Annotated in this window: 799 protein-coding genes, 5 tRNA genes, 3 rRNA genes, 7 pseudogenes, 2 riboswitches and 4 other annotated features (1 of these 820 cut by a window edge); of the genes and pseudogenes, 644 read left to right on the top strand and 170 right to left on the bottom strand. The window is 36.1% G+C overall.

From position 1 onward, the window contains the following. The coding region (locus tag ATZ35_RS04565; protein ID WP_208929697.1) for a helix-turn-helix domain-containing protein at positions 1-868 on the bottom strand (868 nt) is incomplete at its 3' end. A gap of 490 nt (positions 869-1,358) precedes the next feature. Here ATZ35_RS04565 and ATZ35_RS04560 point away from each other — a divergent pair. The 22 genes from ATZ35_RS04560 (at position 1,359) to nagA (ending at position 27,581) form a co-directional block, all read left to right on the top strand. Further along, positions 1,359-2,468, top strand: coding sequence for a tyrosine-type recombinase/integrase (locus ATZ35_RS04560; protein WP_208929696.1), 1,110 nt, complete (start codon positions 1,359-1,361; stop codon positions 2,466-2,468). 184 nt (positions 2,469-2,652) lie between these two features. Next, the gene (locus tag ATZ35_RS04555) at positions 2,653-3,345 is read left to right on the top strand and encodes a winged helix-turn-helix domain-containing protein (protein ID WP_208929695.1); all 693 of its coding nucleotides are present in this window, start codon (positions 2,653-2,655) and stop codon (positions 3,343-3,345) included. Between the two features lie 98 nt (positions 3,346-3,443). Continuing rightward, on the top strand, positions 3,444-6,320 hold the full coding sequence (locus ATZ35_RS04550; RefSeq protein ID WP_208929694.1) for an L-type lectin-domain containing protein: 2,877 nt from the start codon (positions 3,444-3,446) through the stop codon (positions 6,318-6,320). 157 nt (positions 6,321-6,477) lie between these two features. Further along, on the top strand, positions 6,478-10,128 hold the full coding sequence (locus ATZ35_RS04545) for a hypothetical protein (RefSeq protein WP_208929693.1): 3,651 nt from the start codon (positions 6,478-6,480) through the stop codon (positions 10,126-10,128). A gap of 15 nt (positions 10,129-10,143) precedes the next feature. Then, positions 10,144-10,542 carry an EF2685/EF0750 family sortase-dependent surface protein gene (locus tag ATZ35_RS04540; protein WP_208929692.1) on the top strand — a complete coding sequence of 133 codons (399 nt, stop codon included), beginning with the start codon at positions 10,144-10,146 and terminating at the stop codon, positions 10,540-10,542. Between the two features lie 6 nt (positions 10,543-10,548). Then, the gene (locus ATZ35_RS04535; RefSeq protein WP_208929691.1) at positions 10,549-11,358 is read left to right on the top strand and encodes a WxL domain-containing protein; all 810 of its coding nucleotides are present in this window, start codon (positions 10,549-10,551) and stop codon (positions 11,356-11,358) included. Positions 11,359-11,386: 28 nt separating this feature from the next. Beyond that, positions 11,387-12,154 carry a WxL domain-containing protein gene (locus tag ATZ35_RS04530; protein ID WP_208929690.1) on the top strand — a complete coding sequence of 256 codons (768 nt, stop codon included), beginning with the start codon at positions 11,387-11,389 and terminating at the stop codon, positions 12,152-12,154. Between the two features lie 71 nt (positions 12,155-12,225). Continuing rightward, complete coding sequence (locus tag ATZ35_RS04525) at positions 12,226-13,302, top strand: WxLIP family cell surface protein (RefSeq protein WP_208929689.1); 1,077 nt, start codon at positions 12,226-12,228, stop codon at positions 13,300-13,302. 125 nt (positions 13,303-13,427) lie between these two features. Continuing rightward, a complete protein-coding gene (locus ATZ35_RS04520; protein ID WP_244148213.1) occupies positions 13,428-13,988 on the top strand; it encodes a YccF domain-containing protein in 561 nt (186 codons plus the stop codon). A 22-nt stretch (positions 13,989-14,010) separates the two neighbouring features. After that, on the top strand, positions 14,011-14,709 hold the full coding sequence (lepB, locus tag ATZ35_RS04515; RefSeq protein ID WP_208929687.1) for a signal peptidase I: 699 nt from the start codon (positions 14,011-14,013) through the stop codon (positions 14,707-14,709). Between the two features lie 26 nt (positions 14,710-14,735). Beyond that, on the top strand, positions 14,736-15,344 hold the full coding sequence (lepB, locus tag ATZ35_RS04510; protein WP_208929686.1) for a signal peptidase I: 609 nt from the start codon (positions 14,736-14,738) through the stop codon (positions 15,342-15,344). A gap of 18 nt (positions 15,345-15,362) precedes the next feature. After that, positions 15,363-17,963, top strand: coding sequence for a YfhO family protein (locus ATZ35_RS04505; protein ID WP_208929685.1), 2,601 nt, complete (start codon positions 15,363-15,365; stop codon positions 17,961-17,963). Next, positions 17,960-18,934: a DUF5067 domain-containing protein gene (locus ATZ35_RS04500; protein ID WP_208929684.1), complete on the top strand. Its 975-nt coding sequence runs from the start codon at positions 17,960-17,962 to the stop codon at positions 18,932-18,934. The genes ATZ35_RS04505 and ATZ35_RS04500 overlap by 4 nt, the downstream gene beginning before the upstream one ends. After that, entirely contained in the window at positions 18,931-19,674 is a 744-nt protein-coding gene (locus tag ATZ35_RS04495; RefSeq protein WP_208929683.1) for a hypothetical protein, read from the top strand. Before ATZ35_RS04500 ends, ATZ35_RS04495 begins: the two co-directional genes overlap by 4 nt. Before the next feature lie 242 nt (positions 19,675-19,916). Then, on the top strand, positions 19,917-20,180 hold the full coding sequence (locus ATZ35_RS04490; protein ID WP_208929682.1) for a hypothetical protein: 264 nt from the start codon (positions 19,917-19,919) through the stop codon (positions 20,178-20,180). Between the two features lie 185 nt (positions 20,181-20,365). After that, a complete protein-coding gene (locus ATZ35_RS04485) occupies positions 20,366-21,568 on the top strand; it encodes an MFS transporter (protein ID WP_208929681.1) in 1,203 nt (400 codons plus the stop codon). After that, positions 21,568-22,227, top strand: coding sequence for an L-serine ammonia-lyase, iron-sulfur-dependent subunit beta (sdaAB, locus tag ATZ35_RS04480; RefSeq protein ID WP_208929680.1), 660 nt, complete (start codon positions 21,568-21,570; stop codon positions 22,225-22,227). The genes ATZ35_RS04485 and sdaAB (ATZ35_RS04480) overlap by 1 nt, the downstream gene beginning before the upstream one ends. 19 nt (positions 22,228-22,246) lie before the next feature. After that, positions 22,247-23,122 (top strand): L-serine ammonia-lyase, iron-sulfur-dependent, subunit alpha, encoded by an 876-nt coding sequence (gene sdaAA, locus ATZ35_RS04475; RefSeq protein WP_208929679.1) that lies wholly within the window; start codon positions 22,247-22,249, stop codon positions 23,120-23,122. A gap of 47 nt (positions 23,123-23,169) precedes the next feature. Further along, the gene (locus ATZ35_RS04470; RefSeq protein WP_208929678.1) at positions 23,170-24,600 is read left to right on the top strand and encodes an amidohydrolase; all 1,431 of its coding nucleotides are present in this window, start codon (positions 23,170-23,172) and stop codon (positions 24,598-24,600) included. Positions 24,601-24,741: 141 nt separating this feature from the next. Continuing rightward, positions 24,742-25,314 (top strand): hypothetical protein, encoded by a 573-nt coding sequence (locus tag ATZ35_RS04465; RefSeq protein WP_208929677.1) that lies wholly within the window; start codon positions 24,742-24,744, stop codon positions 25,312-25,314. A gap of 354 nt (positions 25,315-25,668) precedes the next feature. Continuing rightward, positions 25,669-26,439, top strand: coding sequence for a DeoR/GlpR family DNA-binding transcription regulator (locus tag ATZ35_RS04460; protein ID WP_208929676.1), 771 nt, complete (start codon positions 25,669-25,671; stop codon positions 26,437-26,439). Further along, positions 26,436-27,581 carry an N-acetylglucosamine-6-phosphate deacetylase gene (nagA, locus tag ATZ35_RS04455; RefSeq protein WP_208929675.1) on the top strand — a complete coding sequence of 382 codons (1,146 nt, stop codon included), beginning with the start codon at positions 26,436-26,438 and terminating at the stop codon, positions 27,579-27,581. The genes ATZ35_RS04460 and nagA overlap by 4 nt, the downstream gene beginning before the upstream one ends. A gap of 403 nt (positions 27,582-27,984) precedes the next feature. Here the strand turns inward: nagA and ATZ35_RS04450 are convergent, their stop codons facing one another. After that, positions 27,985-28,794 carry a MerR family transcriptional regulator gene (locus tag ATZ35_RS04450; RefSeq protein ID WP_208929674.1) on the bottom strand — a complete coding sequence of 270 codons (810 nt, stop codon included), beginning with the start codon at positions 28,792-28,794 and terminating at the stop codon, positions 27,985-27,987. Positions 28,795-28,925: 131 nt separating this feature from the next. Between ATZ35_RS04450 and ATZ35_RS04445 the strand changes: the two genes are divergently transcribed. Then, positions 28,926-29,444: a ClbS/DfsB family four-helix bundle protein gene (locus tag ATZ35_RS04445; RefSeq protein WP_208929673.1), complete on the top strand. Its 519-nt coding sequence runs from the start codon at positions 28,926-28,928 to the stop codon at positions 29,442-29,444. Between the two features lie 46 nt (positions 29,445-29,490). Here the strand turns inward: ATZ35_RS04445 and pgmB are convergent, their stop codons facing one another. Beyond that, positions 29,491-30,141 carry a beta-phosphoglucomutase gene (gene pgmB / locus ATZ35_RS04440; RefSeq protein WP_208929672.1) on the bottom strand — a complete coding sequence of 217 codons (651 nt, stop codon included), beginning with the start codon at positions 30,139-30,141 and terminating at the stop codon, positions 29,491-29,493. A 21-nt stretch (positions 30,142-30,162) separates the two neighbouring features. Then, entirely contained in the window at positions 30,163-32,871 is a 2,709-nt protein-coding gene (locus ATZ35_RS04435; protein WP_208929671.1) for a glycoside hydrolase family 65 protein, read from the bottom strand. A 206-nt stretch (positions 32,872-33,077) separates the two neighbouring features. On the opposite strand from ATZ35_RS04435, the gene treR reads away from it, so the two are divergent. From treR to ATZ35_RS04420, 3 genes are read left to right on the top strand one after another with little or no spacing between them, the layout of a single operon-like run. Then, positions 33,078-33,791, top strand: a complete 714-nt coding sequence (treR, locus tag ATZ35_RS04430; protein ID WP_208929670.1) for a trehalose operon repressor — start codon at positions 33,078-33,080, stop codon at positions 33,789-33,791. A 34-nt stretch (positions 33,792-33,825) separates the two neighbouring features. Continuing rightward, complete coding sequence (locus ATZ35_RS04425) at positions 33,826-34,611, top strand: sulfite exporter TauE/SafE family protein (protein ID WP_208929669.1); 786 nt, start codon at positions 33,826-33,828, stop codon at positions 34,609-34,611. Positions 34,612-34,627: 16 nt separating this feature from the next. Continuing rightward, entirely contained in the window at positions 34,628-35,059 is a 432-nt protein-coding gene (locus tag ATZ35_RS04420) for a GNAT family N-acetyltransferase (protein ID WP_208929668.1), read from the top strand. 221 nt (positions 35,060-35,280) lie between these two features. On the opposite strand, the gene mscL is transcribed toward ATZ35_RS04420, so the two are convergent. Beyond that, positions 35,281-35,733 (bottom strand): large conductance mechanosensitive channel protein MscL, encoded by a 453-nt coding sequence (gene mscL / locus ATZ35_RS04415; protein WP_208929667.1) that lies wholly within the window; start codon positions 35,731-35,733, stop codon positions 35,281-35,283. A gap of 204 nt (positions 35,734-35,937) precedes the next feature. Between mscL and yfmF the strand changes: the two genes are divergently transcribed. The 5 genes from yfmF to ATZ35_RS04390 all read left to right on the top strand — a co-directional run bounded on the left by yfmF (position 35,938) and on the right by ATZ35_RS04390 (position 41,520). Continuing rightward, positions 35,938-37,206, top strand: a complete 1,269-nt coding sequence (yfmF, locus tag ATZ35_RS04410; protein ID WP_208930425.1) for an EF-P 5-aminopentanol modification-associated protein YfmF — start codon at positions 35,938-35,940, stop codon at positions 37,204-37,206. Next, entirely contained in the window at positions 37,199-38,491 is a 1,293-nt protein-coding gene (yfmH, locus tag ATZ35_RS04405) for an EF-P 5-aminopentanol modification-associated protein YfmH (protein ID WP_208929666.1), read from the top strand. The genes yfmF and yfmH overlap by 8 nt, the downstream gene beginning before the upstream one ends. Positions 38,492-38,855: 364 nt before the next feature. Then, complete coding sequence (locus ATZ35_RS04400) at positions 38,856-39,797, top strand: helix-turn-helix domain-containing protein (RefSeq protein ID WP_208929665.1); 942 nt, start codon at positions 38,856-38,858, stop codon at positions 39,795-39,797. Positions 39,798-39,992: 195 nt separating this feature from the next. Then, positions 39,993-40,571, top strand: coding sequence for a CDP-diacylglycerol--glycerol-3-phosphate 3-phosphatidyltransferase (pgsA, locus tag ATZ35_RS04395; RefSeq protein ID WP_208930424.1), 579 nt, complete (start codon positions 39,993-39,995; stop codon positions 40,569-40,571). A gap of 286 nt (positions 40,572-40,857) precedes the next feature. After that, a complete protein-coding gene (locus ATZ35_RS04390) occupies positions 40,858-41,520 on the top strand; it encodes a hypothetical protein (protein ID WP_208929664.1) in 663 nt (220 codons plus the stop codon). A gap of 364 nt (positions 41,521-41,884) precedes the next feature. On the opposite strand, the gene ATZ35_RS04385 is transcribed toward ATZ35_RS04390, so the two are convergent. After that, complete coding sequence (locus ATZ35_RS04385; protein ID WP_208929663.1) at positions 41,885-43,309, bottom strand: DUF1958 domain-containing protein; 1,425 nt, start codon at positions 43,307-43,309, stop codon at positions 41,885-41,887. 451 nt (positions 43,310-43,760) lie between these two features. On the opposite strand from ATZ35_RS04385, the gene ATZ35_RS04380 reads away from it, so the two are divergent. The 4 genes from ATZ35_RS04380 to ATZ35_RS04365 all read left to right on the top strand — a co-directional run bounded on the left by ATZ35_RS04380 (position 43,761) and on the right by ATZ35_RS04365 (position 46,932). Next, entirely contained in the window at positions 43,761-45,455 is a 1,695-nt protein-coding gene (locus ATZ35_RS04380) for a patatin-like phospholipase family protein (RefSeq protein WP_208929662.1), read from the top strand. Further along, positions 45,455-45,673 carry a YdbC family protein gene (locus ATZ35_RS04375; RefSeq protein ID WP_086277929.1) on the top strand — a complete coding sequence of 73 codons (219 nt, stop codon included), beginning with the start codon at positions 45,455-45,457 and terminating at the stop codon, positions 45,671-45,673. Before ATZ35_RS04380 ends, ATZ35_RS04375 begins: the two co-directional genes overlap by 1 nt. A 16-nt stretch (positions 45,674-45,689) precedes the next feature. Continuing rightward, positions 45,690-46,574, top strand: a complete 885-nt coding sequence (locus tag ATZ35_RS04370; RefSeq protein ID WP_208929661.1) for a YicC/YloC family endoribonuclease — start codon at positions 45,690-45,692, stop codon at positions 46,572-46,574. Positions 46,575-46,644: 70 nt separating this feature from the next. Continuing rightward, the gene (locus tag ATZ35_RS04365) at positions 46,645-46,932 is read left to right on the top strand and encodes a hypothetical protein (RefSeq protein WP_208929660.1); all 288 of its coding nucleotides are present in this window, start codon (positions 46,645-46,647) and stop codon (positions 46,930-46,932) included. Positions 46,933-46,986: 54 nt separating this feature from the next. On the opposite strand, the gene ATZ35_RS04360 is transcribed toward ATZ35_RS04365, so the two are convergent. Beyond that, positions 46,987-48,435 (bottom strand): DUF1958 domain-containing protein, encoded by a 1,449-nt coding sequence (locus ATZ35_RS04360; RefSeq protein ID WP_208929659.1) that lies wholly within the window; start codon positions 48,433-48,435, stop codon positions 46,987-46,989. Between the two features lie 596 nt (positions 48,436-49,031). Between ATZ35_RS04360 and gmk the strand changes: the two genes are divergently transcribed. The 11 genes from gmk (at position 49,032) to ATZ35_RS04305 (ending at position 60,967) form a co-directional block, all read left to right on the top strand. Further along, complete coding sequence (gmk, locus tag ATZ35_RS04355) at positions 49,032-49,646, top strand: guanylate kinase (protein ID WP_208929658.1); 615 nt, start codon at positions 49,032-49,034, stop codon at positions 49,644-49,646. A 4-nt stretch (positions 49,647-49,650) separates the two neighbouring features. After that, positions 49,651-49,956, top strand: coding sequence for a DNA-directed RNA polymerase subunit omega (rpoZ, locus tag ATZ35_RS04350; protein ID WP_010766464.1), 306 nt, complete (start codon positions 49,651-49,653; stop codon positions 49,954-49,956). 422 nt (positions 49,957-50,378) lie between these two features. Further along, the gene (gene priA / locus ATZ35_RS04345) at positions 50,379-52,811 is read left to right on the top strand and encodes a primosomal protein N' (RefSeq protein ID WP_208929657.1); all 2,433 of its coding nucleotides are present in this window, start codon (positions 50,379-50,381) and stop codon (positions 52,809-52,811) included. Positions 52,812-52,881: 70 nt separating this feature from the next. Next, complete coding sequence (def, locus tag ATZ35_RS04340; RefSeq protein WP_208929656.1) at positions 52,882-53,376, top strand: peptide deformylase; 495 nt, start codon at positions 52,882-52,884, stop codon at positions 53,374-53,376. Further along, a complete protein-coding gene (gene fmt, locus ATZ35_RS04335) occupies positions 53,369-54,310 on the top strand; it encodes a methionyl-tRNA formyltransferase (RefSeq protein ID WP_208929655.1) in 942 nt (313 codons plus the stop codon). The genes def (ATZ35_RS04340) and fmt overlap by 8 nt, the downstream gene beginning before the upstream one ends. A 5-nt stretch (positions 54,311-54,315) precedes the next feature. Continuing rightward, complete coding sequence (rsmB, locus tag ATZ35_RS04330; protein WP_208929654.1) at positions 54,316-55,680, top strand: 16S rRNA (cytosine(967)-C(5))-methyltransferase RsmB; 1,365 nt, start codon at positions 54,316-54,318, stop codon at positions 55,678-55,680. A gap of 15 nt (positions 55,681-55,695) precedes the next feature. Further along, positions 55,696-56,445 carry a Stp1/IreP family PP2C-type Ser/Thr phosphatase gene (locus tag ATZ35_RS04325; protein ID WP_208929653.1) on the top strand — a complete coding sequence of 250 codons (750 nt, stop codon included), beginning with the start codon at positions 55,696-55,698 and terminating at the stop codon, positions 56,443-56,445. Beyond that, a complete protein-coding gene (gene pknB / locus ATZ35_RS04320; RefSeq protein WP_208929652.1) occupies positions 56,442-58,634 on the top strand; it encodes a Stk1 family PASTA domain-containing Ser/Thr kinase in 2,193 nt (730 codons plus the stop codon). Before ATZ35_RS04325 ends, pknB begins: the two co-directional genes overlap by 4 nt. A gap of 129 nt (positions 58,635-58,763) precedes the next feature. Next, positions 58,764-59,663, top strand: a complete 900-nt coding sequence (gene rsgA / locus ATZ35_RS04315; protein WP_208929651.1) for a ribosome small subunit-dependent GTPase A — start codon at positions 58,764-58,766, stop codon at positions 59,661-59,663. Between the two features lie 12 nt (positions 59,664-59,675). Continuing rightward, a complete protein-coding gene (gene rpe, locus ATZ35_RS04310; protein WP_208929650.1) occupies positions 59,676-60,326 on the top strand; it encodes a ribulose-phosphate 3-epimerase in 651 nt (216 codons plus the stop codon). Continuing rightward, positions 60,326-60,967, top strand: coding sequence for a thiamine diphosphokinase (locus ATZ35_RS04305; RefSeq protein ID WP_208929649.1), 642 nt, complete (start codon positions 60,326-60,328; stop codon positions 60,965-60,967). The genes rpe and ATZ35_RS04305 overlap by 1 nt, the downstream gene beginning before the upstream one ends. 60 nt (positions 60,968-61,027) lie before the next feature. On the opposite strand, the gene ATZ35_RS04300 is transcribed toward ATZ35_RS04305, so the two are convergent. Genes ATZ35_RS04300 through ATZ35_RS04285 form a run of 4 tightly spaced genes read right to left on the bottom strand, consistent with a single transcriptional unit; the run spans position 61,028 to position 66,880 of the window. After that, positions 61,028-61,789 carry a flavodoxin family protein gene (locus ATZ35_RS04300; protein WP_208929648.1) on the bottom strand — a complete coding sequence of 254 codons (762 nt, stop codon included), beginning with the start codon at positions 61,787-61,789 and terminating at the stop codon, positions 61,028-61,030. Between the two features lie 4 nt (positions 61,790-61,793). Beyond that, positions 61,794-63,929: a peptidase domain-containing ABC transporter gene (locus ATZ35_RS04295; protein ID WP_208929647.1), complete on the bottom strand. Its 2,136-nt coding sequence runs from the start codon at positions 63,927-63,929 to the stop codon at positions 61,794-61,796. Positions 63,930-63,940: 11 nt separating this feature from the next. Beyond that, positions 63,941-66,646: a type 2 lanthipeptide synthetase LanM gene (gene lanM / locus ATZ35_RS04290; RefSeq protein ID WP_208929646.1), complete on the bottom strand. Its 2,706-nt coding sequence runs from the start codon at positions 66,644-66,646 to the stop codon at positions 63,941-63,943. Between the two features lie 51 nt (positions 66,647-66,697). Beyond that, entirely contained in the window at positions 66,698-66,880 is a 183-nt protein-coding gene (locus ATZ35_RS04285) for a hypothetical protein (protein WP_208929645.1), read from the bottom strand. 429 nt (positions 66,881-67,309) lie between these two features. Between ATZ35_RS04285 and ATZ35_RS04280 the strand changes: the two genes are divergently transcribed. From ATZ35_RS04280 to ATZ35_RS04270, 3 genes are all read left to right on the top strand, one after another. Beyond that, a complete protein-coding gene (locus tag ATZ35_RS04280; protein WP_208929644.1) occupies positions 67,310-67,672 on the top strand; it encodes a DUF6483 family protein in 363 nt (120 codons plus the stop codon). A 254-nt stretch (positions 67,673-67,926) separates the two neighbouring features. Further along, complete coding sequence (locus tag ATZ35_RS04275) at positions 67,927-68,823, top strand: ABC transporter ATP-binding protein (protein WP_208929643.1); 897 nt, start codon at positions 67,927-67,929, stop codon at positions 68,821-68,823. Further along, on the top strand, positions 68,820-70,046 hold the full coding sequence (locus tag ATZ35_RS04270) for an ABC transporter permease (RefSeq protein ID WP_208929642.1): 1,227 nt from the start codon (positions 68,820-68,822) through the stop codon (positions 70,044-70,046). Before ATZ35_RS04275 ends, ATZ35_RS04270 begins: the two co-directional genes overlap by 4 nt. A 227-nt stretch (positions 70,047-70,273) precedes the next feature. Here the strand turns inward: ATZ35_RS04270 and rpmB are convergent, their stop codons facing one another. Beyond that, positions 70,274-70,462, bottom strand: a complete 189-nt coding sequence (gene rpmB, locus ATZ35_RS04265) for a 50S ribosomal protein L28 (protein WP_010761898.1) — start codon at positions 70,460-70,462, stop codon at positions 70,274-70,276. A gap of 266 nt (positions 70,463-70,728) precedes the next feature. Between rpmB and ATZ35_RS04260 the strand changes: the two genes are divergently transcribed. The 16 genes from ATZ35_RS04260 (at position 70,729) to ftsY (ending at position 91,674) form a co-directional block, all read left to right on the top strand. Then, positions 70,729-71,091: an Asp23/Gls24 family envelope stress response protein gene (locus tag ATZ35_RS04260; protein ID WP_010761897.1), complete on the top strand. Its 363-nt coding sequence runs from the start codon at positions 70,729-70,731 to the stop codon at positions 71,089-71,091. Positions 71,092-71,155: 64 nt separating this feature from the next. Further along, positions 71,156-72,829 (top strand): DAK2 domain-containing protein, encoded by a 1,674-nt coding sequence (locus tag ATZ35_RS04255; RefSeq protein WP_208929641.1) that lies wholly within the window; start codon positions 71,156-71,158, stop codon positions 72,827-72,829. 104 nt (positions 72,830-72,933) lie between these two features. Next, positions 72,934-74,970 carry an ATP-dependent DNA helicase RecG gene (recG, locus tag ATZ35_RS04250; RefSeq protein WP_208929640.1) on the top strand — a complete coding sequence of 679 codons (2,037 nt, stop codon included), beginning with the start codon at positions 72,934-72,936 and terminating at the stop codon, positions 74,968-74,970. Positions 74,971-75,502: 532 nt separating this feature from the next. Continuing rightward, the gene (plsX, locus tag ATZ35_RS04245) at positions 75,503-76,501 is read left to right on the top strand and encodes a phosphate acyltransferase PlsX (RefSeq protein ID WP_208929639.1); all 999 of its coding nucleotides are present in this window, start codon (positions 75,503-75,505) and stop codon (positions 76,499-76,501) included. Between the two features lie 143 nt (positions 76,502-76,644). Beyond that, positions 76,645-76,884, top strand: a complete 240-nt coding sequence (acpP, locus tag ATZ35_RS04240; protein ID WP_010761893.1) for an acyl carrier protein — start codon at positions 76,645-76,647, stop codon at positions 76,882-76,884. A gap of 261 nt (positions 76,885-77,145) precedes the next feature. After that, positions 77,146-78,153, top strand: coding sequence for an ABC transporter ATP-binding protein (locus ATZ35_RS04235; protein WP_244148212.1), 1,008 nt, complete (start codon positions 77,146-77,148; stop codon positions 78,151-78,153). Beyond that, on the top strand, positions 78,153-79,097 hold the full coding sequence (locus ATZ35_RS04230) for an ATP-binding cassette domain-containing protein (protein ID WP_208929637.1): 945 nt from the start codon (positions 78,153-78,155) through the stop codon (positions 79,095-79,097). Before ATZ35_RS04235 ends, ATZ35_RS04230 begins: the two co-directional genes overlap by 1 nt. Further along, positions 79,097-80,059, top strand: a complete 963-nt coding sequence (gene opp4B, locus ATZ35_RS04225) for an oligopeptide ABC transporter permease (RefSeq protein ID WP_086443619.1) — start codon at positions 79,097-79,099, stop codon at positions 80,057-80,059. Before ATZ35_RS04230 ends, opp4B begins: the two co-directional genes overlap by 1 nt. A gap of 31 nt (positions 80,060-80,090) precedes the next feature. Further along, on the top strand, positions 80,091-80,996 hold the full coding sequence (locus tag ATZ35_RS04220) for an ABC transporter permease (protein WP_010761889.1): 906 nt from the start codon (positions 80,091-80,093) through the stop codon (positions 80,994-80,996). Between the two features lie 17 nt (positions 80,997-81,013). Further along, positions 81,014-82,792, top strand: coding sequence for an oligopeptide ABC transporter substrate-binding protein (locus ATZ35_RS04215; RefSeq protein WP_208929636.1), 1,779 nt, complete (start codon positions 81,014-81,016; stop codon positions 82,790-82,792). 238 nt (positions 82,793-83,030) lie between these two features. After that, on the top strand, positions 83,031-84,227 hold the full coding sequence (locus ATZ35_RS04210; RefSeq protein WP_208929635.1) for an MFS transporter: 1,197 nt from the start codon (positions 83,031-83,033) through the stop codon (positions 84,225-84,227). Positions 84,228-84,617: 390 nt separating this feature from the next. Then, entirely contained in the window at positions 84,618-85,019 is a 402-nt protein-coding gene (ndk, locus tag ATZ35_RS04205; RefSeq protein WP_010766443.1) for a nucleoside-diphosphate kinase, read from the top strand. Between the two features lie 240 nt (positions 85,020-85,259). Next, positions 85,260-85,952: a ribonuclease III gene (rnc, locus tag ATZ35_RS04200; protein WP_208929634.1), complete on the top strand. Its 693-nt coding sequence runs from the start codon at positions 85,260-85,262 to the stop codon at positions 85,950-85,952. 23 nt (positions 85,953-85,975) lie between these two features. Next, a complete protein-coding gene (gene smc, locus ATZ35_RS04195) occupies positions 85,976-89,554 on the top strand; it encodes a chromosome segregation protein SMC (protein ID WP_208929633.1) in 3,579 nt (1,192 codons plus the stop codon). Between the two features lie 56 nt (positions 89,555-89,610). Then, a complete protein-coding gene (locus ATZ35_RS04190; protein WP_208929632.1) occupies positions 89,611-90,438 on the top strand; it encodes a Cof-type HAD-IIB family hydrolase in 828 nt (275 codons plus the stop codon). Next, entirely contained in the window at positions 90,439-91,674 is a 1,236-nt protein-coding gene (gene ftsY, locus ATZ35_RS04185) for a signal recognition particle-docking protein FtsY (RefSeq protein WP_208929631.1), read from the top strand. Positions 91,675-91,998: 324 nt separating this feature from the next. On the opposite strand, the gene ATZ35_RS04180 is transcribed toward ftsY, so the two are convergent. After that, positions 91,999-92,877, bottom strand: a complete 879-nt coding sequence (locus ATZ35_RS04180) for a YitT family protein (protein ID WP_425250080.1) — start codon at positions 92,875-92,877, stop codon at positions 91,999-92,001. Positions 92,878-93,062: 185 nt separating this feature from the next. Then, positions 93,063-93,560, bottom strand: a complete 498-nt coding sequence (locus ATZ35_RS04175) for a cysteine hydrolase family protein (RefSeq protein WP_208929630.1) — start codon at positions 93,558-93,560, stop codon at positions 93,063-93,065. Between the two features lie 225 nt (positions 93,561-93,785). Between ATZ35_RS04175 and gshAB the strand changes: the two genes are divergently transcribed. The 5 genes from gshAB (at position 93,786) to ATZ35_RS04150 (ending at position 100,784) form a co-directional block, all read left to right on the top strand. After that, on the top strand, positions 93,786-96,056 hold the full coding sequence (gene gshAB / locus ATZ35_RS04170) for a bifunctional glutamate--cysteine ligase/glutathione synthetase (RefSeq protein ID WP_208929629.1): 2,271 nt from the start codon (positions 93,786-93,788) through the stop codon (positions 96,054-96,056). Positions 96,057-96,219: 163 nt separating this feature from the next. After that, positions 96,220-96,897 (top strand): response regulator transcription factor, encoded by a 678-nt coding sequence (locus ATZ35_RS04165; protein WP_208929628.1) that lies wholly within the window; start codon positions 96,220-96,222, stop codon positions 96,895-96,897. 5 nt (positions 96,898-96,902) lie between these two features. Then, positions 96,903-97,895, top strand: coding sequence for a sensor histidine kinase (locus ATZ35_RS04160; RefSeq protein ID WP_208929627.1), 993 nt, complete (start codon positions 96,903-96,905; stop codon positions 97,893-97,895). A gap of 120 nt (positions 97,896-98,015) precedes the next feature. Continuing rightward, on the top strand, positions 98,016-98,774 hold the full coding sequence (locus tag ATZ35_RS04155; RefSeq protein WP_208929626.1) for an ABC transporter ATP-binding protein: 759 nt from the start codon (positions 98,016-98,018) through the stop codon (positions 98,772-98,774). Between the two features lie 3 nt (positions 98,775-98,777). Continuing rightward, positions 98,778-100,784: an ABC transporter permease gene (locus ATZ35_RS04150; RefSeq protein ID WP_208929625.1), complete on the top strand. Its 2,007-nt coding sequence runs from the start codon at positions 98,778-98,780 to the stop codon at positions 100,782-100,784. Between the two features lie 65 nt (positions 100,785-100,849). Here the strand turns inward: ATZ35_RS04150 and ATZ35_RS04145 are convergent, their stop codons facing one another. Both ATZ35_RS04145 and ATZ35_RS04140 read right to left on the bottom strand, forming a co-directional pair. Further along, positions 100,850-101,257 carry a hypothetical protein gene (locus tag ATZ35_RS04145; protein WP_208930422.1) on the bottom strand — a complete coding sequence of 136 codons (408 nt, stop codon included), beginning with the start codon at positions 101,255-101,257 and terminating at the stop codon, positions 100,850-100,852. A 15-nt stretch (positions 101,258-101,272) separates the two neighbouring features. Further along, entirely contained in the window at positions 101,273-101,722 is a 450-nt protein-coding gene (locus tag ATZ35_RS04140; protein ID WP_208929624.1) for a YueI family protein, read from the bottom strand. A 248-nt stretch (positions 101,723-101,970) separates the two neighbouring features. Between ATZ35_RS04140 and fitA the strand changes: the two genes are divergently transcribed. The 4 genes from fitA (at position 101,971) to fitD (ending at position 105,916) form a co-directional block, all read left to right on the top strand. Continuing rightward, positions 101,971-102,918 carry an iron chelate ABC transporter permease FitA gene (fitA, locus tag ATZ35_RS04135; RefSeq protein WP_208929623.1) on the top strand — a complete coding sequence of 316 codons (948 nt, stop codon included), beginning with the start codon at positions 101,971-101,973 and terminating at the stop codon, positions 102,916-102,918. Beyond that, a complete protein-coding gene (fitB, locus tag ATZ35_RS04130) occupies positions 102,915-103,883 on the top strand; it encodes an iron chelate uptake ABC transporter family permease subunit FitB (protein ID WP_208929622.1) in 969 nt (322 codons plus the stop codon). The genes fitA and fitB overlap by 4 nt, the downstream gene beginning before the upstream one ends. Next, positions 103,880-104,638: an iron chelate ABC transporter ATP-binding protein FitD gene (gene fitC / locus ATZ35_RS04125; RefSeq protein ID WP_208929621.1), complete on the top strand. Its 759-nt coding sequence runs from the start codon at positions 103,880-103,882 to the stop codon at positions 104,636-104,638. The genes fitB and fitC overlap by 4 nt, the downstream gene beginning before the upstream one ends. A gap of 315 nt (positions 104,639-104,953) precedes the next feature. Beyond that, positions 104,954-105,916, top strand: coding sequence for an iron chelate ABC transporter substrate-binding protein FitD (gene fitD / locus ATZ35_RS04120; protein ID WP_208929620.1), 963 nt, complete (start codon positions 104,954-104,956; stop codon positions 105,914-105,916). A gap of 78 nt (positions 105,917-105,994) precedes the next feature. Here fitD and ATZ35_RS04115 read toward each other — a convergent pair whose 3' ends face one another. After that, the gene (locus ATZ35_RS04115; RefSeq protein ID WP_208929619.1) at positions 105,995-107,248 is read right to left on the bottom strand and encodes a MucBP domain-containing protein; all 1,254 of its coding nucleotides are present in this window, start codon (positions 107,246-107,248) and stop codon (positions 105,995-105,997) included. A 298-nt stretch (positions 107,249-107,546) separates the two neighbouring features. Further along, positions 107,547-107,782: a binding site (T-box leader), on the top strand. 471 nt (positions 107,783-108,253) lie between these two features. Between ATZ35_RS04115 and ATZ35_RS04110 the strand changes: the two genes are divergently transcribed. The 11 genes from ATZ35_RS04110 (at position 108,254) to ATZ35_RS04060 (ending at position 119,760) form a co-directional block, all read left to right on the top strand. Further along, the gene (locus tag ATZ35_RS04110) at positions 108,254-109,900 is read left to right on the top strand and encodes a peptide ABC transporter substrate-binding protein (protein ID WP_208929618.1); all 1,647 of its coding nucleotides are present in this window, start codon (positions 108,254-108,256) and stop codon (positions 109,898-109,900) included. 4 nt (positions 109,901-109,904) lie between these two features. Next, complete coding sequence (pepT, locus tag ATZ35_RS04105) at positions 109,905-111,140, top strand: peptidase T (protein ID WP_208929617.1); 1,236 nt, start codon at positions 109,905-109,907, stop codon at positions 111,138-111,140. A 70-nt stretch (positions 111,141-111,210) separates the two neighbouring features. Beyond that, positions 111,211-111,438: a binding site (T-box leader), on the top strand. A gap of 528 nt (positions 111,439-111,966) precedes the next feature. After that, a complete protein-coding gene (gene trpE, locus ATZ35_RS04100) occupies positions 111,967-113,331 on the top strand; it encodes an anthranilate synthase component I (protein ID WP_208929616.1) in 1,365 nt (454 codons plus the stop codon). Beyond that, positions 113,328-113,903 carry an anthranilate synthase component II gene (locus ATZ35_RS04095; RefSeq protein WP_208929615.1) on the top strand — a complete coding sequence of 192 codons (576 nt, stop codon included), beginning with the start codon at positions 113,328-113,330 and terminating at the stop codon, positions 113,901-113,903. The genes trpE and ATZ35_RS04095 overlap by 4 nt, the downstream gene beginning before the upstream one ends. Before the next feature lies 1 nt (position 113,904). After that, the gene (trpD, locus tag ATZ35_RS04090; RefSeq protein WP_208929614.1) at positions 113,905-114,918 is read left to right on the top strand and encodes an anthranilate phosphoribosyltransferase; all 1,014 of its coding nucleotides are present in this window, start codon (positions 113,905-113,907) and stop codon (positions 114,916-114,918) included. Then, positions 114,919-115,677, top strand: a complete 759-nt coding sequence (gene trpC, locus ATZ35_RS04085; RefSeq protein ID WP_208929613.1) for an indole-3-glycerol phosphate synthase TrpC — start codon at positions 114,919-114,921, stop codon at positions 115,675-115,677. Then, positions 115,674-116,264 carry a phosphoribosylanthranilate isomerase gene (locus ATZ35_RS04080; RefSeq protein ID WP_208929612.1) on the top strand — a complete coding sequence of 197 codons (591 nt, stop codon included), beginning with the start codon at positions 115,674-115,676 and terminating at the stop codon, positions 116,262-116,264. The genes trpC and ATZ35_RS04080 overlap by 4 nt, the downstream gene beginning before the upstream one ends. Before the next feature lie 253 nt (positions 116,265-116,517). Further along, complete coding sequence (trpB, locus tag ATZ35_RS04075) at positions 116,518-117,711, top strand: tryptophan synthase subunit beta (protein WP_244148211.1); 1,194 nt, start codon at positions 116,518-116,520, stop codon at positions 117,709-117,711. Then, on the top strand, positions 117,708-118,475 hold the full coding sequence (gene trpA, locus ATZ35_RS04070) for a tryptophan synthase subunit alpha (RefSeq protein WP_208929611.1): 768 nt from the start codon (positions 117,708-117,710) through the stop codon (positions 118,473-118,475). Before trpB ends, trpA begins: the two co-directional genes overlap by 4 nt. Positions 118,476-118,543: 68 nt before the next feature. After that, a complete protein-coding gene (locus tag ATZ35_RS04065) occupies positions 118,544-119,113 on the top strand; it encodes a GNAT family N-acetyltransferase (protein WP_208929610.1) in 570 nt (189 codons plus the stop codon). A gap of 32 nt (positions 119,114-119,145) precedes the next feature. Next, positions 119,146-119,760, top strand: coding sequence for a DUF1054 domain-containing protein (locus ATZ35_RS04060; protein WP_208929609.1), 615 nt, complete (start codon positions 119,146-119,148; stop codon positions 119,758-119,760). Positions 119,761-119,803: 43 nt separating this feature from the next. Here the strand turns inward: ATZ35_RS04060 and lepB (ATZ35_RS04055) are convergent, their stop codons facing one another. Continuing rightward, entirely contained in the window at positions 119,804-120,349 is a 546-nt protein-coding gene (gene lepB / locus ATZ35_RS04055; protein ID WP_208929608.1) for a signal peptidase I, read from the bottom strand. Between the two features lie 183 nt (positions 120,350-120,532). On the opposite strand from lepB (ATZ35_RS04055), the gene ATZ35_RS04050 reads away from it, so the two are divergent. Both ATZ35_RS04050 and ATZ35_RS04045 read left to right on the top strand, forming a co-directional pair. Next, the gene (locus tag ATZ35_RS04050; RefSeq protein ID WP_208929607.1) at positions 120,533-121,618 is read left to right on the top strand and encodes an ABC transporter permease; all 1,086 of its coding nucleotides are present in this window, start codon (positions 120,533-120,535) and stop codon (positions 121,616-121,618) included. A 17-nt stretch (positions 121,619-121,635) separates the two neighbouring features. Beyond that, positions 121,636-122,310 carry an ABC transporter ATP-binding protein gene (locus ATZ35_RS04045; RefSeq protein WP_208929606.1) on the top strand — a complete coding sequence of 225 codons (675 nt, stop codon included), beginning with the start codon at positions 121,636-121,638 and terminating at the stop codon, positions 122,308-122,310. Positions 122,311-122,472: 162 nt separating this feature from the next. Here the strand turns inward: ATZ35_RS04045 and rpsD are convergent, their stop codons facing one another. Both rpsD and ATZ35_RS04035 read right to left on the bottom strand, forming a co-directional pair. Continuing rightward, positions 122,473-123,084: a 30S ribosomal protein S4 gene (gene rpsD, locus ATZ35_RS04040; RefSeq protein WP_025870165.1), complete on the bottom strand. Its 612-nt coding sequence runs from the start codon at positions 123,082-123,084 to the stop codon at positions 122,473-122,475. A 284-nt stretch (positions 123,085-123,368) separates the two neighbouring features. Continuing rightward, positions 123,369-124,709 carry a TPM domain-containing protein gene (locus tag ATZ35_RS04035; RefSeq protein ID WP_208929605.1) on the bottom strand — a complete coding sequence of 447 codons (1,341 nt, stop codon included), beginning with the start codon at positions 124,707-124,709 and terminating at the stop codon, positions 123,369-123,371. Positions 124,710-125,012: 303 nt separating this feature from the next. Here ATZ35_RS04035 and ATZ35_RS04030 point away from each other — a divergent pair, with 303 nt between their 5' ends. From ATZ35_RS04030 to ATZ35_RS04020, 3 genes are all read left to right on the top strand, one after another. Continuing rightward, positions 125,013-125,810 (top strand): formate/nitrite transporter family protein, encoded by a 798-nt coding sequence (locus ATZ35_RS04030; RefSeq protein ID WP_208929604.1) that lies wholly within the window; start codon positions 125,013-125,015, stop codon positions 125,808-125,810. 101 nt (positions 125,811-125,911) lie between these two features. Next, the gene (locus tag ATZ35_RS04025; RefSeq protein WP_208929603.1) at positions 125,912-126,559 is read left to right on the top strand and encodes a DNA alkylation repair protein; all 648 of its coding nucleotides are present in this window, start codon (positions 125,912-125,914) and stop codon (positions 126,557-126,559) included. 22 nt (positions 126,560-126,581) lie between these two features. Further along, positions 126,582-127,358 (top strand): Cof-type HAD-IIB family hydrolase, encoded by a 777-nt coding sequence (locus ATZ35_RS04020; protein ID WP_208929602.1) that lies wholly within the window; start codon positions 126,582-126,584, stop codon positions 127,356-127,358. A gap of 59 nt (positions 127,359-127,417) precedes the next feature. Here the strand turns inward: ATZ35_RS04020 and def (ATZ35_RS04015) are convergent, their stop codons facing one another. Next, the gene (gene def, locus ATZ35_RS04015) at positions 127,418-127,981 is read right to left on the bottom strand and encodes a peptide deformylase (protein WP_208929601.1); all 564 of its coding nucleotides are present in this window, start codon (positions 127,979-127,981) and stop codon (positions 127,418-127,420) included. A 283-nt stretch (positions 127,982-128,264) separates the two neighbouring features. On the opposite strand from def (ATZ35_RS04015), the gene rpsO reads away from it, so the two are divergent. From rpsO to ATZ35_RS03985, 6 genes are all read left to right on the top strand, one after another. Next, the gene (gene rpsO, locus ATZ35_RS04010; protein WP_010770485.1) at positions 128,265-128,534 is read left to right on the top strand and encodes a 30S ribosomal protein S15; all 270 of its coding nucleotides are present in this window, start codon (positions 128,265-128,267) and stop codon (positions 128,532-128,534) included. Between the two features lie 213 nt (positions 128,535-128,747). Beyond that, entirely contained in the window at positions 128,748-130,862 is a 2,115-nt protein-coding gene (gene pnp, locus ATZ35_RS04005) for a polyribonucleotide nucleotidyltransferase (protein ID WP_208929600.1), read from the top strand. 561 nt (positions 130,863-131,423) lie between these two features. After that, positions 131,424-132,284, top strand: a complete 861-nt coding sequence (gene mreC / locus ATZ35_RS04000) for a rod shape-determining protein MreC (protein WP_208929599.1) — start codon at positions 131,424-131,426, stop codon at positions 132,282-132,284. 7 nt (positions 132,285-132,291) lie between these two features. Then, entirely contained in the window at positions 132,292-132,801 is a 510-nt protein-coding gene (gene mreD, locus ATZ35_RS03995; protein ID WP_208929598.1) for a rod shape-determining protein MreD, read from the top strand. A gap of 246 nt (positions 132,802-133,047) precedes the next feature. Beyond that, positions 133,048-134,385: a coiled-coil domain-containing protein gene (locus ATZ35_RS03990; protein WP_244148210.1), complete on the top strand. Its 1,338-nt coding sequence runs from the start codon at positions 133,048-133,050 to the stop codon at positions 134,383-134,385. 365 nt (positions 134,386-134,750) lie between these two features. Continuing rightward, a complete protein-coding gene (locus ATZ35_RS03985; RefSeq protein ID WP_208929597.1) occupies positions 134,751-136,070 on the top strand; it encodes a C40 family peptidase in 1,320 nt (439 codons plus the stop codon). Positions 136,071-136,187: 117 nt separating this feature from the next. Here ATZ35_RS03985 and ATZ35_RS03980 read toward each other — a convergent pair whose 3' ends face one another. Further along, positions 136,188-137,993, bottom strand: a complete 1,806-nt coding sequence (locus tag ATZ35_RS03980) for a M3 family oligoendopeptidase (protein WP_208929596.1) — start codon at positions 137,991-137,993, stop codon at positions 136,188-136,190. Between the two features lie 115 nt (positions 137,994-138,108). On the opposite strand from ATZ35_RS03980, the gene ATZ35_RS03975 reads away from it, so the two are divergent. From ATZ35_RS03975 to ATZ35_RS03950, 6 genes are all read left to right on the top strand, one after another. Further along, the gene (locus ATZ35_RS03975; RefSeq protein ID WP_208929595.1) at positions 138,109-138,612 is read left to right on the top strand and encodes a VanZ family protein; all 504 of its coding nucleotides are present in this window, start codon (positions 138,109-138,111) and stop codon (positions 138,610-138,612) included. Positions 138,613-138,764: 152 nt separating this feature from the next. Beyond that, positions 138,765-139,157, top strand: a complete 393-nt coding sequence (locus tag ATZ35_RS03970) for a YxeA family protein (RefSeq protein ID WP_208929594.1) — start codon at positions 138,765-138,767, stop codon at positions 139,155-139,157. A gap of 80 nt (positions 139,158-139,237) precedes the next feature. After that, positions 139,238-139,447 (top strand): hypothetical protein, encoded by a 210-nt coding sequence (locus ATZ35_RS03965; protein ID WP_208929593.1) that lies wholly within the window; start codon positions 139,238-139,240, stop codon positions 139,445-139,447. 826 nt (positions 139,448-140,273) lie between these two features. Continuing rightward, positions 140,274-140,999, top strand: coding sequence for a YebC/PmpR family DNA-binding transcriptional regulator (locus ATZ35_RS03960; RefSeq protein WP_208929592.1), 726 nt, complete (start codon positions 140,274-140,276; stop codon positions 140,997-140,999). Between the two features lie 75 nt (positions 141,000-141,074). Next, a complete protein-coding gene (locus tag ATZ35_RS03955; protein WP_208929591.1) occupies positions 141,075-141,602 on the top strand; it encodes a GyrI-like domain-containing protein in 528 nt (175 codons plus the stop codon). Between the two features lie 22 nt (positions 141,603-141,624). Further along, on the top strand, positions 141,625-142,023 hold the full coding sequence (locus ATZ35_RS03950; RefSeq protein ID WP_208929590.1) for a DUF1801 domain-containing protein: 399 nt from the start codon (positions 141,625-141,627) through the stop codon (positions 142,021-142,023). 68 nt (positions 142,024-142,091) lie between these two features. On the opposite strand, the gene ATZ35_RS03945 is transcribed toward ATZ35_RS03950, so the two are convergent. Further along, positions 142,092-143,018 carry a LacI family DNA-binding transcriptional regulator gene (locus ATZ35_RS03945; RefSeq protein ID WP_208929589.1) on the bottom strand — a complete coding sequence of 309 codons (927 nt, stop codon included), beginning with the start codon at positions 143,016-143,018 and terminating at the stop codon, positions 142,092-142,094. Positions 143,019-143,036: 18 nt separating this feature from the next. After that, a complete protein-coding gene (locus ATZ35_RS03940; protein WP_208929588.1) occupies positions 143,037-143,327 on the bottom strand; it encodes a hypothetical protein in 291 nt (96 codons plus the stop codon). A gap of 284 nt (positions 143,328-143,611) precedes the next feature. Between ATZ35_RS03940 and lacD (ATZ35_RS03935) the strand changes: the two genes are divergently transcribed. The 23 genes from lacD (ATZ35_RS03935) to ATZ35_RS16765 all read left to right on the top strand — a co-directional run bounded on the left by lacD (ATZ35_RS03935) (position 143,612) and on the right by ATZ35_RS16765 (position 171,093). Further along, positions 143,612-144,601, top strand: coding sequence for a tagatose-bisphosphate aldolase (gene lacD, locus ATZ35_RS03935; RefSeq protein WP_208929587.1), 990 nt, complete (start codon positions 143,612-143,614; stop codon positions 144,599-144,601). Between the two features lie 186 nt (positions 144,602-144,787). Then, positions 144,788-145,900 (top strand): alanine dehydrogenase, encoded by a 1,113-nt coding sequence (gene ald, locus ATZ35_RS03930; RefSeq protein ID WP_208929586.1) that lies wholly within the window; start codon positions 144,788-144,790, stop codon positions 145,898-145,900. A gap of 33 nt (positions 145,901-145,933) precedes the next feature. Continuing rightward, entirely contained in the window at positions 145,934-147,010 is a 1,077-nt protein-coding gene (locus ATZ35_RS03925) for a M42 family metallopeptidase (RefSeq protein WP_208929585.1), read from the top strand. 38 nt (positions 147,011-147,048) lie between these two features. After that, on the top strand, positions 147,049-148,674 hold the full coding sequence (locus ATZ35_RS03920; RefSeq protein ID WP_208930419.1) for a peptide ABC transporter substrate-binding protein: 1,626 nt from the start codon (positions 147,049-147,051) through the stop codon (positions 148,672-148,674). Positions 148,675-148,918: 244 nt separating this feature from the next. Beyond that, on the top strand, positions 148,919-149,413 hold the full coding sequence (locus ATZ35_RS03915; RefSeq protein WP_208929584.1) for a YehS family protein: 495 nt from the start codon (positions 148,919-148,921) through the stop codon (positions 149,411-149,413). Positions 149,414-149,532: 119 nt separating this feature from the next. Beyond that, positions 149,533-150,453 carry a helix-turn-helix transcriptional regulator gene (locus ATZ35_RS03910; protein ID WP_208929583.1) on the top strand — a complete coding sequence of 307 codons (921 nt, stop codon included), beginning with the start codon at positions 149,533-149,535 and terminating at the stop codon, positions 150,451-150,453. Between the two features lie 579 nt (positions 150,454-151,032). Then, complete coding sequence (locus ATZ35_RS03905) at positions 151,033-152,133, top strand: tyrosine-type recombinase/integrase (protein WP_208929582.1); 1,101 nt, start codon at positions 151,033-151,035, stop codon at positions 152,131-152,133. 374 nt (positions 152,134-152,507) lie between these two features. After that, positions 152,508-153,227 (top strand): winged helix-turn-helix transcriptional regulator, encoded by a 720-nt coding sequence (locus ATZ35_RS03900; protein WP_208929581.1) that lies wholly within the window; start codon positions 152,508-152,510, stop codon positions 153,225-153,227. 205 nt (positions 153,228-153,432) lie between these two features. Then, entirely contained in the window at positions 153,433-157,272 is a 3,840-nt protein-coding gene (locus ATZ35_RS03895) for a pectate lyase-like adhesive domain-containing protein (protein ID WP_208929580.1), read from the top strand. A gap of 18 nt (positions 157,273-157,290) precedes the next feature. Then, positions 157,291-157,638, top strand: coding sequence for an EF2685/EF0750 family sortase-dependent surface protein (locus tag ATZ35_RS03890; protein ID WP_208929579.1), 348 nt, complete (start codon positions 157,291-157,293; stop codon positions 157,636-157,638). Then, positions 157,635-158,447 (top strand): WxL domain-containing protein, encoded by an 813-nt coding sequence (locus ATZ35_RS03885; protein WP_208929578.1) that lies wholly within the window; start codon positions 157,635-157,637, stop codon positions 158,445-158,447. The genes ATZ35_RS03890 and ATZ35_RS03885 overlap by 4 nt, the downstream gene beginning before the upstream one ends. Before the next feature lie 29 nt (positions 158,448-158,476). Continuing rightward, positions 158,477-159,241: a WxL domain-containing protein gene (locus ATZ35_RS03880; protein WP_208929577.1), complete on the top strand. Its 765-nt coding sequence runs from the start codon at positions 158,477-158,479 to the stop codon at positions 159,239-159,241. A gap of 94 nt (positions 159,242-159,335) precedes the next feature. After that, positions 159,336-160,415, top strand: a complete 1,080-nt coding sequence (locus tag ATZ35_RS03875) for a WxLIP family cell surface protein (RefSeq protein WP_208929576.1) — start codon at positions 159,336-159,338, stop codon at positions 160,413-160,415. A gap of 22 nt (positions 160,416-160,437) precedes the next feature. After that, complete coding sequence (locus tag ATZ35_RS03870; RefSeq protein ID WP_208929575.1) at positions 160,438-161,103, top strand: hypothetical protein; 666 nt, start codon at positions 160,438-160,440, stop codon at positions 161,101-161,103. Positions 161,104-161,126: 23 nt separating this feature from the next. Continuing rightward, complete coding sequence (lepB, locus tag ATZ35_RS03865; RefSeq protein WP_208929574.1) at positions 161,127-161,843, top strand: signal peptidase I; 717 nt, start codon at positions 161,127-161,129, stop codon at positions 161,841-161,843. 21 nt (positions 161,844-161,864) lie between these two features. Continuing rightward, entirely contained in the window at positions 161,865-162,503 is a 639-nt protein-coding gene (lepB, locus tag ATZ35_RS03860; RefSeq protein ID WP_279614919.1) for a signal peptidase I, read from the top strand. Between the two features lie 45 nt (positions 162,504-162,548). Then, positions 162,549-165,161, top strand: a complete 2,613-nt coding sequence (locus ATZ35_RS03855) for a YfhO family protein (protein WP_208929572.1) — start codon at positions 162,549-162,551, stop codon at positions 165,159-165,161. Positions 165,162-165,204: 43 nt separating this feature from the next. Next, positions 165,205-166,866 (top strand): putative glycosyltransferase family protein, encoded by a 1,662-nt coding sequence (locus ATZ35_RS03850; protein ID WP_208929571.1) that lies wholly within the window; start codon positions 165,205-165,207, stop codon positions 166,864-166,866. Positions 166,867-166,893: 27 nt separating this feature from the next. Then, the gene (locus ATZ35_RS03845; protein WP_208929570.1) at positions 166,894-167,628 is read left to right on the top strand and encodes a hypothetical protein; all 735 of its coding nucleotides are present in this window, start codon (positions 166,894-166,896) and stop codon (positions 167,626-167,628) included. A gap of 272 nt (positions 167,629-167,900) precedes the next feature. Further along, entirely contained in the window at positions 167,901-169,220 is a 1,320-nt protein-coding gene (locus ATZ35_RS03840; protein ID WP_208929569.1) for a carbohydrate-binding domain-containing protein, read from the top strand. 370 nt (positions 169,221-169,590) lie between these two features. Continuing rightward, positions 169,591-170,343 carry a helix-turn-helix domain-containing protein gene (locus ATZ35_RS16775; RefSeq protein WP_244148209.1) on the top strand — a complete coding sequence of 251 codons (753 nt, stop codon included), beginning with the start codon at positions 169,591-169,593 and terminating at the stop codon, positions 170,341-170,343. Beyond that, positions 170,279-170,686 (top strand): hypothetical protein, encoded by a 408-nt coding sequence (locus ATZ35_RS16770; RefSeq protein WP_244148208.1) that lies wholly within the window; start codon positions 170,279-170,281, stop codon positions 170,684-170,686. Before ATZ35_RS16775 ends, ATZ35_RS16770 begins: the two co-directional genes overlap by 65 nt. Continuing rightward, positions 170,668-171,093, top strand: a complete 426-nt coding sequence (locus tag ATZ35_RS16765; protein WP_244148207.1) for a hypothetical protein — start codon at positions 170,668-170,670, stop codon at positions 171,091-171,093. Before ATZ35_RS16770 ends, ATZ35_RS16765 begins: the two co-directional genes overlap by 19 nt. Before the next feature lie 30 nt (positions 171,094-171,123). Here the strand turns inward: ATZ35_RS16765 and ATZ35_RS03830 are convergent, their stop codons facing one another. Beyond that, positions 171,124-172,614, bottom strand: coding sequence for a helix-turn-helix domain-containing protein (locus tag ATZ35_RS03830; RefSeq protein ID WP_244148206.1), 1,491 nt, complete (start codon positions 172,612-172,614; stop codon positions 171,124-171,126). Between the two features lie 1,081 nt (positions 172,615-173,695). On the opposite strand from ATZ35_RS03830, the gene ATZ35_RS03825 reads away from it, so the two are divergent. The 5 genes from ATZ35_RS03825 (at position 173,696) to ATZ35_RS03805 (ending at position 177,005) form a co-directional block, all read left to right on the top strand. Next, positions 173,696-174,211: a YdeI/OmpD-associated family protein gene (locus ATZ35_RS03825; RefSeq protein ID WP_208929568.1), complete on the top strand. Its 516-nt coding sequence runs from the start codon at positions 173,696-173,698 to the stop codon at positions 174,209-174,211. A 291-nt stretch (positions 174,212-174,502) separates the two neighbouring features. Beyond that, positions 174,503-175,081, top strand: coding sequence for a histidine phosphatase family protein (locus tag ATZ35_RS03820; RefSeq protein ID WP_208930417.1), 579 nt, complete (start codon positions 174,503-174,505; stop codon positions 175,079-175,081). A 22-nt stretch (positions 175,082-175,103) separates the two neighbouring features. Continuing rightward, positions 175,104-175,517, top strand: a complete 414-nt coding sequence (locus tag ATZ35_RS03815; protein ID WP_208929567.1) for a MerR family transcriptional regulator — start codon at positions 175,104-175,106, stop codon at positions 175,515-175,517. A gap of 36 nt (positions 175,518-175,553) precedes the next feature. Continuing rightward, entirely contained in the window at positions 175,554-175,742 is a 189-nt protein-coding gene (locus ATZ35_RS16760) for an aldo/keto reductase (RefSeq protein ID WP_244148234.1), read from the top strand. A gap of 516 nt (positions 175,743-176,258) precedes the next feature. Further along, the gene (locus tag ATZ35_RS03805; RefSeq protein WP_208929566.1) at positions 176,259-177,005 is read left to right on the top strand and encodes a helix-turn-helix domain-containing protein; all 747 of its coding nucleotides are present in this window, start codon (positions 176,259-176,261) and stop codon (positions 177,003-177,005) included. A gap of 68 nt (positions 177,006-177,073) precedes the next feature. Here the strand turns inward: ATZ35_RS03805 and ATZ35_RS03800 are convergent, their stop codons facing one another. After that, positions 177,074-178,072, bottom strand: a complete 999-nt coding sequence (locus ATZ35_RS03800; protein ID WP_208929565.1) for a linear amide C-N hydrolase — start codon at positions 178,070-178,072, stop codon at positions 177,074-177,076. A gap of 445 nt (positions 178,073-178,517) precedes the next feature. Here ATZ35_RS03800 and ATZ35_RS03795 point away from each other — a divergent pair, with 445 nt between their 5' ends. The 3 genes from ATZ35_RS03795 (at position 178,518) to ATZ35_RS03785 (ending at position 182,060) form a co-directional block, all read left to right on the top strand. Beyond that, positions 178,518-180,299 (top strand): collagen binding domain-containing protein, encoded by a 1,782-nt coding sequence (locus ATZ35_RS03795; protein ID WP_208929564.1) that lies wholly within the window; start codon positions 178,518-178,520, stop codon positions 180,297-180,299. 181 nt (positions 180,300-180,480) lie between these two features. Next, entirely contained in the window at positions 180,481-180,996 is a 516-nt protein-coding gene (locus ATZ35_RS03790; RefSeq protein ID WP_244148205.1) for an RNA polymerase sigma factor, read from the top strand. Further along, the gene (locus ATZ35_RS03785; RefSeq protein ID WP_208929562.1) at positions 180,996-182,060 is read left to right on the top strand and encodes a hypothetical protein; all 1,065 of its coding nucleotides are present in this window, start codon (positions 180,996-180,998) and stop codon (positions 182,058-182,060) included. The genes ATZ35_RS03790 and ATZ35_RS03785 overlap by 1 nt, the downstream gene beginning before the upstream one ends. Positions 182,061-182,167: 107 nt before the next feature. Here the strand turns inward: ATZ35_RS03785 and ATZ35_RS03780 are convergent, their stop codons facing one another. From ATZ35_RS03780 to licT (ATZ35_RS03765), 4 genes are all read right to left on the bottom strand, one after another. Further along, the gene (locus tag ATZ35_RS03780; protein ID WP_208929561.1) at positions 182,168-182,554 is read right to left on the bottom strand and encodes a VOC family protein; all 387 of its coding nucleotides are present in this window, start codon (positions 182,552-182,554) and stop codon (positions 182,168-182,170) included. Between the two features lie 150 nt (positions 182,555-182,704). Beyond that, positions 182,705-184,129 (bottom strand): glycoside hydrolase family 1 protein, encoded by a 1,425-nt coding sequence (locus ATZ35_RS03775; RefSeq protein ID WP_208929560.1) that lies wholly within the window; start codon positions 184,127-184,129, stop codon positions 182,705-182,707. Between the two features lie 45 nt (positions 184,130-184,174). Next, positions 184,175-186,073, bottom strand: coding sequence for a beta-glucoside-specific PTS transporter subunit IIABC (locus ATZ35_RS03770; RefSeq protein WP_208929559.1), 1,899 nt, complete (start codon positions 186,071-186,073; stop codon positions 184,175-184,177). Between the two features lie 142 nt (positions 186,074-186,215). Beyond that, a complete protein-coding gene (licT, locus tag ATZ35_RS03765; protein ID WP_208929558.1) occupies positions 186,216-187,064 on the bottom strand; it encodes a BglG family transcription antiterminator LicT in 849 nt (282 codons plus the stop codon). Positions 187,065-187,988: 924 nt separating this feature from the next. On the opposite strand from licT (ATZ35_RS03765), the gene ATZ35_RS03760 reads away from it, so the two are divergent. Both ATZ35_RS03760 and ATZ35_RS03755 read left to right on the top strand, forming a co-directional pair. Beyond that, entirely contained in the window at positions 187,989-189,155 is a 1,167-nt protein-coding gene (locus ATZ35_RS03760; protein WP_208929557.1) for an immunoglobulin-like domain-containing protein, read from the top strand. A 153-nt stretch (positions 189,156-189,308) separates the two neighbouring features. Further along, entirely contained in the window at positions 189,309-190,769 is a 1,461-nt protein-coding gene (locus tag ATZ35_RS03755) for an AcpB/EbpR/MafR family transcriptional regulator (RefSeq protein ID WP_208929556.1), read from the top strand. A gap of 446 nt (positions 190,770-191,215) precedes the next feature. Here ATZ35_RS03755 and ATZ35_RS03750 read toward each other — a convergent pair whose 3' ends face one another. Then, on the bottom strand, positions 191,216-191,905 hold the full coding sequence (locus ATZ35_RS03750) for a YoaK family protein (RefSeq protein WP_208929555.1): 690 nt from the start codon (positions 191,903-191,905) through the stop codon (positions 191,216-191,218). Between the two features lie 673 nt (positions 191,906-192,578). On the opposite strand from ATZ35_RS03750, the pseudogene ATZ35_RS16755 reads away from it, so the two are divergent. Together ATZ35_RS16755 and ATZ35_RS03740 are read left to right on the top strand one after the other, a co-directional pair. Then, positions 192,579-192,725, top strand: a pseudogene (locus ATZ35_RS16755) (IS110 family transposase); the annotation flags it as partial. Positions 192,726-192,844: 119 nt separating this feature from the next. Beyond that, complete coding sequence (locus ATZ35_RS03740; protein ID WP_208929553.1) at positions 192,845-193,552, top strand: GntR family transcriptional regulator; 708 nt, start codon at positions 192,845-192,847, stop codon at positions 193,550-193,552. A gap of 74 nt (positions 193,553-193,626) precedes the next feature. Here ATZ35_RS03740 and ATZ35_RS03735 read toward each other — a convergent pair whose 3' ends face one another. Further along, on the bottom strand, positions 193,627-194,826 hold the full coding sequence (locus ATZ35_RS03735) for an enolase C-terminal domain-like protein (RefSeq protein ID WP_208929552.1): 1,200 nt from the start codon (positions 194,824-194,826) through the stop codon (positions 193,627-193,629). Between the two features lie 303 nt (positions 194,827-195,129). On the opposite strand from ATZ35_RS03735, the gene ATZ35_RS03730 reads away from it, so the two are divergent. The 3 genes from ATZ35_RS03730 to ATZ35_RS03720 are packed head-to-tail and all read left to right on the top strand — an operon-like array spanning position 195,130 to position 198,626. Beyond that, positions 195,130-196,956 carry a glucose PTS transporter subunit IIA gene (locus ATZ35_RS03730; RefSeq protein ID WP_208929551.1) on the top strand — a complete coding sequence of 609 codons (1,827 nt, stop codon included), beginning with the start codon at positions 195,130-195,132 and terminating at the stop codon, positions 196,954-196,956. A 22-nt stretch (positions 196,957-196,978) separates the two neighbouring features. Next, a complete protein-coding gene (locus ATZ35_RS03725) occupies positions 196,979-197,632 on the top strand; it encodes a bifunctional 4-hydroxy-2-oxoglutarate aldolase/2-dehydro-3-deoxy-phosphogluconate aldolase (protein WP_208930416.1) in 654 nt (217 codons plus the stop codon). Then, positions 197,625-198,626 carry a sugar kinase gene (locus ATZ35_RS03720; protein ID WP_208929550.1) on the top strand — a complete coding sequence of 334 codons (1,002 nt, stop codon included), beginning with the start codon at positions 197,625-197,627 and terminating at the stop codon, positions 198,624-198,626. The genes ATZ35_RS03725 and ATZ35_RS03720 overlap by 8 nt, the downstream gene beginning before the upstream one ends. A 95-nt stretch (positions 198,627-198,721) precedes the next feature. Here the strand turns inward: ATZ35_RS03720 and ATZ35_RS03715 are convergent, their stop codons facing one another. Further along, the gene (locus ATZ35_RS03715) at positions 198,722-199,330 is read right to left on the bottom strand and encodes a hypothetical protein (RefSeq protein ID WP_208929549.1); all 609 of its coding nucleotides are present in this window, start codon (positions 199,328-199,330) and stop codon (positions 198,722-198,724) included. A gap of 94 nt (positions 199,331-199,424) precedes the next feature. Further along, a complete protein-coding gene (locus ATZ35_RS03710; protein WP_208929548.1) occupies positions 199,425-199,748 on the bottom strand; it encodes a winged helix-turn-helix transcriptional regulator in 324 nt (107 codons plus the stop codon). A gap of 355 nt (positions 199,749-200,103) precedes the next feature. On the opposite strand from ATZ35_RS03710, the gene ATZ35_RS03705 reads away from it, so the two are divergent. From ATZ35_RS03705 to ATZ35_RS03695, 3 genes are all read left to right on the top strand, one after another. Then, entirely contained in the window at positions 200,104-201,372 is a 1,269-nt protein-coding gene (locus tag ATZ35_RS03705) for a RidA family protein (protein ID WP_208929547.1), read from the top strand. A 103-nt stretch (positions 201,373-201,475) separates the two neighbouring features. Beyond that, complete coding sequence (locus tag ATZ35_RS03700; protein ID WP_208929546.1) at positions 201,476-201,799, top strand: hypothetical protein; 324 nt, start codon at positions 201,476-201,478, stop codon at positions 201,797-201,799. Between the two features lie 98 nt (positions 201,800-201,897). After that, positions 201,898-203,406: a DUF1846 domain-containing protein gene (locus tag ATZ35_RS03695; RefSeq protein ID WP_208929545.1), complete on the top strand. Its 1,509-nt coding sequence runs from the start codon at positions 201,898-201,900 to the stop codon at positions 203,404-203,406. 226 nt (positions 203,407-203,632) lie between these two features. On the opposite strand, the gene ATZ35_RS03690 is transcribed toward ATZ35_RS03695, so the two are convergent. Continuing rightward, positions 203,633-204,355, bottom strand: coding sequence for a LytR/AlgR family response regulator transcription factor (locus ATZ35_RS03690; RefSeq protein WP_208929544.1), 723 nt, complete (start codon positions 204,353-204,355; stop codon positions 203,633-203,635). Between the two features lie 11 nt (positions 204,356-204,366). Further along, positions 204,367-205,659, bottom strand: coding sequence for a sensor histidine kinase (locus ATZ35_RS03685; RefSeq protein ID WP_208929543.1), 1,293 nt, complete (start codon positions 205,657-205,659; stop codon positions 204,367-204,369). A gap of 207 nt (positions 205,660-205,866) precedes the next feature. Here ATZ35_RS03685 and ATZ35_RS03680 point away from each other — a divergent pair, with 207 nt between their 5' ends. The 16 genes from ATZ35_RS03680 (at position 205,867) to ATZ35_RS03605 (ending at position 217,530) form a co-directional block, all read left to right on the top strand. Further along, positions 205,867-206,451 carry an accessory gene regulator B family protein gene (locus ATZ35_RS03680; RefSeq protein WP_208929542.1) on the top strand — a complete coding sequence of 195 codons (585 nt, stop codon included), beginning with the start codon at positions 205,867-205,869 and terminating at the stop codon, positions 206,449-206,451. Between the two features lie 19 nt (positions 206,452-206,470). Beyond that, entirely contained in the window at positions 206,471-206,581 is a 111-nt protein-coding gene (locus tag ATZ35_RS03675) for a cyclic lactone autoinducer peptide (RefSeq protein ID WP_010766318.1), read from the top strand. Positions 206,582-206,584: 3 nt separating this feature from the next. Next, positions 206,585-206,655: transfer RNA gene (locus ATZ35_RS03670), tRNA-Cys, on the top strand. Positions 206,656-206,726: 71 nt separating this feature from the next. Then, the gene (locus tag ATZ35_RS03665; RefSeq protein WP_010766317.1) at positions 206,727-206,837 is read left to right on the top strand and encodes a cyclic lactone autoinducer peptide; all 111 of its coding nucleotides are present in this window, start codon (positions 206,727-206,729) and stop codon (positions 206,835-206,837) included. Positions 206,838-206,840: 3 nt separating this feature from the next. Next, positions 206,841-206,911, top strand: a tRNA-Cys gene (locus ATZ35_RS03660). Positions 206,912-207,901: 990 nt separating this feature from the next. After that, on the top strand, positions 207,902-210,937 hold the full coding sequence (locus tag ATZ35_RS03655) for a lantibiotic dehydratase (protein WP_208929541.1): 3,036 nt from the start codon (positions 207,902-207,904) through the stop codon (positions 210,935-210,937). Between the two features lie 98 nt (positions 210,938-211,035). After that, complete coding sequence (locus ATZ35_RS03650) at positions 211,036-212,715, top strand: ABC transporter ATP-binding protein (protein WP_244148204.1); 1,680 nt, start codon at positions 211,036-211,038, stop codon at positions 212,713-212,715. Then, a complete protein-coding gene (locus ATZ35_RS03645) occupies positions 212,693-213,982 on the top strand; it encodes a lanthionine synthetase C family protein (protein WP_208929539.1) in 1,290 nt (429 codons plus the stop codon). Before ATZ35_RS03650 ends, ATZ35_RS03645 begins: the two co-directional genes overlap by 23 nt. 105 nt (positions 213,983-214,087) lie before the next feature. Then, positions 214,088-214,264, top strand: coding sequence for a gallidermin/nisin family lantibiotic (locus tag ATZ35_RS03640; protein ID WP_016249978.1), 177 nt, complete (start codon positions 214,088-214,090; stop codon positions 214,262-214,264). Positions 214,265-214,286: 22 nt separating this feature from the next. Then, entirely contained in the window at positions 214,287-214,463 is a 177-nt protein-coding gene (locus ATZ35_RS03635; RefSeq protein WP_016249978.1) for a gallidermin/nisin family lantibiotic, read from the top strand. Positions 214,464-214,486: 23 nt separating this feature from the next. After that, positions 214,487-214,663, top strand: a complete 177-nt coding sequence (locus ATZ35_RS03630) for a gallidermin/nisin family lantibiotic (RefSeq protein WP_016249978.1) — start codon at positions 214,487-214,489, stop codon at positions 214,661-214,663. 16 nt (positions 214,664-214,679) lie between these two features. Continuing rightward, complete coding sequence (locus ATZ35_RS03625; protein WP_016249977.1) at positions 214,680-214,826, top strand: gallidermin/nisin family lantibiotic; 147 nt, start codon at positions 214,680-214,682, stop codon at positions 214,824-214,826. A gap of 118 nt (positions 214,827-214,944) precedes the next feature. Continuing rightward, entirely contained in the window at positions 214,945-215,625 is a 681-nt protein-coding gene (locus ATZ35_RS03620) for an ATP-binding cassette domain-containing protein (protein ID WP_208929538.1), read from the top strand. Positions 215,626-215,629: 4 nt separating this feature from the next. Continuing rightward, a complete protein-coding gene (locus ATZ35_RS03615) occupies positions 215,630-216,409 on the top strand; it encodes a lantibiotic immunity ABC transporter MutE/EpiE family permease subunit (protein WP_208929537.1) in 780 nt (259 codons plus the stop codon). Positions 216,410-216,530: 121 nt separating this feature from the next. Next, the gene (locus tag ATZ35_RS03610) at positions 216,531-217,067 is read left to right on the top strand and encodes an ABC-2 family transporter permease (RefSeq protein WP_208929536.1); all 537 of its coding nucleotides are present in this window, start codon (positions 216,531-216,533) and stop codon (positions 217,065-217,067) included. 25 nt (positions 217,068-217,092) lie between these two features. Next, positions 217,093-217,530, top strand: coding sequence for a hypothetical protein (locus ATZ35_RS03605; RefSeq protein ID WP_208929535.1), 438 nt, complete (start codon positions 217,093-217,095; stop codon positions 217,528-217,530). Between the two features lie 379 nt (positions 217,531-217,909). Here the strand turns inward: ATZ35_RS03605 and ATZ35_RS03600 are convergent, their stop codons facing one another. Then, the gene (locus tag ATZ35_RS03600) at positions 217,910-218,491 is read right to left on the bottom strand and encodes a helix-turn-helix domain-containing protein (RefSeq protein WP_208929534.1); all 582 of its coding nucleotides are present in this window, start codon (positions 218,489-218,491) and stop codon (positions 217,910-217,912) included. A gap of 294 nt (positions 218,492-218,785) precedes the next feature. On the opposite strand from ATZ35_RS03600, the gene ATZ35_RS03595 reads away from it, so the two are divergent. Then, positions 218,786-219,469, top strand: a complete 684-nt coding sequence (locus ATZ35_RS03595; RefSeq protein WP_208929533.1) for a class I SAM-dependent methyltransferase — start codon at positions 218,786-218,788, stop codon at positions 219,467-219,469. A 91-nt stretch (positions 219,470-219,560) separates the two neighbouring features. Here ATZ35_RS03595 and ATZ35_RS16900 read toward each other — a convergent pair. From ATZ35_RS16900 to ATZ35_RS03575, 4 genes and pseudogenes are all read right to left on the bottom strand, one after another. Continuing rightward, positions 219,561-219,734 (bottom strand): annotated as a pseudogene (locus ATZ35_RS16900) (type II toxin-antitoxin system YafQ family toxin); the annotation flags it as partial. 100 nt (positions 219,735-219,834) lie between these two features. Further along, positions 219,835-220,089 carry a type II toxin-antitoxin system RelB/DinJ family antitoxin gene (locus ATZ35_RS03585; RefSeq protein ID WP_208929532.1) on the bottom strand — a complete coding sequence of 85 codons (255 nt, stop codon included), beginning with the start codon at positions 220,087-220,089 and terminating at the stop codon, positions 219,835-219,837. 343 nt (positions 220,090-220,432) lie between these two features. Then, positions 220,433-220,789 (bottom strand): VOC family protein, encoded by a 357-nt coding sequence (locus ATZ35_RS03580; protein ID WP_208929531.1) that lies wholly within the window; start codon positions 220,787-220,789, stop codon positions 220,433-220,435. Between the two features lie 64 nt (positions 220,790-220,853). Further along, positions 220,854-221,627, bottom strand: coding sequence for a helix-turn-helix domain-containing protein (locus ATZ35_RS03575; protein ID WP_208929530.1), 774 nt, complete (start codon positions 221,625-221,627; stop codon positions 220,854-220,856). 295 nt (positions 221,628-221,922) lie between these two features. On the opposite strand from ATZ35_RS03575, the gene ATZ35_RS03570 reads away from it, so the two are divergent. The 6 genes from ATZ35_RS03570 (at position 221,923) to ATZ35_RS03545 (ending at position 225,394) form a co-directional block, all read left to right on the top strand. Further along, positions 221,923-222,189, top strand: coding sequence for a DUF3130 family protein (locus tag ATZ35_RS03570; RefSeq protein ID WP_069641118.1), 267 nt, complete (start codon positions 221,923-221,925; stop codon positions 222,187-222,189). 7 nt (positions 222,190-222,196) lie between these two features. Next, entirely contained in the window at positions 222,197-222,559 is a 363-nt protein-coding gene (locus ATZ35_RS03565) for a hypothetical protein (protein ID WP_208929529.1), read from the top strand. Continuing rightward, positions 222,552-224,006, top strand: coding sequence for a T7SS effector LXG polymorphic toxin (locus ATZ35_RS03560; RefSeq protein ID WP_208929528.1), 1,455 nt, complete (start codon positions 222,552-222,554; stop codon positions 224,004-224,006). Before ATZ35_RS03565 ends, ATZ35_RS03560 begins: the two co-directional genes overlap by 8 nt. Beyond that, positions 224,007-224,507, top strand: coding sequence for a hypothetical protein (locus tag ATZ35_RS03555; RefSeq protein WP_208929527.1), 501 nt, complete (start codon positions 224,007-224,009; stop codon positions 224,505-224,507). It abuts the gene before it with no gap. A gap of 103 nt (positions 224,508-224,610) precedes the next feature. Beyond that, entirely contained in the window at positions 224,611-225,027 is a 417-nt protein-coding gene (locus ATZ35_RS03550; RefSeq protein ID WP_208929526.1) for a hypothetical protein, read from the top strand. Positions 225,028-225,088: 61 nt separating this feature from the next. Further along, positions 225,089-225,394 carry an immunity protein CdiI family protein gene (locus tag ATZ35_RS03545; RefSeq protein WP_208929525.1) on the top strand — a complete coding sequence of 102 codons (306 nt, stop codon included), beginning with the start codon at positions 225,089-225,091 and terminating at the stop codon, positions 225,392-225,394. A gap of 235 nt (positions 225,395-225,629) precedes the next feature. Here the strand turns inward: ATZ35_RS03545 and ATZ35_RS03540 are convergent, their stop codons facing one another. Beyond that, complete coding sequence (locus ATZ35_RS03540; RefSeq protein ID WP_208929524.1) at positions 225,630-225,857, bottom strand: hypothetical protein; 228 nt, start codon at positions 225,855-225,857, stop codon at positions 225,630-225,632. Positions 225,858-226,011: 154 nt separating this feature from the next. Between ATZ35_RS03540 and ATZ35_RS03535 the strand changes: the two genes are divergently transcribed. Continuing rightward, complete coding sequence (locus tag ATZ35_RS03535; protein ID WP_208929523.1) at positions 226,012-226,233, top strand: helix-turn-helix domain-containing protein; 222 nt, start codon at positions 226,012-226,014, stop codon at positions 226,231-226,233. A 282-nt stretch (positions 226,234-226,515) separates the two neighbouring features. Continuing rightward, positions 226,516-226,737, top strand: a complete 222-nt coding sequence (locus ATZ35_RS03530) for a helix-turn-helix domain-containing protein (RefSeq protein ID WP_208929522.1) — start codon at positions 226,516-226,518, stop codon at positions 226,735-226,737. 221 nt (positions 226,738-226,958) lie between these two features. Here the strand turns inward: ATZ35_RS03530 and ATZ35_RS03525 are convergent, their stop codons facing one another. The 9 genes from ATZ35_RS03525 to ATZ35_RS03485 all read right to left on the bottom strand — a co-directional run bounded on the left by ATZ35_RS03525 (position 226,959) and on the right by ATZ35_RS03485 (position 236,221). After that, positions 226,959-227,054, bottom strand: a complete 96-nt coding sequence (locus ATZ35_RS03525) for a type I toxin-antitoxin system Fst family toxin (RefSeq protein ID WP_185365235.1) — start codon at positions 227,052-227,054, stop codon at positions 226,959-226,961. A 71-nt stretch (positions 227,055-227,125) separates the two neighbouring features. Continuing rightward, positions 227,126-228,073 carry a helix-turn-helix domain-containing protein gene (locus ATZ35_RS03520; RefSeq protein WP_208929521.1) on the bottom strand — a complete coding sequence of 316 codons (948 nt, stop codon included), beginning with the start codon at positions 228,071-228,073 and terminating at the stop codon, positions 227,126-227,128. Between the two features lie 636 nt (positions 228,074-228,709). Then, a complete protein-coding gene (locus ATZ35_RS03515; protein WP_208929520.1) occupies positions 228,710-229,834 on the bottom strand; it encodes a YecA family protein in 1,125 nt (374 codons plus the stop codon). Between the two features lie 190 nt (positions 229,835-230,024). Then, a complete protein-coding gene (locus tag ATZ35_RS03510) occupies positions 230,025-230,894 on the bottom strand; it encodes a reverse transcriptase family protein (protein ID WP_208929519.1) in 870 nt (289 codons plus the stop codon). Further along, the gene (locus tag ATZ35_RS03505; protein WP_208929518.1) at positions 230,866-231,213 is read right to left on the bottom strand and encodes a hypothetical protein; all 348 of its coding nucleotides are present in this window, start codon (positions 231,211-231,213) and stop codon (positions 230,866-230,868) included. The genes ATZ35_RS03510 and ATZ35_RS03505 overlap by 29 nt, the downstream gene beginning before the upstream one ends. 537 nt (positions 231,214-231,750) lie before the next feature. Then, a complete protein-coding gene (guaA, locus tag ATZ35_RS03500) occupies positions 231,751-233,307 on the bottom strand; it encodes a glutamine-hydrolyzing GMP synthase (RefSeq protein WP_069654085.1) in 1,557 nt (518 codons plus the stop codon). Between the two features lie 106 nt (positions 233,308-233,413). Next, positions 233,414-234,337: a type I pantothenate kinase gene (coaA, locus tag ATZ35_RS03495; RefSeq protein ID WP_208929517.1), complete on the bottom strand. Its 924-nt coding sequence runs from the start codon at positions 234,335-234,337 to the stop codon at positions 233,414-233,416. Positions 234,338-234,443: 106 nt separating this feature from the next. Beyond that, positions 234,444-235,535 (bottom strand): hypothetical protein, encoded by a 1,092-nt coding sequence (locus tag ATZ35_RS03490; protein ID WP_208929516.1) that lies wholly within the window; start codon positions 235,533-235,535, stop codon positions 234,444-234,446. A 2-nt stretch (positions 235,536-235,537) separates the two neighbouring features. Beyond that, positions 235,538-236,221 (bottom strand): YiiX/YebB-like N1pC/P60 family cysteine hydrolase, encoded by a 684-nt coding sequence (locus ATZ35_RS03485; protein ID WP_244148203.1) that lies wholly within the window; start codon positions 236,219-236,221, stop codon positions 235,538-235,540. A 278-nt stretch (positions 236,222-236,499) separates the two neighbouring features. Here ATZ35_RS03485 and ATZ35_RS03480 point away from each other — a divergent pair, with 278 nt between their 5' ends. Continuing rightward, a complete protein-coding gene (locus tag ATZ35_RS03480; protein WP_208929515.1) occupies positions 236,500-237,090 on the top strand; it encodes a GDSL-type esterase/lipase family protein in 591 nt (196 codons plus the stop codon). Between the two features lie 10 nt (positions 237,091-237,100). Then, positions 237,101-237,706: a class I SAM-dependent methyltransferase gene (locus ATZ35_RS03475; protein ID WP_208929514.1), complete on the top strand. Its 606-nt coding sequence runs from the start codon at positions 237,101-237,103 to the stop codon at positions 237,704-237,706. Positions 237,707-237,873: 167 nt separating this feature from the next. Here the strand turns inward: ATZ35_RS03475 and ATZ35_RS03470 are convergent, their stop codons facing one another. Next, positions 237,874-241,074: a BspA family leucine-rich repeat surface protein gene (locus tag ATZ35_RS03470; protein ID WP_208929513.1), complete on the bottom strand. Its 3,201-nt coding sequence runs from the start codon at positions 241,072-241,074 to the stop codon at positions 237,874-237,876. A 371-nt stretch (positions 241,075-241,445) separates the two neighbouring features. On the opposite strand from ATZ35_RS03470, the gene ATZ35_RS03465 reads away from it, so the two are divergent. The 6 genes from ATZ35_RS03465 (at position 241,446) to ATZ35_RS03440 (ending at position 248,885) form a co-directional block, all read left to right on the top strand. Beyond that, complete coding sequence (locus ATZ35_RS03465) at positions 241,446-242,393, top strand: ABC transporter permease (protein WP_208929512.1); 948 nt, start codon at positions 241,446-241,448, stop codon at positions 242,391-242,393. Positions 242,394-242,408: 15 nt separating this feature from the next. Continuing rightward, the gene (locus tag ATZ35_RS03460; protein ID WP_208929511.1) at positions 242,409-243,329 is read left to right on the top strand and encodes a carbohydrate ABC transporter permease; all 921 of its coding nucleotides are present in this window, start codon (positions 242,409-242,411) and stop codon (positions 243,327-243,329) included. A 27-nt stretch (positions 243,330-243,356) separates the two neighbouring features. After that, complete coding sequence (locus ATZ35_RS03455) at positions 243,357-244,823, top strand: ABC transporter substrate-binding protein (RefSeq protein ID WP_208929510.1); 1,467 nt, start codon at positions 243,357-243,359, stop codon at positions 244,821-244,823. A 179-nt stretch (positions 244,824-245,002) separates the two neighbouring features. After that, positions 245,003-245,617: a YesL family protein gene (locus tag ATZ35_RS03450; RefSeq protein ID WP_208929509.1), complete on the top strand. Its 615-nt coding sequence runs from the start codon at positions 245,003-245,005 to the stop codon at positions 245,615-245,617. Then, positions 245,610-247,376: a sensor histidine kinase gene (locus tag ATZ35_RS03445; protein WP_208929508.1), complete on the top strand. Its 1,767-nt coding sequence runs from the start codon at positions 245,610-245,612 to the stop codon at positions 247,374-247,376. The genes ATZ35_RS03450 and ATZ35_RS03445 overlap by 8 nt, the downstream gene beginning before the upstream one ends. 12 nt (positions 247,377-247,388) lie before the next feature. Further along, positions 247,389-248,885, top strand: a complete 1,497-nt coding sequence (locus tag ATZ35_RS03440) for a response regulator transcription factor (RefSeq protein ID WP_208929507.1) — start codon at positions 247,389-247,391, stop codon at positions 248,883-248,885. A 47-nt stretch (positions 248,886-248,932) separates the two neighbouring features. On the opposite strand, the gene ATZ35_RS03435 is transcribed toward ATZ35_RS03440, so the two are convergent. Further along, positions 248,933-251,074 (bottom strand): GH92 family glycosyl hydrolase, encoded by a 2,142-nt coding sequence (locus ATZ35_RS03435; protein WP_208929506.1) that lies wholly within the window; start codon positions 251,072-251,074, stop codon positions 248,933-248,935. A 4-nt stretch (positions 251,075-251,078) separates the two neighbouring features. Continuing rightward, a complete protein-coding gene (locus ATZ35_RS03430) occupies positions 251,079-252,113 on the bottom strand; it encodes a GntR family transcriptional regulator (RefSeq protein ID WP_208929505.1) in 1,035 nt (344 codons plus the stop codon). A gap of 160 nt (positions 252,114-252,273) precedes the next feature. On the opposite strand from ATZ35_RS03430, the gene ATZ35_RS03425 reads away from it, so the two are divergent. From ATZ35_RS03425 to ATZ35_RS03405, 5 genes are all read left to right on the top strand, one after another. Further along, positions 252,274-253,563: a glycoside hydrolase family 125 protein gene (locus ATZ35_RS03425; protein ID WP_208929504.1), complete on the top strand. Its 1,290-nt coding sequence runs from the start codon at positions 252,274-252,276 to the stop codon at positions 253,561-253,563. Between the two features lie 21 nt (positions 253,564-253,584). Next, entirely contained in the window at positions 253,585-256,275 is a 2,691-nt protein-coding gene (locus tag ATZ35_RS03420) for an alpha-mannosidase (protein ID WP_208929503.1), read from the top strand. Between the two features lie 18 nt (positions 256,276-256,293). After that, complete coding sequence (locus ATZ35_RS03415; RefSeq protein WP_208929502.1) at positions 256,294-257,157, top strand: ROK family protein; 864 nt, start codon at positions 256,294-256,296, stop codon at positions 257,155-257,157. Between the two features lies 1 nt (position 257,158). Next, entirely contained in the window at positions 257,159-258,454 is a 1,296-nt protein-coding gene (locus ATZ35_RS03410) for a beta-N-acetylhexosaminidase (RefSeq protein WP_208929501.1), read from the top strand. A gap of 199 nt (positions 258,455-258,653) precedes the next feature. Then, positions 258,654-261,392, top strand: coding sequence for an endo-beta-N-acetylglucosaminidase (locus ATZ35_RS03405; RefSeq protein WP_208929500.1), 2,739 nt, complete (start codon positions 258,654-258,656; stop codon positions 261,390-261,392). Positions 261,393-261,522: 130 nt separating this feature from the next. On the opposite strand, the gene add is transcribed toward ATZ35_RS03405, so the two are convergent. Continuing rightward, positions 261,523-262,530 carry an adenosine deaminase gene (add, locus tag ATZ35_RS03400; protein WP_208929499.1) on the bottom strand — a complete coding sequence of 336 codons (1,008 nt, stop codon included), beginning with the start codon at positions 262,528-262,530 and terminating at the stop codon, positions 261,523-261,525. Between the two features lie 181 nt (positions 262,531-262,711). Here add and ATZ35_RS03395 point away from each other — a divergent pair, with 181 nt between their 5' ends. The 14 genes from ATZ35_RS03395 (at position 262,712) to ATZ35_RS03330 (ending at position 276,640) form a co-directional block, all read left to right on the top strand. Further along, entirely contained in the window at positions 262,712-263,197 is a 486-nt protein-coding gene (locus ATZ35_RS03395; protein ID WP_208929498.1) for an AmiS/UreI family transporter, read from the top strand. A gap of 202 nt (positions 263,198-263,399) precedes the next feature. Continuing rightward, positions 263,400-264,428, top strand: a complete 1,029-nt coding sequence (locus tag ATZ35_RS03390; protein WP_208929497.1) for a LacI family DNA-binding transcriptional regulator — start codon at positions 263,400-263,402, stop codon at positions 264,426-264,428. A 123-nt stretch (positions 264,429-264,551) separates the two neighbouring features. Further along, entirely contained in the window at positions 264,552-265,853 is a 1,302-nt protein-coding gene (locus ATZ35_RS03385) for a pyrimidine-nucleoside phosphorylase (protein WP_208929496.1), read from the top strand. Positions 265,854-265,871: 18 nt separating this feature from the next. Beyond that, positions 265,872-266,534 carry a deoxyribose-phosphate aldolase gene (gene deoC / locus ATZ35_RS03380; protein WP_208929495.1) on the top strand — a complete coding sequence of 221 codons (663 nt, stop codon included), beginning with the start codon at positions 265,872-265,874 and terminating at the stop codon, positions 266,532-266,534. Positions 266,535-266,558: 24 nt separating this feature from the next. After that, positions 266,559-266,954 carry a cytidine deaminase gene (locus ATZ35_RS03375; RefSeq protein ID WP_208929494.1) on the top strand — a complete coding sequence of 132 codons (396 nt, stop codon included), beginning with the start codon at positions 266,559-266,561 and terminating at the stop codon, positions 266,952-266,954. Between the two features lie 185 nt (positions 266,955-267,139). Continuing rightward, on the top strand, positions 267,140-268,237 hold the full coding sequence (locus ATZ35_RS03370; protein WP_208929493.1) for a BMP family lipoprotein: 1,098 nt from the start codon (positions 267,140-267,142) through the stop codon (positions 268,235-268,237). 187 nt (positions 268,238-268,424) lie between these two features. Continuing rightward, positions 268,425-269,990 (top strand): ABC transporter ATP-binding protein, encoded by a 1,566-nt coding sequence (locus tag ATZ35_RS03365; RefSeq protein WP_208929492.1) that lies wholly within the window; start codon positions 268,425-268,427, stop codon positions 269,988-269,990. Next, positions 269,983-271,116 (top strand): ABC transporter permease, encoded by a 1,134-nt coding sequence (locus ATZ35_RS03360; RefSeq protein ID WP_208929491.1) that lies wholly within the window; start codon positions 269,983-269,985, stop codon positions 271,114-271,116. Before ATZ35_RS03365 ends, ATZ35_RS03360 begins: the two co-directional genes overlap by 8 nt. Next, positions 271,116-272,078: an ABC transporter permease gene (locus ATZ35_RS03355; RefSeq protein WP_010770607.1), complete on the top strand. Its 963-nt coding sequence runs from the start codon at positions 271,116-271,118 to the stop codon at positions 272,076-272,078. Before ATZ35_RS03360 ends, ATZ35_RS03355 begins: the two co-directional genes overlap by 1 nt. A gap of 132 nt (positions 272,079-272,210) precedes the next feature. Then, positions 272,211-273,377 (top strand): phosphopentomutase, encoded by a 1,167-nt coding sequence (gene deoB, locus ATZ35_RS03350; RefSeq protein WP_208929490.1) that lies wholly within the window; start codon positions 272,211-272,213, stop codon positions 273,375-273,377. Between the two features lie 10 nt (positions 273,378-273,387). Beyond that, positions 273,388-274,206: a purine-nucleoside phosphorylase gene (locus ATZ35_RS03345; protein WP_208930414.1), complete on the top strand. Its 819-nt coding sequence runs from the start codon at positions 273,388-273,390 to the stop codon at positions 274,204-274,206. Between the two features lie 25 nt (positions 274,207-274,231). Continuing rightward, positions 274,232-274,939, top strand: a complete 708-nt coding sequence (gene deoD / locus ATZ35_RS03340; RefSeq protein ID WP_208929489.1) for a purine-nucleoside phosphorylase — start codon at positions 274,232-274,234, stop codon at positions 274,937-274,939. Between the two features lie 143 nt (positions 274,940-275,082). Further along, on the top strand, positions 275,083-276,273 hold the full coding sequence (locus ATZ35_RS03335) for an iron-containing alcohol dehydrogenase (protein WP_208929488.1): 1,191 nt from the start codon (positions 275,083-275,085) through the stop codon (positions 276,271-276,273). A gap of 31 nt (positions 276,274-276,304) precedes the next feature. Then, the gene (locus tag ATZ35_RS03330) at positions 276,305-276,640 is read left to right on the top strand and encodes a hypothetical protein (protein WP_208929487.1); all 336 of its coding nucleotides are present in this window, start codon (positions 276,305-276,307) and stop codon (positions 276,638-276,640) included. 46 nt (positions 276,641-276,686) lie between these two features. On the opposite strand, the gene gpmA is transcribed toward ATZ35_RS03330, so the two are convergent. The 3 genes from gpmA to rpiA form a co-directional block, all read right to left on the bottom strand. Next, positions 276,687-277,373, bottom strand: a complete 687-nt coding sequence (gpmA, locus tag ATZ35_RS03325) for a 2,3-diphosphoglycerate-dependent phosphoglycerate mutase (RefSeq protein ID WP_086278219.1) — start codon at positions 277,371-277,373, stop codon at positions 276,687-276,689. A 206-nt stretch (positions 277,374-277,579) separates the two neighbouring features. After that, positions 277,580-278,164 (bottom strand): recombinase family protein, encoded by a 585-nt coding sequence (locus tag ATZ35_RS03320; protein WP_208929486.1) that lies wholly within the window; start codon positions 278,162-278,164, stop codon positions 277,580-277,582. Positions 278,165-278,296: 132 nt separating this feature from the next. Continuing rightward, positions 278,297-278,974 (bottom strand): ribose-5-phosphate isomerase RpiA, encoded by a 678-nt coding sequence (rpiA, locus tag ATZ35_RS03315; protein WP_208929485.1) that lies wholly within the window; start codon positions 278,972-278,974, stop codon positions 278,297-278,299. 353 nt (positions 278,975-279,327) lie between these two features. On the opposite strand from rpiA, the gene rpsL reads away from it, so the two are divergent. The 6 genes from rpsL to ATZ35_RS03285 all read left to right on the top strand — a co-directional run bounded on the left by rpsL (position 279,328) and on the right by ATZ35_RS03285 (position 284,875). Further along, positions 279,328-279,747 carry a 30S ribosomal protein S12 gene (rpsL, locus tag ATZ35_RS03310; protein WP_069641179.1) on the top strand — a complete coding sequence of 140 codons (420 nt, stop codon included), beginning with the start codon at positions 279,328-279,330 and terminating at the stop codon, positions 279,745-279,747. A gap of 56 nt (positions 279,748-279,803) precedes the next feature. Then, positions 279,804-280,274, top strand: coding sequence for a 30S ribosomal protein S7 (rpsG, locus tag ATZ35_RS03305; protein ID WP_010761695.1), 471 nt, complete (start codon positions 279,804-279,806; stop codon positions 280,272-280,274). Between the two features lie 82 nt (positions 280,275-280,356). Next, the gene (gene fusA, locus ATZ35_RS03300) at positions 280,357-282,444 is read left to right on the top strand and encodes an elongation factor G (protein WP_010766236.1); all 2,088 of its coding nucleotides are present in this window, start codon (positions 280,357-280,359) and stop codon (positions 282,442-282,444) included. Between the two features lie 140 nt (positions 282,445-282,584). After that, complete coding sequence (gene tuf / locus ATZ35_RS03295) at positions 282,585-283,772, top strand: elongation factor Tu (protein ID WP_010761693.1); 1,188 nt, start codon at positions 282,585-282,587, stop codon at positions 283,770-283,772. Positions 283,773-284,004: 232 nt separating this feature from the next. Next, complete coding sequence (locus ATZ35_RS03290) at positions 284,005-284,331, top strand: PadR family transcriptional regulator (protein ID WP_010766235.1); 327 nt, start codon at positions 284,005-284,007, stop codon at positions 284,329-284,331. Continuing rightward, the gene (locus tag ATZ35_RS03285; RefSeq protein WP_208929484.1) at positions 284,321-284,875 is read left to right on the top strand and encodes a DUF2812 domain-containing protein; all 555 of its coding nucleotides are present in this window, start codon (positions 284,321-284,323) and stop codon (positions 284,873-284,875) included. Before ATZ35_RS03290 ends, ATZ35_RS03285 begins: the two co-directional genes overlap by 11 nt. 96 nt (positions 284,876-284,971) lie before the next feature. Here ATZ35_RS03285 and ATZ35_RS03280 read toward each other — a convergent pair whose 3' ends face one another. Beyond that, positions 284,972-285,364, bottom strand: coding sequence for a tautomerase family protein (locus tag ATZ35_RS03280; protein ID WP_208929483.1), 393 nt, complete (start codon positions 285,362-285,364; stop codon positions 284,972-284,974). Between the two features lie 22 nt (positions 285,365-285,386). Beyond that, entirely contained in the window at positions 285,387-286,142 is a 756-nt protein-coding gene (locus tag ATZ35_RS03275) for a DeoR/GlpR family DNA-binding transcription regulator (RefSeq protein ID WP_208929482.1), read from the bottom strand. 285 nt (positions 286,143-286,427) lie between these two features. Here ATZ35_RS03275 and ATZ35_RS03270 point away from each other — a divergent pair, with 285 nt between their 5' ends. The 59 genes from ATZ35_RS03270 (at position 286,428) to ATZ35_RS02980 (ending at position 331,224) form a co-directional block, all read left to right on the top strand. After that, positions 286,428-287,888: a CoA-acylating methylmalonate-semialdehyde dehydrogenase gene (locus ATZ35_RS03270; protein WP_208929481.1), complete on the top strand. Its 1,461-nt coding sequence runs from the start codon at positions 286,428-286,430 to the stop codon at positions 287,886-287,888. 16 nt (positions 287,889-287,904) lie between these two features. Next, positions 287,905-288,726 (top strand): 5-deoxy-glucuronate isomerase, encoded by an 822-nt coding sequence (gene iolB / locus ATZ35_RS03265; RefSeq protein WP_244148201.1) that lies wholly within the window; start codon positions 287,905-287,907, stop codon positions 288,724-288,726. 14 nt (positions 288,727-288,740) lie between these two features. After that, positions 288,741-289,700 carry a 5-dehydro-2-deoxygluconokinase gene (iolC, locus tag ATZ35_RS03260; RefSeq protein WP_208929480.1) on the top strand — a complete coding sequence of 320 codons (960 nt, stop codon included), beginning with the start codon at positions 288,741-288,743 and terminating at the stop codon, positions 289,698-289,700. Positions 289,701-289,721: 21 nt separating this feature from the next. Next, a complete protein-coding gene (iolD, locus tag ATZ35_RS03255; RefSeq protein ID WP_208929479.1) occupies positions 289,722-291,635 on the top strand; it encodes a 3D-(3,5/4)-trihydroxycyclohexane-1,2-dione acylhydrolase (decyclizing) in 1,914 nt (637 codons plus the stop codon). A 124-nt stretch (positions 291,636-291,759) separates the two neighbouring features. Beyond that, positions 291,760-292,764 (top strand): Gfo/Idh/MocA family protein, encoded by a 1,005-nt coding sequence (locus tag ATZ35_RS03250; RefSeq protein ID WP_208929478.1) that lies wholly within the window; start codon positions 291,760-291,762, stop codon positions 292,762-292,764. Positions 292,765-293,010: 246 nt separating this feature from the next. After that, the gene (gene iolG / locus ATZ35_RS03245; protein WP_208929477.1) at positions 293,011-294,039 is read left to right on the top strand and encodes an inositol 2-dehydrogenase; all 1,029 of its coding nucleotides are present in this window, start codon (positions 293,011-293,013) and stop codon (positions 294,037-294,039) included. Between the two features lie 29 nt (positions 294,040-294,068). Then, positions 294,069-294,962, top strand: coding sequence for a myo-inosose-2 dehydratase (iolE, locus tag ATZ35_RS03240; RefSeq protein ID WP_208929476.1), 894 nt, complete (start codon positions 294,069-294,071; stop codon positions 294,960-294,962). A gap of 24 nt (positions 294,963-294,986) precedes the next feature. After that, positions 294,987-296,588: a solute:sodium symporter family transporter gene (locus tag ATZ35_RS03235; protein ID WP_208929475.1), complete on the top strand. Its 1,602-nt coding sequence runs from the start codon at positions 294,987-294,989 to the stop codon at positions 296,586-296,588. A gap of 53 nt (positions 296,589-296,641) precedes the next feature. Then, complete coding sequence (locus ATZ35_RS03230) at positions 296,642-296,947, top strand: PTS sugar transporter subunit IIB (protein ID WP_208929474.1); 306 nt, start codon at positions 296,642-296,644, stop codon at positions 296,945-296,947. 411 nt (positions 296,948-297,358) lie between these two features. After that, positions 297,359-297,667 (top strand): 30S ribosomal protein S10, encoded by a 309-nt coding sequence (rpsJ, locus tag ATZ35_RS03225; RefSeq protein ID WP_002389727.1) that lies wholly within the window; start codon positions 297,359-297,361, stop codon positions 297,665-297,667. Between the two features lie 24 nt (positions 297,668-297,691). Continuing rightward, positions 297,692-298,321: a 50S ribosomal protein L3 gene (gene rplC / locus ATZ35_RS03220; RefSeq protein ID WP_010766222.1), complete on the top strand. Its 630-nt coding sequence runs from the start codon at positions 297,692-297,694 to the stop codon at positions 298,319-298,321. 25 nt (positions 298,322-298,346) lie between these two features. Next, positions 298,347-298,970, top strand: a complete 624-nt coding sequence (rplD, locus tag ATZ35_RS03215) for a 50S ribosomal protein L4 (RefSeq protein ID WP_208929473.1) — start codon at positions 298,347-298,349, stop codon at positions 298,968-298,970. After that, a complete protein-coding gene (gene rplW, locus ATZ35_RS03210; protein WP_010761688.1) occupies positions 298,970-299,260 on the top strand; it encodes a 50S ribosomal protein L23 in 291 nt (96 codons plus the stop codon). Before rplD ends, rplW begins: the two co-directional genes overlap by 1 nt. Before the next feature lie 38 nt (positions 299,261-299,298). Further along, entirely contained in the window at positions 299,299-300,129 is an 831-nt protein-coding gene (rplB, locus tag ATZ35_RS03205; protein ID WP_086278229.1) for a 50S ribosomal protein L2, read from the top strand. Positions 300,130-300,171: 42 nt separating this feature from the next. Beyond that, positions 300,172-300,450 (top strand): 30S ribosomal protein S19, encoded by a 279-nt coding sequence (gene rpsS / locus ATZ35_RS03200; protein ID WP_010761686.1) that lies wholly within the window; start codon positions 300,172-300,174, stop codon positions 300,448-300,450. A gap of 21 nt (positions 300,451-300,471) precedes the next feature. Further along, a complete protein-coding gene (gene rplV, locus ATZ35_RS03195; RefSeq protein WP_010761685.1) occupies positions 300,472-300,819 on the top strand; it encodes a 50S ribosomal protein L22 in 348 nt (115 codons plus the stop codon). Positions 300,820-301,031: 212 nt separating this feature from the next. Further along, complete coding sequence (gene rpsC / locus ATZ35_RS03190; protein WP_010766221.1) at positions 301,032-301,688, top strand: 30S ribosomal protein S3; 657 nt, start codon at positions 301,032-301,034, stop codon at positions 301,686-301,688. A 2-nt stretch (positions 301,689-301,690) separates the two neighbouring features. Next, positions 301,691-302,125, top strand: a complete 435-nt coding sequence (gene rplP / locus ATZ35_RS03185) for a 50S ribosomal protein L16 (RefSeq protein WP_002356208.1) — start codon at positions 301,691-301,693, stop codon at positions 302,123-302,125. Then, the gene (gene rpmC / locus ATZ35_RS03180) at positions 302,115-302,303 is read left to right on the top strand and encodes a 50S ribosomal protein L29 (protein WP_010761682.1); all 189 of its coding nucleotides are present in this window, start codon (positions 302,115-302,117) and stop codon (positions 302,301-302,303) included. The genes rplP and rpmC overlap by 11 nt, the downstream gene beginning before the upstream one ends. Before the next feature lie 23 nt (positions 302,304-302,326). Further along, the gene (rpsQ, locus tag ATZ35_RS03175) at positions 302,327-302,593 is read left to right on the top strand and encodes a 30S ribosomal protein S17 (RefSeq protein ID WP_010766219.1); all 267 of its coding nucleotides are present in this window, start codon (positions 302,327-302,329) and stop codon (positions 302,591-302,593) included. Positions 302,594-302,652: 59 nt separating this feature from the next. Next, positions 302,653-303,021 (top strand): 50S ribosomal protein L14, encoded by a 369-nt coding sequence (rplN, locus tag ATZ35_RS03170; RefSeq protein WP_010766218.1) that lies wholly within the window; start codon positions 302,653-302,655, stop codon positions 303,019-303,021. Positions 303,022-303,055: 34 nt separating this feature from the next. After that, a complete protein-coding gene (gene rplX, locus ATZ35_RS03165; protein WP_010761679.1) occupies positions 303,056-303,364 on the top strand; it encodes a 50S ribosomal protein L24 in 309 nt (102 codons plus the stop codon). A gap of 26 nt (positions 303,365-303,390) precedes the next feature. After that, positions 303,391-303,930, top strand: a complete 540-nt coding sequence (gene rplE / locus ATZ35_RS03160) for a 50S ribosomal protein L5 (protein WP_010770625.1) — start codon at positions 303,391-303,393, stop codon at positions 303,928-303,930. An 18-nt stretch (positions 303,931-303,948) separates the two neighbouring features. Further along, on the top strand, positions 303,949-304,134 hold the full coding sequence (locus ATZ35_RS03155; RefSeq protein WP_002356214.1) for a type Z 30S ribosomal protein S14: 186 nt from the start codon (positions 303,949-303,951) through the stop codon (positions 304,132-304,134). 35 nt (positions 304,135-304,169) lie between these two features. Further along, a complete protein-coding gene (rpsH, locus tag ATZ35_RS03150; protein ID WP_010761677.1) occupies positions 304,170-304,568 on the top strand; it encodes a 30S ribosomal protein S8 in 399 nt (132 codons plus the stop codon). A gap of 31 nt (positions 304,569-304,599) precedes the next feature. Continuing rightward, positions 304,600-305,136 (top strand): 50S ribosomal protein L6, encoded by a 537-nt coding sequence (gene rplF / locus ATZ35_RS03145; protein ID WP_025869795.1) that lies wholly within the window; start codon positions 304,600-304,602, stop codon positions 305,134-305,136. A gap of 96 nt (positions 305,137-305,232) precedes the next feature. Beyond that, positions 305,233-305,589, top strand: a complete 357-nt coding sequence (rplR, locus tag ATZ35_RS03140; RefSeq protein WP_010761675.1) for a 50S ribosomal protein L18 — start codon at positions 305,233-305,235, stop codon at positions 305,587-305,589. A gap of 20 nt (positions 305,590-305,609) precedes the next feature. Then, positions 305,610-306,110, top strand: coding sequence for a 30S ribosomal protein S5 (rpsE, locus tag ATZ35_RS03135; protein ID WP_010761674.1), 501 nt, complete (start codon positions 305,610-305,612; stop codon positions 306,108-306,110). 13 nt (positions 306,111-306,123) lie between these two features. Next, positions 306,124-306,303, top strand: a complete 180-nt coding sequence (gene rpmD / locus ATZ35_RS03130) for a 50S ribosomal protein L30 (RefSeq protein ID WP_010770629.1) — start codon at positions 306,124-306,126, stop codon at positions 306,301-306,303. 36 nt (positions 306,304-306,339) lie between these two features. Next, the gene (rplO, locus tag ATZ35_RS03125) at positions 306,340-306,783 is read left to right on the top strand and encodes a 50S ribosomal protein L15 (RefSeq protein ID WP_069635452.1); all 444 of its coding nucleotides are present in this window, start codon (positions 306,340-306,342) and stop codon (positions 306,781-306,783) included. Continuing rightward, entirely contained in the window at positions 306,783-308,081 is a 1,299-nt protein-coding gene (secY, locus tag ATZ35_RS03120; RefSeq protein WP_208929472.1) for a preprotein translocase subunit SecY, read from the top strand. Before rplO ends, secY begins: the two co-directional genes overlap by 1 nt. A 200-nt stretch (positions 308,082-308,281) precedes the next feature. Next, positions 308,282-308,932: an adenylate kinase gene (locus ATZ35_RS03115; RefSeq protein WP_010766212.1), complete on the top strand. Its 651-nt coding sequence runs from the start codon at positions 308,282-308,284 to the stop codon at positions 308,930-308,932. 194 nt (positions 308,933-309,126) lie between these two features. After that, on the top strand, positions 309,127-309,345 hold the full coding sequence (gene infA / locus ATZ35_RS03110) for a translation initiation factor IF-1 (RefSeq protein WP_002356224.1): 219 nt from the start codon (positions 309,127-309,129) through the stop codon (positions 309,343-309,345). Positions 309,346-309,377: 32 nt separating this feature from the next. Next, entirely contained in the window at positions 309,378-309,494 is a 117-nt protein-coding gene (rpmJ, locus tag ATZ35_RS03105; protein ID WP_002288710.1) for a 50S ribosomal protein L36, read from the top strand. An 18-nt stretch (positions 309,495-309,512) separates the two neighbouring features. Further along, positions 309,513-309,878, top strand: coding sequence for a 30S ribosomal protein S13 (rpsM, locus tag ATZ35_RS03100; protein WP_010766211.1), 366 nt, complete (start codon positions 309,513-309,515; stop codon positions 309,876-309,878). A gap of 27 nt (positions 309,879-309,905) precedes the next feature. Continuing rightward, positions 309,906-310,295 carry a 30S ribosomal protein S11 gene (rpsK, locus tag ATZ35_RS03095; protein WP_010761668.1) on the top strand — a complete coding sequence of 130 codons (390 nt, stop codon included), beginning with the start codon at positions 309,906-309,908 and terminating at the stop codon, positions 310,293-310,295. An 80-nt stretch (positions 310,296-310,375) separates the two neighbouring features. After that, positions 310,376-311,314, top strand: a complete 939-nt coding sequence (locus tag ATZ35_RS03090; RefSeq protein ID WP_010761667.1) for a DNA-directed RNA polymerase subunit alpha — start codon at positions 310,376-310,378, stop codon at positions 311,312-311,314. A gap of 27 nt (positions 311,315-311,341) precedes the next feature. Then, positions 311,342-311,725 carry a 50S ribosomal protein L17 gene (gene rplQ / locus ATZ35_RS03085; protein WP_010761666.1) on the top strand — a complete coding sequence of 128 codons (384 nt, stop codon included), beginning with the start codon at positions 311,342-311,344 and terminating at the stop codon, positions 311,723-311,725. Between the two features lie 355 nt (positions 311,726-312,080). Then, entirely contained in the window at positions 312,081-313,283 is a 1,203-nt protein-coding gene (locus ATZ35_RS03080) for a hypothetical protein (protein WP_208929471.1), read from the top strand. 15 nt (positions 313,284-313,298) lie between these two features. Next, entirely contained in the window at positions 313,299-314,468 is a 1,170-nt protein-coding gene (locus ATZ35_RS03075) for a M20 family metallopeptidase (protein ID WP_208929470.1), read from the top strand. Between the two features lie 240 nt (positions 314,469-314,708). Beyond that, positions 314,709-315,548 (top strand): energy-coupling factor ABC transporter ATP-binding protein, encoded by an 840-nt coding sequence (locus ATZ35_RS03070; RefSeq protein WP_208929469.1) that lies wholly within the window; start codon positions 314,709-314,711, stop codon positions 315,546-315,548. Further along, a complete protein-coding gene (locus tag ATZ35_RS03065) occupies positions 315,524-316,393 on the top strand; it encodes an energy-coupling factor ABC transporter ATP-binding protein (RefSeq protein WP_207120428.1) in 870 nt (289 codons plus the stop codon). The genes ATZ35_RS03070 and ATZ35_RS03065 overlap by 25 nt, the downstream gene beginning before the upstream one ends. Continuing rightward, the gene (locus ATZ35_RS03060) at positions 316,390-317,187 is read left to right on the top strand and encodes an energy-coupling factor transporter transmembrane component T family protein (protein WP_208929468.1); all 798 of its coding nucleotides are present in this window, start codon (positions 316,390-316,392) and stop codon (positions 317,185-317,187) included. The genes ATZ35_RS03065 and ATZ35_RS03060 overlap by 4 nt, the downstream gene beginning before the upstream one ends. Positions 317,188-317,206: 19 nt before the next feature. Next, positions 317,207-317,953 carry a tRNA pseudouridine(38-40) synthase TruA gene (gene truA / locus ATZ35_RS03055; protein WP_069641205.1) on the top strand — a complete coding sequence of 249 codons (747 nt, stop codon included), beginning with the start codon at positions 317,207-317,209 and terminating at the stop codon, positions 317,951-317,953. A 450-nt stretch (positions 317,954-318,403) separates the two neighbouring features. Beyond that, the gene (locus ATZ35_RS03050; RefSeq protein ID WP_069641206.1) at positions 318,404-318,922 is read left to right on the top strand and encodes an AmiS/UreI family transporter; all 519 of its coding nucleotides are present in this window, start codon (positions 318,404-318,406) and stop codon (positions 318,920-318,922) included. A 21-nt stretch (positions 318,923-318,943) separates the two neighbouring features. Further along, a complete protein-coding gene (locus ATZ35_RS03045; protein ID WP_069641207.1) occupies positions 318,944-319,246 on the top strand; it encodes an urease subunit gamma in 303 nt (100 codons plus the stop codon). Positions 319,247-319,281: 35 nt separating this feature from the next. Then, complete coding sequence (locus ATZ35_RS03040) at positions 319,282-319,608, top strand: urease subunit beta (protein ID WP_069641208.1); 327 nt, start codon at positions 319,282-319,284, stop codon at positions 319,606-319,608. 18 nt (positions 319,609-319,626) lie between these two features. Continuing rightward, positions 319,627-321,348: an urease subunit alpha gene (gene ureC, locus ATZ35_RS03035; protein ID WP_069641209.1), complete on the top strand. Its 1,722-nt coding sequence runs from the start codon at positions 319,627-319,629 to the stop codon at positions 321,346-321,348. 133 nt (positions 321,349-321,481) lie between these two features. Continuing rightward, positions 321,482-321,937, top strand: coding sequence for an urease accessory protein UreE (locus ATZ35_RS03030; protein WP_069641210.1), 456 nt, complete (start codon positions 321,482-321,484; stop codon positions 321,935-321,937). Then, positions 321,927-322,631, top strand: a complete 705-nt coding sequence (locus tag ATZ35_RS03025; RefSeq protein WP_069654046.1) for an urease accessory protein UreF — start codon at positions 321,927-321,929, stop codon at positions 322,629-322,631. Before ATZ35_RS03030 ends, ATZ35_RS03025 begins: the two co-directional genes overlap by 11 nt. Before the next feature lie 14 nt (positions 322,632-322,645). Then, complete coding sequence (gene ureG, locus ATZ35_RS03020; RefSeq protein ID WP_069641212.1) at positions 322,646-323,257, top strand: urease accessory protein UreG; 612 nt, start codon at positions 322,646-322,648, stop codon at positions 323,255-323,257. A 1-nt stretch (position 323,258) separates the two neighbouring features. Beyond that, positions 323,259-324,107, top strand: a complete 849-nt coding sequence (locus ATZ35_RS03015) for an urease accessory protein UreD (protein WP_208929467.1) — start codon at positions 323,259-323,261, stop codon at positions 324,105-324,107. A 91-nt stretch (positions 324,108-324,198) separates the two neighbouring features. Continuing rightward, entirely contained in the window at positions 324,199-324,963 is a 765-nt protein-coding gene (locus tag ATZ35_RS03010; RefSeq protein WP_069641249.1) for a class I SAM-dependent methyltransferase, read from the top strand. Positions 324,964-324,983: 20 nt separating this feature from the next. Next, positions 324,984-326,579: a nickel ABC transporter substrate-binding protein gene (gene nikA, locus ATZ35_RS03005; RefSeq protein ID WP_208929466.1), complete on the top strand. Its 1,596-nt coding sequence runs from the start codon at positions 324,984-324,986 to the stop codon at positions 326,577-326,579. Between the two features lie 20 nt (positions 326,580-326,599). Further along, complete coding sequence (locus tag ATZ35_RS03000) at positions 326,600-327,532, top strand: ABC transporter permease (RefSeq protein ID WP_244148233.1); 933 nt, start codon at positions 326,600-326,602, stop codon at positions 327,530-327,532. 8 nt (positions 327,533-327,540) lie between these two features. After that, positions 327,541-328,359: an ABC transporter permease gene (locus ATZ35_RS02995; RefSeq protein ID WP_208929464.1), complete on the top strand. Its 819-nt coding sequence runs from the start codon at positions 327,541-327,543 to the stop codon at positions 328,357-328,359. A gap of 14 nt (positions 328,360-328,373) precedes the next feature. Further along, entirely contained in the window at positions 328,374-329,204 is an 831-nt protein-coding gene (locus tag ATZ35_RS02990; RefSeq protein WP_208929463.1) for an ABC transporter ATP-binding protein, read from the top strand. Next, the gene (locus tag ATZ35_RS02985; protein ID WP_069641217.1) at positions 329,182-329,928 is read left to right on the top strand and encodes an ABC transporter ATP-binding protein; all 747 of its coding nucleotides are present in this window, start codon (positions 329,182-329,184) and stop codon (positions 329,926-329,928) included. Before ATZ35_RS02990 ends, ATZ35_RS02985 begins: the two co-directional genes overlap by 23 nt. Positions 329,929-330,009: 81 nt before the next feature. After that, positions 330,010-331,224: an ammonium transporter gene (locus ATZ35_RS02980; RefSeq protein WP_208929462.1), complete on the top strand. Its 1,215-nt coding sequence runs from the start codon at positions 330,010-330,012 to the stop codon at positions 331,222-331,224. 259 nt (positions 331,225-331,483) lie between these two features. Here the strand turns inward: ATZ35_RS02980 and ATZ35_RS02975 are convergent, their stop codons facing one another. From ATZ35_RS02975 to ATZ35_RS02960, 4 genes are all read right to left on the bottom strand, one after another. Then, positions 331,484-332,992 (bottom strand): helix-turn-helix domain-containing protein, encoded by a 1,509-nt coding sequence (locus ATZ35_RS02975; RefSeq protein ID WP_207120434.1) that lies wholly within the window; start codon positions 332,990-332,992, stop codon positions 331,484-331,486. Positions 332,993-333,275: 283 nt separating this feature from the next. Continuing rightward, the gene (brnQ, locus tag ATZ35_RS02970; RefSeq protein WP_069641220.1) at positions 333,276-334,628 is read right to left on the bottom strand and encodes a branched-chain amino acid transport system II carrier protein; all 1,353 of its coding nucleotides are present in this window, start codon (positions 334,626-334,628) and stop codon (positions 333,276-333,278) included. A gap of 115 nt (positions 334,629-334,743) precedes the next feature. Continuing rightward, complete coding sequence (locus ATZ35_RS02965) at positions 334,744-335,232, bottom strand: GNAT family N-acetyltransferase (RefSeq protein WP_208929461.1); 489 nt, start codon at positions 335,230-335,232, stop codon at positions 334,744-334,746. After that, the gene (locus ATZ35_RS02960; RefSeq protein ID WP_208929460.1) at positions 335,229-335,573 is read right to left on the bottom strand and encodes a MazG nucleotide pyrophosphohydrolase domain-containing protein; all 345 of its coding nucleotides are present in this window, start codon (positions 335,571-335,573) and stop codon (positions 335,229-335,231) included. Before ATZ35_RS02960 ends, ATZ35_RS02965 begins: the two co-directional genes overlap by 4 nt. Before the next feature lie 167 nt (positions 335,574-335,740). On the opposite strand from ATZ35_RS02960, the gene ATZ35_RS02955 reads away from it, so the two are divergent. Beyond that, positions 335,741-336,379, top strand: a complete 639-nt coding sequence (locus ATZ35_RS02955; protein ID WP_207121806.1) for a histidine phosphatase family protein — start codon at positions 335,741-335,743, stop codon at positions 336,377-336,379. A gap of 60 nt (positions 336,380-336,439) precedes the next feature. Then, positions 336,440-336,997, top strand: a complete 558-nt coding sequence (locus ATZ35_RS02950; protein WP_204638571.1) for an LOG family protein — start codon at positions 336,440-336,442, stop codon at positions 336,995-336,997. A gap of 50 nt (positions 336,998-337,047) precedes the next feature. Here the strand turns inward: ATZ35_RS02950 and ATZ35_RS02945 are convergent, their stop codons facing one another. The 3 genes from ATZ35_RS02945 to ATZ35_RS02935 form a co-directional block, all read right to left on the bottom strand. After that, positions 337,048-337,788 carry an amino acid ABC transporter ATP-binding protein gene (locus tag ATZ35_RS02945; RefSeq protein WP_069641224.1) on the bottom strand — a complete coding sequence of 247 codons (741 nt, stop codon included), beginning with the start codon at positions 337,786-337,788 and terminating at the stop codon, positions 337,048-337,050. A 28-nt stretch (positions 337,789-337,816) separates the two neighbouring features. Then, complete coding sequence (locus ATZ35_RS02940) at positions 337,817-339,409, bottom strand: ABC transporter permease subunit (protein ID WP_069641225.1); 1,593 nt, start codon at positions 339,407-339,409, stop codon at positions 337,817-337,819. Positions 339,410-339,560: 151 nt separating this feature from the next. Further along, a riboswitch (Lysine riboswitch) is annotated at positions 339,561-339,732 on the bottom strand. A gap of 223 nt (positions 339,733-339,955) precedes the next feature. Continuing rightward, positions 339,956-341,575, bottom strand: coding sequence for an Ig-like domain-containing protein (locus ATZ35_RS02935; RefSeq protein WP_208929459.1), 1,620 nt, complete (start codon positions 341,573-341,575; stop codon positions 339,956-339,958). 225 nt (positions 341,576-341,800) lie between these two features. On the opposite strand from ATZ35_RS02935, the gene ATZ35_RS02930 reads away from it, so the two are divergent. Beyond that, the gene (locus ATZ35_RS02930) at positions 341,801-341,938 is read left to right on the top strand and encodes a tetracycline resistance protein (RefSeq protein ID WP_208929458.1); all 138 of its coding nucleotides are present in this window, start codon (positions 341,801-341,803) and stop codon (positions 341,936-341,938) included. Between the two features lie 136 nt (positions 341,939-342,074). On the opposite strand, the gene ATZ35_RS02925 is transcribed toward ATZ35_RS02930, so the two are convergent. Continuing rightward, on the bottom strand, positions 342,075-343,850 hold the full coding sequence (locus tag ATZ35_RS02925; RefSeq protein WP_208930412.1) for an ABC transporter ATP-binding protein: 1,776 nt from the start codon (positions 343,848-343,850) through the stop codon (positions 342,075-342,077). Beyond that, positions 343,850-345,592, bottom strand: a complete 1,743-nt coding sequence (locus tag ATZ35_RS02920; protein ID WP_208929457.1) for an ABC transporter ATP-binding protein — start codon at positions 345,590-345,592, stop codon at positions 343,850-343,852. Before ATZ35_RS02920 ends, ATZ35_RS02925 begins: the two co-directional genes overlap by 1 nt. Before the next feature lie 98 nt (positions 345,593-345,690). Here ATZ35_RS02920 and ATZ35_RS02915 point away from each other — a divergent pair, with 98 nt between their 5' ends. The 7 genes from ATZ35_RS02915 (at position 345,691) to ATZ35_RS02885 (ending at position 353,641) form a co-directional block, all read left to right on the top strand. Then, the gene (locus tag ATZ35_RS02915; RefSeq protein ID WP_208929456.1) at positions 345,691-346,458 is read left to right on the top strand and encodes a MerR family transcriptional regulator; all 768 of its coding nucleotides are present in this window, start codon (positions 345,691-345,693) and stop codon (positions 346,456-346,458) included. Positions 346,459-346,532: 74 nt separating this feature from the next. Beyond that, complete coding sequence (locus tag ATZ35_RS02910; RefSeq protein ID WP_208929455.1) at positions 346,533-346,868, top strand: thioredoxin family protein; 336 nt, start codon at positions 346,533-346,535, stop codon at positions 346,866-346,868. 198 nt (positions 346,869-347,066) lie between these two features. Next, positions 347,067-347,903, top strand: a complete 837-nt coding sequence (licT, locus tag ATZ35_RS02905) for a BglG family transcription antiterminator LicT (protein WP_208929454.1) — start codon at positions 347,067-347,069, stop codon at positions 347,901-347,903. 110 nt (positions 347,904-348,013) lie between these two features. Next, positions 348,014-349,894 carry a beta-glucoside-specific PTS transporter subunit IIABC gene (locus ATZ35_RS02900; protein ID WP_208929453.1) on the top strand — a complete coding sequence of 627 codons (1,881 nt, stop codon included), beginning with the start codon at positions 348,014-348,016 and terminating at the stop codon, positions 349,892-349,894. Then, positions 349,891-351,315 (top strand): 6-phospho-beta-glucosidase, encoded by a 1,425-nt coding sequence (locus ATZ35_RS02895; RefSeq protein WP_208929452.1) that lies wholly within the window; start codon positions 349,891-349,893, stop codon positions 351,313-351,315. The genes ATZ35_RS02900 and ATZ35_RS02895 overlap by 4 nt, the downstream gene beginning before the upstream one ends. A gap of 110 nt (positions 351,316-351,425) precedes the next feature. Beyond that, positions 351,426-352,766, top strand: coding sequence for a metallophosphoesterase (locus tag ATZ35_RS02890; RefSeq protein ID WP_208929451.1), 1,341 nt, complete (start codon positions 351,426-351,428; stop codon positions 352,764-352,766). Between the two features lie 266 nt (positions 352,767-353,032). Beyond that, on the top strand, positions 353,033-353,641 hold the full coding sequence (locus ATZ35_RS02885) for a DUF2057 domain-containing protein (protein WP_208929450.1): 609 nt from the start codon (positions 353,033-353,035) through the stop codon (positions 353,639-353,641). A gap of 86 nt (positions 353,642-353,727) precedes the next feature. Here ATZ35_RS02885 and ATZ35_RS16915 read toward each other — a convergent pair whose 3' ends face one another. Continuing rightward, complete coding sequence (locus ATZ35_RS16915) at positions 353,728-354,009, bottom strand: Mu transposase C-terminal domain-containing protein (protein ID WP_354017226.1); 282 nt, start codon at positions 354,007-354,009, stop codon at positions 353,728-353,730. A 663-nt stretch (positions 354,010-354,672) separates the two neighbouring features. Here ATZ35_RS16915 and ATZ35_RS02880 point away from each other — a divergent pair. The 19 genes from ATZ35_RS02880 (at position 354,673) to ATZ35_RS02790 (ending at position 379,601) form a co-directional block, all read left to right on the top strand. Beyond that, positions 354,673-355,404, top strand: coding sequence for a GntR family transcriptional regulator (locus ATZ35_RS02880; RefSeq protein WP_086278287.1), 732 nt, complete (start codon positions 354,673-354,675; stop codon positions 355,402-355,404). Positions 355,405-355,415: 11 nt separating this feature from the next. Continuing rightward, entirely contained in the window at positions 355,416-356,588 is a 1,173-nt protein-coding gene (locus ATZ35_RS02875; RefSeq protein ID WP_208929449.1) for an AgaS family sugar isomerase, read from the top strand. 22 nt (positions 356,589-356,610) lie between these two features. Then, positions 356,611-357,606: a tagatose-bisphosphate aldolase gene (gene lacD, locus ATZ35_RS02870; RefSeq protein WP_208929448.1), complete on the top strand. Its 996-nt coding sequence runs from the start codon at positions 356,611-356,613 to the stop codon at positions 357,604-357,606. A gap of 15 nt (positions 357,607-357,621) precedes the next feature. Further along, entirely contained in the window at positions 357,622-358,569 is a 948-nt protein-coding gene (lacC, locus tag ATZ35_RS02865) for a tagatose-6-phosphate kinase (protein WP_208929447.1), read from the top strand. Positions 358,570-358,693: 124 nt separating this feature from the next. Further along, complete coding sequence (locus ATZ35_RS02860; protein WP_502496020.1) at positions 358,694-360,478, top strand: glycoside hydrolase family 35 protein; 1,785 nt, start codon at positions 358,694-358,696, stop codon at positions 360,476-360,478. Further along, complete coding sequence (locus ATZ35_RS02855; RefSeq protein ID WP_208929445.1) at positions 360,475-360,954, top strand: PTS sugar transporter subunit IIB; 480 nt, start codon at positions 360,475-360,477, stop codon at positions 360,952-360,954. Before ATZ35_RS02860 ends, ATZ35_RS02855 begins: the two co-directional genes overlap by 4 nt. 13 nt (positions 360,955-360,967) lie before the next feature. Beyond that, on the top strand, positions 360,968-361,867 hold the full coding sequence (locus tag ATZ35_RS02850) for a PTS mannose/fructose/sorbose/N-acetylgalactosamine transporter subunit IIC (protein WP_208929444.1): 900 nt from the start codon (positions 360,968-360,970) through the stop codon (positions 361,865-361,867). Beyond that, complete coding sequence (locus ATZ35_RS02845) at positions 361,854-362,663, top strand: PTS system mannose/fructose/sorbose family transporter subunit IID (RefSeq protein ID WP_208929443.1); 810 nt, start codon at positions 361,854-361,856, stop codon at positions 362,661-362,663. The genes ATZ35_RS02850 and ATZ35_RS02845 overlap by 14 nt, the downstream gene beginning before the upstream one ends. Before the next feature lie 19 nt (positions 362,664-362,682). Beyond that, positions 362,683-363,090 carry a PTS sugar transporter subunit IIA gene (locus tag ATZ35_RS02840; protein WP_208929442.1) on the top strand — a complete coding sequence of 136 codons (408 nt, stop codon included), beginning with the start codon at positions 362,683-362,685 and terminating at the stop codon, positions 363,088-363,090. A gap of 150 nt (positions 363,091-363,240) precedes the next feature. Then, entirely contained in the window at positions 363,241-367,215 is a 3,975-nt protein-coding gene (locus ATZ35_RS02835) for an endo-alpha-N-acetylgalactosaminidase family protein (RefSeq protein WP_208929441.1), read from the top strand. 768 nt (positions 367,216-367,983) lie between these two features. After that, positions 367,984-368,361, top strand: coding sequence for an OsmC family protein (locus ATZ35_RS02830; RefSeq protein WP_208929440.1), 378 nt, complete (start codon positions 367,984-367,986; stop codon positions 368,359-368,361). A gap of 39 nt (positions 368,362-368,400) precedes the next feature. Continuing rightward, a complete protein-coding gene (locus ATZ35_RS02825; protein ID WP_208929439.1) occupies positions 368,401-370,041 on the top strand; it encodes a peptide ABC transporter substrate-binding protein in 1,641 nt (546 codons plus the stop codon). A 187-nt stretch (positions 370,042-370,228) separates the two neighbouring features. Beyond that, positions 370,229-372,193, top strand: a complete 1,965-nt coding sequence (locus ATZ35_RS02820) for a heavy metal translocating P-type ATPase (RefSeq protein ID WP_208929438.1) — start codon at positions 370,229-370,231, stop codon at positions 372,191-372,193. Positions 372,194-373,207: 1,014 nt separating this feature from the next. Then, positions 373,208-374,359: a coiled-coil domain-containing protein gene (locus tag ATZ35_RS02815; RefSeq protein WP_208929437.1), complete on the top strand. Its 1,152-nt coding sequence runs from the start codon at positions 373,208-373,210 to the stop codon at positions 374,357-374,359. A 19-nt stretch (positions 374,360-374,378) separates the two neighbouring features. Then, positions 374,379-376,178: a glucosaminidase domain-containing protein gene (locus ATZ35_RS02810; RefSeq protein WP_208929436.1), complete on the top strand. Its 1,800-nt coding sequence runs from the start codon at positions 374,379-374,381 to the stop codon at positions 376,176-376,178. A 24-nt stretch (positions 376,179-376,202) separates the two neighbouring features. Continuing rightward, positions 376,203-377,438 carry a hypothetical protein gene (locus ATZ35_RS02805; protein ID WP_208929435.1) on the top strand — a complete coding sequence of 412 codons (1,236 nt, stop codon included), beginning with the start codon at positions 376,203-376,205 and terminating at the stop codon, positions 377,436-377,438. A 390-nt stretch (positions 377,439-377,828) separates the two neighbouring features. Continuing rightward, a complete protein-coding gene (gene apf / locus ATZ35_RS02800) occupies positions 377,829-378,413 on the top strand; it encodes an aggregation-promoting factor (RefSeq protein WP_208929434.1) in 585 nt (194 codons plus the stop codon). A 162-nt stretch (positions 378,414-378,575) separates the two neighbouring features. Then, positions 378,576-378,788: a hypothetical protein gene (locus ATZ35_RS02795; RefSeq protein ID WP_208929433.1), complete on the top strand. Its 213-nt coding sequence runs from the start codon at positions 378,576-378,578 to the stop codon at positions 378,786-378,788. Positions 378,789-378,809: 21 nt separating this feature from the next. Continuing rightward, positions 378,810-379,601, top strand: coding sequence for an LssY C-terminal domain-containing protein (locus ATZ35_RS02790; protein WP_208929432.1), 792 nt, complete (start codon positions 378,810-378,812; stop codon positions 379,599-379,601). A 56-nt stretch (positions 379,602-379,657) separates the two neighbouring features. Here the strand turns inward: ATZ35_RS02790 and ATZ35_RS02785 are convergent, their stop codons facing one another. Beyond that, positions 379,658-380,284: a DUF6198 family protein gene (locus ATZ35_RS02785; protein ID WP_208929431.1), complete on the bottom strand. Its 627-nt coding sequence runs from the start codon at positions 380,282-380,284 to the stop codon at positions 379,658-379,660. 96 nt (positions 380,285-380,380) lie between these two features. On the opposite strand from ATZ35_RS02785, the gene yeiL reads away from it, so the two are divergent. The 3 genes from yeiL to ATZ35_RS02770 all read left to right on the top strand — a co-directional run bounded on the left by yeiL (position 380,381) and on the right by ATZ35_RS02770 (position 384,749). After that, positions 380,381-381,055 (top strand): transcriptional regulator YeiL, encoded by a 675-nt coding sequence (yeiL, locus tag ATZ35_RS02780; protein ID WP_208929430.1) that lies wholly within the window; start codon positions 380,381-380,383, stop codon positions 381,053-381,055. Positions 381,056-381,428: 373 nt separating this feature from the next. Then, positions 381,429-382,127 (top strand): winged helix-turn-helix domain-containing protein, encoded by a 699-nt coding sequence (locus tag ATZ35_RS02775; protein ID WP_208929429.1) that lies wholly within the window; start codon positions 381,429-381,431, stop codon positions 382,125-382,127. Positions 382,128-382,463: 336 nt separating this feature from the next. Beyond that, on the top strand, positions 382,464-384,749 hold the full coding sequence (locus ATZ35_RS02770; RefSeq protein WP_208929428.1) for a glycosyl hydrolase family 18 protein: 2,286 nt from the start codon (positions 382,464-382,466) through the stop codon (positions 384,747-384,749). Between the two features lie 55 nt (positions 384,750-384,804). On the opposite strand, the gene ATZ35_RS02765 is transcribed toward ATZ35_RS02770, so the two are convergent. After that, positions 384,805-385,407: a hypothetical protein gene (locus ATZ35_RS02765; protein WP_208929427.1), complete on the bottom strand. Its 603-nt coding sequence runs from the start codon at positions 385,405-385,407 to the stop codon at positions 384,805-384,807. A 36-nt stretch (positions 385,408-385,443) separates the two neighbouring features. After that, a complete protein-coding gene (locus ATZ35_RS02760) occupies positions 385,444-386,235 on the bottom strand; it encodes a MurR/RpiR family transcriptional regulator (protein ID WP_208929426.1) in 792 nt (263 codons plus the stop codon). A 161-nt stretch (positions 386,236-386,396) separates the two neighbouring features. On the opposite strand from ATZ35_RS02760, the gene ATZ35_RS02755 reads away from it, so the two are divergent. From ATZ35_RS02755 to ATZ35_RS02720, 8 genes are all read left to right on the top strand, one after another. After that, entirely contained in the window at positions 386,397-387,845 is a 1,449-nt protein-coding gene (locus tag ATZ35_RS02755; protein ID WP_208929425.1) for a glycoside hydrolase family 1 protein, read from the top strand. A 203-nt stretch (positions 387,846-388,048) separates the two neighbouring features. After that, a complete protein-coding gene (locus ATZ35_RS02750) occupies positions 388,049-388,897 on the top strand; it encodes a PRD domain-containing protein (RefSeq protein ID WP_208929424.1) in 849 nt (282 codons plus the stop codon). Positions 388,898-388,901: 4 nt separating this feature from the next. Beyond that, positions 388,902-390,761, top strand: coding sequence for a beta-glucoside-specific PTS transporter subunit IIABC (locus tag ATZ35_RS02745; protein WP_208929423.1), 1,860 nt, complete (start codon positions 388,902-388,904; stop codon positions 390,759-390,761). Positions 390,762-390,915: 154 nt separating this feature from the next. Then, positions 390,916-392,337, top strand: a complete 1,422-nt coding sequence (locus ATZ35_RS02740; RefSeq protein ID WP_208929422.1) for a family 1 glycosylhydrolase — start codon at positions 390,916-390,918, stop codon at positions 392,335-392,337. 341 nt (positions 392,338-392,678) lie between these two features. Further along, positions 392,679-393,692, top strand: coding sequence for a lipoate--protein ligase (lplA, locus tag ATZ35_RS02735; protein WP_208929421.1), 1,014 nt, complete (start codon positions 392,679-392,681; stop codon positions 393,690-393,692). Positions 393,693-393,707: 15 nt separating this feature from the next. Next, positions 393,708-394,439: a methionine ABC transporter ATP-binding protein gene (locus tag ATZ35_RS02730; RefSeq protein ID WP_208929420.1), complete on the top strand. Its 732-nt coding sequence runs from the start codon at positions 393,708-393,710 to the stop codon at positions 394,437-394,439. After that, the gene (locus tag ATZ35_RS02725; protein WP_208929419.1) at positions 394,436-395,110 is read left to right on the top strand and encodes a methionine ABC transporter permease; all 675 of its coding nucleotides are present in this window, start codon (positions 394,436-394,438) and stop codon (positions 395,108-395,110) included. The genes ATZ35_RS02730 and ATZ35_RS02725 overlap by 4 nt, the downstream gene beginning before the upstream one ends. A gap of 17 nt (positions 395,111-395,127) precedes the next feature. Beyond that, positions 395,128-395,949, top strand: a complete 822-nt coding sequence (locus tag ATZ35_RS02720) for a MetQ/NlpA family ABC transporter substrate-binding protein (RefSeq protein WP_208929418.1) — start codon at positions 395,128-395,130, stop codon at positions 395,947-395,949. 64 nt (positions 395,950-396,013) lie between these two features. On the opposite strand, the gene ATZ35_RS02715 is transcribed toward ATZ35_RS02720, so the two are convergent. The 3 genes from ATZ35_RS02715 to ATZ35_RS02705 form a co-directional block, all read right to left on the bottom strand. Beyond that, positions 396,014-397,510: a helix-turn-helix domain-containing protein gene (locus ATZ35_RS02715; RefSeq protein ID WP_208929417.1), complete on the bottom strand. Its 1,497-nt coding sequence runs from the start codon at positions 397,508-397,510 to the stop codon at positions 396,014-396,016. Positions 397,511-397,740: 230 nt separating this feature from the next. Continuing rightward, positions 397,741-397,923, bottom strand: a complete 183-nt coding sequence (locus ATZ35_RS02710) for a hypothetical protein (RefSeq protein ID WP_208929416.1) — start codon at positions 397,921-397,923, stop codon at positions 397,741-397,743. Between the two features lie 28 nt (positions 397,924-397,951). Beyond that, positions 397,952-399,157, bottom strand: a complete 1,206-nt coding sequence (locus ATZ35_RS02705; RefSeq protein ID WP_208929415.1) for an MFS transporter — start codon at positions 399,155-399,157, stop codon at positions 397,952-397,954. Between the two features lie 258 nt (positions 399,158-399,415). Between ATZ35_RS02705 and ATZ35_RS02700 the strand changes: the two genes are divergently transcribed. The 5 genes from ATZ35_RS02700 to ATZ35_RS02680 all read left to right on the top strand — a co-directional run bounded on the left by ATZ35_RS02700 (position 399,416) and on the right by ATZ35_RS02680 (position 402,746). After that, the gene (locus ATZ35_RS02700) at positions 399,416-400,072 is read left to right on the top strand and encodes a Crp/Fnr family transcriptional regulator (RefSeq protein ID WP_208929414.1); all 657 of its coding nucleotides are present in this window, start codon (positions 399,416-399,418) and stop codon (positions 400,070-400,072) included. Between the two features lie 171 nt (positions 400,073-400,243). Further along, entirely contained in the window at positions 400,244-401,179 is a 936-nt protein-coding gene (locus tag ATZ35_RS02695; protein ID WP_208929413.1) for a helix-turn-helix transcriptional regulator, read from the top strand. A gap of 308 nt (positions 401,180-401,487) precedes the next feature. Beyond that, the gene (locus ATZ35_RS02690) at positions 401,488-402,108 is read left to right on the top strand and encodes a type 1 glutamine amidotransferase family protein (RefSeq protein WP_208929412.1); all 621 of its coding nucleotides are present in this window, start codon (positions 401,488-401,490) and stop codon (positions 402,106-402,108) included. Positions 402,109-402,252: 144 nt separating this feature from the next. Then, the gene (gene relB / locus ATZ35_RS02685; RefSeq protein WP_111248472.1) at positions 402,253-402,474 is read left to right on the top strand and encodes a type II toxin-antitoxin system RelB family antitoxin; all 222 of its coding nucleotides are present in this window, start codon (positions 402,253-402,255) and stop codon (positions 402,472-402,474) included. Further along, complete coding sequence (locus tag ATZ35_RS02680) at positions 402,471-402,746, top strand: type II toxin-antitoxin system RelE family toxin (protein ID WP_208929411.1); 276 nt, start codon at positions 402,471-402,473, stop codon at positions 402,744-402,746. The genes relB and ATZ35_RS02680 overlap by 4 nt, the downstream gene beginning before the upstream one ends. Positions 402,747-402,800: 54 nt before the next feature. Here ATZ35_RS02680 and ATZ35_RS02675 read toward each other — a convergent pair whose 3' ends face one another. The 3 genes from ATZ35_RS02675 to ATZ35_RS02665 form a co-directional block, all read right to left on the bottom strand. Then, entirely contained in the window at positions 402,801-403,154 is a 354-nt protein-coding gene (locus ATZ35_RS02675) for a type II toxin-antitoxin system PemK/MazF family toxin (RefSeq protein ID WP_208929410.1), read from the bottom strand. Then, a complete protein-coding gene (mazE, locus tag ATZ35_RS02670; RefSeq protein ID WP_111248475.1) occupies positions 403,138-403,371 on the bottom strand; it encodes a type II toxin-antitoxin system PemI/MazE family antitoxin in 234 nt (77 codons plus the stop codon). Before mazE (ATZ35_RS02670) ends, ATZ35_RS02675 begins: the two co-directional genes overlap by 17 nt. A 132-nt stretch (positions 403,372-403,503) precedes the next feature. After that, positions 403,504-403,776: a hypothetical protein gene (locus ATZ35_RS02665; RefSeq protein WP_208929409.1), complete on the bottom strand. Its 273-nt coding sequence runs from the start codon at positions 403,774-403,776 to the stop codon at positions 403,504-403,506. An 830-nt stretch (positions 403,777-404,606) separates the two neighbouring features. On the opposite strand from ATZ35_RS02665, the gene ATZ35_RS02660 reads away from it, so the two are divergent. After that, the gene (locus tag ATZ35_RS02660; protein ID WP_206848569.1) at positions 404,607-404,705 is read left to right on the top strand and encodes a type I toxin-antitoxin system Fst family toxin; all 99 of its coding nucleotides are present in this window, start codon (positions 404,607-404,609) and stop codon (positions 404,703-404,705) included. Positions 404,706-405,018: 313 nt separating this feature from the next. Here the strand turns inward: ATZ35_RS02660 and ATZ35_RS02655 are convergent. Together ATZ35_RS02655 and mazE (ATZ35_RS02650) are read right to left on the bottom strand one after the other, a co-directional pair. After that, positions 405,019-405,360: pseudogene (locus tag ATZ35_RS02655) on the bottom strand (type II toxin-antitoxin system PemK/MazF family toxin). After that, positions 405,360-405,590, bottom strand: a complete 231-nt coding sequence (mazE, locus tag ATZ35_RS02650; RefSeq protein ID WP_208929408.1) for a type II toxin-antitoxin system PemI/MazE family antitoxin — start codon at positions 405,588-405,590, stop codon at positions 405,360-405,362. Before mazE (ATZ35_RS02650) ends, ATZ35_RS02655 begins: the two are co-directional and overlap by 1 nt. Positions 405,591-405,894: 304 nt before the next feature. On the opposite strand from mazE (ATZ35_RS02650), the gene ATZ35_RS02645 reads away from it, so the two are divergent. Beyond that, the gene (locus ATZ35_RS02645) at positions 405,895-406,431 is read left to right on the top strand and encodes an HdeD family acid-resistance protein (RefSeq protein WP_208929407.1); all 537 of its coding nucleotides are present in this window, start codon (positions 405,895-405,897) and stop codon (positions 406,429-406,431) included. Between the two features lie 32 nt (positions 406,432-406,463). Here ATZ35_RS02645 and ATZ35_RS02640 read toward each other — a convergent pair whose 3' ends face one another. After that, on the bottom strand, positions 406,464-406,829 hold the full coding sequence (locus tag ATZ35_RS02640) for a hypothetical protein (RefSeq protein ID WP_208929406.1): 366 nt from the start codon (positions 406,827-406,829) through the stop codon (positions 406,464-406,466). Between the two features lie 238 nt (positions 406,830-407,067). On the opposite strand from ATZ35_RS02640, the gene ATZ35_RS02635 reads away from it, so the two are divergent. The 16 genes from ATZ35_RS02635 (at position 407,068) to ATZ35_RS02560 (ending at position 425,053) form a co-directional block, all read left to right on the top strand. Further along, positions 407,068-407,778 carry a response regulator transcription factor gene (locus ATZ35_RS02635; RefSeq protein ID WP_208929405.1) on the top strand — a complete coding sequence of 237 codons (711 nt, stop codon included), beginning with the start codon at positions 407,068-407,070 and terminating at the stop codon, positions 407,776-407,778. Continuing rightward, positions 407,765-409,141 (top strand): sensor histidine kinase, encoded by a 1,377-nt coding sequence (locus ATZ35_RS02630; protein WP_208929404.1) that lies wholly within the window; start codon positions 407,765-407,767, stop codon positions 409,139-409,141. The genes ATZ35_RS02635 and ATZ35_RS02630 overlap by 14 nt, the downstream gene beginning before the upstream one ends. A 109-nt stretch (positions 409,142-409,250) precedes the next feature. Then, positions 409,251-409,874 carry a PepSY domain-containing protein gene (locus ATZ35_RS02625; RefSeq protein ID WP_244148200.1) on the top strand — a complete coding sequence of 208 codons (624 nt, stop codon included), beginning with the start codon at positions 409,251-409,253 and terminating at the stop codon, positions 409,872-409,874. A 201-nt stretch (positions 409,875-410,075) separates the two neighbouring features. Continuing rightward, positions 410,076-410,903 (top strand): AraC family transcriptional regulator, encoded by an 828-nt coding sequence (locus tag ATZ35_RS02620; protein WP_208929402.1) that lies wholly within the window; start codon positions 410,076-410,078, stop codon positions 410,901-410,903. A gap of 113 nt (positions 410,904-411,016) precedes the next feature. After that, positions 411,017-412,285 (top strand): PTS sugar transporter subunit IIC, encoded by a 1,269-nt coding sequence (locus tag ATZ35_RS02615; RefSeq protein ID WP_208929401.1) that lies wholly within the window; start codon positions 411,017-411,019, stop codon positions 412,283-412,285. A gap of 2 nt (positions 412,286-412,287) precedes the next feature. Continuing rightward, on the top strand, positions 412,288-414,504 hold the full coding sequence (bglX, locus tag ATZ35_RS02610) for a beta-glucosidase BglX (protein WP_208929400.1): 2,217 nt from the start codon (positions 412,288-412,290) through the stop codon (positions 414,502-414,504). Positions 414,505-414,772: 268 nt separating this feature from the next. After that, a complete protein-coding gene (locus ATZ35_RS02605) occupies positions 414,773-415,399 on the top strand; it encodes a nitroreductase family protein (protein WP_208929399.1) in 627 nt (208 codons plus the stop codon). Between the two features lie 31 nt (positions 415,400-415,430). Then, positions 415,431-416,522 carry a FecCD family ABC transporter permease gene (locus ATZ35_RS02600; protein ID WP_208929398.1) on the top strand — a complete coding sequence of 364 codons (1,092 nt, stop codon included), beginning with the start codon at positions 415,431-415,433 and terminating at the stop codon, positions 416,520-416,522. A gap of 2 nt (positions 416,523-416,524) precedes the next feature. Next, entirely contained in the window at positions 416,525-417,289 is a 765-nt protein-coding gene (locus ATZ35_RS02595; RefSeq protein ID WP_208929396.1) for an ABC transporter ATP-binding protein, read from the top strand. Between the two features lie 37 nt (positions 417,290-417,326). Further along, positions 417,327-418,334, top strand: coding sequence for an ABC transporter substrate-binding protein (locus ATZ35_RS02590; RefSeq protein WP_208929394.1), 1,008 nt, complete (start codon positions 417,327-417,329; stop codon positions 418,332-418,334). 474 nt (positions 418,335-418,808) lie between these two features. Next, positions 418,809-419,747 (top strand): phosphate/phosphite/phosphonate ABC transporter substrate-binding protein, encoded by a 939-nt coding sequence (locus ATZ35_RS02585; RefSeq protein WP_425250085.1) that lies wholly within the window; start codon positions 418,809-418,811, stop codon positions 419,745-419,747. A gap of 83 nt (positions 419,748-419,830) precedes the next feature. Next, positions 419,831-420,595: a phosphonate ABC transporter ATP-binding protein gene (gene phnC / locus ATZ35_RS02580; RefSeq protein WP_208929390.1), complete on the top strand. Its 765-nt coding sequence runs from the start codon at positions 419,831-419,833 to the stop codon at positions 420,593-420,595. Next, entirely contained in the window at positions 420,595-421,374 is a 780-nt protein-coding gene (phnE, locus tag ATZ35_RS02575; RefSeq protein WP_208929388.1) for a phosphonate ABC transporter, permease protein PhnE, read from the top strand. Before phnC ends, phnE (ATZ35_RS02575) begins: the two co-directional genes overlap by 1 nt. After that, the gene (phnE, locus tag ATZ35_RS02570; RefSeq protein WP_208929386.1) at positions 421,374-422,153 is read left to right on the top strand and encodes a phosphonate ABC transporter, permease protein PhnE; all 780 of its coding nucleotides are present in this window, start codon (positions 421,374-421,376) and stop codon (positions 422,151-422,153) included. Before phnE (ATZ35_RS02575) ends, phnE (ATZ35_RS02570) begins: the two co-directional genes overlap by 1 nt. A 148-nt stretch (positions 422,154-422,301) precedes the next feature. Continuing rightward, complete coding sequence (locus ATZ35_RS02565) at positions 422,302-423,504, top strand: bifunctional metallophosphatase/5'-nucleotidase (RefSeq protein WP_208929385.1); 1,203 nt, start codon at positions 422,302-422,304, stop codon at positions 423,502-423,504. A gap of 22 nt (positions 423,505-423,526) precedes the next feature. Next, positions 423,527-425,053: a bifunctional metallophosphatase/5'-nucleotidase gene (locus ATZ35_RS02560; RefSeq protein ID WP_208929383.1), complete on the top strand. Its 1,527-nt coding sequence runs from the start codon at positions 423,527-423,529 to the stop codon at positions 425,051-425,053. Positions 425,054-425,159: 106 nt separating this feature from the next. Here the strand turns inward: ATZ35_RS02560 and ATZ35_RS02555 are convergent, their stop codons facing one another. Beyond that, a complete protein-coding gene (locus ATZ35_RS02555) occupies positions 425,160-425,684 on the bottom strand; it encodes a LysM peptidoglycan-binding domain-containing protein (protein WP_208929381.1) in 525 nt (174 codons plus the stop codon). A gap of 642 nt (positions 425,685-426,326) precedes the next feature. Between ATZ35_RS02555 and ATZ35_RS02550 the strand changes: the two genes are divergently transcribed. The 3 genes from ATZ35_RS02550 (at position 426,327) to ATZ35_RS02540 (ending at position 430,555) form a co-directional block, all read left to right on the top strand. Then, complete coding sequence (locus tag ATZ35_RS02550) at positions 426,327-427,763, top strand: glycoside hydrolase family 1 protein (protein ID WP_208929379.1); 1,437 nt, start codon at positions 426,327-426,329, stop codon at positions 427,761-427,763. Between the two features lie 351 nt (positions 427,764-428,114). Beyond that, positions 428,115-428,990 (top strand): hypothetical protein, encoded by an 876-nt coding sequence (locus tag ATZ35_RS02545; RefSeq protein WP_208929377.1) that lies wholly within the window; start codon positions 428,115-428,117, stop codon positions 428,988-428,990. Between the two features lie 233 nt (positions 428,991-429,223). Beyond that, entirely contained in the window at positions 429,224-430,555 is a 1,332-nt protein-coding gene (locus ATZ35_RS02540; RefSeq protein ID WP_208929375.1) for a dihydrolipoyl dehydrogenase family protein, read from the top strand. A 108-nt stretch (positions 430,556-430,663) separates the two neighbouring features. Here the strand turns inward: ATZ35_RS02540 and ATZ35_RS16745 are convergent. The 5 genes and pseudogenes from ATZ35_RS16745 to ATZ35_RS02520 form a co-directional block, all read right to left on the bottom strand. Further along, positions 430,664-430,897 (bottom strand): annotated as a pseudogene (locus ATZ35_RS16745) (transposase); the annotation flags it as partial. A 502-nt stretch (positions 430,898-431,399) separates the two neighbouring features. Then, positions 431,400-432,170 carry an ABC transporter permease gene (locus ATZ35_RS02535; protein ID WP_208929373.1) on the bottom strand — a complete coding sequence of 257 codons (771 nt, stop codon included), beginning with the start codon at positions 432,168-432,170 and terminating at the stop codon, positions 431,400-431,402. Then, positions 432,167-432,913 (bottom strand): ABC transporter permease, encoded by a 747-nt coding sequence (locus ATZ35_RS02530; RefSeq protein ID WP_208929371.1) that lies wholly within the window; start codon positions 432,911-432,913, stop codon positions 432,167-432,169. Before ATZ35_RS02530 ends, ATZ35_RS02535 begins: the two co-directional genes overlap by 4 nt. 174 nt (positions 432,914-433,087) lie before the next feature. Continuing rightward, a complete protein-coding gene (locus tag ATZ35_RS02525) occupies positions 433,088-434,041 on the bottom strand; it encodes an ABC transporter ATP-binding protein (RefSeq protein ID WP_208929369.1) in 954 nt (317 codons plus the stop codon). 11 nt (positions 434,042-434,052) lie between these two features. After that, positions 434,053-435,471: a class I adenylate-forming enzyme family protein gene (locus ATZ35_RS02520; RefSeq protein WP_208929367.1), complete on the bottom strand. Its 1,419-nt coding sequence runs from the start codon at positions 435,469-435,471 to the stop codon at positions 434,053-434,055. A 493-nt stretch (positions 435,472-435,964) separates the two neighbouring features. Here ATZ35_RS02520 and ATZ35_RS02515 point away from each other — a divergent pair, with 493 nt between their 5' ends. Beyond that, positions 435,965-437,095, top strand: coding sequence for a nucleotidyltransferase family protein (locus tag ATZ35_RS02515; protein ID WP_208929365.1), 1,131 nt, complete (start codon positions 435,965-435,967; stop codon positions 437,093-437,095). Beyond that, positions 437,082-437,312 carry a phosphopantetheine-binding protein gene (locus tag ATZ35_RS02510; RefSeq protein ID WP_208929363.1) on the top strand — a complete coding sequence of 77 codons (231 nt, stop codon included), beginning with the start codon at positions 437,082-437,084 and terminating at the stop codon, positions 437,310-437,312. The genes ATZ35_RS02515 and ATZ35_RS02510 overlap by 14 nt, the downstream gene beginning before the upstream one ends. 138 nt (positions 437,313-437,450) lie before the next feature. Here the strand turns inward: ATZ35_RS02510 and ATZ35_RS02505 are convergent, their stop codons facing one another. Further along, positions 437,451-438,419: a helix-turn-helix domain-containing protein gene (locus ATZ35_RS02505; protein WP_208929361.1), complete on the bottom strand. Its 969-nt coding sequence runs from the start codon at positions 438,417-438,419 to the stop codon at positions 437,451-437,453. A gap of 142 nt (positions 438,420-438,561) precedes the next feature. Here ATZ35_RS02505 and ATZ35_RS02500 point away from each other — a divergent pair, with 142 nt between their 5' ends. The 12 genes from ATZ35_RS02500 to ATZ35_RS02445 all read left to right on the top strand — a co-directional run bounded on the left by ATZ35_RS02500 (position 438,562) and on the right by ATZ35_RS02445 (position 450,610). Continuing rightward, a complete protein-coding gene (locus ATZ35_RS02500) occupies positions 438,562-439,782 on the top strand; it encodes a type III PLP-dependent enzyme domain-containing protein (protein ID WP_208929359.1) in 1,221 nt (406 codons plus the stop codon). Next, entirely contained in the window at positions 439,782-440,330 is a 549-nt protein-coding gene (locus ATZ35_RS02495; RefSeq protein WP_208929357.1) for a hypothetical protein, read from the top strand. The genes ATZ35_RS02500 and ATZ35_RS02495 overlap by 1 nt, the downstream gene beginning before the upstream one ends. A 12-nt stretch (positions 440,331-440,342) precedes the next feature. Next, a complete protein-coding gene (locus tag ATZ35_RS02490; protein WP_208929355.1) occupies positions 440,343-441,293 on the top strand; it encodes a DUF6005 family protein in 951 nt (316 codons plus the stop codon). 24 nt (positions 441,294-441,317) lie between these two features. Beyond that, complete coding sequence (locus tag ATZ35_RS02485) at positions 441,318-442,649, top strand: protein kinase family protein (RefSeq protein WP_208929353.1); 1,332 nt, start codon at positions 441,318-441,320, stop codon at positions 442,647-442,649. After that, positions 442,642-443,082, top strand: coding sequence for a nucleoside-diphosphate kinase (locus ATZ35_RS16910; RefSeq protein WP_208930411.1), 441 nt, complete (start codon positions 442,642-442,644; stop codon positions 443,080-443,082). Before ATZ35_RS02485 ends, ATZ35_RS16910 begins: the two co-directional genes overlap by 8 nt. A 625-nt stretch (positions 443,083-443,707) precedes the next feature. Continuing rightward, a complete protein-coding gene (locus ATZ35_RS02475) occupies positions 443,708-444,859 on the top strand; it encodes a glycosyltransferase family 4 protein (protein WP_208929351.1) in 1,152 nt (383 codons plus the stop codon). A gap of 23 nt (positions 444,860-444,882) precedes the next feature. Continuing rightward, positions 444,883-445,518, top strand: a complete 636-nt coding sequence (locus ATZ35_RS02470) for a dTMP kinase (protein WP_208929349.1) — start codon at positions 444,883-444,885, stop codon at positions 445,516-445,518. 6 nt (positions 445,519-445,524) lie between these two features. Next, on the top strand, positions 445,525-446,256 hold the full coding sequence (locus ATZ35_RS02465) for a class-II aminoacyl-tRNA synthetase family protein (RefSeq protein ID WP_208929347.1): 732 nt from the start codon (positions 445,525-445,527) through the stop codon (positions 446,254-446,256). A gap of 213 nt (positions 446,257-446,469) precedes the next feature. Next, complete coding sequence (locus tag ATZ35_RS02460) at positions 446,470-447,501, top strand: nucleotidyltransferase family protein (RefSeq protein WP_208929345.1); 1,032 nt, start codon at positions 446,470-446,472, stop codon at positions 447,499-447,501. A gap of 8 nt (positions 447,502-447,509) precedes the next feature. Continuing rightward, positions 447,510-448,442, top strand: coding sequence for a DNA methyltransferase (locus ATZ35_RS02455; RefSeq protein ID WP_208929343.1), 933 nt, complete (start codon positions 447,510-447,512; stop codon positions 448,440-448,442). Then, positions 448,432-448,941, top strand: a complete 510-nt coding sequence (locus ATZ35_RS02450; protein ID WP_208929341.1) for an NUDIX hydrolase — start codon at positions 448,432-448,434, stop codon at positions 448,939-448,941. The genes ATZ35_RS02455 and ATZ35_RS02450 overlap by 11 nt, the downstream gene beginning before the upstream one ends. 406 nt (positions 448,942-449,347) lie before the next feature. Next, positions 449,348-450,610 carry an MFS transporter gene (locus ATZ35_RS02445; RefSeq protein WP_208929339.1) on the top strand — a complete coding sequence of 421 codons (1,263 nt, stop codon included), beginning with the start codon at positions 449,348-449,350 and terminating at the stop codon, positions 450,608-450,610. A 65-nt stretch (positions 450,611-450,675) separates the two neighbouring features. Here ATZ35_RS02445 and ATZ35_RS02440 read toward each other — a convergent pair whose 3' ends face one another. Genes ATZ35_RS02440 through ATZ35_RS02425 form a run of 4 tightly spaced genes read right to left on the bottom strand, consistent with a single transcriptional unit; the run spans position 450,676 to position 454,099 of the window. After that, a complete protein-coding gene (locus ATZ35_RS02440) occupies positions 450,676-451,845 on the bottom strand; it encodes a hypothetical protein (protein ID WP_208929337.1) in 1,170 nt (389 codons plus the stop codon). Positions 451,846-451,879: 34 nt separating this feature from the next. Further along, a complete protein-coding gene (locus ATZ35_RS02435; RefSeq protein WP_208929334.1) occupies positions 451,880-452,725 on the bottom strand; it encodes a YitT family protein in 846 nt (281 codons plus the stop codon). Continuing rightward, on the bottom strand, positions 452,722-453,861 hold the full coding sequence (locus ATZ35_RS02430; RefSeq protein ID WP_208929331.1) for a M20/M25/M40 family metallo-hydrolase: 1,140 nt from the start codon (positions 453,859-453,861) through the stop codon (positions 452,722-452,724). The genes ATZ35_RS02435 and ATZ35_RS02430 overlap by 4 nt, the downstream gene beginning before the upstream one ends. Before the next feature lie 28 nt (positions 453,862-453,889). Continuing rightward, positions 453,890-454,099 carry a hypothetical protein gene (locus ATZ35_RS02425; RefSeq protein WP_208929328.1) on the bottom strand — a complete coding sequence of 70 codons (210 nt, stop codon included), beginning with the start codon at positions 454,097-454,099 and terminating at the stop codon, positions 453,890-453,892. 766 nt (positions 454,100-454,865) lie between these two features. Here ATZ35_RS02425 and cls point away from each other — a divergent pair. Next, positions 454,866-456,365 carry a cardiolipin synthase gene (gene cls, locus ATZ35_RS02420; RefSeq protein WP_208929325.1) on the top strand — a complete coding sequence of 500 codons (1,500 nt, stop codon included), beginning with the start codon at positions 454,866-454,868 and terminating at the stop codon, positions 456,363-456,365. Positions 456,366-456,463: 98 nt separating this feature from the next. After that, positions 456,464-457,945 carry an AcpB/EbpR/MafR family transcriptional regulator gene (locus ATZ35_RS02415; RefSeq protein WP_208929322.1) on the top strand — a complete coding sequence of 494 codons (1,482 nt, stop codon included), beginning with the start codon at positions 456,464-456,466 and terminating at the stop codon, positions 457,943-457,945. A gap of 56 nt (positions 457,946-458,001) precedes the next feature. Here the strand turns inward: ATZ35_RS02415 and ATZ35_RS02410 are convergent, their stop codons facing one another. From ATZ35_RS02410 to ATZ35_RS02400, 3 genes are read right to left on the bottom strand one after another with little or no spacing between them, the layout of a single operon-like run. Then, a complete protein-coding gene (locus ATZ35_RS02410; RefSeq protein WP_208929320.1) occupies positions 458,002-459,147 on the bottom strand; it encodes an ArgE/DapE family deacylase in 1,146 nt (381 codons plus the stop codon). 15 nt (positions 459,148-459,162) lie between these two features. Further along, a complete protein-coding gene (locus ATZ35_RS02405) occupies positions 459,163-460,560 on the bottom strand; it encodes an MFS transporter (RefSeq protein ID WP_208929317.1) in 1,398 nt (465 codons plus the stop codon). A gap of 2 nt (positions 460,561-460,562) precedes the next feature. Beyond that, positions 460,563-461,759: a M20 family metallopeptidase gene (locus tag ATZ35_RS02400; protein WP_208929314.1), complete on the bottom strand. Its 1,197-nt coding sequence runs from the start codon at positions 461,757-461,759 to the stop codon at positions 460,563-460,565. Between the two features lie 188 nt (positions 461,760-461,947). Between ATZ35_RS02400 and ATZ35_RS02395 the strand changes: the two genes are divergently transcribed. Continuing rightward, on the top strand, positions 461,948-464,287 hold the full coding sequence (locus ATZ35_RS02395) for a helix-turn-helix domain-containing protein (RefSeq protein ID WP_208929311.1): 2,340 nt from the start codon (positions 461,948-461,950) through the stop codon (positions 464,285-464,287). 80 nt (positions 464,288-464,367) lie between these two features. Further along, complete coding sequence (locus tag ATZ35_RS02390) at positions 464,368-464,841, top strand: glutathione peroxidase (RefSeq protein WP_208929308.1); 474 nt, start codon at positions 464,368-464,370, stop codon at positions 464,839-464,841. Between the two features lie 133 nt (positions 464,842-464,974). Here the strand turns inward: ATZ35_RS02390 and ATZ35_RS16960 are convergent, their stop codons facing one another. Beyond that, positions 464,975-465,061 carry a type I toxin-antitoxin system Fst family toxin gene (locus tag ATZ35_RS16960; protein ID WP_431606200.1) on the bottom strand — a complete coding sequence of 29 codons (87 nt, stop codon included), beginning with the start codon at positions 465,059-465,061 and terminating at the stop codon, positions 464,975-464,977. A gap of 293 nt (positions 465,062-465,354) precedes the next feature. Here ATZ35_RS16960 and kdpA point away from each other — a divergent pair, with 293 nt between their 5' ends. The 9 genes from kdpA (at position 465,355) to ATZ35_RS02345 (ending at position 477,591) form a co-directional block, all read left to right on the top strand. Continuing rightward, positions 465,355-467,037, top strand: coding sequence for a potassium-transporting ATPase subunit KdpA (gene kdpA, locus ATZ35_RS02385; protein ID WP_208929305.1), 1,683 nt, complete (start codon positions 465,355-465,357; stop codon positions 467,035-467,037). A gap of 19 nt (positions 467,038-467,056) precedes the next feature. After that, on the top strand, positions 467,057-469,117 hold the full coding sequence (gene kdpB, locus ATZ35_RS02380) for a potassium-transporting ATPase subunit KdpB (protein WP_208929302.1): 2,061 nt from the start codon (positions 467,057-467,059) through the stop codon (positions 469,115-469,117). 38 nt (positions 469,118-469,155) lie between these two features. After that, a complete protein-coding gene (locus tag ATZ35_RS02375; protein WP_208929299.1) occupies positions 469,156-469,686 on the top strand; it encodes a potassium-transporting ATPase subunit C in 531 nt (176 codons plus the stop codon). A 15-nt stretch (positions 469,687-469,701) separates the two neighbouring features. Then, positions 469,702-472,362, top strand: a complete 2,661-nt coding sequence (locus ATZ35_RS02370; RefSeq protein WP_208929296.1) for a DUF4118 domain-containing protein — start codon at positions 469,702-469,704, stop codon at positions 472,360-472,362. Further along, positions 472,362-473,048, top strand: coding sequence for a response regulator transcription factor (locus ATZ35_RS02365; protein WP_208929293.1), 687 nt, complete (start codon positions 472,362-472,364; stop codon positions 473,046-473,048). The genes ATZ35_RS02370 and ATZ35_RS02365 overlap by 1 nt, the downstream gene beginning before the upstream one ends. A gap of 120 nt (positions 473,049-473,168) precedes the next feature. Beyond that, on the top strand, positions 473,169-474,290 hold the full coding sequence (locus tag ATZ35_RS02360) for a glycerate kinase (RefSeq protein ID WP_208929290.1): 1,122 nt from the start codon (positions 473,169-473,171) through the stop codon (positions 474,288-474,290). A 267-nt stretch (positions 474,291-474,557) separates the two neighbouring features. Continuing rightward, positions 474,558-475,238 (top strand): ABC transporter ATP-binding protein, encoded by a 681-nt coding sequence (locus ATZ35_RS02355; protein WP_208929287.1) that lies wholly within the window; start codon positions 474,558-474,560, stop codon positions 475,236-475,238. Continuing rightward, the gene (locus tag ATZ35_RS02350; protein ID WP_086443823.1) at positions 475,239-476,522 is read left to right on the top strand and encodes an ABC transporter permease; all 1,284 of its coding nucleotides are present in this window, start codon (positions 475,239-475,241) and stop codon (positions 476,520-476,522) included. A gap of 127 nt (positions 476,523-476,649) precedes the next feature. Next, positions 476,650-477,591 carry an NADP-dependent oxidoreductase gene (locus ATZ35_RS02345; RefSeq protein ID WP_208929284.1) on the top strand — a complete coding sequence of 314 codons (942 nt, stop codon included), beginning with the start codon at positions 476,650-476,652 and terminating at the stop codon, positions 477,589-477,591. A gap of 42 nt (positions 477,592-477,633) precedes the next feature. On the opposite strand, the gene ATZ35_RS02340 is transcribed toward ATZ35_RS02345, so the two are convergent. Then, positions 477,634-477,933, bottom strand: coding sequence for an ArsR/SmtB family transcription factor (locus tag ATZ35_RS02340; RefSeq protein WP_244148199.1), 300 nt, complete (start codon positions 477,931-477,933; stop codon positions 477,634-477,636). A 115-nt stretch (positions 477,934-478,048) separates the two neighbouring features. On the opposite strand from ATZ35_RS02340, the gene ATZ35_RS02335 reads away from it, so the two are divergent. From ATZ35_RS02335 to ATZ35_RS02255, 17 genes are all read left to right on the top strand, one after another. Then, entirely contained in the window at positions 478,049-478,687 is a 639-nt protein-coding gene (locus ATZ35_RS02335; RefSeq protein WP_208929279.1) for a nitroreductase family protein, read from the top strand. 12 nt (positions 478,688-478,699) lie between these two features. Beyond that, complete coding sequence (locus ATZ35_RS02330; protein ID WP_208929276.1) at positions 478,700-479,065, top strand: DUF1304 domain-containing protein; 366 nt, start codon at positions 478,700-478,702, stop codon at positions 479,063-479,065. A gap of 165 nt (positions 479,066-479,230) precedes the next feature. Next, entirely contained in the window at positions 479,231-479,827 is a 597-nt protein-coding gene (locus tag ATZ35_RS02325; protein ID WP_208929274.1) for a nitroreductase family protein, read from the top strand. A gap of 25 nt (positions 479,828-479,852) precedes the next feature. After that, complete coding sequence (locus ATZ35_RS02320) at positions 479,853-480,698, top strand: VOC family protein (protein ID WP_208929272.1); 846 nt, start codon at positions 479,853-479,855, stop codon at positions 480,696-480,698. A gap of 816 nt (positions 480,699-481,514) precedes the next feature. Then, positions 481,515-483,962, top strand: a complete 2,448-nt coding sequence (locus ATZ35_RS02315; RefSeq protein WP_208929259.1) for a lectin-like domain-containing protein — start codon at positions 481,515-481,517, stop codon at positions 483,960-483,962. Between the two features lie 16 nt (positions 483,963-483,978). Continuing rightward, complete coding sequence (locus ATZ35_RS02310) at positions 483,979-484,317, top strand: LPXTG cell wall anchor domain-containing protein (protein ID WP_010766090.1); 339 nt, start codon at positions 483,979-483,981, stop codon at positions 484,315-484,317. A 1-nt stretch (position 484,318) separates the two neighbouring features. Next, on the top strand, positions 484,319-485,107 hold the full coding sequence (locus ATZ35_RS02305) for a WxL domain-containing protein (protein WP_010766089.1): 789 nt from the start codon (positions 484,319-484,321) through the stop codon (positions 485,105-485,107). 28 nt (positions 485,108-485,135) lie between these two features. After that, positions 485,136-485,909, top strand: coding sequence for a WxL domain-containing protein (locus ATZ35_RS02300; RefSeq protein WP_208929256.1), 774 nt, complete (start codon positions 485,136-485,138; stop codon positions 485,907-485,909). Positions 485,910-486,002: 93 nt separating this feature from the next. Next, entirely contained in the window at positions 486,003-487,067 is a 1,065-nt protein-coding gene (locus ATZ35_RS02295; RefSeq protein ID WP_208929253.1) for a WxLIP family cell surface protein, read from the top strand. A 104-nt stretch (positions 487,068-487,171) separates the two neighbouring features. Next, complete coding sequence (locus tag ATZ35_RS02290; protein WP_208929250.1) at positions 487,172-487,837, top strand: hypothetical protein; 666 nt, start codon at positions 487,172-487,174, stop codon at positions 487,835-487,837. A gap of 28 nt (positions 487,838-487,865) precedes the next feature. Continuing rightward, complete coding sequence (gene lepB / locus ATZ35_RS02285; RefSeq protein ID WP_010766085.1) at positions 487,866-488,474, top strand: signal peptidase I; 609 nt, start codon at positions 487,866-487,868, stop codon at positions 488,472-488,474. Between the two features lie 45 nt (positions 488,475-488,519). After that, positions 488,520-489,206 carry a winged helix-turn-helix domain-containing protein gene (locus tag ATZ35_RS02280; protein WP_010766084.1) on the top strand — a complete coding sequence of 229 codons (687 nt, stop codon included), beginning with the start codon at positions 488,520-488,522 and terminating at the stop codon, positions 489,204-489,206. Positions 489,207-489,861: 655 nt separating this feature from the next. Further along, a complete protein-coding gene (locus ATZ35_RS02275) occupies positions 489,862-491,379 on the top strand; it encodes an AcpB/EbpR/MafR family transcriptional regulator (protein WP_208929247.1) in 1,518 nt (505 codons plus the stop codon). 378 nt (positions 491,380-491,757) lie between these two features. Continuing rightward, positions 491,758-492,402, top strand: coding sequence for a DNA alkylation repair protein (locus ATZ35_RS02270; RefSeq protein ID WP_208929244.1), 645 nt, complete (start codon positions 491,758-491,760; stop codon positions 492,400-492,402). Positions 492,403-492,408: 6 nt separating this feature from the next. Next, the gene (locus ATZ35_RS02265) at positions 492,409-493,050 is read left to right on the top strand and encodes an ABC transporter ATP-binding protein (protein ID WP_208929241.1); all 642 of its coding nucleotides are present in this window, start codon (positions 492,409-492,411) and stop codon (positions 493,048-493,050) included. Next, positions 493,047-493,805 (top strand): ABC transporter permease, encoded by a 759-nt coding sequence (locus tag ATZ35_RS02260; RefSeq protein ID WP_208929238.1) that lies wholly within the window; start codon positions 493,047-493,049, stop codon positions 493,803-493,805. The genes ATZ35_RS02265 and ATZ35_RS02260 overlap by 4 nt, the downstream gene beginning before the upstream one ends. 147 nt (positions 493,806-493,952) lie before the next feature. After that, entirely contained in the window at positions 493,953-495,353 is a 1,401-nt protein-coding gene (locus tag ATZ35_RS02255; protein WP_208930410.1) for a glycoside hydrolase family 1 protein, read from the top strand. 53 nt (positions 495,354-495,406) lie between these two features. Here the strand turns inward: ATZ35_RS02255 and ATZ35_RS02250 are convergent, their stop codons facing one another. The 4 genes from ATZ35_RS02250 to ATZ35_RS02235 all read right to left on the bottom strand — a co-directional run bounded on the left by ATZ35_RS02250 (position 495,407) and on the right by ATZ35_RS02235 (position 499,115). Next, complete coding sequence (locus ATZ35_RS02250; RefSeq protein WP_208929235.1) at positions 495,407-496,129, bottom strand: GntR family transcriptional regulator; 723 nt, start codon at positions 496,127-496,129, stop codon at positions 495,407-495,409. Positions 496,130-496,245: 116 nt separating this feature from the next. After that, a complete protein-coding gene (gene celB, locus ATZ35_RS02245) occupies positions 496,246-497,514 on the bottom strand; it encodes a PTS cellobiose transporter subunit IIC (RefSeq protein ID WP_208929232.1) in 1,269 nt (422 codons plus the stop codon). Positions 497,515-497,699: 185 nt separating this feature from the next. After that, complete coding sequence (locus tag ATZ35_RS02240) at positions 497,700-498,509, bottom strand: TPM domain-containing protein (protein ID WP_208929229.1); 810 nt, start codon at positions 498,507-498,509, stop codon at positions 497,700-497,702. A 6-nt stretch (positions 498,510-498,515) separates the two neighbouring features. Next, positions 498,516-499,115, bottom strand: a complete 600-nt coding sequence (locus ATZ35_RS02235; RefSeq protein ID WP_208929226.1) for a LemA family protein — start codon at positions 499,113-499,115, stop codon at positions 498,516-498,518. Positions 499,116-499,418: 303 nt separating this feature from the next. On the opposite strand from ATZ35_RS02235, the gene ATZ35_RS02230 reads away from it, so the two are divergent. The 8 genes from ATZ35_RS02230 to ATZ35_RS02195 all read left to right on the top strand — a co-directional run bounded on the left by ATZ35_RS02230 (position 499,419) and on the right by ATZ35_RS02195 (position 507,072). Further along, positions 499,419-500,306: an SDR family oxidoreductase gene (locus ATZ35_RS02230; protein ID WP_208929223.1), complete on the top strand. Its 888-nt coding sequence runs from the start codon at positions 499,419-499,421 to the stop codon at positions 500,304-500,306. A gap of 31 nt (positions 500,307-500,337) precedes the next feature. After that, positions 500,338-500,772, top strand: a complete 435-nt coding sequence (locus ATZ35_RS02225) for a DUF2188 domain-containing protein (RefSeq protein ID WP_208929220.1) — start codon at positions 500,338-500,340, stop codon at positions 500,770-500,772. 188 nt (positions 500,773-500,960) lie between these two features. After that, on the top strand, positions 500,961-503,012 hold the full coding sequence (locus ATZ35_RS02220; RefSeq protein WP_208929217.1) for a BglG family transcription antiterminator: 2,052 nt from the start codon (positions 500,961-500,963) through the stop codon (positions 503,010-503,012). Beyond that, complete coding sequence (locus ATZ35_RS02215) at positions 503,009-503,290, top strand: PTS sugar transporter subunit IIB (RefSeq protein WP_208929215.1); 282 nt, start codon at positions 503,009-503,011, stop codon at positions 503,288-503,290. The genes ATZ35_RS02220 and ATZ35_RS02215 overlap by 4 nt, the downstream gene beginning before the upstream one ends. Positions 503,291-503,315: 25 nt before the next feature. After that, positions 503,316-504,683, top strand: a complete 1,368-nt coding sequence (ulaA, locus tag ATZ35_RS02210) for a PTS ascorbate transporter subunit IIC (RefSeq protein WP_208929212.1) — start codon at positions 503,316-503,318, stop codon at positions 504,681-504,683. Next, entirely contained in the window at positions 504,683-505,516 is an 834-nt protein-coding gene (locus ATZ35_RS02205; protein ID WP_208929209.1) for a transketolase, read from the top strand. Before ulaA ends, ATZ35_RS02205 begins: the two co-directional genes overlap by 1 nt. After that, positions 505,513-506,436, top strand: a complete 924-nt coding sequence (locus ATZ35_RS02200) for a transketolase family protein (protein ID WP_208929206.1) — start codon at positions 505,513-505,515, stop codon at positions 506,434-506,436. The genes ATZ35_RS02205 and ATZ35_RS02200 overlap by 4 nt, the downstream gene beginning before the upstream one ends. A gap of 102 nt (positions 506,437-506,538) precedes the next feature. Next, on the top strand, positions 506,539-507,072 hold the full coding sequence (locus ATZ35_RS02195; RefSeq protein ID WP_208929203.1) for a DNA-3-methyladenine glycosylase I: 534 nt from the start codon (positions 506,539-506,541) through the stop codon (positions 507,070-507,072). A 188-nt stretch (positions 507,073-507,260) separates the two neighbouring features. Here ATZ35_RS02195 and ATZ35_RS02190 read toward each other — a convergent pair whose 3' ends face one another. Then, positions 507,261-507,509 (bottom strand): hypothetical protein, encoded by a 249-nt coding sequence (locus tag ATZ35_RS02190; RefSeq protein ID WP_208929200.1) that lies wholly within the window; start codon positions 507,507-507,509, stop codon positions 507,261-507,263. Between the two features lie 802 nt (positions 507,510-508,311). Between ATZ35_RS02190 and ATZ35_RS02185 the strand changes: the two genes are divergently transcribed. From ATZ35_RS02185 to ATZ35_RS02165, 5 genes are all read left to right on the top strand, one after another. Beyond that, a complete protein-coding gene (locus ATZ35_RS02185; protein WP_208929197.1) occupies positions 508,312-508,599 on the top strand; it encodes a TIGR04197 family type VII secretion effector in 288 nt (95 codons plus the stop codon). Positions 508,600-508,636: 37 nt separating this feature from the next. Continuing rightward, the gene (locus ATZ35_RS02180; protein ID WP_208929195.1) at positions 508,637-509,002 is read left to right on the top strand and encodes a hypothetical protein; all 366 of its coding nucleotides are present in this window, start codon (positions 508,637-508,639) and stop codon (positions 509,000-509,002) included. Next, positions 508,974-510,347 carry an LXG domain-containing protein gene (locus ATZ35_RS02175; RefSeq protein WP_208929192.1) on the top strand — a complete coding sequence of 458 codons (1,374 nt, stop codon included), beginning with the start codon at positions 508,974-508,976 and terminating at the stop codon, positions 510,345-510,347. The genes ATZ35_RS02180 and ATZ35_RS02175 overlap by 29 nt, the downstream gene beginning before the upstream one ends. A gap of 17 nt (positions 510,348-510,364) precedes the next feature. Continuing rightward, complete coding sequence (locus ATZ35_RS02170) at positions 510,365-510,712, top strand: hypothetical protein (protein ID WP_208929189.1); 348 nt, start codon at positions 510,365-510,367, stop codon at positions 510,710-510,712. A gap of 88 nt (positions 510,713-510,800) precedes the next feature. Further along, the gene (locus ATZ35_RS02165) at positions 510,801-511,322 is read left to right on the top strand and encodes a PM0498 family protein (protein ID WP_208929186.1); all 522 of its coding nucleotides are present in this window, start codon (positions 510,801-510,803) and stop codon (positions 511,320-511,322) included. Between the two features lie 124 nt (positions 511,323-511,446). Here the strand turns inward: ATZ35_RS02165 and ATZ35_RS02160 are convergent, their stop codons facing one another. The 5 genes from ATZ35_RS02160 to ATZ35_RS02140 form a co-directional block, all read right to left on the bottom strand. Then, entirely contained in the window at positions 511,447-512,877 is a 1,431-nt protein-coding gene (locus tag ATZ35_RS02160; RefSeq protein ID WP_208929183.1) for a 6-phospho-beta-glucosidase, read from the bottom strand. A gap of 129 nt (positions 512,878-513,006) precedes the next feature. Continuing rightward, positions 513,007-514,338 (bottom strand): PTS sugar transporter subunit IIC, encoded by a 1,332-nt coding sequence (locus ATZ35_RS02155; RefSeq protein WP_010762764.1) that lies wholly within the window; start codon positions 514,336-514,338, stop codon positions 513,007-513,009. 340 nt (positions 514,339-514,678) lie between these two features. Beyond that, the gene (locus tag ATZ35_RS02150; RefSeq protein ID WP_208929180.1) at positions 514,679-515,098 is read right to left on the bottom strand and encodes an effector binding domain-containing protein; all 420 of its coding nucleotides are present in this window, start codon (positions 515,096-515,098) and stop codon (positions 514,679-514,681) included. A 124-nt stretch (positions 515,099-515,222) separates the two neighbouring features. Further along, positions 515,223-515,996, bottom strand: coding sequence for a MurR/RpiR family transcriptional regulator (locus ATZ35_RS02145; protein WP_208929177.1), 774 nt, complete (start codon positions 515,994-515,996; stop codon positions 515,223-515,225). Positions 515,997-516,111: 115 nt separating this feature from the next. After that, positions 516,112-517,620: an amino acid permease gene (locus ATZ35_RS02140; RefSeq protein ID WP_208929174.1), complete on the bottom strand. Its 1,509-nt coding sequence runs from the start codon at positions 517,618-517,620 to the stop codon at positions 516,112-516,114. 102 nt (positions 517,621-517,722) lie between these two features. Between ATZ35_RS02140 and ATZ35_RS02135 the strand changes: the two genes are divergently transcribed. The 22 genes from ATZ35_RS02135 (at position 517,723) to ATZ35_RS02030 (ending at position 536,157) form a co-directional block, all read left to right on the top strand. After that, the gene (locus ATZ35_RS02135; protein WP_208929171.1) at positions 517,723-518,151 is read left to right on the top strand and encodes a GAF domain-containing protein; all 429 of its coding nucleotides are present in this window, start codon (positions 517,723-517,725) and stop codon (positions 518,149-518,151) included. 9 nt (positions 518,152-518,160) lie between these two features. Further along, positions 518,161-519,165 (top strand): sensor histidine kinase, encoded by a 1,005-nt coding sequence (locus ATZ35_RS02130; RefSeq protein ID WP_208929168.1) that lies wholly within the window; start codon positions 518,161-518,163, stop codon positions 519,163-519,165. Positions 519,166-519,176: 11 nt separating this feature from the next. Then, positions 519,177-519,824 (top strand): response regulator transcription factor, encoded by a 648-nt coding sequence (locus ATZ35_RS02125; RefSeq protein WP_208929166.1) that lies wholly within the window; start codon positions 519,177-519,179, stop codon positions 519,822-519,824. A gap of 11 nt (positions 519,825-519,835) precedes the next feature. Then, on the top strand, positions 519,836-520,573 hold the full coding sequence (locus tag ATZ35_RS02120) for a sirohydrochlorin chelatase (RefSeq protein WP_208929164.1): 738 nt from the start codon (positions 519,836-519,838) through the stop codon (positions 520,571-520,573). Then, entirely contained in the window at positions 520,561-520,995 is a 435-nt protein-coding gene (locus ATZ35_RS02115) for a precorrin-2 dehydrogenase/sirohydrochlorin ferrochelatase family protein (RefSeq protein WP_208929161.1), read from the top strand. Before ATZ35_RS02120 ends, ATZ35_RS02115 begins: the two co-directional genes overlap by 13 nt. 120 nt (positions 520,996-521,115) lie before the next feature. After that, complete coding sequence (locus tag ATZ35_RS02110; RefSeq protein WP_208929158.1) at positions 521,116-521,553, top strand: MerR family transcriptional regulator; 438 nt, start codon at positions 521,116-521,118, stop codon at positions 521,551-521,553. Then, a complete protein-coding gene (locus ATZ35_RS02105; protein WP_208929155.1) occupies positions 521,553-522,110 on the top strand; it encodes an NAD(P)H-dependent oxidoreductase in 558 nt (185 codons plus the stop codon). The genes ATZ35_RS02110 and ATZ35_RS02105 overlap by 1 nt, the downstream gene beginning before the upstream one ends. 241 nt (positions 522,111-522,351) lie before the next feature. Further along, a complete protein-coding gene (gene nirB, locus ATZ35_RS02100; RefSeq protein WP_208929152.1) occupies positions 522,352-524,754 on the top strand; it encodes a nitrite reductase large subunit NirB in 2,403 nt (800 codons plus the stop codon). A gap of 1 nt (position 524,755) precedes the next feature. After that, complete coding sequence (gene nirD, locus ATZ35_RS02095) at positions 524,756-525,061, top strand: nitrite reductase small subunit NirD (RefSeq protein ID WP_208929149.1); 306 nt, start codon at positions 524,756-524,758, stop codon at positions 525,059-525,061. Between the two features lie 2 nt (positions 525,062-525,063). Further along, on the top strand, positions 525,064-526,035 hold the full coding sequence (gene cobA / locus ATZ35_RS02090; protein WP_244148198.1) for a uroporphyrinogen-III C-methyltransferase: 972 nt from the start codon (positions 525,064-525,066) through the stop codon (positions 526,033-526,035). A 256-nt stretch (positions 526,036-526,291) separates the two neighbouring features. Continuing rightward, on the top strand, positions 526,292-527,077 hold the full coding sequence (locus tag ATZ35_RS02085) for a formate/nitrite transporter family protein (protein WP_208929129.1): 786 nt from the start codon (positions 526,292-526,294) through the stop codon (positions 527,075-527,077). Positions 527,078-527,124: 47 nt separating this feature from the next. Then, entirely contained in the window at positions 527,125-528,033 is a 909-nt protein-coding gene (gene hemC, locus ATZ35_RS02080; protein ID WP_208929126.1) for a hydroxymethylbilane synthase, read from the top strand. Next, positions 528,030-528,710 carry a uroporphyrinogen-III synthase gene (locus ATZ35_RS02075; protein WP_208929123.1) on the top strand — a complete coding sequence of 227 codons (681 nt, stop codon included), beginning with the start codon at positions 528,030-528,032 and terminating at the stop codon, positions 528,708-528,710. Before hemC ends, ATZ35_RS02075 begins: the two co-directional genes overlap by 4 nt. Before the next feature lie 163 nt (positions 528,711-528,873). Further along, the gene (locus ATZ35_RS02070) at positions 528,874-529,407 is read left to right on the top strand and encodes a dihydrofolate reductase family protein (RefSeq protein WP_208929121.1); all 534 of its coding nucleotides are present in this window, start codon (positions 528,874-528,876) and stop codon (positions 529,405-529,407) included. A 170-nt stretch (positions 529,408-529,577) separates the two neighbouring features. Beyond that, entirely contained in the window at positions 529,578-530,024 is a 447-nt protein-coding gene (locus ATZ35_RS02065; protein ID WP_208929118.1) for a CopY/TcrY family copper transport repressor, read from the top strand. A 38-nt stretch (positions 530,025-530,062) separates the two neighbouring features. Further along, entirely contained in the window at positions 530,063-530,263 is a 201-nt protein-coding gene (locus ATZ35_RS02060) for a heavy-metal-associated domain-containing protein (protein ID WP_010766022.1), read from the top strand. Between the two features lie 216 nt (positions 530,264-530,479). After that, on the top strand, positions 530,480-532,579 hold the full coding sequence (locus tag ATZ35_RS02055; RefSeq protein ID WP_208929115.1) for a BglG family transcription antiterminator: 2,100 nt from the start codon (positions 530,480-530,482) through the stop codon (positions 532,577-532,579). A 21-nt stretch (positions 532,580-532,600) separates the two neighbouring features. Continuing rightward, a complete protein-coding gene (locus tag ATZ35_RS02050; RefSeq protein ID WP_034701942.1) occupies positions 532,601-532,906 on the top strand; it encodes a PTS sugar transporter subunit IIB in 306 nt (101 codons plus the stop codon). Between the two features lie 31 nt (positions 532,907-532,937). After that, positions 532,938-534,227, top strand: a complete 1,290-nt coding sequence (locus ATZ35_RS02045) for a PTS sugar transporter subunit IIC (protein ID WP_208929112.1) — start codon at positions 532,938-532,940, stop codon at positions 534,225-534,227. A gap of 15 nt (positions 534,228-534,242) precedes the next feature. Continuing rightward, positions 534,243-534,644, top strand: coding sequence for a tetratricopeptide repeat protein (locus ATZ35_RS02040; RefSeq protein WP_208929109.1), 402 nt, complete (start codon positions 534,243-534,245; stop codon positions 534,642-534,644). A 25-nt stretch (positions 534,645-534,669) separates the two neighbouring features. After that, on the top strand, positions 534,670-535,533 hold the full coding sequence (locus ATZ35_RS02035) for a class II fructose-bisphosphate aldolase (RefSeq protein WP_208929106.1): 864 nt from the start codon (positions 534,670-534,672) through the stop codon (positions 535,531-535,533). Between the two features lie 6 nt (positions 535,534-535,539). Further along, positions 535,540-536,157 carry a P-loop nucleotide/nucleoside kinase family protein gene (locus ATZ35_RS02030; protein WP_208929104.1) on the top strand — a complete coding sequence of 206 codons (618 nt, stop codon included), beginning with the start codon at positions 535,540-535,542 and terminating at the stop codon, positions 536,155-536,157. Positions 536,158-536,250: 93 nt separating this feature from the next. On the opposite strand, the gene ATZ35_RS02025 is transcribed toward ATZ35_RS02030, so the two are convergent. Next, on the bottom strand, positions 536,251-536,730 hold the full coding sequence (locus tag ATZ35_RS02025) for a GNAT family N-acetyltransferase (protein ID WP_086278548.1): 480 nt from the start codon (positions 536,728-536,730) through the stop codon (positions 536,251-536,253). 163 nt (positions 536,731-536,893) lie between these two features. On the opposite strand from ATZ35_RS02025, the gene ATZ35_RS02020 reads away from it, so the two are divergent. Beyond that, positions 536,894-537,238, top strand: coding sequence for a hypothetical protein (locus ATZ35_RS02020; RefSeq protein WP_208929101.1), 345 nt, complete (start codon positions 536,894-536,896; stop codon positions 537,236-537,238). A gap of 75 nt (positions 537,239-537,313) precedes the next feature. On the opposite strand, the gene ATZ35_RS02015 is transcribed toward ATZ35_RS02020, so the two are convergent. Both ATZ35_RS02015 and ATZ35_RS02010 read right to left on the bottom strand, forming a co-directional pair. Beyond that, positions 537,314-538,696 (bottom strand): DUF5808 domain-containing protein, encoded by a 1,383-nt coding sequence (locus ATZ35_RS02015; RefSeq protein ID WP_208929098.1) that lies wholly within the window; start codon positions 538,694-538,696, stop codon positions 537,314-537,316. A 14-nt stretch (positions 538,697-538,710) separates the two neighbouring features. Next, a complete protein-coding gene (locus ATZ35_RS02010) occupies positions 538,711-539,085 on the bottom strand; it encodes a GntR family transcriptional regulator (protein WP_208929096.1) in 375 nt (124 codons plus the stop codon). Positions 539,086-539,236: 151 nt separating this feature from the next. On the opposite strand from ATZ35_RS02010, the gene ATZ35_RS02005 reads away from it, so the two are divergent. From ATZ35_RS02005 to ATZ35_RS01995, 3 genes are all read left to right on the top strand, one after another. Further along, entirely contained in the window at positions 539,237-540,565 is a 1,329-nt protein-coding gene (locus tag ATZ35_RS02005) for a C1 family peptidase (RefSeq protein ID WP_208929094.1), read from the top strand. Positions 540,566-541,247: 682 nt separating this feature from the next. Continuing rightward, positions 541,248-541,583, top strand: coding sequence for a DMT family transporter (locus ATZ35_RS02000; RefSeq protein ID WP_208929092.1), 336 nt, complete (start codon positions 541,248-541,250; stop codon positions 541,581-541,583). Next, positions 541,580-541,894: a DMT family transporter gene (locus ATZ35_RS01995; protein ID WP_208929090.1), complete on the top strand. Its 315-nt coding sequence runs from the start codon at positions 541,580-541,582 to the stop codon at positions 541,892-541,894. The genes ATZ35_RS02000 and ATZ35_RS01995 overlap by 4 nt, the downstream gene beginning before the upstream one ends. A gap of 149 nt (positions 541,895-542,043) precedes the next feature. On the opposite strand, the gene ATZ35_RS01990 is transcribed toward ATZ35_RS01995, so the two are convergent. Both ATZ35_RS01990 and ATZ35_RS01985 read right to left on the bottom strand, forming a co-directional pair. Then, the gene (locus ATZ35_RS01990; protein ID WP_208929088.1) at positions 542,044-543,360 is read right to left on the bottom strand and encodes a peptidoglycan amidohydrolase family protein; all 1,317 of its coding nucleotides are present in this window, start codon (positions 543,358-543,360) and stop codon (positions 542,044-542,046) included. Positions 543,361-543,577: 217 nt separating this feature from the next. Continuing rightward, positions 543,578-544,147 carry a recombinase family protein gene (locus ATZ35_RS01985; RefSeq protein ID WP_208929086.1) on the bottom strand — a complete coding sequence of 190 codons (570 nt, stop codon included), beginning with the start codon at positions 544,145-544,147 and terminating at the stop codon, positions 543,578-543,580. Between the two features lie 472 nt (positions 544,148-544,619). On the opposite strand from ATZ35_RS01985, the gene ATZ35_RS01980 reads away from it, so the two are divergent. The 7 genes from ATZ35_RS01980 (at position 544,620) to ATZ35_RS01950 (ending at position 551,964) form a co-directional block, all read left to right on the top strand. Then, positions 544,620-545,363: a signal peptidase I gene (locus ATZ35_RS01980; RefSeq protein ID WP_208929062.1), complete on the top strand. Its 744-nt coding sequence runs from the start codon at positions 544,620-544,622 to the stop codon at positions 545,361-545,363. A gap of 89 nt (positions 545,364-545,452) precedes the next feature. Continuing rightward, a complete protein-coding gene (locus tag ATZ35_RS01975) occupies positions 545,453-546,499 on the top strand; it encodes a BsaA family SipW-dependent biofilm matrix protein (protein ID WP_208929059.1) in 1,047 nt (348 codons plus the stop codon). 35 nt (positions 546,500-546,534) lie between these two features. After that, a complete protein-coding gene (locus tag ATZ35_RS01970) occupies positions 546,535-547,296 on the top strand; it encodes a hypothetical protein (RefSeq protein WP_208929056.1) in 762 nt (253 codons plus the stop codon). A gap of 42 nt (positions 547,297-547,338) precedes the next feature. Further along, entirely contained in the window at positions 547,339-548,211 is an 873-nt protein-coding gene (locus ATZ35_RS01965; protein WP_208929053.1) for a BsaA family SipW-dependent biofilm matrix protein, read from the top strand. A gap of 45 nt (positions 548,212-548,256) precedes the next feature. Continuing rightward, positions 548,257-548,922 (top strand): winged helix-turn-helix domain-containing protein, encoded by a 666-nt coding sequence (locus ATZ35_RS01960; RefSeq protein WP_208929050.1) that lies wholly within the window; start codon positions 548,257-548,259, stop codon positions 548,920-548,922. Between the two features lie 108 nt (positions 548,923-549,030). Continuing rightward, entirely contained in the window at positions 549,031-549,690 is a 660-nt protein-coding gene (locus ATZ35_RS01955; protein WP_208929047.1) for a hypothetical protein, read from the top strand. A 36-nt stretch (positions 549,691-549,726) separates the two neighbouring features. Beyond that, complete coding sequence (locus ATZ35_RS01950) at positions 549,727-551,964, top strand: vWA domain-containing protein (protein ID WP_208929043.1); 2,238 nt, start codon at positions 549,727-549,729, stop codon at positions 551,962-551,964. Positions 551,965-551,984: 20 nt separating this feature from the next. On the opposite strand, the gene ATZ35_RS01945 is transcribed toward ATZ35_RS01950, so the two are convergent. Next, positions 551,985-552,860, bottom strand: a complete 876-nt coding sequence (locus ATZ35_RS01945; protein ID WP_208929041.1) for a helix-turn-helix domain-containing protein — start codon at positions 552,858-552,860, stop codon at positions 551,985-551,987. Between the two features lie 256 nt (positions 552,861-553,116). On the opposite strand from ATZ35_RS01945, the gene ATZ35_RS01940 reads away from it, so the two are divergent. From ATZ35_RS01940 to ATZ35_RS01920, 5 genes are all read left to right on the top strand, one after another. Continuing rightward, positions 553,117-555,591: a SpaA isopeptide-forming pilin-related protein gene (locus tag ATZ35_RS01940; protein WP_208929038.1), complete on the top strand. Its 2,475-nt coding sequence runs from the start codon at positions 553,117-553,119 to the stop codon at positions 555,589-555,591. A gap of 123 nt (positions 555,592-555,714) precedes the next feature. Further along, positions 555,715-555,900 carry a mersacidin family lantibiotic gene (locus tag ATZ35_RS01935; protein WP_208929036.1) on the top strand — a complete coding sequence of 62 codons (186 nt, stop codon included), beginning with the start codon at positions 555,715-555,717 and terminating at the stop codon, positions 555,898-555,900. Between the two features lie 109 nt (positions 555,901-556,009). Then, on the top strand, positions 556,010-559,120 hold the full coding sequence (gene lanM, locus ATZ35_RS01930) for a type 2 lanthipeptide synthetase LanM (protein ID WP_208929034.1): 3,111 nt from the start codon (positions 556,010-556,012) through the stop codon (positions 559,118-559,120). Between the two features lie 15 nt (positions 559,121-559,135). Then, positions 559,136-561,277, top strand: coding sequence for a peptidase domain-containing ABC transporter (locus tag ATZ35_RS01925; protein ID WP_208929032.1), 2,142 nt, complete (start codon positions 559,136-559,138; stop codon positions 561,275-561,277). Between the two features lie 45 nt (positions 561,278-561,322). Then, positions 561,323-561,949, top strand: a complete 627-nt coding sequence (locus ATZ35_RS01920; protein ID WP_208929030.1) for a DUF7317 family protein — start codon at positions 561,323-561,325, stop codon at positions 561,947-561,949. Positions 561,950-562,059: 110 nt separating this feature from the next. On the opposite strand, the gene ATZ35_RS01915 is transcribed toward ATZ35_RS01920, so the two are convergent. The 3 genes from ATZ35_RS01915 to ATZ35_RS01905 form a co-directional block, all read right to left on the bottom strand. Beyond that, positions 562,060-563,109, bottom strand: a complete 1,050-nt coding sequence (locus ATZ35_RS01915) for a chitinase (RefSeq protein ID WP_208929028.1) — start codon at positions 563,107-563,109, stop codon at positions 562,060-562,062. Between the two features lie 30 nt (positions 563,110-563,139). Beyond that, a complete protein-coding gene (locus ATZ35_RS01910; protein ID WP_208929026.1) occupies positions 563,140-563,724 on the bottom strand; it encodes a lytic polysaccharide monooxygenase in 585 nt (194 codons plus the stop codon). A gap of 220 nt (positions 563,725-563,944) precedes the next feature. Beyond that, positions 563,945-564,790, bottom strand: coding sequence for a helix-turn-helix domain-containing protein (locus tag ATZ35_RS01905; protein ID WP_208929024.1), 846 nt, complete (start codon positions 564,788-564,790; stop codon positions 563,945-563,947). 574 nt (positions 564,791-565,364) lie between these two features. Here ATZ35_RS01905 and ATZ35_RS01900 point away from each other — a divergent pair. The 4 genes from ATZ35_RS01900 to ATZ35_RS01885 all read left to right on the top strand — a co-directional run bounded on the left by ATZ35_RS01900 (position 565,365) and on the right by ATZ35_RS01885 (position 568,519). After that, positions 565,365-566,105, top strand: coding sequence for an acyl-ACP thioesterase domain-containing protein (locus tag ATZ35_RS01900; RefSeq protein WP_208929022.1), 741 nt, complete (start codon positions 565,365-565,367; stop codon positions 566,103-566,105). Between the two features lie 141 nt (positions 566,106-566,246). Continuing rightward, a complete protein-coding gene (locus ATZ35_RS01895) occupies positions 566,247-567,080 on the top strand; it encodes a DUF72 domain-containing protein (protein WP_208929020.1) in 834 nt (277 codons plus the stop codon). A gap of 37 nt (positions 567,081-567,117) precedes the next feature. Beyond that, a complete protein-coding gene (locus ATZ35_RS01890; RefSeq protein ID WP_208929017.1) occupies positions 567,118-567,957 on the top strand; it encodes a Cof-type HAD-IIB family hydrolase in 840 nt (279 codons plus the stop codon). 40 nt (positions 567,958-567,997) lie between these two features. Then, the gene (locus ATZ35_RS01885; protein WP_208929015.1) at positions 567,998-568,519 is read left to right on the top strand and encodes a pyrophosphohydrolase domain-containing protein; all 522 of its coding nucleotides are present in this window, start codon (positions 567,998-568,000) and stop codon (positions 568,517-568,519) included. A 71-nt stretch (positions 568,520-568,590) separates the two neighbouring features. Here ATZ35_RS01885 and ATZ35_RS01880 read toward each other — a convergent pair whose 3' ends face one another. Further along, positions 568,591-570,174, bottom strand: a complete 1,584-nt coding sequence (locus ATZ35_RS01880; protein ID WP_208929013.1) for an ABC transporter — start codon at positions 570,172-570,174, stop codon at positions 568,591-568,593. Next, entirely contained in the window at positions 570,167-570,931 is a 765-nt protein-coding gene (locus ATZ35_RS01875) for an ABC transporter ATP-binding protein (protein ID WP_208929011.1), read from the bottom strand. Before ATZ35_RS01875 ends, ATZ35_RS01880 begins: the two co-directional genes overlap by 8 nt. A gap of 303 nt (positions 570,932-571,234) precedes the next feature. On the opposite strand from ATZ35_RS01875, the gene ATZ35_RS01870 reads away from it, so the two are divergent. Further along, a complete protein-coding gene (locus ATZ35_RS01870; RefSeq protein ID WP_208929010.1) occupies positions 571,235-571,675 on the top strand; it encodes a GNAT family N-acetyltransferase in 441 nt (146 codons plus the stop codon). Positions 571,676-571,814: 139 nt separating this feature from the next. Here the strand turns inward: ATZ35_RS01870 and ATZ35_RS01865 are convergent, their stop codons facing one another. Next, positions 571,815-573,170, bottom strand: a complete 1,356-nt coding sequence (locus ATZ35_RS01865; RefSeq protein WP_208929008.1) for an aspartate kinase — start codon at positions 573,168-573,170, stop codon at positions 571,815-571,817. 195 nt (positions 573,171-573,365) lie between these two features. On the opposite strand from ATZ35_RS01865, the gene ATZ35_RS01860 reads away from it, so the two are divergent. From ATZ35_RS01860 to ATZ35_RS01805, 12 genes are all read left to right on the top strand, one after another. Then, the gene (locus ATZ35_RS01860; RefSeq protein ID WP_208929006.1) at positions 573,366-574,031 is read left to right on the top strand and encodes an HAD family hydrolase; all 666 of its coding nucleotides are present in this window, start codon (positions 573,366-573,368) and stop codon (positions 574,029-574,031) included. A gap of 229 nt (positions 574,032-574,260) precedes the next feature. Then, positions 574,261-575,982: a septation ring formation regulator EzrA gene (ezrA, locus tag ATZ35_RS01855; protein WP_208929004.1), complete on the top strand. Its 1,722-nt coding sequence runs from the start codon at positions 574,261-574,263 to the stop codon at positions 575,980-575,982. Between the two features lie 108 nt (positions 575,983-576,090). Further along, complete coding sequence (locus ATZ35_RS01850; protein WP_208929002.1) at positions 576,091-577,239, top strand: cysteine desulfurase family protein; 1,149 nt, start codon at positions 576,091-576,093, stop codon at positions 577,237-577,239. Positions 577,240-577,343: 104 nt separating this feature from the next. Further along, entirely contained in the window at positions 577,344-578,549 is a 1,206-nt protein-coding gene (thiI, locus tag ATZ35_RS01845) for a tRNA uracil 4-sulfurtransferase ThiI (RefSeq protein WP_244148197.1), read from the top strand. Positions 578,550-578,704: 155 nt separating this feature from the next. Continuing rightward, positions 578,705-579,358, top strand: coding sequence for a redox-sensing transcriptional repressor Rex (locus ATZ35_RS01840; RefSeq protein WP_208929000.1), 654 nt, complete (start codon positions 578,705-578,707; stop codon positions 579,356-579,358). 194 nt (positions 579,359-579,552) lie between these two features. Further along, the gene (gene tpx / locus ATZ35_RS01835; protein ID WP_208928998.1) at positions 579,553-580,044 is read left to right on the top strand and encodes a thiol peroxidase; all 492 of its coding nucleotides are present in this window, start codon (positions 579,553-579,555) and stop codon (positions 580,042-580,044) included. 281 nt (positions 580,045-580,325) lie between these two features. Next, positions 580,326-582,056 (top strand): hypothetical protein, encoded by a 1,731-nt coding sequence (locus ATZ35_RS01830; protein WP_208928996.1) that lies wholly within the window; start codon positions 580,326-580,328, stop codon positions 582,054-582,056. Positions 582,057-582,261: 205 nt separating this feature from the next. Then, the gene (locus ATZ35_RS01825) at positions 582,262-582,702 is read left to right on the top strand and encodes a hypothetical protein (protein ID WP_208928993.1); all 441 of its coding nucleotides are present in this window, start codon (positions 582,262-582,264) and stop codon (positions 582,700-582,702) included. A gap of 13 nt (positions 582,703-582,715) precedes the next feature. After that, positions 582,716-584,290, top strand: coding sequence for an AAA family ATPase (locus tag ATZ35_RS01820; protein WP_208928991.1), 1,575 nt, complete (start codon positions 582,716-582,718; stop codon positions 584,288-584,290). A gap of 15 nt (positions 584,291-584,305) precedes the next feature. After that, on the top strand, positions 584,306-584,788 hold the full coding sequence (locus ATZ35_RS01815; protein ID WP_208928989.1) for a hypothetical protein: 483 nt from the start codon (positions 584,306-584,308) through the stop codon (positions 584,786-584,788). Positions 584,789-584,859: 71 nt separating this feature from the next. Continuing rightward, entirely contained in the window at positions 584,860-585,612 is a 753-nt protein-coding gene (locus ATZ35_RS01810; RefSeq protein WP_208928987.1) for a class I SAM-dependent methyltransferase, read from the top strand. Between the two features lies 1 nt (position 585,613). Then, entirely contained in the window at positions 585,614-586,636 is a 1,023-nt protein-coding gene (locus tag ATZ35_RS01805) for a D-alanine--D-alanine ligase family protein (protein ID WP_208928985.1), read from the top strand. On the opposite strand, the gene ATZ35_RS01800 is transcribed toward ATZ35_RS01805, so the two are convergent. Both ATZ35_RS01800 and ATZ35_RS01795 read right to left on the bottom strand, forming a co-directional pair. Continuing rightward, entirely contained in the window at positions 586,623-589,133 is a 2,511-nt protein-coding gene (locus ATZ35_RS01800) for an ATP-binding protein (protein ID WP_208928983.1), read from the bottom strand. The genes ATZ35_RS01805 and ATZ35_RS01800 overlap by 14 nt on opposite strands. A gap of 85 nt (positions 589,134-589,218) precedes the next feature. After that, entirely contained in the window at positions 589,219-590,148 is a 930-nt protein-coding gene (locus tag ATZ35_RS01795) for a tyrosine-type recombinase/integrase (protein WP_208928981.1), read from the bottom strand. Between the two features lie 133 nt (positions 590,149-590,281). Beyond that, positions 590,282-590,504, top strand: a binding site (T-box leader). Between the two features lie 151 nt (positions 590,505-590,655). Between ATZ35_RS01795 and ATZ35_RS01790 the strand changes: the two genes are divergently transcribed. Continuing rightward, a complete protein-coding gene (locus ATZ35_RS01790) occupies positions 590,656-593,301 on the top strand; it encodes a valine--tRNA ligase (RefSeq protein ID WP_208928979.1) in 2,646 nt (881 codons plus the stop codon). A 96-nt stretch (positions 593,302-593,397) separates the two neighbouring features. Here the strand turns inward: ATZ35_RS01790 and ATZ35_RS01785 are convergent, their stop codons facing one another. Then, positions 593,398-593,991, bottom strand: coding sequence for a TVP38/TMEM64 family protein (locus ATZ35_RS01785; protein WP_208928977.1), 594 nt, complete (start codon positions 593,989-593,991; stop codon positions 593,398-593,400). A gap of 21 nt (positions 593,992-594,012) precedes the next feature. Further along, positions 594,013-596,580: a YfhO family protein gene (locus tag ATZ35_RS01780; protein ID WP_208928974.1), complete on the bottom strand. Its 2,568-nt coding sequence runs from the start codon at positions 596,578-596,580 to the stop codon at positions 594,013-594,015. 382 nt (positions 596,581-596,962) lie between these two features. Between ATZ35_RS01780 and ATZ35_RS01775 the strand changes: the two genes are divergently transcribed. The 5 genes from ATZ35_RS01775 to ATZ35_RS01755 all read left to right on the top strand — a co-directional run bounded on the left by ATZ35_RS01775 (position 596,963) and on the right by ATZ35_RS01755 (position 601,024). Beyond that, entirely contained in the window at positions 596,963-598,282 is a 1,320-nt protein-coding gene (locus tag ATZ35_RS01775) for a bifunctional folylpolyglutamate synthase/dihydrofolate synthase (RefSeq protein ID WP_208928972.1), read from the top strand. Positions 598,283-598,914: 632 nt separating this feature from the next. Further along, positions 598,915-599,574: an HAD family hydrolase gene (locus ATZ35_RS01770; protein ID WP_208928965.1), complete on the top strand. Its 660-nt coding sequence runs from the start codon at positions 598,915-598,917 to the stop codon at positions 599,572-599,574. 87 nt (positions 599,575-599,661) lie between these two features. Beyond that, positions 599,662-600,330 (top strand): RadC family protein, encoded by a 669-nt coding sequence (gene radC, locus ATZ35_RS01765; protein WP_208930408.1) that lies wholly within the window; start codon positions 599,662-599,664, stop codon positions 600,328-600,330. A 148-nt stretch (positions 600,331-600,478) separates the two neighbouring features. Beyond that, the gene (locus ATZ35_RS01760) at positions 600,479-600,679 is read left to right on the top strand and encodes a cold-shock protein (RefSeq protein WP_010760372.1); all 201 of its coding nucleotides are present in this window, start codon (positions 600,479-600,481) and stop codon (positions 600,677-600,679) included. A 156-nt stretch (positions 600,680-600,835) separates the two neighbouring features. Further along, positions 600,836-601,024 (top strand): hypothetical protein, encoded by a 189-nt coding sequence (locus ATZ35_RS01755; RefSeq protein WP_208928963.1) that lies wholly within the window; start codon positions 600,836-600,838, stop codon positions 601,022-601,024. Positions 601,025-601,157: 133 nt separating this feature from the next. Here the strand turns inward: ATZ35_RS01755 and ATZ35_RS01750 are convergent, their stop codons facing one another. Next, a complete protein-coding gene (locus ATZ35_RS01750) occupies positions 601,158-601,307 on the bottom strand; it encodes a hypothetical protein (RefSeq protein WP_010760373.1) in 150 nt (49 codons plus the stop codon). Between the two features lie 178 nt (positions 601,308-601,485). Between ATZ35_RS01750 and ATZ35_RS01745 the strand changes: the two genes are divergently transcribed. The 3 genes from ATZ35_RS01745 to ATZ35_RS01735 all read left to right on the top strand — a co-directional run bounded on the left by ATZ35_RS01745 (position 601,486) and on the right by ATZ35_RS01735 (position 603,706). Next, positions 601,486-601,935: a universal stress protein gene (locus ATZ35_RS01745; RefSeq protein ID WP_208928961.1), complete on the top strand. Its 450-nt coding sequence runs from the start codon at positions 601,486-601,488 to the stop codon at positions 601,933-601,935. A 116-nt stretch (positions 601,936-602,051) separates the two neighbouring features. Continuing rightward, the gene (locus ATZ35_RS01740) at positions 602,052-602,489 is read left to right on the top strand and encodes a MerR family transcriptional regulator (protein WP_208928959.1); all 438 of its coding nucleotides are present in this window, start codon (positions 602,052-602,054) and stop codon (positions 602,487-602,489) included. Next, a complete protein-coding gene (locus ATZ35_RS01735) occupies positions 602,486-603,706 on the top strand; it encodes a glycosyltransferase (RefSeq protein ID WP_208928957.1) in 1,221 nt (406 codons plus the stop codon). Before ATZ35_RS01740 ends, ATZ35_RS01735 begins: the two co-directional genes overlap by 4 nt. Before the next feature lie 58 nt (positions 603,707-603,764). On the opposite strand, the gene rnjA is transcribed toward ATZ35_RS01735, so the two are convergent. The 3 genes from rnjA to ATZ35_RS01720 all read right to left on the bottom strand — a co-directional run bounded on the left by rnjA (position 603,765) and on the right by ATZ35_RS01720 (position 606,329). Then, a complete protein-coding gene (gene rnjA, locus ATZ35_RS01730) occupies positions 603,765-605,435 on the bottom strand; it encodes a ribonuclease J1 (protein WP_086278596.1) in 1,671 nt (556 codons plus the stop codon). Position 605,436: 1 nt separating this feature from the next. Next, positions 605,437-605,649, bottom strand: a complete 213-nt coding sequence (locus ATZ35_RS01725) for a DNA-directed RNA polymerase subunit epsilon (RefSeq protein WP_208928954.1) — start codon at positions 605,647-605,649, stop codon at positions 605,437-605,439. 290 nt (positions 605,650-605,939) lie between these two features. After that, positions 605,940-606,329: a YbaN family protein gene (locus ATZ35_RS01720; protein WP_086278598.1), complete on the bottom strand. Its 390-nt coding sequence runs from the start codon at positions 606,327-606,329 to the stop codon at positions 605,940-605,942. Positions 606,330-606,523: 194 nt separating this feature from the next. Here ATZ35_RS01720 and ATZ35_RS01715 point away from each other — a divergent pair, with 194 nt between their 5' ends. From ATZ35_RS01715 to ATZ35_RS01695, 5 genes are all read left to right on the top strand, one after another. Continuing rightward, a complete protein-coding gene (locus ATZ35_RS01715; protein WP_208928952.1) occupies positions 606,524-608,254 on the top strand; it encodes an ABC transporter ATP-binding protein in 1,731 nt (576 codons plus the stop codon). Beyond that, positions 608,251-610,017, top strand: coding sequence for a multidrug efflux ABC transporter subunit EfrB (gene efrB, locus ATZ35_RS01710; protein WP_208928949.1), 1,767 nt, complete (start codon positions 608,251-608,253; stop codon positions 610,015-610,017). The genes ATZ35_RS01715 and efrB overlap by 4 nt, the downstream gene beginning before the upstream one ends. Positions 610,018-610,140: 123 nt before the next feature. After that, on the top strand, positions 610,141-610,632 hold the full coding sequence (locus tag ATZ35_RS01705; RefSeq protein WP_208928947.1) for a gamma carbonic anhydrase family protein: 492 nt from the start codon (positions 610,141-610,143) through the stop codon (positions 610,630-610,632). Positions 610,633-610,812: 180 nt separating this feature from the next. Beyond that, positions 610,813-611,022 carry a hypothetical protein gene (locus tag ATZ35_RS01700; protein WP_208928945.1) on the top strand — a complete coding sequence of 70 codons (210 nt, stop codon included), beginning with the start codon at positions 610,813-610,815 and terminating at the stop codon, positions 611,020-611,022. 72 nt (positions 611,023-611,094) lie between these two features. Beyond that, complete coding sequence (locus tag ATZ35_RS01695) at positions 611,095-611,448, top strand: iron-sulfur cluster biosynthesis family protein (protein ID WP_208928943.1); 354 nt, start codon at positions 611,095-611,097, stop codon at positions 611,446-611,448. A gap of 63 nt (positions 611,449-611,511) precedes the next feature. Here the strand turns inward: ATZ35_RS01695 and ATZ35_RS01690 are convergent, their stop codons facing one another. Both ATZ35_RS01690 and ATZ35_RS01685 read right to left on the bottom strand, forming a co-directional pair. Next, complete coding sequence (locus ATZ35_RS01690) at positions 611,512-612,132, bottom strand: flavin reductase family protein (protein ID WP_208928941.1); 621 nt, start codon at positions 612,130-612,132, stop codon at positions 611,512-611,514. Between the two features lie 24 nt (positions 612,133-612,156). Beyond that, positions 612,157-613,128: a ring-cleaving dioxygenase gene (locus ATZ35_RS01685; protein WP_208928939.1), complete on the bottom strand. Its 972-nt coding sequence runs from the start codon at positions 613,126-613,128 to the stop codon at positions 612,157-612,159. 168 nt (positions 613,129-613,296) lie between these two features. Here ATZ35_RS01685 and ATZ35_RS01680 point away from each other — a divergent pair, with 168 nt between their 5' ends. Together ATZ35_RS01680 and ATZ35_RS01675 are read left to right on the top strand one after the other, a co-directional pair. Continuing rightward, a complete protein-coding gene (locus tag ATZ35_RS01680) occupies positions 613,297-614,166 on the top strand; it encodes an SPFH domain-containing protein (RefSeq protein ID WP_208928937.1) in 870 nt (289 codons plus the stop codon). 22 nt (positions 614,167-614,188) lie between these two features. After that, complete coding sequence (locus ATZ35_RS01675; RefSeq protein WP_208928935.1) at positions 614,189-614,839, top strand: HAD family hydrolase; 651 nt, start codon at positions 614,189-614,191, stop codon at positions 614,837-614,839. 44 nt (positions 614,840-614,883) lie between these two features. On the opposite strand, the gene ATZ35_RS01670 is transcribed toward ATZ35_RS01675, so the two are convergent. Continuing rightward, positions 614,884-615,387: a cupin domain-containing protein gene (locus tag ATZ35_RS01670; RefSeq protein WP_208928933.1), complete on the bottom strand. Its 504-nt coding sequence runs from the start codon at positions 615,385-615,387 to the stop codon at positions 614,884-614,886. A gap of 252 nt (positions 615,388-615,639) precedes the next feature. Here ATZ35_RS01670 and nox point away from each other — a divergent pair, with 252 nt between their 5' ends. The 8 genes from nox (at position 615,640) to ATZ35_RS01630 (ending at position 623,262) form a co-directional block, all read left to right on the top strand. Continuing rightward, a complete protein-coding gene (gene nox, locus ATZ35_RS01665) occupies positions 615,640-616,977 on the top strand; it encodes a H2O-forming NADH oxidase (protein WP_208928930.1) in 1,338 nt (445 codons plus the stop codon). Between the two features lie 172 nt (positions 616,978-617,149). Then, positions 617,150-618,592, top strand: coding sequence for an endolytic transglycosylase MltG (gene mltG / locus ATZ35_RS01660; RefSeq protein ID WP_208928927.1), 1,443 nt, complete (start codon positions 617,150-617,152; stop codon positions 618,590-618,592). A 257-nt stretch (positions 618,593-618,849) separates the two neighbouring features. Continuing rightward, positions 618,850-619,323, top strand: coding sequence for a transcription elongation factor GreA (greA, locus tag ATZ35_RS01655; RefSeq protein WP_086278610.1), 474 nt, complete (start codon positions 618,850-618,852; stop codon positions 619,321-619,323). 200 nt (positions 619,324-619,523) lie between these two features. Further along, positions 619,524-620,255 carry a cell wall-active antibiotics response protein LiaF gene (gene liaF, locus ATZ35_RS01650; RefSeq protein ID WP_086278611.1) on the top strand — a complete coding sequence of 244 codons (732 nt, stop codon included), beginning with the start codon at positions 619,524-619,526 and terminating at the stop codon, positions 620,253-620,255. Then, on the top strand, positions 620,252-621,355 hold the full coding sequence (locus ATZ35_RS01645; protein ID WP_208928924.1) for a sensor histidine kinase: 1,104 nt from the start codon (positions 620,252-620,254) through the stop codon (positions 621,353-621,355). The genes liaF and ATZ35_RS01645 overlap by 4 nt, the downstream gene beginning before the upstream one ends. Continuing rightward, the gene (locus ATZ35_RS01640; RefSeq protein ID WP_069639069.1) at positions 621,330-621,962 is read left to right on the top strand and encodes a response regulator; all 633 of its coding nucleotides are present in this window, start codon (positions 621,330-621,332) and stop codon (positions 621,960-621,962) included. The genes ATZ35_RS01645 and ATZ35_RS01640 overlap by 26 nt, the downstream gene beginning before the upstream one ends. 169 nt (positions 621,963-622,131) lie before the next feature. Further along, entirely contained in the window at positions 622,132-622,797 is a 666-nt protein-coding gene (locus tag ATZ35_RS01635) for a potassium channel family protein (RefSeq protein WP_069639070.1), read from the top strand. A 153-nt stretch (positions 622,798-622,950) separates the two neighbouring features. Next, positions 622,951-623,262, top strand: coding sequence for a HesB/YadR/YfhF family protein (locus ATZ35_RS01630; protein ID WP_086278613.1), 312 nt, complete (start codon positions 622,951-622,953; stop codon positions 623,260-623,262). Positions 623,263-623,443: 181 nt separating this feature from the next. Here the strand turns inward: ATZ35_RS01630 and ATZ35_RS01625 are convergent, their stop codons facing one another. After that, positions 623,444-624,931: a helix-turn-helix domain-containing protein gene (locus ATZ35_RS01625; RefSeq protein WP_208928922.1), complete on the bottom strand. Its 1,488-nt coding sequence runs from the start codon at positions 624,929-624,931 to the stop codon at positions 623,444-623,446. Positions 624,932-625,328: 397 nt separating this feature from the next. On the opposite strand from ATZ35_RS01625, the gene ATZ35_RS01620 reads away from it, so the two are divergent. Next, positions 625,329-626,267: a glycosyltransferase family 2 protein gene (locus tag ATZ35_RS01620; protein WP_208928920.1), complete on the top strand. Its 939-nt coding sequence runs from the start codon at positions 625,329-625,331 to the stop codon at positions 626,265-626,267. A 58-nt stretch (positions 626,268-626,325) separates the two neighbouring features. Here the strand turns inward: ATZ35_RS01620 and ATZ35_RS01615 are convergent, their stop codons facing one another. The 3 genes from ATZ35_RS01615 to ATZ35_RS01605 form a co-directional block, all read right to left on the bottom strand. Beyond that, complete coding sequence (locus tag ATZ35_RS01615; protein WP_208928918.1) at positions 626,326-627,288, bottom strand: phosphoglycerate dehydrogenase; 963 nt, start codon at positions 627,286-627,288, stop codon at positions 626,326-626,328. Positions 627,289-627,384: 96 nt separating this feature from the next. After that, positions 627,385-628,476 (bottom strand): flavodoxin-dependent (E)-4-hydroxy-3-methylbut-2-enyl-diphosphate synthase, encoded by a 1,092-nt coding sequence (gene ispG / locus ATZ35_RS01610; protein ID WP_208928916.1) that lies wholly within the window; start codon positions 628,474-628,476, stop codon positions 627,385-627,387. 146 nt (positions 628,477-628,622) lie between these two features. Beyond that, positions 628,623-629,435 (bottom strand): DUF1189 domain-containing protein, encoded by an 813-nt coding sequence (locus tag ATZ35_RS01605; protein WP_208928914.1) that lies wholly within the window; start codon positions 629,433-629,435, stop codon positions 628,623-628,625. Positions 629,436-629,601: 166 nt separating this feature from the next. On the opposite strand from ATZ35_RS01605, the gene ATZ35_RS01600 reads away from it, so the two are divergent. From ATZ35_RS01600 to ATZ35_RS01510, 19 genes are all read left to right on the top strand, one after another. Next, positions 629,602-630,210: a superoxide dismutase gene (locus tag ATZ35_RS01600; protein WP_208928912.1), complete on the top strand. Its 609-nt coding sequence runs from the start codon at positions 629,602-629,604 to the stop codon at positions 630,208-630,210. 133 nt (positions 630,211-630,343) lie between these two features. After that, positions 630,344-631,318: a diaminopimelate epimerase gene (gene dapF / locus ATZ35_RS01595; protein WP_208928910.1), complete on the top strand. Its 975-nt coding sequence runs from the start codon at positions 630,344-630,346 to the stop codon at positions 631,316-631,318. A gap of 80 nt (positions 631,319-631,398) precedes the next feature. Further along, positions 631,399-632,235 carry a hypothetical protein gene (locus ATZ35_RS01590; RefSeq protein WP_208928908.1) on the top strand — a complete coding sequence of 279 codons (837 nt, stop codon included), beginning with the start codon at positions 631,399-631,401 and terminating at the stop codon, positions 632,233-632,235. Positions 632,236-632,381: 146 nt separating this feature from the next. Then, complete coding sequence (locus tag ATZ35_RS01585) at positions 632,382-633,218, top strand: YveK family protein (protein ID WP_208928905.1); 837 nt, start codon at positions 632,382-632,384, stop codon at positions 633,216-633,218. An 11-nt stretch (positions 633,219-633,229) separates the two neighbouring features. After that, complete coding sequence (locus tag ATZ35_RS01580; protein WP_208928902.1) at positions 633,230-633,931, top strand: CpsD/CapB family tyrosine-protein kinase; 702 nt, start codon at positions 633,230-633,232, stop codon at positions 633,929-633,931. 25 nt (positions 633,932-633,956) lie between these two features. Continuing rightward, a complete protein-coding gene (locus ATZ35_RS01575; RefSeq protein ID WP_208928899.1) occupies positions 633,957-634,721 on the top strand; it encodes a tyrosine-protein phosphatase in 765 nt (254 codons plus the stop codon). 121 nt (positions 634,722-634,842) lie between these two features. After that, on the top strand, positions 634,843-635,559 hold the full coding sequence (locus ATZ35_RS01570; RefSeq protein WP_208928896.1) for a sugar transferase: 717 nt from the start codon (positions 634,843-634,845) through the stop codon (positions 635,557-635,559). A gap of 187 nt (positions 635,560-635,746) precedes the next feature. After that, positions 635,747-637,606: an asparagine synthetase B family protein gene (locus ATZ35_RS01565; protein WP_208928893.1), complete on the top strand. Its 1,860-nt coding sequence runs from the start codon at positions 635,747-635,749 to the stop codon at positions 637,604-637,606. After that, complete coding sequence (locus ATZ35_RS01560) at positions 637,596-638,861, top strand: oligosaccharide flippase family protein (protein WP_208928890.1); 1,266 nt, start codon at positions 637,596-637,598, stop codon at positions 638,859-638,861. The genes ATZ35_RS01565 and ATZ35_RS01560 overlap by 11 nt, the downstream gene beginning before the upstream one ends. 1 nt (position 638,862) lies before the next feature. Next, the gene (locus tag ATZ35_RS01555; protein WP_208928887.1) at positions 638,863-640,014 is read left to right on the top strand and encodes a glycosyltransferase family 4 protein; all 1,152 of its coding nucleotides are present in this window, start codon (positions 638,863-638,865) and stop codon (positions 640,012-640,014) included. 26 nt (positions 640,015-640,040) lie between these two features. Continuing rightward, entirely contained in the window at positions 640,041-641,348 is a 1,308-nt protein-coding gene (locus ATZ35_RS01550; RefSeq protein WP_208928884.1) for an O-antigen ligase family protein, read from the top strand. Then, the gene (locus ATZ35_RS01545) at positions 641,345-642,409 is read left to right on the top strand and encodes a glycosyltransferase (protein ID WP_208928881.1); all 1,065 of its coding nucleotides are present in this window, start codon (positions 641,345-641,347) and stop codon (positions 642,407-642,409) included. Before ATZ35_RS01550 ends, ATZ35_RS01545 begins: the two co-directional genes overlap by 4 nt. A gap of 105 nt (positions 642,410-642,514) precedes the next feature. After that, positions 642,515-643,861 carry a glycosyltransferase gene (locus ATZ35_RS01540; protein WP_208928878.1) on the top strand — a complete coding sequence of 449 codons (1,347 nt, stop codon included), beginning with the start codon at positions 642,515-642,517 and terminating at the stop codon, positions 643,859-643,861. After that, positions 643,858-645,018 (top strand): beta 1-4 rhamnosyltransferase Cps2T, encoded by a 1,161-nt coding sequence (gene cps2T / locus ATZ35_RS01535; RefSeq protein ID WP_208928875.1) that lies wholly within the window; start codon positions 643,858-643,860, stop codon positions 645,016-645,018. The genes ATZ35_RS01540 and cps2T overlap by 4 nt, the downstream gene beginning before the upstream one ends. A gap of 7 nt (positions 645,019-645,025) precedes the next feature. Then, positions 645,026-646,240, top strand: a complete 1,215-nt coding sequence (locus ATZ35_RS01530; protein ID WP_208928872.1) for a nucleotide sugar dehydrogenase — start codon at positions 645,026-645,028, stop codon at positions 646,238-646,240. Positions 646,241-646,261: 21 nt separating this feature from the next. Beyond that, a complete protein-coding gene (wecB, locus tag ATZ35_RS01525) occupies positions 646,262-647,380 on the top strand; it encodes a non-hydrolyzing UDP-N-acetylglucosamine 2-epimerase (RefSeq protein WP_279614916.1) in 1,119 nt (372 codons plus the stop codon). 231 nt (positions 647,381-647,611) lie between these two features. Continuing rightward, positions 647,612-648,742 (top strand): LCP family glycopolymer transferase, encoded by a 1,131-nt coding sequence (locus tag ATZ35_RS01520; RefSeq protein ID WP_208928869.1) that lies wholly within the window; start codon positions 647,612-647,614, stop codon positions 648,740-648,742. Positions 648,743-648,870: 128 nt separating this feature from the next. Further along, complete coding sequence (gene nagB / locus ATZ35_RS01515; protein ID WP_086443936.1) at positions 648,871-649,572, top strand: glucosamine-6-phosphate deaminase; 702 nt, start codon at positions 648,871-648,873, stop codon at positions 649,570-649,572. Between the two features lie 133 nt (positions 649,573-649,705). Continuing rightward, complete coding sequence (locus ATZ35_RS01510) at positions 649,706-650,413, top strand: MgtC/SapB family protein (protein WP_208928866.1); 708 nt, start codon at positions 649,706-649,708, stop codon at positions 650,411-650,413. A gap of 73 nt (positions 650,414-650,486) precedes the next feature. On the opposite strand, the gene ATZ35_RS01505 is transcribed toward ATZ35_RS01510, so the two are convergent. Beyond that, complete coding sequence (locus ATZ35_RS01505; protein WP_208928863.1) at positions 650,487-651,308, bottom strand: DUF92 domain-containing protein; 822 nt, start codon at positions 651,306-651,308, stop codon at positions 650,487-650,489. A 177-nt stretch (positions 651,309-651,485) separates the two neighbouring features. On the opposite strand from ATZ35_RS01505, the gene ATZ35_RS01500 reads away from it, so the two are divergent. Further along, the gene (locus tag ATZ35_RS01500; RefSeq protein ID WP_208928860.1) at positions 651,486-652,586 is read left to right on the top strand and encodes an AI-2E family transporter; all 1,101 of its coding nucleotides are present in this window, start codon (positions 651,486-651,488) and stop codon (positions 652,584-652,586) included. Positions 652,587-652,686: 100 nt separating this feature from the next. Here ATZ35_RS01500 and nrdF read toward each other — a convergent pair whose 3' ends face one another. From nrdF to nrdH, 4 genes are all read right to left on the bottom strand, one after another. Continuing rightward, on the bottom strand, positions 652,687-653,649 hold the full coding sequence (nrdF, locus tag ATZ35_RS01495; RefSeq protein WP_208928857.1) for a class 1b ribonucleoside-diphosphate reductase subunit beta: 963 nt from the start codon (positions 653,647-653,649) through the stop codon (positions 652,687-652,689). A gap of 441 nt (positions 653,650-654,090) precedes the next feature. Next, positions 654,091-656,250 carry a class 1b ribonucleoside-diphosphate reductase subunit alpha gene (gene nrdE / locus ATZ35_RS01490; RefSeq protein WP_208928855.1) on the bottom strand — a complete coding sequence of 720 codons (2,160 nt, stop codon included), beginning with the start codon at positions 656,248-656,250 and terminating at the stop codon, positions 654,091-654,093. Continuing rightward, on the bottom strand, positions 656,231-656,608 hold the full coding sequence (gene nrdI, locus ATZ35_RS01485; protein ID WP_208928852.1) for a class Ib ribonucleoside-diphosphate reductase assembly flavoprotein NrdI: 378 nt from the start codon (positions 656,606-656,608) through the stop codon (positions 656,231-656,233). Before nrdI ends, nrdE begins: the two co-directional genes overlap by 20 nt. A gap of 1 nt (position 656,609) precedes the next feature. Then, positions 656,610-656,834, bottom strand: coding sequence for a glutaredoxin-like protein NrdH (gene nrdH, locus ATZ35_RS01480; protein WP_010760423.1), 225 nt, complete (start codon positions 656,832-656,834; stop codon positions 656,610-656,612). 493 nt (positions 656,835-657,327) lie between these two features. On the opposite strand from nrdH, the gene ATZ35_RS01475 reads away from it, so the two are divergent. From ATZ35_RS01475 to ATZ35_RS01455, 5 genes are all read left to right on the top strand, one after another. Continuing rightward, the gene (locus tag ATZ35_RS01475) at positions 657,328-657,798 is read left to right on the top strand and encodes a FeoA family protein (protein WP_208928850.1); all 471 of its coding nucleotides are present in this window, start codon (positions 657,328-657,330) and stop codon (positions 657,796-657,798) included. Between the two features lies 1 nt (position 657,799). Next, positions 657,800-659,953 carry a ferrous iron transport protein B gene (feoB, locus tag ATZ35_RS01470; RefSeq protein ID WP_208928847.1) on the top strand — a complete coding sequence of 718 codons (2,154 nt, stop codon included), beginning with the start codon at positions 657,800-657,802 and terminating at the stop codon, positions 659,951-659,953. 4 nt (positions 659,954-659,957) lie between these two features. Then, the gene (locus ATZ35_RS01465; RefSeq protein WP_208928844.1) at positions 659,958-660,089 is read left to right on the top strand and encodes a FeoB-associated Cys-rich membrane protein; all 132 of its coding nucleotides are present in this window, start codon (positions 659,958-659,960) and stop codon (positions 660,087-660,089) included. 111 nt (positions 660,090-660,200) lie between these two features. Then, positions 660,201-660,273, top strand: a tRNA-Lys gene (locus ATZ35_RS01460). A 177-nt stretch (positions 660,274-660,450) separates the two neighbouring features. After that, positions 660,451-661,329, top strand: coding sequence for a hypothetical protein (locus tag ATZ35_RS01455; protein ID WP_208928841.1), 879 nt, complete (start codon positions 660,451-660,453; stop codon positions 661,327-661,329). 443 nt (positions 661,330-661,772) lie between these two features. On the opposite strand, the gene ATZ35_RS01450 is transcribed toward ATZ35_RS01455, so the two are convergent. After that, positions 661,773-662,234: a phosphatidylglycerophosphatase A family protein gene (locus ATZ35_RS01450; RefSeq protein WP_208928838.1), complete on the bottom strand. Its 462-nt coding sequence runs from the start codon at positions 662,232-662,234 to the stop codon at positions 661,773-661,775. A 335-nt stretch (positions 662,235-662,569) separates the two neighbouring features. Here ATZ35_RS01450 and ATZ35_RS01445 point away from each other — a divergent pair. The 5 genes from ATZ35_RS01445 (at position 662,570) to ATZ35_RS01425 (ending at position 667,988) form a co-directional block, all read left to right on the top strand. After that, positions 662,570-664,130: ribosomal RNA gene (locus ATZ35_RS01445) — 16S ribosomal RNA — on the top strand. A gap of 83 nt (positions 664,131-664,213) precedes the next feature. Beyond that, a tRNA-Ala gene (locus tag ATZ35_RS01440) sits at positions 664,214-664,286 on the top strand. Positions 664,287-664,475: 189 nt separating this feature from the next. Then, positions 664,476-667,387, top strand: a 23S ribosomal RNA gene (locus tag ATZ35_RS01435). Positions 667,388-667,484: 97 nt separating this feature from the next. After that, a 5S ribosomal RNA gene (gene rrf, locus ATZ35_RS01430) occupies positions 667,485-667,600 on the top strand. Together the 16S, 23S and 5S rRNA genes with 1 tRNA gene alongside form the textbook arrangement of a ribosomal RNA operon. A 145-nt stretch (positions 667,601-667,745) precedes the next feature. After that, positions 667,746-667,988, top strand: a complete 243-nt coding sequence (locus ATZ35_RS01425) for a DUF1450 domain-containing protein (protein WP_208928836.1) — start codon at positions 667,746-667,748, stop codon at positions 667,986-667,988. Positions 667,989-668,030: 42 nt separating this feature from the next. On the opposite strand, the gene ATZ35_RS01420 is transcribed toward ATZ35_RS01425, so the two are convergent. Then, on the bottom strand, positions 668,031-669,044 hold the full coding sequence (locus ATZ35_RS01420) for an NAD(P)/FAD-dependent oxidoreductase (protein WP_208928834.1): 1,014 nt from the start codon (positions 669,042-669,044) through the stop codon (positions 668,031-668,033). 226 nt (positions 669,045-669,270) lie between these two features. On the opposite strand from ATZ35_RS01420, the gene ATZ35_RS01415 reads away from it, so the two are divergent. Further along, on the top strand, positions 669,271-669,858 hold the full coding sequence (locus ATZ35_RS01415) for a peptidylprolyl isomerase (protein ID WP_086278649.1): 588 nt from the start codon (positions 669,271-669,273) through the stop codon (positions 669,856-669,858). A 68-nt stretch (positions 669,859-669,926) separates the two neighbouring features. On the opposite strand, the gene ATZ35_RS01410 is transcribed toward ATZ35_RS01415, so the two are convergent. Further along, positions 669,927-671,093 carry a MalY/PatB family protein gene (locus ATZ35_RS01410; RefSeq protein ID WP_208928832.1) on the bottom strand — a complete coding sequence of 389 codons (1,167 nt, stop codon included), beginning with the start codon at positions 671,091-671,093 and terminating at the stop codon, positions 669,927-669,929. Positions 671,094-671,289: 196 nt separating this feature from the next. On the opposite strand from ATZ35_RS01410, the gene ATZ35_RS01405 reads away from it, so the two are divergent. The 20 genes from ATZ35_RS01405 to ATZ35_RS01310 all read left to right on the top strand — a co-directional run bounded on the left by ATZ35_RS01405 (position 671,290) and on the right by ATZ35_RS01310 (position 687,470). After that, positions 671,290-671,658 (top strand): CvfD/Ygs/GSP13 family RNA-binding post-transcriptional regulator, encoded by a 369-nt coding sequence (locus tag ATZ35_RS01405; RefSeq protein ID WP_208928817.1) that lies wholly within the window; start codon positions 671,290-671,292, stop codon positions 671,656-671,658. 64 nt (positions 671,659-671,722) lie between these two features. Beyond that, a complete protein-coding gene (locus ATZ35_RS01400; protein ID WP_176271402.1) occupies positions 671,723-672,094 on the top strand; it encodes a hypothetical protein in 372 nt (123 codons plus the stop codon). A gap of 125 nt (positions 672,095-672,219) precedes the next feature. Further along, positions 672,220-672,738 carry a GNAT family N-acetyltransferase gene (locus ATZ35_RS01395; RefSeq protein WP_208928814.1) on the top strand — a complete coding sequence of 173 codons (519 nt, stop codon included), beginning with the start codon at positions 672,220-672,222 and terminating at the stop codon, positions 672,736-672,738. Between the two features lie 199 nt (positions 672,739-672,937). Further along, positions 672,938-673,005: transfer RNA gene (locus ATZ35_RS01390), tRNA-Ser, on the top strand. A gap of 291 nt (positions 673,006-673,296) precedes the next feature. After that, a complete protein-coding gene (locus ATZ35_RS01385) occupies positions 673,297-674,343 on the top strand; it encodes an LTA glycolipid anchor biosynthesis glycosyltransferase, IagA/BgsA family (protein ID WP_208928811.1) in 1,047 nt (348 codons plus the stop codon). A gap of 21 nt (positions 674,344-674,364) precedes the next feature. Then, positions 674,365-675,588, top strand: coding sequence for a glycosyltransferase family 4 protein (locus tag ATZ35_RS01380; RefSeq protein WP_208928808.1), 1,224 nt, complete (start codon positions 674,365-674,367; stop codon positions 675,586-675,588). Positions 675,589-675,665: 77 nt separating this feature from the next. Beyond that, positions 675,666-676,556, top strand: coding sequence for an NAD(P)-dependent oxidoreductase (locus tag ATZ35_RS01375; RefSeq protein WP_208928805.1), 891 nt, complete (start codon positions 675,666-675,668; stop codon positions 676,554-676,556). Between the two features lie 100 nt (positions 676,557-676,656). Further along, positions 676,657-676,887: a YkuJ family protein gene (locus tag ATZ35_RS01370; protein WP_010773374.1), complete on the top strand. Its 231-nt coding sequence runs from the start codon at positions 676,657-676,659 to the stop codon at positions 676,885-676,887. 465 nt (positions 676,888-677,352) lie between these two features. Then, complete coding sequence (gene fabT / locus ATZ35_RS01365) at positions 677,353-677,793, top strand: fatty acid biosynthesis transcriptional regulator FabT (RefSeq protein WP_086278657.1); 441 nt, start codon at positions 677,353-677,355, stop codon at positions 677,791-677,793. Positions 677,794-677,808: 15 nt separating this feature from the next. Next, positions 677,809-678,768 carry a beta-ketoacyl-ACP synthase III gene (locus ATZ35_RS01360; protein WP_208928803.1) on the top strand — a complete coding sequence of 320 codons (960 nt, stop codon included), beginning with the start codon at positions 677,809-677,811 and terminating at the stop codon, positions 678,766-678,768. A 50-nt stretch (positions 678,769-678,818) separates the two neighbouring features. Next, the gene (locus ATZ35_RS01355; protein ID WP_010760445.1) at positions 678,819-679,043 is read left to right on the top strand and encodes an acyl carrier protein; all 225 of its coding nucleotides are present in this window, start codon (positions 678,819-678,821) and stop codon (positions 679,041-679,043) included. A gap of 184 nt (positions 679,044-679,227) precedes the next feature. Beyond that, positions 679,228-680,184 carry an enoyl-[acyl-carrier-protein] reductase FabK gene (fabK, locus tag ATZ35_RS01350; protein WP_208928802.1) on the top strand — a complete coding sequence of 319 codons (957 nt, stop codon included), beginning with the start codon at positions 679,228-679,230 and terminating at the stop codon, positions 680,182-680,184. A 381-nt stretch (positions 680,185-680,565) separates the two neighbouring features. Continuing rightward, positions 680,566-681,495: an ACP S-malonyltransferase gene (gene fabD / locus ATZ35_RS01345; RefSeq protein WP_208928800.1), complete on the top strand. Its 930-nt coding sequence runs from the start codon at positions 680,566-680,568 to the stop codon at positions 681,493-681,495. A 3-nt stretch (positions 681,496-681,498) separates the two neighbouring features. Then, the gene (gene fabG, locus ATZ35_RS01340; protein WP_208928798.1) at positions 681,499-682,236 is read left to right on the top strand and encodes a 3-oxoacyl-[acyl-carrier-protein] reductase; all 738 of its coding nucleotides are present in this window, start codon (positions 681,499-681,501) and stop codon (positions 682,234-682,236) included. 26 nt (positions 682,237-682,262) lie between these two features. Continuing rightward, positions 682,263-683,498, top strand: coding sequence for a beta-ketoacyl-ACP synthase II (gene fabF / locus ATZ35_RS01335; protein ID WP_208928796.1), 1,236 nt, complete (start codon positions 682,263-682,265; stop codon positions 683,496-683,498). A gap of 1 nt (position 683,499) precedes the next feature. Next, positions 683,500-683,994: an acetyl-CoA carboxylase biotin carboxyl carrier protein gene (accB, locus tag ATZ35_RS01330; protein ID WP_208928788.1), complete on the top strand. Its 495-nt coding sequence runs from the start codon at positions 683,500-683,502 to the stop codon at positions 683,992-683,994. A gap of 9 nt (positions 683,995-684,003) precedes the next feature. After that, positions 684,004-684,423, top strand: coding sequence for a 3-hydroxyacyl-ACP dehydratase FabZ (gene fabZ / locus ATZ35_RS01325; protein WP_176271463.1), 420 nt, complete (start codon positions 684,004-684,006; stop codon positions 684,421-684,423). 7 nt (positions 684,424-684,430) lie between these two features. Next, positions 684,431-685,801 (top strand): acetyl-CoA carboxylase biotin carboxylase subunit, encoded by a 1,371-nt coding sequence (locus ATZ35_RS01320; protein WP_208928786.1) that lies wholly within the window; start codon positions 684,431-684,433, stop codon positions 685,799-685,801. 14 nt (positions 685,802-685,815) lie between these two features. After that, positions 685,816-686,682 (top strand): acetyl-CoA carboxylase, carboxyltransferase subunit beta, encoded by an 867-nt coding sequence (gene accD / locus ATZ35_RS01315; RefSeq protein ID WP_208928784.1) that lies wholly within the window; start codon positions 685,816-685,818, stop codon positions 686,680-686,682. A 2-nt stretch (positions 686,683-686,684) separates the two neighbouring features. Then, the gene (locus tag ATZ35_RS01310; RefSeq protein ID WP_208928781.1) at positions 686,685-687,470 is read left to right on the top strand and encodes an acetyl-CoA carboxylase carboxyl transferase subunit alpha; all 786 of its coding nucleotides are present in this window, start codon (positions 686,685-686,687) and stop codon (positions 687,468-687,470) included. Positions 687,471-687,720: 250 nt separating this feature from the next. Here ATZ35_RS01310 and ATZ35_RS01305 read toward each other — a convergent pair whose 3' ends face one another. Next, positions 687,721-688,113, bottom strand: a complete 393-nt coding sequence (locus ATZ35_RS01305; RefSeq protein WP_208928779.1) for a VOC family protein — start codon at positions 688,111-688,113, stop codon at positions 687,721-687,723. 225 nt (positions 688,114-688,338) lie between these two features. Between ATZ35_RS01305 and ATZ35_RS01300 the strand changes: the two genes are divergently transcribed. The 15 genes from ATZ35_RS01300 (at position 688,339) to ATZ35_RS01230 (ending at position 702,805) form a co-directional block, all read left to right on the top strand. Further along, a complete protein-coding gene (locus tag ATZ35_RS01300) occupies positions 688,339-688,866 on the top strand; it encodes a YqeG family HAD IIIA-type phosphatase (RefSeq protein WP_208928777.1) in 528 nt (175 codons plus the stop codon). Beyond that, entirely contained in the window at positions 688,863-689,978 is a 1,116-nt protein-coding gene (yqeH, locus tag ATZ35_RS01295; RefSeq protein ID WP_208928775.1) for a ribosome biogenesis GTPase YqeH, read from the top strand. Before ATZ35_RS01300 ends, yqeH begins: the two co-directional genes overlap by 4 nt. A gap of 31 nt (positions 689,979-690,009) precedes the next feature. Continuing rightward, positions 690,010-690,321 (top strand): ribosome assembly RNA-binding protein YhbY, encoded by a 312-nt coding sequence (yhbY, locus tag ATZ35_RS01290; RefSeq protein ID WP_086278671.1) that lies wholly within the window; start codon positions 690,010-690,012, stop codon positions 690,319-690,321. 18 nt (positions 690,322-690,339) lie between these two features. Then, on the top strand, positions 690,340-690,984 hold the full coding sequence (locus ATZ35_RS01285; RefSeq protein WP_208928773.1) for a nicotinate-nucleotide adenylyltransferase: 645 nt from the start codon (positions 690,340-690,342) through the stop codon (positions 690,982-690,984). Further along, entirely contained in the window at positions 690,974-691,576 is a 603-nt protein-coding gene (yqeK, locus tag ATZ35_RS01280) for a bis(5'-nucleosyl)-tetraphosphatase (symmetrical) YqeK (protein ID WP_208928771.1), read from the top strand. Before ATZ35_RS01285 ends, yqeK begins: the two co-directional genes overlap by 11 nt. A 276-nt stretch (positions 691,577-691,852) precedes the next feature. Beyond that, a complete protein-coding gene (gene rsfS / locus ATZ35_RS01275; RefSeq protein WP_034701966.1) occupies positions 691,853-692,191 on the top strand; it encodes a ribosome silencing factor in 339 nt (112 codons plus the stop codon). A 1-nt stretch (position 692,192) separates the two neighbouring features. Continuing rightward, positions 692,193-692,930, top strand: a complete 738-nt coding sequence (locus ATZ35_RS01270; protein ID WP_208928769.1) for a class I SAM-dependent DNA methyltransferase — start codon at positions 692,193-692,195, stop codon at positions 692,928-692,930. 126 nt (positions 692,931-693,056) lie between these two features. Continuing rightward, positions 693,057-694,226, top strand: a complete 1,170-nt coding sequence (locus ATZ35_RS01265) for a nucleotidyltransferase (protein WP_208928766.1) — start codon at positions 693,057-693,059, stop codon at positions 694,224-694,226. A 95-nt stretch (positions 694,227-694,321) separates the two neighbouring features. Next, positions 694,322-695,038: a YebC/PmpR family DNA-binding transcriptional regulator gene (locus ATZ35_RS01260; RefSeq protein ID WP_208928763.1), complete on the top strand. Its 717-nt coding sequence runs from the start codon at positions 694,322-694,324 to the stop codon at positions 695,036-695,038. Between the two features lie 168 nt (positions 695,039-695,206). Then, positions 695,207-696,184 carry a LacI family DNA-binding transcriptional regulator gene (locus tag ATZ35_RS01255; protein WP_208928761.1) on the top strand — a complete coding sequence of 326 codons (978 nt, stop codon included), beginning with the start codon at positions 695,207-695,209 and terminating at the stop codon, positions 696,182-696,184. 223 nt (positions 696,185-696,407) lie between these two features. Continuing rightward, positions 696,408-697,727, top strand: coding sequence for an ABC transporter substrate-binding protein (locus ATZ35_RS01250; protein WP_208928759.1), 1,320 nt, complete (start codon positions 696,408-696,410; stop codon positions 697,725-697,727). Positions 697,728-697,742: 15 nt separating this feature from the next. After that, positions 697,743-698,627 carry a carbohydrate ABC transporter permease gene (locus tag ATZ35_RS01245; protein ID WP_208928757.1) on the top strand — a complete coding sequence of 295 codons (885 nt, stop codon included), beginning with the start codon at positions 697,743-697,745 and terminating at the stop codon, positions 698,625-698,627. Next, positions 698,624-699,472, top strand: a complete 849-nt coding sequence (locus ATZ35_RS01240) for a carbohydrate ABC transporter permease (protein WP_208928755.1) — start codon at positions 698,624-698,626, stop codon at positions 699,470-699,472. Before ATZ35_RS01245 ends, ATZ35_RS01240 begins: the two co-directional genes overlap by 4 nt. A 10-nt stretch (positions 699,473-699,482) precedes the next feature. Next, positions 699,483-700,958 carry a glycoside hydrolase family 32 protein gene (locus ATZ35_RS01235; RefSeq protein ID WP_354017408.1) on the top strand — a complete coding sequence of 492 codons (1,476 nt, stop codon included), beginning with the start codon at positions 699,483-699,485 and terminating at the stop codon, positions 700,956-700,958. 599 nt (positions 700,959-701,557) lie between these two features. Beyond that, positions 701,558-702,805: a hypothetical protein gene (locus tag ATZ35_RS01230; protein WP_244148196.1), complete on the top strand. Its 1,248-nt coding sequence runs from the start codon at positions 701,558-701,560 to the stop codon at positions 702,803-702,805. A 172-nt stretch (positions 702,806-702,977) separates the two neighbouring features. On the opposite strand, the gene ATZ35_RS01225 is transcribed toward ATZ35_RS01230, so the two are convergent. After that, positions 702,978-703,559, bottom strand: a complete 582-nt coding sequence (locus tag ATZ35_RS01225; protein ID WP_208928751.1) for a YdcF family protein — start codon at positions 703,557-703,559, stop codon at positions 702,978-702,980. 156 nt (positions 703,560-703,715) lie between these two features. On the opposite strand from ATZ35_RS01225, the gene ATZ35_RS01220 reads away from it, so the two are divergent. The 7 genes from ATZ35_RS01220 to rpmG (ATZ35_RS01190) all read left to right on the top strand — a co-directional run bounded on the left by ATZ35_RS01220 (position 703,716) and on the right by rpmG (ATZ35_RS01190) (position 712,309). Beyond that, a complete protein-coding gene (locus ATZ35_RS01220) occupies positions 703,716-704,567 on the top strand; it encodes an aminoglycoside 6-adenylyltransferase (protein WP_208928749.1) in 852 nt (283 codons plus the stop codon). A 436-nt stretch (positions 704,568-705,003) separates the two neighbouring features. Further along, positions 705,004-706,476 carry a L,D-transpeptidase family protein gene (locus tag ATZ35_RS01215; RefSeq protein WP_208928746.1) on the top strand — a complete coding sequence of 491 codons (1,473 nt, stop codon included), beginning with the start codon at positions 705,004-705,006 and terminating at the stop codon, positions 706,474-706,476. A gap of 80 nt (positions 706,477-706,556) precedes the next feature. Next, positions 706,557-707,150: a class I SAM-dependent methyltransferase gene (locus ATZ35_RS01210; protein WP_208928743.1), complete on the top strand. Its 594-nt coding sequence runs from the start codon at positions 706,557-706,559 to the stop codon at positions 707,148-707,150. A 67-nt stretch (positions 707,151-707,217) separates the two neighbouring features. After that, positions 707,218-707,397, top strand: a complete 180-nt coding sequence (thmT, locus tag ATZ35_RS01205; RefSeq protein ID WP_208928727.1) for a 2-hydroxymuconate tautomerase — start codon at positions 707,218-707,220, stop codon at positions 707,395-707,397. A 428-nt stretch (positions 707,398-707,825) separates the two neighbouring features. Next, positions 707,826-709,766 carry a threonine--tRNA ligase gene (thrS, locus tag ATZ35_RS01200; protein ID WP_208928724.1) on the top strand — a complete coding sequence of 647 codons (1,941 nt, stop codon included), beginning with the start codon at positions 707,826-707,828 and terminating at the stop codon, positions 709,764-709,766. 148 nt (positions 709,767-709,914) lie between these two features. Then, entirely contained in the window at positions 709,915-712,032 is a 2,118-nt protein-coding gene (locus tag ATZ35_RS01195) for a peptidoglycan D,D-transpeptidase FtsI family protein (protein ID WP_208928721.1), read from the top strand. A gap of 127 nt (positions 712,033-712,159) precedes the next feature. Further along, positions 712,160-712,309 carry a 50S ribosomal protein L33 gene (gene rpmG, locus ATZ35_RS01190; protein WP_002296119.1) on the top strand — a complete coding sequence of 50 codons (150 nt, stop codon included), beginning with the start codon at positions 712,160-712,162 and terminating at the stop codon, positions 712,307-712,309. Between the two features lie 105 nt (positions 712,310-712,414). Here the strand turns inward: rpmG (ATZ35_RS01190) and ATZ35_RS01185 are convergent. After that, positions 712,415-712,609, bottom strand: a pseudogene (locus ATZ35_RS01185) (tyrosine-type recombinase/integrase); the annotation flags it as partial. Positions 712,610-712,724: 115 nt separating this feature from the next. On the opposite strand from ATZ35_RS01185, the gene ATZ35_RS01180 reads away from it, so the two are divergent. The 11 genes and pseudogenes from ATZ35_RS01180 to ATZ35_RS01130 all read left to right on the top strand — a co-directional run bounded on the left by ATZ35_RS01180 (position 712,725) and on the right by ATZ35_RS01130 (position 720,409). Further along, positions 712,725-713,174 (top strand): hypothetical protein, encoded by a 450-nt coding sequence (locus ATZ35_RS01180; protein ID WP_208928718.1) that lies wholly within the window; start codon positions 712,725-712,727, stop codon positions 713,172-713,174. Positions 713,175-713,183: 9 nt separating this feature from the next. Further along, complete coding sequence (locus ATZ35_RS01175; protein WP_208928715.1) at positions 713,184-713,432, top strand: hypothetical protein; 249 nt, start codon at positions 713,184-713,186, stop codon at positions 713,430-713,432. 14 nt (positions 713,433-713,446) lie between these two features. After that, the gene (locus tag ATZ35_RS01170; protein WP_208928712.1) at positions 713,447-713,746 is read left to right on the top strand and encodes a hypothetical protein; all 300 of its coding nucleotides are present in this window, start codon (positions 713,447-713,449) and stop codon (positions 713,744-713,746) included. A 133-nt stretch (positions 713,747-713,879) separates the two neighbouring features. Then, positions 713,880-714,851, top strand: coding sequence for a peptidoglycan DD-metalloendopeptidase family protein (locus ATZ35_RS01165; protein WP_208928709.1), 972 nt, complete (start codon positions 713,880-713,882; stop codon positions 714,849-714,851). Between the two features lie 15 nt (positions 714,852-714,866). Further along, entirely contained in the window at positions 714,867-715,049 is a 183-nt protein-coding gene (locus tag ATZ35_RS01160; RefSeq protein ID WP_208928706.1) for a hypothetical protein, read from the top strand. 105 nt (positions 715,050-715,154) lie between these two features. Then, positions 715,155-715,700, top strand: coding sequence for a hypothetical protein (locus ATZ35_RS01155; RefSeq protein WP_208928703.1), 546 nt, complete (start codon positions 715,155-715,157; stop codon positions 715,698-715,700). Further along, on the top strand, positions 715,697-716,038 hold the full coding sequence (locus tag ATZ35_RS01150) for an arsenic metallochaperone ArsD family protein (RefSeq protein ID WP_208928700.1): 342 nt from the start codon (positions 715,697-715,699) through the stop codon (positions 716,036-716,038). Before ATZ35_RS01155 ends, ATZ35_RS01150 begins: the two co-directional genes overlap by 4 nt. A 416-nt stretch (positions 716,039-716,454) precedes the next feature. After that, positions 716,455-716,928, top strand: a pseudogene (gene tnpA / locus ATZ35_RS01145) (IS200/IS605 family transposase). A gap of 366 nt (positions 716,929-717,294) precedes the next feature. Beyond that, positions 717,295-718,209, top strand: coding sequence for a hypothetical protein (locus ATZ35_RS01140; RefSeq protein WP_208928697.1), 915 nt, complete (start codon positions 717,295-717,297; stop codon positions 718,207-718,209). A 151-nt stretch (positions 718,210-718,360) separates the two neighbouring features. Further along, positions 718,361-719,623, top strand: coding sequence for an HdeD family acid-resistance protein (locus tag ATZ35_RS01135; RefSeq protein ID WP_208928694.1), 1,263 nt, complete (start codon positions 718,361-718,363; stop codon positions 719,621-719,623). Positions 719,624-719,647: 24 nt separating this feature from the next. After that, positions 719,648-720,409, top strand: a complete 762-nt coding sequence (locus ATZ35_RS01130) for an alpha/beta fold hydrolase (protein WP_208928691.1) — start codon at positions 719,648-719,650, stop codon at positions 720,407-720,409. Positions 720,410-720,564: 155 nt separating this feature from the next. Here ATZ35_RS01130 and ATZ35_RS01125 read toward each other — a convergent pair whose 3' ends face one another. Continuing rightward, positions 720,565-721,245 carry a hypothetical protein gene (locus tag ATZ35_RS01125; protein ID WP_208928689.1) on the bottom strand — a complete coding sequence of 227 codons (681 nt, stop codon included), beginning with the start codon at positions 721,243-721,245 and terminating at the stop codon, positions 720,565-720,567. A gap of 437 nt (positions 721,246-721,682) precedes the next feature. Further along, a complete protein-coding gene (locus ATZ35_RS01120) occupies positions 721,683-722,222 on the bottom strand; it encodes a DUF924 family protein (protein ID WP_208928686.1) in 540 nt (179 codons plus the stop codon). Between the two features lie 460 nt (positions 722,223-722,682). On the opposite strand from ATZ35_RS01120, the gene ATZ35_RS01115 reads away from it, so the two are divergent. The 3 genes from ATZ35_RS01115 (at position 722,683) to ATZ35_RS01105 (ending at position 726,653) form a co-directional block, all read left to right on the top strand. Next, positions 722,683-724,881, top strand: coding sequence for an adhesive domain-containing protein (locus tag ATZ35_RS01115; RefSeq protein WP_208928684.1), 2,199 nt, complete (start codon positions 722,683-722,685; stop codon positions 724,879-724,881). 35 nt (positions 724,882-724,916) lie between these two features. Next, complete coding sequence (locus ATZ35_RS01110) at positions 724,917-725,519, top strand: WxL domain-containing protein (RefSeq protein ID WP_208928681.1); 603 nt, start codon at positions 724,917-724,919, stop codon at positions 725,517-725,519. Positions 725,520-725,603: 84 nt separating this feature from the next. Then, positions 725,604-726,653 (top strand): WxLIP family cell surface protein, encoded by a 1,050-nt coding sequence (locus tag ATZ35_RS01105; RefSeq protein ID WP_208928677.1) that lies wholly within the window; start codon positions 725,604-725,606, stop codon positions 726,651-726,653. A gap of 68 nt (positions 726,654-726,721) precedes the next feature. Here the strand turns inward: ATZ35_RS01105 and ATZ35_RS01100 are convergent, their stop codons facing one another. After that, positions 726,722-727,540 carry a YusW family protein gene (locus tag ATZ35_RS01100; protein WP_208928676.1) on the bottom strand — a complete coding sequence of 273 codons (819 nt, stop codon included), beginning with the start codon at positions 727,538-727,540 and terminating at the stop codon, positions 726,722-726,724. 234 nt (positions 727,541-727,774) lie between these two features. Here ATZ35_RS01100 and ATZ35_RS01095 point away from each other — a divergent pair, with 234 nt between their 5' ends. Beyond that, the gene (locus ATZ35_RS01095; protein ID WP_244148195.1) at positions 727,775-728,170 is read left to right on the top strand and encodes a DUF4809 family protein; all 396 of its coding nucleotides are present in this window, start codon (positions 727,775-727,777) and stop codon (positions 728,168-728,170) included. Between the two features lie 77 nt (positions 728,171-728,247). Here ATZ35_RS01095 and ATZ35_RS01090 read toward each other — a convergent pair whose 3' ends face one another. Then, a complete protein-coding gene (locus tag ATZ35_RS01090; protein ID WP_208928673.1) occupies positions 728,248-728,745 on the bottom strand; it encodes a DUF4303 domain-containing protein in 498 nt (165 codons plus the stop codon). A gap of 244 nt (positions 728,746-728,989) precedes the next feature. After that, positions 728,990-729,158: riboswitch (M-box (ykoK) riboswitch) on the top strand. Positions 729,159-729,289: 131 nt separating this feature from the next. On the opposite strand from ATZ35_RS01090, the gene ATZ35_RS01085 reads away from it, so the two are divergent. The 8 genes from ATZ35_RS01085 to ATZ35_RS01050 all read left to right on the top strand — a co-directional run bounded on the left by ATZ35_RS01085 (position 729,290) and on the right by ATZ35_RS01050 (position 741,573). Continuing rightward, positions 729,290-730,204, top strand: a complete 915-nt coding sequence (locus ATZ35_RS01085; RefSeq protein ID WP_208928670.1) for an LCP family protein — start codon at positions 729,290-729,292, stop codon at positions 730,202-730,204. A 154-nt stretch (positions 730,205-730,358) separates the two neighbouring features. Continuing rightward, positions 730,359-732,017 carry an IS1182 family transposase gene (locus ATZ35_RS01080; RefSeq protein ID WP_208928667.1) on the top strand — a complete coding sequence of 553 codons (1,659 nt, stop codon included), beginning with the start codon at positions 730,359-730,361 and terminating at the stop codon, positions 732,015-732,017. A gap of 120 nt (positions 732,018-732,137) precedes the next feature. Next, entirely contained in the window at positions 732,138-733,472 is a 1,335-nt protein-coding gene (locus tag ATZ35_RS01075) for an FAD-dependent oxidoreductase (RefSeq protein ID WP_208928665.1), read from the top strand. After that, on the top strand, positions 733,462-734,934 hold the full coding sequence (locus tag ATZ35_RS01070; RefSeq protein ID WP_208928663.1) for a helix-turn-helix domain-containing protein: 1,473 nt from the start codon (positions 733,462-733,464) through the stop codon (positions 734,932-734,934). The genes ATZ35_RS01075 and ATZ35_RS01070 overlap by 11 nt, the downstream gene beginning before the upstream one ends. A 395-nt stretch (positions 734,935-735,329) precedes the next feature. Next, positions 735,330-736,838: a glycerol kinase GlpK gene (glpK, locus tag ATZ35_RS01065; protein WP_208928661.1), complete on the top strand. Its 1,509-nt coding sequence runs from the start codon at positions 735,330-735,332 to the stop codon at positions 736,836-736,838. 17 nt (positions 736,839-736,855) lie between these two features. Further along, positions 736,856-738,691 carry a type 1 glycerol-3-phosphate oxidase gene (gene glpO / locus ATZ35_RS01060; RefSeq protein ID WP_208928650.1) on the top strand — a complete coding sequence of 612 codons (1,836 nt, stop codon included), beginning with the start codon at positions 736,856-736,858 and terminating at the stop codon, positions 738,689-738,691. A 1-nt stretch (position 738,692) separates the two neighbouring features. Continuing rightward, complete coding sequence (locus tag ATZ35_RS01055; RefSeq protein ID WP_208928647.1) at positions 738,693-739,412, top strand: MIP/aquaporin family protein; 720 nt, start codon at positions 738,693-738,695, stop codon at positions 739,410-739,412. Positions 739,413-739,839: 427 nt separating this feature from the next. Further along, the gene (locus ATZ35_RS01050) at positions 739,840-741,573 is read left to right on the top strand and encodes a Na/Pi cotransporter family protein (protein WP_208928644.1); all 1,734 of its coding nucleotides are present in this window, start codon (positions 739,840-739,842) and stop codon (positions 741,571-741,573) included. A 30-nt stretch (positions 741,574-741,603) separates the two neighbouring features. Here the strand turns inward: ATZ35_RS01050 and ATZ35_RS01045 are convergent, their stop codons facing one another. Beyond that, entirely contained in the window at positions 741,604-742,149 is a 546-nt protein-coding gene (locus ATZ35_RS01045) for an AAA family ATPase (RefSeq protein ID WP_208928641.1), read from the bottom strand. Positions 742,150-742,252: 103 nt separating this feature from the next. Between ATZ35_RS01045 and ATZ35_RS01040 the strand changes: the two genes are divergently transcribed. From ATZ35_RS01040 to ATZ35_RS01005, 8 genes are all read left to right on the top strand, one after another. Beyond that, positions 742,253-743,185 carry an alpha/beta fold hydrolase gene (locus tag ATZ35_RS01040; protein WP_208928638.1) on the top strand — a complete coding sequence of 311 codons (933 nt, stop codon included), beginning with the start codon at positions 742,253-742,255 and terminating at the stop codon, positions 743,183-743,185. Between the two features lie 108 nt (positions 743,186-743,293). Beyond that, complete coding sequence (locus tag ATZ35_RS01035) at positions 743,294-743,833, top strand: 5-formyltetrahydrofolate cyclo-ligase (RefSeq protein ID WP_208928635.1); 540 nt, start codon at positions 743,294-743,296, stop codon at positions 743,831-743,833. A gap of 9 nt (positions 743,834-743,842) precedes the next feature. Continuing rightward, positions 743,843-744,553, top strand: a complete 711-nt coding sequence (locus ATZ35_RS01030) for a rhomboid family intramembrane serine protease (RefSeq protein WP_208928632.1) — start codon at positions 743,843-743,845, stop codon at positions 744,551-744,553. Positions 744,554-744,568: 15 nt separating this feature from the next. Continuing rightward, positions 744,569-744,787 carry a YqgQ family protein gene (locus ATZ35_RS01025; protein ID WP_010760500.1) on the top strand — a complete coding sequence of 73 codons (219 nt, stop codon included), beginning with the start codon at positions 744,569-744,571 and terminating at the stop codon, positions 744,785-744,787. Then, a complete protein-coding gene (locus tag ATZ35_RS01020) occupies positions 744,788-745,759 on the top strand; it encodes an ROK family glucokinase (protein ID WP_208928629.1) in 972 nt (323 codons plus the stop codon). It abuts the gene before it with no gap. A gap of 15 nt (positions 745,760-745,774) precedes the next feature. Next, positions 745,775-746,173, top strand: coding sequence for a rhodanese-like domain-containing protein (locus tag ATZ35_RS01015; RefSeq protein ID WP_208928626.1), 399 nt, complete (start codon positions 745,775-745,777; stop codon positions 746,171-746,173). A gap of 135 nt (positions 746,174-746,308) precedes the next feature. Further along, positions 746,309-746,665 carry a DUF488 domain-containing protein gene (locus tag ATZ35_RS01010; protein WP_208928623.1) on the top strand — a complete coding sequence of 119 codons (357 nt, stop codon included), beginning with the start codon at positions 746,309-746,311 and terminating at the stop codon, positions 746,663-746,665. A 40-nt stretch (positions 746,666-746,705) separates the two neighbouring features. Further along, entirely contained in the window at positions 746,706-748,559 is a 1,854-nt protein-coding gene (locus ATZ35_RS01005) for an FAD/NAD(P)-binding protein (RefSeq protein WP_208928620.1), read from the top strand. Between the two features lie 175 nt (positions 748,560-748,734). On the opposite strand, the gene ATZ35_RS01000 is transcribed toward ATZ35_RS01005, so the two are convergent. Continuing rightward, positions 748,735-748,902, bottom strand: a complete 168-nt coding sequence (locus ATZ35_RS01000) for a DUF3042 family protein (RefSeq protein ID WP_010760505.1) — start codon at positions 748,900-748,902, stop codon at positions 748,735-748,737. Positions 748,903-749,104: 202 nt separating this feature from the next. Between ATZ35_RS01000 and ATZ35_RS00995 the strand changes: the two genes are divergently transcribed. From ATZ35_RS00995 to ATZ35_RS00980, 4 genes are all read left to right on the top strand, one after another. Further along, entirely contained in the window at positions 749,105-750,265 is a 1,161-nt protein-coding gene (locus ATZ35_RS00995) for a galactokinase (RefSeq protein ID WP_244148194.1), read from the top strand. A gap of 58 nt (positions 750,266-750,323) precedes the next feature. After that, a complete protein-coding gene (gene galE, locus ATZ35_RS00990) occupies positions 750,324-751,310 on the top strand; it encodes a UDP-glucose 4-epimerase GalE (RefSeq protein WP_208928614.1) in 987 nt (328 codons plus the stop codon). A gap of 699 nt (positions 751,311-752,009) precedes the next feature. Next, a complete protein-coding gene (gene galT, locus ATZ35_RS00985; RefSeq protein WP_208928611.1) occupies positions 752,010-753,491 on the top strand; it encodes a UDP-glucose--hexose-1-phosphate uridylyltransferase in 1,482 nt (493 codons plus the stop codon). Positions 753,492-753,509: 18 nt separating this feature from the next. Beyond that, complete coding sequence (locus tag ATZ35_RS00980; protein WP_208928609.1) at positions 753,510-754,496, top strand: LacI family DNA-binding transcriptional regulator; 987 nt, start codon at positions 753,510-753,512, stop codon at positions 754,494-754,496. Between the two features lie 21 nt (positions 754,497-754,517). Here ATZ35_RS00980 and ATZ35_RS00975 read toward each other — a convergent pair whose 3' ends face one another. Next, the gene (locus tag ATZ35_RS00975; protein ID WP_208928607.1) at positions 754,518-755,546 is read right to left on the bottom strand and encodes an immunoglobulin-like domain-containing protein; all 1,029 of its coding nucleotides are present in this window, start codon (positions 755,544-755,546) and stop codon (positions 754,518-754,520) included. Positions 755,547-755,785: 239 nt separating this feature from the next. Here ATZ35_RS00975 and ATZ35_RS00970 point away from each other — a divergent pair, with 239 nt between their 5' ends. The 8 genes and pseudogenes from ATZ35_RS00970 to recR all read left to right on the top strand — a co-directional run bounded on the left by ATZ35_RS00970 (position 755,786) and on the right by recR (position 764,408). Then, the gene (locus ATZ35_RS00970; RefSeq protein ID WP_208928604.1) at positions 755,786-757,279 is read left to right on the top strand and encodes an AcpB/EbpR/MafR family transcriptional regulator; all 1,494 of its coding nucleotides are present in this window, start codon (positions 755,786-755,788) and stop codon (positions 757,277-757,279) included. A gap of 120 nt (positions 757,280-757,399) precedes the next feature. Beyond that, positions 757,400-757,678, top strand: a complete 279-nt coding sequence (locus ATZ35_RS00965) for a YiaA/YiaB family inner membrane protein (protein ID WP_208928601.1) — start codon at positions 757,400-757,402, stop codon at positions 757,676-757,678. Between the two features lie 135 nt (positions 757,679-757,813). After that, the gene (gene dnaX, locus ATZ35_RS00960) at positions 757,814-759,568 is read left to right on the top strand and encodes a DNA polymerase III subunit gamma/tau (protein ID WP_208928598.1); all 1,755 of its coding nucleotides are present in this window, start codon (positions 757,814-757,816) and stop codon (positions 759,566-759,568) included. A gap of 15 nt (positions 759,569-759,583) precedes the next feature. Next, on the top strand, positions 759,584-759,898 hold the full coding sequence (locus ATZ35_RS00955) for a YbaB/EbfC family nucleoid-associated protein (RefSeq protein WP_208928595.1): 315 nt from the start codon (positions 759,584-759,586) through the stop codon (positions 759,896-759,898). A gap of 829 nt (positions 759,899-760,727) precedes the next feature. Next, complete coding sequence (locus tag ATZ35_RS00950) at positions 760,728-761,453, top strand: DUF6973 domain-containing protein (protein ID WP_208928592.1); 726 nt, start codon at positions 760,728-760,730, stop codon at positions 761,451-761,453. Positions 761,454-761,465: 12 nt separating this feature from the next. Then, the gene (locus ATZ35_RS00945) at positions 761,466-761,897 is read left to right on the top strand and encodes a hypothetical protein (protein ID WP_208928590.1); all 432 of its coding nucleotides are present in this window, start codon (positions 761,466-761,468) and stop codon (positions 761,895-761,897) included. Between the two features lie 294 nt (positions 761,898-762,191). Beyond that, positions 762,192-763,576 (top strand): annotated as a pseudogene (locus ATZ35_RS00940) (IS3 family transposase); the annotation flags it as partial. Positions 763,577-763,811: 235 nt separating this feature from the next. Then, positions 763,812-764,408 (top strand): recombination mediator RecR, encoded by a 597-nt coding sequence (gene recR, locus ATZ35_RS00935; RefSeq protein ID WP_086278733.1) that lies wholly within the window; start codon positions 763,812-763,814, stop codon positions 764,406-764,408. A 61-nt stretch (positions 764,409-764,469) separates the two neighbouring features. Here the strand turns inward: recR and ATZ35_RS00930 are convergent, their stop codons facing one another. After that, entirely contained in the window at positions 764,470-765,144 is a 675-nt protein-coding gene (locus tag ATZ35_RS00930) for an O-methyltransferase (RefSeq protein WP_244148193.1), read from the bottom strand. Between the two features lie 269 nt (positions 765,145-765,413). Between ATZ35_RS00930 and ATZ35_RS00925 the strand changes: the two genes are divergently transcribed. The 12 genes from ATZ35_RS00925 (at position 765,414) to ATZ35_RS00870 (ending at position 777,026) form a co-directional block, all read left to right on the top strand. Beyond that, complete coding sequence (locus ATZ35_RS00925) at positions 765,414-767,156, top strand: SpaA isopeptide-forming pilin-related protein (RefSeq protein WP_208928584.1); 1,743 nt, start codon at positions 765,414-765,416, stop codon at positions 767,154-767,156. 165 nt (positions 767,157-767,321) lie between these two features. Continuing rightward, positions 767,322-767,966, top strand: coding sequence for a dTMP kinase (tmk, locus tag ATZ35_RS00920; RefSeq protein ID WP_208928581.1), 645 nt, complete (start codon positions 767,322-767,324; stop codon positions 767,964-767,966). A 14-nt stretch (positions 767,967-767,980) separates the two neighbouring features. Next, positions 767,981-768,310 carry a cyclic di-AMP receptor DarA gene (gene darA / locus ATZ35_RS00915; RefSeq protein WP_010760520.1) on the top strand — a complete coding sequence of 110 codons (330 nt, stop codon included), beginning with the start codon at positions 767,981-767,983 and terminating at the stop codon, positions 768,308-768,310. A gap of 1 nt (position 768,311) precedes the next feature. Next, positions 768,312-769,262 carry a DNA polymerase III subunit delta' gene (gene holB, locus ATZ35_RS00910; RefSeq protein ID WP_208930405.1) on the top strand — a complete coding sequence of 317 codons (951 nt, stop codon included), beginning with the start codon at positions 768,312-768,314 and terminating at the stop codon, positions 769,260-769,262. A 14-nt stretch (positions 769,263-769,276) separates the two neighbouring features. Then, positions 769,277-770,116: a PSP1 domain-containing protein gene (locus ATZ35_RS00905; protein WP_208928567.1), complete on the top strand. Its 840-nt coding sequence runs from the start codon at positions 769,277-769,279 to the stop codon at positions 770,114-770,116. Beyond that, positions 770,109-770,456, top strand: coding sequence for a DNA replication initiation control protein YabA (locus ATZ35_RS00900; protein WP_010773302.1), 348 nt, complete (start codon positions 770,109-770,111; stop codon positions 770,454-770,456). Before ATZ35_RS00905 ends, ATZ35_RS00900 begins: the two co-directional genes overlap by 8 nt. An 84-nt stretch (positions 770,457-770,540) precedes the next feature. Then, a complete protein-coding gene (gene rsmI, locus ATZ35_RS00895) occupies positions 770,541-771,407 on the top strand; it encodes a 16S rRNA (cytidine(1402)-2'-O)-methyltransferase (protein WP_208928565.1) in 867 nt (288 codons plus the stop codon). Positions 771,408-771,655: 248 nt separating this feature from the next. Continuing rightward, positions 771,656-772,873 carry an ammonium transporter gene (locus ATZ35_RS00890; RefSeq protein WP_208928563.1) on the top strand — a complete coding sequence of 406 codons (1,218 nt, stop codon included), beginning with the start codon at positions 771,656-771,658 and terminating at the stop codon, positions 772,871-772,873. Between the two features lie 11 nt (positions 772,874-772,884). Further along, positions 772,885-773,226 (top strand): P-II family nitrogen regulator, encoded by a 342-nt coding sequence (locus ATZ35_RS00885; protein ID WP_086278740.1) that lies wholly within the window; start codon positions 772,885-772,887, stop codon positions 773,224-773,226. Between the two features lie 129 nt (positions 773,227-773,355). After that, positions 773,356-774,333: an HD domain-containing protein gene (locus ATZ35_RS00880; RefSeq protein ID WP_208928561.1), complete on the top strand. Its 978-nt coding sequence runs from the start codon at positions 773,356-773,358 to the stop codon at positions 774,331-774,333. Between the two features lie 45 nt (positions 774,334-774,378). Next, complete coding sequence (gene dinB / locus ATZ35_RS00875) at positions 774,379-775,524, top strand: DNA polymerase IV (RefSeq protein WP_086278742.1); 1,146 nt, start codon at positions 774,379-774,381, stop codon at positions 775,522-775,524. A gap of 83 nt (positions 775,525-775,607) precedes the next feature. Continuing rightward, complete coding sequence (locus ATZ35_RS00870; RefSeq protein ID WP_208928560.1) at positions 775,608-777,026, top strand: cryptochrome/photolyase family protein; 1,419 nt, start codon at positions 775,608-775,610, stop codon at positions 777,024-777,026. 64 nt (positions 777,027-777,090) lie between these two features. Here ATZ35_RS00870 and ATZ35_RS00865 read toward each other — a convergent pair whose 3' ends face one another. The 3 genes from ATZ35_RS00865 to nrdD form a co-directional block, all read right to left on the bottom strand. After that, positions 777,091-777,876: an SDR family oxidoreductase gene (locus tag ATZ35_RS00865; RefSeq protein WP_086278744.1), complete on the bottom strand. Its 786-nt coding sequence runs from the start codon at positions 777,874-777,876 to the stop codon at positions 777,091-777,093. Positions 777,877-778,026: 150 nt separating this feature from the next. After that, positions 778,027-778,629 carry an anaerobic ribonucleoside-triphosphate reductase activating protein gene (gene nrdG, locus ATZ35_RS00860; RefSeq protein WP_208928558.1) on the bottom strand — a complete coding sequence of 201 codons (603 nt, stop codon included), beginning with the start codon at positions 778,627-778,629 and terminating at the stop codon, positions 778,027-778,029. Positions 778,630-779,020: 391 nt separating this feature from the next. Beyond that, positions 779,021-781,213, bottom strand: a complete 2,193-nt coding sequence (gene nrdD / locus ATZ35_RS00855) for an anaerobic ribonucleoside-triphosphate reductase (RefSeq protein WP_208928556.1) — start codon at positions 781,211-781,213, stop codon at positions 779,021-779,023. A 310-nt stretch (positions 781,214-781,523) separates the two neighbouring features. Between nrdD and ATZ35_RS00850 the strand changes: the two genes are divergently transcribed. The 20 genes from ATZ35_RS00850 (at position 781,524) to ATZ35_RS00755 (ending at position 806,738) form a co-directional block, all read left to right on the top strand. Further along, complete coding sequence (locus ATZ35_RS00850; RefSeq protein ID WP_208928554.1) at positions 781,524-782,291, top strand: ABC transporter ATP-binding protein; 768 nt, start codon at positions 781,524-781,526, stop codon at positions 782,289-782,291. Then, the gene (locus ATZ35_RS00845; protein WP_208928552.1) at positions 782,281-784,368 is read left to right on the top strand and encodes an ABC transporter permease; all 2,088 of its coding nucleotides are present in this window, start codon (positions 782,281-782,283) and stop codon (positions 784,366-784,368) included. The genes ATZ35_RS00850 and ATZ35_RS00845 overlap by 11 nt, the downstream gene beginning before the upstream one ends. Positions 784,369-784,631: 263 nt before the next feature. Then, a complete protein-coding gene (locus tag ATZ35_RS00840; RefSeq protein WP_086278750.1) occupies positions 784,632-784,781 on the top strand; it encodes a teichoic acid D-Ala incorporation-associated protein DltX in 150 nt (49 codons plus the stop codon). 14 nt (positions 784,782-784,795) lie between these two features. Further along, positions 784,796-786,310 (top strand): D-alanine--poly(phosphoribitol) ligase subunit DltA, encoded by a 1,515-nt coding sequence (gene dltA / locus ATZ35_RS00835; protein WP_208928549.1) that lies wholly within the window; start codon positions 784,796-784,798, stop codon positions 786,308-786,310. Next, complete coding sequence (dltB, locus tag ATZ35_RS00830; RefSeq protein WP_208928546.1) at positions 786,307-787,512, top strand: D-alanyl-lipoteichoic acid biosynthesis protein DltB; 1,206 nt, start codon at positions 786,307-786,309, stop codon at positions 787,510-787,512. The genes dltA and dltB overlap by 4 nt, the downstream gene beginning before the upstream one ends. Before the next feature lie 69 nt (positions 787,513-787,581). Beyond that, positions 787,582-787,818, top strand: coding sequence for a D-alanine--poly(phosphoribitol) ligase subunit DltC (dltC, locus tag ATZ35_RS00825; protein WP_010773288.1), 237 nt, complete (start codon positions 787,582-787,584; stop codon positions 787,816-787,818). After that, on the top strand, positions 787,818-789,086 hold the full coding sequence (gene dltD, locus ATZ35_RS00820; protein ID WP_208928537.1) for a D-alanyl-lipoteichoic acid biosynthesis protein DltD: 1,269 nt from the start codon (positions 787,818-787,820) through the stop codon (positions 789,084-789,086). Before dltC ends, dltD begins: the two co-directional genes overlap by 1 nt. 158 nt (positions 789,087-789,244) lie before the next feature. Then, positions 789,245-793,582, top strand: coding sequence for a SpaA isopeptide-forming pilin-related protein (locus tag ATZ35_RS00815; protein ID WP_244148192.1), 4,338 nt, complete (start codon positions 789,245-789,247; stop codon positions 793,580-793,582). Positions 793,583-794,144: 562 nt separating this feature from the next. Then, positions 794,145-795,227: a M42 family metallopeptidase gene (locus tag ATZ35_RS00810; RefSeq protein WP_208928534.1), complete on the top strand. Its 1,083-nt coding sequence runs from the start codon at positions 794,145-794,147 to the stop codon at positions 795,225-795,227. Positions 795,228-795,246: 19 nt separating this feature from the next. Further along, positions 795,247-796,044, top strand: a complete 798-nt coding sequence (locus tag ATZ35_RS00805) for a DUF975 family protein (RefSeq protein ID WP_208928531.1) — start codon at positions 795,247-795,249, stop codon at positions 796,042-796,044. Positions 796,045-796,173: 129 nt separating this feature from the next. Beyond that, entirely contained in the window at positions 796,174-796,914 is a 741-nt protein-coding gene (locus ATZ35_RS00800) for an MBL fold metallo-hydrolase (RefSeq protein WP_208928528.1), read from the top strand. A gap of 13 nt (positions 796,915-796,927) precedes the next feature. Further along, positions 796,928-797,932 (top strand): lipoate--protein ligase, encoded by a 1,005-nt coding sequence (gene lplA / locus ATZ35_RS00795; RefSeq protein WP_208928525.1) that lies wholly within the window; start codon positions 796,928-796,930, stop codon positions 797,930-797,932. 146 nt (positions 797,933-798,078) lie between these two features. Beyond that, the gene (locus ATZ35_RS00790; protein ID WP_069653390.1) at positions 798,079-799,575 is read left to right on the top strand and encodes a phytoene desaturase family protein; all 1,497 of its coding nucleotides are present in this window, start codon (positions 798,079-798,081) and stop codon (positions 799,573-799,575) included. Further along, the gene (locus ATZ35_RS00785; protein WP_208928522.1) at positions 799,556-800,434 is read left to right on the top strand and encodes a phytoene/squalene synthase family protein; all 879 of its coding nucleotides are present in this window, start codon (positions 799,556-799,558) and stop codon (positions 800,432-800,434) included. Before ATZ35_RS00790 ends, ATZ35_RS00785 begins: the two co-directional genes overlap by 20 nt. Positions 800,435-800,644: 210 nt before the next feature. Next, the gene (locus tag ATZ35_RS00780) at positions 800,645-801,325 is read left to right on the top strand and encodes an O-methyltransferase (protein WP_206838233.1); all 681 of its coding nucleotides are present in this window, start codon (positions 800,645-800,647) and stop codon (positions 801,323-801,325) included. Between the two features lie 76 nt (positions 801,326-801,401). Further along, positions 801,402-802,028: an endonuclease III domain-containing protein gene (locus ATZ35_RS00775; protein ID WP_208928519.1), complete on the top strand. Its 627-nt coding sequence runs from the start codon at positions 801,402-801,404 to the stop codon at positions 802,026-802,028. 83 nt (positions 802,029-802,111) lie between these two features. Next, positions 802,112-802,957 (top strand): alpha/beta hydrolase, encoded by an 846-nt coding sequence (locus ATZ35_RS00770; protein ID WP_208928515.1) that lies wholly within the window; start codon positions 802,112-802,114, stop codon positions 802,955-802,957. A gap of 272 nt (positions 802,958-803,229) precedes the next feature. Then, positions 803,230-803,793, top strand: coding sequence for an alkyl hydroperoxide reductase subunit C (ahpC, locus tag ATZ35_RS00765; RefSeq protein WP_069645415.1), 564 nt, complete (start codon positions 803,230-803,232; stop codon positions 803,791-803,793). Between the two features lie 95 nt (positions 803,794-803,888). Beyond that, on the top strand, positions 803,889-805,571 hold the full coding sequence (locus ATZ35_RS00760; protein ID WP_208928512.1) for an FAD-dependent oxidoreductase: 1,683 nt from the start codon (positions 803,889-803,891) through the stop codon (positions 805,569-805,571). A 141-nt stretch (positions 805,572-805,712) separates the two neighbouring features. Beyond that, entirely contained in the window at positions 805,713-806,738 is a 1,026-nt protein-coding gene (locus ATZ35_RS00755; protein ID WP_208928509.1) for an acyltransferase, read from the top strand. 242 nt (positions 806,739-806,980) lie between these two features. Here the strand turns inward: ATZ35_RS00755 and ATZ35_RS00750 are convergent, their stop codons facing one another. Together ATZ35_RS00750 and ATZ35_RS00745 are read right to left on the bottom strand one after the other, a co-directional pair. Beyond that, positions 806,981-807,514: a 3'-5' exonuclease gene (locus ATZ35_RS00750; RefSeq protein WP_208928508.1), complete on the bottom strand. Its 534-nt coding sequence runs from the start codon at positions 807,512-807,514 to the stop codon at positions 806,981-806,983. Positions 807,515-807,642: 128 nt separating this feature from the next. Further along, entirely contained in the window at positions 807,643-808,401 is a 759-nt protein-coding gene (locus tag ATZ35_RS00745) for an exodeoxyribonuclease III (RefSeq protein WP_208928506.1), read from the bottom strand. 264 nt (positions 808,402-808,665) lie between these two features. On the opposite strand from ATZ35_RS00745, the gene ATZ35_RS00740 reads away from it, so the two are divergent. The 3 genes from ATZ35_RS00740 to murB all read left to right on the top strand — a co-directional run bounded on the left by ATZ35_RS00740 (position 808,666) and on the right by murB (position 811,824). After that, the gene (locus ATZ35_RS00740; RefSeq protein ID WP_244148191.1) at positions 808,666-809,889 is read left to right on the top strand and encodes a chloride channel protein; all 1,224 of its coding nucleotides are present in this window, start codon (positions 808,666-808,668) and stop codon (positions 809,887-809,889) included. 46 nt (positions 809,890-809,935) lie between these two features. Next, entirely contained in the window at positions 809,936-810,850 is a 915-nt protein-coding gene (locus ATZ35_RS00735) for a Gfo/Idh/MocA family protein (RefSeq protein ID WP_208928502.1), read from the top strand. Positions 810,851-810,921: 71 nt separating this feature from the next. Then, entirely contained in the window at positions 810,922-811,824 is a 903-nt protein-coding gene (gene murB, locus ATZ35_RS00730; protein WP_208928500.1) for a UDP-N-acetylmuramate dehydrogenase, read from the top strand. A 44-nt stretch (positions 811,825-811,868) separates the two neighbouring features. Here the strand turns inward: murB and cbpA are convergent, their stop codons facing one another. Then, on the bottom strand, positions 811,869-812,513 hold the full coding sequence (cbpA, locus tag ATZ35_RS00725; protein ID WP_208928487.1) for a cyclic di-AMP binding protein CbpA: 645 nt from the start codon (positions 812,511-812,513) through the stop codon (positions 811,869-811,871). A gap of 148 nt (positions 812,514-812,661) precedes the next feature. Here cbpA and rpmG (ATZ35_RS00720) point away from each other — a divergent pair, with 148 nt between their 5' ends. The 11 genes from rpmG (ATZ35_RS00720) to ATZ35_RS00670 all read left to right on the top strand — a co-directional run bounded on the left by rpmG (ATZ35_RS00720) (position 812,662) and on the right by ATZ35_RS00670 (position 821,209). Continuing rightward, positions 812,662-812,814: a 50S ribosomal protein L33 gene (gene rpmG, locus ATZ35_RS00720; RefSeq protein WP_010760564.1), complete on the top strand. Its 153-nt coding sequence runs from the start codon at positions 812,662-812,664 to the stop codon at positions 812,812-812,814. Positions 812,815-812,831: 17 nt separating this feature from the next. Next, on the top strand, positions 812,832-813,002 hold the full coding sequence (secE, locus tag ATZ35_RS00715) for a preprotein translocase subunit SecE (protein ID WP_086278771.1): 171 nt from the start codon (positions 812,832-812,834) through the stop codon (positions 813,000-813,002). A gap of 175 nt (positions 813,003-813,177) precedes the next feature. After that, positions 813,178-813,720 carry a transcription termination/antitermination protein NusG gene (gene nusG, locus ATZ35_RS00710; RefSeq protein ID WP_010773265.1) on the top strand — a complete coding sequence of 181 codons (543 nt, stop codon included), beginning with the start codon at positions 813,178-813,180 and terminating at the stop codon, positions 813,718-813,720. Between the two features lie 112 nt (positions 813,721-813,832). Beyond that, complete coding sequence (locus tag ATZ35_RS00705; protein WP_208928486.1) at positions 813,833-814,699, top strand: alpha/beta fold hydrolase; 867 nt, start codon at positions 813,833-813,835, stop codon at positions 814,697-814,699. Positions 814,700-814,775: 76 nt separating this feature from the next. Next, positions 814,776-815,792, top strand: a complete 1,017-nt coding sequence (locus tag ATZ35_RS00700; protein ID WP_208928484.1) for a LacI family DNA-binding transcriptional regulator — start codon at positions 814,776-814,778, stop codon at positions 815,790-815,792. Between the two features lie 144 nt (positions 815,793-815,936). Beyond that, entirely contained in the window at positions 815,937-816,857 is a 921-nt protein-coding gene (gene rihC / locus ATZ35_RS00695; protein ID WP_208928482.1) for a ribonucleoside hydrolase RihC, read from the top strand. A 15-nt stretch (positions 816,858-816,872) separates the two neighbouring features. Continuing rightward, entirely contained in the window at positions 816,873-818,246 is a 1,374-nt protein-coding gene (gene dcuC / locus ATZ35_RS00690; protein ID WP_208928480.1) for a C4-dicarboxylate transporter DcuC, read from the top strand. A gap of 46 nt (positions 818,247-818,292) precedes the next feature. Then, positions 818,293-818,760 (top strand): GNAT family N-acetyltransferase, encoded by a 468-nt coding sequence (locus ATZ35_RS00685; protein WP_208928478.1) that lies wholly within the window; start codon positions 818,293-818,295, stop codon positions 818,758-818,760. Positions 818,761-818,776: 16 nt separating this feature from the next. Further along, positions 818,777-819,676, top strand: a complete 900-nt coding sequence (gene rbsK, locus ATZ35_RS00680; protein ID WP_208928476.1) for a ribokinase — start codon at positions 818,777-818,779, stop codon at positions 819,674-819,676. A gap of 152 nt (positions 819,677-819,828) precedes the next feature. Further along, positions 819,829-820,689 (top strand): sigma-70 family RNA polymerase sigma factor, encoded by an 861-nt coding sequence (locus ATZ35_RS00675; RefSeq protein WP_208928474.1) that lies wholly within the window; start codon positions 819,829-819,831, stop codon positions 820,687-820,689. A gap of 73 nt (positions 820,690-820,762) precedes the next feature. Continuing rightward, positions 820,763-821,209, top strand: a complete 447-nt coding sequence (locus tag ATZ35_RS00670) for a carboxymuconolactone decarboxylase family protein (RefSeq protein ID WP_208928471.1) — start codon at positions 820,763-820,765, stop codon at positions 821,207-821,209. Between the two features lie 48 nt (positions 821,210-821,257). Here ATZ35_RS00670 and sdaAA (ATZ35_RS00665) read toward each other — a convergent pair whose 3' ends face one another. Further along, entirely contained in the window at positions 821,258-822,145 is an 888-nt protein-coding gene (gene sdaAA, locus ATZ35_RS00665) for an L-serine ammonia-lyase, iron-sulfur-dependent, subunit alpha (RefSeq protein WP_208928468.1), read from the bottom strand. Between the two features lie 25 nt (positions 822,146-822,170). Next, the gene (gene sdaAB / locus ATZ35_RS00660) at positions 822,171-822,839 is read right to left on the bottom strand and encodes an L-serine ammonia-lyase, iron-sulfur-dependent subunit beta (RefSeq protein WP_086278781.1); all 669 of its coding nucleotides are present in this window, start codon (positions 822,837-822,839) and stop codon (positions 822,171-822,173) included. 302 nt (positions 822,840-823,141) lie between these two features. On the opposite strand from sdaAB (ATZ35_RS00660), the gene rplK reads away from it, so the two are divergent. The 5 genes from rplK to ATZ35_RS00635 all read left to right on the top strand — a co-directional run bounded on the left by rplK (position 823,142) and on the right by ATZ35_RS00635 (position 826,274). Then, the gene (rplK, locus tag ATZ35_RS00655) at positions 823,142-823,564 is read left to right on the top strand and encodes a 50S ribosomal protein L11 (protein WP_010765779.1); all 423 of its coding nucleotides are present in this window, start codon (positions 823,142-823,144) and stop codon (positions 823,562-823,564) included. Positions 823,565-823,675: 111 nt separating this feature from the next. Continuing rightward, positions 823,676-824,365: a 50S ribosomal protein L1 gene (rplA, locus tag ATZ35_RS00650; RefSeq protein ID WP_086278782.1), complete on the top strand. Its 690-nt coding sequence runs from the start codon at positions 823,676-823,678 to the stop codon at positions 824,363-824,365. 173 nt (positions 824,366-824,538) lie between these two features. Further along, positions 824,539-824,666, top strand: a sequence feature (ribosomal protein L10 leader region). 139 nt (positions 824,667-824,805) lie between these two features. Next, a complete protein-coding gene (rplJ, locus tag ATZ35_RS00645) occupies positions 824,806-825,306 on the top strand; it encodes a 50S ribosomal protein L10 (RefSeq protein ID WP_208928462.1) in 501 nt (166 codons plus the stop codon). A gap of 60 nt (positions 825,307-825,366) precedes the next feature. Further along, positions 825,367-825,732 (top strand): 50S ribosomal protein L7/L12, encoded by a 366-nt coding sequence (gene rplL, locus ATZ35_RS00640; RefSeq protein ID WP_086278784.1) that lies wholly within the window; start codon positions 825,367-825,369, stop codon positions 825,730-825,732. Between the two features lie 299 nt (positions 825,733-826,031). Continuing rightward, positions 826,032-826,274, top strand: coding sequence for a GlsB/YeaQ/YmgE family stress response membrane protein (locus ATZ35_RS00635; RefSeq protein ID WP_176271410.1), 243 nt, complete (start codon positions 826,032-826,034; stop codon positions 826,272-826,274). Positions 826,275-826,364: 90 nt separating this feature from the next. On the opposite strand, the gene ATZ35_RS00630 is transcribed toward ATZ35_RS00635, so the two are convergent. Then, entirely contained in the window at positions 826,365-828,263 is a 1,899-nt protein-coding gene (locus ATZ35_RS00630; RefSeq protein WP_208928459.1) for a BglG family transcription antiterminator, read from the bottom strand. Positions 828,264-828,768: 505 nt separating this feature from the next. Between ATZ35_RS00630 and ATZ35_RS00625 the strand changes: the two genes are divergently transcribed. Genes ATZ35_RS00625 through ATZ35_RS00610 form a run of 4 tightly spaced genes read left to right on the top strand, consistent with a single transcriptional unit; the run spans position 828,769 to position 832,156 of the window. Then, the gene (locus ATZ35_RS00625; protein ID WP_208928456.1) at positions 828,769-829,092 is read left to right on the top strand and encodes a PTS sugar transporter subunit IIB; all 324 of its coding nucleotides are present in this window, start codon (positions 828,769-828,771) and stop codon (positions 829,090-829,092) included. 19 nt (positions 829,093-829,111) lie between these two features. Continuing rightward, complete coding sequence (locus ATZ35_RS00620) at positions 829,112-830,365, top strand: PTS sugar transporter subunit IIC (RefSeq protein ID WP_208928453.1); 1,254 nt, start codon at positions 829,112-829,114, stop codon at positions 830,363-830,365. A gap of 3 nt (positions 830,366-830,368) precedes the next feature. Next, complete coding sequence (locus ATZ35_RS00615; RefSeq protein WP_208928450.1) at positions 830,369-830,713, top strand: PTS lactose/cellobiose transporter subunit IIA; 345 nt, start codon at positions 830,369-830,371, stop codon at positions 830,711-830,713. Positions 830,714-830,731: 18 nt separating this feature from the next. Continuing rightward, complete coding sequence (locus ATZ35_RS00610; protein WP_208928448.1) at positions 830,732-832,156, top strand: glycoside hydrolase family 1 protein; 1,425 nt, start codon at positions 830,732-830,734, stop codon at positions 832,154-832,156. Between the two features lie 203 nt (positions 832,157-832,359). Here ATZ35_RS00610 and ATZ35_RS00605 read toward each other — a convergent pair whose 3' ends face one another. Further along, complete coding sequence (locus ATZ35_RS00605) at positions 832,360-834,156, bottom strand: immunoglobulin-like domain-containing protein (protein WP_208928445.1); 1,797 nt, start codon at positions 834,154-834,156, stop codon at positions 832,360-832,362. A 213-nt stretch (positions 834,157-834,369) separates the two neighbouring features. Continuing rightward, positions 834,370-835,740 (bottom strand): 23S rRNA (uracil(1939)-C(5))-methyltransferase RlmD, encoded by a 1,371-nt coding sequence (gene rlmD / locus ATZ35_RS00600; RefSeq protein ID WP_208928442.1) that lies wholly within the window; start codon positions 835,738-835,740, stop codon positions 834,370-834,372. Positions 835,741-835,877: 137 nt separating this feature from the next. Between rlmD and recX the strand changes: the two genes are divergently transcribed. From recX to bph, 3 genes are all read left to right on the top strand, one after another. After that, on the top strand, positions 835,878-836,678 hold the full coding sequence (recX, locus tag ATZ35_RS00595; RefSeq protein WP_208928439.1) for a recombination regulator RecX: 801 nt from the start codon (positions 835,878-835,880) through the stop codon (positions 836,676-836,678). Continuing rightward, positions 836,668-837,843, top strand: coding sequence for an A/G-specific adenine glycosylase (mutY, locus tag ATZ35_RS00590; RefSeq protein WP_208928436.1), 1,176 nt, complete (start codon positions 836,668-836,670; stop codon positions 837,841-837,843). Before recX ends, mutY begins: the two co-directional genes overlap by 11 nt. Positions 837,844-838,514: 671 nt before the next feature. Continuing rightward, positions 838,515-839,048 (top strand): biofilm phosphatase Bph, encoded by a 534-nt coding sequence (gene bph / locus ATZ35_RS00585; protein ID WP_086278795.1) that lies wholly within the window; start codon positions 838,515-838,517, stop codon positions 839,046-839,048. 87 nt (positions 839,049-839,135) lie between these two features. Here the strand turns inward: bph and ATZ35_RS00580 are convergent, their stop codons facing one another. Continuing rightward, a complete protein-coding gene (locus ATZ35_RS00580) occupies positions 839,136-839,570 on the bottom strand; it encodes a GNAT family N-acetyltransferase (RefSeq protein WP_208928433.1) in 435 nt (144 codons plus the stop codon). A 196-nt stretch (positions 839,571-839,766) separates the two neighbouring features. Then, positions 839,767-841,548 (bottom strand): C40 family peptidase, encoded by a 1,782-nt coding sequence (locus ATZ35_RS00575; RefSeq protein WP_208928430.1) that lies wholly within the window; start codon positions 841,546-841,548, stop codon positions 839,767-839,769. Positions 841,549-841,768: 220 nt separating this feature from the next. Here ATZ35_RS00575 and ATZ35_RS00570 point away from each other — a divergent pair, with 220 nt between their 5' ends. The 3 genes from ATZ35_RS00570 (at position 841,769) to ATZ35_RS00560 (ending at position 844,906) form a co-directional block, all read left to right on the top strand. Next, entirely contained in the window at positions 841,769-841,957 is a 189-nt protein-coding gene (locus ATZ35_RS00570; protein WP_208928428.1) for a hypothetical protein, read from the top strand. Between the two features lie 182 nt (positions 841,958-842,139). After that, positions 842,140-843,285: an AI-2E family transporter gene (locus ATZ35_RS00565; RefSeq protein ID WP_208928426.1), complete on the top strand. Its 1,146-nt coding sequence runs from the start codon at positions 842,140-842,142 to the stop codon at positions 843,283-843,285. Positions 843,286-843,526: 241 nt separating this feature from the next. After that, positions 843,527-844,906, top strand: coding sequence for a hemolysin family protein (locus tag ATZ35_RS00560; RefSeq protein WP_208928424.1), 1,380 nt, complete (start codon positions 843,527-843,529; stop codon positions 844,904-844,906). 51 nt (positions 844,907-844,957) lie between these two features. Here the strand turns inward: ATZ35_RS00560 and ATZ35_RS00555 are convergent, their stop codons facing one another. After that, positions 844,958-846,451, bottom strand: coding sequence for a helix-turn-helix domain-containing protein (locus tag ATZ35_RS00555; protein WP_208928422.1), 1,494 nt, complete (start codon positions 846,449-846,451; stop codon positions 844,958-844,960). 510 nt (positions 846,452-846,961) lie between these two features. Here ATZ35_RS00555 and ATZ35_RS00550 point away from each other — a divergent pair. From ATZ35_RS00550 to ATZ35_RS00535, 4 genes are all read left to right on the top strand, one after another. After that, complete coding sequence (locus ATZ35_RS00550; protein WP_086279675.1) at positions 846,962-848,539, top strand: peptide chain release factor 3; 1,578 nt, start codon at positions 846,962-846,964, stop codon at positions 848,537-848,539. Positions 848,540-848,648: 109 nt separating this feature from the next. Beyond that, entirely contained in the window at positions 848,649-849,713 is a 1,065-nt protein-coding gene (locus tag ATZ35_RS00545; RefSeq protein ID WP_208928420.1) for a hypothetical protein, read from the top strand. A 211-nt stretch (positions 849,714-849,924) separates the two neighbouring features. Further along, positions 849,925-850,584, top strand: a complete 660-nt coding sequence (locus ATZ35_RS00540) for a CatB-related O-acetyltransferase (RefSeq protein WP_208928418.1) — start codon at positions 849,925-849,927, stop codon at positions 850,582-850,584. A gap of 277 nt (positions 850,585-850,861) precedes the next feature. Then, positions 850,862-852,127 carry an MFS transporter gene (locus ATZ35_RS00535; protein WP_208928415.1) on the top strand — a complete coding sequence of 422 codons (1,266 nt, stop codon included), beginning with the start codon at positions 850,862-850,864 and terminating at the stop codon, positions 852,125-852,127. An 86-nt stretch (positions 852,128-852,213) separates the two neighbouring features. Here the strand turns inward: ATZ35_RS00535 and ATZ35_RS00530 are convergent, their stop codons facing one another. After that, positions 852,214-852,528, bottom strand: a complete 315-nt coding sequence (locus tag ATZ35_RS00530; RefSeq protein ID WP_208928412.1) for a DUF1827 family protein — start codon at positions 852,526-852,528, stop codon at positions 852,214-852,216. A gap of 202 nt (positions 852,529-852,730) precedes the next feature. Continuing rightward, a protein-coding gene (locus tag ATZ35_RS00525) for an ATP-dependent Clp protease ATP-binding subunit (RefSeq protein ID WP_208928409.1) crosses the window boundary here: on the bottom strand, positions 852,731-853,550 show its final stretch. It continues 1,436 nt past the right edge of the window; only the last 820 of its 2,256 coding nucleotides appear in the window; its start codon lies beyond the right edge, outside the window; the stop codon is at positions 852,731-852,733.

Raw genomic sequence — 853,550 nt, 5'->3', positions numbered from 1 at the left:
ACTCAAAATAGTTGACTAAATAATCATCAGGAATAGGCAAATTTACATAAGCACTCGAATAATTTGAAATAACTAGAAATGCTAAGTATTCGTTCTCATGAGCATACTCCTCTTCATTTTGCACAAGATCTCTCAACCAGGAAGTTTGTGTGGAAAGTAAAAATCTTACTTCCGGTGAAATCAAATTATGTAAAATCTGACAATCGAATATATGATTGTTTTTAATTCGAATAACCGTAGTCACTAAACGGAAAAGGATTTGATCCTTTTCTGCATTTGATACAGTGATGTGCGCATTTTCTAAGAAGGGATCTAAAATGACTTCAATCGTTTTCTTTTCAATCGTTTTGAAAGGCCAAGTGATTGTTTTAAATGATTCCCAATAAAAATGATAATAAAATTCTCTAACGTATATATCATTAAATGAGCGGATACGAAAATTTTTTGTATCGATCGTTACTTTATTTAATGCTAATAAGACATCAAGTTCTTTTTTCTTTGTATAAAAAGTAGCCATAGATATAAAATGTGCTTCACAAAATTCTTGAGCAGAAGAATAATGTTCATTGAATAGTGAATCTAATAATATATAATTTAAATTATTTTTTAAATAATCGCGCTTGATCTGTAAATACGTATCTTGCATCGGATCAAGTTCAACAAATTGAACCCCTAATTGTTTGTTTTTGACTAATAAAATGTCATCAGGGTAGGTCTCAGCTAATTTGTTAATAATACGCCAAACGTTGCTGACTGAAGAACCTATTAATTCACTCAAACTAGTCGTTGAAATAAAACCATCAGAATTCAAGACGAAACGAAACAATTCTAACTCCTTGCGTTCCCCAGCACTTAGTAATTCTTCCATAAAAAACCTCCTAAGTTTAGTTTGATTATCTTAATTCAAAATAAAGCAAAATGCAAAAAAAAAGATTCCATTTTCTAGTGAAAATGGAAATTATCTGTTTTTTTTCAGAAACAATTTTGTTTATGAACATGTTAATATAAAAAAGTTGTTAAATGAACAAAAAATTTAAATGAAATTATAAATAATTATATTTTTCGTTAATTGTATTTGAATTTTAAGATATCTAGAATCTAACGAATTCCAGACAAGAAAAATACCATTTAAATCTCTTTTTTATTTATTTTAGATCACTTTTATGATAAAGTCCACAGGAAATTTTATTTTTGTTCTAAAAAAAAAGAAAATATAGCTGAAATTTATCATCATATTTTCATTTTCATTGTACCAAAGAGAAGGATCAGAGGAGTAAAGCCCCCCTTTTTTTTTAAACCATACGTATAACCGTCAATAAACCGTCAAATAGATACCGGGAATAGAGAGGAGTTTGGTTATGTCCAGAAGAGGAGAAAATATCTACAAAAGAAGAGATGGTCGTTGGGAAGGGCGATACAAGAAAGGAAGAAACGACCAAGGCAACATTATTTATGGGTATGTATATGGCAAGAAGTATAACGATGTAAAGTTAGCGTTAGTCAATAAGCAGGCTCGCTATCCATTCTTGGAAAATACACTGGACATTTATTCTGGAACGTTACAGGAATGGATGACCTATTGGCTGGATGTCTTACTAAAAGAACAAATTAAACTATCTACCTATTCGATTTACAAAAAAAGAATGACGAAATATATTTTCCCGTACTTTAAAAACAAAAAAATGAAAGACATAAAGCGTTCAGATATCAGTTACTTTTTAGCGTTGCTGATGCAAACAAACTTATCATCAAATACGATTAAGAGTATTATGTCAATTCTAAATAATTCGCTGAATCGTGCAGTAAGTGACAATCATCTTTTGAATAATCCAGCAGTTCATTGTAGTATTCCAAATTTTACTAAAAAAACAATCAAGAGCATGAGCCGAGAAGAACAAGCACAATTGGAGAAACTATTGATACAAAAAAAAGAATGCTGTGCAGAAATTATTGCTTTATATACTGGCATGAGAATCGGCGAAATTAGCGGATTAATGTGGCAGGACATAGATTTCACCAACAATATTATTCATATAAAACGAACAATTTCGAGAATACCTATTGAAAGTACGTCTAGTAAAACGATGATTTACATAGGCAAGCCCAAAACAAAGAGCAGTGAACGAAATATTCCTTTGTCAAAAAACCTAAAAAACTATTTATTGTCAAAACGGACAAGCCAAATAGAAGATTACGTCATATCATGCCGCAAAAGCTTCACTGAACCGAGAATCATCACGCATCATTTTAAAAAACATCTCAAAGAAGCACAGATTGATGAAATAAATTTCCATTCATTAAGGCATACTTTTGCCACTCGGTGTGTCGAAAAAGGTGTGGATATTTCTTCTTTGAGCAAAATACTAGGTCACACATCAACAAGAATGACACTCGATGTTTATACAGATTCATCATGGGAAAATCAAGAAATGGCCATGGGGAAAATGGATGAGCAGTTGAAACTTTAATAAAACACATCCAATATATTCGCCGTCAAAATCCTCGTCAAGCTTGATTGGAAGAGTGTATACATCAAAAGAATACGTTAGAAATCTGGAATTCGTTAGATTCTAGATGGATAGTTATATTGTAATACGAAACATAGAATACTACTAGTAATAGCATAAATATATATATATAAGGAGAACTGTAATGGAAAAGAACATAGTTTTAATTTGTAAAGAAGTAGAACAAAGTCAAGAACTTATCGACTATTTGACTCTTCAAGGAATACATATAGATGTATCGAATTATTCTGATTTTGATTTCAGTAATGAAATCAAAAACTATGATGCAATGATTTTAAACGGCGTAGGAACAGAAATAGATCAATTATTCGAAAAAATCTTGAAAATCAATCAGGATCATCCAATATTAACGTTTGTTATTAAAGATATCCCATCAAATACAATGAGGATTGCGTTTCTGAAATTTGGTATAGATATCATATATCCAGAGTCATTTAAAATAGACGAACTGTATATTCAAATGGAAAATATATTCAAAAAGTGTAATCCTCCAAAAAAATATACGATAAAAGAAAGAACCAACGATCTTGAATTAAATCCAGATAATAGAAGTATCATATTCAATAAAAACGAATGTATGTTGACAATGTTAGAGTACAATCTTATGAATCTATTATCGGAAAATGAGAACAAAGCTCTTACGTATGAAGATATTTACAGCCATTTGTGGAACGCAAACAGCGGAGTTCATAAATATAGAATAAGTAATCTGATTTTTCACCTAAGAAAAAAAATTAAGACAATCAGTGGAGATAATCATTATCTTAAAACAGTAAATTCAACAGGTTATATGTTAGTTAATAAAAATGGTATCTAATCTGTTAGTCAAGTCAAAGATATTATTAGTATTAGGTCTGCTTGAAATTGTCGTTATTTTAATTATGAATATGAGTTTTAATAGAGGAGGAGTAGAAAGTGAGATTTAAAAAATTATTGTTTAATTGTTTGGTTTTGTTGGGACTAGCATCAATCATTGCTGTACATAAAGCGGCTCTACCAATAAAGGCACATACGGAAAATTTGTTACAAATAAGCAAGTTAGCTAACAATCTTGAGCCACAAGGCGTGCCACTAGATGGAATATTCCAAATTACAAAAGGGTCGAACAGTAATATTGAAGGAAATACGGTTGTTATTACAAAGAAACGTGCTAGCCAAAAAGGAAGTATATATTCGACTGAAAAAAATAAACTAGATTTAACAAAAGATTTCAAATCAGTGATGTACTTAAAAATAGATGGAACCGCAGATGGTATTGCATTTGCTTTGCATAATGAAGTTGGAAAAACAACGTCTTATCTAGGAGAACAAGGAGGGGGGTTAGGTGTTTATTCTGGAAAGTTTTTAAGAAATTCGAATGGATATTATATGAATAATCCACTTAAAAATAGCTTTGTTATCGAATTTGACACTTACAAGAATGGTGACGGCTATGATTCAAAAGTAAGTGCATCAAAGGACGGCGATAAGGGGCATGTGGCTTATTCTTTTCCTGGACAGCAAGGTAATTATATTATTAGTACTTATTATGGAGGAACTATTACAGAACAAAAGCATTATGGTCTTCAGTATCCTAAAGATTATGGATTTTCTTTGGGGGACAATCAATGGAGAAGATTTACTGTTGATTGGAAGGCTTTCGACAAATCTAATAATGGTCAAATTGAATATCAATTAGAAGGTATGCCTCCGGTATCAGCAACAGTTCCTAAATCGACATTTGGGGTTACTTCAGTATATTGGGGATTTGCTGGGTCTACAGGTGGATTATCGGAAGAAGCTGTTGTGAAATTTAAGTCAGTACCAGGACTAGTCAATTATGAAGACGCTTTGAATGTAAAATATGATGAAGGTAACTTAGTAGATAGCGGAAGTATTGTTTCTGGAGACTCAGAATTACTTGTTTCATATTCAGGTACTTATAAAAGTGGAAAGCAGGATATGAAAAATCCAGCCTACGAATTTACATTAAATAACAACATTGAATATATAGAAGATTCTTTTACAATAAATGGTCAAAAAGTTAAACCAGATTATAAAAATAATGTACTCTCAGGAAAGTTTTCAGATTTATCAGATACGAACCAAAGTGTAGAAATTAAGTACAAAGTAAAAAATTTGGAAGCTCCAGAAAAATATTCTGTAACAATAGGTTCAATGATAAATTCGGACAATTACTTCCAAGATGAACCAACTACTATTTCTTATGAGGTACAGCCCACACCATTTGTTATGTCTGCTGACTTTGATAACCAAAAATGGCTAATTAATCAAATAAATCAACAACTATCTCCTTTAGAAATAGATAAAACTCTACATCAATCAGCTCTTAAAGCTATTAAGATAATTGATACAGATGCAGAAGGCGTGTTCGAAGGACAGCATATCCCTGCTAATATATACTGGCTTACTAATCTAGAGACACTTCGTTTAAAAAATAAAAAGTTAATTAATACAATTCCAGTAGAAATAGGAAAATTGACGAAATTGAAAGAATTAATCATAAATGAAAATAACTTAACTGGAGGGCTTCCGGAAAGTTTAGGGGACCTGACAAATTTAGAAACTTTAGATTTAAGTAATAATCAGTTGAGTGGAAGTATACCTGAGTCGATGACAAAATTAACTAAATTGCAACTACTAAATTTGTCTAAGAACAAATTTATAGAACAACTTCCTAATTTCAGTACAGGTATCAAAGCCATTAACTTTGAAGAAACACAGATAACTTATAATTCAAATGTGGTGCCTGATTTTTTAACAGATAATAAAAATAAAACATATAATCAGACATTTGTGGATCAAAATGATGCTTCTCGACTATATCTAGAGGGGAATGACGAACTTAAAATTCCTGCGACCACGACAATAATAAAACCTTTTGATTCTTCAGATGTAGGGTATTTTAATTTAAAAGCGGTGATAGGATCAACTGGCAATAAGCAGGAACTGTATGAAGGACATTCTTATAGTATCTACGATGATGATGCAGATCAGCTACTATATACAGGGACTGCAAAAAAAGAAACAACTATCGAATACTCAGTCGGAAAGAATTATCGAGTCGTGCTTGATGGTGCGGAGGATAATCCTAATAATGTTTTTAAGATAAGTCCTATAGCAACTACTCAGTTAGTTGTTCGCTATTTGGATGAGAATAAAAATCCTTTAGCAGATGAGTATAAAGAAACAGTGAATGTTGGTTCAACAATTAAGACTTCAGAAATCGAATCAGTTGACACAACTTTAAATCTTATTATTAACAAAAACTATTTACTGCCTAATCGGCCTGAAAACGAAACATTAAAAATTGATGCACAAGAAAAAAACAACGTGGTGACATATAACCTTGTGGGCACATTAGCTATCGTCTCAATACCAGAAACATTTGAATTTGGGGAACAAACACACTCTTTAACAAGGCAAAAATATCGTTCGAAAACTACGAAACCATTAGTTATTGCGGATACACGTTCGGATTCGAATGGCTGGAAATTGAATGCTAAGATTACAGTTCCATTAACGAGTAAAGAAAAAGAAAATGGACAAACAGCAATTTTAGCGAATGCAATTAAATATAAAAGTAATAATGATGAAATTTTATTAACAGATGAAAATAAAGAAATACTAAAACATAAAAATAATTCTCCAGGAAACTATAATATCACAGAGAAAAAAAATTGGAATAAAGATTCAGGAGATGGATTTTTGTTAGATATTAAAGCAGGTCAGGTATCGCTTTTAGGGAAATATCATGGAGAAGTTACTATTACCATAGAAAGTGTAAAGTAGAGAAGTAAAAAGCAAGAAAAAGATTTCTACACCTCATTTTGAAGTAGAAATTAAAAGAAAAAAGGGACACATCTGATTATTGATGGCTAAAATTCAAATCATTGCTTCAATGAATAGACTTTTAATGAAAAGTAGTAAGAAAGGAGATGGAAATAAAATGGCAAAAAAAAGTTGGTTAAAAGTAATTTTTACTTTAATGGGTTTAATAGTAGTAGGTATTTCGAATAAAAAGTTTGATCCTATTATTGCACAAACTTATCAAGCAAATACTATCAATAATTTGGCAATTAGAGCACTAGATCCAGTAAAAAATGATGCAGGATTACAAGCAACATCAAAACCACTGATTTTGAAAAAAAAAGCTGCATTTCCTGATTTAAATACGGAAATAGATAGAAATTTACTTTTTTCTGAACTAATTATCCCAACTCCACAAGAAGGGGCTTTGTATGAATATGTGAATTCAGACAGCGAAAAAATCAGTCCTAGTAGTGCGGAAACAGGTTTTCAACTAATATACGTAAAAGTGACAGAAAATCATGGACAGACAAGTATTCTTGTTCCTATTCCAGTATCTATTACAGACACAGATACTACATTATTATTAAATAATCGAGTAGCTGTCCAAACAAGTACGACAGATGGAAAAATTATTATGTATCCGAGTGACATCCAGAATAAAACAACAGAGCAGTTGCAAGAATCAGTGAAAGCTAGTGCAAAAATTAAAACTTGGGATACACAAACTGGAGAAGATATCCCATTGAGTGTGGCTAGTACAACGATCAATACGAATTCGATAGGTCTGTACAAAGCAATTTTTGAAATAACAGTAGAATCTGGGGGAGAGAAACAACAAACAACGTTTCAAAAAGATGTTTTAGTGTTTGGAGCAAATATAAAAACAACTAATTACTTTACAGTTGCTCAAAATAAAGAATTGACCATGGGGACAAATGCAACGACCTTTTTCTCAACCTATCAAACAGTTAGTTCAACAACCGCAAGTGATGCGACTTACGAATGGGTAGCCGATCAAGCGGGTAATTCAACAGAGCCCGCTAATAAGTATGATTCTAGTAATCCAGGGTTAAAGTGGGGCTTTATAAAAATGACGGATAAGACAAATCCAACTGTGTCAACAGTTATTCCTATACCTATTACAGTAACTGCTGAGAATCAAGTTTTGATATTAAGCTCGAAGGTGGGGCTAGGCTACAGTTTACCAGTTTTGAATGTTAGTGAAATAAAAGGCAAAACGCCCAATCAAATCACGGAGATAGTAACACAAAAATTAGCAATTAATGCTTGGGATTTAATGACGGGAGAGGCAATAACGGCAGATGTTGCAAATTCTACGATTGATCAGAATAGCCGTGGTACTAAAGATATAACGATTACGATTCGTAAATTGGAAGAAGCCCTGACATATAAATTAAGTATCTGGATTGTACCAGATGAAGTTTTCGATAATGATTCTTCAGAAGGATGGCAAGATATCCCACTAAATTCCACAAACGGAGTTATTACTAACCCTATTAACGGCTCTAAAATGGGCTTTCCAAATAGAGGTTTGATAGATTATATATGGAATAAAACGAATACGGGTTTTATAATCGTTGATAAAAATAATCAAGGGTACACAGCGAATAACGATCGAGTAGTAGATCTTCCTTATGTCAATTATAGAAAACTTTATCAAGGTGGGAATAGCAATATAACTAACGGACTTGGAGCATATGGACCTGAGGACAATTTTAAAAATAAGATTTATTTACGTAAAGGAAATAGCTTAAAACAAATTATATATGACGAAACAAATCAAATTGTATATGTATACAAGTTATCTTTAAAACGAAACCTTAATTTCTCAGTTGTGTTGGAGATGTACAATCTTTCTACTGAAACTAAGACTTTTGGAATGCTAGAAATGGCTAAGACCAATTACTACAGCGACATCTTATCTTTTTATGCGTTGGGTAATGCTAGAGGATTTTATTCTATACCTCAAAAAAATTACAGACTTACGTTTAAATTCAAAGATTATATGGGAAACTGGCTATCTGATTTAAGGATGTTCGGTACGCCAGCTTATCGGGGAATGATTACCCAGAATGGTTATAATACGTTTGGTGATAATATGAAAAACATAGGAGTTACTAACACAGAAAAAGGGAAATCATTGAATAGTTATTGGGAAAGTAAGATGTATCAACTAGGAGCCCCGCATAAACAGATTGCTCAAGATAATTCTTTGAAAGTAGGCTACGAAATTTTTGTAGGTGAGGATATACCCTATATGAATATTCTAGCTAATCCAGAAATTCTGGATGTATATTCAGATGATGAAGTAATAGTGGACTACAAACTAAGTAAAATCCCTAGTACCAATGATCATGGAACTGTCTATATGACATACCCTAATGGTGAGGAAGTAAAGCAGCCATTCGTCGCAAATGAATTAAAAGAATTTAATGGAGTTTTTACTATTCCAAAAAGTAAATTACCTGATTTACAAAGTAATGATGGAGTATCTCCGTTAGAATACACAGCATCTTTAATAGCTGTAAGTGAAACTGACGGACCGATGAAATCATTATCTTCACAAGAAGATTATACATTCAAAGTCAGAATGTATAAATTTGGTGGGGAGCCCATTGCACAGATAGTAAAAAAAGATAGCGTATGGAGTAAAACGGCGGATGCGTTAATCAAAGATCCAGTCGTATTACCTGGTCATACACCTAAATTTGAATATGTAAATAAAGAGAAACCTATTGACACTTCGAAAGTTGGCTTTCAGTATACTGATGTTCGGATGACTGATGAGAATGATCCGACGAGGACAACAATCATAAAAGTTCCTGTAATGATTGTTAAAGGAGCCATCCCTACGACAGGTCTTTTGTTAGGGGCATATGACATTGCAACTCCAAAAAGTGAGGTTGCTGATTTGACTGATACTGAGTTAAACGAATTCATTCTGAAAAAATCAGAGGCCGTTGCATGGGATGTTACAACAGGTCTTAGCAAAGATGTCGAATTATCAGTAATTGAGTCTTCACTGGTAAACGATCCAGAGATATCCAAAACATATATTGCAAAAATTCAAGCGAAAAAAGGAACACTTGTAACAACAGCAACAATTGAAATCAACTTTGGGGCAAAATTAACCGTTAACTTTTTAGATGAAAATGGAAATGCTCTCAAAGCCGCTTACACCGGCTTTGAGGGGATTGGTGAATCAGTTGATTTATCTAAAATGACGGAAATCACAGATATCTTGACAAAGCTTAAAAATGATAATTATGAGTTAGTTAAAAAACCAGAAGAAAGTTTCACGATGCTTAAAGATGATAAGTCTGTTGCTTATCAATTCAACGGAGCTTTAACGCTTCTCTCAGCGCCAAGTTCGTTAGAATTTGAAACGAAAAAGGCAACAATCGATGCAGTAAAATTCACAGATCCTAAACTTATAGGTAAACCATTAGTGGTATCTGATACTCGAGCAGACAAGTTGAAATGGGTACTTAAAGCGAAAATCGATCAGCCATTGACTAGCTTAGAAGACGAACGAGTGAAAATGCCTAATTCTGTCAAGTATCAATATAACGAGGACGAATTAACCCTAACAGATGAGAATGTCATTATCTTCGAGCACTTGAATACTGCATCTGGGAATATTGATGTTACAAAAGAACATTGGTCTAGAGGGGATGGATTCATCTTAGACTTAGCACCAGGAGCAATTAAAGCACTTGGGAAATACCAAGCAAAAATAACGATTACTCTAGAGAATGCCAAATAGAAGGGAGGTAAAAAAATGAAAAAAGAAAAAAGCATATATTTCATATTTGCGATCTTTTTACTATATTTTTTCTTGGGAATAAAAGTAGAAATTGCTGCAGCAGTTGAAGGAGCAGAAGTGCCAACAGAAGGAGAAATTGTGTTATATGACGAGACTTTACCTAGTAGTGAAGAACCGAAATTATCAAGTTCGTCTAGCAGTCTCTCTCAAACAACTAAATCATCCACGACTCCTAGTAGTCAATTAACAAAATCATCAGCTTCATCAGAAATGGTCGCAAAACCGAAAGGACGACTACCTTCTACAGGTGAGCTAGTAAAGAAGAGTGCCCTCATTAGCGGTGTAGCATTGATTGGAGCGATGTTGTTCTTCTATGGTTTAAATAGGTATCGCAAAAATAAAGAGAAGGAGTAATGAAGTATGAAAAATAAATTTTTAATTCTTATATTGCTACTGCTCAATAGTGCTGTGTTAGATACCCTGATACCTGTTACTGTCGAAGCGACAAGTCAAGCTAAGGGTGAGATGGGGATTTCATTCAAAGGGCTTGTTGATCCAGGGTATGGGGTATTGGATCCAGAAAATCCAGTTAAAGAAGTAGAGCCTGTGGGTGATTATGGTAAAACAACAGGTCCATTAAGGATTGATTATGTACCGAATATTAATTTTAACAGCAATAAAATTACGTTGGATAATGTCAGCTATGCAGCTGATTCAGTCCAATTTAAAGGGATGATTGCGCCACGTGGGAATTTTATTCAAGTTTCCGATTATCGGGGAAAGCAAGTAGGCTGGAGCTTGCAAGTACGTCAAGAGATGCAATTTACCAATAAGGAAGATAAAAAATTACAACTCGATGGGGCAACCCTATCTTTAGATAAAGCTTCTGTTAATACGAATAATGGGGATTTAGGCCAAGCCCCAGTAGTTTCAAAAGAAGTGATTAGTATCACCAATATAGGCGAGACCTATACCTTGGCAAAAGCGCCTAAGGGCACAGGTGGGGGCACTTGGAGTATTATTCTGGGAACAGAAGAAGACAAAACCATTGATAATACCTCCACGTTAAAACCTCGAGTAGATGAAAATGGTAAGCCCATTATTTCTACTGAAAGTGAGCAAGCCATCTATTTGAATAACGCAATCTCATTACTTGTTCCTGGTAGATCAAAAAAGAAACCAGGAACCTACACAACGGTGTTAACTTGGATTATTTCCGAGCTACCATAAATAAAAAACAAACTAGGAGGCAACAAAAATGAAATTGACACACAAATTATGCAGTGCTGCACTATTAGCAGCTGTAGGAGTTTCAGTCGCACTACCAGGAATCACGAAGGCGGATGATACAACAGCTAAAGGGGATATGGACATCCAATTTACGCGTAACACGGAAGATGATACAAACACATCAAGACCAACATTTAGCGATTCAGATATCCAATCGGGTACGGTGACTCGTCCACTTAAACCAGCTGTCTTTGGCATTCAAGATGTAACACCATTAAGCTTTGGTGAAAATGCTGTAGTTACAGATGGAAATGACCGTGTTTTCTGGGCAAAAAACTATGAGGAAAAAGATGGCATAATGGCTAATAACGTAGCGATTAAAGATGTTCGTAGCACATTGAACCACAACTACACTCTGACTGCTCAAATCACAAAACCAATGACAACCACTGTAACAGAGGGCGCTGAAAGCGTAGAACGTAAATTAAATGGTGCAACTTTAACATACAGAAACATCGCTCGTAAAACAAATGTTGCAGAAGAAATTGCTTTACCAGAAAGTGCAGTAGCCTCTCAAATGGAGGTAAAAGAATCAGCTCCAGCTACGATTGTAAATAATAATGGAGAAAATAAAGACCAAGGTCAAGGTCAAACATATATTCACTTTGGTAAATTAACTGCTACAGGTGAAGAAGCATCTGATAAATCTGTGAAATTAACAGTTGGGAAAGAACAATCAATCTTTGAAGGCGACTACAAAGGTGAAGTAACGTGGGTATTGACTGCCGCTAAATAAAGTCATAAACAATGGATGCTTGCCGATCTTTATAGATCGGTAATGCATCTGTAAAAAGAAGGAGAAATATCATGAATCAAATGCTAAAAAACAGTTTATTTTTTTTATTATACATAAGTTTTGTATTACTCTTTATTCCACAAAATACATACGCTCAAGAAGGAGATTCGGGAATAGGATATAGCTATAAAATTATCAAGCCAGAAAATCAAATAGGCAATGCTGGTTATTTTGATTTACGCATGACGCCAGAACAAAAACAAACGGTTGATATTGAATTATACAATATGACAGATCAAGAAATTTCAGTAGATTTGTCCGTGAATAGCGCTAAAACCAATAGTAATGGTGTGATTGAATATGGACCGACAAAACTTGAAACTGATCCATCTTTGAAGTATGACTTGAAAAATCTTGTGAAAGTACAAGAAAAAGTAACGCTAGCACCAAAAGCTACTCAAAAAGTACCTGTAGAAATTACCATGCCAAAGGAAAAATACGATGGAACGATTTCAGGTGGAATTTATTTACAAAAATCGGAAACTGAGGCAGAAAAAAAAGCAGATAATAGTATGAAAGGTGTAGTAAATAAATATGCTTTTATTGTTGGGATGCTTTTAACTGAATCTGATACAAAAATTCAGCCTGATTTAACATTCAATAAAATTTATGCAGGATTAACCAATTATCGCAATACATTCTTAGTCAATTTCTCTAACACGCAAGCAACTTATGTTGAAGGGATGACGGTTGATGCTCAAATTTTCAAAAAAGGTTCTGATGATGTTCTGTACGAATCTAAAAAAGAAAATTATCGTATGGCTCCAAACTCTGCAATGACGTTTCCAATCAATTTAAATGGAGAAGCAATTGCTGCTGGAGAGTATGAAGGACATATTCTAGTAACTGCTGGTGATAAAAAGTGGGAGTGGCGAGAAGCATTTACCGTCACTCAAAAAGATGCAGACAAATATAATGCAGAAGATGTTTCTTTGATACAAGATAGAGGAATCAATTGGCAAATGATTGCTCTAACTGCAGGCGGCATTCTCCTTCTATTTTTAAGTATATATTTAGTAACACATATGGTATCAAAACGGAAGAAAAACAATAATAAGAAGAAAAAGAACAAAAAAAGAACAGAGTGACTAAGGGGAGGAGTTAGAAGATGACGATACTGAGTTGGGTTTTTATAGGTTGTCTATCAGCCTTCTTCATCGCTTTTTGTGTAGGTATCTTTTCCTTCGTACTATTTTTTGTATCTAAGAGAGACATGAACACATTAAAAAAAAAACGTCCGAAAAAGAAAATTATTAAGAAACGTTGGATGCGAGCAAAACGTTTATTGGAAAAAAAGAAAAAACAACAACGAGTAAGAGGCTTCGTTTTAATAATTCTAAGCATTCTTTTCTTGGTCAGTGGATTTTATACAAGATATTATGAAATGACAAATCTCTCGTCTTCGGATGGAAATATTATTGTACAAAGTTATTTTGTAACAGATGAAGTGAACAAAAATTTAAATAATCTTCAAAATGGATCAAATGTAGAAGATACTAAAAAAAAGCTTATGGAATTAAGCTCATTGCTGGCTTCTTACGGAAGTTCAACACCTTCGAATAGCTTGTCAAAAAAGGGCCAACAAACATTAAATCGCTATTATGTTCAGATCCGTGATTATGGCACAAATTTATATTCACTGACGGCTTTGCAATTGAATAATCAAGAAACGATTTCTAAGTATTTAGATGATATGACTCGTATCAACCAAAGTCAAAAAAAGCTTTTTAAAGAATTTAGTATAAATGAAGCGGCACTAAAACAGAAAAAATAAGTGGCAGGTAAGGAGGTTTTTAATGAGTGGGGAAAAAATCAATGTCCGCTCACGCCCTGCAAAAAAAAGAGTAAATAAAAAGCCGAATCAAATAGTTCTAGATGGCAACTGGGCTCAAGAGCGTAATCGGACAAAGACATCGCTAGCGAAAAAAAAACATACTACTAAGCGAATCCAAAGAAAAAAGAGGCAACGTATAAAAAGTATGTTTCTAGAAATTGGGATTAGTTTAGTAATAGTAAGTCTTTGTTTGTCACTCTTATCACTCTTCACCTTCTCTTTTACCAAGGTCAAAGGCTATTCAATGATACCCACTCTGAATAATGATGAGTGGGTGTTTGTCAACAAACTGGCTAAACCAAAACGATTCAAACTGATAGTATATAAAGATTCTAAAAGCAAAGAAACATCTGTTAGAAGAGTGATCGGTTTTCCGAATGAAACAATCTATTATAAAGAAGATCAACTCTATGTCAATGATCAAGAGATTTATGAACGTTTTATAGATTCAGAGGTGCAACGAGCTAAAAATGCCAAAAGTCTATTTACAGAAGATTGGAGGCCTAAAATAACAATGATTCCTACTGGCAAATATCTCATTTTAGGAGATAACCGACCTTATGCATCAGATAGTCGTGATTATGGCTACATCGATGAAAAAGAAATTGTTGGCATAGTTGAAATGAGAATATTGCCTATCCACCAAATCAAGCAATTTTAAATAGACTGAACAAGAATGAAAGAAGGATGGTTAAGATAAACGTCAAAAAATCAAGAAAAAAAACGTTTCTATCTAAGAGAAAAGTCGGATCGGTATTGAAAAACAGCTGTTTTCTTCTGATAATCTTCGTCGGAGTCCTTTTTTTAGTAAAAATAAAAACCCATATAGTCAGTGGTCAATCAATGCTACCGACTCTACATAATAAGGATCGACTATTTATCGTGAAAAATGCAGAACCAAAGCGTTATTCAATTATCACTTTTCAACCGAAAAATAAAAAGAATGAGTCATACGTTAAGAGAGTATTAGGGCTGCCAGGAGATCGTATTTGGTTGGATCAAAATACGGTTTATCTGAATTACCAAATGGCAGAAAATAATCCAACACCACCAAATGACGAAAACCTATCAGGAAAAGAGTTGCCAGATGGAACATTGAAGGTTCGCGTTACTTGGGAAGTAGCTGCTCAGTTAGAAGGACTTTCAACCATTCCTAAAGATCAATTTTTTGTTTTAGGAGACAATAGAAGGCATTCGGCTGACAGTCGAGAACTAGGGTTAGTCGATAAAAATGCTATTGAGGGAGTCGTCACGTTTAGATATTATCCATTGGATCGACTTGGTTTGATTGAGTAAAGAAAAGTGAGGTAACAAATGAAGCAACGAATTAGAATAGTAATTTTTAACAAAAAAAGTGTGTCAATTGCTCTTAGTTTTTTAATACCAGTATTAATCATGGCTGTGAATTATTATCGTCTAGGTATCTATCCGACAAGTGATCGGACGATTTTGGCTAGTGATGCCTTTGGTCAGTTAGTAAATTTTTATTCTGGCTTTAATAATTTTCTCCATGGCGAACAGTCGTTTTTTTATACATGGAATGGGTCTTTAGGATTAAACTTTGTTTCTTTGATGAGTTATTATACCAATAGTTTATTTAGTTTTTTAGTGTTCTTTTTTGATAATATCAATATGCCAGATGCAATGTATGTTATTTTATTAACGAAAATCGGTACGATGGGGATAACCTTTTGGATTTTTGCCCAACAAACATTTCGGCTCCCTCAATGGGGGAAAGTTTCTTTGAGTGTTTGTTATGCTTTGATGAGTTTCACTGTAGCTTATTCAATCATGTTGATGTGGATGGATGCATTGATTTATCTTCCCTTAGTTTTACTTGGAATCCAGAGATTGATGGACAAACAAAAACCAGTTTTATTATTTGTGGTGTATTTTTTGTTATTTGTTTCAAACTATTATATGGCGTTTATGGTTGGACTATTTAGTTTGTTGTACTTTTTAGTACGATTATTGACCGAATGGAACAGGTATAAACAATCGATTCTGCCTTACTTTGTTACGTCATTGTTAGCTGGCGGCGCTTCTATGATCATTATTTTGCCTTCTGTAATTGATTTACGGACAAATGGAGAAAAAATAGATACAATTACGACTTTGTTCACAAAAGATCTAGGACCTTGGGATTTTATTGTAAAAAGCATGTCTGGTGTTTATGATACATCAAAGTTTGGCAGTGGCCCTTTTATTTCAATAGGTCTATTACCGCTACTCTTTTTTATCTTTTATTTCGTAAGTAGAAAAATTCCCTTAAAGAACAAGCTGCTATATGGAGGTTTAGTCATATTTATGATTATCAGCGTCTACATTCAGCCGCTGAATTTATTTTGGCAAGGATTACATTCACCGAACATGTTTTTGTTCCGTTTTAGTTTTTTATATTCCACTCTGGTATTGATATTAGCTGGATTTGGTTTGGAGAAATTTGAAAAAAAAGATCTGAATATTCTTTTGAATATCGTGTTGTCTCTTGTAGGAATTTTTATCCTTGTAGCAATTGTATCCAATAAAAAAAGATATGGGTACATCACGCAAGAATCGTTGATTTTAACAGTATTTTTAGTGAGTGTTTATATTCTGTTATTTGCGCTGAAAGAAAAAGGAATAAAATATGTATGGTTAGTGCCAAGCTTGATTGTTATCTGTATTTGCACCGAGTTATTTTTTAATACCCAACAAATTATGATAGGAATCAATAAAGAGTGGGGATATACGAATAGAAAACAATATACCAATGGTTATAAACAAATTAAGCCATTAGTGGAAAAGGCACAATCAAGAAATGATAGTTTCTTTCGTTTGGAAAATATAGATGCAGTGAGTCGGACAGACAGTTTTAATTACAATTACTCAGGCGTCACTATGTTTTCTTCAATTCGGAACCGTCACTCTTCCCAGTATCTTGATCGCTTAGGTTATCGTTCGCCAGATACCAATTTAATTATACAGTACCCGAATAATACAATTCTAATGGATGATTTATTAGGAATAAAATATAACATTGCCAAGAATGATCCAAAAAAATATGGGTTTAAAAAAATCGCAGCTCAAGGAGAATATGGTCTCTATGAAAATGAACATACATTGCCTTTAGGAATGCTAACAGATAAAGGGATTTTTCAATCTAAAAACAACAGGAACCAAACCGCATTGATACGTTATCTTTCAGGACAAGAAGAGCCGATATTCCAATTTACTGGATTGAATGAAGTGTCTCGAAAAAACATGTCTCTTCGAGAAGAAGGAGATTTTACTTATTTTTCAGAAGAAGCGAATACTAATGGAGAAAAGAGTATCACTTGGGAAGTCAGCATTCCTGAAAAGACACAAGGATACATAACATTAGATACTAGATATTCCAATGGATTAGATGATGGTTCAGTAGAAGTAACGGTTTCAGATTATAAAAAGACTAGTGCGCTTTCTTCAACAGGTTCTTATTACAATATCGGCTACTACGAAAAGGCAGAAAAAGTACAAGTAACTGCAAAATTTACAGGTAGTTCTGTTATAAAATTAATTCGACCGTCGGTACTTGTTTTAAAAACAGAAACACTTGATCAAGGAATCGCAGCAATTAAGGATAAAGAAGTTGCTTTTAATGTAAAAGGAAATAAAGTCAATGCAGAAGTAGCGACTGAAAAAGAACAAGTGATTTTCACGACCATTCCTTATGATGAAGGGTGGCAGGCTAAAGTAGATGGAAAACCTGTAGCAATAAAAGCGGTTCAAGATGCATTGATTACAATCAAAATACCAAAAGGTAAACATAGTGTTCAACTGACCTATTATCCTAAAGGAATAAAGCTAGGTAGTGTGTTATTTATTAGTTGTGTTTCAATATTTGCGGTTTTTGTTTATTGGCATAAAAGAAAGGAAGGGCAAAATAATTCGTGAAAAAAATCAGTAGTGTACTTCTAATTATAGTGATAGGCGGTCTGTCCTTAATAGGCTGCACACAACAATTGGATCAAAAGAAACAGTCTTTTAGTGATAACGGTGTTTCCTATGAATTCCAACTACCCGGTGGTTGGAAAGCAGATCAAGAAGCCAACAAAGAGTATGGACTGCAAACGTCATTTAGCGCAGAAGATACTAAAAGCAATTCGTATGTATTTGTTACCACAACTTTGGTAACAAACATTGAGCAAAAAAAATTTGGTGAACAAACCAGAGAAAAGCTGAAAGAACGATACCGCTATAAAAATGTAAAAGATATTTACATGAAAAAAATTACTGTAGGGAATGCTCCAGCTTATAAGTATACTTTAAACACAGTATTTAAAGAGAAAAGTGTATGGGCTCATTTTTATTACATCTGGACAGAACATGGTTTTGTTCAATTAACATTTTATTCTGCTGATGACAATTCATATAAGAAACGTTCAGAGCAAATCGATGCTTCTATAGAAACATTTAAAGAAACGTCTTTTGACAAAAATGAAGCAAAAAAAGAGCAAGAAGCCCAGCAGAAAGAAGAAGGCGACATTGTTACGATCGAAAATAAAGAAATAAAATTTGAAACAACTGCTGTACGGCAGCTAACCGAAGTAGACGGAAAAAAAATGTTGGCTATTCGTTATACGTTTACCAATTTAACACTGGAAAAAGCACAGCCTTCTGTTTGGAAAGACGTCGTGACCGTAACGCAAAACGGTAAAAAACTTTCATTAGGGAAATTACCAGAAACAAGTGATTTTATAGATGTAAAAGAACTTGATGCAACCCAAACGAAAGTCTTAAAACAGGGAGAGCAGGTAGAAAGTGTTGTTCTATATGAGTTGTTAGATAAAAGTACGGTTGAGCTGAATTTCTCGCAAAACGTTTTCCCAGGAAAAGAATCTGTTCGAGTGGTGGTGCCAGAATGAGAGCTAAAGAGCAGCTATTAAGACTAATAATTCTTGTTGCGTTGTTGAGTATTACTGGCTGTGGCAAAGCAGATCGTTATGCCTCTTTTTCAAAAATGGATCAAACGCTTAGCTGGTTCAATGAACGAAATCGATCATTTGGTGATGCCGATTATTCAACGATAAATGAAGAAGAGGATGCCTTTAAAATACTTCAGGAAAAATACAAAGTAGAGATTCCAAGCTATTATGAAAGAACCAAAAAGATATTAGGAAAAGAGTTGACCTCTCATTCAGTACAACGAGGAACAACAAAATATGCCGTTTTTTCGAGAGATAAAGAATTGGAATTTCGTACGATCTATCCATTTTATCGAGGAGAAGAATTGCAAGTTTTTTCAGAAGTTGTTTTAACCTATGCTTATTCTGTAGATCAAAAACTGGCTTACTTAAAATCCCAGGTCGTTACCGTTAAAATTTCTCCAGTTAAAGGAAACCTGCCAAACAATAATTTAAAAGAATTGCTAGAAGCAATCGGTAGGAACATGAAAATTCCAGAAAACCAAATCACTTCTGGAATAGCTGGTTATGAAAAAAAAGTCAAAGAAACGGAAATGCCGATCACAGATGATTACTTACCCATTGTGTCAAATGTGGGTGGTTTAGATAAAGAGACGGAATTTTTAAAAGAAATCGCAGCTGTTTATGATGAAGCAGGAACATTTAGGGAACTTTATGCGGAAATATCAGATCAGATGTAAATTTACACAATTTGATTATTTAAGGCAACGCAAGGATGGATTATGTTACGAGGATAGCTCTTTTCTTAAGAGCAATTTAATTCTAATTTATTTATATTTTGAAAAAAATCGTAGCATTTGTAAAGTTTAGTAATAGTATCACCATTAAAAATGACGTATAATGAAAGTAGCGAGAGTAGTAAATAAATATGTTGTCGAATATATTTACATTAGAATTTATATAGCCGTAAAGGGAGAGTGACTTGAAAATAATTGATAGAATTTCAGATTTTTTTGATGATCGTCGACGAGCAAAACAAAAGCGAATCAGAGAAAAAAATGATAAGTTGCGAGCAGCAGGGAAAACGCCTACTAAAAAAGGCTGGGGAACAATGGTAAACACTGGAACTGGGGGGATTAATCACGATCCTACTACAAGAGTCTACGATGTTGCTCAACAACAAAAAAACATCTCTGAAGAAGATGAAATTAAAGAACGTCGCTCAGGTGAGATTAAAAGGAAATAAACAACGCAAATTAATGTAGGGAAAGCAAAAAAGACTACTCTTTTTTTGCTTTCCCTTTTTATTTCTCTCCATATTTAAAATATTAACACTATATCAAGCAATTAAAGTAATTTCTATTTGTGAATTGTTTCGTATAATGAATCCATGGAAAACGTTTTCTTATATTTGAACAATGGAGGAATAAAATGGAAACACAAGTTGAAAAAACAGTAACGAACAAAAGTAGTGCTGGGTTGATCTTTGCACTAATGGCTGGGTACTCGATGATTTACATGGATAAGAGCATGATTTCTACAGCCGTTTTACCGATCGCCAAAGAGTTTCATTTGGATGCCGGACAAACAGGTATGATCATGTCATTCTTCTTCCTAGGCTATTCACTAATGCAAATACCTGGTGGTTGGTTAGCGGATAAAATCGGTGCCAAAAAAGTATTAATGTTGTCACTTGCAATTATTTCAATTTTTTCATTCGCATTTGGGGCAGTTAGTAGTTTGATGTTATTCATGGTCATTCGCTTTTTTGCGGGTCTTGGGCACGGCGGTTATCCACCTAGTTGTTCAAAATCGATTGCCGATAATTTTCCACAAGAACGCAGAACGTTTATTCAATCATTGATTCTTTCAACATCTGGGATTGGTGGAATTTTAGCCTTTACCTTAGGAACGAACTTGATCAATGCCAATTGGCGTTATGGGTATTTAGCATTGGGGACAATGTTTGCAGTAGCGTTGGTACTTGTTGCAATTTTTGTACCGAGTAAAGCTGTTAGTACCAATGCTGGAAAAGGCAATAAGCCAGCAATCAAATTTAGTCAAGTTATCACCAATCGCAATGTCTTGGTATTGTTTGTTGCAATGTTGTTATTGAACTTCCTATTATATGGAAATATGTCTTGGTTACCAAGTTTCTTAGCACAAAAATTTGCTCTAGATATTAAAACAATTGGTTATTTACTAGCGGTAAATGCTATCTTCCAAACCGCCGCAACAATGTTTGCAGGGGCATTATTATCTAAACTGTTTTTAGGAAAAGAGCGCATGTTTATTCTTAGTGCTACAGTCTTAGCAGCGATTCTAGTGGCAGCGTTTGTCGCTTCAAATAATTTAGTATTATCAATGATCTGTTTGATTGCAGTAAGTATGGTTTCAGTTAGTGCCTTTACAGCGATCTTCACATGGCCACACAAAATCATGGATCCATCGATCATTGGTTCTTCTATCGGTATCATCAACACTGGTGGAACCTTAGGCGGTTTCTTAGCACCGATGATTTTAGGACAACTGATTAAAGCTGCAGGCGGTTCATTTACGTTAGCATTCGGCTTTATGGCAGTAGCCAGTCTGCTATGCGGACTTTGTGTATTAGGAGTGAAAAAAGAAGCGTAATGTCAGACAAAAAATTTAAATACAAAAGTGCCTTTGATATTATCGGTCCAATCATGGTCGGTCCCTCCAGCTCTCACACCGCTGGAGCGGTCAGGATCGGAAATATGGCAAGAGAGCTATATAAACACACACCCAAAAAATTGATCGTAACATTTTTTGGCTCATTTGCTGAAACGTATAAAGGACATGGTACGGCTGTTGCGATTGTTGCAGGTGTTTTAGGCTTTGAAACCCATGATAAGCGTATCCCAGATGCAATCGAAATTGCGGAAAAACAAGGGGTTGTGATTGAATTTTTAGTTAGCACCAAGGAAACAGCGCATGCCAATACGGTCAATTTAGAGCTGATCGATGAACAAGAAAAATTGAATTTGACGGCTATTTCAATTGGTGGGGGCAGTATCCAATTAACTGAAATCAATCATTATTCCACTTTGCTGAATCAAGATCAAGGGAATGGCTTAGTCTTTACCATCAATCAAAAGTCAGCCCTTCCATGTGTGGAGGATGCTTTAGAAAGTCCTGCTTTTGTAGAAGTTCAGCAATTAAATAAAGAAACAGTTTTCTTTGTTGAAACACTTAGTGATATCAGTCAAAAGTTAGTAGCAAAAATTAGAGAAATACCGGGAATAACAGCAGTAATGCCTACGACCGGCTAAAATAGAGGACGTGAATTTTTTGTTTGAATCAATTGAAGAGCTCGTACAAAGAGCACAAGACAATCAGTGCACCATATCTGAAATCATGATCGCTCAGGAAATAGAAACATCTGGCCGAACTAGAACGGAGATCATGAATCAGATGAGGTTGAACTTAGAAACAATGGAAGCTGCTAGTGTTAAGGGAATTCAAGGGGTTCGTTCACATTCCGGTTTAACAGGTTACGATGCAAAAAAACTACAAGCATATATAGAGAAGAAAAATGTGTTGACCGATGATATTTTTGTTAAAGCGTTATGTTATGCTGTGGCGACCAATGAAGTAAATGCGGCAATGGGGATGATTTGTGCCACGCCCACAGCAGGTTCAGCAGGCGTTGTTCCTGGTGTTTTACTAGCTTTTAGTGAGAAATTTGGCTCGACACGTGAAGAAATGCTGCACTTTTTATTTACAGCTGCGGCTTTTGGTTTTGTGACAGCTAATAATGCGATGATTTCAGGTGCGGAAGGTGGTTGTCAGGCTGAGATCGGTTCGGCCTCAGGGATGGCTGCTGCGGCTTTAGTCGAAATGGCTGGCGGCACTCCTGAACAGGCCAGTCAAGCCTTTGCTATTGCGTTGAACAATCTGATTGGGTTGGCTTGCGATCCTGTTGCAGGTTTAGTCGAAATCCCCTGTATCAAACGAAATGCTGGTGGCACTTCTAATGCAATCAGTGCAGCAGAAATGGCATTGGCAGGGATCGTAAGTGAAATTCCAGCAGATGAAGTAGTTGAAACAATGTATCGCGTTGGTCGCAGTATGCCAGCTGATATTCGAGAAACTGGTATTGGCGGGCTAGCAGGAACTAAAACAGGGAAACGCATCGCGAAAGAATTATTTGGAATCGATCGCTAATTAAAATAATAAAAATCAATGAAAACAAAGAAAGGAAGAACATAAGAATGGATGCAAAACAACAAATTTCACAATTAATCGATGCAAAGAAAGACCAATTTATCACAGCGGCAGATCAGATTTGGGGCACACCGGAGACGAGATTTGCGACAACTGAATCTGTAAAACCCTTTTTGGAAATTTTAGAAAAAGAAGGCTTTTCAATTGAGAAAGGCGTTGCCAATATGGAACATTCTTTTGTTGCAACGTATGGCAGTGGCAATCCTGTTATTGGGATTCTAGCAGAATATGATGCGCTAGGAAATCTAAGTCAAGTCGCTGATCTAGGTGAACAAAAGGCTGAAAATGACGGGGGCAATGGCCATGGCTGTGGTCATAATTTATTAGGGACAGGTGCTTTAGCGGGGGCTGTCGGTGTTAAAGATTTGATGGAACAAGAAAAATTAACGGGAACAATTAAATTATTTGGTTGTCCAGCTGAAGAAAGTGGCTACGGTAAAGCGTTCATGGCTCGAGATGGCGTATTTGATTGTTTGGACGTTGCTCTTTCATGGCATCCAATGGATACAAGTATGGCTTGGGGCTTGAGTAGTTTAGCTGTTTATCAAATCTATTATAACTTTAAAGGGATATCTGCTCATGCAGCAGCCGCTCCTGAACAAGGCCGCAGCGCATTAGATGCAGCAGAATTGATGAATATTGGCGTACAATTTTTACGTGAACATATCATTGATGAAGGTCGTGTTCACTACGCATTTATGGATGCTGGCGGTGAGTCTGCCAATGTGGTTCAGCCAACTTCAAGCTTATACTACTTTATCCGCGCACCAAAAATAGAACAAGCAGAAGAAATCTACAAACGTGTGAATAAAATTGCCGAAGGTGCAGCTTTAATGACAGAAACAGAGCTTGAGATCGTATTTGATTCAGCTTGTGCCAACTATTTACCAAATCAAGCAGTAACAACTGCTATGTATGAAAACTTAATAGAATTCGGAAATATGAATTTAACACAAGAAGATCAAGAATATAGCCAAAGATATTACGATAGCTTGAATGATGCAACCAAAGCAGGTTTAGTAGCTAGAGCGAGACAAAGTAATCCAACAGCTAGCGAAGAAGAGATCGAACGTCTTGGAACGATGCCAGTCTTGGATCAAATCGCACCATTGTTCTTTACAGATGCGACTTCTGGTTCTACAGATGTGGGTGATGTTAGCTGGGTTTGTCCAACAGCTCAAGTGTTGATTGGATGTGAACCTCAAGGAACACCGCCTCATTCATGGCAATGGGTGGCAAATGGCAAATCATCAGTAGCACATAAAGGATTGTTAGCAGCCGGTAAAACGATTGCTACAACTGCGTATGACTTGTTGACTAATCCAGAACTAGTTGCAAAAGCAAAAGCAGAACACTTTGCCACTGTTGGCGGTAAAAAGTATCAATCAGCGATTCCGGCTGATGTAATGCCAAAATAAAAATACCTGGTTAGATAGATTAGAGGAGAAATTCATCAATGGATGTATTTTTTCTTTAATCTTTTTGTCGTTCCATTGCCATTTTTTATTGCAAAATATAGTATACTGTGTTTATAAATTGTCACAGACAGGAGCAACCACATGACGAAAATGGAACGTCCAGATGAACGTAAAGCGCTGGAGATTCTTAGAGAAGCAGACCCTGAAAAATACCAAGCAGCAATTCTTTTAGATAAACCAGATATTCAAAATCCCAAGCAAAACATTGGTGTAGAAGTTACTCAATCATTAAAAGAAAGTGTTTTGAAAGCATTAGATCTTAATGGAATCAATGTACATAATGATGGACAAATCCTTGAAAGTATTAAAGAAAGATATGGAAATGATGTCCTTAGAATCAATTTGCCATTACCAGATAGTGCTAAAAAAGCAATCGCTATTTCAATCGCAAATTGGCACTCATTGTTCAACTTGATCGAAGCTTACGATAATAAAGTGGAAAAACTGCAAAGTGGCAACTATAAGCTATATCAAGAAAATAACTTATTTATTTTTGTATTTGGGGAAGATGAAAAAAGTATCGAGCAACTCGCAAAACATATCTATCGAAATCAGACGGGTAGACAATATGATTTTGTGTATGTTTACAGTCAACCCAATTTTTATAGGATCGATCGTCAAATGAATATAGAGATGAAAAGACTGTCTATTTAGAAGTCTTTTTTATTTACGCTTATAAAAACTTAAAAAATGTCAGTGAAAAACTTGTTAATATGCAAAAATGATTTTATTTGCTATACTCAAAATAAAGTTATTCAGCTTTGCGAGCCAACTCTTCGGAAAAAAGATAAATTCTAAATGAGGCAAAAAGCACCTCAGTTAGAATTTCCTATTTTTCTGTCAGAGTTGAACGAGCCCGCTGTGCTTTTAAAGTTATCTAGCTCCGCGGGCTAACTCTTCGGAAAAAAGATAAATTCTAAATGAGGCAAAAAGCACCTCAGTTAGAATTTCCTATTTTTCTGTCAGAGTTGAACGAGCCCGCTACGCTTTTAAATTAGGAGGTAGCTTATGAATCAAAAAGAACGTATCGCTAAAATTTTAGAGTTACTGCAAGAAAAAGAAAAGTTAGATGCAACTGAACTAGCCGATTATTTCCAAATCTCTAAAGATAGTATTCGCCGAGATATCTTATTGATTGTCAATGATGGGTTAGCAGAAAGATATCGTGGCGGTATTACATTGCCAATTATCAAAACAAAAATCGAAGATTATTCTAAGCGTTTAGTGATCAATAGCCAAGAAAAACAACTAATTGCTCATGAAGCAGTCCAGCAAATTTCGACAGATCAAACGATTTGGTTAGATGTTTCAACGACGGTGCAATTTATTGCAAAAGAGCTCACCAAAGAAAATGTGCTAATCGTTACAAATTCGATCGACAATGCGATATCGGCAACGCAAGTAAATGCTCAACAAGAGGTTTATTTGCTTGGAGGTTATTTCAATGCTAACTCTCATTTACTGCATGGAACATCGCTCATTACGCAATTAGCTAATTTCTACTTTGACATTGCGTTTATTGGCGCATCCGGCATCAATGAAACGGGACTATTTTATTCGGAATTAGAAGATATTGAATTAAAACAAACTATCATCAAAAATGCCAAACGGACGTGTGTTTTGCTCGACAGTTCTAAAGTTAGAAATACATCCAACTTTAAATTAGATTTCTCAGATATCGATTTGATCATTACAGACAAACCACTACCAGAAACGATCACCGCGCAGCTAAGTGAAGCTGATGTCAAAATTATGCTTGTAAAGGGTGGAAAAAAATGAAAACAGTAATCCAAAATGTAACGATAAGCAATGAAACAGGCCTAGAAGTTGTTGATATTCTAATTGAAAATGAAACAATTGCAAGGATCGAACTCTCTGACAAACAAGTCTTTGCTAAAGAAGCCACAGAGCAACAGTTGGATGGACAACGTCAGCTATTGATTCCAGGTATGATCGATGTCCATATTCATGGTGCGAATAATTTTGATATGATGGATGGCACGACAAAAAGTATTCAAGAAGTATCGAAAAAATGCTTAGAAACAGGTTGTACAGGCTTTTTAGTCACTTCAGTCACGTCTTCTTTAGAAGCCTTGTTGACCATGATCGATCGTACGAAAGAAGTGATCGGACATGAAGCAGGGGCAAAAATTTTAGGGATTCACTTAGAAGGTCCGTATTTAAATGTGAAAAGAAAAGGGATGCAAGATCCTAAGTATTTGAGAAATCCTGATTTAAACGAAATGGCGACTATTCTTGAACGGGCGGGCGACTTGATCAAAATGGTTACAGTGGCACCAGAGTTACCCGGTTGTTTGGAACTGATCACTTACTTAAAAAAGAAAAATGTTGTCATTGCGATTGCTCACTCTGATGCAACCTATGAAGAAGCGCAAACGGCTTTTCAACATGGTGCGACACACATTACTCACTGCTTCAACGCAATGCCGCCGATTCATCATCGTGCCCCTGGGGTGGTTACTGCAGCACTTGAAAATGATAGTGTGAGTGTTCAAGCAATTGTTGACGGAATTCATTTACATCCTGGCATTGTCCGTTTAGTACACAAAATAAAAGGAGCAGATGCTATGGTGTTGATTACAGATGCTTTGCAAGCTATGGGTGTTGGCGATGGCGCATATGAATTTGGCGGGCATTATGTTACTGTTGAAAAGGGCGTTGCACGCTTAAAGGATGGCACGTTAGCATCCAGCACAGTCACAATGAATGAAGCACTTAAACTAAGTGTAGAAATGGGTATTCCGTTAGACGATGCCATTAAAATGGGCGCAACGACGCCTGCTGTTATTTTAGGAGAGAAGAAAATAGGTAAAATTGCGGTAGGGTACGATGCTGATTTGATTCTTTTGGATGAAGAATTTAAAGTAGTCAAAACAGTCTTAAAGGGACTGGTAAAGTAGTAGCTGATTTTTATAGAAAAAAAGCGCATGAGAATTAGTTTCTCATGTGCTTTTACTCCGTTTTTATCCAGCTGATTTATTTTATGTTTTAATGTAGCTAGTTCTTTTTTTAGTCGATTGATTGAAAGGATACAATAAAGAACGAGACCTGCTAAAAGCGGGTCTAATAGTACATAGAGAATGTTCATAAATGTCTGATAAACGAGTCGAATCTGCTCTACCATTTTTTATCCCTCCCATAGATATGCCTTAAGTCTGCTGGAAGTATCATTAGACCAACATGCCACTTTTTATTCCATTATTCCAAGTTTATTTTCCTCCATTTGTTTATCCATATTAACTATCACTATATATTGATTACAAACTGAAAATAGTAAAATATAAACAAAAAGAAAGATAAATATTAGTGTTGGTTGAATGGTTTTTCGATGGGATAACAAACCTCTGTAATATAATATTCTTCCCGATCCTCATTTGCAGGGCTAGAGTGATAAATGTTAAAGACATTGCCAGAAAGTGCGTACTCATTCACTTTCAGCCAGTTGTCCATATCGGCATGAATAATCGGCATAGAAGCGTAAGAGCCGTTTGTTACAACAGAAGCAATCAATCCTGGAGAGAAGGTTTTAGTGTCTGGATAGATGTGTTTAAGCGATTCTGGAATACTAACCATAACTTCGATGTCAATATTCTTCGAAGTAGCCTGATGAAAAACGGCGATTGATTGACCTAGTGTAGACAGATCCTCACTTCGTATAGTAGTAAAAAGTTGTTGCCAAAGTTGCTCTTCTTCATAGTAAGAAGTTACGTTTTGCCGATAAGTAAGAACGAGCAGGTCGTTCATTTTTTTTGTTTCGATGGGATAATTCATTCCTGTTTTCTCTGGAGACTTCTTTTTTTCTTCCAGCCAGTTTAGGTAAGCAAGTTGCAGCTTTTTTTCCGCTAATTCAGTTTCAAGTCGTTTTCGATGATTGGCTAAGTAATTTGTTTGGTCGTGCTTATTCTCTAAAAGTGTTTTGATTTCTTTTAGCGGGATGCCAACGTTTTTAAGTGAAAGGATTCGATTCGCTTGATTGATTTGTTCTGCTGTATAATAACGATAATTATTGTCTTGGTGGACGATCTCGGGTTTTAACAAATCCAGTTTGTCATAATGTCTGAGCATACGTGGACTGATGTTTGTTAGTTGAGAGAATTCGCTGATTTTAAACATAGTTTTGCTCCTTAAAAGAGTGCGTCAGTTTTTATTAGTATACTATTTTTTATGTGCGTCTGCATGCTTGACTTTAACATTATGGTAAGGTTTAAAATAGAATCAGAGGATGACATGAAAGGAGTGCAATTATGCGTACATACAAAAATAAACAGGAATTGATCGCTGAAATTAAAAAAAGATATGAGAAATATGATGCGGAGTTTGAACAAGTCTCTGAAACGTTAAAAGATAAACGAATTGAAGAGGTAGATAAGACACCTTCTGAAAATTTATCTTATCAGCTTGGTTGGGTGAATTTGATTTTGCAATGGGAAAAAGAGGAACAGGCTGGCAAAACAGTAGAGACACCCGCACCAGGTTATAAATGGAATAATCTTGGTGGGTTGTATCAGTCTTTCTATGAAAAATATGGTCAGTATAGTATTGCTGAACAAAGAGTCATGCTGAGTGAGTCTGTCAATGAGCTTTACATATGGTTAGAGTCACTTTCTGATGAGGAGTTATTTGAGCCAGGTCAACGAAATTGGGCGACAACAAAAGCCATGTGGCCAGTTTATAAATGGGTCCATATCAATACAGTGGCACCATTTACCAACTTTCGGACAAAGATTCGCAAATGGAAAAAAGTGGTTTTAACAGCATCATAAAAAACAGGAAACAGCGAATGTTTTTATCGCCGTTTCCTGTTTCCTTTTATTGGTTAATCAATTGTTCTACATCTAATTCAGTCATTGAAGCAACTTGCAAATCAGCACCAATTAAAGTTTCTGTCGCAGAAAGTCCAACTGCATACATTCCGGCAGCTTTGATTCCTTCAATACCTGCTTGGGCGTCTTCAAAACCTATAGCATCTTTCGGTTCGACACCGATACTTTTAGCAGCCTTGATAAATATTTCCGGATCAGGTTTTCCTTTTGTCAGTGTTTCGGGGTCAACAATATGTCCGAAGAACTCAAGAACACCTAATTTATCTAAAATCATAGGAGCATTTTTTGAGGCTGATGCAATCGAGCAAGGAATAGTCTGTTCTTTTGCTTGGACTAGAAAATCGTGAACACCTGGCAGTAAGTCTGCTTCAGAAAGATCGGCCAAAAGTTTAACATACTCATCGTTTTTCTTTTGAGCCAATGTTTCTTTCTCTGTAGTAGTAAATGCATTTTCCTTGTGTCCATAAGCTAAAATTTTATCCAAAGAATCCATTCGGCTGATGCCTTTTAAAGTTTCGTTGAAGGTTTCATCGATCGTGATACCTAATGTTGCGGCTAAGTTTTTCCAAGCAATATAGTGGAATTTTGCAGTATCTGTAATAACACCATCTAAGTCAAAAATAAATCCTTTTTTCATGTGTATGCTCCTGTCTGATCGTTAATAAGTAATCACTTTTTCTTCATCTGCTGTTAATTGGTAAGGGTGATTTTTAACCATTACCGTTGTGTCCTGTGAAGAACAAATTTGAACGGTGTTTTTTGAAATAGTTAACTGATAGTGAACCCCTTTGTGGTCAAGATTAAAGCGCATGTCAGTCCATTTTTTTGGTAAGTTAGGTTGGATCGTTAGTTGTTGCTTCTTAATATCGACCCCAGCATAAGTCGTTAAGGTAACATAAATTGTAGCAGCCATTACACCAGTATGGATCCCTTCAGCTGTTGTCCCTCCTTGAATATCTTGATAATCAGAGTATAAAGCTTCTTGATACAATTTCCAAGATAGATCATGAAAGGCAACTTCTTCGGCTAATTGCGCATGGACGATTCTGGATAAGGTTGAACCATGAGACGTTCTGTTTAAATAGTATAATAGATTTTTTTCAAGATAATCTTCAGGTAAATCGTACCCAAGTTCCTCTAATATCTCATCGATTTTTTCTTTATTTAAATTATAAAACAGCATTAACGTATCTGCTTGTTTAGAAACTTTGTAATCATCGGGCGATTGACCTTCAGCTTTTAAGATACGATCCATGCGATAAATATTGCCGTACTTTTCTTTCGCTTGTTCCCAGTCGATTTCTTTTAGATCAAAATACCCTTCGTATTGGGCGATGATGCCTTCATCGTTGACTTCAATCGATAGTCGTTTGCGAATGTCATTCATTTGTTTCAAAATTTCTTGCGTGATTCCTGTTTTAGAAAATAATTCTGTTTTTTCTTGCGTATTTAATAGTGAAAGGATGTTTTCCAATTCTTCAAATAACCAAACAACCATCAAGTTTGTATAAGCGTTGTTTTTTAAGCCGCTTTCAGTGCTGTTAGGATACGCTTCATGAAATTCATCTGGACCCATGACGTTAGCGATTGAGTACCGTTGTGTTGTTTCATCCCAAGTTGCTGCACTACGCCAGAAATTAGCGATCTCTAACAACATTTCTGCACCATACTCTTTGATAAAGCAATCATCACCAGAATTATTCCAGTACATCCAGACATTGTAAGCAATTGCTAATGAGACGTGACGTTGAAGAACACTATGATCTTCACCCCATTCACCATTTAACGGATTCAAGTGTAGTTTTTGTGTATCCTCACTACCATCCAAGCCAGACTGCCAAGGATACATAGCTCCTTCATAATGATTGTCACGAGCATTTTCTTTCGCTTTCCCTAACCGGTTATAGCGATACATTAAAAGCTGCTTCGCTGTTTCTGGGAAATGAAGGATATAAAAGGGCAAGATAAAAATCTCATCCCAGAAGATATGACCGCGATAAGCTTCGCCGTGCAAGCCACGAGCTGTTACAGAAACATCTAAATCATTGTTATTAAACGGAGAGGCAGAGACTAATAAATGATAGGCGTGGATTCGCAATAATTTTTGTGACATTAGATCCTCTGAAATTTGAATATCTGATTTTTTCCATAAGGTTTCCCAAGCACTCTTACTTTCAGCAAATTCTCTGTCAAAAGAAGTCACCAGTGAAGGGGGATTTTCCCAACTTTGTTCGGCTATTGAAGCTGTGACCTGAACATGCTTTTCAAGCGTGTAGATGTTATTTTCTTTGGCAGTAAAAGGAATCGTTTGCTCGATGCTTTCTTTACAAATAGTATTTTTGATAGCAGCTGTATCAAAAAAATCACCTGTAATAGTAGCAATTTGTCGAACGTTTATTTTTGATTGATTGGTTTCGATCTCAATCATTGATTTATTTTTTTCTGCAAGTAACTGTGTAATGTGGAAGTGCTTTGCAGTTAAATTACGATAGCGTTCTACGTTGTAATTGTAGACTGAGCCATCAGTTGTTGTTTTGACTATGATTTTTTTAGAAAAGTTCAATGGTTGAATCGAATAGCGGATACTATAATGATTTTTTTGCGCCATATTGACAATTTTCTGTGCAGTAATTTTTAATTGATGTTGATGTGAGTCTTCAATAATCATGTGAGAAGTGAACAAACCTGTTTTTAGGTCTAAATTTCGATGTAAATAGTGCAAAGTGGCAGTTTCTAAATGTAGCCATTCATCTGTTCCAGCTACCTGAATACTAAAATATTGATTATTCGGTGTGTTGACAAAATCTTCATTTTCAACGATTTGACCTGCGACTTCGGACGTTTCTTCATTATAGAGTCCTGCGACGTAAGTAGCGGGATAATGGTCTTTGGATAGAGTCATTTCAGGTATTGTGCCGCGTAAACCCATAAAACCATTGCCGATAGTCAATAATGATTCAACAGAATATTCTTCTTTGCCTGGTGTATAACCAAAATAATCTAGATTCCAGGTTAAATAATCGGCTTTCTTTTTGAATGCTGCGACTAAATCAGTCTCTTGGCTCACTTGTGAGGCTGTTAGGATCGGGATATTTAATAATTCTGAAAACTGTTTAGTAAGATTCTCAAGGCCAGCATTTAATGATGATACTTGTTTGTTTTCAGTATAAAATTCAGGAGTGATAGCATTAAAAATAGCTCCTGCCACAGTTGGAAATTTTTCTTTGATTTGTGCAGCTAGGACTTCTCCCGTTTGGGGAAATTTAAAATCAGAAAAGGCGAGTGTTTGCTCTAAGAGTGAATGCTGCTGATCTTTTGCTTGAACATGTAAAGCGTTTGGCTTAAGTGTAAGGGATAAAAAATTCATTTTAATACTCCTAACTAAAATTTATTTCAACTTGTATAGACATGTTTGTGTTTTCGTTTACATTATAGTATGGATTGCTTGTAAATACAAGTGTTGAGGTCAAAAAGAATTGGTGTGGATTCAATGCTTACTTATTGAGAATGCTATTTTTTTAGGCGAGAATATGCTATCATTTTCTTTGAGTATCCTAGGGTGGAGGGATGGACATGAATAAGTTTCATGATATATTTTTAGAGCTTGAAAAAGGGATTTTAGAAGGTAAATATCAACCAGGAACATTACTTCCAAGTGAAAATCAATTGGTTGAACAATATTCAGTTTCGCGTGAAACTATACGTAAAGCCTTAAATTTACTGATCAATGCTGGTTATATTCAAAAGAAACAAGGCAAAGGTTCGATTGTTTTGAATGTTCGTAAGTTTGATTTGCCGATTTCTGGTGTGATCAGCTATAAAGAATTACAAAGTGCACAGCAAATCCATAGTGTAACGAGAGTTGTGGAACTACAAGAAGCGCAGGTCAGTGAAGCTTTAGCACGTTTGACAGGTTGGAAAAAAGGCGCTGCTGTTTGGCGATTAGTTAGACAACGAGAGATCGATGGAGAAGTGGTTATTATTGATATCGATTATTTATTAAAAGAAATCATCGAAGTCTTGCCTAAAGAGCGTGCGGCTGATTCAATTTATGATTATTTTGAAAACGATTTAGGTTTAGCAATCAGCTATGCTCAAAAAGAGATTACAGTCGAAGCTGTGACAGAAGCTGACCAAAATTTGATGGACATCCAAGGGGATACCCATGTAGTGGTTGTACGTAGTGTGGTAAGTTTAGAAGATACACGTTGTTTTGAATACACAGAATCCAGACATAGATTAGATAAATTTAAATTTGTCGATTTTGCTAGACGAAGAAAAGCTTAAGGAAAAATTGATTATTTCTAGGAGATGAAAAACTGTGTATATCGGAATCATTTATTTTATTGTCATTATTTTAGCGAATACGGTTGGCGCAATTTCTGGAATGGGCGGTGGCGTCATCATCAAGCCTGTGTTGGATACACTACATTTTCATTCGCTGGCAGCGATTTCCTTTTATTCCAGTGTGGCTGTTTTTACGATGTCAATTGTTTCAACGATGAGGCAGCTGAAAAATGGATTGAAGTTGCAAATTCCAATTGCGGTATTTGTATCTTTAGGTTCTGTAGTTGGTGGGATTTCAGGAAATACAGTGTTTGAGTCATTATTGCGGCTCTTTTCTGATGAAAAATATGTTCAGTTAGTTCAAATCATACTGACGATTGTGACGTTGTTGTTTGCTTATTTCTATACAAAAATCGGTAATGAACGGTCATTAGAGCTATCACACCCTGTTTGGTATGTGATAGTTGGGTTGTTTTTAGGATTTACTTCCACTTTATTAGGAATCGGTGGCGGACCGATCAATGTGGCTTTATTGATGCTGTGTTTTGGCATCCCGATCAAAGAAGCCACTGTTTATTCGATCGTAACGATTTTCTTTTCACAGGCAGCAAAATTAGTAACGATCGCACAAGTTACTGGTTTTGAGCGCTTTGATCTATCGATTTTATTGTATGTGATACCTGCGGCTATTGTGGGCGGTTTTGTGGGGGCGTTGATCAGTGGGAAAATTTCATCTGAACGTGTAACGCAAGTTTACCAAGTAGTGATTCTACTAGTATTGTTATTAAATTTATGGAATGGGATCCAATTATTCGTTTAATCAGGGAGGTTACGGGATGGATTATCACGCGAAAAAGTTTACAGAACTAACGACGAAAGAATTTTTTGAAATAGTCAAACTGAGAATTGCTGTTTTTGTAGTTGAACAAAATTGTCCTTATCAAGAGGTGGATGATGCGGATGAACAAGCATGGCATACTTGGTTACAAGAAGGATCAGAAATTGTTGGTTATACCCGAATCATTGATAAAGGTGATACAGTGACCTTTGGCAGAGTATTGATCAATCCAGTTTATCGTGGGAAAAAATTAGGGAATAAGCTTCTGGAAGAAACATTAAAAGTAATAAAAGATAATTATCCAGAGCGACCAATAATCATTGGGGCTCAAGCGCACCTTACAGATTTTTATGGTGCTTTTGGGTTTGAAGAGATTTCTGAAGTGTACCTAGAAGATAATATCCCTCATGTAGATATGAGGAAAAGCTAAATAAAAAAAGTTGATTTTCAATTTTATGAAGATCAACTTTTTTTATTAAAATAGCAACTAAAACTGTGGATTATTAAACTCAGTTACATATAAATATCCAAGCCAAAGTACGCCTAATAAAAAGATAACTCGAGCGAATTAACTTACCTTTAAATTCAATTGCAACCGCAAAATGCGAGAGCACTTATAGAAAAAGTTAAGTTTGTTTGTATTGATCAACGTTACTCTTTATTGTTTTCAGTAGTTTCTTTCATGACACCAGTTGCTTTCGTAGTATTTTGCGCCGCTAACAAATCACGGATTTGTTCTAATAAGTCATCTGTTGTAGGACCACTGACTTCTTCTTCTTCTGCAGCTTCTGGTGTTTTCTTCATTTTGTTAACAGCTTTGACAATCAGGAACAAAACAAAAGCGGTAATTAAAAATGTAATAAGTGCACTAATGACATCGCCAATGTTGAACGCTACGCCTTTCACATGAAAAACTAATGCACCGAGTGCATCGTCTGCGCTTTTTTCTCCAGTAGTCAATACGAAGACTAAGCTAACGAGTGGTGTAATCAAACCATTAACGATTTGTGTCACGATCGCTGTAAAAGCAGAACCAATCACAACCCCAACTGCTAAATCAAGCACATTTCCACGCATAATAAATTCTTTAAATTCTTTGATCATAAGTCTAACCTCCCTTTCTCAAATCCAGTATACAGAAAAAATAAAAAAAATTGAAATGAAAGACTCTTACCACAAGGAAAGACAGTTGAGCTGTGCTATAATTAAATGGATGTAGAAAATCTTAAAAAAACATTTAAAAATGGCCGGATGATTGTATTTTATATCAGGCTTTATTATGATGAAGAGCAAAGAGGAGCTGACAAGATGCCGATCACATTAGCACAAGGAGTCAACTTACATGTTGTTCCAACAGAAAAATATAAAACGGTGCGTATTTTAGTTCGTTTTAATACGCGTTTGAATAAAGAAACGATTACGAAACGGACGCTTTTGTCCAGTTTACTGGAAACAAATAGCTTAAATTACCCAGATCAAGTGAAGCTTAGTGAAAAATTAGCTGAATTGTACGGAGCTAGCTTTGGGATCAATGTCAACAAAAAAGGCAATTTACACTGGTTGAACCTTTCAATGAACTTGGTCAATGATAAGTATTTAGACAACAGTCATGTTTTAGCAGACGCTGCTGACTTTGTGAAAGAAATCCTATTTTACCCTAATATTATTGACGGGAAGTTTGAAGCAGAAACGTTTCAACGGGAGAAAGAAAATTTAAAAGCTTACTATGAAAGTATTTCAGAGGATAAGCAAGTCTATTCTTCATTAGCTTTACAAAATCTATATTTTGGTCGTTCTGACGATCAAAAAATCCCGAGTTTCGGAATTATTGCTGATTTAGAAGCTGAAACGGCTGAAACGATCGCTGCTTATCATCAACAAATGCTACAAGAAGATCAAGTGGATATTTTTGTTCTTGGTGATGTGGATGAAGCACAAGTTACAGCATTATTCAGCAAGTTACCATTTGAGGACCGTGCTGCTGGTATTGCAGATATTTTCTATACGCAGCCATCACGAAATGTGATCGAAGAACGTTCAGAACAAGAAACGTTAGCGCAGTCCAAATTAAACTTAGGCTATCATACCGACGTGTATTATGGGGATGAAAACTATTTTGCCTTGCAGATCTTCAATGGTGTGTTTGGTGGATTCCCTCATTCTAAATTATTTATGAATGTCCGTGAAAAAGAAAATTTAGCTTATTATGCATCAAGCAGTATTGACACTTTCCGAGGGTTTTTAAGTGTTCAAACAGGTATTGACGGCAAAAATCGTAACCAAGTTTTACGCTTGATTTCTGTAGAACTAGAAAATATCCGTCAAGGAAACGTGACTGATTTAGAGATTGAACAAACGAAAGCTATGCTGAAAAATCAATATTTACTGTCTTTAGATAATGCGGGAGCTGTTTTAGAGAATGAATATTTGAACGATTTGATTCCGCACCTTCGTTTAAAAGATGATGAATGGATCCGCCGGATGGAAGCTGTCACATTAGCTGATGTTCAGCGAGTTGCTAAGTTAGTGCAATTACAAGCCATTTTCTTTTTGGAAGGAGAAAAAGCCGATGCATAAAAAAGAATATCCGCAAATCAACGAAGTCCTATATACAGAAGTCCTAGAAAACGGCTTAACTGTTTATTTGTTGCCTAAAGCAGAATACAACAAAACGTATGGCTTGTTTACGACTAATTATGGCTCGATCGACAATGAATTTGTGCCGATCGGTGAAAAAGATTTCGTAAAAGTACCAGATGGGATCGCCCATTTTTTAGAACATAAAATGTTTGAAAAAGAAGATGGTGATGTTTTCCAACAATTTGGTCGCCAAGGAGCTTCGGCGAACGCTTTTACAAGTTTTACGAAGACAAGCTACTTATTTTCAACGACTGACCAAGTAGAAAAAAACTTGGAAACTTTGATTAATTTTGTTCAAGAACCTTACTTTACCAAAGAAACAGTAGATAAAGAAAAAGGAATCATCGGACAAGAGATCCAAATGTATTTAGATGATTCTAACTGGCGCTTATTTTTTGGGACACTAGGCAATCTTTATCCAAAACATCCGTTGCATATTGATATTGCGGGAACGGTGGAAAGTATTGGTGAAATCACTGCAAAAGATTTGTATACTTGCTACAATACCTTCTACCACCCTAGTAACATGACGTTATTTGTTGTCGGCAAGATGGATCCGGAAGCTATGATGACTTTTATCCGTGATAATCAAGCAGCTAAAACCTTTACGAAAGCTGAACCGATCAAACGTCATTTTCCTAAAGAAACAGCTGCAGATATCATTAAAGAAAGCTCTTTGGAAATGACCATCAGCCGTTCTAAAGTCATTGTAGGTTTAAAAGGCTTGGATGAAGTTCCAACAGATGGAAAAGAATTACTAAAATATAAAACAACAGCTAATTTATTGTTCCAATTGTTATTTGGCAATACGTCACAAAATTACTTGAATTTGTATAACGAAGGCTTATTGGATGATAGTTTCGGCTATGAATTTAATTTGGACCGTAGTTTCCACTTTGCGGATTTTGGTGGCGATAGTGATCAACCAGAAGTGTTAGCTGAACGGATCGAAGAGATTTTATTGACAGCTAATGAGAGTTTGGAAGTAACCGAAGAAAACTTGTCATTATTGAAGAAAAAGATGATTGGAAAATATTTCCAATCGTTAAATTCACTAGAATATATCGCAAATCAATTTTCACAATCGCTTTATGGAGAAACAACCTTGTTTGACACACCAGAAGTGATTGAAAGTGTCCAATTATCTGATGTGAAAAATTTGGCACAAACGTTGATTAATCAAGATGGGTTAAGCCGCTTTTTTATGTATCCTAAAAAGTAGATTGAATAGTATGTGAGAGCAAGTAGTTGAATGATTAGTCCTAAGTTTTAGCTAAGGATTCAGGACTTGCTCAAGCTACTATTATCAGAATCAAAAAAAGTCCGATATTTAGTGACAAACTTTCAAAAATGTTATCCTCAGCGGGAATTTTTTATGGTATGCTTAGATAAGTTAAGTAAAGTAAATCTTCCAGCATTTTGAGCAATTGACTATTAGAAGATCGGTTATTTTTTACTCAAAGGTTTTACATAAACTAATGATAGCTAAAGAAAACTAGATTAAGAGAGAAACATGATTACTGTAATAACAGCTTGATTCAATCAAGCTAAACTGATAAATTAGAAAGACTGGAGAAGATGGACGAGTGGCCAGCGTAAATATTGGAAAAAAATTAAGAGATGCACGACTGCAACGTAATATGTCATTAGACGAATTGCAGCAAATTACTAAAACACAAAAGCGCTATTTAATAGCCATCGAAGAGAATGATTTTGATTCTATGCCAGGAACATTTTATGTACGTGCGTTTATTCGTCAATATGCAAGCGCAGTTGGATTAGACGGCAACGAGTTAGTAGAGATTTATGATGGAATAGAAGAACCAGAAGACATAGAAACAGCGATTCAATATCAAACCTTGGATGAATCAAGAACCCAAATGTACGATGAAAATAGCCAAACTAAACGTTTTATGCGTAGTTTGCCTGCGATTATTTTTTCTTTGATTGGATTAGCAATTGCAATTGTTGTTTTTTATATTACATGGCAAGATCGGCAAACAAGCCCGATGATTCAGCCGCCAGCTTCTGAAATCATTAGAGAATCTGAGTCAACATCGAGTTCTGCGTCAAGCCAAGCTCCTGCATCAAGTACAACGGAGTCTTCAAGCTCAAGTTCTTCATCAGAACCGAAAGCACCTGCAGAAGTCAGTTTTGTTAGTGAGTCTGGTCCAACGGTGAATATGAATGCGACTAATTTAGCTTCTCCTGCTAAGCTTGAATTTAATGCTTTGACGGGACCTTGTTGGGTGGGTGTTTATATTGCAACAGCCGCTAATAATGATAACGGCTATTTTTATCAAGAAACGATTCAGCCTGGACAACCTAAATCTGTTGAAATTCCAGCAGGAACGGCGCAAGTTGTTGTTAGCTTAGGTGCTTCTGAATATATGGAATTCAAATTAGATGGACAAAAAGCAGAGTTCAACCCGAACAATACAGGAATTGGACTAAGAAATATCAATATGACTCTGGCTTATGCACAATCACAACCAGAACAATCCGCACAGTCACAACAACCGCAATAAAACGATTTTATAGATAGAAATGAGTGAGAAAAATAGGTGATGAACAATGAATGATCATTTCCTGTGTTTTTCTCACTTATTTATTGAGAGTTTCTTTCATTTACTTAAACATTAAATAAGGGGAAAAAACCTTTTTTCGTGACACCTTCTATGAGATAACGTAAAATGAGTAGGAAAAGAGAGGGGCAACAGGCATTGAACTTACCAAATAAATTAACCGTTATTCGAATATTCATGATCCCGATTTTTATTGCTGTTGTTAGCATTCCAATGGACTGGGGCACACTAACCATAGCAGGGACATCACTAGCAGTCACTCAACTAGTTGGCGCAATTATTTTCGCAGTTGCAAGTCTTACTGACTGGTTAGATGGAAAAATCGCTCGTGCACGAGGGCTAGTGACAAACTTCGGTAAATTCGCCGATCCATTAGCAGATAAAATGCTAGTAATGACAGCATTTATCGTTTTAGTAGGGCAACAAAAAGCGCCAACTTGGGTAGTGGCAATCATTGTATGTAGAGAGCTTGCTGTTACTGGTTTGCGTTTACTATTAGTTGAAGGCGGCGAAGTAATGGCCGCAGCTTGGCCAGGTAAAGTCAAGACAGCAACACAAATGGTTGCGATCATTCTATTATTTATCAATAATATTCCGTTTGCAGCGATTGGTTTTCCTGTAGATCAAATTATGCTTTATATTTGTTTACTATTTACAATTTATTCAGGCGTCGACTATTTTGTGAAAAATGCTGATGTATTTAAAGGATCAATGTAAAGAGTAATTAGACAAATTTTATAGAAAAAATCTAATTTTTCTACTCGATTATGAGTGAAAAAGTTAGATTTTTTTTCTTTTCTATAAAATATTTTTGAGAAAATAGGCGGCTGTACCCCTTGATAAATCACCCTTTTTCATAAATTTCGATAAGTATAAAAAATTTTGATACTACTATTTATAAAATAATAGTTTACTTTTTAGAGAACTGTGGGTATAATTTGTGTATCGGAACTATTATTATATGAACAGTAGTATTCGAACAAAAAAATTGGAGGAATTTATAATGAACAAATTTGTAAAAGGTGCAGTAGTTGCTGGTTTAGCTTTATCAATCGGAGGAACAGGATTTTTAGCAACCGCTACTCAAGTACATGCGAACTCGGCTCAACTTGTAGATAACACTGCAAAAATCAACGCATTGATCCAAGAAAAACAAGAAGTGATCAACAAGAAAAAAGTATCTCGCGATAAAAATGAACAAAAAGCGTTAGGCATCCGTATCGGCGAAATCGAACGCGAAATCCAAGCATTGAAAAAAGGTGGCTCAACAGGTGGTTCAACTGGCAACACAACAACACCAGCAACTCCAGGTGAAGATACAGCATCAAAAATCGCTGCATTGATCCAAGAAAAACAAGAAGTAATCAACAAGAAAAAAGTTAGCCGTGACCCACAAGAACAAAAAGCGTTAGGCATTCGTCTTGGCGAAATCGAACGTGAAATCCAAGCGTTGAAAAATGGTTCAACAAGTGGTTCAACAGGCAATACAACAACACCATCTACACCAGTGGAAGACAATGCAGCGAAAATCAATGCATTGATCCAAGAAAAACAAGAATTGATCAACAAGAAAAAAGTATCTCGCGACAAAAATGAACAAAAAGCTTTAGGTAAACAAATCGATCAAATCGAAAAAGAAATCAAACAACTAAAGAAAAATAAATAATTACCCAAAATACTAAAGACTAATACTAAATTTTCTTACCCAAATTTGTGTGAACTTCATAAAAATATACTTTTTACCAAGTCATGATGGTAAAAAAATAAAGGCCAGTCAATCAGAATTGCACCCACAATTCTGATTGACTGGCTTTTTGAACGATTCAGTCCTTAAATATCTAACTGATCTTCTTCTTTTAAAATCTCAGCTAATGTTGTTTTAAAAGCAGTAATTTTTGATAAGACCTTACTTTATCTGTATGTCCAATCAAGCTTTTTTTACTCAAAGAATTAACCACAAAAAGTTGTGCGGGGGGCGAGTCAAAAAAACAGCCGCCTGCAAGCAGGGGCTGTTTTGCTTTAGTATTCAATTAAAACCAAGGACCGATGACGATTGTATAGGTGCTTAAAGCAATTCCTGCAAGAATCAGCAAAATACCTAAAGCTAAAATAGGGCTGAATTTGGTCGTTCCGGCCGTTTCTTTTTTAAATAATTTGGATAAGGCCATGACTAAAAGACCTAAAATAATCAGTAAACCATTAACGAAAAAGGTTGATAAACTGTTCTTCTTCTTAGTATTTTTAAGAAAAGTCCCATTTTGTAGAGCTTTTAATTTTTGGGCATATTTAAATGAAACACTTGGTGCTTTGATGGTTGGAGAAACTTGAGAAAGACCTGTATCCATCGTTACTTTGTCGGCGGTTAGTTTAAACGCTGGCGTAGTATTTCGTTGAATTACACCATAAAAGTCTTGGTCTAGAATCACTTCTTCTTTATTTATCGTGTTGTTCCCTTTAGTAAGGAGTTGTTTGTATTCATAAGTAGCGAAAGCTTGGTCAAAAATTGCGTTACCAAAAGCATGACGCTGTAACTCACCTTCTTGATCTTCCCAATCACCAACACCTAAGACAATTTCAATCAAGCGTGTATCTTCACGCTTGGCAGTTGCAGCATAGTTGAAGCCGCCAGTTGGACTTGAACCAGTTTTCAAACCATCTGCACCCTCATAACCATAAGCAAGACCTGGCAAGGAATAATTATGGTTTTCTAGGACTTCAGCATAAGGCGTATTTTCCATGATCGTGATTTGGACGGGACTTGTATACTTCACGGTATCCGGATAGTTTTTCAATAAATGATAAGATAAAATAGCTAAATCACGAGCAGTGGTTACGTTGTCTGCACTTTGGTCGATTCCTTCTGGTTTATAATAGCCGTTAAAAGCGCCAGTTTCAGCTCCGCTACAATTATAAAAGGTTGAGTTGGTCATGCCGAGTTCTTTAGCTTTGTCATTCATCATATGAATAAACTTGGCCTCATCATGAGCAGTTACAAGGTTCGCTAGCATGACGGTGGCAACATTTGATGACTGGACAAGTGTTGCATAAAGTAGGTCGCGAACGGGATAAGCGATACCTGAAACGATTGAATTGTTACTTAACTCATAAATCTGTGAAATCGCTTGGTCGTTATCTGTTGCTTTGACCGTTGTATCTAACGTAAATTTACCTTGTTCGATTGCTTCAAAAACAAGATAAACAGACATCAGTTTAGCGATACTAGCTGGGTTCCATTTTAAATCAGGATTGTCCTCCCAAAGAACTTGACCTGTTTGTGCTTCAATGACGATCGAAGCTTTGGGCTTATAAAATTCATTTGTTTGATAGCCGGCATTTTGGGTGATTGTTAGAATATCTTCTGCAGCATAAGCGTCAGTTGCAGTTAGGATACCTGAAAAGTAGCCCGTAACTAATATGAACGAGCAAATTTTCAGTAAAATAGTTCTTGTTTTCATATAAACATCCTTTGTCATTAATCTCACTGTGTAGGTTTTTCGAATAAACGTTAATCATGTTAACCTTGAATGATTCCTAAGATTTTATTTTGGGTGGCTTTATTGGATATAATGTTTTGGAGACGCGTATAGCCAATTTATTTTCTATAACTACTTTCATATTTTCTGAAAGGTAGTCAGTGTATTCTAACAGATTTTAGTAATTTTTGTCAGAAAAGAGAGATTTTGTTAGAAAACTCTAGTGGGATTTTCTAGGTTTGTTAAGATTTGATCGCTGTAATTGCTTGATTTTATTTTAAACAAGGATTTATTATTATCGATCAATCTATAAAAAGTATACTACATCTATTTTACGTGAAAAGTGAATAAAAAGGTACGCTTTTTGTATATTTTTAATAAAAAGTAATTTTCGAAAAATTTTGGTATACTTGAACAGATGGAGGTGTTTGTAATGAGAAGTGAAGAAATGATTGCTTCAGAGTGGTCGGATTTTTCTAAACAAGTATCTAATAGTATTCAATTATTCCCTTTTTATGAGACACACACATTAGCAAGGCAAGTTTTTAGAAAAAAAGTACGTGACAATGAAAGTACAGCTTATGTGATCTATAAAGGTAAGAATCCATATTTATTTTTAACAGTTGAAATAGGAAAAGTGACGAATCTGTTGATTCTAGAAACCGGAAAAATCACTTGGAGATCATTTTTTTTAGCGATTGATCTATTTTTTAAACAGACTTTTCAGTTGAATAGTACATTTGTTTTTCCACAATCATTGCCCCTATATTTACAAGAAGTGTTTATAAAATACGGGTATACGGTGACAGAAAATAAAGTAGCTAGTAAAGATTTTTCCTATCGAACGGCCTTGGTTTTAGGTGGCGGTGGTGCTAGAGGTGCCTATCAAATCGGTGTTTGGCAAGCATTGAAAGAATTAGCTATTCCAATCAAGATTATTACAGGGACATCAGTTGGTGCACTGAATGGCGCGCTGGTTCTACAAGATGATTTTGAGGCAGCTAAAGATATGTGGGAGAAGATTGATACACAAAAAATTCTGTCTTTCCCAGTATCAACAGCATCTGGTGATACATTCGGAGGAATGATGAGTCAAATTGGCTCATTTACTGTGAATGCGATCCAATCAAATGGTGTTTCAACAGAGCCATTGCAAAAACTGATCCACGACACTTTTTCACAAGAAAAAATGCAGCAGGTCACAGCTGATTTTTATTTGGTTACAACAGAGCTGCCTAATATGATGGAAAAAAACATTCATTTTAATACCTGTCCGAGTGATCAATGGCAAAAGTGGTTGTTGGCTTCGGCTTCCTTTTTTCCAGCTATGGCGGCAACGAAAATTGCTGACAAATACTATGTCGACGGTGGCTATCGTAATAATATTCCCGTTGACATTGCGTTGCGTAGTGATGCAACTGAGTGCATTATTGTGGATGTGAAAGGACCAGGCATCACCAAACCAGTAAAAATACCAGCAACAACTAGTTGTTTGACGCTACAGACACCATGGAGTATGGGAGCTGTGCTATTATTTGATGGTGCTCGTTCAACAAAAAATATTCAATTAGGCTATTTAGAAACAATGAAGGCTATCGGGAGAAAATATCTTGGTTATTGGTATACATTTGATGAGACAATCAGTAGTTTAGAGGTATTTCAACAAGCCTTTTTTACCTTTATTAAACAGACGTATCAAATTGAACTATGGCATTCAGCCGAGCGGAAAAATAAAATCTGTAAAAAACTGCGTAGAATATATAGAGACAGGGTGTATACCGAAAATGTCGGGATGGTTTTAGTTGAGCTGTTAGCAAAGACTCAGGAAATTTCAGCTTCTAGACTATATACGATGCAAGAATTAGTGGCGCTTTTACAACAAAGTAACCATGTCAGAACTAATTTAGTAGAGAACATTGGGATGATTTCTGTTCAAGAATGGTTGAAGAAATACTATGAAGATTACTTTTTACTTTCTGATAAACAACAGTTAGCATTAATGAACAATTTGCTGGATTCAGATGAAAAAGAGAAACCGCAACGTATCGCTTTTTTACTGGATAAATTACCAGCTCAGGCGCTACAAATTTTAATGAAAGAATTTATATTACAAGGAGTGGATCAATAATGGCACAAGATTTTTCATATGAAATCGTAGAAGAAATCGCAGTTTTATCGGAAAATACTCAAGGGTGGCGTAAGGAATTTAATTTAGTTAGTTGGAATGGGCGTCCGCCAAAATTTGATTTAAGAGACTGGTCGGCCGATCATGAAAAGATGGGCAAAGGGATCACCTTAACAAACGAAGAATTTGAGATATTATCTAAAGCAATAAAATCAATGTAGAAAGGACACCCTGTCAATGAAAAGTATGACTGGTTTTGGAAAAGAAACATTTTTAAATGATACGTATCAAATCGATGTCGAGATCAAAAGTGTCAATCAGCGCTTTTTAGATATCCAATTACGAATGCCTAAAGAAGTTAATCCGTATGAAATGGCTATCCGTCAATTGATGAAAGAAACGCTACAACGTGGTCGGATCGAAGCCTACATCAATATCAAGCAAACGGGCAGTGGCAACAAGGAAGTGCAAGTACATTGGGAGCTGATCCATCAATTATTGAGTGAGATCAAGCAAGAGATGGCAGCTAATTATCCTCAATCAGAATTTAATCCTGAGCAAAATATCAACCAACTACTGAATAATTCAGATTATGTTGAAGTGACTGAGAAACAAGAAGCTGATGAAACCTTTGGTGACCTTATTTTAGATTCTGTCAGAAAAGCGGTTGAACGAATTGATGCTAGCCGTCTGCAGGAAGGTCAAAAAATCCAGCAAGTTTTGACTGGATATAGTCAAGAGTTCATCGATCTGGTTCATGAATTAGCCGGATTTGTGGAAATCTATGAAAAGGATTACCGTGAAAAATTTGAAGCAAAGATAAATGATTGGTTAGGTGAACAAGTAGACGAAGCTCGTTTGCTGACAGAACTTGCGATTTTACTGGAAAAAGGCGATATCCATGAAGAATTAGATCGTTTAGCAATTCATGTGGACAAACTACAAGAATTATTGTATCAATCAGAACCTGTTGGTCGAGAATTAGATTTTCTGATGCAGGAAATGAATCGTGAAGTTAATACGATCGGATCAAAATCTAGCCCAATCGAAATCAAAAATATTGTGGTTCAAATGAAAACGATCCTAGAAAAAATCCGTGAGCAAATCCAAAATGTCGAATAATGGGAAATAGTTTGTGATTCTATTTTTTACCGTTATAATGAAAGAGAAGAAAGTAAAGAGGTGACTATTTATGTCAAAGTATTATGATGTAACGTTCCATGAACTAAGTGGGAAGTCAGTAGTAAAAAGAGAGATTATTTCTGATAAAGACCCATTTAAAGTGTGGGAAGATGCTTGTGTGTCATTTACAAATGATGTTTTTAATATTCGAGTGAATGAAGAGGACTTTGTAACATTGAACCGTCGTTTTGTTGTGCGAGTGGATGTTCAAGAAGTAGATGGTCCTGTGGATAAAAAAATCAAACGCCATGATGAAATCATGGGTGTTGTGAATACTTTATCGAATATGGGCTTTTAAAAGATAGTTTAAAAGGAGAGAGAAGCGGAACACTGCTTCTCTCTCCTTTGTTTTTTATAAAAATAGGAATGCGCCAACTGCTGAAAGTATTGATAGAGCGCCTAATGTAAAGAATAAACGAGTTGTCGGTGTGGCTATTGTGTGACTACCACGTTTAACTCCAGCAATTCGTTTTCTAAATAGTCTTGAACAAATCAAGAATAATAGACCTAGACCTGCTAGAAGACTACTGATTAAATAATTATGTTCTTTTTTTGGTGTTTCTGCTGATTGACTAGTTTTTTGGGCGTTTGTTTTATCTGAATTATTATTACCTGTTTGTGTCTCAGAATCTTGATAGCTGACACTTTTAGCTGGAATATTTGGTGAAACTTGACCGAGATCGCTCTTCAAAGAAAGTTGACCATCTGCTAGAGTGAAGCTAGGCTCGCTGTTCTTATTGACAAAGCCATAGAGATCCTGTTCAAGGTTGATCTCTTTTTGCTCGATCTTATTTGATCCTTTAGAAAGTAATTTTTTATATTCATAAGTAGAAAAAGCATGGTCTAAGATCGCATTTCCGGCTAGATGACGCTCATATTCGCCTTCTTGATCAGACCAAGAACCTACGCCTAAAATGACTTCGATTAGTCGGAGATCCCCTTTTTTAGCTGTCGCAATATAATTAAAACCACCAAGCGGGCTTGATCCGGTTTTTAAGCCATCTACGCCGTCATAACCATATTTCGCACCAGGTAAGGAATAATTATAGGTTTCAAACGTTTCTTCATAGGGAGTATTTTCCATCGTTTTAACTACGGGTTTACTAGTGAATTGTAAAACATCTGGATATTTTTTTAGTAGGTTGTAGGTTAAAATAGCTAAATCTCTAGCGGTTGATTTGTTTTCGCCGTTAGGGTCGATACCTTCAGCTTGATATAAGCCCTCAAAAGAACCGATTTGCGCACCGCTACAGTTAAAGTAAGTGGTATTGTTCATGCCTAATTCAGCCGCTTTATCGTTCATTTTGCGAATAAAACTGGCACCATCATTATCAGAAACAAGATTTGCCAACATTAGCGTGGCAACATTTGATGAAGGAACTGCAACCATGGAAAAGATATCACGAATAGGGTAATCGACACCTAAGGCGATTTTGTTATTGCTTAATGCATAGATTTGTGAGACTTTGACATCTTTTTCAGTCGCTGTGATCGTCGTATCTAAATCAAATTTACCTTGCTCCATCGCTTCAAATGCTAAATACATTGTCATGACTTTGGCGATACTGGCAGGACTCCAAGCTAAATCTGGCTGATCTTCCCACAAAATCTGACCTGAATCAGCATCAATAACAATAGAGGCTTTTGGGCGATAGGCTTCTTTAACGGGAAAGCCTGTTTTTTCTGCAAATTCCATCAAATCCTCTTGTGCATAACTTGTTTGAGCAAAACTTCCAAGTAAAATACAAGCAATCAGTAGCAAGCTGCTGATTGTTTTCAAAAGTGTTATTCGTGTGAACATAGAGTTAAATCCCTTCGTTTTTTTAATTCTTTCACATAATTAACTAGGTTAGTTCTTTCTTTGTGAAAATAAGTAATAACTTTATTCTACTTGAAAAACTAGGGTGCTGTATACTCTTTTTAGAAATTTTCCTTAAAAGAATTGCTCAAACCGTATTTCAAAGTTAGAATGAATCATTCACTGAATAAACAGGAGATTAGATTGCTAAAAGTTAGAATTAAATGGATATTCGCTTTTTTCTAAAATTTTATGGGTAAAGCCTTGAAAATTACTGAAAAAAAGTGCATTATAGAACTAATACTTTATTGATATTTAGCTACATTGGTAGCTTATTTTTAAAATTGTTTAGCTTCATGAACCAGTTCTTCGGAAAAAAGATGAAAGCTGCTAGTGCCAAAAAACGGCACGATCATCTTTCCCTATTTTTCAGTCAGAACTAAAAGGGTTCATTCAGCTTTAAAATGTCTAGCTTTACAGGCTAGTCTCTCGGGAAAAAGATAAAATTTGATTGTGGCAAAAAGCGCCACCCTCATCTTTTCCAATTTTCCAGTCGAGACTGAATGAGCCTGTTCAGCTTTTAATGAAAGGAAGTCATCATGTCAGAGCGTGGGTTATTAATTGTACTATCGGGTCCTTCTGGGGTTGGTAAAGGAACGGTGCGCAAAGCAATTTTTGATAGTGAAGAGAATGATTTTCAGTATTCGATTTCTATGACTACCCGTAAAATGCGGGAAGGGGAAGTAGAAGGGGTAGATTATTACTTCCGCACAAAAGAAGAATTTGAAGCAATGATTGAAGCTGGCGAGATGCTAGAATATGCACAGTACGTAGGGAATTACTACGGAACGCCGCTTTCTTATGTCAACAAAACGCTTGATGAAGGAAAAGATGTCTTTTTAGAAATCGAAGTCCAAGGTGCTGAGCAAGTAAAAGAACAAGTACCGGATGGGGTCTTTATTTTTCTAACACCACCAGATTTAGCTGAACTTAAGTCACGGATCGTTGGTCGTGGTACCGATGCTCATGAAGTGATTGAAGAGCGAATGCGTGTGGCTCGCGCAGAAATCGAAATGATGGCATTATATGATTATGCGGTTGTGAACGATGAAGTTCCATTAGCTGTAAAACGAATCAAAGAAATTATCGCGAGTGAACATTTTCGCGTTGATCGAGTAATTGGCAACTATATTAAAATGTTGAAGGAGATGTAGCCTTATGATGCTAAAACCATCTATTGACTCATTATTAAAAGAAGTACCATCAAAATATTCACTTGTGATCTTAGCAAGTAAACGTGCTCACGAATTAGACGAAGGTGCACAACCAACACTAGAAAGCTTTGAATCTGTAAAAAGCGTAGGTCAAGCATTAGAAGAAATCGATGCTGCAACAGTGATCAATGATCCTCGTCCAGAAGAAAAACGTGAAAGAATGCGTATGGCAAAAGAAGAACAAAAAATGAGACATGAACAAGAACAAAAAGAACTTGAAAATCGCATCCGCGAAGAAAAAAGTTTATAAAATAGCTGAAACTGGGATGAAACCATGAAAAGTTTTCATCTCAGTTTTTATATGTTTAGAAAAAAATAAGAATAAGCCCTTTAATTTTTAGTAACAGAAATCAGAGGAACAAGACAAATGCCTGATTCTTTAGTACAATAGTCAAAGAAAAGCTGAACAAACCCGTTTAACTCTGACAGAAAAATAGGGAAATCTGAACGTGCCGATTTTTGGCACTAGCAGAGAGCATCTTTTTTCCGAAGAGTTGGTTTGGGAGGCTAGATCAAAGAAAAGCTGAACAAACCCGTTTAACTCTGACAGAAAAATAGGGAAATCTGATCGTGCCGATTTTTGGCATTAGCAGAGAGCATCTTTTTTCCGAAGAGTTGGTTTGGGAGGCTAGATCAAAGAAAAGCTGAGCAAAATAGAATGGAGGAATAATTATGAGAAAAGCGGCACAAGTGATTGTTGACGTACCTACGATGCAGACAGACCAACCGTTTACTTATTTGATTCCTTTTAACTTAGAACAACAATTAACCATTGGTATGCGGGTAGAAGTTCCATTTGGTAATGGAAACCGTCATTTACAAGGGTTTGTTTTAGCGATAGATGAAGTCTCTGACGAAGTAATAGCGGCGCAAAAGTTTGAATGGAAAGAAATACTATCTGTTCTAGATTTAAAACCTGTCCTTAATACGGAATTACTGGAATTAGCTGACTATATGAAAGAGAAAACATTTGCCTTTAAAATCACCTGTTTACAAACGATGTTGCCAAGCGTAATGCGTGCAGATTATAGTAAATACATATATTTAACGGATGAATTAGAAGAAACAATGCAAGATGAGTTATTTTATGGCTTAGATGAAATTGCTTGGGAAGATGCTGTAGCACGGAATATTTTACCGCAATTGTTGCAACTTAGAAAACAGCAAAAAGTCGATATTCGCTACGAAGTGAATACTCGAAATAGAGTCAAAATAATCCGCTATGTTCAAGCGTTAAAAAACGTTGAACAATTGGAAGAAGCACGAATGGAACTTAGAAAAGGCTCACAGAAAAAAGAGCAATTGATCAACTACTTACAGCAAGTAGGCCTAGAAAAAATGACCACGGTCAAAGAGATGAAAGAACTAGGATTTAGCACAGCTGTTTTAAATGACGGAGCCAATAGACAGTGGCTGACCTTTATCGAAGCTGAAGCCTATCGTGATCCATTTGCTGATCATACATTTGAAAAAACGACAGCATTAGCCTTGAATGACGAACAACAAAATGCTGTAAACAATATTCTGGATTCAGTCAACCAAGCGGTAAGTCAAACCTATTTACTAGAAGGAATCACTGGTAGCGGGAAGACTGAAGTCTATCTCCAAGTGATCGCGGAAGTCTTGAATCAAGGAAAAACCGCTATGATGTTAGTACCTGAAATTTCATTGACACCACAAATGGTCCATCGGTTTAAAAGTCGGTTTGGTGAACAAGTCGCAGTGATGCACAGCGCCTTATCTCAAGGAGAGAAATATGATGAGTGGCGTAAAATCGAACGTGGTGAAGCACAAGTTGTAGTAGGCGTACGTTCGGCAATTTTCTCTCCTTTAGAAAATCTTGGAGTAGTTATCATTGATGAGGAGCATGAAGCCAGTTATAAACAAGAAGAAACGCCACGTTATCATGCGCGGGATCTTGCCATTTGGCGAGCTGCCTATCACAATTGTCCAGTGGTCTTAGGCAGTGCAACACCTTCACTAGAAACACGAGCTCGAGCACAAAAAAATGTCTATAAACGCTTAGTACTATCAAAAAGAGCCAATCAAACAGCCACGTTACCCACAATTGACGTTGTGGATATGCGTGAAGAAATTCAAAATAAAAATACGTCGTCCTTTTCAATAGCACTACAAGAAAAGATCCAAGATCGTTTAGCTAAAAAAGAACAAAGTGTTCTGCTGTTGAATCGTCGAGGCTATTCTTCTTTTGTAATGTGCCGAGATTGCGGCTATGTATTACCTTGTCCAAACTGTGACATTTCGCTAACACTGCACATGGATACGAAAACGATGAAATGCCATTACTGTGGTCATGAAGAACGTATTCCTTATCATTGTCCCAACTGTAGCGGGGATAAAATCCGTTATTATGGAACTGGAACGCAAAAAGTGGAAGAAGAACTTAAAGCATTATTCCCTGAAAGTCGTGTTTTACGGATGGATGTTGATACTACAAGACGAAAAGGTGCGCATGAGAAAATTTTAACAGCCTTCGGTAATCATGAAGCGGATATTCTGCTTGGGACACAAATGATTGCTAAAGGATTAGATTTTCCAAATGTAACCTTAGTCGGTGTCTTGAATGCTGATACGGCACTGAATTTGCCAGATTTTCGTTCGAGTGAACGGACATTTCAATTGTTGACCCAAGTCAGTGGTCGGGCAGGACGTGCTGAGAAGCCGGGGGAAGTGATCATTCAATCTTTTAATCCTGAACATTACGCAATTCAGTTAGCGAAGGCTCAAGATTATGAAGACTTTTACCAAAAAGAAATGTACGTCCGCCATCGTGGCGATTACCCACCATTTTATTTTACGGTGCAAATCACCGCGAGCCATCCTGAAGAAAATCAAGCGGCCAAGCAGATGTTTGAAATAGTCAAAGAATTAAAAGCAGGCTTGTCTGACCAAAGTATTTTATTGGGACCAACACCAAATGCTATTATGCGTGTGAATAATCGTTATTTTTACCAAGTAATCATTAAATATAAAAACGAACCGAATTTGCAAAATATCTTAAAAAAAATACTGACCGACACTCAAAGAGCAACAGCACACGGTTTAAAGTTATCAATCGATGCTGAGCCAATGAATTTTATCTGATTCATATGACCTGTCAAGAATCACAGTGAGCAATAGAACTGGGAGGATTGATTTCAAGAAAGGAAACTCTATGCGCTATCCTATAGTGATACACCCTAATGAACGCCTAAAACAAAAAGCAAAACCAGTAACAATGATCACAGATGAAACAGTGAAGCTTCTAGAAGATATGTACGAAACGATGATCGCCCACGATGGGATTGGTCTAGCAGCTCCACAAATTGGGAAAAACCTGCAATTAGCAGTAATCGAAGTGGATGATGAAACTGGTTTATTTGAGTTGATCAATCCTGAAATCGTTGAGCGAAAAGGCACAGATATCGATGTGGAAGGCTGCTTAAGTATTCCAGAAACCTATGGCACTGTTGAACGAGCAGATGAAGTAACCGTTCGTTACTTTGACCGTGAAGGAGACGAGATCGAAGTGACCGCCTATGGCTATCTCGCTAGAGCATTTCAACATGAAATCGATCATCTAAATGGTGAATTATTTATCGATAAAATCATTGATCCAATCAAGCCAGAAGATTTAGATGCATATATGGAGGAACATTTAGATGACTAAATTAATTTTTATGGGAACACCCACATTTTCAGTCCCGATTTTAGAAGGATTGATCGAAAATGGTTATGAGATTCAAGCAGTTGTGACGCAGCCGGATCGCCCTGTTGGACGTAAAAAAGTTATCACGCCAACACCTGTGAAAGAAGCGGCAGTCAAACATGGATTACTTGTCTTACAACCAGAAAAAATCTCAGGTTCACCTGAAATGGAAAAAATTATCGAACTTGCGCCTGATCTTATTGTGACAGCCGCTTTTGGCCAATTTTTACCAGATAAAATTTTAACTGCACCAAAATTTGGAGCAGTCAATGTTCATGCGTCATTGTTGCCAAAATATCGTGGCGGAGCGCCTGTTCATTATTCGATCATCGAGGGAGAAAAAGAAACTGGTGTCACGATTATGGAGATGGTGAAGAAAATGGATGCTGGAGATATCCTTTCTCAAAAAGCGATTCCAATCACTAAAACAGATGATGTTGGGACGATGTTTGATAAATTAAGTCTTGTGGGGAAAGAATTATTGCTGGAAACATTGCCTAAAATTTTAGCTGGTGAAATCACGCCACAACCTCAAGATGAAAATGAAGTAACGTTTTCTCCGAATATCACGAGAGAACAAGAACAAATCGATTGGCATAAAACAGCGGAGCAAGTCGACAATCAGGTACGTGGTATGCGTCCGTGGCCGACAGCTTTTACTACCTATAATGGAATCAATTGGAAATTATGGGATGTTACCCCTTTGGATGAAACGACAAATGACGTTCCAGGGACGATCATCAAACGTAGCAAAAAGGAATTATGGATCGCTTGTGGAGAAGGGACAGTTCTTTCTGTAAACACAATTCAGCCATCGGGCAAAGGAAAATTATTTATCCAAGACTTCTTAAATGGTGTCGGTAAAACAGTCGCAGAATCAGATAAGGTGGGCTAGTCAATATGGGAAAGAAAATACCAGCAAGAGTAAAAAGTTCTGTCCGCTATGTGGCATTAAGAACGATTGAGCGCGTTGATAATGGCGGTGCGTATTCAAATTTATTATTAAATGAAATGATCAATAAGTCTGCTTTAGGAGAAAAAGATAGTCGTCTATTCACAGAACTTGTGTATGGCACGATCAGCCGAAAATTGTTATTAGAATATTATCTAACGCCATTTATTACCAACCCTAAAAAAGTCGATAGTTGGGTGAAAAATTTACTGAGTTTATCAATCTATCAATTAGTCTTTTTAGATAAAATTCCTGATCACGCCATCATCAATGAAGCTGTTGAAATCGGGAAACACCGAGGCAATGTTGGCATCGGTAAATTTGTGAACGGTGTACTTCGGGCATTTCAACGAGAAGGAGCACCAAGTTTAGACAATATCAAAGATCCTGTCGAACGCCTATCAGTAGAAATCAGCATGCCCAAATGGCTGACAGAAAAGTTAATCAAACAAATGGGATTGGAAGAAACAAGAAAATTAGGGTTATCGCTTTTTGAAAAAAGTCATGTTAGTGGCCGTGTGGATACACGTGAAATCAGCATTGAAGATGCGTTGAAGGTTTTACAAGAAGACCATATCGAAGCCCAAGCTAGTCAAGTTTCCCCTTATGGTGTGGTTGCGGATAAAGGCTTTTTAGCCGGGAATTACTTGTTTGATGCAGGGAAATTGACGATCCAAGATGAAAGCTCGATGCTTGTTGCCCCAGCCATGCAAATCGAAAAAAATCATGTGGTTTTAGATGCTTGTGCGGCGCCTGGTGGTAAAACGACACATATCGCAACATTCCTTGATGCAGCGCAAGGCGGTCGCGTGAAATCGTTAGATATTCACGATCATAAAATCAAGTTGATCAAGCAAAACGCTGATCGTCTCCATGTAAAAGACGTCGTAGACACTGAAAAATTAGATGCACGCAAAGTTGGAGAAGAATTTCCAGCAGAATATTTTGATCGGATTTTAGTAGATGCACCTTGCTCTGGATTAGGGTTGATGCGTCGTAAACCAGATATTAAATACAATAAATCAGCACAAGATTTTGATCAATTACCTAAAATTCAATTAGAAATTCTTGAAAGTGTTGCCCCAACGTTAAAACAATGCGGTATAATGGTCTATAGCACATGTACGATTGCCGAAGAAGAAAATCAAGAAGTTGTTGCAGCATTTTTACAAAAACATCCAGAATTTAAAAAAATAGATGTCAGTGTTAGCGAGGCTGTAGAGCCTTCTGTGCATGAGCAAATGCTCACGCTATACCCGCATCAATTAGGCACGGATGGATTCTTTATTTGCTGTATGCAGAAAGTTTGTTAAACGAGGTGAAGCATAGTGGAAATCAATTTTCAATCAGATGTCGGACGGAAACGGAATACCAATCAGGATTATGCTGGTTTATTTGAGAACCAATCAGGAGTGTCTCTAGCTATTTTAGCAGATGGAATGGGCGGTCATCAGGCAGGAGATGTGGCTAGCCAGATGGCGGTCAATAATCTTGGTGAACGCTGGCAGGAAAGCCTAATCGATACATCAGAAAAAGCTGCAAAGTGGCTGATCAAAGAAATTCAAGATGAGAATGAAATGATTTATGAAAAAGGTCAATCTCGCCCAGAATATTTAGGAATGGGGACGACGATTGTTAGCGCCGTTTTACTTGATCAATCATTTGTGTTGGCGAATATTGGTGATAGCCGAGCTTATTTAGTTCGTAATGGTGAAATGCGCCAACTAACAGAAGACCATTCTTTAGTAAATGAACTAGTAAAATCTGGCGAAATCACTCGCGAAATGGCAGCCAATCATCCACGTAAAAATGTTTTAACACGTTCATTAGGCATGCCGCGGATGGTAGAAGTCGATGTTGCTAACCATCTTTGGGTACCAAATGACTATATTTTGCTATGCTCAGATGGACTGACAAACATGGTTTCAGAAGAGGATATTCTGGCTACTTTACTTTCAGATAAAACGTTAAATGAAAAAGTTGAAACACTGATTGCAACTGCTAACGAAGCAGGTGGGGCGGACAACATCACTGTCTTAGTGATCCATTTTGACGAACAGAAGGAGGAAAACCAATGATCGAAATCGGCAGAAAATTGAATGGTCGATATCATATTATTGGCAATATCGGCAGTGGCGGTATGGCAAATGTGTTTTTAGCACATGACTTGATTTTAGATCGTGACGTAGCGGTTAAAGTGTTACGTTTTGACTTTCAAAATGATCAAGCAGCAATTCGCCGCTTTCAAAGAGAAGCTCTAGCCGCTACCGAATTGGTTCATCCAAATATCGTCAGTGTCTATGATGTAGGCGAAGAAGATGGGTTGCAATACTTAGTAATGGAGTATGTGAAAGGGATGGATCTAAAACGATTTATTCAAACACAATACCCGATTCCATATGCAAAAATTGTTGATATCATGGAACAAATTTTATCAGCAGTTTCACTAGCGCACGAACATAGAATTATTCATAGAGATTTAAAGCCACAAAATATTTTGATGGATGAAAGTGGAGTTGTTAAGATCACCGATTTTGGGATCGCCATTGCCTTAACGGAAACATCTATCACTCAAACCAATACAATGCTAGGATCTGTGCATTATTTATCTCCTGAGCAAGCTCGCGGCAGCATGGCGACTAATCAGTCGGATGTTTATGCAGTTGGGATCATCCTATACGAGATGCTAACAGGTAACGTGCCATTTGATGGAGAGTCAGCTGTAACGATCGCCTTGAAACATTTCCAAGAAGAGATGCCTTCAGTCAAAACAGTTGATCCTAATATCCCTCAATCTTTGGAAAATGTGGTATTACATGCAACAGCTAAAGACCCGGCTGACCGTTATAAAACAGCTGAAGAAATGTCACGTGATTTATATACTGTATTGGCTGCCAACCGTTTGAATGAACCTAAATGGCAACCAACAGGATTGATAGGTGAAACCAAGATCCTAACGCCAATCACAGACGAAATGGCGATGCCCTCTTCATTCAATACAATGGAAACACCTCCAGAAGAGCGAAATGAGCATGAAGAGATCGAAGAACAAGAAGCTGCTGCAAAAAAGAAAAGAAAGAAGAAGAAGCGTGTGGTCATCATAATGATTTTATTGGCATTAACGTTGATTATTGGCGGATTATTCTATTTTGCAGGACGCGGCAGCAGCGAAGTTAAAGTTCCCAATGTTGAAGACAAAACTGAAACACAGGCACGCAGTATGTTAGAAGATGCGGGTCTGAAAGTGAAAGACGATGTAAAACAGATACAAAGTGATAACATCGAAGAAGGAAAAGTAGTCAAAACAGATCCTGAGATAGGCTCTACCGTTAAGAAAAATCGTGAAGTCGAATTGTATATCAGCTCAGGAAATAAAAAAATCAAGTTAGCTGATGTTACAGGCGACAGCTATAAAGACGCCATTGAAAAACTCGGTGAACAAGGGTTTAAAGAAAGCCAAATCAAAATCGAAAAAGAGACAGACTCTAAAGTAGATGAAGACAAAGTCATCAGTCAGACACCGAAAAAAGGGGAAGAAGTTGACCCGAAAACGGATGAAATCACATTGGTTGTCAGCAAAGGGCCAGACGATATCTATTTAGCTGACTATGCAAGCTTAGGCTATAGCTATAATAATGCGGTAACGGAATTGTTGAGTTATGGGATCAAAGAAAGCCAAATCACTCGAGTAGATCGACCAAGTGACACAGTCGCCAAAGATTTAGTCATGGAACAAAACCCAGCAGCGGGTAATCCATTTAATCCTAAAAAAGGGAAAATCACATTGACTGTTAGCTCTGGACCAGATAAAACAACAACGACTAGTTCTGAATCAAGTACAGTAGTTTTAGGAAGTTATGCTGAAAGTTACACATATGATAACGCAGTCAATGCTTTGACTAGTTTAGGAATTAAACAAAACCAAATTTCAAGAGTTGATGAAGCAAGTGACTTACCTAAGGGAACGGTTATCTCACAAGATCCAGGTGCAGGTGCGACCTTTGATCTTAAAAATGGCAAAATTACATTAAAAGTGAGTTCTGGCCCAAGTAATGTTAGCGTTCCAAACGTCATGGGACTCTCGCAAACGGAAGCTAAGGCGCAAATAGAAAGTAGCGGTTTGAAGTATGTAGACGGTTCTGGTGATACTGCAAAAGGAAAAGTGATTAGCATATCGCCAAGCGTTGGTGACAGTGTTGCCAAAGGGACCTCTATTACAGTCAATTTCTCAAGCGGAACTGACTCAACAGGCAACAATAATAGTTAGAAAATAAGTTAAAGTGATCAAGACAAAATCTGTCTTGGTCACTTTTTTCATAAAGAACATTGATTTATCTAGCCCTGCGTTTAGCTTTTCTTCAACCTATGGTAAAATGAAACCAATAGAGACGAGGAGGTGGCATTTCTGAAAGGTCAAATCAGAAAAGCATTAAGCGGTTTTTACTACATTTATGCAGACGGTGCAACGTTTCAAACTAGAGCACGTGGGAATTTTCGGAATCGAAATATCACACCGTTAGTGGGTGATGAAGTGATGTTTGAAAGTGATAATCCAACGGATGGTTATTTGCTTGAAGTTTTCCCGAGACATAATGAATTAGTGCGTCCACCAGTCGCAAATGTGGATCAAGGTGTGGTCGTTATGAGTATGGTCGAACCTAATTTTTCTTATAACTTGTTGGATCGCTTTTTAGTTACATTAGAAGATAAAGGAATCGCTCCGATCATTTATTTAACAAAAGTTGATTTACTGAACGATACAGAGAAGGTCAGTGTCGCAGATGTTCAACATGTCTATGAAAAAATCGGTTATCCTGTAATTGCTGCAACAAAAACGAATGACGACGAAGCAGTTCGGGCTTTGGAGCAGTATTTTCCTGAACGTTTGACTGTTTTTATGGGTCAATCTGGTGCAGGGAAGTCAACCTTACTAAACAAAATATCGCCCGATCTACAGCTAGCTACTGATGAAATTTCTGAATCATTAGGCCGTGGGAAACATACTACACGCCATGTGGAACTGTTGCCGTTGTATGATGGATTAGTCGCAGATACACCTGGATTTAGCTCGATCGACTTTTTAGAGATGGAAGCAACGGAATTACCTAAACAGTTTCCCGAATTTGTAGAAGCTTCAGTATCATGCAAGTTTCGTGAATGCATGCACCGCAAAGAACCTAATTGTGAAGTGAAAAAACGCGTAGAAGCTGGAACCATTGCCCAAACACGTTATGATAATTATCTGCAGTTTTTACTAGAAATCGAAAATCGCAGACCGATTTATAAGAAAAAATAAGGAGTGACTTTAATGAAACTAGCACCATCGATTTTAAGTGCCGATTTTGCAAATTTAGAAAGAGATATTCAATTAGTCGAAAAACTAGGAGCTGATTATATTCATGTGGATGTTATGGATGGTCAGTTCGTACCGAATATTACCTTAGGACCTAATGTGGTTTCAGCAATTCGACCGGTGACAAAATTACCGTTGGATGTTCATTTAATGATCGTTCAGCCGGAAAATTATATTGAAGCGTTTGCTAAAGCCGGAGCCGATATTATCACCGTTCATGAAGAATCAACACCACATATCCATCGTGCTATTCAAATGATCAAAGCCTCAGGTGTGAAAGCAGGCGTTGTAATCAATCCTGGCACGCCGTTGTCAGCGATTGAATATGTGCTGGATTTAGTCGATCAAGTCTTGATCATGACGGTCAATCCCGGATTTGGTGGACAATCGTTTATTGAAAGTTCATTAGATAAAATTGCTCAATTAAAAGAGTGGAAAGAAACGAAAGGCTATACGTATGATATCGAAGTGGATGGTGGTATTGTGCCAGAAACAGCCAAGCTTTGTAAAGAAGCAGGTGCCAATGTCTTTGTGGCAGGTTCTTATATTTATGATTCAGAAAGCCCCAAAGATCGAATTGATGCATTGAGAGCTGTGCTGAATTAATGAATATTCTGCTTGTGGCTGGCGGTTCGCCGGATGAGTGGCCGCAGTTTGACCCGAAAGAGTTTGACTATTTCGTGGGTATTGATCGAGGCAGTTTATATATCGTAGAACATGGCTGGGTGTTGAACTTAGCAGTGGGCGATTTTGATTCATTAACACAGGATGAGCAAAAACGAATCCAAAAACAAGCGCAAAAATTGGTGCAAGCACAAGCGGAAAAAGATGATACTGATACTCAATTGGCTTTGGCCTTGACGGTTAAATCATTTCCAAAAGCTGACATAACGATTATTGGCGCAACGGGTGGTCGTCTAGATCATTTTCTAGCTAATCTATGGTTGCCCTTGGAACCACGTTTTCAAGCATTTGCGGGTCAAATAAAGATAAAAGATCGGCAAAATAGTATTGCTTACTATCTTCCTGGTAGCTATATCGTGAAGCAAGAATCGGGAATGGATTATTTAGCTTACTGTTGTTTAACACCAGTTAAGAATCTGACGTTAACCGAAAGTAAGTATACATTGGATCACGTAGACGTAGAAATTCCAACTTCTTATGCAAGTAATGAGTTCGTGGGAGCAACTGCTGGAGTGTCATTTGATGCTGGAATGATAGCAGTGATCCAAAGCCGCGATAAATAAAAAAAGCTGAACGGCATGCCGTTCAGCTAAAACTGCAGATGATAAAATTTATAATTTTACTTATTCTGATAAAAAATGTTCTAATGAAAAAGGTTGTTCCATTGGAACATTTTTATCTAAATTATATTGATTATTAAAGGCGTCAGAATAAGTGTTAAAATAACATAAATTACTTCTCCAATAGTTATGCTCCGCTTCAGATCCGCCAAGTCCTTCCAAATAAACTTTCTTAAATGAGTGAAAAGATTCTTCTTGATTTTGTGACACACTCCAATTTTTGTTTTTTATACGAGTTACAATATCGCTTACTTTTTTTCGAAGAATACTGTCTATTCCCTCGTTTGACAGTATGCCAGTTTTTATTTCGATACTTCCCACTACTACCATACCAAGGTACTCTGCATAACGTTGAAGTTCCATAGATACATAGTTGTTTCCATTGGTATCGGAAATGCTAAGTATTATGCAGAGTTTCCCTCTTAAATGAAATAAATGTGTCCAATGGGCTATTCGATCAAAGAATGTTTTCATAACTCCTGGAATTCCATGAGCATAGACTGGAGCACTAAATATAATAATATCAGCTTCTTCCATTTTCTTTTTTATTAGTTCCATATCATCTCTAATTGAACATTTCCCTCTTCTAAAGCATGTAGTTGCTCCTACACAATCGGATATTAAATTTTTCTTTGGATCAAATTGAGAAGAAGTTAAAGAAGTTTTAAATGCAGTTCTTAAGGTTTCAATTACTCTATCAACGCAATATGAAGATAATGATTTTTTTCCTCTATAGCTACCAGTTATTGAGACTACGTTTATCATTTTCTCACCTCATTTCTACTTGCTTACAAAGATTTGAATAGTAACCATGTTTGTTGAGTAGTTCTTTATGATTTCCTGTCTCAATTACTCTGCCATGTTCTAAACAAATTATTTTGTCTGAATCTTTTACTGTTGATAATCTATGAGAAATTGTCAATAGTGAAATTTTTTTCTTTTTTAAATTTAAAAAAATTTTATTCTCATTTTCTGTATCTAAAGAACTGGTTGCTTCATCAAGAATTAATAATTGTGGATTTCTGACTAATGCCCTTGCAATAGAAAGTCTTTGTAATTGTCCACCAGAAAAGTTCCCACCTTGCCCAGAAATAATTGTGTGAATTCCCATAGGTAACGATATGACTTCGTTTAGTAAATTAGCAGTTTCTAAAGCGCTTAAAACATCTACTTCATTTATAGTGTCATCATCGAGTGTAATGTTTTTATAAATACTTTTGTTAAAGTATACGGAGTTTTGCGGGACAACACTGACTATGTCTTTAAAACTATCGCTATTGATTGCATTGTTATCTATTCCGTTAAATATGATTTTTCCACTTTCAGGTCTGTACAAGTTGGCTAGTAATTTTACTAATGTAGTTTTACCACTGCCGGAAGAACCTACTATGGAAACTTTTTCACCTTTGTTTACATTTATATTTATAGCAACCAATGCTGGTTCACTAGTATCATTGTACTTAAAGGAAACATCCTGCATTGTTAAACTTTCAAACTCATTTATTCTTTGAGTAATAATTTTTTCAGGTCCATACTCATCTAGTAAATCGTTTAAATAAAACAATGATGCTTTCATTACTTTTATTGACATAATGTCTGTAGTAGCTGAGAATACTTGAGTAAAAAGAGTGGTACTAATGCTGTATAATGCAAATAGAGTCCCAATACTAAGTTGGTAAGGTGAAAATGGTGATATTAAAAATAATACAAAGTATATGGGGAGAAACATAACCAGAGCATTAACTACAGTGTTTGAATTTTGAATTTTTCTTTGAGATTTTTTATACTCGTTTATAAAGGAAAAGAAGCCTGCAATATAATTTTTCTGAAAGTATGATTCCAAATTTAAGCATCTAATTTGAAACATATTATTGACAATCTCATTTAAAAGACTATCGAGTTTATCCTTTTCTCCTAGCTCCTTTTCCTTCTGAATTAAAATTTTTTGGCTTCTTTTGTACGAAGCTAAACCTATAATAAAAATAATAATCAGTAGCAAAGGAAGAATACTATGGTAGTTTAGGACTAAATAACTTAGTATTACAAAAATTGAGGTAAATGATACAACAAGTTTTGTCATACTTTCAGATATTACATCTTGAATGTTTGTCAACAAGCTCAAGCGAAACATTATGTTTCCAGGCGATCTATTGTCAAAAAAAGAATAATTTATCTTAAATAAGTGATGTATTACTTTATAGGATATATTTGTATATAATTTTTCTTGGAGTAAAATAGATATTTTGTTTTTGATTAGTGAAATAATTAGAAAAAATAGTGTTAGTGCAAACACCGTGAAACTGATCTCTCCAAAATGTATGATTCGACTTGAAAATAAATTATCTATTGTGGTTCTTAAAATTAGAGGTATAAATACTGACACCAAGTAAGCTATAAGAGAAAATCCCGTTACCAAAAGCAACAAAGGCAATAGAGACAGCACTATTTTATTTATATGTCTAAATTCTCGAATCTTCTTTGAAGTTTTGTTAAACTCTGGGGTGGGGATTCCTGTGAGTGCAATTCCTGCAAATTCAGCGTTTAAGTCATATAATGACATTAGTCGTAGTCCTTTAGCAGGATCATAAACATCTATTTTTCTTCCCTTTTTTTTCTTATTAAAAATAGCTACAACAAAGTGATTATTTTTCATATAAAGTATAAAAGGTTCTCTTTGTTCAGGCAAGTCAATGAGATTTTTAGTTTGATAGGCTTTAGGCTCAATTCCAATAGTTTTGATTACACGAAACAAATCAGCTAAGGTCATTCCATCTCTTCCTGTGTTAAACAAGTTTCGATAATAGCTTAGAGGTTCTTCCTTTTTATAGTACGTTGCAAGCATACTAATGCAACATAACCCACATTCGTTTTCAGCAGTTTGTTTAGATAATTTAATCTTTTTCATAAAAGCACCTCTCAAATTTCTAAATTCATAATTGATGGAAGATCATTGTGTAAATATCTTAAATAAGTGTATGCTACACCGCCGCTTCCAAGCATAAATGATTCAAAATCTGCATCACTATCCTTAACAAACCTGAAATTTCGAAGATTATTAATGTATAATTGACTAATAACACTAGAAATTTTTGAATTAACATCAATAAATCTATTAACAGTTAGCAAAGCATCAAGAAAGCCATAACTTCCGTGACATAAACTGATATCCTCGAAATCATCAACTACTAGAACTATAAACGATTGAAAATATTCAATTATTTTATGATAAAGGGAATCATTTTGTTTTAAGTCTTTAGCGACAAAAGCAAGTATGGTAATCAAGCCAGAATTACCGTTACACCACCCATACTTTTTTAAGTTCTGCTCTGTATTGCTAAGGATTTCAAAAACTTTATTTTTTAGAATTAAATCAACTTTTGGATCGTGGAGTACTCTATTTATTGCTATTTTTCCAACTAGGTAGCCTAACTCTCCATGTGCTAAAGAACTGTTTTCAATATCTGTTACATTAAAGTCACGTTGACTAACAATTTTCATGAATTGTTGAATCAAATTATTAACTTCATAATCTATGTTTAATTTATACAAGTTACTGAGTAACAGGCATATGCCAGATAATCCATTAAAAAATTCATTTTCCATTTTTTTTATGGACTCAAAATTATTAATATAATTAATGATTTTTTTAGTATGTTGTAAATAATCTATATTCTTTGTTAATTGGTAGAGTGAGATGTTTAAAAATAATAACCCAGAAATTCCGTTGTACACTGAATAATTAACTGGTGCATCTTCACGTTCTTGAGTCAATCGCTCGAAATCTTCATTTAAAGTCAAAGTGTATTTTTCAGATAACGCCAAAAAGGTTTCATCATATTTATTCCCATAATAGGCCATTGCTAAAATCGTGCCAATAGAATGATAGAAATCAAAGCCGACTCTTTTCAATTTGAATTTGTTTCCATCTAATAATGATATTCCGTACATGGTAGCTCCAACATCATTAATGTATACAGTGTTCCTTTCCAGATTAAGAAAATAATCCTGTAAATTAGATACAATCGAGTTTCTATTTATTCTATTTTTCGACCCTTCACAAAGTACGTTTAAGTTATCTTCAGGATTTAATATTGTAGCAATTGACATCCTAATAAATCTGATTTGATAGTCAATATCTACTTCAGAAAAACTCTGGATTTTATTAAAAACTTGTTCAGATGGTGGGGCGATAAAATAATTCTCACAGATTATCTTATCAGAGCTATATAAATGTCTCGTATTAAAAGTGCCATAAAAATATGGAACATTACCGTTTTTTAAATCTTCTACTTCTTTTTCGACCCTTAAATAACCAGATTCACTTGGAATGAAATTCTGAACTAATATATCAAATACAGCATTATAGGCTTGTTTGCTTTGCATCACTTTTGGATGTTTGACAGAATCTAAAAACTTACCATATATGTATGTTGGTCTAACAACTTGCCTAAATTTATTATTTTTATAGGTATACTTGTTTAATAAATCTGTAAAATCTTTCTTATTTTGTAATATACTTTTACATCCTGTCGAAAATCCTACTATCAAATTGTTAGCATACTTAGCCGAATTTTCTAATTTACCATTCAACACTACCAAATTTTTTTCAGGAGAAAAACTATAATTAACTTTTCTGAATACAAAATCTAATGTAGGATGGTTAATGATTTCGTATGTTTGCATTTTTTTTGAAGGTGTAGTCTCAGTAAAGAGAGCACTTACATTAACATCTAACCCGTCATCACCATCTGTGATGGGTAATAACGACGTTGCTAAAACACTGTCCGCAATATCTTTGTTGCCTACTGCTTTATATCTGTCAGACCGCTGTCCAGTGAAAATCGTTTCCATATCAATAAAATAGGGATTATTTCCTTTAGAGATCATATTTTCAAAATGCAAGTCGCTCGTTCCAAGGATATAAAAAATAGATAAAGCGATTCCACACTTTTCATAGAATGTCTCTACATCTTGAACTGAGTGACAATGGGAATGTTGTATAAATTCATGCCAAGAGTAGTTTTCTCTAGAGAGAACTAACGTTGTCTCTATTTTGTTAGCTACGTCTTTATTTACTAAATTAGTGATTTCTTTAAATAATAGATCTGTTTCTCCATCCCTAGGCTTAAATATAAGCTTATCCCCACTTTTAAACATCACTATAGCTACAGATTTGTCTTGATGTTTGTCTCCCATAGATAATTCAATGTTTGAGATGTCATCGAATTTTCCTACAAAGTGTTCATGAATAAATAGTTTGTCTTTTTGAAAATAGTTATAGATTTCCTCAATGTAACATAAATAAAGGTCCAGTTCATTTATAATACGTTCATGTAAAACTGTATATTTTTTGAAAAAAAATGCTATATTTTGAAAATCATCAAAATATGTAAGGAATTCTTCACACCTATGTTCAATGGTCTCTCCATGGAGTTTCCCCAAGGCGTTTAATTCTTGATATTCATTTATAATACATTCTAAACCTTGTTCCAATATAATGTTTTTTAGAGAATTTTTAACATATGGATATTCAGTTTGTATATCCATAGAATTTGTGGTAGCAATATTGTCAAGCAATTTCTTCGCAACGTTATTAAAAAAAACTATTTTTGACTGTAACATATTTAACAACCTCCTGAAAAAGCAAGGACGCTTGGCATCCTTGCTCAAGTTTTAACAAAGACCAGCAGCAGTCATTGTACGACCAATTGTATAAAGTATTACTGTGACAGAAATGACAATAGCGCCGCCTGCACCGTATGTTTCAGCACTTGCGTCTTGACCACCAACTGCTGAAAGTTTAGATAGCTCATCTAAATTCAATTCTTTGCACATTTCATAGCTTGTGTTCTCCATGTTAGGCACCTCCTTTAAAGATGATTTTGTCCCTAAATTTATTTAAACAAAATGTCGGAACTAATTTCATGATATCATAATGTGATTTTGATGTAAACGTTTTTTTGAGGTGTTTATCAATCAAAAAAATATATTAATTAGTCTTTTGCTAAATTAAATCATACTGATTCTGTTTTTGCAGGTTTAATTAATTTCTAATTTTTAAGAAAAAATTGATTGACTTTATGTTAGTTAATGATTACGATTATGTTTGATAGAGATTTAGCTATGAGTTAAAATAATAGCAACGTTAACTTGTTCAAGGAAGTCTTATAATATTTATAGTGAGAATAAACGCTGCTTACTGGAACCAGTAGAGAGGTATTCACTTTATTGCTAAGTTATGATGTAGATGCTTTTAATACTAGTGGATAATGAAAGGAGATTTTGATGAATAATTACAATGACTTTATTTCGTACCAATTGAAAGGGCTTGCTCAAGGAGTTAATAAATTATTAGGACAAAATGAAAGTGAAAATACTGAATTAGTAAAAGAAGATGTGTATACCACTTCTTTATCTAGTTCAAAAAAGGAAATAGAAAGCTATATACTGATATCTGACTTTGCTAAAGCGGAAGCTATACTTTACAATTTATTTGAAAGCGAGGATAGAGAAGAGGTATATTCGCTGGGGGAATGGTTTTTTGATAGACTTATGCATTTATCGGATACAAACTTAGCTAAAGGTGGACTTTCGGTATTAGATGTTGCTATGAAAAAGTATAATTTTTTTGATCAAAATCATAAGTAACGAATTTAGAATTATATTCTAAATTCGAATAAATGGCGAGACAAAAGTAGCTCCTCTAAAAATAAGCTGACATTCACAAAAAATTGAAAAGTAATTTTCGTGAATTCCTTCTTATTTTCTCGTTGCTGAATGCTTTTGTCTTGGTATCTTCCACACTTCTGTTCTTATTTTTTTGGTTTTAGCGAAGTGATTTACAAGAATAAATAATTGCAGGCTGTAGAAACAAAATTGTCTAGCAGAAAGGAGTACAGTGAATGAGTTTAGCAATTAGACATTTAAAGAAATCAATGAATGAATATCAAATATTAAAAGGGATTGATTTAACCATTCCAGAAGGTGCGATTTATGGGATGTTAGGTACTAATGGCGCAGGGAAAACGACAATATTCCGACATATTATAGGCATATATACACCTGATGAAGGAACTATTATGTGGAAAGGGAGTTTAATTAATCAGTTTGATCCTACCATAGTGGGATATCTTCCGGAAGAGAGAGGGCTTTATCCAAAAAGAACAGTCAAGCAACAATTATTTTTTTTCGGAAAATTACATAAAATGAGCAAAAAAGAAGTGACAAAGAGTATTGAATTTTGGTTGGATTTTTTTGAAATTAGAGAAAACTTGAATCGAAAAATCAGTGAACTGTCAAAAGGTAATCAACAAAAAATTCAGTTTATTGCTTCAGTAATTCATAATCCAGAATTGATTATACTAGATGAACCATTTTCTGGTCTAGACCCTATAAATACTAGTCAATTGAAAAAAGCTATTCTTTTTTTAAAAGGAAGCGGATCAACAATTATCTTCAGCTCTCACCAAATGACAAATGTAGAAGAACTTTGCGAAAATATTTGCATGATAAAAAAAGGAGAAGTTATTCTTAGTGGCAATTTGGGGGATATCAAGGATGGTATAAAGAAAAGGAAAGTTACGATTCAGGCAGATTTTGAAAGAGAGAACTTAAAGAGAAAGTTTGGTATTGAGTCTTATCAGGAAAAAGATAATATTATTACTTTTTACACGAAAGATAAATATATTGCAAAAAAAATTCAGAAATTTATTTTCCAATCTGAAAATATTCAACAATTTAAAATTGAAGCAGTCTCTCTCAATGAGATATTTTTAGAAAAGATGGGTGAAAAAACATGAGTAATATGTTAACGATTGCTCTTGAAACCTACAAACAAAAAGTAGAGTCAAAGGTATTTATTATTATGCTATTGGTGATATTTTTTGGAACTTTTTTTGGGATGAATTATGAAGCGGTTTTCAAAAAGTCTACAAATAAAGAGAATGTTATCGTTGTATCAAAAGACCAGCAAATTATTCCCATGCTACAAAACGTTGGAAGTGAATCTGATGTTAATTTTATCAAAAGTGGCAATACGTTAGGAGAAGCAAAAAAAGAGATGAAACATGTTGATAGTAAAACAATCTTAACTATTGACAAAAATAATGTTGGACTATACCAAGGTAAAATTTATTATCAAGGGGTTGCCGTGTATGGTATCTCTGAACAGTTACAGAAATTAGTTACATTTTTAAATCAAGAAATTAAAGTAGAAAAATTGAATTTAGATGAGAAGCAAAAGCAATTTTTAAAAGAAAGGGATGTTTTACCGTTAGAATCATTAGATAGAGATTCCAGTAGTTTTAATCAGACAGTCTACTTAGTTTATATTGTTGGATTAATCCTTTATATAGCAGTTATGCTATATTCTACAATGGTTGCTCAAGACATTGCTGTAGAGAAAAGTTCAAGAGTGATGGAAATTTTATTGACAACGATTACTCCTGTTCAGCATTTAGTAGGAAAGATTGTGGGGATTGGTTTACTAGGATTAACGCAAGGTGCAGTACTTGGAATTTCCGCCTATGCTTCCTATAAAGTTTTCAGAGATAGTAGTGGAATATTCAAGTTTTTAAGTGAGGGTAAAAATAACCAAGCAGTCATTTTAGCTATTATTTGCTTCATATTAGGGTACTTAATTTATTCCGTATCAGCGGCGATTCTAGGTTCATTGGTGTCTTCAGTACAGGAAGTTCAGCAACTGATGTATATTTTAATTATCCCTCTATTTATTGCCCTATTTATGGTAGTTATTATGATGACTGGAGATGAGAACAATCAAGTGATCGTAATTTCATCTTATTTACCATTTCTATCCCCGATTATTATGTATGCAAGATACATATTAGGAGATGTAACAATGGTTGCATTTGTTATTGCCATGCTAATTAATGTTGGATTTACAGTGATTCTAGCGTTATTAGGTAAGAGTGTGTACCAGGGTGGTGTATTTATGTACAATGGAGATAAGTCTATAAATACTTTAAAAAAGGCATTTAAATCAGGAAAACACTATTCTTGAATTTAAAAAACTAGTTTCGTTACTAAATTTGATAGATGTTGCTCAGCGTAAGTAGAATGTTTTATCTGTTATTTTTCTGTGTTGGAATGAGCTCCATAACTAAAGCTTTGGTTTAGCGTCAGTAAGAGAGTATACAAGAAAAACTGTATCAACTGGGTATTTAACAACTCAGTTGATACAGTTTTTACAATATTGAGGCAAAATTGCCAAATTATTTCATTATTCTATTAAACACGCTCGATTTTACCAGATTTCAAAGCACGAGTTGACACCCAAACTTTTTTAGGTTTACCGTCTATTAATACACGAACTTTTTGCAAGTTAGGTTTAACAGTACGTTTAGTAGCGTTCATTGCATGTGAGCGGTTGTTGCCGCTGCTTGTCTTACGACCAGTAAAATAACATACTTTTGCCATTTTTAGTTTCCTCCTTTGCTTTGATCTCGGAGCGATAGTTTTCAGCTCATACTAACTTAATTTATCATAGAAAGCAGTTTTTTGCAAGAAGATTTTCAAATCAGTTTGACATTTTCACACAAACGATGTAAATTATACAATTATTGGTAAAATAGATGAGACGCTCTATAATTATCTAGATAAGTTCCTTTTCATTGAGGTACGGCTATGTTAAAATATTATAGAAGAAAATAGGGCAATTGTGCTCTTTAAGGAGGCTTTCATCAATGGCTGTAAAAATCAAAACACCAGCAGGCACCATTGAGATTACCAATGAGGTTATTGCCACGGTCGTTGGCGGTGCTGCGACAGATATCTACGGAATCGTCGGTATGGCTAGTAAAAACCAAATCAAAGATAATTTAAATGGCATTTTGCGTAAAGAAAATTATTCTAAAGGTGTTGTCGTACGTCAAGAAGAAAATGGCGTTGCGGTCGACGTATATACTATTGTAAGTTATGGAACAAAAATTTCTGAAGTTTCTCGTAATGTACAAGAAAAAGTAAAATATAACCTTGAAACACTACTTGGCGTAACTGCTAATTCGGTCAACGTATTTGTGCAAGGTGTTCGTGTGTTGCCTGACTAGGTAGCCAGCTGTTAAATAGATGACTATCATCTATTTGCAGGAATCTCAAAGGAGGATTTTTTAGGTGAATGTAACAGAAATCAGTGCAAGTCAGTTCCAAGAGATGGTTCAGGCAGGTGCGAGTCGTTTGCATGTAAATGCAGAGTATGTCAACTCATTGAACGTTTTCCCTGTACCCGATGGTGATACAGGAACAAATATGAACTTATCTATGACGAGCGGAGCGAAAGCTGTGGCCGATTCTCGTTCTGAGAAAGTCGGAGAATTAACAACGATTCTTTCAAAAGGATTATTGATGGGCGCTAGAGGAAATTCTGGTGTTATCTTATCACAATTATTCCGTGGTTTTTCTAAACAAATTCCAGATGTTGTGACGTTAAACGCAAAAGATTTAGCCGCAGCATTTACTCATGGTGTTGAGACTGCCTATAAAGCAGTAATGAAACCAGTAGAAGGAACAATTTTGACTGTTTCCCGTGAAGCTGCTCGTTCGGGTGAACGTAAAGCGAAAGAAACCGATGACTGTATTGAAGTGATGGAAGCCGTTGTGAAAGGTGCTAAACGTGCTTTAGCCAAAACGCCTGATCTTTTACCTGTCTTAAAAGAAGTCGGCGTGGTCGATAGTGGCGGTCAAGGCTTGTTATTTATCTATGAAGGCTTCTTAGAAGCTTTGTCGGGTGAATTTTTAGCAACAGAAGTTTATGAGCCAAGTCCTGGCGAAATGGATGAAATGGTCAATGCTGAACATCATCGTGGTGTGAGTGGACATGTTGCAACTGAAGATATCAAATTCGGTTATTGTACAGAAATTATGGTTCAAATCGGTGAAGGTCCAACTGTAGACAGCGACTTCGATTATGAAACATTCAGAAACTATTTAAATGAATTAGGGGATTCTCTACTGGTTGTAAATGACGATGAAATCATTAAAGTTCACGTCCATACAGAACATCCAGGTGAAGTGATGAACTACGGACAAAAATTCGGTTCATTAGTGAAAATCAAAGTTGATAACATGCGTTTACAGCATGAAACATTAGTTGAACACGATGCCAAAGCAGCGGTTGCTCAAAAACCACGTGTGCCATTTGCAGTGATTGCAATTGCAGCGGGTGAAGGTGTGCAAGCATTATTCCGTAGTCTTGGCGCAAGCTACATCATCAGCGGTGGGCAAACAATGAATCCTAGTACTGAAGATATTTTGAAAGCTGTTAAAGAAGTCAATGCTGATCAAGTTATTATCTTACCTAACAATAAAAATATCTTCATGGCAGCTGATCAAGCAGCAGAAGTAGCAGACATTCCAGTAGCGGTTGTACCAACAAAAACAATCTCTCAAGGAATGACAGCAATGCTTGCTTTCAATGATCAACAAACTCTAGAAGAAAATAAAACAACGATGACAGAAATGATCGAAAGTGTAGTCAGCGGGCAGGTAACAACAGCTGTACGTGATACAACGATCGATAATGTTGAAATCAAAAAAGACGACTATCTAGGAATGATCGACGGTAAAATCGTCGTTTCTGAACCAGATATGTTTAAAGCATCATTGGATACTCTAAAACGCATGATTGATGAAGAGACAGAAATCGTCACGATCATTGTGGGTGAAGAAGGTACAATGAAAGAAGCTGAAAAATTTGTAGAAGCATTGACTGCTGAATATGAAGATCTAGAAACAGAACTTCATGAAGGTGGGCAACCAGTTTACCCATACCTATTTTCAGCTGAATAATAGATGACTTATCGAAGCCAGACACTAGTTGTTTGGCTTTTTCTATATAAAATAAAAAAAATACCAATAATAGTTGTATTTAACAGATGAGAGGAGGGAAATCGATGGACTTGTCAGATGACATTGGTGTGTTACCAGGAGTTGGTCCAAAACGTGCAGAGAACTTAAAAGAACTAGGTATCCAAACAATAGAAGACTTATTGTCGTATTATCCGTTTCGCTATGATGACATCCAAGAAAAAGAATTAAATGAAATTCAAGACCAAGAGAAAGTCACTCTAAAAGGATTGGTAGTATCAGAACCGGTTGTGAGTCGCTATGGCTACAAAAAAAGTCGAATGATGTTTCGGATGATGCAAGACCATGCTGTGATTAACGTTTCCTTCTTTAACCAGCCTTATTTAAAAGATAAAATCGTGATGTCCGAAGAAATTGCAGTATATGGTAAATGGGATGCTAAACGAAAATCATTGAACGGCATGAAAATCTTAGCCGCTAAAAATGATGGAGAAGACTTTGCGCCAATTTATCATGTAAATAAAAAAGTCCGGCAAAGTAGTTTGATTCAGTTGATTCGTGTGGGATTTGAAAAATATGGCGACCTTATTCAAGAAATTCTACCAAAAGAGTTATTGGAGAAATATCGTTTAATGCCAAGAAAAGAAGCGATGTTTGCTATGCATTTTCCAAGTGATCCCGAAGAAAGTCATCAAGCAAAACGACGAGTAGTTTTTGAAGAGTTCTTCCTGTTCCAATTAAAAATGCAAGGGTTGAAAAGACAGGAAAAAGCGGAACAAAATGGTCTCGCCATCCAATATGATGTGGATCGTCTAAAATCATTTACTCAGAAATTGCCGTTTGAATTGACCTCAGCCCAAAAAAAAGTAACGAATGAAATTTGTCGGGATTTAATGAGTCTAAATCATATGCAGCGTTTACTACAAGGGGATGTCGGAAGTGGTAAAACAGTTGTAGCAGCTATAGCGTTGTATGCCACGATGACAGCTGGGTTTCAAGGGGCTTTAATGGTGCCAACAGAAATTTTAGCGCAACAACATATGGAAAGCTTACAACAACTCTATGATCCCTTAGAAGTCCGGACAGCGCTTTTGACAGGCTCGACAAAAACTAAAGAGCGTCGAGAGATCCTTGAACAATTAGCAACAGGTGAGATCGATATTATCATTGGTACTCACGCATTGATCCAAGAAGACGTTTTATTTCATCGCTTAGGCTTAGTGATCACCGATGAACAACATCGATTCGGGGTGAATCAACGTCGGATCCTAAGAGAAAAAGGCATGAAACCAGATGTGTTATTTATGACAGCAACACCGATTCCGAGAACGTTAGCTATCACAGCTTTTGGTGAGATGGATGTCTCGATCATTGATGAAATGCCTGCTGGTCGGATTCCGATAGAAACTCGTTGGATTCGTCCGCCACAATTAGATACGGTTTTAGAATGGATGGAAAAAGAATTGGCTCGTGGGCATCAAGCATATGTAATCTGTCCGCTGATTGAAGAGTCTGAAGCACTAGATGTTAAAAATGCCACAGAAATTTTTGAACATATGTCTGCTTTTTTCAATCCTACTTATCAAGTTGGTTTACTTCATGGTAAAATGAAAAACCAAGAAAAAGAAGCAATCATGCAGGAGTTTAAAGAAAATAATCTTCAGCTCTTAGTTTCGACAACTGTAATTGAAGTTGGGGTTAATGTTCCTAATGCCACGGTGATGCTAATCATGGATGCTGATCGTTTTGGGTTAGCCCAATTACATCAACTTCGTGGACGTGTTGGCCGGGGATCAGATGCGTCATATTGTATTTTAGTTGCTAACCCTAAAAATGAAATGGGCGTAGAGCGGATGAAAATCATGACAGAAACGAATAACGGCTTTGTGTTAAGTGAAAAAGATTTGGAATTAAGAGGGCCAGGAGAAGTATTCGGCGCTAGACAATCTGGTGTTCCACAATTTGCTGTGGGAGATATTGTGACGGACTTCAATATTCTTGAAGTTGCTCGTCAAGAAGCTAGTGTTATTTGGAAAAAGGAGCAGTGGTGGATTTTGCCAGAGTATCGAGGGGTTGCTGAGAAGATCAAGCCAGATGATGGCGAGCAGCAGTTTTTTGATTGATAAGTTGTTGGGAATCAGGCTTTGCTTTTCGTTCAAATTTTCTGCCAGAGCTAAGCGACTTATTCCGCTTTTCGTGATCTAGCTGCATGAGTCAGCTCTTCGGAAAAAAGATGAAGTCTATTAGTGACAAAAAGCGCCACGAATAGACTTCCCTATTTTTCTGTCAGAGCTAAGCGACTCATTCCGCTTTTCGATGATCCAGCTGCACAAAGCAACTCTCAAGGAAAATAGACAATCTGACTATGAAACAAAAAGCGTTTCTTAGTCAGATTCCTAATTGCCTTGACACACAATGAATGAAAATGAATTGATGTAGAAAGGTACCTACTCGGTTTCATGAGAGTTAAACGCTTTGTTCCGCTTTTCACTGATCCAGCTGTACGAACCAGACCTCTCAACAAATAGATAAAATGATGTAAAGATAAAGAGCATCTTTTCATCATTTTCCTAATTTGTTCGAGGTCTAACCGGTTCGTTCCGCTTTTCGATATGTTATACTACTTATTGTAATTTACCTAGGAGGGACTATGTTATGAAGATTGCAGTAGATGCAATGGGTGGCGATCATGCGCCGCAGGCTATTGTTGAAGGCGTGATGTTGGCCAAACAGGATTTTCCAGATATTGAGTTTTTACTTTATGGAAAAGAGCCTGAAATTAAAAAATATGTAACAGATGAAACAAACATTACGATTATCCATACGGATGAGAAAATCGATAGCGATGATGAGCCAGTTAAAGCGATTCGTCGTAAGAAGACAGCTTCAATGGTATTAGCTGCGCAAGCAGTAAAAAATGGGGAAGCGGATGCGATTTTTTCTGCAGGTAACACGGGTGCGTTACTAGCTGCTGGGTTATTTATCGTTGGACGAATCAAAAACGTAGAGCGTCCAGGATTGATGTCAACATTGCCAGTGATCGGTCAACCAGATGGTGGATTTGATATGTTAGATTTAGGAGCAAATGCCGATAACAAACCTGAACACTTGGTTCAATATGCTGTATTGGGTTCTTTTTATGCCGAAAAAGTTAGAAACATCAACAAACCTCGTGTAGCACTTTTAAATAACGGCTCTGAGGAAACAAAAGGCAGTGAGCTAACGAAGAAAGCCTTTGAACTACTTTCAGAAGAAGAAAGCATCCATTTTATTGGTAATGTAGAAGCACGAGATTTATTAAGCGGAGCAGCCGATGTGGTTGTGACAGATGGTTTTACAGGGAATGCGGTATTGAAATCGATTGAAGGTACTGCTTTAAATATGATGGGTCTTTTAAAATCATCGATCCTTGCAGAAGGGTTTAAAGGAAAAATGGGTGCCTTGCTTTTAAAAAATGCATTGCGCGGTATGAAAGATGAAATGGATTACTCGAAACATGGCGGAGCAGTTCTTTTTGGCTTGAAAGCACCGGTCGTTAAAACCCATGGATCGACAGGTCCAGAGGCTGTTCGATATACGATCCGCCAAATTCATACAATGTTGAAAACAGAAGTTGTACCCCAACTAGTCAGCTATTATGAAACGAAAGAATAAGCCGTTTCGCAACCTATTTGCAACCGCATTGTAATGCTATTGCAAAAAAAGATGGACAAATCGATCAATTGTGAGTACAATGTATCATAGCGTTTAACTCAATCGTGAGGAGCGCTTTTCAAAAGCAGTGGAGGTGAATACAGTTGACTCGTGAAGAAGTACTTGAAAAAGTAGCGAAGATTATCTCAAACCACTTTGATATTGAAGCTGAGAAAGTGACAGATCAATTAAACATTAAAGATGACTTGAATGCAGATTCGATTAGTGTAATGGAATTTGTTTTAGAGCTTGAAGATGAGTTTGGTACAGAAATTTCTGATGAAGACGCAGAACAAATTGAAACAGTAGGTGCCGCTGTAGATTATATTATGAACAACTTATAAGGTGAAATGAAAAAAGTGAAACAAAACAAATCCTGTTTTGTTCCACTTTTTTGTTTATTCAGAAAAATTTACATTACCAAAATGTTGCAATTTTTACAAATTTTATATACAATTGCTTAAATATGAGTACAATGAGAATATGGGTTTATTAAAAACGATTACAATGAGGAGAGGAAGAATAATTATTAAAAAATGACGTTTTTTTAATAAGTTTTCCTGTTGTGATAAGTTATTTAACCGAATATGGAGGAGTGTTTTAAAGTGAGTGACGGTAATCAATTGTTAGACGTTCAGCATCTGCATACAGGTTTTCGTATCAAAGACGAGTTCTATGATGCAGTTGATGATGTGTCATTTGAATTAGGAAAAAATGAAATCTTAGCGATCGTTGGGGAATCAGGTTGTGGGAAGAGTACATTAGCTACAACGATCATTGGTCTCCATGATGCCAATAATACCCGTGTAACTGGGGAAATTCTTTATAAGGATTTAAATTTAACAACGTTTAACGAGCAATTATATAATAAAATTCGTGGTAATGATATCGGCATGATCTTTCAAGATCCATTGTCAGCCTTGAATCCTTTGATGCGTATTGAAGATCAGATCAAAGAAAGCTTGACCTATCATACAGATATGAATGCGGAGCAAAAACAAGCGCGCGTGATCGAACTATTGACCCAAGTGGGGATTCCTAATCCTGAGCGAGTAGGGAAGCAATATCCTCATGAGTTATCTGGAGGAATGCGACAACGTGTGATCATTGCAATCGCTATTGCGTGTAAACCAGCGATTATTATTGCGGATGAACCGACAACCGCATTGGATGTAACGATTCAAGCACAAATTTTGGACTTACTTAAAGACTTACAAGAAGAAACTGGTTCAGGGATCATTTTGATTACCCATGATTTAGGTGTGGTAGCTGAAATGGCTGATAAGGTAGCAGTGATGTATGCTGGGCAATTTGTAGAAGTTGCGACAGCTGAAGAATTATTCAATAATCCCAAACATCCATACACGCGCTCGCTGTTACAGTCTATTCCGCAAGAAGATTCAGATGACAGTCAGTTACATGTGATCGAAGGGGTCGTTCCTTCATTGAGTAAATTACCAAGAGAAGGTTGTCGCTTTGCGCCGAGAATTCCTTGGATATCAGAAGATGCCCATGAAGCAGAGCCAACTTTACATGAAGTATCAGAGGGACATTTTGTCCGCTGTACATGTTATCAGCATTTCCATTTTAGAGACGATCAGGAGGAAGTATAATGGCAGAAATCATTCAGATCAAAGACTTGAAAGTTCATTATCCTATCCGTAGTGGTTTCTTTAATAGAGTAACGGATCATGTGCTGGCAGTGGATGGTGTTGATTTTATTATCGAAAAGGGTAAAACATATGGTTTAGTTGGTGAATCTGGTTCAGGGAAATCGACCACAGGTAAAGCCATCATTGGGCTAGAGAAAGTGACTAGCGGTAGTATTTTATATCAAGACCAAGATGTGACGAAAGCTCATAATCGCAAAGCGATGAAATACAATAAAGATGTTCAAATGATTTTTCAAGATTCGATGTCTAGCTTGAATCCAAAGAAACGAGTATTGGATATTATTGCTGAACCGATTCGCAACTTTGAACGATTAAGCGATCAAGAAGAGAAGAAAAAAGTCAAAGGGCTTTTAGATATTGTCGGGATGCCAGAAGATGCATTGTACAAATACCCTCATGAATTTTCAGGCGGACAGCGTCAACGTTTAGGTGTTGCTAGAGCGGTGGCAACTAGTCCTAAGCTGATCATTGCAGATGAACCAGTTTCTGCTTTGGATCTATCCGTTCAAGCACAAGTATTGAACTTTATGAAAAATATTCAAGAAGAATACGGCTTGAGCTATCTATTTATTTCCCATGACTTAGGCGTAGTAAAACATATGTGTGACAATATTGCGATCATGTATAAAGGTCGCTTTGTTGAAATTGGCACGCGCCAAGATATCTATACAGATCCAAAACATATTTATACCAAACGCTTATTATCAGCGATTCCTAAAATTGACGTTGCGCATCGTGAAGAGCATAAAGCACAGCGTCGCCAAGTAGAAAAAGAATATATTGAGAATCAAAAAGACTATTACGATCAAAATGGTCGTGTGTATGACTTGCGTACAATCAGCGATACACATCAAGTAGCGTTAAAAGATGGAGGTGCAATCTAATGTGGAAGACGATTTTACGACGTGTACTCTTTATGATTCCTCAAATCTTGATTTTAAGCGTCTTGATTTTCATGTTAGCTAAAATGATGCCAGGGGATCCCTTTACAGGATTGATCAATCCGAATACAGATCCAGCCGTTATTGAGAAAATGCGTGAGTCAGCTGGGCTGAATGATCCGTGGACAACACAATATGTTCGTTGGATCGTAAACGTTTTTCACGGTGATTTTGGTGAGAGTTTCATTTTCAAATTACCTGTATCAACATTGATCGGCAGTCGTGCTGTAAATACGATTCTTCTGTCACTCGTAACCGTAGTAATCATGTACGCTATTGCGTTACCGTTAGGTGTTTTATCAGGACGCTACCAAAATTCTATTTTAGATAAATTTGTAGTGATCTATAATTTCTTTAGTTTTGCGGTACCGCCATTTATTTTTGCACTCGTTATGCTATTCATTTTTGGTTACCGTTTAGATTGGTTCCCTACAACTGGGTCGATTTCCAGTGGTGTCGAGCCAGGGACAGGTGCTTATATTTGGGATCGATTCTATCATTTAATCTTACCAGCACTCTCTCAAGCACTTCTTGGAACAGCGATCACGATTCAATATTTACGAAATGAGGTCATTGATTCTCAGTCATTGGATTATGTTCGGACTGCTCGCTCAAAAGGGGTACCAACCAATAAAGTTTATACGCGACATATTTTCAGAAATGCTTCTTTACCAATTGTTTCTCAATTAAGCTACGAAATCACAGCGTTGATCAGTGGCTCAGTCGTTATTGAAAAAATCTTTGGTTACCCAGGTATTGGGAAATTATTTATCGACTCGATCGGACAACGTGATTATGCAGTAATCACAGCCTTAGTATTGATTTTAGGAGTTGCAACACTTGTCGGAAATCTGATTTCAGATATTGTGATGAGTCTTGTAGATCCAAGGATTCGGGTTCAATAGAAAATCAATTTTAAGGAGAGGAAGAGACGAGATGGATAAAAATAAAGAAAATGCAGCAGTTGCTGTACCAGAAACGATCCCTCCAATGGGATTTAGAATGATCGCAAGAGAATTCAAAAAAGATAAATTAGCGATTTTCTCACTAGTGTTGCTAGTAGCCATTTTATTGGTTGTTTTTATCGGGGCTTTATTGACCGATCAAGACAAAGTAATGACTGTTAGTATTTTAGATAAATATGCCGAACCTGGTGGGAACTTTATACTAGGTGCTGATGAAGGTGGACGTGATGTATTGGGGCAACTGATTATTGGTGCCCGTAATTCTGTTGTGATTGGGTTTGCCATCACTATTCTGACTTCGATCATCGGTGTAGGTATTGGTATTGTTTCAGGTTATTATGGTGGAATGTTTGATAATGCAGTGATGCGTGTGGTTGACTTTATCATGATCTTACCGATTATGATGATCATCATTGTGTTTGTTACGATCATTCCTAATTATAATGTTTGGTCTTTTGTGGGAATCATGAGTGCCTTTTACTGGGTCGCAAAAGCGCGGCTATTTAGAAGTAAAACGCTATCTGAAGTTCGCAGAGATTATGTCAGTGCTTCAAAAACGTTAGGAACAAGTGATTTTAAAATCATGTTTCGTGAAATCATGCCGAATCTAAGTTCATTGATCATCACCAACTTAACAATCAACTTTGCGGCAAATATTGGGATCGAAACAACACTGACGTTCTTAGGTTTTGGTTTGCCGACAAATGTACCGAGTCTTGGAACATTGATCGGATATGCCAGCAATGGCGATGTTTTAGCAAATAAAACATGGATCTGGGTACCTGCATCAGTACTGATTTTAGTCATGATGTTATGTATAAATTATATTGGCCAAGCGTTTAAACGTTCAGCAGATGCTAGACAACGTTTAGGTTAAGAAGAGGAGGAAGTAGTGTGAAGAGCAAAAAACTTTTGGGTTTAATTACACTGACAGCAGTGGTAGCTGTAACATTGGCTGCATGTGGTGGAGGTAAGAAGTCAGATTCGGGTAACAAGAATGTAGAGACTGAGGATATCAGCAAATTTACAATGAAGGTTAAAAATGACAAAGAAGCAATCAAAGGCGGGACTTTGGATGTTGCAGTTGCGTCAGATACTCAGTTTAAAGGATTGTTTTCAGAAGTCTATTACCAAGATGCATATGATAATTATTACATGCGTCCATCTCATGAAGGACTGTTCTCATATGATGAAGATTTTGTGATTACAGATGACGGAGTTGCTAAATTAGATTTAGACGTTGACAATAAAAAAGCAACGATCACATTGAAAAAAGATGTTAAGTGGTCAGATGGTGAACCTGTAACAGCAGATGATCTGATTTATCCTTATGAAGTCATTGGGAATAAAGACTATACTGGAATTCGTTATGATGACGACTTTACGAATATTGTGGGTATGGATGAATACCATGATGGAAAAGCCGATGCTATTTCTGGTATCAAAAAAGTAGATGATCAAACGATCGAAGTAACATATAAAGAAATGAATCCAGGCATGTTACAGTTAAGCGGTGGTGTTTATCAATATGGAATGCCAAAACATGTCTTTAAAGATATTCCAATCAAAGACCAAGAAAAAAGTGATGCAGTCCGCAAAAATCCTGTAACATTTGGTCCTTACTACATGAGTAAGATCGTAACAGGAGAGTCAGTGGAATACTTGCCGAATGAGCACTACTACCAAGGCAAACCTAAGCTAGATAAAATCGTATTTACAAATGTACCAACAGCCTCAATCGTTGAAGCTGTAAAAGCGAAAAAATATGATATGGTTTACTCAATGCCAACAGATAACTATCCAACATACAAAGATTCAGAAGGATATCAAATGCTAGGACGTGAAGAATTAGCATACACATATGTTGGATTTAAATTAGGAACGTTTGACAAAGAAAAAGGCGAAGTTGTTATGAATCCAGATGCAAAAATGGCTGACGTGAAATTACGTCAAGCAATGGGCTACGCGATGGATAACGATGCAATTGGTCAAAAATTCTATAATGGTCTACGTACTGGAGCAACAACATTGATTCCACCAATCTTTAAAACTTTACATGATACTGAGGTAAAAGGTTACCAATATGATCTAGATAAAGCGAAGAAACTTTTGGATGATGCAGGCTATAAAGATACAGATGGTGATGGACTAAGAGAAAATCCTAAAGGTGAAAAATTAACCATCAACTTTGCTTCAATGGCAGGTGGCGAAACAGCTCAGCCATTAGCTGATTACTATCTACAACAATGGAAAGAAATTGGTTTAGATGTGAAATTGGCAACTGGTCGTTTAATCGATTTCCAAGCATTCTATGATAAGATTAAAAATGATGATCCTGAAATTGATGTTTTCCAAGCTGCTTGGGGTGTCAACAGTGCGCCATCTCCAGCTGGTTTATATGGACGTAATGCAGCATTCAACTATTCTCGTTTTGCTTCAGAAGAAAATGACAAACTGTTGAAAGCAATTGATTCAAAAGCTTCATTTGACGATAAAAAACGTAAAGAAGCATATGATGCATGGCAAAAATACATGTTTGAAGAAGCACCAGTTATTCCAACATTGTATCGTAATGAAATCATGCCTATTAACGATCGAGTGAAATCATTTACTTGGAATTATGAAGAAACAAAAGACTTTTATGACATTGAATTAACATCAGAAAAACGTTAATTTATTGAGAAAAAAGACACTTCCAGTATTTCTTGGAGGTGTCTTTTTTCTTTGAGAGGTTGAACTAAATGTATTAATATGAGAAAATGATTATAAAAGTTGGTGCGAATAAAAGAATATACTAACTTTTATTAAATCTGGAGGAAATCACTTATGAATATTTAAAATACTTCACTTGGTCAAGAACGAAAAAAATGAAGAACGAAATTTTCGTTTCTTCTAAGTGAAGGTGAGAAAAATGAATAAAAATAAAGCGTTCGATAAACTTATTATAGGTCAGATGATTGCCAATATTGGAGACACTATTTATACGATTGCGATCGTTAGCTCTGTATTTACATTAACGAACTCTGCATTAGCGGCTTCTATTGTACCAGTTATTATCACAGGAAGTATGGTTTTATCAGGACTGTTAACACCATTGATTGTTGTAAGAGTATCACTGTCAAAAATTTTACAGATAAGCCAGTTGTGTAAGACATTGATTTTAGCGGGATTAGCGGTCTATTTGCAAGTGGCCATCGAGCATCTTGACTTAACTATTTTGTATGTATTTATCGCAGGGATTGCTTTTTTAGACGGATGTGCTGAACCAGTTAGCACAGCTTTAATTCCTTATTATGTGGCGGAGTATTACTTGATTCGTGCAAATAGTATATTTAGTACGATGCTGCAAGTTGTTAGTATAGGTAGTTGGGCGATTGGTTCATCATTGTTGATTATTTTTTCTGTGACGAATCTTGTGTGGTTGGATGTAGGGTTATTTTTGCTATCAGCTATTATTTTATGGCTGTTGCCGCAGGTTGCTAAGCGCGTGGAACCTAAGAAAAATGAATGGGAAAATTTTATTATGGGTTGGCAAGGGATTCGCAAGCGTTCTCTGGTTCGGGTTGTTGTCGGAATGGATATTCTTGAAACCATTGCCAATACAGCTTGGGTTTCAGCGATTGTTTTGGTTTATGTGAAAGAAGTGTTACATGTCTCTGAAAGTTGGTGGGGGTATATAAATGCTACTTATTTTGTTGGTGCGATGCTTGGAAGTATTATTGTGATGCGGCATTCAGATTGGATCAATCAACATAAATCGAAAGCTGTGATTGTAGGCTCGTTGTTCGGCGCCATGATAACCTTTTTAGTGGCTCCAGGATGGAATCCTGTTTTTATTTTGATTTGTTCGGTCTTTGTGGGGATCTTTTCTCAAATCAAAAATATTCCTCAAGCAACCGCTATACAACAAACGATCCCAAAAGACATGCTTGCTCCGATCTATGCTGCAATGAATGTACTTTATACAGGTACATTTGCATTGTCTTCGGTATCGATGGGATTGATTTCAGAGTCTTTTGGTGTGCAAACAGTATTTGGGGTATCGGGAACATTGTTGTTTATAGTAGCAATGATAGCGAAGAAAAAAAGGGCATTATTCGATGAGTAATTTCTAGTTAAAAGGATTAAATAAGATAAACAATAAAGAAGATATTTTTGATTTCAGGTGGCTGGGGGTGTAACTCATATAGTTATGTCCAGTCACTTTGGTTTATTTCTGTTGAGGTTTACCAGATCAAGTCAGTAATTGGCATGATATCCATTAGATGTACTACTCAACGCTTTTATCAAAGTATGGGAAAAAACTTACAGACAGTACTCAGTTAGAATGTGTATATTTTAAGAAGCTTGGCTAATATTTAACAAGTGACAAAGGGAAAACTTTTTTTGTCACTTGTACACTAGACAGAATTTTTGAATCGTGATAACCTTCTTGTTAAGCGCTTCCAAAAAGTGCGGTCCAAATCAAACGATAAACAAGAGCAAGGGGAGAAATCAAATGGAACAAACACTAGTCATTATCAAGCCTGATGGCGTTTCACGTAAATTGGTTGGAGAAATCCTTCAGCGATTTGAGAAAAAACAACTGAAGCTTAGTCAATTAAAAGTTGCTAAGATGTCTCGTGAATTAGCAGAAGAACATTATGCACATGTTAAAAAATTTGATTTCTTTGAAGATATGATGACCTACATGACTTCATCAGAAGTGGTTTATCTTGTTTTAGAAGGAACAAGCGTCATCAAAACAGTCCGAAAAATGATTGGGGCAACTAACTGCTTAGAAGCAGAACCCGGCACGATTCGAGGTGATTATGGCGCTAATAGTTATGAAAATATTATCCATGCGTCAGATTCACCAGAAGCAGCAGCGGTTGAAATTAAACGATTTTTTACTGAATAAAATTAAATCAAAAGCGTATCAAGATTTTCTCTGATCTTGAACGCTTTTTGTCTTTTCAAACTGAAAGAATGCGAGAAATTTTACAGTTTATGATAAAAATACCCTAAAATCATTAGGAAACTCTTCAAATACGATGAATTCAGCTGTCATTTTAGGGCAATTACCCCCTAACCATTTAAAAATCACGCAAAAAAAAGTATAATAGAGAAGGTTGTAAATAAACTTAAAGGAATGTAGCAAATGGACAATCAGTTAACTACCGAATTGAAAGAACGTTACGGCATTGTTTTCCATGATGTCAACCTATTAGAACAGGCTTTTACCCATTCATCCTATGTGAATGAGCATCGATACTTAAAACTATCTGACAATGAACGATTAGAATTTTTAGGAGATGCCGTTTTAGAATTATTGGTTTCTCAATATTTGTATAAACAATTTCCAGAGCTGCCAGAAGGCAAACTAACAAAAATGCGGGCGGCGATCGTTCGTGAAGATAGTTTATCCAAATTTGCGAAAGAATGTCATTTCGATCAATATATTCTTCTTGGCAAAGGTGAAGAAAATTCAGGTGGACGCACACGTCCAGCATTACTTTGTGATTTATTTGAAGCATTTTTAGGTGCTTTGTTCTTAGATCAAAAAGTCGATGCAGTCAAGAAATTCATTGCAGAAGTCATTTTTCCGAAAATCGATGCCGGTGCTTTTTCACATGAGATGGATCATAAAACCCATTTACAAGAAGTATTACAACGACAAGGGGACGTCAACATCGACTACCGTTTAGTCAATGAAGAAGGCCCAGCTCATGACCGGATCTTTTTTGTTGAGGTATATGTCAACGACAAAATGATCGGTACAGGTCAGGGGAAATCGAAGAAATTAGCAGAACAGGATGCCGCTGAACGAGCGTTGAAACAAAATCCTGAGTAAGCTTGGAAGGAGCCGTTTTATTCGTGTATTTAAAACGAATTGAGATCGCAGGATTTAAATCCTTTGCGGATCGAACCGTTATAGAGTTTGAAAATGGTGTTACGGCTGTCGTTGGACCTAACGGCAGCGGGAAAAGTAATATCACCGAGGCGATTCGCTGGGTCTTAGGCGAGCAATCTGCTAAAAGTCTTCGTGGTGGTAAGATGCCAGATATTATTTTTGCGGGTTCAGAAGGTCGAAAAGCCTTGAATATCGCTGAAGTAACGGTTGTATTGGATAATAGTGATCATTTCTTACCATTAGACTTTACTGAAATCAGTGTAACACGTCGTTATCGTCGAACAGGTGAAAGTGATTTTTATATCAATAAACAGGCGTGCCGCTTAAAAGACATTCATGATTTATTTATGGATTCTGGGTTGGGCAAAGAATCATTTTCCATTATTTCTCAAGGGAAAGTCGAAGCTATTTTTAATAGTAAACCAGAAGATCGTCGTGGTATTTTTGAAGAAGCGGCCGGTGTCTTGAAGTACAAGCAACGCAAGAAAAAAGCAGAACAAAAACTATTTGAAACAGAAGACAATTTAAGTCGTGTGCAGGATATCATCTATGAATTAGAAGATCAATTGACTCCTTTAGCTGCACAAAGTGAAGCAGCCAAGGAGTTTTTGAAACTTAAAGAAAGTTTGACGGAGATCGACGTTAGTTTGACTGTAACAGAAATCGAAACTGCCAAAGAAGTTTGGGAAATCAAAGCGGCTGAACTGACTACGATTGAAGAAAAATTACAGATAGCCAGCAAAAAAATCCGTGATTCAGAAGATGAACTTTTCCAACTACGTGGTAAACGAAACAAATTGGATGAGCAAATCGAAACAGAACAGCAACAACTATTACAAATCACAGAAGCATTAAAACAAACCGAAGGACAAAAAAATGTTTTAGTCGAACGGTCAAAACATACAATGCAAACGACGAGTGAATATCAACAATCGTTAGCAGAGAATGCTGAAAAAATTACTCGTTATCGTGAAGAAGTCCAAGACTTACAAGCGAAAGTAACAGAGAAAAAAGCGCAACGTGAATCACTCGTTGAAGCAATCAAAGCATCAGAATTAGAAGTTGAAAAATACAGCAAGTCTTCAAAAGAATTATTGGAAGAATTAAGAAGCCAATATGTTGAAGTCATGCAAGAACAAGCAAATACGACAAACGATCTTAAATATTTAGAACGTCAATATCAACAAGAAACAGCGAAGAATCAACAATCGATTCAAAAGCATGAAGCCTTAGAAGAACAAATGGCAGATGCCTTAACTGAGAAGGAACAACTAGAAACAAGCGTCGCTGCCTCTGAACAATCATTAATGGACCAAAGAGAACAATATACGCAGCTAAAACAACAATTGGATCAAAAGCAAGGACAGTTAGCGGTAAAGCAAAAACAAATGTACCAAGCAATGAATCAAGTACAGCAAGCGAAAGCTCGCCAAAAAAGTCTGCAAGAAATCCAAGAGAATTATTCAGGGTTCTATCAAGGGGTTCGAGCAGTCTTAAAACATAAAGAGCAATTAACTGGAATTGTTGGAGCAGTGGCTGAACTGATCGATGTACCAAAAGAGTATACCTTGGCGATCGAAACAGCTTTAGGCGGCGCAGCCCAACATGTCGTTGTAGAAACTGAAAAAGATGGTCGAGCTGGAATCACGTTCTTAAAACAACAACACAGCGGCCGTGCGACTTTTTTACCTTTGACTACAATCAAACCGAGAACTGTTTCTAGTGCCGTCCGTGACCGTGTTCGTACTATTTCAGGATTTCTAGGCGTTGCCAGTGACTTAGTCCACTTTTCAGAGGATGTCAGCAATGTGATCCAAAATCTTTTAGGTGTGACGTTACTAGCGGAGACCTTGGAAAGCGCCAATCAATTGGCAAAAGCGGTTAACTACCAATATCGTGTTGTTTCATTAGATGGCGATGTCATGAACTCTGGTGGTTCAATGACGGGTGGTGCTAATAAACGAGGCAATCAAGGTAGCTTATTTTCTCAAACCCAAGAACTACAAACGTTGACTGAACAAATGGAGCGTGTCGAAAAACAATTAACGCTCAACGAAAAAGAGGTCCAAAAACTAACAGACGAAGTCAAAGAACTAAATGAAAAACTGGAACAATTACGTTCGACTGGTGAAACAAGCCGTTTAAAACAACAAGAATTACAAAACAAACTAGCGAATCAAGAAGAAAACATCACTCGTTTGACGAAAGAACAACGTCTGTTTGAATTTGAAGCTCGTGAATTACATCAATTCTTAACGGAATATCAAACTAGAAAAGAAGAACTAACCCAACAACAGCAAGAACTGAACGAAACCAAAGACCGTTTGGATCGTGAAATGAAGCAAGTGGATCAAGAAGCTAGCCAAATGGAAACCTTGCGAGCAGAGGCCTTTGAACGCTTCAATCAAGTACAAGCGGATCAAGCTGTTGCAGTTGAACAATTGGCTCATTTAACCGAGCAAGCAGCAGAAAAACAAAGCCAACTAGATGAATTCTTAGCAAGAGAAACCGCTTTGCGTCAGCAATTACAACAATTGAATGACAACTCAACGGATCATCAAGTGACAGAAGAAAGTTTGGCCGTTCAATTAGAACAACTAGCAGAGAAAAAAGCACAACTGCAAACAAGCATTCAAGAAGCCAAAACCGCTCGTCAGCAATTACAAGAGCAAGTGGATCAAATCGATACTGGTTTAGCGGAAGAAAATAAACAGCAACAACATTTATTAACAGAACAAACGAAAATCGAAGTTGAAAAAAATCGCGCAGAAATCAAATTGGACAATTCCTTGCAATATTTACAAGAGGAATACAGTTTGACCTTTGAACGTGCCAATGAAGATTATGAACTAACAATCGACAAAGAGCAGGCAAAAATCGAGGTTAAACGCTTAAAACGTGATATCGAGCGCTTAGGTCCAGTCAATCTCAACGCGATTGAACAATACGAACAAGTCAATGAACGACATGAGTTTTTAGTCTCTCAACGTGATGATCTATTAGATGCTAAAGAACAATTGTTTGAGACAATGGGAGAAATGGATGAAGAAGTTAAGGCTCGTTTTAGTGAAGTCTTCGAAGCGATTCGAGCTCAATTTAAAGTCGTATTTCCTAACATGTTCGGTGGTGGTCGAGCTGAGTTGATTTTAACCAATCCAGAAGATTTATTGAATACTGGGGTAGAAATCGAAGCACAACCACCAGGTAAAAAACTACAAAACTTAAGCTTACTTTCTGGTGGCGAACGAGCATTAACGGCAATTGCGTTATTGTTCTCGATCATTCGCGTTAGACCTGTTCCATTCTGTGTTTTGGACGAGGTTGAAGCTGCATTAGATGATGCCAATGTCTCTCGTTTTGGTCATTATTTAAGTGAATTTGAAGATGATACGCAATTTATCGTGGTAACACACCGTAAAGGAACGATGGAAGCCGCTGATGTCTTGTATGGTGTCACGATGCAAGAATCGGGTGTGTCGAAAATCGTATCTGTTCGCTTGGAAGAAGTAAAAGAGGGCGGGGCGATCGTCGCTGAAAGCTAAAGGATAATGCCATTAGCTTCAGAGGCAAGCTCCAACTGAAAAAAGGAGGAATCGGGTTGATCAAATTAGTCGCTATCGATTTAGATGGTACACTTTTAGATAGTAACAAGAAGATCTCTACAAGAAACAAAACGGCTTTAGCACAAGCAAAAGCGAAAGGCGTTAAAATTGTGATTTGTACAGGTCGACCGTTGGCTGCAATCGAACTCTATTTAGAAACATTAGGGTTATGTGATAATGGTGATTACAGTATTACCTTTAACGGTGGCTTAGTTCAAAAAAATGATACGGGTGAAATCATCGAAAAAGCATTGATGCCATTAGAAGATGTGCATGACTTATATCAATTAGCTACCTCATTGAATGTACCGTTGGATATTTTATCCGATGGACTTGTGATGCAACTACCTGCTTCACAAGAGCACATTTCTTTGTACAGCCAATTAAATAATCTGTTGACGTTTGAATCCTATGAATTAGCGCAACTTACAGCAGATCATATTTTTAACAAAGCAGTTGTGGCAATCGATGAAACCTATTTAGATGAACAAATTCAAAAAATACCTGCACCATTTTATGAACGCTATGAAATCATCAAAACGAGAAGTAATCTACTAGAATTTATGCCAAAAGGAATTACCAAAGCCTATGGTATTTCGCTATTAGCTAGAGATTTAGGAATCAAACAAGAAGAGATCATGACGATCGGTGATGAGGAAAATGACTTACCGATGATCGAATATGCAGGACTTGGTGTGGCAATGGAAAATGCTGTCGCGAAAGTCAAAGACATGGCAGACGTGATCACAGATACCAATGATAATGATGGTGTGGCACAAGCTGTAGAGAAATTTGTGTTAGAACCATTGAAAGGAGGGAATTAAATGGGATTTTTCGATAAAATAAAAAAAGCGTTTATGAACGAAAAAGAAACACCGCCTGCTGAAATCAAAACAACAGAGGAAGAGGTTGTTGAATCCGTTCAAGAAGAAGTGATTCCGGAAGAACAACAAACAACAACTGAAATCTTGGAGCAAGTACAACCAGATTCTCTTGAAACAATAGAAGAACCTGAAAAAGCAATAGAGCCTGAAATCGATCCTCTGATTACCATTGATCCAGCTACGCAAGCTGAAGAACTAGTTGATCCTGAAATCATTGAAGAACAAAAAGAAGAGCTCGTTGTTCAAGAAAAGTATGAAAAAGGATTAGAAAAAACACGTAAAACGTTCGGTGAACGCCTGAATGAATTGTTCGCTAATTTCCGTTCAGTAGATGAAGACTTTTTCGAAGAATTAGAAGAAACCTTGATTGGTGCGGATGTAGGCTTTGATACAGCCATAAAAATCACTGAATCTCTACGTCAAGAAGTCAAACTACGTAACGTGAAAAAGCCAGCGGCAGTTCAAAATACAATTATTGAAAAAATGGTTGATTTATACGAAGCAGAAGGCATTGAAGAAAATAACGCGTTGAATATCCAAACAAACGGATTAACTGTCATGCTATTTGTTGGTGTAAATGGTGTTGGAAAGACAACTAGCATCGGGAAATTAGCACATGAGTTTAAACGAGATGGCAAAAAGGTCTTGCTAGCTGCTGCAGATACGTTTAGGGCAGGAGCAATCGATCAATTAGTTGTCTGGGGCGAACGTGCAGGTGTTGAGGTTGTTCGAGGCAATGCAGGAGGAGATCCAGCAGCCGTTGTTTTTGATGCAGTAGAACGTGCTAAAGTTGAAAATGCAGATATCTTGTTAGTAGATACAGCTGGCCGTTTACAAAATAAGGTCAATTTGATGAACGAGTTGGAAAAAATTAAACGTGTAATCCAACGCGAATTGCCAGATGCACCACATGAAGTATTACTTGTAGTGGATGCAACAACAGGCCAAAATGCTATGTCACAAGCCAAACAATTCAAAGAAACGACCGATGTTACTGGCTTAGTTTTAACGAAATTAGATGGTACCGCAAAAGGCGGGATCGTTTTGGCGATCCGTAATGAGCTGCATTTACCAGTGAAATTAGTGGGACTTGGCGAAGGAATCGATGATTTAGAACCATTCGATGCAAATGATTTTGCGATTGGTTTGTTTAAAGGTTTGTTGAAAGAAGAATAATTGAGGATCTAGAGGTTGGAACTGAAGTGTTTAACTCCGATAAATAAGAAGGAGTTGTTTCTGTTGCCACCACTTATTCAGTTGCTAAGAGCCTATGATATAACTCTTTGAGTTATATCATAGGCTCGATTTTTTTGTAATTGGGAACGATTTTTTTAATTCTAATCGTTTTAAGTACGTTAATTTTAGTTTCCTTCAAATGACGTTTTATATTCGTATTGTTCTTTGTCAATTTATTGTTGTTAAAACGTTACCGTTTTGTGGGCAAATATCTAAGCATTAACCTGTTATTATAATTTCTACACCTAATACTGTTTGAACTATTTACAAATTATTCGATTCAATCCCGTAATCTTCCGCTATTTTCTTTAAACTAAACCCGCGACCAAAAACTTCACTGGCATTCATCGATACCACAAAGGCTTCTTCGTCAATAGCTAAGACACTTTCTTTAATTCTAGAGAAATCTTTTTCGCTTACGACAGTCATCATTAACATACTTGGATTTTTTTGGTACCCACCTTCGATGGGGATCATTGTCAATCCTTTGTCCATATCGACCAAAATTTTCTCTTTGATTTCCGCATATTTTGGTGAGATGATCATCACATTTTTCGAACGAACAAAACCAACTTGTACCATATCTACCACACGTCCAATAAGGTATAAGCAAATCAGAGAAAATAGGACGGTATCTGTATTAAAAACAAATAGTGCCGATAAAATCACGATGCCATCAACAAACAAAATCGAAACACCTAATGAAATTTTAAAATACTTATTAACGATTTGTGAAATGATTGCAGTTCCCCCAGTTGAGGCATTTCCACGAAATTCTAAACCTAAACCGATACCAGTCAAAATACCGCCAAAAATCGTCGCCAGAAAGATATTATGAGTCAATACCGGTAAATGAGTTGTGATTCCGACAAAGAAAGGGTAAATCAAACTACCGTAAATCGTTTTGATCCCAACCTCTTTTCCAAGTAATAAAAAGCAAAGAACTAATAATGGCAAATTGATTGCATATAAAACGATGGCTGGATTAAGACCAAAAAGATAGTTGATGACAACACTAATTCCGTTGGCACCACCTGCGACGATTTTATTCGGTAATAATACTGAATTGATTGAGATTGCTAAAATAAGTGAACCAATCGTCACATATAACGTATCTTGAATTTGTTGTTTTGTAAATTTCATTTCTATTTACTTCCTCCGTTTCTAAAAATGGTGAGATGTCATTACTGAATGATAAATAAATGCACAAAATAATATCCCTTAGTCATACTATCATGAAAGGCTAACAGATATCATGAGATATTTTTAATTTTTTATTCGCTGAGTATGGTAAAATTATAGAGAATAGAAAAACAGAACCTATTTAATCAAATAAAGGTTAAAAAACGTTTGTCCCATAAATGTTCATGGTGCTGGATAATGGTTTGTGCACCTAAAAGATCGTTATTCAAGGTGGTACTTAGACCTCGTTTCATGAAACAAGTATATCCTAAACCGTGTGCCATACGGATCGTTGTATCAACGCAATATTCTGTTTGGGCGCCACAAAATTCAAGTTCAGAGACGGATAAGGAATCTAACAGCTCTTTTAGATTTGTTTGGTAAAAAGAGTTGGCATGTGTTTTTCTAACATAGAAGTCTTCCGTTTGAGCATCTAGTTGCGTAAATAATTGCCAATCCTGACTGCCAGCTACTAGTTCAGCATCCTCATGCTGAATAAATACAATCGGTAGGTGATTAGTTCGATAATCTGCAATACGCTGGTTTACACCAGAGAGTACGTCAGTTAGCCGGAACAAGCCCGTTCCAACAGTTTCTAGACCATTTTGAAGATCGATAACAATCAAGGCTTTATTAGGATGCATAATGTTCTCCTCTGAGTTGACTTATTTTTCTTTAGTATACAATGAAGTTGTATGGCTGAAAAGGATATGAGGGAATAATGGAGTATGGACAGGTCGAGATATTTTTACCCAATTAAGGAAGTTTAGTTCCTTTTTGACAAAATTTAAGCTAAAATATTCTTTTTGCTGCCCTTTTTCTATATAATGGTGAGTAATGGAATAATAACGGGGAAGAAAGGCGACAGTATGAAATTTAAAGAGTTGTTACAACAAAAAAGTGTTCGTCCATATGTAATGGCCGCACGATTTGGCTTAGAAAAAGAAAGCCAGCGCACAACGTTTGATGGTCAATTAGCAACGACGGATCATCCAGAAGTGTTAGGGAATCGTTCCTACCATCCATATATTCAAACAGATTTTAGTGAGTCACAGATGGAATTGATTACACCTGTGGCAAATTCTATTCATGAAATGTTGCGTTATCTAGCTGCAATTCATGATGTAGCATTACGTTCGATGAATAAACATGAAATGCTTTGGCCGCTAAGTATGCCGCCAAAATTACCGCTAAAAGATGAAGATATAAAGATTGCCAAACTGGATCAGTTTGAAGGGATTCTTTATCGTCGTTATTTAGCAAGAGAATACGGCAAACGCAAGCAAATGGTTAGTGGTATCCATTTTAATTTTGAATATGATATCGAATTAGTTCAACTGCTTTTTTCAGAGCAATCAGAATACGAAACGATCGAAGAATTTAAAAATATTCTTTATATGAAAGTTTCACGTAATTATTTACGTTACCGCTGGCTGATCACGTACCTATTTGGTGCTTCGCCAGTTAGTGAAGCAGGCTATTTTACAGAACGAGAAGAGCGTCCAAAAGGGCCTGTAAGAAGCTTACGCAATAGTTCGTTTGGCTATAAAAATAATGAAGATGTCAAAGTATCGTATGAATCATTGCAACAATACATCAACGATATTCACCGAATGGTTGAAAATGGCATTTTATCTGAAGAAAAAGAATTTTATTCTGCTGTCAGATTACGTGGTGGTAAACAGATGGCTGATTTACCGAAAACAGGGATTCGCTATATCGAATTAAGGAATCTCGATTTAAATCCATTTGCTCCATTAGGTGTAGACGAAGAAACACTCGAATTCATTCACTTATTTATGCTGTATTTATTATGGACTGATGAAAAAGAAGCGCCGAATGATTGGGTAGCTACAGGGGATTTCTTGAATGAACAAGTGGCATTGGGGCATCCATTCGCTCAAGTAAAACTTTTGGCAGAAGGTGACCGTATTTTTGCTGAAATGGATGAAATGATCGAAGCGTTAGGACTGTTTAGAACGAAGAAATCATTAGAGATTCATCGAGCACAGCTAAGAACGCCTGATTTAACGATTGCTGGAAAAATGTGGACGATCATTGAAAGTAATTCTAATCATGAATTGGGGATTGTTTTTGGGAAAGAATACCAAGGTATGGCTTTTGAACGTCCTTATCAACTGGCCGGTTTTAGAAATATGGAGCTATCCACTCAACTATTTTTATTTGATATTATTCAAAAAGGTGTGGAAGTTGAACTATTAGATGAACAGGAACAATTTTTAAAACTTAAACACAAAGATCATATCGAATATGTTAAAAATGCGAATATGACCAGTAAAGATAGCTACATTGTACCATTGATCATGGAGAATAAAACGGTGACTAAAAAAGTCTTAGCCGAAGCTGGTTTCACAGTGCCAGCTGGAGATGAGTTTGATACGATCGAGAGAGCTGAACAAGCCTATATCAAATATTCAGAAAAAGCCTTTGTGATTAAACCCAAAACAACGAATTATGGTCTAGGGATCACGATTTTTAAAGAAGGAGCATCTCTAGCTGACTTTACAGAAGCGTTGAAGTTAGCATTCAAAGAGGATTCTGCTGTTTTGATCGAAGAGTTCTTGCCGGGAACAGAGTATCGTTTCTTTGTTTTAGATGACCAAGTGCGAGCGATCATGTTGCGTGTACCTGCTAATGTTGTAGGCGACGGAGTTCGTTCCGTTGAAGCATTGGTGGCGGAAAAAAATCTTGATCCATTGAGAGGAACCCATCATCGTTCACCATTAGAGTTGATTCAATTAGGGGATGTAGAACGCTTGATGTTAAAAGAGCAAAACCTATTAACGACCTCAGTTCCAGAAAAAGATCAAATCGTTTACCTAAGAGAAAATTCTAACGTCAGCACAGGCGGTGATTCGATCGATGTGACAGATGATTTTGACGAAAGTTACAAACAGATTGCGGTCGACGCCGTGAAAACATTAGGCGCAAAAATTTGCGGAATCGATTTGATTGTTCCAGACAAATCGATCACAGGAACTAAAAATAGCCGAACCTATGGGATTATAGAAGCTAATTTTAATCCGGCAATGCATATGCATGCGTATCCACATTCAGGTAAAGGACGCCATTTAACGATGGATGTACTCGAAATGCTTTATCCAGAAGTCTTTAGCTAATATGAAAAATGATGAGCCCCCTAAAGTTAGCATACACTAACTTAGGAGGGCTCATTATTTTGTCTGACACCTTTATTTTTTATTGAAAAAATAAATTGACAAATCGGTGATTGATTCCCACAATAAAAGGAAGAGGTTTAAAGCTGAAAAACTGGAGGATAAAATGAAAAAAATTTACATAGTAGAAGATGATAGACAAATTACGCAAACCGTTGCTACGTTTCTGAAAAAATGGTCCTTTGATGTTCAAGCAGCCACTGATTTCCAAAATGTAGTAGAAGCTATTTTACAGTATCAACCAGATTTAGTTCTGATGGATATTTCTTTGCCTTTATATAATGGGTTTCATTGGTGTAGTGAGCTAAGAAAACAGTCAGATGTACCGATTGTTTTCTTGTCCTCAGCGAATGATAATATGAATATTTTAATGGCGATGAATATGGGGGCAGATGATTTTATTGCCAAACCCTTCGATTTACAAATCCTAGTTGCAAAAATTCAAGCGATCTTACGCCGAAGTGAAATGTTACCGACGAATCATAGGTTAAACTATCAAGGATTTACGCTGGATTTAGAAGCATTTGAAGTGGTTTTGAAAGAACAAGCTGTGGCATTAACTATCAATGAATCAAAGATCTTAGGGATGCTTTTTCAACAACCAGAAAAATTGATTCCAAAAGAAAAAATCATGGAAAAACTATGGGAAAGCGAAGAATTTATCGATGCAAATACGTTGTCAGTCAATATGACTCGCCTGCGAAAAAAAGTAGCTGAGATTGGACTAGATAAACAAATCTATACAGAAAAAGGTAAGGGGTATCGTTTAGGAAAAGGAGTGTAGGGTGGATGAAGGTATTTTTTCGTTATTTACTAGATAAGCGTTTTGCGATCATAACCTATGTCGGAATCGTCGGATTGTTTGCTATGACCTTTTTTCTCTATGAGATTCCGTTTATTGTTTATTCAGACGCGATCCTTTTTTCAGGATTGTTGATTGTTGGCGTAATGAGTATTCAATTTAGTTTATATTTCAGAAAACACCGACAGTTGCAAGAAGGGATTCAAGCACCCAGATTATATCCTTCCCAGAAAAAGAATAGTCGTTCTTTAGTGGAAACAGAATATGAACAACTTCTGACTGGGCTAGAAAAAGAGTATCGAGCAGAAATTGGCAACCTTGAGGCAGCTAATCAGCAATTGATGGATTATTACAGTATGTGGAGTCATCAAATCAAAACGCCAATTGCTGTATTAAATTTAAAAATGCAAGAAAATGAATTAGACCAAGATATTTTGAAGCAAGAATTATTTAAAGTGGATCAGTATTTGAACATGATGCTGCAGTATTTACGAATGAACCATACAGAAACTGATTTTGTTTTTGAAGAAATCGATTTGGATCCGCTTATTAAAGAGACTGTAAAAAAATATGCGGTCTTTTTTATTCATAAAAATCTTTCGTTTTCATTGATACCGACAAATACAAAAATTATCAGTGATAAAAAATGGTTGCAGTTTGTCTTGGAACAAGTGATGTTTAATGCGATCAAATATACAAATCAAGGAGGGATTAAGGTGTATCTGGATAGCATAAACCAACTTGAATTGGTCATTGAAGATTCTGGTATAGGTATTTTGCCAGAAGATGCGAGTAGAGTATTTGAACGCGGCTATACAGGCTTTAATGGAAGAACGTATCAAAAAGCATCTGGTTTAGGATTATTTATGTGCAAAGAAATTTTGACTAAATTAGGCCATCAAATCGATCTTACCTCAGAAGTAGGGAGTGGCACGAAGGTCAAACTAAAACTCACTCAAATCGTTTTTGAACTCGAATAGTTGATAGTTTATATTTGATCCTTACCTCATTGTAAGGATGGCAGGCGAAGTGTAAGTGTTCTTTGGCTGCTTTTTTCTTTATAGTGAGTTTATAGATTTTTATAGACGGGAGCGAATGTAATGGCGATGTTAGAAGTCAATCATATTCAAAAAATTTACCAAACAAGGTTTAGTGGAAATCAAGTAACAGCCTTAAAAGATGTTTCTTTTCAAGTGGAAGAAGGGGAATATATCGCAATTATGGGAGAATCTGGTTCGGGTAAAAGTACATTATTGAATATTTTAGCAACCTTGGATATGCCGACGAATGGAACCGTGTTACTAAATGGAAAAAATATTACAGAGATACCAGAAGGGAAATTAGCTGCATTTCGCCGTGAGAACTTGGGTTTTGTATTCCAGGATTTTAATTTATTGGATAATTTTTCCGTTAAAGACAATATATTTTTACCATTAGTGTTATCTAAAATCGACATAGCTGAAATGACTAAGCGAATAATACCATTAGCTAAAACATTAGGGATCGACCAATTGCTGGAAAAATATCCATATGAGATTTCAGGCGGACAAAAACAACGAGTAGCTGCTGCGCGAGCACTCATCACAAGACCGCAATTAGTTTTGGCGGATGAACCGACGGGGGCTTTAGATTCAAGAAGTTCTGAAAATTTACTGCAATTATTTCAAGAAGTCAACCAACAAAACCAAACGATCATAATGGTTACTCATAGTGCGATTGCAGCTAGTCATGCGAATCGGATTTTATTCATTAAAGATGGACAAGTTTTTCATCAACTGTATAAAGGTCAAAAAACACACGATGAATTGTTGAGTGATATTTCAAAAACAATGACGACCTTGTTGACGAAAGGGGTCTAAAGTATGTTATATCTACGTTTGGCTTACAGTAACATCAAGAAAAATCACGCAGTGTATGTTCCCTTTTGTTTAGCAACGATCTTTACAGTGATTTTGAACATGGTCATGCAGATCATGAGTAATAATCAAGGTCTAGATACGCTAAAAGGAGCTTCCTCACTTAAAGTGATGTTTGGTTTAGGTGGTAAGATCATTATGATTTTTACCATTATTTTTACGTTTTATACCCACAGCTTTTTGATGAAGCGACGTAAAAAGGAACTAGGGCTATACAATATTTTAGGGATGGATAAGAAAAACTTAACTGTGATGATGTTGATTGAAAATCTGATGACATTATTCATTACGTTAACTGTCGGATTACTTTCAGGTGCAGTATTATCTAAACTAATGTTTCTCGTTTTGAAGCGTTTGACAGGTTTTGGAGATGGTTTTGTCTATGAATTTTCTGTAGCATCGTTAGGACAGGTTTCATTACTATTTTTAGGGATTTTTATGGGCACATTTTTATATGATACTTGGGAAGTCAGGAAGACGAAACCAATCGAGCTATTGGGACAAGCGAGTTCGGGAGAAAAAGAACCTAAGTCAAAATGGTTGTTTACTCTAATAGGAATTGTTTGTCTAAGTGCTGGGTATGGTATTTCATTAACAATCGATTCACCAGTAAAGGCCTTGACTCAATTTTTTATTGCCGTCATTTTGGTGATTATCGGGACATATAGTATTTTTATCGCAGGAAGCGTCACGCTGTTGAAACTGTTGAAAAAAAATAAACAATTCTACTATCGACCGAATAATTTCATCTCGATTTCCAGCATGATTTTTCGGATGAAACAAAATGGGGCTGGACTCGCAACGATTTCCATTTTATGTACGATGGCATTAGTAACAATCTCATCCACTGTTTGTTTGTATATCGGACAGGAAAAAATCATTCAAAGTAGAAATCCATTTGAAAATTCTGTAGAGGTTGCTTTGCCAATGGACGAAACGAAACAAACGATAAACGATGTAGTAAAAAATCAAGGGTCAGCAATTGAAGAAGTCAAGTATGCTAAGCTTTCAAGTCCTCTGATCACGTTGAAAGAAAATGACGATTCGTTTACCCAATTAAAAGAAGCCTTTTCAAATTATAGCAATATTGTTGGAATTCGCTTCATATCTTTAAGTGAGTATAATCGTATTGAAAGGGAAAAGCTGACTTTAGCAAATAATGAGGTTTATGTTTACCCTGTTTCTGGTGAGTATAAGGAAAAAAGAATCACTATTAGCAATCAAGTATTTGAAGTGAAAGATACACTTAAACAGTTTATATTTGCACCGAAAGAAGAAGATGCAGTTTTAGGCTCTTTGATTCTGGTGATTCCTGATAAAGTAGCGAGTACAACATTTTTCGAAGGAATAGCTGAGAACTTCAAAGAATCAGTCTTTCCGTTTACGCCAACCCCTGTTTCAATTGTCAGCTTTAAATTAGCAGGCTCTATGACTAAAAGAATGGAAATTGCAGAGGCGCTGCAGGAAAGATTTCAAGCGATCGCAGCCGTGAGCGGGAATGAAGAATTAGAGCGTTCGTTGACAGTAACTTCGATCGATAAAGATCGGGAAGAAATGCGGTTATTATATGGCGGCTTTTTCTTCTTAGGGATTATCTTTGGAATCAGCTTTTTAATGGCCACAACCTTGATCATTTACTACAAACAAGTTTCAGAAGGTAGTGACGATCGAGAACGGTTTATCATCATGCAAAAAGTTGGCCTAAGTCATAAAGAAGTGAAAAAAACGATTCAGCAACAAATTTTGCTAGTATTCTTTTTACCGATCATTGTTGCAGTGATCCATTTAAGTTTTGCTTTTCCGATCATAAGAAAATTAATGACATTGTTTGAACTGAACAATTCTTACTTATTGATTGTAACAACGATTATATGTGTGCTGATTTTTTCTTTGGCCTATTTTGTCATTTATTGGCGTACGTCAAAAGTGTATTATCAGTTAGTCGAAAGATAATAAAAAGAGAGATTTCGCCTGAAAAAGGACGAATCTCTCTTTTTATTTTGTCTGATGAAATAACTCTAATAGTCCAATTCCTTAATCAAAATGGTCTGCTTCGTCTCCTCAATAGCCAATCCAGTCTTCTCTTCCCACCATTGCTTCATCTCGCATTCATACGTTGTCGGAAACACTTCAACGACCTCTTTCATCGTCTTCCCTTGCAACCGAGCATATGGATAATTCAAAATCAAATTATACTTAAGTTCTGTCAACAAACTATAATACTGAAACATCATATAATTCAACGCTTCATTATCCTGTCCTAGCAACACTTTAGGCGATCGGTCCAACATAAAACCAAAGCTACGCATCATAAACGTAAAGGCATCCATATGATCCACTTCGATTTGTTCTACTTCACGCAACAATTTAATATGAGCATTTAATGCGTCAGCTAAATCTTGTTTCAATAAATCTGGGTTTACCATCATAGTTCCTCCTATTTAATGAAATAATTTATGCCAGAACCCTTTTTTAGGTTGTTCTGTTTTGGACAGTTCAGAGGTTTGTTTAGGATATTTTTGCTCAATATCGATTATTTCTTCATTTACAGCTTTAGTTGCCGTTAAAACTAACCCCAAAGCATCAGGTGTATTTTCAACAAAATCATTGACGACTGTAAATTTTGTTTGTCGCTCATTGATCAATTTAATATAAGCAGACTGTAAATCGATAGCCATTGCACCATTTAAAAGAACGGTAGCGTCGGGGTGTTGTGCTAGTTCTTTCAAAAAATTCGCTTTGTCTTCTGTCTTTTTCATCTGCTCAATTGTCATCGTGAGATAACATCTTTCACGGAAAGTGCCCATATACTTGCGCTGTTCATCGGGTTTCAGCAACGGGGTGCCATACATTGCATTGTCTAAATGTTTCTGTAAGTCATCTTGTGCCATTAATTATCTAACCTGCTTCCATATAGTCTTACTTCAAATTATAGCATAGATCAAGTCTGAAACGTTTGGAGAAGTTGAAACTCGGCTCTAATTGAGAAGGGATAAAAGCTAAAAAAGTATTGCTTTTATCACGAATTTCGCATAGACTAATAAGTAAGAATGAAAATCATTCTCAATTAGAAAGGCCGAACAAGCTCTTTTAGTGTTTGAGAATTTTATTCTAGCAAGTAGAAAAATGGAGCAAGTATATGAAAAAAATAGGCCTATTTGTTCTCTTACTCCTTTTGATTGTAGCATCGATTTTTGTTGGAGTGAAAGATATTTCTCTAACACAATTGTTTCAATGGGATTCACAGCAACAATTAGTATTGTTAACAACAAGGATACCTCGAACGATCAGTTTAGTGATCGCTGGAAGTACTATTAGTATTTCTGGATTGATCATGCAACATTTAACACAGAATAAATTTGTTTCACCTAGCACAGCAGGTACGATGGATAGTGCGCGATTAGGTATTTTGGTTGTGATGATCTTTTTCCCTAGTGCACCGTTATTATTTCGCTCATTCATCGCATTCTTGTTTGCTTTTGTTGGAACGTTGATTTTTATTTATTTAACACGGTTTCTACCTGCAAAAAATCAAGTGATGATTCCGTTGATTGGTGTGATGTTTGGTAATATCATTGGATCAGTGGCAACTTTTTTTGCGTATCAATTTCAGTTAGTTCAAAATATGTCTTCTTGGCTGCAGGGAAATTTTTCCACAGTGATGAAAGGCAATTATGAACTGCTTTATCTAACGATTCCTTTATTGATTATCACCTATCTTTTTGCTTATCGATTCACAGTAGTCGGTATGGGGGAAGATATGGCAACCAATTTGGGATTGAATTATCAGCGTATCCAATTATTTGGCTTAGGCATCGTAGCACTATCTAGCGCTGTGGTTTTGATTATGGTAGGAAATATCCCCTTTTTAGGTGTGATCGTTCCCAACTTGGTATCGATGCGTTATGGAGATCATATGAAGAACACATTGGCAATTACGGCGGTCGGAGGCAGTATCTTTTTACTGGCATGTGATGTTTTGGCTCGAGTTGTGATAGCGCCTTATGAAGTGCCTGTCAGTGTTGTAGTCGGTGTGCTAGGCAGCTTTATCTTTATCGCATTACTGATGAGGAGGAAAACAGCATGAAGAAATTCTTCCAGTCATCAGCGGTAAAAGTTATTTTATTGTTGATCGCCGTGATTGCGGTTTGTGCTTTATACCTGTCGTATAAAACGTATGGGAATTGGGCCTTTGCCTTAGAGCTTAGAGGAAAAAAATTATTAGCATTTGTTTTTGTCGGGATTGCAGCAACATTTTCGACGATCAGTTTTCAGACTATGACACAAAATCACTTTTTAACGCCAAATATTTTAGGACTGGATTCACTATATGTTTTTATCCAGACCTTACTGTTTTTCTTTTTAGGTGGACAGCAGTTGTTAGGTAATGAAACGATCGCCACATTTTTATTGAATGTTTTGTTAATGGTGAGTGCTAGCATTATGTTATCTCATTTTTTGTTGAAAAAAGGTGGGAATGATCTATTTCTATTATTGATGATCGGGATTATTTTAGGGACTTTTTTCAATAGTATTAGTACTTTCTTACAAGTTGTAATGGATCCAAATGAGTATGATCTGTTGCAAGGAAAATTATTTGCTAGTTTTGGAAATGTGAATAGTCAGCATTTGTTGATAGCTGGGATTTTAATTACGTTTTTAGTTGGTTTTTTGTGGTTGAAAAGTCATGCGCTAGATGTTCTGCATCTAGGGAACGAACAAGCGACGAGTTTAGGAATTAATGTTCCGAGATTTCAGTTTGTACTCTTAACGGTAATCAGTGCTTTGATTGGATTATCCACAGCATTAGTCGGGCCAGTCACGTTTCTTGGGTTCATTGTCGCCAATATGAGTTATCAATTGATGGGAACTTATAAGCATCGTGAGTTATTTTTAGGTGGAAGTTTGTTGTCCATTCTACTGCTTGTATTTGGTCAATTTCTTGTAGAACAAGTTTTTCAGCTGAATACAACATTAAGTATTGTGATTGAATTTGGCGGTGGTGTCTATTTTGTTGGAAAAATCATTAGTGAAAGGAAGCAGCGCAGATGATTGAAATCAAAAATGTATCAAAACGATATGGTGAAAAGATTGTTGTTTCAGAAGTTCAATTGCCCATTACGGAGCAAAAATTGACTGCTTTTATTGGTCCGAATGGGGCAGGGAAAAGTACGCTGCTTTCAATGATGAGTCGCTTGATCCCTAAAGATACTGGTGAAATTTATTTAGATCACAACGAAGTGAAAACTTGGAAACAAAGTGAATTATCTAAAAAACTATCGATTTTAAAGCAAACAAACGGCATCAATCTAAAAATTACAGTTAGAGAGTTAGTCAATTTTGGCCGTTTTCCTTATAGTAAAGGTCGTTTAAAGAAAGAAGATCATGAAAAAGTCGAAGAAGCAATGGAAAACCTTGGGCTATTAAATCTTGCCGATGAATTGATCGATACATTATCAGGTGGCCAATTACAAAGAGTATATATTGCCATGGTTTTGGCGCAGGATACAGATTATATTTTACTGGATGAGCCATTAAATAATTTGGATATGAACTTTGCGGTTCAAATGATGCAGACGTTACGGCGCTTGGTAGATGAATTTGGAAAAACAGTCATTATCGTCCTTCACGATATCAATTTTGCAGCGAGCTATGCTGATGAGATCGTAGCAATGAAAGACGGTCGACTATTTACCCATGGTAGCACAGATGACATTATTCAATCCGAAGTTTTGAATAAACTTTATGATATGAACATCCGAATTTGTGAAATTGAAGGAAAAAGATTCTGTATGTATTTTAATTAGAAAAGCGTAACGCACTCGTTTAGCTCTGACAGAAAAATAGGGAATAATGATTGTGGCGATTTTTGCCACTAGCAGTATTCATCTTTTTTCCGAAGAGCTAGTAAGTGAAGCTAGATCACGAGAAAAGCGTAACACATTGGTTCAGCCTTTGAGCAGTATAATAATAATAATTTTAACAGAGTGTTTTTCTCTGTGAATTATTATTTGTTACTGCCGATAAGGCTAATGTGTGAAGCTAGATCATAAGAAAAGCGTAACGCACTCGTTTAGCTTTTGAGCAGTATAAAAAACATTAATTAAATTGGGGGAAATGAAATGAAAAAGAAATTCTTAGCAGTTGCAACAATCTCAATGATTGCCTTACTTACTTTAGGTGCATGTGGAAATAATGATAAAAAAACGACAAATGGCTCAGCATCAAAAGATTCTAGTAAAGAAGCAACAACAATCACAGTAAAAGATTCAAATGGTTCTGTTGAAGTTCCTAAAAATCCTAAAAAAGTTGTTGTTTTTGATAACGGCTCATTGGATACGATGGATGCCTTAGGTGTCGGGGATACAGTTGTCGGTGCGCCAACAAAGAACCTACCAGCCTATTTAGCTGATTATAAAAAAGTAGAATCTGCAGGCGGGATCAAAGAACCAGATCTAGAAAAAATCAATCAATTAAAACCAGACATGATCATTATTTCTGGACGTCAACAAGATTTTCAAGATAAACTAAGTAAAATTGCACCAACAATTTATTTATCAGTAGATGCCAAAGATACATGGAACTCTACAAAGAAAAATATTGAAACCTTAGCTGAAATCTTCGACAAAAAAGATGAAGCAAAAACAAAAATTGCAGATTTAGAAAAAGAAATTACAGATGTTAAAGAAAAAGCACAAGCTAGCGATGAAAAAGCATTAGTTGTTTTGGTAAATGAAGGCCAACTTTCAGCATATGGTACAGGGTCTCGTTTTGGCATCGTTCATGATACCTTTGGGTTCAAACAAGCAGATGATGCTATCGAAGCTTCTACGCATGGTCAAAGTGTTTCATATGAATATGTGTTAGAAAAGAATCCAGACATCTTATTTGTAGTTGATCGTACGAAGGCAATCGGCGGGGATGATACGAATGATAATGTTGAAAATAACGAATTAGTTAAGCAAACAAATGCAGGTAAAAACGGTAAAGTGATTACTTTACAGCCTGATGTTTGGTACTTGAGTGGTGGCGGTTTAGAGTCTACTCATTTGATGATTGAAGATGTGCAAAAAGCGTTGAAGTAAAACTTGAATCAGTGATAAAAGAGAGTATAAGTCAGCGTGGCTGAGTTATACTCTCTTTTTATATACTATTTAAGTTGATTATAAACTAAATTCATCTTCACGTTTTTTCTTAGTGAAGTAAACTGCTGCAATGATAGTCAAGCCAAGTGAAGCAACGAAAGAACTTGTTTCAGTTTCGCCTGTTTCAGGTAAAGTTTTATGTTCTTTTTTTACAAGATCTGTTTTGATTGGTGCTGGTAATAGAGATGGTATTGTTGTTTTTTGGATTCCTGGTGTTGGAGCTGTCGGTGCAGTAGGAATCGTAGGAACATCTACAATTTTTCTATAAGTAGCAACAAAGCTTTGATCTTCCAATCCATATGTTCCTTCAAAGGTCATAGAAGGGTTTGCTGAATAGGCTGCTTGAGAAATACCAAGATATTCATAACCAGGTACTTCAGGTGCTGTAATAGTGAAGGCATCTTCAAATTTACCAACTTCGGATACAACATTTCCTAGTGGTACGCCATTCTCATCTACACAAACGACACTAACGGTTGTTTGAACACGATCATAGCGATAAATAACTTCTTGTTCAGTGTCTGTAAACTCGCCAACACTATTAGCTGGTGTATTTACTAAGATATAACCAGGGATATTTCTTGGTTCAGTTGTGTAAGACTCACCAATGAAACCGCCTAGAATTGTGATAGCCTGAGTTAACTCAAGACCGCGATCATCAATATGAGCAACATAAACGTTTCCACCAACGATACCAGCAAGTTTCTTAACAGTTACAGAAACAATCTGATTGGTATCTGGGAAAGTTAATTGTAGACCTAAATTGCCAGCAGCATCCGCAATAGGAATTGCCATTCCATTTGAAGTAGAAACAAACGTATAAGCTCCTGGTGTTAAATCTAGGGACACATTTTGAGTTGTACCTGCTTCACCTGTAAAAGAAAGTGTATGAATCGGGCCAGCGTCTTGATCAACGATGTTAACGATCACTGTAACGTTTGTATCAGCTTTTTCTTTTTTAGGTGTTTCTGTTTTTTCAGCTTCTTTTTCAGCCTCTGGTGTAGCTTCAGGTTTCGCTTCTTCTTTTGGTGTTTCTTGTTCCGGTTTGCTTTCAGGTTTCGTTTCTTCCTGAGGCACTTCCTTTTCAGCTTCAGGCTGTGTTTCAACGTCAACCTCTTTTTCAGCTTCAGGCTGTTTCTCTTCAGGAACAACCTCTTGTTGCTCAACTGGTGCAGATTGTGTATCTTCTGCGAACGCAAGTTGGGCATTCAACAATGTTGGTGCTAGTAGCGTAACCAAAGCTAGGCTAGCAAATTTTTTGTTTGTTTTCATTTTTACCGCTTCCTCCTTTTAGTATTAAAATATTTTAATACTATTTAAATTATATCATTTACAAGATAAACGAATTTATCAAAAAAACGATATTTTTTGTAAGAAATAGAGAATGAAGTAAAGCGTGTTTTTTAAAATGTATAATAAAATTCACTATCTTACTTAATTTAAAATAACGTTTACAGATCATGATATAATGGGAAATGTAGAACGGTTAAGGGAAATAAAATGTTTAGAAGTTTATTGACGTTCACTATTTTACTATGCTACAATCTTTGTAATACATTATCTATTAAAATTAAATGTGAAGATGAGGAAAGTATTTTCCAGATAACTTAAAGAGAGTCTCGGTAGGTGGAAAGAGGCAGTGAATATGGAAAAGAAAATGGCCTTTGAACAAATTGATCGAACACGTTGAGATCACTTCAGGTGCGCCTGTTATAGCGCCTCAGTATGTTTGTACTGATAGAGTGGGCTTATTATATAAGCTAATTGAAGGTGGTACCGCGAAAGTTTAGAACTCTCGTCCTTTACAGGATGAGAGTTTTTTGTTGTGAATCACTACGATTGGCTCCGCCAGAGTAGATGATGAACAATACTTGGCGACCAGAGGGAGAGAAGTAACCTAACTAGTGAATCACTACGCTGCGCTTCGATCGCATTGTTGTAAATCACGAAGAACGAAGTGATTCGATGATGCACAATACAAGGTATCGGAAAGCTACGTTGCTTCCTTTGTTTTCTAAGAGCTAAAGCTCTAAGAATTGAAGGACTACGATTGGCTCCGCCAGAGTAGATGATGAACAATACTTGGCGACTAGAGGGAGAGAAGTAACCTAACTAGTGAATCACTGCGTTTCAATCTCATTGTTGTACATCATAAAGAACGAGGAGACTTGATGATGTACAATCCAAGCAGTAGCAAGGACAAAAACACCTCATTTTCATATTCACATAATAAGGTAGGAGTAGCTAATGTATACAGATACTGAAGGGGGAAACAAAATGAAGACAAAATTATTAGTCGTAAGCGCTGTAGTAACGGGATTATTACTAACAGCATGTGGGGGCAATGACAAAAAAGAAACAACAAAAAGTGAAGATGGGGCAATTGCAACAACTCAAAAAATTGAAATTAGCTCACCTGCTCCGCTCTCAACCTTAGATACAACACAAACAATGGATAAAAACACCTTTACAATCGTTCAACATCTTTTTGAAGGATTATATCGCTTCGATGATGATAGTACACCAATTCCAGGATTAGCTGAAAAAGTGGATATTAGTGAAGATGGTTTATCTTATAAATTTACCCTAAGAGACGATATCAAGTGGAGCGATGGTGAACCGATTACTGCACAGGATTTCCTTTATTCATGGAAAAAATTAGTAACACCTGCAACGATTGGTCCAAACGCATACTTGCTAGACAATGTAAAAAATAGCAAAGCAATCCGTAATGGTGAAAAAGCAATTGATGAAATTGGTCTATCTGCACCAAGTGAAAAAGAGTTTGAGGTGACGTTAGAACAAGCACAACCATCATTTTTAACAGTCGCATCAATTGGTTGGTTAGCACCACAAAATCAAGCATATGTTGAAAAACAAGGCAAAGACTATGCAACAGATAGTGATCATTTACTTTATAGTGGTCCATTTATCTTAACGGATTGGGATGCATCATCAGATACATGGACATTAAAGAAAAATCCGGAGTATTATGATGCAGATAAAGTGAAACTAGAAGAAGTGAATGTCAATACGATCAAAGAAGAAAATACAGGTATCAATTTGTACCAATCAAACGAGTTGGATCTAACTCGGATCAGTGGTCAGTACGTTCAACAATACAGTGATGATAAGGGCTATGTTACTCATTCGGATGTTGCCAATTACTACCTAGATTTCAATAAAAAAGCAGATACGGCGCCAGATAATCTTCATTTACGCAAAGCAATTGCACAAGCGATCGACAAAGATGCATTGACGAAAAGTGTACTAAACGATGGTTCAAAACCATTGAACGGTTTAATTCCAAGTGGGCTATATAAAAATCCTGAAACATCTGAAGACTTCAGAAAGTTCAGTGGGGATCATTCAGTTTATGATGTGAAAAAAGCGCAAGCTGAGTGGGAGAAAGCCAAAGCGGATTTAGGGGATAAAATCAAACTATCACTTTTAGTTTCTGATGACGATAATGGTAAAAAAATCTCTGAGTACGTTCAAAGTCAATTACAAGAAAACTTAAAAGGGTTAGAAATCACGATCAATGCACAACCAAAAAATAATGTTCTACAAACGCGTAAAGATAAAAACTATGAGCTATCATTGTCTGGCTGGATTGCTGGAAGCAGTGATTTAGATTCTTATTTCAATTTGTACGCTGGAGACTCTGCCTATAACTATGGTTCATATAAAAATGCTGATTACGATAAACTGATTACAAATGCCCGTACGGTCAATGCTAATACACCAGACAAACAGTTTGATGATTACAAAGAAGCGGAAGCTATTTTATTAGATCAAGATGCAGCCCAAGTGCCACTTTACCAAAGTGCTTCTAACTACTTGATCAATCCGAAAATCAAAGGGATCAGTTATCACTTATACGGTGATTACTTCAACCTTAGAACAGCTTACTTAGAGGAGTAGAAAAATGAGCCGATTATTAGAACGATTTATCCGTTATGTTAAAGTCAATACACGCTCTGATGCAGCCAGTCAGACAGTTCCGACGACAAGAGGACAAGTAGAGTTTGCTAGAATCATTGAAAAGGAATTAGCTGAAATCGGACTTTCTGAGATTCATTACAATGAAAAAAATGGCTTTTTAACAGCAACGCTACCTGCAACAACACGTGAGGATGTACCGGTAATCGGGTTTATTGCTCATTTGGATACAGCAGATTATAATGCTGACAATATTCAGCCAAAGGTTTTCCAAAACTATGACGGCCAAGATGTGGTGTTGAATGAAAAATTAGGGATTATCATGGCAACAGAAGAATTTCCCAATTTAAAAGAGTATACAGGACAAACGTTGATTACAACGGATGGCACAACATTATTGGGTGCTGATGATAAAGCGGGAATCGTTGAAATTTTAGATGCGGTGGAATATTTACTGGCGCATCCTGAGATTCCTCATGGTGAAGTCTTACTGGCATTTGGACCAGATGAAGAAATCGGCCGTGGAGCAGACGGTTTTGATGCAGCAAATTTTCCAGCAAAATTTGCGTATACAATAGATAGCGGCAGAGTCGGTTGTTTTGAGTATGAAACGTTTAATGCGGCACAAGCTGTGATTAAAATCGAAGGGACAAGCGTACATCCTGGAACAGCCTATGGTGTCATGATCAATGCCATTAAATTGGGTGAGAAGATCGATGCCCAACTGCCTAAAGAAGAAGTTCCCGAAAAAACACGAGGGTACGAAGGCTTTTACTTGCTGACAAAATTTATTGGAAGTTTAGATCACGCCGAATTGACGTATATTATCCGTGATCATGATAAAGAACTTTTTCAAAATAGAAAAAACACACTAGCTGAAATAATCTCTAAATTAAATGGCACTTTGGACAAAGAGCGCGTAACTATAGAGTTTTTAGACCAATATTACAATATGGGAGAAATTATCGAAAAAGATATGACACCTGTAAAGCTTGCAGTCAAAGCAATGGAAAACTTAAACATCAAACCAGATATTCAACCTTTTCGTGGTGGAACGGATGGTTCGAAAATTTCATTTATGGGGATCCCAACACCTAATTTATTCACCGGTGGCGAAAATTTCCATGGACAATATGAATTTATTACGCTTGAGTCAATGGAATTAACCGCAAAAACGATAGTCGAAATTATCAAAGAAAACCTTGCTAAATCAAAGGTCTGAAAGTGGAAAATGAAAAATAGATAAAAAATCGTTGACAAGATTAGAATTTTCTAATATGATTATCCTCAATAGCAAAGCTTTGAGAAAGAGGAGTAACAACACTGGAACTTTTCAGAGAGCTGATGGGACTGCGAATCAGTAAGGGATGGGTTGTGAATGGACTTTCGAGCAAAATGTTGAACTATAGTAGGCATTTTCGGGAACTCCCGTTATAGAGTAAGGTCGTTGATAGACGACTGATAAGAGGAAAGAATTTCTTTCAAACTTGAGGTGGCACCGTGAATAGTTCGCCCTCAAACCACAGATTTTTGTGTGGTTTGGGGGCTTTTGTTGTAAACTGCTGTGGCTGGATCCGCCAGAACAGATGACGAACAATACAAGGCGTGCCAAGGGAAAGAAGTAACCTTACTAGGAATCACCAAACGCTCTGATCCAATAAAAGATTAGTAGTGAACAACAACTCCCTAGTAAACGAAAATAACTTTATAACATTCACGTTATCATCGCTGATATAGTATAAAGTTACTAAAGGTTACTAAAAAAGAAATACCCTTTTCATTGAGGTGGTACCGTGGATACTATTATTCGCCCTCACAAAACAGCTAGTGGTCTGTTTTGTGAGGGCTTTTTGCTGTGAATCACTACACTGAATTTCGATCTCATCAATTTCTAAGAGCTGAAGCTCTTAGAAATTGAAGGACTACGATTGGCTTCGCCAGAGTAGATAATGAACGGTACTTGGCGAGCGAAATGAGAGATGTTTTATTACTAGAGAATCACATATTCTATCAAAATCTGAAATAAAAAATAGAAAAGAGGGAATCTCATGCAACGAATCAAAGAAATCCAAGCAGACTATCTAACTGCGATATCAGCCTTTTTAAGAATCAAAGGAACGAACAAATGTCTTTTGGAAAGTATTCCCAGAGATAAAAGCAAAGGACGCTATTCGATTATTGCGTGGGATGCCGTTTCTGAAATCACTTGTTTCGGTCATCAGTTCACGATCGATGGTCAAACAAGAACGGTAAAAGATCCATTAAAGGAAATCGAAAAATACGTCTTGAAACAAGAAGAAGTCTCAGCAGAGTTACCTTTTCAAGGTGGGGCGATCGGTTATGTTGGCTATGATGTGATTGCTTGCTACGAAGATTTAGGGCAACAGCCATTTGACGAATTGAACGTTCCAGATATTCATTTTTACTTATTTGATTCGTACTTAATATTTGATCATGTTAGTGAAAAAATAGTTTTAGTCGAAGCGAATACTTACTCGAAACGTGGAGAAGAAGAGCTAGCTGAAGCGATCATACAAAAAATAAAAGAACTTCAAACACCAAACCAAGAAGAACAAAAAGTTATCCATTTGAAGAAACTGCATTACAAAAGTAATTTTAGTAAGCCACAATTTGAAGCAGTCGTTACCAAAATAAAAGAATATATCAAACAAGGTGATATGTTCCAAATGGTACCATCACAACGTTTAACTGCTGATTTTGAAGAAGCTCCATTTGATTATTATCGTAGGTTACGGGTGACCAATCCCTCCACCTACTTATATTTTCTAGACTTTGGTGAAACTTATGTGATCGGTTCTTCTCCGGAAAGTCTAGTGAGCGTGAAAAATCAACTTGTCACGACAAACCCAATTGCTGGAACACGAAAACGAGGACAGACAGCTGAACAAGACTTGGTGTTGGAACGAGAGTTGATTACTGATGAAAAAGAACGAGCAGAGCATTTGATGTTGATTGATCTTGGCCGCAATGATATAGGGAAAGTAAGTGAAATCGGTTCTGTTGAAGTGCCAGTTTATATGATCGTTGAAAAGTATCGGTTCGTTATGCACTTAGTCTCTGTAGTAACTGGAAAGCTGAAACAGGACTTGACCGCAATGGATGCCTTGAAAGCAACTTTACCGGCAGGGACAGTTAGTGGGGCACCGAAAATTAGAGCGATGCAACGGATTTATGAGATCGAACCAGTTAAACGAAACATTTATGCTGGAGCCGTGGGCTATCTGTCGAAAAATGATCAGGCTGATTTTGCTATTGCCATCCGAACGATGGTTGTTCATAAAAATAAAGCGTATGTTCAAGCCGGTGCAGGCATTGTTTACGATTCTGATCCTGCAAAAGAGTATGAAGAAACATTGCATAAAGCAAAAGCACTGTTGGAGGTGGGAGAATGATTTTACTCATTGATAATTATGATTCATTTACACATAATCTAGCTCAATTGATTGGTGCAGACCAAGAAGTTGTGATTACTCGAAATGATTCAGATACTATTTTTCAGCTGGCAGATCAGGCTAAGGCAATCATTATTTCTCCTGGACCTGGAACGCCAGAAGAGACTGGGCATGTAAAAGAACTGATCCAGCAGTTTTACCAAAAGAAGCCAATACTAGGTATTTGCTTAGGCCATCAAACAATTGGGGAAGTATTCGGAGCCAAAGTTATACTGGCTAAGAAAATTCGTCACGGTAAGCAGTCACTTATTAAAACGAATAAAGACAGTCAGCTTTTTAAAGGGATAGCTCAAGAAGATTCAGTGATGCGGTATCACTCACTTGTGATTGATCGTCAAACGTTGCCATCAGAATTTCTAGTTACTGCAATAGCAACGGATGATCAAGAGATTATGGCAATTGAACATCAAAAATATCCAGTGTTCGGCCTTCAATTTCATCCAGAATCGATCGGCACTTCAAGCGGTGCAGCAATTATCAAAAATTTTATCCAAGTAATGGAGGAACAATGAGATGAAAGAACTCTTTGAAAAAGTTTTTAGTAATCAACATTTGACACGTTTGGAAACACAACAAGTAGCGGAAAAAATCTTTGAAGGACAACTAACAGATAGTCAAATTGCAGCTTTTCTAACAGCATTAAAATGCAAAGGAGAAACGGCGGAAGAAATGGCCGGAATTGCAGAAACGATCCAACGTAAAGCAGTCATAATCGATTGTCAAAAAGAGAATGTTATGGATAATTGTGGAACTGGTGGGGATCGATCAGGCAGTTTCAATATTAGCACAACAGCTGCCTTTGTTTTAGCAGCCGGTGGTGTAACGGTTGCCAAACATGGTAATCGCAGTATTTCCAGTAAATCAGGCAGTGCTGATCTTTTTGAATGTTTAGGGGTTGATATTACACTGTCGCCGGATAAACTAAGTACGGTATTGAATGAAGTTGGTCTAGCTTTTCTTTTTGCACCTCACATGCACCCGAACATGAAATATGTGATGAATGTCCGCAAAGAGCTGGGGACACCAACAATTTTAAACTTGATTGGTCCGTTAACGAATCCAGTAAGATTGGACTCACAGCTAATGGGCACTTATCGGCGGGATCTATTGGAAGAAACAGCGAAGACGCTAGGTGAATTAGGACGTAAGCGAGCGGTAGTTGTTAATGGTTCAGGTAACTTAGATGAAGCAACGTTGGCTGGAACAACCCATTTTGCTTTATTAGAAGAGCAACGGATCACCATGCATACGATCGAACCAGAAGAGTTTGGGTTTGCGCGTCTCCCAATAGAGGCGATTCAGGGTGGGAAGGCTGAACAAAATACAGAAATCCTGTTATCAATTTTAAAAAATCAGGCGAGCCCATATTTGGATACTGTTTTATTAAATGCTGGATTAGGATTTTTCAGCAATGGTAAAGTGTCCAGCGTTCAAGCAGGAATTCTGTTGGCGAAAGAGTGTGTTGCAAGCGGTGAGGCTTTTGATAAACTGCAGCAGTTGATCAAAGTACAAAAGGAGGTAGCTTAAATGGATTTTTTAGAAACAATTATTCATGAAAAGAAACAAGAAGTACAGGCAATGCCTTTAGAGAAGGTTCAACCCTTAAGGAAAACAGATTCATTTTATCAGCAAGTCAAAGCGCATCCGGAGAAAATGCATATCATCGGAGAAGTTAAACGAGCTTCGCCATCTAAAGGTGCTATTAATCTAGCTGTCAACGTAATCGAACAAGCGCAAGCATATGAACAAGCCGGTGTTACAGCTATTTCTGTATTAACGGATGAAGTCTTCTTCAAAGGCTCAATTGAAGATTTACGAACAGTTGCTTCACAGGTAGCGATTTCAGTTTTATGTAAAGATTTTATCATCGATGACAAACAGTTGATTCGTGCAAGAAATGCTGGAGCGACGATGGTGTTATTGATTGTTTCGGCTTTATCTAAACAGAAACTAGCAGAGTTATACACCAAAGCAGTCGCCTTGGAGTTAGAGGTTTTAGTAGAAGTCCATGATGAACAAGAACTTGCAATAGCAGAAGGATTATCGGCTCAACTAATCGGTGTGAATAATCGGAATCTGAAGACCTTTGATGTGTCGATCGAAGTCAGCCAACAACTAGGGAAAAAACAAACAAGAGATGCTGTTTATATCAGTGAATCAGGTTTTTCAACGGGTCAACAAGTTGCTCTTGTAAAAGAAAATTATCAAGTGGTTTTAGTTGGTGAAGGGTTGATGCGGGAAAATGATCCTAAAGCAAAAGTCAAAGAATTGCAGGTCTTACGATGAAAGTTAAAATTTGCGGATTGAAAACGGAAGAACATGTAAATACAGCAGTTGCACATGGGGCAGAGTATCTTGGTTTTGTTTTTGCGGAAAGCAAACGTCAGATTAGCCCAGAAAAAGTCAAAGAGATCACGAAAGCTGTCCCTAAACGAGTCAAAAAAGTGGGCGTATTTGTTTCTCCGAGCCGATCAGAAGTTGAATGGATCGTTCGACAAGCTCGCTTAGATATGGTGCAAATTCATGGGTTATTAAAAGCAGAAACCTTTTCAGTTCCACTGATTCGCGCCATCCCTGTTGAGGGTTCAACCCAAGAAAAGCTTATCCAAGAGACCTCAACAGAATATGTGTTATTCGATGCACCACCACAGCGATTTGTTGGGGGAAATGGTCAAGTATTTGATTGGTCTAGGTTAGATACGAATTCGATTAAAAACAAGAAAATCATCATTGCTGGCGGCCTAACATCAGAAAATGTCCAACAAGCAAAACAACTATTTGACCCGTATGCAGTCGATGTATCAAGTGGCGTTGAGACAAATGGAGAAAAAGATCTGAATAAAATAATTGCTTTTCTAAAAAAAGCACGTTAGCTTTGCGGGCTAGGTTCATGAAACAGCATCTCGGAAAAAAGATAAAACCTGAATGCGGTAAAGAACACCACTTTCATGTTTTCCTATTTCTCTGTCGATGCTAAACGGTCCATTCAGCTTTAATGTTATCTAGCTTTGCGGGCTAGCCTTTCGGAAAAAAGATAAAATCTGCCTGTGACAAAAAATGTCACAAACATATTTTTCTGTCAAGGCTAAACGAGCCCGCTACACTTTAATTGCAAGGAGGAAAATCATGTATAATCAACCAAATCAAGGGTTTTACGGAGAATTCGGGGGGCAATTTGTCCCTGAAACATTAATGTATGCAGTGAAAGAATTAGAAGAAGTTTATGAAGCGTCTAAGAAAGATGAGGCATTTCAAACAGAGCTGAATTATTACTTGAAACAATATGTAGGGCGAGAAAATCCTTTGTATTTTGCCGAGCGTTTAACAGATTATGCGGGTGGGGCCAAAATTTATCTGAAAAGAGAAGATTTAAACCATACGGGTGCGCATAAAATCAATAATACGATTGGGCAAATTTTGTTGGCGAAAAAGATGGGCAAGAAAAAAATTGTCGCAGAAACAGGTGCAGGCCAACATGGTGTAGCAACAGCGACTGTTGCTGCTTTGTTTGGAATGGAGTGTACGGTTTTTATGGGAGCTGTTGATGTTGCTCGCCAGTCCTTGAATGTTTTTCGGATGGAATTATTAGGTACGAAAGTTGAAAGTGTTACTTCTGGAAGCAAGACATTAAAAGATGCAGTTAATGAAGCGTTACGATTTTGGGTTGCCAATGTTGAAGATACTCATTATGTGATGGGCTCTGTCCTAGGACCGCATCCATTTCCTGAAATTGTTCGAGATTATCAAAGCATCATCGGAATTGAAGCTAGACGGCAATTTTTAGAAGTAGAAAATAAATTGCCAGATGCAGTGGTTGCATGTGTTGGTGGTGGGAGTAATGCAATGGGAATTTTCTATCCATTTATCAATGATGATGTAGCGCTAATCGGTGTTGAGGCAGCTGGATTAGGTTTGGATACAGAGGCACATGCAGCATCGATCAACAAAGGCAAAACGGGTGTTCTTCACGGTGCTATGATGAAGTTGCTTCAAGATGATGACGGACAAATTTTAGAAGCGTTCTCGATTTCGGCTGGATTAGATTACCCTGGCCTTGGCCCAGAACACTGTCATTTAAACGAGACAAAGCGAGCAAGTTATGAATCGGTAACGGATCAAGAAGCACTAACTGCTTTTAAGATTTTATGCCAAACAGAAGGGATCATCCCCGCGTTAGAAAGTGCACATGCCGTTAGTCATGCAATAAAAATCGCAAAAGAACTTGGCCCAGATAAGCAAATCGTTGTTTGTCTTTCAGGTCGTGGTGATAAAGATGTCCAACAAATCAAAGCATTATTGGAAGAGGAGGGGAACCAATGAAACCATTAACAAAGCAATTGAAGGAAAAACAAGAGGCCAACGAAACGATTTTCGTTCCATATATTATGGCTGGAGCACAAGGTCTAGAACAATTAGCAGATGAAATTCATTTATTAACAGAGGCCGGTGCAAGTGCGATTGAATTAGGGATTCCATTTTCTGATCCAGTAGCAGATGGTCCTGTGATCCAAGCAGCAGGACTGCGAGCATTGGAAAATAAAGTGACGCTACGAAAAATAATTAAACAGCTAAAACAAGTCAAAACCCCAACGCCATTAGTCATCATGACGTATTTCAATCCGATTTTTAGTTATGGTCTAGAAGCATTTGTACAAGATTTAGCTGAGACGAATGTCTTAGGATTGATTATTCCAGATTTACCTTATGAGCATCAAGAACGATTAGCACCGTTTTTAAAAGACAGTGATATTTCGTTGATTCCATTAGTGGCGTTAACGACGCCAAAAGAACGGATTCCAGAGTTAGTCGAAGCGGGCGACGGCTTTATTTATGCAGTAGCAGTCAATGGTGTAACAGGCATTGGTCGAAATTATGAAGAAACAGTAGACGAACATTTAGCTTATATTCAACAAGTCAGTAATAAACCAGTTTTAGCCGGGTTTGGTGTTTCTTCTAGGGAACATGTTGATCGTTTTAGAAAAAGTTGTGCAGGAGTGATCGTAGGAAGCAAAATCGTACAACTGCTGAGTGAAGGGAAACACAGCGAAGTCAAAGCCTTTATTGAAGCAGCAGTAAGAAACTAGTTTTTTCATTTTTCCCCTTGCCACTGAGCCTGAATTTCTGTAAAGTAGTATGAAAAGCAGGTGAAGTTATGGAAATTGTCATCAATCGAAATTTGATTTTTGCAGAAAATCAATCTCTAAAAACAGAACGCTTAACGTTGCGGCCCGTAACGCTAAGTGATGTTCATGATATGTATGAATATGCATCTGACGAAGAAACCTGTAGATATGTTTTTCCAAGGCATCAAACGATAAAAGAGACCAAAGAAAGCATTGCTAATTATTTTATGTGTGCACCTTTCGGAAAATACGGAATTGAATTAAATACAACGGGAAAACTCATTGGAACGATCGATTTACGTATCGAGAGTCAACATCATATAGCAGAAATCGGTTATGCGCTGAATAAAGATTTTTGGGGTAATGGCTATGTACCAGAGGCAGCAAATGAACTGCTCCGTTTAGGCTTTGAAGAACTAAAGTTGATGCGAATTTTTGCAACATATGATATTGATAATCCTAAATCTGGGCGTGTAATGGAAAAAATTGGGATGAAAATAGAAGGGAATATCCCGAATGCTCGCATGTGGAAAGGGAAAGTCGTTACAGATGTCATGCGTGGAATTACGTTAGAGGAATGGCAGCAACTACACAACTAAATAACAGAACAGCTCAGAGGAGAAATGAAGACATGCTGATGTTTACTGAAAAAGATTTTGATGTTTTTACAATAGCAGGGTTAGACCCAAGAATGGCTGGGATTCGTTCAACGATCCAACCAAAATTTCAAGAATTAGATGAGTATTTTGCTGAAAAATTAGGCGAGAAACTCGAAACAGAATTTTTTGTTCACATTGCTCAACACCGTCGGAGAACGGTTTATCCGCCAGAAAATACTTGGTCAGCTTTGAGTCAGAAAAAACGTGGTTATAAAATGGAAGCACATTTCCAACTAGGTATTTGGCCGGATTATCTTTTTATGTGGTTATCACTAATTGATAATCCTAAAAATGAAAAAGCAATTGCTCAAGCTTTTTTGGATAATCAAGAACTATTTAAACAATTGGATGATGATTTTTATCTGTCGATCGATCACACACAACCTGAGATCGAACGTTTGAATGAAGCGGATTTGGAAAAGTATTTGACTCGTTTTCGCGATGTAAAAAAAGGAGAATTCCAAATTGGTCGAATTATTAGGAAGACAGATAATTTGCTGAATGATCCTGAAAAAGCTCGTGCCTATATGTTGAAAACGTATGAAGAGTTATTGTCTTTATATGAACTAGCAAGTAAACAACAATAAAAAAACAAGTAGTCACTTCAACATAGAAGTGGCTACTTATTTTTTATTGTACACCGATCTTATTCAATGGATAATACCGAAAATAAACCACACCGACAATATCCTCTTTATCCACAAAACCAAAGTAACGGCTATCATCGGCTTTGCGACGATTATCCCCTAATACAAAATACTTTCCTTCTGGAACAACCGTTGCGGGCCCAGCAGCTGTACTCGCCAAAGTGAAATCAGCCGTTAAGGGTTGTCCGTCTGTTAAAGTTTCTTTAAATTCATCTAAATAAGGCTCATCATATTTTTTATCATTGATATATAATTGATCATTTTCCATCCGGATTGTATCACCAGGCAAGCCGACAACACGTTTCACGATTCGTTTTCCATCTCGTGGGCTCGGAAAAGTTGCTACATCAAAACGTTTTGGACTGACCAAAGAGGTTTGCCACAGGCGATCAGATTCATGATAAGTTGGCTCCATTGAAATGCCGATAACTTCCACAGGTGTTAAAACAAACTTCCTAAGGAAAAGCGCAAATAGCAAAATCATTGAAAATTGGATTACTGTATAAAGTGTGCTGTGTTTCTTTTTCATAGATAAACTCCTTTTTACTTATTGTTTCTTTTAGTATATCAGAATAATAGGCAGAAATAAGAAGAAAGGTAGACAAATTTGTGGCTTTTTTTAGAGGAGGTAAAAGCAAATATTTTGTTGTAAACTCTAAATTTTGCTATACTTTTTTCAGAACTTATCAAACGATAAGGAGGAGGAAGAAGAATGTTTTTAGCTTGGAATGAAATAACCCGTTCAAAATTACGCTATGCATTGATCATTAGTGTGATGTTTTTGATTTCGTATTTAGTCTTTTTTTTAACAGGTCTAGCATATGGTTTGGCGGAAGATAATCGCACGGCTGTGGATAAGTGGCAGGCAGATGGTATTGTGTTGTCGGATGAATCAAATACGAATATTAACATGTCGATGATTCCGATCAAATCAATGGATCAGGTCGAGGCAAAAGAAAAAGCTGTACTTGGTCAAACAGCAGCCGTAATTCAATTAGATAAAAAGAACGCTGAAAAAATCAATGCTAGTTTTTTTGGTATCAATAGAGACGAGTTTTTAATGCCAACTATTGTCGAAGGAGAAGCGTTTAAGAATGAAAATGAAACGGTCGTGGATGAGAGTCTGAAAAAAGAAAATAATGTTCAGTTGGGCGATACGATAAAACTGGCAGGAAACGATAAAAAGCTAAAAGTAGTGGGATTTACAAACAATGCCAAATTTAATGTTGCTCCTGTTTTGTATGTCTCAACAGCCGCTTTTCAACAAATTCGCTTTGAAAAAACAGATACTTCAGAAAATGGCAGAGTAAACGCAATTGTGTTTCGAGCAAAAGATGGGGCAGTAAAAAATGTTCATGTAAAAGATGATGGCCTAACTCGTTATAGTATTGGCACATTTATTAATAAATTGCCTGGGTATAGTGCCCAAGTACTGACGTTTGGTTTCATGATCGGATTTTTGATCGTCATTGCAGCAATCGTGATTGGAATTTTCATTTATGTATTGACCATGCAAAAAGCAACAATTTTTGGGATCATGAAAGCACAAGGGATTTCTGGATTTTATATCGCTGTCTCTGTGATTGTCCAAACCTTTGTTTTAGCCGTGTTGGGGATAACTTTTGGGTTACTAGGTACGCTTGGAACCTCATTTGTATTGCCGACAGCAGTTCCGTTTCAAACAAATTGGTTATTCTTCTTGTCAATTGGCGGAATCATGTTGGTGATTGCTGTATTAGGTGCATTATTTTCTGTCCGGACGATCATAAAAATTGATCCACTGAAGGCAATAGGTTAGAAGGGAGTTCGTTTAACATGAAAGCAATCGAATTTTTATCTGTGGATAAACAGTTTTTAGATGGAGATACGACAATCGAAGCATTGAAATCCACAGATTTTTCTGTGGAAAAAGGCAAATTTGTGGCTGTGATTGGCCCAAGTGGTTCGGGGAAAAGTACGTTTTTAACATTAGCTGGTGGCTTGCAAACGCCAACGAATGGCGAGGTTAAGATAAATAGTGAAGCATTCAGTAAAGAAAATGAGAAAATACGCTCTAAAATACGCTTCTCTGAAATTGGTTTTATTTTACAAGCATCAAATTTGGTTCCATTTCTAACTGTGGAAAAGCAACTGCGGTTGGTGGATAAAGTGAAAAAAGAAAAGACCGATATGGAGAAAGTCAATAAGTTATTAACAGAGCTGGGAATTGAGAAGTTGAAGAAAAAATATCCTGATGAAATTTCTGGTGGTGAACGTCAACGAGTAGCAATTGCTCGGGCCTTGTATAATGATCCGTCTATTATCTTAGCGGACGAACCTACAGCAAGCTTAGATTCAGATCGGGCTTTTGAAGTTGTAAAAATATTAGCGAGAGAAACAAAGGAAAAAAATAAAGCAACGATCATGGTCACTCACGATCAACGTTTGATTGAGCATTGCGATGAAGTATATGTGATGAAAGATGGCGTGTTGCAAAAACAAAAAACTTAGAAAAAGCAAATGAGATAACATGTTTATTTGGTTTTAAAGGGTGAGGCAAAAGTATTTTTACTTTTGTCTCGCTCTCATTTTTTATATAAAAAAACCTTGTACAGAAAAACTGTACAAGGTTTTTTCGAGAAAGATCCATAATGCAATAATAGCAAGAGAATCTTAAAGTTTTTGGTTGTAGTATTCAACGACAAGAGCTTCGTCGATATCAGGGTATAATTCATCACGTTCTGGTAAACGAGTGAAGCTACCTTCTAATTTTTCAGTGTCAAAGCTTACGAATGCTGGACGTCCAACAGTTGCTTCAACAGCTTCTTTGATTGTTACTACGTTTTGAGATTTTTCACGAACAGAAATCACTTGACCAACTTCAACGTGGTATGAAGGGATATCTACGCGTTTGCCATCTACAGTAACGTGACCGTGGTTTACTAATTGACGTGCTTGACGACGAGTAGTAGCAAGGCCTAAACGGTAAACGACGTTATCTAAACGTTGTTCTAGTAAGATCATGAAGTTAACACCGTGTTTACCTTCTTTGATCTTGCTTGCTTTAATAAACAAGTTAACGAATTGACGTTCGTTCATACCGTACATATGACGTAATTTTTGTTTTTCAGTTAATTGCATACCGTATTCAGAAACTTTACCACGGCTGTTTGGTCCGTGTTGTCCTGGTTTGTATGGGCGACGTGCTAGTTCTTTACCAGTTCCTGATAGAGAGATACCTAGACGACGAGAGATTTTCCATGATGGTCCTGTATAACGTGACATTAAAAATTCCTCCAATAAAATAATTTTTTGGAGTAAAATAATCTTCTGAAAAATTCATATTCGTTCAATTCATTCTTCAACCTTCGCCCTTTGCAGCCGTGGTTACGCAGTTGAACCTGAAAAGAATAGCCGATAAGATGATTAAACCTTAGAAGCTAGACATCAATCAAGGCAATGAATTGTTGACGAGCCTATTATTTTTCTGCTGCATTATTTTACACAAAGATTAGTATAACGTAAAAAAAGTGATAACTCAAGTTTTTTCTTGAGTTATCACAGATAAACTACCAGCCTCCAGAAGCGCCACCACCACCAGATGAACCCCCACCGAAAGAGCCCCATGAAGAGCCACCATTGCCGCTGCCAGAAGAATCATTGTCTGACCAATTAGTAGCATTGTAATTAGATGTCAGATAGGCAGTCGTTAAAATGTCTCCATTACCTGAATAAAGAGTATCGCCAATTAAAATACGGCCAAAAGCTTTTGGTTGAGCAGTTGGATTTTTTAATAGTCTACCTCTAGCTCGTGCACGCCGTATACCTCTTCTTGAAGAAATCAGAAAAGCTCCGCTGAGCATGATATAGTAAAGGTCTGTTTGTTTTATTTTTTCAAGAAGTAATTGAGAATCAGATTGATGAATTTCATTGGTACTGCTGGACACTTGTTCTTGATATGCATCATAGCTTAGTTTTAAAGACATTCTTGCACGTACGAGTCTGGTGATCAAGACTAGGCCAACGACTATGATGCTTAACAACAAGATGAATAACCCCCAATGAGCAAACTTAGCTGAGCTTCTTTGCTGTTCAACTTGATTGATTTTAGAATCGACCAAGGCTGTTTTTGTGTTCATTAAAGCGAAAACGTTATCCACGACTTGGGTTACAGCAACAGTGTAATTTTCTTCTTTAAACTGATCGACAACCGTATCGTCATTGATAATAGTGTCTGCTAGGCCATCAGGAATCAACCCTTCCAATCCATAACCCACCTCTAAGCGGAATTCTCTTTCATCTAAAGCAACTAAATATAAGACACCGTTATTTTCATTTTTGCTACCGATCCCTAGCTGATTGAAAATTTTATTGGCATAAGATTCAATATCTTCACCACGGGGCAATTTACTGACGGTTACGACTTCTAACTGAGCACCGTTGGTACTGGCAGCTAGTTGTTTGTTCAGATCATAGATTTTTTTCTTTACGGCAGCATCTAACATGTTTGCGTTATCTGAAACAAATATATTATTTTTGTTGATTACTAGATTACTGTCGGTTCCGTCAATAACAACAGAATAATTATTTTCCTGTTGAGGATACTCTTTTAAATTATCTAGGTTTTCTTGCAAAACAGTATCAAACGATTTTGTTGCTGTATCTATGTTACCAGCTAGAATGTCTGTACGTTCTTGTTCAAGTTTGAGCAATTGTCGGTCATAGGAATCTATTTTGGCAGGATAATGATTTTCTGTTATAAAAAATAAGGTGAAAAAGAAACCGCAAGATAGAATGATCCACAATAAAATGACCATAAAAATGTCGTTTCTTCGTTTTAAAGAACGATAGTGAGAAATAACTTTTTGATTTAACTGTTGTGGCTGATTGTTTTGAATGGATCTATACATGATGTTCGTCCCCCCTAACTTCAAGCTAATACCAAATCTTCTTTTTCATTTTTATGGAGAAAGTAAGTGTTGATACTACTATTTTACCATTAGCTTAAATAATGTCATCCTACTTCAGATGGATTTTTTTGTTTTTAGACTAATATAGATTTATTTGGAATTTTCCCCTTCAATTTGTTATGCTATGAAAAAAAGTATTACTTTGTATGAAAAAGAACTAGACAAAACACCCGCTGGTCTTTAAAATGATAAAGGACGTTTTTGAAAATATTAGATGAAAACAAATTGAAAAGGAGAAACACAATGAAACCTGTATCGCCATTGTTTGAGCAGATCGACAAATCAATTAGTAAAAAAATGAACTTATTCCAAAGCAGTTTTATGCGTTACGCTTTTCGCGCTATCCTTGCTTGCATGTTTTTAACATTAGGAACAGCGGTTGCTTTTGCGATTGCAATCAAAGGTGAAGGAATGGTCCACGGCTTAGGCAAGATCCTTTATGCCTTCATGTTCAGCTGGTCACTTGTTATGATTCTTTATATGAATGCGGAACTGGGGACATCGAACATGTTATATATGACAGTTGGAGTTTACCGTAAAAAAATCAACTTCTCTTTTGCTGCAAAAATTTTATTTACCTGTATTTTCTTTAATTTAGTTGGTGGGGTTCTTTTTGGTTACTTGATTTCTTTGACCGTTCCTTTCCAGGACTTACCGGCTGACAGCTTTTTCTTCACGTCGATTGCAGGTAAATTAGATAAAACAACAACACAAATTTTAGTTGAAGCAATTTTTGCTAATATTGTGGTAAATACAGCAGTGCTAGTGAGTATGCGTATGAAAGATGATGCAGGTAAAGTTGCGGCTATCGTTTTTATCATTTTCATCTTTGCTTTCTTAGGGTACGAGCACGTTATCGCCAACTTCCCAGCTTTTAGTTTAGCGTATTTCGCTTCTCACGGAACATTGGCGGCAATGACAGCTAGCAGCGTAGCACACAATCTATTCTTTGCTTTGATCGGTAACTTTATCGGTGGTGGCTTAGTAATGGGCTTAGGTTATGCTTGGTTGAACAATGCTGATACAAATTATTTAGACTAATGAAATGAAAAGCTGAGATGGACCTATTTCCATTTCAGCTTTTTTTGCTGTCTGGGCTGATTTGAAGTAAGATAGAGGAAAGAAGTAAAAGGAGCAAAAGGATGAATGAAATTGTGTTTCCCAAAAATAAAGAAAAAGCACAGCAAATGGCCGCTTACATGAAAAATTTATTTCCTTTTGCAGGTGTTGCAGCACCAGAACGTGCGGTGTTAGAGAAAGAGCTATTGAAAGTTAGTAAAAAAATGCCAGTCACAGAATTGTTTGACTTAATATGTTTCTATTACCAGAAATCTGAACGGGAGTACCAGTATTTGGCAATCGATTTGGCAACGGTCAATGTCAAGCGCTTCTCTTTTGAAGACATGATACACTTCAAACCATTTGTGATCGAAAAAGCTTGGTGGGACAGTGTTGATGCTTGGCGTAAGTTTTTTGGACTGTGGGGCGCTCAACATTTTGAAGAAATGCCGCAGTTATTTGATGCCTTTTTTGGTGAAGAGGATTTTTGGCACAGACGGATTGCCATCAATTTGCAACTGTTATATAAAGAAAAAACAAACACTGTGTTATTGAAAAAAGCCATCATTTATGATAAAACTACAGATGAGTTCTTTATTCAAAAAGCAATCGGCTGGTCTTTGCGTCAATATAGTAAAACGGAGCCAAATTGGGTCCAAACATTGATGGAGGAAACTGATTTAAGCCCATTAGCCGTTAGAGAAGGCAGTAAGTATTTGCCAAAACCATAGAAAGCGAGCGAGTTATTACGCCATGAGAAGAAAACTTTTTGCATTTGATATTGATGGAACATTACTGGGAACAGACAGACAACCACTAGAGAGCACCCGAGAAGCATTAAAGATGTTACGCCAACAAGGGCACCTTGTAACGATTGCTACGGGACGCAGCCGATTTATGGCGCAAGATATTATCTTAGATCTAGATTTTTCTAATTATGTTCTTTGTAACGGTGCCGCAGCATTTTTAGATCATGAACAATATTTTCAAAATTTATTAGATCAAGATGAATTGCATCGTTTTGCTTCAGAGGTAGAAAAAAGAGAAATCGGCTTGGCCTATGTCGGGCTGGATGACGTGAAGAAAAACAATCATCATCGCCGTCTCCAAATGGCTGAAGCGATGGGATCAATCGATTTTGAAGCACCGGAATATGATGTGAACTTCCAAAAGGAAAATGATGTCTATCAAGCATTAGCGTTTTATGATGATTCGGCAGATGGGATGTTTGATCGTGAATTTTCAAAATTCCGTTTTATCCGCTGGCATTCTGAAAGTGTCGATATTGTGCCTAAGAATGGTTCAAAAGCATCAACCTTGTTGAACTTAGCAGATCGTGTGGGGATTGCTCGTGAAGATATCATTACATTTGGCGATGGTGAAAATGATCGTGAAATGTTACGTGAAGCAGGTATTGGTGTAGCGATGGGTAATGCGTTACCGCATATCCAAAAAGAAGCAAAAATCGTGACAGACACCAACGATAATGACGGTATTTGGAAAGCGTTAAAAGAATTAAAAGCAATTTAAATAGAATAAAAAAGTGAAACAGGACAAACATGTTGCGTTTGTCCTGTTTCACTTTTACTTTATTCGATCACCAAAACGCCATCTTTCAATGCGTAGGGATTTTCTGGATTAATGTGATCATAGAACATGACCCCGTTCAAGTGATCGATTTCATGTTGAACTACGATAGCTTCATAATTTTTTAAACGAATTTTTTGTTTGACGCCATCTGTATCTATATAAGAAAGCGTGATTTTGTTATGACGTACCACATAGCCCGGAACTTCACGGTCAACAGATAAACACCCTTCGCCTTCGCCTAAACAAGCATCTTGAACTGAATGGCTTAAAATTTTAGGGTTGTACATCACGGCACTCAATGTCGGTTCAGGGTTTTCCAGATCGCCATTCGGGACATGAACGGCAATGATTCGTTTTGAGATATCAAGCTGAGGTGCGGCCAAACCAACACCGCCTCGTAAGCCTAATTCTTCTGCTTTGACAGGATCTTGACTATTTTTCAAGAATTCCATCATGTCTTGTCCTAATTTGATATCTTCATCAGAAAGCGGTACGGTAACTTCATGTGCCACTTCTCTTAGTGTGGGGTTTCCTTCACGGATAATATCCTCCATGGTGATCATGGGATAATTCCTCCTTTATAGTTAAAAGTCTAGCCCAGTCTCGACTGGAAACTAGGATCTTTTCGTTAATGTATTTATTCGCCTATACAGTTTATCATAAAACCATTAAGAATGGGGATAAATTGTTCAAAAAAACACTGCTAAGAGTTAGCTTGGTCTTGCATTTTTAACAATTTTCCTGTAAAGTGTACCTGTATGGAAACATACCGTCTTTTACTTGGTTGTGCGAATCACCAACGCATTACTCAGTAGGAAGATGACTATTAAAGAAGAGGTGAAAAACATGGCAATGTCAAAAGAAAAGAAAAACGAAATCATTAGCGAATACGCTCGTCATGAAGGAGATACTGGTTCACCAGAAGTACAGATCGCTGTATTAACTGCTGATATCAATCACTTGAATGAACACGCTCGCGTTCACAAAAAAGATCATCATTCTTACCGTGGACTAATGAAAAAAATTGGTCACCGTCGTAACTTGTTAGCTTACTTACGTAAGACTGACATCCAACGTTACCGCGTATTGATCGAACGTTTAGGATTACGTCGTTAATCAAAAAAGGAAAAGCGAGATTCTTAACGAACCTCGCTTTTTAGCTTATTCAAAAACGACAAAGGTAAAGTAGCCTTAAATTACTAAAAAATAAGTTTCTTTGGAAAGTTTGAAGCGAATCTACTAACCAAATAAAAGGACTCAACTTTTTTGAATCTTTTCATTTGTTTAGTAGTAGTCTGACTTTTCCGAAGAACAAAGGAGAACAAAGACATGACAGAAAAACAAGTGTTTAAAACAACTTGGGGCGGACGTCCCTTACAAGTTGAGATCGGTCAATTAGCCAAACAAGCGAATGGTGCAGTATTGGTTCGCTATGGGGATACTGTAGTATTAACTGCTGCAGTTGCTTCAAAAGATGCGAGAGATTTTGATTTCTTTCCATTGACTGTTAACTATGAAGAAAAAATGTACTCAGTAGGGAAAATTCCTGGTGGATTTATTAAACGTGAAGGTCGTCCGAGTGAACGTGCAACACTAACAGCTCGTTTGATCGACCGTCCGATCCGTCCAATGTTTGCAGAAGGGTTCCGTAATGAAGTTCAAATCACCAATACAGTAATGAGCGTGGAACAAGATTGCACACCAGAAATGGCTGCAATGTTTGGTTCATCTTTAGCTTTAGCGATTTCAGATATCCCATTTGACGGACCAATCGCAGGTGTTGATGTTGGTCGTGTAGACGGAGAATACGTATTAAACCCAACTGTTGAACAGTCTGAAAAAACAGATATCGAATTAACAGTTGCTGGAACGAAAAAAGCAATCAATATGGTTGAAAGTGGTGCTAAAGAAGTATCAGAAGAAGATATGCTTGGTGCGTTACTTTTCGGCTTTGACGCTATTAAAGAACTAGTTGCTTTCCAAGAAGAAATCGTTGCCGCTGTCGGTAAAGAAAAAATGGAAATCAAATTATTACAAGTCGATGCTGACTTGAAAAAAGAAATCTTCGCAGCTTATTATGCTCCAATGAAAGAAGCTGTTATGACAGAAGAAAAATTAGCTCGGGAAGTCAATATCGATGCAATCAAAGATCAACTAAAAGAAGCGTATGCTGAAAAATTTGCTGGTCATGAAGAGGAAGCGCAAGTAGCCAAAGAAGTGAAACAAATTGCAGAGGACCTAGAAAAAGATGTTGTTCGTGAATTGATCACGATCGATAAAATCCGTCCTGATGGCCGTAAATTAGACGAAATCCGTCCATTGGCTTCAGAAGTTGGCATTTTACCACGTGTTCATGGTTCCGGTTTATTCACTCGTGGACAAACACAAGCATTGTCAGTTGTGACATTAGCACCACTTGGTGAACATCAAATCATTGATGGACTAGGCGTTGAAGATAGCAAACGTTTCATTCATCATTATAACTTCCCGCAATTCTCTGTTGGTTCAACAGGTCGTGCAGGCTCCCCAGGTCGTCGTGAAATCGGTCATGGTGCCTTAGGTGAACGTGCAATGGCACAAGTTATTCCAAGTGAAGCGGATTTCCCTTACATGATCCGTGTAGTATCAGAAGTTTTAGAATCAAATGGTTCTTCTTCACAAGCAAGTATCTGTGCGGGTATCTTAGCATTGATGGATGCTGGTGTGCCAATCAAAGCACCAGTTGCCGGAATTGCGATGGGACTTGTCAGCGATGGCGAAAACTATACGATTTTAACAGATATTCAAGGTTTAGAAGATCACTTAGGCGACATGGACTTTAAAGTTGCTGGTACAAAAGATGGTATCACAGCCCTTCAAATGGATATCAAAATCCAAGGTATTACGGAACAAATCCTAACAGAAGCATTGACTCAAGCGAAAAAAGCTCGTATGGAAATTCTTGCTGAATTGACATCAACATTAGCTGAACCTCGTCCAGAGTTAAGTAAATATGCACCTAAGATCGAAATGATCCAAATCGCTCCAGCCAAAATCAAAGATGTAATCGGTAAAGGCGGAGAAACAATCAATGGCATTATCGATGAAACAGGCGTTAAGATTGATATCGATCAAGAAGGTAATGTAAGTATTGCTTCTGCTGATGCAGATATGATCAAAAAAGCGATCAAGATCATTGAAGAGTTGACAAAAGAAGTTGAAGTTGGACAAGTTTACTTAGGTAAAGTCGTTCGTATCGAAAAATTCGGTGCATTTGTTAACTTGATCAAAGGGAAAGATGGCCTAGTTCACATTTCTCAATTAGCCAATGAACGTGTCAACAATGTCGAAGATGTTGTGAAACTTGGCGATGAAGTACTTGTAAAAGTTATGGAAATCGATAAACAAGGCCGTGTGAATGTTTCACGTAAAGCGTTGTTGACAGAAGAAAATAAAGAAAAATAAGCAATCGATTTTTGCTTTAGTTTACATGTTTTAAGAGGTTAGGACAGAAGCGTCTAGGCCCGAGAACCAAGTAGGTACTGTGTAACATCAGCTCGTACCTCGCTGTGTTTTACAGCAATAAGCCAGCATTCACGGAAATTGTTCTCCAAATTTTTGTGAATGCTGGCTTATTGTTTCCGAAGCCTTCAAATCTTAGTGCTTTAGCGCTTAGAAAACAAAGGAAGCAACGTAGCTTTCCGATACCTTGTATTGTGCATCATCGAATCACTTCATTCTTCGTGATTTACAACAATGTGATCGAAGCGTAGCGTAGTGGCTGCTTCTGCATCTACGGTTCTCGTTTCACTCCGATCCTCGAAGCATGGAGGACCGTTTGCTCCCAACGTTTATTTGGGATTAACGTGTTTAACAAAAAGAGAACCAACTTTTGTTCCACACTCTTTTTTGTAAAAATGATTTTATTTAATAAAATTAAGTAAAGAGACACCACAGCTCTTTTGTTTGCTTCTAATTAGTGGTAAAATTATTGCTATCAGTCTAAAGATTATTCGGGGTGTCGATGTGAAAAAATTTAATCCAAATAAAAATATAATTATCACGTTAATCGTAGTGATCATCGTGGTTACTATCATCAGTTTGACCGCAGCTCATAGAGCAAACGATGGGAAGAGCAATCTAGGTCAATCTGCAGTCAACGACAGTGTAAGTTTTGTCGATAAGGTCATTTCATTTCCAGCGAATGTGATCGGCAGTGGCATCTCATCGATCAGTACATTATTTAACACGTATGATGAAAATGTGCGCTTAAAAGAGCGGATCGATGGTTATGGTGAGTTATCGATTCAAAATGATAATTTAAAAAAAGAAAATGAAACGTTGAAGAAAGAATTAGCGTTAAACGAGACGTTAGGCAATTATGAAAAAGTGACGGCAACCGTTGTGTCACGTTCTCCTGATATGTGGCAAGATCTCCTGATTGTTGATCGTGGATCAAATGACGGGATCGAGCCGAATATGGCCGTGATGGCGCAAAAAGGGTTGATTGGACGTGTCGTTGAAGTCAATGCGACGTCATCGAAAGTAGAATTGTTAACATCTAAAAATCAAAATTCAAATCATTTCCCAGTCCAAATCAATTCTGAAAAAGGGGATTCTTATGGACTATTGAAGAATTACGATGATAAGGAAAACACATTGATCATCAGTCAATTAGTAGGAGATATGGATATCAAAGAAGGCGATATCGTTCAAACATCTGGGTTGGGTCAAAACTCTCCAGCAAACTTACCAGTTGGTGTGGTTCAAAAAGTTAAACCAGATAGCTATGGCCTAGACCGTGAAGTGTATGTTAAACCTTATGCTGATATGTATGGGATTCCCGTTGTGACGATCATCAAGCGACTAGCTGGAGCGGGGGAATGATGAATAAATGATACGTAAAGAAAATGTTAAATACTATGCGCCTGTGGTTTTCTTTTTGCTTATGCTGATTGATGGTCAATTGACTCAGGCTGCCATAAATTTAACGGATAACGTCTATTTTGCGAATGCGCATCTTATGTTATTAGCATTTTTGATGGCGGTTCCCAATTTATCGAAACGTTATCTGTTGATTACGACGTTAGTCTTAGGCATGGTCTGCGATAGTTATTATATTGGCATTATAGGGATTTATACAGTAGCACTAGTAGCAACTGTTATGATGATGTATCGTTTCCAGAGAGTAGTCCATACGAATTTGCTAACAGCGTTTTTCGGAATGATTATTTTTGTAACGACGTATGAATTGATTGCAGTGGGACTTCAAATCATTTTCCATCTATCAAACGTTGCGCCACTATTATTTATCACAAAAGTTTTAGGGCCAACCTTACTTTTTAATATGTTGATATTTGTTATTTTTTCTTATCCATTAAAAAGATTATTCGCGAATGAATAGTCTTTTTTCTATAGCTGGAGTTAGAGTGTAATATTACAGTCTTTACTAGTGAAACCTATAGTTAAACCGGATTGGTACTAGTTACAAGCGTTATTTAATTAGCTTGCATGAAACAATTTTGTAATATCCTGTTTATCTGTATGTCATACTGCTATGGTACAATTAGCTCGTTGTCAATGAAACTATGACTGAAACAATACTCAGCAATTATAAAATACATAAAAGTAAACACCGGAGGACTTAAGCGTGAAAAAAAGTATATTATCAGCATTGATGGTCTGTTCGATTACTCTTAGCACAGCTGCTTTGCCAATAGCTGCAGTGGCAGATGACTATGATACAAAGATCGAACAACAAGACGAAATCATCAACGGACTAAAAACGAAAGAATCAGAAGCTGCAACTAAACTAGCCGCAATCGAAGCTGACATGTTGAGTACAGCAACAAAAATCGATGAATTGACCGATAAGAAAAAAACACTTAAAGATGAAATCACAACATTATATGGTGAAATTTCTGATTTAAATGTTCGTATTCAAAAAAGAGAAGTTCAAATGCGTAACCAAGCTCGCGATGTTCAAGTTAGTGGAACGAGTACTAGTTATTTAGACGTTATTCTTAATTCTGAATCAATTTCAGATGCAATTAGCCGTGTACAAGGAATTTCTACATTGGTTAAAGCCAATAATGATTTATTAGAGCAACAAAACTCTGATAAAAAAGAAGTAGAGAAAAAGACTAAAACCGTTGAAACACAAATTTCTGTTCTAGAAACTTCAACAAAAGAATTAACAGATAAGCAAGCTTCATTAGATACTTTAAAAATTGAGCAAGAGATTGCAAAAAATGATTTAGAAGCACAACGTTCAACAGAAGAAGGCAAGAAATCTGAGTATGTTGAACAAAAAGCAGCCGCTCAAAAGAAATTAGAAGAAGAGCAAGCGAAACAAGCAAAACAAGCAGAAGCGCAAAGAAAAGCAGAAGCTGAAGCCGCTGTAAAACTTGCAGAAGCACAAGCGTCAAATCCAGGTCTTGCTAAAACAAATGTTGTAGAAGAAAATGGAACAACGAATACAACACCTGTTGCACCAACACCTGAAAAACCAGTAGAAAAACCTAGCGATAATAACACTGGCGGCGGTAGCAGTATTGGGACCGGCGGCGTGTCAGAAGCGAAGAAAAGAGCAGCTCAAATTGCCTTGAATGCTGTTGGTCAGACAAACCCAACAGGTTGGGGACAAAGTGGTGAATGTATCGTAGCAGTACAAAATTGGCTAAATGCAGCCGGTGTTAGATTCTCACCAGGTGGCCCGCATAGTGGGTATACACAATCAGGAGCAGTTCAAGTATCATGGTCTGATGTTCAAGTTGGAGATGTGGTTCAATACGAGAACGCACTTAGTCCAGATGCATGGCTAGATGGTGTTCATACAGTTCTAGTCGTTGGTGTTAACGGCAGTTCAGTTCAAATCGTGGAATCAAATAACCCAGCAGGATCAGGTTATGTATCGACAACTACAGGTTGGACACCAAGTCCATATGCTGCAAACTTTAGAGCAGTTGTATGGCGTTTCCCAGGATAAATCAATTAAAAAACATCCTCATCGACAAAACCATTTTTAGTTTTGTCGATGAGGATTATTTGTATTATATTGTCTAATAAAGTAAGGTATAAGAATCGGTGTAGTTGTTCATGTCTTTTTTGATCACAGATCGTTGAATCAATCAGAAATAGAGTTGAAAGAATTGTTTTAGTAAGTACATAAGGTATAAATAGCCTCTATTTCAGTCGTCATGTTTAACTTTCAAAAATGAAATACTCCTGTAACATTATTTTTATATGTATGACATGTGATTATGATACAATGATTTCGTTGTCAATATTAGAATGAAAATTACTCAAAAGATGAACCATTATATGATAAGTAAAAAGTCGGAGGAATGAATAGTGAAAAAAAGTATATTGCCATTATTAATGACTTGCTCATTAGTTCTTACATCTGTAGCATTACCAGCAATCGCATCAGCAGATGAAGTGGATTCAAAAATTCAACAAAAAGACCAAGCAATTTCAGGATTGAAATCTAAAGAAGCTGACGCTCAAAGTCAAGTGGCTGCGGTGCAAGATCAAGTAGCTTCTATTAATGAAAAAGCAGAAACTTTATTAGCTGAACAAGGCAAATTAAGAACAACATCGACTAACTTAGAAAAAGAAATTACACAATTAACAAAACGTATTGAAAAACGTGAAGTTGCTATCCAAAATCAAGCACGTGACGTACAAGTTAATGGCGGTAGCTCAAGCTACATGGATGCATTATTGAACGCAAAATCAGTATCTGATGCTATTACTCGTGTAACAGCTATGTCTACGATTGTTAATGCAAACAATAACTTAGTGAAACAACAACAAGAAGATAAAAAAGCAGTAGAAACAAAGAAAACTGAAAACGAAGAAAAATTACAAGAATTACAAGATAATCAAGTAGAACTTGAAGCTCAAAAAGGCGATCTTGTTAAAGCAGAAGCTGATTTGAATGTATTACAAACAACATTAGCTGCTGAAAGAGCAACTGCTGAAGATCAAAAAGCTAGCTTAGTAAAAGAAAAAGATGCTGCAATTGCAGAACAAGCACGTATTGCAGAACAAGAAAAAGTAGTAGCAGCAAATGCTAAAAAAGCTGCAGAAGAAGCTGCAGCTGCTAAAGCAACAAAACCAAGTACTACAACTGCTTCATCAACTGAAGAATCAGCAACTACTGGTAGCTCAACAAATAATAGTAACAATACTGAAGTGGTAACACCTCCTGTTAATAATAACGGTGGAGGCGGCGGAACAGTTGATCCAACTCCGACACCAACTCCAGGTCCTGTTAAAACAGATCCAATTCCAGACCCAGATCCACTACCAGAATCAACTGGCGGTTCTGCAATTTCTATCGCAGCAGCACAAGTTGGTAAACCATATGTATGGGGTGCTAAAGGTCCAAATAGCTTTGACTGTTCTGGTTTAGTATATTATGCATTCATGCAATCAACTGGACGTAATGTCGGTGGATACACAGGTGCACAAGAAAGTGCTGGTACACGTATCTCTGTAGCGGAAGCTCAAGCTGGAGATTTATACTTCTGGGGTAGCCCAGGTGCTTCTTACCACGTAGCGATTGCTACAGGTGGCGGCGGTTATATCCACGCTGGTAACGAAAGTACAGGCGTTGAATACAGCAATGTTGGTTCATTCACACCAAGTTTCGCTGTACGTATGTAATCAAATTAAATCTAATAATTTAAGAATCAGACTGTTGTCTGGTTCTTTTTTTGTAAAAAGAAATAGAAAGAACTCGATTCAAAGTATTTTCTACCTTGAACTGAGTTCTTTCTATTTTTATTTAATATAATCCTCAGTTAACTCTAAAAATTCATTTACATCTTTAATTACTTGATCGATCCCAGCTTGCCAAAAATCAGGTTTTGTTAGGTCTACATCTAAATGTTTTTTAGCCAAATCTTCAGAAGTCATGGATGCTGTATCTCGAAGTAACGCGATATATTGATCTTCAAAACCACTACCTTGTTGATTTGCATAAGCATAGATCCCCATACTAAACAAATAGCCAAATGTATAAGGGAAATTATAAAATGGAACATCATCAATAAAGAAATGAAGTTTACTTGCCCAAAAATGAGGATGGTAAGTGCCCAAACTATCTTGATAACTTTCTTTTTGTGCTTCTAGCATTAGTTCAGTGATTTCATCTTCACTTAAAAGTCCCTTTTGACGTGCTTCATAAAAATTATTTTCAAAAATAAAACGAGAATGGATATTCATAAACATGGCAATGGCATTTTGCATTTTCGTATCCAATAAATTGATTTTTTCTTCTGGTGTTTCTGCTTTTTTCAATGTGGCATCTGCAACGATCAATTCTGCAAACGTACTTGCTGTTTCAGCAACGTTCATTGCGTATTCTCGATCAAGTGCTGGAAGGTCCCACATCACGCTACTATGGAAGGCATGGCCTAATTCATGTGCTAAGGTTGCAACTTCATTGATAGAATTTCCAAATGTCATAAAAATTCTAGATTCCTTTGTTTCAGGAAGTTCTGTACAATAGCCTCCTGGGCGTTTATCTGGGCGATCTTCGGCTTCAATCCAACTCTTTTCAAAAGCACCTTTCGCAAAAGTTGCCATGGCTGGACTGAATTTTTCAAAATTTTCTAAGATAAACGCTGCGGCTTCATCAAAACTGTAGTTTTTTTCTTTTAAGTCACCTAAGATGATCGGGGCATCTTGATCTTGCCAATCCATCTTCTCTTTGCCAAACAACTGGGCTTTACGTGTTAAGAAATCGATAAATGGTTGTTTATTTTTTTGAATCGTATCCCACATTACATCGAGTGTTTCTTTTTGCATGCGGTTATAGTTTAATGGCTTTTCCAAGAAATCAGTTACACCATGTAATTTATAATCACTCAAGCGAAAACCATCCAAGTGATTCAATGTGTCTGCTAATAAAGGTGCTTTATCACTCCAGGCCTTTTCCCATTCAACAAATAATTTTTCGCGTACGTCAGAGTTAGGATCGCTCATCATACGGTTAAACGCTTGTCCAGCAGAAAGAAGTGTTGTTTGATCTCCTTCTTCGAATGGAATAGAAATACTGGCTACAATCGTGTCATAGTGGCTACTCCAAGCATTTAAGCCATCTAAAGACAAGGTGTTGATGATATTTTCTTCTTGTTCTGATAATAACTGCATCCCATCACGGCGGATTTCACTTAAGCGAAATGCAATGGATTCAAAAATAGGTAATGCAATCAATTCTTGCCATTTTTCTTCAGAAATTTCTGTCAATTTTTTTGTAAAAATAGTTTCTGCTAACTGAATTGCAGGTAATAATGAAAAAAGATCTCCAGATAAAATTTTGGCTTTCTTATCTTTTGTATCCGCAGATGCTAGTGCATTGATAAAACTACTACATTGTGAAAAACCGTCTGAGATATTTCCTTGTAGCGCTAAAATTTGTTCTAAACTTTGATACTGATCATCATTTTCTGGTGTCCATTGTTCGATCAAGTCATGGTACTCCTGACTTTGATCTTTCAATTTTGTTAAGCGTTGCTCTAGTTGTACCGATTGGCTGCCGCCAGGGAAAATACTATCTAGATCCCAAACAAGCGAGTAAGTCATATCTGATTCCTTCTTTCTTAAATTCATTTCTTCTAGTATATCATAAGAAAAAAGATTGAGTGATTGTTTATTTTATTTAAAAAAGCGATTATAATATAGGGAAAGAGGTGACAAATTGAAAAAACAGTTAAAAAATAGTAATTTTTATATTATCGTAGCATTTTTGATTATGGCAGTTTTATTTTATAGCTCTTCTCAGACCTATGAACAACAATCCCAAGTCGGATTACTGGATAAGCTATTGAGCAATCATCCATTTGAAGAACAGTTAAAAGGAATTTCATTTAGCTATGCTGGCAGTGAGGTTAGTATTCACGCCAAAGGCTATGCTAAATTTGTAGAGTTCTTTATTCGTAAAGGGGCTCATTTTGGGACGTATTTTTTATTAGGTGGTAGTTGGTTTATCGGATTAAATATGAAAATCAAACAACCACTTTTGATTGGCATTGTGGCTTGGCTTACAGCGACGGGCTATGCTGGTTTGGATGAATATCATCAAATGTTAACAGGCGGACGGACACCATTGTTTCAGGATGTAATGTTAGATTCTATCGGTGCGTTGACTGCAGTGGTACTTTGCTTACTTGTAATAGGTATTAAAAAACTAAAGAAAAAATAGGAGGCGACGCTTTGGACATCAGAGCGTTGCTTTTTCTATTTATATCATTTAATTCTAAAAATCAGTCTCAAGCTGGATGTAAATCAATACAAAAAATTTTATGATGAATAGAATGAGTAAAGCTACTGATAAAAGAAGTGGGAGAAAAAAGCATGAAATGTTTCTGTAAATCGATTGTCGCAACGATTATTATGATTGTGATCTGTATTGTCGGTCTTAGAATATATACATATAATAATACATCGACTGCAGCTGCAGTGGTCGATCGGTTAAATCCACTGGTTAAAGCTGATGTATTATATACGAAGACAACAGAGAAATATGACTCTAAATACCCAGATTCGGTTAGCAAAATAGATAATTTTACGTATGTTCAAACTTGTTATAGCAGAATAGGAAAACCTAGAAAAATGGCTTATATTTCGTTTGGAAAGCAGTTGTCACCTGGGAAATTTCTTAAATTAACAGTGAAAGGGCAAAATGTCATGTACTGGGAAGAAATTAAGCGAGAAGAACTACCTGAACTCGTTGTTCCTTTGTTATAAGCGTATGAAAAAAATCTTATAAAACAACTAGGTTATTTCATAAGAAACTCTTCTATAATAATAGTGAGGAGTGATTGAGCATGGAACATATAACCATCAGAAAAAATAAAACGAGAGATACTGCTACGCTAGAGAGTCTAGGAATGTTAGCTTATCGGATTTTTCCAGATACAGAATGTATCAATATCCAACTGTTAAGTGGTGCTCAGGAAGAGTGTACGATTCCATTCAAAAATGGAGAAGTCTTTATACTACGTGGTGTTGAGCTTTGTCTAGATATTATTGATTAACAAAATAAAGCGAGGGAAAACAGGTCTTGAAAAGACATTGTTTTCCCTTATTTCATTTAGATAGTTTTTTTAAATAAAATACTCTTTCTTAATTGTTGTAGACCTTCATGTAATTTTTGCTTAGAGCAACTACTATTAAGACGTAGAAATGGTTCTGCTAATTCTTAATAATGCAGGCCAAAATTGACTGTTTTATGTAACTTAGTTTTTTTGAAAATCAAAAAATTTACTTATGAGATTGCTTCAGCTTTCATATTGTATTCGCTATAGCAAATCGATAGAGCAAGAATAGCTATTGCAACTATTTAGAAGCATAGTAAAATAGAAGATAGCAAACTAAATGCCAAGATAAAAGAAACCGTTACGCTTTTGCTTTATCTAACTGCACAAATCAATCCTTAGGAAAATAAATAAATTGTCAGTGAAACAAAGAACGTTTCAATGTCAATTTCCTCATTTTCTACAGGATTAACCGATTTATTCCGCTTTTGCTTTGAAACACAGTAAATGAAAAGAACTGATGTTGAAAAGTACAAGGTGAAGCGAAGCGGAACGGAACGTTGTCACCATATCTAGCTACACGGGCTAGCCTCTCGGGAAAAAGATAAATTATGAATGAGGTAAAAAGCACCACAGTCATAATTTCCTATTTTCCTGTCGAGGCTGGACGAGCCCGCTACGCTTTTAGTATTATCTAGCTTCAAGAGCTAGCCTTTCGGGAAAAAGATAAAAATGGAATGTGACTAAGAGCATCACAGTCAATTTGTCCTATTTTCCTGTCAAGGCTGACCAAGCTCTTTCAGCTTTTAAATTAGGAGGAGAAATAATGGCAGGTCACAGTAAATGGAAGAATATTCAAGGTCGGAAAAATGCACAGGATACTAAACGGGGGAAGATTTTCCAAAAGTTATCAAGAGAGATTTATATGGCAGCTAAGGCAGGAGGAGCTGATCCTGCAACGAATGCTGCTTTAAGATTAGTGATGGATAAAGCAAAGGCTGCTAATATGCCTAATGACAATATCGATCGTGCGATCAAAAAGGCTAGCAGTGCGGGTGAAAATGAGCATTATGATGAGATTACGTATGAAGGTTATGGACCAGCTGGTGTGGCGATTTTAGTCTATGCCCTGACAGATAATCGCAATCGGACTGGAACAAATGTCCGAGTCGCATTTACTAGAAATGGTGGTTCTTTAGGAGAAACAGGTTCTGTCAGCTATATGTTCGACCGTAAAGGCTATATTGCAATTGAACGTTCAGGTCTTTCTGTGGATGAAGATACAATGTTTGAAAATGTGTTGGAAGCAGGAGCGGAGGATTTAGAAACCTCCGAAGAAGTATTTGAAATTTATACAGCACCGGAAGATTTTACTGCAGTTCGCGATGTTTTGGAAAAAGACGGATATAGTTTAGCTCAAGCGGAATTAACAATGGTTCCACAAACACTGGTCGAACTTGAGGCTGAGCAACAAGAGCAACTTCAAATGTTGATCGATAAACTAGAAGAAGATGATGACGTATCAGAAGTTTTTACTTCAGCAGATCTGTGATTTAAGAAATGATGACATAAAGTTGTCATCATTCTCATGTTAATTTATAGTCATCACATAAATGGAGATGAAACTATGAATTATAAAATCGAAGAAAAAGCAGCTTTTGCAGTTGGTGGATATTTACAAGAAATGCCGAAAATCGAAAAAAATGAAAATTTTTATGAAATATCACAATTCTGGTCAAATTTAACAGAAAACAACATTAATCAGTTGATGTCTGTAGCAGATGGTACTGTACATGGTATTCTAGGAGTTTCTAATAGTAATAAAAATCAACAAGACTCGTTTAACTATATGATTGGGACGAGTGCACAACCTCAGAAAATCAATGAGGAGAGTTTGGAGCGTATTCAATTTCCAAAATCTGATTGGGTAGTGTTTGAATGTATTGGTGCAATTTCAGCTGGTGTCACAGCAATCGATGAAACACAACCATTTGAACCGAATAACTTGATGAAACTGAAACTACAAACAAGTGCTCCATGGAGTGAGAATTCAGTGATTGAGAATACTGAACTATCAAGAGTAGAATGCTATCCGCTAGGCGATATGGAAGCTGAGGAGTATCGGTGCGAATTATGGATTCCTATAAAAAAATAATAGTTCTAAAAGAGGGATTAGAATGGAAAAAATTATTGACATAAACGTAGCAAATGTCTTTGAGCAATATCCGATGGATTATCGTCAACCGCTGTTACAGATAAGAGAGTTGATTTTTAATACAGCTGCAGGACTAACAATCGTAGGTGAGTTAGAAGAAAGTTTGAAATGGAATCAGCCATCTTATGCGACAAAAGCCAGTAAATCAGGCAGCCCAATTCGGATCGACCGTTTTGGCGATAAAAAAATCGCATTGTTCTTTCATTGCCAAACAACCTTAGTAGAAGAGTTTAGAGCATTATTTAGTGATATCTTTGAATTTTCTAAGAATCGAGCAATTGTTCTTGATCCTGATGAAGAACTGCCAATAAATGAGCTATGCTTCTGTATTGAACAAGCACTAACGTATCATAAAAGATAATAATAAAAACGATAAAATACAATGTGTACTCGTTGTGTTTTATCGTTTTTTTTATTATGGTTAAACCATTATGTGCGTTGAATAAAAGTGTAAGGAATGGTAACACTTTTAGTTGATGTTGAAAAAAGTAGATGAAAAGCTGCTTCTCCACATTGATCTAAATGATGATCTATAGTGGAAAAACCAAGAAGTCGGCTAGATAATAAATTTTCCTCACCGATAACGGTGATCTGAGCCTTTTCAATGTACTGTAAAATACCAGCTGCAACATCATCACCATTGGTTACGATCACATCAAGTTCTTTTACGTTGGAAAAATGAATTCCAGCTTGTAGTCCGTCTTCAAAAGAACGACAATTTCTCACAATCATCGTATCGTCCAATATCCCAAAAATCGTTTGATAGGCTTCAAGGACTAAGGCAGTGCTAGCGCTAATAGTTTCTGATCTTCCAACCGTCAACCCAATTTTTGAATGACCTTGCATTTTCAAGCGTTCAAATAGGTGAATATAAGATTCTTCACGTTTGATAGATACACAAGCAATCGGAAAATCCCCAGTATCTTCACAACAAACGATGGGTGCATATTTTAAATAACCGGCAATCATTTCAAAAGAAATTTTTTTCGAAGTGATGATCATACCATCCCACGCTTTTGCGGCTAAGTCATCTAAATATTGTTTTTCAATCTTAGGATCATAATTTGTGGGTAATAGAGTCACTTTGTATCCTTCATCAAAGGCTGCGCTTAAAATACCACTGACGATTTTATCAGAATAAGGATGATTCGCATACGGGATCATAACAGCGATATGCTTTGATTTTCCCTTACTTAAATCACGAGCTTTAGCGTTTGGAATGTAGTCAAGCTCTTGCATGATTTTAAGTATCTTTTCACGTTTTTCTTCCGCTACATAAGGATGATCATTCAGTACACGAGAAACGGTTGCCACTGAATAGCCCGATAATTTGGCAATATCACGAATAGTTGGCATAAGTGACTCCTTTCAAAACTAGTGACTAACGCTTACAGGACTCAGAATATCGCTTAAAAAAGGCACTAAGTGATTACCATAATCAATAAAGTGATAATGTTCTTTTTCATAATCAAAACAAATAAAATCAAGCTCGCCTTCTGTTCCAAACGTCAATCCTTCTATTTCAGCCAATTCTACTGTTTTATCGATCGGTTTGCAATAGTTATTCAAACTACGAATAATAAGTGTTTCATTATTGGTGACTAGAGAAACAAAATAATAATCGAGTCCTAGACGATCAGTTAGTTCAAGCATACCATTCATCATAACGAATTCCCCCTGTCTTTTGTTCAACTATAAAGTATGAAACGCGTATCAGGTCAAGAGGAATGAACTGATTTTATTAAAAGGATGTGACAATAATATTTTTTCTTGGTGAACAATATCAACTTGTTTCATTTCAGGGAACCAGTTTAGCACATTAGCTGTTGCTTTTAACTTATCCCTTATTTTAGATTTTTAAAGACCATCTTCTTTGTCTTTCTAAATAGCAGCGAGTATACTCAAAAGTAAGAGAGGTTTTCCTCAAAAAGAGCAAAGGAGTCGTTACTATGATCAAAATTAGTCAAGCAAAAATGGATGCATTGAATCGTCTGTCAAATGAAAAAGGACTGATCGAAGCATTAGCGATCGATCAACGGGGGTCTTTAAAAAAAATGATAGCAGATGCCAGCACGATAGCTACTGGTGAAGAAATTGTAGACTTTAAAAAAGTGGCTTCCCAAGAGCTTACGCCATATGCTTCAGCAATTTTACTCGATCCAGAGTATGGTTTGCCTGCAACAAAAGTACGTGACAAGAATTGTGGCTTATTATTAGCTTATGAAAAAACGGGTTATGATACTTCAACGCCAGGTAGAATGCCAGATTTACTAGAAACATGGTCTGTCTCACGTCTGAAAGAAGCAGGAGCCGACGCAATCAAGTTTTTACTTTATTATGATCCAGATGAACCAGCGTCGATCAATAAATTAAAACATGTTTTTGTAGAGCGTTTAGGTAGTGAGTGCTTAGGGGAAGATATTCCTCTTTTTGTGGAAATCGTTACGTATGACACGGAAATCACTGATGCTAGCTCAGCAGCATTTGCCAGAGTTAAACCTCACAAAGTGTTGGAATCTATGATTGAATTTTCTAAACCTCAGTATCATATCGATGTGTTAAAAATGGAAGTTCCAGTAAATATGAATTATGTAGAAGGTTTCGCTGAAAATGAAGTGGTATATAGTAAAAAAGAGGCTCTAGGTTATTTTAAAAAACAGAGTGAACTAACAGAACTACCATTTATCTTTCTTAGTGCAGGTGTTTCAACGAAATTATTCCAAGAAACGTTGGAGTTTGCGAAAGAAGCTGGCTCTAAATTCAGTGGTGTCCTCTGCGGACGAGCAACATGGCGTGAAGGAGTTAAGCCCTTTGCTGCAAAAGGTGAAGCGGCAGGTCGTGATTGGTTTGCTACTCAAGGAAAAGAAAATATTGAAACATTAAATGAAATCGTTGATCGTTGCGGCACTTCTTGGCGATCAAAAGTTGAAGTTGGATAGCAAAAAACGTCTGAAATAAATCTTTTATCGATTTATTTCAGACGTTTTTTTGAATAGACGATTAAAAAAGAAAGAGAAAATTAAATTTTTTTCTATGTATTGCGGATGAACTTTCATTAAACTATAATCTAGTAAGTAGCTTATTAAAGAAAAAGATAAGCAATGAGGTAGAGAGGGTCCTGAATAATGAAAATAGGTATTCCAAAAGAAATCAAAAATGGTGAAAATCGCGTAGCATTACCAGCTTCTGGAGTTTTAGATATCATTAAGCATGGTCATACGGTTTTTGTTGAAACGAATGCGGGCTTAGGAGCGTCGATCCATGATGAAGAATATAGCGCAGTTGGCGCTACAATTGTCGCATCTGCTCAAGAAGCTTGGGCGCAAGAATTAGTTTTAAAAGTAAAAGAACCATTAAAAGAAGAGTATCAATATTTAAGAGAAGATTTGGTTTTATTCACTTATCTTCATTTAGCAGCTAATAAGCCATTAGCCGAAGAGTTGATGAGACGTAAAACAAAAACAATCGCATATGAGAGCGTTCAATTAACAAATAAAGAATTACCACTGCTAGCACCAATGAGTGAAATTGCTGGACGCCTAGCAGCACAAATTGGTGCTCAGTTCTTAGAAAAAGTTCCCGAAGGAAAAGGGATTTTACTAGGTGGTGTGCCAGGGGTAAAAAAAGGAAAAGTAACAATTATTGGTGGAGGAATCTCAGGTTGTAATGCAGCTAAAATAGCCTTAGGTTTAGGTGCAGATGTCACAATTTTAGATGTAAACATCAAGAAGCTGCAAGAAATCGATAATCAGTTCAATGGAGCGGTTAAAACGCTTGTTTCAAATCACTTCAATATCCAAGAATCAGTAAAAGATGCGGATCTTGTGATTGGGGCTGTCTTGATTCCAGGACGTAAGGCGCCAGTTTTGGTGACAGAAGAGATGGTGGTTTCAATGCCGGAACACTCTGTAATTATTGATATTGCGATCGATCAGGGCGGAATTTTTGAAACGATCGACGAAGTGACCACGCATCAACAGCCGACTTACGTTAAACATGGTGTAGTTCATTATGCTGTAGCAAATATGCCAGGGGCAGTTCCTCAAACAGCGACTTTTGCTTTAGCTAATGCGACATTACAGTACGTACTTGAGCTAGCGAATAAAGGATTTGAACAAGCAGTAGAACAAAATTCAGCATTATTAGCAGGTGTTAATACGTTAAACGGTGCGATGACGAACCCTGCAGTTGCTACTGATTTGAATTTGCCTTTTTCTTCAGTTCAGTCAGTATTATAAATAGTTAAATTTATTAGGAGGATATGCACTGCCATGACAAAAAAAGACTCGTTACATTTAATTGAACGTTTATCAAATGCTTCTGGCGTCTCAGGTTTTGAAGACGATGTAGTAGCAATTGCCAAAGAATTTTCAGCTCCGTTTGCTGAAGTTAGTGAAGATCATATTCGTAATGTTTATATGCGTGTTGGTGAGCACAAAGCGGATAAACCAACGATTGTATTTGATGCTCATAGCGATGAAGTTGGCTTTATCATTCAGGCAATCAAACCCAATGGCACATTACGCTTTTTACCTTTAGGCGGTTGGGTGGCCAATACAGTACCTGCTCATCGAGTAAGAATTAAAACATCTGATGGCAACGAAGTGCCAGGAATCATCGCCAGTAAACCACCACACTTTATGACAGATGAACAACGGAAAGAAGTCCAAACGATTGATGATATGGTGATCGATGTAGGCTGTACTAGTGCTGAAGAGGTTGCAAACAAACTAAATATTGCAATTGGTGATCCAGTAATTCCAGATGTCTCTTTTGAATACCTCCAAACAACGGATGTGATGTTAGGGAAAGCATTTGATTGCCGTATCGGTTGTGCTTGCTTACTTGAAACACTCAAGGAACTATCAGAAAAAGAGTCGAAATTCAATCTGATCGGTACGATGACAGCCCAAGAAGAAGTTGGTGAGCGTGGTGCAACGGTAGCAATGAATAATGTTAAACCTGATTTAGCGATCGTGTTTGAGGGTTGCCCAGCGGATGATACATTTTCAGAAGAATATATGATTCAATCTGGTTTAAAACGTGGACCAATGCTCCGAAACTTTGACGTTTCAATGATCACGAATCCACGCTTTCAGCGCTTTGCCAAAGAGACTGCCGAAAAATATGGTTTACCAATGCAAAGTTCAGTCAGAAAAGGCGGAGGTACTAATGGCGCTATTATCAATTTGACCAACAAAGGGGTACCAGCTATTGTGATCGGAGTGCCAGTTCGTTATGCACATACTCATTATGGATATGTCGCTTATGAAGATTATGAAGCCGCACGTCAATTAGCTGTCGCTATTATCAATGATTTAACAGAAGCTATAATCGAAAGGTTTTAATGCTAAAAAAAGAAATTGGGGGAATGATTAAAATGAACATGAAAAAGTGGGCGTTAACAACAATCGCTACAAGTGCATTAGTTGTATCATTGGCTGCTTGTAGTACAGGGAGCAAAAAAGAAGAAGCAACTGGAGATAAAAAACAAGTTTTAAAAGTATTGGAAAGCGCAGAATTGCCAACGATGGATATTTCTCAAGCAACAGATGTTGTCAGTTTTTCAGCAATCAGCCAAGTAATGGAAGGGTTGTATGAGTTTGCGGATGACAGTACTTCGGCACCAGCGATTGCAAAAGAAGTCGTTGCACCAACAAATGATGGAAAAAAATATACCATTGAATTACGTGATGATGCAAAATGGAGCAATGGAGACCCAGTAACTGCAAAGGATTTTGTGTACTCATGGAAACGTACAGTAGATCCAAAAACAGGTTCAGAATACGCTTATTTATTTGATGGATTTGAAAACTACAAAGCTATTTCTAAAGGAGAAAAGCCTGCTGCTGATTTAGGCGTCAAAGCAGTAGATGATCATACTCTAGAAATCAATTTAGAATATCCAATTCCATATCTATCATCACTTTTGGCAAAACCAACATTTTATCCATTGAATGAAAAATTTGTTGAAGAAAAAGGCAAAGATTATGGTACAAACAGTGATAACATGATCTATAATGGTCCCTTTACTCTTGCTGATTGGGATGGAACTAGCATCACATGGAATTATATGAAGAATGATAAATATAGAGCAGCCGACAAAGTTAAATTGGACGAGGTCAATGTTCAAGTAAGTAAGGAAATCGGCACAAATGTCAACTTGTTTAAGGCTGGCGAAACAGATATTGCGCCAATCAAAGGGGAATATGTCGATCAAGAAAAAGAAAATCCAGAATTGGTGACACGCATTTATCCATCAACTTCTTATTTACAATACAACACTGAAAATAAAGTTTTTGCGAATAAAAATGCAAGAAATGCAATCACAAAATTGATCAATTCAGATCAAATTGCTAAAAACATTTTAAAAGATGGTTCAATGGCAATTGAAGCATTTGTTCCTAAAGGGATTGCTAACCAAGAGACAGGGAAAGATTTCGCTGAAGAAGCAGGTGCTTTGATGAAAACGGATATCGAAGGCGGAAAAAAACTTTGGGAAGATGCGAAGAAAGAATTAGGTGTGGACTCAGCATCCATCACGTTATTAACGTCGGATACAGACTCAGCGAAAAAATTATCTGAGTACGTTCAAGGGTTGTTGACAGAAAATTTAAGCGGCTTAAAAGTAACCATTTCAAGCGTACCATTTAAAAACCGTTTAGATCAAATGAGTAAAGGCGACTTTGATGTAGTTTTAGCAGGATGGGCAGCAACATATGCTGATCCATACGACTTCTTACAATTGTTTAGAACTGGCGGCGAACAAAACTACGGCAAGTTCAGCAATGAAGAATTCGATAAATTATTGACAGAATCAGCAACCACTTACGCTACAGAAAACGAAAAACGCTGGAATACGTTATTAGATGCTCAAAAAGTCTTGATGGAGAATTCACCCGTTACCCCACTTTACCAAGCATCAGAAGCTTTCTTAGTGAATGATCGTGTCGAAGGATTGGTTTATCGCGCAATTGGCGCTCCTTATTATAAGAATGTGTCTTTAAAATAAAAAGTAAAGAAATGTTGAAGAGCTAGTGAAAGACTGCTGTTCAACATTTTTTTGTTCGTGTTCTAGAATATATAATTTAAGTGCAACACTAAAAAATGAAGGGGAAAAAGTCTAGTTATAATTTTGAAGCAGTCTATCACGGAGCGTAGTAAAGAATAGACTAGTTAAATTCAAACAAATAGATGCATTCTCTGAAAGAAAGCTTTATACTAAGACATAATGATATATTTTCTGGAGGAGAAAGATGAATAACAACGATATATTGATTCGCTTACGCTATGCGTTAGATATCAAAGATACAGATATGATCAAAATTTTTGAATTAGGTGATTTAGAAATCACAAGAGATGAGTTACGTGTTTTATTAACAAAACAAAATGAAGATGACGAACTACCACGGGATGCGGTTTGTGATAATCGTACATTAGAGGCCTTTTTAAATGGATTGATTACATTCAAAAGAGGAAAACCGCCTGTAAAAAATGGTGTGGAGCCTAAGCCAACATTTTTGATTACTAGCCAAAGTAACGTGAACAATGTGTTGCTTAAAAAAGTGAAAATTGCTTTAACACTTACAAGTGATGATATGCTGGATGTTTTGAGACTTGCTGGTGTTTACGCTTCAGATAGCGAATTAAGTGCAATTTTAAGAAAAGAAGGGCACCGAAACTACAAAGAATGTGGCGATCGCTATGCAAGAAATTTTCTAAAAGGGTTAGCGATCAAATATCGGGAATAATTTTTATCATGAAAATTATTTCGAATGAAGAATTGTGGGATGGAACTAGACGCTACGACACTAGTTTCATCCCTTTTAATCATACTGTGTAAAAAGACAATGTTTAAGGAGACTTCCGCATGAAAAAAATCGAGCGTATATTAGCAATGATCGTTCTACTTTTAGATAGTGAGGTTGTGTCAGCAGCTCAATTAGCCCAGCGATTTGAAGTGACGAAAAGAACGATCTTTAGAGATATTGAAACAATTGAATTCGCTGGGTTCCCAATTGTTTCACATCCAGGACGTCATGGAGGCTTTTCTCTAGTCAATTCTTTTAAATTGAGAACACATACATATAGTAATGAAGAAAGACAAGAGCTCATTAATGCTCTTAATGTTAACGAAGGATTATTTGGAATAGCTGATCAACAAAATATGATCAAAGAAAAAATCGAGTTATTACAAGGTGATTCACTGAAAGAAAAACGAAAGCACTTTATTTTGGAATCCCCAACGATGCATCGCCCTGAAATTGAAGCGCAGACTAAGAAGAAGATCAATTACATCAATCTTGCATTGAAACAAAATAAAAAGTTACTGATTGATTATGTGGATAACAAAGGTGAGCATACAAAACGATTAATTCATCCGTATGAAATGATGTTGATGAACGGTAGTTGGTACATCCATTCTTACTGTGAGGAACGAGAAGCGTTTAGATACTTTAAAATTACGAGAATACGTCAACTAAAGATACAGAAAACAACTTTTACGCCATCGGACTATAGGAATCAAATGATTGAGGAAGCAGATGGAAGTAAGATTCGATTAAGATTTAGAAAAGAAGATTTAGGGAAATTATATGACTATTACACAGATGATGAGATTCAAGTTACGGATACACATGTAGAGGTCACTATCTACGCTAATCAGCAAAAAACGCTGTTACCATTTTTATTGATGTTCGGTAATGGTGTCCAAGTTATCTCACCGATTGACTTACAAGAAAAACATAAGCAAGAGATAGTGAAGCTATGTGAGACGTACCGAAAAGAGTAACCATTTAGTAGTTATTAAGAGAATGGGGTAAAGCGTTTATGCGCACTTAGAGGATGAGACAAAGGTAAGTTTTACTTTTGTTTCATCCTCTTTTTGTGAGGAAAATTTCAGCCTGTAAAGAGTATCCTTAGTTTGAAGTAAAGCTAAATTAACCTATTATTGAATCGTTGGATAGCATAGGTTAAAGTGGGGGGCTGAAAGAATGGTATACAAATTATTTTATTTAGCAAAAATATCGATGTGAAAAAGATAAAAAACAAAAGATATAAAATAGTATAAATATAGTGTTGATATTAAAAAATCATTTCTTGTTTTTCGGTAAAACAAGAAATGATTGATAAAAATTTAAAATTAATTTGATATCTGAATCTATTCTATGGGTTTGGATATGATAAATCAATAGCGAAAGCGATAAAAAAACGATATAAATTTTCAATTTTTAAGAGAATATTTAAAAAAAATGAGAATTTCGAAGAAATAGTTTACTTTTTCAGAATAAATTTAATGACGGGTCACATATGGACTGTTTTTATGCGCCGTCAAAATCGCCGTCAATAATATAGGAAGGAATTGGTTATTTTGGCTAGAGGAGAAAATATTTATAAACGAAAGGATGGACGCTGGGAAGGGCGTTATCCTAAAGCACGAAAAATAGATGGGACAATTCATTATGGGTATATTTATGCACGATCATATCGAGCAGTAAAGGAACAGTTATTAGACAAGAAAGCACAGAAACCGCTCATTTATAGTGGAGCAGCCAAAGAATTTTACGGCACATTTGGAGAGTGGTCGAACCTTTGGCTGACAGAAATCATGGCTCCAACACTAAAGGAAAGCACTTATGCTAGCTATAGTAAAAAACTTCAATTATACGTTTTACCTATTTTGGGGAAAAGACCTCTAAAAAAAATCACTGCTTTTGATATGGATAAATTGATTAGTCGATTAACAGAAACGTTAGCGGCTAGTTCTATTCATATTGTTTTCCGAATTATAAAAAGCTGTTTTGAAGCGGCAAAAGAAAGAGGCTACGTGTACTTAAATCCTTGTGAACGGACAATTCTACCTAAAATTGAAAAACGGAAAGTTTTAGCTTTAACTAGAGTACAACAAAAAGCAGTGGAAACTGAAAGCGTGAAGGATATAAAAGGGTTGCCTATCTTATTAGCTTTGGAAACAGGGATGCGTATTGGTGAAATTTGCGCACTAAAATGGGAGGATATCGACTTTGAATCATCTATAATAAAAGTTCAACGAACAAAACAACGAATTGCCTTACCAAGTGCAACTGGACAACGGACAAAAATTATTGAAACTATACCAAAAACCACTAATGCTAACCGGATCATTCCGCTTTCTAAGAAAGTAAAGAGTGCATTGTTGCACTGTAAAAAACAATCACACTCTGAATACGTCATAACAAATGAAGGACATTCTGTAGAACCTAGAACAATCAGCTATCGTTTTGAACGAATCAAGCAGAAAATAGGATTAATGAATGTTTCTTTCCATGCGCTCCGCCATACGTTTGCAACACGTTGCGTTGAGTTGGGTGTTAATATTGCGGCAATAAGTTCTTTGTTAGGGCATTCATCTATCAAGCTAACATTAGACACGTACACAAATTCATTTATAGAAGAACAGCGCGCAGCAATAAAAAAACTAGCACTTATCTAACTAAGCCCAAGTTGATTTTAAACCAATTTAAGGGAATAGCACTCCCTTTTTTTCTTTTTTTTATAACGGTTGTTACTTATTTTTCTTTTTCAAATCATTATTTTATGCTTCTGACTTTCGTTTTTTTGGAAAGTTAGAGCTTTTTTTCTTTTTTCATCGCCGTCAACATCGCCGTCAGCGGAACGTCAAAACCTATCCAAACGAGGAATAGCCTTTGTTTATTCTTGTTTTACCGAAAAAACAGAATGAAGAATAGTCATCTAAATACTGATTTTATCTAGTATAAAAAGTATTTATGAATACTGCAAATATAAAGACTAATAATAGGGAAAAATGAATAAAAACATAGACCATAAAATATGGAGGAGAGAAAGATGTACAACATTGGAATTATTTCTTCGAGCACCAAAACGAACCAAGATACATACATAGACGCATTGGAAGAATCAAAATACAATATTTCTTATTTAGATGACAAGTCCAAGTTGGATCTTATGACAGATGAATTAGATGCTTTGATTATTGAAGAAACTGAGACAAAGAATCAAATGAGTGTGATTTGCGAGTCGATTATTAAAGTTCGTGAGCAAAGTTCTGCTTTAGTGTGGATACTATCTGAGAATACAGATAAGTCCACGAGAATTGTATACATGAAATTAGGAGCAGACGGCATTATTAATACATCGATTGATTCGGACGAACTGGTCTTGTTTATTCAAGGGAATTTGAAGCGATACTCTAAAAAAAGTCAAAAAAGCCAGGATTCTTACGAGGAAAAACGCCTCATGGAAACTACTCCAACAAAAAAGCGAGTTGAATTAGTTCCTTCAAATTTTAGTGTCTTGCTAAATGGAAAGCAGGAAGTAAGTTTGACTAAGCTTGAATTTCGAACAATCGAGCTACTAAGTAATCATGTAGGGCAAGCACTGACTTACGAAGAAATTTACAAAAATGTTTGGAACGGCGGAGATGAAGATAAGCAGTATCGGGTAGCGAATATTATATATCATTTACGCAGGAAGCTTGAGGTAGAAGAAAGTGACGAAGAGTATATCAAGACGATTCGTTCGAAAGGGTATATGTTGAATGGCTAAATATATAAGTTAAAGTCTGGGGACTTATTAAAAGTGTAGCAATATTTGATGATTGATTTGTTGTCTAAGTATCAAAGAGGAGTTTAGTATAACTCATTCAATTTGTTTTCTCTTTTCTAGTTAACCTAGTAGATTCTCTAGGTAGGTGGAAAATTGAAATATATATAATTTATTAACACTCATTTTTGAGGAAAGGAGGAAAAGTATGAAAATTAGCAGAAAGATAAAAATCTGTTTGTTGGCGGTAGTATTGATCTCAGTTGTTACGTTTATGGGATTAAAAAAGACAGCTCCTATAAAAGCAAATGAAGAGAGTTATAGTTTGCAAGTAGTAGATACGGACTATAAAGGCACTGGATTTTTAAAAGTTGACTTGGTTATTCCAACGATGCATAAAGAAATACTTCGTTTAACTGCTGAAGGAACAATGCCGATCGGAGATGAAAACTTATTTGATGGGGTACCGACGGAATATGAGAATAAAGTTCTTGTAAAGCAGCCTAAAGATTTAAACAGTGTGGATTTCGATTTTAAAGAAAATGGTGGTAAGTTTGTTACTACATTATTGGTTCAAGTGGATCCAGATACTAAGCTAGATAAAGGCAGTTTCTCGTTAAAAAATGCTGATGGACAAGTCTTAACGTCAACTTCATTTGATGTACCAAAAGTTAGTGATGCTGTAACGTCAGAAACAGAAGTAAATTCAAATACCTTAGTAGAACGTTCATTGATTCAAGCTGTGAACTATGCAGTTTCTCCTTTGAGTGTAGACGTACCAACTCCGAGTAATCCAGTCGATGTAAGTACATGGGAGCAATTTAAAGCAGCTGTAACTGATGGATCTGTTGATTGGATTAATTTGAAAGCCGATTTTTCTGCAACGTCTGCAGGACCAACTGCAACAAGATCTAAAGTTATTAATGGAAAAGATGGCAACGTTACACACTCTATTGATTTTCTGGCTAGATATATCACATTAGGGACAGCTTCACCAGGGAGCTTCATGGCGCTTTTAGATATGAATTATAGTGGTAGTGCTACACCGATATTTCGTAGTAATACTGCAAGCAACAGTGCTAACTGGGAATTGAGAGTAAACAATCTAGCTACTTTGACTGGAAATGCATCAAGTTTAACTAGCTTGGTAAACGGTAGTGTAGTTATCAGTGGTGAAAATAATTTTGTAAGTACAGCAGCTGATTCATTTATAGCCTCTAAAAATTTGAAAATTTCAGATCATGCAAATGTAACCGCAGATTTGGTGCGAGGATTTTATACGACAAGTATTTCTGGTTCATCATTATTAGTTAATGAAGGCTCGAAGGTAAATCTAAAAAGTACTGGTAACTATAATGTAGTTCAAGCAATGAATGTCGCAAATTTTGAAATATCAGGAGCAGACACTGAACTTAATGTGGTCGGCTACGCAACAGGTGGAGCTTCGAGTGATGGGATTTTTCTGGTGAATTCAACTTCTTCAGTTTCAAATGTAAATATCTTAGCTGGAGCTAAACTAGCTATAAAATCATTAGCGCCAACAAGTGGGTCTCCAGCATTCTTTATGAGAAGTCTTGGAGGGAAGTTAATTGTTGATGATAACAGTACTTTAGATATTGAAGCAGAAAGTGCAGATGGAAATAATCTAGTTGCTGCAGTTCGTTTCTATGATGAAGGGAATAACAGTTTCGAAGTCTCCAATAATTCGAAAGTAAATATTCTGAAGAAATCAACGAATAATTCAGGCGTTCGAATGTTTAGTAATAATAATTCAATCATCGTTTCAGGTGGATCAGATTTTCTTTTAAAAAATAAAGGGGACGGTACTCCGAGAAATCCAGGAGCTAATGGTCGCAATCAAGGGATTCAATTTAGGCTGGGAAGCTCTAGAGAGACTAGTTACTTTAAAGCATTAGGAGAAGACTCGAATGTGCTGATTGAAGCGGATTATGGAGCAGCTATTGATTGTAATAGCCAAATGCTTGACGTTGAACAAACCGAGGGTGCTTACTTTGTAGTACGTGGAAAAACGGCTGGATCAAACTATGGAATATTCAGTTCACCAAGTAATACAACAACGTTTAATATGACGAAACCAAAATATTTTGATTTTAGAAATGATTCTTCAGGAGGCGGCTTGATTTTCCAAAATGGTGCTTCTTCGACATTTGTTTTAAATGGATCAGACTTATCTGTTTGGAAGAACGGTCAAAATCTTGATGGAAATCCTAGTTTATCTTGGACTGTTTTGAACGCAAGTTTAAGCGGTAGTGGATTTAGCAATATTGTTTCTACAGATAATCCTGATTTTCAAGGGAAATTTGCTGGAGCAGATGCATATTCAAGGATGACAGCCAATAATCAAAATGCTGTGGTTGACGAATTAAGAGTTCCTACTAATGCAGATAAATATATCTGGGGTCATGCTAGTGTACCTGAAGGTAAAAGTGAAGAAAATCGAGACGCCTATACAGATGAAGTCCATGTACGTGTAAAGGTATATAAAGCGGATGGAACATTAGATTTTGAACAAATAGGAAGTTCTATTGGTGATGAGAACGGAAACGGTGGAGAATCGGTTTATGGCGATGCACCTAGGGCGGGGATTATAAAAATTCAAGTACCCGAGGGAAAGTTTCTAACGAAAGAGCACACAATCAAAGTAGTGGGTGCTTGGCGTGGGTCTAAGAGTGGTGAAGGGACGGAAAGTGTTCACACGAGTAAGCCTGATGAACTGCAAGCACCAGAACGCTCTATTTTAGATGTAACACCACCAGAACCTGCAAAATTGACTGATGTTAACTTAAACAATGCAACAAAGGTTTTAGCTGGAGATGGTTCAGAAGTTGGTGCCACAGTCTATGTATACTATGACAATGGTGATAAGGATACAGGAAACTTGTTAGGTACCACGAGAGTCCAACCAGATGGTAAATGGGTATTTAATTTACCAGCGTATGTTGATAAAGAAAAAGAACTAAGTATCTATCTTGAAGATACAGCCGGAAAACAGTCATATGATTCAAATGGATTGATCAAACCGCCTGTAACAAACACAGATAAAGGCAACATTAATCCGTATCAAGATTATACTTATCATGATGCAGTGTTCAAAGGTGTAGCAAAATATGAAGTAAAAGATATTTTACCGGATACCAATAAAATTGTTAAAGAGTTTACTACAAGTGGACATGGGAATACGTCGGTAGGTGATACATTAACCTATACATTGAATGTAAATAATGCCAAAAGTGCTTCTTATGCCACTACTTTAAGAGATGCATGGATCACTGATCAATTAGCAGAAGGTTTAAAGTTTGATCCAGCAAATGCTGAGGTGAAAATTAATGGAGAGCTTGCTACATCAGCTCAGTTCTCTTATGTAGCAGATACTCGTACGCTTACTGTGAAAATCGGCGATCTCAAATCAACAGAAAGTGCCAAAGTAACGTTTAAAGTAACTGTTCAACAGTCAGCAGTCGATCAGGATATTAAAAACACAGCATATGCGCATGGGTATTCGCCAAGAGAAACAAGTGAATCCTTTGTACCTGGAATCAATGCCAATCCTGAGTATGATATTTATGACGCTAAATCTAATGAAGTTAGTACAGGGGCTGTATTTGGAACATTATCAATCACTTCTGCACCAACTGTAATCGACTTTAAGACACATGTTGCGGGTATGAAAGATACAAGAGTTGAAAATCCTGAGTTAGATAAACCATTGGTTGTTTCTGACAATCGTGGAACATTAAAGCAATGGACATTAACAGCTGCTCTAACAAAAGAAATGAGAAATGTTGATGATAATAGTAAAGTGTTGAGCGAAGCCGTTCGCTACAATACTGGGACAAAAGAGTTTCCACTAACTGGGGAGTCTTTAGGAGTCTTGACGCAGACACATGCAACAGCTGGAGACTATGTTGTTAGCTCTGGATGGGGTCCGGGACATGCGGGCTTGAAACTTGAGGTTCCAGCGGGGAATGTTCAAAAACTTGGACAGTATCAAGGAGAAATAACTTGGAAGTTAGGTCTTACACCATAGAAAGAGGGAGAAGAAAACATGAAAAAAAATATCATACGTTTTACTCGCCTTCTTGTGGGTGTGACAATTCTACTGAGTGTTTCGGCTATGCCTGTTCAGGCAGCAGATAACGGCGGAGCAGTCCAAACTGATGGCGTTGTTGATTTTTATGAAGAAACAATCATCAGTACTACGGAAAGCGACGTACCTAAGACAAAAAATAGCTCTGTAGCACCAAGTCCGACTAAACCGCGTGGCAGGTATCCTTCAACAGGTGAATTGGTGAAGAAAAGTTTAGGAATCAGTGGCTTCGCCCTTATAGTCTTTGTTCTTTTCTACTTTCTTTTGAAAAAGAGAAAAGGTAAAGAAGGAGGGACGCCAGAATGAAAGTGAAACAATTGTTAGTAACTTCCATTTTCTGTTTTTCAATTATAGGGACGAGCCTGATGGTAACCGCATTAGATACACCTACGTATGCACAAGAAAGTCATACTGATGTAGGGGAAATTGTATTTGACGGAGAGTATGAAGCAGGTATTTTTGACCCGGAAAAGCCAGGAAATAAGGTTGATCCCGGTCCGACGCCAAATACAACTGGTGATTTACGTATTGATTTTGTTCCAAAACTATCATTTGGGAAAAATAAAATTTCGAAAAAAGATACAGTTTATCCTGCTAATGCACAATTATTTTTAGGAGACACAGGACCTAGAGGGAATTTTATTCAGGTCTCTGATTATCGCCCAAATAGAAGTGGCTGGAGCTTGCAAGTGCGCCAAGAAACACAATTTAAAAATAATAATACGCTAAACAACGAATTAAAAGGTGCGATGATTTCCTTTGATAAATCATGGGTCAATTCAACTCGTGATTTATCTCAGGCGCCGAGTGTTTCGAAAGATATTATCAAAATTGATAATATTGGTGAAACATATAATTTGGCGGAAGCAAAAAATAATATGGGAAAAGGGACATGGTCGATTGAATTCGGTGCATCGGAAGAGAATTCCAATGCTATGCCGAATACATTAAGTCCAGCCATAGGTCCGGATGGAAAACCATTATTGGATCCAAATTTTGAAAATAAACCCATCTATCAAAACAGTGCAGTAACGTTGTCTATACCGGGGGCAACTAAAATTGATCCGGTACCATACCAAACGGTGTTAACTTGGATAATTTCCGAGTTGCCATAAATAATGAAAAATTTTAGGAGGAAATACAAATGAAAAACACACACAAAATTTGTGGAGCAGCTTTACTAGCTGTAATCGGCTTAGGATTGGCTCTACCAGGGGCAACAAAAGCAGCAGAAAGTGACTCTTTTGCAGGAGAAGGAAATGTAGAATTTCAAAAAGATACAACACCAGATACAATTACACCGCCAGATACTGATGGACCAGTTTTACCTTACCCACCAGTAAATCCAAGTACAGCGGATATGAAAATCGTTGGTATCACACCATTAGACTTTGAAAAACATGATATTTTAACTGATGGTTCATCACCAACGTATGAAGCAAAACCATTTAATGACGCTACTTTTGGTGATATGGAAAACTTTGTAGATTTTAAAGATGTACGTTCAACTACAGACCACACTTACAAAATCTATGGTAAATTATCAACGCAATTTGCACATGCAAACGGAAGCCAATTAAAAGGTGCGTTTATTACTTTTGCTAATACTCGTGTAGCATCTAATGGTACAGCTAATGCGGAAGCTTTAAAACCAGTTGGAGCAGTTACTACTCCTGTTAAATTAGAACCAGCGGCAGATGGATTGGCTGCTGGAGAAAACACATTATTCCTTGACAATACAGATGCGACTAAAGGTTTTGGTCAATACAAACTTGCTTTTGGTAACAGAGCAACAAGTGTTGAAAATATCAGAGAATCTGTAAAACTAACTGTACCTGGTGACAACATGCTTTCAGTAGGTAAATATACGGCTGAGATTACTTGGACTATTAGTGATACTCCGTTATAAAAACGATAAGAATAATTGAATAATTCTGGGAATGAGTTCATCGATGTCATGCATCGATGACTCATTTCTAATTGATTGAAAGAAGGTATGTTCATTGAAGAAACGCGTATTTGCACTTTTAGTTTTATTATACATATTCCTAACAGCTATACTGGCAGGCAATGCTTATGCTGAAGATGCTAATTCCAAAAAAGATATGGGAGGCTTTAACTTTGAGGTGATTCATCCAGAGAATCAAGTTGATAAAAAAACTGGCTACTTTGATTTGAAAATGACACCAGGTCAAAAACAAGTAGTTCAAATCAAATTGACCAATCCTTCAGACATAGAAACAACAATCAGTGTTAAATTAAATGGCGCTAAATCAAATAGTAATGGTGTCATCGAATATGGACCAACCGTGATTGAGAACGATGCATCCTTAAAATATGATTTTGTTGATATCGTGAAAGGTCCCGACGAAGTCAAAATACCTCCAAAAGGAGAAAAAACGATTGACCTAGATATTACGATGCCAGAATCATCTTATGATGGCATTATTACTGGTGGGATTGAAATGCAGAACATCACAAATGAAGAACAAAAACCTCAAAGCGGCTCAATCCTTAACAAATATGCCTATTTAGTAGGAATGATTTTAAAAGAGACCGATACAGAAGTAAAGCCAGAACTATCTTTAAATAAGGTTTATGCAAATCAAAAAAATTATCGCAATACAGTCTTTGTCAATTTTTCTAATACTCAGGCCACTTTCATTGAAGATATGACTGTTGATGTTCAAGTGAGTGGGAAAGGATCAGATCAAGTATTATATGACACTAAAAAGGCAGCTATGAGAATGGCACCTAATTCAATGTTAGATTTTCCAGTTTCGATGCAAGGTGAGCGAATGGTTGCTGGTGATTATTCTGCACATATTATTGTTACGGCTGGAGCAGATCGCTGGGAATGGGATCAAGATTTCACGATTACAGATGAAGAAGCAGACAAATTTAATGCTGAAGATGTCAGTTTATTGCAAGAAAGCAAAATAAACTGGACGTTTATTGCTGGAATCGTTGGTGGATTATTTGTTTTAGTTATAGTGATTTTCTTTATTGTTAGGAAAGTCGGGAAAAAGACTAAAAAGAAAAAGAGAAAGAAACAACCTGGTACAAAGCCATCAAGAAAATAGCAAGGAATCGGAGGATAGATAAGTGAGTATTTTAGATTGGATATTTATAGGTTTGTTTTCGTTCGCTATCCTCTTTTTCTTATTTTCAATCCTATTGCTTTTTTCTCTTTTTTCAACAAAGAAAAAAATTCGCTTTTTAAGCGGAATCAGAAAAAAGAATAAACGAAAAAGGATCAAATTGAAACGAGAACGACGTAGATTAGAAGGAGTATATAAGCGTCAGCTGATTAATGTGATTGTCTTATTAGTTCTTGCTTTTATTTGTGGTGGTGGTTCATTTTATTCAAGGTACTACCAAGCAAATAGCCTAAGTGAGCGCGATTCTGATGCGATTGTACAAGGCTATTATCTTATAGAACAAATAGATCTACAGTTGAAAGAAGCTGAAAATAATGATAATAAAACGAAAATTGCTAATAACATAAAAGAGTTGTCTGGACGTTTGTCCAGTTATGGGAATAGGTTGGCCAATCAACGTTTGACGGTTGAAGGACAAGGGATTTTGAATAAGCAATTTAAAATTATGATGGAATTAGGAATCAATTTAGCAGCACAACAAGAAGATTTTTTGAAAAATCCTGAGAAAATGTCAGAGTTCAACGAAGATCTTGAAAAAGCTAAACTACAGCAAAAGAAAGTATTCGAACACTTTAATATCAATGAAGCAGCATTAAAAAAGAAAAATTAGCTTTAGGTTTAGAGGATTAAAAGATGAACACGAAAATACCTAAAAAAAAATCAGCAAAACCACTTTTGGATTCGAAACGAAAAAGAACCAAAAAAGTTGGGAAAAAGCGAAAAAAGAACCAAATTATTGCGAAGAACCAAAATAGCAGCTTGCATAAAAAGAAGAAGCAAAGGCGAAAGAAAAAAGCCACTTTTGTAAAGATGCTACGAACAACTCTTTTACAATTGATTATTGCGATAATTATTGTTGGACTGATTGTCTATGCCTTGTCTTTTTTTCTATTTTCAGTGCCAAAAGTGTCTGGTTATGCCATGATGCCGGAATTAGCAAATGGAGATCGACTATTTGTAAATAAATTGGAAACGATTAAGCGCTTTGATTTAGTGGTGTTGAAAGCAAACAAACAACGTGATTTATCCGTAAGAAGAGTAATAGGTATGCCAGATGAAGATATCTACTATAAAAATGACCAACTATACATAGATGATACATTTCAAGTAGAACGTTATTTAGAAAAACCACTAAAAGATGCCCACCAAGATTCAATGTTATTGACAGGTGATTTTACCTTGAATCAAATTTCTGGAGCAAAAAAAATTCCTGAAAAAAAGTATCTTGTACTGGGAGATAATCGCCGATATTCAACGGATAGTCGAAATTATGGTTTAGTCGAGGACACAGACATTATTGGCGTAGTGCGTATGAGATGGTTACCGTTGCAGTCTATGAAAAGTTTTTAATGCTAAGTTTGATGTGGGGATATGCACTTGAAAAATGAAAGACTACCTAAGCAAAAAATAAATAAAAGAAAAAAATCTTCTAAGCAAAAATTGAATAAGCGTAAAAAAAGATGGGGTAAAAATGTGGTAGCTAATCTATTCTTTGTATTTTTTACAGTACTTTGCTTGATTATGCTGTCTACAACCCGTACTCATTTAGTTGATGGAAATTCCATGCTACCAACTTTTGAAAATCGAGATCGAATGATTGTTTCGAAGACCACTAGAATTGAGCGTTATGATGTAGTCACGTTCGAACCGAAAGACCAAAGGAGTAAATCCTATGTGAAACGTATTATTGGTCTGCCTGGTGATGCCATTTGGTTAGATGGAACCAACTTGTATTTGAATCATCAATTGCGTGAACCTGTGAACAGTAGTGGAAAAACAGTTAATCAGACAGATATCCCAGATGGCACTCTTAAAATCAAACTATCGCAAGGTATTGCGCGTTCTTTAGAAGGGTTAGCGAGGATTCCAGAAAAGAAATATTTTGTTTTAGGCGATAATCGCAATAATTCTCGAGACAGTCGTACTATAGGATTGATTGATGCGGATCAAATAGAAGGCGTTGCAGTATATCGTTATTATCCATTTACACGAATGGGGAGGATTCATTAAATTAGGTGAATCAACAATGTTTTGACATTTTTAAAAGGAGAAGATATGAAAAAGAAGATACAGTCTATTTTTAAGGCGAATGGTATAATGGTCGTTTTGAGTTTTGTTTTGCCAATAGTGCTGATGGGAGCAGTTTATTTATCCATTGGAATTTATCCAGGGAGTGAAAGAAGTGTGATGGCTAGTGATTCTTTCACTCAGTTATCGAATTTTTTTGCTAGTTACAATACAGCTGTAAAAGGAAACGAAAGCATCTTTTATACGTGGTATGCTTCATTTGGATTGAATTATTGGACATTCATTTCATATTACCTAGGTGGTATTTTTACGCCATTGATTTTACTATTTAATAATCAACAAATTCCAGATGCCTTATACATTTTGACCTTATTCAAGATTGGTTGTTCTGGAACTGCCTTTTATTTTTTTAGCAGTCAGACGTTCAAAATCCCGAAATGGGGTCATTTATTATTTAGTATTTCATATGCGATGATGAGCTTTACAATCGCTTTTTCAGAGATGTTGATGTGGCTGGATACATTTATTTACCTGCCGTTGGTTATTTTGGGCATACATCGTTTGATGGATCAGCGTAAACCGAGTCTTTTATTTATCAGCTATTTTCTGCTGTTCATTACCAACTTTTATATGGCATTTATCGTAGGATTTTTTTCATTCTTATATTATTTTGTCCGTTTATTTACGAATAAAGCAGAGTATGGTAGAACATTTTTTTCCTACTTACTAACGTCTTTATTAGCTGGTGGTGCGTCAATGGTAGTCATTCTTCCAACAATTATTGATTTGAAGAATAATGGGGAAGCCTTGACAACATTAGAGGAATTAAACACGCAAGGGACGGGCTCGTTTGATATGATCATTAAGAGTTTTGTCGGAGTATACGATACCACTATGACTAACGGTACACCCTTTGTTTTCGTAGGATTGTGGTCATTACTTCTATGCTTATATTATTTTACGACAAAAAAAGTCTCCGTCAGAGACAAAATCTGTTATGGCCTGTTGTTTGTTTTTGTCATACTAAGTTTTTATTTTGAACCGTTCAATTTATTTTGGCAAGGAATGCATGCACCAAACATGTTTCCTTTTAGGTATAGTTTTGTTTTATCTTTTCTGATCTTGTTAGTTGCAGGATATGCATGGGAAAAAGTAGATAGTAGTACGTTTGATTCTTTTTTGAATGTTGCAATTAGTTTGATCGTGGTATTTACTTTAGCAAAGGTTGTTACCTCTTATGAAGAGGCTTACTATTATCTAACGATTATTTCGTTTGTGGTTACTTTAGCGTTGATTTTTCTTTATTTGGGGTATGTTTACATGATTAAAAAAGGCCATTCATCCATGCTTTGGTTGGGAATATTCATGGTTTTGGCAGTGTCTAGTGAGTCGTTTTTTAATGCACATCAAATTGTTCATGGAATTTCCAAAGAATGGACGTACTCAAATAAAAGCAAATACACAGGTCCTTATCCACACATTAAAGAATTGGTCGATTCAACCAAAAAAACAAACAGCAGTTTTTATCGGATAGAGTCGTTGGATCCTGTTACAAAAAATGATAGCTTAACATATGGTTATAGTAGTGTTTCTATGTTTTCTTCGATGCGAAACAGGCACTCTTTATCTTATTTACATGATTTAGGCTATCGTTCATGGGGAACTAACTTACAAATTTCTTATGCGAACAATACGATTTTAATGGATACGATTTCTGGGGTCAAATACAATTTAGCAAAGGACGACCCGATGAAATTTGGATTTCATAAAGTAGGTGACAGCGGAGAGTTTACTCTTTATGAAAATGAGTATGCAATGCCGATGGGTGTGATGACGAATGACCGTTTATACGAAGAAGGAGTGGTCAAAAGTCAAACTTCGTTATTTAACCAACTGTCTGATAAAGAAGAAAACTATTTTTCTTTTATAAAGCCAACGATACTTTCAAAAGAAAATGTTGAGATTGAAACTGAAGGTGAGAAGGTTCGGTATTCAGAAGAGTTAAAAGATGAAAAAAAACCTAAGCAGATAAAATGGGGAGCGAATATCCCAGCAGGATATCAAGCATACTTTAGCTTGAATCCAATAAACTATAAAGAAATAGCTACTGCAACGACAACTCTAACAGTTAATGGGATCAGTCGGACGACAAAAATTAATTCTACAGGACAGTATTATAATCTAGGTTATTTTGAAAAGGATACTGAGATTGAATTTTCAACAAGTTTCAGTGGATCGCAGGCCGTGGAGTTTTTTGAGCCAGACATTGTGTTATTAGATAGTCAAGTTTTTGAAAAAGCTGCTAGAGCCATTCAGAATAAAGGTGTTGATTTTAATGTAATCGGGCGTAAGGCAAGTACCATTGTTGACTTGGAAGAAGCGGGTGTTTTATTTACAACTATTCCATACGACAAAGGTTGGAAAGCATATGTGGATGGAGTGAAAGTCGAAATACCTCGTTTTAAAGAGGCTTTTCTAACTGTGCCACTTGCAGTTGGTGAGCATGAAGTTGAATTTGTGTTTTTGCCTGCCGGTTTATTGACAGGGGCAGGGGTGACCTGTTTCAGCTTTGTTGGATTTAGTGTGTATTTATATTTATTAAAAAGAAGAGGTAAGGATCCTTTTTATAACAAACAATAAGTAGCAAAGAATTAATGGGACTGGGTTTTATGAAGGAGTACTTATGGAACAAGAAAGCTTGATTGAAATTAAAAAATCGAAAATAAGTAAATATCAAACCTGGCTATATATAAGTATTTTTTTATTGCTGAGTATCTTTATGATTTATTCATCTCATATTCATCAAAACGTGTTGTATTCTGGTGATGATATTCAATTTCATTTAAGTAGAATAGAGGGCTTAGCTGAAAACCTACTTCATCAAAAATGGTTTCCCAAAATCAATTTCTTTTTTCTATATGGTATGGGCTATGCATCGCCATTATTCTATTGTGAGTTGTTTTTATACCCAGCAGCTTTTTTTAGACTGATTGGTATATCTGTTACCCAGAGCTATATCTTATATCTGATACTTATTAACTTTTGTACTTTTTTAATCGCATATTTTAGTTTTAAAAAGGTAGATTCTGTTCGGTGGAAGGCTTTCTTATTTGCCTTTTTGTATGGGATGTCATCTTATAGATTGAGTGATTTAACAGAGCGAGCTGCTCTTGGAGAATTATTAGCCTTGATGTTTTTACCAGTAGCATTTTTGGGGATTTATCAAATCGTGAAATGTGAGCGAGGACAGTGGATTTGGTTATCAGTAGGGATGAGTGGCTTGATTTTGACGCATGTTTTAACAGGGCTTATTTTCTCTATTTTTATTGTTTGTTATCTTTTATTAAATGTTGAATCATTAAAAAAAAGATCTGAAAAATTAATAAGTTTGTTTAAAGCAGCGGGATTAACAATTTTTCTCACATCTTTTTTTATTTTTCCGTTGTTAGAGCAAGTGATGAATCAGCGCTTCATGTTTCAAGAAAAGCCAGTTACTTATTTGAGCGACAATGCAAGTACTGTTTTAAATTATTTAGGAATTGCATTTAGAAATAATGGTTATAATAATTTAGGTTTATTCGTGATAGTGGCACTTGTTTTTTTAGGAAGTATGTATAAAAAGTTAGAACAAGTAAATCGACAATTGATTCTTATCGCAGCTGGCTTTGCTTTTCTAAGTACAGATTTTTTTCCGCATAAAATATTTGACCAAAGTATTTTTAATGCATTGCAGTTTCCCTGGAGGTTCTTCTTAGTGGTTACTTTATGCGTTTGTTGGGTTTTTGCTTCAAGTTGTGATCAATTTTTTTCGGGAAAAATGACTATCTTTCGATTTGTCAGTGGTGTGATTATCGGTGTTTGTGTACTGACAGCTGCTCATGGTGTATTTCTTCCAGAAGAACAACGTGAAGTTTCTTATGATCGTTTAGAAAATATACAGTCTAATCATTTAGGTTGGGGGCAAGAATATGTACCCAGTAAGCTACAGTTGAGCCAAGTAATTGCCGAACCTAGAAAAATAAGAGGCCAAGCAGATATCGCGTTGACTGATGTTAACTGGGGCTATGGTGAGGTGCAATTTGATTATGAAACTACCAAAGAGTCAAGTTTAGTTTTACCTTATCTTTATTATAAAGGATATCATGCTGTCGACAGAGTGCAAGATAGAGAAATTCGAGTAAATAGTAGTTCTACATTTCCTGGATTAGTAGAAATTCAATTAAATGGACGTGGTAAAATCCATTTCTTTTATAAAGAGACTGCGATTCAAACCGTATCCCTAATAGTGTCAATTGTGGTTTGGATTAGTTTCGTTACTTGGTTTGTTTTAATGAAAAGAAGCTAGCTGGTAATTGTAAAATGGAGGTAGGTTATGAAAAGAAAAGTAGTGCTTTTATTTATTTTAGTTTTACTTTTTTCAGGATGCTCGAAAGGTAAAAGTGAAACAAAGGCTAAACCATTATCGAATGAAGATATAAGTTTGATAACTTCTGTTAAACAAAAAGGGGCGTTAAGTCAGATGAACTTACCGAACCTTACAGAAGAAGAAGCGAAGAATACATTGGAAGATAAATATAGTCTTGAAATGAATGCATTTCTGACGAAAGCTATGACAAGTGTTGATGATCTAGTTAAAGCAGAAAAAATACAGGACAAGGACCGTAATTATACTATTTTAGCTGAAGAAAATAAATTGACGATTTATGCTGCCCAATACTATGACTTGAAAGGTAATGGTCAAATTCTTCTAGGGCAAGCTGAGGCAACTTATAAGTATGATAAACTCTCACAAAAAATTCATTCTCTAAAACAAAGTATTTTGATTAATTGTACTAGTTTTGAATCAAACGAAGGAAAAAGGTTGGAAGTTTTAGTAAAAAACCTTGCAGAAGCAATGGTACTAACAGAGTCAGATCAAGTAATGAAGCAATTTTCTGTAGAAATAAAAAAATCGGCTGATGAGTTATCAAAAAAAGTTATCTCTATTTATGATGATTCAAAAGAAGCTGAGAAAAAAGCTGGTATAGGTCGTTTAATTAACCTCTCGTTTGATCGAGAAGGAAGATTAGAAGAAGTGTATGCTCAAGTAATGGATTATAGTGATTAGAGAAATCAACACTATAATCATTACTGGATTTTGTTTTAAAAATGGATAGTCGTTTTATAATAAGGTGTTATTTTACTGTTATTTAATTTATTTTTTAAAATTATAAAAAAATGACAGTTTATTTGGTTTTGCCCGCATTTAAAAGGGTTTTTGGTGGTTTTTTTATCAAAAAATTTATTTGATTTATAAAAAAATGGTAAATATATCGTTATTTTATGTGTTAGAATGAAGGTGCTGGAAACGGCAAATACAAAAAAGGAAGAGGTAAAAAAATGGTTAAAATTAAAAATGTTGCTGGAGTTTTATTTTTTGGTTTGTCAGCAGGTTTATTAGCGGTAGCTGGTGGTCAAAAAGCATTTGCTGCTGAACTACTAACAGCAAATACTGACTTAAATGGTTATGCTGCAACGGTAACAACTAAGGCAGACGGGACAAACGTATTGACGACGAAAAAAGGGGAGTATCTTTTAAATGAGAATGCTTCGTTGTATAGTTCAAAAATCATTACGATTACCTTGAACAATACAAAACCAGTTAATATGGGTGCAATCAATGCTAAAAGAACACTTGAATTTCGTGGGAACGGTGAACTGAACGTTAACACAAATCAAGAAGTTGGGATTAACGTTGGTGATCATTTGAAAGCATTCAAATTCACAAAATATGGAAAAGGTCATGTAACGGCAAAGGCTGCTGGTACTGGTATCTTCGTTCATAATGAAATTCAAATGGATGGCGGAACTGTAGAAGGTGTTGGTACTAATTATGGTGTTTATAGTGAAAATGATATTAAACCATACAATGATGCTGTATTAAAAGGAACAAGTAGCGAAGGTACTGGGATTTATGCGTATCGTGATATTTATGCGTGGAAAGGTGCAACGGTTGTAGGTGAAGGAAAAGTTTCTGGCGCTCGTTCAATTATTGCACATATCCAAGCAGAAGGTGCTGGAAGTTCCATCACTGGTATCTCTACTGATATCAATAGTTCTTTATCTGCATTACATGCGGATAAACAAATGCTGCGTGCTTATAGTGGAGCAGTTGTTCGTGAAGAATACAGAAAACCTACATTTGAAATTACAGAAGATGTTCCAGTATTTGTAACAGACTTTGCAAGCGTTGCTCGTAATATGAAAGATATGAAAAATTACACATGGGTTTCTGAACCTGATAATGTCTTTTTAAATGGACAAGGTGGTTTATTGGGAGACATCTCTAAAGGCACTCCTAAGGAAGTTAAAATCATTGGTTCACGTCAAGAAAGCAAATTGCACAATAAAAATGAAGTAAGTCAAATAAAAACAAATGGTAAACATGAAGTGATTTTTTCAGAAGCACCAACAGGATTTACAATTCCAGTAACTACAAAATATTGGATTCATAATGAAGAAACAAATGAATTTGTTTTATATGATGAAATTGAAAGACAAATCGATATAAATACGATGTTCAAAGTAAATGATTATCCATATACATTTGGACCAGATGATGAAGTCAGTTTGGAAAAAATCGATAAAGATGATTTCTTAGTTATTAAAAGTGATGATGAATATGTGGTGAATTATTACTACAGAGTCGACTTTGCTTAAGTGGCATAGCGCCTTAAAACGTTAGATCAAATATTGGAAATCCTAGAGGGGATGAAACCTTCTAGGATTTTTTTGTATTTTCTGAAGCAGATATAGGGGCTAAATTATAAAAAAAGTATATAAAAATAACGATATCGCTAAAGATAAGAATGGTAGGGAGGATTCCACTTTTTTGTCGAAAAAATCGTCTTAAATAAATAAAAAAAATATAAAAAATAATTTAATATAAATAGTTGTGATTTCATAAATGTTTGAAGGGGAGGAAGTGAAAGAAAAACAAGTGCACATTAAACAGGTATGATATTTACGATATAAATTTTATTTATAAAATAAAATGAAAAAGATAAAAAGATAAAAAGATGGTGAAATCATGCGGATTTTTTTAGATGAAGTATACGACAGAAGGATCAATGTCCTAAGTTTTGTAGCTAACAGGAGAAAGGAAGTAAGTTTATCAGAAATAGCAGAAGCAACCAACTTTTCAAAGAAAACAGTTTCACTTATTATTAAACAATTCGAGCAAGAGTTAACTGTTTCTAAAGAACGGTTTGAAGTATCCTACATACATAATACGGTACAAGGCGTATATGCGAGTAATATTGATTTAGTCAGTATTAGTAATAAATACTTAAAGACCTCCATTCTCTATAAAATGATCAAGCATATTTTTCTGATGGAACGAATCGATGCGATAACATTTTGTGATTTAGAATTTATCAGTCCAGCAACTTTCTCACGTAATCGAAGTAAACTTCAAAAAATATTAAATCAATGTGGGTTAAGTTTGACACGAATAAATGAGATCAAAGGAAGCGAGTTACGAATTCGAAATTTCTTTTTTCTGTTCTTTTTCAATGCGTCAAACACATGGGACTTTGATCAAGCTAGTTATAGTGAAATGAAGGCTTATTTTAGTGAGAGAATACAAGGCTGGGAAAGCTTAAATTGTATAAGAAAAAGACAAGTATGTTTATTACTCTTTATTTGCAACGTTCGTATCAGTCAAAAAAAAGTGGTGAAAAAATCTATCTTGACGTCTTTATCTGAACGATTTCAGGATGGAATGTACACAAAAGTATTTTCACCTAAAGAAAAATCGTCCAGAAAAACTATCTTGGGATGAAACAAGCGCTGCTTTACTATTGCTGTATAAAGAACGTTTAGTGGATGGAGAAGTATTTGTAATCGAAGAACATCAGAAATTTTTCAATGAGGAAAATTTCAAATTAGTGAAATATAGCCATCTGTTAGCTGAAAAACTGATCGAGACGTTCTTTCACGGCAATAGCACTCCGATGGTTTATTGGAAACTTAGAAAAGAGCTCGATATGATGCACTTGTTGATGGAGACGTGTTTCATTGATCCAAAGCTGTTTTACTATATTTATGATGAAAAAAACTTCTTTTATGCAGATCCAACAGAAAAAAAATCCAACAGAATATTCAGATGGTCATTGAAAAACTAATCACGAAAACAGAATATGGTTCTTTTTTTAAAGCAATCAAAAAATATACATCACAAGAAACATTGACCGATTATATTTACCTCGTGACATATACAATTTTAGTGAAATTTATGCAAGTTGATTTCCCTAAAGTACGTATTCTAATTCAAAATTCCAAAGTATTCGTAGGTCCAATCATATCGCAGAAAATTGAATTACTGTTTAGTGACAAGATAGAATTTGTCAAAAACCAACAGGGTTCTCCAGATATTATCGTGACAGATATCGAGCTAACAGAAAAGAACAGTAAAGCCAAAGAAATATTCATCTCTTCTTTTTCAAACAGTTCAGATTTGGAATTGTTATTGGAAGAGATTGGGAAAAAAATCATTGAACACTACGATGATCGACACCTGTATTTAGGATAGAGTAGTGATAGTTTCAATCACGATAGTTGCTCAAGCATTATGCAATGTATAGATCTTTCCACTAATAAAAAGAATTAACTCTCTCCAAGAGATTTGGTCATGAGAATGTTCAAAATGAAATGTTCGTTCATTAGAACGCTCTCCTTCAAAAGCATCTGAAATAATCACATCGGCCTCCTCTACATCAAAAGTAAATTCTAACGTTGTATCACCAAAAATGGTGAGTAAATTATTCTTAACAAAATCATAAATAAAATGATTGTTAGAATGTTGAATGAAAATTCGTAACTTAGCCTCTCTTTCTCCACTTTTCAAAATAGAGTTGAAAAATTTTGCCATAAAAGAGACAAGACCAGCGTTCAGATGTTTGCGTACTAAAGGCTCTTTGCCAAGAGTCTCTTTTACGAAAGAACGATAAGACGATTCATCAGAAGAAAACCAGTTCGCTTTAGAAACCGTTGTGTCGTCAACAAGAAATTTTCTGAAATTGATCCCAATAAAACGGATATAAATTAAGCAAATAATTAATAAATAGTAGTTTTCCAGATAACTATCAGGGGATAGTTTCACTTTAAACGTAGTTAAAAGCTTGTCTAAAGTTCGTGTGGTCAGCTCAGCTAATGGTAACTTTGACTGGACAAGTGATTGGGTAATCACTTGTCTTTCTTCAACTGAATCAATATTTGCAATAAGAAATCTTGATAGAAAGCCAAAAAAGTAGGCTTCATCTTTCAGATTGATTTGTTCAAGGTCTATATTTTCTAAAGTTGAAAATAATTTCGTAGGTGCTACGGATTCAAAGTGGACAAGATAATCCTTAAACTCTTGCGATAGTGTTAAACTTTCTTTTCTATATATCGTACGCCAGTAGGTAACATTTTGAAAATATCTAAGTCTAGTTTGTTGTGAAGGCGAAAGTCTTTGTTCATTCACAGCTGAAGGAAGTGTCTTGTAAGAATTTGGTGTTTTCGCGAAAGGCCATTCTAACCCTTTAAAAACATTCCAAAACAATACAAATCCTAAAGTACGGATATTTAGTTCAGCTCCTTGAAAATTTGTTTTATAAATAGAGGAAGAGAAAGAAATTTTCAATTCAAAAGGACGTAGGATCTTATTAAGAAACGTTAAATTCGAGTAAACATGAGAGGGACTTAAATTTAGATCCTGCGCTAATGCTTCAACAGAAATATAATGTCTTTTTAAGACGGCTTCAAGAATTGAAAATTTTTGTGAGATTCTTATGTAATAAAGCCTCATAGAGTCGAGAACATAACTAAATGTCAGTGAAGGTGCTAGTTCAATGACATAAAGGAGTTTTTTCTTCTGGATCGTAACGTCACCTTGTGGGAATACAGTATTTAAATCATCACTGAGTTGTTTTTTGTAACGATAAAACGTTTTACTTGAGAGCGCGAACAAATCCATCATTTGTTGGGAAGTTGCGCCAGATTTTGCATATAGAAGTTGCTTTAATAGCTCGAAACGAAGGGTTTCATTTTTCTTCATAAAAATAGTTTCCATGTTGTTTGAACAACTCCTTTTAAAATCTTGAGACTATCATAACATGGATAGTTTCTAAGCGTATATTATTAGCATTTATTTAAAAAATATAATGATATTTCAATAACTTATCAGGGGAGAAACGATATTGGAAACAAAATAAAATGAAATAATATAATATTATTTTAGTTAGATATAAAAAATATAGTACATAGAAAAAGCAACAGAGAATGAAAATGTGTAACATAAGGATGCTTTCTTTAGGAGAAGCCAAAGAAAACAGTATCAACACAGATGAAATCAAACAAACACATAAAATCATTGACGTAACAATGTATTGCTGGAAGGTATTATAGAAAACGACTCAAACAAATTAGAATTTCAATTGACTGGTAACTATGAAAAATTAAAAGTTAACATGATTTTGAAAAACAGTAATCGACTACCAAAGTCTGCCCCCATACCAGAATTAAAAATCTATTTAATAAAGCCATTCAAGGGACCAAGAAAAGAACAGTATGAATTGATAAAATCTCCTAGTTCAAAATTTTCCATTCCAATTGAACTCGAGTGCATTTCGGTATTCTATAAGTTTAAAGGTAAATAGTTTATTGAATCGTTTCCATCAAGTTTAAGCTTTGGTGAAATTTATTTAACGCATCCTTTTATTAAAGAAGATCAACCTGTATATGATATCCCATTGATTATTTGGGATACTCGAAATAGTAAAACTTTTTGGACTTTGACTGTAACATTAGAGCAGCCTTTGACAAGTGAAGAGAATCCGAGTGAAATTCTATCAAGGCCAATTTTGTATAAAGTAAATGATTTAACGAAGTACCTTTATACAAAGGTGAGGCATAACCAATTAAAGTTGGAACAGTCTCTGGATCAGGAGAGTATAATATCAGTCAAGAGTGGGATTCAAATCATATGGGGTACAATTAAATGTATTTTTTAATGAACTTGTTCAAAAGGGAAAATATAAAGCTGTGATTTTATGGTAAGTAGCTGTAACGCCATAATAAGAGAGTGAGTATTTTCATTTTTTAGTTGGATTATTGTATAGTATTTTTAATTAACTAAGAGGAGTTGTACTAAAGTGGAAATAGATAATCTACTACCCATAACGACCAGACAAGAATTACGAAACTGGTTAGAAGCCAACAGCACAACCAAAAAATACTGCTGGATCATCGTTAGCATCAAACCAGAACTCAATAAAATACAATACCTAGATGCGGTAGAAGAAATTCTTTGCTTCGGCTGGATCGATGGCATCAAGAAGAAAGTCTCTGATACACAAACTGCTCAACGACTTTCGCCTAGAGCCAAAAAAAGTCCCTGGACGGAGCTGAATAAAGAACGCTCCCGCCGTATGGAAAGATTAGGCTTGATGACCGATCAAGGTAGAAACGTTTTACCTGATATGTCAGAAGAGTCTTTTGAAATTGACGAAATCATAGCAGAGAAACTAAAAGCAGACATGGAAATTTATGAAAAATTCTTGACCTTCCCAGAATTATATCGGCGTATCCGTATTGACACGATCCAAAATTATAAACATCAGCCAGAGTTACTTGAGAAGCGACTGGATAAATTTCTGAAAAATACATAGGCTGCAAAAATGTAGGGTGTTTGGCATGATGAAGGCCGATTACTTGACTAATCGTAGGAAAGTGCGTGGGACAAAACTAAAGATCAGATTCGTTTCGTGCTCTAAATCCGAATAAACGGCGAGAAAAAAGCAGCTACTACGTTATACTTCGATCACATCAAATTCTAAGTGCTAAAGCACTAAGAGTTGAAGGCTTCGAAAATAAGCTTTTGTCTAGGCCTCTTTTTGCTTGCCTTGGAGTTCACTTCATGGTTTATGATAAACTCAACGAATAGAAATGAGGGCAAGATGATGACCAAAACATTATATTTGATGAGACACGGGGAAACGTTATTCAATCAGCAGAAAAAAATCCAAGGCTGGTGTGATTCGCCACTGACCGAAAAGGGGATTAGACAAGCTCAAATTGCAGGGAATTACTTCAAGAAGCATAACATCGTATTTGACGATGCGTACGCTTCAACGTCTGAACGAGCAAGCGATACGTTAGAACAAGTCACGGACATGCCTTATAAAAGAGTAAAAGGGTTAAAAGAATGGAATTTTGGGCGATTTGAGTCGGAAAGTGAATCATTGAATCCGCCATTACCATATGGGGATTTCTTTGCTGGATATGGTGGGGAAGAGGAGTTTCAATTTAGAGAACGTGTATCTGAAACCCTAATGAACATCATGAAAGAAGCAGGTACAACTGTTTTAGCAGTCTCCCATGGTGCAGCGTGTCGACAGTTTATGCGAAACTGGGCGCATACTAGTGAAGTCGATCAAAAAGATAGATTAGGCAATTGTTGCATTTTGAAGTTTGAATTTAAGCATGATACGTTTAAGCTACTAGAAATCATCAATCATGATTTTTCAAGTTTAGAGTAAATGCTCAAAGGAGGAAACTAAAATGAACAGTAAAGAAGCAGCAGAAATGTTTGGTCTAACGACAGATACCGTTCGTTATTATGAACGAGTGGGTGTGATCCCACCGATCGAACGGGATAAAAATGGTTATCGGGTTTACACAACAAGAGATCTGAATTGGATATATCTAGCTAAAAGTTTACGTCACGCAGGAGTATCGATCGAATCTTTGATTGAATTTGCAACACTTTCTCAACTTGGAAAAGATGTTGAACAAGCTCAAAAACAAATCTTAAAAGATCAACTAGAAGAAATCGATGTGAAATTAAAACAAATGACTGAAACACGTAATCTACTTCAGTATAAAATCGATACGTATGATGACCACATCGCTCAATTTAAATCAGGCGAAGTCACAGCTGATAATGTTGAGAAGCTTTGGAAGAGGAACCAATAAAATAAAGTATCAATCTTTGGCTTTGGTACGTATTAAATCACCGATCCTAAAGATGCGGAAAAAGCAGTAGGACGTGGACTCGGAGCTTTTGGTGTACCACGTGAAGCATTATTTGTTACGACAAAAATATGGGTAGAAAATGGTTCTGACGATGGCTTAAAGACTTCATTTCAGCGTTCACTTGACCGTTTAGGACTAGGCTATGTTTGCCGTGGACCGAACTGAGTTCAATAAAGTTACTCCTCAAATCAATCAAATCGAGATCACTCCTTTTAATCAGCAGACAAAAAGTATCATAAATCAGTCGCTCAAGTCATTGTTCGCTGGTTGATAGAACAAGAGATTATTGTTCTGGCAAAATCAGTTAACCCAGAACGCATGGCTGAAAATCTAGCTGTTTTGATTTTACGTTATCTGAAGAAGACAAAATAGCGATTGCTACATTGAATGAAGGCGAAAGCCAATTGTTCTCTCATGCCGACCCTGAGATGAGCAAATGGTTGGTGAGTAGAAAAATGAATGTGTGATATGCTTGTATAGTATAGAAATGACTAGATTTTTTCTTTTCTAAAGACAATAAATCATGAAGATTTTTGTTATAATGTTTAAGTATGGATTCCTAGAAACCTTGATGAATCAACATGATACGAATTGTATCAACGCAAAATCCAAGAATGGTATAAAAAGTGGCTATCCTTTAATAGCAGTTATCAAGATAATAAAAGAGAAAGAGGTGATACCATGAACATCGGCGATAAAATCAAAGAACAACGATTAAAAAAAGAACTGACGCAAGAACAATTAAGTGAGTTATTAAATGTTTCACGCTCTACTGTTTCCAGTTGGGAAGTGGGTAGAAACTATCCGGATTTAGAAACGATTGTCGCAATCAGCGATTTGTTTGGTATCTCTCTTGATAACTTATTGCGGGAGGATGCGGAAATGACAAAAGATTTATCCAAAAAAATGAAATGGAACAAGTATTACAAACGGATATTATTTGGGATTGGCGTACTGGCTTTGATCTATGTCGGCTTTAATACCAAACTAAGACTGGATGAAAAGCATTATTTAAAGAATCTGGCTACCTATTCATGGAAGCAAGATGATTATCGATACTCAGGGAGTTATGCTTTAGAAGAGGATGACGTTTTGTATGCAACCTATATTATGGAAACAGGCTTCAATCCTATTCCCCTAAAAGAACATAGGCCATGGGTCATAGCTCGCAAAGACAAATTAGTGGTTAAAGTTAAAGAAGATGATAAACGATATGTAGTGATTTCAAAAGCCAATGATCCAAAAGTAAAATACGATGCAACTGTCGAAGTAGATGAGTTTAGTAATTTAATAAAAAGCGATCCAAGTTGGTCAGATGAAAAAGAACAGTCTTTGAACGTTTATCTGAAAAAATACCAAAAAGAATATATAGAACTATTGAAACAAACGCTTAATAAAAGACAAGAAATCGTTGGGCAAAGAATATAGGCAGAAACATAAAGAGAGCAACAACCTATCAAAAAACGGTTGTTGCTCTCTTTAGCCTGTTTAACGGATTATTTTTTACGATTTCGATACAATATATCTTCCGAATCACCACTAGACCAGATTTTACCAGAAGTCGCATCAAAATCTTCATTTTCTAATTGGATACAGCGGATACGCTGATTATTGTATGTCTTATAATAATAATTCAATGAACTATTTACCATAACAGAAGTATATTGAGTATAATCATAAGCTTGCGTTGTTTTTACAACACCTTTAGGGATATCGACATTAGCAAGCACATGAAACATAGACGTAACACCGTCTAACTCCGTTTGAACATCTTGTAAGCAAGCTTTCAAGAAGGCTGCTCTGACAAATCTTGATGGTGGAGTAAAATCACCTGGAAGACCAAATGCACCAGCACCTTCACCAAAAGGTTTCATCACCATATCTTTTAAATGAACTTCTGTTTTCTGTTCGGGTTGAAGCCCAATGTAATTTCTTAAATTTGTTGTGTGCCACTTGTAATCAGGGCTATTTGTCATAACGCCAATCGTGTTTTCATGAATGTGCAACGTTTGTTCCGTAAATTCAACGACAATGCTTTTCCCAGTTTTATCTGTGATGACCCAATGAAGCGGTAGGACGATTCCTAAGAAATCTAGCGCTGTATTTTCAACCTGCGCATTTTCCATTGTACGTGTTACTTCTTCAATAGTTGAACAAGTGGAAAGCAAAAATGGGGCAACATCATGTGGAGCTAAAGTATATTTTTTAGAAGTATCTTGACTATTGTAGTCAGCATAACCTGAAAAGTAGAGGGCTGCGCAGGAAAGTCCTTTTTCATTTAAGCCATCGGCAAAAACAAAGTGTCCGTTATCTACTTGTCGCGCCATTCCTACAAAGGCATAGTCATTTTTACGATCATCATTTTCGTCATTAACAAATGCAAATTTATTCCGTGGAATAAACGTTGGTTCGGCTTCTAGAACAACTGCAAAGTCCATTGTTCTTGCCAATAAAACATGTTGATCTTTCGTTGTCATTGTAATACTTGTACACATCGGTTATCGCTCCCTCTTTTTATGAAATAAAAGATATATATATAATAATTTAAGCTAAAGTGAACTTTCTAAAAGTTTAACGTAGTTTAAAATTATAATCAAATAAAAGAATGGAGATTCTGATGGATACATTTTTATAAAAGGGTATCAGTACTGACTTGTTGACTATAGTACTATGATAGATTTATATTTATTCAATGATTTATGTAAGGAGGAGTTATGATAGAATAGGTTGGGATTTTTTTAATAAAAATCCTTTGGAATTGCTCAGTTGATTATTTTATTTCAAAAATTATAAAAAACAATCGTTATAATTAAATCTAAAGTGTATATTCTTTGACACAGATTTACTTTTTGTTTAACATCAGAAAAGTTGCTATTTATAAAAGTAATAAAGAATACATATTGGTCTATATCAATCAGAGGAAGAGATGATGTATAAAAGATGTTAAAAAAATTATCATGGTGTGTAGTAATGTTTGTAGGGTTTTTAGGATTCCTTGGTTTTAGTGAGCAGTCATTGGCAGCGGAACTAAGTAGTGGAGGATTTGTTGACTCGATTCATTTTGATAAAACAGAATTATCAGATGGTGAACTTACCTCTATTCGAGTAAATTTTAGTGAAAAATCTGGTACAACGTTAAAGGCTGGAGATACATTGACTTTAGCATTGCCAAAAGAGCTCGAAGGTCTCGCAGACTCTGATAGCGCACCACGTGAAATTGATTTAAATGGATTAGGGATAGTCCGTGTCTATAAAGATAAAGTAATTGCTACATTCAACGAGAAAGTGGATCAACTTAATCATGTCCGTGGTGAGTTTACTTTTGGTGTACGTGTAAAAAATGTGGCAGAAAATACAGTGAACGAGGTACCAGCAAATCTTGGCACGTCAATCACCGTACCAAATATTGTGATCAAAGGCCATACAGGTGGTGGTGTGGAAGGCGAGAAACCTTTCTTTTATAAAACAGGAGACTTACTAGGGAAATCCGGTCAAATCCGTTGGTTTTTAAATGCGAATTTGAATAAAAGCGAACTAGGTAATGATATTGTTTTGACAGATAAATCTGGTGGAGGTCAAGTGTTAAATAAAGATAGTTTTATCTTTACTATTGATAATTACTTAGGTCGGTCAACGTTAAGCTTGGAAGAATTTGAAAATCAACGATACGGTACAGTGGAATTTGGTGCAGATAATGCTTTTGTAATTCGTCTTTATCGCGAAAAAGCACGTTTGGCTTCATTTTCAATCATGTACACTGCAACTATAACGGAAGCAGGCAAAAAACAACCAAACTTTACCAACGATTGCCAAATCAATTACCAACTGTATTATGAAAAAGCGGCGTATGAGACAGCGACGCATAAAGTGAAAAATATCTTTTTAGATGGCAATGCCACAGGTGATGAAAGCGAACGAGTAAAAGAGCCTGTTGAACATGAAGAAATCATCGAAGATGAATCAGGTCAGTTGGAAGAAATCACGCCGCTTGATCCTGAACATCCGACAGAAACGAAAGAAGAAGAATTAAATAAAGCAAAAGAAGAACAACCCGAAATCCACGTTGGTGAACAAACTGAAATCATCGAAGATGAATCAGGAGAATTAGGCGAGATCCAACCAATCGAGGAAGAAAAGGCGAAAGAAAGCCAAGAAGAAGAATTAAATAAAGCAAAAGAAGAACAACCCGAAATCCATGTTGGTGAACAGACTGAAATCATCGAAGATGAATCAGGGGAATTAGGCGAGATCCAACCGATCGAGGAAGAAAAGGCGAAAGAAAGTCAAGAAGACGAACTAAACAAAGCGAAAGAAGAACAGCCTGAAATCTATGTTGATGAGCAGGTCGAAACCATCGAAGACGAATCAACTAAATTAGAAGAAATCAACCCAATTGAACCAGAGAGTGTTGAGGTAACAGAAGTTCCATCCCTAGAACCGCCAGTTTCCGGCAAAGAGGTAGAAGTGCGCCAAGATAAGCCTATAAAAGAAGAAATCAAAACAAACGGTCATGCAGAAGGTGAGTTAATACCTGTCAAAGAAGCAACGAAAGAACCACAAGCAAAAAAAGTTCTTTTAAATGCTTCAAAACGCAATGCTGCAAACCCAAAAGAACAATTGCCAAAAGCAGGAAGTAAAGATAGTTATGTAGCTCTCGTTGCCGGCTTGGCAATAATCGCTTTGGCTTTAATCGGAGCCTATGTGTTAAAGAGAAAAAAATAGGAAAGAGGATAAAGTATGTAGGATAGACTACTTACTTTATCCTTTTTTTGTGCGTATAAAAAATAAGACTATCTATAAGAATATTGCTGTTTTATAATTTTGATGCAACCATTTACCTTTTTCTAGGCTCTAATAAGTAGAAGAGTTAAAAGAAGTGTTGGAGATGAAGGGAGTATTTTACTTGGCAAACGATGTATTTTTAGTTAAAAAGGCTCAAAAAGGGGATCAAGAAGCCTTTATTCACTTGGTTAAAGAGTATGAAACGGTACTTTACAATATGGCTAGACGTTTTTTAGCAAATGAACAAGATATAGCAGATGTGCTGCAAGAAACAGTGATCACTGCTTATCAAAAACTGAATCAACTTAAAAATCCGAACTATTTTAACACATGGCTTTGCCGAATAATGATCAATCAATGCAAAAAAATAGTGAACACTGAATCCTATTCAGACATAGAGGACTATCAATTTTCAATGAACGCTCATGAGACCGAACGCTTAACCATGAATGACTTATTGAACGGATTAAATCCAATTTATCGGATTCCTCTTGTTTTGTATTACTACAATGGATTTTCAGTGAAGGAAATTAGCGAGATTTTAAAAGAGCCTACTGGAACAATTAAATCTCGTCTGGCGCGAGGTCGAGCGTTATTGCAAAAAGAATACAATAAATCAGAAGGAGGATTGGTTTAATGAAAGACTTCGAAGAAAAGTTGAAGGATACGATGCAAGAAACGCAAATGATGTCACAAGAAGCCCGTCAAGCTTTTGATCTAGCCTATCAAAAAATCGCTCAAGAGCAAAAGCGAGTACAGCACAAGAAGAAAAAGTTCATCCCGTTCGTTGTTCTTGCAGCGCTAGTATTGTTGGGCCTTTCGTTAGCCTTTACACCAATCGGCAAAGCCGTGACCAACTTCTTGCATCTTGGGCGATTCACCTCAGAGACACTTCAAAAAAAGGGGTTTGTTACACAACAAAGTACGAAGGCGACAAATGAAAATATTGAGATTAAGCTAACTGAAGTTTATGCAGGTCAAAATGAAATCGGTCTACACTTTCTGATTCAATTCCCGAAACACTCAAAATTCACGGATGAAACACTTGATTTTTATGGTATAGCATTTGCGCTTAAAAATGGAGATGGTCGCTATTTAGTGGATTTAAAGAGCGGGTTGTCGGAGAATCATGAAAACTTGAATCTATTTGCGTCGATTACACCGGATTTTCATTTTGACCGCAGTACGAATCAATTAGAATTAACGTATCGTCTTCAAGCTAGTAACGATGAAGTACCGCCTTTAGAAAACGCAGTTATTGAAATCAATCGTGTAACCGCCATGTATCCCATAGATGATACACCAGGATATCACGAGGGAAAAGAAGGAGAGACATTTGAACAACTTAAAGGCTTCTGGGAATTGCCGATAGACACGTCAAAAATCAAATCGTTTGATGCGCTTGATTTTGTTCCGACCGATCCTGTATGGTCACAGACTGTTTCAGGCGTGGTTTATCCAAATTCGTTTGTACTAACAACGAGTGACAAGACATTTAACGAACTCATTGATCCAGATGATATCTGGCTTCAGGCTGTTATCAACGACCAAGAAACGCGTTACTTACCTAGGGTTCTTAGCACGGATGAAAAAGATGGAGAAATGTACTATCAGATCGTTTTTGATTATTCAGGATATGATCAAGCAGAATTGATAATGGTTCATTATGGTGAGACTGAAGTTGAATTTAAGCGGCAGTAGAGGTGTGTAAAAAGAAAAAAGCCAATGTTTGAAACACTGGCTTTAGAGTAGACTTAGTATTGAATATTGCTGCTACCTTGTATTTGCTAAGCAAGGTAGTAGCCTGTTTAGTTTCCAGCAAATACTAGCTGCCAAGTAATACCGAACTTATCTGTCAGCCAAGTGACTTTTTGAAAAATTCCAGCAGGTTCAGGCCCCATCATAACAAAGCCATCCGCAGCTAATGCTGAAAAGATGTGGTCAAACTCTGCTTCGCTATCCATTTCAACATACAAAGAAAGATTCCAACCAGGTGCTACTGGATTTTCTGGTCCCATTTCTAAAAAGTAGAGTGGCGTTCCGTTTAAATCTAGTTGTCCATTTAAAACGCGCTCAGGATATTCATTATAATAAATGACGGATTGAATCGTGGTATTTGGGAAAACATCGGCGTAGAAATCCATTTGGACTTTTGCATGTTCTGCTACTGAAATAAAGGTTATTGGTTGTTTCATCTCGCTCACGCTCCTTTTGATTTTACGATAACAGATTTAGGCTGAATTACAATTGATGTGCTCAAAAAAATCCGTGTAAGCAGTCCATCTTTGTGAGCTGTTTACACAGATTTTAAGTTTACGAAGAGATTAAAAGAAAAACGATTCTAATCAAGAAAGATTTTCGCCATTTGATTCAATCACTTGTTTATACCAGTGAAATGATTTCTTGCGGCTTCTTTCAAGTGTTCCGTTACCTTCGTCATCACGATCGACGTAGATAAACCCATAGCGCTTACTCATTTCACCTGTTCCGGCACTAATTAAGTCAATACAGCCCCACGGTGTATACCCAATCAAATCAACACCATCATCAATCGCTTTCTCCATTTCGATGATATGGCGTTTGAAGTAATCGATCCGATAATCATCATTGATTGAACCATCTGATTCCACTTCGTCAAAGGCTCCAAGACCATTTTCAACAACCATTAACGGCACTTCATAGCGAGAGTAGATTTGATTCAATGTATAACGTAATCCAACAGGATCAATTTGCCAGCCCCAATCACTTGTTTCAAGATACTCATTAGAGACACCGCCAAATAGGTTTCCTCCTGTTTTATCATCGCGATTTTCTAAATCATCTGTAATACAAGTGGTCATGTAATAGCTAAATGTATAATAATCGACAGTTCCTGCTTGTAATAATGCCTTATCCTCATCTGTAATGTCGACTTGAATGTTATTCTTAGCAAAATAACGTTTCATAAAATAAGGATATTTCCCTTTGACTTGAACATCACCACAGAAGAAGTTGAATTTTTCATTGATTTGCTGTGTTTTTAAAACATCTTCTGGACGGCATGTTTTAGGATACATCGTAATGTAAGCCAACATACAACCGATTTTAAAATCGGGATTGATTTTATGTCCAGCAACAACTGCTTTTGCTGAAGCTAGAAAAACATTGTGGAGTGCTTGGTATTGCTCGGTTTCAGTATAATCACGATTGAACAACCCACTAATGCGTTTGCCATGATCCATTGTACCAAAATTGATTTCATTGAATGTCAGCCAGTATTTCACTTTATTTTTGTAGCGTTCAAACAGGGTTGTTGCATAGTTTTCGTAAAATCCGATGGTCCGTTTATCTAAAAAGCCATCATATTTTTTACCCAAATGGAAAGGCATTTCAAAGTGTGAAATCGTAACAAGTGGTTCGATCCCATATTTCGCTAATTCATCAAAAACATTGTCATAAAATTGTAAACCAGCTTCGTTTGGCACTGATTCATCCCCGTTCGGGAAAATTCGAGACCAAGCAATCGACATTCGATAAACCTTAAAACCCATTTCTGCAAATAAAGCGATATCTTCTTTATAGTGATGATAAGAATCAATAGCTGTGTGGCTAGGATAGTAATACCGTTCTGTGTCGATTTCTAAATCGAACGTGCGGTGAGTATTCGATGTGCGACTTCCTGCACGATTGTGATCGCAAATCGAATCGCCTTTGCCATCTTGATTCCAGGCTCCTTCACATTGATTGGCAGCCGTTGCACCGCCCCATAAAAAATTCTTTGGAAAACTCATTGATTTGTACTCCCTTATAAATAAATTTTGTATTGGGTCAAATGATTAATTTGCGATGATTGCAGTAATCAAAACATCTCCTTGTTTAGTCGAGGTTTCAGAAGTTGCAATCACATCAGCGTAGTCAGGGGTATTTGTAACGATAATCGGCACTTGTGTGCTGTAACCTGCTTCTTCGATCGCACTAATATCGAAGGTCACTAATTTGTCCCCTTTTTTGACTTTCGCATTTTGTTCGACGAAGGCCTCAAAGCCTTCACCATCTAGCTGAACGGTGTCGATACCGATATGGATCAAAAGCTCAGTTCCATTGTCCGAAATCAATCCAATGGCATGTTTTGTCGGGAAAAGAGTCATCACGGTACCATCAAATGGTGCCACGATTTCCCCAACAGTTGGTTCGATTACAACCCCTTTGCCCATGATGCCTTCAGAAAATGCTGCGTCTCTTGCTTCGCTCAAAGGTAGGACTTTGCCTTCCGCTGGAGAGAAAACTTCCTCTTTTGTTAGTTTCTTTTTTTGCCCAGTTGCGGCTAATTTTGCTTCTTCTTTTGATAATTGAATCGTTGGTTCATCATCTTTAAATCCTAAAGCCCAAGCTACTGCAAAACCAGCTGCAAGAGCACACACATCCAAAATCATTGCGTAAATCGCAAACTTAACATCGCCATCTGGTGAGATAGAACTTGGATAGCGGAATATTCCGAGGCCACCCATTTGATAGCCTTGCATACCTAATCCCATAGCGATGGCACCAGTAACACCCCCAACAATACAAGATGCCCAGAAAGGTTTTTTTCTAGGTAAAGTGATACCGTAAATAGCCGGTTCAGTTACACCGAAGATACCTGAAATAAAAGCAGGGATCGATAATTCTTTTAATTTCGCATTTTTAGTTTTCAACATGACCGCTAATACTGCACCAGTTTGAGCAAAACTCACACTACCTGATGGTGTTAATAATGATGTTGGATCCCCTTGAGATAACGCGATAATGGCAAATGGAATAAGTGCCCAATGTAGACCGAACATAACAAGAATTTGCCAAGAGAAACCAAGAATAGCACCGAATAAGATTGGGCTGAAACTTTGAATAGAAAGTAAGCCATTTCCTAAAGCATCAGAAACAGTATTCATGATTGGTCCGATAACTAAGAATGTTAATGGAATCGTTACAAGCGCTGTTAAAAATGGAACAATAAACAATTTAATAACGTCAGGAATAACTTTTCGTAATTGCTTTTCTAAAAAGGCAGCAAAAGCAACCGCTGCAATAATCGGCATAACCGTAGAACCATAACCTGCAGGCGGAATAGAGAATGGAATACCAAAGAAATTAAGCCCTCCCGATTCAGCAAACTGTGCAGTAGCCGCACCTTCTAAAAATCCAGGATAGACTAAACTTGATGCGATCAACATCCCAAGGAAGGGTGAGCCGCCAAATTTTTTCATTGCTGTGTACCCAATAAAGATTGGCAAGAATTTGAATAATCCGTCACCCATTGCATTAAAAATAGCTGATGTTGAAGACTCCGCAAAGCTAGAGCCTAGAGCGAAAATTAAAATGGCATTAACCCCTTTTAACATACCAGCTGCAGACAGTGGCGCTAAAATCGGTTGGAAAATAGAGGAAATCATATCAACGAATTGATCAAATAAATTTCCTTTTGGCCCAGATTCAGTTGGAGCTTCCAGAACGCCTAAAACAGCATCAACGTCTTTTCTGACATCTGGAACGTGATTACCAATCACAACTTGATATTGACCACCAGCCTGCATGACCGTCACAACACCATCCATATTTTTTAAAACTTCAGTATTTGCTTTACTTTCGTCTTTCAATTTAAATCGAAGGCGTGTGATACAGTTTGTTAAAGAATTGACATTTTCTTTGCCTCCAACTTCTTTTACAATATTTTTTGCAAGTTCTTCGTATTTACCCATTTTTGTTCCTCCAAATGTTAAGTTATTTTTTATTCAGAGGTCTCGCCAACTTAATGTCACGATCCAGCGCCTCTCCACAGGCAAGTAGTTTCCTACGCTCCTTTTTAGAAAAATATTTTAGATAAAGAGAATTATTCTCCAGCTAACTAGTTTTATCGATGATTCGAGCTAAATGAATGGTGATATAGACTTGTTCGTCCTTTGACATCGTATAATTGCGTCGGTTTTTTAATAGCTCAGCAACTTTTTTTGTTGCCTCAAATGCTGCGGGATATTGTGTGGTGACTAACAAAAACAACTCGTTTTCCACTTGATCTTCAGGTAGTTTATCGGTTTTATTTTGTAATACTTTTTCAGTGAAAAATTTTAAATGTGTAATAAAACGCTGGAAGTAAATATCATTTTCAGCGAAACTAATTCGCAGTGTATACTTGATAACGGTCAGGATTTCTTCAATTAATTGAGTCAGGCTGATAGCATCTTCGTGACGGCTATCGATTTGAGCATTCGTGATATGTAGAGCTAGAAAACCTGCTTCATCATCGGTCAGTGTTACATGTAATTGCTGATTGACCATTTGAATCGCGCTTCGAGCAATCTCTAATTCCGTTGGGAAAAATCGTTTGATGTCCCATAATAGGAAATTTTTCACTTGAATATTCTTTTTCGCCCGTTGGATCGAGGAATATAAGTGGTCTGCAATGGCTATAAAAGACGATTCATTCAATTCTTTATTTAACGTATCTTTAGCATGAGATAGAATTTTATAAGAAATATCGATGATCTCCTCAGGAATTTCCGCAAAAAGTTGTTCGATCTGTTCAGATTCCACTTGGTTTTCAAGTTTAAAAACCTTTTCGATTTTTGCAGCATCTACTTCCAAACCTGCTTTCATCTGGAAGCCTAAACCATTCCCCATAAGAATCACTTCTTCATTTTCTTCATTTAAAACAATGACGACATTATTATTTAAAATTTTTAGAATTTCCAAAATAGCCGACCTCCTTTTCACGTGATGAAAGAGATTGAGAATAGAAAAAAACCTAAACAAGAGCCAATACGGGCATTGTTTAGGTTTAGCTTAACTTAATAATCACTATCCATTTAACAAAGCAAATATACACTATAAAGAAAGCGCTGTCAATATCTTTTGGGGAAATTGGTAGAGAATAGTACTGTTGCACAGAAAAAAGTCAATGCCGGTACAATGACTTTTTAGTCAAGAGGATAAATGAGTTTACCATTCCAAAAGACCAAACCAAGTTGATCAACGAGGAAAATAAAGATTCTAAAGTTGAGAGTAGAGTTCCATTTTTGGCTGGTTAAATGGATCATTATGTTGGCTCAATCCTATATTTTTAGGGAAGAAATAGTATAATAACATCAGTCCGTCATTTCTTCTATGATCATACTTTTCGTGAAAATAAATTTTTTAATATGAAAAGACTATTCAGTATAATTATACTCGTTAAAATAATAGTTAATACTATTAATGAACTGTTTTTTAAACCCAAAATTATAAGTAATAGCAAGCATAAACTATTAACAATCAATTGGAATATCATTTTTTTATTCATAATGTCTCCTTTATGCATAGTTCATTTCTGTATAAACTAACAGTAATGCTTTTTCCCTGTGTTTACAAGAATTTTTTGATTTAAATACAGATGAGTCTAATCTAAAATCCTTTAATTTGAAAAAAATTATGATAATTGGGAAATAAATTATTTAGTTGAAGTAAAACCAATAGTTGAGTATACCAATTTCAAAAATAATAATAAATTATAAATAATTGAAATACATTGATGTATATGAGTTTTTCTTTACTTTTATACTATTTACCAAACAAATAAATAGAATATTTAAACAATAAGGATTATCATAATTATCAATTCAAAAAGAAAGAGTTGATACTATGAAAAATATTGTTTTGAAAGGTTCCATTTTGGTGTATACCATTTTTGTTTTAACTGTAACTATGATACTGTTTATCATATCTGATCAAACAGAAAATTTTGCCGAAAATAAAAAAAATGACGTTATAAAATCGGATTTGCCGTTTGGAACGAAATATCAAACAATCGAATATGGTGAAAGATTTTCAATTGAAGAGATATTTGATATCACAGAAAAGCAGATGGAGGAATTAGAAGTAGAGGTAATAAATTTTGATTCTAAAAAAATCGGGTCAACAAATGTAATGGTCACCTTTAAGAAAAATGATGAAATTTCTCAAGGAAATGTTTTTTTGACAATTATAGATAAAGACAATCCTATAATTACTACAACTAATTCTACTATATATACTGGAGAAGAATTTGATCCTTTAACAGAAGTTAGTGCAAAAGATAATGTAGATGGCGATCTTAGTAGCAAAATCGAGGTTTCTGGAATAGTAGACACGTCAAATGAAGGAACATACAAAGTAGAATATACTGTATCAGATTTCAGTAATAATCAAACGTCAAAAATTAGAGAAGTTAGTGTTATAGCTGATCCAAATGCTACTCCCGTCGCATCTAACCTGCAAGTGGTATCAGAGAGTCAAAATAGTGAGGAGTCAAACCTTGCTGAAGTGAGGGATCAACAACAAAGTTCTGAAATAGCAACGCAAGCCAATGGAGCAGTTACGAGAATACCTTTGATAGAAAAGGATTCTCATGAAAATCAACCGAATATATTAGTAATCAATGGTATAACAATTCCTTATCAAAATGGAGGGCAGGGTTCAGGGCAATCAGTGATTGACAGCGATCCTAGTGGTAGTGCATCAACATGGGGGGGCATACCAATACAATCAGGAGATGATGGTCTAAATACACACTTCATCGGTCATAATCCTGGAATATTTTCTGTTTTATTTAATGTAGGTTTAGGACAAACGATTAGTGTAAATGACACCAATGGAAAAACAACCAATTATTATGTGAATAATATTTTACATCTAGATGATTTTGGTAAAGATTTATCTACAGGCGTAGATTACTGGGATCAAACTATTGGACCAACAGGTGGAGAACGAATAACTTTGCAGACCTGTATTTCGGATACTGAGAATTTAATGGTGCTTGCATCGAAATAGTAATCTAAGAATATAAAACACACTTTAAGTGTGTTTTTTGTATATATTTATATCCATATATCATGCTAATTACTATGTTTTTGTTTGCTATTATCGTATTATTAAGGTGTTTAAAGTCTGGATTATTTTTCATTCATAGAAGGGGGAATTAAGATGGAACGTCTCATCCAAAATACGATGATTAGGAGAGTTAGGTTATTAGATATTTTAATTCATTCAAATCAATGGGTACCCATAAAAGAGTTGACAAAACGTCTAAACTGTTCGCAACAAACATTATTATCAGACTGTGACTATTTTGAGAACGAATGGCTAGACTATGTTGTTATAGAGATCTCAAAGAAACTTGGTATCCGTATCTATATGCATAAAAATCATTCTGTTAGCGAACTGTATAAAAAAATGATGAAGAATTCTAGTGATCTATCATTGCTTGAATCGTTTTTCTTTTATCCAAATAGAGATACATCTTTTCACACAAAACGATTGTATATTAGTGAATCAAGTTTATATAGAAGTTATAAAAAATTAAATCTTGTCTTAAGTGATCGAAATATGGATATCACTCACAATCAGGATAAGTATGTCTTGGTTGGAGAAAATGAATTACAAATTCGTTTATTTCTAATACTATATTTTTGTGAAGCGTATGAAGAAAGCGAGTGGCCATTTCCTATTAATAAGTATTTTATTTATGAACTTACTAATGATGCAATAAAAATATTTCCATTTAAGGTTACTCTTGATTCAATAAAATTTTTGATGTACTCAATGGCGATTTCTATTATACGTGAAGAACAAGGATTCACATTCTCTGTTAATCACAACTTTGAGAAAACGAGCGACAAAAATAGAATTATTTTTGAAAAGATTAAAGAAATCTTACATTCTAAATACCCAAAAATTAATTACGAAAAGTTTTGTCAATCCATATTTTGGTGGAATTACATTTTGGTAGACTATGAAGAAAAAAGTACTATTGAAACCTTGAGCAATAAATATATAGAACTGCTTTGTTCCTCTTTAAATATAAGAATTGCTGAAAAAAACAGAGTAGCACTTAGCAATTGGATTCAATTCATTTATGTCAGACATAGGATTTATCCGTTTCAAGAGTACATTATACATAATCGTTTTGCACAATCCTGTGTTTCTATAAGAAAAAATTATCCTGTATATACTCAAGAAGTTAAGGATATATTAATTTCACTTGAAAAGCAGACTCAGTTCCCTTGGTATTCTGATTATTATGAAGAGTTAGTACATGAAACTTTTTTTCATTGGAATGAACTTTATAAGCAATTAGATAAAAAGTATTCCAAATTAGTAGTGGTAGTGTATAGCGATTTAGGAGAAGAACATGAAATTTTTTTAGCCTATTTATTGAATAATAAATTTCCGGACAGAGTTGATGTTCATTGTGCAAGGAAAGTGAAGCTCTCAAATGTTCATCAGTGTGAAATTACCTGTGATTTGTGTATTTCTAATTACACACTCAAAAACGTTGATCCTCAAAATTTTCTTGTGGTGGAAGATATTCCTTCAACAAAAAATTGGATTGATATTTCATATTGTATAAATCAGAAAGTAACCATAAAAGCGAGCAGAAAATGACTAGAGAATTAGGAGAGGTTATTTTTTTGTAATTGAGTCAAGCTTTATCACAACGAACTATTCCTAAATTTCATGTGTAAGTTAAAGTATCAATGCTAATGCAAACTAAAAAATATTGAGTTTATTAATTATTGCTTTATAAGTTAATTTTATCTAGATCGTCATAACGTCTTTGCTCCTATCTCAATTATGGTATAATCTTCAGAAATCTTCGGACCTAATTTTTCTATTAGTAGTTAAGGAACAGCAATCTGTTACTAATATTGTCTACTATTGAAAGAACGAAGAAGATATTCTTCAGATATTACCATCTCAATAGAGTCCAGAGTTAATTGAGAAGGCTTGCTGATATAATTTTCGATTACTAAGAATCTAAATGATTTAGTCTCTGGCTTTTTTGATTAAAAAGTTCGTTTTTAGCGAACTACAATAAGACAATCATTCTATCATACATCTGAAATATTTTTGGCATGAAAAATTTCAATAAAAAAAGAAAACAAAAATGTAAATGCAGGCAAAAAGATAGAATACTTTCCTAGAAAAATATTAATAAATGCTAATAAGAAGGCTCCAACTAGAAACGCTAAGACCACAATTGTATAATTTTCTGCATTGCGTCTAGCTTTGAGAGCTTTACCTTTTGACGTAATATATAAGTACCACTCATTAAGCATTTTACGATAATTTCCTGATGTCATCATTATTGTGTAAGAGTTATCTTCAATTTTACTTCCAGTGAAAGTTAACATAATTAATCCGGATCCAAAAGCTAAAAATCCTATTTTGATCAAATCAAATTGTTCTGAGAAGAATGGTACTAGAGAACTAGTCACTATAACAGGTAGCATTGTGAAACTCCGCCAGTAAACACTCAAATTACTTTGTTTAATCCAAATACACATTAAAAAACCAATTGTAAATGTAAAGATAGAAAGAATTTTTGGGACTGATAGATACCATTCTTTTTGAGATGCATTTGATGCCAATAATACGATATTTCCTGTTTGAGTTGCTACTAAGCCGTGGAAGTAGGTATGAGAATATACATCAATAGCTCCACCAGAGAACGCCATTAGACTGGCAAATAATCTACTATCATTAGTAATAAGAGGTTTATTATAATGAAATTTGTACATATAAAAACTCCTTTGTAAAGTCAATACTACTTATTATAGTTTAGGGTGTATAAAATATCTATACCTATGATTTTTTTAGTGTTAAATACTATGAATTTACTTTGATAACAAAATAGAAAATTGTTAACGTACATTATGGATATACTTTGTGTTTGATCGTATTAATTAATTTAGTTTAAACACTATCAAAATTTAAAAGTATCAATCAAATAAAATACGGACACAAGAATCAAGCTAGTAGGCTATCGAAAGTTACAATTATATAGAATAGAAGTGTCTGAGACATAACTCTGCGAGTCATATCCTAGACACCTGAAATCCGGATAAATGGCGGGAGCAGAAGTAAATACGTCTGTCCAATGCTCCTTGTATATTATATTTAAGGTTTTAATCTTCCGATTTTAGTGGATAACCTTATGAACCATTGTTATTTTTCATTAGGTATTAACTCAATAAATTTGAGATAATATAATTACTGGATTGAGAGGCTATGTCGTTTTCTCCTTGAGTCTATGAGCTCGTCATCGAAAGACTGACACCTCTCTCTGTTTAGCTGTTTACGAATGAGTTAGATGTTGAAAGCCTTCTGGCTTTACTCCGTATCTAGAACAAGGTAGTAACGCTTTTCAGTTGAGTGGATTTCAATCCAAATCCTTATGAAGGCGGTATAATTATGTTCTACATTGGAATTGATATTGGGAAACGTTCCCATGTTGCTTCAATCATGAATGATGAAGGAAAGGTTGTTCTTAAAGGATTTTCTTTTCCGAATACCATTGAAGGTGGAGAAAAATTACTTGGAAAAATTCATGATTTTTCTTCTTTCTTAAATATGCTTTTCCCAAAAAACGTCTTTTATAAGAAACTCAATTTATCCATTAACTTCTTAAGAAAATAAAGGTATAGTTAAGAGAGAATAATCGAGCGAAGGAGAGACTCATGAAAAAACGGGAATTCATTGTTCAGGATTTGCTGAGTAAAATCTATCAAGAAGAATTTAAAGAGGGCAAGTTACCCAATCAAAGAAAGCTTGCAGAAATTTATGGTGTCTCACGTTTTACGATTCAACAAGCTGTAAAAAACTTGGAAGAAATCGGCATCGTCAGAGTGATTCAAGGCTCTGGAATTTTCGTTCATGAAAAATGGCGAAATAATCCGTTGATTTTTAATTCACTGACCAGAACACCCTATGATCGAATCGGATCAAAAATGATTGACTTGAAAAAAGCACCCGCTACTTTAGAAGAACAAAAGATTTTTCAAGTTAACGAACTGGAAGAGATTTGGACCTTTGAGCGGATACGGATCGTAAACTATAAAATTGAGCAGCTAGAGATTTCTAAGCTGCCAGTGTCGATGTTTCCTGACTTAAACCAGCAAGTAGTGGAGCATTCCATTCAGAATTATGTGGAAAGGAAAGGCTATCGTATTTCTCACTATATTACTAGCTATGATCCAATTACTATCTCGAAAGAGCAGTCTCAGCTATTGTTGTGTAAAAGAGGGACACCTGCAATGCAGATTACCAATCGTGCAATATTAGAAGATGGCCAAGTGTTTGAATACAGCAGTATTATTGCAATTGATTATTCGGTGACCTATATTCGACCATTCGATCGAGAAATCCATCGCTCTAGAATAGATTAAATAAAAAACGACTAATATTCTTTCGTTCAGCAAGCGATTTGCGGAACGAAGGAAGCTAGTCGTTTTTATCATAGTTATGGTGTAACGATCGTACCATCTGGGGTACGACTTTGTGTCCATTCATGCGGACGGTAAACAACAGGGTAGTCTTTTGCACGTTCTTCATCAAAAGTAACGCCAATCCCACTTTGCTCGATCGGATAAAAGAAGCCTTTTTCTGGTACTGGGATATTGCCAAAAAGTGTTTTTGTATTCTTTGGAATATCGATATTTTCTTGAATTGCGGCATTATGCAAGTGAATATTTAAATGTGTGTTTACTGCAAGACCAACAGGCGTAATATCCGAAGGGGTATGCCAAGCGATACGAATGCCCATTGCTTCACAGAAGTGTGCAAGTTTTAAGGCTGGCGTGATCCCACCAATTTGGGAAACATGAGCCCGCATAAAATCAATTTGTCGATTGCGAACGAGTTCTTTCCATTCCATAGGATTATTGAATAATTCACCAGTAGCAATCGGTGTTGCTGATTGATTACGCAATTGTGCTAACCATTCATTTTGATTAGGAGGTAAAATGTCCTCTAAAAAGAAAAGGTTATATTTTTCTGTGGCTTTTGCAAATTGAATGGCTTGATTTGGATGCAGACGTTCATGGACATCGTGAAGCATTTGAAAACGACTACCATATTTATTTTTAACACTTTCGAACATACGTAAGGTGGTTTGCATATAGTCTTCCTGATCAAAATAAGAACCAGCGATCGGTTGATTTGGTGTTTGCAGATTTTCAGGATTCCCACCATAAAAGCCTAATTGACACCGAATGTATCGGTAGCCCTCATCAATAAATTTGTCGATTTCACGAAATAAATCGTCTAAATTATCAGCTACTGCATGAGTATAAGCTGGTATGGCAGTCCGAGCCTTGCCGCCTAATAATTGATAGAGAGGCATATCCGCAAGCTTCCCTTTAATATCCCATAATGCCATGTCTACACCGGATATGGCATTATTAGTGATTGGACCATTGCGCCAGTAAGAATTTACATTCATCACTTGCCAAATATCCTCGATTTGATTGGCATCTCTTCCTATCAAAAGTGGTTTTAGATATTCATCAACTACTGTTTGTACAGCTAGAGGACGAAACTGAAAGGTTCCACAGCCAATACCAGAAACACCTTTGTCGGTCTCAACTTTGACCACGAGTAAATTATGTCGGTCTGGTTTAATCGCAAAACTTTTTATATCGGTAATGATTGTTGGTGTCATTTTTTTCACTCCAATTTCTATTGATACAGATTGATTCTACGTTTATTGAAACATGTTAATAGAGCAGTGTCAATTTGGTTTGAAAAAAATGGTTTAAACGATATAAAACCAGTCCAATTTTTGTTTAAATGATTGTGAAATGTTGATGTAAAGCTGTTCTTATTCATTTTTATAATAAAAGGACTGGTTTTACAAGGTGGGTTTTCCATGCTACTATGTTGGTGAAAACGGAAACAAGAATTCTTATTCTGCTAATTCAATTAAATGAGTAGAAGGACATATTCCGAACAGGGAGGATAAAAAATGAAGCACGAAGAAATAGCAAAGCAAATTATTGAAGATGTTGGCGGAGCAGGAAATATTAATAATGTTTGGCATTGTATGACGAGATTACGGTTTAATTTGAAAGACGAAAAGAAGGTGGATTATTCAGCACTTGAAAAACTTTCTAAGGTTGTGGGGACGAAGTATCAGAGTGACCAATTACAGGTTGTCATTGGAACAGACGTTGCAGAGTATTTTACACCGATTGCTAAAGAATTAGGCTTAGACGAAAACAATCAACAAGGGGAAACAGAGAAAAAAGGACTTGTTTCAGTCTTTATGGATACTGTTTCAGGTGTTTTTGGTCCCATCGTTCCAGCAATTGCTGGAGCAGGAATGATCAAAGGACTGATGGCAGGTTTAGTTGCACTGAATGTCATTTCGAACCAAACGGATACGTATTCGATCATTGACATGGTAGCCAGCGGAGTATTTACGTTTCTGCCATTTTTCGTAGCAGCATCGGCGGCACGAATTTTTAAAACGAATCAGTATCTAGCTATTGCAATAGCAGCGATTTTACAATTTCCAACAATGACCGCAGCTGTAGCAGAAGGTAAGCTTTCTGCATTTCAGTTGTTTGGTGTTGTGCCAGTTCCCGTCTTTAATTATGCGGGTACGGTTATTCCCATCATCTTTGCTGTGTTAGCGTTGAGCTACATTTACCGTTGGGTGGATAACGTATTACCACAAATATTACGGACCGTTTTCACCCCGACTATTTCATTGTTTGTTGCAGGATTACTGACGTTGACTGTGATTGGTCCAATTAGTATTCATTTAGGAAATCTTTTGGCAGCTGGTGTTGCTTGGCTATTCTCGATTTCACCCGTTTTAGCAGGAATCGTTGTGGGAGCGATCCGTCCGATTGCAATCTTTACAGGCTTGCATCATGCGATGACGCCGATTGCATTGCAAAACTTTGCCAATCAAGGCTATGACATGTTGATGCCTATGATGTTTATGGCGAATATGGCAATCACTGGAGCAACAGCGGCTATTTATACAAAAGTAAAAACCAAGGAAGAAAAATCTTTGGTATTGTCTTCAGCTGTCTCTGGACTTTTAGGTATCACAGAGCCTGCACTTTTCGGTATTTTGTCAAAATATAAAAAAGCCTTTATTGCTGCGACGATCGGTAGTTCTGTAGCGTCAGCTTTTATTAGTTTCTTCGGCGTTCGGATTTATGGGTATATCTTATCTAGTATTTTTAGTTTGCCAGCCTATATTGGTCAGTATTTCATTTTTGCGGTTTTAGGAATTCTAATTGCACTGATTCTTTCATTTACTATCTGTTATTTTATGGTACCAAAACAAGAAGAGGAAGACGAAGTATTCACGAATGAAGTAGATCTTCATGCGACGGCTAAAGGAAGTTATATTCCATTAGAAAATGTGCCTGATGAAGTGTTCTCAACAAAAATGATGGGGGATGGATTTGCCATTGATTCAGTTGATGGAACTGTTTTTTCCCCTGTTAGTGGCACGGTCACAACAATCTTCCCCTCAAAACATGCAATTGGAATCAAAACAGCGAACGGGATCGAAGTCCTTGTTCATATGGGAATTGATACGGTTGCTTTGGCTGGAAAAGGGTTTGAGCTTTTTGTAAAGGTTGGGGATAAAGTGTCCACAGATAGTAAAATTGCTCAAATGGATCTTGCTTATATTCGTAGTCAAGGGAAAGAAACGATGATTATTGTGGTGATTACGAATATGGATCGTATAGCAACATTATCAGGTTTAAAAGATTTAGAAGGTCAGCATCAAGCAGGAGCATTACTTGAACGAGCACACCTTAGCTAATGAAAAAGGACGGGATGATCAAATGAAACGAATGGATATTTTAAGACGCATAGAGAATGCTGGGGTAATTGCAGTAGTTCGCGGAAAGGACCAAGAAGAAGCGGTAAATGCCAGTCAAGCAATCATTGAGGGTGGACTAAAAGGAATCGAAGTGACGTTTACCGTACCGAATGCCCAAGTCGTAATTGAAGAGTTGCTGAAAGCTTATCAAGGGCAAGATGTCGTGATAGGGGCAGGAACAGTGTTGGATGCTATGACTGCCCGTTTGGCGATCATGGCAGGCGCTGAGTTTGTGGTCAGCCCAAGCTTTGATCAAGAAACAGCTGAACTATGTAATATGTATCAAATTCCTTATTTACCTGGATGTATGACGATCACAGAGATGCAAACAGCTTTAAAAAGTGGCGCAGATATCATTAAATTATTTCCGGGAAATAGTAGCGGTCCTAGTATGGTGTCCGCAGTTAAAGCCCCTTTGCCGCACATTAACTTAATGCCGACAGGTGGCGTTAGTTTAGAAAATATGGCTACTTGGTTTAAAGCCGGTGTTATAGCCGTTGGGGTTGGCGGCAATCTACTTGCTCCAGCAGCAGAAGGGAACTTTGCAAAAGTCACGGAAATTGCTAAACAGTACGCTGCAAAGTTGGCTGAAATCAGAGGCCTTGAAAATGGCTAGAGTTGTTTGTTTAGGTGAAATCATGATGCGCTTATCAACTAATCCGGGAACGCGACTGGATCGTACGAACCAGTTAGAGGTTTATTATGGGGGTGGTGAAGCGAATGTGGCCATCTCGCTGGCTAATTATGGTCATCAAGTCCAATTTGCCAGTAAGGTTCCAAACAATAGGTTGGGACAAGCGATTGCACAACACCTGCACAGTTATGGTGTGTTCACTAGTCATTTATTGGAAAACCAAGGACGTATCGGAACCTATTACGTGGAACAAGGAATTGGATTACAGGCTACAAATGTGATTTATGATCGGCAAGGTTCGGTGTTTGCTGATATGCAAGAGCTGGACTGGAATGTTTCGGAGTTGTTTGAAGGAGCAGACATTTTCCATATATCTGGCATTACACCAGCCTTATCGAAACAGTGGCAGGTATTTACGATCAAGCTAGTGAAAGCAGCTAAAAATCAAGGGTGTAAAGTTAGTTTTGATTGTAATTATCGGCAGAACCTTTGGAGTCAAAAAGAAGCGGGCGATTTTTTAGTAGAAATTTTGGCACATGTTGATTATTGTTCAGCAGGTAAATTAGATGCAATTCATTTGCTTGGAATTCCAGAAGAGTCAATAGACACAGATATCCGTCACTACTACCAAGAAATGAATGCAAGGTTTCCAACTATTAAAGCCTTTTATTCGACACATCGAACGGTCCATTCAACAAGCTGTAACGAGCTCCAAGGAACGTTATGGATAGAGGGACAGTATTATAGTTCAAAAAAATACAAGATCGATCCAATCGTTGACCGGATTGGTGGTGGTGATGCATACAGTGGTGGGATGATCCATGGATTGCTAGCACAAAAATCCCCCCAAGAAACAGTTGAGTTTGCCACAGCGGCCTCAGTTTTAAAGCATATGATTAAAGGAGATTGTAATCAATTTTGTGAAGCTGAAGTAATCAAATTTCTTAGCCAAGATTCAGCGAAGATCAATCGATGATTGTATACAATAAATATATGACGAAATAGACAGGCGAGCGGAACAAAACTAAAGATCAGTTTTGTTCCGCTCGCCCTCTTTCCTATTTCGCTTTTTCAATCTGTTGCGGTAATCTTCAAATCCTTGAAGAAGGCTTCTGTACCAATATCCACAAAGAAACCAATAGCGCCTCTAGCGTCAGCACCGTGTTTCATATTGTCTACCACTAAGACTGGTTCTTCATTATCATTTAAATAAAATGACCCTTTGGCACCATGAATGACTGCTTTTAAACTGATCCATTCATCAAGTCCAATATCAGCTGGTCCTTCAAAATCAGTAATACCAAGATTTCTAAAATAGTCAAAGGTATATTTAGGGTAAGAAAAATATTGAACACCACGATTTTTTCTGATTGGATCATCAATCCGCCCATTCGTTGGTCTAACATAAAAGGATTCAAATTGTGTGTCGTCTTCATTGATTCGAAAGGCAATACCAATAAAACCACGAGCAAAATCTGGGGCATCTGGTAATAGCCGACTCAACATTTTCACTTCGATTGTTCCATTGTGGAATGATGAGTCGATAAGTTTAGCATAAGTATTTTCGTCAAATTCCATTAATTTCTCTTTTTTTACCACTCTTAAAACAGGCTCACCATTTAAAGTAGTGTACTCACTCGAGATATTGACTGCCTCGACGGGCGTTGTTTCAAAGTTCATGTTGATTTCCTCCTCAATAGCTGTTTATCATTCTAATGAAAGTATAAATAACTTTTGGGAAAATGTTAAGTAGGCACAAATTTGTAACTATCAATCAACGTTGTTGTTTATAAAATTGCCCCCATTGTCTCATGGACTCAATCACAGGGAGTAACGTTTCTCCGAGCGGTGTTAATTGATATTCAACATGAGGCGGAACGGTTTGGAAGTCTATTCGCTCCACAATGCCGTCTACTATCATAGAATTAAGACTTTCCGTCAATACTTTTTGAGATATGCCTGCTAATGAGCGTTTTAGTTCAGAATTTCGTTTTGGTCCTGTTATCAAGTCTCGTATAATCAATGTTTTCCATTTGCTGCCGATCAATTGAACGGTAGTTGCCACGTCACAAAGCGGCATTTCTTCTTTTTTTATCATGTATCAGTTACTCCTAACATTGAGAATGAGCCAGCTCTTTGAAGGCTCTTATCTAGCAAAATTGTGACATGTTTACAGCTGAAAATCAACTAGGAATGTAAAAAATTGCCTATGTTCGTTTTATGAACTTTAAAATAGGTTATTGAAATGTTAGCGCTATTATTGTAGACTGAAATAAGTGATATAATTTTTGTCAATTTGTCATGATCTCCATATTAACAGCAGGATAGTAAAAAAATGATGGACGCATAAAAGAACAGTTTTTAATAGAGCACCACGTTGGAAGCGTTAACATTTTTGCGTAGTTGATTATTTGTTTATTTGAATGTATGAAAAAGAAAAGAGGAATAGAACTATGAGCAATGATAACGCAGTATTAGCAAGAAACACCGAACACGCACCACAAAATCTACAATCGTCACAAACCGTCGCTTTTTCTCATTACAATAACGTTTCAGCCCAGTTGCCAATCGATCCTGTAACTGGACAACTAATTACCGGTGGTATCAAAGAACAAGCAGAGCAATGTTTTAAAAATATCAAAGCAATTCTAGAGAGCATCGATCATGTCATGAGTGATATTGTGAGAATCACTCTCTTTGTTAAAGATATCAAAGACCTGGATGCAGTTGATGACGTATACGCATCATTTTTCGCAAGCTATCATCCTTCAAGAACGGTGGTTGCAGTCGATGCCTTACCGATGGATGCTTTAGTACAGGTTGAAGCCCTAGTTTCAAATGGTGAAGGTACGATTCCTAACGCACCACAAGCAGGTGATCTAATCAAACTTACAAATAATACACTAAATGCGCCAAGTGACTCACTTTCAACGCAAACTGTTTCATTTTCTCACTACAATAATCTTTCAGCGCAATTACCGATCGATCCTAAAACAGGTAGAGTAGTAGCTGGCTGTGTGAAAAGACAAACAAGTCAATGTTTACAAAATATCAAAGCAATTTTAGAAAGTATTGATGTGCCATTTGATGATATCGTGAAAATGACTATTTTTCTGAAAGATCTTTCTAAAATCGAAGCTGTAAACAAAGTTTATCGCACATTTTTCCCTGATTCGGCGATTGCTCGAGCAGTAGGATATGTTCCTGCGCGGACAATTGTAGAGGTAGCAGATTTACCGATGGGTGCTGCAGTCCAAATCGAAGCAGTCGTTTCACATGGAGATGGTACACCGCCACAAGCAATTGAAGATCGTCATGGCTTGATCATCGAAGCGAATAATACGGAAAAAGCACCAAAATGCCCATTCTCAACGCAAACTGTTGCTTTTTCACATTACAATAATATTTCTGCGCAATTACCGATTGATCCAAAAACGAATACCATCGTTACAGGTGGCATAAAAGAGCAAACTGAGCAGTGCTTAGCCAATATCAAAGCAATCATCGAAAGTGTGGATCATGTATTAGCTGATGTAGTGAAAGTGAATATATTTGTGAAAAATATTGCAGATATGGCTGTCGTAGATGAAGTTTATGGATCATTTTTCCCAGGTGGCTTACCGGCTAGAAGAGTAGTGGGCGTAGGGACATTGCCGAAAGACGCGTTGATTCAAATGGATGCGATAGTTGGAAATGCGGAAGGAACTCCGCCAATTGTATAGTATGGAATGAAGTATATAAAATAAACCTTTGTCACCTTTGCTGTTGGAGGAACATAGGTTTATTTTGCTGTATAATAATGTATGTAGTTAAAGGAGGTTCAAGATGGACAGTCTATTTTCTTCAAAGGACCAAGTCTTACTATTTTTAATTGTATTTAGTTTGGTAGTTCTGTTGTTTGGGATACTTATTGAGAAGTCAAATGGGTTATTTTTAGCAAGAAATCCGCTAGATACGATGAGGTATGAAAGCTCTCCAGAAAATAAGACAGAGAGACACGCAGGTAAGTTATTTGTTAAGTGGGTTTATTATGGAGTCAGCGTGGTGATTCCAGTTTGTTTGTTTTTGTATAGTGGTGTTGGATCTAAGATATTGGCCATCTTGTTTATATCGGGAACTTTTACATATCGAAAGTATCTAACAAGATAAGGGGCTTTTTTTTTAAATTAAAATGAAGTTCCTTATCGTAATCATCCGTAAATAAGTTTATAATAGATGGCAGTATACAAATATCGGAGGGTTCTTACGTGAAAAAACGAGGTTTTGATCCACAAAAGTACATCGAAGAGCAATCAAAATATATCCTTGAAAGAGTTGACCATTATGACAAGCTCTACTTGGAATTTGGTGGGAAATTGATTGGCGATATGCATGCGAAACGTGTTCTGCCAGGATTTGATGCGGACGCTAAAATTAAACTTTTACAAAAATTAAAAGATCAAGCGGAGATTTTGATTTGTGTTTATGCAGGGGATATTGAGCGTAATAAAATTCGTGGCGATTATGGAATCACCTACGATATGGATATTTTGCGCCAAATCGATGAATTAAGAGAGTATGGCTTAGCAGTCAACAGTGTGGTGATTACCCGCTACAGTGGACAACCTTCTACAAAAATGTTTATCAACAAACTGGAAAGAAGAGATATCAAAGTCTATAAACATGCGGCGATCGAAGATTATCCATCCAACCTTGAAAAAATTGTCAGCGAAGAAGGCTTTGGGAAAAATGACTATATTCCAACGACAAAACCAATCGTAGTCGTGACAGCACCTGGTCCAGGTAGTGGGAAATTGGCAACTTGTTTAAATCAACTGTACCATGAGAGCCGTAACGGCAAGACTGCTGGTTATTCAAAATTTGAAACCTTCCCAGTTTGGAATGTTCCCTTGAAGCATCCTTTAAATATTGCCTATGAAGCAGCGACTGTTGATTTGAAAGATGTGAATATGATCGATTCATTTCATTTTGATAAGTACCAAAAAGTTGCTGTTAATTACAATCGTGATGTTGAGACATTCCCAGTAATCAAACGAATCATTGAAAAAATTACCGGAGAAGAATCCGTTTATCAATCCCCAACAGATATGGGTGTGAACCGTGTTGGTTTTGGGATCATCGATGATGATGTGGTGAAAGAAGCCTCTAAACAAGAAATCATCCGTCGCTGTTTTGCTACAGAATGTGACTTTAAAAAAGGCTTGATCGATGAAGAGACTGTCAATCGCATTAAGCTGATCATGGAAGAAGTCGAGCTGAAAAAAGAAGACCGCAAAGCGGTACTTCCTGCTAGAGAATATTCAGAGCAATTAAGAGAGCAAACCCAAAGTAATGATACGCCTGCTGTTATTGCGTTTGAGTTACAAGATGGTCGAATTGTAACAGGAAGAACCAGTAGCTTGATGGATTCATGTTCATCTGCTATTTTGAATTCTATTAAAACATTAGCTAATATTTCAGATGAAATTTTATTATTATCTCCAGTGATTCTTGAAACCATTCAAACGATGAAGCGAAAAGATCTTCACAGTAAAATTACGGCTTTAAAAGCCAACGAAATCTTGATTGCGCTAGCGATCAGTGCTGTTACGAACCCGACAGCACAATTGGCGTATGATAAATTATCTGAATTGAATGGTGTCCAAGCGCATTCTACGGTGATGTTGAGTAAGAATGATGAGCAAACGTTAAGAGAATTAGGTTTGGATATTACGAGTGATGCGGTTTATCCGTCGGAGAATTTGTATTATATTTAAGCTGGTTGAGTGACAAGTAAAAAGATTTTTAAAGTTGATAGCTAACTTTAAAAATCTTTTTTTGATTCACTTGACAGAGGCATACTCAAAGAACTGCCTAAAATGACATTCGTTTTGTTCAAACGATACGGACTATAAACCATTGAAACGGTAATTGAGAGAAGCTTTTTCAAAGTATGTTTTACTAGTTTTTCATTTAGTATTATTTGAATAGTAAATGAAAAACTTAGAGTAAGCCCTTCATAAATCTGGTTGAAATAAAACAGGTTTCACCGTTGCTTAATTCAATTTCTCTGTTTTTTTTGTCTATATGTTTTATATTTTTTTTATTTACTACAAATGATTTATGACAACGATAAAAATTTCCAGCTATTTGTGGGATATCTTTGATGGACCCGTAGTATTCTAGTTGAGAATCATCTAAATGAACGACCAGTTTATGTGGAACTGGTGAAGTTTCAAAAAACATTATATCGTCGTAATCCAACACATGGAGTTTATCACCTACTTTGATTTTTAGGATATTTTTTTTCTCTTGGTTATCATTTTTGTATCTTTTAAATGCGGTGTGCACACATTCTTGTACTCTGCTTCGAATATTTTCGGGATTATCTTTAATAATGTAATCCATAGCCTCTACTTTATAAGTAAAAGTAAGATAGGATAATTCAGCGTGGGTTGTAACAAAAACAATTTTTCCAAAATCATCAATTTCTCGTAATTCAGAAGCCAATGCAATTCCTGACATCTCTTGACCTAAATCAACATCTAAAAAATATAAACCAGTTTCTTTAGGATTTGCTTTGACATAATCTAGTACTTCCATAGGGCTATCTGTTGAAAGAACTAATTCCATATCATATTCTTCGATCATAATGGTTTTCTTTACGTAATCCTCGATATTTTGACGTTGTTCTCTTTCATCTTCGCAAATAAATACTGATAGCATACTAATTCTCCTTAATCGTTTAGAATTGTGATGGTTTGGCTAAAGCTGGTGTTTTCTATTTTTGTTATTAATGTACTGTTTGAAGAGGAGTTTATTAGCTCTTGTAGATTACTTAAACCAAGTCCTCTATCTGGTCCTTTTGTAGAATAGCCTTCTTTTTTTAAGACGTGAAGCTTAGGTAAATCATCCAAACATGTATTTTCAACAACGATATGTATCGAATTTTTATTTTTTATAAAAGCAATAGAGAGTCTTTTATTTTCTATTGTCTCAGTAGCTTCAATAGCATTATCAAGAATTATTCCAAGGGCTCTAATTAACGTAACGCTAGAAATATTAATAAAATCTATAGGTTCAGTCACTTCAATAACAACCTTGATATTTTTTTCTTGTGCTACGGAGGCCTTAGCAGCAATTAGACTTTTAATATCTTCTAACTTCATTTTAGACAAATCCTTTAAAACAAAATTATTCTGTTGAATTTGTTTGCCTGTAGGTTTGATATTTTCAAAAAAATAATTCTCTAAGTTCGTATAATCTTTTTTTAAAATATATCCTTCTAATGAAGTGAGAATATTCTGATAATCATGTCTGAACTTTCTAATTTCAGAATACTGTTGCTCCAGATTATTCGTGTACGTTCTCATCATTTCAAACTCTAATTTTTGTTGTTCTGTTTCATAAGTTCGTCTGATCGACTGTATGTATGAAGCAATGGTGATACCTGAAACAAGTAAGATGATTGCAAAAAATAATAAATTAAGCTCAACGATGTTTTTTTGATTACCAGAGACTAACTCGAAAACGACATTCAAATAAAATACAAACCAAATCGATACTGTGGCGAGCGTGAATGGTTTCCGTCCTTTTTTTGAGGTTAAGAATTGCGCATTACTTTCAAAAAATTTTCTTGTGAGGACGATTATTCCTAAAGCGAAAATAAAGGAAAGTAATAAGTAAAACATGATATCGCTAGTCATTGATTCTAAGATATGGATTTGGAACATCAGCGATAATATAAATGTTGCGATATGATCAGCAAGAATATTGACAATCATTACAATGGAAACAGTTGATAACGCATACATCCATTCTTTATTTCTAGTATATACGATACAAAATAGTAGGAGTATATTCGTTAATAAAGCAATATTTCCTAGATACTGCATAACAAATACATTGTTTAACACTAATAATAGAAAAAATAGACTTTCTATCAGAGTTAAACCTTTAGTTTTTGTGAAAATCTTTAGCGTAATAAAAAAGATGATAGCTTGTAAAAGCAAAGTCAACGAATAGATCATAACCAAAGCGCCTCCTAATAATGCTATTATAGCATTTCTTTTGATTTTGGGCACCACTTTATAACGAATTATAACCGAATTGCGTGATTTAGCTAACTTGTTTTTTGAGATAGAAGCTGTTGCGGTTTTGATAAAAAAATACTCTGTTAGGATAAAAGATTCTAAAGTTGCTTATAGCGACTATACTAATGGTGTGAGGTGAATGAAATGGAACGAATTGAAAGAAAAAATCTTGTGGAAGAATTGTCAGTTGTTTTATTGAGGAAGCTAAAGATTGATAAAACAGATACTATCTACTATCTAAAATGTAAACTAGGACTGGAGTTCTTTTTAGTTAATTTTTATAAACTAGTAATAATTTATATAGTAGCGTGGATTTTAAACATTATTTTCCCAGTATTTGTTTTCCATTTTTTCTTTTTATTTATACGCGGTAACGCTCAAGGAGCACATGCTAGTTCTGATTTTAAATGCGCTATTCTCTCTTTGGTGCTACTAGTTGGCGTCCCTTGGCTGAATTCAATAGGTTTTTTGTTTTCAGAAAAATTGTTGTTTGTTCTCTTTTTGTTAGGTTTTATCATCACATATCTATATGCTCCATCAGATTCAAAGAAGAATCCAATTTATAATAAAACCAAAAGAAAGAAGTTAAGAAAAAAAGCATTGATAGCACAAGGTGTAGTAACCTTAAACTTCATAATACCGTTAACATTACTTTCAATGAATTTAATTGTTTTAGGCGCGTTCACAGCATCTGTCTTGTTGCTACCTAAGTTACATGAGGCACTTTAAATTAAAGGAGGACTAAAAAATGATTGGACAATTGTTAGAAAGATTAGGTACCTTGAACATAGAATATTTTTGTATTGGGTTGTGCTATGAGCCAAAGATCCCAAAAGAATTAATGGACGTAGAAGAATAAAATGGTGATATAGCCAAGAGGAAAGGCACAGGTCTGCAAAACCTTGATCACCGGTTCAAATCCGGTTATCACCTTTAAGTTGATAGTAGAAAACAAATTGCTGCTACTTTCAAAATATAAATGACAATTAATAGGAGGAGTAAAAATGATTGGACAAGTATTGGTAAAGTTAGGAATGTTGAATATGGAGAACTTTTGTATTGGGTTGTGTTATGAACCAAAAATCCCAAAAGAATTGATGGACTTAAAAGAATAAAATGGTGATATAGCCAAGAGGAAAGGCGCAGGTCTGCAAAACCTTGATCACCGGTTCAAATCCGGTTATCACCTTGATAAAGCATGGGAAATACCATGCTTTTTTTCTATCTAAATACAGGCAATTAAGAGGGGGAAAGAAGTGTTTAGCACAGTCCTTCAATTCTTGGTACCTTTGATACATAGAGATTGATGAGATCGAAATAACGTGAAGTAGGTACTTTGTAACATCAATTCGTTGCTTCTGCATCTACGGTTCTCGTTTCACTCCGATCCTCGAAGCATGGAGGACCTTTTGCTCCCTGCATTTATCTGGATTCCTTAAGGGTGTGGTGTGACTCTACGAGTCATACCACACCCTTTTTTGTGTAGATTTTGGACCAGCCTTCTGCGGTTAAAACAACGTCGTAAATGAAGAGCTACTAGCAGGCGAGTCTGTAAAGTGAAGGGAATTCATTTCTATAGATAATAGTTTAATGAAATGCCCACTTAACGATTTTGATATCACAACTGTATAAGCCTAGTTACAAAAAAAGCAGTTCTGATAATAATTATCTGTCTTCAGAGTAAACAAAGCATTGTTGCTATGAGGAGATATACTGTATATGTAGCAAGGATAGTAACGCTCACAAGGAAGAAAAATCATTCTGATATAAAAATCAGCATTGATCTCTTTAATAGTATAACCGTCACGGTTTTGACATCATCACTGCAAAAAAGTAATCGTTAAAAATACAGTTTTGATCAAAGAGGAGCATCTCCAGAGTGAAGCAGTATTGTTTATAAAAATGACCGTATACTTAATATGTAGCAAGGAGGTAATGAGTTGAAAAATCAAGAACAGACTATTGATCATGAAAGAAAACGCGTGTTTATCTACGGGACGGATAGATTGCAGAATAGTTAATATTAAAAAAGAGTTCCTAGCGCTAAATTCAGTAGAAAAAGGTAAAAGTACTTTTTCTGTTGTTTTACATTATATGAAAATAAGATTATCCAATAGGGTTTATATTCCGATTGGACATCAAGAAAAGAACAATTAGTAAAATAAGGAGGAATGAAAGTATGAAAAAACTTTATGAAGTAAACGAGGAAGTAATGGTTAGATTACCTACCGTTTCTGAAAAAGAAAAGAATACAGATGTTAAAGAGTTGTTTAACGATCCAGTATTTAGAGAACAGGTCTTGATTTCTAGCAAATCGATTTATGATCAAGCGACGGAGTATTTAGTCAATGGGAAAACACTATCGAATAAGAAAAAAAGGAATTTAGAGCAGTCGTTATTGAAGTATGCTTTGAGAAGAAATACAAGAACAACTCCATTTGGTCTCTATTCAGCAGTCGGTATAGCAAAAACTTCAACAAATAAAGAAAACTTTGCATTTGATGAAAAGAACTTTGAACACGTTGCTAGAGCTGATTTAAGTTGGATCTTCAATGTAATCAAAAAAGAAGAGTTAAATGGATATCAACATTTGGAATTTAAAATCAACCCAGCTGTTTACACAAAAGGAAATCGTGCCTACGTGCTATACAATACTGAAACAGCAAGTTCTACTGAGAGTATTCAGCTATCAATGCCATTTAAGTTGTTGATGGATCAAGGTCAAAATCTAGTAGCATTTGAAAATTTATTAGCTACGCTTAGACAAGCGTATCCTAAGCAAAATGAAGATAAGTTGAGTTCTTTCTTATATAAATTGATAAAAAACGAATTTCTGATTTCGAATTTAAGGCCGCCGATGACTGTGAGTAATCAGTTGGAGTACTTAATCACTGAGTTGAATAAAAATGCGTATTTTTCTGAACGAGCTATTCAACTGCAAAAAGTTGATGATCAAATTAAACAATACAACAAGATGAAACTTGGAACAGGAGAACAAACCTATTTAACGTTGTATAAAGAAATGAACACTCTTTATCGAAGTACATCACCTCTTCAAGTTGATAGTCTTTTAAACAATGATTCGATTTCTATTCCTCAAAACTTAGTTGAGGAAATAAACGAGGCAGTTAGCTTTTTAACATTGTTAGCATCAGAAAATAATCCAGCTTTTGCGCACATACAACTGTATCAAGATGAGTTTTTAGACAAGTATGGATTTAGTCAAGAAGTTCCGCTAACGGATTTATTTGATACGGGTAATGGATTGGGAGCACCATTTTCCTATGATAAGCCTGAAAATGATTTTATTTCCAGAGCGCCTGTGATACCTGATTATAATTTACGCTTGAGAAACTATTTTCTTTCGAAGATAAATGTGGCAGAGAAAAAAGGGGCTGCGATTGATCTTAGAGAAAAGGATGTCAAAAAATTACTAGGCGATTCCCAGTTTGAAGACACTAAATTATTAAAGTCCTTAGAAGCATTCTTTCTATTGAAAAAATCAGGAGAAAAATATCTAGCATATCTCAGCCCAGGGGGAGGATCTCAAGGCGCTGGCAAAACGTTTGGAAGATTTGGTCATTTAAGTAACCATTTTGGGGAAACAATTAAAACGATTCAAGATAAAGAAACAACTAAAAGAAATAAGTATGTGAAAACATGTGAAATCAGCTATGTTCCTAGTAATATTCGCAATGGTAATGTTTCAATAAATCCTCATTTTAAAGAATATGAACTCTCTTTATTTACAAATAATTCTTTGGAAGTGAGTCGAGAGATAACGATTAAAGATATTTTGATTGGTATTGATAACTACGGTTTTTATGCTAGAAATAGAAAAAACGGAGATCTACTTGAATTTCAGGCAACGAATATGCTGAACGCAGGTATTTCACATAATATGTTGCGTTTTTTACATGAGATTTCGATATACAGGAAACGTTCGTGGAGTGAATTCCCTTGGCATAGGATCTATTCTGATTTCGATCATATACCTGAATTAAGATATAAAAGTATCGTTTTGTCGCCAGAAAGATGGTTCATTTCTACAGAGAGTCTTATGCCTGAAATGATTAATGATTTTGAGTTATTTAAAAAGAAATTCAGTGAATACAAAGAGGCATTTGCGCTTCCAAACAGGTTCTATTTAACTGACTATGATAATCGTATTCCAATCCATTTTAGCAATGATTCTGAACTAGAGATTTTATTTGCAGAGTACAAAAAAAATTCTAAGGCACAAATGCGGATACAACTGCAAGCCTGCGAAGAAGGAGAGAATGTGTTTGTTGACCAAAACGACGAGAGTTATACTGCTGAGATTGTAGTGCCAATGTTTTCTGTTGAAAAAGAGACGGATGAAACTATTTTACCGAAATCAATTGTAACGAGCGATTTTGAAACAAGCACAAAACTTCCTTATGATGACTGGCTCTATTTTAAACTTTATACGACAAGAAAGAAGGAGTTGGATTTAATTACACTTTGTATTAAAGAGTTTTGCTCGAAACTTGAAGAAGAAACAGGAATTCACTATTTCTTTATGAGATATATAGACACACATCCGCATATTCGCTTGCGCTTCAATGCATCAGAAGAGAAACTTCAAAAGTATACAACTCGAATCTTTGACTGGTTAAAAACGTTGTTGTCGCAGGAGATGATCGCTAGGTATACGATCGATTCCTATGAACGAGAAGTAGAACGTTATGGTGGGAAAGAATTGATTTCGTTAGCTGAAAAGGTATTTATGGCGGATAGCAAGGTTGTTGAAAATATTTTATATAGTAACAGGTTGGGAACACTGGATATTCCGTTTGAATTATCAGGAGTATTAACGGTTGTTGACTTTATTGACCAATTGAGTTTGGAAGATTCTGAAATCAAAGCTCTTGTGCATACGTATGAGAAACGTCAAGATAGCAGTTTGTATTTCCGTGAGAATAAAAAGGAAATACTAGATGAATTTAGACGTACGGATAGCCAAATGAAGAAATGGGCGACTTTAAGGAAAGAATCAGTAGAAGATTATTTGGAAGTATACAAACGTATGGACTTTTCTTTAGAAGAAAAGATAAATATTTTTTCTAGTTTCATTCATCTGCATTGTAATCGATTATTTGGTGTTGATCAAAATCAAGAGGCGTTTGTGATGGCTGTTGTAGGTCAAGTGTTTAATTACTTGATCCACACCAGAACAAGGGAGGCAGCTTAATCATGAAGAATCTATATTCCAATACAAAAAAGACTTTAAAACTTATCTATGATTTAGAAAAGAAAAATCTGATTGTTATTTTATTATTGAGTCTGTTAGTGTCAGTTGTACCATTACTTACAACATATTTATCACAAGAACTACTAAATAGTATAGTAGCTCATCAAGTACTTAATCGAGTGATGGTTTTGCTGATTGCGTTTGTTAGCTTTACAGTGGGGAGTGAGATAGTCGGACAAATTTCGGCTATCTTTGAACAAAAGCTGCAGGTGAATTTGGTGTACAAACTAAATAAAATCATTATGAATGCTTGTGGTGACATGAAATTAAAAGATTTTGAAAATTCAGAAACATATAATCAAATTGAACGTATCAATGGTCAAATAGCTTTTAAACCTTCTCAAAGTTTGGATATGACTATTAATTTGATGAAGACAATGATTACGTTGATTGGTTCAATTATTTTCTTATCAATGTGGAGTTGGAAAATGGCACTATTGCTAACATTAGTTCCATTGACTTCCATTTACTATTATATACAGATTGGTAAGCGGGAATTTAATATACAATATCAGCGTATGGAAGATGAACGTGAGTCTTGGTATTTAAATTATATATTAACTCATGATTTTTCATTTAAGGAAGTCAAGTTTTACGATTTGAAAGAGTATATCATAAATAAATTTTCCAGAATAAAAGAAAATTTTATCAAACAGGATATGGATCTCTTATATCAAAAATCGAAATTAAGTATTCTTTTTGAAGTGGGGGTTCAAATTATTGGGGCGATTGTGCTATTTGTAGCAATTACTGCTGCTTATTCTGGAACTATTTTGGTCGGAAATGTTGTAAGTATCATCAAAGTAACCTCGATGATTCAATCTAGTTCAAAAGGTGTGATGACGAGTATTTATGCTCTATATAACAATAATCTGTATATGGAAAAACTTTTCGAATTTATAGAAGAATTTGTTCAGGTTGAAAATGAAGAAGTCTTGATACCAGATAATACAGAGATCACAGATATTCATGATATTGAGTTTAAAAAGGTTTCTTATCACTACCCAGAGACACAAAGTTTAGCCTTGAAGAAAGTAGACTTGACGTTACATGCTGGGGAAAGAGTTGCTATTGTAGGACCGAATGGATCAGGAAAATCGACTCTGATTAAAGTCTTGACTAAACTTTATGAAAATTCAGAAGGAGAAATTTTAGTAGATGGAGTGCCACTTAGGGAAATTGAAGAAACTAGATATAAGCAACAATTGTCGGTGCTTTTTCAAGATTTTGTGAAATATGAATTACCTCTTCAAGAAAATATTGGCTTTGGTGATATTCAAAATATTTCAGATACAGAAATAATGAAAACGTGTATGCGTGAATTGAATATTGATTTTTTAGATGAAGAAGACTTAAATCAACAATTGGGAATTTGGTTTGAAAATGGAAGGCAGCTTTCCGGTGGACAATGGCAAAAGGTTGCACTTGCGAGATCATTCTTTAAGAAAGCATCCGTATATATATTGGATGAACCTAGTTCTGCTTTAGATCCAATTTCAGAAAAAGAAGTGTTTGATTCTTTTTATGAAAAAACAAAAGGAAAGATTGGAATATTTATTTCGCATAGAATTTTAGCAGCACAAAATGCGGATAAGATTATCGTAATGGATAAAGGAGAAATTGTTGATATAGGTACACATGCACATTTAATGAAGAATTGTCGACTATATCAAGAGATGGAAAGGGCTGAATCATATGAAGAATACTTTGCAGCTTAAAACAAAATTTGATTTAAAAAAATGCGCTGAAAATCATGCGGATCATCACAAAATTGATGAACTCATCAATTCGGAAGAGAACATTGTGATTATTGATGGGACTAAATACTCAAATTGGCACCCGTTAGCATTAAGCCATGGATTTCCTTCTCTGTGTTTATTATTTGGAGAGCTATCTAGTCTTTTTCCAAAAGAATCGTGGGAAGAATACGGTCATAACTATTTACAACAGATTGTTTTATCAATAAAAACGTATGGTATCAAAAATCCATCGATGTTTTCGGGAATTTCTGGAATATTACTTGGAATTGACGGTCTTGATCCCGATCACTTGAAATATCCCAAATTAAAAGGAAACTTGAAAAAAGTTTTATTACGATCCGTAGAGGAAAAACTAAATTTACTTGCAGATAAAGAAGTCGAAATGACGGACTACGATATTATTGAAGGCCTGTCAGGAACAAGTCTCTACTTATTGACACAAGACGATGATGAAAGTTTACACTGGCTCACTAGAATATTAAACTATTTGGTTAGCCTAACAGATGAACGGTTTGGATATCCTAATTTTCATATTAGTTCTCGTAATCAATTTACTGAAGAAGAAGCAAAACTATATCCTGATGGAAATTTTAATTTAGGTATGGCACATGGTATTGCAGGGATTCTATTAGTTCTGAGTAAAAGTATGCTAAAAGGGATCACTGTGCCAGGGCAAGCTATAGCGATAGAGTATATTGTTGATTTTCTAATAAAAAATAGTATAGTGAAAAATCAAAAAATTATTTGGCCAGCAATGTTGACGTTAGAAAATTATTTAACAAATACTAAAACAGATGTTGTGGAAAATCGTGATGCTTGGTGTTATGGTACTCCAGGAGTTGCAGTTGCGTTACTGTATGCAGGAAAAGCATTAGAAAGGGAAGATATTATCGATTTTTCAAGTCAATCAATTAGAAGTATTTATTCCAAAGAAGAAGGATTGTTTTCAGCAACTATTTGTCATGGCTATAGCGGATTATTGAATACGTTATTGACGTTTAAAAAGGAACTTGGAACGTCAGATTTTGATGAGTATATCAAAGTGGTTAAAGAAGAGATACTTCGTTTTTATGATGAGAAGAATCATTTTGGCTTTACCAGTATTGAATTTGGAAAGTCAGTAACAGATATTGGTTTATTGGGTGGGAGTTCAGGTGTGTTGCTTACGTTATTAAGGGAGCGATATGGAAATAGAAGTTCTTGGATTGAAGCATTAGGTTATTAGCAGTTTTGAATAAAAAACGAGCTGTTGAGACGTTTTCATTCAAAATGAACGATCCACCTTATAATTAAGGTGTAATAAAAATTAAGAAAAAAGGAGGAAACAGAAATGACACAATTTGATGATTTTGATTTAGACGTAGCACAAACAACAAACGGGGTAAAACCAGAACCACGGATTACAAGTAAAAGTTTATGTACCCCCGGATGTGTAACAGGAGTATTGATGGGCTGTGCATTAAAAACGATCACATGTAATTGTTCAGTAGGTATTGGGAAAAAATAAAAAATAAGAGGAGGAAACAGAAATGACACAATTTGATGATTTTGATTTAGACGTAGCGCAAACAACGAACGGGGTAAAACCAGAACCACGGATTACAAGTAAAAGTTTATGTACCCCCGGATGTGTAACAGGAGTATTGATGGGCTGTGCATTAAAAACGATCACATGTAACTGTTCAGTAGGTATTGGGAAAAAATAAAAAAATAAGAGGAGGAAACAGAAATGACACAATTTGATGATTTTGATTTAGACGTAGCACAAACAACAAACGGGGTAAAACCAGAACCACGGATTACAAGTAAAAGTTTATGTACCCCCGGATGTGTAACAGGAGTATTGATGGGCTGTGCATTAAAAACGATCACATGTAACTGTTCAGTTGGTATTGGGAAAAAATAAAAGGAGAACAGCTAGAATGACACAATTTGATGATTTTGATTTAGATGTAGCACAAACAATAAACGGAGTAAAACCAGAACCAAGAATCACAAGTGTTAGTTTATGTACTATGGGATGTCAAGGAAGTAAACTTCAAACAGTAATCTGTAATTGGGTAAAATAAGCAAAGAACCTAATGTTCAGATGATGAGGTGAGCCAAAATGATGGAGAAGGTATTAAAATATTTTTTCTCGCTAGTAATAGTGATTACTGGTGAGAAAATCTTATAGGAGGTTATCACATGAGTATCGCGCTAGAAGTAGCTAACATAAAGAAAAGCTACAAAAAAAATGTTATTTTAAATGGCGTTTCCCTAAATGTTGAAAAAAATACAATCTATGGACTCTTAGGATTGAATGGTGCTGGAAAATCAACTTTATTGAAAATTATTTCTCAGATTATTTCTTTTGATGGAGGAAGGATTGATTTTTTAGGAATAGACAGTGATTCTATTGGTTTTTTAATAGAACAGCCAGCTGTGTATGGGAACTTAACCGCTCGTGAAAATTTGAAGGTTCAAACGCTACGGTATAATTTATCTGAGCAAAAAATTTCAGAAGTTTTAGTAACAGTTGGGTTGATTGATGATTCAAAAAAAGTAAAAGATTACTCCGTTGGAATGAAACAGCGTTTGGGTATTGCATTAGCTATCTTAAATGATCCTCAATTGCTTATACTAGATGAACCAACAAACGGATTGGATCCTGTAGGCGTAATTGAGTTTAGAGATTTACTTCAGCAGCTAAAAAAAATGGGCATGACGATTATTGTATCGAGCCATAGCTTAACAGAAATTCAGCATGTAGCGGACAAAGTTGGAATTATTAAAAATGGCGTTATTCAATACGAAGAAACGATTGAAAATATAAAGGATTTAGAGAATACATTCTTGAAAGTACTAGCCAATGAAGGAGGTATATAGAATTATGTTTAGATATGTTCAGTCTGAATGGTTAAAAACAAAATCATTAGGAATCATGAGACAAAATTTATTATTCTTATTTTTTGCTGGGATCATCACGATAGGGTTCTCTTTTACATCGTTGAATAACAATGCTGTTGCAAGTTTATTTAATTGGTTGAGCTTTCTACTTATCAATCTGTTAATCCCTATTATAGTCCATACTATTTACAACCATGAAAAACGATCAACTGATTTTAAAAATTTGCAAATACCTAAAAATAATAGAAGTTATGAATGGTTTTCAAAAATGCTTGTGATTACATTTTATTATGCTAGCTTTTTAATTTTATTTAGTGGACTAGCATTGGGTATCAATCTATTATTTCCTTATACTTCAGGAGTTGTTATTTGTTTATCAACAATGCTGATTTTTGTGACAAGTTTGTGGCAGGTTCCATTTGTTTTATTTTTAGAAAGAAAAAGCAATTTTCTAATTACACTAATCATAAATTTTATTTTTGGAACACTTTTGACTGTGTTTTTTGGGGATGGTGACCTGTACAAAGTAATTCCGTGGACTTGGCCTAGTAGAGCAATCATGCCAACTCTAAATGTAAGTATTAGCGGTTCAATTATCGATCAGAATGATCCAATGATAGTGAGTACAAATAGTAGTTATTTGGTTATCGCAGCAGTGATATTGGGAATTGTACTGAGCTTGCTTTTTATAGATAGAAAGGGTGTTAAGCATGAAAAAAAGTATCCAACTAATGAGGGCAGAAAATTTTTTACTAAAGCATGATAGTCTATTTAACATAAGTCTTGTATTCCCAACGCTCTTAACGATTCTTATAAATAGTTATTTTTACTACAGAGGTCTTACTTTTTATGAATCATTACGGTATTTTACTGAAGTCTATTTTATGTGCTTACCACTATTTGTTAGTCTTTCAGTCAGTTTTTCGATGAAAGGAGAAGAGGCTATTGACTATCAATATCTATTATCCAACGTTTTTTCTAAGAAGAAAAAGTTAGTGACTAAGTCTGTTGCTATCATTATCAAACTTTTTATATCAGCTTTAATTTCTATTATTCCTTTATTTTTGTTGAATGTAATTCTTGGTGAATTGCAGATTATGGTTTACTTGGTTTTATTGTTATCTATTTTGTTGAGTATTTCAGCCTATGTCCAAATTTTTCTCTTTTCAACGATTTATTTGAACAGCACAGCAACGATTATGTTTGGCGGGTTATCCTTATTGATCACAGCAATCGCCTCAATGATCATTGGCAATTACTTATTCTTAGCGATTCCTTGGGTTTGGGGGACTAGCTTGGTGGGATTATTATTGCAGGGAGCAAATTTTAAAAGTTTAGCTATTTTAATCGTATTATGTACGGGAGTATGTCTATTTTTAACATATATCAGTATCACTTTAATAGAAAAAAAAGAATGTTAAACAGCCGGAAAAGAGGTTTTGTATTATGGTAGCTGTGATGAAGCCGTTAGCGAAAATTGAATTTACTTTTTTAGAAAAACAAAAGGATGTTCAAAATTGGGATAATACTTTTTATGAGTTATTTTCAATGTTTCATGAAATGGAGTCGCAATTCTCTCCACCAAATTCAGATGTGAATGATCGGTTTATTATGTTGACAAGTACCAACATATACGTAAAAAAGTATCAAGAAAAAAAAATTCAAGTGTATCATAATATGAGTGGGAAATATAAAAATATCGCACAGCTTTACTTGTTTTCAGCCTATGAAAGAGAAGAAACTAGCTTACTTATTCAGCTGATCGAAGAGATCCAAAGCCACTTAGAAAATAGCGACAAAAAGTATACCATTCAAAATGAGAGACACACGTCTCTAGATTTATTTTCTGACGCAAAACCATATTTATCATTAGAAATTACATAAATCTAATCAAAAAGACAAGTTCATATATTGTTTTTTGTTGTATAGCTAAGAAATAAAGTAAGAGGGAAGCTCCTCGTGCTCATTGGTTAAAATCCAATTACCATATTCTAAAAAATAGTAAGTTAATTTAAAGAGAATTATTGTGAATACAAGGTGTATATATGGGATTGTATATAAAATTGAATGAAAAGTTCTAGCAAGAAAAAAAACTTGTTTGTGCTTTTTTTGTTCAATTTTGTTAATTTAGACGGCCAATAAGGTGTGGGACAGAAGCATTTATTTCCGAAGGAGTTGCTTCTGATCCCACCGTTTATCCGGATATGACTCACAGAGTTATGTCTCAGTCACGTTGTCCTTTCTATAAATTTTCTAAAGCATATTACGAAAGCCAAACCCATAGAAACGAACTAATCGCAGCAAGTACACCAGCTACTAATGAAAAGCCCAAAACGATTTTTGTTTTATTCCAGCGATCCCTTTTTTTATCTCGTTTGGCTCTGGCGGCTTCAAGATCTTCCCCATCTATAAAAGCAACAATTTCACTATAGGTTTGAACATCTCTTTCCTTTTTGATTTTCTCGATTTTTAAAGCTGCAATCATAGAAATTCCCCAAAGAACAAAAGAAATACCCAATCCGTACCAATCCCAAAGTAACATAACAGGACCAATAGATAGAACTGTTAGGACAATAAATACAATCATAACCCAAGAGAGTCGATTCATTTTTTCCGCTTCGATGTGTTGATTGTTTTTCATAATTGCTACATCTCCTTTGACTAATTCATCTAAAGTGACATCAAAAAGAGTGCTTAATGCAATCAAATTATGAATATCAGGATAAGTATGATCGTTCTCCCATTTAGAAATTGTTTGCCGTGTGACATAGATTTTTTCTGCAAGTTCTTCTTGAGAGTAACCATCTCTTTCACGATAAAGTTTTAATTGCTTATTAAAGTTCATTTTGCTGTCTCCTTTGAGTCTAAGATAATATAGAAGGGGATATTTTGTCTGTCTATTAGAGTGTACTTTACTAGAAATATAGGTGTATACAGGTGTTTACATAGATGCAAACGTTGATATAACAGGATTTTCAGAAATAAGATCCAAGTCAATAAGTAACGGTTCAAAAATAATTATGGCACAGCTTATCAATTAATTACAGCAAAAATAAAGAATTTGAGGCAAGTACGAGTAGCTAATAGGATATACTTATAGTACATAGCAAATGGAAATCTAAAGAAAAAGGGGAAGAATATGGCAGATTGGAATACACTATTTTATGATCAAAAAAACATAGAATTAGCACCTGAACCTGAAGCCGCTAAATTCATAGAACTCTTAGCAAAAGAATTTCCAAATCAGCAAGAGCAACGGGTTTGGGATCTAGGTTGCGGTGGAGGACGTCACAGTGTGGTGATGGGGAAAATGGGCTGTGAGGTTTTTATTAGCGATAATTCTAGTAAAGCAATAGAACTGACAACGAAAAAATTAGAAGAGAATCACATTGACTATGTTGAAGCCTTGACCTCGATGGAAAACTATCCGTGGAGCAAGAAAGAGTTCTTGCATGGTGTTTTTAGTTGGGCGGTGCTTCAGCATAATACTTTGGATAAAATAATTGAAGCGATTGATTGCATTTACGATTCGCTTATAACAGGTGGCTATTTTTTAGGGACGATCAAATCGACAAAAGCGGATTTGTATGGCAAGGGAGAAGAAATCGAAAAAGATACATTTGTATTAGAGGTGGGAATAGAAGAAGGCGTGCCTCACCATTATTTTGACGAAGATGGAATCAAGCAGCTTTTTCCTGATGATAAGTGGGAAATGATCATTCTTGCGGAGCAAGTCGTGAATTATATTGAAAAAGCTGAGGAATTTTGGTCATTTAATCCATTTAGATACACTACGTGGTGTGTACTTGTGAAAAAGCGATAGAGAGTTATAGGGATTAAAGTGTTACTATAACTGATTTTTCTTGGTCTTAATAGATAAAAACAGTACCCTTTGGAAACTCAAAAGGTACTGCTTAAGTATTTCTGAAAACCTGATCATGTGAACCTGTTGCAAGTAACCATAATTCTAAACAGTCATTATCAATTCTATAAACAAGTAACCAATCATTTTCAATATGCAATTCTCGTAATCCTTTTTTATTTCCTTTTAAGGCGTGGTCTTTATATTTATGCACCAGTTGTTCAGTATCTTGACTAAGTAACTAGTCAAGAACCACTTCGAATTTATTCATATCATAATGTTTTTTCTTTAAAGCTTTGTAGTTCCGTTCAAATGTGGGAGCTGTTTTAATCTTCATTGTTTAACTCTTTCATTAGCTCTTGTTTATTATTAAACGTCTTGTAATGACCACTTTCAATTTCTTTCAGTGCTTGAGATAGATCATCTTGACCTAGAGAAAGTGTGAATGGAATCGCTTGTTCCTTAACAACCTTAGTTAAATAAATTTTGATTCCTGTAGAGAGATCCATGCCAATTTCATTAAAAAACTTAGCAGATTCTTCCTTTAACTCATCGTCTATTCGTAAGTTTAACTGTGCCATATTCTCATCCCCTTCCTTGTAATGATCATATCATTTTGTATATACGTTGTAAAGCGTTGTGTTTCGTTGCGAGTGGATGTGTATTAACTTTTTTAGTGAATATAGGTAGTTATCAACCAAGTAAAACGAATAATGATACGCTACCCATCAAATGGATTAACAGTTAAGTATAGAGAAAAGGTAAAAATGACAGTGATAAAAAATGAACGTATTTCATATAACATAGAGAATCAAGTCAAGGTTATATTTTACGCCACTTAAGCATTATTTCTAAAATAAAAAAACGACGAATCATCTATCCGTCGTTTTAGCGTTATATTCATTATATAAGCACTATTTATATCTATTCTTGAGGGTATAACCATAAGAAAGATAATTTATTGCCATCTGGATCAGAGAAATCAACGTATCGAAGGACACCTGGTACATCCTCAATCACTTCATCAGTTATTACTCCAAGTGTTTTTAAACGTTCAAAGTCTGCGTCTAAATCTTCCACTTCAAAACGTAAACCGTTCTCTGAAACATTAATTTTTTCTTCATATAGTTGAATCCAAACAGAACCAATTTGATATTCAATAATACCTTCAACAGGGGTGATTTTCTCGTCACTCATAAGAAGTTTTTCATACCAATTTGCAGCTTCCTCCAAATTACTTACTGGTAAACCTATAGTGACACTCTTTACATTTAAACTCATAACTATTTCCTCCATTCCATCAACTTACGACTAGTTTATCATTTCACGGTCGAATAATATTATTCTAGATTGTGTTCTTTAAACGAGAGATCAAAAGTTTTCCCACATTCACTAATATTGGTGGGTCTTCTGGTATCGGTTCTCTCAGTTTAATCGTGTAATGATTGCCAGAACAGTTTGGGAAAGATAGACGCTCATCTTCTTTCCCTCTCAAGCTGTTGCCTAAGTTAAAGTAAGATAGAACATTAGTGGAACGGCTTATGCCACAAGCTAATAAATAATAGTCTCCATTTGGAATATTTTTCAATGGATTTCCGATTAAATTTTTAGTCGCTAATCCAGATATAGGCATATGATTCGGGATAAGTGTCCGGAAAAGTCCAATAAATAGGATCCCCATCTCAAATCCAGCCGGTACTTCAATCGTTACGGTGCAAAAAGACTGACTCTTTTCTTCAAAATGCGCTATCGACTGATCCTTATCATCCGTTTCAAACCGTTTCATATCATCAAAAAGTTCACTCATTTTCGTTTTGTACTCTTTAGGTGAACTACCTGTATATTTTTTAAACGTATTCGTGAAACTACCGCTGCTTTCAAAACCTGAACGCTCTTGTAGGTCGAGTATTCGCTTTTCTTCATCAAGTTCAAAGATCGCCTTTTCAACTTTTAAACTAGAGAGAAATTCAGCAATACTGAATCCATTTATCTCTTTAAATTTCCGACTAAAGTGATGTTTATCATAACCAAAGTGAACGGCAATGTCCTCACTGGTCATTTTTCTACTAACAGCTTCTTCTGAAATGAAAGAAAGAATTTCAGGCATTTTGGTTTTCATTTTTGTTCCTCCTTCTCAGAGCGCTATTTTCTAAAAGTCTTATCAATAAATAAGCTATATCAATTACTTATTTTGCACGAAAAGAAAGAGTTTTTCAATAAAATTTAAACGATTCAATGGTTTATCAAAAAGTTACAAGTACACTGAATAAGTTGATAAAGTTTATAGTTTTCAATATGGTATTCTTATCTTACATAATATTTTTAAAACTAATTATATGGTTGGGCAATTTAGTTAAAAAGATGACTATTATGTAGAGGATAAAATCAACTAATCGATCAAAGGAGACATTCAGATGGCAGATAAAATCAGTACTGATGCAGCAACCGTAAATTCCTTAACAAGTAAATTTACAAGCAGCCTCTCATCCCTATCATTCAAACCGAAACAAGCAAGTAGCATGAGTTTTTCTGAAAGTAGCGCCGCTAGTGCAATGAAAAGCAGTGTTTCTTCGCTTAGTACCATCGTGTCAACGTTTAAAAGCAACGCGTCTAAAGACATTGGAAACTTACAAAAAATACATCAAGCCATCAAACAGGCTGAAAAAAATGCAGTAAAGTAGGTGCTTTATGGAAGAAAAACAACTACAGGTGAAAATCGAAGAATATGAAGGTCGAAAAATAGAGTTAAAGAAAAAAGATACTGAAAGTGATTTTCTACTCAATGATCTACAACGTGTTTACCAACAACAAGCAGAGATATTAGAAGAATTTCTCTATTACAGCAAAGGAACAGAAGCAGAACGTTCAGCTAGAATAGATTTAGAAATGCTAGAAGATGAACGAACAGAAGCGTTCAGAACCTTTGATGCGGGCAAAGAAGAGTTAACAGAATTAGTAAGTGAAACAGAACGTAAAAAAATCCAAGCAGAAGACGACCTCCTATGGCTGCAAAAAAAGCAACAAGCACAAAAGGAGGAGGAAGATGCCTAAATTTAGATATACTGAATGGCAAAATGTTGCCAGTGAAGTGCAAAATTTACGTTTAACTGTATTAGATCAACTAAATTCCTTTAAAGAGGCGCAACAAGCGTTTCAAAGTGCAGGGAAATTATCTGGTACAGGGTGGGATTCTACTAAAAGTTATTTTGATGCCTACTCAGAAGTATCAACCACAGTGGGCAATGCCTTAAATACCCTTGATGATGCAATCACCTCTTATTTGAGCGCCTTTACCTCAGAAGTTGGACCAGCAGAAAATGATCTAGATACCGCAAAAATGGAAGGGCTAAAAGCTGAGTTACGTCGTTTACAAGCAGAAAATGATGTGATCATGGAAGCTTTGGCAAAAGCCTTTGAAGATGTGCCATTTGTGAATCAATTTTTTAATAAACAAAGCATGCTGGGAACCGCCAAGAAAATTGAAATTCTCGAAAAATATAGCGCCTTTGAAGCAGCGCATGGCAGTGATTTCTCAGACGTCCAAACAGTTATTGCTTCGATTGCCGAAGGATTAGCCTTCCTAGGCAGTGCTGGGAATTTTTCAGGCGGTAAAGATGGTTATAAAACCATTGATTTTAAAAATCAAAAATGGTATAAAGCACTAAAGGACTTTAACAAGGCACAGCCGAAAGACCGAATCGATGTGGTCATCAAAGAATTATCGAATGGCGTCGAATATCAGATTTATCGCAATGGAAAATTGGATGTTCAGAAAACAAAAGAGTTACATGAACTGTTTCGTGTTCATAATGTTGAATTGTTTAAAGAGTATGGACCAGAGATTTTTAAAATCCTTACCAATATTGATGATATTGAGATCCTGCTTGCGAAAGATTCTACGACGATGCAACGCTCATCTTCAGGTGTTTTCTTGTTATTAGCTGTGTTACCGATTGATCGAGTGAAAGATATTTTGAAGTCAGCTAAGTTGCTGAGAAATGGTGATTATTCGCTGGATGCGATTAAGTTGACTGCTAAAGAGTGGGAAGCGTTGAAAGAGTTTGAGAAGTCGGCAGGGGTTGTTAAGACGGTTGATAGAGGGAAAGATGTTGGGAAAGTTAGTGGGGTTGGAAACCTAAAAAGTCCAGAGCTAGGAAATAAACTTGATTACTTGTTTGGAAAAGCTAAAGGAAATAAGCATAACATCCAAAGATCACAAACTATGCAAAGTGAGTTAAGTAAGATTGGAATTTATGATACACCGAATAGCAGAGAATTCCTAAATAATCATTTAAAAGATGCTATTAATGATTCTTCCAATATTTTAAAAACAGAAACAAGAAGCTATGTGGCTAAAGAGTTACCAGGTCTGCCAACCGTAAATTATACAACTACTGTAAGAGAAAGCTTTTTAAAAGGTCCAAGTGGGGGCGTAAAAATAGAATCTGTTTGGGATGGAGACAGATTACTAACAATAATTGTTAAAGGTGGGAAATAAATGGATTCTTGGGAAATAGAGTATTATGAGTCAGCAATTGAATTAGAGAAAAACTTAGGTAAGAATTCTTTCTTATTCAGTGAAGAAGTGTCTGAAAGTAACAAGTTTATAAAATTTAGTAACAATTTATCTGAGGTAGGATTTATTTATTATGATATTGGTTTGGAACCACAAATAAAATTATTACCTCAATCAAATAAGGTGTTTTTAGGGATAAATAGTATTTTTGCGTGTATAGACTATACTACTAAATCTGTGCTGTTTGAAGAAAAACTACCTTCCGTATTATATGATATATTAATAGATTCTGATTCAAACTATATTATATATGTTTGTGAGTTAGATATATTTGTTTATAAAAACGATGGTTCTTTTCTATGGAAAATGGGATTTAGAGATATAATTGAAGAATATTATTTAGAGGGAAATGATTCTATTAGTATTGAGTGTAGTGATGGAGACAATACAACGTTTTCTTTAGTTTCAGGGAAAGTGAGATAAAAAAGTATTCTATCAGTGGAGGGAGTAAAAAGATAGATACTAACGGATGTCGTTTCGCCATATAGAGAAATATTTTGACTAACTATGGTCCAATGGAGAAAATATGAGCAACATTAAAATAGGAAAAAATTGGGAAGATTCAAGTTTATTAGAAATAAAAGTTAGCGCTAAATCGAAATATATTTCAGCTTATCAATTATGCTATATTGAGAATACAGACTTAGAAATTATTGGAAACAGAATTAAGGAATTTTCTTTTAAATTTAATGATAGTTGTTATGTAGAGTTTGGAAAAAAAGAAGGAGATTTCACGCCAGCTTTTTCGCTGAATTTTTCTCCAGCAGATGCAACAGGAAAAATAGAAATAGAAGTAGACATGGAAATAGATGATAACGATGAACGTAAACATAGATGCTGTTTTTATCTATACAGTGAAATTGGTCTTATAGAGCAATTTGCTAATGGATTGATTCAGATGTCTACACAAAATAATATAGAAGAAATAAATTTAAATATTTAAGGAAAAATAGAAATGAATCAATCAGTTTAGTTAATGTACCATTTAATTTAGGCGTACAGCTATGAAAAAAATAAAACTATATTTGGAGTATCAATGTTTTCCTATATGGATATATGAAGATGGGCATTTTCTATATAACGATATACCTAAAGAGTTAGTGGAAGATAAGGAATTAGAAAGAAAATTAGTTTCCTTACAGGAAAAATATAATAACCTATTTATTGATACAGATATTAGTTTCAAGTACATTGGGTTTAACTCAGATATAGAAAAAGAATTGTTTCTTGATGAGGTTAATCAAATAACAAAGTATCTACAAGAAGCACTTGGAGAAGAATATGCAATAGAGAATGAGATTAAAATCTAATTTATATAGTAGTAGTGAGCTCTAGGGGATTTCCTCTAGGCTTTTTTGCGTTGCGCTGGTTACTAGAGAAAAATAATAATCGGTCTAAATATCGTGAATATTCTCATTCTACTGCTGATATGTAATCAAAAAAACAAGTAGCCGGTTATCCAACTACTTGTTTGAATCTATCGTTCATCAGTATCAGTTCGGCTAATACTGATGAACTTTAAAATCCCATTTTGCGGCTAGGATTTTAAATCAAAGTGTTTTTCAGTTTTTCTTTGGTTTTAAGTTTTTGTGTTTCTTGAGTTATTGTTTTTAGTATTCTTTCATGCTCATAAAAGAGATTATCGGGAATAGAGTGATTATGGATGTTGTTTTTTAGTGAACTGAATGTTTCGTGCCAGTTCTTTAATTGTTGGATTGAATGATTTAGTTTATGTAGATCTTGATAGGTGATCATTTTTACTGGGTGAGCCATGTTGAACCTCCTAAGTTATAACTTTATTTTTCAAAGAAAAAAATTTGTCTCATTTCCTAACTCCATTAATTTCGGGTGTTTGCCTATATCAGCAAAGGGTTTGAACTCATTATATATTATCATGCCTATATAAGCAATAGAGGGGGAGCATTTTATGAAAGAAAAAGTATTGGAAATAAAAATTCACGATTTGATAAATAGGCATAATATTTCTTTGAGCGAGCTTTCTAGATTATCTGATATAGAAGTAGCAAGATTGAGTGAACTAGCTAACGGTAAAAGACAAAGAATACAAATTAATCATTTAATTAGAATTGCAGAAGCTTTGGATATAGATGACATTGGCGAGATTATTCAATTAAAGAATATTGAGTAAGTTATCGAACTTATAGATATTTATAATGTCATAATAGGCCTAACTTCATTTCTTGGTATATGATTTTGTTGATACTCGAGGAACTTACAAAATAGCAATTGGAATTATTCAAAGATTTTAACTTTTCTTTTTTTATTAATTGATCAAATTGTGTTTCTAAAAACGGTCAATACAGTTTGAAAAATCAGTCATGAATACACCGAAAATTGAGATAAAGATTAGTAATCTCTCTCTCAATTTTTTTGTCTAGTAGTAATTTTCTGTTAACTGTGGGGAACTAAGATGTATAAAAGAATAGGTGATCTAAGAGAAGATAATGATTTAACTCAAAATGAGAGAACTGCCGAAGCCTTGTATGTCAGCCAAAGAGTTTATAGCAACTACGAATGTGGCGATGTAAGTATTCCTGTAAAATCTCTTATTAAATTAGTAAAGTACGACAACACAAGTACTGATTATATTCTTGGGTTGCCTGATATAAAAAATACTTATCCTACAAAGTAGATAGAAGGTAAGAAAATAAAGCTTAGTGCCCTTTTGATTCTATTAAATTAGACTGCTTTCTATAGCCAATATTTGCTTTTTTGATGTATTTTTGGTACTATGATTGTGCGAAGCGATATTAATTTTTACCAATGGAACACAAAAACCACTCTACTGTGAATAGAGTGGTTTTTTTTACATTCGTTGCGACTTCGAATGTGCGGGTTAGAAGCAACTTGCTTTTAGTCATTGTCTTTCTCATCTAACCAGTGAGAAAAAAGTTTAATAACAATACCTACAAAAATAGGCGCAATGACTAGCGATATTAATTTTTCCATTGGAACCACCCCCCTTTGGGGGCAAGTTGCCGAGACTAGTATAGCATAGAGAAACGCTAAAAGAAATGCTGTTATAGCCATTCCCATTGCCGCTTAATATCTTTTTCGAGTTTTTCTTTTGGGATAATTTCAGAATTTAATGGTTTGATAAATTTTTTTGTATCATGATTAAAATATATATTTTTCTCTGAAAATATAGAAATACGTTTTTGTTCTTTTTCAAAAAAGGTTAGATGGTTTAAACAGTCTACATAATTGTTTATCTTCTCTTTTTCATATTTTCTTTTTTGTTGGGAATCATTATAGCTATGTTCTATGTAACCTAATTGCTTAATGATCGATGTTTTAATTAATTCATTTTCTCTATTAGAATATTTGTATTTATTTATCAGTAAATTTAAATCTTTTAAATTTACTTTTCGGGGCTCTAATTGCATTTTTAAATTTTTATCAAAATAAGAATTGATGTTTATAACAATTTGGGTGAATCCTAAAGTTAACGCATAATGTTCTAGTTGGATAATGAAATCTTTATAAAAATCATAGAAATCATCAAAATGAAAATTTTCACTTTTCCTATATAAATCGAAATCTGTTATTTCAAATGTTAGTCCGTATAAACTAGTATTAATTCGCATATTTCCTGAAAAAGAAAACTTTTTAAAATAGTTTTTGGAATAAATATTTAAACACTGCTTTGATGAATAAGGATGGTATTTGCATGAAATATGAAGATTTTTAGAAAATAGAGATTCTAGTAGATTCAAGTTTTTTTGATTAAAACCTCTATTTGGTAGTAATGCTTGCAAGCATTCTTCACGAGTATATATTGTCCCAAATTCGTTAAAAGGCATGTCAAAATATTCTAATAGCTCAGTCAATACATTAACTGAAATATCATGAAATTCATTGTTTTTAATTTTACTAATGGCTTGACGAGATATTGAAGTTTCTTTTGCCAACCTGTGATTACTGATATTTCTTTCTAACATTAATTCTTTAAGTTTATTTTTATACATGTCTATCACCTCGAATTGAGTTTATCAAAAAAGTAAACAATTTTAAATGGTAACTTGAGTAGGCAAAACATTAAAAAATTGATTAAATAGTTATGATTTCTTATTCTTTATTATTGGAAAGAGTAATATTATCTTAGAGAATTTAAACATATGGCTGAGTATGGTTCCAATAAAAGTTGAACGTTCAAATATCGAAGATGATGATTTACATTCTAAGATGAAATTTATATTCGTTGTAAAATGGTTATAATAAATATAAAAGGACCGTAAAACCTTTCAATATCAAAAGGTTCACGGTCTTTTTAATTATTCCTACTCTAATCTATTTGCAGAGCTAAAAAACAAGAAAGTGATAGTTTTAATTTTTCATCATATTTATTGAATCACATCTAGGACTACAAAAAGAGACTATATAAAAATTATAACTCATTCAAGATTCAGTTTCATATGTTCGATTGAAATTTGTAGTACAGAGCATGTTTCTACAAAAAATTGTTACTTCACTAAATGGATTTTTCTCAGTTCGTCAATAAGAGACATTAATTGAGCTAAAAAGATTGGCTTATAATTAATCTATCGAGAAAAAGAGGATTAAATATGATAAAAAAATATAGTGTCAATTTCCAACAGTGTATATTATAGTTTGTATTTAAATAAATCTAATTTAAATGTGCTCATCATGCTTTTGAATCTCAATTCTTGATTTGGGCTAACACATCCTAAAAAAGCAGTTGAAATTAGTTCTTTTTCACTACTAGTTAATATTTTATCAACTAGTAGTGGAGAAAAATAGACGTTTTCACTGTATTCTGCTAAACAATAAGTTAAGAAAGAGAAAATCTTTTTATCATCTTTGCAAGAATTTAAAGATTTGATGAAATTCTCATAGCATTCATCTTCTTTAAATCTGGAAATTATAATAATAGTTTCAGTTTCTTTTGGTATTACAGATAAATAGATACTTGGAACAAATACGGATTCATCATAATTATAAATATCTGCAGCAGCCTTTCCCTCTATATCAACACATACAGCAATAGCTGTTGTAGCTGTAAATGCAACCTTGAAAGGTAGAACTTTAACAAAACTTTCTAATTTATCAAAATCATGAGATTCAAAGATACATTTAAAACGATTATAATCAACTTCCATATCTCTTATAGTTAATTCGTTTCCTCTATAATTATTCGATAATTGTTTGTTTCTTGTGGCTTCAGGTGATTTCTTAAAAAAAGAAGAATAACTTTTTTTAAGTCTGTATTTTCTGTGAGCTTCAAAACAATGTGCTCTGAAAGCGAACCAATAATTTTGTTCAGAATTTCCCTCAAAAGGAACATCCTCTATTATTTTGAAGTATTCTTCGTCATGATATTTACAAAAACCATTAAAGACACTTGCTTGCTTTTTTCCAATTTTCTTAAATTCTAATTTCGGAGTTAAAGAATTTACTTGATAGTTTATCTCTAACATATAGACATGATTTTCAGCAGCAATTAGATTTAAGACACCATTATTCTGCAAAGAATGAGCACCTATATAACCGTGATTACAATTAGTATCAAATCCAAAGCAAGTTTTGAAATCGGTTTCTTTGAAATGCTTATGAGCTTCTGAATTGAGTCTTTTTGCATTATAGTTTTGATTATTATTAGACATAACTTTACTTTTAGCGAAGCAACAAAATTTGTATTTTTTCCCGCTTTCACAAGGGCAAGGCTCATAGGGCTTAAACACATAAGGTGTAATTGTGTATGGGTTCATACTTTTCCTCATTTCATATTAATGATATATACTTTTATTGTACATTGAAAATTTTTTTAAACAAATCTTGTAATGATAGTATCAAGAATAGAAAGCATTAAAATAATAACAAGTAGAAAAGACACTGATAGCTTGGAAACCTACAAAGTTTTTGCTATCAAATGATACTCTTTTCAGTAGTCTATAGCTTCTATAAGAGTTTCTTTATTTCTTTCACTTTATTTGAATAAAAAGATAAATCTCTTTCACTATGACCACTTTGTTTATCAATAGATTTCATGGAAGCTATGCAGCCTTGAACTTTATTGCAAAGTGTAATAATGGTTTCTTTATCAATTTGGGTTTCTGAAAAAATACTTTTCATTAGTAAGTCAAAGTTTTGAATCATCTGTAATTGTATTTTACCTGGTATTTCAAGTCCATCAGGTAATACAATAACTCCAGTAAGTTTACTACCGCGATTGAATAATGCTCGTGTTTTATTTTCATTTACTTTCAAATTGTAGGAAGAAATTATTTTTTTGATTTGTCGTAATACAGATTTATCAATGTACTTGTTTGATGACAAAGTTAAATCATCATAATAACATGAATAATTAAGGTTATTCAAACTAGCTATTTTTGCAATTTTGCTAAACATATCAATATAAGAAAAAAGGCTAATTAGTGGACTGGTGGGATAACCTTGAGGAATAAATCTATTTTTTGATGAGCTAAATTTTTCAGTTACAATAAGAGTTAAAATTTTTGCAACATCTGTAGACATGGCTAACTTATTTTTGAAAAAATTATAGACATAAAAATCATTTGTAGAAGGAAAAAAGTCTTTTATATCAATCAATAAGAGAGAACTTTGTGATCTATGGACTTTTGCATTGTCAATATAGCTTCTTTCTTTAATCCCACCGTATGCATAGGAAGGAGCTTCTATTTGCTGCAAATAATGGTTAATTCGGTTGAGTACTTTTCGTTGAGTTATATCTGGGTTAAAAAAGGTTCTCGTTTTTTCATTTTTAGTTTTTGTAAAGGAGTCAGCACAAAAAAGAGGTTCTATATTCATTAGAACCTTTTGATCTATTTTTAATATGTAGGACAAATGTTTTTTTGTAGTTATTCCATATAATTTTGTAGTTGTATAATCCATAAGTAGTACGCTCTTTCAAATAATAGAGATTAGAATAAAGTGTTTCAATTAAGTCAGTAATGACTAACACTATAAAATCAGAAAACTTCAAAATAGTGAGTGAAAGAGCTACTCCTCCTTTCAGAAGTGTATAACCTTTTATTATTTTCAAAAACAATTTAAAGGCACGTTGGTATTTTTCTGATTTTCTGCGCTCTATACGAGTTTTAAAGGTCTTTTTAGATCGTTTATCCATAAAAGAATCCTCCTTCCTTATATATTAGGATGGTAAACATCCCCCCTGCTTACTATAAGGAATTATCAGAAATAGAGAGCTTATTCTAATCTCCGCTAAAAAACCCTGTTTTTGTTATAACACGCCCTATAGGGTACCAGTTTATTGCTACTAAACAATATCATACTTCTATCGCAAATTACTGTATAGGAGAACACGTATTAAAGAAATAACGCATACATATGAACATGAATACGCTTGGCAAAAATAGCTATGGGTTTCAAATTACATACGTTGAATAATTAATATCCAACAAAAAAATTCAGGGAAATTCTGATTGAATCTCGTGCATTAATTATATCAAATTTTTGATTTAATAACAATATTTGAGTAAATGACTAATTTCAATAAAATATTTTCTCTCACAACAAAAAATCCCACCAAAATTCTTGGCGGAATTTTGGCGGGAAACTATATCAATTCATTACATTTCGATCCATTTTATAATCTGTCAAATCCTGTTAAATAAACGTTTACACATCAAGTGATATATTTACTTTACTCCCACTCAACAGTAGCAGGTGGCTTACTCGTAATATCATAAACAATCCGATTCACATGATCCACTTCATTCACGATTCTCACAGAAATCTTCTGCAACACATCCCAAGGAATTCTAGCAAAGTCCGCTGTCATCCCATCAATCGAAGTTACTGCACGAATACCCACAGTATAATCATACGTACGACCATCACCCATAACACCCACACTACGGATGCCAGGTAACACAGTAAAGTACTGCCAAATATCACGATCTAAACCAGCATTGGCGATCTCTTCACGTAAAATCGCATCAGAATCACGCACGATTTCTAATTTTTCTTCAGTAATTTCACCAAGCACACGAATCCCTAAACCAGGACCAGGGAATGGTTGGCGCCAAACTAACGCTTCTGGCATGCCTAATTCGATACCTAATGCACGAACTTCATCTTTAAATAACGTATTCAACGGTTCAATCAATTCAAATTGCATATCTTCCGGCAATCCGCCCACGTTATGGTGAGATTTGATCGTTTGCGCTGTTTCAGTTCCGCTTTCTACGATATCTGTATAAAGAGTTCCTTGTGCTAGGAAGTCGATGCCATCAAGTTTTGTCGCTTCATCATCGAAAAGATAAACGAATTCGTTCCCAATGATTTTACGTTTTTTCTCTGGATCAGAAACACCAGCTAATTTATCTAAGAAACGATCTTTCGCATCTACTTTAATGATGTTTAAGCCAAATTTCCCACCTAAACTATCCATTACTTGTTCTGCTTCACCTTTGCGCAATAAACCATGATCTACAAAGATACATGTCAATTGGTCGCCGATGGCTTTTTGTAACAGCACACCAACAACGCTTGAATCTACGCCGCCTGAAAGGCCAAGAAGGACTTTTTTATCGCCGACTTGTTCGCGGATTTTGTTGATTTCCATTTCGATGAAGTTGCCCATTGTCCAGTCGCCTTCGCAATGACAAATATCAAACGTAAAGTGACGCAATAAGTCGTTACCATATTCAGAATGACGTACTTCTGGATGGAATTGCACACCGTAAAGGTTGCGGTCTGTATTTTGAACTGCTGCAAACGGACAATCTGCGCTAGTTGCCACCGTTTCAAAGCTATCAGGGATAGCAGCGACTAGGTCACCATGACTCATCCAAGCGATTTGTTTTTCAGGTGTTCCTTTAAAAATAGGTGAATCAGGAATCAAAAGTGATAGCTCTGACTTACCATATTCACGGTTACCAGCAGGCTCAACTTTTCCGCCTAAATTATGCATCATCAGTTGCATACCGTAACAAATCCCTAGAATTGGAATGCCTAATTCATAAATTTCAGGATCGATACTAAACGCATTTTCATCATAAACACTATTTGGGCCACCAGAGAAAATAATTCCCTTTGGTGCCATTTCGCGAATTTCATCCGCTGTGATTCGGTGGCTCAATAATTCTGAGAACACGCCAAATTCACGAATACGTCGAGTAATCAATTGGTTATATTGACTACCAAAGTCTAAAACAATAATTTTTTCGACAGTTGTCAAATCGGCAACATTGGTCACATTTATTACCCCTATCCATTTAGATTTATCTAATAAAAGGTCAAAAAGAAATTTTTGACCTTTTTAGAATCAAGTTAAGTGTTGTTTTGAGATCTAGCTTCACGAATTAATACTTCCGCATAAATATCTCATCAATAATATGATTTTCAGTCTTATGAAGTATAATATCCGCTCTGCCTCGAGTTGGCAAGATATATTCCTCTAAGTTTTTCAAGTTCACCGTTTTCCAAACTTCTTTTGCCATCGCAAAGGCATCGTCACGATTTCCGATCGCATATTGATAATAATAGTTATCTGGATCAAGAAAGGCCGTATCGAGTAAGGCGCCAAATCGTTCAAGGTACCATTTTTCGATCAGCTTCGGTTCTGCATCTACAAAGACTGAAAAGTCAAAGAAGTCGCTGACGTAAATCTGCTGATTGGCTGGTAATTGCAGTGTATTGATTCCTTCAACGATCAGAATATCTGGTTGTTGGATTACTTCATATTCGCCTTCAATAATATCATAGACACTATGAGAATAAAGTGGTGCTTTGATTTCTTCTTGGCTATTTTTGACTTGGTTTAAAAAATCGATCAACTTTTCCATGTCATAGCTTTCTGGAAATCCCTTCCGATCCATAATGCCTTTGGCTTCTAAAACCTTATTCGGATACAAAAAGCCGTCCGTCGTGATCAGTTGGACATTGCGGCGTTTAAAGGTTCTGGATAAAATCAGCTGCAGTAAGCGAGCGGTGGTACTTTTCCCAACAGCCACACTACCAGCGATCCCGATGATAAAAGGCGGAACAGGCACATATTCATGCAAAAACAGCCCTTTGCTAACAGTTAAAGACTCAAATTCTTTCATATATAAATGAATCAGATGGGTCAGTGGCACGTAAATGTCCTGCACATCCTGCAATGAAATTTGATCATTAAAGCCTTTGATATCTTCTAATTCTTCTTCTGTCAGCGGCGCTTTGCCGTTATGATAGAAGCCCTGCCATTCCTTCCGCGAAATGGGGTAATAATTCATTTTATCGTCCATCGGTTCCTCCACCAAAGCCAACATTTATTTCTGTGCTTATTATAGCATCTTTCATAAAACAACAAAACCCTACTGAGTGGTTAAAGTAGAGTTTTGGTGTGTATTCTTATTTATTCATAATCAAAGCACTTGTATCTTCAAAGTCATAAGCTGATAAGTCTAGTTTGATCGGTGTATTCGTTTTAGGATCATATTTGGTGAGTTGATCATCGAACATAAAATAGTAATAACCACTATCCTGAGTGAAAAATGGAGGATTTATATGTTTTTCTTGTTCCAACTTTTCGTATTCAGGGAAATGAATGAACGATTCTGTTTGGTCTTTCAAGTTATAAACGGTCCATGTATAGCTTTTTACATAGAGCTCATAGTGACGAATGATTAGGTTTTCGTTTGGCTCGTCTACATATATTTCCATCGGATAAGGATAAGTCAAAGTGAGATACGCTTTATTTTTTGTTGCTAGGTCATATACAAGTACACGATTTGCTTCTCCTGGTTCACCAGTTGCACTCACACTAGTATTGGCTTCTGTAATATAAAGTTTATTTTGAAAATGAACCATTCTCATGTATGCACTTGTTTCATCACCTAAATTTGTTTCTTCGATCACTTCAAATTCCTTTGTCATTTTCACTAACATATTTTTGCTTGATCCGTCATCAGGGTTAGTGTAGCCACATAAAACGTAGAGATACTCTCCTAGAGGGATCAACTGATTGGTTAGGATACTTTCTTTTTTGCGGAGTTCCTTTTTCAACTGTAGTTTCAGGTTCTTATCATATTTATAAAATTCAGTTCGATCACTAAAACAGGCGGTAGTATAAAAAAATTCTCCGTCTACATTTGAAGTATAGGCATCATTTCCTTCTGCTTTGACAAGGTCAATGGATAAGTCACGACCAATTTTTGCTAAGGATACTTCAAGTTTGGGATTTTCAGAGGTTTTTGTGTAGTAATGATCATCCATTTTCCAAAAATTATTACGCCAAAAATTTAGATTTCCATCTGTTCGTTTAAGTTGTTCCACTTTTTCTAGTTTATCGTCTTTTTCAAGAAAGGTTGTGATGTTTTTTGAATCAATAATAGCTAGATCATACTCTTCTGTTTTTAGTGCAGTTGTCTTTTGGCATCCGCCAAGCGTAAGTAAGAAAAATAGGGAGGTTAGCCCTATTTTTCTTAAAACATTTTTATTCATATTTATTTCTTCCTATAAATCAAAGTTGTTTTGTCTGTTTGGTGAAGTTCAAACGGATGTACAGCAGATGCATAGCGCCATGTGTCTAAGTCAACGTTAGCTGTGTCTTTATATGCTGCCCAAACTAGCTGAGAGCAATAGAAAGTACTTCTGGTACCTCTATTCAAAAAATTGTTATTGTATTTTTTTCCAACCTGTTTTTCTGCCCATAAGGCAGCTTTTTTATCTTGTGCAACTGATGTACTTTTTACGCCAACTTGCCATACTTGACCGCCGAAACGAGAAGGCCAATCACCGCTTTTAAATTGTACTCCGTCATTAGGGTTGGCTTCAACTGTTGTATACCAGCGACTAGCACCCATGATTCCCGCATGACCGTTATTAAAAAGGGGACTAGAAGCATATGAATCTGTTATACAAATGACACCGTCGCGCCATGACCATGATCCTGCTCTAGCGCGTCCAACAGCCTTTGGATCTATTTCAACTGGAGCGTTATTTGCTTCATTTTTCATATCCTCTTCCCATTGTTCGCTTTCTGGAAAAATCGAATTCAAATCATTTAAATTATTCACTTCTGAAGTTGTACTGATTTCAGAATCTTCAACTGCAAGGACTTGTGTAGCAGAAAAAATGTGTGTAGAAAGTATAACGGTACCAACAAATAACCAATTTCTTTTTTTCATATCTTAACCACCTATTATATTTTTTACTAATCGCGAATTAGTTGAATTTGATTATATAATAATGTGAATGTTATGTCAAATCAATTAGTTGTTTTTAATTTGTTTTTTGTCTGAAATACAAACCTTTAAGGTCTGTTTTTTTATTCTACTAAACATAAATAGAATTAAGAATTCTCATTTAAAGTGGAACTACTCTGAAATAATTCTTTGCCTCGGCAAAACAGCCTTTTCAATGGTATGATAAATAAAGAAAACAAGTTGAGAAAGGAAAATACCTAATGAAAAAAATTGTTTTATTTGGAGATAGTATCACAGCAGGATATGGCGAAGAAGTCATCACGCCGATTTTACAAAATCTGATCACAGAAGATCTGGCGGCTCAACATTATGAAGAAGTGATGATCGTAAATGCTGGGATGCCAGGAGATACCACGCAAGACGCAATGAAACGTTTAGAAAAAGAAGTCTTAGTAGAAAAAGCTGATATCGTAACGATCTTTTTCGGGGCGAATGACACGAATAGTGACAATCTAGTGCCTTTAGAAAAATATGCAGAAAACATCGAAGCAATGATCGCTAAAATTGGCAAAGAAAAAGTCATTTTACTCACACCGCCCTATGTAGATTGTGCTAGAAAACCAACGCGAGATGATGACCGGATTCGTGAATATGTAGAACGAGTAAAAGTAATCGGGGCGAGATACGAAATTCCTGTCATCGATGTATATAAAGCAATGGTGGTTTACCCTGGCACAGATGAATTTTTACAAGCAGATGGACTACATTTTTCTAGAACGGGTTATGACTTACTCGCTGCCTTGATTGTTCGAGAAATAAAAGGTAGACTGATGACAAAAGAAAATAGTTAGGAAGAAGAAAATGAATAATCATTATTATACAGAAAATCCAGATTTGCCTCATGATTTAGAGCAGTGGTCGTTTGAATTAAGAGGGAAGAAGTTTCAGTTTTTAACCGATAGTGGTGTGTTTTCCCGTAATACAGTGGACTTTGGTTCCCGTGTGTTGATCGATGCTTTTGAGTGGGAAAATCTTCCAGAAGGCAAGTTGCTAGATGTCGGTTGCGGTTACGGCCCAATTGGCTTAACATTGGCTTCGTTAAGTGGCAGAACGGTAGAAATGATCGATGTTAATCAGCGAGCGGTGGCTTTAGCGCAAGAAAATGCGAAGAAAAATCATGTTGAAAATGTCGATATCCACACATCAAATATCTACGCTGATACCCATGAACAGCAATACGCTGCAATCATTAGCAATCCGCCGATTCGAGCGGGGAAAAAAGTGGTGCATGAAATTTTAAGTGAAGCGTATCCTAGACTACTTGTCGATGGAACATTAACTGTCGTGATCCAAAAGAAACAAGGTGCGCCAAGTGCTGAGAAAAAAATGACTGAAGTCTTTGGCAATGTGGAAATCGTGACAAAAGACAAAGGCTACTATATTTTGAAAAGCGTAAAAGAAGCATGAAACCTGTTTAATAGTAAAAGAAAGAGTAGAGGAAGGCTAAGCTAGCTTTCCTCTACTAAAGAGACTGAGGTAGATGTAATACCCCAAAAAAGATAGTTTTTTTAGGGGCATTATATCTTATTCAGTCTTTTTTTATTGATTTTAGATGAGTTCTTCTGATTTCCTTTTTACTTAACGATTTCGCGTGTATAAGTTCCATAAGTAGAGCCATCATAGTTTGTTTGAAACTCTTTCGAATTTAGATAGCTATGCTGCCCATTTTCGTGAATCCAGCGTCCTGTATATTGCCGGTTTTGTTTTTCGGGTAGACGAGTATCTTTGAAACGAAATGCTTCATTTAGCGTTAATGTATCTAGTGAGTCGGTGCCATAAAACATAGCGTTCATAATATTATTGTTGCGCGTGTCCCAATTTGATAGATCCAAACTCTTTAATGAACGATTGTCTCTAAACATGCCGCCCATATTTTTTACATTACTAGTATTCCAGTTAGCAACATCTATTTGCTCCAAAGCATAATTTTCATGGAACATCTGAGCCATGTCATTCACTTTGCTAGTATCCCAATTTGTTACACCAACAGATTTTAATGCGGACATTCGAGAAAACATATTGCGCATAGTGGTCACATTTTTAGTATTCCAGTTGGAAAGCTCCAATGAGGTTAAAGAATTTGAACCTAAAAACATTTCGTGCATACTTGTGACATTTTCTGTATTCCAATTTGCGATATCTAAGCTTTCAAGTGCTTGCAGACCAGAAAATACTTGCGCCATATTGGTTACACTTTTGGTGTTCCAATTCGCTAATTTGACTTGTTGTAGTAATGTGGATGAAAGGAAAAGCCCATTCATATCCACTACATTTTCAACGTTCCAGCTAGATAGATCTAAGCTTTTCAATTTTGTAAGGCTAAACATACGTGACATGTTTGTTACTTTATCCGTTTTAAGATGCTGTGTTCCTTCGATTTCTTCTAGTTCAGACAAACCTTCAAATAAAAAGGCTGAGACCTTAGCTAAGGTCACATCTTGTTTGAAGTTGATTTTTTTAATTTTTTTGCCGTTCAAAGCAGCGTTCCATTCTACTTGTCGCTGGATGTTATAGCCCCAGCTAGATTCTGGAAATTCGCCAGATTTAAATGTAACGGTTTGAGTTGGTTCATCCCATGTCCAAGAAACTGTACCAAAGCGTTTTAACTCGCCTTTTTCCCGTGTGTATGTTCCAGCATGACTACCATCATAGGTTGTTTCCAAGTCTTTAGAGCTCAAATAATATTTTTGTCCATTTTCATGAACCCATTTACCAGAATGAGGGGCATCTTTCTTTTCCAGTAACCCTGTTTTATGAAGCCGAGTTGACTGACCTAGTGTCAAGGTATCTAAATTTTTTGTCCCTTTGAACATGTAACCCATAATCCTATTGTTGCGAGTATCCCAATTGGACAGATCCAAACTCTTTAATGAACGATTATCACTAAACATACTGCCCGTATTTTCCACATTTTTAGTATCCCATTTGGAAACATCTATTTGTTCTAACGCATAATTTTCATTAAACATCACTGCCATATCGTTAACCTTGCTAGTATCCCAATTTGCTACACCAACAGATTTTAATGCAGACATTCGAGCAAACATACCGCGCATAGTGGTTACGTTTTTAGTATTCCAGTTGGAAAGTTCCAAGGATGTTAAAGAATTTGAATATGCAAACATTTCGTTCATACTCGTGACATTTTCTGTATTCCAATTTGCGATATCTAAGCTCTCAAGTACCTGCATAGAATAAAATACTTGATCCATATTTTTCACATTTTTGGTGTTCCAATTGGCTAATTTAACTTGTTTTAGTGAATCGGTTGACCGGAAAAGGCCGTTCATATCTCCTACATTTTCAACATTCCAGCTAGATAGATCTAAGCTTTTCAATTTTGTACGGCTAAACATACGTGACATATTTGTTACTTTATCCGTTTTAAGATGCTGTGTTCCTTCGATTTCTTCTAGTTCAGACAAACTTTCAAATAAGAATGCTGAGACACTGGATAAGGTCACATCTTGGCTGAAGTTGATTTTTTTGATTTTTTTGCCTTTCAATAAGCTGTGGTTTTCAATATGTCTTTGAATATTGTTATTCCAGCCAGTTTCTGGAAATTCTCCTGCACTAAAAGTCAGCGTTTGTGTATCCTCATCCCACGTCCATGGTGCAGTTCCGTAGGTTCCTTTTACTTGCTCAACTTCGTATTTTTTAGTTAAATCATACAACTTTGTCTGATATTGGTAACTAGATTTTGTTCCAGTTAAACCATCGACCTTAACCGTGAAAGAATCACCTTCTTGATAGTTGATGTCTTTCGGAGCAAAAATAACTGAGTTATACCCCCAAATACTGGTTACGGTGTATTCTCCATCACTTTGTTGATCTGTGAATGTCCAGGTTTTTCCACTATTATCTTGAGTCAATGTCACCTTTAACTGCTCACGATTGAATCCATAGCCTTCGTTGTAAAAATGCAGAGACCAGCGGAAGTCGTTCCCTACGTACTGCAATGGAAAGGTTTGGTTAGTAGGCCATGTCGCAATATGGTCCTTAGTAACGGTGTTACTACCATCGCCTTGTGCATATAGTGCTTCTGAGAATTCTACTGTCTTTTCTTGTGGAATTTTTAATTCGGCAAAGCCAAACCCGACCGTTTGATAATAAGGGTTCAAAATAACAGTACGATGTCCTACTTGGAAATTTCCTGCTCCGGGTTCATACATATAAGCATCTGTCACAGTATTCAATGGTAAGGATGGTACAGAGTCGATATCATCTCTTCGAAATCCATACTTTCCTAGATTACTATATCGTGCTGCTGAAACAGCATTTTGCCAAAAATCATCCGTCATTCCTTTAGGTTTTTCAAATTGATCTAAATTGTGTGTTAACTGGCGTGTTCCAGCAACACCAACAGCTCCATATTGAGCAATCTCTACACGCTCTTTTGTCCATTTGACTGGGACCATTCCTGCCGATTTACGAAGAAGATTCACATAAGCCGTAGCATTATCCAGCGTATTTGGATTAAATTCTCCCAGTGTGTATTGATCGGGTCCAATGATAGGTGCAACCTTAAATTTTCCTGCAGTGACATCATTGTTACGAATTGCCCAATACTCATCTTGAAAGGCTTGGAGCTTTTGTATTTCTTCTTTTGTAAACAAAGATGATTTACCGACATTATCCGTACGTAGCTGAGGTTTAGCTAACACCTCTTGTTTCAAGGTGTCAACAGTTCCTTCAATAGGAATTTGCGGCTCCTCTGCATAACTTGTTAGTGGAAATAATAATACTAAACCTAACAACCAACCTCTTTTTTTCATATTCTCCTCCTAGAAATAATTTTATTTCAACCTATTTGTAAGATAGATTGGAATTTAATTATATCATATTGAATGTTAGTAATCTTTGAAAAATTTAATTTATTTATCTTTTTTTTGATATAAATAAATATAAATATCGTTTTTAAATATATGAATAATCTCTTTTTTGAATTTTATACAGATGAAATCGTAACGATTACACAGAGGAGTTAAAAGGGACAATTTTCACTGATTTAAGTAACGATGATTTATGATCGAAATTGGCCAATATCTATATTTTTTATAAGAATATCTATATTTTGTTTATTCTCATTCTTTTTTGGAAGCGCTACAATTCTATTGTAGACAATTTGATGAAAGGAGTTGAGTAGATGAAGAAAAAGTCAAAGAGTGCGCTGTTTTTTAACAATGTTTGGCGGTATAAAGCGTTGATTTTGATGGCGATTCCGGCGATGGTTTGGATGATTTTTTTCTTTTATATTCCAGTATTGACCAATGTGGTGGCGTTTAAAGACTTCCATATTTCACCAGACGGGTTTATTGCTAGCTTAAAGGAGAGTCCGTGGGTTGGCTTAGAGAATTTCAAGTTTTTGTTTTCTTCTAATGATGCATTTCTGATTACGAAAAATACAGTGTTGTACAACGTGACCTTTATTGTTTTGAACCTTGTCATTTCTGTATTTTTTGCAATCGTGATGAGTGAACTGCGGAATAAGCGTTTGGTAAAAGTCTATCAAACGATGTCTCTATTACCTTATTTCTTATCTTGGGTTATTATAGGATATTTTGTTTATGCCTTTTTAAGCCCAGATAAAGGGATTTTTAATCAATGGATTTCAAGTCGTGGCGGCACGCCAATCAATTGGTATAGTGAACCGAAGTTTTGGCCGTTCATTTTAGTCTTTATCGGAACGTGGAAAGGGATTGGCTATAATAGTATTATTTATTTTGCTTCTGTTATGGGGATCGATCCAACGTATTATGAGGCCGCAATGGTTGATGGCGCCAGCAAATGGCAACAAATCAAGAATGTTACGATTCCGCAATTATTACCTTTGATGACGATCATGACGATTTTAGCAGTGGGAAATATTTTTAGAGCGGACTTTGGTTTGTTCTATAATGTGCCGCGTAATTCTGGTTCGTTGTACCAAGTTACGTCAGTTTTAGATACGTATATCTTTAATGGTTTGACTGCGACAGGGGACATCGGAATGACGGCAGCAGCTGGATTGTATCAGTCAACAGTTGGATTTGTTCTGTTGATGGTGACAAATGGGATCGTTCGTCGTTTTGACAATGATTCGGCATTATTCTAAGGAGGAGTGAAAACATTGAGGAAAAAGCCAGTTTCAAAAGTAGAAATTCGTTCGTTTAATAAACCAGTCAATTTATTTTTTAATGTGCTGATCGCTGTTTTTGCTCTCTCTTGTGTGTTGCCGTTTTTATTTGTTGTGGCGATCTCACTTAGTAATGAAACAGCACTAGCCGCTCATGGATATAGTTTTTGGCCTAAGGAGCTTAGTATCTTTGGCTACACTTATTTATTTGATCAAATGCAGGATAAAATTTTTCAAGCATTATTTGTGACGGTCTTGGTTACCTTGGTCGGCACACTGATCAATAGTACAGCCACATCCTTGTATGCCTATGTGATTTCTAGATCTAATTTTCCGTTTCGTCGGTTTTTCACGGTATTTTGTTTGATCACGATGTTATTTTCTCCAGGGATGGTCGCAAACTACTTGGTGATGACGAATTTACTTCAATTAAAAGATACGATTTGGGCGTTGATTTTGCCAATGGCAGTTAGTCCGTTTAATATTATTGTGATGCGGACATTTTTTAAACGCTCAGTGTCTGAGTCGATCATCGAGTCGGCTCGGATCGACGGGGCTTCAGAGATGCGGATTTTTATTCAAATCGTATTGCCGCTCGCGGTACCTGGTATCGCAACAATCAGTTTATTTGCTGCTTTAGGGTATTGGAACGACTGGTTCAACGCACTCTTATACATTCAAAAAGATAGTTTAGTTCCATTGCAATATTTATTGATGAAGATTCAAAATAATATTCAATATCTGACACAAAATGCTGGCGCCAGCAGTCAATTGTCTGGTGGGATGGCAGCAATACCAGGAGAATCTGCGCGAATGGCAATCGTGGTTATTTCAACCTTACCGATTGCGATCAGCTATCCGTTTTTCCAAAAATATTTTGTTAAAGGGTTAACGATTGGCGGAGTTAAGGAATAATATATAGAAAATGGAGATGAACAGAAAATGAAGACGTGGAAAAAAGTAGTCGGTTTAAGTACAGCAGTTGTTCTTTTAGGGGCGTTGACAGCATGTGGCGGAGGTAGTAAAGAAAAAACTGACGGGAGCAGCAAAAAAGCGGATGAAAATACGTTATTGATGTATCAAATCGGAGATAAACCAGATAATTATGATGCATTGATGGAAGTTGCCAATAAGAGAATTGAAGAGAAAACAGGCGCTAAACTAAATATTCAGTATATTGGGTGGGGCGATTACAAGAAAAAGATGAGTGTTATTGTATCATCAGGTGAAAATTATGATATTGCATTTGCAGATAGTTATGTACCAAATGCACAAAAAGGAGCCTTTGCGGATTTAACTGAACTAGCACCTAAGTTTGCGAAAGATGCCTATGATCAATTAGACGAAGCCTATATCAAAGGGAATTTAGTAGACGGTAAACTATATGCCTTTCCAGTCAATGGCAATGTCTATTCGCAACAAGTGTTGACGTTTAACAAGCAATATTTAGATAAATATAATTTATCGATCGATGATATCAAAACCTATAAAGATGCGGAAAGTGTGTTAAAAACATTCCATGAAAAAGAACCGAACATCGCAGCATTTGCGATTGGTCAAGGGTTTAAAGCGCAAGGGGACTTTGATTTCCCAATTGGAAATGACTATCCATTTGCTGTCGATCTAAATGGCGATACTAAAAAGATTATCAACCAATACGAAAACAAAGACTTTATGGATGTACTGAAAACAATGCATAAATGGTATCAAGCAGGGTATATTCCATCCGATGCGGCAACAAGTAATACGGAGTTTCCATTAGAAGGAAATACATGGTTCATTCGTCAAGAAACACAAGGTCCTTACGATTATGGTGATACGATTTTAAGTAATGCTGCTGGTCAAGAATTAGTATCTAAAGCATTTACGACACCATTAAAATCAAGTGATCAAGCAAGAATGGCTAACTTTGTTGTATCAAACACATCTAAAAACAAAGAAAAAGCTGTGGAAGTGCTAGGCCAAATCAATAGTGATCCAGAATTACTGAATGGGTTAGTTTGGGGAATCGAAGGCGAAGCTTGGGAAAAAATCCCTAATAAAGATGGGAAAATCAAGTTGCTAGATGGCTACAAACCAAATACGCACTTACCTGCATGGAATACTGGAAATAACAAAATCTTATACACGCAAGATACGATTACTGATGAAATGATCAAAGAGCGTGATGAATCAATCGCTAAAGCAGAAACATCTCCAATCTTAGGTTTTAACTTTGTAACGTCGAATGTGAAAACAGAAATGAGTAATATCGCCAACGTTATGAGTCAATATTTAGATGGTTTAAACACAGGAACAGTGGATCCAGAAGAGACAGTTCCTAAATTAAAAGAAGCACTTGATAATGCTGGTTATGACAAAGTCTTGACTGAAATGCAAAAACAATACGATGAATTTTTGAAAAAATAAATCAGATATAGACCTTGGAACCAAGTGAATCGATACTACATCGTTTTTGCTTGGTTCTTTTATAAAAAAATAATATTCTGACTAAACTGCGTAGTTATATTATAAGCAGCAGTTTTTTTATTTGGCATATCAGCCATAGTTATTTATTATACTAATTAGAGAGAGAAAGGAAGAGTTAGATGGTTGGAAAAGCGTTAGAAACGTTATTCATTAAAGTTTGGGTCATCGTAAAATTGAATCTATTCTTTTGGCTGTTCAGCTGTTGCGGTTTGATTGTCGCAGGCGTAGGTCCAGCCTTGAAAACAGTCAACGAATTATTTGTCAGTCACGAATTCAATTATAAAGAAATCACGTTGAAGGATGGCTGGAACACGTTTAAAAAGAACTTTGTAAGAGGAAATCTGCTTTTTTATGGATTGGGATTGTTATTAAGCATATTGGCGTACAATTTATTTTTATCTGTACAAATTCAGGGAATGGCTTTTTTAATGATCGATTTTCTGTTAGTTTTTGCAATGATTTATGGGATCGTTACGTATCAATACACATTGTTATTAGATAGCTATTATGAAATCGGTTTAAAAAATTTGTTGAAACTGGCGTTTATTTCGACATTATCTAATTTTACGAATTTATTGAAAATAGCGATTGGCGTAAGTTTGATTGTATTTATTACGTGGAAATTCAAAGGATTGATTCTATTCGGTACGGTTTCTATGATCCAAATATGGAGCTTTACAGCGACAAAATCATGGCGCCAAACGATCGATCAACGTTTGGAACTTCATGCGTAAAAAGAAACCTTCTTCCTTTAATGAAAAAACATTACTAAACCGATTACTGAAAAATTATGCGTTGATTTTGGTTACACTGATCCTGATTGGTATGGTCAGCATTGGGATGAATACCTATTGGCAATCGATGGGAAGAGGGGAAATCACAGCGCAAGAAGCTGTCGATACGATTGCTCGCTCGATCAATGATAAAAATATTCAAGGGAAGACGATGTTAAATGGGTTGACTGATAATCAAGAGAAGATCAACAATTTGAATCGTTATATGGACGAGCCAATTTCCAATTATTTGAATTATTCTTACGATCAACAACTAGCAACGGGCAACTATTTATTTTTACCAGGTCAAGTGAAGAATTTTTACACGATGTATGACAATATAGAATCGATCATTATGGTGTTGAATAATTATAATGATTACTATCTTTCTACCGCAGATGATAAGAGTGGTAAAAAAATCAGCGGAACCCCTCGCTTAAACAACAAATTTTATTTATCTTATCCTATTACAAATCCAGTAACTTTAGAAGTTCTGGGCAGTTTTTATGTCGAATTTTCTCAAAAAGATATTATTGATAGTTTGACTCATTTAACGACGTTTGATGGCTTGTCAGCCTATGTTTTTTCAAGTACGGGCTACCAATTATTAACTTATACAGAAAAAAATAACACCTTAGACCAGCAGTTGATCCAACAAAAAATGAAAGAAATTTCACTATTACCGATTCAAACGTTGGCCCAAACTAATCTGTTGGAACATATACAAACAACGAGCGGTTTTGATATCTTGGTAACTGTATCTAAGCAGCAGATCCTCACACATGTCTTTTTTGATTTGCGCATTCTAATGATAGGCGGCTTAGGCTTGATTTTTTTATTGCTGTATTTGTTGTATCGAACCTTTACGAAGTATTCACAGCAAGTTGATATTATCATGGACTCAATGGCACTTGTCACTAAAGGCGATCTAAATACGCGAATCAATGAACAGGAGACACAGTTTGAACTGAGAGAGCTCTCAAAGGGGATCAATACGATGTTGGATAATATTGAGCAATATATCGCCGACATTTATAAATTAGAGATCAAACAGCAAGATGCGCATATGCGAGCGCTACAATCTCAAATCAGCCCACATTTTTTATACAACACCTTAGAGTATATTCGCATGTATGCATTAAGTGAAGGCAGTGAAGAATTAGCGGATGTAGTCTATGCTTTTTCAACCTTACTGCGTAATAATACGGATCAAGCTAAAACGACAACTCTGGAAAAAGAGCTAAGTTTCTGTGAGAAATATGTATATCTGTATCAAATGAGATATCCAGACCGAATCGCTTATCATTTTGAAATCGATGACGCATTGAAGAAACTAGTTTTACCTAAATTTTCCATACAACCATTGATTGAAAATTATTTTGTCCATGGTATCGATTTTTCGCGAAATGACAATGCAATCAGTGTTAAAGCACATTTAAGTAATGATCAAGTGAAGATTTTGATTCGTGATAACGGGAAGGGGATCTCACCTCAAAAACTAGCTTTGATTGAAACGAAATTGCAAAGTGAACAAATCGAATTACATGGCTCGATCGGGTTACAAAATGTGAATGAACGCCTGCGTGCTTACTTTGGGCCAAGTTTTTTGATGACAATTAGGCCAAATGAAACCAAAGGAATCGCTATTGAACTTTCATTTGACGATTCCTTTCCTAAAACCGAAATCGGGTATAACAATAGTCAGACTAGTTCACAATAAAGGAGCGAGAAAATGAAGTATAATGTTTTGCTAGTTGATGATGAATATATGATCGTTAATGGGTTGAAAAAGATTATTTCATGGGAAGAGGAAGGTTTTACCATCAAAGGGACAGCTCGAAATGCTAAAGAAGCATTGACCACGATGGAACTGGAATCGATTGATCTTGTGATAACGGATATTACGATGCCGGAAATGACAGGACTAGAGTTTATTGAAGCTGCTCAAAAAGAAGCTAGACAGTTTGAATTTATGATTCTTTCTGGTTACCAGAAATTTGATTTTTTAAAGGGCGGATTACAGCTCGGGGCTATTAATTATTTGATGAAACCAGTAGATAAACTAGAGCTTTTAAAAAGTGTCCGGAAAGCAAAAAAACGTCTAGACAATCGGAATCAACAAGAAACTAGGAATGGTTTATACAGCGAAATTTTATTGTCACAATGGGTAAATGGTGAAATCGATAAAGATAACTTTGAAGAACTTGATCAGCTAATCAACACTGCGGAAAAATCGGATTGGACAGTCTTATTAGTAGAGGTCACACGCGAGAAAAAAGCGCAAGTCGTAAAATGGCTGGAAGGACAGCAACAATCCTTATTTTTTTCACGAAATTTAGGCGATAAAAGTTTGCTTGTACATATCTTTAAAGGTGGCAAATATCACTTAAACCAACTTCTAGCAGCAAATCCGCTGCAAACTGAAGAAGATGACAGCTGGCTGATCAGTGTAGGGGAAACGGTCAGTGATTGGGAAGATGTTCCAGACAGTTATGAAAAGGCGAACCAAACATTGCAGCGTTATAAATTTTATGAAGCAGGCGGTAAAAATTTACTCTATTCAGTTTTTTCAGATGACTTTGATCTTTCGGCAGATATTATTAATTTTAATAAGACCTTGATGGTAGGGGATTTCACTACGATCGAGTCAACCATCGCTGAGATTTTTTCTAAAACTCAAAAAATCGGTGCGCGACCAGAAGATGTCCGACACATTACCTTTATGCTGTTCATGGATATTTATCGGCGTTTTAATCATTTGGATGAAGGGGAATATCAACAGATACTGGATGATATCAATCATTCCTCAAATGTGGATAAACTACGTGAAATCCTATCGAATACAGTCAAACAAATCACCCGGGAAAAGATTGCCTATGATTATTCTGAAAATGTCCAAAATGTGATCGATAAAATTCGTTCGGATTATACAAGTGAGTTGACATTGAAATGTGTAGCGCAATCGTTGCATCTTAATGTGATGTACTTAGGGCAACTATTTAAGAAAGAAACAAAAAAGAGCTTTTCTCAATATTTGAATCAATATCGTATGAAAAAAGCCCAAAATCTATTGTTATATACGGATGATAATGTGAATGAAATTGCTGATAAAATTGGCTTTAATAATAGCACGTACTTCTCGCAGATCTTTAAAAAGATGAATGATTTGACACCTAAAGAGTTTCGAGAAAAATATAAGCATCATTATGATTCAGTAGGAGAAGAATGAAAAAGCGGACTGGCTGTTTAGTTGCAGCCAATCTGCTTTTTTAGTGATCAAATACTAAATGGAAGCTGATCAGCTTCATAATGTTTCGGTCTAGGTACAATTCCCAACGTAAAGTCGATCAGTCCACCTTCCATCAATGATTTGTGATCAAAAACTAAACGCTTATGAAGAGCGCCGTTATAACGAATCTGGTCGACAAATTGCTGTTGCTCATGGTTTGGACTGGCCGTAACGGTCAATGTTTCACCATTCGACAAATGAATAATGGCTTTATCGAATAGCGGCATTCCAATCACATATTCTCCAGAACCAGGACAAACAGGATAAAACCCTAATGAACTAAAAATATACCAACTGGCCATACTGCCATTATCTTCATCGCCAGGGAACCCAGTTTGGCTGTCATTGAATTCTTGGATCATTAATTGCTTTAACAAGGGTTGAGCAAATTCCGGTTTGCCAAGATAACTAAACAGATAAGGCAAATGGAAACTTGGTTGATTTGAAATCGCCAGTTGCCCAAATTCAGTAGCAGCCATTTCACTCATTTCATGAATTTCAAATCCATACCCGTCTACATTGAATGTGGGCGGTTGGTTACAAAGACTGATCAATTGTTCTTGAAATTTTTCTGGACCACCAAAAGCTGTGATCAACCCTTTAAAATCATGATAAACAGCAAAACTACTTTGCCAAGCGCTGCCTTCAGCATAATCGCCACCCCAGCGATGGCTGTTAAATGGTTCTTTGAAGGTACCGTCCGTCAATTTAGCACGCATGAAACCTGTGGCAGGATCAAAAATAGTTAGATAGTTTTTAGCTTGTTTCACATAATGTTCTGTTGCACTCGTTTCTTTCAATGTCTTAGCGACTTGACTGATACAAAAGTCACTGTAGCAATAATCTAAGGTATGATTGACAGACTCATGATAAGTAGCAGGGACGTAGCCGTATCTCAAATAATCTTTCGTTCCTTGTCTACCATAATTAGAATTCTCACTTTGGATCGTTGCGCCTTTGATCATGGCGTCTAAGAACTCTGGCATCAAATCAGGATGAATCTTTTTAACTGCGGCATCAGCAATCACTGCATCGATCAGTGTCCCAGGCATCAAGCCTCGTTCATCAGGTGAAAGCCATTTAGGCAAATAGCCACTTTCTCGATAACTATTTAAAAAACCTTCTAGCATTTCAGCATATTTGTCCTGTGCAATCAAGGAATACAAAGGATAAACGGTTTTATAAGTATCCCAAAAACCATTATTTGTATAGAGAAATCCCGGTTTTACTTCTTTAGCTAAAGTATCATAATGGATAATTTGGTTATCAGAATCCTTTTCATAAAATGTTTGTGGGAATAAAAACGAACGATATAGATTATGGTAAAAAGTTGAACGACGTTGTTGGTTTTTATCCTGAATGTCGATTTTATTTAGGTAGTGTGCCCATTGATCTTCTGATTGTGTAAGGTAATCTTCTGGCTGCCAATCTAATTCACGAGATAAATTTAACTTGGCTTGCTCTAAACTTATAAAAGAAGTACCAAACTGAATCATTTGTTCCTGAATATCACCAAATGAAAAAGCAAGACACTCATTTTCCCCATTCTTTTCAAAAGGCTCTTCAAAAGTGAAGGGTTGTTTAAAACGCATCGTGAAATAGAAAGAAAAGTCTTTGTCCTCACAGTCTGCATAGTTTATGATCGTGCCGGAGACGGAATGATCGTTTTCAACTATAAGCTGATATTTTCCTGGTAACGAAAGCAAAAGACGGGCATCTGCTTGAGTATACTTCGTTGTTAAAATGCCGCCATACATACTCGGGATCAAACGGGACGTTGATTGATAACGTTGTGCCGTGATTTTTAAGTGACTTGGATTAAAAACGCTTTCATCTGGTCGGTAAGAAGACTGTGCATGAAAAACAGTTGCTTCTTTTAATGTGCCGTTAAAAGGCTGCATCACTAAATAACTAAAGTCACCCATCCAAGGGCTTGGTTGATGAGTCAAACGGAAACCTTGAAAAACTCGGTCGCGAGGATTGAACCACCAGCTACCGTTATCTCCGTTCGTTTGCGGAGCAAAATAGTTCATGCCAAATGGCACACCAGTATAAGGTAAACAATTCCCATTTGAAAAAGAATGTTGGTTATCAGTACCATGTCTAGTGTCGATTAGTGTTGGTTTCACTTAATTAATTCTCCTTTGTTGAGTGTCGAATGATTTGTTTTACAGGGATTTGTTGATCTGTTGGGATCACAAGGTTTTCGATCCATTCAATCAGCATCGTACCAGCAAGCTTACCCATACCCTTGAAATCTTGGGCAATTGTTGTAAGTGTTGGATCGATTAGTGAAGCTGCTTGAATATTATCAAATCCAATTACGGATAACTGATTTGGTATATCAATCGTTGCACGTTTAGCTTGATTGATCAACGAAATCGCAACTAGATCATTTTCGCAGACGACGCCTGTAATCTCATTTTCTTTGAGATAAGCAATCACATCTGCATTTAAAAAAGCTTGTTTATCTGTTAATGCTGTATGAAAAGATAAGTGCTGTTCTTTTGTGGCATGGATGTAGCCTAAATAGCGTTGTCGTACAGATTGTGGCAAGGTTGGTTCGCCAAAAATATAAGCGATTCGCTGATGACCTTGGGCAGCCAAATAATTGGTTGCCATAGCTCCACCTGAAAAGTTATCTGACTGAACTGTTGGATAAGGTAAGTCATGGATTTTTTTATCTAAAATAATGACTGGAAATTGCTGAATGGACAGTTCAAATAGTGTATCTAAAAAGTCTTCAGTATTGTGTGCATAGTAGATCATGCCGTCAAAGTCCTCAATGATATCAGCTGCTTGTTTATTGATCAAAAACGCCGCAGAAGACATGATGACCTCGTAATGATGTTCACTTGTCACAGGTGCTAGCCCTTCATTAAAATTTCCAAGAGAAAGGTCATTTACAAAAGGGATCAAAAATAAGATACGAGAAACTTTTTTCTTTCTAGGTTTACGTTTTTGCACATAGCTGCCTTTACCTTGAATTCGATAAATCAACCCTTGGTTTTCCAATTCTGTCAAAGCACGTTTCGAGGTGATGCGGCTGACATTGTAGGTTTGAGAGAGTTCCTTTTCGGTCGGGAGTTGTGCATTTTCTGCTAACTGACCTGTTTCAATTGCATGTAATAAATCATCGGTAATTTTTTTATATAGTGGTTTGGACATTAGAATTCTCCTAAGTGTGAAATGATATATCATTAAGGCTAGTTTACCACAGAAGGAAAAAGAGTTCAATTTTAAAATATTACTAAAAACAGTAGACAAAACGCTTTCATTAGCATATACTTTCGTTGTGAAATGATATATCAACTATTAGGAGGCAACTATGACTTATACTAAAATACCTACTTCTGTCCAAGCGTTTATGGATAAAATCACGCAATTGTGTGGAGAAGAGCATGCTGGCTGGGCGGAGAATTTTAACGCAGCGTTTGCCAATACCCTAACAACGACTGTTAAAAAACAAGCAGATGGCACCACATTTTTACTGACGGGCGATATTCCTGCCATGTGGTTGAGAGATTCGACCGCACAAGTTCGTCCATATTTAGTGATTGCAAAAGAAGATGAAGAACTTAGGAACATGATTTGCGGGTTGGTTCAACGCCAATTTTTCTATATCACGATGGATCCTTATGCCAATGCCTTTAATGAAACACCGAATGACGCAGGACACCAAACAGATCACACGACAATGACTCCGTGGATCTGGGAGCGGAAGTATGAAATCGATTCATTGTGTTATCCTGTTCAGCTAGCGTATTTACTATTTAAAAACACTGGTTGCCAAAAACAGTTTGATGAACATTTTGTTGCAGGTGTCAAAAAAATACTAGCCGTTTTTACAACAGAGCAGGAACATCAACTTTCACCCTATACATTTGAACGAGAGACAACACGTTTAGAAGATACACTTCCAAATAATGGTCGCGGTAGTGAGGTCGGAAAAACGGGCATGACTTGGTCTGGTTTCCGTCCCAGTGATGATGCCTGTCGATACGGTTATTTAGTTCCGTCGAATATGTTTGCAGTAGTCGTTTTAGGCTATATCGAAGAGATTTTCAGTGAGGTGCTTTCTGATCCAGAATTAGTCAAACAGGCCTCAGCCCTTAGAAAAGAAATCGATGCGGGCATTCAAAGCTACGGAAAAACGGCTAATCAAGTTGGCGAATCTGTCTATGCATATGAAGCAGACGGCTTAGGAAACAGTAGTATTATGGACGATAGCAATATTCCTAATTTACTTTCAGCACCATATCTTGGTTATACAACAGTCGATGATGGAACGTACCAAGCGACACGTAAAACCATTTTAAGTAAAGAAAATCCTTATTTTTACGAAGGAAAATACGCTAAAGGGATTGGTAGCTCTCATACCCCGGAAAATTATATTTGGCCGATTGCTCTGGCGATGGAAGGGATGACGACGGAGGATAAGACAGAAAAAGAACGAATTTTGAATTCTTTGGTTGCAAATGATGGCGGAACCCATTTAATGCATGAAGGATTTGATGTCGATGATCCGTCAAACTACACACGCGAGTGGTTTTCTTGGGCAAACATGATGTTTTGCGAGTTGGTTATGGATTATTTTGATATCCGTGTAGAACGATAAAAGGAAATGGAGTGTAAAATCATGAAGAAAAAAGTTTATATCATCTCGCATTCTCACTGGGATCGTGAATGGTACATGCCTTATGAACAACATCATATGCGTTTGGTTGAATTGTTGGATGATATATTAGAATTAGCTGAAACGGATCCAGATTTTAATAGCTTTCATTTAGACGGACAAACGATTATTTTAGATGATTACTTGCAAGTTAGACCAGAAAAAAAATCAGCTGTCCAAAAAGCGATCACCGATGGAAAATTGCGGATTGGTCCGTTTTATATCTTGCAAGATGATTTTTTGATCAGTTCTGAATCCAATGTTCGCAACATGCTAATTGGCAAAAAAGACAGCGAAAAATGGGGACCAGCAGTTAAACTAGGCTATTTCCCTGATACGTTTGGAAACATGGGACAAACACCGCAAATGATGCAACAAGCAGGGCTGGATGCAGCGGCTTTTGGCCGTGGAGTAAAACCAGTTGGCTTTAACAATGAAGTGCTTGAGGATGAAAATTATACCTCTCAATATTCAGAAATGTGGTGGCAAGGACCAGACGGTAGTACCGTGTTAGGCTTACTGTTTGCGAATTGGTACAGTAATGGCAATGAGATACCCGCTGAAAAAGAAGCAGCACTAGCCTTTTGGACGCAAAAATTAGCGGAAGCTGAGAAATTTGCCTCGACGGATCACTTACTGATGATGAATGGTGTGGATCATCAACCTGTTCAAAAAGATGTGACAAAGGCGATCGCGTTAGCGAATGAGCTGTTTCCAGAATATGAATTTATTCATTCAAACTTTGATGAGTATTTACAACAGATGCGTCAGGATTTACCAGAAAAAGTTGGGACGGTTCATGGAGAACTAACTAGCCAAGAAACAGATGGTTGGTTTACATTAGCAAATACGGCTTCTGCAAGAGTTTATTTAAAACAATGGAATACCAAAGTAGAACGACAATTAGAAAATGTAACAGAACCTTTGGCTGCTATGGCCTATGAGTTGACACAAGATTATCCTCATGATCAGCTAGAATACGCTTGGAAATTACTATTACAAAATCATCCTCACGATAGTATTTGTGGCTGTTCGGTAGATGAAGTGCATCGGGAAATGATGCCGAGATTTGAAAAAGCCAATGAAGTTGGAAAATTTATAGCTGAAGAGGCGTTGACGCATTTAGTTGAAGCCGTTGATACAGGAGAGTTCGCTGAAACCAGTCATCCATTTGTCGTGTTTAATACGTCTGGCTATGAAAAATCGGACATTGTAAAAGTCAAAGTGGAAATCGAGCGAAAAATGTTCAAAGAGGGAATTCCCCATGAATTGTGGGAAAGTCTTGCTGAAAGCGACACACCAATGTTTGAAGTGATTGATATACAAGGAGAAATTATTCCAGCTGTGATCTCGCAACCAGAAGTGAGCTTTGGTTATGATTTACCAAGAGACCGTTTTAGAGTTCCTTATATGGCAAAATATGTCGAAATCGAGCTACCGATCACGAAGATGCCAGCTTTTTCTTGGAATACTTTTGCGCTTCAGGAAACGACAACACAAGTCAAAGAAGTTGGATCGATGATTAAGAAGTTAGAAAATCTTCAACTGGAAAATAGCTGTTTGACTGTAACGATCAATCAAGATGGTACATTGGACGTGTTAGACAAAGCAACGGGTAAAAACTATAGCAAGTTATTGACGATTGAGAATGTCGGGGATATTGGGAATGAGTATATTTTTAAACAACCAGAAGGAACGGGTGCGATTTTATCTAGTGGATGCCCCGCTGAGATTTCGGTTATAAAAGATGAATCCTTCATGACTCAAATCAAAATCAGCCAACGTATGATGATTCCGCAATCAGCAGACGAGCTATTAGAAAAAGAACAAAAAGCTGTTGTTGATTTTCGTTACCGAAAAGCAGGACGTTCAGCCATTTTAAAAGAGTTAACGATCGAAACTATAGTGACGATGGAAAAAGATTCTGCTCATTTACGTTTTGAAACAACGCTGGATAATCAAATGAAAGACCACCGTCTACGGATGCTGTTTCCGACTGATATCAAAACGGAGACCCACGAAGCGGATAGTATTTACGAAGTCGTGACACGACCAAATCAAGTGAGCAAAAGCTGGGAAAACCCAACTAATCCTCAACACCAGCATGCTTTTGTCAATCTTCATGATGAACTATCTGGAGTGACGGTTTCTAATTTTGGATTGAATGAGTATGAAATTTTACCTGAAGCCAATACGATTGCCTTAACGCTTATACGCGCTGTAGGAGAAATGGGAGATTGGGGCTACTTCCCGACACCAGAAGCACAGTGTTTAGGTCTGCATACATTTGAATATGGTATTGATTTTCATGGAGCAAAAGCGCAAAGATATGCAACGTATCAACGAGCTTATGCAGCACAAATTCCTTTTAGTGTGAAACAAACCACTAAACATTCAGGTGAGCTAAAAGCCAAAGATACTTATTTAACGGTTAAAGGCACGACATTTGCTGTTACAGCAGTGAAGAATAGTGAAGACAATCAAATGCTAGTTGTTAGAGGATTCAATATGAGCGGGAAAATGGCTGAAGTGAGCATCAATAAAACAGGTAGTGATGCACCAATCGTATTGAATTTGCTAGAAGAAAAACAAAATGAACCTGTAGTGCAGGAGTTAAAGGCTTATGAAATACGTACGATAGGTTTTGACCGATAAGAAGGAGAAGTGATTGAAATGGCGTATTATGGATCAATCGAAGCGGGCGGTACAAAATTTGTTTGTGCGATAGCAGATGAGGAACTGAAAATCATTGAACGAATCAGTCTGCCCACAACACTACCAGAAGCGACCTTAGAACAAGTTTTTACCTTTTTTGATTCCTACGACCTAACAGCTTTAGGTGTAGGCTCGTTTGGACCAATTGATGTCAACCGTAAATCAAGCACGTATGGCTATATTACTTCAACACCGAAACCCGGTTGGCGAAATATCGATCTTTTAGGTGCATTAAAAGCACGTTACGATATTCCGATTGCTTGGACTACAGATGTTAATGCGGCAGCTTATGGTGAAATGCATTTAGGCGCTGGTAAAGACACTCAAAGTTGTATCTATTTAACCGTCGGTACAGGTGTTGGTGGCGGTGCTGTGGTCAATGGAGTCGTCTTGCAAGGATTTAGTCATCCTGAGATGGGGCATATTTCAGTCCAACGTTACCCGAATGATACAGTAGAAAGTACCTGTCCGTACCATGATAATTGCTTAGAAGGACTTGCTGCAGGTCCTGCTTTAGAAAAAAGAACAGGGATCAAAGGGCAATCATTAGCATTTGATCATGACGTTTGGGCGATTGAAGCGTTCTACTTAGCTCAAGCGTTGATGAACTATACATTAGTCCTTTCGCCAGAAAAAATTATTTTAGGTGGAGGCGTAATGAAACAAGCGCAACTCTTTCCGATGATTCGTGAGTCCTTGAAGCAACAGCTAGGGGACTATGTAGCGTTACCTCCGCTAGAAGACTATATTGTTGGCTGTGATCTAGAAGACAATAGTGGAACGATGGGTTGCTTATTATTAGCAAAAGAACAGTGTGCATGATATGAACAGAAGCGAAAATTTAATCTGGTTTGATGGACAAGAAATTTACGTGTTTTTTGACAACGCTTTTGTTGGAGAAAAAGAAAGAGTTGCTTATCTATACGAGAAGCTGCTGGTTAAACAAATTTATTTTGTCGATGCACCAGAACAAGCAACAGTGGTTGTGAACTATTCGGCAGAATTAAAAGATAGCTTTGTGATTAAAATAGCTGAGACGATTGTAGTTTCAGCTAATAATCCATTGCTGGCTTTTCGTGGCATGATGTATTTAGCACAGCAAGTAAAAGCAGGTCTTAAACTTAAATCAGGAAAATTTCATGATTGTTTACCTGAACGAATCATCATGTTGGATATTGGTAGAAAGTATTTTTCAGTTGCAGGGTTGCGCCTGCTTTTAGAGCACATGGCGTTACATGGTTTTAATTTCTTACAGCTACATTTTTCCGAAAATACAGGATTTCGGATCGAATCAGAAAAATATCCTCAACTTGTTTCAGAAAAATTTCTGACAAAAAATGAAATAAAAGAATTGATCCACTATGCTGCCTATTTATCGATCGAGATTATTCCGGATATTGATACACCTGGGCATATGGAGCATTTATTGAAAGGCCGTCCAGAGTGGCAATTAACGAGAGTTGAACCACAAAAGGAAATAAGCAAAGTTCCTTCTGCACTGGATATTACAAATGAAGAAGCAGTAGCATTTGCGCTTTCTTTGTACGATGAATATATGACACTTTTTGCTGATAGTCGTTACTTTCATATTGGGGCGGATGAATTTATTGATTTTGATCAAATGGAACAATATCCAGCCTTGGCTGATTCAGGGATTACAAGAGTTGAAACATACGTCAACACTGTTGCAACTTTTGTTAAAGCACGCGGCTTTATCCCAAGGGTCTGGAACGATGCATTCTTTAGAAATAGCCAAACATCCTCGTTGACCAAAGACGTCGAGATTACTTATTGGACAAAGTGGCAAAAAGAAATGGCTCCACTGCAAACTTTTTTAGATGAAGGATATTCTGTGGTTAATTTCAATGATAATTATCTTTATTATGTACTGGGAGAAAATGCTGGTTATACTTATCCGACGGCAGCGAAAATAAAGCAACAATGGCAGCCAAACCTATTTTCTTCAGAACAACTGGTTCCGTTGGAAAATCAAAAACAAGTCAAAGGTGCTGCTCTAGCTGTTTGGTGTGATAAACCTAGAGCACAAACTGAAAAAGAAGTTATCGTAGAATTAATTAAGCTAATGGAGGGATTTTCTTTTCATTTTCATAAAAACTAAATAGAAAGACAGCTGAAATAAAATGTGTAAAGCAGACTATTTCAGCTGTCCTTTTTTTCCGTTTCGCAAAGAAAACCTATACTTTTTGATATAAATGCTATAGTTTCTCTATTTATAAGTTCTAAAGAAAGCGTTAACATTTTTGTGTAAGAATGAAAAATGCCGGAATTCTGGGCAAATGACTAAGGAGGTTCATTCGTTGAAAAGAAAAACTTGGAAAAGTGTACTTTACTGCTGCACGGCAATGACTATTACGTTAGGGACAAATTTGTTGTTTACGCCAACTGTTTCCGCAGAGCCATCAAAAGTCAGTCAAGAAACTAGTATCCCTTTATTTGATCAAGTGCCAGAATCAACAGCTTTATTTCCTGAAACATTGTTAAAATGGAGTCCTCAAAGCGATCCTGATGCGCCGTTTAATCTGTCTAAAGTGCCTTTAGTTACTCGGGTACAAGGAAAGAAAACAAATGCTGATCAAAGTACAGAAGCTAAAGTGTTGTCGATCGCAATTGTCAATCGTCACACAAAAGGAACACCGTCCCAAGGCGGAACAGATAAAGCAGTCTACAACTTTACTAATTGGCAATATATCGACACTCTTGTTGCGTGGGCAGGATCCTCAGGTGAAGGGATCATCGTGCCACCAAGTGGGGATGTTACTGATTCTGCGCATCGAAATGGTGTACCAGTTGTCGGGACAGTTTTCTTTCCGCCAGAAGCCTATGGTGGGAAAAGTGAATGGGTAACTCAATTTGTCCAAAAGGATCAACAAGGTAGATTTCCAATGGCAGACAAATTAATAGAAATGTCTACGGTTTATGGTTTTGATGGCTGGTTTATCAATCAAGAAACCAATGTTGATGCACAAACGGCCACTGCCATGAAAGAATTTATGAGTTATTTGCAGACTCATAAACCGAAAAATCAGCAAGTTATTTGGTATGATTCCATGCTTCCGACTGGCAAGGTCGACTGGCAAGGAGCCTTAAACGAGCAAAATCAAGGGTATTTCCAAGATGGAAAAAAACGTGTTTCCGATAAACTGTTTATTGATTTTCGTTGGCAAGGACTCGCTGGATCACGGGAAAAAGCGATGCAGTTGGAACGTGACCCTTACGACCTTTTTGCTGGGATCGATGTTCAGGCAAATGGCGTCAATAGTAGACGGAAGCCAAGCAGTATTTTAGGTGAAAACGGTCAGCCACTGGTTTCTTTAGGGCTGTATTGTCCTGATTGGACGTTGCGGGATGGCGGACAATATAACATTGATCGTTATTGGGAAAATGAAAAGCTACTTTGGATAAATCCTCAAGGAGATCCTCGGTCTGTAGCGAGCTCCAGTAATGAATGGCAAGGTGTTTCTCGTTATTATGTAGAAAAAACACCCGTAACTAGTTTGCCATTTTTGACGAATTTTAATGTGGGAAATGGCGATGCTTTTTATCAAAACGGAAGCAAAGTCAAAGAAGGAAACTTTAACAATCGTAGTATTCAAGATGTTTTGCCGACCTATCGCTGGGTCATCGATAACGGAGAGGGCAATCAACTTGAAGCCGCAATTAGTTATGAAGATGCTTTTAATGGTGGTTCATCGATCAAGTTATCTGGCGCAATGGCAGCTGGAACCTCAAGTTTCATCAAATTATACGCATCTCAAGTTAAGGTTGATGCAGCAGACACCGCAACTGTAGTGACAAAAGGAGCAAATGAGGCTGCGCTAGTTTTAGAACTAAAAGGCAAAGAACAACCGTTAACGATCCAAGGAAACCAACAAGCTTTAGCAAATGGTTGGGTTCAAACAACGTATTCCCTCAAGCCTGCAAATTATCAAACTGTGACAGCTGTTGGGTTGAATTTAAAAAATACTGAGAGTGGTCCAGCAACGATTTATTTAGGTCAATTAAAACTTGGAAATGAAAAAATAACACCAGTCAGTGCTGTCAGTCAAGTTACTTTTTCTGGGAAAACAGTAGTGGATGACTTAACTGAAAGTATTCGGATGAATTGGGATTCCAAAGGGGAAAATACGGCTTCTTATCGTATTTATCGGGAAGTGGCTGGTCAATTGCAATTTGAAGGTGAAACAGCTAACCAAGCATATACCTTATTAAATCAAACACGTTCAACAGAAAATAATAGCTATCACGTGGTTCCGGTCGATCATTATGGTCGAGAAGATCAAAAGAAAGGAGCGTCAGCAGTCTACACATTTGAAGCGTTGAAAAAACCAGAGATTGCCATTAATGCGAGTAGTACACTGATTGCACCTGGGGAAACACTTACGTTATCTGCAACTGTTTCTAAATCGACAGAAACGGTCAATTGGGAAGTGCTCGGTGCAACACCGCAAACAGCTTCTGGGAAAGAAGTGTCACTCTCTTTTGATCAAGCGGGCGTTTATACCGTAAAAGCAACGGCAGTGAATGCGTCAGGTGAAACAGAAGTGATTAAAGAAAACTATCTCCATGTTTACGATCCAAGCACGGGCATCAAAATAGAAAATCTCTCTACGTTGCCAACAACAACAGCGACTCAAGGGTCAGGTTATACAAATAACAGTGAAAGCTATCGCTTTGCGTTAGACGGCAACGTAAAAACGAAATGGTGTGATAACAGCAGTGATCAGCCGTGGATGATCGCTGATTTAGGAGCGGTAAAAACAATTGCTGGTTTTGAACTATTTCATGCAGGAGCAGGTGGTGAAAGTCCAGAATGGAATACAAGAGACTATGATATTTCTGTAAGCAGTGATGGAAATAATTGGACAACCGTTGTTCAGCATCGTGGCAATACTGAAAATAGTAGCCGTGATGCAATCGGTCTAGTTGAAGCTAGATATGTGAAACTTTCGCTAGAAAAAGCAGAACAAAACGGTAAAACGGCTAGAATTTATGATTGGCAGATCATTGGTGTTGATCAAACAGGAATCATCAAGTGACTAGGCATAAGACTATAAGTTTCACCCTAGCCACAAAGTATTTGGAAAAAGGGTAAGACCTCAACCACGAAATAAAAAAGGCAGGGTGAACGTTTCGCACGTTCATCCTACCTTTTTTTATGGGGACCAATCAATAACTCTTCGTCAATTGATCATGAAGAAGCTGTTTTTCACTTTCAGAAATAAAGGCACCATTCACAGCGTTGTGATTCAATTGTTCCATGTCGGCATAAGTAATACCGTACCATTCATGAAGTTTCATAAACTCATCTGTTAATGTTGTATCCGAAACTGTCCGATTATCTGTATTGATGCAAATGTTGATCCCTGCTTCTAGAAACGTTTGGAAAGGATAGTCGGCTAGACGAGTAACGGTTTTTGTTTGGAAATTACTAGTGGGGCACATTTCAATTAAGATGTTTTCTTTTTGCAGTAAAGAGAAATATTCTGGAGTGTCTTTTAAGGCAATCCCATGTCCAATCCGTTTGGCACCAAGGTGAATAGCATCGGCAACATTTTTACCGCAGCCGCATTCACCAGCGTGAAGCGTTAGTGGAATAGATAGTTGATTGACTAGATCTAGCGTCTCTTCAAAGGTGTACGGTGGAAAATCAATCTCGTTCCCTGCAAGATCGAAACCGACAACCCCACTTGTTTTATACACTTCTGCTAGCTGGACGATTTTTTCGATTTCTTTTAGTTCTTCGTGACGCATGCCGCATAATAAAGCATTACTTTTTACACCAAATTGTTGCTGTCCTTGTTCAAGACCGGCTAAAACCGCCGTGATCACTTTTGGCAAGGAGAGGCCTTTTTCAGTATGCTGCGACGGTGCAAAACGAACTTCGATATACTGGATATTTTCTTCAGCTGCTTGGCTGATAACATCGATTGCCGCTGCTGTTAACGCTGCTTCAGTTTGAAGGCAAGTCAAAACTAAATCAAAACGCTCTAAATAATCATTTAAATTTTGACAATCCTTAGGTGCGATTAATAGCTCCTTTAACTGTGCGTGATCGTTGGGTAGAGCAATGCCTTGTGCGTCTGCTATCTCTCGTAATGTTTCTGGTCGGATCGATCCATCTAAATGACAGTGTAGCTCGATTTTAGGTAGATTTTTGACATGTTCGCGTTTCACGGTATCATCCTCTCTATTTTGGTAACGTTCAATAAGTATTTTGAAGACTTTAACATGTGTTGCGATCTCTGTCAATAAGAGATAAGGAATCTGTAAAAGGAGGTAGTTTTTTCCGCCGTTTTAAAGTAAAATAGTCCAGTAGTAAACGATCTTTTTTTGAAAAGTTATTGGAGGGATTATCGTGTTAGGAGTAGGATTATTATTTGTAGCAATCACGTTGATCAGCAATGGTTATTGCGGATTAGCTGGAGTGGATAAAAAATCGACTGGTCTGATCAATTTGATGACTGGAAGTTTATCTTTTATTATCAATACGATTTATTTGTTTAAAGGTGCTTATTATGATGCTGGAACAGGCTACTTGTTTGCATTTACTTACTTGATGGTTGGGCTGATCTATGTCTTTGATTTGGATATGCGTATTTATGGAATATTCGCCTTTTTTGTTGCGGTAAATACAATTCCAGCGGCTTATATTTCGTATACGGTCGATGGGGACTGGCGTTTTGCCCTGATTTGGTTATCGTGGGGAATTTTATGGCTGACAGGATTTATTGAGTATGTATTGAAAAAAGAAATTGGAAAACCTGTTTTATATTTTGCGATTTTTGAAGGAGTGGTCACTTGCTGGATACCAGGTCTTTTGATGCTGACGAATAACTGGTAGCAGTGGTTTAGACGGTGTTTGGATAACAGCTGATCAAGAGGTGGAAAAGATGTGCTCGGTCAGCTATTTTGGTTTTAGTCAGTCGTTTTTTCTGGTTAAGCTATTCTATTCTAGAAAATTCTGCTAAACTGTAGTCATTCGAAATTAATTTTGAAAACGTTGACATGGTTGGTAGGGCTTGTCGACAAAGGGAGAATGGACTATGAAATTGACCATTAAAGAAATTGCGGATATGGCTGGTGTATCAGTAACAACAGTTTCGCAGATCATCAATGACAAAGGGAGTCGCTTTAGTGAAAGAACGCGAAATAAGGTTTTAGCTGTGGTGGAAGAATATGATTACAAACCAGATTATTTTGCGTCAAACATCATTACTCGTCATTCGAAAACGATTGGGATGGTGGTTCCAGATGTAACGGATTTTTTCTTTGCTAAAGTGATCGAAGGTGTGGAAACGTATTTGAACTCTTTAGGCTACATGATTTTGTTATGCAATTCTAAACATGATGAAGATAAGGCAACGCAATACGTTACGGAGCTAGTTCATCGTTCAGTGGATGGGATCATTTTTGCAACACCTAATATTTTGCCGGTGGATCATATTTTGCGAAATAAGAAAAAACGAAAGGTTCCAGTGATCTTAGTCGATCGCGGTATCAACCCTCGAGAAAATGGCCGTTTGATCGTAAAAGAATATGAGGGCGCTTACCAAGCGGTCTGCTCGTTGATCGAACAAGGTCACAGACACATTGGGATGTTGACAGAAAACGATGGGTATTATCAATTGACTGAACGAGTGACAGCGTACCAGCATGCACTAAAAGATCACGGTATTCCAGTTAGAGAAGAATACATGAGTAATGGCGATTTGAATTTAGGTGGCGGTTATACGGCGGCTAAAAATGTATTGAAGAATTCAGAACTCACTGCTATTTTTTGCGGAAATGATGAAATGGCGATGGGCGCATATCAGGCAATAGAAGGATGCGGTAAAAAAATTCCCGAGGATATTTCTGTCATTGGATTTGATGGATTGGAAATTTCGGAATATTTAGTTCCAGGGTTAACCACTGTTTATCAACCTAGCTTTGATATTGGTTTTTATGCCGCACAGTTCTTGGTGGAATCAATCAATGATCCAGAGAAAAAAATACCAAATAAAATTTTTGATACAACATTTATTTTAAGAAATAGCACGAAATCGATTGACAATCGGGTCGATTTGATTTAATGTTCGTGTTATAAGCGTTTTCAATTTATGGAAGCGTTAGTAAACTGTTTTACTAAAAGGTTTTAACCTGAACAATTTTAGTGTATAATACATCCTTGGGGATTGATTCGGAGGAAAAAAAGCATGAGAATGGTAGATTTGATCGAGAAAAAACGGGATGGACAGGTCTTGACGGACCAAGAAATTCAATTCATTATTTCCGGCTATACGAAAGGTGATATTCCGGATTACCAGATGAGCGCATTTTTGATGACTGTTTTTTACAAAGATATGACAGATGAGGAAATTACGACCCTGACATTAGCGATGGCAAATTCAGGTGAGATGATCGATCTTTCATCAATTCAAGGAATCAAAGTAGATAAGCATTCTACTGGTGGCGTCGGTGATACAACCACCTTGATTTTAGCACCGCTTGTTGCCAGCGTTGGCGCTAGTGTGGCTAAAATGTCCGGTAGAGGGCTCGGATATACAGGCGGTACGCTTGATAAGCTAGAAGCAATACCAGGATTTCATGTAGAAATCCCAGATGAAGAGTTTATTCGTTTAGTAAATGAAAGTCACGTAGCAGTTATAGGACAGTCAGGTGATCTTGCGCCAGCAGATAAAAAATTATATGCCTTACGTGATGTGACAGCAACAGTTAATTCGATTCCACTGATCGCAAGCTCGATCATGAGTAAAAAAATTGCAGCAGGAGCAGATGCAATCGTATTGGATGTGACAACGGGTGAAGGTGCTTTTATGAAAAATATCGATGAAGCACGTCGCTTAGCTGAAACAATGGTTCGCATTGGTCGCTTAGCCAATCGTCAGACGATGGCTGTGATCTCCGACATGTCTCAACCGCTCGGTGAAGCAATTGGCAATAGTTTAGAAGTTGTCGAAGCGATCGAAACGCTTCAAGGCAAAGGACCAGAAGATCTCATGGAGATGTGCTATATCTTAGGCAGTCAAATGGTTGTTTTAGCCAAAAAAGCTGAAACGTTAGACGAAGCCAGAGCTATGTTGAAAGAGGCCTTGGAATCAGGCAAAGCACTAGATAAATTCCGAGAAATGATCCGTAATCAAGGTGGAGATGATAGTATCATTGATGCACCAGAACGTTTACTGACAGCAAAATACCAAATAGAATTACCAGCAAAATCAGCTGGTGTCGTGCAAAAGCTAGTGGCAAATGAGATTGGGATCGCGGCAATGCTTTTAGGCGCAGGACGTGCAACGAAAGAAGATTCAATCGATCATGCTGTAGGCATCAAGCTTCATAAAAAAGTCGGTATGCCAGTTGAATCAGGTGAATCATTGCTAACTATTTATGCCAATTCAGACTCAATCGAAAACGTAAAAGAACTTTTATATAAAAATATCGAAATCGGCAGTTCTGGTACTGAACCTGAGCTGATTCATGATATAATAACAGCATAAAGGATGTGTAAAAAAATAATGGAATTAAATCAAATGATTGACCACACTATTTTAAAAGCAGATGCGAAGGAAGAGGATGTTTTACGGATTATTGAAGAAGCCAAAAAATACGAATTCTTCTCAGTATGTATCAATCCTTGCTGGGTTGCGCTAGCAAAAGAACACTTAGCAGGAACATCAGTTGATGTTTGTACAGTAATTGGTTTTCCTTTAGGAGCCAACACGTCAGAAGTAAAAGCATATGAAGCAACAGATGCGATCAACAATGGTGCAACAGAAGTTGACATGGTCATCAATGTAGGTGCGTTGAAATCTAAGCAGTATAAAAAAGTGTTGAAAGATATTCAAGCAGTTGTCGAAGCGGCCAAAGGGAAAGCTTTAGTGAAAGTGATCATTGAGACAGCTTTACTAACCGACGAAGAAAAAATCAAAGTATGTGAATTAGCGAAAGAATCAGGAGCTGATTTTGTTAAAACATCGACAGGTTTTTCAACTGGTGGAGCAACGGTTGCAGATGTTACATTAATGCGCAAAACGGTGGGACCAGATATGGGTGTTAAAGCTTCAGGCGGTATTCATAACGAAGCTGAGGCCAAAGCGATGATCGATGCTGGCGCTACACGTATTGGGACAAGTGCTGGGGTTGCTATCATGGAAGGCTCAACTGGAGCAGGCTATTAATCTAAAGCAGAAAGTGGCGGACAAATGACAGCAAAACAAGAGTGGTTAGCTATCGCAGATACTGCGTTAACAAAAGCTTATGTACCATACTCTCACTTTCCAGTGGGAGCATGTCTAGTTACTAAAGAAGGAAAAGCCTATCAAGGTGTCAATATCGAAAATGCTTCATATGGATTGACAAATTGTGCAGAACGGACAGCTATATTCAAAGCTGTTTCGGAAGGTGAACGTGAATTCCAACATCTAGTAATTGCAGGAAATACACCTGAGCCAATCTCTCCATGCGGCGCATGCCGACAAGTGATGGCTGAATTTTGCGCGCCTGAAATGCCAGTTACCTTGGTGGGCGTTCATGGTGTGACGAAAGAGACAACGGTGGGCGACTTATTGCCATACGCCTTTACTGAAAAAGATCTATAATACGCTACAGTGTTCTACATGTGGCTTTTAAGATCTAGCTATATGAAACGAATCTCTCAAAAAATCGTTACTTTGATGTTGAAAAGTACAAGACGACCGAAGAGAGAGTTGTTTCACTATTATCTTGTTTCATTCAGTCATCCGGCTGTTGAAAATATAAAACTATTTTAGGGGGCTTTACAGAGATGAAAAAAGCAAAATTATTTGGTTTTGGCTTGACTGCACTAGCGTTAACAGTTGCCTTAGCGGCATGTGGTGGAGGTAAAAAAGATTCAACAGATGGAAAATCAGCAGGTGGGGACGCTGATCACAGCGTTGTGATCGTTACTGATATCGGCGGGGTAGATGATCGTTCATTTAACCAATCAGCTTGGGAAGGTTTGCAAGCTTGGGGGAAAGAGCATGATCTTAAAAAAGGAGCAGATGGCTTTGATTACATTCAATCAAACGATGCTTCAGAATACGTAACAAATATTGATACAGCTGTTTCTAATGGATTTAAAACAGTTTTTGGTATCGGCTACTTATTAGCTGATTCGATTGGTACAGCAGCAGATGCAAACCCAGATACACAATTTGGTATCATTGATAGTGTTATTGAAGGCAAAGACAACGTAGTTTCTGCAACATTTAAAGACCAAGAAGCTTCTTACTTAGCTGGTGTTGCTGCGGCACACACAACAAAAACAAACACTGTTGGCTTTATCGGTGGTGAAGAAGGCGCGGTTATTGACCGTTTTGAAGCTGGTTTCCACCAAGGTGTGATCGACACTGCCAAAGCGTTGAACAAAGATATCAAAGTTGAAATCGAATACGCTGCTTCATTTGGAGATCCTGCTAAAGGGAAAGCCTTAGCAGCATCTATGTACCAAAAAGGCGCAGACATCATCTTCCACGCTTCAGGTGGTACAGGACAAGGTGTCTTCCAAGAAGCAAAAGATTTAAACGAAACTGGCTCAAAAGACAAAGTTTGGGTTATTGGCGTAGATAGTGACCAAGATAAAGAAGGTAAATACAAAACTAAAGACGGTAAAGAAGATAACTTCACTTTAACATCAACACTTAAAGGTGTAGGTGCAGCAGTACAAGATATTTCTAACCGTGCCTTAGAAGATAAATTCCCTGGCGGCGAACACTTAGTGTATGGTTTGAAAGACGGCGGTGTTGATTTAACAAAAGGCTATTTATCAGAAGAAGCACAAAAAGCTGTTGATAAAGCAAAAGAAGAAATCATCGCTGAAAAAATCACTGTTCCTGAAGTACCAAAAGATGTAAAAGAATAGAACTTTCTGCTTAGCGCTGCATTCGTAGCAGCGCTAAGATTTTATTAAGCCTTTAAAGAAAGAAAACGAATGAAAAGACAACTCATTTTCTTTCTTTAAGAGCCTAAAAGCTACTTTATTTTTTTAGAAGTACCGTATTAATAGAGGATGTAAGTGTAAGTGATTAAATCGTTAGGAAGTGAAAAATGTGGCTCAGGAAAACTATGTAATTGAGATGCGTAATATCACTAAGCAGTTTGGAACATTTAAGGCCAATGATAATATCAACTTAACTGTTCGGCCTGGAGAAATTCATGCATTGCTTGGGGAAAATGGTGCGGGTAAATCTACCTTGATGAATATTTTGTCTGGTTTGTTAGAACCAACATCAGGTGAAATTTTTATGAATGGTTCAAAAGTTACGATCAATGGACCGACTGCAGCGAATCGTTTAGGAATTGGGATGGTTCATCAACATTTTATGTTGGTAGATGCATTCACCGTGACAGAAAATATTGTTCTTGGAAGTGAACCAACACATGCTGGTATTTTAGACCGTAAAAAGGCAACAGCAGAAATCAAACGTGTTTCAGAACAGTACGGGTTATCAGTAGACCCAGGTGCCTATATTCGTGATATCTCTGTGGGTGCTCAACAACGTGTGGAAATTTTGAAAACGTTGTATCGTGGTGCAGATGTATTGATTTTTGACGAACCGACCGCTGTTTTAACGCCGCAAGAAATTGATGAGTTGATTGAAATCATGCGTGGACTTGTTCAAGAAGGTAAATCTATTATCTTGATTACACATAAATTAGATGAAATCAAAAAAGTAGCGGATCGTTGTACGGTTATCCGTCGTGGTCAAAGTATTGATACAGTCAATGTTAAGGATGTCTCTTCACAACAATTAGCCGATATGATGGTGGGGCGTTCTGTTTCATTTAAAACAGAAAAAAAAGCTGCCGAGCCAAAAGAAGTCGTTCTTTCGATTAAAGATTTAGTGGTAAAGGAAAGTCGCGGCTTAGAAGCAGTTAAAGGTTTAAGCTTAGATGTACGTGCTGGTGAAGTAGTCGGGATCGCAGGGATCGATGGCAATGGTCAGACTGAATTGATTCAAGCACTAACAGGGTTACGTAAAGCTGAAAGTGGCTCAGTTGAGCTTAGAGGAGAAGCAATCACAAATAAAAATCCTCGAGCAATTACAGAAGCTGGTGTTGGTCACGTACCAGAAGATCGACACAAGTATGGGTTGATCTTGGATATGACGCTAGCAGAGAATATTGCATTGCAAACCTACTATAAAAAACCATTAAGTAACAACGGTGTTTTAAATTACAACCAAATCAATTCTTATGCGCGCAAGTTAATAGAAGAATATGATGTACGTACAGTAAACGAATTAGTTCCAGCTAAAGCATTATCAGGTGGGAATCAACAAAAAGCAATTATCGCTCGTGAGGTCGATCGCGATCCAGATTTGCTAATTGTTTCTCAACCGACTCGTGGTTTGGATGTTGGTGCTATCGAGTACATTCATAAGCGGTTGATCGAACAACGGGATAAAGATAAAGCGGTATTAGTCGTTAGTTTTGAACTGGAAGAAATCTTAAATGTTTCTGATCGAATTGCTGTCATTCATGCAGGGAAAATCGTTGGGATCGTTGATCCAAAAGAAACCAGTGAAAATGAATTAGGGCTCTTAATGGCAGGTTACTCATTGGAAGAAGCTAGAGCCGAATTGAATCAAAAGGCAGGTGAGGCAGTTGAATAATCGGTCAGAAAAACTACGGAATATTTTAGTTCCTATATTATCAGTGTTGATGGGATTTATTCTTGGCGCAATTATTATGCTTATTTCAGGTCAAGATCCGATTGCAGGCTATCAAGCGATGCTTAAGACTGCTTTTCAAAGTCCAAAAAGTATCGGTGAGATTTTTGTAACAGCGGGTCCGTTGATTTTTACAGCTTTAGGATTTGCGGTAGCAAACTCTGCTGGATTCTTTAATATCGGGCTTTCAGGGCAAGCGTTGTGTGGTTGGGTAACAAGTATTTGGGTAGCTCTAGCAATGCCGGACGCACCACGTTTAGTAGTATTGCCAACAGCGATCTTGGCAGGTGCTTTAGCAGGAGCGGCAGCCGCTGCAATTCCTGGTTTATTACGTGCATTTTTCGGCACAAGTGAAGTAATCGTTACGATCATGTTGAACTATGTTTTCCTTTATACAAGCACGCATATTGTGAATAATGTGATGTCAAAAGATTACATGAGCAACAAAGGTGTGACCAAAGTAATTGGAGAAAACGCGAGTTTACGTACAGGCTTTTTGAAAGAGCTGAGTAGTGGTTCCCGTTTGAATATCGGAATTATTATGGCACTTATTTTCTTAGTCTTGATTTGGTTCCTGATGAAGAAAACAACTTTGGGCTATGAAATTCGTTCAGTTGGATTGAACCCATTTGCGTCAGAATATGCTGGAATGAGCAGTAAACGAACTATTGTAATGTCTATGGTCATTTCAGGGACTTTAGCTGGTCTTGGTGGTGTGGTTCTTGGATTAGGTACATTTGGGAACTTCTTTGTTCAAGGTTCTTCATTGAGTATCGGTTTTGATGGAATGGCGATCTCCTTACTAGGAGCAGGTAGTTCGGTGGGGATCTTCCTGTCGGCGATCCTCTTCAGTGTACTGAAACTTGGCGGTCAAGGGATGCCTTTACGTGCTGGTGTTCCGATCGAATTAGTCGATGTCGTAATTGCTGCGATCATTTTCTTTGTCGCAATCAGCTATTTGATTCGCTTCTTATTGGCAAAAGCTTCAGGTAACAAAAAAGAAGTAGCCGTGGTTGAAGAATTAGTTGGAAAATCAGATCCGACAAGTCAAGAAGGAGGAAAAATCTAATGAATATTGCATTAATCGCTGTATTAGCGCCGATTATTACACAAACGTTGGTTTATTCCACTCCTTTGGTCTTTACGGCTTTGGGCGGGACATTTTCTGAACGTAGTGGTATTGTAAACGTAGGTCTTGAAGGTATTATGGTTATGGGTGCTTTCAGTTCGGTGGTATTTAACTTAACATTTGCTGAAACGTTTGGTGCAGCAACACCTTGGCTTGCTTGTTTAGTTGGTGGTGTAGTCGGGATGTTATTCTCGCTATTGCATGCAGTTGCAACGATCAATCTAAGAGCCGATCATATCATCAGCGGAACCGTAGTCAATTTGATGGCTCCGGCTTTAGGGATTTTCTTGATCAAAGTGATTTACGGAAAAGGTCAAACGGATACAATTACAGAATCATTTGGGTACTTTTCATTCCCTATTTTGAAAGATATTCCGATTCTAGGTGATCTATTCTTTAAACAAACGACCTTGCCAGCTTTTGTGGCAATCTTAGTCGCAATTTTGTCTTGGTTTGTGTTGTTCAAAACGCGCTTTGGTTTGCGTCTTCGTTCAGTCGGTGAAAATCCACAAGCAGCAGATACTCTTGGAATTAATGTTTATCTAATGCGTTATGCTGGCGTTTTGATTTCTGGATTTTTAGGTGGAATCGGGGGAGCCGTTTTTGCTCAAACAATTGCTGGACGTTTTGCCGTTACAACGATTGCTGGACAAGGATTTATTTCGATGGCAGCGATGATTTTTGGTAAATGGAATCCACTAGGTGCGATGGGCGCGGCATTATTCTTCGGCTTTGCTCAGAATATTAGTATTGCTGGCTCAAACTTACCAGTGATTTCATCAATCCCAGCCGTTTATTTACAAGCGGCACCTTATGTGTTGACCATTATCGTATTGGTCGTTTTCTTAGGAAAAGCATCTGGTCCAAAAGCTATTGGGAAGAATTATATCAAATCAAAATAAATAAATTAAGTATAAAAGGGCGGGCTATGGGAAGTTATCTTAAGTCATGCCCTTTTTATAATAATTACCAGACTAGTTTTACAGAATGAACAGGTAAAGCTTTAAACCAAAATAAAAGAAAGAAGGATGGTTATGTTTAAACGTGTGCATTTAGTAGTAATGGATTCAGTTGGGATCGGGGAAGCGCCTGATGCTGAAAAATTTGGTGATGTCGGTAGCGATACGTTAGGTCATATCGCAAAAGAAGCCGGTTTGACGATTCCAAATTTAGAAAATCTAGGTCTAGGAACGATCGCGCCTTTGCATAATGTAGAAGCTGTTGCGGATCACAAAGGCTACGCAACAAAATTAGAAGAAATTTCAGTAGGGAAAGATACGATGACAGGGCACTGGGAGATCATGGGTTTGAATATTCAAAAACCTTTCCGTGTATTTCCAGATGGATTTCCAGAAGAATTATTAAAACAAATCGAAGAATTTTCAGGTCGTAAAATTGTTTGTAATAAACCATACAGCGGAACAGCCGTGATCGACGATTTTGGTCCACATCAAATGGAAACAGGTGATTTGATTGTTTACACATCAGCTGATCCAGTCTTGCAAATCGCAGCTCACGAAGAGATCATTCCTTTGGAAGAATTGTATCGTATTTGTCAGTATGTTCGTGATATTACCAAAGACGAGCCTTATATGATTGGCCGTATTATTGCTCGTCCTTATCTTGGCGAACCAGGTAATTTTACTAGAACAAGTAATCGCCATGATTATGCCCTAGATCCATTTGGTCAAACAGTCCTAGATTCCTTGAAAGATAATGGGAAAGAAGTGATTGCTGTTGGAAAAATCAATGATATTTTCAACGGTCAAGGGATCACAGACTCTGTTCGTACGAAAAGTAATATGGACGGTGTCGATCAATTGCTTAACGTAATGAAACGCGATTTTGAAGGCTTGAGTTTTACAAACTTAGTTGATTTTGATGCGTTATATGGTCATCGCCGTGATGTAGTAGGATACGCCCATGCAATCGAAGCATTTGATTTAAGACTTCCTGAAATCATTGATGCAATGGAAGAAGACGATTTATTAATGATTACAGCTGACCACGGAAACGATCCAACATTCCCTGGGACTGACCACACTAGAGAGTATGTTCCATTATTAGTTTACAGCAAGAAAATGAATGGCCAAGGAAGCTTACCCCAAGGTCATTATGCAGATATCTCAGCAACGGTGGCTGAAAACTTTGCTGTTCCAAAAACTGAAAATGGCGAAAGCTTCTTAAATAAACTGGTATAGGAGAAAAATGATGACAAAACTAAGTGAAATGTTAAAAGAGACAACTAGTTTTTTAAAAGAAAAAGGAATTAAGGAAGTAGAATTTGGTTTGATCTTAGGTTCAGGATTAGGCGAATTAGCAGATGAAATAGAAGATGCGATTGCTATCCCGTTTTCTGAAATTCCCCATTTTGCTGTTTCTGCCGTTGTTGGCCATGCAGGTAAACTAGTTTATGGTACACTTTCAGGAAAAAAAGTGTTAGCAATGCAAGGGCGTTTCCACTATTATGAAGGTCATTCAATGCAAACTGTGACGTATCCAGTCCGTATGATGGCAGCGATCGGAGCGCATTCTATTATTGTAACAAACGCTGCTGGTGGAGTGAATGAGAACTTTACACCAGGGAATTTGATGTTGATTACAGATCATATCAACTTTACTTTCGATAATCCGTTGATTGGTGAAAATGAGGATGAAATGGGTCCGCGTTTCCCAGATATGAGTCATGCCTATACACCAGAGTATGCTGAGGTAGCAAGAAAAGTAGCGAAAGCGCAAAATGTACCATTGCAGGAAGGTGTCTATATGGGTTTTTCTGGACCAACTTACGAAACACCTGCTGAAATTCGTATGTCTCGTGTAATGGGAGCAGATGCGGTGGGGATGTCGACCGTTTCAGAAGTTATTGTTGCGGCTCATAGTGGGCTGAAAGTTCTGGGAATCTCATGTATTACTAACTTAGCTGCGGGTATGCAAAGTAGTTTGAATCATGCTGAGGTTGTGGAGACGACAGAGCGTGTGAAGGGGCAATTTAAAGAATTAGTTAAAGCGGCATTAGCGGCATTATAAACTGTATGATTAAAGGAGAAAAAGTATGAGTGTTCATATCGAAGCAAAACCAGGTGAAATCGCAGATAAAATTTTACTGCCAGGAGATCCATTACGCGCAAAATATATTGCCGAAACATTTTTAGAAAATCCGGTTTGCTACAATCAGGTCAGAGGAATGTTAGGTTACACAGGGACCTATAAAGGTGAACGAGTTTCTGTTCAAGGAACAGGAATGGGGATGCCTTCAGCGACTATTTATGCGCATGAATTGATCAATTCATATGATGTGAAAAAATTGATTCGTGTGGGTACCTGTGGTTCGATTTCTGAGAAAGTGAAAGTTAGAGATTTGGTGATTGCACAAGCAGCCGCAACGCCGTCATCAATGATCCGTAATGATTTTCCTAAGTACGATTTCCCGCAAATCGCTGATTTTGATTTGCTGTTGAAATCATATACAACAGCGAAAGAAAAAGGCTTTGTTACGCATGTAGGAAACGTGTTGTCAGATGATGTTTTCTACAAAGATAGCATGGATGGTGTATTTGAATTAGGTAAATTAGGTGTTTTAGCAATTGAAATGGAAGCTGCAGCCTTATATTACTTAGCAGCTAAATTTGATGTGCAAGCCTTAGCAATCATGACCGTTAGTGATAGTTTGGTAACGGGTGAAGAAACAACTGCTGAAGAACGCCAAACAACCTTTAACGATATGATCGAAGTTGGTCTTGAAACAGCAATCAACAGTTAATGATAATAATTAGTAAAACAGCTCCTGATTCTAGACGGAGCTGTTTTTATACCCCAATTTAATCGAGTGACTGTATTTCTTGACACTCCTTTTTGATGGACTATCATAGAGTAAGAACCCTAAATTGAATGGAGGAAGAACTATTGGATAATTTCAGATTTTACGTACCGACAGATATTCGTTTTGGAAAAGATCGTTTAACAACAGAATTAACAGATGTGTTGAATGTTTATGGCAAAAATGTATTGTTAGTTTATGGTGGCGGAAGTATTAAAAGAAACGGGTTGTACGATCAAGTAATCGGTTTGCTTGGGCAAAATCAAAATAAAGTTGTGGAATTAAGTGGCGTTGAACCAAATCCTCGTATCGAAACGGTTCGTCATGGCGTGGCATTATGTCGTGAACATGATGTAGATGTGATCTTAGCTGTTGGTGGTGGGTCAACCATCGATTGTGCCAAAGTAGTTGCGGCAGGTTTTTATAGTGAAGAAGACCCGTGGACAGTCATTGCTGGACGAAAAGGGTTTCAAGGGGATGCCTTACCGCTCGTTACGATTTTAACATTAGCTGCGACAGGTAGTGAGATGAACGTTGGGGCAGTGATCACAAATTTAGCAACGAATCAAAAATTAGGTGTTGGTGGCCCTGCGATGATGCCAAAAGTTTCTTTCTTAGATCCAACAACAACCTTTACGGTACCAGCGTATCAAACAGCAGCTGGTTCTGCGGATATCTTAAGTCATTTGTTTGAAAGTTACTTTAATGTAACAGAAGGCACCGACGTTCAAGATTTTGTTTCAGAAGGCTTGATGCGTGCGGTGATTAAAAATTGTCCAATTGCACTTGTTACACCTGATGATTATGACGCCCGTGCTAATTTGATGTGGTCAAGCAGCTTAGCGTTGAATGGTTTGACAAGAAACGGGAAACATGGTGTTTGGTCCTGTCATGCAATGGAGCATGAGCTAAGTGCTTTTTATGATATTACTCATGGAATCGGTTTGGCTATTTTAACTCCGCGTTGGATGAATTATGTACTTTCGGAACAAACAGTCGCTAAATTTGCTCAGTTTGCCCATAATGTATGGGGAATTATTGAGAAGGATCCGATGCTTGCAGCGAAAAAAGGAATTCAAGCAACCTATGATTTCTTCAAAGCGTGTGACATTCCGATGACATTGCCAGCAGTTGGGATCGATGAGGAAAAATTTGAAGAAATGGCGAAACAAGCAGTGGCACACAGTACGATCAAAACAGATGCGTTTGTTCCGTTAACTGAATCAGATGTTGAAGCGATCTACCGTGACTGTTTGACAGAATCTAGTTTTGTTTAACAAAAAATGACTTGAGAAGAGGAAAAATCCTATGAAGCAGTTATTTGATGAAACATATTCCGAAAACCGGACACTTTGGTACGCTTATTTTAAGAATATAGAACAAAAGGATTTAATAGAAACAATCTGTCGAATTGTTCAAACTGATTTAAAGGGATCTACTGATGTTCAAGCAACAAGTTGGATATTTTACCGTGAAGAGTTACAAAAAGATGCGCTAGAGGAGGAAGTAAGATCTTCGATCATGGTGCGTTTTGTAGACGGACGATATTATGTTCACTATAATATGTCTGATTTTGAATTTGTAACACAGCGTGAAATGATTGAGAAATGGCTTGGACGTTTAAAAGAACGTTTAGAAAATTAAATAAAAAGACCACTGAAACTGCATGATTTCAGTGGTCTTACTTTTTTTATAAGTAGTATTTTTTCGCTACTGTTAGGTCATCGTTTAATTCATAAACAAGTGGTTGACCTGTTGGAATTTCAAGATCCATAATATCTTCATCTGAAATACCCTCGATATGTTTTGCTAAAGCACGTAAAGAGTTACCGTGAGCTGCTACTAAGACAGTTTTGTTGTCTAATAAAGCAGGAGCGATTTGATCTTGCCAGAATGGTAATGCACGTTCTAGAGTCACTTTTAAGTTTTCTCCACCAGGAACATCACGTTGATCTAGCATTGCATAACGACGATCGTTTGCAGCTGATCCTTCATCATTTGCATCCATCAATGGAGGTAATGTATCGTAAGAACGGCGCCAAATGTGTACTTGGTCATCTCCATACTTTTCAGCAGTTTCTTTTTTGTTTAAACCTTGTAATTTACCATAATGACGTTCGTTTAAACGCCAAGATTTGATTTGAGGAACCCATAACTGATCTGAATGTTCTAAAAGTAAGTTACATGTTTTGATAGCACGAGTTAATACAGAAGTGTAGGCTACATCAAATTCAATTCCAGCTTCTTTGATTTTGCGTCCGCCTTCGATTGCTTCTTCAACACCTTCTGGTGCTAAATCTACGTCAGCCCATCCAGTAAATTGATTCAATGCATTCCATTCACTAAGTCCATGACGAGAAAATACTAATTTTGGCATGTATAGCTCTCCTTTGAGTTGTAGTTTCTGAAACTTTCATTTCCTTTTCTATTGTACACCGTTTTAAAATAGATTTCCATTGTAAATTAGTGAAATGAGTAATTATCTAAAGTAAGCTAGCGCTATAGGAAAGGATATAAATAAAAGAGACTGCGGCATTTTTTGCTACAGTCTCTTAGTTATTCACTACCATCATATTTTGGGTACTACTGAGAAAGCTTGGCAAGTTCCGTTTCGGATAAATTGATGTACTTGTAGCAAGTTCCCACAGAAACATTACATTTTGAAGAAATAAACTGAATCGTTTCTTTCTTTTCATGATACAAATGACGGATTTTTTTAATAGTACGTGCATCTATTTTTGGGCGTCCGCCGATTTTCCCGTTTTTTCGAGCATTATCTAAGCCAATTAAGGTTCGTTCTTTGATTAAATCACATTCCATCGCAGCTAAACCGTTCATCAACTTGAAATAAATTTCGCCCATCGGATCACGAGTATCGATTTCCTCATCAATGCTGACTAAATGAATACCTGATCCTTTGAATGTTTGGGTTAACTCTGTGAGTTGTCGAGTTGAACGACCTAAACGGTTCAATCGGCAAATGACTAAAGTATCACCAGCAGCCAAACTGTTGAGAACAGTCTCTAGCTCGGAAATAACGTGAGTGTCATTTGTGACGTCAAAAGATTCTTGATAGATGTCATCGCAGCCGTAATCAGACAGCACTTTGATTTGAGTATCAAGATCGTCGTCAGTAATTGTTGTACGCGCATAACCAATTATTTTCATCGTTCGTCCTTTCTAGTACAAAAGTAAAGTTGAATACTAAAAATGTAGCATAAAAACGGACGAAATGATAGTTGTTTTTTTATCTAATTTTAATCTTTTTGTTCTTTTTCAAATCAGATTCAAATGTTTTTTTTATTTTGGGACATGGATTGTATTCGGACCAGCCTCGCCACCTACAATCACAGTTGAAACAATTTGAAGAAATAAACCATGCTCAACGACGCCGACTAACTGATCTAAATAAGCTCCAAGAGCAATAGGGTCATCGATTTCTTCTAAATGAAGATCAATGATGTAATGACCGCCATCTGTAATTAGCGTTTCACCATCAGTTGTTGTGCGTAAAATGGGTGAATAGCCTTTTTCTTCAAATAAACGTACTAATTGTTGGCTGCCGTATGGAACGACTTCAACAGGTAGAGGGAATTTGCCAAGTTTTTTTACAAGTTTTGATTCATCAACAATCCAAATGCATTTTTTTGAGTAGGTTGCCACAATCTTTTCAAATAGTAAAGCTGCACCGCCGCCTTTGATTCCTTGGAAATCTTCACTGATCTCATCAGCGCCATCGATTGTTAGGTCAACATAAGGAACCTCATCGATCCCTTTTAAAGGGATACCTAGTGCTTGCGCTTGACGCTCAGTTTCTTTTGATGTCGTGACACCTACGATCGATAAGCCTTCCTCTTTTACACGTCGCCCGATTTCATCCACCATGAATTTTGCCGTAGACCCGGTACCAAGGCCGACGATCATACCATCTTCTACATATTTTGCTGCTTCGATTCCTGCCATTTGCTTAAGATTCATCCGTTTGTTTGCCCCTTTCAAATAATCAAAGATATTGTACCGTTAAACGAAAAAAAAAGATAGAATGATTTATGGAATTACCGATTTTCTTCTATATAAGTGCCAACTTAAATAAAGAAGTAAAAAAAATACTCATTTTACTAGAAAAAAGCTGACAAGTGGTTGACAGACCCATATTATCGTGCTATCCTAGCAAAGGTGCTTTATCTACAGGTCTCTCGTTAGAGACGTGCTGACTGTCTATCGAAGCATATTTGATAATGAGTGCAGAGATTGCATTATTTTTTATCGCTAAAAAAGAACCACCTGGATGTGTGGAACTAGATGCGAAATGAGGAAGGAGGAAACAAGGAATGCCTACAATTAATCAATTAGTACGTAAACCTCGTAAATCAAAGGTGGAGAAATCTAATTCACCAGCGTTGAACAAAGGATATAATAGTTTTAAGAAAGCCCAAACAAACGTAAACTCACCACAAAAGCGTGGGGTTTGTACTCGTGTGGGAACAATGACACCTAAAAAACCTAACTCGGCTTTACGTAAATATGCCCGTGTTCGTTTGTCTAACTTAATCGAAGTAACAGCTTATATCCCAGGTATTGGTCATAACTTACAAGAACATAGCGTGGTACTATTACGCGGTGGACGTGTAAAAGATTTACCAGGGGTACGTTATCATATCGTACGTGGTGCGCTTGATACAGCCGGTGTTACAGATCGTAAACAAAGCCGCTCTAAATATGGTACTAAAATGCCTAAAGCAGCTAAATAATTTGACAATCACTAAGGTATTATACAATAAAGAATTTTCGGAAGGAGGAGTTACGGATGCCACGTAAAGGTCCTGTTACAAAACGCGATGTTTTACCAGATCCAATTTATAACTCAAAATTAGTAACTCGCTTGATTAACCGTGTAATGGTTGATGGAAAACGCGGGATTGCTGCTAATATTATCTATAATTCATTTGATATCATCAAAGAATCTACAGGTAACGATCCATTGGAAGTTTTCGAACAAGCAATGAAAAACGTTATGCCTGTCTTAGAAGTAAAAGCTCGCCGTGTTGGGGGTTCTAACTACCAAGTACCAGTTGAAGTTCGTCCAGAACGTCGTACAACTTTAGGCTTGCGTTGGGTTGTTAACTATGCTCGCCTACGCGGTGAACATACAATGGAACAACGTCTAGCGAAAGAAATCATGGATGCAGCCAATAACACTGGCGCTTCAGTTAAAAAACGTGAAGACACTCACAAAATGGCTGACGCTAACCGTGCGTTTGCACATTATCGTTGGTAAAATCCTCTCTGTATGTAAGTTAACTTTACGACAGACAGTCACTTTACAATCGATTTAAATAAAGAGAGGAGAACACCCTAGAATGGCAAGAGAATTTTCGTTAGAAAACACTCGTAATATCGGTATTATGGCTCACGTTGATGCGGGTAAAACAACAACAACAGAGCGTATTTTATACTACACTGGTAAAATCCATAAAATTGGTGAAACGCACGAAGGTGCATCACAAATGGACTGGATGGAACAAGAACAAGAACGTGGTATTACCATCACATCAGCTGCAACAACTGCTGAGTGGAAAGGTTACCGTGTAAACATTATCGATACACCAGGACACGTGGATTTCACTATTGAAGTTCAACGTTCACTACGTGTATTGGATGGTGCTGTAACCGTTCTTGATTCACAATCAGGTGTGGAACCTCAAACTGAAACAGTTTGGCGTCAAGCAACTGATTATAAAGTTCCACGTATTGTTTTCTGTAATAAAATGGATAAAATCGGTGCGGATTTCTTATACTCTGTAAACTCATTACATGATCGTTTACAAGCGAATGCTCATCCAATCCAATTACCAATTGGTTCAGAAGATAACTTTACAGGGATCATCGATTTAATTACGATGAAAGCTGAAATTTATACAAATGACTTAGGTACAGACATTCAAGAAACTGAAATTCCAGAAGAATACATGGATCAAGCAGTTGAGTGGCGTGAAAAATTAGTTGAAGCAGTAGCTGAAACTGATGAAGACCTAATGATGAAATATCTTGACGGTGAAGAAATTACTATCGAAGAATTAAAAGCGGGTATCCGCCAAGCAACGATCAACGTTGAATTCTTCCCAGTAATGTGTGGGTCTGCCTTTAAAAATAAAGGTGTTCAAATAATGCTTGATGCAGTACTTGATTACTTACCATCACCACTTGATATTGATGCAATCAAAGGTATCGACGTTAAAACAGACGAAGAAACAACTCGTCCTGCAGATGACGAAGCTCCTTTTGCTTCATTAGCATTTAAAGTTATGACTGACCCATTCGTAGGTCGTCTAACATTCTTCCGAGTTTATTCTGGTGTCCTTGAAAGTGGTTCATACGTATTGAACGCTTCTAAAGACAAAAAAGAACGTATCGGTCGTATTCTACAAATGCATGCAAATACTCGTAAAGAAATCGATAAAGTCTTCTCAGGCGATATCGCAGCGGCTGTTGGATTGAAAGATACAACAACTGGTGATACTTTATGTGCGATGGATGCGCCAGTTATTCTTGAATCAATCGAGTTCCCAGAACCGGTTATCCAAGTAGCTGTTGAACCTAAATCAAAAGCCGACCAAGATAAAATGGGGATTGCTTTGCAAAAACTTGCAGAAGAAGATCCATCATTCCGCGTTGAAACAAACGTTGAAACTGGTGAAACAGTTATCTCTGGTATGGGTGAATTGCACTTAGACGTATTAGTAGACCGTATGAGACGTGAGTTCAAGGTTGAAGCAAACGTTGGTGCTCCACAAGTATCATACCGTGAAACTTTCCGTGCGCCTTTAACTCAGGCAGAAGGTAAGTTTGTACGTCAGTCTGGTGGTAAAGGTCAATACGGACATGTCTGGGTTGAATTTACACCAAACGAAGAAGGAAAAGGTTTTGAATTTGAAAATGCCATCGTCGGTGGTGTGGTTCCTCGTGAATACATCCCAGCGGTTGAAAAAGGCTTGGCAGAATCTATGAACAACGGTGTTCTTGCTGGATATCCATTAGTGGATATTAAAGCAAAACTTTACGATGGTTCATACCATGATGTCGATTCAAATGAAACAGCCTTCCGTGTAGCTGCTTCTATGGCACTACGTGCGGCTGCTAAGAAAGCTAATCCAGTTATCTTAGAACCAATGATGAAAGTAACGATCACTGTACCAGAAGATTACTTAGGTGATATCATGGGACACGTTACAAGTCGTCGTGGACGTGTTGAAGGTATGGAAGCACACGGTAACTCACAAATCGTTAACGCGATGGTGCCTCTAGCTGAAATGTTCGGCTACGCTACAACATTACGTTCAGCAACACAAGGTCGCGGTACGTTTATGATGGTCTTTGACCACTATGAAGATGTACCAAAATCTGTACAAGAAGAAATTATCAAGAAAAATGGCGGAAACAACGCATAATAGTTAAGAAATTTGCGCAAGCTTATTTATGACTAGGATTTTCTGTGGATTTCGGTTAAACTAATTAAAGATGATCAGGTAGCTGTAAAACTATCTATCAAATAAAATAAAATTCATATATTTTAGGAGGAACATTTAAAATGGCTAAAGAAAAATTTGACCGTTCTAAACCCCATGTAAACATTGGTACTATTGGACACGTTGACCATGGTAAAACTACATTAACTGCTGCAATCGCAACTGTGTTAGCTAAACACGGTGGCGGTGAAGCTCAAAACTATGCTGATATCGATAACGCTCCAGAAGAAAAAGAACGTGGTATCACGATCAACACTTCTCACATCGAGTATGAAACTGATGCTCGTCACTACGCACACGTGGATTGCCCAGGACACGCGGATTACGTTAAAAACATGATCACTGGTGCTGCACAAATGGATGGAGCTATCTTAGTAGTATCTGCTGCTGATGGTCCTATGCCTCAAACTCGTGAGCACATCTTGTTATCACGTAACGTTGGTGTACCATACATCGTTGTTTTCTTAAACAAAATGGATATGGTAGATGACGAAGAATTATTAGAATTAGTAGAAATGGAAGTTCGTGATTTATTATCTGAATATGACTTCCCAGGTGACGACACTCCTGTTATCGCTGGTTCTGCTTTGAAAGCATTAGAAGGCGACGCTTCATACGAAGAAAAAATCATGGAATTAATGGCTGCAGTTGATGAGTATATCCCAACTCCAACTCGTGATACTGACAAACCATTCATGATGCCAGTCGAAGACGTATTCTCAATCACTGGACGTGGTACAGTTGCTACTGGCCGTGTTGAACGTGGAGAAGTTCGCGTTGGTGACGAAATCGAAATCGTTGGTATTAAAGAAGATACAGCTAAAACAACAGTTACTGGTGTTGAAATGTTCCGTAAATTGTTAGACTACGCTGAAGCTGGCGATAACATCGGTGCTTTATTACGTGGTGTTGCACGTGAAGATATCGAACGTGGACAAGTATTGGCAAAACCTGCTTCAATCACTCCACACACAAAATTTAAAGCTGAAGTTTATGTTTTATCAAAAGAAGAAGGCGGACGTCACACTCCATTCTTCACAAACTACCGTCCTCAGTTCTACTTCCGTACAACTGACGTAACTGGTGTAGTTGAATTACCAGAAGGCGTTGAAATGGTAATGCCTGGTGATAACGTTGCAATGGACGTTGAATTAATCCACCCAATCGCTATCGAAGACGGAACTCGTTTCTCTATTCGTGAAGGCGGACGTACTGTTGGTTCAGGCGTTGTTTCTGAAATTACTAAATAATTGCAGATTAATATAAAGTAACAAAACCGACTTAAAACATCGGCGTACTCGGACGTAAGTCGAAGGGATTTCCCTTCGGCTTTTTTTTTGTTTCGGATAGTTTATACATAAAATGAGATTCAAAGGTAGATTGTTTTTTTTGAAAAATATATTGACATATATCGAGGTTCGATATAATATAGTAATACGATATATCGAACCTCGATATATAATTGAGAGGGATGAGCTGCTAATGGAAGATAAACTGAAAAGAATTTACATACCAATGACCGAAACGGGTTTCTATATTTTATTTGCTCTTAAAGAAGAACGTCATGGTTATAACATCATCCAATATGTAAAAGAGTTAACGAATCAAGAAATTATTATTAGTGCAGGAACAATGTATGGAAGCCTTGGTAAGATGGAAAAAGACGGTTTGATTCAAGTGGTGAAAGAAGAAGATAGGCGAAAAAGTTATTTGATTACATCGTTGGGGGAAGAAGTACTCAATCATGAAATCAATAGAATTAAAAGGTTGTATAAAAATAGTATTGGGGAGAGACTAGATGAAAACTAAAAAAATAAGGAAAAGGTTTGAGTTGGCTGATTATTTAGAGGAAGAAAAATTTTTACAAGTGCAACATAAAAAAGGCTGGAGAATGGTAAATTTGAAGTTAGGATTTAGTACCTATATTTTTGAAGAGTGTGAACCAGATGATTATGCATATCAACTAGATTTCAAACAACAAGAAAAAGATCTTGAAGAGTATCTACAACTCTTTGAAGATTGTGGCTGGGAGCACTTTTATAAATTGGGCAACTGGTATTATTTTAGGAAGAAAAAATCTGAAATACCAGAAGAAAATGTGATTTTTAATGATGCTCCAACGCGCGCTGAAATGGCGAAAAAAGTTGTAAGGTTTCAAGGGATGATTTCTTTCATTGCGTTGTTCCCGTTGTTTTATATAGTTCCTATATTGCTGAATAGAGGGGAGGGGAGAAGCAATGTTCTGCTTGCTTTGTTATCAATCTATGGTGTGATAATGGTTGTTTTGACTGGTAGTCAGTTAAGAAATTTTTGGAAGCTCAATCAGATCATCAAGAGAGAAGAGCAGATATAAAGAGCCAGGATCGTTATCTTTTTGCGCTTGCTGTTTTCTCATGTCTAAAGACCGAAACAAAACTGATTATTGGTTTTGTTTCGGTCTTTTTATATTTTAGAGTTCGCCTGTTAAAAATTGTGCTTTCCCAAAACCAAAACTCCAATCAGCATCATTATTGATGACGAAAGAAATAAGTAAGTTTTCAGGTGTAATGCCGCACAGCTCATCTAGCTGTTGCGCTAGTAGTCGATAAAATTTTTCCTTTTGAGCGGTTGTTCGTTCCCGGCTAATAACGGTTAGTGAAATCATCTTAGTAGGATCTCTTTTAAACCCTAATCCTGTATCTTCCATCACCATTTCAAAAGGTTTGTGTTGTGTAACAATTTGATATCTATCACCTGTTGGGACGTCAAAGGAAGCTAGGACTACGGAATGAGTGACGTCGAGTATCGTTTGTATTTCTTCTTTGCTGAGACCTTCGACTAAATCGAATTTTAATAGTGGCAAGTTGAGTCCTCCTTTTTCATGTTTAGTTGCTATATAAAAGTTCGACTGAATGTGAATCGCAAAACTCTACATACTTTTCGGGTATCTCTCTTGTTGTGACAATTCCTTTAATGCTTTCTAAAGGAGAGTAGGTGAGCAAAGTAGAATGGTCGAATTTTGAACGATCTGCGAGTAGGTAAATATCTTTGGTTCTTTGAACGATCATTTTTTTAATCCGATATTCCATCAAATCTGAATTGGTCAAACCGCTTGTGACTGAGACGCCAGTTGCCGCCATAAAGGCCTTGTTTATATTGTATCTTGTTACAACGGCTTCATCCTCAATTCCCACAAAAGAACGTGTTTTCCTTTTGTAGCTATTCCCAATAAGAATAAGTTGGACGTTTTTCATTGCAGCCGCAAGATTGATAATATCAAGATTGTTTGTTAATAAGGTAAATGGCAATTCTGGATCAATGTGATTTAAAATTTGACTAGTGGTTGTTCCAGAATCAATGTAGATTAAATCGTCTTCATCGATCAATGCGGCAGCTCTTTTACCAATCTGCTCCTTCTCCTTTTGATTATGGATAGTCCGATTTTCAAAAGAAACTAAGCTATTCTCTACATAAACCACCCCGCCGTATACTTTTTTCAAGGTTCCTCTTTTTTCCAATTCATTGATATCGCGACGAATCGTATTTTTAGAGACGTTGAAAACGCGACATAGTTCATCAAGAGAAATGCTGCCTTGTTGTTGTATGTAATTTTCAATTTGCTGAATTCGTTGTAATTTCATCTATCTGTGGCCTTTCCACTTCGTGTAATTAGGTTTACTATAACATATGCCCTGAATGTAATCAACATGTAACCAATTTTATATGGATTTTACTCTGTATTTTTCAAGTTACGTTCTTCTAAAATAGAAACTTTAGCAAAAAGTAATCAAAAAAAGGAATATTTTACCAAAAATAGGTTGACTATCGGAAATTGGAATTGTACAATGTAATCAAAAGTTGACCAAACATTATCAGAATATGACCATTGAGTTGATTTTTAATAGAAAACAAGGAGGACGATATAGATGATAGCGGTACGAAAGTTAAAAAATTATATTGGTGGAAAATGGGTAGCCAGTCGTACAGAAAAATACGAAACGGTTTTTAATCCAGCTACGAAAGAAGAATTGTGTAAAGTGCCACTTTCTACGAAAGAAGATTTGGAAGAAGCGGTCACTGTTGCTAAAGAGGCTTTCGAAACTTGGAAAGAAATGGCTGTTCCGAGACGTGCGAGAATTCTATTCAATTATCAACAACTCCTACTCAAACATAAAGCAGAATTGGCTCGTTTGATTACATTAGAGAATGGAAAAAATCTAAACGAAGCTTTAGGAGAAGTTCAACGAGGAATTGAAAATGTAGAGTTTGCTGCAGGAACACCGACGTTGATGATGGGCGATTCATTAGCTTCGATTGCAACAGATGTAGAAGTTGCGAACTATCGTTACCCAATTGGAGTTGTGGCGGGAATCTCACCTTTTAACTTTCCGATGATGGTTCCTTGTTGGATGTTTCCAATGGCGATTTCTTGTGGGAACAGTTTTGTTTTAAAACCATCGGAAAGAACGCCATTGTTGACTGAACGGTTGGCTGAATTGTTTACAGAAGCTGGCTTGCCTGCTGGTGTTTTTAATATTGTTTATGGTGCACATGATGTTGTTAATGGGATTTTAGAACACCCAGAAGTGAAAGCGATTTCCTTTGTTGGCTCGAAACCTGTCGGCGAGTATGTTTACACTGAAGGTAGTAAACATTTGAAGCGAGTGCAAGCATTGACAGGGGCGAAAAATCATTCAATTGTTTTAAAAGACGCAGATCTAGATGATGCTGTAACTAATATTGTGTCAGCAGCTTTTGGTTCAGCCGGTGAGCGTTGTATGGCGTGTGCGGTAGTAACCGTTGAAAATGAAATAGCAGATGCATTTATCAATAAATTACAAGAAAAAGCATCCGGTATCAAAGTAGGGAATGGCTTAGACGATGGTGTCTTTTTGGGACCAGTCATTCGAGCAGAAAATCAAAAAAGAACACTCGCTTATATTGAAAAAGGGGTCGAAGAAGGAGCGCACTTGATTACAGATGGTAGGAAAAATCGTCCAGATAATGGTTATTTTGTTGGTCCGACCATTTTTGATGGTGTGACAACAGATATGAGGATCTGGCGGGATGAAATTTTTGCCCCAGTATTGTCGATCATTAGAGTAGAAAACTTGAAAGAAGCGATTATGACAGCTAATCAGTCTGAATTTGCAAATGGTGCTTGTCTTTTCACGAATAATGCCTCAGCGATTCGTTACTTTAGAGAACATATTGATGCAGGCATGTTAGGCATCAATTTGGGTGTACCAGCACCTATGGCATTCTTTCCGTTTTCTGGTTGGAAGTCTTCCTTTTATGGCACACTTCATGCGAATGGCAAAGACAGCGTAGAGTTTTACACGCGTAAAAAAGTAGTGACAGCACGATATCCTAAAGCGAATATTTAATGTGAAAGAAGGAGTAATGATGGCTCATTTAAAGTATAAACCTGTCCCACGAAAGTTATCAAAAGACATTACGCTGCTTCAACATATTAATAATGGAAATACAGCGTTGCAGTACATTGAATTAAAAGTAATCAAAATGACTAGTGGAGCTGTATTCCAAGAAAAATTAGGGAAGCAAGAAGTCTGTATCGTTGCCCTGGCGGGGAAAATTACCGTAACAGATGGAGAACAAACCTTTGAAGAAATCGGAACACGAGAAAATGTCTTTGAGAAAATACCGACTGACAGTGTTTATATCTCAATAGAACAGACGTTTGAAATCACAGCGATATCCGAAGCAACGGTTATTCTTTGTTACTCACCATCTGAAAAGAAAAAAGCAACCGCTCTGATCAAGGCGTCGGATAACACCATTGAACAAAGGGGAAAATATCAGAATAAACGGTTAGTTCATAATATTTTACCAGATACTAGTCCAATTGCAGATCGTTTGTTAGTTGTGGAAGTGTTCACTGATGGCGGTAACTGGTCTAGTTACCCACCGCATAAGCACGATCAAGATAACTTACCGTTGGAATCTAAATTAGAAGAAACCTATTATCATGAAATGAATCCAAGGCAAGGTTTTGTGTTTCAGCGGGTGTATACAGATGATCGTTTACTTGATGAAACGATGACTGTGGAAAATGGCGATGTGGTTGTTGTTCCTAAAGGCTATCATCCAGTAGGAGTGCCGGATGGTTATGATTCTTATTACTTGAACGTAATGGCTGGTCCAACTAGAAAATGGCAGTTTCACAACGATCTTGCCCACGAATGGATTTTAACTAGAGAATAGAAGGAGTGACAAGGATGACGAAAAAATTTGATATGATCGCTCTTGGTCGAGCTTGTATTGATTTGAATGCAGTGGAGTATGATCGACCGATGGAAGAGACGATGACCTTTAAAAAATATGTAGGTGGTTCACCAGCAAATATCGCAATTGGCAGTGCAAAGTTAGGCGTAAAAGTTGGTTTTATTGGGAAAATTTCAGATGACCAGCATGGACGTTTCATCAAAGAATACATGAGCAAAGCTGGAATCGATACGAGCCAAATGTTCACTGATCAAAAAGGACACAAAGCAGGATTGGCTTTTACGGAAATCAAAAGTCCAGAAGAATGTAGTATTTTGATGTATCGAGATCAAGTGGCAGACCTGTACCTAGCACCAGAAGAAATCGATGAAGACTATATCAAACAAACAGATCTTTTGTTAGTATCTGGAACGGCTCTTGCACAAAGTCCTTCTAGAGAGGCGGTACTTAAAGCGATTGCTTATGCTAGAAACAATCAGGTGAAAGTTGCATTTGAACTAGATTATCGTCCTTACACATGGCAATCACCAGAAGATGTTTCTGTTTATTATTCAATTGTTGCTGAAAATGCTGACATTGTGATCGGTACAAGAGATGAATATGATGAAATGGAAGGCAAAAAAGGTGGAACCAATCAAGCTACCATAGACTATCTATTTCAGCATCAACCAGAGCTGATCGTAATCAAGCATGGTGTAAAAGGTTCCTATGCCTATACCAAAAAGGGGGAAACCTATCAAGCAGGATCTTATAAGACACAGGTGTTGAAAACGTTTGGTGCAGGCGACTCTTATGCAGCAGCCTTTTTATATGCACTGAATACAGGGAAAGACATAGAAACTGCATTAAAATATGGTAGCGCATCGGCAGCTATTGTTGTCAGTAAGCATAGTTCATCCGAAGCGATGCCGACAGCTAACGAAATCGAGCAATTAATTGCAGAACAATCTTGATAAAAATAAGGTGGGGAAGTAATGGTTAAAAAAATTCGATTAACCACAGCACAAGCACTGATTAAATTTTTGAATCAACAATATATACAAGTTGATGGTGAAGAATTTCCTTATGTTGAAGGGATTTTCAATGTCTTTGGTCACGGTAACGTTTTAGGAATCGGTCAAGCGCTTGAAGAAAATCCAGGACATTTGAAAGTAATCCAAGGTAAAAATGAACAGGGGATGACGCATGCGGCAGTGGCGTATAGTCGGCAGAAATTAAGACAGAAAATTTTTGCTGTTACAGCATCAGCTGGTCCAGGCTCAGCCAATATGGTCACTGCGGCGGCAACGGCGTTTGCCAATAACATTCCAGTACTGATCATACCAGCAGATACATTTGCTACACGGCAGCCGGATCCAGTTTTACAGCAATTAGAACACGAAACAAGTGCAGCGATCACGACGAATGATGCGTTTAAAGCAGTTTCCAAATATTGGGATCGTATTCAACGACCAGAACAGCTGATGAGTAGTTTGCTAAGAGCGTTTGAAGTCATGACAAATCCTGCGACATGCGGCCCAGCAACGATTTGTATTGCACAAGATACAGAGGCTGAAGCGTATGATTACGATGAAGACTTCTTTAAAAAGAGAGTCCATTATATAGATCGGCAAGTTCCGACAGAACGGGAACTAAAGGGAGCGACAAAGCGAATCGCAGCAAGTAAGAAACCAGTAATCATCGTTGGAGGGGGAGCAAAGTATTCCGAAGCGCGTGAAGCTTTGATTCGTTTATCTTTACAATGTGGGATTCCGTTAGTTGAAACACCTGCGGGAAAATCCACTGTAGAAGCAGATTTTAAGAATAACTTAGGTGGTACTGGAGTTCTAGGGACATTAGCAGCCAATAAAGCAATTCGACAAGCTGATTTGATTATTGGAATTGGAACGAGGTATACAGATTTTACAACTTCTTCTAAAACTGCGTTTGATTATGAACAAGCAAAATTTTTGAACATCAATGTCAGCCGCATGCAGGCCTATAAGTTTGATGCTTTTCAGCTCGTTGGTGATGCAAGAGAGACGTTAGAGAGACTGATACCAATGTTGGCAGAATATCAAACAACATTTGGCGGAAGTATTCAACAGCTGAAAGAAGAGTGGCTGGTTGAAAGAAGTCGTCTAGGAGAGATTTCTTTTTCAAGGGAAAACTTTTCACCAGAGATCAAAGACCAATTCACTCAAGATATTCTAAATGAGTATGCGGATGCGTTACAGACTGAACTGACTCAAACCAGTGCATTTCTTACAATCAATCATACTGTAGCTAAGGAAAGTATTGTCATTGCATCGGCTGGATCTTTACCTGGCGACATGCAACGCTTATGGAATCCACTCGTGCCAAATACCTATCATCTGGAATATGGTTATTCTTGTATGGGCTATGAAATCAGCGGTGCTTTGGGGGTGAAGTTGGCCAGTCCGACACAAGAAGTATACGCCATGGTAGGTGATGGTAGTTTCTTGATGCTTCACTCAGAGCTGATTACAGCGCTACAATATGGGCAAAAGATCAATATTTTGCTATTTGATAATTCTGGATTTGGCTGTATCAATAATTTGCAAATGGGAAATGGTAGCGGTAGCTATAAATGCGAATTTAGAAATCAAAATGATCAAATCATGAATATCGATTATGCAAAAGTTGCGGAAGGCTACGGTGCTATAGCTTATCGTGCTAATACGAAAGAAGAACTTATTGCTGCGCTGGAAGATGCTAAGAAACAAGAAAAATCTACGCTGATTGAAATGAAGGTCTTACCGAAAACGATGTCAGACGGTTATGATAGCTGGTGGCATGTTGGGGTTGCTGAAGTTTCAAAAAGTCTAGATGTCCAAGAGGCATACGAGCGTAGTCAAAAAATGTTGAAAAAAGCCAAAGAGTATTAAGGGGACAAGCCCGCTTTTTTGAAAAAGCGGGTAAGTAATTGAATTGTTTTGAAAGCGCATACGCATTAGTGGAGTTGAGAGAGCTGTCCGGTAGGTTTGTAAAAAAGAAAATGGAGGCAAAATAATGGATTTAAAAGTTGGCGTCATTGGAACAGGTGCAATCGGAATCGAACATATCAAACGAATCAATGAAAAAGTACAAGGGGCTTATGTTACTGCAGTTTCTGATATCAATGTGGAACAAGCAAAAAGTTTAGCGAATCAGATCAGCGCTGTTTTTTTTGAAACAGGAGAAGAACTGATTGCTTCAACCCAAGTGGATATTATTGTAGTCACGTCTTGGGATCCAACCCATGAAAAATATGTATTAGAAGCAATCAAACATGGAAAATACGTTTTCTGCGAAAAACCTTTAGCCACAGATAGCGCAGGTTGCAAACGAATCGTTGATGCTGAAATTAAAGCTGGAAAAAAATTAGTCCAAGTCGGTTTTATGAGAAGATACGATCGTGGCTATATCGAGTTGAAAGAAGCAATCGAAACTAAGGAATTTGGGGAACCTTTGATGCTTCATTGTGCGCATAGAAATCCGACTGCAGATGAAAACTACCTAACGCCAATGGCAATCATTAATACAGGAATCCATGAAATCGATGCTCTGCGTTGGTTGCTTCAAGAAGATTACGCTTCAGCTCAGATGATTTTGCCTAAGCAAACAAGTTTTACACATGAAAAACTACATGATCCGCAAATGCTGATTTTAGAAACAACTTCTGGAATTCATATTGATTTAGAGATTTTCGTTAATTGTCAGTTTGGCTATGATATCAAATGTGATGTTGTCTGTGAAACGGGGGAGATTGGGTTAGAAGATCCAGCATACACTCATGTGAAGGCGAAAGGTAAAAACTATACTAAAATCGCACCAGATTGGCAAACTCGTTTTGTTGAAGCATATGACTATGAGTTTGAGTTGTGGATCCGTTCAATTCAAACTGGCAATCTAACAGGACCGACTGCTTGGGATGGTTATGCTGCAGCGGTTACGATGGATGCCTGTGGTAAAGCTAGAGATACTGGCGAGCGAACATTGATTCAATTACCAGAATGTCCAGCATTATATAAATGAAGCAAGAGGCTGGGACCTTACTCTATGAGTCATAGCTCAGCTTCAAAGAGTCTCACTAAACGGTGAGGGCAGATACGCCTATTATTTAGCTGAAAGAGCTAGCCTTTCGGGAAAAAGTGAAAAATGAATGGGACAAAACAGTACAGTCGTTTTTTCTTTTTCCTATCAAGGTTGAACGAGCAGTTACGCTGGGTGAGATCCAGTTGCGTGAGTTCGCTAAACTTTTATACGAGGAGGATATACGGAATGGAAAACATCAAAGTTGGAATTGTCGGTTTAGGCCGCTTAGGGAAAGTTCACGCTAAAAACTTAGCTGAGAATGTTCAGGGATGCCAATTAGTTGCTGCTTGCAGCTTTGTTCAAGAGGAATTAGATTATGCTGTCACAGAATTAGGTGTACAAGAAACATACAAAAACTACGAGGAAATGGTAAAAAGTCCAACGATCGATGCAGTTTTTATTGTTTCTCCGTCTGGTTTTCATTGTGAGCAAATTCAATTGGCAATGGAACATGGTAAACATGTCTTCAGTGAAAAACCGATTGGCTTGGATTTGGCTGAAATACAGGAAACTGAGCGAGTGATCCAAAGTCGGCCAGATCAGATTTTTATGCTAGGATTTATGCGCCGTTATGATGATTCATATCGCTATGCTAAACGGTTAGTAGATGCAGGTGAATTGGGGGAGCTGACTCTGATACGGTGTTATAGCATTGATCCTAGTTCAGGCATGGAAAGTTTTGTGAAGTTTGCTGGTGCTAGCGATAGTGGCGGGATTTTCATGGATATGTCGATTCATGATATTGATTTAGTCCGCTGGTTTACAAAAAAAGAAGTAAGTAAAGTTTGGGCGATAGGCAAAAATGCGGCTTATCCTGAATTAGATAAAGTAGGGGAATTGGAAACAGGAGCAGCGATGGTGCAGTTGGAAAATCAAGCGATGGCGATCTTGGTCGCGGGTCGAAATTGTCATCACGGATATCATGTAGAAACAGAGCTGATCGGAACCAAAGGGATGCTCAGAGTAGCGGCAGCACCAGAGAAAAATTTAGTCACGATAATGGATGAAACAGGCGTTGTACGAGCTTGTTCACAAGATTTTCCAGAAAGATTTCGTGAAGCATTCGTCAATGAAGCGAAAGAGTTTATTGCTTGCATAAAAGAGAAACGTCAGCCACAAGTTTCAGCTTATGATGGATTGCAGTCGACAAAAGTAGCATTAGCGTGTAGAAAATCGTTTGAAACAAATGAATTGATTGAAATTGACAATGGATAAGCAACATTCCTTAGAAAGGGGAGAAAAAAATGAATGATTCAAAAATTCGTTTAGGGATTGCACCGATTGCCTGGACAAATGATGATATGCCGGAGTTAGGTAAAGAAAATACATTTGAGCAGTGCATTAGCGAAATGGCTTTATCAGGATTTGTGGGGACCGAGATTGGAAATAAGTATCCCAAAGATCCAGAGATATTACGGCCTTATCTTGATATTCGAGGATTGTCGGTAGCAAGCGCCTGGTTTAGTGCCTTTTTAACAACGAAGCCTTATGAGGAGACAGAACAAGCTTTTATTGAACATATGAATTTTTTGCACGCTATGGGGGCTAAAGTGATCGTTGTTTCGGAACAAGGTCATAGTATTCAAGGGCAGATGGAGCTGGCTATTTTTAAAGAAAAGCCTGTATTTTCAGAATCGGATTGGCAAGTATTGGCAACGGGTTTGGAGCGTTTAGGCGAGTTAGCAAATGCTAAGGGGATGGCTATTGTTTATCATCATCATATGGGAACCGGTGTGCAGACGACCGAAGAAATCAATCGTTTGATGGAACTGACTGATCCTAAGAAAGTTTCTTTATTGTTTGATACTGGACACTTAGTTTTCTCAGGTGAAGATCCAATTGAAATTTATCAAAAATATCAAGACCGTATCAAGCACATCCATTTTAAAGATATTCGAAAGGATGTAGCAGGACAAGTAAGCACTACAGATCAAAGTTTTTTAAATGCAGTTAAAGCAGGTGTGTTTACTGTTCCAGGAGACGGAATGATCGATTTTGCACCTATTTGGGAAGCAATCAAGACTAGTGGGTATGCAGGCTGGATCGTGGTTGAAGCAGAACAAGATCCAGCGAAGGCGAATCCTTTTGAATATGCCGTGAAAGCGAGAAATTATATTCGTAAAATCACGAGTATTTAAAATCCAAAAAAGGAGCGGAATTCTATGAATCTATTTTCACTTATTAGTTTTGTCGTAATCGTAGCGTGTGTCTGGATTTTTGCGTACAGTCGTGCTAAAGGTGTGGATACTTCTGGCTCAGAAGGATTTTTTATGGGTGGGAGAAGCCTGACTGCTTTGCCGATCGCAGGTTCCATCATCATGACCAACTTATCAACAGAACAAATCGTTGGTCAAAATGGACAAAGCTATCACGCGGGGATGGAAGTTATGGCGTGGGAAGTAACAGCTGCGATAGCAATCGTTGCATTGGCGGTTGTCTTTTTGCCAAAATATTTTAAGTATGGCATCAATACCGTTTCAGATTTTATTGAAATTCGCTATGATACAGTGACCAAGCGGATTATTTCGATTTTATTTATCGTAACGTACATGATTTCTTTTTTACCTGTTGTTTTATATTCAGGTTCACTCGTTTTTAATAAAATTTTCCATATAGATGAACTGCTAGGTGTTCGACCGATCGTCGCAATTATTTTGGTTGCTTTGATCATTGGTGTGATCGGTATTCTTTATTTATTGATCGGCGGCCTATCATTGAGCGCCAATAGCGATACAGTCTATGGTGTTGGGTTGCTGATTTGCGGTCTGCTGATTCCAATCTTAGGTGTGATGAAATTGGGCGAGGGCAACTTTATTGGTGGAATTGATTATATTGTCGACCATACGCCATGGCTTTTGAATTCTGTTGGCGCGATCGATTCAGCGATTGTGCCGTGGCCAACGCTGATCACAGGAATGTTGTTTAACAATTTATATTTTTGGTGTACCAATCAAATGATCGTACAAAAAGCGTTGTCAGGGAAAAATCTAGCAGAAGCGCAAAAAGGGACATTTATCGTAGGTCTTTTCAAAGTGTTTGGGGCATTGTTCTTAGTCTTTCCAGGAATCGTTGCACGCAATATCTTTGGAGATGCATTGATGAATAATCCTGATAATGCCTATCCATATCTTGTGACGGAAGTGTTGCCGCAAGCCTTGTTTGGTGTATTTGCCGCTGTGATTTTTGGGGCGATCTTGTCATCCTTTGCTGGAGCCCTAAATGCGACAGCAACTCTGTTTTCGTTAGATTTCTACAAACCTGTACTTAATAAGCAAGCAGATGATAAGCAAATAGCTCGAGCTGGGAAAATTGTTACTATAGTAGTAGGGGTGATCTCTGTGATTGTAGCACCATTCATTTCCTTCGCTCCGGCGGGACTGTATCAATTTGTGCAAGAATTCAATGGATTATATAATATGCCGTTGCTAGTGATTATATTGTTTGCCTTTTATTCCAAAAAAGCTACTGCTATTGCAGCGAAATCGACAATTGCTATCCATATTGTTTTGTATGCGTTATCAAAAGTCTTTTTGAAAGACATCCATTTCTTGTATGTGCTAAGTCTGCTATTTTTCTTAGATGTTTTAATCATGCTACTTATTTCTAAGTGGAAGCCAGATGGGAATTTTGTGTTGGAGTCATTTGATACGAAAGTAGATATTAAACCTTGGCGTTATACCAAAGTTGTTTCTGTTGTATTGGTTGTCATCGTCATTTTGACGTATGTTGCATTTTCTCCGATAGGTTTAGCGAGTTTGCAATAAGGTGAAAATAGGATGATCGGAAAAAGTATGTATCGATTAACAGGAGGTCTAATATGGAAAAAAACATTTTGATTATCTGTGAGGCTGGAATCAGTGCTTCATTATTGGTTTCAAAAATTCTTGAATCGCTTAGAGAAAAAGAGTTAGAGTACGCAATCGATTATGCACCTATCAGTCGTGTTCAGGAGAAACTAACATTTAAAAATTACGATGTATTGCTTTTAACCCCTCAAGTTGCACGGTATGAGGATAAAATACAAACAATCGTTGATCAGGAAAAATGTACATCTAAAATCATCTTTATAAAACCGGAAGATTTTCAGTATATGAATGTGGAGCGAATGATTAGTCAACTGTAAATATAAAGGGATAGGACGAAACGAAACATGTTTTGTCTTATTTTTTTTTCGTGAAAATATAGCTTATTTGTTAGAGGTGCGTTAGCACATAATTCATTTTTTCTTCTATTATAAAGTTGTTAAATTGTTCATTGGATTCATTATGCATAAAGAAATAAAAATTCAAGAAAATGCTTGCAATAAAAAAATGCCTTTTTTCTGAAAAAAACCTTGCTATTACTATGTTTCTATAATATAATTACAAAGGTGCTGTTTACAGAAGTGTAAAAGCATTGGTAAATCAAGCTTTTGATCTACCGGCTAAGAAACGAGAGGTTGCGACACGCCCGGACGCTTTGCCACGAACGAGCGTGACGGAAAAATTTTCGTGGAGCTATGTCTACTTTCAAAATAGGCGAAGGAGGGAACAAGATGGCAAAACAAAAAATTCGTATCCGTTTAAAAGCGTATGAACACCGTATTTTAGATCAATCAGCGGATAAAATTGTGGAAACAGCAAAAAGAACTGGAGCTGACGTGTCAGGACCAATTCCATTACCAACAGAACGCTCGCTTTACACAGTTATTCGTGCGACTCATAAATACAAAGATTCACGCGAACAATTCGAAATGCGTACGCACAAACGTCTAATCGACATTGTGAACCCAACACCAAAAACAGTTGATGCTTTAATGAAGCTTGACTTACCATCTGGTGTGAATATTGAAATCAAACTATAAAATCAAGATGATGGAGGTGTACTCATGACCAAAGGAATCTTAGGAAAAAAAGTGGGAATGACACAAATCTTTACTGAGTCTGGTGAATTAATTCCAGTAACAGTAGTTGAAGCTACGCCAAACGTAGTTTTACAAGTAAAAACTGTTGAGACTGACGGATACGAAGCTATCCAAATCGGTTACCAAGACAAACGTGAAGTATTAGCGAACAAACCTGCGAAAGGTCATGTTGCAAAAGCAAACACGGCTCCTAAGCGCTTCATTAAGGAATTCAAAAATGTTGAGCTAGGAGAATATGAAGTAGGTAAAGAAATTAAGGTAGATGTTTTCCAAGCAGGAGACATTATTGATGTTACAGGAACTTCGAAAGGTAAAGGATTCCAAGGCGTTATCAAACGCCACGGACAAAGCCGCGGACCAATGAGTCACGGATCTCGTTACCACCGTCGTCCTGGGTCAATGGGTCCAGTTGCACCTAACCGTGTATTTAAAAATAAAAAACTTGCCGGCCGTATGGGTGGTAACCGCGTAACAATTCAAAATCTTGAAATTGTTAAAGTGGACGCTGAAAGAAATGTAATCATGATCAAAGGAAACATTCCTGGAGCGAAAAAATCATTAATCACAATCAAATCAGCTGTGAAAGCTAAATAAGCGTAGGGAAAGGAGGAACTAAGGAATGCCGAATGTAGCATTATTTAAACAAGATGGAACTCAAAATGGTGAAATCACTTTAAACGAAGAGATTTTCGGAATCGAACCAAATGAAACTGTTGTCTACGATGCAATCATCATGCAACGTGCTTCATTAAGACAAGGTACACACTCAGTAAAACACCGCGGAGAAGTTCGTGGCGGCGGCCGTAAACCATGGCGTCAAAAAGGAACTGGTCGTGCTCGTCAAGGTTCAATTCGTTCACCACAATGGCGTGGAGGTGGCGTAGTCTTCGGACCAACACCGCGTTCTTACAGCTACAAACTTCCTAAAAAAGTTCGTCGTTTAGCAATGAAATCTGTATTGTCAGAAAAAGTTGCTGAAAACAACTTGGTAGCAGTTGAAGCGTTAGGCTTTGATGCACCAAAAACAAAAGAATTCAAACAAGTTTTAACAAACTTATCTATTGATGCGAAAGTATTAGTTGTTTTAGAAACAGGAAATGATTTTGCAGCATTGTCTGCACGTAATCTACCAAACGTTTCTGTAGTAACTTCTGATAACGTAAGTGTTTTAGATATCGTTTCTAATACTAAAGTATTGGCAACACAAACTGCTCTTACTCAAATTGAGGAGGTGCTTGCATAATGAACTTACTAGACGTAATCAAACGCCCAGTGATCACTGAAAAATCCATGCTTGCTATGGACGAAAAGAAATACACTTTCGAAGTGGACACTCGCGCAAACAAAACTTTAGTAAAACAAGCTGTTGTAGCAGCATTTGATGTTAAAGTTAAAAACGTAAACATCATTAACGTGCGCCCTAAATTTAAACGTATGGGCAAACACGCTGGTTACACAAAAAAACGTCGCAAAGCTGTTGTGACTTTAACAGATGATTCAAAAGAAATTCAAATTTTCGATGCTGCTGAATAAGCAGTCCATGTTAACTATTAAATGGGAGGGAAAAAGACGTGGCGATTAAAAAGTATAAACCTACCACAAATGGCCGTCGTAATATGACAGCATCTGATTTTGCTGAAATCACGACATCAACACCTGAAAAATCGTTGTTGGCGCCATTAAAAAACCATGCCGGTCGTAACAACAACGGTCGTATTACAGTTCGTCATCAAGGTGGCGGTCACAAACGTCAATACCGTATGATCGACTTCAAACGTAATAAAGATAACGTTGTAGCGGTTGTCAAAACTATCGAGTATGATCCAAACCGTTCTGCTAACATCGCGTTAGTACATTACGAAGATGGAATCAAAGCATACATTCTAGCACCAAAAGGATTGGAAGTAGGCATGCGCCTTGTTTCCGGTACTGAAGCAGATATTAAAGTAGGGAACGCATTACCATTGGAAAATATTCCAGTAGGTACTGTTGTCCACAATATTGAAATGAAACCTGGTAAAGGCGGTCAATTGATCCGTTCTGCTGGAACAAGTGCACAAGTACTTGGTAAAGAAGGCAAATACGTATTAATCCGTTTGAACTCTGGTGAAGTTCGTATGATCTTAGCAACTTGCCGTGCAACAATCGGTGCTGTTGGTAACGAACAACACGAATTAATCAACATTGGTAAAGCTGGCCGCTCTCGTTGGATGCGTAAACGCCCAACAGTTCGTGGTAGCGTAATGAACCCGAACGATCACCCACACGGTGGTGGTGAAGGGAAACAACCGATCGGACGTAAAGCTCCAGTATCACCTTGGGGTCAACCAGCAATCGGCTTGAAAACTCGTAATAAAAAAGCTAAATCAGACAAACTTATTGTTCGTCGTCGTACTAAATAATTTTTTTGACCATGTGTCGTACATTTTGAGAGGAGGTTCACCATGGGTCGTAGTTTGAAAAAAGGACCTTTCGCTGATGAGCATTTAATGAAAAAAGTAGAAGCTCAACAAGGTGCCGAAAAGAAGAAAGTAATTAAAACTTGGTCTCGCCGTTCTACAATTTTTCCAACATTCGTTGGATTTACAATTGCCGTATATGATGGACGTAAACACGTTCCTGTATACATCCAAGAAGACATGGTAGGACATAAATTAGGTGAATTTGCACCAACTAGAACTTATCGTGGCCACGGAGCCGACGATAAGAAAACTAGACGTTAATTTTGAGGGGAGGAAATGCAAATGTCAGAACAAATTACATCAGCTAAGGCAACTGCAAAAACAGTTCGCACTTCACCTCGTAAAGCCCGTTTAGTAATCGATCTTATCAGAGGTAAAAGCGTTGCGGATGCAATTTCTATCTTGAAATTCATGCCAAACAAATCTGCTGGAATCATTGAAAAAGTTTTAATGTCAGCAGTTGCTAACGCAGAAAATAACTTTGACTTAGACGTTGAAAACTTAGTAGTATCTGAAGCATTTGTCAACGAAGGACCAACAATGAAACGCTTCCGTCCACGTGCAAAAGGTTCAGCATCACCAATTAACAAACGTACAAGTCATCTTACAGTAGTCGTATCAGAAAAATAATCTGTTTTAAACAGATGTCACTTGATAAGAGGAGGAACCGTTATTCTTAATGCTTTGGCATTTTGAAATAATGGCTGCCAAACCTTAAAAGATTAAGAGGAGGACCATTATTTTTAGTGCTTTAGCACTTAGAGTTAATGGATACCGAACCTCAAGATGAAACCTATTTATTTTAATAAATAGGTGTCAAAAGATAAGAGGAGGGACAATCAGTGGGTCAAAAAGTACATCCAATTGGAATGCGTGTAGGCATCATCCGCGACTGGGATGCAAAATGGTATGCTGAAAAAGAGTATGCTGAGTTCTTACACGAAGATTTAAGAATCCGTAAATTTATCGCGACAAAACTTGCTGATGCCGCTGTGTCTACAATTGAGATCGAGCGCGCTGCAAATCGTGTGAACATTTCAATCCACACAGCTAAACCAGGTATGGTTATCGGTAAAGGCGGATCTGAAGTCGAAAACCTAAGAAAATCATTAAATTCACTAACTGGCAAAAGAGTTCATATCAACATCATTGAAATCAAAAAACCAGATTTAGATGCAAAATTAGTAGGCGAAGGAATTGCACGTCAATTAGAAAACCGTGTTGCTTTCCGTCGTGCTCAAAAACAAGCGATCCAACGCACTATGCGTTCAGGCGCTAAAGGAATCAAAACACAAGTATCAGGTCGTTTAAACGGTGCTGATATCGCTCGTTCAGAAGGTTACTCTGAAGGTACAGTTCCACTTCACACTTTGCGTGCTGATATTGATTACGCATGGGAAGAAGCAGACACAACTTACGGAAAATTAGGAGTTAAAGTGTGGATTTACCGTGGAGAAATTCTTCCAACGAAAAAAAACACTGAGAAAGGAGGGAAATAATCATGTTAGTACCTAAACGTGTAAAACACCGTCGTGAATTTAGAGGTAAAATGCGTGGTGAAGCCAAAGGCGGAAAAGAAGTAGCATTTGGTGAATGGGGTTTACAAGCAACTGAATCTCACTGGATTACTAACCGTCAAATCGAAGCTGCCCGTATTGCTATGACTCGTTATATGAAACGTGGCGGGAAAGTATGGATTAAAATTTTCCCTCACAAATCATACACAAGTAAAGCAATTGGTGTTCGTATGGGTAAAGGTAAAGGGGCTCCTGAAGGCTGGGTTTCACCAGTTAAACGTGGCAAGATCATGTTTGAAATCGCAGGCGTACCTGAAGAAGTAGCTCGTGAAGCACTTCGCCTTGCATCCCACAAATTACCGGTGAAAACCAAAATTGTAAAACGTGAGGAAATGGGTGGTGAATCGAATGAAGGTTAAAGAAATCAGAGAATTAACCACTGCCGAAATGCTTGAAAAAGAAAAGCAATTCAAAGAAGAATTATTTAATCTTAGATTCCAACTAGCAACAGGTCAATTAGAAAACACTGCACGTATTCAAGAAGTACGTCAATCGATTGCACGCATCAAAACAGTATTGCGTGAACAAGCTAACTAATAGTGGAAGGAGGCCAAACGCGTATGACTGAAGAAAGAAATCAACGCAAAGTTTACCAAGGTCGTGTTGTTTCAGATAAGATGGATAAAACTATCACTGTTGTCGTAGAAACAAAGAAAAACCATCCTATTTACGGTAAACGTATGAAATATTCTAAGAAATACAAAGCTCATGATGAAAACAACACTGCAAAAGTTGGAGACATCGTAAGAATCATGGAAACTCGTCCATTATCAGCTACAAAACGTTTCCGTTTACTAGAGGTAGTCGAAGAAGCAGTTGTCATCTAATAAAAACGAGATTTTCCTATATAGATTGAAACATAAAATCTGAAAGGGGGATACACATCGTGATCCAACAAGAAAGCCGATTAAAAGTCGCAGATAACTCAGGTGCTCGTGAAATCTTAACGATTAAAGTACTAGGTGGTTCTGGACGTAAAACTGCTAACATTGGTGACGTGATTGTTGCTACGGTTAAACAAGCAACGCCAGGTGGGGTTGTCAAAAAAGGTGAAGTCGTAAAAGCCGTTATCGTTCGTACTAAATCAGGAGCTCGTCGTACAGACGGTTCATACATTAAATTTGATGAAAATGCTGCTGTAATTATTCGTGATGATAAGAGCCCGCGTGGAACTCGTATCTTCGGTCCTGTTGCACGTGAATTACGTGAAAACAACTTCATGAAGATCGTTTCTCTAGCACCAGAAGTATTATAATCAGGACACGTATCAAAGGAGGTGCGAAACAGTAATGTTTGTTAAAAAAGGCGATAAAGTGAAAATTATCACTGGCAAAGACAAGAATAAAGAAGGCGTTGTATTAGCAGCGTTTCCTAAAAAAGACAAAGTCATCGTTGAAGGTGTTAACATCATGAAAAAACACCAAAAACCAAATCAAGCAGCGCCGCAAGGCGGAATCCTAGAAGTCGAAGCGCCGATTCATGTTTCTAATGTAATGGTGATTGACGGAACAGGTGTAGCTGGTCGTGTAGGTTACAAAGAAGTCGATGGTAAAAAAGTCCGTGTTTCTAAAAAAACCGGTGAAGTCTTAGATAAATAGATTAAAAGGAAGGAGGGGCTTACTAAATGAACCGCCTGAAAGAAAAATATATTAAAGAAATTACTCCAGCATTAGTGGAAAAATTTAATTATAGTTCAGTTATGCAAACACCAAAAGTTGATAAGATCGTTATTAACATGGGTGTGGGCGATGCTGTTTCAAACGCAAAAAATTTAGATAAAGCAGTTGAAGAATTAGCATTGATCACAGGTCAAAAACCATTGATCACGAAAGCTAAGAAATCAATCGCTGGTTTCCGTTTACGTGAAGGCATGCCAATCGGTGCGAAAGTTACTTTACGCGGAGAAAGAATGTACGAATTTTTAGATAAATTAGTATCTGTTTCTCTACCTCGTGTACGTGACTTCCACGGAGTAAGCAAAAAAGCTTTTGATGGACGTGGTAACTATACTTTAGGTGTTAAAGAACAATTAATCTTCCCAGAAGTTGATTATGATTTAGTAGATAAAGTACGCGGTATGGACATCGTTATTGTAACTACAGCAAACACAGATGAAGAATCTCGTGAATTGTTGACACAATTAGGTATGCCATTCCAAAAATAATAAAAGGAGGCGAACTACGTGGCTAAAAAATCAATGATTGCTAAAAACAAACGCCCTGCCAAACATTCAACACAAGCGTATACTCGTTGTGAACGTTGCGGACGTCCACATTCAGTTTATCGTAAATTTCATCTTTGCCGTATTTGCTTCCGCGAACTTGCCTATAAAGGTCAAATTCCCGGCGTGAAGAAAGCTAGCTGGTAAACAAGTAAACTCGCATAAAGGAGGTAAATAGTTCAATGGTCATGACAGATCCAATTGCAGATTTTCTAACGCGCATTCGTAATGCAAACATGGTTAAACATGAAAGCTTAGAAGTGCCTGCGTCAAAAATCAAACGTGATATCGCTGAAATCTTGAAACGTGAAGGTTTTGTACGCGATGTAGAATATATCGAAGATGACAAACAAGGCGTGATTCGTGTTTTCCTTAAATACGGTAAAAACGAAGAACGTGTTATCACAAACTTAAAACGTATCTCTAAACCAGGTCTACGTGCTTATGTCAAATCTGACGAAGTACCTAAAGTATTGAATGGTCTAGGAATCGCGATTATCTCTACTTCTGAAGGTGTTGTAACTGATAAAGAAGCAAGAGCTAAAAACATCGGCGGCGAAGTAATCGCCTACGTATGGTAATTTAAAAAAACACACAAGGAGGTGTCTCTAAGTGAGCCGTATTGGTAATAAAATCGTTGTACTTCCTGCTGGCGTCGAAGTCAAACAAGAAGGAAACAACATTACTGTAAAAGGACCTAAAGGTGAATTAACACGTGAATTTTCTGCTGATATCACAATGAATATCGAAGGAAATGAAGTAACATTCACTCGTCCAAATGATAGCAAAGACATGAAAACAATCCACGGAACAACTCGTGCGAACTTCAACAACATGGTTGTTGGTGTAAGTACAGGCTTTGAAAAAGGTCTTGAACTTATCGGGGTTGGGTACCGTGCTCAAATGCAAGGGACTACATTAGTTCTTAACGTTGGGTATTCTCATCCAGTAGAAATTACACCACCAGCTGGTGTAACTGTAGAAGTACCTTCGAATACACAAGTAGTTGTAAAAGGCGCTAACAAAGAACACGTTGGTGAATTAGCAGCAAATATTCGTGGTACTCGTCCTCCAGAACCTTATAAAGGCAAAGGAATCCGTTATGTTGGCGAATTCGTACGTCGTAAAGAAGGTAAAACTGGTAAATAATAGCAGCTTGAGAGTTATTTTTCAACTTCGTTTGAAAAATAACGATCCGTTGTCTATCGCAGCTTAAGAGCTAGCAAATACAAAGAGGTGACAATTGTGATTACAAAACCAGATAAAAACAAAACACGCCAAAAGAGACATCGTCGTGTACGTAACAAAATCTCTGGTACTGCTGAGTGCCCACGCTTGAACGTATTCCGTTCTAACAAAAACATCTACGCGCAAATCATTGATGACGTAGCGGGTGTAACGCTAGCAAGTGCCTCTGCCTTAGATAAAGAAATTTCAGGTGGAAACAAAACAGAAACAGCCGCAGCTGTTGGTAAATTAATCGCTGAACGTGCCGCTGAAAAAGGCGTTAAAGTAGTAGTCTTTGACCGTGGTGGATACCTTTACCATGGCCGCGTGCAAGCTTTAGCTGAAGCAGCGCGTGAAAATGGACTAGAATTTTAGGAGAAGGAGGAACACCATTCATGGTTTATATTGATCCAAAACACTTGGAATTAGAAGACCGCGTGGTTTCTATCAACCGTGTAACGAAAGTTGTTAAAGGTGGACGTCGTCTACGCTTTGCAGCATTAGTTGTTGTGGGAGATAAAAACGGTCACGTTGGCTTTGGGACTGGTAAAGCACAAGAAGTGCCAGAAGCAATCCGTAAAGCAATCGAAGACGCGAAGAAAAACTTAGTTGAAGTGCCTATGGTTGGTTCTAGTATCCCTCACGAAGTGATTGGGGTATTCGGTGGTGGCCGTATCCTTATGAAACCTGCAGTAGAAGGTTCTGGGGTAGCCGCTGGTGGACCAGTTCGTGCCGTATTGGAATTAGCTGGTGTAGCAGATATTACATCAAAATCATTAGGTTCAAACACACCAATCAACGTTGTTCGCGCAACAGTTGAAGGGTTAAAACAATTAAAACGTGCCGAAGAAGTGGCAGCACTTCGTGGTAAATCTGTAGAAGAAATCTTAGGATAAGGAGGACAAAATAATGGCTGAATTAAAAGTTACATTAAAACGCAGCGTTATCGGACGTCCTCAAAACCAAAAAGATACAGTTAAAGCATTAGGTTTAGGTAAACTAAACAGCTCTGTTGTGAAACCTGCTAACGAAGCAGTTAAAGGTATGATCAACACTGTGTCACATTTAGTGGACGTTGAAGAAGTTTAATTTACAATAGTACATTGTTAAGGAGGTGCCAAACCAATGAAACTTCATGAATTGAAACCTGCTGAAGGTTCACGCCAAGTACGTAACCGTGTTGGACGTGGTACTTCATCTGGTAATGGTAAAACTGCCGGCCGTGGACAAAAAGGGCAAAAAGCTCGTTCAGGCGGTGGTGTTAGACTAGGATTTGAAGGGGGTCAAACTCCATTATTCCGTCGTTTACCAAAACGCGGCTTCACGAACATCAACCGTAAAGATTATGCAGTCATCAACTTAGATGTCTTAAATCGTTTCGAAGATGGAACTGAAGTTACACCTGCAGGCTTGATCGAAGCTGGAATCGTGAAAAACGAAAAAGCTGGAATCAAAGTTCTTGCTAACGGTGAATTGACAACTAAAAAATTAACTGTGAAAGCAGCTAAATTCTCTAAAGCAGCAGAAGAAGCAATTGTTGCAGCTGGTGGAACAATCGAGGTGATCTAATGTTTAAACTATTAAAAGATGCTTTTAAAGTCAAAGACATTAGATCAAAAATTTTGTTTACTGTATTCATTCTTTTTGTATTTCGTTTAGGTGCGCATATAACTGTACCTGGCGTAAATGCAAAAGGTTTGCAAGACTTAAGCAATTTACCATTTTTAAATATGTTGAATATGGTCAGCGGTAGTGCTATGCAAAACTTCTCCATCTTTTCGATGGGGGTTTCGCCATATATTACTGCATCCATCATCATTCAACTATTACAAATGGATATCGTTCCAAAATTTGTAGAATGGTCGAAGCAAGGTGAAGTCGGACGTAAGAAATTGAATCAAGCAACAAGATATCTAACGATTTTCTTGGGTATTGCTCAATCTATTGGGATTACTGCTGGATTTCAAAGTCTAAGTAGTGCTGGGATCGTAAAAAATCCTAACATGAGCACGTTTGTGATGATCGCTGTGATTTTAACTGGTGGAACAATGTTTGTTACATGGTTGGGAGAGCAAATTACTGAAAAAGGAATTGGAAATGGGGTTTCAATGATTATCTTTGCGGGGATTATTTCTCGTGTACCAGAAGGTATCAAAGAAATCATTGATGATTACTTTATCAATATTGAATCTTCTAGAATTTGGCAATCTGTGATTTTTATTGTGATCTTGATTATTGCAATTTTAGCTGTTGTTACATTAGTAACATTTTTCCAGCAAGCAGAACGAAAAATTCCGATCCAATATACAAAACGCGTTTCTGGTGCACCAACAAGTAGTTATTTACCGTTAAAAGTGAATGCTGCCGGTGTTATCCCAGTTATCTTTGCTAGTTCATTGATCGCAACGCCGAATGCCGTTTTACAAGCCTTCTCTAAGAGCTATTCTGGTGAAGGTTGGTATGATATAATGACACAAATTTTTAGTTACAATACCGTTCCAGGTGCGATTATTTATACTGTACTGATCGTCGCTTTCACATTCTTCTATGCGTTTGTTCAAGTTAACCCTGAGAAATTAGCGGAAAACTTGCAAAAACAAGGAAGTTATATTCCAAGCGTTCGACCAGGTAAAGGGACAGAAGAATATATTTCTGGAATGTTAATGAGACTAAGTGTTGTCGGTTCTATATTCCTAGGTTTAGTTGCATTACTACCAATCATTGCACAAATGATTTGGAAGTTACCGCAATCTATCGGTCTAGGAGGAACAAGCTTACTGATTGTGATTGGTGTTGCTTTAGAAACAGCGAAACAATTAGAAGGTTTAATGTTGAAACGTCAATATGTTGGCTTTATCAATAAGTAAGAGTCGTGTGTTGAGGATTTATCCCTCAGCACATAAACGGCGGGACAGAAGCAGCTCCTTCGGAAATAATCTGAAGTTCACTAAAATTTTCAATTTTTGTGAATTCCCTCTTATTTCTCGGAGCTAGACACTTCCGTCGCGACCTTAACTCTCGCTAGGCTAGCTTCAAAAGCCAGCCTTTAAAATTAGGAGGAAATGAAATGAACCTCATTTTAATGGGATTGCCTGGAGCAGGCAAAGGAACTCAAGCAGAACAGATTGTGGATACTTATGGTATTCCTCATATTTCTACAGGAGATATGTTCCGTGCTGCAATGAAAAACGAAACTGCTCTTGGCTTAGAAGCGAAATCTTATATCGATAAAGGTGCTTTGGTTCCAGACGATGTAACAAATGGAATTGTCAAAGAACGTTTGGCAGAACCTGATACTGATAAAGGTTTTTTATTAGATGGTTTTCCACGGACTTTGGATCAAGCAGAAGCATTAGATAAAATGTTAACAGAATTAAATAAAAAAATTGATGCTGTCATCGACATCCATGTTGAAGAAGAAATTTTGGTTGAACGCTTAGCTGGTCGGTTTATCTGCCGCTCATGTGGTGCAACTTATCATAAAATCTTCAATCCTCCTACCGTAGAAGGAACATGTGATCGTTGCGGCGGACATGAATTTTATCAAAGAGAAGATGACAAGCCTGAAACGGTCAAAAACCGTCTGGCAGTCAACATCAAAAGCAGTGCACCGATTTTAGACTTTTATAAGGCTAAAAACGTATTGCATACAATAGATGGGAATCGCGAGATCGATACTGTTTTTTCAGAAGTGAAAGAAATCATTGAAAAAAAATAGTTTTCTGATTAGCCGCAAGCTTACCATTTGTGTTTGATTCAGATTCTCTTGCCAAATAGAATAGTTTATGATAGAATATATCAGTCCGACTTCTACCTTTTTGTAGAGGTTTAATTGAAAATTCTAGGTGGGGGCTGAAGTTTCCGCCATTTTATCGTGTGAAAATGCGAAACAAGTACAAGGAGGTACTGTGCGTGGCTAAAGAAGATATGATTGAAGTCGAAGGTACAGTCGTCGAAACTTTGCCGAATGCAATGTTTAAAGTTGAACTAGAAAATGGACACCAAGTTCTTGCTACTGTTTCCGGTAAGATCCGTATGCACTACATTCGAATTTTACCTGGAGATAAAGTAACTGTAGAGTTATCTCCATATGATTTAACTCGTGGTCGAATCACTTATCGCTTTAAATAATTGTACTCCGTAAAATTCAGGGAGGTATTATCATGAAAGTAAGACCATCAGTAAAACCAATGTGTGAGCATTGTAAAGTAATTCGCCGTAAAGGACGTGTTATGGTCATTTGCCCAGCAAATCCAAAACATAAACAACGTCAAGGATAATAGGAGGTGTAACGTAGAATGGCTCGTATTGCAGGAGTAGACATCCCTCGTGATAAACGTGTAGTAATTTCCCTTACTTATATTTTTGGTATTGGTAACACTACTGCTAAAAAAGTTTTAGCAAACGTTGGCGTATCTGAAGATATTCGTGTTCGTGACTTAACAAACGAACAAACAGATGCTATCCGTGCGGAAATCGATAAGTTAAAAATTGAAGGAGATCTTCGTCGTGAAGTGAACTTGAACATCAAACGCCTGATGGAAATCGGTTCATACCGTGGTATCCGTCACCGTCGTGGATTACCAACTCGTGGACAAAACACGAAAAATAATGCACGTACTCGTAAAGGCCCAGCTCGTACTGTAGCAGGCAAGAAAAAATAATTCCTAAGTGAAGGAGGTTAGATCTTCATGGCAGCAAAAAAAGTTAGTCGTAAACGCCGTGTGAAAAAGAATATAGAAACTGGGATTGCACATATCCATTCTACATTCAATAATACAATTGTAATGATCACTGACAGTCATGGTAATGCTTTAGCATGGTCATCTGCAGGTTCATTAGGTTTCAAAGGAAGCAAAAAATCAACACCGTTTGCAGCTCAAATGGCCGCAGAAGCTGCAACTAAAGCAGCACAAGAACATGGACTTAAAACTGTTGATGTAACAGTTAAAGGACCTGGTTCTGGACGTGAAGCAGCGATTCGTTCATTGCAAGCAACAGGTTTAGAAGTGACTGCAATTCGTGACGTGACTCCAGTTCCTCATAATGGATGCCGCCCTCCAAAACGCCGTCGTGTTTAATGAGTGCCACTCATTCTGAGTTTGAATTAAGAACGTCATTGAACAAGACACTTTTCGTTTTGAAAGGGGTATAGATAAGAATGATTGAATTTGAAAAACCAAGAATCGAAAAAATTGATGAGAATAGAGATTATGGCAAGTTCGTCGTTGAACCACTGGAAAGAGGTTACGGGACTACTTTAGGCAATTCTCTACGTCGTATTTTATTATCTTCTCTACCAGGAGCTGCTATTACCAATATTCAAATCGATGGTGTGTTGCATGAATTCTCTACTATTAAAGGTGTAAGAGAAGACGTAACTCAAATTATTTTGAATATCAAAGGCTTAGCATTAAAGCTTTATGCAGAAGAAGAAAAAACCCTTGAGATCGATATTACAGGACCTGCTACAGTAACTGCTGGCGATATCATCGTCGACAGCGATGTTGAGATCTTGAATAAAGATTTAATTATCTGTAGTGTCTCTGAAGGAGCTACTTTCCATGCTCGCTTAACAGTGAAACCTGGTCGTGGCTATGTTCAAGCAGACGAAAACAAAAAGGAAGATATGCCAATCGGTGTTCTCCCTGTTGACTCCATCTATACACCAGTTCGTCGTGTGAACTACCAAGTAGAAAACACTCGTGTTGGTCGTCGTGATGATTTTGACAAATTAACAATGGAAATATGGACTGATGGTTCAATCATTCCTCAAGAAGCCCTTAGCTTAGCTGCTAAGATTATGACGGAGCATTTAGACATCTTTGTTAACCTTACTGATGAAGCGAAAAACGCTGAAATCATGGTTGAAAAAGAAGAAACACAAAAAGAAAAAATGCTAGAAATGACCATCGAAGAACTAGACTTGTCTGTTCGTTCATATAACTGTTTAAAACGTGCAGGTATTAACACTGTACAAGAACTTACAAATAAATCTGAACCAGAAATGATCAAAGTACGTAATTTAGGTCGTAAATCTCTTGAAGAGGTTAAACTAAAACTACATGATTTAGGTTTAGGCTTACGTAAAGACGATTAATACTTTTTACGAAGGAGGAAAACCAACGTGGGTTATCGTAAATTAGGACGCACATCAAGCCAACGTAAGGCAATGTTGCGTGACTTAACTACTGATTTAATTATCAATGAACGCATCGTTACGACTGAAGCTCGTGCGAAAGAAATTCGTTCGACTACAGAAAAAATGATTACTTTAGGCAAACGTGGAGATCTTCATGCTCGTCGTCAAGCAGCTACTTTTGTACGTAATGAAGTTGCTAGCGTTCGTGAAGAAGACGAAAAAATCGTTGTTGAATCAGCTTTACAAAAGTTATTCAATGACCTTGCACCTCGTTACGCTGAACGCCAAGGTGGTTACACTCGTATCTTGAAGACAGAACCAAGACGCGGAGATGCAGCACCAATGGTAATTATCGAATTTGTTAAATAATCAAACTATACCGTCACTTTATAGATGATTCTTTTAGAGTGTTATGATGTTGGAGGCGACTCCTAGTCTAGCTCAACGCTTTCCCTGTCAAACTTGGTTTGACAGGGAAGCACTCATCATATTTTAAAGTGTATTTTTTTGTCTTACAACATATTTTGTTGTAAGTTTTTTTGTATCTAAATAGATTTAGTAGCATTGTTTTATCCTTTACATAAATTTGAGTAAAAATAGGTAAAGAAGGAAACTTTTAACTATTACTCTTTTTTGTTATCTTATTGCATCTGAGTGTAATCTTTAGTATACTTTCATTAGTCGGAATTTTCTGATAAATAAAAAATTATAAAGGGGGAGTATTATGGCGCAAATGACTGCCTTTACGTTGTTGATGGCTATTTTATATATTGGAGATGCAGTATCTAGCAAGACCAAAGCATGGATCTCATCTGTTTTTGTTTGTGCGGTATTATTTATTATTGGTTATTGGACTTTTTTTCCAGAGAATATTGTTGAAATTGCGGGAATTCCACCAGTAGTTGCAACCTTGTTGATGTACTTGTTGATTACGAATATGGGGACGTTATTATCAATCAAAGAGTTAACCAACCAATGGAAAACAATTGTCATTACTCTTTCAGGTATTTTGGGGATTGTGGTCTTATTATTAACGGTAGGCTCACTGATTTTTGATCTTAAAACCGTTTTAGTAGCAGTTCCACCATTAGTTGGCGGTGTGGTATCATCGCTGATCATGTCTGAGGCAGCTCAAACAGCTGGACTTACCTCATTGTCGGTCTTAGCCATTTTGATCTACGTGATGCAAGGCTTTGCGGGGTATCCGTTAACGTCGATCATGTTGAAAAAAGAAGGGAAGCGGATGCTTGAAAAGTACCGTAGCGGAGAATGGGTCCCAGTTCATGAACAAGAAGACCAACAGACAGCAGGAATTGATGAAGATATACCTCAATTATTTAAAAAGATTCCAAAGAAATACCATACTGATTTTTCGAGAATCTTTCGGTTAGCACTCGTAGCTTTAGCGGCTTATTATGTTTCAGTTTGGTGCGCACCATTTGTATCCATTAGTCCTTTTGTACTTTGCTTATTCTTTGGTGTTGTTGCCTCTTCACTGGGGTTTCTAGAGAAACAGCCACTAAAAAAAGCCAATAGTTTTGGCTTCGCAATTTTAGGGTTGATGTTATTTATTTTTGATGGCTTAAAAAAAGCCACACCTGAAATGCTGGAAGAACTACTTTTGCCGATGGTTGGTATTATTGTGATTGGTGTTATCGGCATGTATGTCTTTTCAGCTGTTGTTGGAAGAATATTAGGCGTTAGTAAGGAAATGGCTTTTGCTGTTTCATTAACAGCATTATATGGCTTTCCTGCTGACTATATCATTACTAATGAAGTCATTCAGTCGTTGACAGAAGATGAGAAAGAGAAAGAAGCTCTAACAAGTCATATGATGCCACCGATGTTAGTTGCTGGCTTTATAACCGTTACCATTGTGTCTGTTATCCTAGCTGGAATATTTTCAAGTATTTTATTGAGTTTATAGAAATGAGGGAATAAAATGAAAGAATTAAAAACGTTGGTTCAAAAGTATAAAGCGGAAATGATTGATTTTAGAAGAGATTTACATCAACATCCCGAATTACAATTTGAAGAATTCAGAACAACAGAGAAAGTTGCTGAAGTCTTAGATCAGTTGGAAATTCCGTATCGAAAAACAGAACCGACAGGAATAATCGCTGAGTTGGTTGGGGCAAATCCAGGTAAGACAGTTGCATTACGTGCGGATATGGATGCCTTACCTGTGCAAGAATTGACAGAGGATATTCCTTATAAATCATTGGAAGACGGTAAAATGCATGCCTGTGGACACGATGCGCATACAGCGATGTTGTTGACGGCAGCTAAAGCGTTGAAAGAAGTGCAAGCACAACTTAAAGGAACGGTTCGTTTTATTTTTCAACCGTCAGAAGAAAATGCACAAGGAGCCAAAGCAATGGTTGCTCAAGGTGCTGTCGATGGAGTAGATGATGTTTTTGGCATTCATATTTGGTCGCAAATGCTTTCTGGAACAGCCTCTTGTGTAGTTGGATCATCATTTGCATCTGCAGATATTTTTTCGATTGATTTTAAAGGGCGTGGCGGTCATGGTGCAATGCCTGATGCTTGTGTAGATGCAGCTGTGATGGCTTCAGCATTTGTCATGAATGTTCAAAGTGTGGTCTCTAGAGAAACGAATCCATTAGATCCAGTGGTGGTGACAGTTGGTAAAATGGATGTGGGAACTCGTTTTAATGTTATTGCTGAAAATGCGCGATTAGAAGGGACTGTCCGCTGCTTTAGCCTTGAGACACGTGATCGTGTAGAAAAAGCGCTAAAACGTTATGCAGAGCAAACTGCGCTGATGTATGGCGGTACTGCAACGCTAGAGTATAATTATGGAACGGTTCCGGTGATCAATGATGAAGAAGATGCTTTGTTTGCTCAAGAGATCATTAAAGAAAACTTTGGTGAGGCGGCACTTATTCAGGAACCGCCAACAACTGGTGGAGAAGATTTTAGCTATTTTACTGAGCATACATCTGGTTGCTTTGCTTTAGTAGGATGTGGAAATCCGGAAAAAGATACACAATGGGCGCACCATCATGGTCGTTTCAATGTGGATGAAGATGCAATGGAAATTGGTGCAGAATTATATGCGCAATATGCGTTTGAGTATTTGAATAAATAAAAATGTCGAACTATAAAAGGATGCAAGAAAACTAGTGATTAGTTTTCTTGCATCCTTTTCTCTTTATTTGAGAGATAATGGAATTATATCAAAAAAACTTCCTGTCTTGACAGATAAGAATTCACATATTAGGTTATATTTTGTTATAATAGAGATTAGTGTAAAGATAAGAAGAGATGATTGAAAAAACACTGATTTTTTGTTAGTGTTAGGAAGACTAAATAATTGAGGGAGTACGCGATGCAACCGATAATTGAATTAAAAAATATCGATTTTAACTATCAACCTGAAGATGCTTCTCCCGCTTTGAAAGATGTATCTTTTTCCATCCAACAAGGTGAGTGGATTGCCATTATTGGCCATAATGGCTCAGGTAAATCGACGTTAGCAAAAACAATCAATGGATTATTATTACCAGCGTCTGGCACGATTGCCGTCGGCGGTAAAGAATTAAATGAAACCAATGTTTGGGATATCCGTAAAATGGTGGGGATGGTCTTTCAAAACCCCGATAACCAGTTTGTGGGTTCGACTGTGGAAGATGATGTTGCCTTTGGCTTAGAGAATCAAGGCATTCCTCGTGAGGAAATGCTCGTAAGAGTCAAAGATGCTTTAGAAAAAGTACGCATGGCCTCTTTTGCGACACGTGAACCTGCTAGGTTATCAGGAGGACAAAAGCAACGTGTAGCAATTGCAGGTGTAGTTGCTTTACGTCCTGATATTATTATTCTAGATGAAGCGACTAGTATGTTGGATCCTGAAGGTCGTGATGAAGTGATAGCGACGATCAAAAAAATCAAAGAAGAAAGTAATTTGACTGTGATTTCAATTACGCATGATATTGATGAAGCAGCTAATGCTAATCGAATTTTAGTAATGAAACAAGGAAAGTTAGTCAGCGAAGGGACACCTGAGAAGATTTTCTCTGCTGGAACTGAATTGATCCAGATGGGCTTAGACCTACCATTTCCAGAAAAATTAAAAATTGCCTTAAAGCAACGTGGAGTCGATGTACCAAACGAATACTTGACTGAAGAAAGGATGGTGGATTGGTTATGGACATCCGTTTTGAACAAGTAGATTTTACCTACCAATCTAACACACCCTTCGAACAGCGAGCATTATTCGATTTAAATTTAACAATAGAAGACGGTTCTTATACTGCAATCGTAGGGCATACTGGTAGTGGAAAATCAACCTTACTACAGCATTTAAATGCCTTGGTAAAACCGACAAAAGGGACTGTGACGATCGGTGATCGAACGATTGTACCTGAGACAAATAATAAAAATTTAAAACCGATACGTAAAAAAGTCGGTATTGTTTTTCAGTTTCCAGAAGCTCAATTATTCGAAGAAACAGTGGCGAAAGATATCGCTTTTGGGCCTAAGAATTTTGGTGTGGCAGGAGAAGAAGCTGCAAGATTAGCGGCTGAAATGCTTGATTTAGTTGGACTGGACGCTAGTTTTTTAGACCGTTCTCCTTTTGAACTTTCTGGTGGTCAGATGCGACGTGTGGCAATTGCTGGTGTTTTAGCGATGGAGCCAGAAGTACTCGTTTTGGATGAACCGACAGCTGGACTTGATCCGCAAGGACGTAAAGAAATGATGGAGATGTTTCAGCGTTTGCATGAAGAACGTGGCATGACAATCGTTTTAGTGACGCATTTAATGGATGATGTAGCTAACTACGCAGACCATGTATTAGTATTAGAAAAAGGCAGAATCGTGAAGGCAGGTGCACCTCAAGAGGTCTTTCAAGATATCGACTGGTTGAAAGAAAAACAATTAGGCGTACCAACAGCTGCAACTTTTGCAGAGAAATTAATTGCCAAAGGGCTCTCTTTTGAAGACTTACCTCTGACGGCAGAAACACTGGCTGATGATTTATTAAAGGGCATGAAAAAGGCTGGTGAAGACGGATGATGAATAAATTGATTTTTGGTCGCTATATTCCAGGAGATTCTTTTATTCATAGGATGGACCCACGCGCAAAATTGATTGCTAGCTTTTATTTTATTGGGATCATCTTTTTGGCGAACAATTGGCAGACATATGGTATTTTAGCTATTTTTACATTATTTGCAATTTTTCTATCCAAAGTGAATATCCGTTTCTTTATTCGAGGAATCAAACCGCTGATTTGGTTGATTCTGTTCACGGTTGCGTTACAGATGTTGTTTACCCAAGGCGGAGAAGTTTACTTTAAGTGGGGAATTTTTACAATCACTGAATTTGGTGTGATCAACGGATTATTTATTTTCTGTCGGTTTGTGTTGATTATCTTTATGTCTACATTACTTACATTGACAACACCGCCTCTGGACCTCTCAGATGCAATCGAATATTTATTGCGTCCATTAAAGGTAGTTCGTTTTCCTGTGCATGAAGTGTCATTGATGTTATCGATCGCGTTGCGTTTTGTGCCAACTTTGATGGATGAAACAGAGAAGATCATGAATGCACAACGGGCTCGTGGAGTGGATTTTGGCGAAGGGAACCTGATTCAAAAAATGAAAGCTGTGGTACCGCTGTTGATTCCGTTATTTGTGAGTAGTTTTAATCGAGCAGAAGATTTAGCAACTGCGATGGAAGCACGTGGCTACCAAGGTGGGGACGGCCGGACAAAATATCGGATTCTTCATTGGCAGGTAACAGATACAGCTGTTATGTTGGTATTTGCAGTCTTAACTGTAATGCTGATTTTTATGAGAAGTTAGAAGTAAAGGTGGAAAAGAAATGCCACGCTATAAAGCAATAATTGCGTATGACGGAACAAATTTTAATGGTTTTCAAGCTCAACCAAATGGACGTACTGTCCAAGAAGAGCTTGAAAAGACATTGAGAAAAATGAATAACGGCAAAACGATCACGATTTTTGGTTCTGGTCGGACAGATGCAGGGGTTCACGCCGCTGGACAAGTGATTCATTTTGATTATCCACAGACGAGAGATTTGGAAAAAATGCGTTATGCTCTAGATACTCAAACACCTGAAGATATCGCTGTTAAAAGTGTAGAAATCGTACCAGATGATTTCCATGCTCGTTATCATGTTGTTGAGAAGATTTATCAATTTCGGGTAGATATCGGGAAACCAAGAAGTCCGTTTAAACGATTCTACGCTAGCTACTTTCCTTATGAAGTGGATATTAAAAAGATTCGAAGAGCATTGACTGATTTAGTTGGAACGCATGATTTTACGTCATTTTGTGCTTCTGGTACCGAGATTGAGGACAAAGTTCGAACGATTCATGAAGCAAGACTTGAGATCAATGAAGCGGGAGACGAACTGGTTTTTACATTTCGTGGAGATGGTTTTTTGTATAAGATGATCCGAATATTGGTAGGAACACTTCTTAAAATGGGAAATGGTCGAATGGATGAAACAAGAATTCCTGAAATCATTGCCGCTAAAGATCGGAATTTAGCTGGACCAACTGCACATCCAGAAGGGCTGTATTTGGTTGAAGTGAAATATGAATGAATAAGTTTTTTATGAGTAAAATAACCAAACGTTTTATAAAAAAGTAGAGTAGTTATAACTCAAGAAGTTGTAGCAACTCTACTTTTTTATTTTATATTAATTCTTAAAAAAATTTAAAAACGTGAAAAATATTTGTATATTTCAGTATACAGGAGTAAGATATAATTCATAAAATCGATTGGGAATGAATGATCGATGGAGCAGAATAATTCCCTTTTTTTAGGGCTAAATGCTTGTGTACCAAGCTAGTTTAATTTTTGTAGAATATAATAAATCGTTATAAAGTTATTTTTAAGTCAGCAAATTTAGTTGGGGTTTATCGGAAAATTACTCATTTTGATAGATTACTCATTTCAAAGCTTCCATAAAACAATCTTTTATACGTATATTGTATAGAAATAGTATATAAATTAATAAATAACGTATTTGAATGAAGATAGGAGGATAAAAATGCTTGGTGTTATTTTATTGTATGTAGGAATGGTGTTAATAAGCAATGGTCTTTACCGATTACAAGGAACACAAGATAAATCAGTCGTGGTGATGAATCTATTTACAGGTGGATTAAGTTTACTTTTAAACCTGGTAGCTCTTTCTTACGGGATAGTAGCGAATAAAGATTCATCGTGGTTTTATGCCAGTGCGACTGGTTTATTATTTGCGTTTACGTATCTCTATACAGCAATTAATTCAATGTTTGATTTAGATCAGAAGCTTTATGGCTGGTTCAGTTTATTTGTAGCAATCAACGCGATTCCAGCAGGAATATTATGTTTTTATGGGTATGGCGGAAATACGTTATACGGAATAATTTGGTTTCTCTGGGGAATTCTTTGGTTTACAGGATTTCTTGAAAATACACTCGGAAAAAATCTGGGGAAATTTGTGGGTTATCTATCGGTAGGGGAAGGAATCATTACTGCTTGGATTCCTGGATTCTTAATGCTACTTGATTTATGGCCAAAATAAAATGAGAAGGGAGCATTTATTATGCAATTAACAACAAGAGAACAAGAAAAAATGATGATCAGCTTGGCAGCAATGATTGCCCAACGCAGAAAAGACAAAAAAATAAAGTTGAATCATCCAGAAAGTGTCGCTTTGATTACGGATTTGATTTTAGAAGGCGCACGTGAAGGAAAAACAGTTTCTGAATTAATGAACGAGGGTAGAAATCTTTTAACAAAAGAAGATGTCATGGAAGGTATTTCAGAAATGATTCCAATGATTCAAGTAGAAGCAACATTTCCAGATGGAACAAAGTTAGTTACCGTTCATGATCCAATCCAATAAATTCATTTTAATGATTCGATGAAGGAGGAAAAGTTATGATTCCAGGAGAATATAAGTTAGCAAAAGAGCCAGTTGTATGTAATGAAGGGTATGATGCCATCACTTTAGAGGTGAAAAATGTTGGTGATCGAGCTGTTCAGGTGGGGTCACATTTTCACTTCTATGAAGCAAACGAAGAAGGCTTGAAATTTGATCGTGAAAAAGCAAGAGGCAAACGTCTAGATATACCTGCAGGTACTGCAATCCGTTTTGAACCAGGTGAAACCCGTAAAGTGAATTTGATTGACGTAGGTGGAAAACGCCGTATTTATGGTTTCAATGATAAAATAAATGGTTTTTTAGATGATGACCGCACAAAATAGCTGAAAAGAGGGAAAAATATGAGCTTTAAAATGGATAGAAGTAAATACGCGCAAATGTTTGGCCCAATAGTCGGGGATAGTGTTCGATTAGGAGATACGGATTTATTTGCCGCAATTGAAAAGGATTATACGATTCACGGTGAAGAAAGCAAGTTTGGTGGAGGAAAAGTTTTGAGAGATGGCATGGGGCAAAGCGCTACAGAAACTCGTGCAGCAAATCCACTGGTTGTAGATACAATTATCACCAATGCAACAATCATTGACTATACAGGAATTATTAAAGCGGATATAGGGATCCGCGATGGTAAGATCATCGCCATTGGTAAAGGCGGAAATCCAGATAATATGGATGACATAGACTTTGTCGTTGGTGCTAGTACGGAAGCAATTTCTGCTGAGGGTCTAATCGTAACAGCGGGTGGATTGGATATTCATGTTCATTTTATTTCACCAGGTTTAGCACAAGCGGGACTTGATAATGGTATTACAACATTATTCGGTGGGGGAACAGGTCCAGCTGATGGAACAAATTCAGCGACTACATCACCTGGTAAATGGCATATCGAACGAATGCTTCAGTCAGCCGAAAACTTACCGATCAACATTGGTGTTATGGCAAAAGGTGCGGGTGCTGTACCTGAAACGATTGCAGAACAAATTGAAGCGGGTGCCATGGCGATAAAAAACCATGAAGATTGGGGCGCAACTGCTGCTGGAATTGATAATTCACTGAAAGCTGCTGATCAATACGATGTTCAATTTGCGGTTCATACTGATTCGCTTAATGAAGGGGGATTCGTTCAAAATACGTTAGATGCTTTTCAAGGACGAACAGTGCATACATTCCATACTGAAGGTGCAGGTGGTGGACACGCACCAGATATCATGGTAGTAGCGGGGCACGATAATGTGTTGCCTTCATCAACGAATCCAACAAATCCTTATACGATCAATGAAATCAGTGAACTATTTGATATGGTCATGGTTTGTCATAACTTGGATCCGAAATTACCAGAAGACGTGTCATTTGCAGAATCTCGTGTACGTAAACAAACGATTGCAGCAGAAGATGTTTTACATGATATGGGTGCACTAAGTATTATGACTTCTGATGCAATGGCTATGGGACGTGTTGGTGAAGTTGCAATGCGTTGTTGGCAGTTGGCAGATAAAATGAAAAAACAACGTGGACCTTTAGATGGTGATAGTGAATTTAACGATAATAATCGGATCAAACGATATATTGCGAAATACACAATAAATCCAGCCATCACAAACGGTGTATCAGATTATATCGGATCCGTTGAAGTAGGCAAATATGCTGATTTAGTCATTTGGGAACCAGCGAAGTTTGGAGCAAAACCCAAAATGGTTTTAAAAATGGGCATGATTAGTTATGGTGTGATGGGAGATGCAAGTTCAAGTCTACCTACACCACAACCTCGTCTAATGAGAGATCTCTTTGGGGCATGCGGCAAGGCTGTGACTGCCACAAATATTACATTCGTTTCACAGTTTGCATACGATCATGGAATCAAGGAAAACATTGGACTTGAAAAAGTAGTTTTACCTGTTCATAATACAAGAAATTTAACCAAGCGAGACATGAAATTAAATAATTTCAGTCCAAAAACGATTACCGTTGACCCTCATACATTTGATGTGAAGATTGATGACGAATTGATTACTTGTGATCCCGTCGACACTGTGGCGTTAAGCCAAAGATATTACCTATTCTAAACAGAAAAATGCTGGGACAAAAGTGGCAAGCTATCAAAAATTCTTTTAAAAAAATGATATCTATATACATTTAGAAGAAATTTTAAGGAAGCTAATGCCACTTTTGTTCTGTTAAATTTACAGGAGGAAGAATATGATTTTGACAGCTATTGATTCAAATCTTGATGAAATCGATGATATTACGAAATATCATGTTGAAACTGTTAGATTAAACAGTGATGATTTAAACAAAAGAATTTTAAGGGTAACCACAGATCATGGCAACGATTATGGGATTCGATTAACAAGTGAAAGTGAAGCGTTGCGTAATGGTTCTATCTTTTTTGTCGATGACCATAACATTTTAGTCATTGCGGTACGCTCTGAAGAAATGATTATCATTAAACCGTCAACGATGGATGAAATGGGTGAAATTGCTCACTTACTTGGAAATACACATAAACCTGTTGTTGTAGAAGACGGGAAAATTGTTTTAGAAGTAGATCCAACTGTAGTTGATCTTTTAAATAAAAAGGACATAGACTACGAGATTAAAAAAATCAAGTTGAAAAAAGCTTTGAAACATGTGGACTTGTCGCATGAACATTAATGTAAAAAGGTTTGAAAATTTTTTAGATGTTGTACAAGTCTGCGATTCCACTTTTCCTATTGGGACATTCAATCATTCCTTTGGTATGGAAAATTATTTGAGAACAGATAAAATAACGAATGCAGATGATTTTGAAATTTGGTTAGATACGTATCTAAAAACACAATTTAAATACGGTGAAGGGTTACTTATAAATCTTTGTTTTAAAGCTTTGGAAGAAGAAAAAATAGAAGTAATTTGGGAATACGATAAAATCATTACATGTTCCTCACAAGCAGCTGAAACAAGAAATGGGACAAAAATGATTGCGAAGCAAATGATTGACCTAGTTCAAACTTTACATGATATTCCATTACTAGATGATTATAAGCAACAAATCAAAAAGGCTACTGTTTATGGAAATCCAGCGATTGTTTTTGCTATTTTTGCTCATTATAAAGGACTGGACGCAGATGAAGCAATCTTACTTTATGGCTATAGTATAAATTCTACGATGATTCAAAATGCTGTCAGAGCAGTCCCTCTAGGGCAAAAAAGCGGACAATTAATTCTACAAAGAACAATCCCACTTCTAGAAGAGATAGTAGCAGAAATGAAGCAATTGGACGCATCTTATTTAGGAGCCAATGTACCTGGAATCGAATTGTCACAAATTAACCATGAAACACAAGTATTCAGACTTTTTATGTCATAGGGAGGAAATAACAGATGAAAAAAACAGTAATAATTGGTGTCGGTGGACCCGTTGGATCAGGGAAAACATTACTTATTGAACGTTTAGTTAGACAAATGAATGAGGATTTGAACGTTGCAGTAATAACCAATGATATCTATACAAAAGAAGATGCAAAATTCTTATGTGATAACTCTGTTTTAAGTGAAGATCGTATTATCGGTGTAGAAACTGGAGGATGTCCACACACAGCAATTCGTGAAGATGCATCAATGAATTTTGCAGCTATTGAACAATTAGAAGAACGATTTGAAGATTTAGATGTAATTTTTTTGGAAAGTGGTGGGGATAATTTAGCCGCAACGTTTAGTCCAGAATTAGTCGATTCCTCTATTTATATTATTGATGTGGCCCAAGGAGAAAAAATTCCTAGAAAAGCAGGTCAAGGAATGATCAAGAGTGATTTATTTATCATCAATAAAATCGATCTGGCTCCGTATGTTGGTGCTGATTTAGATGTCATGAAAAAAGACACCGAAGTTTTTCGAGAAGATAATACTTTTTTATTTACTAACTTAAAGGATCAAGAAGGGGTAGCAGCCGTAAATGAATGGATCCGTAAAAATGTTTTACTAGAAGGATTATAATATGAGGCAAGATACAGACGGACTTATTGAAATGGCATTTACCAATCGTAATAACCGAACCATTGCGTCTAGAATTTATCATGAGGGCAATTCTCGCGTGTCCTCGAATATTCCATTAGCGAATGAGAAAACACCATATTACTTCTTTATTAGTACGGGTGGGGGTTTCCTTGAGGGAGAGAAATATGAACTGGATGTTACGGTAGCCAAAGAAGCGCATGCTATCGTGACAACTCAAGCACCAACTTACGTATACAAATGTGATAATAAAATACAAACAACACAAAAAACACAGCTTGTTTTAGAAGAACATAGCACATTTGAATATATAACAGATGAAGTAATTCCTTATAAAAATTCAATTTACAAACAAGAAACAAACGTTCAGATGAAAGAAAATGCAACGCTAATTTTAATGGATGGTGTAACAGCGGGCTGGTCTGCTGATGAGCAACCGTTTCAATACGCTGAATTACAGATGAAAACAAGTATATATATGGATGAAGAATTAATCTACAATGACCATTTACTATCAGAGCCATTGAAAAATGATATGTCTGCACTAGGTTATTTTGAAGACGGCTTGAATTATAATACGTTGATAATTATCAGTCCTTCTTGTACAAAAGAGGTTATTGAAACAATTAGAAAGAAATTAAATGAAATTGAAACAACTGTCAATTTTGGCATTTCAAGTTTAGAAAAACCTGGTTTTGTGCTTCGAGCGCTGGGGAAAAGTGGAGAAGAAAATCGCTATATCCTGATGCAAGCACTCAATCATTTTCGAATAGAACAGCTTCATTATCCTGAATTGATTCTTAGTAAAAATGACAACTACATCCAGAATTAATGGACAAGATGAAGATTTTTTACGAACTTTTTAGTAAGAAATGGCGAGGCATTGTTCTGTTATGTAGTAAAAAGGGGAAATTAGTGTGGAAATGGCTAAGAAGACATTTAAAAATGAAATTATTGATTACTGGTCAAAGAGATCTGAAACCTATGGACAACAGCATCATGAAGAATTACTGGGAGAACCAAAAGCATTATGGCAGAATGTCATCCTTAGTGCTTTTAATGCAAACGAAAACCCAGTTAAAAAAATTCTTGATATAGGTACTGGTCCTGGTTTTCTCTCCATATTGCTTGCTGAAAAAGGCTTTGAAGTGACGTCAATCGATATGACAGAAGAAATGTTGATTCAAGCAAAGTTGAATGCGGGTGATCTCGTTGAAAAAATCGAATGGACATTGATGGATGCCCATAAGTTGACATTTGATACAGCACACTTCGATGCAATTGTCACAAGAAATGTCACTTGGAATCTAGAAAATCCAAAGGAAGCATATAAAGAATGGTATCGAGTATTAAAACCAGGAGGAATCTTACTAAATTTTGATTCAAATTGGTACAAATATCTTTACGATGAAACGCTTCGGGAGAAATATGAAAAAAATCGAGAATTGACGCAAGAGATGGCTGTTAAAGATTATTATGAAGGGACAGACATTGATTGGATGGAAGACTTAGCTAAAGAAATGCCTTTATCAAAAATTACCCGTCCTATATGGGATAAGAAGGTATTGAAAGAGTGTGGATTCCAATCTATTACAATTCATGAGAATATGAATGATCAATTACTAAGTGATATTCAAAAAATTAATTTCTTGTTTTCCCCTATATTCCTAATAGAAGCAACAAAATAAATAGCAAAGGAGATGAGTTGTTGGCAAAGAAAAGAAAATGGATGCCAGTCTTCTTTTTTACTATCTCTATGATGCTACTAATTTTAGCAGGCTGTAATTCATCAAAAAAAGAGAGCCGATCTTCTAATCAAATAAATTACGGTAGTACAAAAGATATACGAGATATTAATCCGCATTTATATAACGGAGAAATGGCTGCGCAAAATATGGTTTTCGAAGGATTGACCAAAAATGAAGAGGGAAAAGTCAAACCTGCGTTAGCAAAAAGCTGGGCTATTTCTGATGATGGTAAAGAATATACCTTTTCTTTACAAACTAATGTGAAATTTACGGATGGTACGGCATTCAATGCAGATGCTGTGAAGCAAAATTTTGATGCAGTTTTGGCTAATAAGGAACGTCATGCTTGGTTAGATATGGTGAATGAAATCGAGTCGACACAAGTAGTAGATGATGAGACTTTCAAATTAACCTTAAAACATCCCTATTACCCAACCTTGATTGAACTCGGGTTGACTAGGCCATTTCGTTTTATCTCGCCTAAAAGTTTTATTGAGGGGGGATCTAAAACGGGTGTGTCAAGCTATGTGGGAACTGGGCCGTATAAACTGGAAACGCACAAGGACAATCAATATGCGCACTTTGTAGTGAATGAAGATTATTGGGGTGAAAAACCAAAAGTTTCAGAGGTGGATTGGAAAGTAATTCCAGATTCACAAGCATTATTACTTGCTCTAAAAAAAGGAGAAATTGATCTTATTTATGGTGCAGATGGCGACCAATTAAATATGGATGCCTATAACGCAATGAAAGCTGACAAGGCTGCTTTTACAGCCGTATCTAGCCAACCAGTAGCCTCTCGTGCAATACTATTAAATAGTAAACGAGAAAATCTGAGTTCATTAAAGGTTAGACAAGCGTTAACTTACGCAGTCAACAAAGAGAATATTATTAAAGGTGTACTAAACAATTCAGAAGACAAAGCAAATACGCTATTGCCAAAAACGGCTCCTTATTGTGATATTGAATTAAAAAGCTATAATCACAACGTGGAAAAAGCAAATCAATTACTAGATGAAGCAGGATGGAAAGTAGGGGAAAATGGAATACGGATGAAGGATGATAAACCTTTAGCACTAACTTTTTCCTATAATTCACAAAATGCACAAGAAGGAACAATCGCTCAATCGATTCAAGCGGATCTTAAAGAGGTAGGGGTGGACCTAGCCATTATTTCTGAGGAAAAACAGAATTTTCTTGATCGTCAAAAAGATGGAGAGTTCGATTTACAGTATTCGTTGTCGTGGGGAACGCCTTACGATCCGCAATCTTATCTTTCTTCTTGGCGAATACCGGCACATGGAGATTATCAAGCACAATTAGGCTTGGATAAAAAAGCATGGTTGGATGATAAAATCACACAAGTGATGATTGAGCCAGATGAAAAACAGAGACAAACAGATTATAGCGAAATTTTGACGTACATCAACGAGCAATGTGTATATATCCCAATTTCGTATTCGAAAACGAAAGCAATTGGTAAAGCTAACCTTAAAAATATCACGTTTAATGATTCGCAATATGAAATACCATTTGAAAAAATGTTCTTTGAATAAGGATAGAAAGTTGGGTGACAATGATTAAATCTATTATTAAAAATTGTGGAAAAATCCTACTTCTTCTTTTTTTAATAACATTTATTCCTTTTTTCCTATTGACGTATCTATCCAATGATCCAGCTGAAGTAGCACTAAGAGTCCAGGCAATCACACCAACTGAACAAAATGTGCGTCAGATGCGTTCAGAATTGGGGTTAGATCAACCTTTTTTTGCAAGATATATTGATTGGGTTCAACAGGCTCTAAAAGGGGATTTAGGTAAAAGCTATGCTACTGGTAAATCGATTGCTGGTATGATCAGTGAGGCTTTTCCATATACAGTATTTTTGACTCTAGTGACACTGATCATCATTATTGTAACCTGTTTAGTACTGGGAATTTTGGCTGCTAATTATCAAAATCATTGGACTGAAAAAGTCTTAAGATTGATCACCTTTGTCTTAAATGCAATTCCATCATTTTGGCTAGGGTTGTTACTGATCTTTTTGTTCTCTATCAAGCTAAATTGGTTACCAACGGGAGGGGCCGAAAGGCTATTATCAGTTTTCTTGCCGGCATTGACACTTTCTTTGGCCTACTCTAGTTCGTATATTCGGTTGATTCGCAATGATTTATTGCAAAATAAACAGTTGCCATATGTCGACTATTATTTTACAAGAGGATTTTCAAAAAAATCGATCACGAAACATTTATTGAAAAATTCTTTGCGTTCTTCTGTTGTTTCGATTGGCGTGAGTATTCCCAAACTGATTGCTGGTAGCATCATTATAGAAAGTGTTTTTGCATGGCCTGGTATGGGGCTTCTCTGTATTAATGCAATCAGAAACCGCGATTTACCTGTTTTGCAAGCCTATATTGTGATTATGTCATTGTTCTTTATTAGCAGTAGTTTGTTGATTGATTCCTTAAACAAAAGGATTGATCCCAGACTAAGAGAGCGAGGCAGCTGATGGATGTAATGAAAAAAATAGTCAAGGATAGAATAGTTCTTGTTTCTATTCTCTTTTTAAGTCTTTTAATTTTAGGTATTATTTTTGCGAATGTCTTGTCACCGTATGATCCAAACAAACAAGATATTATGAATAAATTGGCTCATCCAAGTAGTGAACATTTTTTTGGAACAGACATGTTAGGTCGAGATATCTTTTCGAGGATATTATATGGCGGTAGAGTGACGTTACTTCTCTCCTTTTTAATTGTTTTCTTGATTCTTTTGATCGGGCTCATTTTTGGTGGAATTTCTGGGATGTTTGGTGGTTGGATCGATGCCTCAATGATGCGATTTTGTGACCTGATGCTTTCTTTACCGAATGAAATGATGTCTTTATGTATTATTGGGATTTTAGGCCCTAGTTTACTGACGATTATTTTAGCACTGACAATAGTACGATTTCCGTGGTACGTTAAAATGATCAGGACAGAAGTCCTTAATTATAAAACAAAAAATTATGTTGTCTTCTCCCTAAGTTCTGGAAAGTCTAAAGGATGGGTATTTAAAGAACACATTTTTCCCCCGATTATTCGGGCAATCATTGTTTACTCTACATTAGATATTAGTGCAGTGATTATGAGTATTAGTGCGCTATCTTTTCTCGGGGTTGGGATTCAGCCACCAACAGCTGAGTGGGGTAGAATGTTAAACGAATCCAGAGAAATCGCTGTAGTTGAGCCTTGGCAGATGATTCCTGCTGGGATCACACTATTTCTTGTGATAGCGATGCTCAATTATATCGGAGACGCAGTTGCGGAAGGAATCAACGAAGCGAATAGCGAGTAACGAGGGAGAAAGTAATGGAAAATACACTAATTTTGGTAGTGGAAGAGTTGAGCGTAAATGAACTCAAAACAAATAAAAGAGTCCTTGATAACCTAACTTTTCAAGTAGAAAGAAATGAGTTTTTAGGTATTCTGGCACCAAGTGGAAGTGGGAAAACAACACTTCTTAAAACGATTATGAGAATCTGTCCAAAATCACTTCATTCAAGTGGATTAATTACCTATTTTCCGGATACTAAAAATAAAATCGTTATTCAGGAGAAAACCAATGTTTATTCTTCGGCGGTATTAAGTCGCGAATTAACATACATCCCTCAAAATGCTTCAGAAGCATTTGATCCTATTGAAAAAATGGGTGTGCAATTGAAAGAAACATTGACAGAAAATCGATTTTCTGTAAGTGAAAGAACAAATATGATTCAAGAGTTATTGGAAAGTATGGACTTACCAGAAAGTATCTTAAACAAATACCCCTTTCAATTATCTGGTGGAACGTTACAGCGCTGTGCAATTGGGTTAGCACTTATTTTGAAACCCAAAGTGATTATTGCAGATGAGCCGACGAGTGCATTGGACACGATAAATAGAAAGAGAATTCTAGATAGTTTCTTGCAGCTAAAAAAACGAAATGAGACGACTCTACTTTTGGCGACACATGATATTGCTATTGTAGATTACTTATGTGATACGGCACTGGTTTTAGAAGCAGGTAGAAAAATTGAACACAAAAAAATAGATAAAATGGACACTGATTCAACCTCATATTTGGTAAAAATGCGTAGAATAAAAAATAAAATAGGTTCGACATTTTGGAGATTAAAAGATGGAAAATTGGTTAGTTCTTGAGCAATTATCAAAGACGTATTACAAAGAGCGGTTATTCATGCCAAGAGAAAAAATGGACGGTGGACTAAAGCCATTTTCACTTTGTATTTCAGAAGAGATTATTGGTATTTTAGGAGAAAGTGGTAGTGGGAAAACAACATTAGCTAAACTAATAGCTGGTATTGAAAAACCAGATAAAGGGTCAGGGGAAATCATATTTAGACTAAATGAGCCACTCAAACAAAAGAACCCAGTGAGCATGATATTTCAAGAGTACACCTCTGCAATCAATCCGGACTTTACTGTAGAAAAAGCATTAGTAGAATCAGTTAGTAAAAACAATAAAACACAAGAAACAAAAGAAAAAATAATTACTGTTTTAAATAAAGTGGGATTATCTGAAGAACTCTTAGACAAGAAACCAAGAAACTTAAGTGGTGGCCAGATTCAGCGTGTTTGTATTGCGAGAAGCATCTTAACGGAAGCAAAGGTATTGATTTTGGATGAAGCCTTTAGTTCGTTAGACTTATTTAATGTGGAGCGTATGCTTGAGTTGTTACTTGCTTTAAAAAAAGAATTTAACTTGTATTATATAGTCGTTACTCATAATTTAGAATTGGCTACCTATTTTTGTGACAAACTTATTTTTTTAAAAGAGGGACATTTAGAAGAAGTGATAGAAACGAGTCAATTGATGCATGCGAAATCTGCTTATGTCCAAGCTTTGATTGATGCTCAAATTTGAGCGCCAAATAGTATAATTTGCTAGTAGTGTAGCAAAATGAATTACTATATTGAAATAGATTCAAAGAAAGGAATGGAATTCATGTCAAATTCAATTAATACAGGCGATACAGCATTTATGATTTTATGTACAGCAATGGTGTGTTTAATGACACCAGGTTTAGCTTTTTTCTATGGAGGTTTGGCACGTAAAAATAATATATTAATCATTATGGGACAATCATTTGTTTCAGTTGGAGTAACAACGTTAATGTGGATTTTTGGAGGGTTTGGGCTAGCATTTGGTACAGATTTTCATGGTATTATCGGAAATCCAGCTGATTTCTTCTTGATGAAAAATGTAGGCACATTAGCGAACCTTTTACATGGGGCAACGATTCCCTTTTTAATGTTTTTTGCTTTTCAATTGATGTTTTGTGTGATCACCGTCCCTCTTATGACAGGGGCTTTTGCGGATCGTTTGACGATGAAAGGGTATATTTTACTGTTGATCGGCTGGAATTTATTGATTTATTTCCCTGTCTGCCATTGGGTTTGGGGTGGTGGATTCTTAAGTAATTTTAACTTTAAAGACTTTGCTGGCGGTACAGTTATTCATACGACAGCCGGATTTGGTTCTCTAGCAACGATCTTGTACTTAGGACAAAGAAAGTTGACGGAACAACAAAAAAGCCAACACAATAATTTGATGATTGCTGCAATCGGAACTGGACTTTTATGGTTTGGTTGGTTTGGGTTTAATTCTGGTGGTGCATTACGTGCAGATATTCAAGCAGTGAATGCATTTGTTTCAACGTTTGTTGCACTTGCTACATCTTTAACTGTATGGATTTTATTTGCCAAATTTAAGAAGGGGTACTATGATTTTGTGGATATTTTGACTGGGTCAGTTGCAGGATTAGCAACGATAACCCCTTGCGCAGGATATGTAAAACCAACAGAAGCAATTGCTATTGGTGCCATCGCAGCAATTATTTGTAACCTTGCTGTTGATTTTCGTAAGAAAAAAGGTTGGGATGATGCATTGGATGTATGGGGTGTCCATGGCATTGGTGGATTCACTGGAACTATTTTAATTGGTATCTTCGGAACAGGTGCTTCATTAGTAACTACTAGCGGCTTAAATGCACTGCTCGTTCAAATTTTAGGTGTCTGCTTCGTCGCAGCGTATGCATTCATCATAACAAGACTTATTCTAATTGTTTCATCAAAAATAACAAGAATAGAGACAACTGAAGAAGAACAAGAAAAAGGATTAGATATGGAATTTTTCCATCAGTCTACTTATGATGAATAACTTTCATCTAATTAAATTGGCCAAAGTGAAAGAGTCAAGAGCGAAGACGGCCAAATCTTCACTCTTGACTCTTTCGTTTTTTAAATATTAATAAAATTACAAGTCAAGTTCATGTTCAACTTTTAACGAGTATCCGTGCTATAAACTAGCTTATTAGCCAGGCTTTTTTTGGGGGAGAATCAGTAAAACTATTTTCAGGACATTGTACATAGTAACGGGTTTAATAAGTCTTACCTTCGTTCATGAAATCTTACTTTAATTATTCTTGAATAATATTCTTCTTCTCAAAAAGCTGTTGCACTGTTCGATACAAATCAGCTAATTCTTCCTCGTCATAAGATAAATCCCAAAAATAAAGGGGTAATTCTGGATACTTTTTCCTCGGCAATAAAGAAGAACTGATCACTAAATCATATTGTTCATTCAGATCCTCCTGATAAGGTGCAGAATCTACAAAACCTAGATCATTTAAAAATTGGTAAATTCTTCTAACTAAAAGGAAATTATGCTCAAAAGCAACACCAATCATTAAATGTTCAGAATGCTTTGGCTTATCATAAGCCGGCAGTAAGACACTTTTGATGGCATTGACCAAGGGCTTTTTGATCGTATAAATAAACTTATATTCCTTTTCTTTTGCCTTTGTATCAAAAAAAGCTTGGATCTTTGTTTCAAGAAGTTCATCAGCTTTTTTCTTTTTACGTGGTAATTCTACTAACTTTTGAAGGTTAGGAAATGGTTGGCGTAACACATAAAAGGTAAACGTAATATTTAATAGATTTCCAATGATCATTGGTTTAGCAACAACATCAGGTTCCTTTTTGAAAATATTGATTTTAGCATAGGCAAGAAATTCTTGAACTAATTCATACACAGGATTTGGCCGCGACGAAAAATCATGCAATGTTTGAAATAGTGAAGGGTCATCATCTAGAGTATAAAAAGGAGCGTAATGAGCTAAGAAAAAAATAAAACTGCTTTCTCCCTTGCTGTGCTTAGGTGGTAGTGCTTGAATCGGTCCAAGTTCCTGGTTGAGACGCTCAAAATCATAGTACGGATTGTCCATCATTAAAAAATCATACCGGTCGTCATAACAAACAAAAATTTTCTTTCGCATTCGACAGAGAAAAATCGCTGCAAAATAGGTCAATTCTTTGGCACCTAAGTAAGTTCTAGATAAGGGGAAATATTCAGAAAATGCAACAACAAGCCTTTCAGCATCTTCAAAGGCAACACTTTTAAATGGCCAAACCGTCCCACGGGTTCCAAGCCACAATACATCAAAAAGTGCTACTCGAACAGCACGTTCATCCCCAGTCAAATTTGCTTCAGTATATGTAAATCGCAGATTAAATTGCTTTACGTGTTTTTTCAAAGGCAGCATCTTTCTAGAGACTGTCGAACGACTCACGTAATAGCGTTGACAAAAATCATCTATGTTAGGAAAATCTTGGTTTAAAAAATAAAGAATAAATTGAAAAGGCACCGATTTTTTCAAGAGAAAATAACGGTATTCATCAATGGTCACGAGTAACTTGGTACTATCGATTTTTCCTGCTTTTTGTAAAATGGATGGATGGTTGGAAATCACTTTAACTAAATCATGATTGATTTCATTTAAGATAATAAATGTCTGTTGATAATTCAACGATAGCTCATCAGATAATTGAGTAATTGAGATCTCTGATTGATTGATTTGTGTGATTCGTTTGAAAAGTTTAAACTTTGTCAGCATTCCGGAATCCATCATCAATTCTTCATATAGCATGCTAATCACTTCCTTGCCCCTATTCTACTGTATTATATAGGCACTTGTCAGCTAAGACGATAAGCTGTAGACAGCTAGTGACACATCCTTAACAAAAAGGCAAGATTTCGCTCGAAATAAAAAATATGTAGTATGATAGGTAAGATTTCGAGAAAAAAGAGTCTGAGACATCATAACTCTACGAGTTATCTCTCAGACTCAAGGAATTCGTATAAACGGTGCGAGCAGAAGCAATCCCTTCTTATTTCTCGGGATTAAACACTCCTGTCCCAACCTCTTTTTTTTATTTAAGATCAGTGTCTTTTTTCAGATTGATCCAAACCAAGCCGATTATAAAACCAAGAACAGATGGAACGACCCAACCCATACCAATCGTAAATAATGGTAAGTAGTTCTCAGCAGTAGTCAAAATAGTTGTAACGCCTGAATTGCTCTTAATAAATTCAGGAGCATTATTCAAAGCATCAAGTAAAGCTGCCACAAGAGTGACATAAGTTGTTGTACGATAGACTTCTTTACGATGACCAAATAACGGACTGATAATCACTAGAATCATTAAAATCATAGCCAAAGGATAAAGAAACATCAATACAGGAATAGAAAATTGAATAATATTCGTCAAGCCAACATTTGCAAATAAACAAGGTAAAATACTAGCTGCGGCAATGTAAAAAGCATAAGACCCTTTTGGAAATAGCTCACTGAATGTTTCAGAACAGGCAGTAATTAAACCAATGGCTGTTTTTAAGCACGCTAGAATGACGATAAAGGCTAATAAAACACTTCCTAAGCTACCCAAATAATGATTGGCAATCTGAGCTAAGGCAATTCCACCATTTTCACTGAGAGGGAATTTCCCCACACTCATTGTACCCATGTAAGACAATAATGTATAAATAATCCCCATCAAAACAACACTGATTGCACCAGATTTTATGGTATCCTTTGCAATGTCATTTGGTTTTTCTACTCCCATACCTCGAATCGTCGACACAATAATGATCCCAAAAGCTAAAGAAGCAAGAGCATCTAGTGTATTATAGCCTTCAGTAAACCCTTTAAAAAATGGATTTGCAACATATGACTCTGCAATAGGCGCTGAAGTGATCGAACCCAAGGGTGTAATAAAAGCAAATAAAATTAAAATAGCTAACAAAAATAAAAATAATGGATTCAAAAACTTTCCTACATAACCTAGTAGCTTAGATGGTTTACGTGAAAATGCCCAAGCAATAAAAAAGAATAGGGCTGAAAATAGTGCTAAAACTAATTTATGCTGATCACTTGGCAAAAAAGGGGCCAAACCAATCTCAAAAGATGTCGTAGCGAGACGAGGCAATGCGAAGAATGGACCAATCGTCAAGTATAGTAATACTGTAAAAGCAACAGCATAGCGCCGATTAACACGAGTTGCTAAATCAAAGACCCCATTACTTTTTGAAATACCAATAGCAATCACACCTAAAAAGGGTAACCCGATCCCTGTAATCAAAAAGCCTAAGTTTGCTAAAAAAATACTTGCTCCAGCTTCTTGCCCCATATGAACAGGAAAAATCAAATTTCCAGCTCCAAAAAATAAGCCAAATAGCATAGAACCTACATAAAGGTAGTCACGCCATGATAATTTTTTTGTCACACATCAACACTCCTTAAACGTTATTCTTAACTAAAATAACAGAATAAAGAGACCACAGCAAGCGAATTTCAGAAAGAGATACAGGTTTTTCTGAAAACATTAAAACCTGCTGAGATTAGCTTGTGAAATAAGCAAATTGATAATCATCACAAAACTGACCATTGATAAAAAATTCATCTTTAAATAAAGCTTCTTGTATAAACCCATTTTTTCGATAAAATTGAATGGCTTTAGTATTAGACCCCATAACGCGTAAAGAAATTTTATGAATCCCTTCTTTAGTAGCGACCTCCTTTAAATAATCCAATAATTGCCGACCAATCCCAAAAGATTGGCTGTCTGGATGAACACCGATCCCAAACATCCATTGCTTTTGATGGGCGTTCAAAGGCGTGGGATGATGAACGTCTATAAAACCATGAACTTTGTCAGCCTCAACAGCAACAAAAATAATGCGTCCAGCTGTTTTTTCCTTATACTCGTCAACGGAATGATAATAATGTAGGACAGGAGAATTTTCATTCGTCCAAATCGTATTTTCTATCTCAAATAGCTGTTGGAAATCGAGCTCTTCCACTGGTCGAATGGTGATCTGCTTGTTCATTTAATGCCTTCTTTCTGACTGTCGATCTCATTAAAGCGTTCTTCTAACTTTTGCTTATGGGTGCTTAAAATATCTTCGAAACGAATATCGTATTTATCAGCTAGGATAAAAATATTATCTAGCACGTCACCGAGTTCTTCAGTCAAGTCTTGAACTAAATGTTCTGGGGCTTTTGATTTTTCATCTGGACGGTCACGCCCAATTTCTAAAGCACGCACCGCACGCGCAACTTCTCCTGTTTCTTCAGCTAAAAAACTGACGCGGATAAAAGAGTTGAGCGCATACCAACCTCTTTTTTTATAAAAATGACTGATCCATTGTTGATACTGTTGAAGCTCCACACAAATCCCTCCATTCTTCTTACTATGTTAGCATATAGAATAGAAAAAATAAAAATGAGTGTCATTTATTCAAAAGAGGATAGTCGCTATTTTTAACAAAGCAAAAATAGTCTATTTGTAGTATCATAATCAAGAGGAAGGCACAGTCAAAAATGGAGGGAAAAGAGATGACCACATTTTATTTTGTGAGACATGGAAAAACAGAACTGAATTTGAGTTTGAGATTTCAAGGAGGAAAAATCGATTCGCCGTTGTTACCGATCGGTATCGAACAAGCAATCCAAGCGGGACGTTATCTTTGCGATACATCATTTGATGCAGTTGCTGTCAGTACTCAAAAAAGAGCGATGGATACGGCGAATTACCTTCTTAAAGAAAATAATTATTTAGATGGATTAACCGTGAATTATTATGACAGCCTAAGAGAAATCAAATTTGGTAAACGTGAAGGCATTGAAATCGATCATACAGATGAGCAAACAAAGAACTTACGTCAACGACCAGACCTGTATGATCCCACAGCTTTTGGTGGTGAAACGATCGACTCTTTAGTAAAACGATCTACTGAAACAATAGAACAAATCAGTAAAAAATACCCAGATGGAAAAGTACTAATTGTAGCACATGGTGTGCTGTTGATTACGTTGATCAATTCCTTGATCGGAAAAGAAAAATCACAATGGCGTGAAGGTGGTCCCTTAGCGAATACGAGTATTACAATTTTAGAAAAAGAAAATGATTTACAGAATTACACGCTAAAAACATTTAATGATGTTTCTTATCAATCACAGAATGAAGAAGCATAAAAATCAAATCAAATGACAATCTGTTAGTCAGTTAGAATAGGTGGGAATTAGTTGAAGAGAATGGCCGTTTATTGCGGGGCAAGTGTAGGAAATAAAGCAATTTATCAGGAACAAACAAAAGTGTTAGGCCAATGGATGACCAATAATAAGTATGACCTTGTCTATGGGGGAGGCAATGTTGGTTTGATGGGAATTCTTGCCGATACAGTTATTGACAATGGTGGCAAAGCAATCGGAGTGATGCCAAAATTTCTAATGGAGCGTGAATTAGCACATCAAGCGATTACTGAAATGCATATTGTTACTGACATGCATGAGCGTAAACGTAAAATGATCGATTTGGCAGATTGCTATTTAGCTTTGCCTGGTGGACCTGGAACGTTGGAAGAAATATCAGAAGTTGTTTCTTGGGGAAGGGTTGGTGAACATCAAAATCCCTGTGTCTTTTTTAATGTAGAGGGCTATTATGATTTATTAGCCGAATTTTTTGATAAAATGGTTCGCGATGGATTTTTAACGGAAGCAGACCGAGCAAAGATTTTCTTTTCTGAAGATTTAGATGCGATTCAAGCATTTATCGCTACCTTTACACCACCAACGATTAGACAATATAAATAAATCAACACTCGTTTGAACAGTGACTGCTCAAGCGAGTGTTGATTTATTTTTTAAGGTTTTGATAAAATTCGATGTAAAAACTCTTTCGTCCGTTCTTCTTTTGGATGAACAAAGATATCGTCAGAAGTTCCTTCTTCTGCAATCACACCTTTATCCATAAAAATCACACGGTCAGAAACTTCTTTAGCAAATTCCATTTCATGAGTGACGATGATCATCGTTAATCCTGTATGGGCTAAATCCTTCATAGTCTTCAGTACTTCTCCGACCATTTCAGGATCAAGAGCTGAAGTTGGTTCATCGAATAACATCACATCAGGATTCATCGATAAGGCACGAGCGATGGCGACACGCTGTTTTTGTCCACCGGAAAGTTGGGCTGGTTTTGCATCAATAAAGCGTTCCATACCAACTTTTTCAAGATTTTCTAACGCAATTTTCTTTGCTTCTTCTTTATTACGCTTTAAAACAGTAAGCTGTCCTGAGGTACAATTTTCTAAAACATTCATATTATTAAATAGGTTAAATGATTGGAACACCATCCCTAAATGAGTACGGTATTTTGGCAGATTGTACCCACGCTCTAAGACATTTTCACCATTATAGATGATTTTGCCTCCAGTTGGTTTTTCGAGTAAGTTGATACAACGTAACAGGGTTGATTTACCTGAACCAGAAGAGCCAATGATTGTGACAACTTCTCCTTTCGTGACGTTTACATTGATATCTTTTAACACTTCGTTATCACCAAAGCTTTTTCTTAAATGTTCGACTTCAATAATTGCGCTCATATTATTTCCTCCTAAATTTGAAAGCTCTTTAGCTTTCTTTTACGTTTTCTAGTTCTTCAACTTTGACATAAGCAGAAGGGCCGTCCATTTTCTTCTCGACTACACGTAAAACTCGTGTGATAGCATAGGTCATGATCAAGTACATGATCCCTACGATCGTAAATGTTTGGAAGAACTGGAAGTTTGCACCAGAGGCAGAATTTCCTTGGAAAAATAGATCAGCAACACCGATAACACTCAAAACGGCTGTATCTTTGATATTGATTACAAATTCATTCCCAGTAGCGGGTAAAATATTACGTAAAACTTGCGGCACAATGACTTTACGCATAGTTTGCCCATGTGTCATTCCAATGGCTTGTGCTGCTTCAAATTGTCCAGAATCAACAGCAAAAATCCCACCACGGACGATTTCCGACATGTAAGCTCCTGTATTGATGGAAACAATGAATAATGCCGCAACCGTTCGGTCTAAAGAAATGCCAAAAGCTAAAGCTAGACCATAGAAGATGACCATTGCCTGCACCATCATAGGTGTTCCGCGGAACACCTCAATATAAATTGAAAGCAAACCATTGCCTAATTTTTGGAAGAACCGTTTCACTTTGTTATCGGATTCTGGAATCGTACGAACGACTCCAATCAATAAACCTAAAGCTGTTCCGACAAAGGTACCAATCAATGCGATAAACAAGGTTAAACCTGCACCGCGTAAGAACATGCCGCCGTATTGATCCCAGATATTTTTAAAATCAGCTAGAACGCCAGTTTTTTCACTATCACTTGTTTCAGCCGCGGGTTGATCTTTCACTGCTTGATCCATGATTTTTGTGCGTTCTTCTGAAGAAATACCGGATAAAATTTGATTCACTTTAGCAATGGTTGGGTCTGCTTTACGCATACCAACTGCGATTTGAACATCTTCAGCATTGGTTTGGAAGCCATTTTCTTTAGAGAATTCGAGCATTTCCAACTCTTTATTCACACTTGTAGCGGTCACACCTTCAGGCCGTTCACTCACATAGCCATCGATCATACCAGAAGCCAATGCCGTTCTCATTGCTGAAAAGTTATCCATTGCTTGTTGTTTATTCACACCTGGAATTTGATCGATCACGCTATAATGGAAGGTATTTAACTGTGCTGTAACTTTAGCACCAGATAGATCCTTTAAGTTTTTAGCATCTGCAAATTTGCTTTTCTTCTGAACAACTACAACTAATTGTGATTCATAATAAGGATCAGTAAAATCAATTTCTTTGCGTCGTTCAGCCGTTGGGCTCATACCAGCAATAATCGCATCGATTTTTCCAGATTGCAGAGCAGGGGCTAGACCATCCCATTTTGTTTGAACGATCACGAGTTTTTTATCTAAGCCGGCAGCAATTTTTTTAGCGATTTGTACATCGTAGCCCCCTGCATAAGAAGAATTTCCTTGAATTGGTACAGCACCGTGTGCATCTGTTTTTTGGGACCAGTTAAACGGGGCGTAACCAGCCTCCATTCCAACACGGAATTCTCCGTTAGCCTCTGTTCCTTCTGCTTGACTAAAGACTGGAGCACAGAAAATAACTAAAATAAATGCAAATAACAAGCCAAGTGAAAATGATTTTTTGTTCATAATTGTCTTCCTTTCTTATACATCCTTGAATTTGTTTTACTATAATTCAGTTTAAAGAGTTTTGAAGAATACATTGAAACAGCTTCTTCTTTCACACAAAAAAACAACTATGCAAAATGCATAGCTGCCTACTATCGTCAGGTACTCTCAACAAAAACATAGCGCAACTTAGCATCACTACTAAGACAGTCCGCAAGTTGTTCGCTTGCGTCCCAACACATAACAGGGAGGCTGTTATGCATTTCGGCGATTGTTCCTAGACTTGCTTCAATGTGTCCTCTCACTCCACAAGCTTAATAAAAATCGCAACCTCTACCTCGATTTGAGGTACTATTTAATTATTAGATTCAAGTACAAAGTGTACGTTAAGTGAGCGGAAAAGTCAATATTTTGCTTGGAAAGACTAGTGCTTTCTAACTGTTTTACAATAGTTCGTTAAAAAATAAAAAGAGCGAGGCAAAACTAATGATCTGTTTTGCTTCGCTTCGCTCTCTAAATTCAAATAACTATTTTGTCTCAAGCACTTAAAAATTTTATGTTAAAGTTTTATCTTTTTTCAACGAAGAAATAATCCTTTACGATTTTTGGATTTTTCTTGTCGACATACATTATAACGATTTTACTATCCGGTAATTGTCTGTCAATATCGATAGTGTAATAAAATTGTGTGAATGGTTTTCCTAGTGTAATGGCTTGGACATTATAAACGCCAGTCCCGCCGTTGAAATCAAATTCACCGATTTTTAAATCGTATAAAGCATTAGGTTTTTTTAGATGGAATAGAATATGAGTGAGTTTGTCAGTATTAGAGACTACTTCACGAGTTTCTTTCATTTCTTGTTTAGAAAAATGCGAACCGATTCTAGCTGGGAAAGTTAAGTCCGCTGGTTTTAATTTTTCTTTGACTGTAACCGTAATGCGTTTTTCGATATCACCAAAATTAGTTACAGAAAGAATCTTAATTTCAGTTGCTCCGACTTTTTTACCTGTGATTGTGCCATTATCATCAACGTCAGCGATAGAGGCATCATCTGAGATCCAGAATAGTTCTTTATCAGTTGCATTGGCTGGTAAAACAGAAGCGTTCAGTGTCATTGATTCACCTAGGAATAACGCTACATTTTCTTGATCAACAACGATTTCTTCAGGAGCAACTTCGTTTACATCAACATCAATATATTTTGTGATTTTTCCGTCAGCCGTTGTTACTGAAACCCATGCAGAACCTGGGCTTATAGCTGTGATATTCCCATTGTTATCAACAGTCACAATCTCTTCAGTGGCAGTTTCCCAGTGTAATTGCTTGTTGGTTGTATTCTCTGGTAAAACAGAAGCTTTAAGGGTCATAGAGTCCCCAGCATTTAGTTCGACAGCGTCTTTTTCAATGACAATTTCTTTAGGCGCTATCTCAATAGGAGTGCTTGCTTCACCAATATGTTCTAAAATGAAATCAATTTTTTCTGAATTTAATTTGACACCCACATTTCGATTACCACCGCCAGCAGAATGGACAGCGATTATTTGATGCTTGTCATTAAATACGGAAGAACCAGATTGACCGCCGAAAGTATCAAAGTCGTAATCGATTAGGCTAGCTGTTTGTTTTCCAATGATTTTACCTTTCGCTTCCCATTGGGTTCCCCATGTTTTATCCCCTGGATAACCTGTACTCGATACATTGTCTCCAATCGTTACTGTATCTGTTAAGATAATTGGATTTTGTTTAACAATATCGCCAATTCCCTTACCATCATTTGGTTCCAAAGTAAGGACTGCTACATCATCACTTGTACTTGAAGTCGTTAAATATTTTTCAAAGATATGAACCTCTTTAATTTTGAATTTTCCATAAGGAAGAGTTGCACCGTTTCTTCCGGGAATAACATAGTTAGAATCTGTATTTGGATTGTCTTTGATACCAGATACAACATGAGCAGCTGTTAGTACAGTGTTTTTTTCGATAACAGAGCCCGAACCGAGAGCGCCATTTGCACCAATAAAGACAGTGCTTTGATAAGGCACGGCTGTAGTGTCAGTGATTTGAACACGATCATCGTTACCAATGACGGAACGAGATTCTACTGCGGATACAGATTCAGGAGCTAGACCAACCAACATTGCTCCCAGTAAAAAAATACCAATTAAACCTAATTTTAAATTTTTCAAGATAGTAATTCCTTTCCTTTTTTGAGTTCGAAGTCTACTGTTCATAAAACAGTAGCTGTGGAAAGTATAGTATAAGTTTTGAAAAATAGCAATAAAGAAATATATTTGTTATAAAAATGATATTTAAAGAGTGGTTATTATGATTGTTGAGATAAAAAATATAATTTATAGGAGAAAGCCAATAGAACATGAACGAAAAAGAGTAAACAGGTAGGAATCGCAAACTTGAGTGTAGGAACAGTTATTGGCGGACAGCGTTATATAACCATTGGATCTGCTGCGCCAGCGTTTATGGGAATATTGTTGATCGCGATCTCAATAGTTGTCTTGAGTAAAATGAAGGACAACTATGTAGACTATTAAGTCGACTCAACTAACTTTTTTCTTATAATGATGGGATAGATTAAAACAATCAATTAGGAAGTGAGACTCTTTTATTTCGTAACTAAAAAAGGCTATCTCAAATAAATCAGATAGCCTTTTTTCTGTATAAACTTATTTAAGTCTGTTGAAACTGACTATTATATAAATCAGCATACAACGAAGGTTTTGCCAACAATTCTTGATGATTCCCTTTTTCCACGATATCTCCGTCTTTCATCACTAAAATCAAATCCGCACTTTCAATCGTAGACAAACGGTGTGCAATCACAAAACTGGTTCGGTTATTCGTCACTTCATCCATCGCTTTTTGGATGTGAGCTTCTGTTCTAGTATCCACACTAGATGTTGCTTCATCCAAAATAACTACAGGAGGATTTGCTAAAATGATCCTAGCAATCGTCAACAGTTGTTGCTGACCTTGTGACAGCGAGCCATTCTCGCTTGAAATAATCGAATCATAACCATTTGGCAGAGTCCGAATAAAGTGATCACATTGGGCAATTTTAGCCGATTCGATGACTTCTTCTCGTGTTGCGTCCATACGTCCATACGCAATATTCTCCGCAATAGTTCCTTCAAATAACCACGTATTTTGTAAAACCATTCCAAACATTGCGCGTAAATTTGTTCTTGAAAGATCTGTAATATCCACGCCATCAAAGGTGATACGACCATTATTTAACTCATAAAAGCGCATCAGTAAATTTACTAATGTCGTTTTACCTGCACCAGTTGGTCCGACGATTGCCACCATTTGTTTTGGTTTAACCATGAAATCAACTTGCTTCATCAATATTTTTTCTTTTGTATAACCAAACTGAACGTTATCAAAAGCAATTGCACCAGATGGTTGATCGATGATTTGTAAGGTCTTTTTTTCTGGAATGTCATCTTCTGCATCTAAAATCTCAAAGATGCGATCAACAGCTGCTAATGCTGCTTGAATGGAGTTGATAACATATGATGCTGTGGAAATTGGTTCAGAAACTTGATTGATATATTGCAGATAAGCTTGCAGTAAACCGATTGTGATCCCACCTTGTAAAACTAAGAATGCTCCGATGATCGCACTGACGATAAACGCTAATTGATTGATCAAACGAATTGCTGGATAAATCGCAAAGTTCATAAATTGAGCACTTAAAAAGGCTTTGTAGTGCTTTTGATTTGTTTGAGAGATGACGTCTTTTGCATGATTTTGTTGATTGAAGGTTTTCGTCACTAAATTCCCAGATAAAAACTCTTCAGTTTTGTTATTCAAAATCCCAAGTTCAGCCTGACTTGCTTCAGCCAGTTTCTTATTTTTATTAGCAATTTTACCTGTTAAGAATGAGCTTCCAGCAATTAGGACAATGACAATCAAGGTTAGTTTGACATCGATATAAAATAACATGATCCCAGCGAAAACAATTGTTGAGATCGATGTAAAGAATTGATTAATCCCAGTTAGGAAAACTTGTGACAATTGATTTAAACTAGTTGTTGTTCGGCTTAGAATATCCCCAACTTGGTGTTGGTCAAAAAAGGCCATTGGTAATGATTTGAATTTTTTTGTGACTTCTTTTCTGACTCTTAAGGTAATCCGTTCGCTTAAAGAAGCCATCACACGTTCTTGAATGTAAGAAATCAAACTACTGATGATTGAAAAGACAATCAGAATCAAAACAGGTGTCAATAAAGCGTCTTGAACTAGGGAAAATGTAATATGACCGACTCCATGAGTTTTAATCAATGTAAGCAAATCATCAATAGCAATCCCCATAATGAAAGGCATAGCAATAACTAAGGCATTGCCGACTAAACTACACAGAATCAAGCCGAGAAATATCGGGCGTTCAGGTCGAATCAATTGAAAGAATCGTTTCAGTGTTTGTTTATTTAATTTTTCCATCATGACTGTGCTCCTTCCATAATAATCCCTTGTGAGCGGGCAAACTCTTGGTACGTTTTATTTTGTTGTAACAGTTGGCTATGTGTTCCTTGACCTACAATTTTTCCTTCATCTAAAACGATAATCGTATCAGCTTGTTGGATCGTACTCAATCTTTGAGCGACGATCAGCAAGGTTTTATCGGACATTTCTTCTTTTAATGCGAGTCTTAATGCAGCATCTGTTTTATAATCAAGCGCTGAAAAACTATCGTCAAAAATATAAATATCCGCAGGTTTGATCAAGGCACGGGCAATACACAAACGTTGTCTTTGACCACCAGAGAAGTTGGTTCCCCCTTGAGCCACAAATGAATCATAACCATCTTCTAATGTAGCGAGGTAAGAAGAAAGCTGAGAAATTTTAGCTGCGCGATCCATATCCTCTTTTGTTGCTTCAGGATAGCCCATCAATAAATTGCTCTTAATGGTTCCGCTAAATAGAAAGGCTTTTTGCGGAACATAGCTGATTTTAGAGCGTAACTCTTCTTGTGTAACATTTCTGATATCAATACCATCAAATAAAATAGCTCCCTCAGAGACATCGCTAAGTCTTAACAGTAATTTGGCAACTGTACTCTTACCAGAGCCTGTTCCACCAACGATTGCGGTCGTTTTCCCTTTTGGAATACTGAAATGGATATCCTCTAAAACGGGTTCATCCGCTTGATCATAACTGAATGTCACATGGTTTAAATCGATCAAGGGATCTTGCGGTTCCGTTTCTTCAAGTAAAACAGGTTGATCAGTATCAAGAATTTGGTCTTGGGTATTTAAAATTTCTTCAATTCTTTTTACTGAAGCAAGGGATCTAGGTAACATTACTAATACCATTGCTGCGATCATCAAGTAAGCAAGTGTTAGTAAAGAGTATTCAACGACGGCAGAAACCGTCCCAATTTGCAAGGTACCAAGTGCTACGAAGTTTCCACCAAACCATAAGATAGAAGAGAACACCACACCCATTAACAAGAAGGCAACTGGTGTAATAAACGCGAAAATACTATTGACTCTGATCATGCCGTTTGCATAATCAGAAAATGTTTTATTTGTTCGTTCTTCTTCATATTCTTGATTGTTAAAGGCTCGAATCATATTGATCCCGGTGAAAAATTCCCGCAACGTCACAATGATCTTGTCCATTTTAGGTTGGATCAATAATGAAAGTGGCGTTCCTTTTTTCATCAAAATATAGACGATCAACCCAAAAGCTGCGATTGCAATAAGTGGCACTAAAGCCAATGTGGCTGAATAAGTGAACGTCATATAAAGTGAGAACACTGCAATGATCGGTGCTGGTAAAATCAGTTGCAGAAACAATACGATCATTTGTTGAATATTATCAACGTCATTTGTCATTCGCGTTAACAGGGAACCTGTCCCGAAATTATCTGCATCTTTAATAGAAAATGTTTGGAGTTTAGCAAAAAACATTTCCCGAGTTTCCAACCCAAATTTTGCAGCTACTTTAGCAGAAAGATAACTTCCAGCAATCGCTGAAAGCGCGCCAAATAAAGCCATTGCGAGCATTTTAAGCCCAATTATTTTAATGGATTGTTCATCGCCGCTGGCAATCCCAACGTCGATTAATTGTGCTACGAGTAACGGTACACCAAGTGTTCCGATAATTTGTAAACATAAACAAAGAACTGTCGCTAAAATAAGTGTCAGATTCTTTTTAATGAAAAATTGAATGATTTTCATTTAAATTCCTCCTTTTCAAGACTCAAAGGGAATTCTACACCTTCAAGCTACTTGAATGTCAACGTTTTTCGTTTATAATTAAAATCAGAGGTGATTTGATGGAAAAAGAGAAGTTATTAACGGTAGGACAAGTAGCTGAAATCATGAATTTACCAAAGTCGAAGATTCGTTATTGGGACGATATGAACCTACTGACATCCTCTAGAAATAGACAAAACGGCTATCGGCTATTTGATATGGAGGATATTTTGACGATTAGTGATATTGATTTTTACCGCAGACTCGACATCCCCATTAATAAAATGACCAATCTTTATCGAAAATCACCAGAAGAGTTATGGACGATATTAGATGAAACAGAAACACGCGTTGCCGCAGAATTAGCGGAACTAGAGAAAAAACAGCAAGGGATCAAGCATAGGAAAGATCAACTGTTGAGTTTGATAGAACTAAAAGAAAAAGAATTTCTTGATGAACCATTAGATGTAGAACGAATTATTCCAATCGATTTAAAGGACCCCAATGAATTGCAGACTTATATTGATAATCCTTCTAGTTTAGTTGTTTATATCAAGGAGGGGCATGAAAAAGAAATCATTTATGGTTTTGCTGTTACGGCCAAAGAATTTGTAGAAGAGGTCACGATTTGGCAACAATCAGACCAGCCAAAAGATTCATATAAACAATTTTTGCTTACAATCAAATCAGACAATCCTTTAGAAAATAATTTCCAAGTTATCAAAGAAAAATTGGATAAACAAGGCTATCAAACTGGAACGATGATAGGACGTTATATCATGACAGCGGAAGATCAAGATGGTTTTTACAGAGATTATTATAAGGCTTGGGTTGAAGTAAATAAGTAAAGGTTGGGCATAAAAATCGTAATCTTGATCAGATGGTGCTATGATTTAGCCAATTACAAAAGGATGATCAGTCTATGAAAAAATTACAAACAATACAAGCGGTATTAACTTTTATCAATAATCATCATCTTGCTTTTTTATATGTTTCACAAGAAGATTGTTCAGTGTGTCATGCGCTTAGACCTAAAATGACCGAACTATTAAAAAACTATCCTAAAATTGAACTAAGAGAAGTGGAAGCTGATCAAGTCAAAGAAATTTCTGCTGAATATTTGATATTTTCAGCACCCACTTTACTTTTTTTCGTTGATGGAAAAGAGTATCTTCGAGAAGGAAAATTTGTTCAGTTTAGAAAACTAGCACATACCATTGAACAAGTGTATTCTTTTGAAGAAAGCCAGTTGAAATAAGTATTAGAGTGATGTGTAAGGTTGCTTCTATTTAAAATGTAAGCGTACTATTGACAAAGAAAACAAGTCGTTGTATACTTTGGTCAACGGATCGTTACTGGTTAAGCAGGCGTGACCTCTCACATTACTTTTTTTGGTGATGTTTGATATGGTCAGGTCTTTTTTCGTTTTTCAAGACAAGAACAGGAGATAATTTCAATGAAAATACTGAAAGTTTTTAATAATAATGTTTCTTTGGTTTTGAATGATGACAACATCGAAGAAATCATTATGGGCAAAGGCGTTGGCTTTAACAAGCGTGAAGGTGACGTGATCGATTCTGCCCGGATTGAAAAAAGATTTGTTCTTGAAGGTAATAATTCCGTTAGTAACTTAGATAATCTGCTTGGACGAATCGATATTGAAGATATTGAACTGGCCAGTGATATTATTCAATTAGGTGAAGCAGAATTAGAGCAATCGATCGATGATTCCATTTTGCTGACATTGTCCGATCATATCGGGTTTGTCTTAAATCGAGCCGCAGAAGGATTACAAATGCGCTCGCCATTAGAATGGGACATTAAACAAATTTATACAAAAGAATATGCATTTGCGTTGAAAGCCGTTCAAATGATGCGGGAGAAAACAGGTATTGCTATTCCAGATCAAGAAGCAGCTTTTATTACCCTTCATTTTGTGAATGCCTATAATTCTACTAGCAATATGAACGAAACCATGCTGACAACGAAAATCATTCAAAGCATTATCGATATTATTAAATATCATTATGGCAAAGAATACGATGAAACTTCTTATGATTTTACTCGTTTCATTACCCATATTCGTTACTTTGTCAAAAGACAGCTAGATAAAGAAGTTTCCTCAAATGAGGATTCGTCCTTGATCAATTTGATCGCTGTCAAATATGAGCAAGATTATCAGTGTGCAGTTAAAATCAAAACATTTTTGGAACAACAATATGATTGGACGATTTCAAATGATGAATTGATGTACTTAACACTTCACTTAAATCGCTTATCGAGCAATCAATAGGATCGTTACTGGTTAAGCAGGCGTGACCTAAGAAAAACACTTCATGTATAAGTGTTTCTTCTTGGGTCACTTTTTTTCTAAAAAATGAAACAAAGAGAGGAATTACTATCATGCGTTATGAAGAAGAAAGTAAAAAAATCATCGAGCTTGTCGGTGGCAAATCGAATATCAATAGTTTAGTTCATTGTGCGACACGTTTAAGATTCAGCTTGAAAAATACGAAAAAAGCGGACAAAGAATCATTAGAGAAGTTGCCCTATGTGATGTCCGTTGTGAATAGCGGTGGACAATATCAAGTTGTGATCGGTAGTAAAGTACCAGATTATTATGCGGCAATTCAATCGCTCGCTGATTTAAACGAAGATGCACCTAAGACAGAGAAAAAACTAAGCTTCAATTATGTGTTCGAAGTGATTTCTGGGGCCTTTTCACCGCTGATTCCAGCAATGGCAGGATCAGGCATGATCAAAGCTGTTTTAACAATTTTAGTTGAAATGAAACTTTTAGCGGATACTAGCTCAACTTATATGGTATTGAGTGCGGCTAGTAATGCAATTTTTTACTTCTTACCTGTTTTCTTGGGGATCACCTTAACGAAAAAAATCGGTGGGAATATGTATGTAGGGGGAGTAATCGGTGCGGCGCTATTGGAGCCATCCTTTACCGGGATGATCGGTCAAGAAAAACTTGATTTTCTAGGAATCAATTTAAACGTTGTCGATTACGCAACAACGATTTTCCCGATTTTTGTAGCAATTTTCATTTATTCATTCGTGGATAAATTCTTACGTAAAATTATTTTTAGAGACCTTCAATTATTCGCCGTTCCAATGTTTAGTTTGATGATCATGGTTCCCTTAACAGCGTTGCTTTTCGGTCCATTTGGAACGGTCATTGGCGATGCGTTATCCCAAGGTGTCATGTGGTTGATTGGGAAAAGTGCCTTACTTTCAGGAATCGTTTTAGGTGGCGGAATGCCGTTTATGGTGATGTTTGGCTTGCATTGGGGCTTTTCACCGATCACACTGGAAAACTTGACAGTGATGGGTGGCGATCCAATCGAAGGTATGGCTGTTGCAGCTGTATTTGCACAAATCGGGATCGCAATTGGATTCTATTTAAAATCTAAAAAACATTCTAAAATGAAAGCTTTAGCTGGACCATTGGCGTTGACAGGTTTATTTGCAGGTGTAACAGAACCAATTGTATATGGTTTGATTTTAAGATATAAACGCTTATTACCGATCGTTGCGATTTCAGGAGCGATTGGTGGCGCAATTTGTGGAGTGACCGGTGTGACCATGAATGCCTATGTATTCCATAATATTTTCTCTATTCCAGTTTATACACCAAAAATCGGCTATTTCATTGGTGTCGGTTCTGCTTTGATTGCAGGAGCTGTATTAACGTATTTCTTCGGTGTTAAAGAAGACGAAATGACTGATTTCTTGCCTGAAACAGATCAAGGAGAAGATGATTTTCAAGAAACAGTAACAGAGGTACAAGAAAATCCAGAAACAACTGTTTATGCGCCGCTTGCAGGGACTGTGATTCCTTTGAAAGAAGTAGATGATGATGTATTTTCTAGTGAAATTGCTGGGAAAGGTGTGGCGATTATCCCGACTGATAATAAAGTCGTGGCACCATTCGATGGAACAGTTGTCGCCATTTTCCCATCAAAACATGCGATTGGGTTAAAATCAACTGGTGGTAGCGAGTTATTGATTCATATCGGAATTAATACAGTGAACTTAAATGGCGAACATTTTGAAACGAAAGTTGCAATGGGAGATACGATCACACGTGGCCAAACATTATTAGTTTTCGATCGTGAAAAGATCGAACAAGCAGGTTATGCGATGACATCGCCAGTTATTTTAACAGACGCACCAAGTATGGAATCATTGAATATTATCAATGATAGCGATAAAGTGACACCAGAAACAAAATTATTTGTTGTTGGAACGAGCAAGGAGGCTGACGGTCAATGAGAAACGATTTCCTATGGGGCGGCGCAGTTGCGGCTCATCAAGTAGAAGGCGGTTTTAATCAAGGCGGCAAAGGAATCAGTATTGCAGATGTAATGACGGCGGGTTCAAAAGATCATGCTAGAGAAATTACTGATGGAATTATTGAAGGAAAGTTTTATCCTAACCATGAAGCAATCGATTTTTATGGGAACTATAAAGCAGATGTCCAACTCTTTGCAGAAATGGGCTTTAAATGTTTAAGAACCAGTATTGCTTGGACAAGAATTTTTCCAAATGGTGATGAGCAAGAACCAAATGAAGCTGGTTTAGCTTTTTATGATGACTTGTTTGATGAATTATTGAAGCATGGAATCGAACCTGTGATCACCTTGTCTCACTTTGAAATGCCGTATCATCTTGTGAAGCAATATGGCGGTTGGCGTAGTCGAGAACTGATTGGTTTTTTCACTAATTTTGCTATAACTGTTATGAAACGTTATAAGGATAAAGTAACGTACTGGATGACGTTCAATGAAATCAATAACCAACGAATCTTAGAAAATCCGATTTATTCATTTACCAACTCAGGTATTCTTTATCAAGAAGGCGAAGACAAATTAAAAACGATGTATCAAGCTGCACATTATCAATTTGTAGCAGGAGCGATAACGGTTGCTGAAGGAAAGAAAATCAATCCTGATTTCCAAATTGGCTGTATGTTGGCGGCAACACCAAATTACCCTTTAACGAGTGATCCAAAAGATATCATCGCAGCACAACAAGAGGATGAAAAACAACTATTTTTCACTGATGTACAAGTGAGAGGCAATTACCCTCGCTGGGCTCTCAAAGAGTGGGAAAGAAATGGCTATCAACTTGATATTACGAATGAAGATCTAGAACTCTTGAAAAATGGCACAGTCGATTATATCGGTATCAGCTACTATTTAAGTAATACGATCTCAACACGTCCTGAAGCCGTTCGTTTGGAAGATGACTTACTTGGAGACAGCTCTCTTGTAGAAAACCCTTATGTAAGTATGACAGAGTGGGGTTGGTCGATCGATCCAGCCGGATTGCGCCACTATTTAAATCTTTTAAGTAATCGGTATGAACGTCCAATTTTTATTGTGGAAAATGGATTTGGTTATGCAGATAAACTGGTAGAAGATCAAATCCATGATGTGGAACGAATCGACTTTCTCAGCCAGCATATCAAAGAAATGAAAAAAGCCATCGAGATAGATGGTGTAGATGTCTTAGGCTACACTGTTTGGGGCTGTATTGATCCTATTTCATTCACCACTGGGGAAATGCGAAAACGTTACGGTTTTATTTATGTGGATCGTGACAATCAAGGAAACGGTTCACTAAAACGCATTAAAAAAGATTCTTTTGAATGGTATAAACACTTGATTCAGACAAATGGAGCCGAAATATAAAAAAATAACAGCATCTCTCATCGTATTTTAGTAAAATAGATACGATGAGAGCTTTTTTGCCTAGAAAAGCATAGAATAGACTGGAATGGATTAGAATGGGGAATGGAACAATGAAAAAAGTAATCGGTTTGATTATTGGTGCTGTCGTGGTGATAGCGCTAGCCTTAAATTATTTTGGTGAGAGTAAAGAAAAAACAGTGAAACCATTAATGGAAAAAGAAACTATTGAATTTTGGGTCGTGAGTGATCCGCATTATCTCGATAAAAGTTTGACTGATTCGGGTTCTGCCTATCAAAATATCAAGCAGACTGCAGCAGGTAAAGAGTTGGATTATCAAGAAGAGAGCTGGCAAGCATTTATCGACAAAGCGATAGAACAAAAACCTGATATGCTGATCATTACTGGTGATTTGACCTTAAATGGGGAAAAAGCTAGCGCAGAAAAACTGGCAGAATTACTTAAACAATTAACCGATAAAGGGATCAACGCTTTTGTCATCCCAGGCAATCATGATATCAATGATGGATGGGCAAGAAAATTCGTTGGCGCTAAACAAGAGAAAACAGAAGCCATATCAATTGCTGATTTTAAAGAAATATTTGCAGAAAATGGCTATCAAAATGCAACGAGTTATGATAAACACTCATTGAGTTATTCTGTAGCCGTGAATCCAGCGTATAATTTTCTGTTTCTTGATTCTAATATTTATCCTGACGATAACCAACCTCAAACAAGACCTGCAACAGGGGGAACGATTCGTGGCAAAACGATGAGTTGGGTCAAACAACAATTAGCAGAAGCAAAGCAAACAAATAAAAAGACGCTTGTCTTTTTACACCATAATATTTATGCTCATAACAAATTATTATCCAGCGGCTTTGTCCTTAATAATGCGGACGAGTTCAAACAACTCTTGGCAGAATATCAAGTACCCGTTGTCTTTTCAGGACACATCCATGCACAAGATATCATGACAGAAACGGTCGAGAATGACCGCTTGACTGAAATTGTCTCTGGTTCATTTTCAATCACACCGCAAAGCTATGGTATAGTCAAATTGAGTAAAGATTCATTCGAGTATCGAAAGAAAGAAAATGACGTAGATACATGGGCACGAGAAAAAAATATCACAACCCCGCAAGTTAGAAACTACCAAGAATATATCAAAAATATTTTTATGGAGGATGGCGAACGGCTAGCCTATGCTCAACTAATCGATAGTGGTATGACGAATGAAGCACAAATGGATATAGCGGCTGAGTTTGTGGGAACAGTAAATATCCGCTTCTTCTCTGGAAATGATTACAGTTCAGAGGAAGAAGTTGAAAAACTTAAGCAAGAAAAAGGCTATCAGATCATTGCAGAGAATAGCAAGTTTTTGAAAGAATACATTGATTCGATCATTCAAGATACAAATGAAGAGGACAATCGATTGAATAAATCTTTTTAAATAATCTAGAAGAGGGCAAGATAAAAGTGTTTAGATTCGAGAACCAAGTCCTTCTATTCTAAGTGTCTTCAGCACCTAGAGATTGATGAAATCGGAACGTAGTGTAGTGGGCACTGTGTAATATCGACTCGGACCTCGCTATGTTTTATAGCAATAAGAAGGAGTTGCTTTTTCTTCGCCGTTTATTCGAAGTTAGAGAGGTAAGCGCTGGCTAAGCTTAATATTATAAATAGAGAATATATACGATTTAAGGAGGAATAGCTATATTGAAAATACAAAAGTATATTTTTATGGTATGTACTATTGTTTTTTTTGTAATAACAGGATGTAGTGATCAGAGACAGTTGGAAGAATATAGAACTAAACTATCTAGTGTAGAGGAGGAAATAAAAAAAGAACAGCTAGTAGAAAACCACGATTTGGCTACAGAAAAAAAAGAATATGGTATTAATGAACAAGTTGTCATAACAAAAGCCAATCAGCCATTAGTTGCATTTACTATTACAAAAGCAAGTAGTAGTTTGGGTAACCTTAGAAAAGATGTAACATATTCTGATGAAGTTAAACATGCAGTAATGATTAGTGTGAAATATGAAAATATAAATTATCCTGATACCTATGATATGAGCTGGACTCTTCTGAGTAACTCAAAAATAACCGACAGTAACAAGGATGTAGTAAATTCAGGGGGGATAGAAAACGATAAAGATATAAATAAAGGTGAAACAAATACTATGACATTTTCTGTCAAAACTAAAGAGCTAGCAAGTAAAGTTGATTATCTTACATTTAAGTACTACTATCCTCAAAGCTTATTGAGAGGAAACTATTCTGAAAAAGATTTTTTAATAATCAAGGTACCAGTTGAACATTGATTGAAAAATCATTTGGTTAGAAATTGTTATTTGCTCACTCGTTTAAATAAATAGAAATGAATTAAAATTGAACAGTATGATAGACTTCAGTAAAAAATGGATCTATCTGGAGAAGGTAGTAGTTTTCTAGCGTCAATTTTGAATGAAAAGCTATTGTAGACTATAATAAATATAGGCCTAGTGTCTGACTTTAAAAGCACGAAAAGTATCATGATGACAATCATGATACTTTTTCGTTTTTCCATCGTTTCTCCGAAAAATGCAGCTAAATTGGATTGGATATACTTCAAGCCAAATAAATGAATTCCGTCAGAATGTAGAACACGTTCCTTTTCGAATTCTAATAGTAGTAAGTCAAGATTTTCCATAGAATCTCGCATATTTGGTAAAAAATCTAGTCTGTTCCACATGTCAATTGGATTTTATGTGGTTGTTCCATGAATTCTGTAATGGTAAGTATTCAGCAACCAATCATTAGATGCTATCAGGGGGGACATTTGGATTTCAATCCACAGTGACTGCGTTTCATTTCTACATCTAATTGCGCATGATCAGCATTATAAATCAAATTTTAAGGAACTCGTTGCAACGCAAGATAAATTGTTGGATGGCTAACCCCTATTTTATCGCCTATTTCCTGAATACTCATGTTGTCATAAACCACCGTCACTATACACTTTCGAGTATCTCATTTAAGTTTCTTATGTGAACCCATCAAAATCAATCCTAGTAGTTTGCTATCCTAAACTCATTTTACTAGAAAATTTTGATGGGTTCATTGTTGCAATTACTATTACAACTCAGCATATAAATAAGCTAACTGGTATTACATTTAAGGGAGTTTTTTTACAAAAAATGGTTTCTAAATTAAAAAAAGTTATTTTTTTTTTAAGTGTCAAGGTCTATAAATGTTGTTATGACAAAGATAAATAGATATGGAAATATTTCTTATTCCTTTTTATTGACAAACAAAAAAAAACCACCGTAATATTGGCTTGTGGTTATAACCAGTTAAAATAAAGGAGAAACTTATGGAAAATGCCTTTAAAAACAAAGCTTTGTATCATCAACTTGTTGATTTACTGCAGGAACGAATCGAAACAGTCATGATTCCCCATGACAAGTTGCCCTCTGAACGTGAATTAACTGCGCAATATGGGGTAAGTCGGACGACGGTCCGGTTAGCGCTACAAGAACTAGAAAATAGAGGTTCCATCTATCGTCGTCATGGCAAAGGAACATTTGTTTCAGATATAAAAAAAGAGGCCGCTGATTTAGCTGGCGCATATAGTTTTACAGAACAAATGAAGAGTCTTGGTCGAAAACCACACACTCGCATCTTATCGTTTGAAAAATTGGAAGCGGATAAATTTATTTGTCAGCATCTCAACCTTTCGTTAGGAGAAGCAGTATTTAAATTAAGTCGATTACGGATTGCTGATAGAGAGCCTTTAATGGTAGAAGACACTTATTTGCCAGTGAAATTTTTCTTATCACTCACAGATCAATTATTGCGTAGCAAACCATTATATGACCTGTTTTCGGAAGATTTTAATCAAACCATTCGTTTAGCAGATGAAGAGTTATACGCGAGTATCGCTTCGAAAGAAGATGCGAAACTATTGATGATTCCAGAAGGAGCACCAGTACTCCATTTAGCACGACAGACGTATAACATGAAAAATGAAATTATTGAATTTACCTTGAGTGTGGCGCGAGCAGATCAGTTTCATTATCAGATACGCCATATTCGGAATAGTTAGGAGAGTTAAGTATGTTTACAGCAGAAAAAGAAGAACTAGAACAGCTAGGAGCGGAAATTACTACCCGTGAAATTCGTCAGCAACCAGAGCTTTGGCAAGAGACCGTGACACTTTATCGTAAAAATCAAGTCATTTTGGAAAACTTTTTAAAAGAAGTCCAATCCAAAGCAGAAGGAAAACGTACAAGAGTCATTTTTACAGGAGCAGGAACTTCCCAATATGTAGGCGATACCGTTGTTCCTTATTTACGAGCACATGGGAACACACAGGCGTTTACATTTGAAAGTATCGGGACAACAGATATTGTTTCCAAACCAGAAGATTATCTGATTAAAGAAGAACCAACGTTGTTAGTTTCGCTTGCTAGAAGTGGGAATAGTCCTGAAAGCTTAACTGCAGTGGAAGTAGCAAATCAAGTAGTTGAGACGATTCATCATTTAGCCATTACTTGCGCAGAAGAAGGACTATTGGCACAACGGAGTCAAAAAGAAGATAATAGCTTTTTATTCTTAATGCCGACACGTTCAAATGATGGTGGTTTTGCGATGACTGGTAGTTTTTCTTGCATGACCTTGGGTACATTACTACTCTTTGATCAAACAGCCTTCGAACAAAAACAAGAATATGTAAGCGTTTTGATGGAATTGGGTGAAGAAGTTTTATCCCGTGAAGAAGAGTTGAACAAAATTGTTAATCTTGGTTTTGAGCGAATTGTTTATGTTGGTTCTGGAAGTTTAGCTGGTTTGGCAAGAGAAGCTCAACTGAAAATTTTAGAATTAACGGCAGGAAAAGTCGCAACAATTTTTGACTCATCAATGGGCTTCCGTCATGGTCCGAAATCATTTATTAATGAAAAAACAGTTATGTTTGGTTTTGTTAATAATGCGCCTTACACAAGAGATTATGATTTGGACATTTTAGAAGAAGTTCACAGTGACGAAATAGTGGCTGGCGTCTTTGCGATTGCTCAACCTGGAAAACGTAATTTCTCAGGTTCAACCATTGAATATTCAGCGGAAACAGTTTTATTACCAGATGGCTATTTAGCATTAGCAGATATCGTGGTAGCACAAACAGTCGCACTTTTAACATCTATTAAAGTGGGAAATAAACCGGATACCCCTTCACCGACAGGTACAGTGAATCGTGTGGTTAAAGGAGTAACGATTTATGACTATAAATGATAAGACATTTGGAGGAGAAACTATGCTTACGTTAACGGCTGGAAAAAAAGCGGCAATGGATAGTTTATCAACGCAGGAAGGAATCATTAGCGCGTTAGCCATTGATCAACGAGGTGCCTTGAAAAAAATGCTCAAAGCACTCGATGTAGAGCCAACAGATGCACAAATTGAAACGTTTAAAGAATTAGTCTCGAAAGAATTGACACCTTATGCGTCCGCAATTTTATTGGATCCAGAATATGGGTTGCCTGCTGCAAAAGCACGCGATACCGAGGCTGGATTGTTACTCGCTTACGAAAAAACGGGATATGATGCAACGACTCCGGGACGGTTGCCCGATTTACTAGCAGACTGGTCTGTTCTACGCTTGAAAGAAGAAGGCGCAGATGCTATTAAGTTTCTACTATACTATGACGTGGATGAGGATCCAGAAATTAATCATCAAAAACACGTGTTTATTGAACGCTTAGGTAGTGAATGTGCAGAAGAAGACCTACCATTTTACTTGGAATTACTTTCTTATGATGCACAAATAGCAGAAGCTACTTCTTTAGAATATGCAAAAGTTAAGCCGCATAAAGTGAATGAAATGATGAAAGAATTTTCCAAACCACAATATAAAGTAGATGTATTGAAAGTGGAAGTTCCAGTTAATATGAATTTTGTAGAAGGTTTTGCGACGGGTGAAACAGCATATACAAAAGAGGAAGCGGCTAATTATTTCTTAGAACAAAGTCAAGCCACTCATTTACCATTTATTTTTTTAAGTGCCGGTGTTTCAACTGCTTTATTCCAAGAAACACTACGTTTTGCTAAAGAAGCAGGTTCAACATTTAATGGTGTTTTATGTGGCCGTGCAACTTGGAAAAATGGGGTGAAACCTTTTGTTGGAGCAGGTGAAACCGCAGCGTGTGATTGGTTGAAAACAGAAGGAAGAGAAAACATTGAAAGCTTAAATGAAGTCATCGCAGCAACCGCCAGCTCTTGGCATGCGAAAGTTCAAGTAAACGAAAGGTAATTGGGAGGAATAGCTGTGATAGTAACAGTAACGATGAATCCGTCAATTGACATCTCCTACCTATTAGATCATCTAAATCTTGATACCGTTAACCGGACCAGTCAGGTAACGAAAACACCTGGTGGTAAAGGATTAAATGTCACTCGTGTCATTCATGATTTGGGTGGAGATGTAACAGCTACTGGTGTTCTCGGTGGTTTTCATGGGGCTTTTATTGCTAGCGAATTAAAGAAAGCAAACATCCCCCAAGCATTTACATCAATCAAAGAAGAAACGCGTGATTCAATTGCTATTTTACATGAGGGCAATCAAACTGAAATTTTAGAAGCTGGGCCGACTGTTTCCCAAGAAGAAATAACCGCCTTCCTTGAAAATTTCGATCAATTAATTAAGCAAGCAGAAATTGTCACAATTTCTGGAAGTTTAGCCAAAGGATTACCACAACATTTTTATCAAGAATTAGTTCAAAAAGCACAAACACAAGAGGTTAGAGTGTTACTAGATACGTCTGGTGAAAGTTTAAGGCAAGTTCTTCAAGGTCCATGGAAACCGTATCTGATTAAACCCAACTTAGAGGAACTCGAAGGATTGCTAGAGCAAAATTTTTCAGAAAATCCATTAACAGCTGTGCAAAAGGCCTTAACAAACCCAATGTTTGCTGGAATTGAATGGATTGTCGTGTCTTTAGGAAAAGAAGGGGCAATTGCCAAACATCACGATCAGTTTTACCGTGTAAAAATTCCGACGATTCAAGCAATGAACCCTGTTGGTTCAGGAGATGCAACCATTGCTGGTTTCGCATATGGCCTGGCCAACAATGCATCAGCCTCTGAACTCTTAAAATGGGGGATGGCTGCTGGAATGGCCAATGCCCAAGAAAGAATGACAGGGCATGTGAACGTAGAGAACGTGAGCAAACATATTATGAACATACAAGTAGTCGAAATTGAGGCTGGGACATAACTCTACGAGTTACATCCAATCCTCAAGGAATCCGAATAAACGGTGGGATCCGAAGGAGTTAAACACTTCTGTCCCAACCTCAATTAACCAACAATTGAAAGCGTTTGCCAGAAAGGGTGGGAATGTGGACAGATTTGAAATTAAAGAGGAGTTTCTTTTAAATGGTCAACCGTTCAAAATTTTATCAGGAGCTATTCATTATTTTCGTGTAGCCCCCTCAGATTGGTATCATTCACTTTATAACTTGAAAGCTTTGGGCTTCAATACAGTTGAGACATATGTACCATGGAATTTACATGAACCGCAAAAAGGGATATTTCATTTTGACGGAATATTAGATTTGGAGCGCTTTTTAAACCTAGCACAAGACCTTGGGCTATATGCGATTGTGCGGCCTTCTCCTTATATTTGTGCAGAATGGGAATTTGGTGGTTTTCCAGCATGGTTATTAAATGAATCAGGAAGGATGCGTTCGAATAATCCAACCTATCTGAAGCATGTTGCAGAGTATTATGATGTTTTAATGGAAAAAATTGTTCCTCATCAACTTGCTAACGGTGGCAATATTCTAATGATTCAAATCGAAAACGAATACGGTTCATTTGGCGAAGAAAAAGCGTATTTACGGGCGGTTCGTGATTTGATGATTGCGCGTGGAGTGACAGCACCATTTTTCACTTCTGATGGGCCGTGGCGCGCAACACTGCGAGCCGGCAGCATGATTGAAGATGATATTTTAGTAACAGGGAATTTTGGCTCAAAAGCCAAAGAAAACTTTTGCATGATGCAAGCATTTTTTGAAGAACATGGCAAAAAATGGCCGTTAATGTGTATGGAATTTTGGGATGGCTGGTTTAATCGTTGGAAAGAGCCAATTATTAAACGAGATCCGCAAGAACTAGCTGAATCGGTTAGAGAAGCGTTAGCATTAGGCAGCATCAACTTGTATATGTTTCATGGGGGGACCAATTTTGGCTTTATGAATGGTTGCTCCGCACGGGGAACAATTGATTTACCGCAAATCACTTCCTATGACTATGATGCACCACTTGATGAACAAGGGAATCCAACAGAAAAGTATTTTGCGTTACAAAAAATGCTTCACGAGGAATACCCCACATTGCTACAAGCTGAGCCATTAGTTAAAGAATCTTTTGAGCAAAAGTCAATTCCTTTAACAAACAAAGTGAATTTGTTTGCAACCTTAGAAACGATTAGTCAGCCAGTAGTCAGCGTTTATCCGCAAACAATGGAACAACTAGGACAAAATACCGGCTATCTTCTTTACCGAACAAGCATTGAAAAAGATGCCGCAGAAGAAAAGTTAAGAGTGATTGATGGTCGTGATCGTCTACAATTATTTGTCAATCAGACACTTCAAGCAACGCAATATCAAACGGAAATCGGCGAAGATATTTACGTCACACTTCCGCAAGAGCGTAATCAAATCGATGTTTTAATGGAAAATATGGGTCGCGTCAATTACGGACATAAACTATTTGCAGATACTCAGAAAAAAGGGATTCGAACAGGTGTCATGGCGGATTTACATTTTATTACTCAATGGCAGCAGTATTGTTTACCCATGACAAGCTGTGAACAGGTGGATTACTCAAAAGAATGGCAACCTGATCAACCGAGTTTTTACCAATATCATGTGGAGTTAGCAGAAATCAAAGATACATTTATTGATGTTTCTAAATTCGGCAAAGGGATTGTTTTTGTTAACCAAACCAATCTTGGTCGTTTCTGGAATGTTGGCCCAACGCTTTCCTTATATATTCCCAAAGGATTATTAAAAGAAGGAAAAAATGAGATCGTCATTTTTGAAACAGAAGGAACATACCAACCAGAAATTCAGTTAGTAAAAGAACCGCTATATAAAGAAATGAAAGAGGGATTACAATGAGTATTATTGGTGTAAGAATTGATGGACGTTTGATTCATGGACAAGTAGCAAATTTATGGACGACAAAATTGAATATTTCCAGAATTATGGTCGTTGATGATGAGGTTGCAGGGAATGCAATTGAAAAAAGTGGGTTAAAATTAGCAACACCTGCTGGCGTGAAATTAAGCGTGCTACCAGTTGAAAAAGCTGCTCAAAATATTTTAGCAGGAAAATATGATTCACAACGTTTACTAATTGTGGTGCGTAAACCAGATCGTTTATTAAAACTAGTAGAACTTGGAGCACCAATTAAAGAAATCAATGTTGGTAACATGTCTCAAACAAACGAAACACGGTCGATTACTAAGTCGATCAATGTGGTCGATCAAGATATTGAGGTCTTTAAAGAGTTAAATGATAAAGGCGTCCATCTGATTGCTCAAATGGTGCCAAGTGACAAAGCGGAAGACTTTATGAGTTTGATAACAAAATAGGAGGAAACAAAAAATGAATATCTTATGGTGGCAGATCTTATTATTAACATTATACGCAGGATACCAAATTTTAGATGAATTACAAATTTATTCTTCATTAAGTGCGCCAGTGTTTGCAGGTCTATTTGCAGGATTAGTGATGGGGGATATTAAAGCAGGACTTATTATTGGTGGAAGTATGCAATTAACCGTTTTGGGAGTTGGAACTTTCGGAGGTGCTTCAAAAATTGATGCCAACTCAGGAACTATTCTTGCCACAGCATTTTCCATTTCTTTAGGAATGAATCCAGAACAAGCAATTGCTGCTATTGCAGTACCAGTTGCTAGTTTAATGATTCAATTAGATATTTTGGCTCGTTTTGCGAATACCTACTTTGCACATCGAATTGATAAAATGGTCGAAGATATGAACTACAAAGGGATTGAACGTAACTTCTTAATGGGTGCGTTACCATGGTCTCTTTCTCGGATGATTCCTGTCTTCTTAGCACTTGCTTTTGGCGGTGGCTTAGTAGAAAAAGTCGTATCTGTCTTAAATGGCGATTTAAAATGGTTAGGTGATGGTTTGTCTGTTGCAGGGGCGGTCTTACCAGCTGTTGGTTTTGCGATTTTACTACGTTACTTACCAGTGAAAAAACATTTCCCTTATTTAATTCTTGGTTTCATTGTAACTGCTTTACTAGGAACAGTCTTTACAAACATGCAACTTTTGGGAACGTCTGTTGCTAGTGTTGTGAAAGACTTCAGTGGTGTATTTAACGCACTACCAATGTTAGCAGTCGCTTTAATTGGTTTCGCTTTAGCCGCAATTAGCTACAAAAATGGTCAAATGATTCCGAGTGGACCAGCGGCCAAAAAAGAAAATACAGCGAATAATTCAGACGAAGGAGAGATTGAAGATGACGAAATCTAATTATAAATTGACGAAAGAAGATTTTAAACAAATTAATCGCAGAAGCTTGTTTACTTTCCAATTAGGTTGGAACTACGAAAGAATGCAAGGATCAGGATACTTGTACACGATTTTGCCACAATTACGTAAAATTTATGGGGATGATACGCCTGAATTAAAAGAAGTTATGAACACACACACGCAATTTTTCAATACCTCAAACTTCTTTAATACGATTATCACAGGGATCGATTTGGCTATTGAAGAAAAAGAAGGGATTGCTGGAAAACAAACAGTTTCAGGTTTGAAAACTGGTTTAATGGGACCATTTGCGGCAATTGGCGATTCAATTTTTGCGGCGTTAATTCCAACAATTTTTGGAGCCTTAGCTGCTAATATGGCAATTAACGGTAACCCAACCGGAATCTTTATCTGGATTGTTGCACAAATTGCTGTCATGGTCTTCCGTTGGAAACAATTGGAATTTGCGTATCGAGAAGGAATTTCTTTAGTAACAACCATGCAACATCGTTTAACTGCCTTAACAGATGCGGCAACTTTACTGGGTGTCTTCATGGTTGGAGCTTTAGTGGCAACTATGGTTAATGTGAAATTTTCATGGGCACCAAGTATTGGGGACGTAACACTTAACATGCAAAATAACTTGGATATGATTTTACCACGTCTACTTCCAGCAGGAATTGTCGGTGGCGTTTATTGGATGTTAGGCAAAAAGAATATGACGTCAACTAAAGCAATTTTTATTGTATTAATTGTCTGTGTCGCATTCTCTGCTTTAGGTGTTATTTCAAAATAATTAAAACAGGAGAAAATCGATGAGTGAATATTTAGTTTTAGTAAGTCATGGTCGTTTTTGTGAAGAATTAAAAAAAAGTGCGGAAATGATTATGGGACCGCAAGAAACAATTACCACAGTTGCTTTATTACCGGAAGAAGGAGAAGCCGACTTTTTAGAAAAATTTGAAGCGATTACGGAATCGTTGGAGAATTTTGTTGTCTTTGCTGATCTATTAGGGGGAACACCTTGTAATATTTTATCAAAAAAAATCATGCAAGGTGCTTCGTTTGACTTATATACTGGGATGAATTTACCGATGGTTATCAGCTATGTGAATGCAAATTTATTAGCAATAGAAGGTGACTATATCAAGGAATCAGCGGAAAGTATTGTGAAAGTCAACGAGTTGCTGCTAAATACCTCAGTAGATGATGAAGATGAATAATTCTGATTTGTAGTCACAATTTATCAATTTTTTTAGAGAATGGTCTAGAGACGGGCATTCAAAAAATAAAAGAATTTATTTTTTGAACGCCCCTTTGATTGTTATGATTAAAAGCGTGTTCAAAAAAATGCTAGGGGGCCGATTTATCTGATGAAACATGGAAAAGTGAAACGATTTAGTATATTGACACTATTGGCAAGCGCAACGATTTTAGTACCATTAAGTACATCTGCAGAAGAAACAACAAGCAGTAGCACTGAAACGACAACATCGATGGTTGAACCTGCCGCAACAGAAGAGAAATTGTGGCAATCTGATTTTCCAGGTGGGAAAATTGGGAAGTGGCAAGACGTGATTGGCAAAATAAATCGGCAATTAGCTGGAAAGTCATTGGCGATTTCACGAGATGCTGCAGCAGGCAATAATGCTGTATCCTTAAATTTAGATTCACCTAAATTAGCTGATGGGGAAGTAGAGACAAGGTTTAAATACACTGCTGGAAGTGGTCGGACCGGTGTGATTATTCGTGGGAATGCCAAGGATAGCTGGGTCTTTGTAGGCTATAATGATAACGGCAAATGGTTGGTTGAAAGTCCTAATTCATGGAATGATTCGATCTCTGGACCAACGTTGAATGAGGATACGAATTATTTGTTAAAAGTGCGCTATGTCGGTGAAAAAATTACTATCTGGCTAAATACCACGTTGGTTTACGAAGGAGAACCCGTTTTGGCAAATGGTGCGAAGATTCCAACAGAAGCCGGACATATGGGTGTCCGCTTATGGTATGACAAAAAAATTGTCAATTATGACTATTTTAAAAATGGACCTGTGGATAGTATTCCAGAAATTGTGCCAGAAGTGACGCAAATTGCTCCAGTCAAAGTTTTTACAAAAACTGGTGTCGCACCAAAATTACCTAAACAAGTTAAAGTGACCTATAACACAGGCAAAGAAACCAATGAAGCAGTAAGTTGGGACGACATCAATCCTGATGCATACAAAGAACCAGGGACTTTTGAAGTCGATGGCACTGTGGAAAGCACGAGCGTGAAAGCAAAAGCCAGCGTTGTTGTTGCTAAAGACAATGAAGCAGAAAAAGGTGATAAAATCTCTTCTGCAGATTTAACAGCAGTGGTTGATCCACAATTTCCACGAATTATTCGATACGAAGACCCTCAGGATAATCAAGTAATTTTTCATGGACAGCACAAGCAAATTGACCAAGTGATGATTGATGGCAAAGCGTATAAAGCTACTGCTAAAAAACAAAAGAGTGAAGCGGATCAAGCAATTTATGACGTTGCAGTACCAGAAATTGGTCTGCGTTTTACGACGACATTAACCGTTTCAGATGGACAAGAATTGGCTATGAAACTATCAGATATTCGTGAAGAAGGAACAAAAATACACACAATTTCTATTCCAAATCATGGCTTGGTTTCTGTTAATAGTACGGATGAAGGAGCGACATTTGCTGGTGTCGTGATGAATACTGGGACAAACGAAAATAATGGAAATAAAAATGGTGATACCATTCAAGATTTAACTACGGCAAGTCAAGAAGAAACGAAAAAATATATGTATGGTTTCTTAAATACAGCGAACTATGCTGCAAGTTTCTGGACAAACGCTTATGGAGATGGGTCTGTCGATGGTAGCGACAACAATCGAATCCATAAACAAACAAAAGAATCGGAGTCTGGCTATGTAACAACCTTGTCAAGTGGTGCATGGACTTACCGACCATTTGATGCGCCAGAGGATTACACGACTGGAGAAACGCCAGAAGTGAAAGTTAAATTCTCGAAAGATAGCAACGACGACAGTCAAGTGGATTGGCAAGATGCGGCGATTGGTTTTCGTTCGATTATGAATAATCCAATTGGTGCTGAAAAAGTACCTGAGTTAGTCAATCAGCGTATTCCTTTTAACTTTGCCAGTCAGGCTACAAATCCATTCTTGGTGACGTTAGACGAATCAAAACGCATTTACAACTTAACAGATGGATTAGGACAAATGAATTTACTAAAAGGGTATCAAAATGAAGGGCACGATTCTGCACATCCAGATTACGGAGCTATTGGACAGCGACCTGGTGGGGAACAAGCGTTGAATCAATTAATTGATGAAGGCCATAAATTAAATGCAGTTTTCGGTGTGCATATTAATGACACAGAATCTTATCCAGAAGCAAAAGCATTTAATGAAGAATTAGTTGATCCGACGAAACGTGGCTGGGATTGGTTGGATCCATCCTACTTTATTAAACAAAGACCAGATGCATTGAGTGGTCGTCGGTATGATCGCTTTAAAGAATTAAAACAAAAAGCACCGAATCTAGATTACATTTATGTCGATGTCTGGGGGAATCAAGGCGAATCAGGTTGGGCGAGTCGTCAACTAAGTAAAGAAATTAATTCTCTAGGTTGGTTTACAACCAATGAATTTCCAAGTTCTATAGAGTATGATTCAGTTTGGAACCATTGGTCTGCAGAAAAAGATTATGGTGGTACAACTACGAAAGGATTTAACAGTACTATCGTTCGCTTTATTCGGAATCACCAAAAAGATACTTGGATCATTTCCGACAACCCCTTATTAGGCGGTGCCGAATTTGAAGCCTATGAAGGTTGGGTGGGTAAAACCAATTTTAATTCCTATCGCCAAAAAACTTTTGCAATTAATGTCCCAACTAAGTTCTTACAACACTACCAAATTACCAACTGGGAAACAACAACAGCAGAAGATGGGCAAATCTATGGCACAATTAAATTGGCGAACGGTGCTGAAAAAGTCACCGTTACTCAAGCAGATGCCAATTCACCAAGAAGCATTACGTTAAATGATACAGAAGTGCTAAAAGGTGATGCGTATCTACTGCCTTGGAATGTCAATGGTCAAGACAAACTGTATCATTGGAATCCAAAAGGTGGTATCAGCACTTGGTCATTAGATAATAAAATGCGAGGGAAAGCGAATTTACATTTATATGAATTAACTGATCAAGGTCGTATCGATAAAGGCGCAATTACAACTACGAATAACCAAGTCACCATCCAAGCAGAGGCCAATACACCGTATGTGATTGCTGAACCTGATAGTATTGAACCGATGACATTTGGGACAGGAACACCATTTAAAGATCCTGGATTTAATGAAGCCAATACCTTGAAAAATAACTGGAAAGTTTTCCGAGGCGATGGTGTGGTTGTGAAAGATGCAAACGGTGATTATGTCTTTAGTTCAGAAAAAGAAAGAACAGAAATCAAACAAGACATCAACATTCCTAAACCAGGAAAATATAGTTTGTATCTAAAAACAGAAACACATGATCGAAAAGCCACAGTAACTGTTAAAATTGGTGGTAAGAAATATACGCGGACAGTTGACGATTCAGTTGCCCGAAACTATATTCAGGCAGATATTAACCACACAAGTAGTAAAAATCCGCAGTATATGCAAAATATGCGAATTGATTTCGAAATTCCAGATAATGCCAAAAAAGGGTCGGTTACATTAGCGGTTGACAAAGGCAATTCCGTTACAAAATTTGATGATTTACGGATTGTTGAGCGTCAAACCGATATCATGAACCCAGACAAAAAAACAGTAATTAAGCAAGATTTTGAAGACACACAAGCAGTCGGTTTATATCCGTTTGTTAAAGGTTCAGCTGGTGGTGTAGAAGATCCACGGATTCATTTGTCAGAAAGAAATGAACCTTACACACAATATGGCTGGAATGGGAATCTTGTATCAGATGTATTAGAAGGCAATTGGTCATTGAAAGCCCACAAACAAGGTGCGGGCTTAATGCTTCAAACAATTCCGCAAAATATTAAATTTGAACCTAACAAGAAATATACGGTTCAATTCGATTATCAAACAGATGCTGATAATGTCTTTTCTGCCGGAACGATTAACGGTGAATTTAAAAACAATAACGACTTCAAACCAATCGGTAAGTTGACTTCTACGGTAGCAGATGGTCAAACCAAGCATTATGAAGCAGAAATAATCGGGGATGCTTCAGGAAATACCACATTCGGTATTTTTACAACAGGCGCTGCTAAAGATTTCATTATGGATGACTTTACTGTAACCGTTGAATCGAAAAAATAAGTCAACCTGATTTTGATCCTAGTAATTTGATAAAAATCAACATAAGGAACTTGGACTATAAGTAGTTTTGGCTTATAGTCCAAGTTTTTAGGTTCTTTGTATAGTGAGCTGTCAATTTCTTTTTAAATGGTGTTTTTTTTTTACCCTGATAAATGGCAGATAGGGAAATCACTCATTATTTAGCTTGAATTAAGTGTACAGAAAATAACTATTTTCTATACACTTCTTTTTTCTGCACTCTTCTCCACGATTTTTGGCTGTTCAATAGAGTCGCTGATAATATAAATTTAGAATAGAGGCTTTATCAGTCCTATTTTGTTCAACAGAATTCATTCGTTAAGTGAATATTTAGAATCTGATACAAGCACGTTGAGTCAGACGCTCTTAAACATACGATTCCCAAAAGCCATCCTTTTTGGGAATCTATTACCTTCCTCATCCCACGCATGATCATACCTTCCGATGATACGTGCATAATTTGATAAATGAGAATTATGTGAGACATAACGGTAACACGTAACATCATCACAAGCTATTGCGTCACTTGATTCGTCAGCTGACGTATAAACAAGTGTTTCTTCTTCATTTTTACAAATATAGAAAATGATTAAGTCGTTTGTTTTATCTATTTTTCTTCATCTTATTGATAGCTTTTCGCTATCATACCCACTATTTAACTATTATCAGTTTGCTAGGTTTTGTACTATCATAGTAAGATAAAGAAAACGCTATAAAATAGAGAAACAAATAAGCAAAGGAGTAGAGAAAATGGAATTGATTTCAAGTGAAAAGGGCTTTGAATTAGTGCATCAAAATGGAAATTGGTTATTAAAAAAAGAACTGGGTTTTTCACCAGTTGAAATGTTAGTCGCATCGATTGGGGCATGTGGTGCGTATGTTTATGAAAAAATATTGACCAATTCGCACATCGATTTCACGATCGAGCAGGTCGAAATTTCTTATGAACGAGCAGAAGAAAAACAAGCGAAACCTTTAAGCCGTGTTGACATCACTTTTTCAATTCAAGTAGCTGAAGAAGCCCAAGGCAAGGCAGAACGAGCGCTTAAATTGATTGGGAAAAATTGTCCAGTCATGCAATCGCTAGATCCAGCAATAGCTGTTGTTGAAAAGGTTATCTTTGTTTAGTTACTGTTGTTTCTTACGTCTTTTATCAGGAGGAATAGGATGAAAAAGTTTTTCGTAATCAGTGCATTGGCACTTTTACTTTTTGTAACAGGGTGTAATTCAGTGGGCAAAACGGAATCAAATGAATCAAAAAAAGCAATCGTCCATTTTACTGAACCAGCAGAATTACTAACATTAGATACGACACAAGAAGAAGATTTTACGAGCTTTAACGCTCAAAACCAAGTATTGGAAGGACTTTATCAATTAAATGAAAAAGATGAAGCAATCCCAGCGGTAGCCAAAGCTTTACCAGAAATCAGTGAGGACAAACAAACGTATACGATTTCTTTAAGAGAAGAAGCAAAATGGTCGAATGGTAAACCAGTTACAGCAGCTGATTTTCTTTATGCATGGAGACGTGCAGTTACGCCAGGAACTGCCCCGTCCTATGCGAGTCTGTTCGTTTCCTCAATTAAAAATGCTGATGCTATTTACCAAGGAAAAATGAAACCAGAAGAATTAGGCGTGGAAGCACCAGATGAGCATACGCTAGTCATTCAGTTGATCAAGCCAATTCCCTACTTTACTTCACTGTTGACGTTTGAAACATTTTTCCCAATCAACCAAGCCTTTGCCGAAACACAAGGCAGTGATTATGGAACATCGGCTAAAACCACGCTGTATAATGGACCATTTGTTTTAGAAGGCTGGGAACAAAACGCTGATACGTGGAAATACGTCAAAAATCCTGACTATTGGGATAATAAAAATGTCAAAGTCGATGAAATTCAAACAACGGTTGTTAAATCAACTAGTACCGCTGTTAACTTATATCAAACGGATGAACTTGATCGGGTGGTATTAGACGGTGAATTCTCAAAACAATATAAAAACGACCCAGATTTTCAAAATCAAAATGATACAAAAATGGGGTACCTTCGTTTCAACCAAGGAACTGGGAAAGCGTTGGCAAACCTAAACTTGCGTAAAGCAATTGCTTTAGCCATTGACCGTGAGACCTTTGTCAAAAACATCTTAGGCGATGGTTCAATTGCAGCGGAAGGGTTTGTGCCACAACATTTTGTGCAAAATCCGAAGACAGGGGAAGATTTCCGTAAAGAAAACGGCGTTCAGCAAACGTTCGATAAAACTGCGGCGCAAAAGGCTTATACAGAAGCGAAAAAAGAGCTGAACAAAGACGAGATCACGTTAGTTTATTTGAGTAAAGATACTGATACAGAGAAAAAAACAGCGGAATATTTAGCAAGTCAAATAGCTGAAGTTTTGCCGGGGATAAAATTTGAAATCACCACATTACCAAGCAATAACTTACAGGAGCGCTATTTAGCCGGTGACTATGATATTGCGTTTGGTCAATGGATGCCAGATTTCAAAGACGCCAGTACGTTTTTAGATATGTTTGCTTCAACATCGGGGTTAAACCATGTGAACTATAAAAATCCAACCTACGATCAATTGATTCAAGCAGCCTCTGAGACAGATGCGGCGAATGAAGAAAAAAGATGGTCGGATCTATTGCAGGCAGAACAGCTTTTACTTGCTGAAGATTATACGATCGCGCCGATCTATCAACAGCAAACAGCTTTGCTGCAAAAGAAACAGATCAGTGGCGTGGTGAAACATGCCTTTGGTTCACCCTATAGTTTCAAGTATATTCAAGTAGAAGAAGCAAAATAAAGTCAAAACTAGAGCAACGCGGAATAGGCGTTGCTCTAGTTCTTTTTTGTATGTAAAAAAATATATATTTTCGCTTGACATATGAATATATGTTCATGTATTATAAGTATATGATATATGAACGGATATTCATTTGAAAGGAAAAGTGTATCTTTTCAGAAAACAACCAAAAAGGAGGAAACATAAAATGGAAACAACAAAAGCGCACGATCACACCTGTTCAAGCGGAAAAGACCATGAGCACAATCATGATCATGAAGGCAGTCACGGACACAGTCACAGTCATGGAAAATCTCCTGTCGTTTTATTTTTTACAGGATTAGCAATCTTTATCATCGCATTTTTTATCACTGAGGGCTCGCTGCTCCAAAATATTCTATTTGTCAGTGCCATGCTATTATCGGGTTACCACATTATTTTAGAAGGTATTGTTGATACGCTCAGTGAATCAAAAGAACAAAGAAAATTTGTTCCAAACGTTCACATCTTAATGACCTTAGCAGCTTTCGGAGCGACGATCATCGGAAATTATGAAGAGGGGGCTTTGCTGATCATTATATTTGCAGCAGCTCATTTCCTTGAAGAATATGCTGAAGGTCGTAGTAAAAGAGAAATTACCAATCTACTTAAAATGAATCCGACTGAAGCGCGTTTGATCCAAGCGGATGGTAGCGTGAAGACAGTCGATGTCGTCACTTTGAAAATCGGTGATAAACTACAAGTTTTGAATGGCGATCAAATTGCTACTGATGGAGTCATTCTATCAGGGCGTACCTCAATCGATGAGTCTTCGATCAATGGTGAAAGTATTCCACGAGAAAAAACAGTCGGTGATGAAGTCTTCGGTAGTACAATCAATGGAACAGGTACATTTACTATGGAAGTGACCAAAGACAGCAGTGATACAGTCTTTGCCAAAATTCTTCAATTAGTCAATCAGTCTCAATCAAATTTGTCGAAAACAGCTACTAAAATCCAAAAATTAGAACCTTATTATGTAACGATCGTCTTGATTTTAGTCCCAATTTTTATTGCAGTAGGTCCATTTATATTTAATTGGTCATGGAACGAGAGCTTTTATCGCGGTATGGTGTTCTTGATATCCGCTTCACCTTGTGCGCTTGCAGCCAGTGCTGTACCAGCCACACTATCAGGTATTTCCAACCTAGCTAAACGAGGTGTTTTATTCAAAGGTGGTTCTTATCTAGCAAACCTAGCGACCATTAAATCAGTCGCTTTTGATAAAACAGGGACTTTGACGAAAGGGAAACCATCTGTCACTGATTTCTATTTCTTAACAGATACGGCACAAATGACAGAACAAACCTGTATCGATTTAATTGTTGCGATGGAAAAAACAGCGAACCATCCTCTAGCAAATGCGATTTTAGACAGATTCAAAGCAGGTACAGAACTAAGCTTAAACGTCGAAAATGAAATCGGTAAAGGACTAGTTACTGAATATCAAGGAGATACGTATCAAATTGGTAAACCAGAAATTTTCAGCTTAGTTAAAACTCAAATCAATGCTCATAATGAACAATACGCTAAAGAAGGAAAAACAGTGGTCTACTTTGCGAAGAACAATGAAGTGATTGGTTTGATCGCAATGATGGATGTACCAAATGAAAATGCTAAAACGGTCATTAGTTATTTGAAAGCTCAAGGAATTCATACCACGATGATTACTGGTGATGCCGAATTAACTGGACAAGCAGTCGGACGTCAAATCGGAATCGATGAAGTTGTGGGGAATGTTTTACCGGAAAATAAAGCAGCGATCATTAAAGACCAACAAGCTCGTTTTGGCAATGTGGCGATGTTAGGGGATGGAGTTAATGATGCACCAGCTCTAGTAACAGCGGATATCGGTGTTGCGATGGGTGATGGAACAGATATTGCCATTGATGTAGCAGATGCTGTTTTGATGAACAATGATTTAACGAAATTCAGTTACGCCCATAAAATCTCCAAGCGCTTAGACCGTGTCGTTTGGCAAAATATCATTTTCTCAATGTTCATTGTAGTTCTCTTGATTACATTAAATATTCTTGGGAAAATGGATATTACGATCGGTGTGATCGCCCATGAAGGAAGTACGTTATTGGTTATTCTGAATGGCTTACGTTTACTGATCCCTTCAAAAGAGTAGCAAAAAAAGAGCGAAACAAAACTGATTTTTAGTTTTGTTTCGCTCTTTTTTGAATAGTATAACTGTACTTCTACTTTAGATTAGACTGCCAACTGAATAGTGAAACATGAACATTAAAATAGTGTAAAAATAAACGATTCCTTTACAATTAGAAATTTATCACCAAAAATCGGTAAAATCATTCATAATTTCAAATAATTAGAGCTCATTTTTTGTAAATACTCATCATTCTCACAAAAAAAGTAATAAATTGCTGAAAAAAATACGTAGTGTGTTTTTTCGTTTTTTGATGAAATTAATAACAAATAAAAAAAGATGTTTTATTATATAAAAAAAATATAATGTTCGGTTTAGCAAATGTTGAAATTCGGTTTCAGACGTAATAATTGCTTAATCTATTGGAGGAGAGTTCTATGTTTATCGGCTAACAAAAAGAGGGGAGTTTGGTGAAACGTTCATTATACAAAGGATATAATCGGAAAATCGGGAGGAGGTCAAGTACTTTAAGCCCTAAAATGAGTAGCTTGTTAAATATGTTTCATTTTATTTAATCATTTGTAATTTTTAATGTTTAAATAAAAATAATAATCGGTTTCAACGTGTTGAAATCATAAAAAAACATATATTAAATTTGTTATAAATCTGTTTTTTTGCTAAAAACAATAATGAACTATTTTAGTTTCGCAAAAATAGAACGAAAGCGTGAATTCAGTTTGTTTGTTTGCTTAATATCTGATAAAATGTAAGGAAGTAGGTATGTTTTAGACCACTCTTTTTTGGCAACTAGAATGGTTGTCAAAATTGTTCGTCGTGGTTAGACAAACAAGTAGGTTATTGCAACTTGAAAAATACCTAGAAGTGAAATTGGTTATTTTTATAGATAAAAAATTACGGCACTCGTCACTATAGTTATATACATAGAGAGACAGTTCAAATAATTCACTTAAGATCCATTGTACACTAAAAATAATCAATAAAAGAGATAGCCCTATTTTTGTAGAAGGACGTGAGCATATGCTAAAGATTTTTGGAAAAGGTAAAAAAAGAAAAAAATACGAAGATTACGATGAGTATGATGACGAAGATTACGATGATGAAGAGTACGATGATGACGAAGATTATGACGACGAAGACTACGACGATGATGATGAAGATTATGATGACGACGAAGACTACGACGATGATGAAGATTATGATGACGACGAAGACTACGACGACGATGATGAAGATTATGATGACGACGAAGACTACGACGATGATGATGAAGATTATGATGACGACGAAGACTATGACGATGATGATGACGAAGAATCTCGTTCACTATTTTCACGCAAAAAGAAAAAACCGGCTCCTGCGCCAGCGAGAAAGCCAAGACCAAAGAAAAAGAGACCGCCTGTCAATGAAGTTATCGATGATGATGAGTTAGAGGAACTACAAGAAGAAAATGAACAACTTCAAAGTGAACTTCGCGAATTAAAAGCAGAGTTACGCAAGAATAAGAGAGAGAACACTCAATTACAAAATCAATTAGAAGCGGCTCGTGAAACAAACGATTCATTGGAAAATGAATTATCGATGGTACAAGCCGTACCAAAAGACTACGATGCTCGTATGGCCGAACTTGAACAAGTAAAAAGCAAATACAACAGCTTGTTACGTGATAGTAATCGTCAGATTGATGAGACTGATTTGAACCGTAAAAAAGCAGAGCGCTTTGCTAACAAAATCAGACAGTATGAGCAAGAGCTATTGGCGAAACAAGAAGAAATCGACAAACTTTCAGAAGACCGGATCGTGATCATGGCATCTGATACACCAACCGATACAGGTGCTTATGAAGAGTTGGCAAAAGTCCGTCAGGAATTAGAAGAAACGAAACGTCAATTAGCACAAAAAATGATCGATGTCGACCAACAATTAACGAAAGAAGATATCGGTGAAGTTTTATTAGAGGCGAAGAGACAAGCAAAAGAAATCGTCAATCAAGCAAACCATCGTGCACAACTAATCAATGAAGAAACCAAGAAAAAAGCAGGTGTCTTAAAACGCTTAGAACGTGCTGAACAAGAATATCAAAATTATTATAAACGCATCAAAGATGTTAAGGAAGAATCAGAACAAGCATTCAACCAAATCATCAATTTGGTGAAAGAAGATACTGATTAATAGAAAGAGAGGACACAGAATGAAAAAGAGAAATCTAAATAGTAAAAAATTAAGACTATTGAGTGTGGGATTGCTTACTTCAAGTGCTGTCCTTTCTGTTAGCGATGTTCAACCAATTGTTGCGAAAGAAATCAATGACAAAGCAACTTCAAGCTCCGAAGAACAAGAGCAAGTAGCAATTTTATCTTCAACTAAGGAACATGAAACAACAGAAAGTACAGTAGAAGGAATAGAAACCAGTTCTACTACCGAAAATAGTGCAGATTCTTCTTCAAGCACAGAGTCAACTGAAGAATCTAGCAGTGATTCGACAAGTTCATCAGATGACACTAGCTCTACACAAGATACAACGGAATCGACAAGTACATCTGAATCGTCGACATCAACCACAGATTCGTCAACTAGTACTTCAACTAGTACAACAAGCAGTTCTAGTACCAGTACAACGAATTCAACAACAAAACCGTCAAAACCAAAACCAAGCAAACCGAAACCAAAACCAAATAAGCCAAACAAACCAACACCTAATCAACCAGCACCACCTGTTCAAGGACCAATTCAACAGCCAAGTGCACCAGCACCGCAGCCAAGTAGACCAAGTACTGGAACGGTAACTGGAAGTAATACTGGTGGTACTTCTACTGGATCAGATCAGGTATTTCATATCAGTCCTAATCTAACTACGAAAAGTTTTGTTAAGGTAATCGGTGAAGATGCCCGCACGATTGCTGGAGAGAATAATTTATATGCATCAGTGATGATTGCGCAAGCGATTTTAGAAAGTGCTTCAGGAAACAGTGCATTAGCTTCTGCGCCAAACTATAATCTATTTGGTATCAAAGGAAGCTATGAAGGTTCTAGTGCTAATTTTCTAACGAGTGAAGATAATGGCTCTGGAAGTATGTTCACGATTCGTTCGAATTTTAGAAAGTATCCATCATATAAAGAGTCACTAGGGGATTATGTGAAACTTCTTAGAGGTGGTACAGATTCCAGCAGTGCTTTTTATAGTGGGACTTGGAAAACCAATACGAAATCGTATAAAGATGCAACGAAGTTTTTAACGGGTCGTTATGCGACAGATACTAGCTACAATTCAAAATTAAACGGCTTGATCGATGCGTATAATTTAACACAATATGATACATTAAAAGATAAAAAAAATACCAAAAAAGCGAAGAAAATTACATTAAATACATCTTTTGATAAGTTAGAAAAGAAAGACGATCAACTGGATCAAAAAATTGAATACCTTACACATATCGTTAAAAAAGGTGAATCACTTAAATCGATCAGTGAGTTGTACAATATTTCTACGTTAGCTATTTTAGAAAAAAATCAATTAGATCGTCGTATGTTATTTATCGGTCAAAAATTGAGTGTACCAAAACAAGAGGAAAAAACGACTGTAGTGCCAAAAGAAGATGCAGTAGACCGTTCATTGGACATGGTTCAAAAATTATCTAACGCATTTTCAAACCAAGAAACAACTAAATCTACGGCTAAAAAAGACTCAAATAAAAAAGAATCAAAAACAGCGTCAGCTAAAAAGACAACAAATACAACGAAGCAAACAAACTCAACAAAAGAAACAAGTGAAACAACGTCTACAAAAGAATCAAAAGATTATCAAGTAAGTGCAACGCGTAAGAAGACAAAAGAAACGTATGAAGTGAAAAAAGGCGATACTTTAGCAAGTATATCTAAAAAGACAGGGATCTCTGTGTGGTCGTTAAAAGAGTGGAACGACCTAGATCAATACTTTTTAACTGAAGGACAACAGCTTATTCTAGCGCCAGTTTATGAACTTCAATCATAAAAAACAAGAAAGGAGAACGGTTTAATGAATGATTATTTCGATGTGTTTTTTCATCAACAAGCAATCCCATTCACTTTAGGGACCGTTCTCTACCAAAAAGATAGTACGGAAGAAATTGTTGACGCATGTGAGACACTCTATGAACGCTCAACAGGAGATTTTCTTACTTTTCGGGAGAACGATGAGCTTTCTCGTAAAGTGATAACGTCCCCAATTAAAAAACATGTGGAAATCCAGTTTTTTCATGCTCAGCTGAATTGGGATGTTTTATTGGAAGAATTAGAAGAACTCTTTCCCCAATTTGTTTGGACAAAACTTGTTGAAGAAGTTGATGGTGCTTTTAATACATATTTCTGCGAATTGGTTCCTGTTTCTTTTTCTTCAGAAGAAGAGCCAATCCAATTTACTGTTTCTGCTAGCTTGGAACAGATGGATTATTCAAAAGGTGAATCTGTCAGCAGCATTTTAGAAAAAAGACTTCTTTCTATTTTTCAAGAAGAAGAAGAGCTTCCTTTGTCTGGTGAAACACTTAGTTTTCCTGTAGAAGTATCTATAGAAGAAACGCCAGAAGAAGAACTATCAGAAATTGAACAATGGTTTTTAGATGAAGATGAGGCCGAAGCCGAAGAAGAAGACTTAAATCTAGAACGAATAGAAGAGGCTGAAGTAACAGCACTTGCTCGAACAGAAGAAAGTGAAGTTCTCTTTTTAAAAGAAAGTTTGAAACGAGAAAAAGCGTCAAAGGAACGCGTGCGGGTAGCAAAAGAAAAATTGGAGTACGAACTGCTCGCCATAGAAAACAGCTTACTCGTTAGTGGATTAAAACGATTTAAAAAACATCAGAAGTCTACAATTGATGAAGAAGACTGGTACAAGCCAGTTCGCATCGATTTGATCCAGTATGATGATCTTTATAAAAAAGCAAAGTTTATTGAACAATCTTGGCGTTTAAATCGTCAATTAGTGACGATCACCGAAAAAATGACCGTAACAAAAGATCAATGGGTCTATGAAAGAGCACGTATTGAAAAAATTAAAAATAGTGTTTCAGAAATGGATTTACAATCAATGATGGAACAATGTCATTTGATCAATGAGCGTGTTAAGATTCGTCCAGGCTTTCTCTTTTTCAAACCTAGAGTAAAATTATATCAAATCGATTATGAGCAACTAGAGAAAATCAGTGCGTTCTTTGATATTATTCAAACAGAAAATCGATTATTAGAATCAGTGATCGAACAAAAAGACCATAATAGATAGTAAAAAAAGTAGAAATGGCTAAGAACTTAAAAGCCTTTCTGCTTTTTTTGTGCGCTAAAAATGAGGTTGAATCGACTGGAAATCCTGTTTTAGCAAAGGAAATAGCTAAAAATTTCTGTAATAATTCCCAGATTTTGTAACATTACAATTAATATTTAAATTAAATCAGTATTATTTCAGAAAAAATCATGTATTTTTTCAATTTTAAAATCAAATGAAAATCCAGAGCGAACAAGTGTTTTGACAGTCTTATTTTACAAGCCGTTACGTAATGAAAACACTCGTAACGAATTGTCACGGTATCTTCACCTATGAAATATTTTTAGATGTTAAAGTATGCAAAGTCGATAAACAAACGACAAAAAATATTTTTTACAAAGGAGAAACAACATGAAATCACTTAAAACGATTTTATTCGCAACAACTTTGACTGCAGGACTAGGTATCTTTATGGGAACGACTGACGCGCACGCTGATAGCTTATATACAGTAAAATCTGGAGATACATTATCTACTATCTCTCACCAATTCAGCGGAGACAATAGCATGATCGATTTAATTGCTAAAGACAATAACATTTCTAATATAAATATGATTTTTGAAGGAGAACAATTAACGATCAGAACGGCAGATGAAGCGAAACAAGCACCCGTTCAACAAGAATCTGCTCAACAAGCAGCACCAGCGCCTGTACAGGAAACTGAAGTACAAGCAGCGCCAGTTGCACAAGAAACAGTACCAGCAACTGCTGCAACAACATCTTCTGCCAAAGAATGGATTGCTCAAAAAGAATCTAGTGGTTCTTATGGTGCAACAAACGGTAAATATATCGGTAGATATCAATTAGATGCTTCATACTTAAATGGAGATTATTCAGAAGCAAATCAAGAACGTGTAGCGGATAGCTATGTAGCAGGCCGTTATGGCTCTTGGGAAGCAGCGCAATCTTTCTGGATGGCTAATGGTTGGTATTAAACAAACTAAAAAAGAAGTCACTATTTATAACTAAAAAAGAAGCAGTCGTTTAAAAGGGCTGCTTCTTTTTTTTATCCAAAGCAGCATGTTAACAGGCGACTTTATCTCAGAAGTGAGTATAATTTAATTAAACAAGTACTAGTCAAGAAAGGATGAAGTGAAATGCCTGATTTTTATAAGAATCTCAAAACAGGGGCAGTGATCACTGCTGCGGAGTATCAGGAAAAAATCGTGAACACTATGACAGAAACCAGCTCAGAATTGGGGACAATGGGAATTGGTTCGTATAGCCATTTTGTCAATGATCTTTTTGAAGGAGAAATGGATAATTATAGTCAATACGTTCCCTATGATCCTGAGTCAGATGAGGTGTAACGTGTCGGGAGGAAGGCTTAAATGAAAAAACAAACAGTGTTTAATAGTGTGTTTAGAGTAGTTCGATTTACGTTTATTATTGTTTTTGGTTATTTAGTTTATAGCTCCTTATTCGCAGAAATTTTAACACGGAAAATTCATATTTTTCTTTATATCTTTTTCTGGTTATTTAGTTCCTATTTGGTGATTCCTTATATCAACAAGCTGATGACAGGTCGTTACTTGCCGGACTATTTTATTGGTCGCTCTAGAACTAGTGATGGATTGCTTGGTGATCCGATCAATCTGGCTTTTATAGGCTCTAAAGCTGAGCTGGAACAACTATTTATAAATGCAGGCTGGACGAAAGCTGAACCTTTATCACTTCGTTCTAGTTTGCATATGATCACAGCCAGTGTATTTAGCAAATCATATCCTAGTGCACCAGTTAGTTCACTCTTTTTATTTAATAAAAAGCAAGATCTAGCTTTTGAAAAAGAAATCGAAAATAACCCAAGAAGAAGGCATCACATCCGCTTTTGGCAAACGCCAGATGATTGGTATTTACCAGGAGGCAGAAAAGCTGACTGGCTGGGTGCGGCAACCTATGATAAAAAAGTTGGTTTTTCTATTTTTACAGGTCAAGTGACACATAAAATAAATTCAGATATTGATGAAGAACGAGACTTTGTTTTAAAAACATTTAAGCAATCGAATCAAGCTGTTTCCATTGAAATCGTGGAGCATTTTACAACAAGTTATCATGGTAGAAATGGTGGTGGCGATGAAATTTTCACGGATGGTGCATTACCTTTTATCAAAATCGACAACTGAAAAGAAGTGGAAGAAGGCTATATTAGCATTTTTTCCACTTATTTTTTTGTATATATTTAGCTATTTTGTTTAAGTAAGTGAGCCTCATAATTCGCTTTGGTCAAAGAAATAACGCCAGACAATAAAAATAAGCTAAGTAGTGTGCCTTCGCGTACGAAGACAGGGAGGTCGTAACTCAATGAAAGAATCAAAGAAAGTGTTACTGAAAATAAATCAATACCATATCTGAATTTGGCGAAAGAAAAACCTGTCAACTCAGATAAAACAATACAGACACTTTCGATAGGAAAGGGTAAAATACCAAGTGAGATCACCATTCCCGTAGCAAAACCTGCAATGCAAGTACCAATAATAAAGACTATTAGCTTAAGTAAATAATTGTCCAAATCTAAAGGAGCTAATACGGTATAAGAGAAAAAATTGATTATGTTACCCAAATATAGTACGGAAAGGAACATTAATAAATATTTTAAGAATTGTCTTTCTCGTGATAACAACATATAAAGCAACAAAAATAAAGTATTCAATAAAAAAGTAATGGTTCCGACTCGAATCTCACTAATCGAAGCAAGCGCAATATTCAATGAATTAAAACTACTGACACCAATATCTGCCTTAAGCGTCAAACTAATACCGATACCGCTAAGCGTGTAAAAGAAAAGAGAAAATAAAAAATTTTTCATGATAAACCTCCTAAATTAAAAGCATAGCCTCTTAGTAGTAATTTAACGAATAGTCAGTCATAATAATAGGAGATATCTCACATTTTAGGAGGCACAATGAAAAAATATTCTTTAGATCAATTAACAGCATTAACTAAAAATAGCCCTTTCGATTTATCTCATTATTTTTCTGATGCTCTGTTAAACCAAGCCAAAATTATCGTCTATACAAATAAAGAATACATCGTCCGCTTTGATAAAGAAGTAGAACAGCTTTTTTTGATGATCGAAGGCAGAGCTAAAATTTATAAAATCCATGAAAATGGTCGACGTTCTCTGATCCAGTTTTTGGGGAAAGGAGATTTTATAGGAGAACTTTCGCTATTAGCGGTAGAAGAACAAGTCAAAGACGTACAAGCGATCAATCGTTGTGTTTGCTTAGCACTCCCCTATTACAAAGTAAAACAAGAATTATTAAATGATAATCATTTTTTAAGAATTATTGCTAAATATTTAGGTGAAAAGGTGCTATTAAGGGTCGAGCATTTTTCAAATAATCAAAACTATGAATTGAAACATCGTTTGGCGGCTTATATGCTACAGACAGAGGTTGAAGGCTTATATACTGAAAAACAAACAGAGACTGCTGAATTTTTAGGTGTGAGTTACAGACATTTACTCTATACCTTAGCAGAGTTCCAAAAAGAAAAGTTAGTGATAAAACAGGGGAAGAACTATCAATTGAATCAAGCCAAACTAAAAAAACTCGCATTAGGATTGTTTGAGGATTAAAATAAAAAAATATATGGAAAAATGATAGAGTAAAACAATTTATTTTCTATTTATTGGGAGAGGTTAGGATAAAAGTATTTACTTCTATCCACTGTTTATTCGGATTTTATGTGACTGAGGTATAACTCGTAAAGTTATATTTCAGTTATTTTTTTTATTTATTCAATAAATTAGATGAAATAAATCATGAAGGATATAGCGTGATTTCGCCCTTTTATCAAAAAATTGTGGAAATTACACACAAAATTAATAATAAAATAGCTTTTTTCTTTTTTATACTGATTACTAGGAAGGAAAAAAAGTGTAAATATCCTTAAAAAAATAGAAGAATGCTTGTGTAATAATCAAAAAAATATAAATGAGGGAATCAAAAATGTTTAACATAGCAATCGTAAGTGATACTGAAAACAATACATCAACATACATAACCGCGTTAAAAGAAAAAGAATACACGGTACGTCATATGGATTTAGGTGAATTAACGAAAGAAATTTCCAGTATACATGCTGTATTTATCCTGGAATCAGCAGTAGAAAATATTGGTCAAACTTGCGAATGGATCATTAAAGTGAGAGATATTGCGAACTGTTTCATCTGGGTCTTATCTGAAGAGGCCACAAAAATAAATAGAATCATCCATCTCCAACTTGGAGCAGATGGTACTTTTAATAATCAAGCTGATTTAGATGAATTTTCGTTGTATATTACAAAGACTCTTGAAAGAAGAGCGGTCCTCGGTGTAAATCAATTCGTTGATCGCTCTAAGGAGGATAAGAAATCTTTTGATATTCGTTTAGTTCCTGCTAATTTTGCCGTAAAAATTGAAGGAAAAGATGAAATTGGTTTAACTAAACTAGAGTTTAGAACATTAGAGCTATTGATTGAACGAAAAGGTGAAGCTGTATCTTACGAAGAACTTTATGAAAATGCATGGGGAGGAGAAGAAGGTGATAAAAAATATCGTGTTGCCAATTTAGTTTTTCATCTAAGAAAAAAATTGAATGATGATTCTTTTAAGTCCAAATATATTCGAACAGTACGTTCAAGAGGGTATATGTTGCCTAGTTGCTGATATTCTCTTTGGTATAGGTATCAATATTTGTGGTTAGGATGAGACAGAAGTATTTACGTTACTGCCGAAGGGATTGCTTCTCTTTTAACTGTTTATTCGGATTCAGTGTGACTGGGTTATAACTCTGATAGTTATAACCCAGTCACATTTTTTATCTTGATATATTTTCATTAATAATAATTTATTTTTTTAAATGTATATCGTTAGCGATTTCAATCGAAATGTTATATTCTTATGATGAGAATTAAAAGAACCTTGGGAGGGGATACTCAACACCAGAAAATGAAGTAATATAGGTCATTCCTGCACGACAAAAACTTAAACGAGGTGGAAAATTTGAAAAAAGTGTTTAGAAAAAATGTAAACGTTTTATCTAATTTAGTTCTTATTGTTTCGAGTTTAGTTTTATCTTTATCCGTGTTAACCCAAAATAAGACGGTAGAGGCAGCAGAACCTGCTCAATACCGTAATGTAATGTACTACGGGGATTGGTCGATCTGGGGTGGGGAGGACAATTTTTATCCTAAAGATATTCCAGCAGATCAATTGACGCATTTAAATTATGCTTTTTTAGACTTTGATAGTAGCGGGAATTTGAAATTTACGGATAAAGATGCAGCGGTTGGAGCACCTGTCGGTCAAGAAGGTGTGCAATGGAATAGCGCTAGTGCAGGTGTTTTAAATGCCATTCAGGATATTCGGGCCAAGAATCCTAATTTAAAAATCGGCATTTCAATTGGCGGATGGTCTAAATCAGGAGACTTTTCTGATGTAGCAGCTAATCCAACGATTCGTGCAAATTTCGTCAGCAATATTGCTAAATTTATTAAATATACAAACATGGATTTTGTCGATTTAGATTGGGAATATCCAGTCTCTGTTCGTGAGCCAGATAAGGTTGATAATACCAATGATGAAGGAACGCCACATGCTAAACCGGCAGATAAACAAAATTTTATTACGCTGTTACAAGATATTCGTACAGCAATTGATAAACAAGGAAAAGACTTAGGCAAAACCTATGAATTATCGGTTGCCTTACCCGCTTCACAAAATACCTTGAAAAACGGTATCGATGTGGAACAATTATTCAAGGTGATCGATTTTGCTAACGTGATGACCTACGATATGAATGGAGCATGGACACCAAACAGCGCCCATCATAGCGCGCTTTATGGCAATCCGACAGATCCTAATTATGCTAGTGGTTTTTCAGTAGATCAAACGGTTAAATACTTGCAAACGAATGGTGCGCCAGCAAGTAAAATTGTTATCGGAGCTGCTTTTTATACACGTGGTTGGAATAAAGTAGCAGCAGGAACGGATACAGCAAAACCTGGACTATTCCAAGCCGCAGAAAAAAATAATAAGGATGCCGATTTATCACCAACTTATGGTGCTAATAATAAAAATCCTTTGAAATCAGGTGATGGCGGCCGTGCAGGTGGTGTTTGGCCGTATCGCAATATTGCGGATCTTAAAGTTAAATCTCCTGATTTAAAAGAATATTGGGATGATGTAGCCAAAGCACCATACATGTATAATCAAAAAACAGGTGAATTTTATACCTATGATAACCCTCGTTCGATCGGTTACAAAGCAGAATATGTAAAAAATAATCAATTAGGCGGCGTGATTTCATGGATGCAATCACAAGATAAAGCCACAGATACAACGAAACGGGACGAACTAACCAAAGCAATCAAAACAGGTTTATTTGGTTCAGCTGGTCTTCCAGCAAATAAAACGATTTATGCAGATTTAAATGTCAAAGCAACGATTGCACCTTATAGTGAAAATGGCGCTGGTTATGAAATTACAGTGAAAAACAATGAAACTTCAGGTGAAACTGGAGACGTGCTAAAAGCGGTAGAAGCTGCTTTTGAAACAGTGAAATTACCTAAGTTATACATTCCAGTAAATGCGGCTGAAACATTGACTGCAGGTGACTATAAAGCTGGAACTGTTACTGTAGAAAACGGAAACGTTGTGGTTGATCTTTCCTCAGTTTATGATGCACAACAAATCCCGCAAGGTGCAAGTTATACCTTTAGATTGAAATCAAGCGCTGCGGCAGTAGATGTAAATCGAATCAGCAGCATTGCTTTGACACAACGAATTGCTAAAAATGGTGCAGAGCTTAGTAAGCAAACAGTATATGGTGGAGGTGCAGTCAATCCAGATCCAACGGACACGACACCGCCAACGACACCTGGCAATTTAAAAGCTGGAACTATTACAGATGCTAGTGCAGTATTAAACTGGGCAGCTTCTACAGATAACGTGAAGCTTGCTGGTTACAAAGTTTACCGTGATGGTGTCTTAGTAGGAACCGTTGCAGAAACGACGTATACAGATACTGCTTTAAAAGCGAATACGACATACAATTACACAGTCAAAGCCTATGATGCAGCTGGCAACCTTTCAGCTGACAGTAATGTCGTTTCAGTCAAAACGAAAGAAAGTACAACACCTCCTGTAACCAATGCATGGGACGCTGCTAAAGCATACAATGGCGGCGATGTTGTAACGTATCAAGGCAAGACGTATAAAGCAAAATGGTGGACTCAGGGCAACGTACCAGGAACAGAACAATGGGGACCTTGGGAGTTAGTTGGATAGAAAACAGAATAAGAAGCTAGGTCTAACATGAGTTGTTAGACTTAGCTTCTCTTTTTTATTCTGGTGGCGTATCTAAATAATCATGGATAAAATCTGCGTATTTATCAACAATGGCTTGACCTTTGTCCATTAAAATATAAATTCCAGGATCGACCATATTTACGATATAATCAGTAGTGAATTCCTTTTTTAGCAGTTTCAGAGCTTGTGTTTTGGTGTCACATTTGCTCAGTCCATTTTCCTCAAATACTTCGTTCAGTTGAAATAAAGACCAGTAATCAATAACCGATGCATCATTTAAAATATCCAAATAATCGGCAAATAATAACTCATTTGTAGAGGCTGCCGGATCGATTCCTAACTCCATTTCAAAGAATTCTGGAAAAACAGACAGGGTAGAATCTTTTTTATTGACCCAATCCAGTAAAATCACTTCACCAGGTAGTAAGCCATCGGCATTGCGAATCATACTTTCTTTAGGGACAATGGTACTTGTTCCCTTAGCAATTGATTCCACCCATTCATCAACATTACGCTCTGCTGACATTACCGGGAATTCTGGATAAGTTTCGTAAATTGCTACGATTTTTGCTACTTCCTCATCTAAATCAATCGTTTGTTTTGGTTCTTTTTGTTTGAAAAAATCAAATAATCCCATACCTACACCTAACTCCTTTTATTTATAATCCCTATTTTATTGATATAAACTTGTATATCGCCGCACAAAATAATCCAAGAAAAACGTCAAAGGATAATTACCAATGCGGACATAGTTGGTAGTGGTCACATTGATTGATAAATCGAATTGATTGGTCAATGTATTTTGTGTATGTTGAGTCAAAAGAATCGACTTAGCGGGGCTATTGCTGATTTTTCTCATCAACTCACTGCTACGGTTAAGTAAAGAGCCATAAGAGGAAATCACGATTACGATCGATTGTTCACTCAGTTCATCCACAAACGCTTGCTGAGTTTCTTCTGTTTCCCCAACAAAAATCAGTTTCTGGCTTAGAAGAAAAGATGTTTGTAAGTCTTTTGCTAACTCTAATGTAGCGCTATACCCAATCAAAATGACTTCTTGTGCTTGATGGATATCTGCTAAAATATGATCGACTTGCTCAATATCGATAGTCTCCAAGACATCATTAACGGCTGTAATGATTTCAGTTCCATATGAAGCCAGGTAACTTTTCGGATCATGCTTAAGATCAGTCAGCTCATGTTCTTTCATTCGCAAACCACTATGGCCTTTCATCGTGCCTAACGAAACGAGTGACTCTCGCAAAGAGGCAAAACTTGAAATGCCAAAATGACGGCAGAATCGGCTTAACGTTGCTGGTGAAACAAAACAGCTGTCGGCAATTTCAGTGATTGTCAGTGTCCGAACCTCATTAAGGTGACTAAGAAGATAAATGATGATCCGTGAATAAGTTGCATCTCGCTTATTTGTGTTTAAATAATGAAGAAAATCAAATAAATCAAGCATCAAAAAGCTCCTTCGTAATGATCCATTTTCACATTAACGAAAATAGATCGAAATAATGAAAATAACACCAGAAACATAAAAATCACATTGACTCTTCTCGTGTTAAGATTAGTTTATTAAGTCAATTATACACTAAATCAATGACCGAGAGGATGGAAAATATGAGCGGATTTCCACAAAACTTTTTATGGGGCGGCGCAACTGCAGCAAATCAGTTTGAAGGGGCATTTTTGGAAGATGGTAAAGGCTGGTCAACAGCTGATACAGCACGTTTTATTAAGGGGAATGGGATCAGTATGGCAGAATTACTGAAACCAACCACTAAAGCAGATGTTGAATTTGCAATGAATGACAAAGAGGGTGTTTATCCTAAACGTCACGGCATCGATTTTTATCATAGATATAAAGAAGATATCGCTTTGTTTGCGGAAATGGGGTTTAAAACATTTCGACTATCGATCTCTTGGCCACGTATTTTTCCAAACGGTGATGAACTGGAGCCAAACGAAGCAGGTTTAGCTTTTTATGATGCAGTCTTCGATGAGTGTATCAAATATGATATTGAACCATTAGTAACGATTTCTCATTATGAATTTCCATTAGGATTGGCATTTAAACAAAATGGTTGGGAAAGTCGTGCTACGATCGAAGCTTTTGAACGTTATGCACGAGTTCTATTTGAACGTTACAAAGACAAAGTAAAATACTGGCTAACTTTCAATGAAATCAATATTATTGGGATGACAGGTTACTTAAGCGGTGGTATTTTAGCGGATGGTGAAAAAAATATGCTGCAAGCACAATATCAGGCAGCACACCATCAATTTATCGCAAGTGCTTTGGCAGTCAAAGCTTGTCATGAAATCATTCCAGATGCTCAAATCGGTTGTATGCTTGCAAGAATGGAAGCTTATCCAGAAACATGCAATCCATTAGATGTGATGGAAAGTGTCAATAGCGATCATAGTAACTTATTCTATTCAGATGTCCAAATTCGTGGGGCTTATCCAAGGTATATGAATAAATTTTTCCGGGATCACAACATCACAATCAAAAAAGAAGTGGGAGATGACGAAATCTTACGTGAAGGAATGGTTGATTTTATGTCTTTCAGCTATTACATGAGTAGTATTGCCTCACATGAAAAAGATGGCGATACGACTGGTGGAAACTTACTTGGTTCTAAGAAAAATCCATATTTAGAAGCAAGTGACTGGGGCTGGCAAATCGATCCGGTGGGCCTTCGCATAACCTTGCATAAATTATATGACCGCTACCAAGTACCGTTGTTTATCGTAGAAAATGGTTTAGGTGCCAAAGATGTTGTTGAAGCAGATGGCAGTATTCATGATAGCTATCGAATCGACTATTTGAGAAGTCATATCGAACAAATGGAACAAGCAATCGATGAAGGTGTGGATCTGATGGGGTATACACCGTGGGGCTGTATCGATCTAGTCAGTGCGAGCACAAGTGAAATGTCCAAACGTTATGGTTTTATCTATGTAGATTTAGATGATGAAGGAAAAGGAACTTTAGCTCGTTCTAAGAAAGATTCATTTTACTGGTATAAAAAAGTGATCGAAACAAATGGTGCAGATTTAAAATAAAAAAAACGATCAGATCCTAATTTCTATGAAAGCGTTGCAAATTAAGGGGAAATAGATTATACTAAAACCAAGAAAAAAAACGTTAATGGCGAAGCAGCCATTTTATAGAGTATGTTACTGAATGATGCAGGCAGAACTCAAATTACCTAGGAATGTCCTTTCCTGGGTAGTTTGAGTTTTTTTTCTGGAAAGGAGTAAAACAAGTGAAAGTAAGTCAAATTTTAAACAACAACGTAGCAATCGTAAGCCGAGGAGATAATGAGGTCATCGTTTATGCCAAAGGATTAGCCTTTAGAAAAAAAGTTGGGCAAGTGATTTATGACCATGAAATCGAAAAGACCTATGTGTTAGATTCTAATGATATGTTGGAACATTTTAGTTATTTACTGTCCCATTCAGATGCGAATCATATTACATTAGTCAATCAAATCATTGCTTACGGAGAAGAAAAGTTGGGTGAAAAATCAAATGATTATCTAAGTTTGACCTTACTGGATCATATTGAATTTGCATTAAAACGTGCAGCCAAAGGACAATTTATTCGCAGCCCATTGACTTGGGAAGTTAAGAAATTTTATCCACAGCATTTTGATATTGGCATGTATGCATTGAATTTGATCAATGAACAATTTCAACTGACATTTCCAGAAGACGAAGCCGTTTCAATCGCATTGCACTTTGTCAATCTGCAGGAGGATAAGAATAATCTAGACGAAACGATCCGTTCGATGGAAAGTTTAAGAGATATCTTATCGATCATTCAGTACCATTTTCAGATCAAATTAGATGAAGGCTCACTGAATTACATGAGACTGATGACCCATTTACAATATTTTATTCAACGAATCATGACGAAAAACAGTTATGAAGAAAGTGATACAGTTTTGAATAAACAAATCAAATCGATGTATACAAGTTCGTTTGAATGTGTTGAGAAAATCAGAGTCTATATTCAGCAAAAATATGCCTGTGATCTAACGATCGATGAAGAAACCTACCTTATGCTCCATATCCATCGAGTAACGCATCGGAGTCAAAAAGAGAGGACCTAAGAAAATGAAATATCAACCATTTAATGAAGAAATCATCCGCCTGGTAGGTGGGAAAGAAAATATTCAAGCAGTCGTTCATTGTATGACTCGCTTACGCTTTACGTTAAACGATCGTTCAAAAGCTGATACAGAAGGTTTAAAGGCACTAGATGGCGTGATTGATGTTGTCTCTAACAACGTAGCGTATCAAGTAATCATTGGGACACATGTAAGTGAAGTTCATGCAGAATTGATCAGTATGCTGGGACTATCGCCAAGTTCAGATGAGGAAATCGAAGTGAAAGAGAAAAAGAACCCATTAAAAGCTGCAATGGATTTACTATCTGAAACAATGACACCAGTAATCGAACCGATTATTGCTTCTGGATTGCTTGCTGGTTTTTTATCTTTATTTTCAATCACTGGGTTGATTTCTGCAGATAGTCCAACCTATCAATTATTAGATTCGATTCGTTCAGCAGTGTTTTTCTTTTTACCAATTTTAATTGCTATGTCTTGTGCAAAGCGTTTAAAAGCCAGTCCATATTTGGCAGTAGCGTTAGCAGCAACACTTGTTTCAAGTTCAATCAATGATGTAGCAGGTTTGAGCATCTTTGGGATTCAATTACCGCAAATGGTTTATGCGAACTCATTTATTCCAATTATTTTAGCTGTTTGGTTTATGGGACAATTAACAGTATTATTAAAAAAATACATTCCTAAATTTTTGCAATATTTCTTAAACCCATTATTAATCATGGTGATTTGTTTGCCTGTGACATTATTGGTATTCGGACCGATCGGTATTTGGATCGGTGATGGTATTGGTTGGTTCTTTGAAGTTTTACACAATACATTTGGTAGCTGGATCGTTGTGATGCTTTATGCAGCATTCCAACCGTTCTTGATCATGTTAGGTGCCGGAAATTTCATGATGCCATTAGCACTTAACTTTGTGAACAAAATGGGGTACGATCCGATTTTCTTAGCAGCAGCAACCATTTCTGATTTAGCTGTATCTGGTGCTATGTTAGGTTACTTCCTAAGAGCAAAAGATTCAAAACAAAAACAATTATTCGGGACAGTTAGTTTTAGTGCCTTGATGGGTGTAACAGAGCCAGCAATCTATGGTGCCTTTATTAAATATAGAAGACCGTTTATTGCCGTTATGATCGGTGGCGGAATGGGTGGTTTGTTTGCTGGTCTGATGAACGTTAAAACCTATTCGATTGTTTGGGGCTTGATGGGTCTACCGTCGTATGCGGATAATCAAGATTTCTCTAATCTGATCTTTATGATCATCAGTGTGGTGGTTGGTTTTGTAGCAGCGGGTGTTGCTGCATACATTTTAGGGATACCTCAGGAAGAAAAAGATATAGAAGCGAAAGAACCAGTGAACGAAACAGAACAAGCTTCGGCTGGCAACGTAAAAAAAGTTCCTCTTGCGTCAGTTGTTGAAGGAAAATTAGTTCCATTAGCTGAAATCAACGATCAAGCATTTTCAACGGGTGCATTAGGTAAAGGATTAGGAATTATTCCAAGTGATAGTCAAATCGTTGCGCCTGTTGCAGGTGAAGTATCAGCTGTTTTTCCAACGAAACATGCAATCGGCATCAAAACAGAACAAGGCGTAGAAGTACTGATCCATATTGGTATCGATACGGTAGAACTTGATGGGAAGCACTTTGATACAATCGTAGAACAAGGCGATCAGGTGAAACAAGGTCAACTATTATCAACAGTTGATTTTGAAGGAATCAAAAAAGATGGCTATGACCCAACAGTTATCGTAGTTATTACGAATACAATGGATTATTTAGATGTGATACCAGCAGTGCAAGAAAATTTATTTGCCGAAGATGAGTGTTTGACCGTTATTTTATAATATCTAGTTTTGCGGGCTAGTTCATCAATTCCTGAGAGCAAGCGCTAAGGCGTACTACAAAACACTATGAATGGACTGAATAGATGTAACGTAGTATTTGTTTTTTGAAGAACTGGACGAGCCTGCTAGGCTTTTAATTTAAGGAGAATACACAATGAAAAAAAATGAATTTTTATGGGGCGGCAGTATTGCTGCTCACCAATGTGAAGGTGCTTGGGATCAAGATGGTAAAGGTGTGGCGATTATGGATCTGGTCACGCAAGGAAGTCATGAAACTCCTCGTGAAATTTGTCAGACAATTGAGGCAGATAAATATTATCCATCACATGATGGGATCGATTTTTATCATAGCTATAAAGAAGACATCGCTTTATTTGCTGAGATGGGCTTTAAAGCACTACGCATTTCCATCGATTGGTCAAGAATTTATCCTAAAGGCGATGAAGCAAAAGCTAATCCATTAGGGGTTCAGTTTTATCAAAAAGTAGTCGATGAATTATTGAAAAATGGCATTGAACCAATCGTGACATTGTATCATTTTGAAATGCCGGTTCATTTAGTCAGAGAATATGGCTCATGGACGAACAGAAAAGTCATTGACTTTTATTTAAACTATTGTCAAACAATGTTTGAAGCGCTAAAAGGCAAAGTCCGTTATTGGGTAACGTTTAACGAAATGAACCATATTGATCCTCAAACAGAAGCATCAGATATTTTCACCTATATTATTGCTGGATTGAAATATACTGAGATGGAAAACAAAAAGCAAACGTTAGCAACAATCAGCTATAATATGACATTAGCTAGTGTAGAGGCTGTCGCGTTAGCTCGAAAAATCGATCCAACAAATCAAGTTGGCTGTGTTTTTGGTTTGACACCAGCCTATCCGTTGAATTGTGATCCGCAAAATGTCATGAATTCGTTGAAAGAAACGGATCGTGAATTCTATCAAATCGATGCTATGTGTATGGGGAAATTTCCAGAATACAAATTGAAGGAATACAAGGCTCAAGGAATTGCGTTAGAAATTTCTAAAGCCGACCAAGAAGCTTTTGCAAAAGGAAAATTGGATTTTATAGGACTAAATTATTATTCTTCAAGTGTGGCCCATTACGAAGGAGACGACGATAATGAAGAAACTTTATTCGGTGGTGTTCAAAATCCGTATCTTGAACAGAGTAAATGGGGCTGGGCAATTGATCCAACTGGGTTAAGATATCTCTTAAACTATGTTTATAGACGCTACGGATTGCCGATCATCATTACGGAGAATGGCTTAGGTGCAGTGGATCAGGTAGAAGCTGATGGTTCGATTCAAGATGATTACCGCATCGATTATCTCCAAAAGCATCTAGAACAAATGGAAAAAGCAATCGTTGAAGATTATGTGGATTGTTTTGGCTATTTAATGTGGGGACCAATTGATTTAGTCAGTGCAACAACTGGTGAAATGAAAAAACGTTATGGCTTTATCTATGTGGATAAAAATGATGATCAAACAGGGACTTTAGCGCGGAAAAAGAAAAAATCTTTTGAGTGGTACCAAGAGATGATTAAAAATAATCCGACATTTTAAGTTTAAAAAAGATGGCAGAAAACTGATTGTTGGTTTTCTGCCACTTTTTTAGTTATTTGTTTCTCTAGGAAAACCACTTGACATTTAGTTAATAATATTTTTGAAATAGGGAAAAGCATTCCTGTTTAGTACATACTCAGGAGTGCCTTTTGTGTACTAAAAACTGTCTCATGTTTAAATTTCTGTTATATAAAATATCGATTTTCCTTATAATATAAAGCTTTTTTGAGCAAATATATGTAATTTTATAATTAGGAATGATAGACTGAAACTGTTATTGGAATTATCAGAATTTTTTATTTGGCAAAATTGAAAGCACTTTTATAGAAAAGAGGAAGTAAATGTATTATGTTATTATGCCCTCACAAGACATTCGTCGAAATTTAGCCACAGAACAGTATTTGTTGAATCAGCGAACCTTTGATGAACCACTTGTTTTATTTTATATTCAAAAACCGTGTGTAATTGTCGGACGCAATCAAAATGTGCGTGCTGAAGTTGATCTAAAGTATGCGAAGGAACATCAAGTCATCATTACGAGAAGATTATCTGGTGGAGGTGCTGTTTACGATGATCTAGGCAATTTAAGCTTTAGTTTTGTTGTGAATGCGGATCATGCCTCTTTTGGTAATTTCAAACTATTTACACAGCCAATCATTGAAGCTCTACATGAAATGGGGGCAACGGGTGCTGAGGTCAGTGGGCGCAATGATTTAATGATCGATGGGAAAAAATTTTCTGGGAATGCGATGTATACCAAAAATAAAAAAATGTATTCCCATGGCACTTTGATGCTGGATGTTGACTTAGATGAAGTCAGTAGAGTTTTGACTGTTTCTGAAAAAAAGTTAGCTTCAAAAGGCACCAAGTCAGTTAGAAGCCGAGTGACAAATCTCAAACCTTATTTGGCGAAGGAATACCAAGACATTACCACAGAAGCTTTTCGAGATAAGCTATTACTGCATTTGTTTAGTGCTGATACGATGGAAGCTATCCAAACGCACGAATATAAATTGACCCAAGCAGATGAGCAGGCAATCGACCAATTAGTTGCAGACATTTATGCAAATGATGCTTGGATATTTGGTGAAGAACCTAAATACACGATCAAAAGAGAAGAGAAGTTCAAAGGTGGCTTAATTGAAGCGAACATTTCTGTAGAAAAAGATCGAATCACAGCAATCACGATTTATGGTGATTACTTTAGTCAAAAAGATACACAGGAAGTAGCTGATTTATTGATTGGCTGTAAATATGCACCGGAAGCAATTAAACAGGTATTAGCACCGATTAGAATCGATGATTATTTTGCCAATGTTACTAAAGAAGAATTTGTCCAGTTGCTGGTTGATTAAGTTGGAGGATATGAAATGATTACGTTTGACCAAGTTTCAAAAATCTATCGTCATAATGATACATCTATTACAGCCTTAGATAAGGTTGATTTACAAATCCAACCTCATGAGATATTTGGGGTGATTGGTGAGAGCGGTTCAGGCAAATCAACATTATTGCGCATGATCAATACGTTAGAGTTGCCAAGCCAAGGGCAGATCAACATCGATGGAACAAACTTGATGCAGTTAAGTGATGCCCAAAAACGGCAAAGTAGGAAAAAGATCGGGATGATTTTTCAACAATTTAATTTACTTTACAATCAAACCGTGAATGAGAATATCGCTCTACCGCTACGCTTAAATAGCGCATATGATCCGCAAAAAGTCCGAGAAGTTTTAGAATTTGTCCGTCTGTCAGATAAAGGGGAATCTTACCCAAAACAGCTAAGTGGCGGTGAAAAACAGCGTGTAGGGATTGCTCGGGCATTGATTACACAGCCAGAGATTTTACTCTGTGATGAACCAACCTCTGCCTTGGATGGTCAAAACGCTTATGATGTTTTGACATTGTTGCAACGGATCAACCAAACTTTTGGGACTACCATGGTCATTGTCAGCCATGAGCTGAACTTGATCAAGCAATTATGCAATCGGACAGCGATTTTAGAAAATGGCAAAGTTTTAGAGACCATAGAAATTCAAAAAGAACAGCAACAGACACAATTTAGTTCTTATTATGAAAGAGTTCGGGAGAGTTTAGGATGATGACAGAATATATCGATAAAATAAGCTATTACCTCCCAGAATTAAGCAAAGCTTTAACAGAAAGCGGCATTATGATTTTGATTTCGATTATTGCAGCCATCTGCATAGGGCTACCATTGGGGACTTTTGTCTATTTAACCAAAAAAATACCAACTAAAACCAATCGTTGGGTTGGGATCTTGCTAAATGGTTACATCAACATTGTGCGCTCATTTCCATTTTTGCTGTTTGTTGTAGCCTTGATTCCTTTTACACGTTTAGTATTGGGAACGGCGTTTGGAACCTATGCCGCTGCGTTGCCCTTGAGTTTTGTAGCAGTGGCCCTTTATGCCCGACTTGTTGAACAAGTATTATTAGAAATTCCGAATGATATTTTAGAGCTTGCTCAGTCTTTGGGTAGCACAAAGCTGCAACTGATTTTTCGTTTTTTGTACGTTGAGGCAAGATCCGGTCTAGTCTTGGCATTGACTTCAGTTGTCATTAGCATGGTGTCGTATTCAACTGTGATGGGTGTGATCGGAGGTGGTGGTATCGGAGATTTTGCCTTACGTTATGGGTATCAACGCTATGAATATTCGGTCATGTATACAGCAATTGTACTTATGATTTTTTTCGTTAGTTTTATTCAAATTAGCGGTAGCGCATTAGCTAAAAAAATAAATAAAAAATAATCGTTAGGAGCAATAAGATGAAAAAGAAAGTATTGATTAGTATGTTAGTTGTGGCTGGATTTGTTGTGGCAGGTTGTACAGGTCAGAAAAAAGCCTCAGATACCAAGGGAAAGGAAGACAAAGTCATCAAAGTCGCGTCACATATTCCATCGACTGTCGAAGTGGTTGAACTGGCTGGCAAAAACATCGAAGAAGGGTACAAAGTAGAGTTAGTTCAAGTGAATGACAATATTCAATATAACGAGTTATTGAATGCCAAAGAAATCGATGCAAACTTTGCACAGCATGAACCATTCATGCAAAAGTTCAATGAAGAAAAAGAGGGTAATTTAGTGATTGTACAAAAAATATACAATGCTAAAGTCGGTTTTTATTCTAAAGAATACAAAGATATCAAGGGTCTTCCAGAAGGAGCTAAAATTGCTTTACCAAGTGATGTCTCTAATGAGGGACGAGCTTTAGCAATTTTAGATGATGCTGGTTTGATCACACTAAAAGAAGGTGTCGGCTTTAACGGAACAATCAAAGATGTCGTCGATAATCCCAAAAATATTGAATGGGTCTCAGTTGATTTGTTAAACTTAGCCGAAGCATACAATGAAAAAGATATTGCGATGGTTTATAATTACCCAACCTATATTGCCAAAATCGGTTTGACACCAAAAGATGCGATTTTATTAGAGGAGAAAGTCGATGATCGTTTTGCAATTAGTTTGGTTGCTAGAGAAGATAACAAAGATTCAGCTGAAATCAAAGCGTTGCAAAAAGCTATGACCAGTGATAAGGTACGAGAATTGTTGCAAACAAAATATAGTGAAACATTAACGCCTGCATTCTAAAGTAAAGAGTGTGAAGATCTGCCCTTTGACGGTTAAAATCTTCACACTCTTATTTTGGTAAATACTAGAACTGCTTATAAAAGCATTTTTTATACGCTTTACCATTAATATAGTTGATCAAGGCTTCCCAATCATTTTCGTTGACTGGATTTTCAAAATAAAAGAAATCTTCATTTGGATAGTCTTTTTCATAACAATCAGAAATGAGTATATCAGATTCCTCAATATTAGAAACAAAAAGAATTAATTCAGAGCTAAAGAAAGTTGAGAGACTTTTTTTTATTTCTTCAGTAGTAAAATGATTTTTTGAATATTGTACATAGATTTTTAGTTGTTCTGATTTTTTAGAACTATCTAAAATAAAATAAAATAGAAATACTATATACATTGAAAATCCTTTTGAGTCCAAGGCACTAAGATAACGATCTTCAGAAAATAATTTTTTTGCAAGTACTGCGAGTTCTAGCTCCATTTGAGGGAAATCAGCATATGCTTTTCCTAGTTTAGAGATCTTTTGATTATTTTCAAGTAAATCAGAATTGTCGATTTGTAAATAGGTAATAGAGGCTAGCGCAAGTAAAAGTGAGTAATAAGAAAAAAGATAATCTGCCTCTTGAGGTTTAACATCATAAGCCATATAAAGACTATCCAAAACAAAGGTACAGCTCTTTGCCAGTGGCAAATCGGACTGGATAAAAGCTTTCGCGGTTTCTAATTTTTGAGCATGAGTATCAACATCGTAGACAAAAATCCGACATAAAAAGGCAAAATAGTTTTCCTCCCGAATAAGTTCATCTCCAGAAATAGTTAAGTCAAGTGAAAATTTAATCGGATGGACTTGATTAAGTAATGTAATAACAGCTAAAAAATCAGGTTCAATAGTGACAAGTTCTCCCCTGTATAGAATGCGCCAGGCACTTAAAGATTGGAAGTATTTTAAACGCATTTTTTGGGAATTAGGAATGTTTTCTATAGGCAATTCAATGTGTTTCATATAAGTGATTGCTTTTCTAAAGGGCCACACAAGACCTCTAAATACGTTCCAATAAAAATAGAAGAGAAATAAACGAAAATGAATTTCTGATCCTTTGAAATTAACTTGCGTGTCATCTCTAGGGAAATTTATTTCAATTTTAAAACTGCTCAAGACCTTGTTGATTAGATGTAAGCTTTTATAGGTGTGGGCAATGCTTAAACTAATATCTTGGGATAAGGATTCGACACTGGGGTAGTATTTTAATAATAGAGTGCGAAAGATCAAATATTCATGGGATTGTTGGATATAGTGGAGCCGTAAGGTATCAATTACATAACTAATATTTACAGAGTCTTTGATAACAATTGTATAGAGTATATCGTTTTTAACGATGAAAACGTCGCCTGGTTCAAATAGTTCGTTTAAATCATCCGCGAGCATTTTGATTTTTCGATAAACGAGGTTCAAAGACAGATTTACTTTTGTTGAGATAGAATAGCCAGAAATCCCTTCTTGACTGAAGCAAATTAGTTTAAAAATCTCAAATTTCTGTTGATCGTTTTTTTTCATAAAAAAATCTTTCATAAAATGATCCTACCTCCCTCAATGAATGATAATACTTTTATTGATATAAACCAAGGTTAATATAGGAATTATTGTGAAATATTGGTTAATTATCTTGTTTTTTTATTTAAATTTAATGTTAAAGTAATGATTATGCTTAAAAATAATTAGGGATTCTTCAATAAAAATAAGCTAGAATAATATCACGCTTATGCGTAATATTATTCTAGCTTGTTTGATTACTACTTTTATTATCCCATAATATTATTATTTTCAGTTGCTAGTTCGATTTCTCTAGCATAGCGATCCATATTTGTTTGATGGTGATCCATGGAAGTAAGGTCACTTTCAATATGGCCTAAACGTGTATTCAATTCTTCGATTTTTACTAAAGTTTTTTGTAAAACTTCTAACATACGTTCATCTGTATTCATTCTGATTCTCCTTATTTTAAAATGTTATTTATTCTGCAGGAATTGTTTTATAGTCAATTGCTTTTGACCGATAAAATAGTGCATAAAGAATAATGCAAACGATTGGAATTGCACTGGCAACTAAATATAAACCAGAAAATGACATGAAATTGTGCAATTCACCTAAGAGGTAAGGTCCTACTCCAAGCCCTAGATCTAAGCCGATAAAATAAGTCGATAAAGCAATCCCGATACGATGACTGTTGGGACTGGCTTTTAGACAAATCGCTTGTCCATTTGACATGAATGTACCATAACCTAACCCGATCAAACCGCCAGAAACGAGTAACATCCAGCTTGTTGTTGTCATGCTTAAGCAGAACAGACCAACCGTTAAGAAAATAAAACTAGGGTACATAACGGCATTTTCGCCGCGAGCATCAAAAATCCGACCGGATAATGGGCGAGTGGCCGTAATCACTAAAGCATAGACTACAAAGAAGAAGGAACTTGCCCCGACGAGATCAATTGCTTTTGCATAAGATGAAAGGAAAGACAAAACGCTTGAATAAGAAAGACCCATCAAAAAGGCAATAAATGAAATAAACAACACTTTCTTTTCAATAAAACTATTGATACTCCAACTTGCTAAACTAGCTCTGTGTTCTGGAGTTAATTGAATATTTTTTACAGGGAAGATAAAACAAGCAATGGTTGTACATAAAATAAGAATGATAGAAAACAAAATAATAAAATAAAAACTCATTGTATTTAATAGAACCATCCCGATAAACGGACCGATTGCTGCAGCTAAACTGGTACTCAATCCATAATAATTGATGCCCTCACCATGTTTTGATTTGGGGATGTACGCTGTCACGATAGCATTGGTTGCAGTCGACACAGCCCCATAGCCGAAACCATTTAGTAAACGGACGAGATAGAGCACACCAATACTGGGAATATAAAGATAAGCGATCGTTGTCATCAGATAAAATAATGCTCCATATCTCAAGACTGCTTTTCTACCGATCAGCTCCAAGGTTTTTCCCATAAACAACCGCGCAAACAAGGTTCCGATAATATAAATACCTGAGGCAAGTCCCGCTTGACCTAAAGAAGCATGAAGCGTGTCTTGTGCAATGACTGCAATAATCACCATTAGTAAATAATAGACTAAGTAAACGATAAAATTAATGATGGTGATACTGATAAACCCTTTGTTGAATAATTTTTCTTCTGGATGTTCCGACATTGTGTTTGATTCCTTCTTTCTTGTTTTCATAAGCTTATTATGGAAATTACAATTTTTTTCTGAAAGCCAGTTATAGCTATTACTATACGAAAAAAGCGTTCAAAAAAAATGTGGATTTGTATTTTAAAAAAGCTATTAACAAAAAAACACGACAAAAGACATATACATTTGTTGTTGCTCTTCGATGTGTTATCATTTTAAATAAGACTAGCATTTATTTTTACAGAAAATTTTCAAAAAATAATGAGGAGCTGAAAAATGGATAGTCATGTGTTACAAGAATACTTAGATGATCACTCATTTCCTATAGTAGTTAAGAAAAAAAAGACTTACCTTACGTATGAAGGACTGCAAGATCGATATGCTTACGTACTAAAAAGCGGAACCATCAAAACGAGCGTCATTTCACCTGATGGACGAGAATTTAATCTAAGATACATCAACAGTTTGGAAATCGTTTCTCTGTTAAGGGATGAATATTCTCAATTTATTGATGCACCGTTCAATATTAGAATTGAATCAGAGCAGGCTGAATTATATCAGATTGACCGTGTCCAATTTTGGAAGGACATTAATCAAAGCAAAGAGCTGCAGATGTATGTAAAAGATTATTACCGTGTTCGTTTGATGTATTCAATGAAGAAGATGCAACAGATGTTGATGAACGGGAAGTTTGGTGCGGTTTGTACACAAATCTATGAGCTATATGATACATTTGGAGTTCAGATTGAAGATGGTTTGTTGATTGATTTTGTGGTGACAAATGAAGAAATCGCTCATTTTTGTGGAATTACATCCGCTAGTAGTGTTAATCGAATGATGCAGCAACTGAAGGATTTAGGAGCAATCAGGATTCAGGATCGAAAGATTGTGATTACAGATTTAGAGATTCTGAAGGATAATATTATTTTGTAGAGAGACGTATAGGATAGTCCGATTTTGGTGCGTCCGCCGACTCTCTCGAATTGTACTAGAGCCAATTACACAGTATAATGATGATATAAAAATCAAGAAAGAAGGAATCGATGAGCATTTAGCAAATGGATTCCTTTTTTATCTGTATAGATTCAGCGAAAAGGAGAAATTATGAAAATCGATCGCTTACTCAGTTTGGTAAATTTGTTAACGGAAAATGACCGAATGACGGCCAAAGGATTGGCAGAACGGCTTGAGGTTTCCAAACGAACGATTTATCGTGATATTGAAACGTTAAATTTAGCAGGGATCCCGGTTATTTCGTACTCAGGCATTCATGGCGGATACGGCATTGTTGAGGGGTACAAAATCAGCAAACATGTTTTTTCAACTGAGGATATTTCGACGATAATGACTGGACTTTCAGCGATTCAAAGTATTTCAACATCCTCTGAAATTAGTCCTTTGCTGGCAAAAATTGCCCCGAATATGAAGGTACAACAGCCGCAAAGTGATTTATTGATTGATCTATCTTCTTGGTATAAACCAAATGAAGGAAAAAATAAATTGGATGATCTTCGACAAGCGATAGCAACGCAGCAAATCATTGTGATTCAATACCATTCCAAGAAAGGCTATTCTGAACGGGAAATAGAACCTTATAAGCTTATTTTTAAAGCTTCACATTGGTATCTGTATGGTTTTTGTCTAAAAAGACAGGCATTTCGCTTATTTAAACTGACAAGGATTCCAACATATACGCTGCTAGATGAGCGATTTGAACCTAGAGCGATAGATGCTGTAGCGTTAACTATGGAGTCTGAAAATGATTATTTAGAAGCGATGGTATCACCAGAAGTGCAGCAAATCGTCTTAACCTATGAGCAAAACGATAAATTATACTTGATCGATAAACTTGGCGCAGAATTTTTTCAGGAACATGAAAAAGAAGCGACTGGAACGATTGTATTTCCATTGCTAAACCTAAAAAAATCAGTCGATTTCATTTTACGTTTACAAGACAAAGTACGAGTCATTGAACCACCAATATTAGTAGACGCAGTCAAAGAGAAAATCGAACAAATGTATTTTCTTTATAAAAGCTGACAATCAGTTGTCACACTTCTGTTGTATGATGAATTCTAAGAGGTAGCTTAGTCACTCAGGAAAAAGATAAAAATAGTTTGTGGTAAAGAGCACCACAATCGATTTTTCCTATTTTCCAGTCGGAGCTGAATGAGCCTGCTTCGCTTTTGCTTTGAAACATGCCAAGAAATACAACGAAGTTACGAGTTGATATTGATTGGTACAAGGTGACTGAAAGGAACGTTGCTTCCTCCTGTTATTAAGATGTTGAAAAGTACAAGGTGTAGCATAGCGGAACGTTGTTACCTATATATAAGGAGGAATAAATCATGACAGAAGTGTTTTTTGTATTATTAGAAGATTATGCAGATTGGGAAGCAGCATCGATTGCGGCTGAACTGAATCAGCAAGAGGAGTTCACGGTTAAAACTGTTTCAAATGAAAAACAAGCGATTCATTCAATGGGCGGTTTTTCGACAGTACCAGATTATACGTTTGCCGAAGCGTGTCAAAAAGAGTTTGCTGCGTTGATTTTAATTGGTGGAAAATCTTGGCGAACGGATAAAGCTAAGGAAGTCGATGCTTTAGTAGCGAAAGCGGAACAACAAGGTGCTTTGATCGCAGCCATTTGTGATGCGACTGTCTATTTGGGAAGTTTAGGTTTACTAAATGATCATAAGCATACGAGTAACCAATTACAAGACTTACAAGAGTATGCGGGTGCACGTTATACGGGTGGGAATCACTATTTAGAAGTTCAAGCAATAAGAGCAAATAACCTGATTACAGCTAATGGGACTGGGCATTTAGAATTTGCGAGAGAAATTTTGTTGGCACTTCAAGTAATGCCTGAAAAAGAAGTGGAACAATGGTATAACTTTTACAAACTAGGGTATTACGAAGCGTTAAAACAAGAACTGAGAACTGCAGTTGATGATGCTACTGATTAAAAGGACCTTTGAGTTTGATTTTGTGATTGAGGATTAGAGTGTCTGGTATAAAGAGTCCGAAATGGGAGGACGATCCTTTTGAATGTGTACACTTTTGTGTTACAATAATCCGTAAGACAAACGTGTACAAAAGGAGGTAATGAAATGAGCACTGTGACATTTAGATTATCTGATGATGAAAAAGAATTCATGCAAAAAATGGCTGATTTTAATGGATTATCTTTATCTGAGCTTGCTAGAACTAAAATTTTGGAAAGTTTAGAAGATCAAATTGATTTAGAAACGTACAATAAACTGATGAAAGAACATCAAACGAAAGACGAAAGTATTTCTCATGCGGAAATGATGAGGGAACTTGGTTTATGACGGTGAAAAAGTATGTTGTTCGGTATGAAAAGGAAGCACAAAAAGTATTAAAAAAGATGGACCGATTTCAAGCAAAGCTAATTCTTTCATGGATTGATAAACATCTCGAAGGTATTGAAAATCCTAGAATGATAGGCAAGGGATTAGTTGGTAACAAAGATGGACAGTGGCGTTATAGGGTTGGAAACTATCGTATTATTGCGGATATAGACGATGAGACAATAACGATTCTTGTTGTGACAATAGGACACAGGAAAGATGTTTATAAATGAATAGTAGAAAAAGGCTTAGCAAGTGACTATTCGCTTCTAAGCCTTTCATTTGTTTTAAAAAGGGAAATTGAAGTTTAGTAGGAAATGCTGGGCAATATTTAAAAATTCTTTTGTTTGTAGATGACCAATCACTTGAACATTACGTCCACCTTTTTCTGTAAAATCCAGTGAATAAACTTGTTTTGTATTTACTTTGCTTTCTTTCTCAAAAACCTCATTATTTATTGAAACAAAGTAAGGTTGTTTCGACTTAGTTGAAGTGATTGGGCAGACAATAATTAAATTTGAAGAAAGGTTGTATTCATCACGACTCATGACTAAAGCGGGACGTCTTTTTTTGATTTCACTGCCTTTTGAAGGCTCAAAATCAATGATTACAATGTCTCTTTGTTTAATCATCCAGTTCATTTCCTCTAGGTGTAAAATCAGTTGCTAAATGGTCATCACTATCTGTAAATTGACCTAGTTTAGCATTAGCAAAGTAATCATCAACTTTTGGAATGAGAGAAATAATTCCTTCATTATCTTTGTAGTAAAAAAATTCCTGACCTTCTTTTACAGCTAACTTACTTGATAAGGTAACCATAATTGCATTGCCTTGTTTTCTTGCTTTTACGGTATCCATGAAATGACCTCCTTTTTTACAATTATATCATGTAATTACTTGTAATTACATGATTGTTGTATTAAATTTTTAAACGATCAATTTATCCCTTACACTATCTAAGTACGCAAAGAAACATTCCTTTTTTTTTAATCAACTATTTTGATTTTGTGTAATAATAGCCAATTGTTTTTGCGACTCAGCTATCAGAGATTCAAACTCTTTATTAAACGTCTCGAACAATTTTGCACTAGAGTAATACTGTTTAACGACCTGTTTTTTGTTGATTGGTGTCGTTGGATTGGTAAAATACTTTTCCAAAACTTCCAAGGGTTCTTTCCAAGATTCTAAACGTTCCAGTGAATCTCGAAGATTTAGAATCTCTTGATACGGGACAGTTTTAATGCAGATGACGGAATTTTTCATGATAGTTCTCCTTTTCTTATTGGTATGTAGAACAAAAGAAAAAATGAAAGCTGTCCGTCTCTATGGTTGAATTAAGCCAGTTTGTAGGGAACTTCTTTGTGTAACCAGAGAAAAATTCGAAAAGTGTCTAGAAATTCTTACAAGAATTAGGTACAATAAAGAAGCTAGTGCTACGGTACTGGCAAATAGGCAACTTGGATAGAGAGGTGCTACTTTCTATTCAGGGCTTCATTGAACGGTTGGCGCCGAACAATGAAGTGCCTTTTTTCTTTTTCTCAAAATGTGTAGGATAGAAATAAAAAAAGACGATCCACAGGTGACCTGTAATCGTCTACAAATAGGCAAGATAAAGAAACTATAAAATGTGTCGTCACTATGGAAGTGTACAACAAAAATAGATCGATCCTTACGCTATTGGCAAAGTTGTTTGACAGGTGCTACTGTTTAAACAAGGCTTCTGGTTTGGTTGGCGCCAGACCACGAAGAGCCAATTTATTTATTTTTAATGTTAGTTATTTCTATCCTATGCGTTTTATTATACAGAAAGAGTGGCTTGTTCACAATGAATTTTTTTGAGGGAAGGGATTAAATAACACGAAAATTAGGTTCCTTATATATAAGGAAAAATAACAAATTGTTTTTGAGTTGGCTGACTATTTCTGCTGAGTGTAAATTAGAGTAAATGATCAAATCAGTCCAAAAAATAGGACAAGTTTGACAAAATCAGAATTATTTATAAGGAAAAATTAGCGAAGGATAAAAAGTTTGATAAGCTGAAAATGGTCGCTTTCTCTTTTGCGATGGCGATACGTATCGCAGAAAGGAGGTGCATGACCATTCTTCTGTTATTTACAACGATCATTGGTCCGATTATTGTCGGAGTGGTCTTAGGGCTGTTCAAACATTGGCTTGATAATCGACAAGGCTAGAAAGCGACTAGAAGCCAAAATAAACCCCATCACTCTCCGAAAGTGATGGGGTCTTTGGTGTATGACCATTCTTCTTTTATACGTATAAGATACATGAAAAAAATTGGATAGTCAAGTTTTTCTTGCTTTAATACTAGGAAATTTATCTGTAAAAGTACGTCTAAAGAATTATTAAAAATTAAAACAGTAGAGATGACGTCATCTCTACTAAACACTTTTACAAATTTTAGAAAACAAACATAAATACATTTAAATCCACACATAAAATAATGTGACATAATCGTGAATACTAAATTATATAAGGCTTCCCCATTTAAAAAATATATTCAATTACTTGATCTATCTTAGATATATCTTTAACGGGTAATCGATCAGCAAACTCAATTTTTCTTGAAACAAAATCCAATGATTTGAGTTGAGAGATAATTACCTGTCCCTGTATTTCAATTTCTTCAGGAAGAGTATACCTAGTAGGCATCTCTTTTTCAGTTGTAGTAATTGGGCATACCACAGCAAATTTTGTTTTCCTGTTAAAGTCATAGCGAGAAACAACAAGGCCAGGTCTGCGTTTTTGAATTTATTTGCTAGTTGAAGGGTCAAAGTTAATCCAAATGATATCACCTTTTTTAGGGATATAAGGCTTATTTTTAGGCATTAAAATAATTCTCTCCCTTCAGGTATTAGTTCAGACCATTCGTCTGTTTCATAAAACTCTCCTTCAGTTCCACCAGAAAAGGGGTCATCAATTTTTGGTATTAAAGTAATTGTGCCATCTTCTGAATAGACAACAACATATTCTTTATTAGATTCAGGCTTTTCTCCATTGCTAGTTGGTAATGTTACTACAACAGAACTACCTTGTAATCTTGATTTTGTAAACAACATGATTATCACCTCTTGATTCATATTCTACTGCGATATATTAAGTGTTGTAAAGAATTCTGAGTGATATGCGACGTTATTCCACTAAGCAGCAACCTACTATTTAAAACATACTAAGATTAGAGAGTATGTTTTTTTGTTTGCCAATGGGATTTAGTCAAAAAGAATACATTAAAAAGATAGTGGTGATTTGTGTTACACCTTATAAAAATAACAATCAAAATAATTCATATCATTCGTCATATCCAAAGAAATTCTATACAATATAAAGTGAACAACAAACAAAGTATTAATGGAGGCGATAATAATGAGTAATGTTATGGAGCAATTAAGAAAATATGCACTTTTACGAGGAATTGTTTATATTATTTTTGGACTATTGATTGTAATCAATCCAAGAAGTGTCTTCCAACTGGCCGTCTATTTTATTTCTGCTTATATTGCAATTATGGGCGTGCTAAATCTTTATGATGGGTTCAAAGTCAAAAAGGCAACGGGTACCTATGGAATGAGTTTTCTTGGCGGGATCGTTTTATTAGTCATCGCAGGAATCGTATTAATTTTTGCGAAAGGAATCGTCAGTATTTTACCGATATTCCTTGGACTTGTGATCGTGATCGTTGGTGTCACTCGTGCAATTCAATCAGTGAATTTACGCACATACGTCAATGTTAGCTGGATGCCAATGCTGATTTATAGCGTGATTTTGATTATTGCAGGATTAGTGTTAACATTCAATCCTTTCAGTAGTTTATTAGCACTATTCCAATTATTTGGTGGGATCTTGATCTTTATGGGAATCGGCGAGATCGTGTCTTATTTCCAACTGCGTAATATTGATTAAAAAAAAGAGCTGACTTCAGCTCTTTTTTTTCGCTATTTTAATGCTTCCAATTCAGCTTCAGCTTCACTTAACTGACCTTGTAATTCTTCAAGTCCCTCTTTACCTAATGAAACAGATTCGTCAAAATTTGCTTGAAGATCATCCATCGTATTTTCTGTTGCCATTTCTTCTGTTTGTTTTTGAAGTTTAGTCATTGAAGCAATTGATTCTTTTAAAACTGAGATTTCTTGAACCAATTCTTGTTTTCTTTTGGCATCTTCTTCGCGTTTTTTAGACTCTTTTTCAAATTGTGCCTCTGTCTTGGTGCTTTCAGAGGTCTTTTTGCTTTTAGGTGTACTTCCACAGCCGACAAGCCCCAACATAGCTAAAGAGAGTAGTACCAATAGTGTTTTTTTCATTTTTTTCTCCTTTTTCCTAGCAAAAATCTGAATGAAATCAAATATGTTACTATTTTTTTTCATTCATTATTAACGGTATCATAAAAAGAACCTTCACTCAATATGAAAAATTCTTTTAAAGAGAGCAAGCTGTAAGTTTATTTTTGTTATATAAGTAAAAAATGAAGATTTTTTCATCATGATTTGATTGACCTTGTTTTAAATACTGGGTACTCTATATAAAAAGGTGGGTGGGTAGATGAAGGACATAGTCATTTTGCTAGTGGAAGATGAAGCAAGTCTCGCTAATTTTGTTTCGGAAGAACTTCGATTTGAAGGATATGAAGTACTACAGGCAACGGATGGTGAACAAGCGCTAGAGATATATGAACAAAATCAAGAGAACATTACGATGCTATTATTAGATTGGATGTTACCCAAATATGATGGAATCACTGTTGCAAGAAGGATTCGCCGAACAAGCCAAGTTCCAATTATCATGATGACTGCTAGAGACCAAGTAACAGATAAAATTATTGGGCTGGATGCTGGAACAGATGATTATATTACAAAACCATTCGATATTGAAGAATTATTGGCTAGGATCAGAGTGATCATCCGCCGCAAAGAGCAACTACAAAAACTTCAACAACAGCCTGTATTATTTCAGTATCAGGACTTAACGCTAGATATAACGAAGCGAGTAGTTAAACGATATAGCGAAGAAATCCAATTGACTCAAAAAGAGTTTGAATTATTGGCAGAATTAATCAAACATCCAGAAGAAGTACTTTCACGGGATGAATTACTAAATGCTGTTTGGGGTTATGATTATTTTGGACAAACCAATACGGTTGATGTGTATATACGTTCTCTAAGAAATAAAATGGATTATGACCCGACTGGTCGTTTGATACAAACGGTTCGTGGAGTAGGCTATGCATTGAGGAAAAACAATGAAAAAAGATAGAACGACTTTAAAACAACGGAAAAATACAACACAATTCCAATTGACCATCCGTTTTATTGGGCTACTTATCTCAGCTGTATTGATTTTAAGCATAGCGATTATGGGGATTACAGTAGTAGAATTATATGAATCAACTGAAAAACAAGCTGATTTGTTAGAAGATTCTTTAAAAAATAGTGGTGGGAAAGAAGCGAAAGAGTGGCAAAAGGTTCTTGTTGAAAAAGGCTCTAATGATAGTTCTCTTTATTTGGTTCACGTTCAGTTAGATACTGGAGAAGTTATTTACTCTTCTGAAGATGCTAAAGAGGTATTTCAGGAATTTTCTCAATTGAAACAGTTCTTGGTATTTGACCGAATCTTATGGACAAGTGAGATCGAGCCATACTATTATGCAAGTTTCCAAAAAGATGGAGCAAAAGTGACACTTTTAGTGGATATGGAGGATCAATTTGACCTTATCGGGAGAATTTTTTCGTTAACGATTTTTATCACGTTGGCCGTAATTATTTTGGGATCATTGATTACGCATCGTTTTTCTAAAAATTTGAGTGGTTCGTTAGTCGTTATGGATGAGGAGATCAATCGATTAAATGTTTCAGATTCGAAACAACAACTAACTATTCCAAAAACACCGCAAGAAGTTCAAAACATTTCGAAATCATTTAACCAATTACTAGAGAAGCAAAGAGTGTATTTGAAACGGGAGCAACAATTCGTAACAGATGCATCTCATGAATTAAGAACACCGATTGCTGCAGTTCGGGGGCATGTGAATTTGATCAAGCGTCGTGGAAAATCGCATCCAGAGGTGATACCGACCTCACTTTCTTATATCGATAAAGAATCGAAACGGCTGGAAATCCTTGTAGAAAAGTTGTTATTATTAGGTCGATTAGACACACAATTTAATACAGAAAAGCTAGATTTGTCATTGATTATTCAACAAACAATCAATGAACTGAAGGTTATGATGACACAAGAGATCGTTATTGAAATTGAAACAGGCATTTTTGTAGAGGGACAAGTAGAGCATTTTTATCAGATTGCCCGCAACTTGGTTGAAAATGCAATGAAGTATACAGAGCCTAGTGGGACGATCACTGTTACACTTTTCTCTGTTGAAGGGACAATCCAATTGATTGTAGAAGATTCCGGTATGGGTATTCCAGATGAAGAGAAAGCCAAAATATTTGAGCGCTTTTACCGAGTGGACCGATCGCGCTCTAGTGAAATTTCTGGTACAGGTATCGGATTGTCGATTGTGAAAGAGCTCGTTGAAAAATATCAAGGGGACATTATTGTGACAGATGTATTGCCTCAAGGAACTCGTTTTGCAGTAACATTTAAAACACAGATAAAATGAAGAATTCTTCATTTAGATTTCATGTTGATTTATTTTTTAGTATGATCTACCTGCTAAAATAATAGTATGAAGTAAATCCCCTAAAGGAAAATTGAAAGGAATGGATAGAATGAATAAAAAGATGATGGTAGTAGGGACATTATGTCTAGGTTTAACTCTAGCAGGCTGTACAAATACGGATAAGTCATTGGAGGCAAACAAAGAAAGTAAGATGAGTACGCAAGTGAGCCAGTCAACAACGCAAGATGTTAGCGGTACTTCAAACAGTACCACGAAAAAAACATCACAAAGAAAAGTAAGTGTAGAGGATGCAATTAAAGCCTATAACGAAGCATATCCAAATACTTCGATCACTTCTCTGGATTTAGATCCTTCATTTGGCATCTATTATTATGAAGTCAAAGGCGTAGATGACTCTAAAGAATACGAAGTTAAAATCAATGCAGAGACTGGGGAACTAAAAAAAGAGCGTGAAGAAACACTAGATCAAGATGAACAAAATGGTGTGGAAAAGAAAAATGAAGCATTAGAGTTGAAGGACATCTTATCAATAGAGGATGTCTCAAAAATCGCTGAAGATAGTGTAGGAGAAGGAACGGCGAATGAGTGGTCATTAGAACGAGACCTATCCCTTACTTATTGGGAAGTCAAAGTGCAAACTAGCAATAAAGAGATAACTGTAAAAATCAATGCTCAAACAGGAGATATTCTAGAAAAAGAATTAGACGACTAAAAAGGAATTAGACGATGTAATGTGCGATCAGAGCAACTTGCTTTGATCTTTTTTTGTAGCTTACAATAAAGAAACAGCTACTCTAGAACTTTATGTTTTTTGTCAAAGTAGCGTAAAAGATATACATAAGCGCTCCCGCGTTCTCAGAAGCTCCTAAATGACTTATAATTTAACCAGCTTAACAAAGAAAGAGGCCTGTATATGAAACATGAAATGATTTCGCCAAATAAAAATTATCCGTTTAAATTATTTTCATTTACATCCAGAAACCCTGATCGAATGATCTCAACTCATTGGCATGAAAGTGCGGAGTTATTGTATTGTTTGAAAGGAAATCTAGAGGTCCGTTTTCCACAGACAACGTATTTGCTAGAACCAGGAGATACCCTTTTTATCAATTCAAATATCATTCATTCTTCTAGAAGCCCACTACCTAATGAAGTATTTGTGATGCAGTTTCCACTTCCTTTTTTGAAAGAAATGACACAGCAGCAGTATAATGATCGTTTTTTATTTAATTTGATTCCAGTAAAACGAAAAGATTCGGAAGTTCAAATGTTACTAAATGAAATTTACCAAAAGTATCAGGAAAATGACTTATCTATGAATCTACTTGTCAAAAGTCGCGTGATAGAATTTCTTTCTGTGTTGACTAAACACTATAGCATCCCGATAGCAACGAAGCAAAGGATCAAAAGTTTGAAGCATTTAGAGCGGCTAAAACAAATCAATGAATATGTGCAAAAACACTACAATCAATCATTGAAATTAGAACAAGTAGCAGAAGTGTTTAACTATGACCCTGCCTATTTTTCACGATTTTTTAAAAAGTATATGGGCATTCCTTTTTCTGAATACGTTAATACAGTGAGACTGGAGAAAGCCTATTATCAATTGCGAGATACAGATATGACCGTTTTAGATATTGCGATGGCAAATGGTTTTCTCTCAGTGAAATCCTTCTACAATGTGTTTAAAAAGAATTACACCTTGTCTCCTCAACAATATCGGCAAAAATATTTCAAATAGAAAAGTCATTATTTTTCCGATTTGAAGACGAAATTCGCACAGAAAAAAAGGGGAATACTCAGTATACTAAAATTAAGTAAAGCGCTTACTAGATATTGAGAGGGGAAATAAACATGAAGAAAAAGTTGATCGGTTTTTTTGATAAGGTAAGTCCATTTTTTGATAAGATGGGAAATAATTCTTATCTCCAAGCCATCTCTGGTGCAATGATGTCAACATTGGGTCCAGTATTTATCGGTTCGGTTGCGGTATTATTAGTTGTTTTTATGAATATGTCTAAAACGTTGCAAGGATTTACACAAGTTATTTCACTATTAGGGAAAGTCAATACCTTTACAATTGGTTCTCTGGCATTATATATTTCTGTTTTGATGGCCATTAATTTGGTTCGTAAATTAGATGAGAAAGAAGATTATGTTGCAGCTGGAATTATTTCATTGATGAGTTTTCTTTTGATTACACCATTGGATAAAACGGCTGATGATGTTGCAGCATTGCCAACCACTTGGTTAAGTGCGCAAGGTGTCTTCTCAGCAATGATCGTAGGATTAGTCGTAGGTCGCTTATTTATAGCAATCAAACGGAAAGGCTGGACGATAAAAATGCCAGAAGGCGTGCCACCAATGGTAACACGGATGTTTGAATCGTTGATTCCTACAGTATTGATTGGGGTTTTATTTATTTTGATTGACTTTGCGTTTAGTATGACTTCATTTGGTAATATGCACCAGTTTGTTTACACCATTATTCAAGTGCCGCTAAAAGGAATCGGTGGTTCGATCGGAGCGATGATTGTTTTAAGTTTAATCCAACAAATGCTTTGGTTTTTCGGGATTCATGGGACAAATGTGATCTTGCCTTTAGTGACACCATTGTGGATGGCGATGGATGTTGAAAATATGAATGCAGTAACGGCTGGTCAAGTGCCACCGAATATTGTGGGACTAGCATTTTTTAATATTATTACGTTTGGTGGTATGGCATTAGGGTTAGTGCTATTGATGTTGCGAGCAAAAAGTAAGCAGTATCGAGAAGTTGGGAAGATTTCCATCGTACCAGCATTGTTCGGAATCACTGAACCTGTGATTTTCGGAATGCCGTTAGTGTTGAATTTTGATTTAGCGATTCCGTTTATTTTCAATAATAGTATTGGGTTGATTTTAGCGTATGTCTTAACAAAAATCGGGCTGGTTTCAAAATTTGTCGGGGTACAAGCCATTTTTGGATTGCCGATCGGATTTCATGCAGCGGTTCAAGGCAGCATCTCTGTGATTATTTTACAGTTAGTGATTCAACTAGTATTGTCACCAATTCTTTGGTATCCGTGGTTCAAACGGTTGGATAAAAAAACGTACCTAAAAGAACAAAGTGAAGAGGTGTAAAAATGGAAGAGAAAAAATTAAAAGAACTACTCAATTCATTGACTTGGGAAGAAAAAATCGGACAGCTCGTTCAGTTGTCAGGGGACTTTTTCCATGCAGATGAGTTAGCCGTTGGACCACAGAAAAAATTAGGAATCGATCAAAAAATCGTTGATCAAGTCGGTTCAGTGCTCAATGTCACTGGAGCGGATAAAACGAAGGAAATCCAAGAACGCTATTTAAAGAAAAGTAGACATAAAATTCCATTGCTGTTTATGGCGGATATTATTTATGGCTATCGTACGATTTTTCCGATTCCATTAGGATTAGGTGCTACTTGGAATCCAGAGTTGATCGAGCTTGCTTATCAACAGACCGCAGAAGAAGCTAAAGCAGCAGGTGCGCATGTGACGTTTGCTCCGATGGTGGATCTAGTCCGTGATGCACGTTGGGGTCGATGTTTGGAATCAACAGGGGAAGATCCAGTGTTAAATTCAGCCTTTGCCAGAGCAATGGTCACAGGATTACAAAAAGATCTACTAAATGGCGGTGGTATTGCAGCTTGTGTGAAACACTTTGCTGCATATGGCGCAGCAGAAGGTGGTCGCGAGTATAATACAGTTGATATGTCAGAACGCAGACTTCGTCAAGATTATCTCCCCTCGTATAAAGCGGCAGTCGATGCTGGCTGTCAATTAGTGATGACGTCTTTTAACACGTACGACGGTATGCCAGTAACGGGTAGCAAATTCCTTTTAGAAGATATTTTGCGCAAAGAATGGGGCTTTGACGGGGTGATCATATCTGATTATGCTGCCATTCAAGAGTTGATTGCACATGGTGTAGCTGTGAACGACCGTGAAGCGGCAAAATTAGCCATCGAAGCGACAACTGATATTGACATGAAAACACCATGCTATGCAAAAGAATTAGAGCCATTGATCGAAGCAGGTGAAATTAGTGCCGATATAGTAGATCGGTCAGTTTATCGTGTGTTGAAACTAAAAAATGATCTGGGGCTATTTGAAGATCCTTATCGTGGCGCAAGTTCTGAAAAGGAAAAACAAGTTTTTTTAACAGAGGAAAAACGGCGATTAGCTAAAAAAGTTTCGTCTGAATCAACGGTATTACTGCAAAATAAACACGATGTTTTACCGTTAAAGCCAAACAAGGAGAAAGTGCTGCTGGTAGGGCCTTACGGAGATAATCAAGAGCTGATCGGTTTATGGGCCGTTCATGGAAAACGGGAAGATGTCGTGACGATCAAAAAAGGCTTTGAACACTATCTTGATTCAGAGCATTTACTTTATACACAAGGCTGTGACATGTTGGAAGATTATACCTTTTTAGGTGAATTTGGGGCAACAAAAGATCAAATTGAGCAAATCGGTTTGAATGACCAAACAAAAGAACAAGAACTTACGAATGCCTTGGAATTAGCGAGACAAGCAGATACGATCGTGTTTGCATTAGGTGAACATACAATGCAAAGTGGTGAAGCAGGCAGCCGCACAGAAATTACTTTACCACGAATTCAACAAGAGTTTTTACAAAAACTAGCAAACTTGAATAAAAAAACTATCTTGGTCGTCATTAGCGGTAGACCCCTTGTTTTAACAAAAGAAGTCGAACAAGTAGACGCAATCATCCAAGCGTGGTTCCCTGGAACAGAAGGAGGAAATGCGTTAGCAGATATTGTCTTTGGCCAAACAAATCCAACAGGGCGTTTAAGTATGAGTTTCCCATACTCAGTTGGACAATTACCGATTTATTATAGTGAGTTTAAAACGGGTCGTCCATTAACCAGTACAACGCACAAAGGGCGTTTTGTTTCCAAATATTTAGATAGTCCAAATGACCCATTATTTTCATTTGGTTATGGCTTATCTTATAGTCAAGTGGACTATTCTGGATTGACATTAAGCAGTAATAAAATGGAAGAAACACTTGAAGTATCAGTCAAAGTAAAAAATAAATCAGAGCGCATGACGGTTGAAACAGTCCAACTATATGTCCAAGATGTGACAGGATCAGTTGTACGACCTGTCAAAGAGTTGAAAGCATTCAAAAAGGTCGAACTTGCTGCTGGTGAAGAAAAAGAAGTGGTCTTTACAGTAACAAGAGAGGACTTAAAATTTTACACAAAAGAGATGGTGTTTAAAGCAGAAGCAGGGGGATTTATCGTTTTTGTCGGAGCAAACGTGAAAGAAACGCAAGAACGATCATTTGAGTTAGTATAAAAAGTTGAGACAAAGCGTATCACTTCAAGAAAGAATCCGCTGATTGTTCTCACTGTTTATTCGGATTTAGTGCCTTTGACAAAACGAATTGTTCGTTTTGTCAGGTGCTTTTTTTTTTACGTTTAAAAGCAAAAAGAGACTTGCAAAAAAAATAGTGAAATGGTACTCTTAATTTCTAATTGAGAATGATTTTCATTTTCAGTAAGAAGTGAGAGTATAAAGTAAGGTTCTATTTATCATAAATTGAGTAGGGAATAGGAGGAATAAGATGGAAAAAAGTACAATTGAGCAAATCGTCAGAGAACGTAGAACGATTCGAACATTAACGAATCAAACGATCTCTCTAGAAACAATACATGATTTATTAGAAAGTGCCAGCTATGCACCGTATCATTCTAAAGACGAGCCCTGGGAAGTCATAATTGTTCGTGAGCAACAAGAACGACAAGTATTTGTGAAAGAAATCATGAATAGCTACGATCGATTAGACACTTGGGCACGTTATGAGCAAGAACATCTCGAAAAGGCTAAGAAGAGAACAGAGGACTATTTCTTAGATGTTCCTGTAACATTGATTGTAACGGCGCCTATTGGTGAAAGTGAAAAGTCGAACTTGGAAGCAATCGGTGCAGTATCAGCGTTTATCCAAAATGTTCAATTAGTAGCGTGGGCTCAGAAAATCGGAGTGACCTGGCGTACGATTCCAGTGATTTTTGACGAAGTATTCAAGCAAAATAGTGGTGTAGCAGCTGAGCGACAAATTATCGGATTACTTGATATTAGTTTTATAGATGAGAATATAACATTACCTAAAAGCCGTAGAAAACCTGTAACACAGTGGACGAAGGGCTTAAATGAAAAAGTAGCAGAGATGAGTAAAGAGAACAAGGAATAGTGAGTTTCAGGTACACAGGAGGCGTATTTTTTTGCAGGCAATCAAGACAAATGATGGAAGAATCAAAGCGAAAACACAGCAGTACTATCCATTGATCCTAGTATTTTTAGTAGTACTTATTTTTTTATCAATCGTCTATTCATTGATCAATGGACAGGCGAATATTTCTATTGAAGATATCGTTCAGATTCTTTTAACGAAAGTTTCTGGCGGTAGAGTAGGTTCATTGGATGGAATAACCAGTAATTCTTCGGTGAATATTATTTGGTTTGTGCGGACTCCAAGAGTGATCTTAGCTGTTTTTGTTGGGATGGGCTTGGCGATTACGGGTGCTGTGATGCAAGCGGTCGTTCAAAATCCTTTGGCAGACCCTTACATTTTAGGGATCTCTTCAGGGGCTTCACTGGGGGCAACATTTGCAATTCTTGTAGGCTTTGGGACAGGAAGTATTTTTTCTCAGTTTGGCTTGGCTTTTGGCGCGTTTGTCGGTGCGATGGTTGCGGCGTTTGGTGTGCTTGTTTTATCAGGAATTGGGGGGCGAATGACCTCTGTCAAGCTGGTTTTATCTGGTTCAGTGATAGGTGCGTTATGTAGTTCAATTTCAAGCTTTATTGTTTATCTAGCAAATAACGCAGAAGGCATGAAGACGGTGACGTTTTGGGCAATGGGCAGTTTAGCTTCAGCAAGTTGGAATAAATTAGGTGTATTATCAGTTGTGGTCGTAGTGATCACTAGTTTCTTTTTGTTTCAGCATCGGATTTTAAATGTGATGTTATTAGGAGACGAAGCAGCGATTACGTTAGGTGTTCCGTTGGCAAAATATCGTCAGTTGTATTTATTGTTGGCTGCTCTTTTGACGGGGGTGATTGTAGCGTATTCAGGGATGATTGGTTTTGTTGGCTTGATCATACCTCACATCGTACGTGGTTTGATTGGTTCTGATAATAAACGATTACTACCGATCGTGGCACTGTCTGGTGCGCTGTTTATGATTTGGGCGGATGTTCTTTCTCGAATCATTATTCCAAACGTTGAGTTGCCGATCGGAATCATCACATCAGTGATCGGAGCGCCGCTGTTTATCTACATCATTGTCAAAAAAGGGTACAATTTCGGAGGCTAGCTATGGAACTAAAGGTAAACGACTTAGAAATCATGATTGGACAAGAGGCGATCGTTAAAAGTATCTCTTTTCAAACACAAAAAAAGCAATTTGTTGGCATCATTGGTGCAAACGGCTGTGGTAAATCCACGATGCTTAAAGGAATCTACAAAGGAATCAAACCGAAAGCCGGACGTGTTTTTCTAGATGATTTAGACCTTCTCGCTGTTTCTGAAAAGAAGGTGGGGCAAAAGTTAGGTGTGGTCAATCAATTCAATGAATTAAACTTTGATTTAAGCGTTTTTCAAATGGTTTTATTAGGAAGAACACCGCATAAAAAACTCTTAGAATCAGATACACAGGCGGACATCGATATCGTGATGGATGCTTTAGCCAAAACGAACTTAGTCAGTTATGCAGAACGAAGTTTTCTGTCTTTATCTGGTGGTGAGAAACAGCGTGTCATCTTAGCGCGAACGATTGCTCAACAACCAAGTTATATGATTTTAGATGAACCGACCAATCATTTAGATATTCGTTATCAACTGGAAATATTAAGCTGTGTGAAAAACCTTGAAATCGGTGTTTTGGCAGCACTCCATGATTTAGAATTGGCGGCACATTATTGTGATTATATTTATGCGATGAAAGCGGGTAAGATCATTGCGGAAGGAAAACCAGAAGAATTATTTACAGAACAACTGATCGAAGATATTTACGGTGTTCATTGTACGATTTATAAAAATCCAGTAACGAATCGTTTAGGCTTCGCCTATTCATTAGAGTAGTTACTAGAGTTAAAATAGAAGAAGAGGATGCGTAAAAATGAAAAAAGCATTTATTATTAGTTTATTAGGTTTAGCGTTTATCACAGGATGTGGACAAAAGGAACAAAAAGCGACTGAGAAGAATCAAAGCGAAGGATATCCTGTAACGGTTCAAAATTTTTCTAAAGCAGAAGGTGCAGAAAGCTGGCAAAAGAAAGAGCAAACGTTTGATAAGGTTCCAGAAAAAGTATTAGCGAATACGCAGCCAGCTGCAGAATTATTACTACATTTAGGATTGAAAGATAAAATCGTTGGTGTCGGTGCTGTGTTTGGCGAACCAGATAAAGCCGTTGAAAAAGAGTTTAATGAATTGAACCATTTATCAACAGACTATATCGGAAAAGAAATGGCTTTAAGCGTTGATCCAGATCTAGTCTATGGACGTGGCGGTTTATTTGATAACCAAGATTGGGGTGTCGGAACAGTTGATACACTGAATGATATGGGAATCAAAACATTTGTCTTGAATTCTTCTGTCACAGGGGGCACATTTGAGTCAGTTTACGATGATATCGATAATTTAGGGAAAGTATTCAACGTAACGGAAAAAGCAGATGCGTTTAAATCAGAGCTAAAGGAACGCCAAGCAACTGTGGATAAAAAGCTGACTAAAATTAAAGAGGACCAGACATTTGCTTATCTGCACACTTCAGATCCAGAAGAATTATACGTTTATCCAGCAAATAATGAAACGTTTTTCAATGATATTTTCAAAATGGTAAAACTGGACAACGTGTTTAAAGACGAAAAAGGTGAAGTCAGTGTGGAGAAATTGATTGAAACTGATCCAGATGTCTTGATCGTAGCGGATTGGAGCACGATGAAAGGTGGGATTTCAGGAGACACAATGATCGATGCTGTACTGAAAAATCAAAAACTTTCAAGTATGAAAGCAGTTAAAAATAAGAAAGTTTATGCAGTTGATTACAATTATATGTTTGGATATGGCTATCAATCATTAGATGGAATTGAAAAATTAGCGGACGAGATGTATCCAGAAAAATAATAAATATAGCTGACACAATGCTGAAAGAGCGCTGTGTCAGTTTTTAATTGCTGTTTTTTCACAATTGTTTCATTAAGATTAAAGCATAACAAGAATTTAAGTGTAAACGAACAATAACAATTAGTAAAAAAACGATCAAACCCTACGTAATAAAGGTTTATTTTACCTTTTCGATAAAAAGATTTATGAGGAAAAAATAAGCGGAAAATGAAAACTGGTCTAGAAAAAAGTCGAAATTATGCTATACTGATTTTAGCTTGATACATTCATTTTTAATGAGAAATTCAGTGAGATTTACTGAAAAAGATCAGGCATTTGGACAATTGCTCTACACAAATAATGGAGAAGTGGATTTCAGAAATTTTACACAATATTTACTTCAATATTATGAGAAATTTACACCATTAAAATACAATAGGTATAGCTAAAGTAGCCAGATGATCGGATGCTTTAGCAATGCCGAAATGCGAAGGGATGGAAAGAGTGAAAAAGAGAACGAAATTGTTAGGATTGCTGTCAGTTATTGGTTTAAGTGTAGGATTACTTACAGGATGTGGGTCAAGCGGCGATAAAAAAGCAGCAGATGATACCAAACCATTAGAATTACAATTTGTACCAACCAACAACGATGGCTCAATGGAAGCCAAAGCGAAACCTTTCGCAAACTATTTAACAGAAAAATTAGGTCGTGAGGTTAATGTTACATTAGCAACAGACTATTCAACAATCGTTGAAGCAATGGCCTCAGGAAAAGTAGATATTGGGATCATGCCGCCATCGGCATATGTTCAAGCTCGTAATCAAAAAGCGGCAACAGCCATTTTATCTTCTGAACTAGGTGCTTTTAATCGGGAAACAGGCAAACCAGAACCAGACAAACTATCAAGCACATTCAAAGGCGAAGTGCTTGTTCGAGCAGATAGTGGCATCGATTCTTTAAAAGATTTAAAAGGGAAAAAAATTGCCAGCTTAAGCCCTAATTCAGCCAGTGGCTATATTTATCCAGTAGTTGAAATGAAAGAAGCCGGGATCGACCCAACCAAAGATGTTACCTTGACAACAGTCAATGATATTCCAAGTGAAATTACAGCAGTCTTAAATGGGCAACAAGATGCTTGTTTTGTGTTTGAAGGAGCACGAAATGTGTTTGCTTCAAAATTTGAAAAAGACGACTTATTCAAAGATTTAAAAGTGTTGTATCTAACGAAAGGTGATATTCCCAATGATGCAATCGCCGTTCAGCCAAAAATGGATAAAGACTTGCAAACGAAAGTCAAAGACGTTTTCTTGGCAATGCCTAAAGATAAAGAAGGCGCTGACGCTATGGCAATGTGGGGACACAAAGGCTATGTAGAAGCTGATGACAAAAATTATGATGCAGTGGAAGAATACACAGAAAAAGCAGCAGAATAAAGCTTTGCTAGATTAATGAGTGACTTAAAAGCTGAACGGAATTTGTTCAGCTTTTCTATTTTTTAGAATAAAAAGGAGAAATCATGATTCAGTTTGAAAATGTAACAAAAACCTATAATAATGGGGTCAAAGGCCTTAAGAATATTAATTTAACGATCAATGATGGTGAGTTTGTTTCCGTGATTGGATTAAGTGGTGCAGGTAAGAGTACCTTACTACGTTCGATCAATCGTCTAAACGAAATCAGCGAAGGCAATATTATCATTGACGGTGCTTCAATCACGAAAGCAAATAAACGAGACTTGCGCAGAATCCGCAGAAATATCGGGATGATTTTCCAACACTTTAATTTAGTCAAAAAGAGTTCTGTTCAAAAAAATGTTATTTCAGGTAGATTAGGCTATTATTCAACAGTTAAAAGTATTTTTGGGATTTTTTCAAAAGAGGATTATGCGTTAGTAAGTGATGCTTTAGGACGTGTAGGATTAGCAGAAAAATTGCACTCTAGAAGTGATGAACTAAGTGGTGGGCAACAGCAACGTGTGTCAATCGCAAGAACGTTGGTTCAACAAGCATCAATCATTTTAGCAGATGAGCCAGTGGCTTCTTTGGATCCAATCACAACCCAAAAGATCATGAAAGATTTGAAAAAAATCAATCAGGAATTGAACCACACTGTTGTGATCAATCTGCATTCTGTTGACTTAGCTCGTGAATTTTCAAGTCGGATCATTGGCTTGCGTGATGGCGAAGTGGTCTTTGATGGAACCGCTGCTGAGGCAACCGATGAAGTGTTGACTAGTATTTACGGTGCGGATATTTTGAAACAAGCTGAAGGTGTTGCGTAATGAAGTTAAAAGATACGATTCACCGTGATTTATATAAGCATCTATTCATTGTAGTGTTAGTTCTTTTGTGCGTATTTTCAAGTGCGAGAGTAACAGGAGCACAAATGGCAGATGTTTTTAATAACTTGGATCAGATGGGAATTTTTTTACAACGATTTCTTAGTCCAGATTGGAGTTATATTCCCAAAATCATTGAGCCGATGCTGAAAACAATCAAAATGTCAGTTGTTGGAACTACACTTGGGGTGGTTTTCGCTGTACCGTTTGCTTTTCTTGCAACAACAGTCGTTACCAGAAACTTTTTTGTAACAACGATTATCCGCTTTTTGATGAGTATTGTTCGTACGATTCCTAATTTGTTGTTAGCTGCGTTGTTTGTAGCAATGTTTGGGATCGGTGAATTTACAGGTGTACTAACGATTGCTGTGTTTACGTTCGGAATGGTTTCCCAACTAGTGTATGAAGCAATCGAAACGATTGACCATGGACCGATCGAAGCAGCCGAATCTGTGGGTTCCACAAAGACACAGATTGCTTTTTGGTCAATCGCACCGCAAATATCTCATCAGATTGCTAGCTATTCTTTGTATGCTTTTGAAGTCAATATTCGTGCTTCCACTATTTTAGGTTACGTTGGAGCCGGCGGGATCGGCGTTATTTTAAATTCTTCATTGAGTTTGATGCGTTATGACCGTGTATCGATCATTATTTTAGCTATTTTAGTTGTGGTGATCACGATCGATTGGATCAGTGAAATTATCAGAAAGAGGTTGGTATAATGAGCATAAATCGAAAATTAAAAAGCTATTTACCAATTATTGTTGTTTTAGCAATCATTCTTTATTCAGCAGCAGGTATCGATTATTCAGAAGCTGGAAATATGTCTTTTGATATGGTCAAATCAGTTCTTTCTGGGCTGTTTCATCCAGATTGGGGTTATATCTATGATGGTAGTGGCGAGGATTTAGTGAGTTTACTACTGTTAACGATCGGTATTGCTTTTTTAGGAACTGTGATTGCGACGGTCTTAGCGTTGCCGCTAACGTTCATTAGTGCGCATAATTTATGGAAATCCAATACGATTGTTTCTAAAATTGGTAAGTTCATTTGTAACGTACTAAGAGCTTTTCCAGAACTTGTTTATGCAATCATTTTTGTGAAGATGGTTGGACCAGGTCCTTTTGCTGGAGTCTTAGCGATCGGGGTTCATCAAATCGGGATGCTAGGGAAATTATATACAGAAGAAATCGAGTCAATGGATGAAGCGCCAGTAGAATCAATGACGGCAGTCGGTGCTAATTTTTGGCAAACGATGTTTTATGCACGCTTGCCGCAGTTGATTCCAACTTTTTTATCACTAGCCTTGAATCACTTTGAAATTGCAGTCCGCAGTGCAGCGACTCTTGGGCTTGTTGGAGCTGGGGGAATCGGGGCACCGATGATTTTTGCAATTCAATCTCGAGCATGGGATAAAGTCGGTATTATTTTGTTTGGCATTATCATTACGGTGTTCTTGATTGATGCTGTAACTGGCTATCTACGCAAAAAACTACAATAATAAAAGTGTAACGGGCTCGTCTAGCTCTGACAGGAAACTAGGTAAATAGGACTGAAGTGTTTTTTGATCCATTCCTATTTTATCTTTTTTCGAAAATCTTAGAGTGTGGTGCTAGCCCGCGTAGCTAGATAATTCGTGAGGATAAAAAATGGATAAAATAGCAGTTTTGAGTACGACAGACATTCATGGTTTTTTAACAGCAGCTGGACAAGAAGAGAGTGGTATTAGCTCTCTTCCTTCAATTGCTAAAGGCTACCATGAACCCATTTTGATAGACAACGGTGATTTTCTGGTAGGTAGTCCTCAGACTACTTTTTTTAATACAACTAAAACAATTTCACCTTTGATCAAGTTGGCGAATGAAATCGGATTTGACGTGATGGTTCCAGGAAATCATGATTTTGATTATGGAATTGATTTTTTGAAGCGTCAAGCAGAGGCTTTTAATGGGCACTATCTTTGTGCTAATGTTTTGGATTTAACTGATGAACAGATTTTTGAGCCTTATACAATTATTGAACGAGGAAACTTGAAAGTTGGTGTGATCGGTGTGATCACTAGTGCAATGCCGCAAATCACTGATTATGAACAAACCAAAGAGTTGAAATTTATCAATGTGATCGATAGCTTAAAGCGGTGGGTACCTATTGTAAAAGCACAAGTCGATGTTTTGATCGTAAGTTATCATGGCGGGATCGAACGTGATATGAGTTGCGGCCAACCAACTCAATATGATACTGGAGAGGATCAAACTTACCGAATCATTGATGAAATAGCGGAGATCGATGGTGTGGTTTGTGGACACCAGCATCGAGTCAACGCGGGCGTGCTGAACGAAACAGCTTTTGTACAACCGGGATATCGGGGAAATTACATTGGAGAGTTAAGTTTCTCCATTCAAAATAATCAAGTAGTGGAGAAACAAGCACAATTGGTTGCGACTAAGAGGTATCCAACGACAGTTTTTTCTGTATATAACGAAGTTGACTATGAAAATTGGCTAGATCAAGAATTAGATGTAAGGCGTTTGGATCAGTATTTAGCTAAAAAAGTACCAGGAACTTTTTATGCAGTGACACTTAAAGGAAAAACGATTAGAGATTTCTTAGCTAGTTTTACTCCACCCTATACACTTTCAACCTATCATGTGTCAGAGGAAGAACTAAGACAGTTGCTGATAAATCAATCGATTTCAGGCATCAAAATAGAGCACGATCAAATAATACCTAAACAATCTGATTACCGAATAACAACGAATAGAGCGCTTTTTCCAAGCTATCGTTTAGAAACAAATTATATCTATAATGTGTTTGATGAGTATCTTGCTACTATCAATAGGGATACAAAATAAAAAATAGACTTGGGGTGAGACAATGAAACAACAATTGAAAATCTATTACACATCAGATGTCCATGGTTATTTATTTCCAACCAACTATGCTGATACACAAGAAAAAGAAATGGGTCTTTTAAAATGCATACCGAATTTTAAAAAAGATGAGAATACCCTGATTATTGACGGTGGAGATATGCTCCAAGGGTCAGCGTTGGCTTCTTATAGTCAGGCTCATCCTGAAGAAAGATTTCCCCAAGCAAAAGCATTAAATCATGCTGGCTATGATTTTGTCACTGTAGGAAATCATGATGTAAATTTTGGTACAAACTACTTATATCACTACTTAGAAGCATTAGATGCAACCTGCGTTTGTGAGAATATACTTGATGCTAAAAGTCAGGCGAAAAAATTTCCATGGACCATCAAAACCTTAGCAAATGGATTAAAAGTTGGGATTGTCGGCGTAGTGACTGATTACATCAATGTTTGGGAAAAAGCTGAAAATATCAATGACATCACCGTCGTTGATCCATTTATAGCAGCTAAACAAGCTCTTAGAGAAGTAAAACCACAGGTTGATTTTACGATTTGTATTTATCATGGTGGCTTTGAAAGAGATGTCAAATCGGGAAAACTATTGTCAAAAACAAGCGAAAATGTTGGCTATAGAATCTGTAAAGAGCTTGATTTTGATCTACTCTTAACAGGACATCAGCATTTATTGATTGAAGGTCAATTTTTGCATGGGACTTACATTGTGCAGCCATCTGCCAACGCTATGACCTACTTTCAGATCGATATTGAAAAGATCAAAGATAACATTGAAATCACTTCAACGATCGGCAATCCTAGTAATCAACCTGAAATAGAGTTAATGAAGCGGCTGCAACCTTTAGAATCCAAGGTACAAAATTGGTTAGACCAAGCAATTGGAAGCTTGAACCATGACGCGTTAGCCGAAGATAAATTAGCGATGGCTATGTATGGAAGCCCTGTTGTTGAATTGATTGGAGCTATTCAATTAGCGGCTAGTCAAGCACAGATCACAGTTGTTTCTTTAGCCAATACATCACCGGGATTTCACAAAGAAGTAACTATGCGAGATGTGATCGCAACTTATCCATATACGAACCAGCTAATTACCTTAAAAATCACTGGTAAACAATTAAAAGAAGTTGTGGAGAAGAATACAGATTATTTTAGTGTTGATGAACAAAATAAGATAATCATTTCTCCTAGTTATTTGTATCCTAAAGTTGAACATTATCATTTTGACTTTTTTGTCGGTATTGAATACACAGTTGATCTTTGCCAAGAGCCAGGAAATCGCGTGAGTGCTTTACGCTATAAAGAACAAGTGATCAAAGAGACGGATGAATTTACGATCGCGTTAAGCGATTATCGAGCAAGCGGTGGCGGTGGGTTTCCTACGTATCTTGAGTGTCCAGTAATTAATGAGGGAGCACAAGAAATCGTTGAATCCATTGTCGACTATATCCAGTCGCATGAGGAAATCGTAATCCCTAAAATGTTAGACTACAAAATAACATATTCTTGCAAGTAACTATTTGCTCATTTTGAATGAAGGACAAAAATAGGCTGTAGTAAAACGGTTAGTTTTACTACAGCCTATTTGTCATCAGATAAGATTATGTAGGGGAAATAGTGGATTATTGCAATGATAAAACTTGACCAATATAAACGGTTGAATCAGTCAAATTATTTTTAAGCATTAAATCTTGCACTGATATCTTATTTTTCTCAGCAATCACAGAAAGTGTATCACCGGACTGGACAACATAGCTAGTCGCTTGAGGTGTAGTCACGGGTTCTGTTGAGCGTTCAGTAACCTCTGATGATGGGGGCGTTTGAACAGGTTGTGTAGAGCTTTCAACAATGGAACTGGATTCATCTGTACTACTTACGTGAGTTGAACTTTCCCTTACAGGGACATTATGCTCTGTACTGTCAGCAGTTGCTTGATTCGGTGTTACTTGGCCGTTATCAAGCTGGCTAACTTGCTTTTCGATATTGCTTAATTGTTCTTCTTGTTTAGAGCCTGCTTGAACATTTAAGAACAGCAGAGTACCCAAGGCAAGAGTATTTATAAATAACAATAAAATAACAATCATGATAGTAGTTTTTGATGTTGATTCTGGACGTTGTTGTTTACGTCGTGAGTATTCTTCTTCCAATATAGTTACACTCCTTTCCTAACAAATTAACGAGAGAAATACTGTAAAACAAAGCACTACTAGTATATCACATTGTTATAGCACTCTCAAAGGGGAAAATAAATAAGACCGAATAGTAGATTTTATTGATTTCATAAAATATGAAATAAAAAAACAAACGAAGGTAAAAAAATATTATTAATCATTAAAATGTTTATAAATAATATTTTTGTGATTAAATATTTTCATGTTTAGTATATTTATTTTGTTTTTTTATGTGTGGAATTGGGTGCGATTTTTTTGAATAATCGGTGGTTTTATGACTAAAAAGTCAATGTGGAATAAAATAAATTAATTCTCACAGATTATTTTTTCTGTTTTACACCCTCCCAAAAATGAAAATCATTTTTTTATTTGCCGAATATTTGCTGAATGTTGTTGGGTCATAGAAATATCATGAATAAGTTATTGTAAATAGTAGTGGAAATCCTCTTGCTAAGATTATAATAGAGAAGGATAATAAAAATGTGATGAGTCTTATTGAGGGATTAGTCGGAGACATTACGTTTAGATCCACGAAAATAAACGTGTAATCGAAAATAAGCTTGAGCAAGAGGCACAGGCGACTTCGGTGAGAGCGTAATAAAACTGGAGGTAAGTAAAATGGAGCATAAACAACTGGATCAATTTCCAAAAGATTTTTTATGGGGATCGGCATCGGCGGCTTATCAAGTAGAAGGAGCTTGGCAAGAAGATGGCAAGGGTGTGTCAGTTTGGGATGAGTTTGTCCGAATTCCTGGAAAAACATTTAAAGGAACCAATGGTGATGTAGCAGTCGATCATTATCATCGATATAAAGAAGATGTGGCTTTAATGAAGGAACAAGGCTTGAAAGCCTATCGTTTTTCAGTTGCTTGGACACGGATTTTGCCTAATGGTCGTGGCGAAATCAATCAAGCAGGCTTACAATTTTATATCGATTTAGTAGATGAATTGCTCAAAAATCAAATTGAACCTGTCTTGACGTTATATCATTGGGATTTGCCACAAGCACTTCAAGATGAATATCAAGGTTGGGAATCCAGAAAAATCGTTGAAGATTTTACGAACTATGCGACTGTTTTATTTGACGCTTTTCGTGGAAAAGTAAAATACTGGGTTAGCTTGAATGAGCAAAATGTCTTTATTAGTCATGGCTATTTGATGGCATCCCATCCACCAGCAGTGAGTGATCCCAAGCGGATGTATCAAGCAAATCATAATGCCAATCTTGCCAATGCCTCTGTCATCAAGAAGTTTCATGAAATGTCTATGCCTGGCGGAATCGGTCCGAGTTTTGCTTATAGTCCCAACTATACTTTAAATAGTGATCCCAAAAATGTGCTGGCAGCAGAGGACTCAGAAGATTTAAATGCTCATTTTTGGATGGATGTTTATCTATTTGGTAACTATCCGATCGCTGCTTTAAAAATCCTAAAAGAGCAAGGTATAGCGCCTACCATAGAAGCAGGCGATGAAGAACTCTTAGCAGCGGGCAAACCTGACTTTTTAGGGATCAACTACTATCAAACCAATACAGTTGTCTTTAATCCGTTAGATGGTGTTGGCTTAGGAAAAATGAATACAACAGGTGAAAAAGGTTCGTCAGAAGAATCTGGTCTTCCTGGGGTCTTTAAACGGGTAGAAAATCCATTTGTAGAACGGACCAATTGGGATTGGGAAATCGACCCAGAAGGATTACGGATCGGTCTAAGAAGAATTACAAGTCGTTATCGAATCCCTGTATTGATTACTGAAAATGGTCTTGGTGAGTACGATAAATTGACAGTTGAAAAAGAAATTCATGACGATTATCGCATTGATTATTTAAAGGGTCATGTCCATGCAATAAGAGAAGCGATCACAGACGGTGTGGAGGTTTTAGGGTACTGTACTTGGTCGTATACTGATTTATTAAGTTGGCTGAATGGTTATCAAAAACGCTATGGATTTGTCTATGTAGAACAAGATGAAAACCAAAATGGCAGCTTAAATCGTTATAAGAAAGATAGCTTCTATTGGTATCAAAAAGTCATTCAAGAAAATGGCAGTAATAGCTAAAATATAATTCTAAAAAGAATCATTTAATAAGGCTGTCTAAAACGTACTGAGCTTTAGACAGCCTTATTTTGTTTCCTTAAAAAAACAAAAAAATGTTGGTTAAAAAAGGTGATAAAAATACGTCATATCTGAGAGATAATGATTGTGAAAACAGTTCAGTTAAAAGTGTTAAAAAGTATAGCTAACTCAACCAAACGGTTTGCTTTGATTCTAGAAAAATAGATAAATAATTGATTCCTGAAATTGACAACTTTATTGTTAACCAATAGTATAAAAAAACAAAAAAATGTTATAGTTTAAAGAACATTATGATATAATTGGTTCTGTAATAAATAGCAAAGGGGAGATAATATGGAAAAAGGAAAGTTTGGGAAAAAGCAAAAATTAGTGTTGACATTATTGACTGTTGGGGGAGTTGGATTGTTTAATCCATTACTAAGTCAAGCAAGAGAAACAACAGAAGAAAAATGGGATCAGTACCATTCTGTTCAAATTAGTCCAGAATTTTTGAGTGGTAGATTTACTGCCGACAGAGAAGCAATAGATATTTCACCAAATAATCATTTAGTATTTAAAAATGATTTCTTAAAAGTAACTGGATTTAGTGGAGAAGGAGATTCTGCAGCACCTGCGAGTATTGATGGATTCAGCGTCTTTAAAAATTTAGAATTTATGAGCTTTGAAGGTGGGCAAGTTTCCGATTTTAGACCCATACGAAATTTAAAAAATGTAACTGAATTTTATATGTCTGGATCAAACAATAATACGTTGACTGATTTTAAAGATTGGGAAAAGATTGAATCATTTGATTATTATGAAGTTGAAAATAACAAGAATAGAATTGCATTAACAGATCTTTCAGCACTGTCAAATAAAAAAAGTTTAAAAAGAATTAGAATCAGTACTTTAGGAAGCTTACCAACGATTAGATTAAGCAAAAAGCATAATCGCTATGAATTGTTTGATCCAATTATTTTATCTGATCAATTTAAAGCCCAAACAAAATATACGGGTATTTCGTTTGAGTTTGATGAAGAGTTTGAAGATGAACAAAATGAAGCTGTTGATTTTAGTTCTAATGTATCGGAAGATGGATTAATGTGCTGGGAGAATATTCCTACACATGCAACTAGCTTGAAGTTTATAGCTAAAGCAACTGAATATCCGAGTCAAAATTCAATTGAATATTATGGAGAGATTAATATACCGATTCATTGGGTCGACTAATATAAACAAAGGGTTCATTTTTTATCGATTTTTTGGATTTAAAGCATGTAGCAAAACTATTTTTTTAGTTTTGCTACATGCTTGTTTTTATATTTAGAAATAAACAGGATGAGTTATTGGGCTGAATTATTCATTTAGCTGTAGCAGTTCTATCAAATGCACTTTCCTTAATCACTTGTTATAATTGATCTAGTATAAGACTTGAAGGAATTAGATTGAAGGAGGACTTTAAAGTGGATAGTTTCGACACAATCATCATTGGTAGCGGTCCTGGAGGAATGGCAGCAGCATATGACTTAGCTGCTGAAGGAAAAAAAGTAGCGGTAGTAGAAGCTGATCTTTGGGGCGGAACATGCCCAAATCGCGGCTGTGATCCTAAAAAAGTTCTTTATGGTGCCATTGAAGCGAGAGATAATCTAGCGCAGTTGAAAGGTCAGGGATTTGATACAATTCCCAAAATCAACTGGTCAGAGTTGATGGCATTTAAAGAAACCTTCACACAGCCAGTTCCTAGTGAACAACAACAAGGGTTGAGCAGTGTAGGTATCCAAACGATTACAGGTAAAGCTGCGTTTAAAGATTCTCACACAATCATAGTGGAGAATCAAGAATATCAGGCTAGACAGTTTATCCTAGCAACGGGGCAACGACCGGCTATTTTAGATATTCCTGGAAAAGAGCACTTCAGTACAAGTACTGAGTTTCTAAGCATGAAAGAATTACCTAAAACAATCGTTTTTGTCGGTGGAGGTTATATTTCCCTTGAGCTCGCTAACATTGCGAACAGTAGTGGCAGTGAAGTTCATTTAGTCCATCATAACGAACGACCACTAAAAGGGTTTGACCAAGAATTGACGAATGAGTTGATCGACAATCTCAAAAAGAGAGGGGTTTATTTCCATTTCAACGAGTCAGTAGAGTCGATTTCAAAACAAGGAGCACAATATAATATAAGGTTGACGAGCCAAGATTCATTGTTGGTAGATCAAGTATTTTGTGCAACTGGTCGGATTCCCAATGTAGAAGGGCTGAATTTAGAATCGATTGGTGTAGCGTTTAACCACAAAGGTATCAGCGTTAATGATTATTTACAGACAACGGTGGATACTATCTATGCGATAGGAGATTGTGTGCAAAAAGATAAACCTAAGTTAACACCAATAGCTAGCTTTGAAGGTAGCTATCTGGCAAAACTACTTAGTGGTAAACTCGAAACAGCGATCCACTATCCTGTCATACCAACCATTATTTTTAGTTCTCCTAAGCTAGCCCAAGTTGGCCTGGTAGATGAGGCAATGTCAGCGGATGATCGATACAAGCAACAAACTATTGATTTATCCCAATGGTTTACCTATAAACACCTTAATGAGCCCTTAGTCAAAGCAAAAATTATTACGGATCAAGTAACAGGTCTATTGGTTGGAGCGACTGTTTTAGGTAATGAGGCCGATCAGTTGATCAATTTATTTACGATGATGATCAATCAAAACGTAACTGCAAGCAAGGTTAACGAAATGATCATGCTTTATCCAACTGTTTCAAGTGATTTGAGTTACTTCTATTAATTTTTAAACTGTAAATGATCGTATCCTCTAAATTTACATAGAAAGGATCAACAAAAAGATCATTTCAATTTGATCTCTTCATCTTTTGATCGAAAATACAATTTATACTTTCAAACGTTTATTTTCTTTTAGTAATTTTTGCTCTTTTATTGAAAGAACATTTCTATCTGTTGGATCTGCCTGTCGTATCTATTTAGTAATTGTAGAGACACTTACATTGTATTCTTTAGACGCAGACCGACTGGTCTGACTAAGCAATACCATAGATTCTCTAAATTCTTTTGAATATCTTGTAGCTGTGTTTTTGTCTGCATAATTGATATACTGATCACCAATCAGCATTACATTCAGATCTATTCTCCCCTAAAGTTTCCCCATAAAGGCTCCTTCACACATCCTAGTTGATCTAGGCTATTTAGTTGTACTTTAAGTTTGATCGATCGTTCTAAGCAACGTTCAATATACTCAATTTCTTGCTGTGCAATCGTTCTAAAACTTGTCTTGATGCTTTTAATAAAATTAGTATATCAATTTTAACACAAAAGGATGTTATTTATATTATTTGTATAATAAAAAGTTAGCTAGTTTAAATAATCAGCTTATTTTATTAAAACATAAAAAACAGTTGGAGCTGATATTACAGCTTATTATAATAAGTAGTCAGAAATAGTTAAAGACAATATTCTACATATAGTTGAGTATCAGAACTTTTAAAATAATTTTGAAGGTAACGAGTCCATTACTATAAGTTTAAATTTGAACTTAAGAATGAATGATTTAAAGAGCTTATTAAAGCCTCATCGATACAAATTGCTCATAAGTGTTCTCCTCTAATAGAAGATGACTAAGTATCAGAGAAAATAAATCCACCATTTATTTTAGATTTTGAATAGAAAAATTTATAAGATTGAAAAGATAGAAAAAAATATATCGTACCGATAAGAACTTCAAACAGAATATAAGCTATAGAATTACCTTTTTGAAGTATTAAATTATTTAAGAATATAATTCCATTCGTAATAGGTAAAATTCGGGAAAAATATTGTAAACTTACAGGAAATAATAATATTGAAAACTGAACACCTGTGAATATCTTTAATAGCGATAAAATAATGTTTAAAAATAAATTTATATTAGCTATGTTTAACGAAATCGTTACAATTAGCATAGTAAAGCCCGTGATACTGAAGTATAGAGACAATAGCGTAAAAAGAAATTGCAACATGGGAATTGAATATATATCGATTGGATATATTAATTCGATAAATATTAAAGAAAAAATCAGTTTAAGCAGGGCTTGACAAATATATATAGTGCTTCTTACAGTCATCAATTTTAAAATATTGTAAGGAGTGACTGATATTAATTCAGTTATTCTATAGTATCTTTCAAATCGAATGCTCTCTACCAGACCATTGATTACTACACAAATACTATCAAATATAGAAAAATATATAAGATATGAAGTAATATTAATACTTATATTTGAAAAATTAATAATTGATATGAAGAAAAGTAGGCTTAAAATAGGATTAAATAAATAAAAAATTAATAATTCTAACACATTTTTTTTGGGAATTAAAGCTTTTTTTTGAAGAAATAGTAATCTAATCATTTTTGACGAGTCCCTCGCATTATAAATTTTTTGATAAGTACATATGATAATAGTAAATACAATCCAGAGATCAATATAGCGTGGCCAATATTGAATATTAAGGTTGTATATTGGATATCAGGTGTGTTGTATAAACAGTAAATTAAAGGATGTAACGGATTTATGAGCTTGAAAATAGAAAAAATTTTAAAATTTTCTAAAGGATAAATTCCAGATGCTAATATAATAGGAGTTACTAATATATTTTGTACAGTATAGATGTTTGGACTGTTACTAACAATAGATGTAAAAAGAAGACCAATCGCTGTGAGTACAACTAAGAGTACTATTAAAATAATTATCAATAAACCAATATTATTGTTATAAAATTCGACTTTAAATATAAATGCTCCATAAAAGAAAGATACAAAAAAAATAATCAGTCCGACTATACTATTTGCAGTAGCTTTACTTAAAGCAATTATAAATATGTTGGTTGAAGAAAACATGTTTAATTTCAGCGTATCATCTCTATCTTCGATATATAAATATGAACCTGTTGAATATAGGGAAAATGTGATCATACCAGTAACCGCAGTTACTATTATATGAATAGGTTCAAATCTTTTAACACCTAACTTTGCTAGAAAGTAGAAGGTGGTTAAATTGAATAGAGGTTGAAAAAAAAATAGGAATTGAAAAAATTTGTTTTTGAAGTTTGTAAAATATTTCAAATTAAATATAACTAAATTTAGAAATGTCATATTATTGTAACTCCCCCTTTTTATATTTATCTATTTTTTATTTATTTATTAAAATAAACAGACTTCGTTCTCTAATTTTTCCTTGAGTAAAAAAGGTAATAGATTTGAACAAATTTGTGAGAATTTTCTGGAACGAAATAGATATCGATATCGATCTTGTACCATTGAGTACCTTTAGGAAATTTTCAAGTCGAAGTGATATAGAAATACATCTTCCAAATTCATTTTTTTACTTTCAATAAAACTGTCATTAATTTTGCACTCTACTTCCAAATATTTTAGAAATTTAGAATTTAAATGATGAGAACAAATGCAATTAATGTTTGTAAAATCCGTATTCATTTTTTTATTCTCTTTGATGATAATTTCTGGAAAAGCTGTGTTTAACTTAGTTATCATAGATTTTTTTATTATTAATTCAAATTTGCTATATTTTTCAGACAAATTATTTATTAAATTGCTTGGTGAATTTATTAACTCTATCTCACCTTTGTTTAAAAAAAGAACTCTATCGCAAAGATTCTCTGCCTCAATCATATAGTGGGTTGTTAATATGACCGTGACACCATTTTTAGATATTTCTCTAATGACATTTTTTAGCATTTCTGTTCCTTTTGGATCTAATCCGATTGTAGGTTCATCTAAAAATAATATTTTAGGATCATTTATAAGAGAACGTGCAATATGTAGTCTTTGAATCATCCCTTTAGAAAATGTCTCGATTTTATTATTTTTATAAGGTAATAATCCGACTACCTTTAAAAGGTGATCAATTTTACTCCCAATGGTATGAGAATCAATTTTGTATAATAGAGAGAAGTATTTTAAGTATTCCTCAGAGGTTAGTCTAAAATACATTCCGTTCTCACCACCGAAAACAAAGTTAATATGATTTTTAATGTATTCATACTGATCGATAACATTCTTATCTAGAACTAAAACATCGCCGCTATCATGGAGTAACATAGTAGCAAGAATTTTTATTAATGTTGACTTTCCCGCTCCATTTCCACCTAATATTCCAAAAGTTTCTCCGTAATTAACTTCAAATGAAATGTTTTTTAAAATTTCTTCAGATCCATTCTTGTAACGCTTACTCATATTATTTACGCAAATAATATTTTTCATTATATTCCCTCCTACCGAGCCATTTCTTTTATTTTATGTCTATCAACTTTTCCATTCGCTAGTAATGGAATGTTCTCTACTTTTATTACTCGATCAGCTTTATGATTTGGTGATGTATTATACAAAATGATGTGTCTTAAATCTTTAATTGTTTGGTTTGAGACAATAAATAAGACTATTTCATTATTAATGAATTCAATTACAAGTTCTGGATTGCTAAAAAAATTCTTATATAAATTTTCCAGTAGATTAAGCCCAATTCGTACTCCATTTTTTTTTATATAGTTTTTATTCCGTTCTTTAAAAAATAGATAATTATGCTCATCTTTATAAAATATGTCTCCTGTCGCAAAAAAACGTTTTCCACGAGAGATATAAAAAGAGTCATCTTCGTTTAAATAACCGTTCATAACGTTTGGCCCTTCAACAATAAGTTCTCCAGTAGCGTTATTATGATGTAATTTTCCCTGACTGTCTTTAATCCAAGTATTGACGTTAGGGAGGGATTTTCCAACAGAGCCTCTTTTGAATTTAAAATCAGAAGGATTTAATATGGCTACTCGTTTACATTCTGTTACACCATACATAAAGTAGATTGAGCAATTAGGTAAGATTTCTTTTAATTTATCATAAGCTTTTGGATCTAACTCCTCACCTGTATTAGTAATTTTTTTTAAAGGAAAATTACTATTGAGGTTACTTTTTTTGAGTCGATTTATTAAGAATTGTGTGATGACAGGAGTTGAAGGTAGTATAGAAATTTTATTATCAATAATATCTGTTATTAAGTTTGTTCCTATATATGTTTTATCGATAAAGATAATACTACAATTTTTAAAAATAGAAAAAAATAAATGGTACAGACCATAGTCAAAAAATAGTGGTAAAAAAAGACCAATACGATCTTCACTATTTAAGCCAATCAAAATGCTAATCTCTTCGATGCAAAATTTTATACTTTTCCAAGAACATTGAACGCCTTTAGGAACATCTGTAGATCCTGATGTGAAAATAATTAAAGGTATAGAATTTTCGTTAATTTCAGTTCCATACTCCAATACATTTGAGTGAAACGAAACTTCAGCATAAATGGTATTCAATGATATATATTGGTAATTTAACATTCTACTACTGATAATTAAGTCCGGTGCATATATATTTACGATGCTTTCTATAATACTAGATTCGGTCTGGTTGCTAATTATGCTAATAGTTTTTCCTGAAATTATACTGGCTATTATCAGAGGAGTTTCTAAAAAACGATCTTCTGATATCAACAAAATTTTTCCGTTTTCGGGAAAATTATTAAAGTAATTAACAAACTGATTTACTTTTAGTAATAATTCCTTGTTAGTTATACTTTTCTCACCGTGTTTAATTATTTCTTTATCAGGTTCTCTGTTCTTATTTTTTTTAAGATACTTATACATTATTATTCAATCCTTATATATTTAAATTACTCAATTATTTCAACTGTTCCGTTTTATTCAGTTGCTATTTCAATATAATTGGGTTCTTTAATTCCGTTTATTTTCTGTTTGACTTAATAAAGTTTGTCTTTCTATTAATACTAATATAATAAAGTGGTTTAATATGTATATAACTAAAGACATTAAAAAAAGTTTTTTGATCATTTATTAAAAAATATAAAACACGACATAAAACTTTTGTATTCAATTTACATTAACAAATAAATTATATTTTGTGGTAAATTATTTTTAGAACAGGAGGTGACATTAGACATGGCACATAAAGCCCCCTTTTAAACGAGAGTATAAACATCATTTAATTAAAGATCATAATTTAAAAACTAACATTTTTATAAAAGGTCTTATTAAAATGAATCTCGTGTAGTACAAGAACAGCTATTTTTACAGAATCTTAAATAGCTGTTCTTATTTTTTTGAAAGTGAGGATATATATTTGAAAAAAGAGGAACGGATAGTAATTCTTTTAGCCAAGCATTTTTTGAATAGTGATGAAAAGATAGAGTTAAATGATTTACTATCAGAGTATTTAGATTGGGCAGAAGTATTAGGTCATTTATCTATACACAGGGTCATGGGAATTGCATGGAATACGCTTCAAAAATATCACTTAGATATTCCTAAACGGATACGATCATATGAAAAGTTATTAGTTACTTTAAAAGAGTATAATAAATTATTAGAAGTTAAACTGGATGAACAAGTAAAAAACCTTATTCCTGTTTGCGATAGGATAAGCAAAGAAAAAATTCAATATGCTTCTTTAAAAGGGATAGCGCTTAATTATTTTGCATATGGTATGAAAATACCAAGGGATTTCATAGATAATGATATCTTAATTTCTATTATGAATACGAAAGAAATCAGGAGCATCACTGAGTCATTTGGATATAAGCACGGTAACAAAGATTTTAAGTTTGAAAACATTGAAGAAGTTAGTAGAAAAGATATAATGCTTAGATCAATGAAAACACATGAATTATATCCATATATAAAAAAAATCCCTGATAGTTTTATAGATTATCATTTTATAGATTATCAATTTTCGTTAGACTTATTTTCAAGTCAAAGATCATATGATTTTGTTGATGACATGCTCAATAATGCAGTAAAAATAGAAATTGGAAAAGAGTCTATATATTCACTTGATTTAGAAGACACTTTTATATTCACCTTACATCATTTTTATAAGGAAGCAATTTCTGAAAGAAAAGTTCTGTCTTATAAGGATGTGGCTCTGTACAAAGTTTGTGATATTTTGTTTTTATTAAAAAATGAAAATTTAAACATTAACAGACTAATTAGTAGAATTAAAAAAATGCAATTGGAAAAGTCTATTTATTATTCTTTGAAATACTGCGAAGAATTATTCAATGAAGATGTAAAACATATTGTTTCAAGAATTTCAATAGAAAATGAAGATTATTTATATGAGATTTATAGTGATGATTACTCGAGAGTAACTACTTATGATAGGCCTCTTTCAAAAAAAGTATTCGATTATACAAGAGCATCTAGCTTACAAAATAAAATAAGTAAAGGGAGCTTTAAAATTGAAAATAGATGAAAAATTAATTGACATTGTAAGTAAGTATCTACCCAAAGCAATTACTGAAAAAGAGTTTGACAAATCATTTAAAGATTTGGGAATGGACTCAATGTCAAGTATAAATTTGATTGTAGATTTAGAAGATATCTACAATACTATAATACCAGATGAATATTTAACTCATGAAAATTTTAGTTCGCTAAAAGCATTACAAAAAACCCTTAACAGTATTTAATAATTCACCCATATCTTGTAGTCATAAGCAATATTTCAGACGATACATCGTACTTTTTTATTTTTTTCAAAATAAATTTTTGAAGAATAATTTTTAATCACTACCATGTATTCACGTCTAAAATAAATTTGTAATGGTTTATCTTTGTAAAGCTAATTTTTTATAAGTTATAGCAGACAATTTATATTTTTTGTTAGAGTAATATATATAAGCCAAGGTATTATTGCTTCTAAATGCTAGCTCTGTTAAATTATGATTTTCGAAGTATGTTGATAAATATTTATATTGTTCTACGATAAATAAATAATCATAATCTCTAAAATGTTTTTCATATTCTACAAATTTCAAAAAATTAAATTGAAATGCTGGTAGGTAATGAAAGTCTTGAATTGTCATTTTTTTTGAAGATGGAAAAATATCATGACTGTTAATTCTACAGAATTCTTTAAGAGAATATAAAAAAGAACATATAGCATTTGGGAATTCAGTAGAAAATTCGTCTAGCATATAGTAGCAAATATCATAATTTTGTTCTCGAAATTTTGAGGCTATAGAAAATAACTTTGTTATTATTTTACTTTGGATATTGTTCATGTTAATTGTAAGGAATAAAGTGTATAAATCGTGTAATGAAGTACTATTTTGAAAAAAAATTTCTTTCAATTTTGAAATCAATAAATAAATAGGTGGAAAATCATCTGATATTTTATTGGTGAATAAAGTGTGATAATACACTGAAAATTTATTTAGAAGGAACGTATTTTTTTCACATATAATAGATAGTAAATTCGTATCGACTAGAGTATGTAATGAGTGCTTATCCATAATGAGTAAGTATGAATCTATATCAAAGTTATCGCAGTAAAATGTGCTTTTTTCAATCTTCAAGCACATATCTTTAATAAAATCATTCCCATCCATTAGATAACTTTTCGGAATATCTAATTTTTTAAAGAGTAACTCTTTTGTATCATAGGATATATTTACACGTCCTTTAAGATAATTACTTAGATGACTTTCACTTATTATTCCCTTTGCTAGATGTCTTTGAGTTATTTCTTTGATGTTATAATAGAATATTAAAATCTCTCTGCTTATATCTTTCATTGTTTAAACCTCCGTTCTTTAAACAATAATATGATATAAAGTTTAAAAAAAGTGACGTGGATTGAACAATAAAAATTTTTCCTTGAATAATAAAAATATGGGAAAACTATTAATATATTTTATTTTTAGAAAGGTGTTTGAAATGATCGGAAAATTGACAACAAAAGGAAAACCATTTTATACATATGATTTGAATAAAATTGAAAAAGCGTATACTTCTTTAAAAAAGCTACCATTAATTAATTCATCTAAGATATATTATTCTATTAAAAGTAATAATAATTCAGGTGTAGTAGACTTTATAAATACTTTGGGAGGGAATTTTGAAGTTTCTAGTGAAGGTGAGCTTGATATTGTACTTGCTAAATCAATTTCATCTGACAAAATATTAGTTAGTGGGCCATACAAAAGTATAGGTTTTTATAAACGATGTTTGATTAACAACATTAAAATGTTTTCCGTAGAAAGTATCGTAGATTTAAAAAAACTTGAACAAGTTTGTGTTGATTTGAATCAAAATTGTAATGTATTATTAAGGATTAATCCAATCAATAGTTCGTTACAACCAGGACTGAGAATGACAGGTGTTGCCAGTCAATTTGGAATTGATGAGATTCTGATGGATAAAAAGCTATTAATTGAAATGAATAAGATAGATAGAGTAAATATAATTGGTATTCACGTTTTTAATGGCAGTAACAATTTTGAGCTGAATCATTTGGTTGAAAATTTTAATAGTATTCTTAAGTTATTTATAAAAACAGAAAAATTTTTGAAAAGAAAGCTGTCTACTATTAACTTTGGTGGAGGTTTTCCCTCAGAATATAGTAATAATAAAGATCCTATTGATTTGAAGTATATAGAAAATGAATTACATAATATCTGTAATTCGAATAAATGGTTATCTGAAAAAGAAATATTATTTGAATCTGGACGCTTTATCACGGGGGCAAGTGGTACAATTTTTGGACAAGTGGTGGATATAAAAAAGAACAAAGGAAAAGAATTTGCAATATTAAATTTCGGAATGAATGCCTTAGGAGGAATGAATGGGATCGGCCGACTATATTCTCCTACTGCCGAAATTAACATTTTAACCGGAAACATGATTCCTAGTAAAAAAACTACTCACTTTGTTGGCCCCTCTTGTTCCCCACTAGATGTTATTGGAGTTAAAAAGAATCATACAAAATTGATAAATATTGGAGATTGGATTTCAATTAATAATGTAGGTGCATATGGATTATCGTCTAGTCTAATTAATTTCATTTCTCAAGATATTCCAATAGAATATTGTATTCATGATAATCAAGTAGTTCATAAAAATTTAACGAAAATAATTAAGGAGGAGGTATTTATTTAATGATCCATATTGATCTTAGTAATGAACTAAACTCGAAAGGATTGACAAAGATAAAAGATCACTTTTTGGGAGACTTGACACCTCTAGGAACATCTATTCCGAATTTTATTAATGATTCGATAATTAAATCTCATAATTCTAATATGTCATATATTATTAATGACTCAGTCTTTGATAATATTGAATGTAACGGACAAGAACTATTAACAAAAAAATCTGAATATATAAATACTATTGGATTTATCGGTGTCTCAGTGTATGGAAACCATGATGACATAGTACTCTTAGAAGATGATATAGGTAACCAGTTATCTAAACCTATAAGTTTTTCGGCATTTCATTGTCAGGAACCTTATTATAGTGATAACTATTCAATATATGAATTTAGAGAGTACTTACATTCTCCAATAAAGGGAAAAGAACGTATTGAAGGAACCGGAGGAAATCTATGGGAGTTTACATTATCATTTAAAGAAAGAATAAGATTAAAAAAAATTACGTTACCAGATAATCCATGTATTCATATTTTTTCGATTACAGTAGAGTAGAACGGAGGATAAATGGTGTTTAAAGATTTTCAATTAAATTGCTTTGAAATGCTGATAGCTGACATTCTACTCAAAAATAAACTAGATTATCATTATGCATTTCATGAAGTTGGCTTATGTTATTTTGAATCTACAAATAAAAAAGATAAAGATGTTTTATTTACAGATAATTCTAAGTATTCAGAAATTTTAGAAAGGATATTTAACATTAAAATGATAGAAAATATATATAATGATTTCACCGAATATTCAAAAAATATTACTAATAAGTTAGAAAGCAGCTCTGTTATTGTTAAACTGGATAACTTCTATTTACCGTACTCCAATGCTTATAAAAAAAAGCATATGGTACACGCAATTTCAATAATATACGAAACTAATCGATATTACTACATTTCAGATAATTACTATGGATATGAGGGAAAAGTTGAAAAGAAAATAATTTTTGAAGCGATTCAAAAATTATTAAAAATTAAGGGTCACTACGGCGAATTGATATCATTCGACTTCTTGAATTGTGAGACTCAGAATATCGATACGTCAGCTATAAAAAGAAAAAATTTAAGTCTTATGATTGATAAAAATTACTATCCACAACTAAAAGGATTCAATAAGTATGTTGGTATTTTTGCTATAGATCGGCTAAAAAAAAATTTAGAAATGAGTATACAAACAAAAAATATTGAAAATATTGAAGATATTGCTGAAATAACAGATCGAATAAGTCGTTCTAGAATTCAAGGTTCTGTTTTTTTTAAGCTATTTAATGATAGAGTTATTTCTAAAGTGTATGGTGACGCTCAGAGAGAATGGGCTATCATAACTGTTCTACTGATGAAAGTATTCGTTCGTGAAGATTTTAGTTCTAATTTAAGTTCAAAGTTATTTAGTAGGTTAGAAAATATCAAGAAAAAAGAAATTGAAATTGTAAAGCATCTAAAAGCTGAGATAAATACCTATTAACATATTTTCTAAAAGGGGTTAAAAATGAACTGCTTGTATATTATGGGAATACCTAATGTAGGAAAAACTAAATTATTACTAGAGCTTAAAAATGATCCAAGATTTTATATTCCACTCCATACGACTAATCGACCTAGAAGGATAGATGATACAAACTTTTATAAGTTTAGAAATAAAGAGTATTTTTTAAAAAATGATATGTTTATATCAGTGGGAGATACCAATAACAGATACTATGGAGTTTGTCAAAAAGATATTAATAAAGAGAAGAAAAGACAGAGAATTCTGACAATTAATTGTTCTATAAAGAATTTACCGGATCTATTGGAAAATACGAATAAACAATTTATTTGCCTTCTCCTTTCTAGAAATATTGACGATAGAATATATTCAAGTAAGTATAGTAAAAGTGAACAAGAATATAGGTACATAGAGACTATTAATGAACAAAAAATTGTTTCTGAGTATGTGCCAAATAAAGTGACTAAGGTATATTATATCGAAGACTTCAGTAATTTTGATGAAATGTATTTACATATAATTAAAGATATTGAAGAGTATTTTTTTGATTGTAATACACAAGTTTGTAAAAAAATTAAATATACATTAAAAAAAGAATATGTTTTAGATTATGTTGATTTTTTAAATATGAGAGACAGACAGATAAAAAAATTCTCTATGGAGGGGTGTTGTTATAAATATCAATACATTAAAGGTCGAAGGATGAGTTTGGACAGTAGAAAGGATTTTTTAGATGTATTAACCTATATAGAAAGTATGGAAGCATATAAGGAGAACCGATTTATATCTACTAAGGACAGAAAAACCATCCTCTTAGAAATAATAGAACATATTGAATTTGTTAAAAATAAAAAAACATTTTTCTTTAATAAAGAGTGGCAAGACTTTTTTAATAGTAATTTATCAAAATCTATTGAGTTAATAGATACATTTAAGAATGAAAAAATGTACCTTTCACATGGAGACTTACATTATAAAAACATATTGATACATGATAAAAAAATTTATTTTATTGATTATGAAGAGGTAGCTTATACGCCATTATTTTATGATAGACTAGTGTACATTTACAGATATATTAATAATATACCAGGTATGTTAGATGAAGAAAAAATATATGAAATTTTGAGTGTAGTGTCCACAAATTATAAGTACACCTTACGTTTGTTACGACTTTACTGTATAAAAGTGATTATTCAAAAAAAATTTTTAGAAGTAACTAAACAAACAAAAATAGATACATGGAAAAATGATTCTTGGATTTTGTGGAAAAATGATTTTGAAAAATTAAATAGATTTGCGATCTCAAATTGTGAAGTAATAGGAGCTGAGTAGGATAAATAAGACATTAATTATTTTAAAGCCAGATTGTTTAGAAAGAAAATTAACCGCATCATGTCTAGATATTTTGCTTAATGTAGGGATCATCAGGAAATTAAAATATCACACTGTTTCATCAGATGAGATTTTGAGGCATTATTCTGATAATTTAATAAATTCTGATGATTCAATTAAAAAGAGAGTGCTTGATTATTTTGTTAATAAAGAAATAATAATTATTATTTTAGAAGGTCCAGATATTATTAAGAAAGTAAGGAGACTTGTAGGGGAATCGGATCCATCGCTATCAAGTAAAGAAACAATACGAGGAAGATTTGGCATAGATTCTTATAAACAAGCTGATATAGAAAATAGAAGTTGTAGAAATATAATCCATGCTAGTGACAGTCAAACCACATTTGAATATGAAAAGTCCATATGGTTTTAGTAAATTAGTATAGATATATGGACTTTGGAATAAATTAGTCCATATATTTAATAGGGAGAATTAGTTTAAAATTTAGTAATAAAAAATGCATAGAAAATAAAGGGAAACAAGGATGTATTTTTGTAGCTACACCTGTATTTAATAAGGTTTGCTTTTTTGAGAATCGCGTTGACGATGTAACATAACTTTCTGGAGACTAATCCAAAAAGCTGTGACAGACCGTCTCTTGTCATAAAAAACTTTGAGGCAGGATTATGTCGTATTGAAAATAGAACAGAAGCAATAATATCATACTTACGTTTTTCAATATCAATCCCACTATAGAATATAATTATACCAACTTCATAATAAGTTGGATTGAAATCTACTCCACTGAAAAGTGTTACTACTTTGTTCTAGATAGAGGAGTTCTATGTCTAGCCTATTCGTAAACAGAGAGAAGTGTAAATTTTTCACTGACAAGTTCATAGACTCAAGAGGAAAATGACATGGTCTATCAATCCAGTAATGGTATTATCTCAAATTTATTGAGTTAATACCTAATGAAAAATAACGATGGTTAATAAGGTTATCCATTAAAATCTGAAGATTGAAACCTTAAATATAATATACAAGGAGAAAATACGTGCATATTTGTTTAGTTTCAGAAGAATTTCCAATTGAAACACAAAAAGGAGGGATTGCAACATATCAATATATTATGGCAAAAACATTGTTTGAACTTGGGCATGTCGTTCATGTAATTTGTAAGACGCATTGTAAAACGGATAGAGTCGAAGTTCACGAGGGAATAACCTTACATTACGTATCATATAGTAGTATGGGGACGGATTATGAAAGAAATGTTATATACAGAAAAAAAGTATGCCAACAGATGAAAGAATTAGAAGATCAAATTGATATTTTTGAAGTTGCTGATTGGGGAGCCGAGTCTCACTATTACTTACCTATTAGAAAAAAGCCTGTTGTTATAAAATTACATACACCCTATTTTGTCTGGAATGAATATAACAATACTAAGTCTTCTAAGAAAAATAAAATGTTACAGAAGCACGAAATTGAGGATATTTTAAAATGTGATAATATATATTCCTGCTCTCACTCTTTGGCAAATATAGTAAATGAAACAATTCCTAATTTAAATACGGTGATTAAAGTTATTAACAATCCTGTCTTTATCAATGAATTAATTATTTCAAAGGATATTATTAAAGAAAAACATATATTATATATAGGTAGTTTAGAGCAAAGGAAAGGTGTTTTAAAATTAGCAAAGGAATTAAATTTCTTTTTTAGAGATGTTACAGATTATAAAGTTATTTTTACAGGAGCAGATTCTAACAGGAATGAATTCGGTATATCAACAAAAAGAATGATTGAAAATATAGTAGACGTTGAGCACCATGATAAAATAATCTTCACTGGACAATTACCACACAAAGAAATTACAAGTTTACTTGAGAAAGCGACAGTATCAATTTTTCCTTCGTTATATGAAAATTTTCCTTACGTATTACTAGAATCAATAAATGAAGAATGCCTTAATATTGGAAGTGAGAACGGAGGAATGGCAGAAATAATAGATGAAAACTCCGGATTGTTATGTAATCCATATATTATGGGTGACATTTGTAAAAAGTTGAAAGAAGCGATTACAATGGGAAATGAAGAACGGCTAAAGCTTACAAAAACAGCGAAGAGTCATTTAATTCAATTTGAACGCTTCACAATAGCAGAAAAAACGGTTGAATTTTATAAAACAACTTTAAAAAAATAATTATATTTTTCAGAGGAGAATCTATGTCAATAACTATCGGAATTGAAGGTAATGATGGCGCGGGGAAGAGTTCCGTAATAAAACTCTTAAAAAAATATTATATTTCAAAAGGGTATAAAGTGTTAGTCGTTAGATTTAATATGTCATATATAACCCTTCCTGCTATAAAAGAAGGTAAGAAAAGATTGTATTCTTGCGAAGTTAATTCTCTTTTGCATTATTTAAGCATTAAAGATCAATATGAGAGATATGTTTCAAAATTTAAAAAAAGAAAATACATCATAATTTGGGATAGATATATATACTCTGTATGCTCTAGGGGCGTAGTAAGAGGGATGGGAACCACTCTTTTAAGTTTCATTTTAAAGAGTACACCGCCACTTGATATTATTATTTATTTAGATATCGATCCCAATCTAGCCCTTAAAAGACTTAATGGAAACGTAAACTTTTGGGAATCTGGCTTAGATATATATTTAAATAAAAAAAAGGAAATAGCATTTATAAAATTTCAAAAAAATGTGAGAGAAGAGAGTTTAAAACTTTTTTCTGAGGTTAACAGCTGCTATGTAATAGATGCTGACGAAGAAAAAACAATATTGCTAAAAAAAATTGTGAAAATTATAGATAATAAAGTAAAACATCCATACAGGAGGTAAAGAATCATGAATGATTTTTATCAAGAAATTTTGATTCAATGGCATAACCTTGTAAAAAAATTAGAAAAAGACTTTTCGATGATTCACAATAATTACTCTAAAGTAATTCAAGCAAATATCTTTGATTCAACAGGTTATAATGATCTTTTTATTGACAATCTAATTTATATTGATAATAGCAAAACAACATGCATTAGTCCTACAGTATGTCACCATGTTTATTCAGAACTTCAAGATACACAATGTCATAACAATATTTTTAGTGTAGAAAATTTATGTGGTCGTAAACAAGATAATCATGGAGTTACGGATCATCATTATCCGTTATTTACTATGCACGAATTTATAATAATTGGAACAAAAGACTACGTTGATGAAATGACGCTATTACTAGAAAATAAAATTATAGAAATCTTTTCAATGATATTTGGTGAACTAGAGATAGTTCAAGCAAATGATTCTTTTTTTAGTAATCCTCAAAAAGCACTATTAAAAAAAATACAGACCAATCAGAATGTAAAGAAAGAGATACGTGTCAATCAAGTGTCGCTATCTTCTATAAATAAATTAGGTAAAAAATATGGACGAGCATTAAATATTAAATCCGTTTTAAATAATGAGTATGTAAGTTCATCCTGCATAGGTTTTGGTTTAGATCGATTTGTTAGAGTATTAGAGCAGTTTAATAAAGATGATGTAGTAAAAAAAATAGAAGGAGTTATAAATGGTTATGAATAGATACTTAAAGTGTATTCAAGAATTTGAAATATCATCAAAACACAGGTTGGATGACATGGATTCGTTATCTAAAGTGAAATTAATTATCTATATTGAAGATTCGTTACAAATAAAAATTAATTATAATTTTTTAACGATAGACAGTTTTACTTCTTATGATAACTTGATTCTTTTAATAGAAGAGTCGTTAGAATCAGCGAAAGGAAAATGAAGATGGAACAATCATTTGTAGTAAATTTACTTAATGAAAACATAAATGATATGGACATAAACTATATGGAATGTTTAAATTTCCCTTGTATTATCGAAATATTAAGTACTCATAAGTTATTAGGACACGCTTATTTTTTAATAAAAAAAAATAAGTTAGAAGATGGTATTCATAATAAGTGGCTAGATATTTTAAAGTTTTACTATTTAGGAACACATGAAAAAAATGAAATTTACCTAAAAGAATTTAAACGCATATTAACTCAAGTTGAAGGTGTAAAAGGAATAAAGGGGATAGACCTATTACAAAATTTATATCCAACGTATGGGCAAAGACCCATAAATGATATAGATTTACTGCTGGATACATATAAAAGTGACATACATGAAGTAACTTATCAATTAAATGAACTTGGATACAAACAGACATACTTGGAAAGGTCTGATGAAAAAAAAGTAAAAAAAGATGAAATAATATATAAGTTAATCACACACAGCTCATTACCACCGTTTGTTAAGAGAATTGGAAACAATAGGATTAAAGTTGATATAAATATCAAAATGAAAGGAAAGCTAGAAAAAATAAAAAGTATTGATAGCTTTGAGAATATATTAAATTTAGTTAATGAAATATATTTTAATCAAACCAATATTCATTCAGTTATGTATTTCAAAGATATTGAATTAATTAAATATGTTGATTTAGATTATATTTTTAAAAGATTCTCTTATGAAGATTTTTCTGAATTCTTTTCGAAAGCTGTTGATAAGGGAATGCGTGAAGAATTAGAATTTGTCTTAAAATGTTATTTAAGCGTTTTCGAAAATAACAATATGAAACTATTTTTTGAAAAAAATAAATTAGAATTCCAAGTGGATACATATTCAGTTACATTTCCAGGGGAGAATACGTATAATTGGGAACAAACTTTTTCAACATTAATATTTGATGTAAATAGACGTAAAAAGCTAATTTTATCAGAAGATGGACAATTTAATAAATATGAACAAACGTTTAAAAAATTTAAGAGGTGAGTATAAGTATGGATAAATTGGTCGAAGTTTCCAATGAATCAATTGGTAGAAATAGACGAAATAGTATATATATCGGTGAAAATAGCCAAATTCTATCTCAACTACAACAAAATTATAAAATTATTTATATAGATGCTCCATACAATACAGGTGATGAAGTATTTTTTGATCAAGAAAAAAATAGCTGGTCGCATCAAGTAGACTGGACAGAAATGATTTATTCTAGAGTAAAGCAATGTTATAATCTTTTAGATGACAATGGTGTGATACTCTTTTCAATAGATGATCATGAGTTAGTATCTGTAAGAAAAATATTGGATAATATCTTCGGGAAGGTTAACTATTTAACTACATTTGTTTGGAGAAGAAGAAATTTTTCTGATGCCCATGAGGATTATATTTCATGTGATCATGAATATATTGTCTGTTATTCAAAAAGCAAACTTAAATATTTACAAAAGAAAATTTCAACTTGGATAAACTGTGAAGATACCCTAAACTACAGAGAAGATGGTTTCACAGATCTTATAGGCAGTAATCAAGCTAGTGCTAGGAACCACATAAATAAACTTTTTAATAATCAGGTAGTGACGAATTATCCCAAACCCGTGAATTTGTTAACATCGCTTTTTTCTATTTTTGTAGAAGATGGTGATCGAATTTTGGATATATTTGCTGGATCTGGAACGACAGGGGAAGCATGCATGGAAATATCATCCCAAAATAATATATCTGTTAATTTCACTCTAATTCAAATTTCAAAGCCTAAAAATAATAAACTAATACATGATGTAGCAAATTTAACTGTACAAAGAAATAAGCAAGCATATAAGAGTATTTCAAAAAAATATGCTAAGTTAGATGGTTTTAGTGTATACTTAATTTCATCTTTGAGAGAAGAAAATATATTTAGAAATATAGGTGAAAACTATGAAAAATAGCAATAGTGGTAGTGTTAGTACTCATTTTGGTGTTTATGGCGTTAGCAAAAAAAAAAATTATCTAATGTGTATAAAGAAAAATGCAGGACCATATAAAAACAGATTCGATATTCCAGGAGGAAGCCAAGAAGATTTTGAAGGTTTAACGGAAACACTGTGTAGAGAATTTTTAGAAGAAACTGGTTATAGTATAAAGGTATATTCAAATCCTAGGGTATATGATGCTTTTATTAAAGAAATAAACTCTACCCATACTGTTCATCATATCATGGTATTTTATGATGTTGTGGCTGATACTACTCATAGAAAATCATTGCCTAAAGTTCTGGCAGATGGGCTTAATGATTCAGATGGGGTTATATGGAAAAAGTTAGAAGATTTGAATGAGGATAATTCTTCGCCACTAATATTAAAGATCAAAGAAGAAGTAGCACAAGAGAACGAAATGGAAAAATACGAAAATTTTGACTGGATTGTAAATGAAACCGAAATTCTATGATATACTTTCAATCAACTATTTTAGTTAACAGTATACAGAAAAGCCAAAGAGATTTTCATCTTTTCGGTTTTTTTGTATAGAATACGAATCAATTCAATGACTTTGGCATGTTCAGAATTATGATAAATAACGAAAAGCATTGTTTATTGTTGTGAATTTAGGGTATAGCAATTGTTTACAGTTTTTTTATTTTGGGTAAATTAACTGTTGACTTGATATCAGGTCTAAGTAATAATAGGATAATTATGTTGACTAGAGCAAATAATTCTTTGTATCTAACTAGATCAATAAATTTTATTTATTAATTACATGAAAATAAAGCATTAGATATTATAGAGATTTCTTTTTAAACTATAGATAGTGAAAAAGTGAGCAAACTTCAATTTAAACAGCTAGGAGAATGGCAATGGAAACAACAAAAAGAAATTACACCCCTTTGATTGGTTCTTTATATACAAATTTTATTTTTCAAGGGATGGCAGCGATTATTTTATCGCAAAACCTTAATGCTTTGATGGAAAGTTGGCAGGCAACAGTTCAGCAAGTGACATTAGTTATCAGTGGTATCGGGTTGGGTCGGGTACTGATTTTGTATTTTGCTGGCTATTTTTCAGATAAGTTTGGACGGAAGAAGACGGTTCAATTAGGGATCATCAGTTATTTGATTTTCTTTATTGGGATCTTAATTAGTCAGAACTATTTGCAAGGACTTTTCTTTGCTGTCTTTGCTGGATTTAGCAATGCATTTTTAGACACGAGTACCTATCCAACTTTGATGGAAGCTTATCCAAATGAAAAAGATAATAGCTCTCTTAGTGTCTTGAATAAAGCCTTTATTTCTTTAGGGCAATTTATTTTACCGTTGTTAACCAGATTTATGTTGAATCATGGGATTTATTACGGGCTAGTTTTTATCGGATGTGCGTTGGGATTATTTCTTAATTTGCTCTATATTTCTAGGCTTAGTTTTCCAGAAAGAGCAGAGGTGCAGGCGGAGCCGCTACAAATAGTGAATGAAGACGAAACTAGTGCTAAAAGTAAACAACCGCTATTTAAAGTAGAAGGATTAGCATTACTGGTATTTAGTTTTACTTGTGTTTCAACCTTTAATATTTTTATTTTGTGGGTACCTACTTTTGCGGAATCATTGAATTTGATGAATCACTCAAATAGTTTAGTTTTGGTCAGTGCGTATAGTATCGGTTCTTTCGCCTCAGTATTTTTAACTTCGCTAATCGTAAAACGCGGTGTTGCACCAACCTTATTACTTGTTTGGTGTACGTTGATTTCTCTATTCTTATTGATTGGTATGACATTGTTTCCTAGTGTGCCAATGTTTTTAGTCGGTTCGATCGGGATTGGTGTGTTTGCGGCAGGTGGAATCTGGCAGTTAGGGCTAGCTGTGTTGTTGGAGTTGTTTTCTAAAGGAAAAGGGCGGATCACCAGTTATTATTCAATTGCTACTTCAATTTCTGTGATGATCATTCCTTATATTACAGGTCAGTTGGAGAAAATAAATGTATCACTGATTTTTGGGTTGAATATAGTATTGACGGCAATCGGTGTTATGGCGGCTGTGATCATTCGCTATCGTTATAAAAAAGTTACCAGTGATTGGCAAGAGGGAACGGAAGAAATAGTGAAATTAAAAGAGCTGGTTGATCAATAAATGAATAAAGAAGAGCCTGAAACATAACTCAAAAAGTTATGTTTCAGGTTCCTTTTTATTTAATGTTATCCGATTAAATTCACTAAGATACCAGTAATGAAAACGGAGGTGATCGTCACTGTGGAAAATCCTGCAATGACCATTTTAGGCAAGATTTGACCTTCGATCAACGCGATTTCTTCAGGTGTTCCATTGATACTTTTAGCTGCTTCTTGACTTAAAATCATCGTACCTGGAAAGCCATACAACGAGGTTAAACCAATGGCAATCGACATAGATAAACTATAGCCAAGAAACTTCCCAGCGATAGCAGCGAACAGGACATTTCCTGTAACCCCAACTAAAAACGAAAGTGTCAGAGGTAAAATCAATTCAATCAAATCATGAATCGAAATGGTGGCCAATGGACCAAAAATAATAATCAAAATAGCTAACATCATCAATCCATAAGCATCGATTCCATTCAAGATGTTTGGTTTGAAAAGGTTCAACTCTCTTAACGCAATCCCGAATAACAAGCAGAGAATAAAGGTATTGATCATACCGTTTGTTAAATTATTAACGAGTGTTGCTAGTAAAACAGTAACCCCGACCACAAACAATGTTCCAGCAGTTGTATGGAAAAGTTCTGGTAAACGGGTTTTCTTTGGCTCTGTTTCTTCTACTTGCTCCGCTCCGGCAAAAGCATCTGGATTTTTTTGGTATTCTTGATGTAGGCGATTGGCTTCTTTTCTTAAAATCAGTGAGGTCAAAGGGAAACCAATCAGACCTTGAAAGGCTGAAATCAAAACAGGTAAAACCGCTACTGACAATAGACCAGCCGCGATAGCAGCATCTTGGACCATAATGATCGAAATCGTACCGCCGGAAATAGCACCGATTGCTGCAATGGCGTAACTTTGGTCTTCAAATAATGGACCAACCAGTAATAAAGCAGCGACAATTCCTAATGTAGCAGCGACACCAATTAAAAAAGTCCGCCATTGTTGTTTAAATTCTTTTAAACTGATCGTTGTACCAAGATGGACTAAAATAAAGCCAACCACAGTTGTTCCTAAGGCTAATAGTGAAGAACTCGGCAATAAATCTTCTGGAAACAAGTTTGTTTTAAAGCCAATTAAAAAGATTAATGAGGCGATCAGCAAGGTCGACAGTAACGATTTTGTTTTTTTAGAAATATAATCACTGACTGTCCAGACCAACATAATAATCGTAAAAGCTAACACAGAATTCATAATTTTTGCTCTCCTTTTTCTAATATGCTATTTTTTATTGAATAGGATGATAAGTAAACCCTAAGCCGTGAACCTCTGCAACATTTGAAACAATGACAAATGATGTTGGATCGATGCTATCGATGATGCGCATAACTGCAGGATACTCACTATTTGAGCTGACGATCATCAACATCTGGTTTTCCTGTTGTGTTTTGCCACCAGTAACGTTGAATAATGTGATACCACGATTAACGGTTTGCAGTAATTCGTCTTTTATTTCAGTGGTTTTATCCTGGCTAAAAATCAAAATAGATTTTCTTCGTTTGACCCCAGTTTCGATATAGGTCATCACAACGGAAGTCACGATAATCGATAATATCGCAAACAGAAATGACTCAACCCCAAAAATGAACACATTTAGTAAAACGATAAATGCATCTGTTACCAGTAGACCAGTCGAAGTGTTGATATGCCAATACTTTTGTAAAATCAGCGGGGGAATCGTGGTACCACCACTTGAGGCACCGATTTTATAGAGAATGGCAACACCAATCCCAAAAATCGCACTACCGAAAAGAACGGAAAGTAAGCGATCTGATGTGATCATAATCTCAGGGACAACGGCTAAAAATAAGGGGAAAAGTAGACTGCCAATCAAAGTATTCAAAAACACTTTTTTCCCTAAGAAAATAATCGTTAAAAGCAACATCAAACAATTTAAGACTAAAACAACGACTGACCGATCGATCGAAAAAGCGGCTTCTGCCAAAATACCTAATCCACTCACTCCGCCTGCTGCAATATGATGAGGACCTAAAAACATATTGATTGCAATACTTAGTAGTAAAACAGCAAGAATGATCAATGCGATATTTTGACCTTTACGTAACGCCGTCATTTTACTGACCCATTTGAAGTGGCGGCATTTGGCATTTCAGCAACGATCGCTAAAGCTAATTCGACGGTTTTCAGCATTTCTGCAACTGGAATATATTCGTTGACCGTGTGAATTTCTTCATATCCAATTGAGAGATTTAAAGTAGGCTTGCCATGAGCGTTAAAAATATTCGCATCACTGCCGCCGCCGCTGATTTCAGGTGTAAAGGTCCGACCAATTTTAGCTGTCGCGGTTTTTGCGATTTTAACGGGATCAGAATCATCAGCTAGATGAAAACCAGTTGCCTTTTGGTCGACTGAAAGAGTGAAGGTTCCACCATATTGGGAAGTAGCATTGTTAAACGCTTCTTCTAAAGTAGTAAGGAAATCACGGGCTTTTTCATCTGAGATCGAACGGACTTCACCTTGAATCATCAAGTGTTCCATTACAACATTGATTCCTGCACCACCGTTGATTTTTCCGATGTTTGCTGTTGTGTGCTCATCCAAGCGACCGAAAGGGGTGGTTTCAAGCGCGTTTTGCGCGATCGTAAATGCTGAGATGCCTTTTTCTGGTTCTAGACCAGCATGAGCAGCTTTCCCGGTTACTTCAATGTCAAACATATATAAGAAAGGACTGGCAACGATCCCGTTTCCTACAGCACCAGAGTTATCAAGAACATAACCAAATGCTGAATCGATCAAAGACATATCCAAGGCTGCGGCTCCAATCAACCCAATTTCTTCACCAGGTGAAAAGACAAATTCTATCGGTCCTGTTTCAATTTTATGTTCATTGATGGTTTCTATCATTTCTAAAAGAATAGCGATACCAGCTTTATTGTCGGCGGCTAAAATCGTTTCACCCTTAGAATAGAGAACACCATTTTTTTCAATGACCTTGATCCCTTCACCTGGTTCGACCGTATCTACATGGCAAGAAAAGAAAATCGGTTGTTTATCCAAGTTTCCTTTGTGTTTAGCAATCAAATTATTTGAGCCCAGTTTGGTCGTTGTCATTGAATCATCTTCTATCACGACTAAACCAAGTGTAGAAAGTTTCTGACTTAACAACTGGACAAATGCACCTTCCTTTCCAGAAACAGAATCTACTTCTACCAACTCTGTAAAGGTATCAATCAATCTTTGCTTATTCATTTAAAACATCCTTTCTTATTTAAAAACATTATTCTGCGACCATCCAAACTTCATCGATCAATTTGATTCGATGTAATTTGAAATCCTGTAACAAAGAAATATGAGCAATTATTTTTTCCATGGCAAGCTCTTCATTTGGTTCCATTGAAACGAATTGCTTTGCAATCGTTTCGCCATGTGCATTCAAAAGCTTAGCTTCAAAAAGATATCCGTAAGAAAAGTACTGCTCGATTTTCATTTCTAAACCTCCTTATAGTAAAGGTAACAACGTTCCGCTGCGCTGCACCTTGTACTTTTCAACATCAGTTCATTTCATTCGCTGTGTTTCAAAGCAAAAGCGAAGCGGCCTCATTCAGCTCTGACAGGAAAAAGATAAAAGATGACTGAGGTGCTTTTTACCTCATTCAACTTTTATCTTTTTCCCGAAGAGCTAGGCCGTGAAGCTAGATAACATACGGTAACAACGTTCCGCTACGCTGCACCTTGTACTTTTCAACATCTTAATAACAGAAGGAAGCAACGTTCCTTTCAGTCATCTTGTACCAAGTCTTTTCGTGCGACGAGTAATCGCAGGAGCAATCAATATCAACTCATCACTTCGTTGTATTTCTTGGCATGTTTCAAAGCAAAAGCGAATCGGGCTCGTTAAGCTCTGACAGGAAAATAGGAAAGATAATAGAAAATCTTCACTCATTCCATTTCCTTTGTTTTCTACATCACAAACTTACCATGAGTGAGGGGGAGAAATGAATGGCAAAAAAAGTGCAAAACAGAACTTTTTTGTCATTTGATCATTTTATTTTAAGTAGAAATCAAGTAGGACAAGGGATTAGACGATATACTGAATAAAAAGTGACAATGTTTTCCAAAAAAGTGAAAAAAATGCCTGTATTCTTGTTTTTTTATCCGCTATTATTATGAATAAATAAGCTGTCTCTCAAGATAAAGTAAAATTTATAGTAGGTTTCGAATTAAAAACTATTGTTATTTAAAAGGAGAAAATCATGAATCCATTATTTCGTCGATTTAGCATTGTTTTATTTGTTTTCATTTTCACAATAGGCATTCTTTTCATTTTTTTACCTCAATTCATTTGGGGAATTTTAACCTTGTTTGAAGTGCTGTCGATTGTGTTAAGTATGTACATTGTATTTAAAAAGAACGATGTAACCAGTGTAAAAGTTGCTTGGGTGCTTACGTTGTATTTTCTGCCTATCATTGGTTCATTTATCTATTTGTTCTTCGGGCGATCAAACTTAAAAAGCAATGCCATCCAGCAGAAAGAACAAGAAATGTTGGTTCATTATGTTCAAAGTATCAATAGCAATCAACGATTAGAATCAGCAAGTTTGTTAGAAGAAAGAAATGAGCGTTTGGCTAAGAAATCTGTGTTGGGAGGGAATCAGTTTGAAGTGCTCACAGATGGTGAAGAGACGTTCGCTGCGATTTTTAAGAAGTTGAATGAAGCGGAACATCATATCCACTTGTTTTATTTCATCATCAAAGAAGATGAGTTAGCAGATCGACTTAGAAAAATTTTGATAAAAAAAGCGAAGGAAGGGGTAAACGTTCGTTTTGGTGTAGATGGCTTAGGTTCTGTAAAGCTGTCAGATGCGTACCTTGAGTCATTAAGAGCGGTACAAATCGAGGTGGAAATTTTTAACCCGATCCATTCGTTTTATCATCTTTCCCGAGCAAACTGGCGTAATCATAGGAAAGTGATCATTGTTGATGGGAAGGTTGGTTTTACAGGAGGCTTGAATATCGGAAATGAATATTTAGGTATTACTCCAAAGTTTTCCCATTGGCGGGACACACATTTACAAATTACTGGTCCATTGGTAACACAGCTACAAGAAACTTTTTTATATGATTGGCTCTATATGAAAAACAGTGCGGGGACAGCTAGTAAATTTATGTCTGAGACGTATTTTCCGTTGGGTAGTACAGGAACTGACGAGGGGCAAGTGATTTATGGCGGACCGTATGATCAAGAGCGAGTGGTTCGGGATGTGTTGTTTAACTTGATCGACTCCGCAAAGGGAAAAGTCTCTATTGCCAGTCCGTACTTAGTTCCAGATGATGAAATGCTGGCGTTATTAAGAAGAGTTGCCCGTAATGGCGTCAAGGTTGAAGTAATCATTCCAGGCAAAGGCGACCGGAAATTATCTTATTATGGTAATGATTTTTACCTTGAGACACTAGTTAGTGCAGGAATTGATGTGTATAAATATGATGATACAGCTTTTTTACATTGTAAAGTAATGATTATCGATGAAGAAGTCGCGACAATTGGCTCGACTAATTTTGATATCCGTAGTTTTGATATCAATCATGAAGTATCGGCTATTTTATATAATGGCCAAGCAATTCATAGGTTATCTGAAGCATTTAAAAGGGACCGAGACAACTCAAAACAAATCACGATTCGGGAATTAGCCCAAAGAAGCACTTGGAAAAAAATCAAAGGGAAAATTTGTGGACTGTTTGCTCCGCTTTTATAAAGGCTTGTTAATCACTTTTAGCGTGTTTTAAAAGTACTCATGTTATACTATTACAAACGAGTGTAACAGAATGAAGACACATCCGAGGGGGCCAAAACATGCGTAAGTTGTATATGGATTTAGTCACAGATAAAAAAGCGATCCGGTTGATTCATTTGATTTATTTTTTAGCGGATACCTCTGATCTACTGACAATGGAAGATGTGGCTGCTAACTTGGGTGTGACGAAGAAAACTTTGAAGAGTGACTTAGCTTTACTACAGGAATATAGCCCTGAAATAGATGGGTTTGTGCAAGTAAAAAAAGAAACAATTATTTTTAACCGGGATAGCACCTATACGATCGAAGAAATTTTATCAGACATTATTGATCAGCAACCGCTTTTTACGTTGCTCAGTGCTCTTTTGGATGGTGAAGAATATTCGATCGAAACATGGTGTGAACGGATTTGGTTGTCAGAACGAACGCTAAGACGTTACTTGCCGAATTTGACGGAAGTGTTGGAACGCTATAATCTGACACTGCAGTTGTCTCCTTTTTTAGCGTTGATCGGTGAAGAAGCCAACATCAGGTATTTATACTTTGATTATACGAGCCAACGTGGGTGGCGGGAAGAGGATGTTCATTTAGATAAAACAATCCAAAAGTTTTATTACGAATTCCAAGAGTCTTTCTTGACTAAATATCAACAGGTTTTAACATTAGATGCTAATCGGGCAAAATTGTGGCATCATGTTATTCTGCAAAGAGTCACGAAGCATTTATTTATCCCACCTAGACCAAATGTAAAACAAAAATACCCAATGACTGAGCGCTTTGATGTATTTTCTGAAATTTATGATCAGTTAATGAAAAAGTATTTTGCCATTGAAAATTTACCTTACGAAGAACATATTTATGCTTATGTTGTAACATTGGCTAGTGTGATTTATTTGCCTCCAGAAGGGGAAATTTATTCAATCAACCTGACTCGTAAACATTCATATGAAAATAAGTATAATAGCATTTTTGATTTTAAAGATAGTCTTCCTCTTGATCCGTTCAAAAGCAAAGAGATGTATCATTGTGTGAATTCATTTTTGGAAAATCTTAGCTTACTATCAAGAGTCACACCGCTATTTCAACGGAATTCTTGGGAGCTGAATCAATATGCGCAGACAGAATTTCCTGAAATTTACCACGCTTGTTTAACTAAATTAAAACAAGTCAGATTAGCACATGATGCACCACTGGTCTATCCAGAAGATATCGCAACCAATTTGAGTTTACTTTTTAGTTCTTATTTGATTGATACGACAATTGAAAATAATAAAAAAATCCTATTGAGTATTTCTGGAGAAGCCTGTTATGTTCAGCATTTGATTGCTCTTTTGAAGAAACGTATACCGGGGAATTTTGATATTGTTTGGGTATTTAATGAAAAAATTAATGAAGAGTATATAAAAAAAGAAGGAATTGATGTCATTATTTACAATCATGTTATGTTGATTCCAATCGAAGGCTGTTTAAACATTAAAGTGTCACAATTTCCTGCAACAGGAGAATTAGAACGGTTGACGAAAAAGTTGTTTGAGCTTTAAGGTTAGAGAGAGAAAGAAAAAAGACGAGATGAAAATTCTCGTCTTTTTTCTGCTATCTAGTTCAAAAATGTTTTCGCAATTTCTTCATTGATTGTGATCATTTGGTAAAAATCATTGATAGAAACAAATTCATTGGGTTGATGAGCGTATTTTGTTTCACCAGGACCAAGAATTAAAATAGGAAATTCTTTTTTCACACGTTCAAATTGTGAACCATCTGTATAACCAGTCATGCCAAAGGTATTGGCGGTTTCACCTATAACGTCTGAAACGACTTTTTGTGTTAAGACAGTGAAAGGATCATCAAGTTCTGTTTTCATAGAAGGTAAGTCATTAATGAATTCAATCTCTGCTTTAAAATTAGGAACAGTTGCTGTTAATTTATCCAGCATCGCTTTAAATTGTTGTTTTAATTCAGTGTGATTTTGAGCTTTGATGGTACGAATATCGATTTCTACAGTGCATTTGTCGGGCACAACATTGGTTCCATTGCCGCCATTGATAATATCAAGACTAGATGTTGAGGCACCGACCAGTTCGTCTACTGATTGAGAAAAATCGAAGGTTTCTTTAAAGGCATTTAAAACAAGCAACATATGTTCAATCGCATTTACTCCTTGATCTGGCATTGAACCATGTGCTGTTTTGCCATACGTTGTGATGCGAGGCCATAAAGCACCTTTGTGTGCAACACCGATTTCCACATTTGTCGGTTCACCAATCACTAATGCGTCAAGATCATCTGCGTATCCTTGATCAACTAATTGACCGGAACCGATGGCACTTGTTTCTTCCCCGATGGTTGCTAAAAGTTTTACTGTACCTTTAAAATTTGAGCCAGCTTCTTTTAAACGAATCATGGCAACGACGGCTGCGATCAGACCTGATTTCATATCACAGGTTCCACGACCGTACAGTAAGCCATCTTTTTCAAATGCACTAAAAGGATCTTCATCCCAAGGAATCTCACCGACAGGAACGACATCCATATGGCCAGAAAATCCTAGAACTGGACCTGCTTCATTGCCTTTTAAAGTGGCAACTAATTGATTGCGTCCAGCGCTATACTCTACTTGTTCACAAGGAATATCGTGTTTTTCAAAAAGAGTTTGTAATTTATCCGCAACTAATTTTTCGTCTCCTAAAATACTTTTGATTTGTACGACTTCTTTTAATAATTGTAATGCTTCTTGATTATTCATGGTTGATTTCTCTCCTTATACTTGTTTTTCCTTTGGAATGATAAATAGGATGGAACCTAAAGCTAAAACGCAGAAAAGAATATTTGTCAGTAAGCCAAATGTAGCACCTTGTGTGTAATTCCCACCAGCACTAAAGCCGTTATAAACTGCTGCAGAAATGGCTACGCCTAAGGCACCGCCAAGTGAACTGGCCATTTTATAAATACCGGAAGCAACACCTGCTTTTTCATTTGGAACACTAGAAATCGCTGTATCTGTAGAGGGAGTAGCGTACATTCCTAGACCCATTCCAAATAGGCTGTAACCGATAAAAACTAAAATAAAATAGACAGTTCCAGTAACCATTGTTAAAGCCATCAAGCCTACACCAGTACCAGAAAGAATGGTTCCCCATAGCATGGGTTTTTTCGCTCCGATAGTTTGTAATAATTTTTCCCCGATCCGAATCGTGATCAAAACCAAACACAAGTAACCAATTGATAACATCCCAGTTTTGGCAGAAGAAAGACCGCGACCTTGTTGAACATAGGTATTGATCACGATCAATGTACCAGCGACTGCATTCAATAAGAAATTGGAAATGGTTGCACCAAGATAGCCGCGATTTTCAAATAGAGAAAATTCAACAAAACTATTATCGATTGTTTGTTCTACTTTATAAAAGGCAATCAACCCTATAATGACGATTACAGCTAAAATAAGTACAATTGGACTTGTCCAACCTAACTCAGAGCCTTTAGAAACGACAACATTTAAAGCTACCATTGAAACGATAAATAATAGCAAACCAATTGAGTCAAATTTACTATTACTATCATTAACGACTTTACTTTCCGGGGTGCCAAAAATCAATAATGCACTACAAATTGAAACGATAATTGAAAAAATAAAAACGTAGCGCCAGCCTAATGAACTTGCAATAGCTCCGCCAAAAAATGAGCATAAACCTGAACCCCCCCAAGAACCGATCGACCAATAACTTAAAGCTCGTTGACGATCTTTGCCTTCATAATAGGTTTTAACTAAGGCCATTGTTGCTGGCATGATACAAGCAGCGGATAGCCCTTGTAAAATTCGGCCACCGATAAATAAAACAGGTCCGTGTGCAACCACTAAAGCTGCTGAACCGATAACGCTTAAAATAAGGCCGATATAAGTTAATTTCATTCGTCCTAGCTTATCAGCTAATCCGCCAGCTACGACGATAAAGATACCTGAGAATAAACCAGTCATGGAAATTCCTATGTTTAAAACACCAGAAGAAACCCCTAAGTCACTTTGTACGGCTGGCGCCATATTTAGTAAAGATTGGGCAAATAGCCAATAGGTCAATACGCTTAATACGATTCCAATCAGTAATTTATTTGTCCCTTTGTATGCTGCAGTATCTACTGTATGTGTTGTTGCTTTCATGATTAAACTCCTTCAGATAAATAATGTAAGACAGCTGCGCCCATTGATTTTGCAGCAATCAATAGACAGTCTTCATCTATATAAAATTTTGGATGATGATGTGGATACATTGGTGTTCCTTCTTTGTGTGCGCCAACGAAAAAGAAACAACTTGGACGCTCTTTGGCATAATAAGCAAAATCTTCAGAAGGAGTTTGTGGTCCACACTCGATTAGTTGTTTCACTTCTGGGATTTGTGCTTTGTTCAAGGCTGCTGCGACCATTTCAGTGGTTTTTGGATCGTTGACACAAACAGGATAATCATTGGCATAATCAAGTTCATAGCTGATACCAAAGGTCCGGCAGATTCCATCTAAAATTTGTTTGAATTCTTTTTCAACGATTGCTCGAGTTTCTTCTTTCATGATCCGTACATCACCTTCAAGCGTAACAGAATCTTTGATCACGTTAGCTGAACCTTTACCATCAAAAGAACCGATTGTAACGGTTGCAGTATCAAATGGATCGATTCTACGGCTGACGATCGTTTGAACAGCTGTTACAAATTGAGAAGCTGCAACGATCGTATCATTGGCGTCTTGAGGAGTTGAACCATGACCACCTTTTCCTTGCATGATGACTTTAAACGTTGCCCGACCAGTATGAACCGATCCTGGATGGTAAAGTACATCGCCAAGTGGCATCATACTCATAACGTGGATTCCCAGCACATGATCGATACCGTCTAAACAACCAGCTTCGATCATCCCTTTAGCACCACCAGGTGGTACTTCTTCGGCAGGTTGATGAATCACACGAATCGTTCCTGTTAGCTGTTCTTTCAATTCAATCAATGAATCCGCTAAAATCATCATGTAAGCTGTGTGCCCATCGTGTCCGCAAGCATGCATCACACCAGCTGTTTTGGATGAAAAGGGCAGACCTGTATCTTCTTGGATTGGCAAAGCGTCGAAATCTGCTCGGATTGCCAAGCTTGGTCCCACCTTTCCCCCATGAATATCGACTAAAAGTCCATGACCGCCGCCAATATTCGTTTGAACAGTACAATCCTTTCCAGCATAAAAATCAGCAATATATTGTGCCGTTTTCGTTTCATGAAACGATAATTCTGGATTCTCATGAAAATGGCGACGGATTGCGATCATATCTGCTTCTTTTTGTTGAAGCTTTGTAAATAGTTGTGTCTGTAGATCGTTCATTTAAACTGCTCCTTTCAAATACAATTCATATTCTATGCTTAATTAAAAACTTCACAATGCCAGGAATTTCCTAATTTCAGAGAGTTCTTTTAAAAAACAAAAGCAGGAAATAAATGACACTAGAAACGAACGTTATTTTCTGATTTAGATGGTATAATAGGAAAGAGATAGAAAGTAGAGGATTAAAAATGATTGTAAATGAAAATTATCAGATCAATTATCAACAATTAGATAAGGAAAAGCATGTTTTTTGTAAAGAAACAACCATTTTAGTTGTGTTAAAAGGATCGATGCTCATAACGATAGCTGAAACAACGAATCAAATAGAAGCTGGCGAGTTATTTTTAGTAAATACTGGTGATCAATTTGTTTTAGCAACTACTGCAGTTGCTGCTTGTTCATACTTAGAGCTGGGTATGAACAATCTTTTTTTCGCAACTCAATTTCCAGCCTTTTTTTATACGCACTTTGAATGTCAGCCAAAACAAAAAGAGCATGGCAAAATGCATGCGATCGCTTCATTAAGAAGACAAGTTGCTGAACTATGCTTGGTTGAGCTTAGTGATGATCCATCGAAACGGTTGAAAATAACGTTATATTTGACACAAATTATTTTGTCACTTGTCCATCATTTTCAAAAAGAAGAAGTCTTAGACTATCATCCTTCCGATAATCAAAAACTTAGAGAAATTCTAGAATATATTGAAGAACATTATCAAAATGGTATTTTATTATCTGATGTCGCAGATCATTTCTTTATGTCAGAGTCCGCTCTATCTAAGTTTTTTAAAAAGGAAACTGGGGAATATTTTTCTCATTATGTGCGGACGATTTGTGTGAAGCATAGCTTATCAGAATTACTTTATACGAAAAAAAGTATTGAGCAAATTGCGTTGGATAATGGATTTAGCAATAGTAAAACGTACCGTGAACATTTCAAAAAAATATTTAATGATTCACCAACTAATTACCGCTCAGCCCATTTACCAGAATCTCGTACACCGAAAAAAAACAATCAGAAAATCCAAACACCTGAACTTCAGGTGAAGGAAATCTTGATCCCATTATATAGCTATATCCAAACGGCGACAGATGATGTAAGGCCGTCAGAATTATCCTTAAAAACAAAGCAATTGCATATCACAACAGAAAAGCAAGCAACCAACTATCAGAAAAAAGAAATCATTATTCATATTGGGTCATGGGAAGCTTTGGGCTCAAAAAAAATTCAAACAGAAATTTTAGAGTTAAAAAAGCAAATGGACATCAAGTACATTAGTATTCAGCGTTTATTTAGACAAATTCCTTTATCTGTTCAGGTTCATCAAGAAGCTTCTATGAACTCTTTTCCTGCATTTGAAAATTGGGATTATATTTTGACCTTTTTAGAAGAAGCAGATATCGCTATTTTTTATCAATTGTCCCTTGTAGAATTCAAACAATTTAGTGTGGGAGTCAAAGCACTTTATCCTAAGTTTTTCCAGTATATCCAAAATAATTTTGGCATAAGATCAATTGGACAATGGAAAATCAATTGTTTGTTTAAAGGAGAAAATCTTGTAGAATACTATCCAGAATTCTTAGAAATAAAACAAATGCTGGCTACTATTTCACCAAAAATCGAAATTGGGGCTGAGATTCCTTTGCCTGATCCGTTCTTTGAGAAAAAAGATCAGAAGCTGACAGAATTTTTTTGCAAAACAATCGCGACAGCTTGCGATTTTCTCTCATTTTCAGCCGAACCGAATTACGTGTTTCAAAATTTAGACAGCACATTTCCTGATTTGAAGAACTATCATCAATATGTATTGAATAAAACTATGGATATCAAGCATATTCTAAAAGAATACGAAATCAAGTTACCGCTATACCTTACTGAATGGAACACGTTAACTGGGATGACTAGAAATAGTAATGGGACATTTTTTAGAGGTGCGATTATTTTAAAAGATCTTTTAATCTTGGACACGTTGGTAGAAGGGTTCGGATTTTGGTTGAATATTGAATTATATGAGCAAGAAACACAAGAGCGACCATTAAAAAATGATGGCTTGGAATTGTTTCACTATTATAGCGGCAAACGCCCAGCTTATTTTTGTTTATGGCTAGCAAGAAGAATGCAGGGAGGAGTTTTGGCTCAAGGGGAAGAATATATATTGACCTATGAAGAGGGGCAATACCAACTGTTGTTGTTTAATACGAATTATTTTGATCCTCATTTGTCTTCGGAAGAAGCCTTTCTTAAAAGTCAGGCAGTGACGTTTGAAATTGAATTAACCGCCATAAAATCAGCGAATTATCAGGTCAAGCAAATTGATTTTAATCGCCATAATGGTGCATTGTTTTACACCTATGAAGAGTTTAGTAACGCCGGGACACTTGATTTAGAAGCGCAAGAATATATTGTGGACAATACTCGTCCTAAAATCAAAGTTTTTGATACTCAAATCGACAATAGCTTCAATTATTATGTGACGCTTGATACGAATGGCATCGCGTTATTGGAATTAAAACCGATTCTTGACTGAATGGAAGCTTGTTTCCTTGACGTAAAAATTTCTACTAGCTAGTATTTAATAAAGCAAGCAACAAGAGAGGACGAAATAAAATGAGTATTTATGACTATCAAGTAAAAACGACAAATGGTGAAACTACATCACTAGAACAGTATCGAGGAAAAGTACTTTTGATTGTGAATACAGCGACTGGTTGTGGATTTACACCTCAATATGAGGGATTGGAAGAGCTATATAAAAAATATCGTGAGCAAGGGTTAGAGATCTTAGACTTTCCTTGTAATCAATTTGGTCATCAAGCACCGGGAACAAACCAAGAAATCAGTGACTTTTGTCAACTGACGTATCAAACGACTTTTCAAACGTTTGGTAAAATTGATGTCAACGGAGAAAATGTTGATCCGTTATATGATTTTTTGAAGGGGAAAAAAGGTGGGATTTTAGGTGGCGCGATCAAGTGGAACTTTACTAAATTTTTAGTGGATCGTGAAGGCAATGTTGTGAAACGTTTTGCACCGACTGTTGAACCTGAGAAAATTGCTGGAGATATTGAAAAAATATTGTAAGAAATACTTTTTTGTTCTTGATATTGAAGATTAGCTCATGGTATAATAGTTTTGCTAAGAAAGAACATAAAGAGTAAGCCCCTGGAGATGGTGGTCTCCAGGGGCTTTTTTGGCTAATGTCGCCTTATTTCTGCTACTTCTTGTAGTGGTTATTTAACCAATACTCAAATAGTGAGAGTAAAATCCCAACAAGTAGCGGACAGATAAACGCTAAGAACATAAAGAGGACACCTCCATTCAGCCGCAAGACTGTTTGATAGGCGACAAAATAAAATACGCAAAGTTGGTAGGAAATTCATTTTTTTTTGGTATTTATACACCAAAAAGAAAGCGCTTCTTTATGTAAAGATAGTATAAAGACCCACCCTCAACTTTAACACTATCTTTATATAAAATTTGATATTCTTATTTTATCAAATGAAGGAGAGGAATATTCATGACGATTATTTCTGGTATTATCGCAGGATTACTGCTTATTTATTTATTTTACCAACTATTTTGGGGGGATCAACAGTGAGTGCAATTTTTATCCAACAAGCAATCTTTTTTATCGTTTTGATAGGGTTAGCTGTTCCATTAGGTTTTTATATTCATAAAGTAATGACGAATCAAAGAACGTTTTTGACCAAAATCATTGGTCCACTTGAAACAAAAATCTATTCGTTTTTAGGAACGCCAGCTCAAAAAGAAATGACCGCTAAACAATATGCTTTGAGTGTCATATTCTTTAGTTTCTTTTCATTGATATTCTTAATGGCGATGCTTTTGGGTCAAGGAGTTCTGCCGTTGAATCCAGAACAACTACCTGGAACCAGTCTTTCATTGGCGTTTAACACGGCGGCAAGTTTTATTACAAATACAAACTGGCAAGCTTATGCTGGGGAAGATACTTTATCACCCTTTACTCAAGCATTTGGCTTAACTGTGCAAAACTTTGTTTCAGCAGGTGTTGGAATTGCTGTCTTATTTGTTTTACTTCGTGGTTTTACAAGTCGAACAACAAAACATATTGGAAATTTTTGGCAAGATTTAACAAAAATTATTTTGTACGTGTTGATCCCGCTTTCTTTTGTCATTTCTCTGATCTTGATTTCTCAAGGTGTGGTTCAAACATTTGCAGGTTCTGTTGAAACTACAAGTTTAGAACTGGGGGAAAAAATCTTTTTACCTTTAGGAACGGTTGCCAGTCAAGTGGCGATCAAACAATTAGGGACAAATGGCGGTGGCTATTTTGGTGCTAACTCAGCTCACCCTTTTGAAAATCCTAACTTAGTCAGCAACTTTATCGAAAACACTGCGATTCTTTTGATCCCAGCGGCTTTAATCGTAGCGTTTGGACTGTTTGTGAAAGATTGGAAACAAGGTAGAACGATCATGATCGTTTCTCTAGGCTTTTTGATTGCTGCTTTAATTGGTGTGACCTTGAGCGAATACTACGGACCGCAATTTGCTCATGTGATTGGTCAAATGAACATGGAAGGCAAAGAAACACGTTTTGGTATTGGTTGGTCTAGTCTTTGGGCTGTTAGTACGACAGCCGCTTCTAATGGATCTATCAATGCCATGTTAGATAGTTTTACGCCGCTTGGCGGTTTGATTCCAATGTTTTTAATGCAGTTGGGAGAAATCATCTTTGGTGGTGCCGGTAGTGGGCTTTATGGCATGATCGTATTCATCTTACTGGCGATTTTTATTGCTGGCCTATTAGTAGGAAGAACACCCGAATACTTAGGGAAGAAAATCGAGCCTTTTGATATGAAAATGGCGTGTTTAGTGATTTTAACGCCGTTATTACTGACATTGATCGGAACGATGTTGTTTATTTTAAATCCGCAAGCAATGTCTTGGCTGAACAATCAAGGACCGCATGGTTTTTCTGAAATTCTTTATGCATTTTCATCACTAGCCAATAACAACGGTAGTGCGTTTGCAGGCTTGACGACAGATACGACATTTTTAAACATATTAGGTGGACTGATCATGATTCTTTCTCGTTTTATTCCGATGTTAGCGGTGATTTATCTAGCTTCCAATTTAGGGAAAAAGAAAATCGTTGCAACTGGATCAGGGACACTTTCAACGACAAATGCAACATTTGTCACCATGTTGATCATTGTGATCTTAGTGATTGGGGCTCTAAGCTTCTTGCCGTCTATGGCATTAGGACCGATCGCTGAACACTTTATGACAAAATAAGGTAAAGAAGGGGAAACAAGTGAAAAATACACAAAGCAAACGTCATGTTTATATCGATGCTTTTCGATCATCCTTTAAAAAACTTGCACCAACCATTCAATTAAAAAATTCAGTCATGTTGGTCGTTTATTTGGGCGCAATTTTGACTACGATTCTATACTTTTTAACCTTTGCAGGGTATACAGATGCCGAACCATTCTTTATTTTAGCTATCGCCGTTATTTTGTGGCTGACGATTTTATTTGCTAACTTTGCTGAAGCGATTGCGGAAGGTCGGGGGAAAGCACAAGCAGAGAGTTTAAAACAAGCTAAAAAAGAAGTTATTGCTCATAAAGCCGCTTCACTAGAAGATGCAGCACTAAAAAAATTTACTGAAATCCAGTCCTCAGAATTAAAAAAGGGTGACCTTGTTTATGTAGCGGTCAATGAACAAATTCCCATGGATGGAGACGTGGTCGATGGTGCAGCTTCGGTGGACGAAAGTGCCATCACAGGAGAATCTGCACCAGTAATTCGAGAATCTGGCGGTGATCGTAGTGCTGTTACAGGTGGTACAACGGTTGTCTCTGACTATTTGGTGATCAAAGTGACCGCTGAAAATGGAGAATCGTTCTTAGATAAAATGATTTCGATGGTGGAAGGGACAGAACGTAAAAAAACACCGAACGAAATTGGACTGCAAATTATTTTGATTATGTTGACGATTATTTTCTTAGTCGTTTCAGCTACCTTATTGCCTTTTACAAAATTCTCAAGTGAACTTGTAGGCAATGGTTCAGCCCTAGCGTTAACGACGATCATTGCTTTACTAGTTTGTTTGGCACCAACGACGATCGGCGCATTGGTTTCATCGATCGGGATTGCCGGCATGAGTCGCTTAAATAAAGAAAATGTTATTGCCATGAGTGGACGTGCAATTGAAGCCGCTGGTGATGTGGATATTTTATTACTAGATAAAACTGGAACCATCACGTTAGGGAATCGCCGAGCAAGTGAATTTATTCCGGTAACAGGAGTCAGTGAGTTTGACTTGGCTGATGCAGCGCAACTATCATCATTAGCAGATGAAACCGCTGAAGGACGCAGTATCGTTATTTTAGCGAAAGAAAAATTTGATATTCGCGGTCGTGAATTAAATCATGTTGACGTTGAGTTTATTGAATTTACAGCAAAAACCCGAATGAGCGGGATCAACTATCAAGGCGATGAAATTCGTAAAGGCGCTGCTGATACAATGAAACAATATGTTGAAGCTAAAGGAAATGTTTATCCAGAAGAATGCGATGCGATCGTTCAGCGTGTAGCCAACGAAGGTGGAACCCCACTAGTTGTGGTTAAAAATAATCAAGTATTTGGCGTAATCTACTTAAAAGATATCGTAAAAAATGGGGTCAAAGAAAAGTTTGAAGATATGCGTAAAATGGGCATTAAAACAATCATGATCACAGGGGATAATCCAATGACCGCCGCGGCAATTGCTGCCGAAGCAGGTGTCGATGATTTCTTGGCAGAAGCAACACCAGAAAATAAAATGAGCTTGATTCGTGATTATCAGGAAAAAGGTCATTTGGTTGCCATGACGGGCGATGGGACCAATGATGCTCCGGCATTAGCTCAAGCAGATGTTGCAGTAGCGATGAATACAGGGACACAAGCAGCCAAAGAAGCGGGGAATATGATCGATCTAGATTCCAGCCCAACGAAATTAATCAGTATCGTCAAAATTGGCAAACAGTTACTGATGACGCGTGGTGCTTTGACGACTTTTAGTATCGCTAATGATATTGCAAAATATTTTGCGATTATTCCAGTTTTATTCTTTAGCATCTATCCATCATTAGATGCGTTAAATATTATGAAACTAACTAGTCCGACGACCGCTATCTTATCCGCTATCATATACAATGCTTTCATTATTGTAGCGTTGATCCCATTAGCCTTAAAAGGTGTTTCTTATAAAGAAAAACCGGCTAGTAAAATCCTAAGTCACAATTTACTTGTCTATGGACTAGGCGGTGTCATTGCTCCATTTATCGCTATCAAGTTGATCGATATCATTTTGACTTTGATTTTGAATTAAAGGATTAACCTTTCAATAAAAGATAGGAGAAAAGACACATGAAAAAAATAATGATTGCTTCACTAAAAAGTCTATTACTATTTACCATTATCTGTGGTGTAATCTACACAGCGGCTGTTACGGCGGTTGGTCAAGTGCTGTTTCCAACACAAGCAAATGGTAGTCTAGTCAAAGAACAAAAGGACGACAAAATGGTTATCAAAGGTTCAAAATTAATTGGACAACCCTTTAAAGAAGCAAAATACCTACATGGACGTTCAGAACCAGCTAGCCAATTATCACCTGTTTCAAAGGAACAACAATCGCGAGTTGAAGAGCGTGTGCAAAAGGCTGATACAACAGAAGTTCCGATTGATTTAGTCACAGCTTCCGCAAGTGGTGTGGATCCTGAAATCTCAATTGAAGCGGCAATGACCCAAGTTGAGCGGATTGCTGCTGCCAGAAATATGAAAAATACCCAAGTCCGTGCTATAATCAAACAAAATATCACAGGACTTAAAATCGGACCAGTCGATTCGCAACGTGTGAATGTATTAGGTGTTAATCAATTATTAGACGAGTCTGAATAAAGGGTGGCATAAAAAGTGGAAGAGCAACGTTTAGATCCGGAACACTTATTAGAAAAATGGAAGAAAAACGAACAAAGCCTGAGGTCTGGTCGACTGAAGGTTTTCTTCGGTTATGCAGCTGGCGTAGGGAAAACCTACGCTATGTTAAAAGAAGCCCATGAACAACAAGAAGAAGGTAAAACTGTTTTAGTTGGCTACGTAGAACCACATGCCCGTCCAGAAACAGAAGCATTAGTAGCTGGGTTACCTGCTTTAGCGACAAAAGAGTATGACTATAAAGGGATCACGATCAATGAATTCGATGTAGATGCTGCTTTACAAGCTAAACCAGATATTATTTTGGTTGATGAATTAGCACATACAAATGCAATTGGTACTAGGAATAAAAAAAGATACCAAGATATTGAAGAATTGTTGAAAGCAGGGATCGACGTTTATACGACGGTCAATGTCCAGCATATTGAAAGCTTGAACGACGTGGTTGAACAAGTCACTGGTGTTCATATTTCCGAAACCGTACCAGACACCTTTTTTGAAACAAGTTCATTAAAAGTCGTCGATATTGAAACAGAAGAGCTGTTGGAACGCTTGAAACAAGGAAAAATCTACCATTCAGAAAACGCCAAAAAAGCAATGGCCAATTTTTTCAAAACAGATAATTTAACTTTATTACGGGGATTGGCGATTCGTAAAGCGTCAGATCATATCAATACAAGTAACCAGCAAGAAACACAAAAAAATACAGGTATCCATTCTAAATTACTGACGATTATTGATGAAACAAATCCAGATATGACAAAAAAATGCCTACGCTGGACTGCTCGTTTAGCGCAAGCATTAGGGACTGAATGGATTGCATTGGAAATTTTGGAAGATATGTCTGAGCATTCAGAATCAGATAATTCAAAATTAGCTGTCAAACTTGGTGGTGAAGTGATTACCTTAGAGAGTGATAATCAAAGAGAAACGATTATTCAATATGTGAAGATGCGTGGTGTCACCGATTTGGTAATGGGAAAAGCCATCAAGCGTTCCCGTTTTATTCGTTTGTATCGTCCAGATTTAGAAGATGAATTAGTCGCTTTTATTCCAGAGGTCGATATTCATTTAGTTCCCTATCAGTCTAATAAATACTTATTAAATAAGTATGCTGCCAAGAAAAAGAACCTCCAAAGTATTTTTACCTGGAAAGATTTTTATATGACGATCGGATTGCTAGTAATTGCAACGTTGTTATCTGAATTAGGTTCTTATTTTCACATCGGAGATCAAAATTTGATCTTGATCTACATTCTTTTTGTGTTGCTAGTAGCACGAATAACAACAGGCTATTTGTGGGCGGCGTTGGCCTCGATTGCCAGTGTTTTGATGTTCAACTGGTTTTTTGTTGAGCCACTATACTCCTTAACTGTTTATAAACAAGGGTATCCAGTGACGTTGATTTTCATGCTTTTAGTGGCATTATTAGTTAGTAATTTGATGATGCAAATTAAAAAACAAGCTTTTTATGCAATGAAACGTGAACATCAATTAGAAATTTTATATGAACTCAATAAAAAATACCTTGTTACTCACGATCAAAAAGAAATTTTAGCTACAACCGCTGACTATTTATCGAATATGCTGGACAGAGAAGTTGTTTTATATGGGGAATATGAGCTGAAAAATCCAACAGGTGCACCAATTAAAGGACCTTTGAGAAGTTTGGAGGAATTGGCGGTTGCTAACTGGGTATTTGTCAATCAAAAACAGGCAGGCTATGGAACAGATACATTAATGGGGGCAAAAGCACTCTATTTACCCGTGTTATCAAACGGAATCACCTTAGCGGTTATCGGCATCGAAAAAAGTAAAGAAAATCCAATCACAGATGAAGTCATCAGCTTTCTAGAATTGATTTCTACGCAATTGGCGTTAGCTATCGAACAGAACAAACTAACCTCAGAGCGGCAGCAAATTTTATTCGAAAGTGAAAAAGAACGGATGCGGGGCAATTTACTGCGGGCAATTTCACATGACTTACGAACACCGCTTACTGGAATTTCCGGTTCTGTAGAAACGATTTTAGATGACAGCGATATGAGTAAACTCCCAGAAGAAACGAAGCGGAAACTACTTGTCGGAATCAAAGAAGATGCAGATTGGTTGATCCGCATGGTCGAAAATTTATTGTCGATTACACGGATCAATGAAGAAACGATGAAAGTTGCCAAAAGTAAAGAAGCCGCGGAAGAAGTCGTGACCTCAGCGATTCAGCGGATCAGAAAAAGTTATCCAGACAGTGAAATCATTGTAAAGTTGCCAGATGAATTTGTTTTAGTTCCAATGGATTCTATTTTGATCGAACAAGTTTTGTTTAATTTGATGGAAAACGCGATTCGTCATTCAGACACTCGCACTCCAATTCATGTTTCCGTTTCATTATCCGAAAAAGAGATCATCTTTGAAGTAGCGGATCAAGGGAAAGGCTTAACCGCAGAACAAATTAAAGTATTGTATAATGGGATGGCGAAACAAAGTACACCAGTGGACTCTAAGAGTGGAATGGGTATCGGATTATCGATTGTTAAAACGATCATTATGGCGCATGATGGTACTCTTAATGCGGCAAACAAACCCCAAGGCGGCGCGATTTTCACCTTTACTTTACCGCTTGAGAGAAAGGAGCAAAAATAATGGCCACGATTTTGATTATTGAAGACGATGATGTGATTGCTGAATTTATTGGTGCTGTTTTAGAAAAAGAAAAACATACGATTCATTTAGCTCATTCTGCGTTAGAAGGTCTATCGACATTTCGGATGTGGTCAATGGATCTGATTTTATTAGACCTAGGTTTACCTGATCAAGATGGGATCGAAGTCTTGAAAAAAATTCGGGAAACATCTCCTGTACCGATCATTATTATCTCCGCTCGTGATCATGAAAATAACAAAGTTGAAGCGTTGGATCTAGGTGCGGATGACTATATTACCAAACCTTTTGGCACGCCAGAATTACTTGCTAGGATCAGAACAGCATTAAGACATGCCAGTAGTAATGTTAATGCTCCAGCAGAAATAAAAAAAATCATCAATGGTGAGTTATGCATCGATATTGAACATCACACCGTTACTAAAAAAGGTAAAGTGATCCACCTAACGCCAAATGAATACAAGATCATCCAAGTTCTCGGTGAAAATATTGGAAAAGTGCTGACACACACGTCTATTTCGCAAAAAGTTTGGGGACCTTATAGTAATGAGAGCCAAACCTTACGAGTCAATATGTCGAATATTCGCAAAAAAATCGAAGATAATCCAGTTGAACCAGAATATATTTTGACAGAGATCGGGATCGGTTATCGAATGTTGGAAAAATAGTGTAAAACAGGCTAAGATAAAAACAGAAATGTTTTGTCCTAGTCTGTTTTGTTTCTCTACAGCTAAGAAAATTGATGATAAAATAAAGAGAAGAAACGTATACAAAAAGGTGGGCTGAAGATGAAGGTTGTAACAGCGATTGACTCTATGAAAGGGTCAATGTCTAGTATTGAAGCGAATCAAATCATTACGGACCTCTTTACTGAAAGAGGACACGAAGTCAAAGCAATCGCGATTGCTGATGGTGGTGAAGGAACCGTTTCAGCCGTTGTGAAAAATGGGAATGGAAAAAAAGTCACAGTACCAGTTCAAGCGTTAAACGGAAAAATAGTGAATGGTGATTTTGGTTGGTTTGATTCAAAGAAATTAGCTGTGATCGAATCAGCAACAGCTTCTGGTATTCAGTATTTAGATGGGACTGAAAAGACTCATCCGACAAATACCTCTTCATATGGGACTGGAGAACTGGTTTTGGCAGCGGTTGATCACGGAGCTCAAACGATTGTGATTGGGTTAGGCGGAACAGGAACAGTTGATGGCGGACTTGGTTTGCTAAGTGCCTTAGGTATTGAATTTTTTGATCATGAAAACCAGCTGTTGCCAGCTAATGGTGGTAGCCTGGGGGAAATCGCTCATTATTCGGCGCACCGTTTAGATCCACGTTTAGCAGATATTACGTTTTTGATTGCTTCTGATGTGGAGAGTCCTTTACTTGGTCCATCAGGCGCTGTCTACATGTTTGGGCAGCAAAAGGGATTAACGAAGGATGAATTGTCCAACTACGAACGCAATATGAAACATTATCAAAAAGTAGTAAGTGGAACAGATGCTTCTTTTGTGGGAGATGGTGCAGCTGGTGGACTTGGCTTTGCTATCAGAGTCTTTTTAAAAGGAACTATTCGTTCTGGGTTTGAATTTATTTCGGAACAAACCAATTTAGAAACAGTGATTGAACAAGCTGATTTAGTCATTACTGGTGAAGGTCAGATGGATGATCAAAGCCTTCAGGGAAAGGTACCTGTTGGAATTGGGCGGATCGCTCAAAAATACAATGTGCCAGTGATTGCTTTCGTAGGTAGTTTTACTGGTGATCCAAAACGATTTAGTGAAGAAGGTGTTTCGGTGATCATTCCAATCATTGATCATATTACGACACTGGCTGAAGCGATGAATGAGGCCAAATCAAACTTGCATAAAGTAGCAAGTCGAACCTTAACTTTATTGATGTTGATGAAGAACTGAGGTGTCCTATATGAATTTATGCTCAGTTGCTTGTTATAAAAAGTATTGTAAAACAACGTTTGTTAGCGCTAACAGCTGATGGATGTTGTTTTTTTATCAAACTTAAGTCCGAAAAATATAGGTCTTAGGTACCATGACAAGAGGGCGAAATTACCGCAAAATGATAAGAGAAAGAAGCAGGAAGGAGTAAATGAAAATAGGGAAAATTGGTTTGGGAAAAAATAATGTAATCAAACACACAATGATAGAATCAATGGAGGGGAAAACATGTCTGTAATTGAAGCAAGAAATATCAAGAAAAGCTATGGCCGTAATGAATCAAAGTTTGATGCATTAAAAGGTGTGGATCTAAAAGTAGAAGAAGGTGAATCAGTTGCGATCATCGGGAAAAGTGGATCAGGAAAATCAACATTTATGCATATTTTAGCATTGTTAGATAAACCATCATCAGGTGAAATTTTATTAAATAATCAAGATGTAACGAGTATCAGTAAAAAAGAGTTAGATAAAACGAGAAATAAACAATTTGGATTTGTGTTTCAACAATTTTTCATGAATTCTAAAGATACAGTCTTAAATAATGTCATGTTACCGTTAAAAATCGGCGGTATTTCAAATAGTAAACGTAAAGAAATGGCACTTGAAGCACTAAGAGCCGTTGAATTAGATGACAAAGTCAATAATAAAGCCAACAACCTATCTGGTGGCCAAAAACAACGAGTTTGTATTGCACGTGCTTTAGTTAATAATCCTAAAATCATTTTTGCAGATGAACCTACAGGAAACCTAGATTCGACAACAGGTGATAAGATCGAGCAGCTACTATTTGACTTGAACAAAGAAAAAGGAATCACGCTGATTATTGTCACGCATGATCCAGAACTTGCTGCGCGTTGTGATCGACAAATCCATGTTCGTGACGGATTAATTGTGGGAGGGGACGAATAAATGAAATTTAGTGATATTTTAAAATCAGCTAGTTCAAATTTAATGCGTAACAAAGGGCGTACGATTCTAACGATCGTAGCCATCTTTATAGGAGCATTTACAATTTCACTGACAACCGGAGTCAATATTGGGGTCAATGATTATATCGATAAACAAGTTGGTAGTGTCGGTGGTCAAAATCAAATCATGATCCAACCAAAAATGAGTGGGAGCACTGGTGAAGAAGGCGAACCACAGAAATATGATGAGGACAAAAAAACAAGTTCTATGCAGCAACAAGAAGCTTTAGATAGCAAAGATCTTGAAAAAATCAAAGAGATTAAAGGAATCAAAAATGCGGAAGCAATGAAATCTGTTTCAACAAGTTATATTTCAGGAAAGAATGATGAAAAATATGTCTTTTCAGGAATGCCGATGGTAGAAGAATTGAGTGTAGATTTGGAAGCAGGTAAAGCGGCAGATCAAAATAGTTCAGAGTTTCAAATCAATTTAGCACCAGAATATGTAAAATCTTTAGGCTATAAATCAAGTGAAGAAGCAATTGGGAAAACCGTTAAAATTGCAGCACCTTCAGCTGCTACTGGAGAAGAAAAAGTAGTGGAAGCAACCATCGTTGGTGTCCGTAATACAAGCTTGATCCAAGGCGGAATGTCGTTAATGAACCGTTCTCTTGCTGATGAAATCTCGAAAATCAACGAAGAAGGGTTACCTGAAGCGATGAAAGGACAATACGGTCTGATCATGGGGGAAATGAGCAAAGATGTAACCAAAACAGAAATTGCAGATGTGAAAGAACGCTTAGATAAAGCGGGTTATATGGGACAAACAGTTGAAGACCAGATTGGTATGATCAGAAACGTGATCAATGCAATCACAGGTGTTCTAACGATGTTTGGTGCCATTGCCTTATTAGCAGCAAGTTTCGGGATCATCAATACATTATATATGTCAGTGCAAGAACGTACTAGAGAAATCGGTTTGATGAAAGCCATGGGACTTAGCAGTGGGAAAGTCTTTACGATTTTCAGTGTAGAAGCGGCATTGATTGGATTTTTAGGTTCTTTATTAGGAATTTTAGGAGCAGTCGGAGCAGGTGCTTTGATCAATCAAATCGCAGCTGATTCCTTCTTAAAATCATTAACAGGCTTTACATTGATTCAATTTTCAGCATCATCATCTGCTGTGATTATTCTAGTGATCATGGGAATTGCCTTCCTTGCAGGAACATTGCCAGCTAGAAGAGCAGCTAAATTAGATCCAATTGAATCATTACGTTATGAATAGGCGTTAAAGGATAAGAACAAGGCTTAAAATGTCTTGTTCTTATTTTTTGTAAGCATATTTTTTACCTAAATAAAAAATAAGGAGTATACTAAGTTCACATTTAGTCAAAAACGGAGGATTTATAAATATGAAAGCAGTAGTAATCAATCAATATGGCAGCAAAGATGAATTAATTGAGCAAGACGTAACATTACCTGAATTAAAAGAAAACCAAGTGCTTGTCAAAGAGCAGGCAACATCGATCAATCCAATCGACTGGAAATTAAGAGAAGGATATTTAAAACAAATGTTTGACTGGCCGTTTCCAATTATTTTAGGCTGGGATGTGGCAGGTGTGATCACCGAAGTGGGTAGCTCAGTGACTGACTGGAAAGTGGGCGATAAAGTATTTGCTCGTCCTGAAACAACCCGTTTTGGCACGTATGCTGAAGAAACAATCGTTGACGAAAGCTTATTAGCGAAAATTCCAGAAAATATTAGTTTCGAAGAAGCCGCAGCTGTTCCTTTAGCTGGATTAACAGCTTTACAAGCACTTTTTGACCATGGCAAACTTCAAAGTGGCGAAAAAGTTTTGATCCATGCAGGAGCTGGTGGTGTTGGTACGTATGCAATCCAATTAGCAAAACAAGCAGGCGCTTATGTCATTACGACGGCCAGTGAAAAAAATCATGCTCTGTTAGAAAAATTAGGGGCAGATGAAATCATCGATTATCATACAACCAATTTTGCTGAAGTGCTGACAGATATCGATTTAGTCTTTGATACGATGGGTGGCGATATCCAAAAATCAAGTTTTTCTGTACTTAAACCAAATACAGGACGTTTGATTTCAATCGTTGGCATCGCAGATGAAGTGTTGGCTAAAGAAAAAAATATCCATGCCGAAAGCATCTGGCTTCAAACAAATGGCAAACAGCTTCAAGAAATTGCTGATTTAATGGCTTCAGGTAAAGTAATTTCAGTGATTGGTGAGGTCTTCCCATTCTCTAGACAAGGTATTTACGATGCTCATGCATTAAGTGAAACACATCATGCCGTTGGAAAAATCGTTGTGAAAATGGCTGACTAACGAAATAAACCATCCTCAACCCATGCGTGTGTTGAGGATGGTTTATTTCGTTGTTTTTCCTGCTCTAAAGCGAACTAGTTCTAGTAATCCTGGTAATTCTTGCTGGATATAAGCTTGATTTAAAACATAGGTTTTAGTTGTGCCAGTTTTGATCTCTTGAATCAGCTGAGCATCTTTGAGTAACTTTATGTGGTGAGATAAGGTGGATTTTACAATATTATATTTTTCTGACGTTAGTCGTTTTTCACCATCAATCAGTAAACAAGTCACAATGTTTAAACGGATCGGATCACTAATTGCTTGTAGCGCTTGAAGAACAGGATCATTGTGGTCAGTAGGCATTTTATTTTTCATAAACAGATTATAACATAAACTTTCTACTTTACATATTGCTTAGAGCGTGCTATATTTTTAATGTTCGAAAATAATCGAACAACAGAAAGAGATGAGGGATATAATGGAAAACACATATAAAGAAAACAATTTTGAGACGATCATGAAAGGTAGAAGATCAATTCGTAATTACGATCCAACAGTTAAAATCAGTCGTGAAGAAATGGAACAAATCATCAACGATACAGTGAAAGCACCCTCTTCAGTGAATATGCAACCTTGGCGCTTTGTTGTTGTTGAAAGTGATGCAGGAAAAGATGTCTTAGCTCCTTTAGTTCGTTTTAATAAAGTACAAAATGAAACCTCTTCTGCTATGATCGTGATTTTTGGTGATTTAAATAGCTTTGAACATGCTGAAAAAATTTATGGTACGGCTGTTGAACAAAACCTAATGCCTCCAGAAGTAAAAGAGCGTCAATTAGAAGCACTGAGCCCTTTATTCGAGCATATGGCCACAGAAGATAAAAAAGAAATGGCCATTATCGACGGAGCGTTAGCTGCAATGAATTTAATGTTAGTTGCTCGTGCTTATGGTTATGATACCAATCCTATCGGTGGTTTTGAACGCGAAAAAATAGCTGAATCATTAGATATGGATAAAGAACGTTATTATCCAGTTATGATTGTGTCCATTGGTAAAGCCAATGAAGAAGGCTATCCGTCTTATCGTTTACCAGCAACTGATATCACAACGTGGAAATAGGAGGAGAAGACCATGCATATTGTTCCTTTAGTTTTAGCTGTGATCGTTGCAGTTGAACATTATTACATTTTATATCTAGAAATGTTTCAAACAACTTCACCTGCGGCACAACGTAGCTTTGGTCTGGATAAAGAATTTTTGGATGATCCAAGAGTGCAGACTTTATTCAAAAATCAAGGACTATATAACGGCTTTTTAGCTACAGGAATTTTATGGGGCGCTTTTTTTGCAGCAAACAGTTGGAGTGTTGTAATGTTCTTTATCCTTTGTGTGATTGTTGCAGCGGTATATGGCGGACTGACTTCATCTAAATCAATTTTGATAAAGCAAGGGATTCCTGCAATTATTACATTCATTACGCTACTAGTGTTTAAATAAACCGAAAAAGTTCAAGATAAGAAAGCCTTTATTTTAGGCTTTTTTTTTTTAGTGTGAAAAAAACTTATAAAAAGTAAGCCAAATCTCTTTACTTACTTTTAGTAAGACTATATACTGTAAAAGTGATCTAAAAAAATTAATGGAAAACGAAAAGGAGCAATACACATGACAGAATTTATTCAAGCTTTAAAAAAACGCCGTTCAATCTACTCTTTAGGAGATAATCTTCCACAATCACAAGAAGAAATCAAAGCCTTAGTCAAGGAAGTTGTTAGAGAAAGCCCAACATCTTTCAATTCACAAACACAACGTGTGGTTTTCTTATTCGGCGATGCGCATAAAAAATTATGGTCAATGACAGAAGAAGCGTTGAAACCTTTAACACCTGCAGAAGCTTTCCCAAATACACAAGCGAAATTACAAAGTTTTGCAGCTGGAACAGGGACATTACTTTTCTTCGAAGATATGGATATCGTGAAAAATCTACAAGAACAATTTGAATTATATGCGGATAACTTCCCAGTATGGTCAGAACAAGCAAGTGGTTTGACTCAAGCAAACGTTTGGACTGCATTAGCTCAAAAAAATATCGGTGCTAACTTACAACATTACAACCCAGTAATCGATGAAGCAGTAGCAAAAGAATGGTCTATTCCAAGTAGCTGGAAATTAAGAGCACAACTTGTTTTTGGTTCGATCGAAGCTGAAGCTGGCGAAAAAGAATACATGGAAGATAGCGCACGTTTCTTAGAATTTAACTAATTACGAGCAAATGGAGGAGAAATGTATGGTGTTTACATTACCGAAAACAACGATCGTAAAACAAGTGAAATTAAAAGTTAGAAATCTAGAAGCAATGATAGAATTTTATACGCATATGATTGGACTTGTTTTACTGAAAAAAGAAGGAAAGATAGCCTTCTTAGGTACACAAGATGCTTCTGAAGCCATTGTGGTTTTAGAAGAACTTGTTGATCCTGTGGTAAGTAACAAAACGACAGGATTGTATCATACGGCTTTTCTCTTACCTACTCGTAAAGATTTAGGCAATACGTTATTGTGGCTATTGCAAAACAAGATTGAAGTTGGTGCCGCTGATCATGGCTACAGCGAAGCTATCTATCTAACGGATCCAGAAGACAATGGGATCGAAATCTATCGGGATAAACCGATGACGGATTGGGATATTCGAGCAGATGGAGAAATCATTGGTGTGACGGAAGAGTTGGATGGAGATGGGGTTGTCGCAGAAGCGGATGGCAAGTGGTTAGGTATGGCGCCAGGCTCAAGAATCGGACATGTTCATCTACAGGTTGCAGATTTAGAGGAAACTGAGAAGTTTTATGAAAAACTTGGTTTTTCTTTGAAATCGAATTTCGGCAACCGTGCGAAATTCTTCGCAGCAGGCGAGTATCATCATCATATAGGGACGAACACTTGGAATGGCGAACATGTGGCTTTAATTGGTGAGAATCAGTTAGGCTTGGCGTGGTATACATTCCAGTTACTATCCAGAGATGCATTTGAGCTTTTGAACAAGCAGCTTGATGAAGCTTCTGTTGAATACGTGAAAGAACAAGAGCAAATCATGATAAAAGATCCAAACGGAATGCAGATTAAATTTGGGTATTAAATTATAAAGGTCAACTTCTTGATTGAGGTTGGCTTTTTTTTGATTTTGTGACAATTTGTTACTTCTCGATGGGATGATTCTGTTGTTACATGTCCCTCTACCACCTTTAACTTAAATTGAACAGAGTAATCCTAGCTTTTTCGACTATGGAGAAACTTTTCTTCAGCAAAAATTCATTATACACATCTATCTATTTCTTATTTATCTAGTACTTTCCCCCTATTTTTTGAGGCTGGTACTCATGAACTATTTTTAAGTCTAAATTCAAAGAAATATTTTGTTATACAAAAGAGCATATGAAAAAAACTCAAGAAAAGTGAAAAAACGATAGAAATAAGAAAAGTAAAAAAATGTTTTTTTTATGGATATATGCCTTTTTTTTTAATATGATTTTATACCGAAAAAGTCCAAAAAAAAGAAAAAAATAGTAAAATCTAGCATAATTAAACAGGGAATACTGCTTTTTTCAAAAAATGCTTCCACTCTTTACACAGATTGATCATTACTTTTCTTGAAAAAAAAGTATAATAAAAAAGTGGATTTCAAAAACATCTCATTTTTATCGTTGTAATCTCGTTAAATAATTGCGAAATGTTTTTTTATGTCAGCTATGTTGTTATTAAAACATATTTGAATAGCGGGCAAATTAAATAGTTCCTTATTAGACAGACTAACTACTCTTTCAAAAGAATTTTAAATAAGGAGGTGATTAGTGATTTTCGATTAATACAATGAGTGTCACATAGATGTTATTGGGTTATAGGTTATCCCGAAAGAAAAACCTAAATTTATTTTATGAGGAGGTGAAAATAAAAGATGTTAGGTAAAGTAAAAAAACTTATTTTTACGACTTTAGTTGTTGGTATAAGCTGTGTTCCATTAATAGCAGAGGCTTCAGACTATGTTCAACCACCTCATAGTATTCCTTTGGATCAGATTTTTGTCACTCCCAAAGGAGCTAATAGTTATGTTGAGGGAAATAATGTTGTGATTACAGACAAAAAAACGAATCAAATAGGTAGTATTTTTTCTACAGAGCTAAATAAAATGGATTTGACACAAGATTTTAAGTCAGAGATGTATTTGTATATTGACGGTGCAGCGGATGGTATGACTTTTGTCATGCATAACGATAAAAATGCTATATCAAATTTCTCAGGTCGGGTAGGTGAATATTTTGGAATCTATTCAGGTAGATATTATACTACTAACCCTTCTGCACTGGACGGAAAGCAACTCAAGAAAAGTTTTGCTATAGAGTTTGATAGCTACTATAACAATACGTCTAATGACAAGTATGTTCTTATCAATGATGGAAATGGCCATGTTGCATATAGTTTTCCAGATCAAAGAAGTTCATATATGCTTCTGCCAGCCTATGGCTTAGCTATTGAGCATTATGGATTGCAATATCCGAAATTTAAATTAGGTGATGCTCGTTGGCGATTGTTTAGTATGGAATGGAAAGCGTTTGATTCTTCTGGTAAAGGATATGTGACCTACGCTCTTGAAGGCTTGGATCCTGTAACAGCAGAGATTTCTAAAAGTACTTTTGGTACTGATAGTGTGTATTGGGGATTCACAGGTTCTACGGGTGAAGAATTTGAAAAAGCTGTTGTGGCGTTTAAATCAGTTCCAGGATTAGTAAATTACACCGAGAATGTTGAGTTTATGAATACTGAAGGGAAAAAAATCGAAAGTACTACCCAAGATTCAGAGGTGACCGTTCGTTATTCTGGGAAATATACAGGTGGTAAACAAAACATGATTCAACCAAGCTTTAAGTTTGCCTTGTCACCCAATCAAGTATACCAGCAAGGAACCTTTCTTTTGAATGGTATTTCTGTAACCCCAACGTATAGTAACAATGAGTTAGTTATTCCGTTGTCTAAAGATTTAACAGTTGGAGATCCCGTTGTTGATATTCAGTTTAAAGTAAAAGATACCGAGGTAACGGGTGATAAAAAGTTAACACTGACAGCACAAGCAGTTGCTGAAAACTTTATCTCAGATAAAGAGGCTGCTTACGATATCACGTATGATAAAACTGCACCAGTTGGAACGGGTAAATTGACGTTTATTGATATCGGGGACACAAAAGCAATCACGGAAGTTGCCGACTATAGTATCTTTTTATCCAACTATGAAGATGATTTTTCACCAAAAGATAAGATAAAGATCGATTTAACAACGGGACAAGATATAACAAATATTGTGAAAGCAGTCGGTTCAAGTAGTTTCCAAGTTACTCTTACAGATGAAAAAGGAAACGTACGTGACGTAACGATTCCAATTTTTATTCAAAATCAGGAAGTTGTTAAAAGCAGTCAATATATTATCTATGGAAAAGACTTTAGTGTTGGGGTAAAGGATTATCCTAAAACAGAAGCAGCACTGTTGACTCTGATTAAGGAGAAAGCCGAGTTACAACTGTGGGATTATAATGAAGTATCTGCAAATTCACTAGACAAAAATAAGTTGAATGTAACAATTGGGACATTACCGAAACCACCTGAACTTGCGGGCTTAGGCATCTATGAAGCAATCGTGTCTTATGGCGCAGACAGCGCAAAAGTAGACAAGACAATTCACGTTACTGTCACTCAAAGTTTTGCAACAGTAAAAATTTCTTTTGTCGATGAAAAAGATCAACCAATCATTGATGATCTATCCTTTGAAGCAGCGATTAATGATCGTATCGATTTAAGCCAAAATGTTCAAGTCCTTGAAAAACTTAGCGCAGTCAAAGGGATGAATTACATGTTAAACACACCGCCATTAGATGAAAAAGATCTCTTGGTTGTGCCAGAAGGAGTCACAAGGAAATATACCTTTAGAGGAACTTTGTTTATTGAGTCAGCCCCTAATGCAATTGATTTTGGGGATCAAAAAGTAAGTAGTAGAAATAAAAAATTCGACGATCCAAATTATGATCAACACTTAGTTATTTGGGACAACCGTTCATCATTAGGAACGTGGAAAATCACGTTAAAGCAATCACAAGATTTTAGTATTCCAGGGGATCCGTCAAACCGACTACCAAACGCCCTAAGCTACCAGACAACTAATGGAGAGAAAGTAATTTCGACAGAAGCCCAAGAAGTCTTCCGTTCAAAACACCAGTCTTCTGGAAAATATGATATTAGTGAAGAAACGTGGGGACCTGAAAAACAAGGGTTACGTCTGAATGTACCAGTCGGGTCTGTTAAACAAGTAGGAAAATACGAAACAACACTGACTTGGCAAATAGAAGAAGCCTATTAATGGAGGGAAGACTGTTATGAAAAAGCATCGAATTATTCGTTTTATTCTAATTCCTTTGATTTTTCTTGCCGTGTCTTTCGGTACGAATAATAGAGGCTGGGCAGCTGAGGAAGGTGGACAGGTACAGACAAACGCTGGGATCGTTTTAAAAAAATCTAATACTGAAACAGAACAGACAAGTGAATCAACCACAAATGAATCTTCAATTAGAGAGAAAAAGCCAGTGGGTCGGTTGCCGAATACAGGAGATTTAATAACAATCAGTTTTCTTTTCGCAGGTATTTTTTTAAGTATACTTGCAGCAATTTTTTTCTTTCTTAGGAAGAGGAGCATTGTGAAAGGAGAGCGTGATTGAGATGAAAAGAAAAACACTCATCAGTTACCTAATGTTGTTAGCTGTGTTTACAAGTCCACTAATAGCGAAAGCAGATGTTACTAATTATTCTGATAAAGGCACAATCGAATTTTATGGAAAACATCCAGTGCAAGTGATGGACCCAGAACGTCCAGGGACACCAGCTGATCCTGGGGAGAGCCCTAAGACAAATAATCTATTGCGTTTTGATTTTGTTCCTCAAATCGATTTTGGGGAAGCAAAAATGTCCAATCAAGATCAAACATATTATGGAAATGCGCAACTGTTCAAGGATGATACTGGCGCGCGAGGAAATTTTATTCAAGTGTCGGATTTTAGAAACGACAGTCCTGGTTGGACATTACAATTAAAACAAGAGACTCAATTTCAGAATATAGAAAAAGGTAAAGAATTAAAGGGTACGGTGTTATCGTTTGACCAATCATGGGCGAACTCAATAAATGATCCAGCAATGGCACCTACAGTATCTAAAGAAGTCATTCGGTTGTTGAATATCGGTGAAGTTTATAACTTAGCTGAAGCAAAACCAACTATGGGTGATGGAACTTGGGCGATTATCTTCGGTGCATCTGTGAACAATGATAAAAAACGACCAGATACACTAAAGCCAAAATTGGATGAACAGAACAATGCAATTGTAGATCCAAGGTTTAATAATCAGCCAATCTATGAGAACCAAGCTATCTCTTTATTTGTACCTGGTAAAGCAGCAAAAGAACCAGGAAACTACCAAACGGTGTTAACTTGGATATTATCCGAGCTACCATAAATAAACCAAATTTTAGGAGGAAACACACATGAAATTAACACACAAATTATGCGCAGCTACGCTATTAGCAGTATTAGGAGCAGCGGTAGCATTACCAAACGCTGTTCAAGCGGCAGAGGATCCATTGAACTGGAGCGGAAAAGGAACAATTAAATTTACTGAAGATGACGGTGGGGATAACACTATCGATCCAACAGACCCAACAAAACCGATCGATCCTGAAAATCCAATTACAGAGCCAACTGTTAACCCAGCTAAAGGGCCATTAAAAGTGATTGCCGTAACTGATTTGAATTTTGGTGATAATAAAGTAGCGCCAGCTTCTGGTAATGGATGGGAATATACAGCCCAAGCAGCTGAAATTGTATACAAAAATGGAACAAAAGTAGTAAGTCCAAACTTTGTCCAATTTAAAGATACGCGTGCAGATAACCAACCCAATAAACACACAGTGACAGCAAAAGCGACAAAATTTACAAACACAGAAAAACAAGAATTAAAATCAGCTCAATTAAAATTTGGTCATGTGAAACTAATCAATGCAGCAGATCAAAATCAAGTGAACGCTGCAGGAGTTCCTGCAACACAAGTTGTTGAAACCGATGGGACAACACCAACAACCTTTGTTACACAAGATGCAGCAGATAAAGGATTCGGTCAATTTATCCTACAATTTGGAGATAAGGCCGATAGTACTGAAGCAGATTCTGTAAAATTATGGGTTCCTTCAGCAGGCAATAAATTATCAACAAGCAGTGGCTATTCTTCAACAATCACATGGACAATCGCTGACGCAAGATAATCTAAGTTACACGTAAAAGTAAAATGAAGTGTAAGAACAAGTCCGCCATTAGTGGCGTACTTGTTCTTAATATAAAAAGAAAGGCAGTATGGCATGAAAAAAAGAATCTTAACGTGGTTGGCAATTATTCTATACATAGGGATGAACAGTACTTTTTTATTCACAACGGGATTAGCAGCAGAAGATGACGGTAGTGGTTTCACATATAAAGTAATTCAGCCAGAAAATCAACATAATAAGGAAGTTGGTTATTACGACCTAAAAATGACACCAGGTCAAGAGCAAACAGTCACAATCAAAATGAATAATAGTTCCTCAGAAGAAATCACCGTAGAAGTCGCATTGAATAGTGCTAAAACCAATACAAACGGTGTCATCGAATATGGCCCTTCAAAACTAGAGAAAGATAAGTCGCTAAAATATGATTTTGCAGATCTCGTAAAAGGCGAAAAAACGGTTAAAATTCCAGCTAACCAAAGTATCGATTATAAATTAAATATAAAAATGCCGGATTCCCAATACGACGGAGTGATTTCTGGTGGTATCTACATGATCCAAAAAGGCCAAACAGAAAGCCAAGAAGCGATGATCAAAAATGAATACGGCTATTTAGTTGGGATGATTTTAACGGAAACAGACGCAGTGATAACGCCAGAGTTAAAACTTAATACAGTATTCGCAGAGCAGCAGAATTACCGCAACGCAGTATTTATCAATTATTCAAATGTAACACCTGTCTACCTTGATGATATGACTGTAGATGTTCAAGTCATGAAAAAAGAGTCGGATGAAGTATTATATGATACCAAGCAAAATAAAATGAGAATGGCACCAAACTCGCAAATTAATTTTCCTGTGTTGATGAATGGCGAGAAAATGCAAGCTGGGGACTATCGCGCTCATATTTTAGTTACAGCGGAAAATAATGGTAAGTGGGAATGGGAGCAAGAATTTAAAATCACGGATGAAGAAGCTGATAAATTTAACCAAGAAGATGTCAGTTTACTGCAAGAAAGTCGAGTGAATTGGATGACGATCATTTTGATCGTGTTGGGTGTTTTAGGTATCGTTGTGATCTTATTTTTTGTAGTTCGCTTCTTTAGAAAAAAGAACAAGAAGAAAGCTAGGAAGAAAAAGAAATCAGGTAAAAAAAGATAGTGTAATTAAATAACGTTAAACGAACAACGTTGTTTAGTGATTAAAAAAATGGCAGCTTAAAAGCAGGCAATTGCTAAAACTGCCAATCTTTGGGGGATAGAAAAATGTCGATACTAGATTGGCTATTCATTGGGATACTTTCAACGGCTATCCTCTGTATTATTTTCTCGATCGTTTGTTTGATTTCTTATTTTTTAACAAAAAAAGAGCGTCTAAAGATAAAACAACGTCGACCGAAAAATAGGAAAAAGCGCAGAATTCTTAAAAAAAAAGTGCATATGTTAATGAAAAAAGGTAAAAAACAAATTCAATTAGGGCTAACATTCTTACTTTTAGGCATAGCCTTAGCAGGTGGAGCTGCCTTTTCCCGCTACCACCAAGCAACAAATTTAGGAGATCGTGATTCAGATGGCATTGTAGAAGGTTACTATTTATTAAATAAGACATTCGAACAATTAGAATCGATCGAAGGGACACAAAATGTTGAGAAAACGAGAAAAAACATGCGGGAACTAGCTGCTAAACTATCAGGTTTTGGCATTCGCTACGCTGACCCCAGATTAACGGTAGAAGGACAACAGCTACTAAACCGATACTATTCGCAGATGAAGGAACTGGGATTGAATCTGAACAATCAATCAGTCGAAAGCCTGCAAGAAAAAACAACCTATGAAAATTACTTAGCAGATATCAAAAAAGTTCAAACAATCCAGAAAAAAGTGTTTACCTATTTCAATGTGAATGAAACGGCACTAAAACAAAAGAAATAAAGGATTTAAGGAATGATTGTGAGGCTAAATGAGTAATAAAAAAATATCTAATAATAGGAGAAAACGTAGGAAGAAAAATAAGAAAAAACACTTTCTTCAAGAAATCAGTAAAGAACTTGGGATAACATTGTTGATTGTGTTGTTGTTATTATTCGTTTTATCTAAAGTGATCTTTGTGTTGCCTAAAAATGAAGGCTATGGCATGCGGGAAGCACTCAATGACGGAGACCGTGTTTATGTTGATCGCCTAGGTAAGCCAAAGCGTTTCTCGCTGATTTATTTTAAGCAGCCAAATGGAAAGGGGACTTCAATTCGTAGGGTCATAGGCTTACCGCAAGAACAAGTCAGTTACCGTAATGACGAACTTTATATTGATGATCGGTTGGTTGTAGAGCGTTTTTTTCAGAGAAAGTTGGCACAAGCAAAAATAGAAGATGAAGTAATTACTGAGGATTTTGATTCAACTGATATATTAGAAACAAAAGATGGGATAATTCCGAAAGGGAAGTATCTCGTACTTGGAGACAATCGTCATTATGCCACTGATAGTCGTTACTATGGTTTGGTTGATGAGCGAGCTGTGATAGGGATTGTGGAATTACGCTGGTGGCCATTTTACCAGATTAGAGCTTACTAAAGTAGCGATAAATCAAAAGAAAAAATTTCTATTGGAGGGGTAGACATGTATCGTATTGGCGTAGTAAATTTTGAAGGAGCAACAACGGAATGGGAACAGTTACAAGCGGTCATACCAAATGAATGGGAATTAATTCAGATTGATAATGATAACAAGACCTTTTGTGATTTGATCATTTTAATAGAAAATAGCTTAGAACAAGTTGGTGAAGTTTGCGGACAGTTGATACAAGTAAAAAACGAAGCAGATTCATTGATTTGGGTGTGGTCTGCATTTCAAAATGAGATGAATCGAATAGTGTATTTGAAACTAGGAGCAGATGGTGTAAAAACAGAGAGTTTGAAACTAGAAGAATGGCAGTTGATCGTCTCTAATTCGTTAAAACGAAAAAGGGTAACGGTAAAATTAGAGCCTGAAAGAACAGTACAAGAACATAGTTGTGAGGGAATTATTTTAAATCATAGAAATAGAAGTGTCATTATGAATGAGAATGAAGAGGTTCAATTAACTAATCTTGAGTATAAAGCCATGGAATTACTGTATAAAAATATTGGTAAAACCGTTACTTATGAAGAGATGTACAAAGTAATTTGGGAAGAGGAGAACAAAGAACGAAATTTTTATCGTATCAGCAATTTAATTTTTCATATCCGGCAAAAATTTGAACAAGAGATCGGTACCGCAGAAACAATTCGTACGGTGCGGTCAAAAGGGTATATATTGAATGTTTGAGTAAAAAACTAGCATAGATACTTACTTGACTCTTTGGAAAATAGTCCGCTATAAAAAAACTAAAGTGAATAGTTGATTATTTCTAATGGTATTTATTCTTCAATTTTAGAGTAACACAAATAAGCCTAGCTAGCTGCATAGAAAAAAATTAGGCGCCAGTTTTAGCAGATAATTTTACTTCATAAAGTTTATCTGTTACCCAAATTGCGAAAATGATACTCACCAATTTGAGATTAACAACATCAATATGGGATGTTCTGCGATGGGTAATAAGCAGATAACGTAGGATTTCTTTGAAAAGCAACGAAAGCAGTCTAACAAATAACTAGATATAAATAAGGTGAGTCTCTTTTGGAAAGATGATTTTTAGTACCTAAAAAATAACTAGATTTATGGATAGAGGTATCTAGTTCTGAGAAAACGGAGTTGATTGGATCGTTCCAAACTGAGGAATAGTTTCAATGTATAACATGTTAACTTCATCAGCAACAGACTAAATTCTAGTAATTGTTGTAAGAAAATTTTCTTGTCTTTACACAATCATAGTCATTTCTTACTCTATTTGATGGAGTTATTTTTCAAAGAGCTAAATTTGTTCTAAAAGTAATAATTAATAATAATAAGTTTCCAGCACATATTAAGGGGATAATTGTTCATGAAAGTACTACTAAATAAGGAATTTGTCTTTCGCTTAGAGATATTAAATAGCTTTCCACGAGGGAATAATATGGTTATGTCTATTTCGGATTTCACAAACAAATTATCGAAAGACAGACGAACTATTATCAAAAACCTAAAGTCTTTAGTAAATGATAGTAAACAATTAGAGTGTGAAAAATACATATCTATTGTTTTAAATGATGATAATACGTTGACTGTGACGGTTGCACAGGATTTCGATATCAATTACTTTCTACTTTATTATTTGGAAAAGTCGATTTTATTTAATCTTTGTCTTGAAATTTACAATAGTACTTTCTTTGATTTACATAGTTTTGCGACAAAGTATTTTTACAGTTACTCGACTGTTTATCGACAAACAAAAAAACTAAACCAAATTTTACAGCAATACAATTTAAGTTTAGATTTAAAAACGTCTAATAGTATCGTGGGTAAAGAACAGAACATTCGGTTTTTTTACTTCACATTATTTTGGGAATCTTACAAGGTATTAAAATGGCCATTCGAGGAAATTGAATTTAATAAACTAAAAGAGGTAATTGAAAAAAGTGACGAGGAACTAAAAACTTTTTTAGCAAAGCCAAACATGGTAATTATTTGGCTTGCGGTCACATTGTCCCGTATCGACAAGGGCTATTTCATTACTGAAGAATATGAATTTAATGAGCCAGCTTTTCCTATGCTCTCCAAAGAACAATTTTATTCTCTTTTTTTTGGTTTTTCTAAAGATTTTCAGATTTTATTGACGCTAGATGAGGAAACTTGGCATTATGAAGCCAACTTTTTATATTTTTCGCTCATTACAAGCCAAATCTATCCATTAAAACAAATTTCAACTTTGAAATTAACTGCCTTTTCTGGATTAAAAATAAATACTGCTACTTTGATTACTGAAAAATGGATAGAGAGATTTATGGCTGAACTCGAGATTGCTTTAGATGTTAATGAATATTTTTATCTTTATTACAATTTACTTTCACTCCATAGTAGATATTTGTATTTACCTGGTCCTGTGGAAACGGTCCCTTGTTTTACGAATACGTCTTATGGGAAAATAGATTTATTTATCGAGTATAAACTTATTCTATCTTTTTTGGATACGCTCTTTTCTGTTACTATTATAGAGCCTTTATATGCTCAAAAAGATGCGCTATGTACGTTCTATTTGCTACTTATTTCGGAATTAATGAAAAGTAAACGTCCAGCTTTAAATATTGCGCTCTATTCTCACTCTAGTGTGTTTCAAAAAGAATTTTTTGAAGAGATGTTGATTAAGAACCTTTCATTTCCAGTGACTTTCCTACCTTACACTTCTAACAAGGTTGACTTTTTGGTTACGGATGTTAGCTTGACTAGATGGCTAAAAAAAGATATCCCTACTTTTGTTTGGGATTCAACGATTGATCAAGAAAAAATTAATCGACTCACTACATATCTAGATACAATTTACACCCAAAAATATAAAATGAAGATTAGATATCCTCATACTTAAATATGAAAAAGCATTTATATACAGAGTCATCAAGTGGATTCCAAAGATAGAGAAATTTTTTATTTAGAGAAAGTGAATTTTGGAAAGAAGATAAGTATTTGTAAAAGGAACTTGATAGTTTAAGGGCAACAGCGATGCTTTTGGTAGAAAAGAGTTAAACTCCGAGAGCTAAGTAGACACTGTGTAGCATCATACTGTAGACAAACTTCTAAATCGGGAGTTTTGTTTACAGTTTTTTTGTTTTATACTAATTATATAAACTATTTTAGGAGCGATTCTTTGGTAGTGAGTGAATAGCATGAAGACAAGCAAACTGTCAGAAAATATAGTTGAACTGATTTTTTCTCAAAGTAACCAGAAAAGTGAAAGGAGCATAAAATGACGTTAGAAGAAGAGTTGAAAGAAATAGCCAACGTTCCTAATGGATTTAAACCAATGGAACACTTAGCCGATTCACTTGAAAAAGAGCGGACAGAAAAGGAATTAGAGGAGCTAGCATTTACGTTATATGCATCTGAAATTTATCAAATACGAATGGTTGCTGTTTTTCTGTTTGGAAAGCGTGCATCAAACAATCGTGAGGTATTAAATTTCTTGAAAAAGAATGTCTCAAAAGATGACAATTGGCGAGTGCAAGAAATTTTAGGGATGGCATTTGATCATTTTTGTAAAGAAATAGGCTATGAAGAAGCGCTAGTGACGATAAAAGAATGGTTAAACTTTGAAAATAGTAATACTAGAAGAGCTGTTTCAGAAGGGTTAAGAATTTGGACGAGCCGTCCTTATTTTAAAGATAATCCTGATAGTGCTATCCGTTTGCTGTCAACACTTAAAAATGACGACAGTGAATACGTCAGAAAATCATGCGGAAATGCGCTAAGGGATATCAGTAAAAAATATCCTGAAAAAATTATGGATGAATTATCGTTATGGCAAGGTAGTAAGGAAGAGCTTCAAATAGAAAAAATTATTTTTAAAAATAAGAATTTAGGACATTTTCTTAATAACAATCAAAAGGAATGATTAAACTTGTTAAAAACTGAACATATCTCTTTTCAACACCAAAAACAATTAATCCTAAACGATATCACCACATCGTTTGAAAAAGGCAGCCACACAACCATCACAGGACCATCCGGCAGTGGGAAAAGCACTTTACTCAAGATCTTAGCGTCCTTGCTAACACCAACTAAAGGAAAGATATGCTTCAAAGATCAAGACATTGAAACGCTAACTCCAGAAAATTACCGCATGCAGGTTTCCTACTGTTTTCAACAACCTTCACTATTTGGCGAAACCGTACGGGATAATTTTATGTTTCCTTATGAAGTACGTAAAAAAGAATTTCAAGAAAGTCATGTATTGAACTTGTTAAAAGAAGTCAAACTACCTGAAAGTTATCTTGATAAAAAAATCACTGAATTATCAGGGGGTGAAAAACAACGTGTAGCTTTGATCCGCAATGTGATTTTTCTACCTGAAGTGTTACTGTTGGACGAAGTGACAGCGGGGTTAGATGAAGAGAGTAAAGCAATTGTTAATAACTGGTTACTGCAACTAAATCAGGAGAAAAACATTACACTGATTCGCGTAACGCATGATCCAGAGGAGATTGCCCAAGCCACGATCGTTAAAAAAATCGTAGCAGGTAGATTGGAGGAAACTGAATGAACTTAGCCGTGAATGATTTGTCGCTTTTATTTGCTGGAATGCTAGTGATAGTAGCATTACTGATCAGTTATAAAGAAAAATTAGGTTTTACCAAGGATATCATTATTAGTGTGTGTCGAGCGATCATTCAACTTGTTTTAGTTGGGTATCTCCTTAAATATGTTTTTCAACTAGATAATGTGATTTTGACCATCGTCATGGCTGGGATCATTATTGTTAATGCCGCGTTAAATGCGGGGAAACGTAGCAATCATTTGAAAAATGGTTTTTGGATTTCATTATTAGCGATTTCTTGTAGTACGGGAGTGACGATCGGTGTCTTAGTTTTATCAGGTGCAATTCGTTTTATTCCTTCGCAAATCATTCCCATCAGTGGGATGATTGCAAGTAATTCAATGATTGCGATTGGCTTATGTTATCGAAATATGGATAGTTTGTTCCATGATCAAAGGCAAGCTGTGCTTGAAAAATTGGCGTTAGGTGCAGATATTAAGTTAGCTTCTCGTTCAATTGTTAGAGCAAGTATCCGAACGGGGATGGCACCGACGATTGATTCCGCCAAAACAGTTGGTATCGTTAGTTTACCTGGGATGATGTCTGGACTGATTTTTGCTGGAGTCGATCCAGTACATGCAATCAAGTATCAGATTATGGTAACGTTTATGCTACTTTCGGCAACTAGTATTGGCTCGGTTATTGCAACTTATTTAGCTTATAAAGAATATTATAATGAGCGCAAACAATTGATTCTTTAATAAATTTGTTAAAAAGATAAGATGAAATCAGTCTTGTCTTTTTTTGTATGTTTTTTAAATTAAAAGTATAGACATTTGTCGTTTTTGGCTTTATAATGATGGGGAATACGAGGATTGAAAAATAATTCGATGAAAGTAGGGACCGTTATGCAACGAACATTTAAAGAGGATTTTTGGTGGGGTGCTGCGACATCAGGACCACAAAGTGAAGGGCGATTTAATAAAAAACATGCGAATATGTTCGATTATTGGTATGAAATTGAGCCAACAGATTTTTATGATCAAGTAGGACCGGATGTTACCTCTAATTTTTACAACAGCTATAAAGAAGATATTGCGTTGATGAAAGAAATTGGGTTAAATAGCGTTCGGACATCGATCCAATGGACACGTTTGATCGACGATTTTGAAACAGGAACGGTCAATGAAGAAGCTGTTCGTTTTTATAATGATGTGATCGATGAGTTTATTGCAGCGGGAATCAGACCTGTCATGAACTTACATCATTTTGATTTGCCTGTGGAATTGTATCACAAATATGGTGGTTGGGAATCAAAACATGTGGTTGATTTATATGTGAAATTTGCTGAAAGATGCTTTGAGCTATTTGGCGATCGTGTCAAAGACTGGTTTACACATAATGAGCCAATCGTTGTGGTTGAAGGAGAATACTTACACCAATTTCACTATCCCAAAATCGTTGATGGAAAAAAGGCAGTTCAAGTAGCGTATAATTTGAATTTAGCTTCTGCAAAAGTAATCCAAGCGTTCAGAAAAATGGGCTTGCAAAACGATGGGGGAAGAATTGGGATCATTTTAAACCTAACACCGACTTATCCAGCTTCTGATAGTCCAGAAGATTTAGCTGCAGCGAATAGTGCAGAGTTATTTAATAATCGGATGTTTTTAGATACGGCTGTTCATGGGGAATTTCCGCAAGAGTTGGTTGAGTTATTCAGAAAAGATGGTGTCCTTTGGGAAAGTACACCAGAAGAATTAGCTTTGATCAAAGAGAATACGATCGATGTATTGGGTGTTAACTTCTATCATCCTAATCGTGTAAAAGCACCTGATATTGCACCAAATAGTGTTGGTGCTTGGTTACCGAATCGCTATTTTGATGAATACAATATGCCAGGACGTCGCATGAATATTGATCGAGGCTGGGAAATCTATCCAAAAGCGTTATATGATATTGCTATCAATATTCGTGATAATTATAAAAATATTCCATGGTTTGTTTCTGAAAATGGTATGGGGATTTCAGGCGAGGAACGATTTATGAATGAAGTAGGTGTTGTCGAAGACGACTATCGTATTGATTTTATTCGGGAGCATTTAGAATGGGTTCATCAAGGGATCGAAGAAGGATCGAACTGTTTTGGCTACCATTTATGGACACCAATCGATTGTTGGTCTTGGGCGAATGCCTATAAGAACCGCTACGGCTTTATCTCTACCAATATCCATACGCAAATCAAGACAATCAAAAAATCTGGGCATTGGTTTAAAACAGTTGCTCAAACCAATACCCTAACCGATAAATAAAAAGAAAAATGTGAAGCAAAACGAGACATCTGTTTTGCTTCACATTTTTTAAACTAGGCATAATCAACATTTAAAATAGAATAGCTTCTTTGGTCATATCGGTTTCGACTACATGAAAACTCAATAGGACGTCCATTCTTTGAATAAACCACTTGTTGTACTTCAAGCACAGGGTCATCTTTTTTACAATTAAGATATTGTTGATCGTATTCATCAGATTTATCTGCTTGAATATTTCGGTAAGCACCCGCAAAATCGAGAGATAATTGTTCTTTAATATACGTATAAATAGAGTCTTTCAAGATATCAGTTGTTAGACCTGGCACCAAGTCGCAAGGCATATACGTATGCTCTAAAATAAACGGCTCATCTTCAAGAATTCTAAGACGAATAATTTTATAAACTGGCTGTTCTTCAGAAATGGCTAAACGTTCTTGGACTTCTTTTGAAGGAAATTCAACTTCAAATAAAATGACCTGGCTCTTTAATTTTTTATGGCGATCGTGCATTTGCTTGCTAAGTCCATCATATTCATTGGCTGGTGAGGTATCTTTGTCCCAAAATGAACGATTTAATACTTTGGTACCAGAACCTCTTTGCGAGTATAAGAGACCTTCCATAACTAAAATGCCGATTGCTTTTTTGACAGTCATTCGGCTCACATCAAATTCTTTTACTAAATCTGTTTGGTTTGGAATCAGAGTATCTGTTTTATACACATTATTTTTTATCCGTTCACGCAAGGTATCTGCGATTTCTTCATATTTTGGCTTCATATCGTTACAACCTCCTCATATGTATTGTAACTGATTATGAATGTATAGACAATTGAGAGTTTGAAACAAGAGTGTTAGTTTTTGCTCTCGATGTTTAGTAGAAAAAGAAAGCACGATTAAATCGCACTTTCTTTTTCTTTATCTAATAAACGTAGGAATGGGAACCAAAGTAGACCGACAATAAGTAAATCGACAAGTTGCAATAGACCACCTAGGATCGAATTCGTTGCTAACATGCCGCTAAAGAAAATCGGAACAGTCCACGGAACGGACACACCAGTTGGAGGTGGAACGATCCCCGCTGCCATCACAAGATAATTAAGGACCGTAACAATCAAAGGTGCTATGACCCAAGGAATCAAAATCGTGGCATTTAAAACAATCGGTAACCCAAAAATCACAGGTTCATTTACATTGAAAATTCCAGGGGCTAAACTTAATCGACCGATATCTCGGTATTGTTTTTTTTTCATGACAAAAGCCATGATCAAGATAACAGCTAATGTCATACCAGAGCCACCAAGTCCTACAGTGAATGTTTCCATAAACGGTTTTGTAATGATATGGGGTAATTTTTCGCCTGCTTTGTAGGCGTCTAGATTTTCTAACATCAAGGTATTCCAAATCGGGTCCATTACAGAATTCACAATGATTTGCCCATGCAAACCAAAGAACCATAAGAATTGCACAAAGAATAGAGCGATCAAAGTTGCGGGTAGACTACTGCCTAAACCAACTAATGGTTTTTGAATCACATCATAAATAACGTCATGAAGGTTCGTGTTGAATAGACCAGTAACGATTGCATTGATAATTAGAAAAACAGATAAAGTTAAAATAGCGGGAATCAGTGCAGCAAATGATTTCGCCACAGCAGGCGGAACCCCATCAGGCATTTTGATTTGCCAGCCTTTTTTAGTTATTCTACAGTAAATCTCAGCGGCTAAAAACGCAGCGATCATCCCGATAAACATCCCTTTAGCACCTAAGCGATCTAAGGATAAGACCCCAGAAACTTCAGTACCATCTTCAAGTGTCATCACAAAAGGTGTCAAAAGTAAGAAACTAGCAAACGAAACGGCGCCGCCAAAAATCCCTTCAACATCATACGATTTAGATAAATAATAGCCAATACCAAACGTAACAAATACAGCCATGATGCTCATTGTTGCATTTTGACCGTTACCAAATAAAGAAGAAAGAGTCCCTTTCGTAGCATCATTGAAAAAAGGTAAGTTATTGATGACGACGATGATTGATCCGAACATTGTTAATGGAAATGAAAGCATAAATGCATCTCTTAATACAGCGAGATATCTGTTTTGCCCTAGTTTATTAGCGAGCGGCATGATTTTTTCTCCAAGAGAATCCATAAAACCATTCATAATAATCAGTCCTTTACATTCTATTTGTAATCGATTACAAATAGAATATACCATCTTATTTTTAAAAAGTATATACTTTTGTTTTGGAAAGATTGGTTTTGACGGGAGGACACAAAAAGAAGCAAAACCTATACAGATTTTGCTTCTTTTTTGTTTCTATAGCTTTTGAGTGAGAGCTTCTAATTCTAAATGCTGGCGCCTCCGCCTCCAGAGGAACCACCACCACCAGAGAAGCCACCGCCACCACCGAAGCCGCCACCTCCACTTGAAGAGCCGCCGCCAAAACCGCCGCCCCAATACCAAGGACCTCCGCCACGGCCACCGCGACCGCCACGACCTCCAAAAAGTATAAAAGGAAGGACAATGAGAAGAACGAAGAAAATGCTGAAAAAGCCTTCTCCATCAGAGCTATCATCTGAGGACACTTGGTCTATTTCATCGTCTGATAACGCATTTTGATCAGCAGGATAGCCATAATGTTTATCGATCAAAGTAGTGACTGCTTTAAATGTATATTGCAGCCCTTTATTGATCGAAGTGTTATCACTAGATTTCAGGTCATCTTTGGCGTGTTGCAAAATATTTCCAGCAATACTATCTGTGATTACATCTTCCAAGCCATAACCGACTTCGATTCGGACATTCCGATCGCCATCATTAACTGCATAAAGAATTAAAACGCCATTATCTTCTTTTTGATTACCAATTTTCCATTTTTTAAATAAATCGGGTGCATAACTATCAATACTGTCACCGTCAGTCGAGTCGATTACAGCTAAAACAACTTGTGGTGCTTCTGTTTTTTCCTTGTATAGCTTACCTTTTTGCTCGACTAAATTTTTAGTTGTGTCATCAAGGATTCCTGGCTGATCTAAATAAAAATAATCTGGTGAAGCTGGTAATGATTCAGCCAATGCAGTTGTTTGAAAGCTGACGAAAAAGGTGACAAGAAATAACAATACGCCAGATAATAAACTACGTCTAAACCATTTCATGGTTCATCACTTCCCACTGGATGAACTAGTTGAATTATCAAAATTCACGGAAGGTACAGTGCTAGCTGTTGGATCAGCTTTAAAGTAATCCTTCTTACCTAGACCCATCATATTTGCAAAGATATTTTTAGGGAAAGAAACTACTTGTTCGTTGTATTCTTTCACGACTTCATTGTAACGTTTACGTTCAACCGAGATACGGTTTTCAGTGCCTTCTAATTGTGTCATTAATGTTTGCACATTATCATTTGATTTTAGTTCAGGATAATTTTCATTGATGACATTGATCAACGTCCCTACAGATTGATCCAACTCTTGACTGGCTTTGATTTTATCTGAATCATTGTTAGCAGAACCATAAGCCTCACGAGCTTTAGCAATATCACCAAAGACTTTTTGTTCTTGCTGCATGCTGCCCTTTACGCTGTTGACTAAGTTTGGCACGAGATCGGCCCTACGCTGCATCACGTTTTCTACTTGACTCCATTGAGACTCTACTGATTGTTCTTTTTTTGCTAATCCGTTGTATTGACTGACCCCGAAAACGCCTAATAAAACAATGACGATTACAGCGATCAAGCCAAATCTTGTTTTGTTGTTTTTCATGTCTTTTCCTCCTAAAATTTGAAAACTGAGTGAGCTCGTGAAACGAGCCTTTTAAACTCGATGTAATGATATTGTAATGTTTCTGCAATGTTTTGACATCCAACTTAAGACCTATTTTTTATAAACAGATGGATTTATACTGTTAATTATAAGGATTTTTAAGTGATAAGCCAAAGAAACCGACTTTTATGAGCAGTTACTCAGCGTATAAACAAATGATTTGTCAGCAGTTATCGTTTGTATTAGGGTAAAAGAGTAAGCTGGTCGTTTTTTATTGGCAGCAAATTCATAGGAGGAATCAAGATGATAGAAAAAATCGAAAATCCGTTAACAAGATTCTACGATGGGAAATTTGAAAAACAATCACAAGAAGCACCCGCGTTACAACAAAAAATGATACCTGTACCTGATTGTGGAGAAACATCCTATAAAGGATCAGGCAAATTAACTGGGCGTAAAGCCTTGATCACAGGTGGAGATTCTGGAATCGGGCGTGCTGCAGCTATTGCGTATGCAAGAGAAGGTGCCGACGTCGCAATCAATTACTTACCTTTTGAAGAAGCCGATGCAAAGGAAGTTAAAGAGTTGATTGAAGCAGAAGGGCGCAAAGCCATTTTGTTGCCAGGTGATTTAAAAGATGAAGCATTTACGCGAAAACTTGTTCATGAAGCTGCTAAAGAATTAGATGGCTTGGATATTCTAGTCCTAAATGCAGGTATGCAGCAAGCTGTGGAGAACATCAAAGACTTATCCACACAACAAATCATGGATACGTATACGACAAATATTATTTCAATGTATTGGGCAGTGCAAGAAGCGTTAGATTATCTGCCAAAAGGCGGTAGTATCATTACCACGACGTCCATTCAAAGTGCTGAGCCAAGTGCAAATTTATTAGATTATGCCGCAACAAAAGGTGCGATCACTTCTTTCAGTAAAGGATTATCAGCGCAATTAGCTTCTTCTGGCATTCGTGTCAATACCGTTGCGCCAGGCCCTATTTGGACAGCGTTACAAATTTGTGGCGGACAACCATCAGAAAAAATTCCTGAGTTTGGACAAAAAGAATCGATTGGCCGAGCTGGACAACCAGTTGAATTGGCTGCTGTTTATGTGTTCCTAGCTTCTAATGATGCAAGTTATGTTACTGGACAAGTCTACTCCATCACAGGTGGTAGTTTCTTTGCTTAATTGAGTTTAGTATTTAAGGAGATGAGTCACAATGCCTTGGGATTTAAAGGATTATCCGAGTTCGTTTAAAAATTTTGAACCTTTGTTAAAAAAGAAAGCCATTGAGATTGCCAACGCGTTAGTCAGTGAAGGGTATCCGGATGACAGGGCGATCCCGATTGCGATTTCTCAATCTAAAAGGTGGCTAGATGAAGCAACGGACACTGAAAAAGCCGATTTTAAGAAAGCGACTGACCCTAAAAAGACAGACAAACACGGTACTAAAAAAATCAATACAGATTTACTAGACAATGATGTCTTAGTTTACTATCAAGAAAATCGATGGTATGTTCAGACAAAACATGCTGAAAAAGCAGTTGATTCATTTGAAACGAAAGAACAAGCGATGGAAAGAGCCAAAGAAATCGCTAAGAACAAAGACTCAAATGTTATTGCCTATAAGAAAGATGAAGAGCCTAATGCTTGATCATGTAAGAGTAGATTTTTAGATAAAATAACAAAATAGCTATGGAGTCAGTAATCATTTGACTTCCATAGCTATTTTGTTATTTTTTTAATTGAGTCCAATCATTTTGAAAACTCAAAAATAGATTAGACCCAACGTTTCTTTAATTTGTAGCGGTTACATTATATAGTGAATACAGGAGGAACAAGATGATTGATTATCGAATGAGTTATCTTATCGACATGTCGCACAGTGTAGGGCACTCCATTCAAGAACTGAGCGAAATGACAGGATTACCTACTGAAACCGTGATTGATCAGTTAGGAAAAATTGATGAGCAGCTGCAGAAATTTTCCTACGAACCGATTTATTGGGAAGAAGGGAAACTCTCTTTTCCAAAGCAAGTAGCTGATAAATGGTTGGAACTTCATTTTGGTAAGTTGGAAACAGAGATTTTCTATTTAGAATATGAAAGACAAGCGCTGCTTTATCTGTTGACGTTTACTGCAGATGAGGATTTATCTGTGTTTCATTATCAAGAATTTTTTCAAGTCAGTAAGAATACGATTTTAGCGGATATCAAAAAGTTACGGAAACACTTAGCTATGCAGCAAATCAGTTTAGACTATTCACGAAAAAAAGGGTTTTATTTATCGGGGAATGAAGAGCAGATTCGGATTCAAGCACATCAGATGGTTGCCAAAGTCATTACATCGGTTTCAGGGAAATGGGGCTTGAAAAAAGGCTTGATCAAGTATTCAAGAACGTTTGAAGCAGACGTTCGTTCATATCTTTTTGAAACAATCAAAGCAAGTGAGTTAGTGATTGTACCAAGCCGAATTGAAGAGACGATTTATTTTATGGCATATGTTTTAAGGCGTGCAAAATCACATTCAATTAAGTTGGATAGACAAGCAAAAGAGACGTTAAAAGAGCTGAATGCGTTCCATGGAAGTCAGTTGTTTTTAGCTAAATTCTCTACTATCTTAGAGCCTGAAAGTGAACAATTTTATTTCACACTCATTTTTATGACGATCACACAAGGAGAAATCCGCGATACTGCGCTGGAATTTTTATTAGAATGTGGAAGCCAAATCATTCATGAGATGGAACGTTTAGCAGCAATCGAATTTAAAGATTATCGAAAATTACTACTCGATCTTTTTTATCATTTGGTGCCAGCTTTTTTTAGAATCAAGTATCATTTTTCGCTAACCAATGTGTTGATAGAAGAAATCAAAGAACAATATGACGAACTATTCGCTTTGACAAAAATAGCGCTACACCCATTAGAGATGCTGACAGGTCAAGCGACCCCTGATGAAGAAGTGGGGTATTTTACGATTCTATTTGGTGGTGAAATTGGGAATCAGCGGGAGTTAAATCGGGTGATCCGTTATAAAGCATTGGTTTTATGTCCAAGTGGAATCAGTTCTAGTCTAATCATGCAATCAGAGTTGAAGGAGCTTTTTCCAACGATTGACTTCAGTTTAACAACAACGGTTGATCAATTAGAAAGTATTGCCGAATCTGAATACGATGTGATTTTTTCGAGTGTTCCGTTAAATACACCAAAGAAAACGTATTTGATCAATCCAATCATGACGCAGTTAGAAAAAAATAACTTGATCCGTCATGTGCAAGAAGAATTATTGATACCAGGAATCGTTGTTCCTTCTATAGATGAAATTATTGAAACGTTATTACCGTATATCGAGTTAAAAAAAGGCATCACCAAAGAAAAAATATACAGAATCTTAAATCGAAAAATGATCAAAAAACTAAAAGTGAAAGAAGATGAGAAGCCAATGCTATCGGAGTTGCTAACGACAGAAATGATCCAGTTGACGGATAAAACATTAACGTGGGAAGAAGCGATTGCTTATGTGGCACAACCTCTAAAAGAACAGGGGAAGATTACAGAGAATTATATTGACGCAATGATTCAAAAGGTGAAAGATTACGGAGCCTTTATTCATATTGGGAAAGGAATCGCCTTACCTCATGCAAGACCAGAAGATGGGGTGAAACAATTAGGGATGTCGCTTTTAAAAGTGGAAGAACCTGTGCTGCTTTTAGATGACCCGAAGCATGAAATCACGATTTTTATCTGTTTAGCAGCGGTAGATAATGAAATGCATTTAAAAGCATTGGCAAGTTTAACGAAGATTTTATCCAACAAAGAGAATTTAGAAAAACTATTAGCAGCAAAAGACCAAGAAACAATTATTCAGTTATTAAAGGAAGGAGAATCATTATGAAAATGGCAGCAGTTTGTGGATCTGGATTAGGATCTAGTTTTATGGTGGAAATGAATATTAACAGTGTGTTGAACGAATTAGGGGTAACAGGAGTTGAGGTGGCCCATTATGATATGGGAAGTGCCACACCGGATTTGGCAGATGTCTTTTTTGTCGGTGGAGATTTAGCAGATAGTGCGCAGCATTTAGGAAATGTAGTTATTTTAGACAGTATTATCGATATGGACGAATTGAGAGAAAAAGTGAAAGCCGTTTGTGGCAAAGAAGGGTTACTTTAAAGTCTAAAGAAGGTGGGAGAAAAATATGAATAGCGTTTTAAATATATTGATCGATATTGCAAGTACCCCAGCAATTTTGGTGGCGTTGATCGCAGTGCTTGGGTTAGGTTTGCAGAAAAAGCCAATTTCAGATGTTGTCCGCGGCGGAATCAAAACGTTTGTTGGATTTTTAGTGGTAACAGCAGGAGCTGGCGTGATCGAAGGGTCACTGGCACCGTTTGGCGAAATGTTCCAACATGCCTTTAATATGCAAGGTGTAGTACCGAATAATGAAGCGATCGTTGCCTTGGCTTTGACAAAATATGGCACATATACAGCACTTATTATGTTAGCAGGAATGGCGTTTAATATTTTGATTGCACGTATTACAAAGTTTAAATATATCTATTTAACGGGTCACGCTACACTTTATATGGCGTGTATGATCGCTGTGATCATGAGTGTGACAAAAATGAGTGCAGTACCGTTAGTTTTAGTTGGTGGTTTGGCGTTAGGATTGGCTAATACGATTTTTCCAGCGATCGCTCAGCCATTTACCAAACAAATCACGAAAAATGATTCAGTGGCTTTAGGCCATACAGGGAACTTTGGCTATGCTCTAAGTGGATTTATCGGAAAATATGTAGGCAATAAAGAAAAATCAACAGAAGATATCAATTTTCCAAAAGGGTTATCTTTTTTACGAGATTCAACCGTTAGTATTACATTGACGATGGGGATTGTGTATACAATTGTCGCGTTGTTTGCAGGAAATGACTTTATTTCTAAAAACCTTAGCAATGGAACAAATTATATTATTTATGCCTTACAACAAGCAGGGATGTTTGCAGCGGGTGTTTTCGTAATCTTGGCTGGGGTTCGTTTGATTTTAGCAGAAATTGTACCAGCGTTTAAAGGAATCTCAGAAAAATTAGTGCCGAATTCGATTCCGGCTTTAGATTGTCCAATTGTTTTTCCTTATGCGCCAAATGCTGTGTTGATCGGTTTCTTAACTAGTTTTGTTGGCGGAATCGTAAGCTTGTTTATTATGATCGCAACAGGTACGACCGTAATTATTCCAGGTGTGGTGCCACATTTCTTCTGTGGCGCGACGGCCGGTGTTTTCGGAAATGCTACAGGCGGTGTACGTGGCGCTGTTGTCGGTTCATTTATTCATGGCGTGATTATCAGTTTTATGCCGATTTTATTGATGCCAGTTATGGGTGATCTAGGCTTTCAAGGATCAACATTCTCCGATACAGATTATGGTGTGACCGGGATTTTTCTTGGGAAACTAGCAGATATGGGCGGTCAAATCGCAGTCGTTGCAGGAGTGTTGGCTGTGTTGGCGTTACTGATCGGTTTAACTGTTTTCGGCAAGAAAAAGACCACTGAAACAAAGGAGGCAGCATAATGAATACACAGAAGTTTGCGGATCAGATTCGTTTTTATACGATGAAGGAATTAGACAATCTAGGCTTTGGTCATTTTGGAGGGAGCTTATCTATTGTAGAAACATTAGCGGTTCTATATGGAAACGTCATGAATGTATCGCCAGAAAAGAAAAATAATCCAGACCGTGATTATTTTGTTCTGTCGAAAGGACATGCTGGACCTGCACTATATGCTACCTTATTTTTAAAGGGATATTTTGATGAAGGATTTCTTTACAGTCTAAATCAAAATGGAACCAATCTCCCTTCACATCCTGATCGAATCAAAACACCTGGTGTCGATATGACCACAGGTTCACTTGGGCAAGGGATTTCCGCTGCAACAGGTATTGCAAAAGGCAATCAATTGTTAGGTAAAAGTAATTATACCTATGCGATCGTTGGAGATGGAGAATTAAATGAGGGTCAATGCTGGGAAGCGTTTCAGTTTGCAGCTCATCAAAAGTTAGATCATTTGATTGTGTTGATCGATGATAACAAGAAGCAGTTAGATGGTTATACCACAGATATTTGTGATCCATTTGATTTTGTTGAAAAAATGCAGGCGTTTGGTTTTAGCAGTTGGCGGGTAGATGGCAGTGATGTTGATGCCATTGAAGCAGCAATCGATCAAGCAAAACAGGTAAAGGGAAAACCAACAGCGATCGTTTTAGATACTGTAAAAGGACAAGGCGTTCCTTATTTGGAGGAGTTAGCTGATAATCACCATATACGTCCAGATGAAGCAGCCAAAGTAGCAATCAAAAAAGCCATTGTAACATTGGCTGGAAAAATCGAGGTGAATCCACAATGAAGGACTTAGAAATGCGGCAAGTTTATACAGAAACCATTTTAGCATTAGCAGAAAAAAATCAGAAAGTTGTCGCTTTAGAAGCAGACCTAGCGAGTTCGATGGGAACGAGCAAATTAAAAGAACAGCTGGGGGAACGCTATATCAATGTGGGAATTATGGAAGCAGAAGAAATGGGGGCAGCTGCTGGTTTGGCGGTTACTGGCTTCACACCATTTATCCATACCTTTGCGCCATTTGCGACTAGACGCTCTTTCGATCAAGTGTTTCTTTCGTTAGGGTATGCCAAAAATCATGCTGTCATCGTTGGGACAGATCCAGGTGTTACAGCTGAAATGAATGGCGGAACGCATATGCCGTTTGAAGATGTTGCGTTGATGCGGGTGATTCCAGGAAATCATATTTATGAGGTGTCAGATCCGTATCAGTTTAAAGCGATTTTAGAGTATGCGCATACAGCAAAAGGGCTGTTCTACATTCGGACGATACGTAAACAAGCAACATCACTTTATACTGGAGAAGAAGATTTCTCTAAAGGATACGTTAAACTGAAAGAAGGAACAGCTGGGACGATTTTTGCGAGTGGGATCATGGTAGAAGAAGCACTTCAGGCAGCGACTGATTTAGAGAAACTGGGGATATCAGTTCAAGTAATCGATTTGTTTAGAATCAAGCCGATGAATGAAGAAATCGTGATTGAAGCAGCTAAAATGGGTCCTATCGTAACCGCAGAAAATCATAATGTGATCGGTGGTTTAGGAAGTGCTGTAGCGGAAATCGTTACGGAAAATCATCCAGTAAAAATGAAACGAATCGGTGTAAAAGAGCAATTTGGTCAAGTGGGTAAACTAGAGTATTTGAAAGAAGTTTATGGTTTGAAAGCTGCTGATATTTCGAAGGCGATGTCTGACTTGCTGAGTTGATTAGATGAATAGAATGGCTAAGAGAAAAACAATAACGTTTTTTTCTTAGCCATATTTTTTTGTGTTATGATAAATGAAACAATGTCAGGATAGGAGAAACAGATGAAAAAGAACCAACCATCGAAATTTGATTGGTATCATAACCAATGGGGCAAACCTACTCATGATGATCGTTTACTTTTTATCTTATTAACAGTAGGAACCTTCCAAGCTGGATTAAGTTGGAAAGCAGCAGCAGGTAAGCTGGATGTGTTTTTGAGAAACTTCCACAATATGGACATTCAAAAGGTGGCTGGTATGATGCCAGACGATGTGGAGAAAATCATGCAAGATCCCGAAATGATCCGCAATCCGAGAAAAATCAATGCGACGATTCAAAATGCTCAAGCGATTTTAGCTGTGCAAAAAGAATATGGCAGTTTTGCTGAATATATGTGGGATTTTGTTGGTGGTGTGCCTCATTTGAATGTATATGAAGAAGCATATGAGGTTCCAAATGTCACACCGTTATCTAAAAATGTAGCCAAAGATATGAAGAAACACGGTTTTACCTTTGTCGGCCCCGTTGTGACGTATATGTTTATGAAAGCTAGTGGCATGATTCAAGATGAGGTGTTGAATCGGGAATTAAAATAGTTTTTACCTTTAATAAGTATTAATCCTAAGTTAGAATCAATCAGTCAGCAGTATCATGAGTAAATGAAGAGTCGGTGAATCAACTAAGAAAAGTGGTGCAACAGTTTTTCTGAGAACTCGGAATAAAAATAAAAGCAACTTGTGTAAACTGTTACGACCTACACAAGTTGTTTTTTTAGAGGCATTACTTATTTTGACTGCACTAGTTTACTCAAATATCCCTCGGTTTCTGACAATAACGCGCCAAATTTTTGATAAACCACTTCAAACATTTCAGCACAAGCCTGCATCTCTCCAGAAGTTCTTGTTTTCTTCCCATCAAGAAAATGACGCATAAAATGCAATGCTTCATGCCATGATTTTAGCTCACGCAAAGTAGCTTTTACAGCCAAAATCTCCTGATAAGTGATTGTGTTAGATTCCTGTGACTTTCCCATGTCTACATTCTCCTAGTCTAAATTTTATTCAAAACCTAACTAGATAGGTAAATAAAAAACAATCAGACCCGCGCCTCATCGTTTTCAATAGACAAAAACCACCGCAAACATCTTGACACAATCTAAAAGAATTTCTCACATAAGGTAGAAATTCAGGCTAAAATTGGGTACAATAAAATATGCTGGTACTTCGGTATTGGCTATCGGCAACTTGTATTGGCAGTTACTGCTGTCTTTACAGGGCCTCATAATTTTGGTTCCCGCCAAAATTGTGAGGTGCCGTTTTTTATGTTCTATCAGGTTGTTGTTACATAATAGGATAGCAACAAAAAAAGATATCGGGAAAATTTCCCAATACCTGTTCATCAATAGTATGAACTAACTTTACTATTTCACTTCTCATCAAATAAAACACGACAAAAAAGAAGCGATCAATGGCACTTGATTTTTGTACAATGAAAGAAGCTAGTTGTAATGCTAGTGACTATTGGCGACTTGTTTGGGCAGTTACTGCTGACTTTACAAGGACTTCAAGTATAAGGTTCCCGCCAGATACTTGAGGTGCCAATGGTTATTTATATGTGATGGAGCTTTATGAACTTTTCCTAGTTCGTAAAGCTTTTTTCGTTGCTATCCTATACCAATAAGTATAAAGAACTTAACATGAATGGTCAATACGAACAAGGGAGAAAAATAGTTGATTTTCCATATAATTTAAATGTATAAAATGTTATATACTTAATTATTATTATAAGATATAATTTATTTTAGGAATTAAAAATAATAAAGGGGTATTAATGGAATGATTGATGTTAATGGCGCAGAAGCACAAAATCAGGCAACTAAGATTGGTCAAGCCAATGATAAATTAACGATTTCGCAAACTGTTACATTTTCCTCTGGTACGACAGTGCCAGGAAATGCTACAGCAACTAGTATTTTTGAAGAATTTAAAACATCTTCCGCAACAATCCAACAACTGTTAAATCGTGATGTAGCGAATATTCACAGCGCTGTTGCAGCGTTTGAACGAGCAGATTCTCAGACTAAAAAATTGTTTGATATGCCGTTTACAGGTTTGATGAAATAGCTAGCTATTGAAGCTTTTAAATTAAGGAGTAGATTGTATGAAAGAGGATGAAATTAGAAAGAAACGAATTGAAAACGAAGAAAAGCAAGAGGAAAATTCTCAGATAAATAGACTGTTAGATCGAAAAATAGAAGAGTGCGGACAATTATATGCAAGTGAGCGAATACATAATGAACGAGTTATTTCTTATTTTCAAAAACAAGAAGAATTTTCTTTTTTTGAAGATATCGTTGAAGATGCTCGCATAGAAGAACGTCGATTTTTTGATGAAATGAATGAGGGACAGGAAATAATAACAAAGGAAAAACGACAATTAGAAGATTATTCAGAAGTACTTTATGAAAAAGAATTGCAAGTGATCAGAGAGGAGGAAGATGCCAATGGTCAAAATGGTGATTGGTGAAGTTCAAACTCAGACAGAGCAGATAAAGTCCTATGGTAAAACTTATAGTCAGGCCTTGGAATCAGTTTCAACTGCAACGCAAGGGATTCAGTTAGCCGTAGGAATGAGTGGAGAAGAAATGGACGCCATAAAATCTTATCTCTCAAGCGTTTATCCAGCCTTATGTAAAGCAGCGATTCTTCATAGTGAGGCAGTTGTACAAGCGAATGAACAATATGTAGAAGCCTACATCTCTCAATGTGGTAGCGAAGATTTAGATTCAGAAGAATTACAAGAGCAAATCGATGAAGCTGACAAACTGATCCAAGGGTTTCAATCCTCAAAAGATAGCTATGCCCGAGCCAAACGAAATTTATCGGACGACAAAGACAAATTAATGGGAATGATTTTTCAAGCTGCGATCAATAGCATGGATGCAGGAATAACCCGTAATCAAGCCAAAAAAGCTAAGATAGAGGAAAAACTTCAAAAATTTCTTGCGTTTTGTGACCAGTCCACGAGCTATTTTGATGGCTTGAATGATACAGGAAACCTGTTAGCAAAAGGAATGCAAGCTTTAGGTGCGAATGGAAACGGCAGTATTGGTCCTGGGAGTTGGAATGGCAAAGGCTTCTCATTAAATGATACCTCTTGGATCAAAGACGTTAATCTAAGATGGACAGAGCGAGAATTCAAGAATACGAACTATGAAGTAAAAATTAGGATGGATGAATTTGGAAACCCTACTTATGAAGTGTATAAAAATGGTAAACTTGATTCTGAGGCAACGTTAGAGTATATTGCATTGATGGCGGAACTTCGTTTAAGAGAGTTAGATAATTTCTTGAACAGTCCTATTGGAAGAGTTTACACAACGGTTTTAGGGATGTCATTTCTCTATGGTGGAGCTAAAATTATTGTTAAAGGAATCGTAGACTTAGGGAATGGTCTAGCTATGGCATATGGAATGGATGCGGCAACTGGGCAACTGATTCCTGTTCTTGTTAGAACGGATGGATTGGTTATTTCTGAGGTGATTCAATCTGTGTCGGCGGGTGTAGCGCAGGTTGTTACTGGAATAACTGTTAATGCTTTTGGCGAACTGAGTACAGGTGATTTGACTCCAGGAGGTAGATCACTTTCTACACATGGAGCAGAGCGAGCTAACGAAAGAGGGTTTACTCCGGAAACAATTGATTCTATCATTGATAATAATATGAAGAATAGGTCATCTAGAATAGACGAGCTTGGTAGAAAAACATGGGAATATATAGATCCTAGGGGGAATAAAGTTGTAACTAATGAATGGGGAGGAATAATCTCAGTTCACTCACCTGCTCCAGGAGGAGTATATATACCCAAATAGTAAAAGGAGCTAAAAAAATGGATCAGATTTTTAAAAAAATCGTAAAAGAAATAGATCATGGATATGAATCTGGAATTGGTGCAGAGATTAATTCGTTTATGACATATCAAAAAGAAAATATAAATGATTATCAGTTAAGCTTTAATGAAAACGAAGAATACTTTTCCCTAGATATAACTTTAGCCAATTTAAATAAAATAGCAGTTAAACAGCTCTTTTTTCAGCTAATGCTATTTATTGAATATTCACATGCAACATTTTACACATTCAATCAAGGTGTTGGTGAAATAAGCTATGAAGTAACCTCTTATAACAATAATAAAAAGGGTTTTTTATTGAAAATTAAATTTATTTCGTTGGCTTAGAGAAAATCTTTAAATAGGTGGGGAAATTTGATTTTTAGCTAGTGGTACAAAGCAATTTCTAATTGGAAAAAGAATTTTGGAGAATAAAATGATAACAAATAATGTAATGAAGAAAATAATTAAAAATGTAAACAATAAAAGTAACGAAGAAAAAGTCAGTGTATCTGTCAAAGAATTGCAGGAAGCTTTTAATATTTCAATAGAAAAACTCTATGGTTGTTTAATATTATCAGATAAAAAAACGGCTATATCAAAAGAACAATTTAACCAAGCGGTACTTTCATACGGAGATAAGACAGGATATGAAGCAAGTATCAATGAGCGGAGAATAATTGATTTTTTTGATATCCCACTAACTGTAAGTGAGCAGTATAAAATTGGACGGCTATATGTACAATGTTTAAATAATAGGATATCGCTGATGACAAATAATAAACTAGTATATTTATTTGATTTTAATGATGACATTTTAACTGTTCGTTTTCACCAATTAAGAAAAGGTGAAGGGGTTTTCTTTGGAGATGATCTTCACCAGTTTATAGAACCTGTAGGAGTCTTAATGAGTGACGAACTATCTCCTAATATAATTGAGAATAAAGAAGTTGATTAGAAATATACTATGTAAAAGCTATTCTCCACTAAAAAATAAAGGATTAAAACTTTAATTAAATGAAAGGGTAAACTAAAGTGTATAAGCACAATTTAGTTTACCCTATTTTTACATCCTAACCTTCTTACAACTTTTCGCCATTACTCTTAATCACTTGCTGATACCAATCAAATGACTTTTTCTTAGATCGCTTCAACGTCCCTTGCCCTTCATTATCCTTATCCACATAAATAAAACCATACCGTTTCTTCATCTCACCAGTCCCCGCAGAAACTAAATCAATAAAGCCCCAAGGCGTATAGCCAATCAATGGAATCCCATCAAACTCAACCGCTTCTTTCATCATTTCAATATGAGCTTTCAAATAATCAATACGATATTGATCATTGATCGTGCCATCTGCTTCAATTTCATCAATGGCACCAAAGCCATTTTCCACAATAAACAAAGGCAATTCATAACGTTCATTAAACCAGTTCATGGCATAACGCAAGCCTAACGGATCAATTTGCCAACCCCAGTCAGAGGCTTCTACATAAGGATTCTTGACTAAATCTTTTGACTCATCATAATCAAAAGCAGGGCCTTTTTCATGATCTTTAATCGCAAATGACATATAGTAACTAAAACCGATATAATCCACACAACCATGGGTTAAATCAGTCAAATCTTGTTCCGTAATATCCAAATCAAAGCCTTTACGAGCCAAATAGTTTTCCATAAAGCTAGGATAATGACCTCTCACATGAACATCTGTAAACCAGTACCGTTTTTGCATCGCACTGACCGACATCATCATATCTTTTGGATCACAGGAATAGGGATAAATGGGACACATCGCAATCATACAACCAATTTGAAAATCAGGATTGATTTCATGACCGATTTTTACCGCTTGGGCACTGGCTACTAGTTCATAGTGAGCCGCTTGATACATGATTTTTTCACGATCTTCCCCTTCTTGGTATTTGATACCAGAGTTGGTAAAAGGAGCAAAGTCTTCAGCGTAATTCGCTTGGTTATTGATTTCATTGAAGGTCATCCAATACCTAACTTTATCTTTATAACGATCAAAACAAACACGGGCAAACTTCGCAAAGAAATCGATCATTTTACGATTACGCCAACCACCATACTCGGTTACTAAATGATACGGCATTTCAAAATGAGATAAAGTGATTACAGGTTCGATCCCATATTTTAAACATTCATCAAACAAATTATCATAAAACTGTAATCCTTCTTCATTCGGTTCTGCTTCGTCACCATTGGGGAAAATCCGGGTCCAAGCAATCGATGTTCGGAAACAATTTAGCCCAAGGTCTGCGAATAATTTTACATCTTCTTTATAATGATGGTAAAAATCGATGGCTTCATGGTTGGGGTAATTTTCCCCCTGCAACACACCATCTGTAATTCTTCTAGGAACACCGTGAGCGCCAACCGTCATCACATCAGCAACACTAACACCTTTACCACCTTGGTCCCAACCACCTTCTAATTGATGAGCGGCAACTGCACCACCCCAAAGGAAATTTTCTCTTAAAATTGACATGTGATCTACTCCTTACAACCTTACTATTTTTTTGACGAAATACTTTATTATCCCTGCACAGCTAGGAGGAATCATTTGAACGGAATCAGCTGTGCAGGAATGTTTAAGTCAGTTTAGAACGGATTTTTTTTAAGCTTCTGCTTCAATTTCTTCTAAGACTTCTTCTGTAATGGGTTGATTTGTTTCTTGTGCATAATTGATTGCATCCATTTTTCTAGCAAATGGTAAGTAGATGAAGAAACCTAACGTTAAGACAAATGCTTGTAGTAACGCTGCTTGCCAACCTCCGACTAATAATCCGGAAATGATTGGAGGCGTTGTCCAAGGGACTTGAACCGCTGTAAATAGTGGAACTAAACCAGTATAGAGTGCAAAATACGTAATAACAGATGAAACAACAGGTGTTAAGATAAACGGAATCGCCATAATTGGGTTCATAACGATCGGTGTCGCAAAAGTAATTGGTTCATTGATATTGAATACAGCAGGACCAATCGATAAACGACCTAATTGTTTGAACTGCGCAGATTTAGCAAAGAACACCATATAAACGACTAAGCCAAGTGTCATCCCAGCACCAGTCACCGTTAAAAATTGATCTAAAAATTGTTGGGTTACGATATGACCACCATTGGCAACAGTTAATTCTTTCCCAGCTTTTAAAATATCTGTGTTTTCTAAAGAGTTCGCTTGTAAGATCGGTCCCATGATCCCACCAACAATGGTTGAACCGTGAACACCAAAGAACCAGAATAAGGGAACTAAGAAACCAAGGACTAAGGCGCCGCCTAATGAGTCCGTCACACCTTGAAGTGGAGATTGTAAAACATCGTAAATGAAATCAAAGAACGTTGTGTTAAAGACTTTATCAAAGAAAATATAAACAAACATTGCGCCAGTAATTAATGCTGCCGCTGGAATTAAAGCTGTAAATGAGTTCGCAACATTTTCAGGAACTGCTTCAGGTAATTTGATCCGAATATCGTGACGTAAGAACCAGCTGTAAACCCAGCCGACGATCAATCCAACGATGATCGCTGTGATCATCCCTTTACCAGCAGTCCAGTCTTTATTGATAACATTGCCAATTGTTACACCACTGTCTAAATCAGTAACACCTGGTGCCATAAATAAAATAAAGACAACGAGTGAAATCATTCCGGCAGGTAATCCTTCAAAGCCTTCTGTTTTAACATAAGAATAAGCGATCCCGATCACGGCAAAGATAGACATGATCGCAAAAGAGGCACCATACGCCTGATTAAAGTAAACAACTAGACCACTATCTGTGATCCATTTTGCTACAGATTCAATAGGTAAGTTTGCTAATAATAGAAAAATCGAACCGACGATCGTAAAGGGCATCGTGTATAACATACCATTTCTTAATGCTGTAATCGCTTTAGTATTAACGAATTTTAACACGGGTGGTAGAACTTTTTCATTGATCCATTCATTCATTCTAAACCTCTCCTTTGGTTAACTAAAGTAACGGAAAATAAGTGCTTGTAGTAGTATTTCAATAGAGCGGCCGCTCTGATTTTAATCTACTGAATACGTTTACATATTTAATATAAAAGAATTTCAACTAAATTCCTATAGCTTGAGCATGTTGAGAAACATGTACCAAGTAAAAAAACAAAATAGATAAAAAAGTAGTTGAGACAAAAGTCGATTAGATTTGAGCAATACAAAAAGCGAACAATACATCTTTTGTATTGCTCGCTTTTTATGAAATCGTCGAAGAACCTGACTTTTGGCTGCCTTTTATCAAGTTTTGTCCCGCACTCAAGTTGCTATTTTATTTACTAATTGCAGGTAATTTTAGTGTGATTTTCCCATGTTCAAAATCGATCAGCTGAATATTATTTGTTCCGCCGATTCCATACTCGCTTGATTGGTAAAGTTCACCGTAGCATGCGCCGATAAATTGATCGATGTCTGCTAATGTTTCCCAAGGTCCGACGAAAACAGCATAGTCGCCAGCTGCTATCTCAAATGTTCGATTGCCTTCGCTATTTTCGATCAAGTACTTATACGTTCCATTACTTCCATCAGGATCATTGATAATGATGGCTCGTACACTATTTAATTCAGTCGGTAATATTTCTAGCTTCTGATTATTCACCTCAATAAAATCTTCAGGTGTTTTAGGAATAGCAAATTTGTATTGTCTTCCAGTGAGGACTTCATTGTCCAAATGTTCGATAGTAAATGTCATGAATCGTCACGCCCTTTCATCGGGGTCATTCGTCTTGAAAGTAAGACAGACCTTTGAACAAACAATAGCAATGCCCGTACATTTTGTCAAAGTTTCAGCATAAAAAAGAATTGATAGCGGGTGTTTATTGAGCATCGTCTTTTAGCGGATTCTTTTCAGCAAATTCTTTACTTGCTTGATGAGCAAGCAATTCAATCAATGCAATCACAGGAATCTGTGTAGTGATATTAATATATGGATCAGCATAAACGGAGCGCTCGTCTGGCATATAATACGAAATATTGTAATCCGCTAAACGCGAAATAGTGGAATGTTCATCGTTCGTAATACTTAAAATTTTAGCTCCGGATCGTTTGAAGTCAGTGACTTGTTTGATCACTTCCGTCGTTTCTCCTGAAACGGACAGAATAATGGCTAACGTATTTTCAAAGCCACGTTGGGGGATCGGTGTAAATGGATCTCCGATACTGTAAGCATTGATTCCCATATTCGCAAAATAGCGGCTGCCGTAAGTACCGAGAATACCACTTGTGCCAATGCCTGAAAAAACAATGTGGCGGGCAGAAGCAATCATCGTGATCGCAGGTTTTAGTGTTTCGAAATAGGTTTGCTGATTGATCCGTTTTAAAAAAGAATCAACATGGATCGTAGCATCATAATACTGTTCAAACGATTGTTCTTGCAGTTTTTCATCCTTTTTTAAGGCGTATTTTAATTCTGAGAAACCATCAAAACCCATCTTAGAACAGAATCGCAAAATAGTTGAGGTAGACACATGACAATCAGCAGAAAGTTGCCGAATCGTTAATTTAGGAACACTGTTCATATGTTCTAAGATGTATTGATAAACTAACATTTCTAGTTCATTCAAAGATTGAACTTTTTCTAAATCGAACAAAAAAATCCCTCCTGCACAAAAGATAGCCATTCTTTCTTTTTAGAGAAAAAACAGAAAATAACTTATCTTATATTGTACAGGAAAGGACGGCATTTCGCTTGTTATTACTATTTTTTTAAGCATCAACATAGTGTTTTCTGTTTTTCTTATGAAATCGCTGATAAAGCAAGTAACCAATTAATGCAAATAACAATGGCCCGACCAATAATGTCAGACTTTGCAGGTAATTTCCTTGAGAAATAGGTTGATAGAGTTGAAACCCAATCGCTAAGGTAATACTGATGATCACGCTACGGCTGATCAATGAACCGTTGCGTTTTGACTGGATCAAAGCAGAGGTCGGTTCTTGTTCCAATTGTTTTTTCTTAAAAGCAGGATAGGCAAGTGCGACTAATAAATAAGGAATCGCTCTAGAAATATTGGTCATCAATGTCAATTGATTATACAACAACACCACATAGTTGCTGCCAAAACTGATTCCTAAAATAAACAAACTGATCAATACACCCTGAATCAACAAGGCGTAAATCGGCATATCATGTTTGTTTTTTTGTTTCAGACGAGGATGCCAATAATGTTTTGGCGTGCCTTCTACTAGCGTTCGAATCGGCAAATAAAAAATCGTCGATAATAAGCTGATATAAGAGAGCAATAAAGTTAAGGCTGTAAACCGAATAAATAATTGGGACAACCATTGTGTTTGGATCGGTGATAACGCCAAAGAGTGACCAACAGAAATACCCAGATTTTCCATCAATTCATACATTAAATTTCCTAAATGAATACTGCTATTCTCTTTTAAACTAGCTAAATCAGTACTGCCACTCCATAAAAGAATCCCTAAAAAATAACAAGTGACTACTAAAATACTGCTTAGGATCAATAATTTTGGAAATCGTGTTTTTTGTTTCCCCGTTTTATCAACCAGACTTGCGATCGTATCCAACCCACCAAAAGCTGTGATCGCAAAAATCAAAAAGGCAAATTGCTCAATTAGTGTTTGACCTGATGAGGAGTTAGTTTGACCACCTTTAAAGCTAGAGGCTAAATTGGGCAGAATGGCTCCCTGATGATTAAGCCATAACCATAAATTACTACCCAAACTAACGAGAATCAAAATCGACATCAAGACACCGCTCAAATATAACACAGAAGCAATACCTTTAAAGCCTTTACTGACGAAAAATAAGGTTGCCAAAACGGCTAGAATCGATAAGAGACCTATCAAAACAGGTGTAGAAAAATAAGGAAGCAAACTACTTTTTTTCGTTAAATCTTGACCGAAAAGTAAAATAGATGAAGGAATCCATAATTTCATAAATAAACTGATCATCCAGATAAAATAACTACAGTACCATAAAAAAGCAGCGATAAACGCAACTTTTTCTGAAAGATGTTCCGCTAACCATTGGTATAATCCACCGATATGATTTTTATAAACCCCTGTAAATTCTGCTATAATGATAGCGTAAGGAATAAAGTAAAAAAGAGCAGCGCCGATAAAATAAGGAAACGCCTTGATTCCCATCAAGAAAAACGCTGTTGTCATACTAGAAAAAGAAAAAACAGTCATGGTAATGATCATGACCAAACGTTTAGGACTAAAAGTAGTGGTTGTTTTCATATAAAAATCCTTCTAAAATTAAGTTGATGTTGGCTTAAGAATAAGAGAAGTTCCAACAGAAAACAACCTTTTTATTAATAATTAGGGAATAGGAGTAGTCAAATGACGGATCAGATGCAACAAGCAATCGATCAAATCAAAGTAGATTTAAAAGTGGACTTTGTCGCATTAGCTCTTTCTACTGTGAATGAAATCACTAAAATTCGAGTGATCCGCTGGAGGTATGTAGCGGGAAATACGAATCAGAATTACAAAAAAATTCGCTTACAAGTTGGCAAAGGCATCGGTGGAATCGTTTGGCGAACAGGTCGACCGTATCAAGCAACAGACTTACAAAAACAACCAGAAAAATTAGTAGAACTGCCAATCACACGAATGGAAAAGTTAGAAACGATCATGGCATTTCCAGTAGTGGAAAAAGGGGAAGTAAAAGGTGTTCTATTACTTGGCTACCGTAAAAAAACGACTGTTACAGAAGAATTTTTGAGTGCTGCTAAAGGTAAAGCAAATGAACTCATTGTTTATTTATAGGGGAAAAAGATGGAAAAAAATGCAATGGAAACACTTTTTGAAGAAGCAAAAGATAGTTTATTTCTAATTGAAGAAAACAACTGTGTCAGATATAACAAAGCGGCGGCTAAACTAAAGATAGACTATTCATTTACTATAGAAAAAGTCTTGGATATTGCTAGAGGTGAAGGCTGCATGCTTCATACCACCATGGAAAAATGCCTTGATTGTGAAGTCAAAACGGATTGGGATCAGACTGCTTTTCCCTTAGTTTTAGAAGATATCAAAGGCAAACAAGAACAATTTAGCGGCAGCTACACTGTGATTGACCACCAAGCATCCTTATTAAGTATCCGCCGTGTCGCTGTTCAAGATCGTTTGCAGCAGGTCATTCAAAATAAACGGTTGATCGAATATGTCAATCAGGCTCATGAAAATGAACGTCGTGCGATTTCACAAGAATTACATGATGGATTAGCCCAAAGTATTTATAGTTTGATGCTGGAAACTAGGCAGTTACAGTGGAGTGGAGAATCAGATGATTTATCCGCTAAATTACAAAAAATCGATGAAGATTTTGTTGCGTTACTTGGTGAAGTGAAACAACTCGCGGTTGATTTACGTCCAACTGCTTTGGACGATTTAGGTCTGATTCCAGCGATTGAAGCGTTATTACATCGCTTAACAGAGACAACTGGTGTGGAAATTCATTTTATTCCGATAATCGAAAATAGGCGATTTGCGGAAAGTGTGGAAGTTATCACCTATCGCGTATTGCAAGAAAGTGTGATGAACAGTGTGAAGCATGCTGATGTAAATGAATTGTGGGTAACATTAAGTGTACAAGACAATCACTTAGTACTTACTGTTCGAGATCATGGCAAAGGATTTGATCTCCACAAAGTAAATGCGCACAGTCGTGGATTAGGTCTTTTACATATGCAAGAAAGAGCTGAATCAATCGGTGGTCATTTAAGTATTCAGTCAGAAGAAATGGAAGGAACGACGGTGACGTTAGGGTTGCCTATCCAATAGGAGGCGGGAAGATGAATATTATAATAGCGGATGACCATGCCGTGGTTAGAAGTGGGTTACGGTTATTACTTGAATCCCAAAAAGGTATTACGGTTGTAGGCGATGCGGCAGACGGTACTGAGGCTTTTTTGCTCCTTGAAAAATATCCAGTCGATGTCGTGTTGATGGATATGCGTATGCCGCCTGGAGAAAATGGTCTTCAGACAACCCGTCGTATCAAAGAGCATTTTCCAGAAATAAAAACGATTATTTTAAGCATGCATGATGAAGAAGAATATGTTCGCACAGCATTAGAATACGGCGCAAAAGGTTACATTCTTAAAAGTTCACAGGATATTGTCTTATTAGAAGCAATCCAACAAGTAATCAATGGAAATATTGCAATCGATCCTTTGTTCGGTGAGTATAATAAGGAACGTTGGTATAATAATACAGATATAGCTGAAAAAGATGCAAAGTATGAACGTCTATCAAAAAGAGAACGAGAAGTCTTGCCTCTGGTTGCTTTAGGTTATAGTAACAAAGAAATTGCAGAGCGTTTATTTATATCTGTGAAAACAGTTGAAGTGCATAAATCTCATGTAATGAAAAAACTAGAGTTTGAAACGTTTAGCAAATTATTGCAATATAGTATGAAACATCAATTAATCGACTTATGAGGTGAGAAAAAATGATCGGAATTCTTTATGTATTTCATGGCAGTCAGAAAGCTGAAAAAAATCAAGCAGCAATGGATTTTATTAATCAATTAAAAATAAAACTCGATCCAACGGTCTACCAAGCAACAGCTTTTTTAGAAAATCATTCTAATACGATTCCCAATGTTGCTAAAGAAATGATCCAAAACGGAGTCACTAAAATGATTGTTGTCCCCGTGTTATTATTTGCGGCGAAGCATGCTTTAGTCGATATCCCAAATGAACTTGAAACAGTTAAAGAGCAATATCCAGATGTTCAGTTCAAGCAAACGGAAACCTTCGGCAGTAAAAGTGGTAGCCGTCAAGTATTGTTGGAACGATTCCAAGAAGTAGCGGCGGAGTATCCAGATGAACAACTAGTAGGCATTTTAGTCGCGCATGGTACAAAACAAACGGATGAACCACAACAAGTATTAACGGAGATTGCAGCTGAAATCCAACAACAAGTCGGTTTTTCCATTATCCCAACAAGTTTGAAAGGGCCGGAAGACTACTTAGAAGATATCAAAAAACAAGTATCAACGGATCAAAAAATAGTGATTGTTCCTTTCTTTTTATTCGATGGACATTTGATTACGATCATGAAAAATAAACTGAAAGAAGCGTTCCCTAAAACGGATTTTATCCTCACAAGAACACTGGAATTTGATTCACGAATTTTAACCGATTTAGAAGGAATTGTGAAAGAGGCTATTACATGTATCCAGTAATGCTTGATTTAACGGGGAAGAAAATCGTGATCATCGGCGGTGGCCGAATCGCATTACGAAAAACCATTGCGATTTTAAACGCTAAAGGACAAGTAACACTTGTTGCACCAACTTTTTTAGAGGAATTCAATGAATTAGAAAATATAAAGCTGATTAAAGCAACCTACATGGCTGAGTATATCAAAGAAGCCCATCTAATTTTTGCTTGCACAGATTCCAAAGCCATCAATCAGAAAATCGTTAACGATGCATCAGAATCTCAATGGGTCAATGACTGTAGTCAGAAAGAGAACAGTGATTTTTATAATATGAGTACAATCGAATCTCAAGATTATTTGATAGCGTTGTCTTCTTATGGAAAACAGCCAAAAGCCACAAAGAAATTAAGAGACTGGTTGATCAATGTTCTTGAAAAAAGATGAACAGTTTTTATAGGTACTAGGCTACTTTGCTTATTTTAGCGAAGTGGCTTTTTTTGTTGACATTGTTCTTTAGTGCAATGTTAAGATGCAGTTAGATCAATAAAAAAAGGAGTTGAGAGAATGTACAAAATGAAGGATGTAACCAGCGAAATGACTATTCCACTTTCGACGATCAGATATTATGAACGTCAAGGAATTGTTATAGGAAAACGGCAAGAAAATGGCTATCGAATTTTTGATGAAGCAGATAAAATTTTATTAGAGTACTTAATCGTTATGAAGCACGTAGGTTTTTCCGTAGAAGAAATGAAAGAATTATTGAATTTTTTGAAATTTCCAGAAAACGATGAATGCAGTGAACGCTCTGAACAGCTTTTGACTAAAAAAGAAGCTGAAATCAAACAAAAGATCAAACACGAAAAAATGGTTTTAACATTGATCAAAGAGTTGAAGCCTAAGATCATTGCGAAAGAATATGAACAGTATGAACCAGAAATCAACAAGAAAATCAGTGATATTTATCAAGAAATCAAGCAGTCGAAGTTAGGAGAGAAGTGATGATAACAACCATTATTTATGCTCATCCATGGGAAGGTAGTTTTAATCATGCCATTTTGAGCAACTTAATAACACGTTTAAAAAACGAGCAAAAAGAATATCAATTAATTGATTTAAATAAAGACCAGTTTAATCCTGTTTTTTCGGAAAAAGATCTCGCCTTATTTTCTAAAGGAGACACAACAGATCCTCTTGTTAAACAGTATCAAAAAATGCTGGGAGAAACGAGCGAGCTATACATTATTGCTCCGACATGGTGGTATGAATTTCCTGCAATCATCAAAGGTTTTTTCGATAAAGTGATGTTGAAAAATAGTGCATATGATGACTCAGGACTAAGTTTAAAAGGGTTGTTTACTAATATAAAAAAAACGACGATACTCAATACAGGAACAGCGCCCAAATGGTATCTAACAGTTGTAAAAGGGAATTATGTTAAGTCTGTTTTTATTAAAGGAACACTGAAAGATGTTGGTATTAAAAATGTGAAATGGAAATACATCGATGTAAAGACTGCATCAAAAAACAAAAGAGAACAATTTCTAGCCAATATTTAAACGGTGATCATAGTGAAAATAGCAATCAATTGTCTTAACTAAGAGGAGGAATTTACTTAGTTTAGGACAGTTGATTTTTTTGTTGGAAAAGCAGCATAGCCATCAATTCAAACAGTATTGGTAAATTAGCAAAGTTATTAGGTAATTCCCTAATAGCCACCATCTGTCATTCTTGCTATTCTAAAAAAGACAAATCATCGACTATATTGCTCAAAAAATCACAAAGGAGAGTTTACATAAAATGAAAGAAAAGCTTGTCTTAATTGGTAATGGAATGGCTGGTGTCCGTACGATCGAAGAAATCCTAGACCGAGATCCTGATCGCTATCAAATCACGATCATCGGAGAAGAAAAATACCCGAATTACAACCGGATCATGCTCAGTAATGTCTTACAAAAGAAAATGACCGTTTCAGAAATCATCACGAATCCGCTTGAATGGTATGAAGAAAATCAGATTGAGTTGATCAATCATGATCCAGCCGTTCATATGGATACGACGAATAAAAAGATCACGACACAATCAGGGAAAGAAATTTCTTATGATAAATGTATTTTAGCTACAGGTTCTAGAGCATTTATCTTACCTGTTGACGGTGCTCAACTACCTGGTGTTGTTGGATTTAGAACAATCGATGACACAGAAAATATGCTTGAAGCATCTCAAAAATACCAAAAAGCCGTCGTGATCGGTGGCGGTCTACTTGGCTTAGAAGCGGCCAAAGGATTGCTAGATCAAGGAATGGACGTGACAGTTGTCCACTTGGAAAAATGGTTGATGGAAACACAATTAGATGAAAAAGCAGGTAAAATGCTGCAAGCCGATTTAGAAAAACAAGGGTTGAAGTTCTTGATGGAAAAAGCTACCCAAAAAATCCTTGGTGACAATCGTGTTACTGGTTTAGCTTTTAGTGACGGAACGACGATTGAAACGGATATGGTCGTAATGTCGATCGGGATTCGCTCAGAAACAACACTAGCAAGAACAACAACGATCGAAGTGAACCGTGGAATCGTTGTGGATGACTTTATGAAAACAAATGTCCCAGATGTTTTTGCTGTAGGGGAATGTGCGGAGCATAACGGCAATGTGTATGGGTTAGTCGCACCCTTATTTGAACAAGGAAAAGTCTTAGCGGATGTGTTGACAGGTAAAGAGGCGAAACCTTATCAAGGTAGTACCACTTTTACTTCGTTAAAAGTATCTGGCTGTGATTTGTATTCAGCTGGGAATATCAGAGAAACAGAAGGGATCAACAGTATCGAAGCGTTTGACGGCATCAATTATACGTATAAAAAGATTTTTGTGAGAGAAAATCAAGTGGTCGGTGTTGTTCTTTATGGCGATACAAGTGAAGGAAATCGGTATTATAATATTTTGAAGAAAAATGAAAGTATTGAAGAATATACGCCTGTCTCTTTACTACATATGGTTGGTGAAGAAGCGAGTGCTGATGTTAGCGAATGGCCGGATGATGAAGTGATCTGTGGCTGTAACGGAATCGATAAAGGAACCATCATGACGGCAATCAATGAAAAAGACTTGACCTCAGTGGCAGATGTGACCAAACATACCAAAGCTGGCGGATCTTGTGGGAAGTGTAAATCAGTGATTGGCGATGTTTTAGCTTATGCATTAGGTGGTGAAGTAGTGTCTGCACCAACAGGAATTTGTGGTTGTACGGATTTAACCAGAGATCAAATCGTCACACAAATCTATGCGAAAAAATTGACCTCATCAGATGAAGTTTACCGAGAATTGAATTTTACCAATCCAGAAGGGTGTCCTAAGTGTCGACCTGCAATCAACTTCTATTTAAATGTTGCTTGGCCTAAGGAACACGAAGATGAAAAAGAGTCTCGTTATGTGAATGAACGACTATACGCGAACATTCAAAACGATGGTACGTTTTCTGTGATTCCAAGAATGCGCGGTGGAAAAACTAACCCTCAACAATTACTGTTGATTGCCAAAGTTGCAGAAAAATACGATGTACCGATGGTCAAAGTAACAGGGAGCCAAAGAATTGGTTTGTATGGTGTGAAAAAAGAAGACTTACCAAAAATTTGGGAAGAATTGGATATGAAGGCTGCAGGAGCCTATGCGAAAGCGGTTCGCTCGGTCAAAACATGTGTAGGTGCTAATTTCTGTCGATTTGGTACACAAGATTCAATGGGTCTTGGAATCAAATTGGAACAACGATACGAGTTTATCGATACACCACACAAATTTAAAATGGGTGTTTCTGCTTGCCCAAGAAGCTGTGTGGAAAGTGGCGTGAAAGATTTTGGAATCATCGGCGTAGAGAATGGCTTCCAAATCTATATTGGTGGAAATGGTGGAACGGAAGTGAAAGAGGCTGTTTTACTGACCACGGTTGAAACAGAACAGGAAGTCATCGATATTTGCGGAGCAATGTTACAGTATTATCGTGAAACAGGAATTTATGCAGAACGGACTGCGCCGTGGATCGAGCGCATAGGCTTTGAAGTAGTGAAGGAAGTTTTGTTAAATCCTGAAAAACGTCAAGAACTATTAGCTGCCTTAGATCAAGCGGTCGAAGGACGTCGTGGTAATCCTTGGGATGAAGTTGTAGAAGATAATAAAACACGCCAAGAATTATATACAGTGGGGAGAGCATAACATGGAAAAAATTTTAGTGGGTCAATTAGCTGAGCTAGCTCCTAGAATGGGGAAAGAAATTATTGTTGGAGAGCAAAAAATCGCTGTTTTTCGTTTAAGTGATAATCGTGTTAAAGCAATTGAAAATGTTTGTCCTCATAAACAAGGTCCATTAGCTGAGGGAACTGTTTCAGGTGAATATGTATTTTGTCCCCTACATGACTACAAAATCAATTTAAATGACGGTCAAGTGCAAGAGCCAGATGAAGGTTGTGTTCGTGCCTATGAAACGATTGTTGAAGAAGACCTCGTTTATGTCATGGTGTAGTGATGGGAACAGTCTATTTTGTCGGAGCCGGTTCAGGTGATCCAGAACTATTGACACTAAAGGGGAAGAGAGTAATAGAATCAGCAGATGTGATTATTTACGATCGGCTAGTCAACCCAGTTCTGTTGTACCTTGCCAAAGATTCAGCTCGTTTTATTTATAGTGGTAAATATCCCAAGAATCATGTGTTGAAGCAAAAAAACATTAATCAGCTGTTGGTGAAAGAAGGTCATCAAAATCAGACTGTAGTCAGATTAAAAGGCGGTGATCCCGGTATTTTTGGTCGTGTGGGGGAAGAAATCGAAACACTTCAAAGCGAAGGAATCTGCTATGAAATCGTTCCAGGAGTTACGGCTGCTTCAGCTGCTAGTAGTTATAGCGGTATTCCGCTCACGCATCGTGAATATAGCAGTAAAGTTACGCTAGCAACCGCTCATCGTCAAGTGGGGGAAACCATCGATTTTAAAGGGCTGACAGATAATGGAACGATTTGTTTATATATGGGCGTAGAAAAAGTGGAGAGTACACAGAAAAAGCTCTTAGAACAAAATGTGTCACCTAAACTGCCAGTGGCGATCATCGAATGGGGGAGCTTAGGACGGCAACATACAATTACCGCAACAGTTCAAACGATGATCGATGCAATCAATGAACAACACATTCAAAATCCTGCATTGATTATTGTAGGAGAGGTTGTATCTTGTCGAGAGGGAGCGGATTGGTTTGAACAATTGCCATTGTTTGGACATAAAATGTTATTGATGGATACTGAAACCATCGATTTTGAAACGATTCTCACTTATACACAACAAGGGGCAGATGTTTATGCGATTCAAGTTGGTGAAGAGCGTGATAAACGGTTTGATGAGGTGCATAAACAGTACTTAAATGATCATTATTTTGATGAGGTCGTGTATTTAGATCCCAATCTAACGATGATGTATAAGAATCAAAGGGATATTTTAGATAAGTAAATTAGTTAGTTTTGTGGGCTAACCTTTCGGAAAAAAGATAAAATCTGCCTGTGACAGAAAGCGTCACAAACATATTTTCCTATTTTTCTGTCAGAGCTAAACGAGCCCGCTTGGCTTTTAATATTATCTAGCTGCACAAATCAATCCTTATGAAAATAGATAAATTGTCAGTGAAACAAAGAGCGTTTCAATGTCAATTTCCTAATTTTCTACAGGATTAGCCGATTTGTTCCGCTTTTAAATTAGGAGGTAAAATATGGGGTCATTTCAACCACCAGAAATAGTTGATGTTACAATTGAAAAAGGGGTTCAAAAGGCGCGGGGTAGTTTTTTGACTTTAGCGGTATTGGGATTTTTAGCAGGTGTTTTTATTGCTGTTGCAGGGATTGCGATGATTCGCGCAATGGGAACAATGCCAAAGGAATGGGGGACACTGGTTAATGTGATCGGAGCAGCTGTTTTTCCGTTTGGACTGATTTGTTTATTGTTAGCTGGAGGAGAGTTAGTTACAGGAAACATGATGGTTGTTTCAATGGCGTTGTTTGCTAGAAAAATCAGTGGCAAAGAATGGCTTAGAAACATTGTGATCGTGACGATTTTTAATTTGATTGGTTCCTTATTTGTGGCTTATTTCTTTGGCTATTTAAGTGGGGCGTTACAAGGAGACTTTGCAGAGCGCGCGATTCAAGTTTCTTTAGGGAGAACTAAAGATACTTTTTTACAAGGATTTCTTTCGGGGGTCGCTTGTAACTTTTTAGTGAGTACCGCAGTGTATTTGAACTTTGCAGCAAAAGATTTTATTGGTAAAATCGTCGGGATTTTTCTGCCAATCATGGGTTTTGTGATTTGTGGCTTCCAACACGTTGTAGCCAATATGTTCTTGATTCCGATGGGGATTTTATTAGGAGGCAATACGTGGTCAGCGTTTGGGCAAAATATGGTCAGTGTGTATTTAGGTAATATTATTGGTGGCGGCTTTTTTGTGGCAGGACTTTATTTCTTAGCATATAAAGTTGGTACAGGGCAGTTGTCAAAAAAATAAAATCTAGTATGATGAAAAGATAAGAAAAGAAAAAGGAAGTAAGTTGAATGAAAACCGTCTGTGTCGGCACCAGAAATAGTCCTTTAGCAATGAAGCAAACCATGATCGTAATAGATTTACTGAAAGAAGTTCATGGTGATTTTCCAGTTGAGATCGTCCCGATGACGACCAAAGGAGACCAAATGCTTTCAGTCAGTTTGTCTAAAATTGGCGGGAAGGGATTATTCATCAATGAAGTAGAACAGGCTTTATTGAGAGGCTCAATCGATTTTGCGGTCCATAGTTTAAAAGACATGCCAGCAAAAGTCGCGGATGGATTGACGTTAGCTGCGATTCCAGAGAGAAGCGATCCGGCTGATTGTTTGATTTTTAGAGAAGTGAATTCTTTAGAGGCGTTGCCCAACGGTGCTAGAATTGGAACGAGTAGTTTGCGGCGAGAATTTCAAATGAAAAATTTACGGGAAGATATTCAAGTGGAATCGATTCGAGGGAACGTAGGAACGCGTTTGAAACGGATGGAAGAACAAAATCTAGATGGCATTGTTTTAGCAGTAGCTGGTTTAAAACGATTGAATTGGTTTGATGAACCTACACATCCTTATCTTGTTTTAAGCTGTGAGCAGTGTATTCCAGCTGTAGGACAAGGCGCTTTAGCTGTAGAATGTCGTAGTCAAGATCAAGAGATGAACGATTTTTTAAACCCAATCGATGATTCGTTAACAAGAAAATTAGTCATGGAAGAGCGTGATTTTTTGGCGATGTTAAATGGAAATTGCGATATTCCTATTGGAGCTTTCGCTGTTCAAAAACAAAATGGCTATCAGTTTTCAGGATTTTTAGGAGATAAAGAGTTAGAACAGTCCTTTATCAAAAGTATAACTGTCCAAGATATAAACGGCATTGGAAAGCAGATAGCGATAGCGTTACTAAATGAAATGGAGCGGGATTCACTATGAATACGATTCTTTTAACTCGTTTGGTAGAAGACAATGCGGAGGATCGGTCATACTTTCAGGCAAGAGGATTTGAAACGGTTGAAATCCCATTGATTGCGCTGGAAAAGAGAACGTTAGATCAATCATTTAAAACGATGGTGAAACAAAGTGAGTGGATTTTTTTAACGAGTCAACACGCAGCCAAATTTTTTTTTCAGCAAATCAGTAGAAAAGATGTTGAAATGAAAAAGTTCGCTGTAATTGGAAAGAAGACTGCTCAAGTTCTCTTAGCTAATGATATAGAGACAACGTTCCAAGCCCCATATGCAACGAAAAAAAACTTGTTTGAGACTTGGTCAGCTTGTTATTTAAAACCAACTATGATATTTTACCCCAAAAGCAATTTAGCCAATCGCTTTGGTGAAGCAGAACTAGTCAATAAAGGACATCGGTTATTCACGCCAATCCTTTACGATAATTGCTTTCCAAAAGAAAATCAATTGTTGCTGCAAAAACGTTTAATGGATAAAAAACTACCGGCAGTTTATCTAGCAAGTCCGTCTTTGTGGGAACGATTTTTATCGGTATTTAGAGAAGTTGATTTAAGGGAAATGCCGACGCTATACTGTTTAGGCGAAACAACAAGACAGGCTATTTTAAAAGATGGATACGAAGCAATGTTAAGAAACGAAGTATAGTTGAAAGAAGAAATATTATTCTTTTCAATTATGCTTCTTTTTTAAACAAACTAGTTGACGAAAGTGATAAAACAGGTAGAATAGATAGTTCGAGGAAGTGACGTATTTTAGTATTATCTAGCTTCACGAGCTCGTTCAGCTTTTTAAAATTAGGAGGTTTTTTATGAGTAGAGAAGTTATTTTATACATTGCAGCAAGCGTTGATGGGTATATTGCTGAAGCAGATGGCAGTATTGATTTTTTAGGTGGCGGGATTGAATTAGTGGAAGAGGATACTAGTTATCAAGAATTGATGGAAAAGATCGATACAGTGGTGATGGGCCGAACGACTTATGATCAAGTAGTAAATGAATTGGCGGTCGATCAATATCCATATGAAGAACAATCATCTTATATTATCACAAGTCATCCAGATGAAAATACCGAAAAGCTATTCTTTACAAGTCAAGGACCTGTTGAGCTGATTCAAGAATTGAAAGAGCAAGAAGGTGAAGCGATTTGGGTCGTTGGCGGAGCAAGTATTATTGCACCTTTAGTGGAAGCCAATTTGATTGATACTTATATTCTTACGACAATTCCGACGTTTTTAGGGAAAGGGATTCGTTTATTTAATGAATTCAATGGACCGGTCAATTTGAAAGTAGATCAGGTTTATGTGAAGAATGATATGGTGTATACAACATATAAAACTAGATAAAGTGAGATAAGTGTGTGTGGCTATTTAGATAGCTGCACACTTATTTTATTTCATCTTAAAATTTTCTCTTTGACAAAGACCAAAAAAAGAGCTATTATAAATACAAGGTTCGACTACGTGTGTAGTTGTTCTGACGCTACAACGAGAAAACAATAAAAAGGAGACTTTTTATGTCAGAGAAGAAAAAAGCTTTGAACATCACTGACGCAGAGTGGGAAGTCATGCGCGTTGCATGGGCCACAGAGGAGACGACGAGTAAAGAAGTGACCGATATCCTAAATGAAAAGACTGAATGGAAAAGTACCACGGTCAAAACATTATTAAGTCGCTTAGTTGATAAAGGGATGCTTGGAACGAAACGTAATGGCAATAAATTTACTTACTTTCCTTTAGTCGAAGAGCGTAAAAGTATCGAAGTACTTTCGGAAGAAATGTTGACGAAAGTTTGCAGTAAAAAAGTAGGGAAGGTTCTTGAATCAATCATCGCTGAAAGTTTATTAAGCTTTGACGACATTGATGAACTGGAAGCACTACTGAAAGAAAAACGCAAGTCAGCAGTCGATGTCGTACCTTGTAACTGTACACCTGGCCAATGTCAGTGTCACCTTGTTCATTAAACCATTAACATACAAACAACAATAAGGAGTGTTTTACAATGGAAAAAACAGTAACGATCAACGGAATGAAATGTGATGGATGTGTAAACATCGTCAAAGAAAATTTTGAAAAAATTGCAGGTGTTCAATCTGCAACAGTTGACTTAGAAAAAAAATCAGCATCTGTCACAAGTGATAGAGAAATCTCAAATAATGAGTTACAAAATGCATTATCAGAAACTAAATTTACTGTGGCTTAAAAAGCTAGCTACGGCAAAAGAATATTGATCCTAACTTGAAGAGTGATACAAAACTAAATCAGTTTTGTATCACTCTTTTTTGTATACTAAAATTGCAACTAGTTATTTTTCAAAAAATGTTCACGCTTACATTTTTGCCGATAAATGTTGCAACAATCTCCACTAATCAATTGTGTCACACCACTATATAATGAAATCAAGCAAGGAGAGAAACAGATGAAAGATCGAACAATCCAAATATTTAAGCGCTTTATTTGGTCGGATTATCCTTTGACTCTTAGCGAGTTAAGCGAAGATTTTCGCATCAGTAATAGAACACTTAGAAATGAAATCAAAGAAATCAACGCATTTCTTGATGAACGAAACTTGCCCGAAATCAAAACGATTCGAAACAGAGGGATGCGTTTAAACCTTGAACAAAAGGAACGTGAATTGTTGGATGCATGTCTTGATGAAAAAAATGAATTCAACTATTTAAATCGAGAAGAACGAATTTTTGACTTGATCTTAGCTTTTTCGTTATCAGAACAGCCTGTGTTTTTATATCAAAAAGAATCAGACTATCAAATTTCGAAAAGTACAATGGATGAAGACATGCGTAGAGTTAGAACGATTCTTTTGGAATACGGTATCGAGGTGTTGAGCATTCCGAAACAAGGAATTATTTTAAAAGGATCTGAACGGACTATTCGAACCATGATTTACGATGTGATCAACCAATCCATTGATAGTTTACGATTTCTTGAGGGAAATGAATCAGGCTTGAGTAATTCAGAAAAACATCTATTTCGGTATATCCCTAAGCAGATATTGAAAAAAATCGACCAGATCTATCATCAGACGATTTCTTCACGAGAAGACCTTTACCGAAATCAACTAGTCATGTTTACAGCGATTTGGCTAAGCCGTTATTTAAGACAGGAATTGATTGTGAATTCTTCTTGGGAAGTAGTCGAGAACGGTCAAAATAAGCTTCACACTTTTATCGATCGGCTTTGCCGCACGCTTGCAGTGAGACCGCCCAGTTCTGAAATAAACTATATTAGTTTCATGCTGGAAACCTTCAACACTGGAAGTATCAGAAATTCTGTAGAGTGGGTCCAAGCACAAGTATTATCGATTCAACTCATTCAATTTGTGGAACAAACGACTAAAATTCCTTTTTCCAAAAAAGAAGAATCACTCCATGAGGGATTATATCGGCATATGGCGGGCCTGATTAGTCGGGTAAAAAGTGAAATTCAAATTTTAAATCCTTTAAAGGAAACGGTAAAACGATATTACGGCAATATCTATTTTGCGATTGAGAAATTTGCACCAACGATTGAAGCCATTACTAAAAATGAGCTAAGTGAGGACGAAATGGCCTTTTTAACTATTCATTTTTCTACCTCTGTAAGTGCGATCAATCAAGAGTTGACCTATACCTATAAAGCGGTTGTCATTTGTAATCATGGTACGGCAACGGGTCGATTATTAGCCGAGCATTTAAAAGAACTATTCAATATTGACGTGCTAGCTGTTTTAAGTACAGGAGAAATGGACTTGATCAAAAAGTTAGATGTTGATTTGATTTTTTCAACGCTGAGTTTAACCTATCCTGAAAAACCAATATTAGTCGTCGATCCAATCATCAAAGTAGAGAGTCGAAAAAATATCCAAGCTTTTTTAGAACAAAATAAACAATATAAGCGCTTGATAAATAATGACACTGATTCTACTGAATTGTTTTACCGTGTCCTTGACTTGATCAAAGAAAGTGGGGGAATGATCTCCAATGAAATTTATAAAAATCTAGAAAAAACCTTTGATCAGAATCATTTAAAGATAAATAAAAGGGAGCTGCAGCCAATGCTAAAAGATGTCTTAAAGAAAAGTGATATTTTGTTATTAGAAAAATGTCCTGATTGGGAGAGTGCGATTCAACGAGTAGCATGTCCTTTATTGAAAGAAAACGCTATTGAAGAATCGTATATAGACGCGATGATCGCCTCTGTTAAAGAATTTGGTCCATATATCGTGATGGGAAAACATCTAGCGCTAGCCCATGCAAGACCCGAAGATGGGGTAAACAAATTAGGAATTAGCGTGGCGACATTGGCAGAACCAGTTGTGTTTGGCAATGAAGAAAATGATCCAGTGAAAATCATTTTTTGTCTCGCAGCAGTGGACTCTTTTTCCCACTTAAATATTATGAAAAGCTTGATCGAATTGATCAACGATGAAACGAAAATCGATCGCTTGGCTCAATGCACCACTGTAGCTGATTTTGAAACAATTTTATATGAAGATGCGCTAAATGAAACTAAACAATAAAAATGACAGGAGCGAATTATTATGAAAAAACTAACGATTTTATTTGTTTGCGGAGCAGGATTAGGCAGTAGTTTTGCAGCACAAATGGCAGCGGAAGATGTATTAAACCAGAAAGGAGTCGAAGCGAAACTGGAGCATACAGATATTTCATCGGCAGTTTCGATGAATCCCGATATTATTATTACAGCTCAAAACTTTCAAACACAATTTGAAAAATTTACGATTGACGAAGAAAAAACAGCCATCATTTATCTGAAAAATATTGTGTCAAAAGCTGAAATAGATGAAAAAATCACACCAGTTTTACAAGCAAAAGGCGCTATTTAGCGACTAAAATATAAATGGAGGGACTTATATCATGGGGGTAGTTAATTTTATCATCGAGAATATCTTGACGCAGGCATCGATTACGATCAGCTTGATTGCTATGTTGGGCTTGATTTTACAAAAGAAATCGATTGGTCAAGTGTTATCTGGTTCATTAAAAACGTTGTTAGGGTTTCAAGTGTTAAGTGCAGGTTCTAGTATTATTGTAGGAAGTTTGACTTATTTTGGTGAGATTTTTACTAAAGGATTTCATATGCAAGGAATCATTCCTTCCATTGAAGCGATTAATGGACAAGCAATGAATGAACTTGGACTCGGTCGGGATATCGCATTAACATTTTTAGCAATTTTTGTATTCAACATTTTAATTGCCCGCTTTACAAAATGGAAATATATCTTTTTAACAGGGCAAGCTATTTTGTGGATGGCAACGATGACAACAGTATTTGGTTACTTTGCTGGACTTCGCGGGATTGCGTTGATTGTGGTTGGTGGATTTATTGGTGGTGTTTTTGCGGTGGCAATGCCAGCAATCGCACAGCCGTTCATCCGGAAAATAACAGGATCAGATGATATTGCACTAGGTCATTTTTGTACGATTGGGTATCTATTTGAAGCAGGCGTTGCCTGGATTTTTGGCGAACGTGGTGAAAATAAGAAGTCTGTGGAAGATCTTAAGTTGCCGAAATCCTTTGAGTTTCTTCAAGATACGTATTTATCTGTGATGGTTGTGATGGTGCCATTATATATCGTGACCGTATTATTTGCAGGTGAAACATTTGCAGCAACCTTGTCTGGCAATCAAAACTATATCATGTTTGCTTTCTTACAAGCGATTCAATTTGTCGTCGGCGTATATGTTTTGTTAGCAGGTGTTCGTTTACTACTTGGAGAAATCGTTCCAGCCTTTAGAGGGATTGCAATGAAACTAGTGCCAAACGCTATTCCAGCTTTAGATTGTCCAGTGTTTTTTCCATATAGCCCAAATGCTGTGATTTTAGGATTTATTACGACAACAATCGGTGCCGTTTTTGCGATGTTTATTTTACCAACATTTGGCTTAGCGATGATTTTACCTGGAATGCTAACGAACTTTTTTGCAGGCGGCACTGCAGGGATTTTCGGGAATGCAGTGGGTGGTAGACGTGGTGCGATCATCGGCGGAATCGCACATGGATTCTTTATCACATTATTGCCTGCATTATTAGTGACGATTTTCAATAGCATGGGCTTTGTCAATGCTACAGCAACAGATGTGGATACAGTTACGGCAGCACTTTTATATGCTTGGATCATTAGCCCGATCATGAAGGCCTTTTAGGAAAGGAGTGAAACGATGTTTGATTTTCTAAAAAAGAAAAAAACAAAGCCTGTCAAACTAGAAGTAGACGAGACTTTAACAGAAGAACAAAAAGAAGAATTACGCCAAGAAATAGAACAACTTACTGTAGAAATTGCATCATCAGAACCAATAGATAGTGTGTTCGCTGAAAAATATGAAGAAGTCGGCTTGTTATTGGCACAACTTAGTGAAATAGACGAAGCAATCGTAGCGTTAGAGAAAAGTCAGTCCTATAAAAATAGTATTGGCGCAGGTTATAAAAAATTAATGAGTTTGTACAATCAAAAACGTGCAGAAGCAGCAAAAAATGGGGATGATGCCGGCATTGATAAATGGATGAATAAAATGGATGACATGCGAAAAATCGCTAAACAAGTTACGATCAGCGGTCAGTAAAATTGAAAAGATTGGGGAGAAACACATGTATACAACCTTAAAAGAAGTCACAAAAATAGCAGAAGAATTAAATTTTACCGTAGGTGCTTTTAACGCTCATAATTTAGAAATGTTGCCGGAAATGATTCGGGCAGCGAAAGAAATGGGTGCTCCGATTATTATTCAAACCAGTGTGGATACAGCGAAATATATTGGTTATGATGTGTTAGTTTCTGTAGTGAAAACGATGGCTGACAGAGAAATGGTAGATGCAGTTCTTCACTTAGACCATGCAAGAAATTTTGATGATATCAAAGAGGCAATCGATCAAGGGTATACATCTGTAATGTATGATGGATCTCATTTACCGTTTAAAGAAAATATTTTGAAAACGAAAGCTGTGGTAGAATATGCCCATCCACGAGGAGTCTCTGTTGAGGGGGAATTAGGAACGATCGGAGGCACAGAGGAAGGAATTCATGTAGAGGAAAATGACAAAGTCTACACAAAACCAGCAGATGCCCGTATTTTTGTAGAAGCTACAGGAATTGATGCTTTAGCAATTGCGATTGGAACCAATCACGGTCAATTTAAGTCTAAAACAGAAGTCAACTTACCGTTGTTAAAAGAGATTCATGCCACGGTTGATATTCCCCTTGTAATCCACGGAGGAACTGGTGTAAAAGAAGAAGACTACCCAGAGCTGATCAATAACGGTATCCGAAAATTCAATGTGGGGACAGAACTTTTGGTTAATTGGACTAAAACGGCGAAAGAATCATTTGAAGCGACAGCCATTAATAAGTCGTTACGATACAATGTAATTCCTGCCAATGAAGTATGTCATGAAATCGTCAAACATAAAATAGGGTTATTTATGAATGTGGACAGCCCACTTGGTATGAGGTAGGATTGGATGCAAAAATTTTTAATCTTACTTGCAGGTAGTCCCGCAACAGGGAAAACCTATTTGATCCAAAAAATCCAAGAACAGATTCCAGACATATTTTTGATCACACCAGATGAAGGGAAGGAATTGTTTGCTGATTCAGTTGGATTTGATACGCTTGATGAAAAGCAGCGGTTGGAACAAAGAGTTTGGCACTTTTATTATGGGGTTTTAGAATTATATATGGATGCAGGAAAACAGGTGATCGTTTCAGAGTATCCATTTAGTGACAAACAAAAAGATAAACTCGCTCAATTTGCTGATACTTATGGATATGAAGTGATCACGATCCGTTTGGTTGCTGATTTTGAAGTCTTGTGGGAACGCAGAAAGAAACGGGATTTAGAGCCTGAGCGACATCTGAGTCATTTGATGACGCATTACCATTTTCAGGATCAATTAGAAAATCGCAACGAAGCAGACAATCATATTACAAAAGCAGGATTCAAACAAATTATTAACACAAGAGGTTATAATCAATTTCAGTTAGGAGAACTTCACGAATTTGATGTTACAGATTATCTGAAGGTTGATTATCGTTCTCTGATTGAATACTTGAAAAACAAGATCGAAAATAATAACTGAAAAATAAATAAAAACGACAAAATAGAGGCATCTCTGAAATTTCCAGTGAATGTCTCTATTTTGTATTGCTAAACAATTCAGTAAGTTAAATCCTTACTTGGCCTCTTTACGATAAACCATCAAATAGTTCATAAGCAAAACACCATTACGGTAATTGATTTTTTGTTCCACTACCTCAAATCCAAACGATTCAAAGAAAGGCTTCGCTGTGATCGATGAATAAACGATCAGTTCTTTTGCTCCTGCTTTAAGTGCATGATCCATTAAGTCTTGGACTAACATTTTTCCTATGCCATAGCCAATCCACTTTTTATCGACATACAAGTAACCAAGCTCACCCGTGTCAGATATATTACCGAAACCGATGATTTCCATTCTGTTTAATGCAACCATTGTATAACTAGACGATAGTTCAGCATCCCATTTATCGTAATCAGGTGATAGCTGTACCCATTGTTCGATCTGTTGTTGTGTATAATCTTTTTTATTGATTGCTTGAACAGTTCCGTTAAATATAGCAATTATGTTTTCTAAATCAGATTTTTGATATTTTCTTAAACTGAATACAGTCATTAGTTGTTCACTCCTATTCATTAAGCTTAGTTTAATCACATTAAAGAAATATGTCAAAGTATAATTTGCAGAATCGAGCATTTTTTAGCAAAATAATCTTCTTTATTAACTTATCAAGCAATTAAGTATAATAATTCTTAATAAACAAATGAGGTGAGCTGATATGCACAGGTTAGAAAAAGTAGGCAATATTCTCGCTGAACAAACGAAAAAGCAAAAAACAGTGGAACAATTGAAAGGGAATACAGCTCAAAAAATCAGTGAGGTGTTATCTTTAGCAAGAAACACCGTTAGTGAAGATTTGAATAAATTATTGACTAATCAAGAAGCGATCCGAGTTAAAAGTCGACCCGTTTTATTTTTCAGCAGACAAGAATTAGAAAAACAGTATAGTTGTGTATTTGATGAACAGGTAACAGTGTTCAATCATCAATCTAGAAATAGTAGATACAAGATCGATGATGTGAAAACATTATTGGGTATGATCAAGAATACATTGGAAAAATAAAAGCGTAACGAGCTCGTGAAGCTAGATAACAGTAAAGAAAAGGTTGGACCCTTAAGAGAGAGCTCAACCTTTTTTTTATTTCCCACGAATCGTTTGAATATCCTTATAGTATTTTTCAGTCAATTTTGTGTCTTTATTTGTATAGTAATACAGCTTATCATTCGTCTTTATTTCTAAAATCGGTTTCTTATTTGCTAAAACAAGTAAATAGGCAGGTTCATTATTGAGTTGAAATTCCCCAGTTAAATAATTTTCTGTTGCTGTCCCGTATAGTTTAAGTCGATCTTTAGGAAGCGTATTGATCAATTCTACAGATTCAATCTCATCCCAAGTGATTTTTCTACTTTGACTTAAAGGAGCAGATAGAGAGATCCCGTTATGTGATGTGCTCAATTCAAATGGATTGGCAGAAAAATCACTGATCACCATTGGAACACTAGCTCCAATTAAAGAAAATAAAACCAAAACACCGATTATCCCTAAAGCCAGTTTCCCGGCTGGTCGGCCTAAATTTACAGAGATATTCATCCCTACACGGTCCGGGATCATGATTCTTTTATCATTTGGATTAATATAAATGCCATACTTCCAATATTGATCTTCATCACTATAACGATATTCCTTTGCTTGTGCAATCAATTGATCCTGTTTTTTTCTTGATGAAAATAAATAGTAAAAAGTGAAAAGGACAAAGCCAAGAATAAATATAGCGTAACCCACTGAAAACAACATCATTTTTTCATAAGGAATTGAAACTGAGCTAACAGAAATAAACGCTAGCGGGCTCAAAACTAGTGCTGAAACAGCCATTAAAACAGACCAATGATGTCGCATTTGATCATTGACTTGTTGATTAATTGTTTCATCACATGTTAAAGGCTTAACAGGAAACCGTGCAATAAAATAATAAAAAAGTAAAAACATGGCTGACATTAGCAGTGAAATCAGACCAATGATCCAGTTCCCATTAGACAAACCAAGAGTTGTAAAAGAATAAATGCAACCCAAAAGAGTGATCAAAATACTAGGTAAAAACCACCAAATCGAAATTAATTTACGATTTTTATTAGCCACTAATGCGGTATCAACTAAGAGTGGGCTTGTAGGTAAAACCCAATTATTTTGGACTTTAACAGTCGTCATTTTACGAATATAGATGACCTGTAAATAAAATGAGGTGCCAATAAAGCCAAAGATCATTACTAAAAAATAAATCAATGTCAATGAATCATACGATATGGTAAGGATCGGAAGCGCAGCGACAGAGAAAATAAAGGCCCACTGTAATAGCCGTTTCTTGTAAGTTCTACTAATCGTTAGAACTTGTTCATCTTGAAGTTTTTCTTTAGGTAAAGTTGTTTCTAAAATAATATTTTTATGTGGATTAGCAGGGATTCTACCCGCTAATGCCATTAAAAAGTTGACCCCAACAAGTAGTAAATATAGAAAGAAATTCATTTTCAACACACCTTTTACTGTTCAAATTTTTGATAAATCTGTTTGATTTCTGCTTGGATTGTTTTTTCAGATAATTGATGAATAGAAGCCTCGGCTAGCAATAATTCCAGTTCCTTTAAAAAACGTGTATAAAAAGGTGGATCCAGCGGTTGTTTTTCGGCTACTTTCGTTCCATTTCGACGATCAGTTAAAATATACCCATCATTTTTCAATAAAGTATAAGCTTTTGAAACAGTCATCATATTGACTCCGATTTCATCAGCCATTTGTCGAACAGAAGGTAAAATTTCACCTGGCTTCAACTTATTTGTAGCAATCCCAAGGATCAATTGATTACAAATCTGTTGATAAATCGGCATTTGATTTTGAGTATCTATCTCCAATAACATATTATCACCTCTTTTTCGTTCCTTTGTATTACATATAATAATACACGTAATGCAAAAATGCAAATTTATCTTATCAAAAACTTGAGTGATTGAAGATTCAGGCATATAATGACAATGGGAACTAACCTTATAATCGAAAGGATGAATCAATATGTCAGTGATCGAACCAACTGTAACACAAAAATTTCATGATAGTTTCATAGAAAATAATAAACTAAACGCCTTACAACGTGGCGTTGTCAAAAATGGCATCACAGCTTCTGCTCAAAATCAACAGTCTGAAGTAAATAATGTGCCAGTATTTTCTGTCGATATTGCCACAGGAAAAGTAGCCAACCAAAAACAAAGCGGACGTTGCTGGATGTTTGCAGCCTTAAACACTTTTAGACACAAAATGATCAATAGCTTCAACTTAAAAGATTTTGAACTTTCTCAAAACTATACATTTTTCTGGGATAAGTACGAAAAATCAAATTATTTCTATGAGAATATCATCGCGACAGCAGATCAAGAATTAGATAGCCGAAAGGTTGCATTCTTATTAGCAACACCACAGCAAGATGGTGGACAATGGGATATGATCGTATCTCTTTTCCAAAAATATGGTGTAGTGCCAAAAACAGCTATGCCAGAAAGTAGCAATAGCTCAAATTCTAGAGACTTAAACAATTACCTAAACAAAAAACTAAGAAAAGACGCAACGATTTTGCGTGAGTTGATAACGGCTGGAAAATCAGCAGCTGAAGTTCAATCGGTTAAAGAAACAATGTTAGAGGAAGTATATAATTTTCTAGCAACTTCATTAGGGACACCTCCAGAGACGTTTGATTTTGAATACCGTGATGAAGAGAAAAGCTATCATTTAGATCAAAAATTGACGCCTCAATCATTCTATGAAAAATATGTAGGTGTTAACCTGGATGACTATGTAAGTGTGATCAATGCACCCACAGCGGATAAACCTTACAATCAAACCTACACAGTAGAAATGCTAGGCAATGTCGTAGGCGGTAAAGAAGTGAAGTATATCAATGTGGATATGAGCACCTTTAAGAAACTTGCTGTAGCTCAATTAGAACAAGGTGAATCTGTTTGGTTTGGCTGTGATGTTGGTCAATCTTCAACTAGAGATAGTGGAATTATGTCTCTAGACGCTTATGATATGAATGATTTATTTGATATCGATTTCACGATGACGAAAGCACAACGTTTGGATTTCGGTGAAAGTCTAATGACCCATGCGATGGTTTTAACAGGAGTCGATGTAATCGATGGGACTTCAACTAAATGGAAAGTAGAAAATAGCTGGGGAGAAAAAGTCGGCGATAAAGGATTTTTTGTGATGAGTGATGCTTGGATGGATGAATATACGTATCAAATCGTTATTCGTAAAGAGTTATTATCGAAAGAATTACAAGAAGTTTGGAAACAAGAACCAACCGTTCTAGCACCTTGGGATCCAATGGGCGCTTTAGCATAAAGATAAAAATTATACCCACCTCAAATGAGGTGGGTTCTTTTTATTACGCTAAGTCTATGGATATTTTCAAAAAGATTTTAGTGTGGTATAATTTGTATAGACAAAAGAAAGACGTTGACATTACTACCGCCTAAAGTAAGTAATATCAACGTTGACTGATTCACTAGGAATCTTTTTTTGATAAAGTAAGTGTATCATATGTTGCTTAGATTTACAAAATCATGAGATATAAATGTTCATAAAAAGTTGATTCAATCAGCTTTTTATATAAACAAAAAAGATTTTCAGAAAGATAGATGGAAAAAAATCGAGTAAAATGATTGAATTTTTAGACATTTATGTATTTATTTCGGTATAAAAATGGGGTTTAAGCTTGTCTTGTAGGGAAATGAAGAAGAATATTAAGAATTTTTTAATTAATAATAGAGAAAAATTCTATTGCCAAATTCTAGATTGTGGAGTAGAATGAGAAACAGTTTCAACGAATCAATAGAATAAAATTAAATCAAACAACTTTTGATAAACTGCGCCGGCTATTTATCAGTAAAAGTGTGAATCGACAATTCTTAGGCCATAGATGGAATTGTTGATTGGCACTTTTTTTCTTTGGTTGGATGTTGAAAAGTATAAGGTGAAGCGGAACGGAACGTTGTTACCGTTTTTAAAATTAGGAGGTTTTTTCATGAACAAGGATTGGATTAAATTAATGATTGGCGCATTTTTTGAAGTTTTATGGGTCATTGGAATGAAACATAGTAGTACGTGGTGGGAAATTTTATTGACAGCAGTCTGTATTCTTATCAGCTTTTACGCCTTGATCAAAGCAGGTGAAACGTTGCCTGTTGGAACGGCTTATGCAGTTTTTGTTGGTTTAGGTACGGCGGGGACGGTGATCACAGGGATTCTCTTCTTTGGTGAAGAATTTAAAGTGTCGAAAATTCTCTTGATCGTAGTATTACTGATTGGTGTAATGGGCTTGAAATTTGTAACGGGTGAGAAAGGAGCAAATCAAAAATGAGTTGGTTATTTTTAATTATTGCAGGCATTTTTGAGATGCTAGGGGTTGGATCGATCAATCGCTTTAATCAAAATAAAGATAAAATGTCGTTATGCTTATTATTCCTGACCTTTGGCAGTAGCTTCATTTTTCTTTATTTAGCGATGAAAACTTTGCCAATGGGCGTTTCTTATGCTATTTGGACAGGTATCGGGGCCGCTGGGGGTGCTATTTTAGGGATGATTTTTTATGGTGAATCGAAAGACTGGCGTAGAATTGTTTTTATTGGGATTATTTTAGTATCCGTTATTGGATTGAAACTGATTGGCTGATGCTTTAAAACTAAGAGGATGAGACAAATGTTATGTGGCTTATTGCCATCATAACATTTGTCTCATCCGTGTGTTTTGTTATATTTGGTGTGTGAAGGTATTAATTTTTAATAATAATGTGGCATGCTTTTTTTTATTTTCCAGAATGTTTATTTATTTGTAAGTTTAATTCGAATCGCTTGGATTGCTAATTTCTGACCAGTTGTTCCGGCTACGGCACCATTTTTAACCCAGCTCATCCAACCTTTTTCTGACACGTGTACTTGGTAAGAAATATCGTATTGTTTTTCTAAGCCATTTTTTAGTTTGAGTTTAACGGCTTGCAAGGATAATTTTTGTCCTGTTGTGCCACCTGTATTTGTCAACCAACCCTTTTCTGCCACGTGAGCATCAATTTGTACATTTTCTTTCTTACCGTCTACATAAACTTCTAAGCATTGGCTTTCAATTCCTAGACCAGTTGTTCCAGCCATTTGGTTATTAGTAACATAACCAAGCCAGCCTTCATTGGCTAAATGCATTCGATATGACACACCTTTTGTTGTAGGTTGACTAGTTCCCTGATCAATTGGTTTACGAACGAGTTTCATTTTCAATGCTTGAAGGCTTTTCTTTTGCCCAGTTGTTCCGGCTGTTGCACCATCTTTCACCCAGCTCATCCACCCTTTATCAGCAACATGAGCTTGATATTCTAAATTGTAGTAGTTTGCTGCTTCTCCAGTTAATTTGGCTTGGATTGCCTCAACCGCTTTTGATTGTCCAGTTGTTCCACCAAGCTGTCCGTCTTTTACCCAAGGCATCCACCCAATACTGGATACATGGGCACGATATGAAACAGAAGCTTGAATCTGATTGTTTTTGAAAAGTATTTTTACCGCTTCTACTGGTAAATTGTAACCAGTTGATCCTGATAAAGCGCCATTGGCTACATTGTTCATCCAGCCTACTTTACTTACATGAGTCTCGTAATTAATCCCTTTTTTAATTGGCTGTTCAGGATTTTTAGTTGGTAATTTTGGTGGTTCTGGCTTTGCAGCTGCACTTCTGTACACTGTAATTGGTGGTCTTCCATTATAGCCCCAAATGACATCATGATTATTTGTTGTGATACCATTATAGCCATAATTACAATGAATGATATTATCTACACTGTCAACAAAAATACCAGTATGTCCAGAAGCTCCTCCAGAAGCTCCGCGAGCTCCCCAGATAAAGACGTCTCCTCTTTGAACCCTATAATTTCCGTTTACAGGAGCCACTTGCCGCCAATTATTTCTTTCTAGATCTCCAAATAAAGTATCTGTATTTCCCATACTTCCACTTGGCAAAAAGCCACCTGCGATCAATGAAAAATAGACCGACGAACTACAGTCATAACTATTTGGACCAAGTCTATTAGTCATACTATAAGTTACTTTTCCTTCTCTATCTTTCATCCATTTAATCATTGCTTCAATACTTGCCATAAAACATCTCTCCTTTATTTTGTTAATAAATCAACAGCGCTGTTAATTCTATTAATAGATTAGCAAAAAAAAGAAGGAGTAATCTGTTACCTTTCTATCAAATAAATGTCTTAATTCTGTTATATTTCTCCCAAAGGTCTATTTTTTATGTACTGTCAGTAATAAGGTAAATCGTTGTTCTTAGTTTTTCATTGCATTTTTATGTGCTAGTTGTGTGTTAGTTGACCTTCCTGAGTAAGTTTTGTTTTCTAATATGATTGTAGACTGTCGGGACCGAGACATTACATCTTTTGGCAATTTCCGGAACAGATAAGTCTGAATTAGTATAAAGCGCCATTGCTTCATTAACTTCTTTTGTGCGTGGTGGACGTCCTAGCTGCTTACCATTTTCTCTAGCAGCATCAAGGCCTGCCATCACTCTTTCACGAATCAATTCTGCTTCCATTTCAGCGAAAGCCCCCATTACGGTGAAAAAGAATCGTCCCATTGCAGTTGTAGTATCAATATTATTTTGAATACTGACAAAATGAATATTTCTTCGATCAAATTCCTCTAACAAACTTAACAGTTGTTTGGTGCCTCTAGATAATCGATCAAGCTTAAAAATAACCAATGTATCTCCTGATTTTAAACAGGCCAAAACCTTATTTAGTTCGCTTCTAGATGTTTTTCTGCCACTTTCTCGTTCTTTGTAAATAAAATCTACACCATATCGTTCAAGAGCCTTTTGTTGAGAATCAAATTTTTGCTGATGCGTGCTGACACGCATATAACCAATCACTGCCATGTATAAACACCTCTACTGTATTAATAGTTACTTTTCTGTTCATAATAATGAATGATAAAATTGATCACTTATTCAGCAATTTAAAGAGCTGAATAAAGTTAGCGCAAGCATTTGGATCACCCCCATTGATACTCTGAAAACAAAGAGTAAAAAATATTTTTAAATACTATTGACTTTCAGTTTTCTCTATAATAAACTAATGATTTTTATAGAGCCGAAACGCTTGCTATTTTTTTTAGAGGAAACAGTCTAGAAATACGTTGTGAAGGGGTTTATCCTTTCAAACGTATTTCTTTTTTGCGTTTTAGTTGATTTTCTCAATATCATTAGTTTTTTGGACTCTTCAAATGACTTAAAACGATTAGCAGAAAGCTTATTTCTGAAGCTTATAGAGTTAGTTGTTTTTCTTGATAGTTAAAAGTAAAGGATCATTGTTTTTGGTAAGTACAAGGCAAAGTGAGGGTTTAGGGAAATGGCGGAAGAGCGAAATAAGAAGCAACAGCCAAACAAAAAAAAGCGAACCACAAAATCAGCAGCAAAACAATCTGTAAATAAGAAACAGGTCTCTAAACATTCAAAACCTAAAAGTAGGAAGCCGCAAGCTAAAAATAGCAAAAGAAAACAAGAGCTTGCTTCTAAAAAAACAAAAAACAAGACGCAACAACGTAAACCCAAAAATCCTGTCTATACTTTATTATTTAACATTATTTTTTACGGTTTCATTTTATTTATGATTATTGGATCGATTATTTTTGCAACGACTAAAAATGCTGACAAAAGTGTTATGGGTTATCGTTTTTTCGGTGTTTTAACAGATTCAATGGTACCGAGAGATCCTGAAAAACAAAAAGGAGGCTTTCATTCTGGTGATGTGATCATCGTAAAAAACATTGCTGGAGATTCGGCTGAAGTAGGAGATATCATCACATTTCGTCCTAGTATCAAGAGTCAGGCATTTTTGACTCATAGAGTGAAAGAAAAGATGGATCATTTAGGCGATACTAAGGGAACCTACTATATTACCCAAGGAGATGCCAATTTAGCAGAAGATGTGCCAGTTAGTGCAAAACAAGTGGTGGGTAAAAAAATTATAGTTGTTCCTAAAATAGGTGCATTTCTAAATTTTGTACGTGAAAATCCGCTTGTCTCTATTGTTTTCCTAATCTCAGTTTTCGGTTTTATCACGATCATCAGGTACTACATTTTAAATAAATAAAGATATTTACTTTTCAATTGGGGATGAAATCCTATTTTCGTTGCCAATTAAAAAGTTAATAATAAAAAAATTTGGGAGGAAATTAAGAAATGAATAAAAACAGAAAGAAAAAAGTTCTTGCGTTAGCAAGTGCCTTTGCACTTGCAGCAATAGCTGCAGCAACGTTTGCTTGGTTTACCAGTGAAGACGAAAAAACCAACCACTTTGAAGGTCAAATTGCAACTGGAAAAGATATTGAAGTGGTGGAAACATTTGAGCCACCGACCGAATGGGATCCAGGTTCAGAAGTAAATAAAGATGTGGCAATTGCCAATATCGGTAAATACAAAACATTGATCCGTGTCTCTTTAACAGAATCATTGCAACTTTTAAAAGACCATCAAGCAAAACCAACAACTGGTGCTGAACTTGAAGGCAAAACAAGCAAAGACATCTATGTATTACCTGGCGCAGATGCCCCAGCTGGTTTCACAGATTCTACCTTTGATGGTGCTGCACCAAAAATAAGTGTAACAGCAGGAGAATTCGCTGGAGATTATACATTAAAAGTGAAAGAAAAAGCTGAAACAGTTGGAACAAAAACAACGTATACTTACCGCTATGCTTTTGAAAAAGGCGGTGTCTTATATCATGCAAGTGGTATTGATGGATTCGTACGTGATGCTGCAAATAAAATTAAGGTAAAATCAGGTACTCCAGCTCTTAGCTATGTATCGTTAGAATACAATGCTGCTGAGGAAAAAGCATGGACACAAGCACCAATTTATGCACCAACATTCACACAAGATGGTACGTTGATTTGGAATGCACCTGCAGCAACAGGATCAAACAATATCCAAATTTCATTTAATAACATTACAACTGATCCAACTGTCGCTGACAAATGGTATTTCAACGCTGCTGATGGTTACTTCTACTACACAAGTGTTGTAAACCCGGGAGTAAATACAACACAATTAATGGATGCAGTTAAATTACTAGGAACAGCTGGTAATGAATATAGTAAATTGATTTATGACTTAACTGTAAAAGGCCAAGGAATCGCAGCATACAAAGACGCTGTTGATGATTGGTTGCCAGCAGGTATCAATGATCCTTTAGCGACAGCTTTAAAAGATCTAGTACCAGCTAAATAATTAAAAATAGCTATCTATTTTGAGGGGGAAAAAGGATGAAAAGAAAATACAGGGAGAACAAGTGGTTATGGGTGGGATTCCTCCTACTAATTAGTTTATCACTTACCTTAAAACCTGTTGAAGTAAACTCTGAATCCAACCTTCCCCCAGGAATAGTGGCTGGTGATGATCAAGGCATTAAAATAAAAAATGATGGACAATATCTTGTTGATATTCGAGATGTAGCACCAGGGAAAAAATGGTCTACCAAAATCACGATCATCAATATAGAAGAAGATATTCCTTATCACTTAACCATGAATGTCAGTAAACCGACGCTTATTGAAGGCTCATTAGATTTATCTGAAGCGATTCAGATGACCTTGATTTACGATGGGAAAACAATTTACACTGGACCGTTATCAGGTGTAAGCAAAACGCTAAATCTACAAGATAAATCAGCCCCACTAAATCTAGGGACATTCAAAGGGGGCGACACCAAGATGTTGGAAGCCCAATTTGAGCTAGATGGCAAGTCGTATACCAATAGAGATTTTTTTAAAAAGAATATAGTGGAAAATAGTTGGCAGTTTAAAGCAGTCAAAACAACATTACCAGATACTAAAGAGCCAGAGCAACCAGACAAGCCTTTTCTTGACAAACTAGTAAGTAAGTTAAGGCTACCAAATACAGGGGAAGAATGGCGTAATACTCTACTTTTTTCATGTATAGGCTTATTTTTAGTATTGGTTTCATTATTGATCATCAAACATAAAAAACAGGAAAAAAAACCATATAAACAGAATAAAAAATTGTAATTGGATTTTTTAGAACGATCAAATGATGGGAGGCGGTACAGCATGAAAAAAAATAAGCATAATCTTGGCAAAAGAATGAAACCAAGCAAAAAGCAAAAAGCAAGAGTAAATATAAAATGGATCATCGCTGTAAGTACATTTCTCTTTTCTGGTTTGATGGTTCTAGGAAGTACATATGCTTGGTTTGTCTCTGAAGATAGTGAGCTCAATCATTTTGTTGGTTCAAGATTATCTGCTGAAATCGTAGAAGAATTTGAACCCAATTTTGAATGGCAACCAGGACTAGCAACAAAGAAAGTGATTCAAGTTAGAAATACTGGAAATATTCCAGCATTTGTACGAATCAGTTTATATGAATACTTATTGACCTTCAAAATAGATATTACCGATCAAACGGGCAATGGTAATATAGCCGTCGCTTCACAAGAGGTGCTGCCAACGGTTGATCAAAAAAATACAGCATCATGGCAACCAGCAGCTAACGTTGGCGGAACGTATTTATATGGAGGCCAACAGTTGATTACGGAAAAAGCAATCGTTCCTAATCTACTTACAGGAACCGAAATGTATAAATTTAAAGAAAGTGCTAGAGAAAAGACAGATCTGCGTTGGTTTCAGTTAAACTTTCCAGATAACGTCTACGATGTTGCACCCGCAAAAGGAACAAAAAATTATTGGTTCTATCAAGACGGATACTTTTATTATTCTGAATTACTGGAACCAAATGAAATAAGTGCGCCGGTAATTAACAGCGTACGCTTGAGTCCGAGTGCGCCAAATCGATTTAAAGGTTCTTTATATCAACTAAATCCGATGATGGATGCTCATGACACCACGAAAGGGCTGTTAAGTTCCTGGAATATTGGCAATTCTGGCGATCTATATAACATGTACAATGGGCGCTTAAATGATTAAACGAAGAGTCATCAATGTGGAAAAATCAAAAGGATGTGAAAAGGTATGTACGCACTAGGAGTACTTTCGGCGAACAAAACGATACAAGAAAGCGAAAAAGAAAGGCTTTTTACTGATTTTGATATTTCAATCTATGATTTAGAAAATGTGGACATAGATTCTCTTCAAGGAATCATTCTTCAAAAAAATGAACAGATTCAAATCGAAAAATTATTTCAATGGCTAATCAAAGTTCGAGAAAGTCCGTTAAAACCAATCTGGATTTTGTCTAATGAACCATTAGGCGAAGAAAAAATCATCTATTTGAAATTAGGAGTCACTGGCTTTTTAGTAGAATCAGACACGTTTGATGAAATTGCTTGGACGATTAAAAATGGTTTACATTGTATGACTGTAGAAAAAGAGCGCGGCTTTTATTTAGATCCGTCGAGCTTTACTGTGTTGATTTCTGATACAAAGCTCGTTCTAACAAAACTAGAATATATGTTATTGGATTATTTATATACCTCTGGAAATAAAGTTCGGACCTATGAGGAAATTGCTCATTATCTATGGGAAAAAGAAGAAGTACCACCGAAATATCGTGTAGCGAATTTAATTTTTCACATACGACAAAAAATAAAGACGATCGATATCAAATATGCTGATGTCATTAAAACCGTTCGATCAAAAGGCTACAGACTAAATCTGCCGGATGAATCTATCAAGTAAGTAACAAAACGTCAGCTGTATAGATATCAAGAGTGATAACTTACTGGGTTGAAACCTTTAAATGTCTGGTAAATAGCGATTAAGTAACCAAAAGGAGTGGGTGGGCACGTGAAGAAAAAGCAGAAAACCAAGAAGTATGTAAGTATCAAACAATTTTGCTTATTTACAGGATTTTTGGTAATGATTATTTGTCTTTCCTTTGGTTTATATCAAACCTATGCAGCCTTGACAGATAGTGATCAAAAGCAGAATGAATTTAGAGTTGGGAACCTTCAAACTTCGATAGAAGAAGAATTTGATCCACCAACGATTTTTGAACCAGACAAAGAATATTTAAAAAAAGTCACGATAAAAAATACTGGAGAACAGGACATTTTTATTCGAGTTTTGGCATTACCCGTACTGACTAAAGCACAAGCAAATGGTTCTCTCACGCTGCTACCTGCAACGGTTGACGGACCAACGCCAATTTTGAGTATCGATTATAATTTGACCGATTGGACCAATGGAAATGATGGTTATTTTTATTATAAGAAGAAGCTGTTAAAAGGGGAGCAGACAACAAATTTATTCACTAAAGTGAAAATGAATCAAGCGAATATCACTGAAGAATATGAAGGTGTCTTGTTATCCTTTGAAGTCAAGGTCGAAGGAATCAGTACGACAAAATATGCTTATAGAGATGCTTGGTGGAGTGGTCAAATACCTACAAGCAAGCCACTTTTAGAGGTGGATAATTTATTGAAAAATCAAACAATTAGTGAATAGCAAGAAAATTCTAAGAGGTAGAGAAGAGGTGCTATTTTGAAAAAAAAAGAAAACAGACACTTAACGTTTTTTAAATGGTTGATACTTATTTTTTGCGTGATTGGCTCTACTTATGCAGCGCAATCCTCACTTTCGTACACCAATGCTCCAGTTAAGGCAGCTCAAAAAACTGACCTGCAGCCCGGACAAATAAAATTAAGTAAAACAGCTGAACCTGTAGTAGGTATGGTTAATCAATGGGATATCACACTTCGAATCGAAGGCCGTAACCAATTCCCACCACCTCCGACAGATGTTGTACTGATCATTGATACATCGGGAAGTATGAAAGATAACGATCGAATGGTCAAAGCTAAAATGGCAGCTGAAAAGTTTGTAAATATGGTTTTACGGAAAGATTATGATAATAGAATTGCTCTGATCACTTATAGTTCAGAAGTAACAAATTATACATTTAATGAAAGTGGTTGGAGTGACCAATTTGTCGATCCAACCCATAAAGGATTATTGATTGATAAAATCAAGGAATTAAAGCCAGAAGGTGGAACCTTCACTCAATCTGCAATAAAGTCTGCTACGGAAGTAATTGCTAAAGCATCCGGAAGTAAAAGAAATATCGTTTTGATTTCAGATGGTGTGCCAACATTCAGTTATCCACCAACTGAGCCATATAACCAACTAATCGGTATGGAAGAATACAACGTTCAATCTGGCTATACCTACTATGAAAGTGTTAAAACTATTCCAAAAGGAAAGTTCAATTATAACAAAATATATGGAAACGGTGCAGAAGGACGATATCGTTATGGTGCATTTGCACCAGATTATGAACAAATGCCGCCAAACTCAACAAATCGCTTAATGGCAAATCATGCCCATAGTGCAATAGCAGAAGCATCGATTGCAAAAAACGAGAAAATAGCAAATGGAGAGAATTTAGTCACGGATTTTTATACGATCGGTGTGGATATGGATTCGACTTCCTCAGATGATGGTATTGTTACCGGAAATAAGACCTTGAAAGAAATTGCGTCTTCCGAAGATAAAAGTTTTGCTGCAACAGCGGACAATTTAGAAGATATCCTGAGTGGCATTGCTGGAGAAATCGTAGGAGCAATCAAATCTGGCTTTGTTGTTGATCCGATGGGAACAGGATTCGAAATGACTGGAGCAGTCCAAGCAACACAAGGAACGACTGAAACCAAGGATGTAAATGGCCGACCGACCATCAATTGGAATGTCGGGACACTAAAAACGCCAGTTTCGCTTGACCCTGATGAAGATGTTATGTTTGCCGAAATAAAGTACCGTGTCAACGCAGACGATGAAGTATTGAAACCAACTGTCATTGATGCAAATGGATTAGCACAAACGAATGGACGAACAACCATTGTGTACAAAGACTACAATGATGTTATGAAACAAGCCGATTTTAGTGTACCCAAGGTTAAGCCAATTATTGTTAGTTTACAAAAGAAATTGCTCAATGAAACAGGCGCAGAAATAGACGACCGTACAGAAGTATTTGATTTTAAATATGGCGAAGATCAATACACAATAAATGATCGTTTTTCCCTCTATTCAAATGAGGTCAAAAAAATTGTTCATCCGTGGAAAGCCAATCAAGACTATGTTTTAGAAGAAATACTAAAAGCGAACCAAGACTACGAAACAACGATTGATATCAATGGTTTAACCAAGACTGGTTTAAAGAGTAGCTTTAAATTTGCAACAACAGTGGATGCTTATGCACATCAACAAATTGTTGTGACGAATAAAAAAAATCCAGACAGGAAAACAGTCAGCTTAAATATTCGCCAAGCCGTGCTTAAACCAAATTCAGAGTTAGTTGTACCATCAAAAGGATTTTATCGCTCTGTGATCGATGAGACACAGCAAAACTTGAACTTGATTTCTGGAAGTACAACCAAAGATTCTGCTGCTGAAGTAGCACAAAATCTCTTTACAAAATATGAAATTACCTTAGCAAAACAACAAAAGCAACTTAAAATTGTAGACTTGATTCCAGAATATTATACGTTTTATGGCTATATCGCCACAACGACGAATGTAGATTTAAATAAAACACATATTTCCAGTAATACAGCTGCTTTGATCAAGAATAATGAAGCTATTTTAGATTATCAAAAAGAAAATGAGTATTGGCTAACGCTGTTCATCACACCTAAGTTGGGGGAAGATAGTAATGGAGAACTCGTTATTTCACCAAGGCCCTACAGCTGGGATTACAAGGTCAACAAATTTGGATCCTAAGTGTTATAAAAAACAAATAATCAGCAAGTAATCTTATTGTTTTTCAATAATTTTCTGTATTCTTTGACGGTTGCCTGATAGTCCAACGTTTCTAAAATAGATAAATAGTTAGTGATGTGCGTGTTGACAGCGAGTTTTTGACTAGCGGTCTTAGCGATTTCATAGTTTAGGCTGGCGATGATCTTTTCAAATAGTCGGTAATCCGTTTGCGCATTTTCTTTGGCTAAGGTTGAAAAAATGAGTGTATTTTCATAATCTTGGCAATTTAAGCATAAGCCAGAAAGATTTAGGTAAATTCGTAATTTGATATCTTGATACTGTTCCAAAGTGCTGAGTGTGTCGATTTTTTTTCCAACCAAGGTTCCTAAGGCAATTGCTTCAGAAAGTTCAAAACAATATAAAGAATTATTGAGTAATTTTAATTCATAGAGGTACCATTTATCGATACCAATTAAATATTGTTTGATTGGGTCCATTAGCTCTTTCAAACAGTCGATAGTGTCAGACTCTGACTGCTCTAGGTTTAAGAGCGCCATTGACTGTGTAATTAAATTCAGGTGGTAATATTTTTTATTTTTTGTTGTACTATATAGCGTTTGTGATTGCGCAATAAGTGACGTTAGTTGTTGCTTATCTTTTTTAAAAACAGCTTGACTCAATTGGTGATATAAGTGATTTTCGGTTGGAAATACTTCAGGATCTAGGGCATACAGGAATTCGTCAACCGAGATGAAAAGCCTCTCCAGTATCAGTAAAAATTTATCAAAAGATGGCATGCTGGTATTTGTTTCAATCAAATAATAGGCTTGCCGAGTAATGATGCCATCATAAATATCTTTTTGGCTGAGCCCTTTTTCCTGTCTAATATTTTTTAATAACGTTCCATAATGTTTCAAAATAGTGCTCCTCTCTAACCGTAAAGAATAATTTACCTAATGAAAAAAGTTACAATGCTTATGTTATTATAGCAAAAACATTAAATAACCAATGAAAAATCAAACATTTTTTTTATATTTTATATTTTTTAAAATATCTTTCAAGTTTGGAGAGGAGTTGAGTAAGATGATTCAATTGTTTATTTGGTTCATTACATACTAAAGAAAGATTGCACAAGGGTTAGAAAAATCAAAATTGTTAGGAGAGCTTTTTTATATGAAACAGAAGATTAGCTATTTATTTTTTTCATTCGTTTTCGTCTTATTGACTTTGGGGGCTTTAGGTGTGAAGCAAGCTGAAGCTGTTCAAGGTAATGCATCATGGTCAGCAGGATCAAGTGTGAATAGCCAAATGGGAACGGCTTTTACAAATGATTACATGTCAAATGTTCAAAATAATCTTTTGACACCATCAAGTGCAACATCACGCTTTTTTGCTCCAGTATCATGTGGCGGCATTCAAGTAATTAAATATGATGAACGCACAAATGCACGATTGTCAGGAGCACAGTTTACCATTTATGATCGTTGGGGTCGAGCAGTTCAAGTGATTCAGACAAATTACAACGGAATTGCAGAAACAAGATCCTTACCACTTGGATACTATTCTATTAAGGAAACGAAAGCACCGACTGGTTATCAACTAGAAACAAGTGCTTTGAGTTTCAGTATTCTTAGAGCAGGACAATTTATCTGTATCACTAAATGTAATAAACCGTTACCAACTCAAACTGGCAGTCTTAAAGTCAATAAAGTTGGTGAAAATAATCAAGCCTTGGCTGGAGCCGTTTTCGATGTGTACAATGCGAATAATCAATACGTAGGAAGAATCACGACAAATGCTAACGGAGTAGCTACATTAGGGAATCTGCCATATGGTACGTACAAATTAATCGAAGTTCAAGCACCAAACGGGTATGAATTAGATGCAACACCGAAGTATGTTACGATTTCTGCTTCCTCACCAGGAGGAGTAGCGAGTATTACGATTTCAAATAAAAAAGTAGTAAAAACTGGAACGATTGAAGTAATTAAAAAAGATGAGTCTGGCAAGTTATTAGCTGGAGCAAAATTCTATGTTCTAAACAGTAAGAATGTCTATGTAGGACAAATCACAACAGATGCCAATGGTGTTGCAACCTTGACAAACCTACCTTTTGACACATACGTATTACTGGAATATGAAGCACCAGAAGGCTATGAATTAGATCAAACCTTAAAATATGTTACGTTGTCTGAGAATAGTCCGAACGGTAAAGCAAGTATTACTGTTGTGAATAAGAAAAAAATCACGACTGGCGCACTTGAAGTAGTCAAAAAAGATGAAGCCGGCAAGTTGCTAGCTGGAGCAGAGTTTGAAGTTCGTGATGCCAATGACAAAGTTGTTGGAACGATCACGACAGATGCCAATGGCATTGCGACATTGAAAGATTTACCATTTGGCACATATAAAATAATTGAAACAAAAGCACCAGAGGGTTATGAGTTAGACGCAACACCAAAAACAATTACAATTTCCAAAGGTGATCCAAATGGAGTCATCAGTATCACTATTGAAAATAAAAAGGCTAAAACAACTGGAAATCTTGAAGTAATCAAAAAAGATGAAGCTGGCACACTTTTAGCTGGCGCTGAATTTGATGTGTATAACGAAAAAGATGAGCTAGTTGGTAAAATCACAACGGATGCCAATGGTGTGGGCCAATTAAATGACCTACCGTACGGTACTTATAAATTAATCGAAACAAAAGCACCAGAAGGATTTGAATTAGACGCAACACCAAAAACGGTTACTATTTCTAAAGATGATCCAAACGGTAAAGTTTCAGTTGATGTAATCAATAAAAAAATCGAATTACCTGTTACAGGTTCTTTAAAAATCACGAAATATGTCAAAGATTCAGATCCAACTGTTTATTTAGAAGGTGCAGTTTTTGAAATCTATGACAATAACAACCAACTTATCGGGACACACACGACAGATGTCAATGGAGAAATCCTTTTAAATGATTTAGAACCAGGTAAGTATTATGTAATCGAAGTTGAAGCCCCACCAGGTTATGAACAAGACTCGACTTTCTACGAAGTGACGGTTGAATCTGGAAAAATAGCTGAAGTAAGACATGCAAATATCAAAAAAGAAAACTTGGGCGGATTGAAAATTACCAAATATGCCAAAGATGAATTCGGTTTTGAAACAGATATAGTCTTACCAAATGCTGAGTTTGAAGTAAAAGATTCAGCTGGAACAATTCATAAAGGAACGACTGATACTCAAGGGGAACTTTTCTTCCCAGACTTACCGGTTGGAGAAGTAACAGTCACTGAAACAAAAGCACCAGATGGCTATGAAATCGATGCAGCCACTCAAAATACAAAAATTGTTGCAGAAACAATCACAGAAGTAACGTTTTATAATCAACCTAAAGAGGAATTAGGCCGCGCCTTAGTTTACCTTTCAAGTAACGATGCGAAACAAGCACTACATGGCCTGGAATATAGCATCACCTGTACGAAAGGTGCAGCATTTGAAACAACAGTTGTCACCAATAAATTTGGCCAAATCAGCACTTACTTGCCACCAGGTGAATATGAAATAGAACCTGTTGTAAAAGGGTATTCGACCGCTTCTAAAGCAACTAGCTTTAAAATTGAAGCGAATAAATTCACTATTATTAGATTAACGATTTAAACAAGATCCAAACACACACAATTGTTTTAAGATAGATTGTTTACACAACGATCTATTTTAAATAAATGATAATAAAAAGTGCACATTTTATTATCCAAAAACTATTTGGGAGGAATACACATTATGAACAAACAAGCTGAGAAAAAAGTTGGAAAATCTTTTGAAGAATTAACACCAGAAGAAATGAATAAAGTTCAAGGAAGCTTCGGTTGGAGCTGGTCTTCATCATCTTCTTCATCATCATCAAGTAGCTGTTACTCTACAAGATGTAGCTATAGCTGCTGCTCTTCAAGATGTTGCGGATGGTAATTTAAAATAAGCGAGTTGCTAGACGAGTTCCTCTTGACAGGTGCCTTGTCTAGCACTTGTTTTTAACTAAAGAAATTTTACATAAATAAAGGGATAAAAGGAGTTTGGCATGAGTCTTAAAAATTTGGCGAAAGCAACATCGATCCGACAACGATATGATGTGTTAACAGAATATTATTTAGAAAACCATACGTCTTATTCTGAAGGAAATCTAGAAAATTATCACAACTGGCGTAAGCGACCTACAACGGTGACAGACGAACGTTTTCAGGAGATTTTAGCTTCATTAGAATTGACTGAAGAAGGTTTTGACTTAGCGATAAAGGAACTGACTGTAGATGAAAAAGCCTATATTTCAGCGGCTATTTATAACGAAAGCTGGGTAAAAACAACTAGACTGATTTTAGCGCAAGAGGATCGTTTAGTTGGGGATGTTTTGGACGAAAACAAAGCAAATTTCACGTATGCCTTACGTCTGCACATTGATTATTTTGAAAAACAACTAGAGCAAATCGTAGCAGACTTTCCAGAAGTTCAAGTTCAGGAAAGTGCCTTGACAGACTATATTGGTGAAGTAATCAATCGCTTTATGGACATCGGCTTACGAACGTTTGTCTATGATTTACATGTGGAAAAAGAGCAGTTGTCATTTTCAGAAGCATTAGATGACAAGGAAGGATTTCAGCACTATTTAATGGCTCGTTTTGATACACAAGAAAAGCTGGTCGAATTTTTTGACCACTATCCAGTCTTGACCAGGCTTTATGCAGAAACGATTGATTTTCAATTGATTAATTTTCGAGAATTGATGCAAGCTCTCTTTGAGAGTGGATCAGAATTGAATCGAGTATTCCAAGTAGAACAACCTATTTCTCTCACAGGGTTAAAAATGGGGGCAGGCGATTCACATGATCAAGGGAAATCAGTAGCGATTCTAACGTTCAGTAATGAAATTAATGTTGTTTTCAAACCTAAAAATTTGATGATTGGTGAGCGTTTTGATCATTTTGTTCAAGAAGTGAATAAAATGGAGCCGGCATTTGATTTTTATTTAACCACAAAAATAGTCAAAGAAAATTATACCTTTGAAGAATGCCTGATCTATTCTGAATGTTTGACGCAAGACGAAGTCAATCATTACTATCGCCAGTTTGGTCAAACGGTTGCTTTAGTTTATTTATTGAACGGAAATGATTTTCACTTAGAAAATGTACTTGCTTTTGGACAATATCCTGTTTTGATCGATCTTGAAACAATTATTCAAAACCATTTTCCGATGCCAGATAGTGAAAATGCAATCGTGAAAGTAATGCAGGAAAATGGTGAATCAGTAGTCATGAGTGGCCTGGTACCTATTTATTTATTTGAAGAACGGGCGGAAGCAGATGTTGAGGGGGCGACCAAAGGGATTCAATTAAGTGCTTTAAGCGGTGGGGAGCAAAAATTACCCTATAAAGTCCTAAAATTGGTTAATTTTGATTCGGTCAATATGCAGTTTAAGTATCAAGAACATATTACGGATGCAGCTGAAAATATCCCTTTATATAAGGGGGAGAAAGTTGATTTTGTTCCTTATATCGAAACCATCATTGCTGGCTTTAAAGAATTCTCAGCATTTGTTATGAAAAATAAAGAAACCTTAGCCTTTTTAGCGGAAAAGACTTTTTCCGACTGTCTTGTTCGTAACGTAATCAAAACCACTCAAAGCTATGGTGATTTGTTGGATTACTCTACCCATCCTACGTGTATGGTCGACTATATCGAGCGGGAAAAACTCTTTGAGAATCTGTGGATGCATGGCTATTCTAACTCAAATCCAGTACCTTACGAAGTCAGAGATATGCTACAACATGATGTACCAATTTTCTTTAATCCAACTAGCACAAAAGATTTAATGGCTAGTCAAGGTGAAATTATCAAAGATATGTATCAAGAAAAAGCGATTGATCTCGAAGTACAACGTTTAAGAAACTTCTCAGAGTTGGAAGAAAAAGAACAATTAGATTATCTAAAAACATCCTTTGGGTTATATCATTCGACGGACTTACAAGAAAAAACAATTCCATTAAATGAGCAAACCCATCAAGTAAACTTTTTAGATGGCGCAACAGCTGTAGGTGAGGCTGTACTTGAAGCAGCTTTTTTAGGAGAAGAATCGATTGCTTGGAAAGACATTGAAGAAACAACTCCAGATAATTATGTGGTCAATGTTATGAACGAAAATTTTTATGATGGCATTACTGGGATGTATCTGTATTTTAGCGAACTGTATCATATTACTAAAAATCAAAAATTCCAAAAACCATACGAGTTGGCAGAAGCCTTAGTCTTAAAATTGGAAGAGGATTATGTCGATAGTATTTCAGCATTTTATGGTTCTTTTGCCGCAGTTTATCCATTACTTTATACCTATCAATACAATCACGAACCGAAATTATTAGAAACGGCCGAATCGATTGCCAATAAGTATATGGAAAGATACGAAAATGAAAACGTTGAGAGTTACGATTGGAATGGTGGGACAGCTTCAATCATTAAAGTTTTTGTGCATTTATATCAACAAACCAATAAAAAAGCTTATTTCTTATTCGCTAAACAATTACTTTTAGATCTAGAACTTGCTCAAATAACTCAAGGTGGTTTTGCGCATGGTTATTCAGGTGTAATTCATGCAGCAAATAGTCTATTAAAAATCGAGAACGATCCTGAAATCATGTTGATTATTAAAACGTGTTTAGTCAAAGAAAGAACGACGTTTGATCCTGTCAAAAAAGGCTGGTTAGATCTTCGTCCTACACCGCCTATGATCAATGATTTATGGTGTTATGGTTCAACAGGGATTGGTTTAGCCTATTTAGATTTATGGAATAGCGGATTTGAAGATGCTCGATTAGCGGAAGAAATTCAAATTGCGGCAGAGCGACTGATCAACCAGCAAAAAAGAGATGATTGTTTATGCCATGGGAATTTTGGAGATCTAGAGTTTTTGATTGAATATAGCAAAACAGACTTGGCGACAAAACAACAAAAAGAACAAATTAGAGTGAAAATACAACAAGCACATCAAAAAATTCAGGATGAACAGTATACCTTTGAAGGCTTGCCGACGATACCTAAATATGGACTGTTCACAGGTCTAGCTGGTATTGGCCATGAACTTTTACGTATTCATACTGCTGATCAAGTCGCAGATATACTAACGTTAGAACTACCGATGTAAAAGGAGGGAAGCATATTGACGAAAAAGATACCATTTACTGAACAAAGCGAGCATAGTGAATGTGGATTAGCTTGTACAGCGATGGTTTTGAATTATTATGATGACAATGTAACGCTAAGTCATCTTCGAGATGTCTATGGCGTACCAAAGGGGGGGAACACCCTAACAAATCTGAATCAAATTTTACTGGATCGAGGAATTGAAACAAAGGCTATTCGTGTGTTGGATTTAGAGATTTTAGAGGAACAAACAACACCAACCATTTGTTTTTGGGAAGAACGTCATTATGTTGTGTTGGAGAAATTAACAGCTAAAGAAGCCACGATACTGGATCCAGCAAGTGGACGGAAAAAAATCAAACGAGCTGAATTTCAAGAAAGCTTCTCGAATATTGCCTTGATTATAACGGATGTTGATGTGACGATCACACAACGAAAAAAACAAAAAAATGCAACATGGACGATTTTAAAAGATATTTTAAGTGATCAAAAAGCCAAAGTTGCTCTCTTTATTGTTTTGACACTATTGATTCAAATGGTAACCATTGCGATTCCGAGATTAACCCAAACGATTATTGATAATTCAACAGCAGCTGTCTCTAACATCTTTCAAATAGGTTCAACGATCGCGATTCTTTTTATTGCGTATTACTTATTACAAGTTGCCAGAGGGTTAGTTTTAATTGTTCTGGAAAATCTATTTGATTTGACGCTGATGAAAGCCTTTATGAAGAAAATCATTCATTTACCACTACGTTTTTTTGTTAACCGTTCAACAGGGGACTTGATTTTCCGTGCTAACCTCAGCGTGATCATTCAGCAAATCATGAGCCAGCGGATGTTAACGATCTCAGTAGATTTCTTATTTGTTTTCATCTATTTGATTTTAATGGTCAATTTGTCCGCTAGTTTAACCCTGATTGCTATTTTCGGTGCATTTTTGATGGGAGCAATTTCTGTTGTCAATTCTAAACGAGTTCAAAGCATCACCAATAAAGAATTGATTGCTCAATCTAAAGTTCAACGGATCTTAGTAGAATTATTTGAAGGAATGGAAACCGTTAAATCATCAGGATCCGAAAATCAATTTTATTCAAAATGGCGTAAGGAATTCAAAAATCAAATCATGCTGCGAGCAGAGAAAAATCGCTTTTCGACTTGGGTCAGAACAATCCAAACATCGATTCAATTTATTTTGCCGATCATATTGATTTATGTGGGGCTATTTCAAGTAACCAAAGGACAAGTAACATTAGGGGAACTAATTAGCTTCAACGCATTATCAGGAGCGTTTATTGCACCGATCGTGACTGTTTTTGATTCTTATACAGAGTTTTTACTACTACGTTCTTATTTTGGTAAGTTAAACGAAATTTTAGAAGCTAAGGAAAATCCTCGTCTAGCAATCGAAGGCGAGAAAGTAACTGCGATTGATTCTGTGACAGTTGAAGATGTATCATTTAAGTACAGTTATTTTGAGGAAGATATTTTGCATTCCGTTTCTTTTAACATTGAACCTGGCGATAAAGTGGCTATTGTTGGGAAAAGTGGTTCAGGTAAAAGTACATTATTAAAATTGTTGGCTGGTTTGTATGATACCACGTCAGGTCAGATCAAATTCAACGACATTGATCTAAAACAAATTGATGATCGTTCATTAAAAAATTGTGTTAGTATCGTTAATCAAAAACCAACGATTTTTAATGCATCCTTATATGATAATATCGTTTTGAATCAGGACGAGGCAACGGATGAACGAGTGGAACAAGCGATTTTTGATTCTAGAGTAGACGAAATCATTATGAATTTGCCATTAGGCTTAGAAACACAAATCTCTGAAGGCGGGATGAATTTATCTGGTGGACAGATGCAGCGAATTTCAATTGCACGGGCGCTGGTAAAAGAAACCAGTCTATTATTAATGGATGAGCCAACAAGTTCACTAGATAATATTTCTGAAAACTTTATTATGAATCGATTGAAGACGTATGATTTTACTTGTATCATTGTGGCGCATCGTTTAAATACAATCAAACATTTTGACCGGATTTTAGTGATGGATCAAGGGGAAATCGTGGAAGAAGGAACGCATCAAGAGTTACTGGCGTTAGAAGGGTATTATCATTCGATCTATTTTGATCCGATGAATGTCACATAAGTGAGCATTGCTTGAGATACAAGTAGAATAAGGGGGGAAAATAAAATGGCAGTTATTGGCTATATGCGTGTCAGTACACATTATCAAAAATTTGATTCTCAACAACAAGCGCTTGAAGAGTATGGTGTCGATAAAATTTTCAAAGAATATGAAAGTGGCCGAAAAAGTTTTCGGAATGAATTGAACAAGGCTTTGATTATTTTGAAGCCTGGTGATACGTTTGTTATTTTTAAATTAGACCGCTTAGCTCGAGGAACAAAGCAGTTGTTAGGCTTGCTAGAAGAATTTGATCGAAGAAATATTCATTTTGTCAGTATCGAAAATAATATCGATACCTCCACTCCAATGGGGCGTTTCTTTTTTACGATTATGGGCGCTTTTGCTGAAATGGAAGCTGAATTGATTCGTGAGCGTGTATTAGCTGGTTTAAGTGCTGCTAAAAAAAACGGGGTTATTTTAGGTCGCCCTCCTCTTGTTGATCAAGTGAATCAAGCTCTTGAACTTTATCATAATACAACGATTTCAATAGAAGAAATTTCAAAGCGCTGTGGCATTTCAACGTCTACGATATACCATCATCTAAGAAAAGAAGGTATTTATCGGACGAAAAAGAAAACGAATTTGTCAAACGTTGAAAAGATATTAGTTAGTAGTGGCGAAAAAAATGAATGATAGACAAGCCTACTAACTTGATTGTAAGCAGCTTCTTTTCTTGTTGTTTATTTTGATAAAGAGTCGTAGACAAAACTAGTTTCTAGTTTTGTCTACGACTCTTTGGTTATTTATTGTAAAATTCGAGCATATCTTGTAGCAAATTCATTATTATAAGGTACTCCATTTACATTTGTCCCAGTGTCCCAGTTTGCAGACCAAGTCATTAAGCCTTTGATTGGATTGCCATCTTTAGCTAATTGATCAAGAGCTCTGTAGACCGCATTTGGATCGATTACATAGCCACTTCCAGCACCATCAACATTTGCAGGAAGTCCCAACACAAGTTTGTCATTAGGAATTTTCAAGAATGTTCGTGTCCCATGGATCATTGAATCAGACATATAATAGAGGAACTCATATTTCAACGCATCATTACTTTGTGGGATCCATTTCATGATTTCGTCTACCCAAACACCATCGCCGCCTTGATTATATAACTGAGGTGCAATGTAGTCATAATAACCATCTAAAGAAGTAATATATTTTTCATAGGCCCCACCTGGTTTTAAGTAAGGAAATTCTGGTGCCATCGTAATGATGAAATTCTTGCCTTGTGTTCTATAGTACTCTTTGACTTTCTTCAATGCTGTAGGGATGACTGTTTGATTATCACCAGCAGTAATTGCGGATTGTTCTAAATCAATGTCAAGCCCATCGAAGCCATAAGTTTCAACTTGACGAATAATTTCGTCTGCAAAAGCTTGTTCATCACCCGTTTTTAATTGAATATGAGCATCTGCTCCACCTAAGGCAAGTAAAACGGCACGTCCTTGACTATTAAGCAAGGCAACGTCCTGACGAAAGGCAGCATCTGTTTTGTTATATGGAGCAAATGTTGGAATACGGCTGACACCGTCACTTTTCATAAATGATACTGGAACCACATTGTACGCTTTATTTACGTCTGCTAATGAAATATTGGCGGATGTTCCTTGTTTGTACCCATCTCTACCTTTAGAAGCCCAGTTATGCCAATAACCGACAAGAACCTTTTTATTGGCCACACTGACCATCTCACTGGCCGAATCAGCTGCTTCTACGGGCGCCGCAGTGAGTAAACTACCGAAGGCAATACCTGAAATGAGTAAAAACGCCGGAATAAATTGTTTGATTTTCATGGACACGACTCCTTTAGATTGTTTTATTGATTATTTTACATTGACATCAATTGCTTGATAGAAGGCATTTGTTGTGTCGTAAACATTCCAAACAGCGTAAATGACATGATAGCCTTTACGGTCGCTAGGAACGGTAATTGTGTGATTAACAGAAGCTTCAGGAACTGTTGCTTTATCATCAACACGACCGATCAAATCAAAGTTTTTAATATCCAATGGTTGATTTTGATTCCAACCTTGTTTGGTCATATAGTAGTCCCATGTAGAAGTTCTGTGACGAGCTGTCAAGGTCCAATTGATGGCAAGTGGTCCTGTTGTGATGTCTGATTTGTGCCAACGATCTGTTGTCTGAACATCTAATGGTTCAAATCCACTAACACCTGCACTAGCTAATTTTCCTGGAGTGAATGTATTTTTTGTTGCCTCAATACTTTGAGGTTCCCACTCAGCACGTCCAACATTTTTATTTATTTTGCCACCTTGAGTGCTACCAAAATAGGCACGACTTCCAGGGGATGAAACGTATCCGTGAGCGTGTGTAACAGTAGCTGAAACGGATAAACCTCCTGCTAATAAACTAAGGGTAAGGACTGCTTTGAGCATTGTTTTCTTCATTGTGATTCCTCCTAAAAATATTTTTATAGCGCTTACATTTTTAAATTTAACATGTTGTTTTATATTATTCAAATAATATGCAATTATTTTTTTAAATGATAAAATAATGAGAAGTTTTATTTGTTTTTTATCTAAAAAAGTTTTTCTGATTTTTTTAGATAAAAATAAAAAAACGGTCAGTTGAGAGGAGATAGAATCCTCCGCCAACTGGCCATTTTGTTTAACGAGACAGGTTTTTTTCATCACTTTCGATTACATCCAATAAACTTTGATTGTGATTAAATGAGGCAAAAGCTTTAGCACTACTAAAATCAGGTGCTGCTAAGTGTGTAGAGCGCATATAATCGTTGAATGCCGCTTCGTATGCTAACAAATCCAGCATATATAAAGATTGATAGGATCGGTTTAAAGTCATGCCTTGTGTAGCTAAGTCAAACGCTGTGTCGTATTCTTTGATCAACGAGTAAAACTTGGCCGTATTGAAAAATATCTTAGTCGCTTCAATTGGCATTTTGATGGTCATCTTTTGCAGCATATCAATGGATTTCTTATAATAAACCTGAGCTTTATCTAATTCATTAGCCATTTCATAAACGATGCCTAAGCTATTAACAGAAAGAATCGCGTAAACAGAGTTTGAATCACCGAGCTCATCGGATCTATAAAAATAGAATAAGCTGTCAGTTGTATTATTATAGCCTAATAAATTCGTGATCCCCATAAAATAAAACCAGCGAACTTCTAATTCTTTATTTTGGAAATCAGCAACATTGATCGACGTTTCTTTTAAAAGTGAATGAGCTTCTTTGTGTCTGAAGGTATTACACAATTCTTCTACATGATTTAATAAAGACGTTAGTTTCTTTTCATCATTATCATCCAGCACACTTTCGAGACTGAGGTTTAATCTTTTGCAGATGGCATCAAGGATCTCAAGACTGTCGCAGACATTTTTATTTTCGATATTACTCACAGTCCCTTGAGTACAAATTCCAGCGGCTAATGTGACCTGAGACAACCTTTTTTGTTTTCTTGTTGTGCGGATTATGGCTCCTTTGATTCTCATATTTTTCCCCTCTATGTTTAAGCGTTATAGTTCTAGTTTTATATAATAGTATGGTATTATCCCCTTAGAATCAACTAATTTTTTTGGAGGGATAAGGATGGAAACACTTGTAGATCTATTGTGTGAAGTACTTGGTTACGGTAACACAGGTCACGTGTAGTGTGAAAAAATTAGTTATTAGATTTTTTTTTGAAACAATTAGTTAGAACTTAAAAGCTTTTTAAAAAGGGTGAATTCTTCATTCTGTTTTAAAAAGTTTTTTTATTTTATATAAAAATTTTATTTATCTCATGGAAATTTTTAAAAAAGTTATTTTCAAAAATTGTAAAAAGCTCAACTTTCTATATGAAGTATAAAACTTGCTTACATTTTAATCTTCCTAATCACGATTTTAGGGGCTACGATTCCACTATTACTTAGTATGCTATTTAAAATGAATACAATATTTAAATAGGACTGAATATTCTATAATTTATACTTTAAATGGTTCGACTGATTATTCGTTACTTGTTTTCATCTAGTGATCTTGTGTTATAATTTAACTAGTTTTATAAGTGAAAAAGGAGGAGATCCAGTGGCAAAAAAATTTACGACCCCATATGAAGTAGCTTATTACGATGGCGATATTACGAGAAAAATGACGATTCCGTCAATGCTAGCCGTTGTGATCAAAACATCCGAAGAACAAAGCGATGCCTTAGATCGAGGAAGTGACTTTGTTTCGTCATTTGGTCTAGGCTGGGTCATTACCAATTATGAAATCCAGATTACACGTTTGCCTAAAGTTGGGGAGAAAATTGCGGTGACAACACAAGCAATCGCCTATAATAAATATTTTTGTTATCGTAACTTTTGGATTCATGATGAACAAGGTCAGGAATGTGTCTTGATCAAGTCGACATTTGTGTTGATGGACAAAATAAATCGCAAAATGAGTAGCGTCTTACCTGAAATTATTGAACCGTACGAAAGTGAAAAAATCAAGAAAATTTACCGCAGCGAGAAAATCGAAAAAGTAGAAAATGGCGAGTTTTCTCCTTATCGCGTCCGGTATTTTGATATTGATGGGAATCAGCATGTAAACAATGCAATTTACTTCAATTGGATGCTAGATGTATTAGGCTATGATTTTCTGAGTACTCATGAGCCGACCTATATCAATGTGAAATTTGATAAAGAAGTCGAGTATGGTCAAGTTGTCGAAAGTCATTATGAAGTCCTTGATACAGACGAAGGTAAAACAACGAAGCATGAGATTCGAATTGAGGGTCAAATCTATTGTGAAGCGAATATGAAATGGAAAGAAAACGAATAACATTATAAAACCAAGTCATTTTCTGACTGAGACAACTTTTTGTTTTGTCTTAGTCTTTTTTAGTATAAAATAAACAGATAGAGTAACCATTTTAACATTTATACATAATAATGTTAGCACGTAAAGAAAGGAAATAATGCTATGATACGATTAGGTTTGACTTCTTTTAATGAACATGATAAATTAACCGGAAAAAAGCGTTCCACTTTATATGAATATGCGGGCTATTTACCATTAGTTGAGATGGATACAGCTTATTATGGTATTCCTAAGCAGGATTCGGTTAGAGAGTGGACAAAATCAGTACCTGAGAATTTTCGATTTGTCATGAAAGTATATAGCGGTATCAGTTGTCAAGGTGAATGGGCACAGTATTACCAAGATGAAGCAGAAATGGTTGAAGCATTTCTAACGAGTATGGCACCAATGATTGAAAGCGGAAAGCTGTTTGCTTTTCTGATTCAATTTTCTGGAACATTTAGCTGCACAAAGGAAAATGTTCAATACCTTGAAAAAATTCGTCAGTGGTTTGCTGGATTTCCAATTGCTATAGAATTGCGAAATGGTTCATGGTATACGGCAAAATACATCAAACAAACGCTAGCCTTTATGAAAAATAATCAATTTTCATTAGTTGCAGTCGATGAACCACAGATTCCGACAAATCCTGTTCCCTTTTTTCCTTACGTCACAAATGATCAATTTGTTTTGTTTCGATTCCATGGTCGTAATGCTGCTGGGTGGATGGCAAACGACAAAGATTGGCGCAAGAAACGCACGTTGTACCGTTATAAGGCAGAAGAAATCGCGGAATTAAGTGAAGCTGTCGAAAAAGTAGCGGGCGAAGCCAAAGAAGTTGCTGTGATCTTCAATAACAATTCTGGTGGGGATGCGGCAGGTAATTTACTTGAAATGAAAGCCGCACTTAAGCTAGAGTATGACAATTTAAATCCCAAACAAATGGGCCTATTTTGATCAACCAAATATAAAATGAAACAAAGAAAGGGAAAATATGATAAAAGCTATTTTCTTTGATATCGATGGCACGCTAGTGAATAAAAATGCCAAAGCTTTGGAGTCAACAAAACAGGCAATTGCATTAGCGCAAGAACAAGGAATCATCTGCGGTGTTGCAACAGGTCGAGGACCCGTTCATTTAAGCCAGCAGATAGATGAATTGAATCTGGATGTTTTTGTTACGTATAATGGTCAGTTGGTTTATACAAAAGACGAAACGATTCGAGCAGATCATTTTCCTGAGGAGACATTAAGAAGGATCGTAACCTTTTCAGATGACTATCATCGCCAAATCATGTTTGGTTCAAGAAAGAGTTTGGAAGGCAGTTCTCTGATGCGCTTTGGGCAAAAAAAATGGGCCAAAAAGCTATCCCGCTTTTTACCAAAACGTTTTCCTGTGACAATCGCCAAAAATTTAGTCAGTCGTTTTTCTATTCACAGAAAAGATCAACGTTATTTTGATTTGGACATATTAAAAGAACCGATCTATCAATGCGTTCTTTTGAGTGCCAAATCAGAGGAAAGCTTCTTAAAAAAGCAACTGGAAGGTTGCCATTTGACTCGTTCTAACCCGTATACTGTAGATATTATTCCAGCAGGGGGTTCAAAATTAGTTGGGATAAAGCGCTGTGCTGAACATTTTAACCTCTCACTAGATGAAGTGATGGCATTTGGTGATAGCTGGAATGATCTGGAAATGTTGAGTCATGTCGGCTATGGAGTAGCGATGGGAAATGCTGAGGAAGAGATCAAAAAGGTCGCTAAGTATGTAACGAAAAGTAATGAAGAAGATGGTATTTACCAAGCGTTGAGTCATTATGATGTGATCCATTAGGCTCATGTTAGTTTATGATCGTTATACGAGGAGGAACTTTATGAAAATCGATAATCCATTTGAAAAAGCAGAAGCATTTCACGAAAAATTTGATAATCGAAAACCGAAAATTCCAACGCCGTTTTCTGCTAAGCAAGCATCGGATAGAGCGGGCTTTAAAACGGAAGAGTTGGTTGAGTTTTTGTATGGATCGGCGAACAATGATCCAGCAGTATTTAAAGAATTAGTAGAGCAGCTAAAAGTATCAGTCGATCAGGCTGAGGAAAAAGTTCTGAGCAAACAAAAGCAAGTAACTGATCCTTTAGTAGAACAAGTTGACGCATTGATCGATCTATTGTATTTTACATACGGTTCGTTTTCATTGCTGGGCGTCGATCCAACTGAAGTTTTTTCGATTGTTCATGAAGCCAACATGGGAAAAATTTTCCCAGATGGTAAACCACATTATCATCCCGTCACACATAAAGTGATGAAGCCAGATAACTGGGAGGCAGATTTTGCACCCGAGCCAAAGATCAAAGCTGAATTAGAACGTCAGAAAAATGCTGCTGAAATGAACTGATTACTTGAGAGCAGAAAACGAGCAGAAAGAGAAAGGTCATTCTCTTTTGCTCGTTATTTTTTATCTATAAATTAATCAAAATTTGTCCAAAAATTTTTCTGATAGTAACGGCCCCAGAAAATAGTTACAAGCACAATTAGTGTTAAAACCCCTAATGTGAGCGGCCAAAATGGTAGATACATAGCGGCAAAACCATACATCACTAAAATAATCAAACTACCAAAAATAGACCCAAACATCGTCAAAACTAACCCTGTATTTCCTGCACCACGATTAAATAATTGGCTGATACTGGTCCATTCCAGTAAAATAAAGCGATAGTCTCTTGCAAAAAATCGTAGACAAAGCAGATAACTCCCTAATAAGGCACCTGCAACGAAACTAATGACAAAAATTAGTGGTAATCGGAAGAGGAAACTGCCGATCAATGCGATTCCGCCAGTTAAGATAAATTGAATAACCAACCCCACCAAAAATTTTTTCTGCATATACTTGGACATTGAGATTGGCAAAGACCGTACAAAATGAAAATTTTCTTGATCAAGAGATATCAAATTACTGATAAATGAAGTCTGATTGATTGTCATCCAAGCTAATGCAATGCCACCTAAAAAGACAACCCCGATAAAACGGAAATCTAAATGACTTAAATTCAATGAGCCGCCAATTGCAAATGTAACGATAAAAATAACTGGCATTAGTAAAGAAGTAGACAATACTTGCATAATTAAGTTGGGTTCTTTCAATAATTGTTTATTATAATTTATTAGTAGCTGACCTAAATTTTGGTTCGCTTTATATTTACGACGTTGGGCACCTTTGGCGGTAGTTGCATCCGTCAACTGCTCGTAAAGTTTTGGCAGAATCAACAACTTAACAGCAATCATCAAGACTAAAAAAATACCAAGTAAACCTGCAAGACTAAGCAATCCTGATGTAGAAAATGGATTAGCAACAATTTGAAACAACGGCAATAAAATAGTGATCGGATTTCGATCCATTTGACCTACTTCGGAGTAAGAACTTTGACCATTCATAAAAATGATCCCAACGATTGCAATCGTCATTGAAATACCTAACAATAAACTAGTTACGACTTTTTTATGCTCTTTGAAAAATTTAGTTCGAGTCAAGCCAAAGACGATCAAGCAACAAACTGCAAATACCGTAGCTAAAACCAATAAGAAAAGCAAAACCGCTAGAATGATCGTTACTGGCAGAAAAATCCCTGCTCGCCAGCCAGTCAGCAAGAATACGACAAACATTGGAAAAACAAATGGCGTAACTGTTAAAGCAACGACCAAAATTTTTGCCGCAAAAATCGTACTTTGTTTGAAAGGCAAAGGGAGATAGGCTGGTAAGTCCTGACTTTCAAAGAACACATTATAAATGACCGAGATTCCTTGCGAAAAAGCTAAAATGCTAAATAAAGCAACATAATAAGTAAAGAAACCTGGCATTTGACTAAAATCAATAAGAAACATTGTGGCGCCATAGATGAATAAAAATAGAACACCAGAAAGCAAATACTGATTGATCAAAGCTCGCGTCAATGCTTTTCCGCTTTTGCCTTTTCTTCGAGCGCGATCGGTCACTTGCGGGTTGGCATAACGTAAATTCACTCGAGTCAATTCAAGCAGCTGTGTTTTATTCATCCAAATCACCTTCAATACGTTCTAATAATTGCGCATCCGATTGCCGACCAGCCATCTTCAAGTAGATGGATTCTAAAGATTCATTTGGCGATTGCGCTAATAAGTCAGCAACAGAGCCGTTGTAGATGAGTTCACCTTTCTTTAGAATCGCTAATTGATCACACAGTTGTTCAGCGGTATCTAACGCATGGGTTGAGAAAATGACCGTTTTCCCTTTGGCAGCATGAGCCTTCATCATTTCTTTCAAATCAAATGCAGCTTGGGGATCCAACCCTTGTAAAGGCTCATCTAAAATCCAAATATCAGGATCAGGCAATAAGGCCCCAATAATGATCGTTTTTTGGCGCATACCATGAGAAAAACTTGCTAACGTTTCATCTTGATGACTCAACATGTCAAACAAAGAAGCCAATTCACTTAAGCGCGTTTGTTTTTGTGCCGCCTCAAGTCCATAAGCGGCACTGATCAAATCCCAGTATTCTCCTGCTGTTAACTGTAAAAAGATATCAGGAGTGTCCGGCACGTAGGCAATTTTTTGCTTGATGGCTTGCCGATTTTCTGATAATTCCAAACTGTCAACTTTGATTGAACCACTAGAAGGCTGAATGATACTTACTAGACTTTTGATGGTTGTCGATTTACCTGCCCCGTTATGCCCAAGAAAACCAAAGATTTCTCCCGACTTAATCGTTAAGCTCAATTCCTTCAACGCTTGTTTTGTCCCATAATTTTTACTGACATTAAACAACTCGATCATACTTACCCCACCTTTTCATAAATAGCTTAGTTTTATTGTACTCTAGTCATGTCACGATGAGAATGCTTTCTTTGAAAATAGATCACCAAAATCAACTATTATAGTGGAAAAAAGAAGGATCGCGTAGTAAAGGTCGATAATCTGTTGACATCATTACAAAACCTCTTTAAGATAAATGCTATCAAAAAGTTGAGGTAAATATAAAATGAATACATATTTTAGCTGGAGTTATACTCAAAAAACAATTAAAGGATAAATGGGAAGGAGTGGTAGCAAAACAAACAACGAACGGAGGACGCAAGTATGTTAACTAAAAGAAAAGCAAACAAAGAGGATTATCGTTCAATTATCGAAATATGGGAAAGATCAGTAAAAAATACACATGATTTTTTATCTGAGGAAGATTTCAATTTTTATAAAAAAATAATTCCTGAAAATTTAGATAGTGTTGACTTAACTATCTGGAGTGAAAACGATGAACTAGTTGGTTTTAGTGGTCTTGATCATCATGAGTTAGTCATGTTATTCCTTGATCCTAATTTTATTGGAAAACGCTATGGTAGTAGAATATTGACGTGGCTAGTTGACAATGAGGGGATAAACAGAATTGACGTGAATACTCAAAATGAACAGGCTAAAAAATTCTATTTAAATCACGGATTTGAAATTGAATCAGAGGATGCAGTCGATGGCTTTGGAAAACCTTATCCAATTACTCATCTCGTGAGAAAGACAAAATTTTAATTAACAACATAACATCAAATAAAGCGAAAAACAAGAGCCCGAAACGTCACTCGAAAGTGATGTTTCAGGCTCTTGCTATTCGAATAAACGGTAGGAGCAGAAACAGCTCGTCGCGTCATATTCCAGTCACGCTTTTAGTTTATTCCACTTCAAAAAAGGTTTTATATAAGGCTTGGATCGCTTTTTTCTCTTGATCTTCACGAATTCCAAACATAATACTGACCTCAGAAGAACCTTGGTTGATCATTTCCAAGTTGATTTTATTAAAAGCTAAAGCGGCAGTGCTGTCTGCCATAACCCCGATCCGTTGACGCATGCCTTCACCAACCACCATCAACATAGATAAACCATGTGTAATCCGTAATTCATCTGGCTCAAGTTCACGCTCCAAGCGCTCCATCAATTGTTCTTCGATCTCAATTGTTAATTGCTCTTCTCGCAAAATAATCGAAATATCATCGATCCCAGAAGGCATATGCTCGTAACTAAGACCGAGCTCTTCTAGAATTTGCAATAAACGACGTCCAAAGCCCAATTCTCTATTCATTAAATATTTACTAATATAAATGCTGGCAAATCCTTGGTCGCTGGCAATTCCGACAACAGGGTCGTGTTTCACTGTTCTAGATGTTGTAATCAAGGTTCCTGGATGTTCAGGATTATTTGTATTTTTGATAACGACAGGGATGTTAGCACGGTAAGCAGGCATCAATGCTTCATCATGTAATACTGCAAAGCCTGCATAAGCTAATTCTCGCATTTCCCGATAGGTTAGCTCTTTAATTGTTTTAGGTTCATGAATGATTCCAGGGTGAGCCACAAAAATCCCATTAACATCCGTAAAGTTTTCGTAAATATCAGCTTCGACTCCAGCTGCAACGATCGAGCCTGTGATATCAGAGCCTCCTCTAGAAAATGTACAAATATCTCCCGCTTCTGTAAAACCAAAAAAGCCAGGAATCACTAAAATTTCGTCAGTTGTTTTAAACTGGTTGATTTTGCTTAAAGAAGATGTCAAAATTCGGGCATTACCAGGTTCGTCTGAGACAATGATCCCAAGATCACTCGGATTTTTATAACGAGCCTTTAGTCCGCGCTGTTGGAAAAAAGAGGCAACTAATTTTGCATTGTTATTTTCACCGCTGGCTAAAAAGGCATCAAAAAGATGTGGGTTATCCTGTTTTGGTAATGTAGCCAATTTTTGGATTCCTTGTTGAATATCATTTAGTATCTCTTTATCAAGCCCTAACTCATCTAAAATCGCTTCGTAACGATCAACGATTTTGCCAGTGATTTCAGTCGTATTTTCATTATTTAAATAAGTATTATAGTAAGCAATAAGTAAATCTGTTACTTTGATGTCCTCAGAAGAACGCTTACCAGGAGCTGAAACAACGATAAACTTTCGTGAAGCGTCTTCTTTTACGATTTGTAAAACTTTTTCTAATTGTGCAGCTGATGCTAATGAGCTACCTCCAAATTTTGTGACTTTCACTTTTTTCACTCCTAATTTTAATAGATTTTTCATTATAATAGTAAAAGAATACCGAAAGATGGACTGAAAAGCAACTGTAAAAATGACAATTATTCGTTCTTTTCCGTTATTTTCCAACAAATTTCTTCATTTTTTTTCAAACTTTTGTTAGACTGATAGAGCTGAATAAGAATAGTCAAAAAAAGGAGCGCCAAAATGACGCAAGAATACAAGGGAATTATTTTCGATATGGATGGTGTGTTAGTCGATAGTGAGGAGTTCTATTATCAACGTAGAAAAGCTTTTCTCAAGGAATATGATCTATCTATTGAACAGATTCCGCTACCATTATTTATCGGAGCGGACATGCGAAGCTTATGGGAGACGATTCTTGAAGTTAATGATACAATCTATGATGAAGCTTTCTTAAATGAAAAATACCATCAATACAAAGCAGAACACCCGATTGATTACAGTCAGTTGATCGATCCAGATGCCAAACGAGTCTTGCAGTTTTTTAAAAGAAAAGGGTATAGAATCGGTTTAGCCTCATCATCAACGTTAGATGTGATCCAAGAAGTTTTAAAAGAAGGACAATTAACGAGTTATTTTGATGTAGTCGTGAGCGGCACACAATTCAAAAAAAGCAAACCAGCTCCAGAGATTTATGAATATACCGCAGAAGAATTAGGACTGGATCCTAAAAATTGTTTGGCGATCGAAGATTCTGAAAAAGGCATTCGTTCCGCTCGTGATGCAGGGACAACGGTTTGGGCTATAAAAGATACTCGCTTTGGTATGGACCAGCAATTGGCAGATCAAAAAATCGATACATTGAGCGATGTGTGTAAAAAGTTGCAAAAGACAGAGAAAATCGGTTAAACTAACGAATAGTCGGCAGAGATGCGTGACAATAATACAAAGTCAAAACATTTCTTAAAAATTTACAAATTGTTAGTGCTTGATTGAGTGGTTTGTGATATAATTTTCTGTAGGTGTTTTTAAGTAATTTTAAGTAGATAAGAGAATATTGTGATAGTAGATAGAGGTGTTTTTGTTATCTATTGGCTGTTGCATATCATATATGGACTAATAAACGGAGGAACCATGAATGAAGAATAATCTGATCATTATCGTAGTTTTAGCTATAATAATCATCGCAGCAGTTTTGTATTTAGTTGGTTATTTTATGAGAAAGAAAAATCAAATGAAACTCGATGATCTGGAAAAGAGGAAAGAAGCGCTGTTCGACTTACCAGTGATTGAAGAGGTCGATGATGTCAAAAAAATGCACATGGTCGGGCAAAGTCAGAACACATTTAGAGAATGGAATCAACGTTGGACCGAGATTTCTACTCGTTCTTTTGCAGAGTTAGAAAGTCAGATTTTTGAAGTTGAAAATTTAAATGAAACCTTCCGTTTTATGAAAGCAAAAAAAGCAGTTGCCGAAGCTGACGAGACAATGACTGAGATGGAATCAGAAGTTGAGATCATTCGTAATGGTTTGAAAGAGCTACGTGAAAGTGAAGAGCGCAATTCATTGGAAGTTCAAAAAGCTTTAGATGTTTACGAAGAAATCAGTAAATTACTTCATGATGAAAAATCAGAATTTGGTTCAGCTTATCCGGAATTACAAAAACAAATCAAAAATATCGAGATCGAGTTTACTCAATTTGTTACATTGAATACTTCTGGCGATCCGATCGAAGCACGTGAAGTATTGGAAAATGCCGAACGTCACACCTATGAGTTAGATGATGTGATGAAGCGTATCCCACCACTGTATGACGAATTGAACCGAACATTCCCAGATCAACTAAAAGAGATTGAAGAGGGATACAAACGTCTGCTTGCAGATCATTATGTGTTCCCTGAAAAGAATTTTGAAGAAGAATTGAGACGCGTTCAAAAACGCGTGAAAAATTCAACGGTTGATTTAGAGAAAACAGAAGTCGATGCAGTTGAAGTTGCAAATCGTGATACAGCTAATGCAATCGATGCACTATATGAAATCATGGAACGTGAGATCAATGCTAAGAAATATGTGATCACAAATCATAAAGTCGTTGGTGATTACATTGCCCACGCATTGAAAAACAATCGCCAATTAATGATCGAACTGGATCACACGTCACAAAGTTACACATTGAATCACAATGAGCTTGGACGTTCAAGAGGTTTCCAAACTGAGATTGAAGAACTGATTCGCCGTTATGAAGATTTCGAACCAAAAATGAAAGAACATACCATTCCATATTCAGAAGTTCAAGCATTCTTTAAAGATTGCTATAAGATTTTAGATGACATCGAAAATCAACAAGTTGAAATCGATGATTCATTGAAAGAATTACGCAAAGGTGAAAAAGCTGCCCAAGAAAAAGTTGATCAATATGATTTTCGTTTACGTAACATCAAACGCTATGTTGAAAAACAACGTTTGCCAGGGTTACCAGCTGATTACTTAGAATTCTTCTTTGTTGCAACAGACCGTATTGAAGAACTAAGTAAAGCCTTGAACCGTATTAGAATCAATATGGAAGAGATCAAAAAACTTTCTGATCTTTGTAATGAAGATTTAGAATTACTAGATAAGAAAACCAATGATTTAGTTAACTCTGCAGCATTAACAGAACAAATGATGCAGTATGCAAATCGTTACCGTCATACACACGAAGCAATTCGTGTAGCGATGGAAAATAGTTTAGAACTATTTTCAAAAGAGTATAGATATCAAGATGCATTAGATGAAATTGGAACGGCACTTGAACGAGTAGAACCAGGTGCGTTTAGACGAATCGAAGATTTCTATTTCAACAATCTTGATGCAATGTAAATAGTTAAGGGTGAGACAAGCGTCTCACCTTTTTATTTTGTATTCGGTTGAACTACGAAAGCAGAAAGTATATAATAGGAAAGAATTTCAAGAGAAGAAGGTTTTTAGATGATATATTTTGATAACAGCGCAACAACGCCAATTTATCCGCAAGCGTTAGATACATATGTAAAAGTTAATCAACGAATCATTGGCAATCCGTCTAGTTTGCATGATCTAGGTAATCAAGCAAATCGCTTGCTAGAGCAAGCACGGAAACAAATTGCTGATTTGATCCAAGTAAAATCAAACGAGATTTATTTTACAAGCGGTGGCACAGAAGGCGATAATTGGGTCTTAAAAGGAACGGCTTTGGAGAAAAAATCATTTGGTCGCCATATTATTATTTCAAATATTGAGCATCCAGCTGTTTCTGAAACAGCAAGACAGTTGGCCGAAAATGGCTTTGAACTATCGATTGCTCCGGTTGATGAACGCGGATTTGTAATAGTAGATGAATTAGCGAAATTGATTCGTAAAGATACCATTCTTGTGTCTGTTATGGCAGTCAATAATGAAATCGGCTCGATCCAGCCAATTCAAGCAATCAGCGACTGTTTAGAAAATCATCCAACGATCCATTTTCATGTGGATGCTGTTCAAGCAATTGGCAAGGTCGCTCAGGAACAATGGCTAACGCCACGTGTAGATTTTGCTACATTTTCTGCGCATAAATTTCATGGACCAAGAGGTGTTGGGTTTATTTATTGGAAACACGGACGTAAGCTAACCCCTTTATTAAACGGTGGCGGTCAAGAAAATGATCAAAGAAGCGGTACAGAGAATGTTGCTGGGATTGTATCAATGGCGAAAGCATTGCGTTTATATACAGATAAAAGAGCAGAAAAACCAATGCATACGGCAACTATTCGTCGTTATTTGGTTGAAGCTTTACAAGAATATTCGAACGTTACGGTCTTTTCAAAAGAGACGTCCGATTTTGCTCCGCATATTTTATGCTTTGCGCTAAAAGGGATTCGTGGCGAGGTACTGGTACATGCCTTAGAAGAAAAGCAAATTTACACATCAACGACAAGTGCCTGCTCTAGCCGGAAAAAAATGGCTAGTAGTACCCTACATGCCATGAAAGTACCGGATGCTTTAGCAACTTCTGCTATTAGAATCAGCTTAGATGAAAGTAATACAATTGCTGAAGCTGAACAGTTTATGATTATCTTTAATCAGTTGTATAAAAAATTCTTGGTATTGAATGGATAAGAAAAAACGAATAAAAATTAGCTAAAATCTCTTAATTGCTATGATATACTAGCTAAAGTAAATAATACTAGAAAATCAAGCTTATAGAAAAGGATTGAAAAATTGTGAAATATACTGAAATCATGGTTCGCTATGGCGAACTTTCAACGAAAGGGAAAAATAGAAAATTATTTATCTCTCAACTAGCACAAAACGTTAAAAGAGTACTAGGCGATTTTCCTGCTGTCAAGATCCATGCAGATCGAGATCGAATGCACTTATTATTAAATGGGGAAGACAGTGTACAAATCTTACCTAAGTTAGAAAAAGTCTTTGGTATTCAAAATTTTTCACCTAGCGTTCGTGTGGAAAAAACAATGCCGGCAATTCGTGAAATGGTTCAAACGATCATCAAATCCGCTTATCAGCCGGGACAAACATTTAAAATCACTTCCAAACGTTCAGATCATAGCTTTGAATTAGATACCAATGAATTAAACCGAGAGCTTGGCGGAGCAGTTTTTGAAGTTTTTCCTGAAATAGCCGTACAAATGAAAAAACCGAATATCGAAATTCGTGTAGAAATCCGTAAAGAAGGTGCGTATCTTTCTTATGAAACGATTCGTGGTGCTGGCGGGTTACCAGTGGGAACTAGCGGACGTGGTATGCTAATGCTTTCTGGAGGGATCGATTCACCAGTGGCAGGCTACTTAGCAATGAAACGTGGTGTAGAAGTTGAAGCCGTTCATTTTGCCAGCCCGCCTTATACCAGTGAACAAGCCTTACAAAAAGCCAAAGATTTAGCAGCAAAAATCGCTCCATATGGCGGTAGTATTCAGTTTATTGAAGTACCATTTACTGAGATACAAGAAGAAATCAAACGAGTGGTCCCAGAAGGGTATCTAATGACTGTGACACGTCGAATGATGCTGCGTTTGACAGATGCCATACGTGCTGCGAGAAAAGGCTTAGTGATCATTAATGGCGAATCATTGGGACAAGTTGCTTCACAAACCTTGCAAAGTATGGTGGCGATCAATGAAGTGACCACAACACCGATTATTCGACCTGTTGTCTCAATGGACAAAGGTGAAATCATAGAAATCGCTGAAAAAATCGATACCTTTGAATTAGCGATCCAACCATTTGAAGATTGCTGTACAATTTTTGCGCCACCGCAACCAAAAACGCGACCAAAGTTAGATAAAGCCCAAGCTTATGAAGCTCGCTTAGATATCGAAGGATTAATGGCTCGTTCAATGGCTGGTTTGAAAGTTAGTGAAATAACAGAACAAAGCGAACAAAACGAAGAATTTTCTGATTTCCTATAAAAGTTGAAAGAACAGACTTGATAACGCTATCGAATCTGTTCTTTTTTCTATTAGGTTTTTCTAATATCTGCATTTTTTTCACAAACAAGTTGCTCACACACCTCAACCATGCTAAACTATATATATGTGAAATAAGTAACAAGGGGGCTAGAAAAATGAAAGAATTACATAAAGAAAAAACAATGCCAAAAGCAACGGCTAAACGATTACCGTTATATTTACGTTATTTAAAAATGTTAGGAGATTCCGGCGTAACTCGGATCAAGTCTAAAGAGTTTAGTGACGTGATCCAAGTGCCGTCGGCTACGATCCGACGCGATTTCTCCCATTTAGGTGAATTAGGACGTAGCGGTTATGGTTATGATGTACCTTATTTAATCGAAGTATTTAGTCATATTTTAAATACCCAAGAAGAAAAACGGATTGCCTTGATCGGTTGTGGCAATTTAGGCAAAGCGTTGGTAAAAAACAATTTCCGTAGAAATGAAAACTTGAATATTGTGTGTGCATTTGATACAGAAGCAGAGCTTGTGGGACTATCAGTTGATGATATCATGATCCAGCCAATGGAAAATCTAGCGGAAGAAGTCAAGCGCACAGGGGTCACCGTTGCAATTTCAACTGTACCCAGTCAATACGCTCAAGAAGCTATCGATAAAATTGTTGCAGCAGGAATTACGGCAATTTTGAATTTTGCTCCCGATCGTGTAACTGTTCCAGCCAATGTGAGTGTACAATATATCGATTTAACAACTGAGTTGCAGACCTTGATTTATTTTGATGAAACGTTCGCAAGTAAAAAAGCATAGAAAGCAAGAACTTTGTCATCTGTTCTTCGTTCCTCTATACTAAAGAGAGAATGATTGGTTTTATGTTATCTAGCTGCACAAATCAATCCTTGGAAAAATAGATAAATTGTCAGTGAAACAAAGAACGTTTCAATGCTAATTTTCTACAGGATTAACCGATTTGTTCCGCTTTTAAAATAAGGAGGAAGAACAGAATGCAAGTAACAAAAAAAGGTGAAGTAGTAGAAATTATTGGTGCACAACCAGAAGTAGGCAGCCAAGCGCCGGCTTTCTCATTAAAAAATTTAAAAGATGAAGTAGTTAATCTTTCAGATTTTGCAGGTACACCTGTTTTGATCAGTGTAGTACCGGATATCGATACTAGAATTTGTTCATTACAAACAAAGCGTTTCAATCAAGAAGCAGCGAATGTTGCTGGCGTTAAATTTATCACGATATCAAACAATACAAAAGAAGAACAAGAAAATTGGTGTGCAGCTGAAGGTGTGGACATGGAACTCTTACATGACACAGAAGGAACCTTTGGTGAAGCATATGGTTTATTCATCCCTGCAATGGGACGTTTAGCACGTGGAATTTTTGTGATCGATAAAGAAGGTAAGCTGGTTTATGAAGCAATTTCGACTGAGATTGCGGAAGAGCCGGATTATGCAGTTGCATTGGATAAAGTGGCAAGTATTCTGTAGTTAATAAAATATTGGTAGTTAAATGTTAAAATAATCGTTTTTTGTTAGTGAGTGGGACCTGTATTGAGGTTTTCACTCACTTTTTTTTTAATCTATACTGATAATTTTGTTAAATAGAATGTAAATCAAAAAATGTATTTTCTTCACATTAAACACTTGATATGTCAATGTTTTTAATTTATTTGTTTTCTTTGTTTTATAAAATAGGGAAAATTAATTATAAAATGTTGTTTATTTGTGTTAAAATTGAATTGAGAAAAAATGGAATTAGGAGGACGAAAATGGCTGAAAGAGTTATAAGTACGGCAAATTTAAGTGCAATAGAAAATAATTTATCTGTTATTCATAATAATATTGATGCAATGAATGGAAAGATTTCTACGGTAGATGGAAACGTGCAGGTTGTCTATCAAGAATTAGCTGAATTGGCTAAAGAATTTCATGACTACGTACAACAGGCAAACAAACAACATAAGATAGAGTTGGCCGAAACGAGATTAGTAAAAATTAGACAAGAAATTGAAAAGAAATTTGGCCATTACGGAGAAATACGGAGAACAGCAACGGGTGTTTTACAAGCAGATGATTTAGAGATTGTAAGAAAAGAAACTATAGAAACAGCAACGGAAGAATTAATGCTGGCGGCTCCAGGATATTGGTTAGCTCCATGTTTAGTCGCTGTTTCTGCATGGATAAGTAACAAACAAGAATTAGCAGAAAGGGCAGTCAGAGAAGCGATTCGCCGAGATGATGAGAAGACATCTTTGTTATTTGCTTTGATCTGTCGAAGAGCAGATAGAAAAGCTGCTAGCTTGAAATGGACACAACGTTATTTTGCGAATCAAAATGAAGAAGAGTTGAACAGAGAAACGATTGTGATTATCGATGCCTTCGCAAGTGGATTATTAGGTATGGATTCAGAAGGGATGATATCCAGACAATTAATGGATTGGCTTGAAAATATTTCTGCTAAAGCTGGTTTTGAAGAACAGTTGATTATCCAATGGTCAGAAGCCATTAAACTACATACTCCAGTTGAACTAACTTCAAATTACCCGTATTTAGAGAAATATAGTACTACTTGGTTTGAATTAGAAACTGTATTAAAGGGGGCAAATTTACATGAAGTGATTTTGGACTACTTCCAAGGAATTTTCAATAAAGAAGCTTCAAAGAAAAAGTTAGTAGAGCGATTAGATGATATCCTTTTTACGTTGGTCAGTGAATTTGATGAGGAAGAACTTCCATTTAGGCAGCAGGAAAGATTAAATGAACTAATTATTGACCATAATGGAGACGATGATGCGGCGAAAAGAGGAATTCAGGTAGAAAAATCAAATTTTACTGTTAAGAAAGACTTCTCGCAATTATTGACTGATGCTGCTATGAAGCCAGAAAATTCTGGTGCAAGTGTTTCTACTCAAAAATTTGCAATAGCATTATCAAAAGAATGGATCATCAATGCGTATAATGATGTGACAGCAGAAAATAGAGCTAAGGTTCCGATTGAAATTCAGTGTGAAGTAAATAAATTTATCTTTACATCAACTGATGGCAGTGGTGAAGAAGAGATACTTTCTGATTATGAGCAGTTTGTAGCATCTGAAAGAGACGAGAAACTTGCTGGTTTAGTCTTACCAGTTATTCGTGAATATGGGTTGCAAATTGGTGCTGTGATCGGCGGTATTGGCTTGATGATGATGATAGCAGGTAACCCCTTATTCGGAGTTTTAGCAGTGATTGCTGGTATTTGGGTAGCGAGTAGTTCTGCCAGTGATAAAAAGAGAATGGCTCAAGTGAGAGCACAAGTGAAAAGTGAATACGAAAAGCAGATTATAACTGGTAAAGAAGTTATTCGTGCTATTTTAGCTGAAATTGTTGATTTTAGACAGGAGTTCGAATTGGCTGACGGTAGAGGAAACGAAGTAATCGATTATCTTGAACAAATTTCGCCAGATCAGTATGTGCAAAAATTATCAGGATCGATTCGTCGAATAAAAATAGAGGAGTGAGAGAATAAAAAATGAAGAGATGTTTAAAGTGTGAAAATATAATAAATGAGGCTTCAACTTATTGTAATAACTGTGAGAAACAACTCACTACAATTCCAAGTAGCGAGTTGAAAAATGAACCTGAAAATAGTCCATTTGCTATGGGGTTACCAGACTGGGATGTTGTTCCACCCGAGACAGTCGTAGTAAGAAGGAAAAGAAAGCGATGAAAAGTCCAGCAATTTATAAAGAATGGGTAGAATGTTTTCAACTATTAAAAGATGCATGTAATGATAATGAAGTGCTAGAAGCTATGAAACTTGGGACAATAGAATGGCAATCAGGAGTTTCAGAACGGTTTACAAAGCAATTGTTTGATGTTGTGAATTATCGCTTGGTTTGTGCTACTGATAAGTTTCATAAAAACCAAGCAAGTGGTATGAGAAACGAAGCTACTTACATTCAAGCGCTTTTAGGCCTTAGAAAAGAATTGCAACAGATTGAAAAAGTAGTGACAATTCCTGCGATTCCTCAAAATGAGCAACAACATTTTCAAGCCTTAGTGAGAGAGCATGCTGATAATATGCAAAAGTCATTAGAAGATAGTGCTAAAAGCGATTACTCTGGAAAGATGTTAAGTATAGTTAAAAATCATAAAGTAAATTAAAGGAGCAACTGTTATGGGGAGTATAAATGAATGCAAAGATTTGATGAGAAGGTATTCAATTGCGCGTATTCCGTTAGTGGTAATTAATACGATTGAACGAGCAAGAACGTTGGAAATCTTAGAAGGTGTTTCCGAAGAGTTGGCATTACCTTTCTATGTTCATACATTATCAAAAGGAATTTATGAATTAACAAGTGAACAACTTTTAACAGAAGATAAATCCTATTATGCAGCGATAGATTTTATGAGTGAACAAATGAAAAAGAAACAGAATCTGACACTTATACTAACAGAAGTACCCGATTTATCCAATGATAATTCTGAAGCAAAACAACTTTTAGATTTAGTAACTTTAGCAAATGAAACGGGTGGTTCAATCGTTATCTTTTCAACGAATCCTATTTGGAATCAGCTGAAAAGGTTAGGCATGATGATTAAGGTTGATTTACCAGATGAAGAGGACATGTATAAGATTATAAAAGAGTTCATTGATGAATATCGATCAGAGATTTTAATTGAATGGGATGATATGGATGTTCGTGAAGCCGCATCTTTATTATCAGGAGTTACTCGGATTGAAGCTGAAAATATTATTTCTTCGTTAATTGCTAATAAATCGATAAAAAAATCAGATATGGATGAAGTAAGGTTTGCGAAAGACCGCTTATTTTCAGATATTTCAGGTTTAGAGAAAATCGAAGTTGAAGATAGTGTAAAAGATGTTGGTGGGTTAGAAGGACTAAAAAAATGGTTGGATATAAAAAAAACATTATTAACCCCTGAGAAAAGAGCAGAAATGAAATTAAGAGGATTGCAATCGCCTAGAGGGATTTTGCTTGTTGGAGTACCTGGATGTGGTAAATCACTTTCAGCTAAGTCGATTTCTGCAAATTGGAAATTGCCACTGTACAGATTAGACTTCGCAACCGTTCAGGGAAGTTATGTAGGGCAATCTGAACAACAATTGAAAGATGCCTTAACGACAGCTGAAAATGTTTCACCTTGTATATTATGGATAGATGAAATTGAAAAAGGACTCTCTGGCGCTACATCTGGTAATGATGGAGGGGTGTCTACAAGGATGGTAGGGCAATTTCTATTCTGGCTTCAAGAAAGTAAAAAACAAGTATTTGTTGTTGCAACAGCAAACGATGTTAGTTTGCTACCTTCAGAATTATTACGTCGAGGTCGTTTTGATGAGCTATTTTTTGTTGATTTACCAACGGCAGAGGAAAGAAAAGATATTCTTTCTATATACATGCGTAAGTATTTGGAACTGGATTTTGAAGGTCAATTAGCAGACTCAATCGTCGAATTAACGAATGGATTTACTGGAGCTGATTTGGAATCTACGGTAAGAGAGCTGGCCTACAATAAACTGGCACAAGATAATTTTAGGTTAGATGAAACAATTATTCTAGAAATATTTCAAAATGTTGTCCCGCTATCTCAAACAAGTCCAGAAAAAATAGAATCGATCAGAGAATGGGGAAAATCAAGGGCAGTTCCAGCATCTGGAAAACCTATTGGAAGCGAAGTCGCAATGAAGGAGCAACAATCACAAAAAACAAGGAAAGTCTTAGTTTAATAGGAGTGAAATAGAGTGCCAAAACCATTGATTAATAGAACAACTGAAAGACAAACTGATTCAATTTTTAGTGTTAATACAACAAGTAACTTGAAACCAGTCGGGACAGATGCTCAAATCGAAAAATTGTTAAGGCGTAAGCGTAGTAAAGAATATCTGGATAACTTTAGCCATCTAGACAGTGGAAATGCTACCATTGCAAAAAGTAAGGTAGAGGATATTCTGGGAGCAATTGCTAAAGAATTTCCCGAGGTAGAGTTATCAGGTCTGCTATTAGGGTATGTTTCAAAATGTTATTTAGGTGCTTCTTACGAGGTTCACACTGTTGACATTAGTGGCAGAATTATAGAGCACTACAAGAAAGGTGAGACTGTACCAAATGGCATGGAAAAAGCCAGAACTATAGCGATGAACCCAGCTTACGCATTTATTGAAGTTTATAGCGATTGTTGCAGAGCGGTGAGTGATAGTGGATCAGTTTCAGTTGTTAAAGGATAGAAGATTTTTTTTAAATAAAAATGAACAAAGGATAATAAGCAATTATCTAATGTTTAAAAAAGGAGTATTTTATGGAAAAATATCATGTTAATTATGATAAATATGCAGATGATTATTTAGCAAATAGACAGATAAATAAAACGATATATGACTTACTCTGTCGTCAGTTACACATTTCTAAAAATGATCGTATTTTAGAATATGGATGCGGAACTGGAAACTATTTAATTGAGCTTGAAAAATATCATGAAGCTAATTTTTGGGGTGTAGATACTTCACAGAAAATGATTGAAAATGCTACTTTTTGTTCCAAAAAAATACATTTTAAACATTTTAACTCTTTACCACTAACTATTGAAGATTCTTTTTTTAATGGTATTTTTTGCATTGATGTTATTCACCATATTAGAGATTTGCCTCTTTTTTTTACCGAATTAGATCGAATAGCAAAAGTAGGCTGTAAACTAGTCATATGCACTGAATCTCCCTCTCAATTAGAAGAAAAATATTGGATAAAATACTTTCCTTCTATTGCAACTATTGATAAGAAAAGATTCCATCCAATATCTAAATTACTATCTGTTGCTCAAAATAATAACTGGAATTTTCTTTCCGAGACTAGAATTGAACAGCACGTTATAGAACCAATAAAAAAAGATTTTCTAGCCAAGGTAAATACCAAATCAATATCAGCTTTTGTACTTCTTGATTCTGAGGAATATGAACTAGGCTACCAACATTTAATAAATGATTTTTCAAAAAGTAAACCCATTAGTAAATATGAAGGCTATACAATTCTTCAATTAGAAAAGGGATGTGAATGATATGGATAAAATCAAAGTTGCTATTGTCGCAGACGTTCGAGAGGACTTTAAAAATGAAGGTTTTGGAACAAATCATATATATAATGATCATACAAGCAAAGCAAGTGTTCATTATTTGAAGAATAAATTAATTTCCCTTGGACTAGAGTGTTATTTTTTTGGTGGTATTCATGCTCTAATAGATGCCTATAAATCAAAAAAGGAATTTCCAAATACAATTTTTTTTAACTTATCTGATGGATTGACTCAAAAAAGTAGAAAAGGACAAGCAGCTTTTTTATTTGAACTTTTGAATGTTCCTTATGTTGGTTCAGAAGCAATTACTTATTTATTAACTGCAAACAAGATTTATACTAAACGTTTTTTACTTTCAAATAATGTTCTTTGCTCAAAAGGTTATTTAGTTAGGTCTTTAGACGAATTTAAACCAGATGAACTTGAATATCCAATTATTTTAAAACCAAACAATGAGGGTTCATCTATAGGAATTAGTCAAGATAATATAGTATACAACAAACAAGACGCACACAATCTACTTTTCAAATTATTAGAACAATTTAAAGAAATACTCATAGAAGAATTTATTAAAGGTTACGAGATAAGTAACTTTTTAATCGGACAAAAAAAAGAAATCGATGTATCTGAGGTTATTATCACTAGTTTGAATGGGAAATATTATTTTGATCAAGAACTTATGGGAATTCAAGAAAAATCTTCAAGAAAAAGAAAACTAGAATTGGCTGATGAAAAACTGACTCCTGAACAAATTGATTTAATAAAGTCAACTTCTCAAATAATTTTTAAAGAATTAGATATCTTTGATTATGCTCGATTTGATTACAGGCTGACAGATCGCTCTTTATATTTTATAGAAGCAAGCCCTAATCCAGTGCTAAGTGAAACTTCTGAACTAGGACTTATTAGTGCTAGTCATTCAATCAATACAAACACTTATTTAATTAAAATACTAAATACTGCGCTTAAAAGATATTCTCTTCCAATCATCGATTTCAACTACAAGTAAGGGTAACTATCCACGGTTCAAATGCCATGTTCGAATAGTAATCAAATGTATCTTCAGGTAAATTTACTGTGGGTAATTTATCAGAAAAAAATTGATTATATAAATTAATAAATCGATATTTACCTGAAGGAACATCATTTTCATATCTAGGTTTATATAACTTTATAAATTCTTGCGCATAATCTAAATTATTATTTTTTTGTTCAACGATTGCAAGATTGACTAAGATTTTTTTATAAATTCTATCCTCTAGATCATTATCTTCTGTTATAGTTTTTATTAAATCTGCTTTATATTTTTCTGCCCTTGAATCATTAAGGGCAGAAAAACAAATAAATAGATTTACATCTATAACCAGTCTTAGATAATTACTTTTATTCCAAATAAGTGCGCTCATTAGATAGTTTACAGCGTTCTCCCAATGTTCTTTTTTCATTTCTATTGTAGCTAAATTATTATAAGAATAAGCTTGATAATGAAGAGATGTTCCTTCAAATTGTTTTCTTGCCTCTTCAGTTAATTCTCTTGCTTTTTCAAAATCAGAACATCTTATATATTCAAAACCCTTATTATGAATAATCTTTGAAACTTTCACATCATGAGGGATATAATGTTTTGCTAGTTTTAATCCTTTTCTTAATAACGTTAATGAATAGTTTCCTTCGCAAAAATCCATAGCAGTTTGATAGACATTAATCATGGCAGGATCATCAGATTCAGAACTTATTAATAGCTCAAAAAGGTCCTCTGCTTCATGAAATTTATTTGGTGCTAGAAATAAAATTGTTTGCTTTTGCGCCAATAGTCTAATTTGTTCTGACGAATCTTTTTGAGTTGACTCAAGAGCTTTATCAATATAATTTAGTGATGATACATGGTCAAATTTTTGGCTTTTTACTTGAGCAAGCATGGAATATAGCTGCGATTTGTCATAATCTGTTAATAAATCAATAAAGTTACTATTTACATACAATAGCAAAGTCTCACATCTATCATAGGCACCACAAGAAAATAAATTTCCAGCTAATACAAGTAGCCATTCTTTGGGAAGTTCACCAATCCTTTCATGAAGACGTTCAAATATAGTTAATGCAGTATAATAGTTCCCTCTTTCATCCAATTGACAAGCATAATTATAATTAATAACCGGCCAGCTCTCATTATTAGCGCCATAGGAGAACAATGCATTTAAATAACTTCTATTTGCTTTCCAGTATTCTTCCTCACTACCTTCAGAGAGAGAATTTAAGAAATCGAAGCAGATTGAATAATAAAAGAATACTTTTGTTTTATCTTCGTAATGTATAATTTTAAATATTTTATCATTTGACATATCTTGCTTAAACCCTATACACGATTGTTGACAAAATTGCTTTTGAGTTAATATATCTAGATTTAGCAATTCCCTAATGGCTTGTTTAATTTCTGTAATAGTTATCAAATAACTATCTGTAAAGTTATTATGCGAAAATATATAGTTAAATAAATCGTCTAATAACTTAAAAGGTATCGGGGTACTCCAAATAGAAATAATAGATAGTACTAACTTCTGCTCGTAAGGAAGTTTTTGATAATCAAAATCAATACTTTCTTTTAACAATAAGTTTTCTAGTTTCTCTGTAACAAATATTGCCTTTGTTCGATCGATATGTTCAATTCCATGATCATAATATAAGCGATGGAGAATACTTTTAAATTTGTTTGGATGTCCTCCACAGTAATCAAATATTTTCTCTACATCTTGTCTAATATTGCAATCAATTTCATAAGCATTACTAAGCATTTCTATAAAAAAATGATTTTCATCAAATTCTTTTATATCTAGCCTAATATTTGAAATTTTTTCGGCTATGAATGTTATATGTTCTGGGCTATTGGTTAACATCTCTTCTGTTGTTATAACCACAAATCTAATATTTTCATTACCAATATTTTTATCAATTATAGTTTCCAGTATGTTTAACAATGTAGGAGGATATTTTGTTAAATTATCAAATACAATTACAATTTTTTTATTTTTTTTAATAATTGCTTGTATATAATCAGCAATAACAGTAGGCAGGGAGTGTGGTTTATCCTTTTTATCAATTAATCCTCCCGCTATAGAAGCTAACAAACTAGTAATTCCAAAATCAGTAAGATCTTTGACAGCTAAAGCTACTTTAATCAGATTTTTACTTAAACTTATAGCAGATTTATAATTACTTTTTATAAAGTCAAAGAATTTATTTTTTGATATTACTTGAAGTTGATTAATAAACTCATTAAGATAAAGATCATCATTCATATTATCTAAAAAATTAAGATGAAGTAATGTCCACTCTGCTTGAATATTGCTAGCAAATACCTTTTCTATAAAAAAAGTTTTTCCTACACCATGTTTCCCAGTTATCCATAAAACTTGCTTTTTTTTATTATACTCTAGAAATTTTGCAATAACTTTTCTTTCGCTTTTTCTATCAACAAAAGGGAAATCAAAAAGATTGGGATTTTCCATAAAATACTCCTTTTTTAAACATTAGATAATTGCTTATTATCCTTTGTTCATGAGGAAGTATATCAGAGTAGACACGTTCTCAAATTCATCCAAATGAAAAATGATGTCTAGGATGTTTGTTCAAAAGAACATTTTTCTGCATTGTTAAACTCACATGAATATATCGTTCCGTCGTTTTTATAGAGCTATGACCTAAAATGCTTTGAATATACCGACAGTCCACTCCTTCATCTAAAAGAGTAGTAGCTAATGTATGTCTAAACATATGAGGAGTTAAATGAATCGAGAGGTTGGCTTTTTTTCCAATATTTTGGATAATGGTACGAACAGACTGTTCAGAGAGCCTATCTCCTAAGCGATTAATGAAAAAATAGGGACAATTAGACTTAGAGTGATCACGAAGAACAATATATTTTCTCATCGCAGTGATAACTTCTTTATTAGATAAATATAAAACTCTCTCCTTGGAACCTTTTCCTTTGATTAAAATTTTTTGATTCGTCAAATCTGTATTTTCCATGGTCAAATTACATAATTCAGAAACTCTGATTCCAGTTGAAAATAGAAGCTCTAAAACAGCAATATTTCGAACTGCGGAAAACTTTTGGAAAGAAGATTGTTTGTTTAGTGGATTGGAATGTTCTGAATAAGCCGTTTTCAAAAGTTGTTCCAATGTATCTAAAGAAAAGACTCTTGGTAATATTGTCTCTTCTTTCAGCTGGAGTCTTATATTAGTAAATGGGTTTAGGGAAATAAAGTCCATATATACCAAATAGCTAAAGTACGTTTTTAAAGAAGCGTATTTTCTTTTAATAGAAGTCGTTTTATAAGTACAAGCTAGAAATTGTATATATTGTTCAATCGTTGACCGGTTAATAAGGTCAATATCAGTTTGTTCAACGTAATCAAAAAATTGTTGAAGGTCTATTTTGTAAGCTTTTAGTGTTTTACTATCCAACTTTTTTTGATATTGACAAAATTCAAAATACTCTTCTAATTTCATTTTCTCTAACATGTAAATTCCCCTTTCAAGTCTATCTATTACTAAAGCACACAGCATATAGAAATGAAATACTTGAGAGAAAATTTTTTGCTTAAAGCTAGATCAGTTCAAATTGACTTATCGCTTACTTCAATGTTAAAATAAACCAAAGACCATGATCAAGAGGAGTACTACTGGCATCGTTATAGAGAGAAAATCACTTGGTGGAAGATTTTCACATAACCAGTAAGAAGGTAGCTTGGGAGTCAATGATTTGAATTCAGTAGAATGATTCGAGTAGTGATCGTTACCTCACGAATGAAGCGGTGTTTGGATTTTTCAAACACAATTTAGGTGGTACCACGTATAGTTGTTTATACGCCCTAAAATACGAAAGTATTTTAGGGCTTTTTATATGTTCATCACAGCTTGTGAAGCAATCTGATCTTGAACAATACAAGGCGACTGATAAGAAGTGTTCTTACCTTAGTGTGTCGCTTCACCATTTATTTAGATTAAAATCAGAAAGAAGGAATATACATGACAGAAGAAAAAAATCTGCCAACTAAATACCAACCAACAGAAGTAGAACAAGGTCGCTACCAAAAATGGCTAGACCAAGATTTATTCAAACCAAACGGCAATAAAGAAGCAAAACCTTATTCAATCGTGATTCCACCACCAAATGTTACAGGTAAGCTACATTTAGGACATGCGTGGGATACAACGTTACAAGATATGATCATCCGTCAAAAAAGAATGCAAGGCTTTGACACATTATGGTTACCTGGAATGGATCACGCTGGTATTGCAACACAAGCAAAAGTTGAAGAAAAATTAGCTGAACAAGATATTTCTCGTTACGATTTAGGCCGTGAAAAATTTGTTGAGCAAGTTTGGGATTGGAAAGAAGAATATGCTTCTCATATCCGTGAACAATGGGCAAAAATGGGCTTATCTTTAGACTATAGCCGTGAACGTTTTACTTTAGATGATGGATTATCTCAAGCGGTCCGCAAAGTGTTCGTTTCTTTGTATGAAAAAGACTTGATCTATCGTGGTGAATATATTATCAACTGGGATCCAAAAGCGAAAACGGCCTTATCGGATATTGAAGTTATCCACAAAGATATCGAAGGTGCCTTTTATCATATGAGTTATCCACTGACTGATGGAACAGGTGTTGTGGAAATCGCAACAACTCGTCCAGAAACAATGTTAGGCGATACTGCGATTGCAGTTCATCCTGAAGATGAGCGTTACCAAGCATTGATCGGTAAAACTGTGACATTACCTTTAGTAGATAAAGAAATTCCGATCATTGCCGATGAATATGTAGATATGGAATTTGGAACAGGGGTAGTGAAAATCACGCCAGCTCACGATCCTAACGACTTTGAAGTAGGTAATCGTCACGATTTACCACGTGTAAATGTCATGAACGAAGATGGTTCTATGAACGATTTAGCCGGAAAATATGTAGGGATGGATCGTTTTGCAGCACGTAAAATGATTGTTTCTGATTTAAAAGAAATGGGTCGTTTAATTAAAATTGAAACGATGAATCACAGTGTTGGTCATTCAGAGCGTACAGGTGTTGTTGTTGAACCTCGTTTATCCACACAATGGTTCGTTAAAATGGCACCACTTGCTGAAAAAGCCATCGAAAATCAAGATACAGATGATGCAGTAGAGTTTTATCCACCACGTTTTAATCAAACATTCTTACGTTGGATGGAAAATGTACATGATTGGGTTATTTCACGCCAATTATGGTGGGGGCATCAAATTCCTGCTTGGTATCATAAAGAAACAGGCGAAATGTATGTCGGCATGGAAGCACCAAGTGACATAGAAAATTGGACACAAGATTCAGATGTATTAGATACATGGTTTAGTTCTGCTTTATGGCCATTTTCAACAATGGGTTGGCCTGATGAGGAAGCGGCAGACTTTAAGCGTTATTTCCCAACAAGCACTTTGGTAACAGGCTACGATATTATTTTCTTTTGGGTTAGCCGCATGATGTTCCAAAGTTTAGAATTTACTGGAAAAGCGCCGTTTAAAAATGTCTTGATGCATGGTTTGATCAGAGCAGAAGATGGACGTAAAATGAGTAAATCTCTAGGTAACGGAATCGATCCGATGGAAGTGATCGATAAATACGGAGCCGATGCATTGCGTTGGTTTATGTCGAATGGTTCAACACCTGGTCAAGATATGCGTTTCAGTTACGAAAAAATGGATGCTTCTTGGAACTTTATCAATAAAATCTGGAATGCTAGCCGTTTTGTGATTATGAATGTTGAAGGGATGTCTTATGAAGACATCGACTTTAGTGGTGAGAAAACGGTAGCAGATCGCTGGATTTTAACTCGTCTAAATGAAACAGTCGCTCGTGTTACTGATTTATTCGATCGCTTTGAATTTGGTGAAGCAGGTCGTCAGTTATATAACTTTATCTGGGATGATTTCTGTGACTGGTATATTGAAATGAGTAAAGAAATTCTGTACGGCGAAAATGAAGGGGCAAAACAAACAACACGGAGCATTTTAGTTTATACACTAGACCAAATTTTACGTCTATTGCACCCAATCATGCCGTTTGTGACCGAAGAAATCTGGGAAAATATTCCGCATCAAGGTGAATCTCTTGTGATTGCTGATTATCCTGTTGTTCATGAAGAATTTTCAGATGAAACAGCTGCTCGTGGGATGGAAGTCTTAAAAGAAGTGATTCGCGCAGTGCGCAATATTCGCGCGGAAGTGAACACGCCATTATCTAAACCAATCACTTTATTGATCAAAACAAGTGATGAAGCGGTAGATAAATTCTTGATTGAAAATACCAATTATATTGAGCGTTTCTGTAATCCAGATGAGTTAACAATTGCAAGTGACATTATAGCGCCAGAATTGGCGATGTCAGCTGTTTTAACAGGAGCTGAACTCTATTTACCACTAGCTGGTTTGATCAATGTGGAAGAAGAAATTGCTCGATTAGAAAAAGAATTAGACAAATGGACACAAGAAGTCAAACGTGTTCAAGGTAAATTAGCAAATGAACGATTTGTTTCTAATGCGCCGGATGAAGTTGTAGAAGCTGAAAAAGCCAAAGAGAAAGATTATTTAGAAAAACAAATCGTTGTGAAAGAACGAATTGCGCAATTGCGTACAGTGAAGTAAGTAAAAAAATAGACCAATAATCATGTCTTTTTCTGATTATTGGTCTATTTTTTTTGCTTGAAATAATCGTATTACATACTTGCTGCTATAATGTATTCAACCAATCAAAAAACGATTGAACAAGAACAAGACCGCATAGCCATAAGTGGCAACTGACCAAAATTTAAAAATCAGTAGAATTTTCATATACTCCTTAAAAGGAAGATCAGTCAGACCAGCCACCAAGCACACCAAATCATCTGGTGCAAATGGAACGAGCAAGGTAATAATCATCAATCTCTTGATCCCTTTTTCGGGACGATCCAGCATCTTTTCAAATTTTAAATAACGTTTCTTCGTTAAAATCAATCGGGCAAAGGACTTGCCGTAATAGCGAGCTAACCAGTAAACAATGATTTCCCCGATGATCAAACCGACATAACTATAAAGTAGCCCTTGAACATTGCCAAACATCAACATACCGACAACCGTGGAAATACCGCCAGGTAAGATTGGCACGATGACCTGTAATATCTGTAAAAAGATAAAAATAAATACCGCATATTCGCCAAATTGCTTAATAAAATCCTGTAGCGATTGAACAGAATGAAAAATCCCTTTAGAATAACCATAAATCACCAAACCAGTAAAACTGATGACACCTACAATCGGCAGTACATAGATGATTCGTTTTAGAATATTACGTCCCATGGTTGCAGTTTCCTCTCGCTGTTACGTTGTTTTTCGTTTCTTGTAATACTTTAATAGTTGATAAAATAATACGCCCAAAAGAACAGAAATGCTAATCATAACGCCCACAATGAAATTTCTTTGTTGATACTGCATCGTGATTTGATGCTTTCCAGGAGATAAGTCAATTCCAGTAAAATTGCCTAAAACCGACATGGCTTTGACTTTTTTTCCATCAACTGTGATTTGCCAATTTTTGTCATAAGGTATAGCTAAGTAGAGTAGAGTATTTTCTGAGTCAGTAACCGTTATATTGCCTGACAATGTTCCAGAAGCCTGTTGCTTAAGTTGAATAGCTTGGGATTTTTGCTTGGTAATAAATGAATCAAAAGTATCTTGTTGTAGGGTTTTTAATTCGATCATTTGATCTTCTAGTGCTATTTCTGATTCAAGTTGTAATTCAATCTCAGCATCTTTTTTAAAGTAACCCAAATTAAACAATTGATTGGTTGCAATGTAAACAGCTGGTTGGATTTTTTCACCATTTACTTTAAATGAGGTGATTTTTTTCCAATTGATTTCGGGTACATAAAGGTAAAGCTCACCGTTAGCGGATGTTTTGGTTGTCAATGTATAGTGATTGTCGGCTTGTGTTTCCCAAGTGACTTTTTGTGTTTCTTGAAAATAAGTTTGCGGATTTGCTTGGATCTCCTGCAAAATCATTTCCTGATTTTTTAAAGGTTGATTTTCTACTAGTTTTAGTGAACGAAACTCTGAAGGGACTAAAAAGCCCATCCCAATTGCTTCAGGATTTTGATAAACATTTGTAGATAAATCAGTTGAAAGATTTTCCTGATACGTTTTGACTTCAGGTGTTAGTTGATACGAGACGTTCAAGAGCAGGTTGATTACTTTTGATTCATCCACATAAGCGATTCTACGATCATTTTTTTGATACAAGCCTAGAGCGTGAAGAGTATCTTGCGTTTTGGCATCTAACGTAGAGGTGTAGCTTGAGACACCAGCGTATCCATATAAAATTGGATTATTATAGCCATTATTTTTCTCTCTGTAACCTGCAGTGTCAGAATCAATGGTTTGTTTGATGCGGAATAAATTCGTTTGCTTATTTTGTAAATCTGAAATCAGGCGATCTTGAATTTGAAATGTTTGTGCAAATTTTTCTTGATTACCAAATGGGATATCTTTAAAACTGATCCAAAAATTAAAAACCAATTCAGAGCAAACAACTAAAAATAATAATGCATAGACGCTAACTCTTTTTGCGCCACTCTTTTTTTGAGCAAACACGATGATACCAAAGGTCAGCCAAATACTAATAAGACTGATGATAAAATAATGATCAGATAAAAGAAAAATCTTTTCTACAGAAAATTTTAAGGCAACATAGCCAATGAGCAATAGCCCAGAGAAAATAGCTGGAATCATGATCGTTAATTTTGCGCCCTCTTTTAATTTCAAAAAGGCTTCATAGGCAAATTTTATGATCAAAAAACTAAAGATAAAAGTATTTCTATACGGAAATCCTGCTGGGCTTTGAAACATATGCCAAACAGTATTCACTAGCTCCAACCAGAAGCTTAAGAAAATAAACCCAAGCAGAAAAGCGGCACCCCATTTTGCCTTTTTAGGAATACTAGATAGCTGGAAATAGGCGATAAAAAGGATAACCATCAAGATCCCAGAAAAAATCGTGGGTAAATGCTCCAATCGCCATTCAAAATTAACACTACCAAGGCCAAATTGTGAAAGAAAATTAAGCCCAAAATTAGGTGTAGGTAAAAATGTTTGCCAGTCAAAATTTGTTTTCTTTGTCGCTAACATTCCTTCGATAGCTGGAATTAAAATAAAACTGGTACTGATTCCGGTAAGAAAGGAAGTCAGAAAAAACAAGCGACCTTCCTTGATAAATTGCCAGAGCGATTTCCTTTTAGATACATCATTTTTTTGATAATACCAGTAAAGACTGTAACATACAGCGAATATACAAAGCATGTAGCCCATATAATAATTAGTCACAATAGACAAAAATAAAGCGCCAGAATAAAGCCAATATTTTTTATGATCCCACAAACGCTGAATACCTAAAATAAGTAAAGGCAGTAAGATAAGGGCATCCAACCACATAAAATTCAAACAATAAACCGTTACAAAACCGCATAAACTATACGAGGTTGAAAAGAGCAATGTGGCTATCGTAGATTGCTTATAGGTTTTGTGAAGGTAATAAAACATCGAACTGCCCATTAGTGAAATTTTTAAGGTAATGATCAGCAGGATCGCAATCGGCAATTGTTCATAAGAAAAAAGCAGCACTAAACTATTGAACGGACTTAATAAATAATAGGCACTTAAGGGCAAAATCGTTCCGCCAAGCGCATCGGAAAATGAATAAAGGGAATAGGTATCACCCTGGAAAAATTGCTTAAATAAACTTAAAAAAGGCATATATTGTGTGCCCAAATCACTAACTAAGAGATTGTTATTCCCAAATGGTGCTAATCCTAAAATCGACCAGAGTATGATCAATAATAGTAGGGGGAGAAGAAAACTCCCGCTAATCAATAAATTTTTTTTAACTTTTAACATATTTTTACTGCTCCTCTATTCTAATGATTTATAACTGTTTTAGGATAAAGGTCCAATCAATCTTGAAAAATCAAACGAACTACCTGCAACAATACTTTTTTAACGAGTTATTTATAACATGAATTTGGTTTGAGTGATGCTCTAAGAATCTAGTCTATCACGGGGTTAGGTGTTGATGCAAAAAAATCAATACTCACTTTTTACATATAGTCTTGTTTATTTTATCACAACTGTTCTTTTTTTAAAGCATAGAGTCATTTGTTTACTCTTTTTTATAAAATGCAGTTTTTTAACTGTAAATCAAACATTTATGGAATTTTAGACTTTAATTGGTGAAAAGCACCTTCGCTTTCGATATAATGGACAGTGAGGAGTTGATAAGATGTCATTAACGATAGAAGAAGCGATCGATTGGATTCATAGTAGACTGCCATTTGGCTCTAGACCTGGTCTTGATCGAGTGGAAGCATTATTGAAAAGAGTCGGCAATCCTGAAGAAAAAGTACCAACGATTCATATTGCGGGTACGAATGGAAAAGGATCTACTGTCACTTATTTACGGTGTATGCTAGAAGAGTTAGGGTTAAAAGTCGGTACCTTTACATCTCCGTATATCGAGCATTTTAATGAACGAATTGCCATCAACGGACAAGGCATTTCAGATGATCATATTATTCAGTACGTAGAAAAATATCAAGAGTTGATCAAAGAGATGGATCAACAACCTGAAAGTGCGGGAATCACAGAATTTGAAACCTTGACGGCCATGGCTCTTGATTATTTTTTAGATGAGAAAGTCGATATCGCCATTGTAGAAGTTGGACTTGGTGGTTTATTAGATAGTACCAACGTTGTAAAACCGATGTTGACGGCAATCACAACCATTGGAAAAGATCATACAGAAATCTTAGGCGACACCCTTGAAAAAATTGCTTTCCAAAAAGCAGGGATTATTAAGGAGTCAATTCCAGTTGTCACTGGGAATATTGAAGAAGAAGCTTTTGTGGTGATCAATGAAGTTGCCCAAACGAAGCATAGTAGAGTGTATCGCTATAATCATGAGTATAAAACAGACTATTTACATCCAGATAAAAATTGGGGTGAGATTTTCAATTTTTATAGTGAAGCCGGTAAATTACCTAAGGTCAAAGTACCTTTATTAGGTCGGCATCAAGTTGAAAATGCAGCCGTTGCGATCCAATTATTTTATCTTTATTGTGAGATGCGGAAATTCAATTTTTCTGACAAAGATGTGTACCACGGATTAGCGCAAGCTCGATGGCCTGCTCGAATGGAGAAAATCAGTGATGAACCATTGATCATTTTAGATGGCGCCCATAATGATCATGCAATGCGTCGCTTAGCAGAAAACTTGAAAAAAGAATTTCCAAATCGAGAAATCCATATTTTATTTTCAGCTCTAGCTTCAAAAAATATTGATCAGATGATTGCGCTTTTGAGAGGAGTTCCAAATGTTCATTTATATTTGACGACATTTGATTATCCTAGAGCAATCGATTTAACTAAAATGGAACATTATGAAAATGATAAAACGGAAATCGTTTCATTGTGGCAATTCGGTTTAGGTGAAATTTTAGAAAAAATGTCATCAGATGACTTGCTGTTGGTGACAGGTTCACTTTATTTTGTTTCTCAGGTACGGGAATTATTAATGAATATTGGCTCTGACTTGGGGAATTAGTTGCTTTGAAACATACCAAGAAACACAACGAAGAAATGAGTTGATGTTGAATGCTCCTGCGATTACTCGTCGCACGAAAAGACTTGGTACAAGGTGAAGTGAAGCGGAACGTTGTTAACGTATGTTATCTAGCTCCACAAATCAATCCTTAGGAAAATAGATAAATTGTCAATGAAACAAAGAACGTTTCAATGCCAATTTTCTAATTTTCTACAGGATTAACCGATTTGTTTCGCTTTTACTGTTATCTAGCTGCACGGGCTGCCACTAAGCTCTGCTCCAATCTCAACAATTCCTAAGAGCTAAAGCTCTAAGGATTGAAGGTCTTCGGAAAAAAGATAAATTCTAGATGAAGCAAAAAGCACCTCAGTTAGAATTTCCTATTTTTCTGTCAGAGCTAAACGAGCCCGCTACGCTTTTGCTTTGAAACACAGTGAATGAAATGAACTGATGTTGAAAAGTACAAGGTGAAGCAAAGCGGAACGTTGTTACCATATGTTATCTAGCTACGCAGGCTAGTCTCTCGGAAAAAAGATGAAAATGGAATGAGGCAAAGACCACCTCAGTCAATTTTCCCTATTTTTCAGTCGAGACTGGCAAGCCCGCTACGCTTTTAAATTTAGGAGGAAATCATGAAAACAATTGATGGCGTAATTTTTGATATGGATGGTTTATTATTTGATACAGAATTGATTTATTATCAGTCAACACAAAAAATAGCAGATGCTATGAATTTTCCTTACAGCAAAGAGCTTTATTTAGAGTTTTTAGGGGTATCAGATGAAGAGGTTCAGGAAAACTATCATCGAATTTACAAAGATTTTGGTAAAGCCAAAGTAGATGAATTTATTCAACGGTCGTATGAAGATACTTACCAAGTGTTTGAATCAGGCGCTGTTCCTTTGAAGGACGGGGTTTTGGAGTTGCTTGATTTTCTGGATCAACAAGAAATTCCTCGGATCGTCGCTTCAAGTAATGTTCGTCCAGCAATTGAATTATTATTAGATGGCGCTGGAATCAAAGAACGTTTTTCTGGAATTGTTTCAGCAGAAGATGTGACTCGAGCAAAACCAGATCCAGAAATTTTCCAAAAAGCTTTAGCGTATCTTGGTACCAAAGCAGATAATACGTTGATCTTTGAAGATTCATTTCATGGTGTAACAGCAGCAGATGCAGCAGGAATTCCTGTGATCATGGTTCCAGATTTATTGGCGCCAACAGAAGAAATAAAAGGGAAAACGCTAGAGATTTTTGAAAGCTTAAACCAAGCGCCAGATTATTTTAAAAAATAAAATCATCACTCCTTTACGTATCTTTTAGTAGAAGCGTATAAAGGAGTGATTTTTTTGATCAAAGAAGAAAAATTATTTATTAGAGAGATGCCAGAAGATTGTTTACCACGAGAACGATTGGAAGTTGTCGGTGAAAAAGCCCTATCCAATCAAGAGTTACTGGCGATTTTATTACGAACAGGTTCCAAGAATACCAATGTGATGGAAGTAGCATCTAAATTTTTGAATTATTTTAATCATCTATATGAATTGAAAAATGCGACAGTAACTGAAATGATGGAAATCAAAGGGATCGGTCGTATCAAAGCGATTGAGTTAAGAGCCGCTATCGAATTTGGCTATCGAATCCAACAAAGTACTCAGCTAAAGCTAGGAAAGGTTTCGTCCAGCTATCAAATTGCACAAAATTTGATCTATGAATTACAAGATTTTCAACAAGAGCATTTAGTTTGTTTGTATTTGAATACTAAAAATGAAGTCATCAAACAAGAAACTGTATTTAAAGGATCGTTAAATCAGTCTGTTGCTCACCCAAGAGAGATTTTTCGCAGTGCAGTGAAATATTCTGCGGCACGTTTGATTCTTGCGCATAATCACCCAAGTGGTAACCCAACGCCATCAGAAAGTGATATTCATTTCACGCAAAGAATGCAAGAATGTGGGAAAATGATGGGGATTGAAGTATTAGATCATATTATCATCGGAGCACAAGTTTACATCAGTATGAGAGAAGAAAACTTTTTTGCTGCAGACTAACTAGATTTCTTGCAAAAATAAGGGTTCGCATGTACAATGTTAGTGTAATCTTGTTTGGGACAATATAGAAGTTTTAATTTTAAAACCCTCTATCGTACACGGGCAATGTTACAATATTTAGTGCTTAAGCACGAGGAGGAACAAAAGAATGGAACAAGGAACAGTAAAATGGTTTAACGCAGAAAAAGGATTTGGATTTATCTCTCGCGAAGATGGTAGCGATGTATTCGTACATTTCTCAGCTATCCAAGGTGAAGGATTCAAAACAATCGAAGAAGGCCAATCAGTAAGCTTCGACGTTGAAGATTCAGATCGTGGACCTCAAGCAGTTAACGTTGTAAAAAACTAATTCATCCATTCCAAAACATCTAGCAAATTTGCTAGATGTTTTTTTTTGAAGAGTCTGTTGAGTGAGAATAATTTAGTTTTCAGTAGTTTCTCCTTACATTTTTGTTACTATCTTTTTTGTTGATAAGTTGTAGACTACTTATAAGAGGTGATAAACGTGTTGAATATTTCTTTAGTGGTGTTCTTTGTTTCTTTAGCTTTTCTTGGATTAGCTGGTGCTCTTTATCGTTGGCGAGCCTTTACCAATAAAAAAGCCTGGAATGGTATGGTAGTCCCGCTAGCTATGTTTGGCTTTGTGTTATTCGTTATTAGTTTAATAATGATTTATCTCAATTACCCAAAATAATCTTTCGCATGAACGATGATACGGACCACTAGTCAAAAATGAACAAAACAAAAAAGGCATCCGTGATTTACCATTCACTGGATGCCTTTAAATCGTATTAGAACTTGAATCGCTCATTTAGGTTGATAACTCCTTAAATAGATTTTTTCAATTCTTTTACTGCTTGTGTAATCGTGATACCATAAGCAATATTTGCTTGGTTATTTGCATCGATAGCCATAAACAAATTTCTCTTTGTATCAAGTGCTACACGGTATTTTAATACTTTATTACCAAATGTCATAATAATTCTCCTCTCTTGATTCTTATGAAAGGCAACGATATCTGATAACGAAATTCCATGATTACTATACCACGGCTTGTTTGACGTGTAAAGAAGAAAGTTTTAATGGAACAGTCTTTTTTGTAGAAAGCTCTTTCACGTAGTATAATGGAGATACCAAAGAAGGAGGTTTTTTATCATGGGAGAGTCGTATAAGAATATTTTAGTTGCTGTAGATGGTTCTGACCAGTCAGAAAATGCGTTTCAAGAAGCGATAAAAATTGCCAAACGCAATGGTGCTGCGTTACACATATTGTCTGTTATTGAAGAAATGGGCAATTACTTTGGTGAACTAACGATGTCGATGGGCACCTTGATGGAAGATCTTCGTACAAAAGAAGAAGAAGAAATGAAAAAACGAGAGTCCAAAGCGCTTGAGCAAGGCGTTACCAACGTTTTTACGTATGTTATGTATGGCTATCCTAAAACATTGATTGCTGATTTTACAGAGTCAGAAGAACCAATTGATTTGATTGTGATTGGTAGAACTGGGCTAAATGGTTTTGAGCGATTAATGGTCGGATCAACGACGTCTTATGTTGTCAATCATACGAAAGCCAATGTTTTAGTGGTGAATAAAACAGTTTAGAGTTTAAATAAGAGAAAAAAGCAACTGCAGGCGTTGAGTCTGTCAGTTGCTTTTTTACTATTGACATTAAAGTTAGGTTTCATGTTATAGTACAAAAAAGTAATCGGAGGAATCAAATGACAGGAAAAACAGTAAAAGAAGCTGCTAAAATACTTGGAGTCCCAAAATCAACCTTGCGATATTACGATAAGATTGACTTACTAAAACCGAGCAGAGAAGACAACGGTTATCGAGTATATCAAAAGAACGATTTATTAATGATCAAATACATTTTGGTAATGAAATATGGTGAATTTAACCTTGAAGAAATGCAAACACTATTAGGCTTAATCTCAGATGAGACCACGACTGACTGCAGAGAAAAAACAGAAAAATTGATAAAGGCTAAGAAAAAGCTATTCCAAGATAAAATCGACTATTATCAGCAAATGGTATCATTATTCGAAAAAATCCCAGAAATAAAGGATTTTAACGATGAGGAAGAACGTGCAATCGATTCTTATGTTGAGCAAATCTATCATATGATTTCAACACCTGAGGCAATAATTCAATGAAAACATTATTATTCGCACCAGAAACGTTTAATTTAGCTGAAACAACTAGAATGATCGAAGTCGCCAAAGAATGCCAGTCCGAAGCTAATTGTGTTTTTATGGGCTATAGTCGAAAATTTGCTGACTTTATTGAAGAAGCAGGGTTTGAATTTAACTATTTAGCACCTCATTTAACAGAGACAGATATCGTTAACATCATGAACTTTGATCAAATGAAATCGTTCAAAATTCCTTTTACCTATGATACGTTGAAAATTAGGATCGAAAATGAATTAAAATTGATTAACAAGCTTAATCCAGACGGGATAATTATTGGTTCTACGATCAGCTTATTGATCAGTGCCCGTGTCAAAAAGGTTCCATTGATTTATGTTAAGCCCTATGCTTATAGTCGGGCTCATGTAGAAGGAGCACTATTTATGAAAGATTCAAATCCCTATTTAAAAAAACTAGCACAATCTTTTATTTTAAATTTAAAATGGCTTCCAAAAAATATTAAAAAGCTGATAGAAGAGTATGATGTAAAAGATCGATTTAACTATACGATCGACGCTATGTCCGCTGATTTAAATTGTATCACCACACCTGAATTATTAACTAATAATCCTGATTTACCAAGTGACAGTATTTATGTTGGGCCTATTTTTGCAAATTTAAATGAAGAGATACCAACTCAGTTACAACAGTTGCTAGAAACAAGTACAAAACCTCTTATTTATTGTAGTATGGGAAGTTCGGCTAATCTTCAACTCATTTTTGAGTTATTACGTAATTTTGATGGATTAGATGTTGAGGTGATCAGCCCAATGAGAAGTTACTTAACAGAAAAACAAATAGAGCAACTTCCTGTAAATGTACATCTTTATGACTGGTTACCTGCAATGGAGGTGCAAAATAAAGTAACAGCTTGTGTTCTTCATGGTGGAGAAGGAACGGTTCAGACCGCATGCCTCGCTGGGAAACCATTTATCGGCATTGGTTTACAGAAAGAACAAGAGTATAATATCAGCTGTTGCACTAAGTATGGAAATGCAATCCAAATAAAAAAAAGTAAATTAAAGGATCAGTATTTGTTTAAGCAGAATCTTCAAGCACTTTTGAATCATTCAGTCTATGAACAGAAAGCTAAAAAGTTACAGCAAGAATTAAAACCACTTAAGGGGAGTAAGATAGCAGCCCAAGAACTTATGCAATTTTTAACGACTGTGACTAAATAAAAAAAGCCAGAACAGGAATGTTTTTTATCCCTGTTCTGGCTTTTGTAATAAGTAAAACTCATGAAGTCATGATCATTGGCAAAATCATTGGGTGACGTTCTGTTTTTTCAAACAAGAACGGTTGTAGAGCAGCTGTGATTGCATCACACAATTTTGCTTCTGTACAATTGTCATCCCGCAATGCTTCGCGGATTGCGTTAAATAATAAACGCTGTCCTTCGTGGATCATTTCGCCTGACTCTCTCATATAAACGAATCCACGAGATAAAATATCTGGACCAGCTAGAATTTCTTTATTTTTAATATCAACTGTTGCTACAGCTAAAACTAAGCCCTCTTCTGAAAGAATTCGACGGTCACGTAAAACGACATTGCCGATATCACCGACACCATTACCATCTACATACACGTCATTCGCATTGAAATGTCCTGCAATACGAGCGTCATCAGCTGTTAAAGCCAATACATCACCATTCTCCATAATAAAACAATTTTCAGCAGGAACGCCGACATCTTGTGCTAACGATGCATGGATTTTCAACATTCTAAATTCACCATGAACAGGGACGAAATATTTAGGTTTCATTAAGCTCAACATTAATTTTTGCTCTTCTTGACCACCGTGACCTGAAGTATGGATATTGTTGATTTTACCATGAATAACTTCAGCGCCTGCTTCTGAAAGCAAATTGATCAAACGATTAACACTTGTTGTATTTCCTGGAATCGGTGAACTTGAAAAGATCACTGTATCGCCAGGTTGTACGGAGATTTGACGGTGTGTTCCATTAGCAATTCGACTTAGTGCTGCCATCGGTTCACCTTGAGAACCGGTACATAAGATCATGGTCTCATTAGCCGGTAGTTGGTTAAGCTCAGAGGCATCGACAAAGGTTCCTTTAGGTACATTGATATAACCTAGTTGTTCCCCATTGACGATCGCATTTTCCATACTACGACCAAACACTGCAATTTTACGTCCCGTTGCAACCGCGGCATCAGCAGCTTGTTGTAGACGGAAAATATTTGAGGCAAAACTTGCAAAGATGATTCTACCATCGATTTTTTCAAAAATCTTCAAAATAGAAGATCCGATTGTCTTCTCTGATTTAGTAAACGTTGGGATTTCAGCATTGGTACTATCTGATAATAGACACAAAACGCCTTCTTCACCTAATTTTGCCATACGATGTAAGTTTGCTGGTTCACCAACTGGTGTAAAGTCAAACTTGAAATCGCCTGTTGCAACAATATTTCCAGACGGTGTTTTAACAACAACACCTAATGCATCAGGAATACTGTGCGTTGTTCTGAAAAAGCTGACCGCTGTCTTGCGGAAACGAATCACGGTATCTTCATTGATTTCATGCATCTCAGCATCACGCAATAGTCCATGTTCATCCAGTTTATTCGTGATCAAAGCTAAAGCCAAGGGACCCGCGTAAATCGGGATATTAGCTTGACGTAATAAATACGGAACGCCACCAATATGATCTTCGTGACCATGAGTGATAACTAACGCTTTGACTTTGTGCAGGTTTTGAACGATGTAGCTATAATCTGGAATAACATAGTCGATTCCAAGTAAATCATCTTCTGGAAACTTGATCCCAGCATCAATAATGATGATTTCATCTTGAAATTGAACCCCATATGTGTTTTTTCCGATCTCGCCCAAACCGCCTATTGCAAAAACGCCGGTTTCGTTGTTTTTTATATTTACTTTCATATTAAAACTCCGTTAAAGAGAATTCCGCGTGCTCTTTTTCATAAGCTAAATGATTTTCATCAAGTGCTTGGATGTACTCAATATTGTATGGGGTATTTTCTTCTACTTGTTGACGTACGATCACGTCATTTTCCGCTTCTACATAAATCGATTTTGTATCTTCTCTTTTTGGGTTTCTTGTTTTTGTTTCTTGATAATAAACTTTATAAATCATCGTATTTTCTCCTTTATCTGCTTAAGCAGTTAGTTATTTATTTTTATTATTTTCTTACTGTAATTTTGAACACAACAAAATGAGGTGGCTGTCCACCTTAAAAACAATTGTCATCAAGAACCTTCGTTGATGATGAAATGAAGCCTCGACTTTGCTTCACGTTACTTGTTTTATGGAACCTGTACTTTCTTTCAACCGTCCTTTGTGTTGTGTGTACAACAATTAATCGTATTTTATCATAAAATAGGAAATAAGTATAGAAACAGACTTGTGACTTTAAAGAAACTCTATTATTCATTTGGTTGATTTAAAGGAGTCCCTTTCTTTTTATTGAAATACAAATTTAACCCAATTAGATGCATTAAATAGACGATTGCTAAAGTCGTTGTCATAAATGGATTACGGACAATGACACATGGAATTGCAAAAACCACAAACAAAGTTGAAAATAGTTTTACACGACCTAGTGGCGTAATTTTCTTTTCAACGATAGACTCTTGAATATACTTTTGATAATAGCTCGATTCAATAAATTTAGTATATAAATAGTCAGAACTGCGCATCCAGAAAAATGCGGTCAAGATATAAAAAATCGCTGTGGGTAAAATTGGTAGGAAAATTCCTACTGTTCCAAGTCCGAATGTCAGGCAACCTAAAAACATATAAAGCATTTTTTTCATTGATGTGATTCCATCGCTTTCTTCTGATTTTGTTACGAAAAGTAAAGTAACTTCTATTATAGCATAGTAAAAATGGTCTAGTTTATTATTCAGTTGAAAAGCGAGCGATTTTCATTTAAATATAATTTACCTAGCTATTAGTTTTATGCTATAGTGGAAGTACTGGGTCAAAAATTGGAATAGGAGATGATCGATTGAAATTGATGTGGCGTTACACGATGAGATATAAGAAGCTATTATTTTTAGATTTCATTTGTGTTTTTGGATTTATATTGATAGAACTAGGATTACCGACGATCTTAGCACGAATGATCGATGTTGGGATCAAAAACAATGATTATGATTATGTAAAACAACAAGGATTGTTAATGATCGGGATCACGGTTGTCGGTGTGGTGATGAATATCATGTTAGGCTATTTTGGGGCACGCATGACAACAAATATTGTTCGCGATATTCGTGATGATTTATTTGAAAAAGTACAGACTTTTTCCCATCGTGAATATGAAACGATCGGTGTTTCATCATTGATTACAAGAACAACCAATGATGCGTATCAAATCATGTTGTTTATGGGGAATATTTTGCGAATTGGTTTTATGACACCGATGATGTTTTTTGTCAGTTTATACATGGTTATGCGAACAAGCCCTTCGCTAGGTTGGTTTGTTTTAGGTGCTTTACCGTTTCTATTGGCGGCAGTTGTCCTGATTGCCAAAGTTTCTGAACCTTTATCAAACAAGCAACAAAAGAACTTAGACGGAATCAACGGGATATTAAGAGAAAATCTTTCTGGTCTGCGCGTGATCCGGGCGTTTGTTAATGAGAAGTTTGAAGAAAGTCGTTTTAGCAAAGTCAATGAGGATTATACAAAAAGTTCTAAGAGCCTTTTCCGCTTGATGGCGGCAGCTCAACCAGGATTTTTCTTCCTATTTAATATCGTAATGGTGTTGATTATTTGGAATGGTGCCCTTCAGATCGATCAAGGTAGTTTATTAGTAGGGGATTTGATTGCCTTTATTGAATATATCTTCCACGCATTGTTCTCATTTATGCTTTTTGCAAGTGTCTTTATGATGTATCCACGTGCGGCTGTCTCAGCGCGTCGGATTCAAGAAGCCTTTGATATGGAACCTGTGATTCGTGAAAATGAAGCTGGAATCACTGAAACGAAGACTAAAGGCTACTTAGAATTTAAAAATGTTACATTTGCTTACCCAGGACATTCAGAAAGTCCTGTGATTCGTAATGTTAGTTTTACAGCTTCTCCAGGAGAAACTGTGGCATTTATTGGGAGTACTGGTAGTGGAAAGTCAACGCTGATCCAATTGATCCCACGTTTCTATGATGTTTCTGAAGGTGAAGTTTTACTTGATGGTGTAGATGTGCGCGATTATAAATTGAGTGCTCTACGTAATAAAATCGGTTATATTCCGCAAAAAGCGTTGCTGTTTACCGGAACAATCGCAGAAAATATACGCTATGGTAAAGAGGACGCAACGATTGAAGAAATGGAATTAGCTGCAGAAATCGCCCAAGCAACAGAGTTTATTTCACAAAAGCCAGATGGTTATGATGAACTTTTATCAGAAGGTGGAACAAACTTTTCAGGAGGGCAAAAACAACGTTTGGCAATTGCCAGAGCTGTGATTCGTCGTCCAGAAGTTTATATATTTGATGATAGTTTTTCAGCCTTAGATTATCAAACAGATGCTAATTTAAGAGCTCGTTTGAAAAAAGAAACAACCGAATCAACTGTTTTGATCGTCGCACAACGTGTGGGAACGATCATGCATGCAGATAAGATCGTGGTGCTAAATGAAGGGGATGTCGTTGGCATCGGTACCCATCGTGAATTACTTGAGAATTGTCCTATCTATTATGATATTGCTGCTTCTCAATTGTCAGAGGAGGAATTAGCATGAAAAACGCACTCTCTTCTATTAAAAGGTTAGGTAGATATATCAATCCTTATAAAGGAACATTCATTTTAGTGATCATCTTTACTGTTTTAACGGTGGCTTTTAATGCTGCAATGCCGTACGTTTCTGGATTACCGATCACTGAGATCAGTAAGAATGTTGCCCAAGGAACAGGTTTGAATTACGCCTATATCATTCAATGTCTGATTTGGATTTTGATTGTCGGTTTAGGGTATTGTGCAGCGCAATTTTTATCAGGATATTTGATGGCAGCAGTCGTTCAGCATTCTATGCGTGACTTGCGTCGGGATATCGATGAAAAAATCAATCGTCTACCTGTTTCTTATTTCGATAAAAACCAACAAGGAAATATTTTATCTCGTGTAACCAATGATGTGGATGCAGTGAGTAATGCAATGCAACAAAGTTTCATTAATATCGTTTCAGCTATTCTAGGAATAGTGATGGCTGTTGTGATGATGTTTTACATCAATTGGTTAATGGCACTGATATCAATCATCATGATTCCATTGTCACTATTTATTTCAAAAACGATCGTTGGGGTTTCACAAAAATACTTCCAAGGTATGCAAAATGCACTTGGGAATTTAAATGGGTATGTGCAAGAAAATATGACAGGCTTTAGTGTGTTAAAACTCTATGGTCGTGAATCAGAAACCTTGCAAGGCTTTAAAAAAGTCAACCATAATTTGAATAGCTTTGGGTTTAAAGCAACGTTTATTTCAGGTTTGATGCTACCACTAGTACAAATGACCGCTTATGGTACGTATATCGGTATGGCTGTTTTGGGTAGTTACTATGTTATTACTGGTGCAATCGTAGTCGGACAATTACAAGCGTTCATTCAATATATTTGGCAGATCAGTCAGCCAATGGGGAATATCACGCAATTGTCAGCAGCATTACAAAGTGCTTCGGCAGCAACAACACGTGTATTTGAAATTTTGGATGAGCCAGAAGAAGAACTAAACGAGCATGATATTCCTTTACCGGAAAAGGTTCAAGGCTCAGTTCAATTTGATAATGTCAGCTTTAGTTATGATCCTGCTAAACCATTGATCAGAAACTTGAACTTTGAAGTGCAAGCGGGTCAAACGGTTGCGATCGTTGGACCAACGGGTGCGGGGAAAACTACGTTGATCAATTTACTAATGCGTTTTTATGACGTTACGGATGGTGCAATCAAAATCGATGGAATCGATACGAAAAAAATGGATCGTAGTGACGTTCGTTCCGTTTTCGGTATGGTTTTACAAGATGCTTGGTTGTATGAAGGAACGATTGCGGATAATATCCGTTTTGGTAAATTAGACGCAACAGATTATGAAGTAGTAGATGCGGCTAAAACTGCCAATGTTGACCACTTTATCAGAACAATGCCAGATGGTTATGAAATGGAAATCAATTCTGAAGGAGACAACGTGTCTCTTGGACAAAAACAATTGTTGACGATTGCTAGAGCAGTGATCTCTGATCCAAGAATTTTGATTCTAGATGAAGCAACAAGTTCTGTGGATACTCGTTTAGAAGCGTTGATTCAAAAAGCAATGGAACGAGTTATGGAAGGGCGCACAAGTTTCGTGATCGCTCACCGTTTATCAACAATTCGTGAAGCAGACTTGATCCTTGTAATGAACCAAGGTGAAATCATTGAAAAAGGAACGCATAACGAGCTATTAGAACAAGGCGGTTTTTATGAAAAACTTTATAATAGCCAATTCGCTGAAGATGGCGATTATGAATAATCGTTATGAAGAAGGGACCCTGAATAAGGATGTCCCTTCTTTTTTTGTATGACGTAGGGGTGTTTATGACCATATAATTTACTCAAGTTTGCTATACTAAAGAGAGTAGAAGAGGTGGAAAACATGACAAAAGAATATTTTATTGCAGCAAGTGCAGATGTATACGGTAATGTGGTTCTGGGCAAAGATACGAGCATCTGGTTTCAGTCGGTATTAAGAGGAGACCACAATTCGATTACAATCAATTCAGGAAGTAATGTGCAAGATGGCACTGTGATCCATGTTGATCAGGATGCGCCTGTCATGATTGGTGAAAACGTCACAATTGGACATCACTGTATGCTTCACGGCTGTACAATAGAAGATGGCGCTTTGATCGGTATGAGTTCAACCATTTTAAATCATGCAACAATTGGGAAAAATAGTTTGATTGGCGCAGGTTCTTTAGTGACTGAGGGGGCTGAGATTCCGCCAAATGTTTTAGCATTTGGTCGACCGGCTAAAGTCATTCGTCCGTTAACTAGAGAAGAAATCCGTAAAAATAAAGAAAATGCCCAGCACTATGTTGACCTGTCAAAAGACTTTGTAGCTGAAAAATACCCCAAACAAACGTGAGAGAGTAAGAGCTACGGATGAAAAAAATCAAAGTAATGACAGTTTTGGTACTAAGTTAGAAGCAATCAAAATGCTCCCTTGATCAAGTACGAGCACATGGTTTAGATAGTATGAAATCCAGCCAAATCTTAGTCGATAGTACGAGATAAGTATTAACTCATTTAACTGAAGTTCTATTAAGTGAAAAAACAGCTATCGTTTTGGGGCATGGTGATACAACAACCTCTTGAAGCAATGAATTGTCAACTGGTTGATAATTTAGTAGCTCTCTATTTTGTGCCAACAATTGAAAGTAAGGAAAATCAACTCAACGAACATCGTGCTGAAAAGCATATTTTAGTATTGAGAGATATAATGCAAAAATTAGAAGGTGTTCGATTCGGGACCTAGTGCATATCTTTCGGAAAAGTAATATTTAGATGGTAGTCTTAATGTATGAGTAAAGAAAGAAGGGCGAACTAGATGTTTTTACATGTCAGCGATGAAGCACAGATAAAATTGACTCCGTATATTGAACGTAAAGCCGTGATCATTTTAGATTTAGATGATGGTGTTGGTCGCTATTCAAAAATGGGTGTTTGTTCCTTAGACACAAGTTTCCGTTTGTTGCTATTGGATCAGCTACAAGATAAATCAGATTTTAATTTATCTTTAGATTCGGATATCGGGTCGATATACATCAAGGATTATTCTAAACGATATTTGGATGAAGAAATGACATTGGAAGTCGATCCGCGTTTGCAAGTATTTAAACTGAAAAGCCCAAGTGGTGTTTTAGATGGCAATGTCCCGATTGTTGATTTACGACCAGAATAAACTGTAGAACATTAAAAAAGGGATGAGATAACAGTGGAAATCACTGTTATCTCATCCCTTTTTTTAATCCGGTCGTTTTAAATCAAACAATCCAGCAATATGACTGTAAGTATTTCCAGCCAATCGTGCGATTGGCTTAAATTCTTCTGGTAAAATATACTCATTTTCCTTATCAAAAACGGCTTCAGCAAAATGAAAATCAGTGATTTCTAAAATAAATAAGTCAGTAATGATCTGCTCTTCATGATTCTTAATGGGCACATACTGATGGAGACGTGCTTCCATTCGAATTGGTGCGGCTGTGATTCCAGGTACTGTAACTGATTTACTTGCAGTGGTTTCTATCTCATTGATCGTGATTTCACTTTGTTCTGGCTCTAAAGAAGCAGCTGTTTTATTCATCGATTCAACCACTTGATCATCGACTAAATGGATCACGAGTTCATTCGCTGCTAGGATATTTCTAGCCGTATCTTTGATCGAATCAGCTCGTCTGAGAACCGCTAAAGTTACTAACGGAATATCAGAAGCTACAGCGTTGAAAAAACTAAACGGTGCAGCATTGATGGTTCCGTGTTCTTGATTTAGAGTGGTTACCCAAGCAATTGGACGTGGAATAATACTGCCAGATAAAAACTTATATGCTTGTTTTGAGGTTAATTGGCTAGTCGGATAATGCAACATAGATTTTCTCCAATTCTGTTTTGATTAACGCGGTTTATTCGCATCAGATGTATCAAAAGGACGAACAAATTCTTCGATTTCTGTTCTTTTACTTTCTAAAAAGGGTGGTAAAGAAAGTTTTTCGCCAGAAGCTTCATAGGTTTCATCTTGTAAGAAACCCGGGCCATCTGTTGCTAACTCAAATAGAATATGAGGAGCAGCTCTAAAATAATCAGATTTGAAATAGAAACGCTCAACAAAACCAGAGTTAGGGAATTGCAGACGATTGATTTTCTCAATCCAAAAACGTAAAGCTTCTTGATCTGCTACACGTAAGGCTAGATGATGAACATTCCCAAACCCTTCTTGCGCTTCTGGTAAGTCATCCCGATGTTCTACAATAATACTGGCTCCATTACCACCATCACCTACTTCAAATAAATGGAAGTGTCCTTGTGCATCAATTAAGTTAAAGCCTAAAACCTCAACTAAAACTCGTTGCATATGTTCAAAGTCTGCTACTGTTACAAAAACTGGACCTAATCCAGTCAACGCGTGCTCAGCTGGAACATCTGTCTTTTGCCAAGGAGTACCACTGGGCACACCTTGATTATTTTCATCAGAAATCAATTGATATTGTTGTTGATCGAAATCTTCAAACTCTAAATATTTTTTACCAAAACGTTCTTGAATTTCGCCATGATCGATGTGATGCTCATTAAAGCGTTCGATCCAATACATTAATGACGCATCATTTTTAACACGAAACGATGTACGTGAAATGGCATTCGTTCCCTTAGAGCCTTTAGGGATTCCAGGAAAATCGAAAAAGGTCATGTCAGTTCCGGCAGAACCAAGATCATCTGCAAAAAATAAATGATACGTTTCAATGTCATCTTGATTGACTGTTTTTTTGATCAATCGCAATCCTAAAAGATCTGTAAAGAACCGATAAATTTTTTCTGCACTAGATGTCATTGCTGTAACGTGATGAATACCGCGAATTTGTGTGTCCATAATATAAAACCTCCAAGTTGATTTGTATTTATTTTTTACTTACTAAAAGTAAGTTTACATCTAAACTCAGAATTAAGCAACTCTTTTCTCTTTTCCTAACTATTGCTAGAAAGAATAAAGAGGAGTACCATAGGATTATTAACTAGGTAAAGAAGGTAGGGGAAAAGGATGGAAGAGAAAAAAACGTTTCATGTCAATGGCTACATTGCGCTAGTTGTGTTGATTATTTTACTTGTGATCGGTAGCTATTCTTTTTATGTCGGGGTAACAAATGAACGCTTTAGCATGATTACGATTGGGTTTGTATTATGGGTGATTTCTGCTTTATTTTTAAGCTCATTAACGATTGTTAGTCCAAACCAAGCCAAAGCAATTTTATTTTTTGGACAATATTTAGGGACGATCAAGGATAATGGACTGTTTGTGACAACTCCTCTGACACAAAAAATCAATGTTTCATTAAAAGTGCGGAATTTTAATAGTTCATTGTTAAAAGTTAATGATTCAGACGGCAACCCCGTTGAAATTTCTGCTGTTGTTGTTTTTAAAGTGGTTGATACAGCGAAAGCATTATTCGATGTTGACCGTTATCAAGATTTTGTGGAAATTCAAAGCGAGACCGCGATTCGTCATATTGCTACCCAATACCCATATGATACATTCAATGAAGATGACCTGACTTTAAGAGGAAATACCAATGAAGTTTCGGAAGAGTTGGCAAAAGAATTACAAGACCGCTTAGCAGCAGCAGGTGTTGAAGTGATCGAAACACGATTAAATCACTTAGCATATGCGACTGAAATTGCGAGTGCGATGCTGCAAAGACAACAGGCTAAAGCGATCCTCTCTGCACGTCAGATTATCGTTGAAGGTGCGGTATCTATGACGCAAATGGCGTTAGAGCAAATCGAGGATGGTCAAAAGATCAATTTTACAGATGATCGTAAAGTTCAATTAATTAATAACCTTTTAGTATCGATCATAACCGATAAAGGGACACAGCCTGTGATCAATACTGGTGATGTTCACGAACGATAGAATAAAAGAAAGTGAGTTTTTTATGCAGTATAAAACGATTTTATTTGATTTAGATGGCACCATTACAGATTCTGGTGAAGGGATCATTCATTCCGTCGTTTACGCATTAAAGAAAATGAATTTAAAGGTACCGCCTCACACAGAACTATACTCCTTTATTGGCCCACCTTTAAATGATACATTTAAAAAACAATACCATTTAGATGATCAAGCAACCGAACAAGCGGTAAACCATTATCGAGACTACTATCAAGCAACAGGAATGTACGAAAACTATGTATATGATGGTATTCTGGAATTGTTAATAGCACTGAAAAACGCCGGATGTACACTGTATATTGCAACGTCGAAACCTGAGATCTATGCAAAACAAATCTTAACTCATTTTGAACTTAACCATTATTTTGAGAAGATTTACGGAGCTAGCTTAGACGGAGAACGTTCAAAAAAAGGCGATGTCATTCGTTATGCACTAAAAGAAGCGAAACTCACTCATCATGAAGAAATACTAATGATCGGTGACCGTAGTCATGACATAGTTGGTGCAAAAGAAAATGATTTAGCTTGTATTGGTGTATTATATGGATTTGGTGATCGGACAGAGTTAGTGGCAGCTGGGGCAGATTATATTGCTTACACACCTGAAGAAATCAGAAAGATAATTATTAAGTAAAAAGAGCTGTTTGCTTATTTTAGGCAAACAGCTTTTTTACTTATTTATTCAGGGAGTTGGTCATAAGCGAGTTGATCAATAATTTTTTTGTGATCAGGATAAAGGGTCAATAATTGTTTTTTTGTAAATAATTCAAAGTCTTGATAGTCAAATCCAGGGGAAACCATGCAGCTTACTAGGGCAAAATCACTATGCCCCTCAACGCTGGAACCGAAGATCACATTTTTGGGAACAACTGCCTGCAATACTTCTCCGTTTTCCAAATCAGTCCCTAAACGAATAATTTCATATTGGCCATCTGGATGGAGCAAATGAACACTCAATGCAGAACCAGAATGATAATACCAAACTTCATCAGAAAGTAAACGATGGAAATGAGAAGGATTTTCTTGTGTCAATAAAAAATAAATACTTGTATAGTAAGGGCGTGTTTTATCGGCTGAGACTTGCAGTGAGTCTTCCGAATGTAAAACTTGTTTAAAATAACCACCCTCTGGATGGGGGTCTAACTTAAGTTGTGAAATCCAGTAAGCCTGATCTTTTTTCATAACGATTCCTCCAAGTAAATGACATTATATTGTTCAAGATAGTAAAATAAATGCTAGTCAATTCTATTATAACGTAACTGTTTCGTTTAGTGTTCTGTTTATGCAAATAGATTTTATGAGCTTTTGATTAGTATCTTAATGTAAAAAAATGAGCTATTCTCAAATTTTTTAACGAAATCCTCATAAGTTGATAAAAGAAAGCCTTTTCTTTAGGTATAATTAAGTTCAATAAATCACATGAAGGAGAGTCTTATGAGCAAAACAAAAACAGTCATTGTAGGAGCAAATCATGCTGGAATCGCTGCAGCAAACACATTGTTGGATACGTATCCAGATCAAGAAGTCGTGATGATCGACCGAAATACCAATCTTAGTTATTTAGGATGCGGGACAGCGCTATGGGTAGGTCGCCAAATTGAGTCATACGAAAATCTATTTTATACGAATAAAGAAGCATTTGAAGCAAAAGGCGCTAAAATTTCCATGGAAACAACTGTTGAACGCGTCGATTTTGACCAAAAAATCGTTTATTGCAAAAAACATAACGGTGAAGAATTTACCGAAACCTACGACAAATTGATCTTAGCGACAGGTTCAGCACCAATCAATCCTACTATTCCAGGAAGAGATTTAAAAAATGTTGAGTTCTTAAAACTTTTTCAGGACGGTCAAACAGTCGATGCGGCTATGGCAAAAGAAGAAGTCAAAACTGTTGCCGTCATCGGAGCGGGCTACATTGGTGTTGAGATTGCAGAAGCCGCTAAACGTCGGGGCAAGAATGTTCTATTATTTGATGCAGCCGAAAGATGTTTGCCGAATTACTATGACAAATGGTTTACTGATGACATGGATAACGTTTTAGCTGATAATGGTATCGAGCTACACTACAATGAATTAGCAAAAGAATATAAAGGAACAGAAAAAGTTGAATCTATCGTGACAGATAAAGGTGAATACGCTGTAGATCTAGTCATCAATGCGATTGGTTTTAGACCCAATAATGGCTTAGGCAAAGATCACTTAGAATTATTTGGTAATGGAGCCTATCTGGTCGATCTTCATCAGCAAACAAGTGATCCTAGTGTATACGCAGTCGGTGATTGTTCAACGATTTTTTCAAATGCAGTACAAGAAACAACATATATCGCTTTAGCTACGAATGCTGTTCGTTCAGGGATCGTTGCAGCGCATAATGTTGGCGGCACACCACTAGAATCGATTGGTGTCCAAGGTTCAAATGGAATTTCTATTTTTGGTTACCATATGGTTTCTACAGGATTGACAGTGCAAGAATCAGAAAAATTAGGAATGAAAATAAAGTACACTGAATTTGAAGACTTGCAAAAACCAGGATTCATGAAAGAAAACAATAAAGTAAAAATCAGAATCGTTTATGAAGAAGAATCACGACGTATTGTTGGGGCACAGATGGCTTCGTATGAAGATATTTCGATGGGTATCCATATGTTCTCACTTGCAATTGAAGAAAAAGTAACGATCGACAAACTTAAATTACTAGATATTTTCTTCTTACCACATTTTAATCAACCATATAACTATATTACAATGGCGGCACTTAGCGCTGAGTAATCAGGCGTAACATGGGCTGAGACGTGAGATCTCAGCTCTTTTTATTCAATTAAATATAAAACAAATCTTACAAGTTAGTGTCTTTTCTCTAAAAAAGTTTAAATTTAAAAAGCTTTCATGTATAATAGTTAAAGTTAAAGAAGATACATAGAGAAAGTAAGGAGGATTTGTTTTGGCAGAAGATAACCAAAATAATCAAGATCATTCCAATTCTTCATTTAAAGATCAGGTCTTGCGTTCTTTGCGAGGAGAAGAAATAGGTAATGATGATTCAGCTTCTTCTGAACACAATGCTCAGAACTTATCACAGCATAATGAAGCAGAATATAATAGAACATATCGTTCTCAAGCTAATGATCAAGAAGAACCAATAAAACTAGATGAGGAGATGCATTCAGTAGGCTCGCGCAGTGCTGATCATCATTCTAAACGAGTTGAACCGACAGAGACAGGCGGACAGCCGGAATCAAGTAACAGTAATCAAAACAATGAGAATGATAATGGCAACAAACGAACTAGAAAAAGAGAAGATCGAATCGTTAGTCGAATCGTATTGATAGTGGCTTCAGTTCTAATATTGGTCATTGCGATTTTTGGTTTTACTTTTTATAAATATGTTAATGCAGGCCTACAGCCGCTTGACAAAAAAAATACCAAACTAGTTCAAGTGCATATTCCAGAAGATTCATCTAATAAAAAAATCGCAAATATTTTAGAAGACAGTAAAGTAATTAAAAGTGGCCTAGTATTCAACTACTATGCAAAATTTAAAAACTTAACTGATTTTCAAGCAGGTTATTACCAAATGGCACCGGATATGACATTGGATGAGATTGGAGCACTTTTAAGAGAAGGTGGAACTGCTGAACCTACACAGCTTGCTGATGGAAAAGTAACCATTCCAGAAGGTTTTGATATTGATAAGATCGGTGATGCAATCGAGAAAAACACCGATTTCAAGAAAACTCAATTTATAGAACTGATGAAGGATCAAGCTTTCTTTGATAAGATGAAGGAGAAATATCCTGAACTATTAGCAAGTGCGGCTGAAGCAAGCGGCGTTCGTTACCGTTTGGAAGGTTACTTATTCCCAGCGACTTATGATTACTACAAGGATGCAAAATTAGAAGACTTTGTTGATCAAATGATCGCAAAATCAAATAGTGTGATCGAACCATACATTCCAATGATCCATGCAAAAGGAATGACGATCCAACAAGTGTTATCTTTAGCTTCTTTAGTTGAAAAAGAGGGTGTGAGAGAAGAAGATCGCAAAAAAATTGCTCAAGTCTTCTTTAATCGAATTGCGGCAAATATGCCATTACAATCAGATATTTCTATTTTGTACGCGTTGGGAGAACATAAAGAAGTAGTGACATATAAAGATTTAGAAGTAGATTCACCATATAATCTTTATAAAAATACTGGCTATGGTCCAGGACCGTTCAACAGTCCAAGTGAACAAGCAATCAACGCTGTTTTAAACCCAATAGCAAACGATTTCCTTTACTTTGTTGCCGACATTTCAACAGGCAATGTCTATTTTGCGGAGACGTATGAGCAACACCAAGAATTTGTAGATAAATATGTTAATAAAACAGAAAAAAGTGAATAGCCTTTAGTTTTGCGTATTCTATTACGAGCCAACCTATAAATTAGGCGGCTCGTTTCGCTTTACTATGGAAACCCAGGGTACAATATAAAAATACAAGCAAAGCGCAGACTGTAAAAAAATTCTAGGAGATTTATAAAAATTAAGGGAATATTATTTACAATTTGCTTAAAGCGTGGTACTCTTTTCTGGATTGAAAGCGGAATTTTTCAATGAAAATGAAATAAAATATTGTAGTAAGTTAAGAAGGAGAAATTAACATGGTAGAAAAAGTATTTCCTATGACACTTGAAGGAAAAGAAAAATTAGAACAAGAATTAGAAGAGCTAAAAACAGTTAAACGAAAAGAAATCGTTGAACGTATAAAAATCGCAAGAAGCTTTGGTGATCTATCTGAAAACTCTGAGTATGAGTCAGCTAAAGATGAACAAGCTTTTGTAGAAGGACGTATCACAACATTAGAAAACATGATTCGTTTTGCGCAGATCATTGATAATGGTGGCGTTGATTCAGATGAAGTGTCAATCGGAAAAACGGTGACATTTATCGAATTGCCTGATGGCGATGAAGAAGAATATACGATTGTTGGGAGTGCGGAAGCAGATCCTTTTTCTGGTAAAATTTCAAATGACTCACCGATTGCCCAAGCGTTGATTGGCAAACGATTGAATGACCAAGTTGCAATCGCAACTCCTGGTGGAGATATGCAAGTAAGAATCACAAAAGTTGGCTAACAAAGCAGTTGATAAAAACAAAGGGCAGGACAAAGCTACCATTAGTTTTGACTTGCCCTTTAAACCTGAATAAAGAGCGGGATGCACCGTTTATTCTATTAAAAATTAGGGCTAAAGTCCTATAGTAAAATGGGGCTTTAGCAACTAACATTAATAGGGGAATCACGGTATACTGATTTCATAGGAAGGGGGATTATCATATGAAGAACCCATGGCGTTTTTTTATCGTAGTAGAATCATTACTTTTTATATTGGCATTATGGCAAATTATACATAACCCAGGTCTGGCAGTACTGTTAGTATTGGGTATCTTAAGTGCTGTTTATGCACTAAAAAAGGTTCATCGTAGTAATTTTAATAATTTTCAACTTGTCTTGGGGATTATCTTGATTTTGATTGGCGTCATGAATAGTCCTGCATTTTGGTTGATGCTAGTCTTTGGTGTTTTATTTATTGGCTTAAAGGGTGTAGAAATCGCAGGTGTTGACATTACACAACGTGCACCATGGAGAAAGAAACAAATGATCATGGTAGAAACGACCAATGTTGAACCTAAAAGCGGTCGTCGTTTCAAACGCTCGTGGTTTGCGAATGAACGTATTGGCAGTAACGTGTACGAATGGGATGATATCAATATTGATGTCCTTTCTGGCGATACGATTGTTGATTTAGGCAACACATTACTCCCTAAAGATGACAGCATCATTATTATTCGCAAAGGCTTCGGTCGTACAAGGATTTTAGTTCCACTAGGAGTTGCAGTAATGTTAGAACATTCAACTTTCTATGGAAATGTGAACTTTGAAGAAGAAAAATACCATTTGAAAAACGAGTCATTAAAGGTTTATAGCAATGATTTTGATACGAATAACCGTCGCCTGAAAATCATCACAAATACGTTAGTCGGAGACCTTGAGGTGATTCGCGTATGATGGGTAAAATTTCTCGACAAATGCTCTCTTTGTATGCTGCTTGTAGTACGTTTATCGTGGTTTTACTGACACTATTTTCTTATTTTCATTCGATCAAACAGAAGAACTGGATGTTGGAACTAATTCAAAGGAAAGTATTTTACATTCCTTTGATTTTTCACATGATTTTGATTTCACTTTTAGTTGGATTATCGACCTTTTTACTCGTATCTATTGTACAAAAGGCACAATATGGTAGAATTGAAGAAAAACTTAGATTGTTGGCAAGAGGTAGCTATGAAAGTCCCGCAATTTCCAAAAGTGTACCACATGCCAGTAATGATCAATATATTGGTGAAGTCGACCAAGATATTTTGAAAATCAGAACGAAATTATTGGAAATGTCCAAGGAACTGCAATTATTGAATAGTCGTCCTCAAATAATGGATGGAGAGACCAAGGAAGAAATTTTAGAAGCAGAACGACATCGATTGGCAAGGGAGCTGCATGATTCTGTTAGTCAGCAACTATTTGCTGCGATGATGATGTTGTCTGCGTTAAACGAGCAAGCACAGCGTAGTGAAACACCTGAGCTATTCCGCAAGCAATTAGTCACTGTTACAGACATTATCAATGCCTCTCAGTCAGAGATGCGTGCATTATTACTTCACTTACGTCCAGTAAGCTTAGAAGGAAAAAGCTTACGTAAAGGGATCGAGCAATTATTGAGAGAACTGCAAACAAAAATTAAAATCGAACTAACTTGGGATGTTGAAGATGTTCGTTTGAATAATAGCATTGAAGATCACTTATTTAGAATCGTTCAAGAGCTGTTGTCCAATACGCTTCGCCATGCTAAAGCGAAGGAACTTGAAGTCTACCTTCACCAAGTCGACAAAAATGTCTTACTACGTTTAGTAGATGATGGTGTTGGTTTTGATATGAATGAACAAGATAATAAAGCCGGAAGCTACGGCTTGAAAAATATTCGTGAGCGTGTAGCTGGCATGGGTGGTATCGTTAAGATCATCAGTTTTAAAGGACAAGGAACAAGTGTTGAAATCAAAGTACCTGTAATAAAGGAGGACATAACAAGTGATCAAAGTAATGTTAGTGGATGACCATGAAATGGTACGATTAGGCGTATCCTCTTATTTATCGATTCAAGAAGATATTGAAGTAGTTGGGGAAGCTGAAAATGGCCAAATTGGGTATGAAAAAGCGTTAGAACTTCGACCAGATGTGATTTTAATGGATCTTGTCATGGATGTCATGGATGGAATAGAGTCGACCAAAGCTATTTTAAAAGACTGGCCACAAGCCCGTATCATCATTGTGACAAGCTTTATTGACGATGAAAAAGTTTATCCGGCAATTGAAGCTGGCGCCGCAGGCTACTTATTGAAGACTTCAACTGCACATGAAATTGCCAATGCCATTCGAGCAATTGCTAGAGGAGAACGTGTTTTAGAACCTGAAGTCACAACAAAAATGATGGAACGCTTGACGAAAAAACAAGAACCTGTTTTACATGAAGATTTGACAAATCGTGAACATGAGATATTGATGTTGATCGCTAAAGGGCGTAGTAATCAAGAAATCGCAGATGAATTGTTTATTACGTTAAAAACAGTTAAGACCCATGTGTCGAATATTCTAGCCAAACTAGATGTTGAAGACCGCACACAGGCGGCTATTTATGCGTTTCAGCATGGATTAGCAAAATAGAAAAATGATCCTTGTGGATGAGATAAACTGTACACGTTTGTCTTGTTCACCTTTTTTTTTATGAACATGTGGTTAATTACTTCAGTAGAAAACTAGTCTGTTTCTGTTCAATTGTTTATCGGTTTGTTATACTTAACTTAAATTTAATTCAACGCTAGGAGAAGTAAAGATGAAGCAAAATTTTGCAATTATTGGTCTAGGAAGATTTGGTGGCAGTATTTGTCAAACGTTGATCGAGTCAGGTCAAGAAGTTTTAGCTATTGATAGTAATGAAGATCGAGTCAATGAATATATGAATATCGCAACGCATGCAGTCGTGGCGAATGCACAAGATGAAGCAACTTTGCGATCTTTAGGAATTCGTAATTTTGATCATGTTGTTGTAGCGATTGGTGAGGACATCCAAGCAAGTATTTTGGTAACGTTGATGGTTAAAGAAATGGGTGTACCAAATGTTTTAGCGAAAGCTGTTAATGAATACCACGCGAGAGTATTAGAAAAAATAGGCGCTGATTTAGTGGTCCACCCTGAACGGGATATGGGGATCAGAGTTGCACATAAATTAGTGTCCAGAAATATTTTAGATTATATCGAATTATCAAATGAAGTATCATTAGCAGAAGTTCGTGTATCGAATCCAAAATTTTATGGCAAAACCTTGGGAGATTTAAATTTTCGCCAGCGATTTGGTTTGACGGTCGTAGCGATTAGACGTTCAAAATCCGAAGTGATTGCCTCGCCAGCAGCAGAAGAGATGGTTAGAGAAAACGATAATTTATTAGTTGTTGGTGAAACAGATGATGTCGATCTATTAGATGAAAAAATGAATGAGTAAGCTCAAGCACTTTATTCTCTGAATAGCAGACTTTATGCTAAAATGACAAGTGTGGTATGCAGGACAGTCGCAACTGAAAATAAACGATGATTTTTATCTTTTTTTAGAGACTAGATGAACTTGCTATGCTTTTACGTTAGGAGGAAAGTAACAATGAAATTAACGATTACACCGCGTGCACAACAATGGTTTAAAGAGGAAGTTGGTGTTACTTCAGATAGTGGTATTCGCTTTTATGGTAAAATTTACGGTAAAACAGACGTTCATGAAGGTTTTTCAATAGCGATGTCTGTAGAAGCACCAGATCAGCCATTAGTCAAAGAGGAGATCGATGGGATCACTTACTTTATCGAAGAGACAGATGATTGGTTTTTTAAAGGGTATGATTTATTAGTAGATTATGATGAAGAGAAAGACGAACCCAAATATAAATTTGCTGAAAATAAAGAGGATTTAAAACAATAGATCGTCTAGAGTAAAAAGGTTAGGATAGAAGCATTTAGTTCCGATAAATAAGCCGGCATTCACAAAAAATGTTCTTCAAACTTTTGTGAATGCTGGCTTATTTTTGAAGCCTATACCCTGACATGTTTCATGCGTAGAAGTTAAGGAGATCGAAACAAAGTGTAATGACTGCTTCTGCTTATCAACCAGCTAAAGTAGTTGTTTTTTCTGTATATCTTTGATGCAAAGTGTCAATAAGTCCGACTTGATAATCTAATGCAGGAGACAATGGGATGATTTGGAAGTTACCATTTTGTTTTATTTTATCAGGTAATAAAAGCTTCGACGCTGCTATGTAAAAATCGTATTTTTCATCTGAAGTCGAAGAAACAAATGAGACAGAAATAAAAGAAATCTGTTCTAAAAAATCATAAAGAGATTGTAGAAAAATAGCATTGGGTGACAGAATGATTCCAACAGTCAAATGATATTTCGGATTACTCCGTTCATAATAAGGTAACAATAAAAATGAACAAATATAGACTAAATCTTCTATACAATTACTTATCCAGGCAAACTCTGGAAGCAAAATAATCTCTTTTAAAAACTCTCTAACTTTTGTTGCAAGAGGAGTATATAAAGGATTCTGCTCTTTGATATATGTTTCCATAAAGTTGATAGATAGTGGTAGTGAGTCTTTTAAGACAGAATGATTGAGACACGTTGTAAAAATATTAATATTCAACAATTCTTTTTCATGAGTAGAAAGTTTTCTCTCTGAAAATAAAGGCTGATAAAAAACTTCAAAACGTTCGATCAAACTACCTAGAGGTTGCTGTTCACTATTCATATACTCTTTTACATAGCTGATTCTAGGGTCATCCGCATAAAAATAAATATTCCAATAAAACATCATAAATGAAAGAAATGTCGTTTCTCGTTCGATAAAATGTTGAGGAACGTTTAAATTCTCCAGTTTTTTTATAAAGGACTTACTTGTTTTTGGGAAGACTAGTTGTTTAAATGGAGGTTCAATAATGAAATGCTTTTTTTGAATTCGTAATTGAGAAATGGTCGTTAATAAGTACCATTCTCTAGGTTCTGCATAGGTCATCCATTGATGATCTTCAGGGTCAAATAAATCAAAGCCTCTTTTGGTTTCATCAAGTGCTAAAAAGAGATCTTCCCCATAAGAGGCGATCCAAAAAAAATTCAAATAAACAATTCGGATCAAGTTTTCTTTTCCAGTCATCTGAAGCTTTGAGCAATTTAATTGTATGTCAAAATCTTTCAAATAATTGATCAATGGTTGAAGCCTGCGAATAATAGAAGCACGACTAATGAAGTGATCTCTACAAAAGTGTTCGATTGTGTAACTTTTTTCTAAAATAGTTGCAAGTAAAAATCGGTAAGGTAAACTTTTACGAAATAAAAACTGTGAATATGGAATATCTCGTAATTTTGATAGATCAATATGTACTTTTCCTTGATCGGTTAGTAACTCCAGCCCTTGCTTTTCCATAAGATCATTATGGATTTCAGTAAATAAAGAATTTAAACGAGCGTAGGAAAAATCTGTGAATTGTTCAAAATAATGAACACTGTATGTACCATCTGCAGTAACTAATAATTGATTAAAAACACTGATCTTGCGCTGCGCAACATCATCTAACAAAATGTCTTCTAGCATATGTAGTCTCCTTTGAGTAATAAATTATTAAAAGTTATATAGTTCACAAAAAAAAGATATATTTTGGGTGAAAAAATATTTACTCTCTATATAATAACCATTTAAACTGTTAATTACAATTAGAAATTAAACAAAAATAAAAAATGTAACAATTATTTAAAGTTACATTAATATTTAATATCAATCTTTGTATGCTTTATATTATAAGGTTTTTGTTTGTTTTTATTTTGTATAATTAAAAAATATGTGTTATTTATACTCGTAAATTTTGTTTTTTGGCAGCTATCTTTTTAAGAAAGATCGTTAATTAGAATGAATCGATTTATGCACATTTTTTTATTAATCTGTCATAGATGTATGTTATAATCAACAAAGAATATTTTTTGGAGGAAAATTCATGTTATCGATTATCGTTCCTTGTTATAACGAAGAGGAGTCAATTCCATTGTTTTTTGATGAAGTGGAAAAAGTAAATTCACAAATTCAACATGAGATAGAATACATATTTATTAACGACGGGTCGAAAGACCAAACATTAAATACATTGAGAAAATTATACAAAGAGCATCCTGAAAAAGTTCGTTATCTTTCTTTTTCAAGAAATTTTGGAAAAGAGGCTGGATTGTATGCAGGGTTAAAGGAGGCCAAGGGCAACCTAGTCACGGTTATGGATGTGGACTTGCAAGATCCTCCTGAATTATTACCCAAAATGATCCAGATGCTAGAGGCAAATAAGGAATTAGACTGCATTGGTACAAGACGCGGTGATCGAGAGGGGGAGCCGGCGATTCGCAGCTTTTTTGCTAAGATGTTTTATCGATTAGTCAATAAGATTGGCGAAACGGAGATGGTTGACGGGGCTAGAGATTTTCGTCTAATGACGCGTCAAATGGTAGATGCAATTTTAGAATTGACTGAGTATAATCGGTTTTCAAAAGGAATTTTTAGCTGGGTTGGTTTTAATACGGAATATCTTTCTTACGAGAATCGCGAACGAGTGGCTGGAGCAACCTCGTGGTCTTTTTGGAGCTTGCTAAGTTATTCGATTGATGGGATTGTCAATTTTTCAGAGGCACCGTTAAATTTAGCCTCTTACGTAGGTGCTTTTTCGTGTATGGGGTCAGTCGTTGCGATGTTTATCATTTTCTTTAGAACAATCATCAAAGGGGACCCAACCAGTGGATGGCCGTCAATGGTTTGTATTATTTTGTTTGTTGGCGGATTACAGTTACTTTGCCTAGGGATTATTGGAAAATATATTGGCAAAATCTTCTTGGAAACAAAAAAACGTCCGATTTATCTTGTAAAGGAAACGGAAAAAGATCAACAACAATAAATAAGATGGTAAAAAAAGCAGGATGTCATTCGCTTTTTTACCATCTTTTATTTTAAGTTCAGTATCCTTGGTTTAATGCTACGGCATTTTTGGCTAAAGTGCCATCTTTTAGATAGTGTTTAAGATTTTGAACAAAAATGCTTAATAATTTAGCTTTAAAATCAGGTGTTAAACCTGAAATGTGAGGAGTAATCAATACGTTTTCCATAGTCCATAATGGGCTGCTTTCAGGTAACGGCTCCTCTTCAAAAACGTCTAGTGCTGCAAAACTGAGCTGTTCCGTAACTAATGCATGGATCAAGTCGTTTGTATTAACGGAAGGACCACGTCCAACATTGACAAAGACTGTTCCACGCTTCATTGCAAGAAACATCTGCTCGTTATATAAGTGATAAGTTTCGTCAGTTAAAGGTAGAATATTCACAACAATGTCCATCTCGTTAATGATTCGGCTCATATTTTTATGGGAGTAACACTCGATAAAGCCATCTGTTACATGACCAGAAGTATTGATTCCATAAGTTTGTATCCCCAGACCTTGTGCAAAAGCCGCAAGTTGTTGGCCAATATGTCCAGTTCCGACGATGAGCATTTTTTGTGTAGAGAGTTGTTTATAAGAAATGTTTTGCCTTGTCCAACTTTTTTTAGATTGATTACCGATGCTGGTACGGATACCACGGAACTCAGCAAGTAACACACCTAAAACGTGTTCTGAAATTGAAACGCTATGGATACCACTAGCATTAGATAATAAAATATTTTTTTCGGCAAAACGATTTAGATCATAAGTGTCTACACCAGCTGAAATTGATTGTACCCATTTTAAACGACTTGTCTCTGATGCTAACACCCGAGAGCCCAATTCTTTATCCCAGCCTAGCATGATTTCAATATCATCTTCAACCAGTTGCGGTGATTCTCTTTTGGCATCAATAATGGTGTAATCAGAAGCATTCTGCCTGATCGTTTCCACGTGTTCTTCTTTTAGTTGTTCATAAAGATAGATTATTGGTTGTCCCATGTTGATTCCTCCTCGCTAATCTATTGTAACAAAAATTACTTCAAACAAAAAAAGATTGAACTATAACCGTTTCAATCTTTTTTATGTCATGACTAATTATATTTTTTCTCCCCGAGCATATGCAGCAGCTAGGATATCAACTTCTTTTTTTAATTCATCTACCATGATTTCTTCAGGAACTGTTCGAATGATCTTCCCTTTTTTGAAAAGCATGCCTTTTCCGTTTCCGCCAGCAATGCCAATATCCGCTTCGCGAGCCTCGCCAGGTCCGTTAACAGCACAACCTAAAACGGCCACTTTGATGGGTGCTTTGATTTTTTCGATATACTCTTCAATCTCGTTCGCAATTGGAATTAAATCAATCTCAATTCGTCCACATGTTGGGCAAGAAATTAAGGTTGCTGCATTACTGGCTAAACCGAAAGCCTTTAGCACCTCTTTTGCCACTTTTATTTCTTCTACAGGATCAGCAGACAAAGATACACGACAAGTGTTGCCGATGCCACGGGAAAGTAGTGCGCCAAGTCCAGCAGCAGATTTCATTCCACCAGAGAACTTTGTTCCTGCTTCAGTGATCCCTAAGTGTAGTGGATAATCAAATGTTTGAGAAGCTAAAGTATAGGCGTCAATCGCTAAATTAACATCACTGGCTTTTAGTGAGACGATAATATCATAAAATTCCAGATCTTCAAGGATTTTAATATGTTCCACAGCACTGGCAACCATAGCTTCCACCGTCGGATAACCATATTGTTGCAAAAATTTCTTTTCCAATGAGCCAGCGTTGACACCGATTCTAATAGGGATACTTTTGGCTTTACATGCTGTAACAACTTTTTCTACACGATCCTTGCGTCCGATGTTTCCTGGGTTGATCCGAATTTTATCAACACCTTGGTCAATTGCTTTTAATGCTAAACGATAGTCAAAATGAATATCAGCAACCAAAGGAATCGAAATCTGCTTTTTGATTGCACCTAACGCATCAGCGGCAGCTTCATCCGGAACGGCTACACGAACGATCTGACAGCCGGCTTCTTCCAAGCGTTTGATTTGAGCGACAGTTCCTTCAACGTCATGTGTTTTTGTCGTACACATGCTTTGAATAAATAATTCATCACTTCCACCAATAGTTAAATCGCCAAGCTTCACTTGGCGCGTATTTTTGCGATGGGTCAATTCTCCCATAATTACTTCTCTCCTTAATGACTGTTTTATTTATTTTAGGTCGTACTTTGGACTTGAGCATAATTCATGATCTATCTTATCACATAATTCTAAGTGTGAGAATGTAAGAAATGCTTAAGTTTCGGTTGAATACCTCTGCTTGAGCGCTAAGCTAAAGGAGGTATTTGTCGCTCTTCGTTTCGAAGAGCAAAAAAGAAAATCAATAAAGAAGCGAAAACAATCAAAAAACTATCATCAAAGGATTGGTTGATAAAATGAAGAACACTACTAACTATTACAGGCAATGTTGCGCTATAAGTCGTGATTTTCAAGCAATCTATAAAGCGTAATTTGTACAGGCGAATCTTGCTATAAAGATTTGCTCCAATAGTGATCATAAGTAAATTAATGATCAGGTTGATGAAAGTTGGATATAAAGTGAAAACAAAAACGATTAGCTTTATCCAAAAAGGGACACTAGCTTCATCCAAACCCTGTTTTAAATCTTGACTATTTAAACCATCTAATGCGCCTTTAGCGTAAGGAACTTCAAATTGATTAGCGCCTAATAATGAATCAGCAGCACCTGAGTTTGGTAAAGCGATGACAAATTCATCTTGTAAAAACCCTAAACTAACTGCATTGCCAACCGAATCAGCTGTAACGTCACTAAGCGTACGCTTTCCATCTGGATCAAAAGTAAAAATGATTGAATTTGTTTGGTAAATGAAACCTTCAGCATTACTTGCTGCGTGCAACTTGCCGTTTGTAATTTCAAATTCAGGTAGTTTTGCAGCGATTTTTTGTCCATCATTTTTTATGTCTTGCATAATAGAGAAAATTTGTTTTGTGATTGGCAGAGCAAGAATGATACTTAGGAAAACAACATATAAAATAACTTTCCAAAAGGGCATTTTTTTTGCTTGATTGAGCTCTGTTATCTGAAATAATGAGCGTTTAAATAGAGTGAATGAGTTCATAATTTTTCTCCTGACTTCAAATTAAGTATACACGTCATTTTAAAGGAGTTACCAAGGAAAAACAAGTTTACTCGATTATTGTAAGCAATTACTTTGAAGGTTGCCATAAAATCTGTTATGCTATAAATGTATGAAAATATATACTTAATTATGGAGGGATTTTTTTATGACTTACACTTTACCAGATTTACCTTATGCTTATGATGCATTGGAACCTCATATTGATGTAGAAACAATGCATTTACACCATGACAAACACCACAACACTTATGTGACGAACTTAAATGCAGCAATCGACAAACATCCTGAACTAGGAACTAAATCAGTAGAAGCGTTGATCGCAGATATGGATAGTATCCCTGAAGATATTCGTACAGCAGTGCGTAATAACGGTGGCGGACATGCTAACCATTCATTCTTCTGGGAAATCATGGCACCAAACGCTGGTGGCGCACCAACCGGCGAAATCAAAGAAGCAATCGACGCCGCTTTTGGCAGTTTCGATAAATTAAAAGAAGAATTTAAAACAGCTGCAACTGGCCGCTTTGGTTCAGGTTGGGCATGGTTAGTGTTAAATAACGGCAAACTAGAAGTTACATCAACTCCTAACCAAGACTCACCTTTAATGGACGGTAAAACACCTGTTTTAGGTTTAGATGTTTGGGAACATGCTTACTATCTAAATTACAAAAACGTACGTCCAGATTATATCGATGCATTCTGGAATCTTGTTAATTGGGATGAAGTTAACAAACGCTACGCAGCAGCAAAATAAGCTTAAAAAATATAATTTTTAGAAACTTTTTGAGGAAAACAGTAAAATACACTGTTTTCCTCTTTTTATTTGTGGCATACTAATAGTTAGGAATAATAAAAAATATGATAGAAGAAAGTGAAGGAGTTTTAGTATGGAGATATCGATGCAAAAAGTTCATGGATCTGAAAATGATTTCTTTTTAATAGATGAAACGCAATTAGAACGCCCCTTTACTGATCAAGAAATCGACGAATTGCGGCTGAGTTTATGTGATAGACAAACAGGCTTGCTTAATGGAGCAGATGGATTGTTACTTGTGGAAGATGTAATCGGTGGCGAGTCACTCGCTAAGATGCGTGTAATCAATAGTGACGGAAGTGAAGCAAGCATGTGTGGGAACGGCTTACGGACTGTAGCTAGGTATTTAGCTGAGAAATATGAGCGAGACTCCTTTACTGTGGAAACAATGTTTGCAGATCTTAAAGTGCGCCGAGCACCAAATCTGGCGGAAAAAATAGCGACCTATCAAGTCGAAATTTCACCTGTTCGTTTTGAAGCTGAAGCGATTCCCATGAGAACTAAAAATAATACGATCATCAACGAAGTGATTTCAGAATTATCCAGCGATCTAAAATTTTCCGTGGTAGCAGTACCTAATCCTCATTTAATTGCTTTTGTAGATCATCAAACGCTTATGGGAGATGAATTTGAACGAATAGCAACTTATGTAAATGGCGATAACCCGATTTTTTCTGACGGCATCAATGTAAGCTTTGTAGAGGTTTTAGGGGGAAATAATATTTTTGTCCGAACCTTTGAACGTGGTGTTGGTTTTACTAGTGCTTGTGGAACCGCCATGTGTGCAAGCAGCTTAATGTATGTATTACTGTATGAAGGAGGATTTGGAGATACTATTACTGTCAAAAATACCGGTGGTATGGTAAAAACAGTGGTACATGAAGAAAATTCAGATGGTTATTGGATGGAATTGATTGGAAACGCAACTATTACACATCAATTATCTGGTACATTATCTGATCTCACAGAAGCTCACTTTGAAAAGGTGAACGTAAAAGAGACAACAGAACAAGCAGATTACGAAGTATTTTTAAAATCTATAAAATAAATAATCGACAAATATAGAGGGTTGGTATGTCCGAAATATAAATAGTTCGTTATTTAGGTATGCTTAAAAGGAGTGTAGTAGTGTTAAAATTTGAAGGGTTTGGTAGAGAAAAGGTAAAAAAAATTATTTACATAATTGTAATCATCGGTTCTATTGGTATTTGCTTTTTAGGAATAAGGTCTAATATGGATCAAGAATATCAACGAAAAGTGGACTATGCAAAGTCAACAATAAAGAATGAAACTGCAAAAGTTAAACGGATTGATAAACAGATTCAACAATTATATCAAGATGACCAAGAAGACTTTTTAATGGAACCGATTGATGAGGAGATAGTCAAAAATATTGAAAGAGATATCCGCACTTTGAAAACAGAAGCTGTAGATTTCGGGTTGAAAGAAACGGATTTTTCCAATGAGTTTGTTGAAGTAATTCAAGGTGAACAAGAACTATCAACTAAAATGGCAGACATTGAATATAAAAGAGCCATACAAAAAAAAATAGTGGAGCACATAGTGGAAGCCCCCGTTGATTGGTCGGTAAGTAGTCCTGATGACATTGTTATTAAAGAAACTGCATCGAATGCAGTTATTTCACAGATTCACAATGAAATAACTAAAAATGAAAGTGGTTGGGATAAAGCAATGGTCGCCTGTTTAAATGAGATGGAAGCTCAGGTAAAGCAGTATACTGAATTAAAACAATCAATCACTGCAATGAGCCAGGATGGTGTATTGACAAGTAGTGCGACGATGGAAAATTTCCTTCTCGCTATTAGTCAGCTAGAGCTAATTAAAAATGAAACCTTGAAGCAAGAGCTATCTGATCAAATCGATGTGATTGATGGTCTTCTGGAAAAACAAGCGCTTGGTGTGATAGCGACAACTGGTCAAGAGGAAGTTCTACCAAGTGAATAAAGTGAAGAATATAACAATGGTTAAAATGTAATTATCAATTATTTGGAGAATTCTGCAAATAATTGATAGCGGTTCTTGACATATGACCTTGTAGTTGGTTCATTTAGAATTTATAATTATTTATATGGAGTTAATTGGAGGAAGAAATGGAAGAGACAATCAGTTTACAAGAATTAATCGGAGTATTAAAAAAACATATTGGTTTGATTATTGTTAGTATGTTCTTAGGGTTAGGCGTTGCTGGAATATTAACCTATTTTGTGATTACACCTAAATATAGCTCTCAGGCGCAATTAATCGTACGATTACCGCAAAATGAAACAACCAACGTGAATGATATTAATGGAAACTTGCAAATGATCAACACATATAAAGATTTGATCAAAAGTGACACCGTAATGACTGAAGTACAGCAGCGAATGAAAACGGAGCAAGACAATGATTTGTCTGTGGAAGCTTTAAAAGCCAGTGTATCAGTAAATCAATCGCAAAATTCACAGATGTTTTCGATTGTTTCTAAAGTGACGGACCCGCTTGTAGCCCAAAATATCGCGAATCAAACGGCTTTAGTTTTCCAAGAACAGGCAAAAGATATGCTAAATGTTGATAAGATTACGATTATATCTGCAGCCACAGCAAATATGAATCAAGTTTCACCCAATGATAAAATCAACCTGCTGATTGGACTTGCGGTTGGGATTATGTTTGGTATAGCATTAGCCTTTATTTTAGAACTATTCGATAAAACAATCAAAGATGATAGCTTTGTAGAAGAAGATCTTGGCTTCACTATCTTAGGTGTTGTACCTAATATGACTGCCAAGGAATTGAATGCAAAAGTAATTCGTACCCCATCACCGGTTGAAAAATTTGCTGGTGAGTCTAGAACCGTAAATCGAGAAATACCTAGAACTACAGAAACGCCAAATAGCAAATCAGATACTTCTACGCCACCAATCCGTAGAAGTCGTCCTAGAGTTTAAAGGAGTATAGCATGACAAATATAGTGAGAGCTCAAAAAAAACAGAAAACAAAAGCAGTGAGTTTAATTACTTTAGCTGATAAATCATCACCAATTTCAGAACAGTATCGAACGATTCGCACGAATATCCAATATGCGATGGTGGATAGAGATTTGAAAACCTTAGTAATTACTTCGTCTGGCCCAAGTGAAGGGAAATCAACAACCTCTGCTAATCTGGCTATTGTGTTTGCCAATTCAGGTAAACGAGTCTTATTAGTAGATGCAGATATGCGTAAACCTACAGTAGCGAAAACATTTTCACTAGATAATGCGCGTGGGCTAAGTACTTTGTTAGGTAGCCGTGAAACCGTCTTGCATCAAGTTGTCCAGAATTCTGGGGTAGATAATTTATTTTTGATGACGAGTGGACCTAAACCACCCAATCCTTCAGAGTTATTAGATTCAAGAAGAATGAAAGAGCTGATTCAAGAATTGAAACAGCAATATGATTTGGTTATCTTTGATATGCCACCAGTCGTAGCTGTAACGGATGCGCAGATTGTAGCATCAAAATCAGACGGTACAATTTTGGTAGTCCGAGAAAATGTGTCAAAGAAAGATTCACTACTAAAAGCTAAAAGTCTAATGGAACTAGTGAATGCAAATATTCTTGGCGTTGTGTACAATGGATCAAAAAATATAGAAGATCAAGGATATTACTATGGTTCATAATAATTGATGAGAGAGGAAAAAGCCAATGATTGATCTGCATTGCCATATATTGCCAGGAATTGATGATGGAGCTAAAACGATCGACGATTCACTTGATATGGCAAGAATGGCTGTTAAACAAGGAATCACACATATTTTGTGTACACCTCATCATAATAATGGAAAATATGATAATCCTGCTAGTCAGGTAATTACCCAAGTAGCAGGATTGCAAGAAGAATTAGATCAACGAAATATACCTCTTACCTTGTATGAAGGTCAAGAGGTACGGATCGGTGGAGATCTAGTAGAGCAAATCCAAAAAGCAGATATTTTATTTGCGGATCTTGCGAATCGCTACATTTTAATTGAGTTTCCAAGTAATGATATTCCTGCGTATACAGAGCCATTATTTTTTAAACTGTTGGAAGCAGGTCATACACCAATAATTGTCCATCCAGAACGGAATAGTCGATTTATTGAAGAGCCAAATAGATTGTTGCCGTTTTTAGAAATGGGTGTGTTGACACAATTGACAGCGCCTAGTTATGTTGGTGTTTTTGGCAAACAGATTGAGCGTACAGCGAAACAAATGGTCGCTCATAACATGGTCTATATGATGGCTTCTGATGCCCATAATATTGAAAAGCGCGGTTTTTTTATGGAAAAAGCCTTTAAAGCAATCGAAAAAGACATGGGAAGGGAACATGTTGAATCGATGCAGCAGATGGCTAAAGATATTTTGAATGGAGATGATGTTCAAAGACCGGAATTTACGGCGATTAAAAGTAAAAAATTTGGTTTGTTTTAGAAACAGAAAAATTAACATATTATAGTTGTTGGTATGCATATAATACATAGTGGTTGTTGTATAAAAAATGCATAACTTGGTTGTTGGTGTTGTTTAATTTGTCTTAAAAGGAGTGTTAAATTTGGAGGGAAAGTTTGCAAGGATTGTTGTAAATACGAGACAAAAAGAAGGAATAAAATCAGATGATAAACTTGTTGATTCAACTTTAGGTGAAAAATTTGGACAACAATCTGTATTTTTTTGTGTGTCCAAAAGAGGTTTAGATATTCTAGGTAGTTTATTAGGGCTGATTTTATTGAGTCCAGTACTACTTATCGTTGCGATCCTAATAAAAAAAGAAGACCCTAAAGGACCTGTAGTTTTCTCTCAAAAAAGAGTAGGAAAAAGCGGAGCCTTGTTTACTATGTATAAATTTCGTTCAATGTGTACAGATGCTGAAGAGCAGTTGGACGATTTACTTGAATATAATGAAATTGAAGGCGCCATGTTTAAGATCAAAGAAGATCCTAGAGTAACAAAAATTGGGAAAAAAATACGCAAAACCAGTATTGACGAACTTCCTCAACTTTTAAATGTATTAAAGGGAGAAATGACATTGGTTGGACCTAGACCTCCTTTGCAAAGAGAAGTTGATGAGTATAGTAAACGCGATATGTTGCGCTTGAGTGTAAAACCAGGTTGTACTGGGTTATGGCAAATTAGAGGGCGTAATGATGTTCACTTTGATGAGATGGTGGAGTTTGATTTGGAATATATTGAGAACCAATCTATGGGCAATGATTTGAAGATTATTTTTCAGACGATCAAAGTAATGTTTTTATCTAGAGGGGCATATTAATGGATAACAATATAATGCAGAGATTGTATTTTATTGTTAATTGTTATCTCTAATAGAGTTTTAGTAAAATAATATCATTTAGGGTTTGATTTAATATGAATAAAAGATGAGTCTTAGTAAAGGAATATTTAATTCATAAATCTCAATAATAGATGAAATGTATTGAAATTTTGATAGGAGCTATAAAATGGTAGGTATATTTGGGCAGTATAATAAAAATGGACAAGTTGAGGAAGTAAAGTTAGCTGTAAACTCGTCATTGCGTACAAATCAAACAAAATTTGGACAAATTTATTTAAGAAGTTCAGTTGTGAAAAAATATGAAGACGATAAAATTTTCTTTGAGAATGATTTTTATATTGTTGTTAGCGATGGTGTGTTACTTAATAGTACTGAGTTAAAAAGAATATATAAAACAAAATATATTTCAGAAGTAATAATTCTTATGTATGAAGAGAATGGAGAGAACTTCTTTAAAGATATTAGAGGAAGTTATTCATGTTCCTTATATGATAAAAGAAAAAATGAACTTTTTGTTTATACAGATCAATTAGCTGATAAAAAAATATTCTACTCTGATTTTGAAGATAGCTTTATATTTTCTTCAAGGTTGGAAGAATTACTAATTGATGAAAAAGTGAAAAAAAATGAAATTGATAGAGAATCGTGTATTTCTCTACTGACTCTTGGAGCTGATAAAAAAATATTCTACTCTGATTTTGAAGATAGCTTTATATTTTCTTCAAGGTTGGAAGAATTACTAATTGATGAAAAAGTGAAAAAAAATGAAATTGATAGAGAATCGTGTATTTCTCTACTGACTCTTGGGTTTATGTTGGAAGATCGAACTTTATTGAAACAAGTTAAAAAACTTGATGCTGGAAGTTATATAAAAGTAAAAAAAAATAAAATGGCAATATATTCGTATTTTAAGTTTAATAATGAAGAACTTCATTATGATTCAATTGATACAATTATTTCAAAAATGGATGAATTGTTTTGTCAGGCTGTTAAATTACAATTTGAAAAAGATTGTGAATATAATTATAAACATATTGCCTCATTAAGTGGAGGACTAGATTCAAGAATGGTGAATATAGTTGCTGCAAATCTGGGTTATAACGATATTCTCAATTATACTTTTTCACAAACCGGTTACATGGATGCAACTATTGCAGCGACTATTGCGGCAGACTTAAAACATGAATTTATTTTTAAATCACTAGATGATGCTAACTTTTTGTATGAAATCGATAAAATAGCTAATATTTCATTCGGAAGCTCTATATATTACGGGATTGCTCATTCACATAATTGTATTGAGAAACTAAATATTTCAGGCTATGGAATGATTCACACAGGGCAATTAGGAGATGTTATTGTTGGTGCATTCAATAAAACAAAGCAGATAGACTTAGATTTTAAAAGCTATTCATATTCTAAAAGATATATAGATAAATTAGAGCAAATAAGCTTAGGAAATTATGCGAATGATGAATTATTTAAAGTTTATAATAGAGGAATCAATTTTGCATTAAATGGCAACTTTGCTTTTCAAGAGTTTACAGAATCATTATCACCTTTTTGCAATGTAGATTTTATGCAGTACTGTTTAAACATCCCGGTTGAAATTAGAAGTGAACATGCTCTTTATTATAAGTGGATTATGAAAAAATATCCCGAAGCTGCAAAATATAAATATGAGTCGATAAATTCAAAAATAACTACGCCTCAATTAGTTATTAAAAGTAAAACATTTATTCGGAAAATTGTTAATAAAATTTTGAAAATTTTGAAATTACCTAATTTGTTTGGATATAACTCAAAAAATGGGATGAATCCCTTTGATTATTGGTATCGTAACAATACAACCTTTAATCAGTTCATTAATGATTATTACAAACAGAACTATCATTTCTTAGAATTATTAGACGATGAAGTATCAAATATGGCAATGGATTTATTTGAAAAAGGCATCTTGGTCGAAAAAATGCAAGTGCTGACTTTGTTGTCAACTCTTAAGTTAAAAGGTAAATATGATGAATAGTTTTTTTAGAAAGTTACGAGAAAAAGGTTTTTTTTATATTTTTGGGGCAAGTACATTAAATAAAATTATTCAATTTTGTAGTGGGATTTTTTTAGTTCGTCTAATTTCAAAAAATGATTTTGGTATTTATAGCCAAGCTCAAAATATAGTAAACATTTTTGTTCTATTTATTGGTTTAGGAACAAACTATGCGTTAATGCAATTTGGTAGTGAAGCTAAAAACGTTAAAGAAAGAAATTCATTTTTCAATTTTAGTTTTAAAATAGCTGTTCCGTTCAATCTAATAATTTCAGGTCTTATTTTATGTTATGCCTATCGGGCAAATGAAGTAGGGACGGAATTGAAAATTGTTTTGGTTTGTATGTCATTGTTACCAATGTTCATTTATTTATTTGAATGTTTGCAAATTTATTTCCGTACGAGTTTATTAAATCTTGAATTTTCTAAGTTAAGCACAATAAATACAATGCTAATATTTTTATTAGCTGTTACAGGAGCAATATCTATTGGAATTTTTGGGATTATCTTTGCTAGTTATCTTGCTTATTTTGTTTCGATAGGAATCGGTATCTATTGGTTGCGTAAGAAAAAAGTTTTGTCAAATAAGTCAGTAATGTTGGATAGAAAAACAAAAAAGGAATTTTTTTCTTATTCCATTACTTTAATGTTTAGCAATAGCATTTCATCGCTTGTTTACCTTATTGATATCTTTTTAATTGGCTATTTAATCAAGGATAATCAAATATTAGCTAACTATAAAGCCGCTACAATAATTCCATTTGCCTTAAATTTCATTCCTATTTCTATTATGACTTTTGTTTATCCTTATTTTGCTAAAAATAGAGAAAATAGAAAATGGGTTTTAAAGATGTACAAAAAACTTCAATTGAGTTTAGTTCTGTTTAATTTTATTATGATGATTGTTTTAGTGGCATTTGCGCCACTCATAATTAGAATTCTATTTGGAAATAGCTATTTAGACAGTACTTCTTACTTTAGAGTTCTATCTGTAAGCTATTTTATAGCGGCTTCCTTTAGAATCCCAGCTGGTAATGTTCTAGCTATGATGAAAAAAATTAAATTTCTTTTTATCGCGAATCTTATTGTAGGAGTAGCAAATATAGGGTTGGACTATTATCTTATTCAAAATTATTCAGCAATTGGTGCATCTATATCTACATTAACTATTATTGTTGTAACTTCAATTATTTACAATGTATATTTATATTTGTTCTTATGGAGGAAGAGAAAATAGAATGAAGAAGAAAATTTTGCTTTATCAACAAGTTTATTTAACTATTTCTATGACATTTATTTATAGACAACTCAAAGGAGTATCAAAAAAATTTGATATTTTTGTAGGAGCTAATAAAGTTGAGAATATAAATATTTTTCCTTATAACAAGATAGTTGGAAAGTCTAAAAAAACAGTTGAAAAAATGATAACAAGATGTTTGAAAAAAATTGAATCTAAATACACATTACTATCGGCTAGTCAACAAAAATATTTTAATAAAGTAATTAGCGAAAATGAAATTGAATTGATTCATGCACATTTCGGACCTGCTGGGTTAGAGATGCTTCCAATTGCAGAAAATAAAAAAGTTCCTTTATTGGTGACTTTTCATGGTTATGATGCTTCTGAATTATTAAAGGACAAAATCTATAGCAAACATATTTCATCCCTTTTTAATTATGCCCACGTTATCACTGTATCACAGAACATGATGAATGAATTGATTCCATATGGACTAAGAACGGAAAGAAGCTATGTTCACTATATAGGTGTTCCAGTATCTGAATTTGAATTTGAAGAAAAGGAAAATCTGTTTGAAAAATATCACTTAAAAAAAGAAATTACATTTCTTCAAGTATCTAACTTTGTTGAAAAAAAAGGTCATATATATACAATAGAGGCATTTGAGCAACTAGTATTAACTTATCCAAGAGCAAAATTAATTTTAGCTGGTGATGGATTATTGAAAAATAAAATTGAAGAAGTAGTCAAAAAAAAAGGACTCCAAAATTCTGTTGTTTTTGTTGGAAAGGTGGTAAAAGAAGAAGTCCAGCAACTAATGAAAAGTGCTGATGTTTTTGTACATCATAGTATAACAGCAAAAAATGGTGATAAAGAAGGAATTCCAACTGTTTTAATGGAGGCGATGGCTGTTGGTTTAACAGTTGTATCAACAAATCATGCTGGTATACCTGAATTGATTGAAGATGGAGAAAATGGTTTTTTAGTAGATGAAAAAGATGTAAAGAATTACGCTAAAAAAATGGTGGAAGTTTTGTCTACAGACAACAAAATTAGAAGAAATGCTAGAAAAATAATAGTCGAGAAATTTAATATGAATAAACAAAATAGCGAGTTAGAACGAATATATAGTGAAATTTTAAACGACTAGCTTTTCTGACGAAAGTGAGGAAGATATTGGGATATATATTATTACTGATAGGTACATGGTTTTTAATGAATAACGAAAAAAATAAGCTTTTCACAGTTCTATTATTTTCGATTTTTGCTTTTCCTAATAATGCATATATAACAAGTAAGTTGATGCTAGATATTTTTGAGATTAATATATCTTTCTATATTAGTTTTCTTATATTAGTGTTGTGGGCTCTTAAATTGTTAAAAAGCGAAACAATTTTATTTAAGGGAAAGGATTTCTATTTTCTGCTTCTTCTAGTGCTAGTGTTGATATATTTTGCTATTGGAATAACTAATGGGAATGCTTTTGTAAATGAAGATTTAAAAATTTACATGAATAAGTTTGTCTTGTATTTAGTTATTCAATTTTGTGTAAAAGATAAAGAAGATTTTTTTCGGACCCTAAATGTAGTATGTATTATGAGCGTTATTTATTCAGTTATTATTATTATTATTTCTCTGTTTTTTAAAGACTCATTATCATTGATTTACGGAGAAAGGCTGAGTACTTGGTGGGAAGGAACCAACAGAATTGCTTTTGGAAATACTTCTTTTTTGTTATTTACTAGTAGCCTACTCTACTACAAATTAATTTCTAAAAAGAAACCAAAGAAGATTTTGTCATTATGCATTTTCCTATTAAATATTATTGCAATTTTGCTTTCTCAGAATAGAACACTAATTTTGTTAGCAATTGCAAGTTTAATCTTAATTCATCTCTATGTAGCATTTAAAGCAATTCAATCAAAAAAAATAGGTGTGAAAAGTATTTTCTTGCTAGCAGCAGCTATACTAACTGTTTTAGTTTTATCTGTTGGCCTGCGGAGTGAATTTAATACTAGTAATGAAACTGGAGGGATTTTACAAAATCGATTTTCTACAAATTATTTGGAGTCTTTAAATGTTCGAAGTAATTCTAATCAAATTGCATGGAATAGAGTGATAGATAATAAGCTGGGAGAAGGAATAGGAGCTCAGCTGACAGTGTATAGTCAAGATTTTAAGTATTCTTTTGTAGGAAATTTTATTGATAATATTTACCTTACTTTAGGAGTTAAGTTTGGATTAATAGGTTTAGGCTTGTTTGGTATATTGTTAATAAAGTCAATCTGGTATTTGATCCTTTGTTATAAAGAAACTAAAAATCTGCTATTTGCGACATTGCTTATTAGCTATATATTGAGCTTGATCCTTACCACATATATGAATGCACAAATCATTTATACACCAACAGTATCTTTCATTTTTTTATTGTTTTTAAATTTGAAAAATATAAGAATGGTTAATCAGGGGGAAACATTAATATGAATGTTTTGTATATTATATTAACAGATATAAACAACAATAACTTGAACTCAGGGCCAACAGTTCGTTCAATGACGATAAGAAAAGAATTAGAAAAGAAATATAAAAAAGTTGATGTTATTCAAGGAGAAAATGCGAGCGAGCGGTTTAAAATTTTTTATCAGTTAAGAAAAAAAAAGACAGTATATGATTATTGCTATATCGAATCGCGAGTTGGGGTTACTAGGTGGACAGATACTAAGTTACTATTTCTATTGAAAAAGCTGAATATTGGACAAATAGCTTTGTATTATCGCGATATGTACTGGGCGTATAAGATCAAAGTATCAACTGGAACTTTAAAGAATTTTCTAGTTCCGTTTGTTAATAAAAGATATATTCATTTTTTAAACAAAATTTGTGACGTTATTTTTGTCCAAAGTGAAACCTTTAAAAAGGAACTCCTAAAATATATACCCAATGCAACAGTAGAATTATTACCACCAGGTTGTGATGATATTGATGAACCTCTTTTCACGGAAAAAGCAGCTTTATATGTGGGTGAATTAGCAAATCAATTTAGTGGAATTGATTTGCTATTGGATGTTTTTAGCTACATTAATAGAAGTGAAGAGCGAGTTAGGTTAAATATTGTTTGTAGAAAAGAAGAATATGATGAAAATTTACGATTAATAAAAATGAATGAAATGTGTCAGTGGCTTTCAATTTTTCATTGTTCAAAGGAAACTATTAAAGAAGTTTATGATAAATCTTCTGTGACGATCATACCTAGAAATGGTGATGAGTATACAAAATTATGTTTGCCAGTTAAGCTGTTTGAATACATTAGCTTTGAAAAACCAATTATCTCTATTGATCATGGAGAAGTTGGGGAGTTTATCAAAGAAAAACAAATTGGAATAGTTACAGATCATACTAAGGAAGAGTTTGCTGAAAAAATAATTGATTTGATGGAAGATAGGGAAAAATATTTATTTTATAAGGAAAAAATTAGGGAGTACAAAAAAAATAATATGTGGTCAAATAGAGTAGATATGATTGATACGATTTTATCTTCTGAATAATATTAAACAGTATAAATGTCAAAGTACTGGATTAGACTTCTCTAATTTAATGCAGCAGTAATAGAGAAGTTAATTAGTCAAAAACAATGAGATTGGGTGATCTGGGTGTCTATACTTCACTATACATTAGGTGTTCCTCCTTATCGGACAGGTGGGTTAACAAAGTATTCTATTGATTTAATGGAAACAGAGCTAGAATTTGGATATAAAGTCTGTTTACTCTTTCCAGGTAGTTATCAGTTGTCTGGTAAATCCAAAATAAAACGAAAAAGTGATTATAATGATATAACTCTTTTTGAATTAATAAATCCTTTACCTATTCCTTTATTGAATGGAATTGGTGAGGCTAAATTATTTATGAAACCAAACAATGAACATCTTTTTTTAGAATTTTTATCAGATAATCATATTCATCTTGTGCACGTTCACACATTAATGGGGCTTCCTATTGAGTTTTTACTTGCGGCAAAGAGATTAAAAATAAAAATAATTTATACTAGTCATGATTATTATGGTTTATGTCCCCAAATTTTGGCTGGTGATATAGAGTATTTAGCTACTAATTGTGATGTAAGCTGTTCTGTTTGCGGTGATTCGCCCTTTTCTAAGAAACTGTTAGTCGCTATGCAGACAAAAACATATAAATTGATTAAAGACACACAAGTAGTTAAGTTTTTACGAAAAAGAAAAAAGAATAGTGTTGCTGCAAAAAAGAGACAAAATTATTCTACAGAAGAAAATAGAAATCAAATAAAATTAAGAAACTATTATCTTCAAATGTTTTCACTTGTTGATCTATTTCATTTTAATAGTGAACTTGCTAAAGTAGAGTTTGAAAAATTTTTGCAATGCGATGGGGTTGTAGTTCCGATTACACATAAATCTATAGAAGATAGAAGAAAAGAGTATATAGTCACAAAAAATGAACCACTAAAAATAACTTATTTAGGACCACAAGAGGTATATAAAGGTTTTAATCTAATTTATAATACTTTTCAACGTTTGTTGGAAGAGAATATTAATGATTGGCATTTAAATTTTTATGGAGATGATAGAGAACCCAAAGACTATAATGATTATTACTTTTCATTCAAGGGCCGGTATCAGCAGCAACAGTTAATGGAAATTTTTAATTGTACAGATTTGCTAGTTGTTCCAAGTGTATGGAAAGAAACGTTTGGCTTTGTGGCATTGGAAGCTTTATCATATGGGATACCTATTTTATTTTCAACAAACGTTGGAAGTAGTGAATTAATTAATGATAATGTAACAGGCTTCATTTTTAATCCAGATGTAAATGATTTAAAAGTAAAGATTCAGGAGTTGCTAGAAAATCGAGAACTAATTAATCAGGTCAATAAAAATATTTTAAATATGGACATTACATTTGATATGAAACGACATACTAAAAGAATTTTAGAACTATATAGGAAGGCTGGTTATACGGAATGAAAAATATTTTCATATTAGGTTCCAAAGGAATTCCTGCAAATTATGGAGGATTTGAGACTTTTGTTGATTCCCTTACTAAAAAAAAAGTAACAAATAGCATAAAGTATCATGTATCTTGCTTATCGCAAAATACTGAAGAGTTTGAATATAATAGTGCGCGTTGTTTTAATATTTCTATACCGAATGTTGGTAGTTCAAGAGCAGTTTTTTATGATTTGATGAGTTTAAAAAAGACGATAAAATATATAAAAAGTAATCATCTTTCAGATTGTACGATTTACATATTAGCTTGTAGGATAGGTCCACTTATTGGATATTACAAAAAAAAATTAAATAAATTAGGTGTTAAACTTTATGTTAATCCAGATGGTCATGAATGGAAACGGAGCAAATGGTCTAAATTAATAAGGGCTTATTGGAAATATTCAGAAAGATTAATGGTTAAACATAGTGATTTGTTAATTTGTGATTCAGTTGGAATTGAAGCTTATATAAAAGAAAAATATCGTCAATTTTCACCTAAAACAACTTTTATTGCTTATGGCGCTGATGTCGTAAAATCAATTTGTAATGATGATGATCTGAGGGTTATTGACTGGTTCAATAGACATAAAATTGAAGCAGGGAATTATTATTTGATTGTAGGTAGATTTGTACCGGAAAATAATTATAAGTTGATGATTAGCGAATTTATGAAATCTAAATCTAGTAAAAGTTTAGTTATTATATCAAATGTGGAAAAAAATGATTTTTATGAAGATTTATCAAAAGCAACAAATTTTACAACAGATTCTAGGATAAAATTTGTGGGAACGATATACGATCAAGAATTATTAAAAAAAGTAAGGGAAATGGCGTATGGATATTTACATGGGCATGAAGTTGGTGGTACAAATCCATCTTTATTGGAAGCATTAGCATCAACGAAACTCAATTTGTTATTAGATGTAGTATTTAACAAAGAAGTTGGCAGGGAAGGTGCCTATTATTTTACAAAACAAAAAAATAATTTGGCTCATTTGATTGATTATTGTGATTGTTTAAGTATCGATGAAATCAATTACATGAAAAATGAAGCAGAAAAAAGAATTATTCAACATTATTCTTGGAGTAAAATTGTTGATGAATACGAAACACTATTTTTAGAAAGTGAGTGAATAGAATATGATTAACATAATAGGGTTAGGTTATATTGGATTGCCAACTGCTTTAATATTGGCTGCTAATGGAAAAAAAATAGTCGGAACAGATTACAATAAAGAATTAGTTCAGACGTTAAATGCTGGGGAAACAACTTTTGAAGAAAAAGGCTTAAAAGAACTATTTACACAAGCTATCAATCAAGAAATAGTATTTACAACAGATTATGTTACAACAAATAAGTATATTGTGACTGTTCCAACTCCTTATGAGAAAGAAAATAAAAAAGTTGATCCTAATTTTATTATTAAAGCAGTTGAAAGTATTATCAAAGTATGTGCCGAAGAAACGATTTTAGTCATTGAGTCAACCGTTTCTCCTGGAACGATTGATAAATATATTCGACCGATTGTTGAAAAGTGGATGTCTCAAACTAATAAATTAATTCATTTAGTTCATGCACCAGAAAGAATTTTACCTGGTAATATGATTGAAGAATTAAATTATAATTCTAGAACAATTGGGGCAGATGATGAAAAAATTGGGTTACAAGTAAAATCTATCTATCAGTCTTTTTGTAAAGCGGAAATTGTTGTTACAGATATTAGAACTGCTGAAATGACAAAGGTTGTAGAAAATACATATAGAGATATTAATATTGCTTTTGCAAATGAACTAACAAAGATTTGTCGTTTTGATAATCTGGATGTTCATAAAATTATTGATATTGCAAATATGCATCCTCGTGTGAATATTTTAAATCCTGGACCTGGTGTTGGTGGTCATTGTATTTCTGTTGATCCATGGTTTTTAGTAGGGGACTATCCTGGCTTAGCAAACATTATTTTAACAGCGAGAGAAATCAATGATTCAATGCCAGAGCATGTTCTTGAGAGAATTCATACACTTATGAAAAAATATCAGATAACAGATATGAATAAAATTGGTTTGTATGGACTGACTTATAAACCTGATGTAGACGATGTAAGGGAAAGTCCAACCTTACAATTACTTGAAAAAATGGAAAAACATTTAGCACCACCTTTAAAAGTCTATGATCCAATGCTAACAACTCAAATTATAGATAACCAGTTAATGAATTTCGATGAGTTTCTTGCTCAGACCGAATTAATTGTGGTTATGGTTGCACATACACATATTAAAAAAAATGTTTCAAAAATTATAGATAAAGTTATTTTGGATACACAAAATATTATTGAAAACAGCTATAAATTATAATGTTTCTTTGGAGGGAATACCGTGAAAAAAATAAAAGTAATGGCTATCTTTGGAACTAGGCCCGAAGCTATCAAGATGGCTCCAGTTGTTCAGGCTTTAAAATTTCAAAAAAATCAATTTGAATCTATTGTGGTGGTTACTGCTCAACATCGTGAAATGTTAGATCAGGTTTTAGATGCTTTTCATATTGTACCAGATTATGATTTAAACATTATGAAGAAAAATCAAACATTGTCAATGATTACTGCCAGTGTTCTGGTCGGCTTAGATCCAATAATTGAGGAAACACAACCAGATGTTATTTTGGTACATGGAGATACAACAACAGCATTCGCGGCAAGTATCTCTGCATTTTATCATCACGTAAAAATTTGTCATGTTGAAGCTGGGCTTAGGACTGGAAATTTACAATCACCATTTCCAGAAGAGATGAATAGGCAAGTTACAGATGTCTTATCTGATTTTTATTTTGCCCCCACAGAACAAAGTCGAAAAAATTTGATAAAAGAGAATCATCCTGCTAAACAGATTTTTGTTACAGGTAATACGGCAATTGATGCATTAAAATCTACTGTAAAAACTGATTATCAGCATCCCATTTTGACACAGATTCCTTCATCTCATAGAATACTTTTAATGACGATGCATAGAAGAGAGAATTTAGGTGCACCTATGGAAGAAGTATTTAAAGCAGTTCAGAAAATTGCAGATACTTTTGAAGATGTTGAAGTTGTTTTTCCAGTACATTTAAATCCCATAGTTCGAGATTTGGTCAATGAGTTTTTAGAAAATCATCCTCGAATTCACTTAATTGAACCCTTGGATGTAATTGATTTTCACAATATATCAGCAAGAAGCTATTTAATTCTTAGCGATTCAGGTGGCGTTCAAGAAGAAGCACCTTCTTTAGGAGTTCCAGTATTAGTTTTGAGAGATTCCACGGAGCGGCCGGAAGGTGTTGATGCTGGTACCTTAAAGTTAGTTGGAACAAAGACACAAGATGTGTTTTTAGCGGTATCAGAGCTACTAGAGAATCCTCAAAAATACCAGGAAATGTCACGAACTAAAAATCCCTATGGAGATGGTAATGCTTCTCAACGTATCCTAGAAATTATTGCTAATAGTGCATCATTTAACTAATGTAGTAAATCAACAAAGTGATAATGTTTAGCTAAGAGAAGTGGGATAGTTTTTTTCTGTCTTTATTCCAGTATTGAATAAGAAATTTGAATATATCACTTGGTTTAGTTAAATCGTTTTTTACAAATACATTAAGATATCATGCCAATTCCCCAAAAAAGTTGCGGCATGATTCAAATTGTGAGAAAATAGGTTTCATGAATTATTCTTGCAAAAATGAGGAAGTGTCTTATGAACCTATGGAAAAAAGTAATATTAACTGCTTTAGGATTAGTTCTTGTTTCAGTTGCGGGTTTTTGTGCATATGGGATTAAAATGTATTCAGATGCAACTGGTACCGTAAAAGGTGTCTATGAATCAATCGATCGAACTTCTAAACGAAGAGAGACGGCTGTCAACATCGATGCACAAGAACCTTTTTCGGTTTTACTGATGGGAATCGATACTGGAGATTTAGGACGAACAGAACAAGGTCGTTCTGATACGACTATGGTAGTTACTATTAATCCTAAAGAAAAAAAATCCACAATGATTAGTTTGGATCGGGATATTTTAACTGATATTGTTGGATATGGGACCGAAGATAAATTAAATCACGCCTATGCTTTTGGTGGTGCGAAGATGGCGATTGATACGGTTGAAAATCTATTGGATATTCCAATTGATAATTATGTATCGATCAATATGAAAGGTATGAAAGATTTAATTGATGCTGTAGGCGGTATTGAAGTGGATAACCCATTTGAATTTACGTTAGATGGTATTACAGTTCCTAAAGGTCATATCAAACTTGATAGTGAGACTGGCCTAGCCTATGCACGGATGCGTGAGGAAGATCCGGAAGGCGATATTGGGCGTCAGCGTCGTCAAAGAGAAGTTGTTGAAAAAATTGTCAATAAAGTCATCAGTTTAGATGGTGTTGCTAAATATAGAAAAATTTTAGATGCAGTAAAAGATAATGTAAAAACTGACTTAACTTGGGACAATATGGTTGATATCCAGAAAAAATATATGCCTGCTTTCAAAGATATTGATTCTTTACAGTTAGAAGGTGAGGGTCAAGAAATTGGTGGGATTTATTACCAAATTTTGGACCCAACTAAGTTATACGATATACAAACGGATCTGCGGGCGCAGCTAGGGCTACCTGAAAATAAAAAAATGCAAGCACAAGATAATAGTAACTATAATAGTTATATTAATGGTAATGAGGCTGGCTCATATGAGTATGGAGGCAATGGCGTATCAGATGCTTCTAATAGCTATAATTACACTCAAGATGCTGCAGGTGTTGATCCTAACAATTATACTGATCAAAATGTAATTGCAGAAGAAACTCCTTATTCAGGAGATGGTTACTAAAGCTAAAACTTCTATTCTTAATCAGAATAGAAGTTTTTTTAATTTCCACCTACTTTAGACTAGAAATCTTTTTTATACGGTGTTATAATTGGACTATACCAAATCTGAATACAAGGGAGCAATTTTTAATGCAAATTATCAAAGTAGCGAACGCTGAAGAAGGCGGGAAAAAAGCATTTGAACTGATCAAAGAAGGCATGAACAATGGTGCGAAAGTTTTGGGTCTTGCTACAGGAAGTACGCCAGAAACTTTATATAAAGAAATGACTGCAAGTGATTTAGACTTTACTGATATGACTTCTGTAAACTTAGATGAATACGTTGGTTTAGGTGGAGAAGATGATCAAAGTTACCGTTATTTCATGAACGATCAATTATTCAATAAAAAACCATTTAAAGACACCTATGTACCTAATGGAAAAGCAGAAGATCTAGCGGCTGAATGCAAGCACTATGAAAGTATTATCGATAGTAATCCAATCGATATCCAAATCTTAGGTATTGGCCAAAATGGACATATTGGTTTTAATGAACCAGGAACACCTTTAGATAGTTTAACTCATGTTGTTGAATTAACAGAATCTACGATCAATGCGAATAAACGTAATTTTGAAAAAGTGGAAGATGTACCAACTAGAGCTGTTTCTATGGGAATTGGTTCAATCATGAAAGGGAAGAAAATGATTTTAATGGCTTATGGAGAAGCGAAAGCAGATGCAATCAAAGGCATGATCGATGGTCCTGTTTCTGTTGACCTACCAGCAAGTGCATTACAAAATCATTCTGATGTGGTTGTCATTATTGATGATGCTGCAGCAAGCAAATTATAAAAATTTATAGAGCTGTGCTGGGATTTAACTTAAATAGTTAGCTCCTAGGCACAGTTTTTTGTTGAGAGGAACGTCATTCTCTTAATCTAAATTAGTGCTATAATGAAATAGAAGAGCAGTAGGAGGAATGAGTATGATGGATATAAGTTTAACAGTTCCTGAGATTATTATACGACTATGTTTGGCTATGCTGATTGGCGGCGTGATTGGATTTGAACGACAATACAAAAATCGACCAGCTGGTATGCGGACACACATTTTAGTTTGTATGGGTGCAACAATTATTGCCTTGATTCAAGTTGAAATTGCAGCGACTGCTTTGCAAGATGCAATCAATCATCCAGAGTTGACTGGTGTGATTCGTTCGGATCAAGCACGTCTAATTGCTCAAGTAGTGAGTGGAATTGGGTTCTTAGGCGCTGGAACGATCATTGTTACCAAACAGTCGGTGACAGGTTTAACCACAGCTGCTTCTCTTTGGGCAGTAGCAGGATTAGGTATTGCGATCGGTATGGGCTACTATGCTATTGCGATTACTAGTTTTGTGGGTGTTTTCATTGCATTGACATTAGTTAGAAAAGTAATTCATGTTCCGACAACGAAAAAATTAGAAATTCGTTATATCCACAAGCAGGAAACAAAAGAATTTATCAATCAATATTTTGAAGAACATAAAATCGAAATAGAAGATGTTAACTTTAATGTGGTATTGGTTGATGATACGCAGATTTACACAAATATTTATACGATCGATTTACCAAAAGGCATGACCTATGCAGAGGTTATAGAGGATCTGTCGATCTATAAAAATATAACGAAATTGCGTTTAGTCAGTATCTGAGTTGCGTTGAAAAACATAAAAAAGAAGGTCCTTGAAAATGTTCAAGTGAACCTTCTTTTTATATTATTACTATTTAGATGAAAAAAAGTATGCTCCAGCTTAACAAGACTGTTAAGCTACCGCTAAGAAAATTAACCCAATCATTTGATAGCCAGGAAATACCACTGATCTGTTTCGTTTGTTGAAGATGGTGTTGTTTTTGTTCAGTCAGTTGTCCACAGATAAGACAACGATACTTTACTTGAAGTGTTGCGCCTAATAAGCTATCCACAAGAGCGTTAATAAGACCGCAAATAAGCGGTACCATGATTAGTAAACTTAAGGGGTAGTGGTAAAGGTGATGCCAACCATAAAGAAGCCAAAAGGTGATTGAAATCAACAAACTACCAAATAAAGAAGCAAGGCTGCCAAGAACAGAAACACCACCAGAAAGACCAGCTTCAACTGATTTAAATGAAACAATCGAGCGTGGGAGTTTGTTACTTAACATACCGATTTCTGAGCCCCAGGTATCAGCTGTTGCTCCTGCGATACCACTAACATAACCAACCATAAATAATTGATTTTTTGTATAGTAGAAAAGAACTAATGAAATAACTGCTGGAAGACTGTTAGCAAATACTTGCCAAGCGTCTCTTGTATGTTTTTTTTCAGTAATAGATTCAATATCAGATATTTTGAGTATCTTTTTTGCTAAATGAATGCACGCAGAACTACAAAAAAATAAAATCAGTAAGCCCCAAGTTTGCCATGAACCAAATCCACAAACGAACATAGCGATAATAACTACAGCTATAACACCTGACTTTGTCAGTAGCTCCATGATATATGAAAGCATGCCAATCAAGCTACCGCCAATAAATCCTAGCAATAATTTATAAATTAAAATAGTCATAAGACACCTCTTGAAGTAATTGATTTGGTCAAATAATTATACAACGTAAGTATAGCATGAAAAAGTTATGAGTATTAGAGAGAAATTTTTTGATAAGATAACAGTTTAAAGTGAAAAAAATCTTTTTATACTTGAAAAGAATGATAGAATGAAATTACTATGTATTGGAGGTTTTGTATGGGTTCTTTATTTAAACAATCAAAGTTATTATTTTGGACAGTAGAAATTGTACTGACGATTATTGGGGTTTTCTTTTTATTAAAGATGCCCAATGTCTTTAGTCCCATTTTAGGAATGGTATCGGCGGTCTTTATGCCGTTATTGATTGCGGGATTCTTATATTATATGTTTGATCCGATCGTCGTTTTTTTAGAGAAACGAGGGCTTCCTAGAATTGGAGGCTTTATGCTTTCATTTGCGATCTTGGTTGTTCTAGTTGCGTTGGTTGTCATGAATGTGGTTCCACAATTGGTCAATCAATCTTTGGAATTAAGTCAATCTCTTCCAAGTTATGCAGAAGAAATGAATCAATGGTTGAAAGATTTAGGCGATTTAGATGCGTTTAAAGGCTTTGATATTCAAGAACAATTGGATAAAGCGAACATTACGATTAGTAATATTTTGAATTTTGCTATTGTGGGGGTAACAAGCAGTCTATCTAAAATTGTTGGGCTATTAATGAGATTCTTTATTTTGCTTTTCACTGTGCCCTTTATTTTGTTTTTCATGTTTAAAGATGGGCATAAGTTTTTGGATGCACTGTCACACTTTTTTCCAAAGAGTATCCGCAGTGAGTTACGTCAAACCGTCAGAGAGCTGAATCAGACCTTATCAGCTTATATCAGCAGTACAGTTTTAGACGCACTGATCATTGGAGTTTTAAGTTTTATTGCAATGACGATATTTAAACAACCTTATGCGTTGTTGTTAGCTGTTTTTTGTGGTCTAACGAATATTATTCCTTATGTCGGCCCATTTATTGGGGCGGTGCCAGCGATTTTGGTCGGTCTATTTATTTCGCCTTGGCAAGCGCTGTACATGGCAGTATCGATTTTAGTGATTCAGCAATTGGATGGTAATTTGATCAAGCCACTTTTAATGGGGAAATCGTTGAATATTCATCCATTGACGATTATCTTAGTATTGATTGCGGCCGGTAGTGTAGGAGGTATCATCGGTATGCTGATATGTATCCCTGTTTATGCGGTGATCAAGACATTAGTTATAAATATTAGCAAAATATATAAGATTAAAAAGGGCAGTACGAAAATGTCATAGACGATCGAGTTATTTGAAGTACTTTTTTCGATGAAAGGATATGTAAAAAATAAGACTAAGATACAACCGTGTGAGGTTAATCTTAGTCTTATTTTTTTGATTAATCCATACCGATCAAATAATCGTCATCTTTCATTGCTTCAACAGTCCCTAGTAGGTAACCATTGCCGACTTGTGAGAAGAAATCGTGATTGCTTGTACCAGTAGAGATACCGTTCATAACGATTGGGTTAACATCATTCGCTGTATCCGCAAATAATGGGTCCATACCAAGGTTCATCAAGGCTTTATTAGCATTGTAACGTAAGAAGGTTTTCACTTCCTCAGTCCATCCTAGCTCATCATATAACTGTTCTGTATAACGTTCTTCATTTTCGTATAGTTCATAAAGAAGATTGTACATCCAGTCTTTCATATCACTTTGTTCTGCTTCAGTAAGTTCGTTGAAACCTAATTGGAATTTATAGCCAATATATGTTCCGTGGACAGATTCATCACGAATGATCAATTTGATGATTTCGGCAACGTTTGCTAATTTATTATTCCCTAAGTAGTAAAGAGGAGTGTAGAAACCAGAATAGAATAAGAATGTTTCTAAAAATACACTAGCAACTTTCTTTTCTAATGGTGTTCCATTTTTATAGATTTCATTGATTTTTTCAGCTTTTGTTTGTAAGTAAATATTTGTATTTGTCCATTCGAAAATTTCATCGATTTCTTTTTTAGTGTTTAACGTACTAAAAATAGATGAATAACTTTTAGCATGAACAGATTCCATAAATTGGATATTGTTTAAGACAGCTTCTTCATGTGGTGTGCGGACATCATTTCTCAGCTGTTCCATTCCACTTTCGGATTGAACGGTATCTAGTAGTGTCAAACCACCAAAAACATACCCTACAGTGGTTTTTTCAAGATCTGAAAGAGTTCTCCAGTCATCAAGATCGTTAGACAAAGGAATACGAGTATCTAACCAAAATTGCTCAGTTAGTTTTTCCCAAGTAGACTTGTCGATAACATCTTCAATAGCGTTCCAGTTGATCGCTTCATAATATGTTGCCATGTATTTTCCTCCTCATTCCCATTACGTTAAAATACAATAAATCATAGAACAAGGCGACCAGAGGGCGCCTTGTTTGTTTCGTTGATCCAGCTTCACGAACTAGCTCTTTGGAAAAAAGATAAAAAAGGCTAGTGACAGAGAGCATCACGATCCTTTTTTCTATTTTTCAGTCAGAGCTGGGCGAGTTCGTTTCGCTTTTCATTGATCCAGCTTCACGAACTAGCTCTTTGGAAAAAAGATAAAAAAGGCTAGTGACAGAGAGCATCACGATCCTTTTTTTCTATTTTTCAGTCAGAGCTGGGCGAGTTCGTTTCGCTTTTCATTGATCCAGCTTCACAGGCTAGCTCTATCGACAAGTAGACAAATTTTTTCAAAGATGAAGAGCATCTTTGAAAAAATTTCCTAACTTGCTCAAGAGCTAAACGAGCCTGTTCCGCTTTTCTAGATGACACAACTTTCACATTGGTTGCTGCCGATTTCTTCAGCATCGTCAGTAAATGTTCGTACATAATAAATTGATTTAACGCCTTTATGGAAAGCATAGTGACGTAAAATATTCAGATCACGTGTTGTTTGTTTTGGTGAATCTTTCCATTCATATAAACCTTCAGGAATTTCAGAACGCATAAATAAGGTTAAACTCATTCCTTGATCCACATGTTGTTGTGCTGTCGCATAGACGTCGATAACTTTACGCATGTCCATATCGTAAGCTGATGTGTAATAAGGAATCGTATCATTTGCTAGATAAGGAGCAGGGTAGTAAATTTTACCGATTTTCTTTTCTTGACGTTCTTCGATCATACGAGTGATTGGGTGGATACTAGCACTTGTATCGTTGATATACGAGATAGAACCATTAGGTGCTACCGCTAAACGATTTTGGTGATATAAACCGTCTTTTTTCACTGCATCACGTAAATCCGCCCAGTCTTCAGGACTTGGGACAAAGATATCTTTAAAGATTTCTTTGACTTTATCTGATTGAGGAGTGAAATCTCCTTCGATATATTTATCAAAGTATGAACCATTAGCATAATCGGATTTATCGAAATTATGGAAGGTTTCATTGTATTGTTTAGCGATATTATTACTTTCAACTAATGTCCAGTAATTTAATAAAGTAAAGTACACATTAGTAAAATCTAGTGAATCTTTTGAACCATATTCCATATGATTTTTGGCAAAGAACGTATGGAGACCCATTGCACCAAGTCCAATTGTGTGACTTAGTTTGTTTCCGTTTTGAATAGAAGGGACGACATCGATATCAGAAGCATCTGTTACAAATGTTAAGGCACGAGTCATGGCACGAACCGATTTACCAAAGTCTGGGCTGTCCATCAAGTTAACGATATTAGTTGAACCTAAGTTACAACTGATATCTGTACCAAGTGTTTCATATTCTTGTTTGCCATTTAAAACAGATGGTGTTTGAACTTGTAAGATTTCTGAACATAAGTTACTCATGATGATTTTGCCATAAGCTGGATTGCTTCTGTTGGCTGTATCAATGTTGATGATATATGGGTAACCAGATTCTTGTTGTAATTTAGAAATTTCATTTTCTAGATCACGGGCTTTGATTTTACGTTTACGAATCTTAGGATTAGCTACTAGATTATCGTATTCTTTTGTAATATCAACATAAGAGAACGGTACACCGTATTCACGTTCAACACTATATGGGCTAAATAGATACATGTCTTCGTTGTTACGAGCTAGTTCATAAAATTTATCAGGAACCACAACACCTAAAGAAAGAGTCTTCACACGAACTTTTTCATCCGCATTTTCTTTTTTCGTTGAAAGGAACATTTCGATATCTGGATGGAAAACGTTTAGGTAAACAACTCCAGCACCTTGACGTTGACCTAATTGATTAGAGTAGCTAAAGCTATCTTCGAACAATTTCATAACAGGAACCACGCCGCTGGCAGCTCCTTCGTAGCCTTTGATCGGAGCGCCTGCTTCACGCAAGTTCGCTAGTGTGATTCCCACACCGCCACCAATACGTGATAATTGTAAGGCTGAGTTGATTGAACGGCCAATGCTGTTCATATCATCTGTTACTTGGATCAAGAAACAAGAAACAAGCTCACCACGGCGTTTACGTCCAGCGTTTAAGAAAGAAGGCGTTGCTGGTTGGTAACGTTGATGGATCATTTCGTCAGCTAGAACTAAGGCTAATTCCTCATTGCCATCAGCAAAGTATAACGCGTTGAAAGCTACACGGTCTTCATAACTCTCTAAGTATTCTGTTCCTGCATTATTTTTAAGGGCATATTGTGAATAAAACTTGTAAGCAGCCATAAATGATTTGAATTCAAACTGTTGTTCATCAAGAAATGTGTATAATTTTTCAATAAAGGCCATAGAATATTTTTCAATAAATGCTGTTTCTAAGTAATCATTTTCAATCAAATAATTGATTTTTTCTTCTATAGTATTGAAGGTTCTTGTGTTAGGAAGAACATTTTCTTGGAAAAAGGCTTCCAAAGCTTCTTTATCCTTATGTAAAGGGATTTGCCCATCTACAGGACGATTGATCTCGTTATTCAGCTTAAAATAGCTGACATCTTTAATTTCTTTTAGACTCAAGTTCACTCACTACTTTCTTAAAGGATTCTACATCTTCATTCGTACCGCTAAATTCAAAAGCAAAAAGCATTGGAACATTGTAATCGCGTGCTATGTCTTTTGCTGTATAGACAAATAATTCAGCAAAGTTGAGATTACCACCGCCAGCTACACCTTGTAAGTGTTCACGATTGGTCTTATAATCAAGAAAATCGTTCACTACTTCAGTGATTTCTTGGTCATAAGTAGGAACGACTAGGACAAAAGGCTCATTTATCTCAAAAAAAGGATTCGCAGGCTCAATTTCGTAAGCTGCTAAATCCAATTTTTTAATGAAGCGTCTGGTTTGTCCGGTGACTGTAAAATAAACAATTTTCATTTTAGCTAGCCAATTGTTTTAATTGATCAGGACGGAATCCTACAACTGTTGTAGCATCAGAAGTGATAACCGGAACACTTTGGAATCCTTGTTCTTTTAACCAGTCGATTGCGTCTGGTTGGATATCGATATTTACTTCTTCAAATGCTATATTATTCTCGCTCAAAAAGCGTTTTGCCATTTTACATTGGATACAATTATTTTTAGAAAAGATTTTTACGTTCATTTTTAATTCCCCCTCAATTAGTTTACTTCACTAGTATAAATCTCTCAGGGAAAAAGTCAACACTTAGGCACTACATATTGTGGTCATTTTTGGATGGAATACCATGTTTTGTGTTTTTGAAAGAAATATGAAAGCACGTATTCTCTAGATTTGAGCGGCTATTCTTGCTATTTTCGTGTTAAAAAAAGAAATTTATTAAAATTTTCAAGGGAATTTCTAATTGGCAAAACACAAGATATAGTGGTCGATTGTTCTGAGAGACACTAATCAAATTAAGCCAGTTAAGTGCAGAATATATTTTCTTACTATAGGTAGAAAGAAGATTGATTTAAGTCTCACAAACAGGTATACTTAATGAGAACGATTATCAATATCATTGATAATTAAAATGAAACTTTTTCACAAATAGTTAGCGTGGTTGTTTTTGTATTGAAAAGTACAAAGTGAAACGTCGTTATCATATAGTGGCATTTAGAATGGGGAGGGTAATCCAATGTTGACATTGGCACAAGCAAAGTTAAACAAGGTTTATACAATTGAAGAGATTCAGGCAGAAGGTTTTGCGAAGAAGCATTTGAATAATCTTGGTCTTGTGCCAGGAGGGAAAGTCGTGTTGGTAAATTATTCGAGTGAGAACGGTATTGTTTTGTTACACAATAGCCGAATTGCGATCAACCTATCTGTATTGAAACAGATTATTATAGTAGAAAAAAGTATGAATGAAGAAAATTGGGTGTCTCTCGACCAATTAACAATTGGGGAGAAAGCGCGTGTAATTGGTATTCATGGGCAAGGGGCTGTCAAAAGACGGTTGATGGATATGGGGCTGACAAAAGGTGTAGATTTACTTGTTAGAAAAATGGCGCCATTAGGAGATCCAATCGAAATCAATTTACGTGGCTATGAATTGACATTAAGAAAAAATGAAGCAGAACTAGTCTTGGTACAGAAAGAGGGGGTATAGGATGAAAGAGCAACATATTGCGCTGACGGGAAATCCAAATAGTGGGAAAACAACAGCTTTCAATGCACTGACAGGTGCCAATCAATATGTAGGAAATTGGCCAGGAGTTACTGTTGAACGAAAAGAAGGTAAACTGAAAAAAAACAAACAAATAACGATTCAAGATTTACCTGGTATCTATTCCCTTTCTCCTTACACTCCAGAAGAAGTAGTTGCCAGAGATTATTTACTGAGCGGTGGACCAGATGTTATTGTCAATATTGTTGACGCGACAAACTTAGAACGAAACTTATATTTAACGACCCAATTGATGGAAACAGGTATTCCAGTTGTAGTTGGATTGAATATGATGGATATTCTGGATAAAACAGGTAGAAAAATCAATATTGAAAAACTTTCCTATGGTTTAGGTGTGGATGTATCTGGTGTTAGTGCTTTAAAAAATCGAGGACTAGATGAATTAGTAAAAAAAGCTGTAAAAGCTGCTGAAATTTTTCCTCCAGAGTTGAACTATCCAACGTATGATAATCGTTTAGAAGCAGCACTAAATGAAATCATGGAGGTTTTGGGAAATAGTGTATTGGAAAGACAAGCCCGTTGGTATAGCATTAAATTGTTTGAACGAGATGCTAGAGTTCATGAGGAACTTGAGTTAAGTGAACACCAACAAAAGGAAATAGAAGAAATCATCAAGATCACTGAACAAATCTTTGGTGATGATAGTGAAGCGATCGTGATCAATGAACGTTATGAGTTTATCACGCGTTTGACTGCTCTATGTGCAATTGAAAAAAATGAAATTACATTTAGTACAAGTGATAAAATCGACCGAATCGTAACCAATCGTTGGTTAGCCTTACCAATTTTTGCACTGATCATGTGGTTTGTTTATTATTTAGCAATTCAAACTGTGGGGACTATGGGCACTGACTGGATCAATGATGAATTATTTGGAAATATTGTGCCGACGACGGTTGAAGGTTTATTAGCAAGTTGGCATGTAGCACCGTGGATGCAAAGTTTGATTTTAGACGGGATCATCGCTGGAGTTGGCGCGGTCTTAGGTTTCTTACCACAGTTAGCTGTTTTATTCTTGTGTTTAGGTTTTCTAGAAGATTGTGGTTATATGTCAAGAATCGCTTTTGTGATGGATCGTTTATTTAGAAAATTTGGTCTATCAGGAAAATCGTTTATCCCGATGTTGATTGCAACAGGCTGTGGTGTACCAGGAGTTATGGCTAGTCGGACGATCGAAAATGAAAAGGATCGTAAGATGACGATTATGGTTACGACATTTATGCCTTGTTCAGCGAAATTACCGATTATTGCCTTGATTGCAGGGGCCTTTTTTCCAAAAAGTAGTTGGGTATCGCCATCCGCTTATTTTATTGGGATCGCAGCGATTGTGTTATCAGGGATTGCATTAAAGAAGACGCGTTCGTTTTCAGGAGATCCAGCACCATTTATCATGGAATTACCGGCGTATCATATGCCTCAATTACGTGGTGTTCTCCGTCATGCTTACGATCGTAGTAAATCATTTGTGAAAAAAGCCGGAACGATTATTTTTGTGATGAGTATCATCATTTGGTTTACGTCTACGTATACATTTACATTACAACAAGCCACTGAAGACCAAAGTATTTTGGCAAATTTAGGTAAAGTCATTGCACCATTATTTGCACCACTTGGCTGGGGTACTTGGCAAGGAGCTGTTGCTACAATCACAGGCTTAGTTGCTAAAGAGAATGTGATTGGTACATTTGGTATTTTGTTTGGTCATTTAGGTGAAGTATCAGAAGATGGTGTGGAAGTTTGGTCTGCATTGCAAGGCGCATTTACCCCCGTTGCTGCCTATTCATTTTTAGTCTTTAATCTATTATGTGCACCATGTTTTGCAGCGATTGGTGCAATTCGTAGAGAAATGGGTGATTGGAAATGGACTTGGGGGGCGATCGGGTATCAATGCGGTTTAGCTTATATAGTCAGTTTCATTATCTATCAGTTTGGGCATGTTATCTTTGAAAATGGCCAAGTTGGTGTAGGAATAATTATAGCGATGCTATTCGTAATCATTATGGGCTATTATCTAATTAGAAAACCAAAAGTAGCGGAAGCACCAGTTGTCACAATGGCAACATTAGAAAGAGGGTAAAAGTATGGCAACGTTGATTTTAGCAGTATTGATTTTTGGTGGAGCAGGATATGTTGTTTATTCTCGAATCAAAAAAGGGAAAAGCTGTGACGACTGTCATACGACCTGTCCTGTAAAAAAAGAACAAGGGGAATAAAAAAGAGTAGATCCAATGAGATAAAATGGTCGTGATTTATTTCATTGGATCTAATGTTTCCTCTTGAACAAACGACTTTCAAGTGCTACAATATTTAAGTACTAATTATTTGGGTCGTTAGCTCAGTTGGTAGAGCAGCTGACTCTTAATCAGCGGGTCATGGGTTCGAGCCCCTTACGACCCATTGGGTGCCAAACCCACGAGAATGGTATTCTGTCGGCGTCTTCGGACGTTTAGAAGATGGAATAGGCGTTCTCTTTTTTTGTTTATTTCCAACTTATTTAACGTAATAATCATATAAAGTGAGTAATCAGCTATTTGATGATAAACTAAAAGAAAGAAACATCTAGGAGGGGAAATCATGAAAAAGAAATTGATTTATTCATTCATATTAATTGCAGGACTATCACTAGCTGCTTGTGGGGGAAAAGGGAAGACAGCAGAAAGTTCTAGTTCATCCAAAAATACTGAAAAAACGAGCCAAACGTCCAAATCAACAAGCACAAGTACCACGAAATCAAGTACAAGCGAAAGCTCTACAAAAACATCTACATCTTCAACAGAAACAAAGACCAGTGAAAGTAATGCTTCCGTAAAAACAGAAAGCAATACGCCAGCTAAACAGGCCGATACAGTGTTGAGTCAATTAAATACAGCATTTTCAACTACACATCTACCGCAGGCTATATTGACGAGCCGAACTGCTGAATATTTGACTGCAGCGACTACGAGTGCAGCAGATCAAGCTAATTTTAGAATTTTGTATTATGCTGAAACGAGCCCAATCGAGGTTAATGATCTGGCCGTCAATGATTTACAACCAATTGCTTCATTTGAGAAAAAAAACTATGCTTCAAACGAAGCAGCGGCTAGTGCGGTAAATCAAATTATCGATAATGGTGGCAATCCGATTGATCTAGGTTATGGAATAACTGGGCATCAGCAAGGAGCGGCAGGTTCTACTTTTTTATCATGGCAGGAAGGAAATTGGAGCTTAGTTGTTCGAGCGTCAAACATCAACGGTGAAGTGGCAGATCCTGTGGCCAAAGAAGCTGTTGCGTACTTAGAAACAGCAATGTTGCCAGCACCTCAAACCGTTGGTCAGATTTCTTTAACAGCTAGTACGAGTGATAGCTATCAAACGAATTCAGTGGTATGGCAAGAAGGAGCAGTTGTTTACACGATTCAACATTCTGATCCGTTACAAGCACTCAAGATGGCTGTGTCAACAAATCAATAATTGAATGAGTTGCTTCTGCATCTACGGTTCTCGTTTCGCTCCGATCCTCGAAGCATGGAGGACCGTTTGCTCTCATCGTGTATTCGAATAGTAAGATCCTGAGATACAACTCTTTGAGTTATACCTCAGGATCGTCTTTTTATTTTTTCTCAAAAGTAAGATGAATAAAGTTTACCGCTATAGGCTTTTGATTTATCTTTTGGGGAAGAAAATCAACGACTGAAAAATTTACTTACAACTGTTGGAAGAACTCTTTGTGCCTATAGCGGCAAACTTTAAACTTAAGTATAGACATTGTCATATACTTTGAACTTATTATAATGTAAGAATTACTGTATAGGCAATTGATACGACGCTAAAAATAGAAATAAAAGCAAAACTCTTTTGTTTAGTCACCAATAAATAGTGAGACAGTAGAGTTTTGCTTTTGTATTTAAGAACAATTATTGTGTGATACTACTTTTATCTGGTTGAGAATGGGCAAGTCGACTCGCTGCGGCTGCCGCAATTGCACCAACGATATCATCTAAAAAGGTATGGACTTGTGGTCCTTCATGTGAATTCAATTTAGCTAAGATACCTGGTTTTACTTTGTCAATGTAGCCGTAGTTGGTAAATCCAATCGATCCATAAACATTCACGATCGAAAGTGCCAAAATCTCATCGATTCCATAGAGACCTTCATCTTCTTCTAGAATTTCTTGTAACGGATGAAGTAACTTTTTTTCTTCAGCTAAAATATCTAATTGGATACCTGTAATGATGGTATTATGGACTTCACGTTTAGATAGAACGCTATCGATATTTTCAATACAAGTTGCCAGATCAAGGTCTTCAATATAGGGTTTTTGTAAAAATAAAACTAATTCAGCTAAATCTTCCATTTCAACGCCACGGTCTTTCAATAACTGAAAAAACTTGGAAAATCAGGAAGAAAGTTGTTGACAAATAACAAACAACCTGATAAACTAATGAAGTTGTCGCGAAACATTCGATAACATCAAGCAGAAAAAAACTTTGAAACTTTTTTTAAAAAAGTGTTGACATCAAATCGAAGATTTGATATGATATAAAAGTTGCTGCGAGGTAACACAGTAGACCTTTGAAAACTGAACAAAGTAAGACGAACCAAATGTGTAGGTTGTTTTTACAACGGTAAAAACAAACAACAATTTTTAACAAGCAAGCAATATGCTAGCAACCAAATGAGCTTAACAATCTTCGGATTGTGTTCAACTTTTATTATGAGAGTTTGATCCTGGCTCAGGACGAACGCTGGCGGCGTGCCTAATACATGCAAGTCGAACGCTTCTTTTCTACCGAGTGCTTGCACTCATTTGAAAAGAGGAGTGGCGGACGGGTGAGTAACACGTGGGTAACCTACCCATCAGAGGGGGATAACACTTGGAAACAGGTGCTAATACCGCATAACAGTCGACACCGCATGGTGTTGATTTGAAAGACGCTTTCGGGTGTCACTGATGGATGGACCCGCGGTGCATTAGCTAGTTGGTGAGGTAACGGCTCACCAAGGCCATGATGCATAGCCGACCTGAGAGGGTGATCGGCCACACTGGGACTGAGACACGGCCCAGACTCCTACGGGAGGCAGCAGTAGGGAATCTTCGGCAATGGACGAAAGTCTGACCGAGCAACGCCGCGTGAGTGAAGAAGGTTTTCGGATCGTAAAACTCTGTTGTTAGAGAAGAACAAGTAGGAGAGTAACTGCTCTTACCTTGACGGTATCTAACCAGAAAGCCACGGCTAACTACGTGCCAGCAGCCGCGGTAATACGTAGGTGGCAAGCGTTGTCCGGATTTATTGGGCGTAAAGCGAGCGCAGGCGGTTTCTTAAGTCTGATGTGAAAGCCCCCGGCTCAACCGGGGAGGGTCATTGGAAACTGGGAGACTTGAGTGCAGAAGAGGAGAGTGGAATTCCATGTGTAGCGGTGAAATGCGTAGATATATGGAGGAACACCAGTGGCGAAGGCGACTCTCTGGTCTGTAACTGACGCTGAGGCTCGAAAGCGTGGGGAGCAAACAGGATTAGATACCCTGGTAGTCCACGCCGTAAACGATGAGTGCTAAGTGTTGGAGGGTTTCCGCCCTTCAGTGCTGCAGCTAACGCATTAAGCACTCCGCCTGGGGAGTACGACCGCAAGGTTGAAACTCAAAGGAATTGACGGGGGCCCGCACAAGCGGTGGAGCATGTGGTTTAATTCGAAGCAACGCGAAGAACCTTACCAGGTCTTGACATCCTTTGACCACTCGAGAGATCGAGCTTTCCCTTCGGGGACAAAGTGACAGGTGGTGCATGGTTGTCGTCAGCTCGTGTCGTGAGATGTTGGGTTAAGTCCCGCAACGAGCGCAACCCTTATTGTTAGTTGCCATCATTCAGTTGGGCACTCTAGCGAGACTGCCGGTGACAAACCGGAGGAAGGTGGGGATGACGTCAAATCATCATGCCCCTTATGACCTGGGCTACACACGTGCTACAATGGGAAGTACAACGAGTCGCTAGGCCGCGAGGTCATGCAAATCTCTTAAAGCTTCTCTCAGTTCGGATTGTAGGCTGCAACTCGCCTACATGAAGCCGGAATCGCTAGTAATCGCGGATCAGCACGCCGCGGTGAATACGTTCCCGGGCCTTGTACACACCGCCCGTCACACCACGAAAGTTTGTAACACCCGAAGTCGGTGAGGTAACCCTTGTGGAGCCAGCCGCCTAAGGTGGGATAGATGATTGGGGTGAAGTCGTAACAAGGTAGCCGTATCGGAAGGTGCGGCTGGATCACCTCCTTTCTAAGGAATATTACGGAAACTTACACATTCGTCGATACTTTGTTCAGTTTTGAGAGGTTTACTCTCAAGTAAATAAGTATTAAGGGGCCTTAGCTCAGCTGGGAGAGCGCCTGCTTTGCACGCAGGAGGTCAGCGGTTCGATCCCGCTAGGCTCCATTAGTAACCAATGGGTTACTAAGTATTGTTCATTGAAAACTGGATATTGAAGTAAAAAAGTAATCAAAACAAACCGAGAACACCGCGTTGAATGAGTTTTTTAATTAAAATAGTTCGAATGCTTATTTTATTGGTCACGCCTCTATCGCTAGAGAAACGAACCAAACAAAACCGATCGCAAGATCGTAAGGTTAAGTGAATAAGGGCGCACGGTGGATGCCTTGGCATTAGGAGCCGATGAAGGACGGGACTAACACCGATATGCTTTGGGGAGCTGTAAGTGAGCTATGATCCAGAGATTTCCGAATGGGGAAACCCAGCATCTTTTATAGGATGTTACTATTCAGTGAATACATAGCTGGATAGAGGTAGACGCAGAGAACTGAAACATCTTAGTACCTGCAGGAAGAGAAAGAAAATTCGATTCCCTGAGTAGCGGCGAGCGAAACGGGAAGAGCCCAAACCAACAAGCTTGCTTGTTGGGGTTGTAGGACTCCGTTGTGGTAGTCTGTCAAGATAGTCGAAGAACCTGGAAAGGTTCGCCAAAGTGGGTAATAGCCCCGTAGACGAAATGTTGGCAACACCTAGGAGGATCCTGAGTACGGCGGAACACGAGAAATTCCGTCGGAATCCGCGGGGACCATCCCGCAAGGCTAAATACTCCCTAATGACCGATAGTGAACCAGTACCGTGAGGGAAAGGTGAAAAGCACCCCGGAAGGGGAGTGAAATAGATCCTGAAACCGTGTGCCTACAACAAGTCAAAGCCCGTTAATGGGTGATGGCGTGCCTTTTGTAGAATGAACCGGCGAGTTACGATTGCATGCGAGGTTAAGGTGAAGAGCCGGAGCCGCAGCGAAAGCGAGTCTGAATAGGGCGAATGAGTATGTAGTCGTAGACCCGAAACCATGTGATCTACCCATGGCCAGGTTGAAGGTGTGGTAAAACGCACTGGAGGACCGAACCCACGTACGTTGAAAAGTGCGGGGATGAGCTGTGGGTAGCGGAGAAATTCCAAACGAACTTGGAGATAGCTGGTTCTCTCCGAAATAGCTTTAGGGCTAGCCTCGGAATTAAGAATGATGGAGGTAGAGCACTGTTTGGACTAGGGGCCCATCTCGGGTTACCGAATTCAGATAAACTCCGAATGCCATTCATTTATATCCGGGAGTCAGACTGCGAGTGATAAGATCCGTAGTCGAAAGGGAAACAGCCCAGACCACCAGCTAAGGTCCCAAAATAACTATTAAGTGGAAAAGGATGTGGGGTTGCACAGACAACTAGGATGTTGGCTCAGAAGCAGCCACCATTTAAAGAGTGCGTAATAGCTCACTAGTCGAGTGACCCTGCGCCGAAAATGTACCGGGGCTAAATAGTTTACCGAAGCTGTGGATTACACCTCTGGTGTAATGGTAGGAGAGCGTTCTAAGGGCGTTGAAGGTCGATCGTGAGGACGGCTGGAGCGCTTAGAAGTGAGAATGCCGGTATGAGTAGCGAAAGACGGGTGAGAATCCCGTCCACCGTATGACTAAGGTTTCCTGGGGAAGGCTCGTCCGCCCAGGGTTAGTCGGGACCTAAGCCGAGGCCGATAGGCGTAGGCGATGGACAACAGGTTGATATTCCTGTACCAGTTGTTTTTGTTTGAGCAATGGAGGGACGCAGGAGGCTAAGGAATGCATGCGACTGGAAGTGCATGTCCAAGCAGTAAGTCTTGAGTAGAGTCAAATGCTTTACTCTGTACGGACAAGCTGTGATGGGGAGGGAAATAATAGTACCGAAGTTCCTGATGTCACACTGTCAAGAAAAGCTTCTAGTGAGAAAACAACTGCCCGTACCGTAAACCGACACAGGTAGTCGAGGAGAGTATCCTAAGGTGAGCGAGCGAACTCTCGTTAAGGAACTCGGCAAAATGACCCCGTAACTTCGGGAGAAGGGGTGCTGACTTCGGTCAGCCGCAGTGAATAGGCCCAAGCGACTGTTTATCAAAAACACAGGTCTCTGCAAAATCGAAAGATGAAGTATAGGGGCTGACGCCTGCCCGGTGCTGGAAGGTTAAGAGGATGGGTTAGCTTCGGCGAAGCTCAGAATTGAAGCCCCAGTAAACGGCGGCCGTAACTATAACGGTCCTAAGGTAGCGAAATTCCTTGTCGGGTAAGTTCCGACCCGCACGAAAGGCGTAACGATTTGGGCACTGTCTCAACGAGAGACTCGGTGAAATTTTAGTACCTGTGAAGATGCAGGTTACCCGCGACAGGACGGAAAGACCCCATGGAGCTTTACTGTAGCTTGATATTGAGTGTTTGTACCACATGTACAGGATAGGTAGGAGCCGATGAATCCGGAACGCTAGTTTCGGAGGAGGCGCTGGTGGGATACTACCCTTGTGTTATGAACCCTCTAACCCGCACCACTTATCGTGGTGGGAGACAGTGTCAGGTGGGCAGTTTGACTGGGGCGGTCGCCTCCTAAAAGGTAACGGAGGCGCCCAAAGGTTCCCTCAGAATGGTTGGAAATCATTCGCAGAGTGTAAAGGCAGAAGGGAGCTTGACTGCGAGACTTACAAGTCGAGCAGGGACGAAAGTCGGGCTTAGTGATCCGGTGGTTCCGCATGGAAGGGCCATCGCTCAACGGATAAAAGCTACCCTGGGGATAACAGGCTTATCTCCCCCAAGAGTCCACATCGACGGGGAGGTTTGGCACCTCGATGTCGGCTCGTCGCATCCTGGGGCTGTAGTCGGTCCCAAGGGTTGGGCTGTTCGCCCATTAAAGCGGCACGCGAGCTGGGTTCAGAACGTCGTGAGACAGTTCGGTCCCTATCCGTCGCGGGCGTTGGAAATTTGAGAGGAGCTGTCCTTAGTACGAGAGGACCGGGATGGACTTACCGCTGGTGTACCAGTTGTTCTGCCAAGGGCATTGCTGGGTAGCTATGTAGGGAAGGGATAAACGCTGAAAGCATCTAAGTGTGAAGCCCACCTCAAGATGAGATTTCCCATTTCTTTAAGAAAGTAAGACCCCTGAGAGATGATCAGGTAGATAGGTTGGAAGTGGAAGTGCAGTGATGTACGGAGCGGACCAATACTAATCGGTCGAGGACTTAACCAAAGAAACGAAATAAAAAAGTATTTTCGGAATGTTTGATTACCTACTTCAATCCAGTTTTGAGTGAATAATCACTCAACTTAATAGCAACAACACCCAGTGTGGTGGCGATAGCGAGAAGGATACACCTGTTCCCATGCCGAACACAGAAGTTAAGCTTCTTAGCGCCGATTGTAGTGAAGGGTTTCCCTTTGTGAGAGTAGGACGTCGCCACGCTAATTATTCCGGCATAGCTCATCGTGCTTTTTTTTCTAATGTTTCACCTTTTATTACCAAAGTAAAAACCTCCAATGCTTCATTTTTAAACTTAGAATACATCAATGGTATACTATCTACAGAGAAAATTGCAAGGAGAAGATCAATGAATCCACTAATAGAATGTTGTGAACAAAATTTGGCTAAAGGAGCAGAGTTGTTGTTAAGTGACCCTTTTATTGAAGAAAATGGGGATGTGATCTCTTATTCTTGTATGAACGAATGCGTTCTTTGTGCCCAAACATATTTTGTTTTATTTGAAGGGGAGCGAATTACCGGGACTACTCCAGAAGAACTGGTTGAGAATACAAAAAAAGCCATTATACTTTGGCAAGAAGAAATGGGGTAACAAAAATGGAACTGACTTTTTAACAGCCAGTTCCATTTTTTATTAAAGCATTTTCGCTTCTTTTCCTTCAAACAAACTAGTACTATGCATTGGTTGCGTTCTAGCATCTGGTTTAATAAAGTGCAATGCATTATTGACAGCAGTCGGTGCTTCACCAAAACCAGTTGCAATCAGTTTGACTTTTCCATCATAGTTGCAAATATCACCAACGGCATAAACACCAGGGATATTTGTCGACATATCAGAGTTGACTTCGATTGCATTGCGGCTAACATCTAAGCCCCAATCTTTTAAATGACCTAATGATGAAGTGAAACCGTAGTTGATAATTAAAGAATCTAAATCAAGTTTTTCAAAGTTATCTGCTTTCGTTTCTTTTAATTGGATTCCTTTAAACGAGTCATCTTCAACTAAAAGTTGATCAATGACATAAGGTGTGTAGATCGAAACTTCAGAATTCTTTAAATTATCTACGCTATGTTCATGTCCACGAAATTCTGGACGACGATGGATAATGGAAACTTTTTCTGCGATTGGCTCTAACATTAAAGCCCAATCAATTGCGGAATCACCACCACCTGCAATTGCGACTTTCTTACCTGAAAATTTATTCATATCCGTTACATAATAATGAACATGATTTCCTTCAAGTTCAGCTGCTCCATCAATCGTTAAACGTCGTGGTTGAAATGAACCATTTCCGATAGCGAAGATAACAGCCTTGGAGTAATGAATACCTTTTGATGTTTCGATGCGTAAGTAGCCATCTTCCTGTACCAGATTTCTCACTTCTTCTTCTAAACAAGTCTCATGAGCAAAAGGAGCAATTTGTTTTTCTAAATTTTTGATCAACTCACTGGCTTTGATTGCTGGAAAACCAGGGACATCATAAATATATTTTTCAGGGTAAAGCGTAGATAATTGTCCGCCAAGTTGGGGCAAACTATCGATTATTTTGGTTTTGGCTTTACGAATTCCTGCATAAAAAGCGGCGAAAAGGCCAACCGGACCTGCGCCGACGATGGTTAGATCATAAATGTTTTTTGAATCAGACATCAGAATTTCCTCCCGTTTCTATAATAAAAAAGCTCTCATTTATATAAAATGAACCCAAAAATAGTTGTATATCGTTTTTCACAAAATAGCACTTGTAACAGAAAAAAGCAAGTAGAAGTTTGTGAATAAAAGGTTCTCTTAAAAGAATAACAAAGATAATGGAATTTTCAAGTGAAGTTGTTTATGATATTATAAGTAAGTAAAAATTAACGAGGAGGAAATAACAATGTCAGAATTTCCACAATTAGATTTAGCAAATGTTAAAGGCCCTAAAGCCGTGATAAAAACCAACCGCGGAGATATTACTGTGCAACTTTTCCCAGAGCACGCACCAAAAACAGTTGAAAACTTTGTTCAACTTGCGAAAAAAGGGTACTATGATGGGGTGATTTTCCACCGTGTTATCCCTGATTTCATGATTCAAGGCGGTGATCCTACTGGAACAGGTATGGGCGGCGAAAGTATTTATGGTGAAAAATTTGAAGATGAGTTTTCTAAAGATGTCTTCAATTTACGTGGTGCACTATCAATGGCCAATGCTGGACCAAATACAAATGGCAGCCAATTTTTTATCGTAAACAACCAAAATGTACCTGCTAACATGTTTGGTCAATTAGAAGGTGCTGGCTTCCCTACAGAAGTGATTGAAGCATATAAAAAAGGTGGAACACCTTGGTTAGATTTCCGTCATACTGTTTTCGGCCATGTTGTTGAAGGCATGGATGTTGTCGATGAAATCGGCGGAGTACAAAGAGACTCTCAAGATCGTCCAACATTCGATGTCGTTATTGATAAAGTAGAAATCAGCGAGTAAGCATTTAACAGTCAAAACTAAAACCCAAGCCAAAACTAACTCTTAGTCTTGGCTTGGGCTTTTTTACGTTATTCAAAAGAAGCTTTGATTCTACGTAAACCTTCAAAAAGTGTTTCCTTAGGACAAGCAACGTTTAAACGCATATGTTGAGTGCCTTTTGGACCGAAAGAAATACCTGGATTCAACACAACTTTTCCGATATGAATCAGTTGTTTTTGCAGCTGTGCATCAGTCAAACCGTAGGCAGAAAAATCTAGCCATATTAAGTAAGTGCCTTCTGGGCGCATCATTTTGACTGTAGGAAGCTCTGCCTGTAAAAAGTCGTTCACAGTTTCGATATTTTCTTTTAGATAAACTAGCAACTCTGATAACCAACGATCACCATTTTGATAAGCAGCTTCTGTCCCAACATAACCGAAAATATTAATCTCGTTTTGGAAATTTCGTTCTTGGGCGGCAACGAATTTTTTTCGAAGATCAGGATTTTCAATAAAAATCATTGAGTTTTTAATACCAGCTAAATTAAACGTTTTTGTTGCAGCAGTTAAGGTAATGGAGAAATCTTTAAATGTCGGATGAACATTTGAAAATGTTGTAAACACGTGTGGCGCAAAAATCAAGTCTTGATGGATCTCATCGCTGATAACAAGCACATCATATTTGGCACATAGTTTACCAAAAGCTTCCAGCTCACTTTTAGTCCAGACGCGTCCACCTGGATTATGAGGGTTACAAAGAATAAAAAGGCGAATATTTTCAGCCACGATTTGCTTTTCCATTTCTGTAAGATCCATGACAAAGTGCCCTTGTTCTGTTAGTAACTGACTACGAACCAGCTTACGGTCATTTTGTTCAACGACTTTAGCAAATGGAGGATACACAGGATCGTGAATCAAGATGGCATCACCAGGTTTAGTATAAGCTTGAATAGCTAAAGAAAGACTTGGAACAACACCGCTGTTGAAAAGAATTGCTTCTTTACTAACAGAATAATCATGGTGACGCTTTTGCCAATGTTGAATGGCATCATATAAAGAATCAGGAGCAGGAGAGTAACCTAAAATCCCTTGTTCGGCCGTGTCTTTCAATGCTTTTAGCACAGGTGGATTCGCTTTGAAATCCATATCGGCAATCCATAAAGGCAGCAAGTCATCTTCTCCATAAGTCTCTTTAATGGAGTCCCACTTAGAACAATTTGTATTACGACGATCATAAACTGTATCAAATTCTACCATTCAATTCATCCTTTCTATTGAAAACATGTTCATTTATTAAAACCTAACTATAGTATAATGGACTTTCAATAAAATATGAACAAAAAGAATCAATAATGTAATAGTAGAAATAAATTCATGCACTTTTGCTTGGAACATGATATCATTTTAGATGCGTACAACATTTTGATGGGAACAATGAAAAGAGGATATGAATATGGAATACAAAATAGGAATGGTTCTTGATGGGACGATTACAGGGTTACAACCTTATGGGGCTTTTGTTTCATTAAGTGATACAGTTCAAGGGCTGATCCATGTCTCAGAAGTGCAAGCAGGCTATACTAAAAATATTCATAGTTTATTAACAGTTGGACAAAAAGTTCAAGTTCAAGTTATTGATATCGATGAATATTCAAAAAAAATTAGTTTATCATTAAGAACATTGGAAGAGCAAATACAACAGCCAAATCATCGCCGCAAAAAATATTTTACCAATAAAAATAAAAAAATTGGCTTTGAAACGTTAGAGAAAGAGCTTCCTATCTGGACTGATGAGGCAATGGATGCTTTGCTTGAGAAATAATTCTGTTTTTTTTCAGAAAATATGGTACAATTTTCCTAGTTTCTGAAAACAAAAATTAATTGAGGTGGATGTTTTGTCTAACAAAAAAGTCGCTGGTACTATTATGCTGAACCTAAATGATGGTTCGAAAAAGTTTCTTGTTCATCCAGTGGGTGAGTCAATGGCGTTTGTTACAACAAAAGTTTCTGAAGATATGACAGGATTAGCGAGTATGTTGCAAGTTTTCAAAGAAGAAGTTCAACTAGATGTTACTTCAATTAATTTGGTCGAGTTGACAAATGCACATACAGATGCTGAAAATATGCCTTTATTTGTATTTGAAATGAATGAAGATCTTGTAGTTCCTACTATTGATAATAGATACGTGTGGGAAAAACCATCTGAATTAAAAAATTTATTAGCTTCTTATGATATTCAGGGAGTACCAATGTTTTAAAACGAAAGCAAATACATAAAAATAAGAGGGGTATACTGCTAATTACCTTTTATTCAAATGTTACGGAACAAAACGAAATTATAGTTTTGTTCTGTTTTTTTACTATTAATTAGGAGAGTACGACTATGGAATTAAGAAAAGCAACGATTGAAGAGACTGAAACTGCAATGCTTTTATTGAAAGAAAGTGCTGAATGGCTTAAATCGATCAGAAGTAATCAGTGGTCAGACGTTCTACAAGGGGAAGATAAGCATGGATTAGCAGATGCAGTAGCAAGAGGAGAAGTTTTTTTCTTCTATAATAGTAAGAATCACTTAGTTGGAATGGTTGCTGCATGGAAAAATCCTACAGAGTGGGATAGACTACTGTGGAAAACTGTTGGATTTAATAAGGAAGCTTGTTACTTACATCGTGTGATCATTCGTCCAGCATATAGAGGAAAATCTTATGGGACAGAGTTACTTAGCGCATTAAAACTGGAATTCAGTGGTGAAGTATCAGAGTTGCGCTTGGATTGTTTAGCTAGTAATCAAAAGCTAAAACAGTTTTATGAGAAAAATGGCTTTACAAATAGTGGAAGTTCAAGTGATTCAAATGGAAATCTATTCGAACTATTTCTGTTTGAATTAACAAATCAATCGTAATTAGGAAGTATTTTAGTAGTAATGACTACATTTAATAGTCTTTTTATTCTAAAGCCGAAAATATAGCGAATGACAGTAAGAAATGAAAAAAAATCTTTTATATTTCTTTAAAAAAAAGGTTGACCAATAAAGAAAAACTTGTTATATTATATCTTGTCGCAAGGCACCGAAGTAACACGCCAAACGATGAAGATAATATAACGGCTTAAGGTTGGTAGTAGCGCATGACTGTTAATCATGATGTCGTAGGTTCGAGTCCTACTGCCGGAGTAAAAGAACGAAAACTGAATAGGTTTTCGTTCTTTTTTATTTTTTATTAGTAAAATAAACTTTATTATTTGATAGAAACATCAAAAGATGAAATAATGATAATAACTAGTAAAATTGATTATCTTCATCTAACAGTTTTGTCATGTGAAGCATCTATTTTGTGGAATAATGGCTTTCTGATGCAGTTTTTTGATATAATACTTGTAAGCTGATGGAACTAGGACTTTAGTTTGAGTGAGGTCTCTTTAACCTGTGTTATAATGGTTTAAAGATGTTAGGAGGGGCAACGTGAAGGTTTTATTATATTTTGAAGGTGAAAAAATATTAGCGAAGTCTGGAATAGGACGAGCGTTAGACCATCAGAAGCGAGCTCTCTCTGAAGTGGGGATAGAGTATACACTTGATTCAGATTGCACTGATTATGATATTTTACATATTAATACCTATGGGATCAACAGTCACAATATGGTAAATAAAGCAAAAAAAATGGGTAAAAAAGTTATTTATCATGCCCACTCAACAGAGGAAGATTTTAGAAACTCATTTATTGGATCCAATCAGATTTCTCCTCTAGTAAAAAAATATCTGGTAAGTCTATACTCAAAAGCAGACTATTTGATTACACCTACGCCATATTCGAAAGATTTATTAGAAGGATACGGAATAACTGTACCAATTGTTTCTATTTCAAATGGTATTGACTTAGATAGATTTAAACATTCTGTAGATAAAGAAGAAAAGTTTCGAGAGTATTTTAATATCAAGCCAGAACAAAAAGTAATTATTTGTGTTGGTTTATATTTTGAACGAAAAGGAATTATTGATTTTGTCGAATTAGCTGAAAAGTTTCCTGAATATCGTTTTATCTGGTTTGGACATACACCGATGTATTCGATTCCTAAGGCGATCCGGACAATAGTAAAAGATGAGCATCCTGAAAATGTTGAGTTTCCAGGTTATATTAAAGGAGATATTATTGAGGGTGCATACTCAGCTGCTGATTTGTTTTTCTTTCCTTCCTATGAAGAAACAGAAGGAATTGTGATATTAGAAGCTTTAGCTAGTAAACAACAAGTTTTAGTCAGAGATATTCCAGTGTACCAAGGATGGCTCGTAGATAAAGAGAATTGCTACATGGGAAAAAATAATAAGGAATTTACTCGTTTGATTGAAGAGCTTGTTGAAAAGAAGATACCAGATACAAGCCTAGCAGGCTATAAAGTGGCAAAAGAGAAAAGCATTGAGCACATTGGACATGAGCTAAAAGATGTTTATGAAAAAGTACTAAAAAATGAAAGTATTCAAAATAAAGAACAAATACATCAGAAAAATTAGAATTAGTGGAGGTGAAAAAAAGTGAAATTTGGTTTCTTTACAGATACATATTTTCCTCAAGTTAGTGGGGTTGCAACATCGATCAAGACACTTAAAGAGGAATTGGAACAAAAAGGTCATGAAGTTTACATTTTTACAACGACGGATCCAAATGCTAAAGAGTTTGAAGAAGATGTTATCCGAATGCCTAGCGTTCCATTTGTATCATTTAAAGATCGACGAATTGTTGTACGCGGTATGTGGTATGCTTATTTAATAGCAAAAGAGCTAGAATTGGATTTGATCCACACTCATACGGAATTTGGAGCTGGTCTACTAGGTAAGATGGTAGGAAAAAAACTTAAAATACCTGTTATCCATACATATCATACAATGTATGAAGACTATCTACATTATATTGCTAAAGGGAAAGTAGTACGTCCAACACACGTGAAATATTTTTCTCGCTTCTTTGCGAATCATACTACTGGTGTGGTTTGTCCAAGTGAACGAGTGATCGATAAATTAAAAGAATATGGTGTAACATCTCCAATGAGAATTATTCCAACGGGAATTGATATTAAAAAATTTGAAAGACCAGATATTACAGCACAAATGAAGCAAGAACTTCGTGAAGAACTAGGCCTAAATGAGGATAATATCATGTTACTATCTTTAAGTCGGATTTCTTACGAGAAAAATATTCAAGCTGTTGTTTGTGGCTTGCCAACTATTTTTGAACGTTTCCCCAATGCACGTTTTGTCATTGTGGGCGATGGTCCATATGTCGAAAAACTTCGTTGTCTAGGCGAAGAGCTAGGTATTGGGGATAAAATCCAATTTATTGGCGAAGTTCCTAACGATCAGGTTGCTATCTATTACAAAGCTGCTGATTATTTCGTCAGTGCTTCAACTTCTGAGACGCAAGGATTGACATACACTGAAGCGATGGCTTCTGGTGTTCCATGTGTAGTTGAAGGAAATGCTTATTTAAATCATTTATTTGATCATGAGAGCTTGGGACGAACGTTTAAAACAGATGCGGATTTTGCACAGACATTTATTGAATATGTTGAAGCTGGAATTAAACCAGATGAAGCCATTTTACAGGATAAGCTGTATGAAATATCTGCAACTCGATTTGGCAATGTGATGCTTGAATTCTATGAAGATATGATCAACTATTATGAACAGCGAAATATAGAAAAAGAGGCCGCTGCATCTATTGAACGAATTAAAGTGAAATTTACGTCATTAAGAAAATAAATATCAAAACTTCTCCTCTTGGTTTATACTAAGAAGAGAAGTTTTTCTTTATAAAAACGATTAGGAGGGACATAGGTATGCCACAAATAGGATTTATTGGAACTGGTGTCATGGGTGAGGCAATCGTCAGAAACATGATGAAACAAGGTTTAAATGTAAATGTATACAATAGGACGAAAAGCAAGACTGCTGAATTAGTAAAAGAGGGAGCGATTTGGCAAGATTCTCCTGCTGAAATTACTGCGAGTAGTGATATTATATTTACGATGGTCGGGTTTCCTAAAGATGTTGAGTCAATCTATTTTGAAGAGAATGGGATTTTTTCAACAAAGATTACTGGTAAGATAATTGTTGATTTAACTACTAGTACCCCAACATTAGCACAAAAAATTGCTATAAAAGCGAATCAACTTGGAGGTGCAGCATTAGATGCTCCAGTTTCTGGAGGGGATCTGGGCGCTAAAAATGGGACCTTAACGATCATGGTTGGTGGTGATCAAACAATTTATGATCAAGTATTACCAATTTTTAAAACTTTTGGGACAACTGTTACACTTCACGGCTCGTCTGGTAAGGGGCAACATACTAAAATGGCGAATCAGATCATGATTGCAGGCACAATGACAGGTATGACGGAAATGCTCGTTTATGCGGATAAATCGGGGTTGGATTTAAATAAAGTGATTGAGACACTATCTGGAGGTAGCGCAGCAAACTGGTCATTAAGCAACTATAGTCCGAGAATTTTAAAAGAAAACTATTCTCCTGGTTTTTTTGTAAAGCATTTTATCAAAGATTTAAAAATTGCCTTAGATGAAGCTGAGAAAATGGGCCTTACTTTACCCGCTACTAAACTAGCAGCAGAACTATACGAAAAGCTTGCTGCTAAAGGCTTTGAGGATGATGGGACACAAGCGTTGATCAAACTTTGGTGGACAGATGGAAAACAACCAAACGTCAAAAATTAAAGAACAGCAAAAAAATTAAAAAAAATGACGAAAAATCATGCAAGAATGACAATGTTTTGATACAATGATACAGAACTAGTTTTTAAAGGGAGGCCCATTTATGAAACATTCACAACTTGTGGCGATTATCAAGCGACTTGAAGCGATGACTGAAGCAACAGACAACGAAATTCAAGTTCGTCGTTTTGAACGTGAAGGTGCAGAAAAATGCATCGTAAACTATGATAAATCAACTGAAACATTTGAGTTAACAGAAACTGATTCACAACAAAGTTATCAATTTGATAATATTGATATTGTTGCGATGGAAATTTATGATTTAATTCAATAATTAAAAAGTTCAGTCTGAATTTAACAAAATCAATAAAATAATCAAAAATCCTGTGGCGTACATTTTTGTACGCCACAGGATTTTTTTACAACTATTTGACAGGGAAGAACAATCTAATTTTCGTAGAATTCACAAAGAAATAATGTCAAAAACTGCAGATAAGCTACTGTGAGTTACTAGAATAAGAATGTTTAAATCAAATAAATGTGTTTGTTTATTTAATGATCAAAAATAGTTTGACGATCGAATTAAAAATAAATGATGATAAATCATATGAAAAAGTGTCAAATATCAATGTGAACTAAATTGAAGAATACATTTTTTAATAAAAATGGGTGGATAAAATTGATTTCTTGATTAAGAAAAATTAAAAATCTACTATTTTACTTGCAATATTTTTTTATTTGCGATATAGTTTGAACATCAAATGATTTGATAATCAAAGTATATGGATGGTGTACACAAATGGAACCTAATTTAGAAACAGTCAATGATTATCTTGTCAGCGTCTTTAATGACATTTTGACGATCGAAGAATCCGAGCTGAAAAAATCACAATTTAAGGACTTATCCATTACTGAAATGCACACGATTGAAGCAATTGGGATGTATAAGAAAAAAACTTCTTCTGAAGTTGCCAAAGAATTGTCGATCACTGTAGGAACTTTGACAGTTGCAATCAATAATCTCGTGAAAAAGGGATATGTTGAACGTATAAGAAGCGAAGATGATCGTCGGGTAGTCAAGTTAGGTTTGACCAAAAAAGGAAAATTACTTTTTCGTGTTCATCAGCACTTCCATAGAGAAATGGTCAAGAGAATTTTAAACGAAATGGATAAAGCAGAAGAAAAAGCTTTATTAAAAGCATTGAAGAATCTTCATGATTTCTTAAAGGAATATAAATAAAAAGTGAGGACCAAGATGAACCAACATGCAAAAATAACTTGTACGAGCCGATATGTTCCTGAAAATGCCGTATCAAATCATCAGCTTTCGACGATGATGGATACATCTGATGAATGGATCTCAAGTCGGACTGGTATACGATCAAGAAATATTGTCATCAATGAAAATACTTCTGATTTATGCATTAAAGTAGCTGGAAAGTTACTAGAAAAATCCGGAATAAAAGCACAAGATCTTGATTTCATCCTAGTAGCAACCATGACACCAGATTACGGAACACCTTCTGTTGCTTGTCTTGTTCAAGGCAAAATTTCAGCGACAAATGCATTTGCTTTTGATATCAGTGCAGCCTGCAGTGGATTTGTCTATGCATTAAGTATGGGTGAAAAATTGATTCGAACAGGTAAAAAATTAGGAATGATCATTGGTGGTGAAACACTTTCTAAAGTTCTTGATTGGAATGACCGCAGTACAGCTGTATTATTTGGTGATGGCGCGGCCGGTGTTTTATTAGAAGCAAGCGACGAAGAGCATTTTATCAGTGAAAAGCTACAGTCTGATGGTCAAAGAGGAAAGTCACTAACTTCTGGTTATATAGAAAATCAGAGTCCCTTTTATACAGGAACTGCTGAAAGCTCTGGCTATTTACAAATGGCAGGTAGGGATATCTATGATTTTTCGCTAAATGATGTGACGAATAATATTCGAGAGATCGTGGAAGATGATGTAGATTATTTATTATTACATCAAGCGAATAAACGAATCATCGAAAAGATATCAAAAAAACTCAATGTTCCAAGAGAAAAGTTTCTCACTAATATGGAACATAATGGTAATACCTCAGCTGCAAGTATCCCTTTGTTACTAGATGAATCAGTTGAGAGTGGAGTGCTTCAATTAGGCTCCAAACAAAAAATTGTGTTAACAGGCTATGGCGGTGGATTAACTTGGGGTTCAATCCTCATGACGCTGTAAAACTGTAACTATATAAATTAAAAAAAGAAAATTATTGGAGGAATATACACATGGTATTCGAAAAAATTCAAGCAATTATTGTAGAAGAATTAGGTAAAGAACCTGAGGAAGTAAAATTAACAACAAACATTCAAGAAGAATTAGACGCTGATAGCTTGGATTTATTCCAAATCATCAATGAAATCGAAGATGCTTTTGATATAAAGATCGAATCAGAAGATGGTATTACTACTGTTCAAGATTTAGTAACATACGTAGAAAAACAAAAAGCATAATATTTAAAGCGATCAGGTAAAATAGAAGTTGGATGAGCAAGGCTCGGTGCGATTCTCAACAATTGCTAAAGACCTTGCATTATTCACACCGCTCGTTGGAATTCAAAGGCTGGTACTAAACTTATAGAGTTTTGTTCCAGCTCTTTTTTGATTAATTATTCTATAAAATTAAAGGATGTACTATATGCAGTCAAAGATATGTGAGCTAATTGGAATCCAATACCCAATTTTCCAAGGAGGAATGGCTTGGATTGCAGATGCTTCTCTAGCTGGAGCCGTTTCTGAGGCTGGTGGGCTTGGAATTATTGCAGGTGGTAACGCACCAAAAGAAGTTGTTCAAGCTGAAATCAAAAAAATCAAAGAAATAACAAATAAGCCTTTTGCGGTCAATATTATGCTGCTTTCACCATTTGCACAAGATATTGTAGATTTAGTTTGTGAAGAAAATGTGCCAGTTGTTACAACAGGAGCTGGTAATCCAAGCAAGTATATGGCTCGTTTTAAAGAACATAATATTAAAGTAATTCCAGTAATTCCTTCGGTTGCGCTTGGTGCTCGTATGGAAAAAATAGGCGCAGATGCAGTGGTTGTTGAAGGAATGGAAGCTGGAGGACATATTGGTAAATTGACAACTATGAGTCTGGTACCACAAGTTGTAGATGCACTGACCATTCCAGTGATAGCGGCAGGAGGCATTGGGGACGGACGAGGCATGGCGGCGGCACTAATGTTAGGTGCAGACGCAGTCCAAGTTGGCACGCGTTTTCTAGTTGCAAAAGAATGTACTGTACACGAAAATTATAAGGCTAGAATCATCAAAGCGAGAGATGTCGATACGACTGTAACATGTCAGCATTTTGGCCACCCAGTGCGGACAATCAAAAATAAATTGACGAATGAATATGATCGTTTAGAAAAGATAGAATTGAGAAAAGATGAACCTGATCTTGTAAAATTTGATAAATTAGGTCAAGGTGCCTTACGTAAAGCGGTTGTTGAAGGGGATATACATCAAGGATCAATCATGGCTGGTCAAATTGCAGGACTGATAAAGAAAGAAGAAACAGCAAAAGAAATTATTGAATCATATATTATTGAAACAAAAGAAGTGATGGCGGCAAGATGTGACCAATGGATCTAGCTGGAATTATTTGTGGATTACTAGGCTTGACAAAAAAAGATAAAACTTGAATGAGGTAAAAAGCACCTCAATCATGTTTTCCTATTTTTCATTCAAGGCTGAACGAGCCTGCTACGCTTTTAAATATGTCTAGCTTCATGGGCTAGCTTTTAGGAAAAAAGATAAAAATTGAATGTGACAAAGAACATCACAGTCAATTTTTCCTATTTTTCAGTCAGAGCTGATTAAGCCCATTCAGCTTTTAAACTATCTAGCTTCACGGGCTAGCATCTCGGAAAAAAGATAAAAACTAATTGCGGCAAAAAGCGCCACATTTATTTTTTCCTATTTTTCGTCGATGCTGAACGAGCTCGTTCAGCTTTTAAAGTAAGGAGTAAAGTAATGAAAACAGCTTTTGTATTTAGTGGACAAGGGGCTCAATATATTGGAATGGGCCAGGAATTATTTGATCAAGAAGAAATTGTTCAAGAAACGTTTAAAGAAGCAAGTGAAGCTTTAGGTTACGATATGGCAGAGCTTTGCTTTTCTGAAAATGATCGACTAAATGAAACAATGTATACACAACCGGCAATTCTAACTGTCAGCATTGCTTTTTATCGCTTGTTAAAGGCTAGAGGATATCAGCCAGATGTAGTAGCTGGACTTAGTCTTGGTGAATATAGTGCGCTCGTTGCCAGTGGCGCAATTTCATTTAAAGAAGCTGTTCAATTAGTTGCCAAAAGAGGGAAATATATGGCAGAGGCAGCACCTTCTGGAACGGGTAAAATGGTTGCAGTGATGAATGCAGAACGTTCATTGATCGAAGCGTGTTGTCAAAAAGCGAGTGATCTTGGCATTGTATCTCCGGCTAACTATAATACACCACAGCAAATTGTGATTGGTGGAGAAATACCTGCGGTTGATAAAGCAGTGGAGTTATTGACAGAAGCGGGTGTTAAACGCATGGTTCCATTAAAAGTCAGTGGTCCTTTTCACACAGCCTTGCTGAAACCAGCATCAGAACAATTAGCTAGGGAATTAGAAAAAATAAATTTTGCAGAAATGACGATTCCTGTAATTAGTAATACTACAGCACAAATAATGGCGCAAGCAGAGATCAAGGAACTATTAGAAAAACAAGTTATGTCTGCTGTTCGTTTTGCTGACAGTATTGAAACAATAAAAAAAATGAATGTTGATGTCATTATAGAAGTGGGACCAGGCAAAACCTTGACTGGTTTTATTAAGAAGATCGATAAAGAAATCCAAACGGCTCGTGTTGAAGATGAGAAAACATTATCTGATGCTCAAGCTTTGTTGGACGGGAGGTAACGAATGGATTTAAGAGGGAAAAATGTTTTTGTAACTGGAAGTACACGTGGAATCGGAAAAGCTGTTGCTCTTGCCTTTGCACAAGAAGGAGCCAATATTGCCTTAAATGGGCGTAGCGAAATCAGTGTAGAGCTTATTGCAGAAGTAGAAGCTTTAGGAGTTAAATGCATCGGTGTTTCTGGTGATATTGCAGATTTTGAAGCAGCTGGAGCGATGATCCAAACGGTCGTTGATGGTTTAGGATCAATCGATGTTTTAATTAATAATGCAGGAATCACTAATGATAAATTACTATTGAGAATGTCAGAAGAAGATTTTACACGTTGCATTCAAATCAATTTAACGGGAACCTTTAATATGACACAACATACGGTTAAAAAGATGATGAAGCAACGTAGTGGAAGTATCATCAATATGTCGAGTGTTGTAGGGCTAATGGGGAATATTGGTCAAGCTAATTATGCTGCAAGTAAAGCAGGCGTGATTGGTTTAACTAAATCGGTGGCAAGAGAAGTTGCGGCACGCGGTATTACCTGTAATGCTATTGCACCAGGCTTTATTGAAACTGAAATGACAGAAGTTTTATCCGATAAAGTAAAAGAACAAATGAGTCAACAAATTCCATTGCAATCATTTGGACACGTAGAAGATGTTGCAAATGCAGCTATCTTTTTAGCAAAAAGTCCTTATATAACAGGGCAAGTTTTAAATGTAGACGGTGGTTTAGTCATGCATGGCTAATGAATAAGCTTGAAAGGAGCGATTGAATGAATCGCGTAGTGATCACAGGTTATGGTGTAGCATCCCCAATTGGGAATGACGCTGAAACCTTTTTAGACAGTTTACAAACAGGAAAAAACGGAATTGGACCGATTACAAAATTCGATGCCGATGAAACAGGTATTACCTTAGCAGCTGAAGTGAAAGATTTTCCATTCGATAAATATTTTGCTAAAAAAGATGCCAAAAGAATGGATTTATTTTCTCTTTTTGGTATCTATGCAGCACTAGAAGCGTTGGAGATGAGTAAACTAGACACTGATCAAATCGATGTGGATCGTTTTGGTGTTATGGTGGGATCTGGAATTGGGGGACTTCAAACAATTCAAGACCAAGTGACCCGAATGCGTGAAAAAGGTCCTAAAAGAGTCGCTCCTTTATTTATACCGATGGCAATCGGGAACATGGCAGCTGGCAATATAGCTTTACGTGTAGGAGCTAGAGGGATTTGTACAGCGACAGTCACTGCATGTGCTACGGCGAATAATTCGATTGGTGAAGCATTTAGAAATATCAAACATGGTTATTCAGATGTTTTGCTAGCTGGTGGAACAGAAGCATCGATAACTGAAATTGGGATCGCTGGTTTTGCATCTTTAACAGCTGTGACATCTGAAGAAAATCCAAATAGAGGATCGATTCCTTTTGATAAAGACCGTAGTGGGTTTGTAATGGGTGAAGGCGCTGGAATTTTAGTTCTTGAATCTTTAGAACACGCACAAAACAGAGGGGCTAAAATTTTAGGTGAAATCGTTGGTTATGGTGCAAATTGTGATGCGTATCATATGACTTCACCAAGACCAGATGGTAGTGGCGCGGCTAAAGCCATGAAATTAGCAATCGACGAAGCAGCCATTGAGCCCGCTAAAGTAGGATACATCAATGCTCACGGAACTAGCACACCTTCAAATGATGTAGCAGAAACCAAAGCAATCCAAACCGCATTGGGTGAAGCTGCTAAAAATGTTCGTGTCAGCAGTACGAAAAGTATGACTGGACATGCATTAGGAGCAACTGGTGGAATCGAAGCTATCGCAACATTGAATGCATTACAACATCAATTTATTCCACCAACGATCAATATAGAGAATCTTGATGAAGCTATCGAAATAAATATTGTGACAAATGAAAGTCAAAAACACGACTTTGACTATGCATTGACCAATTCTTTTGGCTTTGGTGGTCATAATGCAGTACTTTGTTTAAAACGTTGGGAGGATTAAGATGAATATCAATGAAGTCAAGGAATTATTAACACAGTTTGACCAATCGACACTAACAGAATTTGATCTTAAAGAAGGTTCTTTTGGCCTTTATATGAATAAAAATAAAGTGACACAAAAAACGTCTGGTGAAGTAAAACAAGTTACGGATAATAATGTAGCCAGTCAAGGGACAGTAGAGGTTACCAGCCAAACTGTCGAAGTAAAAGAACCAATAAATGAAACAATAACACCAGAAGCAAAACCAGAAAACATAGAAGAAATCATTTCTCCAATCGTTGGGGTTGTCTATTTAAAACCTGCACCAGATAAGGAAAACTTCAAGCAAGTTGGTGACTCGGTGAAAAAAGGTGATGTTGTTTGTATCGTTGAGGCAATGAAACTTATGAATGAAATCACTGCATCGGTCGATGGTGTAATTACTGAAGTATTGATACAAAATGAAGATGTTGTTGAATTTAATCAACCATTGTTCCGTGTATCAAAAGGAGTGTAAGCTATGAAAATGACTATTCAAGAAATCAAAGAAGTCATTCCACATCGTTATCCTTTCTTATTGTTGGATACAGTTGAAGAAATCGTTGTTGGAGAAAAAGTTATTGCAAAGAAAAATGTTACAATCAATGAACCATTTTTTCAAGGTCACTTTCCGGGAGAACCCGTGATGCCAGGCGTTTTGATTTTGGAAGCACTAGCTCAAGCAGGTGCTGTAGCATTATTAGCGATGCCGGATTTTAAAGGCAAGACAGCCTACTTTGGCGGAATCGATAAAGCCAAATTTAGACAAAAAGTTGTTCCAGGTGATACTTTGATGTTAGAAGTAGAAATTATGAAAGTAAAATCAATAGCCGGCATCGGCAAAGGAACTGCAACTGTGAATGGGAAAAAAGTAGCGGAAGCAGAATTGACCTTTATGATTGGATAGGTGAGCTATGTTTTCAAAAGTTTTAATTGCAAATAGAGGAGAAATCGCTGTTCGAATCATTCGAGCATGTCGTGAATTAGGAGTGCAAACTGTAGCGGTCTATTCCGAAGCAGATAAAGAAGCACTGCACGCACAGCTTGCAGATGAAGCAATCTGTATTGGGCCAGCGAAAGCAGCTGATTCTTATTTAAATGTTCAAAGCGTATTAAGCGCAGCGATTGTAACAAATGCTGAAGCAATTCATCCAGGTTTTGGATTTTTATCGGAAAATAGTCAGTTTGCAGCAATGTGTGAAGAGTGCAATATTACTTTTATTGGTCCAAAAGCTGCAACGATCGATGCGATGGGAAATAAAATCAATGCCCGAGAATTGATGCAAAAGGCGAATGTGCCAGTTATTCCTGGAAGCACAGGTGTCATCAATTCAGTTGAAGAAGCGTTGACGATTGCAGCTGATATTGGCTATCCCGTTATGCTAAAAGCTGCCGCTGGTGGTGGTGGTAAAGGGATCCGTAAAGTATTGAGCAAAGAAGAATTACCGCAACACTTTACTTCAGCACAACAAGAAGCGAAAGCAGCTTTTGGTAATGACGATATGTATCTGGAAAAAATTATTTACCCAGCACGACATATTGAAGTGCAGATTTTAGGCGATCAATATGGTCATGTGATTCATTTAGGCGAACGTGATTGTTCTTTACAAAGAAATAATCAAAAAGTGTTAGAAGAATCACCTTCAATTGCAATTTCACCTGAAAAACGTCAATTATTAGGTGAAACAGCTGTTCGTGCAGCCAAAGCCGTACAATATGAAAATGCTGGAACAATCGAATTTTTGATGGATAAATCTGGTGAATTTTATTTTATGGAAATGAACACTCGAATTCAAGTTGAGCATCCTGTGACAGAAATGGTTACAGGGATCGATCTTGTTAAAGCTCAATTAAAAATTGCTTCCGGGGAAGAGTTACCTTATACCCAAGAAGATATTACGATTACGGGGCATGCGATTGAATGTCGAATCAACGCTGAAAACCCAGCATTTAACTTTGCTCCTTCTCCAGGGAAAATCAAAAATCTGCTGCTACCAAGTGGCGGTATGGGCTTAAGAGTAGATAGTGCAATGTATTCCGGCTATACGATTCCGCCTTTTTATGATTCAATGATCGCTAAGGTGATCGTTCATGGGGAAGATCGCATGGATGCTTTGATGAAGATGCAACGGGCGTTACATGAGATTGTGACAGATGGAATTATCACAAATGCAGAATTTCAGCTAGATTTGATTACTCATAAAAACGTGCTCGCTGGTGATTACGATACAAGCTTTTTACAAGAAACATTTTTACCAAATTGGGAACCAGAAAGCGATAATTAAAAAGGAGCAGGTGTATGGCTTTATTTAAAAAGAAAAACTACATTCGAATCAATCCGAATCGCGCGGGCGACCAATCTGCTGTAAACAAACCTACAGTTCCAGATAATATGTGGGCTAAATGTCCTTGTTGCAAACGTACGCTCTATACAAAAGATATGGGGGCAGAAAAAGTCTGTCCTTATTGTGGTTATAGTTTTAGAATCGGTGCGTGGGAACGACTTGCCTTGACAGTCGACGAAAAAAGTTTTGAAGAATGGGATACAGATTTAATTACAAAAGATCCGTTAACCTTTCCAGGTTATTTAGATAAAATTGCGATAATGCAGGAAAAAACAGAACTTCATGAAGCTGTTTTAACTGGTAAAGCGAAAATCGATGGTCAAGAAATCGGGATCGGGGTAATGGATGCTAATTTTATCATGGGTAGTATGGGGACAGTCGTAGGCGAAAAAATTACCCGTCTGTTTGAACGTGCCACTGAACAACGCTTGCCTGTAATTATTTTTACCGCATCAGGTGGAGCAAGAATGCAAGAGGGGATTTTTTCTCTGATGCAGATGGCAAAAATCTCAGGTGCGCTTAAACGCCATAGTAATGCGGACTTATTTTATATCACAGTACTGACTGATCCAACAACTGGCGGTGTTACAGCTAGTTTTGCTATGGATGGGGATGTTATTTTAGCTGAACCGCAAAGTTTGATTGGTTTTGCTGGACGACGCGTGATCGAACAAACCATTCGTCAAGAATTACCAGATGATTTTCAAAAAGCCGAGTTTTTATTAGATCATGGATTTGTTGATAAGATTGTTCCTAGAAATCAAATGCAGGAAACACTTAGTAAACTAATAAAAATTCATACGATGAAAGGGTGGAAATAGCGATGGAAAAAACAGCCAATGATATTGTCACCCTAGCTAGAGCGCAAGATCGCTATACGTCATTAGAATATATTGCGGCAGTCTTTGATGATTTTATAGAATTCCATGGTGATCGTTACTTTGGCGATGACTTGGCTGTTGTCGGTGGTGTTGCAACGTTAGAAGACAAGCCGGTGACGGTCGTTGGGATTCAAAAAGGGCGCAATTTACCTGAAAATATTGAACGGAATTTTGGCGCACCCCATCCTGAGGGATATCGTAAAGCCTTACGTTTAATGAAACAAGCTGAAAAATTCGGCCGACCAGTGGTTACGTTTATCAATACAGCAGGCGCTTATTGTGGAATTGAAGCAGAAGAGCGTGGTGAAGGTGAGGCAATTGCTAGAAATCTAATAGGAATGTCTGATTTAAGTGTGCCGATCATTGCAATTATTATTGGTGAAGGTGGCAGTGGCGGTGCATTAGCACTCGCAGTGGCTGATGAAGTTTGGATGTTAGAACACACGATCTACGCGGTGCTCTCTCCAGAAGGATTTGCTTCAATTCTTTGGAAAGATGGAAGTCGAGCTAAAGAAGCAGCTGAGTTAATGAAGATCACAGCAACAGAATTAAAAGAATTAACGATCATTGATCGTGTGATCCCAGAAGAAATGAACGGTGAAGTATTAGAACAACCAAAAATCAATCGAATGATTCAAAAAGCACTTATTAGTAAGTTTACTGAACTGTCTCAATTAGAAACGGATGTGCTTCTGGAAAATCGCTATCAGCGTTTTCGTAAATATTGATTGGGGATATAAGAAGAGGCCGAGATAAAAGTGTTTAGCTCCGAGAAATAAGAAGGAATTCACGAAAATTGTTTTTCAAATTTTTGTGACCAAGTAGGTACTGTGCAACATCAACTCGTTCCTCGTTGTGTTTTACAGCAATTTCAGCTTATTTCCGAAGGAGCTGCTTTTTTCTCGCCGTTTATTCGGGTTTAGAGAGCGAAACAAAACTGATTTTTAGTTTTGTCCCGCTCTCTTTTTTGTGCTGTTCTCAATAAGTATAGACTTCTGAAATCGACCAGATAAAACCAAATGGATCTTTGATATTTGCCACTTTAAATTTATTTGGCACAACAGTGATGGGCATGTCTAAAGTACAGCCAGCAGCCAATGTTTTTTCAACAAGCTCTTCAACATTATCACAAATCAACTGGATACAAAGCGGTACTCCCTGCAATGTCAAAGGTGATTTTCCGCCGTTTTCTGGTTGTTCATCGGCTAAAGCAAACAAACTTTCACCAATGCTGAAACGAGCAGAGTTTCCTTCTTCCGCAAGCACCAATTTTATATTCTTTGCATCGAATATTTTTTCATAAAGTGTCATTGCAATTTCTGTATCAGGGACAAAAAGATTGATTGATGCTTTTTTGATTGTAACAGCCATTTTTTTCCTCATTTTATTTATTTACAAAAAGCTTATCATAGAAATCAAGAAAGTAACAAATCAATGTTTGAACTGTCATACGATTGTCATCGAATCTTATGAAAACTTATAATGAGCATTTATAGAATTTTTCGCAAAAATGCAGTATAATACAAATTGGAGGAGTGCTAGCTTAGTACTCCTTTCACTATGAAATAGTTTATGGTGGAGATGAGAGGAGTTACTATGTTTTCAAAATTTAAACCAACTTGGATGGTAGATGCGATTTATAAAATCACACCGAACCAATTAAAAAATTTAGGGATCAAGGCAGTATTGACTGATTTAGACAATACCTTGATTGCGTGGAATAATCCAGACGGGACTGAAGAATTACTATCATGGATCCTCGAAATGAAAAATGCTGGAATTCCAGTTATCGTTGTATCAAATAATAAATCTAGCCGTATTAAACGAGCAGTTGAAAAATTTGATTTAGAATATGTATCTAGAGCGTTAAAACCGTCAACTAGAGGTTTCAGAGAAGCTGAAAAGAAATTAAATTTAAAGCCAGAAGAATTAGTAATGGTTGGTGATCAAATCATGACTGATATTCGTGGTGCAAATGCTGCTGGGATCAGAAATATTTTAGTTCGTCCGATTGTTGATACTGATGGTTGGAATACGAAAATCAATCGATTTTTTGAACGGAAAATCATGAAACATTTAGCGAAGAAACATCCAGATATGATATGGAAAGGCGGACTAGAATGAGTGATATGGAAGCAATTCACTGTATCGGCTGTGGTGCAGTCATTCAAACGGAACACCCGAATGAATTAGGCTATACGCCAAAAGCTGCATTTGAAAAAGGGATGGAAACAGGGGAAGTTTATTGCCAACGTTGTTTTCGTTTAAGACATTATAATGATATTCAAGATGTTCAATTAACAGACGATGATTTTTTACGTTTGCTAAATGAATTAGGAAAAGAGGATGCATTGATCGTCAATGTAGTGGATATTTTTGATTTTAACGGATCATTAATTCCAGGACTACATCGTTTTATTGGCGATAATCCTGTTTTGATGGTAGGGAATAAAGTCGATATTTTACCTAAATCATTAAAGAAGCCTAAGATGATTCAATGGATGAGAGAACGTGCTCATGAAGAAGGCTTACGTCCTGTTGATGTATTATTGACAAGTGCTAAAAAACCGCAGGAAATGGAGCATTTACTTAAAACGATCGAAAAATATCGTGATGGTAAAGATGTTTATGTGGTCGGGGTAACGAATGTTGGTAAATCAACATTGATCAATCAAATCATCAAACAGACAGCTGGAGTTCAAGATGTTATTACAACATCGCAATTTCCGGGAACAACATTGGATAAAATTGAAATTCCTTTAGATGATGGCCATTTTTTGATCGATACACCGGGAATTATTCATCGCCATCAAATGGCGCATTACCTTGGTAAAAAAGACTTAAAAATTATCGCACCGCAAAAAGAGATCAAACCTAAGGTGTATCAACTAAACCCTGAACAAACATTATTTTTAGGTGGGTTGGCCCGATTTGATTTCATTCAAGGAGAGCGTAGTTCATTTATTGCCTACGTATCAAATGATTTAGCAATTCACCGAACTAAATTAGTGACAGCTGACGCCTTTTATGAGAAACATGTTGGCGGTTTGTTACAACCACCACGTCCTGATGAAGTGTCAGAATTTCCTGAATTGGTTCGTTTTGAATTTTCTATCAAAGAAAAAACAGATATTGTTTTTGCCGGACTAGGCTGGATCACGGTCACAGAACCATGTGTGGTTGCTGGCTGGGCACCAAAAGGCGTCGACGTTTTAAGAAGAAAAGCCTTGATTTAATCATAAGTGAGAATAGAGAGAAGGAAAATTAGTGGATTTAAGAGGAAAACAAAAGCGTTTTTTACGCAGCCAAGCTCACCATTTACAACCGATTTTTCAAATTGGTAAAGGCGGCTTGAACTCTGCGATGGTGGTACAAATCAATGAAGCGTTAGAAAAACGTGAATTGATCAAAGTCACTTTGTTACAAAATACTGATGAGATCGCTGAAGATGTGGCAGTGGCATTAAAAGCGGATATTCATTGTGATATCGTTCAAATCATTGGTCGTGTACTAGTATTATTCAAACCATCATCTAATGAAAAATATCAAAAGATCTCTAAAGAAGTTAAAGCAATTTAAAACTTGGAGGTAAGAAAAATGGGGACAAATACGAATGCAGTATTAAAAGCAGAAGTAATTGTGGAAGAAGCAGAGCTTTTTCAAAAGCGTAAACAGGTAGGAATATTAGGTGGAAATTTTAATCCAGTTCATTTGGCTCATTTAGTGATGGCCGATCAAGTGCAACAACAGCTGGGGCTTGATAAAGTCTATTTGATGCCTACTTATTTACCACCTCATGTAGATGAAAAAAAGACGATCGATAGTCAACACCGATTAGCAATGCTAGAGCTTGCAATTACGGATAATCATAATTTAGCAGTTGAGCCGATCGAGTTGTTCCGTAAAGGAAAAAGTTACACATACGACACGATGAAAGCTTTAACACAAAATAATCCGGATACAGATTACTATTTTATCATTGGTGGAGACATGGTAGAATATTTACCAAAGTGGTATAAGATCGATGAGTTATTGACATTAACTAATTTTGTCGGTATCCGCCGTCCTCATTACGGAACGATCACACCTTATCCAATTATGTGGGTGGATGTACCTCAAATGGATATTAGTTCAACTCTTATTCGGGAAAAGATCAAAAATGGTTGTTCTACACGCTACTTACTACCTGATAGTGTGATACACTATATAGAAGAAAAGGAGCTGTATGTAGATGGATTTTAGTGGTAAATACACCTCGTTCAAACGAGAAGAATTGATGCAAGAAGTTCAGATGCATATGAGTGAACGCCGTTTTCAACATGTTTTAGGTGTGGAAGAGACTGCAGTAGCTTTAGCCGCTAAGTACGGTGCTTCAGAAGAAAAAGCAAGTATTGCAGCCTTAACGCACGACTACGCTAAAGAACGTCCGAATGAGGAATTTGAAATGATTATTCAGCGAGACGGTTATGATCAGGAGCTGTTACATTACGGCAATGCCATTTGGCACGGACTCGTTGGCGCAAGTATGGTCCAAAGAGAACTAGGTATTAATGATGAAGAAATTTTAGAAGCAATTCGCTTACATACCACTGGTGCTGCTAAAATGAGTTTGTTGGATAAAATTATATATGTAGCAGACTATATCGAACCAGGTCGTAATTTTCCAGGTGTCAAAGAAGCTCGTGAATTGGCTTTAGTTGACTTGGATGAAGCCGTTGCATATGAAACAAAACATACATTAGTTCACCTTATCGAACAAGAACAAAAAATCTATCCAAAGACGATTGAAACATATAATTATTGGGTAGTAGGAAAAGCTGAGCAAAGTGTTTAGCTCTTTAGAAATTTAGGAATCTGAATATGGAACGTGTTTTGTTCCATGTGAAGGTTATCTAATTTCCTCAAGAGTTGCTTTGAGAGGCTAGATCAAAGGAAAAGCTGATTGAACTCGTACAGCACAGACAGAAAAATAGGGAATACTATTCGTGATGCTTTTTGCTTTGAAACACAGTGAATAAAGTGAACTGATGTTGAAAAATACAAGGTGAAGCAAAGCGGAACGTTGTTACCATTTTAAAATTAGGAGGAAACCATCATAGATAGTCAACAGATTTTAGAAATCGCTGTAAAAGCAGCTGATTCAAAAAGAGCAGAGGAAATTGTCGCATTAGATGTACATGAGATTTCACTTTTAGCAGATTACTTTATGATTTGCCAAGCAACAAGTGAACGTCAAATCAATGCCATCGTGGAAGAAATTATTGAAAAAGAAGAAGAAGCACAGGTTGAAGTAAAACGAATTGAAGGGAAAGATGGCGGTAAATGGGTCTTGATCGATTTAGGCGATATTATCGTTCACGTCTTCCAATCAGCAGAACGCGGGTTTTATAACTTAGAAAAACTTTGGTCAGACGCACCAATGGTCGACCTTCACGCTTGGGTCGAGTAATATGGCTTATGAAACATTTGCTTTTGTCTATGACGAGGTAATGGATGATAGTCTTTATAATGAATGGCTGGAATTTTCAAAACGTCATTTACCAGATGGGAAAATGGATGTTTTAGAAATGGCTTGCGGGACTGGCGCATTAGCTGTAAATTTTGCCAAAGCAGGCTTTACAGTCACAGCTTTGGATTTATCCGAAGAAATGCTGATGATGGCCAGTAAACGAGCTGCAGAAGAAGAAGTTCATGTTCAGTTTGTCCAAGGAAATATGATGGATTTATCTGAAATGGGTCAATATCATGCAATCACTTGTTTTTCTGATTCATTATGTTATATGGCAAACCGTCAAGAAGTCCAACAAGTATTTGACGATGTATATCAAGCTTTGGAAGATGACGGTGTCTTTATTTTTGACGTTCATTCGATCTATCAAGTAGATAAAGTGTTCCCAGAATACAGTTATCATTACCAAACAGAAGAATTTGCCTTTTTATGGGATAGTTATCCTGGTGAAAAAGAGCATAGTATTGAACATTTTCTAACGTTCTTTGTCAAAGAACATGAGAATGATGAACTGTTTATTCGGCAGGATGAACTGCATCAAGAAAGAACCTATACAATGGAAAATTATTTGATGATGCTGGAAAGTGCTGGCTTTATGAATGTTGAGGTCTATGCTGACTTCACAGATGAAGCTCCAACAGAAGAAAGCAGACGTTGGTTTTTCGTTTGTAAAAAATAATCTAATAGATGAGTGGTACAAAACTTTTAAAAGTTGCTGCCGCTCATTTTTCTTTTGTTTCCGTAATAAACTAAACATGTTATGATGGAATTCTAGTAGAAAAAGGCTGGAAGAAGGAGCAAAAAAATGAGAAGTTGTGGCATTATTGTTGAATATAATCCTTTCCATAATGGACATCAGTATCACGCTGAAATGGCACGGAAACTGAGTGGTGCAGATATTGTGATTGCTGTGATGAGTGGGAACTTTTTACAACGAGGCGAACCAGCTATTATTGATAAATGGACACGTGCCAAAGAAGCGCTCAATCATGGCGTGGATTTAGTGATTGAATTGCCATTCGCATATGCCGTACAGTCAGCTGATTATTTTGCATCAGGTGGAGTAAAGCTATTGCAAGACTTGCAGTGTGATGATTTGTGCTTTGGTACGGATAATCAATCAGAGCTGGATTATGAGCTCTTTGGAAATTTTGTACACAATCATCAAAAGGAAATTGATCAAGCCTACCAAGAAATCAAAAATAATGGCATGAGTTATCCACAGCAAATGACAGAGGTTTTTCGCAAATTTTATCCAAATGATGCATTCGATTTTTCTTCTCCCAATCATATTTTAGGTTTAAGTTATGCGAAAGAGAATGCAACGTATGAAAAGCCAATGACGTTATATCCTTTAAAACGGGAGGCAGCTGGTTATCACGATACTAAAATATATCAACATTTTGCGAGTGCTACAGCCATTAGAAACGCTGTTTTTTCAGAGGAATTAGATCAAGTTAAACGAGTGTTACCAACACAAGTGGCGATCGATTTGAGTAGTTCACCGACAGTCTCTTGGGAAGAGTATTGGCCATTATTAAAATATAAAGTACTTAGCAGCTCTCTAGTAGAACTCCGAGAGATTTATCAGATGAAAGAAGGCATCGAGTATCGTTTGCAAGAAGCCGCAAAAATAGCTGATTCTTTTCATCAGTTTATAGAACAAGCTAAGACCAAACGTTACACATGGACACGTTTGCAACGATTGGCAACCTATATTTTAGTCAATGTGAAACAATGTGAAATAGAGAGTGTCAGACAAAATAACTACATACACGTGTTAGGTTTTACAGAGCAAGGGCAACGTTTTTTAAAGGAAAAGAAAAAAAATCTAAGTTTGCCGCTTATCACTAAAATCTCTAAGAATTTGAGTACTCAATTAGCTTTAGATATTCGTAGTAATCAACTATATCAGTTAGGGAGCGATCGTATTTTAGAGCAGAGCTTTGGTCGTTTTCCGATCCGTGTCTCTTAAAAGCAAAAAACACTTAACAAAAGTCCATTTGGCAAGTATAATGATAAGGGCACTATAATCAAAAATATAATACTAATTGAAAGCGAAGTGAGAATATGGGTCGTAAGTGGGCAAATATTAAAGAGAAAAAAGCTGCCAAAGACGCAAATAACAGCCGAGTTTATGCAAAATTCGGAATTGAAATTTACGTAGCAGCGAAATCGGGTGATCCTGACCCTCAAGCAAATCAAAAATTACGGTTTGTTATCGAGCGCGCAAAAACATATAATGTACCAAAACATATCATTGACCGAGCGATCGAAAAAGCAAAAGGATCTGGCGATGAACAATATTCTGAATTACGTTATGAAGGATTTGGACCAAATGGCTCAATGGTTATCGTTGATGCATTGACTAACAACGTTAATCGTACAGCGTCAGATGTTCGTGCAGCCTTTGGGAAAAACGGCGGAAATATGGGTGTCAGCGGAGCTGTTGCTTATATGTTCGATCATACAGGTGTGATTGGATTTGCAGCTGATGATGCAGATGAAATTCTTGAGTATTTGATGGAAAAAGATATTGATGTTCGTGATGTGACTGAAGAAGATGGTCAAATCATTGTCTATACAGAACCAGAAGATTTTCATACAGTTCAAGAAGCTTTAAAAGAAAAAGGCATTGAAGATTTTTCCGTTTCTGAATTAGAAATGATTGCTCAAAATGATGTAGAATTAGCAGGAGAAGACTTAGAAAAATTTGAACATATGATTGATGTATTAGAAGAGCTTGATGATGTTCAAAAGGTGTATCATAACGTTGATTTAGATTAGTTTGAGAATCTCGAGCTATAACCTTATAGCAATCTGATTTTGAGATTGCTATAAGGTTATAGCTTATTTTGTATAAACGAGACATTCGCTCATATTATTTGGAATCGTTTCCCTATTTTTGAAATTATATGTTACAATTCTAATCAGTATTAAGAAAGCAGGGATAGGATGAAAGCAACGATGAAAGATGTTGCCGCATTAGCTGGAGTGGGAGTTGGAACTGTTTCTAGAGTCATAAATGGAGTAAAAGTAAAAGAAATAACTAGAAAAAAAGTTGAAGCTGCTATCGATGAATTATCTTACGAACCTGATGAATATGCCAGGGCTTTAAAAACAAATCGTAGTAATACGTTAGCATTAATTCTTCCAACAATTTGGCATCCTTTTTTCTCAGAGCTTGCCTACTATATTGAAGAAGAACTAAGTAAACAAGGGTATAAACTTTATTTGTGCAATGCAGATGGTGATCCAGAGAAAGAGTATGAGTATATTCAAATGGTTAAGCAAAACAAGGTTGATGGCATTATAGGAATTACGTATTCGGACGTCGATAAGTATGTTTCGTCTAATTTGCCGTTTGTAAGTATAGATCGACATTTTTCAGAAGACGTGACTTACGTGACATCAGACAATTTTGGCGGGGGAACATTAGCCGCAAAAGAATTAGTCATGCGAGGGTGTAAGACGGTAGCTTACATAGGTGGTTTCTCGCCATTTCCAAATGAAACCGTTAATCGGCGGGAAGGTTTTTTATCATATTGCAGAGACAAAAAAATACCGTTCAAAATACTGGATATGCCAGAACCAATTACGGATTTACACAATCAAATTTTACAATTTATCAAGGAAAATGATACGATTGACGGTATTTTTACAGTAAATGATTTTATGGGATTAACTGTTTTGGAAACATTAAAAACAATCGGTAAAACAGCCCCTCAAGATTTTCAGTTAATAGGATTTGATGGGGTGAGAATGGCTCGTGAAAGAAAATATACACTTTCAACAATCGCTCAATCTGTTCCATTGATGGCAGCTACAGCAGTTGATGCTATTTTGAATAAAATAAAAGGAATAGAAGTTCCGAAGAGAATTATTTTGCCTGTGAATTTTGTTTCGAATAATACAACGATTGAACTGCGATAATCGAATTTTTTTATAAGTATTTTTAGGTGTTTAGGATGGAACTTTGTAGTTCATTCTAGACACTGTTGTTTTTTTTACTTAGAATTAAAAGTCAAATAACTAGTTAAAATCCAGTTGACAGAAAACGGTTTCAATGATATCCTTTTTTTATTAATTAATGAAACGTTTCCAAAATTCGGTTTCAGATAAAATGGAAACGTTTCAGAATTGGAGGATTAGATGAATGAGGAAGTATTTTTATAAGCTCATAGCAGTAGTCAGCGTCGTTTTATTTATTTTTTCTGGATGTGGAAACGTTTCAAAAAAATCGAACAACCAAATTAACAATAAAGGAGACATAAAAATTTGGGTTCAATTCTCAGATGAAACACCTGAAGGGAAAGCTTGGCAGAAAATTGTCGATAATTTTAATAAAGAATATCAAGATAAATATAAAGCTATTACTGAATATATTCCAAGAAGCGGTAGCGGTGGTGGTTATGAAGATAAAGTGAATGCTGCAATCACAACGAATAGTTTGCCTGATGTTCTCACACTTGATGGTCCAAATACTGCAGCATATGCTAACGCTGATGTAATTGAACCATTAGATGACTATTTAGAGGATGCAAATATGGATGATGTACTTGATAGTATCATTCAACAAGGAACTTATAATAAGAAATTCTATGCTTTTGGTTTTTCTGAATCTAGTGTTGGTATTTATTACAACAAACAATTATTTAAAAAGGCTGGTATCAAGGAGGATGCATTACCAACATTAGATAAGCCTTGGACTTGGAATGAGTTTAAAGCTGTTTGTCAAAAATTAGTGGATGAATATGAGTTACCAGCAATAAATATTCAATTAGCGTCTAAAGACGAAATGCTGACGTATGCCTACACACCGTTTATCTGGTCAAATGGAGGAGACGTTGTAAATCAAGCTGGAACAAAAGCATTAGGGTATTTTAATGATCCCAAAAGTGCAGAAGCACTTCAATTTATTCAAGATTTAGTGAAAAAAGGATATACAACGAATACTCCAATTGAAAAAGGATTTGAAACAGGAAAATATCCAATGCTTCTAAGTGGCTCATGGACGATTGCTGATTTAAATGAAAATTACAAAGATTTGGAATATGGCATATTACCCTATCCTGTATCAGATAAAACGAAAAAATTAGTTTCACCAACAGGTAGTTGGCAAGTAGCAATGTCTTCTAAAACCAAAGAAAAAGAGGCATCAGCTGCATTTATAAAATATGTCACCAATACAGAATCAAGTAAAATCATGAGTTTAGGCAATAGCGTTTTACCTATTAGAAAGTCAACGATCGAATTGATCAAAAACGATGTGTCTGAGGAAATGCGTTTTCTAATGGAACAAAACCAAAAATCAGGTCATGCGCGGCCCGTTGTAGTAGCATATCCACAAGTTTCTCGGGCATTTCAGCAATCAATTCAAGATGCGAGTTATTATAAAGAAAATCCTGATGTACAAAAAATAGTAGATGTGCATGCGGAAGAAATGCAGCAAGTCATCGACAGGATGTTGAAGTAAAAAGGAGGAAACAAGATGAATCGGAAACCGACAGTCAAAGAAAATTTAGTAGGGTATAGTTTTTTAGCGCCAGCTCTTATTTTATTGACGATTTTTCTTTTGATTCCAGTAGGAATGGTTGTCTACTATGCGTTTACAGACTATTATTTACTGACGCCAGACAATCGTCAATTCATTGGGGTAGACAACTTTAAACAATTATTTAACGATCCCATTTTTATCAAGAGTATGGTTAATACGGCTAAGTTTGTTGTTTGGATCATTCCAGTCCAATTGGGGGCAGCATTAGGAATGGCCTTGATCATCAATAAAAAAAGAAAAGGGAATTTATTGTTTAAAGTAGCATTTTTTGCCCCAGTTGTCATGTCTTTGGTGGTTATCTCTATCTTATGGCTGTATTTATTAAATCCAAATGAAGGGCTGATCAATTCATTATTAATGAAAATAGGAATTTCTGCTCAACCTTTTTTAACAAGTCCTAAACAGGCGATGTACACGATCGTTTTTGTCTCTGCTTGGCAAGGAGCTGGTTATCAAATGTTACTATTTTTAGGCGGTATGCAGAATATCCCGCAAGATGTCTATGAAGCCGCTGAAATGGATGGCTTCACAAAATTTCAACAATTTCGTTATATTACACTGCCTTTATTAAAGCCAACAGCTATCTTTGTCTTATTAACAACGCTTATCTCAGCTTTTAAGCTGATCGTTCAACCAATGGTTATGACCCAAGGTGGACCAATGAATTCTACCATGACGATGGTCTATTATATTTATCAGACAGGCTTCACCGACCGAATGGTAGGTTACTCTAGTTCAATAGCGTTGATTTTTACAACCATGATTGGTTTGATTACGATCGGTCAAAGAAGGTTAATTAAGGAGGATAAAGACAAATGAAAAAAAAGATGGGACCACTGATGTTTTTTGAATATGTTCTATTATTTATTTTAGCGGCAATGTTTATTTTTCCAATGCTTTGGATGATCGTTTCTGCTATGAAATCAAACGCAGAAGTTTATACAAACCTTTCTTCTTTTAAAGCTTTTTTACCTAGTCTAAATCCTGCAAACTGGTTTAAAACCTATCAAGAAGTCATTGAACGATTCAGTATTTGGACGTATTTGCTAAATAGTATTTTTTACGGCATCACTTTTGCAGCAGGATCTATTTTTGTTAATTCATTAGCAGGTTTTGCTTTTGCCAAGATCAATTTTACAGGAAAAAAAGTAATTTTCGGATTCTTGTTAGCACTTTTGATCATTCCAATGGAGACCGTATTGATTCCTCAGTTTACAATTGTAAATGCATTAGGGTTAGTTAATAGTCGTATTGCAGTGATTTTACCAGCGATGGCTAGTGCATTTAATATCTATTTATTTAGAAATTTTTTTATAGCTATACCAGAAGAAATCATTGAATCAGCTAAAATAGATGGTGCAAATATTGTTAAAATATTTTTTTCAATCATGTTGCCGATGTCTAAACCAGCAGTAGCGACCGTTGGGGTTTTATCTTTTATTGGGAGCTGGAATGATTATATTTGGCCATTAATGGTATTGACAGATAAAAGTAAGTTTTCCATGCAAGTCGCTATTACAACGATTAACACGACACAACCTGTTTATATTAATCAGGTCATGGCAGTTTTAACAATTTCAACGATTCCTTTAATCATTATTTATATTGTCGCTCAAAAATATATCCTTCAAGGATTGGGCGGTTCTGGAACAGGAATCAAATAGGAGAGATATGATGAGAGAAAAAATAGAACGAGCAAATCAATTTATTAAAGAAAATAAAGGAATGATTAATAATGTTTATCGCCAAAGCTATCATTTGATGGCTCCTGTAGGTTGGATTAATGATCCAAATGGATTTGTCTATTACAAAGGTGAATATCATTTGTTTTACCAATATTATCCATATGATAGTGTTTGGGGGCCAATGCACTGGGGACATGCTAAGTCAAAAGATTTAATCCACTGGGAAGATCTCCCTGTAGCGCTAGCACCTAGTGAAGAATATGATTTAGATGGATGTTTTTCAGGAAGTGCAATTGAAAAAGACGGGAAACTATATTTGATGTACACAGGACATTATGAACGAGAAGGTATCAAAAGAGAAGTTCAGTGTATTGCAGTTTCAGAAGATGGTGTTCATTTTGAAAAAATTCCTGGAAATCCTGTAATTTCAGATCAACATATTAAGGGCATTGCTCAAATTGAAGATTTTCGTGATCCTAAAATAATCGAACATCGGGGGATGTACTACAGTGTAGTTGCCTCAAAGACAGCTGAACAACGAGGACAAATTTTATTATTTCAGTCAGATGATTTATTTAATTGGCGGTTTACTTCTATACTACTAAAAGGAAAAAAAGAACAAGGAGTCATGTGGGAATGTCCTGATTTATTTCATCTAGACGGAAAAGATGTTTTATTGATTTCCCCTATTGAAATGGAAAAGAAAGATAATTCTTATGAAAATATCAACTCTACTGTAGCTTTTATAGGTGAAGTGGATTGGTTAACAGGTCGGTTTAATGTAGAAAATTTTCATGAAATTGATTTTGGTTTGGATTTTTATGCCCCTCAAACATGTATAGATAAGCAGGGACGGCGGATTATGGTTGCTTGGATGCAGATGTGGGGACGAAATATGCCAACGAATGATTTGGGGCATTTTTGGGCAGGTGCGATGACCTTACCACGTGAACTCCATGTGGAAAAGCAACAATTAATCCAACAACCTATTAACACAATTTATACATTCATCACTGATAAAAAAAGTATAATAGAAGAAAAACTAGATAATTCGTCTATTGTAATAGAAAATAATGGAACCAAGCAATTCTATATTGAATTTAGTGGAAACCTGACACTAACTAAAAAACTTAGAATGAAAATTATTAGATCGAATGATTCTGCTATTGAATTAATCTATGAACCAGTTACTGAACATCTATCTATTAGTCGTGATAGCTTTGGTTTCTCTATTACGGGTGCTGAAACAGACAAATTAACAAAGCGAACGGCTAGTGTTCCTTTAATAGACAATAGACTAGTTTTAGAGATATTTAGAGATACATCATCAATAGAAATATTTGCAAAAGGCGTTGCTGTAATGTCAATGAATTTTTATGAAAAAGGGCAAAGTGAACCCGCGACTTTATCTGTAGTTGGAATGCTTGAACAAGTTGAAATAAATTATGGATTAATCAAAGTATAATATTAAAGAAGCCTTTATCATTGCTAGAAGATAGCAACGGTAAAGGCTTTTAGTTTGACGATTTATTTGGATTATCAGGATAAATAAACTTGATTTTAAATAATTTTCTTGCACTTTTTTCTAATTTGTTGGAAATGTAATAAAGAGATGAGTTACCAATTATAGAGTTGAGACTTAAGGATCATTTGATATATTTATATGGCACATTTCAATTTATTTGAAACAAAATAAACCCTTCATACACACACTATATGAAGGGAAACACAATATGAAAAAACTAAGAACAAGAATATAATAGCACTTTTATTTTAAATTCTCAAATATTTAGCATTTTAATGAAATTTTTGAGAATAATGGATATTCAGGTGAGAAATAGTTATCTTTTGTAGCTAAATCAATGAATAAACAGTTTTTTCAAATTTTTATCGAGAATACTAAGAAAGCGCTCTCGAATATTTTACTTTATTTTGGCAGCAGTATAAAATCAACATAAGGATATAAACTATTTGTCTCTTTTTTTTACATATAATAATTTTGAATTTATATTTTTTTATTAGTTAGCGCTATTGAATGATCATTAGTCAATGGGGAATGTCTGAGTGAAACGTAAATGGTTATTTCTAATATTATTGGGATTGATGGTTAGTGTACTACAAATCGATATGCACCAAAGTTTTGCGGAAGATGACATACTAAATGAGGAATCTGGAAATGAAATGCCAGAGGAACAACCAGAGATAATGCAAGATATTCAAGAACGTTTGATTGAAGTTGGATCAGGTGCACTTAGTGGAACGTATTCAACTGGGGCGACGGGGCAAACGATCATTACGATGACCTACACCTATACACCTACTTTAGATTTATCCTTAGGTGGTCAGCCAATGATCGTGATGCAATTACCGCCAGAAATTGCGAACCAAATTTACGGAAGTACGGCAAAACAGCAAAGTTTTTTATCAGTGTTAACGGGAACTGTGACTCTTCCAGCTGCATTAGTCGGGAGTGTTTCTTATAATATTCATGATACGACACGTAATTTTACATTAGCTTATAGCAGTGCTTATAATTCAGTATATGTAACTTTTCCTACTAATGTTGTAAGTTTATTGGGACTTAGTCGCTGGGCAGTTAGTTTCAGTTTTGACGTCGCACTATTATATCAAAATGGCATTACGATTCCCCCAGCAAGTAATGGTGTGAATTATCCTATCAAAGGAACATTTGGCTCCTCAACAGATGGTTTAAATATTATCAATTTGGTTTTAGGAAATGTCTCAAAGTCAGGTGTGATTGCTTTACCTTCTATGTCGGTCGGAACAGGCGTACCGATTGTGACAGCACCTGTTTTAAATAGCCCACTTTTAAATCTACAGACAGTCGTGGGCGGTAAAATTCAACAAGTACAAAATAGTAATTATACTTACACAGTTCAACTGACGATCACCCGTTCTGATGGAACTTCGGCACCAATAGTCGTCAGTAATATACCGGTCGATGCTTCGGGAAATTTCAGCACCACTTTAGCCTCTGCTTTGCAATTTGGAGACAGCGTTTCAGCGCTCGTTAATGCACAATCAAAAACAAACAGCAATTATATTCAAAGTCCTTCTGCGGCTCCATTAGCCGTTAGTTGGCCAGTCCAACCTGTAACCACAGTGTCTGCAACAGCAATCAACTTACCGCCAGATCAACGACATTCATTTCCTTGGGTAGTGGTTATTAGTATCGGTGTGGGCATATTGATTGTGATATTGGGCATTATTTACTACTTTAATCGAAAAATGAAGAAAGAACAGAAAAAGTATGAAGAACTAAAAAATAGCCTAGATAAACCAGAAGAATAAATAGATCCGAAAGAATAGAATAAAAGAAAGAAGCATGTTTTTTGGCAGTTACTGAGTAGTGAAATCTATACTAACAACTGCTTAACAAAACACTTTTTCATTTTCACCCCCATTCCCAATAGCGGGAATGGGGGTGAGTCACTATAAACAGTACTACTTACTTAAAGCCTAATCAATGATCAAAAAGTAATCCATACCCCAAAGCTACGATTTCCCGAGCATATGTTTTAAACTTAGCAGAGGATTTAGAAACGGCAGGAAGTCCGCTGATTTCAGAAATCCCTAAACGTTTTGCTAATAGTTTAGAACGATAAAGATGAAAATCACTTGTAACGATCACCGTATTTCCTAGCGCTTGTTTCTTTTGAGCGTTTTGAATGTTTTCTTTGGTTCGTGTCGAGGTATCTTCTGCCAAGATTTGTTCTTGTGAAATTCCATTTGCTCTTAAATATTCAGCCATGACATTGGCTTCACTATCAGGTTCATCAGAGCCTTGACCGCCGCAAACGATAGCAGTTGCATTTGGATGTTCTTTTAAATAAGGAATAGCCGCATTCAGGCGCTCTTTTAAAACAGTACTTGGATAGGCGTTGTCTTTTGAGGAGCCTTTAACTTGTGCACCCAAGATAAGCACAGTATCTGGTGTTGAAGTTGGCTGATCTTTTGTTCCGCTAAAAATTAGGAACAGAACGAGACCTGTATATAAAAAGCCCAAACTTATAATTATCAACATTATTCTCTTTACCCATTTCATAACACCACAACCTTTCTTATCCAGTGTAGTAGATAAGGAAGGAGAATAGTGTTTATGCTTTCTTTTTTAAAGATTTTTTAACGATTTTAAGAGAAAGTATAACATAGCTAGTGACGTAACGTATACTTTATGTAGAGCGAAAACAAGGAGGATCATATGAGAACAGAGAAGGAAATATTTCAATTGATTACTGAGACAGCTAAAAATGATGATAGAGTGTTGGCGGTAGGATTGAATGGTTCACGAACAAACAAAAAAGCACCTAAAGATATGTTTCAAGATTATGATATTGTGTATGTTGTGGAATCAGTTGAGGCGTTTGTCAAAGATCCGTCATGGATCGACCAATTTGGGTCACGTTTAATTATGCAAACACCAGAAGATATGGTTTTGTTTCCACCAACTGGGAATGGCCGTTTTACTTATTTGATGCTGTTTGATGATGGCAATCGAATCGATTTAACTTTGTGTCCTAAAGAACAGGCGGATAATTGGAATGAAGGCGATCACTTAGCCGAGATTTTATTGGACAAAGAGCAATTATTACCGAGGTTAACAGCAGCAACCGATCAAGACTACTGGGTAAAACGTCCAAGTCAGGCAGAATTTTTGGATTGCTGCAATGAATTTTGGTGGGTCAGTACTTATGTTGTAAAAGGCTTATGCCGTAATGAATTGTTCTATGCAGCGGATCATCTAAATGAAATATGTCAAAAAGAATTGTTACGTTTGTTATCTTGGCAAGTAGGATCAGAACATGGCTATCAAATTAGTGTTGGCAAAAATTATAAGTACTTACCTAACTATCTAATAAAAGAAGAATATGAAGCAATTTTGGCAACGATGAATAGCTCTAGCATTTCAGCCGCGTGGTCCGCATTGATTTCCCTACAAAAGCAGTTTGATCATTATGCTCAGAAATTTGCACAAAAAAATTGCTTTGATTATGATCAAAAAACAGCTCTAAAAGTTATGAACTATACAACAGATTTCAGTTCTAGCTACTAAGGTAAGTTCTTTCTTGCAACTTTTTTTAGATAATTGGATGAGGATTCAGGAAGATTTTAAAGTTTATTGTAAATATAGTAGAATTTCATCAAAGATATTAGCAAATAGTCTTTTTTCCTCTCCCTTATGTGTGGTAGAATGATAAGTACACTGTATCGAATTTTGACGGTTGCAGTATCCTGTTTACTAGAAAAAAATAAAATTAAGCACTTATACATAAAAAACATGAATTTTTTCTCATATGTAAGCAAAATAATTGAAGATTACGAGGATTTTAACTAAACTATCTTTAAAATGCAGTTACTGAAGTAGCTTGTTGTTAGGAAAAATTTTAAATAATCACAGGAAGCATGTATTCCTTTTGCACTATTTTTGAAACAGGAGAAAGCATTGCCTCAAAGTAAGCATATAAATTTAAAAAAAGGAAGATAGCTCAATGGAAAATGAAGAAACAGTCAGTCGCTCAGTTAAAAATGCAAGAGCGCCGCAAAATAACAAGCAGCCAAATAAGAAAAAGAAAAAATGGCTAGTTCCAATAGTTGGTTTATTAATTTGTTTAGCACTTGTATTTACGGGCGGTCTCGTTTATTTTCAATCTCATTTTTTTATCACAGCCAAAGCGAATGGTGTTGATATCAGTTTATTAAATGCAAAAGCTGCAAAAGAAAAACTAGAACAACTGAATAAAGCTGAAGATGTTGTGATTAAAGTAAATGGTAAAGAAGAAAAAATTGCTTTGCCTGAAAAATATCAAATAACAGAAGAATATTTGAAACAAAACATGGGTGACCGTTCAATCAAATTACCGATCAATGAAGATTACAAGAATGAATTGAAAAATAAACTAAATGAACTTACGTTTGAAGAAGGAACACCAAGTCAAGATGCTAGGATCGAAAAAGTTGATGGTAACTATCAAATCTTACCAGAACAAATTGGGACAGCAGTTGATAAAGAAGCGTTGATGAACCAAGTCCTAAAAGATGTTGATGAAAATAAAGGTAGCTACGTCTATGATGTCAAAGAATTTTATCAAAAACCAACAGTGACAAAAGACGACAAAGGACTACAAGAAAAGTTAGCTTCGTTATCTAAAAAAGAAAATAAAGCGATCACGCTTGATATCAATGGCGAAAAATTGACGCTTACAAAAGAAGAGTTACAATCATTTATGGATACAGCTGGAAATGTCGATCCAAATAAAGTCTATGCTTGGGTAGAACAAACAAACCAAAAATATGGCTCGATCTTTAAACCAATCATTTTTAAAAATGTTCATGGCGTAACAACGAAATACAAAAATAATGGTAGCTATGGCTGGGACATCAATATGCCACAAACAAGAGATTTACTTGTTCAAGCACTCAATAGTGATAAAGATACTGAAACAATCACAGTACCGATCGATGGTGATGTAACACAATCTTCAACGGTTGATAAAGATTATGTTGAAATCGACTTAAACGATCAAAAGATGTACTTCTTTAAAAATGGTGCCAAAGTCGTTGAAACAGATGTGATCACAGGACGCTATAACAAAGGAACTGCGACAGTACCTGGATTCCATACAATTTTGTACAAAGATACAGATACAAAGTTGGAAGGTGAAATGCTTGATGGTTCAAAATATAGTGTACCAGTAAAATATTGGATGCCATTAAAGAGTTTTGGTGGTGTTGTGACGCAAATCGGGATTCATGATGCTGATTATAAAGCAGAGTATTTTGGGAACAAAGAAGCCTACAAAACTAATTTTGGTAGTAACGGCTGTATCAATACACCAGGAGCAGCTGTTGCTCAAATCTTCAATGGTGCGTATGCTGGAATGCCAGTAATCGTTTATGGTCACATTTATGATGATGCACCAGGAGAATTTGATAAACCTGTTGATTATGGTGAACCAGCTTAAAAGAATAGTGAAAAGAAGTCCAAACGGGCTTCTTTTTTTAATAAATCGACTAAAACACCAGCTTAAGGAGAAAATCACCTATGAATATCTTTGATAAAATTGCCCATCATTATGACTCACCAAAACAATTAGCGTTAGCAAATATCATAACGACAGAGATTCAAAAAAAATTGGGAAATGTTACTGAAGCAACCTTACTAGACTACGGCTGTGGCACAGGTTTGATTGGCTTAGAAATTGCCGCTGGTTTTAAGGAAATACTATTCGTCGATCCGTCTGAAGAAATGATTCGGATTGTCGATCAAAAAATCGAACAAACAAAATGGACCAATGCAACAACACTTGTAGGCAGTTTCTCTAAAGAAAATACTTTTGAGCTAACAGCTGACATGATTGTTGTCTCACTAGTGTTGTTACATGTACCAGATACAATCGGATTGTTGACATCGTTATATCAAACGTTGAATCATGGTGGTCGTATCTTAGTGGTCGATTTTGATAAAAATGAAAAAAACAGTCATGACAAAGTGCATAATGGTTTTGTTCAGGCAGAACTTCGCAAACAATTTGAAGAAGTTGGGTTTAGGTCAGTATCAAGTGAAACATTCTATCATGGAGCGAACCTATTTATGAATCAAGATGCCTCAATGTTTATAGTAAGTGCTGAAAAATAAATAAACTTAAGTGAAACGTGCTATCATATATTTAAGACTGTTCAAACAATTGAAGGGAGGAAGCGTTATGCCATTTATTCATGTCGAACTAATCGAAGGACGCAGTGAAGAACAATTAACAAATATGGTCAAAGAAATCACAGAGGTTGTCTCTAAAAACACGGGAGCACCGCAAGAGAATATTCATGTTATTGTAAATGAAATGAAAAAAGATCGTTATGCTCAAGGTGGAACTTGGAAAAAATGATTCTTTTGAAGAAATACTTGCTTTTTATTTAAAGAAGTGTTTAAATTAACACATAAATGATTGATGAGAAAGACACCTGAACTTGTAAGCAGTCTTTTAGAGAGGAAAATCTCGGCTGAAAATTTTCCAGACCTGCGCAAGGAATGACCACTTTTTCCAACCTTTGTCGAAACAAAGGCGGCCGTACCGTTAACACGCTTGAGGAACATGACTGTTTGTTATGTTTAAAAATAGGTGGAACCACGAACTTTTCGTCCTAGTATCTGATTAACTATCAGATGCTGGGACTTTTTGCTGTGAATCACCACGACTGGCTTTGCCAGAGTGGATGATGAACAGTACTCGTTGAACAAAGTGGCTTATAACCGTACATGATCTGGTAGAGTTGTTCTCTTTTCAATCATAATTTACCAAAGGAGGAAACAAAAATGTCAATCAAAATTACATTTCCAGATGGCGTAGTCAAAGAATTTGAGGCTGGCTCATCAACATTAGACATTGCTAAAAGCATCAGTAACAGTTTAGCTAAAAAAGCCTTAGCAGGGAAGTTTAATGGCACATTAATAGATTTAGTTCGTCCAATCGAAGAGGATGGAACGATTGAAATCGTAACACCAGATCATGAGGATGCGTTAGGGATTTTACGTCATTCATCTGCTCATTTAATGGCGAATGCATTACGTCGTCTATTTCCAAAAATCAAATTTGGTGTAGGGCCAGCAATTGATTCAGGTTTTTATTATGATACTGATAATGGGGAAAACCAAATCACAGCTGAAGATTTACCTGCTATTGAAGCTGAAATGATGAAAATCGTCAAAGAAAATAATCCAATCGTTCGTAAAGTTGTTTCAAAGAACGAAGCGTTAGAATTATTTGCAGATGATCCTTATAAAGTTGAATTGATTTCAGAGCTTCCAGAAGATGAAATCATTACAGTGTATGATCAAGGGGATTTCGTTGATTTGTGCCGTGGGGTTCATGTACCATCTACTGGACGTATTCAAGTCTTCAAATTATTATCAGTAGCTGGGGCTTACTGGAGAGGAAATTCGAACAATCAAATGATGCAACGAATTTACGGAACTGCTTTCTTCGATAAAAAAGACCTAAAAGAATTTATCAAAATGCGCGAAGAAGCCAAAGAACGTGATCACCGTAAGCTAGGGAAAGAGCTTGATTTATTTATGCTTAATCCAGATGTTGGTTCAGGATTACCGTTCTGGTTACCAAAAGGTGCAACCATTCGCCGTACAATCGAACGTTACATTACAGATAAAGAAATTAGCTTAGGTTATCAACATGTGTATACACCAATTATGGCTAATGTTGAATTCTATAAGAGATCAGGTCACTGGGATCATTATCATGAAGATATGTTTCCACCAATGGATATGGGCGATGGCGAAATGCTAGTACTTCGTCCAATGAACTGTCCGCATCATATGATGGTATATAAAAATGATATTCACAGTTATCGTGAACTACCGATTAGAATCGCTGAGCTGGGTATGATGCATCGTTATGAAAAATCAGGTGCATTGTCTGGATTACAACGTGTGCGTGAAATGACCTTGAATGATGGACACACTTTTGTTCGACCTGATCAAATTAAAGAAGAATTCTTGCGTACATTAAAATTAATGGTAGAAGTATACGCTGATTTTGATGTAACAGATTATCGTTTCCGTTTAAGCTTAAGAGATCCGAACAATAAAGAAAAATACTTTGATGATGATGCAATGTGGGAAAGATCGCAAACGATGATCAAAGAAGCAGCAGATGAAGCTGGAATTGATTATTTTGAAGCAGAAGGTGAAGCAGCCTTTTATGGTCCTAAACTCGATGTTCAAGTAAAAACTGCATTAGGAATGGAAGAAACACTTTCTACAATTCAAATCGATGCACTTTTACCAGAACGTTTTGATTTGACTTATGTAGGCGAAGATGGGGAAAATACACATCGTCCATTAGTTATCCACAGAGGGATCGTTTCCACAATGGAACGTTTCGTTGCTTACTTGACAGAAGTTTACAAAGGCGCTTTCCCAACTTGGTTAGCACCAATTCAAGCAACAATCATTCCTGTATCTGTTGAAGCTCATTCAGATTATGCATATGAGGTGAAAAAACGCCTGCAAGAGCAAGGTTTACGTATCGAAGTCGATGATCGTAATGAAAAAATGGGTTATAAGATCCGTGCCTCTCAAACACAAAAAATTCCTTATCAAATCGTTGTTGGCGATAAAGAGATGGATGATGCGACTGTGAACATTCGTCGTTATGGTAGTAAAGAAACCGAAGTGATCGATTTAAATATCTTTGTTGATAGTATGGTTGCAGACGTTTCGAATTATAGTAGAAGATAATAAAAAAAATAGGCAGAGCAATCATGCTTTGTCTATTTTTTATAAAAATTAAATATTTTCTTAGTAAGGAGATTACCCCTATTTTTTTTTTGATTTTTTCGTTACAATAGAGAAGCGAGACTTTTCTCATATGGAGGATTAACGATAAATGAAAAAAATGAGCTTTTTAGATAAATTAAAAAATAACAATGAAGAACCAATGACCCAAAAAAGTAAAAAATCACATATTCCCTTTCGACTGAACTTATTGTTTTTCGTGATTTTTGGTTTATTTGTGGCATTGATCGTTCGCTTAGGTTACTTGCAGATTGCTGAAGGGCAGCAGTATGCACAAAAAGCTGAAGAAAGTTCAGCTTTGAAAATCAAAAGTAGTGCACCGCGGGGCGAAATTTACGATGCAAAAGGCAATCTTTTAGTAGGAAATAAAGCTAATTTGGCGATTACGTATACACGTGGAAAAAAAGTTCAGGCAAAAGATTTAGTGCCAATCGCAAATAAAGTGAATGACTTGATTCATGTACCGGCAGACGAGTTAACAGAACGTGATAAAAAAGATTTCTGGTTGGCTAATCCGGATAATTTGAAAGCTGCTCAAAAGCGATTGACTGATGCAGATAAGACAGATGAAAAAGGCAACAAAATCACGGATGAAGGAACCTTATACGTTAAAACTGTCGAAAAAGTAACACCAGAAGAAGTCAATTTCGATGAACATACCATGCAGGCTGCCACGATCTTCAAGCGGATGAATGCCGTGCAAGAACTAAACACAGCGTTCATTAAAAACGAAGGGGTTACTCAGGAGGAAATCGCAATAATTGGCGAGCATACTTCAGAAATCGCTGGTGTTTCAACAGGAATGGATTGGGATCGAGAATATCCAAATGATACAGATCTTAAAAACCTTTTAGGAAAAGTATCTTCTCAAAAGGCTGGTTTACCTGCCGAAGAAGCAGATGAATACATTGCTAAAGGATATGAATTAAATGATCGTGTCGGAACAAGTTATTTAGAAAAACAATATGAAGATGTCCTCCAAGGTAAAAAAGGAGTATCAGAAGCAACCTTAGATAGCAAAGGAAAAACTATTACACAAACACCTGTTACAGAAGGTAAAAAAGGTGAAAACTTAAAACTGACGATCGATATGGCTTTCCAAGCGAAAATCGAAGAGGTTGTGAGAGCACAGTATCAGCAGTTACTAGCAACAGGAAATGCTGCTTATTCGGACGGTGCGTATGTTGTTGTGATGAATCCTAAAACAGGTGCTGTGATGGCAATGGTGGCCTTAGATCGTGATTTAGCGACAAATGAGCTGACCTCCAATCCTTTGGCCACAATCAATAAAGCTTTTGAGCCAGGATCAGTAGTAAAAGGCGCAACAATTTCAGCGGGGTATGAGCAAGGGGTAATTTCTGGAAATGATGTTTTGATCGATGAGCCATTGCAAATATATGGAAGTGAACAAAAATCATCTGTGTTTAATAAGGTTCCAGGTAATCAAATACCACTTAGTGCAGAACAAGCTTTAGAGTATTCCTCAAATGCTTATATGATGAAATTAGTTTTAAAAATGATGAAGACAGATTATCAGTATAATATGGTCTTACCTTATAAAACAGGAGATCCAACATTATTTAATGTATTACGTCAAACCTTTGGCGAATATGGCATGGGTGTTTCCACAGGAATCGATTTACCAGGAGAATCAACTGGCCTTTCTAATAAGGACTTTGATTCTGAATTTGCACCAATGCCAGGTCATTTACTTGATTTGTCGTTTGGACAATATGACACGTATACAGCAATGCAGTTAGCGCAATATGCTTCAACAGTAGCCAATGGCGGTACTCGCATTGCACCACGTGTAGTTGACGGAATCTATGAGAATAAAGAGGATGGTTCCCTAGGTGAGCTAAAAGAAGAATTAAAACCTAAAGAGTTGAATAAAGTCGATATTTCTTCAGAACAAATGCAGATCATCCAAAATGGATTTTATGATGTTGTTCATGGAAATGGTATCTTTACAACGGGTAAATATATGCAGGGAGCTGCACTTGATATTGCAGCTAAAACAGGTACGGCCGAAACGAATGTTGGAGAGCACGTGACCGTAAACAGTAATGTCGTTGCCTATGCGCCATATAATGATCCAGAAATCGCTGTGAGTGTGATTTTGCCCCACTTAACGAGTGAAAGCACTAGACCAAACCAATCAATGGTAACGGCGATTGTTAATGCTTATGCTGAGTATAAAGCACAATAAGATTTGTAAAGTAGTTTTCCTTTACAAATTTTACTAAAAGGGTAGAAATTCTGGAATAAACATGATATGATATTTGAGGCTAAGAAATATCTTAGAAATACGACATTAGATATAGGAGGGAAAACACATGCGCGTAAACATTACTTTAGAATGTACTTCTTGTAAAGAACGTAACTACCTAACAAGCAAAAATAAACGTAACAATCCTGATCGTTTGGAAAAACAAAAATATTGCCCACGTGAAAGAAAAGTTACTTTACACCGTGAAACAAAATAAGCATTTTAATAATGAGCTAGAACCCTTGTTGCATAAGGATTCTAGCTTCTTTTTATTTAGTTTGCTAAAATTTGAATCCTAAATTGAATACGTTTAAGAAAAAAACTAGAACGATATGTGATTGATAAGTTTTTTGACGGTTTCTTTTGTGATGTGGATGTAAATATCTAATGTCATAGAGATTTCAGAATGTCCGAGTCTTTCTTGTATTTCTTTAACAGTTACTTTGGCTTCAAATAATAGGGTAGCATGAGTATGATGAAATCCATGACAACCTATATTAGGTAAATTGGCTTTTTCAGTTAATCTTTTTGAACGCTAGTAAATATCGGTACGATAAATCATTTTACCGTTGATGTCAGTAAAAATGAAATTTGTTTTTGTTATGCCGTTTGCTAGAATAATAGGAGAAAGTATGGATCAAGTAGAAAATAATACACCTAGTTTAAGTTCTGCATCAACAAATTATGATTGGGTCAATGGAGAATGGAAAAGAGATAGTAAAGGTGATTTACCAAAAGAAGCATTGAAAAAAATGAAGCCACAAGAAAGAGAACAGGAAGCAAAAGCGCAAAAAGAACGGCAACAACAAAGGCAATATCAACAAAAAGAAAATGATATTGCTGTATCTCAAGATTATTTAGATAGCGTTGTTTCTCGGAATAAAGGTCAAGGCTTTAAAGCAAGTAGTGTTGATCAAATGTTTCTGAAAAATATTCCTGATGGGAAACGATTTGTAAAAGAAGATAATACGTTTGATGTTACTAAATGGAATCGGGAAAAAAGTTCATTACGTCCAACGGTTCAGCCGTTAGATATTGATGTAGAGAAAGGACAAGGGAGAACTATTTATAAACCAAAGTAGGGAGAGAGTATGGAAAATAAAGTTGTAAAAGTGATTATTGGTATTTTGGTTGTGAGTGTCGTTTTTGGCACTCTTTTCTTTTGGTTTACACCTGTAAAAGATGGAAAGAAACAGTTGGATCAAATAAAAATGAACAACAACTATCTTATTCTTTTGATTCAAGTGATCAACAGAGTTCTGAAACTGGCGATTCTCACGACCATGAAGGATTTAAAAATCAAATTGAACCAGTTGAAATTTCAAATCGTTCTGAATTAATACAGGATTTTATAATGGCTTATCTTAAACGTGGTGGTGATTATGGTTATTTAGAAGGAGTAAAGCCTTATTGTGTTGATTCGTTCTATAACTATTTAAAGAAATATCCTGAAAGATTACCTTTAAACCGAGAAAATCAAGAAGTCGATTCTATAAGTGTGTATTCTGTGGAGGGTGAAGAGGATATCTATTTTGTGGATGTCTATTTGAAGGTTATGAACTCGGAAAAAAAAGAAGAAAAGGATTATATCGGTTATTATGTGTCAGTTGAAGGTAGTAAGGTAAGTGGGGCGAAAATCAATGAATCAAAATGAAGAAAAATCATTGATGAAAGAATTTGTTGTTGAAGGAGCAAAGCGAAAAGTAAAAAGGTATTTGTGAGTAAAAATTTTACTACCATTAATACCTGTTTTACTTATTATTGTCGGCTTTTTAGGTTTAGTTGCAATGAGTGCGGTGTTATCTCAAACAGATAGTAAAAGTGATAATTTAAGCGGTGAGATATCACAATTAGGATCGGATGAAATTCCTAAAGAATATATTGAGTATTATAAAGGCGCTGAAAAAGAATACGGCATACCGTGGAATGTTATAGCAGCCGTTCATAAAGTAGAAACAAATTTTGGTACTATTGATCCTATGGTTTCTTCTGCTGGTGCTGTGGGGCATATGCAGTTTATGAAACAAACGTGGGTTGGATGGTCGGCACCTTATCCAACAATTAATGGATTGGGTGATATTGCTATACCCAATGCGGATTTGATGAATCCTGAAATAATTGCTAGGTATGGCGGTTACGGGGTAGATGCAAACAAAGATAAAAAAGCCGACCCATTCAACGCACATGATGCAATATTTTCCGCTGGAAATTATCTAAAAGCTAACGGTGGCGAAACAGATATAAGAAAAGCGGTATTTGCCTATAATCATGCCGATTGGTATGTGGATAAAGTTTTAAAGATTGCGGAAAGTTATGTGAATGCTGGTTCAGGTGGTGGTGGCGGTAAAGGTGATGGAACTTGGAAAAACCCAGTAAGAACACCTTATCAAGTATCGCAAGAATGGGATTCAATAAATATTGATAGTTTGATTCACGGGGGCATTGATCTAGCTTCTACTCCAGTTGGAAGTAAACCGCCTATCTATTGTGCTAAAGCTGGTAAAGTGCTTGTTGTTGGCTCGAATCTTGGCTACGAGGGAAATTATGTCATGGTTGAGCATGAGGGGGGCTTTGTGACATATTACGGTCACTTTGATTCTGTCAGTGTTACACAAGGGCAACAAGTGACCAATGAAACAGTATTAGGCATTATGGGGCAAACAGGACTTGCTACCGGTGTCCATTTACATTTTGAAGTAAGACAAGGCGGATCAAGTGCAAATAGTCGTATCAATCCTAGAGATGTAATAAATTTTTAAACTAAGGAGAATGTAATGAAACTAGAGCAACTAAGAAATTTGTTATCGTCATTAGATGATGATATTGAGGTGCGTGTATCTGTTCAGGAATATAAAGAGGATGCAATGAGAGATTTAAATTATGAAGATGGACGTTCTCAAAGTTTAGAAGGTATAAACTTAATAGGTGATATTATAATTTTAAAGGGTGCTAAATAACATATAGCACAAAATAAAAATAATATATTTATTTGTCTTAACATATTTACATTTAATGAGTTATAAATTATAATATGATTAACAAAATATTAGGAGACGAATTATATGAAAAAATGTGTTCTTTTCGTTACATTGAGTTTAGGGTTGTTATTTGTAGGTTCTACAGTGGTGAGTGCTGAGGAGTTTGCACCCTTGCCGTCTGTACAGTCTGTCGATTTGGGTTCTTTATCAGATGAAGCTATTGAACATTTTGAGTCGGAGGGCTTTAGTGAAAATGATGAATATTATACGGAAACAATTGTTCAAACTCCGCCGAAATCGAACGGTGTTCAAGCTCGGGCAGTAAATGTTATAACTTTAACTGCTGGTACAAAGAAAGTTGATAATACAACGGGGTATACATCATATATAATTACTGCCACACAAGCACCGTTTACAAAAATTAACATGAAGCTTAATGTTGGATCAGTGAAATCATTTACTTCAAATATTACTCCATATAAGGGAACTTATGGTTATTCTGGTGGGATTTATTCTTTCTATTCAGGAAAAAGAGGTTATCAAGGGTATAGATTACAAGCACAATATACTACTACTTGGGGTTCTGGTTCAACGTCTTGTTCTGCTGGTGGGATGACAATAGGAAAATGATAAAAATAGAATATTTCATTCTAAGTAAGAATTTTAGTAGTAATGTCGATTTTGAAATTTTTGAAAGCATAAATAACAAAGCCTTTAAAGAAAACTATTTTTTAATAAAAGGTGAAAGTTTAGAAACGGATATTATTTTTCTTGATGAAAAAAAATCGTTAGTGAATAATAGAAAAGTTCAGAAGTATTTTGATGAAAATGATGTGAGTGTTTTTCCTTTAGTGCTTTTGAACGATGAAATAATTAGTCGAGGAAGGTTTTTAAGTTCTGGCGAGTTGTCAGATATTTTAGATATCGGTTTATCAATACAGCAGAATCCCAAACTTGAGAATGAATAATAGGTAGTATTTAGAACTAGTGAAATATTTATTTGTTTTCGCTAGTTTTTTTGTAAAAATATAACTTGCCCGTGGTAATTGAGTTTTTATTGAATCCGATTTTGAATACGGAAATATTTTTTATAGTGTTTTTTAGTGGTTTAAAATTACCATATAATAGTAGAAACTTTTCTGTGTGACGCTTGATGTTGCTGAATGGTTCGTTAAACACAGAACACCGTGAAACAAAATAAGGTTTTGAATCATTACACTAACTTCTTATTAAATAAGGAGTTAGTTTTTTTGTGTGTTCTGAAAACCACCTGCTATGCGGGTGGTTCCATAGAGCTTCCAGCGAGGTAATAAAAAAGCCTCCTAAAATGTTAAACTGATATAGGTTTCCCGACCGTATCATCAACATTAAAGGAGGTTCCTTTATGAAAAAGGACAATCAAAGTTTATCACACACTGTATGGAAATGTAAGTATCACATCGTCTTTGCGCCAAAATACCGTCGCCAAATCATTTATGACAAGTACAAGAAAAGTATCGGAGAAATCATTCGACTTTTATGTGAAAGAAAAGGCGTCGACATCATCGAGGCAAATGCATGTCGAGATCATATTCATTTGTTGGTCAGTATTCCACCGAAATTAAGTGTCTCGGGTTTTATCGGTTACCTAAAAGGAAAAAGTAGTTTAATGATTTTCGATAGACATGCGAATTTAAAGTATCGATACGGCAACCGTAAGTTTTGGTGTCGTGGCTATTATGTCGATACCGTTGGCCGAAACAAAAAACAAATAGAAGAATAGATACGCAATCAAGTTCAGGAAGATCATATAGCAGATCAGCTGACGTTGTTTGAGGAGTATGATCCGTTCACAGGTAATAAAAATAGCAAAAAATGAAAAATGAGATTCTTTTAGAATCAGCGAGAAGAAGTGGTGCGTGAGGGAGACCCGATCAGAAGGCCTTTTAGGCCGTGGCCGGTAAAAGAGGCTTTCAGCCGAAGAGCAAACCTCCAGTTCTCACTGGAGGTTTTGATTTATCCTATTTATTGAAAAATAGTAATTGACTAGGCGGCTTTAAAAAAAGAAACAAGTAAATTCAAAATATACTTTCCTTTATGTAGAGTTTTATTTATAATATTGTGAATGGGGTGTTGGTTATACAGTGAATAAAGTTTAAGAAAACTTAAAAAAATTTCTTTTTGATGTCAGTTTGATGTCTAGAATGTTACTATTGTGTTACAGAGTTGTAAAAGGAGTTTTTGTATGCGAAAGAAAATGTTGGTTGTTTGGTTGTTGGTTTTAGTTTTTCCAATTGCTTGTTATGGAGAAGACATTGAGGAATCTTCTTCTGAATCAAGCTTTAATGCTTTAAATGATTTAACGAGTCGGGATGCTCGCAAACAGGTATTAGATGGTACAACGACAATTGTCAAAAAGAAAAAGGCAGAGGTTTATTTGGAATTTCCTTATGATAATAGTCCCTATGTGGCTTTTTCAACATTTTTATTGAATGGTCCAACACATCATTATAGTGGCTTTATTGAAACAATCTATTATCGTGATAAGATCAAGATCAAAGATATGTATTATGAAAAAAATCCGGTAAAAACAGATAAAATTGGGATTTATTCAACAGATTTATGTTTTACTTCTGATGAAGGAGTTATTTATCATTACAAAAATGTGCCGTATTTAGTGAGTAGCGATCAAACGACTACATTTTTTTCAAAAGTAGATTTTAATAAAGAAAATAAAAAAATCTCTGGTAAAATTAAAATGCCAGCATCAAAAAATACATATCAAATAGAACTATTCTACACGGATAATGACGAGTACCATTATCAAGAAACAACTGCTGATAAGAATGGTGCGTTTAGCCTTTCTTTGAATCGAGAGGGCATTGAAGGAAAGATGTATCTTAGGAGCAGTGATGGTTTAGGAAACTACGCCAACGCTTGTGATGTCGATAAGACGGGAATGACAACTTATCCGGTTCCACGAGAAGCCTCAAAAGCAATTGAAGCAAGCTATAAACAAAATACAAAAAAAGAAATAAGCTTTGTCAAAATAATGATTACCATCATTTCGAGAATAGTACTTGTCATTTTGTTTATTCTTGTTTTACTACGTTTAAGAGTGATTATAAAGCGAAGACAAAGAAGAAAAAGGGTGAAGTGAAATAGTTCTAATTGAAATTGCTTTTATTCGCCAACTACATATAGAATAGCTATACTAAGAGTTAAGATAAGATTGCTTTTACACATGGTAGGGGTACTTTTGTGAAATCGTAAATCTGTTTTAACTCTATTTGTAAGCAGGAGGTATATTTGTGAATTCAGTTCGTTTTAACCAATTGTATCTGCTTATAACAGGGATCATCCTTGTTGGAATTGGTGCGTTTATCCAAAATCAACCAAGCCTAGTCTTTTCTTTTTTTAATTTGTTGATTCCAATTCTTTTAGTGATCGATGCTGTGTCTCACTTTTTCCAACATGAAGAACATAAAAAAGAAAGACTGATTCGCAGTCTTTTAGAAATTACATTGGCGATCTCTTTTGTTATTTCAACCTTTTCATTTGATGTTTTGACGATTCTCTTCGGAGCTTATATCGATATTAAAAGCGTTGCATTACTCGCAAAGTATTGGACGTATAAACAGAATAGTTTCGCTGGTCGATTGAATCTATTGGTTTCAGGTATTGGTGGAAGCGTCATTGGAACCCTGTTGCTTTTTTCAGCATTTTTATCTAGAAATCAAATTCTGACTTGTTTAGTTGTTTATTTTGTTTTGTTGGGTGTGATCAATATTTGTTTGGGCATGAGATTATTTTTCCCAACTAAAACCATTGATCAGCTTAAGCGAAAGATTCGTTTGACGCCGCCAGTTTTTATTGAAGCATTGATTCCACGGTTTGTTTTGAAAGAAACAAATACTTTATTAGAACCCGATTCAGCCGGGAAAAACGATGCTATTGCTAAAATTCAAGAAACAAAAGAAGCTGTTAAACCGGATTTGGAAATTTTCATCCATGTAACTGAAAAAAGTTTTGGATCGATTGGACATATGGATCTTTCTTTTGAAGGAGAAATTATTTCATATGGGAATTACGATAGAGATTCTATCCATCTTTTTGAAACAATTGGTGATGGTGTTTTGGTAACGGGTGCCAAACGGGATGAATATATTCCTTTTTGTATCAAGCACGATCAAAAAACTTTGTTTTGTTTTGGTATTAAATTAACGGATGAACAACGTGAGGGGATTCGAGTAAGTATAAATGATATCCGCCAAAGTTCTTATGATTGGGCCTCTCATTTACAGCGTGATCCGCATGGAAACCATACAGATTATGCCAGCTTATTAACCAATTTGCCCAATTGCCAGCTCCATAAATTTCATCATGGAGCCTTTAAAACGTATTTTGTTTTGACAACGAACTGTGTTTTACTGGCAGATACGATTTTAGGACCCACTGGAATCGATCTGTTGACAATTAATGGTATTTTAACGCCAGGAACCTATCTAGAATTTTTAAGGAATGAGTTTAAGCGAGCCGATAGTAATGTAATCAGCTTTGAGGTGTATAATTAGGTCAGTTTTTAAGGAGAGAATAAAATGAAAATCAGTATCCGTCATCGCTATATCAAGAAAGTTCCAGTATTAGAAGTTGTGGCAGAAGAAAGTAAAGATCAAGTTTTGCCCTTAGTGATTTATTATCATGGCTGGCAGTCTGCCAAAGAATTGTCACTAACCCAAGCGAGAAAATTGGCGAGAAAAGGAATCCGAGTGATTTTACCCGATGCAATGAATCATGGTGAGCGAAAAACTGGACCGATCTCACCAATTCCTTCGGTAACATTTTGGGCAAGTATCCAATATAATATTATTGAGTTTGCACAATTAGTTCGCCATTTTGATAAACAAGGATTGATCGAATCTGGAAAAATTGGTGTTGGCGGTGTTTCTATGGGCGGCATTACAACATGTGCTTTATTGAGCCAACATCCAGAAATCAAAACAGCAGCATGTATGATGGGAACACCTAAACCACTGCGCTATATTGAACGGGTGATGGAACGCTCAGCAGAAATGGATTTTTTTGTACCAAAAGATTTACCATTATTGCTTAGCTGGGTAGCCAATTATGATCTTTCTAAAGTACCAGAAAGATTGGCTCAACGACCTGTTTTATTTTGGCATGGCACCGAAGACCCTAAAATTCCCTATGAAGATATGGCTGATTTTTACCAAATGATTGAAGGTCAGCCCTATGCTGAGAATAGTCAATTTATTACGGGGGTTGGCGATGGGCATTTGGTCAAAGGTGAAATGATGGATGTTGTGGCTGAGTTTTTTGAAAAAGAGCTAGCTTTATAAGGTAGTAAGCAAAAGCAAAAGGATGAGACAGAAGCGTTTAATCCTAAGAAATATGAAGGAATTACTTCTACTTTCACCGTTTATTGTTTATTTGGAGTTTAAATGACTGGGCTATGACTCGCAGAGTTATAACCCAGTCATTTGCTTTTTCTTGATTATTTATGTTGCTCAATAATTTTATCGGATTTAGCCATTACCGAAGCAGCATCTTTTTTTGCCTTTTCAAGTTTTTTTACGTAGTCTTGTAAGCTAGTGATTTGATTTGCGGCATCGACTAGCTTACGCTGAGAATCATCGTACTGCGCTTGAAGTGTATTTTTTTCATTAGTGATGTCATTAATTTTTTGATTCAAGGTTGCGATTTCTTTATTGTTTGCGTCAACTTCTGCTTGTTTGACGGCTTCTTTTTGTTTTCCTTCATCAATTTTTTGTTGAATTTGACTGTCTTTTTGCTGTAGTTCAACGATTTTTTGTTGAATTTCGCCATTTTTACTTGTTAGCTGTGATTGGAGGGAAGTGATTGTTCCTTGCGTTTGATTTTTATCATTAGTCAAATTAGTGACTTGCGTTCTTAAATTTATTAATTCTGTTTCGCTTTGACTTAATTGACCGCTTCTTTGGTTAAGCTGTGTTTCTAGATCGGTGCTTCTCTTTTCTTTTGAGTTGAGCATGGTGTCTAATTGGTCTAGGTTGTTATTGATTTTTTCAACGTTTTCTTCACCGCCCCATAAGACTACTTTATCTGCAACTGATTTTAAACTAAATAAAGTAAAAGTACTGAGCAATAAAATCGCTACAACCGTTATCAACGGTTTATTCTTAACTGTCTTTTTCAAGTATTTATCTTCTTTCTATGTTTATTATTTAAATTTCTTATAAAGAATATGGTTTAATTGTGACATAGTCAAGCGTTTTTTCGCTTTAATTGGTCTGATTTTGACGGTTCGCCATTTTAATAACAGTCAAAGAGTTGTAAGAAGAAATGAGCGGGATAGTAGATGCTTAAGAATAATGATTACTTTATGATTTATTTGTTTGAAAATGTAAGATGAGTGACGATCAATAAGTAAGATTACAGTTGATTTTTTTAGTGTGATTTAGTATATGATCTGTTAATCGGTTGATAAAGGACATCTATAAAATAACCATAAGATTTAAGGTTTAAAAGTGACTTGTTGCTAGAAGGATAGACGGAGTTATGTTCAGCGGACGGAACGCCACTATAAAAGAGGAAATCAAACGATGGTCAGTTTGATTTCCTCTTTTTGGATGTTTAAAACGAAGAGCCAGGTTCTTTTAAGAACGCAATTTCTTCCTCTGTCGAACGTCTACCTAATACTTTATTTCGATGAGGATAACGACCAAAACGAATCAAAATGTCACGATGCTTTTGTTCAAACTCAAGGTTATGCTCCATCCCCTTTTCAGCAAACCGTTTTAAGGCTTCATCATGAATAATTAACGACTCAGAATGCATCAGAGGCATATAAAGGAATGCACGTTGCTGTGTTGTTAGCTGATTCAAATTACCTGTGGCGATGGCTTCTTGTGTTAAAATCAACGCCATTCCATCATAGGCAAAAGCTCGTGCATCATCACGAAATAAATTCCGAGAAAACTGATCTAAAACAATAATTTCAGCTAAACGACCGACCATACTTGTCCGCCAAACTGATTTTTCTCCTTGAGCAACTTGTTCATGGATAGCTGAAAATCGAGCCTTGATTAATTTATCAAAAACTAAGTCTTTCTTAAACCACTGACTTGGCTCACATTCTTCAAACCAAAATGTCACTATTTCTTGACAGTCCATCTGAATCTCCTCCAATAGTCTAGAATTTCCTTCCTAATCAAGTATAACATACGCTTTGTCATCGCCCTTTCGGATCAGAAGATATTATAAAGTGACTGTTATTTTATTGATCTGAAAGTGTATTTTACTGTGTTTAAATAAAGACTAACTCACCAAATTTGGTTTGATGATCTAAAGAAAAACTAGAGATTTCAAAATAAAATTCAGTAAAAGGCTATTTAGTTTTTTGAATAAAAAACAAGGGCTGACGATAATTTTTTTTATAAGATAAAAAAGTCTGTCATTTTAATCATTTAACTATATTTTTCTCTCTTTATTACAATCTAATTATTTGAAATAAAATTATATAGATAGTATTCTTTATAATGAAATCTTGTATTACTTATTTATCCTGTTTTACAGATCGACTTAAAAGCGTGATAAGAAGTAGTTGCATTAATTATGGTATGAGGAGGACATCATGAAAAAGTTTAAGCGCTCTAGAATTTCGTTCATTGGGACGTTGATTTTATTGTCAGCAGCATTAACACCAAATTCACTTGTATTTTTGGGGGACGATAGTCGATATGAGGTCAATGCTGCTGAATCAGCAAATGCTGCAGATTTAGCTGATGTGAGTATTTTGAAAGGAACACAACTTTCTTCAAAGAATGGAACGATCGTTAATGACGGTGTCAAGTTGGAAAAAAATGCAGATTCTACATATGATTTAAATCTTTCGTTTAAAGGAACCGCTGTTGCAGACGTCGGTTTGATTTCACCAAAAGTGATTGTTTTCGCGATTCCTGAAGAATTGCGTGGTAAGATCGATGGTCCAATCATGATCAATGCGAATGCCAAATTACTTCCACTTGTTCCAGGAGATATTCCAGTAGTTAAGGACCTTGTTTTAAATGTAGGCGATTTAGTCACTAGGCTATTAGGACTAGCGAAACCTTTAGGCTTAAAATTGGACTCTTTAGAAAAAGCTTTTGAAGGGCTTAATTCTCTTCAAGATTTAGGGAGCTATCACGCTTCTTTTGAAGGGAAATTGTCACCTGATGGCAAATATGTAATGGTCGATTTTACAGATGGCTTAGGGCAATATGTCCGAACAACATATGCAAATTTATTTAACCCATTGAAAGAAGCGGTCGATGGATTGAAATTCACTGGGCTGCTTGCAATTTTGAATCCAGTGCTTGATTTATTGAAACCTGTGGTCAATAGCTTGCTGGATCTAGTAGGTAAAATAGCGAATGGCACATCTGACGTGTTGACAAATGCTTTACAAGCGAACGTACTTGGAGATGTTAACTTTGATTTTTCTACCAAAGTTTCGGATGTGACTGCTGAAAAAGCAAAGGTCACTGCGATGGCCGTTAATAAACCAGTTATTGATTTAGATTTACTGAATACAATCCATGCTAATGGGGATTCTCTTACCCTTTATTTCGATAAAGTAGAAGAAGATCCATTAGTCGATTATCCTGTTGCAAGTCCAGTTATTGAAGATGTAGTTGAAGGTATGATTAGCCTTAAAGGACAAGTAGCAATCAACAAACCAGTACCAGTTGGAGTGACATTTAACGCTAAAGTTGAACTGCCGAATGGCGCTACTTTATCAGGTGTAATTAATGAGGATGGTACGTTTGTCGTTCCATTTGCAGACTATCAGCCTCAAGGAAATGATCAATTAAAAATAGTCGTTGAAGCAAGTGCAGGGAAGTACACAAAAACGAGCGATCCAACAATCAAACAAGTTATAGCAGATCCTTTTCTACATTATGTGGTAAGCAAACCTGCAATCAATGATATTTTAGAGGGGATGCCTAATCTTGATGGACATGTGGCTCTGGCTAAACCAATTCCAGCTGGTGTGTCTTTTACAGCAAAAGTTACTTTACCTGATGGAACGACTTTAACTGGTTCTGTGGATCCAGATGGTCATTTTACACTTCCATTTGGCAAATACCAACCTCAAGGTGCCGATCAATTAGAAATTGTGATCGAAGCAAGCGACGGTAATCGGACAAAAACGAGTGAGACTGAAATCAAACAGGTTATCCTTGATCCACTGAAAAACTATCAAGTTCCTAAACCACAGTTCAAAAGTGTCAATGAAGGGAGCAAGTTTATCACAGGTTTGGTTGACTTGGCCAACGTTCCAGCTGGCACTAAATTGTTTGTGCAAGTACAATTTCCAGATGGCTTGTTAAGAAAAGTCGCGATTGAAAACGATGGGACGTTTTCGATCGCTATAGCAGATAAGAATTTAAAAGAAGGGAATCCTTTGCGACTAGTCACTATAGCAGAACATCCTCAATCTTTTAAAGGAAAAGTTAGTGACAGCGTTGTTTTTGCAGTCGGTAAAATTCCATCATTAGCAGGTTATGTTGTTCCAGCACCTGTTGTAAATCCTATTTTTGTCGGAGATACGATGATTAAAGGAACCGTTAAGATCGTAAATCCTCCAGAGGGAACTAGCTTTACTGTTAGAGTGAGGTTCCCTGGAAATGTTTACGAAGAAACACCTGTAAATGCAGACGGCACCTTCTCACTGGATATTTCCGGTCGACAGTTAGCAGTAGGGACTTCGGTCACACTTAATACAGCGGCAACACTTGGCACTGAGGCAGCAGCCAGCGGTAGAGTTATAGTTTCTGTCGGTGCCAAATAAATATAAGGTTTACCAAAAAAGAAAGGGTGTATAAAATGAAGAGTTCAATATTCGTTACGACTAGCTCTACGGCTTTATTATTGTCAGTTGTGTTAGGGACATTATTTTTAGGACAATCTGCTTCTGCTGCTGATATTAATAAGGCAACCGATTTAGATGTCACATTTACACCAGGTGCTTTAACTTTAGAGGCTGTCTCTACGATCAGCTACGCATCACAAACAATCTCAGTGAATGATGCATCATACATTCCAACGAACCCTGATGCGATCAATGTTGTTGTTTCAGATGCCAGAGGAACCAATGCTGGTTGGAAGTTGAGTGGCAAACTGAATGGCTTTAAAGATAATGCGGCCGCAGCCTCTTTGCCAAATGCAAGTTTGAATTTTAAAAATACACAGGCGGGAACAAATAGTGATGCTGAAGCGCCAACACCAGTTAATACAGTTAAATTAACTAGTGGAGCAGCAACTGCATCTCCGTTTGCAACAGCTGCAACAGGTGCTGGGGCAGGGACTTGGACGTTTACTTGGCCTGATGGTGAAAACAAAGGGGTTACGCTCGATGTACCTGCTGCAATGGCAACACTTGGCAAACATACTTCTACAATTGACTGGACATTAGCTGATGCACCATAGAAATAAAGCGTGATCTATAGAGAGTGGGATGAGAACTATTTTATTCCACTCTTTTTTTCTGATTAACTAAAAGGAGTGACTTGGATGAGTGGTTGTTCTAAATCAAAAACGATTAAGCTATTCTGTTCATTTGGTCTTATTTTTTTATTCGGTTTATTGCAGACATTAAACGCTTCAGCACAAGACAAAAATAATGAAACAAATAGTTTTTATGTGCAAGCAGTTATACCGGAGAATCAAGTTGACATCAATAAATCCTATTTTGATTTGAAAATGCAGCCGGAAGCGGAACAAGAATTACAGGTTAAGTTGGCCAATCCAGAAGCAGAACCAATCACTGTTTCTGTAAATGCAATAAATGCTATGACAACAGAAGAAGGAATGATCGATTATACGGTCAAAGGCATCAAAGACAAAACACTAAATTATCCTTTTGAATCATTGATCAAGGTTTCTGAAACAACGATTTCGTTACAGCCGTATGAAACAAAAATTGCTCGTTTTCATTTGAAAATGCCGAAAGAACAATACGACGGTGTGATAGTAGGAGGATTACGTTTTACCAAAAATCTTCCTGAAAATGAAGTAAAGAACAAAGAGGTGACTATTCAGCAACGATTTCATTATGTAGTAGGTGTTGTCTTGAATGAAACAGAGACCGCAATAGTGCCAGATTATGAGATGGATGCAGTCAACGTAGCAAAATCGAAACAGGGAAAGAAAATGTCCGTCATCCATTCGATTCGGAATAAAAATGCTGCTATTTCAAAAAAAATGGAACTTAAAATAGCCATCCGAAAAAAAGGAGAGGAAGCGCCTTTGATCAACTTGGATAAAGAAGCTCTAGAAATGGCACCTGATTCGGTCATGGATTTTCCTGTACCGATAAAAAGACAGTTGCAGCCAGGTCACTATAGTAGTAAAACGCAAATCAATCAAGACGGAAAAAAATGGGTATTTGAGAATGAGTTTGAGATTACAAGGGAACAAGTGAAGTTGATCAATGAGGAAAATAAGAGTGTAGAAATCGAAAGTAAAGTTCCTTTTTGGTTGATTTTATTGATCGTTATACTAGCATTCTTAGTATTGATTCAAGCTTATATTTTATGGAAGAAAAAGAAACAAAGTAAATAAATAGAAGAACCTCATTCTCTGGATTACAGAAAATGAGGTTCTTCTTTGATGATTGAGTACTTTGACGATTATTTTAATTTGAATTTAACTTGTGTATTATCATTAAATTGACCTTGATATTGGAATTGTTTGTAGCTTGAACCTTTACCTAATTTGTTTAAAATGTGTGAAGTGATTGTTTTTTCACTTCCAGCTTTTAAATCTAAACCAGCGATGATGCCTTCGATTTTTTCTGCAGCAGCATTACCTTGTAATTGGATTTTGTTTGATTTATCTTGATATTGTGCTTTGATCGTACCGTTACTATTTACTTGGTACTGTAATTGAATTTGTTGTCCAGTTGTATAAGTTACTTGGATTTCTAATTTTTTAAGATCAGATTGTTCAGGTGTTTCAGGAACTTCTGGCGTTTCAGGCTCTTCAGGTGTAACTGGTGCTTCAGGATCTTTAGGTTCTTCTGGAGTTACAGGCGTGTCTGGAACATAGTATGATTGTAAGCCAAATTCTGCTTTTACATACCCTTTAGTGATCAAAATAACTTTAAGATGTAAGTCTTTTTGATACGTCATTTTTTGTAATAAGTTGACTGATTTGTAATAATTTCTGCCGAAATCTCTGGCGATCACAGTAGCTTCTGCAGAAGAATAACCAGCAGCTTCCCATGTACTTGCTTTAACCAATTCATTGTAAACAGATGCTACATTTGAACTAGTTAAGGATAAACCTGTGTACTCTAAGATATCCGCTTTATTGAATAAAGTGATTGTCTTATTGTAGTTTGATTCCACTACTGTTGCTGCATCCGCAGTGTTTGACACCACTGCCAAACTAGCTGAACATAAACTGATTGCCAATCCTGCAACCATCATACCTTTGAAAACTTTCATAAAAAATACCTCCTCTTTTTTACTACTATTTTATAAATAGTAGCTTACCTATATTATTATCCAAAGGAAATATAAAGTAAATAAAAATGAGCAATTTCTCATAATATTTAAAATATATTTATTTTTTATCGAATTTAGTTGAATAAGGAAATCAAGTTACTTATTCATTCGATCATTATTTTTGCTATAATATGTAAGGATAAGAACTAAAAATGATGTGTGAAGGGATTTGTAATGATGAAGAAAGCAACAATTACTAAAACCGTTGATTTGTTGGATGGAGGCTGTAATGTTTGTGGCATTATTGAAAATGAAAATTATATTTTGACGATTGATGAGCAGACAATTCCTTTAGAAGAGCTGACAGTCAACGCATTGATCACAGCGATTGTTTTGAAAAATGGATATAAGCGGGAATATGAGACGGATGTTATTGATGATTATATTTTGTATATAAAAGAAGGACATCAAGTTAGACTTAAGGAAGAGTATAATTTCCTGATTTATTCAAGTGATACAGCAAAAGTAGAAACGCAAGATCAAATAGTGGATGAAAAACAATTAGTTGAAAAAGTGAATGAAATCTTAGAAACGTTATTCAAGCTAGAAGAATTAGAGTTTTGTTTTTAAACTATCAAAAAGGAGTTCTTGCTAATTGCTGTGAGAACTCCTTCTTGGTATTTTTATTTATAAGTATTCTGTTTCTATTAATCTATTTGAAAATAATCAGACATCGTCAATTTTTCAAACCGTTCTTGTGATGCAGCAACAGATTCATCATGATCATAAACCAATAATTTAAAGTCTTCAGTTTTAGGAATATGTCTGAACGTTTGCGATTCTACTAGCAAAAGCATTTGTTCGCAAAGCCAATCAAGTACAGTTTGGATATCCTCTTCGTCTTCGACCCAATCATCAAATAAATGAAGAGAGGCAAAGCGTTGATTTTCGTCCCAGTCTCCAGTAGAGTATTTCATCGCTTCAAGTTGTTCTTGGTTGTACCCTTTTTCTGTATAGTATTCAGTTGTTTCTTGCCAAAGTTCAACAGTGTTGATGCAAAGGTTTATTTCCCCTTCTTCGTAGATATTACAGTCTAAGGCAAAGGCATAAAATGTTTCATCAGAATGATCCAATAAATAATTATCAATACTATCTGTTAAAAAGCTAAAAAAGAATTCTTGTTGTTTTTCTAAAAAGTTTTCCATGGGTTTCCTCCAAGCGTTTCGTCTTCTAAACATTGAAACAGATAATAGGAGGAAAGTCTATCTAAAGTTGTTTTTTAAGAAAATATAAAGATTTTTATCGTGTAAAATTTTATATAGTTTAAATCGTATATAGGGTAGCTTTGAGTGTAGAGTAGTTTAAGCCAAATAACATTATTTTCCGTAAAGCACTTATATAAAATTTAATTTGACTTTGTGATTCGATACGCTTATAGTTTAAAATGAATTAAATACTTGTTAGGTGAGGCTCCTATATAAACATAGGCTGCTGCTCAGAAATGTCGAAAGACAGGTACGGGTAGGACAAATTTCGTCGAATTAAGGCGTTTTTCAAAGCAGCTAAAAGCATAGCTTTTTACGTTATATAGTGCTAAAACTCAACGAAGAGAAGATCAAGGTAAGTTGTAAATAAAGGGCATAAGTCCATGTGTTTGCCGCTTCTAATCTAATCCCTTCGCTGAGTGTTCTTGGTGAAGGATTTTTCTTTTATCCCAGAATCCATTTAAGCGGCAGAAAGGAATAACTCATGAAAAAATCTGTAAAAATAACGATCATTACCTTACTCTCCATTTTGCTTGTAGTGGTGAGTGCAGGCTGTTATGCAGCAATATCGTTTCAAACAGCAAAAGAAAAAAGTGAAGCAAAAGTTTCCAGTAAAAACCAAAATTTTACTGGTGATGAACAAACAAGTGATAAAGAATTGACTGTAATGGTTGTTGGGAATGATTCTAGAGATGACGATGAAGACCAGGGGCGTTCAGATACATTGATGGTGGCCCATTATGATGGTAAAACGAAACAACCAAAACTAATCTCGATCATGCGAGACAGCTACGTAACATTTCCTGATGGGGGACAAGATAAAATCAATGCGGCTTACGCGTATGGCGGAGCGCAAATGACCAAAGATGTCTTAAAAACAAATTTTGATTTGCCAATCAACTATTATGTAGTGATTGACTTTAAAGAATTCAGCGATATTATTGATGAACTTTATCCAAAAGGCGTTACAATCGATTCGGAAAAAGACATTAACCTAGATGGTGTGGATATCCTTAAAGGAAAACAAACACTGCATGGAAATAGTTTACTCCAATATGCTCGCTTTAGAATGGATGAAGAAGGCGATTTTGGTCGAATCAGACGTCAACAACAAGTGATGGACGCGTTGGTGGAACAGTCGAAAGATTTGATCCCAATTTGGGAATTACCTCAAGTTGCTGGGAAAATGGTCGGAAAAATCGATACCAATGTGCCGACAAGTTTATTGATCGATTTAGCAAAAGATTTTCTAACTGGCAACGTAAAACCGTTAAAATCATTATCTGTTCCAGTAGAAGGATCATGGAATTTCAATGATTATACAGAATCCGGTAGTGTGATTGAAATCGATGAGCAAAAGAATGCGGATGCTATTAAGGATTTTATGAAAGATAATTAGAATAAGATTGAGGAAGAGCTTGGGACATAAGTCCTAACGAAAAATCCAGATACCAATCAACTTGATTGGCATCTGGATTATTTTGTTGTACAAAAATAAGAACACCTTTGCTAGAATAAAAGTAACTACACAAATAAACAAGCGAGGTGTTCTTATGTTTAAAAATTATACCACAAATCAAGTCGTTCTTCCTCTAGATTTTAGTTTTCAGTTAGAAAAAAATGATATTGCGTTTGCCATTGATCAATTAGTCGAAAGTATTCCAGAGGAACGCTTTATTCCTTTTCACCATCAAATGGGGCCTGCTTCTTATCATCCAAAAATGATGATGAAGATGATTTTATGTGCTTACACGCAATCTGTATTTTCTGGTCGTAAGATTGAAGCGTTAACGAAAGACAGTATTCGCATGATGTGGCTTACTCAAAGTTATCAACCTAGTTATCGAACCATCAATCGTTTTCGAGTGGATCCTTTAGTGAATGCACTCCTTCGGGAGTGCTTCGTCCAGTTCCGTAGCCAATTAGTTAAGGAACAATTAATCGATGAAGAAGCCATTTTTATCGATGGCACAAAGATTGAAGCCAACGCAAATAAATACACCTTTGTTTGGAGAAAATCCATTGATAACTTTGATAAAAATCTTACTGAAAAATCAAATTTTCTTTATGATGAATTGTTAAAAAATCAAATTATTCCTGAAATTGAGCGCGAGTCCGAAAAAGAATTATCTGTCACTGAATTAGGCAAGATTGAAGAAAATCTCGCGCATATTGTAGAAAAGTTTACAGATAAAATCGAACAAGCAGAGGATGGAATTACGCGCAAATCAATTCGTTCTAAACGAAAAGTTCCAAAAAAATTAAGGAAACTTTTCAAGGACTTTAAAGAGCGAAAACTTGCTTATCAAAAACATAGACAGATTTTAGGACAACGAAACAGCTATTCTAGAACAGATCCAGATGCCACTTTTATGCGCATGAAAGACGATCACATGAAAAATGGTCAGTTAAAAGCAGGCTATAATCTTCAAATCGCTACGAATAGTCAGTACATTTTAGGCTATGATCTTTTCTCGAACCCAACAGATACACGGACACTGCGTCCTTTTTTAGCTACTTTAAAGGAGCGTTTCTTTGAGCTACCAACTTATATTGTCGCAGATGCCGGCTACGGGGGAGAAGAAAACTATCAAGCTGTTTTAGAAGACCATGAGCGAACACCACTCATTACTTATGCCATGTACCATAAAGAACAAAAGAAAAAATGTAAACAAAATCCATTTCTTCCCGCAAACTGGTCGTATCAGGAATTAGACGATACGTTTCTTTGCCCTGGCGGACGGAAAATGACTTTTCGAAATTATTCTATTCGTACAGATAAGTATGGGTTTAAACGGTATTTAAAACGATATGAATGTGAAGACTGCTCGAATTGTCCTCTTCGAAGCCAATGTACAAAAGCGAAGAGCAACAAGAATCGTGAGATTCAAAAGAATATGAATTGGGAATATTTTAAAGCGAAGATTCAACAGCTGCTTTCAGAAGAAGAAACAGGTAAACTCTATCGTCAACGAAAAATTGACGTCGAACCTGCTTTCGGACATTTGAAGGCTTGTTTAGGCTTCACTCGGTTCTCTGTTCGAGGAAAACAGCAGACACACAATGAAATTGGATTTGCGTTAATGGCAGTAAATTTGAGAAAATATAGGATAAATAAGCTATCAAACAAGAATAATTCTCCCAAGAAACTAAAAAACAGAAGACTAAAAATCATTTTTATGATTTTCGGTCTTCTGTTTTATTTGTCTTAAGACTTATGTCCCAAACTCTTCCTTTTTTTGATTAAACATAAGGCTATTTCTATGCGTTAGCTTCAAGCTTGTGCTATTCTTTAGGAAAACGGTTTATTTATTTAGAAGGAAGGGTTTACCATGAAAGTTGTGATCATAGGAGCTTCATTTGCTGGAGTTTCTGCGGCTTTAGCTATCAGAAAAAAACATCCAGAGGCTGAAGTTTTTTTAATGGATAAGCAGCAAACGATCGGTTATTTACCTGGCGGCATCAATCTTTATTTTAATGAGACAATCAAGCCAATTGAAACGGCTCGATTTATTTCAGAACAAGAGTTAGTAGATCATGGATTAACCTTATTGCTAAATGCAGAAGTTGTTAGTATAGACGCAACGCAACATATTATCAACTATGAAAAAGAAGCACTTGAGTCGTTTATCTCATTTGATAAACTTATTTTAGCGACAGGCTCTAGTCAATGGTCGCAAAATATTCTCGGCAGCGACTCAGATAAAGTATTGAAATATAAATTTTTACCTGGCGTGCTACAAGCAATCGAGCAATTGGAAAATAGCCGTAAAGTAGCGTTGATTGGCGGTGGTCAAATCGGAGCTGAAGCAGCTGATACCTTACTGAAAAAAGGCAAAGAAGTCCATCTTTTTGAACGGATGGATTATTTGCTATTTAAATATTTTGATGAAGAAATGATCCAACCGGTTCAAGCTGAAATGGTGGCGCGCGGAGTTGTCTTTCATTTTGATGAGACCGTAGAAAAAATAACTGATGTAGATGAAGGCCTTTTGATCGAAACGAAGAAGTCACAGTTAGTATGTGACAGTGCTATTTTTGCGATGAATGTTCGACCTGATTTAGGTTATTTAGATGAACAGGTTCGGACGCATACAGATGGCACCATTTTTGTGAATGAATACTTAGAAACCTCGCAAGTAGATATTTTTGCTATTGGTGATTGCATTCAAGTGCCGTACAGCTTATCGAATGAATCGTTTTATATTCCCTTAGTAAATAATGCGGTTAGGTCAGGTTTGGTGGTTGCACAAAATTTAGTGGAACCTACAATGCCTTTTGTAGGTTCGATTCGCACGATTGGGACCAAGCTTGTTGATCATTATGTAGCAAGTACAGGATTGACTGAAGCGGAAGGGTCATTTTATGAGCAGCCAATTTCAGTTGCTCATGTTCAACAAAAAAGCTCATTATTTTCCGGTGGTGAAACGATTAGTGGCAAAATTATCTTTGAAAAAGAGAGTCATAAATTATTAGGGGCACAATTGGTTTCAAAAGCGGACATCTTAGAAAAAATCAACACACTTGCACTTGGTATTCAAGCGGGACAAACGCTCGAAGAGTTTTATCAGAAAGATTTTTTGTATCATCCCTATTATTCCAACGTGATCGATATCACGAACCAGCTCGCATTTGAAGGTTTGTGGAGTGAAGCAGATGAAAATTGAAGCCTTATTAGATAGAAAAGAAGCAAGAGAAGTTGGAATTTTAAAAAAGGTGATTTTGGCTGGTGGTAGGATCGAGGATACTGAACTGTTGGATTATTTAGGTGTGTCCAAAGCTTCTTTTGAAAGTGATTTGAAGGAGTTAGGGTACTATCTAAAACCTTATGAAAAATACTGTTCGTTATTTTATGATGGTCAATGGGTCGCCATTCACATGTCAGATGGATTTTCTATTAGTAAAGTTGTCGATGATTATGTCCGAGCGTCTATTAAGTTTCAGCTGATTGACTATTTATTTCATTATCGGGAGTTTACGATCGCTCAGCTGACAACTAAATTTATGATCAGTGAATCATCTCTATTTCGCAAAATCAAAGAGCTGAACTTGTTATTGAAAGAATTTGATCTTAAAATCCGCAACGGGCAATTAAAAGGAGAAGAGCTACAGATTCGTTATTTTTATTTTCAAGTTTATTGGTTTTTAACACCATATGACATTCATCAGGAAAAAACATTAACGGTTCAAAACTTGCGAATCATTGAGGCCTTGGAAAAAGCGTTAGCTCTTTCCTTTGAGGAACATGGTAAACTAAAAATCAGTTTATGGCTGACGATCAGTAAAAAAAGAATCGTTGTGCAATCGAAACAATTTAAAGAGCTCTACAATAAGAGTCAAGTGTACGAACAAGATCCTTTTTTCAAAACACTACGTTCTTTTGTATTGCGTTTTTTCAGCCGCTATCCTCTTGAAATCGATGAAGAAGAAAGTTTGCTCCATTTTATTTTTTTAACGAGTATGTCTGTTTTAGCAGAGGCAGATTTTGCAGATTATAGTTTGATTCGAGGCCGACGTACCCCAACGTCATTAGCCGATACATTTGTATTAGAGCATGTGATTTTATGTTATCGTCCACAAAAATTTTTCCCAGAGTTGGAGAAAAAAATCTTCTATTACTTCTCTCAGATTCACAGTCGGTTATATTTTTTTAAAGGAGAGCTGGAATTATTTGATCGAGAAAATATTTGGCAAAAGGAACAGAGTTTATCTAGTCATAAGCTGGCTGACTTTTCCCATATTCTTTTAGATCGAAGTTTGGAATGTTTTGGAGAATGTTATGAAAAAGGAAATAGTTTACACGAATGGTCATTAGTCAAATACCTCAGTGTCCTAGCGATCATTGATTTTGAAATCGTTGGTGAAACGCGTATTGGTATTGATTTGAAGATGGATCATTTGTATAAGGAAGTCATGACGCAAGTTTTGGTATTGAGTTTGAAAAATTTAAATGGCTTAACGATTGAAACCTATGATGCTAAAAAAAGCTATGATTTGTTGATCACAAATGTCATGAAACCTAATGTATATCGCTCGGTACAAGAGGTCTATGTCTTGTCAGAATTAGGCTCAACTTATGATATCAATCAAATTCGATTGAATATTCGTGAACTGCATAATCGAAGATGAGTTAAAAGAACAAGCCCAAAAACAAAAATAGTTGGCTATTTTATTTTCGGGCTTGTTACTGATGAGACAAGGGAATGCGCAAAAACTTTCAATTATTTCTGAAATAAAAAAAAAGATGACGTTTTTAAGATGTCATTTGCGATTATTATGAATACATAAAATATAAAGCGTTTTCAAAGAGAGGCTTTATTACTATATAGTATCTAGCTTCACAGGTTAGCACTACGCTGCTCTTCGATCTCAACAATTCCTAAGAGCTAAAGCTCTAAGGATTGAAGGCCTTCGGAAAAAAGATAAATTATAAATGAGGCAGAAAGCACCTCAGTCATAATTTTCTATTTTTCTGTCAGAGCTAAACGAGCCTGCTACGCTTTCAAAATAAGGAGGAAACAACAATGACAGAACAAAAGTACATCATGGCAATCGATCAAGGGACAACTAGTTCAAGAGCAATTATTTTTGATAAGAAAGGGAATAATATTGGTAGTTCTCAAAAGGAATTCACGCAAATTTTTCCAAAAGCTGGTTGGGTAGAACATAATGCAAATGAAATTTGGAATTCAGTTCAATCTGTTATTGCAGGTGCTTTGATCGAGTCTGGCGTTAAACCTTCTGATATAGCAGGAATTGGGATTACGAATCAACGTGAAACAACAGTTGTTTGGGATAAGCAAACAGGATTACCAATCTATAATGCAATCGTGTGGCAGTCACGTCAATCTTCACCAATTGCTGACCGACTAAAAGAAGAGGGTCATGGAGACATGATTCATGAGAAAACGGGCTTGATCGTAGATGCTTATTTTTCAGCAACAAAGATTCGTTGGATTTTAGATAATGTTGAAGGTGCGCAAGAACGAGCTGAAAAAGGCGAGCTACTATTTGGAACGATCGATTCTTGGTTGGTTTGGAAATTAACAGGTGGGGAAACACACGTAACAGATTATTCTAATGCAAGTCGTACAATGTTGTTCAATATTCATGATCTAGATTGGGACCAAGATATTTTAGAGATTTTAAATATTCCTCGGATAATGCTACCAAAAGCGACATCAAATTCTGAAGTTTACGGGTTAACAAAAAACTATCACTTCTATGGTAGTGAGATTCCTATCTCTGGAATGGCTGGTGACCAACAAGCTGCCTTGTTTGGACAAATGGCTTTTGAACCTGGAATGGTCAAAAATACGTATGGTACAGGTTCATTTATTGTAATGAATACAGGAGAAAAACCGCAGCTTTCTAACAATAACTTACTAACTACTGTAGGCTACGGTATTAATGGCAAAGTTTACTACGCTCTAGAAGGAAGCATTTTCGTAGCAGGTTCAGCTGTACAATGGTTGCGTGATGGCTTGAAGATGATTCAAACCGCAGCAGAATCAGAAGCCGTAGCGAATGAATCGCACAATAAAAATGAAGTCTATGTTGTACCTGCTTTTACAGGTCTAGGCGCACCATATTGGGATTCTGATGCAAGAGGTGCTGTGTTTGGCTTAACGCGAGGAACGACAAGAGAAGATTTCGTAAAAGCAACCTTGCAATCTGTTGCGTATCAAGTGCGGGACATTATCGATACAATGCAAAAAGATACTGGCATTGCCATTCCAATTCTAAAAGTAGATGGCGGAGCCGCTAATAATGATTTATTGATGCAATTCCAAGCGGATATTTTAAATACATCTGTTCAAAAAGCGCAAAACTTAGAAACAACAGCCTTAGGTGCAGCCTTTTTAGCTGGGTTAGCTGTTGGTTTTTGGAAGGATTTAGATGAGCTGAAAGAGTTTTACGAAGATGGGCAAGTGTTTGAAGCAAAAATGTCTGATGAAGAACGCGATGATTTATACGAAGGGTGGCAACAAGCAGTAGCTGCCACACAAATGTTCAAACATAAATCAAAATAAGGGAAGAAGTGAGTGGTATGTCATTTTCAAGTAAAACAAGACAAACATCTATTGAACAGATGAAGTCTGAAGAATTAGATTTATTGATCATTGGCGGTGGTATTACAGGCGCTGGGGTTGCCTTGCAAGCAAGTGCTGCGGGTATGAAAACAGGGTTAATCGAAATGCAGGATTTTGCTGAAGGAACTTCTTCACGTTCAACTAAATTAGTTCATGGTGGCATTCGTTATTTGAAAAATTTTGATGTAGAGGTTGTTGCAGACACTGTCCAAGAGCGGGCAGTAGTTCAAGCAATTGCACCCCATATTCCTAAGCCAGATCCCATGCTTTTACCGATCTACGATGAGCCAAAAGCAACCTTTAATATGTTTTCTGTCAAAGTAGCGATGGACTTGTATGATCGTTTAGCGAATGTGATTGGCACAAAATATGAAAATTACACATTGACGAAAGAAGAAGTGCTGGAAAGAGAGCCACAATTAAAAAGTGAAGGGCTACAAGGTGGTGGTGTGTATCTAGATTTTAGAAATAATGATGCTCGCCTTGTAATTGAAAATATTAAAAGAGCTGCTTCAGATGGCGGGTTGATGGTCAGCAAGGTGAAAGCTGTCGGTTTTATTCAAAATGATCAAGGAAAAATCATTGGTGTAAAAGCAGAAGATTTAATGACAGGTGAACAGTTTGATATCAAGGCTAAAGTTGTGATTAATACGACGGGACCTTGGTCCGATAAGGTTCGTGGTCTGGACATGAAAGAAAAATTAGTACCACAAATGCGCCCGACAAAAGGGATTCACCTTGTTGTTGATAGTAGTAAGTTACATGTACCACAACCAACGTATTTTGATACTGGAAAACATGATGGTCGGATGGTTTTCGTGGTTCCTAGAGAGAAAAAAACCTATTTTGGTACAACGGATACAGACTATACAGGAGATTATGAACATCCTACGGTTACGCAAGAAGATGTTGATTATTTATTGGAAATTGTCAATAGCCATTATCCTAAGGCACATGTGACGATTGATGATATCGAAGCAAGCTGGGCAGGTCTTAGACCCTTGATTTCCGAAAATGGCGGGTCAGATTATAACGGTGGGAATAATGGTAAGGTTTCTGATGAAAGCTTTGATCAAGTCATTGATATCGTTGCTAAGTATAAAAATCAACAAGCAAGCCGTTTTGATGTAGAAAATGTCTTGAATCATCTAGAAGATTCACTGGCAGAGAGTAAAGAAAATCCTTCGGCAGTTTCTCGTGGTAGCCTACTGGAGCGCTCAGACGATGGTTTGCTAACACTATCAGGTGGAAAAATCACAGATTACCGTAAAATGGCTGAAGGTGCATTAAAAGAAATTCAACGAATTTTGAAAGCAGAATTTAGTAGTGAGTTCCAGCTGATCGATTCTAAAACGTATCCTGTTTCAGGAGGCAATCTTGATGCGGCAAATGTAGAAACAGAACTGATAGCGCTTGCGAAAATTGGGATGGAACAAGGTTTGAGTCAAGAAGAGGCAGAGTATCTTGCTCACCTTTATGGTTCAAATGTTACTGAACTTTTTGAAAAAATTACGACAACTGAACCAGTCACAGGTTTAAGTTTAGTTGAAACACTAGCACTACATTATGCGTTAGAAAATGAAATGGTTTTAACACCTGCAGACTATCTTGTTCGTAGAACCAATCATTTACTTTTCATGAGAGACACGCTAGATGAAGTCAAACAAGGTGTGATTTCCGAAATGAGTCATTATCATCATTGGTCTGAAGAACAAAAGGAATATTATACGACTGAATTAAATCAATTGATCGCAGAATCTGACTTGAGTACATTGAAAGAAGGGACGAAGTAAAATGGATACTTCAAATATGACACAGATTTTCAGTGAGTTTTTAGGAACGATGATTTTGATTCTTTTAGGAGATGGAGTGTGTGCGGCAGTCAATCTAAAGAAAAGTAAGGCTGAAGCGTCTGGTTGGATCGTGATTGCTTTTGGCTGGGCAATGGCAGTTACTATCGCGGTTTATGTCGCGGGATATATGGGACCAGCGCACTTGAATCCAGCAGTTACGATCGCAATGGCGATGACTGGTAGTTTTGAATGGAGTCTAGTTGTACCGTTTATTGTAGCACAAGTACTTGGAGCAGTAGTCGGGGCAGTCTTGGTGTGGTTGGCTTATTTACCGCATTGGCAAGTAACGGAGGACCAAGGTGCCGTTTTAGGAACCTTTGCCACGGGGCCAGCAATTCGCAATTATCCAGCAAATATGGTGACCGAAGTGATTGGAACATTTGTTTTAGTTTTAGGCTTACTTTCATTTTCACAACATAACTTTACAGATGGTTTAAATCCATTAGTTGTTGGGGCGCTGATTTTATCGATTGGTTTATCTCTAGGTGGACCGACAGGCTATGCAATCAATCCAGCACGTGATTTTGGTCCGCGTTTAGCACATCAATTGTTACCGATTCCAACCAAAGGTGATTCTGATTGGGCTTATTCATGGGTTCCAATCGTTGGTCCTGTGATTGGTGCAGCAGTGGCTGCGGGCGTTTATATGATGATGGTTTGAGTTTGATTTTTTATTCGGAGTTGAGAAACGTACGTTTCCCAACTCTTTTTTTTGTTTACAGTGACAATATTGTGTTAAACAGAATTAAGTTTATGATGAAAAAAAACAATAATTTATTTACAAGAGGCTTGTTTTTTTGTACTCTTAAAAAGGAGTTTATTATTTAAATAGTTAGTTTAGTGGGGCAGCATCTCGGAAAAAAGAGAAAACCTGAATCTGACAAAGAGCATCACAGTCATGTTTTCCTATTTTTCAGTCGGAGCTAAACGAGCCCGCTACGCTTTTCAATCTATCTAGCTTCATGAGCTAGCCTTTCGGGAAAAAGATAAAAATCGATTGTGGCAAAAAGCGTCACATTCTATTTTTCCTATTTTCCTGTCAAGGCTGACTGAGCTCATTCAGCTTTTAAAATAAAGGAGGAACAGGTGTGTCCTATCAAGAAATTTTGTTTCCTTTTCTCGGAGGATTAGGGATTTTTCTATTTGGTATGAAGTATATGGGGGATGGTCTGCAAAAGTCTGCGGGAGATTCGTTACGGGAGATTTTGAATACCTTTACATCCACCCCTTTAAGATCGGTCTTAGCGGGTTTGATCGTGACGGCGATTATTCAAAGTAGTTCTGGTACGACGGTCTTGACTGTAGGCTTGGTGAGTGTTGGTTTTATGTCATTACGTCAGGCAATCGGTGTGATCATGGGTGCTAATGTTGGAACAACGGTGACGGCTTTTATCATTGGCTTTAATCTAAGTTCCTATTCCTTGCCAATCATTGGTGTAGGATCGATTCTGCTTTTCTTTTTCAAAAGAGAGCGGGTCAATAATATTGGTCAAATCGTTTTTGGTTTTGGTTGTTTATTTTATGGACTGAAATTAATGGGGGAAGGCATGGCGCCGTTAAGTACTTTGCCTCAGTTTGCTGATTTAATGGTCAATGTATCTCACCATCCTATTTTAGGTGTGGGCATTGGGACGTTGCTGACGATGGTTTTACAAAGTTCTAGCGCTACGATCGGAATTTTACAGCAGTTATATAGTCAGGGAAGCTTAGCAATCGGGTCAGTATTACCCATCTTATTTGGAGATAATATTGGAACAACGATCACGGCTGTCATTGCGGCCTTAGGCGTTAGTGTTGCGGCTAAGCGGACTGCAGCTTCTCACGTGATCTTTAATCTTGTTGGTGCAATTATTTTTACAACATTACTGACGCCGTTTACAGCGGTCGTTGTGCGCATTTCCGATGTGCTTAATTTAAAACCAGCTATGCAAATTGCTGTGGCTCATGGTCTGTTCAATGTCTCTAATTTACTGATTCAATTTTGGTTTATTGATAAAATCGAATTACTTGTCCGTAAAATCATCCCAGGGAAAGATAAAAGTATCGATTTCAAACCCTCTAATTTAAATGAATCTATTATCCAAAATTCAGCAGCTTTAGCGTTGAATCAAGCAAAAATAGAGCTTTTACAAATGGGGGAATATGTTTTAGGCGCCTTTGAAGCAACGAAAGCCTATTATGAAAAGCAAGATACTATTGATATGGAAAATGCGAGTCAGTATGAAACCGCGATCAATGATATTGATAATCGTTTGACTGAATATTTAGTCCAGCTCTCAGCGACAGAATTGACGCTTTCAGAAAGTCATGAACAAACGATGATGCTGGAATTAACCAAGGATTTAGAACGAATCGGCGATCATTGTCGCAATATTATTCAGAATCTCAATGAAGCGATTCATCTTGAAAAAAAACAAAAAGCGAAAGAGAAGAAAGCAGGGAAGGTATCTGATCGTGAGACGCTGATTTTGTATGATGAAGATGTGATCGAGTTATTTGAAAAAGTCTTGAAAAACATCCGCGATTCTTTAATTGTTTTTGAAAATGACGATAAAGAGATGGCTGCTCATATGTTAAATAGGGAAGAACAAATCGATCAGATGGTCAAAAAACTGCGCAAAAAATATATTTCAATAATGAATAGTGGCAAAGGTCGGGCAGCAGATGGTGTTTTATTTATTGATACAGCATCTAACTTAGAACGGATGAGTGACCGAACGATTCATATGGCTAAATATGTTTTAGGTGAACGTTATGGAACGGAAGAAATCGTAGTGGATCAATCGGTAAATCCTGTGATTACAGTTCCAATACCAGAATAAAATAACCCTTTATGACTAGTGAAAATCAAGTCATAAAGGGTTTCTTTGTAAATATTTTATAATCTCCCGGTATAAAATCTCGAGTGATTGGTTACTGTCGAGTTTTAAAACAGGACTTTTAGACTGAGCAATTTGATACTTATGTTCAGCAAATGTCCCAATATCAGAGGAGCTTTTAGCGGTATAATAAGTTTTACACCACTCCAAAAAGTCGTTGGTTTGGTTTCCTTGTTCATTTAACCAAAGTGAAGTAGTACCGCCTCTAACTATTTCTCTTTTTATCAGACGCTCAAACCGTTGTTCATCATCTAGTGTAAGGAAGACCAATAAATCACGATCAGTAAAACTGGTAGGGTTCCAGGAAAAAACAGAACCAGAGACCACCAATTGATCAAATTCGTTTCGGTCATGTTCATACATTTTTAGTCGTTGCTCGATTGGGTGTTTCTCTGAAAAAGTCTCATCCTTCCAAAGATAGTGATCCGTATCAATCCATTTAATTTGTTCTTTTTCAGCAATATAACGTGCTAAGGTGCTTTTTCCTGTACCAGATGCTCCAATCAGTTGAATTTTCATTTTTTCTCCTTCTAAATAATCATAAAAGAAAATGCACATTTGACTATTTCATTTGCTAAGAATACATTATAATAAAATGTATCAATTGAGAAGAGGGAAAAATATGAAACACAATACTTTTTTGTCATCAGATCACAAAACAACAAGCCATTTTATCTGCTGGGAGCCTCAAGGTGGGAAGGTTGGAACCGTTCAAATCATTCATGGCATGGCAGAATATATTGAACGCTATCATGACTTTGCCAAGTACCTGAACGAATTAGGCTTTGTAGTGGTGGGACATGATCATCTAGGTCATGGTCAATCTGTACTAGAAGCTGAATCAAAGCATGGATATTTTGGTGAAACTGAACCTATAACCTTTGTATTGGACGATATTGATCAAATCAAAGAATGGATCGAGAATAATTATCCGGATTTGCCGCATTTTATGTTAGGGCATAGTATGGGGTCCTTTGCATTACGAAATTATTTACAATTATATAAAGCTGATATCAGCGGAGCGATTTTTATGGGAACTGGTAAAAAGGCCTCTATGTTACCGCTCGCTCTTTCGCTAACGAAAGGATTGAATGTTACCGCACCGAAAAAAACAAATAAATGGTTGGATCATCTGGCCTTTGGAAGTTTTAGCAAACAGTTTCCAGAAAGTGGTCGTTTTAATTGGTTAAGTAAAAATCAAGAAAACGTCAAAAATTATGAAACTGATTCGTTAACGGGTTTTACATTTACAAATAATGGGTTTTATACGTTATTTCGTTTAGTTGATGGCGCAAATCAAAATGGTTGGGCCCAAAACATTGATCAGGATTTACCGATTTTGGTTATTAGTGGTGAACAAGATCCAGTAGGCGATTTTGGTATAGGACCACGGAAAGTCGCAAAAGAACTAGATGAAGCTGGAATCAAGGATGTATCACTCGTTTTATTTGCTGACTTACGCCATGAAATTTTGTTTGAAAATGAAAAAATCGAGGTTTATAAAGCAATCAGCAATTGGCTGAAAAAAAGACTAGATTCTGGAGTGAAAAGCTAGAAGTCTGTTTGCTATTTGGTCTGTTTTTCTATAAACTACAAAGTAAGGTTAAAAAGCGATCAGATGTTAAGAAATAGTAGCATTTTTTCTGATTAAGGAGGCGTGAATGTGGAAAAAGTACGGTTAAGAAAATTAGGTTTAGCAAACCTGAAATGGCTTCATGATCATCCTGTGCTGAAAGAGCAAAAAGAGACAGAAATTAGTCAAGCATTATTCAACGATCCAGCTTGGCAAAAAGCCCAGACGATTGCGATTACGAAACCACTTGATTTTGAATTTGATACCCATATTCTGCTCAATAGAGGTTGGCAGGAAGAAAAACAAATCCTAATGCCAATTGCAGGAACGGCACGACAGTTGACATTTCATTCTGTAACCCCTAAAACACGTTTTGAAAAATCCGCATTTGGTGTGGACGAACCGGTAGCTGCGCCAGAAGTAATGGCTGAAATAATTGATTTAGTGGTGGTGCCAGGGATCGTGTTTACCCATGAAGGCTTTCGAATTGGTTTTGGCGGGGGATTTTATGATCGCTTCTTGCAGCATTATCAAGGGGAAACATGCAGTTTGGTATTCAGTGAACAGATTCAGGAAAATTGGCAGGCGGAATCCTTTGATTTACCTGTAAAACGATTATTTATCAGCTAGGAGGAACATATGAATTATCAAACGCAAATGAAAATCAAGAGATTATTAAAGCAACCGTTGGTGACATACCTTTTACTTGGAATTACCACGATTGTCTTTCTAGGTATGGAATTGACGGGTGGATCAGAAAATAGTTTAGTTTTGATTCGCTGGGGAGCGATGTCTCGAGGAGAGATTCTGTATTTACACGAATATTGGCGTTTCTTTACACCGATGTTTTTACATATCGGCTGGCTACATTTTGCAGTAAATATGGTGACCCTATACTATGTAGGTTCACAGGTAGAAAATATCTATGGTCACTGGCGTTACTTGTTGATTTATTTATTAAGTGGTATTGCTGGAAATGTCGTTAGTTTTACTTTTGGATCACCAAACAGTATTTCTGCTGGAGCAAGTACCGCATTATTTGGACTATTTGGCGCTTTTGTTATTTTAGGTCGTCATTTTAGGAACAACCCTGCAATTTCATTTATGGTACAACGGTATGCGACGTTTATCGGGATCAATTTAATTTTTAACTTGTTTAGTAGCTCAGTTGATATTATGGGACATATTGGTGGATTGCTTGGCGGACTGCTAGTTGCCTCAGCTTTAGCTGTTCCAGATCGTTCAGAAGAGTTTAATATCCATGAACGGATCATTGCCGGAATTATTTTCGTATTTTTATTAGGCGTTTGTTTAGTCTTGGGTTTGAAAAAATTCGGTTTACTTGTATAATAAGGAAGTGCTTAAATGGAAACGTTATACGATGTCCAGCAGTTATTCAAACAATTCGGAATTTACATCTATGTAGGTGCCAGAATTTATGATATTGAGTTGATGATGATTGAATTGAAAAATATTTATGAAGGTCACTTGATTGATCGAGACACGTATCTTCATGCGAGAAGTGTCTTGCAAAGAGAACATCGAATTGAAGAAAGCAGAGCGACTGAGAAAGGAACCGAGTAAATGGACAAGAAATTGATTGGGATTGATTTAGGCGGTACAACAATTAAGTTTGCGATTTTAACAACTAATGGAGATGTTCAGCAAAAGTGGAGTATTGAAACCAATATTCTAGATGAAGGCAGTCATATTGTGCCGGATATCATTGAGTCGATCAACCACCGAATCGCTCTTTATGACATGAAACATGAGGATTTTATTGGGATTGGCATGGGTACTCCTGGTAGTGTAGACATCAAAAAAGGAACAGTAGTGGGTGCTTATAATCTGAACTGGACCAAAAAACAAAGTGTCAAAACGCAAATTGAAACAGCGACTGGAATCCCTTTTGTATTAGACAATGATGCCAATGTAGCCGCTTTAGGTGAACGTTGGAAAGGTGCTGGAGAAAATAATCCAGATGTTGTTTTCATCACACTCGGTACAGGTGTTGGCGGCGGTATTATTGCAGAAGGCAACTTGTTACACGGCGTTAATGGTTGTGCTGGAGAAATTGGGCACGTAACTGTGGATCCTGGCGGTTTTGAATGTACTTGCGGTAAACGCGGCTGTCTAGAAACTGTTTCAAGTGCAACGGGTGTCGTGCGAGTTGCTCGTCATATGTCTGAAGAATATGCAGGCGATTCTGAGTTGAAACAAGCAATCGATGACGGTCAAGATGTTTCAAGTAAAGATGTCTTTGATTATGCTCAAGCAGATGATCCATTTGCTTTAATGGTGGTTGATAAAGTGTGTTATTTCTTAGGTCTAGCAATCGGTAATGTGGGAAATACACTAAATCCATCAAGTGTGGTTATTGGCGGTGGTGTTTCTGCGGCGGGTGAATTTTTACGTAGCCGTGTTCAAACCTATTTTGAAGAATTTACTTTCCCAGAAGTTCGTAACAGTACGCAAGTCAAACTAGCACAGCTTGGTAATGAAGCAGGTGTGATTGGTGCTGCGTCACTAGCCTTACAATTTATGGAGAAAGAGTAAGAAAGGGATTTTAGAATGAACGTTTTATGGATTATCAACGGAGTTTTATTAGCAATTTTATTAGCAATGGGAATCAATGAGTTATATCTTCGAATCATGGCAAAACGCTCTGCCAAAATAATCACCGAAGAAGAGTTTAGAGAAGGTATGAGAAAAGCGCAAATCATCGATGTTCGTGAAAAAGACTCATTTGATGCCGGCCATATTCTTGGCGCACGCAGCATGCCTTATACAACGATCAAAACAACGTTGAACTCCATTCGTAAAGATCAACCTGTCTATATTTATGATCAAAAAAAATCATTGAGTATTCGTACAGCAAATCAATTACGTAAAAATGGCTATAAAGATCTTTACATTTTAAAAGGCGGCTATGAAGGCTGGACTGGCAAAACGAAAAAGAAAAATGCTTGATTAATTAAACACAGAGAAAAACGAGGGTTCGAATGTTGAACAACGTTTGCTTCTCTGTGTTTTTATTTCCAAATCAAAATCGTAAGCCGTTTCTTTTTTGTGTGATTACGTTAAAATAAAGAAGAGGTGACAACGATGATCCAGTTAAAAAGAGCATATGAACAAGTCAGTCCCACAGATGGTTACCGAATATTGGTCGATCGTTTGTGGCCAAGAGGAATGTCGAAAGAAAAAGAAGCGTTAGATTTGTGGCTAAAAGAAATCGCGCCTAGCACCGAACTTAGAAAATGGTTTGATCATGATCCAGTTAAATTTCCTGAATTTAAAACAAAGTATTTGCTTGAGTTACAGTCTGGCAAGGCGCAAGCGGCTTTTCAAGAGCTAGTACAACTTACCAATGAACAGCCTATCATCACATTGATTTATAGTGCTAAAGATGAAAAAAATAACAACGCTGTTATTTTAAAAGAAGCAATTACAAAGACTGCTTGATCTATTAGACAAATCAAAAAGGGCTGAAAGGAGTAAACAGATGAAGATTGCGATTGTTGGTGGTGGGCCTCGAGGGCTTTCAATTTTAGAACGAATCGTTGAATGGTCAAGAGAAGAGCAAGTTATTCAAATTACGATGTTTGATCCCTATGGTCCAGGAGGGAAAGTTTGGCGAACAAATCAGCCATTGTCATTGTTGATGAATTCAGTGGCAGCACATGTCACTTTATTTACAGATGAGACGCTAAGCACAAACGGACCAGTCGCGAAAGGGCCAAATTTGTATGAATGGGCACATGGCGAAGCAGTGGATTTTATAAAAAGACAACAGCTTGAAAATGGAATGATACTATTAGAAGAATGCGAAAAACTAGGACCAAATGATCATTGCTCACGTGTTTTTTATGGGTTATATCAAAAATGGTTTTATGAATATATTCAAACACGAATGACGGATCAGACCTCTGTTAAATTTTTTAAAGATACGGTGCGAGCTGTGAAAAGGCAAGACGATAAGTTTCTCGTCTATACGAAAGCAGTAGAAACAACGGTTGATACAGTTGTTTTAGCATTAGGTCATCAAGAGAATCAGCTGATTGGTCATGAACAAGCCTTGGCCGCATACGCTAATGAGCACCGCTTGTTTTATTGCTCACCTAAAAATGCGGCAGATGCCTATCTTGAAGCAATCACTGAGGATACGCCAGTTTTGATCAGAGGATTAGGTTTGGTTTTTTATGATTATTTAACCTTACTGACGAGTGATCGAGGTGGAACTTTTAAAGAGAAAAATGGTGAATTAGTTTATTTACCTTCGGGGAAAGAACCTAAAATCATTGCAGGATCTGGTCGTGGTATTCCTTATCATGCCAGAGGTGCTAACCAAAAAGGTTACGGAATAGAGTATCAGCCACGTTTTCTCAAAGAAAAGAGTTTAAATAAGTTTAAAAGAAAAGGTCGATTTTCTGCTGAGCAATTTTTTGAGCTTTTAAAAAAAGAAATAGAATTTGCTTATTATTCAGCACTGCTTAAAGCTAACTATCCTCATGTGAATCAAACTCGTTTTAGTGAGGAGTTTATTCGAACTAGAGGCACTGTAGCGACTTTAAAAAAATACGGTATTGCTCAAAAGGATTTTTGGGATTGGGCAGTCATTCAACATCCGGAGCAAACAACGAAAGAGCAAGAGTCTTTTCAAACATTTATTATTGATTATTTGACTTGGGACTTTGAGCAAGCAAAGAAAGGGACAGTAGCAGGACCGTTTGCGGCAGCTTTGGATAGTTTAAAGGATCTACGAGATGAGGTTCGTTTTATGCTGGATCAGGAGCTTTTTTCAAATGATGAGACTAAGAAGTGGTTATGGGATTGGTTTGCTCCTTTGAATTCTTTTTTATCAATCGGGCCGCCTTTAGAGCGAACAGCTGAACTGAAGGCTTTGATCAAAGCAGGAATTGTGACACTGGTCGGACCGAAAATGGAAATTATGACGGATGCAGGAAGATTTATTGGATTTTCAAAGAATAGTCCGACCGAAAAATATAAAACTCATTTCCTAATTGAAGCCAGATTGCCGAAAACGACCAATCAATTTAGTTTAAATCCATTAATCCACCAACTTTTAAAAGATGGCATAGCGAGTTTACATGAGTTGACTCTAACGACAGGAGAAGTCTATAAAACAGGTGCGCTGCTAGTAGAGCGGACAACGAATCAACTACAGTCAAAAGAAGGAGAACGAATCCTTGGCCTGTTTTGTTATGGTATTCCTACGGAGGGAATTCATTGGTTGACAGCTGCAACATCCAGACCGGGAACAGATCCGTGGAATTTAAGAGAAGCTGATGTGATTGCCAGTACAATTTTTACAGCTTTGCTGACTAAAAAAATGTGAAAAAGAAAAATCCTGTTTGTGATAAAAACATCACGAATAGGATTTTTCTTTGATCTAGCTACACACGTTAGATTCCTCGGCGATAACGAGAATTAATTCACAGGGAAAAGCACCCTGCTAAAATTACTTCTCTTATATCGCTCAGAATCTGAGCAAACGTGTTTCGCTTTTCTTATTATCGAGAGATGCGTTTGCGCATTGCTTTTTTACGGTTTTCCTCGATCATATCTTCTTTTTCTTCGATTGGATCAAGAACTGTTTTCTTGATTGTGGCTGCAAAGCCAACAACAGCGGCGCATGTTACAGCTGTTCCTACAAGCATACCTGAAATAAATTTTTTCATATACATTCTCCTCTCACTTAGTTAGACAATTCTATTATGAACTAAAGTAAGAAAAAAATCCAATAGATAGAATAAAAAGGCAGTGATCTTGTCTTCTTCTTAACATTAGTTAAATAAATGTAATCGTTTTATGAAATAGCTTGTAAAAGTTTAGTAAATGTTTTACAATTAATTTACTAAAATGTATCAAGAGGTGATCACTGTGGAAAATGACTTACAAGAACTATTCTATTCTACATTTGGAATAGAGACCAATGAACTATTTTTTGCTCCGGGAAGAATCAACTTGATTGGAGAGCATACTGATTATAATGGCGGCCACGTTTTTCCAGCGGCAATTACGATTGGAACATATGGTGCTGTTAGGAAGCGGACAGATCAAGTTATTCGTTTTTATTCAGAGAATTTTTCAGAATTAGGGATTATCGAAGTATCATTAACGGATCTAACCTACAAAAAAGCCGATGATTGGACAAATTATCCAAAAGGAATGATCCAATATTTAATAGAAGCAGGACACACTATCGATCAAGGTATGGATCTTCTTTTTTGGGGTACGATTCCAAATGGTGCGGGACTTTCATCATCCGCTTCAATTGAATTGTTAATGGGTGTTATATTAAATGATCTATTTGATCTAGGGCTTAGTATGATGGATCTTGTGAAGACAGGAAAACGAGTGGAAAATCAATTCATCGGTGTCAACTCTGGAATCATGGATCAATTTGCGATTGGTATGGGGAAACGAGACCAAGCAATTTTATTAGATACAAACACGCTTGATTATGAATTAGTACCAGCAGAGTTTGGTGACTATGTGATTGTGATCATGAATACGAATAAACGCAGAGAATTAGCAGATTCAAAATATAATGAGCGACGGGCGGAATGTGAATTAGCTTTGAGCCATCTACAAACTGCGTTACCAATTAATACTTTGGGGGAACTGACAGAGGATTTGTTTGAAAAAAATAAAGAAATGATTGCAGATGAGGTGTTGATCAAGCGAGCAAAACATGCGGTGACTGAAAACCAGCGTACGATCAAAGCGAAGAATGCCTTATCGGATAATGATTTAACCTACTTTGGACAACTAGTGAATGCTTCTCACGCATCTTTAAAAGATGATTATGAAGTAACGGGTATTGAACTTGATACATTAGTTATGGCAGCACAAAAACAGCCAGGAGTCTTAGGTGCACGCATGACTGGAGCTGGTTTTGGTGGTTGTGCGATTGCTTTAGTTAAGGAAACTGAACTAGAGCCTTTTATTGAACAAGTCGGAAAAGTTTACAAGGAGAAAATTGGCTACTCAGCAGATTTTTATATTGCAAACGTTGATGATGGAGCGAGAAAGCTGTAAAATAAGGAATACAAAAAATAATTTTAATCTTTGTTGTATTTAATTAGGAGGTAATGATATGTCAATTTTAGTTTTAGGTGGGGCAGGTTATATTGGCTCACACGCAGTAGACCAACTGATCAATAAAGGATACGAAGTGATTGTGATCGACAATCTACAAACAGGTCATAGACAATCAATTCATGAAAAAGCTAAATTTTATCAAGGTGATATTCGCGATAAAAAATTTATGCAAGATGTCTTTACAAAAGAAACAATCGATGGTGTGATTCATTTTGCTGCAAGTTCATTAGTTGGTGAGTCGGTAGAAAAGCCATTAGTCTATTTTAATAACAATGTTCATGGTACGCAAATTACGTTAGAAGTAATGGAAGAATTCGGCGTAAAACATATTGTATTTTCTTCAACCGCTGCAACATATGGAGAACCAAAGGAAATGCCGATCGTCGAAACAATGCCAACAAATCCAGAAAATCCCTATGGTGAAAGTAAATTAATGATGGAAAAAATGATGAAATGGTGTGATAAAGCCTATGGGATTCGTTACGTAGCTCTTCGTTATTTTAATGTAGCCGGGGCAAAATCTGATGCTTCGATTGGTGAAGATCATGATCCAGAGACGCATTTGATTCCGATTATTTTACAAACGGCTTTAGGACAAAGAGAATATCTAGGTATTTATGGTGAGGATTATGATACCCCAGATGGCACGTGTATTCGTGATTATGTTTATATTGAAGACTTGATTGCAGCCCATATCGCAGCTTTAGATTATTTACAAAAAGGAAATGAAAGTAACATTTTTAACTTAGGTAGCAATACAGGCTATTCCGTTAAAGAGATGTTGGAAGCAGCACGTGCTGTAACTGGCAAAGAAATACCAGCAAAAGTCTTGCCTCGCCGTCTAGGCGATCCAAGTAAACTAGTTGCTTCAAGTGAAAAAGCTAAGATGGTTCTGGGCTGGGAACCTCAAGTTACGGATATCAAACAGATCATCAAAACTGCTTGGGAATGGCATGTTAGTCATCCTAAAGGGTATGAATAAGAAGTATTTTGCATTGAAACATGCCAAGAAACACAAAGAAGAAATGAGTTGATGTTGAATGCTCCTGCGATTACTCGTCGCACGAAAAGACTTGGTACAAGGTAACTGAAAGGAACGTTACTTCCTTCTGTTATTAAGATGTTGAAAAGTACAAGGTGAAGCAAAGCGGAACGTTGTTACCATATGTTATCTAGCTTCAAGAGCTAGTCACTACGCTCTACTTCGATCTCATCAATTCCTAAGAGCTAAAGCTCTAAGGATTGAAGGTCTCGGGAAAAAGATAAAAATGGAAAGAGGCAAAGAGCGCCTCAGTCAATTTTTCCTATTTTCGAGTCGAGACTGAACGAGCTTTTTCAGCTTTTAACAGTATCTAGCTTTACAGGCTAGCCTTTCGGGAAAAAGATAAAAATTGAATGAGACAAAGAACGTCTCAGTCAATTTTTCCTATTTTCCTGTCATGGCTGAACGAGCCTGCTAGGCTTTTGCTTTGAAACACAGTGAATAAAATGAACTGATGTTTCAAAGTACAAGGTGCAGCGAAGCGGAACGTTGTTACCATGTATTATCTAGCTTCACAGGCTAGCTCTTCGGAAAAAAGATAAAATCTAAATGAGGTAAAAAGCACCTCATTTAGATTTTCCTATTTTTCTGTCAGAGCTGAACGAGCCTGCTACGCTTTTAAATTTAGGAGGAATCGTTGTGTCAATTAGTCAAACTGTTACTGATTTTGTCACGTTAGCTATTCAAGCTGGTGGTTGGATGGAGTTGGATCGTCTTTATTTACAAAATCGGGTACTTGCAATGATTGGTGAAGAGTCATTAGATCCTGTTTTTCCAGTGGTCGTGACTAAAACATCCTTGGAATTATTAGATGAGTTGGTCGAACAAGCTTTAAAAAATGGGATTGTTCAAGAGGAATCAGCGGATTTAGAGATTTTTGAAGCACAATTGATGGATTTTTTAACACCACCACCTTCAGTTGTGAATGCATTTTTTGCCCAACATTATGAAAAAGACCCGGTCGATGCAACGGATTATTTCTATAAATTAAGTAAAGAAAATGATTATATTAAGACACGTGCTATTGCTAAAAATATTGTTTTTCCAGCTGAAACAGAGTATGGTCAATTAGAAATTACCATCAATTTATCTAGACCCGAAAAAGACCCAAAGCAAATTGCGGCTGCACGTCAAGCCACACAGGTAAATTATCCTAAGTGTGTTTTATGTATGGAAAATGAAGGGTATAAAGGTCGGACAAATTATCCGGCTAGAACGAATCATCGGATCATTCGGATGAATTTAGATGGAGAAAGTTGGGGATTTCAGTATTCACCGTATGCTTACTATAATGAACATTCAATTATTCTGTCAGAAGAACATCGCCCTATGGTCATCTCAAAGGAAACATTTCATCGCTTGACTAGAATTATTGAAGTGTTGCCACATTATTTTGTTGGCTCTAATGCAGATTTACCAATTGTGGGTGGTTCGATTTTGACCCATGATCATTATCAAGCAGGACGACATATATTTCCGATGGAGAAAGCTCCGATCGAACAATATTTTGAGCTAAGTGATTTTCCATTGATGAATGCTGGGATCGTCAAATGGCCGATGTCTGTGATTCGCTTGCAAAGTCCTAATTCAGAAGACTTGGTTGAAGCAGCTGCCTTGATTTTAGATAAATGGCAACACTATTCTGATGAGAAAGTCTCGATTCGAGCTTTTTCGGAGGATGGAACGCCGCATCATACGATTACACCAATTGCACGTCGCAAAGGCTCGTTATTTGAGATGGACTTGGTACTACGTGATAATAATGTTTCTGATGAACATCCAGATGGTATTTTTCATCCTCATCAAGAAGTTCAGCATATCAAAAAGGAAAATATCGGGTTGATCGAAGTGATGGGCTTAGCCGTATTACCGCCTCGTTTAAATGATGAACTTCAAGAAGTGGAAAAATATGTTTTAGAAAAAGAACATCATATTGCCGAGTATCATAAAGCTTGGGCAGATCAGATGAAGGAAAATTATTCTTTTAATGAAGCCAATGCTAAAGAACTAATTCAAAAAGAGGTGGGGCAAATTTTTGCTCAGGTTTTAGCCGATGCTGGTGTTTATAAACGTACGCTAGAAGGTCAAGCTGCCTTTAAACGTTTTATCGATAGTCTATAAAGAAAGGCTGGTGAAAACATGGCAACGATCAAAGACATCGCATCATTAGCAGGTGTTTCACCTGCAACAGTTTCTAGAGTGCTGAATTATGATCCGGATCTTTCTGTTGGAATCCAGACAAAGCAAAAAGTCTTTGAAGCGGCAGAAGAGTTAAACTATACAAAGCATAAAAAAGGTCCAAAGACGGCTAAAGCAAAGATCCTATTCGTTCAGTGGTATGACGAAGTAGAAGAATTAGAAGACATTTACTATCTATCGATTCGTTTAGGGATTGAAAAAAAAGCAGAAGAAATGCGTATTGAGTTGGTCAAACGTTCTATGGAAGAATTAGATCATGAAACTGCAGATGGGATTTTGGCTTTAGGAAAATTTGACAAAGCTGAAGCAGATTTTCTTTTTGATAAAAATCCTAATTTGCTGTTTGTTGACTTTGATGCGCTTGATTTAGGGTATAATTCTCTAGTCATCGATTTTCAACAAAGTATGTCTGCTGTTTTGACTTACTTAGCTCAACATGGACATCAAGAAATCGGTATACTTGCTGGAGAAGAATATACTCGAGGAAGTCATGAATTACTTGAAGATAAACGATTGACAATTTTTAAAGAGATTCTAGAACAAAAGGACTTGTTGCATGAAGAGTATATTTTAAAGGCGCCGTTCACTGTTAATAGTGGCTATGATGTGATGAAACAGTTTTTAAGTAGACAGCCTCAAACATTTCCAACGGCCTTTTTTGCATCTAGTGACGCACTTGCTGTGGGTGCCTTAAAAGCGATTCAAGAAGTTGGATTAAAAGTACCGGAAGATATTTCGGTGATTGGGTTCAATGATATCAGCGTAGCCAAATATGTTAGTCCACCGTTGACTACAATTAAAATCCATACAGAATGGATGGGTGAGCTAGCGATTGAAACGATATTGTCGATTATTTATGAACAAGCACCGATTGCAAGAAAAATCACGATTGCAACAGAATTGATCGAGAGAGCATCAACGAGGTGATTATCGTTGATGCTCTTTCTTTTATTTATAGGCAATAACAAACAAATTGATATTATCATTGACACAGCTTTGAAGTGTAACTCGCTCACCACCGCCTGTACCTACAGTGAGATCCCAATAGTCGGTTCCAGTTCCAACTTCAATGCCATAATCATCCAATTGAAGTAAAGTGCGTACCGTATACGTTGTGGGAGTGCCGTTTGCATCTGTCACAACAATTTGACTACCTGAGCCTAATGAAAAGACTGTTGAAAAAGCACCAGGATTGTGACCAATAAAATGAGTGTTTTGCCCATCATCACCTGATTGAACAGCCGCACCTCCCCAGGTAGAAGCAACACCACCAGGATTAGAATCGATTACGCTTTGACCACTCCCTTGACCGCCGTTTTGATAAGGAATCGTTTGGCCGTTCATCGTGATTGTCATTGGTGAAGAACTCGCCGCTACAGGTGCCACAGGTGTGGTTGCTACTTCGGTTTGCGCTGGTTCAGCAGGTGCTGCTGGTTGTTCTGTCACCTGAGGTTCAGCTTGTGGTGTAGCCGCAACCACAACAGGTTCACTTTTTGGAATAATCGTAAATGTTCTGTCAGCCCCACCAGAATTGCCACTTGCATCAGTTACTGAATAATGGATTATTTGGGTGCCTAAAACAGAGGTATCTAGTGTTTTATCTGCAGATAATTTAACAGTAAGGTCTCCATCTTTATTATCAGTTGCTGTGACTTCTTCATAGATGTTTACTTGGCTATTTTGTTCAACCGTTTCTTCTGGAGCGGAAATAGTTGGCGCAATAGTATCTTTGGTCGTATTTACAGCAACTATTTTGTCCTTATTTTGCTTTTTCTTAGGTGTGACGTTCTGTTTACTTAATTCTTTGTCAGTTGGAACGTTTTTGACTAAGGTAATGTTTGTTTTTTTCGGTTTAGCATTCAGGCTGTTTGCACGACTGTAGGCATCGGTGAAAATATAACCACCAATAAGTAAAAAAATGCTTAAAATACTGATGAAACCAATAATGATTGTGTGTTTAATTGTGTTTTTTTTCATGTAGAATCCCTCCAAAAGTGTGGTGAGATTTTCCATTTATCGATAAATTTTAAATCCGCGTTTTTATATTTTTATAATAAGACCCAGGTTAAAATAAACCAATTGAGTTGCGCTTTAGATTAATTCAAAAACCATGATAAAGATGTTATAATTGTTGTTAAATAAGGATTTCTTCAAAAAAATCTTAACTACTGGAAATTTTTGAAGAATTTAATAGAAAATAAGAAAGAGGAGATAAAATGGAACGATTGTTATCGCCATCTATGCATCGTAGAGTGTTGTTGTTGAATTTATTAAATGGTCCAAATAGTTGGATTACATCCGATTATTTAGCTGAAAGTATCGATTGTTCAAAAAAAACAATCATGTTGGATTGTCAGTACATAGAAGATCGCTGGCCCGATTATCTGACGATCGAGACCTCTAGAAAACATGGAATCCGACTGATTGCTTCACCACACAGGTCGATCCATGATATTTACATTGAAATCATTCAAGAATCAAATGCATTCTCTTTGTTAGAATCGATCTTTTTTGAACCAATGCAGCCAGCTGTTTATTGGGAAAAAAAATTATTTTTAAGTAATTCTAGTTTATACCGTCTTTCAAATATAATCAGTTCGGCACTCAAAGATCGTAATATTCAGATGAGCCGATCTCCTTACTTTGTTCATGGGAAAGACGAGCGGCAGATTCGCTACTTTTTTACTTGCTATTTTATTGAAGTATATGGAATCCGAGAATGGCCATTTCATCTAGATCGTACAAAAGTTTTTAAGCTGTCTAATAAGATCAATCAGAAATTTGCTCTAGAACTAAATGATAGCCAAATCGTTCATTTAGCTTATTCAATTGCGGTCACGATCATTCGCGAACGGCAAGGATTTTTGATTCAGGATAGAAAAGATCCAATCAATAGTTTTGTTAAAACGACGATCGATGTCAGAAAATATCAAGCGGATGTTGAAGAAATCGCGGAACCTTTAAATGTGGTATTGCCTGATAATTGGTATGAAGATTTTTGTTATTCTATTTTTTGGTGGGATTTTGGTTGGGATAATGAACAAGAGAAAGTAAATGTTATCTATCAAGCAGAGAATCTAGTCAAAACGATAAAAGAGGCGCTGTCTATTTCTATCTCAGAACAAAGTAAAATAAGCATTGTCCGTTTGATTGAGTATCTCTATGCCAAACACAAGATGTTTCCTTATAAAAAGTTTATGGTATATGATCGTTACTTATATTCAAGCCGGGCAATCAAACAAAATTTCATCGTTTTTACAGCTGTCGTTACGAAAGCTTTAGGAGTATTGGAAGCAAAAATGAAATTTCCTTGGCAATCAATGTACCTAGATAGTATTCTTCATGAAATGGCGATTCGTTGGCAGGATCTTAGTAAATTGACAGATGAGATGAGACATCAATTATCTGTTTTGGTGTTAAGCGATTTAGGCAAAGAACATGCGCAGTTGCTAAGCTCTGTTTTAAAAGAAAATTTCCGGAACAAGGTCAACCTATCTGTTCAAGAAAACCATTTTTATGATCAATTGGTGAATAGTGTTGATCAACAATATGACCTATATGTATCAAATTATGCACTTGAAACGATAGATGAAAAAATCAACATGATCGTTGAAGATATTCCGTCATTCAAGAACATAACGGATCTACGAAAATATATTGATAAAAGACGACTGGTCTTACCTAAAGATATTGCCTATTTAAATACCTAAATCGTTATTTTTTGTTAGTTATTAAGGTCTATTATTTTTTTAAAATTAAAATAAAGAGTGTCATTTAATAAATAGTAATGTTATACTGAAAAAGTATTATTAATTTTAAAGGAGAGAATTATGAAAAAGAAAGCTTACAGAAACACACCTGCATTTGTCTTTCTAAGTTGGGGATCATTTGCCTTTTTCGTGGCATTGATGTTGATTGGTTTGTACACCTTAAAAGAACCTTTGATGGTTAAAGGGTATTATTTGATGGGATCAGTTGGCTTGATTTCTTCGTCATTTACACTTTCAAAAGTGATCAGAGATAATCAAGAAGATGAAGAACGTTATAATCAAATGTTCCGTGCGATGGACGGACCAACTAAAAATGAAGAAACAGATACACATATCTAATATGTTTTAGAAAGTTCTGACGAGAGTCAGGGCTTTTTTTTAAACTATTTTTTAATGAGTTTGCTTTTTTTAATGCCTTATCCATAAAAATCACGTATAATAGAAGATAGTGAAATTTCGAGGGAGGGGTAAATTATGGCTTATCAAGCTTTGTATCGTGTCTGGCGTTCACAGCGTTTTGATGACGTTGTTGGACAAAAAGCAATTACGCAGACATTAAAAAATGCGATCATACAAAAGAAAACCTCGCATGCCTATCTGTTTACCGGCCCAAGAGGAACCGGGAAAACCAGTGCGGCGAAAATTTTTGCTAAAGCAATCAACTGTAAACATAGTGTAGATGGGGAACCATGTAATGAATGTGAGACGTGTATTGCGATCACTGAAGGACGCTTGAACGATGTCATTGAGATCGATGCAGCCAGTAATAATGGTGTTGAAGAAATTCGTGATATTCGCGATAAAGCCAAATATGCACCCACACAAGCTGAATATAAAGTCTATATCATCGATGAAGTACATATGTTGTCGACGGGTGCGTTTAACGCATTACTAAAAACATTAGAAGAGCCGCCGCAAAATGTTATTTTTATCTTAGCGACGACTGAACCGCATAAGATTCCATTGACGATTATTTCAAGAACGCAACGGTTTGATTTTAAACGCATCAGCACACAAGATATTGTTGATCATTTAGGGTATATTTTAAAGCAAATTGATGTTGAGTTTGAAGAACAAGCTTTATATGTGATTGGCCGAGCAGCTGAAGGTGGGATGCGGGATGCTTTGAGTATCCTAGATCAAACGATTTCATTTAGTGATGAAAAAGTTACTCTGACAGACGCAATGCAAGTTACTGGTAGTCTAACTTACGAAATGATGGATCAGTATATTTCGAGCTGTGTAACAGGTGATGTGGAGCAAGCCTTAGAAATATTAGAATCGATTCTTAGTTCGGGTAAAGAAGCTAGACGCTTTTTAGAAGATTTGTTGTTATATTGCCGTGATTTACTGATGTTTCAACAGGCGCCAAATTTATTAGCGGAAAAAGTTGGAAATTTGACTGAGAATTTCAAAAGCTTAGCGGGACAGACTGCTGCTGAAAAAATTTATCAAATGATCCAAATTTTAAGTGATACTCAAAATGATATTCGTTTTACCAATAATGCTAATATTTATCTTGAAGTAGCAACTGTTAAGTTGGCAAAATCTGTTAAAAAACCGGTAGAGATTTCCAATGAGGCACAACCAATTGCGACAGCTGAGATCACTACTTTACAACAACAAATCGAACAGCTACAAAAAGAATTAACTGAATTGAAGAAAAATGGTGTCACGGATAAAGAAGCTGAACCGGTTAAACCAACACGAGCAACTAGTAGTAAAAACGCCCTAAGGATTCCGACAGAGTTAGTTTACAAAGTACTGAATGAAGCGACGAAAGATCATTTACTGAATGTCAAAAACGTCTGGGAAGATTTATTGCAAATGATGTCTGTGACTCAACGAGCGATGTTAAAAGCGAGTGAACCAGTAGCCGCTAGTCCTAAGGGAATAGTAATTGCTTTTGAGTATGAAATCGTCTGTGGTCGTGCCATGGAAGATGAAGAAATGCAGTTGGCTGTTCACAATAATTTAAGCCGTTTGGTCAATAATTATGCACCAGATATGGTTTGTATCACGAAGGAAAGCTGGCCAAAATTACGTCAGTCCTTTATTAGCCAAAACAAAGATACTCAAGGAGATCCAACAACTGCTGAACACCCCATCAATAATGAAGAGAATCATTTATTAGAAGATGAAGAACCAGCACAAGAAGTCAATAACCAAGTAGTAGACGAAGCAATCGCGATGTTTGGCGAAGCGCTTGTTGAAGTAATAAACGATTAAGAGGAGACGATAGTTATGATGCGAGGCATGGGAAATATGCAAGGGATGATGAAACAAGTCCAAAAAATGCAAAAAGATATGGAAAAGGCGCAAGCGGAATTAAATGTGCGTGAGTTTGTTGGTGAAGCAACAAACCAATTAATAACAGCCACTTTTACTGGTGATCGTAAAATGAAAGACATCTCTATCAAAGAAGATGTTGTGGACCCAGAAGATGTAGAAATGCTGCAAGATTTAGTGATCATGGCGGTCAATGATGCATTGACGAAAGTGGAAAAAGAAACTGAAGCAACTATGGGGAAATATGCTAAAGGAATGCCAGGATTTTAGGACAGAAAATAGCGGTAAATGAAGTCGAGATAAATGCTGTTCAAGCATTTGTCTCGGCTTTTTTTGACTTTAGAATAAAAACTAATCAGCTTCTTTTAAGTAGTTAGAAATTTTCTTTAGATGATCGATTAATTTATTGAACGGTTCGTCTCCATCTTGTTGGATTAAATAGTCTTCAGTAGTTTTAATAGATTCACGCATTTCTTTCACCAATTTTTCACCATATTTACTGATATATAAGTTATAAGAACGTTTCTTTTGTGTACGCTGCTTTTAACGATATAGCCTTTTTCACTATATTTTTTTACAATGAAAGCTTTATCAATCATTCTTTTTCAGTAAAAAAATTTTGAGTGCATCTAGGATACTATTTTATTGTGAGAAAGTAATTTTAATCGGCTGGACTAATGTCAAATTGTGTTTATGTTTAATAGCTATCGATAAACACGATCGATCCACTTGCCGAGCACAACATCAATATTCATTAAAATGCTCAGACGATTTCCTTTTACTTTTCAAGTTGTTTAAAAGCATCTTCTACACCAAAAATAACCTCTTTCATTTTGAAATAACTTTCAGTATATGGGTCAGCATCGCGTATTTCTTTTTACATGAAATGATATGCAGCTGACTCTCTTGTTTCACAGATAGAAAAATAGGTGTAACCACCATCTGAAAAAGCTTCTGCGTCAAAGAAACGAACTGATAAAACTATAAATGAGTGGTTTTTAAATTCCTCTATTTTATTTTAAACTATTAAATAAAAATATATACATTTTTGGTTGTATTAGATATAATTATGTTATATAAAATAAAGGAGAGTTAAAATATGATTAGAAAAAGTGTGAGTAAGTTAATGATGTTGTTGGGAGGAATTTTTATTTTAAGTATGTTTGGTGGGACTGTTGAGGCAGCAGAACTCAATATTGACAATTTGAATAGTGATTCAATGGTTAAAGTTGCAAAAATGATTAACGAGAATTATGATACATCAATAATGACTAATGAAGAATTAGATAATCTTACAATTGAACTTTTAAACCAGTTTCCTAAACAATCAACTAGAAGCGGGGTTGCTTCTCCAGGAAAAATTCTAAATTCAAAAGAAAAAGAATTGGCTAAAAAATATCCTTCTGAATCAGTAAATTGCTTTTTTTATGCTGATATAGCTAGTAATGCAGCTAGAAAAACTTTTAGTAATGCTACTACGGACGGAACGGATGGGAATGCATTCCAGCATTTTTATTGGAATATCTTGATGACTAATAGATATGGAGCTGGGGTTGCTGAGAGGTGGGGGAGTGCTCATGAATATGGTACAAGTGGACCTTATACACAAATGGATTTAGCAAATAATGCAGCTGGGAGAAACACGTATAATGATTGTGCTAATTTTACAATAGGTATGAAAGGAAGAAGACCTGTAGCCAAAGACATGGCTGAGTGGACTGTAAAGATGATATTTAACAGACGTTTGTATAAATTGAATAGTTCTCGTACAGGATTAATCGCAACAACAGGAGCAGGATTTACGGGAACCGTTTATCATCAGTAGAAAGGTGATAGGATGAAGGGATTTAAATCAAAAAAAAATTTATTCGTAATGGTTATAGTAATAGTATTCTCAATATTTTTATACAAGTATCTACGTCTCTTTCATGCAGAAATCTTCCCAGTTGATAATAAATTTATTATCATAAATGAGTCGTCACATGAAATCAAAGATGTAATGATATATCAAAGTTTAACAGTATCTGAATCCAACTTGACAATTACTTCAAATGATACACTTCTTGCAAGTTGTCCTAAGTTAAAAGTTGGGGATAAAAAAACGTTGTATTATGATAAGGCAATACCTAGTGATGGAAATCTTGTTCTAGTATATAAAACAAGTGAAGGAAAGCAGAAGTATAAATTTAGTAGTGAATATCTTCCTTATGGTACAAGATGGAGTAAAACGGAGTTTATCACTACTGAGCATGATAATTTTTTCGAGTAAATAGTATTATTTAGATAGTCTTTTCAAAAAAGGAAAGGCTATTTTTATTATTGCTCATGGAAATTGGAGGGATCGGCTAAAAAAAATAGTTGAAATGGTCTATAGTAGCAAATTATTTTTTGTCTTAGTTCGTAACATATTAATGTGATGCTTAATGATTTTTAATGGTGTTGAAAATACCGACAATATCGAACAAGGATAATAATTATTTTTTATAGAAAGAAAAGCTATCTTAGAAATGAGCCGACCCCCAAAAGTTAGACCAAAAAATCTAACTTTTGGAGGTCTTTTTATATGGCAAAATATAGTTTTGAGTTTAAGTTAAAAATAGTACATGATTATCTAGCTGGAAAAGGTGGCACTTCCTCCCTAGCGAAAAAATATGGTTTTAAAAGTAATAATCAAATAAGAAAATGGCTTAATGTATATAAAGAATTTGGAGAAGAGGGACTACTTCGTAGTCGAAAAAATAGAAGTTACTCTGTTCAATTTAAGTTAGATGCGATAGAGTTGTATTTAACAACAGAGATGTCTTTTCAAGAAGTTGCAAATCAATTGGAGATTAACAATTTTTCTTTAATTGCTAATTGGCTTAGAAACTATCGTAAAAATGGCTTGAAGGGATTTTTAAAAATGAAAGGACGCCCTTCCAAAATGCCTAAGAAGATAAGTGAAGAAACTGAACCAATAAAAACCGGTGATACCGAACGAATAAAGGAGTTAGAAAAGCAGCTACGGATGGCTCAAATTGAGAATGCCTATTTAAAAGAATTGAGGAGGTTGCGTTTGAAGGAACGTCACAAAAAAATGAAGCTTGTGCGCAAATCATCCACAGCCTCCGAGAACATTTTAGATTAAAAGATATTCTGGAAACCTTAAGGTTTCCAAGATCAACTTATATGTATTGGCAGAAAAGGTTCAATCGTAAGAACCCAACTGAAGAGATTGAACAACTCATGAAAGAAATCCGAAAACAACATAAGGATTATGGGTATCGTCGAATGAATCAAGAACTTAGAAAACGAGGTTGCATTGTAAATAAGAAAAAAGTACAAAGGTTAATGCAAAAGTTGGCGTTACAAGTTCGCTCATTTACACGTAAGTCACGCAAGTATAGTTCGTACAGAAGAACTATCGGAAAAATAGCTCAAAATCTTCTTAACAGGCACTTTTATACCAGTGTTATGCATCAAAAAATTACAACTGATACAACTGAGTTCAAATACTATGAAAAGGATTCCTCTAATGTTTTACAGATTAAGAAACTTTACTTAGACCCTTTCATGGATCTATACAATAGTGAAATTATTTCTTATCGCATATCAAAAAGGCCAAATGCGGAAACGATTATGGAAGCTTTAGAAGAAGCTATTGAACGGACTAAAGACTGTCCATTTCGTCGTACCTTCCACTCTGACCAAGGTTGGGCTCATCAAATGAAAGCGTATAGTCATACATTAAAAGAAAAACAAATTTATCAGAGCATGTCTCGTAAAGGAAACTGCTTAGACAATTCTCCTATGGAGAATTTCTTCGGTATTCTCAAACAAGAAATGTATCACGGTAAAATATATAAAAGTTACGATGAGTTAAAACAAACAATAGAAAAATATATTTATTATAATCATTCACGTATGAAAGAAAAATTAGGTTGGAAAAGCCCAATTGAATTTAGAAAAGAAATTATCTGTATAAAAATAGAGTGGAAAAATCCACTCTATAAAAAGTCTAACTTTTTGGGGTCACTACAGTCACGAATTTAAAAAGAAGTTAGCTTTTTTTATTTTTAAGTGAAAGATGTGGTAAAATGAAACGAATGTACTTGAATTATAGTCATTGTCTTGTTACCCTTTTTGTTACCTTAACAAAAAGTCATTCTTTGAATGCTTGATATGAAAGGAATTGTTAGAAAATATGCATTACCCAGAACCCATCGCTAAATTAGTTGAAAGCTATATGAAATTACCAGGGATTGGTCAAAAAACGGCCGTTCGTTTAGCTTTTTATACTCTAGATATGAAAGAAGAGGACGTTAATGCTTTTGCTAAGGCATTGATCAGTGTGAAACGCGATTTACATTTTTGTAGTATTTGTGGCAACATTACTGAGGAAGATCCTTGCGAAATTTGCCAAGATACAACGAGGGATCGTAGTATTATTTTAGTAGTTGAAGAACCTAAAGATGTTATGGCAATGGAGAAGATGCGCGAATATCATGGATTGTATCATGTCCTTCATGGCGTATTATCACCGATGGAAGGGACTGGCCCAGAAGATATCAATATTGCTTCGCTAATTCAACGTTTGCATGATGATGAGGTCAAAGAAGTGATTATTGCAACAAACGCCACGACAGAAGGTGAAGCGACTGCTATGTATTTATCTCGCTTGATCAAACCAGCAGGTATTGTAGTAACTAGATTAGCACACGGTTTATCTGTCGGAAGCGATATTGAATATGCAGATGAAGTGACGTTACTTAAAGCCGTAGAAGGACGTCGAGAACTTTAAAAGAATAGAAATCAGCTTCAGTTATGTGGACGGCGCGTAACTGAAGCTGATTTTTTATTCTTTATTTTTCAACAATACTGATCGTAAATCCATCGTAGCCTTTTACACCAACGGTTTCGATTGCAGTTGAAGTTAATGTTGGACAATCGGATAGGTCATCTACAAAAGATCGAACACCAATAACTCGTCCATCAGCACTATTTGGATCAATAACAGCGCCATCACGTACAACGTTATCGCCAATAATAATAGTGCCGGGACAAGCGAGTTGTAGTGCGTATTTCAAGTAAACAGAATTATTTTCTTTATCAGCATCAATAAAAATTAAATCGAAAGCAGGTTCTGGACTGGTTACCATTTTCTCTAAGCTATCAGAAGCTGCACCAATTAAAATGGTTGCTTTATCCGCTACACCAGCGAGAGCCAAGTTTTCTTTCGCAACTTCAGCGTGTTTTTTATCAAATTCCAGTGAGACTACTTTTCCATCGTGATCTAATGCTTTCGCAAACCAAAGTGTACTGTATCCACCAAGTGTACCAATTTCTAAAATCCGCTTGGCCCCTTTAATTTTTGCGAGAAGATATAAAAATTTCCCTTGGGAAGGGGACACATCGTGAGGAGGTAACTGGTGCTTTTGATTATTAACCAAAATTTGATCAAAAATAGGATCATTTTCAACCAGTTTTTCAATAAAATAATCATCAACTGCTGCAAATAAGTTGTCCAAATAAATCACTCCCAGTTTTTATTGGTCTTTATACAGTGATTATAGCACGTTTAAAATAGTAGGAATATAATGTTTTACGCCTAAACCAAATAAGAAAGGTATAGTCTAATATAGATGTTTTTATAATTTGTTTTTTTTATAAAATAAATACATTGTATACTTTTTATTGTTTTATAATTAATATTATAGGTGAAATCTGTTTTCATTTGATTTAAAACAGGAAAATGAATATTTTTTTAAATGGAAACGATAAAAATTAGATGATAGGGAGATATAAAATGGAACGAAAATATAATAAAATAGGGATGGATTTTATTTTTATTGTCACTTTATTTTTTGCTTTGATTAGTTCGGTTTTGTTTTTCGAATCAAACGCTCAAGGAAAAGAACTAAATGATGTGATTCAAAATGTGAAAATTACCAATGAAAAGGGAGAAGATCAGACCTCGTTTAAATCATGGGATATTATTCAGGTTCATATGGACTGGAGTATTCCAAATGGAAGTGCCAAAGCAGGGGATACAACATTGATCGAGCTGCCTGATGCGTTAGATTTGGTGAATAGTTTGAGTTTTGATATGTTAGATGAAAATGGTTCCGTTGTAGCTACAGCCGTTGCGGACAAAGGCTCAAAAACCGTTTTATTAACCTATACTGATTTTGTTGAGACTCATTCCAATGTTAAAGGAACCTTGCAATTTTTAACCCGTTTCGATAAACAGATGATCGATGAATATGGTACGATCAAACTTGTTTTTCCTATCAACAAAACAACTGAAGTGTCTACTGAAGTAGAAGTGGAAGAAGCAACTGATGATCCAAATGAAGTCATCAATAAATGGTCTTGGTTCTCATCAGATTCGCGTACACTATATTGGGAAGTTCGAGTAAACGCTAGTGGGCAGGAATTTCCTAACGCTGTAGTTACAGATACATTTCAAACGGATAACTATACGTTAGTTCCGGGATCGATCAAAGTAACGTCAGCAGAATTTCCAGATGCTGACAAGGGCATTTTTGATAATCCAGTAAATAAAACGGATATTACAGATCAAGTAACAATCAAGTATCTGTCAAATGGTTTCACGGTCGATTTTGGTGATATGCCTAAAGGAATCGGTTATCTTATTTCTTACGATACATCGATCGATCATCAGGTACAAGATCAAGAAGAATTTTCTAATCTTGCTACTTTAGAAAGTAATCAAGTAACGATCGATTCAAAAGAGTCTAAAACACAGTATTCTGATGGGAGTGGGACTGGAACAGGAGAAGTATTCACTATTCAACTGTTGAAAACATCAGAAGAAGGTGCTGTTTTGGCGGGGGCTGAATTTGATGTCTATAAAGATTCAACTAATGAGAAAATGGGTCAAATCATCACGAATGAACAAGGTGTGGGTGAAATCACTAATTTACTACAAGAAGACTATACTTTGATAGAGACGAAAGCACCTATTGGTTTTATAATTGACACTACGCCAATTCATATTTCTTCAAGTGATTTTCAAAATAAAATAGCTTTTAAACAAGTGACCAATAAAGCTGAACCAGTCCGAGGGAGTGTCCAATTGCTAAAAATCGATCAAATGACGAAAGAAGTTTTGGCAGGTGTTATTTTTGAGCTTCAAGATCATAATGGCAATACACTTCAAACAGGACTTACCACAGATAAAAATGGTCAGCTGATTGTTCAAGATCTAGTACTTGGGACGTATCAATTTGTTGAAACAAAGGCTTTAGCAGGCTATATTTTAACAAAAGAACCAATTCCCTTTGAAATTACGTTGGAACAAATGGGACCATTAGAAGTCATCGTCGAAAATAAAAAAGCAGAAGCAACCAAACCTCCACAAGATAGTAGTGAGAATAATCCTGTAGATGAAAATAGTAACAGTGTGCCAAAAAACAAGACCTTACCTAAAGCCGGGGAAACCACTATGAATTATTTATTCTTCCTTGGCAGTCTTTGTTTGAGTGCTATAGTTGTTATTCTTTTTGGAAAAAGTAAAAGGGCGTAAGTAAGGCAAATAAATAAAATAAAACTGAGCTAAAATCTATTGGATTTTAGCTCAGTCTTATTTTTCATCAGGAATTTTTTAATAATAAGGAATTCAATTAGACTGATTGTGACAGATAAAGTATAATAGATAAAAGGAATCAAAGTAAGTTAGGGGATTAGTAAAGTGCAAGGTATTTTTATAACAATCGAAGGACCAGATGGCGCAGGAAAAACAAGTGTATTGAATGAATTATATCCAAGGCTGGATCTGGCAGCAGAAAGAAGTATCATTAAGACAAGAGAACCTGGCGGGATTCCCATTGCTGAGAAGATTCGTCAAATCATTTTAGATCCGAGAAATCAGGAAATGGATGAGCGGACCGAAGCGTTGCTTTATGCAGCGGCTAGACGTCAGCATTTGATGGAGAAGGTGTTACCTGCATTGGAGGCAGGTAATATTGTTTTATGTGATCGTTTTGTAGATAGTTCGCTAGCCTATCAAGGAGCAGGGCGACGAATCGGTGTTGAAGCAATCGCTACGATCAATGAATTTGCGATCGAAGGAACTGTACCAGATTTTACGATCTACTTGGATGTAGACTCTGATACTGGATTGAATCGCATCAAAAATCATCGTCAACAACAAATCGACCGATTGGATTCAGAAGGACTTGAGTTTCATCAACGAGTTCGCCATGAATATCTAAAATTAGTAGAAGAAAACCCAGAAAGAATCACAAAAATTGATGCCAGAATGAGTTTGGAAAATGTTGTCGAAGCAACGTTTCAAGCAATCGTAAATCGTTATCCAGAATATTTTAGAAATTAGGAAGGTGACCGAATATGAAAATTATTTTAGCAATTGTCCAAGATAAAGATAGTAACCGTTTAGCCAATGAATTTATTGATGCCAATATCCGTGCGACAAAACTTTCATCAACGGGCGGCTTTTTAAAAGCTGGAAATAGCACCTTTATTGTTGGGATCGACGATGACCGTGTCGAAGAAGCATTGGAATTGATTAAAAAAACCTGTCAATCTCGTAAACAATATGTGTCAACTCCTGTAACACTAGATATTACGATGGATGGACAAGTGCCTTATCCTGTCGAGGTCGAGGTCGGTGGAGCAACAGTGTTTGTTCTTCCGGTTGAAGGGTTCCATCAATATTAAAATGAATGAAGCAGCTGTTTTAAATGAACAACAACCGTTGCTTTACCAGCAACTTCAAAAAAGTTTTGAGCATGGTCGTCTTGCCCATGCTTATCTTTTTGAAGGCGATACAGGAACTGGTAAAAAAGAATTTGGCTTGTGGATGGCAAAACATATTTTTTGTACAAATCTGACGGATAATAATCCTTGTAATCAATGCAATAATTGTTTACGGATCAATGACAATGAACACCCAGACGTGATGCGGGTCACACCCGATGGTCAAACGATCAAAGTTGATCAAATCAGAGCGTTGAAAGCTGAATTTAGCAAAAGTGGTGTAGAGACTGCGCAAAAAGTTTTCCTAATTGAACAAGCAGATAAAATGAGTATTGGCGCCGCAAATAGCTTGTTAAAATTCTTAGAAGAACCCGAGGGCAAAGTACTGGCGATTTTAGAGACAACCTCTTTAGCAAAAATTTTACCAACAATCCAATCAAGATGCCAAGTTCTTCATTTTCAACCTTTAGTAAAGGAAAAATTGATCCATGCTTTAGTAGAGTCTGGAATCAATAAAAATACCGCCAGTCTTTTGACAGAACTGACAAATAGTTTTGACAAAGCAGTTGAAATCTCTCAAGATGAATGGTTTAATGAAGCTAGGGAAATTACTCAACAATGGTTTGACTATCTGATAAAAGATGATCTACAAGCTTTTGTCTATGTCCAAAAAAAGATGGTCAAAGTCTTTAAAGAAAAAGACCAGCAAGCGTTGAGTTTTGATTTATTACTTGCTTATTATCGCAAACAACTAACTGAAAGTGTGGCTCAAAAGCAGCTTAAACGAGTTCTGGAACAACAAGCTGGGCGAGTGGAACTGATTTTACAAGCTCGTCAAAAGTGGGAAGCCAATGTCAGTTGGCAAAGTGTTTGTGAACAATTAGTGATAAGAATGATCCACCCTAAAACATAAATAGGAGGATGAAAATGGTAGAAGTAGTAGGAGTTCGCTTCCGCGAAGCAGGTCATATCTATTATTTTGCTCCTGGAAAATCAGAGTATTTTTATAATGAGAAAGTACTTGTGGAATCACAGCAGTCTAAACAGCTGGCCACAGTTGCGATACCTAAAAAAACAGTGGATCCGGAAGACTTACCAGAAGAACTAAAACCCATTTTAAATAAAGCATCAGAAACCGATTTAGAAAAAGAACAAAAAAACGTAGACGATGCTCAAGCTGCACTAAGCGTGGCCAAAGAAAAAATTAGAGCACATGAATTAGAAATGAAATTGATTCGTGTTGAATATACATTTGACCGCAGTAAAATGGTTTTCTATTTTACCGCAGATGGTCGCATCGACTTCCGTGAATTGGTCAAAGATTTGGCAGCCATTTTCCGTACAAGAATTGAATTACGCCAAATCGGCGTACGAGATGAAGCGAAAATTTTAGGTGGGATCGGTCCTTGTGGCAGACAATTATGCTGTTCAACTTTTCTAGGTGACTTTATGCCTGTTTCAATCAAAATGGCAAAAGATCAAGGTCTATCACTTAATCCTGTAAAAATTTCTGGTTTGTGCGGGCGCTTGATGTGCTGTTTGAAATATGAAAATGATGAATACGAAGCAGCGAAAAAGGAATTACCTGACTATGGTAAAGACGTGATCACGCCAGATGGTAAAGGTCGAGTTGTCGGATTGAACTTATTGAGCCGTATCATCAAAGTTCGTTTAGTTGGACGTGAAACCGCAGTAGAATATGATTACGAAGAAATCAAAGAAGCAACAGAAAAAGCTCAAGCCGAAAAAGGTGATCACAATGGATAAACGTTCTTTATACGATGGTCTGAGTTCATTAGAGACGGATCTACAAGGAACTTTGGGACAATTATCAGAGATTAAAGAAGCTCTTCATGAGCTAGTCGAAAAAAATACAACACTTGAAATCGAAAATCAACGCTTACGCGAACATTTGCAGGAGCTGACTAAATTAGCTAGCGACCCAAATGATCCAGCTAAGCAAGAGCTTTCTAAATCTCGTATGAATTTGGAAAAGCTATATGAAGAAGGATTTCATGTCTGCAATATTTTATATGGCTCACGCCGTGAAAATGATGAAGAATGTGCATTTTGTTTAGATGTTATTTATGGTGAACGATACAAATAAGTAGGAATCAAATTTAGAGGCTGTGACAAAATTTGTCTCAGCCTTTTTACAATAACTCAAAGTATGAAGTTAGAAGGAGCCCTTATGCAAAAACAGAAAAGTTTTGATTCATCTAGCACAGGTCAACTGTATTTAGTGCCGACACCAATCGGAAACTTGGAAGATATGAGTTTTCGCTGTATTAATTGTTTAAAAGAGGCGACGATCATTGCCAGTGAAGATACGCGAAACACGCAAAAATTGCTGAATCATTTTGAAATAACGACTCCTCAAATTAGTTTTCATGAACATAATTATAAAGAGCGTATACCGCAATTTATAGCACGATTAGAGGTGGGAGAAATGATTGCACAAGTTAGCGATGCGGGGATGCCGTCGATTAGTGATCCAGGTCATGAGTTAGTTGAAGCGTGTATCGAAGCGGGCATCAAAGTAGTTGCTTTGCCTGGACCCACAGCTGGAATCACCGCATTGATTGCTTCAGGTCTAGTTCCACAACCTTTTACATTCTATGGTTTTTTACCAAGAAAGAAAAAAGAGCAGATTGAGGTTTTGGAACAATTAAAATCCGCAACCCCAACCCAAATTTTTTATGAATCACCTCATCGAATTGCAACTACTGTAAAGCATTTTTCGGAAGTCTTTGGTGAAGAGCGAAAGGCTGTGGTGTGTCGAGAATTAACGAAACTTCATGAAGAATATCTTCGTGGTACGTTAGCTGAATTACGAGAGTATTTGGCTGAACATACGTTAAAAGGGGAGTGCTGCCTTTTAGTAGAAGGAGCTAGCGAATCAGCGCTACCTGATAATGAAGATTTAGAACTGTCTATTAAAGAGCATATTGAAGTTGTGATGAATGCTGGAAGTTCGTCAAAAGAAGCTATCAAAGAAGTAGCAAAGCTACGTGGATTGAAGAAACAGGATGTATACAAAGAGTATCATGTAGATTAAAGTGAGAATAAGCTGACTAAAAAGGGTCAGCTTATTTTTTGTGAAATTGGTAGTGTAAAAAAAACGGATAATTACAAAGAAAACGCTTTATTGGTATAGATGTTATTTTTTATAACGTGAATTGTCAGAAAAATGAAATTATTTTTCAGATTTGAGAGATTTTTACTAGGAGAATTAAAAAAACGATGCTAAAATAACCGACAAAGCTAAAGTGAAGGTTGGCTTAACTTGGGAATTGGAGGGATTTTATGGAAACAGGAAATATCGCGTTTATTCTGATTTGCTCCGCAATGGTCTTTTTGATGACTCCAGCACTGGCATTTTTTTACGGTGGATTGGAGCGTAGGAAAAATATTCTCAATACAATGATGATGGTGATTTGCGTAATGGGGCTTGCATCAGTTCTTTGGGTCATGATTGGTTATTCAATGTCGTTTAGTGGAGAGAATTTATTTGTTGGCAACTTGGATAAACTATTTTTTGAGCATGTTTCAATGACGAAAGGAGAAAAGATTCCAGAAGGCTTATTTGCTGGGTTTCAAATGATGTTCGCCTTGATTACAACGGCGATCATTACAGGCGCTGTTGTTGGACGAATGCGATTTTCAGCAATCTTTTTATTTATTGGTATTTGGTCGATCATTGTTTATTACCCAATGGCTCACATGGTTTGGGGCGGAGGCTTTTTAGATGAAATAGGATCGATCGATTTTGCCGGCGGAAATGTTGTCCATATTAGCTCAGGGATTTCAGGTCTGGTATTGGCAATCGTTTTAGGACAACGTCGAGAATATCGGCAAACGGAATATCGTCCGCATAACATTCCATTTGTGGTGTTAGGAGCGGGGCTACTTTGGTTCGGATGGTTCGGATTTAATGCAGGCTCAGCTCTGGCAGCGGATGGTTTGGCGATCCATGCAATGCTGACGACTAATACGGCCGCCGCCAGCGGGATGCTTTCCTGGATGTTGATCGAAAAGTTAGCAATCGGTAAGCCAACGGTCGTAGGGGCCTGTACAGGAGCTGTGGTAGGTTTAGTAGCCATTACTCCGGGAGCCGGATTCGTTTCTCTGTGGAGTTCATTTGTTCTGGGTGCTTTAGTCAGCCCATTTTGTTATTATTTTATTTCGTTTGTTAAACATAAATTTGGCTACGATGATGCGTTAGATGCTTTTGGTTGTCATGGTGTTGGCGGGATTTTTGGAGGAATTATGACGGGGATTTTTGCTGATCCAGCAGTTGGCGGAAAAACTGGCTTACTTTATGGCGGTACTGAATTGTTTGCGGCACAGGTAGCCAGTATTGCTTTTACCATCGTATTTGCTGGAGTTGCCAGCTTTTTGATCATCAAAGGGATTCAATTGTTTATGCCGATTCGAGTTTCCGCCAAAGAAGAAGCATTAGGCTTAGATCGCATTGAACATGATGAAACAGCCTATCCAACATTTATGGGATTGGATTCTTAGGAGGAAAATAGATGAAAAAAGTAGAAGCAATCATACAACAGGAAAAATTAGAAGAGCTAAAAGTAATGGTGGATGATCGTTTTGAAGCGTTAGGGATGACGGTCAGTCAAGTACTAGGTTTTGGTAACCAAAAAGGCTTGAAAGAATACGTGCGGGGACAAGAAATCATTACGACATTATTACCTAAAGTTAAAGTTAGTTTCGTTGTTTTAGATGAAAATGTCGAAAAAATTATCTCTTTGATTTTGGCTATTTGTCAGACAGGCGAGGTCGGCGACGGCAAAATCTTTGTTTATAACGTAGAAGAGGCGATCCGAATTAGAACGGGGGAAAGGGGAGTAAAAGCAATATAGATACTGTCTATAAAGGAGTTGAGCTTAAAACAGCTTGACTTCCTTTTTTTTGAATAAAATCAGTTGTAAATGAACAAATGTTCGTATATAATATTTGTACAAGGCAGAAGAATTTTAAAGGAGAAATAAATGATTGTTGAGGATATTCTATATGGTTCATTTGAAGTAGAAGACGTTCTGGCTGCATTGATCTTGTCAGAAGAGATTCAGCGTTTAAAAGATGTTCATATGGCAGGTCCGGCTTTTTTAATCAATCCAGTTTGGAATGAAACAAGGTACGAACATTCTATCGGTGTTATGTTGTTGATTAGAAAATTGGGTGGAACTGTAGCAGAGCAAATTGCGGGGTTACTCCATGATGTGTCACACACTGCTTTTTCTCATGTGATCGATTTAGCTTTGTCTAATAAAACGGATGATTATCATGAACAAATCAAAGCAGCGTTGATTGAACAATCAACAATTCCCACGTTACTAAATCAGTATGGATTTGATCATCGGCAGATTTTATTTGATGATGAACAATGGGGATTATTGGAGCAACAAGCACCATTGCTATGTTGTGATCGAATTGATTACACATTACGAGAAGTGTACCGCTACTTTTCTGTACCACTTAAAGAAATTCAGGAATTTTTAGGTTCAATCATTATCGTAGAAAATCAGATCGTTTTGAATACAGTTGATCAAGCCTTATGGTTTATAGATCAATATCAAAAAGTAGTGATCGACTTTTTTTACGATCCTCGTAATATATGTAGTTATGAATGGCTGGCAAAAGCAATTCAGCTTGGTCTAGAGAGTCAAGAAATTACGCGGGATGATTTGCTGATGACTGATTCGGCGTTTCTTAAAAAGTTAAAATCAAGTAATAGTCTTCAAATTCAACAGTTATTGGATAAAATGAATCACCCACTAAAATTCAGTGTTTGCTCTAGTGAGGATAACTATGATATCTATCAAAAGAAGAAGATAAGGTTCGTAGATCCTCTAGTAAAAATAGCTGACCAAGTGGTGTCAACGTCCAGTATCTCACAGGTTGCTCAAACAAAGATTGAAAAAATGCTAGAAGATAGCGAAAAGGGAATTTTTCTTAAACTTGGTTAAAGATAGAAGGCGAAGGTAAGCCTATTTTAAAGGAGGATGGCGATTATGATCAGTGAACTACGTTTCCCTTTAAAGAAGGATATTTCCCGTAAGATTATTCATATCGATATGGATGCTTTTTTTGCCTCTGTTGAAGAACGGGATCATCCAGAGTTAGTAGGGCATCCGTTAGTGATTGCACGCCATCCTAGTGATACAGGAGGGAAAGGAGTAGTAACTACTGCAAACTATGAAGCCCGTAAATTCGGTATCCATTCAGCCATGAGCGCTCAAAAAGCCTATGAATTATGTCCAGATGCTATTTTTAAACCAGGCAACTATGAGAAATATTCTGAAATTTCTCAGCAAATTAGAGAGATTTTTCGCCGTTATACTGATATTATCGAGCCAGTATCAATAGATGAGGCCTATTTGGATGTTACGGAAAATAAGATCAACAGTAAATCAGCGATTAAAATCGCTAAATTGATTCAATATGATATTTGGAACGAGTTACATTTAACTTGTTCTGCTGGTGTCAGTTATAATAAATTTTTAGCAAAATTAGCCTCGGATTTTCAAAAGCCTAAAGGGTTAACGGTTGTAATGCCCGATGAGGCTGAAGCTTTTTTAAAGGCATTGCCAATCGAAGCATTTCATGGAGTTGGGAAAAAAACAGTACCTAAGATGCATGATTTAGGTATTTATACTGGAGAGGATCTGTACAAACAAGATGAGATGATGCTGATCCGTAATTTTGGTAAAATGGGCTATTCTCTTTATCGAAAAGTTCGCGGGATCCACGATTCTCCTGTAAATATCACAAGAGACCGTAAATCAGTAGGGAAAGAGCATACATATGGCACACCACTAACGACTGAAGCGCAAGTAACTGCTCAATTAAGACAATTAGCAGAACGAGTGGAAGAATCGTTAGAGCGAGTCCAAAAGCATGGGAAAACAGTTGTGTTGAAAGTTCGTTACACAGATTATACAACAGTGACAAAGCGTCAGACTTTACCAGAGTATATCTCAAAAAAAGAAGAATTGTATTACCAGGCCAACCTGATTTGGGAAGAGGTACTGGGACTTGAACAAGGGATTCGGCTATTAGGGATAACCTTGACGAACCTCGATCCAATGGCTTACGAAAATATGGTATTGCCCCTATGGGAAAAAACAAAAACGGATGAAAATGAAGCATTGAAGTAACAGCAAATCAAGGCTTAATTTTAGTGATAATTTAGTATCTATGCTACTATCTACGTATTCATAAACCTGAAAGGAAAGAGGCAATGGGCAAAACGATTATGTGGTTTCGCAAAGACCTTCGTTTAGAGGATAATACAGCGTTTAGTAAGATGGTAGAAGATAGTGAATTTGCAGATGAACTTATTTGTGTTTTTCAATTGAATCCACTGCAATTTATAGAAAATAGCTATAATCATGCTGCTTTTTTCTATAGCTTAAATAGTTTTTATGAGCATGCGAAAGCGAACGGTGTTCCAATCCATTTCTTATATGGAAACCTAAAAGAAAATTTTACCAATTTAAAAAAGGGCTATCCAGATTGGAGTAAAATCTATTTTAATTTAGATGAACGTGGTTTCGGAAAAGAACGGGATCAAAAAATGATTGAATTTTTTGAGAATAACCAGATTCAAGTATATTCTTATCAAGACAGTCATCTACATGGTGTGCAGGAAATTAAAAAGCCAACTGGAGAAAGTTACAAGGTTTTCACACCTTACTTTAAAAAATGGCTGACAATGCCAAAACGCTCATATCAAAGAACCGTGGCTCCTTTAGATTCATTAAAAGAAAGTTCACATCCATTATTTATAGAGGGAGAAAAAAAGTTTAAGCAAATCATTAAAGACATTTATTTACCTTTTGAATATGAATGTGGGGAAGTTGTAGCGGAGAATTATTTAAAAGAGTTTGTAAAGAATCACTTACATGAATATCAAGATGGTCGAGACTACCCTTATTCAGATCAAACGAGTAAGTTATCACGTTTTCTAAGAACAGGTGAATTATCTATTCGCAAAGTTTGGCATGCTCTTAATGCTGAACCAGATTCCAATGGACGTCAAACTTTTATTTCTGAACTGTGTTGGCGAGACTTTTATAATATGATTTATTCTGAGAATCCCAAACAAAAAACACAAGAAATCAAAGAACAATATCGACAACTGCAATGGAGCTATAATCAAGATTTTTTTGAAAGATGGAAAAAAGGACAGACAGGTTTTCCAATCGTAGATGCTGGAATGAGGCAGTTAAACCAGACTGGCTGGATGCATAACCGTTTACGAATGATTGTGGCATCGTTTTTAACGAAAGATTTATTGATCGACTGGAGATTGGGAGAAGAGTATTTCCAACAAAAACTGATTGACTATGATGCAGCGAGTAATATAGGAGGTTGGCAATGGGCAGCTTCTACCGGAACAGATGCCGTTCCTTATTTTCGGATATTTAATCCTACGACACAAAGTGAAAAATTTGATCGATACGGTGATTTTATTCGCCAGTTTATTCCCGAGTTAAAAGATGTATCAAATGAATTTATTCATGAGCCGAGTAAGATGTCAGAAGAGCTTCAAAAAAAGAGTGGTGTAGTTATTGGAAAAGATTACCCCGAGCCGATTGTTGATCACCGTAAGATTCGTGAAGAGGTTCTTACCTTTTTCAAAACAAGCGCTCATTAGAACAAACAAGAGCCCGAAACAAAACTAAAAAAGTTTTGTCTCGGGCTCTTATTTCTTGTTTAAATTAAAGCAAAGATTCTGCTCCATCAACATAAAGCTCTGTACCTGAAATATTAGCTGAAGCATCGGTGGCTAAAAATAGCACAGATTGAGCAACTTGCTCACTGGTTCCAGTCTCATTTTTCAACGGACGATTCCCTTCTGGAAATTCTACCTTGATTTCAACTTCATCCAGATCAGCTGAGTATTTTGTTTTTCCATTGATCGCCGTATCGATAGCACCAGGACAGATAGCATTTACACGAATGTTATAACGAGCAAGTTCTAAAGCAGCCATTTTTGTAAAAGCCACTTGCCCAGCCTTTGAAGAACTGTAGGCTGAAGCACCGAAGTTATTAAAAATTCGAGTTCCATTAATAGAACTTGTTATAATGATCGATCCACCGTTTTCCTTCATATGTGGAATCGCAAATTTTGTACATAAAAATGTACTGCGCAAGTTGGTGTTTATCGTTTGATCCCAATCACTGATCGTTAAGGTTTCAATCGGCGCCCAAGTTCCATTGATTCCAGCATTACTGAAAAATACGTCCAAGCCTTCTAAACTTTCCGTTAATTCATCGATTGCTTTTTTCAAATTAATTTCATCAGTTACATCTACACTTCGGTAATAACAGTCGTAACCATCCTGTTTGAATTCTTTAGAAATAGATTCCAAGCGATTTTTATCAGCATCAATCAAGCCAACGACAAAGCCTTTTTCAATAAATAATTTTGCAGTAGCATAGCCAATTCCAGAAGCAGCTCCTGTGATAATCGCCTTTTTAGTAGCAAACGAATTAGTAGTCATAATCTTTTTTCCTCCTAATCAACTTTGATGAGTTCTATTTTATTGTAATATAGCACTAAAAGATGAGCTAATGATTTGATTAAATAAATAGATAGAAACAAAACCCAACGTAGTAATCAGAAAGTTTCTGTTACTACGTTGGGTTAAATACTAGATAAAAAGTCCTTTTTTTATTTGTTCGTATGCTTGTTGTGCATCATGACATTTCTCCCAAATTACGGCTTGACCACTAGCTAAAGATTTTTTGACATCAAGAATCCGTTGATTACTGCTGCCTCTAAATTGGAGATTTAGGTTCTTTTTGGACAGTTCAAACCGTCCATCCACTAAAATATCGATTTTCCTCAATAGCTCCAGTTTATCATCGGACTCTAGCAATAATTCTTCAAATGTATAGCCAGACCAAGACCAAATATCTTTTTTAGTCCCAAATTCTTGATGCACTCGATCAACAACAGTCAAACAAACTTCAGTATTTAAAAAGGGTTCTCCACCTAGCAAGGTCAGCCCTTGTACATAATCATGAGATAAATCTTCAATGATTTTCTCTTCTAATTCTTTTGTAAATGGTTTACCATAGCGAAAATTTTGAACTGCCTGATTGAAGCAACCTTCACAAGCAAACAAACAGCCACTGACATAAAGACTATTTCGTACACCTTCGCCATCTACAAAATTAAATGCCTTATAATCACCAATATAATTTTGGCTGAGCTCTTCTGCTAGCCACTCTTGTGGTTTAGGATTTCTCATTTTTAGTCATCCTTTCAAATAAAAACGATGTCTGCAACTTAATGCAATGCACATCGCTTTTTTTCTGTGTTTGGAATCAGCGGATTGTTCCGCTTTTTATTTAATCTAGCTACACGAACCAAGTCTTCAGAAAAAAGACAAATATTGCTAGTGACAAAAAGCGTCACGATCAATATTTCCTATTTTTCAGTCAGAGCTAATCGGTTCATTCCGCTTTTTGTCTAATCTAGCTACACGAACCAGACCTCTCAACAAATAGATAAAGTGCTGCAAAGATAAAGAGCATCTTTGCAGCATTTTCCTAATTGCCTTGACACACAAAGAATGTAATGAGTTGATGTAGAAAGGTACCTACTCGGTTGTTCGAGGTCTAGATGGTTCGTTCCGCTTTTTATTTCATATGTTTCACTCGTGAAGAGATTTCTTTATGTCTTCCATGTACCATTGGGCGGGCTTGGGGATTGCCTAGGTAGCCACAGGTACGTTTAACAACATCACATGATTTTGGATCGTGATTGCCGCATTGTGGGCATTCGAATCCGCGTTCTGTTGGGTGGAAATCTCCTTCGAAATTACATTCATAACAATGGTCGATCGGTGTATTAGTTCCTAGATAGCCAACACGATCATAGGCGTAATCCCAAACAGATTCCAAAGCTTTAGGATTTTGTTGTAAGACTGGGTATTCGCAATAGTGGATGAAACCGCCAGAGCAATATTGTGGATAATCTTTTTCAAAATCTAGTTTTTCGAATGGTGTTGGATTTTTACGTACATCATAATGGAAACTGTTGGTGTAATAGTCTTTATCTGTGATATTTTCGACGATACCAAATTTTTCGGTATCTAGGCGGCAGAAACGGTCAGTTAAGCTTTCACTTGGTGTTGAATAGACACTAAAATGATAGCCATATTCATTGCCCCAGTCATCTGCATGGGCTTTTAAATCTTTTAAGATCGCAAGTGTAAAGTCTTTCGCTTCAGGATTCGTTTCCCAGTCTCCGCCGTAAAAAGCAGAAGCGACTTCATATAAACCAATATAGCCTAGTGAAACAGTAGCCCGTTTGTTTTTAAATAATTCATTGACAGATTCTTTTCGAGACAAACGTTTGCCAAATGCGCCATACATATAAAGAATCGGTGCATTAGCCGGTGTTGCTTCTTTACAACGTTCAACACGATATACTAAAGCATCTTTCATTGTATTTAAACGCTCAGCTAAAAGTGTCCAGAATCTACCAACATTGCCTTGTGCTTCCATTGCAATTCTAGGCAGATTTAAAGTGACTACTCCTAAATTCATACGGCCGACATTGATTTCTTCGCCATTTTCATCTTTCCATCCTTGCAAGAAAGAACGACAACCCATTGGGACTTTGAAACTACCTGTCAAATCGACTAATTTATCATAATTTAAAATATCAGGATACATTCTTTTGGTTGCACATTCTAATGCAAGTTGTTTCACGTCATAGTTTGGGTCTGAGTCGTTTAAATTAACACCACGTTTTAAAGTGAAAATCAATTTAGGAAAAATTGCTGTTCTATGTTCACTACCTAAACCTTTGATACGGATTTGTAAAATTGCTTTTTGAATCTCGCGTTCAAACCAATTTAGACCTAATCCAAATCCCAAAGAAGTGAATGGAGTCTGTCCATTTGAAGTGAATAAGGTATTGATCTCATATTCTAAGCTTTGCATGGCATCATAAATGTCCTTTTGGGTTTTACTTTTAGCATAAGCATCTTGACGATCAGCACCATCGATCCATTCTTTAGCATCTACTAAATGTTTTTGATAATTTAATTCAGCAAATGGTGCTAATAGTTCATCCACACGATCAGCAGAACAACCGCCATATTGACTAGAGGCGACATTGGCTATGATTTGTGAGATTTGAGCAGTTGCTGTTTGGATCGATTTAGGTGACTCAACTTCAGCATTACCAATTTTGAATCCATCGTTCAACATTCCTTTAAAGTCAATCAAACAACAGTTGGTCATCGGTGTATATGGATGGTAGTCTAAGTCATGATAGTGGATATCACCTTTTTGATGGGCATTGGCAACATGAGGAGGCAACATTTTAAGTCCAATTGACTTTCCAACGATCCCAGCCGTTAAATCACGTTGCGTGTTGAAAACATCGCTATCTTTATTGGCATTCTCGTTAACGACTGATTGGTCTTTGTTGATTAATTTACTGATTGTAAAATTGATATCTGTAGCTTTACTACGTTCAAAATCTCGACGAGTGCGGTAGTTGATATATTCTTCTGCCAATTCATATTCATTTTTTGCCAGTAAAATATGTTCAACGATATTTTGGATTTCATAAATTTTGACATCTTCTGCAAAACGATCTGAAATTTCTTGATCGATTCTTTCAACGATTTCTTGAATACGTTCATGGGCAAGCGGGTCTAAAGAACCACGAATTTTTTGTTCAGCTTTGATCAAAGCGTCATAAATTTTTCGATCATCAAAATCTACTAGCCGACCATCTCTTTTAACGATTTTAATCGTATGTAAGGCTGAACCAGTAGAACTCACTTCATTATTAGCTTGCTTAATATCCATCATTACTGCACATCTCCTCATAGATTTATTTCTTCCTTATAATAAAACAATTCATAGAATCTTTCAACTATATATAGTGTGAAATTTAATTTTTAATGCCTTTGTATAACTACATATAGTGTTTATGAGAAATGAAAAAAACTGTGAAAACAACTCCCTAAAAGGTTTGTGGAAATTGTCACAACGTTTTGACTTGGAAAAATAAATGATTGATGAATCTTTTTTTATTATTACTTAATTGTAAGAGGAAACGATGTTCAGTTACGCAAAATATTGGTAGAATAAGGATAATGAATAAACTGGAGCGAAATCTATGACAAAAATTTTAGAAGTAAATCATTTAAGTAAATCATATGGGTACCGAAGCAATAAGGTCCAAGTTTTGAATAATATATCTTTTTCTGTAGAACAAGGAGAGTTTGTCGGGATCATGGGACCTAGTGGTGCTGGTAAGTCGACATTACTCAATACGATTTCCACGATTGCGTTGCCTACGACTGGAACGGTTCGAATAGATGGTCAAGATATATTGAAGATGCGCGATGGTCAAATCAGCGATTTTCGACGTAAGAAACTAGGGTTTATTTTCCAAAATTTCAATTTAATGGATACATTAAATGTAAAAGATAATATTTTATTGCCATTGGCTGTTGATCGTATGCCTCTATCTGAAATGGAGCAACGGTTGGCGCATGTTGCTGATATTTTAGGGATTGACCAATTGTTAAGTAGTTTCCCTAATGCAATCTCAGTTGGACAAAAACAGCGAGTAGCAGCAGCACGTGCACTGATCACTAAACCTAAAATTATTTTTGCAGATGAACCAACGGGCTCTTTGGATTCTAAATCAGCTGCAGAATTACTTCAATATATGACGAATATGAATATACAAGACGATGCTACGATCATGATGGTTACCCATGATCCTTATACTGCAAGTTACTGTAATCGGATTTTGTTTATTAAAGATGGTGTCTTTTTTTCAGAGGTAGTTCGTCAAGGCTCTAGAAAAGAGTTTTTCAATCGGGTGATTGATATGCAGGCAACCATTGGCGGAGGTGGCCGAGCGAATGATTTTTAATTTGTCTTGGAAAAATTTTAAAGGACAATTTCTTAATTACCTTGTTTATTTTGTTAGTATGACATTTGCTGTTGTTGTCTATTATTGCTTTAATGCGATTACCTATAATAGAAATCTAACGAATAGAGTTGGGCAAGAGATTCATATCGATAGTGCGATGAATTTAGGTGGTATTCTAGTCGTGGTCATGATTTTAGGATTCATGTTTGCTGCGAACCATTTTTTTCTTTTAAAAAGAGGAAAAGAAATTGGTTTGTATCACTTAATCGGTATGCGCAAAGAACAAATATCTTTTCTATTTTTTATTGAAACATTGATTTTGGGCGCGATTTCACTAGTTTCTGGTCTGATTCTTGGCGTTATTTTTTCTAAACTATTTTCGATGATTTTGGCCAAAGCCATGTTTTTGCAAGTAGAAAGTCTGTTCTATGCTTCGATCCCATCCATGGTACAAACAGGGATTGTTTTTGTTTTTATGCTGTTGGCGGTGTCCTTTCGAAGTAGCTGGTTGATTTATCGCTATCAAGTCTCAGATTTACTTAGTAAAAGGAAGAAAAGAGCGGCCAATTCAACTAAATTGTCTGTTCTTGAGATTGTCTTAAGTGTTTTAGGGATCGTGTTTATCCTGACGGGCTATATTTTATCGTATAATGTGATTCGTTTTGCAACCTTTTTGATGAAAGCAGCGTTTGGTTTTGCAGGTTTCTTGATTGCACCAGTAGCGATTATGTTGATTTGTATGGTAGGAACGTATTTATTTTTTAACTATACAATGAACCTAGTTGTCTATCTATTTGGAAAAGATAAGTTCAACTATTATCGAAACTTAAACATGTTAGCCTTAGGTAACACCAAAAAACATGTTAGAAGAAGTGGCAATACGTTATCGTTTGTGACGATTTTTATTGCAATTGCCTTAGGGATGATTGGTGGTGCGGCTTCTTTTTATACAATTGGGATGAATTCTGTAAATATTACAGCACCAACAGATTTTATTGTTGCACAAGATGATTTTGAGAAAGTAGCGCAAGTAATCGAAAATAAAACGGATACAAAAATAGATTCTTTAGTCAAATTGAATTATAAGTTGACGGGTAGCCGATTTCATCTTAAAATTGGACAGGACGCTGAAGAAAATAACCTAAGCCCAATAAACATTTTAGCTCTTTCAAACTATCGAGAATTTCAAAAAATAAATCCATATTTAAAAAAAATTGAGCTACATAATAAACAGGACATTGTTATTTTGGATAGTATTCAAAATATTTTAGGCGGATTTATTCGCTATGGGTCTGATTTTACATTGTCAGATGGAATCAAGCTTCATGTTTCAGATGTACGCGCGGATTTTTTGGGACAAGATTTATTGAGGTATACTTTTCCCACAGTGGTTGTATCGGATGAGCAGTTCAAGGAGATAAATTCAGGAATCTCCTATACATTAAATGCGTTTAATGTTCATACGAATGATGAAGAAGAGTTGGTCAATAAGATATCTGAGGAGGTAAAACCTAAGTGGATTGCCCCTGTATACTATAAATATCAGTGGGTCGATAATCAGCTGCTAGGTTATACTGCTAAAACAAGTCAGAAGGCAGAAAATGAGCAATCTAAAGAGTATTCTGAGGATGATGAACAGGAATATTGGCAGTTAAATTACACAAATCGCTTTTCAGAATTGAGGTATAACAGAAGAGCGATGGGGTTATTCATCTACGTGGCGATGTTTTTAGGTGTGTTGGCATTGATCATTACAGGGAGTATTTTGATGCTACAGCAATTTTCTGAAGCCGAAAAAGAGAAAGAAAATTATGATTTATTAAAGAATATTGGGATTCCTAAAAAAGAAATCACAAAACTTGTTTACCAGCAAAACAGCATTATCTTCTTTCCACCAATGATTATTGGAGTATTGCATGCAACATTTGCGATTTATGTATTTAGTAAATTTATTTCCAGTTCAGGCTATTGGTTGGCTTATCTGTCATGTGGACTATTGATCTTGATTTATCTAGCGTATTATTTTTTAACATCAGCGATCTATTCTCGTATTATCCATGGGAAATATCGCCAATAACTTAATTTTTTTTAAAGTAACTAGTGATTACTCTAAAAATGAGTAAACTAAAAAAGCGTTGAAAACAGTTAGTTCTTATGCATGAAAGTGGGGAGAACAAAACCTTTACCCTTTTGTTCTGCCCTTTTTTTGTTGGAAGTGACAAAACTGTTAGTGGCAAAGTGTACTTTATTTGCGAATTTAGTTTCTTTTATTAGTGGTTTTGATTACAATAACAGTACAAAAATGATGAATTTGGAAAAAATTTGGAGGCTTAAAATAGAATGAAAGCATTTTTTAATCAACCTAATGTACAATATTGGGGGAAATTTATTGGAAAGACCGTGTTTTATTTTGGGATTCTCTTAATGTTGATTTATTTATATCATTATAAAAATATTGACGGCGGTACATTTATTTATAACGAGTTTTAGGGAGGAAATACTTCATGACGATTTTAAATATTATTGAAGCAATCGATCGTTGGGGGATGAAGGAGCCAAACCGTCCCGTTTATATTGAAACCAATCGAACGTATACTTATGGTGAGTTGAAGCAAGACTCAGATGCAATTGCCGGATATTTGCAAAAGAACATAGGACGAGGTCGTCCAGTCGTGGTTTATGGCGAATTAGAATTTGAAATGTTAGCTTGTTTTTTAGGTGCCTCCAAAGCTGGTCACGCTTATATACCAATCGAGGCTCATACACCAAAAGAACGAGTTGAGATGATTTTAGAAGTTGCTGAGCCGGCAATGATTTTTGCAGTTAAGGATTGGCCAGAAATTGAAACGGATGCTGAAATTATTTCAATAGATAAACTTAACAATATATGCGCAGAATTAGAGACTGTAGGTAGTTTGGAACCAGTAGTTGGGCCAGAAACCTACTATATTATTTTTACCTCTGGAACAACAGGTGTACCAAAAGGGGTTCAAATCAGTCATAATAATCTTTTAAGTTTTGTGAATTGGGAATTGACAGACTTTGGGATCACTGAAGGCATGCGCTTTTTATCTCAAGCCCCATATTCATTTGACTTGTCAGTGATGGATTTATATCCAGCTTTGACCTCAGGGGGTTCATTAACACCGATGGCCAAAGAGGTTATTAATGATTTTAAACAACTATTTACGTTATTGCCGACATTAGCCATTGAAGTTTGGGTTTCAACACCATCCTTTATGGATATTTGTTTGATGGAACCGACCTTTGACGGAGAGCATGTTGATAGCTTAAAGGTTTTTCTATTTTGTGGTGAAGAACTGCCTAAAGCAACGGCACAAAAATTAGTAGACCGTTTCCCTCAAGCACGTATTTTTAATACATATGGGCCGACAGAAGCAACTGTAGCGATATCTGGTGTGGAAGTCACCCAAGCGCTCTTGGATGAATACAGTCGTGTACCGATCGGTCGTGTAAAAAAGGATACAACAGTTTACATCATGACGAATGATCAGGAAGTTTCAACTGGAGAAGTGGGAGAAATCGTAATTGCAGGGCCAAGTGTTTCTAAAGGCTATCTGCATAATCCAGAAAAAACAGCTGCCGCCTTCTTTGAGTACAATGGTCAACCAGCGTATCGCACAGGAGATGCTGGTAAGCTCGTCGATGGTATGTTGCTTTATGATGGGCGAATTGATTTTCAAGTAAAACTTCATGGCTATCGAATCGAGCTTGAAGATATTGATCATCATTTGGCGGGTGTTTCTTATGTTAAACAGGCTGCTGTCGTACCGAAATACCAAAATCATAAGGTTCAACAGCTAGTAGCCTTTGTGGTAGCGAATCCTCATGATTTTGAAAAAGAATTTAAATTAACGAAAGCAATTAAAGAAGAACTCAGTTTATCGGTGATGGATTATATGATTCCTCAAAAATTTATCTATGTTGAACAATTGCCGTTGACAGCGAATGGAAAGATCGACCGTAAAGGGTTGATGAATGAGGTGAATGCAACATGATCGACTTTCCTCACATGATTCCTTATGCGAATCCGATTTATTTTATTTACCTATTGATTGCTCTGCTACCAATGATCCTTACCTTATTGATCAAAGGGAAGCGTTGGGCTTGGTATCAAGTTTTAGTTACATTATTGTTCTTATACATGAGCTTTGGTGGGGAGGATTGGAAACAAGGTGTAGCTTTGATTGGTTATGTTATCTGGCAGACAATCTTAGTCTGGTTTTATTTTCATTACCGTCAAAAGAAAAATGCTAGTCAAGTTTTTTACCTTGCTGTATTTTTAGCTATTTTGCCATTGGTTTTAGTTAAAGTTGTTCCTTTTGTTTCAGGACATGCTTCCTTATTGGGCTTTTTAGGAATTTCCTACTTGACCTTTAAGTCAGTACAAATCATCATGGAAATACGCGATGGTTCGATCAAAGAATATAATATTTTTCGATATATCGAATTTCTGTTATTTTTTCCAACGATTTCGTCTGGACCAATTGATCGTTATCGTCGTTTTGAAAAAGATGTAGAGAATCCGCCAGCACCAGAAAAATATGTCGACTTTCTAGGAAAAGGGATCCATAATTTCTTTTTGGGTTTTTTATATAAATTTATTATTGGCTATTATTTTGGTCAAGTGTTGATGCCTGTTGTGGCTAAGATGGCTGTGAAAACGGGTGGCTTTTCTTGGGAGCTTGTAGCGTACATGTATATATATAGTATGTATCTATTCTTTGACTTTGCCGGTTATAGTTTGTTTGCAGTTGGAACAAGCTATTTGATGGGCTATGATACGCCAGTCAACTTTAATAAGCCTTTCTTAAGTTGGAACATCAAGGAATTTTGGAATCGTTGGCATATGACATTGTCTTTTTGGTTCCGTGATTATATTTATATGCGATTAATGTTTACCTTGATCAAGAAAAAAGTGTTTAAGAGCCGGATCGTCGCTTCCAATGTTGGTTACTTTGCGTTATTCTTACTGATGGGTGTGTGGCATGGCTTAACATGGTATTACCTAGTGTATGGATTCTATCATGCTGCCTTGATTTGTTTGACCGATGCTTGGCTACGTTTTAAGAAAAAAAATAAAGAAAAAATTCCATCTAATAAATTGACGCATGCTTTTGCGGTTTTCTTAACATTTAATGCCGTTTGTTTTAGTTTCTTGATTTTTTCAGGATTTTTAGATACATTGTTCTTTAAATAAAAAATAGTTATTGCTTAAAAATAAAATAACCTACAGCTGAAAACTGTACAAGATAGAGGAGAATGACATATGAACTTAGAAGAAACAGTTTTAGATATTTTAGAAGAAATTGCAGGGACAGATGAAGTCAAAGAAAATAGAGATGTAGATTTATTTGAAGAAGGATTGATGGATTCATTAGCAACAGTTCAATTATTAGTTGAACTTGAGGGCCAACTTAATGTACAGGTACCTGTTTCAGAATTTGACCGCGATTTATGGAACACACCAAATAAAGTTATTGAACAAGTGAAAGCACTACAATAATGAGTATGAAGAAAAAAATCTTTGCCATCTTTGGACCGATCTTGATTTCTGCGGTTCTACTTATCGCTTTCTTCTTTGCACCATTTAAAATAGATTTAGATAGCAAACGTGTTTTAGCAGATGCTTCTACGTCTATGGCAACAAATGTATTAAGAGGAAATGCGATCAAAAATAAAGCAATCGGTTCAAAGGAATATGTTCCATTTTTTGGGTCATCTGAACTGAGTCGAATCAGTCCATTTCATCCAACAGTTTTAGCCGAGAAATACGATCGAAATTACCGCCCGTTTTTATTGGGAGCACCAGGTACTCAATCGTTAACACAAGCATTAATGATGCAGTCGATGGGGAAAAATCTTGCGCATAAAAAAGTTGTTTTTATCATTTCCCCACAGTGGTTTGTTAAAGATGGCGTGACCAATGACTATTTCAATGCCTATTACTCTGAATTGCAAACCTATCAATGGGTTAGTGACTTAGAAAAAGTAACAGATGACGATCGGTATCTTGCCGAACGTTTAATGGATTTCCCAAAGGTAAAAGAAGATAAACGGTTAGATCGTGCTTTAAAAGCGATTATCTCTGGAGAACTGCCAAGTAGTTCAGATAAGCAGTATATCAATCTAATGCTTAACATGTTTTCCCGTGAAGATGAATTGTTTGGGAAAATCGGGATGGTTAATAAAGATAAGGCGATTAGAAAAGCTGAGAAGCGTTTGCCAGCTACGTATAATGTAAGTGCCTTAGATCAATTAGCGACTGAAATTGGTCAAAAATCGACTAATAACAATCCGTTTGAAATATCTAATCCATTTTATGACAAACGAGTGAAAAAGAAATTGAAATCCTTGGAAAATTCACAAACGAATTGGGATTATCGTTTTTCTCCTGAGTTTTCTGACTTACAATTGGTCCTTAGTCAGTTGGCACAAGACAATGCTGAGGTCTTGTTTATTATTCCACCAGTGAATAAACATTGGACCGATTTTACAGGACTCTCTCAAGAGATGCTACAAGGTTTTGCTAAAAAGGTGAAATACCAATTAACAACGCAAGGATTTAATAATATTGCAGATTTTACCAAAGATTGTGATACCCAGTACTTTATGGCTGATACAATCCATTTAGGTTGGCGTGGTTGGCTAGCAGCTGATCAGCGAATTCAACCATTTTTGGAAACAAGTTCAACTAAGGTGCCAAGTTATCATCTTGATGGATCCTTTTATTCAAAAGAGTGGCAACAAAAAGCACCAGCTGACTTGAAATAAGAAATAAAAATAAAAAACATGATTGTTTTTTTAAAACAATTATGCTTTTTATTTTACAATTATATTATAAAATATCATGATTTTATCTATTAAAATGAAAAATATATGGTAAAATACTAATAGTTATATGTTTTTTTTAATAAAATGAAAAGAGGGAAATGATGAAAAGACAGAAATTTTGGATAGTAATGGTGTTACTATTAATGATTGCTAATTCTTTGATTCCTGTTGTTAGTTTTGCTGAAACATTTTTATCTGAAAACACTTCGGAGATTTCGACAAGTACATCAACAAGTGAAGCATTGAACACAGTAATTTCTTCAGAAAGTTCAGAAAGCGCTGTTATAAATGAGACTTCGACAGAGGATACAGTGGCTAAGCAGATCGAAGAATCAGTTGTTGCTTCAACGGAAGTACCAGAAAAATCAGCCGAAACTTCAACTAGTGAAGTGAAATTGGAGTCGAGGCAAGCAAAAGCACAACAAACTGAGAATTTAATAACGAATGTTACTTTAACTGATCCTAAAGGCGTAGAATACGATACAACAACCAATCGTCCACAAAGACAAGCACCATTAAAGTTGTCTCTTCAGGTTGGAACAGAAAATCAAACAATTCAGGCTGGAACTTATGAATATCAACTACCAGCAGATATTGCAATCTCAAACAACATATCAGGAAGATTAGAGACCGTTGGAAGTTGGACTCTAGATACGACTGGAAAGCTTACTATTATATTTAATGAAACAGTAGTCAATGGAAAATATCAAATCGACATTGAAACTAGTTTTATTCCATATAGCGATGATAGTGATTTACTTAAAACGATTACCTTCTCGTTAGCTAATAACCAAGAAAAAAAATATGAGCTATTATTTAAGCTCTCAGGTGAAGGAAGTATCAACCTGAAAAAAAATAAAAATTTTAATACCGATATCGTTTCAACTGAGATCAAAACGAATATCAACCGACAAACGATTCAGCCAAACGAAACAATCGTCGTAAAATCAAAAATTAATAAAAATGGAGCAACAGGTACTGAGAATGCATCAGCCTATGTGACTGTAAAAAATGTGAAAGTTTTTGCGCAAGATGTTTCTATGGGGGGCAGCCTAATCGGTGAACCCACTTTATTAGGAAGCGAAGAGTACACGCTTCAACAAAATAATACAGATTTAACAGTGACTTTAAAAAAAGAAACGAATAAAGCCATCATCATGACGTATGATTCTGTTATCAAAGAAGAATCAATTGTCAATGAGGAATTATACAATTTAAGCACAGAAGCGACGATCTATGGTACGTCACTTTCAAACTATGTTTATTTCCAATACAATCATAATCCTCATATGACTAAAAAAGGCGAATACAATGTAAAAACAAATACGATCGTTTGGACGATTGATTATAATTTGGACAGCACGGAACTAGCTTTAGGGACTAAACTTACAGATATTTTAACGGATGAAGTTCCAAATGACCTAACTTTTTCAAATTTAAAAATTTATAATCTCTATGTTTATGGTACTGGATCGATTAGTTTAGGCGGTCTAGCACCAAGTAATCATTGGGATACGAGTGGATTTGGACAGTATACGACCGATTATATTTATACGAATAATCAAAGCCCTACTTCGACAGCAGCTTATCGTTTTGTCTATGAAACAGCCATTCAAAATCCTAGCCCACGTGAAATAGAAAATAAGGTATCTGATTCATTAGGAAGTGATGATGCAAAGGTCAATTTAGCACCATCAAATATTTCTAAGATTTTAGAAGAAGATTCCTTAGATATGACATCAGGAACAGTGGATTGGTCGATCATTGTCAATAATAAACACTGGGGTATGCAGTTCAGTCAAATGATCGATCAATTTGGTGAACGAGTGAACGAGCTGGTTGACGGATCTGAGGACTTTTATTATTACGCTAAAGGTGATGACAAAACTAAACATCCTTTAGTTGCTGGCCAAGATTATACTATTAGTAAAACGAGCTCTGGTTTTACCGTAAATATGTTAGGCATTCACCAAGGAATCACAACAAATAAATATGTTCTGACCTATACAAGTAAATTTGATAATACAGACATTAAGGTAGGCGATGAGTTAAGCAATAAAGTGTCCCTTACTGGTAATGGAAATATTCCGATGGAAGCTTCTGCAACATTTAACATTCCTAGCTTTTTAGTCGAAGGCGGCAAGAAAAATGTTAGCTACAATAGCAATGAAGGTGTTTTGACCTGGACGATCGGAATCAACGAAGAACGACATAAGTATAAAAACTTAATTTTAAATGATGATATTGAGTCGATTCAAAAATTAGATAAAAACTCTATCGAAATCGTAGAACTAGATAAGATTGTCAACGATAATGGCAATGTCACTGTAATGACTGGTGCAAAAATTCAGCCAGGTGATGATCGTTATCCAACTGTTATGGAGATTAAAGACAATCAAATCCATTTAGAATTTTCTACAATCGGCAATAAAAAAGTAGCGGTAAGATATAAGACCGCACCAAGCACTGCACCTGTTTCTGACTACTATACTAAATTTTCGAATATAGCTAAGGTTAGTGACGAAGGAAGTTACACACATGAGTTGAAAGCTGAATTAACAGTTCCATTAGGAATCAATACGTATAAAATAGGACGAGTATCAACAGTAGATAATAAGCTGGCTAATTGGACTATTAGAACGAATATTATGCCAGCTAACCGTCCCTATAAACAATTAGTTCTGGAAGATACTTTCACACTAAGTGACCTATCTAAAGCAGAAAATACCAATTTTGTAATCGGAACAGATGCTTTTGTCGTAAGAGACCAGTTGACGAATAATATTTTACGATTAGGTGAGGACTATGATATTACCTTTACTTATGACCAAGATCAAAGCCCAGCAGGCTCTGCTATAAAAAGTTACGATACAAATTACTTTAAGATCACGTTTAAAAAAGAAACAAGAGGGGTCACTGTCGAATATCAAACTGTTACGACCAAATCTGCAAATATCCGCAATACAGCAGTTTTTACAAATGACAAGGCAATCAAAGCGGATTGGGCAACTGTCAATCATACTGTAACCAGTGGCTCTGGCTCTGGGAAAGGTGTAGGGCAGATTCCACTGAAGAAAGTTGATGCACAAACGCAACAACCGTTATCAGGTGCAGTTTTTGAACTGTTTGATAAAGAGAGTCAACAATCACTAGGATTGAAGATTACGTCAGATCAAGACGGAAATGCTGCTTTTCAGTCAGTTGCTGAAGGTGAATATTTAGTCAAAGAGATTACAGCACCGGATGGGTATAAGCTATCTGAAGACTATGAAAAAGGTGTACTATTATCCACTAAATCAGATGATGACATAAATGATCCAAATTATGTCACAACCATTGAAAATGAACGGATCATTACAACTGGAGACATAGAATTGAAGAAAGTCGATACTGATGGACAAGCTCTATCAGGAGCAGAATTCATCTTATCTCATAGTGAGCAAGGTCAGACAACATTTTACCAAGAAAATGAACAAGGCCAACCTAATTGGACAGCCAATCAAAACGAAGCGAAAGTATTTACCTCGAATGATGAAGGCTTAATCTTAGTTTCTGGAATGAGTGCGGGAACCTATTCATTTATAGAGACAAAAGCTCCAGCAGGTTATCAATTAGATTCAACACCAGTTTCGTTGGAATTAACAAAAGAAAAAATTGAATCTAAAACAAAGGTAACAGAGCGCAAAGAGAATCAATTACTACTAGGATCGCTCCGCGTAAACAAAATCGATTTGGAAACAAAGCAAGCACTTAGCGGTGCAGAATTTACACTAGTTTCCCAAGCTGATCCAGATAAAAAAATCACTAAGACCACCAATAAAGCTGGAATTGCAGAGTTCAAAGACTTACCACAAGCAACATATACACTTATTGAAACCAAAGCACCTGTTGGCTATCTATTGAAAGAAATTGGAGAAATTATTGAAATTAATCCAGAACATTTGAATCGTGAAACAACGATAGAAAATGCGCCTATAGCTGGAGAAATTAAATTCCACCATATAGATACTAACGGCAAAGAAATTGCGGATGATGATATAATAAAAGGAAAAGTTGGAACGACACAAAAGGTTCAGCCAAAAGAAATCAAAGGCTATCGTTTCAAAGAAAAACAACAATCAGCATCTCGACTAAGAGTTAATCTGGATCAATTTTTAAGTACAGATGACGTTATGTTCACTGAGGCACCCCAAACAATCGTTTATGTCTATGAACAAGTATCAGTGCCGCCGATTGTTGACCCAACGATACCAAAAGAAACAGATGTAACAAAAATTAAAAGTAAGACAACAAAAACAACTTCACTTGCTAAGAAAAAATTACCAAGAACAAATGAACAAACAGAATATTGGTACAGCGTCTTAGGGAATAGCGTACTTGTTAGTTTGCTTGGTTACTGCGTTATTTATTACTATAGAAAAAAACAACTAGATTAAAGCAAACGTTTTTTAAGACAGGAGAAAGCGATAGAAATTGTCCTCTTAGAGGATGTTTCTATCGCTTTCAGTTTAAAAATGGATGAGATGTCATTAGTTTTTCCATTGATGAAAAGAAATGATATAATACCAATAATGATAAATGCAGAGCTGGAGCGTTGTTATTGTGTTTTATTTAGATACATGGGCTAGCACTACGCTCTGCTCCGATCTCATCAATTCCTATGAGCTAAAGCTCCAAGGATTGAAGGTCTTCGGGAAAAAGATAAAAATAGTTTGTGGTAAAAAGCACCATAATCGATTTTTCCTATTTTCCTGTCAGAGCTGAACGAGTCCGTTACGCTTTTGCTTTGAAACACAGTGAAAGAAATGAACTGATGTTGAAAAGTACAAGGTGAAGCGAAGCGGAACGTTGTTACCATATGTTATCTAGCTACACGGACTAGCTCTTCGGGAAAAAGATAAAAATAGTTTGTGGTAAAAAGCACCACAATCGATTTTTCCTATTTTCCTGTCAGAGCTGAACGAGTCCGTTACGCTTTTATATTTAGGAGGGAATATTTTGGAAAAAAATGAAGAACAGTTATTGATAGACTTAACGAATGCAAAGGGCGTTCCTGGTAATGAAGGGGAAGTTCGGGAAGTCTTTAAGAAGTATGCGGAACCTTTTGCGGATAAAATTATGTATGATGGTTTGGGCAGTATTATTGCGAAGCGTGTTGGCGATAAAGAAGGTCCAAAAATCTATTTTTCAGGACATCTGGATGAAGTTGGGTTTATGGTTACTCAGATTACTGAAAAAGGGTTTATTAAATTCCAAACACTTGGTGGCTGGTGGGGGCAAGTTATGCTAGCTCAACAAGTACAAATTAAAACAGGTAAAGGTGATTTGTATCATGGTGTGATTGGATCAAAACCTCCTCACGTCTTGACTGCAGAAGCCAGAAAGCAACCATATGATGTAGCGGATATGTTTATCGATATTGGTGCATCTAGTGATAAACAAGTGGCTGAATGGGGCATCAAACCTGGTGATATGATCACGCCTTATATTGAATATCGCCGAATGAATGATACGAAATTTATTCTAGCTAAAGCATGGGATAACCGTATTGGTACAGCTGTTTCGCTAAGAGTTTTAGAAAATTTGGCAACTGAAGGGCATCCTAATATTTTATTTGCGGGAAGTGACGTACAAGAAGAAGTTGGGTTGCGTGGTGCTCAAACAAGTACACATCTTGTTGATCCAGATATTGCATTTGCCCTAGATACGGGAACTGCTGGAGATACTCCTGGCATGACACCTAAAGAAGCAGATTCTGAATTAGGGAAAGGACCACAAATCCTGATTTTTGATGCTTCAATGATCCCGCATAAAAAATTACGTGATTTCGTCATCCAAGTTGCTGAAGAGAATAATATTCCGTTTCAATATACCGTGATTACGGGTGGGGGAACGGATGCGGGTAGAATGCATTTGACTCGAAATGGTATACCATCATTAGCAATCACAGTCCCAGTTCGTTATCTACATTCTCATACATCAATGATTCACGAGGATGATTATTTAAATACAGTAAAATTAGTGACAGAAGTTGTGAAGCGATTAGATAAAGAAACGGTAGGAAAGCTTCGCAGTTATTAAAAAAGAGGTGATAGTTTAAATGAAAAGTCAAATAACAAATGCAATGCATCGAGAACAAGCTCGAACAGCTCTAATAAATCAATGGGGAACCATGGCGTGGATTACATTTTTAGCTGTATTTATCCGCTTTATGATTAGCTCTGTGGTAGGCAGTGTAGCGAATCTACCAAAGGACAGCGCAAGTACAAATATAATGTCTTTTTTACTATATAACTTTCTGTTTTTTGCAATTACTTATGGCACTTACTATTGTGCTTTACAAGTGCTGCGGGGCAAAAGAGTTCAAGCAGGCATGTTAACAACTATTTTTCAAGGTAAGCTTTATCTGCCAATGTTATTGATCAACCTGATTCAATATCTTGTTGAATTAGTTTTAAATTTAGTGGTATTGTTACCAGTACTTTTATCTTATGGAACTGCTTTATATTTTGGATTGATGTTTAATACTGTATCTGTGGATCAATTTCAAACGCAAATGGGTGGAGATACCCTGTTAGCATTATTATTACTGATATTTGCATTTTTAATGATTTTGGTCGGCGTTTTTGTCAGTGGCGTGTTCCAATTTGCAGTATGGGTAAAACTTGATGATCCTGAATTATCAGTAGGAGATGCACTGAAATACGCACTTTTCTTGATGAAAGGACGCTTTGGACAATATTTGCTTCTGCAAATTTCATTTATTGGCTGGTTTATTGTAGGGGCATTAGTTTTCGGAATTGGTTTATTATGGGTGATTCCTTATCATGATGTGGCCGTTGCCAGTTTTTATGATACAGCTCGTGAAGAAAAAGGTGCACCAGTAGTAATAGAATAAAATTAAAAAAGCAGAGTGATCTTTCAGTAGATTGTTCTGTTTTTTTTATTGTACAAGTACAAATAATTGTCTGGATTCTCCTTTTTTATGTTACCATTAAGTGAAGAATGATCAAGGAGGTCGAAGTAGGTGAAAATAACCGTTTTAGGCTGTTTAGGTGCTTATCCTTATAAAGGCGAAGGGACTAGTTCTTATTTGTTGGAATCAGATGGATTTCAGCTGTTATTAGATGCTGGAAGTACAACGTTAGTTAATTTGGAAGAACATCTGGATCCGTTAAATTTAGATGCAGTGATTTTATCCCATTATCATTATGATCATATTGCTGACCTAGGTGTTTTACAGTATTATCGTCAATTGTACCCAGTCATGGAGCCAACCCCTGTTTTGCCAATTTATGGACATACAGATGACCGTGTCCATTTTGAAGCGTTGAATATGTCTGGTGTGTCAAAAGCGATTCCTTATTTTGAAGCGGAAGAGTTAAAATTAGGACCTTTTCTGGTGACGTTTATGAAAACGATCCATCCTGTTCCTTGCTATGCTATGCGTTTTGTTGAAGAAAAAACGGGAAAAGTTTTTGTTTTTACTGGTGATTCTGGTTACTTGGAAAGCTTTGTCGATTTTGCTCAAGATGCGGATGTTTTTTTAGCAGATACTTATTTGTTTGAAGGAAATGAAAAACATCATGCTCATTTTACCTCAAAAGAATCAGGAGAAATTGCCAGGGCAGCAAATGTCAAAAAGTTGATTTTGACTCATTTACCTCAACATGGCTCATTAGATGAGCTAAAGAAACAAGCCCAAAAAGCAGCAGGAAGTCAAGTGTCTGTTTGTTTAGCAGAGAAAAATTTAGTTATTGAAATTTAAGGAGTGGTGAACTGTGATTTTTGTTCCAAATGAAAACAATGACCCAAGAGTAAATTTAGCAATTGAAACCTATTTATTGAAAGAAAAACCATTAGATGAGCCAATTCTATTATTTTATATCAACGATCCATCAATTATTATTGGGCGCAATCAAAATACGATTGAAGAAATCAATAAAGAATATGTAGATGAACATGGGATTCATGTGGTTCGCCGTTTAAGTGGTGGTGGTGCTGTCTATCATGATCACGGGAATTTGAATTTTAGCTTTATTATGCCAGATGATGGCAATTCTTTTCGCGACTTTGCTAAGGTAACACAGCCAATCATTCAAGCTTTGCATGAATTGGGCGTGTCCGGCGCGGAGTTAAAAGGTCGTAACGATTTAGTGATCGATGACATGAAGTTTTCAGGAAATGCGATGTATGCGACGGCAGGAAGAATGTTTGCGCATGGCACATTGATGTTTGATAGCGATATTGATGAAGTTGTGAATACATTAAAAGTGCGTAAAGACAAAATCGAATCTAAAGGAATCAAATCCGTTCGTTCACGAGTAACGAATATCAAACCGTTCTTACCAGCAGATAAACAAGGAATGACGACAGAAGAATTTCGTGAAGATATCTTATTGAAAATTTTTGGTGTAGACTCTGTTGATCAAGTAAAGACGTATGAGCTAACAGATGAAGATTGGCAAAAAATCAACAAAATTTCTGATGAATATTATCGTAACTGGGATTGGAATTATGGGAAATCGCCAGCTTTCAACTTAGAACGCCATCAACGCTTCCCAATCGGTTCAATCGATGCACAAATGAATGTGGAAGACGGTGAAATCAAAGAAATCAAAATTTTTGGTGACTTCTTTGGATTAGGTGAAATCAAAGATGTAGAAGAAATTTTGACTGGTACAAAATACGAGAAATCAGCAATCGAAGCAGCAGTTGATCAGATTGATATCAAAAAATATTTTGGGAACATTGAAAAAGAAGATTTGGTCGGCTTATTATACTAAGCTAAGCAATAGAAAAAAATACACAATGATTGTTTTTTATCTAAAAAAATCATTGTGTATTTTTATTTTTTTCTAAAAAATCTAAATAATTTACATTATCAATTGATAAGGATATACTTAAAAAAACGAGTTGGTGGTGTATAATAGTGAAAAAAGTCATAGTAATTGGTGCAGGAGCTGCAGGATTAGCAGCAGCTATTCGTCTGCAACACGAAGGGTATAATGTTCATTTGTACGAGAAAAATGAACAAGTCGGTGGTAAAATGTACCAAATAAAAGAACAAGGATTTACCTTTGACGTAGGTCCGACCATCGTGATGATGCCTGAAATTTATCGTGAAGTTTTTGAACAATGTGGGAAAGACCCAGATCAATATATACCGATGAAAAAAGTTGATCCCATGTTATCCTTGAACTTTCCAAATGAAGAAACGTTAAACATGTCTTCGGATCTAGTGTCTTTAACGTCACTTTTAGAAGGTATTTCAGAAGAGGATATGCAAGGATATCTAGAATATTTAGCAAGTATTTATAAACGGTATCAAATAGCGAAAAAGGCTTTCATCATGAAATCATTTCGTTCTTTTTGGGATTTTTATAATCCGAGATCATTGATTGATGGGTTTAGATTACACACATTTAATGATGCCTATAGTTCTATTTCAAAATTTGTAAAAGACGAAAGATTACGGAAAGCATTAGCCTTCCAAACTCTTTACATAGGGGTTTCTCCTTATAATGGTCCTTCTCTTTATACAATTATTCCTATGATTGAACTAATTTATGGCATCTGGTTTATTGAAGGTGGGATGTATACCTTGGCTACAGGAATGGCCAAAGCTTTTGAAGAGCTTGGTGGTACGATTCACCTTAATACACCTGTGAAAGAAATCATCATAGAAAATAAACAAGCAACAGGAATCAGGACAGAAGAGGGCATTATCCCGAGTGATTACGTCGTGTGTAATGCTGATTTTCCTTATGCAATGAAGTCATTGTTACCAGATGAAAAGACTAGAGGAAAATATACCGATAAAAAAATTGATAAGTTGGATTATTCCTGTTCATGTTTCATTCTTTATCTTGGTCTGGATAAAAAATATCCAGTGGATTCACTTCATACGATTCGATTTGCTGAAGATTTTGAAAAAAATATTAATGATATTTTTGAAGATGGAAAATTACCAGATGACCCTTCATTTTATATTTATGTTCCGTCTTCAATCGATGAAAGTTTAGCGCCAGAAGGGCATGAAGGAGTTTATATTTTGGTGCCTGTTCCTGAACTCTCACAAGGAGTGGATTGGAACGAATCAACAACGCAGGCATTTCGACAAAACGTTCTCGATTTAGTCAAAAAAGAAACTATTTTCTCTGATATAGAAGAACATATCGTTTATGAATCTCTCTATACACCTAAAGAGTTCAAGCAAAATTTTAATGCTTATAATGGTGCAACATTCGGACTGAAACCTACCTTAAAACAAAGTAACTATTATCGTCCTCATAATAAATTCGATTATGCAGATAACCTTTATTTTTGCGGTAGTAGTACACATCCAGGGGCGGGAGTTCCGATTGTTTTAACAAGCGCTAAGTTAGCTGCGGAGGAGTTGTTGAAAGATGATAAAAAGAAAAGATGACGTAACAAAACTATTTTCAATGTATGAATCAGATTTCGCTTTGTGTGAGGAAACGATTCGCAATCATTCAAAAAGTTTTTATAAAGCCTTTTCTAAACTTCCAAAGCAAAAAGCACTAAGTATTTTTGCTATTTATTCTTTTTGTCGTGAAGCAGATGATAGCATTGATGTATACCGTGATGTGGATCGTTTAAACAAATTAAAACGTGAATTAGATGACTTTTTAGCAGGGAAAATTCCAGATCGTTATTTTTGGAGAGCCTTAGTGCCAGTATTCGAAACCTATGAAATGAATCAACAGTCTTTTTATGATATGTTATTGGGGCAAGAGATGGATTGGGCGTTTCAACAACCTGAAACACAGACTGAATTAGAAGAATATTCTTACTATGTCGCAGGATCAGTCGGATTGATGTTGTTGCCAATTCTTTCTGATCGTCCTGATGAAATAAGAAGCCAAGCAATCCAATTAGGTGAAGCCATGCAGATCACGAATATTTTAAGAGATATCGGAGAAGACTACAATAATCAGCGAATCTATCTTCCAAAGGAAATCATGGAAAGATTTGATGTTTCACTTGATTCGTTGGAAAAAGGTACCATCAATGATTCTTTTATAGAATTATGGGAATACGAGGCAACAAGAGCTGAGCAACTATACTCAAAAGCCCAAACAATGCTAGCTTCTATCCACAAAGATTGTCAAGAAGCGCTGTTACTATCTATCTATTTTTACAAAGGAATTTTAAATTCAGTTAGGCAAAGCAACTATCAATGTTTTAATAAGAGAAACTTCGTGAAGAAAAGTCAGCAACTTGAATTGTACCAAAAAGCAAAAAACTATTTGAAAACATTATAGGATAATGGATACTCTTTAAATGTTTCATGATTGTTTTTAGTTTAAGTCTAGTAAAATCGTAGTAGATTAAAAAGAATGCATCGTTGTTAAAAGACATGAACGAAACTATTTTCTCAAAACAGCTAAAAAAGGCTATTAACCGAAAATGATTTCTGCTATATTACTAGTAGTGAAAACTAGAAATGATTGACTTTTGGAAGGATGAATAACGTGCGCAACGAAATGATGCATCGACCAGTTGTGAAACCAGAACTTGTTGAATTTATGCGAAATAAACAAAAAAAAATCCAAGGTGAACTTGGCGTAATCGAAGAAGAAGCTCACGAAGCGGGAGTACCAATCATTCCCCATGAAACAGTAGTGTTCTTACAATTTTTCTTAGATCAAATCAAACCCAAGAACATTTTAGAAATAGGGACAGCAATCGGCTTTTCTTCTAGCCTTATGGCGCAATGTGTCGGGGAAGACGGACATGTTACGACGATCGATCGATTTGATGTAATGATCAGAAAAGCGAAAGTAACCTATGAACGTTTAGGTCTAACGGACAAAGTAACTTTATTAGAAGGACAAGCGGCGGAAATTTTGCCGACACTAAGTGGTCCTTATGACTTTATTTTTATGGACAGTGCAAAATCTAAATATATCGAATTTTTACCAGAATGCTTACGCTTATTACGTGTTGGTGGTGTGCTGATGGTGGATGATGTCTTTCAAGCAGGCACGATTTTAGACCCAATCGAAGAAATTCCTCGTAGCCAAAGAACGATTCATAGAAAATTGAATCAATTTTTAGAGACAGTTATGACCCATCCAGATTTGACTTCAACATTATTGCCGTTAGGTGATGGCGTGATCATGATCACAAAAGAAAGAGAACTAACTGAATAACGAATAGACAACTTGGGTCAGGATTTAATTATTTTGATCTGAGTTTTTTTATGTGACGATAAAGGAGTAGATAAAGTTGAAATCAGATAAAGAAAAGCTTCAAGTGTTAAATAATTTGGTCTTACATTACGGTTTTCAATATTGGTGGGAAGATGAGAATCGGATTTCTGATTGGGTTTCGATGATCTTGATCCAGCAGACGACTGAAAAAAATGCGCATAAAGCATTGGCTAATTTGGAACCTTATCTAACAGTAGAAAGTCTTCATGAAATGGAATTAGAAACACTTCAAGAACTGATCCGTCCAGCAGGATTTTTCACTCAAAAAAGTAACTATATCAAAGCATTGATCAGTTGGTTTATTTCCCATGATAGTGATTTTGATAAATTTCGTGCTTACTCTACTGAAGCGTTAAGAAAAGAGCTGTTAATGATCAAAGGTGTTGGCTCAGAAACAGCAGATGCGATGCTCCTTTATATCTTTGAACGAAATGTTTTTATCGCGGATCAATATGCCATTCGTTTGTTTAATCGATTGGGGTTTGGTCCCTATAAGACGTACGAAGAAATGCGGAAAGACTTCAATCATTTGACGGATGGAATTCCTCATGATTTATGTAAAGAATGGCATGCAGCAATTGATGTTCATGGTAAGCATTTTGGCAAAGACAAGAATATGGATGAATCATTTTTAATCTCTTAAGCTTAGTATCCTTCTTTCGATTGTGTTTAATGTTCGTTTAAGTTTCAAGGCGTACACTTTCTCTATCAGAGGAGGGAAACGTCATGAATACTACTAAAAACATAAAAAGAAAGATTCCTAAAATACTTTTGATTGTAGGTGTTATTCTAATGCTCTTTCTTCTATTTCAAAAAAGCCTAACGGCATTCGCCGAAAAATTTACATCAACAAGCGACCCCGTGGCAATTCAAACGCCAACGATTTTTGTTCCAGGCACAAATGGGACAGTGAATCGATTCAATGGCTTGATCAAAGCCTTAGATTCAAAAGCTGACGTGTTAAAAGTGACCGTAGCAACAGACGGAACGGTTTCCTCTAAAGGAAAATTAACAAGTACCGCAGAACATCCTATCATCGTGATCGCGTTTGAAGACAGTAGTGATGAGACACTACCCGTTCAAGGAAAATGGTATCAATTAGCATTACATTATATCCAAGAAAAATACTCATTTGAAACATACAATTACTTAGGGCACTCCAATGGCGGATTAGTCATTACCTCTTATCTGGAAGAATTTCAACAAACTGGTGACCCTGAATTAGCCAAACTAATCACACTAGGAACGCCTTATAATGATACGTCAAAAAAATATAATGAAGCGGTGACTTCATTTACCCAACTAAAAGAAACTAGCGACCTACTTGAAGGCTATTTAACGAATCTAGAAAATATCCCTGATACAATTGAGATGTTGAATATTGCTGGAGAGGTTGATGATACGGCATCTGATAATACCGTTCCTGTGCAAAGCGTCTTTTCTGGAAGGTACATTTATCAGGATCAAGTAGCGGAATATCAGGAAGTGTTGATCGAAGGAGAAAATACAAGTCACAGCGAGTTAGTTGAAAATCAGAAAGTCGTTCAATTATTGAAAGATTTTTTTTGGTAGAATAGAATGAAAATGAAATAGGATAAAGACTCTTGTCTTTGTTCTGTTTTCATTTTATGATGTAAGTATAATCAGACAAGTAAAAACGATTGTTTTTTTGCTTAATGAGAATGAAAGAGCTATTTTCTCAAAGAAAAGCCGAAAATAGCAAAAATAAAATAACTAAACTATAATAATTCTATTGACATAATAATTTTAAATTGATACGCTAAGAGTGTAGAAAAATGTCTAGCTACACAGGCTAGCTTTTAAAAATTAGGAGGAATATGTAGATGAACTTAATTAACACAAAACTATTAGATTTCGAATGTGACGCCTATCAAGATGGAGACTTCATCAAAGTATCAACAGCAGACGTATTAGGTAAATGGAGTATTTTCTTCTTCTATCCAGCTGACTTTTCATTTGTTTGTCCAACAGAACTTGGCGACATGCAAGATCATTATGACCACCTAAAAGAGTTGAACTGTGAAGTATACTCAGTATCAGAAGATAGCCATTTTGTTCATAAAGCTTGGGCGGATGCGACAGATACGATTGGTAAAATCAAGTACCCAATGTTAGCTGATCCAAATGGTAAAATTGCTCGTTTCTTTGGCGTTTTAAATGAAGATTTAGGTCAAGCATACCGTGGAACATTTATCGTTAGCCCAGAAGGCGAAATTAAATCTTACGAAATCAATGACATGGGAATCGGCCGTAACGCTGATGAGTTAGTTCGTAAATTAGAAGCCTCTCAATTTGTAGCAGAACACGGCGATAAAGTTTGTCCAGCAAACTGGAAACCAGGCGAAGAAACAATCGCACCAAGTTTAGACTTAGTTGGTAAAATCTAAACCATTAAATAGACTACTGTAAGACTTCCTTTTTTAGGGGAGTCTTTCTTAAAATTTATAGATCAAAATAATAGATGTACAAAAGGAGAACATACATGAGTCAAGAAATTTATGATTTGATCGTAATTGGCGGCGGGTCAGCTGCTTTATCAGCGGGAATTTATGCAGGTCGTGCAATGTTAGATACATTGATCATCGAAAAAGACAAGATCGGCGGACAAGTAACGACGACTTCTGAAATCGTGAACTATCCAGCGATTCGAGCAACAACTGGTCCTGAATTGATGGAAGACATGCGTTTACAAGCCCTGGATTTTGGTGTTGAATTTACAACAGATGAAATCATCGATGTTGATTTAAGCCAAACAGTTAAAACGGTCAAGTCTGCGACTAAAACCTATCAAGCTTATGCTGTGATCATTGCAACAGGAGCTTCTGCACGCAAAATTGGTTTCCCTGGTGAAGTTGAATTTACAGGCCGCGGCATTGCCTATTGTTCAACCTGTGATGGTGAATTCTTCCAAGGATTAGATATTTTCGTACTTGGCGGTGGTTATGCAGCAGCTGAAGAAGCAGTTTATTTAACTCGTTATGGTAAATCAGTCACAATGATCATTCGTGAACCAGATTTTACTTGTGCCAAATTAACAGCAGAAGCAGCCAAACAGCATCCAGATATCAAGATCATCTACAATACAGAAGTCAAAGAAATTACAGGTGATGACTTTGTTCGTAAAGCGGTCTTTGTCAACAATGAAACAGGCGAAGAAACGACTTACGAAGCACCAGCTGACAGTACTTTTGGGATGTTTGTTTTTGCAGGAAATAAACCAAGTACTGAGATTTTTGAAGGCAAAGTCGAATTAGATCGTGGCTATGTCCCTACGAATGAAAATATGGAAACCAATGTACCTGGAGTATATGCAGCTGGGGACTTACGAATCAAAGAACTCCGTCAAATCGTTACAGCTGTAGCAGATGGCGCAATTGCTGCGACGAATGCACAAAAATATATCACAGAAGAAAAAACAAAAGCTGGTTTGCCAATCGTCAATGAGCGTATGGAAAAACGTTTAGCGAAGCAACATGCTGAAAATAAAGAAGCTCAACCAAAAGCAGAGAAGAAACCTGCTAAAGCGACAAGCGGCAATAACACTTGGTTCCCTGACGCAATGAGAGAACAATTAGGTGGTATTTTTGGTAAATTAACGAAGAATGTTACCTTATTACAAGTTATGGATAGCAGCGAAGAAAAATCGCTAGAATTGAATTCTTTTCTAACAGAGTTTGCGTCATTGAGTGAGAAGATTTTATTGGAAACCGTTCAAAAAGGTACAGACGTAGAAGCAAAATATGGTATTGATAAATTACCAAGTGTAGTTGTCTTAAATGATCAAGGTGAATACACTGGAATCAAGTTTAGCGGAATTCCGAGTGGTCATGAAGTCAACTCAATTGTTTTAGCGGTCTACAATGTGGGAGGCGCTGGACAGCCAATAGAAGAGCCTGTCGTAAATAAAATCAAAGCATTACCTAAAAAGAAAGTACAGATTTTCGTGTCATTGACCTGTCACTATTGCCCAGATGTGGTAGCGGCCTGTCAACGGATTGCTTCAATCAATCATAATGTTGAAGCTGAAATGATCGATATCGGTGTTTTCCCAGAACTGAAAACAGAGAAGAAAATCATGAGCGTTCCTGCGATGATCATTGATGATCAGGAAATTGTCTTTGGTTCTAAAAATATGGATGAAATTGTTGAAATTTTAGAGAAATAAAGAAAAGTCTTCCGTATTGAAAGTTAATACGAAAGACTTTTTAGTGATTATTTGATAAAGTAGTTTAATTACTTAACAAGTCTAGTATAATACATTAAAGTATATATTTTTTAAAAAATAGGGGAGTTAGGTATAGGATATATGAAAGTTAGAAAATCAAATTTTGAATTTTTTCGGATATTAAGTGCATTTGTGATTATAATGCATCATTATGTTCTTCATTCAGACTGGAATTTTGGAGAAAAATTAGGTATGAAGCCAATTTTTCTTGATATTATTGAATCGGCAGGGAAATTTGGAGTAAATTGTTTTTTATTGATTAGTGGATACTTTTTAGTGAATAAAGTATTTAAACCAAAAAAATTACTACATTTATGGTTACAAGTGTTTTTTTACTCAATAAGTATTTTTTTGATTTTTGCTTTTTTTGGAAAAGATCATTCTATCTTGAACGTTAAAAATACTATTTTAGCAAGTTTTCCCATTGTGTTTCAACAATATTGGTTCATTAGTTCTTATGTGCTATTATACTGCTTGTCACCATTCTTAAATATCTTAGTGGAGAATATGAACAAGAAGCAACATTTGTCTCTTTTAATAGTTTTTTTTGTATTTCTATCAATTAAGCCAGTTATATCATTGTTAGTAGCTAATTACGGTGCTGTTGAAAGTGGTATGTGGTTTTTGTTTATTTATTTTATTGCTGCCTATATAAAGATATATCCTGAATCATTTACTAAGAGTGCTAAAAGTTATTTTATAAAAGGTGCTGTTGTTTTTCTGATTATAGTTTTTCTGATTATATTACTTGCTGTTTACAATCATCAAAGTGAAAATGCACTTTCTAAAGGTCTAATAATGGACATGCAAAGTCCTCTTTATCTTCTTTTGGCAATCTTGCTTTTTTGTGGAGTCAAGAATTGGGATATTGGTTCTATACCTGTGGTGAACTTATTGGGTTCTGCAACATTAGGAGTTTACCTGATACATGATAATAGTTATGTTCGCCATTTTCTATGGAAAGAGTTAACAGTATTCAAAGCTCCATACTATGGGATAAATTTAGTTTGGACTTCTGCGCTAATTATTATTTCAGTATATGTTGTCTGCTCGGTAATTGATATTTTGAGACAAAAGTTATTTATTTTGCTACACATTGTAGAATAAGAGAACACATCAGTATGTATAGATGAATAGAAAAAATACGAAGGTATCTATCCAAATTTAAAAGACCGTGAGAAAACTGTTGATCAGGTTTTTCGCGGTCTCATTTTGTTAATAGTAGGGTTAAATTTTTTGCTTTTTCGAACAATAGATCCGCCGCGCTTTTTCTTATTAATATATTTACAAAAAACGCTATCTGAAATGATGCAAAGCTGCAGATAGCGTCTGTAATAATTAAATCCTAACTATTTTATCGTGACAAGTTTCTTCAGTGGTTCTACTCCAAAATGTTTTTCTTGATACAATAAAATTTCAGCACATGCCCGACTATCTTCCAAAGCATCATGGTGATTGTCTAATTGGATATTTAGATTTTCACAAATAGTATTTAACTTGTGGTTAGGGAGTTCTGGAAATAATTTACGGCTAGTTTTCACTGTACATAACGAAAGGTAATTCGGCTGAGCGATACCATAATAATCCAAACAACCTGCTAAAACACCACAGTCAAAGGGGGCGTTATGAGCAACCACTAAACTATTTGGTTTGAAACAAGATTGGATTTGACGCCAAACATCAGGAAACTTTGGCGCATCAACGACATCTTCTGGCTTGATACCATGGATTTGAATATTTTTCCAGAAAAAATCTGTTTCTGGTTTAATTAGAGAATAATATTCATCAACGATTTTATTATTTTCTACCTTTACTAATGCGACAGAACAAGCGCTATGCTTGGCATAACTAGCTGTTTCAAAGTCTATGGAATAAAAATTCATGTTCATTATCCCTTTCAGTTCTAAATTAATTCATACATGCAGTATATCAAAATAAATGGCAGATAGTAAGCCTAATTCTAAAATGTTAACAGAAATTAAATGAAAAACGAGAGAAACATCCTCTCTCGTTAAGCAATCGTTAAATCAACCTCAACCGGACAATGATCACTACCAGTAATCTCAGTATGGATCTTCGCACTGGTTAAAGCCTCTTTCAAAACATCAGAAACGACAAAATAATCGATTCTCCATCCAGCATTATTCTTCCGAGCATTAAAACGATAGCTCCACCAAGAATAAACGCCTTCTTGATCAGGATAAAAATGGCGATAGGTATCAATAAAACCACTATCCAATAATTCTGTGAACTTCGCCCGTTCTTCTGGTGTGAATCCGGCATTTTTTTGATTCGTTTTCCAATTTTTTAAATCAATATTTTGATGGGCAACATTTAGGTCACCACATAGAATCACTGGTTTTTCTTTACTTAATTCGTTTAAATACGCACGAAAAGCGTCTTCCCAAGTCATGCGGTAATCCAAACGTTTTAGTTCATTTTGTGAATTAGGCGTATAACAGGTGATCATAAAGAAGTTAGGATATTCTAATGTGATCAGACGGCCTTCTTGATCATGTTCCTCAAGATCCATACCATATCGAACACTAATCGCTTCTTCTTTAGCAAAAATTGCAGTACCCGAGTAGCCCTTTTTCTCAGCATAGTTCCAATATTGATAGTAGCCAGGTAAATCTAAATCAATTTGTCCTTCTTGTAATTTGGTTTCTTGTAAGCAGAAAAAATCTGCATCTAATTCATTAAATACTTCCATAAAATTTTTCTTAACAACAGCACGTAAGCCGTTAACATTCCACGAGATACATTTCATAATGATAACCCTCTTTCAACTTTTATACGATTACTGGTTTTGTCAAACAGTCTTTAGAATAGTTTAACATAAATAGTTTCAATTTTTAGGATTCTTCTCTTATTTTCTGTGGGAGTGGATCAGTCTTTTTTATTGTGTAGATTGACAAGTTTCTGTTTCTAATCACGGATCATCATAAATGTGTTCAGGTATTTAGATTTATGATAAAGTTATAGGGAAGAACCGAAAATATCAATGATTTTCTAGAATGGAATGAACGAATTTATGAAGCTAAATGTAAAAGAATTAAGCTTGTTGATTTATGGTATTGTATTGAGTAGCATTATTGGGCTGATCTCCTTTATTTTTTTAAGATTGGAAGGAATAGGCTCTGAATTGCTTTGGGACTTGGTTGCACCAGATAACCATTTCCGCGTTTTTTATATTTTAGGAATTACTTTCGTTGGCGGCTGTCTGCTAGGAATTTCCCGAAAAAAATGGGGAAATTTACCTCATACTGTTCATGATTCAATGACAGAGTTAAAGCAAAATAAAACACTGGATTATAGTACTGTCTTTCAAAGTTTAGGGATTGCATTGATTGTATTAGTTTTTGGTGCAGGTGTAGGACCAGAAGCGGGCTTATTAAGTGCAGTGATTTACTTTTCGGTCTGGCAAGCAGATAAACTGCGTTATTATTACTTTCACTATGACGAGTTGAAAGGATTATCTGTGCGAAATCGTGCAGCACGCTTGTTGAGTCCTCATAAACATTTACTGACCTATGATGAAAAAAGAGTTATAAGTGAACGTCAGAAGTTGAAAAAAAAGATTTTTTATTTATTGTTTATCGTGAATGGTTTAGTCTCTTTTTTTCTATTAATGAAAATGACAGGGCAACCCTCTTTTATTTCTAAAATGGGGGAGTCTCATTGGACTTGGTCAGAGTTGTGGATAGGCTTACCATTAGTTGTATTTGGGTTGTTATTTGGGAAAGGCTATAGTCTTTTTACTGAATTCTTAAAAAAACACTTAGATTTTTGGCATGAGTTTCCGGTTCGTAAAGCATTAATAGGCTCGCTCTCAATCTTTTTAATTGGTGTTTTTGTCCCCAATTTACTTTTTTCAGGGCAACTATCACTGTCACTTGCACCATTTGTAGGGAGCCAAGCTTCATTTCTGGTACTGACACTGATTGCGTTGCTTAAATTATTGTTCTTGCAAATATGTCTCAATACAGGCTGGATCGGAGGCGATATCTTTCCAATTGTCTTTTCAGCGATCATTCAAGGGTTTGCTGTATCGCAGTTATTCCCTCAAACAGACCGCTTATTGATTGTTGCTATCGTGAGTACTAGTATTGCTATCGCAATTATAAAGTCACCATTGCCAGTTGGCATATTTATGATGCTGTTTTTCCCACTAAACCTCAGTCCGATTATTCTAGTGACGGCCGCAATTTTATTAGGAGTAAAAAAGGTATCTAGTGGTTTAATGGAAAAAAGTTAATTAAAGATTGTAATAAAAAATAATGTATTGAACGAGGAGAATTCTTATGAAAATCGGTGTTATCGGCCTTGGAAATATCGCACAAAAAGCCTATTTACCTGTATATTCTCAACTAAGAGATCAAGCAACCTTTATTTTATCTACCAGAAATGAACAAACCCGCAAAGAAATCAGTGAAAAATACGGATTCAATGAAATGGTGTCTTCTACAGAAGAATTGATTCAAGCTGGAATATCTGCTTGCTTTGTTCATGCTGCAACTAACGTTCACGGGCAACTTGTCAAACAATTACTTGAAGCTGGTATCCATGTTTTTGTCGATAAACCTCTAAGTGAAAACTTAGCTGAAGTCAAAGAAATTCAAACACTAGCAGCAGAAAAAAAACTACTTTTAATGGTCGGTTTTAATCGTCGCTTTGCACCATTTGTGGCAGAATTAAAAGCTGTTGAAAATAAAAATATGCTATTGATCCAAAAAAATCGAGTAGCTTCAGAGTCTTCAGCTAATTTTGTGATCTATGATTTATTTTTACATGTTGCTGATACACTTGTTTATCTACTCGATGATGATATTCGACATGTCCAAACAAAAATCATCGAGGAAAATAATCTGTTAAAAAGAGCGTTTCTCCAAGTTGAAACAGCAACAACAACAGCGATTGCTTCTATGAACCTTTACGCTGGCGCAAACACTGAGACATATCAGTTAACAAGTCCAGATGGAACCTTTGTTTTAGAGAATCTGACTGATTTCGCGCTCCAAAATCAATTTGGAACCCAACTAAAAAACTTCGGTGATTGGGCAACGACTTTAGAGAAACGAGGCTTTGAACAAATGGTGGTGGAATTTATCACAGCAGTTCAAACAAATGATGGGACACAGTTAAAACAAGAAAAAATCTTTACTAGTCATGAGCTTTGCGCGCAAATGTTGCGCAAGCATCAAGAACATATTTTATAGACTCAGACTAGAAAGTTTCTCTTTGACATGCTAGAATAAATAGGATGTTTGAAAGAAAGGAACGACTTTCGATGAATAAAATTGAAATGATGAATGACTTAACCGAGATAACTTTACTATTTGATGAACCTTTGATGAATTTTACGTTTACTAAAACTGGCGGGCCTGTTGATGTCTTGGCTTTTCCAAAATCAAAAGCTGAAGTAACGGCCTTAGTTGAATATTGCCGTGGACACGATATTCCTTGGCTTGTTTTGGGGAATGCGAGTAATTTAATCGTACGTGATGGCGGTATTCGCGGTATGGTGATTATGTTAGAGAACATGAAACAAATTACCGTTCAAGAAAATCAAATCATTGTTGAAGCTGGAGCAAAATTGATTGATACAACGTATGTTGCACTAGATCATGATTTGACTGGTTTTGAATTTGCTTGTGGTATCCCAGGCAGTATCGGTGGAGCAGTCTATATGAACGCTGGAGCTTATGGCGGAGAAATCAAAGATGTCTTCACAAGTGTAGATGTTTTGTTAGAAGATGGAACCATCAAAACATTGAAGAATGAAGAGATGTACTTTTCATATCGTCACAGTACAATTCAAAAAATGCACTGTATTGTTTTAGAAGCAACTTTTTCTTTAGAAAAAGGCGAGTCCAGTGTAATCAAGAGCCAAATGGACGAATTGACTGAACTTAGAGAATCGAAACAACCATTAGAATACCCGTCTTGTGGTAGCGTCTTTAAACGTCCAGAAGGACATTTTACTGGGAAATTAATTCAGGATGCTGGGTTACAAGGATTGAAATGGGGCGGTGCTCAAATTTCAGAAAAACATGCCGGTTTTATCGTGAATATCGATCATGCTACGGCGACTGATTATGTGGAATTGATTGCCCATATTCAACAAGTGATCAAAGAAAAATTTGATGTTGTCTTGGAAACGGAAGTTCGGATCATTGGAGAAGAACGGTAATAGAAAAAAGAAGCCTTTCACTCGAAAGACTTCTTTTTTTTTTATTATTCAGCGTTCGCTTGTAAATCTTCGATTTCAACAACTTTAAGATTTTTACGCTCTAAATTCTCAACAATCACTGCACAGGTTTCTTCAGATGTCTCAGCAGGTAAAGTAATCAAGGTACGGCGGATAAATTCATCTTCACCGATATCAAGTGTGATACAGCTGGCGATACTACTATGTTTCGCAATGATTTTTGTCATAGCTGCAAGATCGCCTTGTTTACCTGTTGTAGCAATTGTTAAAACATAACTACCACGTTCAATATTCCAAGATTGAGCGAGAATATTCAATAACGTACTGTGCGTTAAAATGCCATAAAAATAGTTGTTTTCATCTAACACTGCGATGTAAGGTAATTCTTTGATTGTAAAGAAAACTTTGAAAAAGGATGTGTTGACAAAAATAAATTTAGTTGCATTTTTTAATAAATAAGTCACTGGTAAAGTCATATCTCCACCGTTTGCTTTATGGCGGTAGATGTGCATTTTATAGATATTTCCTCTAAAAATCTTTTCCGATTCATCTAAGATCGGCACACAACGATAACCTGAATCTTCAAGGATGGTTAATGCTTCTTCCAAAGTACAAGATTCATTGACTGTTGTAAGATTTTTCTTTTTGATAACAACGGATTTTAATAACATAGTTTGACCTCCCGTAGGTTAAATTCATCTAACAAAGTAATGATAACATAATTTGTTAGAAAACCATAGTTTATTGAGTATCCATTGACATTTTACTGAAAGAGTGATAATGTTATTGAGTAAATTTGTGAATAGAGGAGGTTGAACAATGGCAACAAAAAAATCAGCACTTGCTTGTTCAGATTGTGGCTCCAGAAACTATTCTAAAGCCGTCAGTGAAGGAAAACGTGGAGAACGGTTAGAAATCAAAAAATTCTGTAAATACTGTCAAAAATACACGTTACATAAAGAGACGAAATAGATATAGGAGGAGTTCAAATGAAATTTTTACGTAGTGTTAAAGATGAGATGAAGCAAGTGACTTGGCCATCTAAAAAACAATTACGCAAGGATACGTTGGTTGTTATCGAAACATCAATCATTTTTGCTGCATTATTCTTTGTAATGGACACAGTGATCCAAACAGCATTTGGTTGGATTCTTAAGTAATTCAAACTAGTATTTCAGCACGGATAGTGCTATAATTACAAGTGAGAAAAAACTTCGGGGAACTGAGGTTTTTTTATTTTCACATGAAAAAAAAGCAAATGAGTGGCAAGGCTTAACTTGTTACTCTTGAAGTATTATTTCAACCAACTAATAAACCAAAGGAGCCGAATCAAAAATGGAATCATTTGAAAAGAATTGGTATGTATTACATACATACTCTGGCTATGAAAACAAAGTAAAAGCAAACATTGAATCACGTGCACAAAGCATGGGCATGGGAGATTTTATTTTCCGCGTCGTTGTTCCAGAAGAAACTGAAACAGAAGTAAAAAATGGTAAATCAAAAGAGATCGTTCATAAAACTTTCCCAGGTTATGTTTTGGTGGAAATGACGATGACAGATGATTCTTGGTATGTAGTCCGTAATACACCAGGTGTTACTGGGTTTGTCGGCTCACATGGAGCCGGAAGTAAACCAGCTCCTTTATTACAAGAAGAAATCAATCATATCTTGCGTTCAATCGGTATGAGCACGCGTCAATCTGATTTGGATGTTGCACTAGGCGACACAGTCCGCATCATCGAAGGGGCCTTTTCTGGTCTTGAAGGTGAAGTAACTGAGGTAGACGAAGAACGCCAAAAATTAAAAGTGAATATCGACATGTTCGGTCGTGAAACAAGTACAGAATTAGACTTTGAACAAGTAGATTCAATCTAAAAAAATAGAACGCTAAGACATGTCTGTTTTGGCATATAGAGAGTGGAGCAAAACTAAACACTAGTTTTGACCTGCTCTCTTATACTATAGCGAAGCTTGAAAAGGTGGTAAAATGAAGAAAAAGCAGCATTATTTATTCGTAATTATCTGTCTCTTGCTAGTGTTTGTTGGTTGCACTGGTAAAAAAGGAGCTCAAAATGAAAAGCAACAAGATCATAAAAAGTCAACAACAAGTGAAACCATTCAAAAAACAGCTGTACCAACATTATTTATTCATGGATATAGCGGTGGTAATAATTCCTTTGGCCGTATGATCAAACGGATAGAAAAGAATGATCGTACGAAAAAAGAATTAGTCTTGACTGTTAGCGCTGAAGGCTCCATTCAAGCAAAAGGGAAACTAACGGGTAAAAAAGATAATCCCAGCATTCAAGTTCTGTTTGAAGACAATAAAAATAATGAATGGAATCAGGCTGAGTGGATCAAAAATTGTTTAATCTATCTTCGTGAGACTTATAAGGTAACGCAAGTCAATCTTGTGGGACATTCCATGGGAGGAGCCAGTTCGTTACGATTTTTATCAACTTATGGTGATGACCCGAGCCTACCTAAAATCAATAAATTTGTTGGGATAGCAGCGCCATTCAATAACTTTGTGGAATTATCAAATGGAGAGACACTTGAAGCGGTCATCACGAATGGACCAGCAATTCAAAGTGAAAGATACGCTGATTATGTCAGCGGCATCGACAAAGTACCAGTTACAATGGACGTATTGCTTATCGCAGGAGACGTGCAAGATGGTAGTTTAAGTGATGAAGCTGTTCCAGTAGCAGATGCGTTAAGTGTTGTTTCATTGTTTAAGGCTCATGGCAATCAAGTAGAAGAGAAGATTTTTTACGGAAAATCAGCGCAGCACAGCGCATTACATGAAAATACCGAAGTTGATCAGCTTGTTACAGATTTTTTGTGGAACTAAGAAATAGAACGGTCAGATAAAAGTGGCTCTTAACGGAATCTGCTTTTACCTTGGCCGGATTGAAAAGGAGAGAGTCATGAAAGTTAGAATGAAAGATATTGCAAAAATGGCTAATGTATCTGAAGCTGCGGTTTCTTTAGTTTTAAATGATAAGCCTTCTAGAATTTCTGAAAAAAAGAAACAAGAAATCAAAACAATCGCTAAGGAATTGAACTATGTTCCGAATATAGCTGCGCAAAGTCTAGCAAAAAATGCTTCTCAAACCATAGGCGTTGTTATTCCAGATATTGAAAATCCGTTCTTTTCTAAACTATGTAAACAATTAGAAGAACAATTTAGAGCATTGGGTTATTTAACGATTATTGTCAATTCAAATGATGATTTTGCCGTAGAAAAAAATTTGATACAAATGTTGTTAAATCGCGGTGTTGACGGATTGATCATTGCTTTATCAAATGAGTCTTTTTCATCCAAAGAGGAACAAGAACGATTCTTGAAAGAGATCGATGCGCCATTTATTTTAGTAGATAGGCATGTCTCTTTCACTGGGATCAATCAAGTTTATTTTGACAGCCTAGCAGGCGGTAAGCTTGCAACGGAATATCTTCTTGAAAGTGGTCATCAAAATATTGCCTTTATGACAGGAGATTTTAAAGTTCCCAGTACACTTGATCGTATTGAAGGCTATCGAGAAGCACTCCAAAGTTATGGTTTAGAAGTGAGAGAAGAGTATATTATTGAAACAGGCTATCGCTTTAAATATGGTATGGAAAAAGCCCAAGAACTGTTTTTATTGTCAGATGTGACGGCTGTACTTACAGCGAATGATATGGTTGCCTTTGGTGTATTAAAGCAGGCCTTGGTCAGTGGTAAAGCAATTCCAGCAGATCTTTCGATCATTGGCTATGACCGCTTAGAAATGGCAGATATTTTAGGCCTTTCCTTAGCAACAGTGGAGCAAAATATCTTTGCGTTAACAGAACAAGCAGTTACTCTATTGAAAGAGAGGCTGACAAAACACAAGAAAAGAACTGAGACGATTATTTTGAAGCCAAGCCTATTTAAAGGTGAAAGTGTTAAAAAAATAAAATAGTAGTTGACTAACTAAAAATAAAACGCTATCATAATAGACAGATAGGTTAAGCGATTAATCTAAAAAATGCTTTTTTGATTATTGAAAAGGTATTTTTTTATATTATTTTGGTAATGCGCTTAACCTAAGAAGGAGGAAGGCTTTATGGTGAAAGAAAAACGACCGATCATTATTGACACAGACCCAGGAATAGACGACGCAGTAGCGTTATCAATCGCTCTTAATCACCCAGAATTAGACGTTAAGTTGCTTACAACCGTTGCTGGAAATGTAAACGTACACAAAACAACTGAGAACACATTGAAATTAGTAACATTTTTTGGAAAACAAGTGCCTGTTGCTAAAGGGTGTGATAAACCCTTGTTGATTCAACTTGAAGATTCTGCTGAAATTCATGGTGAAAGTGGGATGGATGGCTATGATTTCCCACAAGCTACAGTAAATGCGCTTGATATCCATGCAGTAGAGGCAATGAAAGAATGCATACTTTCTAGTGCAGAGCCGATCACGTTGGTTCCTATCGCAGCATTAACCAATATCGCATTACTGCTAAGTATGTATCCAGAAACGAAACAAAATATCAAAGAAATCGTTATGATGGGCGGTTCATTATCTAGAGGAAATACCAATACAAGTGCAGAATTTAACACATACGTAGATCCCCATGCTGCTCAAATCGTTTTTCAATCAGATATCCCGATCGTGATGGTTGGTCTAGACGTTACAAGTACAGCGGTGCTAACAAAAAATGAAACTGAAAAAATCAAAGAATTTGGCAAAGTCGGCAATATGTTTTACTCACTGTTCCAGCATTATCGTGGAGGGAGTTTACAGACAGGATTAAAAATGCACGACGTTTGCGCCATTGCCTATTTAACTGATCCTACTTTATTTACTGTTCAAGAAACCTTTGTTGAAATCGCTTTAGAAGGTCCAGCAGCTGGTGCTACGGTTGCCGACTTGAAAATGAAATATCACAATACAACAAATGCAACAGTCTGTTTAGATATTGACATTCCAGCATTTCAAAAGTGGGTTGTTTCAAATTTAGAAAAAATAAATTAAAAAGGGAGACATACTATGATTGAGTCATTATTAGTATTAGTTGTTTTAGCTCTTGTTGCCTATTTGATTATCAAAAATTATCATCCTGCTCTAAGTTTGATCAGCGGAGCATTGATTTTGTTATTGTTTGCTGTTTTATTAGGTCATCCGTTGTATCCAGCGGGAGAAGGAACTGGCTTAGCTTTTTTTGATATCTTTTTAAAATTTAAAGATACGATCATTGCTCAAGTTAGCTCAGCCGGAATTGTGATCATGATTTTATTTGGTTACTCTGGTTATATGAACGTGATCGGAGCCAATCAGGTAGCGGTCAATATTTTAGTGAAGCCGCTACAAAAAATCAAATCAAAAGCGTTGTTTGTTCCTCTTGTATTTTTAGTTGGCAATTTAATGTCCTTAGTAGTGCCAAGCGCATCTAGTTTAGCGATTATTTTGATGGCGATATTGTATCCAATGTTAGCTAGTATGGGGATTTCCTCATTGACAGCTGCAGGTGTGATCGCAATGACAGCAACAATTATGCCGACACCACTTGGAGCAGATAACGTGATTGCTGCTGAAACGTTAGGGTACGATCTATTGACTTATGTTGCGTGGAATGCACGAATCTCGATCCCAACATTATTGATTATGGCGTTAACTCATTACTTCTGGCAAAAATATTGTGATAAAAAAGAAGGCGCTTCAGCTTTTGTTGCAATCGAAGATGATGGCTTAGTAAAACAAGAAGAATCAGATACACCAAAAATTTATGCTCTATTGCCATTGTTGCCGCTGATCTTGATTCTAGTAGTTGGAATCACAAGTATGTTTGTTAAAGGAATCCAAATGGATATCTTTGTTTTAACATTTATTTCGTTTTTCATTGCTGTTGCGTTTGAAACAATTAGACATCGTTCTTATAAAAAAATTCAAGATTCTGCTGCGGAAATGTTTAAAGGAATGGGACAAGGGTTTAGTCAAGTTGTTATGTTAGTGGTTGGTGGTTCATTATTTACAACTGCTGTGCAGTCCCTAGGAATCATTGACAATTTGATGGCATCTGTGGAATCATCAGCTTCCGCTGGATTAGTCACAACATTGATCTTTAGCGGTGCTACTACGCTGTTCGGAATTTTAAGCGGCGGCGGTTTAGCGATGTTTTATGCAGTAATCGAATTGATTCCTGATATTGCAGCCAAAGCGGGAATTGACGGGATTTTGATTTCTTTACCAATGCAAATGATTGCAAATTTAGCAAGAACAATCTCACCGGTAGCAGCAGTTGTGATGATAGTTGCATCAACTGTTGGAGTAAGTCCAGTTCGTATTTTAAAAAGGACTAGTGTGCCTACCATTATCGGGATCATTTCTGTGATTGTATTATCGATTCTGTTACTACCGTATTAATGTGAATTGTAGGAGCTGAACTGCACTTTTTCGGAGATGAGTCTAAATGAAAATAATGTTAGCTGAAGCAATCGACTGTCTAGAAATCAATGATTTGTATGAAGCAGCAAAACAATATATGCATCAAACAGAGGTTTACCAGTGGACGAACGATTATCCTAATGAACAAATTGTTCAACAGGATATCGCTGTGCAATGTTTGTACAAACTAGTTGATGATGGTCAGATAGTGGCGGTGGCTACCGTAGATATTTTGGATCAAGATACCTATATTTTAAGACGTATCGCCACCGATCCTAACTATTTATCTAATGGTTATGCATCAAACTTACTGAATGATATAATAAATAGTATAAAAGAAAAAAATGGGAAACATATTTATTCAAGTACAAATCACTCCAATCTCAACATGCAACATTTTTTTAAAAAGCATGGTTTTGAAAAAATTTCAGCATACACTGAAGTTGAAAGAGAGCATCTGGGTTCTTTCTATAAGTATTTGAAGAAAATATAAGTAAGGAGAGTCCGCGATGAAAAAAGTAATAGTTTTAGGCAGTATCAATATGGATATGGTCATGGAAACAGATCGGTTACCAAAGGTTGGAGAAACACTGCTAGGAGAGACCATCGATTATTATGTTGGTGGCAAAGGCGCTAATCAAGCAGTTGCAGCTTCCAGAGTAGGAGCTGAGGTTTCCTTGATTGGGAAAATCGGTGATGATACATTTGGCTCAAAGGTGTACAAGCACTTAGAAAAAGAGCACATTGATGTGAATGCAGTAACGTTTGAAAAAAACATATTTACAGGTGTAGCATCGATTTTCAAGTTAAAAGAAGACAATGCAATTGTTGTTTTACCAGGTGCTAATATGCTTTTGACTGATGTCACGAATGAATTAAACAAAAAAGTAAATGCGCAAGATGTTCTTTTAACACAGTTGGAAATTCCAGTAACGACTGTGAAAAATGGTTTGAAGTATGCCAAAAACAAAGGAGCAATCACGATTTTAAATCCTGCTCCGTATAATGAAAAAGTTGTTGAGATGCTACCGTTTGTGGATATTATTACGCCAAATGAAACAGAATTTGAAGGGCTATTAGGGCATTCGATCGCGCATGCTGATCAATTTGAACAGGAAATGTTGAACTGGTCACAAGCGAATCACACACAGCTGATTGTCACTCGCGGCGGTGATGGAATTTCCTATACAACTGAGAGTAACGTTGTGACTATTCCAGCAGAAAAAGTTGCGATTGTGGATACAACGGGGGCTGGGGATACTTTTAATGGGATTTTAGCTGCCTGTCTAGCCAAGGGAATGGAAATTTCAGAGGCAATCAAACTCTCTGGCAAAGGTGCTACTCTCTCAATCACTAAGTTGGGCGCCCAAACTGGAATGCCAACATTAGCTGAAATTGAAGCATTTTAAGATCAACTAAAAATACCATTTCTTTCACTACTGAAGGAGATGGTATTTTTTTAGTATTTCTTTCAACATTGTATTGAATCACAATCCCAACTATAATAAGGTACAAGTTGTATGTACAAAACAATGATTACTTGAAATGAGGAAGTCCAATAATGGATGAAGCTATTTTGATTTTTGAAAAATTCAATATTTTACTCTATTCAATTGCTTATCAAATCTGCCACTCTAAAGAAGAAGCAGAAGATATTTTACAAGAAGTTCAGTTGAAGTGGTTGGAACAGGATCTTACGTTGATAAAAAATCCCCAAGCTTTTTTATCCAAGCTAGTTGTTAATCGCTCAATCAATTACCTGAACTCTGCCCAAGTTCAGCGTGTGGATTATTACGGACCATGGATTCCGGAACCAGAAATAGAACATTCAGAAGATCCTTTGATTGGCAAAGAAAAAATCACTTATGCTTTATTAGTTGTTTTAGAACAATTGACTCCGCAAGAACGTGTGGTTTTTCTGATGAAAGAAGTGTTTGCCTATTCTCATAAGGAAATTGGAGAATTGTTGGATATTACAGCTGAAAATAGTCGCAAGCTATTAAGTCGAGCTAAGAATGCTGTTAAGGATAACGATATTTCTGTGGACAATACTAGCCAAGCTGAAAACCAAAAATTTATTGATCTGTTCAACTTCAGTATCGAAAGTGGGGATTTAGCACCGTTGTTGGGTTATTTAACCACTGAAGCGAAAATGTCGATTGATGGTGGTCAAAAACGTCGTGCACCGCTAAGAACTTTGATCAAAGCAACTCGGATCCTTACTTTTTTAAATGGTGTTATGCCACACGATTTTTTTGGCGATGAACGTGTTATCGGTGAGATTTATCAACAACCTTGTCTCTTTATTAAAGAGCAAAACCAATTGAAAAGTATCTTATTTTTAGGACTAAACCAAGAGAAAACGAAAATCCAACATATTTTTATTATTAACAATCCTGATAAGTTGAAAAATATTTTATAAATGCTGTCACGTTTTATACTACTGATTGGTCTTATAAGTGTAACAACAAATATAGATCAAAGGGGATCATAAAATGAGCAAAACAAGATTTTTATTACCAAAAGAAAATAGTACAGCTTATCAAAAAATTGCTGAACTAGATCAAATTGGAAAAACTGGCAGTATCAGTGAAAGCCTACAGGAACTGATCAAAATCTATGCTTCTCAATTAAACGGCTGTGTCTTTTGTATTGATATGCATTCAAAAGATGCCTTGTCAAAAGGAGAGACATTACAAAGAGTCATTGGATTAGTGGCCTGGGAAGAAGCCGTTTTTTATACAGCAGAAGAACGTGTAGTTCTAGCTTTTACGAAGGAAATCACGCTGATCCATCATGGTGGTGTAAGTGATAAGACCTATCAAGAACTACAGCAATATTACAATGAAAAAGAAATTGGTGAATTGTTGGTATTGATTGGGACGATCAATCTATATAATCGAATTGGCATCACCACATTATTGCAACCAAAAATAGATTAAAAAAGAACGGCCGCTAAAATATCAGAATTTTAGTGGCTGTTCTTTTTCTTATTTCGTTGAATTCTCAGTTTGATTATTCAAGATTTCTTTTGCTAATCGTTGAGCAGTTGGTGTTACGGCTAAGCCACCTTCAGCTGTTTCTTTAAAAATCTGCGGCATTTGACGACCAACTTGATACATTGCAGCGACAACTTCATCTGGTGGTATCACACTACGGATGCCAGCCAAGGCCATGTCTGCTGAAATAAAAGCTTGCGATGATCCTAATGCATTTCGTTTTACACAGGGAACTTCAACAAGTCCTGCCACAGGATCACAAATCAACCCCATCATATTTTTTAAAGTAATCGCAATTGCTTGAGCCGCTTGATCAGCAGTACCACCAGCTGCACAAACTAAAGCAGCACTTGCCATTGCACTAGCTGAACCTACTTCGGCTTGGCAGCCGCCTTCAGCTCCACTGATTGAGGAATTATTTGCAATGACCAGACCAAAAGCGCCCGCTGTAAACAAGAAATCTAATTGCTGTTCATGAGTCAGCTGTAACTTTTCAATTGCTGCCATCAACACACCAGGGACGACTCCAGCACTTCCAGCAGTGGGCGTTGCACAGATCAAGCCCATGTTTGCATTGACTTCATTGACTGCAACCGCATTTCTGACCGCGATTAAAATTGTTTCACCGCTTAAAAAATTTCCTGCTTGAATATAGTCATTCATGCGCACTGCATCGCCACCAGTAATACCCGTGACTGAAGTTACGCCATCCACACCTTCTTCGATCGATTGCTTCATAACAGCCAGATTTCGTTCCATGGTTTCAATGATTCGTTCTCTACTATGGCCATGGTTTTCAATCTCAGTTGCGATCATCAATTCAGCAACTGATGGAAAATTTGCCGCTTGTTGCACTAATTCTTCTATAGATAGAAACATAACTAGTTTGCTCCTTTAATTTAAATTAATCAAAATAATTTACACTATAAATATGAGGAATCTGTACTAACTTCATCGTGATATCACCAATATCCGCATGGTCGATCTCGATGATCATGATAGCTTTTTCCCCTTTTGATTCACGGGTCACAGTCATAGTACCAATATTGATATCTGTATCAGAGAGCAGATTAGTGACTTTGGCGATCATTCCTGGGACATCTTGGTGTACGATAATAAAGGTTGGGGTTCCCATCGTCAGTGAAATCTTAAAACCGTTTAACTCCGAAATTTGAATATTTCCGCCGCCAATCGAAATACCAGTGACAGAAAGTTTTCGATCTCCTTTAGAAACCAGCAATTTGACTGAATTTGGATGCTCAGCCTTTTCTTTAAGAGGCACAAATAGGACTTCCATATCCCGTTCATGGGCGATTTTTAAAGAATCAGCAAGGCGCTCATCATCAGGCTCCATATCGAGAAGACCACCAACTAAGGCGATGTCTGTACCGTGACCTCGATAGGTTTTTGCAAAAGATTCATATAAATAAATATCTACTGTTTCTGGTTGTTCGCCAAAAATACTACGGACAATCTTACCAATTCGGGCAGCACCAGCAGTATGAGAACTACTTGGTCCAATCATAACGGGACCGATAATGTCAAAAACACTTCTATAACGTAAATTTTCCATTGGTTATTTCACCTGTCCTTTGATTTAAAATCAGGATTTTTCTAACGAAAGTCTATCATAATTATGGAGAAGAAACTAGAAGCGTAATAAAAATGCGAGAAAAACTTATCTTTTTCTCATTTCAATTGCAAAAACAAAGGATAAAAAGAGTGAAAGGGTATTGAAATTTAATCAGAAGCAGAGTATACTATTCAAGTGTGCATTTTTGTGCACAGGTTTTCTTTGATTCGTCAAAGAATGACGTGGGAGGAGAAATCTTCATCTCCAATTAACCACATCACGGACTCAAGGAGGTATGTCTCGTGGCAAAAAAAGTAGAAAAATTAGTTAAATTGCAAATTCCTGCAGGTAAAGCAACACCAGCTCCACCAGTAGGTCCAGCATTAGGTCAAGCGGGTATCAACATTATGGGATTCACTAAAGAATTCAACGCTCGTACAGCTGATCAAGCTGGTTTGATCATTCCAGTAGTAATCTCTGTATATGAAGATCGTTCATTTACATTCATTACTAAAACACCACCAGCCGCAGTATTATTGAAAAAAGCTGCAAAAATCGAAAAAGGTTCTGGTGAGCCAAACAAAACTAAAGTAGCGAATGTTACGAAAGATCAAGTAAAAGAAATCGCTGAACTTAAAATGGCAGACCTAAACGCAGCAGACGTTGAAGCGGCTATGCGCATGGTTGAAGGAACTGCAAGAAGCATGGGAATCACTGTAGGATAATTTTTATTCTAATAGAACCCAAAGAAGTAGCTTCTCAGTTTATTTCATATTCAAAGATATGAATTACGTGGGAGGTTCGACCGTTATAACCACAATCAAGGAGGAAACAAAATGGCTAAAAAAAGCAAAAAAATGCAAGATGCATTAAAAAAAGTTGAAGCAACAAAAGTTTACCCTGTAGCAGAAGCAATCGCTTTGGCTAAAGAGACAAATATTGCAAAATTCGACGCAACTGTTGAAGTTGCTTACCGTTTAAATGTAGACCCTAAAAAAGCAGACCAACAAATCCGTGGTGCAGTAGTATTACCTAACGGAACTGGTAAAACACAAAGCGTTTTAGTTTTCGCTAAAGGCGAAAAAGCGAAAGAAGCAGAAGCTGCTGGCGCTGATTACGTAGGCGATGCAGACATGGTTCAAAAAATCCAAGGCGGCTGGTTTGGCTTTGACGTAGTTGTAGCAACTCCAGACATGATGGCTGAAGTTGGTAAATTAGGTCGTGTCTTAGGTCCTAAAGGTCTTATGCCTAACCCTAAAACTGGTACTGTAACAATGGACGTAACAAAAGCTGTTAACGAAGTAAAAGCTGGTAAAGTAACGTACCGTGTTGACAAAGCTGGAAACATCCACGTACCAATCGGTAAAGTTTCATTTGATAATGAAAAATTACTAGAAAACTTCAATACAATCAACGATGTATTGTTGAAAGCTAAACCATCAGCAGCAAAAGGTCAATATATTAAAAATATTTCAGTAACAACAACATTTGGACCTGGAATCCACGTTGACCAAGCTTCTTTCTAATTATAAAAGTGTAATAGACCGGTTAGATTGTGAGCAAATTAAGTTTATCTATTTGCCGAGCAGTCAGGTCTATGGAACTAGATCAAAAGAAAAGTAGCTCAAGTTGCTTAAAGTAATGGAAATAAGTAAAAAAATTATTGACTCAACTACCTTTCTCATGGTAAGGTAGTTGAGGTTAATAATTAACTGTACCGAAGACAGTAGGTGACGCAAGTCTTAATTTCCTACCGAGGACAATTGTTGATACATACAATTAAGTCCCTCTATGTCAACGGTGGCATGGAGTTTTTGCTGTGAAACACAATTTTTATAAAAAATTGATGTTGAACAGTACTAGAGGAGCAAAGCGACTGTAGAATCATTACGAGCAGAGCGAGCCTGTACTTATCTTTAATCACAACAATAAGCTCTACCCATCAATCATCAGGAGGTGAAAATAAATGAGTGAAGCAGCAATCGCTAAAAAAGAAACCCTAGTCGAAGAAGCAACAGCTAAGTTCCAAGCAGCAGCTTCTGTAGTCATCGTTGACTACCGTGGTTTAACTGTAGAAGAAGTGACTAACTTACGTAAACAATTGCGTGATGCAAATGTTGAAATGAAAGTTATCAAAAACTCTATTCTTTCACGTGCAGCTAAAAAAGCTGGATTAGAAGGGATGGACGAAGTATTTACAGGCCCTACAGCAGTCGCTTTCAGTAACGACGATGTAGTAGCACCTGCTAAAATCATCGACGAATTTGCAAGTACTGCCAAAGCATTGGAAATCAAAGGTGGCGTTATTGAAGGTAAAGTATCTTCAGTAGAAGAAATGACATCTTTAGCAAAACTTCCAAGTCGCGATGGACTACTTTCTATGCTATTATCTGTATTACAAGCGCCAGTCAGACAAGTGGCTTACGCTGTCAAAGCAGTGGCAGAAAAAGAAGAAGAAGTTGCATAATTGCAGCTTAGCAATAAACTAAACTAAAAATAATGAATTATTAAAACGGAGGAAACCATAATGGCATTGAACATTGAAAACATTGTTGCAGAATTAGAAGGCGCAACTATTTTAGAATTAAACGACTTAGTAAAAGCTATTGAAGAAAAATTTGACGTATCTGCAGCAGCTCCTGTAGCAGCAGCAGGCCCTGCAGCAGCAGCTGGCGAAGAACAAACTGAATTCACTGTAGAATTAACTGCAGCTGGAGATCAAAAAGTTAAAGTTATCAAAGCAGTTCGTGAAGCAACTGGTCTTGGCTTGAAAGAAGCTAAAGCTGTAGTTGATGGCGCTCCTGCACCAGTTAAAGAAGGCGTTTCTAAAGATGAAGCAGAAGCTTTAAAAGCTGCTTTAGAAGAAGTTGGCGCTTCAGTAACAGTAAAATAATCTTTTTAAGATTAAATTTCAAGCTAGAATCCATTTGGATTCTAGCTTTTTTTGTTTTATAAAATAATACAAAAAAGTATAGTAGTGAAGACAGGAATAGATGGAATGAAGATAAAGTGATAAAAAAATGATATAAAGCAAATGTAAAATGCATTTCTTTCGCAAGAAAGTCGATAATCTGTTAGCATAATAAAGTAATCATTTTTGTAGTTATTCTATTTAAAAGTACGTGTTCGTTGCCCTAGAGGTTATCTAGTTTCGCAAGGTCGCTGCACTTTTAAAAATAAGGAGGTCACATTATGCATTGGTTATGGGTTTTAATCGTAGGTGGTGTTATCGGTGCAATTGCCGGGGCAATCACGAGTAAAGGTAAATCGATGGGCTGGATTTTCAATATTATTGCGGGTCTTGTCGGTTCATCAATCGGTCAATCACTTCTAGGAAGTTGGGGACCACAAGTTGCCGGTATGGCATTATTTCCATCAATTATCGGTGCTGTAATTTTAGTTGCAGTCGTTTCCTTTTTTGTAGGTAAAAAGTAAGCTGCACAAGTAGAAAACCGCTAGGAGATCAAATTCTCCTGGCGGTTTTCTTATTTGCTAAATTCTTAAAGGGGCCTATTTAAATAATAATTAATTGAACAATTCATCAATAAATTCTTCATAATCTTCAACCTTTAAAAGGGTTTCCAATTTTTTCTGATTTGAAAATGTATCAATCATAAAATCAAATAATTGCCTAAATTTTTTCATATCATTCTGATTCATAACGATCATGATGATGACTTGCACGTAGTGGGTTCCCCATTTGACAGGTCGATCGTTTAAAATAATCGAGATCCCCGTTTTATTTGCACTCATTTCAATGGCATGAGGTAAAGCTACTGAATTATTGAATGAGGTGGCTGACATTTTTTCGCGCTCGTTGATTAATTCAATAAAGTGAGTATCTATATAGTTATGTTCAACCAATTGAGTACCCAAATGATCAATATATTCAGTAGGATTTTTTAAATAAATATTTCGTTGAAATCGTTCAGGTGTTAAGTAAGTTTGAATGCTTTCTTTTAATGAGTTCAGTAATTTCTCCTGTTTCACTATTTGTATGGATTGCTGGATTTTTTCAGTATCTTTTCCTGAGAAAAATGGTGAAATTTGGACGACATGCTTCAGCTCCTTCAATTCAATAGTTGCTAGAGTTAAATCTGCTTGCTTTATTTTTGCTAAACTTTCAGTGTCCAATCGATAAAAAGTTCCTAAAATATTTAAACTAGATTTGAATGTATCACTGATCTTATAAATCAAACGTTGGTGCATATCATAGTATTCCGGTGTATAAATCACACAAGTTAATTTATTCTCAGTCTCGAATTTTTCCTCAAAATAAGAACCAATATGGAGCGCAATAAACGTGATTTCATCATCTGAAATTGGAATATTGATATGCTTTTGAATTTGTTTGGCTATAAAAACAGCCACCTCATAAATGAAAGCATAAGATTGTTTGATTTCTTCAGATAATGGATTCCGAACTTGTTTTCCGTTTTTTGCTCGTGAGATCAAGTTGGAAACGTGGATTGCTAAGTTCAAAACTAATTCATCTGAGATATGTGTAATAAAATATTTTTCTGCAACGGTTTCCATCATAGTTGAAATAAATGTATAAACTGAAGTTTCCATGTAATTTTTCAAAAAGGCATCATTAGCTGGAGAGATTTTAGTCATTAATAAGAGAGTTAGATTGTTGATTTCATAAAGGTCCATTTCGACAGCAAAAGCTTGATCGAGATCTTGTCCAATCTGAGTAGCAAGTAAATATTCAAGTTGATCCTTCGTGAATAGTTCAGGAATAAGATCTGTCTCAAAGCGTTGATGATTGAGCTGACGATTGATAGCGATCGCAATGTGTAGTAATAAACTGTTGATTGCATAACCATTAATATAAAGGTGCTGGCTACTTAAGCGGTCGATCACGATTTTTTGGATCGTCTCAATAGAAATCTCTGGAAAGATCGTCTGAATATGGTCCAAAGATTGAAAGTTTTGTAAAGCTTCATCTTGTAACATATCGCCAGCAAGCTTTCTAAAGTTTGATTCATCACCTTCCATACTTAGAAAATGCCCATGTTTGATGATTTTCAAATGATATTTAGACATTTTTTTACGTAAGCGGAGGGTATCTTTTTCAATAGTTGGAATGCTGACAAATAAGGTTTCTGCTACATCAAAGTAATCGACATTTTTATGCTTGATCAATAGGTTCATCAAGTAATTTATACGCTCAATAGGCGTATTTAGATCTTGCTCAGTTCGAGAAATAAAATCTTCGATTCTAAGTGTATTGTCGATTTTATAACCTTGCCTAGAAGACTGGATCATTTCAAGCTTCGCACTTTGATTGATTCGCGATACATAATTGCGAATCGTTCGTGTCGATGTAGATAGCGCTTCTGCTAGATATGTTGCAGATAACCAATTGTGATGTTGGATTAATAGCTTTACTAGGGCTGCTTCTTTCTTGTTTAAGGACACAATGTCTGCTCCTCTCTTTTTTATAACCTCTATTATTCGTGCTTTTAAATAACAAATCAAGTACAGTTGTTTCCGCTAAACTGAGAAGATGAGGAAAAAATCATATTTGATAGAGAAGTGTAAATCATAGATGATAAGAATATAGTAACGAGCTGAGTTTGCTTTATTCGAAAAAAGCGGTAGCTTCTTTTTTCCAGTCGGAGTTGAACGAGCCTGCTACACTTTTACTTTGAAACGTGCCAAGAGACACAACGAAGAACTGAGATGATGTTGAATGGTATAAGGTGACTATAAGAAACGTTGCGTCCTTCTGTTATTAAAATGTTGAAAAGTACAAGTTGAAGTGAAGTGGAACATTGTTATCATATGTTATCTAGCTATGCGGGCTAGTCTCTCGGAAAAAAGATAAAATCTGCCTGTGACAGAAAGCGACACAAACAGATTTTCCTATTTTTCAGTCGAGACTGGACGAGCCCGCTACGCTTTTAAATTAGGAGGAGAAAACATGAGTGATTTAAACGTATTATTAGTCTGTGGGTCAGGTGCCAGTAGTGGGTTTATGGCAGCGAATATGCGCAAGGCGGCCAAGGTGAAAAATTTAGATATGAGTATTGTTGCAAGAAGTGAATCGGAGATCGAGAATTATATTGAGGAGATCGATGCTTTAATGGTCGGACCGCATCTTGAATATATCATTGATGAAATCGATGAGATTATTCACGGATTTCCAGTTAAAGTGATTTTGATGAAAAAAGAGTACTATGCAACGCTAGATGGGGATGCTGCAGTTGAACACTTGCTACGTTCGTTAAAAGAAGACGAACAGTGAAGAAAAAGGAGACGTAAATATGAATAAGTTGATCTTTTGGTTGGAAAATAGTTTCTCACCTAAAATGAACAAAGTAAACAATAATCCTTGGATTGTCAGTATTAAAGATTCAATCATGCAGACGTTGCCTTTTATTTTCTTAGGGTCGATTTTTTCAATGTTGGCTATTTTGAATGACTATTTTCCAGCTCTACCAAGTTTTTGGGTGCCGTTTGGCTGGACGATGGGCAAAATTTCATTGTTTGTGGCCTTCTTGATTCCATTTAACTTAATGGAGAAAAAAAGATTGCGCAAACAAAGAATTGTAGCTGGGATGAGCGGTTTAGTGCTGTTCTTGATGATTATTTCACCACAAATCGAAAAAGATGGTGTGGTCGGTTTTGGACATGATGCACTAGGTGCTGGCGGGATGTTTGTGGCAATTGTTGCGGGCTTGATTGCTGGATTTGTTTTAGTTACGCTAGGAAAATTTACGTTCTTTAAAGAAGAATCCGTGATTCCAGATTTTGTTAGAGCATGGTTTGATTCAATGTTACCGATCGGGATTATTATTCTTTTTGGCTGGGTCGTTGTTTTGATCATGAAAGTGGATTTATATAATATTGTTTTAAGTATTTTCATGCCGCTATCTAGTTTTATGGAATCACCTGGAGGTTTTGTGGGAATGATGTTTTTGATTTGCTTCCTTTATTCAATGGGGATTTCTACTTGGGTGCTAACGCCAGTGGTACAGCCCGTTTTATTGAAAGCAATCGCAGAAAATATTGCCCTTGTTCAAAATGGTACGGCTTCTGTTGAAACCTTAAATTTGGTGACAAGCAGTACTTTATACTCAGCTTATCTATGGATTGGAGGAATTGGTTGTACGATGCCGCTGGTATTAATGATGATGCGGGCTCGCTCTAAGAAAATCAGTGCATTAGGCAAAGCTTGTATCGTACCGTCGATTTTTAATATCAATGAACCCGTGATTTTTGGAGCAGTCGCTTGGAATCCGTTATTGATGATTCCGATGTGGCTACAGGGAATTGTTTTGCCAATTGTGATTTATATTTTTACAAAAGTCATTCCCTTTGCGCCAATTCCTAAAGTTCAATTTGAATTATGGTATTGTCCATTTCCATTTGCTACGTGGTTTACGACCGGGACAATCACTGGAATTATTTTAATGCTGGTCATTTTTGCGATATCCACGGCCATTTGGTATCCATTTTTTAAAGCATACGATGATCAAGAAACCAAAGCAGAAAATCAAACGTTGAAGGAGACTTAATAGATGGACGATTTATTGTCACAACAAGCCATGAAAATTATTTTATTTGCTGGAGATGCCAGAGTTAATTGTAAAAATGCCCTTATGGCAACTGAGAAAAACGATTTTGAAACAGCAGCTGAAGAAATGAAAGTCGCTAAAACCAATATAACAGCGGCACATAAAGTTCAGACACAAGCAATTCAAAGTGAAATGAGTGAAGAAATCAACGTACATGAGCATTCACTATTGTTTACACATGCTCAGGATACTTTAATGACGATTTATAGTGAAATCAACATGGCTAATCACTTGATTAAAATAGCGAAACAAATCGATGAACGCTTATCATCACTTGAAAAAAAATAAAGAAAAGAGGCCAAAGCTATGTATCAGGTACCAACTGGATTTCCAAAAGATTTTTTATGGGGCGGAGCTGTTGCAGCTAATCAATGTGAAGGCGCTTATGAATATGAAGGCAAAGGCACAAGCGTTGCGGATATCAATGAATTTAGAGCGGATCTACCACTAGAAAAAAGATCGAATGCTGAGATTTCTACAACCTATATTGAAGAAGCTCTTCATAGTAAAACGGGAATTTTTCCGAAAAGATGGGGGATCAATTTTAAAGAAACATATCCAGCCGATTTAAAGTTACTAGGAGAGATGGGGCTAAAGTTATTTAGAACATCAATCGATTGGTCACGGATTTTCCCAAATGGTGATGAACTGGAACCAAATGAAGCAGGGCTACTTTTTTATGATAAATTGATTGATGAAATGATTGCTAATGGGATGGAACCGATGATCACTCTTTCTCATTATGAAATGCCACTGAACCTTACATTGAATTATCAAGGTTGGTATTCAAGAGAAGTAGTTGATTTCTTTGTTCGCTATTGTAAAGTTATTTTTGACCGCTATCAAGGCAAAGTAAAATATTGGATTGTTATCAATCAAATCAATTTGATTGGTCATGAATCGTTCAACCATTTAGGCATTGCAGAGGATCAAGTGGAAAATTTACAGCAAGCGAAATATCAAGGCGTTCACCATATGATGGTAGCAACAGCTTTGGCTACTGAATACGCTCATCAAGTCGATGAAAATTATCAAGTTGGCATGATGCTTTGTGGCGGGCCAGAATATGCGGCTACTTGTAATCCAGAAGATGTGCTAGCAACCTTGAAAATCAACCAAATGCAGTATTTCTTTGCCGATGTATTACTACGAGGATATTATCCAGGTTATGCGTTTCGTTATTTTGAAGAACGTGGTATTAAGCTTGAATTTGCTGAAGAAGATGAAACAATTTTAAAAAATACAGCCGATTATCTATCATTTTCTTATTACTATACTCAAATTTGCGATGCTAAACACGATGAGCCTTATCGAAATAAATCACTTCCTGCAAATCCTTGGGGGTGGACGATTGATCCACTTGGGTTAAGAACGTTATTAAATTCCTTCTATGATCGTTATCAATGTCCAATTTATATCACTGAAAATGGTATTGGTTGTTATGATCAGTTAGAAGAAGATGGTAGTGTTCACGATGACTATCGCATCGATTATTACCGAGCACATATCGAGCAAATGAAAGAAGCGATCAAAGACGGCGTTGACCTTAGGGGATATTGTGCTTGGGGACCAATCGATATTATTAGCTGCTCTTCTTCGGAAATGAGTAAACGCTACGGGTTTATTTATGTAGATCAAGATGATTATGGAAAGGGGAGTCAAAAACGTTTTTTAAAGGATAGTTACGCTTGGATGAAGCAAGTGATTGCAAGTAATGGGGAAGAGCTGTAGTAGTCTTTTGGAAAGTTAACTCTAAGCTTGTAAAATTTGAAATCAAGCAAAAACTAATTCCTATTTTTAAAATGCTGATGGATGGCTGTATTTAATAGAATGAGAAAAAAATCAGGCTGCTTATCCTTTTTTGATGTAGAAGGATAGCAGCCTAATTAAATAGTAAAGTTTAGTAACTCAAATGCTTATTACTTTGTTTGATGTTATTTTGTATACGGCACTGAAACAGTACCATTGAAATATATATATCCGTATTCAGCAAGTGAGTTTTCAGAAAAGGTAAATGTTGTTTTACCTAGTGAACCTGGTAGTTGCCAAGTAATTTGTTGGTTTTCATAAACACCCTCATCACTAATTGAATCAGGTTCAATTACTTTTCCAGAAATTCCTTTGATTGGTATAGGTAAAGTCAAAGTGCCTTTGTTAGAAAGGGATTGTTTTTCTAATGTGATTTCTTGATTGCTAAAACTCCAGAATACAGAACTACTTATTTGACTTGGATTCAAAGAGGAAATGTCTTTAATATTATTACGTCGAGCCTCAATGTACGTTAATTTTTTTAGACTAGCTAAAGGGCTGACATCAGAGATACTGTTATCAAGAATACTAATTTTCTCTAAACTAAGTAGGTTACTGGCAAATTGTAAATTAGTAAGGTTGCATTCCTCGAGACTTAAATTTTTTAAATTCGTTAATTTTCCAAGATTTTCTAAAGAAGTCTCATTAAGATTTGATTCGCCTATAAAAAGGCTTTCTAATTCTTTGAAATCACTCAGAATAATCAAAGCTCTGTTCAAATCTGACTCCAAATTTAAAAAATTCATACGCAAAGTCTTTAGATTTCGCAAATAGCTTAATCCTTTAGAAGAAGGGACTCCATACCAAGCGTTTTCATCAATAGTTTCCACCCTTAATAAATCTTCTTGACTCACAGGATAGTTAATTTCACAAGATAATTGTTCAGCAACTAATCGAGACAATTCATAATCTTCAAACCAATCCTGTAAAGGTCTTTTTTCAGTGCTTGAGGTTTCTTCATTACCTGTTTCGTTCCCACCATCTTCGCCATTTTCACTACCACTTCCAGTATCGTTGCCCTCTTCATCAAGTTTAAAAGTTACTTGATAGCGGCCGATTTCGATATCTTTTTGATTCAAAATAGCCACCTTCACGTCATCTTTTTCATTTGTTATATAACGAGATACCTTGATTTCAAAACTACCATCTGCTTGGATATCAACAATAGCATAGCGCTTACGATTGACATAAAGCTGGGCTTTTCTAGCATTTTTCGCCGCTTTTCCTGTGATTTTTCCGCGGACTACTTGATCTGTTCCAAAATCAAACTCCTGTAGCTCAGCTTGGAGGTCAATTGGATTTACGGGAACAGTAATTCTGGCTAGTTCTTTACCAGAGAGAGAACCAACGATTTCGACAATGTCTTCTTCATCAAAAATATCGTCCTCTTCAACCGGGAGTGCAAACGAATCATCATGAGCAACTTCCACCGAACGAATCCATTCATTGTTGATTATTAAACTGACTAAATCCATTTTATTACCAGCAAGGCCTTTGATCTCTTCATCATAAAGAGAAAAATCTTCTGCAGAGAGATTAATATATTCACTTTCGAGTGAGACTCTTTGTCGATCAATCTCGTGACCGCTCTTATTCAAGGCAACAATTTCTACATGATCGAAAAGGCTGTGAATCACGTCATTAGCCTTGACTTCAAAGGTTTGATCTTTAAAGATTTTACCCGTTCGAATCTGTGAACCATTAACATAGAGAATGATTTTTCGTACAGTTTTGTCTAACAGTCCAGTTACATAATCATCAACCCCTAATTTAAATGAGTCGGGAGTAACTGGTGAAGCTTTCTGTGTTCTTAATATCTGGGGAACTAATTGATCTGTACTTTTTTCAACAGCGTAAACCTGAAATGGAACTGTAGAAAGCAATAAAACTGACAACAAACAACCTGTAATTATTTTTTTCATCTAAAATCCTCCTTTTATTAATTTTATTATAACATATAGAGTGTTTTAATGTTTCTATTGTTTTTTTAAATGAACATTATACTTTAGCTGATTTCATCATTATTTATTTGAATGTAACTATTTCAAAAGTACAAGTTTTTCTATAAAGATATTGAACAAAAAAATAAAAGGGTAGGGATACACTCCGTGAGTCATATCCCTACCCTTATTTATCTATTTTTTAGTCAATTTCACAACAACTTCACAACGAGCTGTTTGTGGAAACATATCTACAGATTGTAAATAGTGCACATCAAAGACTTTAGCTAAATCAACTAAGTCTTTTGCAAGTGTGGACACATTACAAGAGATATAAACCATCTTCTTCGGAGGTTGCTTTAAGATTGCTTTTAGTAGCTTTTGATCCAATCCAGTTCTTGGTGGATCAACAATGATCGCATCAGGTTTAAAACCATTCTGAAGCCATTTTGGTAGCAACTCTTCGGCTGTTCCTACTTCATAATGGGTATTTGTGACACCTAAGCGTTCAGCATTCATTTTAGCATCTTCGATCGCAGCTGGAATAATATCCATTCCACGAACTTCTTTCGCTTGTTTGGCAATACTTAAACCAATTGTTCCAACACCACAGTAAGCATCTACAACTGTTTCGTTGGGCTGTAAATCCAACGCTTTCACAGCTTCGCTGTATAACACTTCAGTTTGTTCAGGATTTAACTGGAAAAATGCTCTAGGAGATAAATCGAAGGTTACTTCATTGATCTTCTCTTCAATACTTTCTTTGCCCCAAACATGGATTGTCTCATCACCCATGACGATTGAAGTTCTTTTGTTTTGAACGTTTTGCATGATCGATACCACTTCTGGCAAGTGCTGTGTAATTTCATCGATCAAGGCTTTTTTTTGTGGGAATTTTACGGATTGTGTGATAAAAACGACCTGAACTTCATTCGTTTTAATACCGACACGCACCATGAGTGTTCGGAAAATACCACTGTTTTTCCGTTCGTTATAGATCGGTAACTGGTATTTGTTCAGCAATTCTACCAAGGCGTTCATAACTTTAGTTGTCGCAGGTTGTTGAACTAGACAATCATCGATAGGAACTAGGCGATGAGAATCAGCTTGGTAAAGACCAGCTTCCACTTCACCATCGATTTTCCGTAGTTGAAATTGCGCTTTATTACGATAATTCCAAGGATTTTTCATTCCCAGCGTTTTAGGTGTTGAATAGTTTTCAAAATTTCTTGGTCTGAATTTATTTAATGATTGCTTCAATAAATCTTGTTTGAAAAGTAGCTGGGCTGGATAAGCTAAATGCTGCAGCTGACAGCCACCGCATGTTTCATAAACAGGACAGGGTGGTACGACCCGTTCAGGTGCTGCCTTTACTATTTTTTTTAATTGCCCTTCCACAAAACGCGGAGCTATTTTAGTGATTTCTACTGAGACATCTTCTTTTGGTAAAGCGCCTGGAACAAAAACAATCGTCTTTTTATAATAGCCAATACCTTCTCCGTTGATCCCTAAACGTTTTATTTTTAAAGGGATCGTTTGTCCCTCTTTTAAAAGTTGTGTGGTCATAATTCCATCCTTTTGATCCGAAGATCTGTTAATCAAATATAACGATATTTCTTATTTTAGCACAATTTGCCTAGTTTAGCTTCTAGCAAATGTATGTTATAGTAGAATATATGTTCTCACTAGAAAGGCGGAGAAAGATGGAAACAATTACAAAAATCACCAAAGACAAAGGTCAGTTTTATCTTATCTGGCTGTCTTCAGGAGAAAAATTACGGGTCTCAGAGGATACCTTAGTTCGCCAGCGCCTATTAAAAGGCCAAGAATTGACAGAATCCGAGATCGAACAAATAAAAAAATCAGGTTCTTATGATGTTGGTTTACAAATGTCATTAAATTACTTGAGTTATCAATTACGCTCAAAAAAAGAAATTTTAGATTATTTAAAGGAAAAAGAAATCTTGCCAGAAGATCGCAAAACAATTGTGATTCGCCTGGAAGAAATGAACCTCTTAGACGATAAAATTTTTAGTGAAAGTTATGTCCGTACCTTAATGCGAACAAGCGATAAAGGACCCAAAATGATCGAACAACAACTAAAACGAAAAGGCTTGAATGAAGAAGACATTCAACATGGGTTAACTTTTTATACTATGGATGATCAAGTAGAAGTAGCAAAAGCAACAGCGGAAAAAGCGATGAGACGTTATCGAACAAAGAGTTTTAAAGATGCTGTACAAAAAGTTCAAATGCACCTGATGCAAAAAGGGTTCAATCGGGAAGTGATCGATTTAGCGCTTGAAGAGCTATCCTTTGAAAAAGATGAAGAACAAGAATTAGATGTGATCAGAAAAGAAGGCGATAAATTATGGGAAAAACACCGTAAATTGGATCCTTATAAACGTGTGATGAAAGTTAAACAAGGACTATTTCAAAAACGTTTTGACTCAGATTTGATTCAGCAATATTTTGATGAAAAGGAATTAGAGAATGAAGAATGAGAAGTATTGGGAAACTTGGAGTGCTACTGAACTGCAGGCTTTTCAGGAAGAGTTTATTAATTGGTATGAAAAAGAAAAGCGAAATTTACCTTGGCGTGTTAATTTAGATCCATATCGTATTTGGATTTCAGAAATCATGTTACAACAGACTCGTGTGGATACGGTAATTGATTATTATTATCGTTTTATGGAGTGGTTTCCAACGATCAAAGACTTAGCTGAGGCGCCGGATGATCGTTTATTGAAAGCGTGGGAGGGTTTAGGCTACTATTCTAGAGCCAGAAATTTAAAAGTTGCAGCGCAGCAGATCATGACTGAGTTTGATGGTCAGATGCCTCAAACCATTGAAGAAATTCGCCAACTAAAAGGAATCGGACCATACACAGCAGGTGCAATCGGCAGTATTGCCTTTCAAATTCCAGAGCCTGCGATCGATGGCAATGTTATGCGAGTGGTCAGCCGTTTATTTGAGATCAGTGATGATATTGCCAAACCAAGTAGTCGCAAAGTGTTTGAAGAAGCAATGTATAGAATCATTGATCAGAAGCGGCCAGGTGATTTTAATCAAGCAATGATGGATCTAGGTTCAGGTATTTGTACTCCGACATCACCAAAGTGTGAAGAGTGCCCAATCCAATCTTATTGCTTGAGTTACAAAAATAACACGATGACAAATTTTCCAGTTAAATCAAAAAAAATGAAACCAAAAGATGTTTATTACATTGGTGGAATCATTGAAAATAATCAACAAGAATTTTTACTAGAACAGCGTGATCCCAAAGGCTTACTAGCAAATATGTGGTTGTTCCCGATCGAAGAGGTCAGTAAAGAGCACTTCGAGTTTCTACAGAAAATGTGGGTGAAAGAAGATCAGCAGTTATCACTTAATTTTGAAGAACCACTGTTAGTTGCTGAAGAAAATTCAGAAATTTTCGAAGATTATTCACAAGTTGTTTGGCAAAAGCGAACCTTAGGAGAAGTAACACATATTTTCAGTCATTTAAAATGGCATATCCTGGTTTTTTATGGGCGTCAAACAGGATTAACAGTTAAGAATGAAAACCAAGCTTGGGCAACAAAAGAAACATTCTCAAACTATGTTTTTCCAAAACCCCAGCAAAAGATGTTAGATCTGTACAAAAAAGAATTTAGAAAAAAAGAATAATTTCTTGGTGCTAACCCCAAGTGCGCATAAAAAGCCTAGGAGATTCGTACTAGAATTTTGCTGATTTTAGTAGGAAAAGAAGCTTTTTCTCATTTAAATTTAATGTTATACTAGTTTTAGTGGTGGAATGGTGAAGATATGTTATGTATTTTTGTCAATTTCACGGTCTAGCTCTGTTTAGAGCTAGTGGATTGAAATCCTTGACCAGTTGGAAAGGTTCGCCGTGTTTTGCCGTCTAGCTCTGTTTAGAGCTAGTGGATTGAAATCTCATTATAGCAACTTTGATAAAACAGCTTATAAGTCTAGCTCTGTTTAGAGCTAGTGGATTGAAATACATCACTTGACCAGCTGATGTCCGAACCGTGTTCGTCTAGCTCTGTTTAGAGCTAGTGGATTGAAATATTGCACGGTAAACATGAACACTTGGTTCAAATGTGTCTAGCTCTATTTAGAACTAGACTTTTTTAATTACCTCAATTTCAACTTCAAAAAACTAAAATAATTCTCTATATTTCAAAAGATATTCTTGATTGCTGTGAGAAAACAAACTACTTAGTATGCAAAGCTGAAAATTATGATATAATTATAATGATATCGGTGTAATGAACACCCAAACGAAGAGTAATCAGCTTTGAGAAGCGATTTTTCGTACTAGGGAAAGTTGGGGGACTATGGCAATTCCAAAAGAAGGTGAATTTGTAACGATTCAAAGTTACAAACACGATGGACATTTGCATCGAACATGGCGAGATACTATGGTATTAAAAACAAGCGAGTATTCTTTGATTGGTGTCAACGATCATACTTTGGTGACAGAGTCTGATGGTAGGCGTTGGGTTACTCGTGAACCAGCTATTGTTTATTTTCATAAAAAATACTGGTTCAACATAATAGCGATGATTAGAGAAAAGGGGGTTTCTTATTACTGCAATCTGGCGTCACCTTATCTTTTAGATGATGAAGCGTTGAAATATATTGATTACGATTTGGATATCAAAGTTTTTCCTGATGGGGAAAAACGCTTATTAGATGTCGATGAATATGAATTTCATAGCAAAATAATGGAGTATCCTGAAGATATTGATTTTATTCTAAAAGAAAATGTTAAGACGTTAGTGGATTGGATTAATAATGAAAAAGGCCCGTTTTCTGAAGCCTATGTCGATATTTGGTATAAGAGATACCAAGAGCTATCAAAGAAATAGCCAATGTAAGATGCTAAATGAAAAAAAGTAACCCAAGTAGAACTTGATTAAGTTTTACTTGGGTTACTTTTTATTTGGCTAGATAAACTAAAACTGTTTATTCATCTGATAATGTTCAATAGCGGCATCAAGAAACATTTCACCTTCTTTGATATATCGCATTTTTTCATAGAAGCCAAGTGCAGTAATTTGAGCACCCAAAGTAATCGTGTTGTAACCTTGCTCTTTTGCAAATTGCTCAGCACTTTCTACGATCACACGACCATAATCATGACCTCTAAACTCTTTTTGAACAGCCATTCGCTGTAATTTTATCATTCCCTCGGTAAGCGGCAATAAACGACAAGTAGCAATAGCCTCGTTGTTATCGCCATACAAAACAAAATGAATACAAGCTGCTTCATATTTATCGATTTCAATTTCACCAGGAACTCCTTGTTCTAACATAAACACCTGACGACGAATTTTAACTGCATCTATGTAGATATCACTCATAGTATCTTTAGTGTGAACAATTTTCATTTGGCACCTCTGTCATGAGTATTTTGTTTATTATACCTTAAACTAGAGTGGAAAAAAATACTAGTTTTTTGAGCATCTGGATGATTGAATTGCGTAATTATTACTATTACTGAAATCAAAATGGATAAAGAGTCACAAAAAATGATGAAACTCTTTATCCATTTTGATGAAATTGTGAATCGATAGTAAACTGGAACTAGTGTTTAACTGTTACGCCTGTTTTATTAATATAACCTATCCATTTATTGTTGTTATCGTATAAAGAATAATAAACTTCACCGGAAAAATGATTGTAACGTCCTTGCGCATGAAAGGTTTTCTTGTAAACAGTATTAGTAGATCCTTTTTTGGAAGAAAAATTATTGATATCTCCCCAAATAGTGTATCCTTTCTTAGCGATTGTTACCTGCTCATTATTCTTCATCCAAATGCCTCGTTTACCATCTGCTTTTTGTAAATCCTTTAGATTCACATAGCCTAACCAAGTATTTTTATTGTCGTATAAAGAGTAGTAGACATCGCCAGAGAAATGATTGTAGCGTCCCTGTGCATGATAGGTTTTTTGATAGAGACTAGCAGTCGAGCCTTTCTTAGCAGAAAAGTCATTGATATTGCCCCAAATGGTCGAGGATTTATTTGTAACAGTGACAAACTCATTGTTTTTCATCCAAATGCCTCGTTTACCATCTGCTTTTTGTAAATCTTTTAGATTCACATAGCCTAACCAAGTGTTTTTATTGTCGTATAAAGAGTAGTAGACATCACCAGAAAAATGATTGTAGCGTCCCTGCGCATGATAGGTTTTTTGATAGAGACTAGCAGTCGAGCCTTTCTTAGCAGAAAAGTCATTGATATTGCCCCAAATGGTCGAGGATTTATTTGTAACAGTGACAAACTCATTGTTTTTCATCCAAATGCCTCGTTTACCATCTGCTTTTTGCACAGCTTTAGAGTTTATATAACCTTGCCAAGCACTAGTATTGTCATATAAAGAATAGTAGGTATCACCATTTACGTGATTATATCTTATTTTTGCTTGATAAGTTTTATTTAATAGATTGTCAGAAGTATTTTTTTTAACCCAGTTAAACGAACTAAAGGTGTTATATCCTTTTTTTGTGATCGTGACATATGATCCGTCATTAATTGCCTCTCCTTGAGGCTTTGTACCTGTAAGATTCATTTTTAAGGCAAAGCTCGGTGGAAATTCTGACCACCAAATCTGAGATACTTCAACAGTAGTATCATAGTTTGGTGCGTGAATATATTGTCCATTACCAATGTAAATTGCTACATGATAAGTAGCGCCAGCATTCCCCCAAAAAAGAAGATCCCCTGGTTGTAATTGCGAAATCGTTGCTTTAGAAATAGCTACTTTTGTTCCTGATTTTTCTTGTGGTACAGTCCAATCACCAATGTTTTTTCCCGTTACTTGTAAAAATACATAGCGAGTCAGTCCAGAACAATCAAACTTGTTCGGTCCTAATCGATCAGGATGCTTTTGTGTATATGGTTTTCCTAAATGTTTTTTTGCCTCTGCTACAATTTGATCTCTTTGGGTTCCTGCACTAAAAGCGCGAGCAGCGGGCAGATCAGATTGAGTAGGAGTCAACTTTTTCAACGTTTCAATGAATGATTTATATTCTTCAAATGACATAACACTACTTCTGGAATCCGCTTCAAATTGTTTTCTTAATTCCTCTTCATTGTCAGTAGTAGGAACAGGACTGGTTTGCTCAACACTATTAACCTGATTAGCTTCATCATCGCTACTAATCACTGTTTCTTTTGTATTAGAAGAACTACTAGCTGTTTCCATGGTATTTTGTGTAGTTGAATCTTTCGGTATGGTAGTAATTTCAGAAATTTCGGTTGATGTTTGCTCAGCTGAAACATTTTCTGTGAAAATGGCTGTGCTGGTTGATAATGAGATAAAAGTGACCGCCAACATAAGATACATATTATTTTTTATAAACATAAAAAAACTCCTTTTTCGTTTGTGGAATTAATATTATTATACCATACGATCATATCAGTATGTGTTGTTCTCTTTTTAAAAAGGAACTGACAACTCTGTTATATTGATTATATCTAAAAAAAGATAGTAGGATTTTAATAGAAATTGATGTATAACTTTTGTAAAAATAATAACAGCAGTGTACAGTAGAAATAACAAAAAAAGAAAGGTTGTGGGTGTCATGAATCCAGATGAAATTGTGCAAAAAGTCAAAGAGTTGATTGGTGAAGGAAATTTTGAAAAGGCAAAGCAATTCCTTGAAGAACACAAAGATGACATTGGTGAACAATATGAAAAAATTAAAGGAATGATCCCTGATGTTGATGCAGGTGGACTAGCCGATAATGTCAAAGGCTTCTTTAAAAAATAACCAAATCAAACAATCACTAAAAACATCTGGACAGCTAATTTGACGGATTTTTTTTTATATCAGTTTAATCGATATTTTAGGAAGCAAACTAGTACAAAAAAATATTGCTATCCTATTTAGTAACAATTATGCTAAAATCTATTAACAAGCAATCATTTTTTATTGATAAAGGAGGACCCTCTTTGTTTGAAAAATTAAGACAATCAAAGTTATTTTTTTGGTCGGCGGAGTTATTAGTCATCGCCACATTGATTTTTGTCTCATCAAAGATCAATTTTATTTTTACGCCAATAGGGACGTTTTTTTCAACCTTATTCGCACCAGTTTTGGTAGCTGGATTTTTGTATTATATTTTAAATCCAATCGTCAACCTATTGATGAAAACCAAAATGAAACGAATCTTTGCGATTTTGATCGTATTTTTACTATTAATCATAGCACTTGTATTGCTTTTAGTTAGTGTGATTCCTAGTCTGATTTCCCAATTATCTAGTTTAGCTTCTAATATGCCAGATGTGTTTAAAAGCGTGGAGGCATGGGTGTATCAAATGGCGGAGTTACCGATTTTTAAAGATTTTGACTTAACGAAATATATTGAGCAGTTAGATATTTCATATGGTAACATTATTCAGCAGTTCATTAGCGGATTGTCTAGCAGTTTGGGCTCGATTGTATCAACCGTTGCATCGACCACGATCATTATTGTTACTGCGCCATTTATTCTGTTTTATATGTTAAAAGACGGGGATCGGATGGTCCCAGGAATCAAACGTTTTTTACCTAAAAAGCGTCAAAATGACATTGTTGAGTTGTTAGGAAAATTAAATAAAACATTATCAAGTTATATTAGTGGTCAGGCAATTGAATGTTTATTCGTAGCCACCTTTACTGTTATCGGTTACTCATTAATCGGTGTTCGATACGCATTTTTATTTGGTGTGATTGCTGGTATAACCAATTTGATTCCTTATTTAGGACCGTATATCGGACTGGCTCCAGCGGTTTTTGTGACCGTTTTTGATGAACCTTTTAAAGCCTTACTATGTTGTTTAGTTGTATTGATCGTCCAACAAATCGACGGGAATATTATTTATCCAAACGTAATCGGTAAATCGTTGCAAATCCATCCGTTGACAATTATTCTTATTTTACTAGTTGCTGGGAATATCGCTGGACTTTTAGGGATTTTCTTAGCGGTACCGTTTTACGCAGTGTGTAAAACAATCGTTGTCCATATTTTTCAAATGATTCGTCAAAATAAACTAGATGAACAACCGATCCTTGAGTTACCTGACGAAATAAATTCGCCAGAAAGTAAGGAAAAATAGTTGCTGAATATTGAAATCAGCTCGTGTTTGTGATACGATTTTAACGTGACTACCTCATGTAGTCACGTTTTTTTAAAACAAAGAAAGTGATCCTTTCTAGAATTGGGAATTACCAATTACACGAACTAATAGTTTAAGAAAAATAGTACGAATAAGATAACAAAAATCTATTCATTGATCCTATTTTTATGAAACAAGCTCGTATAGTCATTCCCGCAACCATTTAAGGAGAGAAAACATTATGAATAATGCTGACCCCGAGAGTCAGTCGCTTATCGCGCAAATTTTATTGTTGGTCGTTTTAACGTTGATCAACGCTTTTCTTGCAGCATCAGAAATCGCGGTAGTTTCTGTAAATAAGAATCGTGTCGAACAAAAAGCTGAAGAAGGCGATGCAAAGGCTAAGAAATTACTGAAAGTCTTACAAGATCCGACAAGCTTTTTATCAACGATCCAAGTTGGTATTACATTAGTCAATATTTTATCTGGGGCCTCGTTAGCTGACTCATTATCAGCAAAATTAGCACCAGTACTTGGTGGCGGTGCTGCTGCAAAAAATATTGCCAATATTATTATTTTAGCTTTATTGACCTATGTATCGATCGTTTTTGGTGAGTTGTATCCAAAACGAATTGCGATGAATAAATCAGAAGAAGTAGCGCAAGCTACATCAGGGTTCGTACGTGTAATCGGTGTTGTTGCTAAACCATTCGTATGGTTATTGTCAGCTTCAACAGATTTACTTTCAAAACTTACACCAATGAAATTTGACGATGCTGATTCAAAAATGACCCGTGATGAAATGCGCTATATGCTGGAATCAGAAGGTGTTTTAGATAATGATGAGTTGGAAATGCTTCAAGGAGTATTCTCTTTAGATACTAAAGTTGCCCGTGAAGTCATGGTACCACGAACAGATGCATTTATGATTGATATTGAAGATGATATTCAAAAAAATATTGATGCAGTATTATCAGAGAACTATTCAAGAATTCCTGTTTATAACGAAGATAAAGATAAAATTGTGGGTGTCCTTCACACTAAAAACTTATTAAAGTCAGCCCATAAATTTGGTTTTGACAATATTCAATTAAAAAATATTATACAAGAACCGCTCTTTGTCCCAGAAACGATTTTTATTGATGATCTATTATATGAACTAAAAAGAACCCAAAACCAAATGGCTATTTTATTAGATGAATATGGCGGCGTTGTTGGTTTGGCAACATTAGAAGATTTATTAGAAGAAATTGTTGGAGAAATCGATGATGAGACAGATGAAGTCGAAAACTTATATGCAAAAATCAATGAACATGAGTATTTAGTTCAAGGTAGAATGCTAATTGATGAGTTCAATGAAGCCTTTGGAACTGACTTGCATATGAGTGATGTGGATACAATGGCTGGTTACCTGATCACAGCTTTAGGGACGATTCCAGATGAAGGAGAAAAGCTTTCATTTGATGTAGGCAATCTTACTTTAACATCTGAAGAAATGGAAGGAACAAGAGTTTTAGCGTTAAAAGTTGTCTTCCATGATGAAGATGTTGTTGATGAAGAACCAGAAGAGAATCGTCGTTTCTTCCGTAAAGAATTAGAAGATGACGAACCAAGAAGATAAAAATAGAAGAGAAGGAACAGAAATAGCCTAGCTATTTTTGCTCCTTCTTTTTTAGTACGTTGGATCAACACCTTTTTGATTATGAACGGCTTTAATTGCTTGATAAAGACCGATGTACTGTTCATCATTATCTGCTGAAAAGCGAAAGACAAAAGTAGGTACATGACATTCTTCTGGTATTAAATAGGATGAAGTAGCCACAACAAAGTCAAACGAAGAAAACTTCCCGTGACTATAAGCGACTAATTGCACAAAAGGTAATTCCTCTATAAATTGTTTTAAAGGCTGAATAAGTAGATAATTAGATTCTGCAATCAACGCAATACGAACAATCTTATTGACTTGGTAAGATTCATAAAGAGGAACTAGTAAAGCGGCTAACGTATCTGAGAGTTGCTCAATATTCTCTTTAAGCCAACCAAAGTTCTTTCTTTTCGAGATCTTATGGAATAAAGCTTTAAAATAGGTCAATAACTGATAATAATATTCATTTTTGGAGTATGAAGAATGATTGATCAGGTGAAACAATGTTGGAAATGGTTTTTCGCTGATTGTGGTCGAAAAAATAATATTTGCTATATTTCCAAATAAGATAGGAGCATCTTCCCATGAAAAGTCACTAGGCATAAATTCCTGCTTAAATACAGCACAAAATTCTTCTAACAATTTAGTAGCAGAATTTGTTTGATTTTTTAAATAATCAGACAATAATGTTAGACGATGATCATTGTTCCTAAAAAAATTTGGTGTAGCAATCAATAAATAAGCCGCATATTGAGCTTCTGCTTCCAAGATGTCTGTCTCTTTGATCAAATCACCAAAGAAAATTTTTGCATAAGCTGGGCTCGTTGGGATATAAGGAGCGATCATCGTTTTTTCTGTCACTAGGTGACCAGATTTGACTCGTAGATAAATAATATCTAAGATCAATGTGATTTGTTTGTCCGCCGAGTAACTAAAGCTATCTGGAAAATAAGGACTGATCACTTTGGTTATTTCTATATAATCAATTGGATTATTATCTATTTTTGGTAAATTTGTTCCTTGAGATGCCAGCCAGATCAGTGTGTATAACGTAATTCGAACGATACGTTCATCCCCATAAAGAGATAATTTAGAAGTGTTGAGTTTAATGTTGAATTCTTTAAAATAGTCACTTAATAGTTTGGATTTTCGAACAACAGTAGTTCTGCTCTGATAATGTTTCTGACAAAATTGAGTAAGGTCGTCATTGGGATGAAAAAGGATAGAAATTAGTAATTGATAAGGAATGCTTTGAGTAATCAAATATTGATAATAGCTATCATATGTAATAGTTTGTTTATAACGAACACCATCTACTTGAAGAATTTTCACCTCTTCGTCAGTAATCTTAGATAGATCTTGTTGAATTAATTCCAGCAGATAAACTACTCGGCTATAAGAATAATCAAGTCTTTTTTCAAAAAAGTTAATACTATGCTGCTGATTAGAAAAAGTCGCTAACAATTTAAAAAGTGTCAGTTTCCGTTTAGCAGTATCTTCCAACATCATTGCTTCTAACATTTTTTCCTCCTTAAAATAAATTTGCCAATAAAGTAAAAAGTATGGACTTAATTTGAATAATTCGTTAAAAAAGAAATAATATAATGACGTCTATAATAATAAATAGTCTAAAATAAAAGTTTTTTGACGATAATAAATAACGATAATAAGCTGAAAATAACTGTATTAGTCTAAAATTTCAGACATTTGCACATTTGAATAGCTAACTTTATACTTAATTTAGTTAAGTGTAAAGCAATTCTTATGAAACAATGCTAGGTTTTTAGCAAAATAATTATTAAGATCAATTTCTTCCCCAATTAATAGAGATCAAGACAAAATTCGTTGAGTTTTGTTTTGGTCTCTTCGATTTTTTTTTGAAACTTAGCTAAAGACTTTGAAAACTACGGTAATTCCATGATATACTACACTAGTTGAATAATAAAGAGTAGGGAGAATTTTCCGATGTAGAGATCCTTTAAATAAATAATGACTTTTTTCTTAGAAAATAATAATAGATTGGAGCAACAAATGAATAATCCACATTTAAAAGAACAAGTAGATAGCCGCCGTACCTTTGCGATTATTTCCCATCCGGATGCTGGTAAAACAACGATCACAGAACAGCTTTTACTTTTTGGAGGAGCGATCCGTCAAGCTGGAACGGTTAAAGGGAAGAAAACAGGGAATTTTGCAAAATCCGACTGGATGGAAATTGAAAAACAAAGAGGAATTTCTGTAACAAGTTCTGTTATGCAATTTGATTATGATGGAAAACGTGTCAATATTTTAGATACACCTGGACACGAAGATTTTTCAGAAGATACGTACCGAACTTTGATGGCTGTCGATAGTGCCGTCATGGTAATAGATAGCGCCAAAGGGATTGAAGCCCAAACAAAGAAATTATTCCAAGTTGTTAAAAAACGAGGAATTCCGATTTTTACTTTTATCAATAAATTAGATAGAGATGGTCGTGAACCGTTAGAGTTACTTGAAGAATTAGAAGAATTGTTAGATATTGAATCTTACCCAATGAATTGGCCGATCGGTATGGGAAAAGGGCTGCATGGGTTATATGATATCTACAACAAACGTGTAGAAGTTTATCGACCTGAAAATAATAATGGTGAACGTTTTATTCCATTAGTGGATGGTGATATTCCAAGTGATTTGCCATTACACCAAGACAGTGTTTATAGACAAGTATTGGAAGAAGTTGAGCTATTAGTTGAAGCAGGCGATGAATTTGATACGGAGAAAATCGCACGTGGGGACCAAACTCCAGTCTTCTTTGGTTCTGCCTTAACCAATTTTGGGGTACAAACAATGTTGGAAACATTCTTACAGTTTGCTCCTTCACCATATGGTCATAAAACAGAAGAGGGACAAGAAGTTAGCCCTTATGAAGAAGAATTTTCTGGCTTTGTGTTTAAGATCCAGGCCAACATGAATCCTGCTCACCGAGATCGGATTGCTTTTGTCCGGATTTGTTCAGGCACATTTGAACGTGGCATGGACGTTATACTTGGCAGAACAGGTAAGAAAATCAAGTTAAGTAATGTAACACAATTTATGGCTGATGCCAGAGAAAATGTTGAGGAAGCCGTAGCCGGAGATATTATTGGAATTTACGATACCGGTAATTACCAAATCGGTGATACATTGTACGAAGGAAAATTAAAAGTTCAGTATGAAGAACTACCATCATTTACACCAGAACTATTTATGAAAGTCAGTGCCAAAAATGTGATGAAACAAAAATCATTCCACAAAGGCATTTACCAATTGGTTCAAGAAGGTGCGATCCAATTGTACAAAACTTATTTAACCGAAGAATATATCATCGGAGCAGTTGGACAATTACAATTTGAAGTGTTCCAACATCGTATGCTGAATGAATATAATGCAGAAGTAATCATGACACCGATGGGTTCAAAAATCGCTCGTTGGATCGATCCAGCTGATTTAGATGAACGCATGAGTTCTAGCCGAAATATCTTAGCTCGTGACCGTTTTGATCAACCGTTGTTCTTATTTGAAAATCAATTTGCTATGCGTTGGTTTGCGGATAAATATCCGGATGTTGAATTGAAGAGTTTGATGTAGGATTATTGAAAAAGCTTAAACAATAATGGAAGAGTCCCCAAAGATAGGCTAGAAGTCTATTTTTGAGGGCTTTTTTATATAAAACAATAAATGGTTGGAGGTAAAAGAAATGTACAATAAAATTGAAAAAAAGATTTTTAAGCATACAAATGGTGAGCTTACCAAAAAAGCGTTGAAAGAACAAAGATGCTGTTACTTTCCAGGATGCTCAAAAAAACCAATTAAATCTCACTCCTTTCAAAAAAGAGCAGTACTAAATAAAATATGTGATAAATCTGGTAACGTTTATTTTACTGACCTGCCTAATACATATTCTGATTATGAAACTAAACTAGAAAATACAGGTTTTTTACACAAAGGGCATATTAATGATGCCAGTACATTTTTTGGATTTTGTTCTGAACATGATACTGAAATTTTTAAACCCATTGAAGTTGAAACAGAATTGACAGATAATATTTATGAGTATTTATTTTTATATGCATACAGAGGGCTTGCTTACTCACATGTTTCAGAAAAATCAATTAAGACAATTCCTAGTTTATTGACGAAGAAAAAGGCCGCTTTGGAAAAAAATCCTAAGATAGAAAACCAAAGTATAGTTAATTATAGAGTAACACAAGAGATCGTGTTAGCAATGATTAAAGAGCGGTACAATGTTGATAAATATCAAGTGTTGAAACAACATTTTGAAAAAGTGCTGAAAAATGGAATTGAAGAAAAAGTAATAAAGCAGTTTTTTGATATAATGTATATCAAATTACCTGTGTCAATGAACTGTTTAGCATTAGGAGCTGGGGACTTATATTTTGGTGAGAGACATGAGGAGCCACCTATTTGCCAGGGGTTAATTCCAGATATAGATGGGACTGGGATGATCTATTTTTTCATATGTGTAAAAGGGCAAAAGCATTTATATCATCTGATTTTCGAAATATTACCTCAATGTACTAGCCCAATTTTTTTGAGTGATGGAAGAAGTCCATTACTTGTAATTATTCAAAATTTGTTACTAATGAATTTGGAGAATATTGTTATTAGGCCGGAGTTATATAATAAAATGAAAGAAACGGATGAAATGAAAAATATGAATCGGTTTTATACTGCAAGCATCTTAAATCAAAATATTCAGATAAGTAATTTTCAAGGATTTAATCTATTTCAGAATGTATAATGGTCTAAGAATTAGATGGACTTTTACGTTATAATCAGTTTAGAATAGTTGCTGATCATCATTTTGGTTGTAATATTAAATTTTATCAGGAGAATCAACATTATTGGAGTGATTAAATATGAGTCGTCGTTTAAGATTATTAAAAAATGTTTCAGTGGTAGTAGGCTTCTAAGTCAAAAGAAAAATCAAACTTAGAAGCGAGGAAGAAAAAATGACAAATAATCACAATTTTGAAAAGTGGTCAGACACAATGTTTTTAAAGGATTTGGTGACAAATCCATTGATTGAAGTAGGCGAATGTTCTTATTACTCTGGTTATTATGACAACCAGGAATTCGAGAATGGTTGTGTCCGTTACTTATGGGGAGATCCATTGACAATGGCAGCCTTCGATCCTATCAAAGAGATGGGCTGGCATTTAGATAAATTGATTATTGGAAATTATGTATGTATTGCAGCAGGTGCCACGATTTTGATGGGTGGCAATCACAATCACCATCCAGATTGGATCACTGTATATCCTTTTGCTAGCCATGTAGAGAAATCTTATGAACCAAAAGGGGACACAGTTATTAAGAGTGATACATGGATCGGGATGAATGCGATGATCATGCCAGGTGTTACAATTGGTGAAGGGGCCGTGATTGCAGCAAGTTCTATGGTTGTTAAAGATGTTCCGCCATATACGATTGTCGGCGGTAATCCAGCCAGAGTGATCAAAAAGAGATTTTCAGATGAGGAAATTAAATTACTTTTAGAACTGAGATGGTTTGATTGGACGTTAGAACAAGTGGAGGCAGCAAAAGATATTTTGATGAGTGATTCTATCAAAGAGCTGTATGCGTATTATAAAAAATATATTTTAAAATAGAGACCGAGAAAAAAGTGTTTAGCGCAATGGTAGTTTATTACGAAGAAGTTGCGTCTATTCTTATCTTTTACTCGAATACAAAACGTATAAGGAATAACCTCATGAGGTTATTCCTTATACGTTTTTGTGTCTCTATATTAAATTTAATTCCAGTCTAAGATAGGGCGATAGTCTTAGTGAATACAAGACTTTAGCCTGAGTGTTGTATAAAGTCAGAATGGTAAACTTAGGTATCAAGGTATTTTAGCTTGATAAATAAGGTAGATAGGGAGAAAAAATGATGGGGAAAGTGAATAAAAATATTTTGTATTTGGTATTGGGACAGGTTATATCAGTTTTCGGTGGAGCGATTTTACGATTTGCTTTATCGCTTTATGTATTGGATAAAACAGGAAGGGCGGATATATTTGCGACGATTCTCGCCATTTCCAGTATTCCAGTCTTGTTTGCTCCGATTGGTGGAGCGATCGCAGATCGATTTGATCGTCGTTTGTTAATGGTTTTAATGGATATTACGAATGCAGTGTTAGCTGTAATATTATTTTTTATTTTAGGCTTGACCGATTCAATCGTTATGATTGGTTTGCTGTTATTTTTACTATCAATTGTTGGTAGTTTTGATACACCCGTAGTAACTGCGAGTATCCCTCTATTAGTAAAAAAGGACCAATTGGAGCAAATAAATGGGTTGGTTAACGCTGTTTTATCCATGTCAAATGTAGTTGCCCCTATTATTGGCGGTATTTTATATAGTATATTAGGTGCTCAAAAATTGATTGTAGGAAGTGCTGTATTTTTTATTCTAGCGGCAATTATAGAAACTTTTTTACGGATTCCTTTTGAAAAGCGACCAATGGAGTCTGGTGTTTTAAGTACATTAACAGGTGATTTAAAGGATGGTTTTAGAGAAGTTCGTAATAATCGAATTATTTTCAATTCTATTTTGATTGCGGCACTTATCAACTTTACGTTATCGGCCTTTTTTATTGTAGGGGTTCCCATTGTATTAAGAGTTGTTTTACAAGCAAGTGATACAGTTTATGGGATTGGGTTGTCAGTAATTAGTTTATCAACAATTCTTGGAGCGATTTTTACTGGGATTTTCACAAAGAAATTACGAATAAATAATCTTTATAAAATGTTTACGCTATCTGGTCTATTATTGATTTTAATGAACGTTGGTTTAATGTTTGCAGGAAATCCTATGGGAAATATGATTGGCTTTGCAGTATTTATTATAACTGGAATTCCAATTGGAATGATGATGAGTCTTATTTCTATTTACTTGATTTCCATGGTTCAAAGAATAACACCAAAAGAAAATATTGGTAAAATAATGGCCACGATTATGGCTGTTTCACAATGTGCAGTTCCAGTTGGTCAAATCATAATTGGTTTCTTGTTTAAAACGACTACAACGAATGTGTTTTTTCAGGTGATGATCGTTGCAGTGTCAGTGTTATTAGTTTCAGGACTATGCTGGTATCTATTTAAAAATTCAACAGATGATGAAATCGGTGAGGTAAGTTACAGTAAGGAATAAAAAAGAAAGCTGAACAAAATGAATGTTCAGCTTTCTTTTTATTGATGGTATCTAACTTTCTACAAGATTCTTTTTATTGATGGTATCTAACTTTCTACAAGACTAGAAGTCATCGGAATCGAAATTTCGATAACATCTTTTAGTTCAATAATCGAAATTTGATCACGGTCATATTTTTCTTTTGGTATCCGTTTTAAAACATAAGTCAGGATTTCATTGATTTCAGTTTTACGGACAGCACGTTTTTTATTTACGATCAATATTTCAGCATGTTGAGCAGCTTCTGTATAAACGACGGTCGTGTTACCCGCTGAATAAACTTTAACAAAGTATGCATCGGTATTTTCTAGTTGTTTATTGACTAACTGTTTGTAGCTGTTGGTTACATTGACTAATTTCATTTTTTTCACCTCAGTTTCATTCTTTTTACGTTAATAATAAAAAACAGAATATTCACAGAATCAATGGAGCTGGAATAATCTTTCTTAAAATTTGATATAAATTTCACTCACTCTTATTATAAATTTTTTTAGCTCAAATAAAAAGAAATTTGTCTTGAAAAACACAAAAAAGTCAATCAGTTTGCCTGATTGACTTCACTTTTTATGCTTCTTCAGTTGTTGCTTCATTGGTATCACTAGAATCTATAGCAATTTCACCTGTTACAATGATTTTTCCATCATCATCTAGTTTAGCAACTAATTGATGTTCTTCTGGATGATCCAAGAAGTATTCAGCGATGCCATCTTCAATTTGTTCTTGAATGGTTCGACGTAATGGTCGAGCGCCCATTGAAGGATCATAGCCGAGATCAACCAATTTTTCTTTTACGTCTGTCGGCACTTCAATATGAATTTTTTGATGAGCAAGTAAGCCGTTGACTTCATCTAGCATCAAGCTGACAATATTCATCAAGTTTTCTTTACTTAGTGCTTTAAATTCAACAATACCGTCAAAACGATTCAAGAATTCTGGTGTAAAGAAATTATTCAGCTGCCCTAAAACAGATTTTGTAAGACCCTCACGAGCAGCGCCGAAGCCGACATTGGCTTCTACGTTGCCTGTTCCAGCATTACTTGTCATAATAATGATCGTATCTTTGAAACTAACAGTTCTACCTTGTGCATCTGTTAGACGTCCATCATCAAGAATTTGCAAGAACATATGCAATACATCAGGATGCGCTTTTTCGATTTCATCGAGTAAAATCAAACTGTATGGATTACGGCGAACTTTCTCCGTTAATTGTCCTGCTTCGTCATAACCAACATAACCTGGAGGGGAACCGATTAATTTAGAGACACTATGTTTTTCCATGTATTCACTCATGTCAAAACGGATCATAGAATCTTCTGAACCAAATAGTTCGTATGCTAATTGTTTGGCTAATTCTGTTTTACCAACACCAGTTGGTCCTACAAAG

Origin of the sequence: Enterococcus rotai (genome assembly GCF_001465345.1) — a bacterium.
Taxonomy (GTDB): domain Bacteria; phylum Bacillota; class Bacilli; order Lactobacillales; family Enterococcaceae; genus Enterococcus_L; species Enterococcus_L rotai.
Note: the sequence above shows the minus strand (reverse complement) of the source record. Positions and strands in the feature narration are given on the sequence as shown.

Excerpts from the sequence above, each read along its gene's own strand:
- ATZ35_RS01320 (WP_208928786.1), top strand. The coding sequence starts at position 684,431 with ATGTTTTCAAAAGTTTTAATTGCAAATAGAGGAGAAATCGCTGTTCGA.
- ATZ35_RS01775 (WP_208928972.1), top strand. The coding sequence starts at position 596,963 with ATGTCATTAACGATAGAAGAAGCGATCGATTGGATTCATAGTAGACTG.
- ATZ35_RS02785 (WP_208929431.1), bottom strand. The coding sequence starts at position 380,284 with ATGAAAAATTTTTTATTTTCTCTTTTCTTTTACACGCTTAGCGGTATC.
- ATZ35_RS03425 (WP_208929504.1), top strand. The coding sequence starts at position 252,274 with ATGACTTATACTAAAATACCTACTTCTGTCCAAGCGTTTATGGATAAA.
- ATZ35_RS01220 (WP_208928749.1), top strand. The coding sequence starts at position 703,716 with ATGAGAACAGAGAAGGAAATATTTCAATTGATTACTGAGACAGCTAAA.
- ATZ35_RS02950 (WP_204638571.1), top strand. The coding sequence starts at position 336,440 with ATGGCCGTTTATTGCGGGGCAAGTGTAGGAAATAAAGCAATTTATCAG.
- ATZ35_RS01025 (WP_010760500.1), top strand. The coding sequence starts at position 744,569 with ATGGAAACGTTATACGATGTCCAGCAGTTATTCAAACAATTCGGAATT.
- ATZ35_RS01990 (WP_208929088.1), bottom strand. The coding sequence starts at position 543,360 with ATGGCAAGTATTGAAGCAATGATTAAATGGATGAAAGATAGAGAAGGA.
- ATZ35_RS04155 (WP_208929626.1), top strand. The coding sequence starts at position 98,016 with ATGGCGATGTTAGAAGTCAATCATATTCAAAAAATTTACCAAACAAGG.
- ATZ35_RS02060 (WP_010766022.1), top strand. The coding sequence starts at position 530,063 with ATGGAAAAAACAGTAACGATCAACGGAATGAAATGTGATGGATGTGTA.
- ATZ35_RS03760 (WP_208929557.1), top strand. The coding sequence starts at position 187,989 with ATGAAAAATATTGTTTTGAAAGGTTCCATTTTGGTGTATACCATTTTT.
- ATZ35_RS04220 (WP_010761889.1), top strand. The coding sequence starts at position 80,091 with ATGGATAAAAATAAAGAAAATGCAGCAGTTGCTGTACCAGAAACGATC.
- ATZ35_RS01095 (WP_244148195.1), top strand. The coding sequence starts at position 727,775 with ATGATGAAGAAAGCAACAATTACTAAAACCGTTGATTTGTTGGATGGA.
- ATZ35_RS02295 (WP_208929253.1), top strand. The coding sequence starts at position 486,003 with ATGAAAAAAAGAATCTTAACGTGGTTGGCAATTATTCTATACATAGGG.
- ATZ35_RS02135 (WP_208929171.1), top strand. The coding sequence starts at position 517,723 with ATGACGGATCAGATGCAACAAGCAATCGATCAAATCAAAGTAGATTTA.
- ATZ35_RS02255 (WP_208930410.1), top strand. The coding sequence starts at position 493,953 with ATGCAACGAACATTTAAAGAGGATTTTTGGTGGGGTGCTGCGACATCA.
- ATZ35_RS01210 (WP_208928743.1), top strand. The coding sequence starts at position 706,557 with ATGAATATCTTTGATAAAATTGCCCATCATTATGACTCACCAAAACAA.
- greA (WP_086278610.1), top strand. The coding sequence starts at position 618,850 with ATGGTAGAAAAAGTATTTCCTATGACACTTGAAGGAAAAGAAAAATTA.
- ATZ35_RS02805 (WP_208929435.1), top strand. The coding sequence starts at position 376,203 with ATGAATGATTATTTCGATGTGTTTTTTCATCAACAAGCAATCCCATTC.
- fitD (WP_208929620.1), top strand. The coding sequence starts at position 104,954 with ATGAAAAAGAAATTCTTAGCAGTTGCAACAATCTCAATGATTGCCTTA.
- ATZ35_RS01170 (WP_208928712.1), top strand. The coding sequence starts at position 713,447 with ATGGCTTATCTTAAACGTGGTGGTGATTATGGTTATTTAGAAGGAGTA.
- tuf (WP_010761693.1), top strand. The coding sequence starts at position 282,585 with ATGGCTAAAGAAAAATTTGACCGTTCTAAACCCCATGTAAACATTGGT.
- ATZ35_RS03910 (WP_208929583.1), top strand. The coding sequence starts at position 149,533 with ATGAAAAAAATCGAGCGTATATTAGCAATGATCGTTCTACTTTTAGAT.
- ATZ35_RS04420 (WP_208929668.1), top strand. The coding sequence starts at position 34,628 with ATGGATTATCACGCGAAAAAGTTTACAGAACTAACGACGAAAGAATTT.
- ATZ35_RS00945 (WP_208928590.1), top strand. The coding sequence starts at position 761,466 with ATGAAGGGATTTAAATCAAAAAAAAATTTATTCGTAATGGTTATAGTA.
- ATZ35_RS01250 (WP_208928759.1), top strand. The coding sequence starts at position 696,408 with ATGAGGAAGTATTTTTATAAGCTCATAGCAGTAGTCAGCGTCGTTTTA.
- ATZ35_RS03530 (WP_208929522.1), top strand. The coding sequence starts at position 226,516 with ATGTATAAAAGAATAGGTGATCTAAGAGAAGATAATGATTTAACTCAA.
- ATZ35_RS02890 (WP_208929451.1), top strand. The coding sequence starts at position 351,426 with ATGAAAAAAGTAATCGGTTTGATTATTGGTGCTGTCGTGGTGATAGCG.
- ATZ35_RS02815 (WP_208929437.1), top strand. The coding sequence starts at position 373,208 with ATGCTAAAGATTTTTGGAAAAGGTAAAAAAAGAAAAAAATACGAAGAT.
- ATZ35_RS03740 (WP_208929553.1), top strand. The coding sequence starts at position 192,845 with ATGAAAAAACGGGAATTCATTGTTCAGGATTTGCTGAGTAAAATCTAT.
- ATZ35_RS02830 (WP_208929440.1), top strand. The coding sequence starts at position 367,984 with ATGGAATTGATTTCAAGTGAAAAGGGCTTTGAATTAGTGCATCAAAAT.
- ATZ35_RS04445 (WP_208929673.1), top strand. The coding sequence starts at position 28,926 with ATGCGTACATACAAAAATAAACAGGAATTGATCGCTGAAATTAAAAAA.
- ATZ35_RS01940 (WP_208929038.1), top strand. The coding sequence starts at position 553,117 with ATGAAACAGAAGATTAGCTATTTATTTTTTTCATTCGTTTTCGTCTTA.
- ATZ35_RS03780 (WP_208929561.1), bottom strand. The coding sequence starts at position 182,554 with ATGAAACAACCAATAACCTTTATTTCAGTAGCAGAACATGCAAAAGTC.
- ATZ35_RS00755 (WP_208928509.1), top strand. The coding sequence starts at position 805,713 with ATGAAAGTTAGAAAATCAAATTTTGAATTTTTTCGGATATTAAGTGCA.
- ATZ35_RS00610 (WP_208928448.1), top strand. The coding sequence starts at position 830,732 with ATGTATCAGGTACCAACTGGATTTCCAAAAGATTTTTTATGGGGCGGA.
- deoC (WP_208929495.1), top strand. The coding sequence starts at position 265,872 with ATGGAATTAAATCAAATGATTGACCACACTATTTTAAAAGCAGATGCG.
- rnjA (WP_086278596.1), bottom strand. The coding sequence starts at position 605,435 with ATGAAAGTAAATATAAAAAACAACGAAACCGGCGTTTTTGCAATAGGC.
- ATZ35_RS01090 (WP_208928673.1), bottom strand. The coding sequence starts at position 728,745 with ATGGAAAACTTTTTAGAAAAACAACAAGAATTCTTTTTTAGCTTTTTA.
- opp4B (WP_086443619.1), top strand. The coding sequence starts at position 79,097 with ATGTGGAAGACGATTTTACGACGTGTACTCTTTATGATTCCTCAAATC.
- ATZ35_RS02900 (WP_208929453.1), top strand. The coding sequence starts at position 348,014 with ATGCGTTATGAAGAAGAAAGTAAAAAAATCATCGAGCTTGTCGGTGGC.
- nrdH (WP_010760423.1), bottom strand. The coding sequence starts at position 656,834 with ATGAACGTAAAAATCTTTTCTAAAAATAATTGTATCCAATGTAAAATG.
- yqeK (WP_208928771.1), top strand. The coding sequence starts at position 690,974 with ATGGATTTTAGTGGTAAATACACCTCGTTCAAACGAGAAGAATTGATG.
- ATZ35_RS01370 (WP_010773374.1), top strand. The coding sequence starts at position 676,657 with ATGAAACATTCACAACTTGTGGCGATTATCAAGCGACTTGAAGCGATG.
- ATZ35_RS01910 (WP_208929026.1), bottom strand. The coding sequence starts at position 563,724 with ATGAAGAAAACAATGCTCAAAGCAGTCCTTACCCTTAGTTTATTAGCA.
- ATZ35_RS02835 (WP_208929441.1), top strand. The coding sequence starts at position 363,241 with ATGAAACATGGAAAAGTGAAACGATTTAGTATATTGACACTATTGGCA.
- ATZ35_RS01375 (WP_208928805.1), top strand. The coding sequence starts at position 675,666 with ATGCCACAAATAGGATTTATTGGAACTGGTGTCATGGGTGAGGCAATC.
- ATZ35_RS03355 (WP_010770607.1), top strand. The coding sequence starts at position 271,116 with ATGAATATTGCATTAATCGCTGTATTAGCGCCGATTATTACACAAACG.
- nrdD (WP_208928556.1), bottom strand. The coding sequence starts at position 781,213 with ATGATGGATATTAAGCAAGCTAATAATGAAGTGAGTTCTACTGGTTCA.
- ATZ35_RS03585 (WP_208929532.1), bottom strand. The coding sequence starts at position 220,089 with ATGGCACAGTTAAACTTACGAATAGACGATGAGTTAAAGGAAGAATCT.
- ATZ35_RS02915 (WP_208929456.1), top strand. The coding sequence starts at position 345,691 with ATGGAAAAAGAGAAGTTATTAACGGTAGGACAAGTAGCTGAAATCATG.
- ATZ35_RS02085 (WP_208929129.1), top strand. The coding sequence starts at position 526,292 with ATGGGGTCATTTCAACCACCAGAAATAGTTGATGTTACAATTGAAAAA.
- ATZ35_RS01425 (WP_208928836.1), top strand. The coding sequence starts at position 667,746 with ATGAATCCACTAATAGAATGTTGTGAACAAAATTTGGCTAAAGGAGCA.
- ATZ35_RS04060 (WP_208929609.1), top strand. The coding sequence starts at position 119,146 with ATGCTGATGTTTACTGAAAAAGATTTTGATGTTTTTACAATAGCAGGG.
- ATZ35_RS04465 (WP_208929677.1), top strand. The coding sequence starts at position 24,742 with ATGACGAAAATGGAACGTCCAGATGAACGTAAAGCGCTGGAGATTCTT.
- mscL (WP_208929667.1), bottom strand. The coding sequence starts at position 35,733 with ATGATCAAAGAATTTAAAGAATTTATTATGCGTGGAAATGTGCTTGAT.
- rpsO (WP_010770485.1), top strand. The coding sequence starts at position 128,265 with ATGGCAATGTCAAAAGAAAAGAAAAACGAAATCATTAGCGAATACGCT.
- ATZ35_RS02470 (WP_208929349.1), top strand. The coding sequence starts at position 444,883 with ATGTCAATAACTATCGGAATTGAAGGTAATGATGGCGCGGGGAAGAGT.
- ATZ35_RS01395 (WP_208928814.1), top strand. The coding sequence starts at position 672,220 with ATGGAATTAAGAAAAGCAACGATTGAAGAGACTGAAACTGCAATGCTT.
- ATZ35_RS00570 (WP_208928428.1), top strand. The coding sequence starts at position 841,769 with ATGAATCCAGATGAAATTGTGCAAAAAGTCAAAGAGTTGATTGGTGAA.
- ATZ35_RS00560 (WP_208928424.1), top strand. The coding sequence starts at position 843,527 with ATGAATAATGCTGACCCCGAGAGTCAGTCGCTTATCGCGCAAATTTTA.
- ureC (WP_069641209.1), top strand. The coding sequence starts at position 319,627 with ATGAGCTTTAAAATGGATAGAAGTAAATACGCGCAAATGTTTGGCCCA.
- ATZ35_RS04540 (WP_208929692.1), top strand. The coding sequence starts at position 10,144 with ATGAAAAAAGAAAAAAGCATATATTTCATATTTGCGATCTTTTTACTA.
- ATZ35_RS03680 (WP_208929542.1), top strand. The coding sequence starts at position 205,867 with ATGGAACGAATTGAAAGAAAAAATCTTGTGGAAGAATTGTCAGTTGTT.
- ATZ35_RS01810 (WP_208928987.1), top strand. The coding sequence starts at position 584,860 with ATGGAAAAATATCATGTTAATTATGATAAATATGCAGATGATTATTTA.
- ATZ35_RS03700 (WP_208929546.1), top strand. The coding sequence starts at position 201,476 with ATGGACAGTCTATTTTCTTCAAAGGACCAAGTCTTACTATTTTTAATT.
- ATZ35_RS03070 (WP_208929469.1), top strand. The coding sequence starts at position 314,709 with ATGCAACCGATAATTGAATTAAAAAATATCGATTTTAACTATCAACCT.
- ATZ35_RS00785 (WP_208928522.1), top strand. The coding sequence starts at position 799,556 with ATGATAAAAAGAAAAGATGACGTAACAAAACTATTTTCAATGTATGAA.
- ATZ35_RS01040 (WP_208928638.1), top strand. The coding sequence starts at position 742,253 with ATGAAACACAATACTTTTTTGTCATCAGATCACAAAACAACAAGCCAT.
- ATZ35_RS02020 (WP_208929101.1), top strand. The coding sequence starts at position 536,894 with ATGCACAGGTTAGAAAAAGTAGGCAATATTCTCGCTGAACAAACGAAA.
- ATZ35_RS03550 (WP_208929526.1), top strand. The coding sequence starts at position 224,611 with ATGAGCAACATTAAAATAGGAAAAAATTGGGAAGATTCAAGTTTATTA.
- yfmH (WP_208929666.1), top strand. The coding sequence starts at position 37,199 with ATGCATAAAAAAGAATATCCGCAAATCAACGAAGTCCTATATACAGAA.
- ATZ35_RS00735 (WP_208928502.1), top strand. The coding sequence starts at position 809,936 with ATGAAAATCGGTGTTATCGGCCTTGGAAATATCGCACAAAAAGCCTAT.
- rpsH (WP_010761677.1), top strand. The coding sequence starts at position 304,170 with ATGGTCATGACAGATCCAATTGCAGATTTTCTAACGCGCATTCGTAAT.
- ATZ35_RS04280 (WP_208929644.1), top strand. The coding sequence starts at position 67,310 with ATGAATAATTACAATGACTTTATTTCGTACCAATTGAAAGGGCTTGCT.
- ATZ35_RS00965 (WP_208928601.1), top strand. The coding sequence starts at position 757,400 with ATGAAAAAGAAAGCTTACAGAAACACACCTGCATTTGTCTTTCTAAGT.
- ATZ35_RS02140 (WP_208929174.1), bottom strand. The coding sequence starts at position 517,620 with ATGAAAACAACCACTACTTTTAGTCCTAAACGTTTGGTCATGATCATT.
- ATZ35_RS02945 (WP_069641224.1), bottom strand. The coding sequence starts at position 337,788 with ATGAGCGCAATTATTGAAGTCGAACATTTAAGAAAAAGCTTTGGTGAT.
- ATZ35_RS00750 (WP_208928508.1), bottom strand. The coding sequence starts at position 807,514 with ATGAATTTTTATTCCATAGACTTTGAAACAGCTAGTTATGCCAAGCAT.
- dltA (WP_208928549.1), top strand. The coding sequence starts at position 784,796 with ATGACGATTTTAAATATTATTGAAGCAATCGATCGTTGGGGGATGAAG.
- ATZ35_RS02565 (WP_208929385.1), top strand. The coding sequence starts at position 422,302 with ATGGATAAAATAGCAGTTTTGAGTACGACAGACATTCATGGTTTTTTA.
- ATZ35_RS01360 (WP_208928803.1), top strand. The coding sequence starts at position 677,809 with ATGAACCAACATGCAAAAATAACTTGTACGAGCCGATATGTTCCTGAA.
- ATZ35_RS01020 (WP_208928629.1), top strand. The coding sequence starts at position 744,788 with ATGGACAAGAAATTGATTGGGATTGATTTAGGCGGTACAACAATTAAG.
- ATZ35_RS02730 (WP_208929420.1), top strand. The coding sequence starts at position 393,708 with ATGATTACGTTTGACCAAGTTTCAAAAATCTATCGTCATAATGATACA.
- ATZ35_RS04495 (WP_208929683.1), top strand. The coding sequence starts at position 18,931 with ATGAGAGCTAAAGAGCAGCTATTAAGACTAATAATTCTTGTTGCGTTG.
- ATZ35_RS00760 (WP_208928512.1), top strand. The coding sequence starts at position 803,889 with ATGAGTCAAGAAATTTATGATTTGATCGTAATTGGCGGCGGGTCAGCT.
- ATZ35_RS03040 (WP_069641208.1), top strand. The coding sequence starts at position 319,282 with ATGATTCCAGGAGAATATAAGTTAGCAAAAGAGCCAGTTGTATGTAAT.
- ATZ35_RS02155 (WP_010762764.1), bottom strand. The coding sequence starts at position 514,338 with ATGAATGAATGGATCAATGAAAAAGTTCTACCACCCGTGTTAAAATTC.
- phnE (WP_208929386.1), top strand. The coding sequence starts at position 421,374 with ATGAGCATAAATCGAAAATTAAAAAGCTATTTACCAATTATTGTTGTT.
- ATZ35_RS03955 (WP_208929591.1), top strand. The coding sequence starts at position 141,075 with ATGAATTATAAAATCGAAGAAAAAGCAGCTTTTGCAGTTGGTGGATAT.
- ATZ35_RS02740 (WP_208929422.1), top strand. The coding sequence starts at position 390,916 with ATGAAAAAAAATGAATTTTTATGGGGCGGCAGTATTGCTGCTCACCAA.
- ATZ35_RS00905 (WP_208928567.1), top strand. The coding sequence starts at position 769,277 with ATGGTAGAAGTAGTAGGAGTTCGCTTCCGCGAAGCAGGTCATATCTAT.
- ATZ35_RS04305 (WP_208929649.1), top strand. The coding sequence starts at position 60,326 with ATGAATATTCTGCTTGTGGCTGGCGGTTCGCCGGATGAGTGGCCGCAG.
- ATZ35_RS01160 (WP_208928706.1), top strand. The coding sequence starts at position 714,867 with ATGAAACTAGAGCAACTAAGAAATTTGTTATCGTCATTAGATGATGAT.
- lanM (WP_208929034.1), top strand. The coding sequence starts at position 556,010 with ATGAGTCTTAAAAATTTGGCGAAAGCAACATCGATCCGACAACGATAT.
- ATZ35_RS04095 (WP_208929615.1), top strand. The coding sequence starts at position 113,328 with ATGATTTTACTCATTGATAATTATGATTCATTTACACATAATCTAGCT.
- ATZ35_RS01905 (WP_208929024.1), bottom strand. The coding sequence starts at position 564,790 with ATGAGAATCAAAGGAGCCATAATCCGCACAACAAGAAAACAAAAAAGG.
- fabZ (WP_176271463.1), top strand. The coding sequence starts at position 684,004 with ATGACTATTCAAGAAATCAAAGAAGTCATTCCACATCGTTATCCTTTC.
- ATZ35_RS00805 (WP_208928531.1), top strand. The coding sequence starts at position 795,247 with ATGAAAAGTCAAATAACAAATGCAATGCATCGAGAACAAGCTCGAACA.
- ATZ35_RS16770 (WP_244148208.1), top strand. The coding sequence starts at position 170,279 with ATGGAATGTACACAAAAGTATTTTCACCTAAAGAAAAATCGTCCAGAA.
- ATZ35_RS01465 (WP_208928844.1), top strand. The coding sequence starts at position 659,958 with ATGGCAACGTTGATTTTAGCAGTATTGATTTTTGGTGGAGCAGGATAT.
- yfmF (WP_208930425.1), top strand. The coding sequence starts at position 35,938 with ATGCCGATCACATTAGCACAAGGAGTCAACTTACATGTTGTTCCAACA.
- ATZ35_RS04460 (WP_208929676.1), top strand. The coding sequence starts at position 25,669 with ATGAATCAAAAAGAACGTATCGCTAAAATTTTAGAGTTACTGCAAGAA.
- ATZ35_RS02760 (WP_208929426.1), bottom strand. The coding sequence starts at position 386,235 with ATGCTTGATTTATTTGATTTTCTTCATTATTTAAACACAAATAAGCGA.
- ATZ35_RS02925 (WP_208930412.1), bottom strand. The coding sequence starts at position 343,850 with ATGGAAAAATTAAATAAACAAACACTGAAACGATTCTTTCAATTGATT.
- ATZ35_RS04270 (WP_208929642.1), top strand. The coding sequence starts at position 68,820 with ATGAGTAATATGTTAACGATTGCTCTTGAAACCTACAAACAAAAAGTA.
- ATZ35_RS02965 (WP_208929461.1), bottom strand. The coding sequence starts at position 335,232 with ATGAACAAGCAGATCACCATTCGACCAGTGGAAGAGCTCGATTTCCAA.
- ATZ35_RS02190 (WP_208929200.1), bottom strand. The coding sequence starts at position 507,509 with ATGGGAAAGTCACAGGAATCTAACACAATCACTTATCAGGAGATTTTG.
- mutY (WP_208928436.1), top strand. The coding sequence starts at position 836,668 with ATGAAGAATGAGAAGTATTGGGAAACTTGGAGTGCTACTGAACTGCAG.
- ATZ35_RS02435 (WP_208929334.1), bottom strand. The coding sequence starts at position 452,725 with ATGACGGCGTTACGTAAAGGTCAAAATATCGCATTGATCATTCTTGCT.
- ATZ35_RS03965 (WP_208929593.1), top strand. The coding sequence starts at position 139,238 with ATGGAACATATAACCATCAGAAAAAATAAAACGAGAGATACTGCTACG.
- ATZ35_RS03945 (WP_208929589.1), bottom strand. The coding sequence starts at position 143,018 with ATGCCAACTATTCGTGATATTGCCAAATTATCGGGCTATTCAGTGGCA.
- ATZ35_RS03750 (WP_208929555.1), bottom strand. The coding sequence starts at position 191,905 with ATGTACAAATTTCATTATAATAAACCTCTTATTACTAATGATAGTAGA.
- rpmC (WP_010761682.1), top strand. The coding sequence starts at position 302,115 with ATGAAGGTTAAAGAAATCAGAGAATTAACCACTGCCGAAATGCTTGAA.
- radC (WP_208930408.1), top strand. The coding sequence starts at position 599,662 with ATGCCAGAAGATTGTTTACCACGAGAACGATTGGAAGTTGTCGGTGAA.
- ATZ35_RS01150 (WP_208928700.1), top strand. The coding sequence starts at position 715,697 with ATGATAAAAATAGAATATTTCATTCTAAGTAAGAATTTTAGTAGTAAT.
- ATZ35_RS03545 (WP_208929525.1), top strand. The coding sequence starts at position 225,089 with ATGAAAAAAATAAAACTATATTTGGAGTATCAATGTTTTCCTATATGG.
- ATZ35_RS04520 (WP_244148213.1), top strand. The coding sequence starts at position 13,428 with ATGAACACATTAAAAAAAAAACGTCCGAAAAAGAAAATTATTAAGAAA.
- ATZ35_RS02000 (WP_208929092.1), top strand. The coding sequence starts at position 541,248 with ATGAACAAGGATTGGATTAAATTAATGATTGGCGCATTTTTTGAAGTT.
- dltC (WP_010773288.1), top strand. The coding sequence starts at position 787,582 with ATGAACTTAGAAGAAACAGTTTTAGATATTTTAGAAGAAATTGCAGGG.
- ATZ35_RS03895 (WP_208929580.1), top strand. The coding sequence starts at position 153,433 with ATGAAAATTAGCAGAAAGATAAAAATCTGTTTGTTGGCGGTAGTATTG.
- rihC (WP_208928482.1), top strand. The coding sequence starts at position 815,937 with ATGGTGAAAGAAAAACGACCGATCATTATTGACACAGACCCAGGAATA.
- rpsD (WP_025870165.1), bottom strand. The coding sequence starts at position 123,084 with ATGTCACGTTATACAGGACCATCATGGAAAATCTCTCGTCGTCTAGGT.
- ATZ35_RS02710 (WP_208929416.1), bottom strand. The coding sequence starts at position 397,923 with ATGAATACAGATGAACGTATGTTAGAAGTTTTACAAAAAACTTTAGTA.
- ATZ35_RS16915 (WP_354017226.1), bottom strand. The coding sequence starts at position 354,009 with ATGGAAAATCTTGACTTACTACTATTAGAATTCGAAAAGGAACGTGTT.
- ATZ35_RS02215 (WP_208929215.1), top strand. The coding sequence starts at position 503,009 with ATGAAAATGGCAGCAGTTTGTGGATCTGGATTAGGATCTAGTTTTATG.
- ATZ35_RS02225 (WP_208929220.1), top strand. The coding sequence starts at position 500,338 with ATGCCTTGGGATTTAAAGGATTATCCGAGTTCGTTTAAAAATTTTGAA.
- ATZ35_RS02525 (WP_208929369.1), bottom strand. The coding sequence starts at position 434,041 with ATGAAAAATATTATTTGCGTAAATAATATGAGTAAGCGTTACAAGAAT.
- secE (WP_086278771.1), top strand. The coding sequence starts at position 812,832 with ATGAAATTTTTACGTAGTGTTAAAGATGAGATGAAGCAAGTGACTTGG.
- ATZ35_RS02355 (WP_208929287.1), top strand. The coding sequence starts at position 474,558 with ATGTCTGTAATTGAAGCAAGAAATATCAAGAAAAGCTATGGCCGTAAT.
- dcuC (WP_208928480.1), top strand. The coding sequence starts at position 816,873 with ATGATTGAGTCATTATTAGTATTAGTTGTTTTAGCTCTTGTTGCCTAT.
- nusG (WP_010773265.1), top strand. The coding sequence starts at position 813,178 with ATGGAATCATTTGAAAAGAATTGGTATGTATTACATACATACTCTGGC.
- ATZ35_RS02705 (WP_208929415.1), bottom strand. The coding sequence starts at position 399,157 with ATGTCGGAACATCCAGAAGAAAAATTATTCAACAAAGGGTTTATCAGT.
- ATZ35_RS03510 (WP_208929519.1), bottom strand. The coding sequence starts at position 230,894 with ATGAATATAGAACCTCTTTTTTGTGCTGACTCCTTTACAAAAACTAAA.
- ATZ35_RS03830 (WP_244148206.1), bottom strand. The coding sequence starts at position 172,614 with ATGGAAACTATTTTTATGAAGAAAAATGAAACCCTTCGTTTCGAGCTA.
- thmT (WP_208928727.1), top strand. The coding sequence starts at position 707,218 with ATGCCATTTATTCATGTCGAACTAATCGAAGGACGCAGTGAAGAACAA.
- rpsM (WP_010766211.1), top strand. The coding sequence starts at position 309,513 with ATGGCTCGTATTGCAGGAGTAGACATCCCTCGTGATAAACGTGTAGTA.
- ATZ35_RS01760 (WP_010760372.1), top strand. The coding sequence starts at position 600,479 with ATGGAACAAGGAACAGTAAAATGGTTTAACGCAGAAAAAGGATTTGGA.
- treR (WP_208929670.1), top strand. The coding sequence starts at position 33,078 with ATGAATAAGTTTCATGATATATTTTTAGAGCTTGAAAAAGGGATTTTA.
- lepB (WP_208929574.1), top strand. The coding sequence starts at position 161,127 with ATGAACACGAAAATACCTAAAAAAAAATCAGCAAAACCACTTTTGGAT.
- ATZ35_RS01790 (WP_208928979.1), top strand. The coding sequence starts at position 590,656 with ATGACAGAAGAAAAAAATCTGCCAACTAAATACCAACCAACAGAAGTA.
- lacD (WP_208929587.1), top strand. The coding sequence starts at position 143,612 with ATGATCAAAATTAGTCAAGCAAAAATGGATGCATTGAATCGTCTGTCA.
- ATZ35_RS00530 (WP_208928412.1), bottom strand. The coding sequence starts at position 852,528 with ATGAAATTAGTCAATGTAACCAACAGCTACAAACAGTTAGTCAATAAA.
- ATZ35_RS00885 (WP_086278740.1), top strand. The coding sequence starts at position 772,885 with ATGAAAAAAGTAGAAGCAATCATACAACAGGAAAAATTAGAAGAGCTA.
- ATZ35_RS04485 (WP_208929681.1), top strand. The coding sequence starts at position 20,366 with ATGGAAACACAAGTTGAAAAAACAGTAACGAACAAAAGTAGTGCTGGG.
- ATZ35_RS02715 (WP_208929417.1), bottom strand. The coding sequence starts at position 397,510 with ATGAAAGATTTTTTTATGAAAAAAAACGATCAACAGAAATTTGAGATT.
- ATZ35_RS04160 (WP_208929627.1), top strand. The coding sequence starts at position 96,903 with ATGAAGGTATTTTTTCGTTATTTACTAGATAAGCGTTTTGCGATCATA.
- ATZ35_RS03850 (WP_208929571.1), top strand. The coding sequence starts at position 165,205 with ATGGAACAAGAAAGCTTGATTGAAATTAAAAAATCGAAAATAAGTAAA.
- ATZ35_RS01100 (WP_208928676.1), bottom strand. The coding sequence starts at position 727,540 with ATGAAAGTTTTCAAAGGTATGATGGTTGCAGGATTGGCAATCAGTTTA.
- ATZ35_RS02235 (WP_208929226.1), bottom strand. The coding sequence starts at position 499,115 with ATGAAAAACAACAAAACAAGATTTGGCTTGATCGCTGTAATCGTCATT.
- ATZ35_RS02440 (WP_208929337.1), bottom strand. The coding sequence starts at position 451,845 with ATGAATTCTGTGTTAGCTTTTACGATTATTATGTTGGTCTGGACAGTC.
- ATZ35_RS02335 (WP_208929279.1), top strand. The coding sequence starts at position 478,049 with ATGGAAAACACATATAAAGAAAACAATTTTGAGACGATCATGAAAGGT.
- ATZ35_RS02345 (WP_208929284.1), top strand. The coding sequence starts at position 476,650 with ATGAAAGCAGTAGTAATCAATCAATATGGCAGCAAAGATGAATTAATT.
- ATZ35_RS02790 (WP_208929432.1), top strand. The coding sequence starts at position 378,810 with ATGAAAAAACAAACAGTGTTTAATAGTGTGTTTAGAGTAGTTCGATTT.
- ATZ35_RS04115 (WP_208929619.1), bottom strand. The coding sequence starts at position 107,248 with ATGAAAACAAACAAAAAATTTGCTAGCCTAGCTTTGGTTACGCTACTA.
- ATZ35_RS03795 (WP_208929564.1), top strand. The coding sequence starts at position 178,518 with ATGTTAAAAAAATTATCATGGTGTGTAGTAATGTTTGTAGGGTTTTTA.
- ATZ35_RS03570 (WP_069641118.1), top strand. The coding sequence starts at position 221,923 with ATGGCAGATAAAATCAGTACTGATGCAGCAACCGTAAATTCCTTAACA.
- ATZ35_RS03950 (WP_208929590.1), top strand. The coding sequence starts at position 141,625 with ATGGAAAAAATTATTGACATAAACGTAGCAAATGTCTTTGAGCAATAT.
- ATZ35_RS02820 (WP_208929438.1), top strand. The coding sequence starts at position 370,229 with ATGGAAACAACAAAAGCGCACGATCACACCTGTTCAAGCGGAAAAGAC.
- ATZ35_RS00535 (WP_208928415.1), top strand. The coding sequence starts at position 850,862 with ATGATGGGGAAAGTGAATAAAAATATTTTGTATTTGGTATTGGGACAG.
- ATZ35_RS03645 (WP_208929539.1), top strand. The coding sequence starts at position 212,693 with ATGAAGAATACTTTGCAGCTTAAAACAAAATTTGATTTAAAAAAATGC.
- ATZ35_RS04380 (WP_208929662.1), top strand. The coding sequence starts at position 43,761 with ATGAGAAGTGAAGAAATGATTGCTTCAGAGTGGTCGGATTTTTCTAAA.
- ATZ35_RS02895 (WP_208929452.1), top strand. The coding sequence starts at position 349,891 with ATGAGAAACGATTTCCTATGGGGCGGCGCAGTTGCGGCTCATCAAGTA.
- pknB (WP_208929652.1), top strand. The coding sequence starts at position 56,442 with ATGATCGAAATCGGCAGAAAATTGAATGGTCGATATCATATTATTGGC.
- ATZ35_RS02620 (WP_208929402.1), top strand. The coding sequence starts at position 410,076 with ATGAAACATGAAATGATTTCGCCAAATAAAAATTATCCGTTTAAATTA.
- ATZ35_RS01545 (WP_208928881.1), top strand. The coding sequence starts at position 641,345 with ATGAATGTTTTGTATATTATATTAACAGATATAAACAACAATAACTTG.
- ATZ35_RS02075 (WP_208929123.1), top strand. The coding sequence starts at position 528,030 with ATGAATACGATTCTTTTAACTCGTTTGGTAGAAGACAATGCGGAGGAT.
- ATZ35_RS04390 (WP_208929664.1), top strand. The coding sequence starts at position 40,858 with ATGAACAAATTTGTAAAAGGTGCAGTAGTTGCTGGTTTAGCTTTATCA.
- iolB (WP_244148201.1), top strand. The coding sequence starts at position 287,905 with ATGATGGCTCATTTAAAGTATAAACCTGTCCCACGAAAGTTATCAAAA.
- ATZ35_RS01355 (WP_010760445.1), top strand. The coding sequence starts at position 678,819 with ATGGTATTCGAAAAAATTCAAGCAATTATTGTAGAAGAATTAGGTAAA.
- ATZ35_RS02050 (WP_034701942.1), top strand. The coding sequence starts at position 532,601 with ATGAAAAAACTAACGATTTTATTTGTTTGCGGAGCAGGATTAGGCAGT.
- dnaX (WP_208928598.1), top strand. The coding sequence starts at position 757,814 with ATGGCTTATCAAGCTTTGTATCGTGTCTGGCGTTCACAGCGTTTTGAT.
- ATZ35_RS02560 (WP_208929383.1), top strand. The coding sequence starts at position 423,527 with ATGAAACAACAATTGAAAATCTATTACACATCAGATGTCCATGGTTAT.
- trpE (WP_208929616.1), top strand. The coding sequence starts at position 111,967 with ATGCAACGAATCAAAGAAATCCAAGCAGACTATCTAACTGCGATATCA.
- ATZ35_RS02855 (WP_208929445.1), top strand. The coding sequence starts at position 360,475 with ATGAGTATTATTGGTGTAAGAATTGATGGACGTTTGATTCATGGACAA.
- ATZ35_RS04110 (WP_208929618.1), top strand. The coding sequence starts at position 108,254 with ATGAAGACAAAATTATTAGTCGTAAGCGCTGTAGTAACGGGATTATTA.
- ATZ35_RS02325 (WP_208929274.1), top strand. The coding sequence starts at position 479,231 with ATGACAGAATTTATTCAAGCTTTAAAAAAACGCCGTTCAATCTACTCT.
- rpmG (WP_010760564.1), top strand. The coding sequence starts at position 812,662 with ATGGCAACAAAAAAATCAGCACTTGCTTGTTCAGATTGTGGCTCCAGA.
- ATZ35_RS01405 (WP_208928817.1), top strand. The coding sequence starts at position 671,290 with ATGGAATACAAAATAGGAATGGTTCTTGATGGGACGATTACAGGGTTA.
- ATZ35_RS02455 (WP_208929343.1), top strand. The coding sequence starts at position 447,510 with ATGGATAAATTGGTCGAAGTTTCCAATGAATCAATTGGTAGAAATAGA.
- ATZ35_RS02200 (WP_208929206.1), top strand. The coding sequence starts at position 505,513 with ATGAAGGACTTAGAAATGCGGCAAGTTTATACAGAAACCATTTTAGCA.
- ATZ35_RS01010 (WP_208928623.1), top strand. The coding sequence starts at position 746,309 with ATGATCCAGTTAAAAAGAGCATATGAACAAGTCAGTCCCACAGATGGT.
- ATZ35_RS00685 (WP_208928478.1), top strand. The coding sequence starts at position 818,293 with ATGAAAATAATGTTAGCTGAAGCAATCGACTGTCTAGAAATCAATGAT.
- rpsK (WP_010761668.1), top strand. The coding sequence starts at position 309,906 with ATGGCAGCAAAAAAAGTTAGTCGTAAACGCCGTGTGAAAAAGAATATA.
- ATZ35_RS01105 (WP_208928677.1), top strand. The coding sequence starts at position 725,604 with ATGAGTGGTTGTTCTAAATCAAAAACGATTAAGCTATTCTGTTCATTT.
- fitB (WP_208929622.1), top strand. The coding sequence starts at position 102,915 with ATGAAGAAATTCTTCCAGTCATCAGCGGTAAAAGTTATTTTATTGTTG.
- ATZ35_RS00670 (WP_208928471.1), top strand. The coding sequence starts at position 820,763 with ATGAGCAAAACAAGATTTTTATTACCAAAAGAAAATAGTACAGCTTAT.
- ATZ35_RS02665 (WP_208929409.1), bottom strand. The coding sequence starts at position 403,776 with ATGAAAAATTCCGTCATCTGCATTAAAACTGTCCCGTATCAAGAGATT.
- ATZ35_RS04535 (WP_208929691.1), top strand. The coding sequence starts at position 10,549 with ATGAAAAATAAATTTTTAATTCTTATATTGCTACTGCTCAATAGTGCT.
- ATZ35_RS02170 (WP_208929189.1), top strand. The coding sequence starts at position 510,365 with ATGGATCAGATTTTTAAAAAAATCGTAAAAGAAATAGATCATGGATAT.
- yqeH (WP_208928775.1), top strand. The coding sequence starts at position 688,863 with ATGAGTGATATGGAAGCAATTCACTGTATCGGCTGTGGTGCAGTCATT.
- recG (WP_208929640.1), top strand. The coding sequence starts at position 72,934 with ATGGACTTGTCAGATGACATTGGTGTGTTACCAGGAGTTGGTCCAAAA.
- ATZ35_RS03115 (WP_010766212.1), top strand. The coding sequence starts at position 308,282 with ATGAACCTCATTTTAATGGGATTGCCTGGAGCAGGCAAAGGAACTCAA.
- ATZ35_RS01110 (WP_208928681.1), top strand. The coding sequence starts at position 724,917 with ATGAAGAGTTCAATATTCGTTACGACTAGCTCTACGGCTTTATTATTG.
- ATZ35_RS01260 (WP_208928763.1), top strand. The coding sequence starts at position 694,322 with ATGGGTCGTAAGTGGGCAAATATTAAAGAGAAAAAAGCTGCCAAAGAC.
- ATZ35_RS04300 (WP_208929648.1), bottom strand. The coding sequence starts at position 61,789 with ATGATAAACGTAGTCTCAATAACTGGTAGCTATAGAGGAAAAAAATCA.
- ATZ35_RS02500 (WP_208929359.1), top strand. The coding sequence starts at position 438,562 with ATGATCGGAAAATTGACAACAAAAGGAAAACCATTTTATACATATGAT.
- pepT (WP_208929617.1), top strand. The coding sequence starts at position 109,905 with ATGAGCCGATTATTAGAACGATTTATCCGTTATGTTAAAGTCAATACA.
- ATZ35_RS01850 (WP_208929002.1), top strand. The coding sequence starts at position 576,091 with ATGATATATTTTGATAACAGCGCAACAACGCCAATTTATCCGCAAGCG.
- lepB (WP_208929687.1), top strand. The coding sequence starts at position 14,011 with ATGAGTGGGGAAAAAATCAATGTCCGCTCACGCCCTGCAAAAAAAAGA.
- ATZ35_RS02585 (WP_425250085.1), top strand. The coding sequence starts at position 418,809 with ATGGAAAGAGTGAAAAAGAGAACGAAATTGTTAGGATTGCTGTCAGTT.
- ATZ35_RS01740 (WP_208928959.1), top strand. The coding sequence starts at position 602,052 with ATGACAGGAAAAACAGTAAAAGAAGCTGCTAAAATACTTGGAGTCCCA.
- ATZ35_RS03090 (WP_010761667.1), top strand. The coding sequence starts at position 310,376 with ATGATTGAATTTGAAAAACCAAGAATCGAAAAAATTGATGAGAATAGA.
- ATZ35_RS03815 (WP_208929567.1), top strand. The coding sequence starts at position 175,104 with ATGAACAGTAAAGAAGCAGCAGAAATGTTTGGTCTAACGACAGATACC.
- ATZ35_RS04450 (WP_208929674.1), bottom strand. The coding sequence starts at position 28,794 with ATGTTTAAAATCAGCGAATTCTCTCAACTAACAAACATCAGTCCACGT.
- ATZ35_RS01075 (WP_208928665.1), top strand. The coding sequence starts at position 732,138 with ATGAAAGTTGTGATCATAGGAGCTTCATTTGCTGGAGTTTCTGCGGCT.
- celB (WP_208929232.1), bottom strand. The coding sequence starts at position 497,514 with ATGAATGGTTTTATGGATTCTCTTGGAGAAAAAATCATGCCGCTCGCT.
- secY (WP_208929472.1), top strand. The coding sequence starts at position 306,783 with ATGTTTAAACTATTAAAAGATGCTTTTAAAGTCAAAGACATTAGATCA.
- ATZ35_RS02350 (WP_086443823.1), top strand. The coding sequence starts at position 475,239 with ATGAAATTTAGTGATATTTTAAAATCAGCTAGTTCAAATTTAATGCGT.
- ATZ35_RS03410 (WP_208929501.1), top strand. The coding sequence starts at position 257,159 with ATGAACAGAAGCGAAAATTTAATCTGGTTTGATGGACAAGAAATTTAC.
- ATZ35_RS01615 (WP_208928918.1), bottom strand. The coding sequence starts at position 627,288 with ATGGGACAACCAATAATCTATCTTTATGAACAACTAAAAGAAGAACAC.
- ATZ35_RS01795 (WP_208928981.1), bottom strand. The coding sequence starts at position 590,148 with ATGTTAGAGAAAATGAAATTAGAAGAGTATTTTGAATTTTGTCAATAT.
- ATZ35_RS01995 (WP_208929090.1), top strand. The coding sequence starts at position 541,580 with ATGAGTTGGTTATTTTTAATTATTGCAGGCATTTTTGAGATGCTAGGG.
- ATZ35_RS01175 (WP_208928715.1), top strand. The coding sequence starts at position 713,184 with ATGGAAAATAAAGTTGTAAAAGTGATTATTGGTATTTTGGTTGTGAGT.
- ATZ35_RS01975 (WP_208929059.1), top strand. The coding sequence starts at position 545,453 with ATGAATAAAAACAGAAAGAAAAAAGTTCTTGCGTTAGCAAGTGCCTTT.
- ATZ35_RS03580 (WP_208929531.1), bottom strand. The coding sequence starts at position 220,789 with ATGAGTTTAAATGTAAAGAGTGTCACTATAGGTTTACCAGTAAGTAAT.
- fitC (WP_208929621.1), top strand. The coding sequence starts at position 103,880 with ATGATTGAAATCAAAAATGTATCAAAACGATATGGTGAAAAGATTGTT.
- ATZ35_RS00865 (WP_086278744.1), bottom strand. The coding sequence starts at position 777,876 with ATGACTACTAATTCGTTTGCTACTAAAAAGGCGATTATCACAGGAGCT.
- mazE (WP_208929408.1), bottom strand. The coding sequence starts at position 405,590 with ATGTTGTTTACAAAATCAAGATTACAAGGTAGTTCTGTTGTAGTAACA.
- rplL (WP_086278784.1), top strand. The coding sequence starts at position 825,367 with ATGGCATTGAACATTGAAAACATTGTTGCAGAATTAGAAGGCGCAACT.
- ATZ35_RS02505 (WP_208929361.1), bottom strand. The coding sequence starts at position 438,419 with ATGAAAGATATAAGCAGAGAGATTTTAATATTCTATTATAACATCAAA.
- rpsE (WP_010761674.1), top strand. The coding sequence starts at position 305,610 with ATGGTTTATATTGATCCAAAACACTTGGAATTAGAAGACCGCGTGGTT.
- ATZ35_RS01195 (WP_208928721.1), top strand. The coding sequence starts at position 709,915 with ATGAAAAAAATGAGCTTTTTAGATAAATTAAAAAATAACAATGAAGAA.
- ATZ35_RS01155 (WP_208928703.1), top strand. The coding sequence starts at position 715,155 with ATGAAAAAATGTGTTCTTTTCGTTACATTGAGTTTAGGGTTGTTATTT.
- thrS (WP_208928724.1), top strand. The coding sequence starts at position 707,826 with ATGTCAATCAAAATTACATTTCCAGATGGCGTAGTCAAAGAATTTGAG.
- ftsY (WP_208929631.1), top strand. The coding sequence starts at position 90,439 with ATGGGATTTTTCGATAAAATAAAAAAAGCGTTTATGAACGAAAAAGAA.
- ATZ35_RS02415 (WP_208929322.1), top strand. The coding sequence starts at position 456,464 with ATGCGTAAGTTGTATATGGATTTAGTCACAGATAAAAAAGCGATCCGG.
- ATZ35_RS02880 (WP_086278287.1), top strand. The coding sequence starts at position 354,673 with ATGGAAAATGCCTTTAAAAACAAAGCTTTGTATCATCAACTTGTTGAT.
- ATZ35_RS01055 (WP_208928647.1), top strand. The coding sequence starts at position 738,693 with ATGGATACTTCAAATATGACACAGATTTTCAGTGAGTTTTTAGGAACG.
- ATZ35_RS03015 (WP_208929467.1), top strand. The coding sequence starts at position 323,259 with ATGAGGCAAGATACAGACGGACTTATTGAAATGGCATTTACCAATCGT.
- ATZ35_RS02975 (WP_207120434.1), bottom strand. The coding sequence starts at position 332,992 with ATGCTATATGAAGAATTGATGATGGATTCCGGAATGCTGACAAAGTTT.
- ATZ35_RS01830 (WP_208928996.1), top strand. The coding sequence starts at position 580,326 with ATGGCTGAAAGAGTTATAAGTACGGCAAATTTAAGTGCAATAGAAAAT.
- ATZ35_RS00615 (WP_208928450.1), top strand. The coding sequence starts at position 830,369 with ATGGACGATTTATTGTCACAACAAGCCATGAAAATTATTTTATTTGCT.
- rpmD (WP_010770629.1), top strand. The coding sequence starts at position 306,124 with ATGGCTGAATTAAAAGTTACATTAAAACGCAGCGTTATCGGACGTCCT.
- ATZ35_RS04555 (WP_208929695.1), top strand. The coding sequence starts at position 2,653 with ATGGAAAAGAACATAGTTTTAATTTGTAAAGAAGTAGAACAAAGTCAA.
- ATZ35_RS03855 (WP_208929572.1), top strand. The coding sequence starts at position 162,549 with ATGAAAAAGAAGATACAGTCTATTTTTAAGGCGAATGGTATAATGGTC.
- ATZ35_RS02725 (WP_208929419.1), top strand. The coding sequence starts at position 394,436 with ATGATGACAGAATATATCGATAAAATAAGCTATTACCTCCCAGAATTA.
- rpoZ (WP_010766464.1), top strand. The coding sequence starts at position 49,651 with ATGATGCTAAAACCATCTATTGACTCATTATTAAAAGAAGTACCATCA.
- ald (WP_208929586.1), top strand. The coding sequence starts at position 144,788 with ATGAAAATAGGTATTCCAAAAGAAATCAAAAATGGTGAAAATCGCGTA.
- nrdG (WP_208928558.1), bottom strand. The coding sequence starts at position 778,629 with ATGAGAAATCCTAAACCACAAGAGTGGCTAGCAGAAGAGCTCAGCCAA.
- ATZ35_RS01880 (WP_208929013.1), bottom strand. The coding sequence starts at position 570,174 with ATGAATAAAACACAGCTGCTTGAATTGACTCGAGTGAATTTACGTTAT.
- fitA (WP_208929623.1), top strand. The coding sequence starts at position 101,971 with ATGAAAAAAATAGGCCTATTTGTTCTCTTACTCCTTTTGATTGTAGCA.
- ATZ35_RS03375 (WP_208929494.1), top strand. The coding sequence starts at position 266,559 with ATGACAGCAAAACAAGAGTGGTTAGCTATCGCAGATACTGCGTTAACA.
- ATZ35_RS03690 (WP_208929544.1), bottom strand. The coding sequence starts at position 204,355 with ATGCTATCAGTATTTATTTGCGAAGATGAAAGAGAACAACGTCAAAAT.
- lepB (WP_010766085.1), top strand. The coding sequence starts at position 487,866 with ATGAGTAATAAAAAAATATCTAATAATAGGAGAAAACGTAGGAAGAAA.
- ATZ35_RS02875 (WP_208929449.1), top strand. The coding sequence starts at position 355,416 with ATGTTTACAGCAGAAAAAGAAGAACTAGAACAGCTAGGAGCGGAAATT.
- tpx (WP_208928998.1), top strand. The coding sequence starts at position 579,553 with ATGCAAGTAACAAAAAAAGGTGAAGTAGTAGAAATTATTGGTGCACAA.
- mazE (WP_111248475.1), bottom strand. The coding sequence starts at position 403,371 with ATGGATACCGTAAAAGCAAGAAAACAAGGCAATGCAATTATGGTTACC.
- rpsG (WP_010761695.1), top strand. The coding sequence starts at position 279,804 with ATGCCACGTAAAGGTCCTGTTACAAAACGCGATGTTTTACCAGATCCA.
- feoB (WP_208928847.1), top strand. The coding sequence starts at position 657,800 with ATGAAAGAGCAACATATTGCGCTGACGGGAAATCCAAATAGTGGGAAA.
- trpD (WP_208929614.1), top strand. The coding sequence starts at position 113,905 with ATGAAAGAACTCTTTGAAAAAGTTTTTAGTAATCAACATTTGACACGT.
- ATZ35_RS02040 (WP_208929109.1), top strand. The coding sequence starts at position 534,243 with ATGTTTGATTTTCTAAAAAAGAAAAAAACAAAGCCTGTCAAACTAGAA.
- ATZ35_RS03250 (WP_208929478.1), top strand. The coding sequence starts at position 291,760 with ATGGATTTAAAAGTTGGCGTCATTGGAACAGGTGCAATCGGAATCGAA.
- ATZ35_RS03465 (WP_208929512.1), top strand. The coding sequence starts at position 241,446 with ATGAAGAAAAAGTCAAAGAGTGCGCTGTTTTTTAACAATGTTTGGCGG.
- ATZ35_RS03595 (WP_208929533.1), top strand. The coding sequence starts at position 218,786 with ATGGCAGATTGGAATACACTATTTTATGATCAAAAAAACATAGAATTA.
- ATZ35_RS02340 (WP_244148199.1), bottom strand. The coding sequence starts at position 477,933 with ATGCCTACTGACCACAATGATCCTGTTCTTCAAGCGCTACAAGCAATT.
- ATZ35_RS03010 (WP_069641249.1), top strand. The coding sequence starts at position 324,199 with ATGGCTAAGAAGACATTTAAAAATGAAATTATTGATTACTGGTCAAAG.
- recX (WP_208928439.1), top strand. The coding sequence starts at position 835,878 with ATGGAAACAATTACAAAAATCACCAAAGACAAAGGTCAGTTTTATCTT.
- ATZ35_RS03505 (WP_208929518.1), bottom strand. The coding sequence starts at position 231,213 with ATGGATAAACGATCTAAAAAGACCTTTAAAACTCGTATAGAGCGCAGA.
- ATZ35_RS04210 (WP_208929635.1), top strand. The coding sequence starts at position 83,031 with ATGAATAAAAATAAAGCGTTCGATAAACTTATTATAGGTCAGATGATT.
- ATZ35_RS00545 (WP_208928420.1), top strand. The coding sequence starts at position 848,649 with ATGTACAATAAAATTGAAAAAAAGATTTTTAAGCATACAAATGGTGAG.
- ATZ35_RS01675 (WP_208928935.1), top strand. The coding sequence starts at position 614,189 with ATGCAGTATAAAACGATTTTATTTGATTTAGATGGCACCATTACAGAT.
- pgmB (WP_208929672.1), bottom strand. The coding sequence starts at position 30,141 with ATGAAAAAAGGATTTATTTTTGACTTAGATGGTGTTATTACAGATACT.
- ATZ35_RS03025 (WP_069654046.1), top strand. The coding sequence starts at position 321,927 with ATGAACATTAATGTAAAAAGGTTTGAAAATTTTTTAGATGTTGTACAA.
- ATZ35_RS02630 (WP_208929404.1), top strand. The coding sequence starts at position 407,765 with ATGAAAAAAGATAGAACGACTTTAAAACAACGGAAAAATACAACACAA.
- ATZ35_RS02850 (WP_208929444.1), top strand. The coding sequence starts at position 360,968 with ATGAATATCTTATGGTGGCAGATCTTATTATTAACATTATACGCAGGA.
- rsmI (WP_208928565.1), top strand. The coding sequence starts at position 770,541 with ATGCAAAAACAGAAAAGTTTTGATTCATCTAGCACAGGTCAACTGTAT.
- ATZ35_RS03275 (WP_208929482.1), bottom strand. The coding sequence starts at position 286,142 with ATGAAATTACAACGAATTCAGCAAATTGAAAATTACATACAACAACAA.
- ATZ35_RS00770 (WP_208928515.1), top strand. The coding sequence starts at position 802,112 with ATGAATACTACTAAAAACATAAAAAGAAAGATTCCTAAAATACTTTTG.
- ATZ35_RS02120 (WP_208929164.1), top strand. The coding sequence starts at position 519,836 with ATGATCGGAATTCTTTATGTATTTCATGGCAGTCAGAAAGCTGAAAAA.
- ATZ35_RS01030 (WP_208928632.1), top strand. The coding sequence starts at position 743,843 with ATGAATTATCAAACGCAAATGAAAATCAAGAGATTATTAAAGCAACCG.
- ATZ35_RS01885 (WP_208929015.1), top strand. The coding sequence starts at position 567,998 with ATGAAAATCGATAATCCATTTGAAAAAGCAGAAGCATTTCACGAAAAA.
- ATZ35_RS03730 (WP_208929551.1), top strand. The coding sequence starts at position 195,130 with ATGAAGCACGAAGAAATAGCAAAGCAAATTATTGAAGATGTTGGCGGA.
- ATZ35_RS03635 (WP_016249978.1), top strand. The coding sequence starts at position 214,287 with ATGACACAATTTGATGATTTTGATTTAGACGTAGCGCAAACAACGAAC.
- iolE (WP_208929476.1), top strand. The coding sequence starts at position 294,069 with ATGAATGATTCAAAAATTCGTTTAGGGATTGCACCGATTGCCTGGACA.
- ATZ35_RS04275 (WP_208929643.1), top strand. The coding sequence starts at position 67,927 with ATGAGTTTAGCAATTAGACATTTAAAGAAATCAATGAATGAATATCAA.
- ATZ35_RS01605 (WP_208928914.1), bottom strand. The coding sequence starts at position 629,435 with ATGAACTCATTCACTCTATTTAAACGCTCATTATTTCAGATAACAGAG.
- ATZ35_RS03230 (WP_208929474.1), top strand. The coding sequence starts at position 296,642 with ATGGAAAAAAACATTTTGATTATCTGTGAGGCTGGAATCAGTGCTTCA.
- ATZ35_RS04365 (WP_208929660.1), top strand. The coding sequence starts at position 46,645 with ATGTCAAAGTATTATGATGTAACGTTCCATGAACTAAGTGGGAAGTCA.
- ATZ35_RS01670 (WP_208928933.1), bottom strand. The coding sequence starts at position 615,387 with ATGAAAAAAGATCAGGCTTACTGGATTTCACAACTTAAGTTAGACCCC.
- ATZ35_RS01235 (WP_354017408.1), top strand. The coding sequence starts at position 699,483 with ATGAGAGAAAAAATAGAACGAGCAAATCAATTTATTAAAGAAAATAAA.
- ATZ35_RS03525 (WP_185365235.1), bottom strand. The coding sequence starts at position 227,054 with ATGGAAAAATTAATATCGCTAGTCATTGCGCCTATTTTTGTAGGTATT.
- ATZ35_RS03610 (WP_208929536.1), top strand. The coding sequence starts at position 216,531 with ATGTGCTTACCACTATTTGTTAGTCTTTCAGTCAGTTTTTCGATGAAA.
- rlmD (WP_208928442.1), bottom strand. The coding sequence starts at position 835,740 with ATGACCACACAACTTTTAAAAGAGGGACAAACGATCCCTTTAAAAATA.
- ATZ35_RS04545 (WP_208929693.1), top strand. The coding sequence starts at position 6,478 with ATGGCAAAAAAAAGTTGGTTAAAAGTAATTTTTACTTTAATGGGTTTA.
- ATZ35_RS04285 (WP_208929645.1), bottom strand. The coding sequence starts at position 66,880 with ATGGAGAACACAAGCTATGAAATGTGCAAAGAATTGAATTTAGATGAG.
- ATZ35_RS03000 (WP_244148233.1), top strand. The coding sequence starts at position 326,600 with ATGATTAAATCTATTATTAAAAATTGTGGAAAAATCCTACTTCTTCTT.
- ATZ35_RS02320 (WP_208929272.1), top strand. The coding sequence starts at position 479,853 with ATGGTGTTTACATTACCGAAAACAACGATCGTAAAACAAGTGAAATTA.
- ATZ35_RS01735 (WP_208928957.1), top strand. The coding sequence starts at position 602,486 with ATGAAAACATTATTATTCGCACCAGAAACGTTTAATTTAGCTGAAACA.
- hemC (WP_208929126.1), top strand. The coding sequence starts at position 527,125 with ATGAAAACCGTCTGTGTCGGCACCAGAAATAGTCCTTTAGCAATGAAG.
- ATZ35_RS02275 (WP_208929247.1), top strand. The coding sequence starts at position 489,862 with ATGAAAGTACTACTAAATAAGGAATTTGTCTTTCGCTTAGAGATATTA.
- ATZ35_RS01725 (WP_208928954.1), bottom strand. The coding sequence starts at position 605,649 with ATGATTTATAAAGTTTATTATCAAGAAACAAAAACAAGAAACCCAAAA.
- ATZ35_RS01165 (WP_208928709.1), top strand. The coding sequence starts at position 713,880 with ATGAGTGCGGTGTTATCTCAAACAGATAGTAAAAGTGATAATTTAAGC.
- ATZ35_RS01255 (WP_208928761.1), top strand. The coding sequence starts at position 695,207 with ATGAAAGCAACGATGAAAGATGTTGCCGCATTAGCTGGAGTGGGAGTT.
- ATZ35_RS03485 (WP_244148203.1), bottom strand. The coding sequence starts at position 236,221 with ATGAAAAAAAGAAATTGGTTATTTGTTGGTACCGTTATACTTTCTACA.
- ATZ35_RS03565 (WP_208929529.1), top strand. The coding sequence starts at position 222,197 with ATGGAAGAAAAACAACTACAGGTGAAAATCGAAGAATATGAAGGTCGA.
- recR (WP_086278733.1), top strand. The coding sequence starts at position 763,812 with ATGCATTACCCAGAACCCATCGCTAAATTAGTTGAAAGCTATATGAAA.
- ATZ35_RS04295 (WP_208929647.1), bottom strand. The coding sequence starts at position 63,929 with ATGAAAAAGATTAAATTATCTAAACAAACTGCTGAAAACGAATGTGGG.
- ATZ35_RS03440 (WP_208929507.1), top strand. The coding sequence starts at position 247,389 with ATGAAGTATAATGTTTTGCTAGTTGATGATGAATATATGATCGTTAAT.
- rplP (WP_002356208.1), top strand. The coding sequence starts at position 301,691 with ATGTTAGTACCTAAACGTGTAAAACACCGTCGTGAATTTAGAGGTAAA.
- ATZ35_RS02205 (WP_208929209.1), top strand. The coding sequence starts at position 504,683 with ATGAATACACAGAAGTTTGCGGATCAGATTCGTTTTTATACGATGAAG.
- ATZ35_RS03370 (WP_208929493.1), top strand. The coding sequence starts at position 267,140 with ATGAAAAAAGCAAAATTATTTGGTTTTGGCTTGACTGCACTAGCGTTA.
- ATZ35_RS04530 (WP_208929690.1), top strand. The coding sequence starts at position 11,387 with ATGAAATTGACACACAAATTATGCAGTGCTGCACTATTAGCAGCTGTA.
- ATZ35_RS03415 (WP_208929502.1), top strand. The coding sequence starts at position 256,294 with ATGGCGTATTATGGATCAATCGAAGCGGGCGGTACAAAATTTGTTTGT.
- ATZ35_RS01645 (WP_208928924.1), top strand. The coding sequence starts at position 620,252 with ATGATGGGTAAAATTTCTCGACAAATGCTCTCTTTGTATGCTGCTTGT.
- ATZ35_RS00635 (WP_176271410.1), top strand. The coding sequence starts at position 826,032 with ATGCATTGGTTATGGGTTTTAATCGTAGGTGGTGTTATCGGTGCAATT.
- ATZ35_RS03715 (WP_208929549.1), bottom strand. The coding sequence starts at position 199,330 with ATGAACTTTGAAACAACGCCCGTCGAGGCAGTCAATATCTCGAGTGAG.
- ATZ35_RS03720 (WP_208929550.1), top strand. The coding sequence starts at position 197,625 with ATGGCTAGAGTTGTTTGTTTAGGTGAAATCATGATGCGCTTATCAACT.
- ATZ35_RS02430 (WP_208929331.1), bottom strand. The coding sequence starts at position 453,861 with ATGAATAAGCAAAGATTGATTGATACCTTTACAGAGTTGGTAGAAGTA.
- ATZ35_RS00740 (WP_244148191.1), top strand. The coding sequence starts at position 808,666 with ATGAAGCTAAATGTAAAAGAATTAAGCTTGTTGATTTATGGTATTGTA.
- deoD (WP_208929489.1), top strand. The coding sequence starts at position 274,232 with ATGAGTGTTCATATCGAAGCAAAACCAGGTGAAATCGCAGATAAAATT.
- ATZ35_RS03725 (WP_208930416.1), top strand. The coding sequence starts at position 196,979 with ATGAAACGAATGGATATTTTAAGACGCATAGAGAATGCTGGGGTAATT.
- ATZ35_RS01920 (WP_208929030.1), top strand. The coding sequence starts at position 561,323 with ATGGCAGTTATTGGCTATATGCGTGTCAGTACACATTATCAAAAATTT.
- ATZ35_RS01120 (WP_208928686.1), bottom strand. The coding sequence starts at position 722,222 with ATGGACTGTCAAGAAATAGTGACATTTTGGTTTGAAGAATGTGAGCCA.
- ATZ35_RS03475 (WP_208929514.1), top strand. The coding sequence starts at position 237,101 with ATGAATAATCATTATTATACAGAAAATCCAGATTTGCCTCATGATTTA.
- ATZ35_RS01965 (WP_208929053.1), top strand. The coding sequence starts at position 547,339 with ATGAAAAAAAATAAGCATAATCTTGGCAAAAGAATGAAACCAAGCAAA.
- ATZ35_RS03605 (WP_208929535.1), top strand. The coding sequence starts at position 217,093 with ATGGTAGCTGTGATGAAGCCGTTAGCGAAAATTGAATTTACTTTTTTA.
- nrdF (WP_208928857.1), bottom strand. The coding sequence starts at position 653,649 with ATGGCAACATATTATGAAGCGATCAACTGGAACGCTATTGAAGATGTT.
- trpC (WP_208929613.1), top strand. The coding sequence starts at position 114,919 with ATGGATTTTTTAGAAACAATTATTCATGAAAAGAAACAAGAAGTACAG.
- apf (WP_208929434.1), top strand. The coding sequence starts at position 377,829 with ATGAAATCACTTAAAACGATTTTATTCGCAACAACTTTGACTGCAGGA.
- ATZ35_RS03080 (WP_208929471.1), top strand. The coding sequence starts at position 312,081 with ATGGCGCAAATGACTGCCTTTACGTTGTTGATGGCTATTTTATATATT.
- ATZ35_RS04065 (WP_208929610.1), top strand. The coding sequence starts at position 118,544 with ATGGAAATTGTCATCAATCGAAATTTGATTTTTGCAGAAAATCAATCT.
- ATZ35_RS02720 (WP_208929418.1), top strand. The coding sequence starts at position 395,128 with ATGAAAAAGAAAGTATTGATTAGTATGTTAGTTGTGGCTGGATTTGTT.
- cbpA (WP_208928487.1), bottom strand. The coding sequence starts at position 812,513 with ATGTTATTAAAATCCGTTGTTATCAAAAAGAAAAATCTTACAACAGTC.
- ATZ35_RS01410 (WP_208928832.1), bottom strand. The coding sequence starts at position 671,093 with ATGGTAGAATTTGATACAGTTTATGATCGTCGTAATACAAATTGTTCT.
- ATZ35_RS01555 (WP_208928887.1), top strand. The coding sequence starts at position 638,863 with ATGAAGAAGAAAATTTTGCTTTATCAACAAGTTTATTTAACTATTTCT.
- ATZ35_RS02520 (WP_208929367.1), bottom strand. The coding sequence starts at position 435,471 with ATGTATAAGTATCTTAAAAAAAATAAGAACAGAGAACCTGATAAAGAA.
- dltD (WP_208928537.1), top strand. The coding sequence starts at position 787,818 with ATGAGTATGAAGAAAAAAATCTTTGCCATCTTTGGACCGATCTTGATT.
- ATZ35_RS03970 (WP_208929594.1), top strand. The coding sequence starts at position 138,765 with ATGAAATGTTTCTGTAAATCGATTGTCGCAACGATTATTATGATTGTG.
- ATZ35_RS01530 (WP_208928872.1), top strand. The coding sequence starts at position 645,026 with ATGATTAACATAATAGGGTTAGGTTATATTGGATTGCCAACTGCTTTA.
- ATZ35_RS01705 (WP_208928947.1), top strand. The coding sequence starts at position 610,141 with ATGACAAAAGAATATTTTATTGCAGCAAGTGCAGATGTATACGGTAAT.
- ATZ35_RS01415 (WP_086278649.1), top strand. The coding sequence starts at position 669,271 with ATGTCAGAATTTCCACAATTAGATTTAGCAAATGTTAAAGGCCCTAAA.
- ATZ35_RS04150 (WP_208929625.1), top strand. The coding sequence starts at position 98,778 with ATGTTATATCTACGTTTGGCTTACAGTAACATCAAGAAAAATCACGCA.
- ATZ35_RS02035 (WP_208929106.1), top strand. The coding sequence starts at position 534,670 with ATGTATACAACCTTAAAAGAAGTCACAAAAATAGCAGAAGAATTAAAT.
- ATZ35_RS04020 (WP_208929602.1), top strand. The coding sequence starts at position 126,582 with ATGAGAAGAAAACTTTTTGCATTTGATATTGATGGAACATTACTGGGA.
- ATZ35_RS01565 (WP_208928893.1), top strand. The coding sequence starts at position 635,747 with ATGGTAGGTATATTTGGGCAGTATAATAAAAATGGACAAGTTGAGGAA.
- rsmB (WP_208929654.1), top strand. The coding sequence starts at position 54,316 with ATGGGAAAGAAAATACCAGCAAGAGTAAAAAGTTCTGTCCGCTATGTG.
- ATZ35_RS00675 (WP_208928474.1), top strand. The coding sequence starts at position 819,829 with ATGGATGAAGCTATTTTGATTTTTGAAAAATTCAATATTTTACTCTAT.
- ATZ35_RS01505 (WP_208928863.1), bottom strand. The coding sequence starts at position 651,308 with ATGACTATTTTAATTTATAAATTATTGCTAGGATTTATTGGCGGTAGC.
- galE (WP_208928614.1), top strand. The coding sequence starts at position 750,324 with ATGTCAATTTTAGTTTTAGGTGGGGCAGGTTATATTGGCTCACACGCA.
- ATZ35_RS02185 (WP_208929197.1), top strand. The coding sequence starts at position 508,312 with ATGATTGATGTTAATGGCGCAGAAGCACAAAATCAGGCAACTAAGATT.
- ATZ35_RS02310 (WP_010766090.1), top strand. The coding sequence starts at position 483,979 with ATGAAAAAGCATCGAATTATTCGTTTTATTCTAATTCCTTTGATTTTT.
- ATZ35_RS01310 (WP_208928781.1), top strand. The coding sequence starts at position 686,685 with ATGGAAAAAACAGCCAATGATATTGTCACCCTAGCTAGAGCGCAAGAT.
- ATZ35_RS02920 (WP_208929457.1), bottom strand. The coding sequence starts at position 345,592 with ATGAAAATCATTCAATTTTTCATTAAAAAGAATCTGACACTTATTTTA.
- ATZ35_RS01520 (WP_208928869.1), top strand. The coding sequence starts at position 647,612 with ATGAACCTATGGAAAAAAGTAATATTAACTGCTTTAGGATTAGTTCTT.
- ATZ35_RS02390 (WP_208929308.1), top strand. The coding sequence starts at position 464,368 with ATGAGTATTTATGACTATCAAGTAAAAACGACAAATGGTGAAACTACA.
- ATZ35_RS03515 (WP_208929520.1), bottom strand. The coding sequence starts at position 229,834 with ATGAACCCATACACAATTACACCTTATGTGTTTAAGCCCTATGAGCCT.
- ATZ35_RS03045 (WP_069641207.1), top strand. The coding sequence starts at position 318,944 with ATGCAATTAACAACAAGAGAACAAGAAAAAATGATGATCAGCTTGGCA.
- rplC (WP_010766222.1), top strand. The coding sequence starts at position 297,692 with ATGACCAAAGGAATCTTAGGAAAAAAAGTGGGAATGACACAAATCTTT.
- darA (WP_010760520.1), top strand. The coding sequence starts at position 767,981 with ATGAAAATTATTTTAGCAATTGTCCAAGATAAAGATAGTAACCGTTTA.
- ATZ35_RS02940 (WP_069641225.1), bottom strand. The coding sequence starts at position 339,409 with ATGAACAAAAAATCATTTTCACTTGGCTTGTTATTTGCATTTATTTTA.
- rplA (WP_086278782.1), top strand. The coding sequence starts at position 823,676 with ATGGCTAAAAAAAGCAAAAAAATGCAAGATGCATTAAAAAAAGTTGAA.
- ATZ35_RS02105 (WP_208929155.1), top strand. The coding sequence starts at position 521,553 with ATGATAACAACCATTATTTATGCTCATCCATGGGAAGGTAGTTTTAAT.
- ATZ35_RS00950 (WP_208928592.1), top strand. The coding sequence starts at position 760,728 with ATGATTAGAAAAAGTGTGAGTAAGTTAATGATGTTGTTGGGAGGAATT.
- plsX (WP_208929639.1), top strand. The coding sequence starts at position 75,503 with ATGAAGATTGCAGTAGATGCAATGGGTGGCGATCATGCGCCGCAGGCT.
- ATZ35_RS03960 (WP_208929592.1), top strand. The coding sequence starts at position 140,274 with ATGGCAGGTCACAGTAAATGGAAGAATATTCAAGGTCGGAAAAATGCA.
- ATZ35_RS02445 (WP_208929339.1), top strand. The coding sequence starts at position 449,348 with ATGGAAACAACAAAAAGAAATTACACCCCTTTGATTGGTTCTTTATAT.
- fmt (WP_208929655.1), top strand. The coding sequence starts at position 53,369 with ATGACTAAATTAATTTTTATGGGAACACCCACATTTTCAGTCCCGATT.
- ATZ35_RS03755 (WP_208929556.1), top strand. The coding sequence starts at position 189,309 with ATGGAACGTCTCATCCAAAATACGATGATTAGGAGAGTTAGGTTATTA.
- ATZ35_RS03030 (WP_069641210.1), top strand. The coding sequence starts at position 321,482 with ATGATTTTGACAGCTATTGATTCAAATCTTGATGAAATCGATGATATT.
- ATZ35_RS03490 (WP_208929516.1), bottom strand. The coding sequence starts at position 235,535 with ATGAATAAAAATGTTTTAAGAAAAATAGGGCTAACCTCCCTATTTTTC.
- ATZ35_RS01140 (WP_208928697.1), top strand. The coding sequence starts at position 717,295 with ATGCGAAAGAAAATGTTGGTTGTTTGGTTGTTGGTTTTAGTTTTTCCA.
- ATZ35_RS04375 (WP_086277929.1), top strand. The coding sequence starts at position 45,455 with ATGGCACAAGATTTTTCATATGAAATCGTAGAAGAAATCGCAGTTTTA.
- ATZ35_RS01270 (WP_208928769.1), top strand. The coding sequence starts at position 692,193 with ATGGCTTATGAAACATTTGCTTTTGTCTATGACGAGGTAATGGATGAT.
- ATZ35_RS04140 (WP_208929624.1), bottom strand. The coding sequence starts at position 101,722 with ATGGCACAAGATGACTTACAGAAACATTTAGACAATGCAATGTATGGC.
- ATZ35_RS02550 (WP_208929379.1), top strand. The coding sequence starts at position 426,327 with ATGGAGCATAAACAACTGGATCAATTTCCAAAAGATTTTTTATGGGGA.
- ATZ35_RS03920 (WP_208930419.1), top strand. The coding sequence starts at position 147,049 with ATGAAAAAGTGGGCGTTAACAACAATCGCTACAAGTGCATTAGTTGTA.
- ATZ35_RS02640 (WP_208929406.1), bottom strand. The coding sequence starts at position 406,829 with ATGAAAAAAACACTATTGGTACTACTCTCTTTAGCTATGTTGGGGCTT.
- ATZ35_RS01245 (WP_208928757.1), top strand. The coding sequence starts at position 697,743 with ATGAATCGGAAACCGACAGTCAAAGAAAATTTAGTAGGGTATAGTTTT.
- ATZ35_RS03665 (WP_010766317.1), top strand. The coding sequence starts at position 206,727 with ATGATTGGACAAGTATTGGTAAAGTTAGGAATGTTGAATATGGAGAAC.
- ATZ35_RS02990 (WP_208929463.1), top strand. The coding sequence starts at position 328,374 with ATGGAAAATACACTAATTTTGGTAGTGGAAGAGTTGAGCGTAAATGAA.
- ATZ35_RS04180 (WP_425250080.1), bottom strand. The coding sequence starts at position 92,877 with ATGAAATTTACAAAACAACAAATTCAAGATACGTTATATGTGACGATT.
- fabD (WP_208928800.1), top strand. The coding sequence starts at position 680,566 with ATGAAAACAGCTTTTGTATTTAGTGGACAAGGGGCTCAATATATTGGA.
- glpO (WP_208928650.1), top strand. The coding sequence starts at position 736,856 with ATGTCATTTTCAAGTAAAACAAGACAAACATCTATTGAACAGATGAAG.
- ATZ35_RS02180 (WP_208929195.1), top strand. The coding sequence starts at position 508,637 with ATGAAAGAGGATGAAATTAGAAAGAAACGAATTGAAAACGAAGAAAAG.
- ATZ35_RS03560 (WP_208929528.1), top strand. The coding sequence starts at position 222,552 with ATGCCTAAATTTAGATATACTGAATGGCAAAATGTTGCCAGTGAAGTG.
- ATZ35_RS03390 (WP_208929497.1), top strand. The coding sequence starts at position 263,400 with ATGAAATTGACCATTAAAGAAATTGCGGATATGGCTGGTGTATCAGTA.
- ATZ35_RS03940 (WP_208929588.1), bottom strand. The coding sequence starts at position 143,327 with ATGATGAATGGTATGCTTGAACTAACTGATCGTCTAGGACTCGATTAT.
- ATZ35_RS03705 (WP_208929547.1), top strand. The coding sequence starts at position 200,104 with ATGAGCAATGATAACGCAGTATTAGCAAGAAACACCGAACACGCACCA.
- ATZ35_RS01695 (WP_208928943.1), top strand. The coding sequence starts at position 611,095 with ATGTTTTTACATGTCAGCGATGAAGCACAGATAAAATTGACTCCGTAT.
- ATZ35_RS04025 (WP_208929603.1), top strand. The coding sequence starts at position 125,912 with ATGAATGAAATTGTGTTTCCCAAAAATAAAGAAAAAGCACAGCAAATG.
- ATZ35_RS03330 (WP_208929487.1), top strand. The coding sequence starts at position 276,305 with ATGAAGCAGTTATTTGATGAAACATATTCCGAAAACCGGACACTTTGG.
- ATZ35_RS03820 (WP_208930417.1), top strand. The coding sequence starts at position 174,503 with ATGACCAAAACATTATATTTGATGAGACACGGGGAAACGTTATTCAAT.
- fabK (WP_208928802.1), top strand. The coding sequence starts at position 679,228 with ATGCAGTCAAAGATATGTGAGCTAATTGGAATCCAATACCCAATTTTC.
- ATZ35_RS02330 (WP_208929276.1), top strand. The coding sequence starts at position 478,700 with ATGCATATTGTTCCTTTAGTTTTAGCTGTGATCGTTGCAGTTGAACAT.
- ATZ35_RS01620 (WP_208928920.1), top strand. The coding sequence starts at position 625,329 with ATGTTATCGATTATCGTTCCTTGTTATAACGAAGAGGAGTCAATTCCA.
- ATZ35_RS03450 (WP_208929509.1), top strand. The coding sequence starts at position 245,003 with ATGGTTGGAAAAGCGTTAGAAACGTTATTCATTAAAGTTTGGGTCATC.
- ispG (WP_208928916.1), bottom strand. The coding sequence starts at position 628,476 with ATGGGAGAATTGACCCATCGCAAAAATACGCGCCAAGTGAAGCTTGGC.
- ATZ35_RS02460 (WP_208929345.1), top strand. The coding sequence starts at position 446,470 with ATGGAACAATCATTTGTAGTAAATTTACTTAATGAAAACATAAATGAT.
- holB (WP_208930405.1), top strand. The coding sequence starts at position 768,312 with ATGAATGAAGCAGCTGTTTTAAATGAACAACAACCGTTGCTTTACCAG.
- ATZ35_RS04175 (WP_208929630.1), bottom strand. The coding sequence starts at position 93,560 with ATGCATCCTAATAAAGCCTTGATTGTTATCGATCTTCAAAATGGTCTA.
- iolG (WP_208929477.1), top strand. The coding sequence starts at position 293,011 with ATGGAAAACATCAAAGTTGGAATTGTCGGTTTAGGCCGCTTAGGGAAA.
- ATZ35_RS02590 (WP_208929394.1), top strand. The coding sequence starts at position 417,327 with ATGAAAAAAGCATTTATTATTAGTTTATTAGGTTTAGCGTTTATCACA.
- ATZ35_RS02115 (WP_208929161.1), top strand. The coding sequence starts at position 520,561 with ATGTATCCAGTAATGCTTGATTTAACGGGGAAGAAAATCGTGATCATC.
- dltB (WP_208928546.1), top strand. The coding sequence starts at position 786,307 with ATGATCGACTTTCCTCACATGATTCCTTATGCGAATCCGATTTATTTT.
- ATZ35_RS02130 (WP_208929168.1), top strand. The coding sequence starts at position 518,161 with ATGGAAAAAAATGCAATGGAAACACTTTTTGAAGAAGCAAAAGATAGT.
- nagA (WP_208929675.1), top strand. The coding sequence starts at position 26,436 with ATGAAAACAGTAATCCAAAATGTAACGATAAGCAATGAAACAGGCCTA.
- ahpC (WP_069645415.1), top strand. The coding sequence starts at position 803,230 with ATGAACTTAATTAACACAAAACTATTAGATTTCGAATGTGACGCCTAT.
- nagB (WP_086443936.1), top strand. The coding sequence starts at position 648,871 with ATGCAAATTATCAAAGTAGCGAACGCTGAAGAAGGCGGGAAAAAAGCA.
- ATZ35_RS02110 (WP_208929158.1), top strand. The coding sequence starts at position 521,116 with ATGTACAAAATGAAGGATGTAACCAGCGAAATGACTATTCCACTTTCG.
- iolC (WP_208929480.1), top strand. The coding sequence starts at position 288,741 with ATGACGAAAAAATTTGATATGATCGCTCTTGGTCGAGCTTGTATTGAT.
- ATZ35_RS02605 (WP_208929399.1), top strand. The coding sequence starts at position 414,773 with ATGGAAAAAAGTACAATTGAGCAAATCGTCAGAGAACGTAGAACGATT.
- phnE (WP_208929388.1), top strand. The coding sequence starts at position 420,595 with ATGAAGTTAAAAGATACGATTCACCGTGATTTATATAAGCATCTATTC.
- ATZ35_RS02315 (WP_208929259.1), top strand. The coding sequence starts at position 481,515 with ATGTTAGGTAAAGTAAAAAAACTTATTTTTACGACTTTAGTTGTTGGT.
- nrdI (WP_208928852.1), bottom strand. The coding sequence starts at position 656,608 with ATGAAAATTGTTTATTTTACAGTCACCGGACAAACCAGACGCTTCATT.
- ATZ35_RS00955 (WP_208928595.1), top strand. The coding sequence starts at position 759,584 with ATGATGCGAGGCATGGGAAATATGCAAGGGATGATGAAACAAGTCCAA.
- ATZ35_RS02165 (WP_208929186.1), top strand. The coding sequence starts at position 510,801 with ATGATAACAAATAATGTAATGAAGAAAATAATTAAAAATGTAAACAAT.
- ATZ35_RS03630 (WP_016249978.1), top strand. The coding sequence starts at position 214,487 with ATGACACAATTTGATGATTTTGATTTAGACGTAGCACAAACAACAAAC.
- ATZ35_RS00745 (WP_208928506.1), bottom strand. The coding sequence starts at position 808,401 with ATGAAATGTATCTCGTGGAATGTTAACGGCTTACGTGCTGTTGTTAAG.
- ATZ35_RS04560 (WP_208929696.1), top strand. The coding sequence starts at position 1,359 with ATGTCCAGAAGAGGAGAAAATATCTACAAAAGAAGAGATGGTCGTTGG.
- ATZ35_RS02305 (WP_010766089.1), top strand. The coding sequence starts at position 484,319 with ATGAAAAGAAAAACACTCATCAGTTACCTAATGTTGTTAGCTGTGTTT.
- ATZ35_RS02545 (WP_208929377.1), top strand. The coding sequence starts at position 428,115 with ATGGAAAAAGGAAAGTTTGGGAAAAAGCAAAAATTAGTGTTGACATTA.
- ATZ35_RS01180 (WP_208928718.1), top strand. The coding sequence starts at position 712,725 with ATGGATCAAGTAGAAAATAATACACCTAGTTTAAGTTCTGCATCAACA.
- phnC (WP_208929390.1), top strand. The coding sequence starts at position 419,831 with ATGATTCAGTTTGAAAATGTAACAAAAACCTATAATAATGGGGTCAAA.
- ATZ35_RS02125 (WP_208929166.1), top strand. The coding sequence starts at position 519,177 with ATGAATATTATAATAGCGGATGACCATGCCGTGGTTAGAAGTGGGTTA.
- ATZ35_RS02660 (WP_206848569.1), top strand. The coding sequence starts at position 404,607 with ATGACCATTCTTCTGTTATTTACAACGATCATTGGTCCGATTATTGTC.
- ATZ35_RS01820 (WP_208928991.1), top strand. The coding sequence starts at position 582,716 with ATGGGGAGTATAAATGAATGCAAAGATTTGATGAGAAGGTATTCAATT.
- ATZ35_RS01915 (WP_208929028.1), bottom strand. The coding sequence starts at position 563,109 with ATGAAAATCAAACAATTTATTCCGGCGTTTTTACTCATTTCAGGTATT.
- rpsL (WP_069641179.1), top strand. The coding sequence starts at position 279,328 with ATGCCTACAATTAATCAATTAGTACGTAAACCTCGTAAATCAAAGGTG.
- ATZ35_RS00925 (WP_208928584.1), top strand. The coding sequence starts at position 765,414 with ATGGAACGAAAATATAATAAAATAGGGATGGATTTTATTTTTATTGTC.
- ATZ35_RS03520 (WP_208929521.1), bottom strand. The coding sequence starts at position 228,073 with ATGTATAAAAATAAACTTAAAGAATTAATGTTAGAAAGAAATATCAGT.
- ATZ35_RS03060 (WP_208929468.1), top strand. The coding sequence starts at position 316,390 with ATGATGAATAAATTGATTTTTGGTCGCTATATTCCAGGAGATTCTTTT.
- ATZ35_RS01005 (WP_208928620.1), top strand. The coding sequence starts at position 746,706 with ATGAAGATTGCGATTGTTGGTGGTGGGCCTCGAGGGCTTTCAATTTTA.
- ATZ35_RS02625 (WP_244148200.1), top strand. The coding sequence starts at position 409,251 with ATGAATAAAAAGATGATGGTAGTAGGGACATTATGTCTAGGTTTAACT.
- ATZ35_RS02220 (WP_208929217.1), top strand. The coding sequence starts at position 500,961 with ATGATTGATTATCGAATGAGTTATCTTATCGACATGTCGCACAGTGTA.
- mreD (WP_208929598.1), top strand. The coding sequence starts at position 132,292 with ATGATACGTAAAGAAAATGTTAAATACTATGCGCCTGTGGTTTTCTTT.
- ATZ35_RS03800 (WP_208929565.1), bottom strand. The coding sequence starts at position 178,072 with ATGTGTACAAGTATTACAATGACAACGAAAGATCAACATGTTTTATTG.
- ATZ35_RS16960 (WP_431606200.1), bottom strand. The coding sequence starts at position 465,061 with ATGTTCTTAGCGTTTATCTGTCCGCTACTTGTTGGGATTTTACTCTCA.
- ATZ35_RS01750 (WP_010760373.1), bottom strand. The coding sequence starts at position 601,307 with ATGACATTTGGTAATAAAGTATTAAAATACCGTGTAGCACTTGATACA.
- ATZ35_RS01720 (WP_086278598.1), bottom strand. The coding sequence starts at position 606,329 with ATGAAAAAAATGCTTTATATGTTTTTAGGTTGCCTGACATTCGGACTT.
- ATZ35_RS01985 (WP_208929086.1), bottom strand. The coding sequence starts at position 544,147 with ATGGCAGTGATTGGTTATATGCGTGTCAGCACGCATCAGCAAAAATTT.
- ATZ35_RS03925 (WP_208929585.1), top strand. The coding sequence starts at position 145,934 with ATGACAAAAAAAGACTCGTTACATTTAATTGAACGTTTATCAAATGCT.
- accB (WP_208928788.1), top strand. The coding sequence starts at position 683,500 with ATGAATATCAATGAAGTCAAGGAATTATTAACACAGTTTGACCAATCG.
- ATZ35_RS02595 (WP_208929396.1), top strand. The coding sequence starts at position 416,525 with ATGGAACTAAAGGTAAACGACTTAGAAATCATGATTGGACAAGAGGCG.
- rplE (WP_010770625.1), top strand. The coding sequence starts at position 303,391 with ATGAACCGCCTGAAAGAAAAATATATTAAAGAAATTACTCCAGCATTA.
- ATZ35_RS03455 (WP_208929510.1), top strand. The coding sequence starts at position 243,357 with ATGAAGACGTGGAAAAAAGTAGTCGGTTTAAGTACAGCAGTTGTTCTT.
- ATZ35_RS01560 (WP_208928890.1), top strand. The coding sequence starts at position 637,596 with ATGATGAATAGTTTTTTTAGAAAGTTACGAGAAAAAGGTTTTTTTTAT.
- ATZ35_RS03880 (WP_208929577.1), top strand. The coding sequence starts at position 158,477 with ATGAAAAACACACACAAAATTTGTGGAGCAGCTTTACTAGCTGTAATC.
- ATZ35_RS01685 (WP_208928939.1), bottom strand. The coding sequence starts at position 613,128 with ATGGACACACAAATTCGCGGTATTCATCACGTTACAGCAATGACATCT.
- ATZ35_RS03655 (WP_208929541.1), top strand. The coding sequence starts at position 207,902 with ATGAAAAAACTTTATGAAGTAAACGAGGAAGTAATGGTTAGATTACCT.
- ATZ35_RS04035 (WP_208929605.1), bottom strand. The coding sequence starts at position 124,709 with ATGTATAGATCCATTCAAAACAATCAGCCACAACAGTTAAATCAAAAA.
- bglX (WP_208929400.1), top strand. The coding sequence starts at position 412,288 with ATGGAAGAGAAAAAATTAAAAGAACTACTCAATTCATTGACTTGGGAA.
- ATZ35_RS03775 (WP_208929560.1), bottom strand. The coding sequence starts at position 184,129 with ATGAGTTTTCCAAAGAATTTTTTATGGGGCGGTGCAACGGCTGCCAAT.
- ATZ35_RS02025 (WP_086278548.1), bottom strand. The coding sequence starts at position 536,730 with ATGACTGTATTCAGTTTAAGAAAATATCAAAAATCTGATTTAGAAAAC.
- iolD (WP_208929479.1), top strand. The coding sequence starts at position 289,722 with ATGGTTAAAAAAATTCGATTAACCACAGCACAAGCACTGATTAAATTT.
- ATZ35_RS04080 (WP_208929612.1), top strand. The coding sequence starts at position 115,674 with ATGAAAGTTAAAATTTGCGGATTGAAAACGGAAGAACATGTAAATACA.
- gmk (WP_208929658.1), top strand. The coding sequence starts at position 49,032 with ATGTCAGAGCGTGGGTTATTAATTGTACTATCGGGTCCTTCTGGGGTT.
- rpsS (WP_010761686.1), top strand. The coding sequence starts at position 300,172 with ATGGGTCGTAGTTTGAAAAAAGGACCTTTCGCTGATGAGCATTTAATG.
- ATZ35_RS02645 (WP_208929407.1), top strand. The coding sequence starts at position 405,895 with ATGAGTAATGTTATGGAGCAATTAAGAAAATATGCACTTTTACGAGGA.
- ATZ35_RS02270 (WP_208929244.1), top strand. The coding sequence starts at position 491,758 with ATGACGTTAGAAGAAGAGTTGAAAGAAATAGCCAACGTTCCTAATGGA.
- ATZ35_RS00970 (WP_208928604.1), top strand. The coding sequence starts at position 755,786 with ATGGAACGATTGTTATCGCCATCTATGCATCGTAGAGTGTTGTTGTTG.
- ATZ35_RS01475 (WP_208928850.1), top strand. The coding sequence starts at position 657,328 with ATGTTGACATTGGCACAAGCAAAGTTAAACAAGGTTTATACAATTGAA.
- ATZ35_RS02675 (WP_208929410.1), bottom strand. The coding sequence starts at position 403,154 with ATGAACTGGATGATTAAACAAAGAGACATTGTAATCATTGATTTTGAG.
- ATZ35_RS02045 (WP_208929112.1), top strand. The coding sequence starts at position 532,938 with ATGGGGGTAGTTAATTTTATCATCGAGAATATCTTGACGCAGGCATCG.
- ATZ35_RS02810 (WP_208929436.1), top strand. The coding sequence starts at position 374,379 with ATGAAAAAGAGAAATCTAAATAGTAAAAAATTAAGACTATTGAGTGTG.
- rpmG (WP_002296119.1), top strand. The coding sequence starts at position 712,160 with ATGCGCGTAAACATTACTTTAGAATGTACTTCTTGTAAAGAACGTAAC.
- relB (WP_111248472.1), top strand. The coding sequence starts at position 402,253 with ATGAGCACTGTGACATTTAGATTATCTGATGATGAAAAAGAATTCATG.
- ATZ35_RS02985 (WP_069641217.1), top strand. The coding sequence starts at position 329,182 with ATGGAAAATTGGTTAGTTCTTGAGCAATTATCAAAGACGTATTACAAA.
- ATZ35_RS01305 (WP_208928779.1), bottom strand. The coding sequence starts at position 688,113 with ATGGCTGTTACAATCAAAAAAGCATCAATCAATCTTTTTGTCCCTGAT.
- ATZ35_RS02010 (WP_208929096.1), bottom strand. The coding sequence starts at position 539,085 with ATGTTATTGGAGATAGATACTCAAAATCAAATGCCGATTTATCAACAG.
- sdaAA (WP_208928468.1), bottom strand. The coding sequence starts at position 822,145 with ATGTTTCTATCTATAGAAGAATTAGTGCAACAAGCGGCAAATTTTCCA.
- nirD (WP_208929149.1), top strand. The coding sequence starts at position 524,756 with ATGGAAAAAATTTTAGTGGGTCAATTAGCTGAGCTAGCTCCTAGAATG.
- ATZ35_RS02995 (WP_208929464.1), top strand. The coding sequence starts at position 327,541 with ATGAAAAAAATAGTCAAGGATAGAATAGTTCTTGTTTCTATTCTCTTT.
- ATZ35_RS01115 (WP_208928684.1), top strand. The coding sequence starts at position 722,683 with ATGAAAAAGTTTAAGCGCTCTAGAATTTCGTTCATTGGGACGTTGATT.
- rnc (WP_208929634.1), top strand. The coding sequence starts at position 85,260 with ATGGACAATCAGTTAACTACCGAATTGAAAGAACGTTACGGCATTGTT.
- ATZ35_RS01770 (WP_208928965.1), top strand. The coding sequence starts at position 598,915 with ATGAAAACAATTGATGGCGTAATTTTTGATATGGATGGTTTATTATTT.
- ATZ35_RS03050 (WP_069641206.1), top strand. The coding sequence starts at position 318,404 with ATGCTTGGTGTTATTTTATTGTATGTAGGAATGGTGTTAATAAGCAAT.
- ATZ35_RS04260 (WP_010761897.1), top strand. The coding sequence starts at position 70,729 with ATGGCTGTAAAAATCAAAACACCAGCAGGCACCATTGAGATTACCAAT.
- rplJ (WP_208928462.1), top strand. The coding sequence starts at position 824,806 with ATGAGTGAAGCAGCAATCGCTAAAAAAGAAACCCTAGTCGAAGAAGCA.
- ATZ35_RS03445 (WP_208929508.1), top strand. The coding sequence starts at position 245,610 with ATGCGTAAAAAGAAACCTTCTTCCTTTAATGAAAAAACATTACTAAAC.
- ATZ35_RS03540 (WP_208929524.1), bottom strand. The coding sequence starts at position 225,857 with ATGGCTCACCCAGTAAAAATGATCACCTATCAAGATCTACATAAACTA.
- rplW (WP_010761688.1), top strand. The coding sequence starts at position 298,970 with ATGAACTTACTAGACGTAATCAAACGCCCAGTGATCACTGAAAAATCC.
- def (WP_208929601.1), bottom strand. The coding sequence starts at position 127,981 with ATGATCACCATGGAGGATATTATCCGTGAAGGAAACCCCACACTAAGA.
- cobA (WP_244148198.1), top strand. The coding sequence starts at position 525,064 with ATGGGAACAGTCTATTTTGTCGGAGCCGGTTCAGGTGATCCAGAACTA.
- ATZ35_RS02030 (WP_208929104.1), top strand. The coding sequence starts at position 535,540 with ATGCAAAAATTTTTAATCTTACTTGCAGGTAGTCCCGCAACAGGGAAA.
- ATZ35_RS01895 (WP_208929020.1), top strand. The coding sequence starts at position 566,247 with ATGATACGATTAGGTTTGACTTCTTTTAATGAACATGATAAATTAACC.
- ATZ35_RS02175 (WP_208929192.1), top strand. The coding sequence starts at position 508,974 with ATGCCAATGGTCAAAATGGTGATTGGTGAAGTTCAAACTCAGACAGAG.
- ATZ35_RS02240 (WP_208929229.1), bottom strand. The coding sequence starts at position 498,509 with ATGAAATGGTTTAGACGTAGTTTATTATCTGGCGTATTGTTATTTCTT.
- ATZ35_RS02410 (WP_208929320.1), bottom strand. The coding sequence starts at position 459,147 with ATGAATAATCAAGAAGCATTACAATTATTAAAAGAAGTCGTACAAATC.
- ATZ35_RS03535 (WP_208929523.1), top strand. The coding sequence starts at position 226,012 with ATGAAAGAAAAAGTATTGGAAATAAAAATTCACGATTTGATAAATAGG.
- ATZ35_RS02980 (WP_208929462.1), top strand. The coding sequence starts at position 330,010 with ATGTCAAATTCAATTAATACAGGCGATACAGCATTTATGATTTTATGT.
- ATZ35_RS01745 (WP_208928961.1), top strand. The coding sequence starts at position 601,486 with ATGGGAGAGTCGTATAAGAATATTTTAGTTGCTGTAGATGGTTCTGAC.
- truA (WP_069641205.1), top strand. The coding sequence starts at position 317,207 with ATGCCACGCTATAAAGCAATAATTGCGTATGACGGAACAAATTTTAAT.
- ATZ35_RS02005 (WP_208929094.1), top strand. The coding sequence starts at position 539,237 with ATGTCAGTGATCGAACCAACTGTAACACAAAAATTTCATGATAGTTTC.
- ATZ35_RS02465 (WP_208929347.1), top strand. The coding sequence starts at position 445,525 with ATGAATGATTTTTATCAAGAAATTTTGATTCAATGGCATAACCTTGTA.
- ATZ35_RS04165 (WP_208929628.1), top strand. The coding sequence starts at position 96,220 with ATGAAAAAAATTTACATAGTAGAAGATGATAGACAAATTACGCAAACC.
- ATZ35_RS04505 (WP_208929685.1), top strand. The coding sequence starts at position 15,363 with ATGAAGCAACGAATTAGAATAGTAATTTTTAACAAAAAAAGTGTGTCA.
- ATZ35_RS02745 (WP_208929423.1), top strand. The coding sequence starts at position 388,902 with ATGAAATATCAACCATTTAATGAAGAAATCATCCGCCTGGTAGGTGGG.
- ATZ35_RS01000 (WP_010760505.1), bottom strand. The coding sequence starts at position 748,902 with ATGAAAAAATTTATTTCAGGTATGCTTGTAGGAACAGCTGTAACATGC.
- liaF (WP_086278611.1), top strand. The coding sequence starts at position 619,524 with ATGAAGAACCCATGGCGTTTTTTTATCGTAGTAGAATCATTACTTTTT.
- ATZ35_RS02230 (WP_208929223.1), top strand. The coding sequence starts at position 499,419 with ATGATAGAAAAAATCGAAAATCCGTTAACAAGATTCTACGATGGGAAA.
- ATZ35_RS02150 (WP_208929180.1), bottom strand. The coding sequence starts at position 515,098 with ATGACATTTACTATCGAACATTTGGACAATGAAGTCCTCACTGGAAGA.
- ATZ35_RS00900 (WP_010773302.1), top strand. The coding sequence starts at position 770,109 with ATGGATAAACGTTCTTTATACGATGGTCTGAGTTCATTAGAGACGGAT.
- ATZ35_RS01045 (WP_208928641.1), bottom strand. The coding sequence starts at position 742,149 with ATGAAAATTCAACTGATTGGAGCATCTGGTACAGGAAAAAGCACCTTA.
- ATZ35_RS04050 (WP_208929607.1), top strand. The coding sequence starts at position 120,533 with ATGTTTTTAGCTTGGAATGAAATAACCCGTTCAAAATTACGCTATGCA.
- ATZ35_RS03555 (WP_208929527.1), top strand. The coding sequence starts at position 224,007 with ATGGATTCTTGGGAAATAGAGTATTATGAGTCAGCAATTGAATTAGAG.
- ATZ35_RS00840 (WP_086278750.1), top strand. The coding sequence starts at position 784,632 with ATGAAAGCATTTTTTAATCAACCTAATGTACAATATTGGGGGAAATTT.
- rpe (WP_208929650.1), top strand. The coding sequence starts at position 59,676 with ATGAAACTAGCACCATCGATTTTAAGTGCCGATTTTGCAAATTTAGAA.
- ATZ35_RS04230 (WP_208929637.1), top strand. The coding sequence starts at position 78,153 with ATGGCAGAAATCATTCAGATCAAAGACTTGAAAGTTCATTATCCTATC.
- ATZ35_RS01510 (WP_208928866.1), top strand. The coding sequence starts at position 649,706 with ATGATGGATATAAGTTTAACAGTTCCTGAGATTATTATACGACTATGT.
- ATZ35_RS01420 (WP_208928834.1), bottom strand. The coding sequence starts at position 669,044 with ATGTCTGATTCAAAAAACATTTATGATCTAACCATCGTCGGCGCAGGT.
- ATZ35_RS01500 (WP_208928860.1), top strand. The coding sequence starts at position 651,486 with ATGGGTTCTTTATTTAAACAATCAAAGTTATTATTTTGGACAGTAGAA.
- murB (WP_208928500.1), top strand. The coding sequence starts at position 810,922 with ATGAATAAAATTGAAATGATGAATGACTTAACCGAGATAACTTTACTA.
- ATZ35_RS01015 (WP_208928626.1), top strand. The coding sequence starts at position 745,775 with ATGAACGTTTTATGGATTATCAACGGAGTTTTATTAGCAATTTTATTA.
- ATZ35_RS00605 (WP_208928445.1), bottom strand. The coding sequence starts at position 834,156 with ATGAAAAAAATAATTACAGGTTGTTTGTTGTCAGTTTTATTGCTTTCT.
- ATZ35_RS01785 (WP_208928977.1), bottom strand. The coding sequence starts at position 593,991 with ATGGGACGTAATATTCTAAAACGAATCATCTATGTACTGCCGATTGTA.
- ureG (WP_069641212.1), top strand. The coding sequence starts at position 322,646 with ATGAAAAAAACAGTAATAATTGGTGTCGGTGGACCCGTTGGATCAGGG.
- ATZ35_RS01575 (WP_208928899.1), top strand. The coding sequence starts at position 633,957 with ATGATTGATCTGCATTGCCATATATTGCCAGGAATTGATGATGGAGCT.
- ATZ35_RS01240 (WP_208928755.1), top strand. The coding sequence starts at position 698,624 with ATGAAAAAAAAGATGGGACCACTGATGTTTTTTGAATATGTTCTATTA.
- ATZ35_RS03430 (WP_208929505.1), bottom strand. The coding sequence starts at position 252,113 with ATGTCCAAACCACTATATAAAAAAATTACCGATGATTTATTACATGCA.
- ATZ35_RS02365 (WP_208929293.1), top strand. The coding sequence starts at position 472,362 with ATGGCCACGATTTTGATTATTGAAGACGATGATGTGATTGCTGAATTT.
- def (WP_208929656.1), top strand. The coding sequence starts at position 52,882 with ATGCGCTATCCTATAGTGATACACCCTAATGAACGCCTAAAACAAAAA.
- ATZ35_RS01840 (WP_208929000.1), top strand. The coding sequence starts at position 578,705 with ATGAAAGAATTACATAAAGAAAAAACAATGCCAAAAGCAACGGCTAAA.
- rplV (WP_010761685.1), top strand. The coding sequence starts at position 300,472 with ATGTCAGAACAAATTACATCAGCTAAGGCAACTGCAAAAACAGTTCGC.
- ATZ35_RS03735 (WP_208929552.1), bottom strand. The coding sequence starts at position 194,826 with ATGACACCAACAATCATTACCGATATAAAAAGTTTTGCGATTAAACCA.
- ATZ35_RS02495 (WP_208929357.1), top strand. The coding sequence starts at position 439,782 with ATGATCCATATTGATCTTAGTAATGAACTAAACTCGAAAGGATTGACA.
- lacD (WP_208929448.1), top strand. The coding sequence starts at position 356,611 with ATGCTTACGTTAACGGCTGGAAAAAAAGCGGCAATGGATAGTTTATCA.
- ATZ35_RS02015 (WP_208929098.1), bottom strand. The coding sequence starts at position 538,696 with ATGAATTTCTTTCTATATTTACTACTTGTTGGGGTCAACTTTTTAATG.
- ATZ35_RS03600 (WP_208929534.1), bottom strand. The coding sequence starts at position 218,491 with ATGAACTTTAATAAGCAATTAAAACTTTATCGTGAAAGAGATGGTTAC.
- ATZ35_RS00575 (WP_208928430.1), bottom strand. The coding sequence starts at position 841,548 with ATGTTTATAAAAAATAATATGTATCTTATGTTGGCGGTCACTTTTATC.
- ATZ35_RS02755 (WP_208929425.1), top strand. The coding sequence starts at position 386,397 with ATGAGCGGATTTCCACAAAACTTTTTATGGGGCGGCGCAACTGCAGCA.
- ATZ35_RS02530 (WP_208929371.1), bottom strand. The coding sequence starts at position 432,913 with ATGACATTTCTAAATTTAGTTATATTTAATTTGAAATATTTTACAAAC.
- ATZ35_RS00555 (WP_208928422.1), bottom strand. The coding sequence starts at position 846,451 with ATGTTAGAAGCAATGATGTTGGAAGATACTGCTAAACGGAAACTGACA.
- ATZ35_RS00550 (WP_086279675.1), top strand. The coding sequence starts at position 846,962 with ATGAATAATCCACATTTAAAAGAACAAGTAGATAGCCGCCGTACCTTT.
- ATZ35_RS03385 (WP_208929496.1), top strand. The coding sequence starts at position 264,552 with ATGAGAATGGTAGATTTGATCGAGAAAAAACGGGATGGACAGGTCTTG.
- ATZ35_RS03290 (WP_010766235.1), top strand. The coding sequence starts at position 284,005 with ATGGAAGATAAACTGAAAAGAATTTACATACCAATGACCGAAACGGGT.
- ATZ35_RS01225 (WP_208928751.1), bottom strand. The coding sequence starts at position 703,559 with ATGAAATGGGTAAAGAGAATAATGTTGATAATTATAAGTTTGGGCTTT.
- ATZ35_RS01635 (WP_069639070.1), top strand. The coding sequence starts at position 622,132 with ATGAAGCAAAATTTTGCAATTATTGGTCTAGGAAGATTTGGTGGCAGT.
- ATZ35_RS03065 (WP_207120428.1), top strand. The coding sequence starts at position 315,524 with ATGGACATCCGTTTTGAACAAGTAGATTTTACCTACCAATCTAACACA.
- ATZ35_RS01080 (WP_208928667.1), top strand. The coding sequence starts at position 730,359 with ATGTTTAAAAATTATACCACAAATCAAGTCGTTCTTCCTCTAGATTTT.
- gpmA (WP_086278219.1), bottom strand. The coding sequence starts at position 277,373 with ATGCCAAAATTAGTATTTTCTCGTCATGGACTTAGTGAATGGAATGCA.
- cps2T (WP_208928875.1), top strand. The coding sequence starts at position 643,858 with ATGAAAAATATTTTCATATTAGGTTCCAAAGGAATTCCTGCAAATTAT.
- ATZ35_RS01215 (WP_208928746.1), top strand. The coding sequence starts at position 705,004 with ATGGAAAATGAAGAAACAGTCAGTCGCTCAGTTAAAAATGCAAGAGCG.
- ATZ35_RS02775 (WP_208929429.1), top strand. The coding sequence starts at position 381,429 with ATGTTTAACATAGCAATCGTAAGTGATACTGAAAACAATACATCAACA.
- ATZ35_RS02615 (WP_208929401.1), top strand. The coding sequence starts at position 411,017 with ATGAAGAAAAAGTTGATCGGTTTTTTTGATAAGGTAAGTCCATTTTTT.
- ATZ35_RS02690 (WP_208929412.1), top strand. The coding sequence starts at position 401,488 with ATGACAGAAGTGTTTTTTGTATTATTAGAAGATTATGCAGATTGGGAA.
- ATZ35_RS02260 (WP_208929238.1), top strand. The coding sequence starts at position 493,047 with ATGAACTTAGCCGTGAATGATTTGTCGCTTTTATTTGCTGGAATGCTA.
- ATZ35_RS00975 (WP_208928607.1), bottom strand. The coding sequence starts at position 755,546 with ATGAAAAAAAACACAATTAAACACACAATCATTATTGGTTTCATCAGT.
- lepB (WP_208929608.1), bottom strand. The coding sequence starts at position 120,349 with ATGAAAAAGAAACACAGCACACTTTATACAGTAATCCAATTTTCAATG.
- ATZ35_RS01935 (WP_208929036.1), top strand. The coding sequence starts at position 555,715 with ATGAACAAACAAGCTGAGAAAAAAGTTGGAAAATCTTTTGAAGAATTA.
- rplO (WP_069635452.1), top strand. The coding sequence starts at position 306,340 with ATGAAACTTCATGAATTGAAACCTGCTGAAGGTTCACGCCAAGTACGT.
- ATZ35_RS01690 (WP_208928941.1), bottom strand. The coding sequence starts at position 612,132 with ATGTTGCATTATCCGACTAGCCAATTAACCTCAAAACAAGCATATAAG.
- rpmJ (WP_002288710.1), top strand. The coding sequence starts at position 309,378 with ATGAAAGTAAGACCATCAGTAAAACCAATGTGTGAGCATTGTAAAGTA.
- ATZ35_RS03890 (WP_208929579.1), top strand. The coding sequence starts at position 157,291 with ATGAAAAAAAATATCATACGTTTTACTCGCCTTCTTGTGGGTGTGACA.
- coaA (WP_208929517.1), bottom strand. The coding sequence starts at position 234,337 with ATGGACGATAAAATGAATTATTACCCCATTTCGCGGAAGGAATGGCAG.
- lepB (WP_279614919.1), top strand. The coding sequence starts at position 161,865 with ATGCACTTGAAAAATGAAAGACTACCTAAGCAAAAAATAAATAAAAGA.
- rpmB (WP_010761898.1), bottom strand. The coding sequence starts at position 70,462 with ATGGCAAAAGTATGTTATTTTACTGGTCGTAAGACAAGCAGCGGCAAC.
- ATZ35_RS02195 (WP_208929203.1), top strand. The coding sequence starts at position 506,539 with ATGAAAAAGAACCAACCATCGAAATTTGATTGGTATCATAACCAATGG.
- dinB (WP_086278742.1), top strand. The coding sequence starts at position 774,379 with ATGATCAGTGAACTACGTTTCCCTTTAAAGAAGGATATTTCCCGTAAG.
- ATZ35_RS03805 (WP_208929566.1), top strand. The coding sequence starts at position 176,259 with ATGAACATCGGCGATAAAATCAAAGAACAACGATTAAAAAAAGAACTG.
- ATZ35_RS00700 (WP_208928484.1), top strand. The coding sequence starts at position 814,776 with ATGAAAGTTAGAATGAAAGATATTGCAAAAATGGCTAATGTATCTGAA.
- ATZ35_RS01890 (WP_208929017.1), top strand. The coding sequence starts at position 567,118 with ATGATAAAAGCTATTTTCTTTGATATCGATGGCACGCTAGTGAATAAA.
- ATZ35_RS04370 (WP_208929661.1), top strand. The coding sequence starts at position 45,690 with ATGAAAAGTATGACTGGTTTTGGAAAAGAAACATTTTTAAATGATACG.
- deoB (WP_208929490.1), top strand. The coding sequence starts at position 272,211 with ATGTTTAAACGTGTGCATTTAGTAGTAATGGATTCAGTTGGGATCGGG.
- ATZ35_RS01780 (WP_208928974.1), bottom strand. The coding sequence starts at position 596,580 with ATGTTAAAAGTTAAAAAAAATTTATTGATTAGCGGGAGTTTTCTTCTC.
- ezrA (WP_208929004.1), top strand. The coding sequence starts at position 574,261 with ATGAAGAATAATCTGATCATTATCGTAGTTTTAGCTATAATAATCATC.
- ATZ35_RS02400 (WP_208929314.1), bottom strand. The coding sequence starts at position 461,759 with ATGAACGATCTACAGACACAACTATTTACAAAGCTTCAACAAAAAGAA.
- fabT (WP_086278657.1), top strand. The coding sequence starts at position 677,353 with ATGGAACCTAATTTAGAAACAGTCAATGATTATCTTGTCAGCGTCTTT.
- ATZ35_RS03285 (WP_208929484.1), top strand. The coding sequence starts at position 284,321 with ATGAAAACTAAAAAAATAAGGAAAAGGTTTGAGTTGGCTGATTATTTA.
- ATZ35_RS02250 (WP_208929235.1), bottom strand. The coding sequence starts at position 496,129 with ATGAAGCCAAAATATGAAGAAATCGCAGATACCTTGCGTGAACGGATA.
- ATZ35_RS01085 (WP_208928670.1), top strand. The coding sequence starts at position 729,290 with ATGAAAAAATCTGTAAAAATAACGATCATTACCTTACTCTCCATTTTG.
- ATZ35_RS03420 (WP_208929503.1), top strand. The coding sequence starts at position 253,585 with ATGAAGAAAAAAGTTTATATCATCTCGCATTCTCACTGGGATCGTGAA.
- rpsQ (WP_010766219.1), top strand. The coding sequence starts at position 302,327 with ATGACTGAAGAAAGAAATCAACGCAAAGTTTACCAAGGTCGTGTTGTT.
- ATZ35_RS03480 (WP_208929515.1), top strand. The coding sequence starts at position 236,500 with ATGAAAAAAATTGTTTTATTTGGAGATAGTATCACAGCAGGATATGGC.
- ATZ35_RS01300 (WP_208928777.1), top strand. The coding sequence starts at position 688,339 with ATGTTTTCAAAATTTAAACCAACTTGGATGGTAGATGCGATTTATAAA.
- fusA (WP_010766236.1), top strand. The coding sequence starts at position 280,357 with ATGGCAAGAGAATTTTCGTTAGAAAACACTCGTAATATCGGTATTATG.
- gshAB (WP_208929629.1), top strand. The coding sequence starts at position 93,786 with ATGAAATTTAAAGAGTTGTTACAACAAAAAAGTGTTCGTCCATATGTA.
- ATZ35_RS01130 (WP_208928691.1), top strand. The coding sequence starts at position 719,648 with ATGAAAATCAGTATCCGTCATCGCTATATCAAGAAAGTTCCAGTATTA.
- ATZ35_RS03785 (WP_208929562.1), top strand. The coding sequence starts at position 180,996 with ATGAAAGACTTCGAAGAAAAGTTGAAGGATACGATGCAAGAAACGCAA.
- ATZ35_RS01265 (WP_208928766.1), top strand. The coding sequence starts at position 693,057 with ATGAGAAGTTGTGGCATTATTGTTGAATATAATCCTTTCCATAATGGA.
- ATZ35_RS02825 (WP_208929439.1), top strand. The coding sequence starts at position 368,401 with ATGAAAAAGTTTTTCGTAATCAGTGCATTGGCACTTTTACTTTTTGTA.
- ATZ35_RS01625 (WP_208928922.1), bottom strand. The coding sequence starts at position 624,931 with ATGCTAGAAGACATTTTGTTAGATGATGTTGCGCAGCGCAAGATCAGT.
- ndk (WP_010766443.1), top strand. The coding sequence starts at position 84,618 with ATGGAACAAACACTAGTCATTATCAAGCCTGATGGCGTTTCACGTAAA.
- ATZ35_RS03320 (WP_208929486.1), bottom strand. The coding sequence starts at position 278,164 with ATGAAAATAATTGGTTATGCGCGTACAACAATTACTGACGACGATCTT.
- ATZ35_RS01825 (WP_208928993.1), top strand. The coding sequence starts at position 582,262 with ATGAAAAGTCCAGCAATTTATAAAGAATGGGTAGAATGTTTTCAACTA.
- ATZ35_RS02375 (WP_208929299.1), top strand. The coding sequence starts at position 469,156 with ATGAAAAAAATAATGATTGCTTCACTAAAAAGTCTATTACTATTTACC.
- ATZ35_RS16765 (WP_244148207.1), top strand. The coding sequence starts at position 170,668 with ATGGTCATTGAAAAACTAATCACGAAAACAGAATATGGTTCTTTTTTT.
- ATZ35_RS03885 (WP_208929578.1), top strand. The coding sequence starts at position 157,635 with ATGAAAGTGAAACAATTGTTAGTAACTTCCATTTTCTGTTTTTCAATT.
- ATZ35_RS01960 (WP_208929050.1), top strand. The coding sequence starts at position 548,257 with ATGTACGCACTAGGAGTACTTTCGGCGAACAAAACGATACAAGAAAGC.
- lplA (WP_208929421.1), top strand. The coding sequence starts at position 392,679 with ATGTATTATGTTATTATGCCCTCACAAGACATTCGTCGAAATTTAGCC.
- fabG (WP_208928798.1), top strand. The coding sequence starts at position 681,499 with ATGGATTTAAGAGGGAAAAATGTTTTTGTAACTGGAAGTACACGTGGA.
- ATZ35_RS02070 (WP_208929121.1), top strand. The coding sequence starts at position 528,874 with ATGAGTAGAGAAGTTATTTTATACATTGCAGCAAGCGTTGATGGGTAT.
- ulaA (WP_208929212.1), top strand. The coding sequence starts at position 503,316 with ATGAATAGCGTTTTAAATATATTGATCGATATTGCAAGTACCCCAGCA.
- ATZ35_RS01630 (WP_086278613.1), top strand. The coding sequence starts at position 622,951 with ATGAAATTAACGATTACACCGCGTGCACAACAATGGTTTAAAGAGGAA.
- ATZ35_RS01875 (WP_208929011.1), bottom strand. The coding sequence starts at position 570,931 with ATGATCGAGTTGTTTAATGTCAGTAAAAATTATGGGACAAAACAAGCG.
- ATZ35_RS02485 (WP_208929353.1), top strand. The coding sequence starts at position 441,318 with ATGAACTGCTTGTATATTATGGGAATACCTAATGTAGGAAAAACTAAA.
- ATZ35_RS03235 (WP_208929475.1), top strand. The coding sequence starts at position 294,987 with ATGAATCTATTTTCACTTATTAGTTTTGTCGTAATCGTAGCGTGTGTC.
- ATZ35_RS00580 (WP_208928433.1), bottom strand. The coding sequence starts at position 839,570 with ATGAAAATTGTTCACACTAAAGATACTATGAGTGATATCTACATAGAT.
- ATZ35_RS03840 (WP_208929569.1), top strand. The coding sequence starts at position 167,901 with ATGGTTAAAATTAAAAATGTTGCTGGAGTTTTATTTTTTGGTTTGTCA.
- efrB (WP_208928949.1), top strand. The coding sequence starts at position 608,251 with ATGAAAAACGCACTCTCTTCTATTAAAAGGTTAGGTAGATATATCAAT.
- ATZ35_RS01600 (WP_208928912.1), top strand. The coding sequence starts at position 629,602 with ATGACTTACACTTTACCAGATTTACCTTATGCTTATGATGCATTGGAA.
- yeiL (WP_208929430.1), top strand. The coding sequence starts at position 380,381 with ATGAAAAAATATTCTTTAGATCAATTAACAGCATTAACTAAAAATAGC.
- ATZ35_RS02290 (WP_208929250.1), top strand. The coding sequence starts at position 487,172 with ATGTCGATACTAGATTGGCTATTCATTGGGATACTTTCAACGGCTATC.
- ATZ35_RS00845 (WP_208928552.1), top strand. The coding sequence starts at position 782,281 with ATGATTTTTAATTTGTCTTGGAAAAATTTTAAAGGACAATTTCTTAAT.
- ATZ35_RS02160 (WP_208929183.1), bottom strand. The coding sequence starts at position 512,877 with ATGTCAATTTTAAGAGAAAATTTCCTTTGGGGTGGTGCAGTTGCCGCT.
- ATZ35_RS02700 (WP_208929414.1), top strand. The coding sequence starts at position 399,416 with ATGGATAGTCATGTGTTACAAGAATACTTAGATGATCACTCATTTCCT.
- ATZ35_RS16775 (WP_244148209.1), top strand. The coding sequence starts at position 169,591 with ATGCGGATTTTTTTAGATGAAGTATACGACAGAAGGATCAATGTCCTA.
- priA (WP_208929657.1), top strand. The coding sequence starts at position 50,379 with ATGAGAAAAGCGGCACAAGTGATTGTTGACGTACCTACGATGCAGACA.
- ATZ35_RS03900 (WP_208929581.1), top strand. The coding sequence starts at position 152,508 with ATGTACAACATTGGAATTATTTCTTCGAGCACCAAAACGAACCAAGAT.
- dapF (WP_208928910.1), top strand. The coding sequence starts at position 630,344 with ATGGAGATATCGATGCAAAAAGTTCATGGATCTGAAAATGATTTCTTT.
- ATZ35_RS02535 (WP_208929373.1), bottom strand. The coding sequence starts at position 432,170 with ATGATTAGATTACTATTTCTTCAAAAAAAAGCTTTAATTCCCAAAAAA.
- ATZ35_RS03345 (WP_208930414.1), top strand. The coding sequence starts at position 273,388 with ATGACAAAACTAAGTGAAATGTTAAAAGAGACAACTAGTTTTTTAAAA.
- ATZ35_RS00850 (WP_208928554.1), top strand. The coding sequence starts at position 781,524 with ATGACAAAAATTTTAGAAGTAAATCATTTAAGTAAATCATATGGGTAC.
- ATZ35_RS02360 (WP_208929290.1), top strand. The coding sequence starts at position 473,169 with ATGAAGGTTGTAACAGCGATTGACTCTATGAAAGGGTCAATGTCTAGT.
- ATZ35_RS02765 (WP_208929427.1), bottom strand. The coding sequence starts at position 385,407 with ATGGGATTATTTGATTTTTTCAAACAAAAAGAACCAAAACAAACGATT.
- ATZ35_RS02840 (WP_208929442.1), top strand. The coding sequence starts at position 362,683 with ATGAGTGAATATTTAGTTTTAGTAAGTCATGGTCGTTTTTGTGAAGAA.
- ATZ35_RS02795 (WP_208929433.1), top strand. The coding sequence starts at position 378,576 with ATGCCTGATTTTTATAAGAATCTCAAAACAGGGGCAGTGATCACTGCT.
- ATZ35_RS00540 (WP_208928418.1), top strand. The coding sequence starts at position 849,925 with ATGACAAATAATCACAATTTTGAAAAGTGGTCAGACACAATGTTTTTA.
- licT (WP_208929454.1), top strand. The coding sequence starts at position 347,067 with ATGAAAATACTGAAAGTTTTTAATAATAATGTTTCTTTGGTTTTGAAT.
- ATZ35_RS01585 (WP_208928905.1), top strand. The coding sequence starts at position 632,382 with ATGGAAGAGACAATCAGTTTACAAGAATTAATCGGAGTATTAAAAAAA.
- ATZ35_RS00980 (WP_208928609.1), top strand. The coding sequence starts at position 753,510 with ATGGCAACGATCAAAGACATCGCATCATTAGCAGGTGTTTCACCTGCA.
- ATZ35_RS03770 (WP_208929559.1), bottom strand. The coding sequence starts at position 186,073 with ATGGGTAAATACGAAGAACTTGCAAAAAATATTGTAAAAGAAGTTGGA.
- fabF (WP_208928796.1), top strand. The coding sequence starts at position 682,263 with ATGAATCGCGTAGTGATCACAGGTTATGGTGTAGCATCCCCAATTGGG.
- ATZ35_RS01680 (WP_208928937.1), top strand. The coding sequence starts at position 613,297 with ATGGAAGAGAAAAAAACGTTTCATGTCAATGGCTACATTGCGCTAGTT.
- ATZ35_RS02490 (WP_208929355.1), top strand. The coding sequence starts at position 440,343 with ATGGTGTTTAAAGATTTTCAATTAAATTGCTTTGAAATGCTGATAGCT.
- trpA (WP_208929611.1), top strand. The coding sequence starts at position 117,708 with ATGAAACCATTAACAAAGCAATTGAAGGAAAAACAAGAGGCCAACGAA.
- ATZ35_RS02955 (WP_207121806.1), top strand. The coding sequence starts at position 335,741 with ATGACCACATTTTATTTTGTGAGACATGGAAAAACAGAACTGAATTTG.
- ATZ35_RS00625 (WP_208928456.1), top strand. The coding sequence starts at position 828,769 with ATGAGTGATTTAAACGTATTATTAGTCTGTGGGTCAGGTGCCAGTAGT.
- ATZ35_RS01805 (WP_208928985.1), top strand. The coding sequence starts at position 585,614 with ATGGATAAAATCAAAGTTGCTATTGTCGCAGACGTTCGAGAGGACTTT.
- ATZ35_RS02405 (WP_208929317.1), bottom strand. The coding sequence starts at position 460,560 with ATGAAAGCAACAACACATACAGTAGATACTGCAGCATACAAAGGGACA.
- ATZ35_RS02910 (WP_208929455.1), top strand. The coding sequence starts at position 346,533 with ATGAAAAAATTACAAACAATACAAGCGGTATTAACTTTTATCAATAAT.
- ATZ35_RS02280 (WP_010766084.1), top strand. The coding sequence starts at position 488,520 with ATGTATCGTATTGGCGTAGTAAATTTTGAAGGAGCAACAACGGAATGG.
- nox (WP_208928930.1), top strand. The coding sequence starts at position 615,640 with ATGAGCAAAACAAAAACAGTCATTGTAGGAGCAAATCATGCTGGAATC.
- rbsK (WP_208928476.1), top strand. The coding sequence starts at position 818,777 with ATGAAAAAAGTAATAGTTTTAGGCAGTATCAATATGGATATGGTCATG.
- bph (WP_086278795.1), top strand. The coding sequence starts at position 838,515 with ATGGCAATTCCAAAAGAAGGTGAATTTGTAACGATTCAAAGTTACAAA.
- rplD (WP_208929473.1), top strand. The coding sequence starts at position 298,347 with ATGCCGAATGTAGCATTATTTAAACAAGATGGAACTCAAAATGGTGAA.
- ATZ35_RS00815 (WP_244148192.1), top strand. The coding sequence starts at position 789,245 with ATGATGAAAAGACAGAAATTTTGGATAGTAATGGTGTTACTATTAATG.
- ATZ35_RS04360 (WP_208929659.1), bottom strand. The coding sequence starts at position 48,435 with ATGTTCACACGAATAACACTTTTGAAAACAATCAGCAGCTTGCTACTG.
- ATZ35_RS01870 (WP_208929010.1), top strand. The coding sequence starts at position 571,235 with ATGTTAACTAAAAGAAAAGCAAACAAAGAGGATTATCGTTCAATTATC.
- ATZ35_RS03710 (WP_208929548.1), bottom strand. The coding sequence starts at position 199,748 with ATGATAAAAAAAGAAGAAATGCCGCTTTGTGACGTGGCAACTACCGTT.
- ATZ35_RS01970 (WP_208929056.1), top strand. The coding sequence starts at position 546,535 with ATGAAAAGAAAATACAGGGAGAACAAGTGGTTATGGGTGGGATTCCTC.
- ATZ35_RS03675 (WP_010766318.1), top strand. The coding sequence starts at position 206,471 with ATGATTGGACAATTGTTAGAAAGATTAGGTACCTTGAACATAGAATAT.
- ATZ35_RS04145 (WP_208930422.1), bottom strand. The coding sequence starts at position 101,257 with ATGGTAAACCCAGATTTATTGAAACAAGATTTAGCTGACGCATTAAAT.
- sdaAB (WP_208929680.1), top strand. The coding sequence starts at position 21,568 with ATGTCAGACAAAAAATTTAAATACAAAAGTGCCTTTGATATTATCGGT.
- ATZ35_RS03640 (WP_016249978.1), top strand. The coding sequence starts at position 214,088 with ATGACACAATTTGATGATTTTGATTTAGACGTAGCACAAACAACAAAC.
- ATZ35_RS02055 (WP_208929115.1), top strand. The coding sequence starts at position 530,480 with ATGAAAGATCGAACAATCCAAATATTTAAGCGCTTTATTTGGTCGGAT.
- ATZ35_RS03625 (WP_016249977.1), top strand. The coding sequence starts at position 214,680 with ATGACACAATTTGATGATTTTGATTTAGATGTAGCACAAACAATAAAC.
- ATZ35_RS02680 (WP_208929411.1), top strand. The coding sequence starts at position 402,471 with ATGACGGTGAAAAAGTATGTTGTTCGGTATGAAAAGGAAGCACAAAAA.
- ATZ35_RS03685 (WP_208929543.1), bottom strand. The coding sequence starts at position 205,659 with ATGATCTATTCGTTGACTTTGCTTTTACAAGCTATCATCTTTTTTATT.
- rplX (WP_010761679.1), top strand. The coding sequence starts at position 303,056 with ATGTTTGTTAAAAAAGGCGATAAAGTGAAAATTATCACTGGCAAAGAC.
- ATZ35_RS02635 (WP_208929405.1), top strand. The coding sequence starts at position 407,068 with ATGAAGGACATAGTCATTTTGCTAGTGGAAGATGAAGCAAGTCTCGCT.
- ATZ35_RS04525 (WP_208929689.1), top strand. The coding sequence starts at position 12,226 with ATGAATCAAATGCTAAAAAACAGTTTATTTTTTTTATTATACATAAGT.
- ATZ35_RS03845 (WP_208929570.1), top strand. The coding sequence starts at position 166,894 with ATGAAAAGAAAAGTAGTGCTTTTATTTATTTTAGTTTTACTTTTTTCA.
- sdaAB (WP_086278781.1), bottom strand. The coding sequence starts at position 822,839 with ATGGAAAATTTACGTTATAGAAGTGTTTTTGACATTATCGGTCCCGTT.
- cls (WP_208929325.1), top strand. The coding sequence starts at position 454,866 with ATGAATCCATTATTTCGTCGATTTAGCATTGTTTTATTTGTTTTCATT.
- accD (WP_208928784.1), top strand. The coding sequence starts at position 685,816 with ATGGCTTTATTTAAAAAGAAAAACTACATTCGAATCAATCCGAATCGC.
- ATZ35_RS00705 (WP_208928486.1), top strand. The coding sequence starts at position 813,833 with ATGAAGAAAAAGCAGCATTATTTATTCGTAATTATCTGTCTCTTGCTA.
- ATZ35_RS02395 (WP_208929311.1), top strand. The coding sequence starts at position 461,948 with ATGATTGTAAATGAAAATTATCAGATCAATTATCAACAATTAGATAAG.
- ATZ35_RS01580 (WP_208928902.1), top strand. The coding sequence starts at position 633,230 with ATGACAAATATAGTGAGAGCTCAAAAAAAACAGAAAACAAAAGCAGTG.
- ATZ35_RS02065 (WP_208929118.1), top strand. The coding sequence starts at position 529,578 with ATGTCAGAGAAGAAAAAAGCTTTGAACATCACTGACGCAGAGTGGGAA.
- lepB (WP_208929686.1), top strand. The coding sequence starts at position 14,736 with ATGGTTAAGATAAACGTCAAAAAATCAAGAAAAAAAACGTTTCTATCT.
- glpK (WP_208928661.1), top strand. The coding sequence starts at position 735,330 with ATGACAGAACAAAAGTACATCATGGCAATCGATCAAGGGACAACTAGT.
- rpsJ (WP_002389727.1), top strand. The coding sequence starts at position 297,359 with ATGGCAAAACAAAAAATTCGTATCCGTTTAAAAGCGTATGAACACCGT.
- pnp (WP_208929600.1), top strand. The coding sequence starts at position 128,748 with ATGACAGAAAAACAAGTGTTTAAAACAACTTGGGGCGGACGTCCCTTA.
- ATZ35_RS02845 (WP_208929443.1), top strand. The coding sequence starts at position 361,854 with ATGACGAAATCTAATTATAAATTGACGAAAGAAGATTTTAAACAAATT.
- ATZ35_RS00880 (WP_208928561.1), top strand. The coding sequence starts at position 773,356 with ATGATTGTTGAGGATATTCTATATGGTTCATTTGAAGTAGAAGACGTT.
- trpB (WP_244148211.1), top strand. The coding sequence starts at position 116,518 with ATGTATAATCAACCAAATCAAGGGTTTTACGGAGAATTCGGGGGGCAA.
- ATZ35_RS04385 (WP_208929663.1), bottom strand. The coding sequence starts at position 43,309 with ATGAAAACAAGAACTATTTTACTGAAAATTTGCTCGTTCATATTAGTT.
- ATZ35_RS03980 (WP_208929596.1), bottom strand. The coding sequence starts at position 137,993 with ATGACTTACTCGCTTGTTTGGGATCTAGATAGTATTTTCCCTGGCGGC.
- ATZ35_RS01455 (WP_208928841.1), top strand. The coding sequence starts at position 660,451 with ATGAAAAAGAAATTGATTTATTCATTCATATTAATTGCAGGACTATCA.
- ATZ35_RS04030 (WP_208929604.1), top strand. The coding sequence starts at position 125,013 with ATGAAACCTGTATCGCCATTGTTTGAGCAGATCGACAAATCAATTAGT.
- ATZ35_RS04045 (WP_208929606.1), top strand. The coding sequence starts at position 121,636 with ATGAAAGCAATCGAATTTTTATCTGTGGATAAACAGTTTTTAGATGGA.
- ATZ35_RS01070 (WP_208928663.1), top strand. The coding sequence starts at position 733,462 with ATGAAAATTGAAGCCTTATTAGATAGAAAAGAAGCAAGAGAAGTTGGA.
- ATZ35_RS01860 (WP_208929006.1), top strand. The coding sequence starts at position 573,366 with ATGACGCAAGAATACAAGGGAATTATTTTCGATATGGATGGTGTGTTA.
- ATZ35_RS03915 (WP_208929584.1), top strand. The coding sequence starts at position 148,919 with ATGAATAACAACGATATATTGATTCGCTTACGCTATGCGTTAGATATC.
- ATZ35_RS00620 (WP_208928453.1), top strand. The coding sequence starts at position 829,112 with ATGAATAAGTTGATCTTTTGGTTGGAAAATAGTTTCTCACCTAAAATG.
- ATZ35_RS01800 (WP_208928983.1), bottom strand. The coding sequence starts at position 589,133 with ATGGAAAATCCCAATCTTTTTGATTTCCCTTTTGTTGATAGAAAAAGC.
- ATZ35_RS03075 (WP_208929470.1), top strand. The coding sequence starts at position 313,299 with ATGAAAGAATTAAAAACGTTGGTTCAAAAGTATAAAGCGGAAATGATT.
- ATZ35_RS03270 (WP_208929481.1), top strand. The coding sequence starts at position 286,428 with ATGATAGCGGTACGAAAGTTAAAAAATTATATTGGTGGAAAATGGGTA.
- nirB (WP_208929152.1), top strand. The coding sequence starts at position 522,352 with ATGAAAGAAAAGCTTGTCTTAATTGGTAATGGAATGGCTGGTGTCCGT.
- ATZ35_RS02450 (WP_208929341.1), top strand. The coding sequence starts at position 448,432 with ATGAAAAATAGCAATAGTGGTAGTGTTAGTACTCATTTTGGTGTTTAT.
- ATZ35_RS03620 (WP_208929538.1), top strand. The coding sequence starts at position 214,945 with ATGAGTATCGCGCTAGAAGTAGCTAACATAAAGAAAAGCTACAAAAAA.
- lanM (WP_208929646.1), bottom strand. The coding sequence starts at position 66,646 with ATGTTACAGTCAAAAATAGTTTTTTTTAATAACGTTGCGAAGAAATTG.
- ATZ35_RS03470 (WP_208929513.1), bottom strand. The coding sequence starts at position 241,074 with ATGAAAAAAAGAGGTTGGTTGTTAGGTTTAGTATTATTATTTCCACTA.
- ATZ35_RS04435 (WP_208929671.1), bottom strand. The coding sequence starts at position 32,871 with ATGAATTTTTTATCCCTTACACTTAAGCCAAACGCTTTACATGTTCAA.
- rpiA (WP_208929485.1), bottom strand. The coding sequence starts at position 278,974 with ATGAATCTTAAGCAAATGGCAGGAATCGAAGCAGCAAAATATGTAGAA.
- ATZ35_RS04470 (WP_208929678.1), top strand. The coding sequence starts at position 23,170 with ATGGATGCAAAACAACAAATTTCACAATTAATCGATGCAAAGAAAGAC.
- ATZ35_RS03575 (WP_208929530.1), bottom strand. The coding sequence starts at position 221,627 with ATGAAAACCAAAATGCCTGAAATTCTTTCTTTCATTTCAGAAGAAGCT.
- ATZ35_RS02695 (WP_208929413.1), top strand. The coding sequence starts at position 400,244 with ATGAAAATCGATCGCTTACTCAGTTTGGTAAATTTGTTAACGGAAAAT.
- ATZ35_RS01980 (WP_208929062.1), top strand. The coding sequence starts at position 544,620 with ATGGCGGAAGAGCGAAATAAGAAGCAACAGCCAAACAAAAAAAAGCGA.
- ATZ35_RS00870 (WP_208928560.1), top strand. The coding sequence starts at position 775,608 with ATGGGCAAAACGATTATGTGGTTTCGCAAAGACCTTCGTTTAGAGGAT.
- ATZ35_RS02300 (WP_208929256.1), top strand. The coding sequence starts at position 485,136 with ATGAAATTAACACACAAATTATGCGCAGCTACGCTATTAGCAGTATTA.
- ATZ35_RS01285 (WP_208928773.1), top strand. The coding sequence starts at position 690,340 with ATGGGGACAAATACGAATGCAGTATTAAAAGCAGAAGTAATTGTGGAA.
- ATZ35_RS00890 (WP_208928563.1), top strand. The coding sequence starts at position 771,656 with ATGGAAACAGGAAATATCGCGTTTATTCTGATTTGCTCCGCAATGGTC.
- ATZ35_RS02425 (WP_208929328.1), bottom strand. The coding sequence starts at position 454,099 with ATGAAAATCGAGCAGTACTTTTCTTACGGATATCTTTTTGAAGCTAAG.
- ATZ35_RS03615 (WP_208929537.1), top strand. The coding sequence starts at position 215,630 with ATGTTTAGATATGTTCAGTCTGAATGGTTAAAAACAAAATCATTAGGA.